This window comes from Micromonospora sp. CNZ297 (assembly GCF_007827625.1).
On the sequence record NZ_VISU01000001.1, the window covers coordinates 112,859 to 798,356 of the forward strand.

Sequence of the window (685,498 nt, forward strand, 5' to 3'; positions counted from 1 at the left end):
AACGGCACGCTCACCACCACGAAGAACCCGCCCGCAGGCACGGTCCACGAGACCGGGCCGCCGGCCGGGAAGCGCCGGGCCAGGCCGTCGACCAGGTGGCGCAGGTTGCGGGCGTACGCGGCCCGCTCCCTGACGTTCGCGGCCACCAGCGAGCAGTCGTGCGCCAGCAGCGCGCCGCCGATCACCGCCTGGCTGATCGGTGACGTGTTCACAGTGACCATGCTCTTGATCTTCGCGAGGTGGTCGGCGAACGGGACGACAGTGCCGTCGGTCTCGCCCACCCGCTGGTCGGCGACCACGTAGCCGACCCGGGCGCCGGGCAGCACGGTCTTGGCGAACGAGCCGAGGTAGACCACCCGCCGGGCGGTGTCCAGCGCCTTGAGCGTGGGCCGCCGGTCGGTACCGTCGGCCGGGAACAGACCGTACGGGTTGTCCTCGATCAGTAGCAGGTCCTCTTCGGCGGCCAGCCCCAGCAGCCGCCGCCGTTGCTCGGTGTCCATGCTGACGCCGGACGGGTTGGCGAAGTCGGGCATCACGTAGCAGCCGCGGGGCCGCAGCCCCTCCGCGCGGGCCCGGCGCACCCCGGCGCGCAGGTCGGCCAGGTCGACGCCGTCCGGCCCGCCGGCCACCGGGCGCACCGGCAGGTCGACCAGGCGGGCCGCGCCGGTGAGCCCGACGTACGTGGGCGCCACCGCGAACAGCACGTCGGCCGGGCCGGTCCGCAGCGCGCGCAGCACCAGGAACATCGCCTCCTGGCAGCCGACCGTCACCACGATCGACTCCGGGTCGACGGTGAGCCCCTCGTCCACGGCGAGGTGCCGGGCGATCAGGTGGTGCACGATGCCCTTGGTGCGCCCGTACTGCAGCAGCGTCCGGTCCACGCCGGCCCGGTCCAGCCCGACCTCCTCGGCCAGGTGGCGGCGGAAGCGGTCCAGGTGCGTGTGCAGCAGCGCGGAGTCGAAGAACTCCTCGTACGGCCGCCCGGCCGCCAGCGACACCGCGTCCGGGTAGTGCTGCGCCACCTCGTTGAGGAAGTTCATCGAGTTCAGCGCCGGGTCGCCGACGCTGCCGTGCAGCGCCGAGACGGCCAGGTCGACGGGTTCCACGTCAGCCTCCGATCCGGGTACGCAGCCGCCGGGCCGAGGCCGGGTCGGGGCAGCCGCTGAGGATGAGCGCGTCGCGCAACTCCCCCGCGAGCAGCGCCAGCGCCGCCTCGGCGCCGGCCCGGCCGCCCGCCGCGAGCGCCCAGAGCAGCGGCCGTCCGAGCAGCACGCCGTCCGCGCCGAGCGCCAGCGCGCGCAGCACGTCGACGCCGCCGCGGACGCCGCTGTCCAGCAGCACCGCGCACCGCTGGTCGACCGCCGCGACCACCTCCGGCAGCACGGCCGCACTGGCCGGGGCGGCGTCGAGCTGCCGTCCGCCGTGGTTGGAGACCACCACGGCGTCGACGCCCGCGTCCGCCGCACGGACCGCGTCGCGCGGGTCCAGGATGCCCTTGACGAGCAACGGCACCGGGGTACGCGCCCGCAGCCAGTCGAGGTCCGCCCAGCTCAACGCCGGGGCGAAGACCGCGCCGGTGTGCACGGCCACCGCCGAGACGCCGGGCGTGCCCTGATGCGCCAGGTCGTCCCGGCCGCCGGGCAGGTTCGCGGCGGTGACGTGCGGCGGCAGCGCGAAGCCGTTGCGGGCGTCGCGCAGGCGCCGCCCCAGCACCGGCACGTCCACGGTCACCATCACCGCCGCGCAGCCGGCCGCCGACGCCCGGTCGAGCAGGTCGGCCACCAGCGCGCGGTCGCGAAGCCAGTAGAGCTGGAACCACACCGTCGCGCCGGTCGCCGCGATCTCTTCGATCGGGGTGCTCGCCAGCGTGCTGGCCACGTACGGCACGCCCGCCGCGCGGGCCGCCGCCGCGAGCGCCGGCTCGCCGTCGGGGTGCAGCAGCCGCTGGTACGCCATCGGTGCGACAGCCACCGGCAACGCGGCCCGGCCGCCGGGCAGCGTCGCCTCGGTGGACGGGTCGTCCACCCCGGCCAGCATCCGGGGCAGCACCGCCACCCGGTCCAGCGCGGCCCGGTTCGCCGCAAGGGCGGTCTCGGTGCCGCTGCCGCCGTCGACGAAGTCCCACACGTCGGCCGGCAGGACCGCCCGGGCGAGCGCGGCGAACTCGGCCAGGCTGGCCGGTGGCACGAACCCGTCCGCCGGGTCAGCCATGGTCGGCACCCGTCGCCGCCCGGGCGTGCGCCGGGTCGAGCCCGAACGCGCGGCGCAGGAAGGCGGCGGCGCGTTCCTGGGCCAGCCGGCCGGCGTCGAACACGCCGGGCATGGCGAAGAACCCGTGCACCATGCCCGGGTGGTCGTCCGTCTCGGTGGGCACACCGGACTCGCGCAGCCGAGACGCGTACCGCAGGCCCTCGTCACGCAGCGGATCGTGCCCGGCGGTGATCACGAACGCCGGGGGCAGGCCGGACAGGTCCTCGGCGAGCAGCGGCGACGCGAGCGGGTGGGCCGCGTCGCCGGGGTCGGCGAGGTAGTGGCCGCGGTACCAGCCGACCGAGTGCCTGTTGAACAGCATCGGGTCCTCGTCGTCGGCCGGCCGGTGCCCGGGCCGCTGGTCGGTGTTCGGGTAGACGAGCAACTGGGCGGCGAGCCGGGGACCGCCGTCGGCGCGGGCCAGCAGCGTCACCGCGGCGGCCAGGTTCCCGCCCGCGCTGTCCCCGCCGACAGCCAGCCGGTCGGCGTCGACGCGGAACTCGGCGGCGTGCGCGGCGAGGTGCCGCAACGCGGCATGGCAGTCCTCCACCGCTGCCGGGAACGGGTGCTCCGGGGCGAGCCGGTAGCCGACGGTCACGGTCTGGGCGCCGGTGAGGTTGACCAGCCGACGGCAGATCCCGTCGGCCGTGTCGACGCTGCCGAGCGTCCAGCCGCCGCCGAAGAAGTAGACGAGCGTGGGCAGCGGTCCGTCGCCGTCCGGCCGGTGGATCCGCACCGGCAGCGGCCCGGCCGGGCCGGGCACCGTCGTGTCGCGTACCTCCGCGACCGGCTCGACCGCGCCGGAGCCGGCGCGGATCGCGGCGAGGTCGGCGGCGCGGGCCTCGGCGAGGGTCTGGGTGTAGAGCGGCACGGTGCCGGCGGCGGCCCTCGCGGCCCGCCACGCGACCACCTGCGGATCGAGTGTCATCCGGCCTCCCCGGTGGTGACGAAGAGTTTGTCGATACCGCGCAGGAACAGGCTCCCGCTGTACGTGTAGGGCTGGGTGACGGCGAGCCGGGGGAAGCGCGCGAACAGGCGCGGCAGCGCCAGCCGGCCCTCCAGCCGGGACACCGCCGAGCCGAGACAGAAGTGCAGCCCGACGCCGAAGGCCAGCGACGGCGGGCCGTCGCGGCGCGGGTCGAAGCGGTCCGGGTCGGGGAACCGGGCCGGGTCACGGTTGGCGGCGGCGATCAGCAGCAGCACGTTGTCGTCGCGGTCGATCGGCACCCCGCCGAGGTCGACGCCTGCGGGCGCGGAGCGGGCCAGGAAGTGCACCGGGCTCTCCATCCGCAGCACCTCCTCCACGCAGCCCCGGGCGAGCGCGTCGTCGCCGGGCAGCGCGGCGGTGACGTCCGGATGGTCCAGCAGCAGCGGAAGGCCGTTGCTGAACATGTAGACGGTGGTGACGAAGCTGGCGTTGAACAGCACGATCAGATTGCTGATCAACTCATCCTCGGTGAGGTCGACGCCGCCCGCGTCGAGCACCTCGGCCAGCCCGCTGATCAGGTCGTGGCCGGGCGTACGGCGCCGGTGGGCGATCAGGTCCCGGTAGAGGACGCGCAACTCCTCGGCGGCCTGGTTGGCCCGGGCCAGCCGCTCCGGCGTCTTGCCGGACACGTCCATGTACTCGTCGATCCAGTCGACCCGCTGCCGGTACCAGGACAGGTCCGCCGCGGGCAGGCCGATGAACTCGGCCATCACCAGCGCCGGGACCGGGTACGCGAAGTCGGCCACGAAGTCCACCTCGTGGCCGTCCGCGCCCACCTCGGCCATGTGATCCAGGCGTTCGGCGACGATCCGCTCGATCACCGGCTCCAGCGCGCCGAGGCGGCGCGGGGTGAACGTCCTGGCGAACACCGCGCGCATCCGGGTGTGGTCCGGCGGGTTGACGAACATCATCGACGTGAGGAACGTACGCAGGATCTCCTGCTCCTCCCAGCCGGGCGGGAAGCCCTTGTACCAGCCGGGATCACGCAGGATCTGGTCCACCACGTCGTACCCGCCGGCCACCGCGCTCACGGTGCTGTGCTCGGCCCGGGCCGGAACGGCGTTGATCGGCCCGTGCTCGTGCAGGGCCGCGTAGAAGGGATACGGGTTCTGCCGGCCCTGCTCGCTGTAGAGGCCGGTCAGGATCTCGCTGACGTCCACTGTCTCTTCCTCCCCAGGAAACGGCGGCGGGGGCGGCGTCGTGTCGACCGCCGCCCCCGCCCGGTGTCACAGTCCGAGCAGCTTCAGTGGTACGGCGTTCGCCATCACCGCGGCGCCCGTGTCGTTCGGGTGGATGTGGTCACCCGAGTCGTACGCCGGCAGCAGCCGGCTCGGCTGGGCCGGATCCCGCATCACCGCGTCGAAGTCGACGACGCCGTCGAACTCGGCGCGGCCGGGCCCGCGCAGCCAGGTGTTGACGGCCTGCCGGGTGGCGTCCTTCTCCGGGGTCCACACGCCCGGCCCGCCATTGCCCTCGTACGGCATGAGCGTGCCGGCGATGCTGGTCAGGCCGCGCGCCTTGACCTGCTGGTTGAGCTGGCGCAGCGTGGCGATGATCGCCTCCGGGCTGTCGCCGTTCATCCAGATGTCGTTGATGCCCAGGTGGGTGATGACGGTCCGCACCCCGGTCTGCGGGAACACGTCCTCGTTGAGCCGGGCCAGCGCGTTCGGGCCCAGCTCGTAGTAGCCGGGGAAACCGCCCGCGCCGGGCTCGGTGCCCTCGTGGTTGAGCCGGTTGCCGGCCAGGCTGAGGTTGAGCACACCCGGGGTACGCGGCTCCGGGCGGGCGTCGATCAGCCGCTTGGCCAGGAAGTCCGGCCAGCGGCGGTCGGCGTTGACGGTGCTGCCGTTGCCGTCGCTGATGGAGTCACCCAGCACCACCACGGAGCCGGGCGTGGCCTTGCGCTCCACGTCGATGCCGGACAGGAACATCCAGCAGCAGTTGGGCCGGATGGTGAAGCCGGTGCCGTCGGCCGCCGAGGTGAGGTCGGTGGCGCCGATGAAGTTGGTGACCTTGGACTGACCGTGGAACGTGACCGGCCCGGTGAGCACCGGGAAGTACAGGGTGACCACCAGGTCCTCCTGCTCGGTCACCGGGAAGTTGACCGGGTCGCTGAGCAGTTCGGCGCCCTTGTTGATGGTCGCCGTGCCGGCGCCGGAGAACGTCAGCTGCCGGATGCTGGCCGGGACGATGTCGGACAGGTCATCGGGGGTGGCGGTGTTCGGCCGGGCGATGGTGGCGCTGCCGACCTGGACGGCCTGCTGGCCGTAGAGGTTGGTCAGCCGCACCCGCAGGCGCGGCCCGCCCACCGAGGTCTGCACGGTCATCCGAATGCTCTGGTTGTTCAGGCCGGTCTCGGTCAGGCCCACGGTGTTCCCGCGGGTCACCGCCGCGGCCCAGGTTCCGGCCCACTCGGCGCGCCCGTGCCCGGCGCGGTCGTTCCCGGTCGGGCCGGCGCTCGCGGTGACCGCCGGGGTGGCGGCGATCAGCAGCGTTACGGCGGAAGCTATGACGTGCCATCTCTTCGGGGTCGGCATCGATCCTCCATGGTCGGCAGCCCCGGGCGTGACGCGGTCGGCGGCACCGGCCCGGGCGATGGACCGGAAACTAGCTTCCGGCCGTGACGAGCGTCAATCAACCTGATCGACATGATCAAATGCCCGGGGGGCGTGACGCAGCGACGATCGGCTCTGTCCGGCGTGGACCGCGGCTGCCTAGGCTCGGGGCTGGCGGCGGTGCGGTCGCCGACCCTGGCACCTGCCGTCATGTCCCGGCCCTGACCTGGCCGGACGCCGCTCGCGGACCATGATGGGGGCTGCCCGATGACCGACCGGCCGAACTATGTGCACGAGGCGCTGGAGCTGTTCGCCGGGTTCGGCGACCGGGAGGCGCTCGTCGGCGGCGGACGCCGCCTCACCTACCCCCAGGTCGCCGCGCAGGTGCGCGGCCTGGCCGCCGCGTTGCGCCACCACGGGGTACGCCCCGGCGCGGCGGTGCTGGTGATGCTCGGCAACACGGTCGAGGGCCCGCTGCTGCAACTGGCCCTGCACCTGCTGGGTTGCCGGAGCATGTGGGTGGCCCCGGTGACCTCGCGGCGGGAGGTCGACGAGTTCGTCGCGCTGTCCGCGCCGGAGGCGTTCGTCCACGACCCGCGTGACGCGCAGGCGGTGGAGGTCGCGGCGGGCCTGTCCGGCGTACCGGTGCTCTGCCTCGGACCCGGCGGCGCCGGACCGGACCTGACCGCCGGGGCCGCCGGGCCGGCCGCGGAGCTGCCCGCCGAGGTGCCGGCGCCGGAGTCGATCCTGCAGACCAGCGGCACCACCGGCACGCCGAAGCTGGTGCACCACCGGGAGAGCTTCTACCGGCAGGTGCTCGCACTGGCCGCCGACTTCCGGGGCGCCGGGTTCCCGCTGCTGCGGCACCTGTCGCACTCCCCGATGTGGCTGGCCAGCGGCCAGATCACCACGTTGATCAACCTGTTCACCGGCGGGGTGCTGTTCCTGCGCGAACAGTGGGATCCGGCCGCGTTCGTCGCCACAGTGGACGCCGAACGGCTGACCTCCACGTTCGTCACCCCGCCGATGCTCTACGAGGTGCTCGACCACCCCGACCTGCCGGGCGCCGACTTCTCCGCGATGTTCATGTTCAACGTGGGCGCCGGGCCCGCCGCGCCGGCCCGGCTGCGCCAGGCCATCGCCCGCTTCGGCCCGTGCCTGCGCATCGTGTACGGGCTCAGCGAGGCAGTCGTCATCTGCGCGCTGCCCGGACTCACCGAGGACCCGGAGCACCCGGAGCGGCTGCGTTCCTGCGGCCGCCCGTACGGCGACGTGTCGGTGGAGATCCGCGACGCCGGCGGGCGGGTGCTGCCGGCCGGCGAGGACGGCGAGGTGTGGGTGCGCACCAAGCTGAGCTTCGCCGGCTACCACGGTCAGCCGGAGCTGACCGCCGAGACGCTCGTCGACGGCTGGGTCCGCACCCGCGACATCGGGCACCTCGACGCCGACGGCTACCTCTACCTGGTCGACCGGTTACAGGACCGGATCCTCACCCGGCAGCGCAGCTGGCCGATCTACTCCCGCCCGATCGAGGACGTGCTCGCCGGCCACCCCGAGGTACGCGCCGCCGCCGTGATCGGCGTACCGGACCCGGTGGCCGGGGAGCTGCCGCACGCGTACGTGGTGCCCGCGCCGGGCGCGTCGGTGACCGGCGACGAGCTGATCGCGCTCGTGATCCGGGAACTGAGCGAGACGTGGGCGCCCGGCGCCGTCGAGTTCGTCGACGCGCTGCCGCTGAACCGGTCCGCGAAGGTGGACAAGCGCGCCTTGCGGGCCCGGTACGCGGCGGCCCACCCGGCCGGTGCCGACCCGATCGGCAGTCCGGCGTGAACCCGCGCCGGGAGTTGTACACCCTGGTCGGCGCCGACCTGCTGTCCAACCTCGGCACCCGGATCTCGGTGGTCGCCATCCCCTGGCTCGTGCTGGAGACCACCGGCAGTCCCACCAAGATGGGGCTCGTCGCGGCGGCGGAGACGCTTCCGTACATGCTCTCCAGCGCGCTCGCGACCCCATGGGCGGACCGGTTCGGGGTACGCCGCACCTCGGTGTTCGTGGACGCCGCGAGCGCCGTCGCGATGGCCGTGGTGGCGCTGGCGCCCTGGCTCGGCTTCGGCACGCTGCTGGTGCTGGTGGCGATCGCCGGCGGGCTGCGCGGCATCGGCGACCGGGTCAAGCACGTGTTGTTCAAACCCGCGGCCGAGCGGGCCGGGGTGCCGCTGATCCGGCTCACCAGCGCCTACGACGGCCTGGCCCGGGGCATGACCTTGTTCGGCGCGGTGCTCGGCGGACTGCTCATCGACTGGGTCGGGCTGACCCGGGCCATCTGGATCGACGCGGCCACGTTCGCGGTCTGCGCGCTGCTGATCGGCGTGCTGGTCCGGCCACCGGCACCGGCGCAACCGGCGCCCCGGGAGCCGTACCTGCGGGCGCTGCGCGGCGGCTTCGCGTACCTGCGCACCGACCGGACGCTGATGACCATGCTGATCGTGGTCTCGGTGTCGAACATGTTCGCCAACGCCAGCGTCGCGGTCTGGATCCCGCTCTGGGTCAACCAGGTGCTCGGCGACCCGGCCGGATTCGGTCTGCTGCTGGGCGTCTTCTCGGCCGGCGCGCTGCTGGGCAACCTGCTGTTCACGATGTTCGGCACCCGGCTGCCGGCCGGGACGACGTTCGCGCTCGGGCTGACGCTCAGCGGCGCGCCCCGGCTGCTCGCGCTGGCGCTCAGCGACGACCTGGTCGTGGTGCTCGTGGTGACGTTTCTGTCCGGCATCGGCATCGCGGCGGTGAACCCGCTGCTCGGCGCCGCGCTCTACCAGCGGGTGCCGGGCGAGCTGCAGACCCGGGTGCTGGGCATCTCCGGATCGGTGGCGTTCCTCGGCCTGCCCGTCGGCGCGCTGCTCGGCGGCTGGTCGGTGGCGCTGCTCGACCTGACCCCGGCGCTGCTGGTGATGTCGGTGGTCTGCCTGGTGCTGACCGTGGGGCCACTGCTGCTGAGCCGCGCGTCCCGGCGCCCGGCCGCGGAACCTGCCGCGCCCACGCCGGTCTGAGCCCGCCGGTCCGGGCCCGCCGGTCCGGGCCGCGGTGCCGGGGGGCGGCGGTAGGGTCGGGGCCATGGCGACCTGGGAAGACGTGCGGCGCATCGCGCTGGGCCTGCCCGAGACCACCGAGCGACCCACGTACGACGAGGCGCCCGCCTGGCGGGTCCGCGACAAGTCGTTCGTCTGGGAGCGGCCGCTGCGGCGCGGCGAACTCGATGCGCTCGGCGACGCCGCGCCGGACGGCCCGATCCTCGGCGCGCGGGTGCCCGACCTGGGCGCCAAGGAGGCGCTGATCGCCGACGACCCGGCTGTCTACTTCACCACGCCGCACTTCGACGGATACCCGGCGGTGCTGGTCCGGCTCGACCGGATCGGCGTGGACGAGCTGACCGAGCTGGTCACCGAGGCGTGGTACGCGCGGGCCCCGAAGCGGCTCGCCACGGCGCACCGGGCGGAGAACGCGTGACCGGCCCGGTGGACGCGATCGTCTTCGACATGGACGGCACGCTCGTCGAGTCGCACGCGGTGGTGCCCGCGGCGTACCGGGCGGCGGTGCGGGCCGGAGGCGGGCCGTCGTACACCGACGCCGAGGTCATCGCCGGCTACTCGATCGGCTCCCCTGCGGACCTGCTGGCGCACCTGCTGCGGCGGCCCGCCTCCGACCAGGACCTGGACCACTACCACACCGAGCTGGATGCGCTCGCCGGCCGGGTACGCGTCTACCCCGGCGTCGCCGACGCGCTCGCCGAGATCGCCGCCCGGGTGCCGGTCGGCGTGTTCACCGGCGCGAGCCACCGGGCCGCCGAGATCCTGCTCGACCGGGCGGGCCTGCTCGGTCACTTCGAGGTCGTCCTCGGCGGGGACCAGGTCGACCGCCCCAAACCGGCGCCCGACGGCGTGGAGGCGGCCTGCCGTCGGCTCGGCGTGCCACCCGGCCGCGCCGCGTACGTGGGTGACTCACCACTGGACGTACGCGCCGCCCGGCGCAGCGGCGCGGTCGCGGTCGCCGCCGCGTGGGGTCACCAGTACGACCCCGACGAGCCCGCCGACCTCAGCCTGAGCCGGCCCGGGGAGCTGCTGGCCCTGCTGGGCTGAGCCTCTTTCCCGGCGTGGGACGCTCGGCTAGCCTGCCGGGCATGCCATCGACGTTGACCGAGGCGACCGACCCGTGGTGCCTGCGTCCGGGAGAGGCCGCCGACCTGCTGCGCGGGCACCCGTGGCGGCGGTTCGTGGTGCTGGGTGACAGCGTCGCGGAAGGACTGTGCGAACCCGCCGACGGCTACCCCGACCTCCAGTGGGCCGACCGGATCGCCGCCGAGCTGCGCGCGATCCGGCCGGAGCTGGCCTACCTGAACCTGGGCCGGCGCGGACTGCGCGCGCACGAGGTCCGGGCCACCCAGCTGGCCGGCGCGCTGGCCTTCGAGCCGGACCTGGCCCTGGTGGTGTGCGGCGGCAACGACGCGTTCCGGTCCGCCTACGACCCGGACGCTGTCGACGCCGAGCTGACCGCCATGATCACCGCGCTACGGGAGGCGGGCGCGGACGTCATCACCGTGGGCATGTTCGACGTGTCGCACAGCCCGGCGGTGCCGGACGCGCTGCGCGCGGGCCTGGGCGAGCGGATGCGGCGGCTGTCCCGGCACACCCGGGCGGTGGCCGAGTGCCTGGGCACACTGCACGTTCACCTGACCGACCACCCGCTGGTGGCCGACCCGTCGCTGTACAGCAGCGACGGCCGCCACGGCAGCGCCCGCAGCGACGCGGTAGCCACCGCCGAAACCCTGAAGGTCCTCTCCACCCACCTCCCCCACCCCTGACCCACCCTCCCCCCGGCTCCCCGCCCCGCCCCGCCCCGCCCCGCCCCGACCCGCCCCGACGATCATGAGGTTGGCGGCGCTGAGCGTCCGATTTGTTCCCGTCAACTTCATGATCAGCGGGGTCAGGGGGCGAGGGTCAAGCGCCGACCCCGGATCCACCTTGTTGACCAAGGAGTTTGGGTCGCTGACACGCCCCCGTGAGGACCCAAACTCCTTGATCAACGCTGGGAGTGAGGGGGAACGGGGGTGGACGGGGATGGAGCGGGTCAGTCCGTCAGCAGGATGCCGGTCAGGAGGACGCCTCTCGCCAGGTTGAGGACCTCGTCGCACCCCGGGTAGCCCACCCGCGCCAGCGCGCCTGAACCTGTGCGGTCGAACAGGTACGGGGCGAGGCTGTACGGGACGTCGGCGGTGACCGTCTCACCGGTCTCGATCTGCACGAAGTCCATCGCCACCCGGTCCGCCTCGTGGTAGCGCTGAAGGATGTTGCCGCCCTCCGCGATCGCAGCGCGTACCCCGTCCGCCCACGCCACAGCTGTCATCTCCCGGCCGATCAGCACGCCGTGCCCGGCTGATCCGCCGGCCGGCTTGGCGACCAGGTCGGCCTGTTCGGCGAGGGCCCGGTCGAGCTGGTCGGCGGTGAGCGCCACGGTGTGCGGCACGTACCGGCGGATCAGCGTCCGGTCGTCCTCCGGCAGCAGGTCCAGGTCGTCCCAGAGCCAGGCGTAGTTCAGCTTGTTGCTGAGCAGCCAGGCGGCGCTGCTGACGAACATCGGCAGCGTGCCGGCGGCGAGCGCGCCGGCCACCGCGTCCAGCCCGGCGCTGGGGGTGACCCGGTTGGGCACGAACAGCCGGAACAGGGCGTCCACCGGGGCGCCGCCCACGACCAGCCGGTTCTGCCCGTCCAGGGTGGCGGTGGCGACCGGGGCGATGACCAGGTCGATGCCGAACGGGCGGGCCTGGTCGATCAGCGGGGACAGGATCCGGATGAACGTCTCCGGGTCGTCCAGCCCCGGGTAGTCGGCGTCGAAGTCCATCAGCAGCGCCACCCGGGCGCCGTCGGGCAGGCCGAGTGTGTCCCGGATGGCCACGAACCGCTGGTCCAGCAGGGACGGCGCGGGCCGGGCGCCGTCGAGCAGGTCATGGGTACGGTACAGCTCGGCGTACCGCTGGATCACGGTGTCGGCGTCGAAGCCGCCGCCGAGGCTGCTGTCGATGTTGTACTCGACGATGCACGGCACGCCGCCGGAGAACAGCACATCCGGCCGGTACGCGGCGAGCAGCCCCTCGTGCAGTTCCTCGTCCGGGTCGAGCAGCCGGGTCTCGCCGTCCGGCACGTCGAGCAGCAGGCGCAGCTCACCGGCGGTGCGGGCGCGGCGCCGGCAGGCCTCCAGGATGAGCTGGGCGATGCGGTCGCAGACCTCGTTCAGCTCGCGGAACGCGTCGGCGGTGAACACGGGCGGGCGGGCCAGCCGCCACTGCTTGTTGTACGTGGCCCGGCCGTGGAAGATCTTCTCCCAGGCCACGGCGCCGGTGGTCACCATCGCGGTACGGGTGGACTCGGGCAGGTCGGTCCACGCCTGGCCGAGCGGCGGCCACGTGTAGTTCGGGTCCATCGTTCATCCGTCCTTGAGGGTCAGTTGGATGGCGGCGGCGAGCTGGTCGCGGCCGGGCTGCACGGCCCGGTCCAGGGCGGGCGCGAAGGGCAGCACCGCGCCGTCGGGGCGGGTGACCCGGCGGGGTGGCGCGGCCAGCCGGGCCCGCTCGACCACCGTGGCGATGATCTCCCCGGCGATGCCGCAGGAGCGGTTGCCGTCGTCGACGACCACCAGCCGCTCGGTGCGGCTCACCGACTCGACCAGCCCGTCCCAGTCGAACGGGTAGAGCGTGCGGGGGTCGAAGACCTCCACCGACGCCTGCCCGGCGAGTTCCTCGGCGACGGCGAGCGCGTCGTGCACCAGGTGCCCGACCGCCACCACTGTCACGTCGGTGCCGGCGCGGCGGACGATCCCCCGGCCCAGCGGCACGGGCACCAGGTCGGTGACGTCGGCGCGCAGGTCCAGGGCGCCCGCCGGGGCGAAGACCACCACCGGGTCGTCGCAGCGGATCGCGGAGACCAGCAGCCCGTACGCGTCGGCCGGGGTGGCCGGTACGACTGTGGTCACCCCGACGTGGGCGAACAACGCGTACGGGTGGTCGGAGTGCTGCCCGGCCCAGCCGGTGCGGGAGCCGGAGCCGGGCACCACGTAGGTGACCGGCACCGCGCACTGGCCGCCGGTCATGAGCGGGAACTTGTGCGCGTGGTTGACGATCTGCTCGAAGACCAGGAACAACAGCGACGGGATCTGGAACTCCACCACCGGGCGGGCCCCGGCCAGCGCCGCGCCGGTGGCGAAGCTGGTGAACGCCTGCTCGGACAGGGGGGTGTCGCGGACCCGTTCCGGGCCGAACTTCTTCAGCAGGCCGGTGGTGACGTTCGCGGCGGCCACCCGGATGTCCTCGCCGAGCACCACGACCGACTCGTCGCGGGTCATCTCGTCGGCGAGCGCCCGGGTGAGCGCCCTGCGGTAGGAGAGCCGGGGCATCAGCCACCTCCGGTCCGGGCGGTGAGCCCGCTGGCGTACAGGTGGTCCAGGGCGGTCGCCGGGTCGGGGTGCGGCCCGGCGAGCGCGTAGTCGACGGCGGCGTCCAGTTCCGCCTCGACGGCGGCGTCCACCTCGGCCCGTACCGCCGGGTCGAGCCGTGCTCCGGCGATGTCCACCGGATCGCGGGACCGGCCCTCGGCCACCTCCTCCGGCGGTCGGTAGTCGAGGCGTACCTGATGTTCGAAGGTGTGGTGGGCGTCGAAGCGGTAGGTGCGGGCCTCGACCAGCTCGGGTCCGCCGCCGGCGCGCATCCGCGCGACGGCGGCGGCGGTGACCTCGCGTACCGCCTCGGGGTCCTGCCCGTCGACGGTGGCCGCCGGCATGCCGAACGCGGCGGCCCGCCCGGCGATGGTGCCGGCGACCGCGCCGTCGACCGGCATGGTGGTGGCGTAGCCGTTGTTCTCGCAGACGAACAGCACCGGTATCCGCCAGAGCGCGGCCAGGTTGAACGCCTCCAGGAGCATGCCCTCGTTGACCGCGCCGTCGCCGAAGAAGGTGGCGCCGACGATGTCGGCACCGCGCCGCCGGCGCTCCCACACCGCTCCGGTGAGGATCGCCCCGGCGGCCCCGACGATGGCGTTGGCGCCGAGGACGCCGACGCCGAAGTCGGCGGCGTGCATCGACCCGCCCCGGCCCCGGTTGAGCCCGGTGACCCGGCCGCACAGTTCGGCCAGCATCCGGGCCGGGTCGGCACCCTTTGCGAGCACGTGCCCGTGCCCGCGGTGGGTGCCGGTGACCAGGTCCTCGCGGTCCAGCGCCGCGCAGACGCCGGCGGCGATCCCCTCCTGACCGAGGTACGGGTGGATGCCGCCGACGATCTCCCCGGCGCGGACCAGCTCGATCGCGCGTTCCTCGAAGCGGCGGATCAGCCGGACCGTCCGGTAGAGCCGGAGCGGGTCGGAGCCGGTCACGCCGGACGGCCCTCCTTGACGGCGGCGAGGATGTCGTCCCAGAGGCGGGCGCGGGCGGCGAGCGCGGCGTTCACCGTGTCGGCGCACTCCTGCCACTTGGTGTCGTCGTCGCCGCACAGGTCGGCCAGCATCTGCATGGCCATCGGGGTGTGCTGCTCGCCGTCGACCTCGATGTGCCGCTCCAGGTAGTCGACGAACTTGTTGAGCCTGTTGCTGCGCTCGTTGACGGCGACGACCTGGGTGAACATCTCGGGGATGAGGTCCTCGCGGCCGAACGCGAACGCCGCGGCCTGGCAGTGCACAGGGGTGGTCTCGATGATGCGCCAGGTGGTGCCGGCGAACGCGGCGGACGCCGCGGGGACGCCGGCGGCGCCGAGCGCCTCGGTGACCGGGGTGCCGTCGCGCAGCAGGTCGACGAGCTTGTTCACGGCTGTGGTGTCGGCGCCGGCCTCGGTCATGCCCTGCACGTACAGCTCGAAGTGGCTGATGTAGCCGTCGCCGAGTTCGTCGCTCTCCTCGACCATGACGATGTCGTTGATGAGGCGGCGGCTGCCGGTCGGGCCGGTCGGGATCCACGGCACCGTGACGCAGGTGAGCTGCCGCTGCAACGACTTCAGCAGGGACATGAAGTCCCAGACGGCGAAGACGTGGTGCTCCATGAACGTGACGAGCGCGTCGTGGGTGTCGAGGTTGGCGTAGAGGGGGTGCTTGACCACCACGTCGCGGCGCTCGGTCACCGCCCGCTCCAGCCGCTCGATGCCCGGGTGCGTCTTACCCCAGTCGTACCGTGACATTGTCAGCCTCCCTGCTGGGCGCGGTCGCGCCAGATGACCGGGCAGTAATCGGGGTCCGCGTAGTCCGGCCGGCCCTCGTGGGTGCGGCGGACCAGCACGTCGTGGTTGTACGCGGCGAGGGTGCCGTCGGAGAGCGGATACTCCCGCCAGGCGTTGTCGCCGTCCTGCAGGTGCAGCGAGACGGCCCGGCGGGGCCGGCCGCTGACGTTCGCACCGCTGCCGTGGTAGGTGCGGCAGTGGTGGAAACTCATGTGTCCCTTGGGGATCACCATGGGGATCTTGCGGATTTCGGCGCCGTTGTACGCCGCGTTCTCGGCGAGCATCACCTCGAGCTGGTCGCGGTCCCGGTCGGCGAAGTGCCGGACCACCGTGTCGTCGGCGCCGATCTCCCGCCAGCGGTGGGAGCCGTCGACCATGGTGATGGTGCCCATCTCCTCACCGCAGTCGTGGAACGGGATGAACGCGGTGAGCATGTTCTCCGACGACGAGGACGCCCAGTAGTGCTTGTCGAAGTGCCAGGGCACGATGTTCGACGGCTCGCCGGCGATCGGCGGCTTCCAGATCAGCGTGGACTGGAAGATCCGGATCTCGGCGGCGCGGGCCAGCCGGGCGGCGACCGCACCGATCAGCGGCTTGCGCAGGATGCGGGCGATGCCGTCGTGCTCGTGGTGGACGTAGTCGTTGTGCCGCTGCACGTCACCCTTGGAGGGCTCCCAGTAGGCCAGCTTCGGCGGGCGTACCGGCAGGCGGCGGTCACGGTCCCCGGCGTAGTAGCTGTCGGTGGCGGCGACGAGTTCGTCCACCTCGTCGTCGGTGAGCAGCTTCTTCGACAGGTACCAGCCGTGCTCGGCGTAGTGCCGGACGTCCTCGTCGGAGGGAAGCAGCGCCTCCTCCTCGGCGGTCAGCCCGGGATCGATGGTGGTCATGCCCCAACCCCTCCGGCCGCGACGCCGGGGGTCGCCCCCGCCGCGGCCAGCTCGCGTTCCTTCGCTTCGTAGAGCGCCTTGATGTTGCCGCTGCCGAAGGTGCGCGCCCCGCGCCGCTCGATGAGTTCGAGGAAGAGCGTGCGGCGCACGTGCATCGACTCGGTGAAGATCTGCAGCAGTTGCCCGTCGTGGTCGGAGTCGACCAGGATGCTCAGCTCGCGCAGCCGGTCCACCGGCGCGTCCAGCCGGCCGACCCGCTGCTCCAGCCCGTCGTAGTAGGCGCCGGGCGTGCTGGCGAACCGCACCCCGCGCCCGGCGAGCGCGCCCACGGCGGTGACGATGTCGTCGGTGCGCAGGCCCAGGTGCTGCACCCCGGCCCCGGCGTGCCAGCGCAGGAAGTCCTCGATCTGCCCCGGCCGGGCGCCGGTGTCCGGCTCCAGCAGCACGAAGGTGACAGTCCCGGACGGGCTCTGCACCACCTTGGAGTTCATCGCCTGGCCGGCGACCTCGATGTGCTCGGTGAAGATGTCGGCGAAGCCGAACACCTTCTCGTAGTGCGCGACGGTCTCGTCGAGCTGCCCCGGCGGCACGCAGATCGCCAGGTGGTCCACCTCGGCGAGCAGCGTGTCCGTGCCGTCGGGCGCGGTCACCGGCTCGATCGCGCCGGGCAGGAACACACCCGGGTCGCCGCGCCGCTCGACGAGGCGGTGCACCACGTCGCCGAAGCCGCCGACCTCGGCCACCACCACCTCGGCGTCCGCGCCGGTGAAGGTGCGCGGCGGGCTCAGCGCCGTCGCGCCGCGGTCCACCAGCTCGGCGTACGCCCCGGCGGCGTCGTCCACGGCGAGCGCCACCACGGCGATGCCGTCGCCGTGCCGGTGCACGTACGTGGCCGCCGGGTGCTCGGCGGACAGTCCGGTGGTCAGCAGCAGCCGGATGCCGGCCTGGGCCAGCAGCAGGGAGCGCTGCCCGTCCAGCCCGGTCTCCGGACCGCCCTGCCCGCACAGCCGGAAACCGACCGCGTTGTCGAAGTAGAAGGCCGCCTGCCGGGCGTCCCCCACGTACAGTTCGAGATGATCTATCCCGTTGATGGTCATGGGCTTCCCCTGTTCCCCCCGTGATCGCGACCCGGACGGACGCCCGGGACTGGAGTCCGGTCAGCCCGCGGCCGGGGTGGCGGCCCGGCGGGCCGGCCCGGAGAGCCGGCGCAGGAGCAGACTGACGTTCTGGCCGCCGAACCCGAACGAGTTCGTCAGCGCGTGGCCGGCCCGGGTGGGCCGGGGCACGGCGCGGACGTGGTCCGCCTCGCACTCCGGGTCCGGGTCGTCCAGGTGGTAGGTGGGTGGCAGCAGGCCACTGTCGAGCGCCAGCGCGGTGGCCGCGGCCTCCAGCACCCCTGACGCGCCGAGCAGGTGCCCGGTGAGCGCCTTGGTGGAGCTGACCGGCACGCCGCCGGTGCCGAACACCTCGGCCAGCGCGGTCGTCTCGGCGATGTCACCGAGCTTGGTGCCGGTGCCGTGCGCGTTGACGTACCCGACGTCGGCGGGCCCGACCCCGCCGGCCGCCAGCGCGCGGCGCATGCACGCCGCCGCTCCGGCGCCGTCCGGCCGCGGCGCGGTCGGGTGGTACGCGTCGGTGTTCGCCCCGAAACCGGCGACCTCGGCGTAGCCGCGCACACCCCGGCCGTCGGCGTGCCCGGCGCGCTCCAGCACCAGCAGCGCCGCGCCCTCGGCCAGCACGAAACCGTTGCGCCGCTTGTCGAACGGGCGGCTCGCCTCGGTCGGTTCGTCCCAGCCCCGGGCCAGCGCCCGGGCGTTGCCGAACGTGTCGGCGAACGTGCCGAACAGCGGCGCCTCGCTCGCCCCGCACACCACCACGTCGGCCTCGCCGGAGCGGATGAGGCGTACCCCGTCGGCGACGGCCTGGGCACCGGAGGCACAGGCCGTGCCGACCGACGAGCTGTAGCCGCGGATGCCGTGCGCGATGGCGATCCGCGCCGATGGCATGTTCGGCAGGATGCCGGTGAGCAGGTACGGGCTGACCGCCGCCCGGCCCCGGGCGGCCCGCGCCAGCACCTGGCCCTCCAGCGTGGACATGCCGCCGACGCCGCCGACGATCACCGCGATGCGCTCCGGGTCGACGTCGCGGCCCACCTCGATGCCGGCGTCGGCGAGCGCCTCGGCGGCGGTGATCAGGGCGAGCAGCACCACCCGGTCGAGCACCTTCGTCTCCGGTCCGGAGGCGACGCTGCGCGGGTCGATGTCCGGCAGCACCCCGGCCACCTCCAGGCTGCCCGCCGCCGGGTGTCCCTCGGGCGGGCGGCGCAGCCCGGACCGGCCGGTGATCAGCGCGTCGAACGTGTCCGCCACGCCGCGCCCGGCCGGGGTGAACAGGCCCATGCCGGTGATGACGGCGGTCACGACGGCGCCTCGGTCAGGTAGCGCTCGCGCAGCGCCACCTTGCGGACCTTGCCGGTCACGGTGACCGGGATGTCGTCGGCGCGTACCGGGACGATCCGGCGCAGCGTGGCTGCCACGTCCGGGCCGAGCGCGGTACGGATGCGCTCGGTGCGGTCCGCCTCCGGGTCGGCGCCGGCGGCCAGCTCCAGCAGCACGTCGGTGGTGACTGTGCCGTCGTCCGCCTTGACGATCACCACAGTGCAATCGGTGACGTCGGGGCAGGCGGCGAGGATGCGTTCCTCGGACAGCGCGGTGAAGAACCGCTTCCCGTCGCCTGCCTCGACCGAGTCGACCGCCCGGTCCAGGTGGTAGTAGCGGCCGTCCTCGTCGGCGTACACCAGGTCGCCGGTGAGGTACCAGCCGCGCAGCCGGAACCGGTACGTGGTGACCGAGTCGTTCCAGTAGCCGCGGAACAGCGACGGCGAGTCGATGCCGAGCCAGCCGACCTGCCCGGGCGGCAGCTCGTTGCCGTCGGCGTCGAGCACGGCGACCTTGGCGAACCGGTACGGGCGGCCCACGCAGCGGCCGTACCGGTCGGTGTCGGTGGTGTGGGTGATGTGGAACATCGAGTGGCCCATCTCGCTGGAGCCGAGCCCGTCGATGAACACCGACCCGGGTACCCGGGTCACGCCGCCACGCGTCACCACGTCGCGGGAGCCGACAGCGACCAGCCGCCGTACGTGCGGCTCGTGCGAGCAGTCGCCGGTGTTGAACCACAGCCGCACCGAGTCCAGGTCGTAGCCGGACAGGTCGAAGCGGGCCAGCTCGGCCCAGGTGACCGAGAAGCCGAACACGCCGTCCGGGCGCCACCGCTGGATCGCGTCCAGCACCCGCTCACCGCCCTGGTCGGAGAGCAGGAACATCTCCGCCCGGTTGCCGAGCGCCTGGTTGACCATGAGCACTGTGGCGGTGTGCGGGGCCGGCAGCGCGTTGAGGATGCGTGTGGTGCCCTGTGCCTGCGGCATGGACAGCAGGTGGCGGGTGGCGGCGAACAGGCTGGCGTGCGAGTGCAGCACCGCCTTCGGCACACCGGTGGTGCCGGAGGTGTGGGTGATCACGATCGGGTCGTCCGGGTGGTGCCGGTAGTGTGCGGGTGCCGTGTCGGGGTCGCCGGTGCCGGCCTGCGCGGGCTCGCCGAGCATCGGCGCGCCCAGGTCGTGCCCGGCCAGCGCCTCGGCGTGCGCGGCGTCGGCGAGCACCCCGGCGGCGCGCAGCCGGCGGATGTACTCGGCGGCGATCTCGGGACGCAGCCTGCCGTTCATCAGCGCCGGGACGGCGCCGAGGCGGGTCAGCGCCAGGAACGACAGCACCATGTCGGCGGCGGTGCCGGCCCAGACCGCGACCGGGTCGCGGGGTTTCACCCCGCGTTCGTGCAGCCACGCCGCCCGGGCGGCGACCATCCGGTCGAGCCGGCCCAGGGTCAGCGGGGTCTCGGCCGGGTGGCCGTCGATCTCGGTGTCGAACGTGAGCCCCGGCCCGTCCGGGTCGGCGCCGTGGGCCAGCACCCGGGCGAGCACGTTGCCCGCGCCCAGCTCGGCGTCGGCCGCGAGCGCGCCGCGTAGTCCCTTCGTCCTCATTGACGTGTTCCCTCCCCCAGCAGCACCGCGGTCGCCTCGCCCGGCGTACCGTCCGGTGCCAGTTCGATCAGGATCAGCAACGCCTGTGCGGCGTCGCCGTCGTACAGCAGCAGGTCCGCCTCGGCCTCCCCCTCGGCCCGCGCGTCGCCGGTGGGGCTCAGGCACACCACCGGCCCGTCCAGTCCCCAGCGCGCCGCGACGTGCCCGGCCACGCTGTTCGGCACCGACTGGAAGAAGAACAGCGGCCCGATCCGCCCGCCCGCGGCCACAGTGGCGCGTACGTGCGCCGCCCCGGCGGTGTCCCCACCGGCGCTGACCAGCACCACAGCCGTCCGGTTGCCCGGCGGCAGCGGCCCGGCGCCGTACCGCCGCGCGAGGCAGCGCTGCGCCACCGCGGCCACCAGCGGCGCGAACGGCGAGTGCACGAACCCCGGCACCCCGGCCGGCCCCGCGCCCCCGTCCCCGTCCTCGGGCCACCGCGCCTCCGCGAGCACCACGACCCCCCCGTCGCGCGATCTTGCGGTTGGTGCCCCGGGCGCGGGCGTTGTGCCCGGTTCGCCGGGGCCGTGAGTGCAAGATCGCGGGAGGTCGGGGTGGGGGGCGGGGGCGGTCATGAGGTGCTCACCAGGAGGGCCGTGTCGGCGCCGCCGAAGGCGGCGTTGAGGGTCAGGGCGTGTTCGGTGCGCGCGGGGCGCGGGGCGTCGCGGATGACGTCCAGCGGGCACTGCGGGTCGGGGCCGAGCCAGCCGGCGGTGACCGGCAGCTTGCCGTGCCGCAGGGCCAGCACGGTGACCAGCAGTTCCAGCAACCCGGACGCCTCCAGCGCGTGCCCGTGCACCGACTTGGTGGAGCTGACCGGCAGCCGCCCGGCGTCCTCGCCGAACACCCGGGTCAGCGCCGCCGCCTCGGAGGCGTCGCTGAACGGGGTGCCGGTGGCGTTGGCGTTGACGTAACCGATCGCGTCCGGGGGCAGCCCGCCCCGGCGCAGCGCCGCCTCGACCGCCCGGGCCAGCCCGAGCCCGTCCGGGTGCGGCTGGCACGCGTGGTACGCGTCCCCCGCCCGGCCCCACCCGGCCACGCTCGCCAGCGTCTCGGCGCCCCGCCGGGCGGCGGCGCCCGCCGACTCCAGCACCACGGCGGCCACCCCGTCGCCCAGCAGCAGGCCCTTGCGCCCGGCGCTGAACGGGCGTACCGCGCCGTCGGCGGCGAGCGCCCGGCCGGCGTCGAAGAGCGCGTACTGGTCCGGTTCGACCAGGTAACCGGCCGCGACCACGACCCGCTCCAGGTGGCCCCGGCGGATCAGCGCCGCCGCGTCGGCGACCGCGCTGCTCGCCGACACGCACGCGGTGGTGTAGATCCGGGTACGCCCGCCGAGGCCGCACCGTGCGGCCAGGTGACCGGCGAGCGCCGGCACCGTCGGCTCGTCCCACCCCTGCGGTACGGGCAGCGAGTACGGCCCGCCGTGGGTGGCCAGGAACAGCGCCGACTCCGCCCGCCCGGCCCGGTCCAGTCCGGCGGCCCGGGCGGCGGTGTCGATCGCGTCGGTCAGCTCGCCGGCGAGCGTGCCGACGTCCGGCAGGGTGGCCGCCACCGTCACCCGGCGGCCGGTGGTGTCGAAACGGCGCACCGGCGCGAACGCCGGGGTGCCGGTGAGCACTCCGGCCAGCAGCGCGTCGGCGCCCCTGCCGAGGGCGCTGAGCGCGTAGGTGCCGGTGATCCGTACGGTCTCCCGCTCAGCCATCTGCGGGAGCGGTGAGAGAGCCACGGAACACCGCGAGCGCGTCGTCGACGGTGCGGATGCCGGCGAGTTCGTCGTCGCTCAGGTCCAGCCGGCGGTCGTAGCGCTGCTCGACCATGTGCACCAGCCAGGCCAGCTCCATCGAGCCGAGCCGGTCCGGCACCTGGTCGGCGGGTTTCGCGGTCAGTTCGGCGAGCATGCTCACCAGGTCAGCTCGCCCCAGGTCGGGCTGACCGGACATCAGGACTTGTCGCTGTTCGCGGCCACCCGGTCGGCGACCATCGTGGTGAACTCGCCGACCGTCATCAGCGCCAGCTTCTCCGACTCGTCGTCGGCGAACTTCACGGCGTAGCGGTCCTCGACGCGGACCGCCAGGTCGGCCAGGGCCAGCGACTCCAGGTCGACGCCGGAGGGGCCGAGCGTGGTGTCGTCGTCGAGCTCCTCCACGTCGTAGTTCATGTCGGCGAGCTGTTCGACGACGAAGGTGCGGACCTCGTCTCGCATGGGTTCAGACCTCTTCTCCGTGTACCGGCTGACGGTGCCCGGTCGGGACACCGTGTGCGTGTGAACCGGCGGGGTCGGGCGCGCGGGTGGCGCGTTGCCCGGCCGGTCCGGGGCGGGATTCGGGGTGGACCGGACGTCCGGTGGGCGTCCGGCGGGTGTGCGGCTCGTACAGCGGGCCGGTCACGACGCCGCATCCCGCAGCGCCGGGACGGACCGGACCAGCTTTCCGGTGGTGGTGCGGGGCATCTGGTCGAGCAGGCGCAGCGTGCGGGGACGCTTGAAGCCGGCCAGCCGCTCGGCGATCAGCTTGTCGAGCGTGTCCTCGGTCAGAGAGCGGTCGGTCTGGACGTACGCGGTGATGCCGTCGTCCCACACCACGACCGCGGCGACGACGCCGGGCAGGCCGGCGACCGTGGCCTCCACCTCGGTCAGGTCGACCTTCAAGCCGCCCACCGACACCTGCGAGTCCAGCCGGCCCTTGATGGTGACCAGGCCCGTGTCCGGGTCGACCACGCCGGCGTCGCGGGTGTGCAGCCAGCCGTCGGCCCACCGGGTCGGGTCGGCCAGTCCGACGTACGGGTTGGCCGGGCAGCTCACCCACAGCTCGCCGTCGCGCTCGCGTACCTCGATGCCCGGGGCGGGCGCGATGGCGGGCCGGTGCCGCCCGTACAGGTCGGTGCCGATGACGCCGACCTCGGTCATCCCGTACATGTTGCCCAGCGGGACGCCGTAGCGGCCGGTGAACGCGTCCGCCACGGCCGCGGGCACCAGCTCGCCGCCTGTGGTCATGCGCTTGAGCTGGGGCAGCGGCCCGGCCGGTGTGGTGGAGGCGAGCAGCCCGATGTGGAACGGGACGCCGAGCACAGTGGCCGGGGTGTCCTGGGCGGCGACGGCGGCGAGGATCGCGTCGCCGCTGAGCCGTTCCGGCGGGCACAGCTCGACGCCGGCGTGCAGCCCGTAGAGCAGGCCGCCGACCAGGCCGAGCACGTGCACCATGCTGGGGAGCAGGATGATCCGCTCGCCGGGCAGCGCGACGCCGTCGATGCGGGTGTAGCGGTGCACCTCGGCGACCAGGTCGGCGGCGGTGCGGCCGATCACCTTGGACGGTCCGGTGGAGCCGGAGCTGAGCTGGATCACCGCGTGCGGGCTGCCCGCCGGGCGGTCGGAGTACGCGCTGACCCCCGCGGTGACGTCGACGAAGATCCGCAGCGCGCCGCCGCCGGTTCGTACCGGGGCGACCACCACCTGCGGGCCGAGCCGGCGCAGCGCCTGGTCGACCTCGTGGTCGGTGAGCCGGTGGTCGAGCAGCACCGCCTGGGCGCCGGTACGCCAGGTGGCGAGCAGGTGCGCCACGTACGCCAGCGAGGGCGGCAGGCGCAGCGCGGCGGCGCCTCCGGCGCGCAGCCCGGCCCCGGCGAGCCGGTCCTGCGCCTCGCCGACGAGCCGGCGCAGCGTGCCCTTGTCGACCGGTTCGGGCAGGCGCAGGCAGACGTCGGTGTCGCGGCCGGTGAACAGGATGTCGTCCACCCAGTCCACCGTCGTCGAGGCAGGATCTTCCGCCACGGGATGTGCAGTCACGACCAGCCACCGTTCCACTGAGGAACTGGGCGGATCCGCCCAGCGGGTACGTCGTTCGGGGTATGGCGGAACCCTACGACGCCCCTCTTCTGCATCGCCAGATGCAAATGGCTAGATCCAAAACAGCGGCTGGGTGGATTGCTCAGGCTCGATCGGACAGGCAGGATCGGGGCCACGCCGGCAAGGTAGTCCGCCGGCCGCCGGATGCTGTCCTCCAGCTCAACCCGGCACCCACCCACCTGCCGGGCGGACGGCGTAGTCCGCGAGCGCGGGTGCGAGGGCGTCGAAGGCGACGTGCGCGTAGCCGGTGACGGCCCGCGCGATGTCGTCGTCGCCCTGCCCGGCGATGGTGCGGCGCATGGTCTCCTCGAACAGCAGCCGATGGATGCCGGCCAGCTGCGCGGCGGCGACCCGGGGCAGGATGTCGTCCTCGCGGCTCCCGGTCTCCTCGGCCAGGGCGGCGGCCAGGGCCTTCTCCCGGTCGTCGTGGAACTCGCGCAGACGGGTCACCAGCGCCGGACTGGCGGCGATCATCCGGGCGAACGCGGAACCGGAGAACCCGATGACCGGGTCGTGGGCGGCCACCGCCGCGAGGTAGGCGCGGCGCAGCGCCGCCAGCGCCGACTCGCCGGGCTCGCGCTCCCGGACGACGGTGGCCAGCTGCCGCACGAACTCGTCGTGCATGTCCAGCGCCAGATCCTCCTTCCGAGGGAAGTAGTTGGTGACGGTCATCTTGGACACCTGCGCGGCGGCGGCCACCTCGGCGATCGTCACGTTGTCGAAGCCACGTTCGAGGAACAGGCGGGTGGCCTGACCCGAGATGTTCTCCCTGGTCTGGCGCTTCTTCAAGGCCCGGAGGCCGGTGCTCTGCGCGGTCACGCCCCCCACCATACCTGGTACGAACCAAAAATTGTTCTTGACATGTTTTTAGGTTGGGCCTAACTTTAGGTCGTACCGGCGAACAGCCGGCACGGAAGGGAGCCCGACATGCCCGCCCACACCCGCGACATCGCCGCCGGCAAGCCCCGCCGCCCGCACCTCGCTCCGGCGCGCCGGCCGCACGTCCCCGTGGTCGCCCCCCGGCGCCAGCCCCGCCGGATCCCCGGCCGCCGCTGACCCGCCGCCCGTCCCGAGCCCCGCACCGTCCCGGAAGGAGCACGCCTCATGCTCGCCACCACCCCTGCAGCCGCCGGCCACACCACCGACGCGGTGGCCGCCTACCTCCGGACGATCGGACGAACGCCGCTGCTCACCGCCGAGCAGGAGACGCGCCTCGGCGCCCGAATCGAGGCCGGCGCCCTGGCGCAGCGGCGGTTGGACGACGACGGCGACCGGGTCGGCGCGGCCGAGCAGGACCGGCTGCGGCGACTCGTCGCCGACGGGCGTCGCGCCCGGCACCACATGATCGAAGCCAACCTCCGGCTGGTTGTCTCGGTCGCGAAACGGTACGCGCTCGCCGGCCGGCTGCCGCTGCTCGACCTGATTCAGGAAGGCACCATCGGCCTGATGCGGGCGGTCGAGAAGTTCGACCACCGGCGTGGACTGAAGTTCTCGACGTACGCGACCTGGTGGATCAAGCAGGCGATCGGCCGGGCCCTCACCGACCAGAGCCGCACAATCCGCCTGCCGGCGCACCTGGTCGAGGTGCTCAACCGGGTGAACCGGACCCGCCGCACGCTCGCGGGCGAACTCGACCGGGAGCCGACGCCCGCTGAGGTCGCCGCCCGGGTCGAGGTGCCCGCCGAAAAGGTGGAACTGCTGCTGCGGCACGACCGCGAGCCGGTCTCGCTGCACACGCCGGTCGCCGGGGCTGCCGGCACGACCGAGCTGGGCGACCTCCTCCCCGACGAGGCACCGGGCCCGGCCGGCGTCGTGGTGTCCTCCTGGCGGCGCCGCTACCTGGACGAGGTGCTCGGCACCCTGTCGGAGCGCGAGGCGGCCGTCATCTGCCAGCGGTACGGCCTCGACGACGACCGGCCGAGCACGCTCGACGAGATCGGCACGAGGATCGGGCTGACCCGGGAGCGGGTCCGCCAGATCGAGAGCCAGGCGCTGCGGAAGCTGCGCCACCCCACCCGCGCCCGCGTCCTGGCCGACCTGCACGCCTGAGCCGGCGTCAAGACCGCACACCGACCGTCCCACCAGGAGGCCGACCGATGACACCCGACCCCCGCACCGTCCACCCGCTGCCCGCCTTCGACCGCGTGGTGTTCCTCAAACCACTGGTGACGTCACCGAAGATCGTCGTGGGTGACTACACCTACTACGACGATCCTGACGACGCGACCGGCTTCGAGCACCGCAACGTCCTGTACGCCTATGGACCGGAACGGCTGGTCATCGGTAAGTACTGCGCGATCGCCTCCGGCACCCGATTCCTGATGGCCGGCGCGGCCCATCCCGGCATGGGCGTGTCCACGTACCCGTTCACCATGTTCGGCGGCGAGTGGGCCGAGCAGACCCTCGACATCGTCACCGCCATGCCGAGCCGCGGCGACACCGTCGTCGGGAACGACGTCTGGTTCGGCTTCGGATCCGTGGTCATGCCGGGCGTGCGGATCGGCGACGGCGCCGTCATCGCAACCGGCGCGGTGGTCACCGCCGACGTGCCGCCCTACACGATCGTCGGCGGCAATCCCGCCCGGCCGATCCGGCAACGCTTCGACGACGCCGACATCGTGCGGCTCCGCCACGCCGCCTGGTGGGACTGGCCCACCGGCCTCGTCACCGCGCACGCCCGCACGATCATGGCCGGCACACCCGCCGAGATCGCCCGGATCGCCGCCGAGCACGGCGTGGAACAGCCCGGGTGAGACCGCCGGCCGGCGACGCGCACCCCGGACGGCCGGGCCGCAGGGACGGATTCACCGGCGCCGGCACCGGGCACGGAGGTGCCCGGTGGACACCACCGGTCCGCCCCGAACGAGCGGAGGCGTCATGCGCTGGCAATACCTGGTCCTGCCCCTCGTGCTGATCCTGGTTCTCGTCGGGTTGCGGGTGTGGCTCCCCCGGCGCGCCTTCCGGGCCGGCCGCTCCCTCCGGCAGCGCATCGACGGACGCGACTGACCGGGCTTCGTCAGCCCTCCCCGGCCGGTGGGGGCGCGGCGCCGCGCAGCACCAGCGCGCTGTTGAACCCGTCGAAGCCGCGCGCGCCGACCAGCGCGATCCGGCTGCGGGGCGGGCGGGGCTGCCGCAGGAACGTCAGGTCGCAGCCGGGCGCCGGCTCGTCCGGGCCGGCCGAGGCGGGCAGCATCCCGCGCCGGAACGCCAGCAGCGCGGTGGCCGCGTCCAGCGCGGAACCGCCCTGGTGCGCCCGGCCGGTCAGCGGCTTCTGCGTGGTCACCGGCGGGGTCCGGTCGCCGAACACGGTACGCAGCGCCGCCGCCTCGGCCCGGTCGTGCGCGGGTACCCCGAGCGCGTCCGGCCAGATCACGTCCACGTCGTGCGGGCGTACCCCGGCGCGTTCCATCGCCAGGCGCATCGCGCGGGCGTAGTGGGCCGGGTCGGGGCCGGTGGCCGGGTCGGTGGGCGCGGCGTCGTGGGTGGCGGCCCAGCCGGTGATCTCCCCGTAGACGCGGGCGCCCCGGGCCAGCGCGTGGCCCAGTTCCTCCACCACGAAGACGGCGCCGCCCTCGGCCGGCACGTACCCGCTCGCCGCGACGTCGAACGGCCGGTACGCCCGCTCCGGGTCGGACACGTCGCTGAGCAGGCCGGAGCGGAGCTGGCAGGCCAGCGCGTACGGGCTCAGCGGGCACTCGGTCGCCCCGGCGATCACCACGGGGGTGCCCCGGCGGATGGTGCGCACCGCGTGCGCCAGGCTGTCCAGCCCGCCGGCCGACTCGGACACGGTCACCCCGGACGGCCCCTTGAACTGGTGGCGGATCGACAGCTGTCCCACGCTCGCGGCGTAGAACCAGGCGATCGACTGGTACGCCCCGACGGTGCGGCTCGGCCCGCCCCAGAGCCGTTGCAGCTCCCGCTGCCCGAACAGGTTGCCGCCGGAGGAGCTGGCGAGCGTGACCGCCCACTGATACGGGTCGGGCGACACCTCGGGCAGCCCGGCGTCGGCGAGCGCCAGCCCGGTGGCGGCGAAGCCCAGGTGGGTCCACCTGTCGGTCTGCACCCGCTGCCGGGTGTCGCTGAACCCGGCCGGGTCGAAGCCGGCCACCTCCCCGGCCACCCGGGTCGGGTACCGCTCCGGGTCGAACAGGGTGATCGGCCCGGTGCGCCGGGTGCCCGCGAGCACTGTGTTCCAGTGCGCCTCGACGCCGACGCCGCTGGGCGCGACCACGCCGATGCCCGTCACCACGGCCCGCGCGGTCACGGTGCCACCGCGAGCCGGCGGAACACCATCGCGGACTGGAATCCGCCGAATCCGCTGCCCACCGACAACGCCACGTCCACCGGCACCTCCCGGGCCTCGTTCGGCACGTAGTCCAGGTCGCACTCCGGGTCGCGGGTGGTCCAGTTCGCCGTCGGCGGCACCACGCCGTACTCGATGGCGAGCGCGCAGGCGGCCATCTCGATCGAGCCGATGGCGCCGAGCGAGTGGCCGACCATCGACTTGATCGAGCTGATCGGCACCCGGTACGCCGTCTCCCCCAGCGCCCGTTTGAACGCCGCAGTCTCGTGCCTGTCGTTCTGCCGGGTGCCGGAGCCGTGCGCGCTGACGTACGACACGGCCGTCGGGGCGAGCCGGGCCTGCCGCAGCGCGTCGCTGATCGCCACCGCCATCTCCGCGCCGTCCGGGCGCAGCCCGGTCATGTGGAAGCCGTTGCTGCGGCTGGCGTACCCGGCCACCTCGCAGTAGACGTGCGCGCCCCGGCGGCGGGCGTGCTCGGCCTCCTCCAGCACCAGCACCGCCGCGCCCTCAGCGAGGACGAACCCGTGCCGGTCGGCGTCGAACGGCCGGGAGGCGTGCTCCGGGTCGTCGTTGTCCGGGCTGGTCGCGCCGATCGCGTCGAACGAGGCGACGGTGACCGGGGAGATCGGCGAGTCCGCGGCGCCGGCGAGCACCACGTCGGCCTCGCCGTCGGCGACGAGCTGGTGGGCGTACCCGATGGCGTCGATGCCGGAGGTGCAGCCGGTGGAGATCACCTGCGCCGGCCCGTGCAGGCCGTGCCGGCAGGCCACGTCGGCGGCCAGGCTGCTGGGCACCAGCGCCTGGTAGAGGTACGGCCCGCCGAGCGCGTGGTCGACCAGCCAGTGCCGGCCGGAGTCGCTGACCCGCACGTACTCCTGTTCCAGCGCCATGGTCCCGCCGACGGCGGTGCCGAGCACCACCCCGGCGCGTTCGCGCTGCGCGTCGGTGAGGGTGAGGCCGCTGTCCGCGAGCGCCTCGGCGGAGCAGGCGAGCGCGAACTGCACGTACCGGTCGGCACGCTGCCGTTCGGCGAGCGTGATCCCGGCGGCGTCCGGGTCGAAGTCGCACTCGGCGGCGATCTGCGACCGGAACGGCGACGGGTCGAAGAAGCTGATCCGCCGCGTCGCGGTGCGCCCCTCGGTGATCGTCTTCCAGAAGCGGTCCCGGGTGGCGCCGCCGGGTGCGACGACGCCGATGCCGGTGACCACTGTGCGCCGGCCGGTCACGACGGCTCCCGTGGCGGCGGTGCCGCGCTCTCGGTGTCGACGTGGCCGAGTTCCGGGCGCGGGGCGAGCGGTCCGAGGTGGAACACCACCTCGGCGGGCTCGTCGCCGGTGTTGCGCAGCCGGTGCCGCACGTCCTTCGGCACGTAGAGCGCCTCCCCGGCGGCCACCGGCACCGGCGTGTCGTCTAGGTCGACGGTGATCGCGCCGCGGGCGACGTAGAGGAACTCCTCGCTGTACGGGTGGTAGTGCTCGGCGATCCGCTCCCCCGGCGCGAGCGTGGCGACGCCCATGAATCCGGAGGTGCTGCCGACCGTCTTCGGGCCGAGCAGCACCCGCAGTTCCCCGCCGCGGCGGCGGTCGGCCGGTACGTCGTGGACGGAGACCCGGGCGGTGGTGGTGTCGGTCATCGCGCGCCTCCCGCGTGTGCCCGCTCGATCTTCTCCTTGATCACGGCGAGCTGGATCGTGCTGTTGGTGTTGATCCGGTTGGTCATGGCGGCGTTGTCGACCGGTGCGTCCGGCTTCATCGCGAAGTCCTGGGTCCAGGTCATCCGGGTGCCGGCGGGCGTCTCGTCGTAGCGCCAGTGGATGCGCATGTACTCGAACGGGCCGGTCTCGACGCGCCGGGCGTGCACCTCGCGGGTGGCCGGGTCGGCGGTGCGTTCGCTGACCCAGCTCCACGACACGCCGTTCTCGTCCGGGTGCATGGTGAGCCGGAAGCGCACGGTGTCGCCGTCGCGGTGCAGGATCTCCGCGGTGGCGTACTCGGTGAACAGGTCCGGCCACCCGGCCACGTCGTTGGTGATCTCCCAGACCAGCGGCAGCGGCGCGGCCATCTCCACGGCGTTCTCGGTGTGCCCGGGCGGGTCCGCCTTGCGGGCCACCAGGTCGGCGACGCCGGCGATGCTGAGCTGCCCGGCCTGTTCGGGGATCTTCACCCGCCACCTGTCGGCCACCACCGCCGACAGTTCGAGCAGCGCCAGGGAGTCCATGCCCAGTTCCTCCAGGCTCGCGGCGGGCGCGCCGGCGGCGGCGTCCGGGTCCAGGCCGCAGTGCGTGACCAGGATGTCGGTGATCTCGCGGGCGAGCGGGCGGTCGGGGGCGACGGTCATCGGTTCCTCCAGGTGGTCGGGCCGGCGGCGGGCACGGCGCTGACGGGGGTACGGCCGCCCGGCTCGGCCGCGCCGCGCGGGTCGGGCACGACGGCCCGCGCCGGGGACGCCTCGGCCGCGGCGTCGGCGGGCGGGGCGTCGGTGGGCGGCGCGTCGTCGGCGGGCGGGGCGAGCAGGCGTTCCACCAGGGCGGTGGTGTGCCGGGCGGCGCGGAACGCGGGGTCGCGCAGCACCCGGCGGGCGAACGGGATCGTGGTACGCACACCGGGACCGGCCACGTCGAACTCGGCCAGCGCCCGGTCGAGCCGGTCCAGCGCGGCGTCCCGGTCCGGCGCCCACACCGCCACCTTCGCCAGCAGCGAGTCGTAGTGCGGGCTGACCAGGTAACCGACGTGCCCGTGGGTGTCGACCCGGGTGAACGGGCCGCCCGGCGGCCGGAACCGCTCCAGCCGGCCCGGTGCGGGCGCGAAGTCGCGGTCCGGGTCCTCCACGTTGACCCGGCACTCGATCGCCACACCGTCCAGGCGTACGTCGGACTGGCGCAGCCGCAGTGGGGTGCCGAAGGCCACGTGCAGCTGTTCCTGCACCAGGTCGATGCCGGTGATCATCTCGGTGACCGGGTGTTCCACCTGGATCCGGCAGTTGATCTCCAGGAAGTGGCAGCGTTCGGCCTCGTCGACCAGGAACTCCACGGTGCCGGCGCCGGTGAAGCCGACCGACAGCGCGCCGCGCAGCGCCACCTCGGCGACGGTGTCCAGGGTGGCCTGCCGCAGCGCGGGCGCGGGCGCCTCCTCGATCAGCTTCTGGTGCCGGCGCTGCACCGAGCAGTCCCGGGTGCCCAGGTGCACGCCGTTGCCGTGGCCGTCGCAGAGCACCTGCACCTCGACGTGGCGGGCGTCGGCGAGGTACCGCTCGACGTACACCCGGTCGTCGCCGAACGCGACCTGGGCGGCGGCGCGGGTCCGGGCGTACGCGCGGGGCAGCTCGGCGGCCGAGCGCACCACTGTCATGCCGCGCCCGCCACCGCCCGCGGCGGCCTTCACGATCACCGGGTAGCCCACCTCGGCGGCCACCTCCTGCGCCTCGCCGACGGTGGGCAGCGTCCGGACGCTGCCCGGCGGCAGCGGCAGCCCGGCTGCGCTCATCAGCGCGCGGGCCGTCGACTTGTCCGCGAGCGCGGCCATCACCTGCGGCGGCGGGCCGACGAAGACCAGGCCGTTCTCGGCGCAGATCTCGGCGAAGTCGGCGTCCTCGGACAGGAAGCCGTAGCCGGGGTGGACCGCCTGCGCGCCGGTCTGCCGGGCGGCCTCCACGATCGCGGCCGCGTTGAGGTAGCTGCGGCGGCTGGCCGCCGGGCCGATCCGTACCGCCTCGTCGGCGAGCCGCACCGGCAGCGAGTCGGCGTCGGCGCTGGAGTGCACCACCACCGTGCGCACGCCGAGTTCCCGGCAGGCGCGCAGCACCCGCAGCGCGATCTCGCCCCGGTTGGCGATCAGCACCTTGTCGAACATCAGGAGTCCTGTCCGGTGACCGGTTCCAGGGCGATCAGCGGCTGGTCGTACTCGACGGGCTTGCCGTCGTCGACCAGCACCTCGACCACCCGTCCGGCCTGGCCGGCGGTCACCTCGTTCATCAGCTTCATGGCCTCGACGATGCCGACCACCTGGCCCGGGCGGACCATGTCGCCGACCGCGACGAACGGCATCGCCCCGGGTTCGGGGGCGCGGTAGAACGTGCCGACCACGGGCGAGCGCACGGCCGGCCGGTCGGTCGCCGGCGCGGCTCGCGCGGCCGGTTCGGCGGCCCGCGCGGGGAACGCCCCGGCTGGTTCGGCGGCGCGCGGCGCCGGGGGTGCCGGGTCGTGCCACTCGACCTCCAGCACCGACTCGCCGCTGCGCAGCCGCACCCGGCGCACCGGCCCGGCCAGGTCGGCGACGAGCTTGCGGGCCTGCCGGCGCAGCCCGTCGAGCACCTGCTCGGACTCGGCGTCGGCCATCACGCCACCTCCGCCCGGTCACCCGACGGCGAGGCCGGGAACGGGCCGGCTGCCGATCGGGCCGCGCCGAAGCGGCGGAACCGTTGCCGGCGGCGGCGGACCAGCGTGGCCGGGGGGACGGTGAGCAGCGGCGCGAGGTTCGCCGCGACCGCCCGGCGCAGCAGCTCGGCCGCGCCGCCCGGGTCGGCGTGCGCGGCCGGGCGCGGCTCCGGCACCAGCTCGTCGACCACGCCGAGGCGGCACAGGTCGGCGCCGGTGAGCCGCAGCGCGCGGGCCGCCTGCGGGGCGGCCGAGCTGTCCGGCCAGAGGATCGCGGCGCAGCCCTCCGGGCTGATCACCGAGTAGACGGCGTGCTCCAGCATGAGCACCCGGTCGGCGACCGCGAGCGCGAGCGCGCCGCCGCTGCCGCCCTCCCCGGTGACCACCGCCACCACCGGCGTGGGCAGCACGGTGAGCGCGAGGATGTTCTCCGCGATCGCCGCCGCCTGACCCTGCTGCTCGGCGCTCACCCCCGGGTCCGCGCCGGGCGTGTCCACGAGCGTCACCACCGGCAGCCGCAGCCGCGCCGCGAGGCGCATCAGCCGCAGCGCCTTGCGGTGCCCGGCCGGGCTGGCCATGCCGAAGTTGCGGGTCACCAGCTCGGCGGTGGTGTGCCCCTTCTGGTGACCGATCACCATCACCGGGCGGCCGTCCAGGCGGGCGATGCCGCCGACGACAGCCGGGCAGTCGGCGCCGAGCCGGTCGCCGTGCAGCTCCACGAACCCGTCGAACGCCGTTTCCAGGTAGTCCAGTGTGGTCGGACGACCCGGGTGCCGCGCCGTGCGTACCGTCTCCCAGGGGTCGCGGTCGGGCCGCGGGGTCGCGGTCGGCGCGGTGACCGGCGGGCGCGGCGCGGGCGGGTTCTCCGGCGCCCGGCGGCCCGCCTCGGCGGCGGCGAGCAGCGCCGCGAGCCGGCCCCGCAACGCGTGCCGGGGCACCACCATGTCCACCTGACCGTGCCGTAGGAGGTACTCGGCGGTCTGGAAGCCCTCCGGCAGCGTGGCGCCGGTGACCTGGCGGATCACCCGGGGCCCGGCGAAGCCCAGCCGGGCGCCGCTCTCGGCCAGCACCAGGTCGGTGTTGGTGGCGAAGGAGGCGGCCACCCCGCCGTACGTGGGGTCGGTGACCACGCTGACAGTGAGCAGGCCCGCCTCCCGCATCCCCGCGAGCGCCTGGCTGACGGTGGCCATCTGCATCAGCGACAGCGCGCCCTCCTGCATCCGCGCGCCGCCGGACGCGGTCACCAGCACCAGCGGGATGCCGTCGGCGAGCGCCCGCTCGGCGGTCCGGGTGATCAGCTCACCGACCGCGCAGCCGAGGCTGCCGCCGAGGAAGCGGAAGTCCATCACCGCCAGCGCGACCGGGTGCCCGCCGAGCCGGGCGGTGCCGCACAGCACCGCCTCGTCCAGGCCGGTCGCCGCGCGGGCCGCGCCGAGCCGGTGCGGGTACGGCAGCTCGTCGACGAACTCGATCGGGTCGACGCGTACCGCCCGGTCCGGCAGCGGGACGAACGAGTCCGGGTCGGCCAGCTGCGCCACCCGGTCCGGCGCGTCCAGCCGGGCGTGTGACCCGCACTCCGGGCAGACGTCCAGGTTGCGGCGCAGCCGCTTGCGGTAGAGCAGCGACGCGCATCCGTCGCACCTCGACCAGAGCTGCTCGTCGCGCGGGGCGGTCGTGGTCACTGTGGCCGCCCGGCGGTGTCGTACCTGTGGGCCGGCGCGTCGTAGCGGTAGAAGCAGTGCGCCATCGCGTCGCGCGGCGAACGCCAGGTCGGCAGGTACGGCGAGATGTACGGCCGCAGCCGCTCGCTGATCCGGATGAACTCCGGATGCCCACGGTTGTCCTCGACCGCGCCCTGCGCGGGCGTCTCCGTCTCCAGCAGATGGACGTAGAGGTCGTGCAGCCGGTACAGCGAGCGGTGCCGGACCCCGACCAGGCCGGGCAGCTCGGTCGCGTCGGACTCGGCGAAGATCTCGGCCACCCGGTCCTCGGCCGTCGGCACCACCTTGGCGACGATGAGCGAACGGTCCATTCGCGCCTCCTGCACGTCCCGGTGCGCGGCGAACCGGTCGCGCCGCACGGATTGCCACACGGTCGCGCCGGCGGCGTCTACCGGGCGTCAACCGGGCCCCATCGCGCCACAAACATGGTGACGCTGCGTTGACGCAAGCTGTGCGTGAGCTATGGGAAGATCGCTTTCCGGTTTCCGGTTGACGACACTTCTTCGCAGATCACAGGCGTATTACCGAGCCCACTACGGACAGTCAGGTGACCGACCGACCGTTGACTGAGAGTAACAGGCGTTGATATTCTGCGTCTCGGTCAGCCCGGCCACGGTGGAGCTTCCCGCCGTGGCGGAGGCGTTCCGACACCGGCGTCGCGGCGGCGGTCCGGGCAACGCGAAACGGTCGGGACGAGGGTTCCGGTGCTGGGGGGTGCGCCGTGTCGGGTGGATCGAGAATGCCGACGGCGGGCGAACCCGCCCCACGGGTGTCACTGCACCTGCTGGGCGGCTTCCAGCTGCTGCACGACGACACCCCCGTGGTCGTACCCCGGGGGTTGCAGCGCGTCATCGCCCTGATCGGCCTGCGCCCGGCCGCGACCCGCAGCCACCTCGCCGGGCTGCTGTGGCCCGAGACGCCTGAGGAGCGGGCGCTGTCGTCGCTGCGGACCGCGCTGTGGCGGCTGCGGCAGGATCCGTGCTGCCCGCTGCGCACCGACGGCGACACCGTCCGGCTCGGACCGACCGTCCGCCTCGACGTTGACGACCTGGTGGAGACCGCGGCGCTGGTCCGCGAGGGCGCCGTCCCGCGCGGCGCCGCCGGCGCCGGACGCCACGACCTGCTCCCCGGCTGGTACGACGACTGGGTGCTGCTGGAACGCGAACGGCTGCGCCAGCTGCGCCTGCACATGCTGGAGGAACTCGCCGGCAACCACCTCACCGCCGGGCGGCACGGCGAGGCGCTGGAGGCGGCGCTGGAGGCGATGGCCGCCGAACCGCTGCGGGAGACCCCGCACCGCCTGGTGGTCCGCATCCACCTGGCCGAGGGCAACGCGTTCGAGGCGGTCCACTCCTTCTACGTCTACCGCGATCTGCTCCTGCGCGAACTGCGCCTGGAACCGTCCCCGGCGATGACCGCGCTGCTCGACGACACCCTGGCGCCGATCCGCCGGGCCACCCGCCCGGACCCGCCGCCGCGCCGCACGGACCGGACCGCCAAACCGGCGCCGCGCGCCCCCACCTCGCCGTCGCCACCACCATCAAAGCCCCGGGGTACGCGGTGACGGCGAGGTGACAGCGCGACCGGCACCGTGAACCCAGCACCGCGGCGGCGAGAGGGGTCACGATGAGTCGACTGTTGGTGGTCAGCCGGATCGTGCCGGGCGCACAGGGACGGGTGGCGCAGATCTTCGCCGAGGCCGACGCCACCGAACTCCCCCACCTCACCGGCGTCCGGCACCGGTCGCTGTACTACCTGCACGACCTGTGCGTCCATCTGATGGAGACCGTCGACGTCGCCCCCGGGCTGACCGCGGAACTGCGCGACAACCCGCTCTACGAGCAGGTGAACAAGAGGCTCTCCGCGCACACCTCCCCGTACCTGCCGACCTGGCACTCCCCCCGCGACGCCGTGGCCGGCTGCTTCTACAGCTGGGACGCCGCCGACGTGCCTGCGCCCGACCGGATCCACTGACCGGCCACGGGCGACGGACGGGGCGCCCCGGAACCACGCACGGCACCCAGGTTCCGGGGCGTCTCCCTGCTCCGCGAGGCCGCTCGATACCGGCCTCCGGCACACGCTCGGTCATGCTGCGGCCACCGGCCGACACCGCCGGTCCCACCGTCGTGGCCCGGCCCCGGGCTGCCTGTCGTGCGCCGCGCGCGTGTGCGAAGCTGCCCCGAGTCTTTCGCCACCGTCGTGCACGTACATAGAAGGAGGTTGGCCATGCCGTCGAGCTTCGGGCAGTGGCTGTTCGTGATACTGGCCCTGCTCATCGGATTCGGCGTCGGCTGGGTGGTCGTCGGCCGTCGCCGGTCCGGCGCCCCGGCGACGCCCACGGTGGAGACCGCACCCGAGGTGACCGCCACCGTCGACGAGCCGCGCCCGGTCGCTGTGGTCGACGAGCCCCCGGCGACCGCCACGGTGGCCGAGCAGCCCGCGCCCACCGAGACGGCGACCACCGAGCCGGCCGTCGCCACCGCCGCAAGTACCGCAGACGAGCCGGAGGCGTCGTCGGTCGTCGCCGAGCCGGTGTCCTCGCCGGTCGTGTCCGAGCCGGCCGAGGCCGAGCCGGTCGCCGTGGACCGTCCGGCGGACGAGCCGGTGCCGTCCTCCGCGTCGGTCGCTGCGGACGAGCCCGCCGCCCCGGCCTCCACCGATGTGGACGAGCCGGCCGCTTCTCCGGCGCTCGTCGCCGAGTCGGAGCCCTTCGCGGCGGAGCCGGAGCGCGCCCCCGTCGCCGTTCCGGCGCAGTCGACGCCCGCCGACGAGCCGGAGGTGCCGGCGACGACGTCGTCGGCCGATTCGGCTGCTGCCGAGGCGGTGCCCTCGCCGGTCGACGCCGCCACGACGGCCGAGACCGCCGAGCCGGTCGAGACCGCCGAGCCGGTGGAGACCGCCGAGCCCGTCGCCGCCGCACCGGCCGTGGTGCCCGCGCCGCGGGCCTCGGTCGAGAACGACGTGCCGGCGGACGTGGCCGGGGACGCGGCGGACGACTTCCGGCGGATCCAGGGCATCGGGCCGAAGCTGGCCGCCGCCCTCCAGGACGCCGGCATCCGCACCTACCGGCAGCTCGCCGAGCTGGACGAGGCCGCGCTGCGGCAGACCGTGAAGGCCGCCGGGCTGCGCGCCGCACCCGGGCTGGCCACCTGGCCGCAGCAGGCCAAGGTGCTGGCGGGTGCTCCCGCCGACGCCGACCGGGTGCTGCCGGCGAGCGCCGAGTAGACAGTCCTCCACATTCCGGGCCGGTGGTGACGATGGTCGCCACCGGCCCGGTGCCTTTCCCCACCCCGTCACCTCCCCGACCTCGCGGCCCGCCCCGCCAGTACGCCGAGGTGGTCGCATCAGCACCCCGCCGACCCCGCCACAACCCCGAACTGGCGGCCGCTCCACCAGCACCAGCACCCGACGTGGTGACATCGCCACCCCGTCACCCCCGCCCGGGCCGGTATGCCGGAAAAGTGACCGCGTGCGGGCGGGCATGACTACGGTCGGTGAAGGGCCGGGACGGCCCGCCGCGCGTACCGCCACCCGCAGGAGCATCTCGTGCCCACCGCAGCGCCGGAGCCCGCCGGCCGGCGACCGCCGGTCCGCGATCCGGAGGCGCCGCGCCGGGTCACGCTGCTCGAACTCTTCTTCGACCTGGTCTACGTGGTCGCGCTCGCGTTGATCTCGCGCAACCTGATCAGCTCCGTGTCCTGGGAACGGGCCGCCGAGTCCCTGGTCATGCTGATGGCGATCTGGTGGACCTGGGCGATCACCACGCTGGTCACGGACATCTACGACCCGCAGCGCACCGAGATCAAGCTGCTGATCGTGGCGGTGATGTTCGGCGCGCTGCTGATGACCACCGCCATCCCGGAGGCGTTCGGCACCCGAGGGCTGGTGTTCGCCGGCACGTACGTGGCGATCCATCTCGGACGCGGCCTGTTCCTCATGCCCGCCGTACGGCGGCACCCGCAGAGCAACCGCCGGGCCCTGCGCATCTTCGCCTGGTTCGCCGTGTCGGCGGTGCCCTGGCTGGTCGGCGCGCTGGCCGCGCACGGCACCGCCCGGTTGTGGTTCTGGGCCGGCGCCCTGGCCATCGACTACCTGGGGTTCCGTCTGGCGTACCCGGTGCCGGGTCTGGGCGCGGTGCCGGAGTCCCAGCGCAACGTGACCGCCGAGCACCTGTCCGAGCGGTACCAGCAGTTCTTCATCATCGCGCTCGGCGACGCCGTGCTGGTCGCCGGCACCGTGTTCAGCCTGCACCACTCCGAGGTGGAGAACCTGGCCGCGTTCGCCACCGCGTTCGCCACCACGCTGCTGCTCTGGCGCATCTACGTGCACAAGTCCGGTGAGCTGCTGCCGCACGCCATCGCCCGGGCGGCTCAGCCGAGCCGGTTCCTCAACACCGCGCCGTACACCCATCTGCTGATGGTGGCCGGGGTGGTGACCACCGCGGCGGGCTTCGACCTGGTCCTGCTGAAGCCGACCGGCCACACGCCGCCGGCCTGGCTGGCGGTGATCCTCGGCGGGCCGGCGCTGTTCCTGATCGGCCGGGGCGCCTTCGAGTACGAGGTGTTCAGCCGGGTGTCGGCGTCCCGGCCCGGCGGGATACTGGCACTGCTCACGATCGCCCCGGCCGGGTTGTTCCTCGCGCCGGTCTACGCCTCCGCCGGGGCGATGCTGGTGCTGGCCGGGGTCGCTTGCGCCGACTACCGCCGCAGCCAGGGCCGCCCGCCGGAGGAGCCGATGCCACCGCACTGAGGTAATCGGAATCGGCCGTGCCGGTACCTGTGCGCCGTTTGGCGGATCACCCGCACGGGGTACAAGGCCTCCACCTCGAATCCACCACGACCCCAGTGGAGGCAACTGATGCGCGGCACCTCGATAGTCGGCGTCCTGGTCGTCATCTGGCTCATCATCGGCGCCATCGCCGCCGGTCAGCGCGGCTACTACGGCAACGACGAAACCAACTGTGCGGAGGCGGGCACGATCCTGGTCACGATCGTGGCCGGCCCGCTGAACTACATCGGCGCCAACCCGAAGGTGGACTGCAAGCTCCCCGAGCCGTCGAAGTAGGCGGCCACCCCCGTAACTCCCCTTCCGGCCCGCGCCCGCCCGGCGAGCGCGGGCCGTTCCGTGCCCGCGGCGCGGACCGTCACCACGCCTGGGGCGTCCTAGGAGGCTGGGTTTCGCCTGGTTTGCCGCCGGAACCGGTGGGAACGGCAGCGGTTCGCCGACGACGGAACGGAGAACCGGGCATGCGGATCGGCTACAAGCTCGCCTCGGAGGCGTTCGGGCCCCAGGAACTCATCCGGCAGGCGGTCCGGGCCGAGGAGGCCGGTTTCGACTTCGTCGAGATGAGCGACCACTACCACCCCTGGCTGGAGGTGCAGGGGCACTCCTGCTTCACCTGGAGCGCGCTCGGCGCGATCGCCGCCCGCACCACCCGCATCGGCCTCGCCACCGGCGTCACCTGCCCGTCGGTCCGCTACCACCCGGCGATCGTCGCGCAGGCCGCCGCCACCATGGCGCTGATCTCCGACGGGCGGTTCACGCTCGGGGTGGGCGCCGGCGAGCGGCTCAACGAACACGTCGTCGGGCAGGGCTTCCCCAGTGTCCGGGGGCGGCACGAGCGGCTGCGCGAGGCGCTGGAGATCATCCGGCTGCTCTGGCAGGGCGGCTACCGCTCGTACGGCGGCCGGCACCTCCAACTGGAGGACGCCCGGATCTGGGACCTGCCCGAGCAGCCGCCGGTGATCGCCGTGGCCGCGAGTGGCCGGGAGTCGGCCGGTCTCGCGGCCGAGCTGGGCACCGGCCTGTTCGCCACCGAGCCGAAGTCGTCGATCGTCGACCAGTACCGCAACGCCGGCGGCCAGGGCCCGCGCTACGCCGAGGTGCCGATGGCCTGGGCCACCGACGAGGAGTCGGCGGTCCGTGCGGCCCGGGAGACCAGCCGCTGGGCGATCACCGGCTGGAAGGTGATGAGCGAGCTGCCCAACCCGGTGAACTTCGACGCCGCCACCGCCTGGGTCGAGGACCACCACATCCGGCAGCAGTTCTCCGTCGGCCCGGACGCCGCTCCGCACGTGGAGAAGGCGCGCACGTACGTCGAGGCCGGCTTCGACCACATCGTGCTCCAGAACGCCGGGCCGGACCCGGACGGCTTCCTGGACTTCTGCGCCCGCGACCTGCTCGCCCGCGTCCGCGCGCTCGGCTAGCGCTCCGCTGCTCCCCCGCGCTCGGCCGGCCGCGCGCCTCAGCCGGCCCGCGCACCTCAGCCGCCGACGTGGATGCCGGGGCGGCGGGTCGGGTCCGGCTCGGACTTGCGGATGATCTCCCGCACCACCGGCGGGGTGTCGCCCCGGCCGAGGATGAGGTAGCGCAGCAGGTGCGCGATCGGGTTCCCCTCCGACCACTCGAAGTGGCAGTGCGGGCGCACCCCCGTCGCGTCCCGCAACGCCAGCAGGATCGCGGCTATCGCGTTCGGCGCGGCCGGGCTGCTGGTACGCAGGATCCGGTAGCCGCCGGACTCCACCCCGTGCACCCGCAGCACCTGGCTGAACTGGGACGGGTCGCTCACGTCGATCTCCAGGAACAGCACGTCGGCGGCGCCCGGCACCGGGTTCATCGACCGTTGCGCCCGTTCCTTGACCCGGTACTCCTTCACCGACCCGCTCTGCCGCTTGTTGGCGATCAGGTGCAGCCGCCCGTCCCGGGCCACCGACTCGTCGACGAAGCGACGGGCCGGCTCGTCGAACTCGATCCGCTCGGCGCGCAGCTCGGTGGTCCGGGTGACCCGGGAGATCAGCGACACCGCGACGATCCCGGCGATGAAGAACCCGGAGATGGTGATGCCGTCGGGCTTGGCCACCACGTTCTCCACCAGCGCGTACAGCAGCACGGCGGTGAGCAGCGCGAACCCGGCCGCGGCGGCACGGCTGCGGGCGCGCAGCGCCGCGATGGTCACCGCTATCGCGCCGGAGACCATCATCGCGAGGACGCCCGTGGCGTACGCGCCGGCCTGGGCGTTCACGTCGGCGGAGAAGGCGATCGTGATGGCGATGCTGATCGCGGTGTAGACCAGCACCACCGGGCGCACCGCCCTCCCCCACTCCGGCGCCATGCCGTACGACGGCAGGTAGCGCGGCACGATGTTGATCAGACCGGCCATCGCCGACGCGCCGGCGAACCAGAGGATGAGCACGCTGCTGATGTCGTAGACGGTGCCGAACGCCTCGCCGAGGTGCTCGTGCGCGAGGAACGCCAGCGCCCGGCCGTTGGCCGGCCCGCCGGGGTCGAACGCCTCGGGCGGGATCAGCACGGTGGTCACGAACGTGGTGGCGATCAGGTAGACCGACATGATCAGCGCGGCGGCGGTGAGCAGCCGGCGGGTGTTGCGGATCCGGGCGTCCAGCCGCCGTTGCGCGTCCTCGCCCTCGCCGCGCACCAGCGGCATCATGCTCACCCCGGTCTCGAACCCGGACAGGCCGAGCACCAGCAGCGGGAACGCCAGCACGCTCGTGGCCACGACGTCGCCGGGCCCGCCGGTGTCGGCCAGCCGGCCGGTCCAGTCGCCGAGCAGGCCCGGGTCGGCGACGACCTCGGCCACCCCGGCGACCACCACCACCGCGTTCAACGCCAGGAACGCCGCCACCAGCGGGATGGCGACCTGCACGGCCTCGCTGAACCCGAGCAGGAACACGCCGCCGAGCACGAGCAGCAGCGCCACGGTGACCAGCACCGCCGCGGTGCCACCGTGCGGGAACGACGCGGGCAGCACCGGGTTCTCCAGCAGGTGCACGCTGGCGTCGGCGGCGGAGAGCGTGATCGTGATGATCCACGAGGTGGCGACGAAGCCGAGCAGCACCAGCACGAAGACCTTGCCGCGCCAGAACGGCAGCAGCCGCTCCAGCATCGCCACCGAGCCCTGCCCGTGCGGGCTCTCCCGGGCCACCCGGCGGTACATCGGCAGCATCCCGAACAGGGTGAGCGCCACGATCAGCAGCGTGGCCAGCGGGCTGAGCGCGCCGGCCGCCACGGCGGCGATGCCGGGCAGGTATGACAGCGTGGAGAAGTAGTCGACGCCGGTCAGGCACATCACCTGCCACCACGGGTGGGACCGGGTCTGGTGCTCGCGGACCTCCGGGCCGACCGGCTCGACCCGGTGCGCGAACAACCACCGGTGCAGCCGGCCCGCCGGCGGCGCCGGCCGCGTCGGGGCCGCCACCCGTTCGGGCAGCTCCGGCACGGTACGGCCGGACCGCTCGGCGTGGTCGCCGTGCCGCCCGGCCCGGGCCGCCGCGGCCGCGTGCGCCTCCCGGCGCCGCTCCCGCGTACGCCTGGGCTGCTCCGCGTCCCCCGCCTGCCCCATCTGCTCCCCTTCGTCCCTATGAAGACGGTAGGGGTTGTCCCGGCCGCGACCCGGCCGAACCGGTCAAAGATCCGGTCCGCGGGCCACCGCGTCGCGCACCGCCGCCGGGTCGGCCACTGTCACGGTGACCGCCGGGTGCCGCAGCCACGGGCCGGGGGCCAGCCCCGGCACCGGCTCGGCGAAGCGCAGGCAGACGCCCCCGGCCACGCTCGCGCCAAAGGTCACCCCGCCGTCGGCCGCCGACAGGTGCGGGCCGATCGCCCGCCACCAGCGGTACGGCCCGCTCAGCTCGGCGCCGGTCACGTTGCCCGGCGTGGTGCGCAGCAGCCACGGCCCGAACCGGACCACGAGCGCGTCCGGACCCCAGTCGAGCCAGGCTGTGGCAGGCCGTACCCCGAGCAACGCCAGCGGCAGCCGGAACGCCGGGTCGAAGCGGAACGGGAAGCGGCGGACCGGGCCCGGCGGGAGCGCCCCGGGGCCGGCCGGTTCGTCTCGCGGCACGGCGACGACGTACCCGGTGCGGCGCACTCGACACCCGCGGGCGGCGTTCCCGCGTCCCGCGCCCGGACGGCGGGACGCGGGAACCCCCCGTCCCGGCTACTGCAGGAACGCCCCGAGGGGTGACAGCAGCAGCCGGCCGAGCAGCGCGGCGTTGTCGTCCAGCCGCGTCCGCTCACACTCGCGGGCGTCCGGGTCGTGCCGGCAGCGCCAGATCTTCTGCGCGTTGCGCCAGGCCACGTTCCGGGTGTACTCCACCAGTTCGCCCTGGTACCAGTCGTCGATGTCGCCGTTGACCATGTCGATCATGAGTTGCCAGTTGTCCAGGTAGCCGCGGCGCAGCTCCGGGATCCGCTCGGCGAAGATCTTGTTGATCTCCAGGTAGTCGCGGTGCTGGTCGCTGCCGTCGATCGGCTCGGACTCCAGGCTGTCGAACGTGGTCACCAGCGCGAACGGCAGGTCGTAGTTGATGTGCGCGTTGACGCCCGCGGCGGCCGACGGCAGCGGCCGGGCGTCCGGGCCGCGCATCCGCTTGAACAGGCACGACCACGCCTTCGGGGTGCTCGGGCTGGAGTCGGTCCAGAACCGCAGCGCCTCGAAGTAGCGGGCCGCGAACTCCACGTCCAGCCGGGCCAGGAACGCCGGGTCGCAGAACCGGTCGTCGTACAGGCCGTCGAGCACGGTGCTGGTGATGACCAGGTAGAGCTTGTTGAAGTCGGCGAGCGGGCAGCTCTCCTCCAGCGGCGGCAGCCGGACCAGCAGATCCTGAAGCTTGGTCAGATGGTCCACGACCGCCGGTACGTCGGCGGGGTGGTCGGCCAGCAGCCCGACGATGTCCTGGTGCACAGGACCCCAGACCGGTTCGGTCATCTCTCCTCCACAACGGCCGGCGCCCCCACGACGCCACCACCCCTGTTCCGCGGGACAGCCTGCCAGCCGCCGTCCACACCGCGGATCCGTCGAACGACGTATTGCCGGCGTACGCCTACTCCGCGCCGTTGCGCAGGAAGATGGCGCTGGCCTGCACGCGCGTGCGGACCTGGAGCTTGTCGAAGATGTGCGAGACGTGGACGCCGATGGTCCGCTCGCTGATGAACAGCCGCTGGCCGATCTCCCGGTTGGTCAGCCCCTCCGCGACCGCGGCGAGCACCTCCCGCTCCCGCGCGGTGAGCGTCGCCAGCTCGTCCACCGCCGGCCCGGCGGGCGCCGCCGCCCGCTGCCGGGGCACCGGCGCGGGATCCGGCGCGGCGTCCAGGGTCACCCGGGCCCGCGAGGCGATGGTACGGATCTCCGCGGTCAGCGGCACCGCGCCGAGCGACTGGGCCATCGCGTACGCCCGGTGCAGCAGCTTGCCCGCGGTGGCCACCCGGCTGCGGCGGGCCAGCAGCGCCTCGGCCTGCCGCAACCGGGAGTACGCGGCCGGGTAGGGGTGGTTGCGCCGGTCCCACTCGAGCGCGGAGCGCTCCCACAGCGCGGGGTCGCCCCGGCCGTCGTCGAGCCGGCTCAGCTCGGCGTCGCAGAGCGCGAGGAACCCCTCCGCGACGTAGCGCACCGGTGCGCCCGCCTTGGCACTCTTGCCGGTCACCCGGTCGACCACCTCGCGCAGCCGGCGTACCGCGTTCGGGTCCACCTCGATCGTGCGGCTGGCCGCCGCCTCGGCCTCCGCGCGCAGTCCGTGCCAGGCCAGCGTGGCCAGCACGATCACGTCGTCGGAACGGCTCTCGGTCAGGCCCCGCTGCACCGCCTGCCGGGCCAGGTCGTGCCGGCCCTGCCACATGGCCAGGCCGGCCCGCAGGATGAGCATCGGCAGCACGTGCCGGGCGCCGCCGCCGGCCAGCACCGTCGCGACCGCCTCCAGATCGCGGTCGGACGCCTCGACGTCGCCGTACCCGACGGAGAGCCGGCACCGGGCCAGCAGCAGCTCGACCGCGTCGGCCCCGGACGGGCGGTGCCGCAGCGCGGCGGCGACGACCTTCTCCGCCTCGGCCCACTGCCCCACCCGGAACAGCCCGTTCGTCGCCACCGCCAGCAGCCGGGTCTCCCAGGTGCGGCCGAGCCCCAGCTCGGCGACCCGGTCGGCGCCCCGGCGGGCCACCACCACACCCTCCTCGAGGATGTTCAGCGGCCCGGTGAGCAGCTCGGCCAGGTGCAGGTACGCGCAGGCCACGTCCTCCGGACGGCCGGACCGCTCGGCGGTCTCCAGCGCCTGGCGCATCACCGCCAGCCCGGCAGCCGGATCCTCCAGGAACGCCTCGCTGAACCCGAGCGCGGCGCTGGCCATCACCACCTCGGAGGTGGTGCCGGGAACGTCGGCGGCGAGCGCGAGGGCCTCCCGGGCCTGGTCGCCGGCCTCGGCGTAGCGGCCCAGGTGCAGCAACAGCTCGGCCAGCCGGGCGGCGGCCGTGCACCGCTCCTGCGGCGTGCAGTCGGGCGAGTCCAGCACCCGCCGGTACTCCTGCTCGGCGGGTGCCGACCGGCCGGCTGCGGCCAGGTAGCGGGCCCGGCGGATGCGCAGCGCGCAGACCGGCGGGCCGGACGGGTCGTCGGCCAGCTCCTCCAGCAGCGTCAGGGCGCGGGCGTGCTCCCCGCTGTGGTGCGCGGCCTCGGCGGCGTGGCTGAGCAGCTCGGCCCGGTCCACCTCGACCGGCTCGGGCCGTGCCCCGTCGGGCGGGACGGAGGCCGGCTCGGTGGCCAGGGTCAGCGCGGCGGACCAGTGGCGGTGCGCCTCGGCGTACCCGTGCAGTCGTTCCGCCTCGCGGGCGGCCGCCATCGCCGCGGGCAGCGCCCGGGCCGGCTCGCCCGCGTGCCGCCAGTGGTGGGCCAGCCGGGCCTGGTGCAGCTCGGCCGGTACGGCGGTGAGCGCCTCGGCGTAGCGGCGGTGCAGTGCGGCCCGCTCGGCTGGCAGCAGTTCGTGGGCCAGGACCTCGGCGACCAGCCGGTGCCGCAGCCGGTAGCCGTCGTCGGCGCCGACCAGCAGGCGGTGTGCGACCGCCTCGCGGACGGCGTCGAGCAGTTCCTCCTCGGGCAGCCGCACCACCTGGGCCAGCAGCCAGTGCTCGACCGGCTCGACGCCGACCGCCACCGCGTGCACCACCGCGTGCGCCGGCTGGGGCAGCGCGTCGACCCGGTCGAGGAACACCTCGCGCAGCGTGTCGGAGAGGCCGTCGCGGCCGTCGCGCCGGTCGCGGGCCAGTTCCTCCACCACGAACGGGTTGCCGCCGCTGCGCTGCCAGAGCTGGTCGGCGGCCTCGGGCGGCAGCGGCGCGCCGACCACGGCGGCGGCCAGTTCGTCGGTGGCGGATCGGTCCAGCGGCAGCAGGTCGATCACCCGCACCGAGCGCAGCCGGCGCAGCTCGGTGAGCACCCGGCGCAGCGGGTGCGCGCCGCGCAGCGACTCGGCCCGGATCGCGGCCAGCACGGAGAGCTGGAGGTCGCCGAGGCCGGCCAGCAGGTAGAGCAGGAGCTGCCGGGTGCTGCGGTCGACCCACTGCAGATCGTCGAGGACGAGCACCAGCGGCCGTCCGCCGGCCACCACGTGCAGGCCCTGGGCGACGCGTTCCAGCAGCGCGCCGGCGCCGTCCGGGCCGGGGGTCTCCTCGTCGAAGACCTGCAACACCCCGCGGATCGCCGACGTGGTGCGCGCCTGCGCCTGCTCGGCGTCGAGCCGGCGCAGCGCCTGCCGTACCGGGTGCAGCGGCGAGGCGTCTCCGATGTCGAGGCAGGTGCCGGTGAGCACCAGGGCGCCGGTCTGCCGCAGTTGCTCTCCGACCTCGGTCAGCAGGCGGGTCTTGCCCACCCCGCTCTCTCCGGTGAGGAACACCGCGCCGGTCTGCCCGGGCCGTAGGTCGTCGAAGAGCGCCGACCGCAGCGTCGCCATGGTCCCGGTACGGCCGACGAGCGGTGCCGTGTCCACGTCGCTGGCCATGGGACGCAGCCTAGTCACAGGTCCCCGCACCGTTCTACGGCCTCGGGGCCGGACTCGTACCTCTCGCGTCGACTACACGACTAATGGTTGCGGGTGCCCGACATACGTCGTCCTACAGATCCCCCGACAACCCGGTGGTGAAAGTCTGCTGAGGTCGTCGGGCACCACGATCGGGAAAGGGTGGGTGCGATGTTGATCACCACGCCCGCAGGGAGTCGGGAAGCCGTCATCGCGGCGTGCCGGCCGGTGCCCGAGGAACGACGTACCGTCACCGTCCTCTTCGTCGACATCGTCGGCTCGACCCGTCTGGTCGAGCGGCTCGACCCGGAGGACGTACGCGCGTTGCAGCGCGCCTACTTCGGCACCGTCGCCTCGGTGCTGCGCCGCTGGCGGGGCGTGGTGGAGAAGTACGTCGGCGACGCGGTGATGGCGCTGTTCGGCACGTCCGGATCGGACGGTCTCGACGCGTACCGGGCGGTGCGGGCCGGGCTGGACATCCAGGCCGCGCTGGAGCGGCGGCGACCGGCCGGCATCCGGCTGCGCGTGCGGGTCGGCGTGGCGACCGGCGAGGTGCTGCTGGACCTGGCCGGGGTCCACGACGGCGGCCACGGCGCGGCCAGCGGCGCGGTGATCACCACGGCGGCCCGCCTCCAGGAGCACGCGCCGCCCGGCGGGGTCGTGGTCTGCCCGGTCACCCGCACCGCGGTGGCGGGGCTGGTCGAACAGCGTCCACTCGCCACCCTGACGCTGGCCGGCAAGGCCCTGCCGCTGGATGTGTGGCGGGTGACCGGGGCGGCCGGGAGCAGACCGGCCCGGCACCGCGTCCCGCTGGTGGGCCGCCGCCGGGAACTGGCCGGCGCGGCCGACGAGGTGACCCGGGCACTGCGCGAGCGCCGTCCCCGGTGGATCTCGCTGGTCGGGCCGCCGGGCAGCGGCCGCAGCCGGCTGCTGCACGAGGTGACCCGCGCCGTGTCGCACGTGGACGGTGTGCCGGTGCGCCGGCGGGTGACGGCCTGCCCGCCGTACCCGTGCGGGGAACTGGCGCCGCTGGCCGACCTGGTCCGTCCCCGGCCGGACGGCTCGGTCGCGGACGGCCCCGTCGCGGACGGCCCGGGCAGCGGCGCGCTCGCGGCGTTCCTCGCCGCGCCGGACGACGACACGGTGGCGGCCCGCGCCGTGGTCGCCTGCCGCGAGGCGCTGCTCGGCCTGGCCGCCGACGCACCGGTGGTGGTCGCGGTGGACGACCTGGACCGGGCCGCCCCGGCGCTGCGCCGGTTCCTGCACCAGCTCCACGTGGCCGCGGGTGAGCGGGGACTTCCCCTGGCGGTGGTCACCACGTGCGGCTCCGGCTCGGCCGACCCGCTGCCCACCCCGGCGCGGCGGATCCCGGTGGAGCCGCTGGGCCCGCTGGACACCGGGCGCCTGCTGCGGCACCTGCTCGACCGGGCCGGGCGGCCGGCCGCGCTCGCCGCGCGGCTGGTCGCGCTGGTCGGCGGCAGTCCGGCGGTCGCGACCGCGTACGCGTCCGCGGACCCGGCCGGCGAGCCGGGTGGCGTACCGGCCGCCGCGCGCCGCCTGGTGGACGCCCGGCTGGACCGGCTCGACGGTACGCACCGGGCGGTGCTGCTGGCCGGCGCCGCCCGGAGTGGCCCGGTCGTGGCCGCCTCGGTGGAGGCGATGCTCGGCTGGCCCGCCGGCCGGGCCGAGCCGGTGCTGCGGGCCCTGGCCGCCGCTGGGCTGATCCGCCGGGTCACGACGGACGGCTGGGCGGTTGACGCGCTGGTGGCGCGGGTGGCCGCGATGCGGCTGTCCCGTGCGGTACGCGCGGACTTCGCCCGCCGCCTGCGCGCCGCGAAGGACACCGCTGCCGGCCGTGTGCCGGCAGCGGGAACCGGCGTCCCGTCCCGGGGCGCCGGCGAGCGGGAGGTCTGCCCGCTCGGGGCGGGACGGTCGCGCCGGTCGGGTGGAGGGGCCCGACCGGCGCCCGTCCCGCCGGACCGGCCGGACGGGTCCGACGCGCTGTGTCCGGTGCCCGGGCAGCCGGGCCGGTCCGGCGCGCTCCGGGCGGTGCCCGCACGGCCGGGGCAGCCGGTGCGCGCCGGACCGGCGACGGGCGGCGCGACGGGGACCGTCGCGGATGCCGCGGAGTGGTCCCGGTGGTGGAACGGCCCGGCGTCCGCGGTCACGGCGTGGCCCGGTCAGCGGACCGATCCGTCACCAGCGGTCCCGGCACGGCAGGAGCGGCGGACCGGTCCGCCCGGGCGGGTGGGCCGGAACCGGCGAAGAACCGGGTCCGGCGGGCAGGCGCTCGGGCTGGCCGCATGACGTCCGGGTCGGAGCGGGCACGGGGCCACTCCGGCCCGGACGTCACCCGGCACGCAGGTGTGCGGGCGCGGGCCGGCGGGCCGGCGATCAGTCGCGGGCGATGGTGCGGCTGCGGCCCCGGAACTCGGCCACCACCTCGTCCCCGCGTCGCACGCTCACGTCGTAGATCCCGCTGCGGCCGTGCCGGACCCGCTCGGTGGCGTACGCCTCCAGCAGGTCGCCCTCGCGTACCGGGCGCAGGAAGCTGATCTCGCCGCCGGCCGCCACCGTGGCCGGGCCGTGGCTGTTGCACGCCAGCGCGAACGCGGTGTCGGCGAGCAGGAACACGAAGCCGCCGTGCCCGATCGCGTGCCCGTTGAGCATCGACGGGGTGACCCGCATCCGAGCGACCGCCGCGCCGTCGCCGGCCGAGACGAGTTCGATGCCGAGCCCCTTGGACGCCACGTCGGCGTCGAACATGTCGTGCGCCGCGGTACGGCCGCCGTCACCGCTCATCTCAGGACTCCCGCCGCTGGTCGACGATGCGGCGCATCTTGCCCATCGAGCGTTCCACCCCGTCCGGCTCGATGACCCGTACCGCCACTGACACCCCGATGGTGTTCTTGACCTGCTCGACCAGCGTCGCGCCGGCCCGCTCGGCCTCGTCGGCGGCGGCGCCCGCGCGTCGCTCCACGTGCACGGTGAGCGTGTCGAGCCGGCCCCGCCGGTCGAGCACGCACTGGAAGTGCGGCGACAGGGCCGGGGTACGCAGGATCAGCTCCTCGATCTGGGTCGGGAAGACGTTCACTCCCCGGACGATCATCATGTCGTCGGTACGCCCGGTGATCTTCTCGATCCGCCGCATCGGACGGGCGGTGCCGGGCAGCAGCCGGGTCAGGTCGCGGGTGCGGTAGCGGACCACCGGCATGGCCTCCTTGGTCAGCGAGGTCAGCACCAGCTCACCCCGCTCCCCGTCGGGCAGCACCTCCCCGCTGACCGGGTCGATGATCTCCGGATAGAAGTGGTCCTCCCACAGGTGCAGGCCGTCCTTGGTCTCCACGCACTCGACCGCCACACCCGGGCCCATCACCTCGGACAGGCCGTAGATGTCGAGCGCGTGCATGTCCAGGCGCTGCTCCAGCTCGCGGCGCATGTCCTCGGTCCACGGCTCGGCGCCGAAGACACCGACACGCAGCGAGGTGGCGCGCGGGTCGACGCCCTGACGTTCCATCTCGTCCACGATGGCGAGCATGTAGCTGGGGGTCACCATGATGACCTCCGGCTCCAGGTCGCGGATCAGCATGACCTGGCGCTCGGTCATGCCGCCGGACACCGGGACGACGGTGCAGCCCAGTTCCTCGGCGCCGTAGTGCGCGCCGAGACCGCCGGTGAACAGCCCGTAGCCGTACGCGACGTGCACCCGGTCGCCGCGGCGGCCCCCGGCAGCCCGGATCGAGCGGGCCATGAGCTTCGCCCAGGTGTCCAGGTCGGCGCGGGTGTAGCCGACCACTGTGGGACGGCCGGTGGTGCCGGAGGAGGCGTGCAGCCGGGCGACACGCTCGCGGGGCACCGCGAACATGCCGAACGGGTAGTTCTCGCGCAGCTCCGCCTTCGCGGTGAACGGGAAGCGGGCCAGGTCGGCCAGCTCACGCAGGTCGCCGGGGTGGGCGCCGAGGGCGTCGAACGCGCGCCGGTAGTGGGGCACGTTGTCGTACGCGTGCCGCAGCGAGTGCCGCAGCCGGTCCAGTTGCAGCGCGCGCAGCTCGTCGACACCGATCCGCTCGACGGGATCCAGCTCGTCCGGACGGGGCGTGCGCTCCTCCACGGTGACCTCCTGGCACGACGGGCCCCGGACGCCGCGCGCCGGGCGCTGCCGCCCACCGTACGCCCGCCTCCCCCTCCCCCGCTCTCTCCCCCGCGATCTTGCACTTGCCGCCCCTCGGATGCCGCGAATGTCCGGTCCGCCGGGGCGGAACCTGCAAGATCGCGGAGAGCCGAGGGCCGAGCGCGGGGGCAGGGTTATGCTCGCGGGTGCTGGTGGGAGGTGTTGTGTCCGATCCCCGCGTCGACCCGGACGTCGATCTGCGCGTACCGGCGGACCGGACGGAACTGTCCGCGCACCCGGCAGTCGTACTCGGCGTGATCGCCGCCGGTGGCGTGTCCGGCGCGCTCGCACGGGCGGGCGCCCAGGCGGCGGTGCCGCACCAGCCCGGCGAGTTCCCGTGGGCCACGTTCTCCGTCAACGTGGTCGGGTGCCTGCTCATCGGCGTGCTGATGGCGGTGCTCGCCGCCCGCCCGGCCCACCCGCTGACCCGGCCGTTCCTCGGCGTCGGCGTACTCGGCGGGTTCACCACGTTCTCCGCGTACGCGGTCGACGCGCAGCGGCTGCTGACCGACGGCGCGGCCGGTACGGCGGGCGTCTACCTGGCCGCGACTGTGCTCGGCGCGCTGGCGGCGGTCGCCACCGGGGACACCGTGACCGCCCGGCTGCTGGCCGCCCGCGACGGGAGCCGACGGTGACAGTCCTGCTGATCGCGCTCGGCGCCGCTATCGGCGCGCCGCTGCGCTACCTGACCGACCGGGCGGTGCAGGCCCGGCACGGCTCACCGTTCCCGTGGGGCACGCTGACCGTCAACGTGGCCGGGTCGCTGCTGCTCGGCGGCCTGCTCGCGGCGCCCGTCGGACCGGGCGTGACAGCGCTGGCCGGCACCGGCTTCTGCGGCGCGCTGACCACCTGGTCCACGCTCAGCTACGAGACGCTGCGCCTGGCCCGCACCGGGAAGCGCCACCTCGCGTACGCGAATGTGGCGCTCAGCGTGGTCGCGGGCCTCGGCGCGGCGTTCCTCGGCTACGTCCTCGTCACCGCGCTGAGCGGCTGACCGCGCCGGTCAGCCGGTCAGCGGGCCCGGCGCTCCGGGTGGGCCCGGTTCCACGCCCGCATCCGCTCCGGGTAGCCGGTGCGGGCCGCCTCGTACAGCGGCACCGCGTGCTTCTGGGCGATCCGGCCGGCGACGCGGGGCGAGCCGGTACGGCGGCGGATCCACTCGCCGTCGTCCGCGATGGCGACGACTGTGGTGTCGGTGGCCGTGGTCTCCGGTTCCAGGTAGAACTCGACCCCGCGCCGGCTGGTGACGAACGCCTCCAGCTGCGCCAGGTCCTCCTTGGTCGCCTCGCGGTCGAGCTTCGTGGGCGTCGTCGGGTCGGCGGCCCGGCGGCTGAACCAGCCCATGCCCGCCTCCTCTCCTCGCGTTCGCTCCAGTGCAGCACGCCCGCCTGGCAGGCGGCTGGGAGCGCGGTGGGAGTCGGCTGGACCGGCTCAGCCGACCTTCGCCGCCGGGGCACCGGCCTGCGCGTCCGGCGCGGCGGGACGCTCCCGCAGCACCGGCACCAGCGCGAGCGTGGGCAGCAGGAGCAGCGGCACCACGCCGAGCGCGGACAGCACCCCGAAGTGGTCGCCGAGGAAGCCGAGCAGCGGCGGCCCGGCCAGGAAGGCGGTGTAACCGATCACCGCCACCACGCTCACCCGGGCCGGGGCCTTGTCCTCGTCGTCGGCGGCGGCGCTCATCCCGACCGGGAAGCCGAGCGAGGCGCCGAGTCCCCACAGCGCGACGCCGACCACGGCGAGCGGGCCGGACCCGGCCAGCACGGCGAGCGCCGCGCCGGCGGACGCCGTCGCGATGGTCGCGTACAGCACCGGCACCCGCCCCCACCTGTCGATGGCGACGGTGCCGACGGTGCGGCCGAGCGTCATGCCCACCACGAACACGCCGAACACGGCGGCGCCGACGGCCTCGTCGACCCCGTACCCGTCCACGAACGCCACCGCGAGCCAGTCGTTGGCGCTGCCCTCGGTGAACGCCATGACCAGCACCAACAGCCCGACCAGCAGCGTGCGGGGCTCGCGCCAGGCGGCCAGCAGCGCCCGCCGCCGGGCCGCCGGCTGCCCGTCGCCGGCCGCCTCGGCAGGTGCGGCGAGGAACGCCCGGGCGCCGAGCAGCGTGCCGACCAGGACCAGCACGGACAGGACCGGCAGGTGCACCCCGACGGGTACGTCCAGCCGGGCGGCGCCGGCGCCCAGCCCGGCCCCGGCCACCGAGCCGAGGCTCCAGGCGGCGTGGAAGCGGGGAAGGATCGTGCGGCCGAGGCGCTTCTCCACCGCGGCGCCCTCGACGTTCATCGCCACGTCGCACAGGCCGGAGCCGAAGCCGAACGCGGCGAGCCCGAACCCGACCCCGACGACCGATCCGGCCAGGCTGGCGGCGAGACCGGCCCCGGTCAGGCCGAGCGTGACGAGCACCACCGATACGGCCACCGTGCGCGCGGGCCCGAGCCGCTGGGCGACCAGGCCGGCGGTCGGCATGGCCAGCAGCGAACCCGCCGACACGCAGAGCAGCAGCAGTCCGAGCCGGCTCGGGCTGAGGTCGAGCGCCTCGCGGGCCGCCGGAACCCGGGAGAACCAGCTCGCCACCGCGAGCCCGTTGAGGGCGAAGACGACGGCGACGCCGTTGCGGGCGGTCAGCACCGCCCGGGGCGCCGGTGGCCGCTTCCCGGCCGGCGCGTCGATGGTGCTGCTCACGGTGCGGTAGTCCCTTCCCCCGGCTGGTCCCGACGACAATCGCACACCTGAGAGCGCTACCACCACAAGCGCCGTTATGGCTTAGCTCATCCACGCCCGAGCAGGCATGATGCGGACATGGGAACGCCGACCACACGCCCCGCCACGCTCGACGACGTGGCCCGCGACGCCGGGGTGTCCCGGGCCACCGCCTCCCGGGTGCTCGGCGGCTACGGGTTCACCTCGACGGACGCCCGCGCCCGGGTGCGGGCCGCCGCCGAGCGCCTCGACTACGTGCCGGACCTCGCGGCCCGGGCGCTGGTGCGCGGAGCAGGCGTACGCCTGGTGGTGGCGGTGGTGGGCCGCGACGACACGGTGCTGGACGACCCGTACGTGCACCGGGTGGTGAGCGCGGCGTCGCGGGTGTGCGCGCCGCACGGCGTCGGCGTGGCCCTGGAGTGGCTGCCGCTGGCCGACCCGTCGGGGCTGACCCGGCTCGGCACCGACCGGGGCGTCTGCGGGGTGATCCTGGTCAACACGACCCAGGCGGCGCTGGACGCGGTGCCGCCGAGGCTGCGCGGCCGCGTCGCCTCGATCGGCCAGGGCTCGGCGACGGTGCCGTCGTTCGACGTCGACAACGCCGGTGGCGCGGGCGAGGTGCTGCGTCATCTGTACGCCACCGGCCGGCGCCGCATCGTCATGGTCACCGGGCCGCGCTGGCTGAGCTGCGCCGAGCGTTCGGTCACCACGTACCGGGAGCTGATGCGGGAGTCGGGGTCGCCGGAGCGGCTGGTCACCGGCGACTTCACCACGGCACGGGGCGGCCGGGCGGCGCTGGAGGCGCTGCGCCGGTGGCCGGACGCCGACGCGGTCTACGCGGCCAGCGACGCCACCGCGTTCGGCGTGATCGCCGCGCTGCGCGGGCGCGGTGTGCGGGTGCCGCACGACGTGGCGGTGGCCGGGTTCGACGACCTGCCGTACGCGGCGATCAGCAGCCCGCCGCTGACCACCGCGACCCACCCGGTCGACCGGATCGCTGCCGCTGCGGCCACGGCCGTGCTGACGCGCGCGCCGGTCGCCCCGAGCACCGCGTTCCCGTCGACGCTGGTCACCCGGGAGAGCGCCTGAGCGCCGGTCACGGAGGAAGGAGGGGTCCGATGGGCGGAGTCATGACGTGGATGTACCGGGGCGGCCGGCCGAACCGGCTGGCCCGGATGATGAACGCGCTGTCGGCCTGGCAGTACGGCGCCGGCCTCGCCCCGCGGCACTGGGTGACCATGGAGGTGCCGGGCCGTCGCACCGGCCGGACCGTCTCGGTGCCGATCGTCGTCGCCGACCACGACGGCGAGCGTTACGTCGTGTCGATGCTGGGCGAGCGGGCCAACTGGGTGGCGAACGTGCGCGCCGCGGGTGGGCGGGTGGTGCTGCGTCGCCGCCGCCGCGAGCCGGTGCGGCTGGTCGAGGTGCCGGTGGCGCAGCGGCCACCGATCCTGCGCCGTCACCTGGCGCTCGCCCCGGGCGCACGGGCGCACGTGCCGGTGGACCGGCACGCCCCGCTCGCCGAGTTCGCAGGGGCCGCCGCGGGCATCCCGGTGTTCCGGGTCGTGGCGGCGGAGCCCTCGGCGCGGTGACCCGCCGCCGGGGTCGTCACCGGGGAACACGGCGGAACGGCGTCGCGACAATCCTTCAGAATATCGATCGCTCGCGTTTTCGAGGTCGTCCGAACGGGAGAGGGAGCCGGTAAGATCGGCGACAGAACGGCGACCGATCACGGACTGCCCGGCGACCGGGACCGGCTCACACTGAGCGCATGAATACGAGACTCCGCCGCAGCCGGGCATTCGGCCTCGCGGTGTGTCTCGCCCTCGTGGCGATATTGAGCGGCTGCATGCAGCTCAACCTCGGGCTGACCGTGAACGACGACGACACCGTCTCCGGTCAGCTCCTGCTCACCGCGCCGAAGTCCGTGCTCAAGCAGCGGAACCCGGACCCGGCGGTGGCGTTCGCCGAACTGCGGCCGAACATTCCCTCACTTCCACCCGGAGCGGAGACCCGGTACGAGGACGCCACCTCGTACGGCATTCAGATCACGTACCGGAAAACGCCGCTGGCGCAATTCACGAGCGAAAGCGTGAATCTTGTCCGGGACGATGATCTCATTCGCTTCTCGCTTCCGCTGGACCCCAAGAAATACGGCGGCAAGTTCGGGCAGCAGGATCCGCGCCAGCAACAGGCGTTCATGACCTTGATGGAGTTCGAGATCTCGGTGACGTTCCCCGGCCGGGTGCTCGACACCAACGGCACGATCACCGGACGCTCGGTCAGCTGGAAGGTGGTCGCCAACCAGCCCAAGCCGGCCGAGTTGCGCGCCATCGCCCAGGCGCCCCCGCCGCCCGCCACCAGCCCGGCAGCAGTGGTGACCGGTGACGGCTCCTTCCCCTGGCTGCCGGTCGTCGCCGGCGCGGTCGTCCTGCTGCTGGTCGTCGCCGTGGTGGTCGTGCTCCTGCTGCGGCGCCGGGGCTCCCGCGGCGCCCCGGCCACGACGGCCACCACCGGTCCGGGCGCCCCCACCGGCCCGGGAGCGCCCGCCGGACCGGCACCCGCGGCCACCACGGGACCGGCCGCGCCCGGCACCCCGGCCGCACCGGCGCCACCCGCCGGTCCGCCGGCCTGAGACCCACCGACCACCGACGGCGCCCGCGCCGGCGGCCCATCAGCACACCGGGCGGAACCCGGGTTCAGCGAACCCGGGAACCGCCGCACCACTCCACCCCGACCGCACCACCGCACCATCGGAAAAGGGGGATCGCCGTGAACGATCTCTTCACCTGGGCCGCCCTGGGCAGCCTCACCGGCGCCAGCGCCGCCACCCTGCTCGCCACGAACGTCATCGGCGGGCTGATCGGACCGAGCGGCGACAAGGCGCGCAAGTGGATCGCGCTGGGCGTCGCGCTCCTGCTGTCCTACCTGACCGCCGCGTTCGCCGACGACGCCGGCCCGGAGAAGTGGATCATCGCGTTCTTCAACGGCCTGGTGATCTTCTCGGCCGCGCTCGGCGTCAACCAGCTTCCCCCTGGCAACCGGCAGGCGACGCAGGCGTCGCCCACCCAGCTCGCCCAGGGGCAGGAGCCCCGCTTCGTCCGCTCCTGGGTCTGAGAGAGGTGACCCCCATGATCTTCGGCATCCTCAGCGCGGCCGTCCAGGTCGTCTTCGGCGCCCTGCTCGGGCAGCTCGCCGCCGGCACCGTCGGCCTGCTCGTCGGCGCGGTCGTCGGCCTGCTCGTCGGCGCGCCGTTCGGCTGGGCGTCCGCCTCGGCCGGCACGTACGGCGCCGACCCGAAGGGGATCTTCCTCTTCGTGATCGACCACACGTGGAGCCTGCTCAACACGTTCGCCGGGGCGCTCTACCTGGCGCTGCACCTGGTCTTCGGTCACCAGCTCGACCGGGTCGTCTCGGCCGGCAGCGGACGGGTCAACGTCGTCGAGGGCGTCTCCCCCCGGTACGCCACCACGATCGGCACCGTCTGCGCCGGGTCCAGCCCGGGCATCCAGCGGCACGAGGACGTGCACGTGTTCCAGGCCCGGCTGCTCGGCCCGTTCTACCTGCCGCTGGTGGCGCTCAACTACGTGCTGTTCACCATCGCACCGGTGTGGCTGCTCTGGCACGACCACACCAACGCGCCGATCAACCGGTTCACCCGCTACTTCGAGATCGGCGTCTACCCGCACGTGTGGAACGAGGCCATCGCGTACCGCATCCAGGGGACGCCACCGCGATGACCGGCGCGATCGAGGCGGCCGTCGCGGACGTCGCGAGCTGGCTGGCCGGGGCCGCGGGCGAACCCGTACCGGTCGGTCCGCCGCGCGACGACCCCGACGGCGGTCTCACGGTCTGGCCGCTGGAGCTGCGGCCGGCCCGGCAGACCGCGACCGGCGGCGCGACGCGCGAGCCGTACCGGTTCGTGGTCCGCCTGCTGGTCTCCGGCGGCGGGCCGGCGGCGCTGCCCGCGCTGGACCGGGTGCTCGCCGCCGCCACCACGGCGGGCCGGCCGGAGCTGGTCCTGGCCGCCGGCGACCCGGCGCTGTGGCGGGCGCTGGGCGTGGCGCCCCGGCCCGCGCTGCTGCTGGACGCGCCGGCCCGGGTGGAACGGCCGGTCCCGGTCGCGCCGCCGGTACGGCAGCCGCTGCGGCTGCGGCAACTCGGCATGCGCACGCTGCACGGGCGGGTGGTCGGTCCGCAGGACCAGCCGCTCGCAGCCGTCCGGGTGGAGCTGGTGGGCGCCGCCCAGGCCACCGAGACCGACGCCGCCGGCCGGTTCCGGCTGGCCGGCGTGCCGCACGACCCCGACGCGCCGGACGCCCCGGTGCGGATCCGGCTCACCGGCGCGGGGCGCGTCCACGCCGCCGAGCTCGACCCGGCCGGCGACGGCCTGATCGTCGTCCGCGCCCCCGACTGACGTCCCGAGGAGGACCGATGCCCACCTACTTCTCCCCCGGCATCTACGTCGAGGAGGTGCCCAGCGGGGCCCGCCCGATCGGGCCGGTCGGCATGAGCACCGCCGCGTTCGTCGGGGTCGCGCCCGACCGCGGCGCCCACGTCGGCGAGGCGCTGGCGGTGAACAGCTGGACCGAGTTCCTGCGGCTCTACGCCGACGGCGAGCAGCTGGAGAGCACCCCGCTGGCCCGCGCCGTGTTCGGCTTCCTGGACAACGGCGGCACCCGCTGCTGGGTCGTCAACGTCGGCGAGGGCGGCCGGCTCACCGGCACCGGCGGGCGGCGCGGCGGCCTGGAACTGCTGGAGGCCATCGACGAGATCTCCATCCTGGCCGCGCCCGGCTACCACGACCCGGTGTCGCACGAGGCCCTGATCAGCATGGCCGAGCGGCTGCGCACCATGGTCGCGATCTGCGACCCGCCGCCGGAGGTCACCGACGTCTCCCGGCTCACCCGCGTCGGCACGCCGGGCAAGCCGCCCAAGCCCGCGTCGGCCGGCTCGGCCGCGTCGTCCGACAAACCCGCCGAGGGTACGCCGGGCGACGGCGACGGCGAACCGCCCGGCACCGGCGGCGACCGGCCCCGGCAGTCGGACTTCGCCACCTTCTACTTCCCGTGGATCCGGGTCCGCGACCCGCTCAGCGGCGACCTCGTGCTCACCCCGCCGAGCGGGCACGTCGCCGGCATCTGGGCCCGCACCGACGCGCTGCGCGGCGTGCACAAGGCGCCCGCCAACGAGCCGGTACGCGGCGCGGTCGACCTCGCGTACCGGGTGACCCGGCCCGAGCACGACGTGCTCAACCCCAAGGGCGTCAACGTGATCCGCTTCTTCGCCGGGGAGGGCATCCGGCTGTGGGGCGCCCGTACGCTCGCCGCCGAAGCCAGCGAGTGGCGCTACCTGAACGTGCGGCGGCTGTCCATCTCCATCGAACAGGCCATCGCCAACGGCACCCGGTGGATGGTGTTCGAGCCGAACGACTTCACGCTGTGGCGCTCGATCCGCCGCGACATCGGGGCGTTCCTCACCCGGGTGTGGCGCGACGGCGCGCTGCTCGGCCGTACGCCCGAGGAGGCGTTCTTCGTCAAGTGCGACGAGGAGACCAACCCCGCCGACGTCCGCGACGCCGGGATGGTGGTGGCCCACATCGGCATCGCTGTGGTCAAGCCCGCGGAGTTCGTGGTGTTCAAGCTGAGCCAGTGGGCCGGCGGCACCGAGACCGAGACGATCGGAGGCTGACATGCCCACCACTGCGACGCCGCAGCCGGGAGCACCCGTCGACCCGTACCGGGCGTACCACTTCAAGCTGCTGATCAACGGCATCACCAACGGGCACTTCACCGAGGTCAGCGGCTTCGAGGTGGCGATTCCGGCGCTGTCGTACCGGGAGGCGGGCAACGAGCGCATCCGGGCCGTGCCGGGACAGGTCGAGTACGCCCCGGTCACCCTCCACTTCGGCCTGACCAGCTCGCGCGAGCTGTGGGACTGGGTGAACGCGGCGGCGAAGGGCACAGTCAACCGGCGCAACGTGTCGGTGGTGCTGCTGGACCCGGCCGGCACCGCCGAGGTGCTGCGCTGGAACATGATCAACGCGTGGCCGACCCGGTGGCGGGGCGCGCACCTGAACACGCTGTCGCAGGAGATCGCCATCGAGGCGCTGACCCTGGCGTACGAGGGCCTGGAGCTGGAGGCCGGCGGTGCCGCCGCCCCGGCGACCGCGTGACCGGCTGGCCCGCGCGCTGCGGGCCACCGCCGACCGCCTGTCCGGACCGGCTTCACCGGGTTCACCGGACCGTGCGGACTCGCCGGGCTCCCTGGGCTCGCCGGGCTCGCCGGGCGACGTGCCGCGCCCGCCCGGACAGCCGCCCGAGCACTGGCGACGGCTGGTGGAGGCGCACGCTCCGGGCCTCCTGCGCGACCTCCCCCCGCCCCCCGTCGAGCACGGACCTCTCACCGACCCGTCCGCGAACGCCGGCCCGGACCAGACGCCGGTGCGGCGGAGCCGGACGGCCCGGCACGCAGTGGTGCGGTTGTGGCGAGGCTGGACGGCGTTGTTGGCCGACCGCTTCGGCACATCCCGTTCCCGGACGCGCTCCCGCCACGAGGCCGATCCCGGTTCGCCGTCGAGATCTTGGTACGAAAGTGCCCCCATTGGGGCCGCTTCCTACCAAGATCTTCCGCAGCTCCTGGAAGGTGGGACGGGGATCTCGGGAGTTGAGAAGCCTGAGCCACGCGGTGCGGCGCTGCCGCGGCCGGGAGCGGCGGTCACGCGGGCAGGTGGTGGGGAGGGCGCGGCGGGGTCGGAGACCGCTCCGGCGATGGTGGACGCCCGATGCCGCTCGGGTGACGCGGTGCGGCCGGACGACGCCGGGTCACGTGAGGGCCCTCCGCCGTGCGGGTGCGTGACGTCAAACGGTCCGGCCGGTTCGCCGGGTCCGGCGAGATCGGCGTGCATCGCCGACGGCTCCGGGTCGCGGGACGCCCTCGGCACATCAGGCATCCGCGGCACACCGGCCGCAGGCACCGGTGCCACAGCCACAGACACAGCCACAGCCACCGAGACCACAGGGACCGCCGGCACCGGACGGACGGCAGAGGCAAGGACCAGCGCGCGCACCAGCGCAGACCCGGACGGCAGCCGTGACGCCATCGGGTCGCCGGGCCGCGTCACGTCCGTCGACTCGGCCTCGCCGTCGACCCCTGAGCGGTGGCCCAGCCTCGGCGCGGGCCGGGTGGATGCGCTCCGGAACCTCGCACAGATCCGCCGGGGCCGGGCACGGCACCGGGATGACGCCGCCGGGGCGGACCTGTCGCCCGATCGAGGAGACGTGCTCCCGCTCGTCTTCGCGGCTGCGCCACCGTCGTTGCCGCATGGACCGGCCGCACACACCAGGGGCGGTCGAACCGGGCCGGCGAACTGTCGCGGCGGGACCGGGGACGGATCCGTCGCCGACCACCCGGGACGGGCCGCCGGCTCGCCGTACCCGGATGGGCACGACCCGGCTCCCGGCGGCGAGTTCCGGGCGCGACAGTTGCAGCGACCCGCGCGGCCCCCGTCCGGCAGCCCGTGGCCGGTCCTGCCGGACGACGCCGGCCCGGCCCGGACGACGAACCCGGCCGGCGCGGCCCGGGCGGCCGACGGCGGAGCATACGCGGATCCGTGGCCGGTGCTCCCGGCCGAACCGGTATGGCTTCCGACACGGACCCCGTGGGGTGACACGGCCCGGCTGGACCGGGAACAGGCGGGTGACTGATGGAGCGCGTCGCCTTCCTCGTGGACGAGTCAGGTACCCGGGTCGACTGCCTGCTCAACCCGGAGACCGTGCAGGTGACCCGGCTGGCCGGGGTACGCCCGCGCGGCGGACCGGACGGGCCGCTCACCGGCGCCGGGCTGGCCGACGACCCGCTCGTCTTCACCGGCGGCGGGCGTACCGAGCTGGTGCTGGACCTGCTCTTCGACGTCGACTTCGTGGAGTCGCCGGCCCGGCCCGAGGACGTCCGTGCGCTGACCCGGCCGCTGTGGATGCTCGCCGAGAACTCGGCGGTCGAGCACGGCTGGCTGCGCCCGCCGCTGGTCCGATTGGTCTGGGGCAAGACCTGGAACGTCCCGGGCGTGATCACGGCGATCGCGGAACGCTTCGACGCGTTCACCCTCACCGGTACGCCCCGGCGGTCCTGGCTGCGGTTGAAGCTGGTCCGGGTCGCGGAGGGCGCGGAGGCGGCGCGCGCCGGGTTCGAGGAGGAGCTGGCCGCGGCGAGCACACCCGCTGTCGCGCCCGGGTCGGCGGTGGTGGCCGCCGCCGACGGCGCGGCCGAGCCGGGCTGGTCCGGGGTGCGCTTCGACCTGCTCGCCCACGACGCGCTGGGCTCGCCGCTGCGCTGGCGGCTGCTCGCCGAGCACAACCGGATCACCGACCCGCTCACAGTGCCCGCGGGCACCGCGCTCGCCGTCCCCCCGGTCGGTGCCGCCACCGCCCCGCCGGATGCCGTCACCACGGGAGGCACCCCGTGAGCCGGGCCGCCCTGGTCACACTCGACGGCCGGCCGCTGGCCGACCCGGCCCGGCTGCGCGGCATCCGCGTCGCCGCCCGGCTGGACCGGCCCGCGCAGTGCGAGCTGACGCTCACCGCCGCCCCCGGGGCGGGCCCGCTCGACCCGCCGGTACGCCCCGGCGCCACAGTCGACGTCCGCCTCGACGGCCAGGCGGAGGCGCTGTTCACCGGCGAGGTGACGGCAGTCGAGCGGGAGTACGCGGGTGACGGCGTCGCGCTGGCCCGGATCCGGGCGTACGACCCGCTGCACCGGCTGCGCAAGCGGCAGGAGCTGCGGGTGTTCGAGTCGGTGACCGCCGCCGAGCTGGCCGGTGAGCTGTGCGCCGGGCTCGGGTTGAGCGTGGCGGCCGATGAGGACGGGCCGCGCCTGGACCGGCTGCTCCAGCACCGGCACACCGACCTGGACCTGCTGTGCGAGGTGGCCGGCCGGGCCGGGCTGCACCTGGGCGCCGACGGTGACCGGTTGCGGCTGTTCACGCTGGACGGGTACGGGGAGCCGCTGCCGTTGACGCTCGGCGAGACGGTGCACGCGCTGCGGGTCACCGAGAACCTGGACCGGGCGGGCGCGGAGTGCGCCGTCCTCGGCTGGCATCCGCAGCGCGCCGAGCCGCTGAGCCAGCGGGCGGACGAGGCGCGCAGCGGGCGGCGCATCCCGCTGCGCCCGGACCCGGGCGACGTCGGCGCCGACGGCGTACGCACCGCCGTCGACCAGCCCGGCCGCAGCGACGACGAGCTGGCCGCGCTGGCCCAGGCCGGACTGGACACCCGGGTGGCGGCGCTGGTCACCGCCGAGGGCACCGCGGAGGGTGACCCGGCGCTGCGGCCCGGCCGCCGGATCGCCCTCGCCGGCGTCCCGGACCCGCTGGCCGGGGTGTACGTGCTCACCGAGGTGGTACACACGGTGAACGCCGACGGGCACCGGACCCGGTTCTCCACGGTGCCGCCCGGCCCGCCGCCGTCGGCCGCGCCCCCGGCGGCGACAGTCACGCTCGGCACCGTCACCGACATCGACGACCCGGACGGGCTGGGCCGGGCCCGGGTGATGCTCCCGGCGTACGGCGATCTGGACGCCGGCTGGCTCGCGGTGCTGTGCCCGGGCGCGGGCCGGGGCAAGGGGATCGTCGCGCTGCCCGACCCGGACGACACCGTGCTGGTGGCGCTGCCCGGCGGCGAACCTGCCTCAGGCGTGGTACTCGGTTCAATGTTCGGCGCGGTCGAGCCGTACGACGCGGGGATCGTCTCCGGGCGCTCGCGCCGCTGGTCGATGCGGACCGGCACCGGGCAGTCCATCGTGATCGACGACGACGGGCGGACGCTTCGGCTGGCCACCGACGCGGGCAGCTTCGTCGAGCTGCGTCCCGAGCTGACCACCGTGCACGCGGCCGGTGACCTGGTGCTGTCCGCGCCCGGCCGGGCCGTCGTAGTGCGCGGCCGCACAGTCGACTTCCTGCACGCCCCGGCGGCCGAGGACGCCGAGACCGCCGCCGCGCAGGCCCGTACGCTCGCCCGTTCCGCCGGAGGTGGCTGATGCGCTGGATCCACCGCGACTCGCTGATCACCTGTGGACACGACGGGCGGGTGAAGAACCGCCCGTCGCAGGACTGGGTCACGGTCCGGGGCGTGCCGGTGCTGGTGCGGCCCGACCCGGAGGGGCGCGACATCACCGCCTGCCCGAACTACGGCCCGACGATCAAACCGTGCCTGCACACGCTGACCGTGACAGTGGGTTACAGCACGTGGGTGCGGGTGGACCGGCAGCCGGTGGTGCTGTCACACCTCGACGGCCTCACCGACGGCACCCCGCCGGGCACCGTGCACCACCAGGTCCGCGACGTGCGGCAGGGCTTCCTGGGGGCGGACGCGTGAGGGCCTTCCGCTTCGTCGGCGCCGGCTTCGACGCGGGCCGCGCCGGTGGTCTCGCGCTGACCGCCGCCGGCGGGCTCGCCATGACCGACGGCGACGAGACGGTACGCCAGGCGCTGTACCTGCTGCTGTCCACCACGCCCGGGGAACGGCTGATGCGTCCCGGGTACGGGTCGCGGCTGCACCGGCTGGTCTTCGCGCCGAACGACGACACCACCGCCGGGCTGGCGATCCACTACGTGCGGCAGGCGATCCGGCGCTGGGAGCCCCGGGTCGAGGTGCTGGACGTGGACGCCGGTCCCGACCCGGACGACCCGTGGCGCCTGGTGATCCGGCTGGACTACCGGGTCCGGGCCAGCCTCTCCCCCGGCCACCTGGTGTTCTCCGTCGACCTGCTCCCCGCCGACGAGGAACCCGGCGACACCCCCGACGAGGAGGGCACGTCATGACGCTGCCGGTGCCGCACCTGGACGACCGCGCCTTCCTCGACCTGGTCACCGAGGCGCGGGAACGCATCGCCCGGTCCTGCCCGGACTGGACGGACCTGTCCGCGCACGACCCCGGGATGGCGTTGCTGGAGGCGTTCGCCTACCTGACCGAGGTGATGATCTACCGGCTGAACCAGTTGCCGGAGAAGGCGTACGTCGCGTTCCTGAACCTGCTCGGCGTCACCCGGCACCCACCGGCGGCGGCCTGGGCCGACGTGCGCCTGACCCGCACCGGCCCGGACCGCGGCCCGGTGCGGGTGCCGGCCGGCACCCGGGTCGCCGCGGCGCGCGGCGCCGACCCCCGGCCGGTCGTCTTCGTGACCACCGAGCCGGCGGTGCTGCCCGCCGGGGAGACCACCACGACGGTACGCGTGCACCACTGCGAACCGGTCGAGGCGGAGCTGCTGGGCACCGGCACCGGGCAGCCCGGTCAGGTGTTCCGGGCCGCCCGCGCACCGCTGACCCGCACCACCGAGGCGCTCGATCTGCTGCTCGGCGTGGAGGTGCCGGCGGGCTCGGTGGAGCTGGGCGCCGCGGCCCGGGAGCACGAGGGGCGCACGTACGAGATCTGGCGGCCGGTGGACAGCTTCGCCGGTGTCGGGCCGCAGGCGAAGGTCTACCTGGTGGACCGGGCCTCCGGGGTGGTCACGTTCGCCCCGGCGCTGGACCTGCGCCCGGACACCGGAGCCGCTCCGGCCGTCGAGGGGGCGGCCGGGGCGACCACTGTGGCGGCGGTGCCACCGGCCGGGCGGCAGGTGCGGCTCTGGTACCGCTGCGGCGGCGGGCCCGCCGGGAACGTGGCGGCGGGCGTGCTCACCAGCCTGCGCGACCCGCTGCCCGGGGTGAAGGTGGACAACCCGGAGCCGGCCACCGGCGGCCGGGACCTGGAGTCGCTGGAGTCGGTGCTGGCGCGCGGGCCGTACGAGTTCTTCGCCCAGCAGCGCGCGGTGACCGCCCGGGACTTCGAGATCCTCGCCACCGGTTCCGGGGCGGTGGCGCGGGCGCGGGCGTTCACACGGGCCGCCGTCTACAGCTTCGCCCGGCCCGGCGAGGTCGAGGTGGTGCTGGTGCCGTACGTGCCGGAGGCGGCCCGGCCCGGCGGACGGCTGCCGGTGGCGGTGCTGCGCGAGCACGAGGTGGAGGAGGCCCGCCGCCGGGTCGAGGCCGACCTGGAACGCCGCCGCGCCCTCGGTACGGCGGTGCGGGCGGGCTGGGCCCGGTACAAGGCGGTGTCCATCCAGGCGCGGGTGGTGGTGCGCCGCGAGGAGGACGTGGACGCGGTGCGCCGCCGCATCCACGACCGGCTGCACCAGACGCTCAGCCCGCTGCCCACGCCGCTGAACCCGGCCGGCTGGGCGTTCGGCGAGCCGCTGCGCGCCTCCAACGTCTACCGGATGCTGGAGCACGCCGAGCCGGGCGTGCGCTACGTCGAGTCGGTGCGGTTCGTGGTCGACGAGGCGCCGGACGCGCAGGTGCGCACGGTGGCGGTGGACCAGTACCAGGCCGACACCTGGTACGCCGGCGGCGGCCCGGTGCTGTTCCGCTCCACCAACGCCGGCGCGGGCTGGGAACCGGCCGGCCGGTTCGACGACGAGACGGTGGTCCGGGTGGTGCCCGCGCCCGCCCCGGTACGCCCCGGCGTGGTCCCCCGGGCCGGTTCGGTGGCGGTGGTGACCACCCGCGACGCCGGTGGCTCCCGGGTCCGGCTGAGCACCGACCTGGGTGAGACGTGGACGCTGCTGACCGACCTCGACTCCGGCGTCCGCGACCTGGCCTGGATCGACCGGGACGGCACGGGCGCGCTGCTGCTGGCCACCGACAGCGGCCTGTACGAGGTGCCGCTGCTACCCGGCGCGGTGCCGTTGCAGATCCTGGTCGACCCGGCCGACGCGGACCGGGGCTTCTACGCGGTACGCGCGTTCGTCTCCGAGCGCGGCGCACCCGGGGTGGCGGTGGCCGCGCAGGCCGGATTCGGGGTCTACCTGTCCACGGCGGCCGGACGCCCCGGCACGTTCGCCCACGTCGGCCTCGCCAACGTGGACAACCGGGTGCTCGCCGTGCAGTACGACGGCCCGGCCACGCTGCTGTGGTGCGGCGCGGGCGAGCCGGACCCGAAGAAGCCCGGCCAGGGCTGCCACCGGACCCGGCTGTTCGAGTCGGACGTGAAGTGGCAGTCGATGGCGTCCGGCTGGATCGGCGGCACCTGCCGGGATCTGGCGTTCAGCGGCCCGCTCGCGCTCGCCGCGACGCAGAGCGGCGGCGTGGTCCGGCTCGACACGCTCGCCGGGCAGCCGCAGTGGTCGCCGGTGATGGTCAACTGCGGCCTGCCGCTGCGGGACCGGACCCGGTTCGTCCCGGTCGACGCCATCGCCGCCACCGCGCCCACCGGCACGTCAGGCGCCGGACGGCTGGTGCTCGCGGGCGGCGAGCGCGGCGTGTTCCGCAGCGGCGACGGCGAGGACTGGACGGCGAGCGCCAACCAGGCCACCGCCGACGTGGTCACCGTCCCCGGCACCTGGCTGCTCTGCTCCGGCGAGCACGACATCGAGGTGGTGCGGCAGGATGCGCCGAGCGGCGATTGAGCGGCTGCTGCCGGCCGCGTACCAGCGGGCCGCCGGCCCGGGCAGCGTGCTGGGTGCGCTGCTGGACGTGATGGAGGCGCTGCACGCCCCGGACGAGGCGGTGCTCGCCGACGTCGACGCGCTGTTCGACCCGTACCGGACGCCGGACGGGTTCGTCGCGTACCTGACCCGCTGGGTGGCGATGGATCACGTGGTCGCCGCACCCCGCGCCGACGCGCCGCTGCCGTTGCCGGCAGGCCGGTTGCGGGACCTGGTGGCGCACGGCGCGCTGCTGGCCCGGTGGCGCGGCACCCCGTACGGCATGCGGACCGCGCTGGAACTGGCCACCGGCGTGACCGGGTTCGTGCTGGACGAGCCGCCCGAACGGCCGTTCCACCTCGTGGTGCGGGTGCCGCCGGCCGCCGCCGACCGGCTCGCGCTGGTCACCCGCATCGTCGAGGCGGAGAAACCGGCCGCGGTCACCGTCGAGGTGCTCGCCTCCCCGGTCGACGCGGAACCGGCCGATCCGGTCCCGGCCACCCCGAGCCCGCCCCCCGACTCCGGACCGCCCGAGCCGGACACCGCCGAGCCCGCCGCCGGGGTCGCTGCGGTGCGCGCGGTCGGCCGGGCGCACGTACCAGCACCCCTGCCCCACGATCCGCCCGAGGAGCCGTCATGACCACCGAATGGACAGTCGTCGCCGCCGCCGAACAGTTCACGCTGGACGCCCGCAACGCCGGCGAGCTGACGTTCACCGTGTCCAACCCGGGTACCGCGCCGGACACCGTCGTCTTCGACGTGGCGCCCGGCGAGGGCAGCCAGCGGGCCTGGTTCACGGTGGCCGAGCCCCAGCGGGTGGTGCCGGGGCAGGGCTCGGTGTCGTTCCTGGTCCGGCTCGCCGTGCCGCCCGGCACGCCGCCCCGGCGCTACGACATGACCGGGTTCGCGTACTCGGCCAACACCGCACCGGAGGAGAGTTCCCGATCCAGCGGCCGGGTCACGTACGACGTGCGTGCCGTCGTACCCCCGAAGCGCGCGCCGTGGCCGTGGATCGCCGCGGCCGCGGCGCTGGTGCTGGTCGTGGCCGGGGTGGTGGCCTGGCTGGTGACCCGCGGCCCGGACACCCCGGCTCCGCCGCGCGCCGACGCGGTGACGGTGGAGGCGGAGACGCTCGTCTCCGGCGCGGCGGTGCAGTCCACCACCGGCGCGAAGGCGGAGGTGGTGGCGCAGGAGAACTGCTGCGACGTGGTGTGGTCCGGCGACGCGCAACTGTTCTTCCTGGGCCGGGGCGTGGGCGACCGGGTGACAGTGCAGGTGGACGTGCCGTCCGACGGCACCTGGCGGTTCTCCACCGTGCGCACCACCTCGTTCGACTACGCGAACACGATCTGGCTGGTCGACGGCCGGCAGGTCGGCGACACGTTCTTCGGGTTCAGCCCGACTGTGGTCCGCACCGACGAGGTGGACGTGGGCACCGTGGAGCTGACCCGCGGTCCGCACAAGCTGACGCTCGTGGCGGTGAGCAAGACGCAGGGCACCGACAGGTACTTCGCCGGGGTGGACGAGATCCGCTTCACGCCCGTCGTCCGGCCGTGAGCGCGAGGAGTGAGCCGGTGTTGCGAGCCCCGCAGTCGCGAACCGGGACGGCACTGTGAGCGGGCGGCAGAAGGTGCTGCTGGTGGCCGTGGCCGTGCTGCTGGTGGCGCTGTACGTGGTGGCGGTCGCCGGGCGCCGCGACGACCCGGGCGACCCGGGGGCCGGGCCGGGCGCGCTGGCCCGGCTCGGGCGCGGGTCCGGAACTGTGGACCCGGCGACGGTGGCCGTGACCTGCCTGCCGCCGGCCGCCGAACCGGCCACCACCGCCGACGGGGTGACGCTCGCCTTCGGCACCGCGTGCCGGCTGCGGGTGGCTGACCCGGGCGCGCTGCGCACGCTGGTGCTGCGCGGTACGACGCCGTTCGAGGTGACCGCCCGAGCACCCGGCGACGCGGACGTCACAGTCACCGACGAGGTCGCCCCGGACGCGGACGGCCCGGCGGTGGCGAAGGTGGCTGTGGACCGGGAGACCGAGGTGCTCCTGCGCTGTCCGGGAGGTGGCGGATGTTCGGTCACGCTGGCCCGGTCCTGACCGGAACGGAGACGCGGCATGGGTGAGTTGCGCAAGCCGTTCCTGCTGCTGGCCCTGCTCGCGGTGGCGCTCGTGGTCGGCGTGGAGCTGGGCGCGGCGGCGCTGACCGGCGGTGGGGACGCCAGTGGCGCGTTGCAGGACAGCGCCGGCCGGCTCGGCGTCGAACTGGGTGACGTCGGCGCGGTGTCCGAGCCGTCCGGGCGCGGCATCGGCTACCTGGCGCTGATCGACGTGGTGGCGCTCTGGACGACCGGGCTGTTCTGCCTGAGCCTGGTGCTGCCGGACCGGATGCAGGGCCGGGTGCAGGGCGTGGCCACGCTCGTCTTCTCGATCGTGCTGCTGCTGGTGTCGCTGGTCCTGCTGATCGTCGCGTTCATCGAGCTGACGGTGATGGTCTCGCTGTTCCTGGCCCCGCCGTTCGGCACGCTGGCGTACCTCGCGGTGTGGGGGTTCTTCCCGGTCGACGACGCGGCGGTGCTGCTCGGGCTGGCGCTGCTGCTCAAACTGGTCTGGGTCGCGCTGCTGCTCGCCGCCCAGCCCCGGTTCCTGCGCAACAAAGGCCTCGTCGCGCTGGCGCTGACCACGCTGCTGTGCACTGTGGTGTTGCAGTTCCTGCACGGCCTGGTGCCGGTGATCCTGGTCAGCATCCTCGACGACCTGGGCGCCGTGGTGTTCGCCGTGGTGGCGCTGATCTGGGCGCTGGTGCTGCTGATCGGGTCGATCCCGGCGATCGTCAAGGCGATCCGGACCACCGCCACCACGTCCGGCCGTACCGTCACGTGATAGCACCGCCGCCGGCGAGCGTGGCCAGGCGGGGCAGCTGCTCCGGGTCGGTCAGCGCCGACCCGACCGCCACCACCCGCGCCCCGGCGGCGAGGAAGTCACCCGCGTTGCCGGCGTCGACGCCGCCGGTGGCCACGAACCGGGCCTCCGGCAGCGGCCCGGCCACCGCCCGGAACCAGGCCGGGCCGAGGCTGACCGCCGGGAACGCCTTGAGCCACACCAGGCCGTGGTCGAGCGCCCGCTGCGCCTCGGTCGGGGTGGCCACGCCGGGCAGGTGCGGCACGCCGAGACCGGCCGCCGCGTCGGCGACGGCCAGGTCCAGGCCGGGCGCCACTGTGAACGCCGCCCCAGCGGCCACCGCGTCGTGGACCTGCGCCGGGGTACGCACAGTGCCCGCGCCGACGATGCGGCCCCGCCGACGCCCGGCCGTCACGGCGGCGTGCAGCGCCGGCACCGCTTCCGGGGTACGGATGGGCACCTCCACCACGTCGATGCCGAGATCCCAGGCCAGTTCCGCCAGCCGGACCGTCTCCCCGGGCGGCAGGTCGCGCAGGATCACCATCACCCGCGCGCCGCCGAACAGGGCCTCGAAGTCGTGCCCGCTCATCTCCCGCTCCCTCCCCTGACCTGCATCGACGCCTGCTCAGTCCACGCCGCGTCCGGCAGCGCCAGCGCCCGCGCGATCGTCTCCGCGTCCGGTGGCGGCGCGGTGTCGCCCGGCACGGCCAGCACCGGCGCGGCGGTCAGGTGGCCCAGCCGCAGGCAGGCTCGCAGGTCGAGGCCGCGCAGCAGCCCGGAGAGGAACCCGGCGGCGAACGCGTCACCCGCGCCGACCGGCTCCACCACGTCCACCGGCAACGCCGGCACGAACACCGCCGGTCCGGTACGCGGCAGCGCCGTCGCGCCGACCGGCCCGTCCTTGACCACCACCAGCTCCGGGCCGGGCAGCAGCGCACGGACAGCGGCCGGATCGCCCGCCGACCAGAGCACGGTCGCCTCGTCCAGTCCGACAAGCACCACGTCGGCGCGGTCGGCCAGGTCACGCAGGACCGGTCCGGCCCGGCCGCCGGGCCAGAGCGCCGGGCGGTGGTTCACGTCGAAGCTGACCCGGGCACCGGGCAGCGCCCGCCCGTCCAGCGCTGATACGAGCAGGTCACGGCAGGTGCCGGAGAGCGCGGCGGTGATCCCGGACAGGTGCAGCAGCCGCGCCCCGGCCAGCGCGGGACGCCCGAGGTCCGGCGCGCCGAGGCGGCTCGCTGCCGACCCGGCGCGGTGGTAGTGGACGCGGGTGCCGTCCGGGCCGGGATCCTTCAGGTAGAGGCCGGTCGGCGCGTCCGGATCGACGGTGACCGGGGAGACGTCCACGCCCGCGGCGGCGACCTCGGCCACCACCCGCCGCCCGAACGGGTCGTCGCCGACCCGGCTGACCCACGCCGCGCGGTGCCCGAGCCGGGCCAGCCCGGCCGCCACGTTGGACTCCGCGCCGCCCACGCCGACAGTCAGCCGCGCGGCGTCCTCCAGCGACCCGCCGCCGTCAGGGGCGAGCACCACCATCGTCTCGCCCACGCACACCACCTCCGGCCCGCTCCCGGCCGCGACCGCGGTACCGGAGGCACGCGGCTCGCTCCCCGCGCTCACCGTGGGGCTCGCAACACCGGCTCACACCGCGCGCTCACCGGATGACCGCCGCGTCCAGCCGGGCCGCGATGTCGGCCGGGTCGAGGTGGCCGTCGGCGACGAGGACCCGGTGCCGGTTGTGCCGGGGCTGCCCGGCCGCGACCACCGCCGGGCTGTCGAACGCGTACGCGACGCAGACGCCCGGGTACATCGCGGTGCGCACGAACCACCTGTCGCCCGTCCCCAGGCCGGTGAACACCAGCGTGTACGCGCCACCTCCGGGCGCGGTGGCGGACAACGCCAGCCAGGGCGCGGCCGAGCCGTTCACCGCCTCCTCGCCTTCCGCGTCGGCGGTACGCACGAGGGGTTCGCCGTCGGCCACCGCACGCCAGAAGAAGCCGCCGTACCCCGCGCCGCCCGGGCGGCCGTTCGTGGCCGGGCTGCCCAGGTGCACGTCAGCGCCGGTGGCGGAGGTGAGCGTGGCGGACAGGTCCAGCCACCAGGCGTCCTCGCCGGCCGGCGTGGCGGTGATCCGCCGGTGTTCGCGCAGCAGCACCCGGCCGTGCCGGTCCCGCCACTCCAGATCGTGGTCGAGCCGGTCGGCGGCCCGGTCCCGCCAGCCGGTATGCGCGATCACGCCGTGGTCGTCGCGCCAGGTGTAGCCGGTGCCGCGCACGTACGTCCGGCCGCCCCACAGGTTGACGCCGTCGACGTCCTGCACCGCCAATGACGCGCCGAGGTGCCAGACGTGGTCGGCCGGCAGCGCGTCCGTGACCGGGGTGCCGACCCGGGTCCGCACCGGGTGCAGGTACGGCCGGGGTCCGTGACGCGGGTCGAGGTCGGGCCGGACCACGTACCGGGCCACCTCGGCGCCACCGACGACCAGCCGCGACTCGGCGTCGGTGCCGGCAAGCCGCGACTCCGCGTCGCCCCCGGCAAGGCGCGACTCGGCGTCAGCCCGGCGCGGCTCGGCAGCGGCGGAACGGGGTTCGGCGGTCACGACAGGTCCGGCGCGGGGACCGGGTGGCGGGCGTCCAGCGCGTGCAGCGCCGCGAGCGCGTACCCGCCGAGGATCGGCACCGCCACCGGCGTGACCAGCACACCCAGCACCACGGCGAGCACGCAGACGCCGGAGGCGGCGGCCCAGGTGCCGGGGCGCTGCGGGCAGGTGCGGGCCACCTCGAGCGCGGCCGTTCGCCAGCCCCGGCCGCCGGTGCGTCCGACCGCTACGGCGACAAGGCCCGCGTACCCGAGCAGGACCGCCACCACGACGGCGGTGAGCGCGAGCGCGGGCCCGCCGCCTGGTACCCGGCCGGTGGTGAGCGCGAGCAGATCGGCGGCGAGCAGCGCGGCGGCGGCCAGGGCGACGGCGCTCACCGCCAGCCCGGCGGGCAGCGCACGGCCGAACCGGGTCAGGCTGGTCCGCGCGTCCGGCCAGGCGCCGGTGACCGACCTGTCGTGCAGCGCGGCACTCGCGGTGGCGACCGCCGGGGCGAGCGTGAGCACCGGCAGCGCGGCGAGCGCCACGGCGAAGCCGAGCAGCGCCAGGTCGGTCGCCTCGCGCAGCGTGTCCCGCCAGTCGGCACGGGCCGGCACGGTGTCGGGGTGGGCCGGCACGGTGTCGGGGTGGGCGGGTACGGCGTCGGTGTGGGCAGGCACAGCGCTCATCCCTTCAGCCCGCTGGTGTTGATGCCCTCGACGAGCATCCGCTGGAAGGCCAGGAAGAACAGGAACACCGGCAGCAGGGACAGCACCGACATGGCAAACATCGGGCCGACAGCGCTCTGGCTTGTCGAGTCGATGAACAGGGTCAGCGCCACCGGGACCGTGTAGTCCTCCAGGCTGGACAGGAACACCAGCTGGCGGAAGAAGTCGTTCCAGGTCCAGATGAACGAGAAGATCGCGGTGGTGACCAGCGCCGGGCGGCTCAGCGGCAGGATGACGTGCCGGAACACGCCGTACGGGGACGCGCCGTCGATGGTGGCCGCCTCGTCCAGCTCGCGCGGGATGCCGCGCATGAACTGCACCATGAGGAAGACGAAGAACGCCTCGGTGGCCAGGAACTGCGGCACCAGCAGCGGCAGGTACGGCCAGTCGCCGCCGACCAGGCCGAGGCTGCGGAACAGGATGTACTGCGGCACGATCAGCACGTGCCCGGGCAGCAGCAGCGTCCCGATCATGACGGTGAACCACATCTTGCGCAGCCGGAACCGCAGCCGGCCCAGGGCGTACGCGGCGAGCAGGCAGGACAGCGCGTTGCCGACGACGGTGAGCCCGCTGACCAGCGCGCTGTTGAGGAAGAACCGGCCGAAGCTGATGTCGAAGTTGGTCCAGCCGTCGAGGTAGTTGCCGGGGGTGAAACGTTCCGGCAGCAGGCCGACGTTGTTGACGATCTCGGCCTGCGACTTGACCGAGGTGCCGAGCATCCAGAACAGCGGGTAGAGCACCACCGCGACGATCGCCACGAGCACGATCAGCCGCAGGACGTTCCGGCCGCCGCCCGGCCGGCGGCGGGCGACAGGAAGCGCCGTCATGAGTCGTCTCCGTCCGAGTAGTGCACCCAGAACCGGCCGGTGCTGAAGAAGACGGCGGTGACCACGCCGATCGCCACCAGGAACACCCACGCCATCGCCGACGCGTAGCCCATCTCCAGGTCGGTGAAGCCGGAGATGTAGAGCTTCAGCGTGTACATCAACGTGGAGTCGACCGGGCCGCCGGTGCCGTTGCTGAGCACGAACGCGGCGGTGAAGCCCTGGAAGCCGTTGATGGTCTCCAGCACCAGGTTGAAGAAGATCACCGGGGAGAGCATGGGCAGCGTGACCGCGCGGAACCGCCGCCACGCCCCGGCGCCGTCCACGGCCGCCGCCTCGTACAGCTCGGTGGGCACCTGCTTGAGCCCGGCCAGGAAGATCACCATGGGTGCGCCGAACTGCCAGATCGCCAGCACCATCAGCGTCTCCAGCGCCCAGTCCGGGTCACTGACCCAGGGCAGCCCTTCGACGCCGAACAGGGCGAGGAACGAGTTGAACGCGCCGTCCCGGTTGAACATGTTGACCCAGACGATGGCCAGCGCGACGCTGCCGCCGAGCAGCGACGGCAGGTAGAACAGGCTGCGGAACAGCCCGACGCCGCGCCAGGCACGGTTGAGCAGCAGCGCCACACCGAGCGCGGCGGCCAGCTTCAGCGGCACCGCGATCAGCGCGAACGTCAGCGTGACCCGCACCGCGTGCCAGTACGACGGGTCGGCGGTGAACATCCGCTCGTAGTTGGCCAGCCCCACCCACCGCACCTCGGACAGCGGGGTGAGGATGTCGTAGTCGGTGAAGCTCAGCCAGAGCGAGAGCACCATCGGGATCGCCGTGACGCCCATCAGTCCGATGAGCCAGGGCGAGAGGAAGACGTACCCCGCCAGGCCCTCGCCGAGCCGGGCCCGGCCGGCCCGACGCCGCGTGGGGCGAGGGCCGGCCGGTCCGGTGCGCGGGGTCCGGCCGGGCGCCGTGGTGAGAGCCACGGGACCGGTCCTTTCGTGGGGTCAGGCGATCGCGGACTTGCAGGCGGCGACGAACTGCTCCGCCGCCTGGGCCGGGGTGGCGCGGCCGTACTGGGCGTTCTCGGCGGCCTTGACCAGCTCGGACTTGACCTTGCTGTGCCCCTTGATCGGGACCTGGGGCGAGGCGCCGAACTTCTGCGCCAGGTCGGACTCGACCTGGATGGACTGCTTCATGGCCGGGTCGGTGGCGGTCTCGCTGACCTTGGCGCGCAGATCCATGTTCGACGGCAGACCGCGGTCGGTGCCGAGCAGCGCCACCGCCTCCGGGTCGTTGTTCAGGAAGTTGATCACATCGACGGCGACGTCCTTGTGCTTGCTGCCCTTGAACACCGACCAGTACATCGAGGCGCGCGCCCACTGCGCGCTCGGGTCACCCGGGTACGCGACCACGCCCAGTTCGTCCTTGGTGTTCTTCTTCAGGTCCGGCATCTGGTTGACCCAGACCCAGGAGGTGGCCGACTTGCCGGTGACCACGAGCTGCTTGGTGATGTCGCTGGAGTTGCCCTCGTGGATGACGTCAGGCGTCGGGGTGGCGCCCCGGTCCCGCGCGCCCTTCCACAGCTCGAACCACTTCGTCACGTCCTCGGCGGTGAAGCCGAGTTCCTTGCCCTTGTACAGGTCCTTGCCCTGCTGGCGCAGCCACACCCAGAGCGCCTTGTAGTCGGCGCTCGGGTCCTGGGTGCCGGGCACCTTCGTCTTCTTCGCCACCTGCTCGGCCCAGGCGATGTGCTCCTCCCAGCTCATCCCGGTGGTCGGCTCGGGCAGCCCGTTCTTGGTGAGCAGCGTCTTGTTGTAGACCAGGCCCTGCGTGTTCTCCCCAGCGGCGACCCCGGCGAGCTTGCCGTCGACCACGCCGTACTCCAGCAGGCTCTTGGGGAACTTCGACACGTCGAGCTTGCCGGAGTCGCGGTAGCTGCTCAGGTCGAGCGTGGTGCTGCGGCCGGCGTACTCGGCCAGGTAGTTGTCGTCGATCTGGAACAGGTCCGGCGGGTTGCCGCCGGCGGTCAGTGTGGCGAGCTTGTCGAAGTAGCCCTGGTTGGCCTGCCAGGTCTTCTCGAACGTCACGTCCGGGTGCTTCTTGGTGTAGAGGGCAAGGGCGTCCTCGGTGAGCTTGGCCCGGGCCTCTCCGCCCCACCAGAAGACGGAGAGCTTGACCGGGCCGCCGTCGCCGCCGGCTTCGTCGTCGCCGCAGCCGGCCGCGCCCAGGGCGAGGGGCACGGCGAGCGCGACGGCGGCCAGGCCGCGGACGAGTCGGCGTCGGGTCAGGGGGGTACGGTGATCCCGCCCGGCGGGTGCGCCGGCGGTGGGGGACGTTGCGGGGTGCATCTGCGCTCACTCCTCGGCTGTGGGAGGCGACGACGTCACCGGCGGCCGTCCGCGGGCCGCCCGGGTCCGCAAGGCTGTGCGGGCCCGGGCCACCTGCTCAGGCTCCGGTGCCGTCCCGGCCGGGCGCGGGGACGGGCCCGGTCGAGTCGCGGACGACCAGTTCGGTCTGGAGCATTACCTGTGCGGTGGTGCGACGGTCGCCGGCCGCCGCGCCCCGGCCCCGGGCGCCGCGTGGCGCGTCGGAGTCGAGTTGCAGCAGCATGTCGACGGCCGTCCGGCCGGCGGCCGCGGTCGGCGTGGCCACCGTCGTCAACTTGGGGCGGGTGAGCCGGCTCAGCGCGATGTCGTCGACGCCGACGACGCTCACGTCGTGCGGCACCCGCGCCCCGATCGCGTCCAGCCCTTCGATCAGGCCGATCGCCATCAGGTCGTTGTAGGCGAGCACGGCGGTGACGCCGCTGCGGCGTACCTGCTCGGCGAGCGCGCCGCCGCCGGTCTCGGTGGGCTGGTTGGGTCCGAGGACTGTCAGTTCCGCTCCCCCGCCCCGGGCGGCGGCGGTCGCGGCGCGGCGCATCTCCCGGGCGGTCCAGGAGCCGCGCGGGCCGCCGAGCAGCGCGATCCGGCGGTGACCGAGCCCGAGCAGGTGCTCGATCGCGGCCCGGGCGCCCTGCCCGACGTCCATCATCACGCAGGGCAGGCCGGCGATCTGGCGGTTTATCACCACCACCGGGACCTCGCGGCTGACCTGCTCGATCAGGCTGTTGCTCATCCGGGGGCTGCACAGCAGCACACCGTCGACCTGCTTGGCCAGGGCGTGGACCAGGTCCTCCTCGGCGACCGGGTCCTCGTTGGTGTCGGCCACGAACACGTGGTAGTCGCGGTGCCGGGCCTGCCCCTCCGCCGCCTTGATCAGCGGCGGGAAGAACGGGTTGGCGATGTCGGCCACGATCAGGCCGATGTTGTGCGTACGGCCGGTGATGAGGGCCCGGGCGGCCCGGTTGGGCCGGTAGCCGAGGTCCTCCGCGCAGGCCAGCACCCGGACCCGGGTCTCCGGGTTGACCAGGTGCGGGGCCGAGAACGTCCGGGACACGGTGGAGATGTGCACACCGGAGGCGCGGGCGACGTCCCGGATGGTGGCTGGCACGGCGGGCTCCCTCGTCCGATGTGGTGGGCGTCACGGGTGCCGCCCATTAATGCAAACGGTTGCGCCCGTGTCAACGGTCCATTGTTGCGGCTCGATTGCGCCGGCGTTCCCGCCACGTGCATGAATGCCCATCAACGGGGATGGATAGGACGGCTTGGGCGGCAACCGTTGACGACGCATCCACCGTCATGGTTTCTTCGGCTGCAAACCTTTGCAGCCGACTGCCGGGGAGGCCGACGTCATGTCACCACCGGCCCGGAAACGGGTCCGCCACGCCCTGGTGGGTGCCGGGGCACGCGCCGAGATGTTCGTCCGTGCCCTCGCGCTCGACCACGCCGACACCGCCGAGCTGGTCGCGCTCGCCGACGTCAACCAGATCCGGATGGACGCCCACAACCGCTGGCTGGCCGAGCTGGGCCACCCGCCGGTGCCCACGTACGCCGCCGCCGACGTCACCGCCATGCTCGCCAAGGAGCGGGTCGACGTGGTGCTGGTGACCAGCGTCGACGCCACCCACGACGAGTACGTGACGGCGGCGCTGCGGGCCGGCTGCGACGTGGTCGTGGAGAAGCCGATGACTGTCGACGCGGAACGGTGCCGGCGCATCCTGGACGCGGTCGCCGAGACCGGCCGGCGCGTCACCGTCGCGTTCAACTACCGCTACAACCCGCTGCACGAACAGTTCCGGCGGCTGCTGGCCGACGGCGCGGTCGGCGAGATCGGGTCGGTGCACTTCGAGTGGCTGCTCGACGTGCGCCACGGCGCCGACTACTTCCGCCGCTGGCACCGGGACAAGTCCGTCTCCGGCGGCCTGCTCGTGCACAAGTCCGGCCACCACTTCGACCTGGTCAACTGGTGGCTGGACGCCCGCCCGGTCGAGGTGCACGCGTACGGCCGGCTGTTCTTCTACGGCGAGGACGGCCGCCGGCACGGCTACGCCCGCGACTACGACCGGGCGCACGGCTCCCCCGCCGCCGACGGCGACCCGTTCGCGCTGCGCCTGGCCGACCACCCGAGGCTGCGCGAGCTATACCTCGACGCCGAGGCCGAGGACGGCTACCACCGCGACCGCAACGTCTTCGCCCCCGGCGTGACCATCGAGGACGACCTCGCGGTGCTCGCCCGCTACGACACCGGCGCGACGATGACCTACCACCTCACCGCGTACGCCCCCTGGGAGGGCTACCGGGTCATGGTCAACGGCAGCCGGGGCCGCCTCGAACTGGAGGTGACCGAGAGCGACCACGTCAGCCCGTCCGTCGCCGGTGCCCTCAAGGGCGCGGCGCTGCACGGCGACGAGGCCGCCGTCGAGCAGGGCGCGGCCCGGCTCACGCTGCGCCCGTTCTGGGCGCCGCCGCAGGAGATCCCGGTCGAGGGCTGGACCCGGCGCGGGCACGGCGGCGCGGACGCCCGGATGACCCGGGTGCTGCTCGGCGGCGAACCCGACCCGCTCGGCCGGGCGGCCACCGCCCGCGACGGCGCACTCGCCCTGCTCACCGGCCTGGCCGCCAACCGCTCGCTGGAGACCGGCGCGCCCGTCCGGGTCGCCGACCTGCTCACCCTGCCCTGACCGAGGAGCCCTCGCTGTGCCGATCATCCCCCGCGGCGACCTGCTGCTGCCCGCCGAGCCCGGGCTGCGCGCCCTGGCCCGCGAGCTGTACGCGCTCGCCGCCGAGCAGCCGCTCATCTCCCCGCACGGGCACGTCGACCCCGGGCTGCTGGCCGAGGACCAGCCGTTCCCCGACCCGGCCCGGCTGCTCATCGTGCCCGACCACTACCTGACCCGGATGCTGCTCAGCCAGGGCGTACCCCCGGCCGACCTGGGCGTGCCGAGCGTCGACGGCAGCCCGGTGGAGACCGACGGGCGGACCATCTGGCGGCGCTTCGCCGCGCACTGGCACCTGTTCCGCGGCACCCCGTCGCGACTGTGGCTGGAGCAGACGTTCCGGCACGTGTTCGGCGTCGACACGCCGCTGAGCCCGGCCACCGCCGACGCCGTCTACGACGCGCTCGCCGCGCGCCTGGCCGAGCCGGGCTTCCGGCCCCGGGCGCTGTTCGAACGCTTCGGCATCGAGGTGCTCGCCACCACCGAGTCACCGCTGGACGACCTGGGCCGGCACGCCAAGCTCGCCGCCGACGGCTGGGGCGGGCCGGGCGGCCGGGTGGTCACCACGTTCCGCCCCGACGACGTGGTGGACATGGAGTTCGACAACTGGGCCGCGAACGTGGACCGGCTCGCCGAGGTCTCCGGCGAGGACACCGGCACGTACGCCGGATACCTCGCCGCGCTGCGGGCACGGCGGGAGGCGTTCGCCGCCGCCGGGGCCACCTCGTCCGACCACGGGCACCCCACCGCCCGTACCCTCGATCTCAGTCCCGCGCAGGCCGCGGCGCTGTACGACAAGGGCCGGCGCGGCCTGGCCGACGCCGCCGACGCCGAGGCGTTCCGGGCGCACATGCTGCTGGAGTTCGCCCGGATGTCGCTCGACGACGGCCTGGTCATGCAGCTGCACCCCGGCGCGGTCCGCAACCACAACCGCTGGCTGCACGCCCGGCACGGCCGCGACGTGGGCGGCGACGTGCCGCAGGCCACCGAGTACGTGCACGGCCTCGCGCCGCTGCTCGACGCGCACGGCAACGACCCCCGGCTCACAGTGGTGCTCTACACGCTCGACGAGGACACGTTCACCAGGGAACTCGCCCCGCTCGCCGGCGGGTACGCGGCGCTGCGCCTCGGCGCGCCCTGGTGGTTCCTGGACTCCCCCGAGGTGCTGCGCCGGTTCCGCGAGGCGGTCACCGAGACCGCGGGCTTCTACAACACCGCCGGGTTCGTCGACGACACCCGCGCGTTCTGTTCCATCCCGGTACGCCACGACGTGGCCCGCCGGGTCGACGCCGGATTCCTCGCCCGCCTCGTCGCCGAGCACCGGCTGACCGAGAACGAGGCCGCCGAGACCATCGTCGACCTGGCGTACCGGCTGCCGAAGCAGGTCTTCAAGTTCGGAGGTGGGCCCGCATGACCACAATCGTCGACGTCGAGGTGCACGACGTGCGCTTCCCCACCGCCGCCAGCGGCGACGGCTCGGACGCGATCAACAGGGGCGACTACTCGGCCACGTACGTGGAGCTGACCACCGACGGCGGGCCGACCGGCACCGGGTTCACGTTCACCAACGGCCGGGGCAACGAGATCACCTGCGCGGCGGTCCGCGCACTCGCCCACCACGTCCGGGGGCGCACCGTCGCCGAGATCGCCGCCGAACCCGTGGCGTTCTGGCGCTCGCTCACCGCCGACGTGCAACTGCGCTGGCTCGGCCCGGAGAAGGGCGTGATCCACATGGCCACCGGCGCGCTCGTCAACGCCGTGTGGGACCTGCGCGCCAAGCTCGCCGGCAAGCCGATGTGGCGGTTCCTCGCCGAGGCGCCCACCGACGAACTGGTCGCGACAGTCGACTTCCACCACATCACCGACGCGCTCACCCCCGACGAGGCGGCGGCCATCCTGGACAAGGGACGCGACGGGCTCACCGACCGGCTGGCCGCGCTGGAACGCGACGGGTTCCCCTCGTACACCACGTCGGTGGGCTGGCTCGGCTACCCGGACGAGCAGGTGCGCGCGCTGACCCGCGACGCGTACGCGCAGGGGTGGCGCGCGATGAAGATGAAGGTCGGCGGGCGGATCGAGGACGACCTGCGGCGGGCCCGGATCATCCGGGCCGAGATCGGCCCGGACGCGCTGCTCATGATGGACGCCAACCAGGTGTGGGACGTGGACGAGGCGATCGCCGCGATGGGCGTGCTCGCCGAGGTCGACCCGTACTGGATCGAGGAGCCCACGCACGCCGACGACGTCCTCGGGCACGCCCGGATCGCCCGCGCGGTCACCGAGCTGACCGGCGGCCGCTGCCGGGTCGCCACCGGCGAGGTCGCCGCCAACAAGGTGATCTTCAAGCAGCTGCTCCAGGCCGAGGCGATCGGCGTCATGCAGGTCGACGCCTGCCGGGTCGGCGGGGTGGACGAGGTGCTCGCCGAACTGCTGCTGGCCGCGAAGTTCGGCGTGCCGGTGTGCCCGCACGCCGGCGGCGTCGGCCTGTGCGAGTACGTGCAGCACCTCGCGATCTTCGACTACCTGCGGGTCGGCACGAGCCTGGACGGCCGGATGGTCGAGTACGTCGACCACCTGCACGAACACTTCACCGACCCGGTCCGCACCCGGGGCGGGCGCTACCTGCTGCCCACAGCGCCCGGATACAGCGCCACCATGCGTCCGGAGTCGATCGCGGAGTTCCGCTTCCCGGAGGGACCGGCATGGCGCTGACCCCCGACCGGCTCGGCCTGGCCACGCTGCGCCACCTGCCGCCGGAGTCCCGGCCGCTGGTGCGCCCCGGCACCGTGCCGGCCGGCATCGTCCACCTCGGTCTCGGCGCGTTCCACCGCGCCCACCAGGCCGTGCACACCGAGGCGGCGGTCGGCGCGGCCGGCGGCGACTGGGGCATCATCGGCGTCGCGCCGCGCAGCACCGACGTGGTCGAGGCCCTCGACGCACAGGACTGCCTGTTCAGCGTCACCACGCTCGCCGCCGAAGGCGCGGCCACGCGGGTGGTCGGCGCGCTCGCCGGGGTACGGCACGCCGCGAGCGACCCGGACGCGGTGGTCGGCCTGCTCGCCGACCCGGCGATCCGGGTGGTCACGCTGACGGTGACCGAGAAGGCGTACCGGCTGGACCCGGTGACCGCCGCGCTGACAGTGGACGCGGACCTGACCGCCGACCTGACCACCGGCCGTCCCCCGCGTACCGTGCCGGGTCTGCTGGTCCGCGGGCTGCTCGCCCGCGCCGCCGCCGACGCCGGGCCGATCGCGCTCGTGAGCTGCGACAACCTGCCCGCCAACGGACGGCGGCTGCGCGGTCTGGTCGAGCAGTGCCTTGCGCTGGCCCGGGTGCCGGACGCGACAGCCGAGCGGGTGCTGGCGGCGGTGACCTGCCCCGGCACCATGGTGGACCGGATCGTGCCGGCCAGCACCGACGAGACCCGGGACACCGCCCGGCAGGCGCTCGGCGTGACCGACCTCGCGGCGGTCGCCGCCGAACCGTGGTCGCAGTGGGTGATCGAGGACGACTTCCCCGGCGGCCGTCCGGCCTGGGAACGCTCCGGTGCGATCCTCACCGGCGACGCCGGGCCGTGGGAGCGGCTGAAACTGCGGGCGCTCAACGGCGTGCACTCCGCCACCGCGTACCTCGGTGCGCTCGCCGGCGCGGAGACGGTGGCCGAGGCGCTGACGCTGCCGCACCTGGACGCGGTGCTGCGGCGGCTGCTCGCCGAGGAGATCGCGCCGAGCTTCACCCCGCCGCCCGGCGCCGACGTGGCCGACTACGGGGAACAGGTACTGGCCCGTTTCGCCAACCCGGCGATCCGGTACCGGACGACGCAGGTCGCCATGGACGGCTCGCAGAAGCTGCCGCAGCGGGTGCTGCACACCGTCGCCGACCTGCGGGCCGCGGGCCGGTCGGCGCGGTGGAGCGCGCTCGTGGTGGCCGCGTGGCTGCGGTTCCTGCTCGGGTACGCCGACGACGGGCGGCCGCTGCCGCTGGACGACCCGCTCGCGGACCGGCTGCGCGCCGCGCTGGCCGCCGGAGCGCACACCCCGGCCGGGGTGGTGGACGCGGTCTTCGCACTGCGCGAGGTGTTCCCGGCCGACCTGGCCGCCGACGACGAGTTCCGCGCCGACGTGACCGGCTGGCTCACCGCGCTGGAACGCCACGGCGTCCGGGCCACGCTGGCGGGCGCCCGGTGACCGGCGGCGTGCCGGGGACGCCCGGCGGGCGGCGACCGGGCGGGGGCCGCTGGTGAGCGCCGGCGGCCCGCCGCGGGTGGCGCTGATCGGGGCGAACGGGCACGGCCGCTGGCACCGCCGGGCCATCGCCGAACTGCACGCGGCCGGGCGTGCGCGCCTTGTCGCGCTGGTCGACGTCCGCCCGCTGGAGGCCGAACCGGACGCGCCGGTCCCACCGGAGGCGGCCGTCCTCACCGATCACCGGGTCATGCTCGCCCAGTCCCGGCCCGACGTGGTGGTGATCTGCACGCCGCCGCACACCCACCTGCCGATCGCGCTCGACGTACTCGCCGCCGGGGCGGACCTGCTGCTGGAGAAGCCGCCGGTGCTCGACCTGGTCGAACACCGGACGCTCGCCGAAGCCGCCGCCGCTGCCGGCCGGGCCGTGCAGGTCAACTTCCAGGCGCTCGGCTCGGCCGCGCTGACCGAACTGACCGGCGCGCTCGGACGGCTCGGTCCGGTCACCGGCATCGCCACGCTCGCCGCCTGGCAACGCCCGGACGCCTACTACGCCCGCTCCCCCTGGGCCGGGCGACTGTCGGTCGACGGCCGCCCGGCGCTGGACGGCGCACTCGCCAACCCGCTCGCCCACGCGCTGATGCAGTGCCTCGCCGTCGCCGAATCGGTCACCGGCGCGCCGGTCCGCCCGGCCCGGATCGAAGTGGAGCGCTACCGCGTCCGCCCGATCGAGGTGGACGACACCAGTGTGCTGCGGCTGACCCCGCACGCCGGGCCGCCGGTGCTGGCCGCGCTCACCCTCGCCGCCGAGGAACACGTCCCCGGGGAGGTGCTGGTCACCGGCGAGCGGGGCCGGGCGGTGCTGGAGTACCCGACCGACCGGCTGCGGCTACCCGGCGACGACGCGCCACGCCCGGTGCCCGGCCGCCGCGGGCTGCTGGCGAACCTGCTCGACCACCGCACCGACGGCACGCCGCTGATCGCGCCGCTGGCGCGCACCGAGCCGTTCACCGCGGTGCTGGACGCGCTGCGGGACGCACCCGTTCCGACGCTGCTCGACGGGGACCTGGTGCGCGAGGCGGGCGACGGCCCGCAGCGGGTGCGGATGGTGCGGGGCGTCGGCGCGGTGCTGCGGACCGCCGCGGAGACCGGTGCGCTGCCGTCGGAGGCGGGCGTGCCGTGGGCGGTCAAGCCCTATGTGGTGGATCTACCCGTGCAGTGAATGTCCCTCCAGGAGAACGGAAACGAGTCATGCGTACCCGAACCGCAGCCGTCGCGGCGCTGGCCGCCGCGCTCGTCCTCACCACCGCCGCGCCCGCGCCGGCCGCACCTGGTAAGCCGTCCCGGGCCGCCGAGCTGATCGGCCGCCAGACCCTCCCGGCGAACGACGGCTGGGCCGCCGCGGGCACCGGCACCACCGGCGGGTCGGCCGCCGCGCCGGACCGGGTACACGTCGTGCGTACCCGCGCCGAGCTGGTCGCCGCGCTCGGCGGCGACAACGCCACGAACGCCGCCGACGCCACCCCCAAGATCGTGTACGTGGCCGGGACAGTCGACGGTTTCGAAGGACCGGACGGCACCCTGCTGGACTGCGCCGACCTGGCCGACCCGGAGTACTCGCTGCCCGCCTACCTGGCCGCGTACGACCCGGCGACCTGGGGCCGGGTCAACCCGAGCGGACCGCTGGAGGCCGCCCGGGTGCGTTCGGTGGCCGAGCAGACCCGGCAGACGCAGATCAACGTCGGCTCGAACACCACTATCGTCGGGCTGCGCGGCGCGCGGCTCACCGGCCTGACGCTGATGATCGACCGGGTGGCCAACGTGATCGTGCGCAACATCGAGTTCGCCGACGCCCGGGACTGCTTCCCGGCCTGGTCCCCTGCCGACGGCGACACGGGCAACTGGAACTCCCAGTACGACCAGATCTCGGTGCGCCGCAGCGAGCACGTCTGGATCGACCACAACACGTTCACCGACGGCGACAACCCGGACAGCGCCCAGCCCGTCTACTTCGGGCGGCCCTGGCAGGTGCACGACGGCTCGGTGGACGTCACGCACACCGCCAGCCTGGTCACCGTGTCGTGGAACCGGTTCACCGGCCGGGACAAGGTGATGCTCATCGGCTCGTCGAACACGGTCGGCCCGGACGTGGGCCGGCTCAACGTCACCGTGCGGCACAACCTGTTCGACGGCACGCTGCAACGGCTGCCCCGGGTCCGGTTCGGCCAGGTCGACGTGCACGAGAACCACTACCGGCTCGGCGGGCCCGGCTTCGCGTACGCCCTCGGCGTCGGCGTGCAGTCCGCGCTGTACGCGGAGAACAACTTCTTCACGCTCACCGGCGACACCGGCCCCGCCGACCTGCTGTACGACTGGGGCGGCACCGCGCTCACCGAGCGGGGCAGCTGGGTCCGGCAGGGTGACCGCCTGCCCCGGCCGGTGGACCTGCGCGCCGCGTACAACGCCGCCCACGACCCCGACCTCGGCGGCGACGCCGGGTGGACGCCCACGCTGCGCGCCGCCCGGCCGCTGCCGGCCCCGCTGGTCCCGTTCGTCGTCGACGCCTTCGCCGGCGCCGGGCGGCTGCCGCTCTGACCTGCGCCCGAGCCCGCACGCGCACCAGCTCGACGCCGTCGGGGCAACCGCGACCGCTCGTCCCGGGCCGGCGTCCCCTCGGGGGGGGTCGCCGGCCCGCCGCGTTGCCGCCTCTGCCGGGCCGCAGGCTGACACGCCGCCCCCGATGCGCAATGATCACGTTTGACGGACACCGCCGCCGGGGGAATGAATCGGCGGCCACCGGGGACAACAGGGTGAGAATCAGGCGGTGACAGCGCGAGTGGGCGCCCAGGTCCGGGGACGGGCACGGGACGGAGGGCCGGACGTGACGGGTGGGACATCCGGCGACGTCGGCCCGGTCCTCACCATCGACCTGCCGGCCGACCCGGCCCGGCTCGCCGCCACCCGGGAACGGTTGCGCGGCTGGCTGCACGACCGGGGCGTGAGTGAGTGGGACGTCGACACCGTCCTCATCGCCACCGGTGAGGCGTGCGCCAACGCCATCGAGCACGGCTACCGCTTCGCCCGGGAGGGCATCACCACGCTGCGGGCCGAGCTGCGCGGCGACCGGCTGGAGATCGAGGTACGCGACCGGGGCGGCTGGCGCGCGGCCGACGGCGACGACACCGGCGACCGCGGCCGGGGACGGCTGATCATGGCGCGGGTGATGGACGAGGCCACCATCGTCGGCACGCCGGAGGGCACCTGCGTACGCCTGGTCAAGCGTCTCACCGGCGACGTGAGCGGCCCGGCGGACGCCGGATCTAGCGAAGATCAGCTATAAGGGACGCATGGAGTTCCCCGCGTACCTCGCCACCATGCCGATGCACGCGATCACCGAGATCCACGGTGAGCCCGGGCTGCTGGCCCGGTTCCGGCTGGAGATCGAGGCGTTCGACGAGGCCGCCCGCGACCGGCTGACCGAGGCGCTCGACCTGGCTGCCGACCTGCACCGCGACGACCGCCGGGTACGCGAGCCGTACCTCAACCACCTGCTGCGGGTGGCGATCCGGCTGATGCACCACTACCAGGTGCGGGACGTGGACGTGATCGTCGCCGGGCTGCTGCACGACGCGGTCGAGGACCACCCCGCCGAACTCGCAGGGCTCGACCCCGAGTCGGCAGCGGACGCCACGCCGGCGGCGCTAGACGCGCTGTCCGACCGGTTCGGCGCGCGGGTCGCCCGGCTGGTCGCGGCGGTCACCAACCCGGCGTACGACCCGGGGCGGGACCGCGACGAGCAGTACCGGGAGCACGTGGCGGCCAGCCTGGAACGGGAACCCTGGGCCCGCGTGATCAAGGTGTCCGACTTCACCGACAACGGCGTGGGCGTGATCCACACGATCGGGCCGAAGGTGACCCGCGCCGCCACCAAGTACCGCCCGCTGGTGCCGGTCTTCCGCGACCTGGTCGCCCGGCCTGACACGCCGCTGTCGGCACCGGTCAAGCAGCACATCCTCGCCCAGCTGGACCTGGCCGAGGAGCGCTTCAGCGCCATCCTCGACCAGCCCGCCTGACCCCACCCGGTCCGGCGTGTCCCGCCCAGGCCGCCGACGCGACCCGCGCCCTCACCACCCGGCTCGCACTCACCCTCACCTTCGCCACTTCCCCGAACCGGCGCCCGGCCCACCACCCGAGGTGGCCGCATCCCCACCCACCAGCCCTCACCACCACCCCGAACTGGCACCCGGCCCACCACCTCCCCGAGGTGGCGGCATGCCCCACCCACCAGGGCCGCCACTCCCCAGGCTGACGCCCGGCTCGCCACTACGGCGAAGTGGCGACAACCTCACCCAGCGGACCCCGCCACTCCCCGAACTGGCGACCGCGCAAGCCACCACCCCGAATTGGCTGCATCCCCACCGACCGGACCTCACCACCACCCCGAACTGGCACCCGGCCCGCCACTACGGCGAAGTGGCGGCATCCCTCCCCACCGAACCCCACCACCTCCCCGAACTGGCGATCGGCCCACCACCTCCCCGAAGTGGCCGCATCCCCACCCACCAGAACCCCGCCACCACCCCGAACTGGCACCCGGCCCGCCATTACGGGGAAGTGGCGGCATCCCCACCCACCAGACCCCACCACCTCGCCGAGCTGGCGGCCATGCTCACCGCACGAGGTCGCCGCTTCGGGGAGGTGGCGGCGAAACGGCACCCGGTCAGCCGGTTGCGGGAGGCGGGGCGCCCACCCGCCCGCCGAGCACGGCGGCCACGCGGTCACGCAGGGCGCGCAGTCGGTCCGGGTCGTCGCGCAGGACCACCCGCAGCGTCTCGTGCCCACCGGCGGCGACCGCGCCGAGCACGTCCAGCAGCGTGCCGAGCTGGGCGGGCGGCTCGTCGGCGAGCAGGTCCGCCGCGTCGGTCACGACCAGCGTCAGCGGACCGGAGTCGAGGCGGTCTGCGAGCGCGTCGGCGAGGGCGTCCCAGTTGCGGCCGTACCAGCCGGGCAGCGCCAGTGACCCGGCCAGCGTCTCGTGCAGCCCGGCGCGGGTGCGGCTGGCCGCGCCGGAGACCGGCACCCCGTGCGGCTCGGGCGGCGCGCCGTCGTACACGAGCCAGGCCGGCGGCTGCGGGGACGCTGCGCCCATGATCCGTCCTTTCCCGACGGCGCCGACCGGGCGTAGCGGGCCCGGCCGGCGCCGAGGCTGCTCAGAGCCGGTAGAAGTTGGCGTAGTGGTCGGGCGAGAACCAGGTCGCCCCGGTGCTCTTGTTGACCACGATCCGGTACGCGTCCCGGGAGGCGTTGCAGGCGCGCGGGTAGACGTCGTACTCGTAGTAGGTGGCGCCGGCGGGCAGCTGACCCTCGTAGTTGTAGAACCGGCCGCCGGCGAAGTTGCACTGGCCGCCGCTCCACGAGTACCAGCCACGGCTGGTCGGGAAGCTCTTCGCGGACCAGCCGGACCGCGCGGTGCGCGCGTCGGCGCAGCGGGACTGCGTGCAGGAGCCGTAGACGGCGGCCGCGGCGGGTTCGGCGAGGCGGGTGGAGACAGTGGACGGTGCGACGAGCGCCGCGGCGGCCACGGCGGTGACCAGGGCGGACGCGGCGAGGGCGCGGCGCACGCGGGTGACGGCGGCACGGAACGGGGTCAAGGGATCCTCCTTGAGCGAGCCGGCAGGGCATCGACCAACGTCGTTCGCTGGTCGCCGCTCAGTCTGTCGAGGATCCTGCCCGCGGTACAGCCCCGATCCGGCGACGGCGCCCCGAACCCCGGGTGAACACACGATGGCGGGTGCGGACGGACGACCCGAGCCGCCCGTCCGCACCCGCCGTGTGGGTCAGCGCGTGAACGCCTGGAACTCGGCGATCCGCACGTTCTGCGCCTGCGGGCTGGCGGTGGCGCAGTCGGTCGCCGCCCGCGGGTCGTCGTCCTGCTCACCGGCGTAGTCCGGCGCGCCCGTGCACTGGTTGGTCAGCACCTCGACGCGCAGGTGCGTGGCCTTGGTACGCGGAATGTCGAACGACCGCATGATCAGCTCGGGCGCCCGGGGACGCGGCGCCACAGCCGGGAACGCGTCCGGCCGGCTGGTGTAGACCGGGCGGAAGTCCGCCGCGTCCGCGCAGGTCACCGGCCCGGTCGCGGTGCACGCGAGGACCCGGAACTGCCGCACCGCGGAGTACCGGCTCTGGGTGCCGGCGTCCGCGTCACCGGCGACCGCCGGACGCAGCATGGCGCTGACCTGCACCCGGCGTACCTGCTGGACGTCGCCGGCCAGGTCGACTGTGACCTGCCGGCCGGCGACCGGCGCGCCCAGCGAGGCCCAGTTCGTGGCCTCGTCGTCGTCGGCGATCTGCGGCAGGTTGATCCCGTCGCCGGTGACCGCCGCACCCGCGGTGGCCGAGGCCAGGTTGGGTCGCAACGACACCGCCAGCGTCCGGTTCTGGCCCGCCTTGACCTTCACCGGGCCGATCCGGGTGTGCCCGTAGCCGGGTGCCCGCACCACGAACTCGTACGTGCCGGGCACCAGATCCACCCGGTCGGTGAGCGGGGTGGCCGCGTCGGTGTCCGCCACCGGCACCGCCCGGGCCTGGTAGCGCCCGACGAACAGCTGCGCGCCCGCCACCGGCCCGCGCTCGCCGACCGGGAGGAACCGCAGCGAGCCCTCCCGCGCGTACGGCGAGGTGAAGCCCGGCGTGGGGTTGGCGTCGGTGTGGCCGACGCTGGCCGCGGTCTCGCCGAGGCCGCGCCCGGCGAACGCGTTCCAGAGCAGGTCCTGGTTGGCGCCGCCGAAGCGGATCCGGTCGGCGGCGAGCATCGCGTCTCGGGCGTCGACCATGCTGACCTGGCTGACCGACATCAGCAGGAACGAGTCGAAGACCAGTTGGATCCAGCGCCGGTTACCCGGGCAGGCGGTCACGTCGCGGGCGCCGGTGGCGCACGCCTTCTGCACGGCCGGGGTGCCGCTGCCCCACCGGCGCATCATGGCCGCGCGGATGTCGGTGTTGGTGGCGCTCCACACCTCACCGGAGGCGTGCACCTGGAGGCCGACGAAGTCGTAGTCGACCGAGCTGTAGTTGAGCGGGCTGTCACTCATGTTGTAGTTGCGGATACCCGCGTTCGGGTCCTGGGTGGTGTACTCGCCGATGGTGAACCCGCGCCGGCCGGGCGCGGCGTATCCGTGCTCGAACAGGTACTCCATGGCGAGCTGGTCGGACCAGCTCTCGCTCATGCCCTGCGGCGAGCTGACCCCGGCGCTCGGGCCGGCGATCATGCGGTTGGTGACCGCGTGGCCGTACTCGTGGGCGATCACCGACATGTCGAAGTCGCCGTCGACGCACGGCGCGTAGAACGAGCCCGCCATGGGCTGCCACAGGTACATGTTGGTGGTCGGCGCGACGCCGTCCGGCGGGGTGATCTGGTTGGCGTTGTTGCGGGCCGCGAAGTTGGGCGGGCCGCCGCTGGCCCCGCCGGCCTGGGCGTTGCCCTGCTCGGGGTCGTTACCGAGCCCGCCGCGGCCGAGGTTGTCCTGCTGCATGTTCCAGGTCTCCTCGGTGAACCCGAGGTGATAGGTCCAGTCGTGCATCCGGTTGTGCATGGCGAACAGGTTCGCCCGCGCCGCGTCGATGTCGTTCGCCTGCGGCGACGTGAACACCTCTGGGTTGCAGCGCTGCTCCTGCCACTGGTTCGTCCACGGGTAGTCGTACCGGCGGTCCGGGCGGGGCGTCGCGGTCTCGGTGCCGACGCTGAACGGGTCGTTGCTGAACCAGTTCTGCACCGCGATCGCGTTGTTGCCCTTGGTCGTGGTGGTGGACTGGCCGGTGGCCGGGTCCACGTCCCACGCCGGGTGCCCGGGCACACCCACCACCTCGGCGCAGCCGCGCGCCGGCACGGCGCACCACCGCTTGCGGGTGTCGACCGAGGACCTGTCGACCCGCGGCGAGTTCGGGAAGACCTCCCACGAGGGGTGGTCGGCGTCGTGGTCGATCAGGTCCTCACGGACCAGCACGGCGCTGTCGCGGGCGTCCACGTAGGTGGCGTAGGCGGCCGGGTCCGCGCCGGTGGTGTCCGCCCCGAGGACCACCTCCCACGCCGCGCGCGGCCCCCGGTCCGCGGTGGGCACCGCGACCAACGAGGTACGCACGACCTGCGCGTCGGAGCGGCCGGCGTCGGCGACGGCGGCCTTGCGGGCCTGCTCGGCGCTGATCGTGGCCGGGGCCGGCGTACCGGCGTCGCGGGCGAGCGAGGAGCTGACGTGCCACACCGCTCCGTCGCGTACGCCGATCGACAGCATGCCGTCGACGGCAGCCGGCAGGTCACCGAAGCGCTGCCGGAACAGGACGGTCGCGCCCTGCCCCATCGGCGCCACTGTGAGCAGTTCCAGCGCGGCGGCGCCCTCGGCGGTCAGGCCCAGCACGTCCCGGTTGGCGGCCACGTACGCGCGCGCGGCGGCGGCCGGGTCGGCGGGCAGGCCGGTGGCGAGGGGCTTGCCGGTCGACGTGAGCGTGGCGGGCGTACCGAAGTCGGTCCAGCGCACGCGCGCGCCGAGCGCGGCGGCCCGGTCCCGCTGCCGGTCGCTGGCGGCGACGCGGCCCTTGCGGTTGTCCTTGGCCTTGGTGTCGTGCCGGTCGCCCGGCAGGTGGTCGGGTGGCGCCTGGGTACGGGTCTGTTCCCGGGGTGCCGCCTGGCCGCCGCCAGCGGCGGTCAGGACCAGCCCGGCTGCCAGCAGCAGCGCGGTGGTCCCCGTCAACGCACGGGATGGTGTGCGCACGGTCCCTCCTGTCATCGTCGAACGGCGATGTCCGTTCCGCCATCCGACCAGGACGATCAACCGTCCGACACCATCCGAACATCCATAATTGTTGTTGCGTCGATTTCTCGGCGGCCCTCACGGCGCCCCTGGCCGAGCAGCTTCGAGACTCGCGTCTCACCAGACGAGACACGAATAGATCTTGGTACGAAACGGCCCCCATGAGGGCCCTTTCGTACCAAGATCTCCACAGCGTCAGCAGCTGCTAGGCGGGAGGCGGCTCAGCAGTCAGGCCGCTTTGAACACTGACTCCAGGTGCCACTCCAGGAACTCGGCCTTGGGACGGTCTCCACGTCGCTCTGGGATCGCGATAACGGACCCGGCCTTCGCGTAGAACTGGTCGCCGTTGCCGAACTCGCTTCGCAGGCGCGGACTCACCATCAGGCGGTACCTCGGGTCCACGCCCAGGTAGCCCTGATCGAAGAGGATGTGGACATCGGATCTGAGCAGCATGCCGTTGTCGATCCGATGCTCGCCACCCGCCGGCAGTGGCCGGATGTGCGCCGCCTGGAGCACCGGTTGCAACTTGTTGCCCGTGATCGCACAGCGGCGGCCGTACGCACCGAGCACCACCGCCTTGAACGACTTCTGGCCGAGACGCTGGGGAACGAGCCGTGGATCTCCGTAGATCGGGCCGGGGCGATGCCACGGCTCACGAAGGTCCAAATCGACCTCTCCACCCAGAAGGCGGTGAAGGGCAAGACCGAAGTAGTCCGCAGCGGCTGGATCAGCAAGGTCGTACGTCTTGCCCTGTACGACGTTCGGCGCGAAGCCAGGGGGCGGATCGACCGTCGAGCCGTCGGCGAAGAAGACGCTGTCACGAACGAAGATGCACCCGATCACCGGATCCTCCCCCGGCTCGATCGGCTGTTTCCGGTACCGCCCGACGCTACGCCTCATCTCGTCGAGGCTCGCGACGCCGTTGCCCTCGCCGAAGAGGTTCCACGCTTCCGAGATTTTCAACTGGGTGAAGCCGCTGAAGAAGCCACCGCCGACGACGCGATTGAACGCATCTTGTCGCTACCTCGACCGGCGTCACGAACCCGACCAGTCAAAGTTCGCGCATCCACGTCGTCGGGTCCGTTACGAAGACGCAAACAGCGGGTCTCGGTCAGTCCTCCACCGCACCAGACGCGGATAGGTGGCGGGGGTCAGGTCACGTTCTCTCTCCTGATCAAGCGTCGCCACTCTTCTCCTTGAGTTCGTCGTCCTCCCCGCGCCGACGCAGTGCCCACCCGCCGACCCGGCCGGAAAGCTTGCCCGTCGCCCATTTAGCCCGGTCGAAAGTGTCGTTACCGAGGCGCCTGGCGGCATCAACGCCGTCTGCTCCGGTCTCAAGCGCCTTGTCTCTCGCCTCCTTGGCCGCATCCGCCCATCGTCTCGCGTCCGACGACTGCCGAGCGCTCTCGATACCGAGTCGCCCGTGGAAGTTGACGATGGCTGTCGAGACGTGGTTGCTCGACTTCACCACCGCCGGTGAGTCCATCGGGTTCAGCAAAACCTTGGCGTTCGCCCTGCCCGCGGCCGCTTCCATGCGGGCAAGGAGGCGCTCGGTGCACCGGGAGATGAGTTCGAGTCGGTTCTGCCGAGCATTCCTCAGCCCGACGCGATGCCCGTCCAACTCGTCCGGCGACGCGTCCAGCACCCGGTCGAGTTCGAGCACGGCGATCGCGTCCTGCAGTTGGAAGCAGCGGGCCAGGACGACAAGCCACTCCTGCGCCTTGGACTCCGCTTCCCTGGCTGCCCTGGCAAGCTCACCGATCGCGCTTTTACGCTCCAGCTTCTCCGCGAGCGCGTCGAGCTGACGCAACGCGTACGCCTGGGTTTCTGCGATCGTCGCCGGCGCGCCCTGCACCTTCGACCATGTGACTTCGTCGACTCGGCCGCGCTGCTCACGGATGGTCATGGACTCCTCGATGACGAAGCCCACGCCGATCATGCGGGCCAACACAGCGTCCTTCTGGGCACGGAGCACATCGTCGACCTTCTCGTCGATCGTGGCGAGATAGTCGGTGATCTCCTTCATGCTCTGTTGCATCGCAAGCTGCGCCATGAGCCCCGCCGCACCGGCCAGCAACGCCGGGTTGCCTGCGACCGCCCCGGGCCCCTTCGAGATCTGAAGCCATTTCTGGATCGAGCCTGGATCTCCCACCATCGCGTGGCTGACCCCTGGGGTCTTGGTCGGCATCAGACCGAATTTGTGGACGAGCTGCGCTGACTCCTGGGTCAGCTGCACCCAACGACCGGAGTTGGCGGCGATCTCGGAACCAGCCTGAGTCGCTGCCGCCCCGACCTTGAGAACAGACCCGAGCCGAGGCAGCCCGAGGTTCTTCGACGGCAAGCCCTCGGAGACCAGGAAGCGTTCGACAGCCGTCGGATCTCCGATGACCGCCAGCCCGTCGCCGTCGCTGATGAGCTGAATCTCGTTACCCATTGTCGGCTCCTGACGGGTGGGAGGATGGAGAGCGACGCTGTCTACTCTGTTCGCTGTGTGGCCTTAAGAGGGCGCTATCAGATCAGCGGCTCGCACCTTCTTGACCGACTCGAGGGGCGCCTCCGGTCGATCACGCGAAGACTCTAGCCGTCCCGTCGACGGGACGGGTGTACCCGTAAGTACCGATCTCCGCGACAGGCCGCTACCGAAGGCTCCCGCTTTCAGGTTCCGGACGCCGGCTCATGCCGGCGCGTCGAGGAAGGCGGCCACGGCCCGACGGAAGTCGTGTGGATTCTCGACCCACGGCAGGTGGCCGGATCCGGGGAGGCTGACCCGCTCACGATTGGGCAGCGCCTTCTCCAGCGAGTCGACGCCCCAGCGGGGACGGATGTCATCGGGGCCGTCGATGATCAGCACGGGCAGGTCGAGCGTCCGGCACCGCGCCGCGATCCCGGAGGTACGGAGTTCCCGCTTGACCTCGGCGTTGACGGCCCGGTTGCAGTCGTGGTTGATGCCCAGCCACGGCGTGGCCATGTCCTCGGCGTGCGCCATGGCGGAGTCCGGATCGGCGAAGTCGGCCGACCACTGCAGGACCGCCCGTTCCCGTTCCTCCGCCGGGGTGCGGTCCCGCCCGCCAAGCGCCTCCCACCGGCCCAGGTGCGGCCCGAGCCGCCGCCGGAGATTCCGTTCGTAATGCGGATGCCAGCCGCGTTCAGCGTCGATGCCGCTGCCGGAGACGTAGATCAGGTGACTGACCCGCTCCGGGTGTTCGATCGCGTACCGCAGCGCCAGGTGCGCGCCCCACGAGTGGCCCAGCAGTGCCGTCCGCGGTCCGGCCAGGTGTTCGCGGACCGCGTCGAGGTCGGCGACGAAACGGCCGATCGTGTACGGGCCGCGCCGCTCGGAGCGCCCGCAACCACGCTGGTCCCACCGGATGACACGGGCGTGCCCGTCGAGCAGCCGGGCGACCGGGCCGAGGTAGTCCCAGATGCCCGGACCGCCGTGACAGAGCACCAGCGGCGCCCCGGCGCCGACCTGGTCGGCCCACAGGCGACAACCGTCTTCGGTACGCACGTCCGCAGTCATCGCCGACAGTATGGCGAGTCGGACGACGACCGGTGGGCCTGCTGGACTGACGCCGGTTACGGCTCCCTCATCCAGGTCTTCGGATCGGTCACGAAGACACCCTTGCCCTGCTGCCGCCGGATCACCCGCAACGCTTCGAGACGCGCATACGCCATCTGCACGGTGCCGTGACTCACGCCGTAGCGATCGCGCAGCGCAGCGATCGAGGGCAGCTTGTCCCCGGGCTTCAGCTTCTTTCCTCTGACGTCGGCGATCACATCGTCGGCGATGCGCCAGTAATCCGGCACTTCTCGCATGGCACTCCTCGCGTGGCGACCCGATTCGATCACACCGCGACGCGCCTAACAAGCAGCGTTGACTCATCTGACATGTCTAGATAAGTTGATTCTGGGCCGATCCTCGCGTGGCAACGAGTTCGGCCCATCCCCCGGTCGGGGCGGGTGCGCGTACCCGTCCCGACCCTCCGGACTGCTCCGCCTCCGTACCGCCGATCCGGGCTGCGGTGGGCGGAGCGGGCGGGCCGGCCGCAGCCGGCGTGCGGACGGCCCGCCCTTCCACCGCACCTGCCCCCTGCTCCTGGAAGGACCGAAGTGACGCTGCATCGATCCGGCCGCCTCTACCTGAGCGGCCTGCCGGCCCGGCTGACCCCGCACGAGGTGCGCACGCACGCCTTCGACGCCCGCAGGAGCGGCGTCGACCCTGATCAGGTACGCGAGTTCCAGGCCCGGGTCGCCGACGAACTGACCGAACTGCACCGCCGGGTACGCGTGCTCGCGCAGGAGAACGACAGGCTGAAGCGCGCCCTGCGGGACTGGCAGGCCATGCACGCCCGGGAGTGCCGCCCACCGAACGACGGCCACTGGTAGCGGTGCGCCCGCAACCCGGCGACCTGCTACGGGTCGACGGCCGCGCGTCGGTGCAGTTCGGCGGCGGTCGGGCGCTCACGTTCCGGGTCGTATCGGTCGGTCCCGAGGTGACGTACACCGGGTGGATCTGGCTGACCGGGTACGTGGTCACCAGTCGCGGCACCGCCACTGCAAAGCGGGAGATCTTCGTGCAGCTCGCCGGGCTGCGCCGAGCCGGCGAACCGTTGCCGCGCGATCAGTCCTGGGTGCCGGCGAACAGCGTCCAGGCGTCGATCTCGGTCGGCGCCAGCGGCCGCGCCGGCAGATAGGACGCCAGATCGCGGAAGTCCGCCACGGCGTTGTGGACGCACACCGCGAGCGAGAAGTGCAGCAGTTCCCGCACCGCCTGCGCGTCGGGGGCCGTGACGTCGTCGAGCAGCGGGCTGCGGACATCCAGCGCGAACACCACGTGGCAGGCACTCTGGTCGGCCTTCACGACGCAGTAGTAGCGCCCGGCCTCGGCCAGCCGGTTGCGGATGTTCGCCCAGGCCATCGCCCCGGAGATGTCCGGCACGTCGGCGCCGGCCACGCAGGCCATCCGGAACACCCAGCGGGCCGGGTCCTCCGGCGACACCGCGCCGTAGACCAGCACCAGGCCGCCGCGGTGGAACACGGCGAAGCCCTGCACGTCCGGGGTGAGGTGCAGGAAGTCCGGGGTCCAGACCCGGTCGTACTGCCGCTCCGCCAGGGACCGCAGGAAATTCACGGTCTGGCCGGCGGCCTGACGAGCGTCTACGCCCATGCGTTCTGGTCCTCCCCGAAGGATCGCGGAGCCTCACGCTACGAAGCGCTTCGATCACGGATCAAGACGCGCCGATCGACTCTGGATGGTCGGTCCCGTGAACGGGACCGAAACCGCCCGAGTCCCACGGATAGGACTACGGGACGGCTCGTCCGATCGGTCAGCGCCCGCCCCTGGGCCGGGCGGAACCGCCGTGCGCGCGGCTGCGCGCGTACACCGGCCCGGGTTGTTAGCGTGGATCGCGGACCGCCACGGCGGTCCGGCCACCCCTCGCCCGACGGCCCGCGCGCGCCGGTGACGCCGCGGGACGCGGTGCTGCGAATCCGGCATGGAGGGGGTGCGATGACCGCGGTGCCGGGAGGGCCCGAGCCGGGCGGCGGCCGGCCGAAGCCCGGCGCACCGGTGGACAGCAGGCGGCGGCGGTGGGCCGGACGGGCGCGGGCGCTGGGCGAGGCGGCGCGCGTGCGGACCCGGCGCTTCTGGGACGGCGCGCAGCCGACGCTGCGGCAGCTCTGGTGGACCGAGGAGCCGGTGACGCCGGTGACCACAGTCGACCGGCGTGTCCCGGAGCCGCTCGCGGTGCCGGCGCAGGGCCAGGTGTACGTGTTCCTGGTCCGCGCCACATACACCTGGTCGTCGGAGACGGCCCGGCCGGAGCTGTTCGGCTGGTACGTCGACTACTTCCAGCAGCAGGCCACGCAGCGCCTGCACCGGCTCGCGGTCCGGCACGCGGTGGAGGTGCCGCCGCACCGCCCGCGCGACCTGCACGCCGCGTTGACCGCGGCGCTCGCCGACGACGACCCGCCGCCCTGGACGTACGCGCGCGGCGAGGTGACGTTCGCCTGCGAGCCGGACGTCACGGTGCACCTGGACGAGCGGGTGCGCAAGCTGCTCCAGCCGTACTGGGAGCAGCGCATCGCGCTGGAGTGCGAGCGCGACCTGGCCCGCCGCCGCGCCGAGTACGCGGAGGAACGCGACCGCCGTGATCGGCCGACGGCGGCGCGAGCCGGGAAGGACGGCGAGCCGGCCGCCACGGCACCGCCGGCCGACGGGCGCGGGCCGGCGGGCGCGGCACGGGACGCGCGAAAGATGCCCGGCGGGCCGGGGCGGGCGCGGCGTGGATCGCGGCCGGACGGACCGGTGGAGTCGTTCACCCCGCTGGAGCCGCTGCTCCCCCCGCCCGCGCCGCGCCCGGCCCCGGGACAGCGGCCCCGCCGGGGCGAGCCGGAGCCGCCCCAGGTCTGAGCCGGGACGGGCCCAGGTCTGAGCCGGGACGGTCAGCCCGGGACGGCGGCCTTCTCGGGCGGGCGTTTCTGCCCGGGCGGCCTGCGCGGGCTGCTGCACGCCCAGCATCGCCCCGGCGACGACAGCGGTCGTGCGCAGCGCCGGCACGCGCCACCGGGCGGCGGTGGTCACTTTCCTACGCTCAGCCGACCAGGGCGGCGTAGCGGCCGCGCCGGTCCAGCAGTGCGTCGTGGGTGCCGGATTCGACGATGCGGCCGTGGTCGAGCACGGCGATACGGTCGGCGTCGCGAACAGTGGAGAGCCGGTGCGCGATGGTCACCACGGTGCGACCCCGGGCCAGTTCGTCCAGCGCCCGCTGGACCGCGCGCTCGGTCTCGGTGTCCAGCGCGCTCGTCGCCTCGTCCAGCACCAGGATCCGCGGGTCGCGCAGCAGGGTCCGGGCGATCGCCAGGCGCTGCTGCTCGCCGCCGGAGAACCGGTGGCCGCGCGAGCCGACCATGGTGTCGTACCTGTCGGGCAGCGCGGTGACGAGGTCGTGGATGCGGGCGGCGCGGGCGGCGGCCTCGATCTCGGTGTCGGTGGCGTCCGGGCGCGCGTACCGGAGGTTGTCCCGCACGGTGCCGTGCAGCAGGTACGTCTCCTGGCTGACCACGCCCACGACGGCGGCCAGGTCGGCCGGGCGCAGGTCGCGCAGGTCGATCCCGTCGATCGTGATGCGGCCGGCGTCCGGGTCGTGCAGCCGGCTGATCAGCGCGGCGAGCGTGCTCTTGCCGGAGCCGGTCTCCCCCACCAGGGCGAGGCTGGTGCCGGCCGGGACGTCCAGGCTGACGCCGGCGAGGGCGGCGGTGTCGCTGCCCGGGTAGCTGAAGGTGACGTCCTCGACGCGCAGGTGGCCGCGGGCGGTGGCCGGGTCGAGCGGGACCGGGCGGGCCGGCTCGGCGACCTCGACGGGCAGGTCGAGGTATTCGAAGATGCGGGCGAACAGCGCCAGCGACGCGGTGAGCGTGACGCCGACGTTGAGCAGGCCCATCAGCGGCCGGAACAGGTTGCCCTGGAGCGCGGTGAACGCGACGAGCGTGCCGATGGTGAGCGTGCCGGCGGTGCCGGGCAGGCCGGCGCTCAGGTAGATCACCGCGGGGATGGCGGCGAAGACGATGCTCATGGCGGCCATCCGCCAGCGGCCGGCGAGTTCCGAGCGCAGTTCCAGGTCGACCAGGCGGGCCGAGGAGGCGGTGAACCGGTCGACCAGGGCCGGGCCGGTGCCGAGCGTCTTGGCCAGCCGTACGCCGCTGACCGACAGCCCTTCCTCGATGGTCACTGTGAGGTCGGCCAGTTCGCGCTGGCGCTGGGCGGTGATCTCCCGGCGTAGCCGGGCGACCCGGCGGGTGAGCCAGAGCGCGGGCGGCAGCACGACCGCCGAGACGAGGGTGAGGCGCCAGCTCAGCGCCAGCATGGCGATGGTGGTGGCGACCACTGTGGTGAGGTTGGCGGCGATCGAGGTGGCGGTGGAGGTGACCACCGCCTGCATGCCGCCGATGTCGTTGGTGATGCGCGACTGGACCTCGCCGGTGCGGGTGCGCACGAAGAAGCCGATCGACTGGCGCTGGAGGTGGGCGAAGACGTCGGCGCGCAGCCGGTGCATGACCTCCTGGCCGACGCGGGTGGAGATCCAGGTCTGCGCGACGCCGAGCACCGCGGTGACCGCTGCGACCGCGACCATGCCCGCGACCAGCCAGGCCAGCAGGGTCAGGTCACGCTCGGGCAGGGCCCTGTCGATCACAGTACGCAGCAGGAACGGTGTGGCCATCGCGATGATCGAGGACGCCACGATGATCGCCACCACTGTGGCGAGCGGGCCGCGGTGGGCGGTGAACAGGCCGCCGATCCGGCGCAGGGACACCTCACGGGCCTGGGCCTTCTCGGCGGGGGAAACGGTCCGGCCGTCACGGCGGCCGTCGGGGATGCGATCCAACTGTGCTCCTCGTGCAGGGGACAATGCTGAGGTTACCTCAACATGAGGGAACAACACGAAAGCCTGTTACCGTATTCCCCGTGAACGGCAGCGACGAGAGCCTGGCCGAGACGTTCTGGGCGGTGACCCGCCGCCTGCGGCACCAGACCAAGCGCGCGCTGGAGCCGTGGGAGATCAGCCCCGGGCAGGCGCGGGCGCTGGGCGTGCTGATGCGTCACGGCGCGCTGCGGCCCGGCGCGCTCGCCGAGCACCTGCGCATCGCGCCGCGCTCGGCCACCGAGGTGGTCGACGGGTTGCAGGAGCGGGGCCTGGTCGAGCGACGGCCCGACCCGGGCGACCGGCGGGCCACGCTGGTCGCCCCCACCGCCGAGGGCGAGCGGGTGGGCACCGCGATCCGGCAGGCGCGGGCCACCGAGGCGGAACGGTTCTTCGGCGCGCTCGCACCGGACGACCGGGCCGAACTGACCCGCATCCTTCGCCTGCTGCGCGAGGACTGAACGAGGGCCGGCCACCTGGACCGGCGCGGAAGGCGGCCGTCGGTGCCAAGTCGGCCGGAAGACCGGCCGCCGGCAGCGTCAGCGCAGGCCGGCGGCGATCGCGTCGACCAGCAACGCGCCGAGCGTACGGGCCATCACCGCGCGGGCCGCGTCGACGTCGAGCCCCATCGAGTCACGCATCATCGACCACGCCGACCAGGTGCCGGCCACGGTGAGCGCGTCGAGCAACTGCTCCCGGCCCGGCCCGGCGTGTGCCAGCTCCGCGCCGAACACCGACTCGATCTCCTGGCGTACCCGGGCGATGGCCGCCTCCCGGTTGCGCCGCAACTGCGGGGAGAACGGCTCCCGCAGCGCCGACGCACGGGCCGAGGGCGCCAGCACCTCCAGCAGCCGGGCGCGCTGGTCGCAGAACGCGGCGATCCGGGCGGTCAGCGGCAGTTCCGGCGACACGGGCTGCCAGAGCGTGGCCTGCCGCTCGCCGACCCGCCGTCCGGTCGCGGCGAACAGCGTCTCCATGTCCTTGAAGTTGGTCCAGAGCGTGCGCAGCGACACCCCGGCCCGCTCGGCGATCCGTTCCCCGGTGGGCCGCAGGTCACCGGAGTCGATCAGGGCCAGGTGCGCCTCCACGATCGCGGCCCGGGTCCGCTCGGCCCGCGCCGCCCGGCCGTCCACCCGCTCCGGCGGGTCGGTCTCCAGCTCGATCATGGGTACGGGCTCTCCTGTTGCTCGTCTGCCGGCGGCCACTCTACGTGCGTGCCGCCGGGCGACCGGCACCCGGCCGCCCGGCGGCAGCACGGCGGTCAGGACGTCGGAACGGCGTCCGCCGGCGGGTTCGTCGGCGGCTCGGTGAACTCGGTGACCGCGCCGTCGCCGTCGTCGGTGGTGTACGCGGGACCGAAGTACGCCTGCGCGCCGTTGCTCACCTTGGTCAGCCGGACACCGCCGTAGCCGGCGTGCACGCCCTCGGCGTACCGGAAGGGGGTCAGGCCCGGGCCGCGGAAGCCGCCCTTGCGCACGGCCTCGACCAGCTTCTCCCGGGTGGGGTCGGGCCCGGCGGCGAGCATCGCCTGGACGAACGTGTACGCCATCGAGTAGCCGTAGATGGCGTTGCCGTCGACCGGGTTGCCCGCGTTGTACTTCTGGTGGATCTTGGTGAACTCCTGGATCCACGGGTTCGCGGTGTCACCCACCATCGGCAGGTAGTTGTCGGCGATCATGCCTTCGAGGATCACCTTCTTGTCGCCGAGCTGGGCCGACAGCGTGGTGTAGTCCGCGCCCACGTTGGAGACCACCCACTGCGCCTTGAAGCCCTGCCCGGCGGCCTGGCCCATGGCGAGCGCGGTGAAGCCGGGGATGGTCGCCGAGATGACCACCTGGCAGCCGGCCGCGCGCAGCGCCCCGATCGCCGGGCCGACCTGCTGGTTCGTGGTGGTGTACGTCTGCTTCGCCGCGACCGGGCCGAGGACCTGCTCGACCCCGGCCAGCGAGTCCCGCCCGAAGTCGTCGTTCTGCCCGAAGTGGCAGACCTTCGCGCCGGGGAACTCCCGCTTGACGTAGCTGGCCAGGATCTTGCCCTCGACCGTGTAGTCGGGCTGCCAGCCGAACGTCGTCGGGTACTTGTCCGGCTGGTTCCAGTTGCGGCTGCCGGAGGAGACGAACAGGTCCGGCACCTTCTGCGTCTTGACGAACTCCAGCACGTTCGTGTGCGTCGGCGTGCCGAGGCCGCCGAGCAGCGCGAAGACCTTGTCGTCGAGCACCAGCTTGCGGACCACGTTCTCGGTGTTGGCGGGGTTGTAGCCGTCGTCCATGACCTTGTAGACGATCTTCCGGCCGTGCACGCCGCCCTTGCTGTTGACGTGCTCGAAGTACGCCTTGGTGGCGGCGGAGATCTTCGAGTAGCCGGGCGCGGCCGGTCCGGTGAGCGGTTGGTGGGTGCCGATGACGACCTCGGAGTCGCTGACGCCGGGGACGTTCTCGGCGGCCTGCTTCTCGTCGTCGGCGCAGGCCGGCAACGCGGCCAGCAGGGCCAGGCCGGCGGCGGCCGCGAGAACGCGGCGGGTGGTGGGGCGCATGGTTCTCCATTCCGGTGCGACGGTGCGAACGGTGGGTGGAACCGGTGAGGTCAGCGGTCCGGCGACCGGCGGGTGGCGGGACGACGGCGGACGGCCCTGCGCAGGCGGGCGCCGACGGCACGCACCCCGCCCTGGAGGCCGCCCGGGGCGGCGAGCATGACGACGATGAGGATCAGGCCGAACACGGCGAGCGCGAGGTTGCCCTCCAGCCGCTGGGCCAGCCCGGCGGAGAGGCTGAGGTGTTCGGTGAGCAGGCCGGGCAGGTCCTGGAGCGCGACCAGCAGCACCGCTCCCCAGACCGCGCCGGCCAGGCTGCCCAGCCCGCCGATCACGATCGCCATGAGCAGGAACAGCGACAGGTCCAGCGGGAACTTGCCGGGTGCGACAGTGGCGGTGAGCATGGCGTACACGCCGCCGCCGAGGCCCGCGCAGGCGGCGCTCACCACGAACGCGAGCACCTGCGTGCGGGCCACCGGGATGCCGGCGAGCCGGGCCGCGACCTCGTCGTCGCGGACCGCCCGCAGCGACCGGCCGAAGCGGCTGCGTACCAGGTTGGCCAGCAGCAGCATGGTGAGCAGCGCGGCGCCCAGCGCGATCCAGGCGAGCCAGCGTTCCGGCTGGAAGTAGGCGCCGAGCGCCGCCGGTGGCGTCTGCGCCGGGAACCGCAGCCCTTGCTCGCCGTTGAACACGCCGGTGAAGATCGTGGTGACCGCCGGGACGAGCGTCGCCACCGCGAGCGTCACGCCGGCCAGGTAGGGACCGCGCAGCCGGGCCGCGGCGAGCCCGACGACAAGCCCGCCGAGCGCTGTCACCGCGACGGCGACGAGCAGTGACGCGGGCAGCGTCCACCAGCCGCGTACGGCCCGCTCGTCCAGGGCCTGCTGGGTCAGCGCCACGGTGTACGCGCCGGTGGCCATCAGCGCGCCGTGCCCGAGCGAGAGCTGGCCGTTGAGTCCGACCAGGACGGTGTGCCCGGCGGTGACGCAGAGGAACGCGCAGACGCGCGCCACCTGGAGGTTCTGGTACGGCGCGAGCTGGTTGGTCACCAGCACGACGAGCGTGCCGGCGAACACGGCCACGGCCAGGTGGCGCAGCAGCGTGGAGCCGCGCGCCTCGCGTCCGGCGGGGGCGCCGGGAAGCAGCCGCCGCAGCGGGGACGGCGCGGCGGGCGCGATCTCGGTGGGGGTGCTCGTCACACGTGCCTCGCTCTCGCCGCGGAGAAGAGCCCGCCGGGGCGGACCAGCAGGACGGACAGCAGCAGCACCAGGACGGCCAGCGGGGTGGTGTCCGGTCCCAGGTAGCCGGTGACGTAGGACAGGATCAGCCCGACCAGCAGGCCGCCCACCACCGCGCCCACAGGGCTGTCCAGGCCGCCGACCACGGCGGCGGTGAACGCGACCACGAAGACCAGGTCCATGGCGTGCGAGTGCAGGCCGAGTCCGGTGGGGACGACGAGCATCCCGGCGAGCGCGCCGACGCCGGCGGCGAGCGCCCAGCCCAGCGTGAGCATCCGGCCGACGCTGACGCCGAGCAGCCGGGACACCTCTGGCGCGAAGGCGGCGGCCCGCATCCGCAGGCCCACGGGGGTACGGGTGAACAGCAGCGCGAGCAGCGCCACCACAGTCAGCGCCGCGCCGAGCACCCACAGGTCGTACGGGGACAGCGCGGCCACCCCGCCGATGGTGAGCGCGTCGGTGTCGAACGGCGCCGGTGCGGGCCGGTAGTCGTTGCCGAAGACCATGCCGAGCACCGCCTGGATGACCAGCACCAACCCGAGCGCGACGATCACCTGGTTGAGCGGGCCGCCCGGGCCGGCGAACCGCATCAGCACCCGCTCCACGAGCGCGCCCAGGGCCAGCCCGGACAGGATCGCGGCGGCCAGGCCCAGCCAGTACGAGCCGGTGGCGGAGACGACCGCGTACCCGACGTAGGCGGTGGCCACGGCCATCGCACCCTGGGCGAAGTTGACCACCCGGGCGGCCCGCCAGATGAGCACGAGCGCGAGCGCGAACGCCGCGTAGACCGCCCCGGCGGCGAGCCCGTCGAAGGTGAGGAACCAGAACCGCTCCATCCGCGACCCCTTCCTAGAATCCGAGGTACGCGTGCCGGAGCTGGTCGTCGTCGCGCAGCCGGGCGGCCGGCGCGGCCGTCACCACCCGCCCGAGCGACATGACGATGCCCTGGTCGGCGACTGACAGCGCGGTGCGCACGTTCTGCTCGACGAGCAGCACGGTGAGCCCCCGTTCGTCGCGCAGCCGCCGCAGCAGCGCCATGATCTGCGCGGCCACCTTGGGCGCCAGCCCGAGCGACGGCTCGTCGAGCAGCAGCAGCCGGGGCCGGGCGATCAGCGCCCGGCCGATCGCGAGCATCTGCCGTTCCCCGCCGGAGAGCTGGTGCCCGGCGTGGTCGCGGCGGCGGGCCAGGGCGGGGAACAGCTCGTACACCTCGTCGAGCGCGCGGCGGGCGTCGGCCCGGTCGCGCCGCCACAGCCCGCCCAGGCGGAGGTTCTCCGCCACTGTCAGCTCGGTGACCACGCCGCGCCCCTCCGGCACGTGCGCCAGGCCGCGCCGGACCAGGTGTTCCACCCGGACGCCGCGCAGGTCCTCGCCCGCGTACCGGACGCGGCCGCCGGTGGGCCGCAGCAGACCCGAGAGGGTACGCAGCAGCGTGGTCTTGCCCGCGCCGTTGGCGCCGAGGACGGCGGTGACGGTGCCGGCCGGGACGGTGAACGCGACGTCGCGCAGCACCGGCACGGGTCCGTAGCCGCAGCTGAGCGCCTCCACCTCCAGCACGGCTGTCACGACGCGCTCCCGGTCGGCTCGGCGGGCACGTCCGCGCCCAGGTACGCCTCGGTGACCCGGGGGTCGTCGCGGATGCGGTCCGGCGGCCCGGCCGCGATCACCTTGCCGAAGTCGAGCACCACCAGTTCCTGGCAGACGGACATGACCAGGTCCATGTGGTGCTCGACGAGCAGCACGGCGCAGCCGTCATCGCGTCCGGGCAGCGCGCGGACCAGGTCGGCCAGCTCGGCCACGTCGTCGGCGCCGAGACCGCCGGCCGGTTCGTCGAGCAGCAGCAGCCGGGGTCGGGCGATCAGCGCGCGGGCCAGCGCGACCCGCTTGCGCACCGGGTAGGGCAGGGTGGCGGGCGCCGCGTCGGCGTACTTCTCGATGCCCAGCTCGGTGAGCAGGTCCAGGGCCCGGACGCGCAGCCGTCGCTCGTCCCGGTCGCTGCGGGGCAGGCCGAACAAGGCGGCGGCGAATCCGGCGCGAGCGGTGTGGCTGGCGCCTGCGACCACGTTCTCCAGCACGCTCAGCCCGGCGAACAGGCCGACGCCCTGGAGCGTGCGGGCGATGCCGAGCCGGGTGAGGGCGTGCGGGCGGGGCCGGAACGACCGGCCGTCGAGGGTGAGTGAACCCTCGGTCGGCCGGACGAAGCCGCAGACCACGTTGAACAGCGTGGTCTTGCCGGCGCCGTTGGGGCCGATCACGCCGACGATCCGGCCGGGCGGCACCCGCAGCGAGACGTCGTCGAGGGCGACCAGGCCGCCGAAGCGTACGCCGACGTGGTGCAGCGCCAGGCCCGGTTCGTCGGCGGCTGTGGCCGGTGGGCTCATCGTCACCTCGTGCCGGTCGACGGAGCACGGAAAAACTAATTACACCGGGAGTGTACTTTTCTCTGCCGCCGCGTCAATGCCCCGACGATCACCGCTCGCTTCCCGGGGTTACCGGCCTCCTACGTGCACGGTCGGTGCGATCATCCCGGCATGCGGTCGCGGGCGCGGCGCAGGAACGTCTGCTCCGCCGCGTTGCCGGTGCCGGCGATCGCCGCGTCGTACGCGACCCGTGCCTGCTTCGGACGGTCCAGCCGGCGCAGCAGGTCGGCCCGGATCGCGTGCCACACGTGGTAACCGGCCAGGTCCAGACGCTCCACCTCGGCCAGTCCCGCCGCCGGTCCGCGTACCTCGGCCAGCGCGACCGCCCGGTTCAGCGCCACCACCGGCCCGGGCGCGACGGCGGCGAGCTGGTCGTAGAGCGCGAGGATCTGGGTCCAGTCGGTGACGGTGGCGGTGGGCGCGTCCGCGTGCACAGCGCCGATCGCGGCCTGGATCTGGTACGGCCCGGGCCGGTCCCGGCGCAGGCACCGGCGGACCAGGTCCTGTCCCTCCGCGATCAGCTCCCGGTCCCACCTGCCGCGGTCCTGCTCGGACAGCGACACCGGCACCCCGTCCGGGCCGGTCCGGGCGGCGCGGCGCGCCTCGGTGAGCAGCATCAGCGCGAGCAGGCCGAGCGCCTCCGGCTCGTCCGGCATCAGCGTCACCAGCAGGCGGCCCAGCCGGATCGCCTCGGCGCCCAGCTCGGCGCGGCCCAGCCGCTTCCCCGCGCTCGCCGTGTGGCCCTCGTTGAAGATCAGGTACACCACTGCCAGCACCCCGCGCAGCCGGCCCGGCAGGTCCGCGTCGCGCGGCACCCGGTACGGGATACCGGCGTCGCGGATCTTCGCCTTGGCCCGGACCAGGCGCTGCGACATGGTGGGCTCCGGCACCAGGAAGGCCCGCGCGATCTCGGCGGTGCTCAGGCCACCGAGCAGGCGAAGCGTCAACGCCACCCGGGCGGGAGCGGCGAGCGCCGGGTGGCAGCAGGTGAAGATCAGGCGCAGGCGGTCGTCGGGCACGGGCCCCTCCTCGGCGGGCGGGTCGGCGGCATGCAGCAGGGCGGCCTCGGCGTGCCGGGCCGCCCGGGTCGCCTCGCGCCGCAACCTGTCGACCGCCCGGTTCCGGGCGGTGGTGATGATCCAGCCGGCCGGGCTGGGCGGCGGCCCGTCGGCGGCCCACCGCGACACGGCGACAGTGAACGCCTCCTGGACCGCCTCCTCGGCGAGGTCGATGTCGCCGAGGAGACGGACCAGGACGGCAACTGCGCGGCCGTACTCGGCCCGGAAGACCCGTTCGACGTCGGTCATCCCTCGCCCTGGAACGGGCGGACCTCGATCGGCAGCGTGGTGGCGAGGGCGTACCGGCGGCCCCAGTCCAGCGCGGCGTCCAGGTCGGGCGCCCGGATGATGGTGACGCCGCCCAGGTACTCCTTGCCCTCGGCGAACGGCCCGTCGGTGACCAGCACCTCGTCACCGGCCGGGCGCAGCACGGTGGCGGTCTGCGGGTCGTGCAGGCCGTTGCCGAACACCCAGCACCCCGCCTCCCGCAGGTCACGGCCGATGGCCTCGACCTCGCGCATCACCCCGGCCAGGAACTCCGGGTCCGGGCGGCCCTCGCCGGCCGGCTGGTACATGCTGATCAGGTACTGCTTCATCGGCTTCTCCTCGTCACCGGACGGCCCCGCGCCGCCCTCTCACCCTCCACACGAACGACTGATGCCCGTTTCGACACGCCGGGCCGGGTGAATCCGGCCGGGAGCGGGGTACGCCGTCCCGTGCGCCGCCACCGGGTCGTCGTCGTGGGCGCCGGGTTCTCCGGTCTGGCCTGCGCGCTCGCGCTGGACGCGGCGGGCGCCGAGGTGCGGGTGCTGGAGGCCCGGGACCGGGTGGGCGGCCGGACGCTGAGCCGCCCGCTGCCCGGCGGCGGCTGGCTCGATCTCGGCGCGCAGTGGATCGGCCCGACCCAGGACCGGATGTACGCGCTCGTCGCCGCGTACGGCCTGACCACGTTCTCCTCCCCCGCGCACGGCGCGGCGGCGCTGCTGCTCGGCGGACGCCCGGCCGCCGGTGAGCCGCCCGGGCTGTCCGCGCTGCTGGGCACGCTCGACGAGATGGCGGGCGGGCTCGACCCGGCCGCGCCGTGGCGGGCGGACGACGCGGCACGGTGGGACCGGATCACGTTCGGCGGCTGGCTCGACGTGAGCGCTGCCGACCCGGTCACCGCCGGGTACGCGGGCCGGATGCTCGCCGGTGGGCTGCTGGCCGCATCACCGGACGAGGTCTCGCTGCTGCACATGCTGTTCTACCTGCGCAGCGGCGGCGGCACCGGGTCGCTGCTGCGCATGGCCGGTGGCGCCCAGCAGGACCGGATGGCAGGCGGTCCGGCCGCGCTGGCCGAGCGGATGGCCGCCGCGCTGCCGCCGGGGAGCCTGTGCCTGCGCGCCCCGGTGGACGGCGTCGCGCAGGACGGCGACGGCGTGCGGGTGCGCGCCGGCGGCGAGACGTACCGCGGCGACGCGGTGGTGGTCGCGCTGGCGCCGACGCTGGCCGGGCGGATCCGGTACGACCCGCCGCTGCCGCCGCTGCGCGACGGGCTGACCCAGCGGATGCCGATGGGTGTGGCGCTCAAGGTGCACGCGCTCTATCCGGAGCCGTTCTGGCGGGCCGACGGCCGCTCCGGCGTGTCCAGCACCGACACCGGGCCGCTCACCGAGACGGTGGACAACTCGCTGCCGGACGCGCCGGGCGGGGTGCTCACCGCGTTCAGCTACGGCGCGCAGGCCCGGGCGCTGCGCCGGCTGCCGGAGGACGCGCGCCGGGACGCGCTGTGCGAGGCGCTCGCCGCGATCTTCGGCCCGGCCGCCGCGCGCCCCGACGACCTCGTCGAGTACGACTGGTCGGCCGACGAGTGGACACGCGGCTGCTTCTGCGGCGTCCTGCCACCCGGCGCGTGGTGCGCGTACGGCCCGGAACTGCGGGCGCCAGTGGGCCGGGTGCACTGGGCCGGCACCGAGACCGCGACCCGGTGGAGCGGATACCTGGAGGGCGCGGTGACCGCGGGCGAGCGCGCCGCCGCCGAGGCGCTCGCCCAGCTCGGCTGAGCACCCTGTCCAGTGAGATTCTTCGATGGAGCCTATTGAAAAGTTTCTCCGCCCTGTGCCCTAATGACGACAGTTCCTTTCGTCATACTCCCGCCGCCGGAGCGCGGCAACCCCCAGGGAGGACAGATGCACAGTTCGATCCGATCGGCGCTGCGCGCGGCCGGAGCCGCGCTGCTCGCCACAGTCACCGTCGCCGCCGCGACGCTGTCCGGGGCGGCACCCGCCTCCGCCGCCCCGGCCGGACTGCCCGGCATGGACGTCTCCAGCTACCAGGGCAACGTGAACTGGTCCGGGGCGTGGGCCAACGGCGCCCGGTTCGCGTACGTCAAGGCGACCGAGGGCACGTACTACACCAACCCGTACTTCGCCCAGCAGTACAACGGCTCGTACAACGTCGGGATGATCCGCGGCTCGTACCACTTCGCCCGCCCCGACACCACGAGCGGCGCCACCCAGGCCAACTACTTCGTCGACCACGGCGGCGGCTGGTCGAAGGACGGGCGGACGCTGCCCGGCGCGCTGGACATCGAGTACAACCCGTACGGCGCGACCTGCTACGGCCTGAGCCAGGCGTCGATGCGCAGCTGGATCGCCTCGTTCGTCAACCAGTACTACGCCCGCACCGGCCGGTGGGCCACCATCTACACCACCACCGACTGGTGGAGCACCTGCACCGGCAACACCTCGCAGTTCGCCGCCAACAACCCACTGTGGATCGCCCGGTACGCAAGCAGCGTCGGCACGCTGCCTGCGGGCTGGGGCACGTACTCGTTCTGGCAGTGGTCGTCCTCCGGGGTCTTCCCCGGTGACCAGAACGTCTGGAACGGCTCGCTCGACCGGCTGCGCGTCCTGGCCTGCAACGGACCCTGCTGACCCCGGCCCGGGCGTGGCGGGCGGTGCCGGTCCCGCCACGCCCGGCGTACCGGCCGATCCGGCGCTCCCCTTCCGCGAGGAGGTTGCGATGTCCGTTCCCGTACCCCGGCGGACCGTGCTGCGCGGCGCGGTCCTGCTCGGCGCCGCCGCCGGCGTCGGCGCGCTGACCCAGATCGGCTCCGGCCCCGGCGCCCGGGCCGCCGCCACCCGGGTCGACCAGCCGACCATCGCCAACTGCGCGACCTGGGGCGCCCGCCCGCCCTCGTCGCCGGTGAGCGTGGTGACCAGCCGGCCCAACAAGATCATCGTCCATCACACGGCGTTCCCGAACACCACCGACTACAGCCTCGCCCAGGCGTACCGCAACTCCCGCGACATCCAGAACCTGCACATGGACGGCAACGGCTGGCTCGACTCCGGACAGCACTTCACCAACAGCCGGGGCGGCTACCTGACCGAGGGCAGGCACGGCAGCCTCTACGCGCTGCTGCACGGCCAGACGATGGTGCAGGGCGCGCACTGCGTCGGGCAGAACAGCCAGGCCATCGGCATCGAGAACGACGGCATCTACGTGGACGTGCAGCCGCCGCAGGCGCTCTGGAACAGCCTCGTCACGTTCTGCGCGTTCACCTGCCAGCAGTACGGCATCGCGCCCACCGAGATCTACGGGCACAAGGACTTCAACAACACGCAGTGCCCGGGGCTGCTGCACGACCGCCTGCCGGAGCTGCGCCGTACCGTCGCCGCCCGTCTCGGCGGCTGACCACGGGGGTACGCGGGGCGCCCGGGTGCGACGGGCGCCCCGCGTTGCGCGCGCCCACTGGGTCAGCGCTCGCTTATATAAGCTGAGTCTGATACAAAGGGGTCGTGCACGCCTTCGACGTTCTCGGCGACCCGGTCCGCCGCCGGATCCTGGAACTGCTCGCGGACGGCGAGCAACCCGCCGGCACGCTCGGCGAGACCGTGCGGCGCGAGTTCGGCATCAGCCAGCCCGCCGTCTCCCAGCACCTCAAGGTGCTGCGCGAGCACGGCTTCGCCACTGTGCGCGCCGAGGGCACCCGCCGCCTCTACGCCGTGGATCCCGGCCCGCTGCGCGAGATAGACGCGTGGCTGGACGGGTTCCGCCGCTTCTGGACGCCGCCACTGGCGGCGCTCGCCACCGAGCTGGCCCGGGGCCGCCGCGAACGACGGCTGCGTGAGGACACCACCGACGACGAGAGGACCGAACCATGATCGACGTGACCGGACAGATCAGCGCCGTCGAGCGCCGCATCGGCGACCGTACGCTCCCCGCAGGGCGCGCGCGGGTGCTCACCATCGCCCAGACGTACGACGCGCCGGTGGCCGACGTCTTCGACGCGTGCACGAACCCGGAACGGATACCCCGCTGGTTCCTGCCGGTCTCCGGCGACCTGAGCCTCGGCGGCCGGTACCAGCTGGAGGGCAACGCGGGCGGCACCGTCGAACGCTGCGACCCGCCGCACGGCTTCGCCGCCACCTGGGAGTTCGGCGGCGAGGTGAGCTGGATCGAGGTACGGCTGCGCGAGGCGGGACCGGGGCGTACCCGCTTCGAGCTGGAACACGTCGCGCACGTCGACGACCAGCGGTGGGCCGAGTACGGTCCGGGCGCGGTCGGCATCGGCTGGGACCTGGCACTGGTCGGTCTGGCCTCCCACTTCGCCACCGACGGCACGGGCGTCGACCCGGCCGCCGCAGCCGACTGGATGGCCTCACCCGAGGGTCTGCGCTTCGTCACCGAGTCCAGCAGAAGCTGGACGACGGCAAGCATCGAGGCCGGCACTCCCACCGAGCAGGCCCAAACGGCAGGCACCCGAGTAACCGCGTTCTACACAGGCGCCCCCACTCCCTGACCACCCCACCCCTCCCCTCCCCGCCCCCCCGCCCCCTCCCCGTCGATCTTGCACTTTGCGCCCACAGAATGTCCGATAGGCACGTTATGAGGGGCACCAAAGCGCAAGATCGACGATGAGGGCGGCTCAGGTCTTGGAGATCTTGGTAGGGAATGGCCCTCATGAGGGCCCGTTCGCTCCAAGATCTCTCGGGATCTCGTGATGCGGGACGGCCTTCTCTGCAGTCAAGATGCGCGGCCGGCTCGGGCAGGCGAATGTGGCTCGACGTCGCGAGGCGCGCGTGGTCGGAATGTCGACGTGAGCGGACGAGCCGAGGCAGCGGGCGGGGAGAGCGGGGCCGGACGGAGATGTCCGTGGTGGACGGTGACGCCGGTGTGCCGTCCCCGGGGTGAAATGCGGCGGTGGGATGTCGGTGGGGTGGGGCAGACTGCGGGGCATGCCGATCCGCTCCGTCACCGACCTGACCACTGCACTCGACGCCGGGCAGACGGTCAAGTACCTGCACTTCTGGGGGCACCGGCCACGGCCTGACGGCAGCGTCGGCGCGAGCTGCCTGAGCCAGTGGTGGCCGGCGGCGTTCACAGTCGACGGCCGGGAGTTCGCCACCGCCGAGCACTGGATGATGTGGCACAAGGCCACGCTCTTCGGGGACCACGCGATCGCTGAGCGGGTGCTGGCCGCCGGGCATCCGCACCGGGCCAAGGCGCTCGGCCGGCAGGTCCGCGACTTCGACGAGGCGACCTGGACGGCCCGCCGCTACGAGATCGTGGTGGCCGGCAGCGTCGCCAAGTTCGGCCGGCACGAGCCGTTGCGGCGGTTCCTGCTCGGCACAGGCGACCGGGTGCTCGTCGAGGCCAGCCCGACCGACCGGATCTGGGGCATCGGCCTGACCGCCGACGATCCACGGGCTGCCGACCCGGCTACCTGGCGGGGCGACAACCTGCTCGGGTTCGCCCTGATGGAGGCGCGCGCCACGCTCGCCGGCCGAGGGGGTGACGCCTGACCCCGGGCCGGGGGTCCGGGTAACGTGCTGCGGCGTGACCGCGTACTCGCACTGCTCGTTCTGCGGCGCTGCCTACCCGGCGGACTCCGGGTGGCCGCGTGTCTGTTCCTCCTGCGGCGAGACGGTGTGGCGCAATCCGCTGCCGGTGGCGGTGGCGGTGCTGCCGGTCCGCATGCCGGAGGGGCTCGGCGTGGTGGTGGTACGCCGCGACATCGAACCGGCCCGGGGGCAGCTCGCGCTGCCGGGCGGCTTCATCGAGTACGGCGAGGAGTGGTCCGAGGCGCTCGTGCGTGAGCTGCGCGAGGAGACCGGGCTGCGGGCCGAGGCCGGCGAGGCGCGACTGTTCGCGGTGCACGGCGCTCCGGCGGGCGGCACCATGATGGTCTTCGGCGTGCTGCCCGAGCGGCCGGTCGGTGACCTGCCGCCGTCGGCGCCGACCGAGGAGGCCACCGAGTGGCTGGTGCTCACCGATCCGGTCGAGCTGGCCTTCTCCACGCACACCCGGGTGCTGGCCGACTTCCTCGCCGAGCAACGCCCGATCTGACCGGAACCGGGGGCCGCCCGATCTGACCGGAACCCGGGGGCCGCCCGATCTGACCGAGGCGACCCCGGGCAGCGCCCGGCCCTGACCGCGACGAATCCGGCAGCGCCGGACGGCCCGGCACGCTCCAGCCCGGAAACGGGCGCGGCGGGGTCAGACGCGGGCCGGGACCGGCTGGGGTGAGAACGGCACGGCGGCCGGCGCCTCGGTCTCCGGCTCGCCGGCCGGGTGCCGCCACAGCCCGCGCCGCCGCAGGATCGGCAGCACGCCCTCGCCGAACCAGTACGCCTCCTCCAGGTGCGGGTGGCCGGAGAGGATGAACTCGTCCAGGCCGAGCGCGTGGTACTCGGCGATCCGGTCGGCGACCTCGGTGTGGCTGCCGACCAGCGCGGTGCCCGCGCCGCCGCGTACCAGGCCGAATCCGGCCCACAGGTTCGGCGAGACCTCCAGCCCGTCGCGGGAGCCGCCGTGCAGGTCGAGCATCCGCCGCTGCCCTTCGGACTCGCTGCGCCGCAGCCCTTCCTGCACGGCGCGCACGTCGGCCTCGGGGATGCCGTCGAGCAGTTTGCGCGCCTGGGCCCACGCCTCCTCGGCGGTGTCCCGGCTGATCACGTGCAGCCGGATGCCGTACCGCAGCTCGCGGCCGGCCTCGGCGGCGAGCCCGCGGATCCAGTCCAGCTTGCCGGCCACCTGCGCGGGCGGCTCGCCCCAGGTCAGGTACACGTCGCTGTGCCGTACCGCCACCGGCCCGGCCGCGCCGGACGAACCGCCGAAGTAGACCGGCGGCACCGGGTCGGGCACCCGGCCGAGCCGGGCTCCCTCGACCCGCACGTGGGCGCCGTCGTGGTCGACCGTCTCGCCGCGCCACAGCGACCGCACCACGTGCAGGAACTCGTCGGTACGCGCGTAGCGGGCGTCCTTGTCCAGGAAGTCGCCGTACGCGCGCTGCTCGGCGGACTCGCCGCCGGTGACCACGTTGAGCAGCAGCCGCCCGCCGGACAGGCGCTGGAACGTGGACGCCATCTGCGCGGCGAGGGTGGGTGAGAGCAGGCCGGGCCGGAACGCGACGAGGAACTTCAGCCGCTCGGTGACCTCGGTGAGCATGGCGGTGGTCAGCCAGGCGTCCTCGCACCAGGCGCCGGTGGGGGTGAGCGCCCCGGCGAAGCCGAGCTGCTCGGCGGTGCGGGCGATCTGCCCCAGGTACGCGACGCTCGCGGGCCGTGCGCCGCCGGCGGTGCCGACCGGTACGCCGTGGCCGCCGCCCACGATGTCCCGGCTGTCGCCGTAGGTCGGCAGGAACCAGTGGAAGGTGAGCGACATGGTGTACCTCCGGTGCGGGATCGGGCGGGTCGCCTCCTGAGTGGTGGGACGACCACGCCGACACACTACCCATAAAACCTATCGGGTTGGTAGGTTGCTGTCGCCCGCCGACGGCCGGGCCCATCCCTCCCCGAGGAGTCGCCATGCGTACCCCCAGATCGCGCCGCCGGCCGGTGGCCGCGCTGCTCACCACCCTCGCGCTGCTCGCCGCGACGGCGCTGACGGCCTGCGGCGGCGAGGCGGCCGACGCCAGTGGCGGCGGCGACGGCCCGCTGCGGATCGGCTATCAGCGCTTCGGCGGGCTCAGCCTGGTCAAGGCGCGCGGCGACGCGAAGAACGTCACCTGGTCGCTGTTCGAGAGCGGCCCGGCCCTGACCGAGGCGCTCAAGGCGGGTTCGATCGACATCGGCCAGGTGGGCGAGGCGCCGCCGGTGTTCGCCGCCGCCGGGAAGATCCCGTTCTCCGTGGTCGGCACCTCCCAGCCGATCCCGCAGGGCGAGGCGGTTCTGGTCAAGGCGGACAGCCCGTATCGTGGATTCGCCGACCTGCGCGGGAAGACGGTAGCGCTGAACAAGGGCTCCAACGTGCACTGGCTGCTGGTGAAGCTGCTGGAGGCGAACCGGATGACGCTCGCCGACATCAAGGTGAAGTACCTCAAGCCCGCCGAGGGACGGCCCGCGTTCGACAACGGGCAGGTCGACGCGTGGATCATCTGGGATCCCTACTTCGCGCTGGCCGAGCAGCCCGGCGTACGGGTGCTCGCCGACGCGACCGGCCTGGCCGGCAACCGCGAGTACGTGCTGGCCGCGCCGGATGCGGTGAAGAACCGCACCGACGACGTACGGGCGTTCCTGGACACGTACCGGCAGACCACCGACTGGGGCATCGCCCACCCGGCCGAGCGGGCCGCCGTCCTCGCCCCGGAGCTGAAGATCCCCCTCGACGTGACCACCCGGGCGCTGGCCCGCAGCGCCAAGCCGCTCGCCCCGGTCACGCCGGAGATCGGCGCCGAGTTGCAGGCCATCGCGGACAGCTTCGTGGAGCTGAAGCTGGTGCCCGGACCGGTCGACATCGCCGGGCGGGTGGACGGCCGGTTCAACGAGGCGTTCCAGTGAGCGGTCCGGCGCTGGCCGAGGCGAGTCCTGCGGTCGTACCCGATCGGGTGACGCCGCGGCGGTCGCGGGCCCGCGCCCCGCGGCGGTGGCGGCGCACGGCAAGCCCGGTCGTGCTGGTCCTCGCCTGGGAGGCCGCCGCGCGGACCGGGCTGCTCGCGCCGGAGAAGCTGCCCGCGCCCAGCGCGGTGCTGGCGACCGGGTGGCGGCTGGCGAGCGACGGGACGCTCGGCGTGCACCTGCTCGACTCGCTCACCCGCGCCGCGCTCGGCCTGCTCATCGGCGGCGGCCTGGCGCTCGTGCTCGGCGCGGCGGCGGGGCTGCTGCGCCTCGGCGACGATCTGGTCGACCCGCCGGTGCAGATGGCCCGGATGCTGCCGCACCTGGGACTGGTCCCGCTGCTGATCATCTGGGTGGGCATCGGCGAGTCGTTGAAAGTCACGCTCGTGGCGCTCGGCGCGTTCTTCCCGATCTACTTCAACACGTACGCCGGCATCCGCGACATCGACGAGCGGCTGGTGGAGGCGGCGCGCACCTGCGGTCTCGGGGCGGTGGCCCGGCTGCGGCACGTGGTGCTGCCCGGCGCGCTGCCGGCGCTGTTCCTCGGGCTGCGGCTGGCCATCGGCGCGGCCTGGCTCAGCCTGGTCGTCGGCGAGCAGGTGAACGCGCAGACCGGCGTCGGCTTCCTGATGATGGAGGCGCGCGAGTTCAGCCAGACCGACGTGGTGGTGCTCGGCCTGCTCATCTACGCGCTGCTGGGGCTGGCCTCCGACCTGCTCATCCGGTACGCGGAGAGGAGGACGCTGGCGTGGCGACGCGGACTGCGCGCGACCTGACCGGGCCGGTGCTCACCGCACGCGCGGTGACCCGGTCCTTCGGCCCGTCGGTGGTGCTGGCCGGGGTCGACCTGACCATCGGCGACGGCGAGACGGTGGCGCTGCTCGGCGGCAGCGGATCCGGCAAGAGCACGCTGCTGCGCGTGCTCGCCGGGCTCGACGGCGACGCGGGCGGCGAGCACGTGCTGCACGGCACCGCCGCCGTGGTGTTCCAGGAGCACCGGCTGCTGCCGTGGAAGCGGGTGGCAGACAACGTGGCGCTCGGGCTGACCGGACCGGACGTGGGCGACCGGGTCGGCCGCGCGCTGGCCGAGGTGGGTCTCGCCGACCGGGGCCGGGCCTGGCCGGCCGAACTGTCCGGCGGGCAGGCGCAGCGGGTCGCGGTGGCCCGCGCGCTGGTCCGCGAACCGGACCTGCTGCTGCTGGACGAGCCGTTCGGCGCGCTGGACGCGCTGACCCGGCTGCGCATGCAGGGGCTGCTGCGGCGGCTGCGCGCCCAGCACGGCTTCGCCGCGCTGCTGGTCACCCACGACGTGGAGGAGGCGCTGCTGCTGGCCGACCGCGTCCTGCTCCTCGACGACGGCGTGATCGCCGAAGAGGTGCCGGTACGCCTCGGCCCGTCCCCGAGCCCCGACGACCCGGCCCTCGGCGCGCTGCGCCGCCACCTGCTCGACCGCCTCGGCGTACCCGCCGGCTGACCGCGAGGGAGAACCCATGACCCGCTGGACACCCGACCCGACCTTCTATCCCTCCCCCGCGCTCGCCGCCGCCGCGCCGGCCGAGAAACTCGCGTACGTCGCCGCGTTCGACCGCGCCGGGCAGCGCCCCGACGCCATCGCGGTGCTCGACACCGACCCGGACTCCGGCTCGTACGGCCGGGTGGTGGGCTGGACCGAGCTGCCGGACACCGGCGACGAGCTGCACCACTTCGGGTGGAACGCGTGCAGCAGCGCACTCTGCCCGACCGCGCCGCACCCGCACGTGGAGCGCCGCTACCTGATCGTGCCGGGCCTGCGCTCGTCCCGGATCCACGTGCTCGACACCAAGCCCGACCCGCGCCGCCCCGAGCTGGTCAAGGTGATCGGAGCGGAGGAACTCGGCAGGCGTGCCGGGTACTCCCGCCCGCACACGGTGCACTGCGGGCCGGACGGCATCTACGTCTCCGCGCTCGGCGGCGCCGACGGGCAGGAGGGGCCGGGCGGCATCGCCGTGCTCGACCACACCACGTTCGAGGTACGCGGCGCGTGGGAGGCCGACCGGGGGCCGCAGTTCCTGGCGTACGACTTCTGGTGGCACTACACGCAGGACGTGCTGGTCACCAGCGAGTGGGGCACGCCGTCGATGATCGAGGACGGCATCGTCGGTGAGCTGCTGCTGGGCCGCCGGTACGGGCACGCGATCCACTTCTGGGACCTGGCGAGGCGCCGGCACGTGCAGCGCGTCGACCTCGGCGACCAGTACCAGATGCCGCTGGAGCTGCGTCCCGCGCACGACCCGACGAAGTCGTACGGCTTCGTCGGCGTGGTGATCAGCGTCGAGGACCTGTCCGCGTCGATCTGGCTGTGGCACCGCGACGGCGACGCCTGGGCGGTCACCAAGGTGATCGACATCCCCGCCGAGCCGGCCGACCCGGCCGACCTGCCGGAGCTGCTCAAGCCGTTCGGGGCGGTGCCGCCGCTGGTCACCGACATCGACCTGTCCGTTGACGACAGGTTCCTGCACGTCTCCTGCTGGGGCACCGGCGAACTGATCCGCTACGACGTCAGCGACCCGTTCCACCCGGTACGCGTCGGCTCGGTACGCCTCGGCGGCATCGTCAACCGCACCCCGCACCCGGCGTTCCCGGACGAGCCGCTGGCCGGCGGGCCGCAGATGGTCGAGATCAGCCGCGACGGCCGCCGCGTCTACGTCAGCAACTCGCTCTACGGCGCCTGGGACGACCAGTTCTACCCCGACGGGGTGGGCGCCTGGGTGGCGAAGCTCGACGTCGACCCGGAGCACGGCGGCCTCGTGCCGGACCCGCGGTTCTTCCCGCGCGGCGAGGAGTTCCGCGGCCTGCGCGTACACCAGACCCGGTTGCAGGGCGGCGACGCCTCGTCCGACTCGTACTGCTTCCCGTGACCGGCGCGACCTGGGCGGCGCTGGCCGGCCTCGGCGCGTTCCACGGCCTGAACCCGGCGATGGGGTGGCTGTTCGCGGTGGCCCGGGGCCTGCAGGAGCGCCGCCGGGCCGCGCTGCTGGCGGCGCTGCCGCCGATCGCGGCCGGTCACCTGGCGTCGGTGGCGGTGGTCGCCGCGCTGGTCAGCGCCACCCGGTCGGTGACGGCGAGCACGCTGGTCGCGGTGACCGGCGGGGTGCTGCTGGTCGGGTTCGGGCTGTGGCGGCTGCTGTCCGAGCGGCACTTCCGGTGGGCCGGGATGCGGCTGTCGGCGGCGCAGCTCACCGCCTGGTCGTTCCTGATGTCCGCGGCGCACGGCGCGGGCCTGATGCTGCTGCCGGTGCTGCTCGCCGAACCGGCGGCCGGCGCCGGCCCGCACGCCGGGCACCTCGCCGCCGCGCCGGCCGGCGCGCTGACCGGCCTGCTCGCCGCCGCCGTGCACACAGTCGCCATGCTCGCCGTCGCGCTGGTCGTGGCCCTGCTGGTGTACGAGGTGCTCGGCGTCGGTGTGCTCCGCCGGGCCTGGTTCAACGTCGACCGGCTGTGGGCCGGTGTGCTCGTGGCGGCCGGCGTGGTGACGCTGATCGCTACGGCGTGAGGTCGCCGCCACCTGCGACGGATCGATGAAAAGTCCTACTGATTGAATAGGAAAGGCAGCGTCGCCTACCCCGGAGGTCAGCCGTGAGTCAGTCCCCGTCCCCCGCCGAAGCCGTCCACGACGCCGACCGCAGCCGGCAGTGGCTCGCCGGGCAGGCGCACGGGCCGGGCGTCGACCGCGACCGGCTGCTGGAGGTGGGCGCGGCCATGGCCGCGGTGACCGCCGCCGCCGCGGAACGCGAGCCGGTCGCGGTGGCGTCCGCGCCGGTCGGCGTCGACCCCGGCGCGCCGATCGTCAAGCCGCTGCCGGCGGACCTGCTGCGCCCGCTGGACACCAACGCCGAGATGCGCTGGCCGTCGATGGCCGGCCAGGGGTACGTGGTCCCGATCGACCGCTTCTTCGTCCGCAACCACACGGTCACGCCGCACCTGGACGCGGCCACCTGGCGGCTGCGCCTGTTCGGCGACGGCCTGCGCGGCGCACCCACCCGGGACAACCCGGTCGAGTTCGACCTCGACGAGCTGCGCCGGCTGCCCGCCGAGGAGCACGCGGCGCTGCTGGAGTGCGCCGGCAACGGGCGGCGCTACTTCGCCGAGCAGCAGGACGAGCCGACCCCGGGCGTGGCGTGGGGGCTGGGCAGCGTCGGCGTGGCGCGGTGGCGGGGCGTGCGGCTCGGCACGGTGCTGCGCCTGGCCGGGCTGCGCGACGAGGCGGTCGACGTGATGCCCGAGGGCCTCGACCCGGACTACGTCTCCGGCGGGGTCAACCTCGGCCGGGTACGCCGCCCGATGCCGGTCGCGAAGGCGCTCGACGACGTGCTGCTGGCGTACGAGATGAACGGCGAGCCGCTGCCCCCCGACCACGGCTTCCCGGTGCGGGTCGTGGTGCCCGGCTGGGTCGGCATCTCCTCGATCAAGTGGGTGGGCGCGATCGAGGTCTCCACCACTCCCCTGTTCTCGCCGTGGAACACGCAGTTCTACCGGATGTTCGGCCCCGGCCACCCGGCCGACGGCACAGTGCTCACCGCCCAGCCGGTACGCAGCGCGTTCGAGCTGCCCTGGGACGCCCGGGTGCCGGCCGGCGAGGAGATGCTGCTGACCGGCCGTTCCTGGTCCGGCAACGGCCCGATCGCGCACGTCGAGGTGGACACCGGCGACGGGTGGCGCCCCGCCGACCTGGTCGCCGCGGACCGGGGCGGAGCCTGGCAGCGCTGGACCGTCAGGTGGTGCCCCCCGGCAGCGGGCCGGCACGTCCTGCGCGCCCGCGCCACCGACTGCACGGGCGCCGTCCAGCCCGACCGGGCCGCGCCGAACGACCTCGCGTACCTGTTCGACGCCGTCGTGGCCCACCCGGTGACCGCCTGCTGACCGCCGCTCAGGTGGTGCTGAGGTAGGGCGGCGGCACGGTGTCGGTGAGCCACACCCCGTTGGCCGAGCGGTAGAACAGGTACCCCGCCTCGGCCATCGCCGCCGCGTCCACGGTCAGCACCACCACCGCGCCGCCCCGGCGCGCACCGACGCGCCGGGCCGTCGCCACGTCAGGCGACAGGTGTACGTGGTGCCGCCCGCCCCGGCGCAGCCCCTGCGCCCGGATCGCGTCCAGCACGGCCTCGCCGGTGCCGTGGAACAGCCGGGGCGGCGGCGCGGCCGGGGTGAGGCCGAGGTCGACCGGAACGGAGTGCCCCTGGTTGGCGCGGATCCGGTCGGCCCCGTCCGGACCGGCCTCCACGGCGAAGCGCTGCTTGTCGTTGCCCGCGACCACGGCGTCCAGCTGGGCGCGGCTGATCCTCAGCCCGGCGAGCACGTCCGCCACCGGCACCCAGCCCGCCCGGTCGAGTCGCAGCCCGAACGTGTCGGGCCGGTGCCGCAACGCCAGCGACAGCCGCTTGCTCACCCGAACGAGATCGCGATGTTCCACCCGCCCAGTCTGATTCCGCCCTCGTCCCTTGTCGACGCAGTTCCCCTGCCCGCTCTCCCTCTCAGCCCTCGCCCTCCCGGCCTCGCCTCCCCCCGCCGCTCCCGCGTCGCCTGGCCTCGCCCCCGCCTTTCCCGCGTCGCCTCGCCCCGCCTCGCCCCGTCGATCTTGCGGTTTCTGCCCCTCGGATGCCCGGTTCGCACTCTTTGCCGGGGCAGGAAGCCCATGATCGACGAGCCGGGGAGCCGAGGGTCGGGACGGAGGCGGGAGGGCGGGAGGGGCGAGGGTCAGGCGGCGGCCCGCTCCGGGAGGGGGCGGCGGCGGTGGGACGGGTCGGTCAGCGTGGGCGGGGACCAGGCGCCGTCGGGCTGGTAGAGATTCGTACCGGGCGGGACGATCTCGTCGATCCGGTCCAGCACCGCGTCGTCGAGCGTCAGCTCCGCCCCGGCGAGCAGCGCGTCCAACTGCTCCATCGTGCGCGGTCCGATGATGGTCGAGGTGACCGCCGGGTGCGCGGCGGCGAACGCCACGGCGAGTTGCGGCAGCGTGCAGCCCACCTCGTCGGCGAGCGCGACCAGTTCCTCCACGGCGGCGTATTTGGCGGTGTTGCCCGGCAGCGCCGGGTCGAACCGGGCCGGGGTGAGCGCCGGGCGGCCCGCGCCGAGGTCGACGGGCCGGCCCTGCCGGTACCGGCCGGACAGGAACCCGGAGGCCAGCGGGCTCCACACCAGCACACCCATCCGGTAGCGGCGGCAGACCGGCAGCACCGACGTCTCGATGCCGCGCGCCAGGATCGAGTACGGCGGCTGCTCGGTGCGGAAGCGGCCGAGCGCCCGCCGTTCGGCGACGTGGTGCGCCTCCACGATCTCCTCGGCCGGGAAGGTCGAGCAGCCGAACGCGCGGATCTTCCCGGCCCGGACCAGGTCGGTCAACGCGCCGAGCGTCTCCTCGACGTCGGTGGTGTGGTCGGGACGGTGCACCTGGTAGAGGTCGATCCAGTCGGTGCCGAGCCGACGCAGGCTGTCCTCGACCGCCCGGACGATCCAGCGTCGCGAGTTGCCGCCCCGGTTGGGCCCCTCCCCCATCGGGAAGTGGACCTTCGTGGCGAGCACCACGTCGTCGCGGCGGCCGCGCAGGGCCTTGCCGACGATCTCCTCCGACTCGCCGGCCGAGTACATGTCGGCGGTGTCCACGAAGTTGATCCCCTGATCGAGTGCCTTGTGGACGATCCGGACGCAGTCGTCGTGGTCGGGGTTGCCGACCGCACCGAACATCATGGTGCCGAGGCAGTGGACGCTGACCTCGATGCCGGTGCCGCCGAGGACGCGATAGCGCATGTGAACTCCCTGGGTTGCACCGCGCCGGCCGGGTGGCGCGCGGTCCGGTCACGGTAGGAGTTCGAGTGCGCTGGAGGTCAACTCTCGGCCGCGGGATCCGCGCTGCCGGCGAGGTAGCCGGCCGCCTGCAACTCGAACAGCTCTCGGTAGAGCCCGCCCTGGGCCATCAGCGTGTCGTGGTCGCCTGACTGCACGAGCCGGCCATGGTCCATCACGAAGATCCGGTCGGCGTGCCGGACGTTGGCGAGCCGGTGGGTGATCAGCACGACGGCCCGGTCCGGGTGCCGCCGCAGGTGCTGGAAGAGGGCGTGCTCGGCACGCGCGTCAAGCGCCGCGGACGGCTCGTCGCAGATCAGCAGCCGGGCGTCACGGTAGAGGCCGCGTGCGGCCACCAGCCGCTGCCACTGCCCACCGGACAGGTCCTGGCCGTCCTTGAACTGCCGGTCCAGCAGCGTGTCGTACCCGAACGGCAGCTCGCTGATCATGTCGTGCGCGGCGGCGTCGCGGGCGGCGGTCTCCACGCTGGGTCCCTGCGCGCCGGCACGGTCGTGGCGGCCGACGCGGATGTTCTGCCGGGCGGTGAACGGGAACCTCCACCAGTCCTGGCTCATCACCGCGACCTGGGCGGCGGTCTGGCGTGGATCCAGTTCGGCGGCGTCCACGCCGTCCCAGCGGATCGTGCCGCCGGTGGGCCGGTAGAGGCCGGCGATCAGCTTGGCGAGCGTGGTCTTGCCGGAGCCGTTCTCCCCCACCAGCGCGATCACCTCACCGCGCCGGACCGTGAGGCTGACCTCGTCGACCGCCGCGCTGTCGGTGTCCGGGTAGCGCAGGCTGACCCGTTCGACGTCGATGCGCGTGAACCCGTCGACCGGCAGGTGCCCGCCGGCCGGGATCCGCCGGGTCGCCCGGTCGAGGAAGTCGCGGTAGTCCTGGTAGTAGAGGGCGTCCTCGTAGAGCGAGTTGGTGGCGAAGATCGCCGTGCGCAGGCTCGTACGCGCGGACTGGAGCGCCAGCAGCGCGGTGGCCGCCGCCGCGAGCGCCACCACGCCCCCGACGAGCAACGTCCCCAGAACCGCGTAGAGCCCGAACGTGGCGATCCCAGTGACGGACAGGCCGATCGCCCGGGTGATCGTCTGCGCCCGGGCCAGGCGCAGCTCGGCGCGGGTCTCCAGGCGCGTCATGAGGTGGTACTCCGAGAGCAGGAAGTCGCGCATCTGGTAGGCGCGGATCTCGGCCGCGGTGTGCCGGTTGGCCATCAGGTCGCCCAGCATCCACTTGCGTCGCCGCCGGGTGATCCGGGCGAGCCAGTCGACGTGCTGGCGGCGGGCCATCCGTACCGCCGTCACCGCCTCCGGCGCGGCGGCGACGACCAGGCAGGGCAGCAGAAGCGGGTGGATGATCGTCACCGCGGTAGCCGTGGCGATCACGCCGACCACACCGGTGACCAGGTTGACCGTGTCGTTGACCAGGGAGCCCGCCTCGACCAGTCCCCGGTCGCGGGCGCGGTCCATCTCCTCGGCGAAACCGGCGTCGTCGAAGGCGGCCAGCTCCACCGCTGAGGTCGTCTCGAACAGCCGCCGCTCCACTGTGAAGTTGATCTGCGGTACGAGCCGGGCCTGCGCCCATCCGGCGGCGATGGTCAGTGCGCCGCGCCCGGCGACGGCGGCCGCCGCCAGCGTCAGGGCGGGCAGCGCCGCCCGGATGCGGTCCGGTGTCGGGCCGGCGGCGAACAGCTGGTGGAGCACTCCGGTGGTGGCGAGCAGGCCCAGCGTGGTGAGCACACCGGCGGCGACGTTGAGACCCAGCGATGCGGCGGTGTCCCGGCGGCTGGTCGCCCAGGCGAGGGTGATCGCCTCGCGGATCAACGCGGGCAGCCGGCGTGCCACCGACCAGAATCCGGTGTGGGCCAGCTCGGTGGCCCGGTGCATCCAGTGCGGATCGACCAGCTCGGGCAGGGTCGTCTCCCCCACCGGCTCCTCCGGGTCGGACGGTGGACGAGGGTGGATCACCCCGGCCATGGCACCCCCTCGACGCGTTCGGGCAGCAACGCTGGATACTACGTTCCGCTATCGAAATATGTCATTCAGTAACCGGCGTGTCGTACAGACGTCCCAACGGCGTGTCCCGCGGCGGTGACCGGAAAGACCCGCCCGCACGGTGGTCGCCGCCGGGTCGCGTCGCGCGCGACCGGTCCGGGTGGCAGGCTTGTGAGGTTCGCCGGCGCGCGCCGGCCGACCGCACGTCGTGAAGGAGAAGATCGACCCGATGGCTGTGGACGTCACCACCACCGACGAATGGCAGGCGCTGCGCAAGCACGCCGAGGCGATGCGCGCCACGCACCTGCGCGACCTGTTCGCCGCCGACGGGCAGCGGGGTGAGCGGCTCACCGGTGAGGTCGCCGACCTGCACGTGGACTACAGCAAGAACCTGGTCACCGACGAGACCATCGCGCTGCTCGGCGCGCTCGCCGAGCGGGTCGGCCTGACCGACCGGATCGCGGCCATGTTCGCCGGCCGGCACATCAACGTCACCGAGGACCGGGCGGTGCTGCACACCGCGCTGCGCCTGCCGGCGGACGCGTCGCTCACCGTGGACGGCCAGGACGTGGTCGCCGACGTGCACGCCGTGCTGGACCGCATGTCGGCGTTCGCGCAGCGGGTGCGCTCCGGCTCGTGGCGGGGCCACACCGGCGAGCGGATCACCACCGTCGTGAACATCGGCATCGGCGGCTCCGACCTCGGGCCGGTGATGGCGTACGAGGCGCTGAAGGCGTACCGCGACGCGGGCATCAGCTGCCGGTTCGTGTCGAACATCGACCCGACCGACATCCACGACAAGACCGCCGACCTGGATCCGGCGAGCACGCTGTTCGTCGTGGTGTCCAAGACGTTCTCCACCCAGGAGACGATCGCCAACGCCGACCAGGCGCGGCGCTGGCTGCTGGCCGGGCTGGACGCCGACGACGACGCGATCGCCCGGCACTTCGTCGCGGTCAGCACCAACGAGCAGCGGGTCCGCGACTTCGGCATCGACCCGGAGAACATGTTCGGCTTCTGGGACTGGGTGGGCGGACGCTACTCGCTGCCGTCCGCGGTCGGCCTGTCGGTCATGCTGGCGATCGGGCCGGACCGGTTCCGCGAGATGCTGGCCGGCTACCACGTGGTCGACGAGCACTTCCGGTCCGCCCCGGTGGAGCGCAACGTGCCGGCGTTGCTCGGCCTGCTCAACGTCTGGTACACCGACTTCCTCGGCGCGGAGACCCACGCGGTGCTGCCCTACTCGCAGTACCTGCACCGGTTCCCCGCCTACCTCCAGCAGCTCACCATGGAGAGCAACGGCAAGTCGGTACGCGTCGACGGCTCGCCGGTGACGTACCCGACCGGGGAGATCTTCTGGGGCGAGCCGGGCACCAACGGGCAGCACGCGTTCTACCAGCTCATCCACCAGGGCACCCGGCTGATCCCGGCGGACTTCATCGCGTTCAGCCGGCCCAACCACGACCTGGGCGACATGCACGACCTGTTCATGTCGAACTTCTTCGCCCAGACCGCCGCGCTGGCGTTCGGGCGGACCCGGGAGCAGGTGGAGGCCGAGGGCACCGCGCCCGAGGTGGTGGCGCACCGGGTGATGACGGGCAACCACCCGACCACCTCGATCCTGGCGCCGAAGCTCACCCCGGCGACGCTGGGTCAGCTGATCGCGCTCTACGAGCACATCACGTTCACCGAGGCCGCGATCTGGGACATCAACGCCTTCGACCAGTGGGGTGTGGAGCTGGGCAAGGTGATGGCCAACCAGCTCGCGCCGAAGCTCACCGGGCCGGATCCGGACCTGGCCGACGTGGACACCTCGACCGCCGAGCTGATCCGCCGCTACCGGGCCGAGCGCGGCCGGAGCTGACCGCGCGCCCGTGGCGTCCCGCGTAGACCGGGCGGGACGCCACGGGTCAGCGGCGCAGCAGGTCGGCGTGCGCGGCGCGCAGCCGGGTCAGCGCCGCGTCGCCGGCCGGCGCGCGGCGGTCGAGTTCGGCCCACGCCTCGGCGAGCGCGTCGGCCAGCGCCCGCAGCTCGGCGGCGTGCCGCCGGCTGGACTGCCGGTGCAGCTCCTCCAGGCGGCGGGCCCAGCCGGCGCTGATCGCGGCGACGCGTTCGGCGTCGGCGCGGGCCTGGGCGCCGGTGCGGGCGGCGGACGCGGGCACGATCGCGGCGACCGGCCGGGGGTCGCCGTCGCGGGTGACGACTGTGACGGTGTCGGTCAGCTCGGCCAGGGAGACGAGCTGGGTGAGCCGGGTGCGGACCTCGCGCAGCGGCAGGGCGCGCGGCTGGGGGGACCGGTCGGCCAGTGCGGGGACAGCCATGGACAGATGTTCACGTCCGGGTACGACAATTTCCCGGTCAGGCGGTCCACTCCGGCGCCAGCACGGACCAGACCTCCAGGTCGGCGCGGCCGTCGGGCGTCGGTGCGGCGCCGCGCATGACGCCGTCGCGGCTCATGCCGAGCCGCCGCGCGACGGCGATGCTGCGGTCGTTGCCGGCCTTCGTGACCCACTCGACGCGGTGGATGCCACGCTCCCGTACCGCCCAGTCGATGACGAAGCGGGCGGCGCGGGTGACCAGGCCCTGTCCCTCGGCGCCGGGTTCCAGCCAGCAGCCGGCCTCGCACACCCCGCGTTCGGTGCTCAGCGACACGAACAGCACGCCGCCGACGAGCGTGCCGCGCTGCCAGATGCCCCAGATGCCGCCGTCGTCGCGGGCCCACCGGTCGGCGTACGCCTGGAGGACCTTGCGTGCCGACTCGGCGTCGGTGGCGACGAAGGACGCGCCGACCCAGGGCGAGATGTGGTCGCGGCAGCGGTCGAGGTTGGCCAGGAACTCGTCGGCGTGCCAGGGCGACAGTGGACGCAGCTCGGCGTCGTCGGTGAGGGCGTGGGCGAACATCAGGGGAAGCTAGCAGGACCGTCGCGCTTTTGTCGGTCGGTCCCTCTACGGTCTGCGCCGTGAACGCCGTCCAGACGTACCGATATCTTCAGCCGTCCGCGCTGCGCGCCGCCGGTCTCGACCTGCAGACCTGCGGCGGCCCGGCGGCCAACCCGCGCTTCTTCGCCGGTTTCCTCACCGCTCCCGCCGCGGCGGCGGCCGGGCTGCTCGCCGTCGCCGAGGTGGCCCGCACCCGCTACCACCAGCCGGTCAACCCGGCCAGTCTGGACCCGGTGGTGACCGGCAGCCGCGGCCGCCTGCGGTTCGAGTCGTTCTCCGGCTGCTGCGGGGTGTACGCGCGGATGGACGTGCTGCCGGCCGGGCTGGACGGGGAGATCAGCGGCCACGGCACCACGAACGTGGACGTGAACCCGCCGCTGCGGGAGGCGCTGGCCCGGGTGGGCGGCATCGAGCCGCTGCACGTGGCGGTCGGCCCGGACGACCTGACCGTCTCCACCATGGACGGCTCGGTGGTCGAGCGGAAGGTGCCGCTGCCCGGCCGCTGGCTGCGGGGCTTCGCCGAGGTGCACGTGCTCACCGCCGGCTTCGAGCCGCGCGCCGAGATCGCGGCGGCGGAGGCGGCGGCGTTCCTGCGCCGGCTGCCCGCCGCCGGCGACCGGAGTGTGCTGTGGGCGGTGCCCGCCGGGCGTACGCTGCGGCTGACCTCCCGCCCGGTGCCGGGCGCTGTCTGCCTGGCCGGCGCGGGCCGGCTCGCGGCGCTGCGCGGCGTGCTGCGGCACACGCGCACCCTGCGGGTGTACGGCCCGGCGGTGCGCGCCGGTTCCCCCGCCGTGCCGAGCACGTGGGAGCTGGACACCGGGGCGTTGCGGCTGTCGCTGACGCTGTCCCCCGAGCCGTACCGGGGTTTCTCCGGTGAGGGCGCCGCCCTGGCGGCGCTCGCCGGTGACGACGTGGTCGACGACGCGGAGCTGGTGGGCGCGCTGCTCAACTGGGATCCGGCGATCGACGTGGCCGCGCTGGCCGACGCCGCCGCGCTGCCCGACGAGCGGGTGCGTGCCGCGCTCGCCCAGCTGGGCACCGCCGGGCGGGTCGGGTACGACGTGGCGGACGGGGCGTACTTCCACCGGGTGATGCCCTACGACGCGGGCCGCGCGGAGCGGGACAACCCGCGGCTGGTCGGCGCGCGTGCGCTCGTCGAGCGCGGCGCCGTCGAGCGCGACGGCGAGAACGCGACGGTACGCACCGATGCCGAGACCTACCGGGTACGCCGGCACCCGGACGGCGCGTACTCCTGTTCCTGCCGCTGGTGGGCGCGGCACCGCGGGCAGCGAGGGCCGTGCCGGCACGCGCTGGCCGTGTCGATGGTCGCGGCGCCGGTGGGGGCGCTGTCGTGACCGGCTTCGTCGAGGCGGTGGTGCGCGGCAGGATGTCGCAGGTCCGGTCGGCCCTGGCCGGGTTGGACGAGCCGGCCCGGCGGGCACTCGGCGACGAGCTGGTCGCCGACGTGCGCCGCAGGCGGGACGCCTGGTGGTGGCAGGGCGAGGCGGCGACGCTGGCGGTCGCAGCGGTGGGGACGCTGAGCACCCCGACGAAGGTGGCCGCGCTGCTCGGCCGCCGCTCGGTCTGGCTGAACGGCGTCGACGCGGCGCCGGTGGTCGACGTCGCCCGGGAACGCGGGGTGACCTGGCTGGCCGACGTGGCGTACAAGCTGGCCGACCGGCTCCCCCGGGACCGGATGGTCGCGGGCTGGCGGTTCGTCGCCGGCCTCCTGACGGCCGAGAAGGCTCCGCCGCCGACCGGGGACGACTTCGTGCGAGGCTGGGCCGCGGCGCAGGGCTGGCCGGACCCGCGCGGGACGCGACCGCCGACCGTGGACCGGCTGCGCGCGGACCCGTTCCTCGACGCGCTGTTGCCGCGCCTGTTCGAGGTGGACGGGGTGGGCACCGAGCTGGCCCGCGGCGACGGTACGGGCACGGAGGCGGTGCCCCGGGCACTGGTGGCGCTGGCCGCGGAGGGCCGGCTCGACCGGGCGGTCCTGCTCAACGGCGTCCTGGGCCGGCTGTTGCGTGGCGACCGGCCGGGCGCGCTGCGCCCGTTCCTGGTCCTGCACGACCTGCTGGCGCCGACCCCGGACGAGGTGGCCGTGCGGTCGAGCGCCTACCTGCGGCTGCTCGCCGACGGCCCCGGGCCGGTGGCCCGCGCCGCTCAACGGACGCTGCGGCAGGCCGGTGACGTCGCCGAGCCCGAGGCACTGTGGGAGGCCGCCCGGACGGTGCTGGCCCGGCCGGAAAAGGCGCTGGTCCGGGCGCAGGTGTCCTGGCTCGACCGGCTGGCCCGGCAGCACCCGGACCGGGCCCCGGACATCGGTGCGGTGCTCGCCGTGGCGGCCGGCCATCCGGACGCCGGCCTGCGTGAGCGCGCGCTGACGCTGGCGCAGCGCCACGGTCATCGGCCGGTGGCCGTCGCCTCAGTGGCCGAGGCCCGCGACGACCTGCCGCCGCCGCTGCCGGCAGCGGCCGCGCCGCCGCCGATCCAGGACGTGGACGAACTGGTGGAGGAGGTCGCGGCGTCGCTCGGCCGACGCTGGCCCGCGCTGACGGCGGAACGCGTCATGGACGGGCTGGTCCGGCTCGGCACCGCCGACCGCGAACGGCTCGCGGCGGCGCTCCTGCCTGTGGTGCGCCGCGAGCGGGTCGGCGCGTACGACCATCCCTGGTCGGTGTTCAACATCTCGGTCCAGATGCACGGGCTCCTGCTGGCCGTCTGCGGCGCGGCCGAGGCGGCGACCCGCCGCGACCAGTGGAGCACGCTGCTGGCCGAGTCCCGCCCGCGCGCGCCGCTCCCGTTCCGGGGTGGTCCGCCGGTTCCGGCCACCCGCCGGCCCGCGCCCGTCCAGCTCGCCTGCACCCGGCTGGCCGAGATCGGGCAGCGGCTGGACGGCCGCGACGATCCGGGCCTGCTGTCCGCGCCGACCTCGGTCACCGGGGCGATCGAGCCGGTGGCGCTCTACGAACGGCTGGCGGCGCTGGGTGACCGTCCGGTGTGGCGCTGGGATCTCGCGCAGGCTCTGCTGCGCCTGCCGGCCGGCGTCGACGGGCCGCTGGCCGAACGCGCCGCGGCGCTGCGCACGCCGGCTGGTGACGAGCTGGCCCGCTGGCTGCGCGGCGACGCCGTGCCGGCCCCCGCGCAGCAGGTGGTGACGGTGGGCCGGCGGGCGCGGTCGGCCGGGTACGACTGGGGCTACGACCAGTTGCCCGAGGGCCGGACGCTCGTCGCGCTCACCCCGCCGGACGGCGTCGAGGACCGGCTCGGCCTGCTCACCCTGACGCCCACGCCGATCGGCCGGTGGACCGACGGCTGGGGTGACGTCTGGCCGGCCGTCCTGCCCGGCCACCGGGGCGTGGTCGCCGCTCACCTGCTGCCCGAGGTGGCCGGCGCGGCGCAGGAGGACACCCTCGGGCACGCCGCGGCCCTGCCGGTGCTGGCCGAGTGCACGGGCGCGGGCGGACCGGCCCTCGATCTGGCGCTGGCCTACGGGTTGTGCGCCCGCCACGAGGCGGACCGGGTGGCCGCGCTCGACGCGGTGCTGATCCTGGCCGCCGCCGGTGACCTGGACGCGCCGGCGACCGGCGGGCACCTCGGCGCGCTGGCGTCCGGCGGGCAGGTGACGCTGACCCGGGCGGTCACGCCGCTGCGCGACGCGGTGGCGGCGGGCGCCCCGCTGAGCGTGTGGCGGCTGCTCGCCTCGGCGTTGCCGCCGCTGCTCGGCGCGCCGACGCCGCCCCGGGGCACGCCGGACCTGCTGGCGCTGGCGGCGGACACGGCGACCGCGACGGGCGTGCGGATCGAGGTACCGGGGCTGGCCGACGTGGTGGCCCGGGGCGGCGGCAGCCGGCTCGTCGCCGAGGCCCGCCGGCTCACCACCGCCCTGGCCGCCTGAGCCGGCACGTCGTCGCACGGGCTGGCGTCGTCGGGTGTCAACCGCCGGGCAGCGCCCACGGCCACAGCCACGGCGGTCAGATGATCAGGTGGGTCCAGTACGTGAGCCAGACCGCGAACAACGCGCCCTGGAGCAGCGCCAGCGCGGCGGTGAGCCAGCCGTCGAGGCCGGGCCGCCGCGACCAGCGGGCCAGCACGAACGCGACCGGGAAGGCGGCGAGCAGGTAGCGCAGCAGGCTCTTGTACACCGGCGGCCCCATCGACAGCGGCACCAGCACCATGACGAGCGTGTAGACCAGGTACGGCCAGTCGGCGCGGCGGCGCAGCCCGACGACCGCCACCGCCAGCGTCGCCACCGCGATCCAGACCCGCAGCGCGTCGGCCGAGTTGCCGCCGGTCAGCGCGGACGCGGCCGTCGCGATCGGGTTCTGCAGCCGGATCCCCCAGCCGGTCTCCTGGGCGTGCTGGTAGGCGAACCAGTCGCCGCTCTGCCAGCGGCAGAAGGCCATGAACGTCAGCCAGCCCGCCGGGACCAGCAGCAGCGGCCAGCCCTGCCGCAGCAGCCGCGGCCACGCCCGGGGTCCGGCCCGCCAGCCGTGTTCACGCAGCAGCACCAGCGCCAGCGGCACCACCACGAGGAACCCGACCGAGCGGCTCATCGCCAGGAAGTAGCCGACGACGCCGACGAGCAGCCAGCGGCTCCGCTCGGCGTACCAGAAGGCGGCCAGCGCGAGGCAGACGAACAGCGACTCGGTCAGCGCCGCCTGGAACAGGAACGCCGTCGGCAGGAGCAGCAGGTACCGGACCGCTCGCCGGCCGTCGGCCGCTCCCGCGCCGCCGAGCAGCCGGCCCTCCAGCCGGTACGCGTAGTAGAGCTGGAACACCAGCGCCACGTTGCTCACGAGCAGCAGCGCCCATGCGGTGTGCCCGCCGAGCAGCGGCGCGAGCGGCCGGGCCAGGAACGGGTACAGCAGCGGGAAGCCGAAGTCGGGCCAGGGCCGGTCCAGCGGCAGCCGGGCCAGGTGCTCGTAGAGGAACGAGTCCCAGGCGAACCAGAGCGAGAACCAACGGTGGGACGAGATCGCGTCCTGCTGGGCCCGCATCGCGGTCTCGTCGGCCGGCGGCGCGCCCGGCACTCCGTCCCAGGCGGTGAGCACCAGCACGCCGATCAGGCTGAGCACGAGCTTCGAGCCGGCGAAGACGGCGAGCACGAATCCCCACGGCTCGGGCAGCCGGCGGGCGACCGAGACTCCCCGCGACCACCACCGGGTACGCCCGGCGCGCGCCCCGCCGCCGGGGTCGACCCGCCGTTCGTCCGCCATCGCGCTCCCACCGTCCGGCCCTCGGGCCGACTCGCCCGGCCGCAAAACCCGGTGCGCGTTCCCCGTCCGGACCGGTCCACACCCGGCGCAGCCGTCGCGGATCGGCGCTGATCGGCAGGTGAGGACGCCGCCAGGGTGGGTATGCGCGCTGCCGCATCGGCAGGCGGGGGGCGCGTACGGCATGGGCGACGGCGACGGGACCGTGATCATCGGGGCGGGGCCGGCCGGGCTGACCGCCGCGTACGAGCTGCTGCGGCACGGCGAGCCGGTCCGGGTCTACGAGGCCGACGACGTGGTGGGCGGGATCAGCCGGACGGTGGAGCGCGACGGCTGGCGCTTCGACATCGGCGGGCACCGCTTCTTCACCAAGGTGTCCCGGGTCGAGGACTTCTGGCACGAGATCCTCCCCGACGAGGACTTCCTGCTCAGGCCACGGATGAGCCGGATCTACTACCGGGGCGCGCTGTTCGACTACCCGCTCAGCGCCGGCAACGCGCTGCGCAACCTCGGCCTGCTGGAGGCGGCGCGCTGTCTGGGCTCGTACGGCCGGGCCCGGCTGCGCCCGCCGAAGGACCAGTCGCACTTCGAGGGGTGGGTGTCGGCGCGGTTCGGCTGGCGGCTCTACTCGATCTTCTTCAAGACGTACACGGAGAAGGTCTGGGGGATGCCGGCGGACCGGTTGCAGGCCGACTGGGCCGCCCAGCGGATCAAGAACCTGTCGCTGGCGACGGCGGTGCGCAACGCGCTGCTGCCCCGGCGCAACCGCACCGACGTGACCAGCCTGATCGAGGAGTTCCAGTACCCGAAGCACGGCCCCGGGATGATGTGGGAGCGCTGCGCCGAGGAGGTGGCCAAGCGCGGCGGCACCGTTCGTACCGGCGTCTGGGTGACCGAGGTGCACCGGGATCCGGCCGCGCGGCGGGCCACCGCCGTGACGGTGGCCGACGCGGGCGGGGAGCGCACCGAGCCGGCTGCGCACGTGATCTCCTCGATGCCGATCTCCGCGCTGGTGCGGGCGATGCGCCCGGAGGCGCCGCCCGAGGTGCGGGCCGCCGCCGACGACCTGCGGTACCGGGACTTCCTGACCGTGGCGCTGGTGGTGCCGGAGGAGTTCTCGTTCCCGGACAACTGGATCTACGTGCACGACCCGGCGGCCCGGGTGGGCCGGATCCAGAACTTCGGCTCCTGGTCGCCGTACCTGGTGAAGGACGGGCGGACCTGCCTGGGGCTGGAGTACTTCGTGTTCGAGGGCGACGAGATGTGGCGGACGCCGGACGCCGAACTGATCGCGTTCGCCACCGCCGAGCTGGAACGGCTGGGCCTGGTCAAGCCCGGGTGCGTGGAGGCGGGCTACGTGGTCCGGATGCCGAAGGCGTACCCGGTCTACGACGAGCGGTACCAGCGCAACGTCGACGTGATCCGGGACTGGCTCGCAGCGAACGTGCCGAACGTGCACCCGGTCGGCCGCAACGGCATGCACCGGTACAACAACGCCGACCACTCCATGCTCACCGCGATGCTGACCGCGGAGAACATCGCGCACGGCGCGGAGCACGACGTCTGGACCGTCAACGTCGAGCAGGACTACCACGAGCAGCGCAGCCCGTCGCGGCACGGCACCGGCCGGGACGCGCCGGTCGTCCCGGCCCGGCGGTGAGGCCCCGGGCGTGAGGTGGTCGTGACGGGCGGCGTTGTGCCGGTCACCTAGCGTGGACCGGGACCGGCCCCCTTCCGGCGTCGCCACCTCCGGGCCCTGCGAGGACTGATGACCTTCAGCATCGGCATCTTCGACCTCTTCACCTACCTCACCCCCGGGTCGCTCTACCTCACGCTGTCCGCCTACCTCGCGGTCCGGCAGGACTGGGTGCGGCTGGACGACCTGAGCCGGCAGCCCACGCCGCTGCTCCTGCTCCTGGCCCTGCTGCTCGCCTACGTGCTGGGCAACGCCACGTACGGCCTCGGTCGTGTCGTCGACCGGGCACTGCCGTTCTGGAACTGGGGCCGATTCGACGCCCGCCGGGTGTTCGCGGAGCAGGCCCTCGGCGCGGCCGGCTCGCGGATGCTCACCGCGCCCTGGGGGGTGCTGCTCGCAGCGGCCGAGTTGCACAACCGGGAGGTGGCCGCCGAGGCGACACGGATGCGGGCGATCGGGCTGATGATGCGGAACGCCACGGTGCCGCTGCTTCTCGGCGCGGTCCTGGCCGTTGTCGAAGCCGGTCGCGGGTTCGGCGGGACCGCGGCGGTCCTCGCCGGGCCGGCTCTGCTCGCCGTCGCGGGTGGCGCCGCCTGGCGGAGCGTCGTGCTGCGGTTCTGGGCCGAGTTGAAGACGTTGGAGATCTGCTTCGTCATCCCGGACATCGAGGACCGGCTCCGCGGTCCGGCCGGAACGGAACCGGCTGAAGGCCCCGGCGCGTGAGGGTGGTCATAACCGCTGGACGACCGCCGCGGCGGTGCTGCTAGCCTTCTGGGCAGGTCATGAGCGCCAGCGCGAAGCCCCGGCTCGCTGGCCGGCAACCCTCCTCCGCGGTGGGGTGCCCCGGGTGAAGACCAGGCACCGGCAGCCGCCGGTGCAAGCGTGGCCTGGCACCCAGGTCAGCACCAGACCAGGGAGACCGATGTCCGCACCACCCTCCACCCCATCCGGCGACGTCGCCGCGTACCCGGCCCGCTTCGCGCTGGTCAAGCGCCGCCATGTCGACCTGATGCGGGTGTGCAGCGACGCCTGTCGCCTCGCGCGCTGAGCGAACGCCACCCTCCTTTCCCCGATCCACCCTTCTCCGGCCCGGCCGTCCGTCCGGCGGGCCGGCGCCGACGCGCACCCCGCGCGTCCATCCACTCTGGAGAGACATCGTGCGTTTCCGTACCGTCCTGACCCGTGCCGTCGCCGTCGGCGCGGCCGCCCTGCTCGCCGTCACCGCGCTCACCGCCTGCGGCAACGACGACACCACCGCGGCCGACAACCCGTACGGCCTGCTCCAGCCCGGCGTGATCCGCGCCGGCACGCTCACCGACGCCCCGCCGAACGTCTTCCTGAAGGACGGCAAGTTCACCGGCTTCGACAACGAGCTGCTGCGTGCCGTGGCCGCCAAGATCGACCTGAAGGTGGAGTTCGTCGGCACCGACTTCTCCGGCCTGCTCGCCCAGGTCAACAGCGGCAAGTTCGACGTGGGCAGCTCCTCGATCACGATCACCGAGGCGCGGAAGAAGACAGTGGACTTCGGCAACGGCTACGACTTCGGCTACTTCGGCCTGGACGTGCCGGCCGGCTCCTCGATCACCGGCTTCGACCAGCTCGCCGGCAAGCGCGTGGTGGTGGTCCAGGGCACCGTGCAGGACGACTACGCCACCAAGCAGAACCTCGACCCGGTGCGGGTGCCCGACTACAACAGCGCGATCAACCAGCTCAAGGCCGGTACCGCCGACGCCTGGATCGCCCCGGCCGAGATCGGCGACAAGTCCGCCGCCGACAGCAACGGCAAGATCAAGGTCGCGGCGAAGCAGCTCAGCCCCACCCCTACCGCGTACGCGGTGGCGAAGGGCGACGACAAGCTGCGCGAGGCGCTGAACAAGGGCCTCGACGAGGTCATCGCCGACGGCACGTGGAGCCGCCTGCAGGCCGAGTACTACCCGGGGCGGCCGGTCCCGGCCGACTTCAAGCCGGGCAGCGGGTCGGTGGCGGTGCCGTCGCCGTCGGCCGCCTCCTGAACCGGTAACCGAGCACGAGCGGGGCGGACGGAGCGGACATGGATCCACTGAGCACGCTGTGGGAGACGTTCTTCGACTGGGACTCGATGCGCGAGGCGCTGCCCGAGATGCTCACCGTCGGGCTGCCCAACACGCTCACCCTGGCGGTCTCCGCCGCCCTGCTCGGCTCGGTGCTGGGCATGCTGCTGGCCGTCGCCGGCATCTCGCGTACCCGATGGTTGCGGTGGCCGGCGCGGGTCTACACCGACGTGTTCCGCGGCCTGCCGGCCGCGGCGACCATCCTGCTCATCGGCGTGGGCCTGGCGCCGCTCGGCATGCAGGTGTGGGGCCCGAACCCCTATCCGCTGGGCGTGCTGGCGCTGTCCCTGATCGCCGCCGCCTACCTCGGTGAGATCTTCCGGGCGGGCATCCTGAGCGTCGAGGGCGCCCAGTTGGAGGGCGCGCGGGCGCTCGGCTTCTCCTGGGGTGAGGCGATGCGCCTGGTGATCATCCCGCAGGGAGTACGCCGGGTGCTGCCCGCCTGGGTCAACCAGCTCATCGCACTGATCAAGGACTCCAGCCTGGTCTACTTCCTCGGCCTGCTGGCCAGCCAGCGGGAGCTGTTCCGGATCGGGCAGGACTACGCGGCGAACACCGGCAACCAGTCCGCGCTGCTGCTGGCCGGGTTGTTCTACCTGGTGCTGACCGTGCCGCTGACCCACGCGGTCAACTGGCTGGACCGGCGCCTGCGGCAGGGCCGCCCCGCCGCGCCGCCCGAGCCGGACACCGAGCCGGCCGACCTCACCCCGTCCGGAAAGGACCCGCGATGACCACCACGACCTCGGTCAGCCTGGCCGTCCGCGACGTGCACCTGGCCTTCGGCGCGCACCGGGTGCTGCGCGGCGCGGACCTCGACGTGGCCCGGGGCCGCGCGGCCTGCGTCATCGGCCCGTCCGGCTCCGGCAAGTCGACGCTGCTGCGCACCGTCAACCGGCTGATCGAGCCGGACCGCGGTGACGTGCTGCTGGACGGGCGCAGCGTGCTGCGCGACGACCCGGACGCGCTGCGTCAGCGCATCGGCATGGTGTTCCAGCAGTTCAACCTGTTCCCGCACCTGAGCGTGCTGCGCAACATCACGCTGGCGCTGCGCAAGCTCAAGAAGCTGAGCGAGGACGAGGCGGTGGCGCTGGCCCGCGCCCAGCTCGACCTGGTCGGCCTGGCCGGCAAGGCGGACGCGCGGCCCGCGCAGCTCTCCGGCGGCCAGCAGCAGCGCGTCGCCATCGCACGGGCGCTCGCGCTGCGCCCGCAGGTGATGCTGTTCGACGAGGCGACCAGCGCGCTGGACCCGGAGCTGGTCAAGGGCGTACTGGCGGTGATGGCGGACCTGGCCGCCGCCGGGATGACGATGGTCGTGGTCACCCACGAGATGGGGTTCGCGCGCAGCGTCGCCGACACGGTGGCGTTCATGGACGCGGGCGTGGTGCTGGAGGCCGGGCCACCGGAGGCGGTGTTCGAGGCGCCGGAGCACCCGCGGCTGCGGCGCTTCCTGTCCCAGGTGCTCTGACGGACCTGCGGCCTCAGCCCTTCACCGCGCCGATCAGCACGCCCTTGACGAAGTGCCGCTGGATGAACGGGTAGACAGCGACGATCGGGGCGACCGTCAGCACCACCACCGCCATCTTGATCGCCTCGGTCGGCGGCATGGTCACCCCGCTGCTCGCGCCGGAGGTGTGCGGGGCCTGCCCGGCCAGCAGGTAGCTCTGGAGCACCCGCTGGATCGGGTACATGTCGTTGCGGTCGATGAACAGCAGCGCGTCGAACCAGACGTTCCAGTAGCTGACCGCGTAGAACAGGCCGACCACGGCGATCACCGCACGGGACAGCGGCAGCACGATGCGCGCGAGCGTACGGAAGTCGCTCGCGCCGTCGATGCGGGCGCTGTCCAGCAGCTCCGACGGGATGCCCTGGAAGAACCCGCGCACCACGACCAGGTTGAACACGCTGATCGCCGGCGGCAGGACCAGCGCCCAGATGGTGTCCTTCAGCCCCAGCCCGGTGACCACCAGGTAGCGCGGCACCAGCGGCGGATAGACCAGGAACGGGATCAGGAAGTACGCCAGCAGCCAGCGGTGGCCCAGCGAGCCCGGCCGGGACAGCCCGTACGCGGCGAGCACGGTGACCGTCAGCGCGATGGCGGTGCCGATCACGGTGACGAGCGTGCTGATCCACAGCGCCCGGGTGACCGCGCCACCGGCGAAGATCGTCTCGTACGCGGACGTGTCGATCCCCCGGGGCACGACCACCAGGCCGCCGGCCCGCGCGATGGTCTCCCGGGAGGAGAGGCTGGTCACCAGGATCACCCAGAGCGGGAACAGCACGCCCGCCACCAGCAGTGTGAGCGCGACGGCCTTGAGCCCCTGGCCGACCGGGGTGGGCGGTTCCTGCCACACCGGCCGGCGGGATCGGGTGCCGGACGCCCGGCGGATGAGCGTGGTCATGACTTCGAGTAGATCCCTCGTTCGCCGAGCATGTGCGCCACGCGGTTCGCGGCCAGGATCAGCACCAGCCCGATGACAGCCTTGAACAGTCCGGCCGCCGCACCGTAGCCGTAGTTCCCGGTGGCGATGGAGAAGTGGTAGACGAAGGTGTCGAGCACCTCGGCGGCCTGCCGGCCGACGGCGTCGCGTTGCAGCAGGAACTGCTCGAAGCCGACCGAGAGCGCGTCGCCCAGGCGCAGGATGAGCAGCAGCACGATCACCGGGCGCAGGCCGGGCAGCGTGATGTGCCACAGCCGCCGCCACCGGCCGGCGCCGTCCGCGGCGGCGGCCTCGTAGAGATTCTGGTCGATGGTGGACAGCGCGGCGAGGAAGACGATGGTGCCCCAGCCGACGTCCTTCCACACCGCCTCGACGGTGACCAGGACGATGAACGTGTCCGGGTTGGTCATCACGTTCCACGGTTGCAGCCCGGCCTCGCGCATGCTCTGGGCGAGCAGCCCGGCACCGCCGAGCATCGCGACGAAGAACGTCACCACCAGCACCCAGCTGAAGAAGTGCGGCAGGTAGACGATCGTCTGGATCAGGCCGCGCAGCCGGCTGGACATCAGGTTGTGCAGCGCGATGGCCAGCAGGATCGGCAGCGGGAAGAAGAAGACGAGCTGGAACGCGGTGATCGCCAGCGTGTTGCGGAACGCGTCCCAGAACGCCGGGTCGTCGAACAGCAGCTGGAACTGCCCGAAGCCGATCCAGTCGCTGTGCAGGAACGCCTGCCACGGGTTGTCGCCCAGGTAGGGGTTGTAGTCCTGGAACGCGATCACGTTGCCGGCGATCGGCAGGTAACTGAAGATCAGCAGCACGAGGAAGCCGGGCACCACCATGGCGAGCAGTTGCCAGTCCCGGCGCAGCCGGGTGCGCAGCGGCACCCGGCGGCGGGACGGGCGACGGCGGGGCGGACGGCCCGGTGGGGCCGGCGCGTCCGGCCGGGCCCGTTCGGGCCCGGCCAGGACGGCCGGCTCGTTCACCGGCCCTCCTTGGGCAGCGAGTCGGCGAGCAGTTTGCGGGCCTCCTCGCCGCCGTTCGCCTTCCACTCCGCGACGATGGCGTCCACGTCGCTCAGCGGGCGGCGGCCGCGCAGCACGTCGGTGAACTTGTCCTCGGTGGGCACCTGGTTGGCCTTGTAGGCCGCGGGCATCTCCAGCTTCACCCCGGCCCAGGGGTTGGGCTCCATGTGCTTGACCATCTCGTTGGAGTACGCGAGCACGTCCGGCACGAAGCGCGGGGTGTCCGGGAACGGCCCGATGGTGGGGTTGCGGCCGCTGATGAAGAAGTACTGGTTGGCGATCTCCTTGAACGCCAGGTCGGTCTTGACGGGACCGTTCGGCGACGGGGTGTGGTGTTTGCCCGCCACGCCGAAGTCCCGTAGCTGGGCCTCCTGGCTGCCCAGCGGCGCAGAGCACCAGTTGATGATCCGCAGCAGTTCCTGGACCCGGTCCTTGCCGAGGCCCTTCTTGACGAAGGTGTAGGAGATCGGCTCGTCGTCGCCCCAGACCAGCGGGTCACCGCCGGTGGCGGAGAAGATCGGCACCGGCTGGATGTTCAGCCTGGGGTTGGTCTTCTGGTGCTCGGCCTGGGCGCCCTGCCAGAATCCGACGCCGTCCTGGTGGAACACGATCGCGCCGTTCTTGGCGAACAGCTGCTTGGCGTCCGCGCCCTTGCTGGCCACGATGTCCGGGTGGACCAGGCCGTCCGCGTAGATCTTGGCCATGACCTCCAGTGCGCGGCGGAACTCCGGGGTCTCGTACTTGAACTCGGGGGTGCCGTCAGGCTTGACCCGCCACCCGCCCTTGTGGCCCGGCACCTCGTGGAACATCTGGATCATGGCGAAGACGTCGTTGAACGCCCACACCTTGCGCGCCGGGTCGGTGACCTGCTTGGCCACGGCGAGCAGGTCGTCGAGGTTCGCCGGCACGGCCAGGCCGCGCGCGTCGAGCAGGTCCTTGCGGGTGAACAGCGCCCAGGGGAACGGCCCGTCCGTGGGGTTCGGCACGGACATGATCCGCTCGTTCCAGACCGCGCGCCGCCAGGCCCCGGTGGGGAAGCTCGCCAGCATCGGGTACGCGCCGGCGGCGTCGCCCTTGAGGTGGTCGGTCAGGTCCTCGAAGAGCACCTTGATCGCCTCGGCGAAGCGCGGGATCTTCTCCACCTCCCACCCCGGCACGCACAGCAGGTCCGGTACGTCCCGCGCGCCGAGCATCGCGTTGAGCTTGTCGGCGTACGTGGCGCCGTCCTGGATGGTGAAGTTGACGGGCACGCCCAGCTCGGCGTTCACGGCCTGGAGGTAGGCGCTCTGCGCGACTCCGGGCGGCGCCGGCCCCCAGGCGGGGGTCATCGCGGTGACCTGCTTGCCGCTGGTGCCGGGCTTGTCGGTGATGGCGTCGACGAGGTTCGCCGGATAGCGGGTGTAGCCGTCGGGCACCGGACGGGTGCCCACGATGTCGGGCTTGACGGCGCCGGGCAGGTCCTTGCGGGTGGGCAGCAGGCCGGAGACGGCGTCGAGGTCCTGGGCGGTGCCGGAGCCGGCCGGCTTCTCCGAGCAGCCGGCGAGCAGCGGGCCGGTGGCGGTGGCGGCCACGCCGAGGCCGACCAGGCCGAGGAAGCGGCGGCGGGAGGAGCCCGGGTCGGGGTGGTGCGCGGTCATCGGTCCCCCTTCGGGAAGGGAAGCGCAGTGGATTAGTTCGTATGGATGGTCAACAAACTAATCACGTCGATGAGCTTGCACAAGGGCGGACCGGATCGACACGGCGGTCAGGCCGGGCAGCGGTCGGACAACGCGTAGCGGGTGAGGACCACATCGCCGATCTGGCGCACCTCGACCACGCGCGCGCGGCGCCCCGGGTGCCACGGGAAGTGGCCGTCCCCGACGAAGCGCGGCGCGCGCCCGTCCCCCACGAAGAACGGCGCCACGACCAGGTGCAACTCGTCGGCCAGGCCGGCGGTCAGGAACTGGCGGTGCACCGAGCCGCCGCCCTCCACCATCAGGCGCGCCACCCCGCGCCCGGCCAGGTCGGCCACCACCGCCTCCGGAGTGGCCGGATCACCGGCGTCCACCACCGTGGACACCGCGCCCACCTGCTCGCGGGCCTTGTCCACCACGCCGCTCGGGCAGTACACCAGCTTGAGCCCGTCACCGGCGGTGAAGAACCGGGCCTGCGGATCGAGGTCGCCGCTGCCGGTGACAGTCACCTTCACCGGCGACGGCGGCAACCCGCGCGCCACCCGCTCGGCGCGCCGGCGCTCGCTGCGCACCAGCAGGCGAGGGTCGTCGCGGCGGACGGTGGCCGCGCCCACCATGATCGCGTCGCACCCGGCCCGGGTCGCGTCGACCCGGTCCAGGTCGTCGTCGTTCGACAGCAGCAGCCGCTCGGTCGTCGCGTCGTCGATGTAGCCGTCGATCGACATCGCGCAGCTGAGCAGCACGTACGGGCGGGTCGTCACGGCACGAACGGCAGGTCGAGGGCATGGTCGGCGCGGGTCACCTTGGCCGCCAGATAGCCCGCGTTCGCCGGTGACAGGTGCACACCGGTGGACACCCGGTCGGCCACCGTCACGCCCAGCCGTTCGAGCTGCGCCGCCTTGTCCGGGTTGTTGCTGAGCAGGGCCACCCGGTCCACGCCCAGCGCGGCGAGCATCTGCGCGGCCACCGTGTAGTCGCGCTCGTCCGCACCGCGCCCGAGCGCCAGGTTCGCCTCGTACGTGTCGAGGCCGCCGTCCTGGAGGGCGTACGCGTCGAGCTTGGCGTACAGGCCGATGCCGCGCCCCTCCTGCCGCAGGTAGAGCAGGTAGCCACCGGCCTCGGCGATCCGCTCGACCGCCTCGCGCAACTGCGGGCCGCAGTCGCAGCGCTGGCTGCCGAACACGTCCCCGGTGAGGCACTCGCTGTGCGGGCGGACCAGCGGCGGGTCGGCTTCGGCGTGCTCACCGAGCCCGAACGCCAGGTGCTCGCGGCCGTCGACGAGACCGTGGAAGGTGTGCACGCGGGCCGTGGTCACGTAGCCGTCGGGGAACCGGAGCGGAACCGTCACGCGGGTCCGGACCGTCGCGGTGGGCAGCGTTTCGTCCATGGTTCTCCTGTCCTCCGGTCGCCGGGCGGACCCGGCGACGCACACCTCGCTCCCCCACCGTAGGCGGGATCACCGACAGTTGCCGGGCTCGCGCCGAGGCATCCGCCGTGCCAGCAGCACCGCGGCGCCGGGAAGGCTGGCCACGAGGACCAGCGCGCCGTACACCGTGCCCGTCGCCACACCCTGCGCGGCGGTCAGCCCGGCCGAGGCGAACGCCCACGCGGCCACTCCCTCGCGCGGCCCGAAACCACCGACGTTCAACGGCACCGCCATGGCCAGCAGGGCGAGCAGCGTCAGCGGCAGCAGGTGCGACAGCGGTGCCTCCGCGCCGGCCGTGCGGGCCGCCACCACGAACGTGGCCAGGTGACCGGCGAACACCACGGTCGAGGCGACCACCACGCCGGCCCAGGTCCGGCGGCCGAGCACCCCGGAGCGGACGTCGGCGACAGCCGTCCGGGCGGCCCGGGCGAGCCGGGACGCCCCGGAGCGGGGCACCGCGCGGGCGGCGAGCACCAGCGCCAGCGCGACCACGGCGAGCACGGCCGCGAGGGCCGGCAGGTACCGGCGCACCGGCGACGGGAACGCGGCGAGCAGCGCCACCGCGATGACCACCTGCACCACCTGCCCGGCGGTGCGCTCCCACACCACCGCCCGGACGCCGCGGGCCACGTCCCCGGCGTCGCGGCCGTGCCGTACCGCCCGGTGCACGTCGCCGAGCACGCCGCCGGGGAGCGTGGAGTTGAGGAAGACCGCCCGGTAGCAGTGCGCCACCGCGGCGCGCATCGGCAGCCGTACGCCCAGCCCACCGGCTACCAGCGACCAGCGCCAGGCGCAGCAGACGGTGGTGATCACGCCGATGCCGAGCGCGGCGGCCAGCGCCGGCGCGTCGATCAGCCGCAGCCCGGCCAGGAACGGGCCGGTGCCCACCGAGGCGACGAGCGCGGCGAGCACCGCCAGCCCGAGCAGCGGGCGTACCCAGGCTCCGTTCAGCCGGGCCCGGCGTGGCCGGATCGGTACGGATGCGACGGCCGGTACGGGTCCGGCGACGGCGACGTGTGACAAACGGTCCTCCCTTGTTCCCACCGGTTGTCACGTGCCAGCAGCCGGTACGGTTCAGCCGGCGAGCAGGTCGGCGTGGTGCAGCACCACCTCGAGCCGGCCGGCGGCGGCCTCGGTGAGCCGCCACTTCTGATACGTCGCGGCGGGCCCGGACAGATGCGGTCGTTCCTCGACCGCCGCGTCGACCCAGCCGGTGAGCCACTCCGCGGCCAGTTCCGCCTGCTCCGGGCCGAGCCGCCACGGGGTCGGCCGCACGAGCGTCTCGACGCCGTGACGGCGGAACGCGGCCACCGTGACGTCCACGGCGTCCGGCCCGAGCAGGACCCGGCCGTCGACGGTACGACGCTGGTGGGCGTTGAACGCGGCGGTCAGCTCGCCGTCCAGCGGGTCCGGCGGGGTGAACTCGGCCCGTCCGGTCACGGTGAGCGCGAACAGCGTCGGGTGGCCGGCGCAGGCCGCCGCCATCCGCTCGACCTCCTCGGCGGTGAGCATGTCCAGCAGCGCGGACGCGGTGATCAGGTGGGCGTCGGCCAGGTCGGCGGCGGTCAGCCGGGTGACGTCGGAGCCACGCGTGGTCACCGAGACCTCGGTGCCGTCGGCGGCGGTGAGCCGTCCGGCCCGGGCCAGCGCCAGCAGGTCCGCGTCGCGTTCGTGCAGCACCCAGCGCTGCGGGCCGGGCAGCCGGGGCGCGAGCCAGCGGGCCATCGAGCCGGTGCCGCTGCCCAGGTCGTGCACGACGATCGGCCGGCCGGCGGGCAGCCGGTCGCGGACCGCGTCGGCCAGCTCGGCGCTGCGGGCCGCCGCGTCGGCGGGCTCGCGCAGTCGTAGCCAGTCCGCGAAGCCGGGCGGGAGTGAGGTGGTCATGCCGCGGTCGCCTCCTTGAGTGCCGTCGCCAGCCGGTCCACGGTGACCGGCCAGCCGGTGAGGGTGTGCCGCCGCTGCCGGGCGGCGCGGCGCAGCCGGTCCCGCAGGCCCGGGTCGGTGAGCCAGCGGCGCAGCGCCGCGGCGGTCGCGCCCGGGTCACCCGGCGGCACCAGCAGGCCGGGTCGCTCGCCGCCGGGGGCGTGTCCGAGCGTGTCCGGCAGGCCGCCGGTGTCGCTCGCCAGCACCGGTACGCCCCGGGCCAGCGCCTCGGTGACCACCATCCCGTACGTCTCCCGCCGGGAGGGCTGAACCAGCAGATCGGCTGCCGCGTACGTGGCGGCCAGGTCGGGTCCGGTGCGCGGACCGGTGAGCCGGACCCGGCCGGCGAGACCGGTAGCGGTGAGCCGTCCGCGCAGCCGGTCGGCGAACGCGCGGTCCCGGTCCGTCGGACCCACCCAGTCGCAGGTCCAGTCCAGGTCGGCCATCTCGGTGAGCGCGGCGGCGAGCACGTCGTGGCCCTTCACCGGGGTGACCGCCGCGACGCAGAGCAGCCGTCCCCCGCCGGGCGTGCCGTCGGCGACGGGCGCCGGGTCGACGCCGGGTGGCGCGACGGTCACCCGTTCGGGGCGCAGCCGGTAGCGGTCGAGCAGCCGGTCGCGGGTCCACGCGCTGGTGGCGACCACTGCGGTGGCCGCCGCCAGCGACCGTGCCTCCGTCTCGCCCTCGATCGGCAGGTGCACCAGGATCACCAGGCGCAGCCGCGCGGCGTGCGGGGCGAGCACGTCCGGCACGGTCGAGGCCACCAGGCCGTCGAGCAGCACCGGGACGCCGTCGGGCAGCCCGCCGAGCAGTCCGGCCAGGTCGGCGCGTTCCCGTGGCCCCGGGTGTGGCCAGCCGCCGGGAACCTGGTGTTCGCGTACCGTCCACCCGCGCGCGGCCAGGCCCCGGCAGGCGTGCCGGTCGTAGGCGTTGCCGCCGCTGGGGTCCGCCGGGTCGTCGATGTCGCCCGGCAGCACCACGTGGACGGCTGTCATCCGGTCAGAGCGACCGCTCGTAGCTCGCCCACGCGATGTGCGACTCGTGCAGGGTGACGGTGATCCCGGCGAGCCCCCGCGCGCCCTCCCCCAGCCGGCCGGCGTGCACGGCGTCGGCGAGCCGGTCGGCGATCGTCCGCGCGAGCACCTCGGTGGTGGTGTTCACCCCGGCGAAGGCGGGCTCGTCGTCGAGGTTGCGGTAGTTCAGCTCGGCGAGCACGGCCTTGAGCTGCTCGGTGGCCAGCCCGATGTCGACCACGATCCCGTCGTCGTCCAGCTCGGCGCGGCGGAACGTGGCGTCGACGACGAACGTCGCCCCGTGCAGCCGCTGCGCCGGGCCGAAGACCTCGCCGCGGAAGCTGTGGGCGACCATCATGTGGTCCCGGACGGTCACGCTGAACACGATCACTCCTCGCCGTAGGTGATGAGATGACACAGCGCCGGCAGCTCGCCCGAGGCGAGCCGGTCCAGCACGTCGGGCAGGTCGTCGAAGCGGGACCGGCCGGTGAGCAGCGCGTCGAACGCCGGGTCGGCCAGCAGGTCGAGGGCGAGCGCGAGCCGGTCGGCGTAGCTGCGGTCGGCCCGCCGGGGCGACACGGTGCCGACCTGGCTGCTGCGGATGCCCAGCCGTCGGGAGTGGAACGCGCCGCCCAGCGCCAGCGTGACCGGCCGGTCGCCGTACCAGCTCAGCTCCAGCACCGTGCCCTCGGGGCGCAGCAGCTCCAGGCCGCGTTGCAGCCCGTCGGCGGTGGCGCTGGCGTGCACCACCAGGTCGCGCTCGCCGGTGGCGTCGGCGGGCGTGGCGAAGCCGGCGCCGAGCGCGGCGGCCACCCTGGCGCGGGCCGGATCGGCGTCGACGAGTTCGACGCGTACGCCGGGGAAGCGGGCCAGCAGCGCGGTCACCGCGCAGCCGACCATCCCGCCGCCGATCACGGTGACCCGGTCGCCGACCAGCGGAGCGGCGTCCCAGAGCGCGTTCACAGCGGTCTCCACGGTGCCGGCCAGCACCGCGCGCTCGGCCGGTACGCCGTCCGGCACGACGGTCACGGCGTCGGCCGGGACCACGTACGCGCTCTGGTGCGGGTAGAGGCAGAAGACGGTACGGCCGAGCAGCCGCTCGTCGCCCGCCTCGACGGTGCCGACGCTGAGGTAGCCGTACTTGACCGGGGCCGGGAAGTCGCCCTCCTGGAACGGCGCGCGCATGGCGTCGTGCTGGTCGGCCGGGACGCGGCCGGTGAACACCAGCGTCTCGGTGCCGCGGCTGACGCCGGAGAAGCGGGTCCGGACCAGCACCTCGCCGGGGCCGGGGGCGGCGAGCCGGACCGGCCGGATCTCGCCCTCGCCGGGGGCGCGGAGCCAGAACGCGTGGGCGTCGACCGTCACGAACTCTCCTCTTCCCCGCATTCCGACCGAGTTGTCGATCATAAACACGGAAGCGGGGCGTCCGCGGTTCGAACCGCCCGCGACCCGATGCTCAGGCGGCGCGCCGGCGCTGCTCCGTACGCCAGGTCTCCGGATCGGCCCGGTCGGCGTGGCGGTCCCCGGCCAGTTCCATTGCCCGGTGGGCAGCGGTCAGCGCGTCACACGGCGCCACCTGACCGTCACACAGCAGGCTCTCGCACCGGCCGGCCTCGTCGGGCCGGTGGGCGACTGCAACGTCGTACGCGGCCCGCCAGAGCAACGGGTCGGTGACTCCCCGTGGCAGGTCGGCGTCCAGACTGGACCTGTTGCGGATCGTGTCGGGCACCGTGTCCCCCTTTGCGTCGTCGCTACCGTCCCAGTGACCGGTTGAGCGCAGATCAAACCTCTCACCTGCGGACACGTCGCGACCAGCGGTATTTGTCACGCCGGATAGGCGCGCGTCTCGGCTGCCTTGACCGCCGCCCAGACCGCGCGGCCGGGGATCAGTCCGAGATGGGCCGCGGCGGCGGGCGTGACGTCGGCGGCGACCTCGACCGGCCCGGCCAGCTGCACGCGCAGGTTGTCGCCGTGGCGTTGGACGCCTGTGACGGTGGCGGCCCACACGTTGCGCGGGCTGCCCTCCGGCCGGGACGGGTGCAGCGCGACGGCGGCCGGCGGGTACGCGACGAACGCCTCACCGTGGACGGTGTCGGCGGTGGTGAGCGTCAGCTCACCGACGGTCACGGTGTGTCCGTCGGCGCGGCCGCGGTGCAGGTTGAGGCCGACCAGCCGGGCCACGTAGTCGGTGCGCGGCCGGGCCGTGACGGTTGCGGCGTCGCCCTCCTGCACCACCCGGCCGTGTTCCACGATGACCAGTCGGTCGGCGAGCACCAGGGCGTCGAGGGGGTCGTGGGTGACGAGCAGCGTCGCGCCGGGGTGCGCGCCGAGGTGGCGCTGGAGTTCGGCGCGGGTGTCCAGCCGGGTCCGGGCGTCGAGCGCGGCGAGCGGCTCGTCGAGCAGCAGCAGCGCCGGGTCGACGGCGAGCGCGCGGGCCAGCGCGACCCGCTGCGCCTGCCCGCCGGAGAGCTGCCGGGGCCGGCGCCGGGCCTGGTCGCCGAGGCCGACCCGGTCCAGCCACTCCTGGGCCCGGGTGCGGGCGGCGCGCTTGTCCGCGCCCCGGCGGCGCGGCCCGAACGCCACGTTGTCCAGCGCGCTGAGGTGCGGGAACAGCAGGTAGTCCTGGAACACCACGCCCACCGGCCGGCGCTCCGGCGGCGTCCACACCCGGCGGTCCGGCCGGTCCAGGTCGGCGCCGCCGAGCGTGAGGTGACCGGCGGTGAGGGGGTGCAGCCCGGCGAGCACCCGCAGCGCTGTGGTCTTGCCGGCGCCGTTGGGGCCGAGCAGCGCCACCACCTCACCGGCGGCGATGCGCAGCCGCACGTCGAGGGTGAACCCGTCCCGCTCGGCGACCAGATGCGCGTCCAGCACACTCATGTCGTACCGACCCATTTGTCGCGCAGGGCGGCGAGGATGACCACGGAGACGGTGAGCAGGATCAGGCTCAGCACGATCGCGGCCTGCAGGTCGGTCTCCAGCGCCAGGTAGACCGCCAGCGGCATGGTCTGGGTGCGACCGGGATAGTTGCCGGCGAACGTGATGGTGGCCCCGAACTCACCGAGCGCGCGAGCCCAGCACAGCACCGCCCCGGCCGCCACGCCCGGGGCGACGAGCGGCAGCGTGACCCGGGTGAAGGTGGTGAACCGTCCGGCGCCGAGCGTGGCGGCGGCCTCCTCGTACCGGGGGTCGGCGCCGCGAAGCGCCCCCTCGACGGCGATGACCAGGAACGGCATGGCCACGAACGCCTCGGCCAGCACCACCCCGGCGGTGGTGAACGGCAGCGTCACCCCGAACGTCTCGTCGAGCCACGACCCGACCAGCCCGCGCCGGCCGAAGACCAGCAGCAGCGCCACGCCGCCGACCACCGGCGGCAGCACCAGCGGCACCGTGACCAGCGCCCGGACCAGCCGCCGGCCGGGGAACTCCACCCGCGCCAAGAGCCAGGCCAGGGGTACGCCGAGCGCCACGCAGAGCAGCGTGGCGACGGTGGCGGTCTCCAGCGACAGCCGCAGCGCGGTGAGCACACCCGGCTCGGCCAGCCGCTGGGGCAGCGTGGTCCAGGGCGTCCGGAGCAGCAGGCCGGCGAGCGGCAGGACGAGGAAGGTCAGTCCCAGCCCGGCGGGCACGAGCAGGGCGATCGGCACCCGCTGCCGGCGTACGGTGCGGCTCATGCGCCGGGCGGCGCCTGGAACCCGGCGGCGGTGAGCACGGCGATCCCGGCGTCGGAGCGGACGAAGTCGACGAAGGCGCGGGCGCCGGCCGGGTTCCCGGCGGCGCGCAGCACCACGATCGGGTAGTCGTTCACCGCGCGCGCCGACTCGGGGAACTCGACCGCGTCGAGCCCGGGTGCGGCGCGGACGTCGGTGCGGTAGACCAGTGCCGCGTCGACCTCGCCGAGACGCAGCTTGGCCAGCGCGCCCTTGACGTCCTGTTCGAGCGTGGCGGGGGTGAGCCGCATGCCCGCGGCGTCCAGGGCGGTACGCGCGGCGGCGCCGCAGGGCACCTGCTCGGCGCAGAGCGCCACCTTGACGCCGGGGCGGGCGAGGTCGGCCAGGCCGCCGACCCGGGCCGGGTTACCACGGGGTACGGCGACGACGAGCTGATTGCGGACCAGCACAGCAGGTTCGCCGTCGGCGTCACCGGCGTCGGTGACCGTCTTCATGGTGGCCGGGGAGGCGGCCGCGAACACGTCGGCGGGTGCGCCCTGGGTGATCTGGGTGGCGAGGCCCGAGCTGCCGCCGAAGTTGAACGTGACGCTGCTGCCCGGGTGGGCGGCCTCGTACTCCTTGCCGAGCGTGGTGAACGACTCGGTGAGCGAGGCGGCGGCGAACACGGTCACCGGGCCGGCACCGTCGGGACCGGCCGGTTCGTCCGCGCCGCCGCAGGCGGTCAGGCCCAGCGCCCCCACCAGCGCGGCGGCGAGCGCGGCGCGGATCCACCGTACGGTCACGGGCTCGTCCTTCCCCTGGGGGTGGTGGCGGGGGCGCGCTCGACCACGACGGTGGTCGACTTGATCACCGCGACGGCGACGGAGCCGACCTGGAGGTCAAGGTCGTCCACGGCCTCGCGGCTCATCAGCGACACCACACGGAACGGCCCGGCCTGGATGTCCACCTGGGCCATCACGGTGTCCTTGACGACGGCGGTGACGATGCCGCGCAGCCGGTTGCGGGCCGAGGACAGCTCGGGGTGGCCGGGGGCGCGGACGAACGCTGCCACGTCGGCGCCGTCGAGCACCCGGTGGCCGTGCTCATCGCGGGTCGCCGGCAGCTTGCCGGCGTCGATCCAGCGGCGGACCGTGTCCGCGCTGACCCCGAGCAGTTCGGCTGCCTCGCCGATCCGGAACACCGTCACGCGCTCACCCTAGCGGCCCGCAGGTGCAAGCCGGAAGGGGCATGGTGGCTCGCATCCGCGAGCCGTGATGCGCCGCGGGAACCGGAACTGCGGTTCAGTCGGCCGGGGTGATCCGGACCCGCCGCAGCAGCTGGGCGTTGAGCGCCACCACGATCGTCGAGGCGGACATCAGCACCGCAGCCAGCGCCGGACTGAGCGCGATCCCCGCCCAGGCGAGGACCCCGGCGGCGAGCGGGATCGCCACCACGTTGTAGCCGGCCGCCCAGGCCAGGTTCTGCCGCATCTTCCGGTACGAGGCGCGGGACAGCCGGATCACGCCGCCGACGCCGCGCGGGTCGGAGCCGGCGAGCACCACCCCGGCGGACTCGATCGCCACGTCGGTGCCCGCGCCGATGGCCAGCCCGACGTCGGCGCGGGCGAGCGCCGGTGCGTCGTTCACGCCGTCGCCGACCATCGCCACCGTCAGTCCCCGGCCGCGCAGCTCGGCCACCGCCTTGTCCTTGTCGGCCGGGAGCACCTCGGCGAAGACCTCGTCGACGCCGGGCCGGAACCCGAGGTCGGCGGCCACCGCCTCGGCGACCGGGCGCGCGTCCCCGGTGATCATCACGATCTTGCGTACGCCGAGGTCGCGCAGCTCGGCCACGGCGGCCCGCGCCTCCGGGCGGACCTGGTCCTCCATACCGAACGCGGCGGTCACCTCCGGCGGGCCGCCCTCGGGCAGGCGGACCAGGTGCAGCACCGCGGCGCCCCGGCCCGACCACTCCTGCGCGGCCCGGGCCAGGTCGTCCGGCACCGCGGCGTCGAGTTCGCGCAGCAGCGCCGGCCCGCCGACCGCCCAGTCCACGCCGTCCACAGTGGCGCGCACGCCCCGGCCGGTCAGTGCCCGGAAGCCGCGCGCGGCGGGACGGGCGCCGCGGGCGTCGGCGGCGGCCACCAGCGCCCGGGCCAGCGGGTGCTCGCTGTCGGCCTCCACCGCACCGGCCAGCGCCAGGGCGGCCGTCTCGTCCGTCCCGCCGGTGGTGGCCACCCCGGTCACCGTGTGCCGGCCGGTGGTGAGCGTGCCGGTCTTGTCGAACAGGACCGTGTCGACGGTGCGCATCCGCTCCAGCGCGAGCCGGTCCTTGACCAGGATGCCGGCGCGGGCCGACAGCGCTGTGGACAGCGCCACCACCAGCGGGATGGCCAGGCCGAGCGCGTGCGGGCAGGCGATCACCAGCACGGTCACGGTGCGTACCACCGCCTGGTCGGGGTCGCCGAGCAGCGCCCAGACCGCGAACGTCGCGAGGCCGGCGAACGCCGCCAGGTAGAACAGCAGCGCGGCGAACCGGTCGGCGAGCACCTGCGCGCGCCCGCCGGAGGCCTGCGCCTCGGCCACGAGCCGCCCGATGCCGGCCAGCGCGGTGTCCGCGCCTACCGCCTCGACGCGTACCCGGAGGGTGGAGTCGGTGGCGACGGTGCCGGCGACCACCCGGTCCCCGGCGGCGCGGGCCACCGGCCGCGACTCCCCGGTGATCATCGACTCGTCCAGCTCGGCGGCGCCCTCGACGATCCGGCCGTCGGCCGGCACCCGCCCGCCGGGGCGCACCAGCACCAGGTCGCCCACCCGCAGCTCGCCGACCGGCACCGGATGCGGCCGCCCGGCGTCGTCCAGGCGCTCGGCGTCGTCGGGCAGCAGCGCCGCGAGGGCACCGAGCGCGCCGCGCGCCTGCCCGACCGCCCGCATCTCCTGCCAGTGCCCGAGCAGCATGATGGTGACCAGCGCGGCCAGCTCCCACCAGAAGTCGAGGTCGAACAGGCCGAGGCTGGTGGCGGCCGAGGCGAGGTACGCGACGACGATCGCCATCGAGATCAGCAGCATCATGCCCGGGGCACGTTCGCGCAGCTCACGCAGCCCGCCGGTGAGGAACGGCCAGCCGCCGTACGCGAACACCACAGTGCCGAGCACCGGGCCGACCCAGCGCACGCCCGGGAACTCGAGCGAGTAGCCGAACCAGTCCATCACCATGTGGCTGGTGGCGACGATCGGTACCGTCAGCGCCAGGCTGAGCCAGAATCGGCGGCGGAACTGCTCCGGGTCGTGCCCGGCGTGCGCGCCGTGCCCGCCGCCGTGGTCGTCCTGACCGCCGCCGTGGCCGCCGGTGTCGTGGCCTCCGTGGTGGCCGGTTCCGTGCTCCATCGGGCGTCACCTCCACCCGCCACCATACCCCCTGGGGGTAACCGCCGGCGTCCGGTCGGCGCGGTGGTCAGCGCTGGGGGCGGGCGCCGACGCTCGGCCGGTCCGCCGGAGGACGGCCCTGCCAGGGCCAGCGGCCGTCCAGCTCCACCTCCAGCGAGAAACTCAGGAACGTGCGGACCAGCACGATCAGCGCCAGCACGCCGACGCTGGTGAAGGTGGGCGACACCGCCACCGTACGGATGATGTCGCCGCCGACCAGGAACTCCAGGCCGAGCAGGATGGCCCGGCCGACCCCCTGCCGGTACGCCCGGTAGTGCGCGACCACCTGGCGGGTCCGGGCGCAGCGCACCGCGAACACCGCCGTGGCGACCGCGACGCCGACCGCGATGACGAGCACCCCGGCCAGGTCGAGCAGTGCCCCGACGTGCTGGACGATCTCCTTCGTCGGCACCCGGCACCCCCGCACCAGCCTGACCCGTCCGCCGCGCCCGCGAGCGGGTTTGCCGGTCGGGCAGCCGGTGGGGGGACGTCCGGCCGGGACGGCGGGGCGGGTGCGCCGCCGTCCCGGCCGGCCCGGTCACTGCCCGATGGCGGCCTGCGGCCCGGCGTACGTGCGCAGCAGTGCGGGAACCTGCGCGGCGGGGTCGAGGCGGTAGGAGTAGAAACTCGACGGGGTGAATGCCGAGCCGCCGGTCTCCCGCTGACCGGTGCAGCCGACGCAGACGCTGCCGCTCTGGCGTAGTTCCGCGGTGTCGTCCCGGTAGTAGGGGTCCTTCACGTTCTCGTAGTAGCTGTTCTCGATCACCAGCTTGGTACGGCCCCGGGAGTAGTTGCCGTACCCCCTGATGTTCTGCAGGTAGTTGTTGAAGAAGTGGGCGTACTGGACGTTGTCGGTGCTGGGATTGCGCACGTTCGTGTCGTGGATCCAGTTGTGGTGCATGGTGATCCGGGCGGTGACGTTGTCCGTCCAGCCGATGCCGAACGCCTTGTTGCCCTCGGCGATGACGTTCCAGGACACGGTCAGGTTCGTGGTGTCCTTCCGGCTGTCGATCAGGCCGTCGTTCATCCGCGTGATCGTGTTGTGGTCGATCCAGATCCGGTTCGCGGTGTCCATCTGGATGCCGTCGTAGTCGAAGTCCTTGTCGTCCGGGTCGTCCGAGGCCACCCGGGTGTCCCGGATGGTCAGGTTGCGGATGATGACGTTGGCGGTGCCGGCGCCGAGGTGGAATCCGCCGTTGACGATCTGCCCGTTCCGCCCGACTCCGACGATCGTCTTGTTCGAGCCGACCGGGATCTCCCGGCCGTACGGGCTGACCGTGATCGCCGCGCCGACCCGGATGACGTACGGCGTGCTGGACGCCGCGTACCGCTCCAGGTCGGCCTGGCTGGTCACGGTGACCGTGGCGCCGGCCGCCCCGCCGGTGGTGCCGGCCGCGCCGGCGAACCCGTCCGGCGCGTTCGAGTACGGCACACCGGCCGGCGGCGTGGTCGGCGTCGGGGACGGCGCGCCGGTCGTCGGGGTGACCCCGCCGGTGCAGGCGGTGCCGTTGAGCGTGAACACCGTGGGCGCCGGGTTCGTGGCGCCGCGCGAGCCGGTGAAGCCGAACGAGACGCTCCCCCCGGCCGGCAGGGCGGCGTTCCAGTCGACGTTCGTCGCGGTGACGCTCGACGTCCCGGCCGTAACGGTGGCGTTCCACGACTGGGTGACCTGCTGGCCGGCCGGGAACGTCCAGGCCAGCCGCCAGCCGTTCACCGCGTCGCCCAGGTTCGTGATCGTCACGTCGGCGTTGAAGCCGCCGCTCCACTCGCTGCTGACCCGGTAGTCGACCCGGCAGCCGGCCGCCGCCTGGGCGGTGACCGCGGTGACCGCGCCGAGCGCTGCCAGCGCCGCGGTCGTGCCGAGCACCAGCGCGGTACGCCAGGGCCGGCCCTTCTTCGTGACAGTCATGCCGTTCTCCAACATCGTGATCACAACGGGTTCCACCCGTCGGTGCCGGCGAGGTATCTCTGCGGTGTGTAGGTGGCGGCCTGGGCGTCGCTGAGCTGCGGCCGGTTGCCGTTGACCGTCGCGCCGGGGCCGGTGTTGCGGTATTCGGAGAAGCGGGCGTTCTGCCAGGTGGCGTCGCCCATGTTCGTCCACGGCTGGGCGTTGCGGACCGTGCCGCTGAGCGTGGACTCCCGGTAGAGCACCTGCGCGCCCTGGCGCCACGGCCGGCCGAGGGTGGTGTTGTTGTTCCCGGTGCCGGTGATCGTCGACCGGTAGAACAGGAAGCCGTACGTCTTGGCGGCGTCCGTGCTGGCGGCGGTGACGGTGCCGCCGCTGGAACGCTTCTCGTGGATGGTGCAGGCGTGGAAGACGATCGTGCCGCCGCCGAAGATGAAGTCGGTGGTGCCCTCGACGTAGGAGTCGACCACGTACGCCCGGGTGCGGTCGTTGACCAGGAAGGTGTCCTGGTCGCCGAGGAGGCGTACGTTGCGCAGCACCGCACGGTCGGCGTTGAGGTGCAGCGCGACCGCCTGCTGGCCGCTGGTCACCGAGCCCTCGTCGAAGTCGTTGGCGATGGTCAGGTTCTCCGCCACGAAGTCGGACCCGTCGACGAACATGCTGGCGCTGCCGGAGGTGCCGCTGCTGTTCGCCGAGTTGTTGAAGACGATCACGGTGTTCGCCGGTGACGTGCCGAGTCCCCGGAAGGTGATGTGGGGTTTGTTCGACGGCACCCGCACCACCTGGCGGTAGGTGCCCGGCTTGATGGTGACGACCCGCCGTGTGGTGTTGTTCGCCGGCACCGCGTCGACGGCCTCCTGCACGGTGCGGTAGGTGCCGGTGCCGTCGGCCGCCACGGTCGCCGTGCCGGTCGGCGGCGGTGACGTCGGCGCGGCGGTGGGCGTGGGCGAGCCGGACGAGCCGGTACAGGTGACGCCGTTGAGCGTGAACGTGGCCGGGCTCGGGTTCGTGACGCCGTTCCAGGTGCCGTTGAACCCGGCCTCGACGCTCGCGCCGGTGCCGATGGTGGCGTTCCAGTCGACGTTGGCCGCGACCACTGACGCGCCTGTCGAGCTGGTGGTGAAGCCCCACGCCTGGGTGACTGACTGCCCGGCCGGGAACGTCCAGCCGAGACGCCAGCCGGTGAGGCTGTCGCCGAGATTCCGGATGGTGACGGCGGCGGTGAAGCCGCCGGCCCACTGCGCGGTGACCCGGTAGCCGACCTGGCAGCCCGCGGCGGCCTGGGACGGGCCGGCGGTGGCGACGCCGACGGCGGCGGTCGCGGTGGTGGTGACGAGGACGGCGAACAGGGCCGCCGCCCGTCGTCGGACGAGTTGTCTCACGGTTCTCCCCGGGGATCCTGGGTGTGCGGTGTGTCGGCCTCCGCCGTCACCGCCATCGCTGGCGGCGGCCCTCACGGCGGCGGCCGGTGCCCGGTGACGGATGCTGCCCGGCTACCCGTCACCACACAGACGGGGCGGTCCGGCCGCGACAACGCTTTTTCTCGCGCCGGTTTTCCGCCGGACGCCTCAGCGGGCTGTCAGGTCGGCGCCGAGCCGGGTGCCGGTGCCCAGGTAGCCGGTGGACGGCAACGTCCCGTCGGCGCGCCGGGGCCCCTCGGCCGTCCGCGGATCGGTGGACCGCAGCCGGGCGGCGCTCCAGCCGTCGTCGTCCCACGAGTTTCCGGTGGCGGCGACGCGCTCACCGCCCCGGGCCGGCGTCCGGTTGTCCAGGGCCAGGTTCCACCGAGCCGTGCCGCCGGCGCCGGTCAGGTCGAAGCCGGCGCCACCGTTGCGGAACGCGGTGTTGCCGGTAAGGTCGATCCGGCCGGCGTTGGCCTCCACACCGAATCCGTGCCCCCGGTTGCCCCAGGCGGCGTTGTCCCGCACCCGGTGACCGGCCGGGACCGGTTCCCCGCCGCCGAGCGAGAAGCCGTACCCGTTGCTGTCCCAGCCGGTCACGCCCCACCGGTTCTGCCCGTTGCCGTAGGACCAGTTCCGCTCCACGGTGACCGGGTCGGCGAAGCCGCCGAGGTCGATGCCGTCGTCGGCGTTGTGGAAGGTCCGGTTGCCGCGCAGCACGTTGCCCGCGCCGTCGCCGAACTTGACCGCGAGCCCCACGCCGGCGCCGCCCGGGTCCGCCGGGTCGTAGCTGCGGAAGAAGTCGCTGTCGAGCACCTGGTTGCCCACTGTGCCCGGGTCGCGCAGCGTCAGGCCGGAACGGGCGTTGTCGTGCACGGACAGGCGACGGAACACGGTGTGGGAGCAGGCCCGGCAGACCCAGGCGTGGCTGCGGGAGCCGCGTACCTCGATGTCCTGCACGGTCCACCAGGCGGTCCGCTGGGTGACGGCCCAGGCGTCCGCGGGCACCGCGGCGGCGTCGAGCACCGGCCGCTCGCCCCGGTATGCGCTGAGCACGATGCGCCGGTCCGCCGTGCCGTCCGTACCGATGGTCACCGGTTCGGTCATCCGGTACGTGCCACCGCGCAGGGCGATGGTCTGGCCGGGCCGGACCACCTCGGCCGCCCGGTTCAGCGTGGCGTACGGGCGGCGGAGGCTGCCGTCGCCGTCGTCGCTGCCGTCCGGGGCGACGACGATGTCGGCGTCGGTCACGCCGGTGAGCGCACGCGACGGACGCGGCGACGGGACGGCGGACGGGGCGGCGGACGGCGTTGCGGCGGCCGACGGCCCGCCCCGGACCGGGAGCGTGGGCGCGGCGGCCACCACACCGTCCCGGCCGTCCGGCTCGTGGCGCACGGCAAGGGTGAGCGCGGTGACGGCCAGGACCGCGACCGTGCCGGCGGCGACCGCCGCCTTCGACGACAACGCCCGCCGCAGGCCGCCCACCGCGGCCGGCGCCACGGGCGGGACCGCCACCACCGCCGGTTGCGCTTCGAGCGCCGCGCGCAGTCCGGCGGCCAGGCCGGCCGGCACCGCCAGCCCGGCCAGGCCGGGCAGGATCTGCTCCGGCGTGCCGCGGCGTCCGCCCGCGGCGAGGCAGGCCGGGCAGGCCAGGACATGCCGGCTCAGCCGTTTGCGCCACAGCGGCACGAGCGTGCCGTCCCACGCCCGGGCGGCGACGGCCAGGCCGGGGCAGCGCGGCCGGGCCCGCCACGCGGCCAGGACGGTGTACGCCTGCGCGAGCCGGGAGCGCATCCGCTGGATCCGGACCGCCGCGTGGGAGGCGCCGACCCCGAGTGCCTCGCCCACGTCGCCGCGGGTCAGCTCCCCGGTCAGCTCCCGCCACCACAGCGCGAGCACCTCACGGTCGTCGGCGTCGAGCCAGGCGACCGCGGAGAGCACGTCCCGTCGCCGGGCGTCCCGGTCCACCTCGGACAGGGCCGCGCCCGCGGTGTCCGCGTCCGGATCCGGCACCTCCGCGTACGGATCCAGCGGCACCTGGCGGGCCCCGGCCCGGCGGCGGGCGTGCTCGCGGACCTGGCGGATGGCGATGGTGACCAGCCAGGCGCGGAACCGGTCCGGCTCGCGCAGCGTGGGCAGCCGCTCGACGACGCGGAGCATGACCTCCTGCACCACGTCGTCGACGTCGGCGTGCCCGGCCAGCGCGCGTCCGACCACGTTGTACACCAGCGGAAGATGGGCGGCGAGAAGCGCGGTGAGCGCGGCCCGGTCACCCTGGCGTGCCGCCGTCACCAGTTCGACGTCCACCGCCGCCGCCACGGCGCACCGCCCTCCGGCTCCCGGGAGACGTGCCACCGCCGGCGATCGTGGGAGCGCGCCCACGAGGCTGACACAGGGTCACCGGGTTGTAAACCCCGCTCGTGGTCGCGTCCGGGGCGCTCAGTCCTGGGCCTGCCAGCGGTAGAAGACGGTGGCCACCGAGTCCTGCGGGCCCTGCCACCGGTCCGGCCGGTACGGCTCGATGTACGGGCCCAGGTCCTGCATCACCTTGCCGAACGCGGGCTTGTCACCGTGCTGGTCCCGGGTGGCCTCGGCCGCCGACGACTCCTGTTCGAGCAGGTGCACGTAGACGTCGTCGATCGAGTAGAGCCAGCGCCCGGTGACCCCGAGGTCGGCCGGGAGCGACCCGGCGTCGGACTCGGCGAAGACCCGTGCCACGTCCGGCTCGGCGCCCGGCTTGATCCGCCCGACGATCACGGTGAGCGTGGTGTCGGCTGGCGGCTCGCCCTCGGGCGCCCAGTGGTAGAACTCCTTCGCCACCGAGTCCGACGGGTTCTTCCAGTAGCGCGGGTAGGGCGTGACGTACGGGCCGATCTCCTCGGCGATCTTCTGGAAGGCGGGCAGGCCGCGGGTCTGCCCGGAGATCCGCGGGTCCTGCTCCCGCTCGATCACGTGGATGTAGAGGTCGTGGTGCGACAGCAGGTACCGGCCGATGACGCCCAGGTCCTGCGGCCGGGTGGCCTGGTCGTAGTGGCCGAACACGCCGCCGACGATCTGCTCGCTGCCGGGGACCATGTGACAGACGATCACGTTGCGGAAGACCATGACTGCTCCTTGGTGGGTGGGTTCGGACGGCGGCGCCGTCACGCGGTGAAGGTGACAGGCAGTTCCAGCAGGCCGCGGAACGGCGAGGCGGCGGGGAGCCGGCGCACCTCGGCCAGCGGCACGCCGAGACGCAGTCCGGGCAGCCGGCGCAGCAGCGCGCCGAGCGCGAGTTCGGCCTCCATCCGGGCCAGTGAGACGCCGAGGCAGTAGTGGACGCCGTGACCGAACCCGAGGTGCGGGCCCCGCACCCGGCGCAGGTCCAGCCGGTCCGGGTCGGCGAAGTGCGCCGGGTCGTGGTTGGCCGCGTTGATCGCGACACCGACGATCGCGCCGCGCGGGATGCGTACGTCCTGGTAGTCGACGTCCTCGGTGGCGATGCGCGGGCTGGCCACGGGCAGCGGCCCGTCGAAGCGCAACAGCTCCTCGATCGCGGCGGGCAGCAGACGCGGCGTGGCGCGCAGCAGTTCCATCTGCTCGGGGTGGGTCAGCAGGGCCAGTACGGCGTTGCCGAGGAAGTCGGCGGTGGTCTGGTGCCCGGCGAACAGCAGCAGGAACGTGGTGGTGACCAGTTCCGCCTCGGACAGCGTCCCGTCCTGGTCGACCGCCTTGATCAGCGCGCCGATGATGTCGTCGGCCGGGTCGTCGCGTTTGGCGCGGACCAGCCCGGCCAGGTAGTGGTGCAGCCGGAGCTGGGCCTCCTGCACCGCCGCCCGCTCCTCGGCGGGGGGCCGGCTGGTGGAGCCGGAGGTGCGGATGACCTGGGTCCAGTCGAGCACCCGGCCGTGGTCGGCGGGCGGCACGCCGAGCAGTTCGCAGATGACCGTCATCGGCAGCGGGATGGCGAAGTCGTGCATCAGGTCCGCCTCGCCGTGCGGCGCCATCTTGTCGATGAGCTGGTCGACGATCGACGCCACCCGGGGGCGCAGCGCCTCGATCCGCCGGGGCGCGAACGCCTGCGACACCACCCGGCGCAGCCGGGTGTGCTCGGGCGGGTCGGAGTTGAGCATGTTGCGGTTCAGACCCTCGGAGTTCGGGCCGAAGATCTTCAGGTAGTGCTGCTCCGGTCCGTACAGGTCCTTGGACAGGCGCGGGTCGGTCAGCGCGGTGCGGGCGTCGTCGAAGCGGGTGATGAGCCAGGAGTCGAAGCGCGGCGAGCCGACCGGGCAGACCGGCCGCTCGGCGCGCAGCCGGGCCAGGGTGGGGTACGGGTCGGCCGCGAACGCGTCGGTGTGGAGCTCGCTCGCCGGCACCACGTCGTCGGTCATCGCCCCTCCCCCGGCTCGCCGGTCACGCTGTGCAGCACCTGGTAGGTGTGCCGGTCGGCGGACTCCCGCAGCTCACGGATGATGCTCAGCAGCCGGTCCCGGTGCGAGCTGCGCCCGAACGCGTCGAGCCGCTCGCGGTCCGCCCAGTCGCTGATGATCAGATAGCTGCGCGGGTCGTCGGCGTCGCGGACCAGGTCCTGGTGCAGGCAGCCGTCCAGGGTGCGGATCTGTTCGGCGGCGGTGAGCCACTCCGCCTCGAAGCGCTCCTCGCAGCCCTCCCGAGTCCGCATCGACAGCACGGTCCGGACCCGGCTCACCGGGCGCTCCCGAACACCAGGTGCAGGTGCTTGCGCAGCGCGTCGGGGTCGACCGGCGCGCCCCGGAACCCGATGTGCCCGTCCGGGCGGATCAGGTACAGGCCGGTGCCGTCCAGCCCGTACGCGGCGCGGAAGCGGCGCTCGGCGTCGCGCACCACGGGCGGGTCGAGCAGTCGCGGTTCGTCGGCGTCCGGGTCGAGCAGCAGGTACGCCTCGACTTCCCCGCCGGCGAGTCGGCGCGCGTCGGCGCACAGGCCGGTGAACGCGGCCAACTGCCCCGCGTCGGCCGTGCGGTCGGCGTAGAGCAGCAGCGTGTGCCGGGTGCCCCGGGTCAGGTCGCGCAGCCGCAGCGGGTAACCGACGCCGCGCCGGCGCAGCCCGTCGACGTCGGGCGCGATGTCGCCGGGGCGGGGCGCGTCACCGAGCGCGGCCGGGTCGGCGACGGTCTCCCCGACCAGCGGGCTGCCGGCGTAGCTGAGCAGCATGGACATCTCCTGGAGGAACTGCCGTTCCAGGTCGGCGCGGTCCACCTCCTCGGTGCCGGCCATCCGTACCGCCCGGCCGACGATCTCCTCGCCCTCCGGCCGCCGCTCGGTCTCGTAGCTGTCGAGCAGGCCGGGCGCGGCGAGCCCGCGTACCGCCAGGGCCAGCTTCCAGGCGAGGTTCCAGGTGTCCTGGATGCCGGTGTTCATGCCCTGTCCGCCGGCGGGCGGGTGCAGGTGGGCGGCGTCCCCGGCGACGAACACGCGGCCGTCGCGGTAGCGGTCGACGATGCCGTGGCTGATCCGGAACACCGACGACCAGCGCAGATTGCTCGCCCGGGTGCCCGGTGGCGCGAGGCGGTCCAGCGCGGCCTGCACGTCGGAGATGGTCGGTTCGTCGAGTTCCTCGCTGAACCCGGGCGGGGCGTCCCGTCCGCCGGTCTGGGCGAAGAACCGGGGCGGGGCGAGGGTGGCGATGCGGTAGCGGTGCTCGCCGCGCAGCGGTACGCAGACGAGCATCCCGTCCATCTGCCCGTCGGTCATGTGCAGGAACCGCAGCAGGTGCCCGTCCGGCATGTCCCAGTCCACGTCGACGTCCACCAGCATGAACAGTTGCGGGAACCGGCCGAGCCCGCCGGTGAAGGTGAGCCCGAGCCGCTCCCGTACCCGGCTGTGCGCGCCGTCGGCGCCGACCAGGTACGCCGCGCGTACCGTCTCGGTGCCGCCGTCGGCGGTGCGGACTGTGGCGGTCACGCCGTCGGCGTCCTGGGTGAAGTCGACGAGTTCGGCACCGCGCTGCGGGCGGACCCCGAGCGTGGCCAGCCGGGCGGTGAGGATCCGCTCGGTCTCGTACTGCGGCAGGCCGAGGTGGGCGTACGGCAGGCCGGGCAGTTCCCAGCTCATCCGGTGGGTCTGCTCGCCGTTGACGAAGACCGTGTTGCCGGTGAGCCAGATGCCGGCGTCCATGGCCTCGCGGACGACGCCCTGCTCCTCCCAGATCTCCATGGTGCGGCAGTGCACACCGATCGCCTTGTCGGCGTGGCCGGGCGGGGTGGCCTGCTTGTCGATCACCAGGCAGTCGATGCCCCGCCGGGCCAGTTCGACGGCGGCGGTCAGCCCGGTGGGCCCCGCCCCGACGACGAGTACGTCTGTTGTCCTGTGCACGTCGGCCTCCCAGCCCGTGGTGGGTTGTCGGCGGCCGTCCGCGTCGGGCACGACGTGGAACAGCCGGCGCCGGATGTCGAGAAGGAACGGCGCGATCGGCCCGGCCTGCGCCGAGGCGTGGGCCGGGTCGCCGATCCAGGCGAGGAACGGCGCGGCGCCGTCCCACTCGGCGAAGATGTGGTGGATGTCCGAGCCGGGCTCCCGCAGCAGTTGTTCGCGGCGGTAGCCGGGTATCGCCGCCATCCGCCGGACCACCTCGGGGTAGCCGCTGTGGAACTCGGCGAGCCGGTCGAGCGGCACTGTCAGTTCGACGTCCACGTAGACCGGACCCGTCCCGTCCCCGGTCTCGCGCATCAGCGGGTAGCCGGGGTCGCCGTCCGGCTCGGTCAGCGGCCGGAGCAGGTCGGCCAGGCGGGCCGCCACCGGCCCCCGCCGGTACGCGCGCAGCGCCGCCTCGTCGGCCCACTCGGTGACGACGACGAAGCCGCGCGGGTCGAGGGCGTCGCGCAGCAGCTCGTGCCGCAGGTTGCCGGCCAGCGCGCCGAGCTGCCCGGCGACCGTCTCGAAGGCCGGCCCGACCGCGGGCTCGCAGCCGGTGCGCGCGCGCAGCCGGAGCATCGTCCTGATCATGCAGCCCCCTCGAACGGTGCCGTCGTCGTGCCGCGACCCTGCCGCAGCGCGCGTCACCCGCTCGTCACCGTCGACCCGCCGCACGTCCGGTCCCGGTGACGCCGCCGGGACGGCGGCGCTTATTGCAAAACTTTGGCAACAAGCCTCGACAGGTCCATCGGCGGTAACTATCGTGAGCGGCATGACTCCTTACGATTTAGATGTGCGGGCCTGGCAGGAGAGCTGGGACCGGCAGCAGGAGGCGTACCTGCCCGACCGGGAGCACCGCTTCGCGGCGATGCTCGACGCCGTCGAGGCGGTCGCCGGCGACCGGCCGCCACGCGTCCTCGACCTCGCGGGCGGCACCGGATCGATCAGCCTGCGGACGCTGGCCCGCCGGCCGGACGCCGAGGTGACGGTGCTCGACCTCGACCCGGTGCTGCTCACACTCGCCGAGGCGGCGCTGGCCGGGCGGGCCACTGTGGTGACCGCCGACCTCAACCGGCCCGACTGGGCCGCCGCGCTGCCGCACCGCGACTACGACGCCGTGCTCACCGCGACCGCCCTGCACTGGCTCGACGGTCCGCGCCTCGCGCGGTTGTACGGCGAGATCCGCGACGTGCTGCGCCCCGGCGGGGTGTTCGTCAACGCCGACCACATGCCCGACGAGGGGATGCCGACGCTGACCGACCGGCTGCACACGCGGGCCGGCGAGCAGCGGGCGGCCCGGCACCGCGCGGGCGCGGCGCTGTCCTGGTCGGACTGGTGGGAGCAGGCAGCCGACGATCCGGTGCTCGGGCCGCTGGTGGAGAAGCGGCGGCAGATCTACCCGACCGGGCACAGCCCGGAGTGGAACCCGCCCGCGACCTGGCACCTGGACGCGCTGCGCGCGGCGGGCTTCACCGAGGCCGGCGTGCTCTGGCGCGGCGGCGCGGACGCCGCGGTGGCCGCACTGCGCTGACCCCGGCGGCGCAGCCGGCTCGGCGGCGACCGACGCCGCGCGGGCGCCCGAGGGCGGCGGGCGGTCAGGACAGCAGTCGGGCCAGTTCGGTACGCGAGCGCACGCCCAGCCGGTGGAAGACGTTGCGCAGATGGTGGTCTACGGTCCGGGTGGACAGGCACATGCGGGTGGCGATCTCCCGGTTGGTCGCCCCTTCCGCGACCAGCCGGGCGATGTGCAGTTGCTGCCCGGTCAGCAACTGCTCCGGGCCGTGCCGCACCGGCCCGACCGACTCCCCCGCCGCGCGCAGCTCCTCCCCCGCCCGGTCGGCCCAGACGGCGGCGCCGAGCAGGGTGAACGCCTCCCGGGCCCGGTGCAGGTGCGCGCGGGCGTCCCGGGGCCGGCGCCGGCGGCGCAGCTCGCGGCCGAACAGCAGCTCGGTGCGGGCGCGCTCGAACCGGTCGGTGTCGGCCGGGTGCAGCCGCAGCGCCGCGTGGAACTCCCGTTCGGCCTCCGGACCGCCGCGCGGCGCGAGCAGCGCCCGGCAGCGCGCGGCGAGCGCCCGCCGCGACGGGCTCGCCGTGCTGCTGGCCCAGTGGTCGAACACGGCGAGCGCGGCGGCCGGCCGCCCGCCGTCGTGGGCGGCGGCCTCCACGAGGTACGGCGTGGCCATCACCTGTACCAGCACCTGCCCCCGGCCGGTGCGGGTACGGGCCAGCGCGGACAGCCGGGCCACCGCGTCGGCGTACCGGCCGTCGATCAGGTCCAGCACGCCGAGCGCCCAGCGGGCGTAGGCGTCCGGCCGGCTCCCCGGCGCGGCCCCGTCACCGATCTCGGCGATCCGGGCCAGCGCGGCGTCCCGGTCGGCGCGGACCGCGGCCAGCACGGCGAGGATGCCGAGGTGCACCTGGGCGCACACGTGCTGGCCCGTGGCGCGGGCCGCGCGCACGCCCTCGCGGGCGGTCTCCGCCGCGGCCTCGTGCCGGCCCAGCCAGTACTCGGCGACCGCCCGCAGCTCCAGCGCCCGGGGCAGCAGGGACAGCTCGCCGCGTGAGCGGGCCACCTCGGCCGCCCGGCCGGCGAGCCGGTGCGCGGGACCGTCTACTGCGACCAGCAGTGCGGCCGCGGCGGCGCAGACGAGCGCGCCGGGGGTGAGCGCGGGCCCGGTCAGCCGGCCGCCGAGGACGACGACCCGGCGCAGCGCCGGGCCGCCGCGCGCGTGGTCGCCGCGCAGCGTCGCCCCGACGCCCGAGGCGAACGTGGCCAGCAGGTCGAGCTCGGGCGGGTCGCCGGGCCGCCGCAGCGCCTCGGCCCGGCGGGCCACCTCGGCGTACCGGTACTGGTCGCCGGTGACGCAGATGGCCTCGCCGGCCCGGACCAGCGCCAGCAGCGCGGCCCGCCGGTCGGCCGGCGCGACCGCGTCGGCGGCGGCCAGCAGCGTGGCGACCGCGTCGGCGGGCGCGTCGCAGCGCAGCTGCATGTCGCCGCGGAGCAGGTCGGCCCGGCCCTCGGCGGGCGACGCGGCGGGCAGGCGTCGCAGCAGCCCTCGGGCCTGGTCCGGGTCGCCTGCTGTCCAGGCGCACCGCGCGGCCGCGACTGTCAGTTCGGCGGCGCGGCCGGGGTCGGGGCTCAGTTCGGCGGCGCGGCGCAGCACGACCGCGGCGGCGGCCCGGTCCGGCACCTCGTCGACAGCCGCGGTCAGCTCGGCGGCGAGCACGTCGGAGGGACAGTCGGCGGCGGTGGCGTGGCGCAGCGCCCGGCCCAGGGTGCCCTCGGCGAGCGTGCCGGCCAGCAGCAGGTGCGCCGCGCGCAGGTCGGCGAGCGGCGCGACGGCGGTGATCATCGTGCGGGCGAGCGGGTGCGGGAACGTCACCCCGCCCGGCCCGGTGCGCAGCAGTCCGGCGGCCTCGGCGGGGGCGAGCGCCTCGACGGTCAGCCCGGCCGCCCACGCGGCGCGGACCAGGGTGCCCGGGTCGTCTCCGGGATCGAGCGCGGCGAGCAGCACCATCCGCCGGGTCGGGACCGGCAGCCGGTCCAGGCGGGCCCGGTACGCGGCGGCGAGCGCGCCGTCCACGGGCGGCGCGTCGGGCAGCGGCGCCTCGCCCCGCCACTGGGCGGGGGTGAGCGTGCCGGCCAGGTCGGTCAGCGCCGCCGGGCTGCCCCGGCTGAGCGCGGCCAGGGCGGCGGCGACCGGCGCGGGTGGCCGCTCGCGGAGCCCGGCGAGCATCGCGTGGCACTCGTGGGCGTCCAGCGGGCGCAGCCGGTGAGCGGGTACGCCGTCGACGGTGGCCGGTGCGGTCGCGGTCAGCAGCATTGCCACCGGCAGCCGGCGCAGCCGGCGCGCCACCACGGCGAGCGTCCAGGCGCTCTGCGGATCGCCGGTGTCGAGGTCGTCCACCGTGCACAGCATCGGCCGGTCCGCGGCTACGGCGGCGAGCAGGGAGCGCACCGCCGCGGCCAGGGCCAGCCGCTGCTCGGCCGGGCACCCGTCGCCGCCCAGCGCCCGGCGCAGCAGCCGGCGTTGCCGCACCGGGAGTGCGGTGTCCGCGTCCAGCACCGGGTCGAGCAGGCGGTGCAGCCCGGCGTAGGGCAGTGTCGCCTCGTCGGCCAGGCCGCCGCCGGCGAGCACCGCGCGCTGCCCGGCCCACCTGCGGGCGTACGCCAGCAGCGCACTGCGCCCGGAGCCGGGCGGCCCGTGGAACAGCAGGGCGCCGCCGTCGTCGCGGTCGAGGAGCCGGCGGATCGCGTCGCACTCGTCGTCCCGGCCCCGCAAGGCTATATGCACTGTCGATGCAGAAACCATGCATGCAGTGTCACAGATGGGCAACCCGTCGGAAAAGAGGCGGACACGCTCCCGGGGTGGTCGCCGCGGCGACCACCCCGGGAGCGGAGGGGATCAGGAGCTGGGGCAGGTGTTGCGGTACTCCTCGATCGCCGACCCGGTCGGACCGGGGCAGAGGAACTGCTCGTAGCGGGTGTCGTCGTCGACGAACCGCTTCAGCCACGCGACCGTCTGCTTCGCCGTCGGCGTGTTCACGGTCTGCGGGAAGAAGTGGCTCGCGCCGTTCAGCTCCAGGTACGCCTTCTCCGAGGACGCCGGGATGCTGTTGTAGAACGGGATCGAGTGGCTCGCCACCGGTGCCACGCTGTCGCTCTCGCCGCCGATGATGAGCGTCGGCACCCGTACGTCGGACCAGGTCTTGTCCAGGTTCCACGGCGCGAGCGGGACGGCGGCCTGCAACGACGGCCGGGCCGCCGCGGCCTCCAGGCTGCCGCCACCACCCATCGAGTGCCCGGCCACTGCCAGCCGGGAGGAGTCGATCCGGCCCCGGACCGAGCTGCGCTGGGTCAGGTAGTCCAGCGCGGCCAGGAGCTGGCGGCCCCGGCTGTCCGGCTGGTCCAGCCGCGTATTGGTCTCGATGCCGATCACCACGAAGCCGTGCGAGGCGATCCGCGGCCCCAGCCAGCTCAGGCTGGACCACGAGGCGGTGTAGCCGGGCGAGATGGCGACCGCGCCGAAGGTGCCCTCGGCGGTGCTGGTCGGGTAGTAGATGACGCCGCCGCCGAAGCCGGTGACGCTCAACGAGGAGACGTTGATCGAGGAGGTGGCGAACGGCCCGCGACTGGCCTCCAGGATGGCGTTCGTGGGCGCCGGGCCGCGCTCGTAGGGGCTGGCCGCGTTCGCGGCGACCGGGACGGCGAGGGCGCCGCCGGTGGCGAGCAGTGCGGCCACGGCGAGGCGGGCCAGGGCACGGACGGAGGTACGGGAACGGATGGTGGTGGGCACGTCGGTCACTCCTTGCGCCGGAATTACATCGACATGCGTCAGCATCCGCGCCCGGACCGCCGACGCGCATCGGTGAAATCACCGGTCCCCCGGCACCGACGGTGACCCGGCCGTGACATGCACGGCGGACGATTGACCCCATGCATCCGACCCGACGGCGCCTGACCCGGCGGCACCTGCTCGGCGCCACAGCGGCGGCGGGCGTCACCGGCCTGGCCACCGGCTGCGACCCGGACCGCCCGGCGGCCGGGACCGCGGTGTCCGACGACGCGCCCGCCCTGGATCCGGCCAGCTGGGACAGCGTCCGCGCCCAGTTCGCGCTCGACCGCTCCCGGGCGCACCTGGCCACGTTCGTCTTCGCCCCGCACCCGGCCCCGGTACGGGCCGCCGTGGCCACCCACCGCGCCGGCCTCGACCGGGACGCCTCCGGCTACCTGGCCGCGAACGAGGAACGGCTGGACCGGGCGGTGCTCGCCGCGGCGGCCGGGCACCTCGGCGCGCGCTCGGACCACATCGCGCTCACCGACTCCACGACCATGGGCCTCGGCCTGGTCTACAGCGCGATCCGCCTGCGACCGGGCGACGAGGTGCTGACCACCGAGCACGACTTCTACGCCACCCACGAATCGCTGCGGTTGCGCGCCGAACGCGACGGGGTGACAGTGCGCCGGGCCCGCCTCTACCGCGACGCGGCCACGGCCGGGGCGGACGAGATGGTCGCGGGACTGACCGCGGCGCTCACGCCGCGTACCCGGGTGGTGGCGCTGACCTGGGTGCACTCCAGCACCGGCGTGAAGCTGCCGGTACGCCGGCTGGCCGAGGCGGTCCGCGAGCGCAGCCCGGAGGCGTTGCTCTGCCTCGACGCGGTGCACGGCTTCGGCGCCGACGCGTCCACACCGGAGCAGCTCGGCTGCGACGTACTCGTCTCCGGCTGCCACAAGTGGCTGCTCGGGCCGCGCGGCACCGGCCTGGTCTGGGCCGCCGAGCGGGCGTGGGCCCGGATGACGCCGGTGATCCCCAGCTTCGACAGGCGCGGCATCGGTCGCTGGCTCGCCGGCGGCACCGGTGGGCAGCCCGTGCCACCGGGCCCGGCGCACACGCCCGGCGGCTACCACAGCTTCGAGCACCGCTGGGCGCTCGCCGACGCGTTCGCGTTCCACCGGCGCATCGGCCCGGCCCGGGCCGCCGGGCGCACCCGGGAACTCGCGGACCTCCTCAAGGAGGGGCTGGCCGGGATCCGGGGCGTCCGGCTGGTCACGCCGCGCGACGCCGACCTGTCCGCCGGGGTGGTCTGCTGCGAGGTGCCGGGCGTGCCGGCGGACCGGGCGGTGGACCGGCTGCGGTCGGCCGGCGTGATCGCCAGCAGCACGCCCTACCGGCCGTCGTACCTGCGCTTCGGCGCGACGATCGCGAACGGCGAGCAGGACGTGGAGGCGGCGCTGCGGGCGGTCCGCACGCTGGTCTGAGCCGCTCCGGCTGTCACTCGGTGAACTCGCAGAAGGACAGCACCCTGTCGAACCGCCGGGCGGCGAGGTCGTCGTGGCGGATCAGGAACCGCGCGTTGACGTACTCCTCGTCCGGTACGCCGAACTGGGCCAGTGGCACCCACTCGCGCATCACCCGCTGCTCCTCCTCGTACAGAGCCACCATCTGCTCCTGGCGGGGTAGCGACCTCGCCTGCCGCTCCCGCTCCATCATGATCACCTCGGGCGGGTCCTGCGCCGAGATGGTTTGACATCCTCTCCGCCCTAAGGGACGGAGATTCCCTCCACGCTGCGCGTGGAACACGCGGCGTCCGGGTGGGTTCCCGCTTCGTTGCGCGCCGCCGGGACGAGCCCCGGTCTTACGTGCGCTCCACGGGCGTTGAAGTCCGCCTGCCCGGCGGCCTTGACGTTCTTCGCGGCGTTCACGTCCCGGTCGTGGGCTGCCCCGCAGGGGCAGTCCCACGCTCGGACGTTGAGCGCCATCTTCTCGTTGATCCGGCCACAGTCGGAGCACATGCGGGTGGACGGGAAGAACCGATCCACCCGGCCGAAGGTGCGTCCGTACCGGGCGGCCTTGTACTCCATCATGGCGGTGAAGCTGGCCCAGCCCGCGTCGTGCACGGACTTCGCGAGCCGCGTCCGGCCGAGACCGACGACGCACAGGTCCTCGACGTACACCGCTTGGTTCTCGCGGATGATCGCCGTGGACAGCTTGTGCTGCCAGTCCCGCCGCATGTCGGCCACCCGGGCGTGCGCCCGTGCGACCTTGACGACGGCCTTCTTGCGGTTGGCCGAGCCCTTCTGCTTGCGGGACAGGTCGTGTTGCAACCGCTTGAGCTTGCGCGCGGCCCGGCGCAGGAACGTCGGCGCCGCCACCTTCGTGCCGTCCGAGAGCACCGCGAAGTGGGTCAGGCCCAGGTCGATCCCGACCTCGGAGTCGACCGGCGGTAACGCCTCGTCCTCGCCCGTCTGCACGACGAACGACGCGAAGTACCGTCCGGCCGCATCCCGGATGATCGCCACCGATGACGGGTCTGAGGGCAGCGTCCGGGACCAGCGGACTGCGAGGTCGCCGATCTTCGGCAACCGCAGCCGGTCGTTGTCGAGGACCTTGAACCGGGAGTTCTTCGTGAAGCGGATGGCCTGCCGGTTGTCCTTGCGGGAGCGGAACCGGGGAGGTGCGACCTTGCGGCCCTTGCGCTTGCCCGTGATCGAGTTGAAGAAGTTGCGGTACGCGGTGTTCAGGTCCGCCAGTGCCTGCTGCAACACCACGGTGGAAACCTCTCCCAGCCACGCGCGTTCCGGCGTCGCCTTCGCCTCGGTGATCAGACGCCGGGACAGCTCCCCGTCGGAGATGTACTTCTCCCCCGCCTCCCGGGCCTGCTGACGCAGGCGCAGCCCGTCGTTGAACACAACCCGCGCGCACCCGAACGCCCGCGCCAGCTCGATCTGCTGGCCAGGCGTCGGGTACACGCGGTAGTTGTACCGGAGCTGCACACACACAAGTGTACACAAGGTTACGATGGCGACTATGAGTGACACCCGCGAAAATGAGATCAGCGTCCGCGAGCTGCGCAAGACGCTCGCCGGAGCGCTCAACGGCGTCGCCGTCTACGGCAAGACCCTTTACGTGACCAACCACGGACGCCGGATCGCTGCCATCGTGCCGGTCCCCGTGGCCGAGCAGAACGAGCGGGCGCGAGGTTAAGGCACTGCTCGGGCCTTGGCGGCCCTCCCAGCGCGGGCCTTCCCCGGCCTGAAGGCCGGAGCACTGGCCCGCACTTCGGTAGCCGCCGATGAAGACGTCCTCCGGCAGCCACGACTGCCGCTCCGGCCAGAGCTGCTCGGCCAGCGCACTCATTGAGGTGCGGCATGTCGCGCAGCAGCCGGATCTGGGTGGCGCTGAGCCACTCCTCCGAGCGGTCCAGCCAGTCCGGCAGGTCCGCCTGGACGGCGGCGTACATCTCGTGCTCGGGGGCGAGGAACGGCTCCAGGTCAGGGGCCTTCGCGTGGCCGCACCGCCGGTGACCAGGTCACGTCGTAGCGCTCGGCGGCCACCGCCTCGGCGAACGCGGTCGCCGCCGCCGGCGAGCCGGCGATGCGCCAGTCCTTCTCCTTGTCCACCTCGAACCAGATCAGCCCGATCAGGTTCGGATAGCGGGGCAGGGCGCGGAACGTGTCCCGGATCCACCGGGCCTTGTGCCCGGCGGCGTCGGCGGCGCCGGTCTCGGTGACCACGAGCGGCTTGCCGGTGACCTTGCGGATCTCCGCGATCGTCGGGCCGAAGATCTGGTCGAACGACCAGTACGTCTTGGTGAAGGCGCCGCTGCCGTAGTAGCCGGTGACACCGACCCAGTCGACGTACTCGTCGCCCGGGTAGAGGCCGGTGAGCCCGGCGGTCGTCTTGTCCCAGCGGGCGTTCGGGCTCCACACCCAGGTGACGTTCGTGGCGCCGGCCTCGGCGAAGACGTCGTGCACGTGCCGCCAGGCGCGGACGTAGTCGCCGGGGCGGTTGCCGTTGGCCCGCTCGCACCAGGGGTACCAGTCGCCGTTCATCTCGTGCGCGAAGCGGATCGCCACCGGGTAGCCCAGCGACCGGACGCCGTCGGCCCAGGAGCGCAGGTACGCGTCGAAGTCGCCGCGCGCGATCCGGGACAGCCGGTAGTCCGGCTGGGTGGCGCGCAGCCGGTCGATCTGCCTGTCGGTCAGCTCGGTGCGGCGGGCCGCCTTGTCGACCGTGTGGTCCCACGGCTCCCAGCCGAGCATCGGCATCATGCCCCGCTCGGCGATCCGGTCGAACAGGCTCCGGTCGAACGCGGCCGACACCCAGTCCGCGCCGAAGAGCATCACCTGCGGCGACCGCCCGGCCGCGTCGGCGAACCGGTCGACCGGCGCGAAGTCGTACGGTCCCTTGTCGGTCATCACCCCGAAGAACGCCTGCCCGGCCGGCGGGAACGGGCCGCCGCGCGGGCTCGGCACGACCGCCGCCGGCACGTCGGTGCTCGCCTGCGGCGTCGCCGGGGCGGGCCGCCGCACCGCGGCGTCGGTGGCCGGGTCGCGCCACGCGCCCGGCGCCACCACGAAGGCGTACGCGAGCAGCAGCACTCCGGCCAGCGCCAGGCCCATCCGGGGCAGCGTCGGCCTCAGCACGGCACACCACCCTCGGCCACGGTCCGGGGCACCACCTGGGGCTCCCGGGTCACGCCGGCTACCCGGTCCCGGCGCGCCCGCAGACTCTCCACCCAGGAGATCAACGGCGGCGCGAGCCCGGTCAGCAGCGTCAGCGCCGGCCATACCCGCAGCAGCGGGTAGTCGTGGTCCAGCGCGAAGCTCGCCGCGAGCAGTCCGGCGGCGGCAAGCGCCCAGCACAGGTGCAGCCGGAACGTACGCGGCGACTCGACGGTGCGCAGCGCGCCCTTGGCGGTGACCACGAAGCCGAGTTTGCGGCGCAGCAGGGCGCCCACCGCCGCGGCCACGTAGACCGGTCCCGCGAACAGCGCGAGCGCCATGCCGGCCATGCCCACCTCCTCCCGCTCGTGCGGGGCGATGTTGAAGCGGCGCAGCCACAGCCAGAGCAGGAACCAGGTGCCGATGGTGGACCCCCACAGCGTCGCCCAGACCTGCGGGTCGAGGCGACCCGCGTCGACGCCGGTCAGCAGGTACAGCGCGGTGGCCGCGTTACCCAGCAGCAGGCTCACCGCCACGCTCGGGTAGTAGAACTGGAGCAGCCGGTACTGCCAGCGACGACGGGACGGCAGGTCGCGCGGTGTGCGCAGCTCGCGCCGGAGCAGGATCTCGCAGATCCCGGCCGCCCAGCGCTTCTGCTGGTTGAAGTAGTCCGCCCAGGAGGTCGGTCCCTCGCCGAGCGCCACCACGTCCGGGGTGTAGACGCCCTTCCACCGGTTGCCGGTGGCCGGGTTGACGGCGGCGTGCACGCGGATGCTGGTGAGGTGGTCCTCGATGATCGAGTCCTGGTAGCCGCCGATGGTCCGCCAGGCCGCCGGCCGGTAGAGGTGCCCGGTGCCGGTCAGCAGCGGCGCGTCCAGGCCGTTGCCGCCACGGGCGATCAGCCCGTTGTAGAGGTACTGCTGCACCGAGGCGCCGTGGGCGACGAAGTTCTGGTGCATGTTGCCGTACACCTGGGGGGTCACCACGAACGCGACGTCCGGGTCGCGGAAGTAGCCGAGCGTGCGTTCCAGGAAGTTCGGCAGCGGCACGTGGTCCGGGTCGACGTTGGCGACCACGTCGTAGCGGTGCTCGTGCTCGGCCCGCCAGGCGTTGTGGTTGCCGGACTTGGTGCGGGCCCGGAACTCGCCGCCGGGCCCGTTGTACTCGGGCCGGCCCTTGCGGGTGAAGTGGCGTACGCCCAGCCGCGCGGCCATCGCCCGGACCGCCGGGTCGTCGCCCTCGTCGAGGATCCACACGTCGACGTGCCCGCAGTAGACGATCTCCCGCAGCCGGCGCAGCGTCCGCTCGGCGACCTCGATCGGCTCCTTGCTCGGCACGATGGTGGTGAGCAGGGCGACCCGCAGGCCGACCGGCGGGTCGACCGGCACCGGATCCCGGGCGTGGAAGGCGAAGACCCAGACCACCACGTTCTGCGCCAGGCGGATCAGCTCGACGCCGACGACGACGCAGAACGCGAGCCGGGCGGCGACTGTCTGCCAGCCGCCGAGCCCGACGACGCCGGGGCCGGGTACGTGCTGGGGCAGCAGCAGCCAGCCGACGAAGACCAGCCCGGCGGCGCTGTTGACGAGCACCAGCAGCGTCAGCACCAGCCGCGCGGTGACCGAGGCGGTGGGCCGGAACTCGACCGCCGCGTCGGGGCGCCGGGGCGGGCGCAGCGGACCGGCGGTGGCGCCGCAGCGCGCGTACGCCAGGCGGGCGCGGACGTTGCGCTGCCGGCGGTCCGGATCGGCCGGCGTCCCGGGCGGGACGGGTGCGATCGGGCGGGCGCCCGGCGGCCCGGCCGTCGTGGCGCGGGACGGGCGTGTATCGGCGGCGACGGCCACGTTTCCCCCATGGTCTGCTTCCGGCTCAGGAGCCGACCGAATGCTAAGCCGACAATCAACCGCAAAAAGGGCGAATCAGGCAGACATCGCCCGTTCGTCGACCGGTCACGCGGTCAGCCGGGAAGCTGGGCCGCCACGGCGAGCAGCGCGACGAGCACCAGCACGGCGACGACCCCGGCGGCACGCGCCCGGGACAGGGCCACCCCGCCGAGCACCGCCCAGGCCGGCACCGTGAACAGCAGGTTCACCGCCGACCAGACCGGCACTGCCTGCGCCAGCGCCAGCAGCCCGAGCGCCGGCACCAGCGCCCAGGCGGTGCAGATCGCGGCGGCGTACCGCAGCGGGAGGCTGAACAGGGCCAGCCCGGCCAGCACGCCGCCGAGCGCGGCGACGCCGAACAGGTCCCCGGGCGTGGCCGCGAGCACTGCGGCACCGGGACGGGCGCCGGACGCGAGGCGCCCGCCGTCACTCAGGCCGGAGGCGAGCAGCGCGGCGACCGGGAGCAGCCCGAGGGCCACGGCGGCCAGCCACCGGAGAGCACAGCGGCGACGGAACGCCAGCACGACCCAGCCGTGGCCGGCGAGCAGCAGCAACGCCACCGGCTGGCACACGCCCAGCAGCAGCACCGCGCCCGCGTAGGGCACGAGCCGGCGCGCGCCCGGCCGGTCGAGCGCAGGCACCAGCAGCCAGGTGGCGAGCACGGCGGCGAACACCGCCAGGGCGTACGGCTGCGCCTCCTGCGCGTACCGGATCGAGGCCGGCAGCACCGCGAAGATCACGCCGGCGAGCAGGCCGGCGGCGGGCGTGGCGATCCGGGCGGCGAGCGCGCCGACGAGCGCCGCGGCACCGACCATGGCCAGCAGGGACGGTACGCGCAGCGCGAGGTCCGCCGCGCCGAACAGCGCCGCCCAGCCGCGCATGAGCAGGTGGTACGGCCCGAGCGCGAGGTCGTCGCCGGTCAGCGTGACGCCGATCCCCGGCCAGGGCGACGTGGCCGCGCGCCGGGTCGCGAGTTCTCCGGCGCTCGCCCCGGATTCCGTGATCCGCGCGGCGCCGAGCGCACCCATCAGGACCGCCGGCACCAGCCACGCCACGATCCGCCACCGGAGCACGCCGGTCGCGGCGCGGACGGTGACCCGGCGCGGCCGGTCCTCGCCCCACGGATCCTCGACCGTGGCGTCCCCGAGCCGGGGCAGGACCATTGTGTCCGCGTCCATCATCGTGACTCACGCATCCCTGTGGGTGCCGGCGACGGGGATCCAGCCGACCGGGCGGCGAGGCGCGATCCGCGCGTGGCGGGCGGCACCGGAAGCCCCGGGTCACGGGCTGGATGACATCCTGGAGCCTACTGAGTCAAAAACGGCATAACGCCAATATGCACTGAAAGGGTCCGCCGGCCGCCCCGTGGACGACCGGCGGACCCGGCTCAGCGAAGGTCGGTCGTCGTCCAGCGGGGCGAGGCGGCGGTGATCGCGGCGGTGTCGCCGGTCAGCGTCGTCCGCGCCTGGGCGTCGCGCCGGGCGCTCGTGCCGACCCAGACGTCGACCTCCCCGGGCTCCACCACCCGGGTGAGCGTGCGGCCGGTGAACGCCAGCCGCGTGGTGGGGACGGTCAGCTCGACGGTCACCGAGGCGCCCGGCTCCAGGCGCACCCGCCGGTAGCCGAGCAGCTGCGCGACCGGCCGGGTCACCGAGGCGACCAGGTCGCGGCCGTAGAGCTGCACCACGTCGTCACCGGCGACCGGGCCGGTGTTCGTCACGCGCACCGACACCCGCAGCGCCCCGTCGGTCGGCACCTCGGCCGGCACGGTCAGATCGGTGTACGCGAACGTGCTGTAGGACAGCCCGTGCCCGAACGGCGCCACCGGAGTCGCCGGCAGGTTGGTCCCGTTCATGCCCTCCCCCAGCTCCGGGTGCAGGTACGAGTACGGCTGCGCGCCGGCCGAGCCGGGCAGGCTGACCGGCAGCCGGCCGGACGGGTTGACCCGCCCGGAGAGCACACCCGCGATCGCCCCGGCGCCCTCCTCGCCCGGGAAGAACGTCTGCACCACCGCCGCGCACCGGGACAGCGCCCAGCCGAGCGCGTACGGGCGGCCGGTGAGCAGCACGAGGACGACCGGGGTGCCGGTGTCCAGCACCGCCTCGACGAGCTGCCGCTGCACGCCGGGCAGCTCCAGGTCGTCCCGGTCGCAGCCCTCGCCGACGGTGCCGCGGCCGAACAGGCTCGCGTGGTCGCCGACCACGAGAACTGCCACGTCGGCGGCGGACGCGGCGGCGACCGCCTCGTCGAACCCGGACCGGTCCGCCGAGTCCACCTCGCAGCCGGCCGCGAAGGTGACCCGGTCGGCGCCGAACTCGGCACGCACCGCCTCCAGCACTGTCGGCACCTCGAACCCGGTCTCCACGCCCGGGTGGTGGGCCAGCACGTGGTTGAGGAACGAGTAGCAGCCGAACAGCGCGCCCTGCCGGTCGGCGTTCGGGCCGACCACGGCCACCCGCCGGCCCGCCGGCAGCGGGAGCACGCCCTCGTTGGCGACCAGGACGACCGACTCCTCGGCGAGCCGGCGGGCGATCGCCCGGTGCTCCGGCGAGTCGAGGTCGATCGCGCCCGGCGGCTCGTCGTCGAACGTGGCGTCGAGCAGTCCGAGTTCCTGCTTCTGGCGCAGGACCCGCAGCACCGCCCGGTCGACCAGCGCCTCGTCGACCTTGCCGGCCCGCACCGTCTCGGTCAGGGTCAGGTAGGCGTCGCCGGTGGGCAGCTCGATGTCGAGGCCCGCGCTCAGCGCCTGCACGGCCGCGTCCGCGTTGTCGGCCGCGACGTGGTGCAGCAGGTTGAGGAAGGCGACCCCGTAGTAATCGGCCACCACGGTCCCGTCGAACCCCCACCGGTCCCGCAGCAGGTCGGTGAGCATCGTCGGGTCGGCGGCGACCGGCACGCCGTCGATCTCCGCGTACGAGTGCATGACGCTGCGCGCGTCACCGTCGAGGATCGCCATCTCGAACGGAGGCAGCAGCACGTCGGCGAGTTCCCGGGGACCGGCGTGCACCGGGCCGAAGTTGCGCCCGGCCCGCGAGCCGGAGTAGCCGGCGAAGTGCTTCAGCGTCGCGAGCACGCCCTGCGACTGGAGCCCTCGCACGTACGAGGTGCCGATGGTGCCGACGAGGTACGGGTCCTCGGCGATGCACTCGTCGACCCGGCCCCAGCGGGGATCCCGGATCACGTCGAGCACCGGGGACAGTCCCTGGTGGATGCCGAGCGCGCGCATCGAGGCCCCGATCGCCGCCGCCATCTCGGCGACCAGATCGGGATCGAACGCGGCGCCCCAGGCCAGCGGCGTCGGGAAGGTGGCCGCCTTCCACGCCGACAGGCCGGTCAGGCACTCCTCGTGCACGATCGCCGGGATGCCCAGCCGGGTGCCGGTCACCAGGTCCCGCTGGAACTTCCACAGCCAGGCCGCGCGGGCCGCGGCGTCGACCGGGCGGGTGCCGTAGGCGCGGGTGAGGTGACCCAGCCCGTGCCGGGAGAAGTCCTCGAGCCGGCCGGTGTCGGCGAACTCGCCCTGCAGTGGCGCGACCGCCTCACCGTCCTCCTTCTCCCAGAACCCGACGAGCTGCGCGACCTTCTCCTCGATCGTCATGCGAGCGAGCAGTTCCCGTACGCGCGCCTCGGCGTCGTGCCCGTCCGGCCGGTCGTGGTCCGAACCTGCCTGAGCCGGTACCGGCCCGTCCACCACCGCGTGGACCTCTGTCATGGTGTGCCTTTCCACTGGTTGTGCTGGTACCGCTGCCGCTCAGCCCTTGACCGCGCCCTGGAGGCCGCCCACGATCTGCTTCTCCGCCAGGGTGAAGAACAGCAGCGCCGGCAACATCGCCAGCGACGTGAAGGCGAGGACGCCCGCGGTGTCGGTGGTGTACTGGCTGGAGAAGTTCTGCACGCCCAGCGGCAGGGTGTGCAGGTTGACGTCCCCCAGGACGAGCAGCGGCAGGAGGAACGCGTTCCAGCTCGCCACGAACGCGAGGATGCCGACGGTGACGACCGCGGGCCGCGACAGCGGCAGCACGATCCGCCAGAGAAAGCCGAGCCGGCCGGCGCCGTCGATGGCGGCCGCGTCCTCCAGCTCCCGCGGGATGGCCGACAGGAACGGCCGCAGGATGACGATCGTCAGCGGCAACGAGAAGGCCACCTGCGGGAGGATCACCGCGTAGTAGGAGTTGATCAGGTTCAGGTCGCGCAGCATGAGGTACAGCGGCAGGATCGCCGCGCCGGCCGGGAACAGCAGGCCGAGGGTGAAGAAGGTGTAGAGCCCCTCGCGGCCCCGGAACGTGTACCGGGCGAGCACGAACGCGGCGGCCATGCCGAGCACCACCACGCCGAGCGTGGTGCCGAGGGCGACCACGGCGCTGTTGAACGCCTGTTTCCAGAAGCCGCTCTGCGTCAGCACCCGGTAGTAGTTCTCCCAGACCCACGGGTCCGGCAGGCCGGCCGGGTCGTTCACGATCTGCGGCGTGGTCCGGAAACCGCCGACGACGACGTACACGACGGGTGCGATCGAGACGGCCGCGACCGCGAGCGCGAGCGCGTACGTCAGCGGCGCGCTCCACTGGACCGGCCGGCGCCCGGCCGAGGGGGCGGGTACGGAGTTCACGGCCACTGTCACTTCCCCTTCCGGGTGATGGCGCCCTCGATGTCACGGCGGAGCAGGAAACGCTGGAACAGCAGCGCCGCGACGAAGGAGATGGCGAACAGGATCACGGCCACCGCGTTGCCGTAGCCCCAGAGCCGGGCGAAGAAGCCGTTGTCCACCATGTACGTCGCCATGGTGGCCGAGGCGCCGAGCGAGCGCACGGCCGGCACCGAGGTCACCCAGACCATGTCGAAGACCTGCAACGAGCCGATCATCGACAGGAACATCCAGATCCGGATGGTGGGGCCGAGCAGCGGCAGCGTGACGTGGCGCTGGATCTGCCACCAGCTCGCGCCGTCGATCTCCGCGGCCTCGTTCAACTCCTGCGGCACGTTCGACAGGCCGGCGAGCAGCAGGATGATGGCGAAGCCGACGTACTTCCAGGTGAGGACGAACAGCAGCGTCCAGATCACCACGTCCAGGTCGGCCAGCCACGCCTGCACCAGCCCGCCGAGCCCGATCGACTGCAGCAGCGCGTCGAGCGTGCCGTTCTCGGTCAGGATCAGCTTCCACATGATGCCGACGGTGACCTCGGCCAGCACGTACGGCACGAACACCAGCAGGCGGAACGCCGAGCGCCCGCGGAAGCGGCGGTTGAGCAGGAGGGCGATGCCCAGCGCGACCGGGCCCTGGATCAGCAGCGACCCGAACACGATGATCGCGTTGTTGCGCAGCGCGTCGAGGAAGATCGGGTCCTGGAAGGCGAGCGTGTAGTTGCGGAAGCCGACGTACTCGGTGGGCGGGCCGACGCCGCGCCAGCGGAACAGGCTGTAGTAGAACGCGAAGCCCATCGGCACCAGCACGAACATCACGTAGATGACGATCGCGGGCGTGGTCAGCCCGATGATCTCGTACCACTTGCGACGGGTCTCGGCGCGGCGGGAGGCGGCCCGTGCGCCGGGCCGGAGGCCCGCCGGCGGCGCTTGCGCACCGACGGCGGGCGTACGGGTCTGCGATGCGGACGTCACTTGCTTGCGGCCGCCTTCATGGCCGAGACGACCTTCTCAGGTGTCCCGTTGCCGGCGAAGATCGCGACGATCGCGTCGTTCATCGCGGTGCCGACGGTGCTGCCGTAGGCGGTGTCCAGCCAGAGCTGCACGTAGGTGGCGTCGGACGTGGCCTGGAGGATCGACTTCAGGGCCGGGTCGGTGACGCCGTCGGCCGCGCCCTTGGCGACGGGCAGGCCGGTGCCGGTGGCGGCGTAGCCCTTCTGCACCTCGGGGCTGACGAGGTACTTGAGGAACTCGACGCACTCGGCCGGGGCGTTCTTGGAGCAGGCGAACCCGTCGCCGCCGCCGAGGGCCGCCTTCGGGTCACCGGCGGAGCCGGAGATCGCCGGCACCGGGAACCAGCCGAGGAACTTGCCCAGGGCCGCCTTGTCGGTGGCGACGGTGTCCAGGGTGCCGCGGTTCCAGTCACCCATCAGCTCCATCGCGGCCTTGCCGTTCGCGAGCAGGCCGTTGGCGCTGGTCGGGTCGTTCTGACCCGGCGTGGCGATGAAGTTGTTCTGGAACGGCTTGGTGTCGATGAAGGTCTTGAGGTCCTGGCCGGCCTTGACGAAGCACGGGTCGTCGAAGTTCCGGTCCTTGGTCGCCTTCTTCAGCGTGTCGACCGAGCAGGCACGCAGCGCGAAGTTGTACCACCAGTGCGCGGCGGGCCACTTGTCACCGGCGCCGAGGGCGATCGGGATGACGTTGATGGTCTTGAGCTTGGTGACCGCGGCGTTGAGTTCCTCGAAGGTGGTCGGCGGCGCCGTGATGCCCGCCTTCGCGAACATGTCCTTGTTGTACCAGATGCCCTCGATGCCCATCCGGTACGGCAGGCCGTACTGCTTGCCTTCGACCTGCCAGATCTCGGCGGCGTTGCCGATGTCGGCGACCTCGCCCTTCACCTGGTCGGTGATGTCCTTGAGGTAGTCGGCCTCGACCTGCTCGCGCATCTCGCCGCCGCCCCACGCCTGGAAGATGTCCGGCGGGTCGTTGCTCAGCAGCGCGGCGGGGAGCCGGGTGCGCTGGAGCTGGTTCGTCTCGATCGCCTCGATCTCGATCTTGACGGTCGGGTGGGCCGTGGAGAAGTCCTTGGCGACCTTCTCCCAGTACGTCTTGCCGGGCCCGTCCTGCGACGCGTTGTGCCACCAGGTCAACGTCACCGGGTTCTTGTACAGCTCACTCTCGGCGGCCTTCTCCTCGTCGCCACCACCACTGCACGCGGAGGCCAGCAGAGCACTTGTCACAAACAGTGCCAGGACGGCGCCAGCACGGCGCTTCATCACCATAGATGTCTCCTCGACCACTCAGTCGGGTTACCTGCCGGGGAGTTTTACAGGGCCGTAACGTGAAGTCAATCGGTATCGATAACGTTTTCGACATCGTCTTCGATCGACCTGAGAGAGCCCTCTATCATCGTCGGCGTGGTGTTCCAGGAGCGCGTCAAGATGTCGGACGTGGCACGTACGGCCGGCGTCTCGGTGGCAACCGTATCCAAGGTTGTCAATGGCCGATACGGCGTCGCGCAGGCCACCGTCGAGCGCGTCCAGCAGGTCATCCACGAGCTCGGGTACGAGGCCAGCCTGGGGGCGCAGAGCCTGCGCAGCCACCGCACGAACGTGCTGGGCATCCTGGTCGCCGAGTTCGAGCCGTTCTCGACCGAGCTGCTCAAGGGCGCGTCCCGGGAGGTCGCCGGCAGCGGCTACCAGTTGCTCGCCTACTCCAGCGGTGACGGGGAGGGCGCGGCCATAGGGTGGGAGCGGCGCTCGCTGGCCCGGCTGTCCGGCACACTCATCGACGGCGCGGTGATCGTGACGCCGACAGTGGTCGAGACCAAGCACGGCTTCCACGTGGTGGCCGTCGACCCGCACACCGGCCCGTCCGGTCTGCCCACCGTCGACTCCGACAACTTCGCCGGCGCGGTGCTGGCCACCGACTACCTGCTGTCGCTCGGGCACCGGCGGATCGCGCACATCAGCGGCCGCCCCGACCTGGAGTCGGCCCGCCTGCGCGAGGCCGGGTTCCGCAAGGCGATGGCCGACGCGGGCCTGACGGTGGACGAGCGGCTCGTGCGGGTCGGCGGGTTCCGCACCGAGAGCGCCGCGAGCACGGCCGCCGAGCTGCTCGCGCTCCCCGACCGGCCCACCGCGATCTTCGCCGGCAACGACCTCTCGGCCATCTCCACGGTGGACGTCGCCCGCGGCCTCGGCCTCGGCGTACCGGACGACCTGTCGGTCATCGGCTTCGACAACATCCCGGAGTCGGCGCTCGTCGACCCTCCCCTCACCACGATCCGGCAGCCGCTGCAACGCATGGGCGCCGAGTCACTGCGTCTGCTGATCGACCTCATCGCGGGCGTCGAGCGGGACACGCACATCCGGCTCCCCACCGAGCTGGTCGTCCGGGCCTCCTGCCGCCCGCTGCGCTGAGGCGCCACCTCACCCTCCCGGCCCGGGTGATTGACGGACGGCTATCGGCGTCCGTAATGTTTCGGGCTACTTCCGGAAGCGAGACCGGAAGTTTCGGAAGCCCGCACCGTCCGTCCACCCGGGCGCCCGCCGGTCCGTTCCACGCCACGGCGTTCCCGGCACCGCCACCGCCGGCCTCCGGCCGCGCGCACCCTCCCGAAAGGAACGACCATGAAGCTGAGACGTTGGCTCGCCGCCGGCGCCGTCGCCGTCGCGACCGCCACCGCCCTCAACGTCGTCCCCGCGACGGCCGGCCGCCCCTACGACCCGGCCGCGCAGAGCCTGCGCGAGCTGGCCAAGCGCCACGGCCTGTACGTGGGCACCGCCGTCGACATGGCCGCCCTCAACGACGCCGCCGAGCCGCGGTACCGCGAGCTGGCCGCGTCCGAGTTCTCCACCGTCACCGCCGAGAACGTCATGAAGTGGGAGAGCCTCGAACCCACCCGGGGCACATACAACTGGGGGCCGGCCGACGAGCTGATCGACTTCGCCCGCAAGAACAACCAGCGGGTCCGGGGCCACGTGCTGGTCTGGCACAACCAGTTGCCGGCGTGGCTGACCAGCGGCGTCGCGGACGGCTCGATCAGCAAGGCCGAGCTGCGCCAGATCCTGCGCAACCACATCACCGCCGTGGTCACCCACTTCAAGGGCAAGATCTGGCAGTGGGACGTGGTGAACGAGGCGGTCAGCGACCCCTGGGACACCCCGTCCACCCTGCACTACAAGGGGTTCTGGGCGCAGAACCTCGGGCCCGGCTACATCGCCGACGCGTTCCGCTGGGCCCGCGCCGCCGACCCGAAGGCGCTGCTGTTCTACAACGACTACAACATCGAGGCGTTCGGCTCCGGCAACCCGGCCGACGACAAGACGCAGTTCGTCTACGACATGGCCCGTGACCTGCGGGCCAAGGGCGTGCCGATCGACGGCGTGGGCGCACAGGGCCACCTCGGCACCCAGTACGGCAACTTCAGCACGCTCCAGGTGGCCGCGGCCCTGCGCAAGTTCGCCGGGCTCGGGCTGGCCACGGCCCTCACCGAGGTGGACGTGCGCAGCCAGATCACCGAGGGGGTGGAGGCCGGCGACTCCGCGGAGATCAACCCGCGTCTGCAGGCGTCCGCGGCGAACTTCAGCGTGCTGATGCAGGCCTGCCTGGCCGAGCGGCACTGCCTGTCGTTCACCCTCTGGGGCTTCACCGACAAGCACTCCTGGGTACCCGGCGCGTTCTCCGACCCGCCGGAGGGCCTGGCCACCGTCTACGACGAGAACTACCAGCCGAAGCGGGCGTACCACGAGCTGAAGGCCGACCTGATCTTCTCCGGTCCGCCATACGTGCTGCCGCGCATCCCGCAGCACCCGCGCCGCTAGACGACCGGCGCACCACGGCGGGGCCGGTCCGGTGACCGGCCCCGCCGCCTGTGCCCGGCCGGCACACGCTCACGCCGCCCGGCGCCGGCCCAGTTCCGACTCCAGCCGCCCGATGAGCGTCTTGCGGGCCTTGCCGCCGCGTTCCCGGCGCAGCGCCGCGTCGAGCTGACGGGTGTCGAGGTCACGGACCAGCTTGACCGCCTCGGTAACCGGCAACTCGTTGATCTGCTCGGCGGCCGTGGCGTCCCGGCGGGCCCGCTTCGCCGGGCCGGTGTTCGGCACGTACTGGCGGCCGGAGCGCGACGCGCGGCGCTTGCGGGTGTCGGTGGCGCGCCGCTCGTTCTCCGACAGCTCCTCCCACGCCTGTTTGGGCAGGTAACGGCGGGTTTCGCCGCCGTTGCGGGCGCGCGTATCGCCGCTGCGGGTCTGCCACTTCTCGCCGCCCCAGCGTTGCAGCGAGCGCTGCCGTGCGTCCTTCGGGCCCTCGAATCCCCCGCCGGCCTTCTTGTACTCGTTCGTCAGCAGCTGCGACTTGCGGGCCGACCACTGCCCCGGCCGTCCGCCCTTGTCGGAGGCGCGGATCTCGGCCTTGAGGCGCTCCCGCAGTTCCGGCTCGGTGTACTTCGCCATGACGCAGCGTTACCCGGACCGGGAGCGGCCATGCCGGTCAGCCGAGCGCCGGTCGATAGACCAGATCCATCGTGTCGGTGCGGCCCGACCAGTCCAGCCGCAGCCGCCAGCACCCGGCGGCCGGCAGGTCGACGATGGACGGCCCGGGTCCGCCGGGCACCTCCCGGACGGCCCGGGCACCCGTCCCGTCGAGCGTCGCGGTGATCACCAGGGGGCTGAGTTGCGCCGGTTCGGACCGGCCGGGATCGGGGCGGGCCACCCAGAGGATCTTGTTGTTCGCGCCGTCCCCGCGCGCCTGCACCAGCGGGTACGCGAACAGGATCGCCACGATGTCGCCCCCGGTGCCGAAGACGTGCCGCACCCGGGTGTCGCCGGTGAACCCGGCGTCCGCCCAGTCCGGTAGCCGGCCGGTCTCCAGCCGCTCGGCACAGGCCGACGGCGCGGCCGGGCCGGTGGCGGGCGTGGTGCCCGGGGCCGTGTCGGGCACGCCGGCCGGGCCGGTGCACCCGGCCAGCAGCAGGACCGACACCAGCAGGACTCTTCTCGGAACGGACATCCGGCCTCCCCCGTCGACGACTCTCGTCAACAGGACACCGCCCGGCGCCCCGGGGTTCCCGGCGCCCTCACTCCAACGAGGACGCGACGTCCAGCGCCTGTTCGCGGGTGAGGTCGCCCTCCAGCCGGTAGCTCACCCCGGCCCGCTCCCAGATCAGCGTGGCGGCGGACAACCGCGCGGTGGCGACCCGTTCCGTCCCGGACCGGTCCACGTACGCGAGCGCGTGCGGCCCACCGACCCAGATCGCGAACTCGCCGCCGACCTGGGTGAGCGTCACGTCCGCCCCGACCGACCGCTTGTGGAACACGATGTCGAGCGAGCCGTCGAACGCGTCCAGCCGGACCGTCCCGCCCCGGTAGAGGAGGCTGACGACCCGGTGGGCGCCGGCACCGTCCGGATCGGCGACCAGCACCCGTTCCGGCACGCCGAGCCGGGCCGGGACGCGGATCGGGAAGCGGACCTGCCGCTGCGCCTCGGCGAGCGCAACCTGGTGCTGCGCGGGCAACGGCGACGGCGTACCGGCCGGTGGCGGCGCGGGTGCGGTGTCGATGACGACCCCGGAGAACCGCAGCAGCCCGGTCACCGCGCCGGCGACCGCGGCCCGCCCCGGCGGCAGCGCCGCCACCAGCAGGGCGGCGAGCGCGCCGGCCAGCACGTATCGCCACCGGCGGCGCGGCGCGGGCGCGTCGAGCCGGGCCCGGACCCGGGCGGTCAGATCCGGCGTCCGCGCCGGCTCCAGCCAGCCGGTCAGCTCCCGCAGCTCCCGTTCCAGGTCATCCACGGTGCGCCACCTCCCGGTCCAGCAGGGCCCGCAGCTTCGCCAGCGCCCGGTGGGTCCGTGACTTCACGGTGCCCCGGGCCACCCCCAGCACTGTCACCGTCTCGTCCTCGCCGAGGTCGAGCAGATAGCGGCAGACGATCACCTCGCGGTCGCGGACGGGCAACCGCCGCAGCGCACCCACCAGCGCGGCGCGGCGCTCGGCCGCCAGCACGGCGTCGAGCCCGTCGTCGCCGGTGACCGCCGCGACCGGCTCCGCCGCCGCGCGCAGCGCCAGCCCGTCCCGCCGGGTGCGGGCACGGTGCAGGTTCCGGGTCTCGTTGGCGACGATCGCGAGCAGCCAGGACCGGAACGACGCCTCGGCCCGGTAGCGGGACAGTTTCCGGTACGCCTTCACGAACGCCTCCTGGACCACGTCCTCGGCGTCCGGACCGGCGCCGAGCAGCACCGCCGTCCGGTACGCGGACGCGGTGTGCCGGGCGACCAGGGCGTCGTACGCCTCCCGGTCGCCGGCGCGTACGCGGGTGACGAGTTCGTCGTCGTCCAGGGCAGCCTCCGCCGTCGGTCCGCTTTCATGACACCGCCCGGGGCGGCCGGGTTCCATCAGGCGTTTGACCGGGTGCCGGGCCGGAAAGAGTGGCGGGATGAGCTGGGCGAGAAGAGCCGTACCCGCAGCCGTCGCCGCCGTCGCCGCGCTGGCGGCCCGGGACCTGCTGCAACGCGACCACGCGCTGCGCCGCAACTTCCCCGTGCTGGGCCGGGCGCGGTACCTGATCGAGTCGATCGGCCCGGAGCTGCGGCAGTACATCGTGGCCGGCAACGACGAGGAGCGGCCGTTCACCCGCGACCAGCGGCGCTGGGTGTACGCCTCGGCCAAGCAGGAGAACAACTACTTCGGTTTCGGCACCGACAACGACATCGAGCACACCTCCGGCTATCCGATCATCAAGCACCGTACGTTCGGCCGGGCGGTACCGCCGTCGACGCCGACCGCCGGGCACGACGTGACGCTGCCCTGCGCCAAGGTGCTCGGCGCGGCGCGCGGCCGGGCGCAGGCGTTCCGGCCGGAGTCGGTGGTGAACATCTCCGGGATGAGCTTCGGTTCGCTGTCCGGCAACGCGGTGGAGGCGCTCAACCGGGGCGCCGCACTGGCCGGCTGCCTGCACAACACCGGCGAGGGCGGGCTGTCGCCGTACCACCGCAACGGCGGTGAGCTGGTCTTCCAGCTCGGCACCGCGTACTTCGGCTGCCGCGACGAGCAGGGCCGGTTCAGCCTGGAACGGCTCAAGGACCTGGTGGCGTCGGCGCCGGTACGCGCGCTGGAGATCAAGCTCAGTCAGGGCGCCAAGCCGAGCCTCGGCGGCCTGCTGCCGGCGGCGAAGGTCTCCGCCGAGATCGCCGCCACCCGGGGCATCCCGGCCGGGCGGGACTGCGTCAGCCCGTCCCGGCACGCCGAGTTCTCCGACTGCGACAGTCTGCTCGACTGGGTGGAGCTGCTCGCCGCCGAGACCGGCCTGCCGGTCGGCATCAAGTCCGCCGTCGGTGACCTCGGGTTCTGGGAGGAGATGGCCACGCTGATGCGCGACACCGGGCGCGGCGTGGACTTCGTGACTGTCGACGGGGGCGAGGGCGGCACCGGCGCCGCGCCGCTGATCTTCAGCGACTCGGTCTCGCTGCCGTTCCAGCAGGGCTTCTCCCGGGTCTACCGCACCTTCGCCGAACGCGACCTGCACGAGAGCGTGGTGTTCGTCGGCGCCGGCAAGCTCGGCCTGCCGGACAACGCGGTGGTGGCGTTCGCGCTCGGCGCCGACATGGTCAACGTCGGGCGGGAGGCGATGCTGGCGATCGGCTGCATCCAGGCGCAGAAGTGCCACACCGACACCTGCCCGACCGGCGTCGCCACGCAGAACGCGTGGCTGGCCCGGGGTCTGGACCCGGCCCGCAAGTCGGTGCGGGCCGCGAACTACATCCGTACGCTGCGCCGCGACCTGGTCAAGGTGGCCGAGGCGTGCGGCGTCGAGCATCCCGGGCTGATCGGCACCGACGCGGTGGAGATCCTCGACGGCCGGACCTCGTCGATCCCCCTGGACCGGGCGTTCGGCTACCGGCCGGAGTGGGGGATGCCGTCGGCAGCCGACCGGGCGGAGATCGTGCGGCTGATGACGGCCGAGGCGCCGCAGGGCGGCAGCGCGCCGCCCTCCCCCACCGCCGTCGGCTAGCCGGTTCCCTCGCCGGTGCGGTGCCGGCCCCGGCGGCGCGGCGGGCGCGGCCGGAGCACGACCGGCGCCACCACCAGGACCGCCGCCGCACCGAGCAGTCCCCAGGGGTGGCGGCTGGTCTCGATCACGAACGCCACCGGCCGTTCCGGCAGGTCGACGCGGCCGTGGAGTTCGTGTGCCCCGAGCACGGCGACGTCCACCGGCACCGGGATCTCGTACGTCCGGACCTGCCCGGCGCCGATGGTGCCCAGGGGCGGGGCGGCGACGATGGTGTGCGCCCGTCCGGGCCGGCCGAACAGCAGCGTGAACGTCGGGTCGACCACGTCGGCCGGGCCGGGGTTGCGCAGCGCGACGCGTACGGTGAGCGTCTCGGGCAGCCCGAACCATTCCCGCAGCGGGCGGCGGCCGGCGACGCGCAGGTCGTCGAGGTGCAGTCGCGGCGTGGCGGCCGGCGCGGGCGCCGGGGCGGCGGTCACGCCGCTGACCGGCAGCGCGGCGGTGGCCTGGACGGTGCCGGTCAGGGCATGCGCGCGCAGTACGCAGGGACAGGCGACGGGCGGTGCCGCCAGCACGATCGGCACCGCCGTCGTGCCCGCCGGCACCTGGACGGTGGTGGCCTGCTCGTTGGCGCAGTCGAGCGCGCCCCGGTGGGCGTCGTTGCCGCAGACCGTGAGGTGGACCGGGCCGGCCGGCCAGCCGCGCAGCGTGACGGTGACCCGCTGCCCGACAGTCAGCGGGCCGGACGGCACGACGACAGCGGGCCGCGGCGCCGCGGAGGCCGCAGTGGACGAGGGCGCGGCCGGGGCGGCGACGGCGGTGCCGTCCGGGGTGTACGGCGGCGCCGGGGCCGGCGCGGCCAGCGCGAGGATCGCGGCGGCGGCCGGCAGGACCGGGGTCACCGGGCACCGGCCGCCGCGCCGCCCGCCGGGGGTTCGGCCGTCCCCGCGACGGGGGCCCTGGACGCATCCGCCGGCCCGGCGGCAGCGGCCGAGGTGGGACGGCGACGACGGCGACGCAGGTAGAGCCAGGCTCCGGCGGCCGCCAGTGCGGCGATCAGCAGCCAGGGCGGCGCCCACACGCTCGCGGTGCGCTGCACCGGGGGCAGCGCGGTGTCGACGGTGGTGGGTGCGAGGTCGACTGTCGCGGTCAGCCGCAGCGCGGGCGGCACCCCGGTGACCCGCTCGGTGACAGTGAACTCGGCGCCGGGCAGCAGCTCCGGCAGGTCGACCGGGCTGGTCCGGGACAGCGTCCAGCCACCGGGGCCGGCGACGACCACCGCGCCGGTGCCGCCGACGCGGACGTTGCCGCTGTTGCGGATCCGGTAGGTGACTGTGAGGTCGGCGCGGCCGATCGGGTTGAGCGGGGTGTCGTAGCCGACGCGTACCGATTCGACAGTCACGGCGGGGCGGACCTCGCCGGCCACACGGAGGTAGAGCCGGGCGGCGATCCGCTGGTCGAGCCGGACCCGCTGCCCGTCGGCGGTCACGCCGTCCTGGGCGACCGCGGCGATCACGCCGCCGGTGTGGTCGCCCGGCGTGGCGTTGCGCGGCACCGTGAGGCGGAACGGGATGTCCGCGCGCCTGCCGGGCTGGACGGTCCAGCTTCGCCGCTCGACGCCGATCCAGGCGCCGACGTCGGTGGCGGCCCGGTCGGAGGGCAGCAGCGCGAAGGCGCCGTCGGTGGTGGTGTACGCGTCGGTGCCGTACACCGCGAAGGTGAGCGGTCGGTCACCGAGGTTGGTGACGCCGACGTGGTCGGTGACGCTGTCGCCGGGCGCCAGGTCGTACGTGAAGTAGTTGCGCCCGGTCGGCCCGCCGGGCCCGGACGGCTGGACCGCCCAGCGGACGGCACCGGGGTCGGCGGACGGTGCGGGCCGGGGGGCGGCCTCGCCGGCGGCCGGCGGCCCGAGCAGCACCGCGAGCAGCACGGCGGCGAGCGCGGCGCCGAACCGCGCGGCCGGGCCGGGCGTGCGCCGCCGCGGGGTGCGGGTGGAGGGCGTGAGGAGGGGCATTCCGTGCTCCGCTGCGAGGTGGTCGCCGGGAGGCGGCTGGTGGGGCACGGGCGACGTGCCCGCGCCCCACCAGGTCCGACCCGGTCGGTGAATCAGGAGAGGGTCAGGGTGAGCGTGGCGACGTAGTCACCCGCCGCGGCGGACGCCGGCACACCGAGGTTGAGCTCGGCGCCGCAGGCGAAGACGCCGTTGCTGGTCCCGGCTCCGGCCGTGCACAGGGCCCGGGCCTCACCGAGACCGGCGCCGGGAGCGGCCACCGCGCCCGGGGTGACGGCACCGGTCGTGCCGCCCAGCGGGTCGTCCACCACGCTCGCCGTCGGCGCCCAGCCGAGGTAGTTCCCGGCGATGACGCCACCGGCGGCGGAGGTGAATTCGGAGACCTGTCCGACCAGGCTCCAGCCGGTGCCGGCGCCGCGCAGGTCGGCCACCGTGGCCGTGTTCAGCGGCGCCCGGGCGTACTCGCCCTTGCCGACCGGCGGCAGGGCGACTGTCGCGCCGGCGACGCTCAGGCTGAGCGGACCGCCGGTCACGGTGCTGGTGATCCGCTGCTGGGCCGAGTTCCCGCCCGCCCCGGTCCGGGTGAAGGTGATCGGGGTGAACGTGTCCTGGCGGCGGTCGGCCGAACCGCGGGCGGCGAACGTGATGACGTAGCACTGCACCTCGGTGCAGTCCACCTCGTCGCCGTTGCGGTCGGTGTAGACGGCGCTGATCGGCAGCGTCGTGGTGAAGCTGCCGTCGGCGGCCATCCGGTCCCGGGCGTCGGTCGGCTCGTTGGTCTTGTTGACCCACTTGGTGACCTGGAGGACGCCGGCGTTGGCCCAGTGCTCGTCGACCTTCGGTCCGAACGAGACGTAGATGCCGGCCCCGTTGTTGAAGTCCGGGTCGAAGCCGGTGCCGCGTACGGTGACAGTCGCGCCGGCGGGGTCGAGACCCTGGGCCGGGTCGACGGTCACCGCCGGGGTGGCGGGCGCGGTGCCGCCTGCCGTGGTGAACGTGAACGACACCGGGTCCAGCGCCTCACCGGCGGCGTAGAAGCCGTTGAAGGCGCCGGCTCCCACGCTGGTGAGCGCCGCGGCGAGGTTGCTGCCGGTCACCGTGTTCCCGCTGGCGGCGGGACTGCCGGTGAGGGTGGCGACGGTGGCCTGCTTCACCGAGACCGGCTCGGTCATCGTGGTGGCCAGGTCGACGTCCGCCTTCAGCGAGGCGGTGCCGCCGGAGACGGCGACGGTCGGGTTGGCCAGCGTGATGGTCAGCAGGTGCGCCGGGTACGAGAACACCACTGTGCCGCCGTACGTGGCGTTGGTCGTACCGGCGGCGGCGTCGTGCGTGCCGCCGGTCGACGGGAACGTGAACGTGCCGTCGGCGTTGACAGTGGCGCCGTTGCTGACAGCGATCGGCGGATCCCCGTTGCCGGCCTTGACGTAGTTGCGGAAGCTGGCCTTGAAACCCCAGGTCAGGCTGCCACTGGTGATCTCGGCCTCGGCCGCCGAGGCGGGTCCGGCGCCCACGAGCGCACTCGACACGCCGAGGGCGAGCACCGCCGCCCAGCGCATCGACCGGAGGGCTCCGGCTCTGGATCTGAACATGCTGTTCCTCTCGGGAGGGGAAGCGAAGACATTAGGTTAGGCAAACCTAATATCATCGGGTGATCCGCGAAGCGTCCCAAGATCTTCAACCGAACGGACCCCTTGCCACCTGCGGGTTTGCCGCTTAGGTTAGCCAAACCTAAGTTGTTGCCCGGTCGGTGCACCCGGCCGGACCTGTCGTGTGAGGAGCCCGATGCGAGCACGGCGCCGCACCATCCTGACCACCGTTCTACTCACCGCCGCCGTCGTCGCCACGCCCGCGCCGGCCCACGCTGGCACCGCCACCGGCAGCGGCGGTCAGAAGCTCACCGTCACCCCGAGCACCGGCCTGAGCCGCTCGGGCGCCACCGTGTCCGTCTCCGGGCGCGGCTACGACGTCGACAAGGGCATCTACGTCGCGTACTGCGTCGACAACGGACCGGGCGTGGCGGCCACCCCGTGCGGCGGCGGCGCCGACACCACCGGCAGCCTGGGCGCCTCGCAGTGGATCTCGTCGAACCCGCCCGCCTACGCCGAGGGCCTGCCGAAGCCGTACGGCCCGGGCGGCTCCTTCTCGGTGACGGTCAAGGTGACCCCCACCATCGGCGACGTCGACTGCACCGTCCGGCGCTGCGCGGTCGTCACCCGCGCCGACCACACCCGGGCCTCCGACCGGTCCCAGGACGTACGGGTGCCGGTCACGTTCGCCGCCGGCGCCACGAGCGCCCCGCCGAAGGCCGGCCCGGCGCCGAAGGCGACCACGCCCGCCGCCGCGCCCCGGACCACCACCGCGCAGGACGCACCGGCCCCGGCCGCCTCCGGCAGCGCGCCGGCCGCAGCGGGGGCGGCAGGGGTGACGGGCGCCGCGACCGGGGCCGGGGCGCCGTCGCAGGCCGCGGCCTCCGACCTCCACGTCACGCGGGTCAGCGACACCTCCGGGGCCGGACGCGGATGGACCGCCGGGGTGATGGCCGCCGCACTGGCCCTGGCCGTCCTGCTCGGCCTCGGCGGGTGGCGGCGCCGTCGCGGTGCCGGCCGGTGAGCCGCCCGCACCCGCGACCAGGCCGGGGACCGCTCGTCGCGCTGCTCGCGGTGACCATGGCGGCGACCGGCTGCGCCGCGCCGGGCCGATCGGGTACGCCGTCCGCCGCCGGCTGCGGGCCGGTCACCGCCACGGTGGACGACGCCGACGTCGACCCGGTCCGCCCGGCGCCCACACCAGCGCTGCCGGCCACCGTACGCTCCGGCGACGGCACGACGGTGACTGTGGACGACGTCAGCCGCATCCTCCCGGTGAACCTGCACGGCTCGATCGCCGAGATCGTCTTCGGCCTCGGCCTGGGCGGCAACGTCATCGGGCGGGACACCTCGACCACGTTCCCCGCCGCCGCGCACCTGCCGGTGGTCACCCCGGGCGGGCACGACCTCTCCGCCGAGGCGGTGCTCGACCTCGACCCGAGCGTCGTGCTCGTCGACGACGGCGTCGGACCGCCCGAGGTGCTGCGCCAGCTCCGCGCCGCCGGTGTCCCGGTCGTCCAGGTACGCGCCGAGCCGACCCTCGACGGCGTACCGGCCCACATCCGCGCGGTCGCGGCGGCGCTCGGCGTACCCGGGGCCGGGGAGCGGCTGGTGACCCGCGTGCAGAGCGAGACCGCCGAAGCCCGGCGTACCGCCCCGGCGGGCCGAGCGCCACGGATCGCGTTCCTCTACCTGCGCGGCACCGCCGGGGTGTACCTGATCGGCGGCCGGGGCGCCGGGTCCGACGCGATGATCGAGGCGATCGGCGGCGTCGACGCCGGCAGCGTCGCCGGGCTGTCCAGGTTCCGTCCGCTGACCAGCGAGGGCCTCATCAACGCCGCGCCCGACGTGATCCTGGTGATGAGCGCCGGGCTCGCCTCCGTCGGCGGCGTCGACGGCCTGGTGAAGCTGCCCGGCGTGGCGCAGACGCCGGCCGGGGCGAACCGGCGCGTCGTCGACATGGCCGACGGCACGCTGCTCACCTTCGGCGTCCGCTCCGGCCGGGTCGTCCAGGCGCTGGCCCGCGCCGTCTACTCCTGCGAGGACCCGTCGTGACCACGCTACGGAAGCGGCCCGCGCCCGCCGCCGCCCCGGCGACGGTCACCGGCGCGCCCCGGTCCCCCGGCCGGCGGGGCACCGTGCTGGTGGCCGGGCTCGGCGTCGCCCTCGTGCTCGTCGCCCTGCTGGCCGCCGGGCGCGGCCAGGTGGCGATCTCCCCCGCCGAGGTGCTCGGCTCCGTGCTGCACCGCCTCGGGCTGGACCTCGGTCCGCTGCCGTCGGCGGCGCAGGGCGAGAACGCGCTCTGGATCGTCCGCTTCCCCCGGGTGCTGCTGGCGGCCGTCGTCGGCGCCGCCCTCGGCTGCGCGGGCGCGGTCATGCAGGGCGTCTTCGGCAACCCGCTCGCCGAGCCCGGCGTCATCGGGGTGTCGGCCGGCGCGGCCGTCGGCGCCGCCCTGGCCATCGTCACCGGCGTCACCGTCCTGGGCGGATGGACCGTGCCGCTCGCCGCCTTCGCCGGCGGCCTCGCCACCACCTACCTGGTGTACGCGCTGGCCCGCTCCGGGGGCCGGACCGAGGTGGTGACGCTGGTCCTGACCGGCGTCGCCGTCAACGCGGTCGCCGGCTCGGTGATCGGGCTGCTCATGTTCGTCACCGACCAGTCCGGCGTGCAGGCCATCGCGTTCTGGAACCTCGGCAGCCTCGCCCAGGCCAGCTGGACGGCCGTGGGTCTCGCCGCGCCGTGCCTGCTCGCCGGGCTCGCCGTCGCCTGCGCCGACGCGCGCCGCCTCGACCTGCTCGCCCTCGGCGAACCCGCCGCCCGGCACCTCGGCGTGAACGTCGAACGCCTGCGGCTGCGGCTGATCGTCGTCACCGCGCTTCTCGGCGCCGCCGCTGTCGCGTTCACCGGCATCATCAGCTTCGTCGGACTGGTCGTGCCGCACCTGATCCGGATGGTCGCCGGACCGGGCCACCGGGTGCTGCTGATCGCCAGCGCGCTCGGCGGGGCCGTCGTGGTGATCGGCGCCGACCTCGCGGCGCGTACCCTCGTCGAGCACCAGGAGCTGCCCCTCGGCGTGCTCACCGCGGTCATCGGCGGCCCGGCGTTCTTCTGGCTGCTGCGCCGCACCCGCGACCGGGCCGGAGGCTGGGGATGAGCCTCCCACGTACGCCGCGCCGGTTCGCCGCCGCCCGGCCGCCGCGCCCGGCGCCCGCCGGGCACCTCCGGATCCGGGTGGCCGGGCTGCGCGTCGAGCGCGCCGGCCGGACCGTGCTCGACGGGATCGACCTTCAGGTACGCGCCGGCGAGGTGCACGCCCTGGTCGGGCCGAACGGCGCCGGGAAGTCGACGCTGCTCGGCGCGATCAGCGGTGACGTGCCGGCCGCCGCCGGCCGGATCGAGGTCGACGGGCTGCCCCGCGAGTCGTGGAGCCCGGTGGAGCTGGCCTGGCGCCGCGCCGTGCTCACCCAGCGCAACACGCTGAGCTTCCCGTTCACGGTCGGGGAGGTGGTGCGGATGGGCCGGGCGCCGTGGGCGGGGCGGCCGGAGCGGGAACAGGACGACGCCGTCGTCGCCGACGTGCTCGAACGCTGCGACGTCGCCCGTTTCGCGGCCCGGCCGTACCCCGCGCTGTCCGGTGGCGAGCAGGCCCGCGCCGCGCTGGCCCGGGTCCTGGCGCAGCGGGCCACCACGCTGCTGCTCGACGAGCCGACCGCCGCGCTCGACCTGCGGCACCAGGAACTGGTCATGCGCATCGCCCGGGAGCGGGCCCGCGCCGGGGACGCCGTGGTCGTGGTGCTGCACGACCTGACGCTGACCGGGGCGTACGCGGACACCGTGACCCTGCTCGGCGACGGACGCGTCCGCGCCGCCGGGACACCGCGCGAGGTGCTCACCGCCCCGCTGCTCAGCGAGGTCTACCGGTACGACATCGACGTCGTCCCCCACCCCCGTGACGAGCTGCCGCTGATCGTGCCCCGACGCGGCCGGCCCGCAGGACCGTCAGCCGACGAGGAGAGACAGCAGATGGATACACAGACGTTCGCGGCCCGGCTGCGCGCCGAGACACGCGACGCGCACCGGAGCGCCGAGTCCCAGCGGTACGTCTCCGCGCTCACCGCCGGTGAACTCGACGTCGCCGGCTACACCGCGCTCGTCGTCGCGCACCACGGCATCTACGCGGCGCTGGAGGGCGTGGCGGACACGATGCGCGACGACCCGCTGGCCGGCCCGTTCGTCGACGACGCGCTGACCCGGCTGCCCGCGCTCGCCGCCGACCTGCGGTTCCTGCTCGGCCCGCGCTGGCGCGAGGTGATGGAGCCTGTTCCGGCCGCTGTCGCGTACGCCGCGCGGATCACCTCGGCCTGCGCCGGATCGCCCGAGCGGTTCATCGCGCACCACTACATCCGCTATCTCGGCGACCTGTCCGGCGGGCGGCACATCGGGCGCTGCGTGGCCCGGTACTACGGGGTGACCGAGGAGGCCGGGGCGTCGTTCTACACGTTCCCGGGGATCAGCGACCCGAAGTCGTACAAGGACGCCTACCGGGCGAGGCTGGACGCGCTCGCGCTGGACGAGGCCGGCCGGGCCGCGCTGCGCGACGAGGTGCTGGTGGCGTACGAGCACAACATCGCGGTCTTCACCGACCTGGGTCGCCTGGTGGCGGCGAGCGGCCGGGAGGGCGCCGCGTGAGCGCCGGTTTCCCGCCGGAGGTGGTCGCCGCCGTCAGCCGGCACATGAACGACGACCACGCCGGGGACGCGCTGCTGATCTGCCGTACGCTCGGCGGCCGGCCGGACGCCACCGCGGCCCGCACCACCGGCCTGGACGCCGACGGCATCGACTTCGCCGTCACGGTCGGCGGCACGGAGGTCCCGGTGCGCGTCCCGTTCGCCCACCGGCTCGCCGAACGGGCGCAGATCCGCCGGGAGGTGGTGCGCATGTACCGGGAGGCCTGCGAGCGGGCCGGCGTACCGCCCCGGCCGGCCGGCTGAGCACCGGGACCGTCCGGGCTGCGGAAACCCGGTCGGCTGCCGCACCGCCGCGGCGTACAGTCCGCCGCATGGCTGTGGACACGAGGCCGGCGGTGCGCGCCGGCCGATTCCGGCTGCTCCCGCTGGGCGTGGTCTTCCTGACCGTCGGTCTGTCCACCGCCGTGGTGCTGCCGTTCCTGTCGCTGTTCCTCGACCGCGAGGTCCACGCCAGTCCGTTACGGGTGACCGTGTTCCTGGTCGTCGCCCCGCTGTCCGGGGTGGTCGCCTCCGCGCTGATCGGCCGGCTGTCGGACCGCCTGCCGATCCGGCGCGCGCTGCTGGTCGGCGCCGCGCTGGCCGGTGTGGTGGGCGCGGGGACGACCGCGTACGTCCGGGACTACTGGATCCTGCTGGGGCTGACCGCGACAGCCACCGCGCTGGCGAACTCGCTGTTCCCGCAGTCGTTCGCGTACACCCGGGCGCTGTTCGACAGGGACGATCCGGGGCGGGCCGCGTTCGGCGTCAGCCTCATGCGTACCGTGTTCTCGCTGGCCTGGGTGGCCGGGCCGGCGCTGGCCGCGGTGCTGCTCGACGTCGGCGGCTTCCGCCTGGTCTACGGCATGGCCGCCGTCATGTACGCGCTGGCCGCGCTGGTGGCCGCGTTCCGGCTGGAGGAGCTGCCGCTGCCGGCGCGGCCGGTCCCCGGCGATCCGGACGGCGCGGTGCCCGCCCCGCCCGGCGCGTCCCGGCTGCGGCTGGCGCTGACGGCGCTCGCGTTCGTCCTGCTCCAGTGCCCGCTGACGCTCGCCGTGCAGGCGCTGCCGCTGTTCATCGACGCCGAACTGAACGACGACCCCTCCCGCGCCGGGCTGGTGCTGGGCCTGTGCGCGGCGCTGGAGATCCCGCTGATGCTCGGGCTGGGCGCACTGACCGCGCGGGTCCGGCTGCGGCCGCTGATCCTGGTCGGCGGCGCCTGCGGGGTCGCCTACTACGCGACCGCCGCGACGGCGCCGGGCGTGGCGGTCCTGTTGCTCGCGCAGCCGGTGAACGCGCTGTTCATCGCCGCGGTGTCCGGTGTCGGCATCGCCTACGTGCAGGATCTGCTGCCGGGCGAGCCGGGCCGGGCCACCACGCTGTTCACCAACACGTTCCCGATCGGCGCCATGCTCGCCGGTCCGCTGCTCGGGCTCTCCGCGCAGGTCGGCTACCGGTGGGCGTACGGAATGAGCACCGCGCTGTGCGCGGCCGGGCTGCTGGTGCTGCTGCTGACCCGGCCGCACGCGCGGGCCTGACCGGCCCGGCGGTCAGCGGCGCCGCACCAGCACCACGTGGTCGATCAGCTCGCCGGTCCGGCCGTCCGGGCCGGTGGCGGTACGGCGCGCCGCGCCGAGCCGCTCGGTGTCCCAGCCGTCCGGGTCGAGGTTCATCGCGGCCAGGATCTCCTCCGGGCTGGCGAACCGGTGGTGGCCGGTGTCGGGCCCGGCCCAGGGCGGCGGCGCGCCGTGCTCGACAACGAGCAGCCGGCCGCCGGGCGCGACCGCCTCGGCCGCCGGGGGCAGCACCGTCTCCCGGGGCAGGACCAGCGGCGACTGGAAGAACTGCGCGGACACCAGGTCGTACCGGCCGGGCGGGAAGCCCTGGGTCAGGTCGTGCCGGACGGTGGTGATCCGGTCCGCCACCCCGGCCCGCTCGGCCTCGACGGTGAGCCGGTCCAGCGCGACGGACGAGATGTCCACGGCGGTGACCCGCCATCCCTTCGACGCGAGCCACACCGCGTCGCCGCCCTCACCGGAGCCCAGGTCGAGCACGGTGCCGGGCGGCAGCGCGCCGGCGACCTCGGCGAGGACCGGGTTCACCCGGCCGCTCCAGATCCGGTCCCGCTGGCCGTACCGCTCGTCCCAGAACCGGGCCGGGTCGGTGTCCGCCGCCGGCTGCTCGTGGTGGTGCCCCGTCATGTCTGCCTCCTCGCCGCCGGCCGTCTCCCGTCCGGTCACGCCATCGTGCGCCGCCGCCGATCGGACAGCAAGGAACCTTGCCGTTCCGGCAAACGAGCACACCTGACGAGCGGGGGGTGGCGGGCGGCCGGACGCTGCGCTACCGTCGAGAGCAGATACCCCCGGGGGTATACGGATCCGGAAGGAGAACGCCCATGCACGAGGTCGACGTGACCACGTTCGCCACCGCCCACGCCGACGGGGCGACTGTCATCGACGTCCGGGAGACCGCCGAGTACCTCGGCGGACACGTCCCGGGTGCCCGTTGTGTGCCGCTGGGCCACCTGGCCACCCAGATGGCGCAGGTGCCGCGCACCGGCCCCGTCTACGTGATCTGCGAGGCCGGCGGACGGAGCCGGGTCGGCGCCGAGCTGCTGGAACGCGCCGGCATCACCGCCCTGTCGGTGGCCGGCGGCACCTCCGCCTGGGTGCGCTCGGGCCGCCCGGTCACCGCTGGCAGCCGGCCGTGACCGGCCGGCCGGAGACGGCAGCCGCTCCGCGCACCGGCTTCCTCCGCCGCCTGCTCGGCCCCCGCGTCGCCCGGGTCACCCCGGCGGAGGCGGCGGCGCTGTCCGGCGCGGGCGCGCTGCTGCTCGACGTCCGCGAGCCGGCCGAGTGGCGGGCCGGACACGCCCCCGGCGCCCGGCACATCCCGCTCGGCCAGCTCGCGGGCCGGCTGTCCGAGGTGCCGGCGGACCGGCCCGTGGTGACCGTCTGCCGCTCCGGCGCGCGGTCGCGACGGGCAGCCAAGCTGCTCGCCGCGGCAGGCCACGAGGTGCACGACCTGACCGGCGGCATGCGGGCGTGGACGAACGCCGGGCTGGCGGTACGAGCCAAGGGCGGCAGGCCGGGCCACGTGGCCTGAGCAGACGCCCGTCCATCACCAGGAGAAGGAGCACGGCCGATGTTGTTCACCCAGTACTACCTCGACTGCCTGTCCCAGGCCTCGTACCTGATCGCCGACGACCGCACCGGCCGGGCCGTGCTCGTCGACCCGCGCCGGGACATCGACGAATACCTCACCGACGCCAAGGCGCACGGCCTGACGATCGAGGGGGTCGTCAACACCCACTTCCACGCCGACTTCCTCGCCGGGCATCTGGAGGTGGCCGCCGCGACCGGCGCGTGGATCGGCTACGGGAGCCGGGCCGAGACCGAGTACCCGAGCCGCAAGCTCGCCGACGGCGAACGGATCAGCCTCGGCGACGTGACGCTGGAGATCATGGAGACCCCGGGCCACACGCCCGAGTCGATCAGCATCCTGGTCTACGAACGCGCCGACGACCCGGTCCCGTACGGCGTGCTGACCGGCGACGCGCTGTTCATCGGCGACGTGGGCCGGCCCGACCTGCTCGCCTCGTTCGGCGTGACCGCCGAGGAACTCGGCCGCATGCTCTACGACAGCGTGCAGCACAAGCTGATGGGCCTGCCCGACGAGGTGCGCGTCTTCCCCGCCCACGGCGCCGGCTCGGCCTGCGGCAAGAACCTGTCCACCGAGCGGCAGTCCACCATCGGCGAGCAGCGCCGCACCAACTACGCCTGCGCGCCGATGAGCGAGGAGCGCTTCCTCGCCCTGGTCACCGGCGGGCAGCCGGCCGCGCCGGGTTACTTCGCCTTCGACGCGGTGCTCAACCGCAAGGCGCGTGAGCTGTTCGACCACGCCCGGCCGGCCCGCCCACTCACCCCGGCCGAGTTCCTGGCCGCCCGGGCCGACGGCGCCGTCGTGGTCGACGCCCGCGACCCGCAGGAGTACGCGACCGGGCACCTGCGCGGCGCGCTCAACGTCCCGGCCGACGGCCGGTTCGCCGAGACCGCCGGCAGTGTCGTGGCGCCCGACCGGCCGGTGCTCGTGGTGGCCCCGCAGGACCGGGAGGAGGAGATCGTCGTCCGCCTCGCCCGGATCGGCTTCGACCGGGTGATCGGCTACCTGCGCGAACCCGAGGGCGCCTTCCTGGAGATGGTCGCCGAGATGACCCGGGCCAGCCGGGTCACCGCCACCGAGCTGCGCGCGGCCCTCGACGGTCCGGACGCGCCGGTGGTGCTGGACGTCCGCAACGCCGGCGAGCGGGAGCAGGGCGCGGTGGACGGCTCCCGGCACATCCCGCTGGCCGAGCTGACCCACCGCCTCGGCGAGGTGCCCACCGACCGCCCCGTCGTCGTGCACTGCGCCGGCGGCTACCGCTCCTCGGTGGCCGCCAGCCTGCTGCGCAACGCCGGTCACGCCGACGTGTCCGATCTGCTCGGCGGCTACGGCGCCTGGCAGGGCCTGCACGCCGCCGCGTGACCCACCGGTCCGGCCCGGGTTGGGGCCCCTCCCCCGCCCGGCCCGGACCGTCCGATCGCGCCGCCAGGATTAGCACTCCCCTCGCATGGGCAGACATTTGTCATCGGACACGCGAACGAGGGAGCTGACGGCATGGCGAAGGGCGACATCGACACCTACCAGCAGGACGGGCAGTGGAAGAACCGCCCGGAGGGCAACGAGCGCGCGACCAGCCGCCACGACACCAAGGCGGAGGCCGAGGCGGCCGGCCGGGAGATGGCGGCCGAGCGCGGCGCCGAGCACGTGATCAAGAAGCAGGACGGCACGATCGGCGAGAAGAACACGTACCCCCGCAGCCGCGACCCCCGGGAGATCCCGGGCTGAGCACGCAGCGCAGGCGATGTACGGCGCCGGACCCGAGCGGGTCCGGCGCCGTATCGCGTACCGGCGGGTAGTGAGTGGCTGGCTAAAAACTTTTGTTCGGTTCCTACAACGGTCCCCGCTCAGGCTTCGGCCGTTACGACATGGCGCCGCCCGCGCATAGGCGGAAAGGTGAGGCGAGCCGGGGGCATCGCCGCGCCCGGCGCGCCACCGTGGGTCAACCGAAGGGGACGGTCACGTGTTCACCCGTGTCGCCATCGTCAACCGTGGTGAGGCCGCGATGCGGCTCATCCACGCGGTCCGGGAACTGGCCGCGGAGACCGGCAGCCGGATCGAGACCGTCGCGCTGTACACCGACGTCGACCGTACCGCCACCTTCGTCCGCGAGGCGGACGTCGCCTACGACCTGGGCCCCGCGTCGGCCCGCCCGTACCTCGACCTCAAGGCCCTGGAGCGCGCGCTGGTCGAGACCGGCGCGGACGCCGCGTGGGTGGGCTGGGGTTTCGTGGCCGAGGACCCGGCGTTCGCCGAACTGTGCGAGAAGATCGGCCTGACGTTCGTCGGACCGAGCCCGGACGCCATGCGCAAGCTCGGCGACAAGATCGGCGCGAAGCTGATCGCCGAGGAGGTCGGCGTGCCGGTCGCGCCGTGGAGCCGCGGCGCGGTGGAGAGTCTGGACGACGCGCTGCGCGCGGCGGCCTCGATCGGCTACCCGCTGATGCTCAAGGCGACCGCCGGTGGCGGCGGGCGCGGCATCCGGGTGATCCGCAGCGACGCCGAGCTGGCCGACGCCTACGAGCGCACCAGCCAGGAGGCGGCTCGCGCGTTCGGCAGCGGCGTGGTGTTCCTGGAGCGCCTGGTCACCGGCGCCCGGCACGTCGAGGTCCAGGTGATCGCCGACGGCCAGGGCACCGCGTGGGCGCTCGGCGTACGGGACTGCTCGGTGCAGCGGCGCAACCAGAAGGTGATCGAGGAGTCCGCGTCGCCAGTGCTCAGCCCGGAGCAGACCGCGGAGCTGAAGGCGTCGGCGGAGCGGCTGGCGGTCGCCGTCGGCTACCGGGGCGCGGCCACAGTCGAGTTCCTCTACCACCCGGGCGACCGGCTGTTCGCGTTCCTGGAGGTCAACACGCGCCTGCAGGTCGAGCACCCGATCACCGAGTCCACCACCGGGTTCGACCTGGTCAAGGCGCAGCTGCACGTGGCCGGCGGCGGCCGGCTCACCGGCGAGCCGCCGGTCGAGCGCGGCCACGCGATCGAGGCCCGGCTCAACGCCGAGGACCCGGACCGCGACTTCGCGCCCTCCCCCGGCCGGATCACCCGACTCGACCTGCCCGCCGGGCCGGGTATCCGGGTCGACACCGGGGTCAGCGAGGGCGACACCATCCCGGCCGACTTCGACTCCATGATCGCGAAGATCATCGCGTACGGCCGGGACCGGGACGAGGCGCTGGGCCGCCTGCGCCGGGCGATGGCGAACACCATTGTGGTCATCGCCGGCGGCGCGACGAACAAGAGCTTCGTGCTCGACCTGCTCGACCAGCCCGAGGTGATCGACGCCAGCGCGGACACCGGCTGGATCGACCGGGTGCGCGGCGAGGGCCGCCTGGTCGCGCACCGGCACTCCGCCGTCGCGCTGGCGGCAGCCGCGATCGAGGCGTACGAGGAGGACGAGACCGCCGAACGGCAGCGGCTGCTGTCCACCGCGGCCGGTGGACGCCCGCAGGTGCAGCACCGCAGCGGCCGGCCGCTGGACCTGAAGCTGCGCGGCGTGACCTACCGGATGCGGGTGGCCCGGGTCGGCGCGCACCGGTTCCGGGTCGGTGTCGAGGCCGGTGGCGACGTGCGCACCGCCGACGTCGAGCTGGACCGCTTCGACCGGCACACCGGTCAGATCGCCGTCAATGGCGCCCGGTTCCGCCTGCTCACCGACACTCACGGCCCGGTGCACCTGGTCGAGGTGGACGGCGTGACGCACCGGGTCAGCCGCGACGAGGGCGGCGTGCTGCGCTCCCCCATGCCGGCGCTGGTGGTCGCCACGCCGCTTCAGGTCGGCGCGGAGGTCGAGGCCGGCGCGCCGGTGCTGGTGCTGGAGGCGATGAAGATGGAGACGGTGCTGCGGGCGCCGTTCCGGGCCCGCCTCAAGGAGTCGTCGGTGGCGGTGGGCACCCAGGTGGAGGCCGGGGCGCCGCTGCTGCGCCTGGAGCCGGTCGCGGAGGACGACGCCGAGGCGGCCGCCGGGCCGGCCGGACCGGCTGTCGAGCTGGACCTGCCCACCGCGCCCGCCGACGTGCCCGCGCGGTCCCGCGCCGAACGCGGCCAGGAGGACCTCTGCTCGCTGCTGCTCGGCTACGACGTGGACCCGCACGACGAGCGCCGGGTGCTCGACGACTACCTGGACGCGCGGCGGGCGGCCACGGAGGCCGGGCACCGGCCGCTGGCCGAGGAACTGGAACTGGTGAACGTCTTCGCCGACCTGGCCGAGCTGAGCCGTAACCGGCCCGGCGGCGACGACGGGCCGGGCGGGCACGTGCACAGCGCCCGCGAGTACTTCCACACCTACCTGCAGAGCCTCGACGTCGAGCGGGCCGGTTCCCCGGAGTCGTTCCGGGCCCGCCTGGCCAAGGCGCTCGCCCACTACGGCGTCACCGAGCTGGACCGCTCGCCCGAGCTGGAGGCCGCGGTCTTCCGGATCTTCCTGGCCCAGCAGCGGGCCGCCGCGGACGCCGCGGTGATCGCCGCGCTGCTGCGCTCCTGGCTGCGCGAGCCGCCGCCGGACGAGGCGCTGCGCGAGCCGGCCGGTCTCACGCTGGAACGCCTCGTCGCGGCCACCCAGGTCCGCTTCCCGGTGGTCGCCGACCTGGCCCGGGGCGTGGTGTTCGCCTGGTTCGCCCAGCCGCTGCTGCGCCGCAACCGGGCCCGGGTCTACGCCCAGGTCCGCACCCACCTGCGGCACCTCGACGCGCAGCCGGACGCGCCGGACCGCGCCGGGCGGATCGCCGAGATGGTGCGCAGCACCGAGCCGCTGGTCCGGCTGCTCGGTCAGCGCCTGGTCCGCAACGACCTGGACAACGCGGCCATGCTGGAGGTGCTGACCCGCCGGTACTACGGCAACAAGGCGCTCACCGAGGTCCGCACCCGCACCGCCGGTGGCTGCACGTTCGTGGTGGCCGGGCGGGACGGGTCGAGTGTCGTCTCGGCCGCCGTCCGCTTCGACGCGCTCGGCGACGCGCTGCGCGGCCTGGCCGAGGTGGCCCGGGACTGCGAGGCCGTCGACGCGGACGTCTACCTGGCCTGGGAGAACCAGCCCGAGGACCTGGACGCCGCCGCCGCCGCGCTGCTGGACGTGGTGAACGCACACCCGCTGCCGCAGCAGGTACGCCGACTCACCACCACCGTCGCCGGGCGCGGCGGCGCGGTGATGCACCACCACGTCACATTCCGTCCGGCCGAGGGCGGCGGGATGGCCGAGGAGCGGCTGATCCGCGGCCTGCACCCGTACATCGCGCAGCGGATGCAACTGGAACGGCTGCGCGAGTTCGACTTGACCCGGCTGCCCTCGCTGGACGAGGAGGTCTACCTGTTCCAGGCGGTCGCCCGGCAGAACCCGTCCGACCAGCGGCTGGTCGCGTTCGCGCAGGTACGTGACCTGACCGAGCTGCGGGATCAGGACGGCCGCCTGGTGGCGCTGCCGACCACCGAGGACACGGTGGCGGCCTGCATCGACTCGATCCGCCGGGCGCAGTCGCGGCGGCCGTCGAAGTCGCGGTTCCCGACCAACCGGATCGTCGTCTACGTGTGGCCGCCGAGCGAGCTGACCCGCGAGGAGATGGAGCTGATCGCCGGCCGGGTACGCCCGACCACTGTGGGCGCCGAGCTGGAGGAGATCCTGTTCATCGCCCGGCAGCGCGACCGCCGTACCGGCGAGCTGACGAAGGTCGGCGTGCGGATCACGTTCGACGTCACAGGGCACGCGCAGCTGACGGTGGGCGAGCCGCCGGCCGAGCCGGTCGAGCCGCTTGACGACTACCGGTTGAAGGTGCTGCGGGCGGCCGGCCGCAACACGGTGTACCCGTACGAGCTGACCGGCCTGCTGGGCGACTTCGTCGAGCACGACCTGGACGCCGGTCACGCGCTGGTGCCGGTGGACCGGCCGAAGGGCCGCAACACCGCGGCGATCGTGGCCGGTGTGGTGACCACGCCGACACCGCGGCACCCGCAGGGCGTGACCCGGGTGGTGCTGCTCGGCGACCCGACCAAGTCCCTCGGCGCGCTGTCCGAGCCGGAGTGCCGGCGGGTGATCGCCGCGCTGGACCTCGCGCAGCGGATGGGCGTGCCGCTGGAGTGGTACGCGTTGAGCGCCGGCGCCCGCATCTCGATGACCTCCGGCACCGAGAACATGGACTGGGTGGCCGCGGCGCTCAAGCGCATCGTCGAGTTCACCCAGGACGGCGGTGAGATCAACATCGTGGTGGCGGGCATCAACGTCGGCGCCCAGCCGTACTGGAACGCCGAGGCGACGATGCTCATGCACACCAAGGGCGTGCTGGTCATGACGCCGGACTCGGCGATGGTGCTCACCGGCAAGCAGTCGCTCGACTTCTCCGGCGGTGTCTCGGCCGAGGACAACTTCGGCATCGGCGGCTACGACCGGGTGATGGGCCCGAACGGGCAGGCGCAGTACTGGGCGCCGAGCCTGCCGGCCGCGCGGGACGTGCTGATGGCGCACTACGACCACACGTACGTCGCGCCGGGCGAGGACGCGCCGCGCCGGGCCGTCACGATGGACCCGGTGGACCGGGACATCTGCGGCTACCCGCACGCGGTGGCCGGCAGCGACTTCGCCACGGTGGGCGAGATCTTCTCCGCCACCGCGAACCCGGACCGGAAGAAGCCGTTCGACATCCGTACCGTGATGCGGGCGCTCGCCGACCAGGACCACCCGGTGCTGGAGCGGTGGGCCGGCATGGCCGACGCGGAGACGGCTGTGGTGCAGGACGTGCACCTCGGCGGCATCCCGGTGTGCCTGCTCGGCATCGAGTCCCGCTCGGTGCCCCGGCACGGCTTCCCGCCCACCGACGGCCCGGACACGTACACCGCGGGCACGCTGTTCCCGCGCTCGTCGAAGAAGGCCGCGCGGGCGATCAACGCGGCCAGCGGCAACCGGCCGCTGGTCGTGCTCGCCAACCTCTCCGGCTTCGACGGTTCGCCCGAGTCGATGCGCAAGCTGCAACTGGAGTACGGCGCGGAGATCGGCCGGGCGATCGTCAACTTCCGCGGCCCGATCGTGTTCTGCGTGATCTCGCGCTACCACGGCGGCGCGTTCGTGGTGTTCTCCAAGGCACTCAACCCGGACATGACGGTGCTGGCGATCGAGGGGTCGTTCGCCTCGGTGCTCGGTGGCGCGCCCGCCGCCGCCGTGGTGTTCGCCGGCGAGGTCGCCGCCCGTACGGCCGCCGATCCCCGGGTACGCGACCTGGAGGCGAAGGTCACCGCCGCGGCCGGCACCGAGCGGGCGGCGCTCACCGCCGAGCTGGACGAGCTGCGCTCGTCGGTGCGGGCGGAGAAGCTGGGCGAGGTGGCCGCCGAGTTCGACCGGGTGCACAGCATCCAGCGGGCGGTCGAGGTCGGTTCGGTCGACGCGGTGATCCGCGCCGCCGAGCTGCGTCCCCGCGTCATCGAGGCGATCGAGGCGCGCCTGCGCTGACACGTTGCACCGCCGGGCGGCGGGCGGGCCTTCGGGTCCGCCCGCCGTTTCGCGTGCGCCGGTCCTTGACGGGCCTGCCGCCGCATGGTGTGCTCAATCGGTAATGGAAACCGTGTTCGTTAGCGATGACGGAGGATCCATGTCGCTCACCGTTCCGCCCGCCCTGCTGCACGCCGCCGAGACCGGTCCCGTGGACGAGGAGGCGTTCGTCGCCTGCGTCCGCGACTCCCTGCCGTACGCCTGGGAGACGGTCAGCCGGGTGGCCGCCGACCTGGCCGCGTCCGACGCCGAGTTCGCCGACAACGTGGTGCCGCCGCCGGGCGACGCCGAGCGCGGGCAACTGCTGCGCGCGATGGCCAGCGACGCGATCCGCGCCGGCCTGGAACGGCACTTCGGGGTGACGTTGGCGTTCCAGAACTGCCACCGGGTGGCGGCGTTCCGCCCCGGCGCGGCCGGCTCCGAGGCGTACCGCCGGTTCACCTCCAGCCGCGGCCAGTTGCTGAACCAGTCACCGGCACTGCGCAACTGCTGACGGCGACGCGCCGCGGGCGGGTCACCGCCCGCGGCGGCTCAGGCGGCGCAGCGGTCGCAGGTGCCGAAGATCTCCAGGGTGTGCCCGACGTCGGTGAAGCCGTGCTGCGCGGCGACCTGGTCGGCCCACCGCTCCACGGCCGGGCCGGCCACCTCCACGGCCCGGCCGCAGCGGCGGCAGACCAGGTGGTGGTGATGGCGGCTCTGGCTGCACCGCCGGTAGAGGTGCTCGCCGCCGGGCAGCCGCGCCGAGTCGATCTCGCCGTTGTCGACGAGCATCTGGAGCGTCCGGTACACCGTGGTGAGGCCGACCTTCGCCTGCCGCTGGACGAGCATCTGGTGCAGCTGCTGCGCGCTGTGGAAGCCGTCCAACTCCCGCAGCAGCGCCAGCACCTCGGCGCGCTGACGGGTGTTGCGGGTCGCCCCGGTCGTCGCCTGGGTCACCGTCGCCTCCCTCGTCCGGGCGCCCGCCCGGCACCCTCGTCCGGCCGCGGCCGCGCCCGGCGCGCCACGTGACACCCGGAACCATTATGCCTTCCGGGCGCACCGCCCATCCCGGGTCCGTGACGGCCCGCCGCCCGGGGTGTGACATGCCCGACCGCCCCGGCCGGAACTATCCGGCGTACCGCGCCGACAAACGGTACGAACACCGGATCTTCGAGGGGACGACGTCATGCCCAGCACCACCAGCCGCCGATTCCTGCGCCCGGCGGCCCTGATCGGCGCCGCCGTGCTCGCCGCGTCGGTCACCGCCTGCGGATCCTCCGGCACGCCGTCCGCCGCCACGTCGGCGTCCGCCTCGGCGTCGGCGAGCGCGGCGGCGGGCGCGGCGGCGGGCGTGCTCACCGTCCGCGACCCGTGGGTGAAGGCCGCCGACAAGGGCATGACCGCCGCGTTCGCCACGCTCGCCAACGACGGCGACACCGACGTCACGATCACCGGCGTGACCACCGACGTGTCCCGGGCCGAGATCCACGAGATGGCCATGACCGACGGGAAGATGGCGATGCGGCAGAAGCAGGGCGGCGTCGTGGTCGCCGCCCGCTCCCAGGCCGCCCTGGAACCCGGCGGCGACCACCTGATGCTGATGGACCTGACCCGCCCGGTGCGCCCCGGCGACCAGCTCGACATCACGCTCACCTTCGCCGACGGCCGGACCCAGACGTTCACCGCCGTGGCGAAGCCGTTCACCGGCGCCCAGGAGAGCTACGCGCCCGGCCACGGCCCGAGCCCGGCGTCATGACCGGCAGGCGGGTGAGCCGGCGCGGCCTGCTCACCGGAGGCGCGATGGCCGCCGGGGGCGCGCTGGCCGGCGCCGGCGCCCTCACCGCCGTCCGTTCCGGCACTCCCGGGGTACGCCCCGGCGACGCCGTCCCGGTGGCCCAGGTCGGCAGCGCGGTCGAGCCGTTCCACGGCGTCCGGCAGTCCGGGGTCACCACCGACCCGCAGGCGCACGCGGCGTTCGTCGCGTTCACGCTGCGTCCCGGCACCGACCGGGCGGCGCTCGGGCGGATGCTGCGGCTGCTCTCCGACGACGCGGCCCGGCTCACCCAGGGCCGCCCCGCGCTGGCCGACACCGAGCCGGAACTGAGCCTCCTGCCGGCCCGGCTGACCGTCACGTTCGGCTTCGGCCCCGGGCTCTACGCCGCCGCCGGGCTCGACGACCGGCGGCCCGCCTCGGTGGCCGAGCTACCCGCGTTCGGCATCGACCGCCTGCAACCCCGCTGGTCCGGCGGGGACCTGCTGCTCCAGATCTGCGCCGACGACCCGCTCACCGTCGCCCACGCCCAGCGGGTCCTGGTCAAGGACAGCCGTCCGTTCGCCGCCGTCCGCTGGGTGCAGCAGGGCTTCCGCCGGGCGGCCGGCGCCGAGCCGGGGCGTACCCAGCGCAACCTGTTCGGGCAGCTCGACGGCACCGCCAACCCCAAGCCCGGCACGCCCGCGGACACCGCGGTGTGGGTGACCGACGGACCGGACTGGCTGCGGGACTCGACCACGCTCGTGGTGCGGCGGATCAGCATGAACCTGGAGACCTGGGACCTGCTGGGCCGCGCCGACCGGGAACTCGCCGTGGGGCGGCGCATCGACACCGGCGCGCCGCTGACCGGCCGGGCCGAACACGACGAGCCGGACTTCGCCGCGCTCGGCCCGGACGGGCTCACCGTGATCCCCGACTTCTCGCACCTGACCCGCGCCCGCGTCACCGACGACCGGCAGAAGATCCTGCGCCGGCCGTACAACTACGACGGCGTGCCGACCCCGGAGGGGACCGCGGACAGCGGGCTCGTCTTCGCCTCGTACCAGGCCGACATCGCCCGGCAGTTCCTGCCCGTCCAGCGCCGGCTCGCCGAGCGCGACCTGCTCAACGAGTGGACCACCCCGATCGGCTCCGCCGTGTTCGCCGTACCGCCCGGCTGCCCCGAGGGCGGCTGGATCGGCTCGCAACTGCTCGGCTGACCACCACAGGAAGGCGCGTCATGCGTACCCGTTCCGTCACCGCGCTGCTCGCCGCGGCCCTCACCGCGCTGCTGCTGGTCCCGGCCACGCCCGCGGCGGCCCACAACTCGCTCCAGGAGGCCACCCCAGCGCGCGACGCCCGGCTCACCGCCGCGCCCACGCAGGTCACGCTGCGGTTCCTGCAGGGGCTGAACCCCTCCTTCACCACCATCACGGTCAGCGACGCGGCCCAGCGCACGGTGCCCACCTCCGCACCGGCGGTGGACGGCGCCACCGGCACGGTGACGATCGACGAGCCGCTGGGCAACGGCACCTACACCGTCGCGTACCGGGTGGTCTCCCGCGACGGCCACCCGGTCCAGGGTTCGTACCGCTTCACAGTGGCCGACCCGGCGGCGCCCGCACCGTCGGCTCCCGCATCGGCGGCTCCCACGCCGACGGCGGTTGCCGCGTCGGCTGGCGTGTACGGCGCGGACGAGCCGGATGCCTCGGGCGCGCGGTCCGGCGACGACGGCCCGCCGGTCGCGCTGCTGGCGGGTGGGGCGGTCGCCGGTCTGCTCGTGATCACCGGAATCGTGCTGCTGGTCGCACGCCGGGCGCGCGCTCGCCGAACGGACCACTGACGACCGGACCTCGCACGGCGGGGGTCGGCCACGGGCAGGCGGGCCGCTACCGCCTCAGCGGGCGGGCGGCGGGCCGACGCTGCGGCGCGGCACCAGCGTCGGCGCGATCGTCTGCCGCAGCGGCCCGACGGTCTGCGACTCGATCTGGGCCAGGAGCAGGTCCAGACTCGCCGCGGCGACAGCGCCGAAGTCCGGCCGGACGGTGGTCAGCGGCGGGATGAAGTACGCCGCCTCGGGCACGTCGTCGAACCCGACCACGCTGATGTCGTCGGGAACCCGGCGGCCGTGCTCGTGCAGCGCCCGCAGCACGCCCAGCGCCAGATGGTCGTTGGCGGTGAAGACGGCGGTGACCTCCGGCATCCGGGCCAGCATCTGCCCACACCGGTAGCCCGCCGCCGCCGACCAGTCGGCCGGGACCAGCGGCGGGATCTCGGCTCCCGCCTGCCGCAGCGCCTCGCGCCACCCCTCGATGCGGCCGGCGCTGTCGAACCAGTCCGACGGCCCGGACACGTGCCACACCGTGCGATGCCCGGCGGCGAGGAGGTGCTCGGTGGCGGCCCGGGCGCCGGCGACCTGGTCGACTGTGACCAGCGGGATCGGTCGCCGCGGGTCGCCGTCGACAGTCACCAGCGGTACGTCCTGGGGCAGCCGTTCCAGCGCCTCCCCGGCGGACTCGACCGGCGCGATCACCACGATGCCGGCGACCCGGTGTGCCAGGTGCCGTTCCACGGCGGCCGAGATGGAGCGGTGGTCGAGGTCGCGGACGCTGCCGACGCTCACCGCGAAGCCGGCCTCGGCGGCGGTCTGCTCCAGCGCCGCGAGCAGCGACGCCGGGCCGTAGAGCGTGGTGTTCTGCGCGACCACGCCGATCACCTGGGACCGGCCGGTCACCAGCGCGCGGGCCGCGCGGTTGGGCCGGTAGCCGAGTTCGGTGATGGCGGCCTGCACCCGTAACCGGGTCTGCTCACGCACGTTGGGATGCCCGTTGAGAACCCGGGAGACCGTCTGGTGCGACACCCCGGCGAGGCGGGCCACGTCCGTCATCGCAGGACCGCGCACGGCCACCTCACTTTCGCCACTGCCCGCGGCCACACCCGGTCGATCTCGACCGGACCGTCCCGGGTGGCGACAGTCTACGCCAGCGGTCCCATCGGTATCGGCACCGTTGATCGCCCGTTCCCGCCGTGGCGCGGCGATATCGGGGAATCGACAGGCGGCTCATTCCCTTCCGTTACGCAGTGGCACGAACAGGCAGCTCGGAGCGGGTGGAATTGCGCCCGGGGTGCGGCATTTCCGGCGATTGCCGGAGCCGCACCCCGGGTTGTCGAAGATGTGTCAACGGCCGCGAATGGTGACCGTTGTCACGGTGTCGTCAGGGAGAACTGCCGCACCGTCACCGCGCCGCCGAGGGATTGGGTGGCGTAGTTGAAGAAGCCGAACCGGTAGCCCATGAAGAACTGCCACGCGTTGTTGAGCGTCAGCGCGTTACCGAGCGACACGAAGTTCACCCCGTCGGTGCTGTAGGAGAACCGCGCCTGCCGGCCCGAGCCGGGCCGGATGTCGGCGTTCGCCCGCAGCCAGATCCGCCCACCGGACACCGCCGCACCGGCGATCTCCGTCCCGGTGCTCGTGGTGTTCCAGTTCGAGCCCATGGTCAGGCCGTTCGTCATCACCACGCGGGTGGCGCCGTTGTCCCGCCGTACGCCGATCCAGGCCGAGCTGTCCCGCAGCATCGCCAGGCCGGCCCGGTCACCGTCGCGCATGGTCGAGTAGTCCAGCTCGATCGTGCCGGTCGAGGTCGGACCCTGGATGCGGTGGGTGAGCGTGTTGCGTGCCCGGTACAGGTCGTTCGTGACGGTGGCGGTCTGCAACCGCAGGCCGTTGTTCACCGACCATCTGCTGTTGTCCGGGTTGTGGTTCCACTCGTACTGCACGCCGAGCGTGGTGCCGGAGAACGTGTCGGTGCCGGTGAGCGGCTTGACCGGGCGGGTCGGCAGCGGGTTGGGGTAGCTCGCGCCCCAGGCGCCGTTGACGGTCTGCACCTGCGGCCAGCCGTCGGAGGTCCAGCTGATCGGCGCCAGCGTCGGCATCCGGCCGCCCGGGTACGCGTCGGTGAACGCCATGTAGTACCAGGCGCCCGTCTGCGTCTGCACCAGCCCACCCTGGTGCGGCACGCCGCCACCGGAGATCGGGCCGGGCAGGTTGAGCAGGACCTGCCGCTGCTCGTACGGGCCGAACGGGCCGTTCGTGGACTTCAGCACGTACTGGCCGTTGGCCGGCCGGGTCAGCCAGATGTAGTACGCGCCGTTGCGCTTGTAGAAGCGCGCGCCCTCCAGCGTGCCGATGCTCGACGGCGTCTGGTAGACCTGCTGGGCCCGGACCTGGCTGCGCCCGTCGGCGGAGAGCTGGGCCACGCTGATCGTGCCGTTGCCGTACGCGACGTACATGGTGTCGTTGTCGTCGATCAGCATGCCGGCGTCGTAGTAGCAGTTGGGGATGGTGGTCAGGCGGTTCCACGCGCCGTCCACGGCGGTGGCGGTGTAGATGTGGGTCTGCGCGAAGTCGATGCACCCGGCCCAGTAGAACGTGCGGTTGCTCGGCCGGTAGTTCAGCGTCGACGCCCAGATGCCGTCCACGTACGCCTGCTCGCTGGCGCTCAGGTCGTACTTGGTGCCGAACTCCAGCCGTGGCACCGAGTGCCCGGCGAACTCCCAGTTCACCAGGTCCCAGGAACGCAGCACCGGCGCGCCGGGCGAGTAGTGCATGGTGGAGGCGGACATGTAGTAGACGTCGCCCACCCGGATGATGTCGACGTCGGCGAAGTCCTGCCAGACGGCCGGGTTGGTGAAGCTGCCGCCCGGGTTGCCCGGGTTGCCGGGGTTGTCGCCGACGCGGACGAGCTGCCACTGCTGGTTCGCGCCGTTCCAGTCGTCGTACTGGACGATGTTGCCGCCGTCGGCGGTGGAGGCGTTCTGCACCTCCATCACCTTGTTCGAGTTCCGGTTGATCAGCCGGACGTACCCGCTGTCGGAGTCGGCCAGCCGGAACTGCTGGTTGGTGCCGCCGTGGTCCGTCCACTGCACCACCGCCGCGCCGTTGGCTGTGGACGCGCCGGTCACGTCCAGCACCTTGCCGGAGTGCCGGGACCGCAGCCGGTAGTAGCCACCGCCGGAGTCCACGAACTGCCACTGCTGCCAGGCGCCGTCGTTGCGCGTCCACTGGGTGATCCGCGCCCCGTCGTTCGTCGCCTGGTTGTACAGGTCCAGCGCCTTGCCGCTGTTGCGGTTCACCAGCACGTAGTAGGCGCTGGTGTCCACTGTGGCAGCCGATACCGGCGCGGGCACGGCGCCCACCACCACGCCGCCGACAAGCAGTGCCACCACCCCGGCCAGCAACCGGGACAGGCGTCCACGTCCACGGGACAGTCGAGCCGTCACCACGATCCTCCTTCGTCGACCGGAGCCCGGGCACGGCAGTACGCGCCGACGACGGCAGCGTTATCGCTAACAGCGATGCCCACCCAGGCGGGAGTCGGATCCCTGGCAACTGCGGCGCAGATCGCGCCCGGAACGGCCCGCGAGCGGTGCCGGTGACCCTATCCATCGACTGTGAGCGATAACATGCCGTTCGTCAAGGCGTAACACGGACCCCGCCGCACGGGCGGCCCGAGGCGGCCCGAGGCGGCTCAGAAACCCCGGGCGAGCCGGTAGTACGCCTGGTTCCAGCGCAGCTCGTCCGCGAAGCGGTGGGGGCGCGTCTCGGCGTCGATGACCACCAGCTCGGTCCGGGCCATCGCGGCCAGGTCGCGCAGCTCCTCCATGCCGACGGCCTGGGAGAGGACGGTGTGGTGCGGCCCGCCCGCGGTGATCCATGCCTCCGCCGAGCCGGCCAGGTCGGGCTGCGGACGCCACACCGCGCGCGCCACCGGCAGCCGGCGCAGCGGGTGCGGCGGCGGCACCACGTCCACCGCGTTGGCGACCAGCCGGAACCGCTCCCCCATGTCCACCATGCCCAGCACGACCGCCGGGCCGGGCGCGGCGTCGAAGACCAGGCGTACCGGGTCCTCCCGCCCGCCGATGCTCAGCGGGTGCACCTCCGCGCTCGGCACGTCGGCGGCGATGCTCGGGCACACCTCCAGCATGTGCGCGCCCAGGATCAGCTCCTGACCGAACGTCAGGTCGTAGGTGTAGTCCTCCATGAACGAGGTGCCGCCCGGCACGCCGACGGCCATCGCCTTGAGCGTGTGCACCAGCACCGAGGTCTTCCAGTCCCCCTCGCCGCCGAAGCCGTAGCCGTCGGCCATCAGGCGCTGCACCGCGATCCCGGGGAGCTGGCGCAGTCCGCCGAGGTCCTCGAAGTTCGTGGTGAACGCCCGGAAACCGCCGGCGTCGAGGAAAGCACGCAGGCCCAGCTCCTGGCGCGCCGCGTACCGCAGCGAGTCGTGCCGGTCCCCGCCGGGCCGCAGCTCGGACGCGACGCGGAAGGTGTCGTCGTACTCCTTGACCAGGTCGTCGACCTGCGCGTCGGGCACCTGGTCGACGGCGGCGACCAGGTCGTTGACGCCGTAGGTGTTGACCGAGACGCCGAAGCGCAGCTCCGCCTCGACCTTGTCCCCCTCGGTGACCGCGACGTCGCGCATGTTGTCGCCGAAGCGGGCCAGCCGCAGCGTCCGCACCGCCGACCAGCCGATCGCGGCGCGGGCCCAGGCCGCGACCCGCCCGACGACCCGGGGGTCGGTGACGTGCCCGGCGACGGTCTTGCGCGCCACCCCGAGCCGGGTCTGGATGAACCCGAACTCCCGGTCGCCGTGCGCGGCCTGGTTGAGGTTCATGAAGTCCATGTCGATGTCGTCCCACGGCAGCGCCACGTTGGCCTGCGTGTGCAGGTGCAGCAGCGGCGTGCGCAGCGCGTCCAGCCCGGAGATCCACATCTTGGCCGGGGAGAACGTGTGCATCCAGGCGATCACCCCGACCGCGCCCTGCGCGGCCGCGTCCCGGCAGGCGGCGAGGATGTCCGCACTGGAGGTGAGGACCGGCTTCCAGACCACGCGTACGGGGATGTCCGGCGACTCGTCCAGGCGCGCGGCGATCTGCCGGGACTGCTCGGCGACCTGCCGCAGGGTGTCCTCGCCGTAGAGGCCCTGGCTGCCGGTGAGGAACCAGACCTCGGGCTGGGGGTGAGTTGCCATGTTGTTGCCTTCCGCGCTAGGAACCGTCACTTGAACCGGATGCCGATGAGGCGCTGGAGGAGGATGAACGCGAACAGCAGGCCACCGATCACGATCTTGGTCCACCAGGAGTTGAGGCTGCCGTCGAACGTGATCAGCGTCTGGATCACGCCCAGCACCAGCACGCCGAGCACGGTGCCGAAGACGTACCCGGAACCGCCGGTGAGCACGGTGCCGCCGATCACCACGGCGGCGATCACGTCCAGCTCCATCCCGACGGCGATCAGCGGCGCGCCGGACAGCGTGTAGAACGACAGCAGGATGCCGCCGATCGCCGAGCAGAGCCCGCTGATCGTGTAGACGGCGATCCGGGTCCGCGCCACCGGCAGGCCCATCAGCAGCGCCGACTGCGCGTTGCCGCCGACCGCGTACACGTTGCGGCCGAACCGGGTGTACGCCAGCACGTACGCCGCGATCAGCACCACCGCGAACGCGATCAGCACGCTGATCGACACGAAGTTTCCGGCCGGGTCGCCGATGCGCTGCTGCGACATCGAGGTCCAGAAACCGTCGGTGATGGAGATGGAGGCGTCGCTGATGAACGTGCACATGCCCCGGGCGAAGAACATCCCGGCGAGTGTCACGATGAACGGCTGGATCTCGAAGAAGTGGATCGCGCAGCCCATCAGGAAACCGAGCGTCGGGCCGATCAGCAGCGCGATCACCAGCACCAGGGCCGCGGGCAGGCCGTCGCGCAGCAGCGCGGCCGACACCATCGCGGTCATCGCCACCACCGAGCCGACGGACAGGTCGATGCCGCCGGTGAGGATCACGAACGTCATGCCGACCGCGACGACGAGCAGGAAGCCGTTGTCGATGAAGACGTTGAAGACGACCTGGACGTTGGAGAAGGCGCGGTACTGGGACACGCCGATGCCGTACATGACCAGCAGCAGGGCGAGCGTGGCCAGCACCGGGACGTGCCGGCGGGGCAGGCTGGGCCGCCAGGACCGGCCGGTGGTCAACGACGTGCTGCTCATGCCGGCACCTGCTCCTTCTCCCGCTGCGGTGCCGCCGGGCCGGGTTCGGTCCCGCGCCGTCGCCGGCGCAGCCGGGCCCGGAACGCCGGGGCCTGGACGAGGCAGACGGCGATGACGACGACCGCCTTGAACAGCAGCGACGTCTGCGGCGAGATGTTCATGGCGTACACGGTGGTGGTCAGGGTCTGGATGATCAGCGCGCCGAGGACGGTGCCGCCGAGGGAGAACCGGCCGCCGGCCAGTGAGGTGCCGCCGATGACGACCGCCAGGATCGCGTCGAGTTCGATCCACAGGCCGGCGGCGTTGCCGTCGGCGCTGGAGACGTTCGCGGTGACCATGAAACCGGCGAGCGCGGCGCAGACGGCGCTGATCACGTAGACGAGGAAGACGATGCGCCGCGACCGGATGCCGGCGAGCCGGCTGGCCTCGGCGTTGCCGCCGACCGACTCGACGATCAGCCCGAGCGCCGTGCGGCGGGTGAACGCGGCCACGAGCAGCGCGGCGGCGAGCGCGATCAGGATGGCCAGCGGCAGCGTCAGGAAGTGCCCGAGCCCGATCGCCCGGTACGGACCGGAGTTGATCGTGATGATCTGGCCCTCGGTGACCAGCTGGGCGATGCCCCGCCCGGCCACCATGAGGATCAGCGTGGCGATGATCGGCTGGATGCCGATGACCGCCACGAGTATCCCGTTCCAGGCGCCGAGCACGAGCGCGGCGCCGAAGGCCAGGGCCAGCGCGGTGGCCACCGTGGCCGGGCTGTTCTGGTCGGCCGCCCCGCTGATGTGCAGGCAGGCGATCGCGCCGCTGATCGCGCAGAGCGAACCGACCGACAGGTCGATGCCGCCGGTGGCGATGACGAGCGTCATCCCGAGCGCGACCAGGATCAGCGGCGCGCTCAGCCGGAGGATGTCGATCGGCGTGCCGTACAGGTGGCCGTTCTTGACCTCGACGGCGAGGAAGCCGGGACGGTAGACGGTGTTCGCGGCGATCATGACCACGAGCACGAGCGCCGGCCAGAACAGGCGGTGGCCGGTCAGCGGGCGGAGGCGGTCGGCGACGGCGGTCATGGGGTCACCTCCTCCCGGGGCGTTCCACTGGCGATGGTGCGCATGACGCGGTCGGCGTCGAGCGTGTCGTCGTTGTCGAGCTGGGCGACCATCTCCCGGTCGCGCATGACCGCGACCCGGTGGCTCAGGCGCAGCACCTCCTCCAGCTCGGCGGAGATGAACAGCACCGCCATGCCGCCGTCGGAGAGCTGCACCACCAGCTTCTGGATCTCGGCCTTGGCACCGACGTCGATGCCGCGGGTCGGCTCGTCCAGGATCAGCAGGCGCGGCTCGGTGATCAGCCAGCGGGCCAGCAGCACCTTCTGCTGGTTGCCGCCGGACAGGTTGCGAACCGGCAGTTCCGGGTTGGCCGGGCGGATGCTCAGCGCCTCCACGTACCTGCGGACCAGTTCGTCCTGACGGCGGCGCGGGATCGGACGCAGCCAGCCGCGCGCGGCCTGCATCGCCAGGATCATGTTCTCCCGTACCGTCAGCTCCGGGACGATGCCCTCGGCCCGGCGGTTCTCCGAGCAGAACCCGACGCCTTGGCCGATGGCCTGCATCGGGTTGCGCACGGGCGCCCGGCCGCCGTCGAGCCGTACCTGGCCGTGGTCGGCCCGGTCGGCGCCGAAGATCAGCCGCGCCACCTCGGTCCGGCCGGAGCCGAGCAGGCCGGCCAGGCCGACCACCTCACCGGCGTGGATGCGGAGGCTGAACGGGGCGACAGCGCCACGCCGGCCCAGTTCGGCGGCGTCCACGAGCGGGGCCTCGCCACCGGCGTCGACTGTGGCGCGCTTCTGCTGCTCGTCGAGCCGCTCCAGCACGTCCAGCTCCTGGCCGATCATCTTCTCGACCAGGCTGAACTGCGGCAGCTCCTCGGTGCGGTACTCCCCCACGAGCGTGCCGTTGCGCAGCACCGTGATCCGGTCGGCGATGCCGTAGACCTGGTCGAGGAAGTGGGTGACGAACAGGATCGCGATCCCCTCGTCACGCAGCTGCCGCATGATCCGGAACAGCTGCGCCACCTCGCCGGCGTCCAGACTGGAGGTCGGCTCGTCCAGGATCAGCACCCGGGCCTGCACGTCGATCGCGCGGGCGATGGCGACCATCTGCTGCACCGCGAGCGAGTACGAGCCGAGCGGCGCGGAGACGTCGAGGTCGAGATCGAGCCGGGCCAGCAGGTCGCGGGCCCGGCGGCGCATCTCGCCCCAGCGCACCGCGCCGAGCCGGCGGGGCTCCCGGCCGATGAAGACGTTCTCCGCCACCGACAGGTTGGTGCAGAGGTTGACCTCCTGGTAGACGGTGCTGACACCGGCCGCTGCGGCCTGCATCGGACCGGTGAACGAGACCTGCTCGCCGTCGAGCGTGACGACGCCCGCGTCGGTCCCGTAGACGCCGGTCAACACCTTGATCAGGGTGGACTTGCCGGCGCCGTTCTCGCCCATCAGGGCGTGGACCTCGCCCGGGAACAGCCGGAAGTCGACGTCGTGCAGCGCGCGGACCCCGGGGAAGGTCTTGCTGATGCCGGTCATGGTCAGGACCGGACGGTTACCCGTCATCCCATCGGACCTCTTCTTCGACGGTGGTGGTACGGGGGCCGCCGTCGGTTGCGACGGCGACCCCCGGGTGACTCAGTACTTGCGGTTGGGCAGTGCCTCCTTGGCCTGCTCCTGGGTGAACGTGGTCTCCTCGGTCTCGATCCGGGCGGGCACCTCCTCGCCGGCCTTGACCTTCTTGACCAGGTCCATCAGCTGCGGGCCGAGCAGCGGGCTGCACTCGGCGATGAAGTTGAACTTGCCGTCCGCGAGGGCCTGCATGCCGTCCTTCACCGCGTCGACGGTGATGATGGTGATGTCCTTGCCGGGCTCCTTGCCCGCCGCGGTGATCGCCTCGAGCGCGCCCAGGCCCATGTCGTCGTTGTGCGCGAAGAGCACGTCGATCTTCGGGTTGGCCTTGAGGAACTGCTCCATCACCTGCTTGCCGCCGGCGCGGGTGAAGTCACCGGTCTGCGAGGCGACGATCTTCAGGTTCGGGTTGGCGGCGATCGCCTCGGCGAAGCCCTTCTTCCGGTCGTTGGCCGGCGCCGAGCCGGTCGTGCCCTGCAGCTCGACGATGTTGACCGGGCCGGACGCCGCCTTCTTCTGCTCCACCAGCCACTCGCCCGCGAGGCGGCCCTCCTTGACGAAGTCCGAGCCGAGGAACGTCTTGTAGAGCGACTTGTCGGCCGAGTCGACGGCGCGGTCGGTCAGGATCACCGGGATCTTGGCGTCCTTGGCCTCCTTGAGCACGGTGTCCCAGCCGGACTCCACCACCGGCGAGAAGGCGATCACGTCGACCTTCTGCTGGATGAAGTTGCGGATCGCCTTGATCTGGTTCTCCTGCTTCTGCTGGGCGTCGTCGAACTTCAGCTCGATGCCCGCCTCGGCCGCCGCCTCCTTGATCGAGGTGGTGTTGGCGGTGCGCCAGCCACTCTCGGCGCCCACCTGGGAGAAGCCCAGGACGATCTTGTCGTTGCCGTCGCCGGAACCGCCGCCGGTGTCGCTGTTGCCGCACGCGGCCATGCTGGCGGCGAGCAGCACGCCGGCGAACGCCGCGATGACAGTGCGTGCCGTGCTCCTGCTTCTCATCGATTCTCCTCCGGGGGTTGGATGTTCCGGGCGCGCGACCGGCGGAAACCGGAGCGGCCCGGATGTGGTGGTGGGGGGTGCGCGGCGCGGTCCGGGGTCAGTGCGCCGACGGGCGTTGGCCGTACACGTTCTGGTAGCGGTCGTAGAGCGAGTCGATGTCGGCCGGCGCGATCGGCACCGGCCGGCCGAGCGCGCGGGCCAGGTGTGCGGTGCGGGCCACGTCCTCGCACATCACCGCGGCCTTGACCGCCGCCCGGGCGTCGCGGCCGATGGTGAAGACGCCGTGGTTGCGCATGAGCACCGCGGGTGAGCGGTGCCCGGACAGCGTGCTGACGATGCCCTTGCCGATGTCGTCGCCGCCGATCAGCGCGAACGGCCCGATCGGGATCTCCCCGCCGAACTCGTCGGCCTGCGCGGTCAGCCAGCACGGGATCGCCTCGCCGCGGGCCGCCCAGGCGGTGGCGTACCCGCTGTGCGTGTGCACGACGCCGCCGACCTCGGGCATCGCGCGGTAGACGTAGGCGTGCGCGGCGGTGTCGCTGGACGGGGCGCCGTCGCCGTCGACCACGGCGCCGTTGAGGTCGCAGACCACCATGGCCGCCGCGGTCAGGTCGTCGTAGTCGACGCCGCTGGGCTTGATGACCATCAGGTCCTGACCGGGTACGCGGGCCGACACGTTCCCGGCGGTCCAGGCCACCAGGTCGTAGCGGGTCAGTTCGCGGTGCAGGCGCGCCACCGTCTCGCGTAGCGCGTCGACCTGGCTGTTCATCCGACCACCCCCAGGGTCGCGGCGGCGCGGTCCGCGGCGGCGTCGACCGCCGCGTTGCGGATCGCCCGCAGGCGGAGCATGACGTCGTTCGCGCCGCGGCCGAAGTGGTCGTGCAACGCGCGGTACTCGGCGTAGAGGGCGTCGTAGGCCCGCACGTTCTCCGGTACGGGCCGGTAGACGGCCTCGTCGATGCGCCCCATCGCGGCGGACGCCTCGTGGATCGTCGGGTACGCCCCGGCGGCGACAGCCGCGTGGATGGCCGAGCCGAGCGCCGGGCCCTGGGCGGAGCCGATGATGCTCAGTGGCCGGTTCGTGACGTCGGCGTAGATCTGCATGAGCAGCCGGTTGGAGGTGAGACCACCGGCCACCACCAGGTCGTCGACCGGCACCCCGGCCTGCCCGAACGCCTCGACGATCATCCGGGTGCCGTACGCGGTCGCCTCCAGCAGCGCCCGGTAGACGTCCGGCGGCCGGGTGGCCAGCGTCAGCCCGATGATCATCCCGCTGAGGTCGTGGTTGACCAGCAGGGACCGGTTGCCGTTCCACCAGTCCAGCGCCACCAGCCCGTGCGCGCCGACCGGCTGGGCGGCGGCGGCCTCGGTGAGCCGCTCGTGCGAGTCGAACCCCGCCGGGGCGGCGTGGCGGACGAACCAGCCGAAGATGTCCCCCACCCCGCTCTGCCCGGCCTCGAAACCCCAGGCGCCGGGGCTGATCCCGCCGTCGACCACGCCGCACATGCCCGGCACCTCGGCCGGGTGGGTGCCGTTGAGGACGTGGCAGGTGGAGGTGCCCATGATGGCGACCAGCCGGCCGGGCCGCAGCGCCTGGGCCGACGCGGCGGTGACGTGGGCGTCGACGTTGCCCGCCGCGACCGCGATGCCCTCGGGCAGTCCGGTCCAGGCCGCGGCGCGGGCGCTGAGCGTGCCGGCCCGCGCGCCCAGCGGCAGCAGCGGACCGTCCAGCTTGGTCACGAAGTCGGCGAATCCGGGGTCGAGCGCGGCCAGGTAGTCCGGCGACGGGTAGCGGCCGTCCTGCCGGATGCCCTTGTAGCCGGCCGTGCAGACGTTGCGGGTCTCGGCGCCGCACAGCTGCCAGACGATCCAGTCGGCGGCCTCGACGAAGCGCTCGGCGCGCCGGTAGACCTCCGGGTCCTCCTCCAGGATCTGCAGGCCCTTGGCGAACTGCCACTCCGCGGAGATCTTGCCGCCGTAGCGGCCGAGCCACGGTTCGCCGCGTTCTTCCGCCAGCGCGTTGATCCGGTCGGCGTGCGGCTGCGCGGCGTGGTGCTTCCAGAGCTTCACCCAGGCGTGCGGGCGGTCGCGCAGTTGCGGGATCTCGCACAGCGGTGTGCCGTCGGCGAGCGTCGGGAGCACGGTGCAGGCGGTGAAGTCGGTGCCGATGCCCACCACCCGGGACGGGTCCACGCCGGCTTCGGCGAGCGCGGCCGGCACCGCGTGGCGCAGCACGTCGCGGTAGTCGTCCGGATCCTGGAGGGCCCAGTCCGGGGGCAGCGCCGGGCCGCCGTCGGGAAGCGCGGTCTCGATGACCCCGCGCCGGTACTCGTGCACCGCCGTACCGAGTTCGGCGCCGTCCCGGACGCGGACCACGAGCGCCCGCCCGGACAGCGTGCCGAAGTCGACACCGATCACGTACCGGTCGGACGCGTCCACTTCGCTCATTTGCACCTCCGCCGTGTCACGGAGTTAGTGTTAGCGCTCACATATACATCCGTCAAGACACCTCCGGGCAACAGCTACGTAACGAGGAACCGCCCTCGCCGGACCACCGCGGCCGGGCGGCACGGACCGGCGGGGCCGCACCCGGAGGAGATCCACACGGACGCGCTTCCGGTCCGGCCGCCGAGTCCCGGCGAGCGCCTTGTTAGCGACAACAATCAATGCCTTCGTGGATCGTCGAACCGCCGCGATCGGCGCTGCGGGCTCCGGCCCGCGGAGAGGGCCTCTCGAGGTCACAGAGCGCCCCTCAGCGGCACTTTTCCCGGCCCCGACACCCGCGCGAACGGTCGCCGACGTGGGCCGGGCGGACCGTCTCGCTATTTACAGGGTTTGATGTCAGCGATAACATTCTCGCCATCCCTGCTTCGTGGCGCCGCCGTCCGGGAAACCCCGGCGCCGCAGCCGGGCGGCGACGCGGACGGCGACCCCGTCGACCGCCGGACCCACCACCCACGAGCGCCCGCCGGTGACCGGCCGGCCCCTCTCCACTGCCGTGCCGCGTACGTCCCCGCGCACCCCGGGCGACGCCGCGCGATCGGCGGGCCGCTCCCAACCGGACGCCGGCACGGCCGGCGCCCGGCGACCGAGGAGGATCAGTGCGCAGATGGACCCGACGGACGCTCGCCGTCCTGGGCGTCGCGGCGGTGGCGCTCGCCGCGACAGTCACCGACCAGGCCGTGGCCCCGCGTCCCGCCCGGGCGCTGGACAACGGCGTCGCCCGCACCCCGCCGATGGGGTGGAACACCTGGAACACCTTCGGCTGCAACATCAACGAGACCCTCATCCGCCAGACCGCCGACGCGATCGTCAGCAACGGCCTGCGCGACCTCGGGTACAAGTACGTCGTCGTGGACGACTGCTGGTTCGACCCGAACCGGGACTCGCAGGGCAACCTCCAGGCCCACCCGCAGCGGTTCCCCAGCGGGATGAAGTCGCTCGGTGACTACCTGCACGCCCGGGGCCTGCTGTTCGGCATCTACCAGGTGCCGCTGGACAAGACCTGCGCCCAGGTCGGCGGCGCGTTCCCCGGCGCCACCGGCAGCCTCAACCACGAGTACCAGGACGCGCGGCAGTTCGCCGCCTGGGGCGTGGACTACCTGAAGTACGACTGGTGCTCGTCCACCGGCACCATCAACGACCAGGTGGCGCGGTTCGGCATCATGCGCGACGCGCTGGCCTCCACCGGCCGGCCGATCGTCTACAGCATCAACCCCAACAGCTACCACGCCAAGACCGGGCCGCAGCGCAACTGGAGCGACGTGGCGAACCTCTGGCGGACCACCGAGGACATCACCAACGCGTGGAACACCGGCCAGACCAACGGCTACCCGATGGGCATCCAGAACATCGTCGACGTCACGGTGCCCCTGGCCGGGTACGCCGCGCCCGGCGGGTTCAACGACCCGGACATGCTCGAGGTCGGCCGAGGGGGCATGAACGACACCGAGATGCGCAGCCACTTCGCGCTCTGGGCGGTCCTCGCCGCGCCGCTGATGATGGGCAACGACGTACGGTCGGCGAACGCGGCCACGCTGGCGATCCTGCGCAACGCGAACCTGGTCGCGATCAACCAGGACACGCTCGGCCGTCAGGCGGCCCAGGTCTCCTTCGACGGCACCCGGCGGGTGCTGGCCAAGCCGCTGGCCAACGGCGACGTGGCGGTCGCCCTGTTCAACCAGGGCGGCTCGACCACCACCGTCTCCACCACCGCGGCGGCGGTGGGCAAGAGCGGCAACTCCTTCACGCTGCGCGACGCATGGACCGACGCCACCTCCACCAGCACCGGCACGATCTCCGCCAGCGTGCCCGCGCACGGCACCGTCGTCTACCGGGTCAGCGGAGGCGGCACCACCACGCCGCCGCCGGTCCCGACCACGTTCCGGCTGCGCAGCGAGTCGTCCGGCCGGTGCCTCGACGTGGACAACGCCGGCACCGCGAACGGCACCGGGACGCTGATCTGGGACTGCCACAACAACGCCAACCAGCAGTTCACCGCCAACGGCCAGGCGTTGCAGGTGCTCGGCAAGTGCCTGGACGTGCCGACGAACGCGACGGCCGGCACCCGGGTGCAGATCTGGGACTGCAACGGCGGCACCAACCAGCAGTGGACCATCAACGGCAACGGCACGGTGAGCAACGGGCGCTTCCCGTCGCTGTGCCTGGACGTCGACAACGCGGGCACCGCCAACGGCACCCGGGTGATCGTCTGGACCTGCCACGGCAACGCCAACCAACGGTGGAGCCGGGCGTGAGCGGCTACGGCCGGTGAACGGCGGTCGGCCGGACGAAGGGGCGAGCGTCCGGCCGGCCGTCACCGGGCGCCGGCGGCCCGGCGCTTGTTCCAGATGTCGAACGCCACCGCGACGAGCAGCACCAGGCCCTTGACCACCGACTGGACGGACTGGTCGACGCCCATGAGCTGCATCCCGTTGCTCATCACCGCCATGATCAGGCCACCCACCATGGCGCCGACCACCGTGCCGACGCCGCCGGTGACGGCCGCGCCGCCGATGAACGCCGCCGCGATCGCGTCCAGCTCGAACATGTTGCCCGCCGCCGGCTGGGCCCCGTTGGACCGGGACGAGTAGATCACGCCCGCCACGGCGGACAGGAAGCCCATGTTGACGAAGATCCAGAAGTTGACCCGCTTCACCCGTACGCCGGACAGCATCGCCGCGGGCAGGTTGCCGCCGATGGCGTACACCTGGCGGCCGAACACCGTACGGCGGGTGAGCAGGCCGTAGACGAGCACGAGCACGGCGAGCACGATCAGCACGATCGGCAGGCCCCGGGCGTGGGCGAGCTGCCAGGCGAACCACATGACCACGGCGCCGACCACCACGATCCGCAGCACGAACAGCGGGAACGACTCCACCGGCTGCTCGTGGCGCACCCGGGCGACCCGGGTCCGGAACACGCTCACCGCATACCCGACCACGGCGAAGGCGCCGATGAACAGCGTGAAGGCGTCGTAGCCCTGGCCGCCCAGCAGACCGTTGAGGAACCCGGCGGCGACCCGCTGGTACTCCTCCGGGAACGGCGACAGCGAGATGTTGTCCAGCACGCGCAGCGTCAGACCCCGGAACAACAGCATGCCGGCCAGGGTGACGATGAACGCCGGGATGCCGGCGTACGCGACCCAGAGCCCGTGCCACGCACCGACCGCGACGCCCACCGCGAGCGCGGCCAGGACGCCGGCCCACCAGGGCATGCCCTCGCGGATGACGAGCACCGCAGAGACCGCTCCGGTGAGCGCCACCACCGATCCCACGGACAGGTCGATGTGGCCGCCGATGATCACGATGACCATGCCGATCGCGAGCACCAGGATGTAGGAGTACTGGAGGACGATGTTCGTCAGGTTGCCGGGGCTCAGCGAGACGCCGTCGGTGAGGACCGCGAACAGCGCCACGATCACCACCAGGGCGATGTAGATGCCGCTCTGCCGCAGGTTGCCCAGGATCAGCGCGCGCGGATCGCTGGTGCCGGTGTGCAGGGTCGCCGCCGCGCCGGTGTCCGGCGCGGCGATCTTCGTGGCGGGGGGAGGCTTCGTGCTGGTCATCGGACGAGATCCCTGTCCTTGGTCATGAGTTCCATCAGGTTCTCCTGGGTGGCCTCGGCCACCGGCATCTCCCCGGTGATGCGGCCGGCCGCCAGGGTGTAGATGCGGTCGCACATGCCGAGCAGCTCGGGCAGTTCGGAGGAGATGAGCACGACGGCCTTGCCGTCGGCCACCAGCCGGTTGACGATCGTGTAGATCTCGAACTTCGCGCCGACGTCGATGCCCCGGGTCGGTTCGTCGAGGATCAGCACGTCCGGGTCGGTGAACAGCCACTTCGCCAGCACGACCTTCTGCTGGTTGCCGCCGGAGAGCTTGCCCACCACCGACATCACGGTCGGCGCCTTGATGTTCATGTCGCGCCGGCCCCGCTCGGCGACCTGGATCTCGCGGTTGCCGTCGATCCAGCCGTGCCGGGCCAGCTTGTCGAGCGCGGCGGCCGAGACGTTGCCCCGCACGTCGTCGATCAGGTTGAGGCCGTAGTGCTTGCGGTCCTCGGTGGCGTAAGCGATGCCGTTGGCGATGGCCTCGGCGACAGTGCGCGCCCGTACCTCGCGGTCCTTGACGAACAGCCGGCCCCTGATGTCCCGGCCGTACGCCCGGCCGAACACGCTCATCGCCAGCTCGGTGCGCCCGGCGCCCATCAGGCCGGCGATGCCGACGACCTCCCCGGCCCGCACGTGCAGCGAGGCCCGGTCGACGACCAGGCGGTCCTGCGTCGGGTGGCGCACCGACCAGTCCTCGATGCGCAGCACCTCGTCGCCGGGGGTCACGCTGCGGGTCGGGTAGAAGGCGGCCAGGTCGCGGCCGACCATGCCGCGGATGATCCGGTCCTGGGTGACGGCGCCGTCGGACATGTCCAGCGTCTCGACGGTACGGCCGTCGCGGATGACTGTGGTCGAGTCGGCGACGGCGGTGATCTCGCCGAGCTTGTGCGAGATCATGATGCAGGTGATCCCCTGGTCGCGCAGCCGGCGCATCAGGTCCAGCAGGTGCGCGGAGTCGACGTCGTTGAGTGCCGCTGTGGGCTCGTCGAGGATCAGCAGCCGTACCTTCTTGGACAGCGCCTTGGCGATCTCCACGAGCTGCTGCTTGCCGACGCCGAGCTGGATGACCGGGGTGACCGGGTTCTCGTGCAGCCCGACCGACCGCAGCAGCGCCGCGGCCTCCGCGTTGGTCCGGTGCCAGTCGATGAGCCCGCCGCGGCCGCGGCGCTCGTTGCCGAGGAAGATGTTCTCGGCGATCGACAGGTAGGGCACCAGCGCGAGTTCCTGGTGGATGATGACGATGCCGCGGGCCTCGCTGTCCTGGATCCCCCGGAACCCGACCGGCTCGCCGTCGAAGACGATCTGGCCGTCGTAGCTGCCCGCCGGGTAGACGCCGGACAGCACCTTCATCAGGGTCGACTTCCCGGCGCCGTTCTCACCGCAGATCGCGTGGATCTCGCCACGCCGTACGGCGAGCGAGACGTCCTGGAGCGCGGTCACGCCCGGGAAGGTCTTCGTGATGCCACGCATCTCGAGGATGTGATCGCTCATGGATATCCGTCCTGCTCGTGGTCGTGGTGTCCGGAGCGGACGGGCCCGGTGGCGCGGGCGGCCGCGGCCGCCGGGCCCGTCGCCGCGGGTCAGCCGGCCCGGCCCGCGGCGACCTCCTGCTCGGTCAGGTAGCCGGAGTCGATCAGGACGGACTTGATGTCCTCCTTGTAGACGGTCTGCACCGGCAGCAGGAACGCCGGCACGACCTTGACGCCGTTGTCGTACGCCTTGGTCTCGTTGGCCTTCGGCTCCTCCTTGCGCAGGAACGCCTCGGCGGCGATCACCGCCTGCTCGGCCAGCAGCCGGGTGTCCTTGAAGACGGTCGAGCTCTGCACGCCGTCGTTGATCAGCTTGACCGAGGCGACCTCGGCGTCCTGGCCGGTCACCACCGGCATCTTCTTGGCGCCGCCGCGGTAGCCGGCGTTCTGGAGCGCGGTGATGATGCCGCGGGACAGGCCGTCGAACGGCGACAGCACGCCGTCGACCTTGCTGCCGTCGTTGTAGCTGGAGGTGAGCAGGTCCTCCATCCGCTTCTGCGCGGTCTCCTGCTGCCAGCGCAGGATGGCGGCCTGCTCGATCTTGGTCTGCCCGGACTTGACCTTCAGCGTCCCGGCGTCGAAGTACGGCTTCAGCGTGTCCATCGCGCCGTTGAAGAAGAACCCGGCGTTGTTGTCGTCGAGCGAGCCGGCGAACAGCTCCACGTTGAACGGGCCGGTGGCGGTGCCCTTGGCGCCGTCCTTGGTGAGCAGGCCGAGCCCGACCAGGAGCGCGTTGGCCTGCGCCACGCCGACCTTGTAGTTGTCGAAGCTGACGTAGAAGCTGACGTTCGGGCTGTTGCGGATGAGCCGGTCGTAGGAGATGACCGGGATCTTCGCCGCCGCGGCGGCCTGGAGCTGGCCGCTGAGCGCGGTGCCGTCGATCGGGGCGATGACCAGCACGTCCGCGCCCTGCGTGATCATCTGGTCGATCTGCTGCGACTGGGTCGGGATGTCGTCCCCGGCGTACTGGAGGTCGACCTTGTAGCCCTTGGCCTGGAGCTTCTCCTTCACCGAGTTGCCGTCGGCGATCCACCGTTCCGAGGTCTGCGTCGGCATCGAGACGCCGATCGTCAGGTCGCCGGGCTTGGCCGAGCTGGTGTCTCCGCCGCCTCCCGCGCCCTCGCCGCTGCAGGCGGCCAGGCTGATCGCGAGCGCGGCACCGCTGAGTGCGGCCAGAAGTCGTCTGCGCACGAGCGTCCTCCCTGTCGTGGCGGTCCCTGTGACACAGGTAACCCTCACGGGGAGTGTTAACGCTCACAAGTTGCCCCGTCAACCAATCGCGCGAAATGCGCATGTCTCTTTCTCGTAACAGAGACGACAGTCCAGGTCGGACGGGACGACGTAGCGGAACACCGCGGAGGCGACGGCGCGCCGCCCCCGCGGTGGCCCGGCTCAGGTCGCGGAGCAGGTGGGCGTCATGCCCGATCCGCTGCCGTTGCCCTGGAACCCGAACTCGGTGCTCTGACCGGCGCCGAGCTGGCCGTTGTAGCTCACGTTCGCGAACCGCACCGTGCCGCTGCTCCCGCTCGCGGTGGCGCTCCAGGTGTTGGTGATGCTCGCGCCGCCCGGCAACGTCATGGTGACGGTCCATCCCCGGGTGCCCGACGAGCCCGCGGTCACCTTCACCGTCGCCACGAACCCACCGGTCCAGGAGTTCAGCGACACCGAGGCCGAACACCCGCCCTGACCCGGCGGCGGGGTGGTCGGGTTGTTCGGCGGCGGGGTCGTGGTCGGCGGCGGGTTGTTGCCGCCGGCGTTCAGCGCGTCGAGCACCGCGTTGTACGCCGCCTTCTTGTTGCCCGCGCAGTCGAACAGCAGCGCGTTGTCCGAGCCGCGCCACGAGTCGCAGTCCCGCACGCCCCAGACCGTGATGCCGGTGCAGCGCGACACCGCCAGGCAGGCGCGGGTCACGGCGGCGTAGATGTTCGCCTGGTTGCCGCCGGTCATCACGTCCAGCTCGGTGATCTGCACCTCGACGCCCAGGTCGGCGAAGCGCTGGAGGTTGGCCTGGTAGTCGCCGGGGATCGTGGTGCCCAGGTGCGACTGGAAGCCGACGCAGTCGATCGGCACGCCGCGCGACTTGAAGTCGCGGACCATGTTGTAGATGCCCGTCGACTTCGCGTTGATGCCGTCGGTGTTGTAGTCGTTGTAGCAGAGCTTCGCGCCCGGATCCGCGGCGCGGGCCGCCCGGAACGCCGCCTCGATCCAGTCGTTGCCGGTGCGCTGCAGGTTCGAGTCGCGGCGCCCGCCGCTGCCGCCGTCGGCGAACGCCTCGTTCACCACGTCCCAGGCGTAGATCTGCCCCCGGAAGTGGGTGGCCACCTGGGTGACGTGGTTGATCGCGGCGTTGCGCAGCGCGCTGCCGGACAGGCCCTGTGCCCACGACGGCTGCTGGGCGTGCCAGAGCAGCGTGTGCCCGCGTACCGACATGCCGTTCGCGCGGGCGTGGCTGACCAACCGGTCGCCGCCGGTGTAGCTGAACCGCCCCTGCTGCGGCTCGGTGGCGTCCCACTTCATCTCGTTCTCGGCCACCACGGAGTTGAACTCGCGGTTCAGCACCGTGGCGTACGTGTTGTCGGACAGCTTGCCGGTGGCGACGGCGGCGCCGAAGTAGCGGCCCTTCTCGGCCGCCGCCGCGCGCAGCGTGGTGCCGGCGCTCGCGGCCGGCGCCAGGGCCACCGCCATCCCGGCGGCGAGCGCGCCGGCCAGGATGCCGGTGGTCAGCAAGGCTCTCTTTCGTCTCATGCGGATTCCTCTTCCGGGGGGTTGCGCGATGGTGGTGGTGCGACTCCCCGACCCCGCGTCCGGTGGCGGATGGTGTCGAGGTACGACCAGCGCGGCTCGCCCGGTGAGCCTTGCGGCGCTCATGCCCTGCCATCGACTGTGAGCGATAACATCCCCCGGCGTCAACCCCTTCGGCTCATCCCGGTCCTACGGGTACACGTCCTCGTGTGCCTTGCGGTAGTCGACGATCTCGCCCAGCCGTCCGGCGGCGGCGTGCGTCACCCAGGCCGGGTTGCCCAGCAGCGCGCGGCCCAGCGCGACCAGGTCGAACTCCCCGTCCGCCAGCCGCGCGGCCAGGCCCGCCACCGACTCCGGGCCGTCCGGGCGCAGGAAGTCCCGCCGCAGCCCGACCGAGCCGACGGTGATCGACGGCAGGCCGGTGAGACGCTTCGCCCAGCCGGCCAGGTTCAGCGGCGAGCCGGGGAACGCCGGCTGCCAGAAGCGGCGCTGCGAGGCGTGCAGCACGTCCGCGCCGGCCTCGGCGAACGCGCCGAGGATCTGCGCCAGCTCGGCCGGGGTCTCGGCGATCCGCGCGTCGAACGCCCGCTCCTTGAACTGGGAGAACCGCACGATCACCGGGTGACGCGCCGGGACCTGCGCGCGGACCGCGCGCACCACCGCCGCCGGGAACGCCGCCCGCCGCTCCGGCGAGCCGCCGAACGCGTCGGTCCGGCGGTTCGTGTACGGCCACAGGAACTCGTCGAGCAGGTAACCGTGCGCCGCGTGGATCTCGATCGCGTCGAACCCGGCCCGCACCGCGACCCCTGCTGCATTCGCGTACGCCGCGAGCAGGGTGTCCACGTCGGCCGCGGTCATCGCGTACGGCGCGGGACGGCCCGGCTCGCGTACCCCCGAGGGGGTCCACGCCGGACGGCCGTCGACCGGTTCGCGCAGGCTGCCCAGGTGCCACAGCTGCGCGGCGATCCGGCCGCCGGCGGCGTGCACGGCCTCGACCACTCCCCGCCAGCCGGCCTCGGCCGCGCCGGCGGTCATCCGGGGCACGGTGTCCTCGTGCCCCGCGCTGGGATGGTCGACCAGCACACCCTCGGTGACGATCAGGCCGATGCCGGCCGCGGCGCGGCGCCGGTAGTAGTCGGCCATCTCCGGCGTCGGCACGCCGCCCGGCGCGCGGTTACGGGTCATCGGCGCCATCACGAAGCGGGACGGCAACGGCAGCCCGGCGACGGTGACGGGTTCCAGCAGCGGCGTCACCGGCGATCCGGTGTCCAGGGTCGCGTTCATGACCCGACGCTAGGAGTTGACACCGGTGTCAAGGGCAAGCGCTCAGGCGGCCGGATCCCGGGTGTCCTCGGTCACTGTCATGTCGGACACCACGTCGTCGAGCACCGCGACGGCGTGCGCGAGCCGTGCCATCTCGGCTGTCATCCGGGTCCGCTCCTCGCGCAGCCGGTCGGTGAGCCACGAGGTGCGGACCTCCGGATCGGTCACGCAGGGCAGCAGCTCGGCCATCCGGCGGCTGCTCAGCCCGGCGTCGAACAGCCGCTGGATGAGCCGGACCCGGTCCACGGCCGACTCGGCGAAGACCCGCTGCCCGCTCGCGGTGCGCACGGCGGCGAGCAGCCCCTGCTGCTCGTAGTACCGGATGGACCGGGCGCTCACCCCGGTCCGCGCCGACAGCTCCCCGATCCGCATCGCGCCTCCCCGCTCGCCGGACCTCCATCATCGAGCATGCCGCGCCGGTCAGGACAGCAGCTCGACGTACCCGTCGGTGCCGTGCACGCGGATCCGCCCACCGTCCGGGATCAGCCGGGTCGCGTCCGGCACCGCCACCACTGCGGGCAGGCCGTACTCACGGGCGATCACCGCGCCGTGCGTCATCAGCCCGCCGACCTCCGTCACCAGGCCCGCGACGGCCACGAACAGCGGCGTCCAGCTCGGGTCGGTGTGTGCGGTGACGAGGATGTCGCCCGGCTCCAGGTCGGCGCCGGCCAGGTCCGCCACGACCCGCGCCCGCCCCTCGACGACGCCGGCCGAGACCGCCAGCCCGGCCAGGGCGCCCGGTGGCACGTCGTCGCGCCGGTACGAGCCGTTCAGCGCCTCGCCGTCGGAGGTGAGCACCCGGGGCGGGGTGAGCGCCCGGTGCGCCCGGAACTCCTCCCGGCGGCTGCGGATCAGCGCGGCGTCCACAGAGCCGGTGGCCGCGACCTCGCGGAACTCGTCGAAGGTGAGGTAGAAGACGTCCTCCGGACCGGCGAGCACACCGGCGCGCACCAGCCGGCGGGCCTCGCCCATCAGCGCCTGCTTGTAGACGGCGTAACGGCTCACGATGTCGTACTTCGGGTACTCCCGGTAGCCGGCGAACGTCCGTACCCGCTCGATCACGGCCTGCGTCTCGGCGGCCCTGCGCTCGCCGTCGGGGAGCGCGCGCAGGCGGTCCAGCACCTCCCGGGCCTTCGCCTCGGCCCGCTCCCGGCCCTGGGCGAAGCGGCGCGCAGCGGCGCCCGGGGCGAAGGTGCGGACGTTGTCCAGGATCAGCGGGACGAGCGTGGCCGGGTGCTCGCTCCACCGTGGCCGGGTGATGTCGATCTCGCCGACGCAGCGCATGCCGTACCGGTCGAGGTAGCCGGCGATGGCGTCGCGCGCCTCGACGCCGCCGGGCAGCTTCGGCAGCTCGTCCAGGAACCCGTCGCCGGCGGCGTCCCGCAGGAACGCCACCACCTCTGGGTACGCGCGGACCACGTCCGCCACGTCGAGCAGCGCCAGGCCCATCTCGGCGGTGACGTTGCCGGGCGCGGAGAGCGTGAGCGTGTCGGCGGCGTCGCGTTCGCCGAGCCACTCCCCCAGCTTGTCGTTGAGCCACCAGGTGGCCTGCATTCCCGCCATGATCACCTGGGCGCTCACCGGATCGGTGAGCACCCGCTTGTGCTCGGCGAACGCCTCGACCAGGAAGTCGAACAGCTCGGGTCCGGAGCGGCCGCGGACGTCGCGGCGCAGGGCGGCGAGAGACTCCCGGCTGCGTTCGACGAGCGTGGTGACGATCGCCGGGTCGGTGTCGATCGAGGGCGGCGGGCCGCCCACGGGCGGGCCGGCCGGGGCCGGGTCCGGCGCGGCCGGTACGACGTCCCGGGCGAGGACCGTGTCCAGCGCGTCCCGGGTGAGCGGGTCGGCCCGGCCGATCATGCCCAGGAACGCGGTACGACCCGCCGGGGTGGACAGGTGCGGCGTGGCGTCGACGAACAGCCGCCCACCCGCCTCGTGCATCGGCGCCATGGCGGTCAGCCGCCACATCGACAGGCCCAGCGGCTTCATCGCGTCGGTCATCATCTGTTGGTGGCCGACCGACAGGTAGACGTGGAACCGCCCGTCGGCGGCCGCCGGCACCGGGAACAGCGTGGTGATCGGCCGGCTCTGGAGGATGTGGATGTCGTCGCCGGTCAGGGCCCGCTCGATGTCCTGCGGGCACCCGAAGCGCGCCTCGATCCGCCGTCCCAGCGCGGCGAGGCGTACCGCCTGCGCGTCGGTCAGCGCGGGCTGGGCCTGCCGCGCCGGGTCGACTGGCGTCTCCCGGGTGCCGCCGCCGGGCACCGCGTGCACCGCCCGCGCCTTCGCGCCGATCGTCCGGCCGGCCACCGCGCCGTCGCGCACCGTGAAGACGTCCGGGTTCACCAGGCCGGAGACCAGGGCCTCACCGAGACCGAAGCCGGCCTCCACCGAGACCACCGTCCGGTTCCCGGTCACCGGGTCGGCGGTGAACATGATCCCGGCCGCGTCCGGGACGACCATCAGCTGCACCACCACGGCCATGTCCACGGCACGGTCGTCGATGCCGTGGCGCCGCCGGTAGGTCACCCCCCGGTCGGTGAACAGCGAGGCCCAGCAGCGGCTCACGTGCCGCAGCACCTCGGCCGTGCCGACCACGTTCAGGTAGGTGTCCTGCTGGCCCGCGAACGAGGCGGTCGGCAGGTCCTCGGCGGTCGCGCTCGACCGCACGGCGTACGCGGCGTCCGCGCCGAGCCCGGCCAGCGCGGCGGTGACCGCCGCCGCGACGTCGCCCGGTAGCGCGGTCCGCTCGACGACGCGACGCACCTCGGCTGCGGCCGTCCGGAGCGCCGCCGGGTCGTCCGCGTCCGCGCGGGCGAGCCGGTCCAGCGGGCCGGCCAGCGACGGCGTCCGCGCCACCAGCCGGAAGGCGTCGGTGGTGACGCAGAAACCCGGGGGTACGCGCACCCCGTCGATCCGCGTCAACGCCCCCAGGTGCGCGCCCTTGCCGCCGACCGCGGCGATCCGCGTCTCGTCGACCTCGTGCAGTTGCCACACGTACCGTCCGGTCATGCCGTGCCCCCGTTTTCGCAGCTCGACCCGCATCGGCCGCTGATTCTGCGGCATCACCGGGGCCTTGCGGCAAGACCCGGGGTGCGATATACGTTGATAGTGGCGAGGAGAGGTGTCTCCTTGCCTTTCGTTTTGCCGCACCACGAACCCCTTCCCTGACCCGCTGCCGTCACGTGAGTCAGATCTCCCCGCCCCGGGTGGAGTGCCGGGGGCGCGACGGGGCAAGAAGCGACCACGAGGCCGCGACGCGGCCCGGACGAGCGGGACCGGACGGGGTGGGGGAGACTCGGGCGATGAGCGGCGCTGACACCGACCCGCGTACGCGTGCCGACGTCTTCGCCGTGGACGCGGAGATCGGGCCGGACCTGGCGCGGATCGACTGGTCGGCGCACCCCCTGGGCCCGCCGGACACCTGGCCGCAGAGCCTGCGGACCGCGGTGCGGATCCTGCTGTCCTCCCGGTTCCCGATGTGGATGGCCTGGGGGCCGCAGCTCAGTTTCTTCTGTAACGCCGCCTACCGGCGGGACACGCTCGGCCGCAAGTACCCGTGGGCGCTGGGGCTGCCGGCGAACGAGGTATGGGCGGAGATCTGGGACGACATCGGCCCTCGTGTCGACACCGTGCTGCGCACCGGCGAGGCGACCTGGGACGAGGGCCTGCTGCTGTTCCTGGAGCGCGCCGGCTACCGGGAGGAGACGTACCACACGTTCTCCTACAGCCCGCTGCGCGCCGACGACGGCAGCCTGGTCGGGATGCTCTGTGTGGTCAGCGAGGACACCGAGCGGGTCATCGGCGAACGGCGGATGGCCACGCTGCGCGACCTCGGCTCGGACCCGAGCGTCATCCGCACCGAACAGGAGACGCTCGCGTTCGTCAGCCGCCAGCTGGCCCGCAACCCGCAGGACCTGCCGTTCACGCTCACCTACCTGTACGACGACGACGGCGGCGCCCGGCTGGTGGAGGCGACCGGGCTGGCGGCGGGCCATCCGGCGGCCCCCGCCACGCTGTCCCCCGGCGACCCGGCCGCGCCGTGGCCGGCCGGCGCCCTCACCGAGGGCGAGTCGGTGCGGGTCGCGCTCGACGGCCCCGCCTTCACGGACCTGCCCGCCGGTGTCTGGCCCGCCGCGCCGGCCGAGGCGCTCCTGGTGCCGCTGCGCCAGCAGGGCGGAGCGCCGTACGGGTTCCTGGTCGCCGGGCTGAACCGCTACCGGGCGCTGGACGACGGGTACCGCGGCTTCGTCGAGCTGACCGCCGGGCATCTGGCCACCGGGATCGCCAGCGCCCGCAGCTACCAGGCGCAGCAGCGGCGCGCCGAGGAACTCGCCGAGCTGGACCGCGCGAAGACCGCGTTCTTCTCCAACATCAGTCACGAGTTCCGCACCCCGCTCACCTTGATCATGGGACCGCTGGACGAGTTGCGCGGCCGGTTGCAGGGCGCCGACGAGCAGGTCCGCACCGAGCTGGACGTCATCCGCCGCAACGGGCTGCGCCTGGGCAAGCTGGTCAACAGCCTGCTCGACTTCTCCCGCATCGAGGCCGGGCGGATGCAGGCCCGCTACGAGCCGGTGGACCTGGCCGCGGTGACCGCCGACCTGGCGAGCGTCTTCCGGTCGGCTATCGAACGGGCCGGTTTGTCCTTCGAGGTCGACTGCCCGCCCCTGCCCGAGCCGGTGCACCTGGACCGCGGCATGTGGGAGAAGGTGGTGCTGAACCTGCTCAGCAACGCGCTGAAGTTCACCTTCGACGGCACGATCCGGGTGGAGCTGCGCGCCGATGGCGACGCGGCGGTGCTGCGGATCTCCGACACCGGCATCGGCGTACCCGCCGACGAGATGCCGCGCCTGTTCGAGCGGTTCCACCGCATCGAGAACGCCCGCTCCCGTTCCGACGAGGGCAGCGGCATCGGCCTGGCCCTGGTCCAGGAGCTGGTCACGCTGCACGGCGGCGACATCGACGCGTCCAGCGCGGTGGGCCGGGGCACCACCTTCACGATCCGGCTGCCGTTCGGCACCGCCCACCTGCCCGCCGACGCGCTCGCCCCGGCGGGCACCGGCCGGGCGCCGGTGTCGGCCGAGCCGTTCGTGCAGGAGGCGCTGCGCTGGCTGCCCGCCGACCCGGGCGCCGCCGTCGGCGAGGGCGACCCGGCCGAGGGGCCGGTCCAGCCGCTGCCCGGTGGGGCGCCGGCCCGGGTCCTGGTGGCCGACGACAACGCCGACATGCGGGAGTACCTCACCCGGCTGCTGCGCTCGGCCGGACACGAGGTGCGGGCCGTCGCCGACGGGCGGGCCGCGCTGGACGCCGCCCGCGCGCACACCCCCGACCTGGTGGTCAGCGACGTGATGATGCCCCGGCTCGACGGCCTGCAACTGGTGGCCGCGCTGCGCGCCGACCAGCGTACGGCCGGCACTCCGGTGCTGCTGCTGTCCGCCCGCGCCGGTCAGGAGGCCTCGATCGAGGGGTTGGAGGCCGGCGCCGACGACTACCTGGTCAAGCCGTTCCCGGCCGCCGAGCTGCTGGCCCGGGTACGCGCGAACGTGGAGCTGGCCCGGCTGCGCAACCACCACGCCCGCTGGCGTACCGCGCTCGTCGACTCGTTGCAGGAGGCGTTCTTCGTCTGCGACGAGGACGGCGCGGTGGTCGAGATCAACGCGGCGTTCACCGGCATCCTCGGGTACGGAACCGAGGACCTGCCCTACCCCGCGGTGCACCCGTGGTGGCCGGACCGGGAGGCCGAGCCCGAGGCGCACCGCCAGGTGGCAGAGGCGTTCTCGAGACTCGTGGGGCAGACCCGTGGCACGTACACCGTGCCGGTGACCCACCGCGACGGGCACCGGATCTGGATCTCGGCCGCGTTCAACCAGGTCGACGACCCGGACAGCGGCCGCCGGATGATCGTCGGCACGTTCCGCGACGTCACCGCCGAGCACTACGCCGTGCAGCGGGAGACCGCCCTGGCCGGGCTCAGCATGCGGCTGTCGCAGGCCGACGACCTCACCGACGCGCTGCACGGGGTGCTGGACGAGCTGCGCAAGCTGTGGCGGGCGGCCGGCGTGCTCACCGCCGTCTTCCGCGACCTGCCCGCCCCCGAGGTGACCGCCACCGATCCGGCGGCCCGGTGGGAGACGTTACCGCAGGAGCGCCGGCAGGCGTTGCTCGCGCTGCGGGACACCCCGCTGCTGACCCCGGTGGCGACGCGTACGCACGGCGCCGGCATCGCCGTCGAGCATCCGCACGGCACCATGGCGCTCTGGATCGACCTGGGCGAGAAGCGGCCCTTCACCGAGCAGGACCAGACGCTGCTGGCGCTGCTGGCCGGCCACATCGGGCAGGGGCTGCACCGGGTGCACCAGATCGACCAGCAGCGGGAGACCGCGCTGGCCCTGCAACGGGCGATCCTCGGCCCGGCGCAGCTCCCCGCCGGTTTCGCGGTGCGGTACTCCCCCGCCGCGATGCCGCTCAAGGTCGGCGGCGACTGGTACGACACCGTCGAGCTGCCGGACGGGCGCATCGGCATCGTGGTCGGCGACTGCGTGGGACACGGCCTTCAGGCCGCGACGGTGATGGGTCAGCTGCGCAGCGCCTGCCGTGCCCTGCTGTTGCAGGACCCGAGCCCGGCCCGGACGCTCGTGGCGCTGGACCGGTTCGCCGCGCTGCTGCCGGGGGCGTCCTGCGCCACCGTCTTCTGTGGCGTCCTCGACCCGGCCACCGGCCTGATGCGCTACTCCAGCGCCGGTCACCCACCGGCCATCGTGGTCCGCGCCGACGGCACTCCCGAACTGCTGCAGCACGGCCGGTCCCGGCCGCTGGCCGTACGCCCCGGGCAGGAACGTCCCGAGGCGGAGGCGACGGTCCCGCCGCGCGCCACCCTGATGCTCTACACCGACGGCCTGGTGGAACGCCGCCGCCAGCCGATCACCGCCGGCATCGCCCGCGCCACCGACGCCATCCAGCAGGGCCACCACGCGCCGGTCGAGGTGCTGGCGACCGAGATCATGGACCGGCTCACCCCGGACGGGGGCTACCACGACGACGTGGCCCTGCTGCTCTACCGTCACCCCGGGCCGCTGGAACTGGAGTTCCCGGCCGAGTCGACGCGCCTGGCCGAGGTCCGCACCGCGCTGCGGGGATGGCTGGACCGCTGCGGGCTGGCCCCGGCCCACGCGTACAACATCCTGGTGGCGGCCGGGGAGGCGTGCGCCAACGCGATCGAGCACGGGCACCGCGACAACCCGGGCGGCCGGATCCGGCTGCGCGCCGCCGCCACCGCCGGCGCCCTGCGCCTGAGCGTCACCGACAGCGGACACTGGCGCGACCGGGACCAGCCTCCCGACCCGCACCGCGGCCGGGGACTCGTGCTCATGCGCGCGCTGATGGACAACATCAGCGTCACTCCGGGGGCCACCGGCACCACCGTCGACATGCAGGCGAGGATCACGCCATGAGCACGTCCCTGACCCTGACCACGAGCGACAGCCCCGACGGCGTCCGCGTGCTGGCCGCCGTCGGTGAGATCGACATGAGCAACGCGTCCGCCTTCGCCGACGCGCTGGCCGAGGCCGTACGCCCCGACGGCGAGCCCCTGGTCGTGGACCTCACGAAGGTGGAGTACCTGGACAGCGCCGGGCTGGCCGCGCTGTTCCCGCACGCCGACCGGATCGCGCTGATCGCCGGCCCGCTGCTGGAGCCGCTGCTGACCATCTCCGGGCTGGCCGACCTCACCACGGTCCGCAGCGCCTGACGCCGTCGGGGCGTCAGGCGCTGTCGCGGGTCGGGCGCCGTCACGGGCTGTCGCCTGGTCGGGCGCGGTCGCGGGGTCAGGTTCCGTTGCGCACGATCACCAGCGGCGAGTGGGCGTGGTGCAGCACCGCGTGGCTGACCGAGCCGAGCAGCAGCCCGCCCAGCGCGCCCCGTCCGTGCGCGCCGACCACCACGAGCTGGGCGTCCTTCGACTCCTCCACAAGCACCCGGGCCGGGGCGCCGCGCAGCGACCGCTGCCGTACCGGCACGTCGGGGTAACGCTCGGCCCAGCCCGCGATCGACTCGGCGAGGACGCGCCGGGACTCCTCGGCGAGCGCCTCCGGGTCGTACACCAGGGGCAGGATGTCGCCGGGGCCGATCGGGGTGGGGTACAGCCAGGCGTGCACCACGATCAGCGACGCGCCCCGGCGGTCGGCCTCCTCGTACGCGTACCCGACCGCCGCGGTGGACAGCTCGGAGCCGTCCACGCCGACCACGACCGGGCCGTCGGCGCGCGCCTCGCCGCGCGTCACCAGCACCGGGCAGTGCGCGCGGGCCGACACCTGGAGCGTGACCGAGCCGATCAGCAGGCCGGCGAACCCGCCCAGACCGCGGTGGCCGAGCACGATCAGCGCCGCCTCGCGGGACTCGGCGACCAGCACCGCCGCCGGCGCGCCGTCGACCACCACGCCGGTGACAGGCACGTCCGGGGCGACCTTGCCGGCCTCGGCGACCGCCTCGGCGACGACCCGTTCGGCCTGGTTGCGCAGGCCGGCGCCGGCGGGCGCGCCCGGGGCCGGGGTGAGCGGCGCGCGGGTCAGCGGCCAGATGAAGGCGTGCACCACCTGCAGCGGCCGGTTCCGGTCGGCGGCCTCGCGGGCGGCCACCCGGACCGCGTCCAGCGAGGCGGCGGAGCCGTCCACGCCCACCACGACGGGGGCCTGCGAGTGGATCGTCATGTCGTCCTCCTTCACTCGTCCTCAGCCTGCCGGTCAGGCGGCCGGCCCGGCAGGGCCGGCGGGCCCGGCGTGGGGGCCGTTGGTCCCGCGGAAGCGGCGGGTCAGCCGCAGCACCAGCCCGGGCAGCACGCCGATCGCGGCGCAGGCGAGCAGGTCGAGCGCGCTGAGCGGCGAGGTGCCGAGCAGCTCGCGCAGGGGCGGCAGCAGCACGCCCGCCACCTGGAGCACAGCGGAGATCGCTACCGCCACCGGCAGCGCGAGGTTGCGCTCGCGCGAACCCGGGGTACGGATCGCGCGGACCGCCAGCGCCACGCCGAGCTGGGCGAGGCCGAGGACCACGAACACCACCGACTGCCACGGCCGGTCGGCCGCCGCGGCCCACACCCCGGCGCCGAGCGTCGCCGCGGCGATCAGCCCGCCGGTGACCAGCACGTCCCGGCCCAGGCCGGCGCCGAGCACCGACTCCTGCGGCGAGCGGGGCGGCCGGCGCAGCGTGCCCGGCTCGGCCGGTTCCGCGCCGAGCGCCACACCGGGTACGCCGTGGGTGAGCAGGTTGATCCAGAGGATCTGCGCCGGCAGCAGCGGCACCGGCAGGCCGAACAGCGGGCCGAGCAGCATCACCGCGATCTCGGCGACGCCACCGGCGAGCGCGTAGCGCAGGAACCGGCGGATGTTGTCGTAGATCCGGCGGCCCTCGCCGATGGCGGTCGCCACGGTGGTCAGGTCGTCGTCGACGAGGACCAGGTCGGAGGCCTGCCGGGCCACCTCGGTGCCGCCGCCCATGGCCACGCCGATGTCCGCGCGGCGCAGCGCCGGAGCGTCGTTGACGCCGTCGCCGGTCATCGCCACCACGTGCCCCCGGTTCTGGAGGCCGGCGATGATGTCGAGCTTCTGTTCCGGCTGGGTCCGCGCGTACACCCGGGTCTCGGGGTGGGCGCGGCCCGGGTCGCCGTCGTCGCCGTTGGCGAGCGGGTCGCCGTCGCGCCAGAGCCCGAGCCGTCCGCCGATGGCGGCGGCGGTCGCCGGGTGGTCGCCGGTGATGAGGACCAGCCGGATGCCGGCCTCCTCGAAGCCCGCGGCGATGCCGGGGGCCGCGGCGCGCAGCGGGTCGCCGACCGCGACCAGGCCCAGGGGGCGCAGGCCGGTCGGCCGGGCCGGGTCGGGCAGGGTGTCGACCACCGCGGAGGCCACCGCCAGCACCCGCAGCCCTTCGGTGGCGAGCCGGTGCGCGGCGCCGGTCAGCTCGGCCAGTTCCGCGGCGTCGGCGTCCACCAGCGGCGCGGCCAGCAGGTTCTCCGGCGCGCCCTTGCAGACCACCAGGTAGCGCCCGTCGCAGCGGCGGTGCACCGTGGTCATGCGGCGCAGGTCCTGGTCGAACGGGGCCTCCGCCACGCGGGGCCAGGCGTCGCGGGTGGTGTCCGGGTCCAGGCCGCAGCGGGCGCCGAACGTGACGAGCGCCGCCTCCAGCGGGTCACCGATCGCCGTCCACTCGGGCCGTTCGTCGGTCGGCGGCGTCACTGTGGCGTCGTTGCAGAGCAGCCCGGCGCGGGCGAGAGCGCGCAGCTCGTCGGGGGCGCTCACCGGCTCGCCGCGGTGGTGCACCTCGCCGTCGGGCGCGTAGCCGGTGCCGGTGACGGCGTAGCGGTCCCGGCCGGGGACGACCGCGTACTGCACCGCCATGCGGCCCTCGGTGAGCGTGCCGGTCTTGTCGGAGGCGATCACGGTGACCGAGCCGAGGGTCTCCACCGCGTGCAGCCGGCGGGGGATGGCGCGGCTGCCGGCCATCCGGCGCGCACCCAGGGCGAGCGCCAGCGTGACGACGGCGGGCAGCGACTCCGGTACGGCCGCCACCACGAGGCTGACGGCGGTGACGGCCATCTGCGTGACCGGCCGCCCGTCGAGCACGCCGATGGCGAAGACCAGCCCGGAGAGCACCACGGCGGTCAGGCCGAGCACCCGGCCGAGCGAGGACAGGCGTCGTTGCAGCGGGGTGGGCGCCGGCCGGGTCGCCGCGACCAGGGCGCTGATCCGGCCCAGCGCGCTCGCCGCGCCGGTGCGCGCCACGGTTCCGGTGGCGCGGCCGGTGGTGACCACGGTGCCGGCGCTGGCCTCCTCCCCCGCGACCCGGGCCACCGGCACCGACTCGCCGGTCAGCGCCGACTCGTCCAGGCTGAGGCGTACCGCGTCGGTGAGGTCCAGGTCGGCGGGTACCACGTCGCCGGCTTCCAGCCGGACCAGGTCGCCGCGCACCAGGTCGGCGGCGGGCAGCACGAGGTCACGGCCGTCGCGGACCACACGCGCGGTCGGTGCGGCGAGCCGGTCCAGCGCGGCGACGGCCCGGTCGGCGCGTACCTCCTGCACCACGCCGATCGCGGTGTTGATCAGGACGACCAGCACGATCACCGCGGTGTCCGGGTAGTCGCGCAGCAGCGTGGTCACCACGGCGGCGGCCAGCAGCAGCGCCACCAGCGGGTCGGTGAGCTGGCGGAACACCCGGCCGGCCAGCCCGCGCTTGCGCGGGGCGGCCACGGTGTTCGGGCCGTCGGCGCGCAGCCGGGCGGCCGCCTCGGCCGAGCTGAGCCCGGTCGCGGGGGCCGGAGAGATCTCGGTGGGCGTCGTCGCTGTCGCCGGCCCGCCGTTGATCACCACATCGTCCTCCATGTCGTCGCCGCCCGCGCCGGGCAATCCCAGCATGCCGCGCGAACCTACGTGGCTCGCAGGGCCGAGGGCCTGTCGGACCCGGGACCAACGGCCCCCCGCGTACGGGGCAGCGCGGCCCCCGGCTCGCCGGTAACGTCGGCGCGGTGAGCCGGACACGCAGCGCCACCGAGCCGACACCTCCGTCCCGTCACCGATGGGTCCGGTGGACGCTCGCGGTGCTCCTCCTCGCGTCGGCGGGGTGCGGGAGGGGGTTCGGGGAGGAGAGCGGCGACGCGCTGGCGCGTGACACCGCGGCGGCGGAGGCGAAGCAGCTCAACACGGAGCTGGGTCACCGCAACCGGGCGCGGGACGCCGGGTCGATCGCAGCGGCCGAGATCGTCCAGGAGCCGACGGACGCCGCGTCCGGCGGCGGTGCGACAGTCCGGCGGGAGGCGCTGGCCTGGTCCGGGCGCACCGCCGGGAACGAGCGGGCCACCGTCGACGTGCGGTTCGTGGTGACGGTGCCGGAGCAGCCGCCGGTGTCGATCGGTGGCGCGAGCAACAGCGCCGGTGAGGCCACGCGCTGCTACCGCTACGAGTTCGAGCTCTACCGCTACACGACGTACCACGAGATCGACTGTCCGAGCGGCCCCGCTCCCTCGCCGCCCACCGCCGCGCCGGTGCCGAGGGTGCCCGAGGACGGGCGGCAGCGGCTCACCGCCGTGCTGCGCACCGCCACCCCGGACACGCTTGCGGGCGCGGTGCGGGCGGCCTTCCCACAGGACTGGATCAGCGTCGACACGACAGTGCACGAGGGCGCGCTCGTCGCCGCCGTCGGCGTACCGGCCGAACGGGACTGTCTCCTGCTCGTCCGCACGCCGGCCGGGAAGATCGAGAGTCCCGGGTACGACCGGATCTGGCTGGAGCCGGGCGAGACCGGCTGCCGGACCGCCCTCTACGTGGCGCCGCCGCGCTGACGTACCGGTTTGCCACGCGGCCGCCGGGGCACCTGACGGTCATGACTGATCCGGAGCAGTTCCAGCGGCAGCAGGAGGGCGCGCTCGAGCGCGGGCAGGTGTTCCAGGACGCCGAGGGGCGGCGTACCCGGGATCCGGGCGCCGGGGCGGAGAACGCGGAGAGTGAGGCCGACCGCAACGCCGAGCGCCTGGCGCGCGGCGAGGTGGGCCCGGGCGTCCCGGAGGACTGACGTGCCAGGCCGATGTCAATGTAGCGTTGACGGGTGACCCTGGACCGCCTGTCCGAAGTCGCCGCGGCCCGGGTCCGGCTGGACGACCGCGAGCTGGACCTGATCGACCGGGCCCGGCATGACGGCGCCACCTGGGCCGACGTCGCGCGGGCGCTGGGCCTGGGCAGCCGGCAGGCCGCCGAGCAGCGCCGGCAACGCCTCGTGGCGGCCCGGCGGACCCGCCTGGCCCGGCTCGACCCGGGCGGCTCCCCCGAACTGCCCGTGCTGCGGGCGGCAGTCACCGACCTGCACCGCTGGATCGAGACGGACCGCGCGTGGGACGGGCGCTTCGCCCGCGCGGCGTTGACGCGCCGCACCTGCGCGCTCGCGCTGGACGCCCCCGCCGGGCCGCTGTACGCGCTGGCCGCGCACCTCGCCGACGACCTGGCCGGGGCGGGGCGGCGGCTGCCCGCTCCGGCACGCGACGCCGCCCGGCGCATCGCCGCCGCGCTGTCAACATCACATTGACGTACGCCCAAGGCATTGCCCCGAGACGGCTCAACTCCGGAGGATGTGAGTCCACCAGACTCAACCTCTCGGGGGATCCATGCGCCGCAACGCCGTCCTGTTCGTGGCCGTCTCGCTGCTGTCCGGCCTCGGCGGTAGCGCCATGGCCCTGGTCTCCGGCATCTGGATCCTCGATCTCACCGGTTCCACCGGGCTCGCCGCGCTGGCCGGGCTCTGCGTCTACGCCCCGACGCTGGCCGGACCGTGGCTCGGCGGCCTGCTCGACCGGGTGCCCCGGCGTCCCCTGGTGATCGGTGTCGACCTCGCGCTCGCCGCCGCGCTGCTGAGCCTGCTGGCGGTGCGAGGGCCCGGCGAGGCGTGGCTGATCTACGCCGTCTCGCTCGCCTACGGCATCGGCTACGTGCTCGTCGACGCCGGCGAGACCGCGTTGCTGCCCGCCGCGCTCCCCCCGGCCCGGCTGGCCGACGTCAACGGCTGGCGGTCGAGCGCACAGGAGGGCATGAAGCTGGTGGCGCCGCTGGCCGGGGCGGGCCTGTACGCGTGGCGGGGCGGGCACGTCGTCGCGGTGCTGGCCGCCGCCGTACCGGTGCTCGCGGCCGCCCTGTACGGCGCGTTGCGCCTGACGCGGACCGCCCCCGCTCCCCCGGCCGCACGCCCGGCGCGGGTGCGGGACGGCCTCGCCGCGCTGCTGGCCCGGCGGGCGGTGCGCGTACCCGTGGCGCTCGCGGCGGTGTCCATCGCGATGTCCGGGTTCACCACCGCAGCGCTGTACGACGTGGTGGTGACGGACCTGGCGCTGCCGTCGACGTTCCTCGGTGTGCTGGCGAGCGCGCAGGGCGGCGGGTCACTGCTCGCCGGGCTCGTCGTCGGCCGGCTCGTCCGTCGCCACGGCGAGATCACGGTCGGTGCCGCGGGCGCGGTCCTGTTCGCCGCCGGCTGTCTGGGGCGCTGCCTGCCCTGGTGGCCGGGCACTGTGGCCGCCTCGGTCGTCGTCGGTGTGGGTCTGCCGTGGACGCTCGTCGCGGCGGTCACCGCCGTGCAGACGTACACGCCGCAGGCGATGCTCGGGCGGGTCGCCGGGACCGCGAACACCGCGATGTTCGGCCCGATCACGCTGGCCATCCCGCTCGGGTCCGCGGCGGTCGCGGTCGGCGGCCGGCCGCCGCTGGTGCTCGCCGCGGTGGCGTGCCTGGCCGCGGCACTGGCGGCGGCCGTCCGGCCGCGTCGTCAACCGGCGGCCGGCGGGCCGGACAAATGGCGGATCAGCTCCGGCCGGGAACGCAGCCGCAGCTTCCGGTAGACGTTGCCGAGGTGGTACTCGACGGTCTTCGGTGACAGGAAGACCCGGGCCGCGATCTCCCGGTTCGTCAGGCCCTCCGCCACGTGCAGGGCGATCAGGCGTTCCTGGCCGGTCAGCCGGTCGACGGTCCGGTCGCCGGGCTCGGGCGGCCGCCGGCCGGTGGCGTCGATCTCGGTGCGGCACCGCCGCGCCCAGCCCTGTGCGCCGAGCGCCTCGAACAACCGCAGCGCGGCGTGCAACTGGACCCGCGCGTCCCGGCGACGGCGGGCCCGGCGCAGCCGCTGCCCGTAGCTCAGCAGCGTCCGGGCCCGTTCCAGCGGGACGACGGCGGGATCACACCGGGCCAGCGCCGCCGCGAAGACCTCGTCCAGGTCCGGTTCGCCGGCGAGCAGGCCCTCGACGCGCGCGGAGGCGGCGCGGGCGGCGGCACCACCCGTACCGGCCAGGTCGCGCAACCGCCGTGCCGACCGCTGCGGGTCGGACAGGTGCGCGTACGCCTCGGCCAGCTCGGCCGCGACGGGCAGCCACCCCGGTTCGGCGATGCCGCCGTCGCGCTGGGCCCGGCGGACCCGTTCCAGCTCGGTCACGGCGTCGTGCCAGCGCGCGCCCACCACCGCCGCGATCCCGGTGGCGTAGCGGAGCCGGACCTCGATCTCCCGGAACTCGCCCGGCAGGAGACGACGGGCGTCCTCGACGTGTGCGAGCGCCTCCGGCTCCTCGCCGAGCAGCGCCTCCACCAGGGCCAGCACGGCCAGCGCCTCCGCCCGCAGCACCGGAAGCGCCACCTGCTCGGCGATCCGGACCGCCTCGGCGGCGGCCTGGTACGCCGCGTGCAGCCGGCCGGTGCGCCACTCCAGCCCGGCGAGCCGGGGCAGGGCGTACGCCAGCAGGAACACGTCGTCGGTGGCGCGGGCCCGGTCGATCTCCGGTTCCAGCAGCGCACGCGCGGTGTCGTGTTCCCCGATCCAGCAGAACACCTCGGCCAGCTCCGCCGCCGAGCCGTCGGCGTGGCCGGCGCAGGCGGTGACCAGGGCACGGGCCGACGCGACCCCCTCGGGCAGCCCGGCCAGCACCTGCGCCGCGGCCAGCCGGATCGGCCCCTTCGGCCAGGTCGCGCCCGCGTCCGCGGCGGCCAGCTCGGCCACCCGCGCGCACAGCGGCACCATGCCGGTGACGTCCAGCCGCGCCCAGAACTGGTTGACGCGGGCGCTCATCAGCCGGGCCGCGCCGAGCGGATCCGCTTGCGCGTACGCCTGCGCGTCGGCCAGGTACGCCTCGGCGCCCGCCGTGTCACAGTGCTGCTGCGCCAGGTGGGCGAGCAACGGCTTGACCCGGCAACGCAGGTCGGCGCGCCGGGTCAGCCCGATCGCCTCCTCCCCCAGCGTGATCGCGTGCCGGCTCGCGCCCGCGTTGGCCCAGGCGCGGGACGCGGCGGCGAGCCGGGACGCGCGTACGTCCGGGTCCGGTGTGAGACGGGCGGACCGCTCGTACGCGCGCGCCTCGGCCACCACGCCGCCCCGGCGTTGCGCCCGCTCGGCGGAGTCGGCCAGCAACGCGGCGACGCCCTCGTCGGGCACTGTGGTGGCGGCCGCGAGATGCCAGGCCCGGCGGTCGGCGGTGTCGTCACCGGTGAGCGCCGCGGCCACCGCCAGGTGGGCGGCCCGCCGCCGGCCGGGGCCGGCGACCGAGTGCACAGCGGCGCGGGTCAGCGGGTGGCGGAACGTCACCTCGCGATCGGTCACCCGGATCAGCCCGGCGTCGACCGCCGGGTCCAGCACGCCCAGGCGCAGCCCGTCCGCCGCCAGGATCCGCTCCAGCAGCGCCGGGGTGGTGGCCTCGGTGACCGCGCAGGCGACGAGCGCGCGCCAGGTGTCGTCGGGGAGCCCACGGGCGTGCGCCAGGACGGTCATCTCGATGCGTTCGACGAGCACGAGAGGCTCCCGCAGCGGCAGCCACCCGTTGCGGTGCTCCTCGGACAGCGTCGCCGGCAGTTCGGTCAGCGCGAGCGGGTTGCCGGCGGTGGCCGCCGCCAGGTCGGCGGCGACCCGTGGGTCCAGGCCGGCGCGCATGGCGAGCCGGATCGCGTCGTCCCGCGGCAGACCGGTCAGCGGCAGCTCCGGCAGGCCGGGCGCGGGGAACGCGGGGGCGTCGCGGGCCGCGAAGACGACGGCGACCCGGTCCGCGAGCAGCCGCCGGGCGGTGAACAGCAGCGCCTCCGCCGAGGCCGGGTCGATCCAGTGCGCGTCGTCGACCAGGCAGAGCACCGGCGTGTCCTCGGCCGCCGTCGTGAGCAGGCTCAGCGTCGCCACGTACGCGGCGAGCCGGTTGACCGGACGGGAGCCGCCGCCGATGGCGAAGACGGTACGCAGCGCGTCGGCCTGCTGCGCGGGCAGATCGCCGAGCCGGTGCAGCAGCGGGCGCGCCAGTTGGTGCAGCGCGGAGAACGGCAGTTCCGCCTCGAACGGGGCGCCGGTGGCGCGCAGCACCCGCATCCCGGTGGACCGGGCGGCGCAGTGCTCCAGCAGCGCCGTCTTGCCGACGCCCGCCGCGCCGAGCACCACCAGGGCGCCGCCGTGACCGTCGACCGCGTCGGCCAGCAGCGCACCGAGCCGCCGGCACTCGCCGGCGCGCCCGAGCAGGGCGTCCCCGCCGGTGTCCGTGGCCGTGCCGACGGCACCGGCCGGCGCCGGACCACTGCCCATGACCGCACGCTAGCCGCCGGCGTCGTCAGGGCGGGCGGGCGCGACGCGAACCCGACAGGAGGCTCGCGCGGCCTCGTCGACTAGGAGGAACCCGGATCCGGTGGCCGTCGCGGATCCCTAGCGTCGTCCCCAGTCGTCCGGCCGGTGACCACCGGCGCATCCGGGACGGCGACACGACTCCGAGGGGAGACACCATGATCGGGAAGAGAGCCGCCGGGGTGCTGGCGGCGGGACTGCTCGCCACCGGGCTCGGGGTGGCGTCCGGCCCGCCGGCGCAGGCCGCGACCGGCCACTACGCCATCGTCAACTACGGCAGCGGCAAGTGCCTGGAGGTGGACCGGTCCGGCGCCCCGTCGTCGCTCGGCGGCCGGGTCGTGCAGCGCACCTGCGACGGCCAGGCCGTGCAGCGCTGGTCGCCGGTGGGCAGGGACACCTACACGTTCGTCAACCAGTTCAGCGGCATGTGCGTGGACGTCCGCAACGGGGTGAACGCCGACGGCACGCCGTTGCAGCAGTGGGCCTGCACCGGCACGTCGAGCATGAAGTGGACGGTCGACCCGAACTCCTTCGCGGGGGTGCACCAGATCAAGTCGCAGATCGGCGGCCGGTGCATGGACGTGCGGGGCGGATCGGACGCCGACGGCGCGACCGTCCAGATCTACCGCTGCACCGGCTTCGGCAACCCGGCCCAGGTCTGGTCGTTCGCGGCCGTCTGACCGGCGCGGATGCGGCCCGTCCCCAGGGGTGAGGGGGACGGGCCGCACGATCGTCAGCGCCAGGTGTCGCTGACGGCCCGGGTGCCGCCGGCCGGCGTGGTGAACGTCCGGTTCGCGCCGGACTCCCAGATCACCGTGCCGTCCGGGTTCTTCTTGACGTACTTGTACTCGACAGCGGTGTTCGCGGGCAGGTCGACCGTGGCCCGCCAGACCGGATAGGCGGCGGGCGAGAGGGCGACGGCGGCGGACGGGTTCCAGCCGCCGAGCGCCGGGACGTTGCCGACCACGAACACGTTCTGTCCGTAGACGGTGGTCGCGGTGACGGAGAACGTGGTGGCCACAGCCGTGCTGACGGTGTCGCCGCGGAACGTCTCGGTCACCGCGTACGTGCCGGTGGCCGGCGTGGTGAGCGTCCGGTTCGCGCCGGACTCCCAGGTGACCGCACCGGCGGTGGTCAGCTTGACGAACTTGAACTCCACGCCGGTGGACCGGGGCAGGCTGACGGTGGCGCGGTAGGTGCCGCCGCCCTGCGCGGCGAGCTTGACGCCGTTCGCGGGCGTCCACGAGCCCAGCTCGGGGATGCTGCCGACGACGTAGACGTCCTGCCCGGCGGCCAGGTTCGCGGCGACGGTGAACGTGGTGGCGATCCGGTCACCCGGGCTGACCGTGGGGGACGCGGTCGGGGAGGCCGTCGGCGACACGGTCGGGGAGGCGGTCGGGGACGGGCTGGCACCCGGCCGGGCGTTCACGTGGATCGCGACCGCGTCGTTGGCCGGGAGGGTCACCGTGGCCCGGCCGCCGGACACGGTCACCGTGGAGCCGGTGCAGCCGCTGCCGGTGGCGACGCCGGAGATGACGTCGCAGTACCGGCCGTCGGCGAGCCCGGTGACGAAGGTGGCGGTGGTGGCCGAGCCGGAGTCGTTGACGCCGATCCAGGCCCGGTCGCCCCGGTGGAAGCCGATCACGTTGCTGTTCACTGTGGTGAAGTCCGAGACGGTCTTCACCGGCCGGGCGGCGTTGGCCCAGCCGACCATGCCCTTGACGCCGGTGGTGCGGCTCAGGCAGTTCCAGGCGGCGCCGCAGGTCGTGTCGGTGACCCGTCCGGTGCCGTCGTGCGGCGGGGACTGGTTGCGGTTGGACCAGGTGAAGCTGTCGTAGACCGACGGCTTGCCGTGCGGGTAGGCCAGCGCGAAGTAGTTCGCCAGCACGTAGTCGGTGCCGTTCTTGTACGACAGCACCACACCGTCGCGCTCCAGGTCGTGGTTGGTGACCATGGCGAAGACGTTGGCGCTCGGCGCGTCGAGGTTCCAGTTCGGCACGTTCGCCAGCGCCGAGATCGAGCCCTGGAACGCCGAGCGGATGCCCTTGGCGTACGCGAAGTCGAGCACGTCGCCGTTGCCGATGTACGCCCGGGCCTGCAACGCGGGATTACTGGCGCCGTCGAAGATCTCCTGCGCGACGTACGGACGCCGGCCCTCGGCGACGGTGTTGTTCAGCTTGCCCAGGATGGCCGCGAAGTCGTCCTTGCGGATGTGCTTGACCGCGTCGACCCGGAAGCCGTCGACGCCGAGCCCGATCAGGTCGTTGAGGTAGCCCGCGATCTTGTTGCGGACCGCTTCCTTCTCGGTGTAGAGGTCGGACAGCGACAGCAGCTCGCAGCTGGTCACCTGGGCCTCGTTGTTCCAGTCGCTGATCCCGCCGCCGGTCGGGCAGTTGTCGCCGGGGCGGTGGAAGTCGCCGGCGCCGTACGGCACGGCCGGGTAGCTGTAGCCGGAGAACTCGGTGCCGGCGTAGCCGCGCGTGCCGGCCGGGTTGTTGGTGCCGGCCATGTGGTTGACGACCGCGTCGACGTAGACGCGCACACCGGCGTTGTGGCACGCGGTGACCATGGCGGCGAACTGCTGGCGGTTGCCGAACCGGCTGTCCAGCTTGTACGACACCGGCTGGTACACCTCGTACCAGGGGTAGGCGCCGTCGGCGCTGGCGGGCAGCTTCACCGACTCCTGCGGCGGCGCCACCTGCACCGCGCCGTAGCCGGCCGGTCCGAGGTGGTCGGTGCAGGCGGCGGCGACCGAGTTCCAGTTCCATTCCCAGAGGTTGGCGGTCACCTCGCTGTCGTTCAGGACGACGGCGGCGCGGGCGGGGGTGGGGGTGGTGGTGGCAGCGGCGACGGCGACCGTGCCGCCGGCCGCGACGAGCGCGGCGGCGAGCAGCAGGCGACCGGCGCGGCCACGGGGGTGTGGCCTGGCGGATTGCATGGTCGGGGGACCTCTTCCGTGGGTTCGAAAGGGTGAGCGGGGGTGGGGCGGCCGTCCCGGGTAGCGAACACCATGCGCCATCCATGAAAGTCTTTGCAAGAGCTTGCGGCAAAGTTTTCGAAACCAGCAGGCAACACGAGTGGTCTCGGATTCCCGGCCACCAGCGGCGATCCACGCTGGACCGGACGATCGGGCGCCGGAGGCGATTCCCGCCGCTCGGGACGCGCCGACCCGCTTCGCGGGACGATCGCAACTTCCGAGCAGATTTTCCAACGTTTGCGGGCCGGGTGCCCCCGGCACCCGCCGGACACGGACGAGCCCCGGTCCGTCGCGTCGCGACGGACCGGGGCTCGCTCAGATGTGCCGGATCAGGCCAGGTCGAAGCGGTCCAGCTCCATGACCTTCGTCCAGGCGGCGACGAAGTCGCGGACGAACTTCTCCCGCGCGTCGTCACTGGCGTAGACCTCGGCGAGCGCCCGCAGCTGCGAGTTGGAGCCGAGGATGAGGTCGACCGCCGTGGCGGTCCACTTCACCTGGTCGGTCGCCAGGTCGCGGATCTCGTACACGTGCTCCTCGGACTCCGCCGCCTTCCACCGGGTGCCCGGGGAGAGGAGGTTGACGAAGAAGTCGTTGGTGAGCACGCCCGGCCGGTCGGTGAGCACGCCGTGCGCGGCGCCGCCGACGTTGTTGCCGAGCGCGCGCAGGCCGCCGACCAGGACGGTCATCTCCGGCGCGGTCAGGTTCAGCATGTACGCGCGGTCGACGAGCAGCACCTCCGGCTGGGTCTTCTCGCCCGGCCGCAGGTAGTTGCGGAACCCGTCGGCGCGCGGCTCCATCACCCGGAACGACTCGACGTCGGTCTGCTCCTGCGTGGCGTCGGTACGACCCGGGTGGAACGGCACAGTCACCTCGACGCCGGCGTCGCGCGCCGCCTGCTCGACAGCGGCCGAGCCGGCCAGCACGATCAGGTCAGCGAGCGAGATCTGGGCGCCGCCGGCGGCGTTGAACTCCTGCTGGATGCCCTCCAGGGTGGCCAGCACGGTGGCGAGCTGCTCGGGCTGGTTGACCTCCCAGTTGCGCTGCGGCTCCAGCCGGATCCGCGCGCCGTTGGCGCCACCGCGCTTGTCGGTGGAGCGGTAGCTCGCGGCCGAGGCCCAGGCGGTGGAGACGAGCTGGGCGGTGGTGAGGCCGGACTCCAGCACCTTCGCCTTGAGCGCGGCGACGTCGGCGTCGTTCACCAGGTCGTGCGCGGCGGCCGGCACCGGGTCCTGCCAGAGCTGGGCCTCGGGCACCCACGGGCCGAGGAAGCGGCTGACCGGGCCCATGTCACGGTGCAGGAGCTTGTACCAGGCCTTGGCGAACGCCAGCGCGAACTCGTCCGGGTTCTCCAGGAAGCGGCGGGAGATCTTCTCGTACGCCGGGTCCACGCGCAGCGACAGGTCGGTCGTGAGCATGGTCGGCTTGTGCTTCTTCGACGGGTCGTGGGCGTCCGGGATGATCGCCTCGGCGTCCTTGGCCACCCACTGCTTGGCGCCGCCGGGGCTGGTGGTCAGCTCCCACTCGTAGCCGAAGAGGATCTCGAAGAAGCGGTTGCTCCACTGGGTCGGCTTGTCGGTCCAGGTGACCTCGAGGCCGCTGGTGATCGTGTCGCCGCCCTTGCCCTCGCCGTACGTGCTCAGCCAGCCCAGGCCCTGCGCCTCCAGCGGCGCGGCCTCCGGCTCGGGGCCGACGTGCCGGTCGGCGGGGCCGGCGCCGTGGGTCTTGCCGAACGTGTGGCCGCCGGCGATCAGCGCGACGGTCTCCTCGTCGTTCATCGCCATCCGGCGGAACGTCTCGCGGATGAAGTGCGCCGCGGCGAGCGGGTCGGCGTTGCCGCGCGGGCCCTCCGGGTTGACGTAGATCAGACCCATCTCGGTCGCGCCGACGCCGGCCACCATGTCCTTCTCGGAGGCGTAGCGCTCGTCGCCCAGCCAGGTGTCCTCGGGGCCCCAGAAGATCTCCTCCGGCTCCCAGACGTCCTCACGGCCGAAGCCGAAGCCGAAGGTCTTGAAGCCCATCGACTCCAGGGACACGTTGCCGGCGAGCACCAGCAGGTCGGCCCAGGAGATCTTCTGGCCGTACTTCTGCTTGACCGGCCAGAGCAGCCGGCGGGCCTTGTCCAGGTTGGCGTTGTCCGGCCAGCTGTTCAGCGGGGCGAAGCGCTGCCCGCCGTCGCCGGCGCCACCGCGGCCGTCCTCGATGCGGTAGGTGCCCGCGGCGTGCCAGCTCATCCGGATCATCAGGCCGCCGTAGTGGCCGAAGTCGGCCGGCCACCAGTCCTGCGAGGTGGTGAGGACCTCGGTGATGTCCCGCTTGAGCGCCTCGACGTCGAGCTTGGCGAACTCCTTGGCGTAGCTGAACTCCGGGCCCAGCGGGTTGCCCTTGGACGAGTGGGCGTGCAGCACCGACAGGTCGAGCTGGTTGGGCCACCAGTCGCGGTTGCTGCGCGGACGACCGCCGGTCTTCGGGGTCGGCGAGTCGATCGCCGGGTTCTCGCTCTCGCTGCCGTGCGCGGTCACGGAGTCGTGCGCGACCGGGCAGCCGGCCGCCTCCTTGGCGTCCACGCCCTGCGGGCTGACGGGCCGGTTGTCCTGGGTGTCGCTCATCTGCTTCCTTCCGAACTGGCGGATCACTGGGCGGTGCGGTCGGCCGCGCAGCCGGGGCAGGTGCCCCAGTAGACGACCTCCGCCTCGTCCACCACGAAGCCGTGGTCGTCGGAGGCGGTGAGACAGGGGGCGCGGCCGACGGCGCACTCGACGTCGGCGATGGCGCCGCAGGAACGGCACACGACGTGGTGGTGGTTGTCTCCCACCCGCGACTCGTAGCGGGCCGTGGCGCCGGCCGGCTGGATGCGCCGGATCAGCCCGGCGTCGGTGAGTGCCCGGAGCACATCGTAGACCGCCTGGTGGGACACGGTGGGCTGCTCGGCGCGGACCAGGGCGATCACCGTGTCGGTGTCGACGTGCGGGTGGTCACGCAGCGCGGCCAGCACCGCCACGCGGGGCCGGGTCACCCGCAACGAGACCGCCCGGAGCTGCGTCTCGAAGTCGGCCGTCATGCGACGACCTTAGTCCGGTCTTTTGGAATGAATCAAGTTTTTGCCCAGGTGTGTCGGCCGTCACACCAGCAGGGTCCGGGCGCACGAAAACGGGGGTGCCGCGCGCCTCGCGACGCGGCACCCCCTCCCCGGAGAAGGGCTCAGGCGGCGGAACAGCTCGCCGTCGGTGTGTTGCTGTTGCCGTTCTTGTAGAGCGTGATGCCGAAGTTGTTGCCGTTGCCGTTCGGGCGCGCGGTGAGCGTGCCGCTGGTGCCGCTGATCGAGGCGTTCCAGCTGTTCTGCAGGCTCTGCCCGCCCTGGGTCTGGATGTTGACCACCCAGTTGCTGGTGCCGCTGACCGAGAAGGTCACGTTGAACCGGTCGCCCCACTCCTCGGCCCGGCTCACGCTGACCGTGCAGCCACCGTTGTTCGGCGGCGGGGTGGTCGGGTTGCCACCGCCGGTCCCGCCGATCGTGATGTTGGAGTTGCCGCTGCTCTGGTAGCCCTCGGTGGCCAGGATCTGGTAGTCGTGCGATCCGAGGTTCATGCCGTAGCGCGACCAGGCGTCGAAGTGGTTGCCGGAGGTGATGGTGCCGCCCACGCGCTTCGACTGGCGGACGCTCCAGTACTGGTAGAACGTCCGGGTGCCCTCGATCGAGGGGGCGTTGACCCGCTGGGTGCGGTAGATGTCGTACGTGCCGCCGTCGGAGGACACCGAGCCCATGTAGCCGCTGCCCGGCGGGCGCCAGCTGCCCCAGCTGTCCACGATGTAGTACTCGACGAGCGGGTTGCGCGTCCAGCCGTAGAGCGTCAGGTACGCGTTGCCGGACGGGTTGAAGCTGCCGGAGTAGCTGACCGTGCGGCGGCCGCCCGGGTTCCAGCCCTTGCCGGCGACGAAGTTGTTGATGTTGCTCCACTGGGTGCTGTACTGACCACCGTTGCCCATGGTCATGGAGACGTTGCCACTGTCCTTCCAGAAGGAATAGAAGTAGCCGTTGTTGGTGCCGGTGGAGTTCGACGTGACGGTGGTGTCGGCGTAGGCCGGACCTGACGCGACGGCCGTCGCCCCGGCGGCGATCAGCGCCACGGCGCAGGCGCCGCCGAGGACCATCCTGAGGCGTCCGCGCCTGCGGATGCCCGTACGGACGGGGGCGTCTTTCATGGACGGGTTTCCTCCCTGTGACGGCTGGCGGGCGGCCAGCTTCCGGTGGCGCGAGCCGCGGGTGCTCGCCCGCCCGCGGACGGCGGGACCGGGGCGACAGCCGCGCCACGGGTGGTGGTCGGACATCGACGTCAATCGAGATACGCCGATGGCCACAGTATTGGAGGCCCGGTTCATCCTGTCAACGAGTTCCGGAAATGTTGTGGTAACCGCCGTCCGGCCCTGAACGGCCGTTACGGCTGCCGGAAAGGGCCTCGGATCAGCATCGACATGTCGACTAAGGGCGCCCGACCGCCATTGAAGGCGACTTGATTCCGAAACTTTTCGGCCCTGTTCCGGATCAACACTGCCCCGGCTGCTCGGCGCGCGCGAGCGGTCGGGGCCGGGCCGGACAGTCCACATTTGACGGCTCGCCGGTCGGTCGGTTCAATGACGGCCGGACCGGAGTCGGACCCGATTCCGGCCGGGTGAACCGAGGACGTCGCGCACCCGTCCGGCGTACGTCATCACCGGAAGGACCGCCCTGTGACACCCGATGCCCCCGGCGCGCGCCCGCGGCCGCGCCGGATCCCGCGCGGCGTGGTCGCCGCCGGCGCCGCCGGGCTGGCGGCGCTGAGCCTGGTGGTCGCCGCCCTCAGCGGGAGCGTCGCCGCCGCCCGCGACGACGAGCCGGCCGCCCGGACCGTCTCCGCCGAGCACCTGACCGCGATCCGCACCGCGGCCCGGTCCTGCCCCGCGCTGACCCCGGCGCGGCTGGCCGGGCAGCTGATGGCCGAGTCGGGTCTGGACGCGCGGGCCGAGCGGACCGCGTCCGGCGGCCGGGGCCTGGCCGGGCTGGACGACGAGCGGTGGCGGACCTGGGCGCCGTGGCCGGACGCGCAGCGCACCGACAGCGCCGCCAACATCCTCGCGCTCGCCCACCACATGTGCGACCTGGCCGGGCAGGTTCGCGCGGCTGCCGTCCCCGGCGACCCGTGGCGGCTGTCGCTCGCCGCGTTCCACACCGGGTTCGAGGAGGTACGCGCCTCCGAGGGGGTGCCCTCGACGGCGGTCCCGTACGTCGACGAGGCAAGCCGGTACGCCGCCTACTACGGCCGGCAGGACGGTTTCGCCGAGACCGGCCCGGCGAACCGCGAGAGCGAACGCCGGCAGCCCAAGGCGGTCCCCGCCGCGTACGTCCGCCTCGTGGTACGGGCCGGCTCGGTGTGCCCGCAGGTGCCGCCGGCCGCTGTCGCCGCGCAGCTGATGGCCTCCTCCGGTTTCGACCCGAACCTGCTCGGCGACGGCGGCCGCAAGGGCATCGCCCAGTTCCGGCCCGAGCTGTGGCGTGCGTACGGCCCGTCCGGCGCCTCGCCGTGGGATCCGCAGGCGGCGGTACCGGCGGCCGGCGCCACGCTCTGCGCGCTACGGCGCGAACTGGCCGCGCTCGACGGCGACCCGGACCTGCTGGCGCTGGCGGCGTACCGCGACGGGACCGACGCCGTGCGCCACACCGGCGGCGACTTCGACGCCAGGACGCAGGAGTTCCTGCGCACGGTCCGGGAGTTCACCGACTTCTACGCCCTCGACGGCCGGCTGCGGGGCACGCCGGTGACTTCCGGCACGCCGTCGCCCGGCACCCGGACGCCGAAGCCGCCGGCCTCGTCGGCCGCGCGCCCGTCCACGTCGTCGCCGGCAGCGGGCACGTCGAAGGAGCCGGAGAAGCCGGCCGCACCGGTCCGCCCGGCCGGCGCGAAGCAACTCGTCGGCAAGGAGACCGGCCTGTGCGCCAGCGGCGGCAGCGGTGACGGCGTACGCGTCGTGCTGCGGGCCTGCCGGGAGGAGCGCTCCCAGTGGTGGACGTTCGCGTCCGACGGCAGCGTCCGGGTCGAGGGCGGCCTCTGCCTGGACGTGGCCTGGGGCGAGAAGCGCGACGGCGTACCGGTGCAGACGGCGTGGTGCAGCGGCAACCCGGCGCAGAAGTGGGAGTGGATCGAGAGCCAGGGCCGGCGGTCGCTGTTCAACCGGGCCACCGACCGCTGCCTGGACGTCGACGGGCACGCCGCGGGCGCACCGCTGAACGCCTGGACCTGCGTGTTCAACGTGAAGCAGACCTGGTCGCTGCGCTAGCCGCGCGGCCGGTCCGGCCGGCCGGACCGGATCAGGGATTCGAGCCCACGGCCAGCCCGAGCACCCCGCAGCAGGCCACGCCGACGACGGCCAGCAGGACCAGCATGACGCTGTAGTTGGACCACATGCCGAACCGGGTGACGTCGGTGCCGTAGCCGTCGTACACCCGGTTGCGCCACCCGCCGAAGCGGAACGCGAGGTGGTGCGCGGCCCCCGGCTGCACCGCGAGCGTCGTGGTGACGATCGGGACGCCCATGAAGTCGGTGTACCGGATGTCGTGCGCGCCGGCCGGCACCGCGACGTGCCATGTCCCCTCGCCGGGGATGGCGACCACCTGACGGTCGATCTTGAAGCGGCTGGTCGCCGGCACGGGGATCAGGTACGGCCCGCGGTTCACCGAGACGACGAGCACGCCGCAGCCGGGCGGCGGGGTGATCGGGTGCGGGTAGGCGATCAGCGGGCTGACGCCGCCGGGCATCGGCGGGTACGGCTGCGAGGGGAGGTAGGACACGGCTGGATTCTGGCACGGCCGTGCCAACCGTCGATCCCCCGCCGGTCAGCCCGCGGGCGCTCCGGCGTCGGCCAGCAGCCGCTGTCGCATCAGGAACTTGCGCACCTTCCCGGTGGGCCCCATGACCACGTCGTCGTCGGGGACCGTCACCACCCGGCGCAGCGTCGCGGACACCGCCGGCCCCAGCGCGGCCCGGACCCGGCCGGTACGGTCGGCTGCCGGATCGGCGTCGGCGGTGAGCAGGAGCAGCACGTCGGTCACAGTCGTGCCGTCCTCCCCCGCCGCCGCGAGGACGGTGCAGTCGCGGACGTCCGGGCAGTGCCGGAGGATGCGCTCCTCGGACAGCGCGGTGTACAGCCAGGTGCCGCCGCCCAGGTCGACCGCGTCGCTGGCCCGGTCGACGTGGTGGTAGTCGCCGGCCGCGTCGCGGTACATCAGGTCACCGGTCAGGTAGTAGCCGCCCAGCCGCGTCCGGTACGTGGTGACCGAGTCGTTCCAGTAGCCGAGCGCCAGCGTCGGCGACTTCAGGCCGACGTGCCCCACCTGCCCCGGCGGGACCTCCTCGCCGGTGTCCACGTCGAGCAGCGCGATCTCGGCGAACGGGTACGGCCTGCCGACGCAGCGATCGTAGCGGTCGCTGCCCAGCCGGTGGGTGATCCGGAACGCGCCGTGCCCCATCTCGGTGGAGCCGAGCATGTCGACGAACTTGGAGCCGGGGACGTCGACCATGCCGTCGCGGGTGTACGCGGGGTGGCTGCCGACGGCGACCAGCCGGCGTACGTGCGCCTCGTGCGCGCAGTCACCGGTGTTGAACCAGTTGCGCACCGAGCTGAGGTCGCGGGTGGTCAGGTCGACCCGGGCCAGCTCCGACCAGGTCACCGCGAAGCCGAAGACGCCGGTGGGACGCCACCGCTCGATCGCGTCCAGGATCGTCTCCGCGCTGCGCTCGAACGGCCCGCCCTGCGCGGACAGGCACAGCAGCTGGTAGCCGTTGCAGAGCGCCTGGTTGAGCGTGATGATGCCGGCGGCGTGCGCGGCCGGCAGCGCGGACATCTCCCGCACCTCGCCGTACGGCCGGGACTCGGTGAGGCGGACCGCGCGGATCGCGGCGAACAGGCCGTGGTGCGAGTGGACGATCGCCGCCGGCACCCGGGTGGTGCCCGAGGAGTGGGTGATGACCACCGGTTCCTCGGGGTGGTGAGGGTGGTGCGGCGGCGCCTGCGCCGGGTCGCCGGTGCCGGTCTGCGCCGCGTCGCCGAGGATCTCCACGCCGAGGTCGTGCCCGGCCAGCGCGGCGTGGTCGGCGTCGACCACCACGCCGGCCCCGCGCAGCCGCCTGACGAACTCGGCCGCCAGCGGGACCGGCATGTTGCCGTTCATCAGCGCCGGGATCGCGCCGAGCCAGGTCAGCGCCAGGAAGTTGAGGAACACGTCGGGCGCGGAGGTCACGTACACCGCGATCGGGTCGGCCCGGCGGACGCCGCGCGCCCGGAACCAGGCGGCCCGGGCCGCGACCCGGTCGGTGAGCGTGGCCAGCGACAGCGGCGTCCAGGCGGGGATGCCGTCGACGTCGGCGTCGAACGTCACCCGCGGCATGTCCATGTCGGCGCCGTGCTCGGCCAGCCGGAGCAGCACGTTGCCCGCGCCCAGCTCCATGTCGGCCGCCAGCGTCGCCCGGAAGTTGTCGGCACCCAACGAGTGGCCTCCTCAGCTGACACGCGTCACGGCCGCGCCCCGTACCGGCCGCCGAGCGGGGACACGATCAGGCTAGAGCGCCCGCCACGCTGAGACAATGGTCGATGTACGGACGGTCAGGAGACCTCGCGGTTGAACAGGTGCGACGACCAGAACAGACTGGCGGCGGCCAGCCCGGACATGATCAGCGCGCCCTGCCACACCACTGTCTGGGTGATCTGGCCGGCGAACAGCGCGCGCATGCCGTCGGTGGCCCAGGCGAACGGGTTCCACACCGCGACCCGCTGGATCCACATCGGCGCCAGCACGAGCGGGATGAGCACGCCGGCGAGCAGCGACACCGGCTGCCCGACGGTGTTCACCAGCACGCCGAGGCTGTTCTCGTTGCGCACCAGCAACGCGATGTCGTACGAGATCGAGGTGCTGAGCAGCACCATCACCGACAGCAGCGCGTACGACACCAGCAGGTTCGCCAGGTGCACCCGCAGGCCGAACGGCAGCGCCACCAGCGTGACCACGACGGCCTGCACCACGTTGAGGCACACGTGCATCAGCGCCCGGCCCAGCAGCAGGCCGGTCCGGCTCACCGGCGTCACCCGGCACCTGTCGATGATGCCCGCGCGCAGCGCGCTGAGCAGCCCGTAACCGGCGAACAGGCCACCGAACAGGCCCATCGCCACGAACAGGCCGGGCACGTAGATCCGGTACGCGTCGGCGTAGGACGCGGCGCCCCGGTCGACCATCACCACCTTGAGGAACGGCGCGAAGAGGATCAGGTAGGTGATCGGCTGGGCCAGGCTGAACGCGACCATCACCGGGTTGCGCACCATCAGGCCGGCCTCCTGCTGGAAGATCAGCCAGGTGTCGCGGACGAGTTTCACGCCGTACTCCTCTCGGCGTCCGGTCACTCGGCGAGCGACCGGCCGGTCTTGGCCAGGAACACGTCGTCGAGGCTGGGCCGGCGGGCCTCGATCGCGCCGGGCTCGATGCCCCTGTCGTAGAGCGCCCGCATGATCTGCGGGATGGCGGTGGCGGCGCTGTCCACGTAGAGCCGCAGCGTGCCGTCGACCGGCTCGGCCGCGTGCACGTACGGCGCCTCGGCCAGCAGCTTCGTCGCTGCCGGCAGGTCGCCGCCGGTCTCGCCCGCGACGTCGGCGGCGGCGAAGTCGATCGCGACCACGTCACCGGAGATCTCGCGTTTGAGCGCCGACGGGGTGCCCTCGGCCACGATCCGCCCGGCGTCGATGATCGAGACCCGGTCGCAGAGGCTGTCGGCCTCGTCCAGGTAGTGCGTGGTGAGGAAGATGGTCATGCCCTCCTCGCGCAGCCGCCGTACCTCCTGCCACATCCGGACCCGGCTGGGCGGGTCGAGCCCGGCGGTGGGCTCGTCCAGGAACATGACCTGCGGCGAGTGGATGACACCCAGTGCCACGTCGAGACGGCGGCGCTGTCCGCCCGAGTACGTCTTGATCTTGCGGTCGGCGAAGTCGTCGAGCTGGAACGCGCGGATCGCCCCGGCTGCCAGTTCCTGCGCCACCGACTTGGACAGGCCGTGCATCCGGGCCTGGAGCACCAGGTCCCGGCGGGCGGTGGAGTCGTCGTAGGTGCCGCTGGCCTGCGCCACGAAGCCGATCCGCCGCCGGACCTGCGCGGGCGCGCGCAGCAGATCGACACCGGCGATGGTGGCCGCTCCCCCGCTGGGCCGGATCAGCGTCGCGAGCATCCGCAGCGTGGTGGACTTACCGGCGCCGTTCGGGCCGAGGAACCCGACGATCTCGCCTCGGCGTACCGCGAAGTCGACGCCGCGTACCGCGTCGACAGTGGTGGCGCCGCGCCCGCGGCCGACCCGGAAGGACTTGCGTAGGCCGGTGGCCTCGATCATCGAGCCTCCTCGTGCGGCACGACGCCTGCGCGGGTGCGTCAGGTCAGGCTAGTTCGGCCCCGACTGTTGGACAACGGTCGATGCGTCAGGCGTCGGGAGCCGTCCGTGCCAACGCGGCGAGGTGCGCCGCCGCCGCGCGGGCGCCGCCGGCCGCCGCGAACGACTCCCCCACCCGGCGCGCGCCCGCCCGGTACGCGGGCTCGTCGAGCACCGCGCTCAGCGCGGCGGTCAGCTCCGCCGGGGTCGCCGATCCGAAGGAGACCTCCAGGCCGGCGCCGGCCCGGCGCACCTGACGCGCCACCGCCGGGTGGTCGTGCCGGATCGGCGCGACCACCACCGGCACGCCGTGTGCCAGCGCCTCGGAGACCGTGCCCAGGCCACCGTGGGACACCAGCGCGTCCAGCCGGGGCATCAGCTCCAGCACCGGCACCCGGGGGGCGACCAGCACGTGCGGCGGCGGGTCGGGCACCAGGCCGGGGGCGGCGGTGAGGATCACCTGGACCCGGTCGGCGAGCGGCGCGGTCGCCGCCGTCATCCGCCGGTAGAAGTCGGCTGCGAGGTGCTCGGCCATCGTCCCGACCGTGACCAGCACGTGCCGGCGGCCGGGATCCCACGCGTCCCAGGCGAACGCGGGCGCGTTCGGCCGCCGTCCCAGCGCCGGCCCGGTGAGCACGCAGCCCGGCGGCAGCGGCGCCGGGCCGGTCAGCGCCGTGGTGGTCAGCCCGATCACGAGGTACGGCGAGAAGCGCAGGTCGATCGTCTCGTCCACCGGTACGTCGGTCATCGCCCACACCCGGCGGACCTGGGCGCGTACCCAGTCAGTGAACTCGGGCATCTCCCCGGTCGGCGGCGTCAGCTCCAGCATGCCGACGCAGAACGTCGCCCACGGCAGCCCGCGGCGGTGCGCGGCGAGCGCGCCGGCCAGCGCGTACTGGTCGGCCACCACCACGTCCGGCCGGTACCGCTCGACCGCCGAGTCGGCGGCGTCGCGGATGAACCGGTTGGCGGGCAGCACGTGCCCCTCCCAGAGGCTGCGCACGGAGTCCGGCCCGGACGCGCCGTCGGGGCGGTAGTAGCGCTTGCCGGTCGGGAACAGCGTGGCGTCCGGGCCGACCAGCGGACGCAGGTCGCTGCGCGGCCCGACCCAGGCCACCTCGTGCCCGGCCGCCTCCAGTTGCTGGGCGATGGCGACCGGGGCGTGCAGATGGGACTCCACCGGCAGCACGACGAACAGGAAGCGAGGCACGTCGATATGATCGCACGCGCGTTGACATCCATCGGCGTCACTGATCTGATCCGTGGCGTGACGGTACGCGTATGACGGCGATCGACGCCGTCTCGGTGTTCCTGCCGCAGCGCCGGGTGCCGGTCGAGAGCCTGGCCGCGCCGCTGGGCCTGACCGACATGCAGGTCCGCCTGTTCCGCCGCTTCCACGGCCTGACCGAGGTCCGTCGCGACCCCGGGCTGTCCCTGACCGACCTGCTGCTGCACGCGGCGGCCGGTCTCACCGCGCTTCCCGCGCTACGGCAGCGCGTGCGGTTCGTGGTGTACGGGCGGGCGTTCCCGGTGGTCACCCCCTATCCGGTCAACCCGCTGCACGAGGTGTGCCGCACGCTCGGGCTGGGCCACGCACTCGCGTTCACGCTCACCCAGCAGTCCTGCGCCAGCGCGCTGGCCGCGATCGACGTGGCCGGGCGGCTGCTCGCGTCCGAACCGGACACGCCCGACGGCCCGCCGCTCGCGCTGGTGCTCACCGGGGAGAAGGCGTTCACCCGCGACGCCCAGTTCATCCCCGAGACGTCGGTGTTCAGCGAGGGCTCCTCGGCCTGCCTGCTCAGCGCCGGAGGCGGCCGGGACCGGCTCCTCGCGTACGCCTGCCACCAGCGGGGCGAGTTCGACGTGGCCGGCGGCGAGTCCCCGGCACGGTTCCAGCGGGCGTACCGGCCGGCGCTGGCCGAGGTGATCGGCCGCGCGCTGGACCGGGCCGGGACGGCGCTGTCCGAGCTGCGGCTGGTGCTGCCGCACAACGTCAACCTGATGACCTGGAAGCGGCTGTGCCGGCTGATCGGGCTGCCGCTGGACCGGGTGCTGCTGGACAACGTGACCGAGACCGGGCACGTGTTCTGCGCCGACGCGTTCGTGAACTACCGCACCGCCCGGGAGCGCGACCTGCTCCGGCCGGGTGACAGGTACCTGGTCGCGGCGGTGGGCGCCGGGGACGGCGCGACGTTCGCCGCCATGGTGTTCGAGCACTGACCGGCGTGCGGGAGGCCACCTTGGACGACGGGCTGCGCCTGCTGCGGGCCGCGCGGCACACGGTCACCGGCCCCGCCGCGCTGCTCGCCGATCCCGTGCTGCGCGAGCGCACCGCCGGCTACCTGGCGGACCTGACCCGGCCGTACGGACTGCGCGTGCCGGACGGTCTGTTCGACGCGCCGTCGGGGGCGCTGGGTCAGTCGTACGGGGAGATGGCCGCCGGACTGATCCGGGCGGTCGTGCCGCCGGACGAGCCGGTGGACCTGCTGGTGCTGGCGTTCGCCGTGCACGACGTGCTGCCCGGGCGGGCCACCGCGGCGTACCTCAGTCACGTGTGCCCGGGCACGCCGATGTCGTTCGCGCTCTGCGACCAGGGTTCGGCGGCGGCTTTCACCGGGCTGCGGATCGCCCGCGAGTACGGGTGCCGCCGCGCCCTGCTGCTCACCGTCGAGCAGGCGGTCCTGCCGTACGACACGGCGGTGCCCGTACCGGCCCGCCACCGGGCGGTGGCCATGCTCTACGGCACCGCCGCCGACGACACCGCCCGGACCGGCGGGGCGCGGGTGACAGGGCTGCGCCAGCACGCCGACGTCGGCCCCGGCGACGTCGCGGCGCTCGCGGCGGCCGAGGTGCACGAGCTGACGGCCGGGCGTACCGATGTCGCGGTCGTGCTCGGCGCCGACCTCGCGGCCGCGTGGCCCGGCCCCGGCGGCGGCGCGGTGACGACCGGTCCACCGAGGCAGCCGTCCACCGGGGTCTGGTGGGCGCTGCTGGACCGTCTCGCCGGGGACGCGGCGCGGCCCCGGCCGGTGGTGGTGGCCGACTACGAGCCCGGCCTGGGCTACCTGAGCGTGGCCGCGCTGGCGCCGGCGGACCGGTCAGAGCCCGTCGGCGAGCGCGGCGCGGACGAACGCGCACAGCCGTTCGTTCGCCTCCGGGGCGCCGACGGTGATCCGGACCCCGGCGCCTGGTAGCGCCATCACCAGGATGCCCGCCTCCCGGGCCCGCTCGGCGAACGGCACGGCCCGCTCCCCCAGCGGCAGCCACACGAAGTTGGCCTCGCTGGGCGCCACGCTGAGCCCGAGGCCGCGCAGCGCGCCGATCAGGCCGGTACGCGCCGCCACCAGCTCGGTGCACCGCCGGGTCAGTTCGGCACCCACCTCCGGCGTCAGGCTCGCCACCGCCGCCGCCTGGGCGAGCGCGGAGGGGAAGAACACCGCCCCGGTGAGCGCGGCGGCCCGGGTGAGCCGGGGCGGCACCACTGCGTACCCGACGCGCAGCGCGGCGAGCCCGTACGCCTTGGAGAACGTGCGCAGCACGCAGACGTTGTCGTACGCGCGGTACAGGTCCATCCCGTCCGGCGAGCGCGGGTCGGTGACGAACTCGCGGTACGCCTCGTCCACGATCACCGGCACGTCGGCCGGGATCCGTTCCAGGAACGCCTCGACGTCGTCGCGGCGCAGCGCCGTACCGGTCGGGTTGTTGGGGTTGCACAGCAGCACGCACCGGGTCCGGTCGGTGACCGCGTCCGCCATGGCCGGCAGGTCGTGGTCGTACCCGTCCATCGGGACCGGCACGGCGCGGGCGCCGGCGTTGCCGATGATCAGCGGGTAGCCCTCGAACGACAGGGCCGGGTGGACGACGTCCGGGCGTGGTCCGAGGGACTGCACGAGGTGCTGGCACAGTCCGGCCGAGCCGGGGCCGACGAGGATCGCCTCGGGGCCCACGCCGAGCCGCGCCGACAGCGCCGCGACGAGCGCCGACGACGTGCGGTCCGGATAGCGCTGGAGCGTCGCGGCGGCGCCCTCGACCACCCGCCGGATCCCCGGCAGCGGCGGGTAGGGCGTCTCGTTCATGGACAGGTCGGCCGGGGGTTGCGTCCCGACGGCGGTGGCAGGCGTCATCATCGCTCACTTTCCGACGGGACCGGTGGGGACGGGGTGTGCGCGTGCCGGTCGGCCAGCAGCCCCAGTTGGTAGAGCCGGTCGACGGCTGACAGCGGCCGCACGTCGGTGCCGGAGAGGTTGCCGGCGGTGAGCCCGAGCAGCCGGGGGTTGGCGGCGGTACGGCGCATCATCCGCGCGCCGAGCAGCTTCGGCAGCCCGGACACGGCGGTGATCATGCGGGAGGCGTTGTGGCTGACGGTGGCGACGTGGTCGAGCCGGGGCCGCCGGGCCGCCTCGAAGGCCCGCAGCGCCCGGTCCACGGCGGCCGGTTCCGGCGCGCCGCCCTCGGCGGCCAGGCAGGCGGCGAGCGTCTCGGCGTCACCGAGGGAGCTGTTGACGCCCTGCGCGGCCATCGGGTGCACCGCGTGGGCGGCCTCACCGGCGAGCGCGAGCCCCGGTGCGGCCAGGCGCGCGCTGCGCAGCCGGTAGACCGCGAGCAACTGGCGCCGGTGCAGGCTCGCGCGCACGGCCGGTTCCAGCGGGCTGATCGCCGGGACGTCGGCGAGCAGCCGTCCGCACCACGCGTCCAGGTCCACGCGGCCCCGGAACTCGTCCGGTGTGACCTGCACATAAAGGCGGCACCGCCCGCCCGGCAGCGGGTAGACCAGGCAGAGTCCCCGGGCGGTGCGGTAGGCGGACACCTCGTCGGCCACCTCGGCGCTGTCCACGTCGAAGGCGACCAGGCCGTGCGGGTACTCCCGGCGCTCCACGCCGATCCCCGCCGCGCGGCGCAGCGGCGAGGACATGCCGTCGGCCGCGACCACCAGCGACGCCTCGATGTCCCGCTCGGCGCCGTCCGCGACGACCCGGACGCCGTCGATCCTCCCGTCGTGATCGCGCCGGACGCCTGTCACCCGCACACCCCACCGGACCTCCACGCCGGCCGGCAGCCGGTCGGTCAGCACCGCGCGCAGGTCGCCGTAGTCGGCGCAGAGGATCTGCCGGTACGCCCCGGGCAGGCCCGCGTAGTCCAGGCAGAGCAGCGGCTCGCCGTGCGCGTCGCGGATGGCCAGCCGCCCGACCGGACGCGCGCCGGTGGCCCGCAGGGCGTCCAGCGCGCCCCAGGAGTCGAGGATGCGGATCGTCTCGGGCTGGAGGATCTCGCCCTTGGCGATCGACGCGGGAGCGCGCTGCCGGTCGAGCACGAGCACCCGCAGGCCGAGCGCGCCGAGCGCGTGCGCGCAGGCCAGCCCGCCCGCGCCGGCGCCGGCCACCACCACGTCGGCGGTCATCGGGCCACCGCCCCCGGTGCGGCGCCGGACCGCGTGGCGGCGGCCCGGCGGTACTCGCCGAGCGTCCGCAGCGCGAGCGCCTGGGTGATCACCGCGTTCGGGTACCGCATGTGGTGGCGGATGTAGTTGCACACCCGGGCGGCGGGCCAGGCGCCGTCCGGTCCGGCGGCGGCCACCAGCCAGGCGACGCCCCGGTCCACCGCGTCGGCGGCGTCCGGATCGCCGGTCGCGAGCAGGCCCTGCACCGCCCAGGACGTCTCCTCCACAGTGCCGCCGGTGCCGTCGCCCGGGCCCCACGAGCCGTCGGGCAGCTGGGTGTCGCGCAGCCACCGGGCCGCGCGGCGCACCACCTCGTGCCGGGCGTGCCCGACCCGGGACAGCGCGGCGACCACCACCGCGGTGCCGGAGGTGTGGTCGCGGTACCAGAGGTTCTCGAACGTGCCGGCGGGCGCGGCCCGGGTGAGCAGCCAGGCCGCCGCGCGGGCGATCGCCGGATGGTCGTCCGGATACCCGGCGTCGTGCAGCGCGAGGATCGCCTGACTGGTGATGGCCGGGCAGGGTCCGTCGTTGGCGAGCCGGGTGTCGCGGACCCACAGGCTCCACGAGCCGCGGCTGTCCTGGCGGCCGACGAGCCACGCCAGTCCCTGGCGCAGCACCGGGTCGGTGCCGGCACCGGGGAGTCCGGCGAGCGCGGAGAGGATCTCGGCCGACTCCAGCGTGACCGGCCAGCCCCGGGCGTTCGAGTAGCTCCACCCGCCCGGCGGCACGTCCAGCACCTCGAACGCCTCCGTCTTGCGGGCGGCGTGGAGGAACTCCCGGGTGGCGTGCAGCCGGGGATCGTCGGCGTAGCCGGCCGCGATCAGCCCGGTCGCCGCGTACCCGGACCGGGTGAGGTCCAGGTTGCTGACCGCGTCCCAGGATCCGTCGGGGCGTACCGCCCGGCGCAGCCAGCCGACGACGGCGCGGGCGATGTCGGGCGCCTCGCCGCTGCGGGCCAGACCGAGCAGGACGAGCGCGGCCGGCCACGGGTCCTCGCTGAGCGCTCCGGTGCGGCCCTCGTGGTCGTGGATGGACCGCAGCAGCCGTACCGCCGCCGGACGGGCGCGGCGCAGCGTGGCCCGGCGCAGCCGGCCCGCGGGCAGCATGTCGGCCTGCATCAGGGCCAGCCCGACGAACGGCGCGGTACGGAACGACAGGCGCTGCCGGCGTACCCGGTCGAACAGGACGATCTCCAGCGGCAGCCGGCGCAGCGGGCCGGCCTCGGCTGTCATCCCGGCCATGGTGAGCAGTTGCCGGCACAGCAGCGAGATCGCCGGATCGGTGATGGTGTCGACGCCGCCGAGCGCGGCCAGCCGGGCGCGGCCCGCCGCAATCGCGTCGGCGCTGTCAGCCGGTGCGCTCAGCGCCAGCGCGGCGACCGCCACGGCGGTGGGTACGACGGCGGTGCCGGCGCCCACGACGCCACCCCAGCCGCCGTCGTCGTGCTGCGCGCGGCGCAGCCAGGCGGTTCCGGCGTCGACCAGGTCGGCGCAGCCGGACGGGTCGGCGGCGTGCAGCGCGGCGACAGCGCCAGCGGTGCCGAGCACCGAGGCGGGTGGGTCGTCGCTGAAGGCGCCGTCGGGGCGGCGGCGACGGAACAGCGCCTCGGCACCAGCGGTGAGGGCCTTCCCGACGGCCTCGGCGGTCACAGCGGTCATGGCGCGTCCTCCAGAGGCAGTCGATTGTGGGTGGCGAGGGTCAGGCCCGCGACCGGCGGGCCGAGTTCGTGCCGGACGCGCATGCCGCGCTGCGCCAGCCAGGTCAGCAGCACCATCGGCAGCGCGAGCGCGAGCTGCACGGCGACGCCGAGGCCGAGCCCGACCGCCGCCGAGGCCAGCACGACCCGCTCGACGACCAGGACCGAGTGGGCGCGCAGCGCCACCAGGACGGGCATCCCGTCGCGGCGCGCCACCAGCGGAGCCAGCGCGGCGACGCCGGTGACCAGGACGACGAGCACAGTCGCCAGGTACGCCATCCGTGTGCCCGGCTCGGCCAGCAGCCCGGCGGTCACGGCGGCGCCGATCGTGACGGCGTAGAGCGCCACCACGGTCCGTACGGCCGCCGGCACGCCCCGCCCCACCGGCAGCGTGCGGTAGCCGCCGGCACGATCGCCGTCGATGTCGCGCAGCGCGCCGACCAGGTTGGACATGGCGTCGTGCGACCAGAACGCGACGACGAGCGCGAGCAGCACCGGCACCGCCCAGTCCCGGTCCGGCGCGAGGCCGGCGGCGAGCGCGCCGTAGCCGAGCGCGACCGCGCCGAGCGCGCCGCGGACCAGGTTGCCGGCGATCCCCCGGGCCTTGAACCACCTGCTGTACGCGACGATGCCGCACGCGGCCAGCAGCGCCGCCACTGTGGTGCCCCATCCACCGAGTACGGCCAGGACGCCGAGTGCGGCGAAGCAGGCGCTGCCGCACCACAGTGCCGTGCCCGCGCGCAGCCGGCTGGACGGGATCGGCCGGTGCGGCTTGCTGCCGGCGTCGAGGTCCCGGTCGAAGTAGTCGCCGAGATAGTGGCCGCCCAGCCAGCCGGCGGTGGGCGCGGCCCAGGCCGACAGCAGCAGCCACGGATCGTGGCCACCGGCCACTGCGGCGCCGGCCAGGCCGACGAGCCCGACGTACCAGAGGGTGTAGGGCCGCCAGGTCTCCACGTGGGCCCGCAGTGCTCGCACGGCGCCGGCCGTGCTCACGCCATCTCGCTCGTCATCCAGGCCGCGATGCCGGTGAGCACGTCCGCGCTCGCGGACGGGGTGAGCGCTGCCAGCTCGGCGCGGGCCCGCTCGGCGTGCTCCACCATCAGCCGCCGGGCGCCGTCGACAGCGCCCACCTCGCGGAGCAGGGCGGTGACCCACTCGACGTCGCCGGGACCGGCGCCACGGCGGTGCAGCACCGCCAGCAGTTCCACCCGTGCGGCGTCGCTGATCGCGTCGTACGCCAGCAGCAACGGCAGCGTGGGGCGGCCGTTGTTGAGGTCGCTCGTCGCGGGCTTGCCGGTCTGCTCCGGGGTGGACAGGTAGGACAGCAGGTCGTCGCGGATCTGGAACGCGGTGCCGACGTGCTCGCCGTAGCGGGCCAGCGCGGAGGCCACCAGCGGGTCGGCGCCGCCGAGCAGCGCGCCGATGTGGCACACGGCGCGGAACAGCGAGCCGGTCTTGAGCCGGATCATCTCCGGGTACCAGCGGGCGCCCGCGTCCAGGTCGCCGACGAGCCGCGCCTCCAGCGCCTGGCCCCGGCACAGGTCCTGGCCCGCCTCGGCGAGCGCGGTGACGGCGGCGACGACCGACGCCGCGGGGACCGCCCGGCCGCTCTCCACCATCGCCTGGAAGGCGTGGAAGATGAGGTGGTCGCCGGCCACGATGGCGCCGGGGATGCCGTACGCGACCGGGACCGCCGGGCGGCCACGGCGCAGCGTGTCGGCGTCGATGATGTCGTCGTGCACGAGCGTCGCGACGTGCAGGTATTCGGTGCCGAGCGCGGCGGCGAGGACGTCCCGTGGTGATCCGCCCACCGCCTCGGCGGCGTGCAGCGTCATCATCGGGCGGAGCATCTTGCCCGCCGGCAGCAGCGCGTAGCGCACGATCGCGTCGAGCTGGTCGGGCGTCTCCGGCCACCGCCGGCCGAGTTCGGCGCGCAGCAGCCGCCCCGATTCGCTGCGGGCCAGGTCGTCGATGAAGGGCGGATATCGCGTGGAGCCAGCAACCGTCATGACGCGTCGACCCTTTCGCCAGGGATCGGCTAGTCGCCACGCGAGACGTTACCGGTAGGTCCTCCCCGGAACAACCATTGATAAACGCGCATGGACATGGGTGGCCGCAAATGTCGCGACAGCATTCTTCAGCACATTGACCGATGCGCAGAGAAATCCGCCGTTTGACCCACGGCCGCCATCTCGATGCATATACGTCAATGTTCGGGCGCACGGGACGGCACCGGACAGGTTCGGCTCCCCCGGGCCCGCTCAGGCGCCGGCGGCGAACTCCATGAGCGTCAGCCCGTCGGTGCCGTGGTAGGTGCGCCGGGGCGCCAGGCCCGCGGCGGCGGCGAGCGCGGCGAACTCGGGCAACCCGCGCTCCCGGCCGCCGACGAGGACCAGCATCCGCAGGTCGTACGGGGACAGGTGCGGCACGTGCGGCACCGTCGGCAGCACCTCGATGACGAGCACCCTGCCGGTGGTCCCGGCCGCCTCGGCGCAGCGCCGCAGGATCGCGGTGGCGTGGGCGTCGCTCCAGTCGGTGAGCGCGCGGGAGACCACGTACACGTCGGCGCCGGGCGGCAGCGGGGCGAAGAAGTCCCCCGCCACGGTCTCGGCCCGGTCGGCGAGGCCGCAGGCGGCGAACGTCGCGGCGGCGGTGGCCACCGGCTCGTCGCGGTCGACGAGCGTGCCCCGCAGGTGCGGATGGGCGCCCAGCACCTCCCGCAACAGCCCGCCCGCACCCCCGGCCACGTCGACCACGTGCTTCGCCTCGTGCCAGGGGTAGAGCGCCGCGACCTCCGGGGCGGTGAACCGCTGCTGGCTGAGCATCAGCGCGTCGAAGTAGGCCCGGTGTTCCGGGTGGGCGTCGAGGTCGGCCCAGAAGTCGCGCCCGTGCACCTCCCGGTAGCCGGGCCCGCCGGTGCGGATCGCGTGCGGCAGGCCGGTCCAGGCCAGGTCCATGCGCGCGCCGAGCCCGCCGAGGTCCAGGTAGGCGCCGTGGCCGCCGCCGTCGCGGTCGCAGAGCAGCTCGCCGACGTCGGTGAGGCCGAACACGTCCGGCGACACCTCGACGAACACGCCCCGGTGCACGAGGTAGCGCAGCAGGCGGCCCAGCGCGGCGGCGTCCGCGCCGCAGGCGCCGGCCAGCTCACTTAGACCGGTGACGCCCGCGGCGATCCGGTCCGGCACGCGCAGCGTCACCGCCGTGCGGACCGCGAACGGGGTGGCCAGGTCGGTGAGCCGGTCGAGCCGCTCCCCCGCGTCACCCTCGATCTGGGCATCGATCGACACCGGCGCCTCCTCCCGCGTCGCGGGCCGGCACCGCCGCCCCCGCCGGTGCGCATGCTTTCAGGCGTACGGCGGGTGAGTCAACGACGACGGCTGGTGAGGACATTCATGGACGTGGAACAATTCGCGGACCAGCCGAGGGGCGCAGACCGGAGGGATCATCGATGACCACATCCATCGCGGCCGAGGTCCGGCTCGTCTCCGGCGCGCTGGGCGCCGAGGTCCACGGCATCGACCTGAACACGCTCACCGACGAGGGCTTCGCGCTGATCCACGACCTGCTGCTCAAGCACCAGGTGGTCTTCCTCGCCGGTCAGACCGGGCTGACGCCGCAGGCGCACGTCGCGTTCGGCCGCCGCTTCGGCGAGGTGGAGCTGCACCCGTACCTGCCCCGGCTGGACGGGCACCCGGAGATCGTCGTCATCGACTCCGCCGACGGCGGCAAGGTCGACGTCTGGCACACCGACATGACGTTCCACCAGAGCCCGCCGATCGCCTCGATCCTGCACCTGATCCAGTTGCCCGAGGTCGGCGGCGACACCATGTGGACCAACCAGTACCGGGTCTACGAGGCGCTCTCCGCGCCGATGCGGGACCTGCTCGACGGGCTGACCGCCATCCACGTCATCCGGATCGGCACCGAGTTCACCAGCCGCGCCGAACACCCGGTGGTCCGGGTGCACCCGGAGACCGGGCGCCGCTCGCTGTACGTCAACCGGCTGTTCACCTCGCACATCCCGCAGCTGACCCGCAACGAGAGCGACGCGCTGCTGGAGCACCTGTTCACCTTCTCCGAGAGTCCCCAGTTCACCTGCCGCTACCGGTGGCGGACCGGGGACGTCGCGGTGTGGGACAACCGGGTCACCCAGCACTACGCCGTGAACGACTACGACGGGCTGCGGCGCGGGCAGCGGATCACCGTGCTCGGCGACCACCCGGCCGGGAACGAGCCCCGGTGGGAGCACTACGTCCCGGCACCCGGCGAACGCTACTGGCCGGGCCGGGTCAACGCGGTGGAGAGCTACTGACCGCCGGTCACCAGGTGACCGGGAAGGAGGCGATGCCGCCGTTCATCCGGTCGTGCCGCCACGGGATCTCCGCCAGCGGCACGGCCGGGGACAGCGCCGGCATCCGGGTCAGCAGCGCCCCGAGCGACAGCTCCACCTGCATCCGGCCCAGCGCCGTGCCGAGGCAGAAGTGCGGCCCGAAGCCGAAGGTCAGATGCGGCACACCGGGCCGGCGGTCGATGTCGAAGACGTTCGGCTCGGGGAAGAACCGGGGGTCGCGGTTGCCGGCCCACGGGATCGCCATCACGCAGTCGCCGGCCCTCATCCCGACCCCGCCGAGGACCAGGTCCTCGCGGACCACCTGTACCCGGAACATGGCGCTCACCGACGTGTAGCGCAGGATCTCGTCGGTGGCCGCGGCGAGCTTGCCCGGCGCGGCCCGCAGCTTCGCCAGCTGCTCCGGGTGCTGGAACAACGCGCGCAGGCCCGCGCTCGTCGAATTGATCTCCAGCCCGCCGAGCAGCACCCCCATGGCCAGCTCGACCAGTTCGGCGTCGACCAGCTCGTGCGCGCCGCCGCCGCGGACCCAGGCCGAGAGCAGGTCGTCGCCGGGCTCGGCCCGCTTGCGCGCCAGCTGCCCGGCCAGGTAGTCCCGCAGCTCGGCCTGCGCGGTCATGGCGGCGGCCGAGCCGTACGCGGTGACCGAGTTCAGCCCCTCGATCCAGGCGTAGAACCGGGGCCGGTCGGCGGCCGGGACACCGAGCACGTCGCACACCACGAGCACCGGCAGCGGCGCCACCAGTCCGGCCACCACGTCGGCCGGGCGCGGACCGGCCAGCATGGCGTCGACCAGCTCGTCCACCAGCCGCTGCACCCGGGGCCGGAACGTCCCGATGCGCCGGGCGGTGAACGCGCGGCCGGCCACCCGCCGCACCACGGCGTGCGCCGGACCGTCCATGTTCAACTCACGGGGACCGCCGCCGTCCGGTGTCGCCGTCGCGCCCAGCGGCAGCCGGGAGAAGCGGGGATCGGCCAGGACGGTGCAGCAGTCCTCGTAGCCGAGCACCAGCCAGGCCGCCCGCCCGTCGGGCAGCCGCACCCGGCTGACCGGCTCGGCGACGACCATCTCCAGCAGCTCGGCGGGAAGGTCTCCGGTGAACGGTTCGAACGGATAGGAACGCAGCCCGGAATTGACTGTCACCGGGCCACCGGGCAGCTGATCGCGGTCCACGTCCGACATCGGCTAAGAGTCCAGCATCGGTTAGTCCGGCGTCAATATCCGTCGCATGCGTCCGCGGCCTTCCGCGTACCGGTGCCGATCCCCTAGCATCGGTTCTCCAGGGCTGCCGTTTCGCCGCGCGGATTGGTGGGATTTGACTGCGCCGCTGCGAATTCTGATGTCGACGTGGGGCTGGCGGTCGCATTTCTACGGCCTGGTCCCGCTCGGCTGGGCGTTGCAGGCCGCCGGTCACGAGGTGCGGGTGGCGAGTCACCCGTCGATGGCCGCCACGATCAGCGCGGCCGGGCTCGCCGCCGTACCGCTGGGCGCGGACGTCGACTTCGCCGAGGCGTTCGCCGGCCGGATCGGCACGGTGGCCCCGCTCGCCGGTTCCGCGCCGGCCGGCGCGGTCGTGCCGGCGATCACCGCCGACGGCGGGGTGGTCCGGTTCGCCGACGCCGTCCTCGACGACCTGGTCTCCTTCGGCCGGTCCTGGCGGCCGGACCTGGTCCTCTGGGAGCCGTTCAACCTGGCCGCGCCGGTGGCCGCCGCCGCGCTGGGCGTGCCGGGCGTGCTGAACCTGTGGGGGCCGGACTCCTCGACCACACTGCGCATGGACCCGGATCAGGTGGTCGGGCCGCTGGCCGCCCGGTTCGGGTTGCGCGCCGCCGACGTGCCGCTGGACGGCGTCCTGACGCTCGATCCGGTGCCGCCGCCCATGCAGGTGCCGACGGCGCGCCCCGGCCGTCCGGTGCGGTTCGTGCCGTACAACGGTCCGGCCGTGGTGCCGGACTGGCTGCGCCGCCCGGCGGGCCGGCCCCGGGTGTGCGTCACTGCGGGCACCATGATGGCCGCCGCCGGGTTGCACGACCGGTTCGACCTGGGCGGGGTGATCCGGGCGGTGGCCGGGCTCGACGTGGAGGTCGTCGTGGTGGTCGAACCGCGTCAGCACGAGGGGCTGGGCCCGCTGCCGGCCCGGGTCCGCCTGGTCGACGGGCCGCTGGCCGTACGGCTGGTGCTGCCGACCTGCGCCGCGCTCGTGCAGCAGGGCGGGGCCGGCACGACCATGACCGCGCTCGCCTACGGCGTGCCGCAGCTCGTCCTGCCGCAGGTCAGTGACCAGCACTTCAACGCGGAACGGCTGGCCGCCACCGGCGCCGGCACCTCGCTGACGGGTGAGCAGGCCACCGCCGACGCGGTCCGGGAACTCGTCGGCGAGCTGGTCGGTGACGGGCCCCGGCGACGGGCCGCGACGTCGATGCGTGACCGGGTCCACGCCATGCCCGCCCCCGCGGATCTGGTGCCGGCGCTTGCCGCCCTGGCCCGGGGCGGCCCGATCTGAGGAGTCGCAGATGACGCAGGAGCCACCGGCCATCCCGTACCCGCTCGCGCCGGCTCCGACGATCTACCACCCGTCGCCGGACTACACCCGGATGCGGGAGACGTGCCCGGTGGCCCGGGTCGAGCTGCCCGACGGGGCGTGCGCGTACCTGGCCACCCGGCACGCCGACGTGCGCCGGGTCTTCACCGACCAGCGGTTCAGCCGGGCCGCCGCGGCCGGCCCGAACCGCCCGACCCGGGAACTCGGCTCACTCGCCGAGGACTCGCTGATCGGGATGGACCCGCCGCGGCACACCACGATGCGCCGGGCCGTCTCGCACGCGTTCACCGTCCGCCGGGTGGAGGAGCTGCGCCCACGGGTCGCGGCGCTCGTCGACCGCATGATCGACGAGCTGGAGGCGGCCGGCCCGCCGGCCGACCTGATCACGCACCTCTCCGGTCCCCTGCCGATCTCCGTGATCAGCACGCTGTTCGGCATCCCGGAGCGGGACCGGGAGCGGGTACGCCAGTGGTCGGACGCTCTCGTCGGCGACTGGGACGCCGATCCGGACGCGCCCCGGGCCGCGCTGGAGGCGTTCCGCGAGCTGATCGACGAGCGGCGCCGCGAGCCCGGCGACGACCTGATGAGTGCGCTCATCTCGGTCTGGGACGACCACGACGACCTGACCGAACGGGAGCTGGTGTCGGTCACCGCCGGGATCTTCGTGGGCGGGCACGAGACCACCACCAACCAGCTCAACCTGTTCCTGCTCGTGCTGGCCCGCCATCCGGAGCAGCTGGCCGGGCTGCGCGGCGACGATCCGGTGGCGGTGGCCCGGGCGGTCGAGGAGCTGTCCCGCTTCATCCAGCTCGGCGACAACGGGGTGTTGCTGCCCCGGGTCACGACCGAGGAGGTGGAGCTGGGCGGCGTACGCCTGCCGGCCGGCGCCGCGGTGCTGCCGGCGATCGCGTCGGCCAACCGGGACGCCACTGTGTTCCCGGGCGCGGACACGCTCGACCTGACCCGCGTGCACAATCCGCACCTGGCGTTCGGCGCCGGTCCGCACCACTGCCTGGGCGCGGCGCTGGCGCGGATGGAGTTGCAGGAGGCGCTGGGCGCGCTGCTGCGGCGGCTGCCAGGGCTGCGGCTCGCTGTCGACGAGGCGGAGCTGCGGTTCCGGCCCGGGCTGGTGGTGCGCAGCCTGGAGTCGCTGCCGGTGACCTGGGACCGGTGACCGGTCAGCCGCCCGCCGACCCGGGGACGACCCGGGTCGGCGCGGCGGCGTCGAGCGCCGCCTCCACCGCCACCTCCTCCACGCCGCGCAGCAGCCGTTCCGCCTGCTCCTCGGTGAAGCAGCCGAAGTCGAAGATGACCTGGAGGTGAACCGTCTCCGGCTGGTCCTCGACGGTGATGAAGACCTGCTCGGGCAGGTGGTCCAGCGGGCCGTCCCAGACCAGGAACGTCTCGTCGGCCCGGCGGCGGATCCGCTCGGCAGTCACCGGGTCGTCGTGCAGCCCGCCGTCGGCCGCCTGCCGGGTGGTCACCCGCCGGTCGTTGATCCGGCAGCTGATCCGGGCCGGGTACCCGCGTTCGGCGTCCAGCCGGTCCGAGACCTCGGCGAGCTGCGCCGGGTCGTAGTAGGCGTACTTCCCGGCGGAGACCGCGGCCCGGCGGGCGCGCGCCACCACCTCGTCCACGGTGGTGTCCGCGGTGTCGACGCGCAGCACGCCGTTCTGGCTGAGCGGGGCGATGGCCTCGGCGAAGCCCGGCCGGAACCGGTTGCCGACGATGAGCTTCGCGGTGAGCGGGCTGACGCCGGTGGCCCGGCCGATCGCGACCGCGATGACCGCGAGCAGCACGCGCGAGGTGTCCGTGCGGGTCCGCGCCGCGATGGCCCGCACCGCCAGGTACGCGGCGGGCGAGCTGAACCGGCCGTGCCAGTACCGGTGGCCCCGGCGCCCACCGGCCTTCGGCTCACCGAACGTCAGCGGCGGGACGTCCCGCAGATGCTCGGCCCAGTGGCGCACGGCCCGGTCACTGAGCCGGCGCAGCGGCGGCGTCTCCTCCCGCCGCCCCAGGTCGAGGATCTGCACGGTACGCGGGTCGGCGACCCGGCGGACCGGCCGGCCGGCCAGGCCGAGGTCGGCCAGGATCAGGGACGTGGCGGTGCCGTCCACCACGAGGTGGTCGATCGTCAGCACCCGGTGCACCAGCGCGCCGCGGTGCCGGATCACCGCCATCCTCACCGACCAGTCCCGGTAGAGGTCGTAGTGGCTGAGCAGGCGGGCGTGGCCCAGGTCGTAGGCGAACGCGGCCACGTCGGCCGGGTCCGCGTCGTCGGGCACGTCCACCACGTCCAGGACCGTCTCGCCGCTCGCCGACACGACCTGGCACGGGCCGCCGCCGTCGCCGGCGCCGAGCCGCATCCGCAGCGCCGGGTGCCGGGCCATCAGCGCGGCGAACTCGGCCGCCACCTGCTCGATCGTGACACCCGCGGGCATCGGGTGGGCGCCGCTGACGTTGTGCGTCCAGCCGGTCTCCCGCATGTCCTGCATGATGGCCTTCTGCCCCCAGGTCAGGGGCGCGGTGCCGGCGCCCGGCCCGGCGAACGCCACGGGAACCTGGGCCTGGACCGTCTGCGCGAACACCCGCTCATCAGAGCAACGCGCATCGGTGTGTGTCAACGTGACGGCGCACGGTTACGCTGCCGTCCATGCGGGACGCCGTCCGGGTCTGGATCGTCCCGGTGGCGGTGCCGGCGGACGAGCTGGCCCGGTACCGGGCGGTGCTCGACGCGGACGAGCGGAACCGGGCCGCGCGGCTCGGCGCCGGGGCGCTGCGGGACCGGTTCACAGTGGCGCACGGCGCGCTGCGCGTCCTGGCCGGGCGGGCTGCCGGCGCGCCACCGGCGGCCCTGACCTGGCACCGCGGCCGGTACGGCAAACCGGCGCTGACCGGCCCGTGGAGCGGCCTGCACACGAGCCTGTCGTACTCCGGCGACCTGGTGGCGGTCGCGCTCAGCGAGGGCCGCCCGGTCGGGGTGGACATCCAGCACGTCGCGCCGGGCGGTGACCCGGTGTCGGCGTCCGCGCGCTTCTTCGACCCGCGGGAGGCCCGGCACGTCGCCGCCGGACCGGACCCGGCCGGCCGGGCACTGCGGTTCACCCGGCTGTGGGCGCGCAAGGAGGCGGCGGTCAAGGCGGCCGGGGGCCGGCTGTGGCCCAACCTCGCCGTGCCGGTGCACCGGGCCGACGTGGTCGAGTGCGTCGAGCCGGCCGGCCCGCACCGGCTCGCCGACCTGCCCACACCCGCCGGGTACGCGGTGGCGGTCGCGCTCGCCGGCGACCGGCCGTACGCCGTCGAGTGCCACACCGGCCTCGGTCACGATCGGTGACGATCGCCGTACCCGTTGACACCCGCCGATGTCCCCTGCTCTGATGACTCCATGCCGACGCGCATGATCGACTCGCGGGACGCCCGATGCTAGAACACGACGCGCCGGCCGACGCGCCGCCCCGTGACCAGGTCGTCGACCGCCTGACCGTCCTGCTGACCCGCATGCTCCGGCCGGACGCGCCGGTCACCGAGCAGACCCAGCTGATGGACGACCTCGGCCTCAGCTCCTCGCTCGGCCTGGAGCTGCTGCTGTCGCTGGAGGACGAGCTGGAGATCCAGATCGACGTCGAGGAACTCGACGAGGATCGGATGGCCACGCTCGGCGACCTGGCCGACTACATCACCGCCAACTCCACCCCGCGCTGAGCAGGCCGAGACGTGGACCGGCCCGGCCTGAGCGTGGTGGTGCCCGCGCACGAGAACGGCTCCGCACTCGACGCGACGCTGCGGTCGCTGACCCGGCAGACGCTGCCGCCCGGCGACTTCGAGGTGATCGTCGGCGACGACGGCTCGGCCGTGGCGCTCGGCCCGGTGGTGGACGCCTACCGGGACCGGCTGCGGATCGACTACGTCCGCAGCGAGCGGAACCGCGGCCGCAGCGCCAACCGCAACGCGGCGGCGGCCCGGGCCCGCGCGGACACGCTGATGTTCCTCGACGCCGACACGGTAGCGCATCCCGGGCTGCTGGAGCGGCACCGCGACTTCCACGCCGGTCGCGCCGGCCGGCCCGGGGTGCTGCTCGGCCAGCGGTACGACCTGGACTGGGCCGGCGCGGACGCGCTGCGCCGGGGCGAACCGGTCGCCCCGGCGATGCTCGACGCCGAGCGTGGCGACCCGCGGCTGGAGGACATCGCCCTCCCGCAGCGGACGGACGACTTCCCGAGCGCGCCCTGGGTGCTGGGCCTGACCCACAACGCCTCGGTGGACCACGAGTCGTTCCGGCGGGTCGGCGGCTTCGACGAGGCGATGGTCAAGTGGGGCTTCGAGGACCTCGACTTCTTCTACCGGGTGTTCCACCTGCACGGCGCGCCGCCGGAGCTGTTCCGGCTGGACGTCGACGCGCTCTCCTACCACCTGCCGCACTTCCGCAAGACGTCGAACGGGCTCGCCTCGATGGACAACATGAAGTACCTGCTGCGCAAGCACCTGCGCTACGACGTCGAGGTGCTGTACGGGCTCAACACGTTCGGCCGGCACCTGGGCCGGATCCGGCTCTACGGCCAGGCCATCGAGGCGTACCGGGCCGGTGGGCTGGGCCGGCCGGACGTCCTGCCCGCGTCGCTGCGCGAGGAGCTGACGGCGAGCGCGGCGCTGGTCGTCGGCAACGGCGTGTCCGCGCTGGACCTGGGCGCCGGGTCGCACACGTTCGACCACGACGCGCCGGTCGGCGAGACGAACTCCCACCTGCTCGGCACCGTGCTCCAGCAGTTCAAGGCCGGCGCGCTGGACGTGATCGTCAACGTCGACATGTGGCGGTGCCTGCTGCCCGAGGACCTGCCCGCGTTCCTCACCCGGGGGCTGCTCAAGGCCGACCGGATCGAACTGGTCGCCACCCGGACCGGCCCGGACCAGCGCGCCCTGCTGCCGGTGCCGCTGGTCGCCGACCTCGACTACGTGGCCGACATGCTGCGCCCGCACTTCACCGTCGCCGTCGCCGCGTACGACACCGCCACGGTGATCACGCTCCGCTGAGGTACCCGGCCGGGCAGGGGGCCGCGCCGCTCAGGCGGGCCCGGCCAGGACGAGGCTGACGTTGTGCCCGCCGAAGCCGAACGAGTTGGACAGCACCGCGCCCACCGCCGTGGCGCGTGCCCGCCCGCGGATGTGGTCGACCTCGCCGTCGCGCTCCGGGTCGTCCAGATTGTGCGTGGGCGGCAGCAGGCCGCGACGCAGCGCCTCGACCGCGACTGCCGCCTCGATCACGCCGGAGACGCCGAGCATGTGCCCGGTCACGCCCTTGGTCGAACTCAGCGGCGGCGGGGCGGCGCCGTACACCTCGGCGAGCGCGGCCAGCTCGGCGGCGTCCCCGGCCCGGGTGCTGGTGCCGTGCGCGTTGACGTACCCGATGTCGCCGGGCACCAGCCCGGCGTCGCGGACGGCCATCCGCATGCACCGGGCCGCGCCCGCGCCGTCGGGGCGCGGCGTGGTCGGGTGGTGGGCGTCGTTCGTGGCGCCCCAGCCGAGCACGTCGGCGTGCCGGTGGGCGCCGCGCGCGGCGGCGTGCGCGGCGCGTTCCAGGACGAACACCCCGGCGCCCTCGCCGAGGACGAGCCCGTTGCGGCGGCGGTCGAAGGGGCGGCTCGCGGCGGCCGGGTCGGCCCAGCCGCGGGCCAGCGCGCGGGCGTTGCCGAACGCGTCGGCGAACGTCGGGAACAGCGGCGCCTCGGCGCATCCGGCGAGCACCACGTCCGCCTCGCCGGCGCGCAGGATGCGCAGCGCCTCCCCGATCGACTGCGCCCCGGCCGCACATGCCGTGCCGATCGACGACGTGTAGCCGTGGATGCCGAACTTGATCGCGATGCGGGCCGCGCCCATGTTCGGCAGCGTCCCGGGCAGCATGTACGGGCTGACCCCGAACCGGCCCCGCCCGGCGCGGGCGAGCACCTGTTCCTCCAGCGTGGACAGACCACCGACGCCGGAGACGACGACCGCCACCCGGTACGGATCGACGTCCTGGCCGATCCGCAGTCCGGCGTCGGCGAGCGCGTCCTCGGCGGCGCGCAGCACCATCACGATCGACCGGTCCACGACGCGTGACTCCGGGCCGGGCAGCACGCTCGCCGGGTCGATCGCCGGGGCGAACGCGGCGACGTCGACGACGCCGTGCAGCGGATGGCCGGCCGGGGGCCGGGTGAGCCCGGACCGGCCGTCGCAGACCGCGTCGAACACCTCGGCGGCGGTCGCGCCGACCGGGCTGACCAGTCCGATCCCGGTGACGGTGACCGGCTCGCGCACGCTCACCGGAACCGCTGCGCCGACGTGGGCGCCGGGACGCCGCGCGGCCGGGTGCCGTGCCCCGACATCGGTCAGTGCGCCGAGGCCGGTGCGATGCGCGCCGCCACCGTCCGGCTGAACTCGCCGACGGTCATCATGGCGAGGTCCTCCGCCTCGTCGTCGTCGAAGGCGACCCCGAACCGGTCCTCCACGCGTACCGCCAGCTCGGCCAGGCCGAGGGAGTCCACGTCGAGCCCGGCGGGACCGAAGACGGTGTCGTCGTCGACGTCGGAGACGTCGTACTTCATCTCGGTGAGTGCGGCGAGGAGGAACGCGCGGATCTCGTCGGTCATGCCCGGTGTTTCCCTTCCACGGTGTCCTGGCGGCGCACTCGACCTGCTCGACGGAACCTGTGAGGCGCGGAGCGGACACTCCGCGTAGCATCGACCTTACTCGATCGGATTGGTTTGGCAAGATATCCGGTCGGTCAGCCGTACCGGAAGCCGGTCGTACCCGCGCAGCATCAGCGCGCGGCGCGGCCCGGGTTCGGCGGCCAGCGCCGGGAAGCGGTCCAGCAGGCGGGGCAGGACCAGCCGTCCCTCGGTCCGGGCCAGCGTCGCCCCGAAGCAGTAGTGCGGCCCGGCGCTGAACGCCAGGTGCCGGTTGTCCGTGCGGGACGGGTCGAACCGGTCCGGGTCGGGGAAGCGGCGCGGATCCCGGTTCGCGGCACCGGTCAGCACCACCACCGTCCGGCCCGCCGCCACCGGCAGGCCGGCGACCTCGGTGTCCTCGGCGGCGTACCGGACCGCGAAGTGCACAGGCGGCTCGTACCGCAGGATCTCCTCGACGTACGACGCGGCCAGCGACGGATCGGCGCGCAGCGCGTCCCGCGCGTCCGGCCGCTCGGTGAGCAGCACCAGCCCGTTGCCGAGCAGGTTCGCGGTGGTCCGGAACCCGGCGTTGTACATGATGATGAGGTTGGCCAGCAGCTCGTCGGCGCTCAGCCGGCCGGGCTCGTCGTCCAGGCCGCGCAGCAGCGCCGAGACGAAGTCGTCGCGCGGCGCCGCCCGGCGCGCGGCGACCAGGTCGGTGAAGTACGCGGTCAGCTCCGCCGCCGCCACGTTGGCGGCCCGGACCTCGCGCATGGACCGGCGGCCGATCTCCAGCACCGCGTCGAACGCGCGGACCCGGGACGGGAACCACTCCCGGTCCGCCTCCGGCACGCCCAGCAGCTCGCCGATGACGTCGCTGGGCAGCCGGAGCGCGAAGCGGGCCATGAAGTCGACCGGCCGGCCGTCCGCGCCCTCGGCGGCGAGCCCGTCGAGCAGGCCGTCGGCGATGCGCCCGATGGCCGGCTCCAGCGCGGCGACCCGGCGCGGGGTGAGGGCCTGGGAGAACAGGTGCCGGACCCGCAGGTGGTCGCCCTCGGCGGCGTTGAGCATCGACGACTGGAGGATCCGGATGACCTGGTGCTCGCGCCAGCGCACCCCGGCCCGGTCCAGGTAGTCGGCGCCGAGCACCCGGAAGACGGGGTCGCGCAGCACCCGGTTGACCGCGTCATATCCGTGCACGACGAGCGCGTGCGGGTCGGCGGGCCGCAGCGCGACCGCCTCTCCCGCCTCGTGCAGCCGGGCGTAGAACGGGTACGGGTCGCGCCGTACCTCGTCGCCGAGCAGCTCGTCGAGGGAGATGGTCACGCGCATGGCCGCTCCTCGCCGACGCCCGCGAGCATGTCGGCGGTGGTGTGCGCCCGGATGCCGGGCGGCACCGGGTCGGCGAACCGGGCGACGACCGCCCGGACGTGGGCTTCGGCGGCCCCGGCCAGGCCGTCGTAGACGGCCGCGAACAGGTCCCGGGCCGCCCGGCGCGGCCATCCGGCGGGCAGCAGTTCCAGTGGCAGCCGCGGGTCGAGCGTGGGAAACCGCCGGTACGTGTCCATCACCTCGGTACGCGCCCGCACGGCGGCGGCGCCGTCGACGGAGCCGAGCCGCGACACCAGCGGCGTCCACCGCCGCAGGAACGCCTCGTAGTGCCCGCTGATCGCGTCGACGTCCCAGGCGTCCACGGGGGCGCGCTGGCCGATCGCGTCCAGCGCGTCCTGCCGTCCCCGGAACACCGTGACCGCACCGAGGGCGAGCTGGGCCAGCCGGGCGCACGCGGGCCCGGCCAGCTCGTACGGCGAGATCCACAGCCCGTCGTAGAGCGGCGCGAAGCCCAGCCAGCGCAGCTGGCCGCGCAGCGCCCGGCGCTGCGTGCCGTGGTCCTGCGGCAGCGAGAAGGCGACGATCGTCCAGCATCCGTCCCACGCCTGCGTCTCGGCGGTGGAGGCGGTGATCCAGTTCCCGCCGGCGGACAGGTCGGCGGCGGCGGCGCGGCTGAGCCGGTAGAAGCTGTTGCGGCCCTGCCGGCTGCCCTCCAGCACACCGCGGCGGGCCAGCCGGCTGATCGCGGTACGCGCGCCGGCGCTGGTCACGCCGGCCTCGCCGAGCAGCGCGACGATCGCCGCGGACGGCAGCGCGGCGCGGGTACGCAGCGTGTAGTCGGTCAGGAGCGTCACCGCGACGCTCTGCGGCGAGGTGCCGGCCTGCCGCCGGGGCAGCCGCGGCGCCGGTCCCTCGTCCGGGTAGATCTCCTCGATGTCGAACGGGCTTGCCACACGCGCTCCGGGCTCGGCTCAGGGACGGTGCACCGACTGTAGACGAACGCCGCCGCAGCTCATCGGAGTGTGTCGATTGACACTTCGCCGTCCGGCCGGAACACTATGTGCCACACGACGGAGCCGGGCCGGGCGAACCACGTCAGTGGGTGAGGCGCGACACCGCGGCGGCCCGGGTCGCCGGCGCGGGGCGCATCCGCCCGACCCCGCCCGCACAGGGCGATCGAAGGAGTCTCCGTGAGAATCAGAGCCAAGATGGTGGTGGCCCTGGCCGCGTCGCTGGCGGCGGCCGGCCTGGTGATCCCCGCCGTCCAACCCGCGTACGCGGCGTCGCTGACCGAGGTGACCAGCTTCGGCGACAACCCCGGCCGGATGCGCATGCACGTCTACGTCCCGGACGCCCGCCCGGCCCGGCCGGCCACTGTGGTGGCCATGCACGGCTGCGGCGGTTCCGGCCCCGGCTTCTACTCCGGCAGCGAGTTCGCCGGCCTGGCCGACCGGTACGGCTTCATCGTCATCTACCCCAGCGCGACCCAGCAGGCCGGCTTCGGCAACTGCTTCGACACCTGGTCCGACGCGGCCAAGCGGCGCGGCGGCGGCAGCGACCCGGTGTCGCTCATCTCGATGGTCCGCTACGTCCAGCAGCAGTACGGCGCAGACCCGGACCGGGTCTACGCCACCGGCAGCTCGTCCGGCGGCATGATGACCAACCACATGCTGGCGCTCTACCCGGACGTCTTCAAGGCCGGCGCGGCGTTCATGGGCGTGCCGTTCAACTGCTTCGCCGGCGCCGCCGACTATCCGCCCGGATCCAGCCAGTGCACCGGCGGGAGCATGAACCGCACCCCGCAGCAGTGGGGTGACGCGGTCCGCCAGGCGTACCCCGGCTACACCGGTCCCCGTGCCCGGGTGCAGTTGTGGCACGGCACCAACGACACGCTGGTGCCGTACTCGCTGCTCCAGGAGACGATCGAGCAGTGGACGAACGTGTTCGGCCTCAGCCAGACGCCCACGTCCACCGACACGCCGCAGTCCGGCTGGAACCGGCGGCGCTACGCCGACGGCACCGGCACCGTGCAGGTCGAGGCGTACAGCATCCAGGGCGCCGGGCACAGCCTGCCCTCGGCCGGCATGGCCGCGGCCGCAGTGGCGTTCTTCGGCCTGACCACCACGCCCGGCCCGACCACGCCGCCGCCGGGCCCGACCACGCCTCCGCCCGGCCCGACCACGCCTCCGCCCGGCCCGACCACGCCTCCGCCCGGCCCGACCACGCCCCCGCCCGGCACCGGCGCCTGCTCGGTGAGCATCGAGCTGAACGCCTGGAACAACGGGCTGACCGAGAACATCACCATCAGCAACACCGGTTCGGCCGCGGTGAACGGCTGGTCGCTGACGTTCACGCTGCCCGGCGGCCAGACCATCACCTCGGGCTGGAACGCCTCCTACTCCCCCGCCTCGGGTCAGGTGACCGCGCGCAACCTCGCGTACAACGCGGTCATCCCGGCTCGCGGCTCGACCACCATCGGCTTCCAGGCCACGCACACCGGCAACACCGCCCGGCCCGGCTCGTTCAGCCTCAACGGCGCACCCTGCACGCTCGCCTGACCGGCACCGCACACTCCGGCGTTTCTTCCCACGGCGCCGGGGACGGCCCCGCGACCCGAGAGGTCGCGGGGCCGTTTCACGCGTACGCCATGCACACCTCGGCATAACGTTGAACCGAATGGTTCAGTGTCGTACGGTGAACCTCGTGGTTCAGCAAGAGACGCTCGACCGGGTTTTCGCCAGCCTGGCCGACCCCACCCGACGCGACATCCTGATCCGGCTGGGCGCAGGCCCGGCCACCATCAGCGAGCTCACCGAGCCCACCGGGATGAGCCTCACCGGCATGCGCAAGCACGTCCGGGCGCTGGAGGACGCGGGCCTCGTGGTGACGCGCAAGGTCGGCCGGTCCCGGCAGTGCCGGCTCAGCGAGGCGCCGCTGGACTCGGCCATGGCCTGGATCGCCTTCTACCGACGTCTCTGGGCCCGTCGCCTCGACGGCCTCGACGCCTACCTCACACTCACCACGGAGGACCACGACCATGACGCTCCACATGCGAGTGACACGACACCTTCCGGGCACCCCTGACGAGGCGTTCGACGCCTACACTGACGCCGGCAAACAGAAGATCTGGTTCGGCATCCTCGACGAGCAGCCCGGCATCGTGGAGATCGACGTCGACCTGCGGGTCGGCGGGAAGCAGACCGCCGTCTGGGGCCCCTCCCCCGACATGCTGTTCCGCGAGACGCAGACGTTCCTGGAGATCGACCGCCCGCACCGGCTGGTCACCGAGTCGACGGGTACCGGCCCGGACGGCACGACCATGACCACGCGCATCGAGGTCACCTTCGAGGCGAAGGACGGCGGCACGCTGATGACTGTGGTGCAGAGCGGCTTCCCGACCCCGCAGCTGCGCGACTTCTTCGTCGGCGAGGTCTGGACCGGGGCGTTCGCCCGCATCGAGGCGTACCTGATCCGAGAGCACGCAGAGGAGACCTCCCGTGGCTGACCTGTCCCGCACCGCCGTCGTCGCGCTCGCCACCGCCGTCGCGGTGGTCGTCAACCTGATCGTGTACGCGATCGGCCGGGCGGCCGGTGGCAGCTTCCTGTTCACCGCCGACGGCCGGCGGGTCGAGGTCGACGCGGTGACCGTCGCGGGCTTCAGCGCGCTGCCGCTGGCGCTCGGGCTCACCGCCGTCGCCCTGCTGGCGTCCCGGTTCGCCTGGGTGGTCCGGGCGGCGCTGATCATCGGCCCGGCGCTCGCGGTGCTCACGATCGCCACCATGACGCTGCCCGCGGATCTGGACACCACCAGCAAGATCACGCTCGCGGCGTGCCACCTCACGCTCGCCCCGATCATCGTCGTCGCGGTGACCGCCCTCGGCCGGCGCGCGCGCCGCGCCACCGCGGGCCCGGTCGCCGCCTGACGCCGGGCACGGGGCGCCGCCCGGGGGACCGACCCGCGCCGTCACGGAGTGTGGTCGGGTAGACAGCCACCGCCGGCCCTTTTTGCCGACACCGCGTTGTTAACATGACGACATGGTGTCGACAAGTTTGAGAGGTGGCGGCTGATGTTCCTGGCCATTCGTGAGCTGGGGTTCGCGCGGCTGCGATTCGCCCTGATGGGGGCCGTGATCGCGCTGATCTCGGTGCTGATGGTGATGCTGTCCGGCCTGTCCGTCGGGCTGGTCCGGGACGGCGTCTCCGGCCTGCAGAACCTGCCGGTCACCTCGTTCGCCTTCGCCCACGGCGTGCAGCACGACTCGGCGTTCTCGCGCAGCGTGGTGGACGCCTCGGCGGTGGACACCTGGCGCGACCAGCCGGGCGTGGCCGAGGCGACCCCGTTCGGCAACACGCTCGTCAACGGGCGGACCGACGGGGGAACCGAGGTCGACCTCGCGCTGTTCGGCGTCGAGACCGGCTCGTTCCTGTCCCCCGCCGTCAGCGAGGGCGACCGGCTCGGCCCGGCGGACGGGATCGTGGTGAGCCCCACCGCCATCGACGCCGGCCTGCGCGTCGGCGACACCGTGACTGTGGACCGGCTGGGCACGCGGCTGCGCGTCGTCGGCGTCACCGAGCAGCAGGACACCTTCGGCCACGTCGACGTGGCGTACGTGCCGCTGGCGACGTGGCAGGCGGTCAAGTCCGGCACCCCGGCCGGCGCGCAGGTGCCGGCGCAGGCGACCCAGGAGATCACCGCCGTCGCGGTCCGCGCGGCCGGCGGCGGCTCGGTGGACCTGGCCGCGGGCGACAAGGCCGCGGGCACGGAGAGCCTGACGCTCGACGAGTCGTACGGCGCCTCGCCCGGCTACACCGCCGAGACGACCACGCTCCAGTTGATCCAGGGCTTCCTCTACGCCATCTCGGCGCTCGTGGCCGGCGCGTTCTTCGCGGTCTGGGCGATCCAGCGCAAGCAGGAGGTCGCCGTGCTGCGGGCGCTGGGCGCCTCGACCGGCTGGGTGCTGCGCGACGCGCTCACCCAGGCACTGATCCTGCTGGCCCTCGCCATCGCCGTCGGCATGGGGATCGGCCTCGGCCTCGGCGCGCTGATCTCCGGCGGCAACGTTCCGTTCGCGCTGCACCCGCAGAGCATCGCCGCCGCCGCGGCCGGCCTGCTCGTGCTCGGCCTGGTCGGCGCGGCAGCCGCCGTCGTCCGCCTCACCTCCATCGACCCGGCGACCGCCCTGGGAGGCAACCGATGAGCAGCCGGACCACACCGTCCCTCTCGACGCCGGGCACCGCTGGAGCCGGCCTCGGCCTGGTCATGCGCGGCGTCCACCTGCGGCACGGCGACGGCGCGGAGACCGTGCACGCGCTGGACGACGTCGACCTGACCGTCGCGCCCGGTGAGCTGGCCGCGATCGTCGGACCGTCCGGCGCGGGCAAATCCAGCCTGCTCGCCGTGGCCGGCGGGCTGGCCCGCCCCGATCAGGGCACCGTCACGGTGGCCGGGCACGACATGACCGTGTCCAGCCGCCGGGCGCGCACCGAGCTGCGCCGCCGGCACGTGGGGTTCGTGTTCCAGTCGGGCAACCTGCTGCCCGCGCTGACCGCCGCCGACCAGCTGCGCCTGCCGCTGCGGCTGGGCGGGCGACGGGAACGGTCCGGACGCGACCCGCTGGAGATGCTCGCGCACGTCGGCCTGGCCGGTAAGGCCGACCGCCGGCCGCACCAGCTCTCCGGCGGCGAGCGCCAGCGCGTCGGCATCGCCCGGGCGCTGATGACCGAGCCGTCGGTGCTGCTGGTGGACGAGCCGACGGCGGCGCTGGACCGGGCCCGCAGCCACGACATCGTCCAGCTGCTCGCCCAGGAGGCGCGGGAGCGCTCGGTGGCCGTCGTGATGGTCACTCACGATCACGACGTGCTGCAATACTGTGACACCATCTACGAGATGATCGACGGCAAGCTCGCCACGAGCAGCTGACCGCGACGAGCAGGGAGCGACGCGGACCGGGCACGGGCGGCGGGAGACACGGGGAGGTCGCTGTGCCGAAGATCCAAGCCTCTACCGTCGCGGAACACCGGGCCGCGCAGCGGGCGGCGTTGCTCGACGCCGCCCGCGCCCTGCTCTCCGAGCACCCGGAGCAGATTCCGAGCCTGGCCGACGTGGCCCGGCACGCCGGGCTGGCCCGCTCCAGCGCGTACTCGTACTTCAAGTCCCGCACCGACATGTTCGACGTGCTGGTCGCCGACACGTTCCCCCGGTGGTCGGCCTTCGTCGAGAAGCAGATGGCCGAGGCCCGCACGCCGGGGGCGAGGATCCTGGCGTACGTCGAGGCCAACCTGCAACTGGTTGCCCGGGGCGACCACGCGCTGGCCCGGGCACTGGCGTCGGCGGGCAACAGCGAGGTGCTGGCGACCTCCAGCCGGCTGCTGCACGACAGCCTCGAGGCGCCGTTGCGCGCCGCGCTCACCGAACACGGGGCGAGCGACCCGGACCGGATGGCGGAGCTCGTCCAGTCGGTCGTCTACGCCCTGAGCCGCATGATCGAGAACGGTCTCGACCTTCCGGCGGCCAGGGGCCTCGCCCGCGAGCTGCTCACGCCGTACCTGCGCCCGGACGCCGGCTGACCACCCGCCTCTGAGATCCGGCGCGGCGCGACGGCGTCCGGGCACCACCACACCTGCTGAACAACGTCGGCCCGGGTCGTCGCCGGCAGCCGCACCACGCGTGCGCGCACGGGCGACGACCCGGGCCGACGCATGTCCGGACCCGGCACCCGGGGACGCGCCGGCGCTGCCGGCGGGCGTCCGCCGACGCGGGCCGGAGCGGCCGTCCGAACGATCGGCACGGGCCTCCGACCGGCGATGGGCGGCCGGCACTGTCGTCCGAGCAGGGGGAACCGAACGATCGACCGCCGCATCGACGGTCGTCATCGGTCAGCGTTCCGCCTAGTGGAACAGCAGCTCAGAGGCGGTACGGGGAACTAAGTTACTGATCAGTAGCCCGTTGACGGCATGTGAACCCGGCCCTACCGTTCCACTCAATCGAACGGCGTACGGTTCATCCGAACGCTCTCGGCCTCGCCGAGTGCGGCCCGAAACAGGAAGTCCGAGGCATGCCTGACGACAAGCTTCTCGCTCTTCTCTCCCCCACCCGGCTCGGGCGTCTCACACTGCGGAACCGGGTCTTCGTCCCCGGCCACACCACCAACTTCGGACTGAACAATGTGCCCACCCGCCGCCACGTCGCGTACCACGCGGAGCGGGCGCGCGGCGGCGCCGGCCTGATCATCACCGAGGCGATCCGTGTGCACCCCACGAGCGCGGGCCGCAGCATCAGCCTCGGCAGCTTCGACGACTCGTCGATCCCTGCGTACGCGGCGGTGACCGAGGCCGTGCACGAGCACGGGGCCCGCATGTTCGCCCAGATCATGCACGCCGGACGGCAGGCCAACGGCGACGCGACGCGTACCGCCGCCTGGTCCTCGTCGCCGGTGCCGTGGGCGGCCGGCTCGCACGTGCCGCACGCGATGGGACGCCGGGACATCGCGGTCGTCGTCGAGGCGTTCGCCGCCGCCGCGCGGCGGATGCGCGAGGCCGGCTTCGACGGCCTGGAGGTGCACGCCGGCCACGGCCACCTGCTCCAGCAGTTCCTCTCGCCGCACACGAACACCCGCGACGACGCGTACGGCGGCAGCCTCGACAACCGGATGCGCCTGACCCGCGAGGTGCTGACCGCGGTTCTCGCCGCCGCACCCGAGCTGCCCGTCGGGCTGCGGGTCAGCGCCGACGAGTTCCTGCCCGGCGGCCTCGACCCGGCCGCGGTGCTGGAGATCGTCGGGAAGCTGCGCGCCGAGTTCCCCCTCGCCTACGTGCACGTGAGCCACTCCGCGTACCACGGCAGCTGGTCGCTCGCGACGCAGATGGCGGACATGAGCTTCGGCCACGCCCCGTTCCGGCACCACGCGGCGCTGTTCAAGCAGGAGTTCCCGGACCTGCCGGTGCTCGCGGTGTGCCGGCTGGACAGCCTGCCGGAGGCGGCCGAACTCGTCGCCGCCGGCGAGGCCGACCTGGTCGGCCTCGCCCGCCCGCACATCGCCGACCCGCACCTGGTCCGCAAGGCCGAGCAGGGCCGCCAGCACGAGGTACGCGCCTGCCTGGCCTGCAACCAGGGCTGCATCGGCCGGCTGGAGACCAGCCTGCCCATCTCCTGCGTGGTGAACCCGGAGGTCGGCGCCGAGCGGGAGTGGGCCGACGCCTGGCCGGAGCTGCCCGGACCGTCCGGCGCGCGGGACGTCCTGGTCGTCGGCGGCGGTCCGGCCGGCCTGGAGGCGGCGCTCTCCGCGCACCGGGCCGGGCACCGGGTGACAGTTGTCGAGGCACGCGACCGGCTCGGCGGGCAGGTCGAGGTGGCCGCGCGCGTACCCGGCCGGGAGCGGCTCGGTCTGCTCACCCGCGACCTGGCCCGCGACGTGGCTGCCGCCGGCATCCCGGTGCGGCTCGGCCACCGCGCCGGCGTCGAGGACGTGCTGTCCGGCGGCTACCAGGACGTCGTCCTCGCCACCGGCTCCCGGCCCGCCCGCCGCGACCTGCCCGGCGGCCCGCCGGTGGTCGACATCTGGCAGGCCGTCGACCACCTGGCCGACCCCGGCTACCGGCCGGACGGCGCCGTCGTCGTGCTCGACGACGAGGGCACCTGGTCGGCGGCGTCGGTGGCGGAGGCGTTCGCCCGGCGGGGCGCCCGCGTCCACCTCGTCTCCCCCACCGCCACGGTGAGCGCCAAGATCACCACCTACTCCCGGCTGGCGCTGCTCAAGCGCTTCGCGGACCTGGGGATCGCGGTCCACCCGATGCGGACCGCCCGTGCGGCGGGCGCCGGCGCGGTGGCGCTCGGCGGCCCGCTCGCCGGCGGCGAGACGATCGTCGAAGGCGTCACCACAGTCGTCGACGGCGGCTCGGCGCAGGCCGCGGACGAGTTGTACCGGCAGCTCGACGCGCTGCCCGACGGCCCCCGTGTCCACGTCGTCGGCGACGCGAACGCTCCCCGCAGCGCCTTCGAGGCCGTCTACGAGGGACGCATGGCCGGCGCGTTCCTCGGCGCCTTCGACACCGCGGCCGCCGAACGCGTGCGGTACGCCCACTGACCCGTCCACCCCGGTCGCGGTGCACCGCGGGCCGGACCTCCCCCACCTGTAGAGGAGACAAGGCATGTTCGATGTCGAGGAGCGCCTCACCCTGGATGAGCGTTCCGCCGTGGACTTCGTCCTCGGCCTGCGCAAGCGCTGGGCGGACACCGTCTACCCGGCGCTGCGCGAGGAGTACGGCGCCACCGGGGCGTCGGCCACCACCGTCGCCGACGCCGGTCAGGTGCTGCGCGGTCTCCCGCTCTACCCGTGGTTCAGCCACCTGGAGCGGGTGCAGCAGAAGATGCTGTGGAAGGTCGCCGGCGACGCGGTGCTCAGCCGCCGCGAGGAGCTGACCGGCCAGCTCACCTCGCTGCCCGAGCAGCCGAAGGGCTCGCTGGAGCTGAACCCCGACCTGGAACTGCCCGACTGGTACACCGACTACGACATCCACATCCAGCCCGGCAGCTTCTTCTCCGACGACATGTCGGCCTACGTGTACGAGTTCGGCGCGCGCATCGTCATGCTGCGCGACAACGACGGCTACAAGTTCCACACGCTGTTCGCCCAGACCGCGCTGCCCGAGCTGCCCGCGGCGACCCGGATCGTCGACATCGGGTGCGGTTTCGGCAAGAGCACCCGCCCGCTGCCCGCCAAGTACCCGACCGCGCAGGTGATCGGCGTGGACCTGGCCGCGCCCGGTCTGCGCCTGGCCCACGCCGAGGCCGAGGCGACCGGAGTCGCGATCGACTACCGGCAGGCCGACGGCCGGGCCACCGGCATCGAGGCGGACAGCTGCGACGTGGTCACCGGCACGATGGTGCTGCACGAGATGCCCGCCACCGCGATCCGGGAGACGATCGTGGAGGCCGCGCGCCTGCTCAAGCCGGGCGGATCGCTGCGCTTCCTGGAGTTCATGCTCACCGGCGACCCGCTGCGCGACGCCACCGTCTACGAGCACGCCGAGCGCAACAACGAGCCGTTCTTCCACGACCTGTTCGGCTCGGACCTGATCGAGGTCTGCACCGAGGCCGGTCTGACCGACGTGTCGTGGACCCCGTTCGACGAGCGCCGCAACGGCGTCCAGCCGCAGGGCTGGGGCGACCGTCCCGAGTGGCACTTCCCCTGGGCCGTACTGGCCGCGACCAAGCCGGAGGCGTGATGAGCACCGAGTTCGACTACTTCGGGGACCCCAAGGTCGGCAAGCTGCTCGACCTGGTGCTGCAGCTCTCCACCGAGCTGCACGTGACCCGCCAGCGGGTACGCGTCGTCGAGGCGCTGCTGACCCGCTCCGGCGCGCTCACCGCGGGCGCCGTCGACGGGTTCGTCTCCACCGAGGAGGAGCAGAAGGTCCTCGACCGCGAGCGGGACGAGCTGCTGGCCCGCCTCATGCGCATCCTCACCGAGCACGGCCCCGCGGAGCACCCGCTGCGGGACCAGTGGGAGGCGGCGCTGAGCGAGAAGACCGGCTGATGAGCACACCGGACGCGCCCGGCCTGATCGACAGCTACCTGCAGCTGTGCGAGGACCGCGAACTCGACGAAGCGGAGCGCTTTCTCGCGGAGCGGGCGCGGTTGGTCTTCCCGGGCGGCCGGGAGTACTCGTCGCTGCGGGAGATGGCGGCCGCGTCGACCGGAACCTACCGGTGGGTGCGCAAGCACCGGGACCGCTACCTGGTGGGTGAGGCCGACGGGCGGGTCACCGTGACCTCGCTCGGGCGGCTGTACGGGGAATGGCTCGACGGCACTCCGTTCGAGGACATCCGTTACGCGGACGTCTTCGTGCTCGACGGCGGACTGATCGTCGAGCAGCACGTCTACAACGATCTGGCACTGGTCGCGCAGCAGCGCGACGCCTGACGGATAACGGTCGCGCAGCAGCGCGACGCCTGATTCCCCCACCTCCGCCGCTCCGGCGGCGGAGGTGGTCTCCCCCGACTCATGACGAGGTGTGTGCATATGAAACGAAAGTGGGCTCTGCTCCCGGCGGCGCTGGCCGCCGCGCTGGTCCTGTCCGCGTGCGGCGGCGGCTCCGACGACGACGGCGCCGGCGGCGAGGGCAAGGAGGCGAAGCTGACCATGGCCATCGCCTCGGCCGTGATCGGCCCGAAGGAGGAGGTGGCCGTCTACGCGGTCGCCAAGGAACTCGGCTACTTCGCCGAGGAGAAGCTGACCGTCGAGACGATCAACGCCGACGGCTCGGTCGCCGCCCTCCAGGCGGTCGCGTCCGGCAGCGGCGACATCACCCCCGCAGACGCCGGCTCGGCGCTCGGCGCGGCGGAGAAGAACGTGCCGATCAAGGCGATCGGCGGCCTGGTGCAGAACTGGCCGTGGGTGATGGCTGTGAAGCCGGACTCCCCGCTCACCGGCGGCGCCGACCTGCGCGGCAAGAAGATCGGCGTGATCAGCCTGGCCTCCGGCTCGGCCCCGTACGCCCGCGCCTACGTCAAGGCCGCCGGCCTGGACCCGACCAAGGACGTCGAGCTGCTGCCGGTGGGCGTCGGCGCGCAGGCCGCCGCCGCGCTCAACGACGGCAAGGTCGACATGCTGGCGCTCTACACCCAGGCGTACGCGGTCATCGAGAACGCCGGCACCGAGCTGAAGTACCTGACCAACCCGGACGTGTTCTCCGGCATCCGGTCGCTGACCTTCAGCGTCGGCGCCCGTGACTTCGACGCCAAGAAGGACTCGTACGAGCGGTTCCTGCGCGCGGCGTACAAGGCGATGCTCTTCTCGGCGAAGAACCCCGAGGCCGCCATGAAGATCGGCTACAAGGTCTTCCCGCAGATCCTCGCCGGCAAGTCCGCCGACGAGCGCCTCAAGGCGGACACCGAGAGCCTGACCGCCTGGCTGAAGACGGCCACCCCGGCCAGCGGCGACCCGGAGCAGTTCGGCGACTGGGGCGCGATCAGCGACGAGGAGTGGGCGAAGACCCAGGCGTACACCAAGGAGGCCGGGCAGATCACCGGCGAGGTCGACCTCAAGAAGCTGTGGGATCCGAGCCTGCTCTCCGGCGCCAACAACTTCGACAAGGCCGCGGTGCTGAGCAAGGCCGCGAACTACACCGCCTAGGCAGCGGACAGCGGAAGGGATTTCGATGGCCATCAAGGCGACGGCCCGCCGGGCGCAGACGCAGGCTCCGGCATCGGTGTCGGAAGACTCCTGGATCGAGATCGACGGGCTGGACAAGGAGTACCGGCCCCGGAAGTCGGCACCGACCCAGGCGTTGAGCGACATCAACCTGACGGTACGTCGCGGCGAGTTCATCTCGGTCGTGGGACCGTCCGGGTGCGGCAAGACCACTTTGCTGAAGATCCTCGCCGGGCTCAGCCCGAAGACCGGCGGCGCGGTACGGATCGCCGGGCGGGACGTGACGAAGCCCCTTCCCGAGGTCGGGATGGTGTTCCAGGCACCGACGCTGCTGCCGTGGCGCACCATCTTCGACAACGTGATGGTGCCGGCGGAGATCCAGCGACTGGATCCCCGCCGGCACCGGGAACGCGCCCAGCAGTTGCTCGAGATGGTCGGTCTCAACGGCTTCGAGCAGAAGTACCCGCACGAGCTCAGCGGCGGCATGCAGCAGCGGGCCGGCATCTGCCGGGCGCTGGTGCACGACCCGGCGGTACTGCTGATGGACGAGCCGTTCGGCGCGCTCGACGCGATGACCCGCGAGTACATGAACGTGGAGCTGCTGCGCATCTGGCAGGAGAGCAACCAGACGATCGTGCTGGTCACGCACTCCATCCCGGAGGCGGTCTTCCTCTCCGACCGGGTGGTCGTGCTCAGCCCCCGGCCGGGCCGGATCGCGGAGGTCATGGACATCGACCTGGAGCGGCCGCGTGACCTCGGCGTCATGTCGTCCGACCGGGCCGGGGTCTACGTGGAGCGGATCCGCCGACACTTCAACGCCGCCGGCGTTATCGACTGACGAGGGACAGCCATGGCAACAAGCAACCTGGTCCGCGAGCCGGCCCAGCCACCGGCGCCGTCCGCCCGGCCCGCCAAGCCCGCCCGGCGCAAGTTCGACCTCCGCGAGAAGCCCCAGCTCTGGCTGGTCCCGACGGTCTTCGTCGTGGTCGTCCTGGCCTGGGAGTACGGCGTCCAGCTCATCGGCGTCGACGAGTACGTCCTGCCGCTGCCGTCGAGCGTGGTCGAGTCGCTGTGGCAGCAGCTCGGCGACGACCAGTTCTGGGGTCACTTCTGGGTGACCACCCAGGAGGCGCTGCTCGGGTTCGTGATCGGTGTCGGGGCCGCGCTGCTGCTCGGCACGTTCATCTCCCAGATCAAGATCGTCGAAGCCACCCTGATGCCGTACATCGTGGCCTTCCAGACCGTCCCGAAGGTCGCCCTGGCCCCGCTGTTCGTGGTCTGGTTCGGTTTCGGCCTGACCAGCAAGGTGGTCATGGCCGCGGTGATCTCGTTCTTCCCGATGCTCGTCAACGTCATCGAGGGCCTGCGGGCGGCCGACGCCGACAAGATCCAGATGCTGACGGTGTTCGGCGCGAGCAAGACCCAGATCTTCCGGATGGTCCGGCTGCCCAGCGCGCTGCCGTTCATCTTCGCCGGCCTGGACATCGGCATCGTCTTCGCCATCCTCGGCGCGGTCGTCGGCGAGTTCATCGGCGCCAAGGAGGGCCTGGGCTACCTGCTGCTGCAGACCAACTACAACTTCGACATCGCCGGCATGTTCGCCGTCCTGGTGGTGCTGTCGGTGATGGGTCTGGTGGCGCACTTCGTGATCCGGCTGCTGCAGAAGCGGCTGGCCTTCTGGGCCGAGGACACGAAGGTGATCGGCGCGTGACGACAGCTGACGGGACCGTCGTCACGCGTGCGGAGCACCGGCCGGGCGTGGTTCACGCCCGCCCGGCCGGTGGCCGGACCGGAAAGGCAGGACACGAGACATGAACACCGACCCGAACCGGTTCGACGGACGGGTGGCAGTGGTGACCGGGGCGGCCCGCGGCATCGGCGCCCGGATCGCCACGACGCTGGCACAGCGCGGCGCGACGGTGGCGCAGGCCGACCTGCTCGACGACTGGGCGGAGGCCGAGCTGACCGGCGGCGCGCACACCCGGCACCGGGTGGACGTCCGGTCGGCCGCCTCCTGCACGCAGCTGGTGGCCGAGGTCCTGGACGCCCACGGCCGCCTGGACCTGCTCGTCAACAACGCCGGGATCGTCCGGCGCGGACCGGCGGCGACGATGTCCGAGGAGGACTTCACCACCGTCCTGGACGTCAACCTGACCGGCACGTTCCGGATGAGCCAGGCCGCGTACCCGGCGCTGCGGCGCAGCGGCGGCGCGGTGGTGAACATCGGCTCCACGAACGGGCACGTCGCGGTGCTGAACACGCTCGGGTACTGCGTCAGCAAGGCCGGCGTGATGCACATGGCACGCGTGCTGGCGCTGGAGTGGGCGCCGGACCGGATCCGGGTCAACGCCGTCGGACCCACCATCGTGCCCACCGACATGACCTCCGACGTCCGCGGCGACGAGGCGTACCTGGCCGACAAGATGGCGTCGATCCCGCTGGGCCGGATGGCGCAGCCGCAGGACGTCGCCAACGCGGTCGCCTACCTGCTCAGTGACGCCGCCGCCATGACCACCGGGCAGACGATCTTCGTCGACGGCGGCGTCACCATCCACTGACTTCCCCCTCCCCGACCCCTTCTGTGAGGACCACCATGCCCAAACCGGATACCGCGGCCGCGCTTGCGGCCGTCGACGCGCACTTCGACGAGTTCGTCGAGGAGCTCCAGCAGCTGTGCCGCATCCGCAGCCGCCGCCAGGAGCCGGAGCAGATGGAGGCCACCGCCGAGTTCATCGCCGGGTCGGTCCGCCGCTGGGGCGGCGAAGCCGAGATCATCCCGTGGGAGCAGTCGTACCCGTACGTGCTGGCCGAGGTGCCGGGCGAGGGCGACAAGGCGCTGCTGCACTTCACCCACTACGACGTGGAGGTCGAGCCGGCCGGTGACGACGCCGACTGGATCAGCCCGCCGTACGCGGCGGAGATCCACGACGGCCGGCTGTACGCCCGGGGCGTGGCCGACGACAAGGGCGTCGTCATGTCCCGCATCCACGCGGCGGCGGCCTGGAAGCTGGCCGGGCTGACCCCGCCGGTGACCAACCGGATCATCTTCGAGGGCAAGAAGTGGCTGCACAGCCCGGGTCTCGGCTCGTTCGTCGAGGCGCACGCCGACCGGCTCGCCAGCGACGCCGCGCTGTGGGAGAACTCCTGGCTCGACGGCGAGGACCGGCTGCTGCTCAAGCTCGCCGAGAAGGGCGTGCTCTACCTGCGCCTCACCGCGCAGACCCTGCCGCGCGACCTCACCAGCCAGAACACCGCGCTGCTGCCGGCTGCCACGGCCCGGCTGGCCGCCGCCCTGGCGCAGTTGCAGCGGCCCGACGGCACCGTGACGATCCCCGGTTTCGCCGACGACGCCCGGCCGCCGACCGACGAGGAGCGGGCGCTGCTGGAGAAGGTGGCGTTCGACGGGGACTTCCTGCGCAAGCGGGCCCAGGTCGACCGGTTCACCGGTGACCTGGACGACCAGGGCGCCGCGGTCGCCATCCGTACCGTGCCGACGCTCACCGTCGCCGGTTTCGCCGGCGGCGACATGCGCGACGACGTGACGCTCGGCATCCCGTCGACCGCCTCGGCGAAGCTGGAGATCCGGCTGGTGCCGGGCCAGGACCCGGACCGGGTGCTCGGCTGCATCCGCGACCACCTGGCCGCGACCGGCTTCGGTGACCTGCGCATCGAGGTGATGGCGACCAGCCGGCCCAACCTCACCGACCACCGCGACCCGTTCGTCGCGCTGGTCGCCGACGCGGCCCGCCGGGTGTACGGGACCGAGCCGGTGATCGAGCCGTACACGCAGTGGATCGGCAACCAGGGCGTGATCGCCGACCGGCCGATCGTCGGCGTCGGCGTGTCCCGCGCCGACTCCGGTGTGGACGGCCCGAACGAGAACATCCGGCTGGACGACTACAAGGCCGGCATCAAGCACGTCATCGAGGTCATGGCGGCGCTGGCGGTGGCCGAGTGACCCGGGCCCGCGGCGTGGCCCGCCGCGCCTACGTCGACGTGCCGTGGGGTCAGGTGCACTACCGGCACGGCGGCGACGCCGACGCCCCGGTGCTGCTGATCCTGCACCAGTCCCCGCTCTCCTCGGCCACCTACGACGCGGTGATCGAGCCGCTGGCCCGCCGCGGCCTGCGGGTGATCGCCCCGGACACGCCGGGCTTCGGCATGTCCGACGCGCCGCCGCGCCCGTGGTCCATCCCGGAGTACGCGGCCGGGGTGTGGCAGTTCGCCGACGCCCTCGGGCTGTCCCGGGTACACCTGCTCGGGCAGCACACCGGCGCGATCGTCGGCGCGGAGGCGCTGATGTCGGCGCCGGAGCGGGTGCACCGGCTGATTCTCCAGGGCATCCCGCTCTACGACGAGCAGGAGCGGGCGGAGAAGAAGCGGTCGTACGCGCCCGGCTACGTGCCGGCGCGCGACGGCGGGCACCTGAAGGTGATCTGGGACCGGGTGTACGGCCTGTACCCGCGCCTGACCCCGGAGGAGGCGGACCGGCAGGTCACCGAGTACCTGCTGACCGGACCGGACTACGCGACCGCGTACCGGGCGGTGTTCGACCACCACGTCGACACCGCCGCCCTGGACGCGCTGCCCATCGTGCTGCTGCACGGCGCCGACGACCTGCTGGACCGGATGACGCCGCAGGTGCGGGCCGCGCTGCCCGGCGCCGAGCTGGTCACCATCCCCGGCGGCACCGACTTCGTGGCCGACGAGCAGCCGGAGGCGTTCGCCGACGCGGTCGCCGCGCGGGTGCACGCCGACCTCGGGCGGGAGGTGGCGGCATGAGCGCCGGCACCCCGGTGACCGAGGCGAAGGTCGTACCGGCGAACACTGTCTACACCGCCACAGTCGAGGTCTCCGGCGGTCGCGGCGGCAGCGCCCGGTCGCTGACCGGGTCGCTGCGGGTCGACCTGACCCGCCCCGCGCAGCGGGGTCCGGACGCGCCCGGCACCGACCCGGAGGAGCTGTTCGCGGCCGGCTACGCGGCCTGCTTCGACAGCGCGCTCGCGGTCGCCGCCCGGCAGGCCGGCGTGCGGCCCGGTCCGACGACCGTCACCGCCTCGGTCTCCCTCGGGCAGACCGACGACGGCCGGTACGCGATCGCCGTGGTGCTGGACGTGTCCGCGCCGCAGTGCCCGCAGGCCGACCTGGAGCGCGCAGTGGAGCTGGCCGACCGGATGTGTCCCTACTCGAACGCCCTGCGGGGCAACACCGCGGTGGCGATCCGGGTCGATGGCCACCGCTGACCTGACCCGGCCCGCAGCGGTCCGCCACCCGGCGGATCCGCAGCGGCCCGCCGGCCCGATGGCCCTGGCCGTCGGGCTCGGCGCGGTCTACCTGATCTGGGGCTCGACCTACCTGGGCAACCGGGTGGCCCTGGACAGCATCCCGCCGCTGGTCGCCACCTCGGCCCGGTTCCTGGCCGCCGCGCTGCTGCTGTTCGCGGTGGCGGCGCTGCGCCGGGGACCGGCCGGGCTGCTGCTGCCCCGGCGGCAGTGGGGCGGGGTGGGCGCCAGCGGGCTGCTGATGGTCGGTGCGGGCAGCGCGCTGCTCGCCCTGGGCCAGCAGTACGTGCCGACCGGGCTGACGTCGCTGGTGGTGGCCGGCATGCCGCTGTGGGTGCTGGTGTTGCGGCTGGCGGTCGGTCCGCGGCCGTCGGCGCTGGCGGCGGTGGGCGTACTGGGCGGGGTGGCCGGGCTGGCGCTGCTGTTCTCGGTGCCGACGAAGGGATGGCACCTCGGCGGGATGCTGCTGCTGGTGGTCTCCACGATGGTCTGGGCGCTGGGCTCGACGCTGTCGCAGCGGCTGCACATGCCGGCCGACCACCTGGTCGGCACCGGCTGGCAGATGCTCGTCGGCGGCGTCGCGGTGGCGGTGGCGAGCGTGGTCAGCGGTGAGCTGGGACGGTTCGACCCGGCCGGCGTGACCGGCCGGTCCTGGCTGGCGTGGACCTACCTGATGCTGGTGTGCACAGTGGTCGGCTTCAGCGTCTACACGTGGTTGCTGCGCAACGCGCCGATCCAGCTCGCGTCCACCTACGCGTACGTCAACCCGGTGGTGGCGGTCCTGCTCGGCATGATGGTGCTGGATGAATCGTTGTCCGGACGACAGGTGCTCGCCGGTGCCGTGGTGCTCGCCTCGGTGGCGCTCGTCATCGCGCGGGAGCGACCCCGGCAGGCCGACGGCCTCCCGCCCGGGAAGACCCCCGTCGCACCCGCCTGACGCCCGGCGACCCCACGCACGTACGTCGACAGTGGAGGAACAGAGATGATCACGACAGCGGTCGTCGAGAGCACCGCCGGCCGGACCCGTTCCGGTCTGGGCCGCGCCCTCGACATCGTCAACATCATCGCCGAACGGGCACCGGAGACCCTCGGCGTGTCGACGATCGCGCGGGAACTGGGTCTGCCGAAGGCGGTCGCGCACCGCATCCTCAAGGAGCTGGTGGCCGACAACTTCCTCACCTTCAACGAGGAGACCAAGCGGTACCGGCTCGGCACCGGCGCTCTCGCGGTGGGCCTGGCCGCGCTGCGCGCGCTGGACGTGCCGGACATCGCGCGCCGCTACCTGGTCCGGCTGGTGCGCGACACCGGCGAGACCGCCACGCTGTCGGTGCGGCAGGGCTGGTCACGCGTCTACATCGACCAGGTGCTGTCGCCGCACGAGGTCCGGATGTCGGTGTCCCTGGGCACCAGCCACGCGCTGCACTCCGGGTCGTCGTCGAAGGCGATCCTGGCGGCGCTGCCGGACGCGGAGGTCGACGACTACCTCGGCCACCACCCGCTGGACGCGGTCACCCCGGCCACCATCACCTCCACCGCCAAGCTGCGGGCCGACCTGGCCCGGATCCGGCGTCAGGGGTACGCGGTGAGCATGGGCGAGCGGCAGAACGGCGCGGGAAGTGTGGCCGCGGCGGTGCGCTACGCGACCGGGCAGGTGTTCGGCTCGATCTCGCTGTGCGGGCCGCAGAACCGGTTCACCCCGGAGGTGTGCGCCGCGCACGGGGCGCTGGTCGCCGCGGCGGCGGCGGAGATCTCCGCCGAACTGGGTTTCCGGCCGCCGGCGCAGCGTGTCGCCGGGCGGACGGGTCAGGAACAGAACTGGGGAGGTGGAACAGGTGAGTGACGGACCGCTGACGGGCCTGCGGGTGCTTGACGTCTCGACGATCCTCGCCGGGCCGCTGTGCTGTCAGATCCTCGGCGACTACGGCGCCGACGTGATCAAGATCGAGCACCCGACCATGGGTGACAGCATGCGCGGCCACGGCAAGGCCAAGGACGGCCATCCCCTGTGGTGGAAGGAGATCTCCCGCAACAAGCGGCTGGTCGGGCTGAACCTGTCCGCGCCGGAGGGCGCGGCGCTGCTGCTGCGGCTGGCCGAGCGGGCCGACGTGCTGGTGGAGAACTTCCGGCCGGGCACGCTGGAGCGCTGGGGTGTCGGCCCGGAGGAGCTGCACCGGGTCAACCCCGGTCTGGTGATCGCCCGGATCACCGGCTTCGGGCAGACCGGCCCGTACGCCTCCCGCGCCGGGTTCGGCACGCTGGCCGAGGCGATGAGCGGGTTCGCCCACCTGACCGGCACCGCGGACGGCCCGCCCACGCTGCCCGCGTTCGGGCTGGCCGACAGCATCTGCGGCATCGCCACCTCGTCGGCGGTGATGATGGCGCTGTGGCACCGGGAGCGCTCCGGCGGCCGGGGCCAGGTCGTCGACATGAGCCTGCTGGAGCCGATCATGACCGCTGTCGGTCCCGGCCCCACCGTCTACGACCAGCTCGGCGTGGTGGAGCAGCGGCAGGGCAACCGCTCGACGAACAACGCGCCGCGCAACACGTACCAGACCAAGGACGGGTCGTGGGTGGCCATCTCCACCAGCGCCCAGGCCATCGCCGAGCGGGTGCTGCGGCTGGTGGGCCACCCCGAGGTGATCGACGAGCCGTGGTTCCGTACCGGCGTCGGGCGGGTGGCGCACGCGGACCTGCTCGACGAGTACGTGGGGTCGTGGATCGCCGAGCGGACCCGCGACGAGGTGGCCGCGGCGTTCGCCGAGGCCGGTGCCGCTGTCGCCCCGGTCTACAGCGCCAAGGACATCGTCGAGGACCCGCACGTCCGGGCCACCGAGATGATCACCACGGTCGACGATCCCGACCTCGGCCCGATGCGGATGCACAACGTCATGTGGCGGATGTCGGAGACGCCGGGCCGGATCCGGTTCACCGGACGCTCCCCCGGCGCCGACACCGACGCCCTGCTCGTCGAGGAACTCGGCTGCGACCCGGCCGAGATCGCCGACCTGAAAGCCCGTGGCGTCGTCGCCTGACGACGCCGACAGCCGAAACGCGAGGAACCCCGTGGGCACCACAGCCAGAACCGCCGACCGCCTGCTCGACGCCGTGCAGGCCGGTGTCACGATCTACGACCTGGGCCGGCGGCTGACCGTCGGCATGCCGCAGTCACCGAACCACCCGGCGTTCGGGCTCACCCTGCCGCGCCGCCACGGCGACATGGTGCGCGCCGACGGCGGCTCCGCCGCCAACGACCTGCTGGTGATGGGCACGCACGTCGGCACGCACGTCGACGCGCTCGCGCACGTCTCCCAGGACGGCCGGCTGCACGGCGGCGCCGACGCCGCCGACGCGCAGGTCGGCGGCCGGTTCGACGAACTGGGCGTGCACACCGTCGCGCCGATGGTCCGCCGGGGCGTGCTGCTGGACGTGCCCGCCGCGCTGGGCGTGGAGGCCTGCGAGCCCGGCTACGAGATCACCCCCGCCGACCTGGACGCCACGGTGTCCCGGCAGGGCACGCCGGTGGGCCCGGGCGACGTCGTGCTCATCCGCAGCGGGTGGGGCCGGCTGTTCGACCACGAGGACCGCGGCGTGTACGTCGGCAAGGACTCCGGCGTGCCGGGGGTCGGCGCGGACGGCGCGACGTGGCTGGCGCAGCGGCAGGTGCACGCCGCCGGCGCGGACACCATCGCCTTCGAGTGCCTGCCGCCGGGCAAGGGCCACAGCTCGCTGCCGGCCCACCGGATCCTGCTGGTCGAGCACGGCGTCTACCTGATCGAGACGATGGCGCTGGAGGAGCTGGCCCGCGACGAGGTGCACGAGTTCACATTCGTCATGGCGCCGCTGCCGCTGTACGGCGCCACCGGCTCCCCGGTGCGCCCGCTGGCGGTGATCAGCCGTGGCTGAGCCGACCCTGGGCCGCCACCTGGCCACCTTCGCCGCCGACACCGCCGCCGAGACGCTGCCCGACGAGGTCGTCGCGAGCGTCCGGGCCCGTGTCCTGGACGTGCTCGGCCTCTGCGTGGCGGCCCGGCCGCTGCCGACCAGCCAGGCGGCCCTCGCCTACGTCGAGGAGCAGGGCGGCCGCGGCCAGGCCACTGTCGTCGGCCTGGACGAGAAGGCGCCGGCCGCGCTGGCCGCGTTCGCCAACGGCGTGCTGGCGCACTCGCTCGACTACGACGACACGCACCTGCCGTCGGTGCTGCACCCGAGCGCGTCGGTGGTGCCGGCCGCGCTGGCCGCCGCCGAGGCGTCCGGGGCGTCCGGGCGGGAGACGGTCGCGGCCATCGCCGTGGGCCTGGAGGTGTGCGTCCGGCTCGGCATGGCCGGTTACGACCCGGCCGCCGGCAACTCCGTCTTCTTCGAGCACGGGCAGCACGCCACCTCGATCTGCGGCACGCTCGGCGGTGCGGTGGCGGCGGCCCGGCTGCTGAAGCTGGACGCCGACGGCGCGCTCGACGCGCTCGGCGTGTCCGCCTCGATGGCCGCCGGTCTGATCGAGTCCAACCGCAACGGCGGCACCGTCAAGCGGATCCACTGCGGCTGGGCGGCGCACGCGGCGGTGAGCGCCGCGCAGCTGGCCCGGCACGGCGTGACCGGCCCGCCGACGGTGCTGGAGGGACGCTTCGGCTTCTTCCAGGCGTTCCTGCGCGGCGAGTTCGACGGCGACGAGATCGTCCGCGGGCTCGGCACCGACTGGGCGGTGCCGGGCATCTTCTTCAAGCCGTATCCGGCGAACCACTTCACCCACGCCGCCATCGACGCGGCGATCGCGCTGCGCGAGCGCGGGTTGCCGCTGGACGAGATCGAGTCGATCACGCTCGGCGTGCCGACGCCGACGGTGCGCACCATCGGCCAGCCCATCGAGCGCAAGCGGGCGCCGCAGACCGGCTACGAGGCGCAGTTCAGCGGCCCGTACGCGGTGGTCGCCGGCCTGATCGGCGGCGGCGGTCTCGGCGTGGACCTCGCCGACTTCACCGACGCCCTGGCGCACGACCCGCAGCGGCGGGCGCTGATGGCGCTGGTCGACGTGGTGGGCGACGAGCGGTGCGACGCGATCTTCCCGCACCAGTTCCCGGCCGTGCTGCGGGTGGTCACCCGCGACGGGCGGGAGTGGGTGCAGGAGGTGCTCGCCAACCGGGGCGGGCCGCAGCGTCCGCTCAGCGACGCCGAACTGGCGGTCAAGTTCCGCACCAACGCCGCCGCCCTGCCGGAGGCGACCGCCGACCGCATCACCGAGGAGGTCCACCGGCTGGACCGGGCCCCCGACGTCCACGGCCTGATGGGCCTGATCAACCGCCGCTGAACCGAGCACGAGGAGCAACACCATGAGCACCTACGACCTGCTGCTGACGAACGTCCGCGTGGTCCGGCACGACCGGCCCGAACCCGAGCTGATGGACATCGGCGTCACCGACGGACGGATCAGCCGCGTCGCCCCGCAGATCGACCGGGCGGAGGCCGCCCAGGTCGTCGACGGCGGCGGCCGGCTCGCCTTCCCCGGCGTGGTGGACGCGCACCAGCACTGGGGCATCTACAACCCGCTGAGCGAGGACGCCGTCTCGGAGAGCCGCGCCTCGGTGCAGGGCGGCGTCACCACGGCGCTGAACTACATGCGCACCGGGCAGTACTACCTCAACCGGGGCGGCCGGTACGCCGACTTCTTCCCCGAGGTGCTGTCCGCGACCGAGGGCCGCTCCTACATCGACTACGGCTTCCACCTGGCGCCGATGTCGCGGGAGCACATCGGCGAGGTGCCGTCCCTGGTCGAGGAGCACGGCGTCACCTCGTTCAAGATCTTCATGTTCTACGGCAGCCACGGCCTGCACGGCCGGTCCGCCGACCAGAACTCGTTCCTCATGATCCCGGAGGGCGAGCGGTACGACTACGCCCACTTCGAGTTCGTGATGCGGGGCGTCCAGGCGGCCCGGGAGCGTTTCCCCGAGCTGGCCGACGAGATCTCGCTGTCGCTGCACTGCGAGACCGCCGAGATCATGAGCGCGTACACCAAGCAGGTCGAGCAGGACGGCACGCTGCGCGGGCTGGAGGCGTACCACGCCTCGCGGCCGCCGCACTCCGAGGGACTGGCCGTGTCGATCGCGTCGTACCTGGCGCACGAGACCGGTCTGCCGAAGATCAACCTGCTGCACCTGACCTCGGAGAAGGCTGTCGACGCGGCGCTGCGGATGGCGCGGGCGTTCCCGCACATCGACTTCCGCCGCGAGGTGACCATCGGCCACCTGGTCGCCGACATCGACACCGCGCACGGCCTGGGCGGCAAGGTCAACCCGCCGCTGCGCCCGCGCGCCGACGTCGAGGCGCTCTGGGGGTACGTCCTGGACGGCAAGATCGACTGGGTGGTCAGCGACCACGCCTGCTGCAAGGACGAGGTCAAGTTCGGTGAGCCGCGCGACGACATCTTCGTCGCCAAGTCCGGCTTCGGCGGCGCCGAGTACCTGCTGCCCGGCCTGGTCACCGAGGGCAACCGGCGTGGCCTGTCGTACCAGCGGGTGGCGGAGCTGACCTCGTGGAACCCGGCTCAGCGCTTCGGCCTGCGCAACAAGGGCGCGCTGCTGCAGGGGTACGACGCCGACATCTGCCTGGTCGACCCGGACTCGACCTGGACGGTGCGCGCCGAGGACTCCGAGTCGACGCAGGAGTACACGCCGTTCGAGGGCTTCGAGCTGACCGCACGGGTCACCGACACCTTCGTCCGCGGGCAGCACGTGCTCGTCGGCGGCAAGGTGACCGGCGAGCCGGCCGGCCGCTACCTCGCCCGCCCGCAGCGGTAGGGGGAACGACTGATGGCGGCGGTGGCGCGCAGTTACCTGTACGTGCCGGGCGACCGGGCGGACCTGCTGGACAAGGCGGCCGGGCGCGGCGCGGACGCGCTCGTGCTCGACCTGGAGGACGCGGTCACGCCGGCTCGCAAGGCGCAGGCCCGGGAGACGGTCGCCGGGTACCTGGGCGCCGCCGCGCCGGCCGGCCCCGAGCTGTGGGTGCGGATCAACAGCGACCAGGTCGAGGCGGACGTCGAGGTGCTCTCCCCGGCGGCGGCCGGGGTCTGGGTGCCGAAGGCCGAGCCGGACCTGCTCGCCGAGGTCGACGCCGCGCTGGCCCGGGTGCAGCGGCGGCTCGGCCCGGACGCCCCGGCGTTCCGGGTGGTGGCGCTGATCGAGACCGCCCGGGGCGTGCTCACCGCGCCGCAGGTGGCCGCCGCAGCGCGGGTGCTGCGGCTCGGCCTCGGCGAGGCGGACCTCGCCGGTGAGCTGGGGTTGCAGCCCGGGCCGGAGCGGGCGGAGTTCGCGCCGATCCGCTCCCAGGTCGTGGTCGCGTCGGCAGCGGCCGGCATCACCCCGCCGGTGGGACCGGTGGAGACGACGCTGCGCGACCCGGAGCGGCTGGAGCAGACCACCCGGGCGCTGCTGCGGCAGGGCTTCCGGGCGCGCAGCGCCATCCACCCCGGGCAGATCGCGACGGTCAACGAGGTGTTCACCCCCACCGAGGCCGAGGTGGCCTCGGCGCGGGCCGTACTGGAGGCGCTGGAGCGGGCCGAACGCGGCGGCTCCGGGGTGGCCACCGACGCCGGCGGGCGGCTGCTGGACCGGGCGGTGGTACGGGCCGCCGCCGAGGTGGTACGCCGCGCCGAGGCGTCCGCGGGGTGACACGTGACGCCGGGCCGGGGACCGTCGACGGGTACGACGTGGCCCGGCCCGGCGTGGGTCAGGGCGTGCCGAGCGTGGCGCGGGCGGCGAGGATGTGCGCCCGCATCACCGAGCCGGCCCAGGCCCGGTCGCGCGCCTCGAACGCGTCGATCAGCTCCCGGTGGTGCGACATGCTGCGCGCCATCGCCGCCTCGTCGTACCGGCGGAACGTGCGGTTCACCAGCGGCGTCTGCACCACCGCCCCGAGCAGCGCGCTCAACCGGCGGTTCCGCCCGGCGCCCAGGATGATCTCGTGGAACTGCGCGTTGCAGACCGCGATCCGGTCCGCCCGGTCCCGCCGCTGACCGGCCGCGTAGCCCTCCATCTCGGCGCACAGCTCGCGCAGCCGGACGATCTCCTCCGGCGTGATCCGGGTCGCGGCCAGCTCGGCGCCGTACCCCTCCAGCAGGGCACGCAGCTCGAAGATCTCCTCCAGGTCCTGCTCCCGCCAGGCCGGGACGGTGGCGCCCCGGTTGGCCTCCCAGTCCACCAGGCCCTCGGCGTGCAGCCGGCGCAGCGCCTCCCGTACGGGAGTGCGGCTCACCCCCACCGCGGCGGCGAGGTCCTCCTCGGAGAGCTTCTTCCCCGGCTCGTACGCCCCACCGAGGATGCGCGTCTTGATCGACTCGTACGCCGACTGCGTGGCCCGGCCCATGCGTCCCCCTCTGTTCACCGATGGTGAACCTACATCGACGCGGTGGAACCGCCGTTGACGGCGTACTCCGAGCCGGTCACCTGCCGGGACCGGTCCCCGGCCAGGAAGAGCACCACCTCGGCGACGTCCTCCGGCTCGTTCATCCGGCCCAGCGGCAGCCGGCGCAGCTCGTGCACGACGTGGTCGGCGGCGGCGGAGACGTCGATGCCGAGCCGGAGCGCGACCGACTCCAGGTAGGCGTCCATGGTCGCGGTCCGGGTCGGGCCGGGCGCGACGGTGTTCACCCGTACACCCCGGGAGCCGTACTCCAGGGCCAGGCCCTTGGCGAGGCTGAGCAGCGCGGCCTTGCTGACCGCGTAGTCGAGCATGTGCGGCTTGGGGTGCCGCGCCGCCTCGGAGCCGATGGTGACCACGCTGCCGCCGCCCCGCTCGACCATGAGCGGCACGAGCGCGCGGCACAGGCGCACGCAGGACATCACGTTCACGTCCCAGGTGCGCTGCCAGGCGGCGTCGTCGATGTCGGTGAACGCGTCCCGGTACGGCGCGAGCGCCACGTTGTTGACGAGCACGTCCGCGCCGCCGTACCGGCTGGTCACCTCCCGCACGACGGCGGCGACGCCGGCCGGGGTGCCCAGGTCGGCGGTGACCGGGACGCCCACGCAGGCGGAGACGTCCAGGTCGGCGGAGACCACCTCGGCGCCCTCGTCGGCCAGCCGGCGGGCCACGGCGAGCCCGATCCCCGATCCGGCGCCGGTGACGACGGCGACCCTGCCCCTCATCCGCTTCTCCCCTCGGTGCCGTCGGCGAGCACCTCGTCGGTGTGCTCGCCGAGCGTCGGTGCGAGCCGGCCGGCCGGCAACGGCGAGCCGGACATGACGATCGGCGAGGCGACGCTGCGCAGCCGCCCGGCCACCGGATGCTCGACGATCGACACCAGGCCGGACCCGGCCTCTTCCTCCTCGCGGAGGATCTCCTCGTAGCCGGCCAGCGGCGCGCACGGCACGTCGATCGCGGACAGCTCCGCCAGCCACTCGGCCGTGGTACGCCCGAGCAGCACCTCGGCGACCACCCGGTAGAGCCCGTCGGCGTTGGCGATCCGCTTGCCGACGGTGTCGTAGTCGGGGTGGCGCAGCAGGTCGGCGCGCCCGACCAGGGTGAGGAACCGTTCCCACTGCCGGCCGGTGTAGATCAGGACGCACAGGTGCCCGTCGGCGGTGGCGTACGGACGGCGGTTCGGCGCGGCGGTACGCGGGTAGAGCGGCGGCCCGGTGGGCGGGTCGAACGTCCAGCCGTCGAGCTGTTCGAGCAGGCCGAAGGCGACCATCGTGTCGTACATCGGCACCTCGACGCGCTGCCCCTCGCCGGTGGCGTCGCGGTGCCGCAGCGCGGCGAGCACGGCGGTGGACGCGGTGAGCCCGGTGATCTTGTCGGCGAGCGGTGTGACGACGTACCCGGGCTGGTCCTGGTTGACGCTCTGGAGCCGGGCGATGCCGGAGGCGCCCTGGATCACGTCGTCGTAGGCGGGCCGGTCGGCGTGCCGGCCGGTGCCACGGAAGCCCGGGATCGCGCAGTAGACGATCGCCGGGTGCAGCGCGCGTACGTCGTCGTAGGTGAGCGCGAGCCGGGCCGCGGCGGCCGGGCGCATGTTGTGCACCAGCACGTCCACCGTCGGCACCAGCCGGTCGAACGCGGCCCGGTCGGCGGGCGCCTTGAGGTCCAGCAGGACGCTCTTCTTGCCCCGGTTCATGTTGAGGAACACCGCCGCCATGCCGGGGGTGCGGGCGGCGCCGAGCTGGCGGGCGATGTCGCCGCCCGGCGGCTCCACCTTGATCACCTCGGCGCCCAGGTCGGCCAGCATCAGCGTGCAGTACGGGCCGGAGAACGTGCTGGTCAGGTCCAGCACCCGGAGTCCGGTCAGCGGCCCGGTCACGGGAAGCCACCGGCCCGGCTCAGCATGCCCGGCAGCTCGGCGCCGAACACCTCGCCCAGCCACCTGGCGTTGTCGATGGCCGCCTCCTGCGACACCCCGGTCCGGGTGCCGGAGCGTTCCAACGCGTACACCACGTCCTCGGTGGCCACGTTGCCGGTGGCGGCCGGCGCGAACGGGCAGCCGCCGATGCCGCCGACGCTGGCGTCGATCGCCCGCGCCCCGGCCCCGACGGCGGCCAGGACGTTCGCCAGGCCCAGGTTGCGGGTGTTGTGGAAGTGCCCGCGCAGGCTCGCCCCGGTGCGCTCGCGTACGGCGGTGAACAGGCGCTCCACCTGGGACGGCACGGCCACGCCGATGGTGTCGGCGAGCGCCACCTCGTCCGGTGCCACCGATGCCAGGTCGTCGACGACGCGCAGCACGCGCTCCGGCGGCGTCTCCCCCTCGAACGGGCAGCCGAACGCGGCACCGACCGTGACCGACGCGCGCAGCCCCTGCTCGCGGGCGCGGGGCAGCAGCCGCCGCACCTGCGCCACCGCCTCGGCGGTGGTCGTGCCCTGGTTGCGCCGGCAGAACGTGTCGGTGGCGACGACCACGAAGTTGACCTCGGTGACACCGGCGGCGACCGCCCGGTCCAGGCCGCGGCCGTTCATCACCAGGCCGATCGAGGCCAGGCCCGGCTCGTCGCGGACCAGTGCCACCAGCGCGTCGGCGTCGGCGAGCTTCGGCACCTTCGCCGGGTTGACGAAGCTCGTCACCTCGACCCGCCGGCTGCCCGCCGCGACGGCCCGGCGTACCAGTTCGGCCTTCTGCCCGGTGGTCAGCTCCGCCGGGTGGTTCTGGAGGCCGTCCCGGGGGCCGACCTCGACGATCTCGACGTTCAAGACAGCGCCTTCAGTCCGGCCTGCGCGACCTCCATGTCCTGCGTGTAGTGGCCGCCGCTGACCCCGATGCCACCGACCAGCACGTCGTCGACCTTCACCGGATAGCCGCCGCCGAAGGTCACCAGCCGGTCGATCGCGGGCGGGGCGCCCATCGCCAGCGGGCCGTCGTCCTTGATGAAGTCGTACCAGCCGTCGCTGCTGAGCCCGAAACCGACTGCCGTGTACGCCTTGTCCTGCGCCAGCTGGACGCTCACCAGCGGCGCACCGTCCATCCGCTCGTACGCCTTCAGCACGCCGCTCTCGTCGCACACCGCGACGGTGACCGCGAAGCCCATCTCCTCGGCGCGGGCGACGGCGGCGGCCACCATCGCCCGCGCGGCCGGCGCGGAGATCGAGCGCTTCTTCACCACGTACGGGTTCTTCGCCATGACTGCCTCCTCAGATCGCGCCGGCGGCGCGCAGTTCGGTGATCCGGTCGTCGGCCAGGCGCAGCACCTGGCGCAGGACCTCGTCGGTGTGCTCGCCCAGCCGGGGGCCCACCGAACGCAGCCGGCCCGGGGTGCGGGACAGCCGGGGCGCGACATTCTGCATCGGGAACGCGCCCATCTCCGGGTGGTCGAGTTCGACGATCGCCTCGCGCGCGGCGAAGTGCTCGTCGGTCAGCATCTCCCGGGCGGTGTAGACCGACCCGGCCGGTACGCCGCCCAGATGCAGCAGCCGCAGCAGCGCGGCCGGTTCGAACGTGACGGTCCACGCCGCGATCAGGTCGTCCAGTTCGGCCTGGTGCGCGCCGCGGGCGGCGTGGGTGGCGTACCGGGGGTCGTCGGCCAGGTCCGGGCGGCCCATCACCGCCGCCAGGCGGCGGAACACCGTGTCCTGGTTCGCGGCGATCAGCACTGTGGCGCCGTCGCGCGTCGGGTACGCGTTGCTCGGCGCCACGTTGGGCAGGATCGAGCCGGTCCGCTCCCTGATGTAGCCGGTGAGCGCGTACTCCGGCACCAGCGACTCCATCAGCGCCAGCACCGACTCGTAGATGGCGCTGTCCACCACCTGGCCCTGGCCGGTGCTGGTCGCCACCCGCAACGCCATCATGGCGCCGAGCGCGGCGAACGTGCCGGCCAGCGAGTCGCCGAGGCTCACGCCGATGCGGCTCGGCGGCGTGGACGGGTCGCCGGTGACGTGCCGGATCCCGCCCATCGCCTCGCCGATCGAGCCGTAGCCGGCCCGGGACGCGTACGGGCCGTCCTGCCCGAACGCGGTGACCCGCACGACGACGAGCCGTGGGTTGATCCGGTGCAGCTCCTCCGGCGCGAGTCCCCAGCGTTCCAGCGTGCCCGGGCGGAAGTTCTCCACGAACACGTCGGCGCCGGCGAGCAGGTCGCGCATGAGCTGCTGTCCCTCGGGCATCCGCAGGTTGCAGGTGACCGACTTCTTGTTGCGGGCCACCACCGGGAACCACAGCGACTTGCCGTGCGGCTTCTCCCGCCCCCACTGCCGCATCGGGTCGCCGCCGTCCGGCTGCTCGACCTTGATCACCTCGGCGCCGAAGTCGCCGAGCAGTTGCGCGCAGAACGGCCCGGCCAGCAGCACGCCGGCCTCCACCACGCGTACCCCGGTCAGCGGCCCGTCGGGAAAGCCGTCGGTCATCCGGCCGGCTCCGACAGTCCGAACATCTTCTCGATGCGGGCCTCGGCGAACCGGGAGACCGCGCCCGCCCGGGTCACCGACCGGACGCCCTCGATCTTCAGCAGCGCCGGGCGGACCAGGGAGCCCATGGTGACCGGCGCCGACGGGCAGGCGGCGCAGCGGCCGTGGAACGTCACCCGGGCGTCGCCGTCGGCGTCCACGTCGACTGTGACGCCGCCGCCGTGCGCCTCGACGAGCTGGCGTACCTTGCCGTCGAGCGCGCGGTCGGCGGCCTTCGCCCTCTTGTCAGCGCCCATCCTTACGGCCCTTCTTCGCGGACTTCTTGCCGCTCTTGCCGTACAGCTCCTTCTTCTTGGCCTTCACGTCGATGCCGAGCACCCGGGCGAAGTTCAGGCCGAAGATCTTCTCCTTGATCTCGTCGGTCAGCTCCGGGTAGCCGTAGCCGTCCTGGAGGTCCTCCGGCATGCGCATCTCGGCGAACAGGTCGATGTACGCCTGCACCTTCGGCCAGACGAACGCCTCGGAGCCCCAGAGCAGCCGGTCCGGGCCGACGTGCAGCAGGCACTTGCCGATGGCGTGCAGCGCGGCGCGCGGCGCGACCGGGTACTGGTTGATCCAGGCGGTCAGCGCGAGGTGGATGTTCTCGTACCGGGCCGCGATGTTGATCGTCTCGTTGATGAACGGCTCGCCGAGGTGGTGCACGATGAACGTCATCTCGGGGAAGTCCTGCGCCGCGCGCTCCAGGTCGTACGGGGCCAGGTCGGCGATGTGCTGTGTGTTGAACGCCAGGCCCTTGTGGAACTGCACGTTCGTCACGCCGTGTTCGAGGGCGGTCTCCCACAGCGGGTACGCGACCTGCCGGTCGTCGATCTTCCAGGACAGGCCGCCGGAGTGCGCCTGGTAGAACTTGAAGCTGGTGGCGCCCCACTCCTCGATCTGGCGGATCATCTCGGTCACCGCGCCGTAGCGGCCGTGCGTGATCGGGTCGACGCCGCCGCAGAACAGCACCCGATCCGGGTACGCCTCCTTGAGCTTGTAGTTGTTCTCCGCCGGCGAGAACCCCAGCTTCCAGCCGCCGTGGCTGGGCACCGTCTGGGCCATCGCCATGTCGGTGTCGGACTCCTCGAACATCAGCCGGTACGCGTCCTCGACCGACAGTTCGCGGCCGGAGATGTCGTCGTACGGGTAGCCCGGCGCGGAGTACTTGCGGGCGTACTCCACGAGCGCGTTCGTCGACTTCTTCCCGCCGTGGTTGAAGTCGATGTTCTCGTCGGTGAGCTTGTACATGTGGATGGCGTTGTCGAGGACGAAGAAGCCGTTCTTCATGGGGTGGGACGTCCCTTCGGGGTGGTGTCGTTCTCCAGGCGTTCGACGTGCCGGACCGCGAGCTGGCGGCGGCGGCGCACCGACCACGCGGCGACCGATACGCCGGTGATCACGGCGAGGCCGTTGAAGACGCGCTCGATCCAGGTCGCGGCGCCGAGGTGTTGCAGACCGGCGATGGTGAAGGTGATGAAGTACGCGGCGATCACGGTGCCGAGGATGTTGACCCGGCCTGGTCGCAGCGCGGCGGCGCCGAGGAAGGCCGCGGCGAAGGCCGGCAGCAGGAACTGTTCGCCGACCGTCGGCTGGGCCGAGCCGATCCGCGAGGCCAGCAGCACGCCGGCCAGCGAGGCGAGCACCGCCGCGCCGACGAACGCCCGGACGGTGTAGCTGCGGACGTCGATGCCGGCCCGGGCGGCGCCGCGCAGGTTGCCGTCCATCGCGTAGAGCCGCTGCCCGAAGGGCGTCCAGACGACGATGAACTCCAGCGCCAGCACCAGCACCACGAGGTAGATCAGCGGCAGCGGGACGCCGCCCAGGTCGCCGCGGGCGATCTCGGTGAACGCCGGCGGCACGTTCTGGTACAGCACCCGGCCGCCGGTGACCATGTAGAGCAGACCCATCAGCAGGCTGCCCACGGCGAGCGTGGCGATGATCGAACTCATGCCGAACTTCAGCACCAGCAGGCTGTTGAGCAGGCCGACCGCGACGCCGACGGCGAGCACCGCGAGCAGGGCCAGCCAGATCGGCACGCCCTGCACCGCGATCAGCCAGATGCTCACGCCCTGCGCCAGGCCCAGCATCGGGCCGACCGACGCGTCCAGATAGTGCGCCAGCAACGGCAGCGTGGCGGCCATCGCCACGATCACCGTCACTGTCTGGTTGACCAGGATCAGCCGGAAGTTGGTGGTGGTGAAGTACGTGTCCGGGGTGAGCGCGGAGAAGACCGCGATCACCAGGACGAGCATGCCGAGCAGCCCGAACCGGCTCACCCCCTCGACCGCCCGCTCCCCGGCCCCGGCGCGGGACCGGTCGGCGCTCTGCTTGACGACGGTGCGGCCGCCGCCCGGGGGCGTCTTCGTCGTGGCGGCGGTCATCGGACCGCCTCCCCCGCCGTGGCGAGCGTGCCCGCGACGATCAGCTGCACGCACCGTTCGACGTCGAGCCCCTCGGTGGGGCCGTGGTAGACGTTGCGGCCGCCCTTCATCACCAGCAGCCGGTCGGCCATCGACAGGATCTCCGGGATCCGGTGGCTGATCACGATGACCGCGTAGCCGCGGTCGCGCAGCCGGCGGATCAGCGCGTTGACGCCGTCGGACTCGGTGGTGCCGAGCGCCGCGGTCGGCTCGTCCATCACCATCACGCGCGGCTCGTTCTCGGTGACCAGCGCGCGGGCGATGGCGACCATCTGCCGCTGCCCGCCGGAGAGCCCCTCGACCAGCACGTTCATGTCGTGCAGGTCGATGCCCAGCTCCTCCAGCACCGTCCGGGTACGCTCGCGCATCGCCCGCTTGCGCAGCACGGGCAGGCCGCGTACACCGCCGGTCCACTCGCGGCCGAGGAAGACGTTCTCGACGATGCTCAGGTTGTCGGAGAGCCCGAGATCCTGGTAGATCATCTCGATCCCGGCGGACCGGGCCGCGCCGATGGTGTGCGGCGTCAGGTCCCGGCCGGCCACCCGCAGGCGGCCGGTGTCCGGCGCCAGCGCGCCGCTGACCATGCTCATCAGCGTGGACTTGCCGGCGCCGTTGTCCCCGACGACGCCCAGGATCTCGCCCGGGCGTACGTCGAAGGAGACGTCGGTGACGGCGCGTACCCGGCCGTAGGACTTGCTGACGCCCACCGCCTCCAGCACCGGGGCGGCACTCATCGGGCCTCGCTCCACATCTTCTCGTAGCGCTCGGCGTAGTTCACGTAGCTGTTCCAGTCGACCGCGCCGTCCTTGGGGGCGTTCGACTTGTCGAAGACTGTGGCCGGGATGCCCTGCTCGGCGTCGGGCAGCGCGGGCTGACCGGCGGCCAGCCGGCCCACCTGGTCGATGGCGGCGTAGGCGTTCCAGCCGCGGATGGCGCCGAAGTCGGCGAGCTGGTCACCGGCTGCGACGCTGCCCAGCCGCTCCGGCTCGGCGTTCTTCGACAGCACCTTGATGTCGTTGCGGCCGGCGGCCCGGATGGCGGCGATGACGGACTCCACGCCGTTGCCGTACGGGGTGAGGATGTACTGCAGCTTGTCGCCGTGCTTCTGGATCAGCGAGGTGGTGATGTTCTGCATCTCGATCGGGTCGACCGCCTGCGCCAGCGTGCGCTCGCGGACCTCCAGCAACTCGCAGCCGGTGCAGCCGGCGAGCACGCGCTTGCTGGCGTTGAGCGCCTCGACCAGGTGCGGGTAGCCGACGTCCCAGAGGAAGACGACCTTGGCCTTGCCGTTGGAGTCGGCGACGGCCTTGGCGGTGGCCAGCACCGCCTGGAACGTCTCCCGGCTGGACACGTGCGCGTCGTAGCCGACCGCGCCGCCCTCGGCGACGGCGGAGACGCCCACGACCGGGATCTTCGCCTTCTGCAGCTCGGCGATGCCGTCGGCGACCTGGTTCTCCGGGATGGCGACGGTGATGACGGCGGTGGGCTTGTTGGCGGCGGCGGTGGCCAGCGCCTTCTGGTAGCCCTCCGGGGTGCCCTGCCCGTCCAGGATCTCGGCGCTCCAGCCGAGCTTCTCGGCGATGGCGGTGGCCCGCTTGCCGACCTCCTCACAGGAGGTGCCGATCTTGCAGACGATGATGTTGAGCTTGCCGTTCGCCGGCGGCTTCACCGACGTCGTCGGACCGGACCACTCCTCGTAGACCTTGATCTTGTCGAGGGTGATGTCGGCTTCCTTGCCCTCGAAGTAGAGCATCCCGCCGGTGCCGGCGGCGATCAGCTTGCGGGCCGTCTCGGTGTACTCGTCGTTCACCGCGGCGGGCGTGTCGGAGGCGGTGCTCTCCGCACCCGATCCGCAGGCGGCGGTGGTGAGCAGAAGGGCGGCCGCCCCGAATGCGGCGGCGGCGGCGCGGAGCCGGCGGGCTCCGAAAGTGTGTGTCACGGTGCTACTCCCTCGGTGGGTGGCAGTCGTCGAAAAGAAGCGAATCGATGAGTCGGCGCAGGGAGGGGCGAAAACAAACCCGGCGCGTGACGGGCGCTTCGGGTTGCATGCAATCGCAGTCCAACACGATCAACATCGACAGTCAATAGTTCGCAATGCCGAAACATAAGCCCTGCTAGAGAGCGTTTCTCCAGCCCGCGAGGGAGGCGCGTTCGCCCCGACCGGGCGGAGAAATTGTATTTTTCCGACGTGAGGCTCGCGGGGTACGCGTCAGCGGACGGACGCCGCGGAACGCCCGATGCGCAGGACCGCCCGGCCGTGCTCGGTCAGCATCCGCGCGCACCTTCTCCCCGCCCAGGCCGTGCAGGCGCAACGCGTTGCCGCCCATCAGCTTGGCGAACACGTCCGGGGTGAACTCCGGGAAGCCCCACCCGTCCACCAGATCCCGGGGCATCTCGAAATCCGTCAAGGCGTCGATGATCGGCTGCGGGTGCGCGGACGGCACGCCGGTGGCGAACATGATGCGATCCGTGCCGCCGTGCATCATGAGCATGCCGACGATCTCGGCGAACCGGCGCGGCTTGCGCACGATCATGTTCGACACCGACTCGATCGTCGCCCAGATGTTCGGGTGGGGTGTGGCCGATGCGGTACAGCGCGTTCACCATGCCGTCGTACGCGGCCTGGGAGCAGTGCGGCGCCCGGTTCCCGGGCCGGAAGTCGTACCCGTGGACGACACCGTCCACCACGACCATCCCATTGATCATGTCAACTCCGTTCTCCTGCCGACGGGAGCGCGACGAGGTGGTGGACGGGCGCGGCCGCTCGTCGGGGCGTTGCGCGGTATGTGATCGCGGCCACCAGCAGCCCGAGAATGTACACAACATAGGTGCGCAGCCCGGAGCGGTCAAGACTGTCTCGTGGTCAGTGAGATCGGCCGGCGCATGCCGCCAGCAGCGTCTTCACCTGGTTGTTTTCCCGATTTTCTCGACACGCCGGGTCGAATGAGACCCGGCGGCGAGCACCGTAGCCACCGCCTCGCGGAGAATCCTTGACAGTGATTGCATACATTGCTTGACTCTCTCGCCATGACAGAGCAGGCAGTGACAGTCCCTCGTCCGGGGGACGTCGAGCGCCGCCGGCCTCGGCGGCTCGACCCCGTTCTGGTACGAGGGCTACACCTGACCATGTCCGTGTCTGCCCCGCAGGCGGCCGTCCGGCGGAGCACGGTTCTCCCCGTGCTCCGCGGCCACGGCGCCACCCTCGCCCTGGCCGCGCTCTGGGTCGCGCTGGTGCTGGCCACGCCGTGAAGTCGCCGGCCTTCCTGTCCCACCAGACCGTCATCGCGGTGGCCTTCAACATGGCGTTCATCGGCGTCCTGGTCGTCGGCGTCAGCCTGGTGATGCTCAGCGGTGCCGAGTTCGACCTGTCCGTCGGCGTGACCGCTGTGGCCGCCGCGCTGATCGCCGCCCAGCTGCTGACCGACGGCGCGCCGTTCGCCGTGGTGCTGGTGGCGGTGCTGGTGTTCGGCACGCTCATCGGCATCGTGAACGCGGCGCTGATCGTGCGCGGCCTGCGGCCGGACCGGATCCAGGCCGGCGCGCTGGTGTCCTGCGGGCTGGTCGCCGGCCTCGCCGGGCTGGTCCTCGCGTCCCAGGGCGACATCGTCCGGTCCACGCTGACCCCGGGTACCGAGTTCCGGGTGATCTCGATCCTGCTGCTCGGCGGGATGGCGCTCACCGGCCGCCGGGGCAGTGGCGCTGTTCGTGCTGACCAGCACCGCCGCGGCGGTCGCCGGGTGCGTCCAGGTGATGCGCACCGGCGCCTCGGCCGTCACCCTCGGCGAGGGCACCGAACTGTACGTCTACGGCGCGCTGCTGATCGCCGGGTTCCGGCTCGCCGGCGGCGGGCACGGGAGCCCGATGACCGCGTTCCTCAGCCTGCTCTCGCTGAGCATCGTGCTGAACATCTTCCGGCTGCGCGGCATGCCGCTGCCGCTGGGCGACATCCTGCTCGGCGTCACGCTGCTCGGCGCGGTGTCGCTCGGCTGGATCCGCCAGCGCACCCAGCGGCACTCCCCCGAGCCGGAACCCGAACCGGAGGCCCGCCCGCACGCCGTGCCGGCCTGACCTCCGCCCGCACCAACGAGACGACCGACGAGAGAACAGGGACGACATGAACGACTATGCCCGCGGCCCGTTGTCCGGCTTGCGCGTGATCGAAGCCGGGGTCCTGCTGGCCGGGCCGTTCTGCGGCCAGATCCTCGGCGACCTGGGCGCCGACGTGATCAAAGTGGAGGAGCCGGGGCGGGGCGACCCGATGCGCGAATGGGGACGCGAGCGGCCGTACGGCAAGTCGCTGTGGTTCCCGGTGCTCGGCCGCAACAAGCGCTCGGTCACCCTCAACCTGCGCGTTCCGGAGGGGCAGGAGGTGCTGCGCCGGCTCGCCGCCGAGGCCGACGTCCTGGTGGAGAACTTCCGGCCCGGCACGCTGGAGCGCTGGGGCGTCGGCCCGGACGTGCTGTGGGACATCAACCCGCGGCTGGTGATCGTGCGGGTGTCCGCGTACGGGCAGTCCGGGCCGTACGCCGAACGCGCCGGGTACGGCTCGATCGGCGAGGCGATGGGCGGCATCCGCTACACCACAGGCGATCCCGATTCGCTGCCCAGCCGGGTCGGCATCAGCATCGGCGACTCGCTGGCCGGCACGTTCGCCGCTGTGGGCGCGATGGGCGCGCTGCGGGTGGCCGAGGCGACCGGCCGGGGCCAGATCGTCGACAGCGCCATCTACGAGTCGGTGCTCGCGCTGATGGAGTCGCTGGTGCCGGAGTATGCGATCGGCGGCTACATCAGGGAACGCACCGGCTCGATCCTGCCGAACATCGCGCCGAGCAACGTCTACGTCGCCTCCGACGGCGGCATGGTGGTTATCGCGGCGAACCAGGACACCGTGTTCCGCCGGCTGGCCGAGGCGATGGCGCAGCCGGAACTGGCCGCCGACCCGCGGTTCGCCGGGCACACCGACCGCGGCCGGCACCAGCACGAGCTGGACGAGCTGATCGCCAAGTGGTGCGCCGGGTACGCCGGGGACGAGCTGCTGGAGCTGCTGCACCGCCACGGTGTGCCGGCCGGGCGGATCTACACCGCCAAGGAGATGCTCACCGACCCGCACTTCGCCGCCCGGGAGGCGATCGTCCGGCTGGAGCATCCGGACCTCGGCGAGTTCCCGATGCAGAACGTCGTGCCGAAGCTGACCGCGACGCCCGGCGGCATCCGCCGCGTCGGGCCCGAGCTGGGCGAGCACACCGACGAGGTGCTCCGCGACGTCGCCGGACTCGACGGCGACGAGATCTCCCGCCTGCGCGCCGCGGGCGTCGTCTGAGCCCACCCCACCCACCACCACGGAAGGAACCCCTCATGGACAACTTCACCAAGACGTCGGTCACGATCGGCGCCGCGCAGCGGATCCTCGCCGCCGCGATCGCCAAGGCCGAGCAGATCGCGCTGCCGTGCGTCATCGCCGTCGTCGACGAGAGCGGCGTGTTGAAGGCGTTCGCCCGGATGGACGGCGCGGCGCTGCTGTCGGTGCAGGTCGCGCAGGACAAGGCGTACACGGCGGCGGGCTTCGGCATGCCCACCGACGGCTGGTACGACTTCATCAAGGACGACGCGCCGCTGGCCACCGGCGCGACCACGGGCATCGACCGGCTGGTGGTGTTCGGCGGCGGCTACCCGATCACCGCCGACGGCGCGGTGATCGGCGGCATCGGGGTCAGCGGCGGGCACTACACGCAGGACATGGAGGTCGCGCGCGCCGGGCTGGACGCCGTCGCGTGACCCGGCCGCCGGCACGGGGCCCGGGCTCCCCGGCCATCGGTCCCGTGCCGGCGCCCGCCCGGCCCGCCCCGGCTGGTCCCGCCGGGGCGGAACGGCCGGGGCGCGCCGGCGCGACCGGCTCACGCGACGCCGGCCAGCCAGGACTCGTAGTCGAGCGCGGCGGTCAGCTCCGGCCGGTCCCGGCCGCGCAGCGCGCGTGCCAGCGCCGACGCCGGGCCCGCGCCGATCGTGGCGACCCGTGCGGCGAGCGCGGCCCCGGCGTCCGGGTCGGCCGACACCGACCCGATCAGGCCGTGCCGCAACGCCTCGTCGGCGTCGAGCGTGGCGCCGGTCCAGGCCAGGTGTGCCAGCACGCCGGTGCCGGCGACACCGGCGAGCAGCCGTCCGGCGCCGCCGGCCAGGAACGCCGCCGGCGAGCCGGTGCCGAACGTCGCGGTGGGCGCGGCGACGCGCAGGTCCGCGGCGAGGGCCAAGCCGAGCCCGAGGCCGCGTACCGCGCCGTCAACGTGGACGATCACCGGGCCGGGTGCGGCGTGCACCCGCAGCACGAGTTCGTGCAACTGCCCGCTGACCACCGGCTGGGTGAGGTCGTCGGGCTCGTGCCGCCAGGCGTCGCCCTCGACGCGGATCAGCAGCGGCTCCCCCGGCGTACGGGCGTGGCGCTTGAGCGCGTCGAGCAGGGCGGCCCGGGCGGCCGGGCCGAGCCGTTCGCCCGCGCCCGGGTCGGCGGCCTCGTGTACCTGCGTCACGTGTCTCTCCTATCGGCCGGTGAAGCGGGCCGGACGCTTCTCCAGGAACGCGTCGATGCCCTCGATGTGGTCGTCGGTGGACAGCAGCGTCAGCAGCAGCGAACGCTCGTGGGCGAGGCCGGCGGTCAGGCCGACCTCCTCGGCGGTAAGCAGCGCCTGCTTGCCGAGGCGGACCGCGACCGGGCTGCGGGCGGCGATCGAGGCGGCCAGCGCGATCCCGGCCTCGACCACCCGTTCGGCGGGCACCACCTGGCTGACCAGGCCCATCCGCTGCGCGGTCCAGGCGTCCACCAGCCGGCCGCCCAGCACCAGCTCGGCGGCCCGGAACCGGCCGGCGACGCGGGCCCAGCGCTGGGTGCCGCCGGCGCCGGGGATGATGCCGAGGTTGATCTCCGGCTGGCCGAACACGGCGGAGTCGGCCGCGACCACCGCGTCGCACGTCATGGCCAGTTCGCACCCGCCGCCCAGGACGTATCCGGCGACGGCTGCGACGGCCGGCTTGCCGAAGCGGGCGAACCGGTTCCAGCACTCCAGCCGCTCGGAGAGCAGGTAGTCGGCGGGCGACGTGCGGCGCAGTTCGCGGATGTCCGCGCCGGAGGCGAACAGCCGCGGGCCGCCGGTCAGCACCAGCACCCGTACCGCCGGGTCGGCCTCGGCCCGGTCCATCGCCGCGGCGAGCGCGCGCAGGACGTCGGCGCTGAGCGCGTTGCGTGTCTGCGGCCGGTCGATGGTGGCGACCGCCACCGCGTCGTGTACCGCGTAACCGACGGGTTCCACGGATCACCTCCCTGTCGTCCGCACCAGGCGAACATACTCTTCGGTATGTCGTCAAGATCTTCGCGGACGGCTTGGCAAGCGTACGACACAAGGGAAAACAGCATCCGGGAAGCGCTTGACACACTTCCAGCGCACCGCCTAGACATCTCGACATACGCAACGGTATGGCGTGCGGCGCAACGACCGGCCCGCGCCGGAGAACCGGGAGGCACCACGTGTCCGTGATCTGGGAGCCACGCCTGGACGACGAGGGCCGCCACTGGCGCGACCTCGCCCGGGACGTGGCGGCGCGCCACTTCGCGCCGCTGGCCGAGGAACTCGACAGGGAGCAGCGCTACCCGTGGGAGAGCGTGCGGGTGCTCGTCGAGGAAGGGCTGGCCGGGCTGCTCGTGGAACGCGAGCACGGCGGGCGGGGCGCGTCGTTCGTGACCGCCTGCGCGGTCATCGAGGAGGTCTCCCGCGCCTGCCCGTCGACCGGCGCGATCCTCACCGCGTACGCGCTCGGCGCCACCCCGCTGGTGCTGGCCGGCACCCCCGAGCAGCGCGAGCGCTACCTGGGTGGCCTGGCCCGGGGCGAGGCGATCAGCTTCGCGCTGACCGAGGAGGGCGCCGGCAGCGACGCCGCCCGGATCCGCACCACAGCCGAGCGCGAGGGCGCGGGCTGGCGGCTGCGCGGCGAGAAGATCTACATCGGAAACGGCGGCGCGTCGCGCTACTACGTGGTCTTCGCGCTCACCGACCCGCAGGCCGGCACCCGCGGCATCACCGCGTTCCTGGTGGACAAGGACGCCGACGGCGTGGTCATCGACCGGTACGAGGACAAGATGGGCATCCGCGGGACGCTCACCAGCAACCTCAAGCTGGACACCTGGGTGCCCGACGGCGACGTGCTCGGCGACCTCAACCGGGGCATGCGGCTGGCCATGCAGACGCTGTCCGCCGGGCGGATCAGCGTCGCCGCCCAGTCGCTCGGCGTCGCCCTGGCCGGCTTCGACGTCGCGTCGCGGGAGGCGGCCCGGCGGGAGACGTTCGGCCGGCCGATCATCGACAACCAGGGCATCTCGTTCCCGCTGGCGGACGTCGCCACCGGCATCACCGCCGCCCGGATGATCACCTTCGAGGCCGCCCGCACCCATCAGGAGGGCGGCGACGTCGGCATCCTCGGCGCGATGGCCAAGCTGTACGCCAGCGAGGTCGCGCACCGGGCGGTCGACACGGCCGTGCAGGTGTTCGGCGGCGACGGCTTCTGCAAGCCCTGCCCCGCCGAGCGGCTCTACCGGGACCAGCGGATCCTGGAGATCTACGAGGGCACCTCGGAGATCCAGCGGCTGGTGCTGGGCCGGGCGATCAAGGCGTCGGTGGCGGCATGAGCGCGTCCTGGCGGCTGAACGTCGACTGGCCCGCGTCCGGCCCGACCCGGGTGTTCGACCTGGCGCAGCAGATGTACACCGGCATCCCGCACCACCCGAACCACCCGCCGTACAGCTTCACGCTGACCAAGCGGCACGGCGAGATCATGTACCCGGACGGCGTCTCCGCCGCCGCCGAGATGATCACCACGGGCGGGCACGTGGGCACCCACGTCGACGGGCTCGCCCACGTCTCCCGGCTCGGCAAGGTGTACGGCGGGGTGGACGTCACCGCGAGCCAGTCGTACGCCGGCGGGGTGCCGGACGTGTCGGTGCACGAGCTGCCGCCGATGCTGGCGCCCGGTCATCTGGTGGACGCGACAGTCGCGCTCGGCCGGCCGCTGACACCCGCCGACGGCGTCGGCGCGGAGCTGTTCGAGCGCTGGTTCGCCGACCGCCCCCGCCCCCGCCCCGGCGCCGTGGTGCTGGTGCGTACCGGCTGGGACGAGAAGTGGACGGACAACGCCGCGTACCTCGGTGTCGCCACCGGCGCACCCGGCGTGGACGTCAGCGGCGCGCGCTGGCTCACCGACCACGGCGTGGTGGCTGCCGGCGCGGACACCATCGCGTTCGAGCACATGCCCAGCCCCGCGCTGGCGGTGCACTGCCACCTGCTCGTCGACCACGGCGTACCGATCATGGAGGCGATGAACCTCGCGCCGCTGGCCGCCGAGGAGGTCTGGGACTTCTTCTTCATCGCCGCCCCGCTGTCCATCCGCGGCGGCACCGGGTCACCGATCCGGCCGCTCGCCGTCGTACCCGACACCACCGCACCGGAGACCACCGCATGACCGCCGACGACGAGACCGCCGCGCGCCCGGCCGCCCCCGGCCGGCGGGACATCCTGGAGGCCGCCGCCACCGCGTTCACCCGCAACGGGTACGCGGCCACCACCATCGACGACATCGCCCGCGAGATGGGCGCCACGAAGGGCCGGGTCTACCACTACTACCGGGCCAAGGCGGACGTCTTCCTGGACATCGTCACCACCGGCATGCAGGAGCTGATCGACGGGATCGAGCCGATCGCCGGCAACGGCGGCCTCGACCCGGCCACCCGGCTCTGGCGGATGGCGCACCACCACGCCGGGCTGATGATGACCCGCAACTCGTTCCAGCGGGTGGCGATGCGCGCGGTCGAGATGCGCCGCCTCGGCGAGGCCCCGGCGCAGCAGCAGGCCCTGGAGACCGTGATCGCCATGCGCGACCGGTACGAGCAGATCTTCGCCGACGTCATCGACGAGGGCCGGAAGGCCGGGGTGTTCCGCGAGGTGGACAGCCGGCTGGCCACCAAGCCGCTGCTCGGCGCGCTGAACTGGATCAGCCTCTGGTACGACCCGCAGCGCGGCGACTACAACACCCGCCAGCGGCTCGCCGACGAGTACGCCGACTTCATCGTCGGCGGGCTGCGCCGGAGCCCGCGATGACCGGGCCGTTCTCCGAGCGCCACTGGCACGAGGCCGAGACGTGGCCGCGCGAGCGGCTGGCCGCGTACCAGCTCACCCGCCTGAAGGCGCAACTGTCCTACGTGTACGCCGCCAGCGACTTCTACCGCACCCGGTGGGACGCGCTCGGCTTCCACCCGGGCGACGTCCGGGAACTGGCCGACCTGCGCCGCCTGCCGCTGGTCGGCAAGGCCGACTACGTGGCCGACCTGGCCGCCCACCCGCCGTGGGGCAGCGCCGTCGCCGCGCCGGTCGCGGACCGCCGCCGCGTGCACTTCTCCTCCGGCACCACCTCGAACCCGACCCCGGTGCTGTGGACCGCGCACGACCTGGACCGCTGGGCCGACCTGTACGCGCGGGCCGCGTACAGCCAGGGCGTCCGGGACACCGACGTGTACCAGTGCCTGTTCAGCTACGCCTGGTTCGTCGGCGGGCTCGGCGCGACAGCCGGCTACCAGCGCATCGGCGTGACGCTGCTGCCCGCCGGGTCCGGCGACACCCAGCGACAGATCGACACGATCTTCCGGTACGGCACCACAGCCGTCGGCGGCACGCCGTCGTTCATGCTGCACCTGGCCGAGACCGCGGAACGCGCCGGCACACCGCTGCGCGACTCACCGGTGCGGCGGATCCAGGTCGGCGGCGAACCCGGCGCCGGGGTGCCGGCCACCCGCGCGCACATCGAGCAGCGCTGGGGCGCCAAGTGCTTCGACGGGTACGGCAGCCTGGAGTTCCAGCCGATCGCCTGGGAGTGCGAGGAACAGGCCGGCGGCCACCTGGCCGAGGACTTCGCGTACGCCGAGGTGCTCGACCCGTACACCCACGAGCCGGTGCCCGACGGCGCACCCGGCCTGCTGGTGCTCACCCACCTGGACAAGCGGGCGAGCCCGCTGGTGCGGTGGGCCACCGGCGACGTGGTGGTCCGCGACAGCACCGCCTGCCCGTGCGGGCGCACGCTCGCCCGGCTGCCGGGCGGCGTCGTCGGCCGGGCCGACGACATGCTCGTGGTACGCGGGGTGAACCTGTTCCCGTCCGCCGTCGAGCAGGTCGTCCGGGCCACGCCCGGCGCCTGCGGCGAATACCTCATCGTCCTCGACGAGGACGTCACCGACCCGGCGACCGGCTACCTCACCGGCATCAAGCTGCGCGTCGAGGCGACCGGCGACGGCCAGCGGGTGGCCCGCGAGCTGGCGCACGCCGTGCGCGCCGAGCTGACGGTGCGCGCGGTGGTGGAGACCGTCCCCGAGGGCACGCTGCCGCGCAGCACCCACAAGAGCAAGCGCGTCGTACGCGCCGACCGGAAGGTTCCGTGATGGACAGGCAAGCGTTCCTGGTCGGCGCCGTGCGTACCCCGCACGGCCGGTACGGCGGCGCGCTGCGCGACGTGCGGGTGGTGCGTCTGGGCGGGCTCGCCGGTGCCGAGGCGCTGGAGCGGGCCGGGGTGCCCGCCGAGGCGGTGGACGAGACGGTGGTCGCCAACTGCCGCCAGGCGGGCAACGGCCCGAACCCGGGACGGCAGATCTCGCTGGCGGCGGGCGTGCCGGTGCCGACGCCCGCGCAGACCATCAACATGGCCTGCGCCTCCGGCCTCAAGGCGGTGCAGCTCGCGCACCGGTCGGTGCGGTCCGGCGAGGCCGACGTGGCACTGGCGGTGGCCGCGGAGAGCATGAGCACGATGCCGTACCTGGCGCCGTACACGCTGCGCTGGGACGGGGTGCGCCGCGGCGACGTCCTGCTCCAGGACGGCTGGCGTGACGGCGGCACCGACCCGATCTGCGGCATGAGCATGGGCGAGACCGCGGAGAAGGTGGCCCGCGAGTTCGGCGTGTCCCGCGCCGACCAGGACGCCTGGTCGGCGCGCAGCCACCAGCGGCTGGCCCGGGCCTGGGAGTCCGGCGCGATGGCGCAGGAGGTCCTGCCGCTGGACGAGCTGGACCGCGACGAGACGGTACGCCCCGACACCACACCGGAACGGCTCGCCCGGCTGCGCCCGTCGTTCACCGACGGCGGCACGGTCACCGCGGGCAACGCCAGCCAGATGGCCGACGGCGCCGCCGCTGTCGTGGTGGCCGGCGGCGAGGCGGTACGGCGGTACGGGCTGACCCCGCTGGGCCGGATCGTCGGGTTCGCGGCCGTCGGCGTGGACCCGACGATGATGGGCGTCGGACCGGCCGAGGCCATTCCGCTGGCCCTGCACCGGGCCGGGCTGACCGTCGCCGACGTGGACCTGTTCGAGATCAACGAGGCGTTCGGCGCGCAGATCGTGCAGAACGTGCGCGCGCTGGGCCTGGACGAGGAGCGGGTGAACGTCAACGGCGGCGGGATCGCCCTCGGCCACCCGACCGGACAGAGCGGCGCCCGGCTGATCGTCTCGCTGCTGCACGAGCTGGCCCGCCGCGACGGCCGGTACGGCGTGGCGAGCCTCTGCGTCGGCGGCGGACAGGGCATCGCCGCCGTGATCGAGCGGGTGACCCGATGATCGCCGTCGTGGTCGGCCTCGGGCCGATGGGCCGGGGCATCGCGCAGGTCCTCGCCGGGGCGGGGCACACCGTACGGGTCGTCGACGCCACCGCCGAGCTGGGCCGTGCCGGCCTGGAGCGGATCCGCGCCGACGGTGCCACCGGCGACCTCGGCGCCGCCGCCGACGTCGAGACCGCGCTCGCCGGCGCGGACGTGCTGATCGAGGCGATCGTGGAGGACATGGCCGCCAAGCGCGACCTGCTCGCCCGGGTCGCCGCCGCGGGCGGGCCGGACCTGCTCGTCGCCTCCAACACCTCGTCGCTGAGCGTCAACGAGATGGGCCGCGCGTTCGGCGCCCCGGAACGCCTGCTCGGGCTGCACTTCTTCAACCCGCCCACCCGGATGCGCCTGGTGGAGGTGATCGTCGGCGCGGCCACCGGCGAGGCGACGGTCCGGCGGGCGCTGGCGCGCGTGGAGTCGCTCGGCAAGACCGCTGTGGTGTGCCGGGACTCGCCGAACTTCATCGTCAACCGGGTCTGCCGGCCGCTGTACTACGAGGCGCAACTCCTCCTCGCGCAGGGCGTCGAGGCGGCGGTGGTGGACGCGGTCGCCCGGGGCGCGCTCGGGCACCCGATGGGTCCGCTGCAACTGCTCGACTTCACCGGGCTGCACACCCACCTGGCCTCGTCGGAGACCGCGCTGCGCGAGTTCGGCGACCCCCGCTACCGGCCCATCCCCCAGGTGCGTGGCCTGGTCCGGGCCGGTCTGACCGGCAAGGCCGCCGGCCGCGGCTTCTACGACTACGCCACCGAGCCGCCGCGCGACGCCAACGCCCGGGTGGTCCGGCGGCCCGGGGCGCCGAACGGTCCGGCGGCCCGCGTGGTGAGCCTCGGCGCGCCGACCCCGCAGCGGGTGGCGGAGCTGGCCCGGCTGGCGGCCCGGCAGAACGTGGTGCTGGACAGCTCCGACGCCGGCTGGGCCGAGGTGCTGCCCGCCGACGTCGGCTGGATCCGGCTGCACCGGCGCGCCGACGACGCCGTGTTCGCCGAGGTGGTCGAGGACCCGGTCGCGGGCGTCGCCGTCCCCGGCTTCGTCGACCGGCTGCTGGATCACCTCGGCGCGTCGTCGGTGCGGGTGCCGGCGCTGCCCGGCCTGGTCGGCGACCGGCTCGCCCACTGCCTGGTGAACGAGGCGGCCACTGTGGTCGAGGAGGGCACCGCCACCGCCGACGACGTGGACGTGGCGTTGCGCCTGGCGATGAACCATCCGCGCGGCCCGTTCGAGACGCTGCGGGCCGCCGGGGCGGGGACCGTGTACGAGGCCCTGCGGTCGATGGCCGACGCGTTCGGCGACCCCCGCTACCGGCCGGCGCAACTGCTGCGGCGGCAGGCGATCGGTGAGGCGAGGGCCGCCCGGTGACGCGGGGGGACGACACCGGTGTGGCCGTGCTGCGCGCGGGTGTGCTCGCCGGGCGGCACGCGGTGGTCACCGGCGCCGGCAGCGGCATCGGCCGGGCGGTCGCGATACGCCTGGCCGAGCTGGGCGCCCACGTCACCGGGCTGGGCCGGCACGCCGACACGCTCGCCGCCACCGGCGAGGCGATCACCGGCGAGGCGGCCACCGGGGGCGGCCGCTACACGTACGCGGTCTGCGACGTCCGCGACCACGACCGCGCCGCCGCCACCCTCGCCGAGGCAGGCGAGGCGCACGGCATCGACCTGCTGGTGAACAACGCCGGCGGGCAGTTCTTCGCCCCGGCCACGCGGATCTCTGCGGGTGGCTGGGCCGCAGTCGTCGACCTGAACCTCACAAGCGTCTTCCACCTCACCACCGCCGCGTACCCGTACCTGCGGCGCACCCGCGGCGCGGTGGTGAACATGTCGCTGTCAGGGGTGGAACGCGGCGGGCAGGGCATGGCGCACGCCGTCGCGGCCCGCGCCGGCGTGCTCGGGCTGACCCGCACGCTGGCCCTGGAGTGGGCCGCCGACGGTATCCGGCTCAACTGCCTCGGACCGGGCACGGTGCTCACCGCCGCGCTCGACGCCGAGGCCGACCGGCACGTGCGGGACAACCTGGTGGACCGGGCCACGCCGCTGCGCCGCCCGACCCGCGCCGAGGAGGTCGCCGAGCTGGTGGCGTTCCTGGCCGGCCCGGCCGCCGCCATGATGACCGGCCAGCTCATCCAGCTCGACGGCGGCGCACACCTGGGACCGGGGCTGCACATGCTGGCGGAGGCGTACCGGTGAGCCGCGCCCTCGCCGACGTCGTGGCCGAGCACGTACGCCCCGGACGACGGGTCTACCTGGGCAACTTCGGCGCGCAACTGTTCGCCGTGGGCCACGAGATGATCCGGCAGCGGATCCGGGACGTGGACGTGGTGATCGCCTCCGGCGGGCTGCTGATGGACCAGTTGCTCGGCGCCGGGGTGCTGCGGTCGGCCACGTACGGCCACTGCTGGAGCCCGGTCGGCCCGGCGCCCGCCTGGAACTTCCGGCGTGCCGCGCAGGACGGCGACACCCGCGTCACGCTGCACGAACTGAGCCTCGGGCTGCTCACCGCAGCGCTCACCGCGGGCGCCTGGCGGGTGCCGTTCATGCCGGTGCCGGACCTGCCCGGCACCGGCTACCTGGACGAGGACTGGAGCCGGGGGCGGCTGTCCTCGGTCGACTCGGCGTTCGGGCCGGCCCGGGTGGTCCGCGCCGAGCGGCCCGACGTGGCGTTCGTCCACGTGGACCTGGCCGACGCCGACGGCAACGGGATGATCCGCGGCCCGCTCGGTGAGGTGCTCGTGGCCGCCCAGGCGGCCCGGCGCACCGTGCTCGTCGCCGAGCAGGTCTCCGACGCCGAGACGGTACGCGCCGCCGGGATCAGCATCCCCGGGCTGCTCGTCGACGCGGTGGTCGAGTCCCCCGGCGCGGTGCACCCCGACGGCGCGGTCGGCCGGTACCCGCGTGACGTCGAGGCGTACCAGCGGTATGCCCGCCGCTCGGCCACCGCCGACGGCTTCCGGCGGTGGCTGGCCGAGGAGGTGCTGTGACCACAGCGGACTTCCTGGTCCGGGCGGCGCGGGAGTTCCGGCGCGGCGGCTGGGTGTTCACCGGCTTCCACTGGCCGGTGCTCGCCGGCCAGTGCGCGTACGCGCTGCCCGGCGAACCGTTCAGCCAGGTCTTCGAGGCCGGCGCCAGCGCGCACCGGCCCGGCGCCGACGTGCCGACCAGCACCACCGACTACCCGGCGTACGCCGGCGGGTTCGGCTGGCTGGGCGGCACCGCCGACGTGCTCCTGGCGATGGGCCACCGGTTCGACCGGGTGGTGCTCGACGCCGGCAACGTCGACCTGCGCGGCCGGATCAACTCGTCGTACCTGGGCCCCCGGGAGCGGCCCACGGTGCGGCTGCCCGGCGGCGGGGGCGCCGCCGACATCGCGGCGGCGGCACGGGAACTGGTGCTGCTGCACGGCGCACGGGATCCACGCCGGATCGTGCGCGCGGTCGAGCACGTGACCGCCGCGCCCGCCCCGGACGCGCTGGTGCGGCTGCACACCCGGTGGGGCGTGGTGCGGCTCAGCGCGGATCCGCGGCTGGAGGAGGTCACCGCGGACGGCGAGGTGCTGCGTGCCCACCTGACCGCGCTCGGCGTACCCGTCGACGGCGCGGCGCCCCGGCCGCCGGTCACCACGGCCGAACGCGCCGCGGCCGTGGGCGTGCTGCGGCGGGCCGCCGTACGGGGCTACTCAGTGGCGAAGGGAACGGACAGAGGATGACTGACGACGATCTCGATGAGCTGCGCCGGCAGGTACGGAAGCTGGTCGGTGAGTGGCGCGACGGCGACCGGTTCCGGCCGGTGTGCGACGCGTGGCTGCGCTCGTACGACACGGAGTTCAGCCGCGCGCTGGCGGACCGGGGCTGGATCGGCCTGACCTGGCCGCGCGAGTACGGCGGGCAGGCCCGCTCGAACCGGGCCCGGCTGGTGGTCACCGAGGAACTGTTGCGCGCCGGGGCGCCGGTGGCCGCGCACTGGATCGCTGACCGGCAGATCGGCCCGGCCGTCCTGCGGTACGGCTCCCCCGCGCTGCGCGAGCGGTACCTGCCGGCGATCGCCGCCGGGGAGGTGACGTTCTGCCTCGGCATGAGCGAGACCGAGTCCGGCAGCGACCTCGCCTCGGTGCGCACCACCGCCCGCCCGGACGGCGACGGCTGGCGGCTCACCGGCGGCAAGATCTGGACCAGTCACGCCCACCGGTCCACGCACGCGTACGTGCTGTGCCGCACCGGCACCGGCGGCGACCGGCACGAGGGCCTGACCGAGCTGATCGTGGACATGTCCGCGCCCGGCGTGACCGTCCGGCCGATCGTCGACCTGCGCGGCGAGCACCACTTCAACGAGGTCGTCTTCGACGACGTGCGGGTGTCCGGCGACCACGTTCTGGGCACCGCCGGCAACGGCTGGACGCAGGTCACCGAGCAGTTGTCCTTCGAGCGCGGCGGGATGGAGCGGGTGCTCAGCACGTACCCGCTGCTGGCCGCCACCGTCGACGCGTGCGCCGCGCGGCGGGACGCGGACGCCGCGCTGGGCGAGGCGCTGGCCCGGCTGGCCGGGCTGCGCGGCCTGGCCTGGCGCATCGCCGGTGAGCTGGACGCCGGGCAGGCCCCGGTGCACGCCGCGGCGGTGCTGAAGGACCTGGGCACCGAGTTCGAGGCCGACGTCAACGAGATCGCGCGTACCGTGCTCGACGTCGAGCCTGACCCCGACGGCGACGGACCGGCCGGGCTGCTCGCCCAGGGGCTACTGGCCGCGCCAGGTTTCTCGATCCGCGGCGGCACCACCGAGGTGCTGCGCACCATCATCGCCAAGGGCGCCGCCCACGCGCCCCGGCGCGGCGGCGACGAGCTGCGGGAGCTGACCGACGACGTGCTCGGCGGTCACGGCGGCGACCCGGACGGCCTGCCCACGCTCTGGTCCACAGTGCACGGGCTGGGCTGGACCGGGGTGTCGGTGCCGGAGGACGCGGGCGGCTCGGGCGGCACGCTCGCCGACCTGGCCGCGCTCGTGCGCGGGCTGGGTCGCCACGGTGTCTCCCTGCCGCTGGCCGGGACCGTGCTGGCCGCCCGGCAGCTCGCCGCCGCCGGTCGCGGCCTGCCCGAGGGCGTCGCCACCGTGGTCGCCGGCGACGGGCTCGCGGTGGCCGGCGGGCGGCTGCGCGGCACGGCTGCCCGCGTGCCGTGGGCCGCCGCCGCGCGGACACTGCTGGTGTACGCGGGCGACGAGGCGTTCGTGGTGCCCGCCGACCACCCCGGCGTGCGGGTCACGCCCGGCCGCAACCTGGCCGCCGAGCCGCGCGACGACGTCGTGTTCGACGTGCCGGTCACCGGCGACATGCGGCTCACCGGCGTCGCGCCCGCCGGGGCGGTACGCGCCGAGGCGGCGTTGCTGACCGCCGCCGCGCTCACCGGCGCGCTGGAGACGGCTGTGGAGCACACCCGGCAGCACGTGACGACGCGGGAGCAGTTCGGCCGGCCGCTGCTGGCGTTCCAGGCGGTCGGGCAGACCCTGGCCCGGATGACCGCGCACACGCTGCTCGCCGGCACCGCGCTCGACGCCGCGCTGGCCGGGCCGGACCCGCTGCGGGTCGCCGCCGCGCGGGTGCTCACCGGCCGGGCCGCGACGATCGTGGCGCGCGGCGCGCACCAGCTGCACGGGGCGATGGGCGTCACCCGTGAGCACCCGCTGCACCTGTCCACCCGCAGGCTCTGGTCCTGGCGGGACGAGAACGGCACCCAGCAGTTCTGGGCCGCCACGCTCGGCGCGGCGCTGGTGCCGCGCGGCAGCGCGGGCGTCTGGTCCTGGCTGACCGATCAGGAGGCTGAGTCATGAGCAAAGTGGAACTGCACAACGCGGACGGGCGCTGGACGCTCACGCTGAACGACCCGGACCGGCGCAACGCCATCGACGCGGAGATGCGCGACGCGCTCGGCGACGCGATCGCCGAGGTGGCCGCCGACCGGCACGCCCGCACGCTCGTGGTCACCGGCGCGGGCACGGCGTTCTGCGCCGGCGCCGACCTGCCCGCCATGTTCGGCGAACCAGGCCGCGGCGTCGCGGAGATCCGCGCCGACCTGCACCGCGTCTACGACAGCTTCCTGCGGGTACGGGCGCTGCCGATCCCGACGATCGCCGCGGTGCAGGGACCGGCGGTGGGCGCCGGGCTGAACCTGGCGCTCGCGTGCGACACCCGGATCGTCGGGCCGAAGGCGAAGCTGATCGCCTCGTTCACGAAGCTCGGCCTGCACCCCGGCGGGGGCTGCACCTGGTTCCTCACCCGGGCGCTCGGCCCGGAACGCGCCCTGCAACTGCTGCTCGACGGCGGGAGCGTGGACGGCCCCGAGGCGGTACGCGTCGGGCTCGCCGCGACGCTCGCCGACGACCCGCTGGCGGCCGCGCACGAGCGCGCCGAACGGTGGGCGGCGCTGGACCCGGCGCTGGCCCGGGACATCAAGACGTCGGTGCGCACCGCGGAGACGGCCGGTTTCGCCGCCGCGCTGGAGTTCGAGTCGTGGGCCCAGGCGTCCTCGGCGACCGGGCCGGCGATCCAGGAGGCGGTGGCCGCGTTCCGCAGGTGACCCGTCCGCCGCGGGACCGGGCGGGGCGCCGCTGTGCGCCCCGCCCGGCGGCATCACGCCGCCGCTCCGGTCAGACCACGGCGGGCTGTGCCTCGGTGGCCATGACGAGCGCGCCGAGCAGCGCGGCGTCCTGCGCGAAGTCCGACAGCACGATCTCCGGCGGGTACGGCAGCGTGTGGGTGAGCCGCTCGGTCAGCAGCTCCCGCACCAGGTCGTTGCCGGCGACGCTGCCGACCAGCACGATCCGCTGCGGGTCGAGCAGCAGGCAGCACGTGACCAGCTGGCGGGCCAGTTCGTCGACGCGCAGGCGGAGCTGCTCCCGTACCGGGCCGGGCTGCTCCGCCGCCGCGCACAGGCCGGCGGCCCGGCCGTCCACGCCGAGGCGCTGCGCCAGCTCGTCCAGGGCCCGGCCGGAGAACGTCGCCTCCAGCATCGGTTCCAGGCGGGGCGGCCAGCTGAGGTCGGTCAGTCCGTAGGCGATCTCGCCGGCCGCGCCGTGGCGGCCCGGCAGCACCTCGCCGTTGACCGTCACCGCGGCGGCCACCCCGGTCCCGAGCCCGACGACGAGCCCCGGATCGGCGTCGCGCAGGGCCCCGAGCCGCAGCTCGGCGTAGGCGGCCGCCTTCAGGTCGTTCGTCACCCGCACGTGCGCCAGGTTGAGGTGGGCGCGGACCGCCTCGCCCAGCCGCAACTGCTCCCAGCCGGGCACGTTCGGCGCCAGTTCGATGCCGTCGTCGTGGACGACGCCGGGCGAGGCGATGCCGGCCGCGACGATCGTGCCGCCGGTCTGCTCGGCGAGTTCGCACGCCCGGTCCAGCGCCCGGGTGAGGGCCTGCTGCGCGCCCCGCTCGGCGATCGTGGGCAGGCGCTCGGAGACGAGCAGCCGGCCGTCGGTGTCGCCCACGCCGATCGCCATCTTGGTGCCGCCGAAGTCGATGCCGAGCAGGCGCGGATTTGCCGGTCGTTCCATGGTGATGTCAGATCGCCCTTCGGGCCGTCGGTCCAGATCACGTGGTCGCCGCGACACGACGTCCGCGACCACGGCCAGCTGCGGCTGCCGCCCCGTCACAGGCCTACCCTCGCCGCGACCGCCTCGGCGAGAGCCGCGTCGGCACGGGTCAGCCGCTCGCGCAACGCCTGCGCCCGCTCCTGCACCGCGTCGAGCATTGTAGACAGTCGTCCGACCTGGTCCCGGACGGCCGCCTCGCCGGGACCGTCGGCCTGGGCGCGGCGCAGCACGAGTTCCGGGCGGACCGCGGCGGCCAGCAGGTCCCGTACCGCGGCGTCGTCGAGCGCCAGACCGAGGTCGGCGGCGGTGGACCGGACCAGATCCTCGGTCCAGGTCGCCGGGGCGCCGCCGCGGACCAGCCGGCCGAGCAGCGAGTGGGCGCCGCGGAACGGCACGCCGTGGCGGGCCAGCGCGTCGGCTGCCGCGGTGGTGGTGGCGCCGGAGGCGACGATCTCCTCGCCGGACGGCGGGCGCTGCGGGTCCAGCTTGTCGATCAGGCCACCGAGCAGCGAGAAGAACCGGTACGCCCGGTCGTCGCCGTCCCAGAGCCGGGACTGCACGTCGGTGGTGGCGTTGTTCGAGTCCTCCCACCAGGCGGCGCCGACGTTGTTGAGCACGCTCGCCGCGTCGGCAGCGGCGGCGCCGGCCATCGAGACGAGGTGTTCCAGCACCACCGGGTTGCGCTTCTGCGGCATGATGCTGCTGCCCTGGGTGAACTCGCCGGGCGTGACCACCCAGCCCCAGCTCAGCCAGTCCATCAGGGTGCGGGCCAGCCGGGCGCCGGTGGCGAGCGCCTGCGCGTTGAGCGTGGCGACCCGGACCAGGTGGTCGGCGCCGGCCACCGCCTCGTACGAGTTGACGATGAGCTGGTCGAAGCCGAGCAGGTCGGCCAGCCGGCGGGGCGAGATGTCCAGGTCGGTGCCGGCGAAGGCGCAGGAGCCCAGCGGCGAGCGGTTCATCTCGTCCAGCAGGCCGGCGTACGCGGCGGCCTCGCCGGCGAGCGCCTCGGCGTAGCCGGCGAAGACGTGCCCGATGCTGGTCGGCTGGGCCGGGCGGCGGTGCGTGTAGCCGGTGATCACCACGTCGGCGTGCCGGTCCGCGCGGTCCAGCACGGTACGGCCGGTCGCCAGCAGCGCGTCGAGCACCTGGAGCAGCTGGTCGCGCAGCACCATCCGGAAGACGCCGGCGTCGAGGTCGTTGCGGCTACGCGCGAGCTGCACGCTCAGCTGCGACACCTCGATGCCGGCCGCGGCGGCGAGGCGCTTCTCCAGCGTGTAGTAGACGTCCTCGACGCTGCCGTCGTACTCCAGTTCCTCCGGCCGGTCCGCGGCGAGGGCGACCAGGCCGCGCAGCATCGTCGCGGCGGCGTCGTCGGAGATCAGCCCCTGCTCGGCGAGCATGACGACGTGGGCCTTGCTGGCCGTGACCATCGCCGGGTAGAGGTGGGCGACGTGGTGGTCGAACACGACGCGGAGGTGGTGCTGTTGGTAGACGGTCAGTGACGGGCTCATGGAGGCCTCCCGAGGTGGTGCGTGGTCCTGGGGCGTAACTGTCATCCGGCCGGCTGGTCCGGCCGGTCGGCGCCGGGCGGTCCCGGCAGCGGCGCGGCGAGCCACGCCCCGACCAGCTCGCGCAGGCGGGTGCCGGCGGTGGCGCGGATCCGGCCGCCGGCCTCCTCGCCTGCCAGCGAGACGTGGCCCGACCAGCCCTGCCAGGGGTCGGGGCGCGACTCCACCAGCACGTACGGGTACGGGGTGGGCAGCTTCGGCTTGGGCGGCAGGTCCGGCGCCGCGTCCAGGCGTACCGCGGCCGGGTCGAAGCCGAGCACGGCGGAACTCTCGTACGCGCCGCCGTGCCCCCGGGCGGGCAGGTCGCCGAACATCTCGGCCGTCTCGTCCGGGCCGACCAGCTGGAACCAGTTCACCAGCATCATGCTGGCCCGGTGCCGGCCGGACACCCACTCCATCGCCGCGCGGACGGTGGACATGTTGGCGTCGTGCCCGTTGACCACGAGCACCCGGGTGAAGCCCGCCTCGACGATGCCGGCGAGCACGTCGGCGAGGTAGCCGACGGCGATCTCCGGCCGCAGCGCCACAGTGCCCGGCCACGGCCGGGTCTGGCCCGGGCAGGCGGCGTACGGCGTGGCCGGGAACAGCACCGCCCGGGCGGACCCGGTGGCCAGTTCCCCGGCGAAGCCCTCGGCCAGGATCAGGTCGGTACCGATCGGCAGGTGCGGACCGTGCCACTCGACCGCGCCGACCGGCAGCACCGCCAGGTCGGCCGCCTCGGTCACGGCGGCGAACGCGTGCCCGGGTACCCGGGTGACCGGAAGCAGCCCTCCCCCGGTCCGCCACCGCTCGATCAGTTCGTCCACTGCTCGGCCCTCCGGGTCGCGGTGCGGCTGCTCTCCAGCCGTCCGGAGAACCACATCACCACGAAGATGAGCAGCACCTGGAGCATGCCGTAGGCGGCCGCGGTGCCCAGCTCGAAGCTGTACATGCGGTTGTTGATGGCGACCGAGATCGGGACCGTCGACGAGGTGTAGATGAGCACCGAGGCGACGAACTCGCCGACGCCGTGCACGAACGCCAGCAGCGCGCCGGCCAGCACACCGGGCAGCATCAGCCGCACGGTGATCGTGTAGAACGCGCGCAGCCAGGAGGCGCCCAGGTTACGCGCGGCGTCCTCCAGCGACGGGTCGATCAGGGCCAGCGTCGCGGAGCTGGACCGGAACACGATCGGCAGGAACCGCACGAAGTAGGCCAGCGGCAGGATCCAGAACGTGCCGACCAGCACCTGCCCGAAGCTGAACGCGTTGCCGGTGCTGAACGCCGAGATCAGGTTGATCGCCACGACCGTGCCGGGCAGTGCCCAGGCGATCATCACGGCCACGTCGAGCAGGCCGCGCCCGACGAACTTCAGCCGCCGCACCGCGTACGCGATCAGCACGCCGATCACCACGCAGCCCACGACCGCGATGAGGCTCATCTGCACCGAGTTGAGGATCGGCTGGAACGCCTTGGGGTCGGTGAAGATGGTGACGAAGTTCTCGAACGTGTACGTCGGCGGCAGCACCTCGGTGGTCCAGGACCGGTCCTCGGAGAACGCGACGAGCGCGATCGCGCCGACCGGGGCGAGCAGGACCAGCGTGGCCAGCACCGAGGCGAGCGGCGCGAGCCAGCGGCCGATCGGGTTGGTGATCTCCCGCCGGACCGCCGAGACGCCCTTGGACTGCGACTGGTAGTTGCGCCGCCCCTCGTACCAGCGCATGCCGAGCAGGAAGATGATCGAGACGATGCCGAGCACTGAGGCGTACGCCGAGGCCATCGGCAGGTCGCCGTTGGTGCGGTTGATGTAGATCTGCATCGTCATGGTCTGACTGACGTTGAACAGCAGTGGCGCGGTGTAGGACGCCAGCGACGTCATGAAGACCAGCAGCGACGCCGAGATCAGCGCCGGGGTGAGCATCGGCAGCAGGACGGTGCGCCACACGCGTACCCGGCCCGCGCCGAGGTTGTACGCCGCCTCCTCGACCGACGGGTCCATCCCGGCCAGCGCCGCGGAGGCGGCCAGGAAGAAGAACGGGTACATGGTGAACGTGTGCACCACCAGCACACCGGCGATCCCGTCGAAGGCCAGGACCGGCTTCTCGGTGCCGAGCAGCGCCTGAAGGCCGCGCGGCACGATGCCGATGTTGCTGTAGAGCAGCTGGAAGGACACGGCGCCGATCAGCGGCGGCAGGGCCGCCGGCACCAGGATGAACGCCTCGATGAGCCGCCGGCCGCGGAAGTGGAACCGCTTGAGCAGGAACGCCATCGCCACGCCGACGACGCCGCAGAGCAGCACGCTCGCGGCCGAGATGAACAGCGAGGTGAACAGCGACTCGCGGGCCACTCCGGAGGAGGAGAGGAACTGGAGGTAGTTGTCGGTGCCGTTGGCGCTGACGCTCTCCCGGAAGGTGGCGAACATCGGCTGGACGACGAAGCCCCACAGCACCAGGACCAGCGGCAGCACCAGCAGATAGGGGAACCATCGGGAGTTCGCCCCGCCGGCCAGGCGCCGGCCGAGGGCCGCCGCCCAGCCGGGGGCGGTCGGGGTCGCAGCGGTCACGGCTTGACCACCCAGAGCCGCTCGGGTGCGAGCCGCAGGCCCACGACGTCGCCGAGCTGGATGCCGGCGGGCGCGTCGACCAGGGCGGCCATCACCTCGTCACCGTCGACGTCGACTGTGACGTGGGTGGCCATGCCGGTGAACTCGACGTGGCTGACCCGGCCGCGCATGGCCGCGGTGTCGTCGTCGCCGCCGAGCGCGATGTGCTCGGGGCGGGCGGAGACCAGTGCGGTGTCGCCCGCGGCGAGCCCGTGTCCGGCGGGAGCGCCTACCTCGATCGTGGCGCCGCCGGGCAGGCGTACCTGGACGCGCTGCTCCGCCGCGCCGGTCACCGGCAGGCTCAGCACGTTGCTGCGTCCGATGAACCGGGCCACGAACGCGTTCGCGGGCTGGTAGTAGACCTCGTGCGGGGTGCCGACCTGCTGGACCCGGCCGGACTCCATGACGGCGATCCGGTCCGACATCGCCATCGCCTCGGCCTGGTCGTGCGTGACGTAGATCGAGGTGGTGCCGCTCTCCCGCTGGATGCGCCGGATCTCGGCACGGGTCTCCTCGCGCAGCTTCGCGTCGAGGTTCGACAGCGGTTCGTCGAGCAGCATGGTGCGGGGACGGATCACCAGTGCCCGCGCCAGCGCGACGCGCTGCTGCTGGCCGCCGGAGAGCGCGTCGATGCGCCGGTCGCCGTAGCCGGCGAGGTGCACCTGTTCGAGCGCCTCGGTGACCCGGCGGGCCTGCTCGGCGCGGGAGACCCGGCGGACCTTGAGCCCGTAGGCGACGTTCTGCGCCACCGTCATGTGCGGGAACAGCGCGTAGTTCTGGAACACCATGCCGGTGTCCCGCTTGTTCGGCGTCCAGTGGGTGACGTCGTCGTCGCCGAAGTGGATGTGACCGGACGTCGGGAAGTAGAAGCCGGCCACCATGCGCAGCGTCGTCGTCTTGCCGCAGCCGCTCGGCCCGAGCAGCGTGAAGAACTCGCCGGCTCCGATGGTGACGGTGACGTCATCGACCGCCGCGGAGTCGCTCGACTTGGCGAAGCGCTTACTGACCGCCGTCAGTCGGACATCGATCATTTCGTGGGTCCTTCCAGGACGAAGCCGGGCCGTGCCGGAGCACGGCCCGGTTCCGAGCGTCTTAGCCCTTGCCCTTGATCTGGGCGTTCCAGTGGGTGATCCAGGCGGTCTCGTTCTTGCCGATCACGTTCCAGTCGACGTTCATCGGCTTGAGGTCGAGCTTGGTCAGCCACTCGGGCTTCTCGGCGATGTCGACAGCGGGGATCTGGAAGTAGTCCTTGGCCAGGCTGGCCCGCAGCGAGTCGTCGAACAGGAACTCGAGGAACTTCTTCGCGCCCTCGCTGTTGCCGCCCTTGACCGCGGCCACGCCGTCGACGAGCACCGGCGCGCCGGAGGCCGGCATGACGTAGCCGAACGGCATCTTCTCGTTGGCCTGGAGCAGGATGTCCTGGAGGTTCCAGGCGCTCACCACGCCCTGCTCACGCGACATCTTCAGGTAGAGGTCGCTGGGGTTGGCCGCGTACTCGACGGTGTTGGCGTCGAGCTTGCGCAGCCAGTCGTAGCCGGGCTGCGGGTTGGACCCGTCGGCCGTGAAGCGCTGGATCATCGAGGCGTAGATCGAGCGCATGGTGCCGGAGGCGGCCACGTCCCGGATGATGATCTTGTCTTTCCACTTCGGGTCGACCAGGTCGTCCCAGTCCTTCGGCGCGGTCTCCGGGGTCAGCGCCTTGTTGTTGTACATGATGACCTCGGGCAGCAGGATCTCGCCGAACCAGCGGCCCTCGGCGTCCTTGTACCGCGCGTCGATCTTCGAGGCGAACGACGGCTGCCAGGACTCCAGCAGGCCCTCGGACGCGCCGGCGGCGAGGCCCTGCTGGGTGCCGCCCCACCAGACCGACGCCTGCGGGTTGGCCTTCTCGGCGCGGACCCGCTCCAGCACCTCCTGGGCGCCCATGTTGAGCACCTCGACCTTGCCCTTGTACTCGGGGTTCTTGGTCGTGAACTGCTCGACGACGTAGTCGGTGACCGACTTGTCGCGGGCACTGTAGATGACGACCTTCTCGGCCGACGCGGAGCCGGAGGAGCCGGTGTCCTTGTCGTCGTCGCTGCTGCCGCACGCGCTGACGGCCAGCAGCGCGCTGAACGCGACGGCCAGGGCCAAACGACGTTTCATTGGTACCTCCATTTTGCGGGGGAACTATCGGGAGCGGGGAAAGACGGTGTGCGATCCCGACCCGGGGCGCCGGCGGGTTCGCCGGTTCCCCGGGACGGGGTCGAAGGTCCGCGGATCGCGCCCGGACCGGGGCGCGCCGCATCGCGCCGCGACCGGTCGTCCGGGATACGGACGCGGTCGCCGCGACGGTGACGGTGACGGTGGGGTGGGTGTCGGGGTCGGGGTCGTCGGGGGCCGGGGTCAGGTGGTGGTCAGGGAAGCGAGGGTCGGGGCACCGCGGCCGAGAGCGCGTAGCTGATGGCTCCGTGCAGCACGGCCTGGTCGCCGAGGGTGGCCCGGCGTACCTCGGTGGGAGCCGGGGTCCGGGCGGAGACGAGGGTCTGTAGCTGGTCGAGGGCCGCGTCGTCGAGTTCCGCCGCGGCGCCGCTGAGCAGCACCAGCCCCGGATCGACGACGCAGGCGCAGGAGAGGATGAGCCCGGCCCAGGCGCCGAGGACCTCGTCGAGGTACTCGCGGGCGGGCGCCGAGGTCGCGGCGAGCCCGCTCAGCTCCCGTACCGGTGACTCGGGCCGGCGGCCCGGGTTGAGCGCGACGACCCGCTCCGCGATGGCGTTGACCGACCACCGGGCCTCGAACTCGCCGACGCCGCTGTAGCGGCGCTCGGTCGCGCCGCCCAGCGGCAGGAAGCCGACCTCGCCGGCGGCTCCGCTGGCGCCGCGGCGGACCTTGCCGTCGAGCACGAGGCCGGCGCCGATGCCGTCGGCCACGTGGATCAGCAGCAGGTTCGCCACGTCCGCGCCGGCGCCGGCCACGCACTCGCCGGCGGCCATGAGGTTGACGTCGTTGTCGACGACCACGGGTACGCCGAGCCGCCGTTGCACGGATTCGCCGATCGGCCACGCCTCGACCAGTCCGACCGACGGCGCGAGGCGTACCGCGCCGTTGCTGGACACGCCGGGCACCGCGATGGCGACGCCGCGGAGCGAGGGCAGGTTGTCGCCGACCAGGTCGAGGACGAACTCGCAGACGGTCTCCACCACGTTCGCGCCGAGCCGTGCGACGCGGTGCGCGATGACCGCGCCCTCACTGTCGGCGATCTCGCAGCTGATCCGGGGCGGCTCCAGCGACACCGCCGCGACGAGCTCGGCGCGGGGGTTGAACTCGAGCATCTCCCGGGGCCGGCCGGTGGTGGGCGCGCCGGGACCGCGTTCGATGAGGTAACCCTCGGCGACGAGTTCCCGCACGAGCGCGGTCACAGTCGCCGCCGAGAGGCCGGTCATCTCGGCCAGGTCCACGCGGGACAGCCGCCGGGCCTGCCGGGCGGCCAAGATCACCGAGAGACGCTTGATCTCACGGGACCGCTCACGGCTGACCGGACTGGTCGGGGCTTTGTCAGACACACTTTCTTCCTAGTAAGAAAAAATTCTGGCGTCAAGTAACGAGATGATCTCGGTCCGCCGACCAGGGAAAATTCTTCGGCCGACAAGCCGGTCGCGCCGGGGCCAGCCCGACATGTCGCGCAAAACCGAGCCCTGTGGTCCACATTGGGGTGCCAAACCTGGACAAAGACTGCCCGCACGTCACGGCCGGCCTCCGGATGATCGCCCTGAGCAGGGGCGATCGTTTATTCGGATAAGGAAGAAAGTCGTCCGGAGCTATTGACGACGCCTTCGCAAGATCCCTAGGTTACGGCCCGAAGGCCTTCCGGTGGACCGACGTCGCCACCGTGCGTACCGCTCACGCCGTGACGGTGCGCGAGCACCACCATCCCGTTGTCGAGCACCACGACCCCCGAGGACCTCACGGTCCTCTGTGGACAGCTGTCTGCAACACGGCCCGGCACGAGCCACCGTGTCAGCCGGCCCGTGCCGGGCCGACCGTCCCCAGCCGCAGCACTCTCGCTTCGAGACGAAGAGGTATGCCCATGAGATGGCGCACCAGCGCGGCGATCGCCATGTGCGGTCTGCTGTCGTTGGGCCTGGCCACTCCGGCCCAGGCCAACCCCCAGCAAGCATCACCGAAGCCCCAGGCCAAGAAGTCCGACAAGCCGGTCGACCTGGACATCATGTTCATCGGCGCCCACCCGGACGACGAGGCCGGCCAGCTCGGCATGCTCGGATACTGGAACGAGTATCACGGCATGAAGGCCGGCGTCATCACCACCACCCGCGGCGAGGGCGGCGGCAACGCCACCGGTCTCGAGGAGGGCCCGGAGCTCGGCATCCTGCGGGAGGCCGAGGAGCGCAAGGCCGTCGGCTGGGCCGGCGTCGAGCACATCTACAACCTGGACGCGCTGGACTTCTGGTACACCGCCAGCGCTCCCCTGACCGAGGAGGTCTGGGGCCACCAGGAGACGCTGTCCCGGATCGTGCGGGTCCTGCGGACCACCAAGCCCGAGGTCATCCTCACGATGAACCCCTCGGCCACGCAGGGCAACCACGGCAACCACCAGAAGGCGGCCATGCTGGCCGTGGAGGCCTTCTACGCGGCTGCCGACCCGAAGGCGTTCCCGGAGCAGATCAAGAAGGAGGGCCTCCAGCCCTGGCGGGCCTCCCGCATCTTCCAGACCGGCGGCAGCGGCACCACCGGCACCAACGGCCCCGCCTGCGAGACCACCTTCACGCCGGCCGAGGCCAGCAACGTCGTCTTCGGCACCTGGCAGGGCTACGAGTCGGCGCGCCACGACGGCAACCGGTGGAACACGGTCCAGACCTGGGCCCGCCGGGAGTACGTGTCGCAGGGCTGGGGCAACAGCTCCTTCCCGACGACCGACCCCGACGCCATCGGCTGCAACCGGCTGACGCTGATCGACACCCGCACCCCGTACCCGGACCCGAACGTGGGCGCCGGCACCGGTGCGCTCCAGGGCGCCACCCTGCGCGCCCAGGGCGGCCTGCCGCTGGGCACCGAGGTCCACGTGCGTCCGCGCACCTGGGAGGCCGTCGCGGGCCAGCCCATCAAGGTGGACACCGTCCTGTACGCCGAGAAGGCCGTCCCGGGGGCCAAGGTCACCCTGAACGTGCCGGCCGGCTGGACGGTCACCGGCAACGGCAACGTGGGCACGCTGACCCCGCGTAAGGAGGTCGTGAAGACCTTCACGGTCACCCCGCCCGCGCAGGTCGAGGTGGGCACCCGCTTCAAGATCGACGCCACGCTGACCAGCAAGAAGGACGGCAGCGGCACCAGCAGCGCCCGGGTTCAGGGCACCGCGCCGGTGCGCGGCACCCTGGAGCCGCTGGAGGAGATCGCCGACTTCCGCGCGTGGACCGTGCGGAACAAGACCCAGCAGCTCGACGCGCTCATCGAGTCCCTGCTGAACATCCCCAGCGGCGGCACCCGCAGCGTCAAGGTCAACCTGACCAACCACGGCACCCGGGTCGAGTCCGGCGCGGTCAAGCTGAACGTCCCCGCCGGTTTCTCGGTGGCCGAGCAGCAGGTGCCGTACAGCGGGCTCCGGCCGGGCGCCAGCACCTCGGTGACGTTCACAGTCACCAACACCGACACGTCGCTGCCGACGGCCAACCGGGCGCCGGACAACGGCGCCTACCGGGTGCAGATCGAGACCAGCTACACCGGCGGCAGCGCGAACGAGCCCGGTGCGTTCAACCTGGTCCCGGTCACCACGATCCCGAAGGCCGCCAGCGCGCCGACCGTCGACGGACACGCCCACGACAACGAGTACACCGGCGAGGTCATCGACATCTCCACCCGCTGGGAGGGCACCGCCGCCCCGGCGTCGGACATCTCCGGCACCGCCCAGCTGACCCACACCGACGACGCCCTGTACGCCGTCTTCACCATCACCGACGACGTGCTCGGCACCGTCCTGCCGCCGGAGGACTGCAAGCGTCCGCGGCGTAACGACAACATCGAGTTCGGCATCGACCCGCGCGGCAACTCGGCGAACACCTCCACGGTGTTCAACATGGCGCTCTTCCCGGCCACGAAGGACCCGGCCAACGGGAACCCGCCGTGCTTCGCCCGGGAGCGGGACAACCACCAGGGCGGCCCGGAGACCGCGCCTGGCGTGGAGATCGCCTCCGTGGTGACCAGCAGCCCCTACACGGGTTACCGGATCGAGGTCAAGATCCCGTTCAGCGTGCTGCCGGACGCCGTCGACCCGAACCGCATGGGCCTGAACATCCTGGTCAACGACTCGGACACGCAGGACCTGTCCGCGCAGACCCGGGTCGGCTGGTCGACCTGGAGCGGCGTACGGGCCGACCCGTGGCGCTGGGGCAACGCGACGCTGCCGGCCCTGGCGGCGAAGCCGTCGGCGCCGAAGGCTCCGATCATGCCGGACACCGCGGCGCAGAGCGTGGACTCGCCGCAGACTCTCCTGCAGTCCGTCTCGGACGGGGTGGCGCCGGGCGGTTACGCCAAGCTGCCGGACGGCACCGTGAAGATCAAGAAGGTCACCCGCACCGCGAGCAAGGTGTCCGTGCAACTCCAGGTGAAGAAGGCGGGCACCGCCCGCGCCTTCCTCTGGGACGGCACCCGGGTCGTGGCGGAGACCACCGCCGCTCTGCGCAAGGACGGCACGCTCGTCCTGCCGCTGAGCGGGTCGCTCCCGGCCGGCACCTCGCTGCTCGTCTCGTACGAGCACGGCGGCGCCACCACCGCTCTGGCGAAGAAGATCTGCTGAGCGGACGTTGATCGCGTCGACCTGACGCACACGATGGGCCGGGCCGGCAGGCCCGGCCCATCGTGCCGTCCGCGTCACCCGGGTCGTGCCCCGCTCAGCGGGCCGGTGCCGGGACCGGTGGTGGCGGGTGACACCTCAGCCGGCCGGCGCCACCAGCGGCGCGACGCCAGCGCGGCCAGCCCGGCGCCGGCGGTGTTGAGCAGGACGTCGTCTACGGAGGAGACGCGGTCCAGCCGCAGGACGTACTGCGCGACCTCGACCAGGACCGAGCAGCCGGCCGCGAGCGCCAGGATCCGCGGCACCGACGCCAGCGCCGCGAACCGCAGCGGGCCGAGGAACCCGAGCGCCGCGAACACCAGCAGGTTGCCGACGATCTGGACCGTCACCGTCAGCGGCCCGCTCGCGAGGACGGTGAGCAGGTCCCGAAGCGGCACCAGGCTCACCCGGCCGGGAACCACGCCGGCCCCGTCCCCCGGCAGCATGATCATCCAGACCCACGGCACGGTCCCGTAGACGATGCCCACCTCGGCCAGCGACCTCCGCCACGCCGGCCCCGCCCCGCCGCGCCGTCGGGCCAGGACCCACACCGCGAGCGCAGCCGCCGGCAACGCGGCCACGGTGAGGAGCACGACCCCGTTGATCGTGCCGAACCAGCCGTGCCATCCCTCGATCACGCCGCCTCCACCCGTCCCGCCCCGGATCCGCCGCGCCCGCACCGGGCCCGTGCGGTCCGCTCAGGGTGCCACGCCCGCGCCGACAGGTGACCCCGGCCCGGACATCGCGTATGCGGAGCCCGCGCTTCCTGCCACCGGATTCGCATTCCGCCGCCCGGCCGGTCCCGGATCCCTGCCGATCCGCTGATTTCTTAGCCGATATTTCGGCGCGACCCGAAGGGCGCGGCCGTTCCGTCCTCACCGGCGTTCCGCGCTCGCCCATTCCACCACCGAGGCGCAGCCTCCGTCCGGGGCGAGAGTGGCGTTCCCGCAGATGAACCCTGGTCGGACGGGCGGAAATTGCACGCCGGCATTCGCCGTACCGGTGGGTGAAGAAAGACTCGCCTAACCAAGGTTAGCCTTATCTTCGTCGTTCGGCATTCGGTGTGGAAACGGCCCCTTCCGGCGGCCAACCCCGCATTCCGTTGTTAAGGTGAGCATGATCCTCACTGACGGCCGACGGGTTTGAGGACCGGCCGCACGGCAAATACCAGATGGCATTCGAGCACCACGAGGCCGGCCGTTCGCTTCCGCCGGCCCGCATGACTTGGAGGCACCATGAAGACCCTGTTGCAGTCTCCGCCGGTACGTGAATGCGCCGCCACCGCGTGCAGCTTCAACGACAACGGCTGCCACGCTCCCGCGATCACCGTGGCGGCGTCCGCCGACGCGGCCTCCTGCGCGACGTTCGTCGAGTCGTCGCTCAGCGGCGGGATCGCGGAGGTCACCGGCGCGGTGGGCGCGTGCGCGCGGGCCGAGTGCGTGTTCAACACCAACCTGGCCTGCACCGCCGAGTCGATCACCGTCGGTCCGGGCGCCACTGTCAGCGACTGCCTCACCTACCAGCCCGCCTGACAGAACCGGACACCACGCTCGTACGGGTCACGACGGTCACCGTCGTGACCCGTACGGCATGCGCGGCACCCGACCCGCCGTTGCAGAGGTAAGCCTTACCTACTACCGTCTGACCTGGGCCGACTTCACCCCTTCCCGGCCGAGGAGACAGACATGGCGTTGCACCCCGCCGGGCGTCCGGCCCCGCCGGCCGGCGTCGTCCCGGTCGCAGGGTCGTCGGCGGGCGGTACGGGCACCTCCTCCACGCCCCGCGACGCCGTCGCCGCCCGGTGCGTGCTGACCGCTGCCTCCTCGCTGCGGCTCACGCTCGGCGACACCACCGCCGACCTCCTCTCCGCCCACGCCGTCCTCCCCGACGGCACGATCGTCCTGGCGGTCGACGCGATGAGCCGCACCGGCGGCATGCTGGTCGCCGCGCGCGGCCACAGCGGCGCGGTACGCCTCGACGTGACCCACCTCGCCCCGGTCGCCGTGCGCTCCCGGGTCCGGTCCCGGCTGCGGATCCTCGGCACGGCCCGCCGGTTCGACCCGGCCGTCCTCGACGCCTGCGACCCGGCCACCGTGATGTCGCTGCTCGACCTGCCCCCGGTGGCGCTGTGGGCCGTCGAGCCGGACGAGGTCGTCCTCGACCGGGCCGCCGATCCCGTCGCGGTGGACCTCGGCGCGTACCGCGCGGCCCGGCCGGATCCGATCGCCGTCGACGAGGCCGCCCACCTCGCGCACCTGACGCGCTGCCACCGCGACGTCCTCGACCGGCTCGGCACGCTCGTCGACCCCACAGTCACAGCCGGTTCGGCGCGCGTCGTCCCGGTCGCGCTCGACGCCGAGGGCATCGTGCTGCGGGCGGAGCGGCCGGACGGTCACGCCGACACCCGGTTGTCCTTCGCCCGCCCGGTCACCGCCGGTTCCGGCCTGGCCGAGGCGCTGCGCACGCTGCTCGCCTAGCCTGCCGCGCCGATCATGGAAGCCGGACGACAGCGGCGGCGACGAGGCGGCCCACCGGTGGAGGGATGCGTGTCCGGCGAGCCTCACTTCCTCCGGACACCCTGGCATGGCAACTGCCTGCTCGGCGACTTGCACGCTGATTAGACAGATGTCAACCTAGGGACATGTCGAAGCAGCAGGCGCCGATCCCACTCGTCGACCTCAGCGCCGACGCGCCGTGCTGCCCCCCGCTGGCGCAGCGCCGGGTTCCCGCCGAGACGGCCGCGGTGCTCGCGCCCGCGTTCAAGGCCCTCGGCGATCCGGTACGGCTGCAGCTGATGTCGATGATCGCCTCCGCCGAAGGCGGCGAGGTGTGCGTGTGCGACCTGACGCCGGCGTTCGACCTGACCGGGCCGACGATCTCCCACCATCTCAAGACGTTACGCGAGGCGGGCCTGGTGGACGCCGAGCGGCGGGGCACCTGGGTCTACTACCGCGCGCGGCCGCAGATCCTGCGCCGGCTCGCCGGCCTGCTGTCGATCGAGCCGACCGCCGCGACGCAGCGGTAGGCCGCCGTACCGCACGGCGCCCTGGGCTTCCGCCCAGCGATCCGGCCGATGCCGGCTTGACGGCTCCGAGGTTACTCAGCAACAATTGAGTCAATGGAAACTGAGCTTACTTCTCTGGCCGAGCGCGCGCGGATCCACGCCGCGCTGGGCGATCCGGCCCGCCTGGCCATCGTGGACGCGCTCACCCTGGGCGACGCCTCCCCCGGGGAGATCGCCCACGCCCTCGACATGCCGACGAACCTGGTCGCCCACCACGTCAAGGTCCTCACCGACGCGGGCCTCGTCGTCCGGGGCCGGTCGGAGGGCGATCGGCGGCGCACCTACCTGCGACTCCAGCCGGCCGCCCTCTCCGCTCTCGCGCCGCCACCGCTGGCGGGTGTGCATCGGGTCGTCTTCGTATGCACCCACAACTCCGCCCGCTCGCAGCTGGCCGCGGCGCTGTGGAGGCGACGCACCGACGGCGACGCCGCGTCCGCCGGCACCAGACCGGCGCCGCGGGTCCATCCCCGCGCGGTCGCCGTGGCCCACCGCCACGCACTCGACCTCGACCCGACCGGCACCGCACACGTCGACGACGTCGTCCGAGACGACGACCTGATCGTCGCCGTCTGCGACAACGCCCACGAGGAGCTCACCGGGCCGATCCGCCCCCGCCTGCACTGGTCCGTGCCGGACCCGGTCCGCGTCGACACCGACGAGGCGTTCGAGGCGGCCTACGCCGACCTCGCCGACCGCGTCGACCGCCTCGCCCCCGCCGCCACGTCGGGAGACACCCGATGACCGGCACCAGCGCCCGCATCCACCAGGAGATCGGGGTACGCGCCGGCACCGACAACCCACGGGAGTGCGCATGAGCACCGCCACCAGAGCCGACCACGCCCCACCGGTGGTGGCACGCCTGTCGCGCCTCGACCGGTTCCTGCCGGTCTGGATCGGCCTGGCCATGGTCGCCGGTCTGCTGCTCGGCCGGATCGTTCCCGGCCTGGACGACGCTCTCGGCGCCGTCGAGGTCGGTGGCATCTCCCTGCCCATCGCTCTCGGCCTGCTGATCATGATGTATCCGGTACTGGCCAAGGTCCGCTACGACCGCCTCGACACCGTCACCGGTGACCGGCGTCTCCTGGTCTCGTCGCTGGTCCTCAACTGGATCGTCGGTCCCGCCGTCATGTTCGCCCTGGCCTGGGTGTTCCTGGCCGACCAGCCGGAGTACCGCACCGGTCTGATCATCGTCGGCCTGGCCCGCTGCATCGCGATGGTCATCATCTGGAACGACCTGGCCTGCGGCGACCGGGAGGCGGCGGCGGTCCTCGTCGCCGTCAACTCGGTGTTCCAGGTCCTCGCCTTCGGCCTGCTCGGCTGGTTCTACCTGTCGGTGCTGCCGGGCTGGCTGGGCCTGGACGGCGCCGCGCTGGAGGTCTCCGGCTGGGACATCGCCGGCAACGTGCTCGTCTTCCTCGGCATCCCACTGCTCGCCGGCTACCTCTCCCGCCGCGTCGGCGAACGCGCCAAGGGTCGCGACTGGTACGAGCAGCGGTTCCTGCCCAGGGTCGGACCCGTCGCCCTGTACGGACTGCTGTTCACCATCGTCGTGCTGTTCGCCCTGCAGGGCGAGGCCATCACCGGCCGGCCGGCCGACGTGGCCCGCATCGCTCTGCCGCTGCTGGCCTACTTCGCCCTCATGTGGGCCGGCTCCTACCTGCTCGGCCGGGCCATCGGCCTGAACTACGAACGCACCACCACCCTGGCGTTCACCGCGGCGGGCAACAACTTCGAACTGGCCATCGCGGTCGCGATCGGCACCTTCGGGATCGCCTCCGGCCAGGCCCTGGCCGGCGTCGTCGGCCCGCTGATCGAGGTCCCGGTCCTCGTCGGCCTGGTCTACGTGTCGCTGTGGGCCCGCGCCCGCCTGTTCCCCACGCCGGGAGCCCGGCCATGAGATGCCTCGACTGCGCCGCGGCACGCCGCGCGGCGACCACCGGAATCATGGAGACCCGATGAGCGACAAGCCCAGCGTCCTGTTCGTCTGCGTGCACAACGCCGGCCGTTCCCAGATGGCCGCCGGCTGGCTGCGCCACCTCGCCGGCGACACCGTCGAGGTCCGCTCCGCCGGCAGCGCACCCGCCGAGACCGTCAACCCCGCCGCCGTACAGGCCATGGCCGAGGTCGGCATCGACATCACCGACCAGACCCCCAGGCTCCTCCGGTACGAGACGGCGGAGTCCTCGGACGTCATCGTCACCATGGGCTGCGGTGACGCCTGCCCCGTCTTCCCCGGCAAGCGGTACGAGGACTGGAAGCTCGAAGACCCCGCGGGCAAGGGCCTCGACGCGGTACGCCCCATCCGGGACGAGATCCGCACCCGGGTGGAACGACTGCTCGCCGAACTGCACCCCACCGCCTGACCGGATGATCCGGTCCTGGTTGCCCGGGCAGGTGGCCGCCATTGGTGCAACGATGCAAGCGTGGGAACTGCGAAAACTGCCACCCCTGCCATCTCGCCACTTGCCGGCGAGCCGATCAAGCGTGCCGATGCCGAGCGGCTCGCGGGAGTCCTGAAGGCGTTCGCCGACCCGGCCCGGCTGCGCCTGCTCAGCCTGATCCAGTCCGCTCCGGAGGGCGAGGCGTCAGTCAGCGACCTCACCGCGCCGCTCGGTCTCTCCCAGCCGACCGTCAGCCATCACCTCCGGATCCTCACCGAGGCCGGCCTGCTCGAGCGGGAGAAGCGGGGTGTGTGGGCGTACTACCGCCTGGTGCCGTCCGCGATCTCGGCGATCGCCGAGTCGTTGACCCCGCCTCGTAAACGGCCGACGAAGAAGGTCCGCTGAGCAGAGGACTGCCGGGCTGCCGCGCGCACCCCCCGGCCTGACCGGGTCGCGCCCCGGGGCGTCAGCCGGCCACCGGGAAGTTGGACCGGACGAGGCCGTCCGGGTCGTGGCGGCGCTTGACCGCCCGGAGCCGGGTCAGGACGGCGGGGGTGAACGCGTCGGCCACCGTCTCGTCCGGGTTGAGGAAGGTCACCGGCTTGCGCCCGCTGACCGGCAGGGCGGCGGCCAGGGCCCGCTGCCGCGCCGTGACCGCCGCCGGGTCGGTGGCGACGCCGAACAGGTAGAGCGCGTACGGCTCGGTGAGCGGGCCGTGCGGGCTGTCGGAGTACCGGGCGAGGGCGCCGCCCAGGTGCCGGAGCTGGACGCTGAGCAGCGGGGCGATCGGGTCGGCCAGCAGCGCCCCGGCCGCGTCGTCGTCGAGGCGGGTCAGCAGTTCGGCGCGGGAGATGCCGGGGCTGGGGGCGGTGGGTTCAGCCGTGATGCCGCCGAGTTCGGTGACCGGCATGATCCGCCTGCTGTCGGAGATCGGCGCGGGCAACCGGTCCAGCGGTGCGAGCAGGTCCCGCGCCCCGGTCCCGTCGCCGAGATGGGTGACGTCGAGGGCCACCATCGGGTCGGCGCCGGGGAGGTGCAGCAGGTCCATCCAGACGGTCAGCTCCTCGGGCGCGGTGGCGGTGATCCGCCGGAACGCCCGCAGCACGTCCGGCGCGTGCGCCGCCGCCCACATCATGCGTCCGCCGTACAGCTCCGGCGCGGGGTGCAGCGCGATTTCGAGCGCGGTGACGATCGCGAAGTCTCCGCCACCGCCGCGCAGCGCCCAGAACAGGTCGGGGTCGGTCTCGGCGGTGACGCGCCGGTGCCGCGCCTCGGCGTCCACGACGTCGAACGCGGTGACCGCGTCGGACACCCAGCCGTACGCGCGGCCGAACCAGCTCAGCCCGCCGCCGAGCGCCACCCCGGTCACGCTGACCACGGGGGAGCTGCCGGGCAGCCCGGTGAGCCCGTACGGCGCGGCGGCGGCCTGGAGCCGGCCGGACGGCACACCCGCGCCGACCCGGGCCCGGCGGGCGGCCGGGTCGATCTCCACGGTGTCCAGGCGGCCGGTCCGCAGCAGGATCGCGCCGTCGGCGCGGCCGGTGGCACCGTGCCCGTTGGGCTGCACGGCGATGCTCAGTCCGGCCGGGCGGGCGTACCGGACGAGCGCGGCGACGTCGTCCGCGTCGGCGGCCTCGACCACCGCCGCCGGTGACTGCGCGACGGTCAGGTTCCAGGCCCGGCCGGCCACCTCGAACCCTTCGTCCCCCGGCAGCAGGACCCGGCCCCGGACGGTGGAGCGCAGCGGGTGCGGGGCGTTCATGATCGTGTCCATGAGCCCACACTAGGGTCGGAAAAGACCCGGACTAGGGTGCATTCGCATGACGGATTCGTGGGCCAATCCGGCGCGACGGCTCGGCAGCGACCTGCATCTGGAACTGTCCGGCGCCGGCGGCCGCCGGTCCGCGCTCATCCGCGCGCTGCGCGACGCCGTGCGGGACGGGAGACTGGCCGCCGGCACCCTCCTGCCGCCGTACCGGTCCCTCGCCGCCGACCTCGGCCTGGCCCGCAACACCGTCGCCGCCGCGTACGCCGAGCTGGTGGCCGAGGGATGGCTGGTCGCCCGGCAGGGCTCCGGGACGCGGGTGGCGCCGCGCGCCGAGCCCGCCCGGGTCGCCCGCGTCCCGAGGCAGACGCCCGCGCGTCCGGCCCCGGCCGTGCACCACCTGCGGCAGGGGCAGCCGGATGCCGCCTCCTTCCCGCGCGCCGCGTGGCTGGCGTCCACGCGCCGCGCCCTGACCGCCGCGCCGAACGAGGCGTTCGGGCCGGGCGACCCGCGGGGCCGCCCGGAGCTGCGCCGGGCACTGGCCGGGTACCTGGCGCGGGCGCGGGGTGTCCGCACCACCCCGGACCGGATCGTGGTGTGTTCGGGTGTCGCGCACGCGCTGCGCCTGCTCTTCGGTGGCCGGGTTCTGCGCGGACCGCTGGCGGTGGAGTCCTACGGCCTCGCGTTCCACCGCGCGGTCCTGGCGGCGGCAGGCGTCCGCACCGTCCCGCTCACGCTCGACGCGGACGGCGCCCGCACCGGGGAGCTGACCGACCTCGCCGGGGTACGGGCGGCGCTGCTCACGCCCGCGCACCAGTTCCCCACCGGCGGGCCGCTGCATCCCCGGCGGCGCCTCGCCGCGCTGGGGTGGGCGGAGGGCCGGGACGGACTGGTGCTGGAGGACGACTACGACGGCGAGTTCCGGTACGACCGGGATCCGGTCGGCGCGGTGCAGGGCCTGGCCCCGGAGCGCGTGGTCTACCTGGGCTCGGTGAGCAAGAGCCTCTCCCCCGCGCTGCGTCTGGGCTGGATGGTGCTGCCCGAACGGCTCGTCGGCCCGGTGCTGGACGCCAAGGGTGAGCGGGAGGCGTGGGCGGGCGTGACGGACCAGCTCACCCTCGCCGACTTCCTCGACTCCGGCCGGTACGACCGGCACGTGCGCCGGATGCGGCAGCGGTACCGCGCCCGCCGCGACCGTCTCGTCGCCGCGCTCGCCGCCCGCGCCCCGCACGTCACGCCGACCGGCGTCGCCGCCGGGCTGCACGCCGTGCTGCGCCTGCCCGCGGGCACCGAGCGCCAGGTGGTCGAGGCCGCCGCCGCTCAGTCGATCGCGCTCGACGGGCTGGCCGGTTTCCGCCACCCGGACGCCACCATGCCCGCCCTCGACGGCCTCGTGGTCGGCTACGCCACGCCGCCCGAGCACGCGTACGCCGCCGCGCTGGAGGCGCTGTGCCGGATCCTTCCCCCGGACCCGCTCCCCCACCGGCCCGGCGGGCCGGCCCTTGAGGACCGCGGCCCGACCCGGTAGAAACGGCGGGGCCGACAGGAGAATCAGCCATGACCGATACCGACGGACGGTTGTCCGCGACGCCGCGTACGACGCTGCGCCGGATGAAGGAGAAGGGGCACCGCGACCGCGCCGCCCTGTTCGACGTGCTCCGGGCCGCCTTCGTCTGCCATCTGGGCGTGCTGGTCGACGGCGGCCCGATGGTGGTGCCGACCGTCTACGGCTTCGACGACCGGCACCTCTACCTGCACGGCTCGGTGGCCAGCCGGAGCCTCACCACCGACGCCGAGGTCTGCGTCACGGTCACAGTGGTCGACGGCCTGGTCCTGGCGCGCTCGGTGTTCGAGCACGGGATCAACTACCGCAGCGCGATGGTCTACGGCCGGCCCCGGTGGGTGACCGACGCCGAGGAGAAGCTGTACGGCCTGCGGCTGCTGACCGAGCACGTGGCCCCCGGCCAGTGGGACCACGCCCGCCGCCCGAACCGGCGGGAGCTGGCGGCCACCGCGCTGCTGGCGCTTCCGCTGGCCGAGGCGTCGGTCAAGACGCGCAGCGGCCCGCCGGACGACGGCGACGGCCCGGACGCCGCCCTCGGGCTCTGGGCCGGCGAGCTTCCGCTGGTCGCGCGCTGGCAGCAGCCGGTGACCGACCCGGCGCTGCCGCCGGCGACGCCGGTGCCGGCGCACGTCGCCGCGCGCGACGGCACCCGCGCCGACCAGGGCTGACCGGCCGGGCGGGCCCGGTCCGTCTACCGGAGCTGGCGGGCCACCTCCGCCAGCGGCAGCCGGGGCTGGACGGCCGCGCGGGCGGCCACCACAGCCAGCGCCCGGGGTACGCCGGCGCAGTGCGCGATGATCTCCCGCACCGCCGCGCGCTCGGCGGTGAGGCGACGCTCGCCGAGGCGGGCGGCCAGCAGGTCCCACGCCTCGCCGGCGGCCAGCTCGTCGACCACGACCGGGCACGCGGCCTCGCCGACGACCAGGCCGGTGAGGCGGTCCCGGCTGGTCACGACCACCATGCAGCCGGGTACGCCGGGCAGCAGCGGCCGTACCTGGTCGGCGTCGCGGGCGTCGTCGAGCACGATGAGCATCCGGCGTCCGGCGAGCGCGCTGCGGTAGAGCCCGGTGCGCGCCGCCGGCCCGCACGGGACGCCGCCGGGTACGTCGAGCGCCTCGATCAGACCGCCGAGCGCCTCGGCCGGCGCCACCGCCGCCCTTCCCGGGTCGCTGCCGCCGAGCTGGACGTGCAGCACCCCGTCGGCGAACCGGGCGGCCGACCGGTGCGCCCAGCGCAGCGCCAGCGCCGTCTTGCCGATGCCGGACCGGCCGGACAGGACGCACACGACGACGCTCGACATCCGCCGCGGTCCCCCGTCGAGCAGCCGGTCGAGTTGCCGCAGTTGTGCGGAACGGCCGGTGAAGCCGGGAATCTCCAGCGGTAGTTGCATGGGGCGGATCCGGGCCGCGGACGCCGGGTGGGCGGGCAGGCCGAGGACCTCACGGAGCAGCCGGACGGTCGCGGGCCGCGGACGGGTCACCCGCGACGACTCCAGGTTGCGGATGCTCCGGACGCTCAGTCCGGTGCGGGCGGCCAACTCCTCCTGTGTCAGGTTGGCCAGTCGCCGCGCGGTAGCGATTTCATGACCCAACGTATCCATGTAGCCGATCACAGCGTCGTCTCCGTACCGGTTCTGGTGGATTCATGCCGGTGGACCACCGAAGCCGAGGCCGCTGAGCGGGCAGTCAGCAGCGACATTGCCGGTGATCTGCCGGTGAAGCTCCTGTTGGCCAGACGAGGTTAAGTCCACAGTGGGTCCGACGCTATCGACCGGAGTCGAATCGACGGTCGACGAGACGGGCCCTTCCCGGCATCGGTGCAGCGTCGCAGAAGCAGCACTTCCGGTCACTCTCCGCAAACCTCAGACCCGTCCGGCGCGGGCCCGGCGGGCAGCGCGCCGACCAGGAGGACGAACATGCGAAGGTACGTCAGCGACACCGCCGAACTCACCGACGAGTACGGCATCCGGATCGGCCGCTGGACGCAGTACCGCGATCTCGGCCCGTTGCCGTTCGACGCCATGTGGTGCGTGATCCCGCCCGGTGGCAGCAGCAGCGAGGACGTCCACCCCGAGGTCGAGTTCGCCGTGGTGACCCGCGGCACGGCCATCTACGAGGCGGGCGGCGAGAAGGTCGAGGTGCCGACCGGTGGCGTGATCCTGCTCGAACCCGAGCAGAGCCACGTCATCCACAACCCCTCGCCGGAGCAGCCGCTCACCATCCTCAGCATCTACTGGATGCCCCGGCCCGACGACGCGGCGCAGGCCGGCGCGGACGACGGAGCCGGCCGTGACTGACGGGGCGGCCACCTCCTCCGGCGTGGTGCTGGTGGTGACGCCGCCACCGACGCCGAACGGGCCGCTGCACCTCGGGCACCTCAGCGGCCCGTACGTCGCCGGGGACGTCGCGGCCCGCGCGCTGCGTGCCGCCGGCCGGCGGGTGGTGACCCAGTGCGGGCTGGACGCGCACCAGAACTACGTGCTCGCCCGGGCGGAGGCGCTGGGCGAGACCCCGGCGGACACCGTCGCCCGGTACGGGTCGTCGATCCACGCCGCGCTGCGCGCCGCGCGCATCCGGTACGACGTCATGGCCGACCCGCTGGCCGACGAGGGCTACCGCCGGGTGGTCGTACGCCTGCTCACCGAGCTGGTGGAGGCGAAGGTGGTGGAGGTCGCCCCGGTGTCGCTGCGCGCGTGCGCGGCCTGCGGGCGGACCCTGCACCACGTCCGGGTCGCCGGGCGCTGCCCGGCCTGCGGCGCCGGCGCGAACGGCGGCACCTGCGAGGGCTGTGGCGGGTTCTGCACCGCCGCGAACCTGGCCGGCGCGCGGTCGACCTGCTGCGACGCCGCACCCGAACCGGTCACCTGCACGGTCCCGGTGCTGCGGCTCGACGAGCACCGGGAGCGGCTGGCCGAGTTCTGGTCCCGTGCGGTGCTGCCGCCCCGGCTGCGGCGCCTCGTCGCGTCGTACCTGGACGGCGGGCTGCCGGAGGTGCCGCTGGCGTACCCGACGGACTGGGGCATCGAGTGGGACGACGGCCTGCGCATCGACGTCTGGGCGGAGATGGCCCTGGCCAACCTGGTGCTGCCCGCCCGCCACCTGCGGCCGGACGCGGACACGCTGGCCGGGTACCTGGACGCGTGGCGGGACGTGGACGAGCAGTGGATCTTCCTCGGGGTCGACAACGCGTTCTACTACGCGCTGCTCATCCCGGCCCTGCACCTGGCCGCCGGGCTGCCCGACCGGCCGACCGGGCTGGTCGTCAACGAGTTCTACCGGCTCACCGGCGCCAAGTTCTCCACCAGCCGCGAGCACGCGATCTGGGCGCACGAGTTCCTGGCCACCGAGGACCCGGCTGTGGTACGGGCGTTCCTGAGCTGGGACCGGCCGGACAGCTACGAGTCGGACTTCCGCCCGGAGGCGTACGAGGCGTTCGCCGCCCGGTACGCCGCGACCCTGGCCGGCACCACCGCCGGCCTGGACGGCGTGCTGGCCGACACCGAACTGACGCGCGGCGAGCAGGCGCTGCGGCTGGAGCACTTCGACCCCGCCACCGCGGTCCGGGCGGCGCTGGCCGCGTACCCCGGTGCGCCGGAGCGGGCGGCCCGGCTGCTCGGCGTCGTCGGCGGCGCGGAACCGGCGGGTTCGGATGGGTGAGCCGCGCGTGCTCGTCGTCGGCGCGGGCATCAGTGGCGTCCTGCTCGCCCGGCGGCTGCGGGACGCGGGCGCCGACGCGGTCCTGATCGGCCCGCACGGCGGCGGCGCGGCCGGGCGGCCCGCCGACGCGACGGCCGCGTCCGGCGGACTGGTGCGTGCCTTCGAGCCCGACCCGGCCGCCCGGTCCCTCGCCGCCGCGAGCCTCGCCGAACTGATGGCCGATCCGTCCCTCGCGACAGCGGCCGGGTGGCGGCGGACCGGCTCGCTCTACCTGCTCGACGCCCGGGCGGCGGCCGGCGTGGACGGCGCCGAGGTGCTGACCCGGGCCGAGGTCGCCGACCGGTTCGGCTTCGCCGGGCTCCCGGACGGCACGGTGGGGATCTGGGAGGACCGGGCCGGCTACCTGGACCCGGACCGGCTGCGCCGGACCGTCCTGCGTGGCCTCGGCCGGACCGAGACGGCACCGGTGGGCCGCCTCGACGACCGCGTGGTCGAGCTGCGCGACGGCCGCCGGCTCACCGGCGACCTCGTCGTCGTGGCCGCCGGGGCCTGGACCCCGCGTCTGCTGCGCGCCGCCGGGCTGCCGACCTCGCTGCGCACCAAGCACATCCAGTACGCCCACCACGTCACCGGCGTCGCCGAGCTGCCGTGCTTCGTGGACGAGACCAGCGGCCTCTACGGCCGGCCGGCCGGTCCGAGGCGGGTGCTGCTCGGGCTGCCCAGCGACAGGTGGGACGTCGACCCGCCGTCCCCCGAGCCGGACGCCGCACTGGCGGCACGGGTCCTGACCGTGGCGGCACGGCGGCTGCCCGGCCTGGACCCGCGACCGGCCGGCCCGCCGGTGAGCGCCACCGACTGCTACAGCGAACCCGCCGGGCTGGCCCTGCGCCACGTGTCCGGTGCGGTGCACACCTTCACCGGCGGCAGCGGCGGCGCCGCCAAGACCGTCCTGGCCGCCAGCCGGCTCGCCGCCACCGCCCTGCTGAACACCCGAACCGCGATCCCTGTCCCCCACGGCCAGACAGAGGCAGACTCATGACGCAGACCTTTCACACAGTGGGAATCGGCGCCGGGCCGGCGAACCTGAGCCTCGCGGCGATGTACGACACCCTCGCGCCGCACGACATCGCGCTGTTCGAGGCCCGCGACCAGCCGGGCTGGCACGACGGGATGCTGCACAGCGGCGTCCGCATGCAGACCGGCTGGGTCAAGGACCTGGTCTCGCTCTACGACCCGACCCACCCGCTGTCGTTCCTCAACTACCTGGTCACCACCGGCCGGGTGTACGCCCTGCTGGGCGCCGGGTTCGACACCATCCCCCGGATCGAGTACCAGCAGTACCTGGTGTGGGCGGCGGGCCGGCTGCCGCGCATCACGTACGGCACCCGCGTCGACCGGGTCGAGTTCGACGGCGCGCTGGTCAGCCGCAGCGGCGGTGCGGAGGTCGCCCGCTCCCGGCACCTGGTGCTCGGCAGCGGGACCGTCCCCTTCGTACCGGAGTTCCTGGACGCCCTCGACCCGCGGCACCTGTTCGTCGCCGACGAGCTGCACCAGCGCCTCGCCACGGTGCCGGACGAGCCGGACCTGCCGTGGATCGTGATCGGCAGCGGCCAGACCAGCGCCGAGTGCGTCGCGGCGCTGCTCGCCCGCGGGTGCCGCGACATCAGGTGGATCGGGCGGCGGTCGTGGTTCGCCCCGCTGGAGGACTCCCCGTCGGCGAACGACCTGTACCGGCCCGCCTACCAGGAGGCGTTCCTCACCCTGTCCCGGGACGTGCGGGAACGGCTCGTCTCCGGTCAGATCCTGACCAGCGACGGCATCTCCCCGGGCACGTTGCGCGGCGTCTACCAGCACAACTACGAGGAGCGGCTGCGCACCGGCCGGTTCCCGGTGACGATCATGCCGAGCCGTACCGTGACCGGCGCCCGGCAGCTCGACGGGGAGGTCGAGCTGGAGTGCCTGACGGCCGGCAGCGGCGAGGAACGGCACCGGGCGGTGAACCTCGTCGTCGCGGCGGGACGCCGGCAGGCGCCGCTGCCCTTCGACCCGGAGCTGACCGCGCTGATCGACCTGGACGAGCGCGGTGAGCCGGTCATCGAGTCGGACTACTCGATCCGGTGGAAGCACGCCGACGACCACAAGATCTTCGTGCTGAACCGGGGGCGGTACGTCCAGGGGCTCGTCGACTCCAACCTGAGCATCCTGCCGATCCGCAGCGCGATGATCCTCAACTCGATCGCCGGCCGCACGGTCTGCCGGTTCCGCGACGACTACCTGAGCACCCGATGGGCGTGAGCGCGATGACATCGTTCGACTACGACGACCGGATCTTCGTCTCCGTCGACCACGCCGGTGACGCCGATCAGCTGCGGGGGCACTACCACCAGCGCGGCGACCTGGTCTGGGCGGAGATCTCCGGCGGCCCGGTACGGCACGGACGGCTCGCCGGCACCTGCGACGCGCAGGGCGTGGTGCGTTTCGCGTACGTGGAGGTGCTCACCGACGGCAGCATCGTGGTCGGCGAGTGCGAGTCGCGGCCCGAGCGGCTGCCGGACGGCCGGATCCGGCTGCGCGAGCAGTGGCGCCGGCACGGGCCGCGCCGCGACAGCGGCGTCTCCGTCATCGAGGAGGCCGCCCCGGCCCGCGCCGAGGCGAGGGAGGAGCAGCGTGTCTGACATCCAGATCGTCAGCTTCGTCGCGGCGAGCCTGCTCATCATCATCGTGCCGGGCGTCGACTTCGCCCTGGTCACCCGGCAGACCGTGCGGTACGGGCGGCGGGCCGGGTTCGTGGTGCTGGCCGGGCTGTTCGCCGCCGCCCTGGTGCACGCCTCGCTCGCCACCGCCGGCCTGTCCGCCCTGCTGGTGTCCTCGCCGGCGCTCTACACGGTGCTGCGGGTGGCCGGCGCGCTGTACCTGCTCTACCTGGGCGGCACCATCCTCTGGGCCACCCGGCCACGACGCGCGACCGCCCCGGCCGCGCAGCCGGTCACCGTGGGCGCGGGCGGCCCCGGGCCGGACGCGGACACCGGCCCGGTCGCCGCGCCGGAGACGGTGGCCGCCGACGAGCCGCACGTGGCCCGGCGCTCGTTCGTCATGGGCGTCACCAGCCAGCTGCTGAACGTCAAGGTGGTCGTCTTCTACGTCTCGTTCGTGCCGCAGTTCGTCAAGCCCGGCGACGGCGCGGCGGCCCGTACGGCGGTGCTGGCCGCCACGTTCATCGGCCTCGCCGTGCTCTGGTGGGCCTGCTACATCCTGCTCATCGACCGGTTGCAGCCCTGGCTGACCCGGCCGTCGGTGCTGCTGGTGATCGAACGGCTGACCGGGCTGATCCTGATCGTCCTGGCGGTACGGATCGCGCTGAGCCACTGACCTGCATCACGGCGCCCGCCGGCCCGGCCGTCCAGCCGGTCCGGCGGGCGCTCGTGATGTCAGGCGTTGCGCGGGCGGTGGGCGACGGTGAGGACGTGGGTGGTCGGCCAGTCCAGCGGCCGGCCGTCCAGGTCGGTCAGGGACGCGACGGGCGCGATCCGGTTGTCGATCACCCAGTCGTTGCGGACCGGCGCCGAGGCGGGGCCGATCTCGAAACCGGCCTCGGTGAGCAGCTCCGTCCAGTCGGCGAAGCTCAGGCCGCAGAACTGCTCCCTGGTCTCCGACAGCCAGTTGTCGGTGTAGTCCTTGCGGGTCAGGTAGTCCATCGCCGCGCCCAGGCCGAGACGTACCGCGCCGTCGGCCAGCGGCTCGTACGCGAAGCCGAACGCGAAGTCCACGGCGAACTGGTCCAGCCGGGCCCGCGTCGACAGTCCGGAGACGTACCGCCGGACCTCGGCCGAGGTCAGGTCGGCGAGATCCCGGCGCGGCGAGGCGGGGTTGTCCCCGTCGTCGGTGGTCAGCCGCAGGATCACCGGCCGGTCCGGCTCGTCCGGCCCGCACACGTCGCTGTTGAGCCAGACACCGCCGGGCACCGTGTGGTCGTGGATGCGGCGGGCGAACTGGAGTAGCGACTCCCGCTGCCGCCCGTACGACCAGATCTCGTGGGTCAGCGCGAAGGTGAGCGTGGTGTCCACCGACCGGTCCTTGAACACCGCGCCGCCGAGGACGTTGCGGTGGAAGAAGTACACGTTGGCGTTGCGGAACACGCCCTGCGCCTTCTTGTGCAGGCACTCCTGGTAGAGGTGGCGGGCCACCTCCACACCGATCAGGTCGCTCTCGCGCAGCGCGGCCTCCCGGTCGGCCAGCTCCAGGACCGCGCCCGCGCCGCAGCCGATGTCCACGATGCGTCCGGGCTGCACGTACCGGCGCACCGAGTCCCACTTGCGTTGGGCGGCCGAGGCGAACGCCTCCACGTAGGTGCGGTAGTCGCGGGTCACGGTGAGGCCGCCCTCGTCGCCGACGAGCGGGTCGTTCACCACCGACCGGATCGCCTCGACCAGGCGGTAGCGCTCGAACACGTCGATCGTCGCCGGGTGGGTGAGCGTCCGCCAGCTCTCGTCGCCGGCGGCCAGGCGCAGCAGCACGTCCCACGGCCGTTCCGGCGTCCCGGGCAGGTCCGGATCGGCCTCGACCAGCGCGATCCCGAAGCCGAGGCGCTCGTACAGCTTGGCGACCTCCGGGGTGGAGCAGGCCACCACCGTGTCGGCGGGCGTGAGTTCGAGCCCGGTGGCCACCGCGATGCTCTTGAGCGTGACCTCGGCGAACGCGTCGGTGTACGCGGTGTCGAAGATCGGCACGGCCAGCGAGCGCAGCCCGCTGAGCACGCTGAACCGCTCGATCGCGGCCTCCCGCCTGTGGTACGCGACGGGGTTGCGCCTGGTGTTCTCGTGGTTGGCTGACGTCACCGCCCAGACCACTGTGGCCTCGTCGCCGGCGAGCCGGCGCAGGTAGTCGGCCTGGAACCGGGTCAGCAGGTGGTGCCGCCCCGGGAACAGCACGAAGCGGGTCGGCAGGTCGGTCATGGTCACCTCGCCTGGGCGGTGCAGCGGTCGGTGATCATACCGGGACGCGCCAGGAACGCCAGAGATGGCCGTACCGGCCGTCGGCGGCCAGCAGCTCCTCGTGCGTGCCCTGCTCCACGATCCGGCCGTGGTCGAGCACGACGATCCGGTCCGCGCTCACCGCCTGGCTGAGCCGGTGCGCCACGATCAGCGTGGTCCGCCCCTGCGTGGCCGCGAGGGCCGCCCGGTCCAGGTCGCGGGCCCCGGCGCTGCCGGCCTCGGCTGTCGCCTCGTCCAGCACGGCGACGGCCGGCGCGGTGAGCACCAGCCGGGCCAGGGCCACCTGCTGGGCCTGCGCGGCGGTGAGCCGGTGGCCGCCCTCGCCCACCGGCGTCGCCAGCCCGTCCGGCAGGGCACGCAGCCAGGTGGTGGCGCCGACCCGTTCCAGCGCGTCGAGCAGCTCGGCGTCGGTCGCGTCCGGTGCGGCCAGGCGCAGGTCCTCGGCGAGCGGCCCGGCGAAGACGTGCACCTCCTGGCTGACCAGTGCCACGTCGCGCCGGGACGTGGCCTCGCCCGTCCCGGTCAGCGGCGCGCCGTCGAGGCGTACCGATCCGTCGGTGGGCGCGATGATCCCGGCGGCGATGCCGGCGAGCGTGCTCTTGCCCGCGCCGCTGGCGCCGACCAGCGCGACCCGCTCCCCCGGCGCCAGGCGCAGTTCGACGTCGGCGAGCACCAGCGGCCCGTCGTCGTAGTGGTGCCGGCGCACCGTGACGTCCAGCGCGGCCGGGCCGCGCGGGCTGGCGGGCGGGGCGGCCGGGCCGGAGGCGGTGGCCGGGCCGGTGTCGGGCAGGTCTGCCACGCCGACCAGCCGGGCGAGGCTCGCGCCGGCCTGCAGCACCGAGTCGGACTCCAGCAGCAGCAGGCCGATCGGGTTGAACAGGCGGTGGAAGTAGAGCGCGGCGGTGGTCGCCGCGCCGACGGTTACCAGGTCGTCGCGGACCAGGAAGAACCCGGCCACGAGCACGGCGGCCAGGCCGAGGAACTCCGACCTGTTGATCCGCAGCCCGAAGCGGGTGTGCAGGTTGAAGATCTCCAGCGACAGGTCGCGCGCCACGCCGGACCGCTCGGCGATGGCTGCCACGTGCGCGTCCTCGGTCCGGTACGCGCGCACCGTCGCCGCGCCGCGCAGCGCGCCGGCCATCGCCTGCGTCCGCTCGCCGGTGGCGACCCGCTCGCGGGCGTAGTAGGGCGCGGAGCGCCGCAGGTACCAGCGCAGCGCCAGCGCGTACGCGGGCGCTGCTAGCAGCCCGGCGAGGCCGAGCCGCCAGTCCAGCGCGACCAGCCCGAACACGGTGAGCACCACCGACAGCAGCGCGCCGACGAACGCCGGGCCGCTCACCGCGATCACGTTCGTCACCACCGCCACGTCGTCGCCGACGCGGGCCAGCAGGTCGCCGGTGCCGGCCCGCTCCAGCGTCGCGGACGGCAGGTGCAACGCGCGGTCGAGGACGCGCTCGCGCAGCCGGGCCAGCACCGTCTCGCCGAGCCGGGACGCGAGCGCGGCGCCGAGCGCCGTGAGCAGGCCGGTGAACACGGCGGCGCCGGCGATCACCGCCACCCGGCCGGCGATCCGGGAGACCGGGGCGTCGGCGATGACGTCGTCGACCAGGCGGCCGAGCACCCAGGGCGCGACCAGGCCACCCGCGGCGGCGACGACGAGCACGGTCGCCGCGGCGGCGCTGAGGCCGGGCCGGGCGCGGAACTGGGCGCCGAGCGTCGTCCAGGTCTGCCGGGCGGACGCGACAGGCAGCAACGTCCGGCCGGGGGTACGCGGGTCAGCGGTCACCGCAGTGTCTCCTCGCGGTAGCGGGCGTCGGAGGCCAGCAGGTGCTCGTGCGGTCCCTCGGCGGCCACCCGGCCGTCGGCGATCACCACCACCCGGTCGGTGATCCGCAGCAGGGCCGGGCTGCTGGTGATCAGCAGGGTGCCCCGGGGCCCCACCCGGCGCGTTTCGGCCAGTCCGTCGGCGAGCTGCGCCTCGGTGGCGGCGTCGACAGCGGTGGTGGGATCGTGCAGCACCAGCACGGGCGGGTCGGCGTGCAGCGCCCGGGCCAGCCCGAGCCGCTGGCGCTGGCCGCCGGAGAGGTTCGCGCCCCGCTCGACGAGCCGGTGGTCGAGGCCGCCGGGGTGTGCGTCCACGACGTCCTGGGCCGCGGCCGCCCGGACGGCGGCGTGCAGCCGCGCCTGGTCGGCCGGGGCGCCGGCGGCGAGGTTGGCCGCCACCGTGCCCTCGAAGAGCGTCACGTCGTGCGGCTCGACGAGCACGGTGCCGCGCAGCGCGTCGACGTGCAGGTCGTCGGCGGGCACGCCGTCGACACGCACGGTGCCCCGGCACGCGTCCGGCGACACCCGCCCGGACAGCAGCGCCACCAGCGCTTCGGCGTCGGCCGGGTCGTACGCGAGCACACCCACCACCTCGCCGGGGCCGACGCGCAGGTTCACCCCGTCCAGTCCGGCGTGCCCGACGTCGTCGAGGGCCAGCCGTGGCCCGTCCGGGTGGGCCGGCGCCGACGCGTCGCCGGGCCGGGTGAGCGGCTCGGCGCCGAGCACGCGCGCCACCCGGGCGGCGGAGGCGCGGGCCATCGCGAACAGTTGCACGCACCAGCCCATGGTCTGCACCGGCTCGGCCACGAACTGCGCGAGTCCGACCACTGTGACCAGCTCGCCGATGGTGAGCCGGCCGCGCAGGGCGAGCCAGCCGGCCACTCCGGCGACCGCCGCGAGGAACAGGCCGTTGGCGGCGGTGGTGAGCCCGAGGTGCAGTCCCTTGGTGTTGGCGGCGCGCAGCGTCACCGCGAGCGCGTTGCGGCTGGCGGCGGCGTACCGGCCGGCGGCGTGGTGCTGGGCGCCGATGCCGCGCAGCACGCGCAGGCCGGAGACGAGGTCCACGGCGAGCGCCGTGGTCTCCGCGAGGGCCTCCTGCTGGGAGGTGCTGCGCCGGGACAGCAGCGGCGCCATCCGTTGCAGTACGAGGACCAGCACCGGTACGCCGACGAGCACGCCGAGCCCGAGGGGGATGTCGATGACCAGCAGCGCGGTCGCCGCGACGGTCAGCGCGGTCACCGCGGCGACACCGAATCCGGCGACCCGCACCACGAGCGCGGAGAGTTCGGCGTCGGAGGCGGCGACCGAGAGCAGTTCGCCGTCGCGCAGGCCGGAACGGTGTCCGCGCGGGTCGAGCGCGCGCTCGGCGATCTCCACCCGCAGCAGGTGCGCCTCCCGCTCCACCGCCGCGAACGCCTGGCGGGCGCCGTTGCGGTAGGCGAACGCGAGCACGGCGAACAGGGCCGCGAGGCCGGCGACCGAGTACGCGAGCGCCCACGGGTCGCCGGTCACCACGGCGCGGTCGATGATGACGCCGATCGCCACCGGCACGAGCGCCTCGGCGACCTGGTGCAGGCCGAGCAGCGTGACGCCGATCAGCACCGGCCGTCGCTGGCGGCGCAACGCCTGACGCAGCACGTACCGGGCCGTGACGGCGCCGCCGGCGGGATGCGGGGACACGAGGGGTTGCCTCCAGTACTCGAAGTGAGGACAGCCTAACCTCAGCCTCCGGGGTGGCCGAGGCGGGTGGCACGGCTCACCACGGCCTCCGCCAGCGGGGCACGGTGACCGCCGGTAATGTTGATCAGGCCGAGAGTGCACCCATATGTCCGCTGCCCCGAGGAGCGACCATGCTCGATCACGCGTCCGGCCGAATCGACATCGCCCGCCTTCAGGAGACGCTCGACGGACCGTGGGCCGAGGTTCGCCAGGCCCACCGCAAACACCTCGACGAACGCTTCCTCCCGGTCTACGGCGAGACCGGCGACCAGGCGCGCGAGCGGATCACGCGGCTGCTCGGCGAACTCCCGGTCGAGCTGGGCATCGCCGCGGGCTTCCCGGCCGAGTACGGCGGCCGGTCCGACGTGGGCGCCTCGATCGTCGCCACCGAGATGCTGGCGCAGGTCGACCTGTCACTCATGGTGAAGGCCGGCGTGCAGTGGGGCCTGTTCGGCGGCGCGGTCGCGGCGCTCGGCACGAAGCGGCACCACGACGCCTACCTGCGGGACATCGTCGAGGGCCGGATCTTCGGCTGCTTCGCGATGACCGAGACCGGCCACGGCTCGGACGTGCAGCAGCTGCGCACCACCTGCGTGTACGACCCGCAGACGCAGACCTTCGACCTGCACACGCCGCACGAGGCGGCACGCAAGGACTACATCGGCAACGCGGCCCGGGACGGGCGGATGGCTGTGGTCTTCGCCCAGCTGATCAGCGGTGGGCGCCGGCACGGGGTGCACGCGTGGCTGGTGCCGATCCGCGACGAGCACGGCAACCCGATGCCCGGCGTGACCATCGGCGACGCCGGACCCAAGGCCGGCCTGCTCGGCGTCGACAACGGGCGGCTCAGCTTCGACCACGTGCGGGTGCCGCGGGACATGCTGCTGGACCGGTACGCGCAGGTGGCCGAGGACGGGACGTACTCCAGCGCGATCGAGAACGACTCCCGCCGGTTCTTCACCATGCTCGGCACGCTGGTGCGGGGCCGGGTCAGCGTGGGCGGCGCCGCATCGGCGGCCACCAAGGCGGCGCTGGCGATCGCGGTGCGCTACGGCGACATCCGCCGTCAGTTCAGTGACGCCGAGGGTGACCGCGAGGTGCTGCTCAACGACTACCTGGCCCACCAGCGCAAGCTGCTGCCCGCGCTGGCCACCACGTACGCGCTGCACTTCGCCCAGACCGAGCTGGTCGCCGCGCTCGACGAGATCCAGGGCGGCGACGGGCCGGTCGACGAGCACCGGCAGCGGGAGCTGGAGTCCCGTGCCGCCGGGCTCAAGGCGGCGCAGACCTGGCACGCCACACGCACCATCCAGGCGTGCCGGGAGGCGTGCGGCGGCGCCGGCTACCTGTCCGAGAACCGGCTGCCCAGCCTCAAGGCCGACACCGACGTGTTCACCACGTTCGAGGGCGACAACACGGTCCTGCTCCAGCTGGTCGCCAAGGGGCTGCTGACCGGCTACCGGGACGAGTTCGGCTCGCTGGACGGCTGGGGGCGCGCCTCGTTCGTCGCCGAGCAGGTACGCGAGATGGTGCTGGAACGCACCGCCGCGCGGGCGCTCATCGCGCGGCTGGTCGGCGCCGTGCCGGGCCGGGACGACGAGGTCGCCGTCACCGACCGGGGCTGGCAGCTCAAGGTGTTCGAGGACCGCGAGGAGCACCTGCTCGACAGCGCGGTCCGCCGCCTGCGCGGTGGCGCCTCCACCAAGAAGGACCGTCCGTTCGACATCTTCAACGACGTGCAGGACCACGTCCTCGCCGTCGCCGCCGCGCACGTCGACCGGGTGACCCTGGAGGCGTTCGTGGCCGGTATCGACGCGACAGCCGACCCGGCGGTCAAGGAGCTGCTGTCCCGGGTCTGCGACCTGTACGCGCTGAGCGTCATCGAGGCGAACAAGGGCTGGCTGCTGGAGCACGGCCGGCTCACCCCGGCCCGGTCCAAGGCGATCACCGGCGTGGTGAACGGGCTGCTCAAGGAGCTGCGCCCGTACATGCGCACGCTGGTGGACGGTTTCGCCATCCCGGACGCGTGGCTGCACGCCGCGATCCTGCGGGAGGAGCCCGCACGGCAGGAGACGATGGCCGCCCACGACGCCGCCACCGACCCGCGGTCCGCGCCGGCCTGACCGCCCCGCGGCGCTGATCCGCCGTACCGCCGGATGTGCCCCTGCCGGGGCCGTCCGGCGGTTGCGCGCTGTCCGCCTGCCACGTGGGCCGGTCCTTGACGAAAACCTTTTCGGGCTCCATGGTGGTCGAGAAAGCAATAGATGCTAGTCGATTTCACCTAGGACGGCGCGACGGTTGTTCCCGGGCCGCCGCCCCGACCGAGAGGAGAGGAGAGGTCCGTGACATCAGCGAGAGGTGGCGCGCGGCTGGCGGTCGTCCTGGCCGCCACCCTGACCACTGTGGCCGGCGCGGCGCTCGTGGTCACCGGGGCGCAGGCGGCGGCGCCCAGATGCCGGGTCGACTACCGGGTGACCAGCCAGTGGCCGGGCGGATTCGGCGCCGACGTGACGATCACCAACCTCGGCGACCCGGTCACCGGCTGGACGCTGGCCTGGTCGTACGCGGCCGGACAGACGGTGACGCAGGCGTGGAACGCGAGCGTCAGCCAGAGCGGCACCCGGGTCACCGCGACGAACGCCTCCTACAACGGCTCCCTGGGCACCGGCGCCGCGGCCTCGTTCGGCTTCAACGGCGCCTTCACCGGCACCAACCCGGCGCCCACGTCGTTCACCCTGAACGGAACGGCCTGCACCGGGGCGCCGACCACGCCCGCTCCCGCGCCGACCACACCGGCGCCCACCCCCACCTCCGGCCCCACCACGCCGCCCCCCGGCTCCGGCTGGAACCCGCCGTCGAACCTGGCCGGACCGCTCAACCAGGTCTGGCAGCACGTGGAGCAGACCTACAACAACGGCAACCTGTACGGCTTCCGCAACTACGGCTGGGACCAGTTGTTCGCGAACCGGGGCTACATCAACTACTGCGTCCGGTGGGACTCGTCGGCCACCGTGACGGCGGCGCAACGTGACCAGATCCAGGCCGCGCTGGCCCGCCAGTACAAGAAGTGGATGAACGTCCTGGCCGGCCACAACGGCTTCCCCTACACGGACGTACCGGTGAAGGTGGTCGGCTGGGCGGTGCGGGACCGCAACCAGTTGCAGTGGTCCGACAACTCGGTCGACATCTACGTCAACGACATCCGGGAGAACGCGCCGCAGTGCAGCGAGCCGTGCGGCCGGTTCTTCAACCAGAACGGCCAGTACCCGAACTGCCCGGGTGGCGCCGGCCGCCACTACGACCACTCGCTCTGGCTGACCGACGGGTTCGGCGGCGGCGCGGGCGGCGACTGGGGGCAACGGATCGGCCGGGAGTACTTCATGTCCAATCTCGGCAGCGACAACATCCACATCCTGCTGCACGAGCTCGGGCACACCTACGGCCTCGACGACTTCTACGACTGGGATCCGCTGCCGGGCCAGGGCTTCGTCATGAAGGCCGGCAGCGCCGCCTCGATCACCGATTTCGACGCCTGGATGCTGCGCGACTGGTGGCGGCACCTCAAGAGCCGCTACGGCTACTGACGGGGGTGCCCGATGCGTGCAAACCCGTTCCGTCTCGCGGCGGCGACGCTCGCCGTGATCCTGGCCGGCGCCGTCGTGGCGACCGGCGGCGCCGGCCACGCGGCCGCCGCGGGCTGCCGGATCGCGTACGCGGTCAGCTCCCAGTGGCCGGGCGGCTTCGGCGCGAACGTGCAGGTCACCAACCTGGGCGACCCGATCAGCGGCTGGACGCTGCGCTGGTCGTTCACGGCCGGGCAGACCGTCACCCAGGCATGGAACGCGACGGTGGCGCAGAGCGGCGCCGCTGTCACCGCGACGAACGTCAGCTACAACGGCGGCCTCGGCACCGGGGCGTCCGCGTCGTTCGGCTTCAACGGGTCCTGGAACGGCTCCGCCAACCCGGCCCCGAGCGCGTTCACCCTCAACGGCGTCGCCTGCACCGGCGGTACGCCGCCGACGTCGGTACCGCCGGCCCCGACCGCCACGCCGGCACCGACCGGGACCGCGCCGCCGCCCGGCGGCACACCGCCGCCGGGCACCGTGCGCGTCTACTGGCTCAAGCCCTCCGACGTCGCGTACGACCAGCGGTGGCCGGACGGCATCGCCGCCGTGATGCGCGAGGCCCAGCGGTACTACCGGCAGGAGCTGGGCCGGACGTTCACACTGAACAACCCGGTGGTGGAGGTGGTCGACGGCGACCACGTCAAGTCCTGGTACGAGAACACCCCGAACGGCTCCGACCGGTACTGGTGGTCGGTGTTCAACATGCAGCAGGAGCTGATGCGCAAGCTGAGCCTGCGCGCACCGGACAACCGCTGGATCAACGTGGGTGAGATCAGCGCCGAGGGTCCGGGCGCCGGGGGTGGCGGCGGTGGCGGCTGGGTGATCCTCTGCCAGCACGACGCCGACGGCGCGGCGGGCGTGAACGGCCCGATGAACCGCTGGTACGGCGGCATGGTGCACGAACTCGGCCACGCGCTCGGGTTGCCGGACTCGACGTCGACGGACGGCACCCCGATGTCGGCCTCGTTCTACGACTATCCGAACACGCACTTCAGCCAGGCACAGAAGAACCAGATCCTCGCCGGCCCGTACGGCGCCTTCCTGTCCTGACGCCCTCCGCCGGCCCGTCCCCGAGCGGGGGCGGGCCGGTGGAGTCCCGGACCACCAGGCGGCCGGGGTGCCGGATGACGCCGCGCGACGGGTTGCCGTCCAGCGCCGCGAACAGGTACTTGACCGCCGTGGCGCCGAGTTGTTCCAGGTTCAGGTCCACTGTGGTCAACGGCGGACGGCAGTCGGTGGCGAAGACCTCCCAGTTGTCGTACCCGACCACCGCCACGTCCTGCGGCGTACGGCGGCCGAGGTCGCGCAGCGCCTCGACCACCCCGGTGGCGATCTGGTCGTTGCCGCAGAAGACGGCGTCCGTGTCCGGCGAGGCGTTGATCACCATGGCCGCCGCCTGCCGACCCCAGCGCTGCGACCAGTCGCCGTAGCGGGGACCGCCGCCGACCAGCGGCAGACCCGCCTCGCGCAGCACCGCCTCCAGGCCGACCACCCGGTCGCGGGCGGCCCGGTAGGTCTGCGGGCCGGTGATGTGGGCGATGCGGCGGCGGCCCAGCGACACCAGGTGCTCGGCCGCGAGCCGCCCGCCGCCCTCGTCGTCGGCGAGGACGGACAGGTCGTCCGGGTCGTCCGACTCGCCGTAGACGTAGACCGCCGGGACGGGCAGGTCGCGGCTCAGCGACGGCCGGATGTCGTTGGAGTCGCCGAGGATGACGAAACCGTCGACCTGACGTGACAGCAGCGTCCGGATGTGGTGCTGGCGGCGGATGACGTCGCCGCGGGCGTCGCACAGCAGCACGCACATCCGCTCGTTGCCCAGGGCGTTCTCCACTCCCCTGAGGACGGGGAAGGCGAACCGCTCGCCGAGCGTCTCGGTCAGCAGCCCGATGGTGTGGGAGCGTCCGGAGATCAGCCCCCGGGCCAGCCCGTTCGGCTGGAAGGAGAGCTGCTCGGCGGCCTGCTGCACCCGCCGGCGGGTGGCCGGTGCCACCTCCTCACGGGCGTTGAGCGCCTTGGACGCGGTGGCCACCGACACGCCGGCCAGCTTCGCCACATCCATCAGAGTCACCGACTGCGAACGTCGTCTACGCACCGAGATCCCCTTCGGGCCGGGGCTGGATCACCGAGGCAGCCACCGAGGCGTACCGACTATACCCGACCCCGCGGCCGATTTCTGAAAAGGATTTCGAGCACCGCGCCTGTGCCGGCCACCACCGGCGCGTACCGCCGGCCCGCCCGCCGACACCTCTCGCCCGAAAGCTTTTCGGACGATCGGCGCCCCGGCCGGCACCCCGTCTGCCGCACACCGAACGGCTCCCGGGCTGCGCAGAGGATTGACAGCCTCCGATGCGGTGGTATGTTGCTGAAAAGGTTTTCGGCTCAGGTCGGCGGGGCAGCCGGCCGGCCGGGCGAGGCAGTCGCCGACGACCGGGCGTCGACGACCGGGGGCCGTTCCACCCGCCGCGCACGCGGGTCACGACGGCCGCCGAAACCGGTACGAGGTGTCACCCCGACCGCCGCCCCGCCGCGGTACCGGCGGTCCGGCCTGTCGCGGTGCAGTTCTCATCCCGACAACGAAAGGTCTCGGTGAGCACCCATGAACACATGGGATCCTCCCGGAAGTCCACACCTCGATCGGGCCGGGCCGGAGGTGCGCACGTCGCCACCCCCGGCCGTCCGCCGGTTCCGGCGGGTCACCGGAGCGGCGCTCGCCCTGGTGGTCGTCGGCGCGCTCACCCCGGTGGCCGCGAGCCCCGCACAGGCCGCTCAGACCATCGGCTATCCCACCTTCGGCGGCCCGGCGGTCCCGCAGCCGCCGGTCGGGTACACCACCGGCAACATGATGCAGTCGATCTACGACGCGGAGAAGGCGGGCACCGACTTCTGGATCGACCGGCTGCTGTCGCGCTCCGGCGGCGGCGATCCGTCCGACGCCGACGGCGGGATCCTGATGACCCGCGGGCGGGCCCTGTTCATGAAACAGCACAACCCGGCGGTGATCGGCTTCGGCGGCCGGGTGGCGTACTGGGAGAGCATCAGCGACGCCGCCGCGTACTCGATCGCGCTGGGCCCGGGGACGTTCACCGAGCAGAGCAGCCAACGCTGGCAGGCGCCCAGCCACTGGAGGAGCGTGTACGCCGGGGGCCCGGTGCAGGCCACAGTCACCAAGTTCATCACCGACAACAACGTCGCGGTCACCAACCTGTCGATCAGGAACAGCGGCGGCGCTCCTGTCACACTCATCCTGCGGGCCACCTCGCCGTACGCGTCGTCCGGCAGCGGCAACGAGCTGACCGGGTCGACCGGTGTGAAGAACGGCCTCACCACGCTCGCCACCAGGCTGGCCGGTGACGGCTTCACCGCGTCCGGCGGCGCGCTGACCCGGACGGTCACCGTCGCCGCCGGCGCCACGGTGCAGACCAAGGTGGTCATGGGGTTCACCGCCCGGGAGATCCCGCAGTCGTCGACCGACTACCTGAGCTACCGCGACGCCACCCCGGACGCCGCGTTCGCCACCCACGTCCGTGCCTACCACAGGTGGTGGGCCGAGAACGTCCCCTACATCGACGTGCCGGAACCGGCGATCAAGAAGAACATCTACTACCGCTGGTGGCTGATGCGCTTCAACCACCTCGACGCCGACATCCCCGGGCAGACCTTCCAGTTCCCGACGTCGGTGGAGGGCGCGCTGGGCTACAACAACGCCATCGCGTTGACCCAGCCGATGCACATCGACGACCTGAAGTACCTGCGCGACCCGAAGTACGCCTACGGCGACTGGCTCTCGGTCGGTCAGGTGTCCAAGGGCGGACGCTTCCTGGACAACCCCGGCGACCCGGAGAACTGGTCCAACAGCTACACCCAGTACATCGCCGAGGCGGCCTGGCGCAGCTACCAGCTCCACGGCGGCCAGCCCGGCATCGCGGCGAGCCTCGCCCGCTACGCCGAAGGCGACGTCAAGGGCCAGCTCGCCCACTACGACCGCGACGGCAACGGCATCATCGAGTACGACTGGGGCGCGCTGACCGGCAACGACGCCGACGCCGTCTCGTTCCACTGGCGCCCCGGCAACCTGGACCGGGCCGAGGGCGCGTACCAGTACAGCGGCGCGCTGGCCGCCGCGCAGGCGTACGAGGCGGTCGGCAACTCGGCCAAGGCCGCCGAGATGCGGGCCCTGGCCGCCCGGATCCGCAACGCGAGCGTCACGGTGCTCTGGAACCCGGCCGACAACCTGCTGGAACACCGGCATGTGGCGACGAACGCCCACGTGCCGTGGAAGGAGATCAACAACTACTACCCGTACGCGGTCGGCCTGATGCCCGCCACCGATCAGTACAAGCAGGCGCTGCGCCTCCTCGCCGACCCGGCGGAGTACCCGATCTTCCCGTTCTACACCGCCAACCAGCGGGACAAGGCCGCCGCGGCGGCCGCCGGCTCGCCCGGCAGCAACAACTTCTCCACGATCAACTCCACAGTGCAGTTCCGGCTGCTCTCCTCGGTCCTGCGCACCTACCCCAACCAGTGGGTCGGCCCGGAGGACTACAAGAAGCTGCTCTACTGGAACGTCTGGGCCCAGTACGTCAACGGCGACACCCGCTGGCCCGACGCCAACGAGTTCTGGGCCGACTGGAACCCGGGCGGCAAGCGCATCGACTACCGCTCCTGGATCCACCACAACATCCTCGGCAGCAGCAACTGGACGGTCGTCGAGGACGTGGCCGGTCTGCGGCCGCGCAACGACAACCGGGTCGAGTTGTCGCCGATCGCCATCGGCTGGCCGAACTTCACAGTCAACAACATCCGCTACCGCAACAGCGACCTGACGATCGTCTGGGACGACCCGGGCGACGGGGTGACCCGGTACCCGGGCGTCCCCGAGGGGTACTCGATCTACGTCAACGGGAACCGGGCCGTCACCGTCGACAAGCTCGTGCCGCTGGTCTTCGACCCGTCCAGCGGATCGGTCAGCTTCCCCGGCGCCACCGCCGGTGTCACCTTCAGCACGCCGGTGCCCGGCATGCGGGCCCCCAACCAGGTGGTCCACAGTGACGCCGGCACGGTGGACCTGCTCGCCAAGGCGGGGGTGGATCTGAGCGCGAACCTGCCCGACCTCGCCGACGGCGCGAGAGTGACGGCCTCGACCACCGCGAGCGGCACCAGCGCCGGCGCCGCGATCGACGGCTACCCGACGAACGAGCCGTTCTGGGGCGCCGGCGGGTCCGCCGCCCAGGACTGGTACGAGATCGACTTCGGTTCGCCGAAGACCGTCGACGAGCTGCGCCTGTACGTCAAGGACAGCCGCCCGGCCGGCGCCACCTACCGGCCGCCGGCGTCGTACCAGGTCCAGTACCACGACGGCAGCGCCTGGGTGAACGTCGGCGCACAGGTCGGCACGCCGGCGGCACCCCAGGGCAACTACAACAACGTCCGCTTCGCCGCGGTGGCCGCCCAGCGGATCCGGGTGGTGCTGACGCACGCCGGCGGCGCGCGGTCCGGCCTGACCGAGGTGCAGGCCTACCACCGCGGCGGGTCCACGCCACCGGCCTCCACCTCGTACGAGGCGGAGGCGAGCGGCAACACCCTGACCGGGCAGGCCGCGGTGCGCTCCTCGGCCGGCGCCTCCGGCGGCGCGCTCGTCGGCTACGTCGGCAACGGCACCGCGAACACGCTGCGGTTCACGAACGTCACGGCGAACGCCGCCGGACCGCGCACGGTCACCGTCTCCTACGCCTCGGCCGAGGCCAGGTCGACACAGATCAGCGTCAACGGAGGCGCCCCGGTCACTGTCGCCACCCCGGGCACCGGCGGCTGGGACACCGTCGGCACGGTCAGCGTCACGCTCCCGCTCAACGCGGGCACGAACACCCTCACCTTCGGCAACACCGCGGGCTGGGCGCCGGACCTCGACCGCATCCAGGTCAGCTGAGCCGCGGCGGTGGGAGGCCCCGCCACCCACCGCCGCGCGTCCGCCCCGTCACCACACCGAAAGGACCTCCCCATGGACCCGTCCCGGCACCCCCGCCGGCGCACCGGTGGGGCCGCCGTCGCGATCCTGCTGCTGGCCGCGCTCCTGCCCCTGCTCCCCGGCAGCCCCGCCCAGGCCGTCAGCGCCTTCGGCACCACAGTCGTCAACCAGGCGAACGGAAACTGTGTCGAGGTGCCCGGCGGTGCCGCCACGAACGCGCTGCAGCTCGTCCAGGCCGGCTGCGGCGCGGGCGCCCGGCAGACCTTCACCGTCACGCCGGTGGCCGGCACGACCGACCGCTACACGATCACCACACTCACCCCCGGCAGCTGTCTCGACATCTACGGCGCGTCCACCGCCGACAACGCCGCCGTCATCCAGTACACCTGCCACGGCGGCACCAACCAGCAGTTCCGCCTGGTGGCCAACGGCGCCGCCGGCACCGTGAACCTGACCGCCGTCTCCAGCGGGAAGTGCGTCGCTCCGGTCAACGACGGCGGCGCGGCCGGCACCGCTCTGGTCCAGTTGCCCTGCACCAGCGCCGCCAGCCGGACGTGGCGGCTCACCGGCTACCCGGGCGGCGGGCCGAACCCCGGCCCCAACACGTACGCCAACCCGATCAAGGTGAACGGACCCGACCCGTGGTTGAAGTACCACGACGGCTACTACTACCTGGCGACCACGACCTGGAACAACACCGTCACGATGCGGCGGTCCCGGACGCTGGACGGGCTGGCCGGCGCGGCCGACACCGTGCTGTTCACCCTCACCCGCCCCAACGGCGCGGGCACCATGTGGGCCCCCGAGTTCCACCTGCTCGACGGCCCGAACGGCAGGCGCTGGTACCTGTACTACGTCGCCGGCCGCCAGCCGTTCGACCTGGGCAGCCAGCGCATCCACGTGCTGGAGAGCGCCGGCACCGACCCGACGGGGCCGTACACGTTCAAGGCCGACCTGCTGGATCCCACCGCCGACAACACCTGGGAGCTGGACCCCAGCATCATGCAGCTCAACGGCAAGCTGTACCTGCTGGGCACGTACTACAACGGCGCACAGCCCAACTTCATCCGCGAGCTGAGCAACCCGTGGACCGCCGCCGGCACGCGGCGCCTGCTGTCCACCCCCACCTACGGCTGGGAGACGTCCGGGGGCGCCGTGAACGAGGGCGCCGAGGTCCTGCAACGCAACGGCCGGACGTTCATCATCTTCTCGGCCAGCCACTGCAGCACACCGGACTACAAGCTCGGGATGCTGACCTGGAACGGCGGCGATCCGCTCAACTCGTCGTCGTGGGTCAAGTCCCCGCAGCCGGTCTTCCAGCGCAGCGACGCCAACCGCGTCTTCGGCCCCGGCCACAACGGCTTCTTCACGTCGCCGGACGGCACCGAGGACTGGATCGTCTACCACGCGAACAGCTCGGCATCCGGCGGCTGCGACATGAACCGCAGCACCCGGGCGCAGAAGTTCACCTGGAACGCCGACGGCACACCGAACTTCGGCACTCCGGTAGCCACCGGGGTGCGGCTCCCCGCCCCCTCCGGCGAGCCGGTCGGCTGACACCTCGCCCGAGTCGATGAGGACGCCGGAGGACACACCCGTGCCGAGGCACTCGATCATGCGCGACGTCGCGCGGCTGGCGGGGGTGTCGAACCAGACGGTCTCCCGGGTGCTCAACGCGCACCCGCACGTCCGGGACGACACCCGCCGCCGGGTGCTGGCGGCGGTGCGGGCGCTGGACTACCGCCGCAACCCGGCGGCCCGCGCGCTGGTCACCCGCCGCTCCGGGACGCTCGGCATCATCGCGTACGAGAGCGCCCTGTACGGCCCGACCTCCATGCTGTACGCGATCGAGGGCGCGGCCCGGTCCGCCGGCTACTTCCTGACCGTGGCGGGACTGCGCGACCTGGACCGCCGGTCGGTGCTGGACGCGGTGGACTGGCTGCGCGCGCAGTCGGTCGAGGGCATCATCGCGATCGCCCCGAAGCCGGTCGTGGCCGCCGCGCTGGCCCAGGTGTCCGACGGCCTGGCGGTCGTCGGCGTGGGCGGCGGGCACGACGAGGCGGTGCCGAACGTCCAGATCGACAACGCCGCGGGCGCCCGGCTGGCCACCCGGCACCTGCTCGACCTCGGGCATTCCACGGTGCATCACGTGGCCGGCCCGGCCGACTGGCCGGAGGCGACCGAGCGGACCGACGGGTGGCGAGCCGGCCTGCACGCCACCGGCCGGCCGTCGCCGTACGCCGTGCCGGGTGCCTGGACCGCCCGGGCCGGCTACACGCAGGGCCGGCGACTGGCCCGGGATCCGTCGGTGACGGCGGTCTTCTGCGCCAGCGACCAGATCGCCCTGGGGGTGCTCCGCGCTCTGCACGAGGCGGGCCGGCGGGTGCCGGACGAGGTCAGCGTGGTGGGCTTCGACGACATGCCCGACGCGGGCTACTTCCTGCCCCCGCTGACCACTGTGCGGCAGGACTTCGCCGAACTCGGCCGGCGCAGCCTGGACCTGCTGCTGGCCCAGCTCGACGCGGGCGGGGACCGATCGGCGCCCGGACGCGTGCTCCTGACGCCCGAACTCGTCGTGCGGAACAGCACGGCGGCGCCCCCGGCGGCGCGCTGAGTCAGCCGGCCGGCAGCCAGACCCGCATGGTGGACGGCCCCCGGTTGGCCCAGGAGTGGTACGCCACGAGCGGGACCTCGACCGGTTCCGTCACCGCCTCGGCCGGCGGTACGGCCGTACCACGGTAGGGCCAGTCGTGGTCGGGCCAGTCGAGCCGCAGGCAGCGCACCGACACCCGGTCGCCGGCGCTCCGGGGCGGCCGGCTCGTGTCGACGTGCAGCCCTTGCAGGTCCGCGCCCGGCGGCACGTCCACCGACTCGACCGCGAGCACCAGCGGCCCGCGTTCCACCGCCACGCATCCACGGACCGCGTCGATGCGGGGATCCGGGTACGTGAACCGGGGCTGCACCGGCAGGCTCAGCACGACCTCGTCCCCGCTCCGCCACGTCCGGCGCTCGGTGACGTAGCCCGGATGCGCGGTGCGGGTCCGGCCACCGACGGTCAGCGTCGCACCCCGCCCCGCCCAGTCCGGCACCCGCAACGACAGGGTCCAGGGCCGCTCGTCGTCGCTGTCGATCCGTACCCGGACCATGCCGTCGTCCGGATAGCCCGTGGTGACCGTCAGGTGCCGCTCGCCCCCGTCCGGGGTGCGGTGGGCGACGGTCGCCGGCACGTACTGGTGGATCTGGAGGCCCTCGTCGTCGGTGGTCGCCACGTACGCGCCGAGGCCGGCCAGGGTGCGCGCGACGTTCGTCGGGCAGCACGACACCTCGAACCAGGGCGCCCGCTGGGCCGCCTCGGCGCGGATGCTCAGCCGGTCGTCGTCGGGACGGGTGCCGAGTTCCCGGCGGTGCAGCGTGTTGGTGTAGAAGAACGCCCGGCCGTCGGCCGCCGGGGACGCCGCGACCACGTTGAACAGGGTCCGCTCGATGAGATCGGCACAGCCGGGGTCGCCGGAGGCGAGCAGCAGCCGCCAGGCCAGCATCACCGAGCCCACCGCCGCGCACGTCTCGGAGTAGGCGCGGTCGGGCGGCAGCACCCAGTCGGCGCCGAACGCCTCGTCCTGGTGCCGGGAACCCTGCCCGCCGGTGAGGTAGGTCCGCCGGGCCACAGCGGTACGCCACTGGTGGCGTACCGCCTTCATCAGCCCCGGGTCGTCCCGCTCGATGGCGACGTCGACCGCCCCGCAGGCCAGGTAGTTCGCGCGGACCGCGTGTCCCCGCAGCACCGTCGCCTCGCGTACCGGCGTCTCGTCCTGGAAGTACTCGCGTCCCCACTCCACGTCCCCCAGCCGGCCGTGGCCGCGCCGGTCGAGGAAGAGCGCCGCCTGGGCCAGGTAGCGGTCGTCGCCGGTCGTGCGGGCGAACTCGACGAGCGCGGTCTCGATCTCCGGGTGCCCGCACAGCCCGTCGAGCCCGTCCGGCCCGAACGTGTCGCAGATGTTGTCGGCGACCCGCCGGGCGACCGCCACCAGCCCGTCGTCGGCGTGCGGACGGGTCCGGGCCCGGGCGACGGCCGCCTGGAGCAGGTGGCCGGCGCAGTAGAGTTCGTGCCCGTGCCCGAGGTCGGACCAGCGCGGTGGTTGCCCCCGGTGCCCGAACCGCGTGTTGAGGTAGCCGTCGCCGTCCTGCGCCCGGGCCACCCGGCCGACGACGCGGCCGAAGACCGACTCCAGCCGCGGGTCGCCGCTGCGGCCGATCTCCCACGCCATCGCCTCGAGGTACTTGTAGACCTCCGAGTCGGAGAACTCGCGCCCCCGGCGCCCGCCGGCCGGCCCGCCGGAGGCGACCAGGTCGAAGTTGCGGATCCAGCCCTCCCGCTCCAGCCAGTGCCCGATGTGCCCCAGGCTCGCGTCCGCGTTGACGGACTGCCGGTCCGCCCAGAATCCGCCGGTGATGCGTACTTCACCGAGCCCGAGCGGCCGGAACCGGCCGCGCGTCGGCAGGACAGGTGCGGCGGCGGGCACGCTACGAGCCATGGTCATCCCTTCACCGCGCCGGACATGAAGCCGCGCACGTAGTGTCGTTGGAGCAGCAGGAACAGCACGACGCACGGCAGGGCGAGCACGACGACACCCGCTTCGGTCGCGCCGTAGTCGACGACGCCCTGGGTCTGGCCGCGAAGGTTGGCCACCGCGAGTGGCAGGGTCATCCGCTCGGAGTCGTTGATGAGGATCAGCGGCGCCATGAAGTCGTTCCACGAGGCGAGGAACGCGAACAGTCCGACGGTGATCAGGCCGGGCTTGACGGCCGGGATGAGCACCCGGCGCAGCGCGCCGAACGACGAGCACCCGTCGACCATCGCCGCCTCGTCGAGTTCACGCGGCACCGCCTCGAAGGAGATCCGCATCAGGAACGTGGAGAACGGGAGCTGGAACATGGTGAGCACCAGGGCGACGCCGACGAGCGAGTTCTGCAACCCGACCCGGTTGAGCAGGACGTAGAGCGGGATGAGCAGGGTCGCGTACGGCACCATCAGGATGGCGAGGGTGAGCAGGAACAGCGCGTTGCGCCCGGGGAAGCGGAACCGTGCGAACGCGTAGCCGCCCAGGAGGGAGACGGCCAGGGTGAGCACGACCGTCAGGAGCGACACCAGCGCCGAGTTGGCGAGATAGCGCCCCACGCCCGCCTGATATCCGGCCAGGGTCGCGTAGTTGCCGAACCCCCAGCCCTGCGTCTGGCCGGTCCCGGCTTGCGGGGACACCGACGCGACAGCCGTCCAGACCAGCGGGAAGAGGAAGATCAGCGCCATCCCTCCGGTGAACACCCAGTACGGCGTGCGCAGCGCCACGCCGGCGACGGTGAGACCGTCCGGCCTGCGCGCGGCGGCCGGCGCCGGGGCAGGACGCTGGGGCGTCTCGTCCACAGGGGTGCGGGCGGAACGGGAGTCGACGGCCATGGTTCAACGCTCCTCGGGCCGGAAGGCGCGCAGTTGCAGCGCGTTGAGCAGGACCAGGGCCACCAGGACGACGACCGACAGCGCGGCGGCGACGCCGAGGTCGTTCTGGCCCTGGAACGCGATCATGTAGATCAGCTGCACGACGGTGACGGTGCTGTTGTCCGGGCCGCCCTTCGTGAGGATGTAGAACTGTTCGAACGCGAGCAGGGAACCGGTCACGCAGAGCACCGTCGTCAGCGCCAGCGTCGGGCGCAGCAGCGGCAGGGTCACCCGCCGGAACGTCTGCCAGCGGCTCGCGCCGTCCGCGCGCGCGGCCTCGAAGACGTCCGCCGGGATGCTCTGGAGGCCGACGAGCATGAGCACCATGTAGAAGCCGGCGTAGCGCCAGACGACGAGGAAGACGGTCGACAGGAGCGCCGCGTTCGGTGAGCCGAGGAACGTGACGTCCAGCCGGCGCATCACCGGCGCGAACGGGCTGGCGTACGGCGAGTAGATCACGTAGAACAGCAGGGACGCCGAGGCCAGCCCGAGGGCGCCGGGGACGAGGAACGACGCGCGCAGCAGGTTGTTCCACCGGCTCGACTCCTGTACGAGCAGTGCCAGCCCCAGCCCGAGCGCGATCAGCAGCACCGTCGCGAGCAGTGTGTACTTGACGGTGAAGACGACCGAGTCGCTGAAGAAGCGGTGGCTCACCGCCCGGGTGACGTTGTCGGGCGCGTTCAGTCCCTGGTCGCCGGCCAGCAACGGCCACCTCGACGCAGCCATCTTGAGCACCAGCAGCAGGGGAACGGCGAACAGCGCTGCGACGAAGGCCGCTGTGGGTGCGGCGAACAGCCAGCCGAGCAGCGCCTGCCGGCGTCCGGAACGGAAGCGGCGGCGGGCCGTCGCGCGGCGCGGATCCGGTGGTGCGGTGACCTCCATGGCAGCTCCTCGCTCCCCCGCCGCGGCCTACTGCTTCAGGACGGCGGTGATCTGGTCGTTCTGCTTCTGGATGTCGCCGCCGCCCTGGAGGACCTGGCCGCGGACCAGGGCGAGCCACGGGCTGCCCGGGGCGTTGAAGGCCTGCTGGAAGTTCAGGGCGACCGGGGTGTCGCCCTTGCCGGCCACCTCGTTGACGATGACCAGGCGAGGATCCCGCGCGGCGTACCTGTTGTCCGCCAGGTCGGAGCGCGACACCACGTCCTTGTTCTTCGCCAGCACCTCCACCTGGGCCTGCTCCGACATCAACCAGTTGAGGAAGTTCCAGGCCTGCCCGGACTTCCGGGAGTCCTTCGACACGCCGATGCCGTCGCCTCCGACGAATGTCGACGCACCGCCGTCGGGGCCGGGGATGCCGGCCACCCCGACGTCGAACGGCGTCGAGGAGAGCAGCGTCGCCGGATAGAACATCAGGCCCACCTTGCCCTCGGTGAAGGCCGCGGTCCAGGTCGGACCGGTCTCCCCCGCCGAGGACGGCAGGACCGCGCCGGAGCGCCACAGGTCCGCCCAGGTGCGGTAGACCTTCTCTGCGGTGTCTCCGGCGAGTTCGGAGGTGGTGCCGTCCGGGCCGAGCACCTCGCCGCCCGCCGCCCAGATCGACGGGAACCAGGTGAAGGCCAGGCAGCCGCCGCAGTTGAGGCCGGTGGCGGTGCCGTAGACACCGTCCCTCCCGATGGCCTGGACGGCCTTGGCGGCCGTGGCGTACTCGGCGAGGGTCGCCGGCGCCCGGTCCGGGTCGAGCCCGGCCTCCCGGAACAGCTTCTTGTTCCAGAACAGCATCGACAGGTCGAGCACGAACGGCAGCACGTACTTCCGGCCGTCACGCGTACCGGCGGCGAGGTGGCCCTTGTTGACCGAGTCCTTGAAGTCGAGGCCGTCGATGTTGGTGCCGAGGTCCTGGAACAGTCCCTGGCTCACCCAGTTCGGCACGTACACGATGTCCGCGGCGAACAGGTCCGGCAGGCTGCCGGAGCCGGCCGCCGCGCCCACCTTCGCGACGTAGTCGTCGTTGGGGACGACGGTCAGCGCGACCTTGTTCCGGTGGCTGGCGTTGTACGCCTCGACCAGCAGCTTCGCCTGCTTCTCGAGCGGCGCCCGGGTCCACAGCGTCAGCTTGCTGCCGTCGTCGAGCCCGTTCGGGCCGGCCTGGGCCAGTGCCCCGTCGTCGCCGCCGTCGTCGCCGCACGCCGCCGCGCCGAGAACCAGCACGGCCGCCGTGAGCCCGGCCAGCCACCGCCGTCCGCGTCGGCTCGGTGTGATCGTCATGTCGGCCTCCCGTTCTCTGAGGGACCCGGAGCCGGCTCCACGGCTGAAGCGGTAAGCGGTTGCCGATGCCGGCCCTCGGGCTCAGCCCGGCGAGGTGGGCCGAGAATTCTCCGAAAACCTTTTCGGAGAATTCTCGGCGTCCACTTAGGCAGGTGTCAATACCTCGATCCGGAGGGTGGCGTGTGGCGCCCCGCCGCACCGGCACCCCCGGCCGGCCACCGGGTCAGCTCACCGCGCCCGGCGCCGCCGGCGTCACGGCCCCGGTCAGGCTCCGGGGGCCGGCGCGGGTCGCGGCGACGGGCCGGGCGTTGCGGCCGGGTCACCGTGGGCGGCGAGCGACGCGGCCTACGCCGGCCGGGGCGGTCACCGCGTACCACGCACGGATCCCGTACGCGCACAGCGCGCCGACCACGAGGGGTCCGGCGATCCACAGCGCCGCACCCGCCCAGCCGATGCCGACCGAGCCACCGACGGTCGCGACGGTCACGAGCACGCCGGGCATCGCCACGAAGACGCCGGTCAGGTAGCGCCACCACCGTGCACCGGCGCCTCGCCGCATCGCCCACGGCACGAGCGCCGCCGCGCCGGCGAACCGTGCCGCGCCGCGGGACCGGCCCCGCAGCACGAGCGGCGCGGCCACGAGGAGCGCCGGCAGCAGCGTGAGCAACGCGATGCCGGGGCCGAACCGCCGGACGACGCCCTGTTCGCCGGAGTCCGCGCCGAGCGGGTCCACCGGCACCGCGGACGGCAGCAGGAAGCTCACGCACACGGCGATCAGCACACCGGCGGCCACCGCGACCACTGACAGCGTCCGGGCGGCCCGCTCCGCGCCGTCCCGGACCGACAGGCCCAGTTCCTCCCGCGCCTGGCCCGCCACCGCGCTCGGTGCGCCGAGACCGGCGAGGATCTCGGCGGTGTCGCGTCCGCTGTCCAGCGCGTCGGCGATGTGCGCGCAAGACATGTGGCGCGAGGGGTCCGCGGCACGCCGCGCTCGGCGTACCGCGGACCGGCGTCGCGGGGGTCGGTCAGAGCGTCTTGTACGAGCCGAAGGTGCCGCGCGTCGTCCAGCCCCGGAACAGGCCGAGCCCGTACCCGTGCCCGCTGCAGTCGGCGGACTGGTAGCCGATGACGTTCTGGAAGCCGCCGCTCCAGCCGAGCAGCCAGTCGGCGTCGGCCGGGAACGGGCGGCACAGGTCGTCCGGCGCGGCCTGCCGGGCGACCACGGCGAGCGGATCGCTGGAGTAGAAGACCAGGCCCGTGTCGGGGTTCGGGATCGTGGCCGGCTCGGCGGCGGCGGGCGCGGCGAACAGCGGGACGGTCAGGGCCGCGGCGGCGAGACCGGCGGCGATTCGCATGGTGGACGTGCGCATTCTGTCCTCCAGGGACGGTGGGCGGCCAAGAGGGGGCGGCGGTTTCCCACCCCGTCAGGAGCGATGCGCATCGATGCCAACGGTGCCGCAGGAAGGTTGAGTTGTCAACCAAATCAGTGTCAGGCATCGACCAACGTGTATTGACACATTTTGTTACGGCGGTGATAGTAACTGCAAAAGCTCCCGCCGGTCCCTCCGCGGGGACGCATCGCGGCGGCGCCACACCGACGTGGCCGACCCACCGCCACCACCACCATCCAGGGAGCGCCGTCACGACGTGTCCCCTGGAGGGCGCATGAGAAGACGATCGAAGATCTACGCGGGGCTCGCAGCCGCCCTCGTCCCGCTCGCCTCCGTGGTCGTGGCGCTCGGCGCGACACCCGCGGGTGCCGCGATCGGCGGCTCGGGGCCCTACCCCGCTGACTACGAGACCTCGTCGAGCCTGCCCAACCACACCATCTTCCGGCCCCAGACGCTCCCGTCCGAGCGCCTTCCCGTCCTGGTCTGGGGCAACGGCGGCTGCTCGGCGAACGGCCTGTCGCAGGGCAACTTCCTGCGCGAGATCGCCTCCCACGGCTTCCTCGCCATCGCCAACGGCGCACCGAACGGCTCCGGCTCCACGAACGCCCAGATGCTCACCCAGTCCATCGACTGGGCCGTGGCGGAGAACTCCCGGCCGGGCAGCAGGTACTACAACCGGATCGACACCACGAAGATCGCCGTGGCCGGGTTCTCCTGCGGTGGCCTGGAGGCGTACGCGGTCTCGAACGACCCGCGCGTCACCACCACCGGCATCTTCAGCAGCGGCCTGCTCAACGACGCCGACGACTACCAGCTGCGGCGACTGACCAAGCCGATCGCGTACTTCGTCGGCGGGCCGAGCGACATCGCGTACCCGAACGCGATGGACGACTGGGGCAAGCTGCCGGCCGGGCTGCCCGCCTTCATGGGCAACCTGAACGTCGGGCACGGCGGCACGTACGACCAGCCCAACGGCGGCGAGTTCGGCCGGGTCGCGGTGCTCTACCTCAAGTGGCGCCTGAAGGGCGACGTCGGCGCCGGCGCGAACTTCGTCGGCCCGGACTGCGGTCTGTGCCGCAGCCAGTGGAGCGTCCAGCAGAAGAACCTGACGCTGGACGGCCCGCCGCCCACCACTCCCCCGCCCACGACCCCGCCACCCACCACGCCCCCGCCCACCACTCCGCCGCCGGGTGGGGCCTCCTGCACCGCCGTCTACGCCGTCCAGGACCAGTGGAACGGTGGCTTCGTCGCCAACGTGACCGTGACCGCCGGGAGCACCGCGCTGACCGGCTGGCGCGTGACGCTCACCCTGCCGGGCGGCGCCGCGATCAGCTCGTTGTGGAACGGCGTGCCCAGCGGCACCAGCGGCACCGTCACCGTGGCCAACCAGAGCTACAACGGACGGCTGGGCGCGGGCCAGAGCACCACCTTCGGATTCCAGGGCACCGGGACCGGCGGCGGCGCCACCGCCACCTGCGCCGGTAGCTGAACCACCTCGGCGGGGCCAGCGTCGGACCCCGGCCCCGCCCGAGGTGAGTATCGTCTCGCCGGGACGCCCGGCCGCCCGCCGGTCCGTCGTGGACGGTTCGGGCCCGCCCTCGGGAAGACTGCCTGCTAGCGCTACCGGCAGCGGCCGGAGATGAACGCGACGTACACCGGAAAGCCCTGCGCCGTAAGCCTTTCCGCCATCCACACGAAGTTGACATGGTAGATGGTTGGGCTAGGGTTCCGCCGAACGGTTGTCACCGAGGCAGGTATCCGGTCACCACGAGGACGGCATGACGGCACAGTGCAGTGGCTTCGACATCCGCTTGCTGGGCAATCTCCGGATCACGTACGCCGGGCGGGAACTGCCACTGCGCTCGGCTCAGCGCCGGGCCGTCTTCAGCGCGCTGGCGCTCACCCCGGAGCGGGGCCTGTCCCGGGACGAGCTGATCACCGCCGTCTGGGGTGACCACCCGCCGGCCAGCGCGACCGGCAACCTCTACACGTACGTCTCCGCCCTGCGCCGGATGCTCGAACCGGACCGTGGCAGGTGGTCCTCCGGCCGGGTGCTCACCTCCGAGGGCGGCAGCTACCGGCTGCACCTCGACGCCGACGCCGTCGACGTGCACCGCTTCGAGCGGTTGCGCGAACGCAGCCGCGCGCCCCGCGCCACCGGGGACACCGCCGGCGAACTGGCCGCCCTGGACGCCGCGCTCGCGCAGTGGCGGGGCGACGAGGCGCTCGTCGGCGTACCGGGACCACGGGCCGCCGGCCACCGGATCCGGCTGGGCGAGCTGTACCTGACGACAGTGGAACGGCAGGCCGAGCTGATGCTGGGCCTCGGACGCGGCGCCGAGGTCGTCGACCGCCTGCTCGCGCTCGTCGGCCGCCACCCGGCCCGGGAGAGCCTGTACGCGGTGGCGATGCGCGCGCTCGCCGCGCAGGGGCGTACCGCCGAGGCGCTCGCGCTCTACGCCACGCTGCGGGACCGGCTGGTCGAGGAGTCGGGCACCGAACCCGCCGCCGCCGTCCGGCAGATCCACGAACAACTGTCGGCCGGCACCGCGACCCCGGCACGCGGCCCCGGCCCGGCCCCGCGGCGGCACCCCGGCTTCCGGGGCCGCTCCGCCGCGCTGGCCCGGCTGCGGTCGGCGGTCACCGGCCTGGCCGGCGGACGCGGCGGCAGCGTCTGGATCAGCGGCGAGGCGGGCATCGGGAAGTCGGCGCTGCTGGCCGAGGGGCTGAGCGGCGCGGCCCCGCTCGGCGTCCAGGTCGGCTGGGCCGTCGGCGACGAGCTGGCGTACCGGATGCCGTTGAGCATCGTGCTGGAGTGCCTCTCCCTGGGCAACGACGCGGACGGCCTGCCCGCCTCGCTGCACGCCTGCACGGCCGGGGCACCGCCGACCATGACCGTGATCGACACGGTGCAGCGGTTCGTGGTGGCGCGGTGCGCCGAACGGCCGCTGCTGCTGGTCCTGGACGACCTCCAGTGGGCCGACGACATGTCGCTGCTGGTCTGGCACGCGCTGCACAAGCTGACCACGCGGTTGCCGCTGCTGCTCGTCTCGGCCGCCCGCCCGGTTCCGGCCGGATACGAGGTGCGGCTCCTGCGCCGGGTGCTGCCCCGCGACGGCACCGCGCTCGTCGAACTCGGCCCGCTCGACGACGACACCGCGACCGCGCTCGTACGCGACTGGTCCCGTCCGCCCGGCCCGGGCGCCGGCACCACCCGCTCGTTGGTGGCGGCGGCCGCCGGGAACCCGTACTACCTTCGTCATCTCGTCCTCGCCGACCGTGACGGCCGGACGGCCGACACGCCCGGACCCGAGCTGACCGACGCGGTCTCCCGGCACCTGCAACCGCTCGCCGACGACACCCGTCAGTTGCTGCGGGCGATCGCGTTCCTCGGCAACAACTACCTGGTCGCCGACCTGGCCGCGGTCACCGGCAAGTCGGCGCCGGAACTCGTGCCCGCGGTGGAGGAGTCGCTGGCCGCCGGGGTCCTCGTCGAGGACGGGCGTCGCCTGCGGTTCCGGCATCCGGTCCTGCGCCGGGTCCTGCGCGGCGCGATCCCGACCGCGCTGCGGGTGCTGATGCACAGGCAATTCGCCCAGCGGCTCGCCGAAGCAGGTGGCGACCTCGGCCGGGTCGCGGGCCAGTTGCTGGCCGGACCGGTGCCGGTCGACGCCTGGGTGCAGGACTGGCTGACCACGCACGCCGCGCAACTGGGCGCCGTCGCCCCCGCGCCCGCGATCGCGGTGCTGCGGCACGCCGTCGCCTCGCCCGGCCTCTCCGCGCCGTCCCGCGAGCTGCTCACCGCGGAACTGGCCCGGGTGCTGCACCGCTGCGGGCTGCCCGCGGGCGCCGAGGCGAGCTGGGTGTCGGCGCACACCGGGGACGCCGCGACGCGCGCCGAGATGAGCCGGATCGCCGGCCCGGGCGGGCCGTCCCCGAGCGTCGGACCGGCGGTCGTCGGGCACCGGTGAGGAGACTGCGCGTCACCGTTCTGGGGCCGGTACGCGCCTGGAACGGCGAGGTCGAGATCGACCTCGGACCGGCCCGGCGGCGGGCCCTGTTCGCGATGCTGGCCGCGAACGCCAACCGCCCGGTCACCCGCGCCGAGCTGATCCGGGCGCTGTGGGGCGACTCGGCGCCGAGCGCCGCGGCGGGCAACATCTACACCTACGTCTCCGGCCTGCGGCGCAGCCTGGGCCCGGCCGGGGGGATGCTGCGCTCCGGCCGCGCCGGGTACACGTTGCGCCTCGACCCGGGCGCGCTGGACGCCGACCGGTTCGAGGCGCTGTGCGAGGCCGCAGTGGCACCGGCCGCGGCCGGGCGGCCCGCACCGGCCGTCGCGCTGCTCGACGAGGCGCTCGCGCTGTGGCAGGGCGAGCCGTACGCGAACGTCACCGGACTCTTCGCCGACCTCGACCGGCACCGCCTGACCGAGATGCGGATCGCCGCGGCCGAGCGGCGGGCCCGGCTGGTCCTGACCGGCGGCGGCGACGACGCGCTCATCGCCGACCTGACCGCACTGGTCCGCGACCACCCGCTGCACGAGCCGTTCCACGAGCTGCTGATGTGTGCGCTGCACCGGGCCGGCCGGGGCACCGAGGCGCTCGACGTCTTCCACGCGGCGCGCCGGGTGCTGGTGGACGAACTCGGGGTCGAGCCCGGCCCGGCGCTGCGCGAGTTGCAGAGCCGGATCCTCGCCGAGCCGGCGGCGGCCCCTCCGGCCGTACCGGTGACGCCGGTAGCGGAGGTGCCGGCAGCGGTGGCCGCGCCGCCCGTACCGCAGCGGGGCCGGCTGGTCGGACGCGACGCCGAACTGGCGCTGCTGCGCGACCTGCTGGACGCGGTGGGCGAGGGCCGCAGCGCGATCGTGTGGATCGAGGGTGAGCCGGGCATCGGCAAGTCCGCGCTGCTCGACGCGGCGCTGCACGAGGCGCGTGCGCGGGGCCACCGGGTCGCGCGCGGCAGCGCCGAGGAACTCAGCAGCCGTATCCCCCTGCACGTGATGCGCCGGGCGCTGCGCCTGGAGGACGCGCCGCACGACGACCCGGCGACGGCTGTCGACCGGGTGCTCGACCACGTCCGCCGGCTGACCGCCGAGGGCCCGCTGGTCCTGGCCGTCGACCATCTCCAGTGGGCCGACGAGGTGAGCCTGCTCGCCTGGGAGCGGCTGGCCGCGCTGACCCGGTGGCTGCCGCTGCTGCTCGTCGCGACCGCCCGGCCCGAGCCCGGCCGCCGCGACCTGGCCCGGCTGCGGCGCGGCGTGAGCACCCGCGCCGGGCACCTGATCCGGCTCACTCCCCTGCCCCCGTCGGACATCGAGCAGATCTTCGGCCGGACCGTCGGCGTGCCGCCCGGCGCCACGCTGCGGTCGCTGGCGCCGCTGGCCGCCGGCAACCCGCTGTACGCCCGGGAACTGGTCACCGGCCTCGTGGCGGAGGACGGGGTACGGGTGGTCGACGGGCTCGCCGAGGTCGACGCGCGAGCCGACGACATGCCGCGCTCGCTTCTGGACACCGTGCGGGCCAGCCTCGACCACCTCTCCCCCGGCGCCCGGGAGGCGCTGCGCTACGCCGCCCTGCTCGGCGACGAGTTCGCCGTCACGGAGGTCGCGGCGGTCACCGGGCGGACCCCGTTCGACCTGATGGCCGACCTGGAGGAGGCGGTCGCCGCCGACGTCCTCGTGGACGCGGGCAGCGATCTGGCGTTCCGGCAACCGGTGCTGCGGCGGGCCCTCGCCGGCAGCATCCCCGCCGCGCTACGGCCGACGCTGCACCGGCACGCGGCGCAGGCGCTCGCGGACAACGGCGGCCCCGTCACCCGGGTCGCCGACCACCTGCTCGCCGGGCCGCCCGAAGTGGACGAGTGGCTGGTGGGCTGGCTGGTCGCGCACGGCGCCGAGCTGTCCCGGCAGGCCCCGGAGGCGGCCCGCGAGCTGGTACGCCGCGCCCTGGCGAGCCACCGGCTGCCGCCGGCGCAACGGGCGACGCTCGCCGCCCTCCTCGACGGTCTCGACCGGTAGCGCCTCGGCGCCCGGCCGGTACAGCGCCTCAGCGCAGCCCGGGAACGCCCGTGAACCGGCGTGCGGCGGCCGCCGGGACCGGCGTACCCGGGCCGGTGCGGCGCACGAGGTGCTGGCGCAGGGCGGCCAGGGCGAGGGCGTCGAAGCGTACCCGCCCGTCCACGGGCGGCTCCTCCACCGCCAGTTCCCGCAACAGCAGCCGGGCGGGTGCACCGGCCTCGGGCTCCTGCACCTGGAGCACCGTGAACGCCGTACCGGGGAGGAACAGCACCCGGGCGGGCACGCCGTCGCCGGTCTCGAACGCCGCCGTGCGCCGCGCGGTCGCCGACCAGATCAGCACCTCGACCGTGCCCGGCAGGTCGGCGGGCGGCTCGGCGAGGGCGTTGGTGAACCCCCAGTCGGTGAGCACCCGCCGCTGCGCGATCCTGCGCAGGTCCGCGGTGGTCAGCCCGGCGCCTGCGTACGCGACGCCGCGGTGCACGGGCAGCCGGCGTACGCCCGCTGACACGCACCTGGCGAACGGCACGTGTCCGCCCGGCTCGGCGGACCGCAGCGCCTGGTCGAGGCCGTCGCCCGCGGCCGAGAGGTAGAGGCGGACGGCTGTCGCGTACTCCACCGCGTCGGCGCCGCCGGCGAGCGCCGGATGCGCGGCGAGCACGTCCGCCACGTCGGCGGAGACTGCGGCGATCTCGCGGCGGAACGCGCGCCGGAACCAGGTCCGCTCCTCGTCCAGGTCGGGGCCGGGGCGTACGCCCCGCGCGTCGTCGCCGGGGGTGCGCTGGAAGCGGACGGGCGCCGGTGCGGGGCGGTGCACCGGCAGCGTCATCGTCGGGCTGGTCGCCCAGCCCGCGCCGCCGTCGAGCACCGGCCCGGCCACGTCGGGCGCCGCCGCCTCCGGCGGGTTCGCGTCCGGCCCGATGCCGTCGAGCCCGGCCGCGTGAGGCCCAGCCGCGTGAGGCCCAGCCACCTCCGACCCGACAACGCTCAGCCCGGCCCCGGGAAGCCCGGCCGCGTCCGGCCCGGCACCGTGAGGCCTGGTCGCTTCTGCCCCCGGGCCGGGAAGCCCGGAGCCGTCCGGCAGGGTCGTTTCCGGCAGGGCGGCGGGACCGGCGACTGCGGGAACGGTCGCGGCCACCTCGCCGGCCGACGGTGCGGGCGGGCCGGCCACGGCGACGGGCACCGGCTCCGGGACGGGCGCCGGCACCGACGGCGCGGGGAGCAGGTCGGCGGCGTGACCCGTCGTGTGCCGGTACGTCCCGGCCTCGATCCCGCGCGCCGAGAGCCCTGGGCGTCCCGGCGCTACGAGCGAGGACGGCTGCACCGCCGCGCGCCTGCGGGTCGCCGGGTCCAGCCGGGCCGCCAGGTCACCGGCCAGTTCCCGGTGACGGTCGGCAGCGGCCGGCGCCGGGTCGTCCACGACCAGCCGGACGCGGTTCGGGTCCATCGGCACCGCGCGGATCCGGTCGGCGTGGCGGGGCGGCTCCGGGGCGCGCAGCCAGAGGCCGGACGGGATCACCTCGACCACCGCGTCGTGGGCGTACTGGTAGACGCGCGGGCCGACCGGCTCGCCGAGTTCCGGCGGCGCGCGGTGACGCAGGATGCGCGGCGTCACCGCCTTCGCCCCCAGCGTCTCCCGGGGACGGTAGGCCAGCTCCTCGGCGAAGACCTGCCAGCCGGGCCGCCCGTCGGCGTCGACAGTGAACATGGCCGGGCCGTCGGGCCGGCCGCTGGGCACGCCGGTGAAGACGCGCACCGGGCTGCGCAGCAGGTCGGCCAGCGCCTGCCCGAACTGCTCGCCGTCGGGCAGCGCGACCGGGCCGTACTGGACGAAGCGGGCGTGCTCGCGGCCCTCGGGCGCCAGGCCGCGCCAGAACCGGGCGATGTCGTCCAGGCGCAGCGGCGCCGTGCCGGGGCAGCCCACCAGGACCGGCATGGCGTCCGGCAGGCACGGCATCGTCGAGGTGAGGTGGCTTCCGTGCACGGCGACTGCGGCCTCGTCGCGGCTCTCCCGGAGCCAGACACCGCCGGGCAGCGGCTCGGCGGCACAGGTCGAGCTGATCGTCAGGTGGTCGACGGCGGCGCCGTCCCAGGCCGGTACGGGATAGCGCTTCGACTGCCAGACCGGCGTGTGGCCGCGCCGGTAGCAGACCCAGCCGCCGAGATCGGTGGCGTGCACGAACAGCAGTCCCGCCGCACCCGGGATCATCCGTCCGAACGGGGCGATCACCGGCCGGCCCAGCCGGTCGGAGAGCCACTGGCCGGCGAGCGCCCCGGTCTCCGGGCGGGCGCCGCAGACGACCAGCCGGATGCCCCGGCGCAGGCGTTGCCGGCGCAGCTCGGTCGCGACCGTGTCCCAGATGTCGAACGGCAGTTCGTGTTGCAGGTCCAGGATCACGATGTCGTTGTCGGGATCCCGGTCCACCGACAGCGCGACCGTACGGGCCTCCGTGCTGATCCGCTCGCTGGCGTGCAGCACCAGGGCGTTGCCGACGGTGTGGCGCGTGATCACCTCAGATCATGCCGGAGCGCAGGGCGTAGGCCACCGCGTGCGAGCGGTTGCGCAGCTTCAGCCGGTGGTTGAGGCCGTAGATGACGTTCTTCACAGTGCGTTCGGAGTAGCGCAGCTCGTCGGCGATCTCGTTGGTGTCGAAGCCCTCGGCCATCAGCCGCAGCACGTCGATCTCGCGCGCGGTCAGGCCGGAGGCGTTGAGCCCGTTGGGGTTGAGCACGTCGCGCTGGAGCCGTTCGATGTGCTTGAGCAGCTCGCCCACCAGGTTCGGGGGCAGCACGCCGCCGCCGGAGGCGGCCGCCCGGACACTGTGCACGAGGCGTTCGGCGGTGACCGCCACGCGCGGCAGGACCGCCACCACCCGGCACTCCACAGCGGTCAGCAGCTCCTGCTCGCTGACCTCGGTCGTGATCAGGACGACCGGGGCGCCGATCTCGGTCGCCGCGAGGCGCAGCATGGCGATCACGTCGGTGGTGAGCCGCTCCGCGGCGACGACGAGCACCTGCGCCCGCGTCCGGTCCGCGCTCTCCAGCAGCGTGATGTCGGAGCGCGACCGGAGGTGGGCGGTCAGGCCGGTGTGGGTCAGCGGGTCGGGCGCGTGCACAAAGACGGCAACTTGCTCCACAGCCATCTCCATCACTGTCAGTAGGGGCTGACAGTCTCATGGAGAGTCCTTCAAGAAATCTCCACACTCTCTTTCCTGATGGCGTCGAGCCGTGAAGATCTGCACATAACCGCTGGTCAGACTTTTTTCAGTCAGTGAAGATTGATTTCGACGGGGCCCATCTTCTCCGTCGCGAGCTTCCCGGCGTTCGCGGCGGCGGCCTGGATCGCCTCCATGATCGCCGTCTGCAACGACGCTGCGTCACGCTGCTCGTACACCCGTGGGTCGACCCGGACGGCCTGGACCTTGCCCAGGCCGCTGGCCATGACCACCACAGTGGCGTCCTGGGAGCGGCCGGTGACGATCGCCCGCTCCAGCTCCGACTGCGCGTTGCGCATCTGGTCCTCCAGGCGCTGCGCGTTCTCCATGAACTCCTGGAACGAGGGTGGGATCGGCGTGGACTCGGGCTGCATGCCGGGCCTTTCTGTGTGTGGGCGGGTGGTCAGCCGACGGCGGCCAGGCCGCCGAGCCGCTCGCCGGCCGCCGGGCCGGGCGCGGCCAGGTCGGCGAGCGCGAGGGTACGGGAGCCGGTGCGCCGGGTCAGCGCGAGCGAGAACTGGTGGGCGGCGTGGACTGTGCGCTCGGGCAGCCGGCCGGTCATCTGCGTCAGCGCGGCCCGGACGTCGTCGGGCACCTCATGACCCCGCCGCACCAGGTGCCGCAGCACGACGGTGGCCAGCTCGTCGGTGCTGAACTCGGGCACCGACCACTGCTGGCCGAACACCTCGTTCACCGCCGGCACCGCGGTCCGCAGGCTCGCCAAGGCCGCCTCCTCGCCGGTCAGCACCACCACCGGATCGCCGAGCCGGGAACGCATCCGGCTCACGAGCGCCTCGGCGATCTCCGGCGCGACGCCCGAGGAGTCGTCGACGTAGTCGAGCTGGAGCACGCCCCCGGCCGCGTCGTCGAGGACCGCGTCCACCAGGCTCCCGGCCTGGCCGGGCCACTGCGGCGCCAGTTCCCGGCTCGTGCTCACCCGCACCAGCTGGCCGACCGGCACCAGGCCCAGCTCCGACAGGCATGCCGCGTACAGCCGGGCGTACTCGCTGCGGCCGCTCCCGGCCCGGCCGCCGAGCAGCACGTTGCCGGTGCGGCCGGGGCCGCGCCGGCGGTTGCGTCCCTCGCAGAGCTGCAACAGCGTCTGCCCGGCCGCCTCCTTGACGCGCTGCCCGCCGACCAGGCCGCAGATCCGCTTCCAGCTGCGGGCCGCGTTGATCGCGCCGGTCGGGTCGGTCGCCGCGTCGGGCTGCTCGCCCTGCTCGACCGGCAGGTCCTCCAGCAGCGCCAGCTCGGGTTCGACGTCGGCGGCGGTGAGCCGGTTGAGTTCGCTGTCCTTCGTGGGCGGCGTGGTCGCCAGGCGCGACGCCTGGTTGTTGATCAGCGCCTCGAACAGCTTGCGGGCCACCCGGCCGTTGCCGAACGTCGCGTTCTTCGGCACCCGCGTGAAGTACGCGGTGAGCGCGTCCACCGCGTCGTCGGTCAGCTCGTAGTAGTGCTTGCTGACCAGGTTCGAGGTGATGGTGACGAGCTCCTCGACGGAGTAGTTCGGGAACTCGACGGTACGGGTGAAGCGGGACGCCATACCCGGGTTGGAGGCGAGGAACTGCTCCATCAGCTCGGAGTAGCCCGCGACGATCACCACCAGCTCGTCGCGGTGGTCCTCCATCATCTTCATCAGCGCGTCGATGGCCTCCTGACCGAAGTCCGGCCCGGAGCCGCCCGAGCCGCTGGACAGCGTGTACGCCTCGTCGATGAAGAGCACGCCGCCGAGCGCCTTGGTGACCAGCTCGGTCGTCTTGATCGCCGTGGAGCCGATGTACTGGCCCACCAGGTCGGCCCGCGCCGCCTCGACCATGTGGCCCTTGGACAGGATGCCCAGCTCCTTGAGCACCGAGCCGTACAGGCGGGCCACAGTGGTCTTACCGGTGCCGGGCGGGCCGGCGAAGACCAGGTGCCGGCTCATCGGCGGCATCGGCAGGCCCATCTGGAGCCGGACCTGCGACATCTTGATCAGGTTGATCAGCGCGGTGACCTCCTGCTTCACCCCGCGCAGACCGATCAGCCCGTTCAACTCGCGAAGCGGCTCGCTCAGCTCGTCCGCGCCGCTCTCCGCCGCCGTACCCTCGTCGCCGGCCACCGGGACCGGCGCGGCGGACGGCGGACCGGCGGGCGCCGGGGTGGCCTGCGGGCGGCCCACGGTCAGCGCCTCGGTCGTCACCGTGGCGCCGGGCCCGCGGCGGACGTCCTCGCCGCCGCTGTCGCGCACCACGCACCGGGTCAGCGCCACCGGCTCCACGGTGTCCACGCCGATGCCGGCCCCGCCGCTGCCGAACACCTCCCCGTCGCTCACCGACCCACGGGAGCCCGCCTCGAAGACGATCCCGTCGGCCCGGGCGTCGCGCACCCGGGTCTGCGTGACGGTCGCCGACCCGGTGACCCGCAGGCCGTCGCGGGCCGCGCCGACGATCTCGCTGTCGCCGAGCTGGAGCGTCCCCTCGGCCAGCACGCCCGCACCCCGCAGCAGGGACGCGCGCAGCGTCAGGTCGGCGCCGGCGCCCACCCGGACGCAGGCCACGCCGGTTCCGGTGAGGCGGGCCTCGTGCACGACGCCCCGCGCCGGGCCGGTCAGCGCGAGCGCTGTCGCCTCGCCCGCGTCCACCACCAGGTCGGTGCCCTCCAGCGAGGCGCCGTCCTGGACCAGCACCCCGCCGCCCGTGGTGATCTCGGCGCGCAGCCGCTGGAGCACGACAGCCGACTCACCGGTGAGCACGGCGACGTTGTCGCGCGTGCCCCGCACGGTCAGCCCGAGGAAGCGGGGCGAGCCGCCGGTGACGGCGACCCCGACCGGCGCGTCCTGGACCGTGCAGTCGGTGAAGGTCGGGCGGCCGCCGCCGAGCACCTGCACGGCGGTGTGCCCGGCACCGCCGAACGTGCAGTTGCGGAACGATGGCGACGCGCCCTCGGCGATGTGCGCCGACTGCACCGCGGCGCCGGTGAACGTCGAGTCGCTGATCTGCACGTCGCCTTCGCCGCGCACGAAGACGTCGACGTTGCCGCTGCCGGTGACGGCCAGGCCGCGGATGCGCGCCCAGGCGCGCTGCTCGACCACGAGGGCGGGCTTGCCGGCCCCGGTGATCTCGCACTGCTCGATCGTGAGCCGGGCGTCGCCGCCGGCACACACGCTGTTCGCGCCGGCCGTGCGCAGGCGGCAGCGGCGCAGCGTCAGGGCGCTCTGCTCCCCCACCACGACGCTGCTCGTGGCGACGTCGTGGACGTCGGTGTCCTCGATCGTGCTCGACCCGGCCGACATCACCACCACGCCCGCGCCCGCCGAGCTGGTCACGTCGCAGCCACGCAGCGCGACGGTGCCCTGCATCCGGGCCAGCAGCGTCACCCAGGAGGCGCCGCTGACCCGGCAGTCGTCGAGCGCCACCTCGCCCGCGTACACGTCTACCGCCGCCAGCGTCGTGTCGGCGCTGCTGAGCGTGATGCCGCGCAGCTGGGCGCCCTCACCGCGTACGACGAGGACGCTGCCCTCCTCCACGTGCACCTCGACGGTGCCGGGCCGGGCCGCGCTGATCGTCACCCGGTCACCGACCACGAGCTTCTCGACGTACCGGCCGGGGTGGACGTCGATAGTGGCGCCGGGCTCGGCCCGGGACAGCGCGGAGCCGATCGTCGGATAGGAGCCCGGCTTCCGGTCGCCCACCACAAGAACCTGCCGACTCACCGCGTCATCCCTTCCGGTCCAGCCCGGGCAGCACCCGCAGGCGCCCGCGGGCCGCCGCGCCGATGCGTACCCGGGGCTCGGCCGTGGCCCAGCGGTCCACGCTGCGCCGCAGCGACGTGATCGCCAGCTCGTCGAGCGACACCCGGTTGGAGTCGACCCGGCCGGTGTCGTCGATCTCGTTGGCGCCGATCTCCCGCAGCAGGACCGCGCCGCGCTCACCCTCGGCGGGCCGGCGCAGGTCCAGCACCTTGAAGTTCGTACCGGGCAGGAACAGCACCCGGTCCTCGACGTGCTCGTCCCCCTCCGGCTCCAGCAGGCTGGTCCGGCGGGCGGTCATCGACCAGATCAGCACGTCGGTGTCGCCGTCCTCGGACGCGCACGGCTGGGTCAGCGCGTTGACGAAGCTCCAGTCGGTCACCAGCCGCCGGTCCTGGTAGAGCGCCCACTCCCCGGCGGTCGGCGACAGCCGGTAGACGGTGGTGCCCCGGAACGACGGCATCCGGGAGACACCGGCCACCACGCAACGCGCGAACGGCACGTGCGGCCCCTTGCGGCCGGAGCGCAGACCCGCGTCGACACCCGGTCCGCGACCGGCCAGATAGAGCCGCAGCGCTACCGAGTCGGCGAGCACGTCCTCGGTGGACACGCCCGAGCCCTGCATGCCCGGGTGCTCGGACATGATCCGGGACACCGAGCTGGCCATCACGTCGAACTCGCGGCTGAGCGTGCGGCGCAGCCATGCGCGCTCGTCGGCGAGCCCCTTCTTCTCCGACAGCAGCGCGCCCGCGCCGGCCGAGGGCACCGGCTGCACCCGCGCCTCGGCGGCCACCTCCGACGGTTCGGCGTTCTCCGACGGCGTGGCGGCGTTCGACGGCTCGGCCTGTCCGTCGGGCTCGGCGGTCCGCGCGGGCGCGGCCACGTGCGACGGACCGGCTCCGGCGGGCGGAGCGGGCGGCAGGTCGACCGCGACGGCAGGCAGCGACGGCAGGGCCGCGACCGGCGCCGCCGGCCCGGCCGCCACCGGCGGCGTCGCGAGCGCCTGGCCGAAACCGGCGGGCATGGTCGGCGGCGCCGGCTCGCCGAAGCCCGCCGGCATGGTGGGCGGCGCGGGGTACGTGTCCTGTCCGGCGTCCTCGACGGGTGCCGCCGAGGGCCCGCTCCCGGAGTCGGCGGCGACCACCGGTCCGCCGGCGGCGCCAGGCCCGGCAGGTGCGGCGGGCGTGACCGGCTCACCGGCGGCGATCGGCGGCGTGGGTGCGGACACCACCACGGGCACCACCGGCGGTGCCGTCGGCAGTGGCACAGCAGGTGGAGGCGGCAGCTCTGACACGACCGGCGGCGCAGGCGGTGCGGGCAGCTCGGAGACGAGCGGCACGGCGGGCGGTTCCGGCAGCTCCGCCACGACCGACGGCGCAGGCGGCTCGGAGACGACCGGAGGCGCTGCCGGGAGCGGCACCGCGGGCGGAGCCGGGAGCGCGGACACGAGCGGCACCACGGGCGGAGCCGGCAACTCGGACGCGAGCGGCGCGACCGGAGGCGGCGGCAGTGCGGGCGCGACCGGAAGCGGCACCACGGGCGGTGCGGCCGGCTGCTCCCGGCCGGCGGGGAGGGGCGGGACCGGCGCGGGAACGGCGACCACCACACTGTCCGCCGCGGGCGGTGCGACAGGCGCGGGCGGGGCGACCTCCACGTACGCGGGCACCGGCACGGTCGCGCCCACCGCCCGCATCTCGGTCTCCAGGTCGATGACCACCTCGGCCCGGCTGGCCGGTTTCGCGCCGGGCACCAGCACCGACGCGGGCATCAGCGCGCGGCTCGTACCGGCCATGCCGTCGACGCGTGCGGCCAGGTCGAGCGCCAGCTCCCGCATCCGGTGGGCGGTGGAGTGGACGGTGTCGTCGAAGACGAGCGTGCCGCTGCCCGCGCCGAGCATCGCGGACCGGACCTGCTCGGCGTTCTTCGGCTCGGCGGTGGAGCGTACCCAGAGGCCGGTCTGCACCACCTCGACCACCGCGCCGGGGGCGAACCAGTAGACCCGGGGCGCGACCTCCTCGGCGCCGGCCAGCGGCGGACGGTGGCTGAGCACAGTGGGGCGGCGGGCCCGCGAGTTGGGGTGCGCCCGGGGCGTGTAGGACAGTTCGAGCGCGTACGGCGCCCAGCCGAACGCCCCGTCCGGCAGCACGGTACGGATCTCGTACCGGTGCGGGCTGCCGATCGGCACGCCGGTGTAGCAGGTGACGTCGGTGTTCAGCAGGTCGGCGAGCGCCTGGCCGAACGCCTCGCCCTCGGGGATCCGGACCTCGCCGAACTGCACGAAGCGCACCCGCTGGCGGTTCTCCTCGTCGAGTCCGCGCCAGAAGCGCACCACGTCGTCGAGCGACAGCGGCGGCGTGCCGGGGCAGCCCAGCAGCACGGTCATCGTCTCCGCCTGGCAGGGCACGTACGCGGTGAGCCGCTGCCGTTGCGGGTCGACCACCTGTGGGTCGCGGTTGCTGTGGATCCAGACCCCGGCCGGGATCGGCTCGATCTCGGCGGTGGCGCTGGACGGCCGGGTGTCGATCGCGGCCCGGTCCCATCGCGGCGTCGGGTAGCGCTTGGCGTCCCAGGCGGGCGGACGGCCGGGCCGGAACCGCACCCAGCCGCTGCCCGGTGCGGAGTGGACGAACAGCGTTCCGGCGGAGCCGCGTACCAGGTCGCCGTCCGGGGCGATGACGGTGCGGTTGAGGCGTTCGGAGAGCCACTGACCGGCCATCGCCGCGGAGTTGCCGTGCCGGCCGCAGGCGATGAGCCGGATGCCGCGGCGGCGGCGCGGCAGCACCCCGGCCATCGCCTCCCACGCGCTGATCGGCATGCCGTCGCCGAGGTCGAGCACGACGACGTCGTTCTCCGCGTCCTCGATCACGGACAGCGCCAGCGACTGGGCCTCGGGACTGATGGCGTCCTCGGCGTGCACCACGAGGGCGTTGCCGACGGTGTGCTGGACGACGCCCTCGGGACGGTCCTTGCCGCCGCCGAACAGGTCCCGGATCCGGGTTGCCATGATCGACCTACCCCACTTCTGCGGCCGCGAGGGCCCTCATGCCCAGCGCCGGGCCCTGGGGCACCAGCGCGAGCAGCTCCCTCGGGAAGGGAACGTTCACGACCCGGTCGAGCTTCAGCGCCCGTACCGCGTCCTGGTCGCCGATCGGGTACGCCTTTCCGTCGTCCGCGATGTACGTGGGCAGGGGTTGCGCCGCACCGGGACCGACCGGCGCCGGGAGCACCGCCATGCCGCTGCCGGGCGCCAGGAGCACCGTCGTGCGGCCGTCGGGGCGGACGCCGGAGCGGGCCAGCGGGACGAGCACCGCGGTGCTGTCGAACCGCGTCCCGTCCACCGCGCTCTGGCGCAGGCACAGCGCGTACGGGCCGGGTTCCTGCGGGGTGAGGCCGGTCAGGTCGGGCAGCCGGGTGAGCAGCGACCGGTCGGCCGACATCCGGGCCGCGGCGAGGTCGGCGGCGCTCAGCTCCACCGGCTCCTCCCCGGAGGTGGCGGTGGCCAGCAGGAACTCGGTACGGCTCAGCGGCGCGAGGCCGTCGCGGCGCAGCACCAGCAGTTGCTCCGCGCCGGTGTCGGGCCGCTGCCGGAACAGCGTGCCGATCGGGTACGAGCGGTCGCCGACCCGTCCGGAGCGGCCCTCGCCGGGGATCGTGGCCGGCGCCAGGTCCGGTCCGTCGGGCAGGAAGTCGAGCCAGTCCTGCGGGGCGGGCACCTTGCGGGTGGTGGTGGCGCCGAGCGCGGCGAGCACCGCCGGGTCGGCCACCCGGTGCCTGCGGCCGGCGGTCACCAGGTAGGTGGGTCCGTCGGCGGCGCGGACGACGGCGAAGCGGTCGGCCGGCAGCGGGACGGCCTCGGCGCGCGGGTCGAGGTTGAGGCCGAGGCGGTCGCCGGGTTCGTCGGCGACCGAGCCGGGCAGGCAGGCCAGCCACGGGCCGGCGACCATCGACCCGGTGGCGACCGACTGCGGGGCGCCGTCGATGCCGATCGACGGTCCGCGCGGAACGTCCTTGATCGACTCCTTGGAGATCAGCTTCACGGTTGCGCCGCTGCCCTGGATCAGCATGGCCGAGGTCAGGTTCGGCGTCGGGCGCAGCACGCCGTCGAGGTAGACGTACCGGTTGCCGCTCTCCTTCTCCACCAGGATCACACCGCTCTTGGTGTACGCCTTGCTGCCGCCCGGGACGATCCAGCCGTAGACGGCGAACCCGGCCACGACCAGGACGCTGATGAGCACGCCGAAGGCCAGGCCGGTGACGGCGCGCTGCCCGGGAATCTCCGCCGTGGACGGGTCGCCCTGCACCAGGGCGGAACTCAACCGGCCCATCATGAACTGGTGGGCGTGGACGTGGTCGCGCTGGGTCTGCACCGCCGGCTACCCGAAGAGTCCGCGGGCCCAGGCGTAGAGCCCCAGCACCTGGGCGAGCACCGGCAGCACGACCAGGCCGGTCGCGACGTCCAGCCCGCCGGCGGTGTACTCCCAGAACGGCAGCATGCGCCGCGGCCACGGCCGCAGCGCGGCCATCACCAGCGGCACCAGAAGGGCGACGAGCCCGCCGAGCAGGACGTACCGGCCGGTCGGGGCGAGCTTGTCGGAGAACATCAGGGCCACCATGAGGTAGCCGACGGTACCGGCCGCCACCAGGGCGACCCGCTGCCAGAACCCGAAGAAGGTACGCGAGCGCAACAGGATTGCACTCGATGTCACGAGCACGAGTGTCCACCCGGACCAGCCCGGCACCCGCATCGTGTGGTGCATCAGCACCGGCAGGACCAGGGCGGACGCGGTCATGCAGGCGGTCAGGTAGGTGTCCGCCTCGTCCGCGCGCGACTTGACCAGGTCGGAGTCCTCCGGCTCGATGTCGTACGACATGTCGGCGCCGGTCTTGGGCAGCTGCGGTCCGCGCAGCCGGGCCAGCTTCACCGCCGCCCGGGGCGCGATCACGATCAGCACCAGGATCACCGACACGGCCACCGCGGAGACCTGCGGCGCGGTGAGCGCGAAGCCGTCACCGGCCAGCAGCACGAGCACCACCATCGCGGCGGTCAGCGCGACGATCAGCAGCGGGGCAAACGGCATGACCGGCGTGACCGTACGCTGCGCGATCAGCAGGAACGCGGTCACCGCGACGACCGCGACGGCGGCGGCCAGCCCGGCGGCGGCGGTCCAGGCCACGCCGTCCGGGTCGCCGTCGACGGCGCTGGACGCGGCGACGGCCGCGAAGAACGCCGCGCCGCCGCCGAACAGCAGCGGGAACGCGCCGTCGGTCTGCTGGCGGGCGCTGACGATCGCCGCGGTGAACAGCCCGGCCGCGAGCACCGCGCCGGCGATCACCTGGGGCAGCACCGGCCCCCGGTCCACGAGTACGGCGGCGATCAGGCCCATCGCCACCAGGGAGAGGACGAGGAACAGCACCCGGCGGTACTCCGGCTGCCACCTGTCGGCCCGCCGGTTGACCACAGTGGCGACGCCCTCGGCCAGGTCGTCGAAGTCGAGTTCGGGCAGCGGGTCCTGTGCCAGGCGCAGGTGCAGTTCCTCACCCTCCAGCCAGTCCAGGCTCTCCGGCGTGCCGGACAGCTCGAACGGCGGCTGGCCGAGGCGTTGCAGCACCCACGACTCGTCGGGCACCTCGCCGTCGGGCACCCGGGCCACGTCGGTGGTGTGCCGCACCAGCAGCGGCATCAGGTTCGCCACCGGCATCCGGGCCGGCACGGCCAGGTCGGCCCGGCGGGCCGGCCCGATCACCGTGATCCGGCACAGTTGGTCGTTCAGCGCTGCGGTCACCAGCGAGCCTCTCTCATCGGGCCGTGTCCGACACGAAACCGGTCTGCATCAGGCGTACGCCGCGCCGGGTGACGAGCTGGGCGCGCCCGGGCGGCAGTTGACGGGGCTTCGCCTCGCCGAGGAACTTGCCCTCCTCCTTGGGGTAGGAGAAGAGCGTCGCGGGCGTGCCCAGCTCCCACATCCGCCGGATCACCGGGTCCATCATGGCCCGCATCGCGCCGGAGGTGCTCCGCGCGACGATCACGTGCAGGCCGATGTAGGCGCCCTGGGCCAGCAGCGGCAGGAGCGGGTCGAGCGTCGAGCCCATCCCGGTGCTCTTGGTCATCAGGTCGTAGTCGTCGACGATGACGAACAGCTCCGGCCCCTCCCACCAGTCGCGCTTGCGCATCCGCTCGGACGAGACGTCCGCCCCGGGCATCCGCCGGTTCATCGAGACCGACGCCTGGCCGGCCAGCTCGTGCATCTTGTCACCGGTGAACGCGAAGCCCACCTGGTACGCGGCGCCGATCGCGGTGTCCAGGTCTCGGCGCGAGTCGCCGAGCACGACCTTCGCCCGCTCCGGCGGGTAGTGCTGCTGGATGGACCGCAGCACGAGCCGCAGCAGGTTGGTCTTGCCGGTCTCGCTGTCACCGAGGACCAGCATGTGCGGGGTGGTCATGAAGTCGTGCCAGACCGGGGCGAGACGCTGCTCGTCCTGGCCGATGACGAACTTGAAGTCGGACTCGGGCGGCGGCAGCGTCTCGACCATCAGGTGCGCCGGAAGCATCCGTACCGGCGGGGCGGCCGGGCCGGGCCAGAACGTGCCGATCTCCTCGACCACCGACTTGGTGGCCTCGGCCAGGTCGCCCACCTCGGAGCTGCCGTCCATCCGGGGCAGCGCGGCCAGGAAGTGCAGCGCTCCCGCGGTGAGGCCGCGGCCGACCTGGTTGGGCACGGTGGCCGCCTTGCGGGAGCCGTGCTCGGACTCCATCGCGTCGCCGAGCCGCAGCTCCAGCTTCGTGCCGAGCAGGTCCCGCATCCAGGTACGCAGCTCCGACCAGCGGGTCGCGGTGACGATCACGTGCACGCCGAAGGACAGGCCCCGCGAGGCGAGTTCCTGGAACTTCTGCTCCAGTTCCTGGAAGTCCTGCTTCATCGTGTACCAGCCGTCGATGACCAGGAAGACGTGCCCGAAGCCGTCCTCGATCACCCCGTCGGCGACCTTGGCCAGGTAGCTGGTCATGGAGTCGAGGCCGTGCCGCGCGAACTCGGCCTCGCGCCTCTCCATGACCTGGAGGACCTCCTCGACCGTCCGGACGACGCGGTCGCGTTCCATCCGGGTCGCGATCGAGCCGACGTGCGGCAGGCCGGCGATCGAGGCGAGACCACCGCCGCCGAAGTCCAGGCCGTAGAACTGCACCTCGCGCGGCGTGTTCGCCAGCGACAGCGCCAGGATCAGGCTGCGCAGCAGCGTCGACTTGCCGCTCTGCGGGGCACCCGCGATGCCGACGTGGCCGTCCGCGCCGTTCAGGTCGACCACCAGCAGCTCGCGCAGCTGCTCGGCGGGCCGGTCCACCACGCCCACCGGCACCCGCAGGCCGCCCTGGACGGCCGGGTCGTCGATGGTCATGCCGCGTACCGGGTCGGGCAGCACACTCGGCATGAGCGAGTCCAGGCTGGGCGCGCTGGACAGCGGCGGCAGCCAGACCTGGCGGGCCGGTGGGCCCGAGCCGGCGAGCCGGTCCAGCAGCACCTCGACCAGGCTCGGCCCGTTCGCGTCGGCGGCGGGCTCCTCGACCTGCTCGGCCGGGCGCTCCGGCCCGGGGTCGTGGCGCACCGCGACCTGCCGGGTGGTGAACGGCACCACGTCCGCGGTGGGCTCGTCCCCGGCGTCCGCGACGCCGCCGCGGCGTCCACTTCCGGTGTACGCGCCGGAGACGTACGCCGCCTTGAAGCGCACCAGGTTCGTGGTGTCCACCTTCAGGTAGCCGTTGCCGGGCTCGGGCGGCAGCTCGTACGCCGCGCCCACGCCGATCACCGACCGCGACTCCATCGAGGAGAACGTGCGCAGCGCCAGCCGGTACGACAGGTGTCCCTCGACCCGGTTGATCCGCCCCTCGTCCAGGCGCTGGGAGGCGAGCAGCAGGTGCACGCCGAGCGACCGGCCGAGCCGGCCGATGGACACGAACAGGTCCATGAACTCGCTCTTGCTGGACAGCAGCTCGCTGAACTCGTCCACGATGATCAGCAGCACCGGGAAGGGCACGAGCTGGGCGCCGTTGCCGCGCGCCTTCTCGTAGTCGAACAGCGAGGCGTAACCGCTCGCGCGCAGCATCTCCTGCCGCCGGGTCATCTCGCCGTTCAGCGCGTCCTGCATCCGGTCGACCAGCGGCAGCTCGTCGGCCAGGTTGGTGATCACCGCCGAGGTGTGCGGCAGCTTGTCCATGCCGAGGAAGGTGGCGCCGCCCTTGAAGTCGACCAGCACCAGGTTGAGGATCTCCGAGCTGTGCGTCGCGGCCAGGCCGCAGACGAGGGTACGCAGCAGCTCCGACTTGCCCGAGCCGGTGGCGCCGATGAGCAGGCCGTGCGGCCCCATGCCGCCCTGCGCGGACTCCTTCAGGTCCAGCTCGATGACCTCGCCCTCCTCGGTGACGCCGATCGGCACCATGAGGCGGTTGCGTTGCGGTGTCCGGGTACGCCACAGGGCCTGCACGTCGAAGGTCATGGCGTCGCGGATGCCGAGCAGCGTGGTCAGTTCGAAGCTGGTGTCCAGCGGCTCGTCGGAGACCTCCAGCGTGCCGCTGGTCCGCTTCGGCGCGATGATGCGGGCGAGCGCCTCGCACTGGGTCTGGTCCAGGCCGTCCCGCTTGGCCGAGCCGGTCGTGGCGCCGGCCGGGAACTCCACGACGTCGTCGGTGACTGTCAGCCGCAGCACCTTGGGGCCGCCGGGCATCGCGCCGGTCAGGTCGAGCAGCACCACGTTGCGGATGCCCGCGCCGAGCAGGCGGGAGCTGTCCGGCAGGTCCACCAGATGCGCGACGATGACCAGGAACGGCTCGCTGGTGGTCGGCCTGACGGCCCGGTCGTGGTCGCCCCGGTCGGTGATCTCCGGGCCGAGCATGTCCATCAGCGCGTCGTGGCTGCCGGCGAACATCCGGACCGGACCCGCCGCGTCGTACGCGGTGGGGTGCGCGTTGTGCGGCAGCCACTTGACCCACTCCCACGGGCCCCGGTGCACCTCGGCGGCGAGCACCGCGATCCGCAGCTCGTCCGGGGCGTGGAACGTGGCGAGCTGCGCCACCATGGCGCGGGCCAGGTCGATCGCCGGGTCGATCGCGCCCTCGAACTCGACGCTGGTGAAGCTCGGCAGGCCGACGGAGGTGGGGATGCCGGACACCGTCCGGTACGCCTCGGAGAACCGCCGCAGCGAGATCGACGACAGCGGTTCGAGGTCCTCGATCGGCTTGGTGGACGGCGGGTTGAACTTCAGCATCGCGGTCTGCCGGCCGAGACCGATCCGGACCCGGCCGAAGTCGTCGTGGCTGGGCCGGCGCTCCCACAGCCGGCTGCCCATCGCGATCGACCACAGCCAGCCCGGCTGCGGGTTGTTCCACAGCACGTGGCGGCGCTGCTGGTCGGCCGCCTCGCGGGCCTGCTTGCGCAACTGCCCGATGTAGCGGAGGAAGTCGCGCCGCTCGCCGCGCATCTTGCGCTTGCGCTCGGCGGCCGCCCGGCCGATCTGCATGACGCCCATGAGCAGCATGCCGCCGGCCATCGCGCCGCCCATCACGTACATCACGGGGGTGCGGTTGTAGAGGCCGAACATGGCAAGCATCGCGCCCATGCCGAGGCCCATCGGCACGACCATCGCGAACGAGCGGAAGTCGAGCGGGGCCTCCTCCGCCATCAGCGGCGGCTCCTGGAGCTCGATCGAGCCTTCCGGCGCCTCCGGGCCGGGCGCGCGGGGCGGGCGCTTGACGGTGACCGTACTCATCCGATCGTCCCCGCGTCGGCGCCGTCGCCGCCCCAGACGGTGCGCTCCTGGCGCAGCAGCTTCACCGCGTAGCGGTCGTTGCGGTAGCGCTCGGCCACCTTGACGTCGTCGTCCTCCTCGGCCTGGCGCTTCTTCTCCTTCTCCGCCCGCTCCTCCTCGTCCCTGCGGCGTCGCTCCTGCTCGGCCCAGAACGCCTCGGCGCGGGCGGCCGCCGCCTTCTCCTCCTCGGCCAGCGACGTCGTGAACTCGGCGTCGCTGACGCCGGGCTCGCCGCACCGGCGCATCTTCTCCAGGTCGGCGCTGAAGAAGTCGAACGTGCCGCCGGCCGGCCGGGGCGCCTTCGCGGGCGTGACCCGCCGCCACACGGCGCGCGGGGGCTGCGGTGTCTCCGACATGGTCACCCTTCCCTGCCGTCGTCCGCTGACGTACCGGTCAGCCAGTCCGCGTCGCTGAGGTCGTCCCAGTCGGTCGTGTCGTCCGGGTCGTCGTCCGGCCGGACCAGCGGAACGTGGTCGTCGGCGGCCGGCGGGGCGCGGTCACCGCCCCAGACGGCGTCGTCCTCGCGCAGGCCGGCGGCGGGCTCCCGGTCGGCGCCGGGCTCGCGGTCGTCGTCGCGATCGGAGCGACCCCGGACCGTACCGACGCGGGCCGGGTCGTCGGGGTCCGCGCCGGGCGTCGCGCGACCGGAGGGCTGCGGGCCGGGACCGGCGAGTCCGGCCACGGCGGCGGCGCCGGCCAGGCCGAGTGCGCCGGGGACGGCGACGGCAACCTCACCGTCGGCCACGGCAGCGGCGACGCCGGCCTTCCGGTGCGTCCCCTCCGGACTGCCGCCTCCCGGCGAGACCGACGGGTTCGACTGCGCGGGCGGGTTCGGCTGCCCGGCCGGGTTCGGCGTGGCCGTCTGGGCGGATGGGTTCGGCACCGGGCCGGGCTGGGCGGGCAGGCTCGGCTGCCCTGGCTGGCCCGGGTGGCCGACGATCACCGGAGCCGCCACGACACCGCCGACCGCCGGGGACAGGTCGACCACAGTCGGCACCTCCACCGCCGTCGGCGGTGCGATCACCTCGGGTACGGGTGCACCCGGCGACGTACCGCCGGTGCCGGACACGGGCGCTGCCGGAACGTCCGGCGCGGCCGGTTCCTCGACGGCGGCCTCCGGCACACCCGGATCCGGACCGGCCGGCGGACCGTCCGGACCCGCTTGCGCGCCCGGCACACCGGTGACCGGCACGGAACCGTCGAGGTCCGCCGTGCCGCCCCCCGGCCCCGGCTGCGGGCCGGACACGTCGGCGACCGGCGCGGATCCGTCAAGGCCTGCGCCACCGGCCGTCGTGCCGTCGCCCGCCTCCGGCGCGAAGTCACCCGGTCCGGCCGGGGTCCAGTCGGTCTCGTCCGGCCGGATCAGGCCGGACGCGTCGGGCGCGGTCCGGGGCGCGGTCCCGGCGGGTGCGTTGCCGCCCGGCGGGCCGGCCACCGGCGGCACCACACCCGCGATCGGCGGCGTCGCACCGGCGATCAGCGGCGCGGAGGGAGGCGGCTCCACCAGCCCGGTGCCGCCCGCACCTGCGCCCGCGGGCGCCTGCGGTCCTGCGGCGTCGGGGGTCGACGGGCGCCAGTCGTCGATGTCCGCCTCGATCAGCCCGGAGGCGTCGGGTGCGTCCGGCACGCCCCCGCCGGGCGTGCCCGCGCCGGCGCCCGGCGCGCCCGGCGCGCCGGGCATCATCGGCATGGCGGCTCCGGGCGGCGCCGCCGCGACCGGCGAGTCGACGCCGACGCCCGGGGCCACGGGCGGGCCGGCGGGGATCTGCGGACCGTCGACGCCGAGCCCGTCGCCACCGGCCGGCGCACCGGCCGACCCGTCCGGCACGCCCGCGTCCACGCCCACCGGTCCCCAGGTCTTGGGGTCGCCGCTGACGAGTCCCCGGGCGTCGGGCGACTCGGCCCCCGCGGGGTTGTTGGCTCCGCCCGCGGGCCCCGGCATGCCGGGCACGGCCGGCATCGGGGCACCCAGCCCGGCACCGCCGGACGAGGCGCCGGCCGGTGCGCCGGGAACCTGCACACCGTCGAACCCGGGTGACCGCCAGTCCGCCTCGTCGCCCTCCACCAGGCCCTTGGCGTCCGGCGCCTCGGGGACACCGGAGCCGCCACCGGCACCGGCACCGGGCGCGCCCGCGCCGGGCATGCCCGGCATCATCGGCGACTGGAAGCCACCGCCACCGGGCTCGGCGCCACCGGGGGCGGCCGGGATGTCCACACCGCCGACGGCGCCGGGGGCGAAGTCGTCGCTGTTGCCGAGCAGCCCGTTCGCGTCCGGCTTCTCCGGCAGTCCGGGGCTGCCGCCCGCGCCGGGGCCGGCGCCGCCGGGCGGGCCGAATCCCGGGATGCTCGGCGCGGTGAACCCGCCGCCTGGCTTGCCGATGCCGGTTCCCGTGCCCGTGCCCGCCCCGGGCTTCGGGCCGCCCACCTCACCCGGCCCGGAGAACGACGGCGGCTTGACCGAGCCGGCGCCGCCCGCCCCGCCACCGAGGTTGGCCGAGCCGGGCGGCTTGACGCCCGGCGGTACGACACCGGAACCGAGCCCGCCAGGCAGGCCGCCCCCACCCGGTACGCCGACGCCCGGGAAGCCGACGCCCCCCGGGCCGTTGATGCCCGGCGCGTCGAATCCGGGCAGCCCGCTGCCGCCGCCGGGGGTGGGACCGCCGATCTCGCCGGGGCCTGAGAACGACGGCGGGGTGACGCCGCCCGGCCCCTGGCCGGAGCCCGGACCACCGATGCCGGCCAGGTTCGGGGGCGTGATGGTGGGCACTGTGATGTTCGGCGGCGTGGTGAACCCCGGCGTGGTGATGCCGCCGACGGGTGGCGGGGTGAACCCCGGCGGGGTCAGTGTCGGCGGGGGTGTGAGGTTCGGCGTCGTGAGGTTCGGCGTCGTGAAGTTCGGCATCGTCGGCGTGGTGATGCTGGGCGTCGGCATGGTGATGCCGGACGTCCCCGCCTTGTCGGTGGTCATCTTGTACTGCTCGGCGACCGTGTGGACGACATCGGCCATCTGCTGGGCCATCGGCTTCTCGTACTCGGTGCCGCTGATCGGCACCGGACCGCTGCCGCTGCCGACGCCGTTCTGGGAGGCGATCGTCGCCCAGGCGCCGTCCAGGTAGGAGATCGTCTGCTGGGCCCAGGAGAGGTGGTTGGCGGCGTCGTAGAGCTGCGACGGCAGCGACGTGACGTTGGTCGAGGAGTTGATGCTGTTGGCCGCCGTGGTGGAGTCCGGAACCGCGCCGCCGGCGAGGTGCTCGGCCTGCTTGCCGAGCAGGTCGGCGTAGAAGTTCATCTTGTCCCGGAACCCGTTGGCCGCCGGACCCTTCCACGCCTTGTCGTCGCCGACCATCGAGGCGACGGCGGTGCGGATGGTCTGTTCGAGCCAGATCAGCAGGTCCTGCGTCGCCTGGAAGGCCCGGGCGGCCTCGACCACCGACCCCACGTTGACGCGGCCGGCCGCGTACTTCAGGCCCTCCTCGCTGAACACCGCGGCGCCGCCGTTGACCGAGGCCATGAGCTTGCGCCAGCCCCGGGTCTCGGTCGCCCAGGTCCGGTAGTCGTACAGGTCGCCGACGGGGATCACCTTCGGGGGGAAGGTTCCTTCCGGCTCCGCCGGGTCGTTCCACCCGTCGAGCTTGGTGTCGCCGAGACCGTTTCCCATGCCCCGTCCCTCTTCGCGAGCTGCCGGACCTGTCCGCCCGCGTCAGTTGCCGTCGGTCTTGATGATCTTCTGGCCGTAGGTGCTCAGGTTGTCCAGGCCCTTGAAGGAGTCACCCATGATCTCGCCGAGCTTGTCGGTGGTCAGCGCGTTGAGTTCTTCGAGGTTCCGGTAGTCCGCGGCCATCTTCAGCAGGGCGGTCTGCACCGCGAGGAGGGCGGTGTTCATGTTGACGAGCATGTCCTTCATGTCGCCCTTGACGCCGCCGTCCTGGGCCGTCGCCCCGACGACCGCCTGCCGCAGCACCTCGGCCCGGGCGAAGGCACCGGGACGCGGGTCGATCGCGCCCACCTGGTCAGCCGTGGTGAGCAGGATGTTCCCGGCACCGGTGATCTTGCCCAGGATCTCCTTGGCGAACCACTCCAGCGCGGCGGTGTTCACCGCGACCCCGCTGGTCGAGGCGGTGTCACCCTTGAACGTCGGGTTGATTGTCGGCGGGGTGAAGCCCGAGTTCGTCGGGGTCTTATCCTCGTCGATCCAGTCGGACTTGTCGGTGAACGCGGGCGGCGTCACGTTCGACGGGTCGGTGATCTTGTCCTTGTACGTCTTGACGAGGTTCCGCCAGCCGTCGGTGTCGAGGATGTTCTTGTCGTACCACTCGCGGGCCTCGATCCACTCCGGATGCTCGGCGCGGACCTCGTCCTTCCACCGCTCGTAGTTCACCCCGGTGCGGTTGTTCTGGTGCTTGTTGTAGAAGGCCATCCAGGAGTCGTACGCCGCCTGGGTGGTGCCCTCCGGCTTTCCGATGGCGGCGTCGCCCATGCCGTAGGCGTTCATCGCGCTGATGGCTTTGTCGTTGGGGTATCCCCAGTCAATGCGGGCCAAGGAGCTCACTCCACTCGGGTGTCGACGGCGGAACGCTGGCACAGACCCCAGCGGCCCGGGTCGTCTAGCTCACCGGGCCGGGGACGGACGACGCCGGCCGCCACGCCGCGTCCGCGGCGGCCGTCCGGCGGTTCAGCCGCCGCGGACGTCGTTCCAGATCATGGCGTGACGCTGCTCGGTGGTGCCGTAGTTGTCCGAGATCTGCAGCAGCGTCATGCGGGCCTGCTCCAGGTAGCCGACCATCGAGTCGGCCGCCTGGTTCCAGGCCAGCTTCGAGACCTTGTACTGCTCCTGGGCGGCACCGGTCCACTGGGCGAGGCTGGCCTCGACAGTGCGCTCCATCTCCTCCAGCGACGACTGGATCTGGCCGTTGATGCGGTTCATGTCGGTCAGCACGGCGTCTGCCTGCACGAAGTCGAAGGTGTAGTTGGACACGTCAGTCCTCTCGGGAGGTCGGGGGTCGGGGTACGGCTCAGATGCCCGGCAGGGCGGCGCCGAAGGAGTTGGCCACGCTCGACGCCTCGTCCTCGGCCGTCTGGTAGCCCTTGGTGGTCACGCCCATGACCTCGAGCATGTTCAGCAGCTCGTTGATCACCCGCTGGAACGCGTTCTCCCAGTTGTCCATCGCCTGGTTGAAGCCCTGCGACGCCTGGCCGGTCCAGGAGGAGATCAGGATGGCCATCTGCCCGTTCACGGCCCGCAGCTGGCCGGTGAAGGCGGTGGCCTTGTCGGAGAACTCCTGGGCAGCCCGCTGCATACCCTCTTCGGTGGTACTGACGGTCGGCATCGTCACGGCCGGACTCCTCATGTCAGGGAAAGGTGGCAGGGAAGAGTGTTGATCCGCGGCCGCGCCCCGCGGCAACCCGGTCGCGCCACCATGTCCGAACGTCACCCAACATTGCACGGCAGCGCCCCCGCAACCGCCGCCACCGGCCGACAGCCCGGGAAGAGTGGTTGCACTTTCATGCACTGATCCCCGGCCGGAGTTCCGGCGCGACGGTCGTGGCGTCTTCACTGGACCGCGACGTCGAGGGAGTGGTCCGTCGTGAACTACAGCGAGCGCATCGAAGGCCTGTTCCAGGAGTACGAACGGCAGCGCACCAGCCTCGCCGAGATGCAGGCCCGGATGAGCGCGCTCTCGGCCACCGCGACGTCACCGCGCCGCGAGGTGAGCGTCACCGTCGGCCAGAACGGCGTGCTGACCGACATCCAGTTCCCCTCCGGCGCCCACAAGCGGCTCACCACCGCCGACCTGACGCGGCTCATCATGGACACCTACGCCGACGCCAAGGAACAGGTGATGAACCAGGCGGCCGACGTGCTCGCGCCGATGCTGCCGGACGGCCTCGACGCCCACAAACTGGTCCGGGGCCAGGCCGGGGCCGACGCGTTCCTGCCCAAGGAACCCCGCATGGTGACGAGCGTGCGGGAACTCCTGACCCGGGGGCCCGAATGATCAGCAACAATCCCGGCGGGCGGCTGTGGGTCGACCCGGACGGCGTGGAGGGGCTCGGCAAGGCGTACGAGTCGCACGTGCAGCTCTACGAGTCCTACCTCTCCCAGCTGACCGCCCTGCGCGCCCGGTACGCCGACGCCTGGGGCGACGACGACATGGGCGAGCAGTTCTCGACCAAGTTCCTCCAGGGCCTGGACAACCTCGAAGCGATCATCGGCGGCGTCAAGGGCACCCTGCACTACACCGCCCAGGGCCTCAAGGAGAGCGGGCGAGCATACCGGGAGGCGGACGAGGCCGCCCTGGACGTCAGCCGGAAGATGGCCAAGGACTTCGACGGCCTGGACGGACCCACGTACGCGAGGCGGACGGTGGCGGGCCCGGTGCTGGAGCCCACGGCGGAGGGTGAGCCGCGCCGGCCCCATCTGCTGTCCCGCCGCCTGGCGGTCGGCGAGCCGGCCGGTGAGCCGGTCGCCGAGCGGGCCAGGCTCCTCCCGCAGCAGCAGGGCACGCCGCTGCTGCCGCTGGAGCCCGCCGAGGCGCTGACCCCGCTCACCGCCGCCACTCCGGCCATCTCGTCCTACTCCGTGCGGCCGGAGTACGCGACCGCGCACGTCGGCGGCCGGCCGCTGCCCGAGGGGTACCGGCTGATCGCGCTCAACCCGTTCGAGGACGGCAGCACCCGGGTGGACGCGAACCTCTACGACTCGATCACCCCGCTGACCGGCACACCCGTCACCACGCCGGACGGCAGGGCGATCGATCCCGGACAGGGCCGGTTCTTCGTCGTCAAGGAGAACCCCTCGGTGGACCCCACCGCGCCCGGCTACCAGCCGCTGTACCTGAGCTACGCGCCCGACGGCACGCCCACCCCGATCATCCCCGGCGCCTGAGCCACCCACCCGCGCCCGGTAGGACATGCCCGACTTCCACATCCCCAACGACCCGCAGTGGCAGTGGGCGTACGACCTGATCCTCGTCGCCGTCGGCGAGGAGTACCCGAAGGCCGACCCCGCCGCCCTGCGGGCCATGGGCGACGAACTGTACGCGCTCAGCAGCACCATCCTCAACGGGATGGGCGCGACCGCCAACCTCGGCTACGGGCTGGCCGGGAGCCTGTCCGGCCCGGCGATGGACGCGTTCCAGCAGTACCAGGTCGGTATCACCAAGAACGTGCCGGCCGGCGGCAACATCGCGCTGGCACTGGGCGGCTCGGCCTACAACTTCGCGCTGGACTCGGAGAACACCCAGTACAACATCGTCATCGCGGCCTTCACCCAGGTCGTGGAGATCGCCATCGCGCTGGCCTCCGGCTTCGGCGCGGCGGCGGTGCCCGCCCTGATCAAGATCGGTCAGGAGATCGTCGGGGCGCTGATCAGCCTGTTCCGCCAGCGCCTGCGCAACATGCTGATGCGGCTGGCCTGGGAGGCGTTCCAGGAGGGCCTGGAGGAACTCTGGCAGAGCGCCGCCGCCCAGGTCACGCAGATCATCGAGGGCAACCGCAAGTCCCTGGACTACAAGGACCTGGCGATGGCGTTCGCCGGAGGCGCGTTCATCGGCGCGGGCGTCAGCGGCGTGCAGATGATCGGCGGCAAGTTCTTCCCGAAGATCAACAACAGTGTCCTGTCGCGGGAAGGGCTGTCGGCACTCGCCGAGACGCTGTTCGAGGGCCTGTTCACCATGATGGTCGGTGGCGGCGGCTTCAACCCGTGGGCCACCATGACGTCGTCGATGATCGGCGGAATGGCCCACCACTACGCCACAGTGGTCGGCCAGAGCTACGGCCCGGGCGCCGGTGCCGGGGCGCCACCGCCGACGATCGAGACGAAGAACCTCACGACCACCGCTCCCACGCCTCCGCCCACGGCCGTGGACGGACCACCCGTGCCCCCACCCGTCGGCTCCTCCGCCGGCCCGGGCAGTCAGGGCGGCGGCCCGGGTCCGCAGCCCTCGGGCGGCCCGGTCGCCGGAGGCGGTGCCGGTCAGGGGTCCGGCCCGGGCGACGCCGGGGGTCAGGGGCCGGCGCATCAGGGCTCCGGCGACCAGGGTCCGGGCAACCAGGGCACCGGTCAGGGCAGCGCCGGAAGCACCGCTCCGGGCAGCCAGCCTCCCGGGGGCCAGACCGCGGGCGGCCAAACTGCGGGTGGCCAAACTGCGGGTGCTCAGACCCCGGGCGGTCAGACCTCCGGGGGCCAAAGCGCTGGCGGTCAGACCGCAGGCGGCCAAACTGCGGGCGGTCAGACCCCGGACACTCAGACTCCGGGCGGCCAAACCGCGGGAGATCAGACCGCGGGCGGTCCAACCGCGGATGGTCAGACCGCCGGTGGTCAGGTCCGCGACGGGTCGCAAGCGGGCGTATCGAACGGCAGCGCGAGCCCCGACGGCGTCGGAGGTCAGACCCCGAGCGGGCCCGGCACGGCCGGTCCGGGCGCCGGCGCCGACCCGCGTGGGGTCGGCGGTGTCGCCACGGGGCCGGGCCCGGCCGCAGGCGGCGAAGCCACGGCACCGCGCGCCGACTCGACGGGTACGCCGGGCGGCAACCCGGCGAGCACCGGCACCGGTACGCCCACGATCGGCACCCCGGCAGCGGGCGCCGACGTCGCCGCGCCCTACGGCGGCGGACTTCCCGGTTTCGACACTCCGACGTCGAGCGGCGGAACAGCCGGTGCCGACACCCCGGCACCCGTGACCTCGCCCGCCACCACTGCCGGCCCGGTGGCCGTCCCGGCCGACCCCGCACCGTCCACCGCCACACCGAGCACAGGCACCCCGACAACCACCACGCCAGGCACAGCCACGCCGAGCACCGGCACCGCGAGCACCACCACACCGAGCGCCGGCACCGCGAGTACCACCGCACCGCCGACCACCGTCACGCCGACCACCACCGCATCGAGCACCGGCACCGGCACCCCGTCTGCGAGCACGCCGTCGACCAGCCCACCGACCAGCGCGCCGAGCACCGGCACGTCGACCACGAGCACCCCGGCCACCGGTACGCCGTCGTCGAGTTCGACCACCAGCGGCCAGCCGACCGCTCCCCCACGCGGCGTCGTCGGCGCCGCGCCCCCGCCACCGATGGCGCCCGTCGACGGCATCTCGGTCGACGGCCCGGCCGTGGTCGCCTCCCCGGCCACCGATCCGGGTGTCGGCACGCCGTCCACAGGGGAGCAGGCGGTCGCGGTGCCAGGCCCGACCACCGACGCCACATCGAGCGACGTCCACTCGGACGCCTCGGTGGACGCCACCGCCGACACGGTGGCGGAACACGCCACGGACACGAGCGCCGTCGGCACCGCACCGACGCCGGACGGACCGACGCCAGGACAGGGCGACACCGCCGAACCGACGCCGGACGGGTCGCGAAGCGTGCAAGCGCCGCCGCTCGCCGTCGCGGACCCTGCCGCGCCCAGCCGGGCCGAGCGGAGCCCGCAGTTCCGGCAGGCCAAGGCGAGCGCGGAACCGAAGCGGCTGCGCACCGAGCGGTACGTGCCCTGGAAGGACACCGTCGTCCCCGGCACGCACCTGCTGCGCGGCGAGATCACGACTATCGACTTCACCACCCGGGAGTTCACCGCCGACGGCAGGGACTACCGGTCGTTCGACGTACACCTGGATCTGGTCTCGAAGAACGACCAGATGTCCCCCCGGGAGTTGCGGGACTTCGCGGAGACGGTGCAGCGCACAGTCGACGACATGGTCAACGGCCGGTACACGCTGCCCGACGGCCGGCTGCTGCACATCGACCTGGTCGTCGACACGCCTCCGTGGCGCGACGGTATGACCCGCGACTGGCAGGCGGATCCGCGCCGCAACCCGCCGGTCGAGGTGACCTCGGAGACCGGGGTGAGCACCGACCAGCACCTGTGGAACACCGGGGACCGTCTCTCGGTGATGGTGCACGAGGTGATGCACTACCTCGGGGCCAAGGAGGGTCACCAGGCCCCCGAGCACCTGTTCACCACAGTCGACCGTCCCGGGGTGATGGGCGTCGACGTCGGCGCCCTGCCGACGTCGTCGGAGCAGGCCGCGACCTCGACCGGGCCGGTCGACTATCTCACCGCGCAGGATCTGGCGACGATCCACGACGCCGCGCTGACCGCCGGCCCGGTGCGCGACCTGCCGGTGCCGCAGACGGCGCACGACCAGACGCCGGACCCGCGTCCGAATCCGCAGATCCCGTCCCGCGCCCCGGCCCCGCCACCGCCGCCGCCACCACCGCCCGGCGTGACGGGCATGCCGCCACCACCGCCACCGCCACCCGGTATGCCGGGCATGCTCCCACCGCCACCACCGCCGGGCATGCCGCCACCACCCGGCATGCCGCCACCGCCGTCGGCCGGTCCCACGACTCAGGCCGTCGACCTGACCCCGACGGACCTCTCACCCGCCACGCTGCGGCACCGTGACCCGAGGCCCTCGCCCACCCCCGTCGGCCAGAAGCTGAACGAGAGGTACGGCGTCGTGCACGTCGTGGACCAGGGGTCACCCGGCGTGGGACACCAGGCCGCGACGGTCGCGATGCTCGACGGGCTGGCCGCCACCGGCTACCGGGGCACGGTCGTGCTGACCTATCCCGGCAACAAGACGCCCTTCTACGCCGAGCAGCTCGGCCGGCAGGAGGAGTTCGAGACACCGGCGGGCTCGTACGACCTGTTCCACCGGGAGTGGACCGGCCACCGCGGTGGGATGGACGTCGTCATGCGACCGCAGGGGCCGCCCGGCACCAATGAGAAAGCCTGGAAGACGACGGACTGGCCCGGCGCGCCACGGGCCAAGGCGTGGCAGGTGGACCGGCAGAAGGGTTTCCGCGAGAAGAAGATCCGCGAGCAGGGCAACACCCAGAGCCTGCGCATGGACGAGCTCGCCGCCCGCCTGCTCCCTGACGGCGACGTGCTGACGGTGCTGCCGGCTGTCGACGTACCGAAGAACGACGACGGCTCGGAGTGGACCGCGGAGCAGAAGCGGGAGTGGTTCCAGCAGGCGTGGGCCGGTCCGCTGCGCGACGCCGCCCGTGGCAGGGACCACGACGTCGTCACGCTCCAGCCGTTCCTGTGGGACCAGTTCCCCCGGCAGGTCCGCAGCACCACCGGGACGGTCGAGGCGGAACTCGACGAGACCTCGACCGGGGTGCCGTCCTACCGTCGCCCGCCGCCCTCCACCCGGCCGGCCGCCCGGGACGTCATCACCGCCACCGGGATCCCCGGGGCCGACGACCTCGCGGCAGTGGTCGACGACGACGCCACCGACGTGGTGCTCGTCTACTACGGCGACACGCCTGACACTCCCCCGCACCAGGAGGTCGTCGACCGGCTGGCCGCCGCGGCCCGGCCCGGCCGGAAGACCGTCGTCCTGGTCCTCGGCAACGACGAGCGGGTCCTCACCACGAGCAACGCCGACGTCCACGTCGCCGCGCTGCCCCGCATCACACCCGAGCAGATGGCCGGTCTCCGCGACCGCGCCACGCTCGTGGTCACCGAGGGCGCGAACACATGGCAGGAGTCGCTCGCGGAGGGCAGGCCCACGCTCTCGGTGACCGGTTCCGTGGGTGACACCCGGCCGTGGGATCACGAGCCCGCGTCGGTCCGGAACGACTCCGCCCAGGGCGGCCACGACCTGCTCGTGAACGCGTCGGAGTACCTGCGGAACGGCGGCGACCCCGCCACGGTGCGGGACTTCGTCCAGGACGACGACGGCGGTGTCCGCACGTACTTCGACGGGTGGCGGGACGCGCTCGGCCAGACCGGCTCCGACCAGGTCGACCAGGCCCTCGCCACGGTCACCGGCCTGCCGCTGGACCCGGACGCCCGCCCGCGCACCGACGCCGCGCCCGGCGCTCCCCCGGCCGACAACACCCTGCGCGTCCCGGGAGTCCTGCCGGACCGGTTCCCCACGCCCAAGACCCGCGACGAGATCTCCCAGGCACGCGCCGAGCAGCACGACACCGCGCCACGGCGGATCGCGAACACCAGCGCGTACGACGTCATCGACCGTGGGCTCCATCCCGACACCCGCGTGCCCGACGTGGTCGCCCGCTCGTACGAGCAGGCCGGCCTGACCGTTCCGGCGGGCGACCGGCCCCGCCTGCGCCTCGACGCGGTGGACAACCGCATCGCGTACGACCATCGGGTGCTGGACCTCGGCGACCGCAACGTGCAGGACTTCACGGTCAAGGTCTTCCTGGACCCCCGGGACGACGCGGCGGCGGATGCCCGGCCGGACGTGGAGACCCGGGTACGCGACGCGCTCGACGCGATCTACAACCAGGGCTTCCGGATCGGCGCCGATCAGCTCAACGTCACAGTGGAGTTCGTGACCCGGCCGAGCGAGGCACACGCCGTCGTGGCGCTGCACGGCTCTCCGTCACCGACCACCCAGACCACCTGGTCGACGCACTCCTCCGACCTCGACCTCGCGCACGAGATCGGGCACTTCCTCGGTCTGCGCGACGAGTACTCGGTGGCGGACCGCGCCCTGGACGGCACCTTCGTCCAGGGCGACAACTCGCTGATGGCGACCACCACGCGGCAGCCCGGCAACGATCCGCGGTTGCTGGCGCGCAACGTCCACCGGATCGCCGGTCAGCAGCGCGACGTGCTCTCACCCGACCGCGGCGGGTTGCCGCCCCGGGCGGCGCCGGTCCGGTTCGAGCCGGTACGGGTGCCCGGCGGCCGCAACGCGCGGTTCGACGAGCTGACCCGGCACACCCGCGACGTCGGTCCGGGCAACTACCGGAAGGAGACTGCCGACCTCAAGGACGACGGCGCGCCGATCGGGTTCGTCGTCAACTCGATGCTGCCCGCCAACGACGTCGACCAGATCCCCGAGGTGGTCCGTGCCGTCACCGAGGGACTCGCCCCGGGCACCACAGTCGCGTTCGTCTTCGGCGTCAACACCACCGCCGAGGTGCCCGACCTCGCCTTCCGGGACGCGGTCGCCCGGGCCGCCCGGCTCGCCGAGGACCTCGACGTGCCGGTGGCGGTCAACGGCTACGCGGTCGGCACGAAGAACGGGAAGTTCCCGTACGGCCGCACCCGCAACCAGGTGCTCCGCGACCCCGACACGGTCGCCGCGATCCAGGGCCTCGCGCAGGGCGGTCCGGACGGCGAGGCCCGGCGCTACCCGTACGTGTCGATCCAGGACTTCGACATGGGCGCCCGGACGACGGCCGACGGCACCCACGTGTTCGACCGCATCGACAGCCGGACCCGCTTCGACCCGGACGCGACCGGACCGCAGGACGAGCCACCGGCCCGGCCCATGATGATCTCCGGCGGATACCGCGTCGGCGACACCGAGGAGCTGATCCGGCGTACCCGGGAACGGCTGGAACGACGCGCACGCGACCACCGGGCGAGGATCGCCGGCCTCCCCGCGGGCAGCGAACGCACGACCGAGCAGCAGAAGCTGGCCGCCGTGCGCAACGGCCTCGCCAAGCTCGACACGCAGGCCGGGCGGGACGCCTTCGTCCGGGACTTCACCACAGCCGTGGACGAGGACATGCGGTCCCGGGACCGGCAGGCGACGGTCCACCCGATGCTGCCGTACTCGCCGGAGCCGAACCTGTTCGTCGACGGCCTGCTCACCCTGGGCCGGCCCGAGGTCCGGTTCGGCGACGCGGGCGCGGAGTTCCTCCTGCTGGCCGAGAGCCTGCACCGGGCGTACGGCGAGGAGCTTGCCGTCGCCCACGGCGCGGCGACGCCGGCCGGCCTGCCGGCGGACGTCCTCACCGTCGACGTCCAGGTCGACTCGCAGAACAACAGGCATCCCGACCGCGACCTGGCCTTCATGACGGACTTCGTGGGCGCCGCCACGCCCACCGACCTGTCCCGGCTCGCGGCCGACTTCGCCGTCGGCAACTTCCTGCCGCAGTCGCACGCCGTGCCGACCAACGTCAACCGGCAGCTGTTCTACACCGAGGGCACCGGCTTCAAGGAGTACCGGGCCGAACTGCGCAGGCCGGACCTCGCCGCCCCGAAGCCGTTCGCCGCACCCACCGTCGTGGTGCCCGGCCCGTCGTGGACGTGGCAGCAGACGCTCACGCCGCAGCAGCTGCGGCAGCTCGGCGCGCAACCACACAACAGGTACGTCACCGCCGTCTCGCTGCCGGCGCCGGACACCACCACGGCGCCGGACGTCCCACCCGAGTTCGATCCCGACCTGGACCCGGCACGGCCGGCCCGGACCGTCGGCCTGCCGGACAGCCAGCGCCTCGTCGCCGCGCACCTCGTCGCGACGTCGAACGACTCCGGGACCATCCAGCAGGAGTTCGCCGCCGCCACCGCCGTCGCCGACCGTGGCGGGCTCGACCGGCAGTCCGGCTCCCTCTACGACGCGATCGCCGACGCGCTGCCCGACGGTGACGCCGACGACCTGCGGATGCGCACGCTGCACGCCGGCCGGGACACGATGAGTCTCGACGAGACCGCGGCGATGCGGCAGCGCAACCCGTACCACAACGGCCACTTCGTCCGGGCCGTACTCGCCCCCGACCCCGGGGAGCAACGCCGCGACACGCCGGTCGACGACGCCGAACGGCAGCGCATCGCCAACGCGCACGACGTGGTCGAGTTCGCCGCCGCCCGCGGCACCCAGGTGCACCTCGTCGTGTACGACGACCCGGCCGGGACGCCGCGCGACTACCCGGTGGTCGGCGCCCGGCCCCGTGGACGGCTGGAGCTGCTCCGCACGATCGACCCGTCGGGTCACGTCACCTACGCACGCCATGTGCCACCTCCGTCGGCCCCGGCGAGCGACACCGACAGCGACAGTGATTCCGGCGGCTTCGACCTGTTCGGCGACGACGACGGCTACGGAGGCTTCGACGGCGGCTTCGACGACGACAGAAGCGACGACAGCGACGACGGTCTCGCCACGTCCACGCCGGCCGACGACCCGGCCACCCGGTCGGCCGCCGACGACACCACCACCGCAGAAGAGACCGCCGCAGAAGAGACCACCGCCGCGGAGGACACCGCGGGCGGGACGTCGTCGGCCGCCGGGACCACCGCGCCGCTGCCGTCGCCCGACGCGGTACGCCGGGGCCTGCCCTCCTACCTGCGGGACAGCCGCACCCTCGGCCTCGCCGAACAGTTACGCGCCACCGAGAACGTGGCACTCGGCGCGGTGCTGCGGACCCTCGACCCCGGCCTGTCCGACGACGTGGTCGCCGCCGTGGAGGCGGACAGCCGCGACGACGTGGACCAGTTCCTCGGCGAGGGCCGCCCGTACCCGGTCACGATCGACGGGCGGCCGGCCGAGCTGCGGGTCACCGCCGTCCTCGACTGGGACGCGCTCACAGTGGACCGGGCCCACGACGACCCGCGCAAGGTGTCCGCCAAGAACCGGGAGAACCTCACCCACACGCTGCGCCACAACCGGGACCGGCGGGTCGAGCCGAAGGTGACAGTCACCGCGATACCCGGTGTCGTCGTCGGCGTCGGCGGCTCGGTGCCGACGGCGCCCACCACCGAGCACTCCGCCGCCCACAAGGACACCTACACGTCCACCACCACGGTCAAGGTCACCGGGCTGACCGAGGTGACGGTGCCGATCCGGTTCGTCGCAAGGCTCGTGCGGCCCGGCCGTCCCGCCGTCGAACCGGTCGAGACCTCCGGCAGCGTCGCTCTCGCCGTACACACGGGGTTGCGGACGGCAGACGCGACAGCGCCGGCCGCCGCGGACCGTGCGCTCGGCGCGCCCGTGCCGGCCCGGTTCGGGGTGGAGAGCGTACGCAGCCGGCCGGCCGATCCGGGCGCCACGTTCTTCGACCAGGTGGAGGCGATCCTTGCCGAGGACGGCATGGCCGACCTCGTGCGGATCGGCGCGCCCGGCCGCCCGGTGATGCAGAAGCTGCTCAGCGACGCGACGTTCTCCGGCAGCCTGCCGGCGATGGTGGTCACCGACCCGGCGAACGTCCACGACGGCTGGGTCCGGTCGGGTTCGCTGCCGCGCGCCGCGCGCAGCGGCTGGCGGCGTTTCTTCCCGGGCCGCGCCCGGCAGGTCGAGGTCCGCCTGGTCGCCCGGCACGTCGAGGAGGTGGAGCGGGTCGACGGGCTCACGCACGTCGACACGTCCGCGCTCGCCGCCGAGAGCACGAGCGCCGCCGCCACCAAGCGGCAGTGGGGGCTGTGGGGCCTCGCCGGCGCCGGAGTGGACGCCGCGCCGCTGAGCCTGGTCGTCGGGCCGCGGATCGGCGGCGGCCGGGAGCGTGGCGCCACCCGGACGATCACCGAGCGGACCGGCGGCAAGCAGACGGTGACCGGCACCGCGCCGGGCGTCCGCTACCGGGTCGAGTACGGCGTCCAGGTGCGCGTCCTGGGCCGCGCGCCGCGGATGCTGTCCGGTTCCGTCGACGCGCTCCAGTGGACCACCGGCGACCGGCTGCCCGGCACCGCCCTCGACCCGGACGGCCGGGAGTGGCGCGGACGGCGCGGCACCGACCGGACCCACTTCGCACCGACGCGCATCGAGCGGGGTGAGTCGTTCGGCGGCGCGTACCTGACCCGGGTCGGCGACCGGAGCCTGTACGAGACGGTCGCCGACGCGGTGCGGTCGGTGCCCGGTCACGACCGGTTCCGCCTGGCCACCCGCGACGAGACGCTGCGGCACTTCGGCGACCAGCAGCTCGCCGACGGGCTGACCCCCGAGCTTCAGGCGGCACTGACCCGGGCCACCGACCTGCGCACGCAGCTCTCCCCCGACCAGCTGCGCCACCTGGCGGACCGGATCGTCGGCCCGGGGTTGAAGATCCCGCTGATCCGTACCGGCACGTTCCACGACCACGTCACGGTGGTGACGATCAAGGGCAGCCTCGGCGAGGTGTCCGACGGCGACCTGCTCGACCACGACAAGATCGGCACCGCCGCCAAGCGGACCGCCAGGTCCACAGTCACCAGCGCCCGCGACGACAGCCGGTCGGCCGAGCTGAGCCTGGAGCCACGCATCCTGGGCCCGCTCGGTCAGGCCGCCTCGACGCTGCTCGGCGGACCGCGCGCCGCGGTCACCTGGGGCACCACCGACGAGAGCGCCGTCACCGGCGGGCAGTCCACCGAGAGCGACCACGGGCCGGCGCTCGACGACGAGGGCAAGCCCACCGGGGTACGGCTGCGCGAGTTCGCCGCCACCCTCGACCTCACCGTCACCACCACGTCCACGGTGCGGGTCAACCAGGCGGGCCGGCAGCTGTCGTTCGGGGCGTACGGCCGGGACGTGCCCACCGTCGTCGCCGCATCAGAGCAGCGCCCCCGCACGCACCGCCTCGACGTGCGCATGCTCGTCCCGGAGTCGCGGGTCTCCCGGCAACGCCCCGGCGCGGAGCCCAGCCCGGTCCCCCGCGACGTGGAGACCATGGCGTACCCGCCGCCGCTGAACCGGATGACCGGCGGGCCGCACGACCTCGACGGACGCCGGGTGGAGTCGTTCGTCGGCGCCGACCGGTTGCAGGACGCAGTGGTCGAGACGCTGCGCGAGGCCGCCCGGGACGACATCTACGCCGCCGAGGACGGCCGGATCTCCACTGTGGTCGCCGACGAGCTGTCGCCCGAGCGCCTCACCGGTGACGCCGAGCTGTTCAGCCGCCCGCTGGCGCTGAGCAACCTGTGGCACGGCCGCCGGGCCGCCGACGCCCGCGCCGACGTGCGGGTACGGCTGCGCCCGACCAACCCGGCGGTGCTCGACGGCGCCGAGTTCGCCCGCGTCAAGCGGACCTTCGCCAGCGGCACCGCCCGCAAGACCACTCACGCGCGCGCGGTCGAGCTGAGCGTCTCCGGCACCGGCGTCGCGTCGGTCAGCGGGCCGGTCGCCGACCACGGCGGCAGCACCGGCCGGCCCGGGGGCGCTGTCATCCTGTCCGTCACACCGTGGCGGCGGGCGTGGGGCCGGATCAGCGAGCGCAGCGCCTCCGGGGTCTCCAAGCTGCGCCTCGGCGGCGGCCGGGCCGAACGCGAGCTGCTGGTGCGGGTGGACGTCGAGGCCGAGGTGGTCGCCGAGGCCCGGCACGACAGCAACCTGCGTCCGCTGGGCCGCTGGCCCGGCACACCGGCCCGGCGGGCCGGCCGGCGGCTCACCCTGCCCGGCGCTGTCGTCATGCGGATGACCCCGGCGGAGCTGAAACGACTCCAGGACCGCGACCGCGCCCGCCGGCACGGCACCGCCGACGTACGGCTGCACCTGCGGCACGCCGAGAACGCCGAGACGCTCCGCGCCGAGCAGCGCGAGCAGCTCGCCCGGATGGCGCGCGAACAGGCCACGGAACTCGGGAACCTGCTGCGGCGGCAGCACACCGACCTGCGTGACGTGCAGGCCTACGTGGACCGGGTCCGGCGGGACCGCCGCGTCAGCCCGGCGGGCCGGCAGCTCGCCGACGACTACCTGGCCGATCTCCAGGAACGCCACCGGCGCGAACGCGAGGATCTGGCCGCGGCGCACGAGGCGGCCACGGACGCGCTGCGGACGGCGCAGGAGCGGGAGCGGGCCGAGCAGGCCGAACAGCAGCAGCGGGAACGCGACCTGGTACGCGAGGCACAGCAGCGGCAGAACGAGGACGCCGCCGGCCCCGGCGCACCGGCCCACGCGGCACAACCGGAGTTCCGGGCCGGACCGGAACGGTCCCTCGGCATCGGCGGCGTCACCACCCACATCGACCTCACCGATCGCATCCCGCACCTGCGGCGTGCCCTGGCGCGGGAGTCGAGCGAGGAACTCGCCCAGGCGATCCTGCCGTCCACCCGGGACCGCGGCCCGGACGACCCGATCCGAGGGCTCGGCAGCACCGGTTTCCTCGGCGCCGCCCACCTGCACCTGGCCGACGCGCTCAACGGCGGCCGGAGCGAGACGGTACGGCTGGAGCGGCGTTTCCGGGGCGCCACGTACGACGTCACGCTCACCGCCGAGCCGGTGGGCGAGCCGAGCTTCACCGGCATCGACCTTGTCGACGAACTGTCCGTCACCGACCGCGCGGTCGTCGGCGAGGCGCAGACCCGCACGACGTCGCGGACGGCGGCGCAGGTCACGTTGACCGGACGTGCGCAGGGCACCGAGACCGACCGGGTTCAGGACGACGCCACCCGCACCACCGGGCACGGCCCGGCCTCCGGCACCGTCGCCGCCGGTCTCACCGGCACCGCCGCCCTCGGCAACCAGGCCACCAAGGCGATCGAGCGCACCGGCCGCACGTACGAGCAGTCGCTGACCGTGTCCGGCCCGGTGCCCACGTACCGCGGGGCGGTCCGCCTGACCGTCACCGTCACCGGGCGCGGGCTGCCCGAGGGCGGCGTGTCGGTCCACGCGGTCCACGACGTCACCACGTACTCGGCGACCGAGGGCAGGAAACTGGCCGTGTCCGGCCCGGTCACACCGGTCGCCGCCGGGCAGACCACCGACGAGGGCCGGCGGCGATGGCGCGAGGAGGCCGGCTTCGACCGGCTGCCCGAGCCGGGCCGGTTCGCCGTCGAGGACGTCCTGGTCGACCTGCCCGGCCTGCACGATGCGGCCCGGCAGGCGCTCGTCGCCTCCGGCGCCGCACCCGGCAGGGACGTCGATGCGGCGCTGCGCGACACACTGACCGTGAGCCGGATCAAGGCGTTGCCGGCGATGCTGACCGGCGCGTACCCGCTGCCGATGCCGGCCGGGCTGGGCCGCGACCTGTTCCTCGACGCCCGGCTGGTGGCCCGCCCGAAGCTCCTGCGCGCGGACGCCACGGTGAAGATCGGCGGCTCGGCGAAACGCGCCGCGGACACCGAGTACGAGCAGACCGCCGGACGTTCGTTCGCGCTGAAGACGGCCGGGCCGCTCGTCGTCGGCGGCGTCGGCCATCCGGGCGGCGCGAGCCGGGTGGGCGAGCGGCAGGACTTCGCCGCCGTCAACGCGGCCACACTGGTCGAGCAGCAGCTCTACCGGACCGACCCGGGCGCCCAGGTGAAGGACGAGGGCAAGGTCTCGGTCAGCACGACCGGCAAGCCGGCCCGGCGCACCGACCCGGACGACAAGCTCACCGCCGCGGTCGAGTACGACGTCGAGTTCCGTTTCGTCGCGCGTTCCCGCGACGCCGCGGGCCGGCACCGGGCCGGCACGGAGGTCCGGGTGCCCGGCGGTTTCGTGGTCCGGCTGGACGAGGCGGCGGCCCGGGACGTCATCGGCCGGGACCTCTCCCCCGGTCTGCGCGCTTCCGCGCTCGCCGTCGCCGACGCGGCGAAGAAGCTGTCGGCCGCGGCGGCCCGCCTGGACGGCCTGGCCTCCCGGACGGACGCGGACGCCGACGCCGTCGCCGAGGCCGAGCAGTCCGTGACGGAGGCCGAGAACGCCTGGTGGGACGCCTACCGTGCGCACGAGGCCGAGGTGGCCCCGCCACCACCGGCCCCGGCTCCGCCGGTGGACGTGCCCGCCGCCGAGGTGGCCACGCCCACCGCGCAGGCCCCTGTGGTCGGCGACCCGGTCGACGTCACCACCGGCCGGGTCCTCTACACCGAGGTCGACGCCCGCCTGCCGGGGCTCACCCTGGAACGGACCCACCGCTCCGACTACCGGTGGGGCCGCTGCTTCGGCCCGGCCTGGGCCTCCACGCTGGACCAGCGCGTCGTCACCGACGACACGTACGCGCGGTTCCTGGCCGCCGACGGCTCGATCCACACGTACCCGATGCCGGCCGAGGGCGACGAGGCGCTGCCGGTCGCCGGCCCCGGCGGGCCGCTGCGCCGGCTGGCCGGCGGCGGCTGGCTGCTCACCGAGCCGGGCCGGTCGCTGCTGTTCGCGCCCGCCGACGCCCACGGCGACTCCTGGCTCACCGACGTGGTCACCGACCGCACCGGGTGGCGGATCGAACGCTCCGCCGACGGCACGCCCCACCTGCTGCTCTCCGCGTCCGGCCTGGTCGTGGTGCCGCACCTGACCGGCGGCCTGGTCGTCGGCGCACACGTCCGCGCCGCCGACGGCACCGTCCACCTCCCCTCCTTCGGCTACGACGACAGGCGGCGCCTGGTCGAGGTCCGCAACTCCTCCGGACACGAGACGCGGCTGCGCTACGACGAGGCGGGCCGGCTCGTGCGCTGGCAGGACCGCAACGGCGAGTGGTTCGGATACGACTACGACGAGGCGGGCCGCTGCGTCCGGGCCGGCGGCGGCGGTGACGTCCTGCGCTACTCCCTGCGGTACGACGACGGCGTCACGCACGTGACGAACTCGCTGGGCGAGGTGACCCGGTACGAGTTCGACGAGCGCCACCTGGTCACCGCGATCGTCGACCCGCTGGGCGGGACGGTCCGGCAGGAGTGGGACGCGGCGCACCGGCTGCTGTCGCGCACCGACCCGCTCGGTCGCGTCACCCGCTTCGACCACGAGGCGCGCACGCTCACCCTCCCGGACGGCTCGACCCACCCGGTCCCGCCGCGCCCGCCCGCGTACGCGGACGACATCGAGTTCGACGCGCTCGGACGGGTCCGGGCGACCCGGGCCCCGGACGGCGCGGTCACGACGTACGGCTGGACCGCCGAGGGGGATCTCGCGTGGCGGGTCCGCCCGGACGGCTCCACGCAACGGTGGTTCTACGACGGTGAAGGGAATCTGGTGGACGTCATCGACGCATCAGGAAGGGCGGTGAGCTTCGAGTACGGCCCCTTCGATCTACCCACGGCACGGGTGGATCAGGCGGGGAACCGCACCGAGTTCACGTACGACACGGAACTACGGCTCATCGGGGTGACGAATCCGGCGGGCCGGACGTGGCACTACGAGTACGACGCGGCAGGCCGGCTGTGCGGGCAGACCGACTTCGACGGCCGTACCCAGCGCTACGAGCACGACGAGGCGGGCCGGCTGGTCGCGCACACCGACGCCGCCGGCACCGTCACCCGCTACCGCTGGGACGCGCGGGGCCGGGTCGTGGAACGCCGGGTCGGCGACGCCGTCACCCGCGTCGAGTACGACGCCGACGGCCACGTGGCGGCAGTGCTCAGCCCGGACGCGCAGGTGCGGTTCACCCGCGACGCCGAGGGCCGGGTGCTGTCCGAGACGATCAACGGCCGGACGGTGCGCACCTCGTACACCGCCTCCGGCACGGTCGAGGCGCGCACCACGCCGTCGGGCCGGTCGAGCCGGTGGACGTTCGACGCCGCCGGCCGCCCGGAGAGCCTGACCGCCGGGGAGCACCTGCTCGGCTTCACCCACGACGACGCCGGCCGGGAGATCGGCCGGACCGTCGGCGGCCTGGTCGCGCTGCGGCAGACCTTCGACGCGGCCGGGCGGCTCACCGGGCAGCACATCGCCGACGCCGCCGAGCGCCGCTACACCTACGACGCCGCCGACCGGGTCACCGCGATCGCCGACTCGCTCGCCGGTGACCAGTCCTTCACCGCCGACGACACCGGCCGCGTCCGGGCCGTCGACGGCGACGTCCCGCAGCGGTACGACTACGACGAGGCCGGCAACCTGGTCGGCGCCGGTGGCGGGCGCTGGGAGTTCACCGGCACCATGCTCGTGCGCTCCGACGACGCGACGTTCTCCTACGACGCGAAGGGCCGCCTCACCGGCCGGGTCGACGACGCGGGCGCGTGGCGCTTCGAGTGGGACGCCGAGGACCGGCTGGTCCTGGCCGTCACGCCCGGCGGTGACCGCTGGCGTTACCGCTACGACGGCTTCGGCCGGCGTATCGCCAAGCAGCGTCTCGGCGACGGCGACCGGGTGCTGGAGGAGGTGTCGTTCGCCTGGTCCGGTGACCTGATGCTGGAGCAGACGCACCGCGACGCCGCCGGCGCCACCACCACGACCACGTGGGACTACCGTCCGGACGCGGCGGTGCCGGTCGCGCAGACCGACGACGGCACGCTCCGCGCGGTGATCACCGACACCATCGGCACCCCGACCCACCTGGTCGAGCCGGGCGGCGGGCTGCGCTGGTGGTCGCGGGGCGACCTGTGGGGACGCGGCGCGGACCGGACCGCGACGCCGCTGGCCTTCCCCGGCCAGTACGTCGACGCCGAGACCGGCCTGCACTACAACCGGTTCCGCTACTACGACCCGGCCACCGGCCGGTACGTCAGCCCCGATCCGCTGGGCCTGTCCGGCGGGCCGAACCCGACCGCGTACGTCAGCAACCCGCTGACCGTGGCCGACCCGCTGGGCCTGACCAGTTGCACGCCGGCTCCGACGACGCCGCACCCGCTGGCCGCTGTGGAGCCGGCGCTCGCCGCGCCCTCCGACCAGACGCCCAGCAGCCTGCCCACGAACGCGGCGCCGCCACCGCCGAGCGCGCTCTACGGCATGCCGACCTGGGTGCGGGAGGCCAGGCGCAACCCGGACGGCACCGTCACCTACGAGTACGTGCAGCGCGACACCCCGTCGCCGCCGCCGCTGAGCACACCGGTCGGGCAGGTCACCGCGCAGGCCCAGGCCTGGTTCGACACTGTCGGTTTCGCCTCGCAGACGACGCTGGCCGACACGTCCTCGACGGCGTACCAGAGCTACCAGAGCATCCGTTCCGACCTGTACGCGAGCACCGGGCACCGCCCGCGTACCGGGCCGCGCAGCAACCGGGACGGTCATTTCAACGAGCCGATGGTCGGCAACCGCCCGTACAACAACGCGGAGGGGACCGGCCTCGGTGACCGGATCGGCGCGGAGGCAGACGGCGGTCGCCGGACCGCCGGCCAGATCGCGAACTACCTCCGTGGGTTCACGGCGCTGGACTCCATCACCAGCGCCGCCGGCCGGGAGTTCGCCACCGTGGTCACATTCGCGGAGCAGGCCCGTGGCTACGCCCAGGAGCGCCACGAGGCGGCGAACGCGCTCCAGGAGATCCACTCACTGGCGAGGAGCGAACGCGCACAGCACTACTGGGAGAACGTCGGTCACTGGTACGGCCCCGCCCGTCGTGGCTACGCCAGCGAGGAGGACTACGTTCCGCCGTCGCAGCGGCCCCGGCCCGATCAGCTGATCACCGGTACACGCAGGCCGCAGCGGACCACGACGCACGCGTTCGCCGTCGACGGCGAGCCGAGCGGCAGCCGTGACCGCAGCGACCGGTCGCGCAGCCCGCGGGACCGGAGCCGCCCCAGCGGCAGCAGCCACCGGCGGGGCCGTCGCCAGGAGTACGGCTTCCAGGGGCAGCAGACCGGCCCGGTCAGCATCGGCACCGCCTCTGCCGCGACGCAGGCGGACACCACGACGCCGCTGGCCGAGCAGCTGGCAGCGGCGCAGGGCGACCCGCAGGCACAGAACCGGATCCTCGACACCTTCCGGGACGCGCTGTCCCGGGACGTCCCGTTGAGCAACGGGTCGACGTTGCAGATCATGGCGGCGAACTCGCACGGCGGCACGGCCAACACCGCCGCCGACCTCGAGACGCTCAACGACGCGGACCGGCGGCACCTGCGGCAGATCCACCAGTCCCGCGACGCCGGCAACCAGAACGACTGCATCACGCTCACGATGGCGGTCGACAGCTACAAGCAGTCCGGGCTGATCACCCAGATCCCGTCGCAGACGCAGCCGAGGGAGCTGAGCGACCTCCAGAAGCAGTACCCGGGGCGCACCACCGAGGAGGTCGGCACCCTCCAGGGGCTGGTGGACGCGCTCGGCGCCATGCCGAACGGCACCAACGGCATCGTCGGCTTCCGCACGGGCGGTCCCGGCACCGTCGGCCACGTGGTGAACGTGTCGAAGGACTCGCGGGGCCGGGTGACGTTCGAGGACTCGCAGGTGCCCGGTCTGGCGACGCTGCCGCAGATCGGACCGGACGGCTCTGTCGTCCTGATCCGGACCAGCGACCCGGTGCCCGGCCCGTCCAGCGACGTGGACATGGCCTCGGTCCGCGACGCCGACTCCGACGTCGACATGGCCTCGGTCCGCGACGCCGACAGCGACGTCGACATGGCCTCGGTCCGCGACAGCGACTCCGACGTGGACATGACGGACTTCTCGCCGACCACCGAGACGTTCGCCGGCGTGGCACCCGAGGCGGTGGCCAAGACCACCGCGGAGACGCCGACCGTGGGTGACCCGATCGACGTCACCACCGGCCGGATGATCCTCACCCACACCGACGCCGTGATGCCGGGGCTCACGCTGGAGCGGACCTACCGCTCCGACTACCGGTGGGGCCGGTCGTTCGGCCGGGCCTGGGCCTCCACGCTCGACCAGCGGATCATCGTCGACGGCGAGCAGGTCCGGTACCTGGCCGCCGACGGCTCGCTGCTCACCTACCCGCTACCGGCGGAGGGTGAAGTGGCGCAGCCGGAGACCGGCCGGACGCTGCCGCTGCGCCGGCTGGTGGGCGGCGGGTGGCTACTGACCGATCCGACGTCCGGCCGCAGCCTGCTGTTCGCCGCGGCATCGCGCACCGAGTCGCTGCTCACCGACGTCACCGACGGCGGCGTCCGCTGGACGATCCACCGCGACCGCCGGGGTACGCCGACGCAGCTGCTGTCGTCCACCGGGGCCACCATCGCGTTCACCTCGTCCGCCGGGCTGGTCACGATGGTCTCGCTGCCCAACGCGGCGGGTGACCTGATGGCGGCGTCGCAGTTCGGCTACGACGCCGACCTCAACCTGATCGAGGTGACGAACTCCTCGGGCGACCCCGAGCGCTTCACGTACGCCGACGGGCGGCTCGTGCGCTGGGAGGACCGCAACGGCGAGTGGTACACGTACACCTACGACGAGGCCGGCCGGTGCGTCGCCACCGACGGCAAGGGCGGCTACCTGCGCTACCGGTTCGACTACCAGCCGGGCCGTACGGTGGTGACCGACTCGCTCGGCGCGGTGCGCGTATACGAGCTCAACGACCGCTTCCAGGTGGTTGCGGAGACCGACGCGCTCGGCGCGACCACCCGTAACGTCTGGGACGAGGCGTACCGCCTGCGGTCCACGACCGACCCGCTGGGCCGCACCACCGCGAGCGAGTACGACGCGTACGGGCGGCTGGTCGCGGTCACCCGGCCGGACGGCAGCCGGTCCGTCACCACGTACGACGAACTCGGTCGCGCGGTGTCCTGGACCGACTTCGACGGCAGCACCCGCAACCGCCAGTTCGGCCCGGACGGCCTGCTGATCGCCGAGGTGGACGCCTCCGGTGAGGTGGTCCGGTACGAGCAGCCGGCCGCCGACGGCCGGGGCACGACCACCCACGTCGGACCGACCGCCGTCGTGCACGACACGGCCCGGCAGATCACCGCGGTGAGCACCGGACAGGGCGAGACGGAGTACACCTACGACGCGCTCGGCCGCCTGTTCAGCATCCAGGACGACACCGGTCTCACCGAGTTCGGCTGGACGCTGGAGGGTGACCTGGCCTGGCGGGAGAACCCGGACGGTTCGGTCGAGGAGTTCCTCTACGACGGCGAGGGCAACCTGGTCGAGTGGGTCGACGCCGCAGGCCGCCGGACGATCCGCGAGTACGGCGCGTTCGACCTGGTCACGGCCGAGATCGACGACGAGGGCAACCGCACCGAGTACGCGTACGACACCGAGCTGCGGCTGGTGCGTGTCACCAACCCGGCGGGTGCGACGTGGAGCTACACGTACGACCCGAACGGGCGGATGGTGTCCGAGACCGACTTCGACGGCCGCACCCAGCGGTACGTCTACGACGCCGCCGGGCAGCTCGTCGAGCGCACCGACGCGGCCGGCGAGGTCACGCACTACACGTACGACCTGCTCGGCCGGGTGGTGGAACGGCGCACCGGCGAGTCGGTGACGCGCATCGCGTACGACGCTGCGGGCCGGGTCGTCCCCGCCGAGGACGGCGGCTCGCAGGCCCGGCTGGAGCACGACGCCGCCGGCCGGGTGGCGAACGGCGCCACAGTGTCCACCTCGTCCGGCGGTTCCCTGCCGGAACCGCACACCGCTCCAGTATCCCGGCGGTGACCCGCCGCCCGCCCCGGCCGTCACGGCGGCCGGGGCGGGCATCCCGTCAGACGAACCACGACAGAGAAGGACTACCCGATGAACGCCGACGACGCCCGCACCCGGGCGCAGACCGCGCTGCGCCGGCTGGAGAACCCGGAGCAGCCGCTGACGCTGCTCGCCCCGGACGCACCGGCCGAGTACGAGTGGTGCTGGGTGTACCCGTTCAACACGGTCCGGGCCACCGAGACCGGCGACATCATGGACACGCTCGCGGTGGGCCCGCTGGTCGTGCCGAAGAACGGCGCCGAGCCGTGGGTGGCGCCGTCCGGCCCGCCGCTGGAGCGCTGGCTCAACGAGTACGCCGCGCGGGAGGGACTGCCTCCGGTGCCGGTCCCGGCCGCACCGGACCCGTTCGCCTGAGCCGGACGGACGGCCCGCCGTGACCGTACCGTCGCGGCGGGCCGCCGCCACCTGGAGGAACCATGACCCACGGCGCCGAGCCGCTCGACGTGCTGCTGCACCGGATGATGCGCGGCGACGCCGCGATCGATCAGGTCCAGTCCGCGCTGCGCGCCTCCCCGCTCGACCTCGCGATGAACGGCGACGGCCGTCCCCTCGTCGTCCGCTCCTTCGACGACCTGCCGTGCGTGGTCGTGGCCACCTCGGCCGACGAGCGCGCCCGCACCTTCGCGCCCGGGTGGCGCCGGGTCGAGGCGGCCGAGCTGGCCGAGCTGCTTCCGGACGGCATCGACGTCCTGGTCGACCCGAACGGCCCCGAGCCGGTACGGCTGGCCGCCGCGATCGTCTGGCACGCCCTCCGGTTCGCCGACGAGGACACGGACGGATGAGCGACGACGAGTTCCTGTTCCTGCTCGACCCGCAGTGGCCGGCAGGCGAGGACGACGAACCGCCGTTCGAGGCGGTCGTCGGGGTGTGGCAGGTCGGCGCGGACGGCGAGGTGGGCGAGTTCCGGCGCAACCCGGACTACCGCCCGCACTTCCCGGACTCCCCCACCGACCCGGTCGACGCGCTGCTGCGCCTGGTCGCGGCCGGTGCGGCGCAGCCGGCTCACCTGCGGTCGGTGCTGCGCGCGTCCCCCCTGCACCTGGCCGTGAACGGCGACGGGCGGCCGCTCGTCGTCAGCGCCCCCGGCGACGAGCGGTGCGTGGTGGTCGCCACCGGCGAACCCCACCGGGAGCCGGTGCCGGCGCCCGGGTGGCGGCTGCTGGACCTGGCGGAACTGGCCGGGGCGGCCGGTGACGGTGACGTGCTCGTCAACCCGGGCGGCCCGGCGCCCGCCCGGCTGGCCGCCGCCTTCCTGCACGAGACGGCGGCGACGCGATGAGCACCGGTCTGCTGCACCTGCTCTGCCTGCGTGCCGCGGGCCGGATCCCGGACGGCGACCTCGCCGGCCTGCGTGGCCTGCTCGCCCACGGCGACCACGGCGCCTGCGCCGCACGGCTGCTCGGCGCGTTCCCGCAGTCAGCGGCGGAGATCGCGGTGCTCACCGCGCTGCTGCCCCCGGAGACGCCGCTGCTGCCCGAACCGGCTGCGGACGAGAACGTGGACGCCGAACCGACGGCCCTGTTCGTCCCGTTCCCGCCGGCCGACCTGCCGCTGTACGCGACGGCCGCGCCGCCGGTGGTGGACGAGACCGCCGGTGGCACCGTGGACGACCTCGACCGGGCGCTGCTCGACGTGCTGGACCCGGCGCGCACCGCCGGGGTGTGGCGCTGCTGGCGGATCACCCGGGGGCCGGACGGCACCGCGGACGCCGTGCGGGTCTACCTGGTCGAGGCGACGGCGCCCGACGACGAACTGCCCGCGATCGCCGACCGGGGGCAGCAGGCCCTCGCCGACGCCGGGTACGCCGCGCCGGTCGAGGTGTACCGGCCCGACCTGCCGCTGCCCGCGTACCAGTGGGCGGCCCGGTCCCGGTCCGCGCTGATCTGGGCTCCTCAGCCGCCCGGCGAGGTGCACCTGGCCGCCGACGGGGACGCCCGGCTCCCGGTCGACGACGACGAGATCGCGGCGTTCGTCACCCACCTGCGGTCGGCGCCCGCCCTGACCGCGCACCTGCGCACCGACGGCACCTGGGTCTGGCCGGCCGACGTGGCCGACCGGCTGCTCGACGAGGGCGCGCTGGCCGACGAGGGTCTGCTGCGGCACCTGCGGCGGTGCCGGGCCGACCCGCCCGCGCCCGCCGACGCAGTCGCCGTCCACCGGGCGTTCGCCGCCCTGGTACGCGCGAGGGCACTCTGACCGGGTGCACGAACGCCTCGGGTCGCGGTGTCCTTCGGGCACGAGCCCCGGCGCTGCGCGGCGCTCCCGTCGGCCGCCGTGGTCGAATGCGCCGACGCCCGCCGACGAGGACGCGAGGAGGCCGGGAATGACGGACCAGGACGAGCTGCACATCGCGCTGCTGCACCTCGGTGGCCGGGTGCCGGACGCGATGCTCGCCGAGGCGCGGCTGCGGCTCGCCGACACCGGCACGGTGTCTCTCCCGGAGCCGCCCGGACCGGTCGACCTGCCGTTCACGTTCGCGTCGGCCGTACCGAATCCGCGTGTCTTCGGTGGCCGGGTGCCGCCACTGGCCGACCTCACCGGCCGCGACGGCCTGATGGACGACACCGACCGGGTCGCGGTCGCGGCGGCCCGGCAGCAGCCCGGCGCGGTGGCGCTGTGGCGCGGATGGCGGATCGCCCCGGAGTGGGCGGCCTCGGTGATCCCGCCCGCGCCGGTCTACGTGCTGGAGACCACCGGGCCGCAGGCCGCGACGGCGGCGACAGTGATGCGGGAACTCGCCGGGGCCGGGATCTCGGCCCCGCTGGTCGAGGTGTACCGCCCCGGTGACAAGCTGCCGCCCTACGCGGCCGGGGCCCGCCGGTCCGGCGCGCTGCTCTGGGCCGGCCGGGACACCGAACCGCTGCGGATCGCCCGCGTCTTCGACGAGGTGGACGACGACGGCGCGCGCTTCGCGCCGGGCCGCGAACGGCTGTCCGGCACGGACCTCGCGCTGGCGGCGGCGTACCTCGACGCGGGCACGCCGGTGCTCGCCACCACCGCGCGCGGGCCCGACGTGGTGGAGCCCGGACGCGGCCGGGTCGTGCCGATGACCTACCGCACCGACGGGCGCTGGCTCTGGCCCGAGTCCGTCGCCTACTACCTCCAGGCGTACGGGCTGGCGCCGGAGCCGGACCTCCTGGCCCACATCCGGTCACGTGGTGACCGGCTCCCGGTCACCGACCCCGCCGACGAGCACCGCGCGCTGGCGCTGCTGTTCCAGTCGTACGCCCTCGTCCCGGCGGAGGCGGACGCGGAGGCGGACGCGGAGGCGGACGCGTGACGATCTTCGTGGCGGTCGCGTCGTACCGGGACCGGGAACTGGTGCCGACGGTGCTGGACTGCCTGGCCAAGGCGACGCACCCGGAGGACGTCCGCATCGGGGTGTGCTGGCAGCACCTCGGCGACGAGGACATCTCCGCCATCCGGGACCTGCCGCAGGTGGACGTGCAGGAGTACGACGCCCGGGACAGCCGCGGCGCCTGCTGGGCCCGGGACAAGACGTTCCAGCAATACCGCGGCGAGGACTGGCTGTTGCAGGTGGACAGCCACACCCGGTTCGCGCCGGGCTGGGACGTGCGGATGATCCGGATGGCGCGGGAGACGGGTGCGGCGAAGCCGGTCCTCACCGCGTACCCGGCGAGCTACGAGCCCGATCAGGAGTTCACCGGCGCGGGCGCGCCCGCCGAGATCGTCGTCAGCGACTGGACGACGTTCGGCGTACCGGTCTTCGGTCAGCGCCTGATCGAGGGGGCCGCGCCCGGCGTACCGCCCAAGCCGGCGCTGTTCCTGGCCGCCGGGTTCCTCTTCGCGCCCGGCTCGTTCGTCGCCGAGGTGCCCTACGACCCGGGCATCTACTTCCACGGCGAGGAGATCACCCTGGCCCTGCGCGCCTACACGTGGGGCTACGACCTGTTCCACCCCACCGAGGTGCTGACCTGGCACTACTACATCCGGCAGGACCGGCCGCGGCACTGGAGCGACCACGTCGAGCAGGACTGGTCCCGCTACGAGGAACTGAGCCGTCGCCGGGTGCTCTACATGCTGCACACCCCGCCGGTCGACCGGCTCGGCATCGGGCCGGTACGCACCCTGGAGCAGTTCGTGGCGCACACCGGCTGCAACTTCACCCGGCGCACCTGGACCGACATGCTGGCCCAGGAACTCGTGCTGCTCTGATCAGCTGCCCCGCGCCGGCTCCCCGGCGCCGCTCGACCAGCGGGTCTCGGCGATGGCGGTGGCGAGCCGGTCCAGTTCCGGATGCTGCTGCGCGTACGACGTGACGTGTTCGGCCAGTTCGTGCTGGGACTGCCACCGGACCTTCCCGGCGCGCACCAGCGCCCGGTCCAGCGCGAGCGGGTCGCCGCGCAGGTGACGCCGGACGTCGACCAGGACGCCGGTGAGCGACTGCTCCTGCTCGTCGGTGCCGGGCAGCGCCGTCACCATCGCCGGCAGCGCTGCCACCGTCTCGTCGTCCATGCCCGGCACCAGGCCGATGAGCGCCTTCTCGCGCGCCTCCGGCCGGGTCTCCGCCAGGTACGCCATGCCCGCCTCGTCGGCGGCCAGGTGCCGCAGCGCGGGGTCGCGGCTCAGCTCCGCGACCGCCGCCGTCACGTCCGGGGCGGCGACGGCCGGATCGGTCGGGGGCGGGGCGGCGACGGCCGGATCGGTCGGGGGCGGGGCGGCGACGGCCGGATCGGTCCGCGTCGCGGCGGCGTCCGCCGTGACGGTGGGGACGGACGGGGCTGCCGTCCCGGTCCCGGCGGGTGCGGCCTCCGGCCGCCCGGCACCGGTCCGCGCCGACCTGCGGGCGCGCAGGCCCAGCAGGAGGGCGGCGAGCGCCGCCGGCCCGGCGAGCGCCAGCAACGCCGCCCGGCGGCCGATCCCGGTGGAGCCGGACGCCTGCGCGGCCGCCTGTGCCCGGGGCGCCTCCTCGGGCAGCACGGCGGTGACGGAGGCGGTCAGGTCGATCTCCGGCGCGACGCCGCCGGTGGTCTTCGCGGTCTTCAGCACCCGGTTGCGGACCTGCGCCGGGTCGAGATCCGGGTACGCCGACCGGATCAGCGCCGCCTGCCCCGCCACGTACGCGACGGCGAGGTGGGTGCCGGCGCCGTTCACCGGTCGCGCACCGGTGATGCCGAGGCTGGTCACGTCGACGCCGGGTGCGACCACGTCCACGCCGCCGGACCGGTAGCTGTCGGCCGTACCCCCGTCCGGCCCGATCCCCCCGACGCGCAGCACCGCGTCGTTCAGTGGCACGTCCGGGTCCGGTGGCGCCGACTCAGCGGCGGCGCCCACCACGACCACCACGCCGTCGTCGACCGCCTCGTTGACGGCGGACACCACCTCGGCCTGGCCGAGGTCCACCTGCGGCCCGAGCGCGACGACGGAGGCGCCGGAGCCGACCGCCGCCCGGATGCCCGCCACGCTCGCCGCGGTCGAGGCACCGGGTGTCCGGCCGGCTACCCGGACCGGCATGACCGCCGCGTCCGGCGCGATGCCGGCCACCGCCGACCCCTTCACCGGCTGCGCCACGATCAGCGCGGCCATCGCCGTACCGGTGCCGAGGCAGTCGGTATCACCGCGAGCGCCACCGGTCGCCCGGTCGACACCCGTCGTCACCCGGCCGGCGAGCGGGGGCAGGCCGCCGGCGACGCCGGAGTCGACGACGGCCACGAGCTGGTCCCGGCCCCGGCTGTGCGGCCACGCCTGGTCGGCGGCGACGCGCGGACCCGCCCACTGTGACCGGGCGCGCGACGTCGCGGCGGTGCGGCACCCCTTCGGCGGGCGGACGGCCGCGTCGCCGTCGGCGGCGGGCTGCCGTCCGGCCGGCGTGGACGCGCCGGGCGCCGGCTTCGCGGCCGGCGGGACGCCCCGGCGGACCTCGCTGCCGTACGCGTCCCACGGCAGCACCAGCACCCAGCCGGCCCGGAGCCGGGAACCGTCGGTGAGGGTGGTGCCGTCCGGCTGGATCCGCCCGGCGTTGAGCGCGAACAGCTCGGCCGCCCGCGCGCCGTCGCCCAGGAACCGCTCCGCGATCTCGGTGAGGTTCTCCGGCTCGCCCTGGTGGGCCGCCTCGACCGTGTAGTACTTGACGTGGTCGCCCTCGGCGCGGGCGGCCGGCGCGAGCGGCGTCAGCGCGAGCACCGCCGACGCGACGACGGCGGCGAGCGCGGCCCGGGCGGCTGCCGGTGCGGTCCGGGTCATCCGCGACCACCTCGGCTGCCGGCGCCGGTCACGGGTGTGGTCCCGGACGTTGCGTGGTGCCGCGAACGCCGGGCGTCCGAACCATCCGTCATCGATCCACTCTTGAACCCGGTCGAGAAGACTGTCCTTACCAGACGGGCAGGCCAGCATCGCGGATCTCCGATGCACGAAGGGCCGCCGGAGGGTCCGGGCGCGGCATCACCGCGACCCGCTTCGGCGGACGCAGGCGAGAGGCGGCCGCCTCGGGTGCCGCGCCGTTGTGGAATTCCCACCGCGACACATTCTCGTAAACGCGTGATGACGCGTGATCGGAAGGCGGTCAATTCGGTTTCCGACAGCCGGACCGAAGAGACCACTCCGAATCATCCTTTCGATGCCGGCGATTCGCCGAGAACTCATCCGCAAGCGGAGTGACAGCCGCCGGACAGCCGCCGGAAGGACGGTTGGCGAGTTGCGTCACACGGCATCACTGCGGGAAACGACTGTCGGCTACCGGGTAGCGCCACACGCCCTCATGGAGTAATCGCCACGAGCACGCGCCGGCCGGGCGGAGACATCCCGCGACCACCCGTCCGGCCCGGGTGAGCGGCGCCTCCGGCCCGGTCCGACCCGGCAGGGTGGACAGATAGCGCGGATCCGGGTACGGACGGCCAGGTCCGACATCGCCGATCCGGACCGGGTCGGCCGGGAACACCGGAAAGGCGAGCCGGCCGCGTCCGCACGAATCGCCGCAGTGCCGCATTTCCGACTGACACGCTCAGTCGTACTGCCGTCACCCGCCGAGTCGGAAAAGCATTGACACCCCCGATCGCGGTTCGGCAAAGTTCCTTCCGCCGACCGCAACCGGAGGACACTTTCCGGCGGCTTATCGCGATCCCCGAAATCCTTTCCGCACCGATCACCATCGCCGGCGGACAACCGTGCGCCCACCCGGGCGATTCCCAGCCCGCTCGCGGGCCGGTTCCGGCCGCCTCCGACCCGAACGAAGGAGCATTTCCGTGCCCATCCAGGAATCCGAGCTCATCGACACCGTCAAGCGCGTGCTCGCCGACGTGACGCACGACGACGCCGTCCTCGACATGGATCTCGACACCCAGCTCCGCGAGGACCTCGGGATCGACTCGATGACGTCGTTGACGTTCCTCATGGCGCTGGAGGACGCGGTCGACGGGTTCTTCGTGGACGCGACGACGCTGGAGGCCGAGCACTTCCAGACCATCGGCAGCATCTACGAGTACGTCCGGACGCAGCTGAGCACCGCGAAGATCGCCTGACCGATGACCGGCCTCTACGTACAGGCGGCGCACCACGCGGTGCTGCCCACCCGCGACGACCGGCACCCACCCCGGCCGCGCTTCGTCGAGTACCAGGCGGACCTGCACCGGATGGCCGGCGTGGTCCTCGACGAGGCCACACTCACCCGGGGCGACCAGTACACCTTCGTCGACCTGGCCGACGCGCTGGCCGACCGCACCGGACCCGGTCTCTTCCGCGACCTCGGTGTGCTCGTCACCAGCTTCTGGACGCCGGAGTTCGACCCGGACGTGTCCGCGTTCGGCCCGTACCTGCACCACCGGCACCGCCTCGACTGCACCTCGTTCGACCTGGTCGACCAGGGCAGCATCTCCCCGGCGCTCGCGTTGCTGGTGCTCTGCGACTTCCTGCGGGCCGGTCCGGCGGACCGCGACGGCCTGCTGCTCAGCGTCGAGCAGACCACAGTCCCGGCCCCGGTGGGCGCCCACTTCCCCGGCCCGAGCCGGTCCACCGCCGGGGCGGTGCGGATCGGCCGCCGCCCGGCCGGAACGGAGATCCTGACCGTCACGGCGCTCGGCGAGCCGGCGGTGCTGGGCGACGACGGGGACCTGTCCCGCCTGGTCGCGCGCTGGTGCGCGGAGTACGACGTGGACCCGGCGGAGCTGACCGTGCGGGTCAACCGGGCCACGTTCCTCTACCGGCGGTGGGCCTACGCGTACGGGCCGGACTCCTGGCCGTGCCGGGTCGAGTTCCTGCCGCCGGAGCGCACCTGCACCGGGCTGTTCCGCTGGCTCGGCGCCGAGTCCACCACCCCGGCCGGCGGTTACGTCGCCTACGTCGAGGAGGACGTGGAGAGCCTGTCCGCCGCCGTGGTGCTGACCCGGGCGGTGACGCCGTGACGAACGTGCTGCGACTGCCCACCCGGCCCGCCGGGCCGGCCACCGACCCGGTCGCCGTCCGGTTCACAGTCGGCGCCGCCGCTGCCCGGGCCCGCGAGACCGGCGCGCTGCCGGCCGGATCCGGCCAGGCCGCCGGGTACGCCGGGCTGGTGCTCGCCGACCGCGACGCGGCGCCGGTGGAGGCGTTCGACCTCACCACGGGCGCCGTCCTCGGGGCGGAACGGCTCACCGTCGTACCCCATGAGCTGCTGACCCGCGCGGGCCTGGTGGTGCTGCGGTACCGGGCGGCCGGCGGACCGGCCGACGCACCGGCCCTGCGGCTGTTCCGGCAGGCCCTCGCCGACGCCGAGCGGGACGCGCTCGGCGAGGCGGTCCGCTGGTGCCGGCGGTTCCTCGCCGGCCGGCGTTCGGCCGGTCAGCGGCTCAGTGCCCACCCGGTGGTGGCCCACCAGATGGCCGGGCTGGTGGCCCGGGCCGCCGCCCTGCGCCAGACCGACGCGGCCGCCGCGCTCGCCGAACCGGCGGGCCGGGCCTGGTGGGTCCGGGAGGTCGACGGGCTGGCCCGCGACCTGATCCGGATGGCCGGCGGCCGGTCCGTCCTCGCCGGGCAGATGGCGCAGATGCGCACCGCCCTGCTCTACGCCAACCGGATCTACCTGGACGGTGCCCCGTGTTCCGACTGAATCCCGACCGCTTCGCCGCCCGTTACGGGCCGGAGTGGCTGGCCGCGGCCACCTGGTACCGCGAGAACTCGCCGGCCGTGCCGGACGATCCCGACCTGGTGCTGCGGCACCTCGACCACCCGGCGGTCGCGCAGAAGATCGAGGCCGAGTTCGCGGCGGACACCCGCCGGCGGGCCGCGATGTTCGAGGCGCTCAGCTACGGCAGCGCGAGTTTCCTGCTCACCACTCCGGGCCCGTCGCTGTCCGGTGTGCTGCTGGACGCGCTGGGCACACCGCGGCAGCGGGCCTGGTTCCGGGAGCTGGTGTCCACCACCCGGTGCCGCACGTTCTTCGCGGTCACCGAGCCCGGACGCGGCTCCGACGCCGCCCACCTGGACACCACACTGCGCGACGGCCGGCTGACCGGCGAGAAGCTGCTGTTCGGCAACGGGGCTGTGGCGCCCGTCGGCACCGTCCTCGCGCGCACCGGCGACGGTCCGCTGGACCTGGTGGCGGTGCTGATGACGCCGGAGCTGATCGAGTCCGCCGCGGTACGACGACGCGTGCTCCCGATGTTCGCCCTGCCCGGCGCGCAACTGTCCGAGCTGCGCGTCGACGGACTGCGGGTGCCGCCGGAGGCGGTGCTCGGCAGCCACCTGAAGGCCACCGAGCGCGGCATGATGGGCATGCTCAAGACGTTCCACCGCTTCCGGCCCGGGGTGGCGGCGATGGCGCTCGGCCACGCCCAGGCCCTCGTCGACTACGTCCGGGACCACGTCGGCGCCGCCCGCCCGGAGCTGGACCGGTTCGACCAGATGCTGGAGCGGTCGCGCGAGCTGAACGCCGCCGCCGCCCGCGAGGTCGACGAGGAGCCGCTGCGCGGCGCGCTGGTGTCGCTGGCGAAGCAGCGGGCCACTGCGGCGGCCGAGGAGGTGGCCGCGGTCCTCGCCCGGGAGCTGCCGGTGGCGGCGCTCGTCGACCACCCGTGGCTCGCCCGGTCCCTGACCGACGTGGTCGCGTACGAGTTCATGGAGGGCACCACGCCCATCCAGCTCGCCAACGTGCACGCCGGCTATCTGCGCCGGGAGGTGCCGGTATGACAGCCGTCGACCAGTCGCGCCCGGCCGGGGACAGCGCCGCGCCGCCGGTGCTCGGGCCGGTGCTGGCGATCGCGCTGCCGGTGCTGCTCGCGTCGCTGGCGAGCCTGGTGGCGCCGCTGCTGAACACCGCCGTGATCGGCCGGCACGACCCGGCCTACCTGTACCCGCTGGCGCTGGTGCTGCCGATGATCCTGTTGCAGAACTCGGTGAACGAGAGCCTGCGTGTCGCGTCGGTGGCGTTCGCCGCCCAGGCGTCGGGAAGCGGCGACCTCGACACGTACGCGCGGCGGCAGCGGACCGTGCTCGTGCTCGGCGTGGCGGTCAACCTCGGCGTGGCGCTGCTGTTCCTGGTGGCGCACCCGCTCTTCCTCGACCTGTACGCGGTGCCCGCCGGTTCGCGCACCCTGGTGTACGCGTTCGTCCAGCTCAACACGCTCACCGGCGCGGTGCTGGCGGTGAGCGTGGCGCTGATGTCGAGCCTCTACGGGCTGCGGCAGGTACGCGCGGTGACCGTCGGCACGCTGGTGAGCCTCGGCTCCGGGGTGGTGCTCACCGCCGCGCTCGTCGGCTGGCTCGGCGTGTTCGCCCTGCCGGCGGCCACCGCCACCACCGCGACCGCCACAGCGGTCTGGGCGTCCCGCCGCCTGGCCCGCTGCGGGGTGCGGCCCTGGGCCCGGATCGGGCTGCGTGCACCGGTCCGCCGGTCCTGGCGGGAGGTCTGCCGGATCAGCGTGCCGGTGAGCCTGGGCTACCTGCTGCTGTTCGGCAGCGGGCTGGTGCTGACCCGGATCCTCGCCGGCTACTCCCCGCTGACAGTGGCCGGGTACGGCGTGGCGTACCGGGTGCAGAACCTCGTGCTGCTGCCGGCCATCGCACTCGGTGTGGGCGCCGGCATCACCGTCAACCGGCTCGCCGCGCAGCGCCGCGGCGGGCGGGTCGGACCGTCGGTCGTCGCCGCGGTCGGGCTGTCGGCGGCGGTGTTCGCGGTCGTGGCCGCCCTGGTCTGGCTGCTCCGCGGGCCCGGGACCGGGCTGCTCACCGGCGATCCGGCGGTGGCCCGGGCCGCCGCCGGCTACCTCGGCTACCTGGCGCCGGCCTATCTGGTCGCCGGTCCGCTGCTCACCCTGTCGATCTTCCTGGAGGAGACCGGGAACGGGGTCCGGGCGCTGGTCGTGAACGCCACGCTCACAGTCGTCCAGCTCGCCCTGGCCGCCGGGCTGGCCCGCGCCGGGCATCCGGTGTCCCACGTCTACCTCGCGCTGGCCGTGGCCCACCTGCCGGCCGTCGGCTTCGTCGTTCACGAGCTGCTCCGCGCCCGCCGCCTCGGTGGGCGGGTCAGCGCCATTCCCACGAGGTGAAGGAAACACGATGCACCGAACCCTGTACGACGTCCTCACCGCCACAGTGGACAGTCATCCCGACAAGCTCGCCCTGATCGCGGGACCGCACCGGCTGACCTACCGCGACCTGGCGGCACGCGTGGCCGGCCTGGCCGGCCGCCTCCAGGCCGACGGCGTGCGCCCCGGCGACCGGGTGGTGATCTGCGCCGGGAACCGGGTCGAGACGGTGACCGCCTTCTGGGCGGCGCTGGCCGCCGGCGGGGTGGCCGTGGTGGTCGGCCACGAGCAGCGGCCCGAGCGGGTACGCCACGTGCTGGCCGACTGCGCCGCCACCGTCCTGCTCGCGCTGGAGCCGATGGCGCGCTCCCTGACCGGCCTGGGCCTGCCGGCGTCGGTCCGGGCGGTGCTGCCGGTCGGCGCCGAGGACACCCTCTTCGCCGGTACGCCGGCACCCGTCGACGTGATCAGCGAGGATCTGGCCGCGCTGGTCTACACGTCCGGCTCCACCGGCGACGCCAAGGGCGTGATGCTCAGCCACGCGAACATGCTGACCGCGCTGGACTCGCTCAACGAGTACCTGCGCAACGGCCCGGAGGACGTGTTCCTCTGCGCCCTGCCGCTCGCCTTCGACTACGGGCTCTACCAGATGATCATGGCGTTCTCGCAGGGCGCGACGCTGGTCCTGGAGCGGGACATGAGCCTGCCGTTGCAGGTCGTCAAGGACATCGCCCGCTACCGCTGCACAGTCGTGCCCGGCGTGCCGGTGCTGTTCGAGCTGGTCGAGCAGTTCAGCCGCTTCGGCATGCCGGACGTGAGCAGCGTCCGCTGCCTGACCAACACCGGCGCCGCGCTGCTGCCCCGGCACATCGCCGCGATCCGCCGGCTGTTCCCCGGCGCGGACATCTACTCGATGTACGGCGTCACCGAGTGCAAGCGCTGCACCTACCTTCCGCCGGAGCTGCTCGACGCCAAGCCGGGCAGCGTCGGGCAGGCCATCCCGAACACCCAGATCCTGGTGGTCGACGAGCAGGACCGGCCCTGCCCGCCGTACCAGGTGGGGCAGCTCGTGGTACGCGGCGGCACGGTGATGCAGGGCTACTGGGGACTGCCGGACGAGACCGCCCGCAAGATCCGCGAGCACCCGGTACGCGGCGGCCGCTGCCTCTACACCGGCGACTACGGCTACCTCGACGAGGACGGTCACTTCTTCTTCAAGGGCCGGATCGACGAGGTGATCAAGGTCCGGGGACGCAAACTGATCCCCCGCGACGTCGAGGAGGTCCTGCGGTCCGTGCCGGGCGTCGCCGAGGCGAGCGTGGTCTGCACCGCCCTCGACGACGGCGACCACGACATCGCCGCCTTCGTCGCCGCCGACCCGGCCGCCGTCGACGCGTCCGCGCTGCGTGCGGCCTGCCGGTCCGGCCTGGAGACCTGGCAGCGGCCCACCCGGTACGAGGTGCTCGCCACGCTGCCGCGCAACAGCAACGGCAAGGTGGACAAGCCCGAGCTGCTGCGCCGGTACCCGGTGCCCACTGCGGCCCTGGCACCGGCCGGTGCGCCGTGCTGAACCTGACCGCCGTGCAGGCCGTCGTGCCGGACGACCGGCCCAGCCTCTTCGCCCTCGCCGGCCGGTACGACATGCCGCGCGCCGAGCTGGCGGTGTTCCACCGGATCTACGGCCTCGACCGGGTACCGGTGTGGTCCGGCGACACCACCGCCCTGGTCGAGGAGACGGTGGCGAACCTGCTCAAGGAGTCGGGTGTGGACTCCGGCCGGGTCCGCTGGCTGGTGCACGCCCACACCGGCACCCACCAGGACGTGGTGGGCCGCGCCGGCCTGGCCCGGATCTGCCGCCGGCTGGGGCTGGACCGGGCGCAGTCGTTCGGCATGACCACCAACAACTGCGCGTCGACGGTGTCCGCCATGCGGGTGGTCGACCGGCTGCTGGCCCGGGGTTCGGCCACCGACGTGGCGATCGTGGTGACAGCCGACGTCGCGTTCACCCCGATCATGCAGGTGATCCCGAACAGCTCGGTCACCGGCGACGCCGGGGTCGCCTGCCTGTTCAGCCGCCGCGACGCCGGTCACCGCGTCCTGGCCGCCCGGATCGACACGTACGGCCGGCACGCCGCCTGCCAGTGGCAGGACGAGGCGGCCAACGCCGAGTTCGAGGCCGAGTACCCGGCGCGGCTCGCCGACGTGATGCGCCGTGCGCTCGACGACGCCGGGCTGACCTGGCCGGACATCCGCATGGTGCTGCCGCACAACGTCAACACGTTCTCCTGGAAGCAGGTCGCGGCGCGCGCCGGCATTCCGTTCGAGTCGGTCTACCTGGACCAGGTGCCGCACACGGCGCACTGCTTCGGCGCCGACATCTTCCTCAACCTCGCCGCCGCCGACCGCGCGGGCCTGCTGCGGCCCGGTGACCGGCTGATGCTCGCCACGGTCGGGCTCGGCGCGGTCTTCGCCGCCGTGGTGCTGGAATACGGGAGTCACACATGACCATCGGATACCGCGCCGAGCTGCGCGACCGGCTGCTGGCCGCCGCCCGGCGGCACCCGGAGCGTACGGCGCTCTGGGTCGACGACCGCGCGTACACGTACCGGGAGCTGTTCGCCCGCGCCGACACCCTGGCCGGCCGGCTCGACGAGCGGGACGAGCCGTTCTGCCTGGTGTACTGCGGCCGGAACCTGACCCGGTACGTCGCGATCCTGGCGAGCCTGCTGGCCGGCAAGGCGTTCGTGCCGATGTGCCCCACGTCGCCGCCCGCCTACTGCGAGAAGGTGCTCAAACGGCTCGACGGACAGGTGGTCGCGGTCCTGGACAGCGGTGACCCGGACCAGGACGACCGGCTGCGGACGATGATGGCGCCGCCGGCGCCGGTGCTCGACCACGGCCCCGGGCCGCGGTGGGAGGGCGAGCCCCGGCGGCCGCAGGGCGGCGCGTACCTGATGTTCACCTCCGGCAGCACCGGGGTGCCCAAGGCCGTCCTGGTCACACTGGACAACCTCGCCGCGTACCTGGACGGCGCGATCGAGCTGTTCGGCCCGACCTGCGAGGACCGGTTCGCCCAGGTCAACAACTTCACGTTCGACCTGTCGGTGCACGACATCGCGCTGCCGTGGACTGTCGGCGCGGCCGTGTACGCGCTGCCGGACCAGGCCGTCTACAAGCTTCCCGCGCTGGTACGGGAGCACGCGCTGACGTTCTGGCTGTCCGTGCCCACCACCGGCGTCAGCCTGCTCGACCTCGGCCTGCTCCGGCCCGGCGCGCTGCCCAGCCTGCGCCGGACGCTGTTCTGCGGGGAACCGCTGCCCCGGCGGCTCGCGCAGGCGTGGCACGCCGCCAACCCGGACGGGGAGCTGTTCAACGTGTACGGGCCGACCGAGTGCACGATCGCGGTGACCTCCTTCGGCTGGCGGCCGGACCAGGACCTGCCGGACGTCGTGCCGATCGGATGGCCGTACCCCCGGCAGGAGGTCCGCGTCGTCGGCGCCGACCTGGCCGGGGTGGCCGCCGGGCAGACCGGCGAGTTGCTGCTGCGTGGCAGCCAGCTCGTCCCGGGTTACCACGGCGACCCGGAGCAGACCGCGGCCCGGTTCGTCGAGCTGCCGGACGCGCCCGGACGCTGGTACCGCACCGGCGACCTGGTCGCCCACGACCCGCGCTGGGGGCTGGTGTTCAAGGGCCGCCGCGACGACCAGATGCAGGTCCGCGGGCACCGGGTGGAACGGCTGGAGGTGGAGACCCTGCTGCGGCAGGTGCTCGGCACCGAGGCCGTGGCGGTGGTCGGCTGGCCGGTGGCGCCCGGCGGCCTCGTCCAGGGGCTCGTCGCGTTCGTCGCGGACACCGCGACGCCGGTGCCCGAGATGCGCCGCCGGATCAGCCGGGAACTGCCCGAACACCTGTGGCCGAGCCAGATCCACGTCGGTCCGCTGCCGCAGAACCGCAGCCTCAAGGTGGACTACCCGCACCTGCGGCGCCGGCTCGAGGAGGGACTGTGACCGCCGCCGTGCGGACACCGGCCGCCGGGCTGGACCGGATGCTCGCCACCTACCGCCGGCACACCCCGATGACCGAACCCGGGCCGCACGCCGAGGCGCTGCGCCGGCTGCCGGCCGACGTGCCGGCCCTCGTGGAGGTCATCGGCGGGCTGTTCGCCCACTACGAGCTGGACCCGCCAGCGGCCGGCTGGCAGCCCGGACCGGACCGGCTCGCCGAGGTCGACCTGCGCACCACCCGGCGGATGCTCGACCGGGTGCTCGCCCTCGACCCGGCGCCGCTGACCCGGGCCCGGCCGCTGCACCGCCGCTGGCTGGGCGTCTGCCGGGACGCGAGCCTGCTGCTCTGCGCCGTGCTGCGGGAGCAGGGGGTGCCGGCCCGGCTGCGGTACGGCACCGCCCACCACCTGTACGTGCCCTACCGGCCGATGCACGACCACGTGGTGGTCGAGTACTGGTCGGCCGGCGAGGGCCGGTGGCGGTACGCCGACGGCCGGATGTACCGGACCGCCCGGGACACCTTCCAACTGCCCGACCACTACCGGGACGACGTTCCGGAGTCGGTGTTCCTCACCGGCGCCCGCGCCTGGCGCCGGGCCCAGGAGGGCGAGCGTGCGGCGCTGCGCCTCAGCGGCCTGATGCTGAACGCCGACGCCGGCCGCTGGCAGGCCCGCAACCTGTTCCTGTACGACCTGGCCGCCCTCGCCGGCTGGGAACCGCTGATGTGGGACGCCTGGGGCTACATCCGCCGGGCCCGCCCGCAGTCCCGCCCACGCGGGTTCCTCCAGTACCGCAAGCTCGGCCGGCTCGCCGCGCTCGACGACCGCGATCCGGAGCAGTGGCGCGAGCTGCTGCGCCGTTACCGGGCCACCCGCCTGGTCCGGGTGCCGGCCCGGGTGCTGTCGTGCAGCCCGGTCAACGGCCGCCGCGTCGTCGCCGCGCCGCCCGCCCGGAGGACACCCGATGATCGCGATTGACGCGGTGGTACGCGTGGAACCGGAACGACGGCTGTCGGTCACCGACGACCACGCGCTGCTCGGCCTCACCTCGGCCCGCGCCCGGGTGTACGGCCGGCTCTACGGCTACGACCGGATCCCGGTGGCCGCCGCCGGGCAGGAGTTCCCGATGCTGCTGGACGCCGTCCGGCGGCTGCTCGACGAGGCGCGCGTGACACCGGACCGCGTGGCGGTGGTGGTGCACGCGCACACCGGCCCGTACATCGGACCGGTGGGCGCCGGCCTGCCCCGGCTGGTCGCCCGGCAGCTCGGCGGCGACGCGCTGTGCTTCGGCACCCAGTCCAACAAGTGCGTCTCCAGCATCAGCGCGCTGGACCTGATGGACCGGCTGCTCGCGGGGCGGCCCGGCGACGCCGTCGGCGTCCTGCTGATCGGCGAGACGGCCGACAGCCCGGATCTGCGGGTGCTGGACACCGGCATCGCCGGGGACGTGGCGTGCGCGGTGCTGCTGCGCCGGAACGGGCCCCGCGACCGGGTGCTCGCCCACGCGGTCGCCACGCACGGCCAGTACGCCGGCGGCATCTACACCGAGCCCGGCGCGCCGAGCCGCCAGGAGTACGAACGCCGCTTCCAGGAGCATCTCGGCGACGTGGTCGACCGGACGCTGCGGCGGGCCGGACGCCGTCCCGACGAGCTGACAGTCCTGTTGCCGCACAACGTCAACGTCAACGTGTGGCGGGCGGCGGCCGGTGTGATCGGCGTACCGGCCGATCGGATCGTGCTCGACAACGTGCCCCGGTACGGCCACTGCTTCGGCGCCGACATCTTCCTGAACCTGGACACCGTCCGGCCCCGGCTGCGCCCGGGTGACCTGGCCCTGATGGCGTCCGTCGGGGTCGGCGGCACGTTCGGCGCCGTCCTGCTCGAACACTGACCCGCGAGGAGAGTCGCGTGAAGAAGCTGTACGTCATCCTCATCAACGACAACGTGATCCGATCCGGCCTGGCCGACCTGGGCCGGCTCGCGGACGCGGAACTCTGGCTGGTCTCCAGCCCGCACTACGCGCGCCGGCTCACCGACGAGCAGCGCGCCGCGTACGCCCGGATCGTCGTGCCCGACGACATGGAGACGACCGACCTGGTGGCGTTGCTGGACCGGGAGCTGCCCCGCCCCCGGCCGGAGCAACTCCGGTTCCTCACCAACGACGAGTCCTGCGAGCTGATCTGCGCGCGACTCGCCGAGCACCTCGGCACGGCCGGCTGGCCGGCCGCGCGCCTGCTGCCGTTCGTGGACAAGATGGCCAGCAAGGCCGCGCTCGCCGGCAGCGGGCTGCGGCTGCCGCGGCACCTGCGCTTCGGCCGCGACCGGCACGCCGCCGACCCGCGCGGCTACTGCGAGCGGATCGCCGCGGAGATCGGCTTCCCGATGGTGGTCAAGCCGGTCGACAGGTACGCCAGCATGGACGTGCGGCGGCTGGACGGGCCGGCGGCGTTGCGCGCCTGGGCGAGCTGGGCGTCCTCGCCGAAGGACCGCAACAGCTACGAGGTGGACGAGTTCGTCTCCGGCACGCTCTACAACTTCGACGCGCTGGTGCAGGACGGCCGGGTGGTGTGGAGCAACGTGTGCGCCAACCTCAACCCCTGCATGGAGTTCGCCGCCGGACGGTCGCTCGGCGTGTGGACGCTGCCCGCCGACGACCCGACGGCCGTGCGGGTGTCCGGGTTCGGCCACCGGGCGCTCGCCGCGCTGCGGCCACCGGACGGCGGCGTACACATGGAGGTGTTCGGCACGCCCGACGGCGAGCTGGTCTTCCTGGAGGTCGCGGCCCGGCCGCCCGGCGGCGAGATGCGCGCCGTCTACCTGCGCACCCACGGCGTCGACATCGACCTCGCGCACTACCTGCTGCGGGCCGGCGAGCCGTACGACGTGCGGGCCCGGCCGACCGGCGAGCTGGGGGCCTGGGTGATCACCCCTCGTCACGCCGGCCGGGTCAGCGCCGTCGACCTGCCCGCGCTGCGCAGCGAGCACACCGTGCAGGTGCACGTGTCGGTCGGCGAGACCGTCGCGCGCGCCAGCGCGCACATCGTCGAGCCGCCCTCCGCCGTGTTCATGGTCTACGGCGCCGACCGGGTCGCCTTCGGCCACGACATGGACCTGCTGCGTGACCTCACCCTCTACCGCGTGGAGCCCTGATGGACCTGAACCTCGCCGCCGACATCGCCGGCCGCACGCCCTTCTACCTGTACGACTTCGCCGCCGTCCGCCACCGGGTCGCCGAGCTGCGGGCGGCCCTGCCCGACGGTGTGCTGCTGCACTACGCGATCAAGGCCAACCCGATGCCGGCCCTGGTGCAGCGCCTCGCGCCGCTCGTCGACGGACTCGACGTGGCCAGCCACGGTGAGCTGCTGACCGCGCTCGGCACCGCCGTCGACCGGGAGCAGATCAGTTTCGCCGGGCCGGGCAAGCGCGACCCGGAGCTGGCCGCCGCGATCGCCGCCGGCGTGGTGGTCAACGTCGAGTCCGGCGACGAGCTGGCCCGGCTGCGCCGGATCGAGACGGCGGTCGGGCGGTCCGTCCGGTTCGCGCTGCGGGTCAACCCGGACTTCCAGCTCTCCGGTTCCGGGATGACGATGGGCGGCGGCGCGACCCAGTTCGGCATCGACGCCGAGGCGGTCGGCGAGGTGCTGCGCGGGCCGGGCCGGCGCGGACTGTGCGGGCTGCACATCTTCGCCGGGTCGCAGAACCTGCGCCTGGACGCGCTGACCACGGGGGTCAGCCAGACGTTCGAGCTGGCCGACCGGCTGGTACGCGAGCACCGGCTGGACCTCGCGCACGTCAACATCGGCGGCGGGCTCGGCATCCCGTACTTCCCCCGTGACGAGGCGCTGGACCTGGCCGCGTACGGCCGGCACCTGGCCGTGGAGGTGGAGCGGTGGCGCCGCCGCCACCCGGACACCGCTGTCGTGCTGGAGCTGGGGCGGTACCTGGTCGGCGAGGCGGGCGTCTTCGTCAGCCGGGTGGTCGAGCGCAAGCACTCGCGCGGCGAGACGTTCCTGGTGGTCGACGGCGGCATGCACCACCACCTCGCCGCGTCCGGCAACTTCGGCCAGGTGGTACGCCGCAACTACCCGGTGTCCGCCGTGACCGCGAAGCCGGCCGACGAGCGGGAGACGGTCACAGTGGTCGGACCGCTCTGCACGCCGCTGGACACGCTCGGCCGGCGGGTGGAGCTGCCCCGGTGCGAGGTCGGCGACCTGGTGGTGGTGCACCAGTCCGGGGCGTACGGGCCGACCGCCAGCCCGGTGCACTTCCTCGGCCATCCGGCGCCGGTCGAGGTGCTGCTCTGAGTGGGCACGGCGCTGCGCCGCACCGCGACGGCCGGCACACCCGCCAGAGCGTCCTAGGACATTGGTGTGCCGGCTGCCGCGGGAGGTCGGCCTGTGGGTAGGCGTGTTCAGACCGGCCGGACGCAGCTCACGGGCAGGGTCCGCCCGCGCAGACGTCGATCACCTTGCCGGTGAGCAGGAACACCGCCTTCTGCCGCTGCGCGCCGGGCTGGGCGCGCGGGAACTCGTGCGAGTCCTCGCCGTACTCCGGTCCGGCGGGGGCCAGGTTGGTCGGCGGCGGCGCGTACGCGGCGCCGCTGTTCCAGACCACCATGGCCGAGCCGGCGTACGGGTACCTGCGGATCGGCGCGATGCCCCAGAACGGCCGCACGTCCGGTGACCAGCCGTCGGCCAGCGCCGGGGTGTGCAGTCGGGCGCCGATGGTGCGCGCCTGGACCTCCGCCGCGGCGGTCGAGACCTGCTGGTCGGCGAAGGCCACGTGCATCAGCACCCGGTGCGCCGGGGTACGCGGCAGCGGCCGGCCGGTCATGTGCTGGGCGTACCCGTTGGCCTCGGACCGGTCCCACAGCATCTGGAGCAGACCGAAGATGAGCTGCTGGTCGATCCGGTCCGGGTAGTAGCCGTCCATCACGGACTGGAACGGGGCAAAGTCGACGCTGCGTTGCAGCAGCGTCGAGTAGTTCATCGCGGGCACGCCGAGCACCGAGCGGGTCCAGTCCTGGGCGACGGCGGTGAGCGCGCCGCCGTTGATGCCGCCCTGGCTGTTGCCGTCGTAGTGCAGCCCGCCGGCCACGTCGATCAGCGGCCGCCCGGCGGCGTCGCGGAACGCCGGGTGGGCGGCGAACCCGCTGCGGTGGATCATCGTCCGGCCCAGGAACAGGAAGTTCAGGAAGCTCTGCTGGAGCCGGTCGGCCACCGCGGGGAAGGCGCTGAGGTCGGTGAAGGCGCCCGCCACGTACGGGACGTCGGCGGCGGCCATGCCGATCCAGCTCGTGGCGCAGAAGGTGAAGTCGTACGTCTGCGACATGGTCTTGACGTTGCCGGCGTTGACCTCGGTCGGCCGGCCGAGCAGGCCGTGGCCGTAGAGCGAGAGGTGGGCCGGCTTCGCGGCGGACGCGCTGCGCGGGATGTTGCAGACGAAGTCGGCCGCCACCGTCGTCCCGGACGGTGTGGGCAGCGCGTCCGGTGCCGGCGGGGTGCCGTCGCCGCCGGGCGGCCCGTAGTGCAGCCGGGAGCCCGGTCCGCCGTCACCGGTCAGGTAGGACGGTACGGCGACGGTGCCGGTCACCTGCCGGGCGATCAGCGGATCCTGCTCCGGCGTGTAGTCGGTGACCTGGGTGACTGTGAACGAGGGCGCGCGGCGGCCGAGCGCGGCGAACGCGCCGTCCCGGACCGCGAGCATCCGCCCGGTGAGGCCCTGCCGGCTGGCCACTGTGAAGTCCCAGGCCAGGTAGAGGCTGTGCCGCTTGACACCGGCCCGGCTCAGGTCGGCGAGGATCCGCCTCATCTGCGGCGCGCGCGGGTCGCGCCGGTCAAGGCCGGCGCCGGTCACGTACGCGCGGAACGCCTTCGGCGCCGGGATCAGCGCGCCGCCGCCGTCGCGCATGCCGCGCAGGCCGACGACGTACCTCGTGCCCTCGGTCAGCGCGACCGCCGGCCGGATGATCAGCGCCTGCCGGTCCGGGTTGCCGGCGGCGTGCGCGTCCAGTTCCGCCCAGTAGGGCGTACGCCTGCCGGTGCGGGCGTCGAGCAGCACGATCGGCGCGTCCGGCGCCAGCGAGCGGCCCACGTCGGTGACCGGCGCGATCCGCGTCCGCGCGGCGTCGAGGCCGGGTACGCGCGCCAGGATCGGCGAGCCGGGGCTGAACCCGTCCTGCCGGTTCCACTCCGCCGGGTCGATCGGCACGCCGAGCACGTTGGCGGGCATCGCGGAGGCCGCGAACCGGACCCGCTTGCCGGTCGGGGTGCTGCGGTCCGGGACGGTGAAGTAGTCGTTGGGGAACGGCAGCAGGCAGGCCGCCGGGTCGATCGGGTCGCAGGACCGCTGCCCGGCCGGTGCGGGAGGCGCGGACGGCGCCGCGGCGGCGCCGGAACCGAGCAGCACGGCCGATGCGGTCACCAACGCGGACACGGCGAGACGGAGCCGTCTGGGGGTGGGCACGCGTGTCTCCTTCGACAGCGGACGGTGGTGTTCTTCCTACGCCCGTGACCGGATCCCGGCAAGGCCCACCATGGACAGGGTCGCGAAGCACTACGTGGTGTGACGGGCGCGGCCTCCCGCCGTCCGCCTCTTCCCGGTGGCGGACGGCGGGAGGGGCGCCGGGCTAGCCGACGACCACGACGCGGCCCTGGTTCAGCGGTTGCAGGTGCGCCGGGTCGAGATCGTCCGGTGCGCCCCGGCCGCTGTCGTAGACGACGCGTCCTCCGTCGCTCTCCCAGATCCTGATCCGGAACCGGTCCACGTCACGTCCGTCCGGGCCGTCGGCGACAGTGAGCTGGTACGCGTACCCCGGCCGGCCGTTCACCGTGCCCTCACCCTGGTACCGGCCCACCGATCCGGCGACGGTCAGACGCTCGTGTGTCGTACCGGCGAACGTGAACTCGCGTCCCGGCAGCCGGAAGGTGGTCGCGCCGAACGGCGTGGGTGAACCCTTCACCAGGCCCGCGACGAAGGCGAACTCCCCCGGCCCGGTGGCGGCCACGTCGGCGCTGAGCGCGCCCGCCGGTGAGACGATCGCGCCGGCGCCGGCCACCGTCACGTCCGACGGGTCGTAGACCACGATCCGTACCGTCTGCTGCCCGGTTCCGCCGTCGTCGCCGGTCACCGTGAGGCGCGCGACGTGCACGCCGGGCCGGAGATCGCCGGTGGCGACGCAACCGCCCTCGTTGCGGTCCTCGCTGACCGCACCGGGCGTGGCCGGGGCCGGACCCCCGCCGTCCCAGTCGACCGCGCAGCGGTGGGTGTCCGGCACGCCCGGGTCGGTGAACGTGGCCCGCACGGTGACCGGACCGGCCACCCGCAACTCCTCGTCCAGTGCGATCGGGCTCACCTCGATCGGCCGGTTCGCCACGGTGACTGTCACCGTGTCGGTGGCGGTGCCGTGGCGGGCGTCGGTGGCGGTCAGTTCCAGCCGGTACGTGCCGGCCCGGTCGGCGCGGAACGACGGCGTGCGGGCCGGACCCTCCAGCCGCAGGCCGCCGCCGAGGCCGCCACCCTCCGGCTGGGCGAGCACCGTCCAGGACAGGGTCACCGGATCGCCGTCCGGGTCGGTGGTCCGGGTCGCGTCGAGGGTGACGGTGTCGCCCTCGACGGCGGTCCGGTCCGGCCCGGCGTCGGCTGTGGGCGGGCCACCGGCCGGCAGGACCCGGCCCACAGTCACCTCGGTACGCGCGGTGGCCCGCAGGCCGTCGGCGTCGGTGGCGGTGACCGTGAGGACGTGCCGTCCCTCGCTGAGCTGCCCCGGCGTACGGGTGGCGCCGGTGCCGAGGTCACCGTCACGGTCGGAGGTCCAGCGCACCGCCGACCCGTCCAGGTCGCCCTGTTCCGGGTCGGTGACGGACGCGGCGAGCGTGACCGTCTGCCCGGTGGCGAAGAACGTGCCGCCCATCGGAGCGGTGATCCGTACCGCCGGGTTCTTGCCGGCGACAGTGAGCGGACCGCTCGTCGCGTCGGCGGTGTGCACACCGTCGGTGACCCGTACCCGCAGCCGGCCGGTGGCCGCGCCGCCGGTGCCCGCGAGCTGCGCGGCGTCCAGCGTGTACGACGTCCCGGTGAGCCCGGTGGCCAGCACCCGCCAGTCGTCGGCGCCGTCCGGGCTGTACAGGACGCTCGCGGTGACCGGACCGCCGTCGGCGTCGCCGGCGCTCCAGCCCACAGTGACCGGCCCGGTGGCCGGCACCGACGCGGGCGGCGCCTCGCCCGCCAGCGCCACGACGGGCGGGTTCGCCGACACCGGGAGGGTGGCGAGGTCCCGCCCGGCGCGGGTGTCCACGAGCGTCACCCGGCGGGTGCCGGGGGCGAAGTCGACGACCTCGTGGAAGGGACGTGTCGCGGCGTGCTCGGTGGCCGCCGGGGTGAACGGGTGCTCGGCGAGCGTCGCCCCGGCGGCGTCGAGCAGCCGCAGCGCGTACGGGCCGGGCGTGGTGGCCGGGCGCTGGGTGGTGCGGGTCAGGCGCTGCCCGGTGAGGGTGGCGGTGCCGTCGCCGACGGCGCCGGACAGCGCCAGCAGGTCACCCGTCGCGCCCTGCTGGGCGGGCGGGTTCTGGACGCGGTTGCGCCACAGCCGCCACAGGTCGTCGGAGACCCAGGTGTTGCGGCAGTAGCTCATCAGGTCGGCGACCGGCGGGCTGGTGTCCGGCGCCCAGACGATCCGGCGCGGAGCGCCGACCGAGGCGTCACCGATGTCGTAGCCGGCGAAGCCGGGATTCGCCGGGTCCGGCCCGCCGATGGTGCCGCGCGGGTACGGGTAGGACCGGGGCCCGGTCTCGTCGCCGGGATTGTCCGTGCACTCCACGTGCCCGGCGCCGAGCAGGTGCCCCAGCTCGTGCAGGATGGTCGTGGGGTTGTGCGCTCCGCCGACCGCCACCCATCCGGGGATGTTCTCGGCGATGCCGCCCATCCGGTCCCGGTTCACCATGACCAGGTGGTAGACGCCGGGCTCCCGCGTCCCTGCCGTCGCCTGCCGGTAGCGGTCGAGCACCGAACGCGCGTCCTGCGCGTCGAGGAAGAAGCTGTCGTCACCGATCCAGAAGAACGGGTGGTCGTCGCGGTAGTCGGCGCGGGTGACCTCCAGCCGGCTCGTCGGCAGCGTGCGCCGCAGCAGCGACTCGGCCCGGTCCAGGTCGGACTCGGGAGGCAGCACTGTCTGTCCGTCGCGCTGGTAGCCGAACCGGATCAGCTTGACGCGAACCGGTTGGGACGCCTGGAAGCGCACCGTGCGCTCGGTCACGTTGTCCAGGTGGTCGGGCTCGGTGACCCGGCGGTCCGGGTTGATCTCGACCCGCAGCCTGACCTGGCCCTCGCTCGTCCACTGGGTGGGCAGCTCGAACAGGAACCCGCCGCCCAGTTGTCCGCGTCGCACCGTCCGGTCGGGCACCAGCAGGCGGCCCGGGTTCGCCGGGGCGAGCGGCGGGCCGAGCGACGTGCCGTCGGCCCGGAACCCGTGCAGGGCCGCGGTCACCGCGGGCGTCTGCGCGTCGGTGCCGACGTACGCCCGGACGACGGTGCGGCGGTCGGCGACCAGGTCGACGGAGTTGCCCAGGTCCTGGATGACCTGGGTGACCTCCAGCCCGCCGGCGGTCAGGTTCGGTCCGGGCGCGGTGCAGGTGTTCAGGTAGACGCGCAGGGTGTTGTCGACCTCGTCCAGGACGGCCACGTCGAGGGACTGGTTGTTGTCGAACCGCCCCACGGCCGCCTGCACCGGCTGGCTGCCCGCCGCGAGGACGGCCGGGGTGCCGAACGTGCCGTCGCCACGGCCCGGGAAGACGTAGACCGCCCGGCTGGCGTAGCCGACCACCACCAGGTCCGGACGGCCGTCCCGGTTGACGTCGGCGACGTCCACGTCGTGCGGACCCTCCCGCCCCGGGGTCAGCGGCCCCAGGTCCAGCGACGGCAACTCCCGGGGCGCCGACGGGAAGCCGCCGGACGGTGGGTCGCGGTAGTCGCTCCACAACCGGATGCGGTCCTCGCCGGGGATCGCGACGGCCGCGTCGAGCCGCCCGTCGAGGTCGAAGTCGGCGATCGCGGGCTTCCACGCCTCGCCGATCCCTTCCACCCGGGGCGCGGGGCTGTTAGCGCCGTCGCGGATCAGCGACACCGTGCCCTGTGTGCGGCTGCTGACCAGGAGATCGGGCACGCCGTTGCCGGTCAGGTCGCCGGCGGCGAGGAAGTCCGGCTGGACGTACGTCGGCTGGTCACCGAGGAGGAACCTCTGGTCGAAGCTGCCGCCGTTGAGGTTGCGGAACACCCGCACCCGGTCGTCGTCCCGGTCGGTCCGGTCCTCCGGGTCGAGGGCCGCCAGGTCGGGCAGCAGATCACGGTCGAAGTCGGCCACCGCGACGTCCGCCACGCTGCGGCCGGCCAGCACGCGCCCTCCCGGCCCGAAGCCCGGGTCTCCACCGGCGGCGCCGAACCAGACACCCACCCCGTCGGTGGTCGCGACGGCGTAGTCCGGTTTGGCGTCCCGGTTGAAGTAGCCGACGGTGACGGCGCGCGGCGTGCCCGGCGCCGGATAGACCTCCGGCGGGGCGCCGGGCCCCACCGACGTGCGGAACGTCCCGTTACCGACGGCGATGAGCTGGTGCACGTCGCCGTCACCGCTCGCCGAGGCGACGAGCAGGTCGTCGAAGCCGTTCTGGTTGGTGTCGACCGCCTCGACGTCACGGGGAGCGGCCACACCGGCGACCGCCGGCATGGCCGTGAACCCGAACGTCTCGCAGCCGGCGACGAGGCCCGCTCCCGGCGGGCCGGCGACCCGGACCGGTGCCGCGGCGCCCGGCACTGTCGCCCCGGGCCCCAGCAGGACCACCGCCAGAGCGGCCGCCACCGCGCCGGTCCACCGGCCTGATCTTCGTGAACGCATCACTGCCACCTTTCCGCGCGCACGACCGTCCGGCGCGAGGCCGGACGGCGGCGCACGATCGTCGTAGGAGAGTGGGAAGTCTCGATCGGGTCGACCGGGAGACAGCCGGCCCGGGCCGGGTGCCGCACGCGGGGCACCGCCGGTCCGGTACGAGTCTCGTCCCCGGGGGACGTCCGGCTACAGGGTCGGCGGTCCAGGGCGGCGCAACGGCGTGCCGGATCTTTCTGCCCGCGCGCAAGACAACCCCCTGCCCGTCCGGCCACATCGGGCGGCCGAGTCGGGAAGACGATTGCGCGCGGCGGTGGACGCCGAGCCGGCTCGGCACCGCCGCCGGCGGACCGCCACGGCCGGGGCCGCACGTCGGCACGCCGCGACGGCGGGCGTGGGAGATCGGCCCGGCTGCCGACGAGGGCGGTCACGACGACGAGGGCACTGCCGGCGCCGTCGCGAGTCCCGGGCCGGCCGCCCGGTTCCGGCCGCCGTCCGGCGGCGCACCGAGGGCGGCCGACAGGTCCCGTGCGGCCTGCTCGATCCCATCGGCCGTCGCCAGCGCGAACACGAACCGGTCCGGCCGCAGCACCACCAGGTCGGCGCCGTGCCGCCGCAGCCACCCGCCGAGCACCCCGTCGGCGTCCACGACGTCGATCCGGTCCGGACGGCCGTCCGCGGACGACTCCGGCGGGCCGGCGAGCGGGTCCGGCAGGCCGGCGAGCGGGTCCGGCAGGCCGGCGAGCGGGTCCGGCGGGCCGGCGAGCGGGTCCGGCAGGCCGGCGAGCGGCGTGCCGGACGGGTGGACCGCGACGAACCGCACCGGCAACCCCTGCCACCACGCGCCGGGCGGGTCGTCCACACCGGCGCGACCCAGCACGACGAAGCCGTCGCCGAGCGCCTCGTCGAGCAGGCGCTCGCCGGGCGCACCCGGGATGAGGACCCGCGGCTGGGGGAACATGGTCCCGACCACGCCGTCCCGCCGCCCGCCGGTCATCAGGCCCCGCCGGTACGCCGGCACCGGCTTGAACTCGAAGCGCTCCACGAACCGCCGTACCCGGGGAACCGTCTGGACCGCCCGCAGCGCGGTGTCACGCAGCCAGGCGGAGATCCGGTTGCGGGCCAGGAAGACGCGTCCCAGCCGGACGCTCGTCTGTGCCATCTCCACCGTGTGCGGACGCCGCTCGGTCTCGTACGTGTCGAGCACCGCGGGATCGGCGGCGCCGGACAGCACCAGCGACAGCTTCCACGACAGGTTCGCCGCGTCGCGCAGGCCGCTGCACAGGCCCTGGCCCATGAACGGGGGCATCTGGTGGGCCGCGTCGCCGAGCAGGAACACCCGTCCCTCCCGCCACCGCTGCGCGACGAGGTGGTGGAAGGTGTAGACGACCGCCCGGGTGACGGCGAACCGGTCCGGGTCGACGTACGGCGAGACGAGCGCGGCGACGGTCTCCGGCCGCTGCACCTCGTCCTCGGTCTCGCCCGGTCGCAGCATGAACTCCATCCGGTAGCTGCCGGCCGCGCCGGGAGAGACGAACGCCGGGCGCCGCCAGTCGCACACGAACGTGGTGTCGGCCACCCGCACGGCGTCGGGCGGCACGTCGCCGGAGACCGCGAGCCACGGCTCGGCGTAGCTCGCCCCGGACAGCGGGATCCGGACGGCGGCGCGGGTGGCGCTGCGGGCGCCGTCGCAGCCGAGCACGTACCGGGCGCGGACCGCCCGCCGCTGCCCGGTGACCACGTCGGACAGGAGCACCGTCACGCCGTCCTCGTCCTGGGTCAGGCCGACCAACTCGGTGCCGAGCGCGAGCCGGACGTGCGGGAAGCGGTCCAGCCCGGCGCGCAGCGTCCGTTCCAGTCGCGGCTGGTCGAAGAAGCGCAGCGGCGCGTGCCCGTACCCGAAGTCCGTCTCGGACAGCTTCATCCGGGCGAAGACCCGGCCCGCGCCGTTGACGTACTCGACCAGCGGCGGCGCGATCGTCTCGTCGCGTACCTCGTCGAGCAGCCCGGCCTGCTGGTAGATGCGCAGCGCCTCGTCGTCACAGGAGAAGGCCCGCGGCTGACCGTGCGGCGTGGCGCTGCGCTCCACGACCAGCGTGGTGACCCCGCGGGCGCCGAGCAGGTTGGCGGTGAGCGCACCCACCGGCCCGCAGCCGACGACGGCGACCTCGACCTCCTGGACCTCCTGGTGAGCCGGCGGCTGAGCTGATCCCATGGTGGTGCCCCTTCGGAACATGGTCCCGGACGGCTCCGGCCGTCCTACCCGACACCGACCAGGGCACCAGCCGGGCGTGGAACGGCTGTGGAAAGTGTGTGGAGGCGGCGTGGAGGCGGGATTCCACGCCGGTCAGAAGACGGCGAACCGGGGCAGCAGCAGCCCGGCGCCCTGTTCGGCGGCGATCCGCGCGCCGAGGTCCCACTCCGCGCGGTCGCGCCGGGCCGCGCCGCGGATCCGGTGCAACTCCGCGACGAAGACGCGCTCGCCCACCCGGTCCGCCACTGCCAGCGCCTCCTCGGCCAGTGTCGCCGCGGTGTCCGGACGGTCGCCGGTCAGGTACGCCTCGGCCATCGCGCAGAGCGTGATGGTTCGGGTGGACCGCAGTCCGGGACGGTAGAACTCCTCGGCGGCGGCGCGCATCGCGTCGAGCCGGCCGTGGTCGCCGCCGCGCGCGGCGGCCCACTCCAGGAAGTACGCGCCGGTCGCGGTCATGTGCGGCAGGCCGGTGGCGCGGCCGATGTCCCGGCACCGTCGCCCCGCCGCGTCGGCCGCGGCGACGTCGTGCTCCTGCATCGCCAGCCAGGCGGCGTAGAGCGCCGCGTTGGCCCGGCCGTACGGGTCGTCGAGGTCCTCGGCGAGGGCCTCGGCGGCGGCGATGTCGGCCCGCGCGCCGGCCGGGTCGCCGCGCATCGAGCGCACGAGCGCCCGGAAGTTGTGGCAGGCCAGCACCGGACGGCGGCCCACCTCGCGGCGCAGCAGCGCCCGGTCGACGGTACGCAGCCGCTCGATCCCGGCGGTGAGCCGCCGCTCGCTCTCGGCCTGCCGGCCGGTGAAGTAGGCGACCGCGCCCAGCAGGTACTCACCTGCGACGGCGGTCAGCCCGCTGCCGTCGTCGGGCGCCCGTACGAGCCGCCCGGCGAGGTCGGCGCAGATCGCGAACTCGGCCCGGTTGGCGGCGAGTTCGCCGAGCGCCCAGAGCGCGTGGCGGATGTCGGCGTCCGGCCCGACGAGCGTCAGCAGCTCTCGGGCGCGGGCGCAGACCCGGTCGACCGCGTCGCTGCCGACGCCCACTGTCATCTGGAGCAGGGACGCGCGGTGCAACTGGACGGTCAGCTCGGTGGCCGCCGCGTCGGGCGAGACCGGCGCGGCCGGGGCCAGCCGGAGCGCGGCGCGTTCGAGGTGGCTGAGCGCGTCCTCGTAGGCGACCCGGCGGGTGGCGTCGTCGGCGGCGCGCAGCGACCACCGCAGGTGGTCCTCGCCGTGGCCCAGACCGACCGCCTCCCCGTAGTGGTGGGCCAGCTCGGCCGGCGCGGTGCCGGCCGTCCGCTCGTACGCGGCGGCCAGCCGGGCGTGCAGCGCGGCCCGGCGCGGCGGGACCAGCTCGGCGTAGGTGACCTCGGCGATCAGCGGGTGGCGGAACGCGAGCGCGCCCGGTCCGGTCTCGACCACCAGCGCGGCCGGATAGGCCGGGGCGAGGTCCTCGGCGACGGTCTCGGCGGTGCTGTCCAGCGCCGCCGCCAGCACCGCCAGGTCCAGGTCGTGCCCGGCCACGCTGAGCAGGTCGAGGCAGCGCCGGGCGGGGCCGGGCAGTCCGGCTAGCCGCAGCCGCACGGTGTCCCGGATGCTCGGCGGCAGCTCCGCTGCGGCGCCCGGATCGGTCCGGGACCGCAGCAGCTCGGTGAGGAAGAACGGATTCCCGCCGGTCCGGGTGACGAGCCGGGTCACCACCGGCTCCGGCGGCGCCACGCCGGTGCGGCCCCGGACCAGGTCGGCGACCGCCGCGGCGTCCAGCCCGGCGAGCCGGACCTGACCGAAGCCGCCCCCGCGCGCCAGCTCGGCGACTGTCGCCACCAGGGCCGGGTCGTCGTCGTACGGCCGCAGCGTGGCGACCACCAGCGCCCGGGACGCGGGCAGGGCGGTGGCGAGGAACCGCAGCAACAGCAGCGAGTCCGGGTCGGCGGCGTGCAGGTCGTCGAGGACGACGAGCAGGCCGCGCTCCCGGGCCGCCGCGTGCACCAGTTCCGACACCGCCTCGTACACCTGGAACCGGGCCGTGGGGTCGAGACCGCGACCGTCGGCCGGTCCGCTCGGCGCGCCGGCGGCGAACCCGTCCAGGCGGCTCGCCGAGCCGGTGGCGCGGGTCTGCGGCATCGCCACCAGCGCGCGTACCACCTGGCTCCACAGCCAGAACGGCGGCGCCTGCCCGACGTCCGGACAGCGGCCCCAGACCACGGGGACGCCGGTCGCGGCGGCGCGGGCGCCGAGTGCCGCGGCGAGGCTGGTCTTGCCGATGCCGGCCTCCCCCACCAGCGTCAGCACGCGCCCGCTCTGCCCCGTGGCCGCGTCCAGCGTGCCCCGCAGCCGTTCCAGTTCCGCGTCCCGGCCCACGAGCGGTCCGCCGTCCCGCTCCGGCGCCGCCCCGGCGGTCGCCGGGCCGCCGGTGTCCGCGGGACTGCTCCGATCAGGCGGTACGGCCTGCTCCAGGATCAGCCGGTGCACCGCGCGGGTCTGCTCGCCGGGGTCGATCCCGTACTCGCCGGCCAGGATCCGGCGGCCCTCGTCGAAGACGGCGAGCGCCTCGGTCTGCCGCCCCGAGCGGTACAGGGCCAGCATCAGCTGCGCCCGGGCGCCCTCGCGCAGCGGGTGCGCCGAGACGAACCGGCGCAGTTCCGGCAGCAGCGTCGCGTGCCGGCCCGCGGCGACGGCGGCTGTCAGCCGCCCCTCCTCGGCGCTCAGCCGCAGCTCGGCCAGCCGGGCCGCCTCCGGACGCACCGCGGTCAGGTCGGCCACGCCCGCCAGCGGCTCGCCGCGCCACAACGCCAGCGCCTCGGTGTACGTCCGCTCGGCGGCCGCCGCCTGCCCGGCCGCGAGCGCGTCCGCAGCCCGGTCCACCAGGCCGGCGAACCGGATCGCGTCCACCGCGTCGGCGTCGACCCGCAGCTCGTACCCCCCGGGGTGGCTGCGCAGGACGCGCGCCGGCTCGCGGTGGGACCGTTGGGGTTCCACGGCCCGGCGCAGCCCGGCGACGTACGTGCGCAGCGTCGTCCGGGCGCTGGCCGGCGGTCGTGCGTCCCAGAGCGCGTCGACCAGCCAGTCGGCGGCGACGAACCGGTTCGGCCGCAGCAGGAACAGAGCCAGCAGCGCCTGCTGCTTCGGCCCGCCGAGGGGCACCACCCGCCCGTGCCGGACGACCTCCGGCGGACCCAGCACCCGGAACTGCACAGTCACCTCGACGACGACCCCATCGGGCCGAGTATGGCAGCGCCGGTCCACTCCGGACACCGGCGATCGGTCAGGGGACTGTGAGCGGGGTGCCTGCTCTGCGCACCTCCCCCATGAAGTGCAGGATCTCCTCGTGGTTCGTCGACATGACCGCGGTCATGGCGCCGGTGCGGTAGTAGATGTCGACGCGGATCGGTTCCGGCTCCAGCGAGACCGGCTCGTCGGCGCGCATCCGCGCGAGGACGCCCGGCACGTCGTAGGCCAGGGTCACGTCCGGGCGGTGGAAGTACTCGACGCCGCCGATCTCGACGACGGCGAGTCCGTCCGGCTCGCAGACCGGCTGGGTCAGCAGGTCGTAGCGGTACACCTCGTCGAGGAACGGGCGGACGTCGGCCGCGAGCTGCCGCGAGACCACCTCCTGCCACCACAGCTCCAGCGCCCGCCGCCCGTCCGCCTCGGTGAAGAGGTAGCCGATGGCGGCCGCGTACGCCGGCGCGCCGCCGCCGTGACCCCGCATCGCGGCCTCCCGCAACGGGATCGCCTCCCGCGCCGTGGTGGTGTCCGCCCAGTCGGCGAGGCTGTTGAGGACCCGGGACTGCTCCCACCCGGCGAGCCGCCGCAGCGGCAGCCAGCAGTGACGCAGGACCGCGTTCTCGGCCATCACCCGGGCCCAGAACAGGAACCGCTGCATCACCGCGTTGTCCGCGAAGGTCATGGTGCGGTGGGCGAGCACGTACTCGAAGTCGTCGTTGTCGCCGCGCAGCGCGACGATGCCGTACAGCTCCTTGTTCTCCGCGTACTCGGTGTTCGGCAAGAGCATGATCGGGTAGACGGCGATCCGGGACACGTGCTGGGCGAGTTCGTCGTACCCGGCCAGGAACGACTCGACGGTGTCGCCCGGCGCGCCCCAGATCAGCTCGGCGTAGCAGTCCAGCCCTTCCCGGTTGAGCCACCGCACCAGGTCACGCCAGTCGTTGACCTTCATGTTCCGCCGGCGCATCAGGGTCAGGGCGTCCGGGTTGAGCGACTGGAGGGCCAGGGTGAAGGAGCTGCGCAGCCCCGCCTCCTTCATCCGCCGCACGATCTCGTAGAACACCTTCGACTTGTTCTTGGCCCACGAACTCTCGAAGGCCAGCGGGAAGCCGTGCCGCCGCTTGATGTCGATGAGGTCGTCGACGAGTTCCAGGTCGATCGGCAGCATGCCGAAGTTGGCGTCGCAGGCGACCACTGTGTGCACGCCGCACCGGGCGAACAGTTCCAGCTCGGCGCGCAGCCGTTCCCGGGAGAACGCGCGTACCCGCTGGCCGACCGCGCCGCCCCAGTAGCAGAACGAGCACTTGTACGGGCAGCCGCGGTTGGTCTCGAACAGCGCGACGTCGTAGCGGAACCGGCCGTCGGCGTCGAGCAGTTCGACGGCTCCGGTGAGGAACGGCGACGGGATGATGTCGAGATCCTCGATCCGGGGCCGGTCCGGGTTGGTGACCACGCTGCCGTCGGCGCGGTGCCAGGAGATGCCCTGCACGTCGCCGAGGGCGTCGGGGGCCACGCCGGCCAGCCGGGCGCGGAGCAGGTCGAGGAAGGTCAGCTCGCCCTCGCCGTTGACCACCACGTCGATCTCCGGGTAGAGCCGGAACACGCGGTCGGCCTGCGCGCTGACGTGGGTGCCGCCGAAGATGACCCACCCCTGCGGGTTGAGCTGCTTGTAGGTGGCGGCGAGTGCCCCGAACGCGCGCTGGCTCCAGCCGAAGACGGAGAACCCGATCACGTCGGGCAGCGGGCCGGCGAACAGCCGGGCGGCCATCTCCCCGTGCGTCACCCGCCCCCGGAAGTTGCAGATCTCCACCGACACCTGGTCGTTCAGCTCGGCGTCGCCGGACACCATCGCCTTGAGGTACGCCGAGGCGAGCGGCAGCGACTCCAGCGGCATGTCCCAGACGCCCTGCTGCACCAGGACCACCCGAAGGCGCCGGCCCGCACCACCGGCGCTCGTCTGGCTGTGCTCCACCGATCCGCCGCTCTACTTGCGGTAGACGGTGATGTGCCGCTCGTCGGAGTCGCGCAGTGGTCGTCCGTCCCAGTGACCCCAGCGCGACTCCATGGTGAGCCCGCCGAGGCGGGCCATCAGGTCCATCTCCGACGGCATGACGGTGCGGATGCGCATCGGGAAGAACCGGATGCCGTCGGGCCGCAGGACCGCGAACTGGATCGACGAGCACTGGGAGATCCGCTCGCGCCGGGTGAACGTCATCACGACGTGGTCCTTCTCCACCCGTACGGTCTGGGTGCGCTGGTTGCGGTCGTACCGCGCCGGGTCGGGGATCGACGTCTGGATCACGAACCGCCCGCCCGGCTCCAGGACGTCGGCGACCTTCTGGAAGCAGCGGATCTGCTCCTCCTGGTCGGTGATGAACGGCAGCGTGTCGAAGACCGCGTACGCCAGCGAGAACTTGTACGGCAGCGTGAAGTCGGTGAAGTCCTGCACGTGCACGTGCACCAGTTCGCCGCCGGGTTTGTCGCGCAGCTGCGTCAGCATCCCCTCCGACGCGTCGATGCCGTGCACCTCGATGCCCCTGCGGGCCAGCGGGACGGCGACCCGGCCGGTGCCGACGCCGAGTTCGAGCACGGGCCCGCCGCCGGCGTTCTCGGCGAGCCACTCGATCGTCTCCTCGGTGTCACCCGGGTCGCCGGCCCATCCCGTCCCGTCGAAGACGTCGGCGACGGCGTCCCCGTAGGTGAAGATCTCGAAGCCTTCCACCGTGTTCTCCTCCACGCCGGTGATTGGGGTACCGGCGAATCGTGGCGGACGAGTGCGCCTGACGCTGCGCTGTTGTGAGCACGAAGTGAGGGCAACTCGATTGGTGTATCGGTGGCGCCGCCGACGGTTCAGCCGGTATGCTGCCGAACCTTCGGGGCCTGCTGTCCATTCGCAACCGTCTAATGAGCAGGCCGGTTGCGACACACCCGGCGACCGTGGCGTGGACGACGGCGGATTGCTAGGCTCGGGCCACGCTTTCGATCGGACGACAAATCTCCAGGAGACATGAATGGCTGTCGGTCGCTTGGCGGCGGTAACACTGGATTGTTCCGAAATCGCCCCGCTGGTGGCCTTCTACCGGGAAGCGGCCGGCCTCGAGCCGGTGCACGAGTCGGAGTCCGGCGCGTTCCTCAGCAACGGTGACGGCGTCGCCGTGGCGTTGCAGCGGGTGGAGAACTACCGGCGTCCGGAGTGGCCCGGGCAGACGGTTCCCCAGCAACTGCACCTCGACCTGGCCGTCGACGACATCGAGACGGCCGAGACCGAGTTGCTGCGCCTGGGTGCGACGAAGCCCGCCGACCAGCCCGGCGACGCGAAGTGGCGGGTCTTCCTCGACCCGGCCGGTCACCCGTTCTGCGCCTCGGTCTGGGACTGAAAGAGAACCACGGAAGGAATGAGACAAGGTGAGCACCGCGACTGCTTCATTTACGCTCGACTCCTGGGACGAAGACGAGTGGCAGGAGACCCCCGACGGCATGAAATTCTCGCGGGCCTCGGTCACCAAGACGTATTCCGGTGAACTCGAGGGCACCAGCCGCGCGCAGTTCCTGTTCGCCTATGGCAAGGGCGGCGCCGGATACGTCGGTCACGAAGTGATCGAGGTGTCGATCGGCGGTTCCAAGGGCAGTTTCATGCTCCAGCACCAGGCCGTCGGGTTGATGAGCGACGAGGAGGGCGGCGCCGAGTGGCACATCGTGCCGGGGACCGGCACCGAGGGGCTCGCCGGCATCCAGGGCACCGCCACCATGCGCAAGCTGGAGGACGGCAGCCACACCTTCACGCTGAACTACGAACTCCTCGACGAGCTCGTCTGACGCGCTGAGATCGAGGCGGAGGGCCGCTACCGGGAAGCCGGTAGCGGCCCTCCGCCTCGGGCTGTCACGGCACGTCCGCCACCGCCGTGACGGGCCGCGCGGCGTCCAGCAGCATCCTGCTCGCCTCGTGGCGCGGGTTGCCGAACACCTGCTCGACGGTCCCCTCCTCGACGATCCGCCCGCCGCTGAGCACGGCGACCCGGTCCGCGTTGCGGGCGATCACACCGAGGTCGTGCGTCACGATGAGCACCGCCAGGCCCAGGGTCCGCCGCAGCGAGTCGAGCAGGGCCAGGACCGAGGCCGCCACCTGGGCGTCGAGGTTCGACGTGATCTCGTCGCAGACGAGCACGTCGGCCCCGGCGGCGAGCGCGCGGGCGATCGCGACGCGTTGCCGCTGCCCGCCGGACAGCTCCCGCGGCAGCCGCGACGCCAGCTCCCCCGGCAGGCCGACGAGCCCCATCAGCCGGCGGGTCTCCGCCGCCACCGCCTCGGCCGTCATCCCACCGGCCAGGCGGACCACCCGGCCGATCGCCGCGCCCACCGGCCGCCGCGGGTTCAGCGACCCCCCGGAGTCCTGCGGGATGAGCTGCATGCGGCGTCGCTGGTGCACCGGCCGGCGCCCGAGCGTCGGCTCCAGGACCTCGCCGGACAGCGTCACCCGGCCCGAGCTGGGGCGCAGTGTTCCGACGACGGCCCGGGCGAGCGTCGTCTTGCCGCAGCCCGACGTGCCGAGCAGGGCCAGCGCCTCGCCGGCGCGCAACCGCAGGGATACGTCGTCCAGGACGACCCGCCCCCCGCGCGGCACGGTCAGCCCGGACACGGTCAGGACCTCCGCGCCCCGCACCGGCGTGGCGGCGCGGCGGCGCATCTCGGCCGGCAGGTCCGGCACCGCGGCGAGCAGGTCCCGGGTGTACGCGGCGGCCGGGCGGGCGAGCACCTGCGCTGTCGGTCCCTCCTCGACCACGACGCCGCCCCGCAGCACGATCAGGCGATCGGTCATCCGGGCGGCCGCGGCGAGGTCGTGGGTGACGAACACGACCGCCAGCCCGCGGTCGGCGGAGAGCCGGTCCAGCTGGTCGAGCACCTGCTTGCGCACCAGCCCGTCCAGGCCCGTCGTCGGCTCGTCCAGCACCAGGCCGCGCGGGTCGCCGGCCAGCAGCCGGGCCAGCGCCAGGCGTTGCTGCTGGCCGCCCGAGAGCTGGTGCGGGTACCGGCGCAGGAAGGCCCGGTCGCCCGGCAGGCCCACCTCGACCAGCCCTCGGCTCACGGCCGCGTCGGACCGGTCCGCGGCCAGTTCCCGGATCTGCGCCCGGACCCGCAGCGTCGGGCTCAGCGCCGACGGCGGGTCCTGCGGAAGGTACGCCAGTACCCGCCGCCGGACCCGGCGTACCTCGGCGCCGGAGGCCGTCAGCACGTCGTGCCCGTCGACCACGACCGTGCCCCCGGCCACCTGCAGTCCGCGCCGTACCGCGCCGACGAGGGCCATCGCCAGTGTCGTCTTGCCCGCCCCGGACTCGCCGACGACGGCGACCCGCTCACCCTCGGCGACGCGCAGCGACAGGTTCTCCAGGACGGCCCGGCCGGCGGTGTCCTCGACCCGCAGCCCACTGATCTCGATCATCGCAGCACCCGCCCGACGATCCGGTCGATGCCGAGGTTCGCGGCGACGGTGAGCACACCGAGCAGGATCGCCGGCACCGCGACGCCCCACGGGGTGAGCTGGATGCCCTCGACGTTCTGGCTGATCATGGCCCCCCAGTTCGGGCCGCTGGAGCCGAAGCCGAGGAACGCCGCCGCCGCCGTCAGCGTGACCGCGATGGCGAGGCGGGTGCCGAAGTCGGCGAGCACCGGCCGGACGATGTTCGGCAGGATCTCCCGGACGATCACCGACAGGTGCGAGTCGCCGCCGGCGTAGGCGGCCACCACGTACCCGTCCTCGACCGCGCGGAGCGTCTCGGCCCTGGTGACCCGGGAGACGAACGGCGTGCCGGTCAGCACCACCACGATGATCATCGTGGTGGCGCTGTACCCCCAGCCGTGCAGCAGCACCAGCAGGATCAGCACCGGCGGCAGGCCCAGCAGCAGGTAGTCCAGCCGGGACACCACGGCATCGGTGATCCCGGCGAAGTAGCCGCCGACCAGGCCCAGCACCAGGCCGAGCACGGTGGCCAGGATCGTCGCCACCACCGGCACGGCCACCAGCGGCCGGCCACCGGCCAGCACCCGGTCCAGCACGTCCCGTCCGGCGCTGTCGGTGCCCAGCGGGCTGCCGGCCGTCGGGGCGCTGTAGGGCAACCCGACGATCCGCTCCGGCTCGCCGGCGAACAACGGGCCGAACAGCGCCACGCCCAGCACCAACAGCACCACGGCCACGGCCGTCCCGGCGAGCAGCCACCGCGCGGCCCTCATCGGGCGGCCACCCGCAGCCGGGGGTCGACCGCGAGGACGAGCAGGTCGGCCACGATGAACGAGACGAGGATGATCGCGGCGAGGAGCAGCCCGACCCCCTCCAGGACGGCGGTGTCGTGGTTGCGGACCGCCGCCACGAGCGTCTGCGACAGGCCCGGGTAGTTGAAGACCACCTCGACCACCGTGGTGCCGCCGAACAGCCCGGACAGCAGCCACGCGAACGTCTGCGCGCACGGCGGCGCCGCCGCGGGCAGCAGGTGCCGCGCCACGACCACCCGCTCGGGCAGCCCGGCCAGCCGGGCCGCCTCGACGTGGGGCATCGCGTCCGCGTCGATGACAGTCGCCCGCACGATCCGGCTCGCCCACGCCGCGCCGAACAGCGTCAGCGCGACCACCGGCAGCACCAGGATCTCCGGCCGGTCCAGCGGTCCGCCGCCCAGCGGCGGCAGCGAGATCGCCGGCAGCAGCGGCCACAGGTCGGCGAAGACCAGCACGAGCAGGCCGGCGGTGACGAACTGCGGGATCGAAACCGCCACCACCGCGACGGCCGACACCGCCCGGTCCACCCGGCCGCCCGGCCGCAGCCCGGTGAGCAGCCCCAGTCCCATCGCCAGCGGCACCGTCACCGCCGCGGTGAGCCCGACCAGGAGGCCGGTGGCGGCCAGCGGCTCGGCCACGACGTCCACCACCGGCCGGTGCATCGAGGTGCTGGTGCCCAGGTCGAGGCGCAGCGCCGCGGTCCCCCACTCGACGAACCGCACCGGCCAGGGCCGGTCGACGCCGAGTTCGGCCCGGCGCTGCGCGACCTCCTCGATGGTGGCGTCGGGCCCGAGTGACGCCGACGCGGCGTCACCCGGGAGCACCTCCGAGCCGGCGAAGAGCACCACCGCCACCGCGAACAGCGTGGCCACCGTCGCCAGCAGCCGTCGGGCCAGGAACCCGAGCGCGGTCACGCCGGCCCGGTCGCCCGGTCGAACAGCTGGACCGACTGCATCGTGCGGACCCCGCTGATCCCCTTACGGGCGGCGTCCAGCTGCTCCTGGAAGCCCCACAGCAGGTCGCCGCCCTCCTTGTAGAACTCCTCCTGCAACGCCTTGAACGCCTCGGCGCGGGCGTTGTCGTCGACAGTCGCCTGGGCCTTGGCCAGCCGCGCCTGGTAGGCCGCCGACGTGCCGGTGACGTTGAACGGCGCCTTGCCGTGGGTCACCGCCGACAGGTGCACGGCGGCCGGCCGGTTGACGTAGTAGAACGCCTGGAACGGGTGCGTGGCCAGCGTCATGAGGTCGGCGTAGTAGGCGTCGGGCGAGATCTCCTGGAGGGTCAGCTCGACGCCCGCCTCCTTGAGCTGCTGGGCCATCAGCCGGCTGGCGTTGAGCATGCCGGGGACGATCTCGCCGGTCCGCAGCGTCAGCTTCGTGATCCCGGCCTCGGCGAACAGCCGCTTCGCCTGCTCCAGGTCACGGGCGCGCGCCGGCAGGTCGGCGTAGCCGGGCAGGCTCTTGCCGACCACGTCGTCGGCCGTCGAGCCGAGCCCGAGCAGCGCGTTGTCGACGAGCGCCTGCCGGTCCACGGCGAGCCGGACCGCCTGGCGGACCCGGACGTCGTCGAACGGCGCGAGCTTCTGGTTCATCGCGAACGACAGCGCGTTGGCGTTCGCCGGACCACCGCGTACGACGGTGAGCTCGCTGTTCGCCGCCTCGGTCTTCGCGCCGGTGGAGCTGATGCTGACGGCGTAGTCGACCTGTCCCGCCTTCAGCGCCGACAGCCGGGCGCCGGCGTCGAGGATGCCGACGATCTGGAGTTCGGCGACGCTCGGCTTGCCACCCCAGTACTGCTCGTTGGCGACCAGCCGGGTCGTGGTGCCGTTGCGCTCGGCCAGCCGGTACGGGCCCGAGCCGATCGGCTTGCTGAACTCGGTCATGCCGGCCGGGAAGACCGGCGAGAAGACGACGAGGACGGCTTCCTTGAAGTCACCGCGGGGGGTCAGCAGCGGGACGGTGACGGTGCGGTCGTTGACGGCTGTCACCTTGGCGAGGTCGACGTTGGCGTAGACGGAGGCCCGGTTGCTGGGCTTGGCGCCGAGCGTACGGATGCTGTGCACCACGTCGGCCGCGGTGACCGGCTTGCCGTCGTGGAACGTCACCCCGGAGCGCAGGTTGATCGTCCACACGCTGCCGTCGGCGTTCGGCTGCACCGACTCGGCGAGCTGGTACTTGTACTCGCCGTTGTCGAGCACCATCAGCGAGTCGTACACGTGCCGCATGACGATGAGGGTCGCGCCGATGCTGGTCAGCAGCGGGTTGCCGGCTTCGGCGTCGGTGACCGCGTTCGGCGCGCCCACCTTCAGCACCGCCAGCGACCCCCCGCCGGCCGCCGCCGGCGACGGCTGCTCGTCGTCGTCGCCGCAGGCCGACAGCAGCGGCACGCCGGCCACCGCGGCGCCCGCGACGAGCCCCATCCGGAGCAGCGCGCGGCGATTGAAGGGCGAGTCGTAAGGGGTGGGCGACATGGTTCCTCCACAAAGGTCGTGCCGGTGAGGTCGGATCGCAAGACGTCTGCGGATCTGACGGTCGCCGATCACCGGCACGGGTGTCTGCTCAATAGGGCGCGGTGTCAGGGGGCCGTCGGGGCGGACATCAGCGCCATCAGTTCCGGTGTGTACAGCTCCCGCAGCGGCACGATCCCGGCCACCGCGTCGAAGTAGCGGGTGGTCAGTTCGGGGCTGCTGCCGACGGCGCGCAGCAGCGCGCGGCGCTTGTCCCGGGCCTCGGCCTGGGCCACCAGCAGGGTCGCCTGGTAGTTCTCCATCAGCCGCTGCTCGCGTTCCCGGTCGTAGTCGGCCAGCGCGGCGTCGAGCCGTGTCCGGTCGGCCAGGTGCTCGCCCACCGACTCGGCGAGCAGGTCGGCCTGCATGAACGCGTCGGAGATGCCGCGGGCGGTCAGCGAGTCCTTGTGGTGGCCGGCGTCGCCGACGAGCGCCCAGCCCGGGCCGTGCGCGCGGCGGAAGAAGTTCTGCTGGTCACCCGTGCCGTGCACGCCGCCGATCTGCCGGCCGCGCTCCATCTGCTCGTACAGCCGCGGCGCGTTGGTCCGCACGTTGTCGAGGTAGGCCGCGCGCGCGTCGTGCCGGACCTCGTCGAAGCGCTGCTGCGGGTAGTAGGCGGCGATGAGCACCGCGCCGTCGTTCGTCGGCACCGCTGACACCCAGCCGGTGTCGCCCTCGTACATCTCGAAGTGTGTCTTCGGCCCGTCCCAGAACGCGTAGTACGCGCAGGTCAGCGGCGGGTGGGACGTCGTCGTGGGCGCGCCGGTGAGCCCGGCGACGGTGGAGCGCATCCCGTCGGCGCCGACGACCAGCGCGGCCCGCTCGTCGCCGCGGTCGGTGCGCACCCCGACGACCCGGTCGTCCTCCCACAGCAGGCCGGTGACCCGGCAGTCGTCGCGGAACTCGGCGCCGGCGTCGACAGCGGCGCCGGCCAGCAGCGGGTCCAGGATCGAGCGGCGGGGCGCGTACGCCGCGCGGATGCCGTCGATGCCGCTGCAGCAGCCCTCGACGCGCACGTCACCCAACTCGTAGACGACGTGGTCCAGCGGCGGGCAGCCGGTGGCCCGAAGCGCGTCCAGCAGACCCCAGCGGGCCAGCCGCGCGACGCCCGGCTGCTGGATGTACAGCGTGGAGAGCTTGTCGGCCGGGAAGGCGCTGCGGTCCAGCAGCAGCACCCGGTGGCCCTGGCGGGCCAGGAGCATGGCGGTCGGCGCGCCCGCGCAGCGGGCCCCGACGACGACGACGTCGTACATGATCGTTCAACCTCCATCGGCGGTACGGGCGAGGACCACGGCCGTGTTGATGCCCCCGAAGCCGAAGCCGGTGGACAGCGCGTACCGCAGCCGGGCGGGCTCGGGCCCGGCGCCGGCGAACCGGATCCGGGCATCGATCGGTCGGGCCAGGTTCGGGTTGGGGTGCACGAAGCCGCCGGTGAGCTGCGCGACGGTGGCGACGGCCTCGACCACCCCGGCCGAGCCGAGGCAGTGACCGGTCAGCGCCTTGGTGGCGTTCACCCACGGCCGGCCGGCGGCGGCGCCGAGCACGTCGTGCAGCGCCGCGAGTTCCGTCTCGTCGCCCAGCCGGGAACCGGTGGCGTGGGCGTTGACGTAGTCCACCTCGTGCGGGGCCAGCCCCGCGGCGGCCAGGGCGGCCCGGATCACGCGGGCCTGCCCGGCCGAGTCGGGGTCGGCGAGCCGGTTGGCGTCCAGGCCGAGGGCGTACCCGGCCACCGTCGCCAGGACCGCCGCGCCGCGCCGGGCCGCGGCGGCCGGGTGTTCCAGCACCAGCGCCGCGGCGGCCTCGCCGGGGACGAAGCCGCGCCGGTCGTGGTCGAACGGCCGGCAGGCGGCGGCCGGGTCGCCACCCGGCTCGGCGAGCGCGCCGAGCACCGCGAAACCCCGGTGGTGCATCGGTGTCAGCTCGGTGACCGCGCCGACCAGGACGCAGCAGTCCACCGCGCCGGCGGCGACCAGCCGGGCGGCGTGCACGATGCCGACGTTGCCGCTGGCCGAGGCCCCGCCGACGGTGAAACCCTCGCCGGTGGCGGACAGCACCTCGCTGAGCGTCCCGACGTGGTCGGTGTCCTGGACGTGCAGGGCGAACCGCGCCGGCAGGTACGCCGGCCGATCCTGCCAGGTCCGGTACAGCTCGTGCGTGTACCGCGCGGTCAGGTTGTGCCCGGCCACCACGATCCCGACCCGGTCGCCGGGGATCCGGGCGCCGGGCAGGCCGGCCCCGGTCCACGCCTGGAGCGCCGCCGCGACGGCGGCCCGCACCGGCTGCGGCGCGCGCGCCGCGGCCCGGACCGCCCGGCGGCGCAGCGGCTCGGGCACGCCGGCCACCGCGTCGTCGAACGACCACCCGGTGATCGGCGCGGCCAGGCCGTCAGCGGTGCCGACGACACCGCTGCGGCCCGCCCGCAGCGCCGTGGTGAACGACGGGACGTCCGCACCGATCGCGCAGACGATCCCGGTGCCGGTCACCGCGACCGTGCTCACATGTGCGTCCGCAGCAGCTCGACGATCCGGTCGAGGTCGTTGACGTCGCGGAACTCGGAGATCGGCACCACGATGCCGAGCCGCTCCATGGCCAGCGTCACGACCTCGGCCCGGTCGATGCTCGTGCAGCCGAGGTCGCTCAGCGTGCGCCCGGCGGTGACGCTCGCCGGGTCGACGTCCGGGACGACCTCGACGAGGCTCGCCTTCACGACCTCGAAGACGGTCATGCCGGTGACACCCGCGCCCCGGAGCGGTCCCGCCGGGTGAACCGGTGGCCGCGCGTGGTCTCGGTCGCCATCCGGTTGTGCGGGTTGCCGTTGTGTCCCGCGACGAGCACCGAGCCCCAGCGGTCCAGCGACACGGCGCCGCCGTACTCCTCGATGACGTCGGTGTCCGGGTAGACGTCCACCGACACCGGCACGTACCGGCCGGCGAAGCCGAGCCGCATCTCCTCGGTGCGTCCCGCGTGCGGCAGCGACGCGTGCATCAGCGTCGACCAGAACATGATTGCCTCGCCGGGCCGCATCACCATCGACACCGCCTTGGACTCGTCGGGCTTCCAGTCCGGGTCGATCTGCAGCTCGCGGTAGTCGTAGCCGAAGAACCCGCGGCGTACGCCGTCCTTGTCGGTGCTGTTGATGGAGGCCGGGTCGTAGTGCATGCGCTTGGTCTCGTCGTAGAACATCGTCCGGTGGGTGCCCGGGATGAACTGGAGGCACCCCGTCTCCTCGTTGGCCTCGGTGAAGGCCGTCCAGACGGTGATCGTGCCGCCGAAGTCCTTCGCGTCGCCGGGCCAGAGGATCTGCGGCTTGCCGGAGGCGTTGGCGAACGTGTCGGCCTGGTGCCAGTCGGTGCCCTCGTCGCCCGGGTACTTGGGGAAGAACTCCGACCGCCAGCACTGCACGTCCGGGCCGAGCACGCTGACGACGCGGTCGACGATCCGCGGGTGGCAGATGTGGTCGGCCAGGAACTCGTTGTCCAGGTGCCGGTCGTAGTTGGAGATGTTGGTGTTCCCGGAGAGCGCGGCCTCGTCCTGGTAGACCGCGTGCGAGCGGTCCAGCAGGCGCAGCCGTTCCCGCCGCCACCGCCGCTGCATCTCCTCGACCTCGTACACCGGGAACGGGCCGAAGTACCCGTTGCGGTGGAAGTCGGCCAGCTCCTCGGCGGTGAGCGTGTAGTCGTCCTCCATGTCATCCTCCTACCTGTTGCAGGGAATGGTGGCGTCGGGACGCGTCCACCACCTCGGCGAGGCACCCGACCGTGGGCTCCTCCATCTCGGCGCCGGTCAGCGCGATGCCGAACCGGTCGTTCACCATGGCCACGATCCGGGTGAGGGCCAGCGACGTGGCGCCCAGGTCGAACAGGTCGCCGTCCACCGGCACGTCGCGGCGCAGCACCTCGTCGGCGATGGCCTTCACCCCGGACACCGCGTCGTCGCCGGCCGGCTCGGCCGGCTCGGCCGGCTCGGCCAGGCGGTCCAGGACCGCCACGTCGGCTTTGCCCTGCACGGTGAGCGGGATGTCGGCGACCACGTGGAAGCGGGACGGCCGCAGGTAGCCGGGCAGGTCCGCCACGGTCATGGCGAGGTCCGCCTCGGTGAGCGCGGACGGGTCCGCGCCGGGCGGGGGCGCGACGTAGGCGACCAGGCGTACGTCGCCATCGCCGAAGTCCTGGGCGGTCACCAGCGCGGTGCCGACGCCGGGGTGCGCCAGGACCGCCGCCTCCACCTCGCCCGGCTCGATCCGGTAGCCGCGGACCTTCAACTGCCTGTCGACCCGGCCGAGGTAGACCAGGTCGCCGTCGGTCCGCACGGCCCGGTCCCCGGAGCGGTACCAGCGTTCACCGCCGGACTCGGCGAAGCGTTCGGCGGTCAGCTCCGGCTGGTGCAGGTAGCCCCGCGCCAGCCCGGCGCCCGCCACGTACAGCTCCCCCGGCGTGCCGTCCGGCACCGGCGCACCGGTCTCGTCGCGCAGCTCGATCCGTACGCCGGGCAGGGGGCGGCCGATCGGGCTCACCGACGGCCGGTCGAGGTCCGCCGCGACGATCCGGCGTTCGGTGGCGTGCACGGTCACCTCGGTGATGCCGTACATGTTGACCAGTTCCGGCCGGTCGTCGCCGCGCCGGGCGATCCACGGCGCCAGCATCGCGACGTCGAGCCGCTCGCCGCCGAACACCACCAGGCGCAGGTCGTCCGGGCCCTCGTCGGCCAGGTAGGCGGCGGCGAGCTGGCGGAACGCCGAGGGGGTCTGGTTGAGCACCGTGACCTGTTCGCGCCGCACCAGGTCCAGCATCAGCGCCGGGGTCCGGGCGACGCTCCCCGGTACGACGACGAGCCGGCCGCCGGACAGCAGCGCCCCCCACAGCTCCCAGACGGAGAAGTCGAAGCCGATCGAGTGGAACAGCGTCCACGTGTCGTCGCCGCCGAAGCCGAAGCGCTCCGCGCCGTGCTCCAGCAGCGCCACGACGCTGCGGTGCGACACCTCCACGCCCTTCGGCGCCCCGGTGGAGCCCGACGTGTGGATGACGTACGCGGGGTCGTCCGGCCCGGCCTCACCGGCGGGCTCCCGTACCGCGTCCGCGCCGACGGCCCGGTCCGCCGGGCTGGCACCGGCCGCGGCCTCGGCGGCCGTGCCCTCGCCGTCCTCGTCGTCGGTGTCGTCGTCCTCGCTGTCGTCGGCCCACAGCACCGGACCCGACCACTCCGCGAGCGAGTCGGCGGTACGGGTCACCGCCACCGTCACCGGAACCCGGCTGCCGGCCAGCACGGCCGCGACCCGCGCGGCCGGATGCTCGGCGTCCACCGGCACGTAGGCGCCGCCCGCCTTCACCACCGCCAGCACGCACACGACCAGGTCGACCGAGCGGTCCACGCACACCCCGACGTGGACGCCGGGGCCGACCCCGTACCCGCGCAGCCGCTCGGCCAGCTCACCGGACAGGCGGTCCAGCTCGCTGTAGGACAGCCGGTGGTCGCCGCAGGTCACCGCGATCCGGTGCGGCTGTTCCGCCGCCCGCCGGGAGAAGATCGTGTGCAGGCAGTCAGTCACGGGCATCGGTCACCGCTCCGTCTTGGTGGCGTACATGCCCCAGTGCTGGGGCGTGAGCGACAGGTCGGACAGGCTGGACTGGACGAACATCCGTTCCCAGCCGCCGCCGCCCTTCTCCTCCGGGATCCACTGGCGGGTGAACACCTCGCGGGTGGCCGGGTCGCTCATCGCGCGGACGCCCATCAGCGTGTAGTACGAGCTGAGCGACTTCAGGTGGATGAAGTGGTGGATGCGGTCGGACCGGCCGAACGCCTCCTCGTACAGGTAGATGGTGGCGTGGCCGGCGAGCGCCCGGTTCCAGCTCTCGCACAGCGCCCGGGCGAACGCGCGCCCCTCGGCCCGGAACTCGTAGCGCAGCTCGCCGGTGCGGTGCATGAGAATGCCGCAGGTGGCGGAGTTGAGCTGATCCTCGACCGGCACGTCGGTCTGGAGCTGCGCGGTGGGTACGGTGAACGTGGCGGCGCCCTCGGTGGTCCGCACCGAGTCCGGCGTCTCGTCCGACGTGCCGTACATGCCGAAGGCCGACGGGATGAGCACCGTCTCGTGCAGGTCGCCGTCGAGGAACATCCGGTCCCACGTGCCGCCGCCGCGCGCGGGGTCGATGCGCTGGCGCATGATGATGTCCCGCCAGCCGGCGTCGCGGCTGCCCATCTCGATCAGCGTCTCGTACGCGTGCAGCGACTTCAGGTGCATCAGCCAGTGGAGGCGGTCCTTCGTGCCGAAGGTCTCCTCGTAGACGAACACCGTGATGATGCCGGCGTAGTTGGTGTTGAGGTACTCCGACAGCTCCCGGGCGAACTGCCGGGCCTCGGAGCGGAACTCGGCACGCAACTGACCGACCCGTTCGACGATCACGCCGGCGTTGCCCGAGTGCAGGATCGCGGCCCGGTCGATCGTGGTCTGGGCCTGGGCGGTCGGCAACACGAACGGCGGACTCGATGTGGTGGTCATCGGAGACTCCTTCGCTTCGGCTGGTTCGGTGGGCGCCCGGACACGCTAGTCAGCATCGGACCAGCGGCTCTGCTCACTAATGGCCACCGGCGGACAGTGCCGGCGCAGGACGTCGGCCGCCCCGCGCATCAGCAGTTCGGCTATGACGTCGACGTGCCGCAGCCGCCAGTCGGCCAGTTCGGTGCCGCGCACGTACCGGTTGAAGGCGCCCATCGCCGGTCCGGTGTGGACCTGGAAGTTCGCCCGTTCGGTGGTGTCGCCGCGCAGCGCCACCTCCGTGGCGTGGGCGAAGTACCACTTGAACGCCAGTGCCATCCGCCGTCGCGGGCCGGCGCGCTCCACCTCCGCGGCCCGGCCGGTGTCCCGGTAGTGCCGCTCGGTCTCCCGCCACACCTGCGCGAACGGCCGGCGGAAGGTGGTCCGTTCCACGGCGTCGCGGATCGCGGCGGGCACCTCGTCCCAGGTGTCGTAGCGGTGGTAGAGCTGGAGCAGCTGGGTGGCCCGCGCCGCGAACATCGTGCCGCGGCGCAGCACCTGCACGCGGGAGCCGAACTCGAACGTGTCACCGGCCGGCGCGTACGCCGTGTCCTGGATCCCGGCGCCTGCCAGCAGGTCCTTGACCTCGGGTGACGTCCCGGCCTCAGGCGTGGCCTGGTTGATCGACCCGGTGACCACGAAGTCGGCGCCGAGCACGAACGCCGCGGCGACCGCCTCCGGGGTGCCCAGGCCGCCCGCGGCGCCGACCCGGATCCGTTCGTGGTAGCGGTGCCGGAGCATCTCCGCGTCGCGCAGCAGGGCGAGGTCCGGCACGAGGCTGAACGGGGACCGCGCGTCGGTGTGCCCGGCCGAGTCGGCCTCGGCGCACAGGTCGCCGCTCACCGGCAGCCGCGCCGCCGCGGCTGCCTCCCCGGCGGACAGCGCGCCCTCGGCCACGAGAGCGGCGAGCATCGCCGGCGGCGGCGGGGCCAGGAACGCGGCCGCGACCTCGGGCCGGGACACTTTCGCCACGACGTGCCGGACGGCGACCGGGGTGCCGTCGGCGCTCAGGTGCGCGCCGGCGAAGCGGAACCGCACCAGGGCCGCGGTGACCCCGGTGTACCCGGCCGCCTCGACGTAGCGGACGTCGTGCCGGACGTACAGCTCCGCCAGCGCCGACTCCAGCGCCGGGTTGTCCGGCATCGCCAGCAGGTTCATGCCGAAGCGGCCCGGACCGGGATCCGCGGTGAGCGAGCGCAGGACCGCCTCGACCTCGTCGCGGTCGAAGCCGCCCGCGCCGAAGAAGCCGAGCAGGCCCGCCTTGCCCAGGCGGGCGACCATCGCCACCGAGCTGATCCCGCGGTACATCGAGCCGGCGAGGTAGGACCACGTGACGCCGTAGTCGGCGCGGAACCGCTGACAGCCGAGCGCCGCCGGTCCCGGATCGCCGCCGTCCGGCACGGCCGGCGCCGCCGCGAGCACCGGACGGAACAGGTCCGTCAGCACACGGCCCGGACCCAGCTCGCGCACCGTGCGCACGCCGCGGCCGACCAGATACGCCATGGTCTCGCGCCACCGCACCGGGCGACGCAGCTGCACGGCGAGCAGGTCGGGCAGCAGCAGCGGGTCGTGCGGCCGGGCGGTCACGTTGGAGATCACCGGCACCTGCGGCGGCGCGAAGCGGACCTGCGACAGCACATCGGCGAACTCGCCCGCCGCGGCGCGCATGTACCGCGAGTGGAACGCGGCGGCCACCGGAAGCGGGACGCATCGGCCCAGACCGGCGCCGGTGACCGCCCGCGCCGCCGCCGACAGCGACTCGCGCGGGCCGGAGAGCGTCACCTGGCCGTCGGCGTTGTCGTTGGCCACGTCCACGTCGTCGACACCGGCGTCGGCGAGTACCCCGGGCAGCCGGTCCAGCCGTTCACCGAGGACGGCGAGCATGCCGCCGCCGGCCGCCCGGGCCATGATCTCGCCGCGGCGGCACACCAGGCGCAGCGCCTCCTCGAAGTCCAGGCAGCCGGCCGCGAACAGCGCCGCGTACTCGCCGAGGCTGTGCCCGGCGAGGTAGTCCGGCGGCGGCTCCTCGTCGCGTGCCGCCAGGTAGGCCAGCGCGCCGACGACGAACAGCGCCGGCTGGGCGTACCGGGTGTCGCCGAGCAGGTCGTCGTCCCGGCACAGCCGGGTCACCGGTACGCCGATGATCCGGTCGGCGGCGGCGCACTCGTCCGGGAAGCGGTCGAACAGGTCACCGCCCATGCCCCGGCGCTGCGCGCCCTGCCCCGGGAACACCCAGGCGGACTTCGGTCGTAAGGACACGACTTGGACTGTCCGGCCCGCCGGACGGACGTGCTGCCCAGAGTTGAGCAGCACGTCCGGTCCGGCGCCGCTTAGGTTGCGGCGAACGCCGGCCTTCGGAGCGGGGAGCGCATGAACGAGCAGACCGCCATCCCGGACCGCGTGGAGATCGTCCTGGACGTCCTGTCGGGCGTGCTGCCGGCCGGGGTCACAGCGGACGCCGACACGGCCCTGGGCGACCTGGGACTCGGTTCCCTCGCCGCCGCGCGGCTGCTGCTGGAGGTCGGCGCCGCGTTCGGCACCGAGCTGCCGACCGACGCGCTGCGCCGCTGCGCCACCGCCCGGGAACTGGCCGAGCTGGCCGCCCACGCCGCGCCCGCCGGCGCAGGGCTGCGTCCCGACGTACGCCCCGAGCCCGGGCGGCGGCACGAACCGTTCCCGCTCACCCCGCTCCAGGAGGGGTACCTGCTGGCCAAGGCGACCGGTCTGCCCGGCTGCCACCTCTACCGCGAGTACGACCTCCCCGACCTGGACGTGGACCGCCTGCGCGCGGCGTGGGGGCGGCTCGTCGGGCACCACGAGGCGCTGCGGCTCGTGCTGACCCCCGACGGGCGCCAGCGGGTGGCCGAGCGGCCGCCGGACTGGACCATGCCGGTCGGCGACGACGCCGAGGACGTACGCCGGCGCCTCTCCCACCACTCCTACGGCCCGGCCGACGAGCCGTTGTGGACGGTCGAGGTGTCCCGGGCCCCGGACGGCGGCGGCGTGCTGCACCTCAGCGTCGACGCGGCGATCGTCGACGGCGCCGGGCTGGAGCTGCTCGTCGGGCAGCTCCGGGCGCTCCACGACGACCCCGGGCGCGAGCTGCCCGCCCCTGGCGCCGGCCTGCGAGATCTCGGCGTGGCCCTCGCCGCCCACCGCGACGGCGACGGGTACCGCGCCGGCCTGGAGTACTGGGCCGACGCGCTGCGCGACCTGCCGCCCGGACCCGCCCTGCCCACCTCCGGCGTGGAGCCCGGCCCGGTGCGGGTGCCGTACACGGCGGCGCTGACGCGACGCGAGTGGGCCGCGGTGACCGCGTACGCGGGCGATCTCGGCGTCTCGCCGACCGCCGTGGTGCTCACCGCCTTCACCGAGGCACTGCGTCGGGCCGGCGCCGACGCGGCGTTCTCGCTCGTGCTGACCACGAACAGCCGGCTCTGGCTGCCCGCCGAGGCGGCGGGTGTGCCCGGGCCGTTCACCTCGACCACCGTGTTCGTCGCCGAGGCGACGACCGGGCGGCCGTTCGCCGAGGCCGCCCGGGCGGTCCACGACCGGCTGCGCCGCGACCTCGAGCACGCCGACGTGCCCGGTGTGGCCGCGCTCCGTGAGCTGCGGTCCCGCCGGCTGCCGGTCCCGGCGCAGCTGCCGGTGGTGTTCACCAGCCTGCTCGACGTGGGCGGGACCGGCGCCGACGGCCGGTACGCGGTCAGCCAGACCACTGGCGTCACGCTCGACGCGCAGATCGGCGAGCGCGACGGCGAACTGCGCGTGCGGTGGGACGTCGCGGAGGACGCCTTCGGCCCGGGCGTGGTCGCCGCGACCTTCGCCTGGTTCGTCAACACGCTGCGCTGGCTACGGCCCGTCCCCGACGACGCCGGCCGGCCCCTGAACGACCTCCAGCAGGCGTACTTCGTGGCCCGGACCACGGGCGGCACCGGCCCGTGGAGCGGCTGCCAGGTGGTGCACGCCTTCGCCGTCGACCGGCTCGACCTGCCCCGGCTGGAGGCGGCCTGGCTGGGTCTGCTCGCCGCGCACGAGCCGCTGCGGACCGTCGTCACACCGGACGGACGGCTGGTCACCTGCGACGACGTGCCGGACCGGTGGCACATCCCGGTGACCGGGCCGGACGCACCGGGCGGCGTGCCGTCGCCCGACGCGGTGCAGCGGGACATGGTGGGCCGGGCCTTCCCGCTCGGCCGGCTCCCCCAGGGTGAGCTGCGCGTCCAGGTGGACGAGGCAGGCGGGGCCACCGTGCACGTGGCGCTGGACCTGCTGGTGGCCGACGGCCGCAGCATCCACCTGCTGCTGCGCGAGCTGATGCGCCGCTACGCCGAGCCGGGCACGCCGGTGGCCGGGCCGCCCCGCGCACCGCAGGCGGCACCGGACCCGCACGCCCGCCGGTACTGGCAGGACCGCCTGGCCGACCTTCCGCCCGGCCCGCCGATCGAGGCGCGCACCGGGCCACGGCGGCGGCGTACCGCCCGGGTGCCGGGCTGGACGCGGATCCGGCGGCTGGCCCGGGAACGCGGCCTCGCCCTCGACGCGCTGCTCATGGCCGCGCTCACCACAGCGATCGGCACCTGCCACCGCGACCGCTTCGCGGTGCCGCTGGTGCGCTGGACGTCCCGGTCCGAGCCGTTCCGGCCCGCCGAACTGACCGCGCTGAGCTGGCTGGCCGCCGGCGAACCGGGCGAGGGCCTGCTCGACCTCGCCGGGCGCTACGACCGGCAGATCACCGCCGACGCGGCGGCGGACGGCGCCTCCGGCCTGGCCGAGCTGCGGCGGCTGGTGCTGCGGCGGATGCGCGACGGCGGCGCCGGGTACCCGGTCGTGTGCACCGGGCTGCTCGAACTCGGCGACGTGCCGCTGCCGGACGGCGTGACAGCCGGCCCGTGGCTGACGTGCACGCCCGACGTGGCGCTGGACTGCATCGCGATCGACGAGGGCGACGACACGCTGCGGCTGTTCTGGGACGCCACCGAGGGTGCGATCGGCGACGACGACCTGGACCGGATCTTCGACGCGTACCGGTCGGCGCTGGCCGAACTGGCCGACCTCAGCGACGTCGTGTACGGGTGGAACGACACCGTCGTCGAGTTCCCGCACGCCGGGCCGGTGCACCTGCTGTTCGAGGCCCAGGCCCGGACCCGGCCCGAGGCGGTGGCCGTACGCGGGCGCGGCGGGACCACGTCCTTCGGTGAGCTGAACGCGGTGGCGAACCGGATCGCGGTCCGGCTGCGCGCCGCGGGCGTCGGCGCCGGGTCCGTGGTCGGGATCAGCGTCGCCCGGGGGCCGCTCATGGTCGCCGCCGTGCACGGCGTGCTCAAGGCCGGTGGCGCCTACCTGCCGGTGGAGCCGTCGCTGCCGCCGGCGCGCGCCGCGCTGATGCTCGCCGACGCGGACGCGGTCGCGCTCGTCACGACGAGCGACCTGGACCTGCCGGCGCCGGGACGGCCGGACGGGATCGCCGTGGTCCACGCCGACCGGGTGGGTTCCGCAGCGGTGCCGGATCCGGAGCCGTGCACCGGCGAGGACGACCTCGCGTACGTCATCTTCACCTCCGGCAGCACCGGCCGGCCCAAGGGTGTCGCGGTCACCCACCGGGCCGTGCACAACCTTCTGCACTGGGCGCGCCGGACGTTCCGCTTCGGACCGGAGGACACCGGGCTGTGCGTGACCTCGCTCGGCTTCGACCTGTCCGTGTTCGACATCCTCGGGCTGCTCGGCTACGGCGCCTCGATCTACGTCGCCGACTCCGAGCAGCAGAAGGACCCGGCGCTGCTGCTGGACGTCCTGCTGCGGGAGCCGGTCACGTTCTGGAACTCCGCGCCGACCACCCTGGCGCACGTCGTACCGCTGACCGCCGCGCACCGCGGCCGGCCCGGCACGACCGACCTGCGGCTGGTGTTCCTCAGCGGTGACCACACGCCGCTGTCCCTGCCCGACGAGCTGCGGGCCTGTTTCACCGCCGCCGAGATCGTCAACCTCGGCGGGGCGACCGAGGCCACCGTGTGGTCGAACTGGTACCGCGTCGGGACCGTCGAGCCCGGGTGGCGCAGCATCCCCTACGGCCGGCCGATCGACAACGCCCGCTACTACGTCCTGGACGACGACCGGCGCCCGTGCCGGCCCGGCGTCGAGGGCGACCTCTACATCGCCGGGGAGGTGCTCAGTGCCGGTTACCACAACCGGCCGGACCTCACCGAGGACCGGTTCGTGCCGTGCCCGTTCGGGCCGCCCGGCGACCGGATGTACCGCACGGGCGACCGGGCGGCGTTCCTGCCGGACGGCAACCTGACCTTCCTGGGCCGGGCCGACCACCAGGTGAAGATCCGCGGGTTCCGGGTCGAACTCGGCGAGATCGAGCACCGGCTGCGCGGCCATCCGGGCGTCAAGGACGCGGTGGTGGTGGCCCGTGAGGAGGGCGGCGAACGCAAGCTGGTGGCGTACCTGCTGTCCTCCGGTGGCGCCGCACCGGCCGTCCGCGACCTGCGGGCCTTCGCCGCCGAGACGCTGCCCGACTACATGGTGCCGAGCCACCTGGCCGTGCTGGAGCAGTTCCCCGCCACCGACAACGGCAAGCTGGACCGCGCCCGGCTGCCGTGGCCGCTGCCGGTCGGGCCGCCGGTCGGGCCGCCGGACCCGCCGGGACCGGCGGACGCTCCGCACGAGCCCGGTGTCCGTCAGGTGCTCACGGAACTGTTCGGCGAACTGCTCGGCGAGACCGTCGACCCCGCGGCCGACCTGTGGGACCAGGGTGCCACGTCGTTCACCATGGTCCAGGTCTCGGCCCGGCTGCACGAGCGTCTCGGCACGCGGGTCCCGGTGGCGGCGCTGCTGGAGAACCCGACGATCGACGGCATCGCCGCGCACCTGTCGCCCGGCACGCCCGCGCCCGTACCCGCGGACCCGTCCCCGGCCGTCGCGCCGCCTCCGCGGACGGTCGACGTGCTCTCCCCCACCGAACGGTCCGCCTTCGCCGCGGCCCGGCTCGACCTGCGCGACGACGGCGAGGCCGTGCCGCTGCCCGGGGAACACCCCGCGCCACGGCGGTACCGGCGACGGGCCTCGCGCCGCGACTTCCTCGACCGGCCCGTGCCGCTGTCCACTGTGGCGGACCTGCTGAGCCTGCTGCGTCCACTGTCCGACGGCGACCGGACGCGGCGGCTGTACCCGTCGGCCGGCGACACCTACGGCGTGCAGGTCTACGTCCACGTGCCCGGCGACCGGGTCACCGGGCTGCCGGCCGGCGTCTACTACCACCACCCCGACGAACACACGCTGCGCCGCATCGGCGACGGATCGGCCCTGGACCGCACCGCGCACTTCGTCTACAACCGGCCGGTGTACGACCGGGCGGCGTTCCAGCTCCTCCTCGTCGGGCAGGCGCGGGCGATCCGCCCGCTCTACGGCGACGACGCCGACCGGTACCTCGCGCTGGAGGCCGGCTACCTCGGCCAGGTGCTGATGGGCGCCCAGGCCGACCACGGGCTGGGGCTGTGCCCGGTCGGCGCGGTCGCCGAGGCGCCGGTCCGCGCCGCGTTGCGGCTGGACGACGGCCACGTGTTCCAGCAGGCGTTCCTGTGCGGTCCGGTGACGCGCGACGACGAGGCCGAGACGCCCGGCACCCCCGCCGCCGGTCCGCCGTCCGTCGCCGGGCCGGGCGAGATCGCCGTGGTCGGGGTGGCCGGCCGCTACCCCGGCGCGGACGACGTCGGTGCGCTCTGGCGCAACCTCGACGCCGGCCACTGCGCGATCACTCCGCCCCCGCCCGGGCGGGGCTCCGGACCGGCCGGCGGCTACCTGTCCGGCCTGGAGACGTTCGACAGCATGGCCTTCGGGATCGCGCCGGCCGAGGCCGCCGTCCTCGACCCGCAGGTACGCGTACTGCTCGAAGTGGTGTGGGCGTGCCTGGAGGACGCCGGCCACACCCCGGCGTCCCTCGGCCGGGTCGGTGTCTTCGTCGGTGTGATGTGGCACGACCACCGCCTCGCCGGCACCGACCGGTGGCGCGACGGCGACCCGGCCCGGATCTCCGGCACCGGCTCCGAGATCGCCAACCGGATCTCCCACACCTTCGACTTCCGCGGCCCGAGCGTCGCCGTGGACACCTCCTGTTCCTCGGCGCTCACCGCCCTGCGCCAGGCGGCCGAGAGCCTCGACCGGGGCGACTGCGACGCCGCTGTGGTCGGCGCGGTCAACCTGCTGGCGCACCCGTACCACGTGGCGGTGCTGCGCGGGCTGGGCCTGGTCGCCGAGACGCCGCACCCGGCACTGGACGCCACCGCCGCCGGCTGGTCGCCCGGCGAGGGCGCCGGCGCCCTGCTGCTGCGCCGGCTCGGCGACGCGCGCCGGGACCGCGACCGCGTCGACGCCGTGGTGGAGAGCACCTGGGTGGGGCACAGCGGCGCGACGAGCCGCTTCGGCACGCCCGACGCGGCCACCCTCGCCGGGTCGCTCGCCGAGGCGGTGAGCCGGGCCGGGCTCACCCCCGCCGACATCGGATACGTCGAGTGCGCGGCCTCCGGCGCCGCCCTGTCCGACGCCGCCGAGATCGAGGCCGTGGGCCGGTTCCTGGCCGCCGCCGCGCCCGGTCCCGAGGGGGTACGCGTGCCGATCGGCACCCTCAAGCCGAACCTGGGCCACGCGGAGGCCGCATCCGGGCTCGCGCAGTTGACCAAGGTGCTCCTCCAGCTGCGGCACCGCCGGCTCGTACCGACCCTGCTGGCGGAGACGCCCCACCCGCTCGTCGACCTCGACGCGCTGCCGGTGCGGTTCGTGCGCCGGCCCGAGCCGTGGACCGGCGTCCCGCTGCGCGCGCTCGTCACCGCGGTCGGCGCCACCGGCACTGTGGGGCACGTGGTGCTGCGGTCCGACGAGGAGGAACGATGAGCAACCAGTGGATCAAGGGCCCGGCCGACCGGGACGCTCCGATGCTGCTGTACTGCGTCCCGCACGCCGGGGGCGGCGGCTCGTTCTTCCGGCCGTGGCGCGCCGCGCTGGAGCCGTACCTGGGCGTCTGCCCGGTCGTGCTGCCCGGCCGGGAGTCCCGCCTGCGGGAGCCGCCGTACACCAGCATCGACCACCTCGTACCCCCGCTGGCCGCCGCGATCAGCGCGCACGCGGACCGCCCGTACGCGTTGTTCGGCCACAGCATGGGCGCGGTGGTCGCCTACGAGACCGCCCGGCGGCTGTCCGCCGGTCCGGGCGGCGGCCCGGCACGGCTGTTCGTCTCCGGCCGGCGCGCGCCGCACCTGCCCGCCCGCCGGCCGGACCGGCACACGCTCGGCGCGGACGAGTTCCTGCCCGCGGTCGCGGCGCTCGGTGGCACGCCGGACGAGGTGCTGCGCCGGCACGACCTGATGGCGTTGTTCCTGCCGGGGCTGCGCGCCGACTTCGCGGTCAACGAGACGTACCGGCAGTTGCCCGGCCCGCCGCTGCGCTGTCCCGTGTCGGCGTTCACCGGCGACGCCGACCCGGAGGTCGACGTGGTGGAGATGCGTTGCTGGGCCGACGTCACGTCGGCCGGCTTCAGCCTGCGGGTGTTCAGCGGCGGGCACTTCTACCTGGCCGGCCCGCCCGCCGAGCTGGCCGAGGCGCTGCTGGCCGACCTCGCCGTGCGGTCCTGAGGCGGTCCGGAGACGGTCCTGAGGGCGGTCCGGAGACGACGGAACGGGACGGGCCTCTCGCCCGTCCCGTTCCCGTTTCTCCGCGCTCAGGCCGGCAGTGAGGCCACGACCTCCTGCGTCGCCTGGAGCAGGATCCGCGCCATCGTGCGCAGCTCCTCCTCGGTCATCACCAGCGGCGGCACGATCACGATGGTGTCGCTCGGCGCCGAGTGGATGATCATGCCGAGTTCCCGGCACCGCTCGGTGATGCGCGTCGCGACGCCCAGCTCCATCGGGAACGGCTCGCGCGTCTCCACGTCGGCCACCAGCTCGACGGCGGCCAGCAGGCCGCACTGCCGGACGTCGCCGACGTGCGCCACGCTGCGGAACTTGTCCAGCTCCTCGGCCAGGACCACGGCCTGCGCCTGGCCGTGCCGGATCAGGTCGTCCTTCTCGAACAGGTCCAGGCTCGCCAGCGCCACGGCGACGGCGAGCGGGTTGCCGGAGAACGTGTGCCCGGACAGCAGCATCTTGCCGTCACCGCGGAACGCGTCGAACACCTCCGCCGACGCCATCGTCGCCGTCAACGGCATGTACCCACCGGTCAGGCCCTTGCCGACGCAGAGGATGTCGGGCGACACGCCGTCGGCCTGGCAGGCGAACATCGGGCCGGTACGGCCGAAGCCCACACCCAGCTCGTCGGCGATGAGCAGGACGCCGTACCGGCGGGCGATCTCGGCGACCCGGGCCAGGTGACCGTCGCGCGCCACGATCATGCCGCTGACGTTCTGCACGCGCGGCTCCACGAGCACGGCGGCGACCTCGTCGCCCTCACGCTCCAGCACCTCCTCCAGCGTGTCCGCGCAGGCAAGGTTGCAGTTGTTGTTGCACAACCCGCAGCGGTACGCGTACGGCTGGGCGAACGAGCTGGTCTCGCGCAGCAGCGGCTGGTAGAAGTTCTTCAGGATCGTCATCTGGCCCACCGACAGCGCGCCGATGGTGTCGCCGTGGAAGGCCCCGCCCATGGACACGAACTTGTTGCGCTGCGGCGATCCCTTGAAGACCCAGTAGGAGTACGCCATCTTCATCGCCGTCTCCACGGCGCTGGAGCCGGACTCCAGGAACAGCACCTTGTCGATGCCCTCCGGGGCGAGCCGGACCAGCCGGTCGGCGAGTTCCGCCGCGCCCGGGTGGGTCATGCCGTAGAGCGTGGTGTGCGCGATCTTCGCCGCCTGCGCGGCCAGCGCCTCGTTCAGTTCCCGACGTTGGTGGCCGTGGATGTTCACGCCCAGCGAGGAGCCCGCGTCGAGATAGCGGTTGCCGTCGCTGTCCACCAGGTAGACACCCTCGCCGTGGGTGATCACCAGGGGCTTGGCGTTGAGGTAGGCGTCGGTGGGGGTGTACGGGTGCCACACGCGCTGCTGGTCCAGCGTGCGCAGGCGTTCGGTCTCCGTGGTTTCGAGGTCCATGCGTCGGCGCTCCGTCATCGAAGGGAACCAGGACAACAGCACGCAGTCCACCGGAAGAGGGCCGGTGACGTCTGCGCAGTAGTGCGCAGGGTGGCCGGTGCTCAACTCTGAGCAGAGGTGTCGCCATGGCCCGGAAATGCTCATCCGGAGCCGGCGCCGACCGGTGCGGCCGAACGCTGGAGAGGGGACGCCGACGTGACGACCTCCGAACAACCGGACCTGATGTCACCAGCCGCACGGGAGACGGCCTACGACACCTACGCCGCCCTCCGCGACACCAACCCGGTCTCCCGGGTCCGGATGCCCACCGGCCAGGACGTCTGGCTGGTCACCGGCTACGACGAGTGCACCAGCTTCCTCACCGACTACCACCGGTTCAAGACCAGTCCGACAGTGATGCCCGAGGGCATGGAGGCGCCGGCGCTGCCCGAGGCTGTGGTACGGCTGCTCGGCGGCAGCATGGGCAGCGTCGACCCGCCCGAGCACACGCGGCAGCGCCGGCTGGTGCAGCAGGCGTTCACGCCGCAGTACGTCGAACGGCTGCGCCCCGGCGTCCAGCAGATCACCGACCATCTGGTCGACGGGCTGCTCGAACGCGAGGGACGGACCTTCGACCTGGTCGAGGACTTCGCGGTGCCGCTGCCGCTCACCGTCATGTCCGACATGCTCGGCATCCCCCGCGCCGACCGGGACCGGTTCCGGCTCTGGTCGGAGCTGCTGCTGTCGCTGGATCCGACCTCCGCGCAGTCCGCGCCGCAGGGCATGAGCCCGGCCGAGGTGATGGCGGAGATCGAGGAGTTCGTGCGCTACCTGGACGCGCTGATCCAGCGCAAGCGCGCCGAGCCCGGCGACGACCTGATCTCCGGGATGGCCCTGGCCGAGGCCGACGGCGAGCGGATGAGCGACGACGAGCTGCTGAAGATGGTGGCGCTGCTCGTGGTCGGCGGTCTCGGCACCACGCAGCACCTGATCGGCAACATGGTCCTGGCGCTGTTCCGCAACCCCGAGCAGTTGCAGCTGCTGCGCGACAAGCCCGAGCTGGCGCCGGGCGCCGTCGAGGAGATGCTGCGCTACCACGGCCCGATCGAGATCAGCTTCCCGCGGTTCGCCGCCGAGGACACCGAGATCGGCGGCGTGCCGATCAGCCGCGGCGAGATGGTCATCGGGGTCCTCGCGGCCGCCGACCGCGATCCGGGCCGCTACCCGGAGCCGGACCGGCTCGACATCGAACGGACCGCCAACCGGCACCTCGCCTTCGGCCGGGGCGCCCACATGTGCCTGGGCGCGCCGCTGGCCCGCGTCGAGGGGCAGGTCGCCATCACCACGCTGCTCGCCCGGATGCCCGACCTGCGCCCGGCGGAGAGCCTCGACGAGACGCCCTGGCGGCCCGGGCTCACGCTGCGCGGGCTGACCGCGCTCACGGTCGAGTTCTGACCGGGCCGGCGCGACCGGCTCCCACTGCGGTTCGGCCGGCCGGCCGGTGAGCATCCGACCGAACCGCAGAGGGAGGAGACGACGTGGCGAACGCCATCGTCGCTGACGGGCTACGCAGACAGTTCGACAAGGTGACCGCGCTGGACGGCCTGGACCTGGTGGTGCCGGAGGGCACCATCACCGGGATCCTCGGGCCGAACGGCGCGGGCAAGAGCACCGCCGTCCGGCTGCTCACCACACTGCTCGCCCCGACCGGCGGCCGGGCCGAGGTGGCCGGGTTCGACGTGGTCACCCAGGCCGCCGAGGTACGCCGGGTGATCAGCCTGTCCGGGCAGCACGCCGCCGTCGACGAGAACCTCTCCGGGTTCGAGAACCTGGAGATGCTGGGCCGGCTGCTGCACCTGGGCGCCCGGCAGAGCCGGCAGCGGGCCGACGAGCTGCTGCAACGCTTCGACCTCGTGGACGCCGCCGGACGCCGGGCGAAGGAGTACTCCGGTGGCATGCGGCGGCGCCTCGACCTGGCCGCCGCGCTGATCCGTACCCCCCGGGTGCTGTTCCTGGACGAGCCGACCACCGGCCTGGACACCCGGAGCCGGACGGCGCTCTGGGACACCATCGGCGAGCTGGTCTCCGGCGGCATGACGCTGCTGCTGACCACGCAGTACCTCGAGGAGGCCGACCGGCTGGCCGACCAGATCGTGGTGATCGACCACGGCCGGGTGGTCGCCGGCGGCACGCCGGACGAGCTGAAGCGGCGGGTCTCCGGCACCAGCCTGGAGATCACGGTCGGACCGGACGCCGACCTGACCGCCGCGCAGACGGTACTCACCTCGCTCGGCACCGGTCCGGCCAGCGTCGACGAGACAGCCGGCCGGATCTCCGTGCCGGCCGGGGACGGGGTGGACACGCTCCTGGCCGGCGCGCGGCTGCTGCGCCAGGCCGGCATACCGGTCCGGGACGCCGCGCTGCGTACGGCGACGCTGGACGACGTCTTCCTCGCCCTCACCGGCGGCCCCGGCCGGGGCACCGGCGACGAGCCCGTCAAGGAGACCGTGGAGGAGAAGCAGTGAACGCCGTCGTACTGGCCTTCGGTGAGGGCGTCGTCGTCGCGAAGCGCAACCTGCGGATGATCCTGCGCGTACCCGAGATGCTGCTCAACGCCGCCATCGCGCCGGCGATGATGACGCTGCTGTTCGGCTTCATCGTCGGCGGCGCGATCGACGCGCAGGGGGTGCCGTACCGCGAGTACCTGCTCGGCGGCATCTTCGTGCAGGCGGTCCTCTTCGGTGCCGTCAACACCGGCACCGCGATCGCCGCCGACCTGCGCAACGGCATCGTCGACCGGCTGATGTCGATGCCCATCTCCCGGTCCGCGGTGCTCGTCGGCCGCACCACGAGCGACCTGGTGAACAGCGGGGTGGTCATCACCGTCACCGCGCTGCTCGGCCTGGTCGTCGGGTGGCGCAGCCGCACGTCGCTGCCCGAGGCGGCGCTGGGGTTTCTGATCCTGCTGGCGTTCGCGTACGCGCTGTCGTGGCTGATGGCAGTGGTGGGGCTGGCGTCCCGGGCGCCGGAGGCGGTCAGCAGCACCGGCTTCACCATCGCCATCCCGCTGGGCTTCCTGTCCAACGCATACGTGCCGATCGACTCCATGCCGGGCGTCCTGCAACCGGTCGCCGAGTGGAACCCGGTCTCGGCGATCGTCCAGGCGGTCCGGGTCCAGTTCGGCAACGTCGACCCGTCCACCGCGCCGGACGTCTGGCCGCTGCAACACCCGGTCGCCGCCTCCGGGCTGTGGATCGGCGCTCTGCTGGCCCTGTCGATCCCCCTGGCGATCGCCCAGTTCCGCAGGTCCGCCGGGCGCTGAGGCGCCTCGCAGACGACGACTCCGCCCGCGCCGTCGGCGTGCGGGCGGAGTCGTCGTCCGTGGGGGCCTACTCCACCAGGACGCGGTCCGGCGCGCGGCGGCGCAGCCGGCTGGAGCGTCGCAGCGACCGCAGCCACATCAGGGTGCCGCCGCCGTCGAGCAGGAACGACAGCATCGCCAGCGCGAGGACGTCCGCCCAGGTGAACTGGCCGGTCATCTCGTCACCGCGGAAGAAGCCGACGACCCGGACCAGGTAGAACCACAGCAGCGGGATCGTCGCGGTGAACAGGACGGCCAGGGCCACGACGCGGCCCAGCACCCAGACGACCGCGTAGATCCGGATGGTGCGCATCTCGCCGCGCCCCACCCCGGACTGGTCGATGAGCCGGCGGCGCAGCACCCGCCGGACGAGGTTGCGCAGGTAGGCGCCGGTGTCGGCCATCAGGCTCCGGGTGTCCAGCGCCGTCGTGATCAGGTAGTAGAAGTCGGTACGCAGGAACAGGAACGTCTGCCAGAGCAGCCGGATGAACGAGGTGAACAGCACGCCGGCCACCACCAGCCGTACCGGCTCCGGCAGGCCGAGGACGCCGACGTCGTTCAGCCACAGCGTGATGAACAGCAGTGCCGCGCCGATCACGTCGACGAGCGGCCCGACCAGCACCGCGACGAAACGTTCCCGCTTGGACGCCATCCACATCCCGGACAGGTCGGTCTGCGCGACGATGGCGTACATCTGGTTGCCGACAGTCATGCGGGCCGACGTGCCGGCGGCGCGCGCCCCCACGACGTGGGCCAGCTCGTGCAGCCACACGCCGATCACCGCGATGCCGAGGACGACCAGCAGGTAGGCCCAGAAGTGGGAGTGGAACATGAGGCTGGACGGCCCGGGCACCAGCCCCGGCCGGTCGACGGCCATCGCGACCGCGACTCCGACGATCACCCCGCAGACGGCGAGCACGGGCCGGCTCAGCAGGCGCCGCGCGGCCTGCGGGGACAGCCACGCCAGATGCCCGGGGCGTGGCGGCCGGGCCGGTTCGGCGTCCGGTGGCGGGTCGTGCGCGCCGGCCGGGGCGAGGAACCCCTCGTCGGCCAGCGCCTGGAGGAACGCGTCGGCGTCCGGTGACGCCTCGTGCGTCGCCTCGAAGCGGCGGACGGCCTCACCGACTGTGGCGCCGTCGCGCAGCCACTCCAGCAGGTCGAGGCCCTCGGCCGGGATGGACAGGTAGACCTGACGACTGTCGTCACCGATCACGGCGAAGTCACCGTCTCTGCGGGCGGTGTACGGCCGGACCAGGACCGGTGCGTCGAGGGCGAACTCGGTCACTGTGGGACCTCTCCTCTGACGGTGCGGGACTGGGCGCAGGGGCGGGGGTCCGGCAGCCGGACCCCCGCCCCCGTGTCACCGGGTTCAGTTCAGCGCGGGCGCGCACGGGGCGACGGTGCTGGCCTTGATGGACTCCAGCTTGCGCACCGGGAGCGACTTCTTGGGCGCGGTCTCCTTGGTCATGGGAACACCTCCTCTCCACCTCTCGTCGGGACGGGGGGCACCCGCCGGCCGGCTTCGGCGGGAGATCGTGTGCCGAGGGCGTCGTCGCCGGCGACGAATCGCGCGGCGAGGTCGACGAGGCTCTCCTCGGCGTGGAACAGCGACAGGTGGTCGCCGTGCTCGGCGACGTGCAGGACGGACCCGGCGATCCGGGCGGCCACGGCCCGCGACCCGGCGGGGTGCGCCGTGTGGTCGTCCTCGCTGGTGACGACGAGCGTGCGCGTGGTCAGCCCGGCGAGGTACGGGCGCAGGTCCGTGCCCATGATCGCGCCGTTGAGCCGGCAGTACCGGCGCAGCAGTTCCGGCGTCGCGTACGGGTACGTGACCAGGTGCGCCAGCCGTGGCGGGGCGACGCCGAGCATGGTGTTGGTGAGCACCGCGTGCACCGCCGCGGCCTGCTGCGGGCTGCGGGCGGCCATCGCCATCAGGGCCTGCAGGTTCTGCTGGTGGTCGGTCTTCGGGCTCTCGTCGCCGAGGTCGAAGTCGCCGTGCCAGAGGCTCAGCGACGACACCCGCTCCGGCGCCCGCGCGGCCGCGACGACCGCGAGCACCGCGCCGCCGCACAGGCCGATCAGGTGCGCGCGGCGCAGCCCGAACCGGTCCAGCACCGCGAGGAGGTCGTCGGCCTGGGCCACCACGCCGGTGTCGGCGGAGAATCCGTCCACGTCCGCGAACAGGCCCCGCGTCTCGGGAACGAGCACGTGGAAGTCGCGGGACAGCCGGCCGGCCCAGCCCTCGGCGAGCCGGGCGGGCATCCCGCACGCGGACACCATCAGCACCGGCGGCCGGTCCGGGTCGCCGACGGCGTACGTGGGCAGCACCACCCCGTCGCCGGTACGCACGTCGGTGCGCCGGAAGCGGCAGGTGAAGTCCTGTTCGCGCGCCTCGGCGACCACGCGCGGCTCGTCCGCCGGCGGCGGTGCCGGGTTCGCGTCGAGGTCCAGCAGGTCGCTCACCACCCGCTCGAAGGGGCCGAGGCCGGCGGCGTCGGTCACCGGCGCCGGCGCAGGCACGTCCAGCCGGTCGCACAGCCGGGCCAGCGCGGCCGCGGTGGCCGGGTCGGCGCACCGCACCCGCACCGGTGGCGGCAGCACCCGCAGCAGCGGACCCGCCGCCAGCAGCGCGGCGGCCAGATCCCGCCCCGGCGTCACGCGCCCGCTCCGATCCACTCGTAGCTGCGGTGGTAGGCGCGGACGCCGGTGCAGGCGAGCAGTGTGCGCGCACCGGCCACCCGGTCCAGCACCTCGGCGTACCGCCCCGGGTCGATCCGCTTGTCCGCCACCGGCACCAGGCAGTCGGCGTTGTCGGCGAGGATCCGCTTGTACTCGTCGAACGTCAGCTCGCACCGGCCGGCGAGGTGCTCGCCGATGCGCATCCGGCCGACCTCGGCGGTGGACCGGCCGTCGACCAGGCCGCTGTAGAACTCGGCGGCGCAGCCCGAGCCGTACGAGTACATCCCGACGCGTACCGGGTCGTCGGGCCGCAGGTGGTCGATCAGGCTGGCCAGGGCCAGGTAGACCGAGCCGGAGCAGAGGTTGCCGACCAGCCGCGGGTACTCCAGGCCGGGCGCGACCCGGCGGGCGAAGTCCGCGTCGGCGTCGGGCAGCCGGTGCTCGCGGGCGAGCTTGCGGTGCGCCGCGCGGACGATGCCCGCGAACGGCGTGTGCATGGCCAGCCCGGCGAACGTGGTGGCGAAGTCGACGTCCGCCACCTTCTCCGCGTAGTGCGCGTAGGCGTTCGTCAGGCAGTCCAGGTAGGCGAACAGCGAGCGGTCGGCGTCGGCGACGTCGAACGTCGGGCCCGGCCGGGCCGAGTCGAACGTCTCGTAGCTGTGCGTCCCGAACGCCCCGAGGTCCACGTCGAGCACCCGCGGGTCGTCGCCGAGCAGCACCGCGGCGGCGCCGGTACCCATCGCCGGCTCGGTGTACGAGGCGTTCTCGTTCACCAGTGACACGTCCGTCGCGATCACCAGCGCCTTGGCGCCCGGTGACAGGCCGGCGGCGAGGTAGCCGCAGGCGAGCTGGAGCGCCCCGGTCGCGGCGTAGCAGGCCTGTTTCACCTCCAGCATCCGGCAGCGGCGGCTCAGCCCGAGGTGCCGGTGCACGTACGAGGCGATCGACTTGCTCAGGTCCAGGCCGGACTCGCTGGAGGTCACCAGCAGTTCGATCCGGTCGCGGTCGGCCTCGTCCATCGCGTCGAGGATCGGCTTGGCGGCGTTCACCGCGTGCGTGACCGGATCCTCGAACGGCAGCGCGACCGACTTCGCGGTCATCATCAGGTTGCCGAGGCGGGCCGCGTCCAGGCCGCGCCCCTCGAACAGGACCGGCACCGCGACGGAGGCCACCCCGCAGTACACGTTCAGGGCCTCGATGCCCACGTTCATGCCGTCACCTCGCAGAGGTACGCGACCAGGTGGTCGATGTCGGGCAGGTCGCTGAAGCTGCCGAGGGGCTCGTCGACGCCGAGCCGCTCACGGAGGGTCAGGATGATCTCGACCCGGTCGATCGAGTCGGCGCCCAGGTCGCGCAGGTGCGCGTCCCCCGGGATCCGGTCGCCGGGGACCGCCGGCAGGATCTCGGCGATCACCTCGTGGACCACCCGCCGGACCGCTTCGTCGCTGGCGCTCACGTCGTTCCCTCCGTCCGGGTCTGCGCAAGGGCCACCGCGAGCGGCCGTCCGGTGTCGCGGTCGGCGAGCACCACCCGGACCGTCTCGTCGGCGCCGGGCACGTCGCCGCCCGGCCGCCGGGACACCCGCACCCGCAGCACCGCGCCCACGTCGGCGTTGCCGAGGTAGCTCATCCGCTGATCCAGCACGATCCGCCGGAGGAAGCCGGCGTCGGTGCCGCCGCGGTGCCGCCACAGCCGCAGCGACGCCCAGTCCACGATGGAGAAGTAGGACGCGAAGTAGAGCAGCCCCACCCCGTTGAGGTCGCGGCTCGGATCGACCGGGTAGTCCAGCGCCAGCCGGTCCAGCGGGTCGGACGGGTCGGGCTCGGCGCCGAGGGCGCGCAGTTCGGCGTACGCGCGCCGGGGCGAGTGCCGCGCGGGCAGCACGGGCAGGTGCCCGTGCCGGAACCCCGGTGGGGACGCGCTGCGCAGGTCGCCGTTGCCGCCGGACGGGCCGCGCACCACCCAGCGGTTGAAGTTCTGCGCGTACAGGCATCCCGGGTCGGGGTGGGCGTAGAACTCGTCCGGGTCGACGACGCGTCCCGGCCGGTCGCCGCGCCGGATCTCGTGCAGCGTCAGCACCGACTCGCTGCCGGAGGCGAAGGACCGCGAGTCCACCCGCAGCACGTCGCCGAAGGTCATGCCGCGCACGTGCAGGTCCGCGCCGCCGCGCAGGTGGATGTAGTGGAACGCCAGGTAGGTCGGCATCCCGTCGGCGTCGCGGGCGGTGTAGACGTTGGTGTCGCAGAGCGCGCTGACGGTGTCCCAGGTCCAGTCGCCGACCTGGCCGACGAACAGCGACCCCGGCCCGCACATGCCGGGCCGCACCACAGTCGTACGGGTCGTCGCGTCGGGACCGAGCAGTTCCAGCTCGGGAGTCAGGACGGTCACGACCCCTCCCCTCCGGCGCCGCGCAGGAAGTCGGTCAGGATCCGGTTGCACTCCCGAGGGCTGGTCAGATACGGGAAGTGGCCGGCGTCGGCGATCTCCTCGTAGCGGGCGCCCCTGATGCCCTGGTGCAGCAGCCGCGCCGTCTCCGACGGGATGACTGTGTCGTGCCGGCCCTGCACCACGAGCGCCGGCAGGTCCAGCTCGCCCAGCCGGTCGCGGAGGTCCGGCCGGGCCGCGAACACGTCGAGGTAGCGCAGCCCGGTCTGGGGGTCCATGCTCTCGCAGCGCAGCAGCAGCGCCTCCACGGCGGCCCGCTCGTGCCGCAGCCGGTCCGCGCCGGACCCCTCGATCGTGCGGTCGAGGTCCTGGGCGGCCACGACGGCCAGCCGGTTGATCTCACCGACCCGGTTGCCGATCTTGTAGGAGCTGCCGAGCAGGATCAGCGAGGCGGTGTCCTCCGGATGGTTCAGGGCGAACGTGAGCGCGACCAGGCCGCCGAACGACGCGCCCGCGACGTGGACCGGGCCGTCGACCCCGATCTCCCGCAGCACCCGCAGTTCGAGGGCGGCGATCCCGTCCAGGGTGAGGTCGGCCGAGGCGGTGCTCGCCCCGACGCCGGGGTGGTGGACGCTGATCACCTGGTACCGCCCGGCCAGCGCCTCGAACTGGCGCGCGAAGACGCCCGCGCCGATGTTGAACGGGTGCGCGAGCAGCAGCGGCGGGCCGTCGCCGGCGGTGAAGACCTCCACCTGGGCGCCGGCCACCGGCACCACCCGTCGGCGTACGGCCGGCTGGTGTTCCCGCAGCACGCTGCCGTTGTCGTCGGCCGGCGCCTGGTCGCGCAGCGCCTGCCGGACGTCCTCGGGCACCCGGTCGGCGGGCTGGTAGACCGCCCGGGCCGCCTCCCCGGCCGTGCGGACCCCGCCGGTGACCAGTTCGGGCATCTCTCCCGGTGCGGCGGCGAGCGCGGCGACGGCGGCCACCACCGCCTCGGCGTCGTCGGGCCCGAAGCCGACCGGCACTGCCAGCCGGACGGTGCCGGCGAGCGGCCCTCCGATCGCCAGGTGCGGCGCGCCCCGGACTCCGGCGCCGGCGTAGAGCCAGGCCAGCCCGGACATCGTGGGGTGCTCCTGACCGGCCAGGCCGGGCATCCGGGCGAGGTCGAGCAGGACACAGTGGGCGCCGTCGACGTCCACGACCGGCAGGCCGGCCGCCCGCAGGCCGTCGCGGAGCACCGCGACCGCGGCGACGCGCCGCCGGACCAGTTCCGTGACGCCCCGGCGGTCCGCGAGGGCGGCCCGCAGCGTCATCCGGGTGGCCCGGTCCACCTCGGAGCCGCGCCGCGCCACGTGCTCGCGCAGCCGCGCCGCCAGTTCCGGGTCGCGGGTGGCGACCAGGCCGCCCGCTGTGACGCCGAAGTCCTTGGACAGGCTGAGCGTCGCCGTGTCGGCGACGGCGAGCAGGTCCCGCACCACCGCCCAGGGATCCCCGCCGGGGCCGGCGAGCGCGACGGCGTTGTCGACGACGCGGCTGGCGTCCAGGACGAGCGGCACCCCGTGCGCGGCGGTGACGCGGCGCAGCTCCCGGAGGGCGTCGGGTTCGACTGGTACGCCACCGGCGGCGTTGTTGGCCGCCTCCGCCACCACGAACGACACCGACCCGGCGGGCCGGCGGGTCAGCTCCGCCGCGAACGCCTCGATCGTCTCCGGGTCGAGCCGGCCCACCCCGACGGCGACCGGTTCGTAGCCGAGGTCGGCGAGCGTCGACAGCCAGGTCGGGAAGGCCGCGGCGTGCAGCACGACGCCGCGCGGGCCGGGGTGGCAGCGGCACAGCAGTTCCTCGGCCGTCCGCCCGGACCGGGTCGGCACCACCTCGGGCATGGGCAGCCAGTCGTGCGCGGTGAGCTCCGGCGGGCCGGACCGTTCGGCGAGCAGCCGCGTCCGGGCGGCGACGAAGCCGTCCGCCCGCTCCGCCCACGAGTCGGTGAGCAGGTCGAAGGGGACCAGCTCGGTCGGCAGGGCGAGCGCGTTGTACCCGTGCGCGGCCAGCAGATCCGTACGTCCCGGCCGCAGCGCCGGGTCCGGCGGCGGTCCCGCGTCCTCCGGCGGCGCGGCGGCGTCCGACGGCACGGCGTCGTCCGGCGGCACGATGGCGTGCGGCGGCGGTGCGGCGGCGTCCGACGACGGTGCGGCGTCGTTCAGCGGCGCGGGATCGGCGGGGGCGCCGTCCACGAGATCCGGATTGGCGATCATCAGGATGATGTCGGTGACCGACGTACGGTCGCCGGTCGCCGGCTGGCACAGGTAGATCGGCGTGTTCTCGGGCCGGAACTTGTTCTTGAACTGGAAGTTGCCCGGCCCGAAGACGCCCACCGAGTGCAGCTCCGCCAGCGCGTCCGCCACCGCCGGGTCGGCGTTCGGCGACTCGGTGATGGCGACGCCGAAGCTCGCCCCGAAGCTGAACGACGTGCAGCCCTCGGCGGCGGTCACCTCGATGATCCGGACGATCGCCCACTCCAGGCCACCGGCGGGCATCTCGTCGGCGTAGAACTCCAGATCGAGCAGGTATCCCCGCTCGGACGGGATCCGGGTGACGATGACCGCGTTGACGAGAACGTCGTCCACACGGGTGAGGAAGACCCGGTGCCGGGGGTCGAGCGTGCCGCCGCCGATCTCCTCCCGGACCACGCCGACGTACGGGTTCACCATCTGCTTGCGGCGACCCCAGGAGTCGATCAGACCGACGATCTGCCGGTCGGTCTCCGGCGACGCGCCGGCCTGATACTCCTCGATCCGGCAGTCACCGGCCCGCTCGAACCGGTGCAGGAGGCTGCGCAGGCGCTGCATCCGGCCGCCCCGTACGGTGAACGAGGCCAGGTCCGTCAGGCGCTGCACCGCCCCGAACGGGGTCGCGGTGACCGGTTCCCCGGCGACCTCGGTCAGGTGGGCCAGGGACAGGAAGTTGGGCCGCAGGCCGTTGCGCCGTGCCCACGCGATCCACTCCGCGACGAGGTCGTGGAAGTGGTCGTGGTGCCCGACGAAGCTCCAGGCGAACACGTCGTCGCCGCGGACCGAGAAGTTGACGTAGCCGGCCCGCGCCGAGTCGACGAACGCGTACGGTGCGATGTCCCGTCCGGCCAGCCCGCCCTCCTTGGCGTGGCGGCGGTCGAGGTCGGCCAGGAGGTCACGCAGCGCCGGGCGGCCGGGCAGGGTCCGCTTGCGGACGACTACCGGCTCGCCGTCGACCTCGGCGCCGCTCTCGATCGTCCGGCCGGTGGCCCGTGGACCGGTGCCCGTCTCGGTCCGGACGCCGGTCCCGGCGGACCGCCCGGCCAGGAACGCGGTGAGGTCCGGCATCGTGGGGTGGTCGAACAGCAGGGTCTTGGGCAGCGCGCCGTAGCGCTGTTCCAGGGCGCCGACGACCCGCAGCATGTCGAACGAGGTGAGGCCGCTGTCGGCGAACGTCCGGCCGGGCTCGACGGCACGCTCCAGCACCCCGGTCACGATCTCCTCGACGCCGTCTCCGGCCGGTGTGACCGGGCGTGGTGCCCGCGTACCGGCGGCCACGAGCGCCGCCACCGCCTCGACCGTGTCGTGCTCGTACAGGTCGGCGGCGGTGATCTCCACGTCGAACGTCGCCACCACCAGCCGGGCCAGCTCCATCCGGAAGATCGAGTCGAGGCCGAGGTCGGCGAACGCCCGGTCGGCGGTGATCTCCGTACGGTCGGCGCCGAGCACCCGCGCCACACAGTCCCGTACCGCCTCGGCCACCTCCGCGGGCGCGGGCCCCTGGGCGACGGCGCCGGTCGGCCGTTCGGCGCGGCCCGGCTGGTCGACCGGGCCGTGCGGTTCGACGGGGCTCGTCCGCTCGGGGGCGGCCGGTCGCTCGGGGGCGGCCGGTGGCGCGGCGGCGGGTGGCGCGGCAGCGGCGGGACCGGCTCCGGCCGGGTGGGTGGCCGGTCGGGCCGGGCGGGCGAGCACGCCCACCGGGGCCGCGCCGTTCGACGCGGGTCCGCCGTTCACCGCTCCCGCGTCGGCGGCCGTGCGCCGACCCGCGCCGTTCCTGCGCGACGCCGACGGATCACGCAGCACGATCCGGTCGGCGGCGGTGCGCCGGACCGGGGCGGGCGGCTCCGCCGGAACACGCGGGGCGGGCAGCTCGGCCGGGGCGGGCCGGGAGGGTGCGGCGGCGCGGGCCGGGCCCTCGTCGAACCAGAACGGCCGGGCGTCCAGCGGCGGGGCGGGGACGGAGATCCGGGCCGGCCGGTGGTCCCAGGTCGCCGCCCAGTCGACGTCGCCGCCGGACAGCCAGGTCTCGGTCTCCGCGTCGAGGCGGGGCGGCGCCTCGCCGCGCAGCACCGCCACCGCCTCGGCGGCGTCGGCGACCACCGCGGCGAACCGGTGGGCCAGGGCCTCCCGTCCCACCTGGAGCGTGTACGTGGCACGGGCCATGTCGGTGCTCTCCGCGAGGTGGTCCGCGACCCGGCGCCGGTACTCCGCCAGCGCCGCGGGGCCGGACGCGGACAGCACCAGGCGCCAGGGGCCCGACGCCGGGGACGCCGGCAGCGGCGGCGGCGACTGCACGACCACGTGGGCGTTGGTGCCGCCGAAACCGAACGAGCTGACCCCGGCGACCCGGTCGCCGGTCCACGGCACGTCGTGGTCCAGCACTGTGAACGGGGTGCCGTCCAGCCGCAGGTACGGGTTGCGCCGATGCTGGTGCAGCGTGCGCGGCAGCCGTTCGTGCCGCAGGCTCAGCAGCACCTTGAGCAGCCCGGCGATGCCGGCCGCGGCCTCCAGGTGGCCGATGTTCGTCTTCACCGTCCCGACCGCGATCGTGGCGTCCACGCCCTCGAACGCCTTCTTCAGCCCTTCGATCTCGATCGGGTCGCCGAGCCGGGTGCCGGTGCCGTGGGCCTCGATGTAGCTGACGCTCGCCGGGTCGACGCCGCCGGCCCGGTACGCCCGGCTGACGACCTGCGCCTGCGCCTGCGGGTTCGGGGCGGTCAGCGACGGCCCGCGGCCGGCGTGGTTCACCGCGCTGCCCCGGATGACGGCGATCACCTGGTCCCCGTCGGCGACCGCCGCGCGCAGCGGTTTGAGCAGCACGACGCCGCAGCCCTCGCCGCGGCCGTATCCGTCGGCGGAGGCGTCGAACGTCTTGCACCGGCCGTCGGCGCTGAGCATGCCCGAGGACTGGAACGCCACGAACAGGCCGGGGCTCAGCAGCACGTTCACCCCACCGGCGAGCGCCGTGGCGCACTCCCCGGCCAGCAACGCCCGTACCGCGCGGTGCACCGCGACGAGCGAGCTGGAGCAGGCGGTGTCGACGGCCTCGCTGGGGCCGCGCAGGTCCAGCAGGTAGGAGACCCGGTTGGCCAGGATGCAGTCGGCGAGACCGCTGGCGGTGTGGGCCTCGACCGGCACGTCGTGCGCGCGGAGCAGGTCGTCGTAGTCGCAGGCGGACACGCCGACGAAGATCCCGGTGTCGGTGCCGGCGAGGTCCGCCGGCCGGTATCCCGCGTCGGCGACGGCCTGCCAGGCGGTCTGGAGGAACAACCGCTGCTGCGGGTCCATCAGCGCGGCCTCGCGCGGCGCGATGCCGAACAGGTCGGCGTCGAACGAGCGTACGTCGTCGAGGAAACCGGCGCGGACACCGGCGGTGGCCGGGTCGCCGAGCAGGTCGGTGCGGTCGGCCGGGACCGCGCGGACGAGGTCGTCGCCGGCGGCGAGGTGCCGCCAGAAGGCGTCGAGGTCCGGCGAGCCGGGCAGTACCCCGGCCATTCCCACCACGGCGACCGCGTCGGCCGGCAGGTCCGCCGAGGGCTCGGCGGCCTCCGCCGCGGGCCGGGCCGCCGTGAGCCCGGCGTCCACGGTGGCCGGGGCCGGCCGGGCCGGGAGTACGGAGCGCAGGTACGCGCCGAAGGCGGCGAGCGTGGGGTGCTCGTAGAGGACTGTGGGCAGCAGGTCGACGCCGAAGCGCTCGTTCGTCTCGTTCACCAGCCCGGTCAGCGAGATGGAGTCGAAGCCCAGGTCGAGCAGTTGGATGTCCGGGTCGACCTCGTCCGGTTCGACGAGCAGGAACCCGGCGGCGAGCGCACGCAGCTCCGCGTCCAGGTCCAGCTCCGGGTCCGGAACACCGGCCGGGGCCTCCGGCGCGACGTCCGCCGGGCGCTGCACCGCCACCACCGGTTCGGTGCCCGACACGACGCGGTCGAACGCCCGTACCGCGTCGGCCGTCGGCAGCGGGGCACTCCCCCAGCGCCGCGCGAACAACCGGCGGGTGGCGTCGTCGACGGCCATCCCACCGTCGGCCCACAGCGGCCAGCAGACGGACACCGTGCCGGGTCGGCCTGCGGCGAACTCGTCCAGGAACGCGTTGGCGTACGCGTAGTCGACCTGCCCGAGGTTGCCGGTGCGTCCGGCGATCGACGAGCACAGCGCGAGGAACTCCAGCGGTTCCGTGCCGAGCGCGTCCACCAGGTGCCGCAGGCCGAACACCTTCGGGGCCAGCACCGCGTCGACGGCGGTCGCCGGCTTCGTCAGGGCGCGGGCGTCGTCGTGCACGCCCGCGGCGTGAATCACCCCGTCGATGCGCCCGTAGCGGCGGCGGATCTCGGCCACGGCGCTGCGCACGTCGGACTCGACAGTCACGTCCGCGCGGACGAACGCGAAGGCGTCGTCGGCCGGCGCGGTCCGGCCGACCAGCACCACCGCCGAGGGCGTACGGGTCGCGGCGAGATGCGCGGCGAGGTGCCGGCCGACGGCGCCGGTGCCGCCGACCACGACGTACACGCCGCCGGTGCGCCGGACGGCCGGGCCGGGCCGGAACGGCACCATCCGGCGTACCTCACGGACTCCGCCGGTCCAGCGGATGTCGTCGACCCGCTGCTCCGGCGGCCCGGAGACGTGCCACAGGTCCGCCTCGGCGGTCACCCCGCCCCGGACCACCGCCCCGGAGAAGCCGCTGTGCTCCAGCGCGAGCGTGCGCAGCGCCGCCGTCACGGCGGTGTAGGCAGGCCGCTCGTCCGGGCAGCCGACGACGATCCGCAGCGACGCGGCCGGATCCGGGGTGAGCACCTCGACGGCGGCCCGCAGGACGGTGTGCAGGCTCTCGCGCACCTCGTCGGCGAGCCCGCCGGCACGGGCCGGCAGGTGCACCACGATCACGTCCGGGTCGGCCTGGTCGTGGCGGCCGCCGAACGTCGGGCCCTCGCCGATCACCCGGATGCGGGCCGGCGGTCGCCCACCCTCCGGCGGCGGCTCGGCCCGCCACTGCGGCCGCAGGTACACGCACGGGTCGCTCTCGGGCACGCCGGTATCCCGCGCCGCCACGTCCGGCACGACGCTCCCCGGCACGACAATCTGCGGCACCGCCACCTCGGGCACGACGACGGTCTCCCGCACCGCCGCCTCGGGCACGGCGGTCTCCGGCACCGCCGCCTCCGGTACCGCCAGGCCCGGCAGCACGGCGGTCCGGCCGCCGGCGGTCCGGTCACCCTCCGGTACGGACGGCGGCGCCGGTGGCCGTGCGGTACCGGTCGGCTCGGGCAGCCACAGCCGCTGCCTGTCGAACGGGTACGGCGGCAGCGGCACCCGTCCCGGCCGTACCGGCCAGCGGCCCGCCCAGTCGACCGGGACGCCCCGTACCCACAGCTTCGCCGACTGGTCGAGCCGGCCGCGGCGCAGCAGGTCGGCGGCGATCTCGGCGCCGCCGTCGCCGTCGAACAGCGGATCGGTGCCGGCGGTTCCGGTGATGACCTCGCCGGCTCGCAGCCGGCGGACCAGCTCGTCGATGTCGGACACGACGACGGCGAGCCGGTTGTCGAACTCCGCCCGCCCGACCTGGGTGCTGTACGCGAGCTGGTCGAGGCGCGGGCGCGTCCGCTCGACCAGGTCGGCCAGGTCGGCCGTGAGCGTCCGCAGCTGCTCCGGGGTCCGCGCCGACAGCACCACGACGTGCGGCCCCGGCTGGACGGGCGCGGGCGGCGGCGCGGGATGCTCCCGGACCACGAGGTGCGCGTTCGCGCCGCCCGCCCCGAACGAGCTGACCCCGGCGCGCCGGGGCGCGGTCCACGGCTGTGCGCTCGTCGGCAGCAGGAACGACCCGGACAGGTCGATGCGGGAGTTGACAGTGGACAGGTTCGCGCAGGGCGCGATCGTGCCGTGCGCGAGTTGCAGCAGCACCTTCGTCAGGCCGGCGATGCCGGCGGCGCCTTCGAGGTGACCGATGTTGGCCTTGACCGAGCCGACCGGGATCCGCCGGCCGTCCGGCAGCGCGTTACCGAGCGCCCGGCCGAGACCGGCGATCTCGATCGGGTCGCCGAGAGCCGTGCCGGTGCCGTGCGCCTCCAGATAGCCGACGTCGCCGGGTGTCACCCCGGCCGCGGCGAGCGCCCGGACCACCAGGTCGGCCTGCGCGGTGGGGTTGGGGACGGTGTAGCCGGCGGTCCGGCCGCCCGCGTTGACGAAGCCGCCCTCGATGACGCCCCAGATCCGGTCGCCGTCGCGCAGGGCCGCGGACAGGGGTTTGAGCAGTACCGCGCCGACGCCCTCGCCGGGCACGAACCCGTCGGCGCGCTCGTCGAACACCTTGCAGGCGCCGTCGGCCGACAACATGGTCATCGACGACAGCGCGATCAGGTGCGCCGGGTGCAGGACCAGGTTGACGCCACCGGCGACGGCCGCCGAGCACTCCCCGCGGCGCAGGCTCTCACAGGCCAGGTGGACCGCCGTCAACGAGGAGGAGCAGGCCGAGTCGACGGCGAAGCTCGGTCCGGTCAGGTCGAGCGTGTACGACACCCGGTTGGCGATCGACCAGTACGCCGAGTGCCCGTCGGTGTAGCGGCCCTCCGGCCAGCCCTGCGCGGCGGCGATGCGGCCGTACGAGCCGTACATGGTGCCGACGAAGACGCCGGTGTCGCGCGGCAGGGCTCCGCCGAGGGCGCCCGCGTCCTCCAGCATCAGCCAGACGGTCTCCAGGAACAGCCGCTCCTGCGGGTCCATCGCGGCCGCGTCCTTCGGCAGGATGCCGAAGAAGCCGGGGTCGAACCGGTCGACGTCGGTGAGGAACCCGGCCCACCGGCTGTACGTGTGCCCCGGCCGGCCGCGGCGCGGGTCGAAGTGCTCGCGCCAGTCCCACCGCTCCGGCGGCACCTCCGTGATCGAGGTGGTGCCGGTGACCAGGTTCTGCCAGAACCGCTCCAGGTCCGGCGCGCCGGGATAGCGGCCGGACAGGCCGACGACAGCTATCGCGTCCGCGTCGCCCCGGGCGGCGGAGGCCGAGGTGACCGAGGTGACCGGGGCGGCCGGGAACGCCGGGACGGCCGGTCGCTCCGGTTCCGCCGGGTGAACCGGCGCCGGCACGGCGTCCACCGCCGCGACGCCGAGCGTGGCGGCGAGCGGGCCCGGCCGTTCCCGGGCCAGGTGGTCGGCGAGCTGCTCGATCGTCAGGTGCTCGAACAGCAGGGTGGCCGGCAGGTCGCCGAGGTCGGCCGAGAACCGGCGTACGAGGTGCTGGCTGACCAGCGAGTCGACGCCGAAGTTGTCGAACGTGACGTCGTCGTCGAGCTGGTCGGGGCGGTACTTGAGGACCTCCGCGAAGACCGCGCGGACGTAGTCCCGGGCGGCGCGGGCCGGCACCCGGTCCACCGGCGCCGCACCGGCCGTCGCCACGAGCACGCACTGCTCCTGCTCGTCGTCGGGGACACCGGGCATGCCGAGGATCCGGCCGGTCAGGCCCGCCTCGGCGAGCGCCGCGCGCCACCCGGCCGGCGACAGCAGCGGGGAGTGCGGCAGCCGCCGCCGGGCGTCGGTGAACCGCCACCAGCCCGGCAGGAGGCCGAACGTCGCGGTGAGGAAGTCGGAGGCGCGGGTGACCTCGTTGAGCAGCAGCACACCGCCGGGGCGCAGCAGGGATCGGGCATGGCGCAGGCTGCGGACCACGTCCGCGGTGGCGTGCAGGACGTTCGTGGCGAGCACGACGTCGTACGAGCCGGCCTCGAAGCCCTGCCCGGCCGGTTCCCGTTCGATGTCGAGGACGCCGAACCGCAGGCCCGGATGGCGTCCGCCGAAGCGGTCCTCGGCCTCGCGGAGGAACGCGGTCGACAGGTCGGTGAAGTCGTACCGGACGCCCGGGCAGGCGTCGAGGACGAACGCCGAGCCCGCGCCGGTGCCGGCGCCGATCTCCAGCACCCGGCCCGGGCGGCCGTCCGTCCGTCCGAGCGCGGCGGCGGCCTGCGCCGCCACCAGGCGGTGGTAGAAGTCCGCGGCCTGCTGCCCCTGGTAGACGGCGGCGACCAGGTCGGTGCTGCCGCCGGGGAAGAGCACCTCGGTCGGTGAGGTCCGGCCGTCCAGGACGCCGGGCAGGGCGTCGACGCACCGGGCCAGCAACGCGACGTGCGGGGCGAGGTCGGGGTGCCGGGCGAGCACGGCGGCGGTGGACAGGCCGGCCGGGGGCGCGGACACGGCCGCGGCGACGGCGGCCGCCAGCGGCCCGGAGGCCGGCACCTGACGGTCCCGGAGCCGGTCGCGCAGCAGGTCGCGGGCCAGCCCGTCGAGGGTACGGAAGGCCGCGCTGGACCGGTCCAGCGACGGGTCGGTGTCCCCGGCGGCGGCGCCGTCCGTCGAGGGTGGTGCCGCGAGCGCGGTGACGGCGTCGTCGGCGGGCGCCGACGGGTGGACGCCGAGTGCGGCGAGCCCGTCCCTCGTGCCCTTGAGGACAGCCACCTGTGGGTGCGGGCCGGCGAGGATCCGCTCCAGCGCCGCGACGCCCTCGGCCGGCTCGATGGAGCCGATGCCCAGCGTCGCGAACCGGGCCGCGTACCCGGGGTCGGCGACCACGCCGACGCTGCCCCACCAGCCCCAGTTGACCACGCGTACCGGTTGTCCCCGGCGGTGCAGCGCCAGCCCGTACGCGTCCTCGAACGTGCTCGCGGCGGCGTAGTTGGCCTGCCCCGGGGCCGGAGCGAACGACAGCGCCGAGGAGAACAGCGCGAGGAAGTCCAGCGGCTCGCCGGCCAGCGCGTCGGCGAGCACACCGACACCGGCGACCTTCGGCCGCAGCACCTCGGTGAACGCCGCCTCGTCCATCGCGGACAGGGCACGGTCACGGAGCACGACCGCGGCGTGGAACGCGCCGTCGACGGGCCCGAACCGCTGTCGAGCCTCGGCCACCGCGCGGCGGACCGCGACGGCGTCGGTGACGTCGGCACGCAGGTAGACGGCCTGCCCGCCCAGCGCCTCGATCTGCGCCACCAGGGACCGGATGCGCTCGTCCTCCGGGGACCGGCCGAGCCACACGAGCCGGGCACGGCGGGTCCGGGCGAGGTGACGGCTGACTTCGAACCCGATGCCGCCGGTGCCGCCGACGACGAGGTAGACACCGCCGTCGCGCAGCGGCGCCACGCCTGCCGGCCCGGCCACCGGCTCCAGGCGGCGGACCAGGCGGCGGTCACCACGCAGCGCGACGAGTCGGTCGGTGCCGTCCTCGCGGCGGATCGCGTCGGCCGGGGTGACGTCGCCGGGGCCGGCGTCGACACAGGTGACCCGCCACTGCGGATACTCGGCCGCGATCGCGCTCGCCAGCCCGGCCAGGCCGGCGGCGTGCGGGTGGACCGGCTCGCCGGGCAGGCCGGCCACCCCGGACACGACGAATGTGAGCGTCAGCGGTCCCCGGTCCGCGCCCAGGTCGAGCAGGCGGCGCAGCAGGCGGAACGCCTCGGGCGTCGCGGAGTCGTCCTGCGGCGGGGCGGCCGGGTCGGCCGTGCGGGCGAGCACGTACACCGTGTCGTACCGGCCGGTGGGCAGCTCGCCGAGCGGCAGCGTGTCGTCGGCGCCGAGGGCGGCGGCGAGCGCGGCGTCGGCGGGGCTGTGCACGGCGAGGGCCCGCCCGGCAGGCGGTTGGCCGGAGGGCGCACCGGCCGGCCGCCAGGCCGGGACGTACAGCAGGTCCTCCGGCGGCGCCGTCACGACCGGCCGGCTCTCGGCCGATGCGGCGCCGGACGCGTTGTAGGGGCGCAGCGTCACACCGTCGAGCCGGGCCCGGACGTCGCCGGTCAGGTCGGTGAGGACCACGTCGAACCGTCCGCCGTCCCGGCGTACCACGTGGACGCGGGCGGTCGTCGGCAGCCGGTCCGCGACGAAGACCGACTCGACGGCGAACGGGACGAGCATCCGGTCGGCGGGATCGACCAGCCCGGCGACCGCCTGCAACGCCCCGTCGAGCAGCTGGACGTGGCTGTCGGGGCCGGTGGCGAGCATGCCGAGCGCCTCACCGGCGCCCAGCCGCAGCTCCGTCAGCACCCGGAACGACGGCCCGTAGCGCAGACCGGCCCGGGCGAATCCCGCGTACAGGTCGTCGACCGGACGGCGGACGGGGCAGCGGGCCTCGACTGACGGCAGGTCCACCCGCTCCGGCGGTGCCGGGTCGGGGGCGCGGCGGGTGGCGACGGCGTGCGGTGTTCCCCCGACGGTGAGGGTGATCCGGTCGTCCCGGGTGACGACAGCCGTCACCGGCTCGGTGACCACGACGGGCCGCAGCCAGGTCACGTCGGCGGCACGGGCGGTCCCGCCGGCGGTGGCCTGGCGCAGGAACGCCGCGCCGGGCAGGACCGGGACGCCGTGCAGCGTGTGGTCGGCCACCAGCGGGTCGGCCGGGGTGAGGGCCGTCTCCCGCCGGTCGCGGCCGGTCCAGAAACGGTCGCGGGCGAAGGGGTACGTGGGCAGCGGGATGCGACGCCCGGCCGGCATCGCCGTCCAGTCCACGTCCGCGCCGGCCACCCAGCGCTCGGCGAGGGCGACCAGGTCGGCCGGCGCGTCGGGCGCGGGCGGCCCGCCGGCGAGCTGCCGGACCAGGTCGGCGGTGTCGGCGGCGACGAACGCGGCCCGGACCGCCAGGTGCGCCCGGCCTCGCGCGAGGGTCGCGGCGACGTCGTGGACGTCGGCCGGTTCGGTACGCAGGCGCCGGGCCAGCCGGTCCGTCAGGTCGCGCAGCGCGGACGCGGTACGGGCCGAGACGGGTACCACCACCGGCCCGGTGCCGGTGCCCGCCGTCGCGGCCGGCGCCTCGGCCACCACGAGATGGCAGTTGGTGCCGCTGAAGCCGAACGAGCTGACGCCGGCGACCAGCCGGTCGTCGTGCCACCCGGTGAGTTCGCGCACCACCGGCAGCCCGGGGATCGGCTCGGTGGCGTGCGGGGTCGGTGGCAACTGCCGGTGCCGCAGGCTGAGCAGCACCTTGATCAGGCCGGCCACGCCGGCGGCCATCGTGGTGTGACCGATGTTCGCCTTGACCGAGCCGATCCGGCAGTGCGGGCCGACGACCTGGGCCAGCGCCTTGACCTCGATCGGGTCGCCGAGCGCGGTGCCGGTGCCGTGCGTCTCGACGTACCCGACCTCGACGCCCGCCCGGGCGTGGACCTCACGCAGCAGACGGACCTGGGAGACCGCGCTCGGCGCGGTGATGCCGTTGGTACGGCCGTCGCCGTTCACGCCGCCGGCGAGGATGACGCCGTGGACGTGGTCGCCGTCGGCGAGCGCCCGGTCCAGCCGCTTGAGGACGACCACGCCGACGCCCTCGCCGAGCACGATGCCGTCGGCGGCGGCGTCGAACGGCAGGCACCGGCCGGTCGGCGACAGCATCCCCGTCTGGCTGGTCCAGACCTGCATCTGCGGCGTGCACATCACCGCGACGCCGCCGGCCAGCGCCGTGTCGCAGTCGCCCGAGCGCAGGCTCTCGCAGGCCAGGTGCACCGCCGTCAACGACGACGAGCACGCGGTGTCGATCGCCATCGTGGGCCCGGTCAGGTCGAGCAGGTACGCGATCCGGGCCGGCAGGATCGAGCTGGCCCCGCCGAGGAACGCCTCGCTGCTGTCGCTGCGTCCGTGCCGCTCCAGCAGCCGGGGATAGTCGCCCGCGCCGCAGCCGACGAAGACGCCGCACCGCATCGGCCGCCCGGCGTACCCGGCGTTCTCCAGTGCCGCCCACGCCTGCTCCAGGAAGATCCGCTGCTGCGGGTCCATCGCCTCGGCTTCGAGCGGTGAGATGCGGAACAGCCCGGCGTCGAACGCGTCCACGTCGTCCAGCAGCGCCGCCCACCGGCTGCGGGTGCGGCCGGGTGCGGCCGGGTCCGGGTCGTAGAGTCCCGTCAGGTCCCAGCGGTCGGACGGCACCTCCCGGATGGCGGACCGGCCGGCGGCGAGGTTGTCCCAGAACGTGTCGAGGTCCGGGGCGCCCGGGAATCGTCCGGCCATCCCGATCACCGCGATCGCAGTCGACGGGTCCGCGCCCGGCGACGCCGCGTCCGAGGCCGGTGTCCCGGCCGGTGCGGATGACGACGCCGGTGCCGGTGTCGCCGCCGGTGCCGGCTCTCGGTGGGAAGGCGACGCGGGCGGTGGGCGGACGGCGAACGTCAGCGGCGGGGGCTCCGGGGCCGTGGCGGGGGCGGCCCCGGACGGCGGGGCAGTCCCGGGCGCCGCGCCGGGCGCGGTCAGGACCAGTGGCGGCGGGCCCGCGGCGGCCGGCGAGGCGACAGCCGGCGCGGTGACAGCGGCCGCAGCGGGCGCGGCCACCTCGGCGACGGCCGGCGTAGCGGCCTCGGTGACAGCGGGCGCGGGTGCGGCGGGCCCGGGCACCTTGGCCGGGACCGGTTCGTCCACGACGGACGGCTCCGGGGGCGCGGTGGCCTGGGCGCGCAGGGAGGCGGACTCGGCCAGGTTGCGCAGCACCGCCTGGGCGAGATCGGGCACTGTGGGGTGGTCGTACACGGCTGCCGAGTCCAGGTCGGTGCCGAACCGGCGGTTGAGGTCCCGCACCAGCTCGACGGCGCCGATGGAGTCCAGTCCCAGGTCGGCGAAGGTGCGGGACGGCAGCACCTCGTCCGGGCGCAGGTACAGCAGGGCGCCCACGATCTCCGTCACCGCGTCGCCCACCGCGCCGTCGTCCGGTCCGGGCTCCGGCTGCGCGGCCGGCGTCGCCCGGCTACGGAACTCGTCGACCTTGGTGAAGTGCTCCCGTACCAGGGCGGCGGACTCCGCGCCGAGGACGTTCCCGTGCATTCGGACCTCGCTGGCGATGACCTCGGGCAGCCGGTCGAGGATCCGGCCGGCGAGTTCGTTCTTGAGCGACCGGATCACCGCCGGTGGCTTGTCCGCCATGGACCGGGCCAGGTCCAGCGCGGCCGGAACGACTTCCTGCGGCGGCAGCACGGTCACGCCGGCTCCGCGCCGGCTCAGCTCGGCGCCGGTCATCGACCGTCCGGTCAGCATCATCTCGGCGGCCAGGGCGGGGCCGAGGCGTTGCTCCAGGATGTAGGTGGCGCCCATGCCCGGGGTGAAGCCGTAGCGGGTGAAGTTCGCGCTGTACACCGACGTGTCGCCGAGGACGACCACGTCGCCGTAGCAGGCGAACGCCAGTCCCCCGCCGGAGGCGTGCCCGGCGGCGGCGGTGACGACCGGCCGGGTGCAGCGCAGGATGCCCTCGTACACGAGCGCGGCGTCGGTGAACGTGCCCTCGCCCTCGGCCAGCGCCCGCAGGGCCTCGGGAGTGCCGCCCATGCTGAATACCGAGCCGTGGCCGGTGATCACCACCGCACGTACGTCGTCGCGCCGCTCGATCTCCGCGAACGTGTCCCCCAAAGCCGCGAGCAGCCCGTCGGTGAACATCGGCGCGCGCATCGACACCAGCGCGACGCCCTGGTCCAGGACACGGAACTCCAGGTCCGGCCCGTCCGGCACGACCACGTCGCCGTCGACGGCCGGTGGCGGGCTCGCGGCCACCGCGACGGCGTCGCCACCGCCGGTCCCGGCGCGGAGCGTGCCGGCGGAGCCGGCGCGAGCGGCGTCCCAGCCGCCGATCCAGCAGGGCTCCTCCGGCAGCGGGCAGGTCGGCAGCGGTACGCGGCGGGGATGCCCGTCCGGGTAGCAGGCGGACCAGTCGACCGCGCCGCCGCCGACCCAGTGCCGGGCCACCTCGTGCAGGTCACCGGCCCGGAAGGCCGCCACCGGATCGCCGGTGGCGGGCGCGCCGGTGGTCACCACGTCCCCGGTGTCCGCACCGCGGGCGAAGCGTTCCAGCGCGCTGCGCAGCGCGTCGGTGCCGGACGTCACGACGGCGATGCGGACCGCCTGCGGCGCCCGTCCCACCTGCGTCGTGTAGGCGATGTCGCGGACGCCCCGGTCCGCGGCGAGTTCGTCGAGGCGCGTCGCAACGCTCAGCCGGCCGATCGCCTCCACCCCGACCAGGTCCGCCAGCCGCGCCGGGTCGAGCCCGAGATCGCCGAGGGTCGCCGACGTTTCCAGCGCCTCCTCGGGTACGCCGAGAAGGTCGGCCACCGCCGCGGTCGGGCCGGTCGACTCCGGCAGGCCGGCCGCCATCGCGCCCGCGTACGCCCGCAGTGTCTCGGCGGTCGGCGCGGAGAGCACCACGAGCGCCGGCCCGTCCGGCGCGGGTGCGGCGGCGGGGGCGAACTCCTCGACCAGCACGTGCGCGTTGGTGCCCCCGGCGCCGAACGCGCTGACGCCGGCCCGCCGCGGTACGCCGGGCGGCGGAGTCCACGGCTCCAGCGTGCGCTGGACCCGCAGCGGCACGGCGGCGAAGTCGATGTGCGGGTTGAGTTCCTCGGCGTGCAGCGACGGCACGAGCGCGCGGTGCCGCAGTTGCAGCAGCACCTTCGTCAGGCCGGCTATCCCGGCGGCGCCCTCCAGGTGCCCGATGTTCGACTTGACCGAGCCGATCGCGCACGCCCCGGCCGGCAGGTCCGCACCGTCGAACGCCTGCCGGAGGCCCTCGACCTCGATCGGGTCGCCGAGCGCGGTGCCGGTGCCGTGGGCCTCGACGTAGCCCAGCGTGGCGGGGGCCCAGCCGGCCGAGTCCAGCGCGGCGCGGACGAGCGCGGCCTGGGAGCCGGGGCTCGGTACTGTCGCCCCGGCGGTACGTCCGGTGTGGTTCACCGACGTCGCGCGGATGACGCCGTACACGTGGTCGCCGTCGGCGAGCGCGCGCGACAGCGGCTTGAGCAGCACCGCGCCGACCCCCTCGCCGGGCACGTAGCCGGTGCCGTCCGCGCCGAACGCGCGGCACCGGCCGTCGGTGGACAACCACTGCCCCTGCGCGAGCTGGAGGTACTTCTGCGGGTGCACCGTCACGTTCACGCCGCCGGCCAGGGCGAGCGTGCACTCGCCCCGCCGGATGCTCTCGACCGCGAGGTGCACGGCCATCAGCGACGACGAGCAGGCGGTGTCGACGGCCAGGCTCGGCCCGGTCAGGTCGAAGGTGTGCGAGACGCGGTTGGCGATCGCGCAGTGCATCGCGGTCGGGGCGACGCCGTCGGTGGCCCCGCCGACGAGCTGGTAGTGGTTCCACATGACGCCCGCGTAGACGCCGACGACCTCGCCGCGCAGGGTCTCGGGCGGATGTCCGGCGTTCTCCAGGGCGTGCCAGCAGGTGGTGAGGAACAGCCGTTCCTGGGGGTCCATCCGCTCGGCGTCGCGCCGGGACACCCCGAAGAAGGTCGGCGCGAAGCGGTCGACGCCGTCGAGGAAGCCGCCCCACCGGCCGTACGTACGCCCGGGGGTGCCCTTCTCCGGGTCGAACAGCGCCGCGTGGTCCCAGCGGCCGGCGGGCACCTCGGTGATCGCGTCGACGCCGCCGGCCAGGTTGCGCCAGAACGCGTCCAGGTCGTCCGCGCCGGGGTAACGCCCGGCCACGCCGACCACCGCGACCGCGTCGTCGCCCGGCCCGCCCACGGCCGGCTCACCGACAGCCGGTCCGCCGTCGGACCCGGCAGCCGGGCGCGAGGCGGCGGTGGCCGCAGCCGCACCGGCGGCCGGCACGAGTTCCCGCAGCCGGTCCGCCTGCCCGTGCAGGACCAGCACCGCGTCGTACGGACCGCGCAGCACGTCGCGCAGGACGCCCAGCGCGGTGTCGGTGGGCATCGGCTCCTGGCCGGTGTGCTCGGTCGAGCGGCGCAGGGCGTCGGCGGGCGCGCGCATGCCGCCCTCGGCCCAGTACGGCCAGCCGATGACGACGGTCCGGCCGCGACCGCGCCGCTCGACGTGCCGCAGGCCCGCGTTGGCGTACGCGTAGGCGGCCTGACCGGGGTTGGCCACGTCGGCCGAAGCGGAGGAGAAGGCGACCAGGAAGTCGAGCGCGTCACCGGCGGTGGCGGCGTCGACGTGGCGCAGGCCGTCGAGTTTGGGGGCGGCGACGGCGGCGAGGTCGCCCGGATCGCCGCGGAAGAACAGCCCGTCCCGGGTGACGCCGGCGCAGTGCAGGACCCCGTCGATCCGGCCGAACCGCTCCCGTACACCGGTCACCGCCGCGTCCACAGCGGCGGCGTCGGTGACGTCGGCGATGGCCACGTGCACCTCGGCGCCCGCCGCGCGGCACCGGTCGACGAGCGCCGCCGCGGGCGCGGTACGCGACAGCAGGGCGATCCGGGCCCGGTGCCGCCGCGCGAGGTGCGTCGCGAGGACGGCGGCGAGACCACCGGATCCCCCGGTGATCAGATAGACGCCGCCGTCGCGGAACGGCTCCCCGCCCGTGGCCCCGGCGGCCGGGTCCACCTCGCGCCATCGCCGCACGAGACGCCGGCCGCCGACGTGGCGGACCTCCGGCTCGGCGTCGCCCGCGCGCAGCTCGGCGCGTACCGCGGTGGCGAGGTCGCGGGCGTGATCGACCTGGACGAACCGGCAGCGCAGGCCGGGGATCTCGGCGGTCACGGTACGGGCCAGCGCCGCGGTCGCCGCCTGCTCGGCGGTGGTCTCACCGGCGTGCACGACGAGCAGGTCGCGCGGTCCGGCGTCAACGAGGGCGGTGGCGGCGCGCCACAGGTCGGCGGCCGGGTCGTCGGTCAGCAGGACGACGGCGGGCGGCAGGTCAGGGGCGTCGCGGAGCCGGTCGACGGAGTCCACGTGGGCGGCGGCGAGCCCGGCGGGGAGCGCGCCGCCCACCACGAGCGCCTCCGGGGTACCGGTGCTCGGCGGCGCCGGGTCCGCGGGCACCCAGGCGTCGACGAAGGACAGCACCGTCGACTCGGGGGCGGCCGGAGCCGCGGCGGCCACCGGCGCGTCGGACGACTGAGGGACGGCCGGCGCGGCCGGGGCCTGCCCGGTGGACAGGTGCGCGGCGAGCGCGTCGATGGTGGTGTGCTCGAACAACAGCGTCGGGTAGAGCTTGCGGCCGACGAGCTGCTCGACCCGCTCGGTGAGCCGGAGCAGCGCGACCGAGTCGAAGCCGAGGTCGTAGAACCCGGTGCCGGTCGCCACCTCGGCGGGCGGCCGGCCGAGCATGTCCGCGACGGCGGCGCGCAGCGTGTCGGTGAAGCCGTTCGCGGCGCCCGGCGAGGACGCCGCGGGCTGCCCGGGCACCGTCGCCGGTGGCGCGGCGGCGGGCCGGACCGGCGCGGCGTCGGCCGACACGTCGGCGAGCAGCCGGCGTACCAGCCCGGATTCGCGGATGCGCTTGCAGGTGAGGCCGGTGAAGCCGGCCAGGAACCGGCCGTCCGCGTCGCGGATCGTGTAGTCGGTGGTGATCACGTCGCCGGACGGCGCGAGCCGTTCCGGGCGCGGCACGTGGACATGACACGTCGGCGGCAGCGGCTCGGGTGCCCGGAACTCCTGGACGAACATCGGCACGAACGGGTCGTCGGTCGGCATCCCGACCTGCCCGAACCCGGCCAGCGTCGAGGCGTCCAGCGAGGCCGGGTGCAGGTGGAACCCGGCGGCTGCGGCCCCCGGTTGCTGCTCGCGGGTCAGGTCGGCCAGGAGCGCGCCGCCGCCGATGTGCAGGGTGCCGCGGCAGCGCATCGCCGGGCCGTGGCGGATGTGCTCCCGTACCGCCCGCTGGTAGAGCACCTCCACGTCGTCGTGCCGGTCGGCGGCGGCCCGCAGCGCGGCCAGGTCGAGCGGCGGCGGGACCGGCTCGTCGGTGAGGCAGATCAGCCCGTGAGCGTTGTCGTGCCAGCCGGACACCGGGTCGTCACCGCGAAGCCAGCGGCTGCGGACGGTGAACGGACGCCCCGCGTCCTGTGGTTCGCCGATGGTGAGCACGACCTCGCGGTCGAAGCCGTCGGTGGTGACGATCGCCTCGGCGAGCACTGTGTCCCGTACGCAGAGCCGGCGGTGGTCCCAGCCGGCCGCGACGGCGGTGCGGTAGACGAGGTCGAAGAAGACGACGCCGGGAAGCACCGACACCTCGTGCAGCCGGTGGTTCCGCATGACGAAGTCGTCGTGGGTGAGCCGGAACCGGCTCTGGACGTCGGCCATCGGGAACCTGCCTCCGGTCTTCTGGTCAGTCGGTGGTGACGAGTTGCAGTCGCAGCAGGGACGCCGTGAGCGGCTCGCCCGTGTCCGGCCGGGCCGGGGGTGGCGCCCCGGCCGGGCCGTCGCCGTCGAGCCACAGCCGCCTGCGCCGGAACACCGGGCGGGGCAGCGGCGCCCGGCGTACCGGCCCCGGCGGCGCGCCACTGAGCACGAGGTGGGCGTTGGTGCCGCCGAGGCCGAACGAGCTGACGCCGGCGACGCGTTCCCGTCCGGCCGGCCAGCCGACCGGTTCCGTGGTGGGGTGCAGCGGTGAGCGGTCGAAGTCGAACCGCGGGTTCGGGGTGTCGCAGAACAGCGTCGGCGGGATCGTGCCGTGTTCCAGGGCGAGCGCCACCTTGAACAGCCCGGCCATGCCGGCGGCGCTGAGCAGGTGGCCCAGGTTCGACTTCACGCTGCCGATCTCGATCCGGCCGCCGGGCCGGTCGCCGAAGACGTCGTTGAGGGCACGCAGCTCGATCGGGTCGCCGATGAGCGTGCCGGTGCCGTGCGCCTCCAGCATCGTGATGTCGGCGGGGCGCCGGCCGGCGGCGGCCAGCGCCTGCCGGACCACGTCGGCCTGGGCGGCGGGGCTGGGGGTGGTGACGCCCATCGTGTGCCCGTCGTTGTTCACCGCCACGCCGTCGATCACGGCGTGGACGCGGTCGCCGTCGGCGAGCGCGGCCGCCAGCGGTTTGAGCAGCACCACGCCGCAGCCCTCGCCGGGCACGAAGCCGTCGGCGCGTTCGTCGAACGTCCAGCACCGGCCGGTCGGGGACAGCGCCCGCGCGGCGCTCAGGTCGAGGTACGTCTCCGGGTCCAGCAGCACCTCGACGCCGCCGACGACCGCCAGCTCCGACTCCCCCGCGAGCAGGCTGCGGCAGGCGACCTGCACCGCGACGAGCGACGACGAGCAGGCGCTGTCGACGACCAGGTTCGGGCCGCGCAGGTCGAAGTGGTGTGCGACGCGGGCGGCGATGAAGTTCTGGTCGGAGCGCAGGACGTCGGTGCGGATCGGGACGCGTCGGCCGTAGTCGGACAGCCGCGCCCCGGCCACGACGGCGACGCGCCGGCCGCGCAGTTCGTCCGGGGCGTACCCGGCCTCGGCCAGGCACTCCGCGGTGCCCTCCAGGAACATCCGGATCGCCGGGTCCAGGCAGCGCGCCTCGTCGTCGCTCATGTCGAAGTAGCCGGGGTCGAACCACTCGATGCCCTCGACGAAGCCGCCCCACTTGCTGATCGACCGTCCGAGGCCGGGCTCGGGCGAGTACCAGCGGCGGTGGTCCCACCGCTCGGCCGGCACCTCGGTGACCGCGCAGCGCCCGTGGAGCAGGTTGTCCCACAGCGTCACGACGTCGGTCGCTCCCGGGAACCGGCAGGCCATGCCGATCACCGCCACCCGCCGGTCCAGGTCCGGCCGCGCGCCGCCGCCCGCGACCACCGCCGCCTGCGCCGCCGTCGGCACAGGCTCATCAACGGGTACGGGCGCAGTCACGGGTACGGGCGCCGTCACCGCGTCGGGTGGAGTCACGGGTACGGGCGCAGCCACCGGCCCGGGCGAGTTCACCGCCTCGGGCGCAGTCGGCGGCTCGGGCTCGGGAGTCGCGGCCTGCACGCCGAGGTGGGCGGTGAGGCGCTCCAACGTGGGGTGCAGCAGCAGCGTCGCCGGGTCGAGATGGGTGCCGAGCCGCTCCTCGATGCGGATCAGCAGCTCGCCGAGGAGCACCGAGTCCACGCCCAGGTCGCCGAACTCGACGGTCGGGTCGAGGTCGCGCTCGGGAATGCCCAGCGCCGCCGAGAAGATGCCCACGAGCCAGCCCGGCGGGGCCGCCGGCCCACCCGGCGCCGCCGGGGCCGTGGCCGTGCCCGTCGTCAGGGCCTGCGCCGGGGCCGGAATCGAGGCTGAGGCCGACGCCGGGACCGAGGCCGGGGCTGGGACCGAGGCCGGGGCTGGGACCGAGGCCGGGGCTGGGACCGAGGCTGTCGCCGAGCCCGGGGCGGGCGTACCGGCAGCCGGAGCGCCTGCCACGACGGGGGGTGACGTCGGCGCCGGGCGGCGCGGGCGCAGCCGCAGCAGGGCGTCGGGGTCGGGGGCGTCGCCGAGCGGCGGGCACGGCAGCACCACCGCGCCGGCCGGCAGGGCGAGCACGCGGTCGACGACGCGTAGTCCGGCGGCGTCGTCCAGCGGGGCGAGACCGGCCGGCGCGCACGGGTTGGGGCGTCCGCTCGTGGACCCGGTCTGTGCCCACTGCGGCCAGTCCACCGAGCGGAACTCCGTACGGCCGGCGGCGATCCGCGCGCGGACCAGCTCGTCGACGGCGATGTTCGCGGCGGCGTAGTCGGAGACCCCGGCGGCCAGCCCGGTCACCGTGGCGCACACCGAGGAGAACACCAGGAAGAAGTCGAGCGGGTCGTCGGCGCACAGCGGCGCCAGGGTCTCGAAGCCGTCCAGCTTGGGCGCCATCACCGCGCGGACGTCCGCCAGGTCCTTGTGCAGGAACGCCGGGTTGCCCCGGCTCTCCACACCGGCGCAGTGCACGACGCCCCGCAGCGGGCCGAGTTCGGCGCGGACCTGCCGCAGGAACTCCTCGACGCCGGGGAACCCGCCGGCGTGCTGGAGCACGCGCACGCCGCGGGCGCGCAGGTCGTCCGCGACGCCGGTGTCCGCGTGGACGCCGACCAGGGCGATCGACCGGGCGCCGTGACCGGCCAGGTGCCGGGCGACGAGCGCACCGACGCCCCGGGTGCCGCCGGTCACCAGGTAGGCCCCGTCCGGGTCGCACCGCAGCGGCGCGTGGGGCGCCGGTACGAGGTCCAGGCGCGGCCGGTACCGCCGGCCGTCGGCGTACCGGACCTCGCCGTAGGCGTCGGCCCGTACCCATTCGGCGAGGATCCGGGTGGCGAGATCGGCGTCGTCGCCGGTCCGGTCGGTGTGCAGCACGGTGGCGGTGACGCGGGCGTACTCGGCGCCGAGGACCTTGACGAAGCCGGCCGTGCGGACGTCGTCGACGGCCGTCTCCAGGATCCGCAACGGCGTGGTGGGACGCTCGGCCAGCAGCCGCTGCACCATCCGTACCCGGGTCTCCCAGCCGGGCCCGCCGGGCAGGCCGACCAGCCCGCCGACGTCGGGCACGCGGGACAGCACGGCGGCGAGGTCCGCCACGTCGCGCACGGCCAGGCCGCCGAGACGGGCGACGAGATCGGGACTGCCGCCGACGCACAGCATCACCCCGGCCACCGGCGACGCGGCCGGCCCGGGATCGGGATCCGGCTCCCACCCCTTGACGTAGAGCGGCACCTCGGCGCCCGGTGCCGCCGCGACGGTCGGCGCCTGCGTGCCGGAGGACACACCGGCCGGTGTGTCCTCCGGCGCCCAGCACCGCATGCGGGCGAACGGGTACGCCGGCAGGTCCACGACAGTCCGGCCCGGCTCGTGGAGCGCGGCCCAGTCGACGGCGCCGCCGGCCACCCAGTGCCGGGCGAGGTCGGTCAGGCTCGCGCCGGCCGGCGGCACGGCGTCCGGGTCCGGCGCGGCGGGCGCGCGGCCGCGCAGCACGGCGGGATCGGTGCGGTAGGCGGTGAGACGCTCGCACAACGTCGCGACGTCCTCGACCACGACCGCCAGCCGCTGCCGCAGCGGCTCCCGGCCGACCTGGAGCGTGTAGGCGATGTCGGCGAGGGCCGGCCCGTCGTGCGCCAGCAGCGCGGCGGCGTGGTCGGCGGCCGAACCGGGGTGCTCCCCGGCGGCGATCCGCCGGACCGCGGCGACGAGGTCCGCCGTGCTCGGTCCGCGGTCCCGGCGCAGGTACGCGACGAGCCGCCGCACCACCTCGTCGAGGCGGTCCTCGTCGTAGGCGGACAGGACGACGAGCTGCGGGCCGGGCGGCGCGGCCGGGCGGGTGCGGGCGGGTGGCGCGGCGACGACCGCGTGGGCGATGGTCCCTCCGGCGCCGAACGAGCTGACGCCCGCGACCCGGGGGCCGGTCCACTCGGCCCGCTGCCGCTGCACCCGGAACGGCACGGCGTCCCAGGGGATGTTCGGGTTGAGTTCGTCGGCGTGCAGCGACGGCGCGAGCACGCCGTGCCGCAGTTGCAGGATGACCTTGGTGAGACCGGCGAGTCCGGCGGCGGCCTCGGTGTGCCCGATCGTCGACTTCACCGAGCCGATCGGGATGCTGCCGGGCGGCAGGTCGGTCCCGGCCGCGTCCCGGTACGCCCGGGTCAGGCCGTCGATCTCGACCGGGTCGCCGAGCGCCGTGCCGGCGCCGTGTGCCTCCACGTAGCCGATCTCGGCGGGTCCGGTACGGGCGTCGCGCAGCGCCCGCCGTACCACGTCGGCCTGCGCGACCGGGCTGGGCACGATGTAGCCGTTCGTCCGTCCGGCGTGGACGACGGCGGTGCCGCGGATCACGGCGTGCACCGGGTCACCGTCGTCCAGCGCCCGCCGCAGCGGCTTGAGGATCAGCGCGCCGACCCCCTCGGCCGGCACGAACCCGTCGCCGCCGGCGCCGAAGGTCCGGCTGCGCCTGTCGGTCGCGGTGAGCTTCATCCGGTGCTGCTGGATGAACTTGTTCGGGTGCAGCGACAGGCTGACGGCCCCGGCCACCGCCAGTTCGGCCTCGCCGCGCCGCAGGCTCTGCACCGCCAGGTCGAGCGCGACCAGCGCGGAGGAGCACATCGTGTCCACGGTGAGGCTCGGGCCGTGCAGGTCGAAGCAGTACGACACCCGGTTGGCGATGCCGCCGAGCGTCGCGCCGGAGTCCTGCGGGACGCCGCGCAGCGTCCGCTCCGCCCCGAACAGCGGGTACTCGTTCCACATCGCGCCCGCGTACACGGCGACCGAGGAGTGGTGCCGCTCCCGTAGCCGGGCGCGGGTGTATCCGGCGCTCTCCAGCGCGGCCCAGGTCACTTCGAGGAACAGCCGTTCCTGCGGGTCCATCAGGGCGGCGTCGCGGGGGGTGATGCCGAACAGCAGCGGGTCGAACCGGTCGACGTCGTCGAGGTACCCGCCGTCCATGAGGTGGGTCGGCCATCCCGGTCGCGCGCGCTCGGGCGGGTGCGGGGTGACGCAGTCGCGGCCGCCGGCGAGGTTGTCCCAGAACGCGTCGAGATCGGGCGAGCGCGGGTAGCGTCCCGCGACGCCGATCACCGCGATCTCCGTCTCGCGCTCCTCCTCCGGCTCCCGCTCCACGGCGACGGCCGGCGCCGGCACGACGTCCGCAGCGGGCGGTGCGGCGGACTCGGCAGGTGCGACGGACTCGGTGCGTGCGGCAGGTGCGGCGGACTCGGCAGGCTCGGCGGGCTCGGCGGGAGCCGCGCCGGCGGGAGCCGTGCGGCCGGCCGCCGCCAGCGCCGCGGCGACCTCTCCAAGGGTGGCGTGCTCGAAGAACAGCGTCCGCGACCGCTCGCCCAGGTCGTTCTCCAGCCGGGCGGTCAGTCGCGTCACGAGGAACGACGACAGGCCCAGCTCGGTCAGCGGCAGGAGCGGGTCGACGGACTCGGCGGGCAGGCCGGACACCTCGGCGTACACCTCGACCAGATAGGCCCGCAGCGACCCGGCCGGGTCGCGCGGCCGTGCGGCGGGCGGGGCCGGCGGCGCCGCACCGAAGGGGTAGCCGGGCAGCGGCACCCGCGGGCGTGGTCCCGGCCAGTACCGCCGCCAGTCGACCAGGCCGCCGCCGACCCAGTCCGCGGCGGCGTCGGCGTCGGTCGGCGCGGCGGCCGGCGCGAACGGCGCCCCGGCGACGCCGTGCAGCACCCCGTCGCGGGCCTCGCCGCGCAGGTAGGCGTCGAGTCCGCCGACCAGGTCCGCGACGCTCGCGCACCGCACGGCGAGCCGGTGCGGCAACGGCATCCGGCCGACCTGCGTGGTGTACGCCACGTCGGCGAGGTCGAGCGCCGGGTCCGCGGTGGAGACGTGCTCGCGCAGCCGGTGCGCGGACCGGCGTAGCCGCTCCGGATCGGCGGCGGAGAGGACAACGGCGTGGGCTGGATCGGTCTGTTGCGTCACGGCACCTGCCCGCCTGGGAAGGGTCGACGGCCGAGGATCCCGGCCGAGTCATCACGCTAGGCAGTCGTACCGGCTTCGCCTGCTCAACCTTGAGCAGGCCGGTTGCTTCCGGCGCCCGCTCAACCGTGAGCAGACACGCCGTCGGCCGCCCCCGTAGAAACGGGCCGGAACCGGCGATCTCACCTGAGGAGCGAACCGATGACCACGACGGTCGAGCCGTACCGCGCGCTGAACCAATCGTCGCTGCCGCTGGAGCGGGTGCTGCACACGCTCAACTCCGGCTTCATCCTGCACCGGGTCGGCCAGATGGCCTACGGGTTCGCCGCCGAGGGGCGCCAGTTCAGCGTGGACCTGCTGCAGTACATCAACACCTCGCAGGAGGGCGTGGCGACGTCGTTCGCCTTCGAGGAGGTGTTCGGCGGCCGGGACCGGATGCACTGGTTCATCCACCTGAAGTCCCCGCAGGACTACCGGATCCTGCTCAACATGGTCGACCACGACCTGGAGTTCCGCCGGATCTCCGACGAGGACCGGCTGCCGCACAAGGGCGGCGGCAACTGGGACCGCATCTTCGTCCACCGCAGCCTGCACGAGGACGTGCTCGTACCGCAGCACGGGATGGACCACGACGGCGACGACGCCGAGCCGGCGACCTTCGTGCCGCCCGCCTCGTCCCAGCTCAACCAGCCGCCGGAGCAGCAGATCAACTCGGCGACGGCCGGCGCGATCGTCATGCGGACCTCGGACGTCAAGTACGAGTTCCGCGAGGAGGGCCGGATGTACGCGGCCCACTGGCAGCACTTCGTCAACGAGCGGCTCGCCGGCCGGGTCACCGCGACGCTGTACGAGCAGACCTGGGGCCAGCAGGACCACCTGTTCCAGCTGATCCACCTGCGCAGCGTCGACGACTACCACGAGCTGCGCGAGCTGGAGCGCGGCAAGGAGATGGCCACCGAGGTGTTCGGCCGGCGCCGGCTGCACGAGTCCAAGGGCGGCGGCACCTGGGACCGGCTGTTCATCGAGGGCAGCATCCGCGACACGCTGCTGCTGCCGCAGGTGCCGAGCGGCGCGGCCTGAGCTCCGATGGCGTACCGCACGATCGAGCTCCGGCGCGAGCCCGGGCTGTTGCGCGTCACGCTGGCCCGGCCGGAGCGGCGCAACGGCATCGACGACGAGACGCTGCGCGAGCTGCACGCCGCACTCGACGAGGCCGAGGGCGACGCCGCCTGCCGGGCGGTGGTCCTGGCCGGGCGTGACGGCGTGTTCAGCACGGGCATGGACTTCCAGAGCGCCGCCGGTGACGGTGGCGCGTCCGACGGGGGCGCGGCGTTCTTCGCCCTGCTGGAACGCTTCACCACAGTGCCGCGGGTGGTGATCGCCCAGGTGGACGGGCAGGTCGCCGGTGGTGGTGTCGGGCTGGTCGCCGCCAGCGACTTCGTGCACGCCACCGCCCGCAGCACGTTCGCGCTGCCGGAGGCGCTGTGGGGGTTGCTGCCCTGCTGCGTGCTGCCGTTCCTGGTGCGGCGGGTCGGGTTCCAGAAGGCGTACGCCGCGACGTTGAGCACGCAGACGATCGCCGCGGCCGAGGCGTACCGGATCCATCTCGTCGACGAGGTCGCCGAGCGTCCCGAGACGGTGCTGCGGCAGCTGCTGTTCCGGCTCAACCGCCTCGACCCGGTGGTCGTCGGCGACGCCAAGCGGTACTTCCGGGCGTTCTCCGGCGTCGACGACCGGCTGCGCGACCACGCGGTCACCGAGTTCGGCCGGCTGATGTCGGCGCCCGCGGTGCGGCAGCGGATCACGGAGTTCGTCGCGCACGGCCGCTACCCCTGGGAACGGTGATCGCCGTGCGCGCGTGGGTCTTCCCGGGGCAGGGATCGCAGCATCCCGGCATGGGCGAGGGTCTCCTGGACCGTTTCCCCGCCGAGTGCGCCACCGCCGAGCGGCTCATCGGCGTGCCGCCGGCGCAGCTGTGCCGGGACGCCCGGGGCGAGTACCTCGGCCGCACCCGGTACGTGCAGCCGGCCGTGTTCCTGGTCAGCGTGCTGGCCGCCCGGGCCGCGCTGGCGGACGGCCGTCCGCCACCCGAGGTGGTGGCCGGGCACAGCCTCGGCGAGTACGCCGCGCTGCACCTCGCCGGCTGCCTGGACTTCGACAGCGCGCTGAGCCTGGTCGTCCGCCGTGGGCGGCTGATGGAGAGCGTGACCGGCGGCGGCATGGTGGCGGTGCTCGGCCTGCCGCTGTCGCGGGTGACGGAGCTGCTGGCCGGGATCCCGGACGTCGACCTCGCCAACCACAACCTGCCCGACCAGTTCGTGCTGGCCGGCAGCACGGCGGGCATCCGCGCGGTCGTCGACGCCGTGCCGCGGCTCGGTACGGGCCGGTGCGTGCCGCTGGCGGTCAGCGTGCCGGCGCACTCCCGGTTCATGGCCGGCGCCGCGGAGGCGTTCGCGGTGGCCCTGCGCGACGTCACGCCGGGCCCGCCGTCGATCCCGGTGGTGAGCAACGTGACCGGGGCGCCCCACGTCCCGGGCGAGATCCCGGGCACGCTGCTGCGGCACTTCGTCGAGCCGGTCCGGTGGTGGGACACGATGTGCCTGCTGGCCCGGTCGGGGGTGACCGAGCCGGTCGAGGTCGGTCCCGGTGAGGTGCTGACCAAGATGTGGCGCCGGGCCGCCGGGAGCCTGCCGGCACCCGCTCCCGGCGGGCCGCTCGCGCCCGCCGCGCCCGTCCCGCCGCCCGCGCCGGTCCCGCCGCCCCCGCCAGCGACGTCGGTCGCGCCCGCCGCGCCGGCCGCGCTTCCGGTGACTGCGCCGGCCGCGCCGGTGGCGCGAGGTCCCGCCCTCGGCCCACCGCCGGCCACCGCGTCGCGTCCGCGCCCGGCGGGCTCGCCCGGGCTGCGGTCCGACTACGGCATCCGGTACGCCTGCCTGGCCGGGTCGTCCCCGTTCGGCGTCACGTCGCCGGCGTTCCTGCGACGGCTGTCGGAGGCCGGACTGCTCGGCTTCTTCGGCGCCCAGGGTCTGGCGCCGCCGGAGATCAGGGCCGCGCTGGCCGAGCTTCGCGACGTCCGCCGGTACGGCATGGCCTGGCCGTCCGGTGGTGACGAGCGGGCGCTGTGCGACCTGTACCTCGCCCACGACGTCCGCCATGTGGAGGTCACCGGTCCGCTCGCCGTGGTGTCGCCGCAGCTCGTGCGGTTCCGCTACGGCGACGGTCCCCGGCAGGTCCTGGTCCGTGCCCCGGATCTGGCCACGGCGGTCCGGTTCCTGCGCCCCGCCGACCCGGCGACGGTACGGGCGCTGGCCGCCGCCGGGCACCTGGACGGCGGAGCAGCGGGCGCGGCGGCACGGGAGGCGGTCGCCACCGACGTGGCAGTCGAACGGGACGCCCATGCGCTGGTGCCGGCTCTGGTGGCCCTACGCGACCGGGAGGCGCCGGGGGCGCGGATCGGGGTGGCCGGGGTGGGCACCCCGGCGGCCGTCGCCGCCGCCTTCGCGCTCGGGGCCGACTTCGTCGTCACGACGACGGTGAACCAGTGCACCGCCGAGGCCGCCACGTCGGACGCGGCGAAGGATCTGCTCGCCGCGCTCGACGTCACCGACATCCGTGAGGCGCCCGATCCGGACCTGTTCGAGCTCGGCGCGCGGTCTCCGGTGGCGCACCGGGGCACCCTGTTCGCCGCTCGTGCCGAGGAGCTGTACCGGATGTTCCTGCGCTACGACCGGCTGGCGGACGTCGGCCCGCGGCGGCTCGCCGAGTTGGAGCGGACGCACTTCGGCCGCCCGCTGGACGAGGTGCGCGCCGATCTCGGCGTCGCAGGGCGGGACGACCGGCGCGTGCTCGCGTCGGTCTGCGCCGCCTACTGCCGGGAGGCCACCGCCGCGGCCCTGCGCGGAACGCCGGGTCAGCGGCTGAACTACCGGGTGCCGGCCTCCACCGACGTCGGGGCGTTCAACCGGCTCGTCGCGGCGGAGCCGCTGGCCGACTGGCGGGCCCGGCACGCCGAGTCGGTCACCGAGCGGCTGCTCAGCGAGGCAAATTGACCTAAATCATTAAAAAGGCCAGCCGACTCCCATTCCGCTGACAATCACCCCCTACGAACCCAACCGAGGTCGCAAAATGCCTGGTCATTGCGCTGCGTAGACACCCGCCACCCAATTAGTTACGATGACGGCGGGCATTAATGCGGCTCAATCGAGCAGTATGCGCAACCCTCGCCCACACCCTCCGAAAGGCCCCTTGCATGCATTTGCTTCACTGGATGAACGCGTCCCGAACATGGAAGAAACCAGACACCACAGATAGATGGACATCGTAGGTCGCGCCATGCCGCCGCCCAGCTCAAGCGCTCCTGCCTGCGGAAATGCAGGTGAGTCGCCTCAGCGCCGGGCGCGCGGCATGCCGAGCACGACCGACGGGACGAACGGCCGGCACGGGCCGTATTGCAATTCCGACAGTTTGCCGACACCGGCTGAAGAAATACTTGCCGGCGTTGCGGCTGTACTGTCAACGATTGATAGCGTCACGCATTTCACCAGCGAATGATCAGGAACCTGACAACACGCCCGAGCCACGACATCGGGCGCCAGGAGGCCTCCTTGCGAATCGCCGGCGCCACCACCAGTTTGCGTAACGAGCTGCATCGGCTGATCCGGGACGACCCGACTTTCGCCGTCCGCACACACGTCCCGCGAGGCGGGGCCGCGTACAACTCCGGCGACCACGATCTGCGGATGTACCTCGTGGAGGTCGGCCAGTTCAAGACCATCGCGTCCTCCGCGGACGGCAAGCAGTGCCTGCTGTCGATCCACACACGGGGCGACATGTTCGGCGAGCTCGGCCTGCTCGGCGGGCCACGCCACGACACCGCCCGGGCCATGCGCGACAGTGTGATCAGGAGAGTCAACTCGGCGAAGCTGTTCGACCTGCTGAGCAGCGACGAACAGCTCAACTGGCACTTCACCCGGTTCCTCATGGCCAAGCTGCTCGACCAGCAGCAGGCCATCACCCAACTGGTCACCATGGACAGCGAACACCGGCTGGCCGCGACCCTGCTGCGACTCGCCCGCAAGGTGGGCCGGCGGCTCAACCTCGGCATGCAGATCGACGCGAAGATCACCCAGGAGGAGCTGGCCAGCATGGTCGGCACCACCCGGTCCCGCGTCGGGCTGTTCCTCAAGCACTTCCGCGCGGCGAAGCTGGTGGATCAGCTGCCCGGCGGATATCTCCTGATCAACGAGCCGGCGCTGACCCGGTACGTGGAGTGCGGACAGTACGAGCCCGCCCGGTGGGGCGCCGAGCCGATCCGGCCGGTGAACGGCGCACGCCTGCTGCGCGGCGACCGGGAACTGTCCGCATGAGCGCCGTCCTGGTCCTCCTGCACGGAGCCGCGCTGCTCGTGGCGCTGCTGCTCGTCGGCGGGACCGGACGAGCCGTGGCGCGGCTGTTGCGGCAGCCGCCGGTGATCGGGGAGATCGTCGCCGGTCTCCTCGTCGGCCCGGCCCTCGTCCTGTTCGCCGGTCACGACGGGCTGGCGGCGGTGCTGCCGGAGGACATACGCGCACTCCTGCGCCTGGTCGCCGAGGGTGCCCTGGTGCTCTTCCTGGTCGGCCTCGCGCGTGAGCTGCGGGTCGGGCCGGCGCGCGACGACCGCAGGCTGGCCTGGGTGACCGCCGGTGCGCTCGTCCCGGCGCTGGCCTGCGGGGTGCTCGTCGCACTGTGGGTCCAGTTCGTCGCCGGACCGGCCGTACGCGGCGACGCGCCGATGCCGGCCTTCGTGCTGGGCGTCGCGGTGACGCTGTCCATCACCGCCGTACCGGTGCTGGCGCGGCTGCTGACCGAGCGGGGCCTGACAGAGACGACGGCCGGGGCCCTCGCGCTGGCCGCCGCCGTGGTCGTCGACGTCGTCGGCTGGCTGCTGCTGTCCCTGGCCGTCGGGCTGGGCGCCGGAGACCCCGCGACCTTCGGCCGCGCGATGGCGGTCCTCGCCGGCGCGTTGCTGCTGGCCGGCGGGATCCGATGGGTGCTGCGCCGCGCCCGGGCGGCACTGTGGTGCGGCCGGTGGCCGGCCGCCAGTGCCGTGGTGCTCGGCGTGGTGGCTCTCGTGGTCGGCTTCGGCGTCCACCTCCTCGGGCTGACCGCGGTGTTCGGCGCGATCCTGGTCGGCCTGGCGGTGCCGCCCGGCGAGCCCTGGGACGCGCCGACCGCCGCCGTGTCGCGGCTCGGGCGGTCGCTGCTGCCGATCTTCTTCGTGAGCGCCGGGCTCACCGCGCTGACCGGCGCGGTCGCCAGCACGCCGTGGTCGCTGGTGGTCGTCGTGCTCGTCCTCGGACTCGCCGGGAAGATCGGCGGCGGCTATCTCGGCAGCCGGCTCGGCGGCTGCTCTCCCGCAGAGGCGACACGGATCGGCATCCTGCTCAACACGCGCGGGCTCACCGAGCTCATCGTGCTCCAGGTCGCGTTCCAGGCCGGCATCCTCAGCCCGCCGCTGTTCCTCGCCCTGCTCATCATGGCGCTGGTCACGACGCTTCTCACCGGCCCGCTGCTGTCGTTGGCGGACCGGTTCGTGCGGGCCGCCGACGCCGGTGACAGCGCCTCGGGCGCCGTGTCCGGCCCGTCAATGGTGAGCCCGCGATGACGGGTACGCGGTCAGGACGCCGCCATGTCGCGCAGCTTCAGCACCGAGCGCCAGTTGCGGGTCGTCCCGACCACACCGGTCTTCTTCTCCACGAAGGCGTTGCTGAGCTTGCTGCGCCCGTACCCGTCGGGAACGTGCACGAACACGTCGCGGCCGAGCAGCGTCAGCGTGCCGCTCTCGCCGGGCGGGGCGGCGAGCGCCGCCTGCTTGTCCGCGCCGGGGTCGCCGCTGAGCATGGTGACGAGCAGCTTCGTGTGGTCCGTCTGCACGTCGAGATACGGGTTGGCGGCGATCATCGCGTCGAGCTCGTCCAGGCTGCGCAGCAGCACCGGCACGTCGCGACCCCACCGCTGCTTGATGCCCCTGTCGATCTCGGCCAGGATCGCGACCTCGTCGGTCTCGGGGCAGCCGAACACGACGTTGCCGCTCTGGATGTACGTGGCCACGCCGTCGAAGCCGCAGGAGACGAAGACCTCTTTCAGCTCCGTCATCACCATCGAGCTACCGCCACCGATGTTCACCGCACGCAACAGAGCGACGTATCTCGTCATGACCCGGGATGGTAACCGGCCGGGCCGATCGCGGGCGCTCAACTCTGAGCAGACACGCCCGGCCCGCGGTCGTACAACGTCAGGGACCGCGGCGGTGAGGGATCCACGAAGAGGAGAGGCCCGAGGATGATCACCACGGCGGTCGGCATCGAGGATCTCCACGTCTACCCCGGCCGGGCGTACGTCGACGTGCCCAGCCTGTTCGAGGCGCGCGGCCTGGACCCGTCGCGGCTGCCGAACCTGATGATGCGCCGCCGGTCGGTGAGCCTGCCCTGCGAGGACCAGGTGACCCACGCGGTCAACGCCGCCCGGCCACTGGTCGACGCCCTGTCGCCAGAGCAGCGGGAGGCGATCGAGCTGGTGGTGGTGGCCACCGAGTCGGGGCTCGACTTCGGCAAGCCGATCAGCACCTATGTCCACGACCTCCTCGGCCTGCCGCCGCGCTGCCGGTCGTTCGAGGTCAAGCACGCCTGCTACGGCGGCACCGCCGCCCTGCAGAGCGCGGCGGCGATCATCGCCGCGAGCCCGGCGCCGGACGCGCGGGCGCTCGTGATCGCCACCGACATCGCCGGCGTCGCGGCGGCCGGCAGCTACTTCGAGCCGTCGGAGGGCGCCGGCGCGGTCGCGATGCTGGTCAGCCGTACGCCCGACGTGCTGCGGCTCGACCTGGGCGCCAGCGGGTACCACACCCAGGAGGTGATGGACACGCTGCGGCCCCGGCCGGACGTCGACGTGGTGAACTCCGACCTGTCCCTGCTCGCCTATCTCACCTGTCTGGAACGGTGCTTCGCCGCCTACCGGGACCGCGTCGAGGGCGCCGACATCGTCACCACGTTCGACCACCTCGTCTTCCACATCCCCTTCGCCGGGATGGTCAAGGGCGCCCACCGCACGCTGCTGCGCAAGACCAAGCGCATGGCGCCGGCCGACATCGACAGGGACTTCGCGGCGCGGGTGGCCCCGTCGCTGTCGTACACGAGCCAGATCGGCAATCTCTACTCCGGTTCGCTCTACCTCGCGCTGTGCTCGCTGATCGACCACGCCGACTTCACGGTGGCCCGCCGGATCGGCCTGTTCTCCTACGGCTCCGGCTGCGGGTCCGAGTTCTTCAGCGGCGTCGTCACCGAGCGCGCCGCCGGCCGGCTCGCGGCCCGCCCGCTCGCCCGCGCCGTCGAGGAACGCCGCCGGCTCACAGTCGCCGAGTTCGACGAATGGAGCCGGCACACCGCCGACCGCGCCTTCGGCGTCCGCGACGCCGTCCTGGACACCGGCCCCTACCGGTCCGTCCTGGACAGCCACGTGGCCGGCCGGGGCCTGCTGCTGCTCGACCGGATCGAAGACTTCCACCGCGTGTACCGGTGGAGTTGAGCGCGCCATCCGAGGGAGGACCCATGAGTGTGCCCACGTCCGCGGTCGTCGTACCCGACCTGCTCCGGCACCGCACCGGCCTGATGCCCGAGCAGGAGGCGATAAACGTCCGCGGCAAGACGGCGATCACCTACCGGGACTGGGACCGGCGCTCGAACGCCGTCGCCCGCGCGGTGCTCGACCGGCTCGGCGGCACCGGGCGGGGCGCCCGGGTGGCGCTGCTGTTCGGCGGCGACGACTGGATCGACTACGCCGTCGCCTACCTCGGCGTGCTCAAGGCCGGCGCCACCGCCGTACACGTGAACGACACGATGCCGGCGGTGGAGCTGCGCCGCCGGTTCGACCAGTGTGCGGTGGCCGGTGTGATCCGCGGCGCGGCGCTCCCGCCGTGGCGGGACGACGCCGGACGCTGGTCGGTGGTCGTCGCGGACCTCGACCAGGGCGACTCCGCCGCCGTCGACACCGGCGTCACCCCCGAGGACATCTCCGACATCCTCTACACCTCCGGCACCACCGGCCCGGCGAAGCCGTTCACCAACCCGCACGGCAACCTCACGTACGGGCGCGGGTCCGCCGCCCTCGGGCAGCTGGTCGACCCAGCACCGCTGCTCGCGCCGATGCCGCTGGGCACCACGTCGAGCGCGACGACTGTCGCGGTGCTGGCCACCACGACGCCGTCACCGCTGATCGTGTGCTCACCGGACGACCCGGAGGAGATCGCCCGCCTGCTCGCCACGCACGGCTGCGCGACCCTCATCCTCACCCCGTGGACCGCGATCCGGCTCGCCGCCATCCGCCCGCAGGACCGCTACGACCTCGGCTCGGTCAAGACCATCGGCAACGCATCGGCGATCATGCCGCCGCGCATCGCCCGCGACCTCCTCGCGGCCATGCCGAACGCCACCATCGCCAACGCCTACGCGCAGTCCGAGGCGGTGCCGGCGATCATCCTGGGCAACGTCGACCCGGACCGGCCGATGTGGCTGGGACGCCCCGGACGCGGCACCGAGATGCGCGTCGTCGACCAGCAGGGCGAGCCGCTGCCGCCGGGCGAACTCGGCGAGGTGTGGCTGCGCTGCGAGGCGCCCAAGCGGCTGTACCTCGACCAGGCGCTCAACGCCCGCGTGCACGCCGGCGGGTGGACCCGCACCCGCGACCTCGGACGCGCCACCGCCGACGGCGAGCTGTTCCTGTTCGACCGGATGACCGACGTCATCACCACCGACGGGAAGCTCGTGTCGTCGCTGGAGGTCGAGGCCGCACTCTACGACCACCCCTCGGTACGCGAGGCCACAGTCGTCGCGCTGCCCGACCCCGAGCACGGCGAGATCGTCGCCGCCGTCGTGGCGGCCGACCCGGCCCTGGACGACGCGACGCTCGCCGCGTTCCTCGCCGAGCGGCTGGAGCCGCACCAGGTCCCCGCCCGCATCCACCGCCTCGACGCGCTGCCCCGCGGCGGCACCGGCAAGGTGCTGAAGTACCAGTTGCGGCAACGCTTCGGCGGCTGACCGTCGCGGTTGCCGCCGGCGCACGGCCTCCGCCGCGTACCCTGTCAGAGCTGGTGGCGGCACGAGCCGGCTGCCTCCGACCACCCCGGCCACCGGGGGGCTCGGGCCTGCGCAAGGGCCACTGACAGACATCGAGGTGGGAGATGCCGCAGCTGAACCCGGTCGCGGCGCAGCGCGTGGAGGCCGTCGCCGTCGCGGCCCTCGCCGTCGTCGTGACCGTCGCGGCCGGGTACCCGTGGTGGTCGCTGCTCGCCCTCTTCCTCGTCTTCGACCTGTCCATGCTCGGCTACCTGCGCGGGCCGCGCGTCGGCGCCGTCTGCTACAACGTGGCGCACTCGTACACGCTGCCGGCGGCGCTCGGCGCGGTGGCAGTGGCAGCGGCCGCGTCCGGCGACCGGATCGACTGGCTGGGAGTCCTGGCCGTCGCGTGGGCGTTCCACATCGCCGTCGACCGCGCCCTGGGCTACGGCCTCAAGACGACCGAGGGGTTCGAGCACACCCACCTCGGCCTGATCGGAAAGGCCCGGCGTGCCGGATCGTCCACCGACGAACGCTGACGGTCCCGGTCACGGGCGCGTCGGCCGGCAGTTCGCGCTCGTCAGCCGCACCGAGTACTCGCGGTCGTCGGACGTGATCCCGGACGGCACGCCGTCGAAGTATGCCTCCACCTTCTCCCAGCCCCGGCGCTGCTCGTAGTGCAGGTGCGGGGCGCCGGAGTTGCCGGTGCTGCCGACCCGTCCGAGCTGATCGCCACGGGCCACCCGCTGACCGGCCTGCACCGACGGCGGTTCGAGCAGGTGCAGGTACTGCGTCTCCCATTTGCCACCGTGGTCGATCTTGACCCAGTAACCGCCGCCGCGCCCCCGCGGCCCGTCCGGATCCTGCGGGGTACGGCCGCCCAGCGAGCCGTTGATCCCCGCCACCGTGACGGTGCCGTCGGCGGAGGCGAGCACCGGCCGTCCCCACGCGTCCCCGGAAGTCGGGAAGAAGTCGACGTCGTAGTCGTCGTGCCCCGGATAGGTGGACAGCCGCCACGTCTCGCCGCAGGCCACCGGGAGCTGGAAGTCCGGTCGCGGGCCTGGTGGCCGCACCAGCGGCACCACGACCGCCGCACCGGCGGCGAGCGCCGCGAGGACGCCGACGATCAGCAGGACGCGCGGGGCGCGGCGGCGCGGGCGGCGGGAACCGTGGGGACGCTCGGCGGTCATCCGGGCCTCAGCCCAGCTCGATGACGGGCCGGGTCAGGATCTCGTCGGCGTATCCGTCTTCGGAGGCGACCCACCGGCCGAAATCCTCGTCGCGGTACGCGGTCGCGAGGGTGAGCCAGCCCAGGAAGAAGCCACTCCCGCCACAGGTCGCACCGCCGCCGTCGCCACCGCACACGACGGTGCGCTCGGTCGTCGCCTCGTGCCGGTAGGGGTCCTGCCCGATCGCCAGACCCCAGAGGTTCTCCTGCCGGTGCGGGCCGGTCCTGTGGTCGTACGGATAGCCGTCTCCGGGGCAGTCGTCGCCCCAGCGGAACAGGGTCGTCGCACCGGCGCCGCACGCCCACTCCCACTCGTCCGGAGTGGTCGTCCGCACGCCGAGGCTCCCGAGCCCGGCCATCGCCTCGTCGTACGAGACCTCGCGGATCGCCCGGGCGCGCACCACCTGCCCGGTCGTCCGGTCGAACTCCACAGTCAGCCCGTCACCCGACCGGAAGGTGCGCACCCCGCCGAACCGGTTCCCGACCGACGCGACCAGCTCCCGCACCCGAGGGTCGTCCGGCGCCAGCGGCACCTCGCACGGGTCGAACGCGTCCACCGCGACCAGCATCGCCGGCATGTCGACGTCGCGTACGGGCGACGTCATCGCGTCGACGTACTCGGTCAGCGACGGAAGGCCGAACTCGGCGGCGCTGTCGGCGTAGTCGGCGGCCTGGTGCGCAGCGGGCCGGAAACGGGCCGCGTCGTAGCCGAGCGTCGGCCGGCCGCCGGGTACGAGAGCGAACCGCATCCCGCCGCGGTCGAACAGCGCAGTCCGGTGCGACCGCCCCGCGTACGCCGTGTCGCCCAGGCCGGTCACTGTCAGCTCGTGCCGGGCGGCGACGTCCTGGGCGAGCCGGCCGGCAGCGCCGTCGGAGAGATCGTTCCACTGGGCAAGACTGAGATCGGCGTACGACACGGCGAAAGGATAGCCACGGGCTCCGACAGAGCCGGATCGACGCCGGTGCGACCGTCGGCCCGCCTCCGGAGGCGGGCCGACGCGAGCTGTCCGGGTGCGCGACGGCGCGCCGCGGCCCGTCGACGAAGCGGTCAGGCTTCGTCGGCGTCCGTGCTGAGCGCGAGTTCGCGGCCGGCCTCGATGTCGGCGAGCAGCGTCGTCACGCGCGCCTTGGCCAGGCCGTAGGAGTCGGAGCCGAGCACCTGGTGCAGCGGCGCCCTGCCGCCGACGGCCACCTCGACGATGGCGGCCGCGGCCTTGACCGGGTCGCCGAGCTGGGTGCCGGGCATGGCCAGGTGCGCCTCGGTCATCTCGCGGATCGCCTCGTAGCCGTCGGTGGTGCGCGCCGGCAGGCCGAGGGAGGACGTCCGCAGGAAGTCGGTGCGCGTGTACCCGGGTTCCACGACGGTGACCTTGATGCCGAGGTGTGCGACCTCGGCCGCGAGCGAGTCCGACAGACCCTCCAGGGCGTACTTCGCGGAGCAGTAGAGGCCCCAGCCGGGGAACGCGGTCAGCCCCAGGATCGAGGACACGTTGACGATGTGGCCGCTGCCGGCGGCGCGCATGCCGGGCAGGGCCGCGCGGAGCACGTTCCAGACGCCGAAGACCTGCACCTCGAACATCGTCCGGACCTCGGCGTCGCCTGCCTCCTCGACCGCGCCGAGGAAGCCGTACCCCGCGTTGTTGACCACGACGTCGATCCCGCCGAAACGGTCGGTGGTGGCCCGGACGGCCGCCGTCACCGCGGCCTCGTCGGTCAGGTCGAGTTCGAGGGGAAGCAGTCGCTCACTGTCGACCGGCCCGAGGGCCGCGACGAGCCGCTCGGCCGACCGGGTCGTCGCCGCGACGTCGTCACCCCGCTCCAGCAACTGCTTGACCAGTTCGAGGCCGATGCCGCGGGACGTGCCGGTGACGAACCACGTGGCCGGACCTGCGGTGGGGTAGGGCATGGGAACTCCCGGATCTCGGTGTCGTCGTGTCCCCGGCCGGGGACGCCACTCCATCGTGGGTACGAGGGAGGGCCGAGAACACAGCCGGACGAGCCCAGCGCTGCCTGGGAACGGCGTACCCACCCAGGCGGTGTCGCGGACGACGTTCGCGGCGGATCATCGGGTCATGGCAGGACACTCCGACCTCGGCCGATTCCTTCGTCAGTGCCGGGCCGACCTGACTCCGGAAGCGGCCGGTATCGCCGCCGTGGCGCAGGGACGCCGCGTCCGCGGACTGCGCCGCGAGGAGGTGGCCCTGCTCGCCGGCGTGAGCGTCGACTACTACACCCGGCTCGAACAGGGCCGGCACACCAGCCCTTCGGCCGCTGTCGTCGACGCCTTGGCCCGGGTCTTCCGGCTCGACGCCGCCGCCCGCGCCCACCTCGCCGACCTCGCGCGGCCGGCGAGGCGCAGCAGCCGGCAGATGCCCGCCCAACGGGTACGCCCGGCGATGCACCAGCTGCTCGCCTCGATGACCGAACACCCCGCGCTCATCCTCGGACGGCGCACGGACGTGCTCGCCTCGAACGCCCTGGGCCGTGCCCTCCTCACCGACTGGACACTGCTCCCGCCGCGGCACCGCAACTACATCCGGTGGGTCTTCCTCGACCCGGGCGCCCGCGACGCCTTCCTCGACTGGCCGGCGGTGGCCGCCGACGTGGTCGGCACCCTGCGCCTCTACGCCGGACGCAATCCCGACGATCCGCAGCTCAGCGAGCTCGTCGGCGAGCTGAGCATCAAGAGCCCGGAGTTCCGGGCCTGGTGGAACGGCCGCCACGTGCACGAACGCACGCACGGCACCAAGCGGATGCACCACCCCGCGGTCGGGCCGATCACCCTCCGCTACGAGGCCCTCGTCCTGCCCGGCGACCCGGACCAGACGCTGTTCCTCTACACCACCGATCCCGGCAGCCCGTCGTACGACAACCTGCGCCTGCTGGGATCGCTGGCCGCCCGGACCGCGCCGGCCCCCGGCAGAGCCTCGTCCACGCCGCTGCCCGACGCGAGCAGGACCGAACCGAACCCGTCCTGACGCCGGCCGCGCGTCGATCTCAGGCCCGCGAGGCGTCCGCGGTCCGAGGGACTCCGGCCAGCCGGTCGCGGCAGAAGTCCCGGAACGTCCGGGGTGGCCGGCCGGTCACGTCCGCGACGGTCGTCGTGACCCGGTCCTCCGATCCCGCGGCGACGGCCGTGTCCAGGCCCGCGAGGAAGCGGGCGTAGTCGGGCGCGAGGCCGTGAGCCTCGTGGTACGCGGTGAGCGCGTCCTCGTCGACCGCACGGTACCGGACCGGGCGGCCGAGGAAGTCGGTGAGCGTGGCGGCGACGTCGGCGTAGCTCAGCCGCTCGGGACCGGTGATGACGTGCTCGGTGTCGTGGGGCGCGGGGTCCGTGAGGGCACGCACCGCCACCTCGGCGATGTCGGCCGGATCCACGAAGCCCACGCGGGCGTCGCCGGTGGCGCTGACGATCTCGCCACGCTCCCGGGCGCTCGCGGCGTGCGGATGGTCGCCGACGAAGTTCTCCATGAACCAGGACGGTCGCAGCACCGCCCACTCGGGGATCATCTCGCCGAGCTGGGCCTGCACCTCGCCCAGTCCCGGCATGCCGGCCTCGATCGCCGACGAGCCGAGCAGGACGGCCCGCCGTACCCGGGCACGCCGGGCCAGGTCCAGGAACGGCAGCATGGTCGGTGCCGGGTCGGCGTCGCCGAGGGGCGCGATCAGGTAGAGCGCTGTCACACCGTCCAGCGCCGTGTCGTGCGTGCTGCGGTCGTACCAATCGAAGCGGACGCCCTCGGCGGACGCCCGGCGGCTGGCGACGCGGGCCCGGCGGCCGGCGGCGGCGAGTCTCGCGGCGACGAGCCGGCCCGTCGTTCCCGTGCCTCCGACGACGAGGATCATGCCCGCACCCCCTCGCCGAACAGTTCCCGCACGGCCAGCGGGTTCCAGTAGTCGCGGTAGCGCACGATCCGCCCGGCCCTGATGGTGAGGACGGCGATGTAGCGCAGCCGGTACGGCTCGCCCGTGGCGACGACGACGCCGGTGGCGGTGAACTCGGCGACGATCACCTCCCGGTCGGCGGTCTGGTGGACAGTGACGTCGGCGATCTCGCGGATGTCCAGGGTCCGCGGGTAGTCGATGAGGTAGTTGTGCAGCTCGGCGCGGCCGGCCACCCGGCTGGGCCGCCCGGCCGGCGCGAACGGGAACTCCATGACGGCGTCGTCGGCGAACAGGGCGATGAAGCCCGGCATGTCCTTGGCGAGCAGACGGTCCAGGGCCTGGTGGAACACATCGGTGGCGGTACTCGGCACTGCTGTTCCTTCCTGTCGGCGGCCGCCCGCGGTGATCTACGATAAGCGGACGGCCAGTCCGCTTCACCATAGCGGACTGGCGGTCCGTTTGCGAGAGGGGGCAGAAGTGCGGGCTGACGCGGCGCGGAATCGGGAGGCGGTGCTCGCCGCGGCCGATCGGCTGTTCGAGGCGGCGAACGACCCCGACCGGATCTCCATGGACGACGTCGCCGCTGCCGCCGGCGTGGGCAAGGGCACGCTGTTCCGCCACTTCGGCGACCGGCTGGGCCTCGTCCGCGCCCTCTACGGCACGCGCGGCGAACAGCTTCAGGCGTCACTCGCGGCGAGCCCGCCCGGCGACTCGCCGGCGGACCGCGCCCTGCACCTGCTGCGGGAACTGGTCCGGTTCAAGCGGGCCAACCGCGTCCTCACGCTGGCCCTGGAGAACGCGGGAAGCGGAAGCCCCTATCGCAACGAGTCGTACGAGCAGTGGCACGCGACGCTGACCGCCATCGTGTCCGAGGCCCGGGGCCCCGAGTCGGCGGAGTTCCTCGCCCACGCCCTGCTGGCCGCGGTGCGCAGCGATCTCGTCGAGCACCTTCGCGACTGGCCCGACGAGCGCTGGGATGCCGGGCTCACCGCACTGACCCGGTCGGTGCTGGCCTCCGGGCGGTAGTTCCTCCCGACGGGTGCCAGGGTGGCGGGGCGTGAGTCGTGCCGCGCTCACGCCCCTGCCCTCACCTGGTCCGCTCGATCACGGCGGTGAGGCGGAGCCCGGCCGTCGACACCGTGCCACTCCCCCAGAACGACGCGGTCCCCGGGATGTTGGCCAGGGCGTCCAGGCTCGGATCGTTGCCCTCGACCTTCGGCCCGTACGCGACGCTCCATCGCCCGCCGGTGTAGCGCAGCAGCAGCGTGCCCGGGTACTCGACGTACGGCGGGATCGGGTTCGTGCCGCTGATCCAGACGTTGCCGTTCGCGTCGCCCGCGACCGCGTACACCCAGCCGGCCGATGCCGGTCCGGCCACCCGCTGCCACGTCCGGCCGTCCCAGTGCAGGATGACCGGCCTGGGGGCGGAGTCGTAGTCCTGGGTGCCGACCGCCCAGGCGTCGGTCGACGAGCGGGCCCACACGCCGGTGAGCCGGGCGCTCGGGATCGACGGCAGCGGCGCCACCCGCCACGACCCGCCGACGCGCTGCGCGATCATCGGCTCCGGGTAGGGCGCGTCGGCGACGTACCGTTCCCCGGCGGCGAACACGCCACCGTCCGCGGTACGCGAGACCGCCCGCAGGACACCGTTGAGTCCATCGGTTCCCGGCACCGCGACCCGGCCGAACTGACCGGTGTCACCCTCGACGACCAGCGGCCGGCCACCGTCGTGGCCGACGAACACGGCCCGCCCGCCGCCGGTGGCGGCCACGTCCAGCAGCTCCGCGGTCCCGGCCGGGGCGGGCCACGGCGCGTGCGCCGTCCAGGTCGTGCCGTCGAAGTGCCCGGCGTACGACTCGCCGAGGCGCCGGGAGCCCACCGTCCAGACGTCCCGGGCGCTCGCCGCGTCCACCTTGTACAGCAGATACGCCTGGTGCGGCAGCCGCCGTTCCGTCCACGTCCGCCCGTTCCACCGCAGCAGCGCGTACGGCTGGTCGATCGAGTACCCCGTGTAGGTCGACGCCTGGTAGCCGACGGACCAGGCGTTGTTCGGGCCGGTGGCGGCCACGTCGGTCAGCCGGCTCTCGTGGATCAGCGCGGGGACCGTCGCCGTCCATGTCGAAGGGGCCGCGGCTGCGACCGGCGTGACGGGCGGGAGCAGTACACCCGCCGTCAGAGTGGAGACCGTCGCTACCGACAGCCCGTACCGTGCCAGTGATCCCATGGTGGCCCTCTTCCCCGATCGGTGGTCGGACCTCAGCATCGCGTTCCGCGAAGCTGCGCGCGTGCCCGGCTGCTGTCCCGTAAGGGAGTGGTAAGAACGGTCCCTCCGAGGGGGAATCGACTGTGGCCGGAACGGTGCCGCCCGCCGTCAGGCAGCGCGGCGGGCGCGGCGACGGGCTCGGAGGAAGACGGCGTCGCCCCGCTCGTCGCCCCACCAGCCCCACGGAACGCCGGTCATGTACCGGCCGATCGACGCGAACACCGGCGCGGCCTCGGCGGCGCGGCCGGTGCGCACCAGCCCGTACGCCAGGAAGTTGGCGTCGTCGAGCCAGGCGGCGTGCCGGGTCGCCGGCTGGTGGAACCACCGGGACAGGGCGTTGTCGAGATCCGCCTGCATGACCGGATCCTGTCGCCACCGCTCGCCGATCTCGTCGGGGGTACCGCCGTGAGGTTCGCGATCCTGCTCCCACAGCGCCCACTCCGCGGCGGCCCGAACCGGCAGCACGAGCAGTGGTGAGCCGGTAGGAGCCGTGGCGGCGACCGAGCGGGCGAAGCCGAACATCGCCTCGTGCGAGCCGCTCCACTTCCGGCAGTGGTAGGTCAGCCGGAGCACGTGGCCCAGATGGTGCCCGGGATCCCGCTTGGTCAGCTCACGCCACGCCTCCTCGACGTCCTCCAGTGGCGCACTCGTGTCGATCATGAGGTCCAGGCGGTGCGCCCACGGCGTGGGGTCGTCCGGCGCGAGCCGCATCGCGACATCGTTCACCTGCCGGGCCAGGTCCAGCAGGCGGCTGAACTCGACCCACTGCTCCCGGCGTACGCCGGCGGCCCAGTCGCCGCCGCGCACCTCCCACGCCCGTGCCATCAGGGAACGGGCACGGACGAGCTGGGCATCCGGGTCCGCGGGCGCGCGCGACGCCCAGCGATCGGTCCAGGCGTCCGTGGTGTCGACCCGGCCGGTCGTACGGTCGATCCGCGATCCCAGCCCGCGAGCTGTCGATTCGGCGAGCACACGGACGTACCGGGCCCGGCGGTCGTAGTCGTTCCGGGTGGCGACCAGCGCCGTCCGGGCCGGCCCGATGTCGGAGCCGTACCGCGCCTGCGTGCACGCCTCGCGCAGCACGGCGTCGTCCTGCGCCGGGTTGGGGTCGATCTGGCGGGTGAGTATCCGCCACACGGTCGAGATCATGATCAGGGATGGTAGATGTCGCGGGCCCCGCCGGTGAGCCCGTCAGCCGGCTGCCGTCCCGGCGGGGCGGAGCACCGCGTCGAGCCAGCGCAGCTGCCGCCGGACGTGGACGGCCTCCCCGCCCTCGTGGCCGTTGAACGGGTACGTGTGCATCTCCCGTAGCGGCGCTGCCGATCCACCGGCGGCGTACTGGTTGTAGGCGGCGAACCCGGTGCTCGGCGGGCAGACCTCGTCCCGCAGACCGATCCCGAAGTGCGCCGGGGCGGTGGCCCGCCGGGCGAAGGTCACGCCGTCGACGTAGGACAGCGTGCGCCGGACCGGCTCCTCCGCCTCGCGGTGCACCGCCAGGTAGCGGGCGATCTCGCCGTACGGGGAGGCCTCGGTCAGTTCGATGGCGCGCTGGATGTCGCACAGGAACGGGGCGGTGACCAGGAGCGCGGCGAGGCCGTCGACGAGGCCCGCCGCCGCGAGCGCGAGTCCACCGCCCTGGCTGTTGCCCACCGCGGCGACGCGGGCCGGATCCACCCCGGGCAGGACGCGGACGGCGTCGATCGCGCGGACCGCGTCGGTGATGAGGCGGCGGTAGTGGTAGTCGTCCGGGGACAGGATCCCCCGCGTGGCGGGGCTGGGCCCGCCGGGCGCGTCGTGCGGGTCCGGGGTGTCGCCGCGGCTGAACAGGCCGGCCTGTCCCCGGTTGTCCACCAGCAGGTGGGCGTAACCGGCCACCGGCCAGGTGAGCCGCTCGCCCGGCAGGCCCCGGCCGCGTCCGTAGCCGGGGTACTCCACCACTGCCGGCAGCGGCGCCGGTACGCCCGCGGGTCGGGTGTACCAGGCCCGGACCGGTTCGCCGGCGTACCCGGCGAACGTCACGTCCCACACGTCGACCAGCCGCAGGCCGGTGGGTTCGGGACGGACGTCGACGAGCACCGGGGTGGCCGCGGCGGCGGTGAGGGTGGCGCGCCAGAACCGGTCGAAGTCGGCGGGCTCGACAACGGCCGGTGTGTAGCGGCGGAGCCGGTCGAGGGAGATATCAATCGACGCTCTTGACACGCTGATAACGATACCCATAAATTTCCGAAAGGCTTACGACGTATTACCGGAAAGTTCCGGCCGACGGTCAGGCGGGAGGACGAGTTTGGCAGCCCGGATCCCGCGCAGTCGTCGTACGCCCTGGCGGCGGGCCCTGCGCCGGGACTGGCAGCTCTACTCGCTCGCCGTCCTGCCGCTGCTGTTCTTCCTGACGTTCCGCTACCTGCCGATGCTCGGCAACGTGATCGCGTTCCGGCGCTTCCAGCCGGGCGGCAGCATCTTCGGCGAGTACTGGACCGGGCTGCGGTACTTCCGGTTGTTCTTCACCGACCCGACCTTCTGGAGCGTGTTCACCAACACGCTCGTGCTGGGCGCGCTGACCCTGCTGTTCTGCTTCCCGCTGCCGATCGTGCTCGCGCTGCTGCTCAACGAGGTGCGCAACCGTGCCCTCAAGCGGTTCGTCCAGTCGGTGTCCTACCTGCCGCACTTCCTGTCGATCGTGATCGTGGCCGCCATGGTCCTCCAGTTGCTGTCGGTGGACGGCACTGTGAACCAGATGGTGCGTGCCGTGGGCGGTGAGCCGGTCCCGTTCATGCAGCAGGCCGGATGGTTCCGGACGATCTACGTCTCCTCCGAGGTCTGGCAGACCGTCGGGTGGGGCACCATCCTCTACCTCGCCGCGCTCACCACCGTCGACGGCGACCTGTACGAGGCGGCCCGCATCGACGGCGCCAACCGGTGGCGGCAGACCTGGCACGTCACGCTGCCGGGGATCCGGCCGACGATGGTCACCCTGCTGATCCTCAACATCGGCACCTTCATGGCCGTCGGCTTCGAGAAGATCCTGCTGCTGTACAACCCGCTCACCTACCCGACGGCGGACGTGATCTCGACCTACCTGTACCGGGTGGGCATCGTCTCCGGGAACCTCAGCTACGCCGCCGCGATCGGCCTGTTCGAGTCCGTGATCGGGCTGACGCTGGTGCTGTCGGCGAACGCGATCTCCCGCCGCACGGTGGGGACGAGCCTGTGGTGAGCACGCGCGCCCGCACGCGGGCACCGGCGGTCCGCCCGCGTGGCCCCCGGCCGACAGCGGGCTACCGGGTCTTCCAGGTCGTCAACGCCGTCGTGCTGACCGGCGTCGTGGTGGTGACCCTGTATCCGTTCCTCACCATCGTGGCCCGCTCGCTCAGCGACAACGCGTACATCGTCGCGGGTGAGGTGAACCTGGTGCCGCGCGGGTTCAACCTCACCGCGTACCGCGTGGTGACGTCGGACCCGACGTTCTGGATCAGCTACCGCAACACCGTCTTCTACACGGTGGTCGCCACGCTCATCTCCGTCGTGCTGACCACCTGCTACGCGTACGTGCTGTCGAAGCGGCACCTGCGGGGCCGGACCGCGCTGGTCGGGATCGCCGTGTTCACCATGTTCTTCACCGGCGGGCTGATCCCCAACTACGTCCTGGTCACCAGCCTGGGACTGAAGAACACCGTGTGGGCGATCGCCCTGCCCAACGCCATAAACGTGTTCAACCTGCTGGTGATGAAGGCGTTCTTCGAGAGCCTGCCGGTCGAGCTGGAGGAGGCCGCCGCCGTCGACGGGCTGAACACGTACGGCACGCTGCTGCGGATCGTCCTGCCGCTGTCGAAGGCGATGGTCGCCACGATGGTGCTGTTCTACGCCGTCTCGTTCTGGAACTCGTGGTTCGCCGCGTTCCTCTACATGGACCGCCAGGACCTGCTCCCGGTGACCGTCTATCTGCGCAACCTCATCGCGGGCGCGACCGACGCCACGCAGACCGGCGGCGGCCTCGGCAGCGCCGGCGACGTGGTCCAGTCCGCCGCCACCATCCAGTCCGTGACCATCGTGCTGACGATCCTGCCGATCCTCGCGGTCTATCCCTTCATCCAGCGCTATTTCGTCTCCGGGATCATGCTCGGCGCCGTGAAGGGATAGCCGCCCCCCGCACCACCACCCCACCACCGGAAGGAAGAATCCATGGCCCAGCTGTCCCGGCGCCAGGTGCTGCTCGCCAGCGGCGCGGCCGCCGTCGTCGCCCTGGCGGGTTGCGGCGACGACACCCCGGACAAGAAGGACCTCGACCGCAACCGTACGGGCGCGATGGAGAAGTACGGCATCGGTGACCAGTTCAAGGCCACCGAGCCGGTCACGTTCTCGATCCTCTACAACAACCACCCGAACTACCCGCTCAAGCCCGAGTGGCTGTTCTGGGCCGAGCTGGCCCGGCGGACGAACGTCAAGCTGGACCCGGTCGCCGTGCCGCTGAGCGACTACGAGCAGAAGCGCAGCGTGCTGGTCGGCTCCGGCGACGCCCCGCTGATCATCCCGAAGACCTACCACCCGCAGGAGAGCTCGTACGTCTCGTCCGGCGCCATCCTGCCGGTCAGCGACTACCTCGATCTGATGCCGCACTTCAAGGACAAGATCGAGCGGTGGGGACTCCAGCCGGAGATGGACACGCTGCGGCAGGAGGACGGGAAGTTCTACCTGCTGCCCGGCCTGCACGAGAAGCCCTGGCAGGACTACACGCTCGCGGTCCGCACCGACGTGCTGGAGCAGTTGAAGATTCCGTCCCCGACCACCTGGGACGAGGTGTACGCCATGCTCAAGGCGATGAAGGCGGCCCACCCGGACGTCATCCCGTTCTCCGACCGGTTCGGCAAGCCCAACCCGGCCGGCAACCTGCTGAACATGCTCGCCCTGGCACACGGCCTGCCCGGCGCCGGCTGGAACTACCAGCCGACGAGCTGGGACGCCGGTGCCGGGAAGTACGTCTTCACCGGCGCCTCGGACGGCTACCGGCAGGTGGTGGCGTATCTCCACAAGCTGGTCGCCGAGGGGTTGCTCGACCCGGAGACGTTCACCCAGACCGACGACCAGGCCCGGCAGAAGCTCGCCAGCGGCAAGTCGTTCGTGATCAGCACGAACGCGCAGACCCTGGTGAACGACTACCGCCCGGACATCGCGAAGATCAACCCGAACGCCCGGCTCGGCAAGATCCTCTTCCCGGTCGGGCCGGCCGGCCCGGTCAACGCGGCGAGCCGGCTGGAGAACGGCGTGATGATCTCCAGCAAGGCCCGGGAGGGCAAGAACTTCGTGGCCATGATGCAGTTCGTCGACTGGCTCTGGTACTCCGACGCCGGCCAGGAGTTCGCCAAGTGGGGCGTCGAGGGAACCACGTACACCAAGGACGCCTCGGGCAAGCGCACCCTCGCCCCGGACGTCAACGTCATCGGGCTCAACCCCAAGGGCAGCAAGCACCTGCAGAAGGACTTCGGCTTCTACAACGGCGTCTTCGCCTACGGCGGCAAGCTCGACCTGGTGCAGTCGTTCTTCTCGCCCGAGGAGCTGGAGTTCCAGAAGGAGATGAACGCCCGCAAGCCCGCGCCCTGGGTGACTCCGCCGCCCGCGCCGCTCAGTGATGAGGAGCGGGAGCAGACGACGCTGTGGGCGACCGCGCTGAAGGACCACGTCACCCAGAACACGCTGAAGTTCGCCCTCGGCCAGCGGCCGCTGAGCGAGTGGGACGCCTACGTCTCGGAGCTGAAGGGCAAGAACGCGCAGGCCTACACCGACCTGGTCAACAAGGCGTACGAGCGGTACCGCAAGAGCCACGGCTGACCGGCGATGCGCGGCACCGTTCCCGAGCGGCCCATCGGCCGGCTGACCGACGCCTGGCGTACCTGCGTGGGCACCGGCCGGTTCGACCTGGCCCTGCGACGCGACTATCAGGACTCGCTGGCGCTGGTGCAGCGGGACATCGGCTTCCGGCACATCCGCGGGCACGGGCTGCTCAGCGACGGCGTCGGCGTGCACCGCCCCTACTCGTACCAGGGCGAGCGCCGGGTGCGGCACGTCTTCACCTACGTCGACCAGGTCGTCGACGCCTACCTCGCGATGGGCGTCCGGCCCTTCGTGGAGCTGGGGTTCATGCCCTCGGCGCTCGCATCCGGCGACCAGACGGTGTTCTGGTGGCGGGGCAACGTGACGCCTCCCCGGTCGTACACCGAATGGGGTGACCTGGTCCGCGCCACGGTGGCCCACCTGGTCGACAGGTACGGCCTCGACGAGGTGCGCGGCTGGCCCGTCGAGGTGTGGAACGAGCCCAACCTGACGGCGTTCTGGCAGGGTGCCGACCAGGACGCCTACCACCGCCTGTACGAGGTGTCGGCGCACGCCGTCAAGGACGTCGACGCGGCGATCCAGGTCGGCGGCCCGGCCCTCTCCCCCGGCGCCGACGAGTGGCTCAAGCCGTTCGCCGAGTTCGTCACCGGCCGCGGCGTGCCTGTCGACTTCGTCAGCCGGCACGCCTACACCTCCGGCCCGGCCCGGCACCTGCCGTTCGGCACCCGGCAGACGCTGGCCCCGGCCGCGGACCTGCTGGAGCAGTTCGCCGCGCCCCGCCGGCACCTGGCCGGCACCGCGCTGGCCGACCTCCCGGTGCACATCACCGAGTTCAACTCCTCCTACCGGCCGGACAACCCGATCCACGACACGGCCTTCCACGCCGCCTACCTCGCCCCGGTGCTGGCCGGCGGCGGGGATCTGGTCGACTCCTTCTCCTACTGGACCTTCAGCGACGTGTTCGAGGAGGAGGGGGTGCCGACCGCGCCGCTGCACGGCGGCTTCGGCCTGCTCACCCACCGGCAGATCAAGAAACCCACCTACCACCTGTACGCCTTCATGGCCCGGCTCGGCGACGAGGTGCTCGCGCGCGGACCGGACCACCTCGTCACCCGGCACCCCGACGGCCGGGTCGCGGTGCTGGCCTGGGCCCCGGTCGACGTCACCGGCCGGGAACCGGCACCCGGGCGGCACACCCTGTCGCTGTCGGTCCCGATCGGCCCGCCGGGCACCGTGTCGGCGTTCCTGCTCCGCTCGTCGGTGAGCGAGGACGCCGGCAACGCCTGGGCGGCCTGGCGGGAGATGGGCAGCCCGCACTCGCCCCGGCCCCGGCAGCTCGACGCGTTGCGGGAAGCCGCCGAGCCGGCCCGTACCCATCGCGCAGTGCCGGTCGCGGCCGGGCGGGCCGACCTCGACCTCGTCCTCACCCGGCACGAGGTGACCCTCGCCGAACTGACGCCGGTCGTGGACGAGACCCCGCCGTGGTGGGACGACAGGTTGCTCGACCCGCCCGGGGACCGGCAGTGACCGGCGCGGCCGGCGGGCTGCGGGAGTTCGGCGACGGGCCGTTGTCGCGGGCCGCCGCGAGGGTCCACATCCTGCTCGTGGTGGAACTGCTGCTCCTGGTGAGCACGCTGCCCGGCCTGGCCGTACTCGTGCTGCTCGACCGCGACAGCAGCAACCTCCCGCTGGTCGCCGCCGCCGCGGTGCCGCTCGGTCCGGCCGTCTCGGCCGCGCTGCACACGCTGCGGCACCAACGCCCCGACCTGACCGATCTCCGTCCCGCCGCCACGTTCCTCCGGGCCTACCGGGCCAACCTGCCGGGCGTGCTGCGCGTCTGGGCGCCGACGCTGCTGTGGCTCGCAGTCATCGCTGTCAACCTGGCGAACCTGCCCGCCGCCGCCGTCCCCGGCTGGTGGGCAGTGCCGCTCGTCGTGGTCGGGGCGGGGGTGATCCTGGTCGGGGTCAACGCGCTGGTGATCGTCTCACTGTTCACCTTCCGCACCCGCGACGTGCTCCGGCTCGCCGTCTACTACGTGGCGCGCAAGCCCGGCGTCACAGTCGGCAACGTCGCCCTGCTGGCCGCCGTCGCCGGCGTCACAGCGGTGTTCTCCGAGGCGGTACTCGCCCTGCTCGCCGCGCTCCTGGTGCTGGCGCTGCTGCGGATCGGCGACCCGATGATCGACGAGATCCGGGCGGAGTTCACCGCATGAGCGTCCCGGTCACCGGCCGGGCGGCTGCCGACGCCGGCGAGTCGGCCTGGCACGCCGCCTGGCTCCCGCCCGCGGCGTTCCGCGAACTCGGCTCCCGCGGGGTGCTGGTGCACGGCGACGGGCCGCTGGTCGACACGGTCCTCGACGAGGTGAGCCGGGCCTGCGGCCGGTACGGCGGACGGCTCTGGCACGGTCCACCGTGGCAGGTCGACGCCGACCTGGTGCTGGCCCTGCGCGGGGCCGGCCCGGTGCCGAACGCGGCAGCCGAGACGGCCCGGCTCGGCGCGACACCGGCGGTGAACGGCACCGGTGACGGCTCCCTCGGCGACGAGGGGTACCTGCTGGCGCGGGTGGACGACGTGACAGTGGTCCTGGCCGACGCGCCGGCCGGCCTGCTGTACGGGATGTTCCACGTGCTCCGGCTCGGCGCGGCGGCATTCGACGACGACCTCCCGGCTCGGCGGCACCGACCGGCACTGGACCGGCGGATGCTCGACCACTGGGACAACGTGGCCGTACACCCGGTGTCGGGCCAGGTCGAGCGGGGCTACGCCGGCGGCTCCCTGTTCTGGCGCGACGGCGCCGCCCGGCACGAGACCGCCCGGCTCCGCGACTACGCACGCCTGCTCGCCTCCTGCGGCGTCAACGCCGTCACGGTGAACAACGTCAACGTGCACGACACCGAGGCGCGGCTGCTGACCGACCGGCTCGGCGACGTCGCGGAGATCGCCGAGGTGCTCCGCCCGTACGGCATCCGGGTGCATCTGTCGGTGACCTTCGCCGCCCCGGTGGTCCTCGGCGGCCTGTCCACAGCCGATCCGCTGGACGAGCGGGTACGGACCTGGTGGGCCGCCGCCACCCGGCGGGTGTACCGGCGGATCCCCGACTTCGGCGGCTATCTGGTGAAGGCCGACTCCGAGGGCCGGCCCGGCCCGTTCGCGTACGGGCGCGACCACGCCGACGGCGCGAACCTGCTCGCCGACGCGCTCGCCCCGTACGGAGGCGTGGTGCGCTGGCGGGCGTTCGTCTACGACCACCACCAGGACTGGCGGGACCGGTCGACCGACCGGGCCCGGGCCGCGCACGACCACTTCGCGCCGCTGGACGGACGATTCGCCGACAACGTGATCCTTCAGGTGAAGTTCGGCCCGATCGACTTCCAGACACGCGAACCGGTGTCCCCGGTGCTCGCCGCGATGCCGGCCACCCGGCTGGCGGTGGAGGTGCAGGCGACGCAGGAGTACACCGGCCAGCAGCGGCACGTCTGCTACCTCGCGCCCTGGTGGAGCGAGGTGCTGCGGTTCCGGCCCCGGGGCGCGGCCGGCGGCACGATCGCCGACGTGGCGGCCGGGTGGGCGGGCACCGGGGGCGGCCTGGTGGCAGTGGCCAACGTGGGCGACGACCCGTTCTGGACCGGGCACCCGCTGGCGCAGGCGAACCTGTACGCCTTCGGCCGGCTCGCCTGGGATCCGCTGCTGGATCCCGCCGCGATCCTCGACGAGTGGATCGACCTGACCTGGCTGCCGGTCACCACAGGCGATCCGGAAGCGGTACGGCGGACGATGCACGCGGTCATGGACGATTCCTGGCGCACCTACGAGCGCTACACCGCCCCGCTCGGCGTCGGTTTCATGGTGCGGCCCGGTCACCACTACGGCCCGGACGTGGACGGCTACGAGTACACCCCGTGGGGCACGTACCACTTCGCCGACCGAGACGGCGTCGGGGTGGACCGGACCCGGGCGACCGGGACCGGCTTCACCGGCCAGTACCCGCCGCCGTGGTCGGAGGTGTACGAGTCACGCGAGCGCTGCCCCGACGAACTGCTGCTGTTCTTCCATCACGTCCCGTACCGGCACGTGCTGCGCAGTGGCCGTACCGTGATCCAGCACATCTACGACACGCACTTCGCCGGGGTCGAGGAGGTGGCGGCGATGCGGGAACGGTGGCGGCTCGTCGCCGGGGCGGTCGACCCGGCCGTCCACGACCGGGTGGCCGAGCGCCTCGACGAACAGTTCCGCAGCGCCGTCGAGTGGCGGGACCAGATCAACACCTATTTCTTCCGCAAGTCCGGGGTGCCGGACGCGCACGGTCGCCGCATCCACTGAACCGGCGCGCTCACCAGGGGTGCACTGTGCCGTCCGTCAGCCGGTTCACCGGCAGGTAGGCCGGCGCGTACGGGTAGCGGGCCGCTGCCTGCTCGTCGATGTCCACACCGAGCCCCGGAGTCTCGGCCGGATGCAGGTAGCCGCCCTCGTAGTGGTAGCCGTGCGGGAACACCTCGTCCGTCGCCTCGGTGTGCCGCATGTACTCCTGCAGGCCGAAGTTGGGGATGGCGAGGTCCAGGTGCAGCGCGGCGGCCATGCAGACCGGGGACAGGTCGGTGGCCCCGTGCGAGCCGCTGCGGACGTGGTGCAGCGCGGCGAGGTCGAAGATGCGTCGCAGGTGGGTGATCCCGCCGGCGTGGACCACAGTGGTGCGCACGTAGTCGATGAGCTGTTCCCGGATGAGCTGGGCGGCGTCCCAGATGCTGCTGAAGACCTCGCCGACGGCGATCGGCGTGGTGGTGTGCGAGCGGATGAGCCGGAAACCCTCCTGCAGGTCCGCCGGGACGGGATCCTCCATCCAGGTCAGCGCGTACGGCTCCAGGCTCCTGCCGAGCCGCGCCGCCTCGATCGGGGTGAGCCGGTGGTGCACGTCGTGCAGCAGCCGGAGGGTGGGCCCGAACTCCTCGCGGACCCGGGCGAACACGCCCGGCACGTGGGCCAGGTAGGCCTCGGTCGACCAGGTCGCCTCGGTCGGCAGCGCGGCGTCGGCGGGCTCGTAGAACATCTTGTCGGCGCTGACGCCGTACGTCCGGGGCAGGCCGGGCACGCCGCACTGCACCCGGACCGCGCGGTAGCCGAGGTCGACGAAGCGGGCGACCTCGGTCAGCACCTCGTCGACGGTCTCGCCGTTGGCGTGCCCGTACACGGTCACGCCCTCGCGGGACCGGCCGCCGAGCAACTGGTAGACCGGCAGCCCGGCGACCTTGCCCTTGATGTCCCACAGCGCGGTGTCCACGGCGGCGACGGCGCTCATCGTGACCGGCCCGCGCCGCCAGTACGACCCCTGGTAGAGGTACTGCCAGGTGTCCTCGATCCGGGCCGGGTCGCGCCCGATCAGCAGCGGCACGACGTGGTCACGCAGGTAGGACGCGACTGCGAGTTCCCGGCCGTTGAGGGTGGCGTCACCGACGCCGGTGACGCCGGCGTCGGTGACGACCTTCAGGGTCACGAAGTTCCGGCCGGGGCAGGTCACGATCACCCGGGCGTCGACGATCCTCATCCGGTCTCCCCTGCGGTCGGCGCGCCGGTCACCACAGGATTATCCATCATCGTCGATCTGTCGGGTGCCCCGGTGCCGGCCGGTCAGGCCGGTTCGGGTACGCCCCCGGGCTCCCCGTCGTCGGGCATCGGCTCGACCGGCGCCTCGGGCAGTTCGCCGGGCGTGTCCGGGAGGAGTTCGCCGGGGTCGTCCGGCACGTCCTCACGCGGGTCGATCGGCGGGTACACCTCGGGATCGAGGTCGGGGTTGGTCATCGGCTCAGTATCCGACGCCTCAGCCGGGACCGCCCGTCGAGCACGACGACGGGCGGCGCCCGCCGGAGTGAGCGGCGGGCGGACGTGTCACCGCGAGCGCCGGCCCTTTCCCGGCCTCCGATCCGCGCGCCGTCACGGGCTCTCACCGTCGCCGGCCGAGGGCGCGGACGACCGGTCCGCCGGCTTGCGCAACCACAGCCACACCCCCGCCAGCAGGCACGCCGCGCCCCCGATCGCGACCGCCGACTCGGCCGGTTCGGAGAGATCGTCGAGGAACGGGAAGGTGTGGGAGGCCGCCATCGCCAGAAACCCGATCAGCAACAGCAGGCCGGCGGTGATCCGCTGGACGACCATGCGCTTCATTGGATCACGACGTCGACGGCAGCCCGCAGGCCGCTTCGCCGACCCGCCCCCTGGAACACCCGCTTCAGCGGGCTGGTGCCGGAAGGTGGAGGCGGCCGTCGTGGACCTCGGCGATCTGGTCGACGGCGGTGAGGTGGGTGCGGTCGTGGGTGACCAGGACGGTGGCGGTGGTCTGCTGGTGGGTGAGGCGGGTGATCAGGTCGATGACGGCGGCGCCGCGTTCGTGGTCGAGGGCGCTGGTGGGTTCGTCGACGAGCAGGACCGTGGGGTTGTTCATCAGGGCGCGGGCGATGTTGACGCGCTGGCGCTGGCCGCCGGAGATCTGGTGCGGCCGGCGGTCGGCCTGGCCGGCGAGGCCGACCGCGTCGAGCAGTTCCACGGCGCGGGTACGGGCTCTGGCCGGTGGGCGGCCGTCGATCTGGGCCATGACCTGGAGCTGCTCGGCGGCGGTGAGGGAGGGCAGCAGGTTGGGCTGCTGGAAGACGATGCCGATCTTGCGGCGGCGCAGGTCGGCGAGTTCGGCCCGAATGAGACCGGTGGTCGGGGTGCCGTCGACGGTGACGGTGCCGGTGTCGGGGGTGATGAGGGTTGCGGCGACCGCGAGGAGGCTGGACTTGCCGGAGCCGGAGGGGCCGATCACGGCGGTCAGGCTGCCCTTGGGCACGTCCAGGGTGACGCGGTCGAGGGCGGTCAGGCGGCCCTCGCCGTCGGGGTAGGTGAGGGTGATGTCGGTCAGGTTCAGGCTCATCGGGCGCTTTCCAGGGCGGTCAGCGGGTCGACGGAGGTGATGCGGCGGATGGCCAGGGCGGCTCCGAGGGCGCCGAGGACGACCATCACGGCCGCGGGAAGGAGGACGGTCACCGGAGTGAGGACGAACGGCACAGCCGATCCGGCGACGAGGGCGCCGAGCGCGGCGGCGATGCCGGTGCCGAGCAGGGTGCCGCCGGCGAGCAGGACGACGGCCTGCCCGATGGCGTCCTTGAGAAGGGTGGCGGTCGAGGCGCCGAGTGCCTTGAGCACTGCGACGTCGCCGCTGCGCTGGATCGTCCAGACGGTGAAGAACGCTCCGATGACGAGGGCGGAGATGGCGAACAGGAAGCCGCGCATCAGCTGGAGGGAGCCGTTCTCGGAGGTGTAGGAGCCGATCGCGGACAGCGAGTCGTCGACGGAGACCGTCTTGGTGCCCGCCTGCCGGTCGGTGGCCACCAGATCGGCCCCCGAGGTGGTGGTCAGGGCGACGACGGTGGCCGCCGGGCTGCCGTCACCGGTGCCGGTGGGAGGCGCGATCTTCTGCCACACGTCCAAGCTGATCCACACCACAGGGGTGTGACTGAAGGAGGCGTCGCCGCGTACGGCCGCCACTGTCAGTCGCTGCCCGGCGAGGGTGACGGAGTCACCGGCCTTCACACCGAGGTCGTCGGCGGCCCTGGTGGACAGCACTGCCGAGCGGCCGTCGATCCGGCCGCTGCCGGGGGCCAGGTGGGAGCCGGGCCGGACGCCGAAGGCGGAGACCCCGGCGCTCCTGTTTCCGGCGGTGGCCCTCGTCGTGGCGATGCCCAGCGGTTCGGCGCCTGTCACTCCGGGCGCCTCGGCCCACTGCTGCCACTGCTTCTCGGTGACTGTGGAGTTGGAGTACGACACGCCCTGGCCCTCGCCGGGGGCCTGGAAGGCGATCCTGTCGGCGGGCAGGCCGGTGATGGCGGAGACGTTCTGCCGGCCCAGTCCGGCCGTCAACCCGGACAGCAGCCCGACCAGCAGGGTGATCAGCACGATGACGGTCCCCATCAGGGCGAAGCGTCCCTTGGCGAACTTCAGATCTCTCCAGGCGACAAACACGGCAGTGGCCTGTCCTTTCGGCGGTGGAAGCGGTACGACTCCACCATCGCGGCCGGCGCCCGTGTCCGCGTCTGGCGTAGGCGGGCACTTCGCGGGCCGAAGGACGGCGCACGGGTTCTAACTTTCGATAGAGGCCCCCGGGGCGCCGGCCTCGGTAACGTGGGACGCACTGTGAGCACCGCTGCCCCTGCCCTGACCCCGACCACCCGAGCCCTGGCCTGGTGCCTGCACCTGCTGATCATCGGCCTGCTCGTCCTGGCTGCCGGCCGGGCGGTGGCCGACGACCGGCCCCGCGCCGGATCGATCGTCGCTGCGTCGGTGGCGTGCGGCCTGGCGTACGCCATCGGGCCGCTCCTCCCCCGCATCCGCCGCTCGCGGTGGGCCGCCGCCTGGTGGCTGGCCGCCGTGGGCGCCGCGTGGCTGGTGTTGCTGAGCCTGTCCCCCGATGCGATCTGGGTGGCCTTCCCGCTGTACTTCCTCCAGCTCCACCTGCTGCCGCGCCGCGCCGGCCTGGCTGCCGTGATCGCCACCGCCGCGGCGGCCGTCGCCGGGTTCGGTGCTCACACCGGCTCCTTCACCGCGGCCACGGTGATCGGTCCCGCGCTCGGCGCCGCCGTCGCCGTCGGGGTGGTGTGGGGATACCAGGCCCTGTATCGGGAGAGCGAACAGCGCAGGCAGCTGATCGAGGAACTCACCGCCACCCGGGCCGACCTGGCCCGGGCCGAGCACACGGCCGGCGTACTCGCCGAACGCGAGCGTCTGGCCCGCGAGATCCACGACACCCTCGCCCAGGGCCTGTCCAGCATCCAACTGCTGCTGCGCGCCGCCGAGCGCGCCCTGCCCGGCCGGCCCGGTGCCGCCTCCGGCCACGTCGACGCGGCCCGCCAGGTCGCCGTGGACAACCTCGCCGAGGCCCGCCGCTTCGTCGCCGCACTCACCCCGCCCACCCTGGAAGGCACCACCCTGGCCGGCGCCCTGGAACGCCTGTGCACCACCACCAGTGCCCGCCACCGCATCGCCGCCCGCTTCCACCTCGTCGGCGCCCCCGTATCGCTGTCGACCGCCCACGAGGTGGCGCTCCTGCGTATCGCCCAGTCCGCCCTCGCGAACACGGTCCGCCACGCCCGGGCCACCACGGCCGAGGTCACCCTCAGATGTCTCGGCGACCGCATCGCCCTTCACGTCGTCGACAACGGGCAAGGCTTCGACCCCGACCGTCTGCCCGCCCCCGACGTCGACAGCGGCGGCTTCGGCCTGACGGCCATGCGCGCCCGCATGAACGCCCTCGGCGGCACCCTGGCCGTCGAGTCCGCGCCCGGCCACGGCACCGCCCTGACCGCCGAGCTTCCCCTCACCCCGCCCAGCAGGACCGAGCCCGAGGGCCGCCCGTGACCGACGACGTCCCCGTCCGCCTCCTCCTGGCCGACGACCACCCGGTCGTACGGGCCGGACTGCGCGCCGTGCTGGAAACCGAACCCGGCCTCGTCGTCGTGGCCGAAGCCGCCACCGCCGAGGAGGCCGTCACCCGTGCAGGCGAAGGCGACATCGACGTCGTGCTGATGGACCTGCAGTTCGGGAAGGGCATGGGCGGCGCCGAAGCCACCGCCCGGATCACCGCCCGCCCGGAAGCGCCGCGCGTGCTGATCGTCACCACCTACGACTCCGACGCCGACACACTGCCCGCCATCGAGGCCGGTGCCACCGGCTACCTCCTCAAGGACGCCCCACCCGAAGACCTGGCTGCCGCCGTCCGCACCGCCGCCGCCGGGCGCACCACGCTGGCGCCCACCGTCGCGAACCGGCTGATGAACCGGCTGCGCACGCCGGGCACCGCCCTGACCCGACGCGAGACCGAGGTTCTCGCCCTGGTCGCCGACGGCTTGTCCAACCACAGCATCGGCACCCGCCTGCACCTGACCGAAGGCACCGTCAAGTCCCACCTGGCCCGCATCTACGCCAAACTCGGCGTCGACTCACGCACCGCGGCCGTCGCCTCCGCCACCGAACTCGGCCTGATCCGCCGCTGATCCGAGCGCGTGCCCGGTCACGACGTCTCCGTCCTGACGCGAGGACGACAGCGGGACGCCGGGCGTGGTCACGTCGTCGCCGTCCGCCCGGGGCGTGGGCGGGTCGCACGCTGTGGCGAAGGTGACCGGCGCGCCGAACGCGGCCCGCCGGACGGCGCGGCGCAGCGCGGCGAGGACGGCCGGACCGGCGAGGACGATCGCCACGGCGGTGGTGATCGCGCGGCCGGTGTCCCAGCCGAAGGTGGAGGTGACGGCGGTGAACAGGGCGAGACGGTGCAGGTTCTCCAGTACGGGGGCGCCGGCGACGTAGGACAGCTGGGTGTCCGCGCCGACGCTGAACGGCCAGAACCACAGGTTCATCAGCAGGCCGTAGCCGTAGGCGGCGAGAACCCCGTACCCGGCCAGGACGGCGACCTCGGCCCGGCCGCGCAACCGGGCCGGGAGCAGGCCGGCGCCGAGGCCGATCCAGGAGGCGCAGAGCATCTGGAACGGCAGCCACGGCCCGACGCCGGCGGTGAGCAGGGCGGAGGCGAACAGCGACGTGGCGCCGAGCAGGAACCCGAACCCGGGTCCGAAGACCCGGCCGGCGAGGACGAGCAGGAAGAACACCGTCTCGATGCCCGCGGTCCCCGCGCCCAGGGGGCGCAGGGCGGCGTTGACGGCGGCGAGTACGCCGAGCATCGCCAGGGCTTTGCTGTCGATACCGCCGGAGGTGAGTTCGGCGAGGACGAGCGCCACGAGTACCGGCAGCATGACGATGAAGACCAGCGGCGCCTCGCCGGTGCGGGCGGTGGTCTCCGGGTGTGCGGGGACGAAGAAGGGCCAGGTGAAGGTGGCCAGCGCGGCGGCCGAGGCGAGGGTCAGCACCACAGCGGTACGCGGGGCGACCCGCAGGACACTCATGCCGGTGCCCCGGTCGCGTTGATCGCGGCGGCGACCTGTTCCACTGTCAGCCAGGGTGCGGGGGCGAGAACCTTGGCCACCTGCGGCGCGAACGCCGGCGAGGCCAGCATGACCTCTGCGGTGGTGCCGTCGGAGACGATCTCCCCCTCGGCCATCACGATCACCCGATCGGCGAGGGTCGCGACGAGTTCGACGTCGTGGGTGGCGACCACCACCGCCCGGCCGTCGCCGGCCAGCATCCGGACGACGGCGGTGAACTGCCGCTTGGCGTGGTAGTCCAGGCCGCGGGTCGGCTCGTCGAGCAGGACCACCGGCGGAGCGGCGGTGAGCTGCACGGCGAGCGCGAGGGCGAGCCGCTGTCCCTCGGACAGGTCCCGGGGGTGCCGGTCACCGGGCAGTCCGGGGACGAGCTGGTCCACCAGCGCCCGGCAGGTGCCGGCCGGCACGCCGGTCTCCCGGTCGGCCTGGGCGCACTCCGCGTCGACGGTCTCCAGGTAGAGCAGGTCGCCGGAGTTCTGCGGGACGAGGCCGACGTGCCGGCGGGCCTGACCGGCCGGCAGGGCCTTCGGGTCGACGGTGCCCTGCGGCCCGGTCACGGCCACGGTGCCGCCGTGGCGGGGGCCGCTGCCCTGCACCGCCCAGAGCAGGCTGGACTTGCCGGATCCGTTGCGGCCCATCAACGCGACGACCCGTCCGGCGCGCAGATCGAGGTCGACACCGGCCACCGCGACGGTCCCCGGATACCGTACGACGATCTTCCGCGCGGTCAGCGTGGGACCGGTGTCCGCTCCCGCCGGGACCGGCGGCGGGTCCACGCCGGCGAGCCGGTGCCGCAGGTCGGACGCCCGTCGGCGGGCGTCACGGACCGACAGCGGCAGCGGTGTCCAGCCGGCGAGGCGACCCAGCTCGATCAGGGGTGGCGCGATGTCGATGCGGGCCAGCGCGGTTGCCGGTGTCCCGTCGTGGACGCGGCCGTCGCCGGGCAGGTACAGCAGCCGGTCGGCGTACTGCAGCACGCGCTCCAGCCGGTGCTCGGCCAGGACCACTGTCACTCCGAGGTCGTGCACCAGCCGGGTGACGGTGGCGAGCACGTCCTCCGCGGCGGTGGGGTCCAGCGCGGAGGTGGGTTCGTCGAGCACCAGCACCCGGGGGTGCGCGGTGAGCACCGCGCCGATGGCGACCCGCTGTTGCTGCCCGCCGGACAGCGTCCGCAGCGGCCGGTCACGCAGGTCGGCGATGCCGAGCAGGTCCAGGGTCTCCTCCACCCGCTTGCGCATCACCGCGGGTGACAGGGCGAGCTGCTCCATCCCGTACGCCAGTTCCTCCTCGACGGTGTCGGTGACGAACCCGGCCAGCGGGTCCTGGCCGACCACGCCGACGACGTCGGCGAGATCGCGCGGCGGGTGCGTGCGGGTGTCCCTGCCGTCGACGGTGACGGCGCCGTGCAGGGTGCCGCCGGTGAAGTGCGGGACGAGGCCGTTGATCGCCCGCAGCAGCGTCGACTTTCCGGCGCCGGTACGGCCCGCGACCAGGCAGAGTTCACCCTCCTCGATGCGGAGCGTCACGTCCCGCAACGGCCGCGGGCCGCCCTCGGCGTAGTGGACGGTGACCCGGTCGAAAGTGATCATGGACGGTCTCCCGGTGTCGTCGCGGTCGCGGCGCGCTCTCCGTCTGCCGGCACGTCCGTGACGGGGAACGGCCGGTCCACCGCCGGCGGGCGTCCGGCACGTGCCGTCGGCGGTGGTGGCGGCGCCAGCCAGGCGGGTGCCGCCGCGACGCCCACGGCGAGAAGCATCAGCGGGGTCAGCTGGGGCCAGGTGAGCGGGCTGACCGGCGGGTAGAGGAGTTCCGGGTCCACTGAGCCGGCGAGCATGGTCAGTGCCGCGGCGGCCACCCCGCAGCCGGCCACGAGCAGCTCGGCCGGGCGCCAGCGGTCCGGTCGGTACCGGCTGCGGCGGACCCGGCGGCCGGCGAGCAGCATGCCGGTCACGGCGGCGGTCAGTCCGGCCAGGAGCATCGGCAGCCCCAGGTAGCCGGGTGCGGCGGTGTCGAGCAGCCCGTAGGTGCCGGCACACACGCCGACCAGCCCGCCGAGCACGAGCGCGCCGGTGACGGTTCGCTGCCCGGCGGGCACCGCCGCGGTGCGGCCGTAACCACGGGAGTCCATCGCCGCCGCGAGGGCCAGGGACCGGTCCAACGCGTCGGCCAGCACCGGCAGGGCGATCCCGCGCAGCGCCCGCATCCCCCGGCCGGACGCGCCGCGCAGCCGACGGGCCCGGCGGACCCGTAACACGCTCTCCACCAGCTGCGGGGCGACCGACAACGCGACCACGACGGCGGTGCCGACCGCGTACAGCGCTCCGGGTACGGCCTTGAGCAGCCGTTTCGGGTTGGCCAGGGCGTTCGCCGCGCCGAGGCAGATCAGCATCGCCGCCAGCCGCAGCCCGTCGTAGAAGCCACCGAGGATCTGCTCGACGGCGACCGGTCCGAACAGACGGATGCCCGCCGCCCACTCGGGCAGCGGGATCTCCGGCAGCCGGACCAGGATGTGCTCGCCCTGGCCGCCGCCGAGCACGATCCGGAACACGACGCGCATCGTGACGATCACCGCGCCGAGCCACACGTACATGCGGAACGCCAACGCCCACGGCGCGTCGCCCCGGCGGCGCACCACCACCAGACCGGCGACGGCGACGAGCAGGGCCAGCGGCAGCGGATTCGTGGTGTGGCTGGCCGCGGTGGCCAGGCCGAGCGCCCACAGCCACCATGCGCCCGGGTGCAGCCCTCGGGGTAGCCACCACACCGGCCACCGGCCCGGCAGCCGGCCGGCGTCAGCCGTCCGCGACCCGGTGCCCGTGGCGTCAGTCATCCGGGCCGGCGGCACGGCGTCGTCGGGCCGCGACCAGCGCGCCGGTGGCGAGCGCGGCGAGCAGCAGCACCCCGGCGATCGTGCCCAGTGGCAGGCCGTCGTCGTCACGGGACGCGGCGACATCTGTCACCACCGGCTCGTCGGAGGAGCCCTGCGGTGCCGTTCCGGTGGCGGCACCCGGCGTCGCCGCCAGGGTCGGCGTACCGGCCGTCGGTGACGCGCCGGCGGAGGCCGGCGGGCTGACGGAGGCCGGCGGGCCGGAGGTGCCGGCCGGCCGGGTGGGCTCGCCGGGCCGGCCACCGGCGACCGGCGGCGGTGCGACGGTTCCTCCCGCCGGTGGTGGCACCGCCGGCCCGCCGCCCGCGGGTGGCGGCGGCGGAGGGGGCGGTGGTGGTGGCGGCGGTGGAGGGGCGGGGCGTTTCGGCGCGACGCCGGGACGAGGCGCGTCATCGGCGTTGCGGTTGAGGGAGAACGACCAGCCCTCGAAGCTGCCGGCCGCCGGCTTGCGGTTGAGCACACCCTTGTCGCTGTACGTCCAGCTGCCGCCGTTCGGCGCGTGCCAGTACGACCAGTAGGCGCTCGCCGGCGGCGTGTCGACGCACTTCTCCGTCGCGGCCGACGGCTTGCCGTCGATCCGGCAGATGAACCCCTCACCCCAGCGCAGGGTTCCGGTGATCGGGAAGCCCGCGTTCTTGAGCGCCGCGAGGCCGCTGGCCTGGGCGCCCGGCGCGCAGCGCACCACCGTTCCGCCGCCGAGTTCGTTGAAGTCCACCACGACTGTCACCCCGGAGGCGTCCGGGCAGTATCCGGCCGACCCGGCGGCCACCGCAGGACCGCCCGGTCCGATCGTGGTGCCCGCGGTGACCAGGGCGACGGCCAGCGCACCGCGGGCGGCGCGGAGGCTCATCCCGCCCGCCGTCGGCCGAGCACGAGCAGTGTCACTCCGCCACCGATCAGCAGCAGCGCGATCAGCAGGTAGCTGCCGATCGCCGCGCCGGTGGTCGGCAGCCCGCCCAGCCCTGACGCGGCCGGGGTGGTGATCGGCGGAGCGGCGGTGGTCGGCGCCGCGGTCGTGGGCGCGGGTGTCGCCGGAGGACTGGTCACGCTCGGCGTCGGGCCGGCGCTGCCGGTCGGCGGAGGCGACGTGGTGAGCGTGGGAGACGCGGTGGGCGTGGCGGGCGCGGTGGGCGAGGCCGTGCCGGTCGGGGTGGGATTCGACGTGGGCGGCGGGTCGAGGCCGATCCGGCCCAGCGGAACCTGGGCCAGCCCGAGCAATGCCTGCGCGGTGGCCCGGCGCCACTGGTCCCGGTCGGTGTCGGTGATCCCGGCCGCGGCGGCAGTCGTGAACCCGTCGGTGTTGTAGGCGATCGCGCCGGCGTCGGCGGAGGCCGCCCCACCGTTGCCCGCGGTGAGCTGCAGCGCGGCCAGGGCCTTCGCCGCCCGGGCGGCCTCGTCGTCGCGGCCGGCGGCGGCGAGGGCCTGCCCGGCCAGGCCGGTGCTGTTGGAGTTCGCGCCGGTGGTCGGTCCCGAGCCGCCGAAGGAGCCGTCGGTGTGCTGCTGGGTGACCAGCCAGTCGGCGCCCTTGCGGGCGGCGTCGCCGGCGCCGGTGGCGCCGTCCTCGGCGGCGGCCAGCAACGCCTGCACGGCCATCGCTGTCGAGTCGACGTCGAGGGTGGCGCCGGGTTGGTCGTCGCAGGACGGCGAGGGTCCGTCGGCGGCGTCCGGGTAGAGCCGGAAGCCACCTGCCGCACACTGCTGCCGGATCAGGAAGTCCACAGTGTCCTGTGGCAGATCGCCACTGCGGGCCAGGCCGAGCACGGCGAAGGACTGGTCGAAGGTGTTGCTGGCGTCCGGGCCGCTGTCGGCGGTGGTACGGCTGGTGATCCGCCCCCGCTGGTGCCCGGCGTCGGCCGTGGCGATCAGCGACAGCGTTTCCGCCCGCAGGTCGTAGCCGCCGAAGTCGGTGGGGTCCGCGTCGGCGGCGGCCGCGGCGTAGAGCAGCTTGGCGGTGGCCCCGCCGTCGGTGAAGCCCTCGATGCCCCAGTCGTCGTAGCTGTTGTAGGACCGTACGTGTCTCGCGACCTGCGCGGTTGCCGCCTGCCGGGTCGGCGCGTCGACGCCGGTGGCGGACAGCGCGACCAGTCCGTCGATGGTCAGCCCCCAGTCCTCGGGGGCGAACGGGCCGGGCAGCGAACCGTCGGTGAACTCGCCGGCCAGCCAGGACGCGGCCTCGCGGGCGGCTGTGACGTGGGCCGGGGCGGGTGCCGCGACAACGGCCGGCGGGGCGCCGGTGATCGCGGCGAGAGCCGTCACCGTGGCCATACCGAGGCCGGTGGTGAGACGCCGGGACAGGGGCATCAGGGGTGCCTTTCGCAGAGCGGTCGGTGAAACCTCCGGAAAGCACCCCGAGAAACGGACACCCCGCTCCGCGTGCTGCGGTGAGCGGGGTGGTCGGACCTCGGCGGCCCGGACTTCACCCTGTAGACCTCGACAGTGGAAGCCGCTCGTCCCGGGCGGGGCATTCCGGCTCGCGAAAGGGGGACTCTCGCTCACGGTTGCGGGTCAGCGCCGGCTTCGAACCGGCTTCCCCCCGCGCGGGACGTATGCAGTTGTGTGCCCGGCGCACCGGGTGCCGACACCGTACCGCCCGGGCGCGCGACGACGCCAGAGCAGTTGCCGGCACCCGGTGCGCCGCCGGTCACACCTAGGGAGCGGCGATGCTCGGCGGGGCGCCGGCGCCGAAGGACCAGCCCTCGACACTGCCCGGCGCGGGGTTGTAGCCGGTCGCCCCCGACGTGCTGTAGGACCAGGAGCCGCCGCTGGACGCATGCCAGTACGACCAGTACGCCGTGGCCGGCGGGGTGTTGACGCACGGCTCGGTCGCGGCGGTGGGCTTGCCGTTGATCCGGCAGACGAAGGCCAGGCCCCAGCGGGCGGTGCCGGTGACTGTGAAGCCGGCGGCCTGAAGCGCGGCCAGGCCGGTGGCCGGATCGCCCGGCGCACAGGCGACCTGGACGCCGCCGCCGAGCGTGGCGAAGTCGACGACCACCGTGACTCCCGAGGTGCCCGCGCAGGCGGCGGCGTGCGCCGCCCGGGGCGCGGGTTCGACTGCGGTCAGCGCGACGCCGGCCACGACGGCGGCCAGGAGACCGGCCAGCCAGGTGCGGACTGTGGAACGATGACGGAACACGGATCCTCCTGTGATCGGGCGAGCGGCGAAGCGGTTCACGGGCAGGCGAGCGCCGGTGCGCCGGGGTCGGCGCCGACGGCGGACAGACGGGCGTACCCGATCCCGGTGAGACCGAGGACGGCCTGGGCGGTCGCCCGGGGTGCGGTGGCCGGGTCGAAGCCGCCGCCGTCGAAGTCGACAGCGCCCCGGTCGGCCGGCGCCCCGGCGCAGCCGACCTGAAGTCCGGCGAGGAATGCCCGGGCCCGCGCCCAGGCCGGCAGCCGGTGGCCGTCGCGCAGGGCCTGCGCGGCGAGGCCGGTGCTGTTGGCGTTCGGCGTGCCGCCCGCGTTGGCGAAGCCGCCGTCGGCACGCTGAACGGACACCAGCCAGCGCAGCCCGGCGGCGGCGTCGGCCGGACGGTCCGCGGCGCGCAGCGCCTGTGCCGCGAGCGCGGTGGCGTCCACGTCGGACGTGCAGACCGGTTGCGCGGGCAGCAGCGGGTAGCCGCCGTCCGGGCACCGGGTGCCGGCCAGCCAGGCGGCCGCCGCCGGCGGCGCTCCGCCCGCCGTACGGTCCAGCGCCAGCAGCGCGAAGGATTGGCTGAACGCGTTGCTGTAGTCGCCGTACGCGGACCGGTCGCTGAACCTGCCGGCCGGCGTCTGGAGCGAGCGCAGCCGGGCGATCAGGTCCACCCCGCCGACGTCGGCCGGGTCGCCGCCGCGCACCTGCACGGCGAGGGCGAGCTTGGCGGTCGCACCCGCGTACGCCTCGGAGACGCCGTCGCCGAGGTAGCCGTCGCGGATGTCCGGCCGGGTGACCCAGGCCAGCGCGTCGGCGCCGTGGTCGTCGGCGACGCCGGTGGCGGCGAAGGCGAACACGGCGTCGAGGGTCAGCCCCTGGTCGGGGTACACGACACCGTCGAAGACCGCCTCGAAGCGTTCGCCGTCGACGAGTTGCCGGGCGAGCCAGCCGCCGGCGGCCTCCGGGCGGGTGAGGGCGGCGCGCTCGGGGGCGGCGACGGCGGGTGTGGTGAGGGTGAGAGCGGCGAGTACGCCGCAGAGGAGCGCGAGCAGGCGGTGCCGGCTTCGGCGGACGACCATCGGAAGCGCCTTTCCGGCCCGGCGGTCGTCGAAAGCCCGGACGACCGCAGCACGCGGGATCGACCGGGACTCCGACCCGTGGGCCACGACGGGTGGGGAGCGGATGCACGCGTACGACGGGTATTCGGGCTCGCCGCCGCAGATCTCTCTGGGCGGCCTACCGTTGCGGGCCAGCGCCGGATTTCGACCGGTCTTCCCCCGCACGTACACGCGGTGGTTCAGTTGTCGCGACAGTCTGCTGTGGCCGGAGCGCCGATGTCAATGCGCCAGGAACCGGACACGTGCCGTGACGGCCGGCAGGACGCCCGGTGAAGACCGGGCGTCCTCGACCGCGTGGTCACTGTCAGCGGGGCCGGGAGCCGGTCATCGGCGGAACGGTCCGGTGACGCAGTAGGTGATGCCGCCGGAGGACGAGCCGGTCGTGCCGCGTTGCGACGAGAAGTACAGCCGGTCCCCCGCCGGGGTGAACGCCGGCCCGGTGATCTCCGAACCGCTCTGTCCGGTGATCCGCAGGAAGACCGAGATCTTGTCGTCGGGCGTGATCATGCAGATCTCCATGTTCCCGCCGTCCTCCGCGACGTACAGGTCACCGGCAGTGGACCCGGTGATGTTGTCGACCCCGGTCAGCGGAGGGGTGCCCGGCCTGACCAGGTTGTCGTCGTAGGCGAGCTCGTACGTGCCGGCGGCCAGGTTGACCTGCCACACGCGGTTGTCGCCCTTCGTGGTGAACCAGACGGTGTCATCCGCGTAGTGACAGCCCTCGCCGCCGTTGAACGTCTTCGCGCCGGACACCTGCTGCCGGGTCGGGGTGGGCGAGCCGTCCGGGTCGGGCACCGTGGCCCAGGTGAACGTGCCGGAGGTCGCCGTACCGGCGCGGAAGACCTGGAGGGTTCCGGCGGAGAGGTCGCCCCAGGTGGTCGGCACGAACCGGTAGAACTTGCCGTCGGTCTCGTCCTCGGTCAGGTAGACGACCCGGCGGACCGGGTCGGCCGCGGCCGCCTCGTGCTTGAACCGGCCCAGCGCGGGACGCGCCACGGCGGTCCCGCCGAGGGGGTACGTCTCGAAGACCCGGCCCAGGGACACCTCCTCGCAGGAGAGCCAGGTGTTCCACGGTGTCTTGCCCCCGGCGCAGTTGTTGTTGGTTCCGGAGAGGATCCGCGACGCCCCGACCACGGTGCCGCTGGAGTCGAAGACGAGGCGTGAGGCACCGCCGCCCGCACCGGCTGACACCTCGGAGTTCGACACGTAGATCCAGCCGGTGCCGTTCGGGAACACGGCGCCACCGTCCGGAGCGTCGTGCCAGGTGTACGACGTCCCCGGCACCGTCCGACGGGATCGTGCGACGATCGAGCTGGTGAAGCCGGCCGGCAACTGGATGCCGTTGGCGTCGGCGGGCTGGAGCCCGCCGTAGGGGCCCGCCGCGTTCTGCGCCGGGGCTCCGTACGCCGCCGACCACGCGGTGAACGGCAGCGCGACAGCGCCCGCACCGACGACAGTGGCCCGCAGCATTGCTCGACGATCCATGGAACCTCCTCGGTAGGTTCCCCAGATCTGACCGGGCGGAGCTTACGCACATCGATCTGTTGGATGAACGTCGATGGACGCCTCGGTGCGCGGCGTCGTGTCGGCCGTCTCGTCCGTCGCGTGCCGGTGACGGGAGCGACTCGCGGTCGGCCCCCGCCACCGTTCGCATGGCTGGTCAGCCCTTGCGCCACTTCTGGTTGGCCGTGCCCCCGCAGTCCCAGAGCTGGAGCCTCGCGCCGTCGTTGCCGTTCCAGTCCTTGATGTCGACGCACTTGCCGGCCTGGAGGTTGACCAGGTCTCCGGCCGCGTTCAGGGTGAACTGCTGGGCGCCGGTGCCGTTGCAGGTGTAGAGCTGCACCGCCGCCCCGTTCGCGGTGGACCCGGCGTCGATGTCCATGCACTTGTTGTTCTGGCTCTTGAGCGCCGTGCCGCTGAACGTCCACTTCTGCGCGTTGGTGTTGTTGCAGTTCCACATCTGCAACGGCGCGCGGTCGACGAAGTTGGAGCTCGGCACGTCGATGCACTTGTTGTTCCAGTTGCTGACCACTGGCACCCCGGTGGTCGGGGTGCCGCCGCCACCGCCGGTGAACGGGCTGAGGATCAGTCCGGCCGAACGGGGATCGCCGTCGTGCACCAGCGACTCGAATCCACCGACGTCGTCGAAGGCGAACGCGTACGCCCGGCCGTCGGTCATGTTGGCGTGGATCAGGCGTGCGTACTGGTTGGTGGGGTTGCTGCGGTAGAAGTCGGCGGCGTTCGTGCTGGGCTGGGTGTCGACGGTGCCGAGCGTGCCTCGGTTGAGGGCGGCGCAGAGCGTACGCGAGATCGGGCCGACCACCTGGTCGTTCGGCGCGGGCAGGTCGCCGTCGCAGCCCCAGACGCTGGCCGAGGAGGGCCGGTTGAAGGAGGCGACCACCTGGCCGCTGCCGTTGGTGAAGGTCATGGTGTTGCCCGAGGTGCGGCCGTAGTACCGGATGGCCGGCTGGTCGGCGAAGGGCGCCACGGTCAGGGTCTTCGTGGTGTACGCGTTCCACGCGGACGCGATGTACGAGTCCAGGTAGGTGGTGCTGAGCAGGCCGGCCCCGGCCGCCTTGCCCGGAGCCAGGACGCGCAGCACGGTCCCGTCGGAGCGGGTGTGGACGGTGCCGGCCCAGCCCGGCTGCGCCCGGATCCCGTCGATCACCGCGTTGCGTCCGTTGGCCACCACGTCGCCGGTGCGCTTGGTGACGCCGTTGGCGCCGGTCACGGTGACCGCGTGCGGGATCGCGAACATGTCGACCTGGGAGCTGTTGAGCCACAGCCCGGAGTCGTTGTAGGTGAACTCGCTCCAGTCGAAGAGGATGTCGCGGTTCGCGTCACCGGCCGCCCAGGGCGCGGGCTGCACCAGTCCGTCCGGGGTGAGGAAGAACTTGAGCTTCTGCCCGAGGGAGAAGTAGGCCCGGCCGGAGAAGCCGCGGGGGAACTGGATCGTGGTGCTGCCGCCGTTGCCGGGGCCCGGTATGGAGACGTCCGGCGCGGGTGACGGCGGGAGCTGCCCGCCGGTCCACGGTACGAATCCGCCGCCGGAGGTGACGTAGCCGAGCCGGCCGGAGGACAGCTGGACGCCGATGACGTAGAGGTGGACCGGGTCGCTGCGGCCGGTGGTGTTGGTGACGGTGACCGGCAGCAACGCCGGTCCGACCGCCTGGGCGGGCGTAGCGACGACGGCGCCGGTGAGCCCGGCGAGCAGGGCGGACGCGGCGGCGAGCAGCCTTCTTCGGAGACGCATGGGGACACCTCGCGGGAGACAGGGGGACGGGAGAGCGCTCTCTCAGCAGGGTCCAATTGTTAATATTGTTTGTCAATAGGTGGTTGCCTATGGATCAGGGCCACGGCGAAGGTCACCGGTTGATTAAGATCCACTACGGAACAGTCGACTGTGGATTGGGTAGGTAGGTACATGAAACGCATGCTTTCGGCGCTGACGGCGCTGGTGACCGTCGCGGCGGGCCTGACTGTCGGCGCCCCCGCCGCCCAGGCGGCCGGCTCCTGCTCGGGGACCATCACCTACAGCCAGGTGCAGTCGTCCGGGCTCGGTGAACTGGTGATCTACTACAACAGCAGCAACGGGGGCACCAACAGCGCCTGCTTCTACCACCGCGGCGCGGCGTACGGGAGGTCGGCGCCGACCTTCGTGCAGATCTACCGCTGCGCGGAGCGGTCGGGCGAGGGCGCGCACTGCACCCGGTCGGGCGGCGCGGACACCAATTCCGGTGACTTCAGCTATTACGCCGGCCCGGTCGCCGTCACCGGTACGGCGAACTACTGCGTCGAGGCGGTCGGCTACATCGGATGGGCCGGTGAGCGCCACCAGATCTACAGCCGCCGCCAGGGCTGCTGAACCCGCTCCCCTCCCCGGACCGGGGCCGGCGCACGATGAGCGCCGGCTCCCCGGCCGGGCCGGGTCAGGGTCGGCGGCGACCCGGCCGAGGAAGGCCGAGACCCCGGCGTACGGCCCGTGGTCGCGGTGGCAGTCGTAGCGCTCCGCCCCGTCCGTCACCGCAGGGCCCACCGCCGCAGGGGCGGGCGCCCGGGAGCGCCCGCCGGGCCGGCAGTTACCAGCACCACTCGATCCACAGGCGGCGTGCGCCGGACACCAGGCGGAGTGCAGTCGTGCGACGGATGGTCATCGTCCTCATAGGAACCTCCGATGTGATGCACCTCGGGGCTGGCCCAGAGCGTAATTCCGGTCGATGGAAATAAGAAGGGTTCTCGCGATTCGCGGCGGGCTGATCGCACCGCCACGCCGAACGCCGCCGTCGCGGCGCCGGCCATTCCGCTGCCGAGCAGGCGTACGACGGTCAGCGCGACAGCATCCGGCGGACCCGGCGGCCCACCGCTTGCTTGACCTGGTCGCGCAGTGGCTGCGCGCGGCGTGCCGTGAGCTTCTGCTGCAGCGTCCGGTTCTCGTCCCGCAGCCATTGGATGCGCGTCAGCAGTTCCTCGGCCGTGTAGGCGGAGGCCGGCCGGACCGCCGGCGGGTAGACGGTTCGGCGGACCTGCTCGTCGAAGCGGGTGGCGCTGTCCCCGTCGGCGAACGACAGGCCGAGGTCGTGCTTGGCGAGGAACGCGGTGATCCGCGCGAAGCGCTCCTTGTGGCCCTCGTTCAGGGCCGTGTAGTCGGCTTCCTCGTAGAGTCGGGCGGCGTCGACGTCGGCCGGCACGTCGCGCATCAACCGGTGCGGGATGTCGAAGTAGCGGGCCAGTTCCAGGGTGCGCGAGTCGTGTGCGAGGAGATACCCGGGAGTGCCGGAGATCAGCGCCGTGATGGTGCCGTGGATCCGGGTGCCGAAGGCGAAGTCGAATCCGGAGAGATACTCCATCCAGGGCCACGGGTCCATGAACATCCGCACCTTGTCCTCGACGAAGAGCGGGTGTGAGGTGTGGATCGGCATGTCGTCGGTCTTGCCGCGCAACTTCGGTGCGTCGCCGTAGAGCAGGGTGCCGAGGGTGTACAGGCCCTGCGCCACGTAGCGCAGGTTCGGGTAGCGCTGGTGGTGGTGCTGGACGATCGGGGCCAACGCGCGGACGTACGGCGAGATGACGAACGCGAGCCGATCCTCGGTGTCCAGGGTGGCCTTCGCCTTCTCGACCCGGAGGCTGTCGCCGTGCAGGAACATCGACGGACAGCCGATCTGCTCGACGGCGGAGAAACCCAGCGTCCGCAGGTAGTTCTCGCTGATCTCGCCGCGTACGCCGATGCTGTGCGATCGGTCCAGCACCGCCCGGCAGAACGCCTTCACCGGCTCGTCGATCGGACGCAGGTACTCCCGGTCGCCGTCCACGTGGGTCTGCGCCCCGACCCCGAGCACCACCACCGGGATCTTGAGCCGCTCGATCAGCCGGGTCATCGACGTCAACCGGTTCACGTAGTCGTGGCGGAACGCGTTCGCCAGCGGGATCACGAAGACGTCGTACTTCTCGTTGATCTCGTCGGCATCGCGCGGGTCCGTCCGGAACCGCGACGGGGTGATCTCCGCCGTCGAGGTGGACAGCAGCTTGTGCGCGGCGTGGCTGAAGACCAGGTTGCCGCTGTTCTTGCCGATCCAGTCCCGCTCGTAGGTCTCCTCGGCGGTGACGACGTCGAACGGGCCCTTGCGGGCTCGCAGCAGGATCCGCTGGTGCATCCGGGGTGTCCACCCTTCGTCCCGGACGCCACGGCGCCCGGCGAGGCCGAAGCGGCGCGACCGGCCGGGCACGGCCCCGTTCCGTGCAGGAACCGAAATCCTACGCCCTGACACGGAGAGGTGCCGTCAGACCTACACCGGGTCGGGTCAGGCGGCGTGGACCGCTGTGGTGTCCGCTGCGGGCCGGCCGTAGCGGCGACGCAGTCGGGCCTCGGCGCGGGGGTTGCGATTGGCGAGGTTCAGGTCGCCGCCGTAGTGCGCCAGAACCCGTGGGTTCATCACCCGGTACCACAGCGGCGGAACGAGAGCGAGCAACACCATCGAGGCGTAGCCTCCGGGCAGTCGCGGCGAGACGTCGAAGCTGCGCAGCGTCTGGTAGCGGCGCAGCGGGTTGGCGTGGTGGTCGCTGTGGCGTTGCAGTTGAAAGAGGAACACGTTGGTGACGACGCGGTCGCTGTTCCAGCTGTGCCGTGGGTCGACCTTCTCGAAGCGGCCGGTGGCGGTGCGCCGGCGGCACAATCCGTAGTGTTCGAGATAGTTGACCGCTTCCAGCAGCGAGAAGCCGACGATCGCCTGCAGGAACAGGAAGGGCACGAGCCGCCACCCGAACACAGCGATCAGCAGGGCGAAGAGCACGACGGTCATGAGCCCGGCGTTGAGCAGGTTGTTGCGCAGCGTCCACGGGCTCCTGTGCCGCAGCCGGAAGCGGCCGATCTCCAGCCGCCACGCCGAGATGAGGCTGCCCCAGACCGTACGCGGCCAGAACGAGTAGAAGCTCTCCCCCAGCCTGGCGCTGGCCGGGTCCTCCGGTGTGGCGACACGGACATGGTGCCCGCGGTTGTGCTCGACGTAGAAGTGGCCGTACCCGGTGGGCGCGAGGGCGATCTTCGACAACCACCGCTCGACCGTTTCGCGCTTGTGGCCGAGCTCGTGTGCGGTGTTGATGGCCAGTCCGTTGACGATTCCGATGGTGGCGACCAGGCCGGCGGCACCGGCGGCACCGAGGCCGCCACGCGCCCAGACCCATGCTCCGAGCAGCAGGGCGGCGTACTGCACCGGCAGGAACAGGAACGTGATCCAGCGGTAGTAACGGACCTCCTGCAACCGCCGGGCGATGTCGTCGGGCGGGTTCTCTCCGTCGTCACCGAGCAGCACGTCGATGATCGGGATGAGTCCGAAGACCACCGCCGGGGTGAGCCACCAGGCAGCAGGTCCGGCGCCGGCCTGCCACAACGCGTACGCCAGAAACGGCAGCACCGGCACGAGGAGAGCCAGTGGCCACAGGTGCTTCTTGCCGTCACGCCAGCCGGCGGCTGGAGCATCGATCGAGGTCTGCATGTACCGCCTCCGGAGTGTCGAGCGCTGCGTCGACTGTCACACGGATAACCACGCTTGACAATATCCGGCTCTGCGTCAATTGAGTAGACACGCAAGGCATGTGTGTCTACTCGATAGACTCGGCGCACCATGGCCGCCCCTCCGCCTTATCGCCACACCGCGCGCCGGCACCTGCGTGACACGGTCATCACGGCCGGCCGCGACCTGGCGATCGACCGCGGCTGGGACGCGGTACGAATGGCCGACGTGGCGGCCCGCGTGGGCGTGAGCAGGCAGACGCTCTACAACGAGTTCACCAACAAGGCCGGCCTGGGCGAAGCCATCGCACACCGCGAGATCGACCGGTTCATGGACGGTGTGCGGGAGGCGTTGTCCGCCCACGGCAGCGACGTGCGAGCCGCCGTCCATGCCGCGGTCACGTTCGTGTTGACGCAGGCCGGCACCGACCCGCTGGTCAAAGCCGTCCTCAACAGCGCCCGGGGCACCGACGCCCTGCTCCCCTACCTGACCACCCGCGCCGACCTGGCCCTGGCCGCCGCCGTCACGGTGCTGAGAGAGTGGGCGGACACGCACCTGCCCCGGGTGCCTCCCGATGAAGTCACCGTCGGCGCCGAATCCCTCGCGCGACTGGTCGTCAGCCACATCGTGCTGCCGACCGCGCCCGTCGACAACACCGCCGACACCCTCGCCGAACTGGCACAACGCTTCCTGGACCCGCCGCGCGCGTGAACGAGCGCATCAGCTGGGATGCGGGCGTCGGCCGGGTGCGTACAGCGGCGGACGACCGGACGTGCCCGAGGGCCTCCTCGGCCGAGTCCGGCCGCCACGGCGGGGCGGGGCGACGGTCGCCACCCCGCCCGGACGCGACTCGCCCCCTTCAGGTCACCGGGCCCGCCGGTCGATCGGCGCCGAAGTACTCGGGCCGGCTCACCCAGGCCTCACTGACGAACATGACGCCGGGCCGGTGGGCCAGGATGTCGCGCAGGCCGACGACGACAGGCTCGGCCCGCTCGAGCGGCAGCACGGCGATCACCATGACGAGTCCGGCCCGGTCGTTGAAGAGCAGCCGGCCCTCGTGGGTGCCGTGGTGGCCGAAGCCGGAGACCCCGCTGAGGCTGGTCCAACCGCTCACGCCGGAGGCGTGCAGCAGCGTCCGGACGGCGTCGACGTCGTCGGCGCGGGTCACGACCTCCACCTTGACCATGCGCGTCAGTCCGAGCTCGTTCATACGCTGTACTCCTTCTCTGGGCCGAGGGCCGGGAGCGGCGTGGTGCGCCGGGATCCGCCCGGGTCACTCCATTCGCCGGTACGGGGGTCGATGACGGTCAGGGACATCCAGCCGCCGTCGATCAGCTGGCGCAGGGCCGGGTTGCGGCCGAGCACGGTGTCGACGAGGTGGTGCGGGGCGTGGACCACGGCGAGCAGCCGCAGCGGGTCGTGCGCCGGCCGTGTCCCGTCGTCGACGGACTGCAGCGGCAGCCCGGCACGCAGGTCGCCACCGGATCCGGAGAGGACGCCGAGCGCGTCGCCGAGGACGGTGTGCACGGTCTTGGTGCCGGCACCGAGGCGGTGCGGATCCACCGTGGAGAAGTAGTACTGGAGGTTGATCCAGGACGCCACGACGAGCGGGCCCGTCATGATCGTCTCCAGCGCGACCGCGTCCGGATCCGCGGTCCAGTCGTAGGAGTGCAGGAACGTGCGGCAGCCGAGATCGCGCCCGGCGCTCAGCTCGCGCGGCGCGGCGATGAACGCGGCGTTGCCGGCCAGCGCCCACTCCGGCCGCACCTGGGCCCAGTCCGAGGCGCGGCCGGGCAGGTGGCGGGAGCCCGGCCGGCCGGGCAGCCGGGTGGCCCGTTCCGCGCGCAGACCCGCTCCCGCCTCGGCGAGCCGGCGCGTCAGGTCGTCGACGTGCGGGCGCAGCCGGACGGGGACGGTGTCGACATCGAACAGGCGCACCTCGTCGGTGACGGTGTCGTGCTCGCCGGCCAGGACGTGGGTGTCGGCGGGCAGGTGGATCCCCCGGGCGACCAGCGCCTCGCGGATCTCGGGCCGGTTGAGCAGCGCGGCGACCAGCCGGGCGCTGACCCCGCCCCGGTTGCCGCCGCAGGCGCCGCAGTCGAGCGCGGCCGCGTAGGGGTTGTTGGTGCTGGTGGCCCCGTGCCCGCAGAGCAGCACCAGCGGGGCGAAGCCGGTCGTCAGCCCGACGGTGCGCAGCGTCGCCTCCGCGTAGTAGACCTGCTCGTCGAGGGTCAGGGCGGCGGCGAGGTCGGCCACCGTCGGCGCGGTGTCGTCGGCGGGTGGCGCGAACCGGCCCGGCGCCACGGCGCGCACCGCCAGGGCGGCGGTGGCGAGCACGCCGGCGACCTCCACGAAGGCGAACGCGCCGACCGGGTCGGCCTTGGCCGAGGCGAACGCCCGGCGCCACGCCTGCCGGGCCCGCCGGCGGCGTACCCGCGTGGCGTCGGCGGTCTCCCCGACGGTGGCCACCGGTCGCATGAGCACCGGGCAGCGGTCCCGGCCCCGGGCGGCATCGGCCGCCACGGTGCGCACGGGTAGGCCGAAGAAGCCGGCGAAGCCGTAGGTGTCCACCGGCCCGGCCGCCTCCAGGTGCCGGCGCAGGCCCTCGCTGCGCACGTCGATGCAGAACACCGCCTGGGCGAGCGGGGTGACGCGGGCGGCGCGGCGTGGGCGCGGCCGCGCCCCGTGGTCCAGCCGGTTCCGCAGCCGACGCCGGTATGCGTGCTCCGCGGCGGCGAGCCACACCTCGGCCTGCCGCGCCGGGGACAGCTCGGCCATAACGTCGCGCACCACCGCCACCGTCTCCTCGGGCAGCAGCGCCAGGGCCGGCGCGTCGACGCCGAGCGCCGCGACCAGCCGGGCGAGAGCCGCCGGCTCGTCCGTCCCCGGCGCACCGGCGGCCGGTACGGTCCCCGCCGTCCCGGCGGTGGGCGTCGACACGGCGGTCGGCGTCGCGGCGGTGGGGGTCGTCGCGGCGGTCACCGCTTGGAGCGTCGGCGGGACGCCGAGGTGGCGGTGGGTGGCGGTGCCGGCCAGCGCCAGCTCGTAGCTGAGCCGGACCGCGAGCAGGTCCAGCGGGGTCAGGTCCGGTCGCTCACCGGGACGCGTCTGAGACCAGCGGGCGTAGCCGGCCCAGCCCGGCAACCGGAGCAGGGACCGGGTGAGATACGCCGGCCAGGCCGCCGGCGCCACGCCGAGGGCGCGCAGGAGCAGGGCGACTGCCCGCTCGGGCTCGGCGGGCAGCGCGGCGACGAGTGCCCGCAGGCCGCTGACGCCCGCGCGGTCGACGCCGGCCACCCGCCGCCAGCGCGCCCAGCAGCTCTCGTCGGCCGGGCCGGGAACCGGCCAGCGGGCGGCCGGACGGCCGCAGTGCGCCGCGCACCAGCCGGCCACCAGCTCGTCGACGTCGGCGCCGATCCGGGTACCCAGGACCCGGTCGAGCAACTCGGCCAGGGTGAGCGGGTCCGGGTCGGCCTCGACGGCGGGCCGGGTCACCGCGAGCCGGCGCCGCGCCACGGCGAGCAGGTCGGGTGGCGGGGGCGGTCCGTCGTGCACCGGGTGGGCCAGTGCAGCGACCTGGAGGTCCGCGGCCGTGATCGACCGTCCGCCGAGCGTGACCGGCGCCGAGGCCGCCGGGGGGAGCACCGCGGTCAGGTCGGCCGGCTCGATCTCGCCGTCGCGCAGCCGCCGCCGGTACTCGTCGGCCGGCAGGTGGGTCCGCGCGCCGCCGAGCGCCCGCAGCTCGGCAGTGGCCCGCGCGAACGGCACCCGCTCCCGGCCGGCGAGCGGGTTGACCGCCACGAACGTGTCCAGCGGCCAGACCGCGGCGACGTGGTCACCGGCAGCGGCCAGCGCGGCGACGACCCGGGCGGCGTCCGACCGGTCGGACGCGTCGCGGCGGCGTACGGCGGTCACGGCCCAGGCGGCCGGCTCCCCCGCCGCCACGCCGGCGGACCGGCGCCACCACGCGCCGGCGCCGTCACGCCAGGCCCACCACCACAGCGCGGCGCCGTGCCGGCGCACCAGGAACGCGCCGGCGACGGCCACCAGGGCCAGCGTGACCGCCGCGACGCCCACCCCGGCGTCCGTCACCGAGGTCGGCAGCCCCAGCCACCGGGCGACGGCCCGACCGGCGACCAGGTAGCCGCCGGCCAGCGCGCCCGCCGCGAGGGTGATCGCGACGGCGGTCCGCGCCGGCACCTCGCGGTCCGCGAGCGCCGACCGCACCGCGGTCAGCGCGGCCGCACCGGCCAGGACGGCGCTGAGCAGGCCGCTCGGGCTGGCGCCGAGCGACAGCTCGGTGAGCGCCACGGCGGCGAGCACCGCCGCGCCGGCCAGCGCCACGGTCCGGGTCCGGGGCGGGCCGACCGGGCGGGGCGCGGCCGCAGTCCGCGCCTGGGCCTGGAGCGCGCCGCCGGCGGACAGGAACGCGTACGCCTTGTAGACCGCGTGCCCGACCAGGTGCACGGCGGCCAGGCCGAACGCGCCGAGCCCGCACTGGGCGAGCATGAAGCCCATCTGCGCGACAGTGGACCGGGCGAGGGTGCCCTTGACGTCGGTGCGCACCGCGGCGAACACCGTCCCGGACACCGCGGTCACGAGGCCGGTCAGCACCATCGCCGGCATCACGCCGGGTGCGGCGACCACCACCGGCGCCAGTGTGATCATCAGGAAGCCGGCGACGTTGACCATGCCTGCGTGCAGGAAGGCGGAGACCGGGGTCGGGGCGTCCAGGGTGTACGGCAGCCAGCGGTGCGCCGGCACCTGGGCCGATCGCACCGCGCCGGCCACCAGCAGCAGCCCGCCGGCGACGGCCAGGAGCCAGCCGGGCCGGTCGCCGGCGGCCGCCCGGACCGCGTCCAGGTCGGCGTCGCCCGTCGGCGCGACCAGCAGCGCCAGGCCGGCGACCAGGGCCACGTCGCCGACGAGGAACACCGCCCGGGTACGGCGCACCGCCGCCCGTACCCGGGGCTGCTCCCGGTAGTAGCCGATGAGCCCGATGAGCAGGTGCCCGGCCGCGATCCAGCCGACGGCCAGTTGCACGAGGCTGGGCGCGGTGGTCATCACCAGGGTCGCCGTGGTGGCCGCCGCGATCCGGGCCTGCAGGGCGCGGGCGCCCGGCTCGCCGTCGAGATAGCGGCGCGCGTAGCCGGCGACGACGGCGGCCAGCCCGCAGACGAGGAGCGCGAGCAGCGCGGTGAACCGGTCGAGCCGGATCCCCACGGAGAACGCCGGCCCGGGTGGGTCGAGCCGGAGCAGGAGCGCCGGGACCACCGGGTCGTACGCGACCCGGGCCAGCAGCGCGGCGGCCGCGGCGGCGGTGAGAGCGAGCAGCGCCCCCACCACCCGGGCGGCTCGACGGGGATCGGGTACCGCCAGCGCGCACAGCGCCGCCGATGCGGGCCCGGCCAGGACTCCCAGAACCAGTGCGACGGACATCGTCACCTCCTCAGACATGCGCACTGTATTACACGATTCGTAATTCGTGTATCGTGAGACGCACGACAGTGGCTCGGCACGAGGAGGAGCGATGGACGCGACCGGATCCCCGTCGCAGGTGTGGCAGACCAGCCCGAGCTTCGCCCTCGCCCGGCTACGCGCCGGGCACCACCGGTTCCGGGCCGGCGGCCTTCCCGTCCCGTCGGCCGGCGCGACACCGGTGGCCGCGGTCCTGTCGTGCGCCGACCCGCAGCCCGAGGCCGTGACCGTGTTCGGCGGCGTCGACGTCTACGCGGTCCGCACCGCCGGCCTGCAGGTCGGCCCGGCCGCGCTGGGCAGTCTGGAGTACGCGGTCGCGCGCCTCGGCGCACCCCTGCTGGTCGTGCTGGGCCACGCCTCCTGCTCCCTGGCGGGCGGCAGCGGGCCGGACCGGGTACGCGCCACGCTCACCGCCCTGCGCCGCCGGTCCCCCCTGCTCGACCAGGCCGTCCGCTCCGGCCGCTGCGGCATCCACGGCATGATCTGGCACGACGCGGACCGCCTCCTCAACGAGGTGCGGCCCGCGCTGCCACCGCCGGCCCGGCGGGCCTGCCGCCTGCGGCCACCGAACAACGCGTCGATGCGGTCGCACTGAGTGGGGCGACGCCTCATCAGGGGTTGCACACCGGGCACGCACCGGGGTCCGCGGCGCCGCCCACGGGCCGGCGCGAGCGGTACGCGCACCTGCCGCATCCCGAGACCAGCAGCGCGTCGTGGGCGGTGGGCGTGCCGCAGTCGCGGCAGGGCAGTCCCGGCTCGGTGCCGACCAGGCCGAATCCCGGCGCCGCACAGGCGGGACAGGGCGTGGCGAGACGCCGGGCCAACCGGTCGGCGGCGGCGGCGATGACCCGCATCCTGGTCGGATTGACGTGGGCCCGCAGGTCCGCGCCGAGCACGGCGGTGCCGTCGGCGGAGTCGAGGGCGGCCCGCCGGACGGCGACGAGGACGTCGGCGAGCCGGCGGAGTCCCTTGACCGGCCGACCGGGCCCGGCCGCGGGCCGGACGACGACCGCGTGGTGCGGGAACCCGGCCCGGCGCAGGAACGCGAGCACGGCGCCGCGGTCCCGACCGTCGGTGACCACCTGGCCGTGGTTGGTCTCGACGCTCAGAGCGCTCTCCACCAGGGTCAGACCCGACCGGTCGTCGACGAGCGCCACGTACTCCACGTCGGCAGGAGTCCAGGGAGCCGCCGGGTGCGGGCCGAACGCCCCTTCGCTGGCCAGCCCGACCACGGACCCGGTCGCGGCCATCCCGAGCCGGGCCTTGCGCACCACGGTCTCCCGCGCCGAGCCGACCCGCCGCACCTCGCCGGTGAACGTACCGAGCGCGTCGGTGTCCACCGGCGCCACCCGCACACTCATCCCGAGCCGTCGGCGCAGCAGCGGACGCAGCGCCCACTGTTTGCCGTGCATGGTGGCCAGGCAGGCCACCACGCCATGGAACGGTGACGCCTCCACACCACCGATCCTACCCGGGATAAGAAGCAGGATTCCGGAATTCGGTTACGTGTCGGAGCGGTCGCCCGGGCTGTGGTGTCATCGTGGTGACGTAGCGGTACCGGTCGCCGGCGGCGCCCGGGTGGTCGAGGTCGATCGGGATCCACTGGGCGTCGGCCGCCCCGCAGGTCCGGAAAAGGGCCGGCGTAGCAGTCGCCGTTGTTGCAGTCCGGAGTGCCGGCGTCGGATCCTCGGCCCGCACCGGCGCGGCGGCGGTGACGATGCCGATCCGGGTCCGGCCGGGGCCACCGGCCAGCCGCACGATGTCCTCGTAGATCTCCCGGTTGTCATCGGTGAGCGCGCCGCCACAGCGACACCTGACATCGCATCCGGGTCCAGCCACGCCCGGCGGAAGGGGGTCCGCCGGTGTCGTCCGGTCTCCACGTGGGCCTGCCCCTGCCAGGCACCGGCGCCGGCACAGCGGGCCACCACCGTCGCCTCCGCGGCTGTGGCCGGCCGATGCCACCGCTCCACCGGCAGGCGGCGGCTGGGCCCGTCCGCAGGCACCAGCCAGTGCACGTCTCCGGCGGGGTCGCGTAGCGCGGAGGCGAATCCGTCCCCGTTCACGCGCGTACCACCATGTCGCGACGCACGGCCTCGACCTGGCGGGCGAACCGGCCGTCCGGGACCGCCGACGCCACGGCGTGCGCGTCGGACCAGTCGTCCACGTCCCGCAGCACGGGCAGCGGCACGGGGCGTAACCCGCGTCCGGTCAGCGCGGACCATGTCGATCGGCCCGTGACCGGCGTCGACATCGGCACCGCCCGTAGCATCACGGCCTGCCGGGGGTCGCGCAGCCCGAGCGCCCACCAGCCGCCGTCGTGGGCGAAGCCGAGCGCCGCGTCGGCATCTTCGAGCCGGCGCACGGCGGCGGCCAGCGACGCCGGGGTCAGTTGCGGGGTGTCCATCCCGATCTGCAGCACCCCGCGGCCGGGGAACATCTCGGCGACGTCGAGGTGGGCGTGCGCGAGCCGGTCGGCGAGGTCCGTGCCGCGCTGCGGCAGAACCGACCAACCGGCGAGGGCGGCGGTCAGCTCCACGCCGTCCACGGCTTCCGCGAGATGTCCGGCCAACGCCAGAACCGGCGTCACCCCTGGTGTCCCCCGGACGGCGTCCAGGGTGTCGAGCAGCGCGGCGGCGGCCAGCAGGGCGGCCTGGACGGGAGTCACCGGCGGGCACAGCCGGGTCTTCACCAGACCGGGCACGGGCGCCTTGGCCATCACCAGTACGACGGTCACCGCGACTTCCGGACGGTACGCAACACGGCGGCGAAGTCTCGGGTGGCCCGCAGGGTGCCCCGTACCGAGCCGGAGACCTTGGAACGGGTGCCGGCAGCGCGTGGTGCGTAGGTGACGTCCACCTCGCGGATGCGCCAGCCCGCCGCGGCGGCTCGGATCAACAGCTCCAGCGGATAGCCGAAGGCCCGGTCGGTGACCCCAAGGGCGAGCAGCGCCTCCCGGCGCGCCACCCGCATCGGGCTGAGGTCGCGCAGCGGCATGCCCCGGTGCCGCAGCAGCGCGGCGACCAGCGCCGTGCCCGCCCGGGCGTGCCAGGGCCACACCCCGGCGCCGACCGGTCGGCGACGGCCGACGGCCAGATCAGCGACCCCGTCGGCGACGAGGGCGACCAGAGCGGGTAACTCCCGGGGAGCGAAGGAGCCGTCGGCGTCCAGCACGCAGACCAGTTCCGTGTCGGCGGCCTCGACCCCGGTGTGCACGGCCGCTCCGTACCCGCGCCGTGGTTCGTGCACCACCCGGGCCCCGTGCCGGGCGGCCACCTCGGGTGAGCCGTCGCGCGACCCGTTGTCAACGACGATCGCCCGGTACCCGGGCGGCAACGCGGTCAGCACGGCGGGCAGAGCAGCGGCCTCGTCCAGGCACGGCAGCACCACGTCGATCTGTGTCGGCATACCGCCGACGCTAGGGCCGCCCGACGGCGGTGCGCGCTCGATTCAACCTTACGGAACACTTACCGTGCCGACACTCCTTACCGTCCGGTGACGTACCGGCGAAGCGGCTGACAGCGGAGGAACCGAGCCGTACCGTCCGGTCGACATGAGACCCGGTGCCACCGTTTCCCGCTCGTCCGTCCACCACCGCCTCCCGGATCGACACCGGGGGGACCTGCTGGTGCTGGGCGTCGAGGCGACGCTGCTGGTCACCGCCGTGGCGGTGGGCGCGATGCTCAACCGCGCCGGAGTGGGCCTGCACGCCGACGCCGCGCCGCTCTACGCCACCTGGAGACCGCACCTGGGCTGGGGCACGCCGGCCGCGTTGGCGATCGCCGTCGCGGTGGTCGGCCCCGGAACGCAGTGGGCCCGCACCGCCCGGTGGGGCCCTCTGCTGTCCGTCGGCTACCTGGCGGCGGTCGGCTGGACGCTCGCCCTGGCGCTGGTGGACGGCTGGTCGGCGGGGCTGACGACACGGCTCACCGCGCAGGCGGAGTATCTGCACGAGGTACCCCGGGTCACCGACGACGGGCGGATGCTGGCCGGTTTCGCGGACCGCATCCTGGACTTCCAGCCGGACTCGTGGTCCACCCACACGGCCGGCCATCCACCAGGTGCCCTGCTGGTGTTCGTCGCACTCGACCGGGCCGGCCTGGGCGGTGGCACGGCCGCGGCGATGGCCTGCGTCCTGGTCGGGGCGAGCGTCGTGGTGTCCGTGCCGATCGCCCTACGGGCACTGGGCGCCGGAGGGGCCGCCCGCACGTCGTTGCCGTTCCTGGTGCTGCTGCCCGGAGCGGTCTGGGCGGGTGCCTCCGCCGACGGTCTCTTCACCGGGGTAGTGGCTGCCGGCCTCGCGCTGCTGGCCGTGCGGGGAACCGCGACCGCGTTGGCGGGCGGCGTGCTGCTCGGCTTCGCGCTGTACCTGTCCTACGGCTTCGTGCTCGTCGCGCCCCTGGCTCTCGTCGTGCTCGCGCTGCGTCCAGGAGGCCGGGTTGCCGCGCTGCTCGCCGGTGCGACCGGGGTGGCCACTGTGGCGACGGTGTTCACCGTCGCGGGTTTCCACTGGTGGCAGGGGTACGACCGGGTGGTCGAGCGCTACTACCAAGGCTGGGCGGCCGACCGTCCGTACGCCTACTGGGTCTGGGCGAACCTGGCGGCGCTGCTGCTCTCTGCCGGTCCGGTCGTCGGACCGGCACTGCGCCGCACTCTGCACGCGGCCCGCCGGGCCTGGCGAGGGTGGGACGGTTCCCCGGCACCGGCCGCTTGGACGCCCGGCACCGGCAGACCAGCACCTGGCGGTGACCCGCTGACCCACGTCGCGGTGCGGAACCGGCGGCTCGGCGCGCTCGCGCGACGGGTCGGGACACTGGGGCCGACCGTTCTGCTACCGGCCGCTGCGGTGCTGGCGGTGCTCGCCGCCGACCTGTCGGGCATGAGCAAGGCGGAGGTCGAGCGGATCTGGCTACCGTTCACGGTCTGGCTGCTCGTCGCCGTGGCGCACCTACCCGCCGCGACGCACCGCTGGTGGCTGGCCGGGCAGGCGCTCACCGCCCTCGCCGTCAATCACCTCGTGTTCACCGTCTCGTGAGCCGCCCTGCCGCCGGTGGCGGGCCGGGGCGGGCCGCTCAGACCGACACGGCGGCGCGTTCCCGCAGCGGATCCGTGGCGAAGGCGGCCACCCCGTCGGCGAAGCTGACCCGTGCGGTGTATCCGAGCAGGTCACGTGCGCGGCGAGGGTCGGCGACCACGTGCCGCACGTCGGCCGGCCGGGCACCGCCGACGACCACCGGCGCCGGACCGTCCATCGCCGCCGCCAAGGCGGTGGCGAGATCACCGACTGTGTGCGGCCGGCCGGAGCAGACGTTCACCGGCACCAGGCCGTCCGGAGCCGGAGCGGTCAGCGCCAGCACGTTGGCGCGCGCCACGTCGGAGACGTGCACGAAGTCGCGCTGCTGCAAGCCGTCCTCGTAGAGGCGCGGCGGCCGGCCGTGGGCCAGCGCCGACCGGAAGATCGACGCGACTCCGGCGTACGGCGTGTCGCGGGGCATCCGGGGGCCGTACACGTTGTGGTAGCGCAGTGCCCAGACCCCCGCCCCGGTCTGCCGGCTCCACGCGGCGGCCAGGTTCTCCTGGGCCAGTTTGCTGGCCGCGTAGGTGCTGCGCGGTTCGAGCGGGGCGTCCTCCGGCACGAGCGCGCTGGCGAGTGCGCCGGCGCAGACCGGGCAGGTGGGGTCGTACCGGCCGACGGCGACATCGGCGGCGCGGCGTGGGGCCGGCCGGACGACGCCGTGCCGGGCGCACGTGTATCGCCCTTCGCCGTAGACGACCATGGAACTCGCCAGCACCAGGCGAGACACGCCGGCCCGGTGCATCGCTGCCAGCAGCACCGCCGTGCCGTAGTCGTTGTGGCTGACGTAGTCGGGCGCATCCGACGGGTCCAGCCCGTGCCCGACCATCGCCGCCTGGTGACACACGGCGTCGACGCCCGCCAGCAGATCGTCGAGCAGGTGCGCATCGCGGATGTCGCCGACGACCGGTTCATGGCGGCGGAACCACTCGGGCGGCTCACTCCCGTGCGCCTGGGGCAACAGCGCGTCCAGGCACACCACCTGATGGCCTTGCGCGACGAGCAGGTCCGCGACCTGCGATCCGATGAACCCGGCGGCGCCGGTGACGAGTACCCGCATTGCGTCACGCTAGGTCAGCGGAGAAGCCGCCGGGGCTCGTTCGGCTCCGACGTCAGCACTTCGTAAGGGGACGGCCGGTAAGCCTTCGGTAATGCGGCAAAGCCCGCCCGAGGGCGCCGTTGCCGGTTAGCGTCCTGCACGAAGCCCGTCGCGTCCGGTCCGACGGCCTCGCCGACTGGAGGAACCGTGCCAGCCGACCCGCCGTCCGACGAACCACCTGCCGCCTACCCGGCGCGGCTGTGGCGTACGTTGGACCGGCATCGCCCGCCCGGAGCCGACGCCGCCGCCGACGCGTGGCGCAGTCCGGTGCGTGGTCCCTGGCTGACGTCCGTGTTCGGCGTCGTCCTGCTCGCCACGCTTCCGTTGGTGATCATCACCGGTTTCCTGGACTGGATCGCGTACGGTCCCCAGCTCGGCCAGGCATTTCCCAGCGACGTGGGCTGGCTGCACCCTCCCGTCTTCGACTGGCCGACCCGTCCCGCCTGGCTGTTCCGGCTCACCCAGGGACTGCACGTGACGCTCGGCATCGTGCTGCTACCGGTGGTCGTGGCGAAACTCTGGTCAGTGGTACCCAAGCTGTTCGACTGGCCGCCGGCCCGGTCCGTGGCCCAGGTGCTCGAACGGCTCTCCCTGCTGCTCCTGGTGGGCGGAATCCTCTTCGAGACGGCCACCGGCCTGCTCAACATCCAGTACGCCTACCTGTTCGGATTCGACTTCTACACCGCGCACTGGTACGGCGCCTGGATCTTCACCGCCGCCCTCGTCGCGCACGTGCTGATCAAGCTTCCTCGTACGATCTCCGCGCTGCGCGGCCCGCGCTTCATGCGTACGACGGCGGAGGAGACAGTGCCGGAGCCGCCGGATCCGGACGGGCTGGTGGCCCGCCGGCCCGGCCCGGCGACAATGAGCCGGCGTGGCGTCCTCGCCCTGACCGGGGGCGGCGCGTTGCTGCTGGCCGCGCTGACCGTCGGGCAGGGCCTGGACGGGGTGCTGCGCCGTACCGCGCTGCTGCTACCGCGGGGCCGGCAGCACGACGACGGACCCAATGGTTTCCCGGTCAACCGGACCGCCGCCGCGGCCGGTGTCCGACCCGACGACACCGGTGCTCAGTGGCGGCTGACGGTGCGCGCCGGCAGCCGCACGGTGGAGGTGGACCGCGACGGCCTGCTCGCGATGACGCAGCACACCGCGGACCTGCCGATCGCCTGCGTGGAGGGCTGGTCGACGACGCAGACCTGGACGGGGGTACGGCTACGGGACCTCGCGGCGCTGGTGGGCGCAGCCGGCAGCGCCGTGGCGCGGGTCGAGTCGCTGGAACGGGGCGGCCTGTTCCGTCAGGCCCGGTTACAGGTCAACCAGGTCCGCCACCCCGACTCGCTGCTCGCCCTGAGAGTCAACGGCGTGGACCTCTCGGCCGACCACGGCTACCCCGCCCGCGTCGTCGTGCCGGCGCTGCCGGGCGTGCACTGCACGAAGTGGGTCCGCGACATCACCTTCGAGGACCAGCCTGATGACTGAGTTCCGGCGTGACTACGGCGCCGCGCCCTGGCACCTGCTGCTCCTGCTGGGCTGCTTCGCGGTGACCGGCTGGATTGCTCTGCGGCTGGCCGGAGAACCGGCCGCCGGCCGGATGCTGCTCTGGTTCGTCGGCGCGGTCGTCGCCCACGACCTGCTCCTGTTCCCTTTCTACGCGCTGGTCGACCGGGCGCTGCGCGCCGCGGTGTGCGGCCCCGGGCGCCGATCGGCGCTGAATCACGTGCGGGTGCCCGCGCTCGCCTCCGGACTGCTGCTGCTCGTCTATCTTCCCGGCATCCTCGGGCTCGGCGGCGACACGTACACGGCGGCGACCGGCCTGACCCCGCAGCCGCTGCTGGCCCGCTGGCTGCTGGCCAGCGCAGCGATCTTCGCGGTCAGCGCGGCGTTCTACGCGCTGCGGCACCGTCGTGGCACGCTGCGTCCGCAGCGACGCCGGACTCCAGGACGAGCAGCCCGTCGACCACCGGCGGAGACGTGAGAATCAGGTGATCCGGCGCGACCAGGGGCCGGTCCGACATCCGCTCATGTCCGGTCCTCGTAGCACTTCCCTGCCCGGTGCGGACGCCTTGACCGCTGGCGTTCTCGCCCTCGCCGCCTGCGGCGCCGCGGCGCGGGTATCGGCCGCTCGGCGTGGTCAGAGGCCGGCGGCGGCGTCGTACCGGCGCCGCAGGTCGGCCATCTCCGACGGGGGCAACGCCTCCCTGAGTGCCAGGACCTCGTACTTGTCGGGGAACATCTCCCGTAGCCGGTCGACGAACCTGACGTCGGCGGTCGCCTCGACCACCTTGATGCCGGGAGGCTGGGTGGTCATGTCCATGATCACCGGGCCGACGAGTTTGACCGCCCCGTCCCAGTGGCGCTTCTGTTCGGCGACGCCGCAGAGGTGGAAGCCGTAGACCGTCCGGACGTCGGCCAGGGTGGCGGCCCCGGTGGGCTCGTGGCCGTAGACATGGACTCCGCAGACGACCGCCGGCGCGGCCTGCTCTCCGGCCGGCACCTGCGGGGCGGTGTGCCCGGCGTGCTGGTGATGTGCCGGGTCCGCCTGCTCGAGGGTCGTACGCATCCGGGCCAGGATCTGCCGGCGGAGATCTGCCGGGTCCGTCCTCGGGGTGGTCGAGGTGACCACGGCGGCCACACCGATCGACGCGGCCAGCAGGCACACCTCGATCCACACGACGCGGCTCCGGTACCAGCCGCCGACGCCTACCCGGGAAGTCATGATCGTTCTTCACCTCGTCGCGGTTCCTGATGGTGGCGGAGGGCACCGACGGTGGGGTGGCGCGTGCCGCGCCACCCCACCGCAGATGCTGTTACCGAGCGGTGCAGGTGAGGGTGGGTGTGGAGTTGGTGCCGTTCCAGGAGGCGTTGAAGCCGAAGCTGGTGGAGCCGTTGGCGCTCAGGGAACCGTTGTAACCGACGTTCGACGCGGTGACCGACGAACCGCTCGAGGTGACCGTCGCGTTCCAGGCGTTGGTGATGCTCTGGCCGTTGGGCCAGGTCCATGCCACCGTCCATCCGGAGATGGCGGCGTTGCCGGCCCGGACGGTGACCTCGGCGCCGAATCCACCGGACCACTCGTTGGTCTTGCGGTAGGTGGCGGTGCAGGCACCGTTTCCGGCCGGCGGCGGCGTGGTGGGCGGCGGAGTCGTCGGCGGCGGGGTGGTGGGCGGCGGCGTGGTGGGCGGCGGGGTCGTCGGCGGCGGGTTGCCGCCGCCGCCGAAGATCACGTCACTGCAGAGGTAGTACGGCTGGTCGAGGTGGGACGCCTGCCAGATGGTGTAGACGACGTGCCGCCCGGTGCGGTTGCCCGCGTTCACCTGCGCCTCGTAGAGCCCGGTGGTCGGGTAGCTGCCGGTGCGGAGCACCAGTTCCAGGCTGTTCCAGGTGAGGGGCTGGGTGGTCGGGTCGAAACCCTGCTTCGTGATGTAGATCAACATGTAGTCGGCGCCGTGCTTGGCGCCGTCGGTCAGCGTGAGGGTGAAGTTGTTCGGCATCGGCTTCGCGGTCCACGCGCCGACCGCGTCGAGCGAGGCGTACAGGCCGCCCTGGGTGCGACCGCCGCTGCACAGCTGTCCGTCCGGCACGGCGGCCTGGTGGTTGCCGCCGACGTTCTCGCGGTACAGGCCGTTCCAGTTCCACATGGTGTTCGGGTTGGCCTGCCACGCCTGCCAGCACATCGGGTCGGTCTGGGCCATGGTGGGGTTGAGGTGATCGGAACCCCAGCGCTCCCAGCATCCGTAGTTGCGTGTCGGCGGGTTGGTGACCGATCCGTGCGCCGAGGCCGGATCGGCCTGGTTGACGACGACCATCGTGAACGAGGCGAGGAGAACTGCGACCGCGCCCAGTCCCAGACGGCGTCCTGTCCGTGAGATTTTCATGATGCTCCAGTGGATGCGCCGGCGCCCAGTGGCCCTCGCTGGGTGCCCACCCCGGAGAAGGTGACGCCGATCGATTCAAGCCGTCCCAGGGGTGGACGGCACTGCTGCCCAGCAGCGCATGGCGACTCCCAGCCACGATGTTAGTAAAGACGGCTGTCAATGTAAATTGATACCGGCGTATCGGGTCAGACCGCGAGGGCCGCGCGTACCTCACGCTCCGCCGTTACTCCCCCTCGCCGTGCGAGGTGACCCGGCCGGATTCGAGGACGTGGTAGCGGTTCGCCGGATACCGCTGGTCAGACGACGGTCACGATGACTTTCCCGAGGGCTCGGCCCTCTCCGACGTGGGCCAACGCCTCGGGCACCTCATCGAGGGTGAAGGTCCGGTCGATGTGGATGGTGAGGTCACCCGTGGCGCAGAGGTCGGCCACCGGTTCGAAATGCGTCGGCCCTTCCTTGACGGCGAGCACACCCAGGCGGCGGTGGGTGAGCCGGCCGGCCGCGGCACCGATCGTCAGTACGCGGAGCAGCGCCGGGACCGAGCCGCCGACGCACCGGTAACGGCCGCCGGGGGCCAGTGCCCGGCGGTAGTCGAACACCGACCGGTGCGCGACCAGGTCGAGGATGAGGTCGTACGGGCCGCTGCGGGTGAAGTCCTGGCTGCGGTAGTCGATCACCTCGTCCGCGCCGACCGATCGCATGAAGTCGAGCTTGCCGACGTTGTCGACGCCGGTCACCTCGGCGCCGAACCGCTTGGCGACCTGAATGGCGAATGAGCCGGATCCGCCGCCGGCACCGTTGATCAGAACCCGTTTTCCGGCTGCCGCGCCTTGAGTCCCTTGCCATGCGATGACTCCCGCCTGCGGAATCGCTGAGGCCTCGGCGTAGGTCAGGGCGGCGGGCTTGTGGGCCAGAACCGACTCGGGAGCGATCGCGTACTCGGCGAAGCCGCCCTTGAGCATGAGGTTGTCACCGTACACCGCGTCACCGGGCCGGAACCGGGTGACCGCCGGGCCGACCGCATCGACCCGGCCTGCGATGTCCGAACCGAGTGTCCGGCGTGCCGGTGAGCGCAGCCCACCGATGCGCGAATACAGCGGCGAGCCGCGCAGGGTCTCCCAGTCGCTCAGGTTGACCGAGGTCGCTGCGATCTTGACGAGCACCTGCCGGCCGGTGGGAGACGGCTTGGAGACGTCCTCGATCCGTAGCACATCCGGCGACCCGTACCGGTCGTACACAATCGCTTTCATCCACGCACCCCTAGCCCTTCACCCAGGCGCTCCGGCCGCACTATGCCCACGGCCGGCCGGCAACGGCCTCTTGGTAGCAGACAGAGACAAGGGATCAACCGCCTCCACGTATGGGACGTTGCGCAAGGATCAGAGCGTCGCCAGCACCCCGGCCAGAACGACCAGGCAGCACCCGATCTCGATCATCCCGACCTGCACAGGGCGGAGCCGGCGTGCCGGCAGCAGCGCGGCCCGGAGCAGGAGCAGCAGGAAGACCGGACCGAGCAGCACATCCAGCAGCCAGACCACGGCGGCCAGGGCGAGCACGTGGTATCCGACGGAGAGACGGAGGAAGCGGCTGTCACCGCGTTGCCGGATCATCGTCTTGACATAGAGGACAGTGCCGAACAAGTAGAGCAGGAGCACTGCGAAGGCCGGGGTGACCCGGGTGACGGACACACCGGCGATGGTCGCCGCGACGAAGACCAGCAGGCAGCTCTGCGCCACCGAGGCCAAGTCGTTGAGCAGGGCCCGTTCCCGGCGACGCCAGGCGTATCCGGCGTTGACCGCCAGCAGCGCGGCGTAGCCCGGGGCGTACCAGAGGACGGCGGGCCGGGCGAGCGCCACAGTCGCCGCGAGCGGCGCCGCCAGCAGGCCGTACACCAGCAGCTGGGGGGTGAAGCGGCTCGGCCGACGGCTCTTGATCGCCTGGAAGGCGTAATACGACAGCAGGTAGCCGGTCAGCCAGGCGCCGAGCAGCGGCAGGTGCGGCCAGCGCGGGCCGGCCAAGGCCACCCCCACGGTGTACGGCAGCAGGAGCATCGCCCACGCGCCGTGCTGGGGTGGGACGAACTGCCGCACGCGGCGGCGGCGCATCGCCGGGCGGTCGGCTACGACAGCGGTGTTCATGGTGGTCACCGGACCTCGAACAGGCCACGGGCGCCGCGCTCGGCGTCGACCATGGCGTGGCTGACGAACGGGTAGTGCCCGGCTGCGGGGAAGACCGTCTCCACGAAGCCGCCGCCGGCCGGGGTGAGGGACAGCACCTGGGCTCCGCCGGGGTCGGTCGGCCGGTTCTCCCAGTGCCCCTCCCGGTAGACGGTGTCGAACTGGGCGCCGACGATGTGGAACGAGCTGTCTCGGTTGGGGCCGGCGTCGAGCAGCCAGACTCGGACCCGTTCACCGGCCCGGGCGGGCAGCGGACGGTGCGCGTACTGGGCGGGGTAGCCGTTGAAGACGACGGCGTCGGGGCGCTCCGCCTGCATCGCGGCCAGGTCGCCGGGCTCGCCGTCCGGGCCGAGGTAGAACTCGGACTGGACGAGCACGTACTCGCGATCGACGCGGGGCAGGTCGGGCGGGTCGACGATGACCGCACCGTACATCCCGTTGCCGATGTGGTGCAGCATCGGCATGGTCGAGCAGTGGTACATCCAGATGCCGGCGCGGGTCGCGGTGAACCGGTAGGTCAGCCGCTGCCCGGGGTCGATCGGGCGCATCACCTCGTCCGGGGCGACGGCACCGGCGTGGAAGTCGATGCCGTGGTCCAGGGTGCCGTCGTTGACCAGGGTGATCTCGAAGGTGTCGCCGACCCGGCCGCGCAACACCGGGCCGGGCACGGTTCCGTCGAAGGTCCACAGCCGCTGCCGTACCCCGGGCGCGACCTCCCGGACGACTTCCCGGACGTGCAGCTCCCGCCGGTGCAGCCGGCCGGGCGGCGCGGGCGGCGCGGTGGCGTCCCGGGCGACGAAGGCCGCGCCAGGGTCGGCCATGGCATCGAGGCGCGGCCTCGTTCCCTCCGTCGCCACGGCCGTCCCTGTCGGAGCGGTCACCGTGGCCCCCGTCGGGACGATCCGCAGTGTCATGCCGGCCTGCCGGTGGGCGGGCAGGGAGCACCAGCCCTCCACCCTCGCCCCGATCACGCCGGCGTCCAGCCGGGCGTCGCCGTCCCGCGTCAGCAGCGGTGTCCTCGCCCCGGAGGCCAGGACGAGGTCGTGGCGGCGGTTGTCCCGGTTGGTCAGCTCGATGACCAGTCGATCGCCCCGGGGCACGTCGATCCGGTCGGGGTGGAAACGCATGCCGTCTGCGACCACTGTGACCGTGGTGGTGTGCCCGGTCGGGGTGACGGCGGTGGCGGCGGCGGGGACGGGTGCGTCACCGGAGACGCGTTGGGCGGCGACCCCGACGAGGACGGCGACGAGGACGAGGGCGAGACCCACGGCTGCTCCGCCGAGCGGGCGGGGCACGGGGGCTTCGGTGCGCGCGGACACGGGTTACCTCCGGGCGGTGAGCAGGACCCGCACGGCCGGCACGAGGAACTGCACCAGCGCGGCGAGGACCAGCAGTGAGGTGGTGATGCGGACGAACGGCGGGGTGGGCAGGACGAGGACCAGCAGGGCGGCGTTGGTCATCGCGACGCGCTGCGGGCCGTGCCGCTCCAGCAGGGCGGCGCGGCGGCGCACCGGCGCGGGTCCGCCGCCGAGCACCACGGGCAGCAGGTGGGTCAGGGCTCCGACGAGGACCTGGGCGACGAAGCCGACCAGCAGCGGGAGCAGCACCGCACCGAAGCGGTCGGCCGCGCCGGCCGGGTCCGCAGGGGGCAGCAGCGTCGCGGCGTCCACGGCGAGAGCGACCATCAGCCAGCCGCCGGCCGCGGCGAGCGACCAGGACGCGAACGCGTACGGGGGGCGGGTGCGCGCGACGGCCAGCGCGGGGCGCAGGGCGATCAGCGCGCCGAGGGCGAACAGGCTCAGCCCGGCCGCGGCGACCACCCGCCACCAGGCGAGCAGGCCGACGCCCAGCAGGACCAGTCCGGTCGTCGCCACCGGCAGCGCGACGGTGGCGGCGCGGACCGCACCGTCGGCCATCCGGGTACGCAGCACGGTGGGCCAGAGCGTCAGCAGCGTCCCGAGGACGGTCAGCGTCACCCAGCCGAGCAGGTTCACGTGCGCGTGGAACAGCAGCAGCCGGGGGCGCAGCGGGTCGTCGATCACCAGTATCCCGGCGCCGACCGGCACGCCGGCGAGCAGGGCCACGGTCGCCGCCAGGTAGTAGCGGACCGTGACGGAGAACCGGGCCGGCAGGGCGCGGCGCAGCCGGTGGGTGAGCGCGACGAGGTGGGCGGTCACCGCGACGAAGACCAGCGTAGCGCCCGCCACGCCCAGCCAGGGGCGGTCGGCCGTGCCGCCGGTCAGGACCGCCAGCACGCCCACGTTGAGCGCGGCCAGCCGGGCCGCCTCGGCGCGGCGGCGGTCCGGGGCGGGGGCACGCAGCACGGCGGCGGCGAAGTGGGCGCTCCACACCACGACGGCGTTGCTGACCGCACCGAGCAGCAGCAGGTGGATGGCCGTCCAGCGCCACGCCGGGAGGAACGGGTGGACGAAGGCGAGCACGACCAGCCCGGCCAGGTAGGCCAGCGGCAGCGCAGCGACCCGGCGGTGCCAGCCGGCCCGCCGAAGGCCCGCCGCCACGGCCGGAGCGGTCGCCGGGCCGGGGGCCGGGGCGGCGGGACCGGCCGACGCGACTGCCGAGACGGTCGGCCCGGCCCCCGGGCCCGAGGACGCGGTCGGGGCGGAGTCGCCGCGGGTGCCGGCCATCACCGCACCGCCGGCACGACCGGCGGGACGGCCGCCGTCCGGGTCCGCCGCCGGGCGGCGCGGACCAACGCGGCCACCACTCCGCCGACGAAACCGAGCACCGCCAGGACGTTGCCGACGCCGCCCCAGCGCCACCCGGCCGGCACGCCGAGCACGTCGCCGACCAGGACCCGGATCGTCAGGGTGGTGTGCAGCAGGGCGAGCGGGGCGTACAGCCACGGTCCGTAGGGCAGTGGGCGGCGAAGCACCGCCGGCAGGATCACCGGAGCGTGCGCGAAGATCATCGACATGGTGAAGCCCAGGAAGACCAGGTGCAGGGTGGCGTCGTAACGGGAGCCGCCGGTGACCGGCCCGGCACCGGCCCACAGCAGGCCGGCCAGCGCCAGCCAGGCGTACCCGGTGAGCAGGCCGACCGCGACGTAGCGGGGCAGGCCGACGGCGCGCACCGTGCGGCGGGCGACGTCGCAGACCACCAGCCAGGCCACCGTCGCGAGCAGGCCGACCCCGAAGAGGTACGCCCCGACGGCCGGCCAGAGCGCGGTGGCGGTGGCGCCGGCGGTCAGCATGCCGAGGGCGGCGAGGAACCAGCCGACGCCGTGCCGGGGCAGCGTGAGGTGAGCGAGTTCCAGACGCTCCCCGGCGATGGTGGCCACCACGAAGGTGGCCAGCCAGGGCACGATCTCCGGCACGCTGAGGCCGGCGAGCCAGAGGAGGGTGGCGGCGTACCAGCTCAGCGCGCCGGTGACCTGGGCCAGCAGCGCCGGGCCGGGCTGCCGCCACCACAGCCGCTGGTAGATCAGCAGCAGCAGCACCGAGGCGAGCATGAGCAGCAGCCGGCCGGGCAGGCTCGGCCCGGTCAGCACCAGCAGCACCGCTCCGGCGCCGGAGCAGGCGGGCGCGAGCAGGGCCCACCGGGTGCCGAGGGCCACCGCGCGTTCCAGCGCCACCAGGGTGCCGACGAAGCCCAGCACCATCAGCGGGCCGTGCACCTGCTCCAGTGGGACGTGAGGCGCGGGCACCGGCAGGCCGAGCAGCAGCAGGGCGGCGTAGAGACCGCTCACCAGGGCGAAGCCGCCCGCAGCGAGGACGGAGAGCCGCCACTGTACGGCGATCGGCCGTGGGTTCATGCCGGCTCTTCGGTGATATTCGGCAGGGCCAGCCGCACCACGCAGGCGTCGGGTGCGCCGAAGGGTTCGAGCACGGCGCCGGCCGGTGAGGCACCGGCGTGTTCGAGCGTGCCGCGGACCACGCCGACGTGCAGGGCGCAGATCGCGTCGGGGTTGCGGTTGACCAGCTCCAGGAAGGGACAGGTGTGCAGGTGGATCTCGGTCGCCCCGTCGGCCGTCCGGTGTCGGCGGGGACTGAAGCCCAGCCCGCGCAGGACGTCGAGCAGCGTATCGACCGGCTCCCTGCCGGGCGGGGTGGCGGCGGCGAGGTGGCGTCCCCAGTCCTGGCCGGCGCGGGTGGCCTCCGCCCGGACGTCTCCGTGGCCCCGCCGCGACAGGTGGTCGAGCAGGGCGGCGGCGAGTGCCCGGTACGGCGCGGGGGCCGGGGCCTCCGCGACGGCCACCCGGTAGCGCCACGCCGGCCGTCCGGGCTGGCCCCCACTGGCCCGCGCCTTGACCAGCAGTCCGGCGTCGACCAGGCGGTCGAGGTGGGCGCGGGCGGTGGACAGGTGCAGGCCCGTCCGCTCCCCCACCTCGGCGATCGTCATGCCGGCGCCGGCGGCGCGCACGAGCTCCAGGATCGAGGCCCGGCTGGCGGTGCCGAGAGCCCGGTGGCGCTGCGGGTCGATGGTCTCGCCGACCGGCCCTGTTCTCGGGGTTTCCACGTTAGATAACGTTACAACGTCGTTCAACCGCAAAACCCTGGAGGGTTCCATGTCCGCCTCACGCTCCCCGGCCGACCGCGAGGCCGCGCAGGCCGTCGTCCGGCACCACGCCCAGCTCGCCGCCGACCTCGACCGGCACGTCGGAAGCCTGCTGACCGCGGCCGACCAGGGTGACGCCGCCGGCGCGCTCCGGCACCGCGACGAACTGCTCCGATGGCTCCGCGACGAACTGCTGCCGCACGCGCACGCCGAGGAGGACTCCCTCTACGCCGCCGCCGGTGAGCGGGCCGAGGGTGCGCTGCTGGTCCGGGGCATGCTCGACGAGCACCAGGCGATCACCGGCCTGGTCGCCGAGCTGGAGACCGGCAACCGGCCGGTACGCCTCGCCGGCACCGCGCGCGCCCTCGCCGCGCTCTTCGCCGTCCACCTGGCCAAGGAGAACGACCTGGTCGTCCCGCTGCTGGTGGACGCGGCCGACGTCTCGCTGGCGAAGTTGCTGGAGGGGATGCACGATCTGCTCGGCTCCTCGGAAGTCTCGAATGGCGGCGGGGGTGGCTGCGGCTGCGGTGGTGACCGGGCACCGGCCGACGCGCCGGCCCCGACCCTCACCATCGATCCCCGGCTGGACGTCCGGCAGCTCCCGCACGACCAGCGCCACGCGCGGGTGCTGGCGGCGCTGGAGGCGCTGCCGGCCGGTGGAGCGCTGGTGCTGGTCGCCCCGCACGCACCCCGCCCGCTGCTGGCCGAGGTCGCAGCCCGCTACGGCGACGGCATGACCAGCGAGTGGCTGCAGGACGGGCCGGACGTGTGGCAGATCCGGCTCTCCCGCCGGCCGGTGACGGTCTGAGCAGTCTGTCGGTGCCAGGGCGGTGGGGATCAGGGCCCGCCGTCCCGGCGTACCGGGCCGTCCGGCCCTGCTGACGGAGGTTGCCGGTGCGCACGATGGAGTCGCCCACCCTCGTGGTCAGGAGACGAAGTGTGCAACTACTGCGGCTGTCGGGAGTTCCCGCTGATCGGCCGGCTCTCGGCCGAGCACGAGGCGATCGCGAACGCGGCCGGCCGGCTGCGCGGCGCGGTGCGGGCCTCCGGCCCGGACGCCCTGGTGGCGCTGGACGCGCTGCTGGCGCTGCTGATGCCGCACACCTCCACTGAGGAGGACGGCCTCTTCGTGGAGCTGCGGGCCGAGGGCAGCCTGGCCGGGGCGGTGGCGAAGCTCTGCGCGGAGCACGACGACATCCACGGCGTGCTCGGCGGCGTCGACCGGGCCGACCCGGACTGGCCCGCAGTGCTGGCCGCCCTGGACCGGCTCCACCGGCACATCGACAACGAGGAGCACGGTCTCTTCCCGGCCGCGGTGATCGCGCTGCCGATCCCGGCCTGGGACCGGATCACCCCGGCGGAGGCGGCGGCCAGGTGAGCCGGCCCGGATGTCGGCCGCTGCCGACGCCGCCCCGCGGCTACCGGCGGTGCGCCTCGGTGGTCTTGACCGGCACGGTCTCGCCGAGGTCGTAGAGGGCGTCGAGCACGTCCTCGGTCTGCCCGCGTCGCGGCCGCCCAGCGCGGCCCCACCCGGCCGGCACCAGGAAGAGCACGCTCCACAGTGGCCCCCGGTCCCGAACCTGCCCGGCGATCTCCGGCAGGGTGACACCGAGACGGCCGGGCCCCGCTCCGTGCCCCGCCGGTGACCGCCCGACCGGGCCCGAAGTCCCGCCACGGACCCGCAGGTACAAAGCCGATGATCTCGGGACTTTCGGCCCGGTTTCCCGAGGTTGTACGTCGGCACCATGGCCAGGACGCCCTCGCTCGGGGTTGCGCTCCGGCGCATCTGCCGAGAACGTGGGGCAGTACGGCCATCTATCGAAGGAATGAGGCGTATGTCGCGAGCCACCGATAGTGCGGGGCGGGCGCTGCTGGCCGTGGGCGGCCTCGTACGCCGGGCCGAGGTCTCCGCCGACGGCCGGACATTGCACCAGATCGGCGGCCGGGAGGCGGACGCCTTCTACCGGGACCGCTGGTCCTACGACAAGGTGGTGCGCTCCACGCACGGGGTGAACTGCACCGGCTCGTGCTCCTGGAAGGTGTACGTCAAGGACGGCATCATCACCTGGGAGCAGCAGCAGACCGACTACCCGAGCGTCGGGCCGGACCGGCCGGAGTACGAGCCTCGGGGCTGCCCCCGGGGTGCCGCCTTCTCCTGGTACACCTACTCCCCCACCCGGGTGCGCTACCCGTACGCGCGGGGCGTGCTGGTGGAGATGTACCGGGAGGCCAGGGGCCGCCTCGGTGATCCGGTGGCCGCGTGGGCAGACATCCAGGGCGACCCGGAACGACGCCGCCGCTACCAGAAGGCCCGCGGCAAGGGCGGCCTGGTGCGGATCACCTGGGACGAGGCGCAGGAGATGGTCGCCGCCGCGCACGTGCACGCGATCGCCGAGTACGGCCCGGACCGGGTCGCCGGCTTCTCCCCCATCCCGGCCATGTCGATGGTGTCGCACGCCGTCGGCGCCCGGTTCCTGTCCCTGCTCGGCGGCTCGATGCTGTCGTTCTACGACTGGTACGCCGACCTGCCGGTGGCCTCCCCGCAGGTCTTCGGCGACCAGACCGACGTGCCCGAGTCCGGGGACTGGTGGGACGCCTCCTACTTCGTCATGTGGGGCTCCAACGTCCCGGTGACCCGCACGCCGGACGCACACTGGATGGCCGAGGCGCGCTACCGGGGGCAGAAGGTCGTGGTGGTCAGCCCCGACTTCGCCGACAACGTCAAGTTCGCCGACGAGTGGATGCCCGCCCAGCCGGGCACCGACGGCGCCCTGGCGATGGCGATGGGGCACGTCATCCTCAAGGAGTTCTTCGTCGACCGGCGCACCCCACGCTTCGTCGACTACGTCCGCAGGTTCACCGACCTGCCGTTCCTGGTCACCCTGGAGCCGGGTGCCGACGGGGCGTACCGGCCGGGCAAGTTCCTCACCGCCGACGACCTGGGCGAGACCGACAAGGAGGCGGCCTTCCGGACGGTGCTCTGGGACTCGGCCACCGACGCTCCCGCCGTGCCGCGGGGCAGCCTCGGCCACCGTTGGGGCGAGCAGCAGGGCCAGTGGAACCTGGACCTGGGCGACCTGGAGCCGGCGCTGACCTGCCTCGGGGCGGGCGACGCGGTGGAGGTGGAGCTGCCTCGGTTCGACACCGACACCCCGCAGGCGCTGCGCCGGGGCGTGCCGACCCGCACGGTGCGGGGCCAGTTGGTGACCAGCGTCTTCGACCTGGTGCTGGCCCAGTACGGGGTGGGCCGCGACGGCCTGCCGGGCCAGTGGCCGACCGGGTACGACGACGTCGAGGCGCCGTACACGCCGGCGTGGCAGGAGCCGGTCACCGGAGTGCCGGCGGCGCAGGTGGCCCGGGTCGCGCGGGAGTTCGCCGACAACGCGGACCGCTCCGGCGGACGGTCGATGATCCTGCTCGGCGCCGGCACGAACCACTGGTTCCACTCCGACGCCACCTACCGGGCGATCCTGGCGCTGGTCACCCTCACCGGCTGCCAGGGGGTCAACGGCGGCGGCTGGGCGCACTACGTGGGGCAGGAGAAGTGCCGCCCGGCGACCGGCTGGGCGCAGCTCGCGTTCGGCCTGGACTGGGTCCGCCCGCCCCGGCAGATGATCGGCACCGCCTTCTGGTACGTGCACACCGACCAGTGGCGCTACGACACCTACTCCGCCGACGTGGTCTCCTCCCCCACCGGCACCGGCGCGTTCGCCGGCAAGCACACCATGGACCTGCTGGCCCAGTCGGCCCGCTCGGGGTGGATGCCGTCGATGCCCACCTTCGACCGCAGCCCGCTCGACCTGGCCGACGAGGCTCTCGCCGCCCGGCCGGACGACCCGGCGGGCTGGGTGGCCGAGCGGCTCGGCGAGGGCGACGTGAAGTTCGCCTGCACCGACCCGGACGCGCCGGAGAACTGGCCACGGGTGCTGACCGTCTGGCGGGCCAACCTGCTCGGCTCGTCGGCCAAGGGCAACGAGTACTTCCTGCGGCACCTGCTCGGCACCGACGCGAACCTGCGCGCCGAGGAGGCGCCGGAGGAGTTGCGGCCCAAGGACGTGACCTGGCGGGAGGAGGCCCCGGAGGGCAAGCTCGACCTGCTGCTGAGCCTGGACTTCCGGATGACCTCCACGACGCTCTTCTCCGACATCGTGCTGCCCGCCGCCACCTGGTACGAGAAGCACGACCTGAGCAGTACCGACATGCACCCGTTCGTGCACGCCTTCACCCCGGCGATCAACCCGCCGTGGCAGACCCGGACCGACTTCGACGCCTTCCACGGCATCGCGAAGGCGTTCTCCACGCTCGCCGGGCCGCGGCTGGGCGTACGCAAGGACCTGGTCGCGGCGCCGCTGCTGCACGACACCCCGGACGCGATGGCGACCCCGCACGGCCGGGTCCGCGACTGGGCGGCGACCGGGGAGACCCCGGTGCCGGGCCGGACCATGCCGAAACTGGTGGTGGTCGAGAGGGACTACGGCGCGATCGCCGACAAGATGGCCGCGCTCGGGCCGCTGATGGACACCCTCGGCACCACCGGCAAGGGCTTCTCGGTCGACGTGCGGCCGGAGGTCGAGTATCTGCGCCACAAGAACGGTGAGGTGCGCGGCGGCGCCGCGGACGGGCGGCCGTCGCTGGCGAAGGACACGCACGCCTGCGAGGCGATCCTGGCGCTGTCGGGCACCACCAACGGGCGGGTCGCCACCGCGGGCTTCCGGGACGTGGAGAAGCGCACCGGGGTACGCCTGGCGGACCTGGCGGCCGAGCACGAGGGCAAGCAGATCACCTTCGCCGACACCCAGTCCCGCCCGGTGCCGGTGATCACCAGCCCGGAGTGGTCGGGCAGCGAGCACGGCGGCCGGCGCTACTCCCCGTTCACCATCAACACCGAGCGGCTCAAGCCCTGGCACACGCTCACCGGCCGGCAGCACTTCTTCCTCGACCACGACTGGATGCACGAGGCCGGCGAGGCGCTGCCGATCTTCCGGCCGCCGTTGGACATGCACAAGCTCTTCGGCGAACCGAGACTCGGCCGCAACGGGGAGCTGGAGATCACCGTCCGTTACCTCACCCCGCACTCGAAGTGGTCCATCCACTCCGAGTACCAGGACAACCTGATCATGCTCACGCTGTCCCGGGGCGGGCCGACGATGTGGATGAGCGAGGCCGACGCGGCGAAGATCGGCGTCCGGGACAACGAGTGGATCGAGGCGGTCAACCGCAACGGCGTGGTGGTCTGCCGGGCCGTGGTGACGCACAAGATGCCCGAGGGCACGGTCTACATGTACCACGCCCAGGAACGGGTGATCGACGTGCCCAAGTCGGAGACCAACGGCCGGCGCGGCGGCATCCACAACTCGCTGACCCGGCTGCTGGTCAAGCCCACCCACCTCATCGGCGGGTACGCGCAGCTGTCCTTCGCGTTCAACTACCTCGGCCCGACCGGCAACCAACGCGACGAGGTCACCGTGATCCGCCGCCGCTCCCAGGAGGTGCAGTACTGATGCGGGTCATGGCACAGATGGCGATGGTGATGAACCTCGACAAGTGCATCGGCTGCCACACCTGCTCGGTCACCTGCAAGCAGGCGTGGACCAACCGCTCCGGCGTCGAGTACGTCTGGTTCAACAACGTGGAGACCCGCCCCGGGCAGGGCTACCCGCGCACCTACGAGAACCAGGAGCGCTGGCAGGGCGGCTGGGTGCGGACCCGCTCCGGCAAGCTCAAGCCACGCTCCGGTGGCCGGGTGAAGAAGATGTTCAGCATCTTCGCCAACCCGAAGCTGCCGTCCATGCAGGACTACTACGAGCCGTGGACGTACGACTACGAGCACCTGATCAACGCGCCGGCCGGCGAGGACACCCCGGTGGCCCGGCCGAAGTCGCTGCTCACCGGCCAGGATACGAAGATCACCTGGAGCGCCAACTGGGACGACTCGCTCGCCGGCGGCAACGAGATCGCCGCCGGTGACCCGGTGCTGGCGAAGGTCTCCGGCCAGGTGAAGCAGGAGTTCGAGAAGACCTTCATGTTCTTCCTGCCGCGCATCTGCGAGCACTGCCTCAACCCGTCCTGCGCGGCCTCCTGCCCGTCGGGGGCGATCTACAAGCGGGCCGAGGACGGCATCGTGCTGGTCGACCAGGACCGCTGCCGGGGCTGGCGGATGTGCGTGACCGGCTGCCCCTACAAGAAGGTCTACTTCAACCACCGCACCGGCAAGGCCGAGAAGTGCACCTTCTGCTTCCCGCGCATCGAGATCGGCCAGCCCACCATCTGCTCCGAGACCTGCGTGGGGCGGCTGCGCTACCTCGGGCTGATGCTCTACGACGCCGACCGCGTCGCCGAGGCCGCCGCCATCGCCGACGAACACGACCTGTACGACGCGCAGCGGTCGGTCTTCCTCGACCCGCACGACCCGGCCGTGGTCGCCGCCGCCCGCGAGGCCGGCATCCCGGACGACTGGATCGACGCCGCGCAGCGCTCGCCGATCTGGGACCTGATCATGCGCTACGAGGTGGCGCTGCCGCTGCACCCGGAGTACCGGACCATGCCGATGGTCTGGTACATCCCACCGCTGTCGCCGGTGGCCGACGCGCTGCGCGAGACCGGCCACGACGCGGAGGAGGCCGGCAACCTCTTCGGGGCCATCGACGCGCTGCGCATCCCGGTGGAGTACCTCGCCGAGCTCTTCACCGCCGGCGACCCGGAGCCGGTGCGCGGGGTGCTGAACCGGCTCGCCGCGATGCGCTCCTACCAGCGCCGGATCAACCTGGGCGAGGAGCGCGACGAGTCCATCGCCGCCGCGGTCGGCATGACCGGCGCGGAGATGGACGAGATGTACCGGTTGCTCGCCATCGCCAAGTACGAGCAGCGGTACGTCATCCCCGCCGCGCACGCCGAGGACGCGCACCGGCTGGAGAAGATCGCCACCGAGTGCAGCCTCGATTACGAGGGCGGCCCCGGGATGGGCGGCGGCGGCCCGTACGGCCAGGGGCCCTTCGGGGAGTCCTCCGGCACGCCGGTGCCGGTCCAGGTGGAGACCTTCCACATGCTGCGCGACCGGCAGACCGCGGAGGACTTCACCGACCCGGGCGACGAACCCCGCCGGGTCAACCTGCTCAACTGGGACGGCAAGGGCAGCCCGAAGGGCCTCTTCCCGCCCCGCAGCCGCGAATCCGCACCCGTCGACGGAGGTAACCCGTGAGCCGGCCGACCTGGCGGGCGGTGGCCGCCCGCGCGGCGTCCCTGCTGCTGCGCTATCCCGAAGAGGAGGTCCTCGCAGCGCTGCCCACCGTGCGGGCCGCGCTCGACGGCCTGCCGGCCGAGGTCGCCCGGCCGCTGCGCGAGGTGGTCGCCCACCGGGAAGCCGCCGCGCCGGTCGACCTGCGGACCGCCTACGTGGAGGTGTTCGACTTCCGGCGCCGCTGCTGCCTGCACCTGACCTACTACACCTGCGGCGACACCCGTCGCCGGGGTGAGGCGCTGGTCGACTTCGCCGCCGCGTACAAGGCGGCCGGACTGACCGTCGTCGACGGCGAGCTGCCCGACTTCCTGCCCGCCGTCCTCGACCTGGCCGCCGCCGACGACGACGGGTGGCGGCTGCTGCGGGAGAACCGCGTCGGCCTCGACCTGCTGGTCGAGGCGCTGGGGCGGGAGAAGTCGGTGTACCGGCAGGCCGTCGCCGCCGTCCGGGAGATGCTGCCGCCCGCCCAGCCCGGGGACATCGCCGCCGCCGCCCGGCTGGCCCGCACCGGGCCGCCGGTGGAGCAGGTCGGACTCGAACCATTCGGACTGGTCGACACGACTGGAGGACGCCGATGAACATCCTGCTGTGGGTGGTGTACCCGTACCTGTCGATCGCGATCCTCGTCGGCGGCCTGATCTGGCGCCACCGCTACGACAAGTTCGGCTGGACGACCCGATCCTCCCAGCTCTACGAGAGCAGCATCCTGCGGTGGGGCAGCCCGCTGTTCCACTTCGGAGTGCTGATGGTCCTGATCGGACACATCGGTGGCCTGGTGGTCCCGAAGTCCTGGACCGAGGCGGTCGGCGTCACCGAGCACACCTACCACCTCATGGCCGTGTTCATCGGCACGGTGGCCGGCTTCTGCACCCTGATCGGGCTGGGCATCCTGGTCGCCCGCCGCCGGTTGACCGGGCCGGTCTTCGCCGCCACCACCCGCAACGACAAGGCGATGTACGTGGTGCTGGCGGGGGTGATCGTGCTGGGCCTCTGGGCCACGGTGCGGGCCAACGTCGCCGGCCCCGGCTACGACTACCGGGAGACCATCTCCCCGTGGTTCCGGTCGCTGTTCTACCTCCGCCCGGACCCGGAGATCATGGCCGGCGTCCCGGTGGGCTTTCAGATCCACATCCTGGCCGCCTTCGCGCTCTTCGCGTTCTGGCCGTTCACCCGCCTCGTCCATGCGTTCAGCGCCCCGGTCGGCTACGCCACCCGCCCCTACGTCGTCTACCGCAGCCGGGACGACCGGCCCGGACTGCGGCCGACCCGCCCCGGATGGGAGGGGCCGCCCCGGCTGCCCACCCCGCGCGGCGGTCGGACCCGCTCACGCCGGTGACCACCGCACCGCACCACACCGGCAGTCACCATTCGTCCCGACCAGCGACGGAGTGGGCCGCGGCGCGGGCGCTGGCCCACCGGCTCCCCGCTCCCCTGCCCGCGGAGTCGGTACCGCTGGCCTCCGCCGCCGGCCGGACCCTCGCGGCGCCACTGGTCGCGGCGGTCCCGCTGCCCGGGTTCGACAACTCCGCGATGGACGGATACGCGGTGCGTGGTCCGGGCCCGTGGCGGGTGGTCGGCCAGATCCTGGCCGGTCGCACCCACGCCGTCGCGCCCCTGGTCGAGGGGACCGCCGTAGAGGTGGCCACCGGCGCTCCCGTCCCGGGCCGGGCGGACCGGGTCGTGCCCTACGAGATCGCCGACCGGATCGGTGACGTCCTGCGGGCGGTGCCGGGCGACCGTCGGCACATCCGGTGCGCGGGCGAGTACGCCGCCCGCGGTCAGGAACTGGTGCCCGCGGGTTCGCCGGTCACGCCGGCGGTGCTGGGGCTGGCCGCGAGCGTCGGCCTCGACCACCTCACCGTCCGGGCCCGGCCCCGGGCCCGCCTGTTGATCAGCGGCGACGAGGTGGTCCACGCCGGCCGTCCCCCGTGGGGCAGGGTCCGGGACGCGATCGGCCCGATGCTGGCCCCGCTGCTGTCCGCCTGGGGAGCGGACCTCCTCGGTCCGCGGATGGTCGGCGACCAGCCCGACTGGTTCGCCGAGGCGATCGCGGACAGCACGCGAGACGCCGACGTGACGGTCGTCTGCGGGGCGTCCTCCGTCGGCCCGGCGGACGGGCTGCACGCGTCGCTGCGGCACCTCGGGGCCGTGGCGCACGTGGACGGGGTGCGGTGCCGGCCCGGGCACCCACAGGTCCTGGCCCAGGCCGGGGCCCGCTGGATCGCCGGCCTGCCGGGCAACCCGTACGCGGCGCTGGTCGCCGCGCTCACCCTGATCGACCCGCTGCTCACCGGGCTGGCCGGACGGCCGCCGGCCGATCTGGACACCGCCGTCCTCACCGATCCGTTGCGCCTCGACGAGCGGAACACCCGGATCGTGCCGGTCCGGCGCGGCGCGCGGGGCCTGCGGCTGGTCGACGGGGCGCACCCGGGATACCTGGGCGCGGCGGCGGACGCCGACGCGCTGGCCGTGGTGCCGCCCGGTTGGCGCCCCGGCACCCCGGTCGGTCTGCTCACCCTGCCGTGGCAGGTGGGACGTCCTCCTGGGCCGGGTCTTCCGGCCCTGCCGGGGTGGGTTGGCTCGAGCGAGGCTCGTACCGGTGAAGCGGACCGCCGCATTCCCCTTTGACGCCGCGACAGCAGCACGACGATCCCGACGGAGTTGAACGATGACCAGCATCCGTGACCGGCAAGCCGGGTCCACCGCCCCGGTCGGGCGTCCCGAGGCCACCTCCGGCGCCGCCCTCCAGCTAGCCTTGGCCACCCTCGGCTTCCTGGTGAACTTCTGGGCATGGGCCCTGCTCGGTCCGCTGGGCCCCGGCATCAAGGAACGGCTGGGGCTCGGCTTCGCCGCGCAGTCCCTGCTCGTCGCGGTGCCGGTGATCGTGGGCTCGCTGGGCCGCATCCCGGTCGGCGCGCTCACCGACCGGTACGGGGCCCGGGTAGTCTTCCCGCTGGTCACCGTCGCCACCATCGTGCCGGTGCTGACCCTCACCACGGTCTCCTCCTACCCGGCGCTGATCGTGACCGGCTTCTTCCTCGGCATCGGCGGCACCGCCTTCGCCGTCGGCGTCCCGCTGGTGTCCGGCTGGTATCCGCCGGCCCGGCGCGGCTTCGCCATCGGCGTGTTCGGTGTCGGCATGGGTGGCACCGCGATCGCCAACTTCACCACCGTCCGGCTGGCCGACGCCTACGGGGAGCGGGCCCCGTTCCTGCTGGTCGCGGCGATCCTGGCGGCGTACGCGGTGCTGTCGTTCCTGCTGCTGCGCGACGCGCCGGGCCCGGCCCGGCCCACCGGGTCGGCCTGGCAGCGGCTCGCCGGCGTCGCCCGGCTGACCGTCACCTGGCAGCTGTGCTTCCTGTACGCGGTCGGGTTCGGCGGGTTCGTGGCCTTCAGCGTGTACCTGCCGGCGTACCTGCGCACCGCCTACGGGCTCAGTGCCGGGGACGGTGCGCTGCGGACCGCCGGGTTCGTCGTGCTCGCCGTGCTGGCCCGCCCGGTGGGCGGCTGGCTCTCCGACCGGCTACACCCCGTGCCGGTGCTGGTGTGGTGCTTCTCCGGGGTGGCCGGGTTCGCCGTCGTGCAGGCCTTCCAGCCGGCCCTGATGCCGGTGGCCACGGTCGCGCTGCTCGGCATGGCGGTGCTGCTCGGCGCGGCCAGCGGCGCGGTGTTCGCCTTGGTCGGCAAGGTCGCCCCCGCCGACCAGGTGGGCGCGGTCACCGGGCTGGTCGGGGCCGCCGGCGGGCTCGGCGGGTTCGTGCCGCCGCTGATCATGGGCTGGGTGTACGGGTCGCAGGGCTCCTACGCCATCGGGCTGATGCTGCTCTCCGACGTGGCGCTGGCCGCCGCGGTGTTCACCGCGGTGAAGATGGGAGGCCTGGCCCGCCGCGCCGGTTGACGGTCCCGGTACGGCCTGACCGGCGCCGGACCGGTCGGGCCAGGCACGACAAAGCTGAATCCGGGTAAACGCCAGCCCCGTGCCGAGCCGCCGTGATAATCCTTCTACTATGCGGTTGTAGTAGAAGAGGATGTCGGGGCGGCCGACCTCTGGGGGTGGGATGCGACACGTGAGGGTGGGGCGTCCACCGGCGCGCGCGCCGCTGCGGCTGGCGCTTCTCGTCGCCGTGACGCTCGGCGTGTTCGGCATGCACACCCTCGGCCACCCGGGCGAACCCGGAGCCGCCCACGCGAGCACCGCCCACCGGAGCGCCGCCGCGCCCGCCGCCGAACACGGACCCGACGGCTCGCCCGGACACCGGGGCGGGGAGCACGCGTTCACCGTGTGCCTGGCGGTGCTGGGCGGCGCACTGATCCTCGGCGTCCTGTCCCTGCTGCGGTCCCGCCATCGCGGCGCACGCACGCCGACCGGCCACCGCCGGCGGGTGATCAGCCCGGATCGAGGTCCACCCCGCCGGCCCATCGGGCTGCGACTGCGAGCCGTCACGGTCCTGCGCACGTGAGCAGACCCCGGTCCGGCGCCTCGCCCGAACCGACGGCCCTGTTCCGACCCACCTCACGACAAGGACCACGTACCAGATGACGCCAACCATCCTGCGTCGCGCCGCCCTCGCGGGCGTCGCCCTGTCCGCCCTGCTCACCGTCGCCGCCTGCGGCGGCGCGGACGACGCCGGCGGCATGACGCACGACGCCGGCAGTGCCACGCCGAGCGCCTCGTCCTCGGCCACCGCCACCGCCAACGACGCGGACGTGATGTTCGCCCAGATGATGATCCCGCACCACCAGCAGGCCGTCGCCATGGCCGACCTGGCCCCGACGCGCGCGAGCGACAGCGAACTGAAGGACCTGGCCGCAAAGATCAAGGCGGCGCAGGATCCGGAGATCGCCACCATGAAGGGGTGGCTCACGGCCTGGGGCAAGCCCACGGACCTGCCCAGCGACCACAGCATGCCCGGCATGAGCGCCACGCCCGGGCACGGCATGCCGGGGATGGACGCGGGGATGCCCGGCATGATGTCCGAGCAGCAGATGACGGACCTCGCCGCGGCGAAGGGCCCCGCGTTCGACAAGATGTTCGCCGAGATGATGATCGCCCACCACAAGGGCGCCATCGACATGGCCCGGACCGAGCAGGCCGACGGGAGCAACCCCGAGGCCAAGGCGCTGGCCGCCAAGATCGCCTCGGATCAGGCCGCCGAGGTGCAGACCCTGCAGAAGATCCTCGACCGCCTGTAGCCGGCGTGGTGCGGCCGGTTTCGGCCTTGGCGTCGGAACCGGCCGCACCGCCGCGCGGTGACTCCGCCGCGTCGCCTCGCGTACCCTGAGCGACACGAAGGAGGGCACGTGGCGGAACTGGGCAAACTCGAATCGGCCGTCATGGACGTGCTGTGGCGTGCCTCTGATCCGGTGCTCGTGCGCGACGTCCTCGACGCGGTGACCACCGAGCGGGCGCTGGCGTACACGACCGTCCTCACCGTGCTGGACAATCTGCACCGTAAGGGCTGGGCCGTTCGCGAGAAGGACGGCAAGGCCTACCGCTATCGCGCCGCCGGCACCCGCGAGGAGATCACCGCGCGCACCCTGCGTCGGGTCATCGAGACGAGCAGTCATCCCGACCTGGTGCTCATGCACTTCGCCCGGTCCGCCTCCGACCACGAGCTGCACATCCTGCGGCGGGTCCTCGACGAGCGGAAGTCCGAGGCGTGAGCCTCGCGCTCGCCCTCGTCACCGGCGCCGCGGCCGTGGCCTGGTGGGGTCCCGCCGCGCTGCGGTGGTGCTTCCGGCATGTCGCCGATCCCGTCGCGATGCTGCTCGGCTGGCTCGGCCTGCTCGTCGCGATGATCGCCACCTTTCTCCTGGCCACCGTGATGCTCCTCGCCCCGGGCAGCACCCGGCAGTGGGCACTGCACGACCTCGCTCGCGTCTGCTGGCACTGGGCCCAACCCAGCCGGCCGGCCGCCGTCGACGAGGTCGTCGGGGCGGTAGGGGCCCTGCTCCTGCTGACCGTGCTCGCCCGCTTCACCATGACCTGCACCCAGCGGGCCTACCGCGCCCACCGCGCCCGTCGCGCCCACGCCGACCTGCTCACGCTCGCCGGCGGGCCGCCTGCGTCCGGTGAGGCGGTGCTGTGGATTCCACACCCGACCCCGATGGCGTACAGCATCGGCGGATCCCGCGGACTCACGGTCCTGGCCAGCGCCGCCGGTGACCTGCCGGCAGAGCAGCTCGCCGCGGTGCTCAGCCACGAACGCGCCCACCTGCGCGAGCGCCACCACCTCCTCGTCGGCGCAGTGGAGGGGCTCGCGGCGGCCGTACCGTGGCTGCCACTGACCCGGCAGGCGCCCTCGGCCGTACGCCTGCTCGTCGAACTGCGCGCCGATGCCGCCGCGGTCCGCGAGTGCGGCCCGAGCGCCGTACGCGACGCGCTGCTGACCTTCGCCGGCGCGCCGCACCCACCGTCGGCGCTGTCGATGGCCGGCGCCGAGGTGGCCATCCGACTCCAACGCCTTCAGGGGTACCGGCCGGACCGCCGCAACGTGCTCGCCCGCGCCGCGCTCGCCTCGGCCACCCTGGCCGCACCCCTGGTCGTCGGCGTGGCCGCCGGCATCCTGTTCTGCCTGTAACCCCCGCGACCCCGTCCGCGACACGCGGCCGTGCGTCCGGTGGGCGTTGCCTACGTGCCGGCGTTGACCAGGATCGCGGTGACCAGCAGGACAGCGACCATCAGCACCGCCTCGACCAGCACCGTGCGACGCAGGCGACGCGTGCCGCCCGGCACGGGATCGTCCAACCGGGGTACCACCCGCCTGCTGTTGTAGAGCCCGATGACGGCGACGACCGCCACCAACGCGACCTTGACCAGCAGCACCCGCCCCCAACTGGTGCTCACCAGGTGACCCGGCCGGTCCAGGATCGCCACGGTCAACGCGACGCCGGCGACTCCGGTCAACGTCACCGCCGCCGTGGCCGGCACGGAGAACCGCACCGCCATCTCGGCGGCCCCGGTCGGCGCACCGAGACGTGCACGCCCCAGCAGCAGCGCGGCCAGGAGCAGGACCCCACCGACCCACACGGCTGCGGCGAGAGTGTGCGCGACGTCCGCCGCCACGACGATCATCCGCGGTCGCGCGGTGACGGTGTGCCCGTCGAGCAGGAACGAACCCACCAGCAGCGCCACGGTGACACCCAGAAGCACAGGCCGGACCGCGCGCGCCCGGACCCGGTGCGCGTCGTCGTCGTGCGCTTCGCCGACGGTGGGCACGACCAGGGGTTGAGGGTCGGTCGGGATACCGGCGACGGTCGCTGCGGCGTGCCGACCGACCGCGTGCCGGCCCCGGATCAGCGCCGGCTCCAAGGACCCGGCCACGAGCAACCCGGCCGCGCCGGCGAGCCGCAGACCCAGGCCGGCGGCCACCGGTGTACGACTGAGCGCGGTCAACGCCTGTGTGCCGGCCGCCGAGGCGAGACCACCATCGGCACTGAACACCGCCGCCAGCGCCGCGAGTTCGAGCACCGCGCCGGCTGCCACCGTCAGCCCGGCCGCCCGCACCCAGACCTGGACCAGCTGGATGTCGCGGCGCGTTCCCACCAGCGTGGTCAACGCGAAGACCAGACCACCGACACCGAGCAGGATCGCCCCGTAGGACAGCCACCGGCCCGCCACGCCGACGAACCGCACCGCCCCCTGTTCGGCGTCAGCGGTATGACCCACCGCGTGCCCGCCGGCATGGGCCGACGGCGACGCCGACGGCAGTCCTGGCACACCGTGACCGGCATGCCCGGGCGGACCGGCGGTGGGCCGGGGCGTGGCCGTCGCCCCGGGTGCCGCAGCCGACGGAACCACAGTGAACGCCACGTCGCCGGTCAGCGGGTGAGCATCAGGGGCGGCGACACTCCACCGCAGCGCGAACTCCCCGCCGGTCAACGGGGCGGCCGGGTGCACCAGCCACGTACGACCCCCGTCCGGGGTGTGACTGGTCACCGCAACGGCCTCGCCGTCGCGGGAAAGCCGGAAACCGGCCCCGGTGGGCGTGCCGGGCGCGCTGAACGTCAGCCGGACCTCTCCGACAGCGCCACTCACCCGCGCGCCGTCGGCCGGCACGGCCTTGACCAGCTTGAAGTGCGCGGCGGCCGGCGAGGCGAACCCGAGCACCACGAACAGGGCTGGACACCACGCCAGCCATACCAGCAGCACCCACCGTGCCACGCCACGCATCGGCAACCTGCGCCGGGAAGACCTCGTCGATGCGGCGGACACCGTCAGGCCACCTGGGCATGCCGCGAGAAAGGCACTGCTGAACCCTCCGTCGAGAAGACATGGACCCGGCGCCCATCGCTCCGACCTGACGCGGTCGCCATCATAGGGCAACTACTAGCAAGGAGTAGTAGCTCACTGGTGCCGCGCAAATCGACGGCGGCCCCGCCAAGGTCGGACACGCGCAGGTCACCAGGGCTCGGGCAGGCCACCGGCGTCGCGGTGTCCGCGTCGGACCGGCCACCCCGCGACCGGGCAGACAGTGGCTCTGGTCACGATCTTCGGGCCGGATCGTCGTGACCAGCGCTTTCCGCGCCGGGAACGTTCCGGACGTGCGGTCACGAAGGGCGCAGACCGCGCTAGTTTTGCGCCGTGCGTGGGTATCGGATCGGCATCCTCGGTCGGATCGAGGTGAGCATCGACGGTGTGGCCGTGTCGCTCGCCCCGCTGGAGCGGGCACTCGTCGCGAGCCTGGCGGCCCACCACGGACGCATCGTCTCCGTCGACCGCCTGATCGACGGGCTCTGGCCGTACGATCCGCCCACGGGGGCGCGCAACCGGGTCCAGGCGGTCGTCGCCTCGGTCCGCCGCGGCGCGAAGCCGGAGCTGATCCTCACCCGCTCGCCCGGCTACCAGCTGAACCCCGTGGCGGTCGTCGACTCGGCGGAGTTCGCCGCCGAGGTAGCGGCCGCCGCGGCCACCGCCGATGCCCGCCGCGCCGTGGAACTGCTCGACCGGGCGCTGGCGCGCTGGCGCGACGACGCGTTCGTCGACGTCGGGTCGCGGCTCGTCGAGTACGAGCGCGATCGGCTTCGTGAGCTGCGCGAGCACGCGACAGAGCTGCGCGCCGAGGCACTGCTCTCGCTCGGTCTGCACCGGGAACTCGTGCCGGAGCTGACCACGCTGGTCCGCGACCGACCCCTGCGGGAGCGGCTGCGTGGCCAGCTGATGGTGGCCCTGCACCGCAGCGGCCGACAGGCGGAGGCGCTCGCCGTGTACCGGGCCGGGGTCCGGGTGCTGGCGGAGGAGCACGGCATCGACCCGGGGCCGGAGCTGCGGCAACTGCACCGGGAGATCCTCGGCAGCGAGCAGGAGACGTCCCCGCGGGGGTGGGTGCGCCCCAACCAGCTTCCCGGAGTCACCGGTGACTTCGTCGGGCGGGACAAGGAGCTGGGGCTGCTGCTGTCGTTGCTGGGGCGCACCCCGACGGTCGCCGGGGTCGCCCAGGTGATCGTCGTGACCGGGCTGGCGGGAACGGGCAAGACCACGCTGGCGCTGCGCGCGGCCCACGAGAGCCGGCACCGCTTCCCCGGGGGGTGCCTCTACGCGGACCTGCGCGGCAACACCCCGGATCCGGCGCGGCCCGGCACGGTGCTCGGCGCGTTCCTGCGCGCCCTCGGCGTGGCCGGCGAGGCCATCCCGGCGGCGGCCGAGGAGCGCGCGGCGCTGTACCGCTCCGTGCTCGCCGACCAGACCTTGCTGGTGATGTTGGACAGCGCGGCGGACGCGGCGCAGGTGCGTCCGCTGCTGCCGCCCGGCGGCAGCGCTGTCGTCACGAGCACGGGAGCGCTGCCGGGGCTGGCGGGCGCCGAGGTCGTCCCGGTCGACGTGCTGCCGATCGACGACGGCCTGGACCTGCTGGCCGGGCTCGCCGGCGGCGAGCGAATCGACCGGGAGGCCGGGGCCGCCGCCGACGTCGTGGAGCTGTGCGGTCGCCTGCCGCTGGCGTTGCGAATCGCCGGCGTGCGGCTGGCCGAGCGGGAGGCGATGACCGTGGCGCGGTTACGCGAGCGGCTGCGCGACGAGCGACGGCGCCTCGACGAACTCTCCCTCGACGGGCTCGACGTGCGCAGCAGCTTCACCGTCGGGTTCGAGCGGTTGCCGCAGCCCGCCGCGCGGCTGCTCGCGGTGCTCAGCCGCACGTCGCTGCGCAGCTTCGGCATGTGGGACGAGACCACCGAGCCGCTGCTGGAGCAGCTGTGCCGGGCCCACCTGCTGACCGACGACGCCAGCGGCCGGGTACGCATGCACGACCTGGTCAGGCTCGTCGCCCGGGAACGCACCGAGGTCCCCGTCGACGAGGTCGTCGCCTGGTACGCACGGCTGCACGCGTACGCCGAGCGGGCCGACGCGTCGCTGCCCTGCGGGGCCCTGCCGGTGGCCGACGCGGGGCCGGCGCTCGACGCCTGGGAGGCCGTCGACTGGTTCGAGGCGGAGCGGGAGAACCTGGTCGCGGCGGTGCAGGACCTGCTGCGGCTGGGCGCCGTCGACCTGGCGGGGCGGTTGGCCTGCACGATGGGCAACTTCGCGACGATGCGCAGCCAACACCTGCCCGAGCTGGTCGACTGTCTGCGCGCCGTGCTCGACCGCCACGCCGAGCTGCCGTCGGCGACCCGGATGTCGCTGCGGCTGCACCTGGGCACGGCGTACCGGTCGCTGAACCGGCACGCCGAAGCCGTGCCGCTGCTGCGCGCGGCGCAGCGGGCCGGCCGCGGGCGGTGGGTGGCGCACCGCCTCGTCGCCCTGCAGGGCTACTCGCTGTGCTGCCGCCACCTCGGCAGGTTGCGGGAGGCGGACGCCGCGCTGCTGGTGATGGTGCGGCTGTGCGCCGCGCACTGGCCGGTCGGCCGCGTCGGCGGGCACGTGCTGCTGGCCCTCGGCATGCAGCACGGGCAGTACCGGCTCACCTCCCCGTTCGCCTTGGACGCCTGCGCTGCGGCCCTGCGGGTCTTCGTCGACGACGGCGACGTGTGGGGCGAGGCGCTCGCGCGGGAGACCATCGGGCTGCTGCACCGGCACGCCGAGCAGTGGCCGCCAGCCGTGGAGCAGCTTCGGCAGGCGGTGGCCGCCGCGCGCCGGCTCGGCGACCGGATGAGCGTGACCACGGCCGAGCAGGCGCTGGCCGCGACGCACCTCGCGGCCGGCGACGGCGAGGCGGCACGGCGGCTGCTGCGGCGTACGGTGCTGGCGTTCCACGAGCTGCGTCACGAGTGGGGCGAAGCGATCTCCCGGCGGCTGCTCGGCAAGGCGCACCTCGAGGAGGGCGACGCGGACCGGGCGGTGGTGGAACTGGAGAGTTCGGTGGCGATGCTGCGCGGCGTCGGGCAGCCGTTCCCGCTGGCGAACTCGCTGCACCTGCTCGCGCGGGCGCAGGCCACCCTCGGCAGGCACGACCGGGCCGTCGCGCTGGGCGAGGAGGCGCTGCACATCTTCGAGCACTTCGACTCCGCGTACGTCGACGACCTGCGCGAATCGCTGACGCGTTGGCGGAGCGCAGCCGGCGCGCAGTAGGAGCGCAGGGCGCGCGCAGCGGCACCCAGCACAGTGATGGCAGTCACCCACCAAGGAGGTCTGCCATGACCAAGCTCATCAACCGCGTCGGCGACGCGATGCTCAGCAAGGTGCTCGGCCGCGAGGTGGCCGGCGCCTGCGTGCCGGAGCACGGCCAGTCGTGCTGCGCGGTGTCCAACGGCTACTGCTCGGGCGGTTCGTACTTCCGCTACTACCGGCGGAGCACCCTGTCCTGCACCGGCGTGTGCTCGGTCACGACGTCGTCGCCGATCTGCTACACGAAGAAGGTCGGCGTCTGCTGACCTGGCTCATCCTCGGGGGCCGCGCCGTCGGCGCGGCCCCCACTCCCCGCTGACTCGTTGAGGAGTTCCCATGCCGGGTTTCGCCTACGCCGCCATCGCCGTGATCGGCGCGGTAGCCGTGCTCAACCTCGTCCTGACCCTGGCCCTCGCCCGGCGGCTCCGGGAGACGCAGACCGCCACCGCCCACGACGGCGGGGCCGCCCCCGAGGTGCTGCCCGCCCCGGGCCTGGAGGTCACCGGCTTCCCGCACGTCGACCTGACCGCCGGTCGGCGCACGGTGGTCATGCTGACCCCCACCTGTCCACCGTGCCAGACCATCCTGGACACCCTCACCGTCGACGCCCGGCGCTACCGCCACGACACCTTCGTGTTCATGATCGGCATGCCGGAGGACACGGTGGAGATGGCGCCCCGCCTGGCCGACTTCGACACGGCGACCATCAACGAGGACCAGGCGGAGAAGGAGTTCGGGGTCAAGGGCTTCCCCGCCGTGCTGTCGGTCGTCGACGGCGTCGTCGTCAACTCCAGCCACCAGCTTCCGGTCATGGCCTGAGACGTGGCCACGCTGCGAGCCGCCCTGCGACTGGGCTGCGCGGACCGCAGGGCGCTCGCCGCCACGGTCGCCCTCGTCGTCATCGGCGCGGCGCCCCCGATCGGCGTCGCGTGGTTCACCAAGCTGCTGTTTGACGAGGTCGGCAGGGGCCGCTCGGCCGACCCGTCGACCGCCACCTGGTACGCCGTGGCGATCGCCGTCCTGGGCGCGTTGGCGGCGATCGCCAGCCGGGTGTCCGGATACTTCACCACGGCCCTGCAGAACGCGATCACGATCGCCGCCGACGTGCGGCTGTACCGGAAACTGAACACCTTCGTCGGGCTGGGCCCGTTCGAGCAGCCGGCCCTGCGCGACCGGCTGGCGCTGGCCCAGCAGGCCGCCACCCAGGCGCCGTACGTGGTCGTCATGTTCGCGGTCGACGTGGCCCAGAACGTCGTCACCATCGGCGGCTTCGCCGTGATCCTGACGTCCCTCTGGCCGCCGGCCGGTCTGCTCCTGCTCGCCGTGGCGGTGCCCGACTTCCTCATCCAACTGCGACTGTCCCGGCGGACCGCGCGGGCCGTGGAGGAGAGCGCCAGCCTGTTCCGGGCCCGGTTCCTGTTCCAGACCGTGCTGACCGACCTGCGCGCCGCCCGGGAGGTGCGCCTCTACCACCTCGGCCGTTTCTTCCACGACCGGCTCATCGGCGCGGTGCGCTCGGCCGCCGGGATCGAGCTGGCCGCCGCCCGGCACACCACGACGGTGCAGGCGTGCTGGGCGTTGGCCGGCGCCGCGGTGACCCTCACCGCGACGGTGTTCGCGGTGAACGCCACGGTCCGTGGCCGGCTCAGCCTCGGCGACCTCACCCTCCTGCTGGCCGCGTTCACCGCGGCGCACAGCGGCCTGGCCGGCATCGCCGCCCAGCTCGGCGAGGCCGGTGCCGCCATGCGGCTGTTCCGGCACTACGTCGCCGTCCTCGACAGCCCCACCGACCTGGTCGACGGAACCCTGCCGGCGCCGCCGCTGCGCACCGCGATCAGGTTCGAGGACGTATGGTTCCGCTACGACGAGGACGGCCCCTGGGTCCTGCGGGGCGTCGACCTCACGATCACCGCCGGGCAGGCCGTCGGGCTCGTCGGACTCAACGGGGCCGGCAAGAGCACCCTGGTCAAGCTGCTCTGCCGGTTCTACGACCCGGACCGCGGCCGGATCACGTGGGACGGGGTGGACCTGCGCGAGCTGCGGATCGAGACGGTGCGCCGGCGGATGGGCGCGGTGTTCCAGGATTTCATGTGCTACGACCTCACCGCCGAGGAGAACGTCGGCATCGGCCGGCTGCCGCACACGACCGAGCAGGTCGCCGAGGCCGCCGCGCACGCCGAGATCCACGACCGCCTCCGCGCCCTCCCCCACGGGTACGCCACGCTGCTCAGCCGCACCTTCGCCGGCCAGGACGGCGAGCCCGGCGTGACGCTCTCCGGCGGGCAGTGGCAGCGGGTCGCGCTCGCCCGGTCCCTGATGCGCGCCGACGCCGACCTGCTCATCCTGGACGAGCCCAGCTCCGGGCTCGACGCGGACGCCGAGACCCGCGTGCACGCCTCGCTGACCCGGATCCGCCACGGCCGCACCGGGCTGCTGATCTCCCACCGGCTCAGCACCCTGCGCGACGCTCGGCGCATCGTCGTGCTGGACGCCGGGCGCGTCGTCGAGTCGGGCACGCACGACGAGCTGATGGCGGCCGGCGGTGAGTACGCCCGGCTCTTCCGCCTCCAGGCGGACGGCTACCAGCTGGCGGCGACATGACCGGCTGGCTGCGCCGCCGCTGGCGCCTCGTGGTGGTGAGCGGGCAGAGCATGGCGCCGACGCTGCGGGACGGCGACCGGCTCATCGTCCGCGTCGGCCGGGCGCCCGCCGTCGGTGACCTCGTCGTCTTCCGGGCCCGCGACGTCGTCCCCGCCTCCGACCTGACGTGGATGGTCAAGCGGGTGCACCGGGTCGAACCGGACGGCGCCGTGACGGTACGGGGCGACAACACCCACAGCCAGGACTCGCGGCATTTCGGCGCGGTGCCACCCGAGGCGGTCCTCGGCGTGGTCAGAGGGAGGCGATGACAGATGTACGTCGAGATCGGGTGCCGGGTGCTGCTCGGCACGGTCCTGCTGGCGGCGGCGGTCGGGAAGGTCTCCGGCCGCGACGCCTACCGCGAGTTCACGCGCTCCGTGCGCGACATGGGCTTCCGGCCCGCCGGCCCGCTCGCCGCGGCCGTGGTCGCCGCCGAGTTCACCGCCGTGGTCCTGCTGGCGGTGTTCCCGCTGGCCGGATTCCTCGCCTCGGGCGCCCTGCTGCTCGCCTTCACCGCCGCCATCGTCGCGAACCTGCGGCGCGGCGGCGGCACCTGCCGCTGCTTCGGCCGCACCGCCGCGCCCCTGGGCCGGCACCACGTGTGGCGCAACGCGTTCCTCGTCGCCTGTGCCGTCGCCGGCGCGCTCGCGCCGGCCGGTGCCGTACGCCCCGGCGAGGCGGTCCTGGCCGGCACCGCCGCGCTGGCCGTCGGCGTGCTGGTCGTCATGCTGGACGAGCTGCGCTACCTGTTCGGCGTCGCCAGCCGCACGTGACACAGCCGACCACGGCCGGGATGCCGAGGGTCCGGGCCGGGATCGCGGTGTGGCTGGTCGGCCCGCCCTCGGCGGTGACCAGGCCTGGTTCGAGACCGGCGGTGTCGGCGCACGCCAGGTCGCCGGCGATGAGCAGGTACGGGTGGCCGGGGTCCGGCACGCCCGGCATCGGCGGCCCCAGGCACGCCGCGACGTGGGGCCCGCAGGTCGTCGAAGTCGCTGACCCCACGTCGCGGTCGCGCTCTTGGAGGCACACACCGGTACCGGTGATGCCCGATGGCTCCGCCGGGCGTGTCCTACGCCCGGCGGAACCGCAGTGGTTATCCGAGGACGAACCGGAAGAAGCGGGGGCGGTAGATGCCCGGATCGCGGTAGTGGTCCGCTTCCGGGGAGACGCGGGTGTCCATGCTGTTGACGTTGTAGGAGGCGATGAAGGTGTCACCGGAGCTGAGCGCGGGGTGCACGTGGGCGTTGTAGGAGATGACGTTGGGGTTCCAGTAGCTGCCGTAGGGGCCGGGTTCCGGCATGCGGTAGACCGGGGTCTTCTGGGTGAAGGGGCCGTACGGTGAGCAGGACGTCCAGGCGTTGATCTGTCCGCTGAACGCCTCGGTGCTGTCCTGGCTGAGGAGGAGGAACTGTCCGCCCCAGGGGGTGACGCTGTACTCGTTGGCGATGCCGGTCAGCAGGTTGCGGGAGTTCTGCTCGCGGAGCGTCCAGCCCCACGGCGTGTGGTACTGCCAGGTGCCGTTGGCGAGGTCGCTGCCGTACACCCGGGCGATGCGCATCTGCTTGTTGATCGGGGAGTCGTCGACGCCGTAGACGTAGGTGTAGCCGTCGCCGCTGCGGCTGGCCGGCAGCAGCCCCGAGCCCCAGGCGACCCCGCTGGCAGAGGGCAACTCCCGGACGCTGACCGGGGTCCGCAGGTTGGACAGGGCGAAGTTGGCGACGACGTTGCGGTTGAACCGCCAGTCCCAGGCGCCGGAGCCGAACCGCTCGTACTCCTGGTACACGACTTGAAGTTGTCCGCCCGAGAGGTGGCCGTCACCGACCCAGTACCACTTTCCGGGTCCGGACGGCGGCATCAACGCCCGAGGCGCCCCGGCGGTGCCGCCCTGGTAGGTGGTGAGGCTGCCGCCGTTCTGCACGACGAAGGTGTTGTTGACCAGGGGGGCGCTCACCGGGCGGGTGCCGTCGCTGTTGAGCGGGCCCATCCAGGTGTCGGAGAACAACCAGACGATCCGGCCGTCGGGCAGCTTCACCGAGTACGTGGAGTCGCCGCCGGTCCAGCCGTCCGGCGTGCTGGCGGCGTATCTGTTGAACGCGCCCTCCGGCTCGACCGTGGTCTCGACGCTGTGCACCGAGAGCGGGCGCAGCGCGCACGAGCGGGCCGTGAGTGGCAGCACGCTCTCCACATTCGTGGTGAACGTCTTCGGGCTGCTGTCCGCGTCGGCGGAGTGGATGTCCAGTTCGGTCCAGGTGGTCACCAGAGTGGCCACCATGGGGTACGCGAAGTCCGGCACCGTGATCAGTCCACCCGCGTCGGGATGGCGCACGGTGTGGATGCTCGGGTACTTCGCCAGCGTGCCGGTGCTTCCCGTCGGCGACCAGACGACGACGGCAGATCTGCGGTCGGCGTCCCTGGTGGTGTCCACCATCAGTGTCGAGCAGTATCCGCAGCTCGCGTCGCCGGAGTTCCTGACCGCGCGGAAGTCGTGGTAGACAGCACCGCCCTTACGCAGGATGTCCTGGTACTCCGCCTGGGCGCCGGCGGGCGTCGAGTGACTCTTACGGGCCGGTCTGGCGCCCCCGAGGGCGTCGTCGCTCGTCCCGCTCGCGCCGGTGAGGTTGCTGCGCCACAGGCTCGCGTCGGAGTCGGAGTAGCCGTAGATGCGCCAGGCGTCCACGGTCGGGGCGGGCGCGGCGTTCGCCTTGGCCAGCCGGTAGTTGGCGATGTGGTAGTTGAGGAGCATGTCCGCGAAGTTCAGGCCGTAGCCCTCAGCGGTGTGCCGGATCGCCTCGATCGGCAGATGGTCGTGGTCCCGGATGCTCTCCCACGTGCGTCGCACGAAGGAGGCGTCGACCTGCTCGGTGAGGTAGGTCGGCAGCAGGAACGCGCCATACTGCGGACCGCCGCCCAGCCCGCCCCAGGAGTTGAGTGCCGCCCCGGGCTTGCTGAGCACGTCGTAGACGTTGCGGGCGTACAGCTTCTCCTCGCCGGGGATGGGCACGTACGGCGCCCGGACGTAGGTCTGGTGGGTCGCCCACTCCGCGGTGGCCTCCATCCACCAGTTCATCGAGCCGAACTCCTTGCCACCCACGAAGAGGGCCAGGTAGTCCAGGCCGACGTCGGACCGGTCCCAGTACTGGTACTGCATGACGTGGAACAGCTCATGCCGCGGCAGGTAGTCCCAGTCGTCCTGCCCGTTGGGCACCAGCATGGTCGCCTGCTGGTTCAAGCCGAACGGCAGGACGAACGGCGCGTCGATCGGCAGGCCGACCCCGCCGACGATCGGAATCTCGTCGACGCCGTAGACCAGCACCCAGGGCTTGCCGTCCCGCACGGGCAGCGGGTAGCCCATCTCGCGATACTCGTCGACGGCGATCGAGAGCGCGTTCAGCAGATGCTGCACCGCCTTCGCCCGGCCGTTCGGGTTGGCGTCCGCCGGGATGCCCGGCCTGCCTCCACCGGCGATGTTGTAGAGGACGAGGAACTCGCCGGCCGACGCCCGGCAGCGATAGGTGACCCCGAGGTAGTCGTACGGTTCGGCGGCGCAGTCGTCGTAGCCGGCGGCCGTGGCGGCGCCGGCAGGCACCGCGACATCTGGCGCGATCGTCCGCGCCGCCTCCGGATCGGCGCTCGCCGCCAACATCGACAGGTATGTCAGATATCGCTGCGGGTCGCGGATGGCCCCGGTCGGTCGAAGGTGCGCCGGCACCGACCGGGGCGAGCGCACCGCGCCCAGGCCGTACCGCACCGCGTCGTCGCGGGAGAGCTTCCCCCGGTGGTACGCCGAGAGCACGCGTTCCCCGGGGCCGAAGTCGGGCGGGGCGGCCGTCCTGCCGGTGGCGGTGCTGAGCGGCGCCTCCTTGAACGGCGTCGGTTGCGGGACCGGCGGGGCGGCGACTCGCGGTTCGGTGTGCGGCGGCGCGACGGCTCCCACGGCGGCTGGCGCCGCGGCCGAATCGGGCGCCGCCTGCGCGGCGCCACTGGTCAACACGGCCGCTGCCAGCACAACTGTCGCGCTGAGCAGGGCCAGGGGGTCTCTCATCGCACTCCCTCTGTTGGATGACCGGCCGGTGCCGTCCGGCGGACGGCGCGTCGGGCCGGTGGATCGTTGTGCTCGGCCAGCAGGCATCGCACCCCGGCGATTGCGTCGCTCATCGCCCCCCCCGGATGAGCGCACCGGACTCTGCGCACCCTTCGTCGCTCGCGGCCACCCCGTGCTGGCCGCGCCGCGAAGCGCACGCTCGTACCGCCCGCTCACTGTCAGCGGGCTCGACCATAATCAGGGCCGGCGCATGCAGCGATCTTGCAAAATGCTTGCAGAGGAGTCGCGCCGGCCCGCACACGCAGCGACGGCAGGGAAGTGCACATGGAGTTTCGGGTCCTCGGGCCGGTGGAGATCTGGTCCGAGGGTGTCCGCGTCGCCATCGGAGGACGACAGCCCCGGTTGCTCCTGGCGGCGCTCGTCCTGGAGGCCAATCGACCGGTACCTGCGGACCGGCTCATCGACCTGATCTGGGCTCAGGCGCCCCCACCCAGCGCACGAGCGACGGTGCAGGCCATGGTCTCGCGCCTACGGGCCACCTTCCGGCAGATCGGTGCATCCGCGCAGCTGCTGAGCGAGCGCGGCGCCTACCGGCTGCACGCCGATCCGGCGACCGTCGACGCACACCGCTTCTCCGCCCTCGTCCAGCAGGCCGCAGGCTCTTCCGACGATCGCACCACCGTGGAGTTGCTGGACCAGGCGCTGGACCTGTGGCGAGGTGAGCCACTGCTCGACGTCGTCGACGACTCCGGACGCCAACTGCTCTGTTCGGGTCTCGTCGAGGCCCGCTGGACGGCTGCGGAGGACCGGGCGGACGCGCTGCTGCGGCTGGGTCGCACGAGGAGAGTGGTGCGCGAGCTGTCCGACCAGGTGGCCGGACAGCCCTATCGGCACCGCCTCGTCGGTCAGCTCATGACAGCCCTGTATCTCGAGGGCCAGGCCGATCGAGCATCGGAGGTCTACCGCGATCTCCGCACCCGGCTACACGACGATCTCGGCCTGGAACCGTCACGCGAGCTCAGCCGCCTGCACCGGCTCATCCTCAGGGGCGATCCGGTGCTGCCGGCGGAACGCGACGACGCACTGCCGAGCGTCCCGCACCGTCCGGAAGAGCTGCCACAGGACGTGCCAGGTTTCATCGGTAGAACTGACGAGATGACCCGTCTCGACCAGCTGTCGGGCGGATCCAGCGCCACGACGGTCTGGGTTCTCAGCGGAATCCCCGGAGTCGGAAAGACGGCGCTGGCGGTGCGCTGGGCGCATCGGGTACGTGACGCCTTCCCCGACGGTCAGATGTTCATCGACCTGCGCGGCTTCGACGTCGAGCGCCCACCCGTCACACCGTCCGCCGCGCTCGGACAGCTACTCGGTGGGCTTGGTGTCGACCCCCGCGTCGTTCCGGACGATCAGGACGGCCGGGTCTCGCTGTTCCGCTCGACGATGACCGGCCGCAGGATTCTGCTGGTGCTGGACAATGCTCGTGACGCTGACCAGGTGATACCACTGATCCCGCCCAGCGGCACCGTGCTGATCACCAGCCGTCGTCGGCTCGGTGAGCTGGTCGTCCGGGCCGGCGCCCGATCTCTGCTGCTGGGCGTGCTCAGCCCGACGGACTCCGTACGGCTGCTGGCGGCGATGCTCGGCGACGAGGCCGTCCGGGGCGAGGCCGGCGCCGCGGCCCGCCTCGCCCACCTCTGCGGGCACCTGCCACTGGCACTGCGGATAGCGGCAGCGAACCTGCAGACGAGCGGCCATCCCCACATCGCCGGACTGGCCGAGGAACTCGACGAGGGCGGCCCTCTCACCAGCCTGACCGTCGACGGTGCCGACGAGGGCGCGGTCACGAAGGCCTTCGCGATGTCGTATCGGGCCCTGCCCACCGCTCAGCAACGAATGTTCCGTCACATCGGGCTGGTCCCCGGTGGCAGCTTCACCCCCCACGTCGCCGCCGCGCTCGAGGGGGTCGCGCCCCCCATCGCGACGAGAACACTCCGCGCCCTCGCGTCCGCACACCTGATCGAGCATCAGGGAGGCGACAGATACCGGTTTCACGACCTGCTCCGCCAGTACGCCGTGGACCGGCTCGTCACGGAGGACGACGACACCACCCGTCACGACGCCCGGCAGCGTCTGCTTGAGCACTATCGCAGCAGGGCCGACGCCGCCGGACGTCAACTCATCCCCCACTTCCTCAGGCTCCCCGGGCCGGTCCCGCAACAATCGTTTCCGGATGCCGACGAGGCATCGGCGTGGCTGGACGCAGAAGCAGCCAATGTCATCGCGGCGATCAACCACGCCGCCGACCACGGGCATGCACGCTTTGTCTGGCAGCTCACCGACGCCCTACGCGCCTGGTTCCACCAGCGTGGACGCCGCGCCGAGTGGCTGTCCGCGGCCACCGGAGGGTTGGCCGCCGCCCAGGCCGCGAACGACCTGACAGCCCAGGCCAGCATGCACCTGAGCATCGCCCTCGCCCACGTCACCGCCGGCCGGTACGAGGAAGCCCGCCAACACCTCCTCGACGGCCTCCGCATCAACGCCCATGACCGGTGGCCGGAGGGACGCACGGCCCTGCTGAACAATCTCAGCGCGGTGCACCAGCGCCTCGGCAACCCCCGAGCCGCAATCGACTGCGCCCAACAATCCCTGGAGCTCAACCGGCAAAACCGCAACGACGGCGGCGAGGCCATGTCCCTCGCCAACCTCGGATTCGCACACTGGCAGCTCGGCGCGCTGTCACAGGCGGACCAGCACATCCGGGACGCACTAACCTGCGCGGAACGGAGCGGCTCGCGGTACAACGAAGCGGTGCTTCTGGTCGACCTCGCGGGCATCCGCCGCGACCGTGGAGACCAGGAAGCCGCCGAGGAGTTGTACGACCGGGCGCTGGTCGCCAACCGCGATCTGGGCTATCAGTACGGCGAGGCGACGGCACTCAGCGGACGTGCGTTGTTGTGGTCGATGACCGGCCGCGCACCACGCGCCTGCGCCGACGCGCGACAAGCAGTGGCGTTGACCCAGGAGATCGGCGACGCCGGCACCGAGGCGTGGGCACGCGAGGCTTACGGCCGCGTGCTGCTGGCCGCTGAACGGCCGGCAGAGGCAGCCGAGGAACACCGCCTGGCGCTCGACCTGGCCCGGCAGACCCGGTTCGTGTGGTGCGAGGCGAGTGCCCTGGTGGGGCTGGCGGCGGTGTGCCTGGCCACCGAGCAGCCCGACGTCGCTCGCGAGCACGCCGAGGCCGCGCTGCGCATGGCGAACGAAGCCGGCTACCGGCTGATCGAGTCACGCGCGCTTGGTCTGTTGAAGACGCTCGACGACTGAATCGTCTTGATCGGGCCCACGTACGGCGGCGGCCAACCCGGCGAGATACCAGGCAACAGACTCCCTGTTCCGCTCTGGATGGGTTTCGGGGGCGCCATCCAGGGCTACGGCGGGCCGGCCGACGTCCGTCGCGTTGGTCCCTCGAATCCTCCTTGACGGCGATGATGCCGCTCAAGTGAGGCTCAAATCGTCCGGAGCAGAGTCGGATGCATCTGACGCACACGGTCACAGACTGGAGCATGGATGACCACCACGCCTGTACGAGCACCGGCGGCCGGGGAGTTGCTGGCACCGGTCAGCAAGGAGGGGCAGGCGTTCCTTGACCTGCTGGCCGTGCACATTCCGTACGTGCGGGAGGTAAGCGGAGCGCACGACCGGGACGGCACATTTCCGTTCGAGGTGTTCGATCGCTTTCGCACCTCGGGGGTGTTGGCCGCCACCGTTCCCGCCGAACTGGGCGGTCTCGGGGTGAGCCACATGCACGACGTGGCGCTCGCGCTACGTACCCTCGCCGAGTTCGACGCGTCCGTCGCGCTCGCGCTGCACATGCAGCTCAGCCGTGGGCTCACCCTCACATACGAGTGGCGTTACGGCGCGCCGGAGGCGCAGTCCCTCGCCGAGCGGCTCATGCGTTCGGTCGGCGAGCGCGAGGCGATCATCTGCGGCGCGGTCAAGGACGCGCCGCGTGCCACGACCAGGCTGACTCCGGCGCCTGGCGGAGGTTGGTTGCTCAACGGTCGCAAGACCCTGGTAAGCCTCGCGCCCGCCGCCACACACTTCGCGGTATACGCCGAGGTGCACGTCGACGAGGAACCGCTCCGCCTCGCCGCGCCGGTACTGACCCGCCAGACGCCCGGCCTCACGGTCCTCGACAACTGGGACGGCCTCGGCATGCGCGGCTCGGGCACTGTCGACATCGTCTTCGACAACTGCCCGATCGCAGCGGAGGACGTCCTCCCCAGGGCCGCCGTCGGTGCCCGCCAGGACGCGGTGCTCGCTGGGCAGACGGTCAGCTCGGTCACCATGCTCGGCATCTACGCCGGGATCGCGTCGGCGGCGCGCAACGTGGCCGTCGACTGGACCGTCCGGCGCCGGGTCGACCCAGGAGCGGCGGTCCGGACGCTGCTCGCCGAGATCGAGGCGCGATTGTTCGCACTGCGCTCGTCGGCCGCCGCCGCGCTACGCAATGCCGACGAGCTCGCATTCGACTTCTCGGTCGACGCCGATGAGCGCGGCCGCCGGATGATGACCCCGTTCCAGTGCGCGAAGCTCATGGTCAACCAGCTCGCGTCAGACATTGTTGATCGCTGCATGACGGTCGTCGGTGGCGCCTCCTTCTCGGCCCGGCACCCGCTCGCCCGCCACTACCGCGACGTGCGCGCCGGCCGATACATGCAGCCGTACACCTACGTCGACGCGATCGACTACCTCAGCGGCCAAGTCCTCTGCTTCGACCAGGACAACGACTACGTCAGCGCCCGGGCGATCAGAGCCCGGCGCGAGCCGTCCCCTTAGGAGAGCCATGCGCGTCCTGTTCATCCCGTCCCCCGGGCTCAGCCACATCCTGCCCACCGTGCCGCTCGCCCACGCCCTTCAGGCCGCGGGCCACCACGTCCGGTACGCGGGTGGCGGCGACATCCATGCCGTCGCCGAGGCCGGTTTGTGTGGCGTCGACGCCTCGCCCGGCGCCGACTACGCGAAGTTGTTCATCCCCGACGAGACCGACGGCGTCGACCCGATGCACTCCGACGAGGCGGGCGTCGCTGATCTCGCAGCCATGTTCGCCCGGGTCTCGGGGGCCGTGGTGAACGGCGCGCTCGCGTTCGCGAAGCAGTGGCGGCCGGACCTGGTCGTGTACACCCCGACGCAGGGTGCCGGGCCACTCGTCGCCGCTGCGCTCGGGATACCCTGCGCCGAACTGCCGCTCGGGCCGGCCGACGGTGAGGAGCAGCTGCCATCGCTGATCCGTGCGGCGATGGCCACCGACTACGAGCGGCACGCTGTCGGCGGCTCGCCCGGTACCCGGGTCCGGCTCATGCCGATGGCGCCGAGCATCGAGTCATTGTTGCCCGGTCCGCACACGCCGGGTGCCTGGCCGGTGCGGTACCAGCCTTACAACGGCGGTGCGATCCTGCCGGAGTGGCTCGTGGAAGCGCCGGCGCGGCCGCGCATCGCGGTCACGCTCGGCACGATCGACGCCCGCTGGGGTGGGATCGCCCAGCTGGCCCCGTTCATCGAGGCCGCCGGTTCTGTCGAGGCCGAGTTCGTGCTCACTCTGGGCGGCGGTGATGAGGCGCTGCTCGGCAAGTTGCCGCAGAACGTCCGCGTCATCGAGTGGCTCCCGCTTGGTGTGCTCCTGGAGTCCTGCGCCGGGATCATCCACCACGGCGGCAGCGGCACGATCATGACCGCGCTCGTCGCCGGGGTGCCGCAGTGTGTGATCCCGCAGGGTTCCTTCCAGAACATCGGGCGCGACGTGCTGGTCAAGCGAGGCATCGGCTTCTCGACCAGTTCGGCCCAGTTGGGTCCTGCAGAGTGCCGGCGGCTCCTCGAGGACGACTCGATGCGCGAGGCGGCTCGGGACGCGGCCTCCGAGGCCGCCACCATGCCGCCGGTAGCCGACCTCGTTCCCCGGTTGGTGCAGCTCACCAGGTGAGCCGGTACGCGAAACGGCCTCGCCCGCGGCGACCGGACGAGGCCGTTTCACACTGCCGGCGCTGCCCGGCGTGACGCTCAGAGCGCCGGTGCCGGGTGGCCGAGTTCCCGGAACAGCGGGGCGAAGTCGAATATGTCCCAGTGCTCGACGACCTTGCCCTCCTCGTTGAAGCGCAGCTCCTCGAGGTAGTGCCAGGTGACCTTCCGCCCGGTCGCCGGTATCCCGGCGAACTCACCGCTGTGCGTGGCGGTCGCGGTCAACCGGAGCATCACCCGGTCGCCTTCCGCGAGGATGCTCTTCACTTCGAGTCGCAGGTCTGAGAAGGACACCAGCGAGCCACGCATCGCCGTCAGGACGAGTTCAGTGTCGTGCGGCTCGCCGTCCAGGTTGTAATGCGTGACGTCGGGCGCCCAGTGCTCAGTCACCCCCGACACGTCTGCCCGGTTCCAGGCGGCGACCATCTGCAGGCAGCGATTCTTGTTCTCCAGCGGCGACATGCCAACTCCTCATGCTCTGGGGTCTGCCGGGTTGCCGCCGATGCTGGCACCCGGCGCTCGGAAAGGGCTTCAGTCCTCCTGGTGTCCGGCACAGCCGACGAAGAGGCCACGGCCCGACTGGCTGCCCTCGAGGTAGCGCACGCTCAATCCCGCGCCCCGGAATGCCTTCTCATACGTGTCGCGGGGGAAGAGCGTGATGCGATGCTGCTCGACGAAGTGGTGGACGCCGCCGGTGGGGCGAGCGACGATGTAGTGGACCTCCATTCGGGAAGCGTCGCCGTCGCGCTTGGAGTGCGAGACGCGTACGACGGTCGTCCCGTCGGCCTCGACGAGGGAGGCCGACACGTATCCGTCGAGGTAGGTGTCCGGGAACCACCAAGGGTCGATCGCGACCACACCGCCGGGCGAGAGGTGCGCCGCGAAGCGCCGCAGGGCCGCGTTCAGCTCCTCGACGTCGGTGAGGTAACCCACGGAGCCGAACATGCAGGTGATCACGTCGTACCGCTCGCCGAGATGGAAGGAGCGCATGTCGCCGTGGTGCACGACCGCCCCCGGGATGTTCGTGCGGGCCGCCTCGACCATCGCAGGGGACAGTTCCAGGCCCTCCACCCGGTCGAAGAGCCGAGCGAACGCGCGCAGGTGCGCACCGGTGCCGCAGGCGACGTCGAGCAGGGTCGCAGCGCCGGGCAGCAACGCCCGCGCCTGCTCGGCGACGAACGCGGCCTCCTCGTCGTAATCCTTGCCTCGGGCACGGTGCACCAGCTCGTACACCTCGGCCTGTTCCTCGCCGTACATGCCGGCCGCCGGCACCGATGTCGTCATCGCCGCGCTCCCGCCACCGTCGGCCGCACCCGACGGCGGGCGGCGACGAGTACCTGATCCAGCAGAATCTCCAGAGCGGCCCGAGTACGGGGGTCGGCGGGCGCTCCGGTCGTGTCCAGTTCGGCGCGCTCACCGGACAGGGCGAGGCCGAGCGGGGTCGGCCAGCCGCGCAGCGCGTGCGCGATGGTCCGCAGGGTGGCCAGGGTGGAGTGCGCGCCCTGTTCCCCGGAGGAGATGGCAACGCAGCCGATCGGCCGGTCGCTGAGGAACGGCTCACGGGCGTCGGCGAGGTCGTTGGCGTAGTCGAGAGCGTTCTTCAGCAGGCCGGAGACGGTGCCGTGATACGTGGGTGAGAGGAGCACGACCCCGTCGGCACGGGCGAGGGCCGCCACGATCCGTGGTACCCGCTGCGGCCCGTCCCCGCGGTGTGGCCGGTAGAACGGCAACTCGAGGTCGGCGCCGCGCAGGCACGTGACGACGGCTCCCTCCTCGGCGCATCTACCAGCACACCACACGGCAAGCCGGCCGGTGCGCGACGATGCGCACAGCGAGCCACCGATGAGTACGACCTGGGGAGCCGGATGGTTGCTGCGGTGGGGTGGTCCAGGCATCGACGGACCTCTTTCTGTCGTGCTGAACGTCGTGTCATGGCGACTCTGCCCGGCTCCGGTCGGCGACGCATCGACGCCCGCTCGAGCACCTTTCGACCGGATGTGGCCAGGATGGCGACGCGCAGGCCGTGCGCATCCGTACCGAGGGAGCTGCGGTGAAGGTCCTGTTCACGGTGTCGTCCTGGCCCACCCACTACGCCGTGATGGTGCCGATCGGCTGGGCACTGCAGGCCGGCGGGCACGAGGTGCGCGTTTTGTGCACCCCGTCGCAGGTAGCGCCGCTGTGCGCAGCGGGGCTGACTCCGGTGCCGATTCTGGACAGTCCGTCGGACGAGATCCGGCTCCGCCTGCAGTACTTCATGGAGGCGGTCGACGGGGTATGGCCGTACCCGTGGCCGCCGTTGCATCCGATCACCGGCGCGCAGCTGGACGGCTTGGACGACTTCGACCTGACCGGGTTTCGCGAGCGTCAGCTCCCGGAGGTCGCCGCCCGGGCCGCGGCCAGCTTCGACGCCGCGGTCGAGTACACGACGGCGTTCCGGCCGGACTTCGTGCTGCACGACCCGGCGAGCCTGGAGGGCCTGCTCGCCGGCCTCGTCACCGGCGTCAAGACGGCCATGGTGCTGTGGGGTCCGGTCGGTCCGGCCGAACCAGAGCACATGCGGATCGTGCCGGATGACATCAGCGGCTCCTTCGCCCGCTACGGTCTCGGCCCGTTCGACGCCGGCATGATCAAGACGGTCGTCGACCCGTGCCCGTCATCGGTCGAACCGCCGCTGGCGGCCGAGCGGCTGCCGGTGCGCTACGTCCCCTACAACGGCACCGCCCCGGCTCCGACGTGGCTGCTCGAACCCATCGACCGTCCGCGGGTCTGCCTGTCCTGGTCGACGGCGTTGCGCTCGATGTCGGGTCCCCGCTCGTTCGTGCTGCCCGAGGCAGTGCGTGCGCTCGAAGGCCTGGACGCCGAGGTGGTGCTCACCGCGACCGCACAGGACGTGGCCGAGCTCGGCCCGGTGCCGCCGACGGTGCGGGTACTCGAGCGGCTTCCGTTACGGCTGCTGCTGCCGACGTGCTCAGCGGTTGTCCACCACGGAGGCGGCGGCAGCACCCTGACCTCGCTCTGGGCGGGCGTGCCACAGGTGCTGCTGACGTTCGCCTCCGAACAGGCCGCGTCGGCGACCCGGGTGGCCGCCGCCGGCGCTGCGGTTCAGCTACCGGGTCACCTCGTCGACGCCGCCGCGATCCGCCGTGCCATCGACGAACTGCTCGCCGACGGGTCGTACAGGCGGTCGGCCGTGCGGCTGCGCGGAGAGATGGAGCAGCGGCCGACGCCCGCGGATCTCGTAGACCTGATCGGCGTCTGACTCTCTGCTTCCTCCTCCGTGACAGCTCTCCGGCTCCCTGACGGCGATCATCGAAGCTGCACGTGTCGAGCGGACCGGCTGGCGGCACTGCGGATACGGCTGCGGTTGCCGCTCAACGACACCGACGACCGCCCCGCCTGACCGCCGGGCGGCCGGCGGGTGCTCAGGTGATCAGGCTGTGCAGGCAGGCGAGCATGCTGCGCGCCTGGACGCTCAGGTAGTGGCTGTGTCGCAGCAGCGCCACAAGCTGGTGCACGGCGATCCAGCGGAACGCCCGATGCTCCAGCTCGGCGCCGCGACTGGTCTCGACGATCATGTACCGGTTGAGCGCGTGGAAGAATCGACCGCCCTCCTCGGACAGCACGGTGTCGAAGTGGATCTGGTCGGCAGGCGCGTCGAGAAAGTCTGGGAGGAACCGCGGCCGGTCGCCGGGTGGCAGCATCTCGTGGTTGCCGGGGATGCACTGCACGGTGGGACCGAGTTCGACGACGTCGAGATACCCGGGCTCGACTCTGGCCTGCACGAGGACGTGCAGCACGCCGCCGATGTCCTGCACCAGGAGTCCGATCAGCCCGGTGCCGACCGGCTCGATCATCGGCTGCGTCCAGTGGGCGACCTCACGCCCGCCCGCCGAGACGCCGACTCCGATGACCGAGAAGAACCGGCCGCTCTCGTGGACGATCGCGTCCTCAGTCCGATGCCAGCCGGTCACCTCGTTCAGCGGGATCCGCCGGGTCTCGACGTCGAGCCCGCAGCGCATCTCGGTGATCCAACTGAGGACCTCGCCCGTGGTGTGCAGACTGCCGGCGGTCTCGTCGCAGGCACGGATCAGCGACTCGCGGATCGCGCCGCCGCCGGACAGCACCCTGTGCACACCGGCGCCAGCGAACGGCAGGCATGACAACACGGTGCGAGCGTCCATGTTCACCAGATCGTCTGCGCTGAGCAAGGCATGGATCTGGCCGAGCGTGAGCCAGCGGAACCCGTCCAGCACCTCGACGTCCCCGGTCACCTCGACGACCATGTTCCGGTTGCGCTTGCGGTAGAACCAGGACCCCTGCTCGGACTGGCGTACATCACCGATCACCCGGTGCATACCGGGGTGGCGGAAGTAGTCCAGGTACGGCACGGCACGGCCGTTGTGTACCCGCGTGTAGTTGCTTCGGGTCGCCTGTACGGTCGGCGACAACTGCAGGCCGTTGCCGTTGCCCGGTTCCACCTTCGCCTGCATCAGGAAATGCAGTACCCCGTCGAACTCCTTGGCGATGATGCCGAGAATTCCGATCTCCGGCTGGTGGATGATCGGCTGGCGCCAGTGGGCGACCGGCCCGCCGGGAACCGCCACGTCGATGCCCTGCACCACGAAGAACTTGCTCAGGTCGTGGCGGATGTCGCCGGTCGCCGGGTCGGTGTGCCAGCTCTTCAGCGCCGACAACGGAATCCGGCGTACGTCGGTGTACGCGCGCCGGGCGAATTCGTCAAACCAGCCCCGGACGTCCGCAACGCCGGCGCCGTCGCGGACGAGAGCCGAGCGGGCTAGGCGCAGGTGGATCGGCTCACGATCGACCCGTAACGTCGTGGCAGGGGGCAGGACAGGCATGCGGCAGTCCTCCGTCGTCGTTACCAAGTGCGAAGTCTCGACGGTCGCGCACCCGTCACGGGTAACCGCCGACGATGGCTGGATCCGCGCTCTACTGGCGCGCGAGCAGGCTCGCGCACCGGCCCGGTCACAGCTTGGCCAGAACCTTTTGGAGCGCATCGATGATCCGGTCCTGCTTCGCCGGCTCCAGCGCGGGATACATCGGCAGCGAGAAGATCTCCCCCGCCAGCTTCTCCGTGATCGGCAGGGCGCCCTCGGCATAGCCCAGATGCGCGAAGCCGGTCATCGTGTGCACCGGCCAGGGATAGCTGATGTTGAGGTTGATGTCGTACTCGCGCAGAGCGGCGATGATCTCGTCCCGCCGGGGATGGCGCACCACGTAGACGTAGTAGACGTGCTCGTTGTGGGGTGCGACCACCGGCAGCGCGAGGTCCGTCCCGGCCAGCGCGGCGGCATACCGGTCGGCCACCGCCCGCCGAGCCGCGATGTAGCTGTCCAGCCGGCGCAGCTTGCGGCGCAGGATCTCCGCGTGGACCTCGTCGAGGCGGCTGTTGTGACCGGGCGTCTCGACGACGTAGTAGCGCTCCTCCATGCCGTAGTACCGCAGCCTGCGCAGCCGCCGGGCCGTCTCGTCGTCGCCGGTGACGACCGCTCCCCCGTCGCCGTATGTGCCGAGCACCTTGGTGGGGTAGAACGAGAACGCGCTGGCGTCACCGGTCGTTCCGGCCAGCCGGCCGCGGTGGCGCGCGCCGTGCGCCTGCGCGCAGTCCTCCAGCAGGATCAGATCGTGGGCGTCGGCGAGCGCGCGCAGTTCGGTCAGGTCCACGCACTGTCCGTACAGGTGAACCGGCAGGATGCAGGTGGTCCGCGGGCCGACCACGCTGCTCACCGCTGAGTTGTCCATCAGGTACGTGTCACTGTCGACGTCGACGAAGACCGGCACCGCGCCGACCGAGTCGATCGCGACGATCGTCGGCGCTGCAGTGTTCGACACCGTGATCACCTCGTCGCCCGGGCGGACCCCGGCCGCCTGCAGCGCGAGCTTGATCGCGTTCGTGCCGTTGTCGACGCCGACGCAGTGGGCCATCCCGTGCCAGGCCGCATACTCCGCCTCGAACGCCTTTACGCTCTGGCCCAGCACCAGTTGACCGGACCGGAACACGGTGTCGACCGCGTCGAGGATGTCGTCCCGCTCGGTCTCGTACTCGCCGAGGTAGTCCCATACGTTGTCGCTCATCGATGCGCCGGCCCCTCATCCGTTCGCTGCGCCAGGCTAGGTCGGCACGACGTTCGCAGCACGCGCTCGGGAACCGCTGCAACGCGGCTCGATACACCTTGGTGAGCCGTTCAGCACGCCGCGAGCGGGCTCTGCCAGGGTTCTTGGCCGACACCCTCCCCTTTTCGCAGGAGCGCCGATGTACAGCGCCGATCTGGCCGACGTGTACGAGCGGATCTATCAGAGCCGGGGCAAGGACTGGGGCGCCGAAGCCGTCCTCGTCGACGAGGTCGTGCGCCGGCACCGCCCGGCGGCGCGCACGCTGCTCGACGTCGCCTGCGGAACCGGGGCACATCTCGAAGCGCTGTCCCGCCGATTCGCGCACGTCGAGGGCCTCGAACTGGCCGAACCGATGCGGGAGCGGGCCAGGCTGCGGCTGCCCGGCGTCCACATCCGGGCCGGCGACATGCGCGACTTCGACCTGCACACCACCTTCGACGCGATCACGTGCATGTTCTGCTCGATCGCGTACGTGGACACGGTCGAGGAGATGCGCACCGCCATCGGTTGCATGGCGCGGCACCTGGCGCCCGGAGGGGTCCTGGTCGTCGAGCCCTGGTGGTTCCCTGAACAGTTCATCGAGGGCTACGTGGCGGGTGACCTGGCCCGTGGTGAGGACCTCACGATCGCCCGGATCTCCCACTCGACACTCGACGGCCGGGCCACCCGGATGGAGGTCCGGTTCCTGGTCGCCGACGAGTCGGGTATCCGCGAGTTCGTGGAGATCGACCGCCTGACGCTGTTCACGCGTGAGGAGTACGAATCAGCTTTCCGCGATGCCGGATGCTCGATCGAGTTCCTCCCCGGCCCGCCGACCGGGCGCGGCCTGTTCGTCGGTATCCGACAGTGAGGGCGTGCGGCACCGTCATCCGGCCGCACGCAGCATTCTCGCCGGGGAACCGGTCACGCGTGCCACGTCGCGGACCGCCTCGACCAGTTGGGCCTGCCGCAGGGTGGCCCGCTCCTCGATCGGCCCGTCGACACCGGAGCGAACCGCCTGGACGAACGCCCGCACCGCGTTGCGTACCTGCGGGTCGGCCGGCATCGCCAACTCGGTGGCCTGATCCTGGCGTTCCACCCGGACCGGCGGTTTCAGCTGGTCCGGCGGCGTGAACGCCCGGTCGACGGCGATCCGGCCGGTGCTGCCCCACAGCGCGTACTCGCACCGGTAGGAGTGGTCGAAGCCGAACGCCAGCTGTACCGCCACGCCGTCCGGCGCGGCCAGCAGGGCGGATCCGGCCACGTCGACGCCGGTGGTCTCGTCGTACCGCAGCGTGGCGGCGAGCACCTCGAGTTCCGGCAGGAACAGCTGCGCCGCCCGCAGCGGGTACACCCCCACGTCGAGCAGTGCGCCGCCGCCGAGGGCCGGCTGGTAGCGGAACCCGGCCGGATCGAGTGGCGGCACACCGAACGAGCTGGAGAACACCTGCAGCCGGCCGATGGCGTTGGCGGCGACCATGGCCCGGACTGCGTCGTGCTGCGAGTGGTGCAGGAACATGAAGTTCTCGGCGAGGACACGTCCGCGTTCGCGGGCGACGGCCATCAGTTCGACCGTCTCCACGTGCGTGGTGCACAACGGCTTCTCGGCGAGCACGTGTTTGCCGGCCTGCAGCGCCTCCGCCACCCACTCGTAGTGCAGCCGCGGCGGCAGCGGGATGTACACCGCCTCGACGTCGTCGCGCTTGAGCAGATCGCGGTAGCCGGTCACCGCCGCGCAGCCGAACCGGCCGGCGACCTGTTCGGCCTTGGACCGGCTCCGGCTGGCCACCGCGACGACCTCGACACCGTCGAGCCCTGCGATCGTGGGCATCAACCGCCGGATGGCGATGTCGGCGCACCCGAGCACGCCCATCCGAAGCACAGAACCGGATCCAGACAACGGGCACCTCTCAGCGCGGGCGTACGTGCGAACCAAGGCGACCCTGGCGGGCACGCCTCATCGGCTGCTCGACACCCGCTCGATCGGGTTCGGCGGCAACTTACGCATCGTCGACAGCACCGAGTCGAGCCGTTCCCGGGCGTACAGGTGCGCCACCCTCGGGAACGAGTAGTGCAGCTGGTCTCGGGCGCCGGGTACGACACTCACCTTCAGCAGGTGGTTGTCGGCGAACCGCTCCAGGAGCCGCTCCGCCGGCGGGACCTCCCAGCCGAGCAGGTCGGCTACGGCCTCAGCGGTGAACTCCCCGTGCGGCAGCATGCTCAGCAGCCGGAAGGTGCTCTGCTCCACCCGGTTGAGCAGGTCGTAGCTCGCGTCGTATGCCGATCGCACATCCAGCTCGCCGAGGCACAGCTCGTCGAGTACCTCGCGCGATCTCTGCAGATGCTCGGCCATGCCGCTGAGCGAGCGGGCCGGTACCGCGGCGAGCCGCGCGCCGATGCACCGCAACGCGAGCGGCAGCCGGCCCACCATGTCGACGAGGGTGCGGGCGGCCCGCTGTTCGCGATCGACACGGTCCCGGCCGATGATGCGGGCGAGCAGCTCCAGACTCTCGGCGTGGTCGAACACGTCGAGATCGATGTTCCAGAGGCCGCCCAGCCCGTACAGGCGGCGACGTCCGGTGACGACGACCGCGCACCGCGGGTCGCTCGGCAGCAGTAGCCGCACCTGGTCGACGGAGGCGGCGTCGTCGAGAAGCACCAGGAGTCGTCGTCCCGCCGTCGCCGACCGGTACGTCTTGCACCGCTCGGTGAGGTCGTCGGGGATGTGCTCCTCCGCCAGACCCAGCGTCCGCAGAAAGCCGTGCAACACCTCGGCCGGGTCCAGGGCCCGGCCTGAGGAGCCGTTGAGGTCGGCGTACAGCTGACCCCCGGGGTACGAGCGCCGCAGCCGGTGCGCCAGGTGCGTCGCGAGGGCGGTCTTGCCGACACCGGGCATGCCGGTGATGAACCCGATGCGGGTCGCGGTCCGCGACCCGACGTCCGCGTCCATCGCGAGGTGTGCGCCGAGTTCGGCGAGTACGCCGGCCCGTCCGGTGAAGTCCGCGATGTCGGTCGGCAGCTGGGCGGGCCGCGGCAGCTGACTCGCCGGGGCGGTGGGCACGGGCCGGGGCTGTTCGGACACCGTCCGGCGACCCGGAGCCGGCTCGGCGGGCGTCTGCCCGCCGGCGACGATCCGCTCACGTGCCGGCGGCCCGGGCTGGCTCGGCACCATCGGGGCGTCGGACAGCAGCGAATGGTGCAGCGCGCCGAGGGCGTGGCCCGGTTCGAGCCCAAGGTCCTCGATCATTCTGCCGCGCAGGGTCCGGAAGACTTCGAGGGCCTCCTGACGGCGGCCGGAGCGGTGCAGTGCCAGCATGAGCGAAGCGTGCAGCTGCTCGTCGAGCGGGCGGGTGAGGACGAGGGCTTTCAGTTCACTGACCAGCTCGTTGTGCCGGCCGAGGGTGAGATCGGCCTGAATGCGCAAATCGAGGATGCGGGCCCGGAGTTCTTCGAGGCGGGTCACGTACGAGGTGAGCAACGCGCCGGGCACCACGTCGACCAACGCGGCCCCGCGCCACAGGGCGAGGGCACGGCGCAGCGTCGTCGCGGCCCGCTCGGCGTCATCGGCCTCCAGTAGCGCGCGTCCCTCGGCGGCGTCGGTCTCGAACCGGTACAGGTCGACCGCCTCGTCCGGGACGTTGAGCAGGTAGCCACCCGGTTTGGTGGACAGGATCGGCTCCGACCCGCACCCGACCAGGGCCCGGCGCAGCTTGTACACGTAGGTCTGCAGGGTCGTCATCGCGCTTGCCGGAGGGTCCTGCTCCCACAGCTCGTCGATGAGCTCGCCGGTCTGCACGAGAGCGTTTCGACGCAGCAGGAGAAGCGAAATGACCTGGCGCGGCTTGGGTGCGGTAGGAACGACCTCCCGTCCGTTGGCGTACATTTCCAGAGGCCCGAGCACTCGAAAGTCCATTGAGTCCCCCAAACTCGACGTTCGGTGTAGACGAGGTCGAGCGTAAACGACCTTTACACCGCAGGCCAAAGACTCGGGACCGCAGTGCACAAAGGAAGCAGAGAGTGGTATCGAAAGTAGTAGAGCGTCGATATGGGCATTTCAGAGGTGGCGTTGGCGACGAGTTGGGCGCCCAATTTGTTGCATGCATGTAAACATATTTTGCAGCCATCTTGGGAATGCTGGACAGTCGAGAGATTGACCGGCCTTAAGGCCCCTGTCAATTCTTGGTGCGACTACGAAAGGGCCGCACCGCCCCTGCGACGAGGCCCGGCCGGGAGGAATTGCGGGCGCCCGGAGGTTGAATGATCGAGGCGGCCACCGCCTTGTTGACGGCATCGATTCGCGAGACCGCGCTGAGCTTGGCGAAGATGTTGCGCAGGTGCCGCTTCACGGTTGTCTCCGCGAGAGACAGACGGGTCGCGATCTGTGCGTTGCTGAGGCCCTCGGCGGTAGCAGCGAGCACTTCGAGTTCGCGCGGCGACAGCACTTCGTCGCGCCGGCCGTAGACATGGTCGAGGCTGCTGCGCGAGACTCCGAGCACGACCCGGGCCCGATCGCGCGAGACGGCTCGGACCGCGCTCACCAGGTCGTGCCGCGCCACGCTCTTGTGCAGATAGCCCCGCACGCCGACCTCGAGCAGATCGCGCACCAGCTCCGGGCCATCGAGCATGCTCAGGATGATGACGGCCGTGTCGGGTGACCCCTCCCTGATCCGGCGCACCGTGCCGACGGGGTCGCCACCCGGGATCTCGATGTCCAGCACGACGACATCGGGCCGGACCGCCGTCGAGACGGTCACTGCGGTGACGCTGTCACCGGCCTCGGCGACGACCGACAGATCCTGCTCGGTCTCGAGGATCTGGCGCACCCCGTGCCGGATGAGGTCGTGGCCATCCACGATCATCAATGTCGTCGGGCGGACGTGACCAACAGGCGACCCCATCGCCGGTGACGTCGAGTCGGGCTCCGATCGTGAATCGATCTTCATCAACACCTCAGCGAGTCGGTGAGCACCCGCCAGCCCCCGCCGGAAACATGCCCCTGTGAGTGAAAAGAGTACGTCGATGCCTTACGAAAGAGTACCAGCGAAGCCCATTCTGCCAAGAGATCGAATCTCAATGGAACATCAGTGTTCCATTACTGGAGTTTCGTGTGCTAGATTCAGGGCGCCGAGAGGAGGCGCAGCATGCCGACCAGACCTGCGCTCATCGCCCGTGACCTGTGCAAGAAGCTAGGCAAGACGAAGGCGTTGGACGGCTTCGACCTCACGGTCATGGAGGGCACCGTGTGTGGCCTTCTCGGCCCGAACGGCGCGGGCAAGACCACCGCGGTGCGCATCCTGACAACCCTGCTTCTGCCCGACAGCGGCAGCGCGACCGTCGCCGGGTTCGACGTGGTACGCGAGCCCGCCCGGGTGCGCTTCCAGATCGGACTCACCGGGCAGCAGCCGACCGTCGACGAGATGCTGACAGGCCGCGAGAACCTGCGCATGTGGGGCCGCCTGTACCATCTTCCGGCCCGGGCGGCGCGGATCCGCGCCGACGAGCTGCTGGAACAGTTCAGGCTCACCGACGCAGCCGACAAGCAGGTTCGGCACTACTCCGGCGGCATGCGCCGCCGGCTCGATCTTGCCATCGCGTTCATCCTCGCCCCACGGTTGCTCTTTCTCGACGAGCCGACCACCGGCCTCGACCCTCGGAGCCGCAACGAGGTCTGGAACGCCGTGCGCATGTTGACCCACGGCGGTACCACCGTTCTGCTGACGACGCAGTACCTCGACGAGGCCGACCAGCTCGCCGATCAGATCGCCGTGATGGCCCACGGCCGCGTGATCGCCGACGACACCCCGGAGCAGCTCAAGTCGACCCTCGGCGGCGACCAGCTCGACATCGTCGTGCGCGACGCCGCTGAGCTGGCCGCGGCTACCGCCCTGGTGGAACGCGTCACGACGCAGAGTGCGCACAGCGAGCCAGACACCCGCCGCATCAATGCTCCGGTCAAAGACCGGGTCGGCACGCTCGTCGAGGTGACGCGCCGGCTCGCTGAGGCCGGCATCGACGTCGCTGACATCGCGCTGCGCAGGCCGACCCTCGACGAGGTGTTCCTGCGGCTGACCGCAGACCCGGCGCAGGAGGGCATACCCATCGATCAGACCAAGGAGCCGGTCGGATGAACCCGACGGTCGTATCGTCGCCGGACCGCCTCACCGGACACCTGCGCTGGACGTTGACCGAGAGCTTCGTCATGTGGCATCGCAACCTGATCAGCTGGGTTCGCGTGCCGATTCAGATGGCATACAGCCTGTTCTGGCCGGTTGAGATGGTCGTGCTGTTCGGCTTCGTGTTCGGCGGCGCGATGGCCGTCGACGGGGTCGACAACTACCGCGAATACCTCATGCCGGGCCTGTTCGGCCAGACCATGCTCTTCGGCATCGTCACCACCCTGATGACGGTCGCCAACGACAGCTCCAAGGGGGTGACCGACCGCCTCCGCTCGATGCCGATCTCGCGTTCGTCGGTCGTGCTCGGGCACTGCTTCACCGGAATGTTCCACTCCTTCCTCGAACTGGTCAGCCTGATCCTGTGCGGCCTGGCCATCGGCTGGCGCTGGCACAACGGCTGGGAGAGCGCCGTTCTGGCGGTGCTGCTACTGCTGTTGCTGCGATACTCGCTGATCTGGGTGGGCATCTACATCGGACTCCGGCTCTCCCCGGAGGCCGCCGGGTCGTCGTTCGTGGTGCTGTTTCCGGTCTCGCTGCTGGCCAACACGTTCGTGTCGCCGGAGCAGATGCCGACGTGGCTACGGGTCATGTCCGAATGGAACCCACTCTCGGCGACCATCGGTGCCAGCGCCGAACTGTTCGGCAATCCCGGGCGCACCGGTGGTTCCTGGGCCGCGGACCACGCCACCCTTCTGGCCATCGTCTGGCCGCTGGTGATCACCGCGGTCTTCCTCCCGCTGGCCGTGCGCCGGTGGCGCAACCTGAGCCGGTGACGCGCCGGCCGACCAGCGATCGTCGATCCCCGCGCGAGGCGTCCCTGCCAGCCTGACCGGCGCCGGGCCCGGTAGGCCCGACGCCGCACCGTAGCGAAGGGCGATCAGGTGGCAGGTAACGAACCGACCGGACCGGTAGCACCGGTCACATTCATCAACCGCTTCACGGTGCACGCGTCCGCGGAGGAGTTCGAACGGACGTTCGCCGCGACCACCGCGTTCATGGCCGCGCAGGACGGCTACCTCGGCAACACGTTGCTGCGACACACGACCGACGAGCAGAGCTACGTCAACATCGCGGTGTGGCGCGACGCCGAACGATTCCACAACGCGCTGGCACAACCCGGATTCACCCCGCACGCCCGCGCCCTGCGAGCCCTGAGCAGCAGCGAACCGAACCTGTACCGGGAAGTCGCCGGAGAGCAGCGATGACCCCGTTGACCCGCCGCCGGTTGCTCGGCGGATCGATCGTCGCGGGCGGCTCCGCACTCGTCGGCGGTATCGGCGCGCCCGGCGGCGCCGCGGCCGCCGGCTGCGCACCCGAGTTCGGCGCGGTGAGCGTCGGGCGCGACGACCCGCGCTACCAGGAGCTCACGATCCGGGGCGCGAACCGCCGCTTCACCGGCACACCCGACTCGGTACGGCTGGTGAATACCCCCGCCCAGGTCGTCGAGGCGGTCCGGGACGCCCGGCGCACCGGAGCCCGGCTCGCGGTGCGCAGCGGCGGGCACTGCTTCGAGGACTTCGTCGACAGCCCCGAGGTTCGCCTGGTCATCGACGTCTCCGAGATGCGCGGCATCTCCTACGACCCGGTGCACCGGGCCATCTCCGTGCAGTCGGGAGCAACGCTGGGCCAGCTGTACCGGACGCTGTACCTCGCGTGGGGTGTCACTCTGCCGGCCGGCGTCTGCCCCAGTGTCGGAATCGGCGGGCACCTCGCCGGTGGTGGCTACGGCACGCTGGCGCTACGGCACGGGCTCGCGGCCGACCATCTCTACGGCGTCGAGGTCGTCGTCGTCGATGCGTCAGGACGGGTGCGCACGGTCGTCGCGACCCGGGCGCCGAACGACCCGAACCGCGACCTCTGGTGGGCGCACACCGGCGGCGGCGGCGGGAACTTCGGCGTCGTCACCCGCTACCTGCTGCGCTCCCCCGGCGCGACGGGCGCCAGCGCAGCCGCCCTGCTGCCCCGGCCGCCCGCCACGCTGCTGCACGCCGCGGTCAACTGGAACTGGAGCGACATCAACGAGCAGATCTTCCTCCGCCTCGTCCACAACTTCTGCCGGTGGCACGAGGAGCACGGCGGCGACGGGACGACCGACACCGGAATCGACGCGGGAATCTTCCTCTACCATAAGATCAACGGTCAGATCCAGCTCGGGGTGAACGTCGACGGCACCCGCCCGGATGCCGACGCGCTGCTCACCGGATACCTGGCCGCGCTGTCCGACGGACTCGGCATCACCAACACCGAGGAACGGTCGGTGACTCCGTGGCTGAAGGCCACCCTGTCGATGCCGCCTGCCGGCGACTACTCGTTCAAGGCCAAGGACGCGTTCCTGCGTACGGGCTGGACCGGCGAACAACTGTCCACCCTGTACCGCTATCTGTCCGAGGGCAGCTACGAGTTCTACGGCAGCAATGCCTTCATCGGGTACTTCGGCGGGAAGGTGAACACCGTCGATGCAGCGTCCACGGCGATGGCGCACCGCGACGCGCGCTTCGCCTCGGTGATCCAGTCGGTGTGGTTCACGCCCGAGCAGGAGACCAAGCTCCTCACCTGGGCCCGCGAGTGCTACCGCGATGTGTACGCCTCCACCGGCGGCGTACCGGTGCCGGGTGAGGCCTACAGCGGTACCTACATCAACTACCCGGACGTCGACATCGCCGATCCCGCGTGGAACCGGTCAGGGGTGCCCTGGCATGCGTTCTACTACCGCGACAACTATCCACGGCTGCAGCGGGTCAAGCGGACATACGACCCGCTCGACGTGTTCCACCACGGGCTATCCGTTCGGGCCTGGGAGTAGACGATGAGGATTCTGATCACCGGTGCGACCGGCAACGTGGGCCGGCACCTCATCGCGCATCTCCTCGCCCTGCGCGTCGAGGTACGCGCGCTGACCCGCCAGGAACCAGCCGTCGCCGGGTTACCCGCGGGCGTCGAGATCGTCCGGGGCGACCTCGCGGCACCGGACACCCTCGGTCCCGCCTTCGACGGCGTCGACCGGATGTTCCTCTTCCCGGTCGCGGAAACCGCCGGGGCGGTGGCCGAGCGCGCCCGCGCCGCCGGGATCCGCCGCGCCGTCGTGCTCTCCTCGGACGCGGTCACCGACGGCACCGACACCGTCTACCACCTGCCGGTGGAGCGCGCGATTGAGAAGTCCGGCCTCGAGTGGACCCACGTGCGGCCCGGCGAGTTCGCGCTCAACAAGCTGGACACCTGGGGTCGCTCGATCCGCGAGAAGGGCGTGGTGCGTGCGGCCTACCCGGCGGCGCGCGGCGTACCGGTGCACGAGGCCGACATCGCGGCCGTCGCGGCGGCGGCGCTCACGAGCAACGACCACGTGGGCGCCGCGTACCGCGTGACCGGTCCGCAGCAGCTGACGCCGGGTGAGCAGGTGGCCGCGATCGCGACCGGCATCGGCCGTCCGCTCACGTTCATCGAGGTGAGCCCGGCGGAGGCACGCGCGGACCTGATCGGCCTCGGCTTCCCGGAGCAGATCGCCGACTACCTCCTCGCCTTCGAGGAGCGGTGGGTCGAACATCCACCGCAGGTCTCTCCCGATGCCGAACGGGTGATCGGCCGCCCGACCCGCACGCTCGCCGAATGGGCCGCCGACCACGTCGCGGACTTCTGACCGGACTCCCGAGAGAAGACCGGGTCGCTGTGTTCGTCGGTCACCTGACCGACGAACACAGCGACCCGTTATCGCACCGGAGGCGTCTGCGCGGTGACGAACCGGACCGGGGTGTCGATGACGAGCGGTCCCGCGCCGTCGCGCATCTCATCGAGGGCCTTGATGAGCCGGGCCCGCAGCGCGGCGGCGTCGTCGGCGGTCAGGTGGTCCCACATCAGCCGCATGCCGTGCGTGTGTGACCAGTCGACCCAAACCTCTCCGGTGGCCGCGACGAGCGGTACCGCCTCGTCATGCACGTCGACATCGACGAATCCCGCCGCCTCCATTGTCGCGCGCAGGTCGGCCGGGCCCTCCAGCCAGCTGTTGAAGCGCCGCTGCAGCGCCTCCGGCCGCCATTGCTCGGGCAGGCTGCGCAACAGATCGTTCGGAATCAGCTCGGTGAAGACCGGCGGGAGGAAGGGAAAGGTGCCGGTGCGGAACTGGGGGCTGGTGAAGCCAATCCGGCCGCCCGGCACCAACACCTGCGCGTAGCGGCGCAACGCGCTGCGCACGTCGGGCAGGAAGATGAGGCTGTAACTGCCGATCACGACGTCGAACGAGGCCGCCGGGAAGTCGACCCGTTCGCCGTCCATGACGCGTGCCTCGACGTTGCCGACGCCGCGCCGGGCGGCTTCGGCACGGGCTGTTTCGACCATGCCCGCCGCGATGTCGATGCCGACGACGCGGCCGGCCGGACCGACCCGGGCCGCAGCCGGGAACAGGCAGGCGCCGGAGCCGCAGCCGACGTCGAGGACCCGGTGGCCGGGTGCGGGCGCGACACGCTCGACCAGCCGTCGCCCCATCGGTCCGAAGAACTCGACCCCGAGCCGGTCGTAGGTCCCGGCGACCCGGTCGAAAGCAGCGGCCACCTCGGTCTTGTAGTCCGAGGCCTTGAGCGTCGTCACGGCCGCCACCCGCCGTTCTCCGGCCACGGGTCACCGAGCTGGCGCAGGGTGCCCTGGAAGTCGGGCCAGTCGCGGTGGTCGCGGATCTTGCCGTCGACGATCCGGAAGAGGTGGATCTGCTCGCCGGCGAAGCGCCGGCCGGTCGGCGGGATCCCGACGAGGTTGCCGACGTGACGGCCGTACAGCACAAGGTGGGCGCGGACCCATTCGCCGTTCTCGGTAACGTTGATCTCTTCGAGGTGCGCCTCCTCGGAGAACGTCCGGCGTACCCAGGCGACGACCATCGCGAAGGCCTTCGGACCCTGCGAGATGCCGTGTTCGAGCGTCGCCGGGTTGAGGTACTCGTCGTGGATGTACTCGTCGACGTCGTCGGTCTTGCCGGTGTTGAACGCGTTGATCACGCGCCGTACGGCGTCGGTCTGACTGCTCATGCGGTGCTCCTACCGATGGTCGGGGCGGTTGCCCGACCCTGGCAGCAGCCGATCGTCACCGGTTCGAACCCGGCTCGAACGGCGCTCGCCCACACGTACCCGACGGTCCGGTCTCCAGACAGACCCGCTCGAGGTGCGGAGCGCAGAATCCGGCCATGGGTAATGGGAACAAGTCCGCGCTGAGGCGCAGCATCGTCATCACCGGCGTCGGCACCGGCATCGGCCGCGCCGTGGCCCGCGGGTTCGCCGAGCAGGGCGATGACGTCCTGATCGTCGGCCGTACTGCGGCGAGCCTGAGGGACACCGCCGAGGGTTACCCGGGCATCCGGACGTCTGTCGCCGACATCACCGCTCCCGGCGCACCGCAGGCCGTCGTCGACGCGGCTCAGCAGGCGTACGGGCGGATCGACGTCCTGGTCAATAACGCCGCCACGTCGGTCGCGAAGCTCCTCGCCGACACCACGGAGGACGAGATCCAGTCGCAGTTCGCGACGAATGTCATGGCACCGATCCACCTGACGCGGTGTGCTCTCGAACCCCTCGCGGCCAGCCGGGGCGTGGTGGTCAACATCAGCACGGCGGGCGCGCTCGGCCAGCGGACGTGGCCCGCCAACGGGGCGTACGGCGCGAGTAAGGTGGCGCTGGACTTCCTGACCCGCACCTGGGCCGTCGAGATGGCTCCGCGCGGGATCCGGGTCGTGGGGATCGCGCCCGGTGTCGCCGATACGGGTATCGGGGTCCGCAGCGGCATGACGGAGGAGCAGTACGCCGACTTCCTCAAGTGGATGGCCGACCGTGCGCCGGCGGGACGGGTCGGCACGCCGGAGGAGATCGCCACTTGGGTGCGCAAGCTCGTCGAGCCGGACGCCGGTTACCTGACCGGCGTAGTGATCCCGATCGACGGGGGCCTGTCCCTCACCTGACGCCGTGACGTGCCGTCAGCCGTTCGAGGACTGGTACCACCTCGCGGGGGGCCGGCATCCCGAGGGCCTCGCGCCGCAGCCGCGTCGCCCGGTCGCGAAGCCGTCTGTCAGTCAGGGCCCGCTCCACCAGCGCGGACGTCGCGGGCACCTCCCGCACGCGCAGACCCGCGCCAAGCCGCTCGAGGCGGCTCGCCTTCAACCCGGTGTCCCACAGCATGTCCGGCACCAGCACCTGCGGCACCCCGTGCACGAGCGCGGTCTGGAACGAACCGGCTCCGCCGTGGCTCACCACGGCGGAGCAGAGCGGCAGCAGCGCGTCCAGCGGCGCGAAGTCCACCACCCGTACGCGCTCGGTGTCGACGCCGTCGCGCTGACCGCCCGACAATGTCGCCACCACCTCGACGCCCAGGTCGGCGATCCCGTCCAGCAACCGGGCGACGGGTACGCGGTCCGCGCCCCAGATCTCCCGGTGTGAGATTCCCATCGTGACGCATACCCGGGGCACCTCCGGATCGAGTTCGGCCAGCCACGCCGGAACGACCGAGGGCCCGTTGTACGGCACGTATCGCATGCCGATGCGGGGCGATGCGGTGCCCAGGCTCAACGAGGACACCACCGGATCCACGGTCCACTGCCCGACCACCACCTCCTCGCTGAACGTGCGGCCGTGCCTGCGCAGCACGCCGTCGAGCCACTCGCGCAGCGGATCGTCGCACGCGGACGCGGGGCGTCGTGCGGCCGCGCGCAGGAACGCGCCGCGGGCGTGGCCGAGGATGTCCAGTCCGAACAGCACCCGCGCATGGGCGGCGCCGCACGCCGCCGCCGCCACCGGGCCGGCGAACGACATCGTGTCCCACAGCACCAGATCGGGCTTCCACCTGCGGGCGAACTCCACCAGGCCGTCGACCATGCCGTCGGTGTAGTACCGAAAGACCATCGGCGTGTACGCCGCGAAGACGCCGAGAAGGTAGTCGTAGGTGAGCGTCGTCGGGTCGGTCTCGGCGAGGTCGAGCAGCTCCGGCCAGTCCGCCCAACCGAAGGTCCCGCCGCCGTCTTGCGCGGCCCCGCTCTCGACGTCCCCGCCGGTGTCCTGTTCACCGACGCTCGGGATCGGCTCGCCGACCCCTGCGAACGGCAGGCCGGCGCTGACGACGTGCTCCTCCCCCTCGGGGTGGGTCGCGACGCACACGTCGTGGCCGGCCGCACGTAGCGCCCACGCGATCGGCACGAGGCTGTAGATATGGGACCGGACCGCGAAGGTCGTCAGGAGTACCCGCATACCGCGAAGCTAGGAGCCGGCCGTGGTGGCCGGCTCGAAGCGCGCTGGGCAGCCCGTCAGCGAAAGTCGTCGGCGTGGTCCTGAGCCCACTGCGCGAACGTGCGCCCGGGCCGGTTGGTCACACTCTCGGCCGTGGGGTGCTCCTCCACCGTGTCCTTGTCGTACTGGTGCTCGGCCTCCGGCGTCGTCTCCTCGTTGGAGTACGTGACGAGACCTAGCAGGAACGGTGCGTTCGCTGCTGCCCAGCCACCGAGCGCCTGGTAGTACGCCAAGGCCTCCTGCGCGGTGACGTCCTTGAAGGACAGTTCCCGTCCGACCGCCGCGGCGATCGCCTCCAGCTGCTCGGCGTGGGTGAGCGGCTGCGGCCCGACGATGGTGTAGGCCTTACCTGTGTGCCCGTCTTCGAGTAGCGCGAGAGCAGCGATGTCGGCGACGTCACGCTCGTGCGTCGGCACGCCGACGGCGTCCGGATGCGGGTCGTACACTGCGTTCTCGGCACGGATCGACGGCGCCCACATGTGCAGAGTGTTGGTCGCGAACTCGCCGGGCCGGACATGGGTCCACTCCAGGCCGGACTCCTCGACTGCCCGCTCGACCGGCAGGTGGAAGTCGGTGTCGTAACCCGTGGTCACCGCCCCCGACGACAGCACGACGATGCGCCGCACGCCGGCCTTCACGGCGCGGGCGACTACCTCACGCGCGGTCTCCGGTGCCGGGAAGAGGTACATCCGCTCGACGCCTTCAAGCGCCTCGCTCAACGAGTCCGGCCGGCTCAGGTCGCCGCGGACCAGGTCCACGCCGGCCGGCACCTCTGCTCTGGCCGGGTCGCGGGTCAGCGCGCGGACGTCGACGCCGGCGGACACCAACTGCGGCAGGACGTTGCGGCCAACGTAACCCGTCGCACCGGTCACAAGGATCCTCATCGTTGCTCCCATTGGCTTGTAGGGGTGGTGTCCGGTCGCGTTCACGCGTCGCGGACGACACCACGCTCGAGCGTGCGGATGACCGTCGAGGTGACCTCGTGCCGCGACATCATGCCCTGGCCGGACATTTCGCAGCCGGTATAGACCAGCGACCACAGGACGTGCTGGATCCACCGCGCATCAACGGCGTGATCGAAGACCCCCTCCTGCTGACCTCGCTCGATCAGCAGGATGACCGGCTGCACGATCGGCGGCTTCTCGGGCTTACGATTGGCGAACTCCTCCGCCAGCCGTGGGTCGCCGAACAGGAACAGCAGACGGTCGCCGAGCTCCACCATGGCCGCCACCAGGCGGCGCATGGCGTCGAGCGGCTTGCCTTGCTCGACGTGCGCGTCGACGACGGCTTGCTCGATCGCCGTGTAGCAGTCGGCGACCACCGAGTTGATCAGCTCGTCGCGGTCGGGGAAGTAGCGGTGCAGTGTGCTACGACCCACGTCGGCCGCCACCGCGACGTCGGCCAGGGTGGCCGAACGATTGTGCGCGAAGACCGACGCCGCAGCGTTGAGAATCGCGCGCCGGGTTCGGTTGCGCGTTCCGGACTCCGGCACCTCCGTGACCATTGACCCAGCCTAGCAGGATAGTGGCCCAGAGCGGAACATGAGTGCAACTAATTTGGAGATCGTACTCCACGATTGGCACATCCTGATCCCACTTCTCCGGCTCGAAAGCGGAGACGGGGTCATCGAGTCCGACTCGAGCGGATCGCAAGCGCCCGGTGCGAATCTCTGGGCCTGAGGCAGCCGCCGTCCGCATTCGAGGAGACCTTCATGCGGGTCCTGTTCACGACGTTCGCTGCCCCCTCGCACCTGCAGATCCAGGTGCCGATCGCGTGGGCGCTGCGCGCAGCCGGGCACGACGTCCGGATCGCGGGCCAGCCGGATCTCGCCGACGCCGTCGCGCGGACCGGCCATCTGTTCGTGCCCGTCGGCGAGCCGCTCGCCCTGTCCGAACAGATCGACCGGCCCGACGACGGCTCCGTCGACTTCACGGCACTGGCCGACCTGAGCTGCCGGCGGTCCGACCGGCGCACGCGCGAATACCTGCGCACCGCCCTGGCGATATCCACCGACGTCTACCGAGCACTGAACCCGGAGCCGATGATCGCACAGCTCGTCGACCTCGTCTTCGACTGGAGGCCCGACCTCGTCGTCTGGGACACGATGACGTTCGGCGGCGCCGTCGCCGCGATGGCCGGCGGCGCCGCGCACGCGCGGCTGCTGTTCGGACTCGACCTGATCGCCCGCGCACGGATGGAGTACCGGCGTCACGACGCACCCGACGACCCGTTCCGCGACTGGCTCGGCAGCGCGCTCGACAAGTACGGCGTCGCGTTCGCCGAGGAAGCCGTGGTCGGGCAGTGGACCATCGATCCCGTGCCACCCTCGGTCGGGCTCGCCACCGACCAGCTTCGCGTGCCGGTCCGGTACGTGCCCTACAACGGCGCGGCCACGGCGACGGAGATGACGTGCGCCCCGGCGCACCGGCCACGCGTGTGCCTGACGCTCGGTCAGAGCGGACGCGACGTGCTCGGCCGCGACCGCGCCGCGAGCGCCGAACTGCTCGCCGCCGCGGCCGAGATCGACGCCGAGATCGTCGCTACGCTCGACGCGCGGCAACTCGCCGGCCTCGGCCCGGTGCCGTCGAACGTCCGGGTCGTCGATTTCATGGCCCTTGACGTGCTGCTGCCAACCTGCTCGGCGATCATCAACCACGGCGGCTCCGGCTCGATGCAGACCGCGCTGCTGCACGGCGTACCGCAGGTCGTCGTGCCCGACCTGATGTGGGACACCGAATACAAGGCCGAGCTGATCGAACGTGCGGGTGCCGGGGTGTGGATCCGGGACCCGGACTTCCCCGCGCCGGCCCTGGCCGCGGCCGTCCGCCGTGTCTTGATCGATCCGTCGTACCGCGAGGCGGCGGCGCGGCTGCGACGCGAGGTGCTCGGCGCCCCGACACCGGCCGACATCGTTCCCGCCCTCGAACTGCTCACCGAGCAGCATCGTCGGCCGGTCACCGCCGGTCCGAACTGATCGTCCATCGCCCAACCGATTCGGGAGCACCGAATGTCATCCACCATGCAGGCCCGCGCACTGAAGGTCGAAGGCGCCGTCGAATTCACCCCACGGGTCTTCCCCGACGACCGCGGGATCTTCGTCTCACCCTTCCAGGAGACCGCCTTCGTCGAGGCGCTCGGCCACCCACTCTTTCCGGTGGCCCAGACCAACCACAGCCGCTCACGCAAGGGCGTGGTCCGGGGCGCGCACTTCACCCTCACCCCGCCCGGAATCGCCAAGTACGTGTACTGCGCGCGGGGCAAGACGATCGATTTCGTCGTGGACATCCGAGTCGGTTCCCCGACCTTCGGGCAGTTCGATCAGGTCCTGCTCGACCAAGAGGCGTTCCGGGCGGTCTACCTGCCGGTTGGCGTGGCCCACGCCTTCGCCGCGCTCGAGGACGACACCGTCGTGTCGTACATGCTCTCCGACGGCTACGTCGAGGCGCACGAGAAGGCGGTCAACGTGCTGGACCCGGCGCTGAACCTGCCGCTGCCGACCGGCGTCGAGCGGGTGCTCTCCGATCGGGACAGGTCCGCGCCCACGATCGAGGAGGCCCGCAGACTGGGCCTGCTACCGGACTACGCACAGTGCCAGAAGCTGGAGAGCGACCTGTTCGCCGCGCCCCGGGGCCGCGAGTGAGCACCGCGGTCGCGGTACTCGGGGCCACCGGTGGCGTCGGGCAGCACGTGTGCTCGGCGTTCCGTGCCTCCGGTGACCACGTGCTCGGCATCGCCCGGCGCACATCCGCGGCGGGCTCCGCCCTCCGCCTCGACCTCGCCGAGGCTGCGCCGGCGCAGCTCGCCGCAGCGTTGACCGCACACCGCACCGAGATCGTGGTGAACGCGACGGGGGGCTGGGTCCTCAGCGCCGAAGCGATGCACCTCGCCCACGTCCAGATCGTCGAACGGCTGGTCGCCGCCAGCACACTCATGCCCGATCCGCCGCGCATCGTCCACATCGGCACCATCCACGAGTACGGCCCGGTGCCGGCCGGGACACTGATCGACGAGAGCCGCACGCCGGAGCCGCAGACCGGATACGCCCGGACGAAGCTGGCCGGTTCACAGGCGCTTCTGAACGCGACCGCCGCCGGCACCGCACGGGGCGTGGTCCTGCGCGCGGTCAACGTGTGCGGGCCGGGCACGACTTCCGCCAGCTTCCTCGGCGCGGTCCTCGACCGGATCCGCGACGTCCGGCCGGGCGACCGCGTGCCGATGACGATTGCCGACGCGCGCCGCGACTACCTCGACGTGCGGGACCTCACCGACGCGGTCGTCCGGGCGGCCCGCGCGCCCGAGAGCACGGTGGGTCAGGTCATCAACGTCGGCCGCGGCGAGGCGGTCGCCATGCGGCAGCTCGTCGACTGGCTCCTGGCCGCGGCCGGACTGCCGCCCGACACGATCGACGAGCAGGGCGCCGCGGTGCAGAGCAAGGGCGGAGACTGGACCCGGGCGGACAACCGCCGGGCGGCGCGGCTGCTCGGCTGGCAGCCGCGGACCGCGCTCGACGCGTCGCTGCGCGACATGTGGCACGACGCGGCAAGGCGGTACAGCGAAGCTTGAGGGCACCACGAGCGCGCGTTCCTAGCTTGTCCGCATGACGGCGACCAGCACAGACGACGCCCTCGGCTCGACCCTCATGACACTGCGCGGCTTCCAGTGGGTGTACGGGGCCCGGCAGGACCCCTACGCCCTCCTGCTCCGGGCAGAGAGCGACGACCCCCACGAACTCGGCCGGCGCGTACGCGCGAACGGTGCGCTGACCTGGAGCAGTGCCGAGGCCTGGGTCACCGCGACGCACGCCTTGGCCGTCCGGCTCCTCCGCGACGAGCGGCTCGGGCTGCGCAAACCGCCGCCCACCGACAGCGCACCGTCGTGGGCCATGCCGACCCTCGACGACGTGCTGCCCCTCGACGACGTGGGCCTCCAACTCGACCGGACGGACTGCGAACGCTTCGGGCGAAGCGTCACGGCCGCACTCGCCGCACCACGCCTGAGAAAGGCACACACGGAGATCACCGTCCGGATCGACCGGCTGGCCGCCGGCCTCAACGGCACGTTCGACCTGACCTCGGACTACGCGGTGCCCGTCGCCACCATGGCCACCTCTGTCCTGCTCGGCGTGCCGGCAGCGCACCAGGAGGAGTTCGCGCGGCTGTGTGCGGGCGCCGCGACCGCCCTCGACGCCACGCTGTGCCCGCCGCGGTTGGACACCGCCCGGCTGCTGCTCGACTCGATCGCCGGGCTGCGGGAACTGCTCGTCTCGCTGCCGACCGGCGCCGGTGACGACCTGCTCGGCGAGCTGACGCGCACCGAGCCGGACAGCGTCCTGCCGGTGGCGCTGCTCCACTGTGCCGTCGGCGCCGACCTTACGGCGACGCTGATCGCCAACACCATGAGCGCGCTGCTCGCCGAGCCCGGGCGGTGGACAGCCGTGGCGACGGATCCGGGTCTCGCTGCCGCCGCGGTACGCGAAACCCTGCGCTTCGCGCCGCCCGTCCGGCTGCAACGCCTCGTCGCCCGCACCGACCTCGATCTGGACGGCACCGCGATCACGGCGGGCAGCGAGGTCGTGGTCCTGCTCGAAGCTGCCAATCGCGACCCCGCCGCGTTCGCCGACCCGGACCACTTCGATCCGGGACGCGAGCCGGCTGCCGAGATCCTCTGGGCGCACCCTGCGATGCCGGCCGGCGTCGTCGCCGAGACGGTACGCCGGCACGCCACCGTCGCCGTGTCCGCCCTCGCGGCACACCTGCCCACGTTGCGCGCCGCCGGCGAGGGCTACCGGCGGCTGCGGTCCCCCGTGACCGGCAGCCCGCTGTCGCGGCCCGTCGTTGCGTGAGCGAAAGGAGGCGCGGACATGCGAGTACTCATCACCTGCTTTGCCGTCGACAGCCACTTCAGCGGATGCGTGCCCCTCGCCTGGGCCCTGCGCACCGCCGGGCACCAGGTTCTCGTCGCCGGACAGCCGGCGCTCGTCGAGGCCGTCGTGCGTGCCGGACTCACCGCGGCGCCGGTCGGCGTCGACCACGCCCACGACCAGATGCTCGCCAAGGTCGGCGCTGACATCCTCGCACTGCACGACGACCGCGACTACCTGGAAAAGCGCCACGACAGGCTGGGCCTGGAGTTCCTCAGGGGCCACGAGACCGTGATGACTGCGCTGTTCTACTCCAAGGTGAACAGCGACTCGATGATCGACGACGTCGTAGACCTGGCCTACGGCTGGCAGCCGGACCTGGTGCTGTGGGAGCCGTTCACGTTCGCGGGTGCGGTCGCCGCCCGGGTCACCGGCGCGGCGCACGCCCGGCTGTTGACGATGCCGGACATGTTTCTCAGCACCCGTGAGCGACACCTGTCCATGCTCGACCGGCTACCGGCCGGGCGGCGCGACGACGTGCTCGCGTCCTGGCTCGACTCGACCCTTGCGCGCTACGGTCACGGCTTCGACGAGGAGATCGTCACCGGGCAGTGGTCCATCGACCCGATGCCCGAGGGCATTCGGATCGACACCCGGCAGCCGACCGTGCCGATACGCTACATCCCCTACAACGGCCAGGTGCCGTCGATCGTGCCGGACTGGTTGCGCGAGCCGCCCGGCAGGCCGCGTCTGTGCGTGACGCTCGGCATGACCGCCCGTACCAGCAACTGGTCGAACATGATCGCCATCGAGGACCTCTTCGAGGTCGTCGCGGAGCTCAACGTCGAGGTGGTCGCCACGCTCTCCGCCGAGGAGCAGGCCCTCGTGCCGGACGTGCCGGACAACGTCCGGCTGGTCGAACACGTGCCGCTCGACGTTCTGCTGCCGACGTGCGCCGCCGTCCTGCACCACGGGGGCCTGGGCACCTGGGCGACTGCTGCAGCGCTGGGCGTACCGCAGTTGTCGCTCGGATACATGTGGGACGCGGTCTACCGGGCCCAGCGCACCGAGGCGCTCGGTGCGGGACTGGCCCTGCACTCCTCCGACCTCACCCCGGCGAGGCTGCGCGGCCTCCTGGCCCGAATCCTCGACGAGGGCTCGTTTCGGCACCGGGCCGGACAGCTGCGCGAGGCCATGAGTGCGATGCCCTCGCCGAACGACGTGGTTCCAATGCTGGAGAAGCTCACCGCAGAGCGCGGGTGAGGCGCCGCAGCGCCGGCACCAGTTCGGCCGGTGCCGGCGCGGCGAGCATCTCGACCCGCAGCCGGGCGGCCGCGGCCGCGAACGACGACTCCTCGAGCACTCTCGACAGCAGTGCGCGCAGCTCCCGCGCCGTGCACTTCTCGGCGCTGCCGCACAGTGCCGCTCCCGCCTCCGCCACCCGCCACGACTTCAGGTGGTTGTCGAGCAACACCGCCGGCACGATGACCTGGGGTACGCCGTGGATGAGTGCGGTCTGGGAGGTGCCTGATCCGCCGTGGTGGATGATGGCGGCGCAGGTGGGCAGGAGCACGTCGAGGTTGACGAACTCGACGGTGCGGACGTTGTCCGGTATGGGGTGGCCGGGCGGGATCTGGCTGCTGCTCAGGGTGGCGACGACGTCGACGTCGAGGGTGGCGACGGCGTCGAGGAGTTCGGTGACCGCGGTCCGGTCCCCGCCGAGGGTTTCGCGGAACGAGCGGCCCAGGGTGAGACAGACCCGGGGCCGGGTCGGTGGCTCGCGTAGCCAGTCGGGGACGGTCGCGGGCCCGTTGTAGGGGGTGTAGCGCATCGGCAGGTAGTGGTGGTCGACCGGCAGCCGGAGTGAGGCCGGGACGGGGTCGATGGTGAACTGTCCGAGGACGGCCTGCTCGGTGAACGGGTGGCCGTGTCGGGCCAGGACGTCGCCGAGCCACTCCTGCAGCGGGTCGTCGCGCAGGGCCGGCACCCGCCCTCGCAGCAGTTCGAGGTAGGTCGACCGCATGTGCCCGAAGACGTCGAGACCGAACAGCAGCCGCGCATGGGCGGCGCCGCTGGCGATCGCCGCGACCGAACCGGCGAAGGTCACCGGGTCGCGGACGACGAGATCCGGACGCCAGTCCTGGGTGAACGCGACCAGATCATCGATCATCCCAGCGGAGCAGGACAGTTGGTGGTCCAGCGACGTCCAGGCGGTCAGCACGGACTGGACGTAGTCGTACGTGAGCCGCTGCCGGCGCAGCTCGCACAGGTCGAACAGCTCCCAGCGCATCCGGCCGCCCGGGCCCCACAGCTCGTCGCCGGTGAACTCCCACCGCTCGGCCACCTCTTCCACGACGTCCTGTGACCACCGGTCCGCGCCGAGCGGCGGCCCGACCGCGACGGCTGTGAGCCCGGCGCCGGTGATCGCCTCCGTGAGATCCGGCTGGCTCGCCACCCGCACGTCGTGGCCGGCCGCCCGCAACGCCCACGCCAGGGGCACCTGCGCGTGCAGGTGCGTCGGCGCGGCGATGGTCGTGAAGAGCACCCGCATGCCGGACACCTTGGACGTCGCGGCTCGTGCCGGCCCTGAGCCCCGATGGAGCAGCGGGTTCAGCGCCGGTCCACCGATCGTCGACCGCCCCGACAGCGGCGATCGCCACGATGTGGCTCGGCACGAAGGACGGGAGAGAACATTGACGCAGGACAGCCTCGCTGTCGTTACCGGCGCGACGAGCGGCATCGGACACGCGGTCGCGACGTTGCTCGCCGAACGCGGGTCGACGGTCTACATCTGCGCCCGCGACGGCCACGCCGTCGACCTGACCGTCAAGGAGCTGCGCGCGAAGGGTCACGACGTTGACGGCCAGGCGTGCGACGTCCGCGACGCCGGCCAGGTGCGGGCGTTCGTCACCGCGGCCGTCGAACGGTTCGGACCAGTCGGCGTACTCGTCAACAACGCCGGCCGCAACGGCGGCGGGGTGACCGCCCAGATCACCGACGAACTGTGGCTCGACGTGCTGGAGACCAACCTCACCAGCGTGTTCCGGATGACCCGCGAGGTGCTCACCACCGGCGGCATGCTGGAGCGCGGGTGGGGACGTGTCATCAACATCGCGTCGACCGGCGGCAAGCAGGGTGTCGTGCTCGGAGCGCCGTACTCGGCGTCGAAGCACGGCGTCGTCGGCTTCACCAAGGCCCTCGGGTTGGAGCTGGCCAAGACCGGCGTGACGGTCAACGCCGTCTGCCCCGGGTACGTGGAGACGCCGATGGCCGAGCGGGTCCGACGGGGGTACGCCGAGGTCTGGGACAGCACCGAGGACGAGGTGCTCGCCAGGTTCCAGGCGAAGATCCCGCTCGGCCGCTACAGCACTCCGCAAGAGGTCGCCGGCCTCGTCGGCTACCTCGTCACCGACACTGCCGCCCCGATCACCGCGCAGGCGCTCAACGTCTGCGGCGGACTCGGCAACTACTGACCCGAGGGGAACGACGACATGTCGGAACAGCACACCGATCACCGGGTGACCGTGGCCGCACCCGTAGCGGTGATCTACGACCTCGTCGCCGACGTGAGCTGCTGGCCGGTGGTGTTCCCACCGACCGTGCACGCCGAACAGATCGAGCGCAGCGGCGACGGGGAGCGGATCCGGATCTGGGCCACCGCGAACGACGAGGTCAAGAACTGGACCTCGCGGCGGATCCTGGACCGGGCGGCACGCTCGATCACGTTCCGGCAGGACCGGCCAGCTCATCCGGTGGCGGCCATGAGCGGCGAGTGGCGGTTCGAACCGGCCGGACCCGACAAGACGGTCGTGCGGCTGCTGCACACCTACCGGGCGGTCGACGACGATCCAGGTCACCTCGACTGGATTCGGCGCGCCGTCGACCGCAACAGCGAGGCCGAACTGAGCGCGCTGGCCGCTGCGGCGGGGCGCGACGACGAGCTGCTGCTGTCCTTCGAGGACGCGGTGTCGATCAACGGAAGGGCCGCGGACGCGTACACCGTCATCGACGAGGCCGGGCTGTGGCCGCAGCGGTTGCCGCACGTCGCCCGGGTCGTCCTCGACGAGCGCGTACGCGGTGTCCAGAGCCTCGCCATGGACACCCGCACCGCGGACGGATCGGTGCACACGACCGTGTCGATCCGCATCTGCCTGCCGCCGGACCGCATCGTGTACAAGCAGCTGCAGACGCCGAAGCTGATGAGCGCGCATACCGGGTTCTGGTCGTTCCGCGAGCACGACGGCGACACCGAGATGGTGGCCGGACACACCGTCGTGATCAACGAGTCGGCGATCGCCGGCGTTCTCGGTGAGGATGCCACGGTCGCCGACGCTCGCTCGTACATCCGCGCCGCGCTCGGGCGCAACAGCGGCACCACGATGCGGCACGCGAAGGCGTACGCGGAGCAGGCCCGCCGGGGCTGACGATGCGGGTGCTCTTCACAACCTTCGCCCAGCCGACGCACCTGCACGCGCAGGTGCCCCTGGCGTGGGCGTTGCGTGCGGCCGGCCACGACGTGCGGGTGGCGAGCCAGCCGGATCTCACGGAGGCGATCACCGGCGCCGGGCTCACCGCTGTCGCGGTCGGCGAGCCGCTGAACCAGCAGGAGCAGGTGCGGGAGTTGGACGAGCAGCACCGGCGCGAGGTCGAGGAGGCGCCCGACGACGAGCCGGCGCCGGCGGACTACATCGAGTTGACCGACATCAGCGAGCTGCGCGACGAGATCCTCACCTACGAGTACGTGCAGAGGCAGCTGACGGCTGTGACGATGTTCGGCTTCCGGACGCTGTGCCCGGATCGGATGATCGACGATCTCGTCGCGTTCGCGCGGGACTGGCGTCCGGATCTCGTCGTGTGGGACTCGGTGACCTTCGCCGGTGCGGTCGCGGCGATCGCGAGTGGGGCGGCGCACGGGCGGCTGCTGTTCGGCCTGGATCTGGTCGGCCATGTCCGGCAGCGGCACCTGGAGCTGCTACGAGGGCGGGTGCCGGCCCTGCGCGACGACCCGCTGCAGGAGTGGCTCGGCGACGTCCTGGCCCGACACGGCCACCCGTTCACCGAGCAGGCCGTCCTCGGACAGTTCACCATCGACCCCGTCCCGGCCTCCCTCCGGCTGCCGGTCGACCACCACTACCTGCCGATGCGCTACACCCCCTACAACGGGCCCGCGACCGTCCCCGACTGGCTACGCGAGCCACCGACCCGGCCCCGGGTCTGTCTCACCCTGGGCCGCTCGTTCCGCGAAACCCTCGGCGGGGACCGGACCGCGGTCACCGAACTCCTCGACGCCGTCGCCACCCTCGACGTCGACGTCGTCGCCACCCTGAGCAACAGCCAGATCCCGCCCGGCCACCCCATACCGGACAACGTCCGCACCGTCGAGTTCGTCAACCTCGACGTGCTCCTGCCCACCTGCGCCGCCATCATCCACCACGGCGGATCAGGCACCTCCCAGACCGCACTCATCCACGGCGTACCCCAGGTCATCGTGCCGTACAAGCTGTGGTGCAACGGCCCGCGGGCCGAACGCATGGAGCGCGCCGGGGTGGCGGTGTGCGGGGTCGCGGGACGGTCCGCGGCGAGCGAGGTGCGGACGTTGATCCGACGCGTCCTCGACGAGCCGTCGTTCCGGGCCTGCGCCGGCGACCTGCGCCACGAGATGCTCGCCGCTTCGACGCCGGCGGAGCTGGTACCGGTGCTGCGGCGGCTCGCGCAGACCTGAACCCGCGCCCACCTGAACCGGCCGCCTCCCTGTCGGCGGCGGCCGGTTCACGGCCGGGCTCAGACCACCCGGACTTCCGGCACATACAGGATCCACTTGCCGCCGGCCTTCCGGAACTCCTGCTCCTTGGCGATGATCTCGTCGGCGTGGTTCCAGGCGAACAACAGCGCATAGTCGGGGTACGGGGCGGCGAACGCATCCCGCGACCGCACCGGGATGTGCGAACCGGGGGTCAGCCGGCCCTGCTTGTTCGGCGTCGTGTCGGAGATGAAGGAGATCAGGTCGGGTCCGATGCCGCAGTAGTTCGTCACCGTCGCGCTCTTCGCGGTCGCGCCGTAGCCGACCACCGTCTGGCCGTTGGCCTTCAACTGCCGCAGCAGCGTGGTCAGTTCCTCCCTGGCCTGCTCCACCCGGCCGACGAACTGCTTCAGCGTATCTTGCCCGGCGAGGTCACGGCCGTGCTCCTCGGCCACCAGCGCGGCGACCCGCGCGGAGGCTGGACGGGCGCCGCGCCGCGCGATCGTGTACCGCACTTCGCCGCCGTGCACTGGCAGCCGCTCGACGTCGACCAGTTCGAACCCGAACCGTGCCGCCATCGCCTGCACCGACACGGCCGAGAAGAAGTAGAAGTGCTCGTCGTAGATCTGGTCGAACGAGGTGCGGTCGACGATCTCGGCGAGGTACGGGTCCTCGAACACGAAGATGCCGTCGGGTGCCAGCAACTCGTCGACGCCGCGGAAGATCGAGTCGAGGTACGGGATGTGGCAGATGGTGTTCGCGGCGTAGATCACCTGCGCCGGCCCGGATGCGGCCCGGATCTGCTGTGCGGAGGACTCCTGGAAGAATTCGGTGGTCACCTGTACGCCGTAGGCGCGGGCGACCGCGGCGACGCTCTGCGAGGGCTCGACGCCCAGGTGCCGGATCCCGGCGTCGGCGATGACCTTCAGCATGACGCCGTCGTTGCAGCCCAACTCGACCAGAAACGCGTCGTCGCCGGTCAGCTCGGTGTCGATGAAGTGCTTGGCGGTCTGCTCGAAGTGCTTGCGCATGGTGGCCGAGCCCGACGACAGGTACGGGTAGTGCCCGTTGAACATCAGGTGCCGCGGAACCTCCTCGATCAGCTGCACCATCGAGCACTGCCCGCACACCCCGACGGCCAGGCGGAAGAAGAACTCGTCGCCGACGTAGTCCGGCTCCAGAAAGCCGCTGGACAGCGGCTGCGGGCCGAAGTCACAGAACTCGCGCAGTTCTCCACCGCACGTCCGACAACTCAACATGACCGGTACCCCATTCTCGTGCGGCTGCTGTCGATCCGGTTACCGTCGGCCAAGGCGCTGGTCGTCAGCTCAACGACGACTGGACGGCGGCTAGCGGGCCGGCCTCCGCCGGTTCCCGGTACTCCTCGGCAAGCAGCGCGGCGGCGAGCTTGCGGTAGAACACCGGCACCGCCGGCTCCTTCGGACTGAGGTGACCGCGTCCGGCAAAACGGGATCCGACGGCCCGCTGCACCTCTTCGAGGCCACGCTGGTCCTCGCCGTTGATCACCGCGGCGTAGGCCTCGTTCCCCTCGCGGATCTGCTGAAGCTGCTCGGCGTCGGTGCCCTCGACGGTCTGACTCGGCGCCAGGATCCCGCCGCGCACCTCGGTCCGGTCGATCGCGGTCGGGATGAAGCTGAGCCAGATCACCGTCTCGCCGGCCGCGGCGAAACTCGTGCAGGGAAAGACCGAGACGTTGTAGACCTGGCGTCGCTCCTGTTCGGTCAGCCGGAGGAACTCCACCTCCTGCGGCTCCTTGAACGGCACCGTGAACCGCAGCACCAGGGGTGAATCGTCGCGCACGTCGGTGTCGGAGCCGCCCGGCGTCGACGGCTGGATCGTCTCCGGGTGGAAGCCCATGACGTGATAGTTCTCGTGGACGTTCTCGACGGCGACCTTCCAGTTGCAGTGCCAGTCCTCGACGAACGAACCCACCTGCGTCATGGCGCCCAGCTCGTAATTGCCCAGGTCCTCGCCGATGCGGCTCAGGTGGGTGCGCAGCGGCGGTGCGCCGCTGTCGAGGTTGACGAAGACGAAACCCTGCCACTGTTCGACGGCGAACCCGGGAAGCCGGCAGGTGCCGGGGTCGAAGGCGGGGTTCCCCCGCATGTGCGTCGCAGCGATCAGCTGGCCGTCCAGGCCGTAGCGCCACAGGTGGTACGGGCAGGTGAAGTGCTCGGCCCGCCCGGTACCGGCCGCGACGACCGGCATCATCCGGTGCCGGCAGATCGGCGACATCGCGTTGAGTGCGCCGGTGCGGTCGCGGGTCAGCAGCAACGGCTCCCCCGCGATCGTCAGCGCGAGGTAGTCGCCGGGCCCGGCGAGCTGGTCCGCCCGGGCCACCATGATCCACGAGCGGCGGAAGATCCGGTCCAGTTCCAGCTCATACAGCTCGGGCGAGGTGAACGCTCGTGGCGGCAGGCTGATCCACGGCGGCTGCGGCGTCACGTACTCACGTAACTGGTCCAGCAGGGCGTTGAGCTCGCCGCTGCCCCGGTTCGGTGTCGTCATCAGAACCCGACTCTCTTCCCGGTCGTAGGGCTGGAACTCCGGACGATCCCAGGCTGCGCTCGAAACGGACTCGGGCAGCGAGCACGCCGGGCCGGTGCGGGTCTACCGGCTGACGCGAAGGACTCGAGCGGCGCGCCGCACCCTGTGGGCGGCAGTCACCGTGACGGGAGGACGTAGTCCATGGGAGACACAGGCGCGCGAAGCATGATCGATCCGATTTCTGACGAGACCATCCGCCGCTACCGGGAACAGGGCTTCGTCCACGTGCCGGGCGTGCTCGACGCCGACGAGGTGGCCCGGTATGCCGAGGCGGCCGCCCAGCTCCTCGACAGCCACATGGAGATCTGGGACGGCGTCAACGGTGTCGAGGTCAACTACGTCGCGCAGGCCTGGCGCAAGAGCGACACGATCCGGGAACTGGCCCTTCACCCGGCGATCGGTTCGATCGCGCTGCAGCTCGCCGATGGCCCGATGCGGCTGTACACCAGCGAGGTGCTCGCGAAGGAGCCGCACAAGGCGGCGCCGACGCTCGTACACGACGACGAGACCGGGCTGCCGTTGTCGTCGTTGTCGCGGGCCTTGACCGCCTGGGTGGCGCTGTCCGACGTCCCGGTCGAGCGCGGCTGCCTGTCGTACGTGCCCCGTTCGCACCTGCGACCGCCGGAGCACCGGCAGGAGCACATGACGAGTTTCGAGGAGTTCGCCGACATCACCGACATCTGGCCGGAGTTCCCGTGGCAGCCGCGGGTGACCGTGCCACTGCGCGCCGGTGACGTGACGTTTCACCACTGCCGTACCGTGCATCTGGCCGGTAGCAACACGTCCGACGCACGTCGGATGGGCCACGGCATCGTGTACGTCAATGCTGACGCCACCTACCGCCCCGGCGTCCAGGACGGGCACATGGCGGGATTCGAGCCCGGCCAGCCGCTGGACGACGAGGGATTCCCGCTCATCACCCTGTAGCGCGGAGGGAGGAGAGGTAGCGGGCCAGGGCTACGCGATGGTAGCCCGGCCCGAAACCCAACGCCGTCACCTCCGGTACGAGCGTGCGCAGCTTGGCGATCGACGGGCAGTGCGACACTGTCGAGTCGAGGAGCACCCGCTCGGCCGTCACGCCGAGATGCCGCTCCAGCACGTCGATCACGGCCGCGATCTCAGCGCAGTCGCCCGACGCCACGTTGACGACCTCGTCGGTGACGCCGGTGGCGAGCAGCCGGTCGACGACCGTCATCCAGTCCTCGACGTGGACGATGTCGCGCCGGGCGCCTGGTTGGACCGTGACGCGTCCGGCGCGAAGCTGCCGGATGATGGCGGGCACGAGCCGGAACTCCGGTTCTCCGGGACCGAGCACGTACCCGAGGCGCAGGATCAGGTACGGAACGCCGCAGTCGCGGATCATCCCTTCCAGATCCAGCTTGTGCCGTCCGTACGGGAGGGCCGGCTCGACGGGGTCGTCTTCGCGTCCCTGGCAACCCGGCCCGCCGTACATGCTGACGGTCGAGAAGAACACCAACTGCCGGCCGTCGCGCACACAGTCCCGGAGTGTGTCGGCCACCAGCCGAGCCTCACGCTCGTGCTCGGCGTCCGGCAGCGGGTGCCTCGGTACCCCGGCAGCGAGCACGGTGACGCCGGGGTACGCGTCCGCAAGCGGCCGCAGATGCCGGGCGAGGAAACCGCTGCCGATCAGACGCATCGGGTCGGCACCGGTCACCGGACCTGGGCGAGGCGGTCATTGACCAGGTCGCCTAGCTGATTCAGCGTCCGCACCTCGGCCACCTCCTCCTCGGGCAGCGAGATACCGAACCGCCGTTCGACGGCGCTCGACGCTTCGAGCAACGCGAGGGAGTCGTAGCCCAGGTCGGCCAGCGGGACCTCGCCGAGGTCTTCGGCGGCCGCGTCGACGGGCTCCGCTGCGCCGGCGCAGGTGGCCAGGATGGTCATCAGATCGGGAATGCTCAATCGGACGGATTGACTCATCAGTTTTCCTTTCATGGGGCGCGAACAACCAGTGCGCTGTTGAAGCCCTGCCGGCCGCGGGCCAGCACCAGGGCAACCGACGCCGTCAGCTGCCGGGGGGCCTCGACCAGGTCGAGGGCGTAGTCCGCGACGACGTTCACGGTCGGCGGGATGACCTTGTCGCGCAGCGAGAGCAGCGCGGTCGCCACGTCGAGCGGGCCGGCGCCGGAGTACAGGCGACCGGTCATCGTCTTGGGCGCGGTGACCGGGACGCCACGCGGGCCGAAGAGGTCGACGATCACCTCGGCCTCCGCCCGGTCGGCGTCCGCGTCGCCGGCTGCGTCGGCGAAGACCACGCCGACCTCGTCCGGGCCGACCCCGGCGTCGGCGAGGGCCGCCCGCACGGCACGCCCGAGGTTGCCCGGACGACCCGAGCGCGGTGAGGGATCGAACGTGGCGGCGTACCCGGCGATCTCGCCGTAGACGTGGGCACCACGCTCGCGGGCACAGTCGCCGTCCTCGACGGTGAGGATGGCGCCGCCCTCGCCGGGCACGTGGCCGTTCGCCTTGCGGTCGAAGGGAAGGTAGGCATGGCGCGGGTCGTCGGCGGTGGACAGCATGCCGCTGGAGATCAGCGCGGCCAGCCCGTACGGGGACAGCGCGGAGTCCATCCCGCCGGTGAGCACGAGCGGCGCGCCCTTTCGGACGGAACGGCGGGCGTGCGCGATGGCGTCGAGACCACCGGCCTGGTCGGCGACGAGTACACCGATCGGGCCGCGCATGTCGTGCCGGATCGAGATCTGGCCGGAGTTGACGGCGTAGAACCAGGCAAACGACTGGTAGACGCTGACGTGGCTCGGTCCGTCGGCGCACAGGTGCTCGAGCTCTTTCTGTCCGAACGCGAATCCGCCCGACGCGCTCGCGGTCGACACGCCGAGGTCGGTCGCGGCCAGCGCCGACCGGTCGATGTCGGCGTCGGCGACCGCCCAGTCCGCGGCGGCCAGGGCGAACCTGGTCATGCGATCGGTCTGCGGCAGCAGCCGGCTGGGCAGGTGGTTCCCGGCGTCGAAGCCGGTGACCACGCCGCCGAGGCGGCTCGGGTAGTCCTCGACGTCGAACAGGTCGATTCTCCCGATCGCGCTGCGGCCCCGCAGGGTCGCCGCCCAGTAGTCCCCGGCACCGACGCCGTTGGGCGCGACGACGCCGAGCCCTGTCACCACGGCGGTGCTCATGCTGCCACCGCCTCGGGCGCGGAGAGCACCATCGCGCTTTGGAATCCGCCGAAGCCGCTGCCCACGGTCAGCACTGTGGAGAGCTTGCGCTGCCTGGCCTCGCGTGGCACGTAGTCCAGGTCCAGCTCCGCGTCGGGGTGGTGGAGGTTGGCCGTCGGTGGCACGACGTCGAACTCGATCGCCATCGCGCTGGCGGCGACCTCGATCGCTCCGACGGCGCCGAGCGAGTGTCCGATGACCGGCTTGATGGAGCTGATCGGCACGTCGTAGGCGTGCATGCCGAGGCCCCGCTTGAGCGCCTGGGTCTCGTGGCGGTCGTTCTGTCTGGTCGCGGTGCCGTGCGCATTGACGTAGTCGACGGCGGTGGCCGGGATGCGGGCGGTGTCGAGGGCGGCGCGGATCGCCGCGGCCATCTCCTGCCCGTCGGGCCGCAGGCCGGTCATGTGGAAGGCGTTGCCACGGGAGGCGTACCCGCGGATCTCGGCGTAGATGTGCGCGTCGCGGCGGCGCGCGCTCTGCAGTTCCTCCAAGACCAGGACCGCCGAGCCCTCGCCGAGCACGAACCCGTTACGCGTACGGTCGAACGGCCGCGCGGCGGTGCCTGGATCGTCGTTGGTGTTGGACGTGGCCTTGATGGCGTCGAAGCAGGCAACCGTGATCGGCGCGATCGGCGCGTCGGTGGCGCCGGCGATCATCATGTCGACCGATCCGTCGCGGATGAGGTCCCAGGCGTGTCCCACCGCGTCGATGCCGGAGGTGCACCCGGCCGACACGACGGCGTTGGGTCCTTCCGCGCCGGCGGCCCAGGCCACCTCGGCCGCCATCGAGCTGGGCACGAAGTAGTCGTACAGGTCGGGGCCGGCGAGCCGGTGGTCGACGAGCCAGTCGCGCCCTTCGTGGCTGACCGCGCGGTAGCGCTCCTCCAACCGCAGCGTGGCGCCAACGGCGGTACCGAGACTCACCCCGACCCGGTGCGCGTCGTCGCGGTCGACGACGAGGCCGCTGTCGCTCATCGCCTCCCGCGTGGCGGTGAGCGCGAACAGGGCGGCCCGGTCCAAGCGCCCGATGTCGTGCTCGCTGAAGCCGTACTGGAACGGATCGAAGTCACACTCGGCAGCGATCCGCGACCGGAAGCCGGTGGAGTCGAAGGCGGTGATCAGGCGGGTCATCGGGGTGCCCGCCACGATGCGTTCCCAGAAGGCCTTCGCTCCCAACCCGCCGGGCGCGACGACGCCGATCCCGGTGATGACGACCCGACGTTGACTCACGCAGACTCCCCCGCTCTTGCGGACCTGCTCATTGGTGCCGGTCTCCTACGATCGACGATGGAGTCGCGGGCTCGAGCCGAGGTCGAGCGTGTCTGGAGCGGGTGTCTCTCTCAGCCCGCTGCCGTTGGCCGGTTCGCTGCCGTGAGTCGTTCGAGGAGAGCTACGACCTCGCTCGGCGCGGGCATGGCGAGCGCCTCCGATCGCAGGCGTCGGGCCGCCGCCGCGATCCCCCGATCGTGAAGCGCCCGGCCGACCAGGTCCCGCAGGCCGGTCAGGTCGTTGGCGTACAGGCCGGCACCGGACCCGGCGAGACGGCGTGCCTTCAGACCGGTGTCCCACAGCATGTCCGGCACGACGACCTGCGGAACGCCGTGCACCAGCGCGGTCTGGAAGGATCCCGCCCCACCGTGCGACACGACCGCCGAGCACAGCGGCAGCAACACGTCCAGCGGCACGAAGTCCACGATCCGCACCCCGTCGGCCTCGACGTCGTCGAGGGTGGCGATCACCTCGACGCCGAGGTCCGCGACACCCTGGAGGATCCGGCCGACGGAGAGCCGATCGGTGCCCCACACCTCGCGATGCGCCATGCCCAGCGTGATGCACACGCGTGCGGTGCCGGCCTCCAGTTCGCTGATCCAGTCCGGCACGACGGAGGCCCCGTTGTAGGGCACGTACCGCACACCGACGCGCGGCAGCCCGGTATCCAGCGCGAGCGAGGACGGAACCGGGTCGAGGGTCCACTGACCGACCACAAGGTCCTCGGTGAACCCGGATCCGAACCGGCCGAGCCACTCGGCGAGAGGGTCCTCGCGCAGGATCGCGGGACGGGCCGCGAGAGCCGCGAGGTAGTGCCGGCGCAGGTTGCCGAGGACGTCGAGGCCGAACAGGAAGCGGGCGTGCGCGGCACCGCACGACTTTGCGGCGATCGCGCCGGCGAAGTACATCGGGTCCCAGATCACCAGGTCGGGGTGCCAGTGCGCGGTGAAGGCGACGAGTTCGTCGAGCGCCCGGCGCGGCATGGTGTTCTGCAGGACGACGTTCGTCCAGGCGGTCAGGGTGCCGTGGAGATAGTCGTAGGTCAGCGACTCGGTGCGGGTTTCGCTGATGTCGAAGGTGTCGAGCCACGACCCGGCCTCGCCGTCGGCGGGTGGGCGTTCCTCCTCGCGGGCCTCCGCGTCGCGAACGTGCTGCGCGACGTCGAGCATGTCGCCAACCGGCACGGCGGTCAGCCCTGCACCGAGGATGTCCTCGGTCGCGTCGGGTTGGGTCGCCATGCAGACCTCGTGCCCTGCGGCACGCAGCGCCCAGGCGAGCGGCACCTGATTGTTGACGTGGGAACTGGACGGAAACGGCGTGAACAGCACTCGCATGCGCGCACCATGCGGCCGCACGCTCGACGTGACGCTGAGCGACGCTGGAGCCGGTCAGGCCTCCAGGGGCTCCCGGATCGGCGGATCGGAGAGTCCCGCGATCTCCAGGATCCGGGCCGCCGACTTCCTGGTGCTGGCGACCGGTCCCAGCGGCGGGGCCTCGGCTGCCAGGCGGCGCCGCGTCCGGTCGTACACGTCCAGGCGCGGCGTCGACTTCATGGCGTTGCCGAGAGTCGTCGCGTGCGGGCCGGGTTCCAGCATCGTGACCCGGACCCCGAAGTCGCGGCTCTCGTCGGCCAGGGCCTCGCTGAGGGCCTTCAGGGCGGCCTTGCCGGCGCCGTAGAGACCGTAGCCGCCCCGCCCTTCACCGGCTCCCTTCGATGTCACCTGGAACAGGTGACCGGCGCCACGGGCGCGCAGCCGCGGCAGCACCGCCTGCGACACCCACAGCGCGCCGAGGAAATTCACGGCGAGGTGATCATGCACCTGCTCCTCGGTGTACTCCTCGACCATTCCGGCGAGCAGCTCGCCGGCGTTGTTGAACACGACATCGAGGCCGCCGAGCTGGGCGACCGCGCGATCCACCGCGCCGAACACCGCCGCTCGGTCGGACACGTCGGTCGGCAGGGCGAGCAGCCGGCCCGGATACTTCCGGTCGAGCGCGGCCAAGGAGGTCACGTCGCGAGCCAGGCCGGCTACCCGGTCACCGGCTTCGAGAGCCTCCTCGGTCACCGCCCGGCCCAACCCGCGCGATGCGCCCGTGACGAGCCAGACGCGTCCCTCATGTCGTGTCACATGACGACCCTGCCACACGCGGCCGGTGCCGCGCTCGCACCGCGCTCGACGACGACGGCCACGGCCCTCAGGGGAGGTCGTCGCGGGTGACCCGACGGTGCCGCACCAGCAACTCGTCGCCCGCGGCAACGAGTTCGTCCTCGCACACGCACATGATGTCCAACCGCGGCTGACCGCCCTGCGGCGTCACCACGACCTGCGTGTAGCTGCGCACGAAGAGCACACCGTCGGCGCGCGGCTCAACCGCCGCCATCGTCAGCAGGTGCCTGACCTGTTCACCCTTGTCCGCGAGCGCCGCGGCGGCGCTGCGCACGCCCGCCTCCAGCGCTTGGCGGCCACGGATCGGCTCGGGCGCCGACGGCGGGACGAACACGCCGTCCGGAGTGAACATGGCGGCCCACTCGGCCGCCTCGCCGGCATCGAGCAGGTGCATGTGCCGGGCGTAGAAGTCTTGGACCCGGGCGTACGTGTGGGTCGCACCCGCGGTCTGATCGGTGTCCAGCGGCATGGAGTCCTCCATCGGCTTTCTCGGCTTCCGCTCGACGGTGCCCGGTACACATCGAACTTCCCTGGTTCCGGCCGCAAGCGACGCTCGACCGCCGTTCCGGCCGCCGCGCGCAGCATCGAGGCCATCCGACTGACGCGACCGCGGAGGTGCTGTGTGCGGCTGATCGACCTATCCTCAGCGATCGACGCATCGTCTGCCGAGCCCGACCCGGTGGTGCACAAAGTGCTCACCCCGCGCGAGGGCGCCGAACACATGTGCGCCGAGATGCGCAAGCACTTCGGTGTCGACTTCGACCCGCACGAGCTGCCCGACGGCGAGTTCCTGTCCCTCGACCGCCTCTCGCTGACCAGTCACACCGGCACACACGTCGATGCGCCGTCGCACTACGGCTCCCGTACCACGTACGGCGACGGGACGCCGAGGCACATCGACAGCATGCCGCTGGACTGGTTCTTCCGGCCCGGCATGGTCCTCGACCTCACCGACGCCGGGACGGGCGTGATCGACGCGGCCCGCATCGAGAAGGAGTTCGCGCGCATCGGCCGGCGTCCCGACCCGATGGACATCGTGCTGCTGCACACCGGTGCCGACGCCCGGGCGGGTACCCCGGAATACTTCACCCGGTTCGCGGGCCTCGACGGGCCCGCCACCCGGCTGCTGCTCGACATGGGGGTGCGCGTCATCGGCACCGACGCGTTCAGCCTGGACGCGCCGTTCGGCGACATCATCGACCGCTACCGCAGGACCGGTGACCGGTCGGTGCTGTGGCCGGCGCACATGGTCGGGCGCGAGCGCGAGTACTGCCAGATCGAGCGCCTGGCCAACCTGGGCGAGCTACCCACGCCGTACGGCTTCCGGGTCGCGTGCTTCCCCATCCGCATCGCCGGCGCCGGTGCCGGCTGGACGCGCGCCGTCGCGTTGATCGACGACTGAGGACCGAGGTGGACCAGTGAAGGGCATCATCCTTGCCGGCGGCTCCGGAACCCGGCTGCGACCGCTGACGCTGGCCGTGTCGAAGCAGTTGCTGCCGGTCGGTGACAAGCCGATGATCTACTACCCGCTGTCGGTGCTCATGCTCGCAGGCATCACCGAGATCCTGCTCATCTCGACCCCCGCCGACCTCGTGCAGTTCCGGCGGCTGCTGGGTGACGGCGCGCATCTCGGGCTCCGCTTGAGCTACGCCGAGCAGCCGCACCCGGGCGGCATCGCCGAGGCGTTCCTGATCGGCGCCGACCACATCGGTGACGACGAGGTCGCCCTCGTGTTGGGCGACAACATCTTCCACGGGCTGCGCTTCTCCGACCTGTTGCTGGAGACTGCGCGCGAGGTGGACGGCTGCGTCCTCTTCGGCTACCCAGTACACGATCCGGAGCGCTACGGCGTGGCCGAGACCGACGGGGACGGCCGACTCGTGTCCATCGCGGAGAAGCCGGCGAAGCCACGCTCCAACCGGGCCGTCACCGGGCTCTACTTCTACGACAACGACGTCGTCAACATTGCCAAGAACATCGGACCGTCGCCGCGCGGCGAGTTGGAGATCTCGGGCGTCAACCAGGTCTACCTCGAACGCGGGCGGGCCCGGCTGGTCGACCTCGGCCGGGGCTTCGCCTGGCTGGACACCGGTACGCCGGAGTCGCTGCTCCAGGCGAGCCTCTACGTCGGCACGCTGGAGGCCCGGCAGGGCGTGCGGATCGCCTGCATCGAGGAGGTGGCGCTGCGGATGGGGTTGATCGACGCCGCCGCCTGCCACCGGCTGGGCGAGGCGATGGCTGGTTCGAGCTACGGCCGTTACGTGATGGACATCGCGGGTGAGCTGGCCTGAGCACGCCTGAGCCGGCCCGTTCCCGGGCCGGCTCCGCCAGGCGTCAGGACGGAGCCGGTCAGCGACCCAGTCGCCGGTAGCGCTCCTCCGTCGCGTCCTTCTGCGGCTTCCACCACCACCCGTTGCGGCGGTACCAGTCGATCGTGCCGGCCAGGCCGGCGGAAAGATCGGCGTACCGCGGCTTCCAGCCCAGCTCGGTCCGCAGCTTGTCGCTGTCGTTGGCATAGCGCGCATCGTGCCCGGGGCGGTCCGTGACCAAGTCGAAGTCGTCCGCGGGCCGGCCCATCAACTCGAGGATCAGACGCACGATCTGTCGGTTGTCGCATTCCTGCCCGGAGCCGACGAGGTAGGTCTCACCCATCCGGCCGGACCGCAGGATCGCGTCTATCGCCGTGTTGTGGTCGTCGACGTGGGTCCATTCCCGGACGTTGCCGCCCCGCCCGTAGACCTTCGGCCGGTCACCGGCGAGGACGTTGGTGATCTGCCGGGGGATGAACTTCTCGACGTGCTGGTAGGGACCGTAGTTGTTCGCGCAGTTCGAGATGGTGGCTCGCACCCCGTAGGAGCGCACCCAGGCGCGCACGAGCATGTCGGAGCCGGCCTTCGTGGCCGCGTAGGGGCTGGAGGGGTCGTAGCGGCTCAACTCGGTGAACCGCTCGTCGGAGTCCAGCGGGAGATCACCGAAGACCTCGTCGGTGGAGATGTGGTGTAGCCGCCGATCGTAGCGGCGTACCGCCTCGAGCAGGTTGAACGTGCCAACCAGATTCGTCTGCACGAACGGCGCCGGATCCAGCAGCGAATTGTCTACGTGGGATTCGGCCGCGAAGTGCACGACGGTGTCGCTGGCCGCGACCAGCCGATCCAGCACTTCGGCGTCACGGACGTCGCCGTGCACGAACTCGATGTGATCGAGGATCGGCCGGAGGGAGCTGCGGTTCCCTGCGTAGGTGAGCGCGTCCAGCAAGATGATCCGGTATCCGGGATGACATCGACGGACGTGGTGCGCGAAGTTCGCGCCGATGAAGCCCGCTCCGCCGGTGATCAGCATGGTCGTCATACGGGCACGCTAACGATCCCGGCCGCGACATCACTGGAACGCCGATGGACGCATCGTCCGCCCGCTCTTGAGCCTTCCTTGAGCCGGTGCCGCCAGGCTTCGGCGACCGAGTCCGCCACCCCCGAGGAGCACCGTGACACGTCGCCTCTTCACCTCCGAGTCGGTGACCGAAGGCCACCCGGACAAGATCGCCGACCAGATCAGCGACGCCGTCCTCGACGCCCTGCTCGCGCAGGATCCCCAAAGCCGCGTGGCGGTGGAGACGCTGATCACGACAGGTCAGGTCCACGTCGCCGGTGAGGTGACCACGCGGGCCTACGCGGACATCCCCCAGATCGTCCGGGACACCATCCTGAACATAGGGTACGACTCGTCGCGGAAGGGCTTCGACGGTCTGTCCTGCGGCGTGAACCTCTCCATCGGCGCGCAGTCGCCCGACATCGCGCGCGGCGTGGACCGGGCGATCGAGCGGGTGGCCGGCGGCTCGGTGCACGCCCTCGACACCCAGGGCGCCGGCGACCAGGGGATGATGTTCGGCTACGCCTGCTCGGAGACACCCGAGCTGATGCCGCTGCCGATCGCGCTGGCGCACCGGCTGGCCCGCCGGCTCGCCGCCGCGCGCAAGGATCGGACGATCCCCTACCTGCGACCCGACGGCAAGACCCAGGTCACCATCGAGTACGACGGCTCGCGCCCGGCCCGCCTGCACACGGTGGTGGTGTCGTCCCAGCACGCCGCGGACATCTCACTCGATTCACTGCTGGCCCCGGACGTGCGCGAACACGTGATCGAGCCGGAGCTGACCGGCCTGGGCGTGGACGTCGAGGACTACCGGCTGCTGGTGAACCCGACGGGTAGATTCGAGATCGGCGGGCCGATGGGCGACGCAGGCCTGACCGGCCGCAAGATCATCGTCGACACCTACGGCGGATACGCTCGCCACGGCGGTGGCGCGTTCTCCGGCAAGGACCCCTCCAAGGTGGACCGCTCGGGGGCGTACGCGATGCGCTGGGTCGCCAAGAACGTGGTGGCGGCCGGCCTGGCCGAGCGTTGCGAGACGCAGGTCGCATACGCGATCGGCAAGGCGCGCCCGGTGAGCTTCCTCGTGGACACGTTCGGTACCGAGAACGTCCCGACGCACCGGATCGAGCGCGCGATCGACGAGGTGTTCGACCTGCGGCCGGCCGCGATCATCCGCGACCTGCGCCTGCTCCGCCCGATCTACCGGCAGACCGCCGTCTATGGCCACTTCGGCCGGGAACTGCCCGATCTGCTGTGGGAGAACACCGATCGCGCGCAGGACCTCAAGGACGCCGCGGCCTGAACACAACGGCGGAAAGCTGCCACGCTTCCTCGGACAGCACGCGCGTCATGACCATCCGCGTGCTGGTCGCTGACGACCAGGACATCGTCAGAGCAGGGCTCTGCATGATCCTGAACGCCCAACCGGGCATCGCCGTCGTCGGCGACGCCGCGTCCCGATGTATGCCTGCTGGACATCCGCATGCCCGAGGTCGACGGGATCGAAGCCACCCGCCAGCTCGCCGGGGCCGACGTCGCCGATCCTCTGGCCGTCGTCGTCATCACCACCTTCGACCTCGACGAGTACGTCTACGGCGCGCTCAAGGCAGGCGCCCGAGGCTTCCTCAAGGACGCCGGCGCCGAGATGCTCACCCAGGCCATCCATGCCGCCGCCCGCGGCGACGCCCTGATCGCACCGAACATCACCGCGAAGCTCCTGTCCTCCTTCGCGAACAGCCGCCCGCGCTCGGTACCACCTGAACCTGTCGAGCCGCTGACCGCTCGCGAGGAACAGGTCCTGCTGGCTGCCGCTCGCGGGCGGACCAACAGCGAGATCGGCGATGAGCTGTCCATCAGCCTCAGCACCGTCAAGACCCACATCGCCGCCCTGATGCGCAAGCTCAACGCCCGCAACCGCGTCGAGATCGTGATGTGGGCCTTCGAGACACGCCGCGTCGGCACCTGATCGGCGCCCGCAGGCTCGACTTGCGGAAACCAACGCTGACCACTTCGGTCTCCCTGGGAGGTCTCCGGTCGGATCAGCCGTCAGCGCTCCGCCGTCATGCAAGCGCTGGCGATCGTCGTTCACTGCCCGAGAGGGCGGTAGCGGAGGTGTACGACGCCGTTTCGGAATCGGCGCTCATCGAGGAGTTCAAGGTCGACGCGCATGCCGGTCGGCAGGCCCGGCTTACCCCCGCCGACGACCACGGGCCAGACGAACAGCTGGCACTCGTCGACCAGCCCGGCCTCAAGAGCCTGCGCCGCGAGGTTTGCACCTCCAACGGTGAGATCGCTGCTGGCCGTGGCCTTCAGTTCGTGTACCGCCTCGGGGTCGAAGCGGCGTTCGAGTCGGGTGTCGGCGGTTGACACCGCGGCGAGGGTCGTGGAGTACACGACCTTTCTCGCTGCCTGCCAGGCGCTTGCGAAGTCGGCCATGAGGTCGGACTGGGCGGCCAGAGCGGCGTCGGTCTCCCAGACGGCCATCGCCTCGTATAGCCGCCGCCCGTAGAGGAACGTGCCCACGGACCGCAGGAGATCGGTGTAGAGAACGAATAGTTCGTCGTCCATCGGCAACCAGGCGAACGCGCCGCGTTCGTCCTCCATGTAGCCGTCAAGCGACACGTTATTCACGTAAATCAGCTTTGCCATGCCCCTACCTCTCGATGATCAACCGCAACAGCCTGGACACTCATCAGCGTGGCGTCCAGCGTGGTGAACGCCTGGAGCCGGGCCACCGGCTCCTCCGGCACAGCGAGCGCCCGGAGCCGGCATACAGAGCCCGGCCCGCGGTCGGCGCGCTGACCGCAGCCCAGGTGGCAAGGTCGATCGGCCACCCGCACGTTGTCGAAGACCGCGTGCATCACCTGCGCCGTTACCAGCCCCAGCAGCGCGGCCCGGCCCGCGAAGTAGCCGTCCCAGTAATCGCACATACCGAGGGCCAGGAACGCCTCGTTCGGCACCTCGGAGAAGATCACGGTGGCAATGGGCCGACGAGATCGAACATGCAGCGGACCTTGGCGCACGGGTGCATCACCCATCACCTCCTGTGACCGCGACAGCACCCTCGTAGGCTGTCCCTCACACTGACTACGAACGCCCCTGCCCGAATCCGACAGCCGCTGCCCTACCTGTCAGGCTTCCCGCGGCCGCCACCCTGCAAGCCAAGCGGGCCCGACGACCCCGCCTACCCGGCGAGGATGCACGCCGAGCCCAGACCGTGGCCCAGCACAAGGCCAAAGCACGGCAACTGGTGCCCCGGCTGGCGTCGACCAGCACACGAGGCCACCGACCTGACCGCAGACCACCCGCGGGCAGTCGGCCGGGGCGGAGGCGAACGCGAACCCCTCGCCGTCCTCTGCGTCTGTACGGTTCCCACACTCAGGGTGACGTCGCGCTGAGTGCGAATGCGGCGCGACCGATCGTCGTACAGGCGCCAGCCGGCGGCGGTCATCGAGACGGCGAAGAACAGCGTCTTCGGGTCCGCGGTGATCTTCAGGTGGGCGAGGCCAGAGGGTGCGCCCGGGATCTCCTCCTGGCTGACCACGTTGATCGTGGCCCAAGAGTCGCCGTGGGCGATAGCGCTGCACATCTTCCACGTGAGCACGAACGGCACTCTGCCACCCGGCATGGTGTCGCCAGCTGCTTCGACGATTTCCCCGTACGTCAGCCGGCGCACGGCGGTCTTCGGATCGACACCTCTCCGCCGCGCGATTTCGCGCAGTTGCTCTGTGCGGGCCTCCGCGGGTTTGCGTCCCTCCGGCGCACCGAGCAGTTCCCTGACCGCCTCGCCGCCCTTGATGTCCAGAGCAGCGAAGCGCAACCGCCGGCGGACTCGCTCGGCCCGGTCGTCCGGCGCGAGCAGCCATACCGCCGCGCTTGCGTTCTCCAAGGCGGCTCGGGCCAGCGAGTACGGGGCGTACATGTGCATGACGTGCGCGTCTTTCAGGACGGTGCGCAGGCAGTGCAGGTGGTCGACGGCGTGCGAGAGGGCGTGCCAGGCAGCCTGGCTGAGCTGGTACGGATGCATCTCCTTGTTGTCGCGGCTCAGCGTGCTGCGCTCCTGGGGGCGTTCGTGCGGCCCGGCAGGGTCCATGCGCTTCAGCCAGGGATCGATGCGGTCGAGGTGCCGGAACATCTCGGCGGACGGTGGCCCGCTACTGCCGGGCGATGGTGCGGGCCGAGTCGCCGGACGCATCGGCGGCGATCATGGGGCGGGCCACCGCGGTTACTCAGCGACACGACAACCGACTGGAGCCTGAGGTCGCTGGCACACCCTCTAGAGCGTCCTAGGGCGTGGTCTCCTCGTTCATGCATGTGGAGCCGTCTTTCATCAGCCATCCTGCGATGGTGTTGTAGTCCGCATCGGTGAGGCCATGGCGTGGGTTGACACGATGCAGGAGCGCGGGAGAGCTGTGGTTCGCGGCCACCCAGGACCGGTCGGCGTCGGTGATCTCGTCGTCGACCCAGACGAACCGGCGTCCCGCGGCCCATTCGACGAGGTGGCGGGTCTTCCAGTGCAGCCGACCGTCGTCGTCATCTTCGTCCGGCCAGTCGACGATGGGCAGCTGAGGCAGGCCGAGCCGCGGCGCGAGTACCTCGTTCGCTTCGGCCATCCAGGTCGTGGCCCAGACCAGGTCGCACGGCAACGCGGCCAGGCGACGGCCGTGTTCAGGGCTGAGTCCGGCCAGCAACGGGTTGGGTTCGTCGTCCATCTGCCGCGCGGCGCCGGCGAACGGCAGGAGTGTTCCGTCCACGTCCAGGAACAACAGCGGACGCGTACCGATCCCGTGTGCGGCGAGGCGGCGTACGCTCGCCTCACCGAAATCCTCATCCGGCCAGATCTGGTCCGCGGCCCAGTCCAGCCACTGGTGCGGCGGCTCGTCGGCCTGGAAGTACGCGATCCGCGCCGCCTGGTCCATGGGGGCGGACTCCCACCAGTGCCACCAGAGCATCAGGTGCCATTCGCCGTAGCCCATGCGCCAGCCGATGCTGTACCGCTCGATCTCCGGGTGCGCTCGCCATGGCGGTAGAACCCGGCTGTGAGTGTCAAGCTGTTCGCGCACCGCGGCGTCGAGAAGTCCGCGGGTCCGTTCGTCCACTAATTAACGCTCCTTCACGGTCCGGCAGCTCAACCCGGCTCCACCCCATGGTGGGGGTCATTGCTTATCCGACGTCCGCGAGGGCCAGGTCGCGATTCAGCAGCTCTCACGAGTTGGCCGCGGCAGCCCAGGCATGGGCGCGCCAACGGCTGCCCACCCCACGTGAGCACATACGCGGTCACGCGGGTCGCCCGTTCTGTTCCCGTAGCCAGTAGGCGGCGGTTTCGCGGACGTCTTCGTTTGGGTCGTTGAGCGCCTCGCTGATCACGTTCGCGTGCCGGTAAGACTCCTTGCGCCAGCCACGCAGGGAAAGGATCGCCAGCCGTCGCACGGTGGCGTCCGGGTCCTGGCTGACCGTCTGTCCGAGTAGCGGAAGGACCCGCCTCGCGACGGCGGCACCGAGACGCCGTTCGCCGAGCACGCACACCGCGTGCCGGCGGATGACGACGTACGGCGAGGCCAGTCCGCGGATCGCTTCGTCGACCTCGCCGACGGTGATGTCGCAGTACCCCCGCCCTGGCTTGAGCTCCTCGGCCAGCGCCGGCACATACGCCGGCCGGCGCTCGATGACGTCCTGCAAGGGCCGGTAGTCCAACCGCCGTGCGATGACCGCCTGGTTGCGGAAGCTGGTGTACGGGGCGGCGACGGCGGTGATCACAACCTCCTGCGGAAGACGGTGGATCTGGTCGAGCACGAGATCGAGGCGGCCCAGCCGCGCCAGCGCACGGCCCGCCCACGACTGGTCCGGTCCTTCCCGCTCGGTCAGCGCCTCGTGCAGTGCCCGCAGGACGCCGCCGTCGGGTTGGCCGATGTCGGCTAGCAGCTTGGCGGCCCGCCACGCCCGGTCCTTGGCAGAGAGCAGGGGGATCAAGGCGGGAAACGCGGCCAGCCCGAGATCACGCAGCGCCACCTGGGCGTCCTCGCCGCTGATCGGGCCGTCAAACGCGTCCAGCCGGGCGACGTGGTACGCGGCGCGTCCGGCCTCCGGTAGTGCGGCGACCCGGGCCATCACGACCGCCCGCTGGTCGTACTCAGGGATGTGCCGGCTCACCTCACGTTCGGTGAGGACGCGTTTGATCAGCGTCTCGTGGTACTCGTCGTCGAGCAGCAGCACCACGAAGTCCCGGTCGGTGACGCCGCTGGTGCGAAGTGCGACCCTGGCTCGCTTACACACGCGCACGAGCATCGACAGGTACCGGCGGAACGTCGCCTCCCACTGCCGGGTCGTCCCTCGGCAGGCCTCCGCGGCCAGCTGCCGTTCCCGATCCCGGGTCAGGCCCTCGGCGAGCCACTCGTCGTCGTAGTGGTCCCAGTCGGCGGCGTTCCACCGCACATCCGTCTGCTCCTCGGCGGGAAGCTGCGCCAACGCTTCGACACTGTTCATCGCGAGGCTGGGCAGGGTGATCTGGCCATCGGTCTCGCGGTAGATCCGGTCCAACGCCGCGGCGTAGAACCGCTCGTCAGGATGTTCGGCGATGGTCGACCGGACGGCTTGCACCAGGGCGTCTACCAGCACGCGCTCGAAGCTCGCCCAGTCCAAGCCCACCGCCACCCCGCTATCCTGCCCGAAACGGCCGCTCCCCTCCCCGATGGCTGCCCCGCCAATCCCGTCCGGCCCGAGAACCGCCCGGGCCGAACCCGATGTTGGTAGCGCCCTGGCCTGGTCTTGCATCGCTCGGGATGCGGGCAGTAGGCGCGCGTGGAGTCAGTTAGCCGTTGGTCTTGGTGGCTGCGGGGACGCGGCCAAGGGCGCGGTCTTTGTGTCGGTAGGTCACGATGGCGACGACGACACCAATACCGCGTCAGAACGGCCCACTACCAGTGAAGACTCTGGCTCCACCAGGTGCGGCTGGAGTACTGAGCGGTTCAGCACCAGAACGCCTGACCCCCTGGTCGAATTGCGATGATTTTGCGGTCACCCGCGCGGCGCTCGGTCCACAGGAGCGTCGCGACGCTGAGCTGCACGGCTCGGCGGAGCGGGGATGATGCCGTCAGTACGAGTCGCGGCCGCCGCAGTCGCAGTCGCAGGCTTGGATTTGCGGCGGTGGAGCGTGAGAGTCATGACCAGCACGACCAGCGCTCCGACGATCAGCCCGAGGATCGCGCTGGCCACCGTGTTGACGAGCCAGCCGACGAGCCCGCCGAGAACACCCGTGGCGTCGTGGGCGGCCACCTCCACGTGGTGCACGGCCTCGTACAGGAAGTGCAGGTTCAGCTCGTTCGTGCCCAGCAGCAGGATGTGCCCGCCCACCCACAGCATCGCCGCGGTGCCGACCACCGTCAGCACGGTGAGGACTACCGGCATCGCCCTCACCAGACCGCGGCCGAACGTGGCGACGGCGCCGGTGAGCTACCCCCGCTTTCATGGAGCTTCTTGATCATGGTCTGATGGCCGTGGGGAGGAAGTTGTCCGTGGCAGCACCGAAGAAGTACCCCGATGA

560 protein-coding genes, 3 pseudogenes and 3 riboswitches (1 of these 566 only partly in view) are annotated in these 685,498 nt (G+C 73.4%); of the genes and pseudogenes, 266 read left to right on the plus strand and 297 right to left on the minus strand.

Going from position 1 to position 685,498, the window contains the following annotated elements; translation table 11 throughout:
• The 5 genes from FB454_RS00505 to FB454_RS00525 all read right to left on the minus strand — a co-directional run.
• Nucleotides 1-1,106, minus strand: partial view of an aminotransferase-like domain-containing protein gene (locus tag FB454_RS00505; protein WP_013286618.1) — the 5' portion only. It extends 238 nt beyond the left edge of the window; only the first 1,106 of its 1,344 coding nucleotides appear in the window; it begins with the start codon at nt 1,104-1,106; its stop codon lies off the left edge, out of view.
• Nucleotide 1,107: 1 nt separating this feature from the next.
• A complete protein-coding gene (locus FB454_RS00510) occupies nt 1,108-2,211 on the minus strand; it encodes an alpha-hydroxy acid oxidase (RefSeq protein ID WP_013286619.1) in 1,104 nt (367 codons plus the stop codon).
• Nucleotides 2,204-3,178: an alpha/beta hydrolase gene (locus tag FB454_RS00515; protein WP_013286620.1), complete on the minus strand. Its 975-nt coding sequence runs from the start codon at nt 3,176-3,178 to the stop codon at nt 2,204-2,206. Before FB454_RS00515 ends, FB454_RS00510 begins: the two co-directional genes overlap by 8 nt.
• A complete protein-coding gene (locus tag FB454_RS00520) occupies nt 3,175-4,398 on the minus strand; it encodes a cytochrome P450 (protein WP_013286621.1) in 1,224 nt (407 codons plus the stop codon). Before FB454_RS00520 ends, FB454_RS00515 begins: the two co-directional genes overlap by 4 nt.
• A 66-nt stretch (nt 4,399-4,464) precedes the next feature.
• Entirely contained in the window at nt 4,465-5,775 is a 1,311-nt protein-coding gene (locus FB454_RS00525) for an SGNH/GDSL hydrolase family protein (protein WP_013286622.1), read from the minus strand.
• A gap of 285 nt (nt 5,776-6,060) precedes the next feature.
• Between FB454_RS00525 and FB454_RS00530 the strand changes: the two genes are divergently transcribed.
• The 5 genes from FB454_RS00530 (at nt 6,061) to FB454_RS00550 (ending at nt 10,648) form a co-directional block, all read left to right on the plus strand.
• On the plus strand, nt 6,061-7,623 hold the full coding sequence (locus FB454_RS00530; RefSeq protein WP_013286623.1) for a class I adenylate-forming enzyme family protein: 1,563 nt from the start codon (nt 6,061-6,063) through the stop codon (nt 7,621-7,623).
• Entirely contained in the window at nt 7,620-8,840 is a 1,221-nt protein-coding gene (locus FB454_RS00535) for an MFS transporter (protein ID WP_013286624.1), read from the plus strand. The genes FB454_RS00530 and FB454_RS00535 overlap by 4 nt, the downstream gene beginning before the upstream one ends.
• A gap of 64 nt (nt 8,841-8,904) precedes the next feature.
• The gene (locus tag FB454_RS00540) at nt 8,905-9,297 is read left to right on the plus strand and encodes an MmcQ/YjbR family DNA-binding protein (protein ID WP_013286625.1); all 393 of its coding nucleotides are present in this window, start codon (nt 8,905-8,907) and stop codon (nt 9,295-9,297) included.
• Nucleotides 9,294-9,926, plus strand: coding sequence for an HAD family hydrolase (locus FB454_RS00545; protein WP_013286626.1), 633 nt, complete (start codon nt 9,294-9,296; stop codon nt 9,924-9,926). The genes FB454_RS00540 and FB454_RS00545 overlap by 4 nt, the downstream gene beginning before the upstream one ends.
• Nucleotides 9,927-9,967: 41 nt before the next feature.
• Nucleotides 9,968-10,648, plus strand: coding sequence for an SGNH/GDSL hydrolase family protein (locus tag FB454_RS00550; protein WP_013286627.1), 681 nt, complete (start codon nt 9,968-9,970; stop codon nt 10,646-10,648).
• Between the two features lie 266 nt (nt 10,649-10,914).
• Here FB454_RS00550 and FB454_RS00555 read toward each other — a convergent pair whose 3' ends face one another.
• From FB454_RS00555 to FB454_RS00620, 14 genes are all read right to left on the minus strand, one after another.
• Nucleotides 10,915-12,264, minus strand: a complete 1,350-nt coding sequence (locus FB454_RS00555; protein WP_013286628.1) for an ATP-grasp domain-containing protein — start codon at nt 12,262-12,264, stop codon at nt 10,915-10,917.
• Nucleotides 12,265-12,267: 3 nt separating this feature from the next.
• Nucleotides 12,268-13,233, minus strand: coding sequence for an alpha-ketoacid dehydrogenase subunit beta (locus FB454_RS00560; protein WP_013286629.1), 966 nt, complete (start codon nt 13,231-13,233; stop codon nt 12,268-12,270).
• The gene (locus tag FB454_RS00565; protein ID WP_013286630.1) at nt 13,233-14,204 is read right to left on the minus strand and encodes a thiamine pyrophosphate-dependent dehydrogenase E1 component subunit alpha; all 972 of its coding nucleotides are present in this window, start codon (nt 14,202-14,204) and stop codon (nt 13,233-13,235) included. Before FB454_RS00565 ends, FB454_RS00560 begins: the two co-directional genes overlap by 1 nt.
• On the minus strand, nt 14,201-14,998 hold the full coding sequence (locus tag FB454_RS00570) for a DUF3050 domain-containing protein (protein ID WP_013286631.1): 798 nt from the start codon (nt 14,996-14,998) through the stop codon (nt 14,201-14,203). The genes FB454_RS00565 and FB454_RS00570 overlap by 4 nt, the downstream gene beginning before the upstream one ends.
• A gap of 2 nt (nt 14,999-15,000) precedes the next feature.
• Nucleotides 15,001-15,924 carry a phytanoyl-CoA dioxygenase family protein gene (locus FB454_RS00575; protein WP_013286632.1) on the minus strand — a complete coding sequence of 308 codons (924 nt, stop codon included), beginning with the start codon at nt 15,922-15,924 and terminating at the stop codon, nt 15,001-15,003.
• On the minus strand, nt 15,921-17,021 hold the full coding sequence (gene hppD, locus FB454_RS00580; RefSeq protein ID WP_013286633.1) for a 4-hydroxyphenylpyruvate dioxygenase: 1,101 nt from the start codon (nt 17,019-17,021) through the stop codon (nt 15,921-15,923). The genes FB454_RS00575 and hppD overlap by 4 nt, the downstream gene beginning before the upstream one ends.
• 60 nt (nt 17,022-17,081) lie before the next feature.
• Entirely contained in the window at nt 17,082-18,344 is a 1,263-nt protein-coding gene (locus tag FB454_RS00585) for a beta-ketoacyl-[acyl-carrier-protein] synthase family protein (protein ID WP_013286634.1), read from the minus strand.
• Nucleotides 18,341-19,960, minus strand: coding sequence for a class I adenylate-forming enzyme family protein (locus tag FB454_RS00590; protein WP_013286635.1), 1,620 nt, complete (start codon nt 19,958-19,960; stop codon nt 18,341-18,343). Before FB454_RS00590 ends, FB454_RS00585 begins: the two co-directional genes overlap by 4 nt.
• A complete protein-coding gene (locus tag FB454_RS00595; RefSeq protein WP_013286636.1) occupies nt 19,957-20,457 on the minus strand; it encodes a beta-ketoacyl synthase chain length factor in 501 nt (166 codons plus the stop codon). Before FB454_RS00595 ends, FB454_RS00590 begins: the two co-directional genes overlap by 4 nt.
• A 113-nt stretch (nt 20,458-20,570) precedes the next feature.
• Nucleotides 20,571-21,701 (minus strand): beta-ketoacyl-[acyl-carrier-protein] synthase family protein, encoded by a 1,131-nt coding sequence (locus FB454_RS00600; RefSeq protein WP_013286637.1) that lies wholly within the window; start codon nt 21,699-21,701, stop codon nt 20,571-20,573.
• Entirely contained in the window at nt 21,694-21,939 is a 246-nt protein-coding gene (locus FB454_RS00605) for a hypothetical protein (RefSeq protein ID WP_013286638.1), read from the minus strand. The genes FB454_RS00600 and FB454_RS00605 overlap by 8 nt, the downstream gene beginning before the upstream one ends.
• Entirely contained in the window at nt 21,939-22,202 is a 264-nt protein-coding gene (locus FB454_RS00610; RefSeq protein ID WP_013286639.1) for an acyl carrier protein, read from the minus strand. The genes FB454_RS00605 and FB454_RS00610 overlap by 1 nt, the downstream gene beginning before the upstream one ends.
• 180 nt (nt 22,203-22,382) lie before the next feature.
• Nucleotides 22,383-23,780, minus strand: a complete 1,398-nt coding sequence (locus tag FB454_RS00615) for a class I adenylate-forming enzyme family protein (RefSeq protein WP_049794881.1) — start codon at nt 23,778-23,780, stop codon at nt 22,383-22,385.
• A gap of 219 nt (nt 23,781-23,999) precedes the next feature.
• The gene (locus FB454_RS00620) at nt 24,000-24,659 is read right to left on the minus strand and encodes a TetR/AcrR family transcriptional regulator (RefSeq protein WP_145753546.1); all 660 of its coding nucleotides are present in this window, start codon (nt 24,657-24,659) and stop codon (nt 24,000-24,002) included.
• Between the two features lie 108 nt (nt 24,660-24,767).
• Between FB454_RS00620 and FB454_RS35225 the strand changes: the two genes are divergently transcribed.
• The 4 genes from FB454_RS35225 to FB454_RS35230 all read left to right on the plus strand — a co-directional run bounded on the left by FB454_RS35225 (nt 24,768) and on the right by FB454_RS35230 (nt 26,846).
• Nucleotides 24,768-24,896, plus strand: a complete 129-nt coding sequence (locus FB454_RS35225) for a hypothetical protein (protein ID WP_013286642.1) — start codon at nt 24,768-24,770, stop codon at nt 24,894-24,896.
• 48 nt (nt 24,897-24,944) lie between these two features.
• Nucleotides 24,945-25,889, plus strand: a complete 945-nt coding sequence (locus tag FB454_RS00625) for a sigma-70 family RNA polymerase sigma factor (protein WP_013286643.1) — start codon at nt 24,945-24,947, stop codon at nt 25,887-25,889.
• A gap of 47 nt (nt 25,890-25,936) precedes the next feature.
• Nucleotides 25,937-26,593, plus strand: a complete 657-nt coding sequence (locus FB454_RS00630) for a CatB-related O-acetyltransferase (RefSeq protein ID WP_013286644.1) — start codon at nt 25,937-25,939, stop codon at nt 26,591-26,593.
• Between the two features lie 124 nt (nt 26,594-26,717).
• Nucleotides 26,718-26,846: a hypothetical protein gene (locus FB454_RS35230; RefSeq protein ID WP_263643350.1), complete on the plus strand. Its 129-nt coding sequence runs from the start codon at nt 26,718-26,720 to the stop codon at nt 26,844-26,846.
• A 10-nt stretch (nt 26,847-26,856) separates the two neighbouring features.
• On the opposite strand, the gene FB454_RS00635 is transcribed toward FB454_RS35230, so the two are convergent.
• Genes FB454_RS00635 through FB454_RS00670 form a run of 8 tightly spaced genes read right to left on the minus strand, consistent with a single transcriptional unit; the run spans nt 26,857 to nt 34,547 of the window.
• Nucleotides 26,857-28,104 (minus strand): beta-ketoacyl synthase N-terminal-like domain-containing protein, encoded by a 1,248-nt coding sequence (locus FB454_RS00635; RefSeq protein WP_013286646.1) that lies wholly within the window; start codon nt 28,102-28,104, stop codon nt 26,857-26,859.
• Entirely contained in the window at nt 28,101-29,369 is a 1,269-nt protein-coding gene (locus tag FB454_RS00640; RefSeq protein WP_013286647.1) for a beta-ketoacyl-[acyl-carrier-protein] synthase family protein, read from the minus strand. Before FB454_RS00640 ends, FB454_RS00635 begins: the two co-directional genes overlap by 4 nt.
• Nucleotides 29,366-29,776, minus strand: a complete 411-nt coding sequence (locus FB454_RS00645) for a cupin domain-containing protein (protein ID WP_013286648.1) — start codon at nt 29,774-29,776, stop codon at nt 29,366-29,368. The genes FB454_RS00640 and FB454_RS00645 overlap by 4 nt, the downstream gene beginning before the upstream one ends.
• Nucleotides 29,773-30,480, minus strand: a complete 708-nt coding sequence (locus tag FB454_RS00650; protein ID WP_013286649.1) for an SRPBCC family protein — start codon at nt 30,478-30,480, stop codon at nt 29,773-29,775. The genes FB454_RS00645 and FB454_RS00650 overlap by 4 nt, the downstream gene beginning before the upstream one ends.
• Nucleotides 30,477-31,991, minus strand: coding sequence for an acetyl-CoA carboxylase biotin carboxylase subunit (locus FB454_RS00655; protein WP_013286650.1), 1,515 nt, complete (start codon nt 31,989-31,991; stop codon nt 30,477-30,479). The genes FB454_RS00650 and FB454_RS00655 overlap by 4 nt, the downstream gene beginning before the upstream one ends.
• Nucleotides 31,991-32,476 carry an acetyl-CoA carboxylase biotin carboxyl carrier protein gene (gene accB / locus FB454_RS00660; RefSeq protein WP_013286651.1) on the minus strand — a complete coding sequence of 162 codons (486 nt, stop codon included), beginning with the start codon at nt 32,474-32,476 and terminating at the stop codon, nt 31,991-31,993. Before accB ends, FB454_RS00655 begins: the two co-directional genes overlap by 1 nt.
• On the minus strand, nt 32,476-34,197 hold the full coding sequence (locus FB454_RS00665; RefSeq protein ID WP_013286652.1) for an acetyl-CoA carboxylase carboxyl transferase subunit: 1,722 nt from the start codon (nt 34,195-34,197) through the stop codon (nt 32,476-32,478). Before FB454_RS00665 ends, accB begins: the two co-directional genes overlap by 1 nt.
• Nucleotides 34,194-34,547, minus strand: coding sequence for a TcmI family type II polyketide cyclase (locus FB454_RS00670; RefSeq protein WP_013286653.1), 354 nt, complete (start codon nt 34,545-34,547; stop codon nt 34,194-34,196). Before FB454_RS00670 ends, FB454_RS00665 begins: the two co-directional genes overlap by 4 nt.
• A gap of 428 nt (nt 34,548-34,975) precedes the next feature.
• Here FB454_RS00670 and FB454_RS00675 point away from each other — a divergent pair, with 428 nt between their 5' ends.
• From FB454_RS00675 to FB454_RS00700, 6 genes are all read left to right on the plus strand, one after another.
• The gene (locus FB454_RS00675; protein WP_013286654.1) at nt 34,976-35,800 is read left to right on the plus strand and encodes an AfsR/SARP family transcriptional regulator; all 825 of its coding nucleotides are present in this window, start codon (nt 34,976-34,978) and stop codon (nt 35,798-35,800) included.
• Nucleotides 35,801-35,862: 62 nt separating this feature from the next.
• Complete coding sequence (locus FB454_RS00680; protein ID WP_013286655.1) at nt 35,863-36,210, plus strand: TcmI family type II polyketide cyclase; 348 nt, start codon at nt 35,863-35,865, stop codon at nt 36,208-36,210.
• A 252-nt stretch (nt 36,211-36,462) separates the two neighbouring features.
• The gene (locus FB454_RS00685) at nt 36,463-37,461 is read left to right on the plus strand and encodes a helix-hairpin-helix domain-containing protein (RefSeq protein ID WP_145822304.1); all 999 of its coding nucleotides are present in this window, start codon (nt 36,463-36,465) and stop codon (nt 37,459-37,461) included.
• Nucleotides 37,462-37,782: 321 nt separating this feature from the next.
• The gene (locus FB454_RS00690) at nt 37,783-38,985 is read left to right on the plus strand and encodes a low temperature requirement protein A (RefSeq protein ID WP_013286657.1); all 1,203 of its coding nucleotides are present in this window, start codon (nt 37,783-37,785) and stop codon (nt 38,983-38,985) included.
• Nucleotides 38,986-39,093: 108 nt separating this feature from the next.
• Nucleotides 39,094-39,300 (plus strand): hypothetical protein, encoded by a 207-nt coding sequence (locus tag FB454_RS00695; RefSeq protein WP_013286658.1) that lies wholly within the window; start codon nt 39,094-39,096, stop codon nt 39,298-39,300.
• Between the two features lie 182 nt (nt 39,301-39,482).
• On the plus strand, nt 39,483-40,442 hold the full coding sequence (locus FB454_RS00700) for a TIGR03557 family F420-dependent LLM class oxidoreductase (RefSeq protein WP_013286660.1): 960 nt from the start codon (nt 39,483-39,485) through the stop codon (nt 40,440-40,442).
• Between the two features lie 56 nt (nt 40,443-40,498).
• Here the strand turns inward: FB454_RS00700 and FB454_RS00705 are convergent, their stop codons facing one another.
• The 4 genes from FB454_RS00705 to FB454_RS00720 form a co-directional block, all read right to left on the minus strand.
• Nucleotides 40,499-42,595 carry an amino acid transporter gene (locus tag FB454_RS00705; protein WP_145822305.1) on the minus strand — a complete coding sequence of 699 codons (2,097 nt, stop codon included), beginning with the start codon at nt 42,593-42,595 and terminating at the stop codon, nt 40,499-40,501.
• Nucleotides 42,596-42,658: 63 nt separating this feature from the next.
• Nucleotides 42,659-43,123: a hypothetical protein gene (locus FB454_RS00710; protein ID WP_013286662.1), complete on the minus strand. Its 465-nt coding sequence runs from the start codon at nt 43,121-43,123 to the stop codon at nt 42,659-42,661.
• 69 nt (nt 43,124-43,192) lie between these two features.
• Nucleotides 43,193-43,963 carry a DUF5995 family protein gene (locus FB454_RS00715; RefSeq protein WP_013286663.1) on the minus strand — a complete coding sequence of 257 codons (771 nt, stop codon included), beginning with the start codon at nt 43,961-43,963 and terminating at the stop codon, nt 43,193-43,195.
• A gap of 115 nt (nt 43,964-44,078) precedes the next feature.
• Nucleotides 44,079-47,018, minus strand: coding sequence for a helix-turn-helix transcriptional regulator (locus FB454_RS00720; RefSeq protein ID WP_145822306.1), 2,940 nt, complete (start codon nt 47,016-47,018; stop codon nt 44,079-44,081).
• 189 nt (nt 47,019-47,207) lie between these two features.
• On the opposite strand from FB454_RS00720, the gene FB454_RS00725 reads away from it, so the two are divergent.
• Nucleotides 47,208-49,343, plus strand: coding sequence for an adenylate/guanylate cyclase domain-containing protein (locus tag FB454_RS00725; RefSeq protein ID WP_013286665.1), 2,136 nt, complete (start codon nt 47,208-47,210; stop codon nt 49,341-49,343).
• Nucleotides 49,344-49,430: 87 nt separating this feature from the next.
• Here FB454_RS00725 and paaI read toward each other — a convergent pair whose 3' ends face one another.
• Entirely contained in the window at nt 49,431-49,838 is a 408-nt protein-coding gene (gene paaI, locus FB454_RS00730; RefSeq protein ID WP_013286666.1) for a hydroxyphenylacetyl-CoA thioesterase PaaI, read from the minus strand.
• Nucleotide 49,839: 1 nt separating this feature from the next.
• Nucleotides 49,840-51,147 carry a phenylacetate--CoA ligase PaaK gene (paaK, locus tag FB454_RS00735; protein ID WP_013286667.1) on the minus strand — a complete coding sequence of 436 codons (1,308 nt, stop codon included), beginning with the start codon at nt 51,145-51,147 and terminating at the stop codon, nt 49,840-49,842.
• Nucleotides 51,148-51,371: 224 nt separating this feature from the next.
• On the opposite strand from paaK, the gene FB454_RS00740 reads away from it, so the two are divergent.
• A complete protein-coding gene (locus tag FB454_RS00740) occupies nt 51,372-51,842 on the plus strand; it encodes a FluC/FEX family fluoride channel (RefSeq protein WP_013286668.1) in 471 nt (156 codons plus the stop codon).
• Entirely contained in the window at nt 51,839-52,201 is a 363-nt protein-coding gene (locus tag FB454_RS00745; protein WP_013286669.1) for a fluoride efflux transporter FluC, read from the plus strand. Before FB454_RS00740 ends, FB454_RS00745 begins: the two co-directional genes overlap by 4 nt.
• A 17-nt stretch (nt 52,202-52,218) precedes the next feature.
• On the opposite strand, the gene FB454_RS00750 is transcribed toward FB454_RS00745, so the two are convergent.
• Nucleotides 52,219-52,551 carry a hypothetical protein gene (locus FB454_RS00750; RefSeq protein ID WP_013286670.1) on the minus strand — a complete coding sequence of 111 codons (333 nt, stop codon included), beginning with the start codon at nt 52,549-52,551 and terminating at the stop codon, nt 52,219-52,221.
• 87 nt (nt 52,552-52,638) lie between these two features.
• Nucleotides 52,639-53,898 carry an MFS transporter gene (locus tag FB454_RS00755; RefSeq protein WP_013286671.1) on the minus strand — a complete coding sequence of 420 codons (1,260 nt, stop codon included), beginning with the start codon at nt 53,896-53,898 and terminating at the stop codon, nt 52,639-52,641.
• Nucleotides 53,899-54,015: 117 nt separating this feature from the next.
• On the opposite strand from FB454_RS00755, the gene FB454_RS00760 reads away from it, so the two are divergent.
• The 17 genes from FB454_RS00760 to FB454_RS00845 all read left to right on the plus strand — a co-directional run bounded on the left by FB454_RS00760 (nt 54,016) and on the right by FB454_RS00845 (nt 70,243).
• Complete coding sequence (locus FB454_RS00760; RefSeq protein WP_013286672.1) at nt 54,016-55,005, plus strand: LacI family DNA-binding transcriptional regulator; 990 nt, start codon at nt 54,016-54,018, stop codon at nt 55,003-55,005.
• 29 nt (nt 55,006-55,034) lie between these two features.
• Nucleotides 55,035-55,508 carry a nitroreductase/quinone reductase family protein gene (locus FB454_RS00765; protein WP_013286673.1) on the plus strand — a complete coding sequence of 158 codons (474 nt, stop codon included), beginning with the start codon at nt 55,035-55,037 and terminating at the stop codon, nt 55,506-55,508.
• A gap of 179 nt (nt 55,509-55,687) precedes the next feature.
• Nucleotides 55,688-56,551 carry an LppM family (lipo)protein gene (locus tag FB454_RS00770; RefSeq protein WP_244879614.1) on the plus strand — a complete coding sequence of 288 codons (864 nt, stop codon included), beginning with the start codon at nt 55,688-55,690 and terminating at the stop codon, nt 56,549-56,551.
• 137 nt (nt 56,552-56,688) lie between these two features.
• Nucleotides 56,689-57,033, plus strand: coding sequence for a hypothetical protein (locus FB454_RS00775; protein ID WP_013286675.1), 345 nt, complete (start codon nt 56,689-56,691; stop codon nt 57,031-57,033).
• A gap of 14 nt (nt 57,034-57,047) precedes the next feature.
• A complete protein-coding gene (locus FB454_RS00780) occupies nt 57,048-57,656 on the plus strand; it encodes a glycine zipper family protein (RefSeq protein WP_013286676.1) in 609 nt (202 codons plus the stop codon).
• On the plus strand, nt 57,653-58,333 hold the full coding sequence (locus tag FB454_RS00785; RefSeq protein WP_013286677.1) for a carboxypeptidase-like regulatory domain-containing protein: 681 nt from the start codon (nt 57,653-57,655) through the stop codon (nt 58,331-58,333). The genes FB454_RS00780 and FB454_RS00785 overlap by 4 nt, the downstream gene beginning before the upstream one ends.
• A 17-nt stretch (nt 58,334-58,350) precedes the next feature.
• Nucleotides 58,351-59,607: a phage tail sheath family protein gene (locus tag FB454_RS00790; RefSeq protein WP_013286678.1), complete on the plus strand. Its 1,257-nt coding sequence runs from the start codon at nt 58,351-58,353 to the stop codon at nt 59,605-59,607.
• Nucleotide 59,608: 1 nt separating this feature from the next.
• The gene (locus FB454_RS00795) at nt 59,609-60,091 is read left to right on the plus strand and encodes a phage tail protein (protein WP_013286679.1); all 483 of its coding nucleotides are present in this window, start codon (nt 59,609-59,611) and stop codon (nt 60,089-60,091) included.
• Between the two features lie 1,530 nt (nt 60,092-61,621).
• Complete coding sequence (locus FB454_RS00805) at nt 61,622-62,380, plus strand: CIS tube protein (RefSeq protein WP_013286681.1); 759 nt, start codon at nt 61,622-61,624, stop codon at nt 62,378-62,380.
• Nucleotides 62,377-63,948 (plus strand): phage baseplate assembly protein V, encoded by a 1,572-nt coding sequence (locus FB454_RS00810; RefSeq protein ID WP_013286682.1) that lies wholly within the window; start codon nt 62,377-62,379, stop codon nt 63,946-63,948. The genes FB454_RS00805 and FB454_RS00810 overlap by 4 nt, the downstream gene beginning before the upstream one ends.
• Nucleotides 63,948-64,286 (plus strand): hypothetical protein, encoded by a 339-nt coding sequence (locus tag FB454_RS00815; RefSeq protein WP_013286683.1) that lies wholly within the window; start codon nt 63,948-63,950, stop codon nt 64,284-64,286. Before FB454_RS00810 ends, FB454_RS00815 begins: the two co-directional genes overlap by 1 nt.
• A complete protein-coding gene (locus FB454_RS00820; protein WP_013286684.1) occupies nt 64,283-64,732 on the plus strand; it encodes a GPW/gp25 family protein in 450 nt (149 codons plus the stop codon). Before FB454_RS00815 ends, FB454_RS00820 begins: the two co-directional genes overlap by 4 nt.
• Nucleotides 64,729-67,353 carry a putative baseplate assembly protein gene (locus FB454_RS00825; RefSeq protein ID WP_013286685.1) on the plus strand — a complete coding sequence of 875 codons (2,625 nt, stop codon included), beginning with the start codon at nt 64,729-64,731 and terminating at the stop codon, nt 67,351-67,353. The genes FB454_RS00820 and FB454_RS00825 overlap by 4 nt, the downstream gene beginning before the upstream one ends.
• Complete coding sequence (locus tag FB454_RS00830; protein WP_030268633.1) at nt 67,334-68,011, plus strand: phage tail protein; 678 nt, start codon at nt 67,334-67,336, stop codon at nt 68,009-68,011. The genes FB454_RS00825 and FB454_RS00830 overlap by 20 nt, the downstream gene beginning before the upstream one ends.
• Complete coding sequence (locus tag FB454_RS00835; protein ID WP_013286687.1) at nt 68,008-68,928, plus strand: carbohydrate-binding protein; 921 nt, start codon at nt 68,008-68,010, stop codon at nt 68,926-68,928. The genes FB454_RS00830 and FB454_RS00835 overlap by 4 nt, the downstream gene beginning before the upstream one ends.
• A 55-nt stretch (nt 68,929-68,983) precedes the next feature.
• Nucleotides 68,984-69,460, plus strand: a complete 477-nt coding sequence (locus tag FB454_RS00840; RefSeq protein ID WP_013286688.1) for a hypothetical protein — start codon at nt 68,984-68,986, stop codon at nt 69,458-69,460.
• Nucleotides 69,461-69,478: 18 nt separating this feature from the next.
• Nucleotides 69,479-70,243, plus strand: coding sequence for a hypothetical protein (locus FB454_RS00845; protein WP_013286689.1), 765 nt, complete (start codon nt 69,479-69,481; stop codon nt 70,241-70,243).
• On the opposite strand, the gene FB454_RS00850 is transcribed toward FB454_RS00845, so the two are convergent.
• The 8 genes from FB454_RS00850 to FB454_RS00885 all read right to left on the minus strand — a co-directional run bounded on the left by FB454_RS00850 (nt 70,236) and on the right by FB454_RS00885 (nt 77,880).
• Complete coding sequence (locus FB454_RS00850) at nt 70,236-70,850, minus strand: bifunctional 4-hydroxy-2-oxoglutarate aldolase/2-dehydro-3-deoxy-phosphogluconate aldolase (RefSeq protein ID WP_013286690.1); 615 nt, start codon at nt 70,848-70,850, stop codon at nt 70,236-70,238. The two genes, FB454_RS00845 and FB454_RS00850, sit on opposite strands and share 8 nt — an antisense overlap.
• A complete protein-coding gene (locus tag FB454_RS00855) occupies nt 70,847-71,809 on the minus strand; it encodes a sugar kinase (RefSeq protein ID WP_232236595.1) in 963 nt (320 codons plus the stop codon). Before FB454_RS00855 ends, FB454_RS00850 begins: the two co-directional genes overlap by 4 nt.
• 106 nt (nt 71,810-71,915) lie before the next feature.
• Nucleotides 71,916-72,860 carry a DUF6807 domain-containing protein gene (locus tag FB454_RS00860; RefSeq protein WP_013286692.1) on the minus strand — a complete coding sequence of 315 codons (945 nt, stop codon included), beginning with the start codon at nt 72,858-72,860 and terminating at the stop codon, nt 71,916-71,918.
• Complete coding sequence (locus tag FB454_RS00865; RefSeq protein ID WP_013286693.1) at nt 72,857-73,528, minus strand: hypothetical protein; 672 nt, start codon at nt 73,526-73,528, stop codon at nt 72,857-72,859. Before FB454_RS00865 ends, FB454_RS00860 begins: the two co-directional genes overlap by 4 nt.
• On the minus strand, nt 73,525-74,394 hold the full coding sequence (locus tag FB454_RS00870) for a carbohydrate ABC transporter permease (protein WP_013286694.1): 870 nt from the start codon (nt 74,392-74,394) through the stop codon (nt 73,525-73,527). The genes FB454_RS00865 and FB454_RS00870 overlap by 4 nt, the downstream gene beginning before the upstream one ends.
• A complete protein-coding gene (locus FB454_RS00875) occupies nt 74,391-75,371 on the minus strand; it encodes a carbohydrate ABC transporter permease (protein WP_013286695.1) in 981 nt (326 codons plus the stop codon). Before FB454_RS00875 ends, FB454_RS00870 begins: the two co-directional genes overlap by 4 nt.
• 21 nt (nt 75,372-75,392) lie before the next feature.
• Complete coding sequence (locus FB454_RS00880) at nt 75,393-76,736, minus strand: ABC transporter substrate-binding protein (protein WP_013286696.1); 1,344 nt, start codon at nt 76,734-76,736, stop codon at nt 75,393-75,395.
• A 97-nt stretch (nt 76,737-76,833) separates the two neighbouring features.
• Complete coding sequence (locus tag FB454_RS00885) at nt 76,834-77,880, minus strand: LacI family DNA-binding transcriptional regulator (protein ID WP_013286697.1); 1,047 nt, start codon at nt 77,878-77,880, stop codon at nt 76,834-76,836.
• Between the two features lie 241 nt (nt 77,881-78,121).
• Between FB454_RS00885 and FB454_RS00890 the strand changes: the two genes are divergently transcribed.
• The 8 genes from FB454_RS00890 (at nt 78,122) to FB454_RS00925 (ending at nt 87,743) form a co-directional block, all read left to right on the plus strand.
• Complete coding sequence (locus FB454_RS00890) at nt 78,122-79,450, plus strand: Gfo/Idh/MocA family protein (RefSeq protein WP_013286698.1); 1,329 nt, start codon at nt 78,122-78,124, stop codon at nt 79,448-79,450.
• A gap of 16 nt (nt 79,451-79,466) precedes the next feature.
• Nucleotides 79,467-80,900 (plus strand): glucuronate isomerase, encoded by a 1,434-nt coding sequence (gene uxaC / locus FB454_RS00895; RefSeq protein ID WP_013286699.1) that lies wholly within the window; start codon nt 79,467-79,469, stop codon nt 80,898-80,900.
• Complete coding sequence (locus FB454_RS00900) at nt 80,897-82,198, plus strand: enolase C-terminal domain-like protein (protein WP_013286700.1); 1,302 nt, start codon at nt 80,897-80,899, stop codon at nt 82,196-82,198. The genes uxaC and FB454_RS00900 overlap by 4 nt, the downstream gene beginning before the upstream one ends.
• Nucleotides 82,189-83,673 carry a mannitol dehydrogenase family protein gene (locus FB454_RS00905; RefSeq protein ID WP_013286701.1) on the plus strand — a complete coding sequence of 495 codons (1,485 nt, stop codon included), beginning with the start codon at nt 82,189-82,191 and terminating at the stop codon, nt 83,671-83,673. Before FB454_RS00900 ends, FB454_RS00905 begins: the two co-directional genes overlap by 10 nt.
• A 52-nt stretch (nt 83,674-83,725) precedes the next feature.
• Complete coding sequence (locus tag FB454_RS00910; protein WP_013286702.1) at nt 83,726-84,892, plus strand: Gfo/Idh/MocA family protein; 1,167 nt, start codon at nt 83,726-83,728, stop codon at nt 84,890-84,892.
• A 29-nt stretch (nt 84,893-84,921) separates the two neighbouring features.
• A complete protein-coding gene (locus tag FB454_RS00915) occupies nt 84,922-86,265 on the plus strand; it encodes a pectate lyase family protein (RefSeq protein ID WP_013286703.1) in 1,344 nt (447 codons plus the stop codon).
• A gap of 286 nt (nt 86,266-86,551) precedes the next feature.
• A complete protein-coding gene (locus tag FB454_RS00920; RefSeq protein ID WP_041799039.1) occupies nt 86,552-87,010 on the plus strand; it encodes an ATP-binding protein in 459 nt (152 codons plus the stop codon).
• A 7-nt stretch (nt 87,011-87,017) separates the two neighbouring features.
• The gene (locus FB454_RS00925) at nt 87,018-87,743 is read left to right on the plus strand and encodes an HD domain-containing protein (RefSeq protein ID WP_013286704.1); all 726 of its coding nucleotides are present in this window, start codon (nt 87,018-87,020) and stop codon (nt 87,741-87,743) included.
• Nucleotides 87,744-88,390: 647 nt separating this feature from the next.
• Here FB454_RS00925 and FB454_RS00930 read toward each other — a convergent pair.
• The 7 genes from FB454_RS00930 to FB454_RS00960 form a co-directional block, all read right to left on the minus strand.
• Nucleotides 88,391-88,819, minus strand: coding sequence for a barstar family protein (locus FB454_RS00930; RefSeq protein ID WP_013286705.1), 429 nt, complete (start codon nt 88,817-88,819; stop codon nt 88,391-88,393).
• Nucleotides 88,820-88,880: 61 nt separating this feature from the next.
• Nucleotides 88,881-89,321, minus strand: coding sequence for a ribonuclease domain-containing protein (locus tag FB454_RS00935; RefSeq protein ID WP_013286706.1), 441 nt, complete (start codon nt 89,319-89,321; stop codon nt 88,881-88,883).
• 186 nt (nt 89,322-89,507) lie between these two features.
• Nucleotides 89,508-92,417 (minus strand): M36 family metallopeptidase, encoded by a 2,910-nt coding sequence (locus FB454_RS00940; RefSeq protein WP_240638059.1) that lies wholly within the window; start codon nt 92,415-92,417, stop codon nt 89,508-89,510.
• 288 nt (nt 92,418-92,705) lie between these two features.
• Nucleotides 92,706-93,440 carry an HNH endonuclease gene (locus FB454_RS00945; RefSeq protein WP_232236593.1) on the minus strand — a complete coding sequence of 245 codons (735 nt, stop codon included), beginning with the start codon at nt 93,438-93,440 and terminating at the stop codon, nt 92,706-92,708.
• A 211-nt stretch (nt 93,441-93,651) separates the two neighbouring features.
• Nucleotides 93,652-94,911, minus strand: coding sequence for a hypothetical protein (locus FB454_RS00950; RefSeq protein ID WP_145822308.1), 1,260 nt, complete (start codon nt 94,909-94,911; stop codon nt 93,652-93,654).
• Nucleotides 94,912-95,151: 240 nt separating this feature from the next.
• Nucleotides 95,152-95,997, minus strand: coding sequence for an alpha/beta fold hydrolase (locus FB454_RS00955; RefSeq protein ID WP_145822309.1), 846 nt, complete (start codon nt 95,995-95,997; stop codon nt 95,152-95,154).
• A 56-nt stretch (nt 95,998-96,053) separates the two neighbouring features.
• Complete coding sequence (locus FB454_RS00960) at nt 96,054-96,293, minus strand: winged helix-turn-helix domain-containing protein (protein WP_013286712.1); 240 nt, start codon at nt 96,291-96,293, stop codon at nt 96,054-96,056.
• A 294-nt stretch (nt 96,294-96,587) separates the two neighbouring features.
• Between FB454_RS00960 and FB454_RS00965 the strand changes: the two genes are divergently transcribed.
• Nucleotides 96,588-96,863: a DivIVA domain-containing protein gene (locus FB454_RS00965; protein WP_145822310.1), complete on the plus strand. Its 276-nt coding sequence runs from the start codon at nt 96,588-96,590 to the stop codon at nt 96,861-96,863.
• A 2-nt stretch (nt 96,864-96,865) separates the two neighbouring features.
• Nucleotides 96,866-97,171: a hypothetical protein gene (locus tag FB454_RS00970; RefSeq protein ID WP_145822311.1), complete on the plus strand. Its 306-nt coding sequence runs from the start codon at nt 96,866-96,868 to the stop codon at nt 97,169-97,171.
• Here FB454_RS00970 and FB454_RS00975 read toward each other — a convergent pair.
• On the minus strand, nt 97,099-97,644 hold the full coding sequence (locus FB454_RS00975) for a hypothetical protein (RefSeq protein ID WP_145822312.1): 546 nt from the start codon (nt 97,642-97,644) through the stop codon (nt 97,099-97,101). The two genes, FB454_RS00970 and FB454_RS00975, sit on opposite strands and share 73 nt — an antisense overlap.
• Nucleotides 97,645-97,986: 342 nt before the next feature.
• Here FB454_RS00975 and FB454_RS00980 point away from each other — a divergent pair, with 342 nt between their 5' ends.
• Nucleotides 97,987-98,889, plus strand: a complete 903-nt coding sequence (locus FB454_RS00980; RefSeq protein ID WP_145822313.1) for a hypothetical protein — start codon at nt 97,987-97,989, stop codon at nt 98,887-98,889.
• Nucleotides 98,890-99,070: 181 nt separating this feature from the next.
• On the opposite strand, the gene FB454_RS00985 is transcribed toward FB454_RS00980, so the two are convergent.
• Entirely contained in the window at nt 99,071-100,861 is a 1,791-nt protein-coding gene (locus FB454_RS00985) for an ABC transporter ATP-binding protein (protein WP_145822314.1), read from the minus strand.
• Nucleotides 100,862-100,941: 80 nt separating this feature from the next.
• Here FB454_RS00985 and FB454_RS00990 point away from each other — a divergent pair, with 80 nt between their 5' ends.
• Nucleotides 100,942-101,358, plus strand: coding sequence for a MarR family winged helix-turn-helix transcriptional regulator (locus FB454_RS00990; RefSeq protein ID WP_013286718.1), 417 nt, complete (start codon nt 100,942-100,944; stop codon nt 101,356-101,358).
• Between the two features lie 78 nt (nt 101,359-101,436).
• Here FB454_RS00990 and FB454_RS00995 read toward each other — a convergent pair whose 3' ends face one another.
• The 8 genes from FB454_RS00995 to FB454_RS01030 form a co-directional block, all read right to left on the minus strand.
• The gene (locus FB454_RS00995) at nt 101,437-102,063 is read right to left on the minus strand and encodes a TetR/AcrR family transcriptional regulator (protein WP_013286719.1); all 627 of its coding nucleotides are present in this window, start codon (nt 102,061-102,063) and stop codon (nt 101,437-101,439) included.
• Nucleotides 102,064-102,158: 95 nt separating this feature from the next.
• Complete coding sequence (locus tag FB454_RS01000) at nt 102,159-103,430, minus strand: ABC transporter substrate-binding protein (protein WP_013286720.1); 1,272 nt, start codon at nt 103,428-103,430, stop codon at nt 102,159-102,161.
• A 50-nt stretch (nt 103,431-103,480) separates the two neighbouring features.
• Nucleotides 103,481-104,626, minus strand: coding sequence for a branched-chain amino acid ABC transporter permease (locus FB454_RS01005; RefSeq protein WP_013286721.1), 1,146 nt, complete (start codon nt 104,624-104,626; stop codon nt 103,481-103,483).
• Complete coding sequence (locus tag FB454_RS01010; RefSeq protein WP_013286722.1) at nt 104,623-105,501, minus strand: branched-chain amino acid ABC transporter permease; 879 nt, start codon at nt 105,499-105,501, stop codon at nt 104,623-104,625. Before FB454_RS01010 ends, FB454_RS01005 begins: the two co-directional genes overlap by 4 nt.
• A gap of 13 nt (nt 105,502-105,514) precedes the next feature.
• Nucleotides 105,515-106,231 carry an ABC transporter ATP-binding protein gene (locus FB454_RS01015; protein ID WP_013286723.1) on the minus strand — a complete coding sequence of 239 codons (717 nt, stop codon included), beginning with the start codon at nt 106,229-106,231 and terminating at the stop codon, nt 105,515-105,517.
• Complete coding sequence (locus FB454_RS01020) at nt 106,228-107,046, minus strand: ABC transporter ATP-binding protein (protein ID WP_145822315.1); 819 nt, start codon at nt 107,044-107,046, stop codon at nt 106,228-106,230. Before FB454_RS01020 ends, FB454_RS01015 begins: the two co-directional genes overlap by 4 nt.
• A gap of 140 nt (nt 107,047-107,186) precedes the next feature.
• Nucleotides 107,187-108,392 (minus strand): RNA polymerase sigma factor, encoded by a 1,206-nt coding sequence (locus FB454_RS01025; RefSeq protein ID WP_145822316.1) that lies wholly within the window; start codon nt 108,390-108,392, stop codon nt 107,187-107,189.
• The gene (locus tag FB454_RS01030; RefSeq protein WP_013286726.1) at nt 108,389-108,739 is read right to left on the minus strand and encodes a YciI family protein; all 351 of its coding nucleotides are present in this window, start codon (nt 108,737-108,739) and stop codon (nt 108,389-108,391) included. The genes FB454_RS01025 and FB454_RS01030 overlap by 4 nt, the downstream gene beginning before the upstream one ends.
• Here FB454_RS01030 and FB454_RS01035 point away from each other — a divergent pair.
• The 7 genes from FB454_RS01035 (at nt 108,731) to FB454_RS01065 (ending at nt 114,476) form a co-directional block, all read left to right on the plus strand.
• Nucleotides 108,731-110,185, plus strand: a complete 1,455-nt coding sequence (locus tag FB454_RS01035) for a flavin monoamine oxidase family protein (protein ID WP_486485391.1) — start codon at nt 108,731-108,733, stop codon at nt 110,183-110,185. The two genes, FB454_RS01030 and FB454_RS01035, sit on opposite strands and share 9 nt — an antisense overlap.
• 126 nt (nt 110,186-110,311) lie before the next feature.
• A complete protein-coding gene (locus FB454_RS01040; RefSeq protein WP_013476507.1) occupies nt 110,312-111,058 on the plus strand; it encodes a lysozyme in 747 nt (248 codons plus the stop codon).
• An 88-nt stretch (nt 111,059-111,146) separates the two neighbouring features.
• Complete coding sequence (locus FB454_RS01045) at nt 111,147-111,821, plus strand: peptidoglycan recognition protein family protein (protein ID WP_013286729.1); 675 nt, start codon at nt 111,147-111,149, stop codon at nt 111,819-111,821.
• A 104-nt stretch (nt 111,822-111,925) separates the two neighbouring features.
• Nucleotides 111,926-112,291 carry an ArsR/SmtB family transcription factor gene (locus tag FB454_RS01050; protein ID WP_013286730.1) on the plus strand — a complete coding sequence of 122 codons (366 nt, stop codon included), beginning with the start codon at nt 111,926-111,928 and terminating at the stop codon, nt 112,289-112,291.
• Nucleotides 112,288-112,929 carry an SRPBCC family protein gene (locus tag FB454_RS01055; protein WP_013286731.1) on the plus strand — a complete coding sequence of 214 codons (642 nt, stop codon included), beginning with the start codon at nt 112,288-112,290 and terminating at the stop codon, nt 112,927-112,929. Before FB454_RS01050 ends, FB454_RS01055 begins: the two co-directional genes overlap by 4 nt.
• A gap of 406 nt (nt 112,930-113,335) precedes the next feature.
• Nucleotides 113,336-113,932, plus strand: coding sequence for a riboflavin biosynthesis intermediates N-glycosidase (ybiA, locus tag FB454_RS01060; protein WP_013286732.1), 597 nt, complete (start codon nt 113,336-113,338; stop codon nt 113,930-113,932).
• 34 nt (nt 113,933-113,966) lie between these two features.
• Nucleotides 113,967-114,476 carry an NUDIX domain-containing protein gene (locus FB454_RS01065; protein WP_013286733.1) on the plus strand — a complete coding sequence of 170 codons (510 nt, stop codon included), beginning with the start codon at nt 113,967-113,969 and terminating at the stop codon, nt 114,474-114,476.
• A 150-nt stretch (nt 114,477-114,626) separates the two neighbouring features.
• On the opposite strand, the gene FB454_RS01070 is transcribed toward FB454_RS01065, so the two are convergent.
• A complete protein-coding gene (locus FB454_RS01070; RefSeq protein ID WP_013286734.1) occupies nt 114,627-115,793 on the minus strand; it encodes an LLM class flavin-dependent oxidoreductase in 1,167 nt (388 codons plus the stop codon).
• Nucleotides 115,794-115,936: 143 nt separating this feature from the next.
• Here FB454_RS01070 and FB454_RS01075 point away from each other — a divergent pair, with 143 nt between their 5' ends.
• The 6 genes from FB454_RS01075 (at nt 115,937) to FB454_RS01100 (ending at nt 121,864) form a co-directional block, all read left to right on the plus strand.
• A complete protein-coding gene (locus tag FB454_RS01075; RefSeq protein ID WP_013286735.1) occupies nt 115,937-116,908 on the plus strand; it encodes a sulfonate ABC transporter substrate-binding protein in 972 nt (323 codons plus the stop codon).
• Nucleotides 116,905-117,741 carry an ABC transporter permease gene (locus FB454_RS01080; protein ID WP_013286736.1) on the plus strand — a complete coding sequence of 279 codons (837 nt, stop codon included), beginning with the start codon at nt 116,905-116,907 and terminating at the stop codon, nt 117,739-117,741. Before FB454_RS01075 ends, FB454_RS01080 begins: the two co-directional genes overlap by 4 nt.
• On the plus strand, nt 117,714-118,439 hold the full coding sequence (locus FB454_RS01085) for an ABC transporter ATP-binding protein (protein ID WP_013286737.1): 726 nt from the start codon (nt 117,714-117,716) through the stop codon (nt 118,437-118,439). The genes FB454_RS01080 and FB454_RS01085 overlap by 28 nt, the downstream gene beginning before the upstream one ends.
• A gap of 16 nt (nt 118,440-118,455) precedes the next feature.
• Complete coding sequence (locus FB454_RS01090) at nt 118,456-119,862, plus strand: selenium-binding protein SBP56-related protein (RefSeq protein WP_013286738.1); 1,407 nt, start codon at nt 118,456-118,458, stop codon at nt 119,860-119,862.
• On the plus strand, nt 119,859-120,497 hold the full coding sequence (locus FB454_RS01095; protein ID WP_013286739.1) for a hypothetical protein: 639 nt from the start codon (nt 119,859-119,861) through the stop codon (nt 120,495-120,497). Before FB454_RS01090 ends, FB454_RS01095 begins: the two co-directional genes overlap by 4 nt.
• Before the next feature lie 83 nt (nt 120,498-120,580).
• Complete coding sequence (locus FB454_RS01100; RefSeq protein ID WP_013286740.1) at nt 120,581-121,864, plus strand: sulfite oxidase; 1,284 nt, start codon at nt 120,581-120,583, stop codon at nt 121,862-121,864.
• 7 nt (nt 121,865-121,871) lie between these two features.
• On the opposite strand, the gene FB454_RS01105 is transcribed toward FB454_RS01100, so the two are convergent.
• The 3 genes from FB454_RS01105 to FB454_RS01115 all read right to left on the minus strand — a co-directional run bounded on the left by FB454_RS01105 (nt 121,872) and on the right by FB454_RS01115 (nt 125,766).
• The gene (locus FB454_RS01105) at nt 121,872-122,414 is read right to left on the minus strand and encodes an RNA 2'-phosphotransferase (RefSeq protein WP_013286741.1); all 543 of its coding nucleotides are present in this window, start codon (nt 122,412-122,414) and stop codon (nt 121,872-121,874) included.
• A 284-nt stretch (nt 122,415-122,698) separates the two neighbouring features.
• Complete coding sequence (locus tag FB454_RS01110) at nt 122,699-123,748, minus strand: aldo/keto reductase (RefSeq protein ID WP_013286742.1); 1,050 nt, start codon at nt 123,746-123,748, stop codon at nt 122,699-122,701.
• 77 nt (nt 123,749-123,825) lie between these two features.
• Nucleotides 123,826-125,766, minus strand: a complete 1,941-nt coding sequence (locus FB454_RS01115) for an ABC transporter ATP-binding protein (RefSeq protein WP_145822317.1) — start codon at nt 125,764-125,766, stop codon at nt 123,826-123,828.
• Nucleotides 125,767-126,013: 247 nt separating this feature from the next.
• Here FB454_RS01115 and pgi point away from each other — a divergent pair, with 247 nt between their 5' ends.
• Nucleotides 126,014-127,648: a glucose-6-phosphate isomerase gene (pgi, locus tag FB454_RS01120; RefSeq protein ID WP_041799264.1), complete on the plus strand. Its 1,635-nt coding sequence runs from the start codon at nt 126,014-126,016 to the stop codon at nt 127,646-127,648.
• A gap of 46 nt (nt 127,649-127,694) precedes the next feature.
• Here pgi and FB454_RS01125 read toward each other — a convergent pair whose 3' ends face one another.
• Nucleotides 127,695-128,105: a hypothetical protein gene (locus FB454_RS01125; RefSeq protein WP_013286745.1), complete on the minus strand. Its 411-nt coding sequence runs from the start codon at nt 128,103-128,105 to the stop codon at nt 127,695-127,697.
• 37 nt (nt 128,106-128,142) lie between these two features.
• Complete coding sequence (locus tag FB454_RS01130) at nt 128,143-128,685, minus strand: GNAT family N-acetyltransferase (RefSeq protein WP_013286746.1); 543 nt, start codon at nt 128,683-128,685, stop codon at nt 128,143-128,145.
• Between the two features lie 59 nt (nt 128,686-128,744).
• Here FB454_RS01130 and FB454_RS01135 point away from each other — a divergent pair, with 59 nt between their 5' ends.
• Complete coding sequence (locus tag FB454_RS01135) at nt 128,745-130,079, plus strand: SWIM zinc finger family protein (RefSeq protein WP_013286747.1); 1,335 nt, start codon at nt 128,745-128,747, stop codon at nt 130,077-130,079.
• Complete coding sequence (locus tag FB454_RS01140) at nt 130,076-132,625, plus strand: hypothetical protein (RefSeq protein WP_013286748.1); 2,550 nt, start codon at nt 130,076-130,078, stop codon at nt 132,623-132,625. The genes FB454_RS01135 and FB454_RS01140 overlap by 4 nt, the downstream gene beginning before the upstream one ends.
• 76 nt (nt 132,626-132,701) lie before the next feature.
• Here FB454_RS01140 and FB454_RS01145 read toward each other — a convergent pair whose 3' ends face one another.
• Nucleotides 132,702-133,946: a hypothetical protein gene (locus FB454_RS01145; RefSeq protein WP_145822318.1), complete on the minus strand. Its 1,245-nt coding sequence runs from the start codon at nt 133,944-133,946 to the stop codon at nt 132,702-132,704.
• Nucleotides 133,947-134,127: 181 nt separating this feature from the next.
• Between FB454_RS01145 and FB454_RS01150 the strand changes: the two genes are divergently transcribed.
• The 6 genes from FB454_RS01150 (at nt 134,128) to FB454_RS01170 (ending at nt 139,194) form a co-directional block, all read left to right on the plus strand.
• Nucleotides 134,128-135,603 (plus strand): NAD(P)/FAD-dependent oxidoreductase, encoded by a 1,476-nt coding sequence (locus tag FB454_RS01150; RefSeq protein ID WP_013286750.1) that lies wholly within the window; start codon nt 134,128-134,130, stop codon nt 135,601-135,603.
• Nucleotides 135,604-135,711: 108 nt separating this feature from the next.
• Nucleotides 135,712-136,362 (plus strand): hypothetical protein, encoded by a 651-nt coding sequence (locus FB454_RS01155; RefSeq protein ID WP_013286751.1) that lies wholly within the window; start codon nt 135,712-135,714, stop codon nt 136,360-136,362.
• A 55-nt stretch (nt 136,363-136,417) separates the two neighbouring features.
• A riboswitch (SAM riboswitch) is annotated at nt 136,418-136,528 on the plus strand.
• Between the two features lie 33 nt (nt 136,529-136,561).
• On the plus strand, nt 136,562-136,687 hold the full coding sequence (locus FB454_RS35235; protein WP_013286752.1) for a hypothetical protein: 126 nt from the start codon (nt 136,562-136,564) through the stop codon (nt 136,685-136,687).
• A gap of 109 nt (nt 136,688-136,796) precedes the next feature.
• The gene (locus tag FB454_RS01160) at nt 136,797-137,651 is read left to right on the plus strand and encodes an ABC transporter substrate-binding protein (RefSeq protein WP_145822319.1); all 855 of its coding nucleotides are present in this window, start codon (nt 136,797-136,799) and stop codon (nt 137,649-137,651) included.
• A gap of 38 nt (nt 137,652-137,689) precedes the next feature.
• Nucleotides 137,690-138,460 carry an amino acid ABC transporter permease gene (locus FB454_RS01165; protein WP_145822320.1) on the plus strand — a complete coding sequence of 257 codons (771 nt, stop codon included), beginning with the start codon at nt 137,690-137,692 and terminating at the stop codon, nt 138,458-138,460.
• Nucleotides 138,457-139,194, plus strand: a complete 738-nt coding sequence (locus FB454_RS01170) for an amino acid ABC transporter ATP-binding protein (protein WP_013286755.1) — start codon at nt 138,457-138,459, stop codon at nt 139,192-139,194. The genes FB454_RS01165 and FB454_RS01170 overlap by 4 nt, the downstream gene beginning before the upstream one ends.
• Nucleotides 139,195-139,207: 13 nt before the next feature.
• Here the strand turns inward: FB454_RS01170 and FB454_RS01175 are convergent, their stop codons facing one another.
• The 24 genes from FB454_RS01175 to FB454_RS01290 all read right to left on the minus strand — a co-directional run bounded on the left by FB454_RS01175 (nt 139,208) and on the right by FB454_RS01290 (nt 164,562).
• A complete protein-coding gene (locus FB454_RS01175; protein ID WP_013286756.1) occupies nt 139,208-140,128 on the minus strand; it encodes a carbohydrate ABC transporter permease in 921 nt (306 codons plus the stop codon).
• Nucleotides 140,125-141,150 carry an ABC transporter permease gene (locus tag FB454_RS01180; protein WP_030268547.1) on the minus strand — a complete coding sequence of 342 codons (1,026 nt, stop codon included), beginning with the start codon at nt 141,148-141,150 and terminating at the stop codon, nt 140,125-140,127. The genes FB454_RS01175 and FB454_RS01180 overlap by 4 nt, the downstream gene beginning before the upstream one ends.
• A complete protein-coding gene (locus tag FB454_RS01185) occupies nt 141,147-142,826 on the minus strand; it encodes an extracellular solute-binding protein (protein ID WP_145822321.1) in 1,680 nt (559 codons plus the stop codon). The genes FB454_RS01180 and FB454_RS01185 overlap by 4 nt, the downstream gene beginning before the upstream one ends.
• A 107-nt stretch (nt 142,827-142,933) precedes the next feature.
• Nucleotides 142,934-143,623, minus strand: a complete 690-nt coding sequence (locus FB454_RS01190; protein WP_013286759.1) for a RibD family protein — start codon at nt 143,621-143,623, stop codon at nt 142,934-142,936.
• Nucleotides 143,620-144,249, minus strand: coding sequence for a GTP cyclohydrolase II (locus FB454_RS01195; RefSeq protein WP_013286760.1), 630 nt, complete (start codon nt 144,247-144,249; stop codon nt 143,620-143,622). Before FB454_RS01195 ends, FB454_RS01190 begins: the two co-directional genes overlap by 4 nt.
• A gap of 69 nt (nt 144,250-144,318) precedes the next feature.
• Nucleotides 144,319-145,260, minus strand: a complete 942-nt coding sequence (locus FB454_RS01200; RefSeq protein WP_174361799.1) for a lysylphosphatidylglycerol synthase transmembrane domain-containing protein — start codon at nt 145,258-145,260, stop codon at nt 144,319-144,321.
• A gap of 102 nt (nt 145,261-145,362) precedes the next feature.
• A complete protein-coding gene (locus FB454_RS01205) occupies nt 145,363-146,172 on the minus strand; it encodes a small ribosomal subunit Rsm22 family protein (RefSeq protein ID WP_013286762.1) in 810 nt (269 codons plus the stop codon).
• Complete coding sequence (locus FB454_RS01210) at nt 146,169-147,206, minus strand: glycosyltransferase family 4 protein (protein ID WP_013286763.1); 1,038 nt, start codon at nt 147,204-147,206, stop codon at nt 146,169-146,171. Before FB454_RS01210 ends, FB454_RS01205 begins: the two co-directional genes overlap by 4 nt.
• Before the next feature lie 4 nt (nt 147,207-147,210).
• A complete protein-coding gene (locus FB454_RS01215) occupies nt 147,211-147,609 on the minus strand; it encodes a 6-pyruvoyl trahydropterin synthase family protein (protein WP_013286764.1) in 399 nt (132 codons plus the stop codon).
• Between the two features lie 2 nt (nt 147,610-147,611).
• Complete coding sequence (locus FB454_RS01220; protein WP_377625499.1) at nt 147,612-148,631, minus strand: zinc-dependent alcohol dehydrogenase; 1,020 nt, start codon at nt 148,629-148,631, stop codon at nt 147,612-147,614.
• A gap of 49 nt (nt 148,632-148,680) precedes the next feature.
• A complete protein-coding gene (locus FB454_RS01225) occupies nt 148,681-148,953 on the minus strand; it encodes a hypothetical protein (RefSeq protein ID WP_013286766.1) in 273 nt (90 codons plus the stop codon).
• Nucleotides 148,954-149,048: 95 nt separating this feature from the next.
• Entirely contained in the window at nt 149,049-150,101 is a 1,053-nt protein-coding gene (locus FB454_RS01230) for an ABC transporter ATP-binding protein (RefSeq protein ID WP_013476479.1), read from the minus strand.
• A complete protein-coding gene (locus tag FB454_RS01235; protein WP_013476478.1) occupies nt 150,098-150,895 on the minus strand; it encodes an ABC transporter permease in 798 nt (265 codons plus the stop codon). The genes FB454_RS01230 and FB454_RS01235 overlap by 4 nt, the downstream gene beginning before the upstream one ends.
• Entirely contained in the window at nt 150,892-151,674 is a 783-nt protein-coding gene (modA, locus tag FB454_RS01240) for a molybdate ABC transporter substrate-binding protein (protein ID WP_145822322.1), read from the minus strand. The genes FB454_RS01235 and modA overlap by 4 nt, the downstream gene beginning before the upstream one ends.
• Nucleotides 151,671-152,078 (minus strand): TOBE domain-containing protein, encoded by a 408-nt coding sequence (locus FB454_RS01245; protein ID WP_013286770.1) that lies wholly within the window; start codon nt 152,076-152,078, stop codon nt 151,671-151,673. Before FB454_RS01245 ends, modA begins: the two co-directional genes overlap by 4 nt.
• Before the next feature lie 94 nt (nt 152,079-152,172).
• Complete coding sequence (locus FB454_RS01250; protein ID WP_145822323.1) at nt 152,173-154,254, minus strand: heavy metal translocating P-type ATPase; 2,082 nt, start codon at nt 154,252-154,254, stop codon at nt 152,173-152,175.
• A gap of 67 nt (nt 154,255-154,321) precedes the next feature.
• Nucleotides 154,322-154,705, minus strand: coding sequence for a DUF1622 domain-containing protein (locus FB454_RS01255; protein WP_013286772.1), 384 nt, complete (start codon nt 154,703-154,705; stop codon nt 154,322-154,324).
• Nucleotides 154,706-154,831: 126 nt separating this feature from the next.
• Complete coding sequence (locus tag FB454_RS01260; protein ID WP_013286773.1) at nt 154,832-156,202, minus strand: cellulose binding domain-containing protein; 1,371 nt, start codon at nt 156,200-156,202, stop codon at nt 154,832-154,834.
• 20 nt (nt 156,203-156,222) lie between these two features.
• Complete coding sequence (locus FB454_RS01265; RefSeq protein ID WP_145822324.1) at nt 156,223-157,581, minus strand: pectinesterase family protein; 1,359 nt, start codon at nt 157,579-157,581, stop codon at nt 156,223-156,225.
• Nucleotides 157,582-157,767: 186 nt separating this feature from the next.
• Nucleotides 157,768-159,954 carry a sigma-70 family RNA polymerase sigma factor gene (locus FB454_RS01270; protein ID WP_486485385.1) on the minus strand — a complete coding sequence of 729 codons (2,187 nt, stop codon included), beginning with the start codon at nt 159,952-159,954 and terminating at the stop codon, nt 157,768-157,770.
• 84 nt (nt 159,955-160,038) lie between these two features.
• Nucleotides 160,039-160,704: a TcmI family type II polyketide cyclase gene (locus FB454_RS01275; protein ID WP_013286776.1), complete on the minus strand. Its 666-nt coding sequence runs from the start codon at nt 160,702-160,704 to the stop codon at nt 160,039-160,041.
• 38 nt (nt 160,705-160,742) lie between these two features.
• Nucleotides 160,743-161,969 carry a cytochrome P450 gene (locus FB454_RS01280; protein WP_145822325.1) on the minus strand — a complete coding sequence of 409 codons (1,227 nt, stop codon included), beginning with the start codon at nt 161,967-161,969 and terminating at the stop codon, nt 160,743-160,745.
• Nucleotides 161,966-162,259: a putative quinol monooxygenase gene (locus tag FB454_RS01285; protein ID WP_145753556.1), complete on the minus strand. Its 294-nt coding sequence runs from the start codon at nt 162,257-162,259 to the stop codon at nt 161,966-161,968. Before FB454_RS01285 ends, FB454_RS01280 begins: the two co-directional genes overlap by 4 nt.
• 23 nt (nt 162,260-162,282) lie before the next feature.
• Nucleotides 162,283-164,562 carry an FAD-dependent oxidoreductase gene (locus FB454_RS01290; RefSeq protein ID WP_145822326.1) on the minus strand — a complete coding sequence of 760 codons (2,280 nt, stop codon included), beginning with the start codon at nt 164,560-164,562 and terminating at the stop codon, nt 162,283-162,285.
• Between the two features lie 181 nt (nt 164,563-164,743).
• Here FB454_RS01290 and FB454_RS01295 point away from each other — a divergent pair, with 181 nt between their 5' ends.
• Entirely contained in the window at nt 164,744-165,502 is a 759-nt protein-coding gene (locus FB454_RS01295) for a class I SAM-dependent methyltransferase (RefSeq protein WP_013286780.1), read from the plus strand.
• 64 nt (nt 165,503-165,566) lie between these two features.
• On the opposite strand, the gene FB454_RS01300 is transcribed toward FB454_RS01295, so the two are convergent.
• Entirely contained in the window at nt 165,567-168,284 is a 2,718-nt protein-coding gene (locus tag FB454_RS01300) for a helix-turn-helix transcriptional regulator (RefSeq protein ID WP_013286781.1), read from the minus strand.
• Between the two features lie 93 nt (nt 168,285-168,377).
• A complete protein-coding gene (locus tag FB454_RS01305; RefSeq protein ID WP_013286782.1) occupies nt 168,378-169,268 on the minus strand; it encodes an alpha/beta hydrolase family protein in 891 nt (296 codons plus the stop codon).
• Nucleotides 169,269-169,408: 140 nt separating this feature from the next.
• Here FB454_RS01305 and FB454_RS01310 point away from each other — a divergent pair, with 140 nt between their 5' ends.
• Nucleotides 169,409-170,734: an aminotransferase class V-fold PLP-dependent enzyme gene (locus tag FB454_RS01310; protein ID WP_013286783.1), complete on the plus strand. Its 1,326-nt coding sequence runs from the start codon at nt 169,409-169,411 to the stop codon at nt 170,732-170,734.
• A gap of 13 nt (nt 170,735-170,747) precedes the next feature.
• Here FB454_RS01310 and FB454_RS01315 read toward each other — a convergent pair whose 3' ends face one another.
• The gene (locus FB454_RS01315; RefSeq protein WP_013286784.1) at nt 170,748-170,966 is read right to left on the minus strand and encodes a YwqG family protein; all 219 of its coding nucleotides are present in this window, start codon (nt 170,964-170,966) and stop codon (nt 170,748-170,750) included.
• 50 nt (nt 170,967-171,016) lie between these two features.
• A complete protein-coding gene (locus tag FB454_RS01320) occupies nt 171,017-172,249 on the minus strand; it encodes an RNA-guided endonuclease InsQ/TnpB family protein (protein ID WP_145753481.1) in 1,233 nt (410 codons plus the stop codon).
• A 34-nt stretch (nt 172,250-172,283) separates the two neighbouring features.
• On the opposite strand from FB454_RS01320, the gene FB454_RS01325 reads away from it, so the two are divergent.
• The gene (locus FB454_RS01325) at nt 172,284-172,460 is read left to right on the plus strand and encodes a hypothetical protein (RefSeq protein ID WP_225319553.1); all 177 of its coding nucleotides are present in this window, start codon (nt 172,284-172,286) and stop codon (nt 172,458-172,460) included.
• A 287-nt stretch (nt 172,461-172,747) separates the two neighbouring features.
• On the opposite strand, the gene FB454_RS01330 is transcribed toward FB454_RS01325, so the two are convergent.
• The 7 genes from FB454_RS01330 to FB454_RS01360 all read right to left on the minus strand — a co-directional run bounded on the left by FB454_RS01330 (nt 172,748) and on the right by FB454_RS01360 (nt 182,681).
• On the minus strand, nt 172,748-173,902 hold the full coding sequence (locus FB454_RS01330; RefSeq protein WP_030268506.1) for a glycoside hydrolase family 26 protein: 1,155 nt from the start codon (nt 173,900-173,902) through the stop codon (nt 172,748-172,750).
• Nucleotides 173,896-175,764, minus strand: a complete 1,869-nt coding sequence (locus FB454_RS01335) for a glycosyltransferase family 2 protein (protein ID WP_013286788.1) — start codon at nt 175,762-175,764, stop codon at nt 173,896-173,898. The genes FB454_RS01330 and FB454_RS01335 overlap by 7 nt, the downstream gene beginning before the upstream one ends.
• Before the next feature lie 113 nt (nt 175,765-175,877).
• Nucleotides 175,878-176,984, minus strand: a complete 1,107-nt coding sequence (locus FB454_RS01340) for a glycosyltransferase family 39 protein (protein ID WP_013286789.1) — start codon at nt 176,982-176,984, stop codon at nt 175,878-175,880.
• 206 nt (nt 176,985-177,190) lie between these two features.
• A complete protein-coding gene (locus FB454_RS01345) occupies nt 177,191-179,515 on the minus strand; it encodes a beta-xylosidase/alpha-l-arabinosidase (protein WP_013286790.1) in 2,325 nt (774 codons plus the stop codon).
• A gap of 39 nt (nt 179,516-179,554) precedes the next feature.
• Entirely contained in the window at nt 179,555-180,421 is an 867-nt protein-coding gene (locus FB454_RS01350) for a carbohydrate ABC transporter permease (RefSeq protein WP_013286791.1), read from the minus strand.
• Nucleotides 180,418-181,416 carry a carbohydrate ABC transporter permease gene (locus FB454_RS01355; RefSeq protein WP_013286792.1) on the minus strand — a complete coding sequence of 333 codons (999 nt, stop codon included), beginning with the start codon at nt 181,414-181,416 and terminating at the stop codon, nt 180,418-180,420. The genes FB454_RS01350 and FB454_RS01355 overlap by 4 nt, the downstream gene beginning before the upstream one ends.
• A complete protein-coding gene (locus tag FB454_RS01360) occupies nt 181,413-182,681 on the minus strand; it encodes an ABC transporter substrate-binding protein (protein WP_232236588.1) in 1,269 nt (422 codons plus the stop codon). The genes FB454_RS01355 and FB454_RS01360 overlap by 4 nt, the downstream gene beginning before the upstream one ends.
• A gap of 177 nt (nt 182,682-182,858) precedes the next feature.
• Between FB454_RS01360 and FB454_RS01365 the strand changes: the two genes are divergently transcribed.
• Nucleotides 182,859-183,863: a LacI family DNA-binding transcriptional regulator gene (locus FB454_RS01365; RefSeq protein WP_013286794.1), complete on the plus strand. Its 1,005-nt coding sequence runs from the start codon at nt 182,859-182,861 to the stop codon at nt 183,861-183,863.
• A 210-nt stretch (nt 183,864-184,073) separates the two neighbouring features.
• The gene (locus tag FB454_RS01370; RefSeq protein WP_013286795.1) at nt 184,074-185,267 is read left to right on the plus strand and encodes an endo-1,4-beta-xylanase; all 1,194 of its coding nucleotides are present in this window, start codon (nt 184,074-184,076) and stop codon (nt 185,265-185,267) included.
• Between the two features lie 69 nt (nt 185,268-185,336).
• Here FB454_RS01370 and FB454_RS01375 read toward each other — a convergent pair whose 3' ends face one another.
• The 4 genes from FB454_RS01375 to FB454_RS01390 all read right to left on the minus strand — a co-directional run bounded on the left by FB454_RS01375 (nt 185,337) and on the right by FB454_RS01390 (nt 187,835).
• The gene (locus FB454_RS01375) at nt 185,337-185,897 is read right to left on the minus strand and encodes a DUF5872 domain-containing protein (RefSeq protein WP_013286796.1); all 561 of its coding nucleotides are present in this window, start codon (nt 185,895-185,897) and stop codon (nt 185,337-185,339) included.
• Nucleotides 185,898-185,934: 37 nt separating this feature from the next.
• Nucleotides 185,935-186,453: a hypothetical protein gene (locus FB454_RS01380; protein WP_013286797.1), complete on the minus strand. Its 519-nt coding sequence runs from the start codon at nt 186,451-186,453 to the stop codon at nt 185,935-185,937.
• A gap of 67 nt (nt 186,454-186,520) precedes the next feature.
• Nucleotides 186,521-187,234: a hypothetical protein gene (locus FB454_RS01385; RefSeq protein WP_013286798.1), complete on the minus strand. Its 714-nt coding sequence runs from the start codon at nt 187,232-187,234 to the stop codon at nt 186,521-186,523.
• Entirely contained in the window at nt 187,227-187,835 is a 609-nt protein-coding gene (locus FB454_RS01390; RefSeq protein ID WP_145822327.1) for an RNA polymerase sigma factor, read from the minus strand. The genes FB454_RS01385 and FB454_RS01390 overlap by 8 nt, the downstream gene beginning before the upstream one ends.
• Before the next feature lie 40 nt (nt 187,836-187,875).
• Between FB454_RS01390 and FB454_RS01395 the strand changes: the two genes are divergently transcribed.
• The gene (locus tag FB454_RS01395) at nt 187,876-189,450 is read left to right on the plus strand and encodes an FMN-binding glutamate synthase family protein (RefSeq protein WP_030268500.1); all 1,575 of its coding nucleotides are present in this window, start codon (nt 187,876-187,878) and stop codon (nt 189,448-189,450) included.
• Here FB454_RS01395 and FB454_RS01400 read toward each other — a convergent pair.
• The 3 genes from FB454_RS01400 to FB454_RS01410 form a co-directional block, all read right to left on the minus strand.
• A complete protein-coding gene (locus FB454_RS01400; protein WP_013286801.1) occupies nt 189,447-190,349 on the minus strand; it encodes a hypothetical protein in 903 nt (300 codons plus the stop codon). The two genes, FB454_RS01395 and FB454_RS01400, sit on opposite strands and share 4 nt — an antisense overlap.
• Complete coding sequence (locus tag FB454_RS01405; protein WP_013286802.1) at nt 190,346-191,461, minus strand: WxL protein peptidoglycan domain-containing protein; 1,116 nt, start codon at nt 191,459-191,461, stop codon at nt 190,346-190,348. The genes FB454_RS01400 and FB454_RS01405 overlap by 4 nt, the downstream gene beginning before the upstream one ends.
• 92 nt (nt 191,462-191,553) lie before the next feature.
• Nucleotides 191,554-193,047: an HtaA domain-containing protein gene (locus tag FB454_RS01410; RefSeq protein WP_013286803.1), complete on the minus strand. Its 1,494-nt coding sequence runs from the start codon at nt 193,045-193,047 to the stop codon at nt 191,554-191,556.
• Nucleotides 193,048-193,240: 193 nt separating this feature from the next.
• On the opposite strand from FB454_RS01410, the gene FB454_RS01415 reads away from it, so the two are divergent.
• The 6 genes from FB454_RS01415 to FB454_RS01440 all read left to right on the plus strand — a co-directional run bounded on the left by FB454_RS01415 (nt 193,241) and on the right by FB454_RS01440 (nt 199,307).
• Nucleotides 193,241-194,068: a neocarzinostatin apoprotein domain-containing protein gene (locus tag FB454_RS01415; RefSeq protein WP_071094599.1), complete on the plus strand. Its 828-nt coding sequence runs from the start codon at nt 193,241-193,243 to the stop codon at nt 194,066-194,068.
• Complete coding sequence (locus FB454_RS01420) at nt 194,065-195,099, plus strand: heme/hemin ABC transporter substrate-binding protein (protein WP_486485386.1); 1,035 nt, start codon at nt 194,065-194,067, stop codon at nt 195,097-195,099. Before FB454_RS01415 ends, FB454_RS01420 begins: the two co-directional genes overlap by 4 nt.
• Complete coding sequence (locus FB454_RS01425) at nt 195,096-196,199, plus strand: FecCD family ABC transporter permease (protein ID WP_030268495.1); 1,104 nt, start codon at nt 195,096-195,098, stop codon at nt 196,197-196,199. The genes FB454_RS01420 and FB454_RS01425 overlap by 4 nt, the downstream gene beginning before the upstream one ends.
• Nucleotides 196,196-197,734 carry a heme ABC transporter ATP-binding protein gene (locus tag FB454_RS01430; protein WP_013476449.1) on the plus strand — a complete coding sequence of 513 codons (1,539 nt, stop codon included), beginning with the start codon at nt 196,196-196,198 and terminating at the stop codon, nt 197,732-197,734. Before FB454_RS01425 ends, FB454_RS01430 begins: the two co-directional genes overlap by 4 nt.
• Complete coding sequence (locus FB454_RS01435) at nt 197,731-198,036, plus strand: DUF2470 domain-containing protein (RefSeq protein WP_083395218.1); 306 nt, start codon at nt 197,731-197,733, stop codon at nt 198,034-198,036. The genes FB454_RS01430 and FB454_RS01435 overlap by 4 nt, the downstream gene beginning before the upstream one ends.
• Nucleotides 198,037-198,104: 68 nt before the next feature.
• On the plus strand, nt 198,105-199,307 hold the full coding sequence (locus FB454_RS01440) for a sugar efflux transporter (protein WP_221488058.1): 1,203 nt from the start codon (nt 198,105-198,107) through the stop codon (nt 199,305-199,307).
• Between the two features lie 12 nt (nt 199,308-199,319).
• Here the strand turns inward: FB454_RS01440 and FB454_RS01445 are convergent, their stop codons facing one another.
• Nucleotides 199,320-199,970 (minus strand): SAM-dependent methyltransferase, encoded by a 651-nt coding sequence (locus tag FB454_RS01445; protein ID WP_145822328.1) that lies wholly within the window; start codon nt 199,968-199,970, stop codon nt 199,320-199,322.
• Nucleotides 199,971-200,164: 194 nt separating this feature from the next.
• On the opposite strand from FB454_RS01445, the gene FB454_RS01450 reads away from it, so the two are divergent.
• The 6 genes from FB454_RS01450 to FB454_RS01475 all read left to right on the plus strand — a co-directional run bounded on the left by FB454_RS01450 (nt 200,165) and on the right by FB454_RS01475 (nt 208,889).
• Nucleotides 200,165-200,479 carry a rhodanese-like domain-containing protein gene (locus FB454_RS01450; RefSeq protein ID WP_013286811.1) on the plus strand — a complete coding sequence of 105 codons (315 nt, stop codon included), beginning with the start codon at nt 200,165-200,167 and terminating at the stop codon, nt 200,477-200,479.
• Nucleotides 200,480-200,529: 50 nt separating this feature from the next.
• Nucleotides 200,530-200,874: a rhodanese-like domain-containing protein gene (locus tag FB454_RS01455; RefSeq protein ID WP_047890381.1), complete on the plus strand. Its 345-nt coding sequence runs from the start codon at nt 200,530-200,532 to the stop codon at nt 200,872-200,874.
• A 39-nt stretch (nt 200,875-200,913) separates the two neighbouring features.
• Complete coding sequence (locus tag FB454_RS01460) at nt 200,914-202,293, plus strand: MBL fold metallo-hydrolase (protein WP_013286813.1); 1,380 nt, start codon at nt 200,914-200,916, stop codon at nt 202,291-202,293.
• Nucleotides 202,294-202,425: 132 nt separating this feature from the next.
• Nucleotides 202,426-202,656, plus strand: coding sequence for a DUF2188 domain-containing protein (locus FB454_RS01465; protein WP_013286814.1), 231 nt, complete (start codon nt 202,426-202,428; stop codon nt 202,654-202,656).
• 235 nt (nt 202,657-202,891) lie between these two features.
• The gene (locus FB454_RS01470) at nt 202,892-208,357 is read left to right on the plus strand and encodes an ATP-binding protein (protein WP_145822329.1); all 5,466 of its coding nucleotides are present in this window, start codon (nt 202,892-202,894) and stop codon (nt 208,355-208,357) included.
• 139 nt (nt 208,358-208,496) lie between these two features.
• On the plus strand, nt 208,497-208,889 hold the full coding sequence (locus FB454_RS01475) for an SCO5389 family protein (protein WP_013286816.1): 393 nt from the start codon (nt 208,497-208,499) through the stop codon (nt 208,887-208,889).
• A 38-nt stretch (nt 208,890-208,927) separates the two neighbouring features.
• On the opposite strand, the gene FB454_RS01480 is transcribed toward FB454_RS01475, so the two are convergent.
• Complete coding sequence (locus FB454_RS01480; protein WP_013286817.1) at nt 208,928-209,332, minus strand: Fur family transcriptional regulator; 405 nt, start codon at nt 209,330-209,332, stop codon at nt 208,928-208,930.
• A gap of 229 nt (nt 209,333-209,561) precedes the next feature.
• On the opposite strand from FB454_RS01480, the gene FB454_RS01485 reads away from it, so the two are divergent.
• Genes FB454_RS01485 through FB454_RS01495 form a run of 3 tightly spaced genes read left to right on the plus strand, consistent with a single transcriptional unit; the run spans nt 209,562 to nt 211,968 of the window.
• The gene (locus FB454_RS01485; protein ID WP_123109396.1) at nt 209,562-210,131 is read left to right on the plus strand and encodes a copper chaperone PCu(A)C; all 570 of its coding nucleotides are present in this window, start codon (nt 209,562-209,564) and stop codon (nt 210,129-210,131) included.
• The gene (locus FB454_RS01490) at nt 210,128-211,345 is read left to right on the plus strand and encodes a Dyp-type peroxidase (RefSeq protein WP_047890377.1); all 1,218 of its coding nucleotides are present in this window, start codon (nt 210,128-210,130) and stop codon (nt 211,343-211,345) included. Before FB454_RS01485 ends, FB454_RS01490 begins: the two co-directional genes overlap by 4 nt.
• A 20-nt stretch (nt 211,346-211,365) precedes the next feature.
• Nucleotides 211,366-211,968, plus strand: coding sequence for a copper resistance CopC family protein (locus tag FB454_RS01495; RefSeq protein WP_071094587.1), 603 nt, complete (start codon nt 211,366-211,368; stop codon nt 211,966-211,968).
• A gap of 54 nt (nt 211,969-212,022) precedes the next feature.
• Here the strand turns inward: FB454_RS01495 and FB454_RS01500 are convergent, their stop codons facing one another.
• From FB454_RS01500 to araB, 9 genes are all read right to left on the minus strand, one after another.
• Nucleotides 212,023-213,012, minus strand: coding sequence for a LacI family DNA-binding transcriptional regulator (locus FB454_RS01500; protein ID WP_030268480.1), 990 nt, complete (start codon nt 213,010-213,012; stop codon nt 212,023-212,025).
• Between the two features lie 317 nt (nt 213,013-213,329).
• Nucleotides 213,330-215,405 (minus strand): RICIN domain-containing protein, encoded by a 2,076-nt coding sequence (locus tag FB454_RS01505; RefSeq protein WP_145822330.1) that lies wholly within the window; start codon nt 215,403-215,405, stop codon nt 213,330-213,332.
• A 248-nt stretch (nt 215,406-215,653) separates the two neighbouring features.
• Nucleotides 215,654-217,156: an L-arabinose isomerase gene (gene araA / locus FB454_RS01510; RefSeq protein ID WP_013286823.1), complete on the minus strand. Its 1,503-nt coding sequence runs from the start codon at nt 217,154-217,156 to the stop codon at nt 215,654-215,656.
• Nucleotides 217,157-217,182: 26 nt separating this feature from the next.
• Nucleotides 217,183-218,175, minus strand: a complete 993-nt coding sequence (gene yjfF / locus FB454_RS01515; protein ID WP_013286824.1) for a galactofuranose ABC transporter, permease protein YjfF — start codon at nt 218,173-218,175, stop codon at nt 217,183-217,185.
• Nucleotides 218,172-219,242 (minus strand): ABC transporter permease, encoded by a 1,071-nt coding sequence (locus tag FB454_RS01520; RefSeq protein WP_013286825.1) that lies wholly within the window; start codon nt 219,240-219,242, stop codon nt 218,172-218,174. The genes yjfF and FB454_RS01520 overlap by 4 nt, the downstream gene beginning before the upstream one ends.
• Nucleotides 219,239-220,780, minus strand: coding sequence for a sugar ABC transporter ATP-binding protein (locus tag FB454_RS01525; RefSeq protein WP_013286826.1), 1,542 nt, complete (start codon nt 220,778-220,780; stop codon nt 219,239-219,241). The genes FB454_RS01520 and FB454_RS01525 overlap by 4 nt, the downstream gene beginning before the upstream one ends.
• 72 nt (nt 220,781-220,852) lie before the next feature.
• The gene (locus FB454_RS01530) at nt 220,853-221,848 is read right to left on the minus strand and encodes an ABC transporter substrate-binding protein (protein ID WP_013286827.1); all 996 of its coding nucleotides are present in this window, start codon (nt 221,846-221,848) and stop codon (nt 220,853-220,855) included.
• 97 nt (nt 221,849-221,945) lie between these two features.
• Nucleotides 221,946-222,617 carry an L-ribulose-5-phosphate 4-epimerase gene (locus FB454_RS01535; protein ID WP_013286828.1) on the minus strand — a complete coding sequence of 224 codons (672 nt, stop codon included), beginning with the start codon at nt 222,615-222,617 and terminating at the stop codon, nt 221,946-221,948.
• Nucleotides 222,614-224,296, minus strand: a complete 1,683-nt coding sequence (araB, locus tag FB454_RS01540; protein WP_013286829.1) for a ribulokinase — start codon at nt 224,294-224,296, stop codon at nt 222,614-222,616. The genes FB454_RS01535 and araB overlap by 4 nt, the downstream gene beginning before the upstream one ends.
• Nucleotides 224,297-224,949: 653 nt before the next feature.
• Here araB and FB454_RS01545 point away from each other — a divergent pair.
• Nucleotides 224,950-226,605 carry a glycoside hydrolase family 27 protein gene (locus tag FB454_RS01545; RefSeq protein ID WP_013286830.1) on the plus strand — a complete coding sequence of 552 codons (1,656 nt, stop codon included), beginning with the start codon at nt 224,950-224,952 and terminating at the stop codon, nt 226,603-226,605.
• Nucleotides 226,606-226,664: 59 nt separating this feature from the next.
• Here the strand turns inward: FB454_RS01545 and mmsB are convergent, their stop codons facing one another.
• The 7 genes from mmsB to rph all read right to left on the minus strand — a co-directional run bounded on the left by mmsB (nt 226,665) and on the right by rph (nt 236,565).
• The gene (gene mmsB, locus FB454_RS01550; protein WP_013286831.1) at nt 226,665-227,915 is read right to left on the minus strand and encodes a multiple monosaccharide ABC transporter permease; all 1,251 of its coding nucleotides are present in this window, start codon (nt 227,913-227,915) and stop codon (nt 226,665-226,667) included.
• Complete coding sequence (mmsA, locus tag FB454_RS01555) at nt 227,912-229,450, minus strand: multiple monosaccharide ABC transporter ATP-binding protein (RefSeq protein WP_013286832.1); 1,539 nt, start codon at nt 229,448-229,450, stop codon at nt 227,912-227,914. Before mmsA ends, mmsB begins: the two co-directional genes overlap by 4 nt.
• A gap of 89 nt (nt 229,451-229,539) precedes the next feature.
• A complete protein-coding gene (chvE, locus tag FB454_RS01560) occupies nt 229,540-230,679 on the minus strand; it encodes a multiple monosaccharide ABC transporter substrate-binding protein (protein ID WP_013286833.1) in 1,140 nt (379 codons plus the stop codon).
• 201 nt (nt 230,680-230,880) lie between these two features.
• Nucleotides 230,881-232,233, minus strand: coding sequence for a glycoside hydrolase family 10 protein (locus FB454_RS01565; RefSeq protein WP_013286834.1), 1,353 nt, complete (start codon nt 232,231-232,233; stop codon nt 230,881-230,883).
• Nucleotides 232,234-232,419: 186 nt separating this feature from the next.
• Nucleotides 232,420-233,514: an oxidoreductase gene (locus FB454_RS01570; protein ID WP_013286835.1), complete on the minus strand. Its 1,095-nt coding sequence runs from the start codon at nt 233,512-233,514 to the stop codon at nt 232,420-232,422.
• A 42-nt stretch (nt 233,515-233,556) separates the two neighbouring features.
• Nucleotides 233,557-233,925, minus strand: a complete 369-nt coding sequence (locus FB454_RS01575; RefSeq protein ID WP_013286836.1) for a MerR family transcriptional regulator — start codon at nt 233,923-233,925, stop codon at nt 233,557-233,559.
• Between the two features lie 48 nt (nt 233,926-233,973).
• Entirely contained in the window at nt 233,974-236,565 is a 2,592-nt protein-coding gene (rph, locus tag FB454_RS01580) for a rifamycin-inactivating phosphotransferase (RefSeq protein WP_145822465.1), read from the minus strand.
• Between the two features lie 293 nt (nt 236,566-236,858).
• Here rph and FB454_RS01585 point away from each other — a divergent pair, with 293 nt between their 5' ends.
• On the plus strand, nt 236,859-241,007 hold the full coding sequence (locus FB454_RS01585; protein WP_013286838.1) for a SpoIIE family protein phosphatase: 4,149 nt from the start codon (nt 236,859-236,861) through the stop codon (nt 241,005-241,007).
• Nucleotides 241,004-241,303, plus strand: a complete 300-nt coding sequence (locus tag FB454_RS01590; RefSeq protein WP_013286839.1) for an STAS domain-containing protein — start codon at nt 241,004-241,006, stop codon at nt 241,301-241,303. The genes FB454_RS01585 and FB454_RS01590 overlap by 4 nt, the downstream gene beginning before the upstream one ends.
• 76 nt (nt 241,304-241,379) lie before the next feature.
• On the opposite strand, the gene FB454_RS01595 is transcribed toward FB454_RS01590, so the two are convergent.
• Nucleotides 241,380-242,261 (minus strand): universal stress protein, encoded by an 882-nt coding sequence (locus FB454_RS01595; protein ID WP_013286840.1) that lies wholly within the window; start codon nt 242,259-242,261, stop codon nt 241,380-241,382.
• A gap of 33 nt (nt 242,262-242,294) precedes the next feature.
• Entirely contained in the window at nt 242,295-244,955 is a 2,661-nt protein-coding gene (locus FB454_RS01600) for a cation-translocating P-type ATPase (protein WP_071094576.1), read from the minus strand.
• Nucleotides 244,956-245,065: 110 nt separating this feature from the next.
• On the opposite strand from FB454_RS01600, the gene FB454_RS01605 reads away from it, so the two are divergent.
• The 4 genes from FB454_RS01605 to FB454_RS01620 all read left to right on the plus strand — a co-directional run bounded on the left by FB454_RS01605 (nt 245,066) and on the right by FB454_RS01620 (nt 247,915).
• The gene (locus FB454_RS01605; protein ID WP_236619277.1) at nt 245,066-245,878 is read left to right on the plus strand and encodes a hypothetical protein; all 813 of its coding nucleotides are present in this window, start codon (nt 245,066-245,068) and stop codon (nt 245,876-245,878) included.
• A 41-nt stretch (nt 245,879-245,919) separates the two neighbouring features.
• Nucleotides 245,920-246,108, plus strand: a complete 189-nt coding sequence (locus tag FB454_RS01610) for a hypothetical protein (protein WP_013286843.1) — start codon at nt 245,920-245,922, stop codon at nt 246,106-246,108.
• Nucleotides 246,109-246,141: 33 nt separating this feature from the next.
• A complete protein-coding gene (locus FB454_RS01615) occupies nt 246,142-246,615 on the plus strand; it encodes a hypothetical protein (RefSeq protein WP_145822331.1) in 474 nt (157 codons plus the stop codon).
• A 79-nt stretch (nt 246,616-246,694) separates the two neighbouring features.
• A complete protein-coding gene (locus tag FB454_RS01620) occupies nt 246,695-247,915 on the plus strand; it encodes an MFS transporter (protein WP_030268457.1) in 1,221 nt (406 codons plus the stop codon).
• On the opposite strand, the gene FB454_RS01625 is transcribed toward FB454_RS01620, so the two are convergent.
• A complete protein-coding gene (locus tag FB454_RS01625) occupies nt 247,843-250,617 on the minus strand; it encodes a LuxR family transcriptional regulator (protein WP_145822332.1) in 2,775 nt (924 codons plus the stop codon). The two genes, FB454_RS01620 and FB454_RS01625, sit on opposite strands and share 73 nt — an antisense overlap.
• A gap of 194 nt (nt 250,618-250,811) precedes the next feature.
• Here FB454_RS01625 and FB454_RS01630 point away from each other — a divergent pair, with 194 nt between their 5' ends.
• Entirely contained in the window at nt 250,812-251,333 is a 522-nt protein-coding gene (locus FB454_RS01630) for an RICIN domain-containing protein (RefSeq protein ID WP_013286848.1), read from the plus strand.
• Between the two features lie 53 nt (nt 251,334-251,386).
• Here the strand turns inward: FB454_RS01630 and FB454_RS01635 are convergent, their stop codons facing one another.
• The 4 genes from FB454_RS01635 to FB454_RS01650 all read right to left on the minus strand — a co-directional run bounded on the left by FB454_RS01635 (nt 251,387) and on the right by FB454_RS01650 (nt 257,830).
• Nucleotides 251,387-253,591: a carbohydrate-binding module family 20 domain-containing protein gene (locus FB454_RS01635; RefSeq protein ID WP_145822333.1), complete on the minus strand. Its 2,205-nt coding sequence runs from the start codon at nt 253,589-253,591 to the stop codon at nt 251,387-251,389.
• A gap of 368 nt (nt 253,592-253,959) precedes the next feature.
• Complete coding sequence (gene katG, locus FB454_RS01640; protein ID WP_145822334.1) at nt 253,960-256,236, minus strand: catalase/peroxidase HPI; 2,277 nt, start codon at nt 256,234-256,236, stop codon at nt 253,960-253,962.
• A 23-nt stretch (nt 256,237-256,259) separates the two neighbouring features.
• The gene (locus tag FB454_RS01645; protein ID WP_013286851.1) at nt 256,260-256,688 is read right to left on the minus strand and encodes a Fur family transcriptional regulator; all 429 of its coding nucleotides are present in this window, start codon (nt 256,686-256,688) and stop codon (nt 256,260-256,262) included.
• Nucleotides 256,689-256,828: 140 nt separating this feature from the next.
• On the minus strand, nt 256,829-257,830 hold the full coding sequence (locus FB454_RS01650) for a glycoside hydrolase family 11 protein (RefSeq protein ID WP_013286852.1): 1,002 nt from the start codon (nt 257,828-257,830) through the stop codon (nt 256,829-256,831).
• A 525-nt stretch (nt 257,831-258,355) separates the two neighbouring features.
• Here FB454_RS01650 and FB454_RS01655 point away from each other — a divergent pair.
• Entirely contained in the window at nt 258,356-259,939 is a 1,584-nt protein-coding gene (locus FB454_RS01655) for a ricin-type beta-trefoil lectin domain protein (protein WP_047892605.1), read from the plus strand.
• A 31-nt stretch (nt 259,940-259,970) separates the two neighbouring features.
• On the opposite strand, the gene FB454_RS01660 is transcribed toward FB454_RS01655, so the two are convergent.
• The 5 genes from FB454_RS01660 to FB454_RS01680 all read right to left on the minus strand — a co-directional run bounded on the left by FB454_RS01660 (nt 259,971) and on the right by FB454_RS01680 (nt 265,273).
• Entirely contained in the window at nt 259,971-260,450 is a 480-nt protein-coding gene (locus tag FB454_RS01660; protein WP_013286854.1) for a hypothetical protein, read from the minus strand.
• Between the two features lie 45 nt (nt 260,451-260,495).
• Nucleotides 260,496-262,145, minus strand: a complete 1,650-nt coding sequence (locus FB454_RS01665; RefSeq protein ID WP_145822335.1) for a class I adenylate-forming enzyme family protein — start codon at nt 262,143-262,145, stop codon at nt 260,496-260,498.
• Nucleotides 262,146-262,261: 116 nt separating this feature from the next.
• Nucleotides 262,262-263,026, minus strand: a complete 765-nt coding sequence (locus tag FB454_RS01670) for an ABC transporter permease (protein WP_013476421.1) — start codon at nt 263,024-263,026, stop codon at nt 262,262-262,264.
• A 23-nt stretch (nt 263,027-263,049) separates the two neighbouring features.
• On the minus strand, nt 263,050-264,027 hold the full coding sequence (locus FB454_RS01675; RefSeq protein WP_013286857.1) for a daunorubicin resistance protein DrrA family ABC transporter ATP-binding protein: 978 nt from the start codon (nt 264,025-264,027) through the stop codon (nt 263,050-263,052).
• An 85-nt stretch (nt 264,028-264,112) separates the two neighbouring features.
• Nucleotides 264,113-265,273, minus strand: a complete 1,161-nt coding sequence (locus FB454_RS01680) for a glycosyltransferase (protein ID WP_145822336.1) — start codon at nt 265,271-265,273, stop codon at nt 264,113-264,115.
• 71 nt (nt 265,274-265,344) lie between these two features.
• Between FB454_RS01680 and FB454_RS01685 the strand changes: the two genes are divergently transcribed.
• Nucleotides 265,345-266,283 (plus strand): 3-oxoacyl-[acyl-carrier-protein] synthase III C-terminal domain-containing protein, encoded by a 939-nt coding sequence (locus FB454_RS01685; protein ID WP_047892608.1) that lies wholly within the window; start codon nt 265,345-265,347, stop codon nt 266,281-266,283.
• Nucleotides 266,284-266,288: 5 nt separating this feature from the next.
• Nucleotides 266,289-267,257: a 2-hydroxy-acid oxidase gene (locus tag FB454_RS01690; RefSeq protein ID WP_486485387.1), complete on the plus strand. Its 969-nt coding sequence runs from the start codon at nt 266,289-266,291 to the stop codon at nt 267,255-267,257.
• Here FB454_RS01690 and FB454_RS01695 read toward each other — a convergent pair.
• From FB454_RS01695 to FB454_RS01720, 6 genes are all read right to left on the minus strand, one after another.
• A complete protein-coding gene (locus FB454_RS01695; protein ID WP_474568566.1) occupies nt 267,162-268,187 on the minus strand; it encodes an aminotransferase class I/II-fold pyridoxal phosphate-dependent enzyme in 1,026 nt (341 codons plus the stop codon). The two genes, FB454_RS01690 and FB454_RS01695, sit on opposite strands and share 96 nt — an antisense overlap.
• A complete protein-coding gene (locus tag FB454_RS01700; protein WP_145753424.1) occupies nt 268,187-269,461 on the minus strand; it encodes an FAD-dependent oxidoreductase in 1,275 nt (424 codons plus the stop codon). Before FB454_RS01700 ends, FB454_RS01695 begins: the two co-directional genes overlap by 1 nt.
• On the minus strand, nt 269,458-271,158 hold the full coding sequence (locus FB454_RS01705; RefSeq protein ID WP_145753421.1) for a prenyltransferase/squalene oxidase repeat-containing protein: 1,701 nt from the start codon (nt 271,156-271,158) through the stop codon (nt 269,458-269,460). The genes FB454_RS01700 and FB454_RS01705 overlap by 4 nt, the downstream gene beginning before the upstream one ends.
• On the minus strand, nt 271,155-272,189 hold the full coding sequence (locus FB454_RS01710; RefSeq protein ID WP_145753419.1) for a UbiA family prenyltransferase: 1,035 nt from the start codon (nt 272,187-272,189) through the stop codon (nt 271,155-271,157). Before FB454_RS01710 ends, FB454_RS01705 begins: the two co-directional genes overlap by 4 nt.
• A complete protein-coding gene (locus FB454_RS01715) occupies nt 272,186-273,205 on the minus strand; it encodes a polyprenyl synthetase family protein (protein ID WP_047892613.1) in 1,020 nt (339 codons plus the stop codon). Before FB454_RS01715 ends, FB454_RS01710 begins: the two co-directional genes overlap by 4 nt.
• Nucleotides 273,206-273,457: 252 nt before the next feature.
• The gene (locus tag FB454_RS01720; RefSeq protein WP_145822338.1) at nt 273,458-274,483 is read right to left on the minus strand and encodes a methyltransferase; all 1,026 of its coding nucleotides are present in this window, start codon (nt 274,481-274,483) and stop codon (nt 273,458-273,460) included.
• Nucleotides 274,484-274,644: 161 nt separating this feature from the next.
• Here FB454_RS01720 and FB454_RS01725 point away from each other — a divergent pair, with 161 nt between their 5' ends.
• Nucleotides 274,645-275,508 carry a TauD/TfdA family dioxygenase gene (locus FB454_RS01725; protein ID WP_145822339.1) on the plus strand — a complete coding sequence of 288 codons (864 nt, stop codon included), beginning with the start codon at nt 274,645-274,647 and terminating at the stop codon, nt 275,506-275,508.
• A gap of 7 nt (nt 275,509-275,515) precedes the next feature.
• Here the strand turns inward: FB454_RS01725 and FB454_RS01730 are convergent, their stop codons facing one another.
• A complete protein-coding gene (locus tag FB454_RS01730) occupies nt 275,516-276,727 on the minus strand; it encodes a cytochrome P450 (RefSeq protein WP_145822340.1) in 1,212 nt (403 codons plus the stop codon).
• A 157-nt stretch (nt 276,728-276,884) separates the two neighbouring features.
• Between FB454_RS01730 and FB454_RS01735 the strand changes: the two genes are divergently transcribed.
• Together FB454_RS01735 and FB454_RS01740 are read left to right on the plus strand one after the other, a co-directional pair.
• Nucleotides 276,885-278,048 carry a nucleotide disphospho-sugar-binding domain-containing protein gene (locus FB454_RS01735; protein WP_145822341.1) on the plus strand — a complete coding sequence of 388 codons (1,164 nt, stop codon included), beginning with the start codon at nt 276,885-276,887 and terminating at the stop codon, nt 278,046-278,048.
• A 10-nt stretch (nt 278,049-278,058) separates the two neighbouring features.
• Nucleotides 278,059-279,261 (plus strand): cytochrome P450, encoded by a 1,203-nt coding sequence (locus FB454_RS01740; protein ID WP_013286870.1) that lies wholly within the window; start codon nt 278,059-278,061, stop codon nt 279,259-279,261.
• A gap of 4 nt (nt 279,262-279,265) precedes the next feature.
• Here the strand turns inward: FB454_RS01740 and FB454_RS01745 are convergent, their stop codons facing one another.
• On the minus strand, nt 279,266-280,675 hold the full coding sequence (locus FB454_RS01745) for a condensation domain-containing protein (RefSeq protein WP_041799043.1): 1,410 nt from the start codon (nt 280,673-280,675) through the stop codon (nt 279,266-279,268).
• Between the two features lie 65 nt (nt 280,676-280,740).
• Here FB454_RS01745 and FB454_RS01750 point away from each other — a divergent pair, with 65 nt between their 5' ends.
• The 3 genes from FB454_RS01750 to FB454_RS01760 all read left to right on the plus strand — a co-directional run bounded on the left by FB454_RS01750 (nt 280,741) and on the right by FB454_RS01760 (nt 283,115).
• Entirely contained in the window at nt 280,741-281,421 is a 681-nt protein-coding gene (locus tag FB454_RS01750) for a 4'-phosphopantetheinyl transferase family protein (RefSeq protein ID WP_013286872.1), read from the plus strand.
• Between the two features lie 86 nt (nt 281,422-281,507).
• Complete coding sequence (locus tag FB454_RS01755; protein ID WP_030268419.1) at nt 281,508-281,789, plus strand: phosphopantetheine-binding protein; 282 nt, start codon at nt 281,508-281,510, stop codon at nt 281,787-281,789.
• A 12-nt stretch (nt 281,790-281,801) separates the two neighbouring features.
• Nucleotides 281,802-283,115 (plus strand): glycosyltransferase family 2 protein, encoded by a 1,314-nt coding sequence (locus FB454_RS01760; protein WP_145822342.1) that lies wholly within the window; start codon nt 281,802-281,804, stop codon nt 283,113-283,115.
• A gap of 30 nt (nt 283,116-283,145) precedes the next feature.
• Here the strand turns inward: FB454_RS01760 and FB454_RS01765 are convergent, their stop codons facing one another.
• The 4 genes from FB454_RS01765 to FB454_RS01780 all read right to left on the minus strand — a co-directional run bounded on the left by FB454_RS01765 (nt 283,146) and on the right by FB454_RS01780 (nt 287,013).
• Entirely contained in the window at nt 283,146-284,384 is a 1,239-nt protein-coding gene (locus FB454_RS01765; RefSeq protein WP_145822343.1) for a beta-ketoacyl-[acyl-carrier-protein] synthase family protein, read from the minus strand.
• Between the two features lie 65 nt (nt 284,385-284,449).
• The gene (locus FB454_RS01770) at nt 284,450-284,710 is read right to left on the minus strand and encodes an acyl carrier protein (protein WP_013286876.1); all 261 of its coding nucleotides are present in this window, start codon (nt 284,708-284,710) and stop codon (nt 284,450-284,452) included.
• A gap of 96 nt (nt 284,711-284,806) precedes the next feature.
• Entirely contained in the window at nt 284,807-286,060 is a 1,254-nt protein-coding gene (locus FB454_RS01775; protein ID WP_013286877.1) for a cytochrome P450, read from the minus strand.
• The gene (locus FB454_RS01780) at nt 286,051-287,013 is read right to left on the minus strand and encodes a PaaX family transcriptional regulator (protein ID WP_013286878.1); all 963 of its coding nucleotides are present in this window, start codon (nt 287,011-287,013) and stop codon (nt 286,051-286,053) included. Before FB454_RS01780 ends, FB454_RS01775 begins: the two co-directional genes overlap by 10 nt.
• 237 nt (nt 287,014-287,250) lie before the next feature.
• On the opposite strand from FB454_RS01780, the gene FB454_RS01785 reads away from it, so the two are divergent.
• The 25 genes from FB454_RS01785 to FB454_RS01905 all read left to right on the plus strand — a co-directional run bounded on the left by FB454_RS01785 (nt 287,251) and on the right by FB454_RS01905 (nt 311,154).
• Nucleotides 287,251-288,618 carry an extracellular catalytic domain type 1 short-chain-length polyhydroxyalkanoate depolymerase gene (locus tag FB454_RS01785; protein WP_186461500.1) on the plus strand — a complete coding sequence of 456 codons (1,368 nt, stop codon included), beginning with the start codon at nt 287,251-287,253 and terminating at the stop codon, nt 288,616-288,618.
• A 145-nt stretch (nt 288,619-288,763) separates the two neighbouring features.
• The gene (locus tag FB454_RS01790; protein ID WP_186461502.1) at nt 288,764-289,144 is read left to right on the plus strand and encodes an ArsR/SmtB family transcription factor; all 381 of its coding nucleotides are present in this window, start codon (nt 288,764-288,766) and stop codon (nt 289,142-289,144) included.
• A complete protein-coding gene (locus tag FB454_RS01795) occupies nt 289,098-289,565 on the plus strand; it encodes an SRPBCC family protein (protein WP_013286881.1) in 468 nt (155 codons plus the stop codon). The genes FB454_RS01790 and FB454_RS01795 overlap by 47 nt, the downstream gene beginning before the upstream one ends.
• On the plus strand, nt 289,558-289,983 hold the full coding sequence (locus FB454_RS01800; RefSeq protein WP_013476403.1) for a DUF6069 family protein: 426 nt from the start codon (nt 289,558-289,560) through the stop codon (nt 289,981-289,983). Before FB454_RS01795 ends, FB454_RS01800 begins: the two co-directional genes overlap by 8 nt.
• Nucleotides 289,984-290,127: 144 nt before the next feature.
• Nucleotides 290,128-291,258 carry an ABC transporter permease gene (locus FB454_RS01805; protein WP_013286883.1) on the plus strand — a complete coding sequence of 377 codons (1,131 nt, stop codon included), beginning with the start codon at nt 290,128-290,130 and terminating at the stop codon, nt 291,256-291,258.
• Complete coding sequence (locus FB454_RS01810) at nt 291,255-291,980, plus strand: ABC transporter ATP-binding protein (protein WP_013286884.1); 726 nt, start codon at nt 291,255-291,257, stop codon at nt 291,978-291,980. The genes FB454_RS01805 and FB454_RS01810 overlap by 4 nt, the downstream gene beginning before the upstream one ends.
• A 62-nt stretch (nt 291,981-292,042) precedes the next feature.
• The gene (locus FB454_RS01815) at nt 292,043-292,627 is read left to right on the plus strand and encodes a TetR/AcrR family transcriptional regulator (protein WP_071094539.1); all 585 of its coding nucleotides are present in this window, start codon (nt 292,043-292,045) and stop codon (nt 292,625-292,627) included.
• Between the two features lie 488 nt (nt 292,628-293,115).
• Nucleotides 293,116-295,143, plus strand: a complete 2,028-nt coding sequence (locus tag FB454_RS01820; RefSeq protein ID WP_013286886.1) for an oxidoreductase — start codon at nt 293,116-293,118, stop codon at nt 295,141-295,143.
• Nucleotides 295,144-295,207: 64 nt separating this feature from the next.
• Entirely contained in the window at nt 295,208-296,284 is a 1,077-nt protein-coding gene (locus tag FB454_RS01825) for a class I SAM-dependent methyltransferase (RefSeq protein WP_013286887.1), read from the plus strand.
• The gene (locus FB454_RS01830; protein WP_013286888.1) at nt 296,284-296,595 is read left to right on the plus strand and encodes a hypothetical protein; all 312 of its coding nucleotides are present in this window, start codon (nt 296,284-296,286) and stop codon (nt 296,593-296,595) included. Before FB454_RS01825 ends, FB454_RS01830 begins: the two co-directional genes overlap by 1 nt.
• Complete coding sequence (locus tag FB454_RS01835; protein WP_145822344.1) at nt 296,595-296,981, plus strand: nuclear transport factor 2 family protein; 387 nt, start codon at nt 296,595-296,597, stop codon at nt 296,979-296,981. The genes FB454_RS01830 and FB454_RS01835 overlap by 1 nt, the downstream gene beginning before the upstream one ends.
• Nucleotides 296,982-297,080: 99 nt before the next feature.
• The gene (locus FB454_RS01840; protein ID WP_013286890.1) at nt 297,081-298,193 is read left to right on the plus strand and encodes an ABC transporter substrate-binding protein; all 1,113 of its coding nucleotides are present in this window, start codon (nt 297,081-297,083) and stop codon (nt 298,191-298,193) included.
• A 25-nt stretch (nt 298,194-298,218) separates the two neighbouring features.
• Nucleotides 298,219-299,049 carry an ABC transporter ATP-binding protein gene (locus FB454_RS01845; RefSeq protein ID WP_013286891.1) on the plus strand — a complete coding sequence of 277 codons (831 nt, stop codon included), beginning with the start codon at nt 298,219-298,221 and terminating at the stop codon, nt 299,047-299,049.
• Nucleotides 299,050-299,061: 12 nt separating this feature from the next.
• Nucleotides 299,062-299,922 carry an ABC transporter permease gene (locus tag FB454_RS01850; protein ID WP_030268404.1) on the plus strand — a complete coding sequence of 287 codons (861 nt, stop codon included), beginning with the start codon at nt 299,062-299,064 and terminating at the stop codon, nt 299,920-299,922.
• A gap of 100 nt (nt 299,923-300,022) precedes the next feature.
• Complete coding sequence (locus FB454_RS01855) at nt 300,023-300,769, plus strand: SDR family NAD(P)-dependent oxidoreductase (protein WP_013286893.1); 747 nt, start codon at nt 300,023-300,025, stop codon at nt 300,767-300,769.
• 35 nt (nt 300,770-300,804) lie between these two features.
• Nucleotides 300,805-302,169, plus strand: a complete 1,365-nt coding sequence (locus FB454_RS01860; RefSeq protein WP_013476397.1) for a M20/M25/M40 family metallo-hydrolase — start codon at nt 300,805-300,807, stop codon at nt 302,167-302,169.
• A complete protein-coding gene (locus tag FB454_RS01865; protein WP_013286895.1) occupies nt 302,166-302,993 on the plus strand; it encodes an alpha/beta fold hydrolase in 828 nt (275 codons plus the stop codon). Before FB454_RS01860 ends, FB454_RS01865 begins: the two co-directional genes overlap by 4 nt.
• On the plus strand, nt 302,990-303,454 hold the full coding sequence (locus FB454_RS01870) for an Ohr family peroxiredoxin (RefSeq protein WP_013286896.1): 465 nt from the start codon (nt 302,990-302,992) through the stop codon (nt 303,452-303,454). The genes FB454_RS01865 and FB454_RS01870 overlap by 4 nt, the downstream gene beginning before the upstream one ends.
• Nucleotides 303,441-304,430, plus strand: coding sequence for an EamA family transporter (locus FB454_RS01875; protein ID WP_013286897.1), 990 nt, complete (start codon nt 303,441-303,443; stop codon nt 304,428-304,430). The genes FB454_RS01870 and FB454_RS01875 overlap by 14 nt, the downstream gene beginning before the upstream one ends.
• 45 nt (nt 304,431-304,475) lie before the next feature.
• A complete protein-coding gene (locus FB454_RS01880; RefSeq protein ID WP_013286898.1) occupies nt 304,476-305,333 on the plus strand; it encodes an IclR family transcriptional regulator in 858 nt (285 codons plus the stop codon).
• Entirely contained in the window at nt 305,326-306,525 is a 1,200-nt protein-coding gene (locus tag FB454_RS01885; RefSeq protein ID WP_013286899.1) for a CaiB/BaiF CoA transferase family protein, read from the plus strand. The genes FB454_RS01880 and FB454_RS01885 overlap by 8 nt, the downstream gene beginning before the upstream one ends.
• A 31-nt stretch (nt 306,526-306,556) precedes the next feature.
• The gene (locus FB454_RS01890) at nt 306,557-307,396 is read left to right on the plus strand and encodes a cyclase family protein (RefSeq protein WP_013286900.1); all 840 of its coding nucleotides are present in this window, start codon (nt 306,557-306,559) and stop codon (nt 307,394-307,396) included.
• Nucleotides 307,389-308,795, plus strand: coding sequence for an MmgE/PrpD family protein (locus FB454_RS01895; RefSeq protein ID WP_013476392.1), 1,407 nt, complete (start codon nt 307,389-307,391; stop codon nt 308,793-308,795). The genes FB454_RS01890 and FB454_RS01895 overlap by 8 nt, the downstream gene beginning before the upstream one ends.
• Nucleotides 308,796-308,817: 22 nt before the next feature.
• Nucleotides 308,818-310,281 (plus strand): dihydroorotase, encoded by a 1,464-nt coding sequence (locus tag FB454_RS01900; protein ID WP_071094528.1) that lies wholly within the window; start codon nt 308,818-308,820, stop codon nt 310,279-310,281.
• 12 nt (nt 310,282-310,293) lie between these two features.
• Nucleotides 310,294-311,154 carry an HpcH/HpaI aldolase/citrate lyase family protein gene (locus FB454_RS01905; RefSeq protein WP_071094526.1) on the plus strand — a complete coding sequence of 287 codons (861 nt, stop codon included), beginning with the start codon at nt 310,294-310,296 and terminating at the stop codon, nt 311,152-311,154.
• A 58-nt stretch (nt 311,155-311,212) separates the two neighbouring features.
• Here FB454_RS01905 and FB454_RS01910 read toward each other — a convergent pair whose 3' ends face one another.
• The 12 genes from FB454_RS01910 to FB454_RS01965 form a co-directional block, all read right to left on the minus strand.
• Complete coding sequence (locus FB454_RS01910) at nt 311,213-311,848, minus strand: GntR family transcriptional regulator (protein WP_071094524.1); 636 nt, start codon at nt 311,846-311,848, stop codon at nt 311,213-311,215.
• Nucleotides 311,849-311,877: 29 nt separating this feature from the next.
• Nucleotides 311,878-312,627, minus strand: a complete 750-nt coding sequence (locus tag FB454_RS01915) for an SDR family NAD(P)-dependent oxidoreductase (RefSeq protein ID WP_013286905.1) — start codon at nt 312,625-312,627, stop codon at nt 311,878-311,880.
• The gene (locus FB454_RS01920) at nt 312,624-313,778 is read right to left on the minus strand and encodes a CaiB/BaiF CoA transferase family protein (RefSeq protein WP_030268391.1); all 1,155 of its coding nucleotides are present in this window, start codon (nt 313,776-313,778) and stop codon (nt 312,624-312,626) included. Before FB454_RS01920 ends, FB454_RS01915 begins: the two co-directional genes overlap by 4 nt.
• The gene (locus FB454_RS01925; RefSeq protein ID WP_145822345.1) at nt 313,775-314,659 is read right to left on the minus strand and encodes a hydroxymethylglutaryl-CoA lyase; all 885 of its coding nucleotides are present in this window, start codon (nt 314,657-314,659) and stop codon (nt 313,775-313,777) included. The genes FB454_RS01920 and FB454_RS01925 overlap by 4 nt, the downstream gene beginning before the upstream one ends.
• Nucleotides 314,656-315,087, minus strand: a complete 432-nt coding sequence (locus FB454_RS01930) for a GlcG/HbpS family heme-binding protein (RefSeq protein ID WP_013286908.1) — start codon at nt 315,085-315,087, stop codon at nt 314,656-314,658. The genes FB454_RS01925 and FB454_RS01930 overlap by 4 nt, the downstream gene beginning before the upstream one ends.
• A gap of 10 nt (nt 315,088-315,097) precedes the next feature.
• A complete protein-coding gene (locus FB454_RS01935) occupies nt 315,098-316,306 on the minus strand; it encodes a CaiB/BaiF CoA transferase family protein (protein WP_013286909.1) in 1,209 nt (402 codons plus the stop codon).
• Nucleotides 316,303-316,602, minus strand: a complete 300-nt coding sequence (locus tag FB454_RS01940; RefSeq protein ID WP_013286910.1) for a NifU family protein — start codon at nt 316,600-316,602, stop codon at nt 316,303-316,305. Before FB454_RS01940 ends, FB454_RS01935 begins: the two co-directional genes overlap by 4 nt.
• A complete protein-coding gene (locus FB454_RS01945; protein ID WP_013286911.1) occupies nt 316,592-317,632 on the minus strand; it encodes an amidohydrolase family protein in 1,041 nt (346 codons plus the stop codon). The genes FB454_RS01940 and FB454_RS01945 overlap by 11 nt, the downstream gene beginning before the upstream one ends.
• Nucleotides 317,629-318,726 carry an ABC transporter permease gene (locus FB454_RS01950; RefSeq protein ID WP_013286912.1) on the minus strand — a complete coding sequence of 366 codons (1,098 nt, stop codon included), beginning with the start codon at nt 318,724-318,726 and terminating at the stop codon, nt 317,629-317,631. The genes FB454_RS01945 and FB454_RS01950 overlap by 4 nt, the downstream gene beginning before the upstream one ends.
• Nucleotides 318,723-319,499 (minus strand): ATP-binding cassette domain-containing protein, encoded by a 777-nt coding sequence (locus FB454_RS01955; protein WP_013286913.1) that lies wholly within the window; start codon nt 319,497-319,499, stop codon nt 318,723-318,725. Before FB454_RS01955 ends, FB454_RS01950 begins: the two co-directional genes overlap by 4 nt.
• Entirely contained in the window at nt 319,496-320,704 is a 1,209-nt protein-coding gene (locus FB454_RS01960) for a substrate-binding domain-containing protein (protein WP_013286914.1), read from the minus strand. The genes FB454_RS01955 and FB454_RS01960 overlap by 4 nt, the downstream gene beginning before the upstream one ends.
• A gap of 175 nt (nt 320,705-320,879) precedes the next feature.
• On the minus strand, nt 320,880-321,308 hold the full coding sequence (locus FB454_RS01965) for an amidohydrolase family protein (protein WP_041799045.1): 429 nt from the start codon (nt 321,306-321,308) through the stop codon (nt 320,880-320,882).
• Nucleotides 321,309-321,891: 583 nt separating this feature from the next.
• Here FB454_RS01965 and FB454_RS35240 point away from each other — a divergent pair.
• The 4 genes from FB454_RS35240 (at nt 321,892) to FB454_RS01980 (ending at nt 324,540) form a co-directional block, all read left to right on the plus strand.
• Complete coding sequence (locus tag FB454_RS35240) at nt 321,892-322,014, plus strand: hypothetical protein (protein ID WP_013286915.1); 123 nt, start codon at nt 321,892-321,894, stop codon at nt 322,012-322,014.
• A 456-nt stretch (nt 322,015-322,470) separates the two neighbouring features.
• The gene (locus tag FB454_RS01970) at nt 322,471-322,833 is read left to right on the plus strand and encodes a hypothetical protein (RefSeq protein WP_143025307.1); all 363 of its coding nucleotides are present in this window, start codon (nt 322,471-322,473) and stop codon (nt 322,831-322,833) included.
• Between the two features lie 46 nt (nt 322,834-322,879).
• The gene (locus FB454_RS01975) at nt 322,880-324,085 is read left to right on the plus strand and encodes a CaiB/BaiF CoA transferase family protein (protein ID WP_013286916.1); all 1,206 of its coding nucleotides are present in this window, start codon (nt 322,880-322,882) and stop codon (nt 324,083-324,085) included.
• 35 nt (nt 324,086-324,120) lie between these two features.
• Complete coding sequence (locus FB454_RS01980; protein ID WP_013286917.1) at nt 324,121-324,540, plus strand: GlcG/HbpS family heme-binding protein; 420 nt, start codon at nt 324,121-324,123, stop codon at nt 324,538-324,540.
• A gap of 119 nt (nt 324,541-324,659) precedes the next feature.
• Here the strand turns inward: FB454_RS01980 and FB454_RS01985 are convergent, their stop codons facing one another.
• Both FB454_RS01985 and FB454_RS01990 read right to left on the minus strand, forming a co-directional pair.
• A complete protein-coding gene (locus FB454_RS01985; protein ID WP_013286918.1) occupies nt 324,660-325,289 on the minus strand; it encodes an enoyl-CoA hydratase-related protein in 630 nt (209 codons plus the stop codon).
• A gap of 9 nt (nt 325,290-325,298) precedes the next feature.
• A complete protein-coding gene (locus FB454_RS01990) occupies nt 325,299-326,066 on the minus strand; it encodes an enoyl-CoA hydratase-related protein (protein WP_145822346.1) in 768 nt (255 codons plus the stop codon).
• 215 nt (nt 326,067-326,281) lie between these two features.
• On the opposite strand from FB454_RS01990, the gene FB454_RS01995 reads away from it, so the two are divergent.
• From FB454_RS01995 to FB454_RS02045, 11 genes are read left to right on the plus strand one after another with little or no spacing between them, the layout of a single operon-like run.
• Nucleotides 326,282-327,436 (plus strand): acyl-CoA dehydrogenase family protein, encoded by a 1,155-nt coding sequence (locus tag FB454_RS01995; protein ID WP_013286920.1) that lies wholly within the window; start codon nt 326,282-326,284, stop codon nt 327,434-327,436.
• Nucleotides 327,433-328,266, plus strand: coding sequence for a cyclase family protein (locus FB454_RS02000; RefSeq protein WP_013286921.1), 834 nt, complete (start codon nt 327,433-327,435; stop codon nt 328,264-328,266). Before FB454_RS01995 ends, FB454_RS02000 begins: the two co-directional genes overlap by 4 nt.
• On the plus strand, nt 328,263-328,901 hold the full coding sequence (locus FB454_RS02005; RefSeq protein WP_013286922.1) for a TetR/AcrR family transcriptional regulator: 639 nt from the start codon (nt 328,263-328,265) through the stop codon (nt 328,899-328,901). The genes FB454_RS02000 and FB454_RS02005 overlap by 4 nt, the downstream gene beginning before the upstream one ends.
• A complete protein-coding gene (locus tag FB454_RS02010; RefSeq protein ID WP_145822347.1) occupies nt 328,898-330,232 on the plus strand; it encodes a phenylacetate--CoA ligase family protein in 1,335 nt (444 codons plus the stop codon). The genes FB454_RS02005 and FB454_RS02010 overlap by 4 nt, the downstream gene beginning before the upstream one ends.
• Entirely contained in the window at nt 330,232-331,398 is a 1,167-nt protein-coding gene (locus tag FB454_RS02015; protein WP_145822348.1) for a thiolase family protein, read from the plus strand. The genes FB454_RS02010 and FB454_RS02015 overlap by 1 nt, the downstream gene beginning before the upstream one ends.
• Nucleotides 331,395-332,798, plus strand: a complete 1,404-nt coding sequence (locus FB454_RS02020) for a 3-hydroxyacyl-CoA dehydrogenase NAD-binding domain-containing protein (protein WP_145822349.1) — start codon at nt 331,395-331,397, stop codon at nt 332,796-332,798. Before FB454_RS02015 ends, FB454_RS02020 begins: the two co-directional genes overlap by 4 nt.
• Nucleotides 332,795-333,625 carry an SDR family oxidoreductase gene (locus FB454_RS02025; protein ID WP_145822350.1) on the plus strand — a complete coding sequence of 277 codons (831 nt, stop codon included), beginning with the start codon at nt 332,795-332,797 and terminating at the stop codon, nt 333,623-333,625. Before FB454_RS02020 ends, FB454_RS02025 begins: the two co-directional genes overlap by 4 nt.
• Nucleotides 333,622-334,416, plus strand: coding sequence for a CoA-transferase (locus FB454_RS02030; RefSeq protein WP_145822351.1), 795 nt, complete (start codon nt 333,622-333,624; stop codon nt 334,414-334,416). Before FB454_RS02025 ends, FB454_RS02030 begins: the two co-directional genes overlap by 4 nt.
• Nucleotides 334,413-335,141 (plus strand): co-chaperone HscB, encoded by a 729-nt coding sequence (locus tag FB454_RS02035; RefSeq protein ID WP_013286928.1) that lies wholly within the window; start codon nt 334,413-334,415, stop codon nt 335,139-335,141. Before FB454_RS02030 ends, FB454_RS02035 begins: the two co-directional genes overlap by 4 nt.
• Nucleotides 335,138-337,252: an acyl-CoA dehydrogenase family protein gene (locus tag FB454_RS02040; protein WP_013286929.1), complete on the plus strand. Its 2,115-nt coding sequence runs from the start codon at nt 335,138-335,140 to the stop codon at nt 337,250-337,252. Before FB454_RS02035 ends, FB454_RS02040 begins: the two co-directional genes overlap by 4 nt.
• A complete protein-coding gene (locus FB454_RS02045) occupies nt 337,249-337,998 on the plus strand; it encodes an enoyl-CoA hydratase (protein ID WP_013286930.1) in 750 nt (249 codons plus the stop codon). The genes FB454_RS02040 and FB454_RS02045 overlap by 4 nt, the downstream gene beginning before the upstream one ends.
• Before the next feature lie 70 nt (nt 337,999-338,068).
• Here the strand turns inward: FB454_RS02045 and FB454_RS02050 are convergent, their stop codons facing one another.
• The 7 genes from FB454_RS02050 to FB454_RS02080 form a co-directional block, all read right to left on the minus strand.
• Nucleotides 338,069-338,968 carry an ROK family protein gene (locus tag FB454_RS02050; protein ID WP_013286931.1) on the minus strand — a complete coding sequence of 300 codons (900 nt, stop codon included), beginning with the start codon at nt 338,966-338,968 and terminating at the stop codon, nt 338,069-338,071.
• A 95-nt stretch (nt 338,969-339,063) separates the two neighbouring features.
• Nucleotides 339,064-340,518, minus strand: coding sequence for an argininosuccinate lyase (locus tag FB454_RS02055; protein ID WP_013286932.1), 1,455 nt, complete (start codon nt 340,516-340,518; stop codon nt 339,064-339,066).
• A 41-nt stretch (nt 340,519-340,559) separates the two neighbouring features.
• On the minus strand, nt 340,560-341,381 hold the full coding sequence (locus FB454_RS02060) for a creatininase family protein (RefSeq protein ID WP_013286933.1): 822 nt from the start codon (nt 341,379-341,381) through the stop codon (nt 340,560-340,562).
• Entirely contained in the window at nt 341,369-343,117 is a 1,749-nt protein-coding gene (locus FB454_RS02065; protein WP_013286934.1) for an ABC transporter permease, read from the minus strand. Before FB454_RS02065 ends, FB454_RS02060 begins: the two co-directional genes overlap by 13 nt.
• A complete protein-coding gene (locus tag FB454_RS02070; RefSeq protein WP_013286935.1) occupies nt 343,114-344,187 on the minus strand; it encodes an ABC transporter ATP-binding protein in 1,074 nt (357 codons plus the stop codon). The genes FB454_RS02065 and FB454_RS02070 overlap by 4 nt, the downstream gene beginning before the upstream one ends.
• 61 nt (nt 344,188-344,248) lie before the next feature.
• Complete coding sequence (locus FB454_RS02075; RefSeq protein WP_013286936.1) at nt 344,249-345,301, minus strand: extracellular solute-binding protein; 1,053 nt, start codon at nt 345,299-345,301, stop codon at nt 344,249-344,251.
• Between the two features lie 251 nt (nt 345,302-345,552).
• Nucleotides 345,553-346,635, minus strand: coding sequence for an ROK family transcriptional regulator (locus FB454_RS02080; protein ID WP_232236582.1), 1,083 nt, complete (start codon nt 346,633-346,635; stop codon nt 345,553-345,555).
• Nucleotides 346,636-347,225: 590 nt separating this feature from the next.
• Between FB454_RS02080 and FB454_RS02085 the strand changes: the two genes are divergently transcribed.
• On the plus strand, nt 347,226-349,946 hold the full coding sequence (locus FB454_RS02085) for a sugar-binding protein (RefSeq protein WP_013286938.1): 2,721 nt from the start codon (nt 347,226-347,228) through the stop codon (nt 349,944-349,946).
• A 74-nt stretch (nt 349,947-350,020) separates the two neighbouring features.
• Here FB454_RS02085 and FB454_RS02090 read toward each other — a convergent pair whose 3' ends face one another.
• Nucleotides 350,021-350,620 (minus strand): VanZ family protein, encoded by a 600-nt coding sequence (locus FB454_RS02090; RefSeq protein ID WP_013286939.1) that lies wholly within the window; start codon nt 350,618-350,620, stop codon nt 350,021-350,023.
• Nucleotides 350,621-351,217: 597 nt separating this feature from the next.
• Here FB454_RS02090 and FB454_RS02095 point away from each other — a divergent pair.
• The 7 genes from FB454_RS02095 (at nt 351,218) to FB454_RS02125 (ending at nt 355,832) form a co-directional block, all read left to right on the plus strand.
• Nucleotides 351,218-351,514, plus strand: coding sequence for a DUF1540 domain-containing protein (locus FB454_RS02095; RefSeq protein ID WP_013286940.1), 297 nt, complete (start codon nt 351,218-351,220; stop codon nt 351,512-351,514).
• A gap of 153 nt (nt 351,515-351,667) precedes the next feature.
• A complete protein-coding gene (locus tag FB454_RS02100) occupies nt 351,668-352,459 on the plus strand; it encodes a DUF2470 domain-containing protein (protein WP_047893020.1) in 792 nt (263 codons plus the stop codon).
• Nucleotides 352,460-352,623: 164 nt separating this feature from the next.
• Nucleotides 352,624-353,007, plus strand: coding sequence for an ArsR/SmtB family transcription factor (locus tag FB454_RS02105; protein WP_013286942.1), 384 nt, complete (start codon nt 352,624-352,626; stop codon nt 353,005-353,007).
• Nucleotides 353,008-353,100: 93 nt separating this feature from the next.
• Nucleotides 353,101-353,787: an arsenate reductase/protein-tyrosine-phosphatase family protein gene (locus FB454_RS02110; protein ID WP_013286943.1), complete on the plus strand. Its 687-nt coding sequence runs from the start codon at nt 353,101-353,103 to the stop codon at nt 353,785-353,787.
• 70 nt (nt 353,788-353,857) lie between these two features.
• Nucleotides 353,858-354,943: an ACR3 family arsenite efflux transporter gene (arsB, locus tag FB454_RS02115; RefSeq protein ID WP_013286944.1), complete on the plus strand. Its 1,086-nt coding sequence runs from the start codon at nt 353,858-353,860 to the stop codon at nt 354,941-354,943.
• A 58-nt stretch (nt 354,944-355,001) separates the two neighbouring features.
• A complete protein-coding gene (locus tag FB454_RS02120; protein WP_013286945.1) occupies nt 355,002-355,409 on the plus strand; it encodes an arsenate reductase ArsC in 408 nt (135 codons plus the stop codon).
• A gap of 60 nt (nt 355,410-355,469) precedes the next feature.
• Nucleotides 355,470-355,832, plus strand: coding sequence for an ArsR/SmtB family transcription factor (locus FB454_RS02125; protein WP_013286946.1), 363 nt, complete (start codon nt 355,470-355,472; stop codon nt 355,830-355,832).
• A 61-nt stretch (nt 355,833-355,893) separates the two neighbouring features.
• Here the strand turns inward: FB454_RS02125 and FB454_RS02130 are convergent, their stop codons facing one another.
• Complete coding sequence (locus FB454_RS02130) at nt 355,894-357,201, minus strand: FAD-binding oxidoreductase (RefSeq protein ID WP_244879623.1); 1,308 nt, start codon at nt 357,199-357,201, stop codon at nt 355,894-355,896.
• 46 nt (nt 357,202-357,247) lie between these two features.
• On the opposite strand from FB454_RS02130, the gene pdxR reads away from it, so the two are divergent.
• Nucleotides 357,248-358,720: a MocR-like pyridoxine biosynthesis transcription factor PdxR gene (gene pdxR, locus FB454_RS02135; protein WP_013286948.1), complete on the plus strand. Its 1,473-nt coding sequence runs from the start codon at nt 357,248-357,250 to the stop codon at nt 358,718-358,720.
• A 29-nt stretch (nt 358,721-358,749) separates the two neighbouring features.
• A complete protein-coding gene (locus tag FB454_RS02140; RefSeq protein ID WP_013286949.1) occupies nt 358,750-359,424 on the plus strand; it encodes a pyridoxamine 5'-phosphate oxidase family protein in 675 nt (224 codons plus the stop codon).
• A 23-nt stretch (nt 359,425-359,447) separates the two neighbouring features.
• On the opposite strand, the gene FB454_RS02145 is transcribed toward FB454_RS02140, so the two are convergent.
• Entirely contained in the window at nt 359,448-360,356 is a 909-nt protein-coding gene (locus FB454_RS02145; RefSeq protein WP_221488056.1) for a helix-turn-helix domain-containing protein, read from the minus strand.
• A gap of 315 nt (nt 360,357-360,671) precedes the next feature.
• On the opposite strand from FB454_RS02145, the gene FB454_RS02150 reads away from it, so the two are divergent.
• Genes FB454_RS02150 through FB454_RS02175 form a run of 6 tightly spaced genes read left to right on the plus strand, consistent with a single transcriptional unit; the run spans nt 360,672 to nt 365,781 of the window.
• A complete protein-coding gene (locus tag FB454_RS02150) occupies nt 360,672-361,052 on the plus strand; it encodes a cupin domain-containing protein (RefSeq protein ID WP_013286951.1) in 381 nt (126 codons plus the stop codon).
• Nucleotides 361,045-362,412 (plus strand): class I tRNA ligase family protein, encoded by a 1,368-nt coding sequence (locus FB454_RS02155; RefSeq protein WP_145822352.1) that lies wholly within the window; start codon nt 361,045-361,047, stop codon nt 362,410-362,412. The genes FB454_RS02150 and FB454_RS02155 overlap by 8 nt, the downstream gene beginning before the upstream one ends.
• Nucleotides 362,405-363,451: an NAD(P)/FAD-dependent oxidoreductase gene (locus FB454_RS02160; protein ID WP_145822353.1), complete on the plus strand. Its 1,047-nt coding sequence runs from the start codon at nt 362,405-362,407 to the stop codon at nt 363,449-363,451. Before FB454_RS02155 ends, FB454_RS02160 begins: the two co-directional genes overlap by 8 nt.
• Nucleotides 363,448-364,707 carry a lysine N(6)-hydroxylase/L-ornithine N(5)-oxygenase family protein gene (locus FB454_RS02165; RefSeq protein WP_013286954.1) on the plus strand — a complete coding sequence of 420 codons (1,260 nt, stop codon included), beginning with the start codon at nt 363,448-363,450 and terminating at the stop codon, nt 364,705-364,707. The genes FB454_RS02160 and FB454_RS02165 overlap by 4 nt, the downstream gene beginning before the upstream one ends.
• On the plus strand, nt 364,698-365,087 hold the full coding sequence (locus tag FB454_RS02170) for an avidin-fold protein (protein ID WP_013286955.1): 390 nt from the start codon (nt 364,698-364,700) through the stop codon (nt 365,085-365,087). Before FB454_RS02165 ends, FB454_RS02170 begins: the two co-directional genes overlap by 10 nt.
• The gene (locus FB454_RS02175) at nt 365,080-365,781 is read left to right on the plus strand and encodes a LysE family translocator (protein ID WP_013286956.1); all 702 of its coding nucleotides are present in this window, start codon (nt 365,080-365,082) and stop codon (nt 365,779-365,781) included. Before FB454_RS02170 ends, FB454_RS02175 begins: the two co-directional genes overlap by 8 nt.
• 59 nt (nt 365,782-365,840) lie before the next feature.
• Here FB454_RS02175 and FB454_RS02180 read toward each other — a convergent pair whose 3' ends face one another.
• From FB454_RS02180 to FB454_RS02190, 3 genes are read right to left on the minus strand one after another with little or no spacing between them, the layout of a single operon-like run.
• Complete coding sequence (locus FB454_RS02180) at nt 365,841-367,364, minus strand: class I SAM-dependent methyltransferase (protein WP_013286957.1); 1,524 nt, start codon at nt 367,362-367,364, stop codon at nt 365,841-365,843.
• Between the two features lie 34 nt (nt 367,365-367,398).
• Nucleotides 367,399-369,189, minus strand: a complete 1,791-nt coding sequence (locus FB454_RS02185; RefSeq protein WP_145822354.1) for an ABC transporter ATP-binding protein — start codon at nt 369,187-369,189, stop codon at nt 367,399-367,401.
• Nucleotides 369,186-370,907 (minus strand): ABC transporter transmembrane domain-containing protein, encoded by a 1,722-nt coding sequence (locus tag FB454_RS02190; protein WP_013476359.1) that lies wholly within the window; start codon nt 370,905-370,907, stop codon nt 369,186-369,188. Before FB454_RS02190 ends, FB454_RS02185 begins: the two co-directional genes overlap by 4 nt.
• Before the next feature lie 170 nt (nt 370,908-371,077).
• Between FB454_RS02190 and FB454_RS02195 the strand changes: the two genes are divergently transcribed.
• The 3 genes from FB454_RS02195 to FB454_RS02205 all read left to right on the plus strand — a co-directional run bounded on the left by FB454_RS02195 (nt 371,078) and on the right by FB454_RS02205 (nt 375,622).
• On the plus strand, nt 371,078-373,069 hold the full coding sequence (locus FB454_RS02195) for an acyl-CoA dehydrogenase family protein (RefSeq protein WP_091326977.1): 1,992 nt from the start codon (nt 371,078-371,080) through the stop codon (nt 373,067-373,069).
• 219 nt (nt 373,070-373,288) lie between these two features.
• Nucleotides 373,289-374,530 carry a cellulose-binding domain-containing protein gene (locus tag FB454_RS02200; protein ID WP_145822355.1) on the plus strand — a complete coding sequence of 414 codons (1,242 nt, stop codon included), beginning with the start codon at nt 373,289-373,291 and terminating at the stop codon, nt 374,528-374,530.
• Nucleotides 374,531-374,542: 12 nt separating this feature from the next.
• A complete protein-coding gene (locus FB454_RS02205) occupies nt 374,543-375,622 on the plus strand; it encodes a cellulose-binding domain-containing protein (RefSeq protein WP_013286962.1) in 1,080 nt (359 codons plus the stop codon).
• Here FB454_RS02205 and FB454_RS02210 read toward each other — a convergent pair.
• A complete protein-coding gene (locus tag FB454_RS02210) occupies nt 375,564-376,664 on the minus strand; it encodes a LacI family DNA-binding transcriptional regulator (RefSeq protein ID WP_013476355.1) in 1,101 nt (366 codons plus the stop codon). The two genes, FB454_RS02205 and FB454_RS02210, sit on opposite strands and share 59 nt — an antisense overlap.
• 504 nt (nt 376,665-377,168) lie before the next feature.
• On the opposite strand from FB454_RS02210, the gene FB454_RS02215 reads away from it, so the two are divergent.
• The 3 genes from FB454_RS02215 to FB454_RS02225 all read left to right on the plus strand — a co-directional run bounded on the left by FB454_RS02215 (nt 377,169) and on the right by FB454_RS02225 (nt 383,151).
• Entirely contained in the window at nt 377,169-380,498 is a 3,330-nt protein-coding gene (locus FB454_RS02215; RefSeq protein WP_145822356.1) for a discoidin domain-containing protein, read from the plus strand.
• 72 nt (nt 380,499-380,570) lie between these two features.
• Entirely contained in the window at nt 380,571-382,094 is a 1,524-nt protein-coding gene (locus FB454_RS02220; RefSeq protein ID WP_145822357.1) for a family 43 glycosylhydrolase, read from the plus strand.
• 16 nt (nt 382,095-382,110) lie between these two features.
• Nucleotides 382,111-383,151 carry a LacI family DNA-binding transcriptional regulator gene (locus FB454_RS02225; RefSeq protein WP_145822358.1) on the plus strand — a complete coding sequence of 347 codons (1,041 nt, stop codon included), beginning with the start codon at nt 382,111-382,113 and terminating at the stop codon, nt 383,149-383,151.
• A gap of 1 nt (nt 383,152) precedes the next feature.
• Here FB454_RS02225 and FB454_RS02230 read toward each other — a convergent pair whose 3' ends face one another.
• The 6 genes from FB454_RS02230 to FB454_RS02255 all read right to left on the minus strand — a co-directional run bounded on the left by FB454_RS02230 (nt 383,153) and on the right by FB454_RS02255 (nt 389,603).
• Entirely contained in the window at nt 383,153-385,075 is a 1,923-nt protein-coding gene (locus FB454_RS02230) for a glycoside hydrolase family 127 protein (protein WP_357234060.1), read from the minus strand.
• Nucleotides 385,072-385,989 carry a carbohydrate ABC transporter permease gene (locus FB454_RS02235; protein ID WP_145822359.1) on the minus strand — a complete coding sequence of 306 codons (918 nt, stop codon included), beginning with the start codon at nt 385,987-385,989 and terminating at the stop codon, nt 385,072-385,074. The genes FB454_RS02230 and FB454_RS02235 overlap by 4 nt, the downstream gene beginning before the upstream one ends.
• A 3-nt stretch (nt 385,990-385,992) precedes the next feature.
• Nucleotides 385,993-386,910: a carbohydrate ABC transporter permease gene (locus FB454_RS02240; protein ID WP_013476350.1), complete on the minus strand. Its 918-nt coding sequence runs from the start codon at nt 386,908-386,910 to the stop codon at nt 385,993-385,995.
• Nucleotides 386,911-386,937: 27 nt separating this feature from the next.
• Nucleotides 386,938-388,233: an ABC transporter substrate-binding protein gene (locus tag FB454_RS02245; protein WP_145822360.1), complete on the minus strand. Its 1,296-nt coding sequence runs from the start codon at nt 388,231-388,233 to the stop codon at nt 386,938-386,940.
• Between the two features lie 319 nt (nt 388,234-388,552).
• Nucleotides 388,553-389,194, minus strand: a complete 642-nt coding sequence (locus tag FB454_RS02250) for a hypothetical protein (protein ID WP_145822361.1) — start codon at nt 389,192-389,194, stop codon at nt 388,553-388,555.
• A 64-nt stretch (nt 389,195-389,258) separates the two neighbouring features.
• Entirely contained in the window at nt 389,259-389,603 is a 345-nt protein-coding gene (locus tag FB454_RS02255; RefSeq protein WP_013286972.1) for a hypothetical protein, read from the minus strand.
• A 295-nt stretch (nt 389,604-389,898) separates the two neighbouring features.
• Here FB454_RS02255 and FB454_RS02260 point away from each other — a divergent pair, with 295 nt between their 5' ends.
• From FB454_RS02260 to FB454_RS02270, 3 genes are all read left to right on the plus strand, one after another.
• Entirely contained in the window at nt 389,899-391,113 is a 1,215-nt protein-coding gene (locus FB454_RS02260; protein ID WP_145822362.1) for a cellulose binding domain-containing protein, read from the plus strand.
• A gap of 289 nt (nt 391,114-391,402) precedes the next feature.
• Entirely contained in the window at nt 391,403-393,595 is a 2,193-nt protein-coding gene (locus FB454_RS02265) for a BTAD domain-containing putative transcriptional regulator (RefSeq protein WP_145822363.1), read from the plus strand.
• The gene (locus FB454_RS02270; RefSeq protein ID WP_145822364.1) at nt 393,592-395,643 is read left to right on the plus strand and encodes a BREX system ATP-binding domain-containing protein; all 2,052 of its coding nucleotides are present in this window, start codon (nt 393,592-393,594) and stop codon (nt 395,641-395,643) included. Before FB454_RS02265 ends, FB454_RS02270 begins: the two co-directional genes overlap by 4 nt.
• Nucleotides 395,644-395,671: 28 nt before the next feature.
• On the opposite strand, the gene FB454_RS02275 is transcribed toward FB454_RS02270, so the two are convergent.
• The 13 genes from FB454_RS02275 to FB454_RS02335 form a co-directional block, all read right to left on the minus strand.
• Nucleotides 395,672-398,152, minus strand: a complete 2,481-nt coding sequence (locus tag FB454_RS02275; RefSeq protein WP_145822365.1) for a hypothetical protein — start codon at nt 398,150-398,152, stop codon at nt 395,672-395,674.
• Nucleotide 398,153: 1 nt separating this feature from the next.
• Nucleotides 398,154-398,789, minus strand: a complete 636-nt coding sequence (locus tag FB454_RS02280) for a helix-turn-helix transcriptional regulator (RefSeq protein ID WP_174361720.1) — start codon at nt 398,787-398,789, stop codon at nt 398,154-398,156.
• A 119-nt stretch (nt 398,790-398,908) separates the two neighbouring features.
• Complete coding sequence (locus FB454_RS02285; protein ID WP_369752305.1) at nt 398,909-399,208, minus strand: YbaB/EbfC family nucleoid-associated protein; 300 nt, start codon at nt 399,206-399,208, stop codon at nt 398,909-398,911.
• Nucleotides 399,209-399,258: 50 nt separating this feature from the next.
• Nucleotides 399,259-402,546, minus strand: a complete 3,288-nt coding sequence (locus tag FB454_RS02290) for a right-handed parallel beta-helix repeat-containing protein (protein WP_486485388.1) — start codon at nt 402,544-402,546, stop codon at nt 399,259-399,261.
• A gap of 4 nt (nt 402,547-402,550) precedes the next feature.
• A complete protein-coding gene (locus tag FB454_RS02295) occupies nt 402,551-405,586 on the minus strand; it encodes a hypothetical protein (protein ID WP_145822366.1) in 3,036 nt (1,011 codons plus the stop codon).
• A 7-nt stretch (nt 405,587-405,593) separates the two neighbouring features.
• Entirely contained in the window at nt 405,594-406,949 is a 1,356-nt protein-coding gene (gene eccB / locus FB454_RS02300; protein WP_145822367.1) for a type VII secretion protein EccB, read from the minus strand.
• A 6-nt stretch (nt 406,950-406,955) separates the two neighbouring features.
• On the minus strand, nt 406,956-408,365 hold the full coding sequence (eccD, locus tag FB454_RS02305) for a type VII secretion integral membrane protein EccD (protein ID WP_145822368.1): 1,410 nt from the start codon (nt 408,363-408,365) through the stop codon (nt 406,956-406,958).
• Between the two features lie 13 nt (nt 408,366-408,378).
• Nucleotides 408,379-412,338: a type VII secretion protein EccCa gene (gene eccCa, locus FB454_RS02310; protein ID WP_013476339.1), complete on the minus strand. Its 3,960-nt coding sequence runs from the start codon at nt 412,336-412,338 to the stop codon at nt 408,379-408,381.
• Complete coding sequence (locus FB454_RS02315) at nt 412,335-412,733, minus strand: hypothetical protein (protein ID WP_013286984.1); 399 nt, start codon at nt 412,731-412,733, stop codon at nt 412,335-412,337. Before FB454_RS02315 ends, eccCa begins: the two co-directional genes overlap by 4 nt.
• A 2-nt stretch (nt 412,734-412,735) precedes the next feature.
• Nucleotides 412,736-416,035 (minus strand): hypothetical protein, encoded by a 3,300-nt coding sequence (locus tag FB454_RS02320; RefSeq protein ID WP_145822369.1) that lies wholly within the window; start codon nt 416,033-416,035, stop codon nt 412,736-412,738.
• 42 nt (nt 416,036-416,077) lie between these two features.
• The gene (locus FB454_RS02325; protein ID WP_145822370.1) at nt 416,078-416,917 is read right to left on the minus strand and encodes a hypothetical protein; all 840 of its coding nucleotides are present in this window, start codon (nt 416,915-416,917) and stop codon (nt 416,078-416,080) included.
• Between the two features lie 132 nt (nt 416,918-417,049).
• A complete protein-coding gene (locus tag FB454_RS02330; RefSeq protein WP_013286988.1) occupies nt 417,050-417,352 on the minus strand; it encodes a WXG100 family type VII secretion target in 303 nt (100 codons plus the stop codon).
• A gap of 37 nt (nt 417,353-417,389) precedes the next feature.
• A complete protein-coding gene (locus FB454_RS02335; protein ID WP_013286989.1) occupies nt 417,390-417,710 on the minus strand; it encodes a WXG100 family type VII secretion target in 321 nt (106 codons plus the stop codon).
• 252 nt (nt 417,711-417,962) lie between these two features.
• Here FB454_RS02335 and FB454_RS02340 point away from each other — a divergent pair, with 252 nt between their 5' ends.
• The 9 genes from FB454_RS02340 (at nt 417,963) to FB454_RS02380 (ending at nt 443,450) form a co-directional block, all read left to right on the plus strand.
• The gene (locus FB454_RS02340) at nt 417,963-418,373 is read left to right on the plus strand and encodes a YbaB/EbfC family nucleoid-associated protein (RefSeq protein ID WP_013286990.1); all 411 of its coding nucleotides are present in this window, start codon (nt 417,963-417,965) and stop codon (nt 418,371-418,373) included.
• Nucleotides 418,370-419,263 (plus strand): WXG100 family type VII secretion target, encoded by an 894-nt coding sequence (locus tag FB454_RS02345; RefSeq protein WP_030268273.1) that lies wholly within the window; start codon nt 418,370-418,372, stop codon nt 419,261-419,263. The genes FB454_RS02340 and FB454_RS02345 overlap by 4 nt, the downstream gene beginning before the upstream one ends.
• A 25-nt stretch (nt 419,264-419,288) precedes the next feature.
• Nucleotides 419,289-439,226 carry a DUF6531 domain-containing protein gene (locus FB454_RS02350; RefSeq protein ID WP_145822372.1) on the plus strand — a complete coding sequence of 6,646 codons (19,938 nt, stop codon included), beginning with the start codon at nt 419,289-419,291 and terminating at the stop codon, nt 439,224-439,226.
• A 78-nt stretch (nt 439,227-439,304) separates the two neighbouring features.
• Nucleotides 439,305-439,628, plus strand: a complete 324-nt coding sequence (locus FB454_RS02355; RefSeq protein WP_013286993.1) for a YrhB family protein — start codon at nt 439,305-439,307, stop codon at nt 439,626-439,628.
• Between the two features lie 62 nt (nt 439,629-439,690).
• A complete protein-coding gene (locus FB454_RS02360; protein WP_091326911.1) occupies nt 439,691-440,056 on the plus strand; it encodes a type VII secretion system-associated protein in 366 nt (121 codons plus the stop codon).
• Nucleotides 440,053-440,553: a type VII secretion system-associated protein gene (locus FB454_RS02365; protein WP_013476333.1), complete on the plus strand. Its 501-nt coding sequence runs from the start codon at nt 440,053-440,055 to the stop codon at nt 440,551-440,553. Before FB454_RS02360 ends, FB454_RS02365 begins: the two co-directional genes overlap by 4 nt.
• Nucleotides 440,550-441,470 carry a hypothetical protein gene (locus FB454_RS02370; protein WP_145822373.1) on the plus strand — a complete coding sequence of 307 codons (921 nt, stop codon included), beginning with the start codon at nt 440,550-440,552 and terminating at the stop codon, nt 441,468-441,470. Before FB454_RS02365 ends, FB454_RS02370 begins: the two co-directional genes overlap by 4 nt.
• Nucleotides 441,471-441,597: 127 nt before the next feature.
• Complete coding sequence (locus FB454_RS02375) at nt 441,598-442,554, plus strand: hypothetical protein (protein ID WP_145822374.1); 957 nt, start codon at nt 441,598-441,600, stop codon at nt 442,552-442,554.
• On the plus strand, nt 442,551-443,450 hold the full coding sequence (locus tag FB454_RS02380; protein ID WP_145822376.1) for a GlcNAc-transferase family protein: 900 nt from the start codon (nt 442,551-442,553) through the stop codon (nt 443,448-443,450). The genes FB454_RS02375 and FB454_RS02380 overlap by 4 nt, the downstream gene beginning before the upstream one ends.
• On the opposite strand, the gene FB454_RS02385 is transcribed toward FB454_RS02380, so the two are convergent.
• Nucleotides 443,451-445,478 carry a S8 family serine peptidase gene (locus tag FB454_RS02385; RefSeq protein ID WP_145822377.1) on the minus strand — a complete coding sequence of 676 codons (2,028 nt, stop codon included), beginning with the start codon at nt 445,476-445,478 and terminating at the stop codon, nt 443,451-443,453. It abuts the gene before it with no gap.
• Between the two features lie 998 nt (nt 445,479-446,476).
• Here FB454_RS02385 and FB454_RS02390 point away from each other — a divergent pair.
• From FB454_RS02390 to FB454_RS02445, 12 genes are read left to right on the plus strand one after another with little or no spacing between them, the layout of a single operon-like run.
• Nucleotides 446,477-446,752: an acyl carrier protein gene (locus tag FB454_RS02390; protein WP_013476329.1), complete on the plus strand. Its 276-nt coding sequence runs from the start codon at nt 446,477-446,479 to the stop codon at nt 446,750-446,752.
• A 3-nt stretch (nt 446,753-446,755) separates the two neighbouring features.
• Nucleotides 446,756-447,631, plus strand: a complete 876-nt coding sequence (locus FB454_RS02395; RefSeq protein ID WP_071094440.1) for a hypothetical protein — start codon at nt 446,756-446,758, stop codon at nt 447,629-447,631.
• Nucleotides 447,628-448,314, plus strand: a complete 687-nt coding sequence (locus FB454_RS02400) for a hypothetical protein (RefSeq protein ID WP_071094438.1) — start codon at nt 447,628-447,630, stop codon at nt 448,312-448,314. The genes FB454_RS02395 and FB454_RS02400 overlap by 4 nt, the downstream gene beginning before the upstream one ends.
• Entirely contained in the window at nt 448,302-449,393 is a 1,092-nt protein-coding gene (locus FB454_RS02405) for an acyl-CoA dehydrogenase family protein (protein WP_071094435.1), read from the plus strand. Before FB454_RS02400 ends, FB454_RS02405 begins: the two co-directional genes overlap by 13 nt.
• Nucleotides 449,390-450,751, plus strand: coding sequence for an MATE family efflux transporter (locus FB454_RS02410; RefSeq protein ID WP_145822378.1), 1,362 nt, complete (start codon nt 449,390-449,392; stop codon nt 450,749-450,751). Before FB454_RS02405 ends, FB454_RS02410 begins: the two co-directional genes overlap by 4 nt.
• 10 nt (nt 450,752-450,761) lie before the next feature.
• Complete coding sequence (locus tag FB454_RS02415; RefSeq protein ID WP_013287005.1) at nt 450,762-452,300, plus strand: class I adenylate-forming enzyme family protein; 1,539 nt, start codon at nt 450,762-450,764, stop codon at nt 452,298-452,300.
• The gene (locus FB454_RS02420; RefSeq protein WP_071094432.1) at nt 452,294-453,235 is read left to right on the plus strand and encodes a ketoacyl-ACP synthase III family protein; all 942 of its coding nucleotides are present in this window, start codon (nt 452,294-452,296) and stop codon (nt 453,233-453,235) included. The genes FB454_RS02415 and FB454_RS02420 overlap by 7 nt, the downstream gene beginning before the upstream one ends.
• Nucleotides 453,232-454,737 (plus strand): AMP-binding protein, encoded by a 1,506-nt coding sequence (locus tag FB454_RS02425; protein WP_145822380.1) that lies wholly within the window; start codon nt 453,232-453,234, stop codon nt 454,735-454,737. Before FB454_RS02420 ends, FB454_RS02425 begins: the two co-directional genes overlap by 4 nt.
• Complete coding sequence (locus FB454_RS02430) at nt 454,734-455,711, plus strand: transglutaminase domain-containing protein (protein WP_145822381.1); 978 nt, start codon at nt 454,734-454,736, stop codon at nt 455,709-455,711. Before FB454_RS02425 ends, FB454_RS02430 begins: the two co-directional genes overlap by 4 nt.
• Nucleotides 455,698-456,624: a 3-oxoacyl-[acyl-carrier-protein] synthase III C-terminal domain-containing protein gene (locus FB454_RS02435; protein ID WP_013476321.1), complete on the plus strand. Its 927-nt coding sequence runs from the start codon at nt 455,698-455,700 to the stop codon at nt 456,622-456,624. The genes FB454_RS02430 and FB454_RS02435 overlap by 14 nt, the downstream gene beginning before the upstream one ends.
• 17 nt (nt 456,625-456,641) lie before the next feature.
• Nucleotides 456,642-457,883 carry an ATP-grasp domain-containing protein gene (locus FB454_RS02440; RefSeq protein WP_145822383.1) on the plus strand — a complete coding sequence of 414 codons (1,242 nt, stop codon included), beginning with the start codon at nt 456,642-456,644 and terminating at the stop codon, nt 457,881-457,883.
• Nucleotides 457,883-459,037, plus strand: coding sequence for a pyridoxal-dependent decarboxylase, exosortase A system-associated (locus tag FB454_RS02445; RefSeq protein WP_013287011.1), 1,155 nt, complete (start codon nt 457,883-457,885; stop codon nt 459,035-459,037). Before FB454_RS02440 ends, FB454_RS02445 begins: the two co-directional genes overlap by 1 nt.
• A 127-nt stretch (nt 459,038-459,164) precedes the next feature.
• Here the strand turns inward: FB454_RS02445 and FB454_RS02450 are convergent, their stop codons facing one another.
• The 6 genes from FB454_RS02450 to FB454_RS02475 all read right to left on the minus strand — a co-directional run bounded on the left by FB454_RS02450 (nt 459,165) and on the right by FB454_RS02475 (nt 473,801).
• Nucleotides 459,165-461,198, minus strand: coding sequence for a hypothetical protein (locus FB454_RS02450; protein WP_145822384.1), 2,034 nt, complete (start codon nt 461,196-461,198; stop codon nt 459,165-459,167).
• 163 nt (nt 461,199-461,361) lie between these two features.
• A complete protein-coding gene (locus tag FB454_RS02455; RefSeq protein WP_145822385.1) occupies nt 461,362-465,618 on the minus strand; it encodes an FG-GAP-like repeat-containing protein in 4,257 nt (1,418 codons plus the stop codon).
• A gap of 415 nt (nt 465,619-466,033) precedes the next feature.
• Nucleotides 466,034-467,821: a bifunctional 3-(3-hydroxy-phenyl)propionate/3-hydroxycinnamic acid hydroxylase gene (locus tag FB454_RS02460; protein WP_486485389.1), complete on the minus strand. Its 1,788-nt coding sequence runs from the start codon at nt 467,819-467,821 to the stop codon at nt 466,034-466,036.
• A gap of 132 nt (nt 467,822-467,953) precedes the next feature.
• On the minus strand, nt 467,954-471,052 hold the full coding sequence (locus tag FB454_RS02465) for an ATP-binding protein (protein WP_255367948.1): 3,099 nt from the start codon (nt 471,050-471,052) through the stop codon (nt 467,954-467,956).
• 64 nt (nt 471,053-471,116) lie between these two features.
• Entirely contained in the window at nt 471,117-473,051 is a 1,935-nt protein-coding gene (locus FB454_RS02470; RefSeq protein ID WP_030268246.1) for a KedN5 family methylcobalamin-dependent radical SAM C-methyltransferase, read from the minus strand.
• Nucleotides 473,052-473,063: 12 nt separating this feature from the next.
• Entirely contained in the window at nt 473,064-473,801 is a 738-nt protein-coding gene (locus FB454_RS02475) for a class I SAM-dependent DNA methyltransferase (protein ID WP_013287017.1), read from the minus strand.
• A gap of 289 nt (nt 473,802-474,090) precedes the next feature.
• On the opposite strand from FB454_RS02475, the gene FB454_RS02480 reads away from it, so the two are divergent.
• The gene (locus FB454_RS02480; protein WP_013287018.1) at nt 474,091-474,456 is read left to right on the plus strand and encodes a VOC family protein; all 366 of its coding nucleotides are present in this window, start codon (nt 474,091-474,093) and stop codon (nt 474,454-474,456) included.
• Nucleotides 474,457-474,484: 28 nt separating this feature from the next.
• Nucleotides 474,485-474,895: a DUF3224 domain-containing protein gene (locus FB454_RS02485; RefSeq protein WP_013287019.1), complete on the plus strand. Its 411-nt coding sequence runs from the start codon at nt 474,485-474,487 to the stop codon at nt 474,893-474,895.
• 64 nt (nt 474,896-474,959) lie between these two features.
• On the opposite strand, the gene FB454_RS02490 is transcribed toward FB454_RS02485, so the two are convergent.
• The 11 genes from FB454_RS02490 to fabD all read right to left on the minus strand — a co-directional run bounded on the left by FB454_RS02490 (nt 474,960) and on the right by fabD (nt 488,640).
• Nucleotides 474,960-476,516, minus strand: a complete 1,557-nt coding sequence (locus FB454_RS02490) for an ABC transporter ATP-binding protein (RefSeq protein ID WP_071094418.1) — start codon at nt 476,514-476,516, stop codon at nt 474,960-474,962.
• Complete coding sequence (locus FB454_RS02495; RefSeq protein WP_013287021.1) at nt 476,513-477,304, minus strand: ABC transporter permease; 792 nt, start codon at nt 477,302-477,304, stop codon at nt 476,513-476,515. Before FB454_RS02495 ends, FB454_RS02490 begins: the two co-directional genes overlap by 4 nt.
• Entirely contained in the window at nt 477,301-478,257 is a 957-nt protein-coding gene (locus tag FB454_RS02500) for an ABC transporter permease (protein ID WP_013287022.1), read from the minus strand. The genes FB454_RS02495 and FB454_RS02500 overlap by 4 nt, the downstream gene beginning before the upstream one ends.
• Entirely contained in the window at nt 478,254-479,813 is a 1,560-nt protein-coding gene (locus FB454_RS02505) for an ABC transporter substrate-binding protein (protein ID WP_013476312.1), read from the minus strand. Before FB454_RS02505 ends, FB454_RS02500 begins: the two co-directional genes overlap by 4 nt.
• A gap of 104 nt (nt 479,814-479,917) precedes the next feature.
• Nucleotides 479,918-481,102, minus strand: coding sequence for an NAD(P)/FAD-dependent oxidoreductase (locus tag FB454_RS02510; RefSeq protein ID WP_013287024.1), 1,185 nt, complete (start codon nt 481,100-481,102; stop codon nt 479,918-479,920).
• Between the two features lie 6 nt (nt 481,103-481,108).
• Nucleotides 481,109-482,347: a beta-ketoacyl synthase N-terminal-like domain-containing protein gene (locus tag FB454_RS02515; RefSeq protein WP_013287025.1), complete on the minus strand. Its 1,239-nt coding sequence runs from the start codon at nt 482,345-482,347 to the stop codon at nt 481,109-481,111.
• A complete protein-coding gene (locus tag FB454_RS02520; protein WP_013287026.1) occupies nt 482,344-482,574 on the minus strand; it encodes a phosphopantetheine-binding protein in 231 nt (76 codons plus the stop codon). Before FB454_RS02520 ends, FB454_RS02515 begins: the two co-directional genes overlap by 4 nt.
• On the minus strand, nt 482,571-483,536 hold the full coding sequence (locus FB454_RS02525) for a chlorinating enzyme (RefSeq protein ID WP_071094416.1): 966 nt from the start codon (nt 483,534-483,536) through the stop codon (nt 482,571-482,573). Before FB454_RS02525 ends, FB454_RS02520 begins: the two co-directional genes overlap by 4 nt.
• Nucleotide 483,537: 1 nt before the next feature.
• Nucleotides 483,538-485,400, minus strand: a complete 1,863-nt coding sequence (locus tag FB454_RS02530; protein WP_145822388.1) for a non-ribosomal peptide synthetase — start codon at nt 485,398-485,400, stop codon at nt 483,538-483,540.
• Between the two features lie 3 nt (nt 485,401-485,403).
• A complete protein-coding gene (locus tag FB454_RS02535) occupies nt 485,404-486,345 on the minus strand; it encodes a DUF6039 family protein (RefSeq protein ID WP_013287029.1) in 942 nt (313 codons plus the stop codon).
• 45 nt (nt 486,346-486,390) lie between these two features.
• Entirely contained in the window at nt 486,391-488,640 is a 2,250-nt protein-coding gene (fabD, locus tag FB454_RS02540; RefSeq protein WP_255367947.1) for an ACP S-malonyltransferase, read from the minus strand.
• A gap of 111 nt (nt 488,641-488,751) precedes the next feature.
• Here fabD and FB454_RS02545 point away from each other — a divergent pair, with 111 nt between their 5' ends.
• Together FB454_RS02545 and FB454_RS02550 are read left to right on the plus strand one after the other, a co-directional pair.
• Nucleotides 488,752-495,273, plus strand: a complete 6,522-nt coding sequence (locus FB454_RS02545; protein ID WP_145822390.1) for a non-ribosomal peptide synthetase — start codon at nt 488,752-488,754, stop codon at nt 495,271-495,273.
• Nucleotides 495,270-496,010: an alpha/beta fold hydrolase gene (locus FB454_RS02550; protein WP_145822391.1), complete on the plus strand. Its 741-nt coding sequence runs from the start codon at nt 495,270-495,272 to the stop codon at nt 496,008-496,010. Before FB454_RS02545 ends, FB454_RS02550 begins: the two co-directional genes overlap by 4 nt.
• An 86-nt stretch (nt 496,011-496,096) precedes the next feature.
• On the opposite strand, the gene bioA is transcribed toward FB454_RS02550, so the two are convergent.
• The gene (gene bioA / locus FB454_RS02555; protein WP_013287033.1) at nt 496,097-497,458 is read right to left on the minus strand and encodes an adenosylmethionine--8-amino-7-oxononanoate transaminase; all 1,362 of its coding nucleotides are present in this window, start codon (nt 497,456-497,458) and stop codon (nt 496,097-496,099) included.
• A 195-nt stretch (nt 497,459-497,653) separates the two neighbouring features.
• On the opposite strand from bioA, the gene FB454_RS02560 reads away from it, so the two are divergent.
• The 3 genes from FB454_RS02560 to FB454_RS02570 all read left to right on the plus strand — a co-directional run bounded on the left by FB454_RS02560 (nt 497,654) and on the right by FB454_RS02570 (nt 500,759).
• Complete coding sequence (locus tag FB454_RS02560) at nt 497,654-498,892, plus strand: cytochrome P450 (RefSeq protein WP_145822393.1); 1,239 nt, start codon at nt 497,654-497,656, stop codon at nt 498,890-498,892.
• An 83-nt stretch (nt 498,893-498,975) separates the two neighbouring features.
• Nucleotides 498,976-499,962 carry a daunorubicin resistance protein DrrA family ABC transporter ATP-binding protein gene (locus FB454_RS02565; RefSeq protein WP_013287035.1) on the plus strand — a complete coding sequence of 329 codons (987 nt, stop codon included), beginning with the start codon at nt 498,976-498,978 and terminating at the stop codon, nt 499,960-499,962.
• The gene (locus tag FB454_RS02570; RefSeq protein WP_013287036.1) at nt 499,959-500,759 is read left to right on the plus strand and encodes an ABC transporter permease; all 801 of its coding nucleotides are present in this window, start codon (nt 499,959-499,961) and stop codon (nt 500,757-500,759) included. Before FB454_RS02565 ends, FB454_RS02570 begins: the two co-directional genes overlap by 4 nt.
• 67 nt (nt 500,760-500,826) lie before the next feature.
• On the opposite strand, the gene FB454_RS02575 is transcribed toward FB454_RS02570, so the two are convergent.
• The 7 genes from FB454_RS02575 to FB454_RS02605 all read right to left on the minus strand — a co-directional run bounded on the left by FB454_RS02575 (nt 500,827) and on the right by FB454_RS02605 (nt 532,172).
• On the minus strand, nt 500,827-502,083 hold the full coding sequence (locus FB454_RS02575) for a hypothetical protein (protein WP_013287037.1): 1,257 nt from the start codon (nt 502,081-502,083) through the stop codon (nt 500,827-500,829).
• Between the two features lie 179 nt (nt 502,084-502,262).
• Complete coding sequence (locus FB454_RS02580) at nt 502,263-503,456, minus strand: alpha/beta fold hydrolase (RefSeq protein ID WP_071094402.1); 1,194 nt, start codon at nt 503,454-503,456, stop codon at nt 502,263-502,265.
• Nucleotides 503,453-504,688, minus strand: a complete 1,236-nt coding sequence (locus FB454_RS02585; RefSeq protein ID WP_013287040.1) for a hydroxymethylglutaryl-CoA synthase family protein — start codon at nt 504,686-504,688, stop codon at nt 503,453-503,455. The genes FB454_RS02580 and FB454_RS02585 overlap by 4 nt, the downstream gene beginning before the upstream one ends.
• Nucleotides 504,685-504,933 (minus strand): acyl carrier protein, encoded by a 249-nt coding sequence (locus FB454_RS02590; RefSeq protein WP_145822395.1) that lies wholly within the window; start codon nt 504,931-504,933, stop codon nt 504,685-504,687. The genes FB454_RS02585 and FB454_RS02590 overlap by 4 nt, the downstream gene beginning before the upstream one ends.
• Nucleotides 504,930-505,865, minus strand: coding sequence for an LnmK family bifunctional acyltransferase/decarboxylase (locus tag FB454_RS02595; protein ID WP_047890685.1), 936 nt, complete (start codon nt 505,863-505,865; stop codon nt 504,930-504,932). The genes FB454_RS02590 and FB454_RS02595 overlap by 4 nt, the downstream gene beginning before the upstream one ends.
• Nucleotides 505,862-526,129 carry an SDR family NAD(P)-dependent oxidoreductase gene (locus FB454_RS02600; protein WP_145822397.1) on the minus strand — a complete coding sequence of 6,756 codons (20,268 nt, stop codon included), beginning with the start codon at nt 526,127-526,129 and terminating at the stop codon, nt 505,862-505,864. Before FB454_RS02600 ends, FB454_RS02595 begins: the two co-directional genes overlap by 4 nt.
• A gap of 25 nt (nt 526,130-526,154) precedes the next feature.
• On the minus strand, nt 526,155-532,172 hold the full coding sequence (locus tag FB454_RS02605) for an SDR family NAD(P)-dependent oxidoreductase (RefSeq protein ID WP_013287044.1): 6,018 nt from the start codon (nt 532,170-532,172) through the stop codon (nt 526,155-526,157).
• A 198-nt stretch (nt 532,173-532,370) separates the two neighbouring features.
• On the opposite strand from FB454_RS02605, the gene FB454_RS02610 reads away from it, so the two are divergent.
• The 5 genes from FB454_RS02610 to FB454_RS02630 all read left to right on the plus strand — a co-directional run bounded on the left by FB454_RS02610 (nt 532,371) and on the right by FB454_RS02630 (nt 538,812).
• Complete coding sequence (locus FB454_RS02610; protein WP_013287045.1) at nt 532,371-533,249, plus strand: DUF6039 family protein; 879 nt, start codon at nt 532,371-532,373, stop codon at nt 533,247-533,249.
• Nucleotides 533,250-533,255: 6 nt separating this feature from the next.
• A complete protein-coding gene (locus tag FB454_RS02615; protein WP_013287046.1) occupies nt 533,256-534,014 on the plus strand; it encodes an enoyl-CoA hydratase-related protein in 759 nt (252 codons plus the stop codon).
• A gap of 5 nt (nt 534,015-534,019) precedes the next feature.
• A complete protein-coding gene (locus FB454_RS02620; protein WP_486485390.1) occupies nt 534,020-536,218 on the plus strand; it encodes an acyltransferase domain-containing protein in 2,199 nt (732 codons plus the stop codon).
• Nucleotides 536,219-536,773: 555 nt separating this feature from the next.
• Complete coding sequence (locus tag FB454_RS02625; protein WP_013287048.1) at nt 536,774-537,535, plus strand: Crp/Fnr family transcriptional regulator; 762 nt, start codon at nt 536,774-536,776, stop codon at nt 537,533-537,535.
• Nucleotides 537,532-538,812, plus strand: a complete 1,281-nt coding sequence (locus FB454_RS02630; RefSeq protein WP_013287049.1) for a cation:proton antiporter — start codon at nt 537,532-537,534, stop codon at nt 538,810-538,812. The genes FB454_RS02625 and FB454_RS02630 overlap by 4 nt, the downstream gene beginning before the upstream one ends.
• 11 nt (nt 538,813-538,823) lie before the next feature.
• Here the strand turns inward: FB454_RS02630 and FB454_RS02635 are convergent, their stop codons facing one another.
• On the minus strand, nt 538,824-539,363 hold the full coding sequence (locus FB454_RS02635) for a DUF1697 domain-containing protein (protein WP_013287050.1): 540 nt from the start codon (nt 539,361-539,363) through the stop codon (nt 538,824-538,826).
• A 126-nt stretch (nt 539,364-539,489) separates the two neighbouring features.
• On the opposite strand from FB454_RS02635, the gene FB454_RS02640 reads away from it, so the two are divergent.
• From FB454_RS02640 to FB454_RS02650, 3 genes are all read left to right on the plus strand, one after another.
• Complete coding sequence (locus tag FB454_RS02640; protein WP_013287051.1) at nt 539,490-540,731, plus strand: hydroxymethylglutaryl-CoA synthase family protein; 1,242 nt, start codon at nt 539,490-539,492, stop codon at nt 540,729-540,731.
• 23 nt (nt 540,732-540,754) lie between these two features.
• The gene (locus FB454_RS02645; RefSeq protein WP_013287052.1) at nt 540,755-542,239 is read left to right on the plus strand and encodes a class I adenylate-forming enzyme family protein; all 1,485 of its coding nucleotides are present in this window, start codon (nt 540,755-540,757) and stop codon (nt 542,237-542,239) included.
• A gap of 143 nt (nt 542,240-542,382) precedes the next feature.
• The gene (locus tag FB454_RS02650; RefSeq protein ID WP_013287053.1) at nt 542,383-542,796 is read left to right on the plus strand and encodes a DUF4260 domain-containing protein; all 414 of its coding nucleotides are present in this window, start codon (nt 542,383-542,385) and stop codon (nt 542,794-542,796) included.
• Between the two features lie 9 nt (nt 542,797-542,805).
• On the opposite strand, the gene FB454_RS02655 is transcribed toward FB454_RS02650, so the two are convergent.
• The 3 genes from FB454_RS02655 to FB454_RS02665 form a co-directional block, all read right to left on the minus strand.
• Nucleotides 542,806-543,447: a M23 family metallopeptidase gene (locus FB454_RS02655; protein ID WP_013476291.1), complete on the minus strand. Its 642-nt coding sequence runs from the start codon at nt 543,445-543,447 to the stop codon at nt 542,806-542,808.
• A 7-nt stretch (nt 543,448-543,454) separates the two neighbouring features.
• Nucleotides 543,455-544,402 carry a hypothetical protein gene (locus FB454_RS02660; protein WP_145822401.1) on the minus strand — a complete coding sequence of 316 codons (948 nt, stop codon included), beginning with the start codon at nt 544,400-544,402 and terminating at the stop codon, nt 543,455-543,457.
• Nucleotides 544,403-544,533: 131 nt separating this feature from the next.
• On the minus strand, nt 544,534-545,391 hold the full coding sequence (locus FB454_RS02665) for an SDR family NAD(P)-dependent oxidoreductase (RefSeq protein WP_114920735.1): 858 nt from the start codon (nt 545,389-545,391) through the stop codon (nt 544,534-544,536).
• A gap of 166 nt (nt 545,392-545,557) precedes the next feature.
• Here FB454_RS02665 and FB454_RS02670 point away from each other — a divergent pair, with 166 nt between their 5' ends.
• Nucleotides 545,558-546,463, plus strand: coding sequence for a helix-turn-helix transcriptional regulator (locus FB454_RS02670; protein ID WP_123109469.1), 906 nt, complete (start codon nt 545,558-545,560; stop codon nt 546,461-546,463).
• Between the two features lie 19 nt (nt 546,464-546,482).
• Here FB454_RS02670 and FB454_RS02675 read toward each other — a convergent pair whose 3' ends face one another.
• Nucleotides 546,483-547,331 carry a Rossmann-fold NAD(P)-binding domain-containing protein gene (locus FB454_RS02675; protein ID WP_145822403.1) on the minus strand — a complete coding sequence of 283 codons (849 nt, stop codon included), beginning with the start codon at nt 547,329-547,331 and terminating at the stop codon, nt 546,483-546,485.
• Nucleotides 547,328-547,741, minus strand: a complete 414-nt coding sequence (locus FB454_RS02680) for a nuclear transport factor 2 family protein (RefSeq protein WP_145822405.1) — start codon at nt 547,739-547,741, stop codon at nt 547,328-547,330. Before FB454_RS02680 ends, FB454_RS02675 begins: the two co-directional genes overlap by 4 nt.
• A 106-nt stretch (nt 547,742-547,847) precedes the next feature.
• Between FB454_RS02680 and FB454_RS02685 the strand changes: the two genes are divergently transcribed.
• Nucleotides 547,848-548,396 (plus strand): TetR/AcrR family transcriptional regulator, encoded by a 549-nt coding sequence (locus FB454_RS02685; RefSeq protein ID WP_145822406.1) that lies wholly within the window; start codon nt 547,848-547,850, stop codon nt 548,394-548,396.
• Nucleotides 548,397-548,457: 61 nt separating this feature from the next.
• On the opposite strand, the gene FB454_RS02690 is transcribed toward FB454_RS02685, so the two are convergent.
• The 3 genes from FB454_RS02690 to FB454_RS02700 form a co-directional block, all read right to left on the minus strand.
• Entirely contained in the window at nt 548,458-549,594 is a 1,137-nt protein-coding gene (locus FB454_RS02690; protein ID WP_071094388.1) for a hypothetical protein, read from the minus strand.
• Nucleotides 549,595-549,741: 147 nt separating this feature from the next.
• A complete protein-coding gene (locus tag FB454_RS02695) occupies nt 549,742-550,782 on the minus strand; it encodes a DUF4034 domain-containing protein (protein ID WP_030268210.1) in 1,041 nt (346 codons plus the stop codon).
• A 42-nt stretch (nt 550,783-550,824) separates the two neighbouring features.
• Complete coding sequence (locus FB454_RS02700) at nt 550,825-551,850, minus strand: acetylxylan esterase (protein ID WP_145822407.1); 1,026 nt, start codon at nt 551,848-551,850, stop codon at nt 550,825-550,827.
• Between the two features lie 67 nt (nt 551,851-551,917).
• On the opposite strand from FB454_RS02700, the gene FB454_RS02705 reads away from it, so the two are divergent.
• From FB454_RS02705 to FB454_RS02730, 6 genes are read left to right on the plus strand one after another with little or no spacing between them, the layout of a single operon-like run.
• Nucleotides 551,918-552,847, plus strand: a complete 930-nt coding sequence (locus tag FB454_RS02705) for an ABC transporter permease subunit (protein ID WP_145822409.1) — start codon at nt 551,918-551,920, stop codon at nt 552,845-552,847.
• Nucleotides 552,844-553,770: a carbohydrate ABC transporter permease gene (locus FB454_RS02710; protein WP_230650141.1), complete on the plus strand. Its 927-nt coding sequence runs from the start codon at nt 552,844-552,846 to the stop codon at nt 553,768-553,770. Before FB454_RS02705 ends, FB454_RS02710 begins: the two co-directional genes overlap by 4 nt.
• A 42-nt stretch (nt 553,771-553,812) precedes the next feature.
• Nucleotides 553,813-555,456, plus strand: coding sequence for an ABC transporter substrate-binding protein (locus tag FB454_RS02715; RefSeq protein WP_145822411.1), 1,644 nt, complete (start codon nt 553,813-553,815; stop codon nt 555,454-555,456).
• Between the two features lie 6 nt (nt 555,457-555,462).
• Nucleotides 555,463-556,986: a GH39 family glycosyl hydrolase gene (locus tag FB454_RS02720; protein WP_145822413.1), complete on the plus strand. Its 1,524-nt coding sequence runs from the start codon at nt 555,463-555,465 to the stop codon at nt 556,984-556,986.
• Entirely contained in the window at nt 556,983-557,672 is a 690-nt protein-coding gene (locus FB454_RS02725; protein ID WP_145822415.1) for a DUF624 domain-containing protein, read from the plus strand. The genes FB454_RS02720 and FB454_RS02725 overlap by 4 nt, the downstream gene beginning before the upstream one ends.
• Nucleotides 557,669-559,780 (plus strand): alpha-glucuronidase, encoded by a 2,112-nt coding sequence (locus tag FB454_RS02730; RefSeq protein ID WP_145822417.1) that lies wholly within the window; start codon nt 557,669-557,671, stop codon nt 559,778-559,780. Before FB454_RS02725 ends, FB454_RS02730 begins: the two co-directional genes overlap by 4 nt.
• Nucleotides 559,781-559,790: 10 nt before the next feature.
• On the opposite strand, the gene manD is transcribed toward FB454_RS02730, so the two are convergent.
• The 5 genes from manD to FB454_RS02750 form a co-directional block, all read right to left on the minus strand.
• A complete protein-coding gene (manD, locus tag FB454_RS02735) occupies nt 559,791-560,999 on the minus strand; it encodes a D-mannonate dehydratase ManD (protein ID WP_145822419.1) in 1,209 nt (402 codons plus the stop codon).
• A gap of 83 nt (nt 561,000-561,082) precedes the next feature.
• Nucleotides 561,083-561,253 (minus strand): hypothetical protein, encoded by a 171-nt coding sequence (locus FB454_RS34740; RefSeq protein WP_013287071.1) that lies wholly within the window; start codon nt 561,251-561,253, stop codon nt 561,083-561,085.
• 132 nt (nt 561,254-561,385) lie between these two features.
• Nucleotides 561,386-561,607, minus strand: a complete 222-nt coding sequence (locus FB454_RS02740) for a hypothetical protein (protein WP_225319635.1) — start codon at nt 561,605-561,607, stop codon at nt 561,386-561,388.
• Nucleotides 561,608-561,680: 73 nt separating this feature from the next.
• Nucleotides 561,681-562,364 (minus strand): ABC transporter ATP-binding protein, encoded by a 684-nt coding sequence (locus FB454_RS02745; protein WP_145822420.1) that lies wholly within the window; start codon nt 562,362-562,364, stop codon nt 561,681-561,683.
• Complete coding sequence (locus FB454_RS02750) at nt 562,361-563,452, minus strand: ABC transporter permease (RefSeq protein WP_145822422.1); 1,092 nt, start codon at nt 563,450-563,452, stop codon at nt 562,361-562,363. Before FB454_RS02750 ends, FB454_RS02745 begins: the two co-directional genes overlap by 4 nt.
• Before the next feature lie 171 nt (nt 563,453-563,623).
• On the opposite strand from FB454_RS02750, the gene FB454_RS02755 reads away from it, so the two are divergent.
• Nucleotides 563,624-564,844, plus strand: a complete 1,221-nt coding sequence (locus FB454_RS02755; RefSeq protein WP_013287075.1) for a sensor histidine kinase — start codon at nt 563,624-563,626, stop codon at nt 564,842-564,844.
• Nucleotides 564,841-565,479, plus strand: a complete 639-nt coding sequence (locus tag FB454_RS02760) for a response regulator (protein WP_013287076.1) — start codon at nt 564,841-564,843, stop codon at nt 565,477-565,479. Before FB454_RS02755 ends, FB454_RS02760 begins: the two co-directional genes overlap by 4 nt.
• Here FB454_RS02760 and FB454_RS02765 read toward each other — a convergent pair.
• The 9 genes from FB454_RS02765 to FB454_RS02805 all read right to left on the minus strand — a co-directional run bounded on the left by FB454_RS02765 (nt 565,426) and on the right by FB454_RS02805 (nt 576,812).
• Nucleotides 565,426-566,382: an ECF transporter S component gene (locus FB454_RS02765; RefSeq protein WP_013287077.1), complete on the minus strand. Its 957-nt coding sequence runs from the start codon at nt 566,380-566,382 to the stop codon at nt 565,426-565,428. The two genes, FB454_RS02760 and FB454_RS02765, sit on opposite strands and share 54 nt — an antisense overlap.
• The gene (locus FB454_RS02770) at nt 566,379-568,010 is read right to left on the minus strand and encodes an ABC transporter ATP-binding protein (protein ID WP_013287078.1); all 1,632 of its coding nucleotides are present in this window, start codon (nt 568,008-568,010) and stop codon (nt 566,379-566,381) included. The genes FB454_RS02765 and FB454_RS02770 overlap by 4 nt, the downstream gene beginning before the upstream one ends.
• On the minus strand, nt 568,007-569,251 hold the full coding sequence (locus FB454_RS02775) for a CbiQ family ECF transporter T component (protein WP_013287079.1): 1,245 nt from the start codon (nt 569,249-569,251) through the stop codon (nt 568,007-568,009). Before FB454_RS02775 ends, FB454_RS02770 begins: the two co-directional genes overlap by 4 nt.
• Nucleotides 569,244-570,158: a hypothetical protein gene (locus tag FB454_RS02780; RefSeq protein ID WP_013287080.1), complete on the minus strand. Its 915-nt coding sequence runs from the start codon at nt 570,156-570,158 to the stop codon at nt 569,244-569,246. Before FB454_RS02780 ends, FB454_RS02775 begins: the two co-directional genes overlap by 8 nt.
• A complete protein-coding gene (locus FB454_RS02785) occupies nt 570,155-571,609 on the minus strand; it encodes a prenyltransferase/squalene oxidase repeat-containing protein (RefSeq protein ID WP_013287081.1) in 1,455 nt (484 codons plus the stop codon). Before FB454_RS02785 ends, FB454_RS02780 begins: the two co-directional genes overlap by 4 nt.
• A gap of 158 nt (nt 571,610-571,767) precedes the next feature.
• A riboswitch (cobalamin riboswitch) is annotated at nt 571,768-571,841 on the minus strand.
• 114 nt (nt 571,842-571,955) lie between these two features.
• Nucleotides 571,956-572,441, minus strand: a complete 486-nt coding sequence (locus FB454_RS02790; RefSeq protein ID WP_013287082.1) for a hypothetical protein — start codon at nt 572,439-572,441, stop codon at nt 571,956-571,958.
• Nucleotides 572,442-572,476: 35 nt separating this feature from the next.
• A complete protein-coding gene (locus tag FB454_RS02795) occupies nt 572,477-573,520 on the minus strand; it encodes a peptidase (protein ID WP_145822424.1) in 1,044 nt (347 codons plus the stop codon).
• 98 nt (nt 573,521-573,618) lie between these two features.
• Nucleotides 573,619-573,742: riboswitch (cobalamin riboswitch) on the minus strand.
• A 141-nt stretch (nt 573,743-573,883) separates the two neighbouring features.
• Nucleotides 573,884-575,044 (minus strand): alkaline phosphatase PhoX, encoded by a 1,161-nt coding sequence (locus FB454_RS02800; RefSeq protein WP_145822425.1) that lies wholly within the window; start codon nt 575,042-575,044, stop codon nt 573,884-573,886.
• Between the two features lie 175 nt (nt 575,045-575,219).
• Nucleotides 575,220-576,812: a beta-1,3-glucanase family protein gene (locus FB454_RS02805; protein WP_013287085.1), complete on the minus strand. Its 1,593-nt coding sequence runs from the start codon at nt 576,810-576,812 to the stop codon at nt 575,220-575,222.
• A gap of 171 nt (nt 576,813-576,983) precedes the next feature.
• On the opposite strand from FB454_RS02805, the gene FB454_RS02810 reads away from it, so the two are divergent.
• Nucleotides 576,984-577,424 (plus strand): hypothetical protein, encoded by a 441-nt coding sequence (locus FB454_RS02810; RefSeq protein WP_013287086.1) that lies wholly within the window; start codon nt 576,984-576,986, stop codon nt 577,422-577,424.
• A 460-nt stretch (nt 577,425-577,884) separates the two neighbouring features.
• On the opposite strand, the gene FB454_RS02815 is transcribed toward FB454_RS02810, so the two are convergent.
• Together FB454_RS02815 and FB454_RS02820 are read right to left on the minus strand one after the other, a co-directional pair.
• On the minus strand, nt 577,885-579,210 hold the full coding sequence (locus FB454_RS02815) for a polysaccharide pyruvyl transferase family protein (RefSeq protein WP_145822427.1): 1,326 nt from the start codon (nt 579,208-579,210) through the stop codon (nt 577,885-577,887).
• 147 nt (nt 579,211-579,357) lie between these two features.
• On the minus strand, nt 579,358-580,548 hold the full coding sequence (locus tag FB454_RS02820) for an alkane 1-monooxygenase (protein ID WP_145822429.1): 1,191 nt from the start codon (nt 580,546-580,548) through the stop codon (nt 579,358-579,360).
• Between the two features lie 129 nt (nt 580,549-580,677).
• Between FB454_RS02820 and FB454_RS02825 the strand changes: the two genes are divergently transcribed.
• Nucleotides 580,678-581,277, plus strand: coding sequence for a TetR/AcrR family transcriptional regulator (locus FB454_RS02825; protein ID WP_013476261.1), 600 nt, complete (start codon nt 580,678-580,680; stop codon nt 581,275-581,277).
• 148 nt (nt 581,278-581,425) lie between these two features.
• Here the strand turns inward: FB454_RS02825 and FB454_RS02830 are convergent, their stop codons facing one another.
• Together FB454_RS02830 and FB454_RS02835 are read right to left on the minus strand one after the other, a co-directional pair.
• Nucleotides 581,426-581,776: a DUF190 domain-containing protein gene (locus tag FB454_RS02830; RefSeq protein WP_030268168.1), complete on the minus strand. Its 351-nt coding sequence runs from the start codon at nt 581,774-581,776 to the stop codon at nt 581,426-581,428.
• Nucleotides 581,773-586,005: a putative inorganic carbon transporter subunit DabA gene (locus FB454_RS02835; RefSeq protein ID WP_145822430.1), complete on the minus strand. Its 4,233-nt coding sequence runs from the start codon at nt 586,003-586,005 to the stop codon at nt 581,773-581,775. Before FB454_RS02835 ends, FB454_RS02830 begins: the two co-directional genes overlap by 4 nt.
• A gap of 91 nt (nt 586,006-586,096) precedes the next feature.
• Here FB454_RS02835 and FB454_RS02840 point away from each other — a divergent pair, with 91 nt between their 5' ends.
• Entirely contained in the window at nt 586,097-586,639 is a 543-nt protein-coding gene (locus FB454_RS02840; protein ID WP_013287092.1) for a carbonic anhydrase, read from the plus strand.
• A gap of 16 nt (nt 586,640-586,655) precedes the next feature.
• Here the strand turns inward: FB454_RS02840 and FB454_RS02845 are convergent, their stop codons facing one another.
• From FB454_RS02845 to FB454_RS02860, 3 genes are all read right to left on the minus strand, one after another.
• On the minus strand, nt 586,656-587,501 hold the full coding sequence (locus tag FB454_RS02845) for a DUF6671 family protein (RefSeq protein WP_013476258.1): 846 nt from the start codon (nt 587,499-587,501) through the stop codon (nt 586,656-586,658).
• A gap of 602 nt (nt 587,502-588,103) precedes the next feature.
• Nucleotides 588,104-588,778 carry a DUF2064 domain-containing protein gene (locus FB454_RS02855; RefSeq protein ID WP_145822432.1) on the minus strand — a complete coding sequence of 225 codons (675 nt, stop codon included), beginning with the start codon at nt 588,776-588,778 and terminating at the stop codon, nt 588,104-588,106.
• Nucleotides 588,775-589,449, minus strand: a complete 675-nt coding sequence (locus FB454_RS02860; protein ID WP_145822434.1) for a glycosyltransferase family 2 protein — start codon at nt 589,447-589,449, stop codon at nt 588,775-588,777. The genes FB454_RS02855 and FB454_RS02860 overlap by 4 nt, the downstream gene beginning before the upstream one ends.
• Before the next feature lie 145 nt (nt 589,450-589,594).
• On the opposite strand from FB454_RS02860, the gene FB454_RS02865 reads away from it, so the two are divergent.
• Nucleotides 589,595-591,076 (plus strand): hypothetical protein, encoded by a 1,482-nt coding sequence (locus FB454_RS02865; RefSeq protein WP_145822436.1) that lies wholly within the window; start codon nt 589,595-589,597, stop codon nt 591,074-591,076.
• A 37-nt stretch (nt 591,077-591,113) separates the two neighbouring features.
• Here FB454_RS02865 and FB454_RS02870 read toward each other — a convergent pair whose 3' ends face one another.
• Complete coding sequence (locus FB454_RS02870; protein WP_013287097.1) at nt 591,114-592,175, minus strand: NAD-dependent epimerase/dehydratase family protein; 1,062 nt, start codon at nt 592,173-592,175, stop codon at nt 591,114-591,116.
• Nucleotides 592,176-592,361: 186 nt separating this feature from the next.
• Between FB454_RS02870 and FB454_RS02875 the strand changes: the two genes are divergently transcribed.
• Both FB454_RS02875 and FB454_RS02880 read left to right on the plus strand, forming a co-directional pair.
• Complete coding sequence (locus FB454_RS02875; RefSeq protein WP_145822437.1) at nt 592,362-593,693, plus strand: molybdopterin-dependent oxidoreductase; 1,332 nt, start codon at nt 592,362-592,364, stop codon at nt 593,691-593,693.
• Entirely contained in the window at nt 593,686-594,189 is a 504-nt protein-coding gene (locus tag FB454_RS02880) for a hypothetical protein (protein ID WP_071094346.1), read from the plus strand. Before FB454_RS02875 ends, FB454_RS02880 begins: the two co-directional genes overlap by 8 nt.
• A gap of 156 nt (nt 594,190-594,345) precedes the next feature.
• Here FB454_RS02880 and FB454_RS02885 read toward each other — a convergent pair whose 3' ends face one another.
• From FB454_RS02885 to FB454_RS02920, 8 genes are all read right to left on the minus strand, one after another.
• On the minus strand, nt 594,346-594,930 hold the full coding sequence (locus FB454_RS02885; protein WP_013476257.1) for a hypothetical protein: 585 nt from the start codon (nt 594,928-594,930) through the stop codon (nt 594,346-594,348).
• A gap of 91 nt (nt 594,931-595,021) precedes the next feature.
• Entirely contained in the window at nt 595,022-596,089 is a 1,068-nt protein-coding gene (locus tag FB454_RS02890) for a lytic polysaccharide monooxygenase auxiliary activity family 9 protein (protein ID WP_013287101.1), read from the minus strand.
• 296 nt (nt 596,090-596,385) lie between these two features.
• Nucleotides 596,386-597,339 carry an NAD(P)-dependent alcohol dehydrogenase gene (locus FB454_RS02895; RefSeq protein WP_145822438.1) on the minus strand — a complete coding sequence of 318 codons (954 nt, stop codon included), beginning with the start codon at nt 597,337-597,339 and terminating at the stop codon, nt 596,386-596,388.
• Nucleotides 597,340-597,468: 129 nt separating this feature from the next.
• Entirely contained in the window at nt 597,469-598,227 is a 759-nt protein-coding gene (locus FB454_RS02900) for a YwiC-like family protein (RefSeq protein WP_071098698.1), read from the minus strand.
• Nucleotides 598,228-598,232: 5 nt separating this feature from the next.
• Nucleotides 598,233-599,534 (minus strand): multicopper oxidase domain-containing protein, encoded by a 1,302-nt coding sequence (locus FB454_RS02905; protein WP_327651943.1) that lies wholly within the window; start codon nt 599,532-599,534, stop codon nt 598,233-598,235.
• A 54-nt stretch (nt 599,535-599,588) separates the two neighbouring features.
• Nucleotides 599,589-600,911 carry a hypothetical protein gene (locus FB454_RS02910; protein WP_030268140.1) on the minus strand — a complete coding sequence of 441 codons (1,323 nt, stop codon included), beginning with the start codon at nt 600,909-600,911 and terminating at the stop codon, nt 599,589-599,591.
• A complete protein-coding gene (locus FB454_RS02915; RefSeq protein ID WP_145822440.1) occupies nt 600,911-602,038 on the minus strand; it encodes a hypothetical protein in 1,128 nt (375 codons plus the stop codon). Before FB454_RS02915 ends, FB454_RS02910 begins: the two co-directional genes overlap by 1 nt.
• A complete protein-coding gene (locus FB454_RS02920; protein WP_262420890.1) occupies nt 602,035-602,793 on the minus strand; it encodes a helix-turn-helix transcriptional regulator in 759 nt (252 codons plus the stop codon). Before FB454_RS02920 ends, FB454_RS02915 begins: the two co-directional genes overlap by 4 nt.
• Here FB454_RS02920 and FB454_RS02925 point away from each other — a divergent pair.
• Nucleotides 602,792-603,589, plus strand: a complete 798-nt coding sequence (locus FB454_RS02925; RefSeq protein ID WP_145822441.1) for a DUF2249 domain-containing protein — start codon at nt 602,792-602,794, stop codon at nt 603,587-603,589. The two genes, FB454_RS02920 and FB454_RS02925, sit on opposite strands and share 2 nt — an antisense overlap.
• 129 nt (nt 603,590-603,718) lie before the next feature.
• Complete coding sequence (locus FB454_RS02930) at nt 603,719-604,159, plus strand: hemerythrin domain-containing protein (protein ID WP_013287109.1); 441 nt, start codon at nt 603,719-603,721, stop codon at nt 604,157-604,159.
• Nucleotides 604,160-604,208: 49 nt separating this feature from the next.
• On the opposite strand, the pseudogene FB454_RS35245 reads toward FB454_RS02930, so the two are convergent.
• Nucleotides 604,209-604,382 (minus strand): annotated as a pseudogene (locus tag FB454_RS35245) (radical SAM/SPASM domain-containing protein); the annotation flags it as partial.
• 234 nt (nt 604,383-604,616) lie between these two features.
• Between FB454_RS35245 and FB454_RS02940 the strand changes: the two are divergent.
• The 10 genes from FB454_RS02940 (at nt 604,617) to FB454_RS02985 (ending at nt 616,599) form a co-directional block, all read left to right on the plus strand.
• Nucleotides 604,617-608,282, plus strand: a complete 3,666-nt coding sequence (locus FB454_RS02940; RefSeq protein ID WP_030268135.1) for a nitrate reductase subunit alpha — start codon at nt 604,617-604,619, stop codon at nt 608,280-608,282.
• A complete protein-coding gene (gene narH / locus FB454_RS02945) occupies nt 608,282-609,979 on the plus strand; it encodes a nitrate reductase subunit beta (RefSeq protein ID WP_145822442.1) in 1,698 nt (565 codons plus the stop codon). The genes FB454_RS02940 and narH overlap by 1 nt, the downstream gene beginning before the upstream one ends.
• On the plus strand, nt 609,976-610,596 hold the full coding sequence (gene narJ / locus FB454_RS02950) for a nitrate reductase molybdenum cofactor assembly chaperone (RefSeq protein WP_030498889.1): 621 nt from the start codon (nt 609,976-609,978) through the stop codon (nt 610,594-610,596). The genes narH and narJ overlap by 4 nt, the downstream gene beginning before the upstream one ends.
• On the plus strand, nt 610,593-611,354 hold the full coding sequence (narI, locus tag FB454_RS02955; protein WP_123109492.1) for a respiratory nitrate reductase subunit gamma: 762 nt from the start codon (nt 610,593-610,595) through the stop codon (nt 611,352-611,354). Before narJ ends, narI begins: the two co-directional genes overlap by 4 nt.
• Nucleotides 611,351-612,646, plus strand: a complete 1,296-nt coding sequence (locus tag FB454_RS02960) for a molybdopterin molybdotransferase MoeA (RefSeq protein ID WP_071098696.1) — start codon at nt 611,351-611,353, stop codon at nt 612,644-612,646. Before narI ends, FB454_RS02960 begins: the two co-directional genes overlap by 4 nt.
• Before the next feature lie 40 nt (nt 612,647-612,686).
• Nucleotides 612,687-613,916 (plus strand): MFS transporter, encoded by a 1,230-nt coding sequence (locus FB454_RS02965; protein WP_030268126.1) that lies wholly within the window; start codon nt 612,687-612,689, stop codon nt 613,914-613,916.
• A 160-nt stretch (nt 613,917-614,076) separates the two neighbouring features.
• The gene (locus FB454_RS02970; protein ID WP_030268124.1) at nt 614,077-614,478 is read left to right on the plus strand and encodes a DUF6153 family protein; all 402 of its coding nucleotides are present in this window, start codon (nt 614,077-614,079) and stop codon (nt 614,476-614,478) included.
• Nucleotides 614,479-614,554: 76 nt separating this feature from the next.
• A complete protein-coding gene (locus FB454_RS02975) occupies nt 614,555-615,211 on the plus strand; it encodes a DUF305 domain-containing protein (RefSeq protein WP_030268123.1) in 657 nt (218 codons plus the stop codon).
• 108 nt (nt 615,212-615,319) lie between these two features.
• Entirely contained in the window at nt 615,320-615,682 is a 363-nt protein-coding gene (locus FB454_RS02980; protein WP_013287118.1) for a BlaI/MecI/CopY family transcriptional regulator, read from the plus strand.
• Nucleotides 615,679-616,599 carry a M56 family metallopeptidase gene (locus tag FB454_RS02985; protein WP_013476241.1) on the plus strand — a complete coding sequence of 307 codons (921 nt, stop codon included), beginning with the start codon at nt 615,679-615,681 and terminating at the stop codon, nt 616,597-616,599. The genes FB454_RS02980 and FB454_RS02985 overlap by 4 nt, the downstream gene beginning before the upstream one ends.
• A 50-nt stretch (nt 616,600-616,649) precedes the next feature.
• Here FB454_RS02985 and FB454_RS02990 read toward each other — a convergent pair whose 3' ends face one another.
• Nucleotides 616,650-618,191, minus strand: a complete 1,542-nt coding sequence (locus FB454_RS02990; protein WP_030268119.1) for a copper resistance CopC/CopD family protein — start codon at nt 618,189-618,191, stop codon at nt 616,650-616,652.
• Between the two features lie 411 nt (nt 618,192-618,602).
• On the opposite strand from FB454_RS02990, the gene FB454_RS02995 reads away from it, so the two are divergent.
• The 6 genes from FB454_RS02995 to FB454_RS03020 all read left to right on the plus strand — a co-directional run bounded on the left by FB454_RS02995 (nt 618,603) and on the right by FB454_RS03020 (nt 624,970).
• Nucleotides 618,603-621,521 carry an AfsR/SARP family transcriptional regulator gene (locus tag FB454_RS02995; protein ID WP_145822443.1) on the plus strand — a complete coding sequence of 973 codons (2,919 nt, stop codon included), beginning with the start codon at nt 618,603-618,605 and terminating at the stop codon, nt 621,519-621,521.
• A gap of 65 nt (nt 621,522-621,586) precedes the next feature.
• Nucleotides 621,587-621,823 (plus strand): hypothetical protein, encoded by a 237-nt coding sequence (locus tag FB454_RS03000; protein ID WP_013287122.1) that lies wholly within the window; start codon nt 621,587-621,589, stop codon nt 621,821-621,823.
• 70 nt (nt 621,824-621,893) lie between these two features.
• Nucleotides 621,894-622,376, plus strand: a complete 483-nt coding sequence (locus FB454_RS03005) for a hypothetical protein (protein WP_145822444.1) — start codon at nt 621,894-621,896, stop codon at nt 622,374-622,376.
• Between the two features lie 3 nt (nt 622,377-622,379).
• On the plus strand, nt 622,380-624,158 hold the full coding sequence (locus FB454_RS03010; protein WP_013287124.1) for an ABC transporter ATP-binding protein: 1,779 nt from the start codon (nt 622,380-622,382) through the stop codon (nt 624,156-624,158).
• Nucleotides 624,155-624,466: a S24/S26 family peptidase gene (locus tag FB454_RS03015; protein WP_013287125.1), complete on the plus strand. Its 312-nt coding sequence runs from the start codon at nt 624,155-624,157 to the stop codon at nt 624,464-624,466. Before FB454_RS03010 ends, FB454_RS03015 begins: the two co-directional genes overlap by 4 nt.
• 3 nt (nt 624,467-624,469) lie before the next feature.
• Complete coding sequence (locus tag FB454_RS03020; RefSeq protein WP_041799049.1) at nt 624,470-624,970, plus strand: MauE/DoxX family redox-associated membrane protein; 501 nt, start codon at nt 624,470-624,472, stop codon at nt 624,968-624,970.
• Here the strand turns inward: FB454_RS03020 and FB454_RS03025 are convergent.
• Both FB454_RS03025 and FB454_RS03030 read right to left on the minus strand, forming a co-directional pair.
• Nucleotides 624,921-625,139, minus strand: coding sequence for a PEP-utilizing enzyme (locus FB454_RS03025; protein WP_083791333.1), 219 nt, complete (start codon nt 625,137-625,139; stop codon nt 624,921-624,923). The genes FB454_RS03020 and FB454_RS03025 overlap by 50 nt on opposite strands.
• Before the next feature lie 151 nt (nt 625,140-625,290).
• Nucleotides 625,291-628,239, minus strand: a complete 2,949-nt coding sequence (locus tag FB454_RS03030; RefSeq protein ID WP_145822445.1) for a glycoside hydrolase family 183 protein — start codon at nt 628,237-628,239, stop codon at nt 625,291-625,293.
• A gap of 324 nt (nt 628,240-628,563) precedes the next feature.
• Between FB454_RS03030 and FB454_RS03035 the strand changes: the two genes are divergently transcribed.
• From FB454_RS03035 to FB454_RS03045, 3 genes are all read left to right on the plus strand, one after another.
• Nucleotides 628,564-631,563 carry a BTAD domain-containing putative transcriptional regulator gene (locus tag FB454_RS03035; RefSeq protein ID WP_145822446.1) on the plus strand — a complete coding sequence of 1,000 codons (3,000 nt, stop codon included), beginning with the start codon at nt 628,564-628,566 and terminating at the stop codon, nt 631,561-631,563.
• A 243-nt stretch (nt 631,564-631,806) separates the two neighbouring features.
• Nucleotides 631,807-633,078 carry an acyl-CoA dehydrogenase family protein gene (locus FB454_RS03040; protein WP_047891990.1) on the plus strand — a complete coding sequence of 424 codons (1,272 nt, stop codon included), beginning with the start codon at nt 631,807-631,809 and terminating at the stop codon, nt 633,076-633,078.
• 7 nt (nt 633,079-633,085) lie between these two features.
• Nucleotides 633,086-634,219, plus strand: a complete 1,134-nt coding sequence (locus tag FB454_RS03045) for a nucleotide disphospho-sugar-binding domain-containing protein (RefSeq protein ID WP_145822447.1) — start codon at nt 633,086-633,088, stop codon at nt 634,217-634,219.
• A 77-nt stretch (nt 634,220-634,296) separates the two neighbouring features.
• Here FB454_RS03045 and FB454_RS03050 read toward each other — a convergent pair whose 3' ends face one another.
• The 3 genes from FB454_RS03050 to FB454_RS03060 all read right to left on the minus strand — a co-directional run bounded on the left by FB454_RS03050 (nt 634,297) and on the right by FB454_RS03060 (nt 636,149).
• A complete protein-coding gene (locus FB454_RS03050; RefSeq protein ID WP_013287130.1) occupies nt 634,297-634,716 on the minus strand; it encodes an ester cyclase in 420 nt (139 codons plus the stop codon).
• A 69-nt stretch (nt 634,717-634,785) separates the two neighbouring features.
• Nucleotides 634,786-635,538, minus strand: coding sequence for a class I SAM-dependent DNA methyltransferase (locus FB454_RS03055; protein WP_013287131.1), 753 nt, complete (start codon nt 635,536-635,538; stop codon nt 634,786-634,788).
• Entirely contained in the window at nt 635,535-636,149 is a 615-nt protein-coding gene (locus tag FB454_RS03060; RefSeq protein ID WP_030268096.1) for an NADPH-dependent FMN reductase, read from the minus strand. Before FB454_RS03060 ends, FB454_RS03055 begins: the two co-directional genes overlap by 4 nt.
• 155 nt (nt 636,150-636,304) lie before the next feature.
• On the opposite strand from FB454_RS03060, the gene FB454_RS03065 reads away from it, so the two are divergent.
• Nucleotides 636,305-637,513, plus strand: coding sequence for a nucleotide disphospho-sugar-binding domain-containing protein (locus tag FB454_RS03065; protein WP_013287133.1), 1,209 nt, complete (start codon nt 636,305-636,307; stop codon nt 637,511-637,513).
• Between the two features lie 163 nt (nt 637,514-637,676).
• Here FB454_RS03065 and FB454_RS03070 read toward each other — a convergent pair whose 3' ends face one another.
• Together FB454_RS03070 and FB454_RS03075 are read right to left on the minus strand one after the other, a co-directional pair.
• Nucleotides 637,677-639,113: an NDP-hexose 2,3-dehydratase family protein gene (locus FB454_RS03070; RefSeq protein WP_013287134.1), complete on the minus strand. Its 1,437-nt coding sequence runs from the start codon at nt 639,111-639,113 to the stop codon at nt 637,677-637,679.
• Nucleotides 639,114-639,240: 127 nt separating this feature from the next.
• Nucleotides 639,241-640,350 (minus strand): DegT/DnrJ/EryC1/StrS aminotransferase family protein, encoded by a 1,110-nt coding sequence (locus tag FB454_RS03075; protein ID WP_145822448.1) that lies wholly within the window; start codon nt 640,348-640,350, stop codon nt 639,241-639,243.
• A gap of 178 nt (nt 640,351-640,528) precedes the next feature.
• On the opposite strand from FB454_RS03075, the gene FB454_RS03080 reads away from it, so the two are divergent.
• Nucleotides 640,529-641,239 (plus strand): class I SAM-dependent methyltransferase, encoded by a 711-nt coding sequence (locus tag FB454_RS03080; RefSeq protein WP_071094305.1) that lies wholly within the window; start codon nt 640,529-640,531, stop codon nt 641,237-641,239.
• A 15-nt stretch (nt 641,240-641,254) separates the two neighbouring features.
• On the opposite strand, the gene FB454_RS03085 is transcribed toward FB454_RS03080, so the two are convergent.
• The 3 genes from FB454_RS03085 to FB454_RS03095 form a co-directional block, all read right to left on the minus strand.
• Entirely contained in the window at nt 641,255-642,241 is a 987-nt protein-coding gene (locus tag FB454_RS03085) for a Gfo/Idh/MocA family protein (RefSeq protein ID WP_030268087.1), read from the minus strand.
• Nucleotides 642,242-642,325: 84 nt separating this feature from the next.
• Complete coding sequence (locus tag FB454_RS03090) at nt 642,326-644,281, minus strand: AfsR/SARP family transcriptional regulator (RefSeq protein ID WP_013287138.1); 1,956 nt, start codon at nt 644,279-644,281, stop codon at nt 642,326-642,328.
• Nucleotides 644,282-644,540: 259 nt separating this feature from the next.
• Nucleotides 644,541-645,311 carry a response regulator gene (locus FB454_RS03095; protein WP_071098694.1) on the minus strand — a complete coding sequence of 257 codons (771 nt, stop codon included), beginning with the start codon at nt 645,309-645,311 and terminating at the stop codon, nt 644,541-644,543.
• A gap of 198 nt (nt 645,312-645,509) precedes the next feature.
• Here FB454_RS03095 and FB454_RS03100 point away from each other — a divergent pair, with 198 nt between their 5' ends.
• The 5 genes from FB454_RS03100 to FB454_RS03120 all read left to right on the plus strand — a co-directional run bounded on the left by FB454_RS03100 (nt 645,510) and on the right by FB454_RS03120 (nt 650,178).
• On the plus strand, nt 645,510-646,496 hold the full coding sequence (locus FB454_RS03100) for a daunorubicin resistance protein DrrA family ABC transporter ATP-binding protein (protein ID WP_013287140.1): 987 nt from the start codon (nt 645,510-645,512) through the stop codon (nt 646,494-646,496).
• Nucleotides 646,493-647,317, plus strand: a complete 825-nt coding sequence (locus tag FB454_RS03105; RefSeq protein WP_013287141.1) for an ABC transporter permease — start codon at nt 646,493-646,495, stop codon at nt 647,315-647,317. Before FB454_RS03100 ends, FB454_RS03105 begins: the two co-directional genes overlap by 4 nt.
• 108 nt (nt 647,318-647,425) lie before the next feature.
• On the plus strand, nt 647,426-647,749 hold the full coding sequence (locus FB454_RS03110) for an antibiotic biosynthesis monooxygenase family protein (protein ID WP_013287142.1): 324 nt from the start codon (nt 647,426-647,428) through the stop codon (nt 647,747-647,749).
• Nucleotides 647,746-649,347, plus strand: a complete 1,602-nt coding sequence (locus FB454_RS03115) for an FAD-binding oxidoreductase (protein ID WP_013287143.1) — start codon at nt 647,746-647,748, stop codon at nt 649,345-649,347. The genes FB454_RS03110 and FB454_RS03115 overlap by 4 nt, the downstream gene beginning before the upstream one ends.
• A 3-nt stretch (nt 649,348-649,350) precedes the next feature.
• Nucleotides 649,351-650,178: an NAD(P)H-binding protein gene (locus FB454_RS03120; RefSeq protein ID WP_030268078.1), complete on the plus strand. Its 828-nt coding sequence runs from the start codon at nt 649,351-649,353 to the stop codon at nt 650,176-650,178.
• Nucleotides 650,179-650,246: 68 nt separating this feature from the next.
• Here FB454_RS03120 and FB454_RS03125 read toward each other — a convergent pair whose 3' ends face one another.
• Nucleotides 650,247-651,122, minus strand: a complete 876-nt coding sequence (locus FB454_RS03125; protein ID WP_041799270.1) for a class I SAM-dependent methyltransferase — start codon at nt 651,120-651,122, stop codon at nt 650,247-650,249.
• Nucleotides 651,119-651,553, minus strand: a complete 435-nt coding sequence (locus tag FB454_RS03130; protein ID WP_013287146.1) for an ester cyclase — start codon at nt 651,551-651,553, stop codon at nt 651,119-651,121. The genes FB454_RS03125 and FB454_RS03130 overlap by 4 nt, the downstream gene beginning before the upstream one ends.
• 155 nt (nt 651,554-651,708) lie before the next feature.
• Here FB454_RS03130 and FB454_RS03135 point away from each other — a divergent pair, with 155 nt between their 5' ends.
• Nucleotides 651,709-652,476 carry an SDR family oxidoreductase gene (locus FB454_RS03135; protein WP_145822449.1) on the plus strand — a complete coding sequence of 256 codons (768 nt, stop codon included), beginning with the start codon at nt 651,709-651,711 and terminating at the stop codon, nt 652,474-652,476.
• Here the strand turns inward: FB454_RS03135 and FB454_RS03140 are convergent.
• Genes FB454_RS03140 through FB454_RS03150 form a run of 3 tightly spaced genes read right to left on the minus strand, consistent with a single transcriptional unit; the run spans nt 652,469 to nt 655,298 of the window.
• Nucleotides 652,469-653,755 (minus strand): activator-dependent family glycosyltransferase, encoded by a 1,287-nt coding sequence (locus tag FB454_RS03140; protein WP_013287148.1) that lies wholly within the window; start codon nt 653,753-653,755, stop codon nt 652,469-652,471. The genes FB454_RS03135 and FB454_RS03140 overlap by 8 nt on opposite strands.
• Nucleotides 653,756-653,811: 56 nt before the next feature.
• On the minus strand, nt 653,812-654,678 hold the full coding sequence (locus FB454_RS03145) for an SDR family oxidoreductase (RefSeq protein ID WP_013287149.1): 867 nt from the start codon (nt 654,676-654,678) through the stop codon (nt 653,812-653,814).
• Nucleotides 654,679-654,719: 41 nt separating this feature from the next.
• Nucleotides 654,720-655,298, minus strand: coding sequence for a TetR/AcrR family transcriptional regulator (locus tag FB454_RS03150; protein ID WP_013287150.1), 579 nt, complete (start codon nt 655,296-655,298; stop codon nt 654,720-654,722).
• 207 nt (nt 655,299-655,505) lie between these two features.
• Here FB454_RS03150 and FB454_RS03155 point away from each other — a divergent pair, with 207 nt between their 5' ends.
• Genes FB454_RS03155 through FB454_RS03175 form a run of 5 tightly spaced genes read left to right on the plus strand, consistent with a single transcriptional unit; the run spans nt 655,506 to nt 660,917 of the window.
• A complete protein-coding gene (locus tag FB454_RS03155) occupies nt 655,506-656,768 on the plus strand; it encodes an activator-dependent family glycosyltransferase (RefSeq protein WP_030268066.1) in 1,263 nt (420 codons plus the stop codon).
• Between the two features lie 45 nt (nt 656,769-656,813).
• On the plus strand, nt 656,814-657,434 hold the full coding sequence (locus FB454_RS03160) for a dTDP-4-dehydrorhamnose 3,5-epimerase family protein (protein WP_186461512.1): 621 nt from the start codon (nt 656,814-656,816) through the stop codon (nt 657,432-657,434).
• Nucleotides 657,431-658,357, plus strand: a complete 927-nt coding sequence (locus FB454_RS03165) for an NAD-dependent epimerase/dehydratase family protein (RefSeq protein WP_030268063.1) — start codon at nt 657,431-657,433, stop codon at nt 658,355-658,357. The genes FB454_RS03160 and FB454_RS03165 overlap by 4 nt, the downstream gene beginning before the upstream one ends.
• Nucleotides 658,358-658,391: 34 nt before the next feature.
• A complete protein-coding gene (locus FB454_RS03170) occupies nt 658,392-659,636 on the plus strand; it encodes a cytochrome P450 family protein (RefSeq protein WP_030268062.1) in 1,245 nt (414 codons plus the stop codon).
• Nucleotides 659,637-659,654: 18 nt separating this feature from the next.
• Complete coding sequence (locus tag FB454_RS03175; RefSeq protein WP_030268061.1) at nt 659,655-660,917, plus strand: activator-dependent family glycosyltransferase; 1,263 nt, start codon at nt 659,655-659,657, stop codon at nt 660,915-660,917.
• Here the strand turns inward: FB454_RS03175 and FB454_RS03180 are convergent.
• Entirely contained in the window at nt 660,898-662,205 is a 1,308-nt protein-coding gene (locus FB454_RS03180) for an activator-dependent family glycosyltransferase (protein WP_145822450.1), read from the minus strand. The genes FB454_RS03175 and FB454_RS03180 overlap by 20 nt on opposite strands.
• Nucleotides 662,206-662,317: 112 nt before the next feature.
• Between FB454_RS03180 and FB454_RS03185 the strand changes: the two genes are divergently transcribed.
• From FB454_RS03185 to FB454_RS03195, 3 genes are read left to right on the plus strand one after another with little or no spacing between them, the layout of a single operon-like run.
• Entirely contained in the window at nt 662,318-663,127 is an 810-nt protein-coding gene (locus FB454_RS03185) for an SDR family NAD(P)-dependent oxidoreductase (protein ID WP_369751983.1), read from the plus strand.
• A gap of 18 nt (nt 663,128-663,145) precedes the next feature.
• On the plus strand, nt 663,146-664,078 hold the full coding sequence (locus tag FB454_RS03190) for an aromatase/cyclase (protein WP_013476214.1): 933 nt from the start codon (nt 663,146-663,148) through the stop codon (nt 664,076-664,078).
• A 2-nt stretch (nt 664,079-664,080) separates the two neighbouring features.
• Nucleotides 664,081-665,376: an activator-dependent family glycosyltransferase gene (locus tag FB454_RS03195; RefSeq protein WP_145822451.1), complete on the plus strand. Its 1,296-nt coding sequence runs from the start codon at nt 664,081-664,083 to the stop codon at nt 665,374-665,376.
• Between the two features lie 59 nt (nt 665,377-665,435).
• On the opposite strand, the gene FB454_RS03200 is transcribed toward FB454_RS03195, so the two are convergent.
• Both FB454_RS03200 and FB454_RS03205 read right to left on the minus strand, forming a co-directional pair.
• Nucleotides 665,436-666,653, minus strand: a complete 1,218-nt coding sequence (locus tag FB454_RS03200; protein ID WP_071094294.1) for a class I SAM-dependent methyltransferase — start codon at nt 666,651-666,653, stop codon at nt 665,436-665,438.
• A 64-nt stretch (nt 666,654-666,717) separates the two neighbouring features.
• Complete coding sequence (locus FB454_RS03205) at nt 666,718-667,923, minus strand: aromatic ring-hydroxylating oxygenase subunit alpha (RefSeq protein WP_145822452.1); 1,206 nt, start codon at nt 667,921-667,923, stop codon at nt 666,718-666,720.
• Between the two features lie 204 nt (nt 667,924-668,127).
• Between FB454_RS03205 and FB454_RS03210 the strand changes: the two genes are divergently transcribed.
• The gene (locus FB454_RS03210) at nt 668,128-668,889 is read left to right on the plus strand and encodes a phytanoyl-CoA dioxygenase family protein (RefSeq protein WP_232236803.1); all 762 of its coding nucleotides are present in this window, start codon (nt 668,128-668,130) and stop codon (nt 668,887-668,889) included.
• Here FB454_RS03210 and FB454_RS03215 read toward each other — a convergent pair.
• The 7 genes from FB454_RS03215 to FB454_RS03245 form a co-directional block, all read right to left on the minus strand.
• Entirely contained in the window at nt 668,879-669,619 is a 741-nt protein-coding gene (locus FB454_RS03215; RefSeq protein WP_030275177.1) for an NAD-dependent epimerase/dehydratase family protein, read from the minus strand. The two genes, FB454_RS03210 and FB454_RS03215, sit on opposite strands and share 11 nt — an antisense overlap.
• Nucleotides 669,620-669,633: 14 nt before the next feature.
• Nucleotides 669,634-669,903, minus strand: coding sequence for an acyl carrier protein (locus FB454_RS03220; protein WP_145822453.1), 270 nt, complete (start codon nt 669,901-669,903; stop codon nt 669,634-669,636).
• A gap of 11 nt (nt 669,904-669,914) precedes the next feature.
• On the minus strand, nt 669,915-671,114 hold the full coding sequence (locus tag FB454_RS03225; protein ID WP_145822454.1) for a ketosynthase chain-length factor: 1,200 nt from the start codon (nt 671,112-671,114) through the stop codon (nt 669,915-669,917).
• Nucleotides 671,111-672,382, minus strand: a complete 1,272-nt coding sequence (locus FB454_RS03230; protein ID WP_047892979.1) for a beta-ketoacyl-[acyl-carrier-protein] synthase family protein — start codon at nt 672,380-672,382, stop codon at nt 671,111-671,113. The genes FB454_RS03225 and FB454_RS03230 overlap by 4 nt, the downstream gene beginning before the upstream one ends.
• A 110-nt stretch (nt 672,383-672,492) precedes the next feature.
• Nucleotides 672,493-673,755: an activator-dependent family glycosyltransferase gene (locus tag FB454_RS03235; protein WP_145822455.1), complete on the minus strand. Its 1,263-nt coding sequence runs from the start codon at nt 673,753-673,755 to the stop codon at nt 672,493-672,495.
• Between the two features lie 54 nt (nt 673,756-673,809).
• Complete coding sequence (locus tag FB454_RS03240) at nt 673,810-674,568, minus strand: SDR family NAD(P)-dependent oxidoreductase (RefSeq protein WP_435589872.1); 759 nt, start codon at nt 674,566-674,568, stop codon at nt 673,810-673,812.
• Nucleotides 674,569-674,617: 49 nt separating this feature from the next.
• Nucleotides 674,618-675,058, minus strand: a complete 441-nt coding sequence (locus FB454_RS03245) for a nuclear transport factor 2 family protein (RefSeq protein WP_145822457.1) — start codon at nt 675,056-675,058, stop codon at nt 674,618-674,620.
• 153 nt (nt 675,059-675,211) lie between these two features.
• On the opposite strand from FB454_RS03245, the gene FB454_RS03250 reads away from it, so the two are divergent.
• Complete coding sequence (locus FB454_RS03250; RefSeq protein ID WP_145822458.1) at nt 675,212-675,991, plus strand: cyclase family protein; 780 nt, start codon at nt 675,212-675,214, stop codon at nt 675,989-675,991.
• A 16-nt stretch (nt 675,992-676,007) separates the two neighbouring features.
• Entirely contained in the window at nt 676,008-676,880 is an 873-nt protein-coding gene (rfbA, locus tag FB454_RS03255) for a glucose-1-phosphate thymidylyltransferase RfbA (RefSeq protein WP_013287171.1), read from the plus strand.
• A gap of 58 nt (nt 676,881-676,938) precedes the next feature.
• Here rfbA and rfbB read toward each other — a convergent pair whose 3' ends face one another.
• The gene (rfbB, locus tag FB454_RS03260) at nt 676,939-677,928 is read right to left on the minus strand and encodes a dTDP-glucose 4,6-dehydratase (RefSeq protein WP_145822470.1); all 990 of its coding nucleotides are present in this window, start codon (nt 677,926-677,928) and stop codon (nt 676,939-676,941) included.
• Between the two features lie 142 nt (nt 677,929-678,070).
• Here rfbB and metK point away from each other — a divergent pair, with 142 nt between their 5' ends.
• The gene (gene metK / locus FB454_RS03265) at nt 678,071-679,261 is read left to right on the plus strand and encodes a methionine adenosyltransferase (protein WP_071094286.1); all 1,191 of its coding nucleotides are present in this window, start codon (nt 678,071-678,073) and stop codon (nt 679,259-679,261) included.
• A gap of 47 nt (nt 679,262-679,308) precedes the next feature.
• Nucleotides 679,309-679,924 (plus strand): annotated as a pseudogene (locus FB454_RS03270) (LuxR C-terminal-related transcriptional regulator).
• A gap of 119 nt (nt 679,925-680,043) precedes the next feature.
• On the opposite strand, the gene FB454_RS03275 reads toward FB454_RS03270, so the two are convergent.
• From FB454_RS03275 to FB454_RS03300, 6 genes and pseudogenes are all read right to left on the minus strand, one after another.
• On the minus strand, nt 680,044-680,607 hold the full coding sequence (locus FB454_RS03275; protein ID WP_013287174.1) for a dihydrofolate reductase family protein: 564 nt from the start codon (nt 680,605-680,607) through the stop codon (nt 680,044-680,046).
• Entirely contained in the window at nt 680,595-680,933 is a 339-nt protein-coding gene (locus FB454_RS03280; protein WP_186461504.1) for a helix-turn-helix domain-containing protein, read from the minus strand. The genes FB454_RS03275 and FB454_RS03280 overlap by 13 nt, the downstream gene beginning before the upstream one ends.
• Before the next feature lie 209 nt (nt 680,934-681,142).
• Nucleotides 681,143-682,093 (minus strand): hypothetical protein, encoded by a 951-nt coding sequence (locus tag FB454_RS34745; RefSeq protein ID WP_186461506.1) that lies wholly within the window; start codon nt 682,091-682,093, stop codon nt 681,143-681,145.
• Nucleotides 682,094-682,244: 151 nt separating this feature from the next.
• Nucleotides 682,245-682,727, minus strand: a complete 483-nt coding sequence (locus FB454_RS35250; protein WP_486485392.1) for an HAD domain-containing protein — start codon at nt 682,725-682,727, stop codon at nt 682,245-682,247.
• Nucleotides 682,728-683,235: 508 nt separating this feature from the next.
• Entirely contained in the window at nt 683,236-684,603 is a 1,368-nt protein-coding gene (locus tag FB454_RS03295; protein ID WP_486485393.1) for a DUF4303 domain-containing protein, read from the minus strand.
• Between the two features lie 369 nt (nt 684,604-684,972).
• A pseudogene (locus FB454_RS03300) lies at nt 684,973-685,383 on the minus strand (DUF808 family protein); the annotation flags it as partial.
• Nucleotides 685,384-685,498: the final 115 nt, after the last annotated feature.

Excerpts from the sequence above, each read along its gene's own strand:
- FB454_RS00930 (WP_013286705.1), bottom strand. The coding sequence starts at position 88,819 with ATGGGCGCAGCGTCCCCGCAGCCGCCGGCCTGGCTCGTGTACGACGGC.
- FB454_RS01915 (WP_013286905.1), bottom strand. The coding sequence starts at position 312,627 with ATGAGGGGCAGGGTCGCCGTCGTCACCGGCGCCGGATCGGGGATCGGG.
- FB454_RS00700 (WP_013286660.1), top strand. The coding sequence starts at position 39,483 with ATGCGGATCGGCTACAAGCTCGCCTCGGAGGCGTTCGGGCCCCAGGAA.
- FB454_RS03075 (WP_145822448.1), bottom strand. The coding sequence starts at position 640,350 with ATGAGCGACAACGTATGGGACTACCTCGGCGAGTACGAGACCGAGCGG.
- FB454_RS01880 (WP_013286898.1), top strand. The coding sequence starts at position 304,476 with ATGATCACGACAGCGGTCGTCGAGAGCACCGCCGGCCGGACCCGTTCC.
- FB454_RS01805 (WP_013286883.1), top strand. The coding sequence starts at position 290,128 with ATGTTCCTGGCCATTCGTGAGCTGGGGTTCGCGCGGCTGCGATTCGCC.
- FB454_RS00600 (WP_013286637.1), bottom strand. The coding sequence starts at position 21,701 with ATGGCTGAGCGGGAGACCGTACGGATCACCGGCACCTACGCGCTCAGC.
- FB454_RS03060 (WP_030268096.1), bottom strand. The coding sequence starts at position 636,149 with ATGCCTGGACCACCCCACCGCAGCAACCATCCGGCTCCCCAGGTCGTA.
- FB454_RS00960 (WP_013286712.1), bottom strand. The coding sequence starts at position 96,293 with ATGCGAGAAGTGCCGGATTACTGGCGCATCGCCGACGATGTGATCGCC.
- FB454_RS02770 (WP_013287078.1), bottom strand. The coding sequence starts at position 568,010 with ATGATCACTTTCGACCGGGTCACCGTCCACTACGCCGAGGGCGGCCCG.
- FB454_RS01375 (WP_013286796.1), bottom strand. The coding sequence starts at position 185,897 with ATGGCGAAGTACACCGAGCCGGAACTGCGGGAGCGCCTCAAGGCCGAG.
- FB454_RS02230 (WP_357234060.1), bottom strand. The coding sequence starts at position 385,075 with ATGACCATGGCTCGTAGCGTGCCCGCCGCCGCACCTGTCCTGCCGACG.
- FB454_RS03220 (WP_145822453.1), bottom strand. The coding sequence starts at position 669,903 with ATGAGTCAATCCGTCCGATTGAGCATTCCCGATCTGATGACCATCCTG.
- FB454_RS00555 (WP_013286628.1), bottom strand. The coding sequence starts at position 12,264 with ATGGACCCGAACTACACGTGGCCGCCGCTCGGCCAGGCGTGGACCGAC.
- FB454_RS03145 (WP_013287149.1), bottom strand. The coding sequence starts at position 654,678 with ATGAGGATCCTTGTGACCGGTGCGACGGGTTACGTTGGCCGCAACGTC.
- narH (WP_145822442.1), top strand. The coding sequence starts at position 608,282 with ATGCGGGTCATGGCACAGATGGCGATGGTGATGAACCTCGACAAGTGC.
- FB454_RS02600 (WP_145822397.1), bottom strand. The coding sequence starts at position 526,129 with ATGGCCGACGTCCAGAGCCGGTTCCGGCTCACCCACGACGACTTCGTC.
- FB454_RS00890 (WP_013286698.1), top strand. The coding sequence starts at position 78,122 with ATGTCACCACCGGCCCGGAAACGGGTCCGCCACGCCCTGGTGGGTGCC.
- FB454_RS02840 (WP_013287092.1), top strand. The coding sequence starts at position 586,097 with ATGGACGCGACCGGATCCCCGTCGCAGGTGTGGCAGACCAGCCCGAGC.
- FB454_RS01460 (WP_013286813.1), top strand. The coding sequence starts at position 200,914 with ATGTTGTTCACCCAGTACTACCTCGACTGCCTGTCCCAGGCCTCGTAC.
- FB454_RS02410 (WP_145822378.1), top strand. The coding sequence starts at position 449,390 with ATGACAGCCGTCGACCAGTCGCGCCCGGCCGGGGACAGCGCCGCGCCG.
- FB454_RS01535 (WP_013286828.1), bottom strand. The coding sequence starts at position 222,617 with ATGAACAGCCAGGTCGACGCGCTACGCGAGACGGTGGCGCGCCTGCAC.
- mmsA (WP_013286832.1), bottom strand. The coding sequence starts at position 229,450 with ATGAGCGATCACATCCTCGAGATGCGTGGCATCACGAAGACCTTCCCG.
- FB454_RS03150 (WP_013287150.1), bottom strand. The coding sequence starts at position 655,298 with ATGGTCACGGAGGTGCCGGAGTCCGGAACGCGCAACCGAACCCGGCGC.
- FB454_RS02765 (WP_013287077.1), bottom strand. The coding sequence starts at position 566,382 with ATGAGTGTCCTGCGGGTCGCCCCGCGTACCGCTGTGGTGCTGACCCTC.
- FB454_RS00850 (WP_013286690.1), bottom strand. The coding sequence starts at position 70,850 with ATGAGCGGGCACGACTTCGAGGCCCTGTTCGGCGGCGCGCGGGTGATG.
- FB454_RS02145 (WP_221488056.1), bottom strand. The coding sequence starts at position 360,356 with ATGGATACGTTGGGTCATGAAATCGCTACCGCGCGGCGACTGGCCAAC.
- FB454_RS01010 (WP_013286722.1), bottom strand. The coding sequence starts at position 105,501 with ATGGAGCGGTTCTGGTTCCTCACCTTCGACGGGCTCGCCGCCGGGGCG.
- FB454_RS03130 (WP_013287146.1), bottom strand. The coding sequence starts at position 651,553 with ATGAGCAGTCAGACCGACGCCGTACGGCGCGTGATCAACGCGTTCAAC.
- FB454_RS03175 (WP_030268061.1), top strand. The coding sequence starts at position 659,655 with ATGCGAGTACTCATCACCTGCTTTGCCGTCGACAGCCACTTCAGCGGA.
- FB454_RS00790 (WP_013286678.1), top strand. The coding sequence starts at position 58,351 with ATGCCCACCTACTTCTCCCCCGGCATCTACGTCGAGGAGGTGCCCAGC.
- FB454_RS01755 (WP_030268419.1), top strand. The coding sequence starts at position 281,508 with ATGCTAGAACACGACGCGCCGGCCGACGCGCCGCCCCGTGACCAGGTC.
- FB454_RS01870 (WP_013286896.1), top strand. The coding sequence starts at position 302,990 with ATGAGCGCCGGCACCCCGGTGACCGAGGCGAAGGTCGTACCGGCGAAC.
- FB454_RS02860 (WP_145822434.1), bottom strand. The coding sequence starts at position 589,449 with ATGCCGACACAGATCGACGTGGTGCTGCCGTGCCTGGACGAGGCCGCT.
- FB454_RS01730 (WP_145822340.1), bottom strand. The coding sequence starts at position 276,727 with ATGTCGGACGTGGACCGCGATCAGCTGCCCGGTGGCCCGGTGACAGTC.
- FB454_RS03205 (WP_145822452.1), bottom strand. The coding sequence starts at position 667,923 with ATGACGACACCGAACCGGGGCAGCGGCGAGCTCAACGCCCTGCTGGAC.
- FB454_RS03070 (WP_013287134.1), bottom strand. The coding sequence starts at position 639,113 with ATGCCTGTCCTGCCCCCTGCCACGACGTTACGGGTCGATCGTGAGCCG.
- FB454_RS02460 (WP_486485389.1), bottom strand. The coding sequence starts at position 467,821 with ATGGGATCAGCTCAGCCGCCGGCTCACCAGGAGGTCCAGGAGGTCGAG.
- FB454_RS01700 (WP_145753424.1), bottom strand. The coding sequence starts at position 269,461 with ATGACCGCCGACGTGGTGGTGGCCGGCGCCGGCGCGGGCGGGCTGGCC.
- FB454_RS03160 (WP_186461512.1), top strand. The coding sequence starts at position 656,814 with ATGCAGGCCCGCGCACTGAAGGTCGAAGGCGCCGTCGAATTCACCCCA.
- FB454_RS02015 (WP_145822348.1), top strand. The coding sequence starts at position 330,232 with ATGGACAGGCAAGCGTTCCTGGTCGGCGCCGTGCGTACCCCGCACGGC.
- FB454_RS01945 (WP_013286911.1), bottom strand. The coding sequence starts at position 317,632 with ATGAAGAACGGCTTCTTCGTCCTCGACAACGCCATCCACATGTACAAG.
- FB454_RS02775 (WP_013287079.1), bottom strand. The coding sequence starts at position 569,251 with ATGACTGACGCCACGGGCACCGGGTCGCGGACGGCTGACGCCGGCCGG.
- FB454_RS02140 (WP_013286949.1), top strand. The coding sequence starts at position 358,750 with ATGACCGATACCGACGGACGGTTGTCCGCGACGCCGCGTACGACGCTG.
- FB454_RS01345 (WP_013286790.1), bottom strand. The coding sequence starts at position 179,515 with ATGACAGAGGTCCACGCGGTGGTGGACGGGCCGGTACCGGCTCAGGCA.
- FB454_RS00845 (WP_013286689.1), top strand. The coding sequence starts at position 69,479 with ATGGGTGAGTTGCGCAAGCCGTTCCTGCTGCTGGCCCTGCTCGCGGTG.
- FB454_RS01975 (WP_013286916.1), top strand. The coding sequence starts at position 322,880 with ATGAACGACTATGCCCGCGGCCCGTTGTCCGGCTTGCGCGTGATCGAA.
- araA (WP_013286823.1), bottom strand. The coding sequence starts at position 217,156 with ATGGCAACTCACCCCCAGCCCGAGGTCTGGTTCCTCACCGGCAGCCAG.
- FB454_RS03115 (WP_013287143.1), top strand. The coding sequence starts at position 647,746 with ATGACCCCGTTGACCCGCCGCCGGTTGCTCGGCGGATCGATCGTCGCG.
- FB454_RS02630 (WP_013287049.1), top strand. The coding sequence starts at position 537,532 with ATGAGCGCCGTCCTGGTCCTCCTGCACGGAGCCGCGCTGCTCGTGGCG.
- accB (WP_013286651.1), bottom strand. The coding sequence starts at position 32,476 with ATGGCCGACGCCGAGTCCGAGCAGGTGCTCGACGGGCTGCGCCGGCAG.
- FB454_RS01715 (WP_047892613.1), bottom strand. The coding sequence starts at position 273,205 with ATGACGGTTGCTGGCTCCACGCGATATCCGCCCTTCATCGACGACCTG.
- FB454_RS00815 (WP_013286683.1), top strand. The coding sequence starts at position 63,948 with ATGCGCTGGATCCACCGCGACTCGCTGATCACCTGTGGACACGACGGG.
- FB454_RS02075 (WP_013286936.1), bottom strand. The coding sequence starts at position 345,301 with ATGAAACGTCGTTTGGCCCTGGCCGTCGCGTTCAGCGCGCTGCTGGCC.
- FB454_RS01175 (WP_013286756.1), bottom strand. The coding sequence starts at position 140,128 with ATGACCACGCTCATCCGCCGGGCGTCCGGCACCCGATCCCGCCGGCCG.
- FB454_RS02160 (WP_145822353.1), top strand. The coding sequence starts at position 362,405 with ATGGGTGAGCCGCGCGTGCTCGTCGTCGGCGCGGGCATCAGTGGCGTC.
- FB454_RS01900 (WP_071094528.1), top strand. The coding sequence starts at position 308,818 with ATGAGCACCTACGACCTGCTGCTGACGAACGTCCGCGTGGTCCGGCAC.
- FB454_RS00720 (WP_145822306.1), bottom strand. The coding sequence starts at position 47,018 with ATGGCCAGCGACGTGGACACGGCACCGCTCGTCGGCCGTACCGGGACC.
- FB454_RS02805 (WP_013287085.1), bottom strand. The coding sequence starts at position 576,812 with ATGCGTCTCCGAAGAAGGCTGCTCGCCGCCGCGTCCGCCCTGCTCGCC.
- FB454_RS03200 (WP_071094294.1), bottom strand. The coding sequence starts at position 666,653 with ATGTTGAGTTGTCGGACGTGCGGTGGAGAACTGCGCGAGTTCTGTGAC.
- FB454_RS01090 (WP_013286738.1), top strand. The coding sequence starts at position 118,456 with ATGACCCGCTGGACACCCGACCCGACCTTCTATCCCTCCCCCGCGCTC.
- FB454_RS01500 (WP_030268480.1), bottom strand. The coding sequence starts at position 213,012 with ATGACGGACGTGGCCCGCCTCGCCGGGGTGTCGCACCAGACGGTCTCC.
- FB454_RS00610 (WP_013286639.1), bottom strand. The coding sequence starts at position 22,202 with ATGCGAGACGAGGTCCGCACCTTCGTCGTCGAACAGCTCGCCGACATG.
- FB454_RS00630 (WP_013286644.1), top strand. The coding sequence starts at position 25,937 with ATGACACCCGACCCCCGCACCGTCCACCCGCTGCCCGCCTTCGACCGC.
- FB454_RS02675 (WP_145822403.1), bottom strand. The coding sequence starts at position 547,331 with ATGATCCTCGTCGTCGGAGGCACGGGAACGACGGGCCGGCTCGTCGCC.
- araB (WP_013286829.1), bottom strand. The coding sequence starts at position 224,296 with ATGAGCGAAGTGGACGCGTCCGACCGGTACGTGATCGGTGTCGACTTC.
- FB454_RS01770 (WP_013286876.1), bottom strand. The coding sequence starts at position 284,710 with ATGACCGACGAGATCCGCGCGTTCCTCCTCGCCGCACTCACCGAGATG.
- FB454_RS03180 (WP_145822450.1), bottom strand. The coding sequence starts at position 662,205 with ATGCGGGTGCTCTTCACGACCATCGCCGCGCCGACGCACCTGCACGCG.
- FB454_RS01370 (WP_013286795.1), top strand. The coding sequence starts at position 184,074 with ATGAAGCTGAGACGTTGGCTCGCCGCCGGCGCCGTCGCCGTCGCGACC.
- FB454_RS01155 (WP_013286751.1), top strand. The coding sequence starts at position 135,712 with ATGACCTTCAGCATCGGCATCTTCGACCTCTTCACCTACCTCACCCCC.
- FB454_RS02225 (WP_145822358.1), top strand. The coding sequence starts at position 382,111 with ATGAGGACGCCGGAGGACACACCCGTGCCGAGGCACTCGATCATGCGC.
- FB454_RS01810 (WP_013286884.1), top strand. The coding sequence starts at position 291,255 with ATGAGCAGCCGGACCACACCGTCCCTCTCGACGCCGGGCACCGCTGGA.
- FB454_RS03050 (WP_013287130.1), bottom strand. The coding sequence starts at position 634,716 with ATGTCGCCGCTGGAGAACAAGAATCGCTGCCTGCAGATGGTCGCCGCC.
- FB454_RS02550 (WP_145822391.1), top strand. The coding sequence starts at position 495,270 with ATGAGCAACCAGTGGATCAAGGGCCCGGCCGACCGGGACGCTCCGATG.
- mmsB (WP_013286831.1), bottom strand. The coding sequence starts at position 227,915 with ATGACCAGCACGAAGCCTCCCCCCGCCACGAAGATCGCCGCGCCGGAC.
- FB454_RS03080 (WP_071094305.1), top strand. The coding sequence starts at position 640,529 with ATGTACAGCGCCGATCTGGCCGACGTGTACGAGCGGATCTATCAGAGC.
- paaI (WP_013286666.1), bottom strand. The coding sequence starts at position 49,838 with ATGAGCGGTGACGGCGGCCGTACCGCGGCGCACGACATGTTCGACGCC.
- FB454_RS01185 (WP_145822321.1), bottom strand. The coding sequence starts at position 142,826 with ATGACCGCGCACCACCCCGACCCGGGCTCCTCCCGCCGCCGCTTCCTC.
- FB454_RS02885 (WP_013476257.1), bottom strand. The coding sequence starts at position 594,930 with ATGACTTCCCGGGTAGGCGTCGGCGGCTGGTACCGGAGCCGCGTCGTG.
- FB454_RS02585 (WP_013287040.1), bottom strand. The coding sequence starts at position 504,688 with ATGAACGTGGGCATCGAGGCCCTGAACGTGTACTGCGGGGTGGCCTCC.
- FB454_RS00905 (WP_013286701.1), top strand. The coding sequence starts at position 82,189 with ATGGCGCTGACCCCCGACCGGCTCGGCCTGGCCACGCTGCGCCACCTG.
- FB454_RS02510 (WP_013287024.1), bottom strand. The coding sequence starts at position 481,102 with ATGTACGACGTCGTCGTCGTCGGGGCCCGCTGCGCGGGCGCGCCGACC.
- yjfF (WP_013286824.1), bottom strand. The coding sequence starts at position 218,175 with ATGAGCAGCACGTCGTTGACCACCGGCCGGTCCTGGCGGCCCAGCCTG.
- FB454_RS03135 (WP_145822449.1), top strand. The coding sequence starts at position 651,709 with ATGGGTAATGGGAACAAGTCCGCGCTGAGGCGCAGCATCGTCATCACC.
- FB454_RS35230 (WP_263643350.1), top strand. The coding sequence starts at position 26,718 with ATGCGCTGGCAATACCTGGTCCTGCCCCTCGTGCTGATCCTGGTTCTC.
- FB454_RS01795 (WP_013286881.1), top strand. The coding sequence starts at position 289,098 with ATGACGCTCCACATGCGAGTGACACGACACCTTCCGGGCACCCCTGAC.
- FB454_RS02000 (WP_013286921.1), top strand. The coding sequence starts at position 327,433 with ATGAGCGCGTCCTGGCGGCTGAACGTCGACTGGCCCGCGTCCGGCCCG.
- FB454_RS02990 (WP_030268119.1), bottom strand. The coding sequence starts at position 618,191 with ATGCGTGGCGTGGCACGGTGGGTGCTGCTGGTATGGCTGGCGTGGTGT.
- FB454_RS01740 (WP_013286870.1), top strand. The coding sequence starts at position 278,059 with ATGACGCAGGAGCCACCGGCCATCCCGTACCCGCTCGCGCCGGCTCCG.
- FB454_RS01855 (WP_013286893.1), top strand. The coding sequence starts at position 300,023 with ATGAACACCGACCCGAACCGGTTCGACGGACGGGTGGCAGTGGTGACC.
- FB454_RS03085 (WP_030268087.1), bottom strand. The coding sequence starts at position 642,241 with ATGGGCGTGCTCGGGTGCGCCGACATCGCCATCCGGCGGTTGATGCCC.
- FB454_RS02925 (WP_145822441.1), top strand. The coding sequence starts at position 602,792 with ATGTCCGCCTCACGCTCCCCGGCCGACCGCGAGGCCGCGCAGGCCGTC.
- katG (WP_145822334.1), bottom strand. The coding sequence starts at position 256,236 with ATGAGCGACACCCAGGACAACCGGCCCGTCAGCCCGCAGGGCGTGGAC.
- FB454_RS02940 (WP_030268135.1), top strand. The coding sequence starts at position 604,617 with ATGTCGCGAGCCACCGATAGTGCGGGGCGGGCGCTGCTGGCCGTGGGC.
- FB454_RS02655 (WP_013476291.1), bottom strand. The coding sequence starts at position 543,447 with ATGACCGCCGAGCGTCCCCACGGTTCCCGCCGCCCGCGCCGCCGCGCC.
- FB454_RS02205 (WP_013286962.1), top strand. The coding sequence starts at position 374,543 with ATGCGTGCAAACCCGTTCCGTCTCGCGGCGGCGACGCTCGCCGTGATC.
- FB454_RS01380 (WP_013286797.1), bottom strand. The coding sequence starts at position 186,453 with ATGTCCGTTCCGAGAAGAGTCCTGCTGGTGTCGGTCCTGCTGCTGGCC.
- FB454_RS02265 (WP_145822363.1), top strand. The coding sequence starts at position 391,403 with ATGACGGCACAGTGCAGTGGCTTCGACATCCGCTTGCTGGGCAATCTC.
- ybiA (WP_013286732.1), top strand. The coding sequence starts at position 113,336 with ATGTCGGTGGGGTGGGGCAGACTGCGGGGCATGCCGATCCGCTCCGTC.
- FB454_RS02975 (WP_030268123.1), top strand. The coding sequence starts at position 614,555 with ATGACGCCAACCATCCTGCGTCGCGCCGCCCTCGCGGGCGTCGCCCTG.
- FB454_RS01170 (WP_013286755.1), top strand. The coding sequence starts at position 138,457 with ATGACCACCACGACCTCGGTCAGCCTGGCCGTCCGCGACGTGCACCTG.
- narI (WP_123109492.1), top strand. The coding sequence starts at position 610,593 with ATGAACATCCTGCTGTGGGTGGTGTACCCGTACCTGTCGATCGCGATC.
- FB454_RS01875 (WP_013286897.1), top strand. The coding sequence starts at position 303,441 with ATGGCCACCGCTGACCTGACCCGGCCCGCAGCGGTCCGCCACCCGGCG.
- FB454_RS01390 (WP_145822327.1), bottom strand. The coding sequence starts at position 187,835 with ATGGAACCCGGCCGCCCCGGGCGGTGTCATGAAAGCGGACCGACGGCG.
- FB454_RS35235 (WP_013286752.1), top strand. The coding sequence starts at position 136,562 with ATGTCCGCACCACCCTCCACCCCATCCGGCGACGTCGCCGCGTACCCG.
- FB454_RS00880 (WP_013286696.1), bottom strand. The coding sequence starts at position 76,736 with ATGCACCCCGCAACGTCCCCCACCGCCGGCGCACCCGCCGGGCGGGAT.
- FB454_RS01635 (WP_145822333.1), bottom strand. The coding sequence starts at position 253,591 with ATGCAATCCGCCAGGCCACACCCCCGTGGCCGCGCCGGTCGCCTGCTG.
- FB454_RS01110 (WP_013286742.1), bottom strand. The coding sequence starts at position 123,748 with ATGCGCTATCGCGTCCTCGGCGGCACCGGCATCGAGGTCAGCGTCCAC.
- FB454_RS02650 (WP_013287053.1), top strand. The coding sequence starts at position 542,383 with ATGCCGCAGCTGAACCCGGTCGCGGCGCAGCGCGTGGAGGCCGTCGCC.
- FB454_RS02700 (WP_145822407.1), bottom strand. The coding sequence starts at position 551,850 with ATGGGTATCGTTATCAGCGTGTCAAGAGCGTCGATTGATATCTCCCTC.
- FB454_RS02260 (WP_145822362.1), top strand. The coding sequence starts at position 389,899 with ATGAGAAGACGATCGAAGATCTACGCGGGGCTCGCAGCCGCCCTCGTC.
- FB454_RS01000 (WP_013286720.1), bottom strand. The coding sequence starts at position 103,430 with ATGCGCCCCACCACCCGCCGCGTTCTCGCGGCCGCCGCCGGCCTGGCC.
- FB454_RS03190 (WP_013476214.1), top strand. The coding sequence starts at position 663,146 with ATGTCGGAACAGCACACCGATCACCGGGTGACCGTGGCCGCACCCGTA.
- FB454_RS01850 (WP_030268404.1), top strand. The coding sequence starts at position 299,062 with ATGGCAACAAGCAACCTGGTCCGCGAGCCGGCCCAGCCACCGGCGCCG.
- FB454_RS02095 (WP_013286940.1), top strand. The coding sequence starts at position 351,218 with ATGAAGACCCTGTTGCAGTCTCCGCCGGTACGTGAATGCGCCGCCACC.
- FB454_RS01935 (WP_013286909.1), bottom strand. The coding sequence starts at position 316,306 with ATGACCGACGGCTTTCCCGACGGGCCGCTGACCGGGGTACGCGTGGTG.
- FB454_RS01150 (WP_013286750.1), top strand. The coding sequence starts at position 134,128 with ATGGGCGACGGCGACGGGACCGTGATCATCGGGGCGGGGCCGGCCGGG.
- FB454_RS02220 (WP_145822357.1), top strand. The coding sequence starts at position 380,571 with ATGGACCCGTCCCGGCACCCCCGCCGGCGCACCGGTGGGGCCGCCGTC.
- FB454_RS01395 (WP_030268500.1), top strand. The coding sequence starts at position 187,876 with ATGAGCTGGGCGAGAAGAGCCGTACCCGCAGCCGTCGCCGCCGTCGCC.
- FB454_RS01040 (WP_013476507.1), top strand. The coding sequence starts at position 110,312 with ATGCACAGTTCGATCCGATCGGCGCTGCGCGCGGCCGGAGCCGCGCTG.
- FB454_RS00865 (WP_013286693.1), bottom strand. The coding sequence starts at position 73,528 with ATGAGCGCTGTGCCTGCCCACACCGACGCCGTACCCGCCCACCCCGAC.
- FB454_RS03235 (WP_145822455.1), bottom strand. The coding sequence starts at position 673,755 with ATGCGAGTGCTGTTCACGCCGTTTCCGTCCAGTTCCCACGTCAACAAT.
- FB454_RS02615 (WP_013287046.1), top strand. The coding sequence starts at position 533,256 with ATGGCGTACCGCACGATCGAGCTCCGGCGCGAGCCCGGGCTGTTGCGC.
- FB454_RS02690 (WP_071094388.1), bottom strand. The coding sequence starts at position 549,594 with ATGGGATCACTGGCACGGTACGGGCTGTCGGTAGCGACGGTCTCCACT.
- FB454_RS01610 (WP_013286843.1), top strand. The coding sequence starts at position 245,920 with ATGACTGATCCGGAGCAGTTCCAGCGGCAGCAGGAGGGCGCGCTCGAG.
- FB454_RS03095 (WP_071098694.1), bottom strand. The coding sequence starts at position 645,311 with ATGAAGATCGATTCACGATCGGAGCCCGACTCGACGTCACCGGCGATG.
- FB454_RS00605 (WP_013286638.1), bottom strand. The coding sequence starts at position 21,939 with ATGTCCGGTCAGCCCGACCTGGGGCGAGCTGACCTGGTGAGCATGCTC.
- FB454_RS02280 (WP_174361720.1), bottom strand. The coding sequence starts at position 398,789 with ATGGAGATGGCTGTGGAGCAAGTTGCCGTCTTTGTGCACGCGCCCGAC.
- FB454_RS01490 (WP_047890377.1), top strand. The coding sequence starts at position 210,128 with ATGACCGGCAGGCGGGTGAGCCGGCGCGGCCTGCTCACCGGAGGCGCG.
- FB454_RS01055 (WP_013286731.1), top strand. The coding sequence starts at position 112,288 with ATGATCGACGTGACCGGACAGATCAGCGCCGTCGAGCGCCGCATCGGC.
- FB454_RS02890 (WP_013287101.1), bottom strand. The coding sequence starts at position 596,089 with ATGAAAATCTCACGGACAGGACGCCGTCTGGGACTGGGCGCGGTCGCA.
- FB454_RS02780 (WP_013287080.1), bottom strand. The coding sequence starts at position 570,158 with ATGAGCCTCCGCGCCGCCCGCGGTGCGCTGGCCGTCGCCCTGGTCACC.
- FB454_RS03140 (WP_013287148.1), bottom strand. The coding sequence starts at position 653,755 with ATGCGGGTACTCCTGACGACCTTCGCGGTCCGGTCCCATATCTACAGC.
- FB454_RS02610 (WP_013287045.1), top strand. The coding sequence starts at position 532,371 with ATGACCACGACGGTCGAGCCGTACCGCGCGCTGAACCAATCGTCGCTG.
- FB454_RS01130 (WP_013286746.1), bottom strand. The coding sequence starts at position 128,685 with ATGTTCGCCCACGCCCTCACCGACGACGCCGAGCTGCGTCCACTGTCG.
- FB454_RS01950 (WP_013286912.1), bottom strand. The coding sequence starts at position 318,726 with ATGACCGCCGCCACGACGAAGACGCCCCCGGGCGGCGGCCGCACCGTC.
- rfbB (WP_145822470.1), bottom strand. The coding sequence starts at position 677,928 with ATGCTGATCACCGGCGGAGCGGGCTTCATCGGCGCGAACTTCGCGCAC.
- FB454_RS00725 (WP_013286665.1), top strand. The coding sequence starts at position 47,208 with ATGTTGATCACCACGCCCGCAGGGAGTCGGGAAGCCGTCATCGCGGCG.
- FB454_RS02645 (WP_013287052.1), top strand. The coding sequence starts at position 540,755 with ATGAGTGTGCCCACGTCCGCGGTCGTCGTACCCGACCTGCTCCGGCAC.
- FB454_RS01570 (WP_013286835.1), bottom strand. The coding sequence starts at position 233,514 with ATGAACGCGACCCTGGACACCGGATCGCCGGTGACGCCGCTGCTGGAA.
- FB454_RS02375 (WP_145822374.1), top strand. The coding sequence starts at position 441,598 with ATGACGGACCAGGACGAGCTGCACATCGCGCTGCTGCACCTCGGTGGC.
- FB454_RS01235 (WP_013476478.1), bottom strand. The coding sequence starts at position 150,895 with ATGAGCCGCACCGTACGCCGGCAGCGGGTGCCGATCGCCCTGCTCGTG.
- FB454_RS02085 (WP_013286938.1), top strand. The coding sequence starts at position 347,226 with ATGAGATGGCGCACCAGCGCGGCGATCGCCATGTGCGGTCTGCTGTCG.
- FB454_RS02455 (WP_145822385.1), bottom strand. The coding sequence starts at position 465,618 with ATGCGTTCACGAAGATCAGGCCGGTGGACCGGCGCGGTGGCGGCCGCT.
- FB454_RS01600 (WP_071094576.1), bottom strand. The coding sequence starts at position 244,955 with ATGCTGGGATTGCCCGGCGCGGGCGGCGACGACATGGAGGACGATGTG.
- FB454_RS02820 (WP_145822429.1), bottom strand. The coding sequence starts at position 580,548 with ATGCAGACCTCGATCGATGCTCCAGCCGCCGGCTGGCGTGACGGCAAG.
- FB454_RS00795 (WP_013286679.1), top strand. The coding sequence starts at position 59,609 with ATGCCCACCACTGCGACGCCGCAGCCGGGAGCACCCGTCGACCCGTAC.
- FB454_RS03195 (WP_145822451.1), top strand. The coding sequence starts at position 664,081 with ATGCGGGTGCTCTTCACAACCTTCGCCCAGCCGACGCACCTGCACGCG.
- FB454_RS34740 (WP_013287071.1), bottom strand. The coding sequence starts at position 561,253 with ATGACCAACCCCGACCTCGATCCCGAGGTGTACCCGCCGATCGACCCG.
- manD (WP_145822419.1), bottom strand. The coding sequence starts at position 560,999 with ATGAGGATCGTCGACGCCCGGGTGATCGTGACCTGCCCCGGCCGGAAC.
- FB454_RS02900 (WP_071098698.1), bottom strand. The coding sequence starts at position 598,227 with ATGAACACCGCTGTCGTAGCCGACCGCCCGGCGATGCGCCGCCGCCGC.
- bioA (WP_013287033.1), bottom strand. The coding sequence starts at position 497,458 with ATGGACCTCGAAACCACGGAGACCGAACGCCTGCGCACGCTGGACCAG.
- FB454_RS02525 (WP_071094416.1), bottom strand. The coding sequence starts at position 483,536 with ATGGAGGACGACTACACGCTCACCGCCGAGGAGCTGGCCGACTTCCAC.
- FB454_RS01840 (WP_013286890.1), top strand. The coding sequence starts at position 297,081 with ATGAAACGAAAGTGGGCTCTGCTCCCGGCGGCGCTGGCCGCCGCGCTG.
- FB454_RS02530 (WP_145822388.1), bottom strand. The coding sequence starts at position 485,400 with ATGCCCGTGACTGACTGCCTGCACACGATCTTCTCCCGGCGGGCGGCG.
- FB454_RS01820 (WP_013286886.1), top strand. The coding sequence starts at position 293,116 with ATGCCTGACGACAAGCTTCTCGCTCTTCTCTCCCCCACCCGGCTCGGG.
- FB454_RS01735 (WP_145822341.1), top strand. The coding sequence starts at position 276,885 with ATGTCGACGTGGGGCTGGCGGTCGCATTTCTACGGCCTGGTCCCGCTC.
- FB454_RS01825 (WP_013286887.1), top strand. The coding sequence starts at position 295,208 with ATGTTCGATGTCGAGGAGCGCCTCACCCTGGATGAGCGTTCCGCCGTG.
- FB454_RS02215 (WP_145822356.1), top strand. The coding sequence starts at position 377,169 with ATGAACACATGGGATCCTCCCGGAAGTCCACACCTCGATCGGGCCGGG.
- FB454_RS03000 (WP_013287122.1), top strand. The coding sequence starts at position 621,587 with ATGACCAAGCTCATCAACCGCGTCGGCGACGCGATGCTCAGCAAGGTG.
- FB454_RS02070 (WP_013286935.1), bottom strand. The coding sequence starts at position 344,187 with ATGATCGATGTCCGACTGACGGCGGTCAGTAAGCGCTTCGCCAAGTCG.
- FB454_RS02195 (WP_091326977.1), top strand. The coding sequence starts at position 371,078 with ATGCTCGATCACGCGTCCGGCCGAATCGACATCGCCCGCCTTCAGGAG.
- FB454_RS00950 (WP_145822308.1), bottom strand. The coding sequence starts at position 94,911 with ATGGGTAACGAGATTCAGCTCATCAGCGACGGCGACGGGCTGGCGGTC.
- FB454_RS02020 (WP_145822349.1), top strand. The coding sequence starts at position 331,395 with ATGATCGCCGTCGTGGTCGGCCTCGGGCCGATGGGCCGGGGCATCGCG.
- FB454_RS01650 (WP_013286852.1), bottom strand. The coding sequence starts at position 257,830 with ATGAAAGACGCCCCCGTCCGTACGGGCATCCGCAGGCGCGGACGCCTC.
- FB454_RS03020 (WP_041799049.1), top strand. The coding sequence starts at position 624,470 with ATGTACGTCGAGATCGGGTGCCGGGTGCTGCTCGGCACGGTCCTGCTG.
- FB454_RS02255 (WP_013286972.1), bottom strand. The coding sequence starts at position 389,603 with ATGCGCACGTCCACCATGCGAATCGCCGCCGGTCTCGCCGCCGCGGCC.
- FB454_RS02785 (WP_013287081.1), bottom strand. The coding sequence starts at position 571,609 with ATGCCCCTGTCCCGGCGTCTCACCACCGGCCTCGGTATGGCCACGGTG.
- FB454_RS01075 (WP_013286735.1), top strand. The coding sequence starts at position 115,937 with ATGCGTACCCCCAGATCGCGCCGCCGGCCGGTGGCCGCGCTGCTCACC.
- FB454_RS01430 (WP_013476449.1), top strand. The coding sequence starts at position 196,196 with ATGAGCCTCCCACGTACGCCGCGCCGGTTCGCCGCCGCCCGGCCGCCG.
- FB454_RS01020 (WP_145822315.1), bottom strand. The coding sequence starts at position 107,046 with ATGAGCCCACCGGCCACAGCCGCCGACGAACCGGGCCTGGCGCTGCAC.
- FB454_RS02965 (WP_030268126.1), top strand. The coding sequence starts at position 612,687 with ATGACCAGCATCCGTGACCGGCAAGCCGGGTCCACCGCCCCGGTCGGG.
- eccCa (WP_013476339.1), bottom strand. The coding sequence starts at position 412,338 with ATGAGTACGGTCACCGTCAAGCGCCCGCCCCGCGCGCCCGGCCCGGAG.
- FB454_RS01465 (WP_013286814.1), top strand. The coding sequence starts at position 202,426 with ATGGCGAAGGGCGACATCGACACCTACCAGCAGGACGGGCAGTGGAAG.
- FB454_RS00780 (WP_013286676.1), top strand. The coding sequence starts at position 57,048 with ATGATCTTCGGCATCCTCAGCGCGGCCGTCCAGGTCGTCTTCGGCGCC.
- FB454_RS00515 (WP_013286620.1), bottom strand. The coding sequence starts at position 3,178 with ATGACACTCGATCCGCAGGTGGTCGCGTGGCGGGCCGCGAGGGCCGCC.
- FB454_RS02250 (WP_145822361.1), bottom strand. The coding sequence starts at position 389,194 with ATGTCTTGCGCGCACATCGCCGACGCGCTGGACAGCGGACGCGACACC.
- FB454_RS35225 (WP_013286642.1), top strand. The coding sequence starts at position 24,768 with ATGCCCGCCCACACCCGCGACATCGCCGCCGGCAAGCCCCGCCGCCCG.
- FB454_RS01205 (WP_013286762.1), bottom strand. The coding sequence starts at position 146,172 with ATGACCACCTCACTCCCGCCCGGCTTCGCGGACTGGCTACGACTGCGC.
- FB454_RS02240 (WP_013476350.1), bottom strand. The coding sequence starts at position 386,910 with ATGGAGGTCACCGCACCACCGGATCCGCGCCGCGCGACGGCCCGCCGC.
- FB454_RS03015 (WP_013287125.1), top strand. The coding sequence starts at position 624,155 with ATGACCGGCTGGCTGCGCCGCCGCTGGCGCCTCGTGGTGGTGAGCGGG.
- FB454_RS01645 (WP_013286851.1), bottom strand. The coding sequence starts at position 256,688 with ATGACGGCCGACTTCGAGACGCAGCTCCGGGCGGTCTCGTTGCGGGTG.
- FB454_RS01955 (WP_013286913.1), bottom strand. The coding sequence starts at position 319,499 with ATGAGTGCCGCCCCGGTGCTGGAGGCGGTGGGCGTCAGCAAGTCCTAC.
- FB454_RS01450 (WP_013286811.1), top strand. The coding sequence starts at position 200,165 with ATGCACGAGGTCGACGTGACCACGTTCGCCACCGCCCACGCCGACGGG.
- FB454_RS03155 (WP_030268066.1), top strand. The coding sequence starts at position 655,506 with ATGCGGGTCCTGTTCACGACGTTCGCTGCCCCCTCGCACCTGCAGATC.
- rph (WP_145822465.1), bottom strand. The coding sequence starts at position 236,565 with ATGACCGGACGGTACGTGTGGCAACTGCACGAGGTCGACGAGACGCGG.
- FB454_RS01845 (WP_013286891.1), top strand. The coding sequence starts at position 298,219 with ATGGCCATCAAGGCGACGGCCCGCCGGGCGCAGACGCAGGCTCCGGCA.
- FB454_RS02315 (WP_013286984.1), bottom strand. The coding sequence starts at position 412,733 with ATGTCGGAGACACCGCAGCCCCCGCGCGCCGTGTGGCGGCGGGTCACG.
- FB454_RS01165 (WP_145822320.1), top strand. The coding sequence starts at position 137,690 with ATGGATCCACTGAGCACGCTGTGGGAGACGTTCTTCGACTGGGACTCG.
- FB454_RS02480 (WP_013287018.1), top strand. The coding sequence starts at position 474,091 with ATGGCTGTCGGTCGCTTGGCGGCGGTAACACTGGATTGTTCCGAAATC.
- FB454_RS02830 (WP_030268168.1), bottom strand. The coding sequence starts at position 581,776 with ATGAACGAGCTCGGACTGACGCGCATGGTCAAGGTGGAGGTCGTGACC.
- FB454_RS01290 (WP_145822326.1), bottom strand. The coding sequence starts at position 164,562 with ATGATCAGGACGATGCTCCGGCTGCGCGCGCGCACCGGCTGCGAGCCC.
- FB454_RS02920 (WP_262420890.1), bottom strand. The coding sequence starts at position 602,793 with ATGGAACCCTCCAGGGTTTTGCGGTTGAACGACGTTGTAACGTTATCT.
- FB454_RS01980 (WP_013286917.1), top strand. The coding sequence starts at position 324,121 with ATGGACAACTTCACCAAGACGTCGGTCACGATCGGCGCCGCGCAGCGG.
- FB454_RS02120 (WP_013286945.1), top strand. The coding sequence starts at position 355,002 with ATGAGCGACAAGCCCAGCGTCCTGTTCGTCTGCGTGCACAACGCCGGC.
- FB454_RS03210 (WP_232236803.1), top strand. The coding sequence starts at position 668,128 with ATGATCGATCCGATTTCTGACGAGACCATCCGCCGCTACCGGGAACAG.
- FB454_RS01220 (WP_377625499.1), bottom strand. The coding sequence starts at position 148,631 with ATGATCGACAACTCGGTCGGAATGCGGGGAAGAGGAGAGTTCGTGACG.
- FB454_RS02505 (WP_013476312.1), bottom strand. The coding sequence starts at position 479,813 with ATGTCGCCCACCCCTTACGACTCGCCCTTCAATCGCCGCGCGCTGCTC.
- FB454_RS02245 (WP_145822360.1), bottom strand. The coding sequence starts at position 388,233 with ATGACGATCACACCGAGCCGACGCGGACGGCGGTGGCTGGCCGGGCTC.
- FB454_RS00825 (WP_013286685.1), top strand. The coding sequence starts at position 64,729 with ATGACGCTGCCGGTGCCGCACCTGGACGACCGCGCCTTCCTCGACCTG.
- FB454_RS01585 (WP_013286838.1), top strand. The coding sequence starts at position 236,859 with ATGAGCGGCGCTGACACCGACCCGCGTACGCGTGCCGACGTCTTCGCC.
- FB454_RS02235 (WP_145822359.1), bottom strand. The coding sequence starts at position 385,989 with ATGGCCGTCGACTCCCGTTCCGCCCGCACCCCTGTGGACGAGACGCCC.
- FB454_RS00900 (WP_013286700.1), top strand. The coding sequence starts at position 80,897 with ATGACCACAATCGTCGACGTCGAGGTGCACGACGTGCGCTTCCCCACC.
- FB454_RS02130 (WP_244879623.1), bottom strand. The coding sequence starts at position 357,201 with ATGGACACGATCATGAACGCCCCGCACCCGCTGCGCTCCACCGTCCGG.
- FB454_RS00530 (WP_013286623.1), top strand. The coding sequence starts at position 6,061 with ATGACCGACCGGCCGAACTATGTGCACGAGGCGCTGGAGCTGTTCGCC.
- FB454_RS00570 (WP_013286631.1), bottom strand. The coding sequence starts at position 14,998 with ATGTCACGGTACGACTGGGGTAAGACGCACCCGGGCATCGAGCGGCTG.
- FB454_RS01630 (WP_013286848.1), top strand. The coding sequence starts at position 250,812 with ATGATCGGGAAGAGAGCCGCCGGGGTGCTGGCGGCGGGACTGCTCGCC.
- FB454_RS00560 (WP_013286629.1), bottom strand. The coding sequence starts at position 13,233 with ATGCCCCGGCTCTCCTACCGCAGGGCGCTCACCCGGGCGCTCGCCGAC.
- FB454_RS01445 (WP_145822328.1), bottom strand. The coding sequence starts at position 199,970 with ATGACGGGGCACCACCACGAGCAGCCGGCGGCGGACACCGACCCGGCC.
- FB454_RS03045 (WP_145822447.1), top strand. The coding sequence starts at position 633,086 with ATGCGCGTCCTGTTCATCCCGTCCCCCGGGCTCAGCCACATCCTGCCC.
- FB454_RS00525 (WP_013286622.1), bottom strand. The coding sequence starts at position 5,775 with ATGCCGACCCCGAAGAGATGGCACGTCATAGCTTCCGCCGTAACGCTG.
- FB454_RS01045 (WP_013286729.1), top strand. The coding sequence starts at position 111,147 with ATGTCCGTTCCCGTACCCCGGCGGACCGTGCTGCGCGGCGCGGTCCTG.
- FB454_RS00980 (WP_145822313.1), top strand. The coding sequence starts at position 97,987 with ATGACCGCGGTGCCGGGAGGGCCCGAGCCGGGCGGCGGCCGGCCGAAG.
- FB454_RS01475 (WP_013286816.1), top strand. The coding sequence starts at position 208,497 with ATGTCGCTCACCGTTCCGCCCGCCCTGCTGCACGCCGCCGAGACCGGT.
- FB454_RS01940 (WP_013286910.1), bottom strand. The coding sequence starts at position 316,602 with ATGGGCGCTGACAAGAGGGCGAAGGCCGCCGACCGCGCGCTCGACGGC.
- FB454_RS01275 (WP_013286776.1), bottom strand. The coding sequence starts at position 160,704 with ATGGTCTTCCGCAACGTGATCGTCTGTCACATGGTCCCCGGCAGCGAG.
- FB454_RS01725 (WP_145822339.1), top strand. The coding sequence starts at position 274,645 with ATGACCACATCCATCGCGGCCGAGGTCCGGCTCGTCTCCGGCGCGCTG.
- arsB (WP_013286944.1), top strand. The coding sequence starts at position 353,858 with ATGAGCACCGCCACCAGAGCCGACCACGCCCCACCGGTGGTGGCACGC.
- FB454_RS02180 (WP_013286957.1), bottom strand. The coding sequence starts at position 367,364 with ATGACCGACCTGCCGACCCGCTTCGTGCTGTTCCCGGGGCGGCACCAC.
- FB454_RS03225 (WP_145822454.1), bottom strand. The coding sequence starts at position 671,114 with ATGAGCACCGCCGTGGTGACAGGGCTCGGCGTCGTCGCGCCCAACGGC.
- FB454_RS01905 (WP_071094526.1), top strand. The coding sequence starts at position 310,294 with ATGGCGGCGGTGGCGCGCAGTTACCTGTACGTGCCGGGCGACCGGGCG.
- FB454_RS02880 (WP_071094346.1), top strand. The coding sequence starts at position 593,686 with ATGACTGAGTTCCGGCGTGACTACGGCGCCGCGCCCTGGCACCTGCTG.
- FB454_RS01315 (WP_013286784.1), bottom strand. The coding sequence starts at position 170,966 with ATGATGGAGCGGGAGCGGCAGGCGAGGTCGCTACCCCGCCAGGAGCAG.
- FB454_RS02045 (WP_013286930.1), top strand. The coding sequence starts at position 337,249 with ATGAGCAAAGTGGAACTGCACAACGCGGACGGGCGCTGGACGCTCACG.
- FB454_RS00680 (WP_013286655.1), top strand. The coding sequence starts at position 35,863 with ATGAGTCGACTGTTGGTGGTCAGCCGGATCGTGCCGGGCGCACAGGGA.
- FB454_RS01775 (WP_013286877.1), bottom strand. The coding sequence starts at position 286,060 with ATGCGCGTGACCATCTCCCTCGACGAGCTGCTCGGCGACGAGGTACGG.
- FB454_RS01525 (WP_013286826.1), bottom strand. The coding sequence starts at position 220,780 with ATGACGGGTAACCGTCCGGTCCTGACCATGACCGGCATCAGCAAGACC.
- FB454_RS00705 (WP_145822305.1), bottom strand. The coding sequence starts at position 42,595 with ATGGGGCAGGCGGGGGACGCGGAGCAGCCCAGGCGTACGCGGGAGCGG.
- FB454_RS02355 (WP_013286993.1), top strand. The coding sequence starts at position 439,305 with ATGAACGCCGACGACGCCCGCACCCGGGCGCAGACCGCGCTGCGCCGG.
- FB454_RS02810 (WP_013287086.1), top strand. The coding sequence starts at position 576,984 with ATGAAACGCATGCTTTCGGCGCTGACGGCGCTGGTGACCGTCGCGGCG.
- FB454_RS02915 (WP_145822440.1), bottom strand. The coding sequence starts at position 602,038 with ATGAACCCACGGCCGATCGCCGTACAGTGGCGGCTCTCCGTCCTCGCT.
- FB454_RS01440 (WP_221488058.1), top strand. The coding sequence starts at position 198,105 with ATGGCTGTGGACACGAGGCCGGCGGTGCGCGCCGGCCGATTCCGGCTG.
- FB454_RS02435 (WP_013476321.1), top strand. The coding sequence starts at position 455,698 with ATGATCGCGATTGACGCGGTGGTACGCGTGGAACCGGAACGACGGCTG.
- FB454_RS01750 (WP_013286872.1), top strand. The coding sequence starts at position 280,741 with ATGCGGGACGCCGTCCGGGTCTGGATCGTCCCGGTGGCGGTGCCGGCG.
- FB454_RS02445 (WP_013287011.1), top strand. The coding sequence starts at position 457,883 with ATGGACCTGAACCTCGCCGCCGACATCGCCGGCCGCACGCCCTTCTAC.
- FB454_RS02815 (WP_145822427.1), bottom strand. The coding sequence starts at position 579,210 with ATGCACCAGCGGATCCTGCTGCGAGCCCGCAAGGGCCCGTTCGACGTC.
- FB454_RS00915 (WP_013286703.1), top strand. The coding sequence starts at position 84,922 with ATGCGTACCCGAACCGCAGCCGTCGCGGCGCTGGCCGCCGCGCTCGTC.
- FB454_RS00550 (WP_013286627.1), top strand. The coding sequence starts at position 9,968 with ATGCCATCGACGTTGACCGAGGCGACCGACCCGTGGTGCCTGCGTCCG.
- FB454_RS02740 (WP_225319635.1), bottom strand. The coding sequence starts at position 561,607 with ATGGTCGTCCAGCGGATCACCGCCGGCCTGCTGTTGCTGATCGGGTTT.
- FB454_RS02895 (WP_145822438.1), bottom strand. The coding sequence starts at position 597,339 with ATGAAAGCGATTGTGTACGACCGGTACGGGTCGCCGGATGTGCTACGG.
- FB454_RS03275 (WP_013287174.1), bottom strand. The coding sequence starts at position 680,607 with ATGGCAAAGCTGATTTACGTGAATAACGTGTCGCTTGACGGCTACATG.
- FB454_RS02715 (WP_145822411.1), top strand. The coding sequence starts at position 553,813 with ATGGCCCAGCTGTCCCGGCGCCAGGTGCTGCTCGCCAGCGGCGCGGCC.
- FB454_RS01340 (WP_013286789.1), bottom strand. The coding sequence starts at position 176,984 with ATGATGGACGCGGACACAATGGTCCTGCCCCGGCTCGGGGACGCCACG.
- FB454_RS01210 (WP_013286763.1), bottom strand. The coding sequence starts at position 147,206 with ATGACAGCCGTCCACGTGGTGCTGCCGGGCGACATCGACGACCCGGCG.
- FB454_RS02665 (WP_114920735.1), bottom strand. The coding sequence starts at position 545,391 with ATGCCCTACCCCACCGCAGGTCCGGCCACGTGGTTCGTCACCGGCACG.
- FB454_RS00835 (WP_013286687.1), top strand. The coding sequence starts at position 68,008 with ATGACCACCGAATGGACAGTCGTCGCCGCCGCCGAACAGTTCACGCTG.
- FB454_RS02395 (WP_071094440.1), top strand. The coding sequence starts at position 446,756 with ATGACCGGCCTCTACGTACAGGCGGCGCACCACGCGGTGCTGCCCACC.
- FB454_RS00655 (WP_013286650.1), bottom strand. The coding sequence starts at position 31,991 with ATGTTCGACAAGGTGCTGATCGCCAACCGGGGCGAGATCGCGCTGCGG.
- FB454_RS03100 (WP_013287140.1), top strand. The coding sequence starts at position 645,510 with ATGCCGACCAGACCTGCGCTCATCGCCCGTGACCTGTGCAAGAAGCTA.
- FB454_RS01410 (WP_013286803.1), bottom strand. The coding sequence starts at position 193,047 with ATGTTCAGATCCAGAGCCGGAGCCCTCCGGTCGATGCGCTGGGCGGCG.
- FB454_RS01705 (WP_145753421.1), bottom strand. The coding sequence starts at position 271,158 with ATGACCGCTGTGACCGCCGAGGCCGTCGGGAAGGCCCTCACCGCTGGT.
- FB454_RS00750 (WP_013286670.1), bottom strand. The coding sequence starts at position 52,551 with ATGGGCTGGTTCAGCCGCCGGGCCGCCGACCCGACGACGCCCACGAAG.
- FB454_RS02055 (WP_013286932.1), bottom strand. The coding sequence starts at position 340,518 with ATGAGCCCGTCACTGACCGTCTACCAACAGCACCACCTCCGCGTCGTG.
- FB454_RS00590 (WP_013286635.1), bottom strand. The coding sequence starts at position 19,960 with ATGAGGACGAAGGGACTACGCGGCGCGCTCGCGGCCGACGCCGAGCTG.
- FB454_RS00645 (WP_013286648.1), bottom strand. The coding sequence starts at position 29,776 with ATGACCGACACCACCACCGCCCGGGTCTCCGTCCACGACGTACCGGCC.
- FB454_RS01250 (WP_145822323.1), bottom strand. The coding sequence starts at position 154,254 with ATGGAGCACGGAACCGGCCACCACGGAGGCCACGACACCGGCGGCCAC.
- FB454_RS02345 (WP_030268273.1), top strand. The coding sequence starts at position 418,370 with ATGATCAGCAACAATCCCGGCGGGCGGCTGTGGGTCGACCCGGACGGC.
- FB454_RS01300 (WP_013286781.1), bottom strand. The coding sequence starts at position 168,284 with ATGGTTTCTGCATCGACAGTGCATATAGCCTTGCGGGGCCGGGACGAC.
- FB454_RS00625 (WP_013286643.1), top strand. The coding sequence starts at position 24,945 with ATGCTCGCCACCACCCCTGCAGCCGCCGGCCACACCACCGACGCGGTG.
- FB454_RS01830 (WP_013286888.1), top strand. The coding sequence starts at position 296,284 with ATGAGCACCGAGTTCGACTACTTCGGGGACCCCAAGGTCGGCAAGCTG.
- FB454_RS01025 (WP_145822316.1), bottom strand. The coding sequence starts at position 108,392 with ATGACCGACGTCGAACGGGTCTTCCGGGCCGAGTACGGCCGCGCAGTT.
- FB454_RS01280 (WP_145822325.1), bottom strand. The coding sequence starts at position 161,969 with ATGACCGACGACGTGGTGCCGGCGAGCGAGCTCCACACCGACGCGTTC.
- FB454_RS02170 (WP_013286955.1), top strand. The coding sequence starts at position 364,698 with ATGGGCGTGAGCGCGATGACATCGTTCGACTACGACGACCGGATCTTC.
- FB454_RS35240 (WP_013286915.1), top strand. The coding sequence starts at position 321,892 with ATGTCCGTGTCTGCCCCGCAGGCGGCCGTCCGGCGGAGCACGGTTCTC.
- FB454_RS03120 (WP_030268078.1), top strand. The coding sequence starts at position 649,351 with ATGAGGATTCTGATCACCGGTGCGACCGGCAACGTGGGCCGGCACCTC.
- FB454_RS02865 (WP_145822436.1), top strand. The coding sequence starts at position 589,595 with ATGAGACCCGGTGCCACCGTTTCCCGCTCGTCCGTCCACCACCGCCTC.
- FB454_RS02970 (WP_030268124.1), top strand. The coding sequence starts at position 614,077 with ATGCGACACGTGAGGGTGGGGCGTCCACCGGCGCGCGCGCCGCTGCGG.
- FB454_RS01590 (WP_013286839.1), top strand. The coding sequence starts at position 241,004 with ATGAGCACGTCCCTGACCCTGACCACGAGCGACAGCCCCGACGGCGTC.
- FB454_RS01125 (WP_013286745.1), bottom strand. The coding sequence starts at position 128,105 with ATGGCTGTCCCCGCACTGGCCGACCGGTCCCCCCAGCCGCGCGCCCTG.
- FB454_RS03245 (WP_145822457.1), bottom strand. The coding sequence starts at position 675,058 with ATGCCGCTGGACACCGATCAGACCGCGGGTGCGACCCACACGTACGCC.
- FB454_RS00650 (WP_013286649.1), bottom strand. The coding sequence starts at position 30,480 with ATGACCGTCGCCCCCGACCGCCCGCTCGCCCGCGAGATCACCGACATC.
- hppD (WP_013286633.1), bottom strand. The coding sequence starts at position 17,021 with ATGACCATCAACGGGATAGATCATCTCGAACTGTACGTGGGGGACGCC.
- FB454_RS02545 (WP_145822390.1), top strand. The coding sequence starts at position 488,752 with ATGAACGAGCAGACCGCCATCCCGGACCGCGTGGAGATCGTCCTGGAC.
- FB454_RS03005 (WP_145822444.1), top strand. The coding sequence starts at position 621,894 with ATGCCGGGTTTCGCCTACGCCGCCATCGCCGTGATCGGCGCGGTAGCC.
- FB454_RS03055 (WP_013287131.1), bottom strand. The coding sequence starts at position 635,538 with ATGACGACATCGGTGCCGGCGGCCGGCATGTACGGCGAGGAACAGGCC.
- FB454_RS03215 (WP_030275177.1), bottom strand. The coding sequence starts at position 669,619 with ATGCGTCTGATCGGCAGCGGTTTCCTCGCCCGGCATCTGCGGCCGCTT.
- FB454_RS01325 (WP_225319553.1), top strand. The coding sequence starts at position 172,284 with ATGAGTGACACCCGCGAAAATGAGATCAGCGTCCGCGAGCTGCGCAAG.
- pgi (WP_041799264.1), top strand. The coding sequence starts at position 126,014 with ATGGCTGTGGACGTCACCACCACCGACGAATGGCAGGCGCTGCGCAAG.
- FB454_RS01295 (WP_013286780.1), top strand. The coding sequence starts at position 164,744 with ATGACTCCTTACGATTTAGATGTGCGGGCCTGGCAGGAGAGCTGGGAC.
- FB454_RS02010 (WP_145822347.1), top strand. The coding sequence starts at position 328,898 with ATGACCGGGCCGTTCTCCGAGCGCCACTGGCACGAGGCCGAGACGTGG.
- FB454_RS02165 (WP_013286954.1), top strand. The coding sequence starts at position 363,448 with ATGACGCAGACCTTTCACACAGTGGGAATCGGCGCCGGGCCGGCGAAC.
- FB454_RS03025 (WP_083791333.1), bottom strand. The coding sequence starts at position 625,139 with ATGCCGGGCGTGCCGGACCCCGGCCACCCGTACCTGCTCATCGCCGGC.
- FB454_RS02800 (WP_145822425.1), bottom strand. The coding sequence starts at position 575,044 with ATGGATCGTCGAGCAATGCTGCGGGCCACTGTCGTCGGTGCGGGCGCT.
- FB454_RS03035 (WP_145822446.1), top strand. The coding sequence starts at position 628,564 with ATGGAGTTTCGGGTCCTCGGGCCGGTGGAGATCTGGTCCGAGGGTGTC.
- FB454_RS01595 (WP_013286840.1), bottom strand. The coding sequence starts at position 242,261 with ATGACGATCCACTCGCAGGCCCCCGTCGTGGTGGGCGTGGACGGCTCC.
- FB454_RS00715 (WP_013286663.1), bottom strand. The coding sequence starts at position 43,963 with ATGACCGAACCGGTCTGGGGTCCTGTGCACCAGGACATCGTCGGGCTG.
- FB454_RS02720 (WP_145822413.1), top strand. The coding sequence starts at position 555,463 with ATGCGCGGCACCGTTCCCGAGCGGCCCATCGGCCGGCTGACCGACGCC.
- FB454_RS02535 (WP_013287029.1), bottom strand. The coding sequence starts at position 486,345 with ATGACCACCACATCGAGTCCGCCGTTCGTGTTGCCGACCGCCCAGGCC.
- FB454_RS01405 (WP_013286802.1), bottom strand. The coding sequence starts at position 191,461 with ATGCCCCTCCTCACGCCCTCCACCCGCACCCCGCGGCGGCGCACGCCC.
- FB454_RS02825 (WP_013476261.1), top strand. The coding sequence starts at position 580,678 with ATGGCCGCCCCTCCGCCTTATCGCCACACCGCGCGCCGGCACCTGCGT.
- FB454_RS00675 (WP_013286654.1), top strand. The coding sequence starts at position 34,976 with ATGCCGACGGCGGGCGAACCCGCCCCACGGGTGTCACTGCACCTGCTG.
- FB454_RS01485 (WP_123109396.1), top strand. The coding sequence starts at position 209,562 with ATGCCCAGCACCACCAGCCGCCGATTCCTGCGCCCGGCGGCCCTGATC.
- FB454_RS03040 (WP_047891990.1), top strand. The coding sequence starts at position 631,807 with ATGACCACCACGCCTGTACGAGCACCGGCGGCCGGGGAGTTGCTGGCA.
- FB454_RS02745 (WP_145822420.1), bottom strand. The coding sequence starts at position 562,364 with ATGAGCCTGAACCTGACCGACATCACCCTCACCTACCCCGACGGCGAG.
- FB454_RS01675 (WP_013286857.1), bottom strand. The coding sequence starts at position 264,027 with ATGATCGAGGCCACCGGCCTACGCAAGTCCTTCCGGGTCGGCCGCGGG.
- FB454_RS02360 (WP_091326911.1), top strand. The coding sequence starts at position 439,691 with ATGACCCACGGCGCCGAGCCGCTCGACGTGCTGCTGCACCGGATGATG.
- FB454_RS01195 (WP_013286760.1), bottom strand. The coding sequence starts at position 144,249 with ATGGACGAAACGCTGCCCACCGCGACGGTCCGGACCCGCGTGACGGTT.
- FB454_RS02110 (WP_013286943.1), top strand. The coding sequence starts at position 353,101 with ATGGAAACTGAGCTTACTTCTCTGGCCGAGCGCGCGCGGATCCACGCC.
- FB454_RS03030 (WP_145822445.1), bottom strand. The coding sequence starts at position 628,239 with ATGAGAGACCCCCTGGCCCTGCTCAGCGCGACAGTTGTGCTGGCAGCG.
- FB454_RS02425 (WP_145822380.1), top strand. The coding sequence starts at position 453,232 with ATGACCATCGGATACCGCGCCGAGCTGCGCGACCGGCTGCTGGCCGCC.
- FB454_RS02870 (WP_013287097.1), bottom strand. The coding sequence starts at position 592,175 with ATGCGGGTACTCGTCACCGGCGCCGCCGGGTTCATCGGATCGCAGGTC.
- FB454_RS02295 (WP_145822366.1), bottom strand. The coding sequence starts at position 405,586 with ATGGCAACCCGGATCCGGGACCTGTTCGGCGGCGGCAAGGACCGTCCC.
- FB454_RS02365 (WP_013476333.1), top strand. The coding sequence starts at position 440,053 with ATGAGCGACGACGAGTTCCTGTTCCTGCTCGACCCGCAGTGGCCGGCA.
- FB454_RS02385 (WP_145822377.1), bottom strand. The coding sequence starts at position 445,478 with ATGACCCGGACCGCACCGGCAGCCGCCCGGGCCGCGCTCGCCGCCGTC.
- FB454_RS00805 (WP_013286681.1), top strand. The coding sequence starts at position 61,622 with ATGGAGCGCGTCGCCTTCCTCGTGGACGAGTCAGGTACCCGGGTCGAC.
- FB454_RS01565 (WP_013286834.1), bottom strand. The coding sequence starts at position 232,233 with ATGAGACGAAAGAGAGCCTTGCTGACCACCGGCATCCTGGCCGGCGCG.
- FB454_RS00925 (WP_013286704.1), top strand. The coding sequence starts at position 87,018 with ATGGAGTTCCCCGCGTACCTCGCCACCATGCCGATGCACGCGATCACC.
- FB454_RS01230 (WP_013476479.1), bottom strand. The coding sequence starts at position 150,101 with ATGAGTGTGCTGGACGCGCATCTGGTCGCCGAGCGGGACGGGTTCACC.
- FB454_RS02040 (WP_013286929.1), top strand. The coding sequence starts at position 335,138 with ATGACTGACGACGATCTCGATGAGCTGCGCCGGCAGGTACGGAAGCTG.
- FB454_RS01930 (WP_013286908.1), bottom strand. The coding sequence starts at position 315,087 with ATGGCGAAGAACCCGTACGTGGTGAAGAAGCGCTCGATCTCCGCGCCG.
- FB454_RS01030 (WP_013286726.1), bottom strand. The coding sequence starts at position 108,739 with ATGAAGCAGTACCTGATCAGCATGTACCAGCCGGCCGGCGAGGGCCGC.
- FB454_RS01310 (WP_013286783.1), top strand. The coding sequence starts at position 169,409 with ATGCATCCGACCCGACGGCGCCTGACCCGGCGGCACCTGCTCGGCGCC.
- FB454_RS00670 (WP_013286653.1), bottom strand. The coding sequence starts at position 34,547 with ATGGACCGTTCGCTCATCGTCGCCAAGGTGGTGCCGACGGCCGAGGAC.
- FB454_RS01520 (WP_013286825.1), bottom strand. The coding sequence starts at position 219,242 with ATGACCGCCGTCGCCGACCGCCTCCGCCCGCTGACCGGCCACCGCCTG.
- FB454_RS01070 (WP_013286734.1), bottom strand. The coding sequence starts at position 115,793 with ATGTCGCTCACCTTCCACTGGTTCCTGCCGACCTACGGCGACAGCCGG.
- FB454_RS02050 (WP_013286931.1), bottom strand. The coding sequence starts at position 338,968 with ATGGAACGACCGGCAAATCCGCGCCTGCTCGGCATCGACTTCGGCGGC.
- FB454_RS01285 (WP_145753556.1), bottom strand. The coding sequence starts at position 162,259 with ATGCGGACTCGGGAGGGCTGCGAGGAGCGCTTCGAGGCGGAGTGGCTC.
- FB454_RS01145 (WP_145822318.1), bottom strand. The coding sequence starts at position 133,946 with ATGGCGGACGAACGGCGGGTCGACCCCGGCGGCGGGGCGCGCGCCGGG.
- FB454_RS00870 (WP_013286694.1), bottom strand. The coding sequence starts at position 74,394 with ATGACGGCGCTTCCTGTCGCCCGCCGCCGGCCGGGCGGCGGCCGGAAC.
- FB454_RS02670 (WP_123109469.1), top strand. The coding sequence starts at position 545,558 with ATGGCAGGACACTCCGACCTCGGCCGATTCCTTCGTCAGTGCCGGGCC.
- FB454_RS01685 (WP_047892608.1), top strand. The coding sequence starts at position 265,345 with ATGACGGCGATCGACGCCGTCTCGGTGTTCCTGCCGCAGCGCCGGGTG.
- FB454_RS02490 (WP_071094418.1), bottom strand. The coding sequence starts at position 476,516 with ATGATCGAGATCAGTGGGCTGCGGGTCGAGGACACCGCCGGCCGGGCC.
- FB454_RS03105 (WP_013287141.1), top strand. The coding sequence starts at position 646,493 with ATGAACCCGACGGTCGTATCGTCGCCGGACCGCCTCACCGGACACCTG.
- FB454_RS00955 (WP_145822309.1), bottom strand. The coding sequence starts at position 95,997 with ATGACTGCGGACGTGCGTACCGAAGACGGTTGTCGCCTGTGGGCCGAC.
- FB454_RS02100 (WP_047893020.1), top strand. The coding sequence starts at position 351,668 with ATGGCGTTGCACCCCGCCGGGCGTCCGGCCCCGCCGGCCGGCGTCGTC.
- FB454_RS00975 (WP_145822312.1), bottom strand. The coding sequence starts at position 97,644 with ATGGGCGTAGACGCTCGTCAGGCCGCCGGCCAGACCGTGAATTTCCTG.
- FB454_RS00575 (WP_013286632.1), bottom strand. The coding sequence starts at position 15,924 with ATGACCACCATCGATCCCGGGCTGACCGCCGAGGAGGAGGCGCTGCTT.
- FB454_RS00770 (WP_244879614.1), top strand. The coding sequence starts at position 55,688 with ATGAATACGAGACTCCGCCGCAGCCGGGCATTCGGCCTCGCGGTGTGT.
- FB454_RS03170 (WP_030268062.1), top strand. The coding sequence starts at position 658,392 with ATGACGGCGACCAGCACAGACGACGCCCTCGGCTCGACCCTCATGACA.
- FB454_RS02105 (WP_013286942.1), top strand. The coding sequence starts at position 352,624 with ATGTCGAAGCAGCAGGCGCCGATCCCACTCGTCGACCTCAGCGCCGAC.
- FB454_RS34745 (WP_186461506.1), bottom strand. The coding sequence starts at position 682,093 with ATGTTCCGGCACCTCGACCGCATCGATCCCTGGCTGAAGCGCATGGAC.
- FB454_RS01575 (WP_013286836.1), bottom strand. The coding sequence starts at position 233,925 with ATGCGGATCGGGGAGCTGTCGGCGCGGACCGGGGTGAGCGCCCGGTCC.
- pdxR (WP_013286948.1), top strand. The coding sequence starts at position 357,248 with ATGACGGATTCGTGGGCCAATCCGGCGCGACGGCTCGGCAGCGACCTG.
- FB454_RS00510 (WP_013286619.1), bottom strand. The coding sequence starts at position 2,211 with ATGGCTGACCCGGCGGACGGGTTCGTGCCACCGGCCAGCCTGGCCGAG.
- FB454_RS02005 (WP_013286922.1), top strand. The coding sequence starts at position 328,263 with ATGACCGCCGACGACGAGACCGCCGCGCGCCCGGCCGCCCCCGGCCGG.
- FB454_RS02520 (WP_013287026.1), bottom strand. The coding sequence starts at position 482,574 with ATGACCGTCTTCGAGGTCGTGAAGGCGAGCCTCGTCGAGGTCGTCCCG.
- FB454_RS02730 (WP_145822417.1), top strand. The coding sequence starts at position 557,669 with ATGAGCGTCCCGGTCACCGGCCGGGCGGCTGCCGACGCCGGCGAGTCG.
- FB454_RS01495 (WP_071094587.1), top strand. The coding sequence starts at position 211,366 with ATGCGTACCCGTTCCGTCACCGCGCTGCTCGCCGCGGCCCTCACCGCG.
- FB454_RS02835 (WP_145822430.1), bottom strand. The coding sequence starts at position 586,005 with ATGTCCGTCGCACTGGTTCTGGGAGTCCTGGCCGGGCCCGCATCGGCG.
- FB454_RS02350 (WP_145822372.1), top strand. The coding sequence starts at position 419,289 with ATGCCCGACTTCCACATCCCCAACGACCCGCAGTGGCAGTGGGCGTAC.
- FB454_RS00685 (WP_145822304.1), top strand. The coding sequence starts at position 36,463 with ATGCCGTCGAGCTTCGGGCAGTGGCTGTTCGTGATACTGGCCCTGCTC.
- FB454_RS00995 (WP_013286719.1), bottom strand. The coding sequence starts at position 102,063 with ATGATCGAGCTGGAGACCGACCCGCCGGAGCGGGTGGACGGCCGGGCG.
- FB454_RS02320 (WP_145822369.1), bottom strand. The coding sequence starts at position 416,035 with ATGGGAAACGGTCTCGGCGACACCAAGCTCGACGGGTGGAACGACCCG.
- FB454_RS01260 (WP_013286773.1), bottom strand. The coding sequence starts at position 156,202 with ATGACTGTCACGAAGAAGGGCCGGCCCTGGCGTACCGCGCTGGTGCTC.
- FB454_RS01115 (WP_145822317.1), bottom strand. The coding sequence starts at position 125,766 with ATGGCCGGGGTGATCCACCCTCGTCCACCGTCCGACCCGGAGGAGCCG.
- FB454_RS00830 (WP_030268633.1), top strand. The coding sequence starts at position 67,334 with ATGCGCCGAGCGGCGATTGAGCGGCTGCTGCCGGCCGCGTACCAGCGG.
- FB454_RS02695 (WP_030268210.1), bottom strand. The coding sequence starts at position 550,782 with ATGATCTCGACCGTGTGGCGGATACTCACCCGCCAGATCGACCCCAAC.
- FB454_RS02640 (WP_013287051.1), top strand. The coding sequence starts at position 539,490 with ATGATCACCACGGCGGTCGGCATCGAGGATCTCCACGTCTACCCCGGC.
- FB454_RS01835 (WP_145822344.1), top strand. The coding sequence starts at position 296,595 with ATGAGCACACCGGACGCGCCCGGCCTGATCGACAGCTACCTGCAGCTG.
- FB454_RS01530 (WP_013286827.1), bottom strand. The coding sequence starts at position 221,848 with ATGAGAAGCAGGAGCACGGCACGCACTGTCATCGCGGCGTTCGCCGGC.
- FB454_RS00540 (WP_013286625.1), top strand. The coding sequence starts at position 8,905 with ATGGCGACCTGGGAAGACGTGCGGCGCATCGCGCTGGGCCTGCCCGAG.
- FB454_RS01620 (WP_030268457.1), top strand. The coding sequence starts at position 246,695 with ATGCGCCGCAACGCCGTCCTGTTCGTGGCCGTCTCGCTGCTGTCCGGC.
- FB454_RS02910 (WP_030268140.1), bottom strand. The coding sequence starts at position 600,911 with ATGGCCGGCACCCGCGGCGACTCCGCCCCGACCGCGTCCTCGGGCCCG.
- FB454_RS01625 (WP_145822332.1), bottom strand. The coding sequence starts at position 250,617 with ATGGGCAGTGGTCCGGCGCCGGCCGGTGCCGTCGGCACGGCCACGGAC.
- FB454_RS02795 (WP_145822424.1), bottom strand. The coding sequence starts at position 573,520 with ATGGTCGTCCGCCGAAGCCGGCACCGCCTGCTCGCGCTCCTCTGCGGC.
- FB454_RS00785 (WP_013286677.1), top strand. The coding sequence starts at position 57,653 with ATGACCGGCGCGATCGAGGCGGCCGTCGCGGACGTCGCGAGCTGGCTG.
- FB454_RS01695 (WP_474568566.1), bottom strand. The coding sequence starts at position 268,187 with ATGACGCCTGCCACCGCCGTCGGGACGCAACCCCCGGCCGACCTGTCC.
- FB454_RS01860 (WP_013476397.1), top strand. The coding sequence starts at position 300,805 with ATGCCCAAACCGGATACCGCGGCCGCGCTTGCGGCCGTCGACGCGCAC.
- FB454_RS02150 (WP_013286951.1), top strand. The coding sequence starts at position 360,672 with ATGCGAAGGTACGTCAGCGACACCGCCGAACTCACCGACGAGTACGGC.
- FB454_RS01910 (WP_071094524.1), bottom strand. The coding sequence starts at position 311,848 with ATGGGCCGGGCCACGCAGTCGGCGTACGAGTCGATCAAGACGCGCATC.
- FB454_RS02495 (WP_013287021.1), bottom strand. The coding sequence starts at position 477,304 with ATGAGGGCCGCGCGGTGGCTGCTCGCCGGGACGGCCGTGGCCGTGGTG.
- FB454_RS02415 (WP_013287005.1), top strand. The coding sequence starts at position 450,762 with ATGCACCGAACCCTGTACGACGTCCTCACCGCCACAGTGGACAGTCAT.
- FB454_RS03090 (WP_013287138.1), bottom strand. The coding sequence starts at position 644,281 with ATGGACTTTCGAGTGCTCGGGCCTCTGGAAATGTACGCCAACGGACGG.
- FB454_RS00765 (WP_013286673.1), top strand. The coding sequence starts at position 55,035 with ATGGGCGGAGTCATGACGTGGATGTACCGGGGCGGCCGGCCGAACCGG.
- FB454_RS00760 (WP_013286672.1), top strand. The coding sequence starts at position 54,016 with ATGGGAACGCCGACCACACGCCCCGCCACGCTCGACGACGTGGCCCGC.
- FB454_RS01415 (WP_071094599.1), top strand. The coding sequence starts at position 193,241 with ATGCGAGCACGGCGCCGCACCATCCTGACCACCGTTCTACTCACCGCC.
- FB454_RS00695 (WP_013286658.1), top strand. The coding sequence starts at position 39,094 with ATGCGCGGCACCTCGATAGTCGGCGTCCTGGTCGTCATCTGGCTCATC.
- FB454_RS02370 (WP_145822373.1), top strand. The coding sequence starts at position 440,550 with ATGAGCACCGGTCTGCTGCACCTGCTCTGCCTGCGTGCCGCGGGCCGG.
- FB454_RS02635 (WP_013287050.1), bottom strand. The coding sequence starts at position 539,363 with ATGACGAGATACGTCGCTCTGTTGCGTGCGGTGAACATCGGTGGCGGT.